761 protein-coding genes, 11 pseudogenes and 1 riboswitch (2 of these 773 cut by a window edge) are annotated in these 922746 nt (G+C 71.0%); of the genes and pseudogenes, 462 read left to right on the top strand and 310 right to left on the bottom strand.

The window, feature by feature from the left end:
• The 10 genes from OG842_RS10385 to OG842_RS10340 all read left to right on the top strand — a co-directional run.
• Nucleotides 1-4614 carry the 3' portion of a HAMP domain-containing protein gene (locus OG842_RS10385; protein WP_266729346.1) on the top strand. 816 nt of this gene lie to the left of the window's left edge, so only the last 4614 of its 5430 coding nucleotides appear in the window; its start codon lies off the left edge, out of view; its stop codon occupies nt 4612-4614.
• A 244-nt stretch (nt 4615-4858) separates the two neighbouring features.
• Entirely contained in the window at nt 4859-5533 is a 675-nt protein-coding gene (locus OG842_RS10380; protein ID WP_266729345.1) for a response regulator, read from the top strand.
• A gap of 275 nt (nt 5534-5808) precedes the next feature.
• Nucleotides 5809-8589 carry a DNA translocase FtsK gene (locus OG842_RS10375; RefSeq protein ID WP_266729344.1) on the top strand — a complete coding sequence of 927 codons (2781 nt, stop codon included), beginning with the start codon at nt 5809-5811 and terminating at the stop codon, nt 8587-8589.
• Between the two features lie 205 nt (nt 8590-8794).
• Nucleotides 8795-9595 (top strand): helix-turn-helix domain-containing protein, encoded by an 801-nt coding sequence (locus tag OG842_RS10370; RefSeq protein ID WP_266729343.1) that lies wholly within the window; start codon nt 8795-8797, stop codon nt 9593-9595.
• Nucleotides 9596-9742: 147 nt separating this feature from the next.
• Complete coding sequence (gene rimO / locus OG842_RS10365; protein WP_266729342.1) at nt 9743-11218, top strand: 30S ribosomal protein S12 methylthiotransferase RimO; 1476 nt, start codon at nt 9743-9745, stop codon at nt 11216-11218.
• Nucleotides 11215-11928, top strand: coding sequence for a CDP-diacylglycerol--glycerol-3-phosphate 3-phosphatidyltransferase (gene pgsA, locus OG842_RS10360; protein ID WP_266729341.1), 714 nt, complete (start codon nt 11215-11217; stop codon nt 11926-11928). Before rimO ends, pgsA begins: the two co-directional genes overlap by 4 nt.
• Nucleotides 11925-12434: a CinA family protein gene (locus OG842_RS10355; RefSeq protein ID WP_266729340.1), complete on the top strand. Its 510-nt coding sequence runs from the start codon at nt 11925-11927 to the stop codon at nt 12432-12434. The genes pgsA and OG842_RS10355 overlap by 4 nt, the downstream gene beginning before the upstream one ends.
• Nucleotides 12435-12543: 109 nt before the next feature.
• Nucleotides 12544-12927, top strand: coding sequence for a helix-turn-helix domain-containing protein (locus tag OG842_RS10350; protein ID WP_114247014.1), 384 nt, complete (start codon nt 12544-12546; stop codon nt 12925-12927).
• A gap of 276 nt (nt 12928-13203) precedes the next feature.
• Nucleotides 13204-13395: a CsbD family protein gene (locus OG842_RS10345; protein WP_266729339.1), complete on the top strand. Its 192-nt coding sequence runs from the start codon at nt 13204-13206 to the stop codon at nt 13393-13395.
• Between the two features lie 186 nt (nt 13396-13581).
• A complete protein-coding gene (locus OG842_RS10340; protein ID WP_266729338.1) occupies nt 13582-13719 on the top strand; it encodes a hypothetical protein in 138 nt (45 codons plus the stop codon).
• A gap of 361 nt (nt 13720-14080) precedes the next feature.
• Here the strand turns inward: OG842_RS10340 and OG842_RS10335 are convergent, their stop codons facing one another.
• From OG842_RS10335 to OG842_RS10325, 3 genes are all read right to left on the bottom strand, one after another.
• Nucleotides 14081-14845 (bottom strand): SDR family NAD(P)-dependent oxidoreductase, encoded by a 765-nt coding sequence (locus OG842_RS10335; RefSeq protein ID WP_266729337.1) that lies wholly within the window; start codon nt 14843-14845, stop codon nt 14081-14083.
• Nucleotides 14846-14895: 50 nt separating this feature from the next.
• Complete coding sequence (locus tag OG842_RS10330) at nt 14896-15717, bottom strand: DNA-formamidopyrimidine glycosylase family protein (RefSeq protein ID WP_266729336.1); 822 nt, start codon at nt 15715-15717, stop codon at nt 14896-14898.
• Nucleotides 15718-15896: 179 nt separating this feature from the next.
• A complete protein-coding gene (locus OG842_RS10325; protein ID WP_266729335.1) occupies nt 15897-20612 on the bottom strand; it encodes an Lhr family ATP-dependent helicase in 4716 nt (1571 codons plus the stop codon).
• 149 nt (nt 20613-20761) lie between these two features.
• Here OG842_RS10325 and OG842_RS10320 point away from each other — a divergent pair, with 149 nt between their 5' ends.
• From OG842_RS10320 to OG842_RS10310, 3 genes are read left to right on the top strand one after another with little or no spacing between them, the layout of a single operon-like run.
• Nucleotides 20762-21631, top strand: coding sequence for an AraC family transcriptional regulator (locus tag OG842_RS10320; RefSeq protein WP_266729334.1), 870 nt, complete (start codon nt 20762-20764; stop codon nt 21629-21631).
• Between the two features lie 10 nt (nt 21632-21641).
• The gene (locus OG842_RS10315; RefSeq protein ID WP_266729333.1) at nt 21642-22517 is read left to right on the top strand and encodes an AzlC family ABC transporter permease; all 876 of its coding nucleotides are present in this window, start codon (nt 21642-21644) and stop codon (nt 22515-22517) included.
• On the top strand, nt 22514-22819 hold the full coding sequence (locus tag OG842_RS10310; protein WP_266729332.1) for an AzlD domain-containing protein: 306 nt from the start codon (nt 22514-22516) through the stop codon (nt 22817-22819). Before OG842_RS10315 ends, OG842_RS10310 begins: the two co-directional genes overlap by 4 nt.
• Nucleotides 22820-22966: 147 nt before the next feature.
• Here the strand turns inward: OG842_RS10310 and OG842_RS10305 are convergent, their stop codons facing one another.
• Nucleotides 22967-23881 (bottom strand): hypothetical protein, encoded by a 915-nt coding sequence (locus OG842_RS10305; RefSeq protein WP_266729331.1) that lies wholly within the window; start codon nt 23879-23881, stop codon nt 22967-22969.
• 79 nt (nt 23882-23960) lie between these two features.
• Between OG842_RS10305 and OG842_RS10300 the strand changes: the two genes are divergently transcribed.
• The 4 genes from OG842_RS10300 (at nt 23961) to recX (ending at nt 28000) form a co-directional block, all read left to right on the top strand.
• Nucleotides 23961-24155, top strand: a complete 195-nt coding sequence (locus tag OG842_RS10300) for a DUF3046 domain-containing protein (protein ID WP_114247022.1) — start codon at nt 23961-23963, stop codon at nt 24153-24155.
• A gap of 224 nt (nt 24156-24379) precedes the next feature.
• Nucleotides 24380-25576 carry an AI-2E family transporter gene (locus OG842_RS10295; RefSeq protein ID WP_266733513.1) on the top strand — a complete coding sequence of 399 codons (1197 nt, stop codon included), beginning with the start codon at nt 24380-24382 and terminating at the stop codon, nt 25574-25576.
• Between the two features lie 549 nt (nt 25577-26125).
• Nucleotides 26126-27253 carry a recombinase RecA gene (gene recA / locus OG842_RS10285; protein ID WP_266729330.1) on the top strand — a complete coding sequence of 376 codons (1128 nt, stop codon included), beginning with the start codon at nt 26126-26128 and terminating at the stop codon, nt 27251-27253.
• Nucleotides 27254-27256: 3 nt separating this feature from the next.
• Nucleotides 27257-28000 carry a recombination regulator RecX gene (gene recX, locus OG842_RS10280; protein WP_266729329.1) on the top strand — a complete coding sequence of 248 codons (744 nt, stop codon included), beginning with the start codon at nt 27257-27259 and terminating at the stop codon, nt 27998-28000.
• Nucleotides 28001-28034: 34 nt separating this feature from the next.
• Here the strand turns inward: recX and OG842_RS10275 are convergent, their stop codons facing one another.
• The 9 genes from OG842_RS10275 to OG842_RS10235 form a co-directional block, all read right to left on the bottom strand.
• On the bottom strand, nt 28035-28688 hold the full coding sequence (locus OG842_RS10275) for a DUF6197 family protein (RefSeq protein ID WP_266729328.1): 654 nt from the start codon (nt 28686-28688) through the stop codon (nt 28035-28037).
• Nucleotides 28689-29204: 516 nt separating this feature from the next.
• Nucleotides 29205-29615, bottom strand: coding sequence for a rhodanese-like domain-containing protein (locus OG842_RS10270; protein ID WP_266729327.1), 411 nt, complete (start codon nt 29613-29615; stop codon nt 29205-29207).
• The gene (locus OG842_RS10265; RefSeq protein WP_266729326.1) at nt 29612-30130 is read right to left on the bottom strand and encodes a cysteine dioxygenase; all 519 of its coding nucleotides are present in this window, start codon (nt 30128-30130) and stop codon (nt 29612-29614) included. The genes OG842_RS10270 and OG842_RS10265 overlap by 4 nt, the downstream gene beginning before the upstream one ends.
• A 104-nt stretch (nt 30131-30234) precedes the next feature.
• Entirely contained in the window at nt 30235-30282 is a 48-nt protein-coding gene (locus OG842_RS10260) for a hypothetical protein (RefSeq protein ID WP_309506048.1), read from the bottom strand.
• A gap of 71 nt (nt 30283-30353) precedes the next feature.
• Entirely contained in the window at nt 30354-31967 is a 1614-nt protein-coding gene (locus tag OG842_RS10255) for an FAD-dependent monooxygenase (protein ID WP_266729325.1), read from the bottom strand.
• A gap of 221 nt (nt 31968-32188) precedes the next feature.
• Entirely contained in the window at nt 32189-33088 is a 900-nt protein-coding gene (locus OG842_RS10250) for an amino acid ABC transporter permease (RefSeq protein ID WP_266729324.1), read from the bottom strand.
• Nucleotides 33085-33750: an amino acid ABC transporter permease gene (locus OG842_RS10245; RefSeq protein ID WP_266729323.1), complete on the bottom strand. Its 666-nt coding sequence runs from the start codon at nt 33748-33750 to the stop codon at nt 33085-33087. The genes OG842_RS10250 and OG842_RS10245 overlap by 4 nt, the downstream gene beginning before the upstream one ends.
• 75 nt (nt 33751-33825) lie before the next feature.
• Nucleotides 33826-34662 carry a glutamate ABC transporter substrate-binding protein gene (locus tag OG842_RS10240; RefSeq protein WP_266729322.1) on the bottom strand — a complete coding sequence of 279 codons (837 nt, stop codon included), beginning with the start codon at nt 34660-34662 and terminating at the stop codon, nt 33826-33828.
• A gap of 90 nt (nt 34663-34752) precedes the next feature.
• The gene (locus OG842_RS10235) at nt 34753-35538 is read right to left on the bottom strand and encodes an amino acid ABC transporter ATP-binding protein (protein WP_266729321.1); all 786 of its coding nucleotides are present in this window, start codon (nt 35536-35538) and stop codon (nt 34753-34755) included.
• A gap of 355 nt (nt 35539-35893) precedes the next feature.
• Between OG842_RS10235 and OG842_RS10230 the strand changes: the two genes are divergently transcribed.
• Together OG842_RS10230 and OG842_RS10225 are read left to right on the top strand one after the other, a co-directional pair.
• Nucleotides 35894-36586, top strand: a complete 693-nt coding sequence (locus tag OG842_RS10230; protein ID WP_266729320.1) for a response regulator transcription factor — start codon at nt 35894-35896, stop codon at nt 36584-36586.
• Nucleotides 36587-36601: 15 nt separating this feature from the next.
• A complete protein-coding gene (locus OG842_RS10225; RefSeq protein WP_266729319.1) occupies nt 36602-37996 on the top strand; it encodes a sensor histidine kinase in 1395 nt (464 codons plus the stop codon).
• Nucleotides 37997-38020: 24 nt separating this feature from the next.
• Here OG842_RS10225 and OG842_RS10220 read toward each other — a convergent pair whose 3' ends face one another.
• Nucleotides 38021-39019: a TAXI family TRAP transporter solute-binding subunit gene (locus tag OG842_RS10220; protein ID WP_266729318.1), complete on the bottom strand. Its 999-nt coding sequence runs from the start codon at nt 39017-39019 to the stop codon at nt 38021-38023.
• Nucleotides 39020-39164: 145 nt separating this feature from the next.
• On the opposite strand from OG842_RS10220, the gene miaB reads away from it, so the two are divergent.
• Nucleotides 39165-40658, top strand: coding sequence for a tRNA (N6-isopentenyl adenosine(37)-C2)-methylthiotransferase MiaB (gene miaB, locus OG842_RS10215; protein ID WP_266733512.1), 1494 nt, complete (start codon nt 39165-39167; stop codon nt 40656-40658).
• Between the two features lie 183 nt (nt 40659-40841).
• On the top strand, nt 40842-41558 hold the full coding sequence (locus OG842_RS10210) for a class III extradiol dioxygenase subunit B-like domain-containing protein (protein ID WP_266729317.1): 717 nt from the start codon (nt 40842-40844) through the stop codon (nt 41556-41558).
• Nucleotides 41559-41642: 84 nt separating this feature from the next.
• On the opposite strand, the gene OG842_RS10205 is transcribed toward OG842_RS10210, so the two are convergent.
• Nucleotides 41643-41885, bottom strand: a complete 243-nt coding sequence (locus OG842_RS10205) for an antitoxin (protein ID WP_266729316.1) — start codon at nt 41883-41885, stop codon at nt 41643-41645.
• A gap of 217 nt (nt 41886-42102) precedes the next feature.
• Here OG842_RS10205 and miaA point away from each other — a divergent pair, with 217 nt between their 5' ends.
• The 6 genes from miaA to hflX all read left to right on the top strand — a co-directional run bounded on the left by miaA (nt 42103) and on the right by hflX (nt 50129).
• Nucleotides 42103-43041: a tRNA (adenosine(37)-N6)-dimethylallyltransferase MiaA gene (gene miaA / locus OG842_RS10200; protein WP_266729315.1), complete on the top strand. Its 939-nt coding sequence runs from the start codon at nt 42103-42105 to the stop codon at nt 43039-43041.
• 107 nt (nt 43042-43148) lie between these two features.
• Nucleotides 43149-43586: a hypothetical protein gene (locus OG842_RS10195; protein ID WP_266733511.1), complete on the top strand. Its 438-nt coding sequence runs from the start codon at nt 43149-43151 to the stop codon at nt 43584-43586.
• 139 nt (nt 43587-43725) lie between these two features.
• Nucleotides 43726-44598, top strand: a complete 873-nt coding sequence (gene dapF / locus OG842_RS10190) for a diaminopimelate epimerase (protein WP_266729314.1) — start codon at nt 43726-43728, stop codon at nt 44596-44598.
• Between the two features lie 142 nt (nt 44599-44740).
• A complete protein-coding gene (locus OG842_RS10185; protein ID WP_266729313.1) occupies nt 44741-46912 on the top strand; it encodes a RelA/SpoT family protein in 2172 nt (723 codons plus the stop codon).
• 97 nt (nt 46913-47009) lie between these two features.
• Nucleotides 47010-48464, top strand: a complete 1455-nt coding sequence (locus OG842_RS10180) for a M1 family metallopeptidase (protein ID WP_266729312.1) — start codon at nt 47010-47012, stop codon at nt 48462-48464.
• A 144-nt stretch (nt 48465-48608) separates the two neighbouring features.
• Nucleotides 48609-50129, top strand: a complete 1521-nt coding sequence (hflX, locus tag OG842_RS10175) for a GTPase HflX (RefSeq protein ID WP_266729311.1) — start codon at nt 48609-48611, stop codon at nt 50127-50129.
• A gap of 84 nt (nt 50130-50213) precedes the next feature.
• Here the strand turns inward: hflX and OG842_RS10170 are convergent, their stop codons facing one another.
• Together OG842_RS10170 and OG842_RS10165 are read right to left on the bottom strand one after the other, a co-directional pair.
• Complete coding sequence (locus tag OG842_RS10170) at nt 50214-51383, bottom strand: trypsin-like serine peptidase (protein ID WP_266729310.1); 1170 nt, start codon at nt 51381-51383, stop codon at nt 50214-50216.
• A 269-nt stretch (nt 51384-51652) separates the two neighbouring features.
• Complete coding sequence (locus tag OG842_RS10165; protein WP_266729309.1) at nt 51653-52873, bottom strand: trypsin-like serine peptidase; 1221 nt, start codon at nt 52871-52873, stop codon at nt 51653-51655.
• A gap of 328 nt (nt 52874-53201) precedes the next feature.
• Here OG842_RS10165 and OG842_RS10160 point away from each other — a divergent pair, with 328 nt between their 5' ends.
• The 5 genes from OG842_RS10160 (at nt 53202) to OG842_RS10140 (ending at nt 61318) form a co-directional block, all read left to right on the top strand.
• On the top strand, nt 53202-54581 hold the full coding sequence (locus OG842_RS10160) for a diaminobutyrate--2-oxoglutarate transaminase family protein (RefSeq protein WP_266729308.1): 1380 nt from the start codon (nt 53202-53204) through the stop codon (nt 54579-54581).
• A gap of 86 nt (nt 54582-54667) precedes the next feature.
• Nucleotides 54668-56491, top strand: a complete 1824-nt coding sequence (locus OG842_RS10155; RefSeq protein ID WP_266733509.1) for an IucA/IucC family protein — start codon at nt 54668-54670, stop codon at nt 56489-56491.
• Between the two features lie 44 nt (nt 56492-56535).
• Nucleotides 56536-57351 carry a GNAT family N-acetyltransferase gene (locus tag OG842_RS10150; RefSeq protein ID WP_266729307.1) on the top strand — a complete coding sequence of 272 codons (816 nt, stop codon included), beginning with the start codon at nt 56536-56538 and terminating at the stop codon, nt 57349-57351.
• A gap of 60 nt (nt 57352-57411) precedes the next feature.
• Entirely contained in the window at nt 57412-59310 is a 1899-nt protein-coding gene (locus OG842_RS10145; RefSeq protein WP_266729306.1) for an IucA/IucC family protein, read from the top strand.
• 37 nt (nt 59311-59347) lie between these two features.
• The gene (locus OG842_RS10140) at nt 59348-61318 is read left to right on the top strand and encodes an ATP-dependent DNA helicase (RefSeq protein WP_266729305.1); all 1971 of its coding nucleotides are present in this window, start codon (nt 59348-59350) and stop codon (nt 61316-61318) included.
• A 101-nt stretch (nt 61319-61419) separates the two neighbouring features.
• Here the strand turns inward: OG842_RS10140 and lexA are convergent, their stop codons facing one another.
• On the bottom strand, nt 61420-62211 hold the full coding sequence (gene lexA, locus OG842_RS10135; RefSeq protein ID WP_266729304.1) for a transcriptional repressor LexA: 792 nt from the start codon (nt 62209-62211) through the stop codon (nt 61420-61422).
• 509 nt (nt 62212-62720) lie between these two features.
• Here lexA and nrdR point away from each other — a divergent pair.
• The 5 genes from nrdR to OG842_RS10110 all read left to right on the top strand — a co-directional run bounded on the left by nrdR (nt 62721) and on the right by OG842_RS10110 (nt 69888).
• Nucleotides 62721-63233, top strand: coding sequence for a transcriptional regulator NrdR (gene nrdR, locus OG842_RS10130; RefSeq protein ID WP_266729303.1), 513 nt, complete (start codon nt 62721-62723; stop codon nt 63231-63233).
• Nucleotides 63234-63393: 160 nt separating this feature from the next.
• The gene (locus OG842_RS10125) at nt 63394-66288 is read left to right on the top strand and encodes a vitamin B12-dependent ribonucleotide reductase (RefSeq protein ID WP_266729302.1); all 2895 of its coding nucleotides are present in this window, start codon (nt 63394-63396) and stop codon (nt 66286-66288) included.
• Between the two features lie 178 nt (nt 66289-66466).
• Nucleotides 66467-66910 (top strand): helix-turn-helix transcriptional regulator, encoded by a 444-nt coding sequence (locus OG842_RS10120; protein ID WP_266729301.1) that lies wholly within the window; start codon nt 66467-66469, stop codon nt 66908-66910.
• A gap of 10 nt (nt 66911-66920) precedes the next feature.
• Complete coding sequence (locus OG842_RS10115) at nt 66921-67331, top strand: VOC family protein (protein ID WP_266729300.1); 411 nt, start codon at nt 66921-66923, stop codon at nt 67329-67331.
• Nucleotides 67332-67491: 160 nt separating this feature from the next.
• Nucleotides 67492-69888 (top strand): excinuclease ABC subunit UvrA, encoded by a 2397-nt coding sequence (locus tag OG842_RS10110; protein WP_266729299.1) that lies wholly within the window; start codon nt 67492-67494, stop codon nt 69886-69888.
• A gap of 126 nt (nt 69889-70014) precedes the next feature.
• Here OG842_RS10110 and OG842_RS10105 read toward each other — a convergent pair whose 3' ends face one another.
• Together OG842_RS10105 and OG842_RS10100 are read right to left on the bottom strand one after the other, a co-directional pair.
• Nucleotides 70015-70551: a TerD family protein gene (locus tag OG842_RS10105; RefSeq protein ID WP_266729298.1), complete on the bottom strand. Its 537-nt coding sequence runs from the start codon at nt 70549-70551 to the stop codon at nt 70015-70017.
• A 170-nt stretch (nt 70552-70721) separates the two neighbouring features.
• On the bottom strand, nt 70722-71678 hold the full coding sequence (locus OG842_RS10100) for a DUF1152 domain-containing protein (protein WP_266733507.1): 957 nt from the start codon (nt 71676-71678) through the stop codon (nt 70722-70724).
• Between the two features lie 99 nt (nt 71679-71777).
• On the opposite strand from OG842_RS10100, the gene OG842_RS10095 reads away from it, so the two are divergent.
• From OG842_RS10095 to OG842_RS10065, 6 genes are all read left to right on the top strand, one after another.
• Nucleotides 71778-72383 carry a YdbC family protein gene (locus tag OG842_RS10095; protein ID WP_266729297.1) on the top strand — a complete coding sequence of 202 codons (606 nt, stop codon included), beginning with the start codon at nt 71778-71780 and terminating at the stop codon, nt 72381-72383.
• A 252-nt stretch (nt 72384-72635) separates the two neighbouring features.
• Nucleotides 72636-73295, top strand: coding sequence for a histidine phosphatase family protein (locus OG842_RS10085; RefSeq protein ID WP_266729296.1), 660 nt, complete (start codon nt 72636-72638; stop codon nt 73293-73295).
• A 12-nt stretch (nt 73296-73307) separates the two neighbouring features.
• Nucleotides 73308-74225, top strand: a complete 918-nt coding sequence (locus tag OG842_RS10080; RefSeq protein ID WP_266729295.1) for an ADP-ribosylglycohydrolase family protein — start codon at nt 73308-73310, stop codon at nt 74223-74225.
• 217 nt (nt 74226-74442) lie between these two features.
• Nucleotides 74443-76164, top strand: a complete 1722-nt coding sequence (locus OG842_RS10075) for a DUF4153 domain-containing protein (protein ID WP_266729294.1) — start codon at nt 74443-74445, stop codon at nt 76162-76164.
• A 263-nt stretch (nt 76165-76427) separates the two neighbouring features.
• Nucleotides 76428-77138 carry a ribonuclease HII gene (locus OG842_RS10070; protein ID WP_266729293.1) on the top strand — a complete coding sequence of 237 codons (711 nt, stop codon included), beginning with the start codon at nt 76428-76430 and terminating at the stop codon, nt 77136-77138.
• A gap of 60 nt (nt 77139-77198) precedes the next feature.
• Nucleotides 77199-77813, top strand: a complete 615-nt coding sequence (locus OG842_RS10065; RefSeq protein ID WP_266729292.1) for a hypothetical protein — start codon at nt 77199-77201, stop codon at nt 77811-77813.
• Nucleotides 77814-77885: 72 nt separating this feature from the next.
• Here OG842_RS10065 and OG842_RS10060 read toward each other — a convergent pair whose 3' ends face one another.
• A complete protein-coding gene (locus tag OG842_RS10060) occupies nt 77886-78515 on the bottom strand; it encodes a hypothetical protein (RefSeq protein ID WP_266729291.1) in 630 nt (209 codons plus the stop codon).
• A gap of 402 nt (nt 78516-78917) precedes the next feature.
• On the opposite strand from OG842_RS10060, the gene OG842_RS10055 reads away from it, so the two are divergent.
• From OG842_RS10055 to OG842_RS10025, 7 genes are all read left to right on the top strand, one after another.
• Entirely contained in the window at nt 78918-81077 is a 2160-nt protein-coding gene (locus OG842_RS10055) for a RecQ family ATP-dependent DNA helicase (RefSeq protein WP_266729290.1), read from the top strand.
• A gap of 220 nt (nt 81078-81297) precedes the next feature.
• Nucleotides 81298-82596: a DUF4192 domain-containing protein gene (locus OG842_RS10050; protein ID WP_266729289.1), complete on the top strand. Its 1299-nt coding sequence runs from the start codon at nt 81298-81300 to the stop codon at nt 82594-82596.
• A 214-nt stretch (nt 82597-82810) separates the two neighbouring features.
• On the top strand, nt 82811-83575 hold the full coding sequence (locus OG842_RS10045) for an NUDIX hydrolase (RefSeq protein ID WP_266729288.1): 765 nt from the start codon (nt 82811-82813) through the stop codon (nt 83573-83575).
• Nucleotides 83576-83687: 112 nt separating this feature from the next.
• Nucleotides 83688-85556, top strand: a complete 1869-nt coding sequence (locus OG842_RS10040; protein WP_266729287.1) for an ATP-binding cassette domain-containing protein — start codon at nt 83688-83690, stop codon at nt 85554-85556.
• Between the two features lie 124 nt (nt 85557-85680).
• Nucleotides 85681-86568: a FadR/GntR family transcriptional regulator gene (locus OG842_RS10035; protein WP_266729286.1), complete on the top strand. Its 888-nt coding sequence runs from the start codon at nt 85681-85683 to the stop codon at nt 86566-86568.
• A 324-nt stretch (nt 86569-86892) separates the two neighbouring features.
• On the top strand, nt 86893-88440 hold the full coding sequence (locus tag OG842_RS10030) for an RNA polymerase sigma factor (RefSeq protein ID WP_266729285.1): 1548 nt from the start codon (nt 86893-86895) through the stop codon (nt 88438-88440).
• 132 nt (nt 88441-88572) lie between these two features.
• On the top strand, nt 88573-89403 hold the full coding sequence (locus OG842_RS10025; RefSeq protein WP_266729284.1) for a S1 family peptidase: 831 nt from the start codon (nt 88573-88575) through the stop codon (nt 89401-89403).
• Nucleotides 89404-89506: 103 nt separating this feature from the next.
• Here OG842_RS10025 and OG842_RS10020 read toward each other — a convergent pair whose 3' ends face one another.
• Nucleotides 89507-89740 (bottom strand): DUF7455 domain-containing protein, encoded by a 234-nt coding sequence (locus OG842_RS10020; protein ID WP_024489001.1) that lies wholly within the window; start codon nt 89738-89740, stop codon nt 89507-89509.
• 435 nt (nt 89741-90175) lie between these two features.
• Here OG842_RS10020 and OG842_RS10015 point away from each other — a divergent pair, with 435 nt between their 5' ends.
• From OG842_RS10015 to OG842_RS10000, 4 genes and pseudogenes are all read left to right on the top strand, one after another.
• The gene (locus OG842_RS10015; RefSeq protein WP_266729283.1) at nt 90176-92296 is read left to right on the top strand and encodes a DNA gyrase/topoisomerase IV subunit B; all 2121 of its coding nucleotides are present in this window, start codon (nt 90176-90178) and stop codon (nt 92294-92296) included.
• A 121-nt stretch (nt 92297-92417) separates the two neighbouring features.
• Nucleotides 92418-92540, top strand: a pseudogene (locus tag OG842_RS10010) (DNA-binding response regulator); the annotation flags it as partial.
• A 187-nt stretch (nt 92541-92727) separates the two neighbouring features.
• Nucleotides 92728-93171: a DUF485 domain-containing protein gene (locus tag OG842_RS10005; RefSeq protein ID WP_266733506.1), complete on the top strand. Its 444-nt coding sequence runs from the start codon at nt 92728-92730 to the stop codon at nt 93169-93171.
• Entirely contained in the window at nt 93168-94760 is a 1593-nt protein-coding gene (locus tag OG842_RS10000; RefSeq protein ID WP_266729282.1) for a solute symporter family protein, read from the top strand. Before OG842_RS10005 ends, OG842_RS10000 begins: the two co-directional genes overlap by 4 nt.
• A 99-nt stretch (nt 94761-94859) precedes the next feature.
• Here the strand turns inward: OG842_RS10000 and OG842_RS09995 are convergent, their stop codons facing one another.
• The 3 genes from OG842_RS09995 to OG842_RS09985 all read right to left on the bottom strand — a co-directional run bounded on the left by OG842_RS09995 (nt 94860) and on the right by OG842_RS09985 (nt 98653).
• Nucleotides 94860-95543, bottom strand: coding sequence for a DUF7342 family protein (locus OG842_RS09995; RefSeq protein WP_266729281.1), 684 nt, complete (start codon nt 95541-95543; stop codon nt 94860-94862).
• Nucleotides 95540-97204, bottom strand: a complete 1665-nt coding sequence (locus tag OG842_RS09990; protein WP_266729280.1) for a sensor histidine kinase — start codon at nt 97202-97204, stop codon at nt 95540-95542. Before OG842_RS09990 ends, OG842_RS09995 begins: the two co-directional genes overlap by 4 nt.
• 120 nt (nt 97205-97324) lie before the next feature.
• A complete protein-coding gene (locus OG842_RS09985) occupies nt 97325-98653 on the bottom strand; it encodes a citrate synthase (protein ID WP_266729279.1) in 1329 nt (442 codons plus the stop codon).
• 110 nt (nt 98654-98763) lie between these two features.
• Here OG842_RS09985 and OG842_RS09980 point away from each other — a divergent pair, with 110 nt between their 5' ends.
• Together OG842_RS09980 and OG842_RS09975 are read left to right on the top strand one after the other, a co-directional pair.
• Nucleotides 98764-99924, top strand: a complete 1161-nt coding sequence (locus OG842_RS09980; protein ID WP_388658218.1) for a citrate synthase/methylcitrate synthase — start codon at nt 98764-98766, stop codon at nt 99922-99924.
• A 21-nt stretch (nt 99925-99945) separates the two neighbouring features.
• Nucleotides 99946-101064 carry a CobW family GTP-binding protein gene (locus OG842_RS09975; protein ID WP_266729278.1) on the top strand — a complete coding sequence of 373 codons (1119 nt, stop codon included), beginning with the start codon at nt 99946-99948 and terminating at the stop codon, nt 101062-101064.
• A 30-nt stretch (nt 101065-101094) separates the two neighbouring features.
• On the opposite strand, the gene OG842_RS09970 is transcribed toward OG842_RS09975, so the two are convergent.
• Complete coding sequence (locus OG842_RS09970) at nt 101095-103545, bottom strand: DNA gyrase/topoisomerase IV subunit A (protein ID WP_266729277.1); 2451 nt, start codon at nt 103543-103545, stop codon at nt 101095-101097.
• 270 nt (nt 103546-103815) lie between these two features.
• On the opposite strand from OG842_RS09970, the gene OG842_RS09965 reads away from it, so the two are divergent.
• From OG842_RS09965 to OG842_RS09950, 4 genes are all read left to right on the top strand, one after another.
• Nucleotides 103816-105198 (top strand): M16 family metallopeptidase, encoded by a 1383-nt coding sequence (locus OG842_RS09965; RefSeq protein ID WP_266729276.1) that lies wholly within the window; start codon nt 103816-103818, stop codon nt 105196-105198.
• A 26-nt stretch (nt 105199-105224) separates the two neighbouring features.
• Nucleotides 105225-106607, top strand: coding sequence for a M16 family metallopeptidase (locus OG842_RS09960; RefSeq protein ID WP_266729275.1), 1383 nt, complete (start codon nt 105225-105227; stop codon nt 106605-106607).
• A 272-nt stretch (nt 106608-106879) separates the two neighbouring features.
• Nucleotides 106880-107045: riboswitch (cyclic di-AMP (ydaO/yuaA leader) on the top strand.
• Between the two features lie 13 nt (nt 107046-107058).
• A complete protein-coding gene (locus tag OG842_RS09955; RefSeq protein ID WP_266729274.1) occupies nt 107059-107862 on the top strand; it encodes a M23 family metallopeptidase in 804 nt (267 codons plus the stop codon).
• Nucleotides 107863-108093: 231 nt separating this feature from the next.
• Entirely contained in the window at nt 108094-108789 is a 696-nt protein-coding gene (locus tag OG842_RS09950) for a GntR family transcriptional regulator (RefSeq protein WP_266729273.1), read from the top strand.
• Between the two features lie 201 nt (nt 108790-108990).
• Here OG842_RS09950 and OG842_RS09945 read toward each other — a convergent pair whose 3' ends face one another.
• Complete coding sequence (locus tag OG842_RS09945; RefSeq protein ID WP_266729272.1) at nt 108991-109272, bottom strand: HPr family phosphocarrier protein; 282 nt, start codon at nt 109270-109272, stop codon at nt 108991-108993.
• Nucleotides 109273-109445: 173 nt separating this feature from the next.
• Here OG842_RS09945 and OG842_RS09940 point away from each other — a divergent pair, with 173 nt between their 5' ends.
• The 5 genes from OG842_RS09940 (at nt 109446) to OG842_RS09920 (ending at nt 115909) form a co-directional block, all read left to right on the top strand.
• A complete protein-coding gene (locus tag OG842_RS09940; protein ID WP_266729271.1) occupies nt 109446-112415 on the top strand; it encodes a bifunctional acetate--CoA ligase family protein/GNAT family N-acetyltransferase in 2970 nt (989 codons plus the stop codon).
• Nucleotides 112416-112501: 86 nt separating this feature from the next.
• The gene (locus tag OG842_RS09935) at nt 112502-113098 is read left to right on the top strand and encodes a DUF5998 family protein (RefSeq protein WP_093539487.1); all 597 of its coding nucleotides are present in this window, start codon (nt 112502-112504) and stop codon (nt 113096-113098) included.
• The gene (locus OG842_RS09930; protein WP_266729270.1) at nt 113098-114285 is read left to right on the top strand and encodes an alkaline phosphatase family protein; all 1188 of its coding nucleotides are present in this window, start codon (nt 113098-113100) and stop codon (nt 114283-114285) included. Before OG842_RS09935 ends, OG842_RS09930 begins: the two co-directional genes overlap by 1 nt.
• A gap of 51 nt (nt 114286-114336) precedes the next feature.
• Complete coding sequence (locus OG842_RS09925) at nt 114337-114987, top strand: thymidine kinase (protein ID WP_266729269.1); 651 nt, start codon at nt 114337-114339, stop codon at nt 114985-114987.
• A gap of 43 nt (nt 114988-115030) precedes the next feature.
• Complete coding sequence (locus OG842_RS09920) at nt 115031-115909, top strand: PaaX family transcriptional regulator (RefSeq protein WP_266729268.1); 879 nt, start codon at nt 115031-115033, stop codon at nt 115907-115909.
• A 20-nt stretch (nt 115910-115929) separates the two neighbouring features.
• Here the strand turns inward: OG842_RS09920 and OG842_RS09915 are convergent, their stop codons facing one another.
• Nucleotides 115930-116706 (bottom strand): VOC family protein, encoded by a 777-nt coding sequence (locus tag OG842_RS09915; RefSeq protein ID WP_266729267.1) that lies wholly within the window; start codon nt 116704-116706, stop codon nt 115930-115932.
• Nucleotides 116707-116938: 232 nt separating this feature from the next.
• Between OG842_RS09915 and OG842_RS09910 the strand changes: the two genes are divergently transcribed.
• Nucleotides 116939-117766 carry a sulfurtransferase gene (locus OG842_RS09910; protein ID WP_266729266.1) on the top strand — a complete coding sequence of 276 codons (828 nt, stop codon included), beginning with the start codon at nt 116939-116941 and terminating at the stop codon, nt 117764-117766.
• A gap of 124 nt (nt 117767-117890) precedes the next feature.
• On the opposite strand, the gene sepH is transcribed toward OG842_RS09910, so the two are convergent.
• The gene (sepH, locus tag OG842_RS09905) at nt 117891-118949 is read right to left on the bottom strand and encodes a septation protein SepH (RefSeq protein ID WP_266729265.1); all 1059 of its coding nucleotides are present in this window, start codon (nt 118947-118949) and stop codon (nt 117891-117893) included.
• 497 nt (nt 118950-119446) lie between these two features.
• Here sepH and OG842_RS09900 point away from each other — a divergent pair, with 497 nt between their 5' ends.
• Nucleotides 119447-120499 (top strand): hypothetical protein, encoded by a 1053-nt coding sequence (locus OG842_RS09900; protein ID WP_266729264.1) that lies wholly within the window; start codon nt 119447-119449, stop codon nt 120497-120499.
• A gap of 63 nt (nt 120500-120562) precedes the next feature.
• Here OG842_RS09900 and OG842_RS09895 read toward each other — a convergent pair whose 3' ends face one another.
• Together OG842_RS09895 and OG842_RS09890 are read right to left on the bottom strand one after the other, a co-directional pair.
• Complete coding sequence (locus OG842_RS09895; RefSeq protein WP_266729263.1) at nt 120563-121879, bottom strand: D-arabinono-1,4-lactone oxidase; 1317 nt, start codon at nt 121877-121879, stop codon at nt 120563-120565.
• Nucleotides 121842-123083, bottom strand: a complete 1242-nt coding sequence (locus OG842_RS09890; RefSeq protein ID WP_266729262.1) for an MFS transporter — start codon at nt 123081-123083, stop codon at nt 121842-121844. Before OG842_RS09890 ends, OG842_RS09895 begins: the two co-directional genes overlap by 38 nt.
• 153 nt (nt 123084-123236) lie before the next feature.
• Between OG842_RS09890 and OG842_RS09885 the strand changes: the two genes are divergently transcribed.
• The gene (locus tag OG842_RS09885) at nt 123237-124364 is read left to right on the top strand and encodes a ferrochelatase (RefSeq protein WP_266729261.1); all 1128 of its coding nucleotides are present in this window, start codon (nt 123237-123239) and stop codon (nt 124362-124364) included.
• Between the two features lie 36 nt (nt 124365-124400).
• Nucleotides 124401-125219, top strand: a complete 819-nt coding sequence (locus tag OG842_RS09880; protein WP_266729260.1) for an inositol monophosphatase family protein — start codon at nt 124401-124403, stop codon at nt 125217-125219.
• Between the two features lie 103 nt (nt 125220-125322).
• Here the strand turns inward: OG842_RS09880 and OG842_RS09875 are convergent, their stop codons facing one another.
• Nucleotides 125323-125496, bottom strand: a complete 174-nt coding sequence (locus OG842_RS09875; protein WP_164495334.1) for a hypothetical protein — start codon at nt 125494-125496, stop codon at nt 125323-125325.
• Between the two features lie 372 nt (nt 125497-125868).
• On the opposite strand from OG842_RS09875, the gene OG842_RS09870 reads away from it, so the two are divergent.
• The 4 genes from OG842_RS09870 to OG842_RS09855 all read left to right on the top strand — a co-directional run bounded on the left by OG842_RS09870 (nt 125869) and on the right by OG842_RS09855 (nt 129450).
• Entirely contained in the window at nt 125869-126522 is a 654-nt protein-coding gene (locus OG842_RS09870; RefSeq protein WP_072485872.1) for a response regulator transcription factor, read from the top strand.
• Nucleotides 126523-126528: 6 nt separating this feature from the next.
• Complete coding sequence (locus tag OG842_RS09865; protein WP_266729259.1) at nt 126529-127758, top strand: sensor histidine kinase; 1230 nt, start codon at nt 126529-126531, stop codon at nt 127756-127758.
• Nucleotides 127759-128163: 405 nt separating this feature from the next.
• Nucleotides 128164-128460: a DUF4193 domain-containing protein gene (locus OG842_RS09860; RefSeq protein WP_003965732.1), complete on the top strand. Its 297-nt coding sequence runs from the start codon at nt 128164-128166 to the stop codon at nt 128458-128460.
• Nucleotides 128461-128472: 12 nt separating this feature from the next.
• Entirely contained in the window at nt 128473-129450 is a 978-nt protein-coding gene (locus tag OG842_RS09855) for a hypothetical protein (protein WP_266729258.1), read from the top strand.
• Between the two features lie 90 nt (nt 129451-129540).
• Here OG842_RS09855 and OG842_RS09850 read toward each other — a convergent pair whose 3' ends face one another.
• Nucleotides 129541-129996, bottom strand: coding sequence for a DUF3093 domain-containing protein (locus tag OG842_RS09850; protein WP_266729257.1), 456 nt, complete (start codon nt 129994-129996; stop codon nt 129541-129543).
• 58 nt (nt 129997-130054) lie between these two features.
• Here OG842_RS09850 and OG842_RS09845 point away from each other — a divergent pair, with 58 nt between their 5' ends.
• The 12 genes from OG842_RS09845 to OG842_RS09790 all read left to right on the top strand — a co-directional run bounded on the left by OG842_RS09845 (nt 130055) and on the right by OG842_RS09790 (nt 142816).
• Nucleotides 130055-130639, top strand: coding sequence for a PaaI family thioesterase (locus tag OG842_RS09845; RefSeq protein ID WP_266729256.1), 585 nt, complete (start codon nt 130055-130057; stop codon nt 130637-130639).
• Nucleotides 130639-131172, top strand: coding sequence for a dUTP diphosphatase (gene dut / locus OG842_RS09840; protein WP_266729255.1), 534 nt, complete (start codon nt 130639-130641; stop codon nt 131170-131172). The genes OG842_RS09845 and dut overlap by 1 nt, the downstream gene beginning before the upstream one ends.
• A gap of 1 nt (nt 131173) precedes the next feature.
• Entirely contained in the window at nt 131174-131947 is a 774-nt protein-coding gene (locus tag OG842_RS09835) for a DUF3710 domain-containing protein (protein WP_266729254.1), read from the top strand.
• Between the two features lie 357 nt (nt 131948-132304).
• A complete protein-coding gene (kdpF, locus tag OG842_RS09830) occupies nt 132305-132394 on the top strand; it encodes a K(+)-transporting ATPase subunit F (protein ID WP_078075662.1) in 90 nt (29 codons plus the stop codon).
• Nucleotides 132395-132401: 7 nt separating this feature from the next.
• Nucleotides 132402-134066: a potassium-transporting ATPase subunit KdpA gene (gene kdpA / locus OG842_RS09825; RefSeq protein WP_266729253.1), complete on the top strand. Its 1665-nt coding sequence runs from the start codon at nt 132402-132404 to the stop codon at nt 134064-134066.
• Between the two features lie 26 nt (nt 134067-134092).
• The gene (kdpB, locus tag OG842_RS09820; RefSeq protein WP_401877297.1) at nt 134093-136189 is read left to right on the top strand and encodes a potassium-transporting ATPase subunit KdpB; all 2097 of its coding nucleotides are present in this window, start codon (nt 134093-134095) and stop codon (nt 136187-136189) included.
• A 23-nt stretch (nt 136190-136212) separates the two neighbouring features.
• Entirely contained in the window at nt 136213-136875 is a 663-nt protein-coding gene (locus OG842_RS09815) for a potassium-transporting ATPase subunit C (protein WP_266729251.1), read from the top strand.
• 250 nt (nt 136876-137125) lie between these two features.
• Nucleotides 137126-137875, top strand: a complete 750-nt coding sequence (locus tag OG842_RS09810; protein WP_266729250.1) for an ABC transporter ATP-binding protein — start codon at nt 137126-137128, stop codon at nt 137873-137875.
• A 184-nt stretch (nt 137876-138059) separates the two neighbouring features.
• A complete protein-coding gene (locus OG842_RS09805; protein ID WP_266729249.1) occupies nt 138060-140603 on the top strand; it encodes an ATP-binding protein in 2544 nt (847 codons plus the stop codon).
• A 174-nt stretch (nt 140604-140777) separates the two neighbouring features.
• The gene (locus OG842_RS09800; protein WP_266733503.1) at nt 140778-141470 is read left to right on the top strand and encodes a response regulator; all 693 of its coding nucleotides are present in this window, start codon (nt 140778-140780) and stop codon (nt 141468-141470) included.
• Between the two features lie 155 nt (nt 141471-141625).
• Complete coding sequence (locus tag OG842_RS09795; protein ID WP_266729248.1) at nt 141626-142042, top strand: OB-fold nucleic acid binding domain-containing protein; 417 nt, start codon at nt 141626-141628, stop codon at nt 142040-142042.
• A gap of 3 nt (nt 142043-142045) precedes the next feature.
• Nucleotides 142046-142816 carry a DUF3159 domain-containing protein gene (locus OG842_RS09790; RefSeq protein ID WP_266729247.1) on the top strand — a complete coding sequence of 257 codons (771 nt, stop codon included), beginning with the start codon at nt 142046-142048 and terminating at the stop codon, nt 142814-142816.
• A 101-nt stretch (nt 142817-142917) separates the two neighbouring features.
• Here the strand turns inward: OG842_RS09790 and OG842_RS09785 are convergent, their stop codons facing one another.
• On the bottom strand, nt 142918-143595 hold the full coding sequence (locus OG842_RS09785) for a potassium channel family protein (RefSeq protein WP_266729246.1): 678 nt from the start codon (nt 143593-143595) through the stop codon (nt 142918-142920).
• A complete protein-coding gene (locus OG842_RS09780) occupies nt 143595-144263 on the bottom strand; it encodes a potassium channel family protein (RefSeq protein ID WP_266729245.1) in 669 nt (222 codons plus the stop codon). Before OG842_RS09780 ends, OG842_RS09785 begins: the two co-directional genes overlap by 1 nt.
• A 229-nt stretch (nt 144264-144492) precedes the next feature.
• Here OG842_RS09780 and OG842_RS09775 point away from each other — a divergent pair, with 229 nt between their 5' ends.
• From OG842_RS09775 to OG842_RS09760, 4 genes are all read left to right on the top strand, one after another.
• Nucleotides 144493-145149, top strand: a complete 657-nt coding sequence (locus tag OG842_RS09775; RefSeq protein ID WP_266729244.1) for a GntR family transcriptional regulator — start codon at nt 144493-144495, stop codon at nt 145147-145149.
• Between the two features lie 94 nt (nt 145150-145243).
• A complete protein-coding gene (locus tag OG842_RS09770; protein ID WP_266733501.1) occupies nt 145244-146269 on the top strand; it encodes a 1-aminocyclopropane-1-carboxylate deaminase in 1026 nt (341 codons plus the stop codon).
• 112 nt (nt 146270-146381) lie between these two features.
• On the top strand, nt 146382-148430 hold the full coding sequence (locus tag OG842_RS09765) for an APC family permease (RefSeq protein ID WP_266729243.1): 2049 nt from the start codon (nt 146382-146384) through the stop codon (nt 148428-148430).
• Between the two features lie 105 nt (nt 148431-148535).
• On the top strand, nt 148536-149864 hold the full coding sequence (locus OG842_RS09760; RefSeq protein WP_266729242.1) for a class I SAM-dependent RNA methyltransferase: 1329 nt from the start codon (nt 148536-148538) through the stop codon (nt 149862-149864).
• Nucleotides 149865-150477: 613 nt separating this feature from the next.
• On the opposite strand, the gene OG842_RS09755 is transcribed toward OG842_RS09760, so the two are convergent.
• Nucleotides 150478-151347, bottom strand: a complete 870-nt coding sequence (locus tag OG842_RS09755) for an IS5 family transposase (protein WP_266729952.1) — start codon at nt 151345-151347, stop codon at nt 150478-150480.
• A gap of 286 nt (nt 151348-151633) precedes the next feature.
• Here OG842_RS09755 and OG842_RS09750 point away from each other — a divergent pair.
• The 4 genes from OG842_RS09750 (at nt 151634) to OG842_RS09735 (ending at nt 155101) form a co-directional block, all read left to right on the top strand.
• A protein-coding gene (locus OG842_RS09750; RefSeq protein ID WP_266733500.1) for an IS5 family transposase occupies nt 151634-152433 on the top strand; the annotation gives its coding sequence in 2 pieces (ribosomal slippage) (nt 151634-151979 and nt 151979-152433; 801 coding nt in all).
• Nucleotides 152434-152521: 88 nt separating this feature from the next.
• The gene (locus OG842_RS09745) at nt 152522-153118 is read left to right on the top strand and encodes a hypothetical protein (protein WP_266729241.1); all 597 of its coding nucleotides are present in this window, start codon (nt 152522-152524) and stop codon (nt 153116-153118) included.
• Nucleotides 153119-153365: 247 nt separating this feature from the next.
• On the top strand, nt 153366-154235 hold the full coding sequence (locus tag OG842_RS09740; protein ID WP_266729952.1) for an IS5 family transposase: 870 nt from the start codon (nt 153366-153368) through the stop codon (nt 154233-154235).
• A gap of 245 nt (nt 154236-154480) precedes the next feature.
• Nucleotides 154481-155101 carry an SNF2-related protein gene (locus OG842_RS09735; protein ID WP_323185721.1) on the top strand — a complete coding sequence of 207 codons (621 nt, stop codon included), beginning with the start codon at nt 154481-154483 and terminating at the stop codon, nt 155099-155101.
• Here the strand turns inward: OG842_RS09735 and OG842_RS09730 are convergent.
• A pseudogene (locus OG842_RS09730) lies at nt 155085-155318 on the bottom strand (transposase); the annotation flags it as partial. The gene OG842_RS09735 and the pseudogene OG842_RS09730 overlap by 17 nt on opposite strands.
• A gap of 117 nt (nt 155319-155435) precedes the next feature.
• On the opposite strand from OG842_RS09730, the gene OG842_RS09725 reads away from it, so the two are divergent.
• Nucleotides 155436-155633, top strand: a complete 198-nt coding sequence (locus OG842_RS09725) for an agmatine deiminase family protein (protein WP_323185804.1) — start codon at nt 155436-155438, stop codon at nt 155631-155633.
• A gap of 161 nt (nt 155634-155794) precedes the next feature.
• On the opposite strand, the gene OG842_RS09720 is transcribed toward OG842_RS09725, so the two are convergent.
• Nucleotides 155795-155968 (bottom strand): hypothetical protein, encoded by a 174-nt coding sequence (locus OG842_RS09720; protein WP_266729240.1) that lies wholly within the window; start codon nt 155966-155968, stop codon nt 155795-155797.
• Between the two features lie 178 nt (nt 155969-156146).
• Between OG842_RS09720 and OG842_RS09715 the strand changes: the two genes are divergently transcribed.
• Complete coding sequence (locus OG842_RS09715; protein ID WP_266729239.1) at nt 156147-157313, top strand: sensor histidine kinase; 1167 nt, start codon at nt 156147-156149, stop codon at nt 157311-157313.
• Nucleotides 157301-157954: a LuxR C-terminal-related transcriptional regulator gene (locus OG842_RS09710; protein WP_266729238.1), complete on the top strand. Its 654-nt coding sequence runs from the start codon at nt 157301-157303 to the stop codon at nt 157952-157954. Before OG842_RS09715 ends, OG842_RS09710 begins: the two co-directional genes overlap by 13 nt.
• 108 nt (nt 157955-158062) lie before the next feature.
• Here the strand turns inward: OG842_RS09710 and OG842_RS09705 are convergent, their stop codons facing one another.
• From OG842_RS09705 to OG842_RS09685, 5 genes are all read right to left on the bottom strand, one after another.
• Nucleotides 158063-158674 carry a response regulator transcription factor gene (locus tag OG842_RS09705; RefSeq protein ID WP_266729237.1) on the bottom strand — a complete coding sequence of 204 codons (612 nt, stop codon included), beginning with the start codon at nt 158672-158674 and terminating at the stop codon, nt 158063-158065.
• A gap of 18 nt (nt 158675-158692) precedes the next feature.
• Nucleotides 158693-159934, bottom strand: coding sequence for a sensor histidine kinase (locus OG842_RS09700; RefSeq protein ID WP_124721048.1), 1242 nt, complete (start codon nt 159932-159934; stop codon nt 158693-158695).
• 70 nt (nt 159935-160004) lie between these two features.
• Nucleotides 160005-162320, bottom strand: a complete 2316-nt coding sequence (locus OG842_RS09695; protein WP_266729236.1) for a TOMM precursor leader peptide-binding protein — start codon at nt 162318-162320, stop codon at nt 160005-160007.
• A 19-nt stretch (nt 162321-162339) separates the two neighbouring features.
• The gene (locus OG842_RS09690; RefSeq protein ID WP_124721050.1) at nt 162340-162534 is read right to left on the bottom strand and encodes a hypothetical protein; all 195 of its coding nucleotides are present in this window, start codon (nt 162532-162534) and stop codon (nt 162340-162342) included.
• A 126-nt stretch (nt 162535-162660) separates the two neighbouring features.
• The gene (locus OG842_RS09685; RefSeq protein ID WP_266729235.1) at nt 162661-163341 is read right to left on the bottom strand and encodes a hypothetical protein; all 681 of its coding nucleotides are present in this window, start codon (nt 163339-163341) and stop codon (nt 162661-162663) included.
• A gap of 119 nt (nt 163342-163460) precedes the next feature.
• Here OG842_RS09685 and OG842_RS09680 point away from each other — a divergent pair, with 119 nt between their 5' ends.
• Together OG842_RS09680 and OG842_RS09675 are read left to right on the top strand one after the other, a co-directional pair.
• Nucleotides 163461-164315 (top strand): IS5 family transposase, encoded by an 855-nt coding sequence (locus OG842_RS09680; protein ID WP_266487638.1) that lies wholly within the window; start codon nt 163461-163463, stop codon nt 164313-164315.
• Nucleotides 164312-164716 (top strand): type IV toxin-antitoxin system AbiEi family antitoxin domain-containing protein, encoded by a 405-nt coding sequence (locus OG842_RS09675; RefSeq protein ID WP_266487640.1) that lies wholly within the window; start codon nt 164312-164314, stop codon nt 164714-164716. The genes OG842_RS09680 and OG842_RS09675 overlap by 4 nt, the downstream gene beginning before the upstream one ends.
• 7 nt (nt 164717-164723) lie before the next feature.
• Here OG842_RS09675 and OG842_RS09670 read toward each other — a convergent pair whose 3' ends face one another.
• A complete protein-coding gene (locus OG842_RS09670) occupies nt 164724-165530 on the bottom strand; it encodes an alpha/beta fold hydrolase (protein ID WP_266729234.1) in 807 nt (268 codons plus the stop codon).
• Nucleotides 165531-165685: 155 nt separating this feature from the next.
• On the opposite strand from OG842_RS09670, the gene OG842_RS09665 reads away from it, so the two are divergent.
• Complete coding sequence (locus OG842_RS09665) at nt 165686-165904, top strand: MbtH family protein (protein WP_124721053.1); 219 nt, start codon at nt 165686-165688, stop codon at nt 165902-165904.
• A 217-nt stretch (nt 165905-166121) separates the two neighbouring features.
• On the opposite strand, the gene OG842_RS09660 is transcribed toward OG842_RS09665, so the two are convergent.
• Nucleotides 166122-168680, bottom strand: a complete 2559-nt coding sequence (locus OG842_RS09660) for an FtsX-like permease family protein (protein ID WP_266729233.1) — start codon at nt 168678-168680, stop codon at nt 166122-166124.
• An 11-nt stretch (nt 168681-168691) separates the two neighbouring features.
• A complete protein-coding gene (locus OG842_RS09655; RefSeq protein ID WP_266729232.1) occupies nt 168692-169465 on the bottom strand; it encodes an ABC transporter ATP-binding protein in 774 nt (257 codons plus the stop codon).
• 231 nt (nt 169466-169696) lie between these two features.
• On the opposite strand from OG842_RS09655, the gene OG842_RS09650 reads away from it, so the two are divergent.
• The 4 genes from OG842_RS09650 (at nt 169697) to OG842_RS09635 (ending at nt 207213) form a co-directional block, all read left to right on the top strand.
• Nucleotides 169697-171094 (top strand): serine hydrolase domain-containing protein, encoded by a 1398-nt coding sequence (locus OG842_RS09650; protein ID WP_266729231.1) that lies wholly within the window; start codon nt 169697-169699, stop codon nt 171092-171094.
• Nucleotides 171095-171161: 67 nt separating this feature from the next.
• A complete protein-coding gene (locus tag OG842_RS09645) occupies nt 171162-189413 on the top strand; it encodes a non-ribosomal peptide synthase/polyketide synthase (RefSeq protein WP_266733495.1) in 18252 nt (6083 codons plus the stop codon).
• Nucleotides 189414-189575: 162 nt separating this feature from the next.
• Entirely contained in the window at nt 189576-206453 is a 16878-nt protein-coding gene (locus OG842_RS09640) for a non-ribosomal peptide synthase/polyketide synthase (protein WP_266729230.1), read from the top strand.
• A 232-nt stretch (nt 206454-206685) separates the two neighbouring features.
• Nucleotides 206686-207213, top strand: a complete 528-nt coding sequence (locus tag OG842_RS09635) for an ATP-binding cassette domain-containing protein (protein WP_266729229.1) — start codon at nt 206686-206688, stop codon at nt 207211-207213.
• 35 nt (nt 207214-207248) lie between these two features.
• On the opposite strand, the gene OG842_RS09630 is transcribed toward OG842_RS09635, so the two are convergent.
• Nucleotides 207249-208151, bottom strand: coding sequence for a winged helix-turn-helix domain-containing protein (locus OG842_RS09630; RefSeq protein ID WP_266729228.1), 903 nt, complete (start codon nt 208149-208151; stop codon nt 207249-207251).
• A 50-nt stretch (nt 208152-208201) separates the two neighbouring features.
• On the bottom strand, nt 208202-208876 hold the full coding sequence (gene gntA / locus OG842_RS09625; RefSeq protein ID WP_206433612.1) for a guanitoxin biosynthesis heme-dependent pre-guanitoxin N-hydroxylase GntA: 675 nt from the start codon (nt 208874-208876) through the stop codon (nt 208202-208204).
• Nucleotides 208877-209207: 331 nt separating this feature from the next.
• Here gntA and OG842_RS09620 point away from each other — a divergent pair, with 331 nt between their 5' ends.
• The 9 genes from OG842_RS09620 to OG842_RS09580 all read left to right on the top strand — a co-directional run bounded on the left by OG842_RS09620 (nt 209208) and on the right by OG842_RS09580 (nt 217951).
• A complete protein-coding gene (locus OG842_RS09620) occupies nt 209208-210746 on the top strand; it encodes an anthranilate synthase component I family protein (RefSeq protein WP_266729227.1) in 1539 nt (512 codons plus the stop codon).
• Complete coding sequence (locus tag OG842_RS09615; protein ID WP_266729226.1) at nt 210743-211330, top strand: anthranilate synthase component II; 588 nt, start codon at nt 210743-210745, stop codon at nt 211328-211330. Before OG842_RS09620 ends, OG842_RS09615 begins: the two co-directional genes overlap by 4 nt.
• A complete protein-coding gene (gene trpD / locus OG842_RS09610) occupies nt 211323-212357 on the top strand; it encodes an anthranilate phosphoribosyltransferase (protein WP_266489921.1) in 1035 nt (344 codons plus the stop codon). Before OG842_RS09615 ends, trpD begins: the two co-directional genes overlap by 8 nt.
• Nucleotides 212354-213160: an indole-3-glycerol phosphate synthase TrpC gene (gene trpC, locus OG842_RS09605; RefSeq protein ID WP_266729225.1), complete on the top strand. Its 807-nt coding sequence runs from the start codon at nt 212354-212356 to the stop codon at nt 213158-213160. The genes trpD and trpC overlap by 4 nt, the downstream gene beginning before the upstream one ends.
• Nucleotides 213157-214584: a class II 3-deoxy-7-phosphoheptulonate synthase gene (locus tag OG842_RS09600; RefSeq protein WP_266729224.1), complete on the top strand. Its 1428-nt coding sequence runs from the start codon at nt 213157-213159 to the stop codon at nt 214582-214584. The genes trpC and OG842_RS09600 overlap by 4 nt, the downstream gene beginning before the upstream one ends.
• Nucleotides 214585-214676: 92 nt before the next feature.
• On the top strand, nt 214677-215645 hold the full coding sequence (locus tag OG842_RS09595) for an ATP-binding cassette domain-containing protein (RefSeq protein ID WP_266729223.1): 969 nt from the start codon (nt 214677-214679) through the stop codon (nt 215643-215645).
• On the top strand, nt 215642-216448 hold the full coding sequence (locus OG842_RS09590) for an ABC transporter permease (RefSeq protein WP_266729222.1): 807 nt from the start codon (nt 215642-215644) through the stop codon (nt 216446-216448). The genes OG842_RS09595 and OG842_RS09590 overlap by 4 nt, the downstream gene beginning before the upstream one ends.
• Nucleotides 216449-216650: 202 nt before the next feature.
• Nucleotides 216651-217229, top strand: coding sequence for a GNAT family N-acetyltransferase (locus OG842_RS09585; protein WP_371801155.1), 579 nt, complete (start codon nt 216651-216653; stop codon nt 217227-217229).
• A 92-nt stretch (nt 217230-217321) separates the two neighbouring features.
• Entirely contained in the window at nt 217322-217951 is a 630-nt protein-coding gene (locus OG842_RS09580) for a TIGR03086 family metal-binding protein (RefSeq protein ID WP_266729221.1), read from the top strand.
• A 9-nt stretch (nt 217952-217960) separates the two neighbouring features.
• On the opposite strand, the gene paaI is transcribed toward OG842_RS09580, so the two are convergent.
• Nucleotides 217961-218395, bottom strand: coding sequence for a hydroxyphenylacetyl-CoA thioesterase PaaI (paaI, locus tag OG842_RS09575; RefSeq protein ID WP_206433623.1), 435 nt, complete (start codon nt 218393-218395; stop codon nt 217961-217963).
• A 108-nt stretch (nt 218396-218503) separates the two neighbouring features.
• Between paaI and OG842_RS09570 the strand changes: the two genes are divergently transcribed.
• The 3 genes from OG842_RS09570 to OG842_RS09560 all read left to right on the top strand — a co-directional run bounded on the left by OG842_RS09570 (nt 218504) and on the right by OG842_RS09560 (nt 220896).
• Nucleotides 218504-218935, top strand: coding sequence for an acyl carrier protein (locus OG842_RS09570; protein ID WP_266729220.1), 432 nt, complete (start codon nt 218504-218506; stop codon nt 218933-218935).
• A gap of 448 nt (nt 218936-219383) precedes the next feature.
• On the top strand, nt 219384-219815 hold the full coding sequence (locus OG842_RS09565) for a DUF7144 family membrane protein (RefSeq protein ID WP_266729219.1): 432 nt from the start codon (nt 219384-219386) through the stop codon (nt 219813-219815).
• Nucleotides 219816-220035: 220 nt separating this feature from the next.
• A complete protein-coding gene (locus OG842_RS09560; RefSeq protein WP_266729218.1) occupies nt 220036-220896 on the top strand; it encodes a Gfo/Idh/MocA family protein in 861 nt (286 codons plus the stop codon).
• A 133-nt stretch (nt 220897-221029) separates the two neighbouring features.
• Here OG842_RS09560 and OG842_RS09555 read toward each other — a convergent pair whose 3' ends face one another.
• From OG842_RS09555 to OG842_RS09545, 3 genes are all read right to left on the bottom strand, one after another.
• A complete protein-coding gene (locus OG842_RS09555; protein ID WP_443063973.1) occupies nt 221030-222319 on the bottom strand; it encodes an IS256 family transposase in 1290 nt (429 codons plus the stop codon).
• A 54-nt stretch (nt 222320-222373) separates the two neighbouring features.
• Nucleotides 222374-222661, bottom strand: a complete 288-nt coding sequence (locus OG842_RS09550; protein ID WP_266729217.1) for a hypothetical protein — start codon at nt 222659-222661, stop codon at nt 222374-222376.
• Between the two features lie 309 nt (nt 222662-222970).
• Nucleotides 222971-224014: an Lrp/AsnC family transcriptional regulator gene (locus tag OG842_RS09545; protein WP_266729216.1), complete on the bottom strand. Its 1044-nt coding sequence runs from the start codon at nt 224012-224014 to the stop codon at nt 222971-222973.
• Nucleotides 224015-224130: 116 nt separating this feature from the next.
• On the opposite strand from OG842_RS09545, the gene OG842_RS09540 reads away from it, so the two are divergent.
• The 5 genes and pseudogenes from OG842_RS09540 to OG842_RS09520 all read left to right on the top strand — a co-directional run bounded on the left by OG842_RS09540 (nt 224131) and on the right by OG842_RS09520 (nt 229186).
• Nucleotides 224131-225381, top strand: coding sequence for an MFS transporter (locus tag OG842_RS09540; RefSeq protein WP_266729215.1), 1251 nt, complete (start codon nt 224131-224133; stop codon nt 225379-225381).
• Entirely contained in the window at nt 225378-226685 is a 1308-nt protein-coding gene (locus tag OG842_RS09535) for an amidohydrolase (protein WP_266729214.1), read from the top strand. Before OG842_RS09540 ends, OG842_RS09535 begins: the two co-directional genes overlap by 4 nt.
• Nucleotides 226660-227343, top strand: a pseudogene (locus tag OG842_RS09530) (alpha/beta hydrolase); the annotation flags it as partial. The gene OG842_RS09535 and the pseudogene OG842_RS09530, both read left to right, overlap by 26 nt.
• Before the next feature lie 89 nt (nt 227344-227432).
• Nucleotides 227433-227627 carry an alpha/beta hydrolase gene (locus tag OG842_RS45180; RefSeq protein ID WP_266729213.1) on the top strand — a complete coding sequence of 65 codons (195 nt, stop codon included), beginning with the start codon at nt 227433-227435 and terminating at the stop codon, nt 227625-227627.
• Between the two features lie 74 nt (nt 227628-227701).
• Nucleotides 227702-229186 carry an amidase gene (locus OG842_RS09520; RefSeq protein WP_266729212.1) on the top strand — a complete coding sequence of 495 codons (1485 nt, stop codon included), beginning with the start codon at nt 227702-227704 and terminating at the stop codon, nt 229184-229186.
• A 127-nt stretch (nt 229187-229313) separates the two neighbouring features.
• Here OG842_RS09520 and OG842_RS09515 read toward each other — a convergent pair whose 3' ends face one another.
• Both OG842_RS09515 and OG842_RS09510 read right to left on the bottom strand, forming a co-directional pair.
• Nucleotides 229314-229517 (bottom strand): DUF397 domain-containing protein, encoded by a 204-nt coding sequence (locus OG842_RS09515; RefSeq protein ID WP_266729211.1) that lies wholly within the window; start codon nt 229515-229517, stop codon nt 229314-229316.
• Nucleotides 229514-230337, bottom strand: a pseudogene (locus OG842_RS09510) (helix-turn-helix domain-containing protein). Before OG842_RS09510 ends, OG842_RS09515 begins: the two are co-directional and overlap by 4 nt.
• 217 nt (nt 230338-230554) lie before the next feature.
• Here OG842_RS09510 and OG842_RS09505 point away from each other — a divergent pair.
• A complete protein-coding gene (locus OG842_RS09505; RefSeq protein ID WP_266729210.1) occupies nt 230555-231031 on the top strand; it encodes an ATP-binding protein in 477 nt (158 codons plus the stop codon).
• Between the two features lie 24 nt (nt 231032-231055).
• On the opposite strand, the gene OG842_RS09500 is transcribed toward OG842_RS09505, so the two are convergent.
• Nucleotides 231056-232177: a substrate-binding domain-containing protein gene (locus OG842_RS09500; RefSeq protein ID WP_266729209.1), complete on the bottom strand. Its 1122-nt coding sequence runs from the start codon at nt 232175-232177 to the stop codon at nt 231056-231058.
• 309 nt (nt 232178-232486) lie between these two features.
• Between OG842_RS09500 and OG842_RS09495 the strand changes: the two genes are divergently transcribed.
• The 9 genes from OG842_RS09495 to OG842_RS09455 all read left to right on the top strand — a co-directional run bounded on the left by OG842_RS09495 (nt 232487) and on the right by OG842_RS09455 (nt 243042).
• On the top strand, nt 232487-233842 hold the full coding sequence (locus OG842_RS09495; RefSeq protein ID WP_266729208.1) for an ABC transporter substrate-binding protein: 1356 nt from the start codon (nt 232487-232489) through the stop codon (nt 233840-233842).
• A complete protein-coding gene (locus OG842_RS09490) occupies nt 233839-234801 on the top strand; it encodes a carbohydrate ABC transporter permease (RefSeq protein WP_266729207.1) in 963 nt (320 codons plus the stop codon). Before OG842_RS09495 ends, OG842_RS09490 begins: the two co-directional genes overlap by 4 nt.
• Complete coding sequence (locus OG842_RS09485; RefSeq protein WP_266729206.1) at nt 234798-235706, top strand: carbohydrate ABC transporter permease; 909 nt, start codon at nt 234798-234800, stop codon at nt 235704-235706. The genes OG842_RS09490 and OG842_RS09485 overlap by 4 nt, the downstream gene beginning before the upstream one ends.
• Nucleotides 235707-235741: 35 nt before the next feature.
• Nucleotides 235742-236722, top strand: a complete 981-nt coding sequence (locus OG842_RS09480) for a hydroxyacid dehydrogenase (protein WP_266733491.1) — start codon at nt 235742-235744, stop codon at nt 236720-236722.
• Nucleotides 236723-236932: 210 nt separating this feature from the next.
• Entirely contained in the window at nt 236933-238939 is a 2007-nt protein-coding gene (locus OG842_RS09475) for an outer membrane protein assembly factor BamB family protein (protein ID WP_266729205.1), read from the top strand.
• Nucleotides 238940-238983: 44 nt separating this feature from the next.
• Complete coding sequence (locus OG842_RS09470; protein WP_266729204.1) at nt 238984-239835, top strand: heparin lyase I family protein; 852 nt, start codon at nt 238984-238986, stop codon at nt 239833-239835.
• A 975-nt stretch (nt 239836-240810) separates the two neighbouring features.
• Nucleotides 240811-241677, top strand: a complete 867-nt coding sequence (locus OG842_RS09465) for a peptidoglycan-binding protein (protein WP_266733490.1) — start codon at nt 240811-240813, stop codon at nt 241675-241677.
• 127 nt (nt 241678-241804) lie between these two features.
• The gene (locus tag OG842_RS09460) at nt 241805-242407 is read left to right on the top strand and encodes a GNAT family N-acetyltransferase (protein ID WP_266729203.1); all 603 of its coding nucleotides are present in this window, start codon (nt 241805-241807) and stop codon (nt 242405-242407) included.
• A gap of 2 nt (nt 242408-242409) precedes the next feature.
• Complete coding sequence (locus tag OG842_RS09455) at nt 242410-243042, top strand: TIGR03086 family metal-binding protein (protein ID WP_266729202.1); 633 nt, start codon at nt 242410-242412, stop codon at nt 243040-243042.
• A 31-nt stretch (nt 243043-243073) separates the two neighbouring features.
• Here OG842_RS09455 and OG842_RS09450 read toward each other — a convergent pair whose 3' ends face one another.
• Nucleotides 243074-247414, bottom strand: coding sequence for a tetratricopeptide repeat protein (locus OG842_RS09450; RefSeq protein ID WP_266729201.1), 4341 nt, complete (start codon nt 247412-247414; stop codon nt 243074-243076).
• A gap of 38 nt (nt 247415-247452) precedes the next feature.
• Entirely contained in the window at nt 247453-247782 is a 330-nt protein-coding gene (locus OG842_RS09445; protein WP_266729200.1) for a CU044_2847 family protein, read from the bottom strand.
• 170 nt (nt 247783-247952) lie between these two features.
• Here OG842_RS09445 and OG842_RS09440 point away from each other — a divergent pair, with 170 nt between their 5' ends.
• Complete coding sequence (locus OG842_RS09440; RefSeq protein ID WP_266729199.1) at nt 247953-248942, top strand: hypothetical protein; 990 nt, start codon at nt 247953-247955, stop codon at nt 248940-248942.
• 192 nt (nt 248943-249134) lie between these two features.
• On the opposite strand, the gene OG842_RS09435 is transcribed toward OG842_RS09440, so the two are convergent.
• Nucleotides 249135-249500: a PH domain-containing protein gene (locus OG842_RS09435; protein WP_328512187.1), complete on the bottom strand. Its 366-nt coding sequence runs from the start codon at nt 249498-249500 to the stop codon at nt 249135-249137.
• A gap of 298 nt (nt 249501-249798) precedes the next feature.
• Between OG842_RS09435 and OG842_RS09430 the strand changes: the two genes are divergently transcribed.
• The 6 genes from OG842_RS09430 to OG842_RS09405 are packed head-to-tail and all read left to right on the top strand — an operon-like array spanning nt 249799 to nt 253867.
• A complete protein-coding gene (locus OG842_RS09430) occupies nt 249799-250206 on the top strand; it encodes a WXG100 family type VII secretion target (protein WP_266729197.1) in 408 nt (135 codons plus the stop codon).
• A gap of 13 nt (nt 250207-250219) precedes the next feature.
• Entirely contained in the window at nt 250220-250522 is a 303-nt protein-coding gene (locus tag OG842_RS09425) for a WXG100 family type VII secretion target (protein ID WP_266733488.1), read from the top strand.
• Nucleotides 250522-252219 (top strand): RNase A-like domain-containing protein, encoded by a 1698-nt coding sequence (locus OG842_RS09420; protein WP_266729196.1) that lies wholly within the window; start codon nt 250522-250524, stop codon nt 252217-252219. Before OG842_RS09425 ends, OG842_RS09420 begins: the two co-directional genes overlap by 1 nt.
• An 8-nt stretch (nt 252220-252227) precedes the next feature.
• On the top strand, nt 252228-252815 hold the full coding sequence (locus tag OG842_RS09415) for a hypothetical protein (RefSeq protein WP_266729195.1): 588 nt from the start codon (nt 252228-252230) through the stop codon (nt 252813-252815).
• Between the two features lie 25 nt (nt 252816-252840).
• Complete coding sequence (locus tag OG842_RS09410) at nt 252841-253140, top strand: RNase A-like domain-containing protein (RefSeq protein WP_266729194.1); 300 nt, start codon at nt 252841-252843, stop codon at nt 253138-253140.
• 13 nt (nt 253141-253153) lie between these two features.
• On the top strand, nt 253154-253867 hold the full coding sequence (locus tag OG842_RS09405; protein WP_266729193.1) for a contact-dependent growth inhibition system immunity protein: 714 nt from the start codon (nt 253154-253156) through the stop codon (nt 253865-253867).
• Between the two features lie 66 nt (nt 253868-253933).
• Here OG842_RS09405 and OG842_RS09400 read toward each other — a convergent pair whose 3' ends face one another.
• The 8 genes from OG842_RS09400 to OG842_RS09365 are packed head-to-tail and all read right to left on the bottom strand — an operon-like array spanning nt 253934 to nt 267260.
• Entirely contained in the window at nt 253934-256528 is a 2595-nt protein-coding gene (locus tag OG842_RS09400; RefSeq protein WP_266729192.1) for an AAA family ATPase, read from the bottom strand.
• Nucleotides 256525-257901 (bottom strand): hypothetical protein, encoded by a 1377-nt coding sequence (locus OG842_RS09395; RefSeq protein ID WP_266729191.1) that lies wholly within the window; start codon nt 257899-257901, stop codon nt 256525-256527. The genes OG842_RS09400 and OG842_RS09395 overlap by 4 nt, the downstream gene beginning before the upstream one ends.
• Nucleotides 257891-258568, bottom strand: coding sequence for a 4Fe-4S single cluster domain-containing protein (locus OG842_RS09390; RefSeq protein ID WP_266729190.1), 678 nt, complete (start codon nt 258566-258568; stop codon nt 257891-257893). Before OG842_RS09390 ends, OG842_RS09395 begins: the two co-directional genes overlap by 11 nt.
• Nucleotides 258565-260127: a vWA domain-containing protein gene (locus OG842_RS09385; protein ID WP_266729189.1), complete on the bottom strand. Its 1563-nt coding sequence runs from the start codon at nt 260125-260127 to the stop codon at nt 258565-258567. The genes OG842_RS09390 and OG842_RS09385 overlap by 4 nt, the downstream gene beginning before the upstream one ends.
• Nucleotides 260124-261524 (bottom strand): hypothetical protein, encoded by a 1401-nt coding sequence (locus tag OG842_RS09380; protein WP_266729188.1) that lies wholly within the window; start codon nt 261522-261524, stop codon nt 260124-260126. The genes OG842_RS09385 and OG842_RS09380 overlap by 4 nt, the downstream gene beginning before the upstream one ends.
• Nucleotides 261521-264178 carry a hypothetical protein gene (locus tag OG842_RS09375; RefSeq protein WP_266729187.1) on the bottom strand — a complete coding sequence of 886 codons (2658 nt, stop codon included), beginning with the start codon at nt 264176-264178 and terminating at the stop codon, nt 261521-261523. Before OG842_RS09375 ends, OG842_RS09380 begins: the two co-directional genes overlap by 4 nt.
• Nucleotides 264172-265380, bottom strand: a complete 1209-nt coding sequence (locus OG842_RS09370; protein ID WP_266729186.1) for a hypothetical protein — start codon at nt 265378-265380, stop codon at nt 264172-264174. Before OG842_RS09370 ends, OG842_RS09375 begins: the two co-directional genes overlap by 7 nt.
• A gap of 29 nt (nt 265381-265409) precedes the next feature.
• Nucleotides 265410-267260, bottom strand: a complete 1851-nt coding sequence (locus OG842_RS09365) for a hypothetical protein (RefSeq protein ID WP_266729185.1) — start codon at nt 267258-267260, stop codon at nt 265410-265412.
• A gap of 710 nt (nt 267261-267970) precedes the next feature.
• Here OG842_RS09365 and OG842_RS09360 point away from each other — a divergent pair.
• The 10 genes from OG842_RS09360 (at nt 267971) to OG842_RS09315 (ending at nt 278328) form a co-directional block, all read left to right on the top strand.
• Nucleotides 267971-268855 (top strand): Gfo/Idh/MocA family protein, encoded by an 885-nt coding sequence (locus tag OG842_RS09360; protein WP_266729184.1) that lies wholly within the window; start codon nt 267971-267973, stop codon nt 268853-268855.
• A 292-nt stretch (nt 268856-269147) separates the two neighbouring features.
• Complete coding sequence (locus tag OG842_RS09355; RefSeq protein ID WP_266729183.1) at nt 269148-270080, top strand: ArsR/SmtB family transcription factor; 933 nt, start codon at nt 269148-269150, stop codon at nt 270078-270080.
• A 308-nt stretch (nt 270081-270388) separates the two neighbouring features.
• Nucleotides 270389-271453: a phytanoyl-CoA dioxygenase family protein gene (locus OG842_RS09350; RefSeq protein ID WP_266729182.1), complete on the top strand. Its 1065-nt coding sequence runs from the start codon at nt 270389-270391 to the stop codon at nt 271451-271453.
• Nucleotides 271435-272757 carry a DUF6271 family protein gene (locus tag OG842_RS09345; protein ID WP_266729181.1) on the top strand — a complete coding sequence of 441 codons (1323 nt, stop codon included), beginning with the start codon at nt 271435-271437 and terminating at the stop codon, nt 272755-272757. Before OG842_RS09350 ends, OG842_RS09345 begins: the two co-directional genes overlap by 19 nt.
• Entirely contained in the window at nt 272748-273929 is a 1182-nt protein-coding gene (locus OG842_RS09340) for a type III PLP-dependent enzyme (RefSeq protein WP_266729180.1), read from the top strand. Before OG842_RS09345 ends, OG842_RS09340 begins: the two co-directional genes overlap by 10 nt.
• The gene (locus OG842_RS09335) at nt 273926-274495 is read left to right on the top strand and encodes a GNAT family N-acetyltransferase (protein WP_266729179.1); all 570 of its coding nucleotides are present in this window, start codon (nt 273926-273928) and stop codon (nt 274493-274495) included. Before OG842_RS09340 ends, OG842_RS09335 begins: the two co-directional genes overlap by 4 nt.
• A 6-nt stretch (nt 274496-274501) precedes the next feature.
• Entirely contained in the window at nt 274502-275707 is a 1206-nt protein-coding gene (locus OG842_RS09330) for an MFS transporter (RefSeq protein WP_266729178.1), read from the top strand.
• Nucleotides 275708-275862: 155 nt separating this feature from the next.
• Nucleotides 275863-276543: a 4'-phosphopantetheinyl transferase family protein gene (locus OG842_RS09325; RefSeq protein ID WP_266729177.1), complete on the top strand. Its 681-nt coding sequence runs from the start codon at nt 275863-275865 to the stop codon at nt 276541-276543.
• Between the two features lie 11 nt (nt 276544-276554).
• On the top strand, nt 276555-277697 hold the full coding sequence (locus OG842_RS09320) for a DmpA family aminopeptidase (RefSeq protein WP_266729176.1): 1143 nt from the start codon (nt 276555-276557) through the stop codon (nt 277695-277697).
• Nucleotides 277698-277776: 79 nt separating this feature from the next.
• The gene (locus OG842_RS09315; protein WP_266729175.1) at nt 277777-278328 is read left to right on the top strand and encodes a hypothetical protein; all 552 of its coding nucleotides are present in this window, start codon (nt 277777-277779) and stop codon (nt 278326-278328) included.
• Between the two features lie 61 nt (nt 278329-278389).
• On the opposite strand, the gene OG842_RS09310 is transcribed toward OG842_RS09315, so the two are convergent.
• The gene (locus tag OG842_RS09310; RefSeq protein WP_266729174.1) at nt 278390-279184 is read right to left on the bottom strand and encodes an acyl-CoA thioester hydrolase/BAAT C-terminal domain-containing protein; all 795 of its coding nucleotides are present in this window, start codon (nt 279182-279184) and stop codon (nt 278390-278392) included.
• Nucleotides 279185-279380: 196 nt separating this feature from the next.
• Nucleotides 279381-280265 carry an SIS domain-containing protein gene (locus OG842_RS09305; protein WP_266729173.1) on the bottom strand — a complete coding sequence of 295 codons (885 nt, stop codon included), beginning with the start codon at nt 280263-280265 and terminating at the stop codon, nt 279381-279383.
• Nucleotides 280266-280449: 184 nt separating this feature from the next.
• On the opposite strand from OG842_RS09305, the gene OG842_RS09300 reads away from it, so the two are divergent.
• From OG842_RS09300 to OG842_RS09210, 19 genes are all read left to right on the top strand, one after another.
• On the top strand, nt 280450-281250 hold the full coding sequence (locus OG842_RS09300) for a DeoR/GlpR family DNA-binding transcription regulator (protein ID WP_266729172.1): 801 nt from the start codon (nt 280450-280452) through the stop codon (nt 281248-281250).
• 256 nt (nt 281251-281506) lie between these two features.
• Nucleotides 281507-282679 carry a Gfo/Idh/MocA family protein gene (locus tag OG842_RS09295; RefSeq protein ID WP_266729171.1) on the top strand — a complete coding sequence of 391 codons (1173 nt, stop codon included), beginning with the start codon at nt 281507-281509 and terminating at the stop codon, nt 282677-282679.
• A 371-nt stretch (nt 282680-283050) separates the two neighbouring features.
• Nucleotides 283051-284052: an MBL fold metallo-hydrolase gene (locus OG842_RS09290; RefSeq protein ID WP_266729170.1), complete on the top strand. Its 1002-nt coding sequence runs from the start codon at nt 283051-283053 to the stop codon at nt 284050-284052.
• Nucleotides 284053-284123: 71 nt separating this feature from the next.
• Nucleotides 284124-285494, top strand: coding sequence for an ATP-binding protein (locus OG842_RS09285; RefSeq protein WP_266729169.1), 1371 nt, complete (start codon nt 284124-284126; stop codon nt 285492-285494).
• A complete protein-coding gene (locus OG842_RS09280; protein WP_266729168.1) occupies nt 285491-285916 on the top strand; it encodes a roadblock/LC7 domain-containing protein in 426 nt (141 codons plus the stop codon). Before OG842_RS09285 ends, OG842_RS09280 begins: the two co-directional genes overlap by 4 nt.
• A complete protein-coding gene (locus tag OG842_RS09275) occupies nt 285913-286266 on the top strand; it encodes a DUF742 domain-containing protein (protein WP_266729167.1) in 354 nt (117 codons plus the stop codon). The genes OG842_RS09280 and OG842_RS09275 overlap by 4 nt, the downstream gene beginning before the upstream one ends.
• Entirely contained in the window at nt 286244-286858 is a 615-nt protein-coding gene (locus OG842_RS09270) for a GTP-binding protein (protein WP_266729166.1), read from the top strand. The genes OG842_RS09275 and OG842_RS09270 overlap by 23 nt, the downstream gene beginning before the upstream one ends.
• Nucleotides 286855-288129 (top strand): cytochrome P450, encoded by a 1275-nt coding sequence (locus OG842_RS09265; RefSeq protein WP_266729165.1) that lies wholly within the window; start codon nt 286855-286857, stop codon nt 288127-288129. Before OG842_RS09270 ends, OG842_RS09265 begins: the two co-directional genes overlap by 4 nt.
• Before the next feature lie 104 nt (nt 288130-288233).
• Complete coding sequence (locus OG842_RS09260; RefSeq protein ID WP_266729164.1) at nt 288234-288632, top strand: cell division protein SepF; 399 nt, start codon at nt 288234-288236, stop codon at nt 288630-288632.
• A gap of 132 nt (nt 288633-288764) precedes the next feature.
• Nucleotides 288765-289976 (top strand): ATP-binding protein, encoded by a 1212-nt coding sequence (locus OG842_RS09255; protein WP_266729163.1) that lies wholly within the window; start codon nt 288765-288767, stop codon nt 289974-289976.
• Nucleotides 289973-290341, top strand: coding sequence for a nucleotide pyrophosphohydrolase (locus OG842_RS09250; RefSeq protein WP_266729162.1), 369 nt, complete (start codon nt 289973-289975; stop codon nt 290339-290341). The genes OG842_RS09255 and OG842_RS09250 overlap by 4 nt, the downstream gene beginning before the upstream one ends.
• Before the next feature lie 123 nt (nt 290342-290464).
• The gene (locus OG842_RS09245) at nt 290465-291076 is read left to right on the top strand and encodes a DUF6099 family protein (RefSeq protein ID WP_266729161.1); all 612 of its coding nucleotides are present in this window, start codon (nt 290465-290467) and stop codon (nt 291074-291076) included.
• 58 nt (nt 291077-291134) lie between these two features.
• Nucleotides 291135-292058: an LLM class F420-dependent oxidoreductase gene (locus OG842_RS09240; protein ID WP_266729160.1), complete on the top strand. Its 924-nt coding sequence runs from the start codon at nt 291135-291137 to the stop codon at nt 292056-292058.
• Between the two features lie 25 nt (nt 292059-292083).
• Nucleotides 292084-293007 carry a homocysteine S-methyltransferase gene (mmuM, locus tag OG842_RS09235; RefSeq protein WP_266729159.1) on the top strand — a complete coding sequence of 308 codons (924 nt, stop codon included), beginning with the start codon at nt 292084-292086 and terminating at the stop codon, nt 293005-293007.
• Nucleotides 293008-293134: 127 nt separating this feature from the next.
• Nucleotides 293135-294634 (top strand): 3' terminal RNA ribose 2'-O-methyltransferase Hen1, encoded by a 1500-nt coding sequence (locus OG842_RS09230; RefSeq protein WP_266729158.1) that lies wholly within the window; start codon nt 293135-293137, stop codon nt 294632-294634.
• On the top strand, nt 294631-297195 hold the full coding sequence (locus OG842_RS09225; RefSeq protein ID WP_266729157.1) for a polynucleotide kinase-phosphatase: 2565 nt from the start codon (nt 294631-294633) through the stop codon (nt 297193-297195). The genes OG842_RS09230 and OG842_RS09225 overlap by 4 nt, the downstream gene beginning before the upstream one ends.
• A gap of 136 nt (nt 297196-297331) precedes the next feature.
• On the top strand, nt 297332-298564 hold the full coding sequence (locus OG842_RS09220; RefSeq protein WP_266729156.1) for an arginine deiminase: 1233 nt from the start codon (nt 297332-297334) through the stop codon (nt 298562-298564).
• A 114-nt stretch (nt 298565-298678) separates the two neighbouring features.
• The gene (gene argF, locus OG842_RS09215; protein WP_266729155.1) at nt 298679-299695 is read left to right on the top strand and encodes an ornithine carbamoyltransferase; all 1017 of its coding nucleotides are present in this window, start codon (nt 298679-298681) and stop codon (nt 299693-299695) included.
• A gap of 201 nt (nt 299696-299896) precedes the next feature.
• Nucleotides 299897-301339 carry an amino acid permease gene (locus OG842_RS09210; protein ID WP_328512186.1) on the top strand — a complete coding sequence of 481 codons (1443 nt, stop codon included), beginning with the start codon at nt 299897-299899 and terminating at the stop codon, nt 301337-301339.
• 10 nt (nt 301340-301349) lie between these two features.
• Here OG842_RS09210 and OG842_RS09205 read toward each other — a convergent pair whose 3' ends face one another.
• On the bottom strand, nt 301350-301781 hold the full coding sequence (locus OG842_RS09205) for an ATP-binding protein (protein WP_266729153.1): 432 nt from the start codon (nt 301779-301781) through the stop codon (nt 301350-301352).
• A 302-nt stretch (nt 301782-302083) separates the two neighbouring features.
• On the opposite strand from OG842_RS09205, the gene OG842_RS09200 reads away from it, so the two are divergent.
• Complete coding sequence (locus OG842_RS09200; protein ID WP_266729152.1) at nt 302084-302911, top strand: enoyl-CoA hydratase family protein; 828 nt, start codon at nt 302084-302086, stop codon at nt 302909-302911.
• Nucleotides 302912-302915: 4 nt separating this feature from the next.
• Nucleotides 302916-305228: a bifunctional salicylyl-CoA 5-hydroxylase/oxidoreductase gene (locus OG842_RS09195; RefSeq protein WP_266729151.1), complete on the top strand. Its 2313-nt coding sequence runs from the start codon at nt 302916-302918 to the stop codon at nt 305226-305228.
• Here the strand turns inward: OG842_RS09195 and OG842_RS09190 are convergent.
• The 3 genes from OG842_RS09190 to OG842_RS09180 form a co-directional block, all read right to left on the bottom strand.
• A complete protein-coding gene (locus tag OG842_RS09190; protein ID WP_266729150.1) occupies nt 305215-305646 on the bottom strand; it encodes a hypothetical protein in 432 nt (143 codons plus the stop codon). The two genes, OG842_RS09195 and OG842_RS09190, sit on opposite strands and share 14 nt — an antisense overlap.
• A complete protein-coding gene (locus tag OG842_RS09185) occupies nt 305643-306464 on the bottom strand; it encodes a GNAT family N-acetyltransferase (RefSeq protein WP_266729149.1) in 822 nt (273 codons plus the stop codon). The genes OG842_RS09190 and OG842_RS09185 overlap by 4 nt, the downstream gene beginning before the upstream one ends.
• A 72-nt stretch (nt 306465-306536) precedes the next feature.
• On the bottom strand, nt 306537-308138 hold the full coding sequence (locus tag OG842_RS09180) for an AMP-binding protein (RefSeq protein ID WP_266729148.1): 1602 nt from the start codon (nt 308136-308138) through the stop codon (nt 306537-306539).
• Nucleotides 308139-308357: 219 nt separating this feature from the next.
• Here OG842_RS09180 and OG842_RS09175 point away from each other — a divergent pair, with 219 nt between their 5' ends.
• Nucleotides 308358-309485: an acyl-CoA dehydrogenase family protein gene (locus OG842_RS09175; protein ID WP_266729147.1), complete on the top strand. Its 1128-nt coding sequence runs from the start codon at nt 308358-308360 to the stop codon at nt 309483-309485.
• The gene (locus tag OG842_RS09170; RefSeq protein WP_266729146.1) at nt 309482-309883 is read left to right on the top strand and encodes a RidA family protein; all 402 of its coding nucleotides are present in this window, start codon (nt 309482-309484) and stop codon (nt 309881-309883) included. Before OG842_RS09175 ends, OG842_RS09170 begins: the two co-directional genes overlap by 4 nt.
• Before the next feature lie 88 nt (nt 309884-309971).
• On the opposite strand, the gene OG842_RS09165 is transcribed toward OG842_RS09170, so the two are convergent.
• Genes OG842_RS09165 through OG842_RS09145 form a run of 5 tightly spaced genes read right to left on the bottom strand, consistent with a single transcriptional unit; the run spans nt 309972 to nt 315466 of the window.
• On the bottom strand, nt 309972-311105 hold the full coding sequence (locus OG842_RS09165) for an FAD-dependent monooxygenase (protein WP_266729145.1): 1134 nt from the start codon (nt 311103-311105) through the stop codon (nt 309972-309974).
• 52 nt (nt 311106-311157) lie between these two features.
• A complete protein-coding gene (locus OG842_RS09160; protein ID WP_266729144.1) occupies nt 311158-311727 on the bottom strand; it encodes a GTP-binding protein in 570 nt (189 codons plus the stop codon).
• Between the two features lie 6 nt (nt 311728-311733).
• On the bottom strand, nt 311734-312138 hold the full coding sequence (locus OG842_RS09155) for a DUF742 domain-containing protein (RefSeq protein ID WP_376417048.1): 405 nt from the start codon (nt 312136-312138) through the stop codon (nt 311734-311736).
• Entirely contained in the window at nt 312135-312572 is a 438-nt protein-coding gene (locus OG842_RS09150; protein WP_266729143.1) for a roadblock/LC7 domain-containing protein, read from the bottom strand. Before OG842_RS09150 ends, OG842_RS09155 begins: the two co-directional genes overlap by 4 nt.
• Nucleotides 312569-315466: a nitrate- and nitrite sensing domain-containing protein gene (locus tag OG842_RS09145; RefSeq protein ID WP_266729142.1), complete on the bottom strand. Its 2898-nt coding sequence runs from the start codon at nt 315464-315466 to the stop codon at nt 312569-312571. Before OG842_RS09145 ends, OG842_RS09150 begins: the two co-directional genes overlap by 4 nt.
• 187 nt (nt 315467-315653) lie before the next feature.
• On the opposite strand from OG842_RS09145, the gene OG842_RS09140 reads away from it, so the two are divergent.
• The 7 genes from OG842_RS09140 (at nt 315654) to mnhG (ending at nt 322718) form a co-directional block, all read left to right on the top strand.
• A complete protein-coding gene (locus OG842_RS09140; protein ID WP_266729141.1) occupies nt 315654-316085 on the top strand; it encodes a (4Fe-4S)-binding protein in 432 nt (143 codons plus the stop codon).
• A gap of 146 nt (nt 316086-316231) precedes the next feature.
• Complete coding sequence (locus OG842_RS09135) at nt 316232-319159, top strand: Na+/H+ antiporter subunit A (protein WP_266729140.1); 2928 nt, start codon at nt 316232-316234, stop codon at nt 319157-319159.
• A complete protein-coding gene (locus OG842_RS09130; protein WP_266729139.1) occupies nt 319156-319758 on the top strand; it encodes a Na(+)/H(+) antiporter subunit C in 603 nt (200 codons plus the stop codon). The genes OG842_RS09135 and OG842_RS09130 overlap by 4 nt, the downstream gene beginning before the upstream one ends.
• Entirely contained in the window at nt 319755-321410 is a 1656-nt protein-coding gene (locus OG842_RS09125; RefSeq protein WP_266729138.1) for a Na+/H+ antiporter subunit D, read from the top strand. Before OG842_RS09130 ends, OG842_RS09125 begins: the two co-directional genes overlap by 4 nt.
• A complete protein-coding gene (locus tag OG842_RS09120) occupies nt 321407-322033 on the top strand; it encodes a Na+/H+ antiporter subunit E (protein WP_266729137.1) in 627 nt (208 codons plus the stop codon). The genes OG842_RS09125 and OG842_RS09120 overlap by 4 nt, the downstream gene beginning before the upstream one ends.
• Nucleotides 322030-322368, top strand: a complete 339-nt coding sequence (locus OG842_RS09115; RefSeq protein ID WP_266729136.1) for a monovalent cation/H+ antiporter complex subunit F — start codon at nt 322030-322032, stop codon at nt 322366-322368. The genes OG842_RS09120 and OG842_RS09115 overlap by 4 nt, the downstream gene beginning before the upstream one ends.
• Entirely contained in the window at nt 322365-322718 is a 354-nt protein-coding gene (gene mnhG, locus OG842_RS09110) for a monovalent cation/H(+) antiporter subunit G (RefSeq protein ID WP_266729135.1), read from the top strand. The genes OG842_RS09115 and mnhG overlap by 4 nt, the downstream gene beginning before the upstream one ends.
• 108 nt (nt 322719-322826) lie before the next feature.
• Here mnhG and OG842_RS09105 read toward each other — a convergent pair whose 3' ends face one another.
• Both OG842_RS09105 and OG842_RS09100 read right to left on the bottom strand, forming a co-directional pair.
• Entirely contained in the window at nt 322827-323666 is an 840-nt protein-coding gene (locus OG842_RS09105) for an SDR family NAD(P)-dependent oxidoreductase (protein WP_266729134.1), read from the bottom strand.
• Nucleotides 323667-323704: 38 nt separating this feature from the next.
• Complete coding sequence (locus OG842_RS09100; protein WP_266729133.1) at nt 323705-324637, bottom strand: aldo/keto reductase; 933 nt, start codon at nt 324635-324637, stop codon at nt 323705-323707.
• A 99-nt stretch (nt 324638-324736) separates the two neighbouring features.
• On the opposite strand from OG842_RS09100, the gene OG842_RS09095 reads away from it, so the two are divergent.
• Both OG842_RS09095 and OG842_RS09090 read left to right on the top strand, forming a co-directional pair.
• On the top strand, nt 324737-325360 hold the full coding sequence (locus tag OG842_RS09095; RefSeq protein ID WP_266729132.1) for a TetR/AcrR family transcriptional regulator: 624 nt from the start codon (nt 324737-324739) through the stop codon (nt 325358-325360).
• Between the two features lie 56 nt (nt 325361-325416).
• On the top strand, nt 325417-326235 hold the full coding sequence (locus OG842_RS09090; RefSeq protein ID WP_266729131.1) for a hypothetical protein: 819 nt from the start codon (nt 325417-325419) through the stop codon (nt 326233-326235).
• A 40-nt stretch (nt 326236-326275) separates the two neighbouring features.
• On the opposite strand, the gene OG842_RS09085 is transcribed toward OG842_RS09090, so the two are convergent.
• Complete coding sequence (locus OG842_RS09085) at nt 326276-327046, bottom strand: AraC family transcriptional regulator (RefSeq protein ID WP_266729130.1); 771 nt, start codon at nt 327044-327046, stop codon at nt 326276-326278.
• Between the two features lie 101 nt (nt 327047-327147).
• Between OG842_RS09085 and OG842_RS09080 the strand changes: the two genes are divergently transcribed.
• Nucleotides 327148-327960, top strand: a complete 813-nt coding sequence (locus OG842_RS09080; RefSeq protein WP_266729129.1) for a sulfite exporter TauE/SafE family protein — start codon at nt 327148-327150, stop codon at nt 327958-327960.
• 83 nt (nt 327961-328043) lie between these two features.
• Here OG842_RS09080 and OG842_RS09075 read toward each other — a convergent pair whose 3' ends face one another.
• From OG842_RS09075 to OG842_RS09065, 3 genes are all read right to left on the bottom strand, one after another.
• Nucleotides 328044-329573, bottom strand: coding sequence for a helix-turn-helix domain-containing protein (locus OG842_RS09075; protein WP_266729128.1), 1530 nt, complete (start codon nt 329571-329573; stop codon nt 328044-328046).
• 257 nt (nt 329574-329830) lie between these two features.
• Complete coding sequence (locus tag OG842_RS09070) at nt 329831-330490, bottom strand: RraA family protein (protein ID WP_266729127.1); 660 nt, start codon at nt 330488-330490, stop codon at nt 329831-329833.
• A 26-nt stretch (nt 330491-330516) separates the two neighbouring features.
• The gene (locus OG842_RS09065; RefSeq protein ID WP_266729126.1) at nt 330517-331026 is read right to left on the bottom strand and encodes a hypothetical protein; all 510 of its coding nucleotides are present in this window, start codon (nt 331024-331026) and stop codon (nt 330517-330519) included.
• Between the two features lie 215 nt (nt 331027-331241).
• Here OG842_RS09065 and OG842_RS09060 point away from each other — a divergent pair, with 215 nt between their 5' ends.
• Together OG842_RS09060 and OG842_RS09055 are read left to right on the top strand one after the other, a co-directional pair.
• Nucleotides 331242-332549 (top strand): hypothetical protein, encoded by a 1308-nt coding sequence (locus OG842_RS09060; protein WP_266729125.1) that lies wholly within the window; start codon nt 331242-331244, stop codon nt 332547-332549.
• Nucleotides 332550-332633: 84 nt separating this feature from the next.
• The gene (locus tag OG842_RS09055; RefSeq protein WP_266729124.1) at nt 332634-333560 is read left to right on the top strand and encodes a hypothetical protein; all 927 of its coding nucleotides are present in this window, start codon (nt 332634-332636) and stop codon (nt 333558-333560) included.
• Nucleotides 333561-333729: 169 nt separating this feature from the next.
• Here OG842_RS09055 and OG842_RS09050 read toward each other — a convergent pair whose 3' ends face one another.
• Entirely contained in the window at nt 333730-334695 is a 966-nt protein-coding gene (locus OG842_RS09050) for a serine protease (protein WP_323185717.1), read from the bottom strand.
• 508 nt (nt 334696-335203) lie between these two features.
• Between OG842_RS09050 and acnA the strand changes: the two genes are divergently transcribed.
• On the top strand, nt 335204-337918 hold the full coding sequence (gene acnA, locus OG842_RS09045) for an aconitate hydratase AcnA (protein WP_323185716.1): 2715 nt from the start codon (nt 335204-335206) through the stop codon (nt 337916-337918).
• Between the two features lie 87 nt (nt 337919-338005).
• Here the strand turns inward: acnA and OG842_RS09040 are convergent, their stop codons facing one another.
• Nucleotides 338006-338203, bottom strand: coding sequence for a DUF397 domain-containing protein (locus OG842_RS09040; RefSeq protein ID WP_266729122.1), 198 nt, complete (start codon nt 338201-338203; stop codon nt 338006-338008).
• A complete protein-coding gene (locus tag OG842_RS09035) occupies nt 338200-339030 on the bottom strand; it encodes a helix-turn-helix domain-containing protein (protein WP_266729121.1) in 831 nt (276 codons plus the stop codon). The genes OG842_RS09040 and OG842_RS09035 overlap by 4 nt, the downstream gene beginning before the upstream one ends.
• Before the next feature lie 189 nt (nt 339031-339219).
• On the opposite strand from OG842_RS09035, the gene OG842_RS09030 reads away from it, so the two are divergent.
• On the top strand, nt 339220-340116 hold the full coding sequence (locus tag OG842_RS09030) for an aminoglycoside phosphotransferase family protein (protein WP_266729120.1): 897 nt from the start codon (nt 339220-339222) through the stop codon (nt 340114-340116).
• A 45-nt stretch (nt 340117-340161) separates the two neighbouring features.
• Here OG842_RS09030 and OG842_RS09025 read toward each other — a convergent pair whose 3' ends face one another.
• Together OG842_RS09025 and OG842_RS09020 are read right to left on the bottom strand one after the other, a co-directional pair.
• Entirely contained in the window at nt 340162-340359 is a 198-nt protein-coding gene (locus OG842_RS09025) for a DUF397 domain-containing protein (protein ID WP_266729119.1), read from the bottom strand.
• Complete coding sequence (locus OG842_RS09020; RefSeq protein WP_266729118.1) at nt 340343-340549, bottom strand: Scr1 family TA system antitoxin-like transcriptional regulator; 207 nt, start codon at nt 340547-340549, stop codon at nt 340343-340345. Before OG842_RS09020 ends, OG842_RS09025 begins: the two co-directional genes overlap by 17 nt.
• Nucleotides 340550-340824: 275 nt before the next feature.
• On the opposite strand from OG842_RS09020, the gene OG842_RS09015 reads away from it, so the two are divergent.
• Nucleotides 340825-341469: a histidine phosphatase family protein gene (locus OG842_RS09015; protein WP_266729117.1), complete on the top strand. Its 645-nt coding sequence runs from the start codon at nt 340825-340827 to the stop codon at nt 341467-341469.
• A 93-nt stretch (nt 341470-341562) separates the two neighbouring features.
• Here OG842_RS09015 and OG842_RS09010 read toward each other — a convergent pair whose 3' ends face one another.
• Nucleotides 341563-345408 carry a GH92 family glycosyl hydrolase gene (locus tag OG842_RS09010; protein WP_266729116.1) on the bottom strand — a complete coding sequence of 1282 codons (3846 nt, stop codon included), beginning with the start codon at nt 345406-345408 and terminating at the stop codon, nt 341563-341565.
• Nucleotides 345409-345907: 499 nt separating this feature from the next.
• Between OG842_RS09010 and ngcE the strand changes: the two genes are divergently transcribed.
• From ngcE to OG842_RS08965, 9 genes are all read left to right on the top strand, one after another.
• On the top strand, nt 345908-347356 hold the full coding sequence (gene ngcE, locus OG842_RS09005; protein WP_266729115.1) for an N-acetylglucosamine/diacetylchitobiose ABC transporter substrate-binding protein: 1449 nt from the start codon (nt 345908-345910) through the stop codon (nt 347354-347356).
• A gap of 50 nt (nt 347357-347406) precedes the next feature.
• A complete protein-coding gene (locus OG842_RS09000; RefSeq protein WP_266729114.1) occupies nt 347407-348330 on the top strand; it encodes a carbohydrate ABC transporter permease in 924 nt (307 codons plus the stop codon).
• A 91-nt stretch (nt 348331-348421) separates the two neighbouring features.
• The gene (locus OG842_RS08995) at nt 348422-349342 is read left to right on the top strand and encodes a carbohydrate ABC transporter permease (RefSeq protein WP_266729113.1); all 921 of its coding nucleotides are present in this window, start codon (nt 348422-348424) and stop codon (nt 349340-349342) included.
• A 202-nt stretch (nt 349343-349544) separates the two neighbouring features.
• On the top strand, nt 349545-350744 hold the full coding sequence (locus OG842_RS08990) for an ROK family transcriptional regulator (protein ID WP_266729112.1): 1200 nt from the start codon (nt 349545-349547) through the stop codon (nt 350742-350744).
• A 122-nt stretch (nt 350745-350866) separates the two neighbouring features.
• The gene (locus tag OG842_RS08985; RefSeq protein ID WP_266729111.1) at nt 350867-351964 is read left to right on the top strand and encodes a substrate-binding domain-containing protein; all 1098 of its coding nucleotides are present in this window, start codon (nt 350867-350869) and stop codon (nt 351962-351964) included.
• A 306-nt stretch (nt 351965-352270) separates the two neighbouring features.
• A complete protein-coding gene (locus tag OG842_RS08980) occupies nt 352271-353065 on the top strand; it encodes an ATP-binding cassette domain-containing protein (RefSeq protein ID WP_266733485.1) in 795 nt (264 codons plus the stop codon).
• Nucleotides 353062-354390 carry a sugar ABC transporter permease gene (locus OG842_RS08975; protein ID WP_401875901.1) on the top strand — a complete coding sequence of 443 codons (1329 nt, stop codon included), beginning with the start codon at nt 353062-353064 and terminating at the stop codon, nt 354388-354390. Before OG842_RS08980 ends, OG842_RS08975 begins: the two co-directional genes overlap by 4 nt.
• Before the next feature lie 239 nt (nt 354391-354629).
• A complete protein-coding gene (dxs, locus tag OG842_RS08970; RefSeq protein ID WP_266729110.1) occupies nt 354630-356558 on the top strand; it encodes a 1-deoxy-D-xylulose-5-phosphate synthase in 1929 nt (642 codons plus the stop codon).
• A 175-nt stretch (nt 356559-356733) separates the two neighbouring features.
• A complete protein-coding gene (locus OG842_RS08965) occupies nt 356734-358245 on the top strand; it encodes an amino acid permease (RefSeq protein ID WP_266729109.1) in 1512 nt (503 codons plus the stop codon).
• 61 nt (nt 358246-358306) lie between these two features.
• Here OG842_RS08965 and OG842_RS08960 read toward each other — a convergent pair whose 3' ends face one another.
• Complete coding sequence (locus OG842_RS08960; RefSeq protein ID WP_266729108.1) at nt 358307-359413, bottom strand: LCP family protein; 1107 nt, start codon at nt 359411-359413, stop codon at nt 358307-358309.
• Nucleotides 359414-359594: 181 nt separating this feature from the next.
• Here OG842_RS08960 and galE point away from each other — a divergent pair, with 181 nt between their 5' ends.
• From galE to OG842_RS08910, 10 genes are all read left to right on the top strand, one after another.
• A complete protein-coding gene (gene galE / locus OG842_RS08955; protein ID WP_266729107.1) occupies nt 359595-360605 on the top strand; it encodes a UDP-glucose 4-epimerase GalE in 1011 nt (336 codons plus the stop codon).
• Between the two features lie 128 nt (nt 360606-360733).
• On the top strand, nt 360734-361795 hold the full coding sequence (locus OG842_RS08950) for a hypothetical protein (RefSeq protein WP_328512185.1): 1062 nt from the start codon (nt 360734-360736) through the stop codon (nt 361793-361795).
• Nucleotides 361792-363321, top strand: a complete 1530-nt coding sequence (locus OG842_RS08945) for a hypothetical protein (RefSeq protein ID WP_266729105.1) — start codon at nt 361792-361794, stop codon at nt 363319-363321. The genes OG842_RS08950 and OG842_RS08945 overlap by 4 nt, the downstream gene beginning before the upstream one ends.
• A 182-nt stretch (nt 363322-363503) precedes the next feature.
• A complete protein-coding gene (locus OG842_RS08940) occupies nt 363504-364799 on the top strand; it encodes a CDP-alcohol phosphatidyltransferase family protein (protein ID WP_266729104.1) in 1296 nt (431 codons plus the stop codon).
• Nucleotides 364796-369349: a bifunctional glycosyltransferase/CDP-glycerol:glycerophosphate glycerophosphotransferase gene (locus OG842_RS08935; RefSeq protein WP_266729103.1), complete on the top strand. Its 4554-nt coding sequence runs from the start codon at nt 364796-364798 to the stop codon at nt 369347-369349. The genes OG842_RS08940 and OG842_RS08935 overlap by 4 nt, the downstream gene beginning before the upstream one ends.
• On the top strand, nt 369339-370142 hold the full coding sequence (locus OG842_RS08930; protein WP_266729102.1) for a rhamnogalacturonan acetylesterase: 804 nt from the start codon (nt 369339-369341) through the stop codon (nt 370140-370142). The genes OG842_RS08935 and OG842_RS08930 overlap by 11 nt, the downstream gene beginning before the upstream one ends.
• A gap of 13 nt (nt 370143-370155) precedes the next feature.
• Entirely contained in the window at nt 370156-370899 is a 744-nt protein-coding gene (locus tag OG842_RS08925) for an Ig-like domain-containing protein (RefSeq protein WP_266729101.1), read from the top strand.
• Nucleotides 370896-372185 carry a phosphodiester glycosidase family protein gene (locus OG842_RS08920; RefSeq protein WP_266729100.1) on the top strand — a complete coding sequence of 430 codons (1290 nt, stop codon included), beginning with the start codon at nt 370896-370898 and terminating at the stop codon, nt 372183-372185. The genes OG842_RS08925 and OG842_RS08920 overlap by 4 nt, the downstream gene beginning before the upstream one ends.
• Before the next feature lie 76 nt (nt 372186-372261).
• On the top strand, nt 372262-372816 hold the full coding sequence (locus tag OG842_RS08915) for a hypothetical protein (protein ID WP_266729099.1): 555 nt from the start codon (nt 372262-372264) through the stop codon (nt 372814-372816).
• Nucleotides 372813-373376 (top strand): hypothetical protein, encoded by a 564-nt coding sequence (locus OG842_RS08910; protein ID WP_266729098.1) that lies wholly within the window; start codon nt 372813-372815, stop codon nt 373374-373376. Before OG842_RS08915 ends, OG842_RS08910 begins: the two co-directional genes overlap by 4 nt.
• Nucleotides 373377-373490: 114 nt before the next feature.
• Here the strand turns inward: OG842_RS08910 and OG842_RS08905 are convergent, their stop codons facing one another.
• The 5 genes from OG842_RS08905 to OG842_RS08885 all read right to left on the bottom strand — a co-directional run bounded on the left by OG842_RS08905 (nt 373491) and on the right by OG842_RS08885 (nt 380079).
• Nucleotides 373491-375620: a 3-hydroxyacyl-CoA dehydrogenase NAD-binding domain-containing protein gene (locus tag OG842_RS08905; RefSeq protein WP_266729097.1), complete on the bottom strand. Its 2130-nt coding sequence runs from the start codon at nt 375618-375620 to the stop codon at nt 373491-373493.
• Nucleotides 375617-376837, bottom strand: coding sequence for a thiolase family protein (locus OG842_RS08900; protein WP_266729096.1), 1221 nt, complete (start codon nt 376835-376837; stop codon nt 375617-375619). The genes OG842_RS08905 and OG842_RS08900 overlap by 4 nt, the downstream gene beginning before the upstream one ends.
• Before the next feature lie 273 nt (nt 376838-377110).
• On the bottom strand, nt 377111-378385 hold the full coding sequence (locus OG842_RS08895; protein ID WP_266729095.1) for a ribonuclease D: 1275 nt from the start codon (nt 378383-378385) through the stop codon (nt 377111-377113).
• Nucleotides 378386-378500: 115 nt separating this feature from the next.
• Nucleotides 378501-379163 (bottom strand): helix-turn-helix transcriptional regulator, encoded by a 663-nt coding sequence (locus tag OG842_RS08890; RefSeq protein WP_024488613.1) that lies wholly within the window; start codon nt 379161-379163, stop codon nt 378501-378503.
• A gap of 256 nt (nt 379164-379419) precedes the next feature.
• Entirely contained in the window at nt 379420-380079 is a 660-nt protein-coding gene (locus tag OG842_RS08885) for a DUF3000 domain-containing protein (RefSeq protein WP_266729094.1), read from the bottom strand.
• 129 nt (nt 380080-380208) lie between these two features.
• Here OG842_RS08885 and hemE point away from each other — a divergent pair, with 129 nt between their 5' ends.
• A complete protein-coding gene (hemE, locus tag OG842_RS08880) occupies nt 380209-381282 on the top strand; it encodes a uroporphyrinogen decarboxylase (protein WP_266729093.1) in 1074 nt (357 codons plus the stop codon).
• A gap of 25 nt (nt 381283-381307) precedes the next feature.
• Here hemE and OG842_RS08875 read toward each other — a convergent pair whose 3' ends face one another.
• Both OG842_RS08875 and OG842_RS08870 read right to left on the bottom strand, forming a co-directional pair.
• On the bottom strand, nt 381308-382693 hold the full coding sequence (locus OG842_RS08875; protein WP_266729092.1) for an FAD-dependent oxidoreductase: 1386 nt from the start codon (nt 382691-382693) through the stop codon (nt 381308-381310).
• A gap of 50 nt (nt 382694-382743) precedes the next feature.
• On the bottom strand, nt 382744-383727 hold the full coding sequence (locus OG842_RS08870) for a DUF4349 domain-containing protein (protein WP_266729091.1): 984 nt from the start codon (nt 383725-383727) through the stop codon (nt 382744-382746).
• A gap of 127 nt (nt 383728-383854) precedes the next feature.
• Between OG842_RS08870 and hemG the strand changes: the two genes are divergently transcribed.
• Nucleotides 383855-385342, top strand: coding sequence for a protoporphyrinogen oxidase (gene hemG, locus OG842_RS08865; RefSeq protein WP_266729090.1), 1488 nt, complete (start codon nt 383855-383857; stop codon nt 385340-385342).
• Nucleotides 385343-385346: 4 nt separating this feature from the next.
• Entirely contained in the window at nt 385347-386075 is a 729-nt protein-coding gene (hemQ, locus tag OG842_RS08860; protein ID WP_266729089.1) for a hydrogen peroxide-dependent heme synthase, read from the top strand.
• A 261-nt stretch (nt 386076-386336) separates the two neighbouring features.
• On the opposite strand, the gene OG842_RS08855 is transcribed toward hemQ, so the two are convergent.
• The 3 genes from OG842_RS08855 to OG842_RS08845 all read right to left on the bottom strand — a co-directional run bounded on the left by OG842_RS08855 (nt 386337) and on the right by OG842_RS08845 (nt 389547).
• On the bottom strand, nt 386337-387371 hold the full coding sequence (locus OG842_RS08855; RefSeq protein ID WP_266729088.1) for a TIGR04222 domain-containing membrane protein: 1035 nt from the start codon (nt 387369-387371) through the stop codon (nt 386337-386339).
• A gap of 5 nt (nt 387372-387376) precedes the next feature.
• Complete coding sequence (locus OG842_RS08850; RefSeq protein ID WP_266729087.1) at nt 387377-388675, bottom strand: DUF692 domain-containing protein; 1299 nt, start codon at nt 388673-388675, stop codon at nt 387377-387379.
• Between the two features lie 122 nt (nt 388676-388797).
• The gene (locus tag OG842_RS08845; protein WP_266729086.1) at nt 388798-389547 is read right to left on the bottom strand and encodes a peptidyl-tRNA hydrolase; all 750 of its coding nucleotides are present in this window, start codon (nt 389545-389547) and stop codon (nt 388798-388800) included.
• 72 nt (nt 389548-389619) lie between these two features.
• Between OG842_RS08845 and OG842_RS08840 the strand changes: the two genes are divergently transcribed.
• The 4 genes from OG842_RS08840 to OG842_RS08825 all read left to right on the top strand — a co-directional run bounded on the left by OG842_RS08840 (nt 389620) and on the right by OG842_RS08825 (nt 392157).
• Nucleotides 389620-390294: an AIM24 family protein gene (locus tag OG842_RS08840; RefSeq protein WP_266729085.1), complete on the top strand. Its 675-nt coding sequence runs from the start codon at nt 389620-389622 to the stop codon at nt 390292-390294.
• Between the two features lie 44 nt (nt 390295-390338).
• Nucleotides 390339-391196 carry an ATP-binding cassette domain-containing protein gene (locus OG842_RS08835; protein WP_266729084.1) on the top strand — a complete coding sequence of 286 codons (858 nt, stop codon included), beginning with the start codon at nt 390339-390341 and terminating at the stop codon, nt 391194-391196.
• Nucleotides 391193-391861 (top strand): ABC transporter, encoded by a 669-nt coding sequence (locus OG842_RS08830; RefSeq protein WP_266729083.1) that lies wholly within the window; start codon nt 391193-391195, stop codon nt 391859-391861. The genes OG842_RS08835 and OG842_RS08830 overlap by 4 nt, the downstream gene beginning before the upstream one ends.
• Before the next feature lie 92 nt (nt 391862-391953).
• Nucleotides 391954-392157: a hypothetical protein gene (locus tag OG842_RS08825; RefSeq protein WP_266733483.1), complete on the top strand. Its 204-nt coding sequence runs from the start codon at nt 391954-391956 to the stop codon at nt 392155-392157.
• 19 nt (nt 392158-392176) lie between these two features.
• On the opposite strand, the gene OG842_RS08820 is transcribed toward OG842_RS08825, so the two are convergent.
• A complete protein-coding gene (locus OG842_RS08820; protein ID WP_266733481.1) occupies nt 392177-393010 on the bottom strand; it encodes a polysaccharide deacetylase family protein in 834 nt (277 codons plus the stop codon).
• 95 nt (nt 393011-393105) lie between these two features.
• On the opposite strand from OG842_RS08820, the gene OG842_RS08815 reads away from it, so the two are divergent.
• Nucleotides 393106-393237, top strand: coding sequence for a hypothetical protein (locus OG842_RS08815; RefSeq protein ID WP_266729082.1), 132 nt, complete (start codon nt 393106-393108; stop codon nt 393235-393237).
• A gap of 182 nt (nt 393238-393419) precedes the next feature.
• On the opposite strand, the gene OG842_RS08810 is transcribed toward OG842_RS08815, so the two are convergent.
• The 3 genes from OG842_RS08810 to zapE all read right to left on the bottom strand — a co-directional run bounded on the left by OG842_RS08810 (nt 393420) and on the right by zapE (nt 396568).
• Nucleotides 393420-394841 carry an alkaline phosphatase PhoX gene (locus OG842_RS08810; RefSeq protein ID WP_266729081.1) on the bottom strand — a complete coding sequence of 474 codons (1422 nt, stop codon included), beginning with the start codon at nt 394839-394841 and terminating at the stop codon, nt 393420-393422.
• A 126-nt stretch (nt 394842-394967) separates the two neighbouring features.
• On the bottom strand, nt 394968-395393 hold the full coding sequence (locus OG842_RS08805) for an OsmC family protein (protein ID WP_266729080.1): 426 nt from the start codon (nt 395391-395393) through the stop codon (nt 394968-394970).
• A gap of 83 nt (nt 395394-395476) precedes the next feature.
• Nucleotides 395477-396568, bottom strand: a complete 1092-nt coding sequence (zapE, locus tag OG842_RS08800) for a cell division protein ZapE (RefSeq protein WP_266729079.1) — start codon at nt 396566-396568, stop codon at nt 395477-395479.
• Between the two features lie 37 nt (nt 396569-396605).
• On the opposite strand from zapE, the gene OG842_RS08795 reads away from it, so the two are divergent.
• The 4 genes from OG842_RS08795 to msrB all read left to right on the top strand — a co-directional run bounded on the left by OG842_RS08795 (nt 396606) and on the right by msrB (nt 399860).
• Nucleotides 396606-397367 (top strand): pyrimidine reductase family protein, encoded by a 762-nt coding sequence (locus OG842_RS08795; protein WP_266729078.1) that lies wholly within the window; start codon nt 396606-396608, stop codon nt 397365-397367.
• Between the two features lie 149 nt (nt 397368-397516).
• Nucleotides 397517-397969: an indole-3-glycerol phosphate synthase gene (locus tag OG842_RS08790; RefSeq protein ID WP_266729077.1), complete on the top strand. Its 453-nt coding sequence runs from the start codon at nt 397517-397519 to the stop codon at nt 397967-397969.
• Between the two features lie 79 nt (nt 397970-398048).
• A complete protein-coding gene (gene murC, locus OG842_RS08785) occupies nt 398049-399443 on the top strand; it encodes a UDP-N-acetylmuramate--L-alanine ligase (protein ID WP_266729076.1) in 1395 nt (464 codons plus the stop codon).
• Nucleotides 399444-399452: 9 nt separating this feature from the next.
• Nucleotides 399453-399860: a peptide-methionine (R)-S-oxide reductase MsrB gene (gene msrB / locus OG842_RS08780; RefSeq protein ID WP_266729075.1), complete on the top strand. Its 408-nt coding sequence runs from the start codon at nt 399453-399455 to the stop codon at nt 399858-399860.
• Nucleotides 399861-399923: 63 nt separating this feature from the next.
• Here msrB and OG842_RS08775 read toward each other — a convergent pair whose 3' ends face one another.
• Together OG842_RS08775 and OG842_RS08770 are read right to left on the bottom strand one after the other, a co-directional pair.
• Nucleotides 399924-400721, bottom strand: a complete 798-nt coding sequence (locus OG842_RS08775) for an ABC transporter permease (protein WP_266729074.1) — start codon at nt 400719-400721, stop codon at nt 399924-399926.
• Nucleotides 400721-401695 (bottom strand): ABC transporter ATP-binding protein, encoded by a 975-nt coding sequence (locus OG842_RS08770; RefSeq protein WP_266729073.1) that lies wholly within the window; start codon nt 401693-401695, stop codon nt 400721-400723. Before OG842_RS08770 ends, OG842_RS08775 begins: the two co-directional genes overlap by 1 nt.
• Before the next feature lie 120 nt (nt 401696-401815).
• Between OG842_RS08770 and OG842_RS08765 the strand changes: the two genes are divergently transcribed.
• Both OG842_RS08765 and OG842_RS08760 read left to right on the top strand, forming a co-directional pair.
• Entirely contained in the window at nt 401816-402217 is a 402-nt protein-coding gene (locus OG842_RS08765; RefSeq protein WP_266729072.1) for a GntR family transcriptional regulator, read from the top strand.
• Nucleotides 402218-402313: 96 nt separating this feature from the next.
• Nucleotides 402314-403435, top strand: coding sequence for a DUF1648 domain-containing protein (locus OG842_RS08760; RefSeq protein ID WP_266729071.1), 1122 nt, complete (start codon nt 402314-402316; stop codon nt 403433-403435).
• A 76-nt stretch (nt 403436-403511) separates the two neighbouring features.
• Here OG842_RS08760 and OG842_RS08755 read toward each other — a convergent pair whose 3' ends face one another.
• Nucleotides 403512-403982, bottom strand: a complete 471-nt coding sequence (locus OG842_RS08755; RefSeq protein ID WP_266729070.1) for a hypothetical protein — start codon at nt 403980-403982, stop codon at nt 403512-403514.
• Between the two features lie 169 nt (nt 403983-404151).
• Entirely contained in the window at nt 404152-406602 is a 2451-nt protein-coding gene (locus OG842_RS08750; RefSeq protein WP_266729069.1) for a GTPase-associated protein 1-related protein, read from the bottom strand.
• Nucleotides 406603-406978: 376 nt separating this feature from the next.
• On the opposite strand from OG842_RS08750, the gene OG842_RS08745 reads away from it, so the two are divergent.
• From OG842_RS08745 to OG842_RS08720, 6 genes are all read left to right on the top strand, one after another.
• A complete protein-coding gene (locus OG842_RS08745; protein WP_266729068.1) occupies nt 406979-407866 on the top strand; it encodes a peptidase S1 in 888 nt (295 codons plus the stop codon).
• Nucleotides 407867-408016: 150 nt separating this feature from the next.
• The gene (locus OG842_RS08740) at nt 408017-408640 is read left to right on the top strand and encodes a GNAT family N-acetyltransferase (protein WP_266729067.1); all 624 of its coding nucleotides are present in this window, start codon (nt 408017-408019) and stop codon (nt 408638-408640) included.
• 104 nt (nt 408641-408744) lie between these two features.
• The gene (locus tag OG842_RS08735) at nt 408745-409431 is read left to right on the top strand and encodes a hypothetical protein (RefSeq protein ID WP_266729066.1); all 687 of its coding nucleotides are present in this window, start codon (nt 408745-408747) and stop codon (nt 409429-409431) included.
• A gap of 264 nt (nt 409432-409695) precedes the next feature.
• Nucleotides 409696-410724: an L-threonine 3-dehydrogenase gene (gene tdh / locus OG842_RS08730; RefSeq protein WP_266729065.1), complete on the top strand. Its 1029-nt coding sequence runs from the start codon at nt 409696-409698 to the stop codon at nt 410722-410724.
• Between the two features lie 36 nt (nt 410725-410760).
• A complete protein-coding gene (locus OG842_RS08725) occupies nt 410761-411954 on the top strand; it encodes a glycine C-acetyltransferase (protein WP_266729064.1) in 1194 nt (397 codons plus the stop codon).
• A 70-nt stretch (nt 411955-412024) separates the two neighbouring features.
• Complete coding sequence (locus OG842_RS08720; protein WP_266729063.1) at nt 412025-412957, top strand: LysR family transcriptional regulator; 933 nt, start codon at nt 412025-412027, stop codon at nt 412955-412957.
• A gap of 19 nt (nt 412958-412976) precedes the next feature.
• On the opposite strand, the gene OG842_RS08715 is transcribed toward OG842_RS08720, so the two are convergent.
• Both OG842_RS08715 and OG842_RS08710 read right to left on the bottom strand, forming a co-directional pair.
• Entirely contained in the window at nt 412977-415649 is a 2673-nt protein-coding gene (locus OG842_RS08715; RefSeq protein ID WP_266729062.1) for an FtsX-like permease family protein, read from the bottom strand.
• A complete protein-coding gene (locus tag OG842_RS08710) occupies nt 415646-416365 on the bottom strand; it encodes an ABC transporter ATP-binding protein (protein WP_266729061.1) in 720 nt (239 codons plus the stop codon). Before OG842_RS08710 ends, OG842_RS08715 begins: the two co-directional genes overlap by 4 nt.
• Before the next feature lie 167 nt (nt 416366-416532).
• On the opposite strand from OG842_RS08710, the gene OG842_RS08705 reads away from it, so the two are divergent.
• From OG842_RS08705 to OG842_RS08690, 4 genes are all read left to right on the top strand, one after another.
• A complete protein-coding gene (locus tag OG842_RS08705) occupies nt 416533-417786 on the top strand; it encodes a sensor histidine kinase (RefSeq protein WP_266729060.1) in 1254 nt (417 codons plus the stop codon).
• Nucleotides 417774-418433: a LuxR C-terminal-related transcriptional regulator gene (locus OG842_RS08700; RefSeq protein ID WP_266729059.1), complete on the top strand. Its 660-nt coding sequence runs from the start codon at nt 417774-417776 to the stop codon at nt 418431-418433. The genes OG842_RS08705 and OG842_RS08700 overlap by 13 nt, the downstream gene beginning before the upstream one ends.
• 28 nt (nt 418434-418461) lie before the next feature.
• Entirely contained in the window at nt 418462-419142 is a 681-nt protein-coding gene (locus tag OG842_RS08695) for a nucleoside/nucleotide kinase family protein (RefSeq protein ID WP_401875921.1), read from the top strand.
• A 71-nt stretch (nt 419143-419213) separates the two neighbouring features.
• On the top strand, nt 419214-420341 hold the full coding sequence (locus OG842_RS08690) for a M24 family metallopeptidase (RefSeq protein WP_266729057.1): 1128 nt from the start codon (nt 419214-419216) through the stop codon (nt 420339-420341).
• A 52-nt stretch (nt 420342-420393) separates the two neighbouring features.
• Here OG842_RS08690 and treZ read toward each other — a convergent pair whose 3' ends face one another.
• Entirely contained in the window at nt 420394-422172 is a 1779-nt protein-coding gene (treZ, locus tag OG842_RS08685; RefSeq protein ID WP_266729056.1) for a malto-oligosyltrehalose trehalohydrolase, read from the bottom strand.
• Nucleotides 422173-422348: 176 nt separating this feature from the next.
• On the opposite strand from treZ, the gene OG842_RS08680 reads away from it, so the two are divergent.
• Together OG842_RS08680 and OG842_RS08675 are read left to right on the top strand one after the other, a co-directional pair.
• A complete protein-coding gene (locus OG842_RS08680) occupies nt 422349-423710 on the top strand; it encodes a GH1 family beta-glucosidase (RefSeq protein WP_266729055.1) in 1362 nt (453 codons plus the stop codon).
• Between the two features lie 39 nt (nt 423711-423749).
• The gene (locus tag OG842_RS08675) at nt 423750-424880 is read left to right on the top strand and encodes an alpha-L-fucosidase (protein ID WP_266729053.1); all 1131 of its coding nucleotides are present in this window, start codon (nt 423750-423752) and stop codon (nt 424878-424880) included.
• On the opposite strand, the gene OG842_RS08670 is transcribed toward OG842_RS08675, so the two are convergent.
• Together OG842_RS08670 and OG842_RS08665 are read right to left on the bottom strand one after the other, a co-directional pair.
• The gene (locus tag OG842_RS08670; RefSeq protein WP_266729051.1) at nt 424852-425760 is read right to left on the bottom strand and encodes a GNAT family N-acetyltransferase; all 909 of its coding nucleotides are present in this window, start codon (nt 425758-425760) and stop codon (nt 424852-424854) included. The genes OG842_RS08675 and OG842_RS08670 overlap by 29 nt on opposite strands.
• Nucleotides 425761-425951: 191 nt before the next feature.
• A complete protein-coding gene (locus OG842_RS08665) occupies nt 425952-426905 on the bottom strand; it encodes a GNAT family N-acetyltransferase (protein ID WP_266729049.1) in 954 nt (317 codons plus the stop codon).
• Nucleotides 426906-427149: 244 nt separating this feature from the next.
• On the opposite strand from OG842_RS08665, the gene OG842_RS08660 reads away from it, so the two are divergent.
• Complete coding sequence (locus tag OG842_RS08660) at nt 427150-427716, top strand: DUF1707 and FHA domain-containing protein (RefSeq protein WP_266729047.1); 567 nt, start codon at nt 427150-427152, stop codon at nt 427714-427716.
• 94 nt (nt 427717-427810) lie between these two features.
• Here the strand turns inward: OG842_RS08660 and lpdA are convergent, their stop codons facing one another.
• On the bottom strand, nt 427811-429262 hold the full coding sequence (gene lpdA, locus OG842_RS08655) for a dihydrolipoyl dehydrogenase (protein WP_266729045.1): 1452 nt from the start codon (nt 429260-429262) through the stop codon (nt 427811-427813).
• 99 nt (nt 429263-429361) lie between these two features.
• Between lpdA and OG842_RS08650 the strand changes: the two genes are divergently transcribed.
• Both OG842_RS08650 and OG842_RS08645 read left to right on the top strand, forming a co-directional pair.
• Nucleotides 429362-430264: a LysR family transcriptional regulator gene (locus OG842_RS08650; protein ID WP_266729043.1), complete on the top strand. Its 903-nt coding sequence runs from the start codon at nt 429362-429364 to the stop codon at nt 430262-430264.
• Nucleotides 430265-430391: 127 nt separating this feature from the next.
• Nucleotides 430392-431579 carry a cytochrome P450 gene (locus OG842_RS08645; RefSeq protein ID WP_266729041.1) on the top strand — a complete coding sequence of 396 codons (1188 nt, stop codon included), beginning with the start codon at nt 430392-430394 and terminating at the stop codon, nt 431577-431579.
• On the opposite strand, the gene treY is transcribed toward OG842_RS08645, so the two are convergent.
• Both treY and glgX read right to left on the bottom strand, forming a co-directional pair.
• A complete protein-coding gene (treY, locus tag OG842_RS08640) occupies nt 431539-433935 on the bottom strand; it encodes a malto-oligosyltrehalose synthase (RefSeq protein WP_328512184.1) in 2397 nt (798 codons plus the stop codon). The two genes, OG842_RS08645 and treY, sit on opposite strands and share 41 nt — an antisense overlap.
• A gap of 98 nt (nt 433936-434033) precedes the next feature.
• Nucleotides 434034-436199, bottom strand: a complete 2166-nt coding sequence (glgX, locus tag OG842_RS08635; RefSeq protein WP_266729037.1) for a glycogen debranching protein GlgX — start codon at nt 436197-436199, stop codon at nt 434034-434036.
• Between the two features lie 402 nt (nt 436200-436601).
• On the opposite strand from glgX, the gene OG842_RS08630 reads away from it, so the two are divergent.
• Both OG842_RS08630 and OG842_RS08625 read left to right on the top strand, forming a co-directional pair.
• Entirely contained in the window at nt 436602-437834 is a 1233-nt protein-coding gene (locus OG842_RS08630) for an SAV2148 family HEPN domain-containing protein (protein WP_266729035.1), read from the top strand.
• 82 nt (nt 437835-437916) lie between these two features.
• Nucleotides 437917-438648 carry a 3'-5' exonuclease gene (locus tag OG842_RS08625; protein WP_328512183.1) on the top strand — a complete coding sequence of 244 codons (732 nt, stop codon included), beginning with the start codon at nt 437917-437919 and terminating at the stop codon, nt 438646-438648.
• A 236-nt stretch (nt 438649-438884) separates the two neighbouring features.
• On the opposite strand, the gene OG842_RS08620 is transcribed toward OG842_RS08625, so the two are convergent.
• Complete coding sequence (locus tag OG842_RS08620; RefSeq protein ID WP_328512182.1) at nt 438885-439751, bottom strand: phosphotransferase enzyme family protein; 867 nt, start codon at nt 439749-439751, stop codon at nt 438885-438887.
• Between the two features lie 104 nt (nt 439752-439855).
• On the opposite strand from OG842_RS08620, the gene OG842_RS08615 reads away from it, so the two are divergent.
• From OG842_RS08615 to OG842_RS08585, 8 genes are all read left to right on the top strand, one after another.
• Complete coding sequence (locus OG842_RS08615; RefSeq protein WP_328512181.1) at nt 439856-440827, top strand: carbohydrate ABC transporter permease; 972 nt, start codon at nt 439856-439858, stop codon at nt 440825-440827.
• Nucleotides 440824-441663, top strand: coding sequence for a carbohydrate ABC transporter permease (locus OG842_RS08610; RefSeq protein ID WP_328512180.1), 840 nt, complete (start codon nt 440824-440826; stop codon nt 441661-441663). Before OG842_RS08615 ends, OG842_RS08610 begins: the two co-directional genes overlap by 4 nt.
• Entirely contained in the window at nt 441663-442961 is a 1299-nt protein-coding gene (locus OG842_RS08605) for an ABC transporter substrate-binding protein (RefSeq protein WP_328512179.1), read from the top strand. Before OG842_RS08610 ends, OG842_RS08605 begins: the two co-directional genes overlap by 1 nt.
• 539 nt (nt 442962-443500) lie before the next feature.
• Nucleotides 443501-443581, top strand: coding sequence for a tryptorubin family RiPP precursor (locus OG842_RS45175; protein ID WP_350985409.1), 81 nt, complete (start codon nt 443501-443503; stop codon nt 443579-443581).
• Between the two features lie 114 nt (nt 443582-443695).
• On the top strand, nt 443696-444739 hold the full coding sequence (locus OG842_RS08600) for a cytochrome P450 (RefSeq protein WP_266729015.1): 1044 nt from the start codon (nt 443696-443698) through the stop codon (nt 444737-444739).
• A gap of 359 nt (nt 444740-445098) precedes the next feature.
• Complete coding sequence (locus OG842_RS08595) at nt 445099-446301, top strand: S8 family peptidase (RefSeq protein WP_266729013.1); 1203 nt, start codon at nt 445099-445101, stop codon at nt 446299-446301.
• A 121-nt stretch (nt 446302-446422) separates the two neighbouring features.
• The gene (locus tag OG842_RS08590; RefSeq protein WP_266729011.1) at nt 446423-447013 is read left to right on the top strand and encodes a DUF1697 domain-containing protein; all 591 of its coding nucleotides are present in this window, start codon (nt 446423-446425) and stop codon (nt 447011-447013) included.
• Entirely contained in the window at nt 447010-447420 is a 411-nt protein-coding gene (locus OG842_RS08585; RefSeq protein WP_266729009.1) for a nuclear transport factor 2 family protein, read from the top strand. Before OG842_RS08590 ends, OG842_RS08585 begins: the two co-directional genes overlap by 4 nt.
• Here the strand turns inward: OG842_RS08585 and OG842_RS08580 are convergent.
• The 3 genes from OG842_RS08580 to OG842_RS08570 all read right to left on the bottom strand — a co-directional run bounded on the left by OG842_RS08580 (nt 447417) and on the right by OG842_RS08570 (nt 449685).
• On the bottom strand, nt 447417-448202 hold the full coding sequence (locus tag OG842_RS08580; RefSeq protein WP_266733480.1) for an ABC transporter ATP-binding protein: 786 nt from the start codon (nt 448200-448202) through the stop codon (nt 447417-447419). The two genes, OG842_RS08585 and OG842_RS08580, sit on opposite strands and share 4 nt — an antisense overlap.
• 119 nt (nt 448203-448321) lie before the next feature.
• On the bottom strand, nt 448322-449191 hold the full coding sequence (locus OG842_RS08575) for an aldo/keto reductase (protein ID WP_266729007.1): 870 nt from the start codon (nt 449189-449191) through the stop codon (nt 448322-448324).
• 77 nt (nt 449192-449268) lie between these two features.
• A complete protein-coding gene (locus OG842_RS08570; RefSeq protein WP_328512178.1) occupies nt 449269-449685 on the bottom strand; it encodes a fibronectin type III domain-containing protein in 417 nt (138 codons plus the stop codon).
• A 275-nt stretch (nt 449686-449960) separates the two neighbouring features.
• Between OG842_RS08570 and OG842_RS08565 the strand changes: the two genes are divergently transcribed.
• From OG842_RS08565 to OG842_RS08555, 3 genes are all read left to right on the top strand, one after another.
• Nucleotides 449961-450185 carry a hypothetical protein gene (locus OG842_RS08565; RefSeq protein ID WP_328512177.1) on the top strand — a complete coding sequence of 75 codons (225 nt, stop codon included), beginning with the start codon at nt 449961-449963 and terminating at the stop codon, nt 450183-450185.
• A 388-nt stretch (nt 450186-450573) separates the two neighbouring features.
• On the top strand, nt 450574-451158 hold the full coding sequence (locus OG842_RS08560) for a TIGR03086 family metal-binding protein (protein ID WP_266729001.1): 585 nt from the start codon (nt 450574-450576) through the stop codon (nt 451156-451158).
• A gap of 191 nt (nt 451159-451349) precedes the next feature.
• A complete protein-coding gene (locus OG842_RS08555) occupies nt 451350-451958 on the top strand; it encodes a mycothiol-dependent nitroreductase Rv2466c family protein (RefSeq protein WP_266728999.1) in 609 nt (202 codons plus the stop codon).
• Between the two features lie 13 nt (nt 451959-451971).
• Here the strand turns inward: OG842_RS08555 and OG842_RS08550 are convergent, their stop codons facing one another.
• The 14 genes from OG842_RS08550 to OG842_RS08485 all read right to left on the bottom strand — a co-directional run bounded on the left by OG842_RS08550 (nt 451972) and on the right by OG842_RS08485 (nt 465524).
• A complete protein-coding gene (locus tag OG842_RS08550) occupies nt 451972-452736 on the bottom strand; it encodes a sirohydrochlorin chelatase (RefSeq protein WP_266728997.1) in 765 nt (254 codons plus the stop codon).
• Between the two features lie 9 nt (nt 452737-452745).
• Nucleotides 452746-453636 (bottom strand): ABC transporter permease, encoded by an 891-nt coding sequence (locus OG842_RS08545; RefSeq protein WP_266728995.1) that lies wholly within the window; start codon nt 453634-453636, stop codon nt 452746-452748.
• A complete protein-coding gene (locus OG842_RS08540; RefSeq protein ID WP_266728993.1) occupies nt 453623-454414 on the bottom strand; it encodes an ABC transporter ATP-binding protein in 792 nt (263 codons plus the stop codon). The genes OG842_RS08545 and OG842_RS08540 overlap by 14 nt, the downstream gene beginning before the upstream one ends.
• Before the next feature lie 42 nt (nt 454415-454456).
• On the bottom strand, nt 454457-455572 hold the full coding sequence (locus tag OG842_RS08535; protein ID WP_266728991.1) for an aliphatic sulfonate ABC transporter substrate-binding protein: 1116 nt from the start codon (nt 455570-455572) through the stop codon (nt 454457-454459).
• Between the two features lie 234 nt (nt 455573-455806).
• Nucleotides 455807-457150, bottom strand: a complete 1344-nt coding sequence (locus OG842_RS08530; protein ID WP_328512176.1) for a sulfate adenylyltransferase subunit 1 — start codon at nt 457148-457150, stop codon at nt 455807-455809.
• A complete protein-coding gene (gene cysD, locus OG842_RS08525; RefSeq protein ID WP_266728987.1) occupies nt 457151-458086 on the bottom strand; it encodes a sulfate adenylyltransferase subunit CysD in 936 nt (311 codons plus the stop codon).
• On the bottom strand, nt 458083-458628 hold the full coding sequence (cysC, locus tag OG842_RS08520; RefSeq protein ID WP_443063972.1) for an adenylyl-sulfate kinase: 546 nt from the start codon (nt 458626-458628) through the stop codon (nt 458083-458085). The genes cysD and cysC overlap by 4 nt, the downstream gene beginning before the upstream one ends.
• 23 nt (nt 458629-458651) lie before the next feature.
• Nucleotides 458652-459356, bottom strand: coding sequence for a phosphoadenylyl-sulfate reductase (locus OG842_RS08515; RefSeq protein WP_266728983.1), 705 nt, complete (start codon nt 459354-459356; stop codon nt 458652-458654).
• The gene (locus OG842_RS08510; RefSeq protein WP_266728981.1) at nt 459353-459532 is read right to left on the bottom strand and encodes a hypothetical protein; all 180 of its coding nucleotides are present in this window, start codon (nt 459530-459532) and stop codon (nt 459353-459355) included. The genes OG842_RS08515 and OG842_RS08510 overlap by 4 nt, the downstream gene beginning before the upstream one ends.
• Nucleotides 459529-461226 carry a nitrite/sulfite reductase gene (locus OG842_RS08505; protein WP_266728979.1) on the bottom strand — a complete coding sequence of 566 codons (1698 nt, stop codon included), beginning with the start codon at nt 461224-461226 and terminating at the stop codon, nt 459529-459531. Before OG842_RS08505 ends, OG842_RS08510 begins: the two co-directional genes overlap by 4 nt.
• A 115-nt stretch (nt 461227-461341) precedes the next feature.
• A complete protein-coding gene (locus OG842_RS08500) occupies nt 461342-461425 on the bottom strand; it encodes a putative leader peptide (RefSeq protein WP_317864749.1) in 84 nt (27 codons plus the stop codon).
• 224 nt (nt 461426-461649) lie between these two features.
• The gene (locus tag OG842_RS08495; RefSeq protein WP_266728977.1) at nt 461650-462246 is read right to left on the bottom strand and encodes a GNAT family N-acetyltransferase; all 597 of its coding nucleotides are present in this window, start codon (nt 462244-462246) and stop codon (nt 461650-461652) included.
• 104 nt (nt 462247-462350) lie between these two features.
• Complete coding sequence (locus OG842_RS08490; RefSeq protein ID WP_401876039.1) at nt 462351-463649, bottom strand: GAF domain-containing protein; 1299 nt, start codon at nt 463647-463649, stop codon at nt 462351-462353.
• A 237-nt stretch (nt 463650-463886) separates the two neighbouring features.
• Nucleotides 463887-465524: an acyl-CoA dehydrogenase family protein gene (locus OG842_RS08485; protein ID WP_266728974.1), complete on the bottom strand. Its 1638-nt coding sequence runs from the start codon at nt 465522-465524 to the stop codon at nt 463887-463889.
• 74 nt (nt 465525-465598) lie between these two features.
• Between OG842_RS08485 and OG842_RS08480 the strand changes: the two genes are divergently transcribed.
• The gene (locus OG842_RS08480; protein WP_266733479.1) at nt 465599-466756 is read left to right on the top strand and encodes a YihY/virulence factor BrkB family protein; all 1158 of its coding nucleotides are present in this window, start codon (nt 465599-465601) and stop codon (nt 466754-466756) included.
• 7 nt (nt 466757-466763) lie between these two features.
• Here the strand turns inward: OG842_RS08480 and OG842_RS08475 are convergent, their stop codons facing one another.
• Nucleotides 466764-467189: a CU044_2847 family protein gene (locus OG842_RS08475; protein WP_443064056.1), complete on the bottom strand. Its 426-nt coding sequence runs from the start codon at nt 467187-467189 to the stop codon at nt 466764-466766.
• A gap of 52 nt (nt 467190-467241) precedes the next feature.
• On the opposite strand from OG842_RS08475, the gene OG842_RS08470 reads away from it, so the two are divergent.
• Nucleotides 467242-468009: a DUF6597 domain-containing transcriptional factor gene (locus OG842_RS08470; RefSeq protein ID WP_266728970.1), complete on the top strand. Its 768-nt coding sequence runs from the start codon at nt 467242-467244 to the stop codon at nt 468007-468009.
• Here the strand turns inward: OG842_RS08470 and OG842_RS08465 are convergent.
• Together OG842_RS08465 and OG842_RS08460 are read right to left on the bottom strand one after the other, a co-directional pair.
• Complete coding sequence (locus OG842_RS08465) at nt 467949-468341, bottom strand: VOC family protein (protein ID WP_266728968.1); 393 nt, start codon at nt 468339-468341, stop codon at nt 467949-467951. The genes OG842_RS08470 and OG842_RS08465 overlap by 61 nt on opposite strands.
• Before the next feature lie 109 nt (nt 468342-468450).
• A complete protein-coding gene (locus tag OG842_RS08460) occupies nt 468451-470001 on the bottom strand; it encodes a 3-hydroxyacyl-CoA dehydrogenase (protein WP_328512173.1) in 1551 nt (516 codons plus the stop codon).
• Between the two features lie 177 nt (nt 470002-470178).
• Between OG842_RS08460 and OG842_RS08455 the strand changes: the two are divergent.
• The 3 genes and pseudogenes from OG842_RS08455 to OG842_RS08445 all read left to right on the top strand — a co-directional run.
• Nucleotides 470179-470406: pseudogene (locus OG842_RS08455) on the top strand (LysR family transcriptional regulator); the annotation flags it as partial.
• 148 nt (nt 470407-470554) lie between these two features.
• Entirely contained in the window at nt 470555-471793 is a 1239-nt protein-coding gene (locus OG842_RS08450; RefSeq protein WP_328512172.1) for an acetyl-CoA C-acetyltransferase, read from the top strand.
• Between the two features lie 264 nt (nt 471794-472057).
• A pseudogene (locus OG842_RS08445) lies at nt 472058-472243 on the top strand (MaoC family dehydratase); the annotation flags it as partial.
• A 65-nt stretch (nt 472244-472308) separates the two neighbouring features.
• Here OG842_RS08445 and OG842_RS08440 read toward each other — a convergent pair.
• From OG842_RS08440 to OG842_RS08425, 4 genes are all read right to left on the bottom strand, one after another.
• Complete coding sequence (locus tag OG842_RS08440; RefSeq protein WP_266728962.1) at nt 472309-473778, bottom strand: sialate:H+ symport family MFS transporter; 1470 nt, start codon at nt 473776-473778, stop codon at nt 472309-472311.
• Nucleotides 473779-473841: 63 nt separating this feature from the next.
• Entirely contained in the window at nt 473842-474522 is a 681-nt protein-coding gene (locus OG842_RS08435) for an N-acetylmannosamine-6-phosphate 2-epimerase (RefSeq protein ID WP_266728960.1), read from the bottom strand.
• A complete protein-coding gene (locus OG842_RS08430) occupies nt 474519-475493 on the bottom strand; it encodes an ROK family protein (RefSeq protein WP_266728959.1) in 975 nt (324 codons plus the stop codon). The genes OG842_RS08435 and OG842_RS08430 overlap by 4 nt, the downstream gene beginning before the upstream one ends.
• Nucleotides 475490-476449 (bottom strand): dihydrodipicolinate synthase family protein, encoded by a 960-nt coding sequence (locus tag OG842_RS08425; protein WP_266733477.1) that lies wholly within the window; start codon nt 476447-476449, stop codon nt 475490-475492. Before OG842_RS08425 ends, OG842_RS08430 begins: the two co-directional genes overlap by 4 nt.
• A 164-nt stretch (nt 476450-476613) precedes the next feature.
• Between OG842_RS08425 and OG842_RS08420 the strand changes: the two genes are divergently transcribed.
• Nucleotides 476614-477312, top strand: coding sequence for a FadR/GntR family transcriptional regulator (locus tag OG842_RS08420; protein WP_266728957.1), 699 nt, complete (start codon nt 476614-476616; stop codon nt 477310-477312).
• 40 nt (nt 477313-477352) lie between these two features.
• Here OG842_RS08420 and OG842_RS08415 read toward each other — a convergent pair whose 3' ends face one another.
• Nucleotides 477353-477943: a TetR/AcrR family transcriptional regulator gene (locus OG842_RS08415; RefSeq protein WP_266728955.1), complete on the bottom strand. Its 591-nt coding sequence runs from the start codon at nt 477941-477943 to the stop codon at nt 477353-477355.
• 114 nt (nt 477944-478057) lie between these two features.
• Between OG842_RS08415 and OG842_RS08410 the strand changes: the two genes are divergently transcribed.
• On the top strand, nt 478058-479182 hold the full coding sequence (locus OG842_RS08410; RefSeq protein ID WP_328512171.1) for an ABC transporter permease: 1125 nt from the start codon (nt 478058-478060) through the stop codon (nt 479180-479182).
• Nucleotides 479179-479871 carry an ABC transporter ATP-binding protein gene (locus OG842_RS08405; protein ID WP_266728951.1) on the top strand — a complete coding sequence of 231 codons (693 nt, stop codon included), beginning with the start codon at nt 479179-479181 and terminating at the stop codon, nt 479869-479871. Before OG842_RS08410 ends, OG842_RS08405 begins: the two co-directional genes overlap by 4 nt.
• Nucleotides 479872-479905: 34 nt before the next feature.
• On the opposite strand, the gene OG842_RS08400 is transcribed toward OG842_RS08405, so the two are convergent.
• The 5 genes from OG842_RS08400 to OG842_RS08380 all read right to left on the bottom strand — a co-directional run bounded on the left by OG842_RS08400 (nt 479906) and on the right by OG842_RS08380 (nt 486133).
• A complete protein-coding gene (locus OG842_RS08400) occupies nt 479906-481144 on the bottom strand; it encodes an FAD-dependent monooxygenase (RefSeq protein ID WP_328512170.1) in 1239 nt (412 codons plus the stop codon).
• A 109-nt stretch (nt 481145-481253) separates the two neighbouring features.
• The gene (locus tag OG842_RS08395) at nt 481254-482693 is read right to left on the bottom strand and encodes an exo-alpha-sialidase (protein ID WP_266728947.1); all 1440 of its coding nucleotides are present in this window, start codon (nt 482691-482693) and stop codon (nt 481254-481256) included.
• A 137-nt stretch (nt 482694-482830) separates the two neighbouring features.
• Nucleotides 482831-484126: a GDSL-type esterase/lipase family protein gene (locus OG842_RS08390; RefSeq protein ID WP_266728945.1), complete on the bottom strand. Its 1296-nt coding sequence runs from the start codon at nt 484124-484126 to the stop codon at nt 482831-482833.
• Between the two features lie 15 nt (nt 484127-484141).
• Complete coding sequence (locus OG842_RS08385) at nt 484142-485149, bottom strand: acetylxylan esterase (protein ID WP_266728943.1); 1008 nt, start codon at nt 485147-485149, stop codon at nt 484142-484144.
• A gap of 252 nt (nt 485150-485401) precedes the next feature.
• Nucleotides 485402-486133, bottom strand: coding sequence for a FadR/GntR family transcriptional regulator (locus OG842_RS08380; RefSeq protein ID WP_328512169.1), 732 nt, complete (start codon nt 486131-486133; stop codon nt 485402-485404).
• 182 nt (nt 486134-486315) lie between these two features.
• Between OG842_RS08380 and OG842_RS08375 the strand changes: the two genes are divergently transcribed.
• From OG842_RS08375 to OG842_RS08355, 5 genes are all read left to right on the top strand, one after another.
• The gene (locus tag OG842_RS08375; RefSeq protein WP_328512168.1) at nt 486316-487911 is read left to right on the top strand and encodes an ABC transporter substrate-binding protein; all 1596 of its coding nucleotides are present in this window, start codon (nt 486316-486318) and stop codon (nt 487909-487911) included.
• A 223-nt stretch (nt 487912-488134) separates the two neighbouring features.
• Nucleotides 488135-489085, top strand: a complete 951-nt coding sequence (locus tag OG842_RS08370; protein ID WP_266728937.1) for an ABC transporter permease — start codon at nt 488135-488137, stop codon at nt 489083-489085.
• Nucleotide 489086: 1 nt separating this feature from the next.
• Nucleotides 489087-491054, top strand: a complete 1968-nt coding sequence (locus OG842_RS08365; protein ID WP_266728935.1) for a dipeptide/oligopeptide/nickel ABC transporter permease/ATP-binding protein — start codon at nt 489087-489089, stop codon at nt 491052-491054.
• Nucleotides 491051-492040, top strand: a complete 990-nt coding sequence (locus OG842_RS08360; protein ID WP_328512167.1) for an ABC transporter ATP-binding protein — start codon at nt 491051-491053, stop codon at nt 492038-492040. The genes OG842_RS08365 and OG842_RS08360 overlap by 4 nt, the downstream gene beginning before the upstream one ends.
• Nucleotides 492037-492972, top strand: a complete 936-nt coding sequence (locus tag OG842_RS08355; RefSeq protein ID WP_328512166.1) for a dihydrodipicolinate synthase family protein — start codon at nt 492037-492039, stop codon at nt 492970-492972. Before OG842_RS08360 ends, OG842_RS08355 begins: the two co-directional genes overlap by 4 nt.
• 107 nt (nt 492973-493079) lie before the next feature.
• Here the strand turns inward: OG842_RS08355 and OG842_RS08350 are convergent, their stop codons facing one another.
• Nucleotides 493080-493919: a chaplin gene (locus tag OG842_RS08350; RefSeq protein WP_328512165.1), complete on the bottom strand. Its 840-nt coding sequence runs from the start codon at nt 493917-493919 to the stop codon at nt 493080-493082.
• 527 nt (nt 493920-494446) lie between these two features.
• Between OG842_RS08350 and OG842_RS08345 the strand changes: the two genes are divergently transcribed.
• From OG842_RS08345 to OG842_RS08320, 6 genes are all read left to right on the top strand, one after another.
• On the top strand, nt 494447-494848 hold the full coding sequence (locus tag OG842_RS08345) for a rodlin (protein ID WP_266728929.1): 402 nt from the start codon (nt 494447-494449) through the stop codon (nt 494846-494848).
• A gap of 304 nt (nt 494849-495152) precedes the next feature.
• The gene (locus OG842_RS08340) at nt 495153-495386 is read left to right on the top strand and encodes a chaplin (RefSeq protein WP_323180363.1); all 234 of its coding nucleotides are present in this window, start codon (nt 495153-495155) and stop codon (nt 495384-495386) included.
• Nucleotides 495387-495633: 247 nt separating this feature from the next.
• On the top strand, nt 495634-495924 hold the full coding sequence (locus tag OG842_RS08335) for a hypothetical protein (RefSeq protein WP_266728928.1): 291 nt from the start codon (nt 495634-495636) through the stop codon (nt 495922-495924).
• A 185-nt stretch (nt 495925-496109) separates the two neighbouring features.
• Nucleotides 496110-496520, top strand: a complete 411-nt coding sequence (locus OG842_RS08330) for a rodlin (protein WP_266728927.1) — start codon at nt 496110-496112, stop codon at nt 496518-496520.
• Nucleotides 496521-496784: 264 nt separating this feature from the next.
• On the top strand, nt 496785-496985 hold the full coding sequence (locus OG842_RS08325; protein ID WP_266728925.1) for a hypothetical protein: 201 nt from the start codon (nt 496785-496787) through the stop codon (nt 496983-496985).
• Nucleotides 496986-497103: 118 nt separating this feature from the next.
• A complete protein-coding gene (locus tag OG842_RS08320) occupies nt 497104-497514 on the top strand; it encodes a rodlin (RefSeq protein ID WP_328512164.1) in 411 nt (136 codons plus the stop codon).
• Nucleotides 497515-497677: 163 nt separating this feature from the next.
• Here OG842_RS08320 and OG842_RS08315 read toward each other — a convergent pair whose 3' ends face one another.
• Nucleotides 497678-498178, bottom strand: a complete 501-nt coding sequence (locus OG842_RS08315) for a DUF5949 family protein (RefSeq protein ID WP_266728921.1) — start codon at nt 498176-498178, stop codon at nt 497678-497680.
• A 375-nt stretch (nt 498179-498553) separates the two neighbouring features.
• On the opposite strand from OG842_RS08315, the gene rsgA reads away from it, so the two are divergent.
• Complete coding sequence (rsgA, locus tag OG842_RS08310) at nt 498554-499729, top strand: ribosome small subunit-dependent GTPase A (protein WP_266728919.1); 1176 nt, start codon at nt 498554-498556, stop codon at nt 499727-499729.
• A gap of 103 nt (nt 499730-499832) precedes the next feature.
• The gene (locus OG842_RS08305) at nt 499833-501185 is read left to right on the top strand and encodes a DNA-3-methyladenine glycosylase 2 family protein (RefSeq protein WP_323185801.1); all 1353 of its coding nucleotides are present in this window, start codon (nt 499833-499835) and stop codon (nt 501183-501185) included.
• Nucleotides 501186-501191: 6 nt separating this feature from the next.
• Here the strand turns inward: OG842_RS08305 and OG842_RS08300 are convergent, their stop codons facing one another.
• The 3 genes from OG842_RS08300 to OG842_RS08290 form a co-directional block, all read right to left on the bottom strand.
• Complete coding sequence (locus OG842_RS08300) at nt 501192-503504, bottom strand: glycosyl hydrolase family 95 catalytic domain-containing protein (protein ID WP_328512656.1); 2313 nt, start codon at nt 503502-503504, stop codon at nt 501192-501194.
• A gap of 260 nt (nt 503505-503764) precedes the next feature.
• Nucleotides 503765-504247, bottom strand: a complete 483-nt coding sequence (locus tag OG842_RS08295; protein WP_266728916.1) for a DUF456 domain-containing protein — start codon at nt 504245-504247, stop codon at nt 503765-503767.
• A gap of 149 nt (nt 504248-504396) precedes the next feature.
• Entirely contained in the window at nt 504397-505386 is a 990-nt protein-coding gene (locus OG842_RS08290) for a helix-turn-helix transcriptional regulator (protein WP_266728914.1), read from the bottom strand.
• A gap of 210 nt (nt 505387-505596) precedes the next feature.
• Between OG842_RS08290 and OG842_RS08285 the strand changes: the two genes are divergently transcribed.
• The 3 genes from OG842_RS08285 to OG842_RS08275 all read left to right on the top strand — a co-directional run bounded on the left by OG842_RS08285 (nt 505597) and on the right by OG842_RS08275 (nt 513030).
• Nucleotides 505597-509367 (top strand): S8 family serine peptidase, encoded by a 3771-nt coding sequence (locus OG842_RS08285; protein WP_266728912.1) that lies wholly within the window; start codon nt 505597-505599, stop codon nt 509365-509367.
• Nucleotides 509368-509494: 127 nt separating this feature from the next.
• Nucleotides 509495-511222 (top strand): protein phosphatase 2C domain-containing protein, encoded by a 1728-nt coding sequence (locus OG842_RS08280; protein ID WP_266728910.1) that lies wholly within the window; start codon nt 509495-509497, stop codon nt 511220-511222.
• Between the two features lie 65 nt (nt 511223-511287).
• The gene (locus OG842_RS08275; protein WP_266728909.1) at nt 511288-513030 is read left to right on the top strand and encodes a pyruvate dehydrogenase; all 1743 of its coding nucleotides are present in this window, start codon (nt 511288-511290) and stop codon (nt 513028-513030) included.
• Between the two features lie 67 nt (nt 513031-513097).
• Here OG842_RS08275 and OG842_RS08270 read toward each other — a convergent pair whose 3' ends face one another.
• Nucleotides 513098-516223 carry an alpha-mannosidase gene (locus OG842_RS08270; RefSeq protein ID WP_328512163.1) on the bottom strand — a complete coding sequence of 1042 codons (3126 nt, stop codon included), beginning with the start codon at nt 516221-516223 and terminating at the stop codon, nt 513098-513100.
• A 154-nt stretch (nt 516224-516377) separates the two neighbouring features.
• Between OG842_RS08270 and OG842_RS08265 the strand changes: the two genes are divergently transcribed.
• The 7 genes from OG842_RS08265 to OG842_RS08235 all read left to right on the top strand — a co-directional run bounded on the left by OG842_RS08265 (nt 516378) and on the right by OG842_RS08235 (nt 523348).
• Complete coding sequence (locus OG842_RS08265; RefSeq protein WP_266728906.1) at nt 516378-517568, top strand: NAD(P)/FAD-dependent oxidoreductase; 1191 nt, start codon at nt 516378-516380, stop codon at nt 517566-517568.
• Between the two features lie 40 nt (nt 517569-517608).
• A complete protein-coding gene (locus OG842_RS08260; protein ID WP_266728904.1) occupies nt 517609-517935 on the top strand; it encodes a (2Fe-2S)-binding protein in 327 nt (108 codons plus the stop codon).
• Nucleotides 517916-519385 (top strand): FAD/NAD(P)-dependent oxidoreductase, encoded by a 1470-nt coding sequence (locus OG842_RS08255; protein ID WP_328512162.1) that lies wholly within the window; start codon nt 517916-517918, stop codon nt 519383-519385. Before OG842_RS08260 ends, OG842_RS08255 begins: the two co-directional genes overlap by 20 nt.
• A 135-nt stretch (nt 519386-519520) precedes the next feature.
• Entirely contained in the window at nt 519521-520429 is a 909-nt protein-coding gene (locus tag OG842_RS08250; protein ID WP_328512161.1) for a dihydrodipicolinate synthase family protein, read from the top strand.
• Between the two features lie 159 nt (nt 520430-520588).
• Nucleotides 520589-521590, top strand: a complete 1002-nt coding sequence (locus OG842_RS08245) for a proline racemase family protein (RefSeq protein WP_328512160.1) — start codon at nt 520589-520591, stop codon at nt 521588-521590.
• Nucleotides 521587-522531 (top strand): ornithine cyclodeaminase family protein, encoded by a 945-nt coding sequence (locus OG842_RS08240; RefSeq protein ID WP_266728897.1) that lies wholly within the window; start codon nt 521587-521589, stop codon nt 522529-522531. Before OG842_RS08245 ends, OG842_RS08240 begins: the two co-directional genes overlap by 4 nt.
• 88 nt (nt 522532-522619) lie before the next feature.
• Nucleotides 522620-523348, top strand: a complete 729-nt coding sequence (locus OG842_RS08235) for a GntR family transcriptional regulator (protein WP_266728895.1) — start codon at nt 522620-522622, stop codon at nt 523346-523348.
• A 189-nt stretch (nt 523349-523537) separates the two neighbouring features.
• Here the strand turns inward: OG842_RS08235 and OG842_RS08230 are convergent, their stop codons facing one another.
• Nucleotides 523538-525016: an aminopeptidase P family protein gene (locus OG842_RS08230; RefSeq protein ID WP_266728893.1), complete on the bottom strand. Its 1479-nt coding sequence runs from the start codon at nt 525014-525016 to the stop codon at nt 523538-523540.
• Between the two features lie 358 nt (nt 525017-525374).
• Between OG842_RS08230 and OG842_RS08225 the strand changes: the two genes are divergently transcribed.
• On the top strand, nt 525375-527762 hold the full coding sequence (locus OG842_RS08225; protein ID WP_443063971.1) for a M9 family metallopeptidase: 2388 nt from the start codon (nt 525375-525377) through the stop codon (nt 527760-527762).
• Between the two features lie 98 nt (nt 527763-527860).
• Here the strand turns inward: OG842_RS08225 and OG842_RS08220 are convergent, their stop codons facing one another.
• Both OG842_RS08220 and OG842_RS08215 read right to left on the bottom strand, forming a co-directional pair.
• The gene (locus OG842_RS08220) at nt 527861-528250 is read right to left on the bottom strand and encodes a barstar family protein (protein ID WP_266728889.1); all 390 of its coding nucleotides are present in this window, start codon (nt 528248-528250) and stop codon (nt 527861-527863) included.
• Between the two features lie 94 nt (nt 528251-528344).
• A complete protein-coding gene (locus OG842_RS08215) occupies nt 528345-528743 on the bottom strand; it encodes a ribonuclease domain-containing protein (RefSeq protein ID WP_328512159.1) in 399 nt (132 codons plus the stop codon).
• 362 nt (nt 528744-529105) lie between these two features.
• On the opposite strand from OG842_RS08215, the gene OG842_RS08210 reads away from it, so the two are divergent.
• Entirely contained in the window at nt 529106-529468 is a 363-nt protein-coding gene (locus tag OG842_RS08210) for an ATP-binding protein (protein WP_323185800.1), read from the top strand.
• A 37-nt stretch (nt 529469-529505) separates the two neighbouring features.
• Here OG842_RS08210 and OG842_RS08205 read toward each other — a convergent pair whose 3' ends face one another.
• Complete coding sequence (locus OG842_RS08205) at nt 529506-530579, bottom strand: DUF2637 domain-containing protein (protein ID WP_266728884.1); 1074 nt, start codon at nt 530577-530579, stop codon at nt 529506-529508.
• A 191-nt stretch (nt 530580-530770) separates the two neighbouring features.
• Entirely contained in the window at nt 530771-531619 is an 849-nt protein-coding gene (locus OG842_RS08200) for a (2Fe-2S)-binding protein (protein WP_266728882.1), read from the bottom strand.
• A 146-nt stretch (nt 531620-531765) separates the two neighbouring features.
• Here OG842_RS08200 and OG842_RS08195 point away from each other — a divergent pair, with 146 nt between their 5' ends.
• The gene (locus OG842_RS08195) at nt 531766-532518 is read left to right on the top strand and encodes a GntR family transcriptional regulator (protein WP_266728880.1); all 753 of its coding nucleotides are present in this window, start codon (nt 531766-531768) and stop codon (nt 532516-532518) included.
• Between the two features lie 52 nt (nt 532519-532570).
• On the opposite strand, the gene OG842_RS08190 is transcribed toward OG842_RS08195, so the two are convergent.
• Both OG842_RS08190 and OG842_RS08185 read right to left on the bottom strand, forming a co-directional pair.
• On the bottom strand, nt 532571-533356 hold the full coding sequence (locus tag OG842_RS08190; RefSeq protein ID WP_266728878.1) for a hypothetical protein: 786 nt from the start codon (nt 533354-533356) through the stop codon (nt 532571-532573).
• Between the two features lie 162 nt (nt 533357-533518).
• Entirely contained in the window at nt 533519-535273 is a 1755-nt protein-coding gene (locus tag OG842_RS08185) for a PucR family transcriptional regulator (RefSeq protein ID WP_328512158.1), read from the bottom strand.
• 268 nt (nt 535274-535541) lie between these two features.
• On the opposite strand from OG842_RS08185, the gene OG842_RS08180 reads away from it, so the two are divergent.
• The 12 genes from OG842_RS08180 to OG842_RS08125 all read left to right on the top strand — a co-directional run bounded on the left by OG842_RS08180 (nt 535542) and on the right by OG842_RS08125 (nt 551130).
• Nucleotides 535542-536432: an FAD binding domain-containing protein gene (locus OG842_RS08180; RefSeq protein WP_266728874.1), complete on the top strand. Its 891-nt coding sequence runs from the start codon at nt 535542-535544 to the stop codon at nt 536430-536432.
• 2 nt (nt 536433-536434) lie between these two features.
• Nucleotides 536435-537028, top strand: coding sequence for a (2Fe-2S)-binding protein (locus tag OG842_RS08175; protein ID WP_266728872.1), 594 nt, complete (start codon nt 536435-536437; stop codon nt 537026-537028).
• Between the two features lie 2 nt (nt 537029-537030).
• Nucleotides 537031-539415, top strand: a complete 2385-nt coding sequence (locus OG842_RS08170) for a xanthine dehydrogenase family protein molybdopterin-binding subunit (protein WP_328512157.1) — start codon at nt 537031-537033, stop codon at nt 539413-539415.
• Between the two features lie 355 nt (nt 539416-539770).
• Nucleotides 539771-541222 carry an NCS2 family permease gene (locus tag OG842_RS08165; RefSeq protein ID WP_328512156.1) on the top strand — a complete coding sequence of 484 codons (1452 nt, stop codon included), beginning with the start codon at nt 539771-539773 and terminating at the stop codon, nt 541220-541222.
• 93 nt (nt 541223-541315) lie between these two features.
• Nucleotides 541316-542467, top strand: a complete 1152-nt coding sequence (locus tag OG842_RS08160) for an XdhC family protein (protein ID WP_266728866.1) — start codon at nt 541316-541318, stop codon at nt 542465-542467.
• 104 nt (nt 542468-542571) lie between these two features.
• Entirely contained in the window at nt 542572-546330 is a 3759-nt protein-coding gene (locus OG842_RS08155; RefSeq protein ID WP_328512155.1) for a S8 family serine peptidase, read from the top strand.
• Between the two features lie 244 nt (nt 546331-546574).
• Complete coding sequence (locus OG842_RS08150) at nt 546575-546877, top strand: urease subunit gamma (RefSeq protein ID WP_328512154.1); 303 nt, start codon at nt 546575-546577, stop codon at nt 546875-546877.
• Nucleotides 546874-547242 (top strand): urease subunit beta, encoded by a 369-nt coding sequence (ureB, locus tag OG842_RS08145; protein ID WP_266728861.1) that lies wholly within the window; start codon nt 546874-546876, stop codon nt 547240-547242. Before OG842_RS08150 ends, ureB begins: the two co-directional genes overlap by 4 nt.
• A 1-nt stretch (nt 547243) precedes the next feature.
• Complete coding sequence (locus OG842_RS08140) at nt 547244-548947, top strand: urease subunit alpha (protein ID WP_266728859.1); 1704 nt, start codon at nt 547244-547246, stop codon at nt 548945-548947.
• Complete coding sequence (locus OG842_RS08135) at nt 548947-549612, top strand: urease accessory protein UreF (protein ID WP_328512153.1); 666 nt, start codon at nt 548947-548949, stop codon at nt 549610-549612. Before OG842_RS08140 ends, OG842_RS08135 begins: the two co-directional genes overlap by 1 nt.
• A gap of 25 nt (nt 549613-549637) precedes the next feature.
• Nucleotides 549638-550366 carry an urease accessory protein UreG gene (gene ureG / locus OG842_RS08130; RefSeq protein ID WP_328512655.1) on the top strand — a complete coding sequence of 243 codons (729 nt, stop codon included), beginning with the start codon at nt 549638-549640 and terminating at the stop codon, nt 550364-550366.
• Nucleotides 550363-551130, top strand: a complete 768-nt coding sequence (locus OG842_RS08125; protein ID WP_328512152.1) for an urease accessory protein UreD — start codon at nt 550363-550365, stop codon at nt 551128-551130. Before ureG ends, OG842_RS08125 begins: the two co-directional genes overlap by 4 nt.
• Here OG842_RS08125 and OG842_RS08120 read toward each other — a convergent pair.
• Nucleotides 551117-552382, bottom strand: coding sequence for an MFS transporter (locus OG842_RS08120; protein WP_328512151.1), 1266 nt, complete (start codon nt 552380-552382; stop codon nt 551117-551119). The two genes, OG842_RS08125 and OG842_RS08120, sit on opposite strands and share 14 nt — an antisense overlap.
• Before the next feature lie 262 nt (nt 552383-552644).
• Between OG842_RS08120 and OG842_RS08115 the strand changes: the two genes are divergently transcribed.
• From OG842_RS08115 to OG842_RS08105, 3 genes are all read left to right on the top strand, one after another.
• A complete protein-coding gene (locus OG842_RS08115; protein WP_266728853.1) occupies nt 552645-553178 on the top strand; it encodes a DinB family protein in 534 nt (177 codons plus the stop codon).
• Nucleotides 553179-553296: 118 nt separating this feature from the next.
• Nucleotides 553297-553875 (top strand): dihydrofolate reductase family protein, encoded by a 579-nt coding sequence (locus tag OG842_RS08110; RefSeq protein ID WP_328512150.1) that lies wholly within the window; start codon nt 553297-553299, stop codon nt 553873-553875.
• Between the two features lie 107 nt (nt 553876-553982).
• Nucleotides 553983-554414 carry a nuclear transport factor 2 family protein gene (locus tag OG842_RS08105; protein ID WP_266728849.1) on the top strand — a complete coding sequence of 144 codons (432 nt, stop codon included), beginning with the start codon at nt 553983-553985 and terminating at the stop codon, nt 554412-554414.
• A 64-nt stretch (nt 554415-554478) separates the two neighbouring features.
• On the opposite strand, the gene OG842_RS08100 is transcribed toward OG842_RS08105, so the two are convergent.
• The 9 genes from OG842_RS08100 to OG842_RS08060 all read right to left on the bottom strand — a co-directional run bounded on the left by OG842_RS08100 (nt 554479) and on the right by OG842_RS08060 (nt 565867).
• Nucleotides 554479-555618: a zinc-binding dehydrogenase gene (locus OG842_RS08100; protein ID WP_266728847.1), complete on the bottom strand. Its 1140-nt coding sequence runs from the start codon at nt 555616-555618 to the stop codon at nt 554479-554481.
• Nucleotides 555615-555917, bottom strand: a complete 303-nt coding sequence (locus OG842_RS08095; RefSeq protein ID WP_266728845.1) for a putative quinol monooxygenase — start codon at nt 555915-555917, stop codon at nt 555615-555617. Before OG842_RS08095 ends, OG842_RS08100 begins: the two co-directional genes overlap by 4 nt.
• A 5-nt stretch (nt 555918-555922) precedes the next feature.
• Nucleotides 555923-556582, bottom strand: coding sequence for a glycerol-3-phosphate responsive antiterminator (locus OG842_RS08090; RefSeq protein ID WP_328512149.1), 660 nt, complete (start codon nt 556580-556582; stop codon nt 555923-555925).
• A 96-nt stretch (nt 556583-556678) separates the two neighbouring features.
• Nucleotides 556679-558232 (bottom strand): FAD-binding oxidoreductase, encoded by a 1554-nt coding sequence (locus OG842_RS08085; RefSeq protein WP_328512148.1) that lies wholly within the window; start codon nt 558230-558232, stop codon nt 556679-556681.
• On the bottom strand, nt 558229-559902 hold the full coding sequence (locus tag OG842_RS08080; protein WP_266728839.1) for a glycerol-3-phosphate dehydrogenase/oxidase: 1674 nt from the start codon (nt 559900-559902) through the stop codon (nt 558229-558231). Before OG842_RS08080 ends, OG842_RS08085 begins: the two co-directional genes overlap by 4 nt.
• A 73-nt stretch (nt 559903-559975) precedes the next feature.
• Entirely contained in the window at nt 559976-561547 is a 1572-nt protein-coding gene (locus OG842_RS08075) for an FGGY family carbohydrate kinase (RefSeq protein ID WP_266728837.1), read from the bottom strand.
• A 93-nt stretch (nt 561548-561640) separates the two neighbouring features.
• Nucleotides 561641-563092, bottom strand: a complete 1452-nt coding sequence (locus OG842_RS08070) for an MFS transporter (protein WP_266728835.1) — start codon at nt 563090-563092, stop codon at nt 561641-561643.
• A gap of 274 nt (nt 563093-563366) precedes the next feature.
• Nucleotides 563367-564920, bottom strand: coding sequence for a peptidoglycan-binding protein (locus OG842_RS08065; RefSeq protein ID WP_266728833.1), 1554 nt, complete (start codon nt 564918-564920; stop codon nt 563367-563369).
• 230 nt (nt 564921-565150) lie between these two features.
• Nucleotides 565151-565867, bottom strand: a complete 717-nt coding sequence (locus tag OG842_RS08060; RefSeq protein ID WP_266728831.1) for a nitroreductase family protein — start codon at nt 565865-565867, stop codon at nt 565151-565153.
• 227 nt (nt 565868-566094) lie between these two features.
• Here OG842_RS08060 and OG842_RS08055 point away from each other — a divergent pair, with 227 nt between their 5' ends.
• From OG842_RS08055 to OG842_RS08040, 4 genes are read left to right on the top strand one after another with little or no spacing between them, the layout of a single operon-like run.
• The gene (locus tag OG842_RS08055) at nt 566095-566328 is read left to right on the top strand and encodes an acyl carrier protein (protein WP_266728829.1); all 234 of its coding nucleotides are present in this window, start codon (nt 566095-566097) and stop codon (nt 566326-566328) included.
• The gene (locus OG842_RS08050) at nt 566325-567575 is read left to right on the top strand and encodes a beta-ketoacyl-[acyl-carrier-protein] synthase family protein (protein WP_266728827.1); all 1251 of its coding nucleotides are present in this window, start codon (nt 566325-566327) and stop codon (nt 567573-567575) included. The genes OG842_RS08055 and OG842_RS08050 overlap by 4 nt, the downstream gene beginning before the upstream one ends.
• Before the next feature lie 29 nt (nt 567576-567604).
• A complete protein-coding gene (locus tag OG842_RS08045; protein WP_328512147.1) occupies nt 567605-568546 on the top strand; it encodes an alpha/beta fold hydrolase in 942 nt (313 codons plus the stop codon).
• 14 nt (nt 568547-568560) lie between these two features.
• Nucleotides 568561-569061, top strand: coding sequence for an SRPBCC family protein (locus tag OG842_RS08040; RefSeq protein ID WP_266728823.1), 501 nt, complete (start codon nt 568561-568563; stop codon nt 569059-569061).
• Between the two features lie 46 nt (nt 569062-569107).
• On the opposite strand, the gene OG842_RS08035 is transcribed toward OG842_RS08040, so the two are convergent.
• Nucleotides 569108-569476 (bottom strand): nuclear transport factor 2 family protein, encoded by a 369-nt coding sequence (locus tag OG842_RS08035; protein WP_266728821.1) that lies wholly within the window; start codon nt 569474-569476, stop codon nt 569108-569110.
• Nucleotides 569477-569622: 146 nt separating this feature from the next.
• Nucleotides 569623-570078, bottom strand: coding sequence for a DUF5709 domain-containing protein (locus OG842_RS08030; protein ID WP_266728819.1), 456 nt, complete (start codon nt 570076-570078; stop codon nt 569623-569625).
• Nucleotides 570079-570348: 270 nt separating this feature from the next.
• Here OG842_RS08030 and OG842_RS08025 point away from each other — a divergent pair, with 270 nt between their 5' ends.
• On the top strand, nt 570349-570579 hold the full coding sequence (locus tag OG842_RS08025) for a DUF6296 family protein (protein WP_266728817.1): 231 nt from the start codon (nt 570349-570351) through the stop codon (nt 570577-570579).
• A gap of 24 nt (nt 570580-570603) precedes the next feature.
• On the opposite strand, the gene OG842_RS08020 is transcribed toward OG842_RS08025, so the two are convergent.
• The 5 genes from OG842_RS08020 to OG842_RS08000 all read right to left on the bottom strand — a co-directional run bounded on the left by OG842_RS08020 (nt 570604) and on the right by OG842_RS08000 (nt 574223).
• Complete coding sequence (locus OG842_RS08020; protein WP_266728815.1) at nt 570604-571029, bottom strand: cold-shock protein; 426 nt, start codon at nt 571027-571029, stop codon at nt 570604-570606.
• Nucleotides 571030-571168: 139 nt separating this feature from the next.
• Complete coding sequence (locus OG842_RS08015) at nt 571169-572044, bottom strand: DMT family transporter (protein ID WP_266728814.1); 876 nt, start codon at nt 572042-572044, stop codon at nt 571169-571171.
• A 110-nt stretch (nt 572045-572154) separates the two neighbouring features.
• The gene (locus OG842_RS08010; RefSeq protein WP_266728813.1) at nt 572155-572730 is read right to left on the bottom strand and encodes a TetR/AcrR family transcriptional regulator; all 576 of its coding nucleotides are present in this window, start codon (nt 572728-572730) and stop codon (nt 572155-572157) included.
• Nucleotides 572731-572748: 18 nt separating this feature from the next.
• Nucleotides 572749-573480, bottom strand: a complete 732-nt coding sequence (locus OG842_RS08005) for a helix-turn-helix transcriptional regulator (protein ID WP_266728812.1) — start codon at nt 573478-573480, stop codon at nt 572749-572751.
• Between the two features lie 23 nt (nt 573481-573503).
• Entirely contained in the window at nt 573504-574223 is a 720-nt protein-coding gene (locus tag OG842_RS08000) for a 4'-phosphopantetheinyl transferase family protein (RefSeq protein ID WP_266728810.1), read from the bottom strand.
• A 301-nt stretch (nt 574224-574524) separates the two neighbouring features.
• Between OG842_RS08000 and OG842_RS07995 the strand changes: the two genes are divergently transcribed.
• Nucleotides 574525-575748, top strand: coding sequence for an FAD-dependent oxidoreductase (locus OG842_RS07995; protein ID WP_266728808.1), 1224 nt, complete (start codon nt 574525-574527; stop codon nt 575746-575748).
• A 59-nt stretch (nt 575749-575807) separates the two neighbouring features.
• Here the strand turns inward: OG842_RS07995 and OG842_RS07990 are convergent, their stop codons facing one another.
• The 8 genes and pseudogenes from OG842_RS07990 to OG842_RS07955 form a co-directional block, all read right to left on the bottom strand.
• Complete coding sequence (locus tag OG842_RS07990; protein ID WP_266728806.1) at nt 575808-577811, bottom strand: oxidoreductase; 2004 nt, start codon at nt 577809-577811, stop codon at nt 575808-575810.
• Nucleotides 577812-577854: 43 nt separating this feature from the next.
• Nucleotides 577855-578688 carry an SDR family oxidoreductase gene (locus OG842_RS07985; RefSeq protein ID WP_266728804.1) on the bottom strand — a complete coding sequence of 278 codons (834 nt, stop codon included), beginning with the start codon at nt 578686-578688 and terminating at the stop codon, nt 577855-577857.
• Nucleotides 578685-579869 carry an acyl-CoA dehydrogenase family protein gene (locus OG842_RS07980; RefSeq protein ID WP_266728802.1) on the bottom strand — a complete coding sequence of 395 codons (1185 nt, stop codon included), beginning with the start codon at nt 579867-579869 and terminating at the stop codon, nt 578685-578687. Before OG842_RS07980 ends, OG842_RS07985 begins: the two co-directional genes overlap by 4 nt.
• Entirely contained in the window at nt 579866-582817 is a 2952-nt protein-coding gene (aroA, locus tag OG842_RS07975; protein WP_266728800.1) for a 3-phosphoshikimate 1-carboxyvinyltransferase, read from the bottom strand. Before aroA ends, OG842_RS07980 begins: the two co-directional genes overlap by 4 nt.
• A 42-nt stretch (nt 582818-582859) precedes the next feature.
• On the bottom strand, nt 582860-583114 hold the full coding sequence (locus OG842_RS07970; RefSeq protein ID WP_266728798.1) for an acyl carrier protein: 255 nt from the start codon (nt 583112-583114) through the stop codon (nt 582860-582862).
• An 85-nt stretch (nt 583115-583199) separates the two neighbouring features.
• Nucleotides 583200-584210: pseudogene (locus OG842_RS07965) on the bottom strand (beta-ketoacyl-ACP synthase III); the annotation flags it as partial.
• Nucleotides 584207-585259, bottom strand: coding sequence for a 3-oxoacyl-ACP synthase III family protein (locus tag OG842_RS07960; RefSeq protein WP_266728794.1), 1053 nt, complete (start codon nt 585257-585259; stop codon nt 584207-584209). The gene OG842_RS07960 and the pseudogene OG842_RS07965, both read right to left, overlap by 4 nt.
• 46 nt (nt 585260-585305) lie before the next feature.
• The gene (locus OG842_RS07955) at nt 585306-586181 is read right to left on the bottom strand and encodes an arylamine N-acetyltransferase family protein (protein WP_266728792.1); all 876 of its coding nucleotides are present in this window, start codon (nt 586179-586181) and stop codon (nt 585306-585308) included.
• 290 nt (nt 586182-586471) lie between these two features.
• On the opposite strand from OG842_RS07955, the gene OG842_RS07950 reads away from it, so the two are divergent.
• The 3 genes from OG842_RS07950 to fabG all read left to right on the top strand — a co-directional run bounded on the left by OG842_RS07950 (nt 586472) and on the right by fabG (nt 588267).
• Nucleotides 586472-586927, top strand: a complete 456-nt coding sequence (locus OG842_RS07950) for a PaaI family thioesterase (RefSeq protein ID WP_266728790.1) — start codon at nt 586472-586474, stop codon at nt 586925-586927.
• A 16-nt stretch (nt 586928-586943) separates the two neighbouring features.
• Nucleotides 586944-587501, top strand: coding sequence for a flavin reductase family protein (locus tag OG842_RS07945; RefSeq protein WP_266728789.1), 558 nt, complete (start codon nt 586944-586946; stop codon nt 587499-587501).
• A gap of 61 nt (nt 587502-587562) precedes the next feature.
• Entirely contained in the window at nt 587563-588267 is a 705-nt protein-coding gene (gene fabG, locus OG842_RS07940) for a 3-oxoacyl-ACP reductase FabG (protein WP_266728787.1), read from the top strand.
• Between the two features lie 79 nt (nt 588268-588346).
• On the opposite strand, the gene OG842_RS07935 is transcribed toward fabG, so the two are convergent.
• The 5 genes from OG842_RS07935 to OG842_RS07915 all read right to left on the bottom strand — a co-directional run bounded on the left by OG842_RS07935 (nt 588347) and on the right by OG842_RS07915 (nt 592175).
• Nucleotides 588347-588631 carry a chorismate mutase gene (locus tag OG842_RS07935; RefSeq protein ID WP_328512146.1) on the bottom strand — a complete coding sequence of 95 codons (285 nt, stop codon included), beginning with the start codon at nt 588629-588631 and terminating at the stop codon, nt 588347-588349.
• A complete protein-coding gene (locus OG842_RS07930; RefSeq protein WP_328512145.1) occupies nt 588628-589080 on the bottom strand; it encodes a MaoC/PaaZ C-terminal domain-containing protein in 453 nt (150 codons plus the stop codon). The genes OG842_RS07935 and OG842_RS07930 overlap by 4 nt, the downstream gene beginning before the upstream one ends.
• The gene (locus OG842_RS07925; protein ID WP_266728781.1) at nt 589077-589535 is read right to left on the bottom strand and encodes a MaoC family dehydratase N-terminal domain-containing protein; all 459 of its coding nucleotides are present in this window, start codon (nt 589533-589535) and stop codon (nt 589077-589079) included. Before OG842_RS07925 ends, OG842_RS07930 begins: the two co-directional genes overlap by 4 nt.
• The gene (locus tag OG842_RS07920) at nt 589532-590944 is read right to left on the bottom strand and encodes a class I adenylate-forming enzyme family protein (RefSeq protein WP_266728779.1); all 1413 of its coding nucleotides are present in this window, start codon (nt 590942-590944) and stop codon (nt 589532-589534) included. The genes OG842_RS07925 and OG842_RS07920 overlap by 4 nt, the downstream gene beginning before the upstream one ends.
• A gap of 121 nt (nt 590945-591065) precedes the next feature.
• Nucleotides 591066-592175, bottom strand: a complete 1110-nt coding sequence (locus OG842_RS07915; protein WP_266728777.1) for a 3-dehydroquinate synthase II — start codon at nt 592173-592175, stop codon at nt 591066-591068.
• A 469-nt stretch (nt 592176-592644) separates the two neighbouring features.
• Between OG842_RS07915 and OG842_RS07910 the strand changes: the two genes are divergently transcribed.
• From OG842_RS07910 to OG842_RS07900, 3 genes are all read left to right on the top strand, one after another.
• Nucleotides 592645-594240, top strand: a complete 1596-nt coding sequence (locus tag OG842_RS07910) for a class I adenylate-forming enzyme family protein (RefSeq protein ID WP_328512144.1) — start codon at nt 592645-592647, stop codon at nt 594238-594240.
• Entirely contained in the window at nt 594237-595466 is a 1230-nt protein-coding gene (gene hemA / locus OG842_RS07905) for a 5-aminolevulinate synthase (protein ID WP_266728773.1), read from the top strand. The genes OG842_RS07910 and hemA overlap by 4 nt, the downstream gene beginning before the upstream one ends.
• Nucleotides 595467-595606: 140 nt before the next feature.
• Nucleotides 595607-597142, top strand: coding sequence for a long-chain-fatty-acid--CoA ligase (locus OG842_RS07900; RefSeq protein ID WP_328512143.1), 1536 nt, complete (start codon nt 595607-595609; stop codon nt 597140-597142).
• Nucleotides 597143-597225: 83 nt separating this feature from the next.
• Here the strand turns inward: OG842_RS07900 and OG842_RS07895 are convergent, their stop codons facing one another.
• From OG842_RS07895 to OG842_RS07870, 6 genes are all read right to left on the bottom strand, one after another.
• Nucleotides 597226-598341, bottom strand: coding sequence for an LLM class flavin-dependent oxidoreductase (locus OG842_RS07895; RefSeq protein ID WP_328512142.1), 1116 nt, complete (start codon nt 598339-598341; stop codon nt 597226-597228).
• Between the two features lie 34 nt (nt 598342-598375).
• Nucleotides 598376-599098, bottom strand: coding sequence for a ketosynthase (locus OG842_RS07890; RefSeq protein WP_266728767.1), 723 nt, complete (start codon nt 599096-599098; stop codon nt 598376-598378).
• A gap of 55 nt (nt 599099-599153) precedes the next feature.
• Complete coding sequence (locus OG842_RS07885) at nt 599154-600347, bottom strand: beta-ketoacyl-[acyl-carrier-protein] synthase family protein (RefSeq protein ID WP_266728765.1); 1194 nt, start codon at nt 600345-600347, stop codon at nt 599154-599156.
• Entirely contained in the window at nt 600337-600600 is a 264-nt protein-coding gene (locus OG842_RS07880; protein ID WP_266728763.1) for a hypothetical protein, read from the bottom strand. Before OG842_RS07880 ends, OG842_RS07885 begins: the two co-directional genes overlap by 11 nt.
• Nucleotides 600597-600872: an acyl carrier protein gene (locus OG842_RS07875; protein WP_266728761.1), complete on the bottom strand. Its 276-nt coding sequence runs from the start codon at nt 600870-600872 to the stop codon at nt 600597-600599. Before OG842_RS07875 ends, OG842_RS07880 begins: the two co-directional genes overlap by 4 nt.
• A gap of 81 nt (nt 600873-600953) precedes the next feature.
• Nucleotides 600954-601790 (bottom strand): 2-amino-3,7-dideoxy-D-threo-hept-6-ulosonate synthase, encoded by an 837-nt coding sequence (locus OG842_RS07870; RefSeq protein WP_328512141.1) that lies wholly within the window; start codon nt 601788-601790, stop codon nt 600954-600956.
• A gap of 258 nt (nt 601791-602048) precedes the next feature.
• Here OG842_RS07870 and OG842_RS07865 point away from each other — a divergent pair, with 258 nt between their 5' ends.
• The 4 genes from OG842_RS07865 (at nt 602049) to OG842_RS07850 (ending at nt 606803) form a co-directional block, all read left to right on the top strand.
• Entirely contained in the window at nt 602049-602831 is a 783-nt protein-coding gene (locus tag OG842_RS07865) for a thioesterase II family protein (protein ID WP_266728758.1), read from the top strand.
• 155 nt (nt 602832-602986) lie between these two features.
• Complete coding sequence (locus tag OG842_RS07860) at nt 602987-604480, top strand: MDR family MFS transporter (protein ID WP_266728756.1); 1494 nt, start codon at nt 602987-602989, stop codon at nt 604478-604480.
• Nucleotides 604481-604713: 233 nt separating this feature from the next.
• A complete protein-coding gene (locus OG842_RS07855) occupies nt 604714-605526 on the top strand; it encodes an AfsR/SARP family transcriptional regulator (protein ID WP_323185712.1) in 813 nt (270 codons plus the stop codon).
• 122 nt (nt 605527-605648) lie between these two features.
• Nucleotides 605649-606803, top strand: coding sequence for a winged helix DNA-binding domain-containing protein (locus tag OG842_RS07850; protein WP_266728752.1), 1155 nt, complete (start codon nt 605649-605651; stop codon nt 606801-606803).
• A 46-nt stretch (nt 606804-606849) separates the two neighbouring features.
• On the opposite strand, the gene OG842_RS07845 is transcribed toward OG842_RS07850, so the two are convergent.
• Nucleotides 606850-607692 carry a helix-turn-helix transcriptional regulator gene (locus OG842_RS07845; RefSeq protein WP_266728750.1) on the bottom strand — a complete coding sequence of 281 codons (843 nt, stop codon included), beginning with the start codon at nt 607690-607692 and terminating at the stop codon, nt 606850-606852.
• Nucleotides 607693-607826: 134 nt separating this feature from the next.
• Here OG842_RS07845 and OG842_RS07840 point away from each other — a divergent pair, with 134 nt between their 5' ends.
• Together OG842_RS07840 and OG842_RS07835 are read left to right on the top strand one after the other, a co-directional pair.
• Nucleotides 607827-609503, top strand: coding sequence for an AMP-binding protein (locus OG842_RS07840; RefSeq protein ID WP_266728749.1), 1677 nt, complete (start codon nt 607827-607829; stop codon nt 609501-609503).
• The gene (locus OG842_RS07835) at nt 609500-611107 is read left to right on the top strand and encodes an AMP-binding protein (protein WP_266728747.1); all 1608 of its coding nucleotides are present in this window, start codon (nt 609500-609502) and stop codon (nt 611105-611107) included. The genes OG842_RS07840 and OG842_RS07835 overlap by 4 nt, the downstream gene beginning before the upstream one ends.
• 22 nt (nt 611108-611129) lie before the next feature.
• Here OG842_RS07835 and OG842_RS07830 read toward each other — a convergent pair whose 3' ends face one another.
• The 3 genes from OG842_RS07830 to OG842_RS07820 all read right to left on the bottom strand — a co-directional run bounded on the left by OG842_RS07830 (nt 611130) and on the right by OG842_RS07820 (nt 612761).
• Nucleotides 611130-611348, bottom strand: coding sequence for a hypothetical protein (locus tag OG842_RS07830; RefSeq protein WP_266728745.1), 219 nt, complete (start codon nt 611346-611348; stop codon nt 611130-611132).
• Between the two features lie 77 nt (nt 611349-611425).
• Nucleotides 611426-611980, bottom strand: a complete 555-nt coding sequence (locus OG842_RS07825) for a GNAT family N-acetyltransferase (RefSeq protein ID WP_266728743.1) — start codon at nt 611978-611980, stop codon at nt 611426-611428.
• A gap of 52 nt (nt 611981-612032) precedes the next feature.
• A complete protein-coding gene (locus tag OG842_RS07820; RefSeq protein WP_266733472.1) occupies nt 612033-612761 on the bottom strand; it encodes a hypothetical protein in 729 nt (242 codons plus the stop codon).
• Nucleotides 612762-613154: 393 nt separating this feature from the next.
• Here OG842_RS07820 and gcl point away from each other — a divergent pair, with 393 nt between their 5' ends.
• Nucleotides 613155-614930 carry a glyoxylate carboligase gene (gene gcl / locus OG842_RS07815; protein WP_266728741.1) on the top strand — a complete coding sequence of 592 codons (1776 nt, stop codon included), beginning with the start codon at nt 613155-613157 and terminating at the stop codon, nt 614928-614930.
• A gap of 463 nt (nt 614931-615393) precedes the next feature.
• Here the strand turns inward: gcl and OG842_RS07810 are convergent, their stop codons facing one another.
• From OG842_RS07810 to OG842_RS07800, 3 genes are all read right to left on the bottom strand, one after another.
• Nucleotides 615394-616851, bottom strand: a complete 1458-nt coding sequence (locus tag OG842_RS07810) for a catalase (protein WP_266728739.1) — start codon at nt 616849-616851, stop codon at nt 615394-615396.
• 201 nt (nt 616852-617052) lie between these two features.
• Nucleotides 617053-617952 carry a 2-hydroxy-3-oxopropionate reductase gene (locus OG842_RS07805; protein WP_266728737.1) on the bottom strand — a complete coding sequence of 300 codons (900 nt, stop codon included), beginning with the start codon at nt 617950-617952 and terminating at the stop codon, nt 617053-617055.
• Between the two features lie 47 nt (nt 617953-617999).
• A complete protein-coding gene (locus OG842_RS07800; RefSeq protein ID WP_328512140.1) occupies nt 618000-618839 on the bottom strand; it encodes a TIM barrel protein in 840 nt (279 codons plus the stop codon).
• A gap of 224 nt (nt 618840-619063) precedes the next feature.
• Between OG842_RS07800 and OG842_RS07795 the strand changes: the two genes are divergently transcribed.
• The 9 genes from OG842_RS07795 to OG842_RS07755 all read left to right on the top strand — a co-directional run bounded on the left by OG842_RS07795 (nt 619064) and on the right by OG842_RS07755 (nt 627760).
• Nucleotides 619064-620338, top strand: a complete 1275-nt coding sequence (locus OG842_RS07795; RefSeq protein ID WP_266728734.1) for a lactonase family protein — start codon at nt 619064-619066, stop codon at nt 620336-620338.
• A gap of 98 nt (nt 620339-620436) precedes the next feature.
• The gene (locus OG842_RS07790) at nt 620437-620688 is read left to right on the top strand and encodes a thiamine-binding protein (RefSeq protein WP_266728732.1); all 252 of its coding nucleotides are present in this window, start codon (nt 620437-620439) and stop codon (nt 620686-620688) included.
• Nucleotides 620685-621062 (top strand): helix-turn-helix domain-containing protein, encoded by a 378-nt coding sequence (locus OG842_RS07785; protein ID WP_266728730.1) that lies wholly within the window; start codon nt 620685-620687, stop codon nt 621060-621062. Before OG842_RS07790 ends, OG842_RS07785 begins: the two co-directional genes overlap by 4 nt.
• A 190-nt stretch (nt 621063-621252) precedes the next feature.
• Nucleotides 621253-621762, top strand: a complete 510-nt coding sequence (gene uraD, locus OG842_RS07780) for a 2-oxo-4-hydroxy-4-carboxy-5-ureidoimidazoline decarboxylase (RefSeq protein WP_266728728.1) — start codon at nt 621253-621255, stop codon at nt 621760-621762.
• Nucleotides 621763-621767: 5 nt separating this feature from the next.
• The gene (gene uraH, locus OG842_RS07775; protein ID WP_266728726.1) at nt 621768-622160 is read left to right on the top strand and encodes a hydroxyisourate hydrolase; all 393 of its coding nucleotides are present in this window, start codon (nt 621768-621770) and stop codon (nt 622158-622160) included.
• Between the two features lie 5 nt (nt 622161-622165).
• On the top strand, nt 622166-623113 hold the full coding sequence (pucL, locus tag OG842_RS07770; RefSeq protein ID WP_266728724.1) for a factor-independent urate hydroxylase: 948 nt from the start codon (nt 622166-622168) through the stop codon (nt 623111-623113).
• 67 nt (nt 623114-623180) lie between these two features.
• Entirely contained in the window at nt 623181-624575 is a 1395-nt protein-coding gene (locus OG842_RS07765) for a nucleobase:cation symporter-2 family protein (protein WP_266728722.1), read from the top strand.
• Between the two features lie 42 nt (nt 624576-624617).
• On the top strand, nt 624618-626015 hold the full coding sequence (locus OG842_RS07760; protein ID WP_266728720.1) for an 8-oxoguanine deaminase: 1398 nt from the start codon (nt 624618-624620) through the stop codon (nt 626013-626015).
• A 395-nt stretch (nt 626016-626410) separates the two neighbouring features.
• Nucleotides 626411-627760 (top strand): nucleobase:cation symporter-2 family protein, encoded by a 1350-nt coding sequence (locus OG842_RS07755; RefSeq protein WP_266733471.1) that lies wholly within the window; start codon nt 626411-626413, stop codon nt 627758-627760.
• A gap of 129 nt (nt 627761-627889) precedes the next feature.
• Here OG842_RS07755 and OG842_RS07750 read toward each other — a convergent pair whose 3' ends face one another.
• Together OG842_RS07750 and OG842_RS07745 are read right to left on the bottom strand one after the other, a co-directional pair.
• A complete protein-coding gene (locus tag OG842_RS07750) occupies nt 627890-628768 on the bottom strand; it encodes a chitosanase (protein ID WP_266728718.1) in 879 nt (292 codons plus the stop codon).
• A gap of 197 nt (nt 628769-628965) precedes the next feature.
• A complete protein-coding gene (locus tag OG842_RS07745) occupies nt 628966-629274 on the bottom strand; it encodes an SH3 domain-containing protein (RefSeq protein ID WP_266728716.1) in 309 nt (102 codons plus the stop codon).
• Nucleotides 629275-629577: 303 nt separating this feature from the next.
• Here OG842_RS07745 and OG842_RS07740 point away from each other — a divergent pair, with 303 nt between their 5' ends.
• Nucleotides 629578-630261, top strand: a complete 684-nt coding sequence (locus tag OG842_RS07740) for an alpha/beta fold hydrolase (protein WP_266728714.1) — start codon at nt 629578-629580, stop codon at nt 630259-630261.
• 150 nt (nt 630262-630411) lie between these two features.
• Here the strand turns inward: OG842_RS07740 and OG842_RS07735 are convergent, their stop codons facing one another.
• Nucleotides 630412-631017 (bottom strand): TIGR03086 family metal-binding protein, encoded by a 606-nt coding sequence (locus OG842_RS07735; protein ID WP_266728713.1) that lies wholly within the window; start codon nt 631015-631017, stop codon nt 630412-630414.
• Nucleotides 631018-631046: 29 nt separating this feature from the next.
• Entirely contained in the window at nt 631047-632108 is a 1062-nt protein-coding gene (locus OG842_RS07730; RefSeq protein WP_266728712.1) for an amidohydrolase family protein, read from the bottom strand.
• Nucleotides 632109-632269: 161 nt separating this feature from the next.
• Here OG842_RS07730 and OG842_RS07725 point away from each other — a divergent pair, with 161 nt between their 5' ends.
• Nucleotides 632270-633253 (top strand): fibronectin type III domain-containing protein, encoded by a 984-nt coding sequence (locus OG842_RS07725; RefSeq protein ID WP_266728710.1) that lies wholly within the window; start codon nt 632270-632272, stop codon nt 633251-633253.
• 43 nt (nt 633254-633296) lie between these two features.
• Here the strand turns inward: OG842_RS07725 and OG842_RS07720 are convergent, their stop codons facing one another.
• The 3 genes from OG842_RS07720 to OG842_RS07710 are packed head-to-tail and all read right to left on the bottom strand — an operon-like array spanning nt 633297 to nt 637553.
• Entirely contained in the window at nt 633297-634508 is a 1212-nt protein-coding gene (locus OG842_RS07720; protein WP_266728709.1) for a vWA domain-containing protein, read from the bottom strand.
• 13 nt (nt 634509-634521) lie between these two features.
• Entirely contained in the window at nt 634522-635760 is a 1239-nt protein-coding gene (locus tag OG842_RS07715) for a sigma 54-interacting transcriptional regulator (RefSeq protein WP_401875980.1), read from the bottom strand.
• 56 nt (nt 635761-635816) lie between these two features.
• Nucleotides 635817-637553, bottom strand: a complete 1737-nt coding sequence (locus tag OG842_RS07710) for an ankyrin repeat domain-containing protein (RefSeq protein WP_266728708.1) — start codon at nt 637551-637553, stop codon at nt 635817-635819.
• Between the two features lie 297 nt (nt 637554-637850).
• Here OG842_RS07710 and OG842_RS07705 point away from each other — a divergent pair, with 297 nt between their 5' ends.
• Nucleotides 637851-640139 carry a glycosyl hydrolase family 18 protein gene (locus tag OG842_RS07705; protein WP_266728707.1) on the top strand — a complete coding sequence of 763 codons (2289 nt, stop codon included), beginning with the start codon at nt 637851-637853 and terminating at the stop codon, nt 640137-640139.
• Between the two features lie 105 nt (nt 640140-640244).
• Here OG842_RS07705 and OG842_RS07700 read toward each other — a convergent pair whose 3' ends face one another.
• A complete protein-coding gene (locus OG842_RS07700; RefSeq protein WP_266728705.1) occupies nt 640245-640874 on the bottom strand; it encodes a TetR/AcrR family transcriptional regulator in 630 nt (209 codons plus the stop codon).
• A gap of 120 nt (nt 640875-640994) precedes the next feature.
• On the opposite strand from OG842_RS07700, the gene OG842_RS07695 reads away from it, so the two are divergent.
• Nucleotides 640995-642263 (top strand): ABC transporter substrate-binding protein, encoded by a 1269-nt coding sequence (locus OG842_RS07695; protein WP_266728703.1) that lies wholly within the window; start codon nt 640995-640997, stop codon nt 642261-642263.
• 272 nt (nt 642264-642535) lie between these two features.
• Here the strand turns inward: OG842_RS07695 and OG842_RS07690 are convergent.
• The 4 genes and pseudogenes from OG842_RS07690 to OG842_RS07675 form a co-directional block, all read right to left on the bottom strand.
• Nucleotides 642536-643065, bottom strand: a pseudogene (locus OG842_RS07690) (IS5/IS1182 family transposase); the annotation flags it as partial.
• A 440-nt stretch (nt 643066-643505) separates the two neighbouring features.
• The gene (locus tag OG842_RS07685; protein ID WP_328512139.1) at nt 643506-645437 is read right to left on the bottom strand and encodes a DUF2075 domain-containing protein; all 1932 of its coding nucleotides are present in this window, start codon (nt 645435-645437) and stop codon (nt 643506-643508) included.
• Between the two features lie 100 nt (nt 645438-645537).
• Entirely contained in the window at nt 645538-647553 is a 2016-nt protein-coding gene (locus tag OG842_RS07680) for a DNA/RNA helicase domain-containing protein (RefSeq protein ID WP_328512138.1), read from the bottom strand.
• Between the two features lie 255 nt (nt 647554-647808).
• Entirely contained in the window at nt 647809-647937 is a 129-nt protein-coding gene (locus tag OG842_RS07675) for a DUF6408 family protein (protein ID WP_266728698.1), read from the bottom strand.
• A 319-nt stretch (nt 647938-648256) separates the two neighbouring features.
• Here OG842_RS07675 and pglW point away from each other — a divergent pair, with 319 nt between their 5' ends.
• A complete protein-coding gene (pglW, locus tag OG842_RS07670; RefSeq protein WP_328512137.1) occupies nt 648257-652678 on the top strand; it encodes a BREX system serine/threonine kinase PglW in 4422 nt (1473 codons plus the stop codon).
• A 209-nt stretch (nt 652679-652887) separates the two neighbouring features.
• Entirely contained in the window at nt 652888-659652 is a 6765-nt protein-coding gene (locus OG842_RS07665) for a DUF3320 domain-containing protein (RefSeq protein WP_328512136.1), read from the top strand.
• A gap of 74 nt (nt 659653-659726) precedes the next feature.
• Here the strand turns inward: OG842_RS07665 and OG842_RS07660 are convergent, their stop codons facing one another.
• Both OG842_RS07660 and OG842_RS07655 read right to left on the bottom strand, forming a co-directional pair.
• Nucleotides 659727-664364 carry a caspase, EACC1-associated type gene (locus tag OG842_RS07660; protein WP_328512135.1) on the bottom strand — a complete coding sequence of 1546 codons (4638 nt, stop codon included), beginning with the start codon at nt 664362-664364 and terminating at the stop codon, nt 659727-659729.
• A complete protein-coding gene (locus OG842_RS07655; RefSeq protein ID WP_328512134.1) occupies nt 664361-664780 on the bottom strand; it encodes an effector-associated constant component EACC1 in 420 nt (139 codons plus the stop codon). Before OG842_RS07655 ends, OG842_RS07660 begins: the two co-directional genes overlap by 4 nt.
• Before the next feature lie 408 nt (nt 664781-665188).
• Here OG842_RS07655 and pglX point away from each other — a divergent pair, with 408 nt between their 5' ends.
• Entirely contained in the window at nt 665189-668863 is a 3675-nt protein-coding gene (pglX, locus tag OG842_RS07650) for a BREX-2 system adenine-specific DNA-methyltransferase PglX (RefSeq protein WP_328512133.1), read from the top strand.
• Between the two features lie 77 nt (nt 668864-668940).
• Here the strand turns inward: pglX and OG842_RS07645 are convergent, their stop codons facing one another.
• Both OG842_RS07645 and OG842_RS07640 read right to left on the bottom strand, forming a co-directional pair.
• Nucleotides 668941-669147, bottom strand: a complete 207-nt coding sequence (locus OG842_RS07645; RefSeq protein ID WP_328512132.1) for a DUF397 domain-containing protein — start codon at nt 669145-669147, stop codon at nt 668941-668943.
• Nucleotides 669144-669980: a helix-turn-helix domain-containing protein gene (locus OG842_RS07640; protein ID WP_328512654.1), complete on the bottom strand. Its 837-nt coding sequence runs from the start codon at nt 669978-669980 to the stop codon at nt 669144-669146. Before OG842_RS07640 ends, OG842_RS07645 begins: the two co-directional genes overlap by 4 nt.
• A 516-nt stretch (nt 669981-670496) precedes the next feature.
• Here OG842_RS07640 and OG842_RS07635 point away from each other — a divergent pair.
• From OG842_RS07635 to OG842_RS07590, 10 genes are all read left to right on the top strand, one after another.
• On the top strand, nt 670497-671267 hold the full coding sequence (locus OG842_RS07635) for a transposase (RefSeq protein WP_266726767.1): 771 nt from the start codon (nt 670497-670499) through the stop codon (nt 671265-671267).
• Between the two features lie 98 nt (nt 671268-671365).
• Nucleotides 671366-674836, top strand: a complete 3471-nt coding sequence (locus tag OG842_RS07630; protein ID WP_328512131.1) for a DEAD/DEAH box helicase — start codon at nt 671366-671368, stop codon at nt 674834-674836.
• A 185-nt stretch (nt 674837-675021) separates the two neighbouring features.
• Nucleotides 675022-675474, top strand: coding sequence for an ATP-binding protein (locus tag OG842_RS07625; protein WP_323185711.1), 453 nt, complete (start codon nt 675022-675024; stop codon nt 675472-675474).
• Nucleotides 675475-675604: 130 nt separating this feature from the next.
• Nucleotides 675605-677512, top strand: a complete 1908-nt coding sequence (locus OG842_RS07620) for an ATP-dependent nuclease (protein ID WP_266728679.1) — start codon at nt 675605-675607, stop codon at nt 677510-677512.
• A gap of 501 nt (nt 677513-678013) precedes the next feature.
• Nucleotides 678014-679435, top strand: coding sequence for a PIN-like domain-containing protein (locus tag OG842_RS07615; protein WP_266728677.1), 1422 nt, complete (start codon nt 678014-678016; stop codon nt 679433-679435).
• A 92-nt stretch (nt 679436-679527) separates the two neighbouring features.
• Nucleotides 679528-680154 carry a hypothetical protein gene (locus tag OG842_RS07610; protein WP_266728675.1) on the top strand — a complete coding sequence of 209 codons (627 nt, stop codon included), beginning with the start codon at nt 679528-679530 and terminating at the stop codon, nt 680152-680154.
• A 124-nt stretch (nt 680155-680278) separates the two neighbouring features.
• Nucleotides 680279-684136, top strand: a complete 3858-nt coding sequence (locus OG842_RS07605; protein ID WP_266728674.1) for a PglY protein — start codon at nt 680279-680281, stop codon at nt 684134-684136.
• Complete coding sequence (gene pglZ, locus OG842_RS07600) at nt 684136-686871, top strand: BREX-2 system phosphatase PglZ (protein WP_266728672.1); 2736 nt, start codon at nt 684136-684138, stop codon at nt 686869-686871. Before OG842_RS07605 ends, pglZ begins: the two co-directional genes overlap by 1 nt.
• Nucleotides 686868-688199, top strand: a complete 1332-nt coding sequence (gene brxD / locus OG842_RS07595; protein ID WP_266728670.1) for a BREX system ATP-binding protein BrxD — start codon at nt 686868-686870, stop codon at nt 688197-688199. The genes pglZ and brxD overlap by 4 nt, the downstream gene beginning before the upstream one ends.
• Nucleotides 688196-690322, top strand: coding sequence for a DEAD/DEAH box helicase (locus OG842_RS07590; protein WP_328512130.1), 2127 nt, complete (start codon nt 688196-688198; stop codon nt 690320-690322). Before brxD ends, OG842_RS07590 begins: the two co-directional genes overlap by 4 nt.
• A gap of 85 nt (nt 690323-690407) precedes the next feature.
• Here OG842_RS07590 and aceB read toward each other — a convergent pair whose 3' ends face one another.
• Together aceB and OG842_RS07580 are read right to left on the bottom strand one after the other, a co-directional pair.
• A complete protein-coding gene (aceB, locus tag OG842_RS07585) occupies nt 690408-692027 on the bottom strand; it encodes a malate synthase A (RefSeq protein ID WP_328512129.1) in 1620 nt (539 codons plus the stop codon).
• 234 nt (nt 692028-692261) lie between these two features.
• Nucleotides 692262-692867: a nucleotidyltransferase family protein gene (locus OG842_RS07580; RefSeq protein WP_266728664.1), complete on the bottom strand. Its 606-nt coding sequence runs from the start codon at nt 692865-692867 to the stop codon at nt 692262-692264.
• Between the two features lie 290 nt (nt 692868-693157).
• Here OG842_RS07580 and OG842_RS07575 point away from each other — a divergent pair, with 290 nt between their 5' ends.
• Nucleotides 693158-693460, top strand: coding sequence for a DUF5955 family protein (locus OG842_RS07575; RefSeq protein ID WP_266728662.1), 303 nt, complete (start codon nt 693158-693160; stop codon nt 693458-693460).
• Nucleotides 693461-693487: 27 nt separating this feature from the next.
• On the opposite strand, the gene OG842_RS07570 is transcribed toward OG842_RS07575, so the two are convergent.
• Complete coding sequence (locus tag OG842_RS07570) at nt 693488-694132, bottom strand: response regulator (RefSeq protein WP_266728660.1); 645 nt, start codon at nt 694130-694132, stop codon at nt 693488-693490.
• Nucleotides 694129-695337 carry a sensor histidine kinase gene (locus tag OG842_RS07565; protein WP_266728658.1) on the bottom strand — a complete coding sequence of 403 codons (1209 nt, stop codon included), beginning with the start codon at nt 695335-695337 and terminating at the stop codon, nt 694129-694131. The genes OG842_RS07570 and OG842_RS07565 overlap by 4 nt, the downstream gene beginning before the upstream one ends.
• Before the next feature lie 110 nt (nt 695338-695447).
• On the opposite strand from OG842_RS07565, the gene OG842_RS07560 reads away from it, so the two are divergent.
• Both OG842_RS07560 and OG842_RS07555 read left to right on the top strand, forming a co-directional pair.
• Nucleotides 695448-696542 carry an ABC transporter permease gene (locus OG842_RS07560; RefSeq protein ID WP_266728657.1) on the top strand — a complete coding sequence of 365 codons (1095 nt, stop codon included), beginning with the start codon at nt 695448-695450 and terminating at the stop codon, nt 696540-696542.
• On the top strand, nt 696539-697219 hold the full coding sequence (locus tag OG842_RS07555; protein WP_266728656.1) for an ABC transporter ATP-binding protein: 681 nt from the start codon (nt 696539-696541) through the stop codon (nt 697217-697219). Before OG842_RS07560 ends, OG842_RS07555 begins: the two co-directional genes overlap by 4 nt.
• 63 nt (nt 697220-697282) lie before the next feature.
• Here the strand turns inward: OG842_RS07555 and OG842_RS07550 are convergent, their stop codons facing one another.
• Complete coding sequence (locus tag OG842_RS07550; protein ID WP_266728654.1) at nt 697283-698083, bottom strand: IclR family transcriptional regulator; 801 nt, start codon at nt 698081-698083, stop codon at nt 697283-697285.
• Nucleotides 698084-698444: 361 nt separating this feature from the next.
• Between OG842_RS07550 and allB the strand changes: the two genes are divergently transcribed.
• The 3 genes from allB to OG842_RS07535 all read left to right on the top strand — a co-directional run bounded on the left by allB (nt 698445) and on the right by OG842_RS07535 (nt 701335).
• The gene (allB, locus tag OG842_RS07545; protein WP_266728652.1) at nt 698445-699788 is read left to right on the top strand and encodes an allantoinase AllB; all 1344 of its coding nucleotides are present in this window, start codon (nt 698445-698447) and stop codon (nt 699786-699788) included.
• 2 nt (nt 699789-699790) lie between these two features.
• A complete protein-coding gene (alc, locus tag OG842_RS07540; RefSeq protein WP_266728650.1) occupies nt 699791-700906 on the top strand; it encodes an allantoicase in 1116 nt (371 codons plus the stop codon).
• A 99-nt stretch (nt 700907-701005) separates the two neighbouring features.
• Nucleotides 701006-701335, top strand: coding sequence for a putative quinol monooxygenase (locus OG842_RS07535; RefSeq protein WP_266728648.1), 330 nt, complete (start codon nt 701006-701008; stop codon nt 701333-701335).
• 34 nt (nt 701336-701369) lie between these two features.
• Here the strand turns inward: OG842_RS07535 and OG842_RS07530 are convergent, their stop codons facing one another.
• On the bottom strand, nt 701370-702125 hold the full coding sequence (locus OG842_RS07530; RefSeq protein ID WP_266728646.1) for an SDR family NAD(P)-dependent oxidoreductase: 756 nt from the start codon (nt 702123-702125) through the stop codon (nt 701370-701372).
• A gap of 196 nt (nt 702126-702321) precedes the next feature.
• On the opposite strand from OG842_RS07530, the gene OG842_RS07525 reads away from it, so the two are divergent.
• From OG842_RS07525 to OG842_RS07500, 6 genes are all read left to right on the top strand, one after another.
• Nucleotides 702322-702945, top strand: a complete 624-nt coding sequence (locus tag OG842_RS07525; RefSeq protein WP_266728644.1) for a dihydrofolate reductase family protein — start codon at nt 702322-702324, stop codon at nt 702943-702945.
• Nucleotides 702946-703051: 106 nt separating this feature from the next.
• Nucleotides 703052-703975, top strand: coding sequence for a DMT family transporter (locus OG842_RS07520; RefSeq protein WP_266728642.1), 924 nt, complete (start codon nt 703052-703054; stop codon nt 703973-703975).
• A 130-nt stretch (nt 703976-704105) separates the two neighbouring features.
• Nucleotides 704106-705323, top strand: a complete 1218-nt coding sequence (locus OG842_RS07515; RefSeq protein ID WP_266728641.1) for a sensor histidine kinase — start codon at nt 704106-704108, stop codon at nt 705321-705323.
• A 62-nt stretch (nt 705324-705385) separates the two neighbouring features.
• On the top strand, nt 705386-706120 hold the full coding sequence (locus tag OG842_RS07510; protein ID WP_266728639.1) for a response regulator transcription factor: 735 nt from the start codon (nt 705386-705388) through the stop codon (nt 706118-706120).
• 98 nt (nt 706121-706218) lie between these two features.
• Nucleotides 706219-707415 carry a cytochrome P450 family protein gene (locus OG842_RS07505; protein WP_266728638.1) on the top strand — a complete coding sequence of 399 codons (1197 nt, stop codon included), beginning with the start codon at nt 706219-706221 and terminating at the stop codon, nt 707413-707415.
• A gap of 16 nt (nt 707416-707431) precedes the next feature.
• On the top strand, nt 707432-707809 hold the full coding sequence (locus tag OG842_RS07500; protein WP_266728636.1) for a PaaI family thioesterase: 378 nt from the start codon (nt 707432-707434) through the stop codon (nt 707807-707809).
• Between the two features lie 10 nt (nt 707810-707819).
• Here the strand turns inward: OG842_RS07500 and OG842_RS07495 are convergent, their stop codons facing one another.
• On the bottom strand, nt 707820-708842 hold the full coding sequence (locus tag OG842_RS07495; RefSeq protein WP_266728634.1) for a Gfo/Idh/MocA family protein: 1023 nt from the start codon (nt 708840-708842) through the stop codon (nt 707820-707822).
• A gap of 137 nt (nt 708843-708979) precedes the next feature.
• On the opposite strand from OG842_RS07495, the gene OG842_RS07490 reads away from it, so the two are divergent.
• From OG842_RS07490 to OG842_RS07460, 7 genes are all read left to right on the top strand, one after another.
• Nucleotides 708980-709738 (top strand): GntR family transcriptional regulator, encoded by a 759-nt coding sequence (locus tag OG842_RS07490; protein WP_266728633.1) that lies wholly within the window; start codon nt 708980-708982, stop codon nt 709736-709738.
• A 95-nt stretch (nt 709739-709833) separates the two neighbouring features.
• The gene (locus tag OG842_RS07485) at nt 709834-710838 is read left to right on the top strand and encodes a sugar ABC transporter substrate-binding protein (protein WP_266728631.1); all 1005 of its coding nucleotides are present in this window, start codon (nt 709834-709836) and stop codon (nt 710836-710838) included.
• 164 nt (nt 710839-711002) lie between these two features.
• Nucleotides 711003-712016: a sugar ABC transporter substrate-binding protein gene (locus OG842_RS07480; RefSeq protein WP_443063970.1), complete on the top strand. Its 1014-nt coding sequence runs from the start codon at nt 711003-711005 to the stop codon at nt 712014-712016.
• Nucleotides 712013-713065 (top strand): ABC transporter permease, encoded by a 1053-nt coding sequence (locus tag OG842_RS07475; protein WP_266728629.1) that lies wholly within the window; start codon nt 712013-712015, stop codon nt 713063-713065. Before OG842_RS07480 ends, OG842_RS07475 begins: the two co-directional genes overlap by 4 nt.
• A complete protein-coding gene (locus OG842_RS07470; protein WP_266728628.1) occupies nt 713062-713922 on the top strand; it encodes an ATP-binding cassette domain-containing protein in 861 nt (286 codons plus the stop codon). Before OG842_RS07475 ends, OG842_RS07470 begins: the two co-directional genes overlap by 4 nt.
• A 133-nt stretch (nt 713923-714055) precedes the next feature.
• Nucleotides 714056-715219, top strand: a complete 1164-nt coding sequence (locus tag OG842_RS07465) for an ROK family glucokinase (RefSeq protein ID WP_266728626.1) — start codon at nt 714056-714058, stop codon at nt 715217-715219.
• Nucleotides 715220-715233: 14 nt separating this feature from the next.
• Nucleotides 715234-715824, top strand: a complete 591-nt coding sequence (locus OG842_RS07460; protein WP_266728624.1) for a hypothetical protein — start codon at nt 715234-715236, stop codon at nt 715822-715824.
• Between the two features lie 19 nt (nt 715825-715843).
• Here OG842_RS07460 and OG842_RS07455 read toward each other — a convergent pair whose 3' ends face one another.
• Nucleotides 715844-716503: a TetR/AcrR family transcriptional regulator gene (locus OG842_RS07455; protein ID WP_266728622.1), complete on the bottom strand. Its 660-nt coding sequence runs from the start codon at nt 716501-716503 to the stop codon at nt 715844-715846.
• 88 nt (nt 716504-716591) lie between these two features.
• On the opposite strand from OG842_RS07455, the gene OG842_RS07450 reads away from it, so the two are divergent.
• The 3 genes from OG842_RS07450 to OG842_RS07440 are packed head-to-tail and all read left to right on the top strand — an operon-like array spanning nt 716592 to nt 720821.
• On the top strand, nt 716592-718022 hold the full coding sequence (locus OG842_RS07450; protein WP_266728621.1) for a purine-cytosine permease family protein: 1431 nt from the start codon (nt 716592-716594) through the stop codon (nt 718020-718022).
• A 49-nt stretch (nt 718023-718071) separates the two neighbouring features.
• Nucleotides 718072-719721, top strand: a complete 1650-nt coding sequence (locus tag OG842_RS07445) for an amidohydrolase (protein WP_266728619.1) — start codon at nt 718072-718074, stop codon at nt 719719-719721.
• 5 nt (nt 719722-719726) lie between these two features.
• Nucleotides 719727-720821: a C45 family autoproteolytic acyltransferase/hydolase gene (locus OG842_RS07440; RefSeq protein WP_266733467.1), complete on the top strand. Its 1095-nt coding sequence runs from the start codon at nt 719727-719729 to the stop codon at nt 720819-720821.
• Nucleotides 720822-720876: 55 nt separating this feature from the next.
• Here the strand turns inward: OG842_RS07440 and OG842_RS07435 are convergent, their stop codons facing one another.
• Together OG842_RS07435 and OG842_RS07430 are read right to left on the bottom strand one after the other, a co-directional pair.
• The gene (locus OG842_RS07435) at nt 720877-721473 is read right to left on the bottom strand and encodes an ankyrin repeat domain-containing protein (RefSeq protein ID WP_266733465.1); all 597 of its coding nucleotides are present in this window, start codon (nt 721471-721473) and stop codon (nt 720877-720879) included.
• A gap of 213 nt (nt 721474-721686) precedes the next feature.
• The gene (locus tag OG842_RS07430; RefSeq protein ID WP_266728617.1) at nt 721687-722232 is read right to left on the bottom strand and encodes a GlcG/HbpS family heme-binding protein; all 546 of its coding nucleotides are present in this window, start codon (nt 722230-722232) and stop codon (nt 721687-721689) included.
• A 366-nt stretch (nt 722233-722598) separates the two neighbouring features.
• Here OG842_RS07430 and OG842_RS07425 point away from each other — a divergent pair, with 366 nt between their 5' ends.
• Nucleotides 722599-723195: a carbonic anhydrase gene (locus OG842_RS07425; RefSeq protein WP_266728615.1), complete on the top strand. Its 597-nt coding sequence runs from the start codon at nt 722599-722601 to the stop codon at nt 723193-723195.
• A 123-nt stretch (nt 723196-723318) separates the two neighbouring features.
• Nucleotides 723319-723789, top strand: coding sequence for a cyanase (gene cynS, locus OG842_RS07420; RefSeq protein WP_266727352.1), 471 nt, complete (start codon nt 723319-723321; stop codon nt 723787-723789).
• Between the two features lie 89 nt (nt 723790-723878).
• On the opposite strand, the gene OG842_RS07415 is transcribed toward cynS, so the two are convergent.
• Nucleotides 723879-724841: a methionyl-tRNA formyltransferase gene (locus OG842_RS07415; RefSeq protein ID WP_266728613.1), complete on the bottom strand. Its 963-nt coding sequence runs from the start codon at nt 724839-724841 to the stop codon at nt 723879-723881.
• 257 nt (nt 724842-725098) lie between these two features.
• Between OG842_RS07415 and OG842_RS07410 the strand changes: the two genes are divergently transcribed.
• The 8 genes from OG842_RS07410 (at nt 725099) to OG842_RS07375 (ending at nt 745216) form a co-directional block, all read left to right on the top strand.
• On the top strand, nt 725099-726451 hold the full coding sequence (locus OG842_RS07410) for a lysine N(6)-hydroxylase/L-ornithine N(5)-oxygenase family protein (RefSeq protein WP_266728612.1): 1353 nt from the start codon (nt 725099-725101) through the stop codon (nt 726449-726451).
• Nucleotides 726452-726506: 55 nt separating this feature from the next.
• On the top strand, nt 726507-727565 hold the full coding sequence (locus tag OG842_RS07405; protein WP_266733464.1) for a FecCD family ABC transporter permease: 1059 nt from the start codon (nt 726507-726509) through the stop codon (nt 727563-727565).
• Nucleotides 727562-728623 (top strand): FecCD family ABC transporter permease, encoded by a 1062-nt coding sequence (locus OG842_RS07400; protein ID WP_266728610.1) that lies wholly within the window; start codon nt 727562-727564, stop codon nt 728621-728623. The genes OG842_RS07405 and OG842_RS07400 overlap by 4 nt, the downstream gene beginning before the upstream one ends.
• A gap of 39 nt (nt 728624-728662) precedes the next feature.
• The gene (locus OG842_RS07395; RefSeq protein ID WP_266728608.1) at nt 728663-729511 is read left to right on the top strand and encodes an ABC transporter ATP-binding protein; all 849 of its coding nucleotides are present in this window, start codon (nt 728663-728665) and stop codon (nt 729509-729511) included.
• A 148-nt stretch (nt 729512-729659) separates the two neighbouring features.
• A complete protein-coding gene (locus OG842_RS07390; protein ID WP_266728606.1) occupies nt 729660-730709 on the top strand; it encodes an iron-siderophore ABC transporter substrate-binding protein in 1050 nt (349 codons plus the stop codon).
• Nucleotides 730710-730755: 46 nt separating this feature from the next.
• The gene (locus OG842_RS07385; protein WP_266728605.1) at nt 730756-732543 is read left to right on the top strand and encodes an ABC transporter ATP-binding protein; all 1788 of its coding nucleotides are present in this window, start codon (nt 730756-730758) and stop codon (nt 732541-732543) included.
• A 57-nt stretch (nt 732544-732600) separates the two neighbouring features.
• The gene (locus OG842_RS07380) at nt 732601-743529 is read left to right on the top strand and encodes a non-ribosomal peptide synthetase (protein WP_266728604.1); all 10929 of its coding nucleotides are present in this window, start codon (nt 732601-732603) and stop codon (nt 743527-743529) included.
• Complete coding sequence (locus OG842_RS07375) at nt 743516-745216, top strand: ABC transporter ATP-binding protein (protein ID WP_266728603.1); 1701 nt, start codon at nt 743516-743518, stop codon at nt 745214-745216. Before OG842_RS07380 ends, OG842_RS07375 begins: the two co-directional genes overlap by 14 nt.
• Before the next feature lie 20 nt (nt 745217-745236).
• Here OG842_RS07375 and OG842_RS07370 read toward each other — a convergent pair whose 3' ends face one another.
• Nucleotides 745237-746352, bottom strand: coding sequence for an alpha/beta hydrolase-fold protein (locus OG842_RS07370; protein WP_266728602.1), 1116 nt, complete (start codon nt 746350-746352; stop codon nt 745237-745239).
• 188 nt (nt 746353-746540) lie between these two features.
• Between OG842_RS07370 and OG842_RS07365 the strand changes: the two genes are divergently transcribed.
• A complete protein-coding gene (locus OG842_RS07365) occupies nt 746541-746750 on the top strand; it encodes an MbtH family protein (RefSeq protein WP_266728601.1) in 210 nt (69 codons plus the stop codon).
• A 10-nt stretch (nt 746751-746760) separates the two neighbouring features.
• Nucleotides 746761-747285 (top strand): GNAT family N-acetyltransferase, encoded by a 525-nt coding sequence (locus OG842_RS07360; RefSeq protein ID WP_443063969.1) that lies wholly within the window; start codon nt 746761-746763, stop codon nt 747283-747285.
• Nucleotides 747286-747450: 165 nt separating this feature from the next.
• Here the strand turns inward: OG842_RS07360 and argB are convergent, their stop codons facing one another.
• The 3 genes from argB to OG842_RS07345 all read right to left on the bottom strand — a co-directional run bounded on the left by argB (nt 747451) and on the right by OG842_RS07345 (nt 749805).
• On the bottom strand, nt 747451-748359 hold the full coding sequence (gene argB, locus OG842_RS07355) for an acetylglutamate kinase (protein WP_266728599.1): 909 nt from the start codon (nt 748357-748359) through the stop codon (nt 747451-747453).
• Nucleotides 748360-748497: 138 nt separating this feature from the next.
• Nucleotides 748498-748680, bottom strand: coding sequence for a hypothetical protein (locus tag OG842_RS07350; RefSeq protein ID WP_266728597.1), 183 nt, complete (start codon nt 748678-748680; stop codon nt 748498-748500).
• 141 nt (nt 748681-748821) lie between these two features.
• Complete coding sequence (locus tag OG842_RS07345) at nt 748822-749805, bottom strand: LuxR family transcriptional regulator (protein WP_266728595.1); 984 nt, start codon at nt 749803-749805, stop codon at nt 748822-748824.
• A 227-nt stretch (nt 749806-750032) separates the two neighbouring features.
• Between OG842_RS07345 and OG842_RS07340 the strand changes: the two genes are divergently transcribed.
• Nucleotides 750033-751445, top strand: a complete 1413-nt coding sequence (locus OG842_RS07340) for an aminopeptidase P family protein (RefSeq protein WP_266728593.1) — start codon at nt 750033-750035, stop codon at nt 751443-751445.
• A 37-nt stretch (nt 751446-751482) separates the two neighbouring features.
• Here the strand turns inward: OG842_RS07340 and OG842_RS07335 are convergent, their stop codons facing one another.
• On the bottom strand, nt 751483-752622 hold the full coding sequence (locus OG842_RS07335; RefSeq protein ID WP_266728591.1) for a Dyp-type peroxidase: 1140 nt from the start codon (nt 752620-752622) through the stop codon (nt 751483-751485).
• A gap of 168 nt (nt 752623-752790) precedes the next feature.
• Here OG842_RS07335 and OG842_RS07330 point away from each other — a divergent pair, with 168 nt between their 5' ends.
• Entirely contained in the window at nt 752791-754092 is a 1302-nt protein-coding gene (locus OG842_RS07330) for a right-handed parallel beta-helix repeat-containing protein (protein ID WP_266728589.1), read from the top strand.
• Between the two features lie 44 nt (nt 754093-754136).
• Here OG842_RS07330 and OG842_RS07325 read toward each other — a convergent pair whose 3' ends face one another.
• Both OG842_RS07325 and OG842_RS07320 read right to left on the bottom strand, forming a co-directional pair.
• A complete protein-coding gene (locus tag OG842_RS07325) occupies nt 754137-754880 on the bottom strand; it encodes a hypothetical protein (RefSeq protein WP_266728587.1) in 744 nt (247 codons plus the stop codon).
• A gap of 232 nt (nt 754881-755112) precedes the next feature.
• Entirely contained in the window at nt 755113-757833 is a 2721-nt protein-coding gene (locus OG842_RS07320; protein ID WP_266728585.1) for an SdrD B-like domain-containing protein, read from the bottom strand.
• 758 nt (nt 757834-758591) lie between these two features.
• Between OG842_RS07320 and pcaDC the strand changes: the two genes are divergently transcribed.
• From pcaDC to OG842_RS07305, 3 genes are read left to right on the top strand one after another with little or no spacing between them, the layout of a single operon-like run.
• The gene (gene pcaDC / locus OG842_RS07315; protein ID WP_266728583.1) at nt 758592-759869 is read left to right on the top strand and encodes a bifunctional 3-oxoadipate enol-lactonase/4-carboxymuconolactone decarboxylase PcaDC; all 1278 of its coding nucleotides are present in this window, start codon (nt 758592-758594) and stop codon (nt 759867-759869) included.
• A 13-nt stretch (nt 759870-759882) separates the two neighbouring features.
• Nucleotides 759883-760539: an MBL fold metallo-hydrolase gene (locus OG842_RS07310; protein ID WP_266728581.1), complete on the top strand. Its 657-nt coding sequence runs from the start codon at nt 759883-759885 to the stop codon at nt 760537-760539.
• Between the two features lie 48 nt (nt 760540-760587).
• Nucleotides 760588-761367, top strand: coding sequence for an exodeoxyribonuclease III (locus OG842_RS07305; RefSeq protein WP_266728579.1), 780 nt, complete (start codon nt 760588-760590; stop codon nt 761365-761367).
• A gap of 124 nt (nt 761368-761491) precedes the next feature.
• Here the strand turns inward: OG842_RS07305 and OG842_RS07300 are convergent, their stop codons facing one another.
• On the bottom strand, nt 761492-762646 hold the full coding sequence (locus tag OG842_RS07300) for a Cmx/CmrA family chloramphenicol efflux MFS transporter (protein WP_266728577.1): 1155 nt from the start codon (nt 762644-762646) through the stop codon (nt 761492-761494).
• Nucleotides 762647-763032: 386 nt separating this feature from the next.
• Nucleotides 763033-763812 (bottom strand): hypothetical protein, encoded by a 780-nt coding sequence (locus tag OG842_RS07295; RefSeq protein WP_266728575.1) that lies wholly within the window; start codon nt 763810-763812, stop codon nt 763033-763035.
• A 99-nt stretch (nt 763813-763911) separates the two neighbouring features.
• On the opposite strand from OG842_RS07295, the gene OG842_RS07290 reads away from it, so the two are divergent.
• The 6 genes from OG842_RS07290 to OG842_RS07265 all read left to right on the top strand — a co-directional run bounded on the left by OG842_RS07290 (nt 763912) and on the right by OG842_RS07265 (nt 767083).
• The gene (locus OG842_RS07290) at nt 763912-764214 is read left to right on the top strand and encodes a hypothetical protein (RefSeq protein ID WP_266728574.1); all 303 of its coding nucleotides are present in this window, start codon (nt 763912-763914) and stop codon (nt 764212-764214) included.
• Nucleotides 764211-764957, top strand: a complete 747-nt coding sequence (locus tag OG842_RS07285; protein WP_266728573.1) for a hypothetical protein — start codon at nt 764211-764213, stop codon at nt 764955-764957. The genes OG842_RS07290 and OG842_RS07285 overlap by 4 nt, the downstream gene beginning before the upstream one ends.
• A 551-nt stretch (nt 764958-765508) precedes the next feature.
• Nucleotides 765509-765751, top strand: coding sequence for a hypothetical protein (locus OG842_RS07280; protein ID WP_266728572.1), 243 nt, complete (start codon nt 765509-765511; stop codon nt 765749-765751).
• 88 nt (nt 765752-765839) lie between these two features.
• Nucleotides 765840-766037, top strand: a complete 198-nt coding sequence (locus tag OG842_RS07275; protein ID WP_266728571.1) for a hypothetical protein — start codon at nt 765840-765842, stop codon at nt 766035-766037.
• Between the two features lie 43 nt (nt 766038-766080).
• Nucleotides 766081-766470, top strand: coding sequence for a hypothetical protein (locus tag OG842_RS07270; protein ID WP_266728569.1), 390 nt, complete (start codon nt 766081-766083; stop codon nt 766468-766470).
• Between the two features lie 46 nt (nt 766471-766516).
• Entirely contained in the window at nt 766517-767083 is a 567-nt protein-coding gene (locus tag OG842_RS07265) for an RNA ligase 1 family protein (protein ID WP_328512128.1), read from the top strand.
• Between the two features lie 478 nt (nt 767084-767561).
• On the opposite strand, the gene OG842_RS07260 is transcribed toward OG842_RS07265, so the two are convergent.
• Entirely contained in the window at nt 767562-767741 is a 180-nt protein-coding gene (locus tag OG842_RS07260) for a hypothetical protein (protein WP_266728565.1), read from the bottom strand.
• A 294-nt stretch (nt 767742-768035) separates the two neighbouring features.
• On the opposite strand from OG842_RS07260, the gene OG842_RS07255 reads away from it, so the two are divergent.
• Nucleotides 768036-768200 (top strand): hypothetical protein, encoded by a 165-nt coding sequence (locus OG842_RS07255; protein WP_266728563.1) that lies wholly within the window; start codon nt 768036-768038, stop codon nt 768198-768200.
• A 310-nt stretch (nt 768201-768510) separates the two neighbouring features.
• On the opposite strand, the gene OG842_RS07250 is transcribed toward OG842_RS07255, so the two are convergent.
• The 3 genes from OG842_RS07250 to OG842_RS07240 all read right to left on the bottom strand — a co-directional run bounded on the left by OG842_RS07250 (nt 768511) and on the right by OG842_RS07240 (nt 769920).
• A complete protein-coding gene (locus OG842_RS07250) occupies nt 768511-768672 on the bottom strand; it encodes a hypothetical protein (RefSeq protein WP_266728561.1) in 162 nt (53 codons plus the stop codon).
• Between the two features lie 38 nt (nt 768673-768710).
• Entirely contained in the window at nt 768711-769331 is a 621-nt protein-coding gene (locus OG842_RS07245; RefSeq protein ID WP_266728559.1) for a hypothetical protein, read from the bottom strand.
• A gap of 163 nt (nt 769332-769494) precedes the next feature.
• Nucleotides 769495-769920 carry a hypothetical protein gene (locus OG842_RS07240; protein WP_266728557.1) on the bottom strand — a complete coding sequence of 142 codons (426 nt, stop codon included), beginning with the start codon at nt 769918-769920 and terminating at the stop codon, nt 769495-769497.
• A gap of 203 nt (nt 769921-770123) precedes the next feature.
• On the opposite strand from OG842_RS07240, the gene OG842_RS07235 reads away from it, so the two are divergent.
• A complete protein-coding gene (locus OG842_RS07235; RefSeq protein ID WP_266728556.1) occupies nt 770124-770744 on the top strand; it encodes a recombinase family protein in 621 nt (206 codons plus the stop codon).
• Between the two features lie 192 nt (nt 770745-770936).
• Here the strand turns inward: OG842_RS07235 and OG842_RS07230 are convergent, their stop codons facing one another.
• The 5 genes from OG842_RS07230 to OG842_RS07210 all read right to left on the bottom strand — a co-directional run bounded on the left by OG842_RS07230 (nt 770937) and on the right by OG842_RS07210 (nt 773975).
• A complete protein-coding gene (locus tag OG842_RS07230; protein ID WP_266728554.1) occupies nt 770937-771254 on the bottom strand; it encodes a hypothetical protein in 318 nt (105 codons plus the stop codon).
• An 836-nt stretch (nt 771255-772090) separates the two neighbouring features.
• A complete protein-coding gene (locus OG842_RS07225) occupies nt 772091-772279 on the bottom strand; it encodes a hypothetical protein (RefSeq protein ID WP_266728552.1) in 189 nt (62 codons plus the stop codon).
• A gap of 95 nt (nt 772280-772374) precedes the next feature.
• A complete protein-coding gene (locus OG842_RS07220; RefSeq protein WP_266728551.1) occupies nt 772375-772548 on the bottom strand; it encodes a hypothetical protein in 174 nt (57 codons plus the stop codon).
• Nucleotides 772549-772759: 211 nt separating this feature from the next.
• The gene (locus OG842_RS07215) at nt 772760-773788 is read right to left on the bottom strand and encodes a DNA-binding protein (protein ID WP_328512702.1); all 1029 of its coding nucleotides are present in this window, start codon (nt 773786-773788) and stop codon (nt 772760-772762) included.
• Nucleotides 773757-773975 carry a helix-turn-helix transcriptional regulator gene (locus OG842_RS07210; RefSeq protein WP_323185707.1) on the bottom strand — a complete coding sequence of 73 codons (219 nt, stop codon included), beginning with the start codon at nt 773973-773975 and terminating at the stop codon, nt 773757-773759. Before OG842_RS07210 ends, OG842_RS07215 begins: the two co-directional genes overlap by 32 nt.
• A 920-nt stretch (nt 773976-774895) precedes the next feature.
• Between OG842_RS07210 and OG842_RS07205 the strand changes: the two genes are divergently transcribed.
• The 5 genes from OG842_RS07205 (at nt 774896) to OG842_RS07185 (ending at nt 778661) form a co-directional block, all read left to right on the top strand.
• Nucleotides 774896-775336, top strand: coding sequence for a DUF6278 family protein (locus OG842_RS07205; RefSeq protein ID WP_266728547.1), 441 nt, complete (start codon nt 774896-774898; stop codon nt 775334-775336).
• A gap of 124 nt (nt 775337-775460) precedes the next feature.
• The gene (locus OG842_RS07200; protein WP_266728545.1) at nt 775461-776204 is read left to right on the top strand and encodes an amino acid ABC transporter ATP-binding protein; all 744 of its coding nucleotides are present in this window, start codon (nt 775461-775463) and stop codon (nt 776202-776204) included.
• A gap of 14 nt (nt 776205-776218) precedes the next feature.
• Nucleotides 776219-777130, top strand: a complete 912-nt coding sequence (locus OG842_RS07195; RefSeq protein WP_266728543.1) for a glutamate ABC transporter substrate-binding protein — start codon at nt 776219-776221, stop codon at nt 777128-777130.
• Nucleotides 777131-777147: 17 nt separating this feature from the next.
• Complete coding sequence (locus tag OG842_RS07190; RefSeq protein WP_266728542.1) at nt 777148-777792, top strand: amino acid ABC transporter permease; 645 nt, start codon at nt 777148-777150, stop codon at nt 777790-777792.
• Nucleotides 777789-778661 (top strand): amino acid ABC transporter permease, encoded by an 873-nt coding sequence (locus OG842_RS07185; RefSeq protein ID WP_266728540.1) that lies wholly within the window; start codon nt 777789-777791, stop codon nt 778659-778661. Before OG842_RS07190 ends, OG842_RS07185 begins: the two co-directional genes overlap by 4 nt.
• Nucleotides 778662-778719: 58 nt before the next feature.
• On the opposite strand, the pseudogene OG842_RS07180 reads toward OG842_RS07185, so the two are convergent.
• Nucleotides 778720-779013: pseudogene (locus OG842_RS07180) on the bottom strand (CocE/NonD family hydrolase C-terminal non-catalytic domain-containing protein); the annotation flags it as partial.
• A gap of 127 nt (nt 779014-779140) precedes the next feature.
• Nucleotides 779141-780352: a L,D-transpeptidase gene (locus OG842_RS07175; protein WP_266728538.1), complete on the bottom strand. Its 1212-nt coding sequence runs from the start codon at nt 780350-780352 to the stop codon at nt 779141-779143.
• A gap of 290 nt (nt 780353-780642) precedes the next feature.
• On the opposite strand from OG842_RS07175, the gene murJ reads away from it, so the two are divergent.
• Entirely contained in the window at nt 780643-782298 is a 1656-nt protein-coding gene (murJ, locus tag OG842_RS07170; RefSeq protein ID WP_266728536.1) for a murein biosynthesis integral membrane protein MurJ, read from the top strand.
• Nucleotides 782299-782315: 17 nt separating this feature from the next.
• On the opposite strand, the gene OG842_RS07165 is transcribed toward murJ, so the two are convergent.
• Complete coding sequence (locus OG842_RS07165) at nt 782316-783059, bottom strand: hypothetical protein (protein ID WP_266728535.1); 744 nt, start codon at nt 783057-783059, stop codon at nt 782316-782318.
• 104 nt (nt 783060-783163) lie between these two features.
• Here OG842_RS07165 and ggt point away from each other — a divergent pair, with 104 nt between their 5' ends.
• Nucleotides 783164-784972, top strand: a complete 1809-nt coding sequence (ggt, locus tag OG842_RS07160; protein WP_266728534.1) for a gamma-glutamyltransferase — start codon at nt 783164-783166, stop codon at nt 784970-784972.
• A gap of 176 nt (nt 784973-785148) precedes the next feature.
• Nucleotides 785149-785850 (top strand): glycoside hydrolase family 75 protein, encoded by a 702-nt coding sequence (locus OG842_RS07155; RefSeq protein WP_266728533.1) that lies wholly within the window; start codon nt 785149-785151, stop codon nt 785848-785850.
• Between the two features lie 25 nt (nt 785851-785875).
• Here the strand turns inward: OG842_RS07155 and map are convergent, their stop codons facing one another.
• Nucleotides 785876-786643 (bottom strand): type I methionyl aminopeptidase, encoded by a 768-nt coding sequence (gene map, locus OG842_RS07150; protein ID WP_266728532.1) that lies wholly within the window; start codon nt 786641-786643, stop codon nt 785876-785878.
• Nucleotides 786644-786684: 41 nt separating this feature from the next.
• Between map and OG842_RS07145 the strand changes: the two genes are divergently transcribed.
• Both OG842_RS07145 and OG842_RS07140 read left to right on the top strand, forming a co-directional pair.
• Entirely contained in the window at nt 786685-786954 is a 270-nt protein-coding gene (locus OG842_RS07145; RefSeq protein ID WP_266429042.1) for a helix-turn-helix domain-containing protein, read from the top strand.
• A gap of 135 nt (nt 786955-787089) precedes the next feature.
• Complete coding sequence (locus tag OG842_RS07140) at nt 787090-788448, top strand: hypothetical protein (RefSeq protein ID WP_266728531.1); 1359 nt, start codon at nt 787090-787092, stop codon at nt 788446-788448.
• A gap of 39 nt (nt 788449-788487) precedes the next feature.
• On the opposite strand, the gene OG842_RS07135 is transcribed toward OG842_RS07140, so the two are convergent.
• Nucleotides 788488-789525, bottom strand: a complete 1038-nt coding sequence (locus OG842_RS07135; protein ID WP_266728529.1) for a Rieske 2Fe-2S domain-containing protein — start codon at nt 789523-789525, stop codon at nt 788488-788490.
• A 126-nt stretch (nt 789526-789651) separates the two neighbouring features.
• On the bottom strand, nt 789652-790920 hold the full coding sequence (locus OG842_RS07130) for an aminotransferase (protein ID WP_266728528.1): 1269 nt from the start codon (nt 790918-790920) through the stop codon (nt 789652-789654).
• A gap of 282 nt (nt 790921-791202) precedes the next feature.
• On the opposite strand from OG842_RS07130, the gene OG842_RS07125 reads away from it, so the two are divergent.
• The 5 genes from OG842_RS07125 to OG842_RS07105 all read left to right on the top strand — a co-directional run bounded on the left by OG842_RS07125 (nt 791203) and on the right by OG842_RS07105 (nt 797728).
• Nucleotides 791203-792045: a nitrilase-related carbon-nitrogen hydrolase gene (locus OG842_RS07125; RefSeq protein WP_266728526.1), complete on the top strand. Its 843-nt coding sequence runs from the start codon at nt 791203-791205 to the stop codon at nt 792043-792045.
• Nucleotides 792042-793325 (top strand): aspartate aminotransferase family protein, encoded by a 1284-nt coding sequence (locus tag OG842_RS07120; protein WP_266728524.1) that lies wholly within the window; start codon nt 792042-792044, stop codon nt 793323-793325. The genes OG842_RS07125 and OG842_RS07120 overlap by 4 nt, the downstream gene beginning before the upstream one ends.
• A gap of 85 nt (nt 793326-793410) precedes the next feature.
• Nucleotides 793411-793875 (top strand): nuclear transport factor 2 family protein, encoded by a 465-nt coding sequence (locus OG842_RS07115; protein WP_266728523.1) that lies wholly within the window; start codon nt 793411-793413, stop codon nt 793873-793875.
• Nucleotides 793876-793985: 110 nt separating this feature from the next.
• A complete protein-coding gene (locus tag OG842_RS07110; RefSeq protein WP_266728522.1) occupies nt 793986-796028 on the top strand; it encodes a hydantoinase/oxoprolinase family protein in 2043 nt (680 codons plus the stop codon).
• Complete coding sequence (locus OG842_RS07105; protein WP_328512127.1) at nt 796025-797728, top strand: hydantoinase B/oxoprolinase family protein; 1704 nt, start codon at nt 796025-796027, stop codon at nt 797726-797728. Before OG842_RS07110 ends, OG842_RS07105 begins: the two co-directional genes overlap by 4 nt.
• Before the next feature lie 86 nt (nt 797729-797814).
• Here OG842_RS07105 and OG842_RS07100 read toward each other — a convergent pair whose 3' ends face one another.
• From OG842_RS07100 to OG842_RS07080, 5 genes are all read right to left on the bottom strand, one after another.
• Nucleotides 797815-799335: a helix-turn-helix domain-containing protein gene (locus tag OG842_RS07100; RefSeq protein WP_266728518.1), complete on the bottom strand. Its 1521-nt coding sequence runs from the start codon at nt 799333-799335 to the stop codon at nt 797815-797817.
• Nucleotides 799329-800459, bottom strand: a complete 1131-nt coding sequence (locus OG842_RS07095) for a DUF917 domain-containing protein (RefSeq protein ID WP_266728516.1) — start codon at nt 800457-800459, stop codon at nt 799329-799331. The genes OG842_RS07100 and OG842_RS07095 overlap by 7 nt, the downstream gene beginning before the upstream one ends.
• Nucleotides 800456-801772 (bottom strand): hydantoinase/oxoprolinase family protein, encoded by a 1317-nt coding sequence (locus OG842_RS07090; protein ID WP_266728514.1) that lies wholly within the window; start codon nt 801770-801772, stop codon nt 800456-800458. The genes OG842_RS07095 and OG842_RS07090 overlap by 4 nt, the downstream gene beginning before the upstream one ends.
• 81 nt (nt 801773-801853) lie before the next feature.
• Nucleotides 801854-803218 (bottom strand): MFS transporter, encoded by a 1365-nt coding sequence (locus tag OG842_RS07085; protein ID WP_266728513.1) that lies wholly within the window; start codon nt 803216-803218, stop codon nt 801854-801856.
• 268 nt (nt 803219-803486) lie between these two features.
• On the bottom strand, nt 803487-804545 hold the full coding sequence (locus tag OG842_RS07080) for a hypothetical protein (RefSeq protein WP_266728511.1): 1059 nt from the start codon (nt 804543-804545) through the stop codon (nt 803487-803489).
• Nucleotides 804546-804795: 250 nt separating this feature from the next.
• Between OG842_RS07080 and hydA the strand changes: the two genes are divergently transcribed.
• The 3 genes from hydA (at nt 804796) to OG842_RS07065 (ending at nt 808997) form a co-directional block, all read left to right on the top strand.
• Nucleotides 804796-806196 (top strand): dihydropyrimidinase, encoded by a 1401-nt coding sequence (gene hydA / locus OG842_RS07075; protein WP_266728509.1) that lies wholly within the window; start codon nt 804796-804798, stop codon nt 806194-806196.
• 11 nt (nt 806197-806207) lie between these two features.
• Nucleotides 806208-807209, top strand: a complete 1002-nt coding sequence (locus tag OG842_RS07070; RefSeq protein ID WP_266728508.1) for a TIGR03842 family LLM class F420-dependent oxidoreductase — start codon at nt 806208-806210, stop codon at nt 807207-807209.
• Between the two features lie 228 nt (nt 807210-807437).
• Nucleotides 807438-808997, top strand: coding sequence for an NCS1 family nucleobase:cation symporter-1 (locus tag OG842_RS07065; RefSeq protein ID WP_266728507.1), 1560 nt, complete (start codon nt 807438-807440; stop codon nt 808995-808997).
• On the opposite strand, the pseudogene OG842_RS07060 reads toward OG842_RS07065, so the two are convergent.
• Nucleotides 808960-809735 (bottom strand): annotated as a pseudogene (locus tag OG842_RS07060) (hypothetical protein). The gene OG842_RS07065 and the pseudogene OG842_RS07060 sit on opposite strands and share 38 nt — an antisense overlap.
• 225 nt (nt 809736-809960) lie before the next feature.
• On the opposite strand from OG842_RS07060, the gene OG842_RS07055 reads away from it, so the two are divergent.
• The gene (locus tag OG842_RS07055; RefSeq protein ID WP_266728505.1) at nt 809961-810323 is read left to right on the top strand and encodes a hypothetical protein; all 363 of its coding nucleotides are present in this window, start codon (nt 809961-809963) and stop codon (nt 810321-810323) included.
• A 66-nt stretch (nt 810324-810389) separates the two neighbouring features.
• Here the strand turns inward: OG842_RS07055 and OG842_RS07050 are convergent, their stop codons facing one another.
• Both OG842_RS07050 and OG842_RS07045 read right to left on the bottom strand, forming a co-directional pair.
• Nucleotides 810390-811415, bottom strand: a complete 1026-nt coding sequence (locus OG842_RS07050) for a nucleotidyl transferase AbiEii/AbiGii toxin family protein (protein ID WP_328512126.1) — start codon at nt 811413-811415, stop codon at nt 810390-810392.
• A complete protein-coding gene (locus tag OG842_RS07045; RefSeq protein ID WP_266728501.1) occupies nt 811412-812086 on the bottom strand; it encodes a hypothetical protein in 675 nt (224 codons plus the stop codon). The genes OG842_RS07050 and OG842_RS07045 overlap by 4 nt, the downstream gene beginning before the upstream one ends.
• Before the next feature lie 249 nt (nt 812087-812335).
• On the opposite strand from OG842_RS07045, the gene OG842_RS07040 reads away from it, so the two are divergent.
• Both OG842_RS07040 and OG842_RS07035 read left to right on the top strand, forming a co-directional pair.
• Entirely contained in the window at nt 812336-813811 is a 1476-nt protein-coding gene (locus OG842_RS07040) for an amidase (RefSeq protein WP_266728499.1), read from the top strand.
• A gap of 101 nt (nt 813812-813912) precedes the next feature.
• On the top strand, nt 813913-816420 hold the full coding sequence (locus OG842_RS07035; RefSeq protein ID WP_266728497.1) for a SpoIIE family protein phosphatase: 2508 nt from the start codon (nt 813913-813915) through the stop codon (nt 816418-816420).
• 144 nt (nt 816421-816564) lie between these two features.
• On the opposite strand, the gene OG842_RS07030 is transcribed toward OG842_RS07035, so the two are convergent.
• Complete coding sequence (locus OG842_RS07030; protein WP_266728496.1) at nt 816565-817629, bottom strand: lipoate--protein ligase family protein; 1065 nt, start codon at nt 817627-817629, stop codon at nt 816565-816567.
• A 93-nt stretch (nt 817630-817722) separates the two neighbouring features.
• Between OG842_RS07030 and OG842_RS07025 the strand changes: the two genes are divergently transcribed.
• The gene (locus OG842_RS07025) at nt 817723-817950 is read left to right on the top strand and encodes a hypothetical protein (protein ID WP_266728495.1); all 228 of its coding nucleotides are present in this window, start codon (nt 817723-817725) and stop codon (nt 817948-817950) included.
• Nucleotides 817951-818179: 229 nt separating this feature from the next.
• A complete protein-coding gene (locus OG842_RS07020) occupies nt 818180-818599 on the top strand; it encodes a nuclear transport factor 2 family protein (protein WP_328512125.1) in 420 nt (139 codons plus the stop codon).
• Between the two features lie 29 nt (nt 818600-818628).
• Here OG842_RS07020 and OG842_RS07015 read toward each other — a convergent pair whose 3' ends face one another.
• The 4 genes from OG842_RS07015 to OG842_RS07000 form a co-directional block, all read right to left on the bottom strand.
• On the bottom strand, nt 818629-818886 hold the full coding sequence (locus OG842_RS07015) for a twin-arginine translocase TatA/TatE family subunit (RefSeq protein WP_266728492.1): 258 nt from the start codon (nt 818884-818886) through the stop codon (nt 818629-818631).
• On the bottom strand, nt 818886-819914 hold the full coding sequence (locus OG842_RS07010) for a sporulation protein (RefSeq protein ID WP_266728491.1): 1029 nt from the start codon (nt 819912-819914) through the stop codon (nt 818886-818888). Before OG842_RS07010 ends, OG842_RS07015 begins: the two co-directional genes overlap by 1 nt.
• 322 nt (nt 819915-820236) lie before the next feature.
• Nucleotides 820237-821199, bottom strand: a complete 963-nt coding sequence (locus tag OG842_RS07005; protein WP_266728490.1) for an electron transfer flavoprotein subunit alpha/FixB family protein — start codon at nt 821197-821199, stop codon at nt 820237-820239.
• Between the two features lie 127 nt (nt 821200-821326).
• On the bottom strand, nt 821327-822112 hold the full coding sequence (locus OG842_RS07000) for an electron transfer flavoprotein subunit beta/FixA family protein (RefSeq protein WP_266728488.1): 786 nt from the start codon (nt 822110-822112) through the stop codon (nt 821327-821329).
• Nucleotides 822113-822257: 145 nt separating this feature from the next.
• Here OG842_RS07000 and OG842_RS06995 point away from each other — a divergent pair, with 145 nt between their 5' ends.
• The 4 genes from OG842_RS06995 to OG842_RS06980 all read left to right on the top strand — a co-directional run bounded on the left by OG842_RS06995 (nt 822258) and on the right by OG842_RS06980 (nt 826507).
• Nucleotides 822258-822929 carry a TetR family transcriptional regulator gene (locus OG842_RS06995; protein ID WP_266733463.1) on the top strand — a complete coding sequence of 224 codons (672 nt, stop codon included), beginning with the start codon at nt 822258-822260 and terminating at the stop codon, nt 822927-822929.
• 144 nt (nt 822930-823073) lie between these two features.
• Complete coding sequence (locus tag OG842_RS06990; protein ID WP_266728486.1) at nt 823074-823433, top strand: Zn-ribbon domain-containing OB-fold protein; 360 nt, start codon at nt 823074-823076, stop codon at nt 823431-823433.
• Nucleotides 823434-823810: 377 nt separating this feature from the next.
• Entirely contained in the window at nt 823811-825616 is a 1806-nt protein-coding gene (locus OG842_RS06985; protein WP_328512124.1) for a gamma-glutamyltransferase family protein, read from the top strand.
• Between the two features lie 63 nt (nt 825617-825679).
• A complete protein-coding gene (locus OG842_RS06980) occupies nt 825680-826507 on the top strand; it encodes an inositol monophosphatase family protein (protein WP_266728484.1) in 828 nt (275 codons plus the stop codon).
• Between the two features lie 188 nt (nt 826508-826695).
• Here the strand turns inward: OG842_RS06980 and OG842_RS06975 are convergent, their stop codons facing one another.
• A complete protein-coding gene (locus OG842_RS06975) occupies nt 826696-827472 on the bottom strand; it encodes a nucleotidyltransferase domain-containing protein (RefSeq protein ID WP_266733461.1) in 777 nt (258 codons plus the stop codon).
• A 183-nt stretch (nt 827473-827655) separates the two neighbouring features.
• Between OG842_RS06975 and OG842_RS06970 the strand changes: the two genes are divergently transcribed.
• Both OG842_RS06970 and OG842_RS06965 read left to right on the top strand, forming a co-directional pair.
• Nucleotides 827656-829071, top strand: coding sequence for a phytoene desaturase family protein (locus tag OG842_RS06970; RefSeq protein ID WP_266728483.1), 1416 nt, complete (start codon nt 827656-827658; stop codon nt 829069-829071).
• Between the two features lie 28 nt (nt 829072-829099).
• Nucleotides 829100-829636 (top strand): O-acetyl-ADP-ribose deacetylase, encoded by a 537-nt coding sequence (locus OG842_RS06965; RefSeq protein WP_328512123.1) that lies wholly within the window; start codon nt 829100-829102, stop codon nt 829634-829636.
• A 61-nt stretch (nt 829637-829697) separates the two neighbouring features.
• Here OG842_RS06965 and OG842_RS06960 read toward each other — a convergent pair whose 3' ends face one another.
• Complete coding sequence (locus OG842_RS06960; protein ID WP_328512122.1) at nt 829698-830876, bottom strand: CobW family GTP-binding protein; 1179 nt, start codon at nt 830874-830876, stop codon at nt 829698-829700.
• 67 nt (nt 830877-830943) lie between these two features.
• Between OG842_RS06960 and rpmB the strand changes: the two genes are divergently transcribed.
• From rpmB to OG842_RS06940, 4 genes are all read left to right on the top strand, one after another.
• Nucleotides 830944-831180, top strand: coding sequence for a 50S ribosomal protein L28 (gene rpmB, locus OG842_RS06955; protein ID WP_266728477.1), 237 nt, complete (start codon nt 830944-830946; stop codon nt 831178-831180).
• A complete protein-coding gene (gene rpsN, locus OG842_RS06950; RefSeq protein WP_266728475.1) occupies nt 831180-831485 on the top strand; it encodes a 30S ribosomal protein S14 in 306 nt (101 codons plus the stop codon). Before rpmB ends, rpsN begins: the two co-directional genes overlap by 1 nt.
• A gap of 165 nt (nt 831486-831650) precedes the next feature.
• A complete protein-coding gene (locus tag OG842_RS06945; protein ID WP_328512121.1) occupies nt 831651-833147 on the top strand; it encodes an AlkA N-terminal domain-containing protein in 1497 nt (498 codons plus the stop codon).
• Entirely contained in the window at nt 833144-833668 is a 525-nt protein-coding gene (locus OG842_RS06940; RefSeq protein ID WP_328512120.1) for a methylated-DNA--[protein]-cysteine S-methyltransferase, read from the top strand. The genes OG842_RS06945 and OG842_RS06940 overlap by 4 nt, the downstream gene beginning before the upstream one ends.
• Nucleotides 833669-833764: 96 nt before the next feature.
• Here the strand turns inward: OG842_RS06940 and OG842_RS06935 are convergent, their stop codons facing one another.
• Entirely contained in the window at nt 833765-834349 is a 585-nt protein-coding gene (locus OG842_RS06935; RefSeq protein WP_328512119.1) for a TMEM165/GDT1 family protein, read from the bottom strand.
• 337 nt (nt 834350-834686) lie between these two features.
• Here OG842_RS06935 and OG842_RS06930 point away from each other — a divergent pair, with 337 nt between their 5' ends.
• Nucleotides 834687-835091: a (2Fe-2S) ferredoxin domain-containing protein gene (locus tag OG842_RS06930; RefSeq protein ID WP_266728469.1), complete on the top strand. Its 405-nt coding sequence runs from the start codon at nt 834687-834689 to the stop codon at nt 835089-835091.
• 29 nt (nt 835092-835120) lie between these two features.
• On the opposite strand, the gene OG842_RS06925 is transcribed toward OG842_RS06930, so the two are convergent.
• The 4 genes from OG842_RS06925 to OG842_RS06910 all read right to left on the bottom strand — a co-directional run bounded on the left by OG842_RS06925 (nt 835121) and on the right by OG842_RS06910 (nt 838636).
• A complete protein-coding gene (locus OG842_RS06925; RefSeq protein WP_328512118.1) occupies nt 835121-835774 on the bottom strand; it encodes a class I SAM-dependent methyltransferase in 654 nt (217 codons plus the stop codon).
• 84 nt (nt 835775-835858) lie between these two features.
• Nucleotides 835859-836668 carry an SIR2 family NAD-dependent protein deacylase gene (locus OG842_RS06920; protein WP_328512117.1) on the bottom strand — a complete coding sequence of 270 codons (810 nt, stop codon included), beginning with the start codon at nt 836666-836668 and terminating at the stop codon, nt 835859-835861.
• Between the two features lie 78 nt (nt 836669-836746).
• On the bottom strand, nt 836747-837955 hold the full coding sequence (locus OG842_RS06915) for a hypothetical protein (protein WP_266728463.1): 1209 nt from the start codon (nt 837953-837955) through the stop codon (nt 836747-836749).
• Nucleotides 837956-838141: 186 nt separating this feature from the next.
• Nucleotides 838142-838636 carry an NUDIX domain-containing protein gene (locus OG842_RS06910; protein WP_266728461.1) on the bottom strand — a complete coding sequence of 165 codons (495 nt, stop codon included), beginning with the start codon at nt 838634-838636 and terminating at the stop codon, nt 838142-838144.
• 135 nt (nt 838637-838771) lie between these two features.
• Here OG842_RS06910 and OG842_RS06905 point away from each other — a divergent pair, with 135 nt between their 5' ends.
• A complete protein-coding gene (locus tag OG842_RS06905) occupies nt 838772-839887 on the top strand; it encodes a glycerate kinase (protein WP_266728459.1) in 1116 nt (371 codons plus the stop codon).
• A 60-nt stretch (nt 839888-839947) separates the two neighbouring features.
• On the opposite strand, the gene OG842_RS06900 is transcribed toward OG842_RS06905, so the two are convergent.
• From OG842_RS06900 to OG842_RS06890, 3 genes are all read right to left on the bottom strand, one after another.
• On the bottom strand, nt 839948-840460 hold the full coding sequence (locus OG842_RS06900; RefSeq protein WP_266728457.1) for an SRPBCC family protein: 513 nt from the start codon (nt 840458-840460) through the stop codon (nt 839948-839950).
• Between the two features lie 128 nt (nt 840461-840588).
• Nucleotides 840589-841527, bottom strand: coding sequence for an MASE1 domain-containing protein (locus OG842_RS06895; protein WP_266728455.1), 939 nt, complete (start codon nt 841525-841527; stop codon nt 840589-840591).
• Between the two features lie 111 nt (nt 841528-841638).
• Nucleotides 841639-842484, bottom strand: coding sequence for a PP2C family protein-serine/threonine phosphatase (locus OG842_RS06890; RefSeq protein WP_266728453.1), 846 nt, complete (start codon nt 842482-842484; stop codon nt 841639-841641).
• Between the two features lie 189 nt (nt 842485-842673).
• Between OG842_RS06890 and OG842_RS06885 the strand changes: the two genes are divergently transcribed.
• Both OG842_RS06885 and OG842_RS06880 read left to right on the top strand, forming a co-directional pair.
• Nucleotides 842674-843153: a MarR family winged helix-turn-helix transcriptional regulator gene (locus OG842_RS06885; protein ID WP_266728451.1), complete on the top strand. Its 480-nt coding sequence runs from the start codon at nt 842674-842676 to the stop codon at nt 843151-843153.
• Between the two features lie 233 nt (nt 843154-843386).
• A complete protein-coding gene (locus OG842_RS06880) occupies nt 843387-844979 on the top strand; it encodes an MFS transporter (protein ID WP_266728450.1) in 1593 nt (530 codons plus the stop codon).
• A 76-nt stretch (nt 844980-845055) separates the two neighbouring features.
• Here OG842_RS06880 and OG842_RS06875 read toward each other — a convergent pair whose 3' ends face one another.
• The 11 genes from OG842_RS06875 to OG842_RS06825 form a co-directional block, all read right to left on the bottom strand.
• Nucleotides 845056-845454: a DUF6221 family protein gene (locus tag OG842_RS06875; RefSeq protein ID WP_266728449.1), complete on the bottom strand. Its 399-nt coding sequence runs from the start codon at nt 845452-845454 to the stop codon at nt 845056-845058.
• 181 nt (nt 845455-845635) lie between these two features.
• Nucleotides 845636-846493, bottom strand: a complete 858-nt coding sequence (gene pssA / locus OG842_RS06870) for a CDP-diacylglycerol--serine O-phosphatidyltransferase (protein WP_266728447.1) — start codon at nt 846491-846493, stop codon at nt 845636-845638.
• A complete protein-coding gene (locus tag OG842_RS06865) occupies nt 846480-847127 on the bottom strand; it encodes a phosphatidylserine decarboxylase (RefSeq protein WP_266728445.1) in 648 nt (215 codons plus the stop codon). Before OG842_RS06865 ends, pssA begins: the two co-directional genes overlap by 14 nt.
• Before the next feature lie 181 nt (nt 847128-847308).
• Complete coding sequence (locus tag OG842_RS06860; protein ID WP_266728443.1) at nt 847309-848514, bottom strand: acyl-CoA dehydrogenase family protein; 1206 nt, start codon at nt 848512-848514, stop codon at nt 847309-847311.
• Between the two features lie 2 nt (nt 848515-848516).
• Nucleotides 848517-849044 (bottom strand): MaoC family dehydratase, encoded by a 528-nt coding sequence (locus OG842_RS06855; protein WP_266728441.1) that lies wholly within the window; start codon nt 849042-849044, stop codon nt 848517-848519.
• 2 nt (nt 849045-849046) lie between these two features.
• Complete coding sequence (locus tag OG842_RS06850; protein WP_266728439.1) at nt 849047-850009, bottom strand: HpcH/HpaI aldolase/citrate lyase family protein; 963 nt, start codon at nt 850007-850009, stop codon at nt 849047-849049.
• Nucleotides 850006-852018 carry a protein meaA gene (locus tag OG842_RS06845; RefSeq protein ID WP_266728438.1) on the bottom strand — a complete coding sequence of 671 codons (2013 nt, stop codon included), beginning with the start codon at nt 852016-852018 and terminating at the stop codon, nt 850006-850008. The genes OG842_RS06850 and OG842_RS06845 overlap by 4 nt, the downstream gene beginning before the upstream one ends.
• 1 nt (nt 852019) lies before the next feature.
• Nucleotides 852020-853357: a crotonyl-CoA carboxylase/reductase gene (ccrA, locus tag OG842_RS06840; protein WP_266728437.1), complete on the bottom strand. Its 1338-nt coding sequence runs from the start codon at nt 853355-853357 to the stop codon at nt 852020-852022.
• 365 nt (nt 853358-853722) lie between these two features.
• Nucleotides 853723-854517, bottom strand: a complete 795-nt coding sequence (locus tag OG842_RS06835) for a GNAT family N-acetyltransferase (RefSeq protein WP_266728436.1) — start codon at nt 854515-854517, stop codon at nt 853723-853725.
• A gap of 89 nt (nt 854518-854606) precedes the next feature.
• Entirely contained in the window at nt 854607-855422 is an 816-nt protein-coding gene (locus tag OG842_RS06830) for a TetR family transcriptional regulator (RefSeq protein WP_266728434.1), read from the bottom strand.
• A gap of 91 nt (nt 855423-855513) precedes the next feature.
• The gene (locus tag OG842_RS06825) at nt 855514-857295 is read right to left on the bottom strand and encodes a 3-hydroxyacyl-CoA dehydrogenase family protein (RefSeq protein ID WP_266728432.1); all 1782 of its coding nucleotides are present in this window, start codon (nt 857293-857295) and stop codon (nt 855514-855516) included.
• 364 nt (nt 857296-857659) lie between these two features.
• Here OG842_RS06825 and OG842_RS06820 point away from each other — a divergent pair, with 364 nt between their 5' ends.
• Nucleotides 857660-858241 (top strand): adenylosuccinate lyase, encoded by a 582-nt coding sequence (locus tag OG842_RS06820; RefSeq protein WP_266728430.1) that lies wholly within the window; start codon nt 857660-857662, stop codon nt 858239-858241.
• A gap of 13 nt (nt 858242-858254) precedes the next feature.
• Here OG842_RS06820 and OG842_RS06815 read toward each other — a convergent pair whose 3' ends face one another.
• The 3 genes from OG842_RS06815 to OG842_RS06805 all read right to left on the bottom strand — a co-directional run bounded on the left by OG842_RS06815 (nt 858255) and on the right by OG842_RS06805 (nt 861696).
• Nucleotides 858255-858800, bottom strand: coding sequence for a GNAT family N-acetyltransferase (locus OG842_RS06815; protein WP_266728428.1), 546 nt, complete (start codon nt 858798-858800; stop codon nt 858255-858257).
• 57 nt (nt 858801-858857) lie between these two features.
• Nucleotides 858858-860462: an alpha/beta hydrolase gene (locus OG842_RS06810; RefSeq protein WP_266728426.1), complete on the bottom strand. Its 1605-nt coding sequence runs from the start codon at nt 860460-860462 to the stop codon at nt 858858-858860.
• Nucleotides 860463-860643: 181 nt separating this feature from the next.
• The gene (locus OG842_RS06805) at nt 860644-861696 is read right to left on the bottom strand and encodes an Rv2578c family radical SAM protein (protein WP_266728424.1); all 1053 of its coding nucleotides are present in this window, start codon (nt 861694-861696) and stop codon (nt 860644-860646) included.
• Nucleotides 861697-861845: 149 nt separating this feature from the next.
• On the opposite strand from OG842_RS06805, the gene OG842_RS06800 reads away from it, so the two are divergent.
• From OG842_RS06800 to OG842_RS06785, 4 genes are all read left to right on the top strand, one after another.
• Nucleotides 861846-862289, top strand: a complete 444-nt coding sequence (locus OG842_RS06800) for an SRPBCC family protein (RefSeq protein WP_266728422.1) — start codon at nt 861846-861848, stop codon at nt 862287-862289.
• 188 nt (nt 862290-862477) lie between these two features.
• On the top strand, nt 862478-864967 hold the full coding sequence (locus OG842_RS06795) for an MFS transporter (protein ID WP_266728420.1): 2490 nt from the start codon (nt 862478-862480) through the stop codon (nt 864965-864967).
• Between the two features lie 191 nt (nt 864968-865158).
• Entirely contained in the window at nt 865159-867618 is a 2460-nt protein-coding gene (locus OG842_RS06790) for an ATP-binding SpoIIE family protein phosphatase (protein ID WP_266728418.1), read from the top strand.
• 111 nt (nt 867619-867729) lie between these two features.
• Nucleotides 867730-868473, top strand: a complete 744-nt coding sequence (locus tag OG842_RS06785; protein WP_266728416.1) for a class I SAM-dependent methyltransferase — start codon at nt 867730-867732, stop codon at nt 868471-868473.
• Nucleotides 868474-868531: 58 nt separating this feature from the next.
• Here OG842_RS06785 and OG842_RS06780 read toward each other — a convergent pair whose 3' ends face one another.
• Nucleotides 868532-869572: an aldo/keto reductase gene (locus OG842_RS06780; protein WP_266728414.1), complete on the bottom strand. Its 1041-nt coding sequence runs from the start codon at nt 869570-869572 to the stop codon at nt 868532-868534.
• Nucleotides 869573-869703: 131 nt separating this feature from the next.
• Between OG842_RS06780 and OG842_RS06775 the strand changes: the two genes are divergently transcribed.
• Together OG842_RS06775 and OG842_RS06770 are read left to right on the top strand one after the other, a co-directional pair.
• Nucleotides 869704-870306 carry a TetR/AcrR family transcriptional regulator gene (locus OG842_RS06775; protein WP_266728412.1) on the top strand — a complete coding sequence of 201 codons (603 nt, stop codon included), beginning with the start codon at nt 869704-869706 and terminating at the stop codon, nt 870304-870306.
• A 55-nt stretch (nt 870307-870361) separates the two neighbouring features.
• Nucleotides 870362-870868 (top strand): DinB family protein, encoded by a 507-nt coding sequence (locus tag OG842_RS06770; RefSeq protein ID WP_266728410.1) that lies wholly within the window; start codon nt 870362-870364, stop codon nt 870866-870868.
• Between the two features lie 94 nt (nt 870869-870962).
• Here OG842_RS06770 and OG842_RS06765 read toward each other — a convergent pair whose 3' ends face one another.
• Complete coding sequence (locus tag OG842_RS06765) at nt 870963-872399, bottom strand: amidase (RefSeq protein WP_266728408.1); 1437 nt, start codon at nt 872397-872399, stop codon at nt 870963-870965.
• Nucleotides 872400-872446: 47 nt separating this feature from the next.
• Between OG842_RS06765 and OG842_RS06760 the strand changes: the two genes are divergently transcribed.
• From OG842_RS06760 to OG842_RS06750, 3 genes are read left to right on the top strand one after another with little or no spacing between them, the layout of a single operon-like run.
• Nucleotides 872447-873097, top strand: coding sequence for a TetR/AcrR family transcriptional regulator (locus OG842_RS06760; RefSeq protein ID WP_266728406.1), 651 nt, complete (start codon nt 872447-872449; stop codon nt 873095-873097).
• On the top strand, nt 873094-874035 hold the full coding sequence (locus tag OG842_RS06755; protein ID WP_266728404.1) for an alpha/beta fold hydrolase: 942 nt from the start codon (nt 873094-873096) through the stop codon (nt 874033-874035). Before OG842_RS06760 ends, OG842_RS06755 begins: the two co-directional genes overlap by 4 nt.
• A gap of 33 nt (nt 874036-874068) precedes the next feature.
• Entirely contained in the window at nt 874069-874623 is a 555-nt protein-coding gene (locus tag OG842_RS06750; RefSeq protein WP_266728402.1) for a DinB family protein, read from the top strand.
• A 67-nt stretch (nt 874624-874690) separates the two neighbouring features.
• On the opposite strand, the gene OG842_RS06745 is transcribed toward OG842_RS06750, so the two are convergent.
• Genes OG842_RS06745 through OG842_RS06735 form a run of 3 tightly spaced genes read right to left on the bottom strand, consistent with a single transcriptional unit; the run spans nt 874691 to nt 877059 of the window.
• Nucleotides 874691-875098, bottom strand: coding sequence for a GntR family transcriptional regulator (locus tag OG842_RS06745; RefSeq protein WP_328512116.1), 408 nt, complete (start codon nt 875096-875098; stop codon nt 874691-874693).
• Between the two features lie 45 nt (nt 875099-875143).
• On the bottom strand, nt 875144-876118 hold the full coding sequence (locus tag OG842_RS06740; protein WP_266728380.1) for an ABC transporter permease: 975 nt from the start codon (nt 876116-876118) through the stop codon (nt 875144-875146).
• Nucleotides 876115-877059 carry an ABC transporter ATP-binding protein gene (locus tag OG842_RS06735; RefSeq protein ID WP_266728378.1) on the bottom strand — a complete coding sequence of 315 codons (945 nt, stop codon included), beginning with the start codon at nt 877057-877059 and terminating at the stop codon, nt 876115-876117. Before OG842_RS06735 ends, OG842_RS06740 begins: the two co-directional genes overlap by 4 nt.
• Before the next feature lie 206 nt (nt 877060-877265).
• Here OG842_RS06735 and OG842_RS06730 point away from each other — a divergent pair, with 206 nt between their 5' ends.
• The 7 genes from OG842_RS06730 to asnB all read left to right on the top strand — a co-directional run bounded on the left by OG842_RS06730 (nt 877266) and on the right by asnB (nt 887125).
• The gene (locus OG842_RS06730) at nt 877266-878099 is read left to right on the top strand and encodes a M55 family metallopeptidase (RefSeq protein ID WP_266728376.1); all 834 of its coding nucleotides are present in this window, start codon (nt 877266-877268) and stop codon (nt 878097-878099) included.
• Entirely contained in the window at nt 878092-879435 is a 1344-nt protein-coding gene (locus tag OG842_RS06725; RefSeq protein WP_266728374.1) for a M20/M25/M40 family metallo-hydrolase, read from the top strand. Before OG842_RS06730 ends, OG842_RS06725 begins: the two co-directional genes overlap by 8 nt.
• A gap of 21 nt (nt 879436-879456) precedes the next feature.
• Nucleotides 879457-881436, top strand: a complete 1980-nt coding sequence (locus tag OG842_RS06720) for a S9 family peptidase (RefSeq protein WP_266728372.1) — start codon at nt 879457-879459, stop codon at nt 881434-881436.
• Entirely contained in the window at nt 881433-882377 is a 945-nt protein-coding gene (locus OG842_RS06715) for a S66 peptidase family protein (protein ID WP_266728371.1), read from the top strand. Before OG842_RS06720 ends, OG842_RS06715 begins: the two co-directional genes overlap by 4 nt.
• A 127-nt stretch (nt 882378-882504) precedes the next feature.
• Nucleotides 882505-884334, top strand: coding sequence for a CocE/NonD family hydrolase (locus OG842_RS06710; RefSeq protein ID WP_443063968.1), 1830 nt, complete (start codon nt 882505-882507; stop codon nt 884332-884334).
• A gap of 63 nt (nt 884335-884397) precedes the next feature.
• Nucleotides 884398-884961, top strand: coding sequence for a GNAT family N-acetyltransferase (locus tag OG842_RS06705; RefSeq protein WP_266728370.1), 564 nt, complete (start codon nt 884398-884400; stop codon nt 884959-884961).
• A gap of 316 nt (nt 884962-885277) precedes the next feature.
• On the top strand, nt 885278-887125 hold the full coding sequence (gene asnB, locus OG842_RS06700) for an asparagine synthase (glutamine-hydrolyzing) (protein WP_266728368.1): 1848 nt from the start codon (nt 885278-885280) through the stop codon (nt 887123-887125).
• Between the two features lie 20 nt (nt 887126-887145).
• On the opposite strand, the gene OG842_RS06695 is transcribed toward asnB, so the two are convergent.
• From OG842_RS06695 to OG842_RS06680, 4 genes are all read right to left on the bottom strand, one after another.
• Complete coding sequence (locus OG842_RS06695; RefSeq protein ID WP_266728366.1) at nt 887146-889293, bottom strand: ATP-binding protein; 2148 nt, start codon at nt 889291-889293, stop codon at nt 887146-887148.
• Nucleotides 889290-889994, bottom strand: coding sequence for a DUF4255 domain-containing protein (locus OG842_RS06690; protein ID WP_266728364.1), 705 nt, complete (start codon nt 889992-889994; stop codon nt 889290-889292). Before OG842_RS06690 ends, OG842_RS06695 begins: the two co-directional genes overlap by 4 nt.
• On the bottom strand, nt 889991-893137 hold the full coding sequence (locus tag OG842_RS06685; RefSeq protein ID WP_266728362.1) for a hypothetical protein: 3147 nt from the start codon (nt 893135-893137) through the stop codon (nt 889991-889993). The genes OG842_RS06690 and OG842_RS06685 overlap by 4 nt, the downstream gene beginning before the upstream one ends.
• Nucleotides 893138-893370: 233 nt before the next feature.
• Complete coding sequence (locus OG842_RS06680; protein WP_376307421.1) at nt 893371-894102, bottom strand: helix-turn-helix transcriptional regulator; 732 nt, start codon at nt 894100-894102, stop codon at nt 893371-893373.
• Nucleotides 894103-894306: 204 nt separating this feature from the next.
• Here OG842_RS06680 and OG842_RS06675 point away from each other — a divergent pair, with 204 nt between their 5' ends.
• From OG842_RS06675 to OG842_RS06655, 5 genes are all read left to right on the top strand, one after another.
• Nucleotides 894307-895626 carry a COG1470 family protein gene (locus OG842_RS06675; protein ID WP_266728358.1) on the top strand — a complete coding sequence of 440 codons (1320 nt, stop codon included), beginning with the start codon at nt 894307-894309 and terminating at the stop codon, nt 895624-895626.
• Nucleotides 895627-896108: 482 nt separating this feature from the next.
• Nucleotides 896109-897638 carry a phage tail sheath family protein gene (locus tag OG842_RS06670; RefSeq protein WP_266728356.1) on the top strand — a complete coding sequence of 510 codons (1530 nt, stop codon included), beginning with the start codon at nt 896109-896111 and terminating at the stop codon, nt 897636-897638.
• A gap of 39 nt (nt 897639-897677) precedes the next feature.
• Nucleotides 897678-898118 (top strand): phage tail protein, encoded by a 441-nt coding sequence (locus OG842_RS06665; protein WP_072486912.1) that lies wholly within the window; start codon nt 897678-897680, stop codon nt 898116-898118.
• Complete coding sequence (locus tag OG842_RS06660; RefSeq protein ID WP_266728354.1) at nt 898115-898606, top strand: hypothetical protein; 492 nt, start codon at nt 898115-898117, stop codon at nt 898604-898606. The genes OG842_RS06665 and OG842_RS06660 overlap by 4 nt, the downstream gene beginning before the upstream one ends.
• Nucleotides 898603-898761 (top strand): DUF6760 family protein, encoded by a 159-nt coding sequence (locus tag OG842_RS06655; RefSeq protein WP_164495324.1) that lies wholly within the window; start codon nt 898603-898605, stop codon nt 898759-898761. The genes OG842_RS06660 and OG842_RS06655 overlap by 4 nt, the downstream gene beginning before the upstream one ends.
• A 513-nt stretch (nt 898762-899274) precedes the next feature.
• Here the strand turns inward: OG842_RS06655 and OG842_RS06650 are convergent.
• Together OG842_RS06650 and OG842_RS06645 are read right to left on the bottom strand one after the other, a co-directional pair.
• The gene (locus tag OG842_RS06650; RefSeq protein WP_266728352.1) at nt 899275-899682 is read right to left on the bottom strand and encodes a hypothetical protein; all 408 of its coding nucleotides are present in this window, start codon (nt 899680-899682) and stop codon (nt 899275-899277) included.
• Between the two features lie 390 nt (nt 899683-900072).
• Entirely contained in the window at nt 900073-900447 is a 375-nt protein-coding gene (locus tag OG842_RS06645) for a hypothetical protein (RefSeq protein ID WP_266728350.1), read from the bottom strand.
• A gap of 1012 nt (nt 900448-901459) precedes the next feature.
• Between OG842_RS06645 and OG842_RS06640 the strand changes: the two genes are divergently transcribed.
• The 10 genes and pseudogenes from OG842_RS06640 (at nt 901460) to OG842_RS06595 (ending at nt 909558) form a co-directional block, all read left to right on the top strand.
• Nucleotides 901460-901927 carry a hypothetical protein gene (locus tag OG842_RS06640; protein WP_266728348.1) on the top strand — a complete coding sequence of 156 codons (468 nt, stop codon included), beginning with the start codon at nt 901460-901462 and terminating at the stop codon, nt 901925-901927.
• A gap of 56 nt (nt 901928-901983) precedes the next feature.
• Nucleotides 901984-902409 carry a phage tail protein gene (locus OG842_RS06635; protein ID WP_266728347.1) on the top strand — a complete coding sequence of 142 codons (426 nt, stop codon included), beginning with the start codon at nt 901984-901986 and terminating at the stop codon, nt 902407-902409.
• Between the two features lie 73 nt (nt 902410-902482).
• On the top strand, nt 902483-903205 hold the full coding sequence (locus tag OG842_RS06630) for a CIS tube protein (RefSeq protein WP_266728345.1): 723 nt from the start codon (nt 902483-902485) through the stop codon (nt 903203-903205).
• Complete coding sequence (locus OG842_RS06625; RefSeq protein WP_266728343.1) at nt 903202-904968, top strand: VgrG-related protein; 1767 nt, start codon at nt 903202-903204, stop codon at nt 904966-904968. The genes OG842_RS06630 and OG842_RS06625 overlap by 4 nt, the downstream gene beginning before the upstream one ends.
• A gap of 62 nt (nt 904969-905030) precedes the next feature.
• Nucleotides 905031-905348, top strand: coding sequence for a PAAR domain-containing protein (locus OG842_RS06620; protein ID WP_266728341.1), 318 nt, complete (start codon nt 905031-905033; stop codon nt 905346-905348).
• Nucleotides 905345-905770, top strand: a complete 426-nt coding sequence (locus tag OG842_RS06615; protein WP_266728339.1) for a GPW/gp25 family protein — start codon at nt 905345-905347, stop codon at nt 905768-905770. The genes OG842_RS06620 and OG842_RS06615 overlap by 4 nt, the downstream gene beginning before the upstream one ends.
• Nucleotides 905770-907731 (top strand): putative baseplate assembly protein, encoded by a 1962-nt coding sequence (locus OG842_RS06610; protein WP_266728337.1) that lies wholly within the window; start codon nt 905770-905772, stop codon nt 907729-907731. Before OG842_RS06615 ends, OG842_RS06610 begins: the two co-directional genes overlap by 1 nt.
• A complete protein-coding gene (locus OG842_RS06605) occupies nt 907728-908291 on the top strand; it encodes a phage tail protein I (protein ID WP_266728335.1) in 564 nt (187 codons plus the stop codon). Before OG842_RS06610 ends, OG842_RS06605 begins: the two co-directional genes overlap by 4 nt.
• A 4-nt stretch (nt 908292-908295) precedes the next feature.
• Nucleotides 908296-908358, top strand: a pseudogene (locus OG842_RS06600) (zinc ribbon domain-containing protein); the annotation flags it as partial.
• Nucleotides 908359-908784: 426 nt separating this feature from the next.
• Nucleotides 908785-909558 carry an NADase-type glycan-binding domain-containing protein gene (locus OG842_RS06595; protein WP_266733459.1) on the top strand — a complete coding sequence of 258 codons (774 nt, stop codon included), beginning with the start codon at nt 908785-908787 and terminating at the stop codon, nt 909556-909558.
• A gap of 23 nt (nt 909559-909581) precedes the next feature.
• Here OG842_RS06595 and OG842_RS06590 read toward each other — a convergent pair whose 3' ends face one another.
• Entirely contained in the window at nt 909582-909923 is a 342-nt protein-coding gene (locus OG842_RS06590; protein ID WP_266728333.1) for a DUF6204 family protein, read from the bottom strand.
• A 287-nt stretch (nt 909924-910210) separates the two neighbouring features.
• Between OG842_RS06590 and OG842_RS06585 the strand changes: the two genes are divergently transcribed.
• Nucleotides 910211-912181, top strand: coding sequence for a DUF5107 domain-containing protein (locus OG842_RS06585; RefSeq protein ID WP_328512115.1), 1971 nt, complete (start codon nt 910211-910213; stop codon nt 912179-912181).
• Nucleotides 912182-912208: 27 nt separating this feature from the next.
• Here OG842_RS06585 and OG842_RS06580 read toward each other — a convergent pair whose 3' ends face one another.
• Both OG842_RS06580 and OG842_RS06575 read right to left on the bottom strand, forming a co-directional pair.
• Nucleotides 912209-912568 carry a VOC family protein gene (locus tag OG842_RS06580; protein WP_266728329.1) on the bottom strand — a complete coding sequence of 120 codons (360 nt, stop codon included), beginning with the start codon at nt 912566-912568 and terminating at the stop codon, nt 912209-912211.
• Nucleotides 912569-912633: 65 nt separating this feature from the next.
• Nucleotides 912634-913443, bottom strand: a complete 810-nt coding sequence (locus tag OG842_RS06575) for a methyltransferase domain-containing protein (protein WP_266728327.1) — start codon at nt 913441-913443, stop codon at nt 912634-912636.
• A gap of 180 nt (nt 913444-913623) precedes the next feature.
• Between OG842_RS06575 and OG842_RS06570 the strand changes: the two genes are divergently transcribed.
• Entirely contained in the window at nt 913624-914217 is a 594-nt protein-coding gene (locus OG842_RS06570; protein ID WP_266728325.1) for a TIGR03086 family metal-binding protein, read from the top strand.
• Between the two features lie 62 nt (nt 914218-914279).
• Here the strand turns inward: OG842_RS06570 and OG842_RS06565 are convergent, their stop codons facing one another.
• Entirely contained in the window at nt 914280-914870 is a 591-nt protein-coding gene (locus tag OG842_RS06565; RefSeq protein WP_266728323.1) for a hypothetical protein, read from the bottom strand.
• A 94-nt stretch (nt 914871-914964) separates the two neighbouring features.
• Entirely contained in the window at nt 914965-915402 is a 438-nt protein-coding gene (locus tag OG842_RS06560) for a glutaredoxin domain-containing protein (protein WP_266728321.1), read from the bottom strand.
• A 182-nt stretch (nt 915403-915584) separates the two neighbouring features.
• On the opposite strand from OG842_RS06560, the gene OG842_RS06555 reads away from it, so the two are divergent.
• The 3 genes from OG842_RS06555 (at nt 915585) to OG842_RS06545 (ending at nt 918913) form a co-directional block, all read left to right on the top strand.
• Nucleotides 915585-916436 carry an SMP-30/gluconolactonase/LRE family protein gene (locus OG842_RS06555; protein WP_266728319.1) on the top strand — a complete coding sequence of 284 codons (852 nt, stop codon included), beginning with the start codon at nt 915585-915587 and terminating at the stop codon, nt 916434-916436.
• Between the two features lie 121 nt (nt 916437-916557).
• On the top strand, nt 916558-917817 hold the full coding sequence (locus tag OG842_RS06550; protein WP_266728317.1) for an aminotransferase class I/II-fold pyridoxal phosphate-dependent enzyme: 1260 nt from the start codon (nt 916558-916560) through the stop codon (nt 917815-917817).
• Nucleotides 917818-917842: 25 nt separating this feature from the next.
• The gene (locus tag OG842_RS06545; protein WP_266728315.1) at nt 917843-918913 is read left to right on the top strand and encodes an MBL fold metallo-hydrolase; all 1071 of its coding nucleotides are present in this window, start codon (nt 917843-917845) and stop codon (nt 918911-918913) included.
• Here OG842_RS06545 and OG842_RS06540 read toward each other — a convergent pair.
• The 3 genes from OG842_RS06540 to OG842_RS06530 form a co-directional block, all read right to left on the bottom strand.
• A complete protein-coding gene (locus OG842_RS06540) occupies nt 918903-919523 on the bottom strand; it encodes a DedA family protein (RefSeq protein ID WP_266728313.1) in 621 nt (206 codons plus the stop codon). The genes OG842_RS06545 and OG842_RS06540 overlap by 11 nt on opposite strands.
• Nucleotides 919520-920302, bottom strand: coding sequence for an MBL fold metallo-hydrolase (locus OG842_RS06535; protein WP_266728311.1), 783 nt, complete (start codon nt 920300-920302; stop codon nt 919520-919522). Before OG842_RS06535 ends, OG842_RS06540 begins: the two co-directional genes overlap by 4 nt.
• Nucleotides 920303-920438: 136 nt before the next feature.
• Nucleotides 920439-921890, bottom strand: a complete 1452-nt coding sequence (locus OG842_RS06530) for a PucR family transcriptional regulator (RefSeq protein ID WP_266728309.1) — start codon at nt 921888-921890, stop codon at nt 920439-920441.
• Between the two features lie 103 nt (nt 921891-921993).
• On the opposite strand from OG842_RS06530, the gene OG842_RS06525 reads away from it, so the two are divergent.
• On the top strand, nt 921994-922746 hold the 5' end (the start) of the coding sequence (locus OG842_RS06525; protein ID WP_266728307.1) for a purine-cytosine permease family protein. The gene runs 786 nt beyond the window's last position; 753 of the gene's 1539 nt are visible here — the first part of the coding sequence; it begins with the start codon at nt 921994-921996; its stop codon lies beyond the right edge, outside the window.

Genomic DNA, 922746 nt, shown 5'->3' with positions numbered 1-922746 from the left:
GGTCAGGCGACCGTGCCGGGTGTGGCGGGTGTGTGGAAGGACCTCACCGACTCCGTCAACACGATGGCCGGGAACCTCACCTCCCAGGTGCGCGGGATCGCCGAGGTGACGACGGCGGTCGCCAACGGCGACCTGTCCCAGAAGGTCACGGTGAGCGCCCGCGGCGAGGTCGCGCAACTGGCCGAGACCATCAACCAGATGACCGACACGCTGCGCCTCTTCGCGGACGAAGTGACCCGGGTGGCCAGCGAGGTCGGTGGCGAGGGTCTGCTCGGCGGGCAGGCGAAGGTGCCTGGGGCGGCGGGGACGTGGAAGGACCTCACCGACTCGGTGAACACGGTCTTCCGGAACCTGACTACGCAGGTGCGGGACATCGCGCAGGTGACCAAGGCGGTGGCCAACGGTGACATGACGCAGAAGGTCACCGTGGATGTGGCCGGCGAGATGCTGGAGCTTAAGAACACCGTCAACACGATGGTGGACCAGCTCCAGGCCTTCGGTTCGGAAGTGACCCGGGTGGCCCGGGAGGTCGGTGTGGAGGGCCGCCTCGGCGGTCAGGCCGAGGTGCCTGGGGCGGCGGGGACCTGGAAGGACCTCACCGACTCGGTGAACGCCGCGTTCCGGAACCTCACGGGCCAGGTGCGGGACATCGCGCAGGTGACGACCGCGGTGGCCAACGGTGACATGACGCAGAAGGTCACCGTGGATGTCGCGGGCGAGATGCTGGAGCTGAAGAACACCGTCAACACGATGGTGGCGCAGCTCTCGAACTTCGCCGACCAGGTGACGCGGATGGCGCGGGACGTGGGCACGGAGGGCCGCCTCGGAGGCCAGGCACGGGTGGACGGCGTCTCCGGTACCTGGAAGGAACTCACCGACTCCGTCAACTTCATGGCCGGGAACCTGACTTCGCAGGTCCGCCAGATCGCCCAGGTGACCACGGCGGTGGCGCGCGGTGACCTGTCGCAGAAGATCGATGTGGACGCGCGGGGCGAGATCCTTGAGCTGAAGAACACCATCAACACGATGGTCGACCAGCTCTCCGCCTTCGCGGATCAGGTGACCCGGGTGGCCCGCGAGGTCGGCACCGACGGGCGGCTCGGCGGGCAGGCACAGGTGCCCGGCGTGGCCGGTGTGTGGCGTGATCTGACCGACTCGGTGAACGGCATGGCGGGCAACCTGACCGCTCAGGTCCGTAACATCGCGCAGGTCGCCACGGCGGTGGCGCGCGGTGACCTGTCGCAGAAGATCGATGTGGATGCCCGGGGCGAGATCCTTGAGCTGAAGAACACCATCAACACGATGGTCGACCAGCTCTCGAACTTCGCCGAGCAGGTGACCAGGGTCGCCCGTGAGGTGGGTACGGAGGGCATCCTCGGCGGCCAGGCCGAGGTGCAGGGGGTGTCTGGTACGTGGAAGGACCTCACCCAGTCCGTCAACGGCATGGCGAACAACCTGACCCTGCAGGTCCGCAACATCGCCGAGGTCACCACCGCGGTCGCCAACGGCGATCTCTCCAAGAAGATCACCGTCGATGCCAAGGGCGAGATCCTCGAACTGGTCACGACCGTCAACACCATGGTCGACCAGCTGCTCAACTTCGCCGACGAGGTGACGCGGGTCGCCCGCGAGGTGGGCACCGAGGGCATCCTCGGCGGTCAGGCCCGGGTGCCGGGAGCGACCGGCATCTGGAAGGACCTCAGCGACAACGTCAATCTGATGGCCAACAACCTGACCAGTCAGGTGCGGAACATCTCCCGGGTCTCCTCGGCGGTCGCCAACGGCGACCTGAGGAAGAAGGTCACCGTCGAGGCGCGCGGCGAGGTCGCCGAGCTCGCGGACACCGTCAACACGATGGTGACGACGCTGTCCTCGTTCGCCGACGAGGTGACGCGGGTCGCCCGCGAGGTGGGCACGGAGGGCGAACTCGGCGGCCAGGCGCGGGTGCCGGGCGTCTCGGGTACGTGGAAGGACCTCACCGAGTCGGTGAACTCGATGGCGTCCAACCTGACCGGTCAGGTGCGCCAGATCGCGGCGGTCACCACCGCCATCGCCAAGGGCGACCTCACCAAGAAGATCGACATCGACGCGCGCGGTGAGATCCAGCAGCTGAAGAACACCATCAACACGATGGTCGACCAGCTGTCCTCGTTCGCCGAGCAGGTGACCCGGGTGGCCCGCGAGGTGGGCACCGAGGGTCAGCTGGGCGGTCAGGCCCGGGTCCGGGACGTCGACGGCACCTGGCGCGACCTCACCGAGTCGGTGAACGAGATGGCCGGCAACCTCACCCGCCAGGTGCGGGCCATCGCGGCCGTCGCCACCGCGGTGACCCGCGGTGATCTCAATCTGAAGATCGATGTGGACGCGGCCGGCGAGATCCAGGCCCTGCAGGACAACATCAACACGATGATCGCCAACCTGCGCGACACCACGGCGACCAACAAGGAACAGGACTGGCTCAAGGGCAACCTCGCCCGGATCTCCGGTCTGATGCAGGGGCGTCGCGACCTGGACGACGTGGCCTCGCTGATCATGAGCGAGCTGACCCCGGTCGTCTCCGCGCAGCACGGTGCGTTCTTCCTGGCCATGCCGACCGGGGACACCGCCGCGGTGGGCTCGGACAGCGACAAGGACAACTCGTACGAACTCTGCATGAGGGGCAGCTACGGATACTCGGCCGGTTCGATGCCGACGTCCTTCCGGCCGGGCGAGACGCTCATCGGTACGGCGGCCGAGGAGAAGCGGACCATCCAGGTGGACAACGTTCCGCCGGGCTATCTGAAGATCTCCTCCGGGCTGGGCGAGGCACCTCCCGCGCATGTGATCGTGCTGCCGGTGCTTTTCGAGGGGAAGGTCCTCGGCGTGATCGAGCTGGCGTCGTTCCAGCCGTTCACCCACATCCAGCGGGACTTCCTCAACCAGCTCGCCGAAATGATCGCGACGAGCGTCAACACCATCAGCGTCAATACGAAGACCGAGAAACTGCTCGAACAGTCGCAGGAGCTGGCCGAGCAATTGCGGGATCGTTCACAGGAGTTGGAGAACCGGCAGAAGGCGCTCCAGGCCTCCAACGCGGAACTGGAGGAGAAGGCCGAGCTGCTGGCCCAGCAGAACCGCGACATCGAGGTCAAGAACACCGAGATCGAAGAGGCCCGGCAGGTCCTGGAGGAGCGCGCCGAGCAGCTCGCGGTCTCGATGCGCTACAAGTCCGAATTCCTGGCGAACATGTCGCACGAGCTGCGTACACCGCTCAACTCGCTGCTCATTCTGGCCAAGCTGCTCGCGGACAATGCCGAGGGCAATCTCTCGCCGAAGCAGGTGGAATTCGCCGAGACGATCCACGGCGCCGGATCCGATCTGCTCCAGCTGATCAATGACATTCTCGATCTGACGAAGGTCGAGGCGGGCAAGATGGACGTCAGCCCGACCCGGATCGCACTGGTTCAGCTGGTGGACTACGTGGAGGCGACGTTCCGCCCGCTCACCGCGGAGAAGGGGCTCGACTTCTCCGTACGGGTATCGCCCGAACTGCCCGCGACCCTGCACACGGACGAGCAGCGGCTCCTGCAGGTGCTGCGCAATCTCCTCTCCAACGCGGTGAAGTTCACCGACAGCGGGGCGGTCGAGCTGGTGATCCGGCACGCCAACGAGGATGTGCCGAACGCCATCCGGGAGCAGCTCCTGGAGGCCGGCTCGCTGCGCGACGCGGATGCCGACCTGATCGCGTTCTCGGTCACCGACACCGGTATCGGGATCGCCGCCAGCAAGATGCTGGTGATCTTCGAGGCGTTCAAGCAGGCGGACGGTACGACCAGTCGCAAGTACGGCGGCACGGGGCTCGGGCTGTCCATCAGCCGGGAGATCGCCCGGCTGCTGGGCGGCGAGATCCACGCGGCCAGTGAGCCGGGCCGTGGCTCGACCTTCACGCTGTATCTGCCGCTGCACCCGAGCGAGTTGCCGCCGCAGGGGTACCCGCAGATCGGGCCCGGTCCCATCGAGGGGCACGGCGCAGCGGCCGAGGAAGGGCTGCTGCCGGAGGCCGGTCCGGGTGCCGACCCGGCGGCCGAGGCACCGGATCCGGGCGGCGCGGTCGGCCTGATGCGGCGTCGCCGCAAGAGCCTGGGGAGCACGGAACGGCGGCTCGCGCTGCCGCCCCGGAGCGCCGCGCCGACCGCTCCGCAGGAGCCGTGGGCGCTCGCCGGGCAGGAGGAACCCGAGGTCCGCAGGACGTTCCGGTTCCGTGGCGAGAAGGTGCTCATCGTCGACGACGACATCCGCAACGTCTTCGCGCTCACCAGCGTGCTGGAGCAGCACGGGCTTTCGGTGCTGTACGCGGAGAACGGACGCGTCGGCATCGAAGTCCTGGAACAGCACGACGATGTGACAGTCGTACTGATGGACATCATGATGCCGGAGATGGACGGCTATGCCACGACGGCGGCGATCCGGCGGATGCCGCAGTTCGCCGGGCTGCCGATCGTCGCGTTGACCGCGAAGGCGATGAAGGGTGACCGGGAGAAGGCGATCGAATCCGGCGCTTCCGACTATGTCACCAAGCCTGTCGATCCTGATCATCTCCTTTCCGTAATGGAGCAGTGGATGCGCGGAGAGTGATCATTGAACGAGGGAATCCGGACGAGTTGCTGATCGACTGTGCTCGCAGGGGTGTGAGGGGGCGGAATACGGGGAACCTTCTCGTCCCCCACCGCGTTTCTGCTGTGTGCACAGTGACATCGCGGTGACAGGGTGTGGCGACGGGCGGGGTGCGGCTACCATGACCGGCACAAGGACGGACGGCGTAAGGGAGTCGTCCCCTGGGGCGGCGCCCGGTGAAATTCCGGGGCGAGGAGGACGGGCCATGGTACAGAAGGCCAAGATCCTCCTGGTCGATGACCGGCCGGAGAATCTGCTGGCGCTGGAGGCCATCCTCTCTGCGCTCGATCAGACACTGGTCCGGGCATCGTCAGGGGAGGAAGCGCTCAAGGCGCTGCTCACGGACGACTTCGCGGTCATTCTGCTGGACGTCCAGATGCCGGGCATGGACGGTTTCGAAACCGCCGCGCACATCAAGCGGCGGGAACGGACCCGGGACATCCCGATCATCTTTCTCACCGCGATCAACCACGGCCCGCATCACACCTTCCGGGGTTACGCGGCGGGCGCGGTGGACTACATCTCGAAGCCCTTCGACCCATGGGTGCTCCGCGCCAAGGTCTCGGTCTTCGTCGAGCTGTACATGAAGAACTGCAAGCTGCGCGAGCAGGCGGCGCTGCTGCGGCTCCAGCTCGAGGGCGATTCGGGCGGCGCGGACCACGAGAAGGAGCCCGCCGGGCTGCTCGCCGAGCTCTCGGCGCGGCTGGCAGCCGTCGAGGAGCAGGCGGAGGCGCTCTCCAAGCAGCTCGACGACGAGTCGGCGGACGCCGCGGCGGTGGCCACCGCCGCCCATCTGGAGCGCAAGCTGACCGGGCTGCGCCGGGCGCTCGACGCCCTGGAGCCCGGCACCGGCACCGGCCCGGCCACCCTTACCTCGTAACGCCGCATCCACCGTTACCTCGTAACGCCGTATCAGCCGCGTCCCGCACCGGGGGAGGGCCGGGTTCGCGGCGTTCCGGCGGTGTGATTTCGGGCCGGGGACGGGCGGTTGTCCGGGCGTCGGCCCAACTGGCCCCCCGGTCCGCCGATCGACGCGCCGAATCGGGGCGTCCGGCAGTGAGGCCGCGTCAGTTTGCGGCCCCCGCAAAGCGACACGGTCGGGTGAAGCGGCAGTCGCACGTGTTCACAGGCGCCGACAACGGTAACCTCGGCACCATGGCCTCACGTACGTCCGGCAAGGGTTCCCAGGGCACGGCGGGCACCGCGAAGCGCGTCGGCGGTACCGCGGGGCCGGCCAGGAAAGCCGCGCCGAAAGCCGCGCCCGCGAAGAAGACCGCCGCCAAGAAGACCGCGCCCGCCAAGAAGGCACCCGCCAAGAAGGCGGCGGCGAAGAAGGCGGCCCCGCCCAAGCCCGCCCCGTCGCCCACCGGTGGTGTGTACCGTCTGGCGCGCGCCGTCTGGCTCGGTGCGGCCCACGCCGTCGGAGCCACCTTCCGCGGCATAGGGCGCGGCGCCAAGGGACTCGACCCCGCACACCGCAAGGACGGCGTCGCGCTGCTGCTGCTCGGCCTCGCGCTGGTCGTCGCCGCGGGCACCTGGTCGAATCTGCGCGGACCCGTCGGCGACCTCGTGGAGATGCTCGTCACCGGGGCCTTCGGCCGACTCGATCTGCTCGTGCCGATACTGCTCGGCGCCATCGCCGTCCGGCTGATCCGCTACCCGGAGAAGCCCGAGGCCAACGGCCGGATCGTCATCGGGCTCTCCGCCCTCGTCATCGGGGTGCTCGGACAGGTCCACATCGCCTGCGGGTCACCCGGCCGGGAGGACGGCACCACGGCGATGCAGAACGCGGGCGGGCTTATCGGCTGGGCCGCCTCCAAGCCGTTGATCTACGCGATGGGCGAGGTCCTCGCCGTACCGCTGCTGTTGCTGCTCACCGTCTTCGGGCTGCTGGTCGTCACCGCCACCCCGGTGAACGCCATTCCGCAACGGCTCCGGCTGCTCGGCACCAAGCTGGGGCTCCTCCACCCGGAGTACGACCCCGAGGCGGACGAGGAGAACGACGACGAGCGCTACGAGGAGCAGTGGCGCGAGCAGCTTCCCGCCCGCTCCCGCCGCTCCCCGGCACGCCGCTCCGAAGTCTCCGACGAGTACGACCCCGAGCAGGCCGAGGCCGAAGTGCTCTCCAAGCGCCGCCGGCCGCGCAGGCCCTCCGTGCAGCCCGCGATGAACCGCACCATGGACGCGGTGGACGTGGCGGCCGCCGCGGCCGCGGCCCTCGACGGGGCGGTGCTCAACGGCATGCCGCCCTCGCCGATCGTCGCCGACCTCACCCAGGGCGTCTCCGTCGAGCGCGAACGCCAGGGCACACCGGTGCCGGGTGCCAGGGAGGCCGAACCCTCCTCCGGAGGAGGGAAGCCGCCGGCCCCCACGGGCGGCGTACCCGATCTGACGAAGCCGGTGCCCGACTCGCAGTCCCAGCCGCTGCCGGCCCGCGCCGAACAGCTCCAGCTCTCCGGCGACATCACCTACTCGCTGCCCTCGCTCGACCTGCTGGAACGCGGTGGCCCGGGCAAGACCCGCAGCGCCGCCAACGACGCGATCGTCGCCGCGCTGACCAACGTCTTCACCGAGTTCAAGGTCGACGCCGCCGTCACCGGCTTCACCCGCGGACCGACGGTCACGCGGTACGAGGTGGAGCTCGGCCCGGCGGTGAAGGTCGAGCGGATCACCGCGCTCGCCAAGAACATCGCCTACGCCGTCGCCAGCCCCGACGTCCGGATCATCTCCCCGATCCCGGGCAAGTCGGCGGTCGGCATCGAGATCCCCAACACCGACCGGGAGATGGTCAACCTAGGCGACGTACTGCGCCTCGCGGACGCCGCCGAGGACGACCACCCGATGCTGGTCGCGCTCGGCAAGGACGTGGAGGGCGGCTATGTGATGGCCAACCTGGCGAAGATGCCGCACGTGCTGGTGGCCGGTGCGACCGGTTCCGGCAAGTCGTCGTGCATCAACTGCCTGATCACCTCGGTCATGGTGCGGGCGACCCCGGACGACGTCCGCATGGTGCTGGTCGACCCCAAGCGCGTCGAGCTGACGGCGTACGAGGGCATCCCGCACCTGATCACGCCGATCATCACCAACCCGAAGCGCGCCGCCGAGGCGCTCCAGTGGGTCGTGCGGGAGATGGACCTGCGGTACGACGACCTCGCGGCGTTCGGCTACCGGCACATCGACGACTTCAACCAGGCCGTCCGCAACGGCAAGGTCAAGCCGCCGGAGGGCAGCGAGCGCGAACTCTCGCCCTACCCGTATCTGCTGGTGATCGTCGACGAGCTCGCCGACCTGATGATGGTCGCTCCGCGCGACGTGGAGGACGCCATCGTCCGGATCACCCAGCTGGCCCGCGCCGCCGGTATCCACCTGGTGCTCGCGACCCAGCGGCCCTCGGTCGACGTCGTCACCGGTCTGATCAAGGCGAACGTGCCCTCCCGGCTCGCCTTCGCGACCTCGTCGCTGGCCGACAGCCGGGTCATCCTCGACCAGCCCGGCGCCGAGAAGCTCATCGGAAAGGGTGACGGTCTGTTCCTGCCGATGGGCGCGAACAAGCCGACCCGGATGCAGGGCGCCTTCGTCACCGAGGACGAGGTCGCGGCCGTCGTCCAGCACTGCAAGGATCAGATGGCGCCGGTCTTCCGCGAGGACGTGGTGGTCGGCACCGCCAAGAAGAAGGAGATCGACGAGGATATCGGCGACGACCTGGACCTGCTCTGCCAGGCCGCCGAACTGGTCGTCTCCACGCAGTTCGGGTCCACCTCGATGCTTCAGCGCAAGCTGCGGGTCGGCTTCGCGAAAGCGGGCCGGCTGATGGACCTGATGGAGTCGAGGAACATCGTCGGACCCAGCGAGGGGTCGAAGGCGCGCGACGTCATGGTGAAACCCGACGAGCTGGACGGGGTGTTGGCTCTGATCCGCGGGGAAACCGGTTCGTAAGGGTGTTACGGGCAACCGTTTCGCCGGGTCGTACGTCAACTTGGAGGGAGGGGCGGCAGAATTGTCCTTCCCGGGGCGGTCCGGAGAATCGGACAGTGATTCGAGTCCGATGGAGGACAAAGTCCTTCCTCCCGGTTGCCCCACCCTTTCGTACCCCCCCTAGACTGAACACCCAGCAGGTGGCTCACGCTCGAAAGGCGCCCCCGTGTCCATCGGCAACTCCCCCGAAGACGACCGGCCTTCGATCGGTCGAGTGCTCCAGCAGGCTCGTATCGCCGCAGGTCTCACGGTCGAAGAGATCAGCTCGTCCACCCGGGTGCGCATCCCCATCGTGCACGCGATCGAAGAGGACGACTTCTCCCGCTGCGGCGGCGACGTGTACGCGCGCGGCCATATCCGTACGCTCGCGCGTGCCGTCGAACTCGATCCGGAACCGCTGGTTTCGCAGTACGACGCGGAACACGGCGGCCGTCCCGCTCCCACCTCCGCGGCGCCGCTGTTCGAGGCCGAGAGAATCCGTTCCGAACCCCGTCGGCCCAACTGGACGGCGGCCATGGTCGCGGCGATCGTCGCCGTAGTCGGTTTCGTCGGCTTCACCTTCCTCAAGGGCGGCGACGACAGTCCCGCAGCCACCCAGGTCGCGGAGGGTCCCGCACCCCACAAGAAGAGCCCCGCACCGAAGACCGGCAAGCCCGTCGACCCCAAGCCGGCGCCTTCGGACAGCGCCATCGCCGCGGCACCCAGGGACAAGGTGACCGTCCGGCTCAACGCCAACCAGGGCAAGAGCTGGATCTCCGCCAAGGACCACAACGGGCGGCTGCTCTTCGATGGTCTGCTGCTCCAGGGCGAGACCAAGACCTTCCAGGACAAGGAACGGGTCGACCTCGTCCTCGGTGACGCGGGCTCGATCGAGCTCTTCGTCAACGGCAAGAAGGTCGAGGACCAGTTCCAGCCCGGCCAGGTCGAGCGGCTCTCGTACACCAAGGGCGACCCGGCGGTCGGCTGACCCCGGTACGCACAGTTTCCTCAGGCGGCATCGACGACACGGCGAGCGCCCGGCAAACAAGCCGGGCGCTCGCCGCATTTGTTACTCGGTGTAACGGTGGAACCCTGCGCGGCAGGGCGAGTGCGGGGACAAAGTAGTCTTGAGCCCATGCCCGAACGCCGTACCGTCGCCCTTGTCACTCTTGGCTGCGCCCGTAACGAGGTGGACTCGGAGGAGCTCGCAGGCCGCTTGGCAGCGGACGGCTGGGAGCTCGTCCAGGACGCCTCCGACGCGGATGTCGCCGTAGTCAACACCTGTGGATTCGTCGAGGCCGCCAAGAAGGACTCCGTCGACGCCCTGCTCGAAGCCAATGATCTGAAGGATCACGGCAGAACCCAGGCCGTGGTCGCCGTCGGCTGCATGGCCGAGCGCTACGGCAAGGACCTCGCCGAGGCCCTGCCCGAGGCGGACGGCGTCCTCGGCTTCGACGACTACGCCGACATCTCCGACCGCCTCCAGACCATCCTCAACGGCGGCATCCACGCCTCGCACACCCCGCGCGACCGCCGCAAGCTGCTGCCGATCAGCCCGGCCGAGCGGCAGGACGCGGCCGTGGCCCTGCCCGGTCACGCACAGGAGGCCGCACCGGCCCCCGCCCCCGAGGACCTCCCGGACGGAGTCGCCCCGGTCTCCGGGCCGCGCGCGCCCCTGCGCCGGCGGCTGGGCACCAGCCCCGTCGCCTCGGTGAAGCTCGCCTCCGGCTGCGACCGCCGTTGCTCCTTCTGCGCCATTCCGTCCTTCCGCGGCTCCTTCATCTCGCGGCGCCCCTCGGACGTGCTGCAGGAGACCCGCTGGCTGGCCGAGCAGGGCGTCAAGGAGGTCATGCTCGTCTCCGAGAACAACACCTCGTACGGCAAGGACCTCGGCGACATCCGGCTGCTGGAGACGCTGCTGCCGGAGCTCGCCGACGTCGAGGGCATCGAGCGGATCCGGGTCAGCTACCTCCAGCCGGCCGAGATGCGGCCCGGCCTGATCGACGTGCTGACTTCGACGCCGAAGGTCGCGCCCTACTTCGATCTTTCCTTCCAGCACTCGGCCCCCGGTGTGCTGCGGGCGATGCGCCGCTTCGGCGACACCGACCGGTTCCTGGAGCTGCTGGACACCATCCGGAGCAAGGCGCCGCAGGCCGGTGCCCGCTCCAACTTCATCGTGGGCTTCCCCGGCGAGACCGAGGCCGACCTGGCGGAGCTGGAACGCTTCCTCACCGGTGCCCGGCTCGACGCCATCGGCGTCTTCGGCTACTCCGACGAGGAGGGCACCGAGGCCGTCGGCTACGAGAACAAGCTGGACGCCGACGTCATCGCCGAGCGGCTCGCGCACATCTCGCAGCTGGCCGAGGAGCTGACCTCGCAGCGTGCCGAGGAGCGCCTGGGCGAGTCGCTCCAGGTGCTGGTCGAGTCCGTGGACGACGAGGACGGTGCGGTGGGCCGCGCGGCACACCAGGCACCCGAGACGGACGGCCAGGTGCTCTTCACGACACGCGACGGCCTCGTACCCGGCCTTATGGTCGAGGCAAAGGTCGTGGGCACCGAAGGAGTGGATCTGGTGGCCGAGTGTTCCGGACTCGTGGAGGCAGCCAGATGACGGGAGCCCCGGCATCCGCGGCAGGCGGCTCCGGCGCGAAGCCGGTCCGCGGCGGCAAGCTGGGCACTGCGGCCGTCAATCAGGCCAGCCTGTGGAACATCGCCAATCTGCTCACCATGCTGCGGCTGGTGCTGGTGCCCGGCTTCGTGCTGCTGTTGCTGCACCACGGCGGGTACGACCCGGTCTGGCGTTCGTTCGCCTGGGCGGCCTTCGCCATCGCCATGATCACCGACCTGTTCGACGGCCATCTGGCGCGCACGTACAACCTGGTCACCGACTTCGGGAAGATCGCCGACCCGATCGCGGACAAGGCGATCATGGGCGCTGCGCTGGTCTGTCTCTCGTACCTCGGTGATCTGCCCTGGTGGGTCACCGGCGTGATCCTCTTCCGCGAGCTCGGCATCACGCTGATGCGGTTCTGGGTGATACGGCATGCGGTGATTCCGGCCAGTCGCGGCGGGAAGATGAAGACCCTGGCGCAGGGGACGGCCGTCGGGATGTACGTCCTGGCTCTCACCGGTCCACTTGCCACCCTGCGCTTCTGGGTGATGGCGGTGGCCGTCGTGCTGACGGTGGTCACCGGGCTCGACTACGTGCGCCAGGCCGTGGTGCTGCGTCGCAAGGGGCTCGCCGCCGAGCGGGCCGCCGCTGTGGCTGGGCCGGTCCAGGGGGCCACGGGAAGCCGTGATTCGGCGGAGGCCGAGCGGTGACTGCCGCGGCCAGGGTGCTGGAGCTGCTCGTGGAGCGTGGTGAGACCCTTGCCGTCGCGGAGTCGCTCACCGGCGGTCTGGTCGCGGCGGAACTCACCTCGGTGCCGGGGGCCTCGCGCTCCTTCCGGGGCTCCGTGACGGCGTACGCGACGCCCCTGAAGCGGGATGTCCTGGGTGTGGACGGGGGCCTGCTGACGGAGCGCGGTGCGGTCGACCCGGAGGTGGCGCGGCAGATGGCAGCCGGTGTGCGTCGCGTCCTCGGGGCGGACTGGGGCATGGCCACCACGGGGGTCGCCGGCCCTGATCCGCAGGACGGCAAGGCCGTGGGGACGGTCTATGTCGCGGTGGCCGGGCCGGGCGGCGTGCAGAATATGGCCGAGCTGAGGTTGAACGGTGGACGGGCGGACATCCGTAAAGAGAGCGTACGGAGCGTGCTCGAGTTGCTCTCCGCCGAACTCGGCAAGAATGCAAGGGCACAGGATACGGAACAGAACGGGGGGAATTGATGTTTGCAGCCCTGAGTGAACACGACATCGCTCCCCGCACGGCCGCGGCGCGAGGCGGTACGGTGGGGCGTGAAGGATGCGGCTACGCGGTCCGAGGAGGGAGCCACCGATGATTCTGCTCCGTCGCCTGCTTGGTGACGTGCTGCGTCGGCAGCGCCAGCGCCAAGGCCGTACTCTGCGCGAAGTCTCCTCGTCCGCCCGAGTCTCGCTCGGCTATCTCTCCGAGGTGGAGCGGGGGCAGAAGGAGGCATCCTCCGAACTGCTCTCCGCCATTTGCGACGCGCTTGACGTACGGATGTCCGAGCTCATGCGTGAAGTGAGCGATGAGCTGTCGCTGGCCGAACTGGCCGAGTCGGCAGCAGTCAGCGATCCGGTGCCTGTGCCGGTCCGGCCAATGCTCAACTCCGTCTCCGTGACGTCGGTGGCAGGTGTGCCGACGGGACGGGTGACCATCAAGGCGCCCGCGGAAGCGGTGGATGTCGTCGCCGCCTGACCCGCGCGGTCCGGTGTGAAACGGTGTGTGGCGGAGCCCCGGTCGTCCCCTTGAGGGGGAGGCCGGGGCTTCTGCGTGCTCGGGGCGGGCTCAGGCGCTCGGGGTGGGCTTGGGGTGGGCTTGGACCGTGCTCGGGCTGTGCTCGGGGTGGATGGCTCGGGGCGTGCTCGGGTGGGTGGCTCGGACGGTTCTCAAATGACCGATTTGTTTCGTTTGTGTCATCGTGGGTGAAGCCGAACAGGCAGATCGAACATCCCCGTACCCGAAGGAGTAGCAATGGTTGACGAAGGCGCCAAGGACAAGATGAAGGGCAAGGCGAAGGAAGCCATGGGCAAGATGACCGGCGACCGTCGCAAGGAGGCCGAGGGCAAGATGGACCAGGCCAAGGGCCGGGCCAAGGGCGCCATGAGCGACGCCGAGAAGCAAGCGAAGGGCATGAAGGACTCGCTGCGCCGCGACGAGCACTGACCGCGTCCGCCGAGCCCCCACTCGAATCGGTGGGGGCTCAGTGGCGCCGAGGTGCCCCTCGTTCTGGATGCGGTCCGGGCGCTGCCGGGCGAGACTGCGGGGAGCGGGCCGCCGGCCGGTGGGATCCGGTGCGGTGAGGTCGCCCGCAGTACGGCGGGGTCGTGCGCTCCGGTTACGTACCGGAGAGTGTCCGGCCGCGGCGGGCCCGATCCGGCGCAGCACGCCCTGGAGTTCTGGGCAAGAGCGTGCAACGGTCTGCGGCTGTACGCCGCGCGCTGGTGGTGCGCCGATGCGCTCTCCCGCCGGGTGAGTGCGCCGCACTAGGTTCGGCCGGAGGAGGCAGCCATGGTACGGCGATGGGTGCCGGCGCTCGTTCTCGGCGGGGTGTGGTGGTGGGCCGTGCTGCGGCTCATGCTGGAACCGGCCCATGCGGGACTTGTCGAGGGTGCGGTGGCGGCGGGTGGATGGGGCCTGAGTCTGCTGCCCGTGCATGTGGCCGCGACCGCCGGATCGGCGGGTGCGGGCCTGACGGGCATGGCGGCGGACGGCGGGGGCGCGGAATCGGGTGCTGCCCGATGGGCGGCCCTCGGCGTGCGGTGGGCGGGCTGTTGGCTCGCTGTCGGCGTGCGGAGCGCGAGCCGTTGGGCGGCTGCTGGGGTGCAGGGTGCGGAGCGGGTTCGACGGGTCACCAGGGCATGGCTACGCCGCCGTTCGGGCGGAGGATCTGGCCGGTCATGAAGGCCGACGCGTCGGAAGCGAGGTGGAGCACGGTGTGGGCGACGTCCTCCGGTTCGCCCACCCGTCCCAGCGGGGAGATCCGGGCCATCGTCGTCTCCACACGTTGCTGCCGGTCCGCGTCGTGGCGGGCGGTCATGGGCGTACGGATCCAGCCCGGGGCGACGGCGTTGACGCGGATCGCGTGCGGCCCCAGTTCGGTCGCCAGTGTCTTCGTGAGCTGGACGACCGCCGCCTTGGCCGCGCTGTAGCAGAACAGTCCCGGGCCCGAGGAGTCGACCGCTCCCGAGGCCATGGTGATCAGTGAGCCGGGGGCGCCGCGGGCGATCATGCCGCGGGCCACCTCCTGGCAGGCGTACAGCACGCCCTTGAAATTGACCGAGAGGACGCGGTCGAGGTCCTCGTCCGAGGTCTCCAGGACGCTGCTCGAATGCATGATTCCGGCGACGGCCGCCAGGATGTCCAGGTCGCCCGCTGCGGCCACTGCGGCCCCGACCCGACTGCGGTCGGTGACATCGAGGACCTGAATGTGGGATGTGCCACCCGCTTCGTTGATCAGGTCCCGGGTTTCCAGCAGGCCCTTCTCGTCGAGATCCGTGCAGTGCACCGTGGCGCCCGCGGCCGCGAGCAGGACGGCGCTGGCCCGGCCGATGCCGCCTGCCGCGCCGGTGACGAACGCGGAGCGGCCCGTGAGGTCGTACGCGGTGAGGGGCATGACCGGACGGTACGACTGGAACTGACGGAACGTCAACTACTGGGCGGCCCTCAGCTGGTGGGGCCCGACTGGCAGTGCGGGCACCAGTAGGCGGGGCGGGCGTCCTGGTCCGCGGTGCGGATGGGGGTGCCGCAGCGCAGACAGGGTCGGTCGGCCCTGCCGTAGACCCAGAGCCGTTCCTTCGGGCCGGGGCCGGGGCCGGGGCCGGAGCCGCGTGGGGCGCGCGTGGTCGTGGTCGTGCGCATCGGGCGGTCGCGATTGGCTTCGAGGAGCTGCTTGGCCGTGGTGACCAGGCGGGCGGCGGTGGGGGCGGGGAGGTCGCCGACGGCGAGCCAGGGGGTGGCGCGGGCCAGGAAGCAGAGCTCGGCCTTGTAGATGTTGCCGATTCCGGCCAGGTTGCGCTGGTCCAGCAGGGCTTCACCGAGCGGGCGGCCGGGGTCGGCGAGCAGATTGCGCAGAGCGGTCTCGGGGTCCCAGTCCGGGCCCAGCAGATCGGGGCCGAGGTGGCCGACCGCCTTCGCCTCGTCCTGGGTGCGGAGCAGTTCGAGGACGGGCAGCCGGTAGCCGACCGCGGTGTGATCCGTGTTGGCGAGGATCGCGCGGATCTGATGGGCGGGGCCACCGCGCCAGCGCTCGCCCGGGGCGTAGACGCGCCACGCACCGTCCATCCGGAGGTGGCTGTGCAGGGTGAGGCCGCCCTCGACGCGGGTGAGGAGATGCTTGCCGCGCGAGATGACGTCCAGGACCGTCCGGCCGGTGAGGTCGGCGGTGGCGAAGCGGGGGACGCGCAGGTCGGAGCGGGTGAGGATCCGACCGGCGAGTGCGGTGCGCAGACGTACGGCGGTCTGCAGGACGGTGTCTCCTTCGGGCATGCCTCCATGATGCGGGGCGGGGAGCGCCGTGCGAGGGTGTGTGGCTTCCGCGTACGGGGGCGTGCGCGGGGCGTGGCGATGCGAGGGCTTGGTACGGGTGCGGCGATACGGGCGTGTGTGCGTGGTGCTGCCGACGGCGCCGGCGATGCGGTGGGCCAGGAGCGGGGCGTGTCGTTGGTTCAGGCGCGCAGGCGGAGCCCCCTCGGGGTGGCCAGGAAGCCGGCCGCCTCCAATGTGCGGCCGAGCGGGGAGGTCAGGGAGGGTGCGCCATTGGTGCGCTCCACCGTGACCGTGCCGAGTGCGCCCGCGCGGGCGGCCGCCGCCAGCGCCCCGGCCGCCGCGAGGAGCGCCGGGTCGTCCGGGTCGGTCGGCCAGGCCAGCAGTGTCTTGCCGCCGCGCTCCATGTACATCGCGAGCTCTCCGTCGACCAGCACCACCAGGGCGCCCGCCTTGCGGCCGGGCTTGTGCCCGGCGCCGTCCGGCGGCTCGGGCCAGGGCAGAGCGGCGCCGTACGCGTTGGCCGGGTCCGCCGCGGCGAGGACCAGGGCGTGGGGCGCGGTCCCCGGCTCCGTACGGTCGCGGGCGGTGGACGTGGCGCGCAGCCGGTCCACCGCGCCGTCCATCGCGAACTGCGCCGCCCCCAGGCCCTCGACGACATAGCCGCGCCGGGCCTGCCCGTTGTCCTCGAAGGCGGACAGGATGCGGTACGTAGCGGAGAAGCCGCCTTCGACGCCCTCGGCCTGGACCGCGCCCCGGGTCACTACCCCGTGGCGGTCGAGGAGAGTGCGGGCCAGGGCGTGAGCACGGTGCGTGGGGTCGGGTTCGGTGGCGGGCAGCAGGGACCAGCGGCCCGAGACGGTGGGCGGGCCGGTGCGGGACGCGGGCCGGGCGGCGGAGGTGAGCGAGCCGTAACGCCCGCGCGGGACATTGCGTCTGGCGCGGTGGGCGGTCGACCCCGCCGTGCGGCCGGAGCCGAGCAGCGAGCGCAGCGGGGCGAGCGTGTCATTGGTGAGCCGGCCCGACCAGGCCAGCTCCCAGATGGCGTCGGCCAGTTGCGGATCGGTGCAGTCCGGATGGGTGGTGGCGCGGACCTGATCGGCGATCTGCCGGAAGAACAGTCCGTATCCGCCGCTCAGTGCGGTCAGGACGGATTCGTGCAACGCGCTGAGCTCCAGCGGGTGCGGGGGCGGGAGGAGCAGGGGGGCGCTGTCGGCGAGGTAGAGGGACAGCCAGCCGTCCTTGCCGGGCAGGGCACCCGCGCCGGCCCAGACGACCTCGCCGGTGGTGGTCAGCTCGTCGAGCATCGCGGGGGTGTAGCCCGTGACCCGGCTCGGCAGGATCAGCTTCTCCAGCGCCGACGCCGGGACGGGCGCGCCCTGCAACTGCTCGATGGCGCGGGCCAGTCCGTCGATTCCGCGCAGGCTGTTGCTGCCCAGATGCTGCCACTGGGGCAGGAAGCCGGCGAGGGCGGCGGGCGGGACCGGTTCCAGTTCGTGGCGGAGCGCGGCGAGCGAGCGGCGGCGCAACCGGCGCAGCACGGTGGCGTCGCACCATTCCTGGCCGATACCGGCGGGATGGAACTCGCCCTGGACGATCCGGCCGGACGCGGAGAGCCGTTGCAACGCCCCGTCGGTGACGGCGGTGCCGAGGCCGAAGCGGTTGGCGGCCGCGGTGGAGGTGAACGGGCCGTGCGTACGGGCGTACCGGCCGAGGAGATCGCCGAGCGGGTCCTTCACCGGTTCGGTGAACGCCTCGGGGACACCGACCGGGAGGGCGGTGCCCAGTGCGTCCCGCAGGCGGCCCGCGTCCTCGATCGCCGCCCAGTGGACGGCCCCGCCGATCCGGACCCGGATGGCCCGGCGGGCCGAGGACAGCTCCGGAGCCCAGGACGGGTCGGCGCCGCGCGCTGCCAACTCCTCGTCGGTGAGCGGACCGAGGACCCGGAGGAGGTCGGCGACGCCTTCGACGTCCTTGATCCGGCGGTCCTCGGTCAGCCACTGGAGCTCCTGCTCCAGCTCCGCCAGGACATCCGCGTCGAGCAGCTCGCGCAGCTCCGCCTGGCCGAGGAGCTCCGCCAGCAGATGGGAGTCGAGGGAGAGAGCGGCGGCCCGCCGCTCCGCGAGGGGCGAGTCGCCCTCGTACAGGAACTGGGCGACGTAGCCGAACAGGAGCGAGCGCGCGAAGGGCGAGGGCTCCGGGGTGGTCACCTCGACCAGCCGGACCCGGCGCGCTTCGAGGTCGCCCATGAGTTCCGTGAGGCCGGGGACGTCGAAGACGTCCTGAAGGCATTCGCGGACCGCTTCCAGGACGATGGGGAATGACCCGAACTCCGATGCGACCTGGAGGAGTTGCGCGGCGCGCTGGCGCTGCTGCCACAGCGGGGTGCGTTTGCCGGGGCTGCGGCGCGGCAGCAGCAGGGCGCGGGCCGCACACTCACGGAACCGGGAGGCGAACAGCGCCGAACCGCCGACCTGGTCGGTGACGATCTGGCCGATCTCGCCCTGTTCGAACGTCACGTCCGCCGCGCCTACGGGCGGTTGGCCGCTGTCGTACGAGAGGCCCGGCAGCGGTGCCGGAGCCTGGCCCGGACTGCGCGCCAGGTCCTGCGCCGGACCCGGTGCCAGATCCGGCGTCAGATCCTGCGCCAGGTCCTGTGCGGGGTCGAAGTCCAGGAGGTCCAGGCCCATCAGGTCGGCATCCGGCAGCCGGAGCACGATGCCGTCGTCGGCGTGCATCACCTGGGCGTCCATGCCGTACCGCTCGGCGAGGCGGGCGCTCAGCGCCAGCGCCCACGGCGCGTGCACCTGCGCGCCGAACGGGGAGTGGACCACGACGCGCCAGTCACCCAGCTCGTCACGGAACCGCTCGACGAGGATGGTCCGGTCGTCCGGCACGTGGCCGCAGGCGCGGCGCTGTTCGTCGATGTACGACAGGGTGTTGTAGGCGGCCCAGGTGTCGAGACCGGCGGCGAGCAGACGTTCCCGGGCGTCCTCCTGCGACAGTCCGCCGATCTCGCGGAGGAACGCCCCCAGCGCACGCCCAAGCTCCAGCGGGCGGCCCAGCTGGTCGCCCTTCCAGAACGGCAGCCGGCCGGGAACGCCGGGGGCGGGCGACACCAGGACCCGGTCACGGGTGATGTCCTCGATCCGCCAGGACGTGGTGCCGAGCGTGAAGACATCGCCGACCCGGGACTCGTACACCATCTCCTCGTCGAGCTCACCGACCCGGCCGCCGCCCTTCTTCGGGTCGGCGCCCGCGAGGAAGACCCCGAAGAGCCCCCGGTCGGGGATCGTTCCCCCGGAGGTGACGGCGAGCCGTTGTGCGCCGGGGCGGCCGGTGACCGTACCGGCCACCCGGTCCCAGACCACGCGGGGGCGCAGCTCGGCGAAGGCGTCGGAGGGGTAGCGGCCGGCGAGCATGTCCAGCACGGCGGTGAACGCGGACTCGGGCAGCGAGGCGAAGGGCGCGGCGCGGCGGACCGCCGCCAGCAGATCGTCCACCTGCCAGCTGTCCAGGGCGACCATGGCCACCAGCTGCTGGGCCAGCACGTCCAGCGGGTTGGACGGGACCCGGAGCGCCTCGATGGAGCCCTCGCGCATCCGCTCGGTGACCACGGCCGCCTGCACCAGATCGCCCCGGTACTTGGGGAAGACCACTCCGGTGGAGACCGCACCGACCTGGTGTCCGGCCCGGCCGACCCGCTGCAGGCCGGAGGCGACCGAGGGCGGCGACTCCACCTGGATCACCAGGTCGACCGCCCCCATGTCGATGCCCAGCTCCAGGCTGGAGGTGGCGACGACGGCCGGCAGCCGGCCCGCCTTGAGGTCCTCCTCGACCTGGGCGCGCTGTTCCTTGGATACCGAGCCGTGGTGGGCGCGGGCGAGCAGTGCCGGGGCGCCCTTCGCCGCACCGGACTCGGCCATGATCTCGGCGGGGGAGTGGGACTCGGCGATCGTCTCGCCGGTGAGCCGCTCGTAGGCGATCTCGTTGAGCCGGTTGCACAGCCGCTCGGCGAGGCGACGGGAATTGGCGAAGACGATGGTGGAGCGATGCTGCTGGACCAGGTCGACGATCCGCTCCTCGACGTGGGGCCAGATCGACGGCTTGTCCGCCTGGCCCGCCTGGTCGGGGTCGGTGGCGGGGGAGCCGCCGAGCTCGCCCAGATCCTCGACCGGGACGACCACCGACAGGTCGAACCGCTTGGTGGACGGCGGCTGGACGATCTCCACCTTGCCCCGGGGCGAGAGGAAGCGGGCCACCTCGTCGACCGGACGGACCGTCGCCGACAGGCCGATCCGCCGTGCGGGACGTGGCAGCAGCTCGTCCAGACGCTCCAGCGACACGGCGAGATGGGCGCCGCGCTTCGTGCCCGCCACGGCGTGCACCTCGTCGAGAATCACCGTCTCGACGCCGGACAGCGCCTCCCGTGCTGACGAGGTCAGCATCAGGAACAGTGATTCGGGCGTGGTGATCAGGATGTCCGGCGGCCGGGTCGCCATCGAGCGGCGCTCGGCGGGCGAGGTGTCGCCGGAGCGGATCCCCACCCGGACCTCGGGCTCGGGCAGTCCCAGCCGCACCGACTCCTGGCGGATGCCGGTCAGCGGCGAGCGGAGGTTGCGCTCCACATCGACCGCGAGCGCCTTGAGCGGCGACACGTACAGCACCCGGCAGCGTTTCTTCGCCTCGGCGGGCGGCGGGACGGACGCCAGGGCGTCCAGCGCGGCGAGAAACGCGGCGAGGGTCTTGCCGGAGCCGGTCGGTGCGACGACCAGCACGTCCGAACCCTCGCCGATCGCGCGCCAGGCGCCCTCCTGCGCGGCGGTGGGCGCGCTGAAGGCACCCGCGAACCAGCCGCGGGTCGCGGGTGAGAACGAATCGAGCGCAGAGCCGGTCATGTCCCCCATCGTGCACCCCGCCACTGACAACGACCCCGACGCCGTGCGTGCCACCACTCGCGACGGTCCCGAAGCCGCGCACCCCGGCTCACCTGCAAGGGCTCCGACAGCCCCCGGCGACCCTGCCCCGGAGCTGCGAGAATTCGTGCATGGCGGCGATACCGGAATCAGGATCGGGAGAGTGGGCGAGGTACTGGCAGTACGCGGAACTGCCCGACCTCGATCTGCTGCGTGCCCGCTATGTGCGCCACACCTTCCCGCGCCACAGCCACGAGGGCTATGTCTTCGGCACCATCAGCCGCGGAGTGGAGGACGTCGGGCTGCCGGGCGGCACCGTCCACGCCGGCCCCGGCACCGTTGTCGTGATCAACCCCGAGGTTCCGCACACGGCCCGCGCGGGCGTGCCCGAGGGCTGGGTCTACGCCACGCTCTACCCGTCGTCGCAGGTGATCAACGACATCGCGGCCGAGACGACGAGCCTGCGCGGCACGGTCGGATTCACCGAGACCAGCGTCATGGACCCGTACGCGGCCCGGCTGATCAGCGAGGTCCACCGGGCCGCCGAGGAGGGCAACGCACTTGCCGCCGACACGGTGCTGAGGGTCATGGTCACGCGGCTGCTCGACCGGTGCGGCAGCGCGCTGCCCACCCGCGCGCCCCGCTCGGCGGGCGCCCGCGACGCGGCGCGGGCCCGCGCGGTGCTGGAGGGGCGGATGGCGGCGCCGCCCACCCTTGAGGCGCTGGCGGCGGAGCTGGGAACGAGTCCGTTCGCGCTGCTGAGAGCCTTCAAGAAGCAGTACGGGATGCCGCCGCACGCCTGGCTCACCGATGCCCGGGTGCGGGCGGCGCGGCGGATGCTCGATGCGGGGACGGCGCCCGCGGAGGCGGCCGCCGAGGTCGGCTTCACCGATCAGCCGCATCTCAACCGTCACTTCACCCGGATCGTGGGAGTACCACCCGGCGCGTACCAGCGCGAACGTGCAAGAACGTACAAGACCGGTCCCGATCTGCCCACGTAGCGTTCCGGTCGTGGCAGAACAGACAACACTCCCAGAGGGCGTCGGCGCATCGGCCGACGCACCCCACCGCGACGCGACCGGCCGAGGAGAGCAGCCGGACGCGGTCCGTGGGAAGCCGGACGGTGCGGAGCCGGCCGGTGCGAAGCCGGACGCGGCCGTCGTACGCGATGCGCTCGGCGTCGGGATAGCCGTCGGGCTTTCCGGGTTCGCCTTCGGCGTGACCTCGGCCGGTTCCGGACTGAGCCTGCTGCAGACCTGCGCGCTCAGCCTCGCCGTCTTCACCGGCGCCTCGCAGTTCGCCCTCGTCGGCGCCCTCGCGGCGGGCGGCAACCCGTACACCGCGGCTGCCGGGGCCTTCTTCCTCGGCGTACGCAACTCTTTCTACGGCCTGCGGCTGTCGCAGCTGCTGGCGCTCCCCAGGGCGCTGCGCCCCTTCGCCGCCCAGTGGGTCATCGACGAGACGACCGCCGTGACACTTCCGCAGCCGACCCGGCGGGCGGCACGGATCGGCTTCGCCGTCACCGGGCTGACCCTGTATGTGCTGTGGAACCTGACCACGCTGCTGGGAGCCCTGGGCGCCGAGGCGCTCGGCGACACCGACGCCTGGGGGCTGGACGCGGCATCGCCCGCGGTCTTCCTCGCTCTGCTCGCACCGATGCTGAAGAGCACCACGGAACGCGTCACCGCCGCCATCGCGGTCCTGCTCGTGCTCGGGCTGCTGCCCGTACTGCCCGCAGGCGTCCCTGTCCTGCTGTCCGCGCTCGCCGCACCTGCCGTTCTGTTCCTGGGCGGACGCGGGAAGGGCGCGGGCCGGGGAACGGCCAACACGCAGGGCAGCACGAAGAGCACGAAGAACAGCACGGAGAGTACGGAGAAGGACCGATGAACGTCTGGATCGCCATCGCACTGACCGCCGTCGGCTGCTACCTCGCCAAGCTCGTCGGGCTGCTGGTGCCCGCCGGTGTGCTGGAACGCCCGCTCGCCCAGCGCCTCGCCGCACTCCTGCCCGTGGCGCTCCTGGCCGCCCTCACCGCGCAGCAGACGTTCGGCGACGGGCAGCACCTGGCACTGGACGCCAGGGGGGCCGGCCTTGCCGCGGCGGCGCTCGCGCTGGTCCTGCGCGCGCCCTTCCTCGTGGTCGTGGGCGCCGCCGTGGCCGTCACCGCAGGGGTACGTGCCCTCGGTTAGGCACCCGCCCCGCACGGACGGTAAGGGGCTCGGTCCATGGAGCCGAGCCCCTTACCGTCCGGAGCCGACAGCCGACAGCCGACAGCCGACAGCCGGCCGGCCGGGCTCACCGGTCTGACCGCCACCATCCGCTTCGGCAACCGGGGCTCAGCCGAGGCTGCGGCCATGGGCGCGCAGGGTCAGGAGCGCCTTGAGCGTCACGATGGGCCGCCCCTCCAGAGCCGTCCCCGGTGCCCACTGCCGCCAGTTGACCGGCCAGCCGCCGTCCGGCTGCTGCTCGGCCGCGAGATGGTCGAGCGAGCGGGAGAGCTCCTCGTCGGTGAACCAGTGACGGGCGAGCGACTCGGGCGTACGGGCGTAGTCGTACGGGAAGTGCTGCTCACCCGGCGCGTAGCCGGCCGCGACCGGGTACTCGGCCCGCCGCTCCGGATCCAGTACGGCGAGACGCTGATCCCGCACCAGCCGCCCGAGCCGGTCGGCCGCCGCCTCCGCCCGCACCCGGTCCGGAGCGCCGTCCAGGAAGGCGAGCGCCGCCTCGATCTCGTACGGATGCGACCGGTCCAGCGCGTCCACCGCGGCCCAGCAGAAATCAGTGGCCCGGAACAGCCAGGCGTGCCACACCGCGTTGCGGTGCAGGAGCCCGACGACGGGGCCGGTGGCCAACAGCTCCGCGGGGGGATCGTCGACGATCGGGATGAACGGCGCGGCGGGATAGCCGCGCTGCGTCGGCAGCAGAGCGGGAAGAGCACCCTCCTTGGTCGACACCTGGGTGAGGAAGCGGCAGATCCGCTCCACCCGCAGTCCGTCGCAGCGCCCGATGGAGTCCAGCACATTGAGCGCGTGCGCGGTGTGCAGTGGCTGACTGACGGGGCCACGCAGATCGGGTTCGAGCGCGTGCCCGTAGCCACCGTCCTCGTTCAGATAGGCGGCGAGTGCGGTTTCCACCGCGTCCGCACTTCCTTCCAGGAAGTGATGAGCGAACCGCCGTTGTTCCAGGACACGGGCCGTGAGCCAAATGAACTGCTCGGCACGCTTGAGGGGACTTGTTCCGGTTCCAGCCATGGACCGACCGTAGGGCGGTAAGCGCTCTCGGCAAGACGTAGCGGCCCGGCTGCACTCTCAGGAGCGGGATACTGAGGTCATGCGGTTGACGATTTTCTGGGAACGGATGGCGGACCACTTCGGAGCCGGGTACGCCGACTCCTTCGCGCGTGATCATGTGATGGCCGAACTCGGTGGGCAGACGGTCCACCAGGCGTTGGCCGCGGGCTGGGAGACCAAGGACGTCTGGCGCGGTGTCTGTACCGCGGTCGGCATTCCGGCGGACAAGCGCTGACCGGGTGCGGACAGGCGCTGACCCCGGCGCGGACAAGCACTGAACCCCGTTCCGTGGCCCGGACCTGTGCTGTTGTCCGGGGCGGGCGGTTGCTCGCCACAGCCGTAGGCGAGACTGGAACCGTGGCACCGACAGACGAGACAGCACAGACCCAGCCGCCTTCCACACCGCCCGTCCCGCCGGCCGCGCCACCCACCGCGTCCGCCGGCGGCGGACCGGTACGCATGCCCACGTGGCTGCCGCGCGCCATGGTTCTCGCGCTGGCGCTCTACGCCTGCTTCCGGCTCGGCAGCTGGGCGTTCGACCAGCTCATCGGGCTGCTGATCAATGTGCTGATCGCGTTCTTCCTGGCGCTCGCCATCGAGCCGGCGGTGAGCCGGATGTCGGCGCGCGGCATGCGCCGCGGCCTCGCCACCTTCCTGGTCTTCCTGGTGGTGCTGATCGCCGGGGTGGGCTTCGTCGTACTCCTCGGCTCGATGCTCGCGGGCCAGATCGTCGACATGGTCGAGGAGTTCCCGAAGTATCTGGACTCGGTGATCAACTGGGTCAACCAGAGCTTCCACACCGACCTCTCCAGGGTCGAGGTCCAGGACAGCCTGCTCCACTCCGACTGGCTGCAGAAGTACGTCCAGAACAGCGCGACCGGAGTGCTCGACGTCTCCACCACCGTGCTCGGCGGGCTGTTCCGTCTGCTGACGATCTTCCTGTTCTCGTTCTACTTCGCGGCCGACGGCCCCAGGCTGCGACGCGCCCTGTGCTCCGTGCTGCCGCCCGCCAGGCAGGCGGAGGTCCTGCGGGCCTGGGAGATCGCGGTCGACAAGACCGGCGGCTACCTCTACTCACGCGGTCTGATGGCCCTCATCTCCGGGATCGCGCACTACATCCTGCTGGTGATCCTCGGCGTTCCGTACGCGCCCGCACTCGCCGTCTGGGTCGGGTTGGTCTCCCAGTTCATCCCCACGATCGGTACGTATCTGGCGGGCGCCCTGCCGATGCTGATCGCGTTCACCGTCGACCCCTGGTACGCGCTGTGGGTGCTCGGCTTCGTCGTGGTCTACCAGCAGTTCGAGAACTACGCGCTGCAGCCCAAGCTCACCTCCAGGACCGTCGACATCCATCCGGCGGTCGCCTTCGGATCGGTCATCGCGGGCACGGCCCTGATGGGTGCCGTGGGCGCGCTGATCGCGATCCCGGCCGTCGCCACGCTCCAGGCGTTCCTCGGCGCGTATGTGAAGCGGTACGACCTGACGGACGACCCGCGGATGCACGGCCACGGCCGGGGCCGACGACGCGGCGAGCCACTGCTCACGCGGCTGCGCCGTTCCTGGCGGGCCCCCGAGAGCGATGACGGCGAGGGGAGCGACGGGCGCGGAGGCGGACAGGGCGCTGCCGGGGAGCCGGAGGGCCCGGCACACGCCTGACCCGGTTCCGCTTCCCGGTCCGGGCCACGAGCCCGTCGACCTCCTCGGGCGCCGGCTGGTCGACCCGGACCGGGATCCCGCGGCCGTCCGCCTCGTCCACGAGAGCAGCGGTCTCCTACACGGTCGCGGGGCGGTTCATCGCCGAGTGCTCCCACCTGCTCGTCCGTCCCCGTGACGTGGACGGGCGCCCCGATCCCGCCGAGCTGAACAGCGATGCGAAGGCCCGCACCACGGGTCGCCCCGGCGACCAGAGCCACCCCTCTCTGTCGGTTTTGTCACCTGTGGCCGGAATCTAACATGGTGTTGATCGGCTGTTCTCGACTCCCTGGTGGCGGGACGCCACGGCGCCGTCCTGGGGCGAGGGCCGGCCCGGAGTGGTGCGCTTGACACTAAAATCGAACATCCATTCTCATGGGATTCCGGCCGGGTTTTCCCGGGCCCGACCGTGGAGTTGTCCACAGGCCGGGAGGACGTCGAGGCCCATTGTCAGTGGCAGGGGTTAGCGTCTTTGACGTGAAGCGATCGACTCAAGCAAATCGGGTGGAACCCATGGCAGGAAACGACCGCGAGAAGGCGCTGGACGCCGCACTCGCACAGATTGAACGGCAATTCGGCAAGGGCGCGGTGATGCGCCTCGGCGAGCGGCCGAACGAGCCCATCGAAGTGATTCCCACCGGGTCGACCGCCCTCGACGTGGCCCTCGGCGTCGGCGGCCTGCCGCGCGGCCGTGTGGTGGAGGTGTACGGACCGGAATCCTCCGGTAAGACGACGCTGACGCTCCACGCGGTGGCGAACGCGCAGAGGCTCGGCGGCTCGGTCGCCTTCATCGACGCGGAGCACGCTCTCGACCCCGAGTACGCGAAGAAGCTCGGCGTCGACATCGACAGCCTCATCCTGTCCCAGCCGGACAACGGCGAGCAGGCCCTTGAGATCGTGGACATGCTGGTCCGCTCCGGCGCCCTCGACCTGATCGTCATCGACTCCGTCGCGGCGCTCGTTCCGCGTGCGGAGATCGAGGGCGAGATGGGTGACTCGCACGTGGGTCTCCAGGCCCGTCTGATGAGCCAGGCACTCCGCAAGATCACCAGCGCTCTCAACCAGTCCAAGACCACCGCGATCTTCATCAACCAGCTCCGCGAGAAGATCGGTGTGATGTTCGGCTCGCCGGAGACCACGACCGGTGGCCGGGCGCTCAAGTTCTACGCCTCGGTGCGCCTCGACATCCGCCGGATCGAGACGCTGAAGGACGGCACCGACGCCGTCGGCAACCGCACCCGGGTCAAGGTCGTCAAGAACAAGGTCGCGCCGCCCTTCAAGCAGGCCGAGTTCGACATCCTCTACGGCCAGGGCATCAGCCGCGAGGGCGGTCTGATCGACATGGGCGTGGAGCACGGCTTCGTCCGCAAGGCCGGTGCTTGGTACACGTACGAGGGCGACCAGCTGGGCCAGGGCAAGGAGAACGCCCGCAACTTCCTCAAGGACAACCCCGATCTCGCCAACGAGATCGAGAAGAAGATCCTTGAGAAGCTGGGCATCGGTGTCAGGCCCGACGACAGCGCCGCCGAGTCCGGTGCGGACGCGGCAGCTGGTGCCGCGGCACCGGCCGACAGCGCGAAGTCGGTGCCCGCTCCGGCCGGCAAGACCAAGCCGGCCAAGACCGCGGCGGCCAAGAGCTAGACCGTGACGCGTCGTACGGAGTGGCCGGTCAGCGCCACTGACCAGCACGCCGGACCCGGCCACGGAAGCACCGCCGGGTACATGGCCGGGTCCGAGGATGCGCACGGGCCGGAGGCCGGTGCCGGATCCGGCACCGGTCGTGGCGCGGGCTCGGGCGCCGGATTCGGTGAGGGGGCGGGCCGTCGTGACCGCTCCCGCACCAGGAGCAGCGGCTCCCCTTCCTCGTCGAGGGCCGAGAAGGGGGAGCCGCGAGACCCGGTCGAGCAGGCACGCAACATCTGCCTGCGACTGCTCACCGGGACCCCGCGCACCCGGAAGCAGCTCGCGGACGCCCTGCGCAAGCGGGAGATCCCGGACGAGGCGGCCGAAGAAGTGCTGTCGCGCTTCGAGGACGTCGGGCTGATCGACGACGCGGCGTTCGCCGACGCCTGGGTGGAGTCCCGGCACCACGGCCGCGGCCTGGCCCGCCGGGCCCTCGTCCGTGAGCTGCGCACCAAGGGGGTGGACTCGGCGGTCATCGACGAGGCGGTCGGGCAGCTCGACTCCGAGCAGGAGGAGGCGACCGCCCGGGAGCTGGTTGCACGGAAACTGCGCTCCACGCGTGGCCTGGACCGCGACAAGCGGCTGCGCCGCCTTGCGGGCATGCTCGCCCGCAAGGGGTACGGGGAGGGCATGGCCCTGCGCGTGGTGCGGCAGGCGCTCGAAGAAGAGGGCGAGGACACGGAAGGCCTGGACGAGCCCTTCTGACCGGGGCGGGTATCGGGTGGGGTGGCTGTGGCGATCACTGCCCGGCGAGGGCGGCGCGGGTGATGGTGGCGTCGATCAGGGCGAGTGCATCCGCGGCGGTGCGGCCGGGGCAGCGATTCCATGGGCCGATCAGTCCGGTCCAGCCCCGGGAGCGGAGCTCGGCGACGAGCCAGGCGCCGGCACGGTCCACGGTGTCGAGGGAGCCGTATCCCAGGCGGTGCGCGGTGACGAGGGCGCCGCAGATGCACCGTGCGCCGCGTGCGTTGCGGAGCCGGTAAGGGGTGTTCTGCCAGCCCCATTCGGTCAGGATCTGCCTCGCGTAGGCGAGATGCGTGGAGGGCCTCACCTCGGGCTGGCCGATGCGCCGCCAGGAGTGGAGCCGGTCCGGGAGGACCGCGCCCAGCCGCCCGGGAAGCGGCCGCTCGCGCGGTGCGGTCGGAGGCAGGGCGCGGATGGAATCGGCGATGAGCTGGTCGACCGGCACGGACAACAAATCGCGCCAGTCGGTCGGCTGACGGACCGGCAACAGCCGTTCTGTATCGGCGGGGGAGGCAGGCTGTACAGGGTCGCGGTCGGGGCCGGGGGCTGTGGCGTCCCAGCCGCTGATGATCTGCTGCCACGCCTCGGTGTCATGGAGACGAGCGGCCTGGGCGTCCAGTTGATCGGGGGTGAGGGTGGGGGTCGGCATGGGTGCGAGGTCTCCGTCATATCGGTCCTTGGCGTTGAGGTGAATGTCGGTCGGGTACGGGGATTGCTCCACCGGAGCGTGGCGTTCGGGTGTGTCGGGGCGGATTCGGGGGAACTGCGGGTGGCGTGGAGGAGCGGCCCCGGACGATGGCACAGCAGGATCCAGCGCGTAGGTGTCCGTGTGCGGAGCGCTGTGCGAGATGTGGCCGGAGCCGTGCCGGACAGGAACCTGCGCGGGGTTGGGCGTTCGGTCCAAGGCCCGGGACGTCGCGACGGTCCGGGGGATGCCGGGGGTGGGGAATGCCAGGCGCTGGGGCCTCTCAGCATGACCCCGGCAACCAGGCACCCCGAGCCCGACCTGTCACAGCGGAACGGGGGCCGACCCGCCACCCCGAGGCCGGGCCCGGCTCAGCGGCGCGCTGCTCGGCCCCGGCCCGTCTACGCGCGGCCCGGCCCCGGTCGTCACCCCGAAAGCCGTCACTCCGAGACCAGGGCTCCGCCAGTCACACCGCGCCCGTCACACCTCGACCGGCAGGCCCGCCGTGCGCCATGCCTGGAAGCCGCCGATCAGGTCCGTTGCCCGGTGCAGTCCCAGCTGTTGCAGGGACGCGGCGGCGAGGCTCGATGCGTAACCCTCGTTGCAGATCACCACGATGCGGAGATCGTGGCTCACCGCCTGCGGGGCCCGATGGCTTCCTCGCGGGTCGAGCCGCCACTCCAGTTCATTGCGCTCGACGACCAGCGCCCCCGGAATCAGTCCGTCCCGTTCGCGCAGCTCCGCATAACGGATGTCCACGAGGAGCGCCTCGCCCCCTGCCGCGGCGGTGGCCGCCTCCTGCGGGCCGACCCTGACGAACCCCGCCCGGACCCGTTCCAGCAGCTCATCGATCCCGACCGGCTCCGTACCGCCGCGACCGCCGGCACTCACTGCCAGTCCTCCGGCCGTTCGACCTGCTCAAGACGGAGCACCGCGCCGGTACGGCTGTAGCGACGGATCTGCGGCAGCGGCGGGTAGTACGCGTGGACGGAGACGGCGTGCTCCGTGCCCGACTCGTTCAGCACCTCGTGGACGTGGTGGCGGCCGAACGCCCTGCCCTGGCCGGTGGCCAACCGGCGGGAACGGTCGATGCCCTCGGCGAGTTCGAGGGTCTTCCAGCCGTCGGTGGGCAGCCGGGCGGCGAGCGACAGCTCCTTGAGCGTGCCGGCCGCCGTGGTGAAGGCGCCGACCGAGTCGGCGTGGTCGTGCCAGCCCGTACCCGTACCCGGCGGCCAGCCGATCAGCCAGGCCTCGCTGCCGTCGGGCCCTTCGAGCTGGACCCAGGTACGGCCCTCGGGATCGAGCGGGAGCGAGGCGACGATCTCGGCGTCGGCGGCGACAGCACGGACGAAATCGAGCAGTTCCGCCGCCGTCGGACCGGAAGCGTCATCGGTGGCAGAGGACATGCGTACAGAGGGTGACGAAGGGGCAGACACAGAGACCGTCCTGAGGGTTCGCGAGGGTGCCCCGCCCGCACGGCAGGGCGCACGACGGAGCAGAGGAAGGCGATTCAGCAGGACGGACGACACACGCAGCCCGCATAGCGGACGAGGTCCATATGGACCCTCCGCCACAGGCGCACATCGGTGTCGGTCACGTTCCGGAGTACACCATCTGCGTCCGCATCGGTCAATTGATGCCCGCAGTCTGGTCGGAACGTACGGCGGCGCGCACCGCTCCACCACGTACCGCGTCCGCCGCCGCGAAGAGATCCCGAGGCTGCACCCCGCCGAACGACGCCACGAGATGACCGTCCGGTCTGACCAGCAGCACGGTGTGGGCCGACGCTCCCGGGTAGCTCTCGGTCACCAGCAGCTCGCCCTTCATCGGCAGGGCGTCGACGGCGGCGGCGAGGCGGGGCATGACACCGGCGGTCATCCAGTGACGGCGGTCCCAGACCCCGGTTCCGGGTGCCACCAGAACCACCAGCAGATGCCCCTGCCCCAGCCGTTCCCGGAGCCGTACGGTCGTCCCGTCGGGGGCTGTCACCCGCACATCGGCCACCGGCGCACCGGGGGGCGTACCGACAGATGTGTGTGCCTCGGCGCGTGGGGGCGCAAGGGGCGAATGCGAGTATGAGGGGGGCGCACCGAGGGGGCCGCAGCCCAGATGCCCGTCGGCGAGCAGCGAATCGTGCTCCCGTGCGCTCCCCGGGACCAGCGTCCGCAGCCCTCCGGCGCCCCGCAGTATCGGCAACGACTGGTCCGCGGCGCGCAGCCGTGCGGCGACCGCGGCCCGGCGCTCGGCCTGGTAACTGTCGAGCAGTCCGTCGGAAGCGCCGTGGTGCCAGTCCTGGGCCAGCTTCCAGGCCAGGTTCTCGACGTCCCGCAGCCCCTCGTCGAGCCCCTGGGTGCCCAGCGCCCCCAACAGATGGGCGGCGTCGCCGGCCAGGAAGGCCCGGTCCACCCGCCAGCGCAGGGCGAGCCGGTGGTGCAGCGTGTACACGCCCGTGTCCAGCAGCTCGTACGGCGGTGTCTCCCCGCACCAGCCCGCCAAGGTGTCCCGGACCCGGGTGATCAGGGCGTCCGGGGTGACGAGCTCGCCGCGCGGCGGCAGCAGCCAGTCCAGCCGCCAGACGCCGTCCGGCAGCGGCCGCGCCGTGACCTCGGCGCCGCCGGTTCGCCACGGCGGCAGCCGGTGCAGCACGGCCTGTCCGGGCCAGGGCAGCTCGGTGCGCAGCGCCGCGACGGCATGCCGTTCCACCGCCGTACGCCCGGGGAACCGGATGTCGAGCAGCTTGCGCACGGTGGACCTGGCGCCGTCGCAGCCCACCAGGTAACTCCCGCGCCACCAGGTCGCGTTCGGCTCCCTGGTGTGCACGGTGACGCCGGTGGCGTCCTGCTCCAGGGTGTCGATCCGGCTGTAGGGGGCCACCCGCACCAGATCCTGCGCGGCCACCGCCTCCCGCAGCCCGCGCGCCAGTACGTGCTGGGGCAGATGGATCGGGGCCGGCAACGGATCACCCTCGGCGGAGTCCTCGCCGAGCGGCAGCTCACGCACCAGTTGCCTGCGCCGCATCGACCGCCACCCGGACCACCGCACCCCCTCGTGCCGGAGCGCCTTGCAGCCCAGCCGCTCCACCAGGGCCGCGGTGTCCTCGCGCAGCACCACGGTGCGGGCGGGGCGCGTCTCGTCCTTGCCCGGGTCCTCGTCGAGCAGGACGGAGGGAACGCCCTGCGCCGCGAGGGCGAGCGACAGCGCCAGGCCGACCGGCCCGGCACCGACGACGATCACCGGGTCCACGGCGCGACTCCTGGGATCCGTTCACACGACGCGGACGCGCGAAGCGAGCGGCTCGGAAGGTGGATGGAGGGTTGAGGAGGTGTGGCGACGGAGAGGACAGGGGGCGCGATCACAGAACGTATGCAACCTACTGCCGGTGCTTGCGTCAAGCGACACCGAAGAGCGGTGAGGGGCGGTGGCTCATCTGCCACCGCCCCTCGGGAACTCCGTGCGACGGTCCGTCAGACGGCGCGCCCGTCATCGACGACGAGCGACGGCGTACCGACCGTCTCGGGTGCGCCCCCGGGCGCGGTGCCCTTCGCCTTCTTGGTGCGCCGGAGCCAGCGCTCCAGCCAGCTCGCGAACGAGGTGAGCGCGAAGTTCACCAGGAGGTAGATCAGGGCGATGACGGTGAAGCACGCGATGGTGTTCGCGCCGTAGTTGGCAGCCATCGGGCGGATCGAGGCCAGCAGCTCGGGGAAGGTCATCACGGCGCCGCCCAGCGCGGTGTCCTTCACGATGACGACGAGCTGGCTGACGATCGCCGGCAGCATCGCCGTCACCGCCTGCGGCAGCAGCACGAACACCATGGTCTGGCCCTTGCGCATGCCGAGAGCCTTGGCGGCCTCGCCCTGGCCCTTCGGAAGGGTGTGGATGCCGGCGCGCACGATCTCGGCGAGCACGGACGCGTTGTACAGCACCAGACCGGTCACCACGGCGTACAGGGGACGGTCGTCGGTGCTGATGGTCGTGTACTCCGAGTACACCGCGTTCGCGATGATCATCAGGATCAGCACCGGAATGGCGCGGAAGAACTCCACGACCACGCCGGCCGGTACCCGTACCCACCGGTGGTCGGAGAGCCGGCCGACACCGAAGAGCGCTCCGAGCGGCAGCGCGATGATCAGGGCGAAGAACGCCGCCTTGAGCGTGCTCTGGAGGCCCGGCCAGATGTACGTCTCCCATGGCTGGGAGCTGGTGAAGAAGGGCTTCCACTTGATCCAGTCGAGCTGGTGCTTCTCGGCCAGACCGTCGTACACCCACCACACCACGGCCGCGGCGCACAGCACGAACAGCACCGTGTAGAGGATGTTGCGCTGCTTGGCGCGGGGGCCCTGGGCGTCGTAGAGGACGGAACTCATCGCTTCACCGCCACCTTCTTGCTCACCCAGCCGAGGATCAGGCCGGTCGGGAGGGTCAGGACGACGAAGCCGAACGCGAAGACCAGTGCGATCAGGATCAGCTGGGCCTCGGCCTCGATCATGTCCTTCATCAGGTACGAGGCTTCGACGACGCCGATCGCGGAGGCGACCGTGGTGTTCTTCGTCAGCGCGATCAGCACGTTGGACAACGGGTTGACCACCGCACGGAACGCCTGAGGAAGGATGATCAGCCGCAGTACCTGCGTGAAGCTCAGCCCGAGTGCGCGCGCCGCCTCGGCCTGGCCGACCGGCACCGTGTTGATGCCCGAGCGCAGCGCCTCGCAGACGAAGGCGGCCGTGTAGGCGACCAGGGCGAGTACGGCCAGCCGGAAGTTGATGTCTTCGATGACATCGGCGCCGAGCGAGATGGTCAGCGTCTGGTTCAGGCCCAGCGACGAGAAGACAATGATCACGGTCAGCGGAATGTTCCGGACCACGTTCACGTACGCGGTGGCGAAGCCGCGCATCAGGGGGACCGGGCTGACCTTCATGCCGGCCAGCAGCGTTCCCCATATGAGGGAGCCGAGGGCGGAGTAGACGGCGAGTTGCACCGTCACCCAGAAGGCCCCCAGCAGGTCGTAACCTTCAAGAAAGTCGAACACGATCTCCCGCGCTTCCGCGTCTAGGAGGGCACGGCGCGCCGCCGTTCACGGACGGCGCGCCCGGTCAGCCCTGCTTCACTTGACGATGTTGCCGATCTTCGGGGCGGGCTCGTTCTTGTAGTTCGCCGGACCGAAGTTGTCCTTCACGGCCTTGTCCCAGGAACCGTCCGAGACCATCTTGGTGAGCGCGGCGTCGATCTTCTTCTTGAGGTCGGCGTCGCCCTTCTTCAGACCGATGCCGTAGTTCTCGTTGGTCATCTTGAAGCCGGCCAGCTTGAACTTGCCCTGGAAGTTCGCCTGCGAGGCGTAGCCCGCCAGGATGCTGTCATCGGTGGTCAGTGCGTCGATGGCCTTGTTCTCCAGGCCGGTCAGGCACTCCGAGTAGCCGCCGTACGTCTGGAGCTGCGCCTTCGGCGCCAGCTTGTCCTTGACGTTCTTCGCCGAGGTCGAGCCGGCGACCGAGCACAGCTTCTTGTTGTTCAGGTCGGCCGGGGACTTGATCGAGGCGTCGTCGGCGCGGACCAGGATGTCCTGGTGGGCCAGCAGGTAGGGACCGGCGAAGTCCACCTTCTGCAGGCGCTCGTCGTTGATCGAGTAGGAGGCGGCGATGAACTTCACGTCACCGCGCTCGATCGCCGTCTCGCGGTCGGCGCTCTTGGTCTCCTTGAAGACGATGTCCTTGGCGTCGTAGCCGAGTTCCTTGGCCACGTACGTGGCGACATCGACGTCGAAGCCGGTGTACTTGCCGTCCGGGGTCTTCAGACCGATGCCCGGCTGGTCGATCTTGATGCCGATCGTGATCTTCTTGCCGTCGCCCGAGCCGCCGTCCTCCTTGTCGGAGCCACAGGCGGTGGCGGTGATGGCGAGGGCGAGCACGGCGGCCGAGGCGGCGGTGACCTTACGAAGCTGCATGGTGGTTTTCCCTAAGAGTTGACGCGATGTGAGTGATCAGCCGGTCCGGGGCCCGGCGGTGCAGGATCAATCAGTGCAGTGCGTGATCATTCAGTGGTGAAGGATCTTCGACAGGAAGTCCTTGGCCCGGTCACTGCGCGGGTTGCTGAAGAACTGGTCGGGCGTGGCCTCTTCGACGATCTTTCCGTCGGCCATGAAGACGACCCGGTTCGCGGCCGAGCGCGCGAAGCCCATCTCATGGGTGACGACGACCATCGTCATGCCGTCCCGGGCGAGCTGCTGCATGACCTCCAGCACCTCGTTGATCATCTCCGGGTCGAGCGCGGAGGTCGGCTCGTCGAAGAGGATCACCTTCGGGTCCATCGCCAACGCCCGTGCGATGGCCACGCGTTGCTGCTGGCCGCCGGAGAGCTGAGCGGGGTACTTGTCGGCCTGCGTAGCCACACCCACCCGGTCCAGCAGTGAACGGGCCTTGTCCTCGGCAGCCTTCTTGTCCGTCTTGCGGACCTTGATCTGCCCCAGCATCACGTTTTCGAGCACCGTCTTGTGCGCGAAGAGATTGAACGACTGGAAAACCATGCCGACATCGGCACGCAGCCTGGCCAGTTCCCTGCCCTCCGCGGGCAGCGGCTTGCCGTCGATCGAGATGGCGCCCGAGTCGATCGTCTCCAAGCGGTTGATCGTGCGGCACAGCGTGGACTTCCCGGACCCGGAGGGCCCGATGACGACCACGACCTCGCCACGGGCGATCGTCAGGTCGATGTCCTGGAGCACATGCAGTGCGCCGAAGTGCTTGTTGACGTTGCTCAGCACGACAAGGTCGTCCGCCGCAGGCGCGGCGTCCCCGGCACCCTTGGTCACTGAAACTCCGCTCATCGGCTTCATGCTCCGTCCTCCTCGGTTGGGAAGGACCCTAGTGACGCGGTGCTACCAGCGTCATTACATCTGAGCGGAAATTGAGGATAACGATCCGGCGGCAACCGGACACTCCGTGTGAAGGGGGTGCGGGGTGTGACGCCCGTGGCGTACCGGGTGGATAACAGATGGCCGGATGCGGCGGGCAGGCCTTGACTGACCTGCCTCTCATCGGAGTGGATGCCCTGGTACGCCATGACGTGAAACGCCTCGGTACGGGGAAGTGACGAGGAGCGTACCGAGACCGCACCGACACCCGCCGACGCCTGCCGGCCGGCGTCCCGTCGCAACCATCGGAGAACTGGAGAGGGAGGCCATGAGACTGCTGCTCGTCGAGGACGACAATCATGTCGCCGCCGCCCTCTCCGCGATCCTCGCCCGGCACGGCTTCCGGGTCGTGCACGCGCGCAGCGGCGAGGAGGCCCTGCAGGCCCTGCTGCCCGCCGACACGGAGCCGTTCGGTGTCGTGCTCCTCGATCTCGGTCTGCCCGACCAGGACGGGTACGAGGTGTGCGGGAAGATCCGCAAGCGCACCTCCACCCCGGTGATCATGGTGACCGCGCGCGCCGACGTACGGTCGCGGATCCACGGCCTCAACCTCGGCGCCGACGACTACGTGGTCAAGCCGTACGACACCGGCGAACTCCTCGCCCGAATCCACGCCGTCAGCCGGCGCAAGGCACCGGGCGAGGACACCGTGCCCATGCCCGTCGCAGGGCTGCGTCTCGGCCATGTCCACATCGAGCTGCCGACCCGCAAGGTCAGCGTCGACGGATCGGAAGTCCAGCTCACCCGCAAGGAGTTCGACCTGCTCGCGCTGCTCGCCCAGCGGCCCGGAGTGGTGTTCCGCCGGGAGCAGATCATCAGCGAGGTGTGGCGTACGAGCTGGGAGGGCACGGGGCGCACGCTCGAAGTGCACGTCGCATCCCTGCGCTCCAAGCTGCGGCTGCCCGCACTGATCGAGACGGTGCGCGGAGTCGGCTACCGCCTCGTCGCGCCGTCCGCGTAGAGGCGTACGTCCCAGGTGCGCACCCGGCTGCTTCCCCTGCTCATCGTTCTCATGGCGGGCGTACTGCTCGCTCTCGGCTTCCCGCTGGCCGTCAGCGTGGCCGCCGCCCAGCAGCAACGCGTCGTCATCGACCGCATCGACGACACGGCACGCTTCGCCGCACTCGCGCAGTTCATGACCGATCCGGTCGCCGGATACGACGAGCGCCGGCGCACCCTGCGCAACGAACTCGACACCTACGCGTCCGTGTACGGCATCCGCGCCGGTATCTTCCGCCGCGACGACAGCGCCATGGCCAAGGCCCCCGCCGCCTGGCAGCTGCCGCTGGAGGGGGAGGGGCGCGAGGCGTTCAAGGAGGCCCTGCTCGGGCGGCGCAGCCACGATCCACCACAGGTCTGGCCGTGGCAGAACGGCAGGGTCGTCGTCGCCTCGCCCGTCGTACGGGACGGCGACGTCGTCGCCGTGGTGGTCCTCGACTCGCCCACCGACGAGATGCGCTCGCGCACGATCCGCGGCTGGCTGCTGATCGCGGCCGGAGAAGCGATCGCGATGCTGGTCGCCGTCGGCGCCGCGATCCGCCTCACCGGCTGGGTCCTGCTGCCGGTGCGGACGCTGGACGCGGCCACCCATGACATCGCCAGCGGACGCATGCGATCGCGGGTCGCGGCTTCCGGCGGGCCACCGGAACTCAGGCGCCTGGCCCGTTCGTTCAACGAGATGGCCGACAACGTCGAGGACGTACTGGAGCAGCAGCGCGCCTTTGTCGCCGACGCCTCGCACCAGTTGCGCAACCCCCTTGCCGCGCTGCTGCTGCGGATCGAGCTCCTCGCGCTGGAACTCCCCGAGGGCAACGAGGAGATCGCCTCCGTGCGCATGGAGGGCAAGCGCCTCGCGCAGGTCCTCGACGACCTGCTCGACCTGGCGCTGGCCGAACACGCCGCGGCCGATCTGCAGCTCACGGACATCGGCGCGCTCACCGCGGAGCGCGTCGCGTCCTGGCGGCCGGTCGGCGAGGAGAAGGGGGTACGGCTCCGGGCGGACGGCTCGTCCGCGGTGACCGCCTGGGTGGACCCCATCGCGTTGTCGAGCGCCCTCGACGCGATCATCGACAACGCCCTGAAATTCACTCCTGCCGAGGAAGAGGTCGTCGTCACGGTCGCCTCCGGCCGCGATGACGTCACGGTCGTCGTCGCCGACCGCGGGCCCGGCCTCACCGCACAGGAGATGGAACGCATCGGCGACCGGTTCTGGCGCAGCACCCAGCACCAGAACATCAAGGGATCCGGCCTCGGGCTCTCCATCTCGCAGGCGCTCCTGGCGGCCTGCGGCGGCTCCCTGAGCTACGCGGCCCGTGAGCCGCACGGGCTGCGGGTCACGGTCTCGGTGCCGCGCAACGGCCCGCAGGGCTGAGCGCGATGGGGCCCGGGAGAACGGTCAGGGCTTGACCGAGCGGTAGTAGCGGCTGGCCCCTTCGTGCAGCGGCAGCGGATCGGTGTAGATCGCCGTACGCAGATCCACCAGCTGGGCCGCGTGCACCTCGCGCCCGATCCGGTCCCTGCTGTCGATCACTGTCCGGGTGAACGCCTCCGTCAACGCCGGATCCGAGCGGTCCGTGGTCACCAGCACATTGGCGACCGCGACCGTCGGTACCGCCTGGTCCTGCTGCGCGTTGCCGTAGGCGTCGGCGGGCATCATGGCCGAACGGTAGTAGCGGGCGGACCCGCCCGCCGCCTGGAGCTTCTTGACCAGCGGAGCCTCCAGCGGCACCAGCCGGATCGCGAACCGGTCCGACAGCTCCTGCACGGCTGAGGTGGGCAGTCCGCCGGACCAGAAGAAGGCGTCGAGCCGGCCGTCCTCCAACTGCTCCGGCATGGTGTCGATACCGGCGGGGACCGGGGTCACGTCCTTCGCGGGGTCGAGCCCCGCGGCCGTCAGCAGCCGGTCGGCGACCAGCCGCACGCCCGAACCCCGCTGCCCCACCCCGACCCGCTTTCCGCGCAGGTCCGAGACCTTGCGCACCTCGGAGTCGCGGGGTACGACCAGCTGGATGTAGTCGTCGTACAGCCGCACACAGCCCCGCAGCCGGTCCGCGCCGGGCTTGCCGCTGCGCAGATACGTGGCGAGGGCATCGGTGGTGGCGATGGTGAAGTCGGCCCTCCCGGTCGCCACCCGGGCGATGTTCTGCTGCGAGCCCTCACTGGTCTGCAGCCGTATCGACACCTTGGGCAGATCCCTGGCCAGGTCCCCCTTGAGGCGCTCGCCGTAGCGCTGGTAGACCCCGCTGCGCACACCGGTGCTGAAGGTCAGCGTGCCGGTCGGGGCCGGCTGCCCGAGCGGCAGCAGCCACCACAGCAGCAGCCCGAGCACGACGGCGACGGCGGCGCACATCTGAAGGACGCGTCGTCTGCCGATACGGGAGAGTGCCTGGAGCATGGCGGCGATCCTGCCAGCCCGCCCCGGCGATGACCAGGCCCGCTCCCCGGCGGCGGGTGGTCGCCGGGCGGGGTATCCATCATCGGGGCCCGGGCAGAGCCCTTACCCTGGACGGGTGAGCGGCAACGACGTGGCTGGTGGAGTAGTGGACGGTTTGAAAACGTACGAGGTGCGCACCTACGGGTGCCAGATGAACGTCCACGACTCCGAGCGGCTGTCGGGGCTGCTGGAGGGCGCGGGGTATGTGCGTGCCGCCGAGGGCTCCGACGGCGACGCCGACGTCGTGGTCTTCAACACCTGCGCGGTGCGGGAGAACGCCGACAACAAGCTCTACGGCAACCTCGGCCGGCTCGCCCCGATGAAGACCAAGCGGCCCGGCATGCAGATCGCCGTCGGCGGCTGCCTGGCGCAGAAGGACCGCGACACCATCGTCCAGCGGGCCCCCTGGGTCGACGTCGTCTTCGGCACGCACAACATCGGCAAGCTGCCCGTGCTGCTGGAGCGCGCCCGTATCCAGGAGGAGGCGCAGATCGAGATCGCCGAATCCCTGGAGGCCTTCCCCTCCACGCTGCCCACCCGCCGCGAGTCCGCCTACGCCGCGTGGGTCTCGATCTCCGTCGGCTGCAACAACACCTGCACCTTCTGCATCGTCCCGGCCCTGCGCGGCAAGGAGAAGGACCGCCGCACCGGCGACATCCTCGCCGAGATCGAGGCGCTGGTCGCCGAGGGCGTCTCCGAGATCACCCTGCTCGGCCAGAACGTGAACGCGTACGGCTCCGACATCGGCGACCGCGAGGCGTTCTCCAAGCTGCTGCGCGCCTGCGGGAGGATCGAGGGCCTGGAGCGGGTCCGGTTCACCTCGCCGCACCCCCGCGACTTCACGGACGACGTGATCGCGGCGATGGCGGAGACGCCCAATGTGATGCCGCAGCTCCACATGCCGATGCAGTCGGGCTCGGACACGATCCTCAAGGCGATGCGGCGCTCGTACCGGCAGGAGCGCTTCCTCGGCATCATCGAGAAGGTGCGCGCCGCGATGCCGGACGCGGCCATCTCCACCGACATCATCGTGGGCTTCCCCGGCGAGACCGAGGAGGACTTCGAGCAGACGATGCACGCGGTCCGCGAGGCGCGCTTCGCCAACGCCTTCACCTTCCAGTACTCCAAGCGCCCCGGCACCCCGGCCGCCGAGATGGAGGGGCAGATCCCCAAGGAGGTCGTCCAGGAGCGGTACATGCGCCTGTCGGTCCTCCAGGAGGAGATCTCCTGGGAGGAGAACAAGAAGCAGGTCGGCCGGACGCTGGAGATCATGGTCGCGGAGGGCGAGGGCCGCAAGGACGGCGCCACCCACCGCCTCTCCGGCAGGGCCCCCGACAACCGCCTGGTCCACTTCACCAAGCCGGACGAGGACGTGCGTCCCGGCGACGTGGTCACCGTCGAGATCAGCTACGCGGCCCCGCACCACCTGCTCGCCGAGGGCGCACCGGTCGCCGTGCGGCGGACCCGGGCCGGGGACGCCTGGGAGAAGCGCAACGCCGCCGAGGCCGCCAAGCCGGCCGGCGTGATGCTGGGACTGCCCGGCATCGGAGCCCCGGCACCGCTGCCGGCTGCGACGGCCCCGGGCTGCGGCTGCGACTGACGGCGGGGAGCACGGCGGCGGGACGGCCGGTTCCCCGCACCGCAGCAGTACCGGGCCACGGCTGCGACTGACGGCGGAGCACGACGGCGGTCGGTCTCCCGCGCGGCGGCAGGACCGGGCAGCGCTTGGGACGACCGGGCCGAGGCCGCGGGGGCCTCGCGGCCAGGCAGTACGCTGCCCTCCATGCTTGTCGCCGCCGCTGTCTGCCCCTGCCCGCCCCTGCTGGTACCCGAGGTCGCCGCCGGGGCCGCTCCCGAGCTCGACACCCTGCGGGACGCCTGCGCCGACGCTCTCGGCGTGCTCGCCGCCGCACGTCCCGACCTGCTGGTCGTGGTCGGGCCCGCGGACCCGCCGGGCCGCGGGCCGCACCCCGAGGGGGCGACCGGAACCTTCGAGGGGTTCGGCGTCGACCTGGGCGTACGGCTCGGCCGCGACCTCGGACCGGTGGGGGCGGGCCACTCGCTTCCGCCGTCCCTCGCCCTCGGCGCCTGGCTCCTGGCCCGCGCGGAATGGGCCGGTGCGCCGGTCGAGGGGCTGGGCGTGGGGGAGCCGCTGGCGGCCGAGCGCTGTACGAGCACCGGGCGGGACCTGGCCGCACGGGCGGAGCGGGTCGCGCTGCTCGTGATGGGCGACGGCAGCGCCTGCCGCACGCTCAAGGCCCCCGGCTATCTGGACGAACGCGCCGAGGCGTTCGACGCGGCGGCCGCCCGGGCGCTGGGCGCGGCGGACCCGGACGCGCTGATCGCGCTGGACGAGTCAATGGCGCACGAACTGAAGGCGGCGGGCCGGGCACCCTGGCAGGTCCTCGCGGGCGCGGCACAGGGGGCAGGCCTGGCTGGACGGCTGCTGTACGAGGACGCCCCGTACGGCGTCGGCTATCTGGTCGCCGCCTGGTCCTGAGCCGCTGCCGCCCGCAGTCCTCCGGGTGACAGCCGTGCGGCGTCGCCGCTCCACGGCCGTCACCCGGACTTGATCAGTTCATGGTCAGGAAGCGGGCGGCGGCGTACCACCCTCGTCCTTCTTGTGGGACAGGCGCTCGACCGCGTCCTTGGCCTTCCTCGCGCCGGACTCGATCTTGTCGCTGTACTTGCCCTTGGTCTTTTCGTCGACCGTACGCGCGGCCTTGTCGAGCCCATGGTCGATCTTTTCCCCGTGCTGATGCGCGAGTTCGCCGACCTTGTCCTTGGCGGGGCTCAGCTTGGCCTTCAAATTGTCCAGGAAGCCCATCGGGCACCTTCCCTGCTGGGGGACTACGGCCGGACGCTTCTTCAAACCGTGAAAAAACGCCCATATTCAATGTGAATTCTACTGGCGTGCGAGACGATCCGCGCCGCCCGGAGGGGCTTGGTGCACGGGTCCGGGCCGGGACGGCAAACGATTCCCGTTCCCGGCCGGTCACCTCACTCGTTCGGGAGGAGTGCCGGAGGTTTGCGAGACTGTGGCGGTGAGAAGCTCAGCTCCCGCATCGCGGGTCATCACCGTCGTCGGTCCCACTGCGGCCGGAAAGTCCGATCTGGGAGTATTCCTTGCTCAGCAGCTCGACGGCGAAGTGGTCAACGCCGACTCCATGCAGCTCTACCGGGGGATGGACATCGGTACCGCGAAGCTGACGCTCGCCGAACGAGAATCCGTCCCGCACCGCCTGCTGGACATCTGGGACGTCACCGAGACCGCCAGCGTCGCCGAGTACCAGCGGCTGGCCCGCGCCGAGATCGACCGGCTGCTCGCCGCCGGCCGCACCCCCGTCCTCGTGGGCGGCTCCGGGCTCTACGTGAAGGGCGCCATCGACGCCCTGGAGTTCCCCGGCACGGACCCCGATGTGCGCGCCAGGCTGGAGGAGGAGCTGGTCGAGCGCGGCTCCGGAGCGCTGCACGCCCGGCTCGCCGCCGCCGACCCCGAAGCGGGCCGGGCCATCCTGCCCAGCAACGGCCGCCGGATCGTCAGGGCCCTCGAAGTCATCGAGATCACCGGCAAGCCCTTCACCGCGAATCTCCCCGGTAACGATGCGGTGTACGACACCGTTCAGATCGGCGTCGACGTGGCCCGCCCGGAACTCGACGAACGCATCGCCCTGAGGGTCGACCGGATGTGGGCGGCCGGGCTCGTGGACGAGGTGCGAGCCCTGGAGGCGCACGGCCTGCGCGAGGGCCGGACCGCCTCCCGGGCGCTCGGCTACCAGCAGGTACTCGCCGCGCTGGCCCGGGAATGCACCGAGGACGAGGCACGCGCCGAGACCGTCCGCGCCACCAAGCGATTCGCCCGCCGTCAGGACTCGTGGTTCCGCCGCGACCCGCGGGTCCACTGGCTGAGCGGCGCCGCGGAACACCGCGGGGAACTCCCGCGCCAGGCGCTGGCGTTGATCGAACGAGCGGTTACAGCCTGATCACGTGATGGCATCGGGAAGCCCTGCCCGTCATTTCGACGACCCGGAGCGTGCCATCATCGAGCATCGATCGACCAGTGGAGTCCGAGTTGGGAGGGCGCGTGGCGATGGAGGCCGGCCCTCGCGACACTGAACAAGACGCACCGGACGCACTGCACGGAGCGGGAAGTCTGAGCCCCGACGGGCCGGACGAGCTCGAGGCGACCCCCGAGGTCGAGGTCGAGCTGCGGCCCGCTCGCAAGCTGCGGATCTGGCAGCTGGCACCGATCGTCATGCTCGCCGCGGTGGGATCGCTGATGTTCGCCTTCCCGCTCGCCTTCGAGTTCGGCGACGGCGGCGCGGTCGTGGCCATGCTCGGCCTGCTGATCAGCTGCTGCGCCGCGGGCTGGGGCATGATGGCCGCCCGCCGGGTGGGATACACCTGGCCCGGCCTGCCGCAACGGGGTTCGGGCGAGCGCTCGGACTGGCGGGTGATCGCCCTGTACGTCGCAGTCGGCGGCATGCTGGTCGCCCTGGCCGTCTGGCGGGTGGCACGGCTCCAGTGACGCCAGAGCCGTCGCGGGGGGCCGCTCCTGTGACGGCTGGGCCGTCACGAGGACACTTTTGCAGGTCATGCCGTCACGCCCGCGCCCGCAGGCCGGGCCGGGGCCGTCGGCTGTCGGCGCCGTTTCGTACAGTTGCCCTGTGAGCACCTCGCAGATCGCCTTCCTCAAGGGTCACGGCACCGAGAACGACTTCGTGATCGTTCCCGACCCGGACAACGCCATCGACCTGCCCGCTTCCGTCGTCGCCCGGCTCTGCGACCGCCGGGCCGGTATCGGCGGTGACGGACTGCTGCACGTCGTACGGTCCGCCGCGCACCCCGAGGCGCAGGCCATGGCCGCCGAGGCCGAATGGTTCATGGACTACCGCAACGCGGACGGCTCGATCGCCGAGATGTGCGGCAACGGGGTCCGGGTCTTCGCCGGATACCTCCAGCGCGCCGGGCACGTCGAGCAGGGCGACCTGGCCGTCGCGACCCGGGGCGGCGTGAAGAAGGTGCACATCGCCAAGGACGGCGCCATCACGGTCTCCATGGGGCGCGCTCTCCTCCCCGAGGACGGTGTCACGGTCAGCCTCGAGGGCCGCAGCTGGAACGCCCGCAACGTGAACATGGGCAACCCACACGCCGTCGCCTTCGTCGGCGACCTGACACACGCCGGCGACCTGCTCTCCGTACCGCCCTACAGCCCCGCGGCCGTCTACCCCGACGGCGTCAACATCGAGTTCGTGGTGGACCGCGGACCGCGCCATGTCGCCATGCGGGTCCACGAGCGCGGCTCCGGCGAGACCCGCTCCTGCGGCACGGGCGCCTGCGCCGTGGCCGTCGCCGCGGCCCGCAGGGACGGCGCGGACCCCACGGAGACCGGCACCCCGGTCACGTACACCGTCGATCTGCCGGGCGGCACCCTCCTGATCACCGAGCGGCCGGACGGCGAGATCGAGATGACCGGACCGGCCGTGATCGTCGCCGAGGGGCTGATCGACCCCGCCTGGCTCGAAACGGTGGCCGGTTAGGACTTCGCTCGAATGGGTGATCCCTTTCACGCTGGGCGAGAGCGGCACTCCGCCGCGTGGTGGGCTCGGTAGCATCAAGCACCGGCCCGGAGGCGCGACCGCACCTCCCCACCGCCGGTCGACGTCGCCGGAGGTGCCCCCCATGAGCGCAGAGGCCACCAGCCCAGGTGCCCCCATCCGCAGACGGGGCCGTCCCCGGATCGATCTGCGCAGGCTCGGCCGCGTCGCGCTGCTCGGCCCCGTCTCCCGCGACCGGCTGCCCGACGCCATCGGTCATGTCGCCGAGGCGCACCGGGCCCACCACCCGGATGCCGATCTCTCGATCCTGCGCCGGGCCTACGTACTGGCGGAGTCCTCGCACCGGGGACAGATGCGCAAGAGCGGCGAGCCGTACATCACGCACCCGCTCGCGGTCACCCTGATCCTCGCCCAGCTCGGCGCCGAGACGACGACACTCACCGCATCGCTGCTCCACGACACCGTCGAGGACACCGATGTGACCCTCGATCAGGTGCGGGAGCAGTTCGGCAAAGAGGTCTGCTACCTAGTCGACGGCGTCACCAAACTCGAGAAGGTCGACTACGGGGCGGCGGCCGAGCCCGAGACCTTCCGCAAGATGCTGGTCGCCACCGGGGACGACGTCCGGGTCATGTCCATCAAGCTCGCCGACCGGCTGCACAACATGCGCACCCTCGGCGTGATGCGGCCCGAGAAACAGGCCAGGATCGCCAAGGTCACCCGCGACGTACTGATCCCGCTGGCCGAACGGCTCGGGGTACAGGCCCTCAAGACCGAGCTGGAGGACCTCGTCTTCGCGATCCTCCACCCCGAGGAGTACGAACGGACCCGCGCGCTGATCGACGCCGCGTCGGCGCGGCCGGACGGCTCCGGCGCCGCCCGTCAGGACCCGCTCGCTGCCATCGCCGAGAACGTCACGACGGTGCTGCGGGAGGCCGGCATCCCCGCCGAAGTCCTCATCAGGCCACGCCACTTCGTGTCCGTGCACCGGGTCGGCATCAAACGCGGCGAGCTGCGCGGCACCGACTTCGGCCGGCTGCTGGTGCTGGTCGGCGAGGACGCCGACTGCTACGCCGTGCTCGGTGAACTGCACACCTGCTTCACGCCGGTGATCTCCGAGTTCAAGGACTTCATCGCCGCCCCCAAGTTCAACCTGTACCAGTCGCTGCACACCGCCGTCGTGGGCGAGGACGGGGCGGTCGCCGAAGTCCTCATCCGTACCCACCGGATGCACAAGGTCGCCGAGGCCGGAGTCATCGCCCTCGGCAATCCGTACGCCGCGGACAACGGCACCGGCCCCCAGGCCGCCGAACCCGCCGACGGGGAACGCGCAGACCCCACCAGGCCCGGCTGGCTCTCCCGCCTCCTCGAATGGCAGCAGTCCGCCCCGGACCCCGACACCTTCTGGACCACGCTCCGCGCCGATCTGGCCCAGGACCGGGAGATCACGGTCTTCCGGACCGACGGCGGCACGCTCGGGCTGCCCGCCGGAGCCAGCTGCGTGGACGCCGCCTACGCGCAGTACGGGGACGAGGCGCACAACTGCATCGGCGCCCGCGTCAACGGCCGCCTGGCCACCCTCGGCACCGTACTCAGCGACGGCGACACCGTGCAGCTGCTGCTCGCCGAGGACGCCGCCTCGGGCCCCTCGCCCGACTGGCTCGACCACGCCCGGACCCCCGCCGCCCGCATCGCCATCACCGGCTGGCTGGACGCCCACCCCGAGGACACCCGCAGCCCGCAGGGCACCCGGCCCGCGGAGACCGGACCCGAGCAGCACACGCAGGGGCACTCCAGGCCCGGACCACAGGCTCAGCAGACCGCCGGTACCGGGCCCGCCGTGGCCGTGAGCGCCGTGGTGGACCGGCCGCACGCCCCCGTACGGCTCGCGGGCTGCTGCACCCCCGTACCCCCCGACGCAGTCACCGGATTCCTCGTGCGCGGCGGCGCCGTCACCGTGCACCGCCTGGAGTGTCCCGCCGTCGCCCGGATGCGGTCCGTCGGCCGGACGCCGGTCGCGGTGAGCTGGGGAGAGGCCACCGAGTGCCGGGTCACACTGGTCGCCGAGTCCTTCGGACGCCCCCGGCTGCTCGCCGATCTCACCGAGGCGATCGCGACGGCGGACGCGGCGATCATCGCCGCCACCGTCGAACCGCCGAGCGAACAACGCGTCCGGCACACCTACACCCTGCAACTCCCCGACGCGGCAGGACTGCCGGCCCTGATGCGCGCCATGCGTGACGTGCCCGGGGTGTACGACGTGAGCCGCGCCCAGCACCGCGCGGCCACCGTCTGACCCCGTCGGCGGGAGCCATCTGCCCACAGAGATCTCGTTCGGGTGGCGCGGCGCGCGCCGCGCCTGTCCGGAGGGAAGTCGCTGGTAGCGGTAGTTCATGCCGTTCATCTCCCGCCGCCTGCGGGCCGCTCTGCTGGCCACCGCATCAGCCACCCTCGTCGCAGCCACCCTCCCCTCGCCCGTGCCGCTCGGCATCGGCGATCCGCTCTTCCCCCACCTCGGAAACCCGGGGTACGACGTCCGCGCCTACGACATCGGACTCACCTACCACGGCGACAACAGCAAGCCGCTGGACGCCGTCACCAGGATCGACGCGCGGACCACCGAACCGCTCGACCGGATCAACCTCGACTTCACCCGGGGCACGGTCCGCGGGGTCGAGGTCAACGGACTCCGCGCCGACTTCGCCGTCAAGGACGAGGACCTGGTCATCGAGCCGGCGGGGCGGCTCCCAGCCGGAGTGCCGCTGCGCATCACCGTCCGGCACACCAGCGACCCCGGCGGCGACCAGGACACCGGTGGCTGGCTGCGTACCGCCGACGGCCTGGCCATGGCCAATCAGGCCGACGCCGCGCACCGGGTCTTCCCGAGCAACGACCACCCCGCGGACAAGGCGTACTTCACCTTCCGGGTCACCGCGCCCAAGGGCCTCACCGTGGTGGCCAACGGACTGCCCGCCGGCACGGCCCGGCACGGCGCCGACACCACCTGGACCTACCGGACCGAACACCCCATGGCCACCGAACTGGCCCAGGTCTCGATCGGCCGGTCCACCGTCCTGCACCGGACCGGCCCGCACCGGCTGCCGATGCGCGACGTGGTGCCCACCGCCGACCGCAAGCTCCTCGAACCCTGGCTCAGCAGGACCCCCGCCCAGCTGGAGTGGATGGAACAGCAGGTCGGCCGCTACCCCTTCGAGACGTACGGGCTGCTCGTCGCCGACACCAAGACCGGCTTCGAGCTGGAGACCCAGACGCTCTCGCTCTTCGAACGGTCCCTGTTCGCCGGGGCCGACTATCCCGAGTGGTACCTCGAATCGATCATGGTGCACGAGCTCGCCCACCAGTGGTTCGGCGACAGCGTCTCCCCGCAGCGGTGGTCCGATCTCTGGCTCAACGAGGGGCACGCCACCTGGTACGAGGCCCGCTTCGCCGAGGACCACGCCGACAAGCCGCTGGAGCGCCGGATGCGCGAGGCGTACACCCGGTCCGACGGCTGGCGCGCCGCGGGCGGTCCGCCGGCCCGCCCCGACGCCCCGGCGCCCGGACACAAGATCAGCCTGTTCCGGCCGGTGGTGTACGACGGCAGCGCGCTGATCCTCTACGCGCTGCGCCAGGAGATCGGCAGCAGCGCGTTCGACCGGGTGGAGCGGAACTGGGTGAAGAAGCACCGGGACTCCAACGCGACCACCGAGGACTTCGTCCGCCTCGCGTCCCAGGCCGCGGGCCGCGACCTGACCTCGTTCTTCGAGGGCTGGCTGTACGGGGAGAAGACCCCGCCGATGCCTGGGCACCCGGACTGGCGCAGCACCGCGCCCGCCGCACAGCGATAAACCCGGGTGACTGGCGAGGCGCGGCCGTGCCACTATCGACGGGTCGCCGCGGCGGCCGGACCGGAGATTCCCGACGGAGGGAATCATCGGAAGGGGTCACGCGTTGTGACTGATGTAACGGACTTCCAACGACGTAAGGATCCAATGACCTCCTCTTCTTCCCTTCCCCAGGACGCGCAGGACGCGCAGAGTGCTACGGAGAATGTCACCGAAAGCCTCACCGAGAGCCTTCGGGCCGACGCCCTGATGGAAGAGGACGTCGCCTGGAGCCACGAGATCGACACGGAGCGGGACGGCGAGCAGCTCGACCGCTCCGAGCGCGCCGCACTGCGGCGTGTGGCCGGGCTCTCCACCGAGCTCGAAGATGTCACCGAGGTCGAGTACCGACAGCTGCGCCTGGAGCGCGTGGTGCTGGTCGGTGTCTGGACGTCGGGGACCGTGCGTGACGCGGAGAACTCCCTCGCGGAGCTGGCCGCACTGGCGGAGACGGCGGGTGCCCAGGTGCTCGACGCCGTCTTCCAGCGCCGCGACAAGCCCGACCCGGCCACCTACATCGGTTCGGGCAAGGCGTTGGAGCTGCGCGACATCGTCCTCGAATCGGGGGCCGACACCGTCGTCTGCGACGGTGAGCTCAGCCCCGGCCAGCTGATTCACCTGGAAGACGTCGTCAAGGTCAAGGTGGTCGACCGGACCGCACTGATCCTCGACATCTTCGCCCAGCACGCCAAGTCCCGAGAGGGCAAGGCGCAGGTCTCGCTGGCACAGATGCAGTACATGCTGCCGCGGCTGCGAGGCTGGGGTCAGTCGCTCTCCCGTCAGATGGGCGGCGGCGGTTCCAGCGGCGGTGGCGGTATGGCCACCCGTGGTCCCGGTGAGACCAAGATCGAGACGGACCGGCGGCGGATCCGCGAGAAGATGGCGAAGATGCGCCGGGAGATCGCGGAGATGAAGACGGGCCGCGAGATCAAGCGCCAGGAGCGCAAGCGCAACAAGGTGCCGTCGGTCGCCATCGCCGGTTACACCAACGCGGGCAAGTCCTCGCTGCTCAACCGGCTCACCGGGGCAGGCGTCCTGGTGGAGAACGCACTGTTCGCCACCCTGGACCCGACCGTGCGCCGGGCCGAGACGCCGAGCGGCCGGCTCTACACGTTGGCCGACACCGTCGGGTTCGTACGGCATCTGCCGCACCACCTCGTCGAGGCGTTCCGCTCCACCATGGAGGAGGTCGGCGAGTCCGACCTGATCCTCCACGTGGTGGACGGCTCGCACCCGGCACCGGAGGAGCAGCTCGCCGCGGTGCGCGAGGTGATCCGCGAAGTGGGTGCGGTGGACGTGCCCGAGATCGTGGTCGTCAACAAGGCGGACGCGGCCGATCCGCTGGTGCTCCAGCGGCTGCTGCGCATCGAGAGGCACGCGATCGCCGTCTCGGCGCGCACCGGCGCCGGTATCGATGAGCTGCTCACACTCATCGACACCGAACTGCCGCGGCCGTCGGTCGAGATCGACGCGCTCGTCCCGTACATCCAGGGCGGACTCGTCTCCCGGGTGCATGCCGAGGGCGAGGTGATCTCCGAGGAGCACACGTCGGAGGGCACCCTGCTCAAGGCGCGGGTGCATGAGGAGCTGGCGGCCGAGCTCTCCTCGTTCGTCCCCGTGGCGCACTGACCGCGACGCGAAAAGGCTCGTATCGCCCGAAGGCCCGCCCCGACCAGGGGCGGGCCTTCGGCCGTCATGGGGTGGAGGCGGCGGTCAGCGGCCGGCGAACTTCTCGCTCGTCGTGGTGAAGACGTCCTTGGCGCCCGGACCCAGGTGGGGGCCGGCGAGCCAGCCCGAAGTCACCGGTCCGATGGACGTGTTGGAGACCAGCACCGACTTGCCGTCACTGCCCTTGCGGAACCAGCCGCCGCCGGACGACCCACCGGTCATGGTGCAGCCGATGCGGTACATCGCCGGAGTGCTCGGGCTGATGGAGAGACGGCCGGGGCGGTCGACGCACTTGTGCATGATCAGGCCGTCGTACGGGGGAGCGGCCGGGTATCCCCACGCGCCCATGGCGTCGATCCGCGAGATCTCGGGAGCGTCGAAGTCGACCGACAGCGCGTTGCCCACGGTCTCCTCCAGGGACTTGGTGCCCCTCTCCGGCTTCACGTGCAGCACCGCGTAGTCGTAGGGGGCGCCCTCGCCCCCGGTGGGTCCGCCGTCGGCGAGCCATTCACCCGAGGTCGTCGCCCAGTCCGCCCAGTACGCGCCGTACGGGGCGATCTCCTGCGGCTGCGCGCTCTCCAGCGCGGCGGCGGACTTGCCCTTGTCGTTGTACGCGGGAACGAAGACGATGTTGCGGTACCAGCCGCCCTTCGAACCGGCGTGCACACAGTGCCCGGCGGTCCACACCAGGTTGGACTTGCCCGGGTTCTCGGGGTCCTTGACGACCGTGCCCGAGCAGACCATCGAGCCCTCGGGGGAGTCGAAGAACACCTTGCCGACCGGGGCCGCGTAGTCGTGGTACGGCGTCTTCTCGCGTTCTGCCTGCACCGGAGCGGGCTCCGGGTCGCTGATGCCCTGACCGCCGGAGACGTCACCGGCCGCCATGGTCTTCGCCGAGTCCTTGGCCGTCTTCATCCGGTCGGGCTTCCACAGGCCTTCGATGATGGGGTTGACGAAGTCCTTGGCCTCACGCAGCCACTTGTCCTTGTCCCAGTTCTTCCACTCGCCGTTCTTCCACTTCTCCGGGTCGACGCCGTGCTTCTTCAGCGTCTCGGCCAGACCGTCGGGCAGGGAGCCGTCGGCGTCCTGGCCGCCCGGGGATTCGGCGGCGGGCTTGCCGGCCGCGTTGTCCTCGCTGGGACCGCAGGCCGTGGCCGTCAGCGCGAGCGCGGCGACGAGACCGGTCGCGGCGAGCAGCGGACGTATGGATCGCATGGAAAGGTTTCCCCCTGAAATTGCAAAATTGCCATGAACTTGTCATGCGGTTCGCTGGGTCGGGCCAACGGCCACCGAGCATGCACGGGCCACCCTATGACGGTCCTGAGCATGCTCCCCGCCACGGCGGCACGTCCCGCACGGGTCGCGGCCGGGCGGCGGTGCCGCACGACGGACAGGGGCCCCCGGCGCGCAACTGCCGCGCCGGGGGCCCCTGATGTGCTGTCGCCGTCACCGCTCCCGGGACCGGGCCGGGTGACGGCCCGTCATCACTGTCCCGCGTACTTCTTGCTGACCGAGTCGTAGACGCCCTTGGCCTCCTTGCCGAACCGCGGCCCGGCCAGCCAGCCGGCCGTCACCGGTCCGATGGAGGTGTTCGAGACCAGCGCGGGCTTGCCGTCCTGGCCATTCGCGACCCAGCCACCGCCCGAGGCACCGCCGGTCATGGTGCAGCCGATGCGGTACATCGTCGGGTCCTGAGCGGTGAGCGAGAGCCGGCCCGGCTTGTCCGCGCACTGGAACGCCTTCTGGCCGTCGTACGGCGGAGCGGCGGGGAAGCCGGTCGCGGTCATGCCGTCGATCTTCGGCACGGCCGGGGCGTTGAACTCGACGGGCAGCGCGGAACCGACCGTCTCCTCCAGGGACTTGCCCGTCGAGCCCTTCTCCGGCGTCACGTGCAGCACCGCGAAGTCGTACGGCGCGCCCTGGCCGCCCACCGAGGCACCCTGCGAGATCCACTGGTCGGACGTCTGCGCCCAGGTGCCCCACCACACGCCGTACGGGGCGATCTCCTGCTTCGTCGCCTTCTTCAGCTCGGCAAGCGAAAGGCCCTGGTTGTTGTACGACGGCACGAAGGCGATGTTGCGGTACCAGCCGCCCTTCTTGCCGGCGTGCACACAGTGCCCCGCGGTCCACACCAGGTTGGATTTCCCGGGGTGCGCCGGGTCCTTCACCACGGTCGCGGAACAGACCATGGAGCCCTCGGGGCCGTCGAACAGCAGCTTCCCGGACTCCGCGGCGTTGGCGTGGTACGGGGTCCGGACGCCTGCGGCCTGGACCGGCGCGGGCGTCGGGTCCGTCACGCCGACGTCACCCGAGATGTCGTTGTCGACCGGCTTCTCCGGCGACTTGTCCGCATCCCGCATCCGGTCCGGGTCCCAGAGGTCCTCGATGATGGGGTTGACGAAGTCCTTGGCCTCACGCAGCCACTTGTCCTTGTCCCAGTTCTTCCACTCGCCGTTCTTCCACTGGTCGAGGTCGATCCCGTGTTCCTTGAGCCGGTCCTTCAGATCGTCCGGGATGGTGATCTTGCCGTCCGAGGACTGGCCGGCGGGAACGCTCGGCTTGTCGCTCGCATTGTCCTCTTCGGGACCGCAGGCGGTGGCGGTGAGCGCGAGGACCGCGGTGGCCGCGGCCACGGCGAGCACCGACGAAGGCCGGCGGCGCCCCCTCCCCTGACGTGCGGCGAGAGCCGGTCGAATGAGTCGCATGTGGTGATCCCCCTGGGACTTCGTAACTCAACACTTCTGTACTGCACCGCGGTACTGCTCCGAGCCACCTGCTCCGAACACCCTGCGGACTTCCGGACAACTTTCCGAGGTCCGGTGCGGCCCCCACTATGCCGGTGCCGATGGGGACGGCGAGCGGCAGGGCCGTGGTTCCGCCCCCGCAAGGATCTTCCGATTTACCCGTGCTCCGCCGCGCCCGGCGTCGTTGGTAGGTGCGAGGGACTCGGGAGAAGCGTTCATCCCCGCAGTCCGTCCGTGCGCCGACGTACTGATGTGCAACGCAACCGTTACAGCGGGAGGACCAACAGCCGTGGCCGTGACCGAACCAGCCCCGGTGGCAGCACCGGCGGTGCACGAGGGGATCCTGCGCCGCCAGTCGCTGCGCGAATCCGCCGCCCGTACCTATGCGCGTTCACTGCCGATCGTGCCGGTGCGGGCCCGTGGGCTGACCATCGAGGGCGCCGACGGGCGGCGGTACCTCGACTGTCTCTCCGGAGCCGGCACCCTGGCGCTCGGCCACAACCACCCGGTGGTCCTGGAGGCGATCAAGAAGGTCATCGACTCGGGTGCGCCGCTGCATGTGCTCGACCTAGCCACCCCGGTCAAGGACGCTTTCACCACGGAGCTGTTCGCCAGCCTGCCGCGGCAGTTCGCCGACAACGCCCGGATCCAGTTCTGCGGACCGGCGGGCACGGACGCGGTCGAGGCGGCGTTCAAACTGGTCCGCGGAGCGACCGGCCGCAGCGGGCTGCTCGCCTTCACCGGCGCCTACCACGGGATGACGGCGGGTGCCCTCGCCGCCTCGGGCGGCGCCGAGGACGTACGGGTGACCAGGCTGCCCTTCCCCCGTAACTACCGCTGCCCCTTCGGTATCGGCGGCGAGCGCGGCGCGGAGATCGCCGCCCGGTGGACCGAGAACCTCCTGGACGACCCCAAGGGGGGCACCCCGGCACCGGCCGGGATGATCCTCGAACCGGTGCAGGGGGAGGGCGGAGTGAACCCCGCCCCCGACAGCTGGATGCGCCGGATGCGCGAGATCACCGAGGCCCGCTCCGTCCCCCTGATCGTCGACGAGGTCCAGACGGGCGTCGGACGCACCGGTGCCTTCTGGGCCGTCGAGCACAGCGGCATCGTGCCCGACGTGATGGTGCTCTCCAAGGCGATCGGCGGCTCCCTCCCGCTCGCCGTGATCGTCTACCGCTCCGAACTCGACACCTGGCAGCCGGGCGCCCACGCCGGCACCTTCCGGGGCAACCAGCTCGCGATGGCGGCGGGCACCGCCACCCTCGCCTTCGTACGGGAGAACGGCCTCGCCGAGCGCGCCGCGATCCTCGGCGCCCGCATGCTCGCACGCCTCCAGGCACTCGCCACCGACCACCCCACCATCGGTGACGTACGCGGACGCGGCCTGATGATCGGGATCGAGCTGGTCGACCCGGAGGCCGCCGCGCCCGGCGACAGCCCCGAGCCGCCGCCCGCCCCCGCCCTCGCCGCCGCCGTCCAGCAGGAGTGCCTGCGCCGCGGGCTCATCGTCGAACTCGGCGGACGCCACTCCACCGTCGTGCGCCTCCTCCCTCCCCTCACGCTCACCGACGAACAGGCAACAGCGGTCGTGGACCGCCTCGCCGACGCCCTGGCAGCCGCCGAGCGCCTGCCGCACCACCGCACCACGACCGGGTCGCTCCGCTGACCCCGGACACCTTCACAAGAAAGACCGCCGTGAACCCCACCCCCACCCCCACGCCCCAGGCTGACGGCTCGTCCCCCACCCAGCAGATGGCCGGCCCACTCGTCGTCGAACAGTCCACCGTGCCGCGCCAGATGACGGCACCGCACGACGAGTGCCGCACCCCGAAGTCCTCGGCCACCAGCAGGGCGGCGGCCGACCCGCTCGACCACCCGGACCCGCTGCGGGCCGCCGACACGGCGGGCGCGGAGAACCTGCTGCGCTGCTGGGTCCGGGAAACCGGCCTGTCCGGGCCGGACGGGTGCACACTCCGCATCCCCCTCCCCGCCAGCGGCACGGCCCTGCTCGTCCCCGTCCTCTACTGGTCGGCCACGGGCTGGCACCGCTTCGGCGCGCCCGTCCTGGAGGGGTCGCCCGAAGGCGCACCGCCCGCCGACGCCGTCACGATCGCCGCGCTGCTGGGCCGCGAGGCCGGCCGCGACGAGGGGGCCGACATGGTGGCCCGGGTCGCCGATTCGGTACGCCGTACCGCCGGATTCATCGCCGAGCGGCGCCGCGCCCCCCACGCCCCGGCCGAAGCGGACCTCTTCCTCACCGCGGAGCAGTCGCTTCTGCTCGGCCATCCGCAGCACCCCACCCCCAAGAGCCGCGAAGGGCTCTCCGACGCCGAGTCGCGCCTCTACTCGCCCGAGTCGCACGGCTCCTTCGCGCTGAACTGGATGGCTGTCGACCGGTCCGTCCTGGCCACCGACTCCGCCTGGACCGACGGAGGCCGCCCGGTCCCGGCCACGGAGCTGATCACCGCCCACGCCCAGGGACTGGACCTCCCCGACAACACCGCACCGATTCCGCTCCACCCCTGGCAGGCCCGCGAACTCCGCCACCGTCCCGAAGTGGCCGCCCTGCTCGACGCCGGACTCCTCCACGACCTGGGACCGCACGGCGAACGCTGGCACCCCACCTCCTCCGTCCGCACCGTGCACCGGCCCGGCGCCGACGTGATGCTCAAGCTCTCCCTCGGCGTCCGCATCACCAACTCCCGCCGCGAGAACCTCCGCAAGGAACTCCACCGCGGAGTGGAGGTCCACCGGCTGCTCCGCAGCGGGCTCGCCACGCAGTGGCACGCCGCCCATCCGGGCTTCGACATCGTCCGCGACCCCGCCTGGCTCGCCGTCGACGGCCCGGACGGCGAACCCGTCCAGGGACTCGATGTGATGCTCCGCCACAATCCGTTCGGGCCGCTCGACGACGCGGTCTGCATCGCGGCCCTGACCTCCCCCCGCCCGTGGCCCGGCAGGACGGGCATGCACTCACGCCTCGCCCGCATCGTTCTCTCCCTGGCCGCCACCACCGGACGGACCGTGGGCGCGGTCGCCGCCGAGTGGTTCCTGCGCTATCTGGACCGCGTGGTGGGCCCCGTGCTCTGGCTCGACGCCCACGCAGGCATCGCCCTCGAAGCCCACCAGCAGAACACCCTTGTACTGCTCGACCCCGCGGGCTGGCCCGTCGGCGGCCGCTACCGCGACAACCAGGGCTATTACTTCCGCGAGTCCCACCGCGCGGCGCTGGAGCACCGGCTCGCAGGCATCGGATCGGTCAGCGACACCTTCGTCTCCGACGAGGTCACCGATGAACGCTTCGCCTACTACCTCGGCATCAACAATGTGTTCGGCCTGATCGGAGCGTTCGGCGCCCAGCACCTCGCCGACGAACGGGTACTCGTCGCGGCCTTCCGCCGGTTCCTCGGTCCGGCCGCCGCCATGGGCTCCCCGCTCCCCACGCACCTGCTGGAAATGACCCACCTGCGGTGCAAGGCCAACCTGCTGACCCGGATGCACGGCCTGGACGAACTGGTCGGCCCCGTCGACACCCAGTCCGTCTACGTGACCATTGCCAACCCCCTGTGTGCCTGAAGGAACATGATTACCGCCTGAACCGCCGAGAGGAGAGCGACACCGTGGCTCCCGCCGATGCGCACACCGACGCCGGGACCGGCCCTGCCCCGCAGGCCGACACAGGTGCCGAGGACACCCTGGACCTGGAGCTCTCCGAAGAAGTCCTCGCGCTGTTCGGGGAAGACCCCCCGGACACCGAAGCACCGCACCTGCCGCCCGGCGCGCTCGCGTCACCCGCGTCGTCCGTCCCGGGCGGCGCGGGCCCGGCGGCGCGCGCCCGCCCGGCCATCAGCAGGGCGGCCGCCTCCGACCTGCTCGACCACCCGGCCGACTGGCGACCGGTCGCCACCCCGGCCGGAGTCTTCCAACTGGTCCCCGTACGGCTCGAACGCGATCTCGCCGTACTGACCCGCTGGATGAACGACCCGGCCGTCACGGCCTTCTGGGAGCTCGCCGGACCGGAAGCCGTCACGGCCGCCCATCTGCGCCCCCAGCTGGAGGGCGACGGGCGCAGCGTCCCCTGTCTCGGCGTGCTGGCGGGCATCCCCATGAGCTACTGGGAGATCTACCGGGCCGATCTCGACCCGCTGGCACGTCACTACCCGGCCCGTCCGCAGGACACCGGAATCCACCTGCTCATCGGTGGTGTGCACAACCGCGGACACGGCGTCGGCACCACCCTGTTGCGGGCCGTCGCCGACCTCGTGCTCGACAACCGCCCCCGGTGCGCCCGCGTTGTCGCCGAGCCCGATCTGCGCAACACCCCATCCGTCTCAGCATTTCTGAGTGCCGGTTTCCGCTTCTCCGCAGAACTCGAACTTCCCGAAAAAAGGGCCGCTCTGATGGTCCGCGAACGAATCCATCGTGCCCAACTGTGAACGAACCGCTGCCTCATTCACCCCGCTCGAACCCCATCGGTTCCGTCCCGAGGAGTCCCCGTGCCGAAATATCCCGCGAGCCATGATTCAGCGGAGTCCGCCGAGCTGCTCAGTACGCCAGAACTGAACCGGACGGTCTGGGACGGAGCCGCCGCCCGACTGCTCGCGAAGATGCTCGGCCAATTCGCCTACGAAGAAGTCATCGAACCGGTCGCGCAGGCCGGCGGAGACGATACGTACACCCTCGCTCTCGACGACGGGAAAACCCTCGTCTTCCGTGCCCGGCGGGGCGTGTACGGAAGCTGGCGCGTCGTCCCGGACTCGATTCTGGAAATGCCGGGGAGCGCCCCCGGGACGCCGGACGACGCGAGGCCCGACGGCGGCCCGGCCACCGGGCCGGGCGCCGGGGCAGTGCCCTTCCGCGATCCGCTCCAGTTCCTCGTCCGCGCCCGCCGTCTCCTCGACATCGACGGCGCCACCCTCGGACACCTCATCCGGGAGATCACCACCACCCTCACTGCCGACGCCCGGCTCGATCACACCGCGCTCCCCGCCGCCCGCCTGGCCGAGCTCGACTACGCCGAGCTGGAAGGCCACCAGACCGGCCACCCCTGGCTCGTCGCCAACAAAGGCCGACTAGGGTTCTCCGCCGCCGACGCCGCCCGCCACACCCCCGAGGCCCGCAGGCCCCTCACGCTGCCGTGGATCGCGGTCTCCACGAGGATCGCCGCCTACCGCGGAGTGGCCGCCCTGGCCGGCCCGGAGCAGCTGTACACGCAGGAGCTCGACCCGCCGGTCCGTGAATCCTTCGCCGCCGCGCTCCGTACCCGCGGCCTCGATCCCGGCAGCTACCTCTTCCTTCCCGTGCATCCCTGGCAGTGGGACGAATGGATCGTTCCGGTCTTCGCCCCCGCCATTGCCGCCGGTGACATCGTCGCGCTCCACTCCGACCCGGACCTCAGACTGCCGCAGCAGTCCATCCGCACCTTCAGCAACGTGGCCCGCCCCGACCGGCACACCGTCAAGCTGCCCCTGTCGATCCTCAACACGCTGGTCTGGCGCGGACTGCCCACCGAACGCACCCTCGCCGCCCCCGCCGTCACCGCCTGGGTCCACGGCCTGCGCGACCAGGACGCCTTCCTGCGGGACACCTGCCGGGTCATCCTGCTCGGCGAAGTGGCCTCGGTGACGGTCGAGCATCCGCTTTACGACTACCTTCCCGAGGCCCCGTACCAGTTCAAGGAGATCCTCGGCGCGATCTGGCGCGAACCCGTCCAGCCGCGGCTCGCACCGGGCGAGCGGGCCCGGACCCTCGCCTCGCTGCTCCACACCGATCCGCGGGGCCGCGCCTTCACGGCCGAGCTCGTCGCCCGCTCCGGGCTGACCCCCACCGTCTGGCTGACGCACCTCTTCGCCGCGCTGCTGCCGCCGCTGCTGCACTTCCTCTACCGGTACGGCACGGTCTTCTCCCCGCACGGCGAGAACGCCATCGTGGTCTTCGACGACCAGGACGTACCGGTGCGCCTGGCGATCAAGGACTTCGTCGACGACGTCAACATCAGCGCCCGCCCGCTGCCGGAGCACGAGACGATGCCCGAGGACGTCCGCCGGACCCTGCTCACCGAGGAACCCTCCTTCCTCACCCAGTTCATCCACTCCGGACTGTTCATCGGCGTGTTCCGCTTCCTCTCCCCGCTGTGCGAGGAACAGCTGGGGGTCCCGGAGGCCGATTTCTGGTCACTCGTCCGCGCCGAGATCCTGCGCCATCACGCCCGCTTTCCCGAGCTCAAGGAGCGGTTCGAGATGTTCGACCTGCTGACACCCCGCATTGAACGCCTCTGTCTGAACCGCAACCGCCTGCACGTCGACGGATACCGGGACCGCCCCAAGCGCCCGCACGCGGCCATCCACGGGACCGTTCCCAACCCGCTCCACCCCGCCGCCGGTGTCCGGGAGTGACCCTGTTGTCAGTGACGCCCCGTACGCTGGTCGGGCTATGACGAAGCCATCCCTCCCCGAGCTCCTGCACGCCGCCGTGACCGCCGTCGGCGGTACGGAACGACCTGGTCAGGCCGCCATGGCCGAGGCCGTCGCAGCGGCCGTCGACGACAATTCCCATCTGCTCGTCCAGGCCGGCACCGGCACGGGCAAGTCCCTCGGCTACCTGGTGCCCGCGCTGGCGCACGGGGAGCGGGTCGTGGTGGCCACGGCGACGCTTGCGCTCCAGCGCCAGCTCGTGGAGCGCGATCTTCCGCGCACGGTCGACGCACTGCATCCGCTGCTGCGCCGGCGCCCCAATTTCGCCATGCTCAAGGGGCGGTCCAACTACCTCTGTCTGCACCGGCTCCACGAAGGGGTGCCGCAGGACGAGGAGGAGGGGCTCTTCGACCAGTTCGAGGCCGCCGCCCCGTCGAGCAAGCTCGGTCAGGACCTGCTGCGGCTGCGGGACTGGTCCGACGACACCGAGTCCGGTGACCGCGACGACCTCACGCCCGGAGTCTCCGACCGTGCCTGGGCACAGGTCTCCGTCTCGTCCCGCGAATGTCTGGGCGCCAGCAAGTGCGCGTACGGCGCGGAGTGCTTCGCCGAGCTCGCCCGGGAGCGGGCCAAGCTCGCCGATGTCGTCGTCACCAATCACGCCCTCCTCGCCATCGACGCCATCGAGGGCGCGCCGGTGCTCCCGCAGCACGAGGTGCTGATCGTCGACGAGGCCCATGAGCTGGTCTCCAGGGTCACCGGAGTGGCCACCGGCGAGCTCACCCCCGGTCAGGTCAACAGGGCGGTGCGCCGGGCGGCGAAGCTGGTCAATGAGAAGGCCGCCGACGCGCTGCAGAGTGCGTCGGAGGGTTTCGAACGGGTCATGGAGCTGGCGCTCCCCGGCCGCCTGGAAGAGGTCCCCGAGGATCTCGGCTACGCACTGCTGGCGCTGCGCGACGCAGCGCGCACCGTGATCTCGGCCCTTGGTGCCACGCGCGACAAGTCCGTGCAGGACGAGGACGCCGTCCGCAAGCAGGCCCTGGCATCGGTGGAGACGATCCACGGCGTCGCCGAGCGGATCACCCAGGGCTCGGAGTACGACGTCGTCTGGTACGAGCGCCATGACCGCTTCGGCGCTTCCCTGCGGGTCGCACCGCTCTCCGTCTCGGGGCTGCTGCGGGAGAAGCTCTTCACCGAGCGGTCCGTCGTCCTGACCTCCGCCACGCTCAAACTCGGCGGGGACTTCAACGGGGTGGGGGCCTCGCTCGGCCTGGCTCCCGAAGGCACCGCGGGCGACGACCTTCCGCAGTGGAAGGGGCTCGACGTCGGCTCACCGTTCGACTACCCGAAGCAGGGCATCCTGTACGTCGCCAGGCATCTGGCCACACCGGGGCGGGAGAGCTCCCGCACCGACATGCTGGACGAGCTCGCCGAGCTGGTGGAGGCGGCGGGCGGGCGCACCCTCGGGCTGTTCTCCTCGATGCGGGCGGCCCAGGCCGCCGCGGAGGAGCTGCGCGGCAGGCTGGACAAGCCGATCCTGCTGCAGGGCGAGGAGACGCTGGGCGAGCTGATCAAGAACTTCGCCGCCGATCCCGAGACCTGCCTCTTCGGCACGCTGTCGCTCTGGCAGGGCGTCGATGTGCCGGGCGCCAGCTGCCAGCTGGTGATCATGGACCGGATCCCGTTCCCCCGCCCCGACGATCCGCTGATGAGCGCGCGCCAGAAGGCGGTCGAGGAAGCGGGCGGCAATGGATTCATGGCCGTCGCGGCGACGCACGCCGCGCTGCTGATGGCCCAGGGAGCGGGCCGGCTGGTCCGGGCCACGGGCGACAAGGGCGTGGTCGCCGTCCTCGATCCGCGCCTGGCCAACGCCCGGTACGGCAGCTATCTCCGGGCCTCGCTGCCCGACTTCTGGTACACCACCGACCGGAACCAGGCGCGCCGCTCACTCGCGGCGATCGACGCGGCGGCCAAGGCCGACGGCAAGTAGTCCGCTTCGGGTGCCCGGCTCCACCTCGGAGGCCTGGCGGCACGGGCAGGGCCCCGGGATCGGCGCAGTGGATCCCGGGGCCCGGTCGGAGACGGCGGGTTTCACACCCGCCGCAGCACGGCCACCACCTTGCCGAGGATGGTCGCCTCGTCGCCCGGGATCGGCTGGTACGCGGAGTTGTGCGGGAGCAGCCAGACATGGCCGTCCTCCCGCTTGAAGCGCTTGACCGTGGCCTCGCCGTCCAGCATGGCCGCCACGATGTCGCCGTTCTCCGCGACGGGCTGGCGGCGCACGGTGACCCAGTCGCCGTCGCAGATCGCCGCCTCGATCATCGAGTCACCGACGACCTTGAGCACGAACAGCTCGCCGTCACCGACGAGCTGGCGGGGGAGCGGGAAGACGTCCTCGACCGACTCCTCGGCGAGGATCGGGCCGCCGGCGGCGATCCGGCCGACCAGCGGCACGTACGACGCCGCGGGCTTGCCGGTGGTGTCGGTGGGCTGCGAACTGGGCTGGTCCGAACCCCGGACCTCGTACGCCCGCGGGCGGTGCGGGTCGCGGCGCAGGAAGCCCTTCCGCTCCAGGGCCATCAGCTGATGGGCGACGGAGGACGTGCTGGACAGGCCCACCGCCTGACCGATCTCCCGCATCGAGGGCGGATAGCCACGCCGCTGCACGGAATCCCGGATCACCTCGATCACCCGCCGCTGCCGGTCCGTGAGCCCCGAGCTGTCCGCCCGGATTCCAGGAGGTCGGCCGGGCAATGAGCGCGCTGGGCGCGGCTCTGGCCCCTCCATGTTCGTGACTGAGTCATTCATGGCATGCACCGGCTCGAATCGGCTCTGGGAGCGGTCCTGGGCAGTGATGGTGGCACTGTCAGCGGTGGTGGTCACGTCGGCCCCTCTCGAATGGTCTCCCTAGCTGGACAACGGTAGTAGCTTTCGAAAGGTTGCGCCAAACACACGTTCGAGTGAAAAACGAATAAAAGTCTGCCGCGTGTTCTCTGCCGGGTGTATGTGCGATGACTGGGTGCTCCGGACCGGACCGCGATTCGTGTTTTCACGGTAGTGGCCGTCGGTGCGGCACCGCCGTGCGGGGTGTCCGTCGGGCCGTTGTTCGAGTCCGACAGTCGGGGCCCCGTAATCCTGGTGGCCGGACCGTTCCCGTAACCTCGTGCACGGCCGTACGCTGCCTGCCGGTCGCTCGTGATGGGCGACACGCGGTAGGGCCGAATGCGCACCCAAACCCAAGATCTAGTGGTTGGATTGCTCCAGCCACCCAGAAGTTGTGGTCCCTGGTCCGCCGGGGGTGTGGCCATCGCCTATGCTTGTGACAGCTTCGAGGGGCCCCGGCGGGCCCTGGAGAGGCTATTCAGTCGTGCTGTGAAGGAGGGTTGGGAGCCATGCACTGCCCCTTCTGCAGGCACCCCGACAGCCGGGTCGTCGACAGTCGCACCACCGACGACGGCACGTCGATCCGACGCCGCCGTCAGTGCCCCGACTGCTCCCGCCGTTTCACGACGGTGGAGACCTGTTCGCTGATGGTGGTGAAGCGCAGCGGCGTGACCGAACCCTTCAGTCGCACCAAGGTCATCTCCGGTGTGCGCAAGGCGTGCCAGGGGCGGCCGGTCACCGAGGATGCCCTCGCCAAGCTCGGCCAGCGGGTCGAGGAGGCGGTGCGCGCCACCGGCAGTGCCGAGCTGACCACTCACGACGTGGGCCTGGCGATCCTCGGCCCCCTGCAGGAACTCGACCTCGTCGCGTACCTGCGCTTCGCGTCCGTGTACCGGGCGTTCGACACACTCGAAGACTTCGAGACCGCCATCGCGGAGCTCCGTGAGCGGCGGCCTCGCGTGGAAGAACGCGGGAGGGGCGAGATCCTTGAGGTCCCCGTTCCCGCCGTCGCCGCCGACTGATCGGCACCGGCCGACCGACACGGTTCCGTGGATCGGCGGCCGGGCGGCTTCATAGACCTGCTCCGGGCGCTCTGCGTGGCGTCCGAGGCATCAGAGACAGACTGTGCCCCGGGAAGTTCTGGGCACTTCAGGGTGTTTTTGCCCACATATGGGAGGCGGCATGACAGAGACGGCGAGCGGCCCGGCACGAGGTTCCCGAGCCAAGGGAGCCAAGTCGAGCAAGGGTCTGCGTATCGAGCGCATCCACACCACCCCCGGCGTACATCCGTACGACGAGGTGGCGTGGGAGCGCCGTGACGTCGTCATGACCAACTGGCGCGACGGCTCAATCAACTTCGAGCAGCGTGGCGTCGAGTTCCCCGACTTCTGGTCGGTGAACGCGGTCAACATCGTCACCAGCAAGTACTTCCGCGGGGCCGTCGGCACCCCGCAGCGCGAGACCGGTCTGCGACAGCTGATCGACCGGATCGTGAAGACGTACCGCAAGGCCGGTGAGGACCACGGCTACTTCGCCTCTCCCGCGGACGCCGAGATCTTCGAGCACGAGCTGGCCTACGCCCTCCTGCACCAGATCTTCAGCTTCAACTCGCCGGTCTGGTTCAACGTCGGAACGCCCCAGCCGCAGCAGGTCTCCGCCTGCTTCATCCTGGCCGTCGACGACTCCATGGAGTCGATCCTCGACTGGTACAAGGAAGAGGGCATGATCTTCAAGGGCGGCTCCGGCGCCGGCCTGAACCTCTCCCGTATCCGCTCCTCCAAGGAGCTGCTCTCCTCCGGCGGCAACGCCTCCGGTCCGGTCTCCTTCATGCGCGGTGCCGACGCCTCCGCCGGAACGATCAAGTCCGGTGGCGCCACCCGGCGCGCGGCCAAGATGGTGATCCTCGACGTCGACCACCCCGACATCGAGAACTTCATCGAGACCAAGGTGAAGGAGGAGGAGAAGATCCGCGCCCTGCGCGACGCGGGCTTCGACATGGACCTGGGCGGCGACGACATCACGTCCGTCCAGTACCAGAACGCCAACAACTCGGTCCGCGTGAACGACGAGTTCATGAAGGCCGTCGAGTCCGGCGGCAAGTTCGGGCTGCGTGCCCGGATGACCGGTGACGTCATCGAAGAGGTCGAGGCCAAGTCCCTCTTCCGCAAGATGGCCGAGGCGGCCTGGGCCTGCGCCGACCCGGGCATCCAGTACGACGACACCATCAACGCCTGGCACACCTGCCCGGAGTCCGGCCGGATCAACGGCTCGAACCCGTGCTCCGAGTACATGCACCTGGACAACACCTCGTGCAACCTCGCCTCGCTGAACCTGATGAAGTTCCTCAAGGACGACGGCAAGGGCAACCAGTCCTTCGAGTCCGAGCGCTTCGCCAAGGTCGTCGAGCTGGTCATCACCGCGATGGACATCTCCATCTGCTTCGCGGACTTCCCGACCCAGAAGATCGGCGAGAACACCCGCGCCTTCCGCCAGCTCGGCATCGGCTACGCCAACCTCGGCGCCCTGCTGATGGCGACCGGCCACGCCTACGACAGCGACGGCGGCCGCGCCCTCGCCGGTGCCATCACCTCGCTGATGACCGGCACCTCGTACAAGCGCTCCGCCGAGCTCGCCGCGGTCGTCGGTCCGTACGACGGCTACGCCCGCAACGCCGAGCCGCACCAGCGCGTCATGAAGCAGCACGCCGACGCCAACGCCGCGGCCGTCCACATGGATGACCTGGACAACCCGATCTGGGCCGCCGCCACGGAGGCGTGGCAGGACGTGATCCGTCTCGGCGCGAAGAACGGTTTCCGCAACGCGCAGGCCTCGGTCATCGCCCCCACCGGCACCATCGGTCTCGCGATGTCCTGCGACACCACCGGCCTCGAGCCCGACCTCGCCCTGGTCAAGTTCAAGAAGCTGGTCGGCGGCGGCTCGATGCAGATCGTCAACGGCACCGTGCCGCAGGCCCTGCGCCGCCTGGGCTACCAGGAGGAGCAGATCGAGGCGATCGTCGCCCACATCGCCGAGCACGGCAATGTGATCGACGCCCCCGGCCTGAAGACCGAGCACTACGAGGTCTTCGACTGCGCGATGGGCGAGCGTTCCATCTCCGCGATGGGCCACGTGCGCATGATGGCCGCGATCCAGCCGTGGATCTCCGGAGCGCTCTCCAAGACGGTGAACCTGCCGGAGACGGCCACCGTCGAGGACGTCGAAGAGGTCTACTTCGAGGCGTGGAAGATGGGCGTCAAGGCGCTCGCGATCTACCGCGACAACTGCAAGGTCGGCCAGCCCCTCTCCGCGAAGACCAAGGAGAAGGAGAAGGAGGCGGTCACCGCCAAGGCCGAGGAGACCATCCGTACCGCGGTCGAGAAGGTCGTCGAGTACCGCCCGGTCCGCAAGCGCCTCCCCAAGGGCCGTCCCGGCATCACCACCTCCTTCACGGTGGGCGGCGCCGAGGGCTACATGACCGCCAACTCCTACCCCGACGACGGTCTCGGCGAGGTCTTCCTGAAGATGTCCAAGCAGGGCTCCACCCTCGCGGGCATGATGGACGCCTTCTCCATCGCCGTCTCGGTCGGCCTGCAGTACGGCGTCCCGCTGGAGACGTACGTCTCGAAGTTCACCAACATGCGCTTCGAGCCGGCCGGCATGACGGACGACCCGGACGTGCGGATGGCGCAGTCGATCGTCGACTACATCTTCCGCCGCCTCGCGCTGGACTTCCTGCCGTTCGAGACCCGCTCGGCGCTCGGCATCCACTCGGCCGAGGAGCGTCAGCGCCACCTCGACACGGGTTCGTACGAGCCCTCCCTCGAGGACGAGGAGCTGGACGTCGAGACCCTGGCCCAGTCCGCCCCGGTGCGGACGGAGCCGCTGAAGGCGGTGGCCGCGGTGCAGGAGGCGGAGAATCCCGCCCCGAAGACCGCGCACACCTCGGCGGAGCTCGTCGAGATGCAGCTCGGCATCAGCGCGGACGCGCCGCTCTGCTTCTCCTGCGGTACGAAGATGCAGCGCGCCGGATCCTGCTACATCTGCGAGGGCTGCGGCTCGACCAGCGGTTGCAGCTGACCGGCAGCGCGACCGCGCCGGACACACCGTTGCGCGCGGTGTGTCCGGGTGGCTGAACCACAGTTGGGGAGGGCGTCGACTTCTGGTCGGCGCCCTTCCGGCGTGTCCCGCGCGCGAGCGCTCCGGGCGCGGACCGGTTCGGGTGCGGCGGCTCCTGCGGTGTGGCACCATCTCGCAGATGACCAGCAGACCCGACGAGGCACAGCGCCTGAGCGACCTTGCGCGTCTGCGTCGCGTCCGTGACCGGATGGACCGGGAGTTCGACCAGCCGCTGGACGTCGAGGCGCTCGCCCGTGGCGTGCACATGTCGGCGGGACATCTGAGCCGCGCGTTCCGGCAGGCGTACGGCGAGTCTCCGTACGGCTACCTGATGACGCGGCGCATCGAGCGGGCGATGGCGCTGCTTCGGCGCGGTGATCTCAGCGTCACCGAGGTCTGTTTCACGGTCGGCTGCTCGTCGCTGGGCACCTTCAGCACACGCTTCACCGAGCTGGTCGGCATGCCGCCCAGCGCCTACCGCCGCGAGGCCGCGCGGGCCACCGCGGGCCTGCCGTCCTGCGTCGCGAAGCAGGTGACCAGACCGATCAGGAATCGAGAAGCGCGGCCCCCGGGCCACGATTAGCGTGACGCCCATGGACCTCACGATTCACACGAGCTTCCTTCCGCACGACGACCCGGACGCCGCGCTGGCCTTCTACCGCGACATCCTGGGCTTCGAGATCCGCAACGACGTCGGGTTCGGCGGGATGCGCTGGATCACGGTCGGCCCCACCGGTCAGCCCGGCACATCGATCGTCCTGCACCCGCCGGCCGCCGACCCCGGCATCACCGAGGACGAGCGCCGTACCATCACCGAGATGATGGCCAAGGGCACGTACGCCATCATCACCCTGGCCACCCCCGACCTCGACTCCACGTTCGACCGGCTGCAGGCCGGCGGCGCCGAGGTCGTCCAGGAGCCGACCGAGCAGCCGTACGGGATCCGCGACTGCGCCTTCCGCGATCCTGCGGGCAATCTCATCCGCATCAACGAGGTGCGTTGAACCGTCCGGCGATCACAGCCAGGACCCGCACACGAGCCGCTGCGGGAAGTCGGTGAGATCCGGTCCCGGCCGGCTTTGCCCGATGACGCACCGCTGATATCGACCCAGGCGACGCAGACGGAGACCGCGACGGCGGCTCCGCCCGACAGATGGAGACACGATGAGCATGGCCAAGAGGACGGACCCGCAGTCGCCTGCGCCGCACGCCGCCGACAGCCACGACCTGATCCGCGTGCACGGCGCGCGGGTGAACAACCTCAAGGACGTCAGCATCGAGATCCCGAAGCGCCGGCTGACGGTGTTCACCGGGGTCTCCGGTTCGGGCAAGAGCTCGCTGGTGTTCGGCACCATCGCCGCGGAATCGCAGCGGCTGATCAACGAGACGTACAGCGCCTTCGTACAGGGCTTCATGCCGACCCTCGCGCGGCCCGAGGTCGATGTGCTCGACGGTCTGACCACCGTGATCACCGTCGACCAGCAACGCCTCGGCGCCGACCCCCGATCCACGGTCGGCACCGCCACGGACGCCAACGCGATGCTGCGCATCCTCTTCAGCCGGCTGGGCAAGCCGTACATCGGCTCGCCCCAGGCGTTCTCCTTCAACGTTGCCTCGGTCCAGGCGAGCGGCGCGTTCAAGGTCGACCGCGGCGCCGACCGGACCAGGACCGTCAAGCGGACCTTCACCCGCACCGGCGGCATGTGCACGCGCTGCGAAGGCCGGGGCACGGTCTCGGACATCGACCTCACCCAGCTCTACGACGACTCCAAGTCGCTCTCCGAGGGCGCGTTCACCATCCCCGGCTGGAAGTCGGACAGCTTCTGGACCGTGCGGGTCTACGCCGAGTCCGGTCTCCTGGACCCGGACAAGCCGATCCGCAAGTTCACCAAGAAGGAGATGCAGGACTTCCTCTACCGGGAGCCGACCAAGGTGAAGGTCGAGGGGGTCAACCTCACCTACGAGGGACTGATCCCCAAGATCCAGAAGTCGTTCCTGTCCAAGGACAAGGAGGCGTTGCAGCCGCACATCCGGGAGTTCGTGGAGCGGGCGGTCACCTTCACCACCTGCCCCGACTGCGAAGGCAGCCGGCTCAGCGCCGAGGCCCGGTCGTCGAAGATCGGGAAGCTGAGCATCGCCGACGCCTGCGCGATGCAGATCAGCGACCTGGCCGAGTGGGTGCGCGGCCTCGACGATCCGTCGGTGGCCCCGCTGCTCGCCGCGCTGCAGCGGACCCTCGACTCGTTCGTGGAGATCGGTCTCGGCTACCTCTCGCTCGACCGGCCGTCGGGCACGCTGTCGGGCGGCGAGGCGCAGCGCGTCAAGATGATCCGCCACCTCGGCTCCTCGCTCACCGATGTCACCTATGTCTTCGACGAGCCCACCATCGGCCTGCACCCCCATGACATCCAGCGGATGAACGACCTGCTGCTGCGGCTGCGGGACAAGGGCAACACGGTGCTCGTCGTGGAGCACAAGCCGCAGACGATCGCGATCGCCGACCACGTCGTCGACCTCGGCCCAGGGGCGGGCACGGGGGGCGGGACCGTCTGCTTCGAGGGCAGCGTGGAAGGGCTGCGCGCCGGCGACACCATCACCGGCCGCCACCTCGACGACCGGGCGGCCGTCAAGGAGACGGTGCGCAAGCCCACCGGGGCGCTGGAGATCCGGGGCGCGAGCGCGCACAACCTGCAGGGCGTCGACGTCGACATCCCGCTCGGCGTGCTGACCGTCGTCACCGGAGTCGCGGGCTCCGGCAAGAGCTCGCTGGTGCACGGGTCGGTCCCCGCGGGCGCGGATGTAATCTCGGTCGACCAGGGGGCCATCCGCGGTTCACGGCGGAGCAACCCGGCGACGTACACCGGGCTGCTCGACCCGATCCGCAAGGCGTTCGCGAAGGCCAACGGTGTGAAGCCGGCGCTGTTCAGCCCCAACTCCGAGGGCGCCTGCCCGACGTGCAATGGCGCCGGTGTGATCTACACCGATCTGGCGATGATGGCGGGCGTCGCGACCATCTGCGAGGAGTGCGAGGGGAAGCGGTTCCAGGCGTCGGTGCTCGACCACCACTTCGGTGGCCGCGACATCAGCGAGGTGCTCGCGATGTCGGTGACCGAGGCGGAGGAGTTCTTCGGCGCCGGCGAGGCGCGCACACCGGCCGCGCACAGGATCCTGGAGCGGCTCGCCGACGTCGGCCTCGGCTACCTCAGCCTCGGCCAGCCGCTCACCACGCTGTCCGGCGGTGAGCGTCAGCGGCTGAAGCTGGCGACGCACATGGCCGACAAGGGCGGCGTGTACGTCCTGGACGAGCCGACCACCGGCCTCCACCTCGCCGACGTCGAGCAACTGCTCGGTCTGCTGGACCGGCTCGTCGACTCCGGGAAATCGGTCATCGTCGTCGAGCACCACCAGGCGGTCATGGCGCACGCCGACTGGATCATCGACCTGGGCCCCGGCGCCGGTCACGACGGCGGCCGGATCGTCTTCGAGGGCACCCCTGCCGACCTCGTGGCCGCCCGCTCCACCCTCACCGGCGAGCACCTCGCCGCGTACGTCGGCTCCTGACCGACGGGCCTCGCGGCCTGCACCGGCTCCTGACCGGGGCCTCGCGCGGACGTGCGACACGACCGCGCGAGGCCCGAAGCGGTCGTGCACCCACAGCACTTGGGCGGTACCGCGTCCTGCGGCGTGTCACGCGCCGGGCGTGCGGTTCCCCATCGTCGCGGCGAACGAATCGGGGTCGCCGTCGAAGCCCCGGACCGTACCGTGGAACTCCCAGACCCCGGAGGCGCCCCGGACGAACTCGGCCACGGTCGCCGCGGTCGCCGCGCCGACCGCGGAGAAGTCGTCCTCCGCCAGGCTCGTGTGGCCCTCCCGGACCTGAACCGCGGTGTTCGCTATCTCGGCGAAGGTCTTGCGGCCGTCGCGCTGCTGGATGGCGACTCCGACGAGCACCCGCGAGTACGAGGTCGACAGCCGGTTCAGTTCCAGCGTCATCACCTCGTCGAAGCCGAAGCCCTGCCCGGTCCGGCTGTCGCGGTTGAGGATGATGGTGCCGTCCGGCGACCGGCTGTCGAAGTGCACGAGGTAGGCAGGGCTGCCGTACGGCGCTTCGGCGAGGTAGGTCGCCGCGATTATGTCGAGGTCATGGGGCGGGGCTCCATGAGGGCTGGGATCCCATTTGAGTCTGACCTCGACCTTCTCGATGTCCTTGTTGGGCGTGCTCATCGGACTTGCCTCCCTGGCTTCCGCTGGGCCGTCGGGCCGTTCGCATCACCCGATCATGTCCGTAACCGACCGTGGATCCAACCGGCTTGGATTTCGGCGATGGAATCGGGCCATCGGACCTCCGGGGCATGGGGACGCAGGTGCACGGGGCATCGAGCCGCCGGGCGGGCTCAGTGCGGTATGCGGCGCGGCGGTCGCTGCCGCACCTCGTCGCGGAAGTCCTCGATGGCGCTGCTGACCTGACGGATCAGATGGGTGTCCTCGATGCGGTCGAGATAGCGGCAGTTGCGGGCCACCCCGTCCAGCTCGAAGACGAAGCAGAGCGTCATCAGAGGATTGATGAACAGTTCACTGCCCCGGGTGCGCGAGGTGAACTGGACATCTCCGAAGGCTCCTTGGACGGCGGCTGCTATCGACCCGTTCACGATGCTGGGGTGGTCGGGCGTGTGGTGCTGGGCGTGTGCCACGGCATCGACGAAGAGCGCGCCCTCACGCGTCGTACGGGACACGGAGAACGCGCCCAGGCACGAACCGTCGCGTTCGAGCGCGGCGATGTTCTCCAGTACGAGACCGTGGCTCACCCCGTGATGGGCGTCGATGCCGAAGCCGATGGACACGACGAGGCGTTCCGGCACGTCGAGCGCGGCGAGCGCGGCGACGCTGGCCAGATCCTCCTCCGGGGTGCCGAGGCCGGACTCGTCGCCGCGCATCAGGATGTCCGTACCGCCGTCGACCAGGACGACCGCGTCGATGTCGTACTTCTCGATCAATGCCCGGTAGGCCGCGCGAAGCGGCTGTACGCCGACCCGGGAGAAGGCGTGGACCGTGCTCGGGTAGCCGTGCAGATCGAGCCACTGGGCGAGCGTCCGCTCCGGGAAGTACACCTGGTGGAGGGCCGTTTCGGGGGTGATGGCGGCGACGTCCGGGGCGAGCCAGGAGTCGAGCGGCAGCCCTTCGAGGGCGCTGATCGAAAGATTGGCCAGCTCTACGTGCTTGCCCTGGTGGAACAGGGAGAGCGCGACGGGGAGTCCGGCGTAGATGTCGAAGCCGCCGCCGGCCTCTGCGACGAGGACACGTTCCGCGGATTCGAGCCGGGCGAACAATGGGTTGGTGTGCAGCGACACCATGGGGATCATTCTGCGGTGAACGGCGGTCGCTCCGGGCGCACTCCACCGGACTCCGCCAGAGCGTGACTCGCGCCGCGCCGTGCACCGTACGATGGCGCGGTGCTGGTCAAGTGGATTCGTTGCACCGTGGTGGACCGTCGAGGTTTTGAACGGGGGCAGCGGAAGTGGGCGGAGCTGCCGGGTGAGCCCGGGTTCAGCGGTCAGGGCGGCGGGTGGAGCCGTGGCCGTCCGGACGTGGCGCACATATTCGCCTTCTGGGAGAACCGCGTCTTCTACGACTCGTTCATGGCACGTGCGCACGACGGCCTGGCCGCCGCGCAGTCCGGTACGTACAGCGGTATGCAGGTCAAGCTGTTCGAGCACCGCTTCGATGTGAAGACGGGCTTCGAACCGCGCTTCACCGATGCGGATGTCGTCCGAGTGGCGCACAGCAAGGTGCGCGAGGACCGGGTGGAGCACTTCGCGTTGATGCAGGAGCGGGTGTGGAACCCGGCGATGGCCGGATCGCCCGGCATGTTGCGAGGGGTGTTCGGGGAAGCGCCGGGCCATGAGTTCCTCGTGCTGTCCATGTGGCAGTCGAACGCCGAGCGTGGCAAGTACCGTGCGGGGAGCATCGAGCGGCTGTCGCAACGCACACAGATCGAGGACGATGTGGCGGAAGTGGCTGGAGATGTCGTGCAGTTGGAGCCGTCGTGGACGGTGTGACCAGTGCGGCCGACCCGGCTGTCGTGGTCGAGCGAGCGGCCTGACAGGACCGGCGTCGGCGGTGGCGCCGGAATGCTCCGCGGCGCAGTCCACGGTGAGACCGGGGCAGCCATGCTCCACCAGGCCGGTCGGGACGGCGTCACGGACCGCTGCCCGGATACGCGCGGCCCTGCCGCCGTCACACCGGCGACATCCGCCGGCCGAAGTGCGGACGACTGCTCGAACGAGCCGCGGTCGATCTAGGGTCGGTACATGGCACGACCGCAACGCATTGTCCTCGTCCGGCACGGGGAGTCCGAGGGCAACGCCGACGACACGGTGTACGAGCGCGAGCCGGACCACGCGCTGAGGCTCACCGCGACAGGGCTGAGACAGGCCAGGGAGACGGGCGTGCGGCTGCGCGAGCTGTTCGGCGGCGAGCGGGTCAGCGTGTACGTCTCGCCCTACCGCCGCACCCACGAGACGTTCAGGTCCCTCGGCCTGGCCCTGGAGAACGTGCGGGTGCGCGAGGAACCACGGCTGCGCGAGCAGGACTGGGGAAACTGGCAGGACCGTGACGACGTGCGCCTTCAGAAGGAGTACCGGGACGCGTACGGCCACTTCTTCTACCGCTTCGCGCAGGGGGAGTCCGGCGCCGACGTGTACGACAGGGTCGGGGCCTTCCTGGAGAGCCTGCACCGGAGTTTCGAAGCCCCCGACCATCCGGAGAACGTCCTGCTGGTCACGCACGGGCTGACCATGCGTTTGTTCTGCATGCGGTGGTTCCACTGGTCGGTCGCCGAGTTCGAGTCGCTGTCCAATCCGGGCAACGGGGAGACCCGCACGCTGATACTCGGAGCGGACGGGCGCTACACCCTTGACCGGCCGTTCGAGCGCTGGCGTATCCCTGAGCCGTACGGCATCACCGGATAGAGTGGAAGGGCGATGACAACCGCTGACTCTGCTTCCGGCCAACGAGCCCTGCGCGCACTGGCCAGCCTGCGCGGGCTCTCCGTGGGAGACGCACTGGGCTCCCAGTTCTTTGTGCCTGTCAACTATCCGCTGCTGAAGCGGCGCGAACTTCCATCCGGCTCCTGGCAGTGGACGGACGACACCGAGATGGCGTGTTCGGTGCTGGCAGTGCTGGTGGAGCACGAGCGGATCGACCAGGACGCGCTCGCCCGTTCCTTCGCCGACCACCATGACTTCGACCGTGGCTACGGCCCCGCCGTGAACCGGCTGCTCAGGCTGGTCCGGGAAGGCGGTGACTGGCGGGAGCTGGCGTCCGCGCTGTTCCAGGGCCAGGGGTCCTGGGGCAACGGCTCGTCGATGCGCATCGCGCCGCTCGGTGCCTGGTACGCGGACGATCCGGAGCAGGCCACCCACCAGGCCGAGATCTCCTCGTACACCACGCACCAGCACCGCGAGGCGGTGGTGGGCGCGATGGCCGTCGCAGCGGCAGCCTCACTGGCCGCGGCGACGACCGGCCCGCCCACCCCGGCGGAACTGCTCGACGGCGTGATCGCGCTCGTACCGCGCAGCGCCGTCGGCGCCGGGCTGCGCCGGGCACGGGACATGCTCGACTACTCGGACGCCGGGACGGTCGCAGCGGTCCTCGGCAACGGCCGGCGTACCAGTGCACATGACACCGTTCCGTTCGCGCTCTGGTCGGCGGCGCGGAGCCTCGGCGATTTCGAGCAGGCATTCTGGGTGACCGCCCAAGCAGGCGGCGACGTCGACACGACCTGCGCGATCGTCGGCGGGGTCGTCGCGGCGGGCAAGGCAGGCGCGCCACCGGCCGACTGGACGGCGCGCACGGAGGAGCTGCCGGACTGGCTTCCGCAGCGGAACAGCGGCTCCTGAATCGCCGACGAGCCGGGCGCCGACCCCGCCACCGGACTGTCACGGTACTGCCACAGCTCCTCCCCGCACGGTTCGCAACAGCGAGCGGAAGCTACTCTTTCGGCCACGCCGCCGTTGATGATCATCCAGACGGGCGTGCGCCGAAAATGAGACGCCGGGGTGCCCCAGCCGCTGCCCTGCGGGCGGTGTGCGCGGACCTCGGTGGGGGAGGGGTCCCATGTCCGATCACACGTCACGAACGCCCCGGCCGGCAGACGAACCCGAGCCGTCGGGGCAGGCCGGAACGTCCGAGCCGACCGCATGGTCGAAGGCTCCGCTGCCCGAGCCCCGAGGCACTGCTCCCGAGCCGCCGAAAGTGCCCGTCCACGCGCAGCAGGGCGGGCAACCGTACCCGCCCAACCCATGGCGGCAGAGCAGCTCTCAACAGGTCTCCGCGCTGTCGACACTGCGCCCGGCGGCGCCGGCCACCATTCGTGGCGCGACCCTCTGCTGCGTCGTCGTCACGGCGGTGCTGAGCGCCCTCTTGCTGGGCGACGGTCTCGGCCCGAACGCGCTGATCGTCGCGGTCCCCGCAGCGCTCGGGGCATACTTCGCCGCCCGTGCGGCCGGTCGCCGCCTCCGCCCGTGGACGGCCTTCTGGGCGGTCGGCGGACTGGCGCTCCTCGCCGTCCCGGCGCTGAGGGACGCCGGCTGGCCCGTCTTCCTGGCTGTCGTGTCGGCCATCGCGCTGGGCTCGCTCGCCCTGCACGGCAGCCGCAGCTGGCTCGGGGTGTTCCTGGGCTCGCTCGGTCTGTTCAGCGCCATCGCGGACGGTCTGGCCTGGGGCGGTCGGGGCGTGCACGCGCTGACGGCGGGTTCCCGCGGCCGGCTGGGGGTCGTTCTGCGCAGCGTCGCGGTGGCGGTCGTGCTGCTCATCGTGTTCGGGGCGCTGTTCGCGAGCGCCGATGCCGCCTTCGCCGATGTGCTCGGCGATCTGATGCCCGACGTTTCGCTCACCGGCACCCCGTGGCGGTTCCTCCTCTTCCTGGTCGGGCTGATCGGCGCGCTCGCCGCCGCGTACGCCGCAGCCGCTCCGATCCGCTGGGACGGCCTCACCGTCCGTCCGGGGAAGGCCCGCGGGCGGGTGGAGTGGGCCCTGCCGCTCATCGTGCTGAACCTGCTGTTCGCCGTCTTCATCGCTGTCCAGCTCACCGTGCTGCTCGGCGGATACGACAAGGTGATGGCCGAGACCGATCTCAGCTACTCCGAGTACGCCCGGCAGGGCTTCTGGCAGCTTCTCTGGGCCACGGTCCTCACGCTGCTGGTGATCGCGCTCGCCCTGCGCTGGGCCCCTCGCGGAAAGAGCGGCGACCGCACTCTCGTCCGGACCGTGCTCGGCGTGCTGTGCCTGCTCACCCTGATCGTCGTGGCCTCCGCGCTGAGGAGGATGGACCTCTACGTCGACGCGTACGGCCTGACACGGCTTCGGATATCCGTGGCCGCCGTGGAGCTCTGGCTGGGCGTGGTGCTGGTTCTGATCATGGCCGCCGGGGTGTTCGGCGCCCGCATGCTGCCGCGTGCCGTGGCTGCCAGCGCGGCCGTCGCCGTCCTCGCGTTCGGACTGATCTCGCCCGACGGGCTGATCGCGGAGCAGAACGTCCAGCGCTACCGCGACGACCACTCGATCGACGTCGCCTACCTCAAGGACCTCTCGGCCGACGCCGTACCGGCCCTGGACACACTGCCGGAACCACTGCGCTCCTGTGCGCTCCTGGGCATCGAACGGTCACTGCGCTCCGACGACGTCCCCTGGTACGCCACCAGCTGGGGCGAGGCACGGGCCCGCGACATCCTGAAGCGGCATCCGGCCGATCCGACGCAGCCCTGCACCGAATCGCGTACGGGCATCGGAGGCAGCGACCGCGACTTCGACGAAAGCGATCCGTACGACCCGTACTGAGCCGGTTCCGTACCTCCGTACCGAGCGACTTTACGTACCCCCGTGCCGAGCGAGTTTCCGTACTCCGCACTGAGCGAGCACTGACCGGGCCGAGCCGCGCACACGCGGCTCGGCCCGCCGTACTCACCGGCCTCGGAGCCACCCCCTCCGGGGTGCCCGGCATGCGGAACACCGGCCTCCACGGCCGCGCCACGAGTACGCGGCGGCCGACGGGCGCCCCGGGGTGTTGTCGGCCGCCCCATCGGCGTACGCTGACAGGCGCCATGCCGTACGAACCACCCACGCACACCGTCGAGCGCTCGCTGCGCGCCACCACCGGTGCCAAGACCGTCGCCGGTGTCGATGAGGTCGGACGCGGAGCGTGGGCGGGACCGGTCACAGTGTGCGCGGCCGTCACCGGCCTTCGCAGACCTCCCGCCGGACTCACCGACTCCAAGCTGATCAGCCCCAAGCGCCGTGCGGAACTCGCACCGTTGCTGGAGCGCTGGGTCACCGCGTTCGGTCTCGGCGACGCCTCTCCACAGGAGATCGACGAGCTCGGGATGACGGCCGCGCTGCGCCTCGCCGCCGTACGCGCCCTCGAAGCCCTGCCGGTGCGGCCGGACGCGGTGATACTCGACGGCAAGCACGACTACCTGGGACAGCCCTGGCAGGTCCGCACCGTGATCAAGGGCGACCAGTCCTGTATCGCGGTCGCGGCCGCTTCGGTGATCGCGAAGGTCCACCGGGACCGGATGATGGCCGAACTGGGCGCGGATTCCGGCGAGTACGCCGCATTCGCCTTCGAGGCCAACGCCGGTTACCCGTCCCCCGTACACAGGGCCGCGCTGGAGGAGTGGGGACCGACACCCCACCACCGTCTGTCGTGGTCCTATCTCGACGCGCTGCCCAGGTGGCAGCACCTCAAGAAGGTCCGCATCTCCGCCGAGGCGGCTGCACTGGAAAGCGGGGGCCAGCTCGGCTTCGACTTCTGATCGCGCACATGTACCCACCCGCCGACGCCCCGTGTGCCGGCGTTTGATAGACAACCACCCATGCCTCTCATCCTCGAGGAGCCTCAGATTCACGAGAGCGCCCAGGGTCCCCGCGTCACTCCGGCCGCAGGCCGCACCGCGTCGACCCCCCGTCCCGTACCCGGCCCGCGTTCAGCGGCCACGCCGCGCCCCGGTCGCCCCGGGCCCGGCCCCGCGAGGCCCGCGCCCCCGGCGCAGCGCCCGCATCCCACCCCCGGCCGCCCCCAGGCGGACCGGCAGGAGAATCGTTCCGCACCGCAGATCCAGTTGATCCCCGCCTCGGCGGACGGCGCACTCGACGCCGCCGACGAAGCAGTGGACCTGCTGCTCGACTCCGGCCGCGCACCGGGCGACATCCTGGTGCTGACCACCGGTGAGCAGCACCCGTGGGCCGCGCACGAACTCTCCTTCGGCGAGGCCGCCTACTGGGCGCAGCACGAGGCCGGCGACGATGTCTTCTTCGCCGGTGCCGCAGCCGCGGACCGGGTGCGGACCCGCCCGGTGGTGATCGTCGCCGTCAACGGCGGTGACGCCGCCCCCGGCGTGCTGACCGGTGCGCGGGAACGCGCCGGAGCACTGCTGATCGTGTGCGGGGACCCGCAGCGGATCAACGCGGTGCTCGGCGCCGGAGTCTGATCCGCGGGGCCTACCCGGCCGTGGCCGCGGGCCCGGCTGCCCGACGGGGCGGCCGGGTCGGCGGGCAGTGGGTCAGCGGGCCGCGGTGTGCCGCAGCGCCTGCGCCGCGCCGCCGCCGGTGCGCAGCGGGGCCGGATCCTGGTCCAGCGAGGCGTCGGCGAGAGCGGACGGCTGCGACATGGAGTGGGGACGGCGCCCGCCACGGCCCTCGCCCAGCACCTGCCAACCGCCGCGGGTCAGCGTGATGTACGCGCCGCACCGCAGTCCGTGCAGGGTGCAGGCGTCCCGCAGGCCCCACATCCACGCCCCGTCCTCCTCCGTCCAACGCTCTTCGCCCTCACGGCAGTAGAGAAGCACCGCGGTACGGACGGGGGTGCGGCGGCGGAGATCGTGCGGGATGACACGGCGCAGATGCGCCAGCAACGCGTTGCGGAACTCCCAGCCGTCCGAGGCGGTGGAGCGGCGGGCGAACGAAGCGCTGGCCGTGAGGCGTTCCTCATGGTCGAGCACGGCGACCACAGCGGTCGCCGGGGTCGGCCGGTGCCGGGAGTGCAGGCCGCTGACCACCTCGCGGGGGCTGCGCAGCAGCGGTATGCCGGCTTCGGCCCACTCGGCGGGCTCGAGCATCCTGGCGAGACGGTTGGCGGAGTCGGCGGACGCCGACATCGAAGTGGCTGCGGACGGAGCGAATCCGAAGGTCACGATCCTCCCTTCGCATACGCGCCCATGGTGCGGGCAGGGTCGAGTGAGGGCGCACCGTGGCACAGCCCTTCCGGGCCGCGAAAGGACTGTGCGGGGAGCGAGTCCAATTCTTCCTGGCGTATCGGCAGGCGGCAACGAGCAATTGGCGCAGCTGACGGGAATCAGCCGAAATGACTCTGATATCCCTGCCCACACCGTGCCCGGACGACGCCTCCCGCCACACCTGAACGGCGAGGACCAGCGGAAACACCGCTCCGCCCCGCTCGGCTGCCCGTCAGAACCCGGATGATCCCCGAGCGCTCCCCGCGCCCGGGAACACTTGGCCGAACGGGTCCTCTGTGAGCTGTGAGTCACGTGGGGTGAAGTGGCCGATTGTCCGAGGCATCGGGTTGCATGGGGGGCATGGACAACCTGGAGCTCCGCGCCGAAGCCGATGACATCCTTGCCGAGCTCGTCGGTGAGCCCGGGGGCTCGGCGCGGCTGCGGGAGGACCAGTGGCAGGCGGTGGCGGCTCTGGTGCGGGAGCGCCGCCGTGCGCTGGTGGTGCAGCGCACGGGCTGGGGCAAGTCCGCGGTGTACTTCGTCGCCACCGCCCTGCTGCGCCGGCGCGGCTCCGGGCCCACGGTGATCGTCTCGCCGCTGCTGGCGCTGATGCGTAACCAGGTCGACGCGGCGGCGCGGGCCGGTATCCGGGCACGCACCATCAACTCGGCCAACCCGGAGGAGTGGGACACCATCCACGAGGAGGTCGAGCGCGGCGACACCGACGTTCTCCTCGTGAGTCCGGAGCGCCTCAACTCGGTGGATTTCCGCGATCAGGTGCTGCCCAAGCTCGCGGCCACCACCGGTCTGCTGGTGGTGGACGAGGCGCACTGCATCTCCGACTGGGGCCATGACTTCCGTCCCGACTACCGCAGGCTGCGGGCGATGCTCGCCGAGCTCGCCCCCGGCGTACCGGTGCTGGCCACCACGGCGACCGCGAACGCGCGGGTCACCGCGGACGTGGCCGATCAGCTGGGCACCGGCGCGGGCGAGGCCCTGGTGCTGCGCGGTCCGCTGGAGCGGGAGAGCCTGCGGCTGGGGGTGGTCCGGCTGCCGGACGCCGCGCACCGCCTGGCCTGGCTCGCCGAGCACCTGGACGAGCTGCAGGGTTCGGGAATCATCTACACCCTCACTGTCGCGGCGGCCGAGGAGGCCACCGCCTTCCTGCGCCAGCGAGGCTTCCGCGTGGCGTCGTACACGGGGAAGACGGAGAACGCCGACCGCCTGCAGGCCGAGACCGACCTGCAGGAGAACCGGGTCAAGGCACTGGTCGCGACTTCGGCCCTGGGCATGGGCTTCGACAAGCCCGACCTGGGCTTCGTGGTGCATCTCGGCTCGCCGTCCTCGCCGATCGCCTACTACCAGCAGGTGGGGCGGGCGGGGCGCGGTGTGGCCCACGCCGATGTGCTGCTGCTGCCGGGCAAGGAGGACGAGGCCATCTGGCGCTACTTCGCCGATACCGCCTTCCCGCCCGAGGCACAGGTTCGGCAGACTCTCTCGGCCCTCGCCGCCGCGGGACGGCCGCTGTCCGTGCCGGCCCTGGAGGCCGTGGTGGACCTTCGGCGCACCCGCTTGGAAGCGATGCTGAAGGTGCTGGACGTCGACGGCGCGGTCAAGCGCGTGAAGGGCGGCTGGACGGCCACGGGAGCCGAGTGGGTGTACGACGCCGAACGCTACGCGTGGGTGGCGCGGCAGCGGGCAGCCGAGCAGCAGGCCATGCGCGACTACGCGAGCACGTCCCAGTGCCGGATGGAGTTCCTGCGCCGGCAGCTGGACGACGAGGGGGCGGCGCCGTGCGGCCGCTGCGACAACTGCGCCGGTGCCTGGGCCGATTCAGCCGTTTCGGCGGACACCTTGATGGGCGCGACGAAGGAACTGGACCGCCCGGGGGTGGAGGTCGAGCCGCGCCGGATGTGGCCGACGGGGATGCCCGCACTGGGCATCGAACTCAAGGGCCGTATCCCGGCCAAGGAGCAGTGCTCCACCGGGCGTGCCCTGGGGCGGCTCTCGGACATCGGCTGGGGCAACCGGCTGCGCCCGCTGCTGGCCGAGAACGCGCCCGACGGGCCGGTCCCCGACGACGTCCTGAAGGCCGCGGTGGCGGTCCTCGCGGACTGGGCGCGTTCCTCCGGCGGCTGGGCGCCGAATGTCCCGGACGCCACTGCCCGGCCGGTGGGAGTCGTCGCCGTACCTTCCCTGACCCGTCCGCAACTCGTCGGCTCCCTGGCCCAGGGAATCGCGACGATCGGCCGCCTTCCCTTCCTCGGAACCCTGACGTACACCGGGGCGAGCGGCGCGCACACGGCACGCCGCAGCAACTCCGCCCAACGACTCAAGGCGCTCTCCGGCGCCTTCGCCGTCCCCGGGGAACTGGCCGACGCCCTCGCCCGTACTCCCGGCCCCGTCCTGCTCGTGGACGACTGCACCGAATCCGGCTGGACCCTCGCTGTCGCCGCCCGGCTCCTGCGCCTGGCGGGGAGCGACCAGGTCCTTCCACTGGTCCTTGCCGCGGCAGGCTGATCCCGGCGACAGCCGTTGCACCGGCGATCGACCAGCCGTTCCCGCCGGCGAGTCGGACACGTACGGAGTCGGCCGCAGCCCTGGGTTCTTCGCGGATCATGTGGCTCATGTCCCCATGCAACCCGATGGGCAGGACAGACGGCCAACGCCCCGCGACCCCCTGTGGACAAGTTATCCACAGGGGGTCGCGGAATCCGGCCGCTCGCGGGACGGTCGTGCCATGAACCAGCACCACGAATCCAACGGTCCGGCCGACGAACAGCAGATCACCCTCCGAGGACCTGCCGAACTCGCCGATGCTCTCCCGTATCTCATGGGGTTTCACCCGAACGACAGCGTGATCATGGTCGCCCTGCACGGCGGCAGGGGCCGCTTCGGCGGCCGGCTCAGGCTCGGCATCCCGCAGTCGCCGCAGGAATGGGCGCCCGTCGCCGAGCAGCTCGCCGAGTGCCTGATCAAGGGGAGCGAGCGGCGTGGTGAACGCCCCGACGCGATCGTCATCTTCCTCTGCAAGGATCCCGCCGAGGGCGAGTCCGGCAGCCAGGTCATGGAACGGCTGCGACCACTCGCCCAGCGTCTGCGTACGGCCTGTGGCGGGCTGGACGTACCGGTGCTCGAAGCACTCTGCATCTCCGACGGCCGGTACTGGTCCTACTGCTGCCCGGACGGGCGTTGCTGTCCGGCGGAGGGGAACCAGCTGGCCATGCCCGGCACTTCGGTGATGGCGGCCGCTGCCGCTTACGCGGGCATTCAAGTGCGCGGAACGCTAAGGGAGATGGAGGCGCGGCTCGCACCTCTGACCGCCTCGGCGGCAGCAGGCCAGCAACGCGCACTCGACTCGGCGGGTGCCGAGCTGATGCCCAAACTCCTCGACGAAGCGGGACGCGAGGATGTGGCCCGTGAGACCTTGGACCTGGCCCGGAGGCTCATGAAACGCCTCAGGGAGGCACCGGTGGCGGCACCGTCCGCCGCGGACATCAGCGATGACCGGCTGATCAGTCACGACGAGGCAGCCGCGGTGATCCTCGGTCTGCAGGACCGGGAGACCCGCGACAGGGCAGCGGAGTGGATGGAAGGCCCGGAAGCCGATTCGGCGCTGCGGCTCTGGCGCGCGCTGTCCCGTCGTTGCGTGGCACCGTACGAGGAGCATGCCGCGGCGCCGCTGACCCTGGCCGGATGGGTCTCGTGGTCGACGGGCGACGAACCGGGTGCGCGGGTTGCTCTGGGCCTCGCCCTGCGGACGGACCCCATGTACACCTTCGCCCAACTGCTTCACGAGGCGTGCAACCAGGGCCTCGACCCGGAGACCCTGCGCAGGTGCCTGCGTGGGGAGCGCAGTGCGCGGACGGGACGGCGCGGGCACCGGACGGACCGGGGTGCGCGCCCCCGCACGGCGCGGCCGACCACCGCGCGCCGGAAGAAGCCCCCGTCCGGCGCCACCCGTCCTGAAGCGACGGCCACCCGGCGCGGGTCCAGGCAAGCCACCCCCGGTCGTCGCGCATCCCGTGACGATGAATGACCCGCACACTTCGTAGCCGTAGCCGTAGCCGTAGCCGTAGCCGTAGCCGTAGCCGTAGCCGTAGCCGTAGCCGGTGGCGAGTGCCGGGTGCGAGTGCAGGCTTCGATTCTCGGCCGGCTCGGCTCCTGCCGCCTCGGACGTGCTCTTCCAGGAGCTCTTGGAAGAGCGCCGCGAAGGGAGTGTTTATCGTCAGGCAGACGACTATGATCACGGCATGCCGCCCTACGACCCGTCGACCTTCCCGCCCTTCGCTGTCACCGTCGACCTGGTCGTGCTCACGGTGCGCCGCCACGCGCTCTGCGCGCTGGTGGTACGCCGCGGTGAGCCACCGTTCCAGGGGCGATGGGCGCTGCCCGGCGGATTCGTCAGAGCCGATGAGGATCTCGGTGCCGCAGCAGCGCGCGAACTCGTCGAGGAGACCGGTCTGTGCGCCCAGGACCCGGCGGCCCCGGCGGTCGGGAACGGCGCCCACCTCGAACAGCTCGCCACCTACGGCGACCCGGGTCGTGACCCGCGGATGCGAGTCGTCAGCGTCGCCCATCTCGCCCTGGCGCCCGATCTGCCGGCCCCACGGGCGGGCGGCGACGCGAACAGTGCGCGATGGGCGTCCGTCGAGGACCTGCTCGGGGCGGACGGGAGCCTCGGCCACGAGGACGAGAACCAGGCCCCGCTGGCCTTCGATCACGCGCAGATCCTTGCCGACGGGGTCGAACGAGCCCGCTCCAAGATCGAATATTCCTCCCTGGCCACCGCTTTCTGTCCGCAGGAGTTCACGGTCGGCGAGCTCCGGAGGGTGTACGAAGCGGTGTGGGGGGTGGTTCTCGACCCACGGAACTTCCATCGCAAGGTCACCGGCACCCCTGGCTTCCTGATGCCCACCGGCGGAACGACCACTCGCCAGGGCGGCCGTCCGGCCCAGCTCTTCCGGGCCGGTGCGGCCACCGTGCTCAACCCTCCGATGCTGAGGCCGGAAGTCTGACCTCGCGGAACGCCCACGGAGCTGATGCTGCACAAAAAGTCGGATATGTCGGGTTATCTTTCTGCGGTACCCGCACTGCCGTCGAGCGGTCTCACCTTCCACGAGGGAAGCGATGCTCCAGGCCATCGGACTCACCAGCACCCCCCGCCGCGGCCTCCGGGCCGCCGTGGACGACCTCACCTTCGAAGCCCGGCCCGGCCACGTCACCGCACTTCTGGGCGTCGCGGGCTCGGGCAAGACCGCGGCCCTCCGCCTCATGCTCGAGCTCGACCCGGGGCGGGGAGTCACCTACTTCCGGGGCAGACCGATGCACCGGATCCCGCACCCCGCGCGTGAGGTGGGAGTGCTGCTCGGAGACGTGCCGGGGCACCCTGTCCGTACTGTTCGCGGCCAGCTCCGGATGCTCTGCGCGGCCGGAGGCGTACCCGCGTCACGGGCCGATGAACTGCTTGAGCTCGTAGGTCTCGCCGGTCTCCGTGACCAGCGCATCGGCACGCTCTCGCTCGGCATGGACCGACGCCTCGCCCTCGCTTCGGCGCTGCTGGGCGATCCGCACACGCTCGTCCTCGACGATCCGACGGAAGGCCTCGCGCCACGCGAGGGCAGTTGGCTGCACGGGCTGTTGCAGGCTCATGCGGCCCGGGGCGGGACCGTTCTGTACTCCACGGCGGACCCCAAGGAGGCCGCGCGGGCCGCCGACCGCGTCGTCACCATCGACGGCGGCCGTCTGGTCGCCGACCAGGATGCCGACGACTTCTCCCGGACCCGCCTCCGCCCCCGGGTCGCGGTCCGGACCCCGCACGCGGCTCGGCTCGCGGCAGTGGTCAGTCGCGAGGCCCGGGCGGCCCGGCGCTCGGTGGAGGTGGTCGCCGAAGCGGGCGGCCGTCTCGCCGTGTACGGCTCCTCCTGCGCGGAGATCGGTGACACGGCATTCCGGCACGGACTTCCGGTCCATCAGCTGGCCGACGAGATCGGTGACACCGGCCCCACGGCGCCCAGGGGCGACATGGGCCCCACGGACCCCGACGGCTCAACCGATCCAGGAGCCTCCTCGGCCCCCCTGAGCCTCGAAGCCCCCGCAGAGCGAGGCGGCGGCAAAGGGGGAGGTGATCCGCGACCGGTCGCGCGGGCGTCGGCACCGCAGTCGGTGCTTCCCATCCGGAGGCGTCCGGCCCGCGGTCCGCTCCACCCGTTGCGATACGAGTTGCGCCGTCTGCTCGGTGTCAGAACGACCACCTTGATCATGGCCGCTGTTCTGGTCGTCTCCGTCGGGCTCTCCGTGCTCCTCGCCCGCAACGGCCATGCGCCGTTGCCGAAGGTGCTGGCGGCCTGGCCGTCGCTGCTGCCCCTGCCACCCGCGGCGGTCGGGGCAGGACTGCTCGGCGCCCTCTCGTTCGGTGACGAATTCCGCTACCCCGCGCTTGCCGCGGGCCGCGGCACCGTCCCCCGCCGCCTGGGGCTGCTGCTGGCCAAACTGGCCGTGTCCGCGGGCGTCGCCGTGGTGCTCGCTCTGGCCGTCGTGCTGGTCTCCGCCGAAACCCTTCGCCTCGTGTACGGCCATGGCTGGATCCATGTCCCGCCGAATTCACTTTCCCTGGGCGTGAGTTGGGCGGCGCTGACCGTGGGCTGCGCCTGGGCGGGTCTTCTGGCCGCCGGGGTCTTCAGGGTGACGACGGCCGGTGTCGCCGCGGTACTTGCTGTACCTGTACTTGTTGTACCGCTTGTCCAGATGGTGCTGACGGGGCCGGGATCCCGTCCGATCGCCGGGCTTCCGGCCAGGCTCCGTGAACTGATGTGGCCGCGCTGGCCGCACGAGACGGACCGGTGGATCGGCCTCGCCGTGGGCGTCGTGGCGCATCCGGTGGGGACCGCGCTGGCGCTCTCGCTGTCGGTCCTGGTCTGCGCGTATCTGTTCACCGGCCTTCATGGCAGGGTTCGTTGGCGGCCTCAGAGAGCTGCCGGATCGGGTCAGGCTTCGTAACCCTCATGAAAATGCCCGGTTTATACCAGTAAAGCGTCAATTGGGGGGCTGGCGCTGATCACCCTTTCGTGTGCTTTTCACCAAAGACCTCAAGAGCCGAGTGAGCTACGCCGACAAATGATGCGTGAGTACCCTTGCGCACACCATGATGACCGCCGCCCGCTCCGCCGATTCCGGCCTCGCCGGCCCGGGTGAAATCGATCGCTACTCGTACGCGGAGGCGCCGGCCGGCGAGCGTGCCGCTCTTCGTTCCTGGGACGGCCCCGACGCCGACCTCGGCCGGGTGAACCGGCGGGGCTCGGCCAGCCGGGGCCGCGGCCTCCACGGCCAGCTCGTCCAGCAGCTCGGCCAGATGATCGTCTCCGGCGACCTGGGCGCCGACCGCCCTCTCGTGCCGGAAGAGATCGGCCAGCGCTTCGAGGTCTCCCGCACCGTCGTACGCGAGTCGCTGCGTGTCCTCGAAGCCAAGGGCCTGGTCAGCGCCCGGCCCAACGTGGGCACCCGGGTCCGCCCCGTCAGTGACTGGAACCTGCTGGACCCCGACATCATCGAATGGCGCGCCTTCGGCCCTCAGCGCGAGGACCAGCGTCGCGAGCTCGGGGAGCTCCGGTGGACGATCGAACCCCTTGCCGCTCGTCTTGCCGCGGGCCACGGCCGTGAGGACATTCAACAGCGCCTCGGCGACATGGTCGAGATCATGGGGCACGCGGTCGGGCAGGGCGACGCGATCACCTGTTCCCGGGCCGACGCGGAGTTCCACTCCCTGCTCATCCAGGCGGCGGGCAACCGCATGCTGGAGCACCTCTCCGGCATCGTCTCCGCCGCGCTGCAGGTGTCCGGCGGCCCGGTCACGGGCTGTGACCGACCCGGCGAAGCGTCCCTCGGCCACCACACCCGGATCGTCGATGCCCTCGCGTCCGGTGACGCGGCGGGTGCCGAAGCGGCCATGCGTCAACTGCTCGTGGTTCACCCCGAGGTGGAGCGAGTGGTGCCGGCGCCCCGCGAGCACTGAGCGCAGCGCGGCCAGGGTGTGCGAACCGCGTGTCGCCGGGCCGCCACGGTCCGGCGGCACAGTTGTGGGGAATTTGCACTCTTGGTCACGTTCATCGCAAATGAGGTGTGACTCGGGCCACGCGGATTGGGCGTAACACTCCTCGAAACAGTGCGATGACTTAAGAGGTGACCGTCGCGGAAGGAATACAGCAGCCATTCAGTGCGCTGTGCAGTTCTGAGGCCAAACCCGCGCCGCCGGTACATTCCCAGCCCGGCGGTCGTCGGCTCCAGCCCTCTCCAGGGCCGGGCCGGAAGCCGTTTCCATCGTTCCGAGAGGTTGTTCGTGTCGGCCAGCACATCCCGTACGCTCCCGCCGGAGATCGCCGAGTCCGAGTCTGTGATGGCGCTCATCGAGCGGGGAAAGGCTGATGGGCAGATCGCCGGCGATGACGTGCGTCGGGCCTTCGAGGCTGACCAGATTCCGCCAACCCAGTGGAAGAATGTTCTGCGCAGCCTCAACCAGATCCTCGAGGAAGAGGGTGTGACGCTGATGGTCAGTGCCGCGGAGCCGTCCAAACGTGCCCGCAAGAGCGTCGCAGCGAAGAGCCCGGTCAAGCGCACCGCCACCAAGACTGTCGCGGCCAAGACAACCGTGACCAGGACGGTCGCGGCCACTGCCGCCGCGTCGGCAGAGACCGTGGACGTGGTGGCCGACGACGCTGCCACGGCCGGCCCTGCGAAGAAGGCAGCAGCCAAGAAGACGGCTGCCAAGAAGACCGCCGTGAAGAAGACGGCGGCCAAGAAGACGGCATCGAAGAAGTCCGGAAAGCAGGACGACGAGCTCCTCGACGGCGACGAGGCGATCGAGGAAGTAAAGGCCGGCAAGGGCGAGGAAGAGGAGGGCGAGGGCGAGAACAAGGGCTTCGTCCTCTCCGACGACGACGAGGACGACGCACCTGCGCAGCAGGTCGCCGTCGCCGGCGCCACCGCCGACCCGGTCAAGGACTATCTGAAGCAGATCGGCAAGGTTCCCCTCCTCAACGCCGAGCAGGAGGTCGAGCTCGCCAAGCGCATCGAGGCCGGTCTGTTCGCCGAGGACAAGCTGGCGAACTCCGACAAGCTCGCTCCGAAGCTCAAGCGCGAGCTGGAGATCATCGCCGAGGACGGCCGCCGCGCCAAGAACCACCTGCTGGAGGCCAACCTCCGTCTCGTGGTGTCGCTGGCCAAGCGCTACACCGGCCGCGGCATGCTCTTCCTGGACCTCATCCAGGAAGGCAACCTCGGTCTGATCCGCGCGGTCGAGAAGTTCGACTACACCAAGGGCTACAAGTTCTCCACGTACGCCACCTGGTGGATCCGTCAGGCGATCACCCGCGCCATGGCCGACCAGGCCCGCACCATCCGTATCCCGGTGCACATGGTCGAGGTCATCAACAAGCTCGCCCGTGTGCAGCGCCAGATGCTCCAGGACCTGGGCCGTGAGCCCACGCCGGAGGAGCTGGCCAAGGAACTCGACATGACCCCCGAGAAGGTCATCGAGGTCCAGAAGTACGGTCGTGAGCCGATCTCCCTCCACACCCCGCTGGGTGAGGACGGGGACAGCGAGTTCGGTGACCTGATCGAGGACTCCGAGGCGGTCGTCCCGGCCGACGCGGTCAGCTTCACGCTCCTCCAGGAGCAGCTGCACTCGGTGCTCGACACGCTCTCCGAGCGTGAGGCCGGTGTCGTCTCGATGCGCTTCGGTCTCACCGACGGCCAGCCGAAGACCCTGGACGAGATCGGCAAGGTCTACGGCGTGACGCGTGAGCGCATCCGTCAGATCGAGTCGAAGACCATGTCGAAGCTGCGCCACCCGTCGCGTTCGCAGGTGCTGCGCGACTACCTCGACTAGGTCGCAGGAGTACACGGACCGAGGGCCCGGATCCCATTGGGGAGCCGGGCCCTCGGCCTATCAACGCGTGCGGTCGGCGACCGGCGGGACGACTCTGGGTGGGAATGGTTCACCACAGAGTCAGGAGTGCGCATGTTCCGTACCGTCTTCCGCGCCCTGACCGGGGCGTTCGCCCTGGTCGCCGCCACAGCTCTGATACCGCTCGGATCTTCCGCCCGGGCCGCCGAGGACGGCGTCGTCATCGGCGGTCAGCCCGCGCACGTCAAGGACAGCCCCTGGGTCGTGGCGCTTTCCAGCCGCGACCGGTTCGGGGGAGAGCGCGCCGGCCAGTTCTGCGGCGGTGTCGTGGTGGCACCGAAGAAGGTGCTGACCGCTGCGCACTGCCTGAGCCGGGCGGCGCTCGGCGTCGATGTCGCCAGCGTGCGTGATCTGCGCGTCATCACGGGCCGCGATGCCCTGCGCGGGACCGGAGGGAAGGAGATCGCGGTCCGGGAGACGTGGACCAATCCGGGGTTCGACACCATCACGAACGCAGGGGACCTGGCCGTGCTCACCCTCGCCGAGGCGCTCCCCGAGAAGAGCACGATCCCGATGGCCGAAGCCGGCGACGAGGCGTACGTACCGGGCACCGAGGCGGCCATCTACGGATGGGGTGACACAACGGGCAACAGCGACTACGCGTCGTCGCTGCGGTCCGCGAAAGTGAGCGTTCTGCCCGACGCACTGTGCGCGCAGGCCTACCCGGGCGGCAGGAACGGCACGTACAACGCCTCAGCGATGCTCTGCGCGGGCGAACTGCTGGGCGGGCACGACGCATGCCAGGGCGACAGCGGCGGGCCGCTGGTGGCCCGTGGGCGGCTCATCGGCCTGGTGTCCTGGGGGAACGGCTGTGCCCGTGCGGGGAGCCCGGGTGTGTACACGCGGATCTCCGCCGCGATCGGCTGGATGCCGGAAGGCAGCTGAACGGCATCACCGCGCAGGTACGAGAACGGGCGGCTCCCCTCCTGGGGGAGCCGCCCGTCGGCAGGTCCGGGACCTGGCCCTTGCTCGTCGTGGATGCGAGGTGTCAGTGTTGTTCCTCTTCGGCGGCTTGGGCCTGCACAGCCGTGAGCCGGTCCGTCTCATCCTGTATTTCCGCGGCGATCTTCTTGAGTTCCGGCTCGAACTTGCGCCCGTGGTGGGCGCAGAAGAGCAGTTCACCGCCGCTGATCAGGACGACGCGCAGATATGCCTGGGCGCCGCAACGGTCACAGCGGTCTGCTGCGGTCAGCGGGCTCGCGGGGGTCAGAACAGTAGTCACGTCGCCTCTTCTCTAGCTCGACGAGCTGTCGTACCAGGGTCAACATCCAACCAGGCCGAAAACGTTCCCGCTCGTGGCTTTTCTTCGAAACTTCTTCTCGAGATGGCTGTCTGTTGCCGGTTGGCGGCGAATGTGCCGTATTGCGGAGCGCTACGGTTTCGCATTGCTTGTCTTGGTGGGATCCTCCCGGCTGGCTTGCCGGTTTGTTCATGAGGACGTGCCCGGAGCCTAAATGGTTCATGCCTGGAAGGGAACGTGATGTTCGCGTCACTCCTACGAGGGATCGAACGTGTATGCGAGGCTGGACTAGTGTGAGGGTTGTCGAAGGGTGGCGTTACAACCGCTCTACCAGGCCTCGGTACCCTCTCAGCGGCGACCGAAGCCGAGCCCGTTACCCACTGGGCCCCAAATGAAATTCAGCGAGGAGCGAACCGCGTGACCGCCGATACGTCCGTGCCGTCCACTGCGCTGCTGACCGGAGCAGACCGAGACGGCTCCAACTACACCGCGCGGCATCTGCTCGTACTCGAGGGGCTCGAAGCGGTTCGCAAGCGCCCCGGGATGTACATCGGGTCCACCGACAGCCGCGGCCTCATGCACTGCCTCTGGGAGATCATCGACAACTCCGTCGACGAGGCCCTGGGTGGTTACTGCGATCACATCGAGGTCATCCTCCACGACGACAACTCCGTGGAGGTCCGGGACAACGGGCGGGGCATCCCCGTCGATGTCGAGCCCAAGACAGGTCTGTCCGGCGTCGAGGTCGTGATGACCAAGCTGCACGCCGGCGGAAAGTTCGGCGGCGGCTCGTACGCCGCGTCCGGCGGTCTGCACGGCGTCGGCGCCTCCGTCGTCAACGCGCTCTCCGCCCGGCTCGACGTCGAGGTCGACCGCAACAGCGCGACGCACTCGATCAGTTTCCGGCGCGGAGTCCCGGGGATCTTCACCGAGCAGGGGCCGGACAGCCCGTTCGACCCGGCCAACGGTCTGCTCAAGGGCAAGCGGGTGCCGAAGGCGCGCACCGGCACCAGGGTGCGTTACTGGGCGGACCGGCAGATCTTCCTCAAGGACGCCAAGCTCAACCTGGAGACGCTCCACCAGCGGGCGCGGCAGACGGCCTTCCTGGTTCCGGGCCTCACGATCGTCGTCCGCGACGAGCGCGGACTCGACGGCGAGGGCAAGACCGAGGAGACCTTCCGTTTCGACGGCGGCATCAGTGAATTCTGCGAGTACCTCGCCCAGGACAAGGCGGTCTGCGACGTCCTGCGCCTGACCGGGCAGGGCACCTTCAAGGAGACCGTGCCGGTTCTGGACGAGCGCGGTCACATGACGGCGACCGAGGTCACGCGTGAGCTCGCGGTCGACATCGCCCTGCGCTGGGGCACCGGATACGACACCAATCTGAAGTCCTTCGTCAACATCATCGCCACCCCCAAGGGCGGCACGCATGTGACCGGATTCGAGCGCTCCGTGACCAAGACGGTCAACGAGGCGCTGCGCTCCGCCAAGCTGCTCCGCGTCGCCGAGGACGACATCGTCAAGGACGACGCGCTCGAGGGCCTCACCGCGGTGGTCACCGTGCGTCTGGCCGAGCCGCAGTTCGAGGGCCAGACCAAGGAGGTGCTCGGCACCTCTGCGGCCAACCGGATCGTCGCCAACGTCGTGGCCAAGGAACTCAAGGCGTTCCTGACCTCGACGAAGCGCGACGCGAAGGCCCAGGCCAGGGCGGTCCTGGACAAGGCCGTCGCGGCCGCGCGGACCCGCATCGCGGCCCGCCAGCACAAGGACGCGCAGCGCCGCAAGACGGCGCTGGAGTCCTCCTCGCTGCCGGCGAAGCTCGCCGACTGCCGCAGCGACGACGTGGACCGCAGCGAGCTCTTCATCGTCGAGGGCGACTCCGCGCTCGGTACGGCGAAGCTCGCCCGGAACAGTGAGTTCCAGGCGCTGCTGCCGATCCGGGGCAAGATCCTGAACGTCCAGAAGGCGTCCGTCTCGGACATGCTGAAGAACGCCGAGTGCGGTGCGATCATCCAGGTCATAGGAGCCGGGTCCGGGCGGACCTTCGACATCGACGCGGCTCGCTACGGGAAGATCGTTCTGCTGGTGGACGCCGATGTCGACGGCGCGCACATCCGCGTGCTGCTGCTGACGCTCTTCCAGCGGTACATGCGGCCCATGGTCGAGGCCGGACGGGTCTTCGCCGCGGTGCCCCCGCTCCACCGGATCGAGCTGGTCCAGCCGAAGAAGGGCCAGGACAAGTACATCTACACGTACTCGGACAACGAGCTGCGCCAGCGGCTGCTGGAGCTCCAGCGGAAGAACGTCCGGTACAAGGACTCGATCCAGCGCTACAAGGGTCTGGGCGAGATGGACGCCGACCAGTTGGCGGAGACCACGATGGATCCGCGCCACCGCACCCTGCGCAGGATCAACATCGGCGACCTGGAAGCGTCCGAGCAGGTCTTCGATCTGCTGATGGGCAATGAGGTGGCGCCGCGCAAGGAGTTCATCACCAGCTCCGCCGCCACCCTGGACCGCTCGCGCATCGACGTCTGAGCGACGCCGTCTCCACCCACGGGTGGAGACGGCACCTCCACCCGTCATCAACCCCTGAGCCGATGTTCCGACGGCGAGGAGGCCGTGGAGCCCGTGGCCGAACCGGCCCCGATGTCGTTCTCTCGCCAAGGACGCAGGGGGCGAGGAGATCGTGCGGGCCGTCCAGGCCGTGCTGTCCGGCGACGCCGGCCTCTCGCCCGGCATGCAGTTCCGCCTGCTGGAGCGCGTGACCGGGCACAGGCCGTTCGCTGTGCGTACGTTCGGGGCCTCGCACAGCCGCCCGGACATGCCGTCACCTGAAGAGGTGAAGACCGGCGAATGAACTGCCCGGGATCTTCCCGATCTGCCCATTCTTGGGTACACGGCCGAAGTGGTCCGTGGACAAGGGGAGTTGTTCCGTGGAGAAGGAAGCAGGGCGTGAGGCCGCAGCGATGCGACTCGACGACCCGTGGTACGACGTGCTGGCCTCCGGATGGGGCGAGCTGGACGGTACGGGGAGCTTCGCTCCCACCGGGCCACCCGGGCCCGCGGACCAGCGGCGCGGCCACAGCGCGGCCGACATCTATCTGGAGGTGCAGCGCAGCGAGGCATTCCAGGAAGTGCGCCGTAGGTACCGGCGGTTCGTCGTCCCCGCCACCTTCGCCTTCCTCGCCTGGTATCTCGTCTACGTCGTCGCCGCGATCACCGCGCCCGGACTGATGGCCCGCCCGGTGGCGGGTGCGGTCAATGTGGCGATGGTCGCGGGGCTCGGGCAGTTCCTCACGACCTTCCTGCTCACCGGGGCGTACGCGCGCCACGCGCGGCTGCGCAGGGACCGGGCCGCACTCGAACTGCGCTGGGAGACACAGGAGATGACGCGGGGAGCCGGACGTTGAGCGGGAACCATCAGACGTTGGCGCTCCTGCTGTTCAGCGTCTTCATCGCGGTGACGCTCGCCATCACCACCTGGGTGAGCCGCAACCGCCACGGTTCGGCCGAGGAGTTCTACGCGGGCGGCCGCCTGTTCTCCCCCATGGAAAACGGTTTCGCCATCGCGGGCGACTACATGTCGGCCGCCTCGTTCCTCGGTATCTCCGGTCTGATCGCCCTCTTCGGCTATGACGGCATGCTTTATTCGGTCGGCTTTCTCGTCGCCTGGCTCGTCGTCCTGCTGCTCGTCGCCGAACTGGTGCGCAACTGCGGCCGGTTCACGCTCGCCGACGTGGTGGCGGCGCGGATGGCGGAGCGCCCGGTCCGGATCGCGGCGGGCACTTCGTCCGTCACCGTCTCCGTGCTCTACCTGGTGGCGCAGATGGTGGGCGCGGGCAGCCTGGTCGCCCTGCTCCTCGGCGGTACGAGCGGCGCCGCCCGCTCCTGGACCGTCATCGGTGTCGGGGCACTCATGGTCATCTACGTGTCGCTCGGCGGGATGCGCGCCACCACCTGGATCCAGATCGTCAAGGCGGTTCTGCTGATGGCGGGAGCGGTCGTTCTCACCGTTCTCGTCCTGCTCCGCTTCCACGGCGATTTCAACGCCCTGCTCAACTCCGCCGCCGAACGGAGCGGGCACGGAAGCCGGTTCCTCGCGCCAGGTCTCCGGTACGGCGGATCGTGGACCGCGCGCATCGACTTCATCAGCCTGGGGCTGGCCCTGGTGCTCGGTACCGCCGGGCTGCCGCACATCCTGTCGCGTTTCTACACCGTGCCCACCGCCCGTGCGGCCCGCCGCTCGGTCGTCTGGTCGATCGGGTTCATCGGCAGCTTCTACCTGATGACGATCGCGCTCGGATTCGGGGCGGCCGCTCTGGTCGGTTCGGCCGATGTACGGGCGTCCAACGCCGCGGGCAACACGGCGATTCCGCTGCTGGCCATGGAGCTGGGCGGCGGCGAGGGGTCCACCGGGGGCGCGATCCTGTTCGCCGTGGTCGCCGCGGTCGCCTTCGCGACCATCCTCGCGGTCGTCGCGGGGATCACCCTCGCCTCGTCCGCCTCAGTGGCCCATGACCTCTACGCCTCGATCAGACGCCCGGGCTCCAAGCAGTACAGCGAGGTCGCCGTGGCCAGGGTGGCCGCGGCCGCGATCGGAGTGGCAGCCATCGGTCTCGGGCTGATCGCCCAGGACCTGAACGTGGCGTTCCTGGTCGGGCTGGCCTTCGCCGTCGCCGCCTCGGCCAACCTTCCGGTGCTGCTGTACTCCCTGTTCTGGCGGAACTTCACCACCCGGGGCGCGGTCTGGTCCGTCTACGGCGGGCTGATTCCCGCCGTACTGCTGGTGCTGCTCTCGCCGGTCGTCTCCGGCAGCCCTGCCTCGCTCTTCCCGGGCATCGACTTCCAGCTCTTCCCGCTGGAGAACCCCGGACTGGTCTCCATCCCCCTGGGCTTCCTGGCCGGCTGGGTCGGAACGATCACCTCCACGGATCCGCCCGACGCGGCCAAGCACGCGGAGACCGAGGTCCGCGCACTGACCGGGGCGGGTGCGGTGTAGCCCCCGCGCCACCGTGTCGTCCGCACCGCCCGGCCGGTCGAGCAGCAGCCCGGCACGGCTCAGCACAGCACCGTACGGACGGGGCGGGACCGGTCGGGGTCAGGTCTGTGTGCCGGTGGACCAGGTGTAGCGGTGTTCCGGGCGTCCCGTCTCGCCGTACCGCAGCGTCAGCCGCACCCTGCCGGTCCGTTCCAGCAGCTTCAGATAGCGCTGGGCGGTCTGCCTGCTCATGCCGGCGCTCTCCGCGATCTCCTGCGCGGAGAGCGGCCCGTCGGCGCTCCGGAGTGCCTGCCTGACCAGTTCCGCCGTGGTCGGCGAGTGCCCCTTGGGCAGATCGGGTTCGCCCGCCGCCCACAGGGCGCCGAAGAGCCGGTCCACCTCACCCTGCTCGGCCTCGCCACCTCGTTCCAGCGTGTGGCGCAGCGCCGCGTACGCCTCCAGCTTGGTGCGCAGCCCCGAGTACGCGAACGGCTTCACCAGGTACTGCAGTGCGCCGTGCCGCATGGCCTCCTGGACGGTGGCGACGTCGCGCGCCGCCGTCACCATGATCACGTCGGTGTGGTGGCCGAGCCTGCGCAGCTCCCGCACCATGGCCAGGCCGTTGCGGTCGGGCATGTAGTGGTCCAGCAGCACCAGGTCCACGGGCCGGCTCTCGATCGTGGCGAGGGCCTCGGCGGCGGAGTGCGCCTGCGCGGTCACCCGGAATCCCGGCACCCTGGCGACATAGGCCGCGTTGACCTTCGCGACCCGGATGTCGTCGTCCACGACCAGGACCTCGATCACTGAGCTTCTCCCGCCGTGCCGGTATTCGGTTCGGTCATTTCCACTGTTTCGGCAAGGGCCTCGGGCAGTACGACGGTGAACTCGGCACCGCCGTCCGCGCCCCCGTCGACGGTGACGCCGCCCCCCTGCCGTTCCGCCAGCCGCCGCACCAGGGCGAGGCCCAGACCGCGCTTGCCGTGTGCCGGGACCTCCTTCGTCGACCAGCCCTCCGTGAAGATCGACTCACGCTGTCCGGGCGGCACCCCGGGACCGCTGTCGCTGACCCGCAGCACCACCGTACGGCCCTCGGCGCGCAGACCCACCTCGACCAGAGCGCCGTCCGCACCGGCCGCCGCGTCCAGCGCGTTGTCCACCAGGTTGCCGACGACGGTGACCAGCCCGCGAGGGTCCACCAGCCGGTCCGGGAGCAGCGTCCCCGGGGCCATGCGGAGCGCGACACCGCGCTCCGCCGCAACGGTCGTCTTGCCGACCAGGAGCGCGGCCAGCAGCGGATCGTGCACCTTCTCGGTGACCTGCTCGGCGGTCGCCCGCTGGACGCCCACGATCTCGGTGACGTACTCCATGGCGTCCTCGTGCAGGTCCAGTTCCAGCAGCCCCAGGAGTGTGTGCATCCGGTTGGCGTGCTCGTGGTCCTGGGCCCGCAGCGCGTCGATCAGGCCGCGCGTCGAGTCGAGCTCGCGGCCGAGATGTTCGAGTTCGGTGCGGTCGCGGAGGGTGGCGACGGCGCCCCCGTCGTCGGTCGGCATCCGGTTGGCGAGCAGGACCCGGGTGCCCTGGACCGTCAGCAGATCGTCGCCGAGCACCCGGCCTGCCAGCACATCGGCCGTCCGGCCCGCGCCGAGCACGGCGTCCAGCGGGCGGCCCGCCGCGTCGGGGCCGAGCCCGAGCAGCCGCTGCGCCTCGTCGTTCAGCAGCCGTATCCTGCCCGCCCGGTCGAGCGCCACGACCCCTTCCCTGATGCCGTGCAGCATCGCCTCGCGCTCCGTCAGCAGCGCGGAGATGTCGGAGAACGCGAGGTCATGGGTCTGCCGCTGGAGACGTCGGGAGATCAGATAGGCGGCCAGTGCCCCCACGGCCAGCGCACCGCCCGCGTAGGCGAACAGCCCGGGGATCGTGGCGAGGAGCCGGGCGCGGACACCCTCGTACGCGATCCCGACGGAGACCGCGCCCACGATGTGCTGCGCCTCGTCGCGCAGTGGCACCTTGCCACGGGCGGAGCGGCCGAGCGTCCCGTTGTCGATCTCCATGACGTTGCGGCCGGCGAGCGCATCGCTCGGGTCGGTGGAGACGACCTTGCCGATCTCGGCGGCGTCGGTGTGCGACCAGCGCACCCCGCGCCGGTCCATGACGACGACGTACTCGGCGCCGGTGGCGCGCCTGATCCGCTCGGCCGCGGTCTGCACGGGGCCGGTGGGGGACGAGTCGGTGGCGAGCAGCGCCTCGGTGATCTGCGGCTGGGCCGCCGTGCTCTGCGCGATGGCCAGGGCACGACGCATCGCCTGGTCGTCCAGCTGTGCGCTGAGGGGTGCCAGGAAGAGGCCGGTGGCGAGCACGGTGACGCCGGTGGCGACGGCCAGCTGCATCAGCAGGACCTGGGAGAAGACCCGCTGCGGCCAGACGGGCCGGCGTGCTCTCCTGGCGGTGGGCGGTGGGGCGCTCATCGTATGAACGGTAAAGGGCATTCCGGTGCTTTCCGAAATTCCCCTCCAGGAACCTCCGGAGCCCGCTTCTCGGAGTGCCTCCTCCCGGAGTCCGCTTTCGTGTGCTTTCCCGCGGACCGTCTATCCCGGCGGCTCACCCATGGCGGTGGCGCCGGCGTCGGGCAGCGGCTGAGGCGGGCGGGGCCCGCCGTACTGGCCGCTGGGGCGCATCCGCAGGGGCCGTTCGCCGTACTCCTCCAGGGCGTGGGCGATCCAGCCGGCCGTGCGGGACACCGCGAACACCGTCTCGCCGGCCTCGGCGGACATGCCGCAGGAGACCGAGAGCACGGCGAGCGCCAGGTCGACATTGGCGTGCAGGGGAGCGTGCCGGGCCGTCGTGGCGACCACGTCACGTGCGGCCGCCAGCGCCGCGGCCGCCTGCGGCACCTGGGCGAGCAGGGCGAACAGCGCCTGCGCCCGCGGGTCCTCGGTGGTGTAGAGCCGGTGGCCGAGTCCGGGCACCCTGCGTCCGGTACGGAGATGGTCCGCGACCACCGGCACGGCGCTGCCCCGCTCCAGGACCTCGGTCAGCATCCGGTGCGCCAGCCCGCTCGCCGCCCCGTGCAGCTGGCCCTCCAGGACTCCGAGGCCCGCGGAGACCACCGCGTACGGATGGGCGCGGGCGGATGCGGCGACCCTGGCGGCCAGCGTCGAGGCCGCGAGGTCGTGGTCGATCAGCAGGGCGAGGGCGGTGTCCAGCGCGGCGAGCGACGGTTCATCGGCCGGCCGGGGGGTGAGTTTCGGCCACAGCTGCCGGGCCAGTCCGGCGCCGTTCCCCTCCGCCCGCTCCTCGGATTCGCCGGCCGCCGACGGTGCGCCTGCGGCCGGGGGCAGTGCGCCGACCAGGGTCGGAACGAGGCTCCGCGCGGCGGCGAGCACCGCTTCGTGCGAGAGGTCGAACCGGAGCGGATCGGCGGTCGACGAGGCGACCACCGCCACCCGCAACCGGTCCGTCGAGCCGCTGTGCACGGGCAGCGCGTCGACCGCCCGGCGCGCCGCGGCCAGCGCCTCGGCCGGTGCCGTGAAGCGGACGCCGGGCCGCAGCTCGCCGGTCCAGAGCCACTCGGCGACCTCCTCGTAGGCGTACCGCCGGGCCAGCTCGACCGCGTCGACCCCGCGGAAGTAGTAGCGGTCGTCCTCGATCAGCGTGATGCCGGTGCGGAAGACCAGGTCGCCGGTGGCGGGGGAGGGGAGCCTGCGGGCCGTGCGGCGGGCCAGCGCATCGACCTCGCGGGCGTCGAACGTGCTGCCGCGTCCGCCCGGAGCGCGCCTGCTGCTGAGCTGGCCCCGGCTGACGTACGCGTACACCGTCTCGGGCTTCACCCCGAGGCGTTCCGCCGCCTCCTGGGTGCTCAGCCGCTGCGGAGCCTTCGCCTCCGGACCGTCGCCGGAAGCTGCTTGATCCTTCATACCGACACCGTATCCATATTGATTTAATCAATGTTGACAGGATTCAAGTCAATCATGGAAGGTCGAAATCAATACCACTGAGACCTGCCGGGACGCTCACGGAGGAAGAGATGCCGACCATGACCAGCGGAACCCCGCTCGACGTACCCCGAGGCCTCGCGGGCGTCGTCGTCACCGACACGGCCCTCGGCGATGTCCGGGGGCGCGAGGGCTTCTACCACTACCGGCAGTACTCGGCGATCGAGCTGGCACAGGTCCGCAGCTTCGAGGACGTCTGGTACCTGATGTCCGAGGGCACGCTGCCCGACGCCGCGGCCCGTACCGAATTCGCCGCCCGCACCGCCGCACTGCGCCGGCTGCCCGCCGAGGTGCGCGAGGCGCTGCCCGCCATCGCACGCGCCGGTGCCGCCTCCGGGCCCCTGGCCGGTCTGCGTACCGCACTCTCGCTCCTCGGCGCCTCGGCCGGCTTCCGGCCGGTGTACGACATCGATGCCGACCGGCGCCGCGCCGACGCCCTGGCCGCCTGCGCCGCCGTTCCCACCGTGCTCACCGCCCTGCACCGCCTCGGCCGGGGCCTCGAACCGGTCGAGCCGCGCGACGACCTGCCCCATGCGGCCAACTACCTCTACATGCTCACCGGCTCGGAACCGGACCCCGCGCGCGCCAGGGCCGTGGAGCAGTACCTGATCTCCACCATCGACCACGGCTTCAACGCCTCGACGTTCACCGGCCGCGTCGTCGCCTCCACCGGCGCCGACATGGCGGCCTGCCTGGTGGCGGCCGTCGGCGCGCTCTCCGGACCGCTGCACGGCGGAGCGCCCAGCCGGGCGCTCGACACCCTGGACGCCATCGGCACCCCCGACCGCATCGACGGCTGGATCCGCGAACGCGTGCTCGCGGGCGAGCGGATCATGGGCTTCGGGCACCCCGTATACCGCACCGAGGACCCCCGCTCGCGGATGCTGCGGGGCATCGCCCAGGGCTTCGGCGGCCCGCTGGTCGACTTCGCAGTCGAGGTCGAGCGCCAGGTCGAGGCGATACTCGCCGAGCTCAAGCCGGGCCGGGAGCTGCACACCAACGTGGAGTTCTACGCCGGGGTCGTCATGGAGCTGTGCGGGCTGCCGCGCGAGATGTTCACACCGACGTTCTGCGCGGCGAGGGTGGTCGGCTGGAGCGCCAATATCCTGGAGCAGGCGGAGGACTCGAAGATCATCCGCCCGGCGGCCCGCTATGTCGGTACGCCCCCGCCGCAGCCGGTCCCCGTGCCCTGAGGTCCCCGAGAGAGGTCCGAGTTGAACCCGACGTCCCCACCCCGCAAGCAGCAGATCCCGGTCATCGTCCTTGCGGGGTTCCTGGGGTCGGGCAAGACGACCTTGCTCAACCATCTCCTGCGCAACCGCGCCGGAAACCGGATCGGTGTGATCGTCAACGACTTCGGCTCCATCGAGATCGACGCCATGACGGTCTCCGGACAGGTCGGCTCCACGGTCTCGCTGGGCAACGGCTGCCTGTGCTGCGCGGTCGACGCGAGTGAACTCGACACCTTCCTGGAGACACTGACCGGGCCCGCCGCCCGTCTGGACGTGATCGTGATCGAGGCCAGTGGACTGGCCGAACCGCAGGAACTCCTGCGCATGATCCTGGCCAGCGAGAATCCGCACATCGTGTACGGGGGACTGGTCGAGGTCGTCGACGCCGCCGAGTTCGAGGCCACCCGGGACCGTCATCCGGAGGTCGACCGCCATCTCGCCGTCGCCGACCTCGTCGTGCTGAACAAGACCGACCGGATCGGGAGCGAGGAACAGACCCGCATCCGGGACGTCATCGCCGCGGCGGGTGCCCCCGGCGGCGCGGCGGCCGTCATCGGTGCCGCGTACGGACGCATCGACCCCCAGCTGCTCTTCGATCCGGCGCTGCGGCCGGACGGCGAGGAGAAGGTACGTCAGCTCACCTTCGAGGATCTGCTCCGGGACCGGAGCGAAGAAGAAGAGGGCGGGGACGGGCACGAGCACCACCTGCACGCCGCGTACGACAGCGTGTCCTTCACCGCGGACGTGCCGATGAACCCCCGCCGCCTGATGGAGTTTCTCGACTCCCGGCCGCAGGGCCTCTACCGGATCAAGGGATTCGTCGACTTCGGCGTGGGCGACCGGGCCAACAAGTACGTCCTGCACGCGGTCGGCAGGTTCCTGCGGTTCGACCCACAGCCCTGGAAGCGCGACGAGCCACGCCGGACCCAGCTGGTGCTGATCGGCTCGGGCATCGCCCCGGACGCCCTGCACAAGGAGCTCGCCGACTGCCGCGAGAGTGCCGCACCATGCCCGGACGCGACGCAGGACGCCGCACATGAGCGAAGCATGTGGGGCGTCCTGCGGTACGTACAACAGCCGGACCGACCGGGCGACGCGTAGCACTCCGCCACGCGCCGCCCGGCCGGCCTGCTACACCGGTCCGGCCACCACCGCGACCGGCTTGGCCAGCGGCGTCCCCGAACCGTCGCGCCGCGGGTCCGGCTCCGGCAGCTCGCTCGGCGTGCCGTTCTCCTGAGCGGCGCGGGCGGGCGTCGCACCCGCCCAGCCGAACACCAGGACGTCCTCGCCCTTGAGGAACCGCTGGCAGCGCACCCCACCGGTGGCCCGGCCCTTGCGCGGGTACTGGTCGAACGGGGTGAGCTTGCACGTCAGCACCGAGTCGTCCAGCGTGCCGTGCGAGCCCGCGACGGTGAACACCACCGCGTCCGCAGCCGGATCCACTGCCGTGAACGAGATCACCTCGGCGTCCGCCGTGAGCTTGACCCCCGCCATGCCACCGGCGGGACGGCCCTGCGGCCGCACCTGCGCCGCCGGGTAGCGCAGCAGCTGCGCGTCGGACGTGATGAAGACCAGATCCTCCTCGCCGGTCCGCAGCTCGGCGGCGCCGACGATCCGGTCCCCGTCCTTGAGGGCGATGACCTCCAGCTCGTCCTTGTTGGCCGGGTAGTCCGGCACCACCCGCTTGACGACCCCCTGAAGGGTGCCGATCGCCAGCCCGGGGGAGGCCTCGTCGAGCGTGGTGAGGCAGACGACGGACTCGTCGCTCTCCAGCGTGAGGAACTCGGCGATCATCGCCCCGCCCGACAGATTGGGCGCCGCATGGGTGTCCGGCAGCTGGGGCAGATCGATCACCGTGAGCCGCAGCAGCCGGCCCTTCGACGTCACCACGCCCACATCGCCGCGGGCCGTCGCCGGCACCGCCGACACGATCACATCGTGCTTGGAACGCTTGGCGTCCTCGGCGAGCACGATCGGCTCGTCATTGGCGGTACGGGCCAGCAGGCCGGTCGAGGACAGCAGCACCCGGCACGGGTCGTCCGCGACCTCCAGCGGCACCGAGGCGACCTGCGCACCGGCCGACTCCAGCAGCACCGTACGACGGTCGGTGCCGAACTTCTTGGCGACCGCGGCCAGTTCCGAGGAGACCAGCTTGCGCAGCTCGGTGTCCGATTCGAGGATGGCGGTCAGCGCCTCGATCTCGCCGTTGAGCCGATCCCGCTCGCTCTCCAGCTCGATCCGGTCGAAGCGGGTCAGCCGGCGCAGCGGGGTGTCCAGGATGTACTGCGTCTGGATCTCGCTCAGCGAGAAGTGCTCGACGAGCCGCTCCTTCGCCTGCGCCGAGTTGTCACTGGACCGGATGATCCGGATGACCTCGTCGATGTCGATCAGCGCGACGAGCAGGCCCTCGACCAGATGCAGCCGGTCGCGGCGCTTGCCCCGGCGGAACTCGCTGCGCCGACGCACCACGTCGAAGCGGTGGTCGAGATAGACCTCCAGGAGCTCCTTGAGCCCCAGCGTGAGCGGCTGCCCGTCGACCAGCGCCACATTGTTGATGCCGAAGGACTCCTCCATCGGCGTCAGCTTGTAGAGCTGCTCCAGCACTGCTTCCGGCACGAAGCCGTTCTTCACCTCGATGACCAGGCGCAGGCCGTGCTCGCGGTCGGTCAGGTCCTTCACGTCCGCGATGCCCTGGAGCTTCTTCGCCGAGACCAGGTCCTTGATCTTGGCGATCACCTTCTCCGGGCCGACGGTGAAGGGCAGTTCGGTGACGACCAGGCCCTTGCGGCGGGCCGTCACGTTCTCCACCGAGACGGTCGCACGGATCTTGAACGTGCCGCGGCCGCGGGCGTACGCGTCCTTGATGCCGCCCAGGCCCACGATCCGGCCGCCGGTGGGCAGGTCGGGACCCGGCACGAACCGCATCAGGGTCTCCAGGTCCGCGCCCGGATGCTTGATCAGGTGCCGGGCGGCGGCGATGACCTCGCCCAGGTTGTGCGGCGGCATGTTGGTCGCCATGCCGACCGCGATCCCGGACGACCCGTTGACCAGGAGGTTCGGGTACGCGGCGGGGAGAACGGTCGGTTCCGTCTCCTGGCCGTCGTAATTCGACTGGAAAGCGACGGTGTCCTCGTCGATCGACTCCGTCATCAGTGACGTCGCGTCGGCCATCCGGCACTCGGTGTACCGCATGGCGGCCGGCGGGTCGTCGTTTCCGAGCGAGCCGAAGTTGCCGTGGCCGTCGACCAGGGGGAGCCGCATGGAGAACGGCTGCGCCAGACGGACCAGCGCGTCGTAGATCGACGCATCCCCGTGCGGGTGCAACTTGCCCATGACCTCGCCGACGACGCGGGCGCACTTCACGAAGCCGCGATCGGGGCGCAGGCCCATCTCGTTCATCTGGTACACGATGCGGCGGTGCACCGGCTTCATGCCGTCGCGGGCGTCGGGCAGGGCCCGTGAGTAGATCACCGAGTACGCGTACTCGAGGAAGGAGCCCTGCATTTCGTCGACGACGTCGATGTCGAGGATCTTCTCCTCGAAGTCGTCCGGCGGCGGGGTCTTCGTGCTGCGGCGGGCCATCGCTGCTGCGACTCCTTCACGGATTCTGTTCGGGCAACCTCAGGTTCTGACGCCGACCATTGTGGACCGCCGTACTGACATCGCCGACCTCGACCCGTCCCAAGAGGCGTTCCGGGCCCCGGCCGAGGCGCTTTCGCGCCCCGCCGAGCGGGGGATGCGCCCCTCTTTCATGCGAACTTCCGCGTTACGGGAACTTCGCCAGGGGTCCGTGCGCTTGCCTAAAGTGGCAGGTCTCGCAGGAAATCCAGTATCGCGATCGAAGGGACGTACATGCCCATGGGTCACACGGCCACCGCTCAGGCCGGCTCCGGCGGCTTGACAGCGACCGAGCACCGCCTGGCCAACGGCCTGCGCGTGGTGCTCTCCGAGGACCATCTGACCCCGGTCGCCGCGGTCTGCCTCTGGTACGACGTCGGCTCGCGCCACGAGGTAAAGGGGCGCACGGGGCTGGCTCACCTCTTCGAGCACCTGATGTTCCAGGGCTCCGGCCAGGTCAAGGGGAACGGCCACTTCGAGCTGGTGCAGGGGGCCGGCGGCTCGCTCAACGGGACCACCAGCTTCGAGCGCACCAACTATTTCGAGACCATGCCCACGCACCAGCTGGAGCTGGCCCTGTGGCTCGAGGCCGACCGGATGGGCTCGCTGCTCGCCGCGCTCGACGAGGAGTCCATGGAGAACCAGCGCGACGTCGTCAAGAACGAGCGCCGCCAGCGTTACGACAACGTCCCCTACGGCACGGCGTTCGAGAAGCTGACGGCACTGGCCTACCCCGAGGGTCACCCGTACCACCACACCCCGATCGGCTCGATGGCCGACCTGGACGCCGCGACCCTGGAGGACGCGCGCACCTTCTTCCGGACGTACTACGCGCCGAACAACGCGGTGCTCTCGGTCGTCGGCGACATCGACCCCGAGCAGACCCTCGCCTGGATCGAGAAGTACTTCGGCTCCATCCCGTCCCACGACGGCAAGCAGCCGCCGCGCGACGGCACGCTCCCGGCGATCATCGGCGAGCAGTTGCGCGAGGAGGTGCGCGAGGAGGTCCCGGCGCGCGCGCTGATGGCCGCCTACCGGCTGCCGCACGACGGCACCCGCGAGTGCGACGCGGCGGACCTCGCGCTGACCGTGCTCGGCGGCGGCGAGTCGTCGCGGCTGCACAACCGCCTGGTGCGCCGTGACCGTACGGCCGTGGCGGCCGGGTTCGGACTGCTGCGGCTGGCCGGTGCGCCCTCGCTGGGCTGGCTGGACGTCAAGATGTCCGGTGGCGTCGAGGTGCCGCAGGTCGAGGCCGCGGTCGACGAGGAGCTCGCCCGGTTCGCCGCCGAGGGCCCCACGCCCGAGGAAATGGAGCGCGCGCAGGCCCAGTTGGAGCGCGAGTGGCTGGACCGCCTCGGTACGGTCGCCGGCCGCGCCGACGAACTGTGCCGGTTCGCCGTGCTGTTCGGCGACCCGCAGCTCGCCCTGACCGCCGTTCAGCGGGTGCTCGACGTGTCCGCGGAGGAGGTCCAGGCAGCCGCCAAGGCCCAGCTGCGCCCCGACAACCGTGCGGTGCTGGTCTACGAGCCGGTCGAACCGGCCGAGCCCGCGGACGCAGCGGAGACCGACGAGACTGACGCCGACGACACCGACGCGCACGAGGGGGCGGACCAGTGACCGACGCTGCCGCGACTGGAGTTTCGATGCAGTACCACCCGCAGCCGGCCCCCGGCACCGCCCGCCCCTGGGCCTTCCCCGCGCCCGAGCGAGGCGCCCTGCCCAACGGCCTCACGGTGCTGCGCTGCCACCGCCCCGGCCAGCAGGTCGTGGCGGTCGAGATCTTCCTCGACGCCCCGCTGGACGCCGAGCCCGAGGGCCTCGACGGCGTGGCCACGATCATGTCGCGGGCGCTGAACGAGGGCACCGACAAGCACAGCGCCGAGGAGTTCGCCGCCGAGCTGGAGCGCTGCGGCGCCACCCTCGACGCGCACGCCGACCACCCCGGTGTCCGGGTCTCCCTGGAGGTCCCGGCCTCCCGGCTGGCCAAGGCTCTCGCGCTGGTCGCCGAGGCGCTGCGGGCACCCGCCTTCGCCGAGAGCGAGATCGAGCGGCTGGTGCGCAACCGGCTCGACGAGATCCCGCACGAGCAGGCCAACCCGGCCCGGCGCGCCGCCAAGCAGCTGTCCAAGGAGCTCTTCCCGGCCGAAGCGCGCATGTCGCGCCCGCGCCAGGGCACCGAGGAGACGGTGGAGCGGATCGACTCGGCCGCCGTGCGCGCCTTCTTCGACGCCCACGTCCGGCCGTCCACGGCGACCGCCGTGGTCGTCGGCGACCTCACCGGCATCGACCTGGACGCCCTGCTCGCCGACACCCTCGGCGACTGGTCGGGGGACACCGCGGCCCCGCGCCCCGCCCCGCCGATCACCGCCGACGACACCGGGCGGGTGGTGATCGTCGACCGTCCGGGCGCGGTGCAGACGCAGCTGCTGATCGGCCGGATCGGCGCCGACCGGCACGACAGCGTGTGGCCGGCCCAGGTGCTCGGCACGTACTGCCTGGGCGGCACCCTCACCTCCCGTCTCGACCGGGTGCTGCGCGAGGAGAAGGGCTACACGTACGGCGTACGGGCCTTCGCCCAGGTGCTGCGGTCGTCGGCCCCGGACACCGCCTCGGGGGCGACCGGCGCCGCGATGCTCGCCATCAGCGGTTCGGTGGACACGGAGTCCACCGAACCGGCGCTCAAGGACCTGTGGACCGTGCTGCGGACCCTGGCGGCCGAGGGGCTGACCGACGAGGAACGCGAGACGGCCGTGCAGAACCTCGTGGGTGTGGCGCCCCTGAAGTTCGAGACGGCGGCCTCCGTCGCGGGCACCCTCGCCGACCAGGTCGAGCAGCACCTCCCGGACGACTACCAGGCGCAGCTGTACGCCCGGCTCGCGGAGACCGGCACGGTCGAGGCGACCGCGGCGGTCGTCAACGCCTTCCCGGGTGACCGGCTGGTCACGATCCTCGTCGGCGACGCGGCACGGATCGAGGAGCCCGTCCGGGCGCTGGGCATCGGAGAGGTGTCGGTGGTCACCGGCTGACGAATGGCCCGGCGGGCGCCGGGCGGGGCCGGTCATCAGCCCCGCCCCGCCCGCCCCCACCCTTGACATATCGACAGATATCGAGACAGAAGGAAGGCTCTTGCGAGCGCGATCTCGCCGGGGTCTTCCTTTTTGTCCGTTCTGAGGGGGAGGTTGCCTGTCCGCCCTGTGGGATGCGCTACAAAACGGCCTGTCCGTTTGGTGAATGAAAGTGACCCCGCTTAGCGTCGGCTCGACTGCCCGTCACTCGTATGCCGCATCCGCGACGTACCGGACAGTCATCGCCGAGTCCCCGTCAGGCGCGAGCCTGGGGAGCCGGGGACCCACGCAGTCCCTGGGGTGAATCGGATGCCTGAGCCCGGACGGGCCGGGGCGTCCGTAGGAGACCTTCCTGCTCCGAACCCGTCAGCTAACCCGGTAGGCGAGAAGGAAGGAAAGGACCAGCCACTCCATGGCGTTCACCCGTGCCACCGGGAAGCACCGTGCCCCGAGCCGACTGACGCGCCGCAGCGCGAAGGTTGTCGGCGTCGCGGCTCTGGCCACCACCGGCGTCATCGGCGGCCTGGCCGCTCCCGCCTTCGCAGCGGACTCCGACGCCCCCTCCGCGAGCGAGACCGGCCTCAGCCAGGTCATCGCCATCGACAAGACCCTCGCCGACCGGATCGACGCCCAGGCCGACGCCCAGCAGCACCAGGCCGACGCCGCGGCGAAGGCGAAGGCCGACGCCCACCGCAAGGCCGAGGCCAAGAAGAAGGCCGAGGCGAAGGCCAAGGCCGAAGCGCAGCGCGCCGCCGAGGCCCGCGCCGAGAAGGCGCGCGCCGCCCGGTCCGCCGAGCGCGCCCGCCTGGGCGCCTTCCGGCTTCCGGTCGCCGGCTCGTACGTCACCACCGGCTACAAGTCCAGCGGCTCGCTCTGGTCCTCCGGCAGCCACTCCGGCATCGACTTCCACGCCGCCTCCGGCAGCTCCGTCGTCGCCGTCGGCGCCGGCACCGTCGTCGAGGCCGGCTGGGGCGGCGCGTACGGCAACAACATCGTGCTCCGGATGACGGACGGCACGTACACGCAGTACGGCCACCTCTCCTCGATCGGCGTCTCCGTCGGCCAGAGCGTCGGCGCCGGCCAGCAGATCGGCCTCTCCGGCTCGACCGGCAACTCCACCGGGCCGCACCTCCACTTCGAGGCCCGGACGACCCCGTCGTACGGCTCCGACATGGACCCGGTCGCGTACCTGCGCGCCCACGGCGTCAACGTCTGACCGACGCCCACCGCGCACCTCGTCCGAAGGCCCCGGCAGCAGGCACATGCCGGGGCCTTCGGCATTCCCGCCGCCCGCCCGTGGGGGACGACTGCCCGCCCGGCCACCCCGTGGCCAAAAGATATTCATGAATTTCCGCCCGGCATCGGAAATGCGGCCGCATTGCAATAGAGTCGCGTAACAGGCGTCGGCCGGCCGCGTTTCGCGGGGAATTGAGGCGGAGGTTCGGACATGCGCATTCCGGCGCATTCGGTATGCACGGCAATCCGTGACGACATCGTCTCCGGTGTCTTCGAACGCGGCAGCCGTCTCACGGAGGAGTTGCTGGCCCGCCGTTACGGGGTCTCCCGCGTCCCGGTGCGGGAGGCGCTGCGCACCCTGGAGTCCGAGGGTTTCGTGGTTACCCGCCGGCACGCGGGCGCCTGCGTCGCCGAGCCCACCGAACTGGAGGCTGCCGACCTCCTGGAGGTCCGCACGCTGCTGGAGCCACTTGGCGCCGCCCGCGCCGCGCAACGCCGCACCGAGGCGCACCTCAAGGTGCTCCGCGGCCTCGTGCGGCTCGGCCAGGACCGGGCCCGGCGCGGCGAGGGCGAGGACCTGCGCGCACTGGGCGGCTGGTTCCACGAGACGCTGGCGCAGGCCTCCGGCAGCCCCGGCCTGATCGCGCTGCTCACCCAGCTGCGGCACAAGATCGCCTGGATGTACGCGGTCGAGCAGCCCGCCCACCCGGTGGACTCCTGGGCCGAACACGGGGCCATCGTGGACGCGGTGGCGCGCGGCGACGCGGAACGGGCCAGGGCGCTGGCCGCGCACCACGCGGAGCGGGCGGCGGCCGCGCACCGGCTGCGAAGGCGGCCCGCCGCCCCCGGAGCCGGCCGGGTGAGGACCACGCAACATTCCGTAAACACCGCAGGCGTCCGGCATTAACAATTACGCCATATACAAAGAGAAGTCATCGCGCGGGATGTCGCCGGGCCGGGCCGAATTTCGCGCCATCTGAATTTCGCGTGCCCGCGCTCCGCCTACCCGTATTGCGTTCGTCGGAATTCTCGCCGGACGGTCCGCTCCGGAAAACAAAAGAGCCGCGGCCCCGGTTCAGGGTGCCGCGGCTCTCTTGCCGAACGTGCTTCAGACGGTCTCCGGGAGCTCCTCGAGCCCCTCGGCGACGAGCTTCGCCAGGCGGTCCAGAGCCGCTTCGGAGTTGTCGGCCTCGGATGCGAGCACGATCTCCTCGCCACCCTGCGCGCCGAGACCGAGGACCGCGAGCATGGAGGCGGCGTTCACCGGGTTGCCGTCAGCCTTGGCGATCGTCATGGGGATGCCGGAAGCCGTGGCGGCACGGACGAAGATGGAAGCGGGGCGGGCGTGCAGGCCCTCGGCCCAACCGACGTTGACGCGGCGCTCAGCCATGGTTCTGCCCTTCACGAATCAACAGTTGTCTAGACCAGTCTCTCACGCAGTGCGCGGTGCTCCGGCCGACCCCGGGAACAGCCCGCAATGCCTGCGACCCCGCCGATCGGCCCTCTCAGACTGCCCCGGCCCCGGGACCTACGCGACCGCTGACAGAGCCGTACGCTTTGCCCATGCAGCCCGCGCCCGAGCAGAGTCCGCATCACGCTTATCCCGACCACTGGGAAGCGGACGTGGTGCTCCGCGACGGAGGCACCGCGCGCATCAGGCCCATCACCACGGACGACGCCGAACGGCTGGTCAGCTTCTACGAGCAGGTCTCCGACGAGTCGAAGTACTACCGGTTCTTCGCCCCGTACCCACGGCTGTCCGACCGGGACGTGCACCGCTTCACCCATCACGACTACGTCGACCGGGTGGGGCTCGCCGTCACGGTCGGCGGCGAGTTCATCGCGACCGTCCGCTACGACCGGATCGACGAGCGGGGCAGGCCCGCCTCCGCCCCCGCCGACCAGGCCGAGGTCGCCTTCCTCGTCCAGGACGCGCACCAGGGCCGGGGAGTGGCCTCGGCGCTGCTCGAACACATCGCGGCCGTCGCCCGCGAACGCGGCATCCGCCGCTTCGCCGCCGAGGTGCTGCCCGCCAACAACAAGATGATCAAGGTGTTCCGGGACGCCGGATACACCCAGCGGCGCAGCTTCGAGGACGGCTCCGTCCACCTCACCCTGGACCTCGAACCGACCGCCGAGTCCCTCGCCGTCCAGCGCGGCCGTGAGCAGCGGGCGGAGGCGCGGTCCGTGCAGCGCCTGCTGGCCCCCGGATCCGTCGCGGTCATCGGCGTCGGCCGGACTCCGGGCGGCGTCGGCCGCACGGTCCTGCGCAACCTCCTCGGGGCCGGCTTCACCGGCCGCACGTACGCCGTGAACCGCGCCTTCGCCGCCGACCAGGCGACCATCGACGGCGTCCCCGCACACCGCTCGATCGGCGAGATCGACGAGCCGGTCGACCTAGCGGTCGTCGCCGTCCCCGCCGACCGGGTCCCGGAAGCCGTCGCGGACTGCGGCGAGCACGGCGTCCAGGGCCTGGTCGTGCTCTCCGCCGGATACGCCGAATGGGGCGCCGAGGGCAGGGAACGGCAGCGCGAACTGGTCCGCCAGGCCCGCTCGTACGGGATGCGGATCATCGGCCCGAACGCCTTCGGCCTGATCAACAACGCCGAAACGGTTCGGCTGAACGCCTCGCTCGCCCCGGAGCCGCCCGCCCCCGGGCGCATCGGCCTCTTCACCCAGTCCGGAGCGATCGGCATCGCGCTGCTCTCCGGGCTCTACCGGCGCGGCGCGGGCCTGTCCACCTTCATCTCGGCGGGCAACCGCGCCGACATCTCCGGCAACGACTTCCTCCAGTACTGGTACGAGGACCCCGACACCGACGTCGCGCTGCTGTACCTCGAATCGCTCGGCAACCCCCGCAAGTTCACCCGCCTCGCGCGGCGCACCGCGGCGGTGAAGCCGGTGGTCGTGGTGAAGGGCGCTCGGCACAGCGGTTCCACCCCGCCCGGCCACGCGGTACCGGTCAGCCGGATCCCGGACGCGACGGTCTCGGCACTGATGCGGCAGGCGGGCGTGATCCGGGTCGACACGGTGACGGAGATGGTCGACGCGGGCCTCCTCCTCGCCGACCAGCCGCTCCCGGCCGGCCCCCGGGTCGCGATCCTCGGCAACTCCGAATCGCTCGGCCTCCTCACGTACGACGCCTGCCTCGCCGAAGGGCTGCGCCCGCGCCCGCCCCTCGACCTCACCACCGCCGCCACCCCGCAGGACTTCAGGAACGCCCTGGCCGAGGCCCTCGCCGACGACGGCTGCGACTCGGTGGTGGTGACGGCGATCCCGTGGGTCGGCGAGGACGGCGAGGCGGAATCGGGCGACGGGGAGGTGCTCGCGGCCGCCCTGCACACGGCCGCCGCCGCAGGCCCCGCCAAGCCGGTGGCCGTCGTGCACGTCGAGATCGGCGGGCTGGCCGAGGCCCTCGCCGCGGCCACCAGCACGGTTGCCCAGCCCCGCCCGACCCCGACCCCGACCCCGACCCCGACCCCGACCCCGACCCCGACCCCGACCCCGACCCCGACCCCGGCCCCGGCCCAGAACCCGCCCGCCCCGGCAGCGCGGACCGGATCGACCACCCCGCCCGGCCCCGGCCCGGCACCCGCGGCCCCCCTCACCGGTGCCCCCGGCACAGCCCCCCTCGCCGGCGCCCCCGGTGCCCGGAACGGCCGGATCCCCGCCTACCCCGCCGCCGAGCGGGCGGTGCGCGCCCTGGCCGAAGCGGTGCGGTACGCGCAGTGGCGACGGCAGGCCGCCGTGCCCGGCAAGGTGCCCGAGTTCCTCGACGACACCATCGACGAGCCCGGCACCGCCGGCCTCATCGACACCCTCCTCGGCCCCGACCCCGACCCGAGGGGCCTCCAGCTCACACCCGACCAGGCCCGCGAACTCCTGGGCCGCTACGGCATCACCGTCCGGCCGACGCTCCCGGCGCCCGGCCCGGACGCCGCGGTCGCGGCGGCGGCCCGGCTCGGCTATCCCGTGGCGCTCAAGACCACCGCGCCGCACCTGCGCCACCGGGCCGATCTCGGCGGTGTCCGGCTCGACCTCGCCAACGAGACCGCGCTGCGCCGGGCGTACGGCGAACTGACCGACCTCCTCGGCAAGCCCGCCGAACTCCAGCCCGTGGTCCAGTCCATGGCTCCGCGCGGCGTCGACACCGTCGTACGGGCCACGATCGACCCGGCGGCCGGCGCCGTCCTCTCCTTCGGGCTCGCGGGCGCGCCCTCCGAACTCCTCGGCGACACCGCCCACCGCCTCGTCCCGGCCACCGACCGCGACGCCGCCGAACTGATCCGGTCCATCCGGGCGGCCCCGGTGCTGTTCGGCTGGCGCGGCGCGGCGCCGGTCGACACCGCCTCGCTCGAAGAGCTGCTGCTGCGGGTCTCCCGGCTGGTCGACGACCACCCCGAGGTGGTCTCCATCGCCCTGGAACCGGTCGTGGTCGCCACCCAGGGGCTGACCGTCCTCGGTGCGAGCGTCCGCCTCTCGCCGCCCCCGGCCCGCACCGATCTCGGCCCCCGCCGCCTCCCCAACTACTGACCCGGGCGCCGTCGGGCCCGTGGGGCCCGGACCGCCCTGCCGCGCAACGTCCCCGGCAGTCATCAGCCCCCCGTAGGATGGTCCTCATGGCAAAGACCGGTACGACGACCCAGGGGCTGCGCGCGGCGATCGAGCGCAGTGGCTACTACCCGGCCCTCGTGGCCGAGGCGGTGGAGGCCGCCGTGGGCGGTGAGCCGGTCGCTTCGTACCTGGTGCACCAGGAGACCACCTTCGACTCCAACGAGGTGCGCCGCCATGTCACGGTCCTGGTCCTGACGGACAACCGTTTCATCGTCAGCCACACCGACGAGCAGAACGCCGACACCAGCTCCCCGACCCCGTACGCCACCACCTCCACGGAGTCGGTCAAGCTCGACCGGATCTCGTCGGTCGTGGTCAGCCGGGTCGTCGCCAACCCAGAGAAGTACGTGCCCGGCACGCTGCCCCGCGAGGTCGTCCTCACCATCGGCTGGGGCGCGGTCTCCCGGATCGACCTGGAGCCGGCCGCCTGCGGCGACCCCAACTGCGAGGCCGACCACGGCTACACCGGCAACTCCACCGCCGACGACCTGAGCCTGCGGGTCAGCGAGGCCGGGGACGGCCCGGACACCGTCCGCCAGACCCTCGCCTTCGCCCAGTCGCTCTCCGAGGCCACGGCCGCGACCGCGGCGACCGGCCGCTGATGGCACAGCCGGCCTGGCAGGACCCCGTTCTGCTCCCCGTCGAGAGCGCCCCGGTGCCTGAGTACGGCAGCGGATCGCTCGCCGATCTGCTGCCCACGCTCGTCGCCGGACAGGGCGTTCCGGGCTTCACCGCGGCGATCCCCGAACTCACCCCCGCCGACCGGAACTGCGTGTTCCTGATCGACGGCCTCGGCTGGGAGCAGATCAAGGCCCACCCCGACGAGGCACCGTTTCTGCACTCCCTGCTCCCCACCTCGCGCGGCGGCACCGGCCGTCCGATAACGGCGGGCTTCCCGGCCACCACGGCGACCTCGCTGGCCTCGGTGGGCACCGGCCTCCCGCCCGGGGAGCACGGCCTGCCCGGCTACAGCGCGCGCAACCCGGAGACCGGCGAGCTGATGAACCAGCTCCGCTGGAACCCCTGGACCCCCCCGAAGGTCTGGCAGCCGTACCCCACCGTCTTCCAGCTGGCCGACGCCGCGGGTGTGCGTACCGCCCAGGTCTCCGCCCCCGCCTTCGAACAGACCCCGCTCACCAAGGTCGCGCTCAGCGGCGGCTCGTTCCTCGGCCGGCTCTCCGGCGAGGAGCGGATGGACACCGCCGCCGAACGGCTCGCCTCGGGTGACCGGTCGCTCGTCTACACGTACTACAGCGAGGTCGACGGCAAGGGCCACCGTTTCGGTGTCGACTCCGACGCATGGCGCGGCCAGCTGATGTACGTGGACGGCCTGGCGCGGCGCTTGGCCGAACAGCTCCCGCCCCGCTCGGCGCTCTACATCACCGCCGACCACGGCATGATCGACATCCCGTTCGACGAGCAGTCCCGGATCGACTTCGACGAGGACTGGGAACTGCGCGCGGGCGTCGCCCTGCTCGGCGGCGAGGGCCGGTGCCGGCATGTGTACGCCGTCCCGGGCGCCGAGGCGGACGTACTGACCGTCTGGCAGGAAGTGCTCGGCGAGCAGTTCTGGGTGGCGAGCCGGGACGAGGCGATCGCGGCCGGCTGGTTCGGCCCGAAGATCGACGAACGGGTCCACGGCAGGATCGGCGACGTCGTCGCGGCGGCCCACGACGACGTGGTGATCACCGCCTCCGTCAACGAGCCGAACGAGTCCGCGATGGTCGGCATGCACGGCTCGATGACCCCCGTCGAGCAGCTCGTCCCGCTCCTCGAAGTACGCTCCTGACCGCGTTTCTCCCCACATCGCTTCCCTTGCCCGAAAGGTGCTCGACCCCTCATGCCCGAGCTTGTGTTCTTCTCCGGAACGATGGACTGCGGAAAGAGCACGCTGGCGCTCCAGATCGGCCACAACCGGTCGGCCCGCGGCCTGCAGGGCGTGATCTTCACGCGTGACGACCGGGCCGGGGAGGGCAAGCTCTCCTCGCGCCTGGGTCTGGTCACCGAGGCCGTCGAGGCCGACGAGGGTATGGACCTGTACGCCCATCTCGTCGACCGGATAAGCCGGGGCGGCCGGGCGGACTATGTGATCGTCGACGAGGCGCAGTTCCTGGCACCCGTCCAGATCGACCAGCTCGCACGCATCGTCGACGACCTGGACCTGGACGTCTTCGCGTTCGGCATCACCACAGACTTCCGGACCAAGCTGTTCCCCGGCTCCCAGCGACTGATCGAACTGGCCGACCGGGTGGAGACGCTCCAGGTCGAAGCGCTCTGCTGGTGCGGCGCGCGGGCCACGCACAACGCCCGGACGGTCGGCGGCGAGATGGTCGTCGAAGGCGCCCAGGTGGTCGTGGGAGACGTCAACCAGCAGGCGGGCGAGGTCGGTTACGAGGTGCTGTGCCGACGTCACCACCAGCGCCGGACCACCAGCGCCACCGCACGCGCGGGCGTGCTGTCGCCGGACGTACTGCCTGTCACCTCCGCCTGAACCGCCCGTCGGTCACCTGCCCGCGGCTGCTTAGGATGAGGCCGTGAACACGGTGAGCGCGGAAGCGGAAGAGGACGACTCCGGACCGGGCCCGCTGGGCAAGGTGCAGCCCAGACAGCTGATCGTGACCGTCTACGGGCTGTACGCGCGCGACACCGACGGCTGGATGTCGGTGGCCTCGCTGATCCAGCTGCTCGCCGACCTCGGCGTCGAGGCGCCGACCGTACGCTCCTGCGTCTCCCGGCTGAAGCGGGCCGGACTGCTCGAAGCACGGCCGGTGTCCGGAGCGGCCGGCTACCGGATCTCGCCCGAGACCGAGCGGATACTGCGCGACGGCGATCCGCGTATCTTCGCGGCCCGGCGGGCCACCGTCGACGAGGGCTGGGTTCTGGTCGTTTTCTCGGTGCCCGAGTCCGAACGTGCCAGGCGGCACACCCTGCGCACCCAGCTCACCCGGCTCGGCTTCGGTTCCGTGTCCGCCGGGGTGTGGATCGCGCCGGGGCATGTGCACGACGAGGCGGAGTCCATGCTGGCCAGGCACGGCCTGCGCTCGTACGCCGACCTCTTCCGGGCCGACTACCTTTCGGCCGGCGGGGGAGACGCAGAGGAACTCGCCGCCAAGGTCCGCTCCTGGTGGGACACCGCCCGGCTGCAGCGGCTGTACGTCGAGTTCCTCGCCGCGCACCGCCCGGTGGCCGAGCTGATCGCGCGCGGCAGCGCGGTGACGGACCGGGAGGCGTTCGCGACGTACATCAGGGTTCTCACCGACTGGCGCCGGCTCGTCTACCTCGATCCCGGGGTCGCGCGTGAGCTGCTGCCCGCCGAGTGGAGCGGAACCCACGCCTCCGAGCTCTTCGACGAGATGCACGCCCGGCTGGCCGGCCCCGCCCGTCGGCACGTCGAACGGGTCCGGACCGGCTGAGACGCCGCCGTCGGACCGGCTCAGCGAGGGGCCGACCGGACGATCGTGAACGCCGCGCCCTCCGGGTCCGCCACAGTCGCCACCCGGCCGCTCGCGCCCTCCCTGGGCGGCTGCAGGACGTACCCGCCGAGCTCCGCCACCCGCCGGGTGGCCTCGTCGGTGTCGGAGACCTCGAAGTACGTCATCCAGTGCGGGCCCCGGTCGCGCGGCAGCGCGTGCCCGACACCGTGCAGCGAGGCCACCGGGCGGCCCTTCAGGTGCAGGGTCTGGTAGTCGAAGTCGGCCGAGACGACCGCCTCCGCCTCGTAGCCGAAGACCGTCTGGTAGAACTTGCAGACCGTCGCGGTCTCGCGGGTCACCAGCTCGTTCCAGACCGGCGTGCCGGGAGCACCGGCGAGCGCGGTACCGATGTGCGCGGCGGCCTGCCAGATGCCGAATACCGCGCCCCCGGGGTCGGAGGCGATGGCGAGCCGGCCCGCCTCACCCGCGTCGAGCGGGCCCACGGCGACCGTGCCGCCACAGGCCCGGATGGCCTCCGCCGTGAGATCCGCGTCGTCGGTGGCCAGGTAGGTCGTCCAGGCGACCGGCAGATGCCGGTCGGGCGGCAGCTGCCCGAGGCCCGCCACCACCTTTCCGCCGATCAGCGCCCGGACGTACGGACCCAGCTGGTCCGGACCCGGTACGAATTCCCAGCCGAACAGGTCGGCGTAGAAGTCCTGGGTCGTGCTCAGACCGTGCACGATCAGACTCACCCAGCAAGGTGTTCCGGGCGTACGCGGGGCGGCAGCCTCGGTCATCGTCACTCTCTCCTCGGACCATCGGGGTGGCCTTACGGGGGGAACGGGGCCGGTGCGCCGTCGTGCGGTACGGGATGTGTACGCCCCGTGCAGATGTTGGCACCACCCGGCGCACGATGTGCTCCGGCCGCGCCGCACTTTCCGGATCTCGACGCAGGGAGACCGATTTGCTGCGGTGCGCCCGTTTCGAGGGTGTTACGGGCAGGGCGCCTCCTGCGCGAGGATGGCACCCATGAAGCCCATCATCACCGCATCCGAATACGTGAGCGAGTCGGCGGGGCCACGTCCGCCGGTGCTCCTGGACGTTCGTTGGCAGCTGGGCGGCCCGAACGGGCGGCCCGACTACGAGGCCGGGCACATTCCCGGTGCGGTCTTCGTCGACCTGGACGCGGAACTCGCCGGCCCCGCGGGCAGCGGCGGCCGCCATCCACTGCCCGACCCGGACGAATTCGGGGCCGTGATGCGCCGGGCAGGTGTCTCCCGGGACACACCGGTGGTCGTGTACGACGGCGGCCTGGGCTGGGCGGCGGCCCGTGCCTGGTGGCTGCTGCGCTGGACGGGCCACCCGGACGTCAGGGTCCTGGACGGCGGTCTCGCCGCCTGGACGGGTGACCTCCAGACCGGGATCCCGGCCCCGGCCGAGGGCGACTTCCGCCCCGCTCCCGGCGCGCTGCCGCTGCTCGACGCGGACGGGGCGGCTGCGCTGGCCCGCTCGGGGCTGCTGCTCGACGCACGGGCCGCCGAGCGCTACCGGGGCGATGTGGAGCCGATCGACCGGGTGGGGGGCCACATCCCGGGCGCCGTTTCGGCCCCGACCTCGGAGAACACGGGGGACGACGGCCGGTTCCTGGCCCCGGAGGTGCTGGCGGTCCGCTTCAAGGAGCTCGGCGCCGACCGGGCGGACGGGATCGGCGTCTACTGCGGCTCCGGCGTCTCCGGTGCCCATGAAGTCCTGGCCCTGGCCGTCGCCGGGATCCCCGCGGCGCTGTACGCGGGCTCCTGGTCCGAGTGGTCCGGCGACGAGTCCCGCCCGGTCGCCACGGGGCCCGAGCCCCAGTAACGGCGGGCGATCCGGCCGGGACCGCCGCGCCCGGCCCCATGAGCGCCGGGGACGGCGGACGCGGACGGCACGAGGGCCCGTACGCAGTGGCGTACGGGCCCTCGTCATGCCGTGGTTCCCCCGCTCAGTCCTGCTTCTTGCGGCGGGTACCGAAGACGATCTCGTCCCAGGTCGGTACGGCGGCCCGGCGGCCCGGCCGGACGCCGTCCGCCTCGGCCTGGCGGTCCGTCGTACCGGTCAGCCGGTCGCGGTGGCCGGCCACCGCTCGGGGCATCAGCACATCCGCGTAGGCGGAACCGGCGCCCGCGGAGGCTGCCGCGGCCGGCGGCTCGTCGGCCTCCGGCTCCTGTGCGGCGGGCTCGATCGCGGGGGGCTCGGGCTGCGTCGGCCGCTCCGGCACCACCATGTCGCCGCGGAAGCTCGGCACCGCCTCCAGCAGGCTGGTCAGCGAATCGCGCTCACCGGCCGAGATGTGCTCCTCGGGCTCGGGCGGGGGCGGCGGGGCCGTGGGTCGCTCCATCTGGCGGTCCAGGGCGCGGTCCAGCGGCCGGTCGCGCGGCAGCCGGGCGATCCGGGGCACGAACGGGAAGCTCGGCTCGGGCGCGGCGACGTCGTCGGTCTCGCCGATCAGCGAACGCGCCTCGTCGTCCACGGCCTGGACCAGCCGGCGCGGCGGGTCGTAGGTCCAGCTGGCCGAGTGCGGCTCGCCCGCGACGCGGTACACCAGGAGGACCTCCCAGGTGCCGTCGTCGCGGCGCCAGGAATCCCACTGGACGGTCTCCTTGTCGGCGCCGCGCAGCAGCAGCCGCTCCTGCACCGCCTCGCCGAGCTGGGGTCCGGTGTTCTCGCCGGGACGGCGCACGGGAGTCTTCCGGGCCCGCTCGGCCATGAAGGCGCGCTCCGCGAGCACGGGGCCCTCGAAGCGGCGGACGCGGTCGACGGGGATCCCGGCGAACTGGGCGACCTCCTCCGCGGAGGCACCGGCTCGTATCCGCGCCTGGATGTCGCGGGGGCGGAGGTGGCTCTCCACCTCGATCTCGATCTGGCCGAGCCGCGCGCGGTCGTTGCGCACGGCGGCTCGCAGCCGCTCGTCGATGGGAAGCGTGTACTCCGTGCTGTCCGCAGCCTTGAGCACCAGTCGTGTGCCGTCGTTGGAGACGGCCACGACACGCAGTTCGGGCATGGGGACCTCCCGGGTGGTGCCTGCCGACGTCACGTGCGTCGCTGCTTCCGCTAGTCGAGTGTGGCCTGCCCGGGTGCAGCCTGCCACAACATTGCCGTGTTGCCCGGCGTGTCGGGCGTGAGCCCTTGATCGCCGGTATGACACGGTGACCTATTCTGCAACAGAAAGTGACCGCTGGTCACCTCATGTAGCCAGTCGCCGTGCGATGCCGTGGCGCCGCCGGATCGAGTGCCTCCTTCGGCCCCCTCCCGAAGATCCAGGACACCCGCTCGGGAGTCCGGCCCCAGGGCTCGCCACAGTACTCCATTCGGGCCACCAGGGTGGACCGCCGCGCCGTCGAAGTTCTCGTGAGGTGCGGGAGTTGGGCTACCCGGCCCGGGGCGGCGCACCCTTCGTGCGTGTCCTGCTTCACAGAATCCCCCGAAGCGGAACTAATCACTTCGCTCAAATGTCCCTTCCTGTTGCATGGTGGGAGAGATGTCAATCAAGGGCTGGAAATGGTGCAGAAGCCGGAAAGTGACATAGAACCCAAGGAAAGGCGTATAGATCTGAGCCTGCCGCAGGTGGCGGGCAGTGCCGTGGCAGCGGTCGCGGCAGCGGTGGCCGCCTCCCAGCTGGGTGTGTACGGAACGATCCTCGGCGCCGGAGTGATGAGCGTCGTCGCCACCTGCGGGGGTTCCGTCTTCCAGCACTTCTTCCGTCGCACGGGGGAGCAGATCCGCGAGGTCACCGTCCAGGTGAAGCACCCGGGCCGCGAGGTGACGGTGCATACGCGTGAGACGGGCGGTGCGCGTGCGACGAAGGGGACGCGGCGGCCGCCGGCCGGCGCTCCCCGAGGAGCCGCGGATGCCGCAGACGCCACGGACGCCGAGGACGCCACCACGGTGCTGCCCGCCATGGACGCCACGACCGTGCTGCGCAGGGCGGACGGCGCGGTTCCGCCACCCGCCCCTGCCGACGATCCGGACCGCACCCGCATGCTGCGGCCCCTCGACGCGACCCAGCTGCTCACCACGGCACGCCCGGACCCGGACGAGGAGTTCTCCGAAGCCAGCACGCACGGCACCCGGATCCGGGGCTGGAAGCGGTCGGCACTCGGCGCGGCGGTGGTCTTCGTCCTCACGATGGCCGGAATCACCACGTACGAGCTGGTCTCCGGCAACGACCTGAGCGGTGGTCAGGGCACGACCGTCGGCTCCGTCGTGCGCGGCGGCGAGCGGGGTTCCGGGTCGGACGGTCCGGCGCCGACGACGAGCACCGGCCCCGGCCAGGAGCGGACCCCCGGCCAGGAGAGCGGCGCGACGTCCGGTACGGACCCGCAGGGCGGCGCGAGCCGGAGCCCGGACCCGGGACAGGGCGACCGCTCCTCCACGGATCCGACGCCCGGCCCCACGAAGTCCGGCAGCACCGGTGACGGTACGAACCCGCCCCCGGCGGCCACTCCCTCCCCGTCGGCCCCCGCCGACGGCGCCACTGCCGGCACGGACCCCGCGGGCGAGGCCCCGGCACAGGGCAACGGCGCCACCCCGGGCACGGGCACCGGGCAGTGACGAACGGCCGCGCGCGCCGGGCAGTTACGCCCGGAGCGCGGGGCCGTCGCGGGCCGGAAGGCCCTACTCGCCCAGGACCCGGCGCAGGTAGTCGTTGCCGAACAGCCGGTCCGGGTCGAGCCGGTCGCGTACGGCGGTGAACTCGCCGAACCGCGGGTACACCCCGGCGAGGTACTCGGCGTCACGGGTGTTGACCTTGCCCCAGTGCGGGCGGCCGGCGTGGGCGGTCATGATGCGCTCGACCGCCGTGAAGTACGCCTGGTAGGGCGTGCCCTTGTAGAGGTGGACGGCGATGTACGCGCTCTCGCGGCCCGAGGCCGTGGAGAGCGCGATGTCGTCCGCCGGGGCGGTACGGACCTCCACCGGGAAGCTGATCCGCAGCGGCGAACGCTCGACCATCGCCTTCACCTCGCGCAGCGCCTCCACGGCGGCCTCGCGCGGCAGCGCGTACTCCATCTCCACGAAGCGGACCCGGCGCGGGCTGGTGAAGACCTTGTAGGGGATGTCGGTGTACGTACGGGCCGACAAGGCGCGGCTGGAGAGCTTGGCGATCGAGGGAATGGTGGCGGGCACCGCCCGGCCCAGCGAACAGGCCACCTGGAAGAGCCCGTTGGAGAGGAGCTCGTCCTCGATCCAGCCGCTGACCTTTCCGGGCGGGGCGGCGGGGCCGGCGCTGCGGTTGTTGCGCTTGGTGTTGCAGTTCCCGGTGTGCGGGAACCAGTAGAACTCGAAGTGCTCGTTCTCGGCGACCAGCTCGTCGAAATCGCCCATGACCCGGTCGAAGGTCATCGGCTCCTCACAGGCCGTCAGCAGGAAGAGCGGCTCCACGGCGAAGGTGATCGCCGTGATGACACCCAGCGCGCCGAGCCCGATCCGGGCGACGGCGAAGATGTCGGCGTTCTCCTTCTCCGAGCAGGTCAGCACCGTGCCGTCGGCGGTGACCAGTTCGAGGGCGCGGATCTGCGCGGATATGGACGCCGAGTCACGGCCGGTGCCGTGGGTGCCGGTCGAGGTGGCGCCCGCGACCGTCTGCTCCATGATGTCGCCCATGTTGGTGAGCGAGAGGCCCTCGCGGGCCAGCGCCGTGTTCAGCCGCTTCAGCGGGGTGCCGGCCTCGACGGTCACCGTCATCGCCTCGCGGTCGATGTTCCGGATGCCGGTGAGCAGGTCCGGGCGGATCAGCACACCGTCGGTGGCCGCCGTCGCGGTGAAGGAGTGGCCGGTGCCGACAGGCTTCACCCGCAGACCGTCCTCGGACGCCCGGCGCAGCACCTCGGCCAGCTCCGGGACGGAGGCCGGGGACACGGCCCGTACCGGTCGGGCGCTGACATTCCCCGCCCAGTTACGCCACGCGTTCGTCGTCGTCCGTGCGTCGGTCATCTTCCGCGCGCCCTTCCGTGAGAACCGGCCCGCTGAGCCGGCGATACCCCAGGAACGCCACCGCGGCCGCGAGCGTTCCCGCCGCGACGGGCACCGCGTACCCCGCCTCGGCCCCCGACGCGTCGACCGCCCAGCCGGCGGCCGAGGAGCCGAGCGCCACTCCGACGGCGAGCCCGGTGCTGGTCCAGGTCATGCCCTCGGTCAGTTCGGCGTGCGGTACGTGCTGCTCGACGAGGGCCATGGTGGTGACCATCGTCGGTGCGATGGCGAGACCCGCGACAAAGAGCGCCACGGCCAGGAACGGCAGGCTCCCGGCCAGTTGGAGGGGGATCATACTCACGGCCATCGCGCACACGCCCACCAGCCACCTGGTGGACGCCTTCCGCTTGAGGTGGAGCAGCCCGAAGACCGCTCCGGCCAGACAGGACCCCAGCGCGTACACGGCCAGTACGAGGCTGGCCGCGGCCTTGTGGCCCCGCTCCTCGGCGAAGGCCACCGTCACCACGTCGACGGACCCGAAGATCGCGCCGGTGGCCACGAACGTCACCACGAGCACCTGGAGGCCCCGGGAGCGCAACGCGGAGCCGCCGGTGTGCTCCCGGCGCGGATGCGGCACGGGCTCGGTGGCCCGCTGCGCGGTCAGCCAGAGGACACCGACGAGCAGGAACCCGGCCGCCAGGAGCGGCCCCGCCTCCGGGAACCAGGCGGTGGACAGACCGATCGAGATGATCGGCCCGAAGATGAAGCACACCTCGTCGACGATCGACTCCCACGAGTACGCCGTGTGCAGCTGCCGCGGCGAACCGCGGTAGATCTCCGCCCAGCGGGCCCGGATCATCGAACCCACGCTGGGCACGCAGCCGGCGCCCGCCGCGAAGACGAAGAGCGTCCAGTCGGCCAGCCGCTGCTGCGCGCAGAACAGCAGCCCGGCCACCGCCGCCAGCGCGACCAGCGTGGCGGGACGCAAAACCCGGCGCTGTCCGTGCCGGTCGACGAGCCGGGAGATCAGCGGCCCGATCACCGCCGCCGACATCGCCAGCGTCGCCGAGAGCGCGCCGGCCAGCCCGTAACGGCCGGTGAGCTGGGAAATCATGGTCACCACACCGATGCCCATCATGGACAGCGGCATCCGGCCGAGGAAACCGGCCGCCGAGAATTCCTTGGTGCCGGGGGCGGCGAATATCGCACGGTAGGGACTGGGCAAGGGGGGCTCCGGAACAGCGTGATCGCACGCGCCTGTAATACGCGGACGTAACCGATACAGCCTACGGTCGGCGCGATCGGTCCGGCAGCGGGGTCTGCCCCGGAGCCGATGTCGGTGGGAAGGCTGTCCGAGGCGGGTGGCAGGATCGGTGCCATGTCCGATCTGCGCGATCCCGCCCCCTACGACGCCCTGCTGCTGCTCTCCTTCGGCGGCCCCGAAGGCCCGGACGACGTGGTCCCGTTCCTGGCGAACGTGACCCGTGGCCGAGGCATCCCCGAGGAGCGGCTGAAGGAGGTCGGCAAGCACTACTTCCTGTTCGGCGGCGTCAGCCCGATCAACGCCCAGAACAGGGCCCTGCTGGACGCCCTGCGCAAGGACTTCGCCGAGCACGGGCTGGATCTCCCGGTGTACTGGGGCAACCGCAACTGGGCGCCGTACCTCACCGACACCCTGCGCGAGATGACCACCGCCGGGCACCGCCGCATCGCCGTCCTCGCCACCAGCGCCTACGCCTCCTACTCCGGCTGCCGGCAGTACCGCGAGAACCTCGCCGAGTCACTGGCCGTCCTGGAGGCGGAGGGGCTGCCGGTGCCCCGGGTGGACAAGCTCCGGCACTACTTCAACCACCCCGGGTTCGTGGCACCCATGGTGGACGGCGTCCTCGCCTCCTTGGCCGACCTCCCCGAGGACGTACGGGCCGGGGCGCACCTCGCCTTCACCACGCACTCCATCCCCACCTCCGCCGCCGACACCTCCGGCCCCCTGGAGGCGCACGGCGACGGCGGCGCCTATATCGCAGAGCACCTCGACGTCGCCCGGCTGATCGTCGACGCGGTGCGCGAGGAGACCGGCGTCGAGTACCCCTGGCGGCTCGTCTACCAGTCGCGCAGCGGCGCCCCGCACATCCCCTGGCTGGAGCCCGACATCTGCGACCACCTGGAGGCACTGCACGCGGACGGGGTGCCCGCCACGGTGATGGCCCCCATCGGATTCGTCTCGGACCACATGGAGGTCCTGTACGACCTCGACACGGAGGCCACCGCGAAGGCCGCCGAGCTGGGGCTGCCGGTGCGCCGGTCGGCGACCGTCGGCGCCGACCCGCGGTTCGCCGCGGCCGTGCGCGAGCTGGTGCTGGAGCGCGCCGCCACCGAGCGGGGACAGGACGTGCAGCGGTGCGCGCTGGGCGCGCTCGGGCCGGGCCACGACCTCTGCCCGGTCGGCTGCTGCCCGGCCAGGGCCCTGAAGCCCGCCGCGGCGGGCGCCGACAGCCCGTACGCGTAACCGCCCCGCCGTACGCCCACGAACCCCTGGAGAGCCGTGACCGACCCGAACCTGTCCGAACTGCTCGCCCTCGCCCTGGAGGCCGCCTCTCGCGCGGGCGCGCTGCTCCGTGACGGCCGCCCGGCCGATCTGGGAGTGGCCGCGACCAAGTCCAGCCCGATCGACGTCGTCACCGAGATGGACCTCGCCGCCGAGAAGCTGATCACCGGCTTCCTGACCGAACGCCGCCCGCAGGACGGCTTCCTCGGCGAGGAAGGGACCAGCGCCGAGGGCAGCAGCGGCATCCGCTGGGTCATCGACCCGCTCGACGGCACCGTGAACTACCTCTACGGGCTGCCCACCTGGGCGGTGTCCATCGCCGCCGAACGGGACGGCGTGCGGGTCGTGGGCGTGGTGGAGGCCCCGATGCGCCGCGAGACGTACCGGGCGGTGCTCGGCGGCGGGGCGTACGCCGAGGGCGGCGCGTACGGCGACGGCGTCGCGCTGCGCTGCCGGCCCGCGCCGCCGCTCGACCAGGCGCTCGTCTCGACCGGTTTCAACTACGTCAGCGAGGTCCGTGCGCACCAGGCGGACGTGGCCCACGAGCTGATCCCGCGGTTCCGGGACATCCGGCGCGGCGGCTCCGCCGCCGTCGACCTCTGCGACGTGGCCGCGGGCCGTCTCGACGGGTACTACGAGCGCGGGCTCCACCCCTGGGACCTGGCGGCGGGCGACCTCATCGCCCGCGAGGCCGGCGCCCGCACCGGCGGGCGTCCCGGGCTGCCCGCCGACGGTGACCTGACGGTCGCCGCCACGCCGGGCGTCTTCGAGCCGCTGCAGGCCCTTCTGGAGGAGTTCGGCGCCTGGCACGACTAGGGCCTGCCGTCAGACTGGCCCTATGCCGACCGGGTCCGCCCGGCGCGCGAGAAGGGCCCCCGACGCCGGTCCCGGCATCGGGGGCCCTTCTCGCGTGACGTGCTCAGACGCTGGTGGCGCCGATTTCGACGCCGTGCTCGGCGGCGAGGCGGTGAAGGTCGTCCAGCTCGCTCTGCTCGACGTCCGCGAGGAAGTCGTCGCCCGTCTCCCGAGCTCTCGTGAGGTCGTACTCGGTTGTCTTGATCCGCTGCAGCAGACCTGCGGTGAAAGCGTCCATAATGCGCCCCCTCATCGTGGGTCGGTGGCACGGGGGTGTGCCCGGGGTTTCCCTCCGCACGGAGGCGGTAGGGCGGGTGATCACGCGCTCTCCGGGGACGGAGTGGCCTGTGGTACGCCACATTCAAGGCGTGATCTCGGGTGTGAATGCGTCCTCCCCGGGCCGGAACCCGGGGAAACCTCAACTGACCCGAAAATCCGGTGAATTCCGCCGAGCCCCAGGTCGCGGGGCGTCGTCTTACCGCCGGTTTATGCGCGTTGAGTGCAGGATGGTGCCGCACAGACCTGTGCCGACGGGTGTCCGGACCACGGACCGTGGGCACTCCGGGACGTTCTGAAGTTTCTACGTAGGTTTCTAAGGAAGGACAGCGCCGTGCGCGTACTCGTCGTGGAGGACGAGCAGCTGCTCGCCGATGCGGTGGCCACCGGATTGCGCCGGGAGGCCATGGCCGTCGATGTCGTGTACGACGGTGCGGCGGCCCTGGAGCGCATCGAGGTAAACGACTACGACGTCGTGGTGCTGGACCGGGACCTCCCCCTGGTCCACGGCGACGACGTCTGCCGTCGGATCGTCGAGCTGGGCATGCCCACCCGGGTGCTGATGCTCACCGCGTCGGGCGATGTCAGCGACCGTGTCGAGGGCCTGGAGCTGGGGGCCGACGACTACCTGCCCAAGCCGTTCGCCTTCAGTGAGCTCACCGCGCGGGTGCGGGCGCTCGGCCGGCGTACGACGGTGGCCCTGCCGCCCGTCCTGGAGCGGGCAGGCATCAAGCTCGACCCCAACCGGCGCGAGGTCTTCCGGGGCGAGACGGAGGTCCAGCTCGCACCGAAGGAGTTCGCCGTGCTGGAGGTCCTGATGCGCAGCGAGGGCGCGGTCGTCTCGGCCGAGCAGCTGCTGGAGAAGGCCTGGGACGAGAACACCGACCCGTTCACCAATGTCGTCCGGGTGACGGTCATGACGCTGCGCCGGAAACTCGGCGAGCCGCCGGTGATCGTCACGGTGCCCGGTTCCGGCTACCGGATCTGACGGCCGATGCCCACCGCCCCCGCGCCGCCGACGGCGCCCCCGAAGCCCACCTGGGAGCCCAAACAGCAGGAGCCCCCCTACTGGCTGCGTCCGACCATCCGGATACGGCTCACGCTGCTCTACGGCGGCATGTTCCTGATCGCCGGGATCCTGCTGCTGTCGATCATCTACATGCTGGCCGCCCAGGCCCTGCACGTGGGCAGCGAGCTGCCGTTCCAGATCGTCAACGGGCAGGTCCGCAGCGATGTCTGCAACCTGCCGGAGAAGGCATCGCCGGAAGCCTTCAACGCGGCGATGAACTCCTGCGTCAACCACCAGCGGCAGCAGGCGCTCGACACGCTCCTGAACCGCTCGCTGCTGGCCCTGGTGGGGCTGAGCGTCATCGCCTTCGCCTTCGGCTACGCGATGGCCGGTCGGGTGCTCTCGCCGCTGGGCCGGATCACCCGCACCGCCCGCCGGGTGGCCGGAACGGACCTGTCCCGCCGGATCGAGCTGGACGGCCCGGACGACGAGCTGAAGGAGCTCGCCGACACCTTCGACGAGATGCTCGACCGCCTGGAGCGGGCCTTCACCGCCCAGCAGCGGTTCGTCGGCAACGCGTCGCACGAGCTGCGCACGCCGCTCGCGATCAACCGCACGCTGCTGGAGGTCCACCTCTCCGACCCCCAGGCCCCGCCGGAGCTGAAACAGCTGGGCAAGACCCTGCTGGCCACCAACGAGCGCAGCGAGCAGCTGGTCGAGGGCCTGCTGCTGCTGGCCCGCAGCGACAACCAGATCGTCGAGCGCAAACCGGTCGACCTCGCCGAGGTCGCCTCGCGCGCGATCGACCAGACCCGCGGCGAGGCCGAGGAACGCGGCGTGGAGATCCGCGGCGAGCGGGCCCCGGCCGTCGTCCAGGGCAACGGCGTCCTGCTGGAGCGGATCGCACTGAACCTCGTACAGAACGCGGTGCGCTACAACGTCCCGGAGGAGGGCTGGGTGGAGGTCACCACCGAGCTCCAGGGCGGTCAGGCCCTGCTGGTGGTCTCGAACACCGGCCCGGTGGTGCCGGCGTACGAGATCGACAACCTCTTCGAGCCCTTCAGACGGCTCCGTACGGAGCGAACGGGCAGCGACAAGGGGGTCGGGCTCGGCCTGTCGATCGCGCGCTCCGTGGCGCGCGCACACGGCGGCCGTATCATCGCGGAGCCCCGTGAAGGCGGTGGTCTTGTGATGCGCGTCTCACTGCCCGTCTGAGGCGGCCGGGCGGACCGACCCGGGCACGAATTAGTTTGTTCGCTTTGAGCGGAATTTTCGGGACCTGTGCCCGGATCGTCCGTGTGTGATCGATCACAGGAGCGAATTTCGGACCGTCAACGCTCCGTGATCAGGGACTCCACCGGAAAACCCGCAAAAGTCGGGGTTTTCGGGGCCCGATATCACGGGAAGTACACGGGGTGGCGCCCGTGAAGCGCGACACCGGGACCGTGTACGGTCCCCATCGCCACCCAAGCCGGCCACTCCCGAGCGGCCCTTTTGGGTGTCGATTGAGTAACAGACCTTGATGTGAGGCAAAATCTCCGCCTCGGGTCGGGCACAAGTCCGGCCTCTCACGCGTTACGTGCGCTGAGACACCGCAGACACCCAGAGGGGGAGAGCGACATGGCAACGGATTACGACACCCCACGCAAGACCGATGACGACGTCGACCAGGACAGCCTCGAAGAACTCAAGGCTCGCCGGAGCGACAAGACGGCGTCCGCCGTCGACGTCGACGAATTCGACGCGGCCGAAGGACTGGAGCTGCCCGGCGCAGACCTGTCCAACGAAGAACTGGCCGTCAGGGTCCTGCCCAAGCAGGCCGACGAGTTCACGTGCATGAGCTGCTTCCTCGTGCACCACAGGAGCCAGCTGGCCCGCGAGAAGAACGGCCAGCCGATCTGCCGCGACTGCGACTAGGTCGCACCGACCGTGGCAGGCGACACACCGTTCCGGAAGCGGCGCTTGCGGCGCAAGAGGTCGTCGGAGGCGTATCAGGGCGGCACAGGCCCGGCAGAAGGCGTGACAACGCCTGCCGAGCGGTCCGCCCTGCCACCCTCCCAGGGCGAGCGGGACGGCGAGCGGGGCCGGCCGGCCTCGCTCGAAGCAGTCGTCGCGGCAATCGAAGAAGCACACGCGGCGATCGAAGAAGTCGACGCGGCCGATGGGGCCGGACAGGTCGACAGGACGGAGCCCGTGACCGGGGCAGGCCGTCTGAGTTCAGTGAAACGGGGCGTACGCAAGGGCGGGGAGAGCGCCAAGGCGGCGATCGGTCATATCGCCGACCTGATCATCGAGAACGCTCCCCGCGTCCCTGTGCGCGATCTCGCCACCTTGCGCGAGCAGTTCCCCGGGCTCGGCCCGGAGGAGCTCGCCGACAAGCTCATCGCAGGCGCGAGCAAGGGCACCGCCACCGTCGGCGCCGGAATCGGCGCGGCGGCGATGATGCCCGTACCGCCGGCCATGCTCGCCGAGCTGGCGGCGGAGATCACCGGTGTGGCAGCGATCGAGATGAAGCTCGTCGCCGAGCTGCACGAGGTCTACGGACAGCGCCCGCCGGGCGGGCTCGGCCAGCGTTCCAGCGCCTACCTCACGTCCTGGACGGAGGAGCGCGGAATCGATGTCGCCCACCCCGCGACGGTCAACGCCGCGCTGGGCGGCCAGATGAAGCGCGAGCTGCGCCAGCAGATCACGAAGCGCATGGCGCGCGATCTGCCGAACCTGGTTCCGTTCATGATCGGCGCCGCCGTCGGCGCGATGATGAACCGGCGCGACACAAGAAAGCTCGCCGAACGCGTCAGGAAGGACCTGCGCAAGCGCCAGGTCCCCTGGGACCGGCTCCCCGAGCTGCCTCCGCTGGAGCGGCAGGTGGGCCCGCGCGGACCCCTGCCGGGCGAGCTGGAGGCCTAGGGTCTTTCGTTCGGAACCAGGCCCGGGGTCGAGGGGCCCGTGAACGGCCCTGACGGCCTCGCCGAGGGCCTGGGGCGCCCCCCGCCCGGATCAGGCGCGTACGGCCGTGAGCGCCGCCACCAGGGCCTGCGGCTCGCGGGTCGAGAGATAGACGTACGGGGTCGGGTCCTGCGGGTCGGTGATCTCCACCCGGACCGCCGTCGGGATGTAGCTGCGCAGCAGCATGAACGCCCGGGTGTCCGCCTTGTACGTGCGCCACGCGCGCGCCTCCTCCCCCTCCAGCACCTCGGCCTCGCCGAGCGCCGTCACGGGGATCCGCGCGTCGCCGGCGACCAGGGCGCCCGCAACGACCCGGATCCTGGCCGAGCCGTACGAGCTCACCGCGACCGCCGACAGGGCCGTGCCGCCCACCAGGCCGGCCAGCAGCGGCAGGGTGCCGAGCGGCAGCAGCATCAGCGCACAGGCGATGCCGACCAGAAGGGCGATGAGCCACCACGAACGGGGTGCGGTCAGTCGTTCGTCGAAAGGCGGGGTGGAAGGCTGCATGAACCCAAGCTTGGCACGGCGCGACCCGCGGGTAGCCGCGCGGGTAAGGTCTGCGCCTGTGAGTGGAACATCTGCGGCTCTGAAGCCCCCGGCCGACGCGGTGATACCGGTTCGGCACCCCGAAGCCCCGGCCCCCGGCGAACTCCTCGGTGCGCACTACGAACACTGTTTCGGCTGCGGCGAAGGACAGCCGCACGGGCTGCACCTCCAGGCGCGGGCCGGCGACGGCGTCAGCGTCACCGCCGAGTTCACCGTGAAGGCCGCCCATCAGGGCGCCCCGGGGCTGGCGCACGGCGGCATCCTGACCACCGCGCTGGACGAGACGCTCGGCTCGCTGAACTGGCTCCTGCGGGTGATCGCCGTGACCGGACGGCTGGAGACCGACTTCGTGCGTCCGGTGCCGGTGGACACCGTGCTGTACCTCGACGCCGAGATCACCGCGGTGCACGGCCGGAAGATCTACTCCCGGGCGACCGGCCGGATCGGCGGTCCGGACGGACCCGTGGCGGTCCGTGCCGAGGCCCTCTTCATCGAGGTCAAGGTCGACCACTTCATCGAGAACGGCCGCCCGGCCGAGATCCAGGCGGCGATGGCCGACCCGGACCAGGTCAGGCGTGCCCGTGCCTTCGAGGTGAACCCCTGATGCGCGGACCCGTGGACGTATTGATCCGCCGGATCGACCCGGACGTGCCGATTCCGGCCTATGGGCACCCGGGCGATGCCGGGGCGGATCTCGTGACCACCGAGGCCGTCGAACTCGCCCCCGGCGAGCGGGCTGTGCTGCCCACCGGGGTGTCGATCGCACTGCCCGACGGATACGCCGCGTTCGTCCACCCGCGCTCCGGCCTCGCCGCACGCTGTGGAGTCGCCCTGGTGAATGCCCCGGGGACGGTCGATGCCGGGTACCGTGGAGAGATCAAGGTGATCGTCATCAACCTCGACCCGCGAGAGCCCGTGAGGTTCGAGCGGTTCGACCGGATTGCCCAACTGGTCGTCCAGCAGGTCGAGAAGGTGCGCTTCCACGAGGTGGCGGAGCTGCCGGGCTCGGCCCGTGGCGAGGGAGGCTTCGGATCCACCGGAGGGCATGCCTCCGGTGATGTCGATGGCGTCAGGGGCGGGAACACCCAGGGCGGTAACAGCTACGCTTCGGTCGTACCCGACCGGGAAGGACAGTGACGTGTTCGGACGTCGCAAGAAGAGTGGTTCCGCCGAGGACACGGCGGACGAAGCGCGCGAGGCCGAGCAGGTCGTCGACGAGCTCGATGACACCGACGGCGCCGACAGCGGCCCGCGTCGGGTGAACCTCCCGCCGGCGCCGCGGCCGGACGGGCCGTGGGACGTCTCCGAGGTCTCCCAGCCCGCCGAGGGCCGGGTCGACCTGGGCGGGATCTTCGTGCCCGGCGTCGAGGGCATGGAGCTGCGCGTGGAGGTGGCCGGTGACGCGATCGTCGCCGCGACCGTGGTGCTGCGCGACAGCGCCGTCCAGCTCCAGGCCTTCGCCGCGCCCAAGAAGGAGGGCATCTGGGGCGAGGTCCGCGAGGAGATCGCCTCCGGCATCACCCAGCAGGGTGGGATCATCGACGAGGTCGAGGGCCCGCTGGGCTGGGAGCTGCGTGCCCAGGTCCCCGTACAGCTCCCGGACGGGACGAACGGCGTGCAGCTGGTGCGCTTCGTCGGCGTCGACGGTCCGCGCTGGTTCCTGCGCGGAGTGATCTCCGGCCAGGGCGCCGTGCAGCCGGAGGCCGCCGGGCTGCTGGAGACGATCTTCCGGGACACCGTGGTCGTCCGGGGCGAGGGCCCCATGGCGCCGCGCGACCCGATCGTCCTCAAGCTGCCCAACGATGCCCAGATGGTCCCCGAGGGGGTCCAGCAGGAGAGCCAGGAGGGCTCGAAGTTCTCCGGTGGCATGGGCCAGCTCCAGCGCGGACCCGAGATCACCGAGGTGCGCTGAGCGGCTCCGGGCAGCCGCCCGGCACAGCTTCGGCCGGTGGGCCGTATCCCCTTGCGAGGGGGTGCGGCCCACCGGCCGTTCCGCGTCCGGGGCGGTTTCCGGACAGCACGCGGACAGCGCACGGAAGGCGCGCGTATGGGGCGCGTATGGGGCACGTATGTGCGCCGTCAAGGGCCCGACGTTCCCCGTAAGGAAGCCATCAACGCAGGCCAGAAGGGTCGTGGCGGGAGGTTTGCTCAAGAGGTCCGAGAATCCGTACCTCATCTAGGAGCACACGGTGGCCGATGTGGCCTTCGTCGTCACCACGATCGCGGTCTTCGCGCTGGTGGCTCTCGTCGCCAAGGGGGTGGCGAAGCTGTGACTGCCGAGAACATCGTCGGTCTGGTAGTGGCCGTCGCCCTGCTGGGCTATCTCGTCCTCGCCCTTCTGTACCCGGAGAGGTTCTGAGCGCGATATGAGCCCCGTCCTCGCTGGTGTGCTCCAGGTCCTCGCGCTCGTGGTGGCGCTGGGGCTGGCGTACCGTCCGCTCGGCGACTACATGGCCGGTGTCTACTCCTCGACGAAGCACCTCCGGGTCGAGAAGTGGATCTACAAGGCCGTCGGCGCCGACCCGAACGCGCAGATGCGCTGGCCCGCGTATCTGCGCGGGGTGCTCGCCTTCTCCGCGGTGAGCGTCCTCTTCCTCTATCTGCTGCAGCGGCTCCAGGGCTCGCTGCCCGGTTCGCTCGGCTTCGCCTCGATCGACCCGGACCAGGCGTTCAACACGGCCGCGTCGTTCGTCGCCAACACCAACTGGCAGTCGTACTACGGCGAACAGGCCATGGGCCACGTCGTTCAGACCGGCGGCCTCGCGGTGCAGAACTTCGTCTCGGCCGCCGTCGGCATGGCCGTGGCGGTGGCCCTGGTACGCGGCTTCGCCCGCTCCCGCACCGGTGAGCTCGGCAACTTCTGGTCCGACCTGGTGCGCGGCACCGTACGGATCCTGCTGCCGATCGCCGCCGTCGGCGCGCTGTTGCTGGTGGCCTGCGGCGCGATCCAGAACTTCGCCGGCATCCACGAGGTCGGGCAGTTCATGGGCGGCTCGCAGCAGTGGAACGGCGGCGCCGTGGCCTCCCAGGAGGCCATCAAGGAGCTGGGAACCAACGGCGGCGGCTACTTCAACGCCAACGCGGCCCACCCGTTCGAGAACCCCAACGGGCTGTCCAACCTCCTTGAGATCTTCCTGATCCTCGTCATCCCCTTCGCGTTGACGCGGACCTTCGGCCGGATGGTCGGCTCGCTCAAGCAGGGTTACGCGATCCTCGCGACGATGGGTGTCATCTGGCTGGGCTTCACCACCCTGATGATGTGGACCGAATTCGCCCATCACGGGCCCGCGTTCGACATCGCGGGCGGGGCGATGGAGGGCAAGGAGACCCGGTTCGGGATCGCCGGCTCGTCGATCTTCGCGGTGGCCACGACCCTCACCTCCACCGGCGCGGTGAACTCCTTCCACTCCTCGTACACCGGCTTCGGCGGCGGGATCACGATGCTGGGCATGCAGCTCGGCGAGATCGCGCCCGGAGGCGTCGGTTCCGGCCTCTACGGGATGCTCGTCATGGCGATCATCGCGGTGTTCATCGCCGGGCTGATGGTCGGCCGCACTCCGGAGTATCTGGGGAAGAAGATCGGCACCCGCGAGATCAAGCTCGCGGCCTGCTACATCCTGATCACCCCGGCCCTGGTGCTCTGCTTCACCGCCGCAGCGATGGCGCTGCCCACCCCGCCCCACTCGATGACCAACACCGGCGCACACGGATTCTCCGAGATCCTCTACGCCTACACCTCGGGCGCGAACAACAACGGTTCGGCGTTCGCCGGGCTCAACGCGGACACGCAGTGGTTCAACACCACGATCGGTCTCGCGATGCTGCTCGGCCGGTTCCTGCCGATGGTGTTCATCCTGGCGCTGGCCGGCTCGCTCGCCGAGCAGAAACCCGTACCGGCGACCGTGGGAACCCTGGGCACGCACAAGCCGCTCTTCAGCGGACTGCTGGTCGGCACGATCCTGATCATCACCGGGCTGACCTACTTCCCGGCCCTGGCGCTGGGGCCGCTGGCCGAAGGGCTGGCGTCATGACCACTCGTACGGAGCAAGAGGACTCGATGTCCACTGTCACCCCCACCCGGGCACCGCACCAGGACGCGCCCACGGGTCACCAGAGCGAAGGGCGCGTCGGCGCGGGCCTGTTCGACCCTGCGCAGCTGATCCGGTCCTTCCCCGACGCCGTACGCAAGCTCGACCCCCGGGTGATGGTCAAGTCCCCGGTCATGTTCGTCGTGCTGATCGGTTCGGTGTTCACCACCGTGCTCGCGTGCCTGGACCCGGGGGAGTGGTTCGGCTGGGCGATCACGGCCTGGCTCTGGCTGACCACGATCTTCGCCAACCTGGCGGAGGCGGTCGCCGAGGGCCGCGGCAAGGCGCAGGCCGACACGCTGCGCAAGGCCAAGACCGACACCGTCGCCCGGCGGCTGATCGGCACGAACGAGGAGCGGGTGCCCGGCACCGAGCTGCGCGTCGGCGACCTGGTGGTCTGCGAGGCCGGTGACATCATCCCCGGCGACGGAGACGTCGTCGAGGGCGTCGCGAGCGTCGACGAATCCGCGATAACCGGCGAGTCCGCCCCGGTCATCCGGGAGTCCGGCGGTGACCGGAGCGCCGTCACCGGGGGTACGAAGGTGCTCTCCGACCGCATCGTCGTCAAGATCACCACCAAGCCCGGCGAGACGTTCATCGACCGGATGATCGCCCTGGTCGAGGGCGCCGCCCGGCAGAAGACGCCCAACGAGATCGCGCTGAACATTCTCCTCGCGTCCCTCACCATCGTCTTCCTGCTCGCCGTCGTCACCCTCCAGCCCTTCGCGATCTACGCCGGGCAGCGGCAGTCGATGATCGTGCTGACCGCGCTGCTGGTCTGTCTGATCCCGACGACGATCGGCGCACTGCTCTCCGCGATCGGCATCGCCGGCATGGACCGCCTGGTGCAGCGCAATGTGCTCGCCATGTCGGGGCGGGCCGTCGAGGCCGCCGGAGACGTCTCGACGCTGCTGCTCGACAAGACCGGCACCATCACGCTCGGCAACCGGCAGGCCGCCGAGTTCGTACCCGTCAAGGGAACGACGGAGGCCGAACTGGCCGACGCGGCCCAGCTCTCCTCGCTGGCCGACGAGACGCCGGAGGGCCGCTCGATCGTCGTGCTCGCCAAGGAGAAGTACGGGCTGCGCGAGCGCCACCAGGGCGAGCTGCGGCAGGCCGAGTGGGTCGCGTTCACCGCCCAGACGCGCATGTCCGGCGTCGACGTCGACGGGCGCAAGGTCCGCAAGGGCGCCACCGGTTCGGTCGTCGCCTGGGTCAAGGAGCGCGGCGGCAGTGTCTCGCAGGACGCGCAGGCACTCACCGACAGGATCTCCGAGGCGGGCGGCACGCCGCTGCTGGTGGCCCTGGAGGACGAGCAGGGGGCCCGGGTCCTGGGTGTCATCCACCTCAAGGACGTGGTCAAGGAGGGCATGCGGGAGCGGTTCGACGAGCTGCGCCGGATGGGCATCCGTACAGTCATGATCACCGGCGACAACCCGCTGACCGCGAAGGCCATCGCCGATGAGGCAGGAGTGGACGACTTCCTCGCCGAGGCCACGCCCGAGGACAAGATGGCCCTCATCAAGCGGGAGCAGGCGGGCGGCAAGCTCGTCGCGATGACCGGCGACGGCACGAACGACGCCCCGGCGCTCGCCCAGGCGGATGTCGGCGTGGCCATGAACACCGGCACCTCGGCCGCCAAGGAGGCCGGGAACATGGTGGACCTGGACTCCAACCCCACGAAGCTGATCGAGATCGTCGAGATCGGCAAGCAGCTGCTCATCACGCGTGGTGCGCTGACGACGTTCTCGATCGCCAACGACGTCGCGAAGTACTTCGCGATCATCCCCGCGATGTTCGCCGTGGTCTACCCCGGCCTGGACAAGCTGAACATCATGCAGCTGTCCTCGCCCCAGTCCGCGATCCTGTCGGCCGTCGTCTTCAACGCGCTGATCATCGTCGCGCTGGTGCCGCTCGCCCTGAAGGGCGTGCGCTACCGGCCCAGCAGCGCCGACTCGATGCTCCGGCGCAACCTCGGGATCTACGGACTCGGCGGTCTGGTCGCCCCGTTCATCGGCATCAAGATCATCGACATGGTCATCTCCCTCGTACCCGGGCTGAACTGAATCTAGGAATCGGCTGACCTGCCATGAACAACTCCGTAGCAAACACCGCCCGGTTGCTCTGGGCCGGGCTGCGCGCCCTGCTCGTCCTCACCGTCGTCTGCGGCGTGCTCTACCCGCTCGCCGTCACCGGCGTCGCCCAGGGCGTCTTCCCCGACAAGGCCAACGGCTCCGAGATCACCGAGAACGGCAAGGTCGTCGGCTCCGAACTCATCGGCCAGCGCTACGACCTGCCGCTGAAGAAGGGGCAGGAGACCGCGGCCCCGGACCTCAAGTGGTTCCAGCCGCGCCCCTCCAACGGCCTGGGCACCAACAGCGTCAACACCCAGTACAAGCTGATCCTCTCCGGCGCGACCAACCGCTCCGGCGACAACAAGGAACTCATCGACTGGGTGAAGGCCGCCAAGGCCGCCGTGGTCAAGGACAACTCCGTCCCCGGCCACCCGGTCAGCCCCTCGGACGTGCCGGCCGACGCCGTCACCTCCTCCGGCTCCGGCCTCGACCCGGCCATCTCCCCGGCGTACGCACAGCTCCAGGTGCGCCGGGTGGCCGAGCGGAACCACCTCCCCGTCGACCGGGTGGAGAAACTCGTCGAACAGCACACCGACGGCCGGATCCTGGGCTTCGTGGGGGAGCCGAGGGTCAATGTCCTCCAGCTCAACATCGCCCTCAAGCAGCTGGTGAAGTGAACGATCGAAGTGAACGATGAAGTGAACGGGGCCTGAGAAGGTCCGCGTGGCGGGGCGCCGGGTCCGGACCCGGCGCCCCGCCACGCCTGTTTCCCCGGTGACGGCACCCCGCCAAGCCTGTTTCGCCGGTCCCGGCCGGGCGCCGAGGGCGGCCGCATCGGTGTCCGACGGCCGTCGGCCATTGTCGAGCCCTGTGCGCATTGCACATACTGGCCGACTACGGGGACCGAGCACGTTTACGGGGAGAGACATGACCGAGCGCACCGACCGGGCGGCCACCGACGGACAGGGCGGTACCGCAGTCGCGGAGCAACCGGCCGACGGGCCCATGGTCCGGGTCGAGGACCTGTACCGTTCGTACGGCTCCGGCGCCGGAGCCGTACACGCGCTGCGCGGGGTGTCCTTCGAAGTGCCGCGCGGTGAGCTGGTCGCCCTCAAGGGCCGCTCGGGCTCGGGCAAGACGACCCTCCTCAACCTGCTCGGCGGGCTCGACAGCCCCGACGGCGGCCGGATCACCATCGACGGCACGGACCTCGCAGAGCTGGGCGAGGACGGGCTCCTGGCACTGCGCCGGGACCGGATCGGCTTCATCTTCCAGTCGTTCGGCCTCATCCCGATCCTGACCGCGGCGGAGAACGTCGGCGTGCCCATGCGGTTGCGCAAGGCGGACCCGCACGAGCGCGAGGACCGGGTGGCGCTGCTGCTCTCCCTGGTCGGCCTCGCCGACCACGCGGCCCAGCGTCCCGGTGAGCTGTCCGGGGGCCAGCAGCAGCGCGTCGCCATCGCCCGCGCACTCGCCAACCGGCCGTCCCTGCTGATCGCGGACGAGCCGACCGGGCAGCTCGACGCGGAGACCGGGCTCGCGGTGATGGAGCTGCTGCGGGCGGTGGTGCGGAGCGAGGGCGTCACGGCACTGGTGGCGACGCACGACTCCCAGCTGCTGGGGCTGGCGGACCGGGTGCTGGAACTGAGCGACGGCCACATCGTCGAGCACGCGTAGGGGGTGGGCCGCGGGAGCCTTCCGGAGGCACCCGTGGCCCGTCCATGGCCCGTCCGCGGCGTCAGAATCCTGTCAATTCGGTCCCTGACCACACCCGCCGCCCCATTTGTCGATAATCTGCGGGGTAACTTCGAAGCGGCTGCCGCATCGGACGCAGCCGGGTTCAAGAGAAGACAATGGGGCCATGGCACGCGGCAAGCTTCGGATCTACCTGGGTGCGGCACCCGGCGTCGGCAAGACGTACGCGATGCTCTCCGAGGCCCATCGACGGGTGGAGCGGGGCACCGACTGCGTCGTCGCCTTCGTGGAACACCACGACCGGCCACGCACCGAGGTCATGCTGCACGGCCTGGAACAGGTCCGGCGCCGCGAGATCGAGTACCGCTCCGCCGTCTTCACCGAGATGGACGTCGACGCGGTCCTGGAGCGGGCCCCCGCCGTCGCCCTGGTGGACGAACTGGCGCACACCAATGTGCCGGGCTCGCGCAACGCCAAACGCTGGCAGGACGTCGAGGAACTCCTCCAGGCCGGCATGGACGTGGTGTCCACCGTCAACATCCAGCACCTGGAGTCGCTCGGTGACGTCGTCGAGGCGATAACCGGCGTACGGCAGCGCGAGACCGTCCCCGACGAGGTGGTCCGCCGGGCCGACCAGCTCGAACTCGTCGACATGTCGCCACAGGCGCTGCGTCGCCGGATGGCTCACGGCAACATCTACAAGCCGGACCGGATCGACGCCTCGCTGTCCAACTACTTCCGCCCCGGCAACCTGACCGCCCTGCGCGAGCTGGCCCTGCTCTGGGTCGCCGACCGGGTCGACGAATACCTCCAGCAGTACCGCGGCGAGCACAACATCCGCACCACCTGGCAGGCCCGCGAACGCATCGTCGTCGGACTCACCGGCGGCCCCGAGGGCCGTACGCTCATCCGCCGCGCGTCCCGGATGGCGGCCAAGGGCTCGGGCAGCGAGATCCTCGCCGTCTACATCGCCCGCAGCGACGGGCTGACCTCCGCGTCACCCAAGGAACTCACCGTCCAGCGCACCCTCGTGGAGGACCTCGGCGGCACGTTCCACCACGTCATAGGCGACGACATACCCTCGGCGCTCCTCGAATTCGCCCGGGGGGTGAACGCCACGCAGATCGTCCTCGGCTCCAGCCGACGCAAGGCCTGGCAGTACATCTACGGGCCCGGGGTGGGCGCCACCGTCGCCCGGGAGTCCGGGCCCGACCTCGATGTCCACATCGTCACCCACGAAGAGGTCGCCAAGGGGCGCGGCCTGCCCATCGCCCGCGGTGCCCGGCTGGGCCGGGTCCGGATCATCTGGGGCTGGCTGGTCGGGGTGGGCGGCCCGGCCCTCCTCACCCTGCTCCTCAGCGGCCTCGGCAACGGTCCGGGGCTCGCCAACGACGTACTGCTCTTCCTCTTCATGACGGTCGCCGCGGCCCTGCTCGGCGGACTGCTGCCCGCCCTCGCTTCGGCCGCCGCCGGCTCGCTGCTGCTGAACTACTGGTTCACCCCGCCCACCCACACCCTGACGGTGCAGGACCCGGAGAACTTCGTCGCCATCGTGATCTTCTTCGCGGTGGCGGTCTCGGTAGCCTCGGTCGTCGATCTGGCGGCCCGCCGCACCCATCAGGCGGCCCGGCTGCGCGCCGAGTCGGAGATCCTCTCCTTTCTGGCAGGCAGTGTGCTGCGTGGCGAGACGACGCTGGACGCGCTCCTCGACCGGGTCCGCGAGACCTTCGGCATGGAGTCCGTCGCCCTGCTGGAACGCCGCAGCGACGTCGACCCGTGGACGTGTGCCGGGAGCGTCGGGCCGGGCCCGGTGACCCGGCCGGAGGACGCCGATGTGGACATGCCCGTCGGCGACCACATGGCGCTGGCGCTCTCCGGGCGGGTGCTGCCCGCCGAGGACCGGCGGGTGCTCGGCGCGTTCGCCGCGCAGGCCGCCGTCGTACTGGAGCGGGAGCGCCTGGTCGACGAGGCGGAGGAGGCCCGGCGGCTCGCCGAGGGCAACCGGATCAGGACGGCGCTGCTCGCCGCCGTCAGCCACGATCTGCGTACCCCGCTCGCCGCCATCAAGGCCGCCGTCAGCTCCCTGCGCTCCGACGACGTCGCCTGGTCCGAGGAGGACCAGGCCGAACTCCTGGAGGGCATCGAGAACGGCGCCGACCGCCTCGACCACCTCGTGGGCAACCTCCTGGACATGTCCAGGCTCCAGACCGGCACCGTCACCCCGCTGATCCGCGAGATCGATCTCGACGAGGTGGTCCCGATGGCTCTCGGCGGTGTCCCCGAGGACAGCGTCGACCTGGACATCCCCGAGACCCTGCCGATGGTCGAGGTCGACCCCGGGCTGCTGGAACGGGCCGTCGCCAACATCGTCGAGAACGCCGTGAAGTACAGCCGCTACGCGGAACGCGTCACCGTGGCCGCCAGCGCGCTCGGCGAACGCGTCGAGCTACGGGTGGCCGACCGCGGCCCCGGAGTCCCCGACGAGGCCAAGGAGCGCATCTTCGAGCCCTTCCAGCGCTACGGCGACGCCCCGCGCGGCGCGGGCGTCGGACTGGGGCTCGCCGTGGCCCGCGGCTTCGTGGAGTCCATGGGCGGCACGCTGGACGCCGAGGACACCCCCGGCGGCGGCCTCACCATGGTGCTGACCCTCAAGGCGGCGTCGGGATACGTTCCGGTCAGCCCCGACCTGCCCGCGCGGGTCACCTCATGACCGTGCGGGACACTCCATGACCCAACGGCACGATCACCGCACGACCACGCAGTCCACCGCACGACCAAGCAGTCCATCGCATGACCAAGCAGTCCGACTCATGAGCACGCAGTTCACCTCATGATCTCCGGTACGTCCCGGGAGATCGCCGTACAGCAGAAAGGCAGGGCCCCCATGACCCGGGTGCTTGTGGTCGACGACGAGCCGCAGATCGTACGCGCCCTCGTGATCAACCTGAAGGCGCGCAAGTACGAGGTGGACGCGGCGCCCGACGGCGCGACCGCCCTCCAGCTCGCCGCCGCCCGCCACCCCGACGTCGTCGTCCTCGACCTCGGGCTGCCGGACATGGACGGCGTCGAGGTGATCAAGGGGCTGCGCGGCTGGACCAGGGTGCCGATCCTCGTGCTGTCCGCCCGCCACACCTCCGACGAGAAGGTGGAGGCCCTGGACGCCGGTGCGGACGACTACGTCACCAAACCGTTCGGCATGGACGAGCTGCTGGCCAGGCTGCGCGCCTCGGTCCGCCGCGCCGAACCCGTCGGGCAGCAGGGTTCCGACGACATCGTGATCGTCGAGACCGAGGGGTTCACCGTCGACCTGGCGGCGAAGAAGGTCCACCGAGAGGGGCGCGACGTACGGCTCACCCCCACCGAGTGGCACCTGCTGGAGGTCCTGGTCCGCAACAGCGGCCGGCTGGTCAGCCAGAAGCAGCTGCTCCAGGAGGTCTGGGGGCCCTCGTACGGCACCGAGACCAACTACCTGCGGGTCTACATGGCCCAGCTGCGGCGCAAACTGGAGTCCGACCCGTCGCACCCCCGGCACTTCGTCACCGAACCGGGCATGGGGTACCGATTCGAGCGCGGCTGAACGAGCGGCGGGGTGGATGGGCGGCCGGGCGGCCGACCCGCCCACCGCGATCGGTGAGGGTGGCCGGACCGTCTTTCGGGAACTGTCCCCGGTCACCCGTTCGAGTGAGACCGGGGACACCCGCTCGGAGCAGCCGGGACCGGTACCCTTCGGTTATGAGTGCTGTTCCTCGATCCGACAAGTCCGGCAGGGCGGAGAAGCCGTCCGGCCGCTTCCGGCGGATGCTCGACCGGCTGTCCACCTCCCAGGAGGACCTCGAGTCCGAGGAGCTGCAGGAGGACTCGCAGGCCTCGGGCTGCACGCGGATCTCCGAATGCACCGACCGCCAGATCGTGAAGGTGACTGGTACCTTGCGGACCGTCACCCTGCGGCCGCGCGCCGGAGTGCCCGCCCTGGAGGCAGAGCTCTTCGACGGCACCGCTCCGCTGGACGTTGTCTGGCTGGGCCGGCGCTCCATCGTGGGCATAGAACCGGGCCGCAAGCTCATCGCCTCGGGCCGGATCGCCATGAGTCACGGGCGCCGGGTGCTGTTCAACCCCAAATACGAACTCCGACCGCTCGGCAAGGAGTAGCCGGTGACGTCTCTCGACAAGCCGACGTCCGACACGGACCGCACCACCCGCACCGACCAGCAGGATGCCGAGGCGAAGGCGGTCACCGAGGCCGCGCTCTTCGAGGCGTTCGGCGGTGTCCGGGGCATGGTGGAGACAGTCCTCCCCGGGCTGCTGTTCGTCACCATCTTCACGATCAACAAGGATCTGCACAGCTCGGCCATCGCGGCCCTGGTGGTGTCCCTGGTCCTCGTCGCCGTGCGGCTGATCCGGAAGGACACCGTCAAGCACGCCTTCAGCGGCGTTTTCGGTGTGGCCTTCGGTGTGGTCTTCGCGATGATGACGGGCAACGCCAAGGACTTCTATCTGCCGGGCATGCTCTACACGCTCGGTCTGGCCCTGGCCTACCTGATCACCACCCTCGCCGGGGTGCCGCTGATCGGTCTGATCCTGGGGCCGGTGTTCAAGGAGAACCTCTCCTGGCGCACCAGGAACCCCGGCCGCAAGAAGGCGTACGCCAAGGCCAGCTACGCCTGGGGCCTGATCCTGCTCGCCAAGTGCGCGATCCTCTTCCCGCTGTACTGGTGGGCCGACACCACGCAGTTCGGCTGGGTCCTGGTCGCCCTGAAGATCCCGCCGTTCCTGCTCGCGGTCTATCTGACCTGGGTCTTCCTCGCCAAGGCTCCGCCGCCCATCGACGTCTTCGCCGAGATGGAGGCCGAGGAGCAGGCGGAGAAGGACCGCAAGGCGGCCGAGGCCGCAGCGGCAGCCGCGGCGCGCAACCAGGAACTCTGAGGCGCAGCAGCAGTTCTGAGACGTACGGGAGTTCTGAGACGTAAAGGAGGGGCCCGGAACCGTGTCACACGGTTCCGGGCCCCTCCTTTACGTCCTGCGGGTCAGTCGTCCGAGTCGCCCCGGCGCACCGACAGCAGGTCCTCCAACTGCTCCTCGCGTGCCTGTGCGGCCACGAACAGCAGCTCGTCGCCGGCCTCCAGGGTCTCCTCGGTGTTCGGCGTCAGAACCCGCTGCCCGCGGATGATGGTGACCAGCGAGGTGTCCTCGGGCCAGGCCACTTCACCGACCTGGGTGCCGGCCAGCGCCGACTCCGGGGGCAGCGTCAGCTCGACCAGGTTGGCGTCACCGTGGCTGAAGCGCAGCAGCCGGACCAGATCGCCGACGCTCACCGCCTCCTCGACCAGGGCCGACATCAGGCGCGGCGTCGAGACCGCGACATCGACGCCCCAGGCCTCGTTGAACAGCCACTCGTTCTTCGGGTTGTTGACCCGGGCGACGACCCTCGGCACGCCGTACTCCGTCTTGGCGAGCAGCGAGACGACCAGGTTCACCTTGTCGTCTCCGGTCGCGGCGATGACGACGTTGCAGCGTTGCAGCGCCGCCTCGTCGAGCGAGGTGATCTCGCAGGCGTCCGCCAGCAGCCACTCGGCCATCGGCACCCGCTCCACCGAGATGGCGGTCGGCGCCTTGTCGACGAGCAGCACCTCGTGGCCGTTCTCCAGCAGCTCGCCCGCGATGGAACGGCCCACCGCACCGGCCCCGGCAATCGCGACACGCATCAGTGACCGCCCTCCTCAGGACCCTCGGCGAAGGCCGCCTCGACCTTCACGATCTCGTCCGTACGCATCATCACGTGGACCAGGTCGCCTTCCTGCAGCACCGTCTGCGAGGTGGGCAGTATGGCTTCGCCCAGCCGGGTGAGGAACGCCACGCGGACGCCCGTCTCCTCCTGCAGCGTGCTGATCTTGTGGCCGATCCAGGACGGGGTGGTGTGCACCTCCGCGAGCTGCACACCGCCGCTCGGATCCCGCCACAGCGGCTCGGCGCCGGAAGGCAGCAGCCGCCGCAGCATCTGGTCCGCGGTCCAGCGCACGGTGGCGACCGTGGGGATACCGAGACGCTGGTAGACCTCGGCACGCCGGGGGTCGTAGATCCGCGCCGCGACATTCTCGATGCCGAACATCTCGCGGGCCACCCGGGCGGCGATGATGTTCGAGTTGTCGCCGCTGCTCACCGCGGCGAACGCACCGGCCTCCTCGATACCCGCCTCGCGGAGGGTGTCCTGGTCGAAGCCGACACCGGTGACGCGCCGTCCGCCGAATCCGGAACCGAGACGACGGAACGCCGTCGGGTCCTGGTCGACGACGGCGACCGTGTGCCCCTGCTGCTCCAGGGTCTGCGCGAGAGCGGCTCCTACTCGCCCGCAGCCCATGATGACGATGTGCACCTTGCGCCTACCTCGCAGTCCTGGTCGTCCGGCTGACCTGCGAAAACACCCTGCTCACACTTCTTTCTCAGCTTGCCGGGCAAACAACGGGGCAACGGTGTGTCCCGTTGCCCAGGATGAGCTTATGCGTCCCGGAGTGCGAAGCCTCATCCGAGTGCGCTTTCGCCGTGCCCCGCGCGGTGGACAGCCTCTTGAGTACCGAGTGCACAGACATCTAACATGTCAGTTCATGGAGACCCTGCGCCCCGTCCGGCGGACCCTGTTGCGGGACACCGCCTACGAAGCGATCCGCGACGCCATCGTCCGCGGTGACATCCCGCCCGGTGCGCCCGTCCGCGACGCCGACCTCGCCGAACGCCTCGGACTCTCCCGGGCCCCGGTCCGCGACGCGCTGTCCCGGCTCGCCGGTGAGGGTCTCGTCGAGTCCAAGCCGCAGAGCTACACCCGGGTGACCCGGCTGGTGCCGGGCGACGTCCGGGATGCAGCGGCCGTAGTACGAGCCATGCAGGAACTGGCCGCCAGGACCGCCGTGCCCCACCTCGTGGACGCGGACATCACCGTGATGCGCGCGGCCAACGACCGGTTCCGGAAGGCGGCCGGCCGCGGCGACGTGGCGGAGGCGCTGCGCGCCGACGACCGGCTCCACGACGTCCTCGTCACCGCCTGCGGCAACCGGGCCGTGGACGCCACCGTCGAGCGCTACACGCCCTTGATCCGGCGCCTGGAATGGCGGCAGTTCGGCACGGCCGGCTCCGCGCACGGCTCCGCGGAGCTGCACGATCAGCTGATCGAGGCGTGCGCGGCGCGTGACGCCGAAGCCGCGGTCCGGATCACCGCCGAGATCTGGCGGGCGCTCGAAGAGCTGGCGGACGAACCGCTCGAGTAGCCCGCAGCGCGCGATGCCCACCGGCCGAGCGATTCCGAGCGCGAGTGGACCCATTTCACCTCACCCCACCCCGACCAAGGGAGCCCCAGTGTCGATCTCGATCTCTTCGTACGACCGCTACCCCCTCCTCTTCGGCCCCTCTCCCGTGCACCGGCTCGACCGGCTCACCGAGCACCTCGGTGGCGCCGGGGTCTGGGCCAAGCGGGAGGACTGCAACTCCGGCATCGCCTACGGCGGCAACAAGACCCGCAAGCTCGAATACCTCGTCGCCGACGCCCTCGCGAAGGGCTGCGACACCCTCGTATCCATCGGTGGCGTCCAGTCCAATCACACCCGCCAGGTCGCGGCGGTCGCCGCCCGCGCCGGTCTCAAGTGCGTACTCATCCAGGAGAGCTGGGTCGAGTGGCCCGACGCCGTCTACGACAAGGTCGGCAACATCCTGATCAGCCGCCTGGCGGGCGCCGACGTCCGTCTGGTGCGCGCCGGGTTCGGCATCGGGGTCAAGGAGAGCTGGGAGCAGGCGCTGCGCGAGGTGGAGGAGGGCGGCGGCAGGCCGTACGCGATCCCCGCGGGCGCGTCCGACCACCCGCTGGGCGGGCTCGGCTTCGCGAACTGGGCGTACGAGGTGGCCGAGCAGGAACGCACGCTCGGCGTGTTCTTCGACACCGTGGTCGTCTGCTCGGTGACCGGCTCCACCCAGGCCGGCATGGTCGCGGGCTTCGCCGCGCTGGAGGCGGCGGGCGCCCGCCCACGACGCGTACTGGGCATCGACGCCTCGGCCGAGCCCGCCCGTACCCGCGAGCAGATCGCCCGGATCGCGGCCGGCACCGCACGGCTCATCGGGGTGCGCCGGGAACTCACCGTGGACGACATCGAGCTCGACGAGCGCTACCACGCGGGCACCTACGGCATCCCCGACGACACGACCCTCGACGCCATGCGGCTGGCCGCCCGTACCGAGGGCATGGTCACCGACCCCGTGTACGAGGGGAAGTCGATGGCGGGAACGATCGACCTCGTGGGGCGCGGCGAGATCGCCCGGGATTCCACCGTCCTTTACGCACATCTCGGCGGTCAGCCCGCATTGAATGGTTACAGCGCGCTTTTCGCGGACGCTTAGTGCAAGGATTTCGTTAAGGATTTCGTGGCTTTTTCGTTCGAGCGCAGGAGATTGCGGGGCCACGGGGGTGGTGGGTCCGCAGCTTCCATACGGAACGCTTACGATCCTCTGCGTGTCCAAACTGACCGACGTGCCCAAACGGATCCTGATCGGGCGCGCACTGCGCAGTGACCGGCTCGGAGAAACGCTCCTGCCGAAGCGCATCGCCCTCCCCGTCTTCGCCTCCGACGCCCTGTCCTCCGTTGCCTACGCGCCTGGCGAGGTTCTGCTCGTCCTGTCCGTCGCGGGCGTGTCGGCGTACCACTTCAGCCCGTGGATCGCCCTGGCGGTCGTGGTGGTGATGTTCACCGTGGTGGCGTCGTACCGGCAGAACGTGCACGCGTACCCCAGCGGTGGTGGCGACTACGAGGTCGCCACCACCAACCTCGGCCCCAAGGCCGGCCTGACGGTCGCCAGCGCACTGCTCGTGGACTACGTCCTCACCGTCGCCGTCTCCATCACCTCCGGCATCGAGAACCTGGGCTCGGCGATCCCGTTCGTGGTCGAGCACAAGGTGCTGTGCGCCGTCGCGGTGATCCTGCTGCTGACGCTGATGAATCTGCGCGGCGTCAAGGAGTCCGGGTCGCTCTTCGCGATTCCGACGTACGTGTTCGTCGTGGGCGTCTTCATCATGATCGCGTGGGGTGCCTACCGCGCTCTCGTGCTCGGCGACACCATGCGCGCGCCCACCGCCGACTTCCACATCAAGGCGGAGCAGGAGGGCCTCGCGGGCTTCGCCCTTGTCTTCCTGCTGCTGCGCGCCTTCTCCTCCGGCTGTGCCGCGCTCACCGGCGTCGAGGCGGTCTCCAACGGCGTCCCGGCCTTCCGTAAGCCCAAGTCCAAGAACGCGGCCACGACGCTGACGATGATGGGCGCGCTCGCCATCACCATGCTCGTCGGCATCATCGCCCTCGCCCTGGTCACCGACGTCCGGATGGCCGAGAACCCGGCGCAGGACCTGCTGAAGGGCGGTGTGCCGGTCGGCCCCGGCTATGTGCAGGACCCGGTGATCACGCAGGTCGCCGAGGCCGTCTTCGGCAACGGCAGCTTCCTGTTCCTCGTGCTCGCCGCGGCCACCGCCCTGGTGCTGTTCCTCGCGGCGAACACGGCGTACAACGGCTTCCCGGTGCTCGGCTCGATCCTTGCCCAGGACCGCTACCTGCCGCGCCAGCTGCACACCCGCGGCGACCGCCTCGCGTTCTCCAACGGCATCGTGCTGCTCGCCGGCGCGGCCGCCCTGCTCGTCGTCGTCTACGGCGCCGACTCGACCCGGCTGATCCAGCTCTACATCGTCGGCGTGTTCGTGTCCTTCACGCTCAGCCAGACCGGCATGGTCCGCCACTGGAACCGCCACCTGCGCACCGAGAAGGACGCCGACAAGCGCCGCCACATGATCCGCTCCCGCGCGATCAACGCCTTCGGCGCCTTCCTGACCGGCCTCGTCCTCGTGGTCGTCCTGGTCACCAAGTTCACCCACGGTGCCTGGGTCGCCCTGCTCGGCATGTGTATCTTCTTCGCGACGATGACCGCGATCCGGAAGCACTACGACCGGGTCGCCGAGGAGATCGCCGCCGACGAGACCCCGTCCGACGAGACGATCCGGCCCTCCAGGGTCCACTCGATCGTCCTGGTCTCCAAGCTCCACCGGCCCACCCTGCGCGCCCTCGCCTACGCCAAGCTGATCCGCTCCGACCGGCTGGAGGCGCTCTCCATCAGCGTCGACCCGGCCGAGACCAAGGCGCTCAAGGACGACTGGGAGCGGCGCGGCATCGACATCCCGCTGAAGATCCTCGACTCCCCGTACCGCGAGGTGACCCGGCCGGTCATCGACTACGTGAAGAGCCTGCGCCGGGAGAGCCCGCGCGACGTGGTGAGCGTGTACATCCCGGAATACGTGGTCGGCCACTGGTACGAGCACCTCCTCCACAACCAGAGCGCCCTGCGCCTCAAGGGGCGGCTGCTGTTCACCCCGGGCGTCATGGTGACCTCCGTGCCGTATCAGCTGGAGTCCTCCGAGGCGGCCAAGAAGCGCGCCAGGAAGCGCGCCGAGTGGAACGCGCCGGGCGCGGTGCGCCGCGGCCCCGTGGAGCGCAGGCCCAAGGAACCCAGCGGCAAGAGCTGACCGCCCCTGCCCGCTTCCGTTCGTGGTAAACGGCCGGACGACACCCACGTAGAATCGTAGGTTGTTGTCCGGCCGTTCCCCTTTGATCTCTGGAGCCACCCCCTCATGCAGAACGAACCCACGTCGTCGCTGGTCGGGGAGGAGTACGAGGTCGAGGTCGGCCCCGTCGCACACGGCGGCCACTGCATCGCCCGCACCTCGGAGGGCCGGGTCCTCTTCGTACGGCACACGCTCCCCGGCGAGAAGGTGATCGCCAGGGTCACCGACGGCGAGAGCGACTCCCGCTTCCTGCGCGCCGACGCGGTACGGATCATCGAGGCGTCCAAGGACCGCGTCGAGGCGCCCTGCCCGTACGCAGGCCCCGGCAAGTGCGGCGGCTGCGACTGGCAGCACGCCAAGCCCGGTGCCCAGCGCCGCCTCAAGGGCGAAGTGATCGCCGAACAGCTCCAGCGCCTCGCGGGCCTCACCCCCGAGGAGGCGGGCTGGGACGGCACGGTCATGCCGGCCGAGGGCGACAAACTCCCCGCGGGCGAGGTTCCCGCCTGGCGCACCCGCGTCCAGTACGCCATCGACGAGGACGGCAAGGTCGGCCTGCGCAAGCACCGCTCGCACGACGTGGAGCCCGTCGAGCGCTGCCTGATCGCGGCCCCCGGCGTCACGGAGCTCGGCATCGAGAAGCGCGACTGGCCCGGCATGGCCACGGTGGAGGCCATCGCCGCCACGGGTTCCCACGACCGCCAGGTCATCCTCACCCCGAGGCCCGGCGGCCGGCTGCCCCTGGTCGAGCTCGACAAGCCCGTCTCGGTGATGCGCGTCGACGAGCGCGACGGCGGCGTCCACCGCGTGCACGGCCGAGCCTTCGTCCGCGAGCGCGCCGACGACCGCACCTACCGCGTCGGATCCGGCGGCTTCTGGCAGGTCCACCCGCAGGCCGCCAACACCCTGGTCCGTGCCGTCATGCAGGGCCTCCTGCCCCGCAAGAACGACATGGCCCTCGACCTCTACTGCGGCGTCGGCCTGTTCGCCGGGGCCATCGGCCAGCGCATCGGCGAAAAGGGCGCCGTCCTCGGCATCGAGTCCGGCAAGCGCGCCGTCGAGGACGCCCGCCACAACCTGAAGGACCTGGACCGGGTCCGCATCGAACACGGCAAGGTCGACCAGATCCTCCCGCGCACCGGCATCACCGAGTGCGACCTGATCGTCCTCGACCCGCCCCGCGCAGGCGCCGGCAAGCAGGTCGTCAAACACCTCACGGGCCTCGGCGCCCGCCGCATCGCCTACGTCGCCTGCGACCCGGCGGCGCTGGCACGCGACCTGGCGTACTTCCGGGATGGCGGGTACCGGGTGCGGACGTTGAGGGCGTTCGATCTGTTTCCGATGACGCATCACGTGGAGTGCGTCGCGATCCTGGAGCCGGTCTCGAAGGGCTCCTGACCTGCGGTTTTGTGCGTGCGCATTATGTGCGGTGTGGGCGTTACGGGCGATATCTTGACGCTGAAATGACGCTCGTGACGCTCATTTGACGCTCGTTCTGATGGTGTGTCAGGCGCGCGTTCGGCAGGTCAGGCGACGTCAAGGCTGCGAGTGACGGTGCAACGCCGAGGGCTGGTGACGCTCCATGCAGAGTTGCCGGGTCCTGCAAATCAGAGGACGAACCAAGTGAGTGAGTTTTTCGGAACCCACATGACGTCCGCGTTCTCCGCAGCGTCGGCTCCGAACGGCGATCCCAAGCCGGGCGGCGAACTGCTCGTTGGTGAGCCAGAGCGCGGACTGGAGCATGCATGCGTACCGCCCGATCCAGAGTTCGGTGACCTTCACGCGCCGCCCCTTCTCGTCGCTCGTGGTGCAGGAGCCCGCGCGCTGAAGGTGCACTCAACTGCACTAGCGCTTCATGGTCGTGCAGGGCGTACCCGAGAAGAATCGGAGTCACCGGGGCAAAGTTTGTCTGATCGATATTTCGGATCCGCGCTCCCCGGGCGCAGCCTGAGACGAGGCGCAGGCCAGGATCGCCGATGTGGCCGCTAAGAGGTCGTTTTCTCCCGGTGTTTCATCCCGTAGATTGTGTTTCGTCCTGGAATGTTGGGTCGCGCCAGGACACGGTGGTTTCCCCGGTGAGGCGGCGGGCCATGAGGTCGGTCATGGCGAGGTGGATCATAGCTTCGGAGCGGGTGGGCAGGGCTTCGTAGTCGCGGACCAGGCGGCGGTGAAACATCAGCCATCCGTAGGTTCGCTCGACGGCCCACCGCTTCGGGATGGGGGTGAAGCCCCTGGTCCCGGGCTTGCGTTGGGTGATTTCCATGTCGATACCCAGGGCCGCGGCGTGCTCGACCAGATGCTGGCGGTACCCGCCGTCGACCCAGACCTTTCGGATCGTGGGGTGCTCGGCAGCCACCGTGTCGATCAAGCTGGTGCCGGCGACGGAGTCCTGGACGCTCGCGGCCGTGACCAGGACCGCCAGAAGCAGGCCGAGTGTGTCCGTCACGATGCTTCTCTTCCTGCCGACGATCTTCTTGCCCGCGTCCGTGCCCTGGCTCGTGGCGGGAACGCTTGTGGAGGTTTTCACGCTCTGTGCGTCGATGACGCACGCGGACGGTTCGGCGTTGCGGCCTTCGTGTTCACGCAGCAGGCTCCGCAGCAGCCCGCTGAGATGGGCGAACACGCCGTCCTTTTCCCACTTGGCGAAGTAGCCGTAGACCGTTTCCCAGGGCGGGAAGTCGTGGGGGAGGTAGCGCCACTGCACTCCGGTGCGGTCCACGTAGAGGATGGCGTCCAGGATGGTACGCAGGTCGTGCTCGGGTGGGCGGCCGATGTTCAGGGCCCTGCTGCGGCGCTCGGCCCGCCAGTCGGTCAGGACCGGTTCGATCAACTCCCAGCGGGCATCGGACAGATCACTCGGATACGGGCGGCGTTCAGTCATGCTCTGGGCGTACCGCTCAGTGCAGCCCACGCCCAGGCGTGCGGCACCGACAACGGAAGCAAAGCCAATGCGCCCTCCCACCCTGGGATGAAACAGACCCAAGACATACTCCGCCCCACCCATCACCCCAGAAGAGCACCTTCGAGCCACCCGCCTCAGTGGCCTCAACCGTCCCCCACTCACGCACCGAAAGAATCGCCATCTTTCAAAACGAATTGCAGGAAAACGACCTCTAAGACGTCGTTTCTTATGGCGGTTGTCGGTCGTTGAGCGGTGTGTGACGGATCTGGTTGAGCGGCTGGTGCCGGACGATTTGTGGGTGCTGTTTCGGCGGGTGGTACCGCCGACGGAGGTGAAGCGTCCGCAGGGCGGGGGCCGGCGACGGGCGGGTGACCGTGAGGCGTTGGCCGCGATCGTTTTCGTGGCGACGTCGGGCTGCACGTGGAGGCAGTTGCCCCCTGTGTTTGGTCCGTGCTGGCAGACGGTGTACCGGCGTTTCGCCCAGTGGAGCCGGGACCGGGTCTGGGCCCGGCTCCACCGCGTCGTCCTCGACGAACTCGGGGCGCGAGGTGAGCTGGACTGGTCACGGTGCGCGATCGACTCGGTCAGCGTCCGGGCCGCAAGAGGGGGCTTCTGACGGGACCGAATCCGACCGACCGTGGCAAGTTGGGATCGAAAATCCATCTGGTCACCGACCGGAACGGCCTGCCGCTGTCACTGGGCGTCTCCGGCGCCAACATGCACGACAGCCAGGGACTGGAACCGCTCATCCGTGGAATCCCGCCCATCCGTTCCCGCCGTGGACCTCGCCGCAGGCGACCGGCGAAGCTGCATGCGGACAAGGGGTACGACTACGACCACCTGCGGCGATGGCTCCGCGGGCGGGGTATACGTCCCCGCATCGCCCGTAAGGGAGTCGAGTCCTCCACCCGGCTCGGCCGCCACCGCTGGGTCGTCGAACGAACCGTGTCCTGGCTGGCCGGCTGCCGACGCCTGCACCGCCGCTACGAACGCAAGCCTGAGCACTTCCTCGCCTTCGTTGCCATCGCTGCAGCCCTCATCGGGTATCGCCGCCTCAGCAGATGAGCCTCGCCGACCGCACAGATGCTGGTCATGCCCGCGTTGTCAGCGGCAGCTCATAGGGTGCGCTCACCATCTTGAAGGAGGAACTTCCGTGGGATTCTCGGGTCACCTGGTCTTTGCTCGCAGCGACCGCCCTCTACTGGAAGCTCCCGTGTTCGACAGCCTCGACGAAGAACTCAAGGCAACCATGCATACATGCGAGACACGGCCGGGCGGCTGGCAGACGCTTCAAATCGATTCGGGGACATGGGGCGACGCGGACCTGCCTGCCCTGGTTGAGTGGAGCAGGGCACCGGCCTGCGTCGCCGACGTCTCCGACAGTTCCCTCGCTCTCGTGACCGGACTGGACACCACCGGACAGCGCTGGCAGGCCTGGCTCAACCTGGACATCGCCGCCAGGCTTCTGGCCGAGGAGCCCGAAGACCTCGAAGACCAACTCCTATGGCTGGACACCCCAGAGTTCCACGAAGCCGTCAGACACAAGCACGCCGAACTCGACGCCGAGATACCCACCGACGCCGAGGGTGCCATTGCCTGGGCCGCAGCCGCCGGCATCCCCGTCACGCCGGAGACAACCATGATTGAAGAACTGCTCCGCTCACACGAGGCCTTCGCAGAAGACCTCCTCAGCACGCTGCTCGATCAGCTGGGCTTTCCCCAAGCCACTCAGCCCTCACCTGAACCATAAGAAACGACGTCTAAGAGGTCGTTTTCCTGCAATTCGTTTTGAAAGATGGCGATTCTTTCGGTGCGTGAGTGGGGGACGGTTGAGGCCACTGAGGCGGGTGGCTCGAAGGTGCTCTTCTGGGGTGATGGGTGGGGCGGAGTATGTCTTGGGTCTGTTTCATCCCAGGGTGGGAGGGCGCATTGGCTTTGCTTCCGTTGTCGGTGCCGCACGCCTGGGCGTGGGCTGCACTGAGCGGTACGCCCAGAGCATGACTGAACGCCGCCCGTATCCGAGTGATCTGTCCGATGCCCGCTGGGAGTTGATCGAACCGGTCCTGACCGACTGGCGGGCCGAGCGCCGCAGCAGGGCCCTGAACATCGGCCGCCCACCCGAGCACGACCTGCGTACCATCCTGGACGCCATCCTCTACGTGGACCGCACCGGAGTGCAGTGGCGCTACCTCCCCCACGACTTCCCGCCCTGGGAAACGGTCTACGGCTACTTCGCCAAGTGGGAAAAGGACGGCGTGTTCGCCCATCTCAGCGGGCTGCTGCGGAGCCTGCTGCGTGAACACGAAGGCCGCAACGCCGAACCGTCCGCGTGCGTCATCGACGCACAGAGCGTGAAAACCTCCACAAGCGTTCCCGCCACGAGCCAGGGCACGGACGCGGGCAAGAAGATCGTCGGCAGGAAGAGAAGCATCGTGACGGACACACTCGGCCTGCTTCTGGCGGTCCTGGTCACGGCCGCGAGCGTCCAGGACTCCGTCGCCGGCACCAGCTTGATCGACACGGTGGCTGCCGAGCACCCCACGATCCGAAAGGTCTGGGTCGACGGCGGGTACCGCCAGCATCTGGTCGAGCACGCCGCGGCCCTGGGTATCGACATGGAAATCACCCAACGCAAGCCCGGGACCAGGGGCTTCACCCCCATCCCGAAGCGGTGGGCCGTCGAGCGAACCTACGGATGGCTGATGTTTCACCGCCGCCTGGTCCGCGACTACGAAGCCCTGCCCACCCGCTCCGAAGCTATGATCCACCTCGCCATGACCGACCTCATGGCCCGCCGCCTCACCGGGGAAACCACCGTGTCCTGGCGCGACCCAACATTCCAGGACGAAACACAATCTACGGGATGAAACACCGGGAGAAAACGACCTCTAAGCTGGGCGTCACGCTGATTGCAGCCGCCGGAGGGATCGGCAGTGCGCTAGATGGCACGAGGCGTTTGTGCCGTAGAGGTCGGAACCAGTCCTGACCGGTGGTGACTTTCACGAAGGTCCTGCGGCCCTTCCGGCTAAGCTGTGACGAGCTCCGCTGCTAAGCGCATGAGCCGGAACGTGTGATCGCCACCAGTGGGCGGAAGTAGGCTTCTCCTGCAAGCATGCGGAGCGAGCCACAAGGGGGACACGCGGTGACCGATGACCCCAGCGTGCTGCCCAAAGCCGGCAGCCAGATCACCGTCGACGGTCACCTGGTCACTGTTGTCATGGCTACCTCCACGCCGAGTGGCTGTGATCTTGTAATCCGTCACGGGAACGGGTCACTGGCTGACGCAGCCCTTACCTACGAGGAGCTATGCGAAGCTAGCGTTCCCGCTAACGATGTAGGCGGGAACCCGAACCGTGCCCTCGCTGGCCTTTGGGGGCGGTGGATGCAGTACGCGGTCCCGCGTATTCGCTCCGCTGTCCTTGCCACACGTCCTCTGAAGCCATACGCGCACCAGGACGAGGCTGTCTTCACTCACATGCTGGCGCAGCCGCGGTTGCGGTTCCTGCTGGCCGATGAGCCCGGCACTGGCAAGACGATCATGACGGGCATGTACATCGCGGAAGGGACTCGTCGTGGGCTGATTCCGGGCCGCACCGTGATCGTGGTCCCAGCCCACCTGGTGACAAAGTGGCAGCGCGACCTGCGCCGGTACTTTGCCATCGAAGCAGGCCGCCTCACTCCGGAGATCGCGCGTGACCCCAAGGACCTGGACCCACGTCCCGGGGGACCTTGACCTCGACCGGGCCGACATCGGTCAGCACCGTCTTCACCCGCGCCCCGTTACGGGAGTTGCCGCTGCCCCGGCCCTCGGCGTCGTGCTTCTCGTATCCGAGGTGATCGGTGATCTCGCCCTCAAGGGCGGACTCCAGCACCCGCTTGGTCAGCTGCTGGAGCAGCCCGCCCTCGCCGGTCAGCCGCAGGCCCTCCGACCGGGCCCGGTCCACGAGCATCGCGACCAACTGCTCGTCACTCGCCGGCACGGCCACGGAGGTCGGCTCGTCGGCCGCTATCTGCTCGATGGTGGTGTCGCTCATCCGGCGTCTCCTTGATCATCGGATCCGCCGTTCATTGAACACTCCCACTACTACCTGTGCAACGGCGCCGTCGTCTGCGGCCAGTTCGGTGATGCCGCGGCGGACGCGGCGGCGAAGGGCGTACTGGCCCGGCTCCATCCCGGCCGCACCGTCGAGCAGCTGAACATCGACCGGCTGGGCGCGGGAGGCGGCGGCATCCACTGCGTCACCCAGCAACAGCCCGTGCCGTAGGCGCGAACGGAGCGCGGAATCCCTGCCTCTGGAACAGTGCCCTGCCCCCGGGGGCAGGGCACTGCCCGGGCTGCGGGAAGAAGGTGCGCTGTGCGCCGGGCCCGGAGCGGGCGGCAGCGCGTACCGCGACCGGTTGCACCGCGACCGTTCGCACCGTGCTGTCAGGACCCCTTAACGCGCTTGTTGCGCATCAGGAAGAGACCCACGGCCGAGGCGATGGCGACGGTACCGGTGCAGACGCTGATGGCGACCTGCTTGCCGCCGTCGAAGGCAAAGCTGGTGGAGACATTTGCGGCGACGGTTACCACGAGCAGGATCCAGAGCAGGGCCTTCATGACCGTTCCTTCCATCGAGCGGTGGGGGGCCGATGCCCCTTGCGGAAACCACGATGCCAGTTCGCGGGGCCACAGATCGAGGGGGCGTTCTACCGGACCCGTGGTGTAGCCCGATACACCACGGTCCGGGTGGCGCACACGCCTTCGCATGTCCTGTCGGTCACCTAATCTGATGGCCATGAGAGAGAGGCTCTGGCTCGCATGGCGGGCGACGCGGCACCTGCTGAGATCGGCCGGCCTGGCCCTGGCCTCGTTCCTGTTCCTGCCCTTGCTGGCGTTCACCGTGACCGTCACCGTGCTGGTGATCGGCGCGGGCGTCCTGCCCGAAACGGTCCTGCTGCTGCGCCGGCTCGCCGGAGCCAAACGGCGCGAGGTCGCGAACTGGACGGGGGAGGAGGTCCCCGAGGCGTACGTACCGCTCGTCGGTGACCTCCCCGTTCGGGTGCGTACGGCGGTCAAGGACCCCGGGACGTACCGCGATCTGAGGTGGCTGGCCGCCCACTTGCTCTACGGCTGGCTGCTGGCGTACGCCTCGCTGCTCGTGTGGATCTTCGGCATTCTGGTGGACGGCGTCTGGTGCTGGGTCCTGGGGCACCGGGCCGTGGTGCTGCCGCTTCTCGGCCGGCTCGCCGACTTGGACGCCGCCTGGACCCGCTCCCTGCTGGACCTCTCGCCCGACGCCCGGCGCAGCGCCGAACTCGCGGACCGTGTAGAGGAGTTGACGGCCACCCGAGCGGATGCCATGGCGGCCCACGGCGCCGAACTGCGGCGGATCGAACGCGACTTGCACGACGGTACGCAGGCCCGCCTGGTGGCGCTGTCGATGCGGGTGGGGCTGGCGCGCAGGGCGTACGACAACAGTCCCGACACAGCCCGCAAGCTGCTCGACGATGCGCAGGACCAGGTGGAGGAGGCCCTCACCGAACTGCGGCACGTGGTGCGCGGCATCCATCCGCCGATCCTGACCGACCGCGGGCTCGTCGGTGCGGTACGGGCGCTCGCCGCCGGCAGCGGTCTGGAGGTCGAGGTGACCGACGACGGTGTGGAGGGCGGCGCGCGCGCACCGGCCGCGGTCGAAGCGGCGGCGTACTTCTCGGTCGCGGAGGCGCTGACCAACGCCGCCAAGCACAGTGGATCCCGCCGGGCCCGGGTGGAACTACTGCGCACCCCCGGCTCGTTGAGGATCTCGGTGTGCGACGAGGGCTGCGGCGGAGCCGATGAGAGCGGCGGCAGTGGGCTGCTCGGCATGCGGCGGCGGATCGCCGCGCTCGACGGCATCGTGCAGGTGTCGAGCCCCGTCGGGGGGCCGACCGCGATCGAAGTGGAGCTTCCGTGCGTGTGGTGATCGCAGAGGACAACGCCCTGTTGCGTGAGGGGCTCGTACTGCTCCTCACCTCCGCCGGGCACGAGGTGGCGGCGGTCGCGGCCAGTGGCCCGGAAGTGCTGCCCGCCCTGCTGGAGCACCGACCGGACGTGGCCGTACTGGACGTGCGGATGCCGCCGGGGTTCCGGGACGAGGGGCTGCGCGCGGCGCTCGCCGCGCGCGCGGAGATCCCGGGACTGCCCGTGCTCGTGCTCTCGCAGTACGTCGAGGAGACCTACGCCGCCGAACTGCTGGGCGGCGGGGCGAGTGGCGTGGGATATCTGCTCAAGGACCGGGTCGGCCGGGTGGACGAGTTCCTCGATGCCCTGGAGCGGGTCTCCTCGGGCGGCACCGCGCTGGACCCGGAGGTGGTGGCGGAGCTCCTCGCGAAACGCAGGGACGACCCGATCGACTCACTGACCCGGCGCGAGCGCGAGGTGCTCCAGCTGATGGCGGAGGGCAGGGACAACGCCACGATCGCGGCCCGACTGGTGGTCACGGAACGGTCGGTGAGCAAGCACATCGGCAATGTGTTCAACAAGCTCGGCCTGCCACCGAGCGACAGCGGACACCGCCGGGTCCTGGCGGTCCTCGCCTACCTGAACAAGCGATTCCACACGTGAAAGATTCATGCCAGACATATGAGCCGCGAGGTACCGTCGGCCGAAGCCCGGCCCCATACTCGTACTCGGACCTGACGAGTGTCCGTTGCAGCGACGGCGGCAACTGCGCTACAGCAACCAGTCGGCGTCACGCGCGATCTTGATGGCGTCCACCCGGTTCCGGGCGTTGAGCTTGGTCACCGCGGTGGTGAGGTAATTGCGGACGGTGCCGAGGGAGAGTTGGAGATGTCCGGCTATTTCGACAGGCTCCAGGCCGTCCGCCGCCAGTCGCAGGACCTCGGTCTCGCGGGTGGTCAGCGGGCTCTCCGTACTGTTCCACGCGGAGAGGGCGAGCTGGGAGTCGATCACCCGTTTCCCGGCGGCCACGTTCCTTACGGCGGCGGCCAGTTCCTGGGGAGGCGCGTCCTTGAGCAGGAAGCCGGACACCTGCGCGGCGAGTGCCCTGCGCAGTGCCCCGGGACGGCCGAGGCTGGTGAGGATCAGCGCGCGGCACTCCGGGAGCTGCTTGCGCAGCCGCTCGGCGGCGGTCAGCCCGTCGATGCCGGGGAGGTCGACGTCGATGACGGCGACGTCCGGCTTGTGCAGGAGGGCGCCGTCGAGGATCTCGTCGCCGCGCTCGACCTCGCAGACGACCTCAAGGTCGTCCTCCAGGTTCAGCAGGGCGACCAGGGCGCCGCGCACCATGTTCATGTCTTCGGCCAGCAGGATGCGGATCGTCATGATGAAGGTTCTCCCGGGTCAGGCGGCGTGGTCCTGGGCGCCGAACTCGGCGTCGTCGGGGTCGGCGAATCTGCGTGGTGGTCGCGCCGGTGCTTCCGCGACCAGTTCGAAGGTGCCGCCCGGGCCGCGGGTGATCGTCAGCACGCCGGAGGCGGACTGCAACCGCTCCCGCAGATTGCCCAGACCACTGCCGCTGTGGGGTGACACATCTCGGTACGAGGGATCCACACCGTCGTTGGACACGGACAGCCGCACCCGGTCGCCGTCCTGGGTCGCCGCCATGGCGCAGGTACCGGCCCGCGAATGCCGCAGCAGATTGGTCACGGCCTCGCGCAGTACGGCGGCCAGTACGGAGTCGACCCGCTGGTCGAGCGTGCCCAGCCGGATGTCCACCCGTACCTTGACGTCCGCGGCCTCCAGCAGGGACTGGGCCGAACGCATCTCCTGCTCCAGGGACATGCTGCGCAGGCCGCTGGAGACCACGCGCACATCGGCCAGCGACTGGCGGGAGATGATGAGTACGTCGCTGACCTCCTCAAGGGCGCGCCGCGGATTGGAGGGGATCAGGCGGTGGATCAGCTCGCCCTTCAGCGTGATGGCCGAAAGGCTGTAGCCCAGCAGGTCGTGGAGGTCGCGGGCGAAGCGCAGCCGTTCCTTGGCCACCGCCAGGCCCGCGAGCTGGCTGCGGGTGTCGTGCAGTGCCTGGATGAGCGCCGCCATGCGGGACAGTCCGTAGACCACCAGGCCGGTCAGCAGGGTCGACTGCGCCAGGTAGACGGTCTCCTGGACGGAGAGGTTGTCCAGGGTCGGCGGGATCAGCATGCTCAGTCCGACCAGGCCGTACGCCGGCCAGGCCCACCGGCTCGGCAACAGGAGCAGCAGCGAGCCCGCCAGGAAACCGGCCATGGCGCCCCACTGCGAGTGGAAGGCCGCGATCGGCAGATAGGTCAACAGCGTCTGGGCTCCGAGCGTCAGGCTCCGCTGAAGGACGGGAGCCCTGCGCACGGCGGCGCTCGAATGCCTCAGCTGGAGAACGAAGATGAGGACCAGGCAGCCGAGTGAGGTCAGTAACGAAGTGGTGGGAAGGTCGGTACCCACCAGGTTGATGACCGTGACGCCCAGGTAGCTGATCAGCGCGACCGTGAGGATGATGCGGGCCAGCCGGGGTGCCGGAAGCTCCGCGACGTCGGGCGGCTCGCTCGCGGCTCTGCCCGGTGTGGCCGCCGGCTGAAGGGGATCGATCTCGTCATGACGTGGCATGGTTGTGTGTGTGCGTAGCCTTATCTGTCTCGTCATCGAACTTGAGTACGTTTCCAGAGAGCATAAAGGGCTAGACGAACAGCGGAACCGGGTTTAGCCGTTCGTACTCCGTCGGGCTCGAAAGGTGCCCCAGCGCCACAGGGGCGTCGAAGAGCCGGCCGGGCGCGAACCGGGGCCAGAAGTGCCGCATCCCCGGCACCATCACCTTGACTACCGGAAGTTCCAGGTCAGGCCTGGTCTGGTCCAGGACCAGCAGCTCCATTCCGCGCGACCGGACTGCCTCGGTGATCAGGTCGACGTCCTCCCGCAGATCGGTGGTCGGGGTGTACGTCCAGTCCGCCGGACGGCTGGGGCGGGATCCGTCGGGCCTCAGATACGGCTGATTCGCGGCGGTGGCACGCAGCCACCAGTCCAGCGGCTCGGGGTCGTCGACCCGGTAGCCGGTGCCCTCTGCGGTGACCTCGCCGACCAGCGGCAGCAGTTGGCCCATTTCGGTCAGCGCGCGGCGCAGCGCGAGCCGCGGGTCGAAGTGCGCGCCGAAGCCGAACACGATGTCCTCGGCCGGTTTGTCGGTGCGCCGGGAGAGCGCCGCGACCACCGGGATGCCGAAGTCGGAAGTGAGGTCCAGGGCCCACACCTCGCGGCGGACCGAGCGGTAGCCGTCACGGAGCCGGTCGATGTACGGCTCCGCGAAGGCGTCGAGGTCGATGGCGGGCCGCCGGGTCCGGTTGTACCACCACTGGGCCACCGCGTCCCGCTCGACCAGTTCCAAGAAGCCCTGGACCAGGGCGTCCTCGGGGCTGGATCCGGCCGCGTTGCCGTTGGAGTCGGCGAACAGGCCGTCGGGCGAGGGCTCTTCGCTGAAGTACAGCAGGGCGGTGGGCACCAGGCGCCGGACGCCCTCGGTGAGCGACCAGACCGGGGTCCAGTCGGTGGGCCGGTTCTCGTCGAAGCGCGGCGGCACGTACTGGAGCCGGTCGCCCCGCGCGTTTATCTCGTTCCGCTCGTCGAACTGCCGCTCGGAGTACAGCTGGCTCGCGTTCGGGTGCAGCGCCTGCGCGCCCAGCGCACGGTAGGTGTCGCGGATGACGGACTCGTCACCATGCCGGGTGCCGCTGAAACGCTCCACCGCCTCGCCCAGGGCACTGGTCCGGGCCTCTTCCTCGCTGAGGCCCTTGCCACCGCTGAGCGAGCGCAGTCCGGCTCGGAGCCCGGCCAGGGTGGGGCTCCGCATGGCGAGATTCTCGCCGGCCACGAAGGCGTCGACGAAGTCCGGGCTGCCCGGGGCCCGCCGGATCTCCCGGACGATCCCGGTGACCGGGTCGACCAGCGGGCCGTACCGGCGCAGCATCTCGGCCGGGGTGAGAGCCCGGTGGCCGTTGAGGCCGAGCACGGTCTTGGGACGCGAGCGCGGTACGAACGGCCGGCCGGCCCGCATCGCCACCAGGCCGGGGTCCCCGCAGGCCGGGCACTGGGGCAGCCGCGCGACCGGGTGCGCGGCGGCGCCCAGCCGGAGGGTGTCCAGTATGTTCACGGAGTTCTGGGTGTCGTTGCGCACGCCCGCCAGCCACTTGGCGGCTTCGAGCACGGCCAGTTGCACGGTCAGGGACCGGCCTGCCGGGAGGGTGGCCGCAGGGCGCGGCGGCGGTCCGGACAGGCCGAGGTTCCGCCGAAGCGGCTCCTCGGAGTGCCGGTGGCCGCGCAGCCGGGTGGCCAGACAGTGCCAGCACGGGCCGTTGCCGGGCTGGAAGACCGGGCCGATCCAGGCCGCGGTGGAGCCGAGCCCGGCCAGCAGCCAGGGCCGCCCGGCCGTACGGTGCTCGGCGTCGATCTCGTGCAGTTGCGGGGAGAGGTAGTCCTCGCACAGGACGAGGGTCAGGTCCGCCTCCCCGCCGGGTGCGGTGAGGGCGAGCCCCGAGGAACGGCAGGCGTCCAGGAGCTCATTCCGGTCCATGCCGGGTGGCGTGACCACGCGCAGGGTGCGCTGTGCCAGTTCGCCGGGGACCCGGCCGCCGTCGAGGCCGGCCAGGTCCCAGTACGCCTCGGCCGCAAGGTCGGGGCGGGAACCGTCGGATGCCCCGGCTGCGCCGGCCGGGCGCAGCCGGAGCAGCCCGGAGGCGTCGAGGGCGCGCAGGGACGCGTGCACCTCTGCCGGGGTCAGCGACGGGGCCGCCCCGCGTACGACGGCTGCCGGACTGCGGCTGCCGTCCAGCAACGGGACGAGGACCTCCGCGGGTGGGCCGTGCAGTGCCGTGACGCCGCGATGGGAGACGAGGTAGGCGGCCTCCCCGGGAACGAGGGTCGCGTGCAGGTGGCTCTTGAAGCCGAGCCGCGTCCCGTCATCCCCTCCGGACGACACGGTGTGTTCTGCGTCCCGCTGAGTCATGGGGCCCCCGTCCGGATCTCTACTCGAACCGTATGGAAGCCGCCGCGACGGCCGTGGCGGCAGGGGCGGCCACGACGCAGATGGAGAGCATCGCGGCGCCCGTCTCCGAGGACCCGTCGAGGTCCTCGATGATCAGACCGCGTGCCGAGGCGTGCATGGTGTCCGTGGCAGTCTGCTCACCGAATCGGCTGCATGAGTTGACAGAGTTGGTCATGGTGGTTCGATCCCCCCCAGGGATGGTTGTCGAGTGATTCTCAAGCAGCTCTGCACGGCCTCAGCACCTTACAGGCAGTGCCGCAATCGCCGTGAAGAGACGAACGTGTCATGAATTGAGCGGAGTCTATGAATCCGCGTCAAAAGCGCCGTGTGGAACCGGCGTCATGATCAAATCGAATTGGGCCGATGTCAGGACTTCGGCGACCGTGGCGCCGATCTCCTCGCTGTGTCCGGCGTTCTCGCCGGGACAGCCGAGGACCACCAGAAGGGCCTCGTGCGTGTCCGCCGCGAGCTGGTGGGCGGCTGCGTCGCAGTCCCGCTTTCCCAGCCAGGCGAGCGGATCCACGGCCCGGCCGTCACGCGTCAGGCCGTATACGAGGTCACCGGCGGGAATGGGCCGGGACTTGCTGGAGAAGGCGGGGACGATTCGCTCGTCCCCCGTGGCGCGGGTGAGCAGCAGGTCCTGCCCGTCCCCTGCAGGAGGGGCCTTGTGCAGCCCGACTCCGCCTCCGTGACGCAGGGTTGCGACGGTCACCGCATCCACGACCGCGCCATGGGATCTCCAGCCACGAGCGGTCACGAGTTCCCGCAGCCGTTCGCCGGCGGGCACCACCGAGGGGTGCCCCAACTCGGCCAGAAGTTTTCGGTATCCGTCCGGGAACGGTCGGTCGGGGTCGTGGTGGGAGAGCGCTTCGGTGGCGGTCAGCCCCTCCGCCGACAGCAGCGGCTGGCCGGCGGTCAGCCGCCAGACACGTGGATGGTGAAGGCCGAGCGCGTGAATGTGCGGGGTCGTTCTGACAAACACGTTTTGCCCTCCTTCAGAGGGCGTTAAGTCCCGTTCCTGATGGTGTGGTGTCACCCGTTCGTGGGTGATGGGACAGTTCCGCCCTCGCGTCATGTCGTGTGCATGATGGGGTCGCGGGCATGGAACGGATGCCGTACTCGACTGACTTGTCCGACGGGCAATGGGCGTTGATCGAGCCGCTGGTCACCGCGTGGAAGCAGGAGCGGGTGGCGCGGTCGGCGACCGGGGACCCGGGCTCCTGTGACCTGCGCGAGGTCGTGAACGCGCTGCTCTACCAGAACCGGACGGGTTGTCAGTGGCGGCTCCTGCCGCACGACCTCCCGGCCTGGTCGGCGGTGTTCTACTACTTCACCCTGTGGCGCCAGGATGGCCTTGACCAGCGGATCCAGGAGATCCTGCGCTGCCAGGTGCGGGAGCGGTCCAGACGATTAGAGGACCCGTCCCTGGTGATCATCGACACCCAGTCCGTCCGCGTGGCGGCCGGGGTGCCGAGGGAGACGACGGGATTGGACGCGAACAAGAAGACGCCCGGCAGGAAGCGGGGACTCGCCGTGGACGTGCTGGGCCTGATCATCGGTGTGGTGATTTTCGCCGCGAGCGCGCACGACAACGAGGCCGGCATCGCCCTGCTGGACCAGGCAGCCGAACGATGCGGGATGCGCCTGGAAAAAGTCCTCGTCGACCAGGGCTTCAAAGACGCCGTGATCATCCACGGGGCGGTGAAGGACATCACCGTCGAGGTGGTCCGACGCAACCCCGACGACAAGGGCAAAGGCTTCGTCCCGCAACCGAAGCGGTGGGTGGTCGAGCAGGTCAACGGCACCCTCATGCTGCACCGGCGCCTGGCCCGCGACTACGATCACCGGCCCGACAACGCGGCCTCCCGCGTCTACTGGGCCTCCACCGCCGGCATGCTCCGGCGCCTCACCGTCCCGAGCCCCGTCTGGCGGGACGAGATCGAGCTGGCCGCGTGAACATCAGCGAACTCCTGCGGCTGCTGCAGACCGAACACGACGAGACCGCCGCACGAGCCGACAACCTACGCGAGCAGATCGAGCGGCTCACCACCGCCCTCGCCGAGACCGAAGCCCGCGTGGCCGAGCTCGCCGCCACCCGCAAGGTCATCGACGGCCTCATCCCTCCCGACCACGCAGCGGCCCCCGCGGAAACCGCCACCGCCACCGTCTACCAGCGCATCGTGACCACATTCAACGAGCACCCCGGGAAGGTGTTCCGCGTCCGCGATCTGCACGAGCACCTCGGCCTGCCCACCGACGAGCCCTCGATCAACGTCACCCGCTCCCGCCTGGGCCGACTCGTCCGCCAGGGACTCCTCGAACAACCCGGACGCGGCCGCTACCAGAAACGGACTTAACACCCTCTCAGTTCCGCGCGAAAAAGTGCAGCAGTTCGGCGTTCACGCGGTCCGGGCGCTCCATGTAGCCGTAATGACCGGCATTCTCGATCTCGACGTACCGGGCACCCGGGATGGTGTCGGCGACTTCCCGGCTCAGATGCGGAGGGAGAACCAGGTCGTCGGCGAAGCCGATCACCAGGCAGCGCGCCCGGATCGCCTGATAGGCACGCAGCCGGTCCGGCGCCATCCCGATGCTGAGCTGAGCCCGGTATCCGGGTGCCGCGGAGACCGGCGACACCTCGAACAGGTCGAGCCAGTCCTGGATCTCCTTGTCCTCGTTGAGCGTCGCCGGGGAGAGGAACTCCATCGCCCGTACGGTCGCGGTGTAGCGCGCCGGAAGGGTGACCCCGCTGTCGTGCAACTCCCGCTCGGCGAGGTCGCGGAACCGGCGCATCGCGTCCTTGCGGCCCCGGGTCGCGAGCAGCGCCGCCGCCGTCACCAGGTCCGGGCGCGCCAGGCACAGCTCCTGGGTGATGTGCGCGCCGAGCGAGGTGCCGACGAACCGGCAGGGGCCCAGGCCGAGGTGTTCGACCAGGCCTGCGGTGTCCGCGACCAGCTCCTCGATGGTGATCCCGTCGGTGCAGGCGTCGGTGGGCGGGACACCCCGGTTGTTGAAGGTGACCACCTGGTAGCCCGCCGCCACGAGCGCCGGTACCTGGTGCAGATGCCAGACGCGGCCGCTCGCCCCGGTGCCCATGACCATCACCACCGGCTCACCGCGGCCGGTGACTTCATAGCCGAGGCTGATTCCGTTGATTGTGCTGACCGGCACGGTCACGCCCTCCTCTGCGCCGTGGAACCGGGTGGCTCCGGCTCGGCAACGTAATCGGCCGGGTACGGGAGGGACCACGTGTTTTGGTCGTGCCTTAAATCGTTGCGCCGCCCGGACCGGAGGGGTCACGATCGGCGCGACCGAAGGGGAGACTCATGGACAATCCGTTCGACGACGACAACGGCACGTTCTACGTTCTGGTGAACGACGAGAACCAGCATTCGCTCTGGCCCGTCTTCGCCGAAGTTCCGGACGGCTGGACCATCGTGTTCGGCGAGGAGAGCCGCCAGGCCTGTCTGGACTACGTGGAGAAGAACTGGACCGACATGCGGCCGGCCAGCCTCATCAGCGCGATGGAACAGGCCGCCGCCTGACCGCCCGACCCCACGGGCATGCTCACACCCCCCACAGCGACAGGGCGGGTGCCCCGGAGAAATCCGGAGCACCCGCCCTGTCGTCGTCGTGAACACCCTGTCGGACACGGCTCCCGTACGCGGCTCCCGTACGTGGAGTCAGCCGCGTCGGCGCCCGCCGTCGGCCGCGGATGCGTCCGGACACCCGCATCCGCGGTCCGGACGCATCCGCGGTCGGCTATTCACCCGTGTACACCGCGTCGATCGGGCGGGTACGCAGGGCCGAGCGCGTGGACAGGGCGATGGAGAGCCAGCCGAGCACGGCGATGAAGGCCCCTACTCCCGCCCAGACCAGCGGGTCCACGTGCGGCATGGCCTGGCCGGTCATGGCCAGACTGCTGCCGATCGTGGGCGGGACGGCGATGAGGACGCCGACGACGATCGCCGTGACCACCACGACCCAGGACTCCAGGAACATCATCCGCAGGGTCTGTCGCCGACTGGTCCCGATCAGGCGAAGCATGGCGAACTCGCGGCTGCGCGCCATGGTCGCGATCACCAGGGTGTTCACCACGGCGATCAGTACATAGAGCAGCAGCAGGGAGTTGGCGATCAGATTGGTCCACGACTGCTGGGCGAACTGGCCCTGCTGGACCGCCGCGAACTCGTCCGGCTGCTGCACCTTCAGGGTCGGAGTGCGCTGGGCGAGCTCGGCCAGGGCCTTCCCCACCCGGTCGCGGTCGCCGGTGTCCGACGCCGTCACCAGCAGGGCCGCATCGAGCCGGTCGGTGGTGTGCGCCGTCAGCATGCCGTGCGGGAGGGTGACGTCGCCGAAGCCGAGTCCGTTGCCGTAGACGGCCACCACCTTGAGCTTCTTCCTGACGCCGTCGCCGAGGTTGACGTCGGCAGTGTCGCCGATGCCGAGCCCCGCGGTGTCGGCGGCCATCCAGCTGAGCGCCACGGTGTCGCCGGTCAACGCGTCCAGGCTTCCCTCGCGCACATCCAGGTCGAGGGTGCGGCCGATGCCGCGCGGGTCGATGCCCTCGGCGCTGAAGGGACGGGCAGCCATCTTGTCCACCTCCAGGTAGTTGAGCATCACCTGGGAGCGGGCCACGGGGGTGGCCGTGGCGACGCCCGGAACCGCCCTTACGGAATCGGCCAGTTCGGTCGAGAGCCCGGTGGAGTCACTGGTCAGCACGTAGTCCGCGACGACGCCGGTCGCGGCTTGCTTCGCGGCGGTCGCCTCGACCGTGGAGAGGGTGGAGAGCTGCATCAGGGCCATGGCCGCGCCGAGCGCGAGCGGGACGACGGCGCTGCTGAGCCGACGCGAGTTGGCACTGGTGTTGGCGACCGCCAGATAGCCGCTGATCCGGAAACTGCGCAGCAGCGGTGCCATCATCGCTGCCGTGATCTTCACGAGCTGGGGGCCGATCAGCGCGCAGCCGAACATCAGGATGAGCAGTGAGCCGGCCGCACCGGCGATCGCCAGCTGACCGGGGATCACCGCAGGCAGCACGACGGCCGCCGCGAGACCGAGCACGATCAGCCCGCGGCCGACGTTCAGCCGGACCCGGCCCAGCCGCGGCGGCTCGGACTGCGACTCGCGCAGCGCCTCCACCGGCTGGATCCTGGCGGTGCGGAAGGCCGCGATGAAGCCGGCCAGCCGGGCGCCTAGCACGCACAGCACCACGGCCGCCCCGGCCGGAGCCGGATTGTACGAGAGCTCGAAGTCGCCCGGCAGCACTCCGACGGAGGCGAACGCGTCGCGCAGAGCGCCCGCGATCAGGAAGCCGGGTGCGGCGCCGAGCAGGGCACCGGCCGCCGCGACCATCAGGATCTCGCTGCCGATCAGTGAGTGGATCTGGCGGGGCGAGGCGGCGATGGCGCGCAGCATGGCCAGTTCGCGGCGACGCTGGTGGACGGCCAGGCCCAGTGTGGAGGAGACCACGAAGATCACCACGGCGAGAGCGGTGCCGCCGAAGGAGGCGGACAGCGCGACCAGGAAACCGCGCGACTGCCCCATGTCGAGGAACTCCAGGTCACCGACCTGCTTTCCGGTGTGGACGGCGACCGGCTCCCGGGAGCCCGCGAGCGCCTTCTCGATCCGGCCGGCCAGTGCGTCCGCGTCCGTACCCGGCTCGGCGAGCACGCCGATCGCGGTGAGCCGGTCCGGACGCTGAGAGAGCTGCGTTGCCCGCGCATCCGTCAAGAACACCGCCGACTGGCGGCTCAGGCCGGCCTTCGACGGCGCGGCCAGGCCGACGACCCGGTAGCTCGCCGGGGTGGTGCCGACCGACAGCCGTACGGTGTCACCGACCTTCACCCCGGCCTTGCCGGCCAGCGCGGTGTCCAGCACAGCCTCGCCCTCGCCGCGCGGCTCGGCTCCCTCGGCGAGGGTGAACGGGCCGAGTGCCGCGGAGGCCCAGCCGTGTCCGAACAGCGGGTGGTCGAGGGACAGGGTGCGGCCCTTGCGGTCGGCGATACTCATTCCGACCGTTCGGTCGCCGACGACCGCCCGTACGCCGGGCACCTCGGCGACCTCGGCGGTCAGCGAGGCCGGCAGGGTGACCCGCTCCGCGTAGTGCGGGTCGAAGTTCTGCGCGACCTCTCGGCTCTGGTTGCCGCCGATCATCACTGCGGCGCCCGCGTACCGCTCGGGCGAAACCCCGGACAGCAGACCGGACATGAGCAGGACGCCACAGGCGGTCACGACGGCGGAGCCGCAGAACACGGCGATGAACGCCGCGATGAACCCGCCCTTGCGCTTCTTGATGGTGCTCCACGCGATGTCGAACATTCTCGGCCGCCCTACCAGTTGCCCAAGTGGGTCATACGGTCGGCCACCTGGTCCGGCGTCGGCCGCGGTAATTGCCCCGCCAGCCGGCCGTCCGCCAGGAAGACCACGGAGTCGGCGTAGGACGCCGCCACCGGATCGTGCGTGACCATCAGCACCGTCTGGCCGGTCTCGTCGACGATCTGGCGGAACAGCCGCAGGACCTCCTGGCTGCTGCGGGTGTCCAGGGCGCCCGTCGGCTCATCGGCGAGCACCGCGTCGGGCCGGGTCAGCAGCGCACGGGCGATGGCCACGCGCTGCTGCTGGCCGCCGGAGAGCTGATTGGGGTACCGGTCCGCGTGCTCGCCCATGCCCACACGCCCCAGAATCTCCGCCAGCCAGGCCTCGTCGACCGGGGAGTTGGACAGTCGGGACACCAGGGTCACGTTCTGCTTCACCGTGAGGGCCGACATCAGGTTGTACGCCTGGAACACATAGCCGATCCGCGTGCGGCGGACCGCCGTGAGCGCGGACTCCTTCAGGCCGCCCAACTCGGTTTCGCCCAGATAGACACGGCCGGAAGTCGGTCGGTCGAGCCCGGCCAGGCAGTGCAGAAACGTGGACTTGCCCGAGCCGGACGGTCCCATGACGGCGGTGAACGTTCCGCGTGGGACCTCGAACGAGACGTCGTCCAGTGCGGTGACCGCGCCTGCACCATCGCCGTAGGCCTTGCTCACCGACTCCAGCCGCATCGCGGCCCCCGTTGCCTGGTCCGCGGTCGTCGCAGACCGGCGCCAAACCGATGTCATATTTCTCGCCCTCCCGTTCGTCAGCGGCATCAGACTATGGGAAGAGATGATGTGCGGCGAACCCCCTGAATCCCGTAATGAAGGTGGAGCCAGCTACACCATGGCCGGTTTTGCTCGGTCCGCTGTCCGATAACCTGCCCACCTGCCCGTTTAACTCCTGGCTTTAGCTCTTTGGTCCCTGCATAGAGGTGTCGCTAGCCTGGCGCTTATTCATTGACCTGGGTGGACCTGATGACGGAATCCGCTGAATTTCCCATGGAGCTGCCCGCGCACGGCGAAGTGGCCGGGCTGCTCGATACGCTCGCCCGCGAATACCTTGCACCCGGTGTGCAATTCGCTGTCTACGAGCGCGGAGTGATCTCCTCCTTCGAATACGGAGAAGAGACCTACGGGTCGGGCCGGCCGGTCACGGCCGACACCGTATTCCCGTGGGGCTCGGTGACGAAGTCCGCGACCGCACTGCTGCTGGCACAGCTCGTCAGCGACGGCGACCTGGAACTGGACGAGCCGGTAGGGCCGTTGCTGCCCGAACTGGCCGGGAGTCCCGACAGCCCGCTGTACACCGCGACCCCGCGCCGGCTGCTGAGCCACACGGCCGGCCTGCCGGACATGCCGCCCGTCGAGGACGACCTCGCACTGCGCGACTGTGTCGCCGCGTCGGCCGGCGCGCCCGCAGTGTGCGAGCCCGGCAAACACTTCTCGTACGCGAACCTCGGCTATGTACTGGCCGGCCGGATCCTCGAATCCGTGACCGGAGTGACCTGGTGGGAGGCGGTACGGGACTTCGTGCTGACCCCGCTCGGTGTCGAGCCCGGATTTCTCGGCGCCGCCGCGCCCGGACCGGTGGCCGGCCAGCACGCGGTGCATCTGCCGACCGGATCGGTGCAGCAGGTCGACGAGCCGGGCCTGCCCAAGGCACTGGTGCCCGCCGGAGCCCTGATGTCCAGCGCGACCGGACTGCTGCGCTACGCCGCCGTCCATCTCGCGCCCGGCGGCAGCACGGTGCTGGAGCCCGGACTGCTCGCCGAACTTCGCACCCCGGTACCCGGCTCGGCGGCGTTCGGACTGGCGGACGGCTGGGGCCTGGGCCTCGCCGTCCACACCGACGGTGCGGGCCGGCGCTGGCTGGGCCACGACGGCAACACCGGCGGGGCGAGCTGCGCCCTGCGCTTCGACCCCGGGCGGGGCATCGGGGTCGCCCTGATGACGAATGCCACCTCCGGCCGCCAGATGGGCCACGCCTTCTTCGACGCGCTCGCCGCGAAGGGCTTCGACGTCGGCCGGGCCGAGGCGCCCGACCTCGGCCGGCCGCTCTCCGGCTCCGCGCTGGACGCCGCCGCGGCCGAGGTGTGCGGGGAATACCGGTCCGGCACGGACCTCCTCACCGTCCGCCGGGCCGACCACGGGGAATTGCTGATGGACCGCGGCGGGCTGCGGCCGGCCCGGCTGGAACTCCATCAGGGCCTGGAATTCCGATTGAAGAGTGAATCCGTCGAGGCCGGACACGGCAGCGACGAATCCAAGGACCTGTACTGCTTCGTGCGGGATTCCCGTACAGGACAGGTCGGCGGAATGTATATGAGCGGTGGGCGGCTGCAGGTGCGGGAGGGAATCGGCCTCCTCGGCTGATTTCTCTTTCCGGAGCGCGAATTCCGTGTCCGGATCGCTTTTCTTTCGTCTGAATTTTTTGACTTCTATGCATGGGGGAGTGGTTCGGGTGCTGGGGTCGTTGGCTTCGCAGGGTGGTGGCTTCGGGAATGTGGTGCTCCCGGAGGTGTTCGGCGAATGGGTGGTGCGCACACCGGACGCGCCCGCCGTGGTGTGTGCCGGCGAACGGGTGTCGTACGCGGAGCTCGACGCCCGGGCCAACCGGCTGGCGCACGCGCTGCTGGACGAGGGCGTTGTGCCCGGATCCCGCGTCGGTATCTGCCTGAACCGGGGCATACGCCCTGTCGTCGCCCTGCTCGGGGTGCTCAAGGCGGGTGCGGCAGCGGTGCCGCTCGACCCCGAATACCCGCTGGACCGGCTGGAGTTCATGGTCGCCGACTCGGGCGCGGACGTGGTGCTCGCCGAGGCCGCGACCGCGGAGACGGTCGTCGCCACCGGCGGCCGGGCGGTGTGCTGGGAGAACCTCGGCCTCGATACCCGGCACACCACCGCGCCGCAGGTCACCCTGTTTCCGCAGAGTGCGGCGTATGTGTTCTACACGTCGGGTTCGACGGGTCGTCCGAAGGGTGTGGTTCTGCCGCACGAGGGGTTTGTTCGGGTGGTGCGTGATCCGAATTTCGGTGTTCGTGCGAGTGATGTGGTGTCTCAGTTGAGCACTCTGTCCTTTGATGCGGGTGCTCTGGAGGTGTGGGGTGCGCTGCTGAATGGTGCGGCTCTTGCGGTGTCGGTGGAGCGGGTGTTGTCGGTGGAGGAGTTGGGGGGGTTTGTTCGTGTTCATGGTGTGAGTGTGATGTGGTTGACGGCGGGTCTGTTCCATGAGGTTGTGGATGCGGATGTGCGTGTTCTTGGTGGTGTGCGTGTGGTGATGGCGGGTGGTGATGCGCTTTCGTCCCGTCATTGTCGGCGGGTGTTGGACGAGGTGCCGGGTGTTCGGCTGGTGAATGTGTACGGGCCGACGGAGGTTTCGATCATGGCGACTTCGCATGTGGTCGAGGGGTCGGTGTTCTTGGGTGGTGCGGCGCTGGATACGGGGGTGTGGGTGCTTGATGAGCGGTTGTGTCCTGTGGGTGTGGGTGTTGAGGGTGAGTTGTATGTGTCGGGTATTGGGTTGGCGCATGGGTATGGGGGCCGGGCTGGGATGACGGCGGGGCGGTTTGTTGCGTTGCCGGGGGGTTCGGGTGAGCGGATGTACCGGACGGGTGATCTGGTGCGGTGGACGGCTGAGGGTGTGCTGGATTTTGTGGGTCGGGTGGATGACCAGGTGAAGGTGCGTGGTTTCCGGGTGGAGTTGGGGGAGGTGGAGGAGGTTCTCGCGGGGTTCCCGGGGGTTTCGCGTGCGGTGGTTGTTGTGCGGGGTGATGCGGGTGGTGTGAAGCGGTTGGTTGCTTATGCGGTGGTGGAGTCCGGGGCCGGGGCCGAGACCGGGGCCGGGGCTCGTGTTGGGGCTGGGGCTGGGGCTGGTGTTGGTGTTGATGGGTCGGTGTTGCGGGGGTTTCTTGCGGGGGTGTTGCCGGATTACATGGTTCCGTCGGTGTGTGTGGTGGTGGATGGTCTGCCGTTGACGGCGAACGGGAAGGTGGATCGTCGGGCGTTGCCGGAGCCTGATCCGGTGTTGTTGTGTGGTGGGGAGTATGTGGCTCCGCGTGGTGTGCGTGAGGGGGTTGTGGTTGGGGTGTTCGCGGAGGTGCTGGGGTTGGAGCGGGTGGGTGTGCGTGATGATTTCTTCGGGTTGGGTGGTGATTCCATTCGTGCGGTTCAGGTTGTGTCGCGGTTGCGTCGTGCGGGTGTGGTGGTTCCGGTCCGGGTGTTGTTCGACTGTCGTACTGCGGAGGGTGTTGCCGCTGCGGCCGGGGTGGCTGACGATCAGGTTGGTGATCAGGTTTCCGGTGGGGTGGGTCTGGTGCCTGTGGGGCGTGGTGGGGTTGTGCCGTTGTCGTTCGCGCAGGCTCGGGTCTGGTTCGCCGCGGAGATCGATCCGGAGGGGACCGAGTACAACACCGGTGGTGCTGTGCGGATCCGGGGTCCGTTGGACGTGACAGCACTTGAGTCGGCTCTCGGTGCTCTTGTCGTGCGGCACGAGTCCCTTCGTACGACCTTCGCGACCGTCGACGGGCAGGGCGTCCAGGTCATCCACCCCGCCACCCCCGTCATCCTGACCGCCGCCGACTGCGCACCCGAGGACGTCGACCGCACCGTCCGGGGCCACCAGGGCACCCCCTTCGACCTGAGTACCGGGCCGCTGCTGCGTCCACTGCTGCTCAGGACGGCCGAGGACGAGCACCTTCTGGTCCTGTCGATGCACCACATCGTCACCGACGGCTGGTCCATGGGCGTCCTGCTGCGCGAGCTCGGTGAGCTGTACGCGGGCCGCATCCCGGCCGAACTCCCCATCCAGTACGCCGACTACGCCGTCTGGCAGCGCAGGACGCTGACCGGTCCGGTCCTCGACGAGGGTCTGGCCTACTGGCGTGAGCAGCTGGCCGGCGCCCCCGTCCTCGACCTGCCCACCGACCGGCCCCGCCCCGCCGTCCGCACCTCGAACGGTGCCAACCGCCGGTTCGTCGTCCCGGCCGACACCCTGGCCCGCTTCAGCCGGACGTGCGAGGAGCGGGGCGTCACCCTCTTCATGGGCCTGGTCGCGGCCGTTCAACTGGTGCTGTCCCGGCACAGTGGCCAGCACGACGTGGTTGTCGGCACCGCGGACTCCGGCCGCAGCCAATGGGAGCTGGAGAGCCAGGTCGGGTTCTTCGTCAACACGCTCGCCCTGCGGACCCGTATCGACGAGGCCGCGACCGGTGCCGAACTGCTCGCCTCCGTCCGTGAGACCGTCCTGGACGCCTTCGCCCACGCCGCCGTGCCCTTCGACCGGGTCGTCGACGCCGTGGTCTCCGAGCGTGACGCCTCCCGCAGCCCCCTTGTACAGGCCATGGTGCTGCTGCAGAGCATGCCCGGCGGACTCGGCGACTTCGGCGGCCTGCGCTGGAGCGAACACCCCCTCGACACCGACGCCGCCCAGTTCGACCTGCTGATCGCCTTCGAGGAGAACGGCGGCGAGCTCGGCGGCCTGGTCAACTACAACACCGACCTGTTCGACGCGGCCACCGTGGACCGCATCGCCGACCACGTGTTCATGGTCCTCGCCGAGTGGGCCGAGCCCGAGGCCGTGGCACGGCCCGTCGCGGCGGCCGTGCCCACGCTGACCGCCCACGAGCGGACCCTGATCCTGGACGAGTGGAACGCCCCGGACACAGAGCCGGCCGACGTCCTCGGCATGGCCGGACTCTTCGACGCCCAGCTGGCCCGCGACCCGCGGCAGACCGCCGTCGTCGAGGGCGAACTCGCCCTCAGTTACGCCGAGCTGGGTGCCCGTGCCGACCGCCTCGCCCACGCCCTGCTCGACCTGGGGGTGGGCACCGACGACGTGGTCGGCGTGTGCCTGCCGCGTGGGGTGCGCTGGCTGACCGCACTGCTCGCGGTCGCCAGGGCGGGCGGCGTCTACATGCCCCTGGACCCCCAGTACCCCGCCGACCGGCTCGGTTTCATGGCCGCCGACGCGGGCATGGCACTGATCCTCACCGACGGCGCCACCCTGGACCGCGTTCCGGAAGCCGACGTACCCGTCCTGCGGGTGGACGGTGAACTCCCGGCCGCGGCGGCGAAGCTGCCCGCCCCGTCCACCCCGGACGCCGGCGCGTACATGATCTACACCTCCGGTTCCACCGGCCGCCCCAAGGGCGTCCTCGTCCCCCACCGCGGCCTGGCCGGGATGGCCGCCGCCCACCAGCGCGCGCTCGGGCTGACCATCGGCTCCCGGCTTCTCCAGGCCGTCTCGCCCAACTTCGACGTGGCGATGGCCGACGTACTCTCCGCGTGGCACGCGGGAGCGACCTTGGTGCTGCCCGAGCCCGGCCCGCTGGCCGGCGAGGCGCTCGGCCGGGTCCTGCGCGAGGGGCGGATCACCCACCTGGAGATCCCGCCGGCCGCCCTGCAGAGCGTGCCGGACATGGAACTGCCCGAACTGCGCGGCCTGTTGGTCGGTGGCGAGGCCATGTCGGCGGAGTTCCTCGCCCGCTGGGCACCCGGCCGGACCCTGCGCAACGTCTACGGCCCGACCGAGACCACGGTGACCGTCACCGCAGGTGACCCCGTACGCGACTTCGGCGCCGACGGCGTCCCCATCGGCCGCCCCGTCGCGGGCGCACGGCTGTACGTCCTGGACACGCGGCTGCGCCCGGTGCCGGTCGGGGTCGCGGGCGAGCTCTACATCGCCGGACCCGGAGTGGCCCGCGGATACGTACGACGCTTCGGGCTGACCGCGGAGCGCTTCGTGGCGTCGCCGTTCGGCGGGCCCGGTGAGCGGATGTACCGCACCGGCGACGTGGTGAGGTGGCTGCCGGACGGGCAGCTCGGGTTCGTCGGCCGTACCGACCATCAGGTCAAGGTGCGTGGTTTCCGGATCGAGATCGGTGAGATCGAGTCGGCGCTGGCCGCGCATCCTGATGTCACTCAGGCCGTGGTGACGGTTCGGGAGGGGCGCAACGGGGCCAAGCGGCTGGTCGGCTATGTGGTGGGTGACCGGGTCGATCATGCCGGGATGCGTGAGTTCGTCGCCAAGTCCCTGCCGGACTACATGATTCCGACCGCCTTCGTGGTCGTGGGCACCTTCCCGCTGACCGCCAACGGCAAGGTCGACAGGAGGGCCCTGCCGGAGCCCGACCGGAGTGTGCTGTTGCGGGATTATGCCGCTCCGCGTACTGAGGCGGAGCGGGTGGTGGCCGAGGTGTGGGCTCAGGTGTTGGGTGTTGACCGGGTGGGGGTGCTGGACAATTTCTTCGAGCTGGGTGGCGATTCGATCCTGAGTATTCAGGTCGTGTCGCGGTTGCGGCGGGCGGGTCTGGTGGTCTCGCCGCAGGATGTCCTCGTCCGGCAGACGGTCGCCGGGGTCGCGGCGGCGGCCCGGGAGGCCGAGGTCCAGGACGGCGCAGGGACGACCGGCACGGTCGAGGGACCGGTGATGTTGTCGCCGGTGCAGGAGTGGTTCCTGGAGACACACCCGGTGGCTCCGGACCATTTCGGGATGTCGATGCATGTGAGGTTGGCCGGCGGGGTCGACGAGGAGGTGCTCGCGCGGGCGGTTCCGGTGGTGTTGTCGCATCACGAGGGGTTGTGGGTGCGGTTCTCCAGGACTGCGGAGGGCTGGCGTCAGCGTGCCGGTGGGCCGGTGCGGGTTGTTGTGGAGCGTGGTGTCGGGGGTGTGGTTCAGGAGGGGTTCCGTCTGGAGGGCGGTCCGTTGGTGCGGGTGGTGCTTTCCGGGGACCGGTTACTGATCGCCGTGCATCACATGGTGGTGGATGGTGTGTCGTGGCGGATTCTGCTGGAGGACATCGCTGTTGCGTACCGGCAGTTGGCCGCCGGTGAGGATGTGGTGCTGGATGAGACGTCGCTGTCGTTCCCGGAGTGGACGGCCAGGCTCGCGGCGCATGATTTCTCGGGTCAGGCGGAGTACTGGTCCGGTGTGGTCGCGGGTGCCGGGCCTCTGGTGGAGGTGCGGGGTGGTGTGAACACGGTGGGGTCGGCGCAGATGGTGTCGGTCGCCCTGTCCCGGGCGGAGACCGAGGCGTTGCTCCAGCGGGTTCCGTCGGTCTTCCGTACGCAGGTCAATGATGTTCTGCTGGCGGCGTTGGGCCGGGTGCTGGGGGAGTGGTCCGGCCGTGACCGGATCCTGGTGGATGTGGAGGGTCATGGCCGCGAGGAGGCCGTGATCGGGGCCGATGTGTCCCGAACGGTGGGCTGGTTCACGTCGATCTATCCGGTGGCGCTGGGTTCGTCCGGGGACTGGCGGGAGCAGATCCGTTCGACCAAGGAGATGCTGCGGGCCGTGCCCGACCGGGGCATCGGCTTCGGCGCACTGCGCCATCTGCACGGCGCCGACCTCGCGGACCCCGCACAGATCAGCTTCAACTACCTCGGCCGCTACGGCGCCGAGAGCGACCCGGACGTCTTTGCTGGCATGCTCCCGGTCGACGGCGACCACGCCCCGGACGAGGATCGCCCGTACCTCCTGGACGTGGTGTCCCGAGTGCAGGACGGCTCCCTCCATGTGGACCTCTACTACTCCGGCGCCGTCCACGGTCACGCCCACATGCGGGCGTTGGCGGAGCGTTACCGGGACGCGCTGGCCGAAGCGGTGGCGTACTGCCTGACCGACGGTACGGGCGGTCGTACTCCGTCCGACTTCCCGCTCGTCGCCTGGGACCAGGCCACGGTGGACCGGGTGGTCGGCACCGGCCGTGGCATCGCCGACGTCCGCCCGCTCTCGCCCATGCAGCAGGGCATGCTCTTCCACTCCCTGGAAGCGGCCGGCGATGCGGCGTACGTCGAGCAGATGTCCTTCGTCCTGGAGGGCGTGCACGACCTCGACCGGCTCGCCGCTGCCTGGCAGGAGGCCGTCAACGCCTCCGACGCCCTGCGCGTCTCCATCTGCTGGGAATCGGTGGACGAACCCGTCGCGCTGCTTCACCACCGGGTCGACGTCCCCATCGACCGCGCCGACTGGAGCGGGCTCGACGAGGAACAGCGTGCCGCCGCCCTCGACGAGCGCCGTGCCGCCGACCGGGCCGGCATCTCACTCGACGCGGCCCCACTGCTGCGCCTGTCCCTCGCCGACCTCGGAGCCGGCCGGGCCCAGGTGGTCCTCACCTTCCACCACCTCCTGCTCGACGGCTGGTCCACCCCGCTGCTGCTGGAGGACGTCTTCACCCGCTACGCCGGCGGTCGCCCCGAGGTCCGCCGCCCCTACCGGGACTACCTGGAATGGCTCGGCTCCCGCAACACCGAAGCCGGGCTCGACCACTGGCGCACCGTACTGGCCGGATTCGACACCCCCGTCCCGCTGCCCACCGACCGGCCGGTGACGCCCGAGCACCAGCCCTGGGCCACCCGGCACCTCCAGGTCGAGCTGCCCGGCACCCTGCCCACCGAGATCGGGGAGTTCGCGCGCCGTCACCGGCTGACCGTGAACGCGGTGGTCCAGGGCGCCTGGGCGCTGCTGCTCTCCGCCTGCTCGGGCCGGAACGACATCGTCTTCGGTGCCACCACGTCCGGGCGCCCGGCCGACCTGGCCGACGCCGACTCCGTCATCGGCCTGTTCATCAACACGGTTCCGGTACGCACGGTCCTCGACCCCGCCACCCCGGTCGTCCAGTGGCTCCAGCAGCTCCAGGCCGAACAGTGGGAGTCCCGCGCCCACGAGTACCTGTCCCTCAGTCAGATCAACGCGGTCACCGAAGTCCCCGCCGGGACCGGCCTGTTCGACAGCCTCCTCGTCTTCGAGAACTACCCCGTCGACGAGGACATGGGCACCCGGCACGGGCTGCGCGTACGCGAGACCTACGGCGAGGGCGGCAGCAGCTTCCCGCTCTCCCTCACCGCCTACACCGGCGGCCGCCTCGTCGGGGACACCGACCCCGGTGTGACGCTGCGCATGTCGTACGACCCCCACCTTTTCGCCGACACCACGGCCCAGGGCATCGCGGGCCGCCTCGCCGCCCTGCTCCGCTCCATGCTCGACGAGCCGCAGCTCGCCCGGATCCCGCTGCTCAGCACCGAGGAGTCCGCAACCCTCAGCGGGGAGTGGAACGACACGGACGAGTTCTGCCCGCCCCGCCTGCTGCCGGAGCTGTTCGCCACCCAGGCGGCCCTGACCCCGCAGGCACCGGCCGTCGTCACCGAGGACACCGTCCTCACCTACCGGGAACTCGACGAGCGGGCCAACAGATTCGCCCACCTCCTCCAGCAGCACGGCGTACGCCCCGACACCGTCGTGGCGGTCAGCCTGCCCCGCGGCATCGACCTCGTCGTCAGCCTGCTCGCGGTCGTCAAGGCCGGCGGTGCGTACGTCCCCGTGGACCCGGAGTACCCGGCCGACCGGATCGCGTACATGCTCAGCGACTCCGGAGCCCGGCTGCTGATCGCCGACCACGGCACACAGGCCCCGGCGCACGACGGCATCGAGGTGCTCGCACCGGGCGCCGGCCACGCCGCCGCGCAGCCCGCCACCGCACCGCACATCGAGACCCTGGTGCAGCACGCGGCGTACATGATCTACACCTCCGGCTCCACCGGCCGCCCGAAGGGCGTCCTGGTCTCCCACGCGTCGATCTCCAACCGCCTGCTCTGGATGCAGTCGGTGTATCCGCTGACCGGCGCCGACCGGGTGCTCCAGAAGACCTCGTCGAGCTTCGACGTCGCCGTGTGGGAGTTCTTCGGACCGCTGATCGCAGGCGCGGCCCTGGTACTGCCCCGCCCGGACGGCCACCGTGACCCGCAGTACCTGGCCGGGATGATCCGCGAGCACGGCGTGACGACCGTCCACTTCGTTCCGTCCATGCTGCGCGCCCTGGTGGCCGAACCCGCCACCAGGGCCTGCACCGGCCTGCGCACCGTGTTCAGCGGCGGTGAGATGCTGCAGGGCACCCTGCGCGACCAGATCCGCGACGTACTGCCCCAGGCGAAGCTCTACAACCTGTACGGGCCCGCCGAGGCGGCCGTCGACGTCACCTCCCACCCGGCCGAGCCCGACACGGCGACCGTGCCGATCGGCCGGCCCGTGTGGAACACCGGCCTGTATGTCCTGGACCCCTGGCTGCGCCCCGTGCCCGAGGGTGTGGCCGGCGAACTGTACGTCACCGGCGTGCAGCTGGCGCGCGGCTACGCGGGCAGGTACGGGCTGACCGCGGAGCGCTTCGTGGCGTCGCCGTTCGGCGGGCCCGGTGAGCGGATGTACCGCACCGGCGACGTGGTGCGGTGGCTGCCCGGTGGCGTCATCGAGTTCGCGGGGCGCGCCGACGACCAGGTCAAGGTGCGTGGCTTCCGCATCGAGCTCGGAGAGGTCGAGCGCGCGCTGGCGGGCCACCCCGAGGTGGAGCAGGCCGTGGTCGTCGTACGGGAGGACCAGCCCGGCGTGAAGCGGCTGGTCGGGTACGTGGTGGCCGGGGGCGCGAGCTCCGCCGAGCTGCGGGAGTTCGTCGGGCGCTCGCTGCCCGAGTACATGGTTCCGGCGATCTGCGTGGTCCTCGCCGAGCTGCCGGTCACGGCGAACGGCAAGGTCGACAGGAAGGCTCTGCCGGAGCCCGACCTGAGTGTGCTGTTGCGGGATTATGCCGCTCCGCGTACTGAGGCGGAGCGGGTGGTGGCCGAGGTGTGGGCTCAGGTGTTGGGTGTCGACCGGGTGGGGGTGCTGGACAATTTCTTCGAGCTGGGTGGCGATTCGATCCTGAGTATTCAGGTCGTGTCGCGGTTGCGGCGGGCGGGTCTGGTGGTCTCGCCGCAGGATGTCCTCGTCCGGCAGACCGTGGCCGGGGTCGCGGCGGTGGCCCGGGAGGCCGGGGCCGTGGACGCGGGGCCGGCCGTCACGGGCCCGGTGGTGCTCTCGCCGATCCAGGAGTGGTTCCTGGAGACGCACCCGGTGGCTCCGGACCACTTCGGCATGTCGATGGACATCCGACTGGCCGAGGGCGTGGACACGGAACTCCTGTCTGCGGCCATCCCGGTGGTGTTGTCGCATCACGAGGGGTTGTGGGTGCGGTTCTCCAGGACTGCGGAGGGCTGGTGTCAGCGTGCCGGTGGGCCGGTGCGGGTTGTTGTGGAGCGTGGTGTCGGGGGTGTGGTTCAGGAGGGGTTCCGTCTGGAGGGCGGTCCGTTGGTGCGGGTGGTGCTTTCCGGGGACCGGTTGCTGATCGCCGTGCATCACATGGTGGTGGATGGTGTGTCGTGGCGGATTCTGCTGGAGGACATCGCTGTTGCGTACCGGCAGTTGGCCGCCGGTGAGGATGTGGTGCTGGATGAGACGTCGCTGTCGTTCCCGGAGTGGACGGCCAGGCTCGCGGCGCATGATTTCTCGGGTCAGGCGGAGTACTGGTCCGGTGTGGTCGCGGGTGCCGGGCCTCTGGTGGAGGTGCGGGGTGGTGTGAACACGGTGGGGTCGGCGCAGATGGTGTCGGTCGCCCTGTCCCGGGCGGAGACCGAGGCGTTGCTCCAGCGGGTTCCGTCGGTCTTCCGTACGCAGGTCAATGATGTTCTGCTGGCGGCGTTGGGCCGGGTGCTGGGGGAGTGGTCCGGTCGTGACCGGATCCTGGTGGATGTGGAGGGTCATGGCCGCGAGGAGGCCGTGATCGGGGCCGATGTGTCCCGAACGGTGGGCTGGTTCACGTCGATCTATCCGGTGGCGCTGGGTTCGTCCGGGGACTGGCGGGAGCAGATCCGTTCGACCAAGGAGATGCTGCGGGCCGTGCCCGACCGGGGCATCGGCTTCGGCGCACTGCGCCATCTGCACGGCGCCGACCTCGCGGACCCCGCACAGATCAGCTTCAACTACCTCGGCCGTTTCGACGGCATGGGCGACCCGGACGTATTCGCCGGTCTGTTGCCCGCCGACAACGACCGCAGCCCCCGCGAGGAGCGCCCACACGTGCTCGACATCGTCGGCCGGGTCGTGGACGGCGAGCTGGAGATCCAGCTCCAGTACTCGACCGCGCTGCACACCGCAGACGCCGTACGCGCGTTGGCGGAGCGTTACCGGGACGCGCTGGCCGAAGCGGTGGCGTACTGCCTGACCGACGGTACGGGCGGTCGTACTCCGTCCGACTTCCCGCTCGTCGCCTGGGACCAGGCCACGGTGGACCGGGTGGTCGGCACCGGGCGTGGCATCGCCGACGTGCACCCGCTCTCGCCCATGCAGCAGGGCATGCTCTTCCACTCCCTGGAAGCGGCCGGCGATGCGGCGTACGTCGAGCAGATGTCCTTCGTCCTCGAAGGTGCCGACGATCCCCAACGGCTCGCCGCTGCCTGGCAGGAGGCCGTCAACGCCTCCGACGCCCTGCGCGTCTCCATCTGCTGGGAATCGGTCGACCAGCCTGTCGCCCTCGTCCACCACCGGGTCGACGTGCCCGTCCACACGGCGGACTGGAGCGGGCTCGACGAGGAACAGCGTGCCGCCGCCCTCGACGAGCGCCGTGCCGCCGACCGGGCCGGCATCTCACTCGACGCGGCCCCACTGACACGGATCTCCCTGGCCGGCCTCGGCCGGTCCCGGATCCAGGTGGTGTGGACCTTCCACCACCTGCTCCTCGACGGCTGGAGCACCCCGCGCCTGCTGGAGGACGTCTTCACCCGGTACGCCGGCGGTCGCCCCGAGGTCCGCCGCCCCTACCGGGACTACCTGGAGTGGCTCGGCTCCCGCGACACCGGAGCCGGGCTCGACCACTGGCGCACCGTACTGGCCGGATTCGACACTCCCGTCCCGCTGCCCACCGACCGGTCCGTGACCGCGGAGACCTGGGCCGCGCACGGCATCGACGTGGCCGTCGACCCCGAAGTGGGCTCCCGCGTGGGTGAGTTCGCACGCCGTCACCGGCTGACCGTGAACGCGGTGATCCAGGGCGCCTGGGCGCTGCTGCTCTCCGCCTGCTCGGGCCGGAACGACATCGTCTTCGGTGCCACCACGTCCGGGCGCCCGGCCGACCTGGCCGACGCCGACTCCGTCATCGGCCTGTTCATCAACACGGTTCCGGTACGCACGGTCCTCGACCCCGCCACCCCGGTCGTCCAGTGGCTCCAGCAGCTCCAGGCCGAACAGTGGGAGTCCCGCGCCCACGAGTACCTGTCCCTCAGTCAGATCAACGCGGTCACCGAAGTCCCCGCCGGGACCGGCCTGTTCGACAGCCTCCTCGTCTTCGAGAACTACCCCGTCGACGACGAGCTCGCCGCCCGGCACGGCCTCACCGTCACCGGCACCGAAGGCGGACTCGCCACCAACTACCCCCTCACCCTCAGCGCGTACACCGGTCGGCACCTGGTCGCGATGGGCGGCACCGCCGCCGAGATCGCCCTGCGCATCACCTACCGGCCCGAGCTGTTCGACGAGGTGACCGTTCAGGTCCTGGCGACCCATCTGTCCGCAACGCTGGCCGCGCTGACCGAGGCCCCCGACCGGCCGCTGTCCGCCCTGCCCCGGCTCACGCCGGTGGAGCGCACCCGGCTGGCTGCCTGGACGACAGCCCGCCCGGCGAACCCGGACACCACCTTCCTCGACCTCTTCCGGGCGAGGGTCGCCGAACAGCCCGACGCGCCCGCCGTCGAGTACCGCGGACAGGTCCTCACGTACGCGGCCCTGGACGAGCGCGCCGACCGGCTCGCCGCGGTGCTCGCCGCCCGTGGCGCCGGGCCCGAGACCAGGATCGGCGTCTCGATGTCCCGGACCGCCGACCTGGTCGTGGCCGTGCTGGCCGTGCTCAAGTCCGGCAGCGCGTACGTGCCGCTGGACCCGCACTATCCCGCCGACCGGCTGCGCCACATGGCCACCGACTCGGGCATCGCGCTGGTGCTCACCGAGAGCGCCCTCGCCCAGGAGCTGCCGTTCGCCGGCGAGGCCGAACTGCTCGCCGTGGACCGGCTCCCGGAGCCCGGCGACCACACGGCGGCCGGCTCGTGGCCACGCCCGCCGCTCGCGGCCGCCGCGTATGTGATCTACACCTCCGGCTCCACGGGCCGGCCCAAGGGCGTGGTGGTCTCGCACCAGGCCATGTCCTCGCTGGTCCAGTGGGCCGTTTCGCTCGGCGAGGACGTCTTCGCCCGGACCTGTTTCGCGACCTCGCTCAACTTCGACGTGTCGGTCTTCGAACTCTTCGGCACCCTCGCCGCAGGAGGCGTCCTCGAAGTGATGCGCGACGTACTGGAGCTGGCCGAACGGCCCGAAGGCTGGTCCGGCAGCCTGATCTCGGCGGTGCCGTCCGCACTCGGCGCGGTCCTCACCGAGGACGGCCTCGGCATCTCGGCCGGGCACGTGGTGCTCGCGGGCGAAGGATTCCCGACTGCCCTCCATGACCGGATCGGCGAGGTGGCCCCCGCGGCGGTGATCGCGAACATCTACGGCCCCACCGAGGCCACGGTGTACGCCACCGGCTGGTTCTCCGACGCCGAACAGGCCCCCGACGGCGGATCCGTTCCCATCGGGCGCCCCGTCGCCGGCAAGTCCCTCCGGGTCCTCGACCCGTGGCTGCGGCCCGTCCCGGCCGGTGTCTGGGGCGAGCTGTACATCGGCGGCCAGGGCGTTGCCCGCGGCTACCACAACAGGTTCGCGCTGACCGCCGAGCGGTTCGTCGCCGACCCCGTCACCCCCGGTGAGCGGCTCTACCGCACCGGCGACGTGGTGCGCTGGCGGTCCGACGGCGTGCTCGACTACGCCGGCCGCGGCGACGACCAGGTCAAGATCCGCGGCTTCCGTATCGAACCCGCCGAGATCGAGGCCGTGCTGACCCGGCTGCCCGGCGTCGCACAGGCCGCCGTGATCGCCCGCGAGGACCAGCCCGGGGTGAAGCGGCTCGCCGCCTACGCCGTGCCGGTCCCCGGCGGTGAGGCCCCGGACCCGGCCGCACTACGGGCCGCGCTGGCCGGCGTACTGCCCGAGTACATGGTCCCCGCGACCCTGACCGTGCTGGACGCGCTGCCCCTGAACGCCAACGGAAAGCTCGACCGCAGGGCCCTGCCCGCACCGGACCTGTCGGCCGTCGGCGAGCGGTACACCGCCCCGCGCACCCCGCAGGAGGAGCTGGTCGCCGAGGTCTTCGGCAAGGTGCTCGGCCTGGACCGGGTCGGCGCCCTGGACGACTTCTTCCAGCTGGGCGGCGACTCCATCCTGAGTATCCAGGTGGTGTCGCGGCTGCGCCGGGCCGGCGCGGAGATCTCCGTACGGCAGCTGTTCGACCACCCGACGGCCGCCGCCCTCGCCCCGCACGTCGGCGCCGCGTCCGGCACCGGCCCGGGCACGAAGGACGTGGATGCCGGGCCGGACGCCATCGTGCGGGTTCCCCGCGACGGCGCCCTCCCGCTCTCCTCCCCGCAGGCACGCATGTGGTTCGCCGCGGAGCACGACAGTGCCAGCGCCGAGTACAACTCGGGCCGGGCCGCCCGGCTGCGCGGGCCGCTCGACACCGGGGCGCTGCGCGACGCGCTGAGGTCCCTGGTGGCCCGGCACGAGTCGCTGCGCACCACCTTCGACACCGTCGACGGGCAGGGCGTCCAGGTGATCCACCCGCCCGCCCCCGTCGACCTGCCGGTGCTGGACTGCCCCGCCGACGCGGTCGACGCTCTCGTCCACCGGCTGCTCGGCGAGCCCTTCGACCTGCGCACCGGGCCGCTGCTGCGCCCCACCCTGATCCGGGTCGCCGACGAGGACCACGTAATCGTCCTTTCGATGCACCACATCGTCATGGACGGCTGGTCCCTCGGGGTGATCCAGCGTGAGCTCGGCGAGCTCTACGCAGGCCGGATCCCGGCCGAACTGCCCGTCCAGTACGCGGACTACGCGGTCTGGCAGCGTGAGCGGCTGACCCCGCGGACGCTGGAGGACGGGCTGGGCTACTGGCGGGCACAGCTCGCCGACGTCCCGGTGCTGGAGCTGCCGACCGACCGGCCGCGCCCCGCCGAGCGCACCACCCGCGGCGCGAGCTTCCAGACGGTGATCCCGGCCGAACAGCTCGCCCGCTTCACCGAGGTCTGCCGGGCCCGCGGCGCAACCCTGTTCATGGGCCTCACGGCAGTCGGCCAGGTCCTGCTGTCCCGCTACAGCGGGCAGCAGGACGTGGTGGTCGGCACCGTCACCTCGGGCCGCGACCGCGACGAACTCAAGGACGTCGTCGGCTTCTTCATCAACACCCTCGCCCTGCGCACACACATCGACGAGCGCGACAGCACCACCGCGCTGCTGGACCGGGTCCGCAGCACGGTCCTGGACGCCTTCGCCCACGCCGAAGTGCCCTTCGACCGGGTCGTCGACGCCGTCGTCACCGAACGCGACCCCAGCCGCAGCCCACTGGTCCAGGTGGCGATCAGCCACGAGAAGCTCTCCGGCGCCCCCGCCGGACCGGACGCGAACGGCCTGGACTGGCAGGACCAGGCCCTGAAGTCCACCACCGCGCAGTTCGACCTCACCCTCGACTTCGGAGAGGTCGACGGGGCGCTGCTCAGCAACATCGTCTACAACACGGACCTGTTCGACGAGGCCACGATCCGACGGCTCTCCGCGCACCTGCTCGAACTGCTCGGCGCGATGGCCGCCGACCCGGAGGCGCCGCTGCGTGCCGTGCCGAGGCTGACCGTTGCCGAACACACCGAGATCGTGGGCGGCTGGACCGACGGCGCCGAGGGGCCCGCCGGCGCGGTGCTGACCGAGGTCTTCGCCGACCGAGTGACCCGCACCCCCGACGCGCTCGCGCTGGTCTGCGAGGGCGAGCGGCTCACGTACGGGGAACTGGACGTACGCGCCGACAGGCTCGCCCACGCCCTGCGCGCCCACGGGGTCGGCCCGGAGGTCCGGGTCGGCGTCTGCCTGCCGCGCGGCACGGCCCCGGTCGTCACACTGCTCGCGGTGTTCAAGGCGGGCGGGGTCTTCGTACCGCTCGACCCCGAGTACCCCGCGGACCGGCTGGCGTTCATGATGGCCGACTCCGGGCTCCGGGTACTGCTGGCCGCGGGCGACACCCGGGACGCGGTGGCGGAGGCACCCGTACCGGTGCTCCTCCTGGAGGAGCTGGACCGGACGGCCGAGGCGGCCCACGACGGCCCGCCGCTGACCCGGCTCACACCGGCCAACGCCGCCTACGTCTTCTACACCTCCGGCTCCACCGGCCGACCCAAGGGCATCGTGGTGCCGCACGCGGGAGTACTGCGCGTGGCCCGTGACCCGCGTCTCGCCTTCACCGCGGACGACGTGATCAGCCAGACCGCGACGCTGTCCTTCGACGCGAGCGCGCTGGAGATCTGGAGCGCCTTCGCCAACGGGGCCGCGCTCGCCATTTCCACGGCCCGGGTGCTGTCGGTCGAGGAGCTCGGCACACTGGTGCGGACCCACCGGGTGACCGTGCTGTGGGTGACGACCGGCCTCTTCCACGAGGTCGTCGATGCCGACGTGGCGATGCTGCGCGACCTGCGCATGGTGATGACCGGCGGTGACGTGCTCTCGCCCCGGCACTTCCAACGGGTGGTGGAGGAGGCGCCGGAGGTCCAGCTGGTGGCCGCGTACGGGCCCACCGAGACGACCATCTTCGCCACGGTCCACCTGGTCGACTGGGCGGAGCAGAGGCCGTCGGTGCCGATCGGCACCCCGCTCGGTCAGACTCGCGCGTACGTACTGGACTCCTGGCTGCGGCCGGTCCCGGTCGGCATCGCGGGCGAGCTGTACCTGGCCGGCGAGTGCGTGACCCGGGGCTACGCAGGACACCCCGGGCTCACCGCGGGCCGCTATGTGGCCAGCCCCTTCTCGGCGGGCCGGATGTACCGCACCGGCGACGTCGTGCGCTGGCTGCCGGACGGGCAACTGGACTTCGTCGGCAGGGCCGACAACCAGGTCAAGATCCGGGGCTTCCGCATCGAACTCGGCGAGGTCGAGATCGCACTGGCCTCCCACCCGGATGTGGCCCAGGCCGTCGTGGCGGTACGCGAGATCACGCCCGGCACCAAGCGTCTGGTCGCCTACGCGGCCGGCACCGGCCTGGACCAGGCGGGACTGCGGGCCTTCGCGAGCGCCGCCCTGCCGGACTACATGATGCCGACGGCCTTCGTCGTACTGGACGCGCTGCCGCTCAACGCGAACGGCAAGGTGGACCGCAAGGCGCTGCCCGCACCCGAACCGGAGGCCCTGGCCGCGGCCGAGTACACCGCCCCGCGCACCGGGCGCGAACAGCTCCTGGCCGAGGTGTGGGCCTCGGTCCTGGGCCTGCCCCGGGTCGGCGTGCACGACAACTTCTTCGATCTGGGCGGCGACTCCATCCTCACCATCCAGGTGGTCTCGCGGGTGCGCGAGGAGGGCCTGACGATCTCCCCGAAGCAGATGTTCAAGGCGCCCACGGTGGCCGGGCTCGCGGAGCTGGTCACCGAGGCCGCGGAGCCGGCCGCACAGGAGCCGCAAGCCGCGCCGCCGGTCAGCGGAGACGTGCTGCTGAGCCCCATCCAGCGCTGGTTCTTCGACACCTTCACGGTGCCGGAGCACCTGACCATGGCCACCTTCGTCGAGCTCGGTTCCGCCGAGGTGGACCGGCCCGCCCTGGCCACGGCGTTCGCGGCGCTGCTCCACCACCACGACGCCCTGCGGATGCGGTACGTGCACGACGGCACGGGCGGCGCGGCCGGCTGGCACCAGTACAACCCGCCCGCCGAAGCCCGCTCCGTCCTCAGCTGCCACGACGTGTCGCGGGCGGCCGACCCCGAGGCGGAGACGGCCCGGCTGATCGCCGAGGCCCAGGGCAGCCTGAGCCCGGTGGACGGGCCGCTGATCAAGGCCGTGCTCCTCGAATACGGCGACCGGCTCCCGAGGCTGTTCGTCACCGTCCACCACCTGGTGGTCGACGGGGTCTCCTGGCGCATCCTGCTCTCCGACCTGGCGACCGCCTACGGCCAGGCGCGGGCCGGGCGCCCGGTCGACCTCGGCGCCAAGTCCACCTCGTTCCGCGACTGGACCCGGGCGCTGGCCGCCCACACCGGATCGGGCGCGCTGGACACGGAGGCCCCGTACTGGAACGCCCTCGCCGAGGGCGGAAGCGGACGGCTGCCCGTCGACCACGACGGCGCCAACCTGGACCGCAACCGTGCCGTCGCCCGCGCCGGACTCGACGCGGAGACCACCAGACGGCTCCTGCAGGAGGTTCCGGGCCGCTACCGCACGCAGATCAACGACGTGCTGCTGTCGGCCCTCGGCCGGACGCTCACCGAGTGGTCCGGCGAGGACGGTGTGCTGGTCGAACTGGAGGGCCACGGACGGGAGGAGATCATCGACGGGGTGGACCTGTCCCGTACGGTCGGCTGGTTCACCACGCAGTTCCCGGTCCGCCTTACCGCCCCGCCCGGCCCCGACTGGCGGCCACAGATCAACCAGGTCAAGCGCGCGTTGCGGGCCGTGCCACAGCGCGGCATCGGCTACGGGCTGCTGCGCCACCTCAGGGGCACCCTCGCCGAGGGCCCCGAGCCGCAGGTCAGCTTCAACTACCTCGGCCAGTACGACACCGAGGGGGTCGGCGACGGCTTCTACGGGGCGCCCGTCCCGTACGACGTGCCAACGGCACCGGCCACCGAACGCCGCCACCACCTGCTGGACGTCGTGGCGGTCGTCTCCGGGGGCCGCCTGGAGGTCCAGGTCATGTACGCGACGGACACCTACCACCCCGGGACGGTCGCGGCGTTCGCCGAACGGTTCGTCGCGGGGCTGCGGGAGATCGTCTCCGCGAGCTGACCCGGCCGGTCGCGGAGGAGGGGAACAGGCCGGCCTGTTCCCCTCCTCCGGGATTTCCCCGGTCTTTCAGCGACGCCTTAACACTGAATTTGGCTTTGTCTTTAGCTCGTTGTGTCGGCCGCCTTCTGGGTGGTGTTCTCGACTACTGATCGGTTCGTTTCTATGCGTGGGGGAGTGGTCCGGGTGCCCGGTTTCGGTGGAGCGGTGATTACCGAGATCTTCGCGGAGTGCGTGACGCGGGCGCCTGGCGCGCTCGCCGTGGTGTGTGCCGACGAACAGGTGTCGTACGCGGAGCTGGACGCGCGGGCCAACCGGCTCGCGCACGCCCTGCTCGCGCGGGGCATCGGCGCCGGCGCGCGGGTGGGCGTGTGCCTGCCGCGTGGTGTGGAGCCCGTCGTCGCCCTGCTCGGGGTGCTCAAGGCGGGTGCGGCAGCGGTGCCGCTCGACCCCGAATACCCGCTGGACCGGCTGGAGTTCATGGTCGCCGACTCGGGCATCGCGGCCGTACTGACCGATGCCTCGACCGCACCGCTGATGCACCGGGTGGGCGCGCCCACGCTGCTGGAGATGACCGACACCATCGGACAGCCGGCGACCGATCCGGCCGTTCCGGTGTTTGCGCAGAGTGCGGCGTATGTGTTCTACACGTCGGGTTCGACGGGTCGTCCGAAGGGTGTGGTTCTGCCGCACGAGGGGTTTGTTCGGGTGGTGCGTGATCCGAATTTCGGTGTTCGTGCGAGTGATGTGGTGTCTCAGTTGAGCACTCTGTCCTTTGATGCGGGTGCTCTGGAGGTGTGGGGTGCGCTGCTGAATGGTGCGGCTCTTGCGGTGTCGGTGGAGCGGGTGTTGTCGGTGGAGGAGTTGGGGGGGTTTGTTCGTGTTCATGGTGTGAGTGTGATGTGGTTGACGGCGGGTCTGTTCCATGAGGTTGTGGATGCGGATGTGCGTGTTCTTGGTGGTGTGCGTGTGGTGATGGCGGGTGGTGATGCGCTTTCGTCCCGTCATTGTCGGCGGGTGTTGGACGAGGTGCCGGGTGTTCGGCTGGTGAATGTGTACGGGCCGACGGAGGTTTCGATCATGGCGACTTCGCATGTGGTCGAGGGGTCGGTGTTCTTGGGTGGTGCGGCGCTGGATACGGGGGTGTGGGTGCTTGATGAGCGGTTGTGTCCTGTGGGTGTGGGTGTTGAGGGTGAGTTGTATGTGTCGGGTATTGGGTTGGCGCATGGGTATGGGGGCCGGGCTGGGATGACGGCGGGGCGGTTTGTTGCGTTGCCGGGGGGTTCGGGTGAGCGGATGTACCGGACGGGTGATCTGGTGCGGTGGACGGCTGAGGGTGTGCTGGATTTTGTGGGTCGGGTGGATGACCAGGTGAAGGTGCGTGGTTTCCGGGTGGAGTTGGGGGAGGTGGAGGAGGTTCTCGCGGGGTTCCCGGGGGTTTCGCGTGCGGTGGTTGTTGTGCGGGGTGATGCGGGTGGTGTGAAGCGGTTGGTTGCTTATGCGGTGGTGGAGTCCGGGGCCGGGGCCGAGACCGGGGCCGGGGCTCGTGTTGGGGCTGGGGCTGGTGTTGGTGTTGATGGGTCGGTGTTGCGGGGGTTTCTTGCGGGGGTGTTGCCGGATTACATGGTTCCGTCGGTGTGTGTGGTGGTGGATGGTCTGCCGTTGACGGCGAACGGGAAGGTGGATCGTCGGGCGTTGCCGGAGCCTGATCCGGTGTTGTTGTGTGGTGGGGAGTATGTGGCTCCGCGTGGTGTGCGTGAGGGGGTTGTGGTTGGGGTGTTCGCGGAGGTGCTGGGGTTGGAGCGGGTGGGTGTGCGTGATGATTTCTTCGGGTTGGGTGGTGATTCCATTCGTGCGGTTCAGGTTGTGTCGCGGTTGCGTCGTGCGGGTGTGGTGGTTCCGGTCCGGGTGTTGTTCGACTGTCGTACTGCGGAGGGTGTTGCCGCTGCGGCCGGGGTGGCTGACGATCAGGTTGGTGATCAGGTTTCCGGTGGGGTGGGTCTGGTGCCTGTGGGGCGTGGTGGGGTTGTGCCGTTGTCGTTCGCGCAGGCTCGGGTCTGGTTCGCCGCGGAGATCGATCCGGAGGGGACCGAGTACAACACCGGTGGTGCTGTGCGGATCCGGGGTCCGTTGGACGTGACAGCACTTGAGTCGGCTCTCGGTGCTCTTGTCGTGCGGCACGAGTCCCTTCGTACGACCTTCGCGACCGTCGACGGGCAGGGCGTCCAGGTCATCCACCCCGCCACCCCCGTCACTCTCCCGGTCCGTGAGGCCACCGACGAAGAGGCCGCCGCCGCCGTGCGCGCCGAACTCGAAACCCCCTTCGACCTGAGCACCGGGCCGCTGCTGCGTCCACTGCTGCTCAGGACGGCCGAGGACGAGCACCTTCTGGTCCTGTCGATGCACCACATCGTCACCGACGGCTGGTCCGTGAACGTGCTGACCCGAGAGCTCGCCGCGCTCTACGCCGGTGAGCCGCTGCCCGAACTCCCCGTCCAGTACGCCGACTACGCCGTCTGGCAGCGCAGGACGCTGACCGGTCCGGTCCTCGACGAGGGTCTGGCCTACTGGCGTGAGCAGCTGGCCGGCGCCCCCGTCCTCGACCTGCCCACCGACCGGCCCCGCCCCGCCGTCCGCACCCGCGCGGGCAGCACGTATGACACGGAGCTGCCCGCCGAGCTGGTCGACCGGTTCGCCGAGGTCTGCCGGACCCGGGGCGTCACCCTCTTCATGGGTCTGACGGCAGCCGTACAGCTGATGCTCGCGCGCACCACCGGCCAGCGCGACGTGGTCCTCGGCACCGCCACCATCGGCCGCGACCGGCCCGAACTGGAGGACGTGCTCGGCTTCTTCGTCAACACGCTCGCCCTGCGGACCCGTATCGACGAGGCCGCGACCGGCACCGAACTGCTCGCCTCCGTCCGTGAGACCGTCCTGGACGCCTTCGCCCACGCCGAGATGCCCTTCGACCGGGTCGTCGACGCCGTGGTCTCCGAGCGCGACCCAGCCCGCACCCCCCTCGTGCAGGCCATGATGGTGCTCCAGACGAGTCCCTGGAAGTCGGACGGGGTGCGCGGACCGAGCTTCGCGGCCGCCGATCTTCCGCGCCAGGACGCGCAGTTCGAGCTGACCTTCGAGTTCTGGGAGCACGCCGATGGCATGCGGTTCTCCCTCAACCACAACACCGATCTGTTCGACGCCACCACCGTCCACTCGATGGCCGAGCACCTGACCGAGGTCCTGGGCGTCCTCGCCCGGACGCCCGAACTGCCGCTGTCCCGCATCCCCCGGCTCCCCGCCTCCGAGCGCACCCTGGTCCTCGACGACTGGGCGCAGGGCCCCGACGGCCCGGACGGAGCCGTGCTCACCGACGTGTTCGCCGAGCAGGTCGCCCGCGCCCCCGAGGCCGTGGCCCTGGTCTGCGGCGACGAGCGCACCACCTACGGCGAGCTCGATGCGCGCACCAGCCGCCTCGCACACGCCCTGCGCACCCACGGCGTGGGCCCCGAGACCCGGGTCGGGGTCTGCCTGCCCCGCGGCACCGAGCCGATCGTGGCGCTAATGGCCGTGCTCAAGGCAGGCGGGGCCTTCGTCCCGCTCGACACCAGCTATCCGGCCGAGCGCCTCTCGTACATGGTCCAGGACTCCGGCGTCGAACTGCTGCTGGCCGACGCCTCGACCGCCGCCACCGTCCCCGGCGCCGGTACCCCGGTCCTGCTCCTCTCCGAACTGGAGGACCTCGCCGCCGTGTGCTCCAAGGGCATCCAGAGCCCGCCGCAGGTCGCGCTGGCCCCGCAGAACGCCGCATACGTCTTCTACACCTCCGGATCCACCGGCCGCCCCAAGGGCATCGTGCTGCCGCACGCCGGAGTGCTGCGGGTGGCCCGTGACCCGCGCCTCGGAACCACGGCCGCCGATGTCGTCGGCCAGTTCGCGACGCTGTCCTTCGACGCGAGTGCCCTGGAGATCTGGAGCGCCTTCGCCAACGGGGCCGCGCTCGTCGTCTCCACCGCCCGGGTCCTCTCCGTGGAGGAGCTCGGCACGCTTCTGCACGGCCGGGGCGTGACCGTGGCCTGGCTGACCGCCGGCCTGTTCCACGAGGTCGTCGACACCGATGTGACGATGCTTTCAGGGCTCCGGCTGCTGATGGCGGGCGGCGACGCGCTCGCGCCGCAGCACTGCCGCACCGTGCTCGAACGGCTTCCGCAGGTCCGGCTGGTGAACGGGTACGGGCCCACGGAGACCACGGTCTTCGCCGCCGTCCACCCGGTCGAGGCCGGCTCCGTCGGTGCGTCCGTGCCGATCGGTTCGCCGCTCGGGCGCACCGGAGCCTACGTCCTGGACAACTGGCTGCGCCCGGTGCCCGCCGGGGCCGCGGGCGAGCTCTACATCGCCGGCGAGGGCGTGGCACGCGGATATGTGGGCCACCCCGGGCTGACGGCCGGACGCTTCCTTCCCTCGCCGTTCGGCGGGCCCGGTGAGCGGATGTACCGCACCGGCGACGTGGTGAGGTGGCTGCCGGACGGGCAGCTGGAGTTCGTGGGGCGCGCCGACCATCAGGTCAAGGTGCGTGGTTTCCGGATCGAGATCGGTGAGATCGAGTCGGCGCTGGCCGCGCATCCTGATGTCACTCAGGCCGTGGTGACGGTTCGGGAGGGGCGCAACGGGGCCAAGCGGCTGGTCGGCTATGTGGTGGGTGACCGGGTCGATCATGCCGGGATGCGTGAGTTCGTCGCCAAGTCCCTGCCGGACTACATGATTCCGACCGCCTTCGTGGTCGTGGGCACCTTCCCGCTGACCGCCAACGGCAAGGTCGACAGGAGGGCCCTGCCCGAGCCCGACCTCGGCACCGCCCTGGCCAAGGACCATGTCGCACCGCGGACCCGGACCGAGCGGATAGTGGCCCGGGCGTGGGGAGACGTCCTCGGCGTGGAGCGGGTGGGGGTGCAGGACAACTTCTTCGAGCTGGGTGGCGATTCGATCCTGAGTATTCAGGTCGTGTCGCGGTTGCGGCGGGCGGGTCTGGTGGTCTCGCCGCAGGATGTCCTCGTCCGGCAGACCGTGGCCGGGGTCGCGGCGGTGGCCCGGGAGGCCGGGGCCGTGGACGCGGGGCCGGCCGTCACGGGCCCGGTCGTGCTCTCGCCGATCCAGGAGTGGTTCCTGGAGACACACCCGGTGGCTCCGGACCATTTCGGGATGTCGATGCATGTGAGGTTGGCCGGCGGGGTCGACGAGGAGGTGCTCGCGCGGGCGGTTCCGGTGGTGTTGTCGCATCACGAGGGGTTGTGGGTGCGGTTCTCCAGGACTGCGGAGGGCTGGTGTCAGCGTGCCGGTGGGCCGGTGCGGGTTGTTGTGGAGCGTGGTGTCGGGGGTGTGGTTCAGGAGGGGTTCCGTCTGGAGGGCGGTCCGTTGGTGCGGGTGGTGCTTTCCGGGGACCGGTTGCTGATCGCCGTGCATCACATGGTGGTGGATGGTGTGTCGTGGCGGATTCTGCTGGAGGACATCGCTGTTGCGTACCGGCAGTTGGCCGCCGGTGAGGACGTGGTGCTGGATGAGACGTCGCTGTCGTTCCCGGCGTGGACCGCCAGGCTCGCGGCGCATGATTTCTCCGGTCAGGCGGAGTACTGGACCGAGGTCCTCGCGAGCACCGAGCCCCTCTTCGACGATGTGCCGGCCGGGACCAACACCGTGGCGGACACGGCGATCGAGACCGTGACCCTGTCCCGGGCGGAGACCGAGGCGCTGCTCCAGCGGGTTCCGTCGGTCTTCCGTACGCAGGTCAACGACGTTCTGCTGGCCGCCCTGGGCCGTGCCCTGGGGGAGTGGTCCGGCCGTGACCGGATCCTGGTGGACGTGGAGGGCCATGGCCGCGAGGAGGCCGTGATCGGGGCCGATGTGTCCCGAACGGTGGGCTGGTTCACGTCGATCTACCCGGTGGCGCTGGGTTCGTCAGGGGACTGGCGGGAGCAGATCCGTTCGACCAAGGAGATGCTGCGGGCCGTGCCCGACCGGGGCATCGGCTTCGGCGCACTGCGCCATCTGCACGGCGCCGACCTCGCGGACCCCGCACAGATCAGCTTCAACTACCTCGGCCGCTACGACGCCATGGGCGACCCCGATGTCTTCGCCGGCATGCTCCCGGTCGACGGCGACCACGCCCCCGCCGACGAGCGCCCGCACGTCTGGGACGTCGTCAGCCGCGTCCAGGACGGGCAGCTGCGCATCGACCTCCACCACCCGGCCGCCGCCCACGACGCCGCCCGCGCCCGGGAGTTCGCCGCGCGCTACCGCGACGCCCTGCGTGAAGCGGTGGCGTACTGCCTGACCGACGGTACGGGTGGTCGTACTCCGTCCGACTTCCCGCTCGTGGCCTGGGACCAGGCCACGGTGGACCGGGTGGTCGGCACCGGGCGTGGCATCGCCGACGTGCACCCGCTCTCGCCCATGCAGCAGGGGCTGCTCTTCCACTCGCTGGAAGACGACTCCGGGACGGCGTACGTCGAGCAGATGTCCTTCGTCCTCGAAGGCGCCGACGATCCCCAACGGCTCGCCGCAGCCTGGCAGGAGGCCGTCAACGCCTCCGACGCCCTGCGCGTCTCCGTCGTGTGGGACCAGGCCGACGAACCCGCCGCCCTGGTCCATGAGCGCGTCGAGATCCCCGTCCACACCGAGGACTGGACGGCACTGGACGCCGCCGCCCGCGCCGAACGCCTCGCGGACCTCCGGCGCGGCGACTTCCACACCATCCGGCTCGGCCACGCACCGCTGATGCGGCTGTCCCTCGCCACCCTCGGCGGCACCCGCGTCCAGTTGGTGTGGACCTTCCACCACCTCCTGCTCGACGGCTGGAGCACCCCGCAGCTGCTGGACGACGTCTTCGCCCGCTACGCCGGCGGCACACCGCAGGTCCGCGCCCCCTACCGGGACTACCTGGCCTGGCTCGACGCCCGCGACACCGATGCCGACCGGACGCACTGGCGCACCGTACTGGCCGGCTACGACACGGCCCTCACCCTCCCCGCCGACCCGGACGCCGGGCCGGCCGACGGCATCCGCCATCTCGACGTCGAGCTGCCCGGCACCCTGCCCACCGAGATCGGGGAGTTCGCGCGCCGTCACCGGCTGACCGTGAACGCGGTGGTCCAGGGCGCCTGGGCGCTGCTGCTCTCCGCCTGCTCGGGCCGGAACGACATCGTCTTCGGTGCCACCACGTCCGGGCGCCCGGCCGACCTGGCCGAGGCGGAAGGCATGCTCGGCCTGTTCATCAACACGGTTCCGGTACGCACGGTCCTCGACCCCGCCACCCCGGTCGTCCAGTGGCTCCAGCAGCTCCAGGCCGAACAGTGGGAGTCCCGCGCCCACGAATACCTCTCGCTGCCCGAGCTCACCGCGCTCGCCGACCTGCCGGCCGGCACCCGCCTCTTCGAGAGCGTCCTGGTCTTCGAGAACTACCCGGTTGCCGACGACCTCGCGGCCCGCCACGGTCTCGCCGTCACCGAGGCGGACGCCGCCGTCCAGGGCGGGGACTACCCGCTCTCGCTGACCGCCTTCACCGGCCGCCAGCTCGTCGGCGACAACGCCCCGGGCGTCTCGCTGCGCGTGTCCTACGACCCCGCGGTATTCGGGGACACGGCCGCGCGGCGGCTCTCCGAGCGGCTCGCCACCCTGCTCCGCGGCCTGCTCGACGAGGAGAGCCTGGCCCGCATCCCGCTGCTCACCCCGGCCGAGCGCGACCGGTTCACCGCCGGCACCGGCACGGCCTCCGGGCCCGCCGGCCGGCCGCGCCCGACCGTGACCCTGCCCGGCCTCTTCGAGGCCCAGGCGGCCCGCCGGCCCGAGGCACCCGCCGTGGTCGACGGGGGCACCGTGCTCTCGTACGGCGAACTGGACGCCCGCGCCAACGGCCTGGCCCACCGGCTCGCCGACAGCGGCATCGGCCCCGAGACCGTGGTCGGCGTCAGCCTGCCGCGCGGCGTCGACTGGCTGGTCTCGCTGCTCGCGGTGGCCAAGACGGGCGCGGTCTACCTGCCGCTCGATCCGGCCCACCCCGCCGACCGGCTCGCCTTCATGGCCGCCGACGCGGGAGCCCGGCTGGTACTCGGCAACTCCGCAGCCCCGGAGCTGAACGCGGTGGACCTCCTCGCCCTCGGCCCGGAGACCAGCCCGGTCCCACCCGTCCGCCCCGGCCACCCGGACGCGGCGGCCTATCTCATCTACACCTCCGGCTCCACCGGCACCCCCAAGGGCGTCTCCGTGACCCACCGCGGCCTGCGCGACCTGGGTGCCGCCCACGCCCGGGCCCTGGACCTCGACGGCGACTCCCGCATCCTGCAGAGCGTCTCCCTGGGCTTCGACGTCGCCATGGGCGACCTCGTCAACGCCTGGACGGTCGGCGCCGCCCTGGTGCTCGCCGGACCCGACCAGACCGTCGGCGAGCCCCTCGCCCGGCTGCTGGAGGAGCAGCGGATCACCCACGCCATGCTGCCGCTCGCCGCGCTCTCCACCCTGCCCGACATACCGCTGCCGCACCTGCGCGCACTGGTCTCCGGTGGCGAGGCGATGCCCGCCGAGATCCCCGCCCGTTGGGCGCCCGGCCGGATCCTGGTCAACGCCTACGGGCCGACCGAGACCACCGTCGCCGCCACCCTCAGCGACCCGCTCGCCCCGGCCACCGCCACGCCCCCGATCGGCCGGGCGATCGACGGCGCCCGCGCCTTCGTGCTGGACGGCTGGCTACGGCCGGTGCCCGACGGCACCGCCGGCGAGCTCCACCTCGCCGGACCCGGCGTCGCCCGCGGCTACGCGGGCCGCCCGGGCCTGACCGCGAGCGCCTTCGTGGCCAACCCGTTCACCGGCGGCCGCATGTACCGTACGGGCGACCTCGTACGGCGGCGTACAGACGGCCAGCTGGAGTTCCTCGGCCGCACCGACCACCAGGTCAAGGTACGCGGCCACCGCATCGAACCGGGCGAGGTCGAGGCCGCGCTGACCCGGCACCCTGCCGTGTCCCAGGCGGTCGCCGTGGTCCGCGAGGACCAGCCCGGCACCCGGCGGCTCGTCGGCTACGCCGTCGCCGACGGCGCCCATCCGGCCGAGCTGCGCGAGTTCGTGGCCCGCTCGCTGCCGGAGTACATGGTCCCGGCCGTCTGCGTGGTCCTGGACGCCTTCCCGCTCAACGCCAACGGCAAGGTCGACCGCAAGGCCCTGCCGGCCCCCGACCTGTCCACCCTCGTACGCGAGTACATCGCGCCCGCGACCGAGGCCGAGCGTGCCGTGGCCACCGTCTTCGCGGAGGTGCTCGGCGCCGAACGGATCGGCGCGGCCGACGACTTCTTCGGCCTCGGCGGCGACTCGCTGCTCAGCATCCAGGCCGTCTCGCGCTTGCGCCGGGCCGGCTACCCGGCCGCCGTCCGCACCCTCTTCGACCACCCCACCGTCGCCGCCCTGGCCGCCGAGATCGGCGCGGCCGACGACCTGCCCGGAGCCTTCGGCCCGGACGCCCCGCCGGCCCCGGCCGCGCGGGACGGTGGCGTGCTGCCGCTCTCGTACGCCCAGCGCAGGCTGTGGTTCGCGGCCGAACTCGACCCGGAGAGCACCGAGTACAACTCCGGCGGTGCCCTGCGGCTGACCGGCCCGCTGGACCTCGCCGCACTGCGTGGGGCCCTGGACGCCCTCGTCGCCCGGCACGAGCCGCTGCGCACCACCTTCGCGGAAGCCGACGGCGAGGTCGTCCAGCTCATCGGGCCGGCCGCCCCCGTCGACCTGCCGGTCGTCCGCTGCGCGCCCGCGGACGTCCCCGGGCGGATACGCGCCGGACTCGGCGTCGTCTTCGACCTGCGCACCGGGCCGCTGCTGCGCCCCACCCTGCTCAAGGTCGCCGACGAGGAGCACATCCTGGTCCTCGCGATGCACCACATGATCACCGACGGCTGGTCGATGGGCGTCGTGGTCCGCGAGCTCGACCTGCTGTACCGGGGCGTCGAACTGCCCCCGCTCGCCCTCCAGTACGCCGACTACGCCGCCTGGCAGCGCGAGCGGCTGACCCCGGAGGCACTCGCCGCGGGGCTCGACCACTGGCGCGCGCGGCTGGCCGGCGCACCCGTCTTGGAACTGCCCACCGACCGGCCCCGCCCGGCCGAGCGCACCTGGGCCGGTGCCCTGGCGGAATTCGAGGTCCCGGCCGAGGTCGTGGCCCGCTTCACCGAGGTGTGCAGGGCCCGCGGAGTCACCCTGTTCATGGGGCTGGTCGCCGCCGTGCAGCTCGTGCTGTCGCGCTACAGCGGCCAGCAGGACGTGGTGGTCGGCACCGTCACCTCCGGCCGCGACCGGGCCGAACTCGAAGACCTGATCGGGTTCTTCGTCAACACGGTCGCCCTGCGCACTCGGATCGACGAGCAGCGCAGTGTCGCCGACCTGCTGGCCGCCGTACGGGAGACCGTGCTGGACGCCTTCGCCCACGAGGAGATCCCGTTCGACCGGGTCGTGGACGCCGTCGTCACCGAACGCGACCCCAGCCGCACCCCCCTGGTGCAGGCCCTGGTCAGCATGGAGACCACACCCCGGCCCACCACCGGCGCCGGACTGACCTGGCAGGACCAGCCCTTCGACGTCGACACCGCGCAGTTCGAGCTCGCCGTGGACTTCGCCGAGCGCGACGGCTCGCTGACCGCGGTGATCAACTACAACACCGGCCTGTTCGACGAGGCCACCGTCCGCGGACTCGGCGCCCACCTGGCGACCGTGGTCGGCGAGATAGCCGGCCCCGACAAGCCGCTCGCGGACGTCCGCATGCTCACCCCCGAGGAGGAGCACACCCTCACCCACGGCTGGAACGACACCGCTCAGAACATCCCGGAGCCGCTGCTTCCGGAGCTGTTCGCGGCCCAGGCCGCCCGCACGCCCGACGCCGTCGCCCTGGTCCACGGCGAGGAGCGGCTGACCTTCGCCGAGCTGGACCGGGCCGCCGGCCGGCTGGCCCACCGCCTGCGCGAGCGGGGTGCCGGACCCGACACCGTCGTCGGCATCTGCGCCGACCGCGGCACCGACGTGGTCGTCGCCCTGCTCGGCATCCTCCGGGCCGGTGCCGCCTGCCTGCCCATCGACCCCGGCTACCCGGCCGACCGGGTACGCCACATGCTGGCCGACTCGGGCGCGGCGACCGTCCTCGTACAGGACCACCTGGCCGACCGGTTCGCCGACTACGAGGGCATCCTGCTGACCCCGGACCGCGGATCCGAAGGAGACCCGCAGGCCCCCGCCGTACCCCGGCTGACCGCCGACCACCTCGCGTACGTCATCTACACCTCCGGCTCCACCGGTCTGCCCAAGGGCACCCTCATCCGGCACGGCGCCTTCCGGAACCTCTTCGCCCACCACCGCCGGCGCATGTTCGAGCCCACCTCCCGGGGCCGGCAGATGCGGATGGCCCAGACCGCCTCGATCTCCTTCGACGCGTCCTGCGTCGCCCTGCTGTGGCTGGTCGGCGGCCACCAGCTGCACCCCGTCGACCACGAGACCCACATCGACCTGCGGGCCTTCCGCGACTACCTGCGGGACGCGCGGATCGACGTCATCGACGAGGCGCCCACCTACCTGCGCGAGCTGATCGCGGACGGGCTGCTGGCCGACGAGACCCATGTGCCGAGCGTGATCGTCTTCGGCGGCGAGGCGGTCGACGGCCAGATCTGGGACACCCTGCGGGCCCACCCCGAGGTCACCGCGTACAACTTCTACGGGCCCACCGAGTGCACCTGCGACTCGCTGACCTGGACCGCCCGGGGCAGCGAACGCCCCCTGATCGGCCGCCCGGTCGGCAACGCGCGCGCCTTCGTGCTGGACGCCCGGCTGCGCCCGGTCCCGGCCGGGGTCGTCGGCGAGCTGTACATCGAGGGCGCCGGCCTGGCCCGCGGCTATGTCGGCAAGCCGGGCCTGACCGCCGGACGGTTCGTGGCCTGCCCGTTCACCGGCGGGCGCATGTACCGCTCGGGCGACCTGGTGCGCTGGACCCGCGAGGGCACCGTCGAGTTCCTCGGCCGGCGCGACGACCAGGTCAAGGTGCGTGGCTTCCGCATCGAGCTCGGCGAGATCGAGACCGTACTGGCCCGCCACCCCGCGGTCACCCAGGCCGTGGTGGTGGCCCGCGAGGACCAGCCCGGTGTCAAGCGGCTGGTGGCCTACGTGGTGGGCACCGGCGGCGCGGACGGTGCCGACGCGGCGGAGCTGCGCGGCTACGCAGCCGACGCCCTGCCCGACTACATGGTCCCGGCGGCCTGGCTGCTGCTGGACGCCTTCCCGCTCAACCAGAGCGGCAAGGTGGACCGGCGCGCCCTGCCCGCCCCCGACCCCGCGGCCCTCGCGAACGCGTACACCGCACCCCGTACGGCGGCCGAGAAGACCGTGGCCGCGGTCTGGGCCGACGTACTCGGTCTCGAACGGATCGGCGCGCACGACAACTTCTTCGACCTCGGCGGCGACTCGATCCTCTCCACCCGGGCGGTCTCCCGGCTCCGTGCGGCCGGATACGACACCAGCGTGCGCGACCTGTTCAACGCGCCCACCGTTGCCGGGCTCGCCCCCCTGGCCACACCCACGCGTGAACCCGCCGACCCCGTCCGACCGGTCGCCCGCGACGGCGCGCTGCCGCTCTCGTACGCCCAGCGCAGGCTGTGGTTCGCGGCCGAACTCGACCCGGAGAGCACCGAGTACAACTCCGGCATCGCGCTGCGGCTGACCGGGGCGCTGGACCTCGTCGCACTGCGCGGGGCGCTGGACGCCCTGGTGGCCCGGCACGAGTCGCTGCGCACCACCTTCACCACCGCCGAGGGCCAGGGCGTCCAGATCGTCCACCCGGCCGCCCCGGTCCCGCTGCCGGTGGTCGAACCCGGCGCCGAGGGCGCCGACGCACTGGTCCGGTCCCTGTTTGCCGAGGTCTTCGACCTGCGCGGCGGACCGCTGCTGCGGCCCACCCTGGTCCGGACCGGCGACCGGGACCACATCCTGGTCCTGTCGATGCACCACATCGTGACCGACGGCTGGTCGATGAACGTGATCACCCGGGAGCTGACCGGGCTGTACGAGGGCCGCACCCCGGCCGAACCGCCCGTCCAGTACGCGGACTACGCGGTCTGGCAGCGCGAGCGGCTGACCCCCCAGGCGATGGAGCACGCCCTGGACTACTGGCGCGAACAGCTGGCCGGTGCGCCCGTCCTGGAGCTGCCGACCGACCGGCCGCGCCCCGCCGAGCGCACCACCCGCGGCGCGAGCTTCCGGACGGTGATCCCGGCCGGACTGCTCGCCCGCTTCACCGAGGTCTGCCAGGCCCGGGGCGCCACCCTGTTCATGGGCCTGACCGCGGCCGCGCAGCTGCTGCTGTCCCGCTACAGCGGGCAGCAGGACGTGGTGCTCGGCACCGTCACCTCCGGCCGCGACCGGGCCGAACTGGAGGGCCTGGTCGGCTTCTTCGTCAACACCCTGGCCCTGCGCACCACCATCGACGAGAACGCCACCGGCACCGCGCTGCTGTCCTCGGTGCGCCGCACCGTGCTGGACGCCTTCGCCCACGCCGAGGTGCCCTTCGACCGGGTCGTCGACGCCGTGGTCACCGAACGCGACCCCAGCCGCAGCCCGTTGGTCCAGGCGGTCATCAGCTACGAGAGCCCGGCCGAGGGCCACGGCGCGGCCGCCGCCGCGCCGGCCGCGCTGAGCTGGTCGGACCACCCGCTGGAATCCCGGACCTCGCAGTTCGACCTCACCTTCGACTTCGGCGAGAGCGACGGAGAGTTCCAGGCCCACCTCGTCCACAACACGGACCTGTTCGACGAAGCCACGATCCGCCGTATGGCGGGCCACCTGGTCACCATCCTCACCGCGCTCGCGGACGACCCCGCACGCACCCTGTCCGACCTGGAACTGCTCTCCGAGAACGAGCGGCTCACCCTGCTCCACGAGCGGAACGCCACCGGCTCGGACATCGCACCGCTGTCGCTGCCCGCCCTGTTCGAACGGCAGCGGTCCCTGCGGCCCGCCGCACCGGCCGTCGTCACCGACACCGGGACCTGGACCTACGCGCAGATCGACGACCGGGCCACGGCCCTGGCCCGGCGGCTGCGGGCCGAGGGCGTCACACCCGAGACCGTCGTCGGGGTGTGCCTGCCGCGCGGCGCCGACTGGATCACCGCACTGCTCGCCGTGGTGAAGGCGGGCGGGGTCTACCTCCCGCTCGACCCCGAATACCCGGCCGACCGGCGGACGTTCATGCTCACCGACTCCGGTGCCCCGGTGGTGCTCACGGACGGGGACCGTGCCGGGCTGCTCGACGCCACGGCGGCGCGCACCCTGCTGGTCGACGACGGAGAGGGACACGAGGCCGCTCTCCAGGGCCGGGACGGACCCGGTCCGGTCTCGCCGGACGCGGGCGCGTACCTGATCTACACCTCCGGATCGACGGGCGTCCCCAAGGGCGTGCTGGTCGGCCACCGGGGTGTGGCCGCCTTCGCCGCCACCCAGGCGGACCGCTTCACGATCACCCCCGAATCCCGGGTGCTCCAGGTAGCCTCGGCCAACTTCGACGCCTCCGTCATGGAGATCCTGATGGCCTGGTCCGTGGGCGCCGCCCTGGTCCTGCCCGCCCCGGGCAGGGTCCTGGGCGAGGAACTGGTCGAGGTGCTCACCCGGCAGCGGGTCACCCACGCCATGGTCCCGCCCGCTGCGCTGGCCGGCGCGGGCACCGCGGAACTGCCCGAGCTGCGCACCCTGGTGGTGGGCGGCGAGGCCTGCCCGCCGGAGCTGGTCGACCGCTGGGCACCCGGCCGCGCCATGTACAACGCGTACGGGCCCACCGAGATCACCATCTCCGCGACCATCAGCGAGCGCCTCGCGCCGGGCACCGTCCCGCCCATCGGCAGGCCGAACCTGGACACCAAGGTGTACGTCCTCGACACCTGGCTGCGCCCGGTGCCGGCCGGGGTCCCCGGCGAGCTGTACGTCACCGGCGCGGGCGTGGCCCGCGGCTACCTGGGCCGGCCCGCCCTGACCGCGAGCCGCTTCGTGGCCTCGCCCTTCTCGGCGGAGCGGATGTACCGCACCGGGGACGTGGTGCGCTGGCTCCCCGGCGGGCAGCTGGAGTTCGTGGGCCGCGCCGACGACCAGGTCAAGATCCGCGGCTTCCGCATCGAGCCCGGCGAGATCGAGAGCGTCCTGGCCGCCCACCCGGACGTGCGCCAGGCGGTGGTCCAGGTCCGCGAGGACCAGCCGGGTGTCAAGCGCCTCGTCGCCTACGTCACCGGGGACGCCCCCGGTGCCGCCCCCGACCCCGAGACGCTGCGCGAGCACACCGCCCGATCGCTCCCCGAGTACATGGTCCCGGCGGCCTGGGTGGCCCTCGACACGATTCCGCTGACCGCCAACGGCAAGCTGGACCGGCGCGCCCTGCCCGCCCCCGGGCTGCCGGCGCGCGGGGACACGTACACCGCACCGCGCACCGACGCCGAACGCACCCTCGCCGGGGTGTGGCAGGCGCTCCTCGGCGTGCCGGAGGTCGGCGTCCACGACAACTTCTTCGACCTCGGCGGCGACTCCATCCTCAGCATCCAGGTGGTCGCCCGGGCCAGGGACGCGGGCCTCGCGGTCTCCACCAAGCAGCTGTTCGCCGCGCCCACCGTGGCGGCCCTGGCCGAGCTGGCCGTCCAGGCCGGTCCGGGCAGCGGCGCGGAAGGCCCCGGGGACACCGGCCCGGTCACCGGCGATGTGGCCCTGACCCCGATCCAGCGCTGGTTCCTGGACGGGGAGCGGGGCTCGTACGACCGGTTCACCATGTCGGCCTACGCCGAACTGGCCGAGCGGCCCGACCGCGATGCCCTCCGGGCTGCCGTGGGGGCCCTGTACGAGCACCACGACGGGCTGCGTTCGCGCTTCACACGCACCGGTGGCGGCTGGCAGCAGAGCGTCGTGGAGCGGGAGGACGGCAACTGGTTCACCTGGTACGACCTGTTCCAGGAGGAACCGGCCGCCCGCGCCGCCGAGATGGAACGGCAGCTCGCCCGCGCGCACGCCGGCCTGGACATCACCCACGGACCGCTGCTCAAGGCACTCGTCTTCGACCAGGGCGTGGACCTGCCGGTCCGGATCGCCCTGGTCGCCCACCACCTGGTCGTCGACGTCGTTTCCTGGGGCGTGCTGCTCGCCGACCTGGCCCGCGCGTACGAGCGGATCGCGGCGGGGGAGCGGCCAGGCCCGGGCGCCCGGACCACCTCCTTCCAGGAGTGGTCGGGCAGGCTCGCCGAACTGGCCCCGGCCGGCCGCTTCGACGGGGAGATCGCGTACTGGCAGGAGGCCGAACGGGTGCCGAGGCTGCCGGGCTCCGGCTCCGCGGCCAACACCGCGGGCTCCGAGGACACCGTCTCCGTGCGGCTGGACGGTCGGACCACTGCCGCCCTGCTCCAGTCGGCGCCGGGGGCCTACCGGGCCCGGGTCAACGAGGTGCTGCTCGCGGCCCTCGGCCGGGCGCTGGCCGACTGGACCGGCCAGGACCGGGTGGCGGTGGCCCTGGAGGGCCACGGCCGCGAGGAGGCGGTGGTCGAGGGCGCCGATCTGTCGCGCACGGTCGGCTGGTTCACCACGGTGTTCCCGTTCGCCTGGAACGTGTCCGTGGGCGAGGGCTGGCGGTCCGCGGTGGCGGGGGTCAAGCGCGGCCTGCGGGCGGTGCCGCACAAGGGCCTGGGCTACGGGGTCCTGCGCCATCTGCGCGCGGACTCGCCGTTGGGCCGGCCGCTGCCGGACGTCAGCTTCAACTACGTGGGCCGGTCGGACGGGTTCGACCCCGGCTTCTACGCCGGCCTGCTGGAGGACCCCTCCGCCACCCAGAGCGGCGCCGGGGCGCGTGCTCACCTGCTGGATGTCGTGTGTGGTGTGCAGGACGAACGGCTGACCATCGGAATCTCATATTCGACGGCAGTGCACGACCGTTCGGACATTGATCGACTGGCGGCCCGGCTGGGTGATCTTCTCCACGATCTCGCCGACAGCAGCACCGCGCCGCGGGCATGAAAAAGACCCCGGCCCGCAGTCGCTCGCGGGGGATTGAGCGCTGCGGGCCGGGGAGCCCTTTTGCCCCTGGAATGAAGACTACGCAGGGAATTTACGGAGGGCATTACCCTGAGCCCCCCATTCGGTGGTGGAGCCAGCTCCACCACCGAAAGTGCAGCTTACGCGCTTACCCGGACCCCTCGCCCCTCGGTAGTTTCTGCAATATCACTCGATGCACTGGAGGTCCCCGGAAATGACTGCCAATGAGACCCCGGAGGGTTGTCGCTCACGGGATATCTCGCCCTACGCCCTGGAAATGGACGCCGTCTCGATGTCGTACGGACCGCTGCCCGTCCTGAGCGAGGTGACGATCGGGCTGGTACGCGGCGGGGTGACCGCCGTGATCGGCCTGCCGGGATCGGGGAAGAGCACCCTGCTGGCCTGCGCCACCGGACGCCAGACACCCACCTCGGGCTGGGTGGGCAGGCACGACCGGATCGTGACGCCCGACCCGGTGGAGTGGGAGCGGCTGCCCGCCGCCGACCGGGACCGGCCCGAACTGCTGGTCGCCGACGACCTGGAGGAAGCGCAGCACCTGTACTCGGCGATGGACCTTGAGGACGAGGCCCGGACCGTACTCGTGACGACGTCGGCGGCGGCCGTTGCGGCCGCCGCCGACGTGGTGCTGTTCCTGGTGGACGGCCGGCTCGCCGACGTCATGTGCGACGCCCCCGCCGACGGGATCGCCGCCCGTCTGGCACAGCTCACCGACCGCGGCTGACGGGCGGCCCCGGCCCTGCGGGCCGAGGCCGTCGGCTACATGTGCGCCCGCGCCAGGTCCCGGTGGTGGAAGCCGTCCAGGAGGGCGGCACCGAGCGGGGTGAGCGAGTGGCGGGCGGTGTTGAGCCGCCGGTGCGTGGTGATCAGTCCGGCGCTGCGCAGCACGGAGGTGTGCTGGCTGGCGGAGGCGGCCGAGATGCCGATGCGGCGGCCGAGTTCGGTGGTGGTGCAGCTCTCGGTCAGGCTCTTCATGATGGCCGCCCGGGTGCGTCCGACCAGCGGGCCGAGCGCGTCGGCCGCGTTCTGCTCGGCCGCGGGCGCGGCCAGTACGGCCTCGGCCGTGCCGCCCGCGACCGGGTACGCGAGTACCGGCGGCCGGTTCCGGCCGGCCGCCGGGATCAGCACGGGACGGTCGTACAGGAAGAGCGACGGGGCCAGTAACAGGCCGGCCCCGCCCGGGACGACGTCCTGCGAGCGGTGGCTGGGTATCTCCAGCACACCGCCGCTCCACCGCACCATCGGGTGCACGGTGGACAACAGCCTTTCGATGCCGCCGGCCAGCACGGTGCGGCCGCGGGCGGTGCAGTCGGCCTCCAGGGCGGCCGAGACCCGGTCCCAGTAGGGCGCGAGCGCCACCTTGTGGAAGTCCTCCAGCATCGCGACCAGGTTCTGCCGCTCGGTCCCGGTCTTCGGGTTCGCCGCGTTCTCGGCCATGTGCAGCAGGTCGGGGACGGGGCGCAGGGTGCGGGCCAGCGTCAGCAGGGACCAGGAGCGCCGGCCGAGCCGGCCGGTGGTCCGCTGGCGCCAGGACGCGTAGTCCTCGCCGCCGCCCTGACGGGCCAGCAGGTCAAGGGCGAACAGCGTCTCCACGAGGGGGCGCTCGGCGACCTTGACGACTGTGCGCGCCAGGTCCTGGGCGGAAAAATGCACGCGTTGCATGGCGGAAGGCACTCCATGATCGAAGAAGGGGCCGGGTACCGTGCGGCGGCTCAGGAGCCGGACGCCGTGCCGCCCCGCGGTTGGAAGGGGCAGCGCCATTGCTCGTCGGTTGCCGAGCCGGAGTACTGGCGGGCGTCCGACGCCTCGCCGAACTCGGTGAGGTTGGGATTGATGGAGTGCTGCAGCCGCTCTTCGCGCTGCCGGATACGGCGCTGGAGGCCGTAGTAGACGCCTGACTGCTTCAACCGCCGGAACTGGTGGTTGGAGTTGAAGGCGAGCGCGGGGCCGTCGTAGCGGCGGGAGATCCGGGAGGCGTGCTCGTGCATGCCGACCACGAAGAACGGGTGCCCGGCCAGACTGAACGCGAAGTCCGGCGAGGCCGGGTCCTCGGCGACGTCCGGTGCCCAGGCGAACCCCCGGTCGAGGTCGAGGTGGTGCAGGTCGGTGAGCTGCTGCCACATCAACTCGTCGAATTCCGGCTCGGTGAGTCCGTTCGGTTCCTCGAACACGGCGACGAGCGTCGCGAAATTCTCGTGCGGGGACAATTCCTCGGAGACGAATTCGGAAATCGCCGTGTGCAGGTCCGACGTGGTGTCCGAGCTGCCCATCTTGCCCAGTTGAACGAGCGTCAGAGTCTTTCGGCGTACGGCCGATTTGGCCGCCAGGCACGAGAATTCCTCGCCCATTATCCAGCCCGCCAGACGGCGGTGAGCCGGGTCTTTCATAATTCCCCCTTGCCGGAATGTGCACCGTGTTCAAACGACATGCACCTCCTCCCCCATGCAGCGTCGCCCACTTTAGACATCGGCTTGTTTCTTTGCAACGTGAGTAATTCGCATTTCCCGGTATGAGTTCTTCTCCATCCGGAATATGAATTCTTCACTGTTACCGGCCGGAAACTTGCCCTCCGGGGAGGTATCGGCGCAGGTGGGCGGCGTCCGCCGGGTCGCGGTGGGGTGCCCGGGGATCCTTCGGCGGAAATTGAAACTCATGGTGCGTACCCGGCCACGGGGCTACGGTCCGGTCCGGACACCCCCTCCCGACGCAGTACCGAAGATGACCGAATTCACTTGGAGGACACCTGTGTCGGCCCTCACCGAAGCCGCCGTCGAGGCGACAGCCGCGGCCCCGCCCGCGACTCATCCCGCGGCCCAGCCCGCGACCGTGCCCGACCGGGCCACCACCGCCGCACTGGGCCGGACCCACGAAGTCGTCCCGCTCCGCCAGGAGTTCCTGACCGACACCCTCACCCCGGTCGCCGCGTTCGCGCTGCTCTGCGGGTCCGACGAGCCCGGATTCCTGCTGGAGAGCGTGCCCGTCTCCGGCGGCTTCGCCCGCTACTCGTACGTCGGCCACCGCCCGGTCCCGCTGGACCTGCCCGACGGCGACCCGCTGGCCGCCCTCGAAGCCCGGCTCGCCGCCTCGGAGGCGCCCGTAGCAGGCCTGCCGCCCTTCCACGGCGGCGTCGTCGGCTACCTCGGATACGAATCCGTACGCCACTTCGAGCAGTTGCCCGTTGCCGCGGGACCGCCGCCCGGACTCCCCGAGTCCGCCTTCCTGGCCGCCGACGACCTGATCGTCTTCGACCACGCCACCCAGCGCGTGCTCCTGATGACCCTGCACCGGCCGGCCGCCGAGGAGTACGAGGAGGCCGTCGAGCGGATCGAGCACATGGGGCGGCGGCTGCGCGAGCCGATCCCGGGCCCCCGGTTCTCCGGCCGCCCGATCCTGCCGGCCGGTCCGGCCGCCGACCCCACGGCCGGCTGGACCGCGAACCTCACCGAGGAGGCCTTCCGCAGCAGTGTCGAACGGGCCAAGGAGTACATCGCGGCCGGCGACGCCTTCCAGATTGTGCTCTCGCGGCAGCTGAGCCGGCCACTGCGCGCCGAGCCGCTCGACCTCTACCGGCACCTGCGGGCCACCAACCCGTCGCCGTACATGTACCACCTGAGCCTGGGCGCCGGCCGGCACGTCATCGGGGCCTCGCCCGAGCTGCTCGTCAAGGCCGAGGGCCGCCGGGTGGAGACCCGGCCGCTGGCCGGCACCCGGCCCCGGCACCCGGACCCGGAGACCGACCTCGACCTGGAGTACGAGCTCCTCGCCGACGAAAAGGAGCGCGCCGAGCACGTCATGCTCGTCGACCTCGGCCGCAACGACCTTGGGCGGGTCACCGAGACCGGCAGCGTCACCGTCGACGAGATCATGCGCGTCGAGCGGTTCTCCCACGTGATGCACCTGTCGTCCACCGTCTCCGGCCGGCTCGCCGAAGGCCGCACCGTGCTGGACGCGCTGCGCTCCACCTTCCCCGCGGGCACCCTCTCCGGGGCCCCCAAGATCCGGGCGATGGAGATCATCGCCGAACTGGAGCCCCAGCAGCGCGGCGTCTACGGAGGCGCGCTCGGCTTCGCCGGCCACGACGGCCTCGCCGACTTCGCCATCGTGCTGCGCACCATGGTCGTCGCCGACGGGCAGGTCCATGTGCAGGCCGGAGCCGGCATCGTCGCCGACTCCGACCCCGGCGCCGAGTTCCGCGAGACCCTCCACAAGGCGGGCGCCGTGATCACCGCCGTCAATCGGGCGGAGGCCCACGCATGACGACCCCGCCCGCTGCGCCCCGCGTCGCGGTCATCGACAACTACGACTCGTTCACCTACAACCTGGTGCACTACCTCGGCGAGATGGGCGGCGCCCCGCACGTCTTCCGCAACGACGCCACCACCCTGGACGAGCTCGCCGCCCACGACCTCCTGCTCATCTCGCCCGGACCGGGCGCCCCCGCCGAAGCCGGCCTCTCCGTCGAGGCGGTCCGGGCGCTCAGCGGCCGGCTGCCCATCCTCGGGGTCTGCCTGGGCCACCAGGCCATCGCCGAGGCATTCGGCGCGACCGTCGTACGTGGCACCCCGGTGCACGGCAAGACCTCACCGGTCCACCACGACGGCAGCGGCGTCCTCGCGGCCCTGCCCGACCCTTTCACCGCCACCCGCTACCACTCGCTGGTGGTCGACCCGGACAGCCTCCCCGCCGTTCTCACCAGCACCGCCCGCACCGCCGACGGCACCCTCATGGGCCTGCGCCACCGCGAACACCCCACCTTCGGCGTGCAGTTCCACCCCGAATCGGTGCTCACCCCCGAAGGTAAGCAGCTGATCGCCAACTTCCTGGAGTGTCACGTTGATTGAGCTGCTGAAGACCATCACCAGGCGCCCGCTCACCGAGCCGGAGGCCGCCGCCGCCATGCGTACGATCATGCGCGGCGAGGCCACCGGCTCCCAGATCGCGGGCTTCGCCCTGGCCGTCACCGTGCGCGGTACCTCGGTGGACGACCTGACCGGGATGGCCCGCGCCGCCCAGGAGTTCGCGACGCCCGTGCCGTTCGACGGCGACGTGCTGGACACCTGCGGCACCGGCGGCGACGGCCTGAACACCTTCAACATCTCCACCGCGTCCGCGATCGTTGCCGCCGCCTGCGGCGCCCGGGTCGCCAAGCACGGCAACCGCAGCGCCTCCTCGGCCTGCGGCAGCGCCGACGTCCTGGAGGAGCTCGGGGTCCGGATCGATCTCGGGCCCCGGGCGGCCGCCGCCTGCCTGGCCGCCACCGGCATCACCTTCCTGTTCGCGCCCGAGTTCCACCCGGCCTTCCGGTACACCGCCGCCCCGCGCCGCGAACTCGGCGCCCGCACCGTCTTCAACCTGCTGGGCCCGCTCTGCCACCCCTCCGGAGCCCGGCTGCGCACTCTCGGCGTCCCCAGCGCCGACCTGGTCGAGCCGATGGCCGAAGTGCTGGCCCGGCTCGGCGCCCGGCGCGCCATGGTGTTCCACAGCGAGGACGGCATGGACGAACTCAGCACCGGGGCACCCGCCCGGGTGGTCGAGCTGCTGCCCGACGGCAGCCGCGACGCGTACCGCTTCGACCCCGCACGGCTGGGCCTGCGCCCGTACACCCCCGCCGACCTGGCCGGCGGCGACCGCACCGTCAACGCGGCCATCATCCGTCGCGTGCTGGCCGGCGAACCGGGCCCGGCCCGCGAAGCCGTGCTGCTCAACGCCGCCGCCGCACTGCGCGTCGCCGGCACGGCGGACAGCTGGCCCGCCGCCCTCGGCCTGGTGGCGCGGGCGCTCGACCGCGGCGACGCCGAAGCCCTGCTGGCCCGCTGGGCCACCGTCTCCCGGCAGCTCGCCGGGGCCGAACTGGAGGTGTCCGCGTGACAACCGCACCACCGACCGGCATCCTCGCCACCCTGGTGGACGAGGCCCGGCTGCAGACCGAGCGCCGCCGGGCCGTCCGTCCGCCGGCCGAACTCGCCGCCCGGGCAGCCGCCGCACCGGCACCCCGGGATTTCATCGCGGCGCTGCGCGCCCCGGGGCTCGGCGTCATCGCGGAGCTGAAGCCCCGCAGCCCTTCCAAGGGCCCGCTCACCCAGGACTACCGGCCGGCCGAACTGGCCCGCGCCTATGCCGCCGGCGGGGCCGCGGCCCTCTCCGTCCTCACCCACGAGGCCGGATTCGGCGGCACCCCCGAACACCTGGCCGCCGCACGCGCCGAGGTGGACATCCCAGTCCTGCGCAAGGACTTCGTCGTCGACGAGTACCAGATCACGGAGGCCCGCGCGTTCGGCGCGGACGCGCTGCTGCTCATCGTCGCCGCGCTGCCGGCCGCCCGGCTGGCCGAACTCGTCGTGGCCACCCGGGAGCTGGGCATGGAGCCGCTGGTCGAGGTGCGCGACGAGGTCGAGGTGGACATCGCGCTCGCCGCCGGTGCCACCGCCATCGGCGTCAACCACCGTGACCTGCGGGACTTCCGGATCGACCGGACGCTGTCGGCCCGGCTGCGCGAGCGGATCGGAGCCGACCGGACCGGAACGGGACCGGTCATGGTCGGCGAGAGCGGTGTACGCGGGGCGGACGACGCCCGCGCACTCGAACGGGCCGGAGTGAACGCCGTCCTCGTGGGCGAACTCCTCATGCGAGCCGAGCACCCCGGTGCCGTGATCAAGGAGCTGATCGGATGACCATCACCAGCCTGCCGTCGACCACTGCGACCCCCGCGGGGCCGGCCGCCGGTCCCGGGTCCCGGGCCCCCGGTTCCTGGACACCGGGATCCTGGCGCGCCCTGCCCGCCGCACAGCAGCCCGACTGGCCCGACACCGAGGCCCTGCAGCGGGTGGAGAACGCCCTGGCCCTCCAGCCTCCGCTGGTCCTGCCCGACGAGATCATGGGACTGCGCGGCGCCCTCGCCGGTGTGGCGGCCGGCCGGGGCTTCCTGCTCCAGGCCGGTGACTGCGCCGAGCGGTTCACCTCCTGCACCGAGGCCGGCGTCCGCAGCAAGCTCCGCGTGATCCTTCAGGTCGCCGTCCTGCTCACGTACGGATCGGGCCTGCCAGTGGTGAAGGTCGGCCGGATCGCCGGCCAGTTCGGCAAACCGCGCAGCAGCCCGACCGAGGTGGCCGACGGCCTCGAACTCCCCACGTACCGGGGCGACATCGTCAACGCCCCGGAGTTCACCGCCGAGGCCCGCCGCCCCGACCCGGACCGGATGCTGCGCGCGTACCACCACTCCTCCGCGGCCCTCAACGTCCTGCGGGCCCTCACCCTCGGGGGCTACGCCGATCTCGGCCAGGCCCACGGCTGGAACCAGGAGTTCGTCCGGCGCAGCGCGGCCGGCCGCCGCTACGAGAGGGCCGCGGACGACGTCGGCTGGGCGCTGCGCTTCATGTCGGCGTGCGGTGTGGACACCCGCGCCCAGGCAGCGCTCCACCAGATCCAGCTCTACACCTCGCACGAGGCGCTGCTCCCGCACTACGAGCAGGCGCTGACCCGCTACGACGAGCACCGCCGCACCTGGTTCGACACCAGTGCCCACATGCTCTGGATCGGCGACCGCACCCGTCGTCCCGACGGCGCCCACGTCGAGCTGCTCTCCGGTGTTGGCAATCCGGTCGGCGTCAAGGTCGGCCCCGGCACCACCCCGGCCGGTCTGCGCGAACTGTGCGAACGCCTGGACCCGGCTCGTGAGCCCGGCAGGCTGGTCCTGATCACCCGGCTCGGCGTCGGCAGAGCCGCCGAGCTGCTGCCGTCGTTGCTGCACGCGGTCCGCTCCACCGGTCACAACCCGGTGTGGGCCTGCGACCCCATGCACGGGAACACGTTCGTCTCCGAGAGCGGCTACAAGACCCGCCGGCTCGGCGACATCACCGCCGAGATCGGCGAGTTCTTCGCCGTACACCGGGAAGAGGGCACCCACCCCGGCGGAATCCATCTCGAACTCACCGGTGACGACGTCACGGAATGCCTCGGCGGAGATCTGGAAGAGATCGTCGACCGCCACCTCGGCACCCGCTACGAAACCGCCTGCGACCCACGCCTCAACGCCGTCCAGTCCATCGAACTGGCCTTCGGCGTCGCCGATCTGCTCAGGGCCCAGTACTCCGCCTGAGCGGTGCGATTAGACGTGGGCTTAACGACCTTGTGACTCCGATCCGGCCGGTGGAAACATCGAGCCCGCCGGACTACCGAAGGGAAACTTCGATGCCGCTCGCGATCGAGGCCGAGGGACTGGCCAAACGGTACCGGGAGACGACAGCTCTGCGGGATGTCGACCTCGCCGTGCCCGCCGGTACCGTACACGGCGTCCTCGGCCCCAACGGAGCCGGGAAGACGACCGCCGTACGCATTCTCGCGACCCTGCTGACCCCGGACGCGGGCCGCGCCGTGGTCGGCGGGTACGACGTGGTCCGCGACCCGGTCGGGGTGCGCGGCATCATCGGCCTGACCGGTCAGTACGCGGCGCTCGACGAGGAGCTCAGCGCGGTCGAGAACCTCACGCTCATCGGCCGGCTGCTGCGGTTGCCGGCCGCCGATGCCCGCGTCAGGGCCCGGGAGCTGCTGGCCGACTTCGGCCTCGCAGAGGCCGAGTCGCGTCCGGTCAAGACCTACTCGGGCGGCATGCGGCGCCGTGCCGACCTCGCGGCGAGCCTGGTCGGCCGGCCCTCCGTGCTCTACCTGGACGAGCCGACCACCGGCCTCGACCCGCACAGCCGCAACGAGGTGTGGGACACGGTGCGCAGACTCGTCGCCGACGGGGTCACCGTACTGCTCACCACGCAGTACCTGGAGGAGGCAGACCAACTCGCCGACCGCATAACCGTGTTCAACCACGGAACGGTCGTCGCCGAGGGACGTCCGGACGAGCTCAAGAGGATGACCGGCGGACAGACCCTGGAGGTCCGGGCCGCCCGCCGCGAGCAGGTGGACACCGTCGCCGAGATCATCCTCGGCCTCACCGGGCAGCTGCCGGCCCGGGACGAGGACACCGGCCGGCTCACCGTGCCGGTCCAGGACCCGGAGCTCCTCTCCGCCCTGGTCCACAAGCTCGACGCGGCCGAGGTGGCCTTCGACGAACTCGGCCTGCGGCTGCCCACCATGGACGAGGCGTTCCTCGCGATCACCAGCCCGGGCGGCGTACGGGCCACCCTCACGGGAGAGAAGCTGCGATGACGACCCCCACTCGTACGAGCCCTCCCGTGGGCCCCCTCGAAGCCGTCGGGAGCACACTGTCCCTGGCTTCCCGGAACATCACCAAGCTCAGGAAGAGTCCCGGGGCGATCCTCGACGTCACACTCCAGCCGCTGCTGATGCTGTTCATGTTCACGCTGCTGTTCAGCGGTGCCATCGGGGGCGGCGACCGGGACGGCTACCTTCAGCAACTGGTGCCCGGACTGATGGTGTTCAGCCCGCTCTACGTCACCATCGGCACCGGCGTCGCGTTGTGCACGGACATCTCCAAGGGTTTCTTCGACCGGCTGCGCAGCCTGCCGATCGCCCGGTCCGCCCCGCTCGCGGGCATCGTCATCGGCGATGTCGCCCGCTACCTCGTGTCGGTCACCGTGGTGCTGGCCGTCGGCACGCTCATGGGTTTCCGGGTGCACACCAATCCGGTGGCTGTCCTGGCCTCGGTCGGTCTCATGATCGCCTTCGGACTGTGCATCTGCTGGATGGCGATCCTGGTGGGCATCCTGCTCGACTCCCCGGCCGCCGTCCCCGGCGTCCTGATCGGCGCGGTCATGCCGCTGAGCTTCGGCAGCAACGTCTTCGCCGCCGCGGACTCCATGCCGGGCTGGGTACAGGTATGGGTGAACATCAACCCGGTCACCCTGATGACGGACGTCAACCGGGCACTACTGCTGGGCGAGGGACAGGTCATGGGCCCGCTGCTGGGAGGCCTGGCCTGGATGGCCGGCTTCGTGGCCGTCTTCTTCCCGTTGTCGATGCGCGCGTACCGCCGCCGGCTGGGCAGGTGACCGCACCGGGCACGGGCGGTGGGCGCCCGTTCCGGGACGTGCGGCCACCGCCGCGGTTCCGGAGCCTGCCGCGAAGACCGCCCGAGCCCGGCCCGCACGGTTACCCGGTCAGCAGCGCCTGCCGAATTCCCTGGCCAGGTCGCGCGGCGGTGGCCTAGGTTGCTGATGACGAAACGGCGATCACGGATTTCGAGGAAGCCGGATGAGTATGGACACGACTGTCTTCTCGGGGCCGTTGACAACGGACCGGCTGGTTCTCCGGCTCTTCGCGGAGGACGACCTGAACGACATGCACGCGTATCAAGGGCTGCCCGAGGTGGCCAGGTATCTCTACCGGCCGCCGCGTGATCGCGCGCGCTGCGCGGAGGTCATCGAACGCATCGGACGGGGCACCCACTGGAAGGAGGACGGCGACAGCCTGACGCTGGCGGTCTGCCGTCGCGACACTCCAGGGGTGATCGGCGAGGTGGTGGTCTCGCTGTCGAGTGTGCACGCCGCGCAGGCCGAGATCGGATGGGTCTTCCACCCCGACCACGGAGGCCGGGGCTATGCCACCGAGGCGGCGCTCGCCCTGCGTGATCTGGCCTTCCAACAGCTGTCCGTGCACCGGCTGTTCGCCCGCCTCGACGCGGACAACACGGCGTCGGCGCGGATCTGCGAGCGGCTTTCGATGCGCCGGGAGGCGCACTTGATCGAGAGCGACCGCGACGGCCGGGGCTGGGGCAGCGAGTACGTCTACGCGATCCTTGCCCGGGAGGCCGAGCCTGCCGGGACCGACTAGACCGACGACCGCCCGGCCCCCGCCCCGGTACCACGCCGCTCGGACCGGGTTCGGCGCCGGTGGCGGGAGAACACACCGGAGAAGGGCCGACCATGACCGACACGGACGCGAGCACGGACCCGTCGCGGGAGAAGGTCCGGGAGCTCGACCGCCGGGCCGTACTGCGCAGCGCGGAGATCGTCGCGCTGGCCCGCGACGACCAGTGGGACGCCCCCACGCCGTGCGGCGGCTGGTCCCTGCGGCGCCTCCTCGCCCACATGGCCGCGCAGCACCTCGGCTTCGCCGCGGCAGCCGGGGGCGGACCGGTCGATGAGGCGGTCTGGCAGGAGACGCCGCTCGACGATCCGCGCCGCGCGTACGCCGATTCCGTCGACCGGGTCCTCGACGCGTTCGCCGCCGACGGCGTGCTGGACCGTACGGTCGTCCTGCCGTGGATCCACCCGACGATGACGTTCGCCGCCCCGCGCGCGATCGGCTTCCACCTCGTGGACTACGTGGTGCACGGCTGGGACGTCGCGGCTTCGCTCGGCATCCCGGCGGCGTACGACGAGGACCTCGTCCTCGCCGCCGCGGAGGTGGCCCGCAAGGAGGTGCCCAGCGGGCCGTCGCGGGAGCGCCCCGGTGCCTCGTTCCGTCCGGCGGTCGAACTGGCGGGCCCGGCGAGTGCCGAGGACCGCCTGCTCGCGTCGCTGGGCCGCGACCCCTGGTGGCCGCCGAAGTGACGGACCCGGTCACCGCTCCCGGAGACTACGGCTCTGGCCGCGGAACTCGGCGACCGGTACTCCGTCCGAACGGCGTACGGTCACGTCGTACACACCGCTGCGGCCGAACCGGCTGCGCTCCACCGCCTCCGCGACGAGGTCGTCGCCCACCTCGGCCGGGCGGAGGAAGGTGACCTGCGCGCCCTGGGCCACGGTCGCCGGGCCATGAGTGTTGCAGGCGAAGGCGAAGGCCGCGTCGGCCAGCAGGAAGAGGAAGCCGCCGTGCCCGGTGCCGTGGCCATTCACCATGGTCTCCGCGACCCGCATTCCCACGGTCGCCCGCCCCGGGCCGGCGTCCCGCAGGTCGATGCCGAGCAGTTCACAGGTGCGGTCCTTCGCGTACAGGTCCTCGGCGCGGCGGCGGGCCGCGGTCTCAAGGTCCGGCTCCCCGATGGTCCCCGTCATGACGCAGTCCTCAATTCCCTTGTGCAATACCGGACTTGGAAGCTCCGATCCTTCCATTCGTGACCAGTGCGGTCAACCGGAACCGGATGTCCGCGACATGGAAGCAGCATGACTTCGCGCACCCCCTGGCTTCAGGAACTGTTCGACATTCCGCCGTCCGAATGCCGGACGCTTCTCGAGTCGCTGGTCGTCGCGGAGTTCGAGCGTGAACTGATGACGGGTGAGGAGGATGTGCTGCCTCTTCAGGTGAGCTGTTTCGAAATCGGAACGACCTCGCTTGGTGTCGTCGAAACCAGGCGGCGCCTCGAACAGGAAACGGGCCGGCCGCTCGATTCGACCTTCCTTTTCAATCACCCGGCGGTCCGGGATCTCGTCGAATTCCTGACCACCGAGGTGGTCCCCGAACTCTTCTCCGCCGCCGCGCCCGGCCCCAAGGCCCAGCAGGATGCGGAAGTGTCCACGAAAAACCTGGTCAACGACGTTCTCAAGGAGCTCCACCAGTGGCCGAAACGGCCTCGCCCCGCCCCGATGCCCTGCTGAGGAGCCTACTTCTGGAGAAGCGCGAGGCGATCGCCGTCATCGGAATGAGCATTCGGTTCCCAGGGGACAACAACACCCCCCGGGGGGAGTTCTCCGCATTTCTTGGGGAGGGGTGCTCGGGAACCGGCCCCGTACCCTCGGGAATTCCGTCGGATTCTCCGGATGCCTGTGCAGTCAAGATGAACCACCTTGCGTGACGGACGGCAACGTAAGGTCATTCCCGACGAGTTGCCAGCCGTTCGTGCGTGTGTTCGTTCGGTGCATCGAAATATATGGCACCGGCCGACGCGATGGAGGGAGCCAGGTCAGATCGTCGAACACGGCAGGGGGAATTCCGTGTATTGCTCCGAGGGCCGTCCATTTCTCTGCCGTACGTACCGTGACCCATTTCGGGCACCGGGCCGGACGGTGGGCGGCCGTGGCCATGCTGTACAGGAAGGCTGCGGCCATGACAGCGATCCCGAACAAGACGCCGCCGGGGCACCGGGGGTCCGGCAGCGCGAAGATCGACGGTGCGTCCCAGACAGCCGGGGCCCTGCTGATGCTCAGCGGGCCGCTCAGCATTCTCGTGGGTGCGTCCGGTATCGCAGAGGACAACCTGTTCGCCGTCTCGACCCGGTACGCCTACCGGTTCGATCTCACGGCCTGGGGCGTGATCCACCTCGTGGTCGGTGTGGCGCTCGTCGTCGCCGGCCTGGCGATCCTGTCGAACAAGAGCTGGGGCCGTGGGGCCGGCGTGGCTGCGGCGGGGATCAGTCTGATCACACAGTTCATGTTCGTTCCGTACTACCCGGCGTGGGCCATCCCCGTCAGGGCGCTCGACCTGGTGATCCTTTTTGCACTGACGAGGTTCCATGTCGGAGCCGACGACAGCCGGTGACCTCCAGTGGGTCACGATCTCGATCCGGGCCGCGTCGGCACGAGGTACCGGACGGGCCATCAGGGCATGGGATCGGTCACGGGGGCAGTTCGACCGGGACACTGCCTCGTGCCCCGTTCGTCCCCCGTGGGAGACTCGGTGCTGCGCTGCGCAGGGGCGCCCCTCACGCCCGGGAGGGTGTGATTCCACAGACCTGTCACCTCGAAGGGGAGCTCTCCGGATGCGCATCGGGATCGTCGGCACGGACAACAGCCATGTCGACCAGATCGTGCGCCACCTCAACGGCGACGGGGCGACCGGCGACGCGCGCGTCGTGGCGCTCAGCGGTGGGCGCGGTCGGCGCAATGTCGCGCTGGCGGCCACCGGCGGGATCGCGGAGATCGTCGATGAGCCCGCCGCCCTGATCGGGCTGGTCGACGCGGTCGTCGTCGCGGACCGGGACGGTGCCAACCACCGGCAGCAGGCGATCCCCTTGCTGGCCGCGGGCCTTCCGGTCTTCGTCGACAAGCCTCTCAGCCGCACCGTCGCGGACGCCCGGGCCATGATCGACACCGCACGCGCCCACAACGCACCGCTCACCTCCTCCTCGGCGCTCCGCTGGATTCCCGACACCGAAGCGCTGGTGGCCCGGTCGGCGCAGGGCGGTACGCCGCAGCTGGTCGTGGTGTCCGGGCCGGCCGATCCCGACGGTGACCACGGCGGGATCTTCTTCTACGGCATCCACGCGGTGGACATCGCGCTCAGGCTCGCCCCCGGCGAGATCTCCGGCGTACGCACCGACATCACCGGCACCACGGTCGTCGCCTCGTTCACCGCCGGTGACACCCGCGTCGTCGTGAACCTCGTCAGGCCGGGCAGCACGGACCAGATCCCCTTCCACGCGATGACGTTCACCCGGCAGAGCATGGTGCAGCAGACCCTCACCCCGGGTGCGGACTACTGCGTACCCGGCCTCGAAGCGTTCCTGGAGATGGCGCGCACGGGCACGCCGCCGATCGGCTACGGGGACCTGCTGCGCCCCATCGAGGTGCTGGAGTCCGTCGCCACCGCCCTGCGCGAGGCGCCCGCCGACGCCCGCTGAGCCGGGTCCACCGCACCGTAGGGCCCCGGTGGTGCGGGTGTGCCGTGATGCCCGCGCGGGTTGCCGGCAGGCGAAGGGATTCGGTCCGGCAGGGGTGTGTCCAGTAAACGGCTGATCTGGTTTTTGTTGTGGGTCAGTTGGCGGCCGGGGTGAGCCGGCCTTCGAAGGCGATCTGGAAGGCGTTCAGGGGTGCTTTCCAGCGCATGGTCCACCGCTTGCGGCCCTTGCCTGTGGGGTTCAGGCTCATGAGGGCCATGTAGACGCATTTGAGGGCGGCACCCTCGTTGGGGAAGTGTCCGCGGGCGCGGACGGCCTTGCGGATGCGGGCGTTGACGGACTCGATCGCGTTCGTGCTGCAGATGACCTTGCGGATCTCGACGTCGAAGGAGAGGAAGGGCACGAACTCGGCCCAGGCGTTCTCCCGGAGCCGGATAACAGCCGGGTACTTCTTCCCCCAGGTCTCCTGGAACTCGCTGAACCGCTCGGTCGCCGCGGCCTCGTTCGGTGCCGTGTAGACGGGCTTGAGCGCCTTGGCGATCTTGTCCCAGTCCTGGCGGGCCGCGTGCCGGAAGGAGTTCCGCAGGAGGTGAACGACACACGTTTGGACAATCGTGCGAGGCCAGACGGTTTCCACGGCCTCGGGCAGGCCCTTCAGCCCGTCGCGGACCAGCATGAGGACGTCGTCCACGCCCCGGTTCTTCAGGTCGGTGAAGATGCTGAGCCAGTACTTCGCGCCCTCGCCGCCGTCGCCGGCCCAGATCCCCAGAATGTCGCGGTGGCCCTCGGCGGTCACGGCCATGACCACGTAGATCGGGCGGTTCGCCACGTGCCCGTCCCGGATCTTCACGTTGATGGCGTCCACGAACAGAACCGGATAAACGCTGTCCAGCGGCCGGTTGGCCCACTCCGCCATCCCGTCCATGACCTTGTCCGTGATCGTGGAGATCGTCGCCTTCGAGACGCTCGCGCCGTAGACCTCGGCCAGGTGCGCGGAGATCTCCCCGTGCGTGAGGCCCTTCGCCGACAGCGACAGCACCATCTCGTCCACACCGGTCAGGCGCCGCTGCCGCTTCTTGACGATGGCCGGCTCGAAGGTGCCGGCCACGCCCCGGGGGACCTTGACCTCGACCGGGCCGACATCGGTCAGCACCGTCTTCACCCGCGCCCCGTTACGGGAGTTGCCGCTGCCCCGGCCCTCGGCGTCGTGCTTCTCGTATCCGAGGTGATCGGTGATCTCGCCCTCAAGGGCGGACTCCAGCACCCGCTTGGTCAGCTGCTGGAGCAGCCCGCCCTCGCCGGTCAGCCGCAGGCCCTCCGACCGGGCCCGGTCCACGAGCATCGCGACCAACTGCTCGTCACTCGCCGGCACGGCCACGGAGGTCGGCTCGTCGGCCGCTATCTGCTCGATGGTGGTGTCGCTCATCCGGCGTCTCCTTGATCATCGGATCCGCCGTTCATTGAACACTCCCTTGCTAGGTCAGCACTCCGGGCTGCAGCCCTGACGATGCTCGGTCGGGCACCGCTGCCACAGTTCGATGTAGGCAGACGGGAGCCTGAGGAGGTCGTTGGCGAGGCTGACGATGACGGCAACAGCCAACTCATCGCCGTCCTCCCTGTCGAATTCGTCGAACGCACGCTCGGCCGTCCGGACCGGGACCCGCATCATCTCGGCTAGGTCCAAGGCATCTCTCCTGGCCATCTCCCGGTCCCATTTCGTCGACGCTGCAGCGCCACCACGGTGACGCTCGTTTGACGCTCCGGCCATGCCATCACCCTTTGGCTGGACGGGGCAGATGCCTCTGACCTGCGACTATGTGGGCCTCCGGTTCAGGTGACCTCTTTCCGATGACGCATCACGTTGAGTGTGTCGCGATCCTTGAGCCCGCTGAAAAGGGCCGCTGACCTGCGGTTTCTGCACCGGACGCCCGAGCCGAAGCGCACCGGCCCGCCGAGACGCCGAACACGGCGACCGCGTCCGAAGCGGCCCCGGCCGCCAGTTGCCGATTCCGCCGGGAAATATGGGGGGCGAAAGCCCTTTCGGTCTTCTGAGTTCAGAGATCGGCACGCACCGGGGTCAGACCCGTGGCAGGGAGAAGGGGACGTGCCCGATGGCACGGCCGGTGGTGTCGAGGAGTCGGCCCATGCGTTTGCGGGAGTGGAGGACGACGGTGCGGTCGTTGACCTTCAGGTTCGGGAAGCGTTCCGCGAGGTGCGCTTCGAACGGGTCGATGGCGTGCAGGCCGCGCAGCCAGACCATCACGAGCAGGTTGTCGGAACCACTGATGGACACGGCCAGGCGAACCTCTTCCATCCGGGCCAGCGCATTGCCCGTGCCTGCGAGGTGGGTGTGCGGGACCGCGGTGCGGTAGAGCACGACCGTCGAGAGCCCGGCGACGGGGTGGGCCAGGTCGCAGCGGAAGGTGATGTCCCGGTCCCGGATCATCCGCTGGAGCCGGCGTCGGGCGGTGTGTTCGCTCATGCCTGTCGCGGCGCCCAGGCCGGTGTAGCCGAGGCGTCCGTCGCGGCCGAGGGCTTCCAGGAGGGCCTGGTCCGCGGGCGGCGGCCGGTGGTGCATGTGGGCGCTGTACGGGGTCGGGCGTGAGGCGCGCGGAGTGGAGAGTTCCGCGTGGCCGGCGGGCTCCATGGCTCGCATTCGCCAGTCGCCGCCCTCGCTGTACAGGGTGATGCCGAGGCGCGTGCGGGTGGACCGTACGCCTTTCAGGCCGCCGATCAGGCCGTGCACCGAGCGACCGAGGGCGGGCAGGTCGGCCGCGACGACCGACGCCAGGAGATCGAAGTCACCGGCCGTCTCGTCGACGCTGAAGACCCAGGGCATGCCGGTCAGGGCGGCGCCGACGGAGTCCAGGGCCCGGGGTCGGCACCGGACCTCGACGTAGGCGACGGTCGCCGACTTCGCGGAGTCGTACGCGCTGACCCAGGCCAGGCCGTTCGCGCGCAGCCGTTCCCAGCGGCGAGCCGCCGTGGTCGCGTCCACGCCGAGTGCCCGGCCGATCCGGGACCACGGTGCTCGGGGAGCGGCCTGGAGAGCGTCGACGAGAGCCAGATCCAGTTCGGAGAAGTGCTCGCCCTCACCGGCCTCGCGGGAATCGGGGGCCATGGCTCCTCCCAAGATGTTTTCCTGCAATTCTCCGGGAAGTCCGGTCACAGACCGGATCGTAGGGGCACTTCCGGCCGATGCCCAGCCTCGGTCACCCGGAGTCGAAGGAGTGCCACGTGTCTGCTCCGCCCCCGCAGTCCACCCGGAGAACCGTCCGGATCACGATCGTGCTGCTGTTCATCGCCTGGCTGGTCGACTACGCCGACCGGCTCGTCATCAATCTGGCCCTGCCCTCCATCGGAGCCGAGTTCGACGTGGGCCGGGGGGAGCAGGGCCTGATCGTCTCGGCGTTCTTTCTCGCCTACGCCCTGTGCCAGATACCCGGCGGGATGCTCGCCGACCGGTACGGCGCCCAGCGGGTCATGCTCTGGGCTCTGCTGTCCTGGTCCGTGTTCACCGCACTGACGGGCTTCGCCTGGTCGTTCGCCGTCCTGCTGCTCATGCGGTTCGCGTTCGGTGCCGCCGAGGGCGTCTTCCCGCCGGCCTCGATGAAGGTCCTCGTCGAGCGGACCACACCGGCGCAACGGATGGGAGCCAACGGCGTCATCATGAGCTCCAACGCGCTCGCCGGCGTCCTCACCCCGCTCCTCGTCGCGCCTCTGATCGCCGCTTTCGGCTGGCGCTCGGCGTTCTTCTCGACAGCGGCCCTGGGCGTCTTCGTCCTGGTGGCGATACGTGTGTGGCTCCCCGCGCCACTGCCGCTGGTGGAGCCGGAGACCCGCGTCGCCCGGCGGCGCGCGGGGGGCGTTCTGCGATTGGGCGTGATCTGGCGCTTCAGCGCCATGATGTTCGGCTACAGCATGATCGTCTGGGGTCTCAACACCTGGATCCCGTCCTACGTCAGTGAAGAGTACGGCGTCTCCCTCGCCTCGGCCGGAGCTCTCGTGGCGATCCCGGCCCTCGCCGCGGCGGGCGCGATCGTCGTAGGCGGCCGGCTCGCGGACCGGCTGGGCGGCCATCACCGCAAGGTGATCGTGCCCAGCATGACGGTGGCCGCCGTCACGCTGCTCTTCATGGTCTTCTCGCCGTCGCTCACCGGTTTCGTCGTCTTCGGCACGTTCGCCTCGGTCGCCGTCTCCCTCTGCTACATGCCGATCCTCGCCGTTCCGCTGGGTGGGCTGGCGGCCGAGGACATCGGCGTGGGCAGCGGGGCGATCGTCTTCGGCGGCCAGGTGGCCGGCATGGTCGCCCCGCCCGTCATCGGTGCGCTCGCCGACGCCTTCTCCTTCAAGGTGGCCTTCGCCTCACTGGTGCTCGGCGCGGCCATCGCCGCCGTGATGGCTCTCCTCACCCCGCAGGACACCGCCTCCTTCCGGACCGCCACCGGCCTGCCCGACCTGCCCGCACCCGCAAAGGAGCACTCATGACCGCCGCCTCCGTCACCCGCCTGCTGTCCGGCTTCCCGGACCGGCTGCCCGGCCTGCGCGCCCTCTACGAGGATCTGCACGCCCACCCCGAGCTGTCCTTCCAGGAGTTCCGCACCGCAGGAGTCGTCGCCGACCGGCTGCGGAAGCAGGGCTGGGAGGTCACCGAGGGCGTCGGCGGCACCGGCGTGGTCGGGGTCCTGGCCAACGGCGAGGGCCCGGTGGTCCTGCTCCGCGCCGACATGGACGGGCTCCCGGTCCAGGAGCGGACGGGACTGCCGTACGCCTCCCGGGAGACCGCCGTCGACGGCGAGGGCAACAAGGTTCCCGTCATGCACGCCTGCGGCCACGACATGCACGTCACCTGTCTGCTCGGCGTGACCGACCAACTCGCCGCCGCCCGTGCGGAATGGCGCGGCACGGTCGTCGCCGTGTTCCAGCCGGCCGAGGAGATCGGCGGGGCGCCGGCCATGATCGAGGACGGCTTCCTGGAGCGGTTCCCGCGCGCCGACATCTGCCTCGGTCAGCATGTGTCCCCGGCCCCCGTCGGCTTCGTCGGCACCCGCCCCGGGCCGGTGATGGCCGCCTCCGACAGCCTGCGGGTCCGCCTCCACGGCCGTGGCGGACATGGGTCCACGCCCGAGACCACCGTCGATCCGATCGTCATGGCCGCCGCGGTCGTCATGCGGCTTCAGACGGTCGTCTCCCGGGAGGTGGGGGCGGCGCAGACCGCCGTGGTGACCGTCGGATCGCTGCACGCCGGGACGAAGGAGAACATCATTCCCGACACCGCAGAGCTGCGGATCAACATCCGCTCCATGACTCCCGCGGTACGGGACCGGGTCCTGGCGGCCGTCGAACGGATCGTCCGCGCCGAGGCTGCCGCGTCCGGGGCCCCCAAGGAGCCCGAGATCACCGGTCTCAACTCCTTCCCCGTCACGGTCAACGACACCGCGGCAACGGGCACCGTACTGACCGCGATCGCCGAAGTCCTTGGCGAGGAACGGGTCTTCACCCTGCCCGAGCCCCTCACCGGCAGCGAGGACTTCGGTGTCTTCGGGACAGCCCTCGGTGTCCCCTCGGTCTTCTGGCACTTCGGCGGCGCCGACCTGGCACTGTTCCAGCACCGCACCCCCGAAGCCCTGCTGACGGACGGCCTGCCCGACACGATCCCCGCCAACCACTCCCCGTACTTCGCCCCCGTTCCGGAGCCCACGATCCACACCGGCGTGACGGCGCTGCTCGCGGCGGCCGCCCACTGGCTGTGCACCGAGGACGACCGTGCTTCCGACCGTCAGGAGAGGTGACGTGCCTCTCGATCCGGGTATCGCCGCCTTTCTGCGAAGCCTCCAGCAACTCGACGCCTCCGGGGGAGTGGAGAGCGACGCGGCACGAGCCAGAGCCCGGCTGCGGGCGCTGACCGTCGACCAGCTCGACCCGGCCACAAAGCCCGAGGTCGCTGAGGTGGCCTCCATCGTGCTGGCGGGTTCCGTTCCGGCCCGCGTCTTCCGGCCGCACGCCGCGACGCCGGTGCCGACGGTGGTGTACCTGCACGGCGGCGGCTGGGTGGCCGGCGACCTCGACACACACGACGTGCAGGCCCGAACCCTGTGCCGCGACCTCGACGCCGTCGTGGTGAGCGTCGACTACCGGCTCGCGCCCGAGCATCGCTTCCCCGCAGCGGTCGAGGACGCGTACGCCGCCCTGACCTGGGTCGCACGCCACGTGGACGCGTTCGGCGGCGACGCTGCCCGGCTGGTCGTCGGCGGCGACAGCGCGGGGGCGACGCTGTCTGCCGTGTGCGCACAGCAGGCCCACGCCGACGGGCTGCCGCTGGCCGCCCAATTGCTGGTCTACCCCAGCACGGACATGGCGGGCGCGTACCCCTCGCGGGCCGAGAACGGCGAAGGCTGCTTCCTCACCACCACGGAACTGCACTGGTTCTTCGAGCAGTACCTCGGAGTCGGTGGCTCCGATCCTGCCTCCGCCGCATTCGGCGACGACCCGCGGGTCCCCTGCGGGCGAAGGATCTGGCCGGGCTCGCTCCGGCCGTCGTGGCCACGGCGGAGTACGACCCCTTGCGCGACGAAGGAGACGCATACGCCGAAGCGCTGCGGGGCGCGGGCGTACGCGTCGAACACCGGCGGTTCGACGGCCTCGTCCACGGCTTCTACGGCATGGACCACCTCAGCCCCGCCGCCGAGGCGACGGCCTGGATCAACACCGCACTCAAACGGCTGATCGGCTGACACAGGCAGGCACCGCCACGAGGCCGACTGCCACCCCTTTCCTTCCCCTCATTTCATTCCAAAAGGACGTCCGCATGAACTCGAACGGCTCCAGCACCGATCTCGATCTCGCCTACCTCAGCGCCACCGAGGCCCGACGGCTCTTCGACGCCCGCGAACTCTCCCCGGTGGAGCTGATGCGCGCGGTCATCGACCGCGCGGAGCAGACCGAACCAGTCGTCAACGCCTTCACAGAGCAGCTCTTCGACGAGGCACTCCAACAGGCCCGGCACGCCGAGGACCGTTTCCTCGGCAAGGGCGGACTGGCGCCGCGCCCGCTGGAAGGCATCCCGGTAGCCACCAAGGAGAAGCACGCCATCGCCGGGCGCCCCCTCACCGAGGGCTCGCTCGTCAACGTCGGCATCACAGCGACCGAGAACGCCCCGGTGATCGACCGGATCCTCGACGCCGGCGGCATCATCCACGCCCGCACCGCTACCCCCGAGTTCTCCATCGCCACCTTCACCCACAGCCGCCTGTGGGGCATCACCCGCAACCCGTGGAACCCCGACTTCACCCCTGGCGGCTCGTCCGGCGGCGCGGGCGCCTCCCTCGCGGCCGGTACGGCGCTGCTCGCCTCCGCCTCCGACATCGGCGGCTCGACCCGCATACCCGCCGCCTTCACCGGCACCGTCGGCTACAAAGCCCCTTACGGCCGGATTCCCGGCATGGCGCCGCTGTCTGCCGACCACTACCGCGGCGACGGCCCCATGGCACGCACTGTCGACGACTGCATCACCTTTGCCAACGTCCTGGCAGGACCCGACCCGCGCGACCACGTGTCGTTGCGCCCGAAGCTCGTCCTGCCGGCCGAGTACGACGCGGTCGCGGGGATGCGCATCGCCCTGTGCCTCCGCCTGGGTGCCTACGACATCCACCCGGAGATCGAGGCCAACACCCGCGCCGTCGCCCGCGCCCTCACCGACGCGGGCGCGATCGTCGAGGAGATCGAACTCCCCTGGACCAAGGAGGACCTCCTCATCAGTGTCGCGGGGCACTTCTCCACCATCTTCGGCGCCCTCGTCCGCGAGATCGAAGCCGAGCACCGCGACCAGATGTCGCCGTACGCGGCAGCCTTCGCCGACACCATGGCCGTCGCCCGTGAGCAGGTCACCTACCTCGACGGTCTGCGCGTGGAGACCCGACTGCAGCGCGAACTGGGCGAGGCGATGGCCCCCTTCGACGCTCTCATCTGCCCGACCACAGCCGTTCCGGGGCTGCCCGCCGGGGACGATCTCCTGGGGCGCCTGGTGGTGAACGACGAGGACCACGGCGAGCCGCTGTGGGCGGCCATGACCCTGCCCTTCAACATCAGCAACCGCTGCCCCGTCCTCAACGTGCCCAGCGGCCAATCCAGTTGGGGCCTGCCGACGGGCGTCCAGATCGTCGGCCAAACCTACGACGACCCGACCGTCTTCCGCATCGGCAAGGTCCTGGAGCAACTCCGCCCCTGGGCCTACACCCCGGCCCATCGGCCGACCGCCCTGCCAGCACCTCTCGCACAGTCAGCCGCCGGTTGATCGTCGGCCCTGACCAGACACTTGGTGTAGGGCAGGAGGAGGGCGGGAGGGGGCGTGCGTCAAGAGATCGCGCCCGACGCCCCGCGCCCGGTACGGAACCGGACGCGGGGCGTCAGTGGGTCGTGCCTCAGTGATCGGTGGCGTACGAAACGAAGGCGGCCCACTGGCGGGGCCCGAAGGCGAGCTGGGGGCCCTGCGCATGCTTCGAGTCGCGTACGTGAATGCTCCTGGGGGCGAAGGCGACCTCCACGCACTCCGGGCCGTCATTCGTGCTGTAGCTGCTCTTGAACCACTCCAGCGCGGAACCGTTCCCCGAGGGGTTGGCCATCATGTTTCTCCCAGCACTTTCTCGATGAAGGCCAGCGACTCACGGGGCGTGAGGGCCTGGGCCCGGATGATGCCATAGCGGATCTCAAGGATCTGGAGCTCCCTGGGGTGGGAGATCAGCCGACTGGTGAGCTGGACCTCGTTGTGCCCCACGGTGTCCCCTTCTCAAGCCGCAGCAGCTGAAGCGACCCTGCAAGGCCGGCATGGTCCTCCCGATCCGTGGGCATGGCCTGGATCTCCACGTTCCGTCGCCGACCGACGCCCAACAGGTGTTCGAGCTGCTTCCGCATCACCATTCTGCCCCCGAGCGGACGGCGCAGCGTCACCTCTTCCAGAACGAAACTGAACACGGGCGCGGGCTGCCGGTCGAAGATCTCCTGACGTCCCAAGCGTGCTTCGACAAGGCGCTCAACCTCCTCCTCGGTGAAAGGTGGACGCCGCATCCCGTACAACGCCCTCGCGTAGTCCGGCGTCTGAAGCAGGCCGTGGACGACGGAGTTGGCGTAGGCGCACAGCTCAACCGCCTTCCCCTCCAGCTTCGCCAGATCCCGCACCTTCTTCGGATACCGGGCCTCCTCCGCATCCTTCTTCAACCCCGCGATCAGCCCACCGGCCCCCAGCACCCTGTCGGCCTTCTCCAGAAACACCTCACTCGGCGCCCGCCGCCCCCGCTCCACCGAGGAGACCTGCTCCTCGCTGTAGCCGATGGCCGTGCCCAACTCGGCCTGGGTGAGCCTCTTCCGCTCGCGGCACGACTTCACGACCCGGCCGATCGTCCGCAGTACGGCCGCCGACTCCTCGTCGTCACCGTCGTACGGCTCCATCCCGTCGCCGCCCTGCGTTCCCTGCCCCGTCACACCACGTTCGCGCACCTCCACGTCCTCCACGTCCTCCACGTCCGCCACGTCCGTACCCAACTCCTCGTCGGCGCACCGCGTAACGCCACGCCGCCCGGACAGAGCCGTACAACACCCGGACAGTGACGTTGCGTACCGCCATCGTTACTGGTCAGGGTAGAGGTGGCCGACCACGCTGAGTGACATGAATCGCGATACTGCCCACTCGCCGGCACTCCGCCCCGGGCCCAAGCAACACACCGCTCCCGCCCGCCACTTCGCCATTCTTCTCTCGGCCACACCGCGCGGCGCCCGCCTCGCCCGCCGCCTCGCGGCCGAGGAACTCCACCGCTGGGGCCGGCCGTGCGACACGGAGGCCAACCGGACGGTGAGCCTTCTCGTGGCCGAACTCGCCACGAACGCGGTGCGGCACGGACGGGTACGGGGCCGCGACTTCCGCCTGCGGCTCACCCTTCGCCCGGGAGGGCAGGCCCTCCGTATCGAAGTCACGGACGCGCGTCCCGAGCGCCGCCCACCCACTCCCGGCGCGATTCCGCCGCCGTCCCCCGACCTGGACACCGGCCGGGGCCTTCTCCTCGTCGAAGCCCTGTCCACCCACTGGGGCGTCACCGACGGCGACCCGTACACCAAGACCGTCTGGTGCGAGGTCGCCCTGACCTGACGTCACACGGCCGCGGTACGTCAATTACCAGTCGGCTGGTGCCGAAGCGGTCCCGGCGCCCCCGCAGGACGCGCGGACGACGAGGGTGGGCCACAACTGCACGCGGTGTACGGGGCGTTCGGTCGGGTCGGCCATGCGGGCGAGGGCCATTTCGGCCGCGACCGAGCCGAGCCGGTGTTTGGGTGGGCGGACGGCGGTCAGCGGAGGGTCGGACGCCGCGGCGACTTCGTCGTCGTACGAGACGACGGCCAGGTCGTCGGGGACGGTGAGCCCCCGGTCGCGGGCGCGCTCCGTGAGGCCGATGGCTTCCCTGTCGGAGTGCACGAACAGGGCCGTGACGCCTGCGTCCTGGCAGCGTCGCAGTACGACGTCGTACGCGTCGGTCCAGCCGGGGGAGCCGTAGGCGGGTACGTCGAATTCGAGGTCTTCGCGGCCGGGCAGGCCGAGAGAGGCGACGGTCTCCCGCCACCCTTCGAGCAGGGCCTGGGTCGTGGGGCTGAATCGGGCGGTGATGAAGGCGATCCGGTGGTGCCCGAGTGTGACGAGGTGCCGCACCGCCAGGCCCGCCCCCAGGCTGTGCGCGGTGGTCACCGCGTCGAGCGGCAGTGTGGGAAGCGCGGGCGGCGGGAGACGCTCGACCAGCAGGACCGGGACGGTGAGGCCGCCGAGCCAGCGCAGCAGATCCAGGCCGGCCTCTCCGGTGGTGGTGGGGGCGATCAGCAAGGTACGTGCCCCGCGGTCGAGGAGCGCGGAGACCTGGCGCCGGTCCTCCGCGGCGTCGTAGGCGGAACCGCGGAGCGCCAGCCTTCCGCCCGCGGCGGCCACGGCCGACTGGGCGCCCTGGATGACGGGCGGCCAGTAGAACTCGACCGTGGGGACCACCATGCCCACCAGGGCCTGACCGGGCAGCCGGCCGAAGGGGGAGGAGGCGGCGAGGGCCCGCTGCTCGGGCGGCTGGGCGCGGTGGGGCTGGGTGACCCCGCCGTGCACGCGCTGCACCAGGCCCCGGTCGGCCAGGATCGTCACGTCCCGCCGGACGGTCACCGCGGTCACACCGAGCCGTGCGACCAGATCGGCCAGGCGTACGGTGCCCTGCTCCCGAACAGCGGCGAGGATGAGTTCCTGCCGTTCCGACGCCAGCGTCATGCAGTCGCTCCCGCTGTTCTGGTGATCGTTCTGCTTCGTTCGGTTTCTCTTTGCCGGTCATGTTCTATCGCACGTCCTGGCGGCGCGGAAGGCGGAGTGCTCGCTCATTCCGCACCAAGGGCTCCTCACCAGGTGCTTCGGCAGGTGGGTCGGTGTCCGTTCGCGCCTGGGTGCGTCGTGCGTGCCGAGGCTCGGCCCGTCGTGGATCTTCGTTCTCTATCGATGTTGATCGCTTTCTTTCGTTTCCGTTGACCAGGAGCTTCCCCGGCGCTGAAGTGTGCGAACAGCTCGCCGCGTGAAAGGAAACTCATGGTGCTCGGCATCCCACCCGACGCCGGTGACGGAGAAAGCGATCCCCGGACGCACTGGTCGAGGAGGTCGCTGCTGCGTACCTCCACCGGTCTCGGCGCCGCGCTTCTCACCGGCGGCGCTCTCAGCGGTTGCGTGAATGCGTCCTCCGGGGCCACTCGGGTACGCCTGTGGTCCTGGCTGACCGGGATGGACCAGTACGTCGACGCGTTCAACTCCGCTCAGCGCGAGGTCCACGTCGAGCTGAGCGTGATCGCCGCCGGAGTCTCGGGCGGCTACGCGCAGCAGACCAATGCCATCCGTGCACACAACGCTCCCGACATCCTGCACGTGGAGTACCAGGCCCTGCCGCAGATCCTGACCACGGGCGGTCTGCGCGAGCTGACCGACGACATGGAGGACCTCGCCGACGGGTTCCTGCCCGCCGCCTGGCAGGGCGTCCGTCCGGACGGACGCACCTGGGCCGTGCCGATGGATTTCTGCCCGATGGCCTTCTACTACCGCAAGGACCTCTTCGACGACGCGGGAATCCGGGTGCCCCGCACCTGGGAGGAGTTCAGGCAGGCCGCCTCGGCCGTCCGCCGGGCCGACCCGGCCGCGCGGATCACCACCTTCCCCCTCAACGACGGCGCGTTCCTCGCCGGGATGGCCTGGCAGGCCGGGGACCCGTGGTGGCGGATCGCGGACGGCTCCTGGCAGGTCGGCATCGACCGCCGGGGCACCCTGCGCACCGCCGACTATTGGCAGGACATGATCGGCTCCGGCCGCGTCGGCAGCGGCAGCACCGGCACGCAGAGCTGGACCGCCGCCATGCACAAGGGCGAGCTGTGGGGGCTCCTGGGCGCGACCTGGAGCGTGGGGATGCTGAAGAAGTCCCTGCCCGAGGACACCGGTCGCTGGGCCGTCGCGCCGATGCCCACCTGGGACGGCGAGCCGGCCAACGGTGTGCACGGCGGTTCCGCCTTCGGGATCTCGGCCGAGAGCGACGTACCCGAGGCGGCCCTGACGTTCCTGCGATGGCTGAGCACCGATCCCGCCGTTCCGCGTATCGGAGCGAAGGTCACGTTCCCTTCGCCCGCCTACCGGGCCGGCAGGCGCGTCGCCCGTGAGGCGTACGACGACTCCTACTTCATCGGCGACCCGGTGTACGACGTGCTGGACGAAGCGGCGACCCGGGTACCCGAGTGGACCTGGGGCCCCAACGCACTCAGCGTCTTCTCCGCCGCCGCCGACGCCCTGGGACCCGTCCCCACCGGAGCGACCACGATGCCCAGGGCGATGCACCGCATCCAGTCATCCGCCGTCGCCACCATGCGGGCGCGTGGCCTGGCCGTGAAGAACGAGGCCCGGACATGACCACGACCACAACCACGGCCACGACTCCGACAACAACGCCCGCTCCCTCCCCGGCAGTCGCGGCCTCCGTCGCGCCCGCGGGCCCGCCCCGGCGGACGGGCAGCCGGCGACTGTCCGGCATCGCTCTGGCCGCCCCGTTCGCGCTCCTGCTGCTGGGCACGGTGCTCGTGCCCATCGGATACGCCCTCTACCTCAGCCTGTTCACCGATCGGCTCTCGGGGCTCGGCTTCGACGGCTACCGCGAGGTGTTCACCGGCTTCGACAACTACACGTCGGTCCTCGGCGACCCCGCCTTCCTCGACAGCGTGGCCCACGTGGCCCTGTACGCGCTCGTCCACATCCCGGTGATGCTCGCGGGCGCACTGGTCATCGCCCTGCTCCTCGACTCCGTCGCCGTACGGCTGCGGCAGATGTGGTCGCTGGCCGTCTTCCTGCCGCACGCGGTGCCCGGGGTGATCGCCGGACTGATCTGGGGCTACCTCTACAGCCCGGGTATCGGCCCGCTGAACGACATCCTTCCGTTCGACCCGCTCAGCGACGGCGGCGTGCTGCCCTCCATCGTCAACATGGCGACCTGGCAGTGGATGGGCTACAACATGATCATTTTCTACACGGCCCTGCAGACCGTGCCCCGTGAGGTGCTCGAAGCCGCCCGCGCCGATGGCGCCGGTGCCCTCCGTACCGCACTGACCATCAAGATCCCCATGATCCGGCCGACGATCTTCGTGGCGCTCGTGTTCACCACGATCGGCTCGCTCCAGCTGTTCACCGAACCCCTGGTGCTGCGGACCTTCACCGGCACGGTGACCAGTACCTGGACCCCCAGCCTCTACATCTACGAAGCGGCCTTCATCAGCAACGACTACGGGCGTGCCGCCGCCGCGTCCATCCTGCTCGCCGTCGCCTCGGCCCTGCTCTCCGCGCTGGTGATGCGCCTGTCCGCCCGGAGGTCACGATGACAGCAACCACCACGACGCCGAGAGCCGGGAGGCGGCCGCACCGACCCACCACGCCCCGGTCGGTCACCGGCTCCCGCTGGACCTCGCGGGGTGCCGTCCACGGCGTACTGCTCCTCGCCGCGCTCTACAGCGTGCTGCCCCTGGTGTGGCTGGCGACATCGGCCACCAAGTCCGTCGGCGACTTCTCCACCAGCAGCGCCTTCGAGTTCGCGGACTGGAACCTGTGGAACAACCTGCGGGACCTCTTCACCCGGGAGGACGGAGTCTTCCTCGACTGGATCCGCAACTCCGTGCTCTACGCCGGTGCCGGTGCCTTCCTCGGCGCGCTGATCTGCACCGCCTGCGGCTACGCGATCGCCAAGCTCGACTTCCCCGGACGGCGCGCCCTGTTCGCGGTGACCCTGGCAGGCGTTCTGGTACCTCCCACGGCCCTCGCCCTGCCGCTGTACCTTCTCGCCTCACAACTGCACGTCGTGGACACCTTCTGGGCGGTGTTCGTCCCGCTGCTCACCAATCCCTTCGGCGTCTACCTCGCACGGACCTTCGCCGAGGCGTCCGTACCCGACGAGGTACTTGAGGCGTCACGGCTCGACGGGGCCGGCGAACTGCGCACCTTCGTGAGGATCGCCCTGCCGGTGATGCTGCCCGGATTCGTCACCATCCTGCTGTTCCAGTTCGTCAGCATCTGGAACAACTTCTTCCTCCCCCTGGTGATGCTCACCGACCCCAAGCTGTTCCCCATGACCCTGGGGATCTACCAATGGGGCACCCGCGCACCCCAGTTCCCCGACTACAACCCCCTGGTCATCACCGGCTCCCTGCTCGCAGTGATCCCGTTGGCCGTGGCCTTCGTCGTGCTGCAGCGTCAGTGGCGCAGCGGCCTGTCCGCCGGGAGCGTGAAGTGACCGCCTCCGTACGCAGGCCCGAAACACTGCTGCTGATGAGCCGTCAGTCCCGGGAGACGCAGTTCGGCCCGGAGGAAATGGCCCGCCTGCACGCCGCGGCCGGCCTGGGTGAGCCGCTCGCCGCCGAGGACCTGGGCTCCGAACGCGTACTCGCGCGACTCGCCGAGACAGAGGTGCTGATCACCTCGTGGGGCTGTCCGGTGCTGGACGAACCAGTGCTACGGGCCGCCCCCAGGCTGCGCGCCGTCCTCCACGCGGCGGGGTCCGTACGCGCTCACGTGCCGGCCGCCGCGTTCGACCGCGGGCTCCTGGTGACCACGGCGGCCGACGCCAACGCCGAACCCGTCGCCCAGTACACGCTCGCCGCCGTGTTGTGGGCGTTCAAGAAGGTGCCCTTCCTCGCCGCGGACGCACGGCGATTCAGGGAGGACTGGACGTACCGGGACGGCCGGGGAGAGCTGAGCGGGCGTGACCGTACGGTCGTCGTGGTCGGCTTCTCCCGCATCGGCAGGCGGGTCACCCATCTTCTGCACACCCTCGGCCTCGCCCGGGTGGTGGTCGTCGACCCCGTCGTCGATCCGGCGGAGATCGCCGCGGCGGGGGCCGAACCTGCCCTGCTGGAGGAGGCGTTGCCCCGGGCCGACGTGCTGAGTCTGCACGCGCCGGAGCTGCCCGCGACCCGGCACATGATCGGCGCGGCGGAACTGGCCGCGCTGCCTCCCGGGGCGGTACTCGTCAACACCGCCCGGGGCACCCTGATCGACCGCACGGCGCTCGAAGCCGCCTGCCGGGAGGGCCTGCACGCCGTACTCGACGTGACCGATCCCGAACCGCTGCCGGCCACCAGCCCCCTGTACGACCTGCCCAACGTGCTTCTCACACCGCACATCGCCGGCTCGCTCGGGTCGGAGACCAGGACGATGACCGCCGCGGTCCTCACCGAACTCGAACGCTACGCCGCGGGCCTGCCGCCCGTCTCCCCGGTGACCGCGCAATCCCTGACGACCCAGGCATGACCACCGAGGACAACAGCGGCTCCGCAGCACGACGGACCGCCCTCCCACGAGGTCCTCCGCGTACCCACGAGGGCCTTCGCCCCCACACAGCAAGCCTGCGCGCGACTCGGCACCGATCCCCAGCGACTCCCGGTGCACCAGCTGCCGCCCGCCCACCGGGACGGGCAGCGCCCCCGCCACGCACTCCGCAGAAGAACACCGGAGGAAGCCATGTCCCACCCCCACATCAGCCGACGACACGTGCTCCAGGCAGGAGGCGCGGCCGGGCTGGCCTCAGCGCTCGGCCTCGCAGGACAGCCAGCAGCGGCTGCCAACCGGCCCACGACCCGGATCACCGATCTCGGTCCCGCTGTGGTCCAGTTCTCGCTCATGAGCGCAGTACTGATCGGCGACACCATGTACATCGGCTCACGGAACATCGACCCCGTGCGCATCATCGCGCTCCACCTGCCGACCCGCACCGTTGTGGCCCAGACCGATCTCACCAACGGCCACTCCATCCAGGCCCTGGCAGCCGACCCGACCGGCAGGTACCTGTACGCGGGCATCCTGCAGAAGGCGGACGTGGGCAAGCCCAACCTGTTCCGCTGGGACCTGACCACGCCCGGCACCCCCGCCGAGGCCATCGGCCGCATGGGCGACCGTGACGTACGGGCCCTCGCCGTGGCGCCCGACGGTGTCCTGTACGCCGTGGGCGGCGGCGCCGAGACGGCTCCCGCCCTGTGGGAGTGGAACCCCGGGACCCGCGAGGTCCGCAACGCGGGCACCCCGGGCCCCAAGGGCACCCTCGTGCGCGCCGTCGCGGCGACCGGCACGACCGTGTTCTTCGGCGCGGGAACCACCTTCAACGGCGGCGGCGACACCGGCAGGGCCACCCTCTACGCCTACGACCGGTCCGCCGGGACCTTCACTTCGGTCGCACCCCCGGAGATGGAGAACGATCCGAGCATCCGGGACCTGGCGGTCATGGGCGACACACTCGTCGTCGGCTCCGCCGGGTCGACGGAGCCGTCGAAGGTCGTCCTCATGGACCTGAACGACCTGTCCTCGTACACCGTCGCGACGTCGACCGGGACGGTCGCCAAGTCGTTCACGGAGATCGGCGACACGGTGTACTTCGCCGGTGAGGACGGCATCCACGGCTACGACAAGCGGTCCGACACCATCGCGCCGGTCGAGTTCGACGGACCTGACCTGGGTGAGATCTGGGGCGTGGACAGCCGGGACGGAAAGATCGTCGTCACCTCGGCCTTCGGCTTCGTCGCGGAGATCGACCCGGCCGCGGGCACCTCGACGGTCACCGAACTCGGGGAAGCGGGCGCCCCCGAGACCCCGCAGACCGCCATGGGCCTCGCCGCGGGCGACGGTTACGTGTACGTCGGCGGGACGGGCACCCTCGCCCGGCACTCACTGCGCACCGGCGAGGTCGTCAACCTGCGCGCGCCCGGCGAGGCCAAGGACTGCGTCGTCCATGACGGGGCCCTGTACACCGGCCAGTACAACTCGCAGGGCATCTGGCGCCACGACCCCCACCACGACCAGCAGATGCGCCAGGTGGCCGACTTCCCGCACGAGCAGAACCGGCCGCTGGACGTCACGGTGGACCGGACGAACGGCCTCGTGCTCGCCGGGGTGCAGTCCGACACCGAGGGCGGCGGTTCGCTGTGGACGTACCACCCGGCGACAGGCCGGTCCCGCTGCTTCGTCGACCCCGTCGACGCGATGCAGTGCGTCCGTGGCATCGCGAGCCAGGACGGCGTGGCGTACCTCGGCGGTGACAACACCCTCGCCACCGGACCACGCAGCACCGTGGTGGCGTTCGATCCCGTACGCGGCGAGGAGCTCTGGCGCATCGACCCGCAGCAGACGGCGGGCACAGCGGCTCTGGCGGTCAGGGGACGACACCTCTACGGCCTGTCACGCAAGGGCGGCCTCTTCGTCATCGACCTCCGCCGGCGCACCCTCGTGCACCGGGCGGACATCAGGCAGGTCTGCAACGGCTTCGCCGCCCTGGTGACCAACCGCGGTGTGGTGTACGGAGTCTCCGACACGACCGTGTTCCGCTTCGACCCCCGCACCTTCGCCGTCAGCACCGTCGTCCCCGCCGTCAACGGTGGCTGGTACAGCGGCTCCCACCTCACCAACGACGAGGCCGGCCATCTCTACACCATGCGCGGCCGCAACCTGATCCGGATCACCGACAGGCCGGGCCGCTGATCGTACGACCCAGTGGGGGAACGACTTCAGGAAGGGATACGGAAATGAACAAGAGGACAATGGTGCGGGCCTCGACCGCCCTCGTACTGGCGGGGGCACTCAGCGTGTTGTGCCTGAACGCCGCCGAAGCGGGCCAGGACAGACCGGACCGATCCGCGACGCAGCAGTCCCGGAGCAGCGCGCGTTCCGCACTGCTCGACATCGACTACCAGGACGGCAGCCTCGACTCGGGAATCCCCGGACTGACGACGACGCACGCCACCGCACACGACGCCTCGTCCGTCGTCAGGTCCGGCGACGACTACGCCATCACGCACAAGGTGACGCTCGGGGATCCCGGCTACGAGTCCGACGGGGCCCCGCGCAGTGAGAGCGCCACGAACAACATCCTCCAGGGCATATTCCAAGTGGGCGACGTGCGACGGTACGAGTTCAGTGTCCTCCTGAAGGACTGGAAGACCTACGAGCCGGGGGACTCGGAGAGCGGCGACATCATCTTCCAGGGGAAGCACGCCGGCGGGAACTGGCCGTCCTTCTACCTGATGGCCAAGCGCAACGGCATCGCCTTCCGGTCACCCACGCTCGACCTGCAAGCCGTTGTGGTCGATGACTTCCGCCCGTACGTCAATCAGTGGATGACGTTCCGCGTGGACGTCCGCTGGACGGGCGACAGGACCGGCTACTACAGGATCTCCACCCGCACGCCCGGCGAATCGGAGTTCGCCCTGCGGAAGATGTACGAGAACGTGCAGACCTTCCACCCCAAGAACCCCACGGATCTCGGCTACATCAAGTGGGGCCTTTACCGGCCCGGCCAGAGCATCGAGAACGGAGACGTTCCGACGCGGATCGTGCAGCACGACAACATCAGCATTCAGGATCTCGCGGGCGAGTGAGCCGGAAGGGGCGGGAGCCGGGCCCGCCCCGGGCTCCCGCTCTGCCGCTCATCTCCGGCTCAGCCGGCACACCATGGAACCCGGCATGTGTGGGGCGCCGTTCCTGCCGGGCACAAAGCCCTGATCACCGCCTTGCGGCTCGCTCGCCAGGCCCGCAGGGAACACGCCAGGTGGACACGCAGCTCGACCGCTTCCCGTTCGCCGCTGTTCTGACCAGGATGTTCGATGGCCCATTGTTCCGCCAGGAAGTCGTACATTTCAGCGGTTGTCAGGTCGCTATCAGGACAGGTACGTGCAACGTCCACCTTGACGATCCGGGCGCTCCGGAAACCCACAGTTTGGTCGACGAGTTCCCTGACCCATGCCAGCCCCTGCTCGTCTGCGTACAAGCCGAATCTCAGAATTCGAGTCCTCATGATGGCGCAAACCTACTGATTATCAGCGTTCAGTGACAGCGTTTAACCTTCAACGGCACAGGACGCGAGGCAGGCATTCCGCGAGTCGTCAGGGCTGGGGCGCCGGGTGCGCGGGCGAGCTGTTCATCCAGGCCGTGTCGAGCTGCTGCAGGGCGATGAGGTGTCGCCCTGGCGGGCGTGCCCGACGGCGTTCGGTTCCGGCTCATGGCCAAGGGTCCCGGGCCGGCGATATCCGAGGCGGACCGCACCGGTCTCCATATGCCCCTCCCCGCGAGCGCCCTGGCCACCCACGAGGAGGCCGTCCGCCGCGGCGACGGAGACCTGGGCTGCGCCGCCGTCGGCCGTACCGTCCCCGCGGTACTCGCAGGGCCCTGGAGTGCCGGTCCTCTCTCTGGCATGCTCTCGCCAAGCAACGCGCGTAGAACGAGTGGAACTCAAGTGGGGACGGGACATGTGTGAGCAGTGCGGTCCGGCCGGCGGCGCCGCTGAAGAACCACTGGACGTGCGACCGGCGGGCCCGTCACGCAGAAGGCTGCTCGGCGTCGGCGCCGGGCTCGGAGTGGCGTTGACGGGCGTACCGGCCCTGACCTCGTCGGCCGCGGCGGCGACGCTCAAGGACGGACGGTGGTGCAACCCCGCCCGCGGGCACTTCCCCGCAGGCGGCTACTACGGGGCCCCGCGCGGCCCCTACCCGCACGCGGGCCAGGACGTGACCAACTCGACGGGTACGGCCGTCTACGCCGCGGCCGCCGGCACCGTGGTGCGCCGCGGCACCGGCGTACTGTCGGGGCGTACCGGGAACGGCCTGGTCATCTCGCACGGCGGCGGGCGGTACACCTACTACGGGCACCTCAGCGCGTTCCGGGTCCCGCTCAACGCCAAGGTCGCCGCAGGGCAGCGCATCGCCGACATGGGCGCCACGGGCCATGTGACCGGCCCCCACCTCCACTTCGAGGCCCACAGCGGAGGGCTGGGTTCCACGGTCAACCCGGTGTCGTACCTCGCCGCTCGGGGTGTGGACCTGGGCGGTGGCTGGCCGGCCATCGACCCCGGTGCAGTGGGCGCGACGGTGAAGGCCGTCCAGTACCTGATCACCCGGCGTGGCACCGCGCTGGTCGCCGATGGCAACTACGGATCGGTCTCGGTCAAGGCGGTCAAGGAGTTCCAGTCCTCCCGTGGTCTGGTGGCGGACGGTCAGATCGGTCCGAAGACCTGGCCGAGCCTGGTCTACTCGCTCCAGCGGGGCAGCTCCGGAGGGCATGTGCGCGCCCTTCAGGTGGTGCTGAACAAGCACAGTGCGGGACTCGCCGTCGACGGTGATTTCGGCTCGGTGACCAACTCCGCCGTCCGCACCCATCAGAGCGCCAACCGCCTGGTCGTCGACGGCAAGGCGGGCCCGAAGACCTGGGAGGCCCTCGTCGGGTGACGGTCGCGCCGACTGACGGTGCGACCGTGTGCGGGGTGGTCGGCGTGTTGTCTATCCCGGCGCATCGCACCGTGCTTTCCCGCATGATGGGGCGTCGATGACTGATTGCCGAGGAAGCCGGGTGAGTATGGACGCGATATGTGACTTACAGCCGTTGTGGACGGACCGGCTGACGCTCCGTCTGTTCGCGGAGAACGACCTGGACGACATGTACGCGTATCAAGGACTGCCCGAGGTGGCCCGGTATCTCTACCGGCCGCCGCGTGATCGGGCTCTCTGCGTGGAGGTCATCGAACGCATCGGACAGGGCACCCCCTGGAAGGAGGACGGCGACAGCCTCACGCTGGCGGTCTGCCGTCGCGACGCACCGGGGGTGATCGGTGAGGTGATGGTCTCGCTGTCGGCCGCGCACGCCGGGCAGGCCGAGATCGGGTGGGTCTTCCACCCCGGCCACGGGGGCCGGGGGTACGCCACCGAGGCCGCACTCGCCCTGCGCGATCTGGCCTTTCAACAGCTTTCCGTGCACCGCCTGTTCGCCCGCGTCGACGCGGAGAACACGGCCTCCGTACGGATCTGCGAGCGGCTGTCGATGCGCCGGGAGGCGCACCTGATCGAGAACGATCGCGACGACCGGGGCTGGGGCAGCGAGTACGTCTACGCGATCCTCGCCCGGGAGGTCGAACCCGCCTCCGGACCGGCGCGCACCGGCATCCTTGACGAGAAGGGCTGACCATGACCGAAACGGACGTGACCGACGCGGACGCGCCGAAGGGCGGGATCCAGGAGCTCGACCGCCGGGCCGTGCTGCGCAGCGCGGAGATCGTCGCGCAGGTCCGCGACGACCAGTGGGACGACCCCACCCCGTGCGGCACCTGGTCGCTGCGGCGTCTCCTCGCCCATATGACCGCGCAACACCTCGGCTTCGCCGCAGCCGCCGAGGGCGGACCGGTCGACGAGGCGGTCTGGCGGGAGACACCGCTCGACGACCCCCGCCGCGCGTACGCCGACTCCGTCGACCGGGTCCTCGACGCGTTCGCCGCCGACGGCGTACTGGACCGTGAGGTCGTCCTGCCGTGGATCCACCCGACGTTCAGGTTCGCCGCCCCCCGCGCGATCGGCTTCCACCTCGTGGACTACGTGGTGCACGGCTGGGACGTCGCGGCTTCGCTCGGCATCCGGGCGGCCTACGACGAGGATCTCGTGCTCGCCGCCGCCGAGGTGGCCCGCAAGGAGGTGCCCGACGGGCCGTCGCGGGAGCGGCCCGGTGCTTCGTTCCGCCCGGCGGTCGAGCTTGCCGGTGCGGCGAGCGCCGAGGACCGCCTGCTCGCGGCGCTGGGCCGCGACCCGCGGTGGTCGCCGAAGTAGCGGGTCAGGTGCCGGGACCGCCCGATCCGGCTCACTGGTGACGAGGGGACTGCGCCGCGCCGAGCGCGTACCAGAACGCTGCTTCCTCCTCCTCGCCCTCCGCCTGCGCGACATCGCCCAGGAGCGTGAGCAGGGCGGCGGGGAGCGGGTGCGGGAGTGGGAGCGGGGGTGGTACGGGGTCGGGGGCAGGAGGGGGCGGAGTGTCGGTGTGGGGTTGCTGCGGCTCGTCCGGGGGTGTCGGTGGTGCGTAGAGCTCGCGGGCCCGCGACTGCTGTCCTTCGCTCATCAGCAGCTCCGCGTACATTTCGCGCGCCTCGGCGGCGGTTTCGGCGTCCGCGCACTCGATGGCCTGCTCCAGCCAGGGGTATGCCTCCTCCGGCCGGCCGTCCGCGGCCAGTACCCGGCCGAGCAGCAGCAGCGCCTGCGGACGGTGCTCGGTGTCCTGCGAGTGGGCCAGTGGCAGCAGGGTCTGTTCCGCCTCGGGCAGCAGGCCCAGGCGGAACAGGGTGCTGCCGAGGTAGCGCCGGGCCAGCGGGTCGACGGACGGATCGCCTGCGGCGAGGGCGTCGGTCAGCAGGCGGCGGGCTGATTCGAGGTCGTTGACGGAACGCCGGACCACGCCGAGCAGCGCACCGGCCCAGGGGGTCGTGCGCGGGCCCGCCAACTCCATTACCGCCTGCAGCAGTTCTCCGGATGCCTGCACCTCCCCGGTGTCCAGCAGATACTCCGCCGCACGCAGATAGGCGAGAGCGAGGCCCTCCTCGTCGTCCGAGTCCTCCTCCCGGACCAGCAGTTGGCCCGCGGCGTCGGGCTCCCGGTGCAGCAGCCGCACCGCCAGATAGGCGCGTGCCACCTCGGTGACCTGGGACGGCTCGCCCGCGACAACGGTGCGCAGCAGCTCCTCGGCGGCCTCGCCCTCGCCGTCCTCGATCAGGCACTTGGCCAGGTGGAACCGCCCGAACTGGGAAGCGGCACCGGCGTCCGCCTCCGCCGCGGCCCGGAACTCGCCCAGCCCCTCCTTCCGCCGGCCCATGGCGACGAGCACCGTGCCCAGCACGGCGCGCGCCCAGACCACGGCCGTGGCCTCGTCCGCGCCGGCCACCACCCGCAGCAGGCTCTCCGCCCGCTCGTAGTCCCCGGCACCGGCGAGCATGCCCGCCAGGTCCATGCCGGCGATCAGCGACCACTGCGGATGCCCGGAGTCGATGGCGACGCGGTACGCGCGCTCGGCCTCCTCGACGCGGCCGTCCAGAGCGAGGAGGTCCCCGAGGAAGTCGGCCGCCCGGGGGCCCTGATGGGGGTGCGCGGAGTCGATGACGGCAGTCAGCAGTTCTGCCGCCGCCGCCCCGTCGCCCCTCTTGTTCGCGAGCATGACCGCGAAGTCGACCTGGGCCGTCCGGGACCAGTGCTGGTGACCGGAGTCGATGGCGACGCGGTAGGCGCGCTCGGCGTCCTCGACGCGGTCGTGCAGGGCGAGTACCTCGCCGAGGACGGCGGCGGCGTACGGGCCCAGGTTGGGGTGGGCCGAGTCGATGACGGCGGTCAGCAGTTCCGTCGGCCGGGTCAGGTCCTCGTCCAGGGCCGCGAGCACGACGGCGAACTCGATCCGGGCCATCGCCGACCAGTCCGGATGGCCGGTGGCGATCGCGCGCCCGAACCATTCCTCGGCGGCGGGACGATCGCCCTGGTTGGCGTACCACTCGCCGAGCCCGCAGGTCGCGCGCGGCCCGTGGCCGGGATGACCGGAAGCGGCCGCCTCGTGCAGCAGGGCCATTCCCTGCTCGATCCGGCCCTGCGGGTGCAGCACCACGGCCAGCAGGATCTTGGCGTACGAATCGAGCAGGGGATTGCCGGAGGCGATCAGCTCCCGCAGGATCCGCTCGGCCTCCTCGGCCCGGCCGCGCACCATCAGCAGCTCGCCCAGGCCCACCTGGGCCAGCGGCACCGCGTGCGACTGTCCGCCGGCCAGCACCGAGCGCAGCACCTCCTCGGCGCGGTCCAGCTTTCCCCGGCCGGCCAGTACCCCGCCGAGGTTCGCCCGTGCCACCGCGGTGACCTGCCCCGCCATCGACTCGCCCATCGCCCGGGAGAGCGCCCACGGCTGCTCGACGGGCTCCGCCGTACCGCCGCGCGAAAATCCCGTACCCACCCGGGACTTGCCCCGGTCCGCACCCGCCGCCTGACCGGTCCGTACACCGGCGGCTTCACCGGCCCCGGCCAGCGCGTTGACCAGCTGCGCCTGCGCCCGGTGCGCCACCTCGTGGTCCCCGGCGGCGACGATCGACTCCAGCAGCCGCTCGGCGCGGTCGCTCTCGCCCTCCGCGAAGAGCAGGGCCGCCAGGCTGACCTGGGCCATCTGGGAGAGCTGGGGATCGAGGGCGCTCACGGCGCTCTCCAGCAGCTGGCGCGAACGTTCCCGGTCACCGGCCATCATGAGGATCTCGGCCAGCATGACCTGTGCCAGCGGGACCACACTGTCCACGGTGGTGGCGGCGGCGCGTTCGAACCGGTCCGCCGCCGCCGTGAACTCCGCCCGGTAGAGATACATCTCGCCGAGCACCAGCATCGCCCACGCCGCGCCGTCCCGGTCGTCCGAGCCGTCCGCCACCCGCCGCAGCATCCGCTCGGCGGTCTCCGACTCGCCCCGGACCAGCGCCGTGTACGCGCTCGGCAGGAGTTCGGCGGCCGTCCGGCTGCCTGCCAGGTACTCCCAGGCGAACCGCGGCACCGCGGCCGAGGGATCGTCGTCGCGGGTGTCCAGGTACTCCGACATGTACGGAGTACCGGCGTACTCTGCGGGACCGTCGGGCGCCCCCGTGCGGTGGAGCAGTGCGATGGTGCCCGCCACCGGTTCCCGGGCCCAGGCCAGACCGGTGCGGTACGTGCTCTCGTCGGCGTCCAGATCCGGGCGGTGCTCGGCCAGGTAGGCGGCGAACAGCTCCCGCAGCGCGGACTCGGGGACCGGCTCGGCCACCCCCATGCGCAGCCAGTCCAGGGCCACCCTGGCCAGCGCCCACCCGGCCGGGCAACTGTCGATCCCGTCCGCGAAGCGCTGCTCCAGGCTGGGCGCGGCGACCATGAGTTCGCCGATGCCCCGGGCCGTGAAGTCCTCCTCGGGGTACGCCGCCCGGGCGGTCGCGGCGTCCTCGGGGGCGAGCAGCGACGGCAGTTCGACAGTGCTCGCCTTGTTCAGGACGGTGCGCGCGATACGGCCGATCTCGCTCTCCATCCCGGTCAGCGCGGCCCGTTGCGCGGCCGGGATCGTCGCCACGACGGTGACGGCCGGCTCCCGCCGGGCCAGCCGGTCCAGGATCTGCAGATCGAGGCCGCCCGGCCGGAGATAGCGGTGCAGATCGTCCAGCCAGAGCACCACCGGGTCGGACCCGGTGGGCAGCCGGAGCCGGCTGAGATCGTCCAGGACCCGGCGGCCCGAGTCGTCCGGGCGTGGCACGACCAGCCGGGCACCCGGCACCGTACGGACCAGCGCCTCGTACAGGGTCCGGGACTTGCCCGCCTTCGAGCGCCCGGCCAGCACCACGAACCGCCGGTCCGCGAGGAGTTCGCCGAGCCGGTCGTCCTGGGCGCGGCGGGGTACGTACGGAGCGCCGGCCCCCGGATCGCCGCCTCCGGAGCCGCCGTACTTGGAGCGGGCCACCCCGATGTCGTACGGGTCCACCTCGTCGACCCGGGGGATCTCGCCGTCCTCGGTAAGCGGGACCCACAGCAGGCTCTCCAGCCGGTCCCGCAGTTCGGTGCCGGTCGAGCCCTTGACGTGCTGCCCGAGCTCCGGCCAGTAGCGGACGAGCGTCTCGACCTTGATCGCGTACGCGGTGCGCCGGTCCACCGAGGTCACCGTGTCGCGGGCGACCAGCATGCCGACGACGCCCCGGCTGTTGACGTCCCACACGGGGGAGCCGGAGAAGCCTTTCTCCAGTCCCCAGCCGGTGTGCGGGGCGGCCTCCACCTGGAGCCACTCGCTGCCCGCGTGGCCGATGATCTCGCCCCGCACCGGGACGCCCCGGCGCCGGTGCTCCTCGGGGTAGCCGTAGGCCCGGAAGCGGTGGTCCCAGGTGCCGGGGTCGGTGGTCCGCAGCGGGGCCGGCCGGGCCTCCGGGGGTGCGGGCGCACCGAGTTCGAGCACCGCGACATCGCCCGTCCCGTCCCCGGTGTCGGGATGCCAGCCGCCCGGCACCACGGAGGCGGGCAGCGGCTCGTGCCCGGAGGCGTACTGGAACCCTACGAAGACCGGCTGCTCGGGCACGTCCGGAGCCCTGCCGGGGCGTACGACATGGGCGCAGGTCAGCACGTGCCGCGGGGTGACCAGCAGTCCGGCGCCCACCGGGTCGCCGTGCCCGGTCCTGCGGATGCTCACCAACCAGGGGGGACGCTCCCAGTCGGGGGCCACCGGGTTCAGGCCGTACGGTCCGGGTCGGGCCGGGTCCAGCGGACCTTGACCATGAAGTGGCCCTCCACCGCGGTCTTGGCGATCACCACCCCGGACTCGGCGTTGAACTTCATCCCGAACTCGATCTCGTACTCGTCCGGCCCCAGCGCCCGGACCGAGTCCACCACCGACCGGATCGCGGGCCGGGCCTGGGCGAGGGCGTCCTCCAGCCGGCGGCCGGCCCGGACGACCTCGCCCGAATCCCGGGAGATCCGTTCGAGCCCCGGTGCGTCATCGGCCACCTCGACCTGCAGCGAGGCCCCGTCCGGTCCGTCGAAGGACACTACCTCGGTCATCAAGTCCCCTTGGAATGAAGGTTATTGAGCAGGGCAAGGGATTTCGGTGGGTCGATCATAATGGCCGCGACAGCGGATCGGCGCAGGATCCGGGGATGCGATGATGTGCACCTTCGGTGCGGCCCGGGAGGGCCTCGCCGGGTCGGCGCACCCGGGGGACGGAGACCGTCGTGAACGATGCCGGACATGAGACCGCCGCCCTGGAGTACGCCGGGACGGGCGGGGCAGGCGGTGGGGCAGACGGGACGGAGGCCGCGGACGCGCTGCGGGAGCTCGGGCAGGCGTTCCGCCGGGCCGCGTCGGCGCTTGGTGAGGTGGACGGCGGTGCGGGCGGCGCCCATGCGCTCGCCGCCCTGTACGACCTGGACGAGGCGCTGGAGGAGAGCCGCGCGCTCGCCGACGTGCTGCCGGGACTGCTGGCCGCCGCCATGCCCGGGGACCAGGTCGCGGCCGGTACCGAGGAACTGATGCGGCAGCTCGCCGAGGTCGCCGACCGGGTCGGGAGCGAACGCGCCGCGCTGGACGAGCTCGCCGCCGCCGAGGAGGAGCTGCGCGACCGGCTCGCCCGGCACGGGGCGCTGCGCCGGCAGGTCGACGAACTGCGCCGCCTGGAACGGCTGGTGCTCGCCCTGGACGCCCTCCAGGAGCAGCAGCAGGTCATCGCGGACCGGCTGGCCGCCCTGCGGGGCCGGGACACCGGGGTCGACGAGGCGCTGCGCACCAGCAGCGACGCCCTGGTGCGGCTCTCCGACGACCAGCTCGCCGCTCTCGCCCCGCAGACCCGGCAGCTCCTCGAACGGGCCGCCACCGCGCAGCACGCACTGGCCGCCGAGGAACGCGAGAGCCAGGACGCGGCCACCGAACTCGTCAGGTCCGAGGAGCGGTTGGCGCAGATCCGGGACGCGTGCGGCGCACGGATCGCCTCGTTGCGGAAGTACGCGGCCGTCGACCGGGAACTGGCCCGAGCGCTGGCCGCGCCCCAGGGGATGGCCGCCGGCACGGGCACCGCTCGGCAGCGGCTCTCCCTGGCCGAGGTGGAAGCCGCCACCGCCGACATCGAGAACCGGCTCCGCGCGGCAGACGAGGCGCTCGGGCAGGTACTGACGGAGCGCGAGGCCCAGGACCGCGAGGGGCGGTTCACCGTCCCGTGGGCGGGCTAGTACTGCAATCGCGGTTGCTGGCAGGGCGGTTGTGATCTCTACCGGTGACTGCGGTGGTGTTCTGCTGTGTGTCTGTGGATCTCGGGTTGGGCGGATCGAAGCCCGGCGGAGCGCGGGGTGGCGGAACTCCGGGAAGGTGGTGTGGTGCGCGATCCCACTCGCGGAGACCAAGGCCTGGCGGCCGCTTGGCGGTCAGCGCGTGACGAACTGCGTCAGGATCGCCTGCACCTCATAGATGTTGACCCCCTTGGTGAAGGTCTTCTCTATCGGTGTCGCGCTCCCCGACACCCAGATCTTCAGCTCGGCATCCAGGTCGAAGTGGCCGGCCGTCTCCACGGAGAAGTGCGTGATGCTGCGGTACGGCAGCGAGTGGTACTCGATCTTCTTGCCGGTCAGCCCCTGCTTGTCGATCAGGATCATGCGCCGGTCCGTGAGCAGGATGGCGTCCCGTATCAGCTGGTAGGCGCCGTGGACCTGCTCGCCCTGGCCGAGCAGCCGGGCGTACTCCCGCGCGGCCTTGCCCGGATCGATGGTGTGCGCGTTGCCGAACAGTGCCACTGGGGTCCCCGTCTGTCGTCCTGCCGTTCTGTTTTTCGGTCGTTCAGTGAACGGGTGAGTTCGTAGGCGAGTTCCCCGGCGCTCCGAGGGCCTACTTGCAGGTGTGTGAGGCATCCGGGTCCGAGTCGTGGCGTGGTCGGCCCCGACGCTGTAGGGCGGTCGTGGGACAGGTGCGGGGCAGCGACCGAGCGCGCGGTGATCGTCTTCGGGTCCCGGTGTGGCCGATGGAGCAGTTGATGTCGTGGCTGAAGTGGCTGACGCAGAACCGGTGTTGGCGATGGAATGCCACGGGGGAGCAATGAGCGGTGAAGGCGGCGGGCAGCCCCGCCTGCGGGCATCCAGCGACCGGCTGACGAAGCTCGCCAATGACCTCGACGACATGCAGACGTACCTGGACAAGCAGGTCAAACGCATGGACGAGATCGTCGACGGCATCGAGGCGGGGTGGCGCGGCCCGGCCGCGAAGACCTACCGGGATCTGCACAGGGGAGTGGCCGAGGACGCCGTACGGATCCGCATGGTGATCCAGCGCCTTGAGCAGGCTGTACGCCTGAGCCGGGACGGCTTCTCGGAGCAGGATCTGGACGTCATGGAGCAACTGCGGCAGGTCCAGTCCGGGACGGATGTGAAGGCGGAGGTGGACGAGCTGTCGACGCCGAACACCGCACCGCCGGCGGCGCCGAGCAGCCGGCTCGCCGAGTTGTGAGTACGGGGGAATGATGACGGACGACGAGCACATAACGGTCGACTTCGCGACGCTTCAGCGGCTTTCCGGTGATCTCGAGACCATCCTCAAGAAGCTCAACGAGCAGCTCGACCTGCTGTACGGCCGGGCCGAGAAGGCTGTCCTGACCTGGGAGGGCGAGGCCCGCGAGGCCTTCATCGACGAGCTCGACAAGTGGGACCACTCCGCGGACGACCTGCGCGCGGCGCAGAAGTGGCTGCACGAGGTCGTCACCACGGGGCACATCAACTACGCGGCGGCGCACCAGGCCGTGCTGCGGGGTTGGGGCGCCGCCTGATGGGCACCCCGCCCTCACCGTCGGCGAACGGCGGCTACGACGTCCAGCCGGTGCACGTCCACCATGCGGCCGACCTGCTGAAGGAAGCCCAGTTCGGCCATGCGGAGCGAGCGTTCCTCCTCGTCGACGTACTCAACGAGTACAACCAGAGTGCCGGTACGGGCCGGGGCGCGGACGCCTTCGCGGACGCCTACATGGAAGTCACCTCGAAGTTCCTCGAAGTGTGGGGCCGCAGCGTGGTCAGCGTCGGCGGGGCGTCCATCGGCCTGAACCACACCGCCAACCACTACGTTCTGGCCGAGTGGCAGGTCGGCGGTGCGAAAGGTGCGCAGCCGAGGAATACGCCGGAGCCGGTGGTTATCAACAAGCCGCCACGGTACGGGCCCGTCAACCCCATCAAGTGGTCGGGCACCGGGGAGGACGTCGACTCCTGGTGGATCTCCGGGGTCATCGGCGAGTTCCCGGACTTCCTCGCGGACATCATCAGACCTGCCATCGAGAAGGGCCTCCGCCTCGGCAAGGTGCACGAGATCACCCCGGGCATCAAGGAGGACGAGGTCCGGGACATGGCCAAGGCGTGGCGGAAGATCGCCTCCGACGGAGTGAAGGCATCCGACGACTGCAACGCTGCCATCGCCGGGATCACCAATCCCAAGGACAAGGGCGAGTGGCAGGCGGCCATGCGGTCCTTCGGCCAGACCATCTGGGGCACCACGGCGTGGGGCCGACAGTTGGACACCGCAGGAGCACGAAGCCAGACGGGACGCCAATGGCGTACCAGCAAGGACGTCACGCCGGACAAGAGGCGTCCCATCATCGACGTCCTGAAGAAGTCCGCGGATGAGATCGCGGAGGTCCTCGACCATCTGTGCGACGTCGGCGACAAGACCACCGCGTTCACGAGCCAGGCGGGTATCAACGCGGCGAAGGCCACGGCTGCGGATCTCACCGAACTGAGCTTCTCGAACCTGACCAGGCTGGCGGTCGGCGGGATCGTCGGGCGGATCGTGCTCTCATTCCGGTCCCACATGGACAAGTCAGGGTGCGACAGGGTGGTCGCCGAGTACCACAAGGAGTTCACCGAGGCCGCGGGCAAGCTCAAGGCTCTTCTCCCGGAACTCGAGATCGCGAGCACGAGCGCGCCGACCTACCAGGCCGAGATCGCCCGTGCCCGCGCCTTCGGTGCCCGCTCGCTCAACGAGTTCAAGAAGGAACACCGGTGGCAGATCGGCGGGGAGAGCCCCTTCCCGTACATGTACTCCCTCGACCTGGCGACGAACGAGGGGCTGAACGGCTCCCACACCATCGACAAGCACGTCGGCAAGACGGACGAGCAGCTTCTGCAGCGGATCAAGGACGAGCAGCGCGCGAACGGCAAGTACGACATCCTCACGGCTTCGTCCTTCACGGACCTGAGTTCGGCGCAGAAACATACTCAGTACAATATTCGCGAGCACACGCCGCAGATCCAGAACTGGCTCAAGAATCCTCCACCCCCGAAGGACCTGGTCATCGAGGTCGCCTCGGTCCCGAACCAGGGCCCGCCCTACGGTTCCGTGACTGGCCGGACAGTCGTGGTGGACACTAGCAGCAGCACGGTGCAGCCGGCCCGGGACGCTCTTGGTGTGACCTCTCGTCTGAAGTACGACGGGAGCCTGAATCCGCCTTTCGTCGTCTACACCTCGGCGCCGAAATAATGGAGCGAATGATGCGGAAAGACGAGCTCGATGCGCGGGCCTGGTCGGATGCGCTCAAGCTGTACGAATGGCTCTGCACGTTCGTCGGCGTCGCTCGGCGCGAACACGAAGAATGGTGGCTCGATGTCGGGTCGATCATGCGTCTCGAGACCCGGGACCCCCGGGGCTGGGAGTCCATCGACCCCTACGAGGGCGAGGAAGAGCGCCTGGACGACCCGCTCTACCCATGGTGGGATACACCCTCCACGCCTGCGGATGTGGAGCGCTACAGCGGGCGGGTGGGGGAACTCCCCAGAGAATCGGTGCGGTCGCTGCTTGTCCTGCTCGGAGTCGCAGCAAGTGGCGTGGACGTCTCCAGGACTTTTGGCTGGGAGGAGCACAGGCCGCAGAGGGAGCGCCGGGCTGAAATGATCCTGTCGCGTTTCCCTGCCGACACCCGCTTCTACACCAACCTCGGCTGGAAAGGCGACCTTCCCGACTTCTACCGGCAGTCGTCCCGAGGCCACGCCCCCTTCAGCGGATATGACTGGGACGCCGGTCTGATCGCCGTGAATGACGACGAGGTCGCTGTGTTCTGGAACTTCCAGAACACCTGACCTCCAAGCCGAACCGGAAAGCCGCATGCTCACCAGATCCGCCACCTACCCCGACCGCGAAACCGCCCACTGGGCAACCCAGCAGGTCGTTACCCGCAACGAACAGCACATCCACCGCTGGCTCGCCCAGGGCACCCGCCCCCGCTTCACCATCGAGGCCTCCTGGCCGTCCCGCGACGAGCCGGTGGGCCGGGTCCTGCTCCAGGCGATGATGCTCGCCGGACGCGACCCGGTGGACGTACGGGCCGCGCGCGTGATCCTCAGGCGTGAGCCGAGCAGCCCGCACGGCTTCGTCGTCCTCACCACTGTCCCGATCTACCTGTAGAGGCTGCGCCACCGTGTCCATGAAGCCCCTCGAATTCGACCGGCGCTACGGTGAGTTGGACCAGGTGATCAGCGCCTACCTGGGCATGCCCGCCGCCGAAGAGCCCGACAAGCCCAGCGAGGCCCTCCACGCCTACCTCCGCCACACCTGGCACACCCGCCCCTGGGCCCTGGCCACAGCCGAAAAGCAGATCCGCGACTACGCCCGCAATCCACCGGGCCGCCTGCGTCTGAGCCTTGGAGAGTTCTACCCGGTCCCGGACGTCGGCCTGCCCGAATCGGATATCCAGAACTGGCTGCTCGCCGTCGCCGACCACATCAAGCAGTCGATCGAGGACGGTGCGGCCCCGAAGCCCTCGGCCCCCCTGACCCACTGGGAGTGGCACGCCCGCTTCCCCGAACTGGGCCAGTTCCTGGGCGGCTGGTTCTCCCAGGACATGCCGGACGAGTTCGCGGACCATGAGGAGGCCGTGCGCGACTACTCCGACTCGACCGACCCCTACCTCGTCGCCCGGCTCATCGGCGAACTGCACGAACTTCTCGCGCTTCACCTCGACGAATCCGATTGCGCCCTCGCCGTGGCGGAGCTGGGGATGGAGGTGGAACCACCGCAGCCCTGCACCCCCGGTGCCTGGCTGGCTGCTGTCGCGGATGAACTGGGCAGGTTCCGGGCGGAGTACGAGGGGCCGGACGGGGCTGCCCAGTACTGCAATCACCGTTACTGGTGAGGTGGTTGTGAGCTCCGCCGCACTCACCGCGATCTGCGCCCGCAGGCTGCAAACAGGGGCCGCCGCTCAGGACGGCGGGTCGGGGACGTCCTCGGGCAGGAACTCCGTGGGGACGGACTGCCCGGCGTCGGCGGGGTCGTAGCGGGTGGCCATCCGGGCCTCCATGAGCTCCAGCAGACCGCGGACCGTGCGGGCGTTGCCGAATTCGGACGGGCTGAGCCGACGGGCCGCCTCCAGCCAGGCGGCGGCGCGCTCCGGCACCCCGGGGGCCAGTGTGCAGCGCTCGCTCGCGGCCATCCGGCGCAGGATCTCGACCAGGTCGTCGATGCCGTAGTGCGGGAACTCCACACGTGTGGTGAAGCGGGACGGCAGGCCGGAGTTGGCGGCCAGGAAGGCGTCGATCTCGCGGGGGTAGCCGGCCGCGATCACCACGAGGCGGCCTCGCCGGTTCTCCATCTCCTGGACCAGGGTGTCGATCGCCTCCTGGCCGAAACCCCCGTGCCGGGCGTCGCTCACCAGGCTGTACGCCTCGTCGATGAACAGCACCCCGTCCATCGCGTCCTGGACCGCCTGCCGTGTCTGCCGTGCGGTGTGCCCCAGATAGGCGCCGACCAGGGTGGCGCGGCCGGCCTCCACCACATGCCCCTTGCGCAGCAGGCCCAGATCGCGGAACATCGCCCCGGCCAGCCGGGCCACGGTGGTCTTGCCGGTCCCCGGCGGGCCGGTGAACAGCAGATGCGGCGGGGCGAAGCCGTCCTGGCCCCTGGCCTGGCGCAGCCGCAGCCGCCCGGCCAGGTTCGTCAGCACCTCGCGCACCGCTTCGAGCCCCACGTACGCGTCGAGTTCGGCCAGCAGCTCCGCGGGGTCCGGCGCGGGACGTCGCAGGAACTCGCGGTAGCTCGCGGGCACGTCATCGGGGGTGACCGGTTCCGCGACCCGGCCGCGCACCCGGCGGGCCCACCGCTTGAAGACGCTGTCGGCGAGGGTGCGCATGTCGCGGGCGTTGCCGAAGGAGTCGCCCCGGACGTGGTGCATGCCCGTGATGATCTCCCGCAGCCGGTCCGCCGTCTCGTCCGAGGGCCGGCCGCCCCGCTCCGTCAGCCGGCGCAGCGCGATGGTGTGCAGGGTGTCCGGCGGGTAGTCGGGGAAGCGCAGGATGTTGTCCTCGGCGAACCGGCTCGCCAGACCGGGGTTGGCGGCCAGGAACTCCGCCATCTTGTCCGGGTACCCGGCGACGATCACGACCAGCCGGGCGCGGTCGTTCTCCATGCGTGTGAGCAGCGTCTGGATGGCCTCGTCGCCGAACCCGTCGCTCTGGTCGCTCAGCCCGTACGCCTCATCGATGAAGAGCACTCCGTCCAGCGCGCCGTCGATCGTCGCGTCGGTCAGCCCCGCCGTCTGACCGACGTAACCGGCCACCAGGTCCCGCATCTTCGCCTCGACGACATGCCCCCGCTCCAGCAGCCCCAGATCGCGGTAGAGCTCCCCGGCCAGGCGCGCCACCGTGGTCTTCCCGGTGCCCGGGTTCCCGGTGAACACCAGGTGCAGGGAAGGCGGTTCGGCCTGCTCGACCCGGCCGTCGGCGCGCAGCACCGCCATCGTCTCGACCTCGGCCCGCAGCTGCTCGAAGTGGTCCCGGACCACGTCCAGTCCGGACATGGCCGCCAGCCTCTCCCACGGACCGCGGGCGTCGGCCGGGGCGACGGCCGCGCCCGCCTCGCGCACCACCGCCGCGCTGAACGCGGAGCCCGGCACGCCGGCCAGCTGCTCCAGCGTCGCCATCCAGTTGCGCGCCTTGCGGGGATGGGTCGCCATGGCCCGGACCATGGTGTCCAGCTCGCGCCAGTCCTCGATCCGCAGCCCCGTGCGCAGCCGCACGGCGTGGATCAGCCGCTCCGTCTCGGCCGCCTGCGGATAGTCGATCCTGGCGGTGCCGGGCCGTCCCGGCTGCCGTGCCTGCTGGCGCACGTACGTCTCCAGCAGCGGGTAGTCGTGGCACGTCTCCACGAACCGGGCCACGTCCTCCAGCGTCGTCCTCGAGAAGACCAGTACCCACAGATTGCCGTTGTCGTGCTGTGCGGCCCAGTTGGCCATGGCACCGGCCAGCGGCCGGGACGCCCGGTTGTAGCGCAGGTAGTTCTCGGCGTGCGGGACGACGACGGCCGTACGGATGTCACGCTGCTTCAGGCAGTCGACCAGCGTCATGACGGCGAACGGATCGGACAGCGCCGATGCCGGACGGGGTGGACCGGCGGTGTCCCGGCGCGGTCCGGCAGCGGCCTCGGCGGCGGGGCCGCGGCCGGGTGCACCGGTCACCCGGAGGTTGCCCATCGGGCCCCGCATGCCCGGGGTGCGCATGGTGCGCGGCCCGGGGGCCGGAAGCCGTTTCCGGGCCGGGGAGCTGCGGGACAGGTCGCGTGAGGCCGCGTCCCGGAAGTACAGCGGATGGTCCGTCGAGCTGAACACGATCCGCTCGTAACCGGCGGCCCGCAGCCGCCGCCACAGTACCTGCTCCAGGGTGCACACCTGGTAGGCGCTGTCGACGAAGACATCGCTCACCCCCGGCCCGTAGAAGATGGTGAACGGCTCACCGCTGCGCAGGTCGGCCCCGCCGAACCGTTCCACGACCGGCCCGGAGAAGGCGGACGGTCCTTCGGTCATGCGCCGCCCTCCGCCGGACGCCGCGGCTGTTCGCGGTGGCGCCCGATGTCGGGCAGTCCCGGGTCGGGCACCCCCGGTTCGGACACCGGCGCCGCCGGCACCGGATGGCCGTCGTCCTGGATCGCCCGGCTGACCATCTCGGCCCGGTCGTGGAGCTCGGCCTCGGCGGTGGTGTCGTGGTCGTACGACAGCACCCGCACCACGTGCTGTCCGGAGTCCCGGTCGGTCTGCGAGATGTCGAGCACGATCTCATTGCCGTTCGCGTGGCGGAGCTTGGCGTAGTAGGAGCCGCGCGGGTCCGAGTCCTCGTACTCGCCGTCGACGAATTCGTAGTACGCCATCCCGGACAGGGCCTGGGTCACCGCGTCCGCCAGGTTCACCCGGATCTGCGAGGACAGATGCCGCAGACACGCCTTCCCCACGGTGTCGCCGAGCGCCTTCTCCAGCCGCGGCGCCTCCTCCTCCCGCAGCCGGCGCAGCTCCGCCGTGCCGGTCCGGTCGTCGCGGGCGCCCGCCAGCCCCTGTTCGGTCTCCTGCCGCAGCCGGCCCACCTCGCCGTCCGACCAGTAGTCGACGTCCACCGTGTACCCGTCCAGCGGCTGCCCGTCAGGACCCACGACCGGCTGGATCCGGCTGCCCTCGATCTCGTTGGCCACCGTGACCAGGGCGTCGATCGCCGCGATCTGCGCCGTGCAGCGCTCCAGTTCCCGCTGCTCGGTCTCCGCCCGCAGCTCGCTGAGCGAGTGGTACGTCTCCTGCGCCATCGCCAGCGCCGCGTCGAACCTGCCCTGCGCCGCGTTCTGCTCCGCCGTCGTCAGCCGGCCCGTCAGCCGGTCGAGCTCACCGGGCGCGTACCGCTCGTGCAGCCCCGCATCGGTGATCGCCCCGGCCATCGCCCCGGCGTCGGACAGCCAGGCCGCAACCAGCTGCCCGGCCCGGGTCCGGTCCTCCTTCCACCAGTCGATCTCGGCGGACAGCCGGGCCGTCTCGGCCCTTCGCTCGGCGCGTTCGGCCGCGATCGCCCGCCGGGTCCGCTCCTGCTGCTCGGCCAGCCGCTGCCGGGTTTCCTGCCGGATCTGCCCGGCGGACGCGGCCAGCTCCCCGCGCAGCTGCGCGGCCTGCCGGCCGAGCTGTCGCGCGGTGTCGGCCTCCAGCCGCCGGGTCTGCTCGCTCAGCTCCCGGACCACCGACTCGTGCCGCTGCTGCCGCTGCTCGACCTCGGTGAACACCCGGTCCAGGTCGGCCGCGGTCTGCTCCCGCACCGCGTCGACGAGGCGGGGGACACTGCGCTTCACCTCCTTCAGCTGCTGCGCCTGGCGCTGGATGCGGTACCACTCCGACTCGTCGACCTGGATGCGCTTCCTACCGCTCATGGTGGGGTTCCCGTCCTTCGGATGCGTGGGGAGGTACCCGGCCGGCCATCCGGGTGCGAACGGCGTCGACCGCGTGGTCGAAGGCGCCGATCAGGCCGGGCGGAGGCACCCCGACGAGCAGTGCCTCCGGGCCGCTGACGGCGATCTCGGCGGCCCGGGGCCGGCCCTCGAAGTCGTAGCCGCCGTCCGCGTACCGTGCGGTGAGCAGATGGACGCGCTGGTTGGAGCTGCCACGCAGCCCCCGTCCGTCGTCCAGCGCGGCCACGTACGGACCGTCGATCAGTACGTCGGTCTCGTCGAGGAGCCGGTGCACGCCGGGGCCGGGCGGCCGGCTCCGCAGCCGCTCCAGGCGGTGGCCGGTGAAGCAGATCACCGACACGTCCCGGACCGCCTTCGCCGCCCTCGCCACCTCGGCCAGCCCGGCCGCCTGCGCCATCGGCTCGCCGCCGGAGAACGTCAGGCCCTCGACGCGCGGATCGGCCAGCAACTCCTCGGCCAGCTCCAGCGGTTCGGCGCTCCGGGCCGGCCGGAAGGGAATCCAGTCCGGCGCCATGCACCCGGCGCACGACAACGGGCAGCCCTGGACCCACAGCACGGACCGCACCCCCGGCCCCAGCACCTCGGTGCCGACCCGGGTCGCCGCCACGTTCAGCACGGTTCCGGTCACCGGGGCCACCCGGCGGCCGGAGCGGGGCCCGGGTCGGCGACATAGGTGAACGACATGCCGCCGACGACGACCCTGCCCCCCGGGGCGCAGGTGGCGACGGTCTCCCGGGCGGTGGAACCGTCCGGTGTGTACCGGATGCGCAGATCGGTCCGCGGACCATGCTCCGTGGACCGGCGCCTGCCCACGACCCGGCCGTGCCCGCCCACCGCGGGCGGCCCGAGCACCCCCCGCCGGCCCGCCAGCACCACACGGTCCGGCAGCTGCTCGCCGAACGCGGGCGCCACCAGCAGCACACCGTGCAGCAGCGGCCGGTTGATCCGCCGCCACCACAGCCACGCCCCGACCGCCACCAGCACCAGGGCCGCCGCCAGCGCGGGCAGCAGGACCACCGAACCGGCGGTCGCCCGCAGCGGCACCGCCTTCCGCTCGACGTGCACCGCGCGGGGTATGCCGAGACCGACGTCCGGGGCGAGCGGCCGCTCCCACGCCGAGCCGACCCGGCCGGTCAGCCGCAGCGTGGCATCGGCGTGTTCGGTACGCCGGTACGGCAGCGGGCCCCCCGCCAGCCGGCCGGTCAGCCGCACGTCGAAGGTGCGGGACTCACCCGGTTCCAGGGTCACCCGGCCGGGCAGTCCGGCGATCGCCACGGACGGACCGGTCAGCGAGGCCCGCAAACCGTCGACGGTCAGCGGCAGATGGCGGGTGGTGGACCGCAGGGTGAGCTTCGCGGTGGCCGAACCGCTGCTGAGATCGGTCCCACCGGTGTCCTGCCAGTCGGCGCGCACGCCCCGGTCCGCGTCCCCGGCGAGCAGCCCGGCGGCCTTGCGGGCCCGCGCGCGGTCACCGGCGCGCGCCAGGTACCCGCCGAGGTCCTGGATGCTCTGCGGCCGGAGCACCGAGGTGTCCTCGACGACCCTGCCCAGCAGATCGGCGCCGGTCGCCCCGCTGCTCAACGGGAGCGCGTATCCCGCGAGTTCGGTGCGGGCGGTGAGGGCCTGCGCCCGCTGGTGCAGCTGTGCCCAGGGCGCGCCCGAGGCGGTGGGGTAGCGGGAGCCGCGCGGCGGATGGTGCTCGCCGTCGGTGAGCAGCACGACCGAGGCCACCGGGGCGGCTCCGTCCCGCCCGAGCTCGGTCAGCGCGGCGTTCAGCGCGGCGCCGATGTCGGTGTCACCCGCCGGGTCGGGCCTGGACGGCAGCGACGCGACGATCCTCGCGGTGTCCCCGGCCGCGCCGATGTACCTGGGTTCCGGCCGGGAGTCGAACGTGAACAGCGCGACGTGGTCCTTGGGCGTGAGGCCGTCCAGGAACCGGCGCAGGGTCGAACGCACGGTGCTGTAGCGGCCGCCCTGCGCCATCGAACCGGAGGTGTCCACGAGGATCACATGGTCGCCCGGCGCCTGGTCCAGCGCGAGCGCCCGGTAGATCTCGGCGCGGGTCGGGTCCTGACCGCCCGGTGCCGCGCGCGCGGCCGTCACCGGCGCGGCCAGCAGCGCCGCCGTGAGCACGACGGCGCATCCGCGCCCGAACCGGAACGCCCACGACGGGCTGGTGTGCTTCACAGACGCACTCCCTTGGGATCGGTCCTGAGATCGGTCGGCAGTTCACCGAGCGGGAATTCCGCGGGCGCCCCCGCGTCCAGCGGACGCAGCACCAGCCGGGCCGTCCCGTCCACGGCGAGGCGGACACCCAGATGGAAACGGTCGTCCTCGGCGCCACCGGGCAGCGCCAGGGTGCGCACCGGCACGCTCACGGCACCCTCGGGATCGCGCACCCGCACCTCCACGGGCCGCCCGGCCGCGGCTCCCGCCGGCCCGGTCCGCACCCGCAGCCGCTCCCCGCCCGCCTCCGCGAAGACCGCCGCGCCGCCCGGCTCCAGGAGCCCGGCCCCGCAGACCAGCAGCTCCTGGTTCTCCGGCCGCCCCGCCACGGTCCGATGGGCGCCCACGCACACGGCGTACGGATAGCGGTCCGCCGGATCGGCCAGGCCGGCCGCGACGAGCGCGGCGCCGTACACCGCGGCGAGCGCGGGATCGGTGCCGGCGGGTAGCGGCACGAGGGGCCACCCGCCGCCCGTCAGATGCCGCAGCAGCGGCGCGAACCGGGCGGTGCCGCCCACCGCGACCAGCCCGCCGACCGCCGCCCGCGCGGCTTCTTCAGCTGGAGAGGCTTCCTCCGCGGGAGCTGGAGCGGGAGCGGGAGCGGCGCCGTCCAGCGCTTCGGCCGTCGCCAGGTCCAGTCCGGCCGCGAGCCGGCGCAGGGCCAGGCGGACCGTGCCAGCGGTGATGTTGCGCCCCGCCACGCGGTGGACGGCGGTGGCGTCGTAGCGGTCCGGGTTGCGTCCGGCGCTGTCGAGGGCCAGGTCCAGACGGAGCGCGGCGCCGTCCTCGGCCCGGAGCCCGGCCAGCACCCGGCGGCCCGCCTCGTCGCAGGGCAGGCCCGCCTCCGCCAGGAGAGCCGCCTCGAAACCGGCCCCGTACCCGTCCGCGGGCGCGTGCCGGGCGCACCCGGCGACCGCGACCGCACCGGCCGTCACCACGCACACCGACACCTCGGCCGCCGCCGCACCGAGGTCGCACACCACGTACCGGCCGGCCGTCGCCGTCCCCGCGTGCCGCAGCAGGGCCAGCACGGCGTGCGGGGTGCTCAGGACGCTCAGCGGCGGCGTCCGGCCGGTCCCGTGCAGACCGGCCGACGCGTCGGCCCCGTGGCCCGCAGGCCCGGACCGGTCCGGCCGCGGAGCGACGATCACCAACCGGTCCGGGACACCGTGCTGCCCGACGTACGCGGCGTAGGCCGCGCGCAGGGCGGCGTCACGCCCGCCGTCCTCCCCGGCCGGAACCGGCAGGCCCTCGCCGGGGACCGCCCCCGGCAACTCGACGAGCTCCGGCGCCCCGTGCGCGCCGACGCGGGCGATCCGGGCGTACCGGGAGCCGATGTCGATGGCGACGGCGCTCACGGACGCCCCCGGTTCTTGAACCGGCCGAGGAGCCCGCGGCGTTGGTCGTCCGCCTGGTACTGCTGGGCGACGGTCCGGTCGTCGGGGGGATCGGGGTACCCGGTGGCCGGCGGCTGAGGCTGCGGCGGAGGTGGCGGCGCGGCCGGAGCGGCGCCGGGGACGGGCCCGGCGGCCGGGTTCGGCGGCGGACGGTACGCGGGCCGCTGGGGCGGCCGGTCGTGGCCGGGGGCGGCGGCGCGCAGCGCCCCGAGGATCCGGCGGTGGCGGTTCTCCTCGTCGGCGCTGTACCGGACCAGCCGGTCGCGGACCTCCCGGTGGAACGGGCTGCTGCCCAGCGCCTCGTACACCGCGAACCCGAGACCGGGCAGCCGCTGGTCCAGCTCCGTCGTGAGGTCGAAGGCCCACCACGCCCCGAAGTCCCCGATGAGCGAGGCGATCTCGTCCAGCAGGGGGCCGGAGAACCGGCGGTCGGGGCAGGCGTCGGCGATGATGCGGCTGAACTCGCTCACCTCGGCGCGGCCGCGGGCGGCGACCCGCAGCCGCTGTACCGGCCGCAGCCATCCCAGGCCGCTGCGGTAGGCCAGGCTGTCGACCAGGTCCTCGGGGAGGTCGATACCGACCCAGCGGGAGTAGTCGGCCGAGGCGAGCCGCCGGGCCAGCCCGTCCCGCACGGTGGCCTCGGTGCTGGGCCGCCGGCGGATCCACCAGGACAGCACCGCCCAGGAGTTGCCGGGGTCCGGCTCGTCGCCGAGCAGCGCCTCGACCACCCGGTCCTTCAACGCGGGGTCGCCCTCGGTCCGTCGTGCGATCGCGGCGGCGTAGTCGTCGAGAACGGCGGGGTCGACGGAGAGCCGCCGCAGCCGGGACATCGACAGGGCGAGCCGGGAATCGGCGCCGTTCAGCCCGGCCAGCACCCGCAACAGGTCGGCGTCGGCAGCCGCTTCCGGCAGCAGGTCCGGCGCCCCGGGCGGCAGCAGGGCGTCCAGCAGCGCCAGTACGTCACGCTGCCCGCCACTGCAGACGGCCTGCCGCAGGACGTCCCACATCAGTCCGAACACGACCGGCCGGCCGTGCTGACGCGCGGTCTCCAGAGCGATCCGCCACGCGTCCTCGTGCGCCGAGGCGAACTCGGCGGCGTCGCCCGGAAAGACCTCGGCCGGACCGGTCTGCCCGGTCAGGACCCCGGCGAAGCGCAGCCAGCCCGGTCTGTGTTCGACGCGGACCTGCCCGGCTAGCGCCACCAGGCGGGACAGCGGCCTCAGGTCGCGGACCCGGTCCCCCAGCAGCACCCGCAGCCAGGCCGTCCCGGCCTCCCGCGAGTCGACCAGGATGCGGTCGACCGCCTCGGAGGTGTGCCCGAACTTGCTCTCCACCATGTACGCGAGCGACCCGACCCAGGCGGGGTCGTAGCTCTCGGTGGCCGCCAGAACGGTGAACAGCCGCTCGAACGAGCCCGGATGCGGCCCCTCAAGACCGCGCAGCAGCTCCAGGTACCCCCTGGCCAGCGTGAGCGTCTCCTTCGACGCCGCGTGCGAGACGACATCGGCGGCCAGCAGGTCCGGGACCCGCGGTGTCCAGTGCCGGGTCAGCACGGCCCGCGCGGCCGCGCCGTCCGGACGCCGGGCGCACCCGGCCAGGAAGGAGACGAGGATCCCGAGCCGTTGCTCGTCCAGTGACCCGGCCGCCTGCAGATCCAGCAGCCGCTGTACGTCGTCGACCCTGCCGCGCCCCCGCCGGATGTCGTTCAGCACGGAGTCCAGCAGGTCCAGTTCCTGGAGGACGCGTACCGCCGTGCCGGGCTCGCGCAGCGGAACGGCGACGGTGGCGGCGAGCAGATGGGCCACCACGTCGGTGGTCGACTCCCGTTTCGCCCGCACCCGCAGCAGCTCGGCGAGGTAGGTGCGGGCCGCCTCGCCCTGCGGGGCCGGCGGGCGGCCGGTGCGCAGCGCCACCTCCTGCTGCCCGGTCCGGGCGGCGGCGGCGAAGACCAGCCGCAGACCGTGCTCGGCCTTGCCGGTCCAGGTGGCGCCGCTCAGCCAGGCGCGGCAGCCGTACGGCAGCAGCGAGCAGATGGCGTCCAGCATCCGGACCCGCTCGGCGACGTCGGGGACTACGCCGCCGGGCGGCGGAGTGATCACCAGCTGGTGGCCGTCCAGCAGCAGAGCGGCCATCCCGGCGGCCCACTCGAAGCCCAGCCGGTCCACGGTGCCCGCCAGTTCGGTGGCGGGGGTGCGCACCGGGGTCACGGTGGCGGCCCGGGGAACGGAGTCGGACGCGGCCAGGGAGACGGCCCGGTCCAGCGCGGTCCAGGTGACCCCGGCACGGCTGGCCGCACTCCATTCGAGCAGCAGCAGCCGCCAGGTGTAACTGGGCCTGCCGGTACCGTCCTTGGAGCCGTCCCAGCCGGTGTCCACCACGGCGCAGACCGAACCGGTCTCCTTCTCCGCGCCGCTGAGGAACACCCGCCAGGGCAGGCCGCTGGCCGGTTCGCGCGCGTCCGGGGTCCCGGTGGTGGCGCTCCACAGATAGCGCTGGGCGCGGGTGCTCGGCAGGCTGCCGGCCAGCACCTCGTACCCCATGCTCTGGCCCGGGTGCTTGCCCAGGACCGCCCACTCGGCGGGCAGCCCCGCGGCGCCGGACCGGTCGCTCACCATGGCCGCCGCCTGCGCGCGGCCGTCCGGATCCGGCTCTCCAGCTCGGTCAGCGGTTCCAGGACGTTGATGGGTACGGGGGAGGTGCGGATCCGGGGGACACGGTCGACGGTCTCCACATTGAGGTAATTGCGGTAGTCGAAGATGTGCTGGGGGTTGAGCCGGAAGCCGATCGCGGAGGAGACGTAGTACGAGATGCGCTGCGGGTGGAAGAAGTTCAGCAGCCCGTCCCGTACGAGCCGGGCGTTGGAGCCCCGGAATTCGTCGCACAGCCACTGGAAGTAGTGGGCGGCCTGCTCGGCGGGCACCCGGGGCAGCCGGGAACCCACGGAGTCCTGCGTCACCCAGCCGGCCTCCACCGCCGGGCGGAACACCTTGGGGTCGTCGAACTTGGTGACGCAGACGGAGACATGGTGCGGCAGCCGGTTGCGGTGGAGCCGGCCCGCGTTGCGGACCCGGGTGTTGAGCTCGTTGAGCATCGAGTAGAGGAAGTCGAAGCTGTTGGTCGACTGCTCGCCGTCGAGCAGCGGGTCGAAGAGGTAGATCAGCCCCTGGGAACGGGTCAGCTGGTCGAGGACCCGGGGGCGCAGGGCGTGCTCGACGTCCCTCCCGTACACCTCGCCCGCCACGTCCTGGACCTCCAGTACGAAGCCCACGTCGCGGCGCTTGCGGAACGAGGCGTTCGCCGTCTCCTCGCCCTGGAAGGACCAGGACAGCGACCGCACGCCCACGGTGGCCTCGGGGAAGACCCGGTCGCTCGCCAGCTGGATCACACCGGAGGTGAGGAATTCGTTGGACTCCGGATTCATCCCGCTGATCACCCAGTTGGGGCGGCCCTGGCGCTGCTGCTGCATCGCGGCGATGGGCATCGCGGCCAGGTAGGACGTCTTGCCCGAGCGCGGAGCGCCCCACAGCGCGATGCGGATCCGGTCGTTGCCGGCGGCCGCCATGCCGCCGGGGGGCCTCGGGACCTCCTCCGGTTCCAGGGAGCCGTCGAATCCGGAGTACGAGGGCTGCGAGGCGGGGTGGTCGGGGTAGTACTCGGTCCCCGTCTCCTCCGGGCGGGCGGCGGACCGCGGGGCGGGGTCGGGCCAGTGCAGGGTGGTGTCCTCCGGGAAGGAGCGGGGCGGCTGCGGATCCTCCGGTGCGGAGGGGTCGCCCGGGTCCTGCGGGTCCTCGTTGGGGTCGTAGTACGGAACGGACATGGTGTTTCTCCTCGTACCGGAACGGCGGATCACAGCAGGGGAGTGGCCAGGGCCAGGCGGCAGGGCGGGCCGTCCCACCGCCATGCGGGGGCGAGGGCGTCGGCCACGGAGGCCGCGCTGTCCTTGCCCCGGAGGAAGGGACGGCCGGCGGAGAGCGTGTCCCACGCGGCGGCGGTGTAACGCTGCACGGGACTCGCGGGGCCGTCCACGTGCGGCTGGGCGCGGTCCAGCCGGGCCATGACCCGGACCCCCCGCGCCCGCAGGCTGTTCAGCTCGGTCCGCCAGTCGGCGCCGAGCGGACAGGACGGCACCACGTCGTGCTGCTCGGGCAGTCCGGGCGGGCGGCGGCCGACGATCAGCACGGCCCGCTCGGCGCGGGGGTGCGGGGCGTTGTCCGTACCGGCCATGGTGAGCCGGACCTTTCGGAGCGCGTCCTCCAGCGAGGAGGCGGTGTCCTGTTCACGCCGCGCGGGCCGCCAGCCGGCCAGGGCGGACCGGGCGGCCGTCGCGGGGCCGGGCGGGACCGTCAGCAGCAGCACGGAGCGCGGGGTGTAGCTGTTCTCGTGGACGACGTGGTCGTAGTGGCCCACGACGCCTACGCGCAGGCTCCGGCCGGAGCCGGGGCGGCGGGCCAGGGCCGCGATGAATTCCTGGGCGAACGCCAGCCGTTCTGCGGTCTCCGCCGGTTCGGCACCGCTCATCTCCACGGTGAGGACGACTTCCAGGGCGGGGGGCCGGATGATGCCGCGGGGAAGGCGGCCGACCAGCGCGGAGACATCCGCCGGGGGGCAGCCGGCGGCGCTGTCCGTCGCCCCGCCGTCCGGCCGCCCGGCCGCCGGCCGGCTCGGCGCCCCGGTGCCGGGCGCCCCCGTCTCCGGCCCGGCCAGCGTCACTTCCCCCGGGCCGCGCAGCACGAACGCCAGCCGCGCCGGGGCGAACGCGGTGAGCGCGGTCTGCCGGGCGGACAGCACCACCGTCCCCGAGCCGTCCCGGCCCGCGGCGGCCAGTACGGGCAGTACCACCGGCACCCGGTCGGCGGGCCCGCCGAACACGGTGATCTCCGCGGTCGCCGTCTCCCCGGGCCGGAGCCGGGAACCGGCGGGAAAGAGCACATGGGCGTGTGTGCGAACCGCGCCGGTCCCCTGGTCGACCCGGGCGAGCAACAGCGTGTGGTCGGCCCGCAGCGGCGCGGTGCGCAGCGCCTCGCGCACCGCGTCCCGGGTGTCCGTGGTGTCCGTCCCGGGTGCGCCGTCCGGTACGGCGGGCGCCGGGCCGAGCTCGGCCCTCGGCGGATACGCGGCGCGGAGCAGGGCCACCGCCCGGTCCAGCAGGGCCCAGCCGGAGCGGCGGTTCACCAGCACGATCGAGCGGGCGTACGGGGGCGGGACGAATTCCCGGAGCCACCGCGTCACCGCCGTGTCGAAATCCCGGCGGCCGGGTACCGGGAGCGTGCCGATTCCACCCGCGAGCTGGAATCGGAGAAATTCCGGACGGCGGTCGAGCGACGGAACGGCCGAGGCCCACTTCGTGGTCCCGGCGTCGTTCTGCCGGGGTATTCCGTACGCGTCCGTGACGGCCTTGATCACGTTTATGCGATCGGGAGTGAATTCGACGAACAACAACGCGTCGACGCGGCCGTCGATCAGGTCGGCGAGGGCCTGCCGGCCCTGCGCGGAGTCATGCGCCGGGAGTTTTCCCGGGTAAAGGGGCCACTGCCGCCGAGTCCGCTCCCCGGGCTCCGCCGGACCGCCCCGCAGCAGCGACGCGGGCCTCGCCGGGCCGTCGTCGTCGGCGAAGGCCAGTTCCGCCGCCCGTACGTCCCAGGCGTGCTCCGCCGCCCGCAACGCGGCGGTGGCGGACTCCTCTTCCTCCTCGGTCATTTCCCCCAGGACCGGATCCCCGTACATCCGCCATCCGCAGAGCACACAGAGAGCCGCGCCCTCGTCAGGTGTTCCGCAGACCGGACATCCTCGTTCGATCCTTCCGGTCAATGACCCCTACCCCCTGATCGCACGGTCGGCCGACCCAGTGAGGACCTGGTCGCGCGCTGATCGCCGTTCGGAACAGTTGCCGGTCCGGCCCGGTTCGGCCCGGTCCGGTTCGCTCCGGTCCTGTCTGCACGCATCCCCTTGCACAGGGACGCCGACTCGAATAGCGCGGTTCCGGAGGCTTCATGCTGGCATAGGGCGAGCGGAATCCGTGAGGGTTTGGATGCGAAGAGTCGGTAGAACTATTTCCGGGTTCGAAACGGCTTGAAATAGGCGAGCAATATATTCTCATCCCCGCGAAATGTTTCATTGATCAAAAGTGTCGCCTTGGCCCCATTTGACCGGGTTGGATGCGGCATCGAATGGGGCGGAACAAGAGCGGGGCAGCCGGTCGAGGGGCCTGTGGCCTGCTCTTCGACGGGACTTCGGACGCCTGGGCGGCTGTGCGAAACTCGACCGTGCGCCGCGCCGCACCGGCCGGGCCGTCGGCTCCCCGTCAGCCGGGTTCCGGTCAATCGGATGCGGCGGGCCGCTGCGGGGCGACCCCGGCCATGATCCGCCGGACAGGCCCGAGCCTGTCACCTCGAAGGGAAGCTCTCCGGATGCGCATCGGGATCGTCGGCACCGACAACAGCCATGTCGACCAGATCGTCCGCCACCTCAACGTCGAGAAGGCCGGCGGCGACGCGCGCGTCGTGGCGCTCAGCGGTGGGCGCGGCCGGCGCAACGTCACGCTGGCGGGCACCGGAGGGATACCGGCGATCGTCGACGAGCCGACCGGCCTGCTCGGGCTGGTCGACGCCGTCGTCGTCGCGGACCGGGACGGCGCGAACCACCGGGACCAGGCGGTCCCCTTCCTGGCCCAGGGCCTTCCGGTCTTCGTCGACAAGCCCCTCAGCCGCACCGTCGCGGACGCCCGGATCATGATCGGCGCCGCACGCGCCCACGGCGCGCCGCTCACCTCGTCCTCGGCGCTCCGCTGGATCCCGGACACCGAGGCGCTGGTGGCCCGGTCCGCGCCGGGAGGCCGGCCGGAGCTGGTCGTGGTGTCCGGGCCCGCCGACCCCGCCGGCGACCACGGCGGGATCTTCTTCTACGGCATCCACGCGGTGGACATCGCCCTGCGGCTCGCCCCCGGCGAGATCTCCGGCGTACGGACCGACATCACCGGCACCACCGTCGTCGCATCGTTCACCGCCGGTGACACCCGCGTCGTCGTGAACCTCGTCAAGCCCGGCAGTGCGGATCAGATCCCCTTCCACGCAATGACGTTCACCCGGCAGAGCATGGTCCAGCAGACCCTGACCCCGGGCGCGGACTACTGCCTGCCCGGCCTCGAAGTGTTCCTGGAGATGGCGCGCACCGGCACGCCGCCGATCGGCTACGGGGACCTGCTGCGCCCCATCGAGGTGCTGGAGCCGGTCGCCACCGCCGTGCGCGAGGTGTCCGGCACTGCCCTGCGAGAGGCGTCCGACACCGCCCGCTGAGTCGCGCGCACCATGCCGCCCGGCCCCGGGGTGGGGTGCGCCGTGATGCCCGTCGGGTTGCCGACAGGCGAAGGGAATCGGTCCGACAGGCGTATCCCGTAAGGCGGTTGGCCTCCGGGGATCACCGTACGCGCGCGTCGGTTGGCCAGGAGTGATACCGGTGTGCCCTGGGTCACAAGATCCTTGACAGTCGCCTGACGGGTACCGAAAGCTCGTCCATCATTGGTCTGGACCAAAATGGATGGGCGGGGTTCATGTTCGAGCTGTCGCGCGCTTCTGCCGTGGAGGACTGATGGACCGGCAGCTGTCCGACGTACGGCTGGCGTTGTGCGAGCTGTGGCAGGCGTTCGGCGCCGCCGCGCTGCTGGCCCGGTTCGGCCCCGACGTCCCCTGGCCGCACTCCTCCTGGGCCCGTGAGGCGCACGATGTGCTGACGCCGCGGCTGAGGTCGGTGGTCGCCCTGGCCCGGACGCGCGGGCGCATTCCCTCGTTCCTGACCGGGGGCGTCATCGCCCGGAAGGGGAGTGTCGCGGACGAGCTGGACGGCCTGGCGCGCACCCCGGCCGGTCTGGTCCGCGACGAGCTCGCCCGCGAGTATCCGCAGGCGTTCGCGGACCCGTTGATAGCCGCCATGATCCGTGAACCGGAAGCCCAACTCCGTTATTTATCCTTAGAGTTGGCAAACTTCTGGCGATCCGCGATCGAGCCGCGCGGGGCCGGTCTCGCGCGCTCGCTGGAGGAGGAGATCCTCTTCCGCTCGCGAACCCTGGCGATGGGCGGGGGAGCGGCACTCCTCCGCGAGCTCGGGCTCCCGGTCGAGCGCACGGACGGTGCGGAACGGGTGACCGCCGTGCCGATGCTCTACGCGGACGGCACCCACTGGTGGTCGGTCGCCGGCGGGCGGACCGTGGTCGCCTTTGCCGCGCGGGGAGCGGGGCTCCTGCACACCGATCCGGAGCGGGGCGGCGCCGCGCAGCCCTCGCGCGAGGACCGGCTGGCGATCCTGCTGGGCCGGGGGCGCGCGTCCGTGGTCCGTGAACTGGCCGTGCCGATCACCACCTCCGCGCTCGCGGACCATCTGGGACTGGCCGCGAGCACGGTCTCGCAGCACCTCTCGGCCCTCGTCTCCGCAGGTGTGGTGCAACGCCACCGGGCCGGCACCCGAGTCCTGTACGAGCTGAACCGTTCGGGTGTGACGCTGACGCAGTGCCTGATGAATCAGTGAGACCGACGGCGCCGTCGAGCAGATGTGACTGATAGTCAATTCGCTTTCTCCGGAGACCGTTCCGAGGTGATTCGGCGTACACCGAAAGGCTTGTCCGCCGTCTTGCGGTCGACAAAAGTCGAGGTGGGGAGCTGCTCGGGCCACGTCCGTCACCCCGTCCCGACGCCCCGCCACCGACGCCCGCCGGCGGTGACGGCCGCGCCGAGGCCGTTCCCCGGCACCCACTGCGGTGATCGGCCCGGACCGGATGCGCTGGGGGAGCGGCCGGTCCGCCCGGTCACCGAGAACTTCGAGCCTGGAGTGATTGCATGCCGACGCCCGTCCCGTATCTGCACCGATCCCCCTCGGACCGCCCGTACTTCAGCTCGGACGGCGAGGCGTATCTGGCGCAGACGCCCCTGAGGGACATCCGGAAGTCGCGGGAGCTGAGAGTGCTGTCCCAGGAGGACTTCGACTTCTGGCAGACCTATGGGTACGTCGTCGTCAAGGAGGCGATTCCCGCCGCCGCGGCGAAGCGCCTGCTGGACTTCACCTGGGACTTCCAGGGGCTCGATCCGAGTCGGCCCGAGAGCTGGTACGAGGACCGGCCGTTCCGGACCGAGCTGGACCGGGAGCTGCACGTCTACGGCTTCGTCGAGGCATACCACCACCAGCTCATCTGGGACAGCCGGCAGGCGCAGCGCGTCTATGACGCGTTCGTCGACGTGTGGGACTGCGAAGAGCTGTGGGTGACGCTGGACCGGCTCAATCTCAATCCGCCCAACATCAGGAACCGTGATCGCGCGCTCATCGCCCCCACGGACAAGGGCTTCGACATCGAGCTCCACTGGGACGTCGACACCACGCTCGGCGTACTGCCCCAGAGGGTCCAGGGGATCATCGCCCTGAACGACACCCGGCCCGAGCTGGGCGGCTTCCAGTGCTCGCCCGAGCTGTTCCGCCGGTTCGAGCAGTGGAAGACGACCCAGCCGGTGGACCGGGACCCGATCAGGCCGGACGCCGACCGGACACAGTTCCCCGTGGTCCGGCCCGAACTCGGCGCCGGTGACCTGCTGATCTGGAACGGGCTGCTCGCGCACGGGGTGACGCGCAACACCTCGCGGGACGGTGTGCGCGCGGTGCAGTACCTCTCCATGATGCCCGCGCTGGAGTCGCACGAAGAGCTGAGACGGTCCCGGATCGAGTCATGGCGCCGGCTCACCACACCGGACTGGAACGGGACGCTGGTCGGCGACGCCGTCCGGCACGAATCCCTCAGATACGGCACCGCCGCGCTGAACGGCCTCGGCGAGAGGCTGCTGGGGCTGACGTCCTGGAACGAGCAGGAATCCGAAAGGGTGACGGGAGAGCCGGTATGCGCAGAATCTGCCTGACCCTTCCGACCAACAGGGCCTGTGCCGAAACGATTTCGGCGATCGGTGAGGAGGCGGACTACGCGGCCGAACGCTTCGGCGTCGAGGTCCACCTGCTGATCCTGGACTCCTCCGGGAAGCAGACGTTCGCCGAGCACGCCGAGGTCGTTGCCGGGGCTCGCCGGGCCCCGAACGTGATCACGCATCACCTCGACGAAGCGGAACAGCGGGACTTCCTGCGCCGGGTGATCCGGCGTTCCGGTGTCTTCAAGCCGGAACTGATGCTCGACCTCATGCTCCCGTCCGGGGTCTCCTACGGTGCCTGCACCAATCGCGCGTTCCTGATCGCCGCCGCGCTCGGCTGCCGGTCGGTGCACCGCAGGGACTCCGACAGCACGTACCAGACCCTGGACGGCGAAACGGTCTTCCCTGTCCACCACGAGCTCACCTCGCTCGGGAAGACCGCGGCCGACGCGGCGGACGGGGTGTCCGAGACGGTGCTCGCCCCGGAACACGCCGCCAAGCCCGTGGTGATGGTGGGCAGTTCATTCGTGGGTGAACTGTCGGTGGACATCGGCGAGATCTCCCGGCTGGACAGCGGCATCTACCACGACGTCGTCAGCCTGTGGGCTCCAGGCCACTGGCCGGACGAGCAGAAGAGGGAGCTGGTCGAGGAGTCCTTCCGGGGAGCGGGCACCGACCCGTTCGTCCGCGATCACTCGACCCTGACCCATGTCGATCCCATGCGGGTGGACATGTGCAACATCAGCTTCCTGGACGAGGTGTACGAGCGTGTGCCGCTGCCACCCGCGACCGACACCATCGGCAGCGACTACTTCCTGATGCACCTGGTCCACGACGGCACACTGCCCGGCGTGCTGCACAACCGAAACATCGTGAACCACTACACGGCCGAGCGCCGGACCGACGCCGGATTCATGGCCTACCAGCTGCGGTTGACGAAGTTCTTCCTGTCGATGCTCTACTTCAACCTCATCTACGAACGGATGGCGGCGGCCGGTGCCACGCTGCTCGACGACGATTTCCACGTCCGGCCGGAAATGGTGGCCGAGCTGGCGAGGGAGAGCGCCGGGGCGGACCGCGAGGAGAACGTGCACCGGCTGGACGTCATCGACCGTTCCTACCGCGAACTGGGCGGCAGATACGCGGAGTTCGCCGACATCCTGGCATCGCGCGGCCGGCAATGGCTCGAAGAGGCACGGGCGGACATCGAGGACTTCGCGCTGCTGACCGAAGCCTGGCAATCCCTGGTCCGGGCGAGCAGGTCCACCGGCATTCGGCCCGGGGCGTCGCCATGCGTCTGAACGCCCGTATGCGCGCCGCTCTGGAAGCCGCCGACGAGGACCGGATCATCTTCGACCTCGCGGGAATCGAAGAACAATACGAGTCACTGCTGCGGGAGTTGCCCGGGATCTCCGTCCGGTTCGCCATGAAGTCCTGCCCCGTGGACGAGGTGCTCGCCCGTCTCGCGGAGAAGGGCGCGGGTTTCGACGCGGCGAGTCCCAACGAGATCGCGCAGGCCCTCAGGACCGGTGTGCCCGCGAGCCGGATTCATTACGGCAACACCATCAAGTCCGACGAGAACATCGCCGATGCCCACCGCCTGGGCGTACGGACCTTCGCGACCGACAGCCAGGAGGACGTGGCGGCGACAGCGGCCCACGCCCCCGGAGCCCGGGTCTTCTGCCGACTGGCCACCAGCGGCGACGGGGCGCTCTGGGGCCTGAGCCGGAAGTTCGGCTGCTCCGGAACCGACGCGGTACTCGTCATGGAGGCCGCGCGGGCGGCCGGACTCACACCGTCCGGCCTGTCCGTCCACGTCGGCTCGCAGCAGATGACGTCGGAAGCCTGGCAGGACGCCTTCGAACGCATTGCCGACGTGCTCACGGCCCTGAACCGGCGGGGCATCTTTCCCGACCACATCAATCTCGGTGGCGGCCTGCCCGCCCTCGGCTATCTCGACAGCCGGGGCATCCCCCTGGACCCACCGGTGGACAAGATATTCGCCGTGATCCGGGACGGGTTGCAGCACCTCGCAGCGGTCTCGGAATCCCCACTGGACTTCGTCATGGAGCCGGGCCGCCATCTGGTCGCCGACCACGGCGCGATCCGGGCACATGTGTCCCGGCTGTCCTCCCGGAGGCAGCCGGACGGCGAACGCGAGCACTGGCTGTATCTGAGCTGCGGAAAGTTCAACGGGCTCTACGAGATGGATCAGTTGCAGTACCGGCTGCTGTTCCCCGCCTGCTCCAGGACGGAACACGTCCGGGCTGTTGTCGCGGGCCCCACCTGCGACAGCGACGACGCCTTCGACCACACGCACAATCGCGTGTCCGTGCCCGCATCCGCCGCCTCGGGCGACCCGGTCTGGATTCTCTCCAGCGGTGCCTACGCCACCGGCTACACGACCCAGGGATTCAACGGATTCGATCCGCTTCCGTACACCTGCGTCCAGGGCGAACGGGCGGACGGATGAGCAACGACCTGCGTGTACGTCATATTTCGGACGGCGACTGGGACGCCGTCGTGGACCTGGAGGCCGGCGCGTACACCGCTGCCGGACTCTCGGAGGGGCGGGCGGCGCTGCGGTCCCGGGCCGACGCCTCGCCGGCCACCTGCTTCGTACTGGACCGCGGGAACCGGACGGTGGGCTACCTGCTGGCACTGCCCTACCCGATGTTCGAGTACCCGGACCTGGACCGGACGGAGGACGTGGTCTTCCACTCGCGCAATCTGCATCTGCACGATCTCGTCATCGCCGAGGAACTCCGTGGCAGGGGCCTGGCGAAGAGCCTGCTGCGGCACTTCACCGCAGCAGCGGCGGCCAAGGGGTACGAGGGAATCTCCCTGATCGCCGTCCGTGGCAGCGGCACCTTCTGGTCGGCGAACGGATACCGGGCCCATCGCGGCGTCACACCCCCGACGGGCTACGGCGCGGACGCGGTGTACATGTCCCGGGCCGTGCCTGGCTCCCGGAGCAGCAGAACGAACCTCGCCCACGTGTCATCGCACCGGGCACCTCTGGAAGACGAAGTGGGCTGATTACCTGTGTTTGGCGTCACCGATCAATTCCGCCGGGCGCAGCTCGCGATCGCGGCCCTGTTCTGTTTCCTCGGCTTCCAGTACGCGACCTGGGCGTCCCGGCTCCCCGCCCTCAAGACACGGCTGGACCTGACGGAAGCCGAACTGGGCCTGTTGCTGATGGCCTGTGGCGCGGGTGCGGCAGCGTCGTTCCCGCTCGTCGCGGTACTGATGAAGCGCATGGGCTCACGCCGCCTCGCGGTCCTGTCGGCCGTGTGCCTGAGCCTGCTCCTGCTCGCGCTGTCGGCAGCGCCCGACTACCCGGTCGCTCTTGTCGTCATCTGCTGCGACGGGGTCGCCGTCGGCAGCCTGAACGTGGCGATGAACGCTCAGGGGGCCGCCCTCGAAGTCACCTATCAGCGCACCGTCATGGCCAAACTGCACGCGACGTTCAGCGCCGGTTCGCTGTTCGCCGCGCTCCTCGCGTCCGGTGTGAACGTGGTGACCACGGACGTCGCGGTGCACTTCGGCGTGGCCGCGGCCCTGCTGCTCCTGCTGGTCGGACTGACCCGCTCGGCCCTGCTGACCGAGGACCAGCAGACCCCGGCCGAGGCTCATACCGAGGATCCGGCCCCGGAGAAGCGCCGTCGCAGGCTGAGCATGCCGGCTCGCGTGACGGTATGGATGGGCTGCGCGATGGTGTTCGGCACGGTCACCGAAGGCGCCATGAACGACTGGTCCGCGCTCTACATGAAGGACGTGGTCGACGCGGCGTCGGAACTGGCGCCCATGGGCATCGCGGTGGTCTCCGTCATGATGGTGCTGGCCCGCATCTTCGCCGACGGCTGGCGCAGCCGCTGGGGCGACGGGCGCATCGTCCGCGTCGGCAGCGTGGTGGCCGGTGCCGGGCTGGCGCTCGCCCTGCTGGCCGGCGGTGTCGTGCCGACGCTGATCGGCTTCGCCTGCGTCGGCCTGGGCGTCGCGGCCGTGACGCCGTGCATCTACGTGGCGGCGGCGGCGCAGGGCACGGACGCACTGGCCCTGGTCGCCGCCATGGGGACGACGGGCCTGCTGGCCGGACCCGCGCTCATCGGCTTCATCGCGAGCGCCGGCAGCCTGGTCTGGGGCATGGGCGCCGTCGCCGCCTCGGCGATCCTGGTGTCCCTGTGCGCCACGCAGATCCGCTGGCCGAAGCTCGCCGACTCCCGGGCCGTCCCGGCTCCCGAGTCCTGAGCCCTGAGTCCCGGACCCCGAGTCCTGAACTCCGAGTCCCGGGCCATGAGTTCCGGGCCATGAGGTCATGTGCCCGGGGCTCTGTGGCCACCGGGCGGTTGGGCGAGCTCCCGGCACCAGGCAGGATGGTGCCGTCCAGCCGGTAAGGGGAGATCATGATCGAGAAAATCCTGCCGTCCGGGGTAGCGGTGGCAGAGGCGTTCTCCGACCTGCCCGATGCCGTACTCCTGCCCGGAGAGGAGCAGCTGACCCGCGGATTCGTGGCGAAGCGCCTCGGGGAGTTCGCCACGACGCGACACTGTGCCCGCCGCGCCCTCGGATCGCTGGGCATCGCCCCCGTCCCCATCCTCAAGGGCGAGCGCGGTGCCCCGCTCTGGCCGGAGAACACGGTCGGGAGCCTGACCCACTGCACCGGCTACCGGGCCGCCGCCGTGGCCCACCGGACGGACGTGCTCACCGTCGGCATCGATGCCGAGGGCGACGCGCCGCTGCCCGGCGACGTGCACAGCAGCATCGCGCTGGTGACGGAGCAGCGGCGCGAGCGCGAACTGCGCCTGGAGCAACCGGGGATCAACTGGGACCGTCTGCTGTTCAGCGCGAAGGAGGCCGTGTACAAGGCCTGGTTCCCGCTCACCCACCGCTGGCTGGGCTTCGAGGAGGCCGACATCGAGCTCCGCCTCGACGGCAGCTTCGCGGCCGAACTGCTGGTCTCCGACCTGGAACCGGCGGCCGGGACGGGAGTGACGGCGGTCCCTGCCCGTTTCAGCGGCCGCTGGCTGGCCGAGGGCGGGCTACTGCTCACCGCGATCGTTGTCGGGAACCATCCCGCGCCGTAACCTCTGTCCGCATGAGCGGAGATCACCCGGGCGAAGAGCGCAGGCGCGCACGTGAGTTGGGCATTCCCCTGACCGGTGAGCCGGGGAGGTGGAACGCGATCACGGATGTGCCGGGCGTCGAGGTCGGATACGTCACCCTCGTCGACGGCGACGACGTACGCACCGGAGTGACCGCGCTGCTGCCGCGCGGCCGGGACGGTGTGGGCACCCCCTGCGCGGCCGGCTGGCACTCGTTCAACGGCAACGGTGAGATGACCGGCACCGCGTGGATCGAGGAGACCGGCTCGCTCGCCGTTCCGGTGGTCATCACCAATACGTACGCGGTCGGCCCGGTGCACCGGGGCGTGGTCGAGTGGGTGCGCGCCAACTGCGGCGGCATGGCGCCGGAGTGGCTGCTGCCGGTCGTCACGGAGACCTGGGACGGCCACCTCAACGACATCCACGGTGCGGCCGTGGAGCCCCGCCACGCGGGGGAGGCGATCGGGGCGGCGGCGTCGGGCCCGGTCGAGGAAGGATGCGTCGGCGGCGGCACGGGCATGCGCTGCTACGGCTTCAAGGGCGGCTCGGGAACCGCGTCGCGCGTGGTGGAGTACGGCGAGGACCGGTACACCGTCGGAGCCTTCGTCCAGGCCAACTTCGGCGCCCGGCGCGAACTGGTGGTGGCCGGTGTGCCGGTGGGGCGCGAGCTGGCCGACCCGGTCGGGGCGCCGGCCCCCGAAACGGCGCCCGACGGGGAGCGCCCGGTGCCGCCCGGCGCGGGCTCGGTGATCGTGGTCGTGGCGACCGACGCCCCGCTGCTGCCGGGTCAGTGCAAGGCGCTGGCCCGCCGGGTGACGCTCGGCCTGGCCCGTACCGGCACCACCGGCAGCCACTTCTCCGGGGACCTGTTCCTGGCCTTCTCCACGGCCAACCCGTCCGCGTTGACCAGTACGTTCCCCGAGGACGACGGCAGCGCGCCGTACGAGTCGATGCGGTTCGTGCCCTGGGGCCGGATGGACCCCTTCTACTGCGCGGTGGTCGAGTCGGTGGAGGAGGCGGTGCTCAACGTGCTCACCGGCGCGCACCCGATGACCGGCCGGGCCGGCCACCACGTCCCGGCCCTCCCGCTGGACCGGGTGAGCGAACTCCTGGCGGCGCGGGGAGCGGTTTCGTAGCCCGTCACCGGGACGGTTCACAGGTGATTCGGGGCGGGTTCGTTGGCCCGGTACAGGTTCGTCGGCCATACTGCCCGCCGTGGAGCAGCGCATAGATCCGAACACTCAGCCCGGATACGCCGCAGGGACAGACCCGGCGTTCATCCCCGGTCTCACGGCCCCCGTCAAGGCCGACAAACCGGACACGATCCTGGAGCAGCCAGACCTGAAGCAGACAGAACCGGAACAGGCGGAGCAGGAACAGCCGGAGCGGGAAGCGGCGCAGGAGGGAGCGGCCGACGCCGCCGCCCCCGACGACGGCGACGAGGCAGAGGCCGTGTCCGATGCGGCCGACGACAAGGAGGCGGCGGACGGCCCCTCGTTCGAGGTGAGCGACCGTCGCGGCTCGATCACCGCGGACCGTGCGGGAGTCCGGTTCCGGCTGGACGACCAGGAAGCCGATTTCCGGTGGGACGAGATCGGCGCCGTCGAGGTGAAGCTGCCCCGGTTCGGCCGCCGGTTCACCGTCACGGTCCACATGTCGACCCGCCGGTGGTTCAACGCCGAGGTCGAGGCGCCGGCCAGGAGCAGCCTCAAGGAGTGGGCGGCGGAACTCGACGAGGTTCTGGACGCCTACTTCGAGGAGTCCTGACCCGAGGGCCGTGTGGGCGAGGCCGGCGGCCCCGTCCCGCCCACCGGCCCCCGCACGGTCCTCAGGCCGGGCCGTGCGTGCCGCGCAGCGCGTCGAGGATGTGCGGCCAGGCGGCCGCCCCGAGCGCCGCGTCCGCCGCGGTCGAACCTCCGTACCGGAACTGCGCGGAGGCGGGCGCCGGGCCCTCGCCGGGCAGCCGCGGGCGGTGGCCCGCTTCGGGGCTGCCGACGACGCGTACGGGCAGGCCGGCCGCTCTGCGGCGGTCGGCCAGCTCCTCGGCGCAGGGCAGCGAGGGCCACATCTCGTCGTCGCCGCCCGCGACCAGGACGAGCTCGGCGCCGGACCTCTCCACCGGGATCCTCGCCGCGTCGACCCGGTCGGCGAACGTGCGCCGGCTCTGCTCGTACCAGCCGCGAACGGCGATCGGACCGCCCTCGGGCCGTGTGGGCGCGGGTGCCCAGGAGTCGTCGTAGGGGACGAACGGCAGCGGCTCACCGCGCCAGGTCCAGGAGGACCGGCACGGCCGGTCCTGTCCATCGGTCCCGGGCCCGACGTTCGCCCAGGTGAGGGACGTCGGCGAGAGCGCCACCACGGCGTCCACGCCGGGCAGGAGCACCGACAGGTGCAGAGCGGCCTCCGCGCCCTTGGACGTACCGAGGACGCCTATCCGCCGCGCGCCGCCCGCGCGCAGCACCTCGATCGCGGGCTCGAACGTCTCCAGCGGGACCTCGCAGATGCCCGGCGGCTGTCCGGAGCCGCCGAACCAGCGGATCGACAGGGCGGCCATGCCCTCCAGGGCCAGGAGTCGGCACCGCTCGTCCTCGATCCGCCCGCTGGACCCGGAGAGCACGAGCACCCCGACCTCCGGGCCGCCGTCCGGTCCGTGCTGCGGCCTGGCGAGAAACCCCTCGCGAACGCCCCGGTGAAGGGCTTCGCGAGGGGTCCCGGTTCCGTGAGCAGCCCCGGGAACAGCTCCGCGAGCGCCTTCGCCGGGATCGCCTTCGCAGGGACAGGGACCGCCGAAGACGTGCTCGATGATGCGCATCGGCCGGTCAGGCGTCCGTGAGCACGACGGAGCGGGTCAGGTGGCGGGGGCTGTCCGGGTCCAGACCGCGGGCGGTGGCACGGGCGATCGCCAGACGCTGCACGCGCACCAGGTCGGCCAGCGGGTCCAGGCCGCTCTCCACCCAGCGGGCGCCGGTCGCCAGCACCTGCTCCGCGAGCCCCTCGGGGGCGGTGCCGAACATCCAGGTCGCGGTGCCGGCAGTGGCGATGCTGATCGGGCCGTGGCGGTACTCCATCGCGGGGTACGACTCGGTCCAGGACAGCGACGCCTCCTTCATCTTCAGCGCCGCCTCGTTGGCGAGCCCCGCCGTCCAGCCGCGGCCGAGGAAGGTGAACTGGGTGCACTCCACCAGGCCCTCGGGCAGCGGCTCGGCCAGCGCGGTCTCCGCGTCGCGCACCGCTTCCTCGGTGTGCAGACCGAGGTGGGCGCGGAGCAGGGTGAACGCGGTGGTCGCGAACCGGGTCTGCACGACGGACTGCTCGTCGGCGAATTCGAGCACGACGACATCGTCGGCCGCCGTCATGACCGGGGTGTTCGGGTCGGCGGTGATGGCCACGGTACGGGTGACACCACGGAGCCGGTCGAGCAGTTCCAGCACCTCGGTCGTCGTTCCCGAGCGGGTGAGGGCGACGACCCGGTCGTAGCCGCGGCCGAACGGGAACTCCGAGGCGGCGAAGGCGTCGGACTCGCCCTGACCGGACCCCTCGCGGAGCGCGGCGTACGCCTGAGCCATGTAGAACGAGGTGCCGCAGCCGACGACCGCGATGCGCTCGCCGGTGGCGGGCAGCGCGGCCGACTGCGTCTCGGCCAGCTCGGCGGCGCGACGCCAGCATTCCGGCTGACTGGCTGTCTCGATCTCGACAAATGACACTTTTGCACTCCGTACTCGTAGTGGGATGCTCGTTTACGCACGTTATACGGGATGTACGAGCATTATCAAGCATTCTGCGTGCAGGAAGCTTGACTGGGTGGAGCCTTGTGCGACGCTTGCGCGTGTCCGGTGACCGTACCCAAGGGGATGGGTGCCCGAAGCCCGGCCTGTGAGGAGAGGTGCCTTGTCCAGGGATGCCCGGTGGAACGCGCTGCTGGAACTCGTCGGTAAGAACGGCCGGGTGGACGTCGAGGACGCCGCCACGACGCTGGACGTCTCGGCCGCGACCATCCGCCGCGACCTGGACCAGCTCGCCGAGCAGCAGCTGCTCACCCGTACCCGCGGCGGCGCGGTGGCGCACGGCGTCAGTTACGAACTGGCCCTGCGCTACAAGACCGGGCGCCACGCCCCGGAGAAGCAGGCCATCGGCCGCGCGGTCTCCGAACTGGTGGCGGTGGGCGAGGTGGTGGGACTGACCGGCGGTACGACGCTGACCGAGGTCGCCCGGTCGCTGGCGGTGCGCTCCGACGTCGTCGGTGAGGGCGCGACGGGGATGGGCGGACAGCCGACCCTGACCGTGGTCACCAACGCCCTCAACATCGCCAACGAGCTGGTGATCCGGCCGCAGATCAAGATCGTGGTGACCGGCGGAGTGGCCAGGCCCCAGTCGTACGAGCTGACGGGCCCGCTGGCCAGCGGGGTGCTGGGCGAGATCACGCTGGACGTCGCCGTGCTGGGCGTCAACGCGATCGACACCGAGCGCGGTGCGTACGTCCACCACGAGGGCGAGGCCAGCATCAACCGCCTGCTCGCCCAGCAGGCCCAGCGCGTGGTCGTGGCCGCGGACTCCTCGAAGATCGGCAAGCGGGCCTTCGCCCGGGTCTGCGATCTGTCCCAGGTCGACTTCCTGGTCACCGACGAGGGGATCACCCCCGAGGCGACCGCCCGCTTCACGGAGGCCGGGGTCACGGTCATCGCGGTGTGAGCACCGGCCGCCCGACGGCGGGGAGTCGTCCCGGACGCGGGGCGGCACCCCGCCGTTTCTTCGTGCGCGCTGCTTCTTTGTTTGCGCCGAGGCGCATAGATGTCAATTGATGCTCGCTAAGTCCATGAAACGAACAACTCTTGCCACTTGCATGCGCTGTCATGAACTATGTGAGTGTCGCCGTGCAGGAGCATCGGCCGCACCCATCCCCGTACGAACCCCGCCCGCACCACCAGTACAACCAGAAGGGACCCCCGTGTCAGACCTGCGACTCGGCGTCATCGGGCTCGGCCTGCGCCGTTCCATCGCGACCTCCGCCCATCACCCCGGACAGGGCTCGGCGATCACCGCCGTCTGCGACCTCGACCCCGAGGTGCGGCGGCGCGAGGCCGAGCAGTTCGGTGCCGATGTCGCGGTCGAGGACTACAAGCAGCTCCTCGGCCGGGACGACCTCGACGCGATCATCGTCGCCACTCCCGACGACACCCACGAGACGATCGCCATCGACGCGCTGCGGGCCGGCAAGGCCGTCTTCGTCGAGAAGCCGCTCGGGATCACGGTCGAGAGCTGCGACAACATCCTGCGCGCCGCGTACGAGACCGGGACCCGGCTGTACGTCGGACACAACATGCGCCACATGGGTGTCGTGCGGCTGATGCGCGACATCATCGCCCGCGGCGACATCGGCGAGCCCAAGGCCGTCTGGGTGCGGCACTTCGTCGGGTACGGCGGTGACTACTACTTCAAGGACTGGCACGCCGACCGGACCCGCACCACCGGCCTGTTGCTCCAGAAGGCCGCGCACGACATCGACGTGCTGCACTGGCTGGCCGGCGGCTACACCCGCCGTGTCAACGCGCTCGGCGACCTCCTCGTCTACGGCGATCTGCCACGCCGTGAGCCGGACACCCCGCGCCCGGCGAACTGGCTGCGCGAGTTCGACTGGCCGCCGACGGCCCGCAAGGACCTGCACCACATCGTGGACGTCGAGGACGTCTCGGTGATGAACATGCAGCTCGACAACGGCGTCGTGGCCGCCTACCAGCAGTGCCACTTCACCCCTGACTACTGGCGGAACTACACCGTCATCGGCACCGAGGGGCGCCTGGAGAACTTCGGTGACGGCCCCGGCGACGAGGTCAAGGTCTGGAACACCGGCCCCAGCGGATACCGCGCCGAGGCCGACATCACCTACCGGGTGCCGGAGGCCGACGGCTCCCACGGCGGCGGGGACAGCCGGATCATGGAGGAGTTCTGCCGGTTCGTGCGCGACGGGGGCGTCACCGACACCTCGCCGGTCGCCGCCCGGATGAGCGTCGCCGCCGGTGTGCTCGCGACCCGGTCCCTGCGCGAGGGCGGCACGCCGTTCGAGGTGCCGGCCCTCGACCCTGAGCTGATCGCCTACTTCGAGGGCGGCCAGGTCGGGTAACGCTCGACCGGCGTGACCGGTGCGCAGTCGCGGAGACCTTCGGGGACGGTGCCTTCCGGTGCCGTCCCCGAAGGTCTTGGTGAAGGTCTCGGTGAAGGTCTCCATGCGATTGTTTTCAGCCATGCTCGGTGGGTAATCGGCGCATTCCCGTTTGGCGGCCGCCCGGTGGGTGTTCGGTGAGACGCGTGACATCGTCGGGTGAATTGGGGGCAATCGCCTGGAAGGTGACGGGTGAGGGCGGGGTGCGTCGGTCTCGCAGGGTTACCGCGGCTGTGCCGCCAGGGGGTGTGGGCGTCGATTTTGCGCCAATGGAACCCTGTGGTGGCCGAGTTCGAACGCGTGGCCGGATCTCGGTCGGCATAATCGCGTCCATGTCGATCACGGGTGGAGACGTCGTTGACCTGGGCAGGGGCCTGTACGCATGGCTCCCGCCGAAACGGGGCTGGGGGCTGGCCAACTGCGGCCTGCTCGTCTCGCCCCGGGGCGCGCTCTGGATCGACACCCCCTACGACGCCGTGCTGGCCGGTCAGTTCCTGGCCGAGTCCACGAAACGGCTGCCGGACGGCGTCCAGGTCGACCGGGTGATCGTCACCCACGCCAACGGGGACCACTTCTGGGGCGCGGGCGTACTCCCGGACGCGGAGATCATCGCGACCCGCGAGGCCCGCGAGCACATCCACTACGAACCCACGCCGCAGCAGCAGCACGCCCTCGTCGCGGCCGGCGATCGGGCCACCCCGCTCGGGGGGTATCTCGCACGTCACTTCGGCACCTTCGACTGGTCGCGGACCGAGCCGGTGGTGCCGACCACCTACTTCACCGGCGAGCTCGAACTGACGCTGGGGGAGTACCCGGTCCAGATCTCCGCGCTGCCGTCCGCGCACACCACCGGCGACCTGATGGTCCATCTGCCCGCGCAGGGTGCCGTGTTCACCGGGGACATCATCTTCTCCTCCACCCCGGAGCAGCCGGGCGACCACCCGGTGCACTGGGCGGGCCCGCTGAGCAATCTGATCTCGGCCTGCGAACGGGTGCTGGCCACCGGCGCCGGGACCGTCGTCCCGGGACACGGCCCGCTCCTCGACCGGGCCGGGGTACGCGATCACATCGTGTACCTGGAGTACGTGCGCGAGCGCGCCCACGCCTTCCACACGGCCGGGATCCCCGCCGTCGAGGCCGCCCGCCGGGTCATCGCCGAGGGGCGCTACCCGGAGCTGGGGCTTCCCGAACGGCTGGTGGTGACCATCGGCAGCGAGTACCGGCAGCTCGACGGCTCCGAACTGCCCGGAGTGCTCCAGGTGATGACCGAGGTCGCCGTGGTCGCTCAGGAACTGGAGCAGCCGCATGAGCCGGCCGGACCCACGGAGCGGTAGGGGCGTTCCTGCCAGGAGGGCCACCCCTTTTCCCCGAACGACCTGTCCGACAACAGAAACGCGGTGACGGCATGGGATGGATAGTGGCGGTGATCGCCGTCGCCGCCGCCGTGGCGGCGATGGTCCACGCGGAGAACATGGCGCGTGCCCAACGCATCGCCGCGGCCCGCGCCGAGCTGGCCGAACGGCAGATGAAGGCCGCCGAGGCCCGTACCGCGGCCCTGACCGACGAGATCGGCCAGCTGGCCCGGGAACGGATACCCGTCGCCGCGCTCGCCCTCTCCCACCCCACCGCCAAGGTCCCCGGACTGCGGGAGGCGGCCGAGATCGACGGCGATTCCGCGCGGCTGCTCACAGAGGCGGTGCAGGCCGCGCGCACGGCCGTCCTGGAGGAGCGGGGCCGCGTCGACGCGGCCGCCCGCGCGGCGATGCGCGGCACCTCCGCCAAGATCCAGTCCCTGCTCAACCAGTCCCAGCAGCTGCTGCACGAGCTCCAGCACGAGTACGACGACCCGCGCATCCTGCAACTGGACTTCCGCAACGAACTGGCGCTGCGACGCACCCAGGCCACCGCGGTGCTCTGCGACGCCTGGCCCGGCCTCGCCCGCCAGAACTCGCCGCTCGTCGAGATCGTGCTCGGCGCCCAGTCCCGGGTCGCCGGCTACGAACGCGTCAAGGTCGCCAACCACCTGCGCGACGAACGGCTCGGCCTCGTCGCCCGTGCCGCCGAACCCCTCGCCATCGCCCTGGCCGAACTGCTGGCCAACGCCACCGCCTACTCGCACCCCGACACCGACGTCCAGGTCACCCTCCAGCAGAGCGGCGGCCGGGGAGCGTTCCTGATGGTCGACGACGCGGGCATCGGCATGGACGACGACGCGCTCGACCGGGCACGGGCCCTGGTGGCGGGCCCGCCGGAGATCCTGCTGACCGAGCTGGGCGATCCGCCGCAGACCGGCTTCGCCGTCGTCGGCAGGCTGGTGCTCCAGTACGGCTTCAACTGCCACATCGAGGAATCGCCGTTCGGCGGCATGCGCACGATCCTGCGCGTCCCCGCCCATCTGCTGACCGTGCTGGAGGACGACCACAGCCTCTCCGCGCTCGCCCCGAAGCCGGTGCGGACGCCCGCCTCGCCCACCGTTCCCGCGCCGACCGAGCAGGAGACCGCCCCCGTGCCGCAACCCGCCGGCGGACAGGCCCCCGCGCTGCCCAGCCGACGTCGTCGCACACCACGCCCGGCCCCGGCCCCGCAGGCGCCCGCCGGCGCCGCCCCGGAGCGCGAACAGGTGCCCCGTACACCCGAGCAGGCCGGGGCTTCCTGGGCGGCACTCCAGCAGGGCACCCTCAACGGCAGGAGCGTCGCCGGGCCGCCATCCGCCCCGGCACCGGACGACCACGACCACCCGGACGACCGGGACGAGCAAGGAGACGACCAGACGTGAGCGCCCCCACTTCCACCACCGGTGACCTCGCATGGGTGCTGACCCCGCTGCTGGAGCTCCCCGGAGTCCAGCACGCCGTGGTCGCCACCGGAGACGGCCTCGTCGAGGGCGCCTCACCCGGCCTGGACCGGGCCTCCGGCGAACGGGTCGCCGCCATGACCGCCACGCTGCACGCCGCGGCACGCGCCTTCACCACGGCCTTCACCGACGTCGAGGCACCGCGCCTGGCCCAGACGGTCGTCGAGTCCGACCAGGGCTTCGCCATCGTCGTACCGGCCGGGAACAACACCACACTCGCCCTGTTCGCGGAACCCGGAGCCAAGCTCGGCGACATCGCGTACCAGATGCAGGTGCAGGTCACCGCCCTGACCCGGGCGATGAACGCACCCGCCCGCCTGCCGGACACCGCCGCCCGGCCATGACCTCCGGCCCGGGGCGCCGTCTGATACCCGCCTATCTGGTCACCGGCGGCCGGACCCGGCCCGCCGGTCCCGCGCTCGACCGGCTCGACATACTCGTGCGCGCCGACACCGAACTGCCCCCGGACACCGGCTCGGAACAGCGCAGACTCTGCGAGCTGCTCGAACCGGGGGCGCTCACCGTCGTCGAGTGCGCGGCCCACCTGGACCTGCCGGTCAGCGCCACCGTCTTCCTGGCCACGGACCTCGCGGCCGCCGGACACCTGCACACCCGACCGCCCGTCCCCGCCGCCGGGGAGATCGACCGGTCGCTCGTCGAGAGGCTGCTCGTTGGACTCCGCTCCCTCCACTGACCGCACCGGCATCGGCTATCTGCCGCCCGCCGCCCGGAACCTGATGAAGATCGTCGTCACGGGTCCGTTCGGCGTCGGCAAGACCACCCTGATCCGTACGCTGTCGGAGATCGCCACGCTCCACACCGAAGAGGCGATGACCCAGTCCAGCACCCGGCTCGACGACACCGCGGGGCTGCCGGACAAGACCACGACCACCGTCGCCGTCGACTTCGGCCGGCTCACCGTCCTGGACGACCTGGTGCTCTACATGTTCGGCACCCCCGGCCAGCAGCGGTTCCTGCCGCTCTGGGAGGACATCGCGCGCGGTGCGCTCGGCGCGGTCGTCCTGGTCGACACCCGCCGGCTCGCCGACTCCTTCGCGGTCATGGACATGGTCGAGGAGCAGGGCCTGCCGTACGCGGTCGCGGTCAACCGTTTCCCCGATGCCCCCGCCCATACCGACGAGGTCCTGCGCAAACACCTCGACCTCGCCCCCGAGACCCCGCTGGTGCAGTGCGACGCCCGCGAACGCCGCGGCAGCATCGACGCCCTGATCGCGCTGGCCGAGCACGTACTCACCAAGATGCCCAGGCCCGAGGACCCGTCATGACAGCGTTCGCACAGCCGCCGGAGCCCCTCGCCCTGTACGGTCCGGAATTCGCCGCCGACCCGCAGAGCCACTACCGGCGCCTGCGCGAACACGGCCCCCTCGCGCCCGTCCGGCTCGCCCCCGGCATCGACGCCCTGCTGGTCACCGACTACCAGGCCGCCGTCGATCTGCTCCGCGACACCCACACCTTCACCAAGGACCCGCGCGCCTGGCAGGCCACCGTCCCCGAGGACTCGCCGGTCCTGCCCATGCTCGGCTACCGGCGCACCGCGCTGTTCAGCGACGGCGACGTGCACGCCCGCTACCGCGGCGCCATCAACGACAGCCTCGCACTGATCGAACCGCACGCCCTGCGGGCCGAGGTCACCCGGGTCGCGGGGCGCCTGATCGGCGAGTTCGCCGCCACCGGAAGCGCCGACCTCATCGCCCAGTACGCCCGACGGCTCCCGCTGCACGTCCTGGCCATCTGTTTCGGGGTTGAGCCGGGCGACGGCGAACGCATAGTCAACGGCATCGCCGGCATGTTCAACTCCGCCGAGAACGCCGCCGCCGCGTACGCGGACCTCGTCGAGGTCGTCACCGCGCTGGTCGCCGACCGCCGTGCCCGCCCGCGCCGCGACCTCACCTCGTACCTGCTGGGCCACCCGGCCAATCTCGACGACGACGAGACTGTGCGTCAGATCACCCTGATCATGAGCGCGGGCCACGATCCGACGACCAATCTGATCGGCAACGCGCTGCTGCACATGCTCACCGACGCCCGCTACGCCGGTTCGCTGCACGGCGGCGCGATGACGGCGCACGAGGCGGTCAACGAGGTCCTCTGGCAGAACCCGCCGCTGGCCAACCTCGCCGCACACTACCCGCGCCACGACACGGAGTTCCACGGCGTGCGGCTGCGCGCGGGACAACTCCTCCTGGTCTCCTACGCCGCGGCCAACACCCGCTCTACGCCCGGCCCTTCGGGCTCCGCGGTCCGCTCCGGGGCCGGCGCCCACCTGGCCTGGTCCGCGGGCCCGCACCGCTGCCCGGCGAAGCAGCCGGCGCTGCTCATGGCCATGACCGCGATCGAGCAGCTCACCAGCCAGCTCTGTGACGCGGAACTGGCCGTCGAGGCCAGTGCCCTGAAGTGGCGTCCGGGCCCCTTCCACCGCGCACTGTCCCGGCTTCCGGTACGGTTCACCCCCGTCGACATGAGCGCGGAGACCCACCAGCACAGGACCGCCGGGGAAGCGGCGGACGGGCCGCCGGCGGTGTCGATCGGCCCATGAACCGTGTCGGTGGTACGCCGAACGGGTGAGTGGCGAGAGAATTGCCCGATGAACAGCGAGCGCAGCCGGCGCAACGCCAACCGAAGCACAGACGGGGTGGTCCGGTGAGCAGGTACGACAGGTACGACGTCACGGACGAGCAGTGGGAGGGGCTTGCCCAGGTCGTACCTCTGCGCAGCCGCAACGAGTGGCCGTCCAGGGTGGATCACCGCACGGTTCCCGACGAGACCGAAACGGCCGAACAGCGGCGACTCGTCGTGCTGCGGGTCCAGGTCTTCGCGGACGCACGGGAGGTGGCCGAATACCTGGTTGCCCAGATTCCGGTGCTGCTCGACCTGACCAGCGCCGAGACGGATGTGGCCAAGCGCATCCTGGACTTCACCAGTGGGGTGGTCTTCGGCCTCGGCAGCGGAATGCACCGGGTCGACCGGAACGTCTTCCTGCTGTCGCCGGTCGGCATGGAGGTCGAGGGAGTCACGGCGGCGGGCCTTCCTGGTTCGTAGGGGGGTTGCCGGGGCGGGCGGTGGCAGGGGGAGTGCGAGGTGGGCGTACGAGGCGGGTGGACGTCCCCCGATCGTAGGAAGGTCGTTCAGGCGGAACGGTTCTTCTGTTGACGGCCTGCATACCGTCCGCCCATGACCGCACTCCGCCCCGAAGCCTTCCCGCTGCCGCCCACCGGTTCGACCACGCCGGACGGCACATCCCCCGACGCACGCACGCGGGTCCACCCCGCCGGGCCCGTCGTCACCGAACTGCGGCTGTCCGCCTTCGCCTCGCACCGGGGCGCCGCCTTCCCCATCGGCCCGGTCACGCTCTTCGGCGGACCGGGCGGCAGCGGCAAGTCGAGCGCGTTACGGGCGTACGAGGCGCTGGCGCGGCTGGGCGGCGGAGACCCGCTGGACGAGGTCTTCCCCGATCCGGCGGCCTGCGTACCGGAGGGGGCCGCGGCCGACGCGCAGGGCCGCCGCGGCTTCCGGATCGGCTGCACGGCGGACGGCCCGGCGGGACCGGTGCGGCTCGACGTCGCCGTCCAGGCGGAGCCCACCCTCCGCATCGTCGGTGAACGGCTGACCGGCGGCGGCGAGACCTTGCTCACCACCGCGCTGCGCGACCCGGGACGCGCCACGGTCCAGGCGGCCTGGCACACCGCGGGCGCGGTCCCGGTGACGCGGGCGCCACTGCCGGACGACCGTCTCGGCACGGCCCTGCTGCCGCTGCGGGTCGCGGGCCGGACCGAGGGGCAGTTACGGGTCCTGGCCGCCGCCGAGCAGATGGTGGTGGCCCTCCGGTCGGTCTTCGCCTGCGAACCGCAACCGCAGCGGATGCGGGCCTCCGTGCCGGCCGGTGACGGCAGGCTGCGGCGCGGCTGCGACAACCTGGCGGCGGTGCTGGAGCGTACGCGCACGCAGTGCGCGCAGCGCCATGCCCGGCTGGTCGCCGCGGCGCACGCCGGATGCGCGGGGCCGGTGACCGCACTGGGCGTCGAACGGCTCCAGGACGGTTCGCTGCGGGCGGTCCTCGGCCGGGGCGGGGGACGGGTCACCCCGGCCGGGCGGCTCGGCGACGGCGAGCTGAGGTATCTCGCCCTCGCCCTGGTGCTGCTCACCGGTCCCGGGGTGCTGGCGGTGGACGCAGCGGGAGAGGTGCCGTCGGCCATGCAGACCCTCACCGTGCTGGCCGACGGACTCGACCGTGACCTGGACGGAAGGCAGTTGCGCGAGTTGGTCTCCCTGGCCCTGTCGATCGGGGCGGCCGGGCATCTCAGGCTGGTCGGCACGGTCACGGAGCCGGGCGCGGTACGGGCCCGGGAGACGCCCGGGGTGACGGTGGTAGACCTTGAGCCGTGACTGAACTGGATGTACAGACCCTTCAGCGACGGCTCGCCGCGTTCGCGGCCGCGCGGGACTGGGAGCGGTACCACACCCCGAAGAACCTGGCGTCGGCGCTGAGCGTCGAGGCGGCCGAACTGGTCGAGATCTTCCAGTGGCTGACGCCGGAGGAGTCGGCGCGGGTGATGGAGCGGCCCGGGACCGCGCACCAGGTGACGGACGAGGTCGCGGATGTCCTCGCGTATCTGCTGCAGTTCTGCGAGGTGTTGGGGATCGACGCGCTCGCGGCCCTGTCGGAGAAGATCGACCGGAACGAGTCCCGATTCCCGGCGCCGGAGTGCCAGGAGTCCACAGAATCAGGCGATCGTCACTCTTCGGAGTGATCAACTTGCCCACAATCGATTTTGTGTCCACAGATTTCCGAATTCCTCTGGCTTTTCGGTACCGGTGACCTCACTGTGGGTAATGGATGAGGTGAGCGGCTTTTCGTACGGACGGGGGAACGCATGGAAGCGGAACGGCTTGTGGGAGTCAGCCGGCGTGCTCTGGCTCAGAGCAGGGGGACGCCGGACATCATCGCGGAGGCCTGGCAGGCGCAGGCGCTGGCCCAGGCGATCGGCAGCCGCCTGGCAGTCGACGGGCCCAAGGAGTTACGGGGCGAGGCGCGCGGGCTGAGCGAGATCGGGGGGCGGAGCAGCGGGTCGCTGGACCATCCGGCGGCGCGGGCCGGGGTGGCGCGGGCCGCGCAGCTCTCCGAGCTCGCCGAACCCCGGGCGACGCTGACGGGGCTGGGTACATTGCTCGGGGAGGTGGGGATGGCCCTGGTCGGTGTCGCCTGCGAGACCGACGAGCAGGGGCTGTACTGGCAGTGCATGGAAGCGATCGACGCGGCCGACGAGTCGATGGACCGGGTGCACGGAATGCTCCGCCGCCTCGACGAGCACGACAGGGAGCGGCAGCAGGATCTGGAGCGCGGCCGGGGGCGGGACGGTCCGTACGGAGCGCATGGCCCGTGCGGCGCGTATGGCGCGGACGGCTCGTACGGCGCGGTCGGCGGCGTCGGTGGACCGGCGGGTACGGGCGCGGTCGGCCGCGGTCGCGCGGGGCTCCGGGAGTGACCGGGCGGGGAGGCCGCGGGAGGCGGGCGAGGGGCGTCCGGAGGTGCAGGATGGACGCATGGATCTTCGAATCTTCACCGAGCCCCAGCAAGGGGCGAGCTACGACACCCTGCTCACCGTCGCCAAGGCGACCGAGGACCTCGGCTTCGACGCCTTCTACCGCTCCGACCACTACCTCCGCATGGGGCCGGGGGACGGGCTGCCCGGCCCGACCGACGCGTGGATCACCCTGGCCGGGCTGGCGCGTGAGACCAAGCGGATCCGGCTCGGCACGCTGATGACCGCGGGGACCTTCCGGCTCCCCGGCGTGCTCGCCATCCAGGTCGCGCAGGTCGACCAGATGTCCGGCGGGCGCGTCGAACTCGGCCTCGGCGCGGGCTGGTTCGAGGAGGAGCACAAGGCCTACGGCATTCCGTTCCCCAAGGAGAAGTTCGGCAGGCTGGAGGAGCAGCTGGAGATCATCACCGGGCTGTGGGCGACGGAGACCGGCAAGACGTTCAGCTTCGACGGCACCTACTACCAGCTCACCGATTCGCCCGCGCTGCCCAAGCCGGCGCAGGCCAGGGTGCCGGTGCTGATCGGTGGTCACGGTGCGACGCGTACCCCGCAACTGGCCGCACGCTACGCGGACGAGTTCAATATCCCCTTCGCGTCGCTGGAGGACAGCGAGAAGCAGTTCGGCCGGGTCAGGGAAGCGGCCAGGGCGGCCGGCCGCGAACCGGACGGCCTGGTGTACTCCAACGCCCTGGTGGTCTGCGTCGGCAGGAACGACGCAGAGGTGGCGCGCCGCGCCTCCGTCATCGGGCGTGAGGTGGCGGAGCTGAAGGCGAACGGGCTCGCGGGCTCGCCCGCCGAGGTGGTCGACAAGATCGGCCGGTACGGTGCGATCGGCTCGTCCCGGATCTACCTCCAGGTCCTGGACCTGGACGACCTGGATCACCTGGAGCTGATCTCCGCCCAGGTCCAGTCCCAGCTCGGCTGAGGACCAACGACGCAAGGAGCCACCTGTGCACCCCGACCGTACGCTCGGCAGAGCCCTCGCGGCAGGACCGGTCCTGCTCGACGGGGGGCTGTCCAACCAACTGGAGGCGCAGGGCTGCGATCTGTCCGATGCCCTGTGGTCGGCCCGGCTGCTGACCGACGGGCCGGACCAGATCGAGGCGGCCCACACCGCCTATGTGCGTGCGGGTGCGCAGGTGCTCATCACGGCCGGATACCAGGCGAGCTTCGAAGGATTTGCGCGGCGGGGGATCGGACGGGCGGAGGCGGCGGAGCTGTTCGCCCTGAGTGTCCGGCTGGCGCGGCGGGCCGCCGGTGCGGTGGAGCGGGACGTCTGGGTCGCCGCTTCGGTCGGCCCGTACGGGGCGATGCTGGCGGACGGCAGCGAGTACCGGGGCCGGTACGGGCTCACCGGCCGGGAACTGGAGCGCTTCCACCGGCCCCGGATCGAGGCGCTGGCCGCCGCCGGGCCCGATGTGCTGGCGCTGGAGACGGTGCCGGACGTCGACGAGGCCGAGGCGTTGCTGCGGGCGGTCGAGGGGTGCGGGCTGCCGGTCTGGCTCTCGTACAGCGTGGCGGGTGACCGGACCAGGGCGGGCCAGTCGCTGGAGACGGCCTTCGGGCTGGTCCGGGGGCACGACGAGGTGATGGCCGTGGGGGTGAACTGCTGCGATCCGGCTGATGCGGACCGGGCGGTGCGGGTGGCCGCCGAGGTGACCGGGAAGCCGGTCGTCGTCTACCCGAACAGCGGTGAGGGGTGGGACGCGGGGGCCCGGGGATGGGCCGGCGCCGCCACGTTCGACCCGGGCGGAGCAAGGGCCTGGCAGGACGACGGGGCCCGGCTGATCGGCGGCTGCTGCCGGGTCGGCCCGGACACCATCGCGGAACTGGCCGGGCTGCTCGGCACCGCGGGGGCCGACGGGCCGACGTGAGCGGGAGTGGGAGCGGTCCGGCCGGGCGCCGCGCCGCGGGGTCGGCCCGGAACGCCGGCCGGGCAGATGCCCGGAGCACGCGAAAATACCTGGTGGGGGGCAAGTGGAGCGGACCATACTCGGACGTGTGTTCCTGACAATCAGTACGACCGGCAACCCGGAACGTCCAGCGACCGACCTCGGCTTTCTGCTGCACAAGCATCCCGAGAAGGCGCAGACGTTCTCCACCTCCCACGGCACCGCGCATGTCTTCTACCCCGAGGCATCCGCCGAGCGCTGCACCGCGGCGCTCCTGCTGGAAGTGGATCCCGTGGCGCTGGTGCGCCGCGGCAAGGGCAAGGGCCGGGGCGGTGCTCCCGACGCGGCGCTCGCGCAGTACGTCAACGACCGCCCGTACGCGGCGTCCTCGCTGCTGTCCGTCGCCATGAGCGCGGTCTTCAAGTCCGCGCTGAACGGTGTGTGCCGCGCACTGCCCGAGCGCGCGCAGGCGCCGATGCCGCTGCGGATCGAGGTGCCCGCGCTGCCGGCCCGCGGTGGTGCGGAGCTGGTGCGCAAGCTCTTCGGGCCGCTCGGCTGGACGAGCGTGGAAGCCGTGGCCGTACCGCTGGACGAGCAGTTCCCGGAGTGGGGGGACTCCCGGTACGTACGCCTGGTGCTCGAAGGCGAGCTGCGGCTGGCGGACGCCTTGCGTCAGCTGTACGTGCTGCTGCCGGTGCTGGACGACGCCAAGCACTACTGGGTCGCACCGGACGAGGTGGACAAGCTGCTCCGGGCGGGCGAGGGCTGGCTCGCCGCCCATCCCGAGCAGAAACTGATCACCAGCCGCTATCTGTCCCGGCGCTGGGGGCTGACCCGGCAGGCGATGCAGCAGCTGGAACTGGTGCGGCTCGCGGAGTCGGACGACCTCGAAGTCGAGAGCATCGACAACGCGGTGGACGAGACGACCGACACCGAGGAGAAGCCGGTCCCGCTCGCCGAGCAGCGGCGCGCCGCCGTCCTCGAAGCGCTGCGGGCCGCCGGCGCGAGCCGGGTCCTCGACCTGGGCTGCGGCCAGGGCCAGTTGGTGCAGGCACTCCTCAAGGACGTGGCCTTCACCGAGATCGTCGGCGTCGATGTCTCCATGCGCGCCCTCACCATCGCGTCACGACGGCTGAAGCTGGACCGGATGGGAGAGCGGCAGGCAGCCAGGGTCACACTCCTGCAGGGCTCGCTCACCTACACCGACAAGCGGCTCAAGGGGTATGACGCGGCGGTGCTCAGCGAGGTGATCGAACACCTCGACCTGCCGCGGCTGCCCGCGCTGGAGTACGCCGTGTTCGGTTCGGCCCGTCCGCGGACCGTCCTCGTGACGACGCCGAACGTCGAGTACAACGTCCGATGGGAGACCCTGCCCGCCGGGCAGGTGCGCCACGGCGACCACCGGTTCGAGTGGACCAGGGCCGAATTCCGCGACTGGGCCCGGGAAGTGGCCGAGCGGCACGGATACGGAGTCGACTTCGTCCCGGTGGGGACGGACGACCCCGAGGTGGGACCGCCCACACAGATGGCCGTGTTCACGATGACCGCGGCCGACGGAACCGCGCAGCGGCGCGGGCCCCGGACCGAGAAGGAGGCGAATGCCGCATGACCAGTACCGCACGCACCCTGCCGGTGACCGATCTCTCCCTCGTGGTCCTCATCGGGGCCAGCGGCTCGGGCAAGTCCACCTTCGCCCGCAGGCACTTCAAGCCCACCCAGATCGTCTCCTCGGACTTCTGCCGCGGCCTGGTCGCCGACGACGAGAACGACCAGAGCGCCAGCCGGGACGCCTTCGACGTACTCCACTACATCGTCGGCAAGCGGCTGGCAGCCGGTCGGCTGACCGTCGTGGACGCCACCAGCGTCCAGTCCGAGAGCCGCAAGCAGCTGGTCCAGCTGGCCAGGAGCCATGACGTGCTGCCCATCGCGATCGTCCTCGACCTGCCCGAAGAGGTCTGCATCGCGCGCAACGCGGCCCGCCCCGACCGCGCCGACATGCCGCGCCATGTCATCCAGCGCCACCGCCGCGAACTGCGCCGTTCGTTGCGGGGCCTGGAGCGCGAGGGCTTCCGCAAGGTGCACATCCTGCGCACCGAGGAAGAGGCCGAGCACGCCGAAGTGGTGCTGGAGCGCCGCTACAACGACCTGCGCCACCTCACCGGCCCCTTCGACATCATCGGCGACATCCACGGTTGCAGCTCCGAGCTGGAGTCCCTGCTCGGCAAGCTCGGCTACGTCGACGGCGCGCACCCCGAAGGTCGTACGGCGGTCTTCGTCGGCGACCTCGTGGACCGCGGCCCCGACAGCCCCGGAGTGCTGCGCCGCGTCATGGCCATGGTGTCGGCGGGCAACGCTCTGTGCGTACCGGGCAACCACGAGAACAAGCTCGGCCGTTACCTCAAGGGCCGCAACGTCCAGCACACCCATGGACTTGCCGAGACCATCGAGCAGCTGGACCGGGAGGACGAGAAGGACCCGGCCTTCCGCGAGCAGGTGCGGGAGTTCATCGACGGGCTCGTCAGCCACTACGTGCTCGACGACGGCAAGCTCGTCGTCTGCCACGCCGGCCTGCCCGAGAAGTACCACGGCCGCACCTCCGGACGGGTCCGCTCGCACGCCCTGTACGGGGACACCACCGGCGAGACCGACGAGTTCGGCCTGCCCGTGCGCTACCCCTGGGCGGAGGAGTACCGCGGCAGTGCCGCCGTGGTCTACGGCCACACCCCGGTGCCCAACACCTCCTGGATCAACAACACCATCTGCCTGGACACCGGGGCGGTCTTCGGCGGGAAGATGACCGCGCTGCGCTGGCCGGAGCGCGAACTCGTCGACGTGCCGGCCGAGCGGGTCTGGTACGAGCCGACCAAGCCGCTGGCCACGGAGGCACCCGGTGGCCGGGAGGGACGGCCGCTCGACCTGGCCGATGTGCAGGGCCGGCGGATCGTCGAGACCCGGCACATGGGCCGCATCGCGGTCCGTGAGGAGAACGCCGCCGCCGCGCTCGAAGTCATGAGCCGGTTCGCCGTCGACCCCCAGCTGCTCGGTTACCTCCCGCCGACCATGGCGCCCACCGCCGCCTCGCGCGAGGACGGCTATCTGGAGTACCCGGCCGAGGCCTTCGAGCAGTACCGGGCGGACGGCGTCACCGAGGTCGTGTGCGAGGAGAAGCACATGGGATCGCGTGCGGTGGCCCTGGTCTGCCGGGACGCGGCCGCCGCCCGTGAGCGGTTCGGCGCCGGGGGCACCTCCGGTGGAGCGAGTGGTCCGACCGGGGCGCTGTACACCCGTACCGGACGGCCCTTCCTCGACGACGCCGCACTCACCGAGGTGATCCTCGGCAGGCTGCGCACCGCCGTCGCCGCCGCCGGGCTCTGGGAGGAGTGGGGCACCGACTGGGTGCTGCTCGACGCCGAGCTGATGCCCTGGTCCCTCAAGGCGGCCGGGCTGCTGCGCTCGCAGTACGCCGCCGTCGGTGCCGCGTCCGGTGCCGTCCTCCCGGAGGCCAACGCGGCCCTCGCGGCGGCGGCCGCCCGAGGGGTGGACGTCGGTCCGCTCGCGGAGCGCCAGCAGGGGCGGGCCGAGGACGCCGCCGCGTTCACCGAGGCGTACCGCCGGTACTGCTGGTCCACCCAGGGCCTGGACGGGGTGCGGCTCGCGCCGTTCCAGATCCTCGCCGTGCAGGGCCGCTCGCTGGCCGCCGTACCGCACGACGAGCAGCTGGCCTGGCTCGACCGGCTGGTCGAGCACGACCCGACCGGGCTCCTCCAGGTCACCCGCCGGCTCGTCGTCGACACCGGGGACGAGGCATCGGTGCGCGCCGGTGTCGACTGGTGGCTGGAGATGACCGGGCGCGGCGGCGAGGGCATGGTCGTCAAGCCGCTCGCCGCGCTGGTACGGGACGGCAAGGGCAGGCTGGTCCAGCCGGGCATCAAGGTGCGCGGCCGGGAGTACCTGCGGATCATCTACGGCCCCGAGTACACCCGCCCGGAGAACCTGGAACGGCTGCGCGGACGGTTCCTCGGGCACAAGCGGTCGCTGGCGCTGAGGGAGTACGCGCTGGGGCTCGAAGCGCTGGACCGGCTGGCCGACGGTGAGCCGCTGTGGCGGGTCCACGAGGCGGTGTTCGCGGTGCTGGCCCTGGAGTCGGAGCCGGTCGACCCGCGGCTCTGAGGCGAGGCGCGAAGGCGGCTTGGTATCGCCGGTGGGTTGTGCGGAGCGATCGCCGGTGGGTCGTGCGGAGCGATCAACGCAGAACCCACTGGCGATTCGCAGGGTTCACCGGCCCGCGCACGGTGAGGATGGAGGCATGGGATTCCATGTCGACTCCGAGGCCGGGCGGCTGCGCCGCGTCATCCTGCACCGCCCCGATCTGGAACTGAAGAGGCTCACCCCCAGCAACAAGGACGCGCTCCTCTTCGACGACGTGCTCTGGGTGCGCCGGGCCCGCCAGGAGCACGACGGCTTCGCGGACGTGCTGCGCGACCGCGGCGTGGAGGTGCACCTCTTCGGTGATCTGCTCCGCGAGTCGCTGGACATCCCGGTGGCCAGACGGCTCGTGCTGGACCGGGTCTTCGAGGAGAAGGAGTACGGACCGCTCGCCACCGAGCATCTGCGGGCCGCCTTCGAGGAGTTGCCCAGCGCGGAGCTGGCCGACGCGCTCGTCGGCGGCATGACCAAGCGGGAGTTCCTGGCAGGTCACGGCGAGCCGGTCTCCGTCCGCTTCCACGTCATGGACCTGGACGACTTCCTGCTGGACCCGCTGCCGAACCACCTCTTCACCCGGGACACCTCGGCCTGGATATACGACGGGGTGTCCATCAACGCGATGCGCTGGCCGGCCCGGCAGCGCGAGACGGTCCACTTCGAGGCGATCTACCGCCACCACCCCCTGTTCACCGGGCCCGAAGCGGGCGCCTTCCACCACTGGTCCCAGGGGCAGGACGACTATCCGTCCACCATCGAGGGCGGCGACGTCCTGGTCATCGGCCACGGCGCCGTCCTCATCGGGATGAGCGAGCGAACCACCCCGCAGGCGGTGGAGATGCTGGCCCGCGGGCTGTTCGACGCCGGCTCGGCCCACACGATCGTGGCGCTCGACATGCCCAAGCGCCGCGCGTTCATGCACCTCGACACCGTGATGACGATGGTCGACGGCGACACCTTCACCAAGTACGCCGGCCTGGGCATGCTCCGCTCGTACACCATCGAGCCCGGCGCGGGGCCCCGGGACCTGAAGGTCACCGACCATCCGCCCGAGCACATGCACCAGGCGATCGCGCACTCCCTGGGGCTGGAGTCGATCCGGGTCCTCACCGCCACCCAGGACGTGCACGCCGCCGAGCGCGAGCAGTGGGACGACGGCTGCAATGTCCTGGCCGTCGAGCCGGGTGTCGTCGTCGCGTACGAGCGCAACGCCACCACCAACACCTTTCTGCGCAAGGAGGGCATCGAGGTCATCGAGATCCGGGGCAGCGAACTCGGCCGGGGCCGGGGCGGCCCCCGCTGCATGAGCTGTCCGGTGGTGCGCGACCCGGTGTAGGGGGTGGGACGGGCGCAGGCGCGAAGCGACCCGCACCGTATAGCGATGCATGGTGTCGTATAGACTTCCAGAATCGTTGTACGTGCGATCCTCGCCCGACCCAGGAGCTGTCCCATGGCCATAGACCTCACAGGCCGCCACTTCCTCAAGGAGCTGGACTTCACGGCCGAGGAGTTCCGCGGCCTGATCGAGCTCGCGGCCGAGCTCAAGAGCGCCAAGAAGTCGGGGACCGAGGAGCAGCGGCTGCGCGGCAAGAACATCGCGCTGATCTTCGAGAAGACCTCGACCCGCACCCGCTGTGCCTTCGAGGTGGCCGCCGCCGACCAGGGCGCGTCCACGACCTATCTGGACCCCTCCGGCTCCCAGCTGGGGCACAAGGAGTCGGTGAAGGACACGGCCCGCGTTCTCGGCCGGATGTTCGACGGCATCGAGTACCGCGGTGACAGCCAGGCGGCCGTGGAGGAGCTGGCCGCCCACGGCGGCGTGCCGGTCTTCAACGGGCTCACCGACGACTGGCACCCCACCCAGATGCTCGCCGACGTCCTCACCATGACCGAGCACAGCGACAAGCCGCTGGAGCGGATCGCCTTCGCCTACCTCGGCGACGCCCGGTTCAACATGGGCAACTCCTATCTGATCACCGGCGCCCTGCTGGGCATGGACGTCCGGATCGTCGCACCGAAGGCGTACTGGCCCGCCGAACGGATCGTCGCCGAGGCCCACCGGCTGGCCGACGCGAGCGGTGCGACCGTCACCCTCACCGAGGACATCGCCGAGGGCGTCAAGGGTGCCGACTTCGTCGCCACCGACGTCTGGGTCTCCATGGGTGAGCCCAAGGAGGTGTGGGCCGAGCGCATCGAGGCCCTGGCGCCGTACAGCGTGACCATGGACGTGCTCCGCGCCACCGGCAACGCCGACGTGAAGTTCCTGCACTGCCTCCCGGCCTACCACGACCTGGGCACCGGGATCGGGCGGCAGATCGAGGCCGACTACGGGCTGACGGAGCTGGAGGTCACCGACGAGGTCTTCGAGTCGGCGCACTCGGTCGTCTTCGACGAGGCGGAGAACCGGATGCACACGATCAAGGCCGTTCTGGTGGCGACCATGGCGCCGCCGGCGGGCAAGGGTTGATCGCTGCATGGGCCTACGCCCGATTCGCTGCATGGGCATGCGCCCGATTGGGTGAACATGCGTGAAGGCGACTAATATGTCGCTCCTTGGTGGGGTTCGAGCTCGCACGCTCGAACCCCATTTTTTTCTGTGCGTCACCGGAGCCCCCACAGTCCCGGGCGCACGCCCCCCACATGCTCCACCAGAGAAGAGACCATCCCCGTGAGTCCGCTGTGCCCACCGAGGCCCCCGCACCCGTCCGGGCCGCGCATCAAGAGCCCCCACCAGCTGATCGCCGAGTCCGGCGCCGACCTGGAGGGGCACGGCCTCAAGCGCACCATGGGGCTCTTCCAGCTGGTGTGCTTCGGTATCGGCGCCGTGGTCGGGACCGGTATCTTCGTCGGCCTCTCCGACTCCGTCGCCGAGGCGGGTCCCGCGGTCGTGCTCTCCTTCGTGCTGGCCGCGATCACCTGCATCTTCACCGCGTTCTCCTTCGCCGAGCTGGGCAGCGCCATCCCGGTCTCCGGCAGCTCCTACTCCTTCGCCTACGCGACCCTCGGTGAACGCGTCGCGTTCCTCGTCGGCTGGTGCCTGCTGCTGGAGTACGGCGTCTCGCTCTCCGCGGTCGCCGTCGGCTGGAGCCAGTACGTCAACGAACTGCTGGACAGCCTGTTCGGCGTGCAGCTGCCGGCCGCCCTCTCGGCGGGACCCGGTGACGGCGGCGTGATCAATCTGCCCGCCGTCCTGGTGGTCATGATGGCCGCGACGCTGCTGGCGCGCGGCGTGCGGGAGAGTGCCGGGGCCACCGCCGCGATGGCGGTCCTCAAGATCACCATCCTGGTCGCGTTCTGCGTCATCGCCTTCACGGCCTTCGAGCACGGCAACCTCACGCCGTTCTTCGCCCAGGGCGCGGGCGGGGTCACGGCCGGTGCGTCACTGGCGTTCTTCTCGTACATCGGCTTCGACGCCATCACCACGGCGGGCGAAGAGGTCAGGAACCCGCGGCGGAACATCCCGATCGCGATCATGGTCTGCATCGGGCTGGTCACCCTGCTGTACTGCGCGGTCGCGCTCGCCGCCATCGGCGCGCTGGGGCCGAAGGCCGTGGCCGACCAGCCCGCGGCGCTCTCGATCGTCGTCGACCAGGTCACCGACTCGACCGTGGGCGGCGGGATCATCGCCTTCGGCGCGGTCGTCGCGATCGCGTCCGTCGTGCTCGCGGCGATGTACGGGCAGACCCGCATCCTGATGTCGATGTCGCGGGACGGACTGATCCCGCGGGTCTTCGAGCGGGTCTCCCCGCGCACGGCGACGCCGGTCGCCAACACCTGGATCGTGGCGTCGGTCTTCGCGGTCCCGGCGGCCTTCTCGTCGCTGGACGTGGTGGTGAACCTGACGACCATCGGCGCACTGGCCACCATGGTCGCGGTGAACCTCGCGGTGATCGTGCTGCGGCGCCGCAACCCGGAGGTGAAGGGATCGTTCCGGGTGCCGCTCTATCCACTGAGCCCGCTCCTGGGCGTCGGCTTCTGCCTCTATCTGATGTACGGGACGGGCTGGGCGACCTGGGTCCAGTTCGCGGTCTTCCTGGCCGTCGGCTCGGCGGTGTACGCCTTCTACGGCCGCAGCCGCTCCCGGCTGGCCGGCGCCGGAGCGACCGGCTGAGGGCGGCCCTTCAGCTCTGAGGCGTGAGGGACGGCAGGGTGAACCACACCGCCTTGCCGCGCTCCGTCGTGCGGTGTCCGCAGGACGAGCTGAGCGTACGGATCAGCAGCAGGCCCCGGCCGTGCTCCTGCCAGGGGTCCGGTTCGCCGCCGGGCGGGGGGAAGGACAGGCCGGACGGCGGGGCGGGGTCGCGGTCGTGGACCTCGACCTGGAAGCCGGTCGGCAGGAGTTCCACCACCAGCTCGATGGGCTCGTCGCTCCGGGTGTGCTCGACCGCGTTGGCGACCAGCTCCGCGGTGAGGAGCTCGGCGGTGTCGCTGTCGGCCGGTGCGTCGATGTCCGCGAGTGCGGTACGGATCAGGGCGCGGGCGATCGGCACGGCCGCCGTCGAGTGCGGCAGGGCGATCCGCCAGGAGGCGGGAAGGGGGACATCGGGGGGCACGGCATGGTTTCCGTTCCGGGGTGGGGGCGGGTTCACGGATGCGGACTCTTCGGCGGTCCGCACGGATGCGGGCGGATTCTCCGGCGGTCCGCACGGATGCGGGACTTTCTGGCGGTCAAGACTTCTCCGTTTCAACCTTACGAACCGCAACGACACAGACAAGGGCCTGCCGACCGGTATGAAAGGGACGTTGGCCACTGCGTTCTCACACTCCACGTATTGCGTGCTCGTGACGGAAGTCACGTACGAGTGATAAGTTCGAGGGCAGGTAGCGGCCCGACGGCTGAAGGGGAGCCCCCTCCATGAGCCCGTTTCCCAGCTCCGCCCCGCACACGGACGACTGGCGCCATCTGCGGCTGACGACGGACGACGGGGTCGCCACCGTCACGCTCGCCCGGCCCGAGAAACTCAACGCGCTCACCTTCGGTGCCTACGCCGACCTGCGCGATCTGCTCGCCGAACTGTCCCGCGAACGCAGCGTGCGTGCCCTGGTGCTCGCGGGGGAGGGCCGAGGATTCTGCTCCGGCGGAGATGTCGACGACATCATCGGCGCGACACTCGCGATGGACACCGCCCAGCTCCTCGATTTCAACCGCATGACCGGGCAGGTGGTGCGGGCCCTCCGTGAGACCCCCTTCCCCGTCATCGCCGCCGTACACGGGGTGGCGGCGGGCGCGGGGGCCGTTCTCGCGCTGGCCGCCGACTTCCGGGTCGCCGATCCGTCGGCCCGTTTCGCCTTCCTGTTCACCAGGGTCGGCCTCTCCGGCGGCGACATGGGAGCCGCCTACCTGCTGCCACGCGTCGTCGGCCTCGGCCATGCCACCCGGCTGCTGATGCTCGGCGAACCGGTCCGGGCACCCGAAGCGGAACGGATCGGGCTGATCAGCGAGCTGACCGACGAGGGTCAGGCGGACGTACGCGCGGCGGCGCTCGCCCGCCGCCTCGCCGACGGACCCGCCCTCGCCCTCGCCCAGACCAAGGCCCTGCTCACCGCCGAACTCGACATGCCGCTCGCCGCCGCGGTCGAGATGGACGCCGCCACCCAGGCCCTGCTGATGCACGGCGAGGACTACGCCGAATTCCATGCCGCCTTCACCGAGAAGCGGCCTCCGAAGTGGCGGGGCAGGTAGCGCGATGCCGTCCGAAGCGAATCCGGCCGACGCGACCCGAACCGGCGTGCGGCGCATCGCGGTCATCGGCGGCGGGCCCGGCGGCCTCTACGCCGCCGCCCTGCTCAAGCGGCTCGACCCGGAACGCGACATCACCGTCTGGGAGCGCAACGCCCCCGAGGACACCTTCGGCTTCGGCGTCGTCCTCTCCGACGAGACCCTCGGCGGCATCGAACACGCCGACCCCGTCGTGTACCGGGCCCTCCAGAGCGAATTCGTACGGTGGGACGACATCGACATCGTCCACCGCGGCGTCACCCAGACGTCCGGCGGCCACGGCTTCGCCGCGCTGGGCAGACGCAGGCTGCTGCGGATCCTGCACGAGCGCTGCGACTCCCTCGGCGTACGCCTCCGCTTCCGCACCGAGGCACCGCCGGCCGCCGAGCTGGCCGCCACCCACGACCTGGTGATCGCCGCCGACGGGGCGCACAGCCTCACCCGCGCCGCCCACGCCGACACCTTCGGCCCCCGCCTCACCACCCACCGCTGCCGCTACATCTGGCTCGCCGCCGACTTCGCCCTCGACGCCTTCCGCTTCGAGACCGCCGAGACCGCATACGGGGTGATGCAGCTCCACGGCTACCCCTTCTCGGCCGACGCCTCCACCGTCATCGTCGAGATGCGCGAGGAGGTCTGGCGGGCCGCCGGATTCGACACCTGCGAGGTCGAGCACTCCACGCTGCGCTGCGCCAAGATCTTCACCGAGGCGCTCGGCGGCCGCCCGCTGCGCTCCAACAACTCCTCCTGGCTCACCTTCCGCACCGTCGTCAACGCCCACTGGTCGCACGGCAACACGGTCCTCATCGGCGACGCCGCCCACACCGCGCACTTCTCCATCGGCTCCGGCACCAAACTCGCCGTCGAGGACGCCCTCGCCCTCGCCGCCTGCATCGAGGAACAGCCCGACCTGCCGCGCGCACTGTCCGCGTACGAGGCCGAGCGCCGCCCGGTCGTCGAATCGACCCAGCGGGCCGCCGCTGCCAGCCTGCGCTGGTTCGAGGAGCTCGGTACCTACGTCGACCAGCCGCCCCGCCAGTTCGCCTTCAACCTCCTCACCCGCAGCCGCCGCGTCACCCACGACAACCTGCGGCTGCGCGACGCCTCCTTCACCGCCGCCGCCGAGACGGAGTTCGGCTGCACCCCGGGCGTCCCGCCGATGTTCACCCCGCTGCGGCTGCGCGGCCTCGAACTGCGCAACCGCGTCGTCGTCTCACCCATGGACATGTACTCGGCCACCGACGGCGTCCCCGGCGACTTTCACCTCGTCCACCTGGGCGCCCGCGCGCTCGGCGGCGCCGGACTCGTCATGACGGAGATGGTGTGCGTCAGCGCCGAGGGCCGCATCACCCCCGGCTGCACCGGCCTCTACACCCCCGAACAGGCCGCCGCCTGGACCCGGATCACCGAATTCGTCCACGCGAGCGCGCCCGGCACGGCCATCGGCGTGCAGCTCGGCCACTCCGGACGCAAGGGCTCCACCAGGCTGATGTGGGAAGGCATCGACCAGCCCCTCGACCACGGCAACTGGCCGCTCACCGCCGCCTCCCCGATCCCGTACGCACCCGGCGTCAACCAGGTCCCGCACGCCCTGGACCGGGCCGGGCTCGACACCGTGCGCGAGCAGTTCGCGGCGGCGGCCCGGCGCGCCGCCCACTGCGGCTTCGACCTGCTCGAACTGCACTGCGCCCACGGCTACCTGCTCTCCGGCTTCCTCTCGCCGCTCACCAACCACCGCACCGACGAGTACGGCGGTTCCCTGCATGGCCGGCTCCGCTTCCCCCTGGAGGTCTTCGACGCGATCCGCGCCGACTGGCCCGACGACCGGCCCATGACCGTCCGGATCTCCGCCACCGACTGGGCCGAGGGCGGCACCACCGCCGAGGACGCCGTCGAGACAGCCCGCGCCTTCGTCGCCCACGGGGCCGACGCCATCGACGTCTCCACCGGCCAGGTCGTCCCCGACGAGCACCCCGAGTACGGCCGCTCCTACCAGACCCCGTACGCCGACCGGATCCGCAACACCCTGTGCGTGCCCGTCATCGCGGTCGGCGCGATCTCCTCCTGGGACGACGTCAACTCCCTGCTGCTCGCGGGCCGGGCCGACCTCTGCGCCCTGGCCCGCCCCCATCTCTACGACCCGCAGTGGACCCTGCACGCGGCGGCCGAGCAGGGCTACGAAGGACCGGGCGCGCCCTGGCCGCTCCCGTACCGCGCGGGCAGCCGCACCCCGCCGACGGGCCGAACGGACGCGCCGAAGCCCCGGCTCACCCTGGAGTGACGGGCAGGCACTCGTGGCACAGGCACCGGTCCGGGTGCGGGGCCGCGTGGTGGGCGTGCCGCTCCTCGCGGGCGATCCGCTCCAGCAGCGCGGCCAGCTCCTCGGCCTCCTCCCGGGTACCGGACCCCCGGCCGTCGCACCGCTTCAGCACGGCCGGCGCGTACACCAACTGCGCCCGGAAGGTGTGCAGATGGCGGGTCCCCGTGTCGGTGGTGATCCAGTGACCGGTGTGCCGCCCGTGCCCCACCGTGGTCAGCTGCTGGTTTCCCATCCCCGCATAGGTGTCGATGACATACACCTTCGCCCCGCCCCGGTACGCCTTCGTGCCAGGACGCAGCTCCTGGCCGAGTTCCCCGTACCGCCGCCACAGCACCACGTTCGCGGCGACCAGCCAGACCGGCTCGGGCGCCGCGCTCACCGCTCCACCACGCTGATCAGCAGCCGGTCCGAGACCGCCCGGTAGCCGATGCGCCGGTACACGCCGTTGCTGGTGGGGTTCGCCAGGTCGGTGAAGAGCAGCACCTCCCGCGCGCCCGCCCCCCTCGCCGCCCGGCTGATCTCCGCCGTCACCGCTGCCGCGTAGCCCCGGCCTCGGCGCTCCGGCGGGGTGTAGACCGTCGCGACCCGCACCATGCCCGCGAGTCGCGGGGAGACGCCCGCCATCGACACCGGGACGCCGTCGTCCTCCCAGAGCGTCAGCCCGCCGGACGCGATGCGCTCGTCGACCAGCCGCTCGGCGTGGGCACCGGACTGGCCGGTCCCTTCGGCGAAGTCGCGGACCCAGCGCACCAGCAGCTCCCGGTCGGCGGCGGCCGCGGCCCTGGGCCGTCCCGGCGGGGCCGGGGAGGGCGGTAGCAGCGTCGCCAGCCGGTAGAGCCGCTGCTCCTCGTCGACCCGGTGACCGGGCCAGGTCGCGGCGAGCGCCTCGGCGGTGGCCCGGTCCGCGTTGATCCGGGTCAGCGGGAGCGAGGCGGCCAGCGGACCGACCGCCTCCGGGGCGACGGACCCCAGCACGGGCGGGTACGGCGGCGTCTGCACCAGCGTCCCCGCGACCTCGCCGTCCGCCCCGCGCCACCAGCCGAGCAGCGGGGCGGCGTCGCCGTAGGCGTGCGGGCCGTGGCGCCGCAGGGTCTCGGTGACGGTCAGGATCAGGGTGTTCTCGGCGGGGCGGACGGCCAGCGAGGCGCCGGCCGCGTCGAGGAAGACGTCGACTTCATCGGTGAAGGTCCAGGGCATGGTTCATCCTGCCGGGCGCGCGGAGAGCGGGGCACCCGGATTTCCGGTTCAGTCGTCCCGCAGCGGGAAGGTTCAGTCGGCCCGCAGCCGGAAGCGCTGGAGCTTGCCGGTGGCGGTGCGGGGGAGGGCGGGCAGGAACTCGATGACGCGCGGGCACTTGTGCGGGGCCAGCTCGCCCTTCATGTACGCGCGCAGCTCGTCGGCCGCCATTTCCGTGCCCTCGCGCAGCACCACGTACGCCACCACGATCTGGCCGCGCAGTTCGTCCGCCCGGCCCACCACCGCGGCCTCGGCCACCGAGGGGTGGTGCAGCAGGGCGTCCTCGACCTCGGGGCCCGCGATGTTGTAGCCGGAGGAGATGATCATGTCGTCGGCGCGGGCCACGTAACGGAAGTAGCCGTCCGGGTCCCGCACGTAGGTGTCCCCGGTGATGTTCCAGCCGTGCGCCACGTAGTCCCGCTGTCGCTCGTCGGCGAGATAGCGGCAGCCGACCGGGCCGCGTACCGCGAGCAGTCCGGGCTCCCCGTCCGGCACCGGGCGGCCCTCGCGGTCCAGTACCCGGGCCTGCCAGCCGGGGACGGGGATCCCGGTGGTGCCGGGGAGGATCGCCTCGTCGGCGGCCGAGATGAAGATGTGCAGCAGCTCGGTGGCGCCGATGCCGTTGATGATGCGCAGCCCGGTCCGCTCCTGCCACGCACGCCAGGTGGCGACGGGGAGGTTCTCCCCGGCCGAGACGCAGCGCCGCAGCGCGCTCAGATCATGGTGGTCCATGTGGTCGAGCATCACGCGGTAGGCGGTCGGCGCGGTGAACAGCACCGAGACGCGGTGGGCGGCCAGCGCGGGGAGCAGCTGTGCGGGGCCGGCCTGTTCGAGCAGCAGGGCACTGGCACCGGCCCGCAGCGGGAAGACCACCAGACCGCCGAGCCCGAAGGTGAAGCCGAGCGGCGGGCTGCCCGCGAAAACGTCGTCGGGGGTGGGCCGCAGGACATGGGCCGAGAAGGTGTCGGCGATGGCGAGCACATCCCGGTGGAAGTGCATGCACCCCTTCGGGCGTCCGGTGGTGCCCGAGGTGAACGCGATCAGCGCGACATCGTCCGCCGCCGTAGGCACGGCCTCGTACGGCCCGCGCCTGGCCTCGGCCAGGCGCAGCAGATCGTCCGGGGCGTCGCCTCCGTACGCCGTGATGCGCAGCCCCGGCACCTCGGCCTTCACCAGGTCGTCGACCGCGCGGGCGTCGCACAGCGCGTGACTCACCCGGGCGATGGAGCACATGGTGGACAGTTCGGCGGACCGCTGCCGGTCCAGCACCGTGACGGCGATCGCGCCGGCCTTCAGCACCGCGAGCCAGCAGGCGGCCAGATGGGGTGTGGTGGCGCCGCGCAGCAGGACGCGGTTGCCGGGTACGACCCCCAGATCGGAGGTGAGGACATGGGCGATCCGGTCCACCCGCTCCCGCAGCTCCCGGTAGCTCCACACCGCGCCGTCCGAGGTGCGGAAGGCGGGGCGGTCGGGGCCGAAGCGGTCGGCCGTACGGTCCAGCAGTTCCGCCGCGCAGTTGAGGCGGTCCGGATAGTGCAGCTCGGGAAGGCCGAAGAGCAGCTGCGGCCACTGGTCCTGCGGTGGCAGGTGCTCCCTGGCGAAGGTGTCGACGTGCGCTGAGGTCTTCGGGTCCATGACGGCTCGCCCCCTTGTCGCCTCTGGAGCGTATCGTTTGGGTGACGGTAGTCAACGGTCCGCGATAGACCGGGTGGACGGGAAACGGGCGGACGGGAAACGGGATATCGAACGGATGGGAAGCGCGGGCAGGAACACGGACGGAAAAAAAGGGAACGAGAGACCGGAAAGCGGGAACGAGAGACCAGGAAGACGAGACGCGACCAGAAGGGCGCCCGTATGACGGCATTCTCACTCGATCCGGCACAGACCGCCTGGTGTGAAGAGCTAAGAACCCTGGCCGAGCAGCAACTGCGCCCCCTCGCCGAGAAGGGCGACCCCGGCCACGTCAACCGCCCGCTGATCGCCGCACTCGGCGAGTCGGGCCTGCTCGACCGGATGCTGAGCTCGGGAGCCCTCGATCTCTGCCTGCTCCGCGAGTCCCTGGCCCGCGGCTGCACCGAGGCCGAGACCGCGCTGGCCCTCCAGGGTCTCGGCACCCACCCCTTGCTCCGCTCGGGCACCCCGGCCCACCGCGAACGCTGGCTCCCCGAGGTGCGGGCGGGCCGCGCCGTCGCCGCCTTCGCGCTCAGCGAACCGGGCGCGGGCTCCGACGCGGCGGCCCTCGCCCTGAGCGCCGGACCCGCTGCCGGCGGCTGGCGGCTGACCGGCGAGAAATGCTGGATCTCCAACGCGCCGGAGGCCGATTTCTACACCGTGTTCGCCCGCACGACCCAGGACGCCGGTTCCCGCGGCATCACCGCGTTCCTGGTCCCCGCCGACCGCCCCGGACTGACCGGCACCGCCCTCGACATGCTCTCGCCGCACCCCATCGGCGCCCTGGCCTTCGACGGTGTCCCGGTCACCCCCGACGACGTCCTGGGCGAACCCGACCGGGGCTTCCGGGTCGCCATGGACACCCTCAACCTCTTCCGCCCCAGCGTCGGCGCGTTCGCCGTCGGCATGGCCCGCGCCGCCCTCGACGCCGCCGTGGAACACACCGCCCACCGCACCGCGTTCGGCGGCCCGCTGAAGGACCTGCAGGCCGTCTCCCACCAGGTCGCCGAGATGGCCACCCGGACCGAGGCCGCCCGGCTCCTGGTGTTCGCGGCGGCCGCCGCGTACGACGCGGGGGAGTCCGGGGTGCCGGGCCGGGCCGCCATGGCGAAGCTGTACGCCACCGAGACCGCGCAGTACGTCGTCGACACCGCCGTCCAGCTGCACGGCGCCCGCGCCCTGCGCCGCGGCCACCTCCTGGAACACCTCTACCGGGAGGTCCGCGCGCCACGGATCTACGAGGGCGCCAGTGAGGTCCAGCGCACGATCATCGCCAAGGAGCTGTACGCGACCCGGGAGGCTTCCGCATGAGTCCGGTCCACCGGATCAACCCCGTCGAGCTGTCCCCGCCCACGGGCTTCTCGCACGCCGTCACGGCCACCGGCAGCCAACTGGTCTTCCTGGCCGGGCAGACCGCCCTCGACGGGGACGGCAAGATCGTCGGTGACGGCCTGCCCGAGCAGTTCGCCACCGCGCTCACCAATCTGCTCACCGCGCTGCGCGCCGCGGGCGGCGCCCCGGCGGACCTCGCCCGGGTCACCGTGTACGCCACCGATGTGGCCGACTACCGCGAGAACTCCGCCGAACTGGGCCGGATATGGCGGCGGCTGGCGGGCCGCGACTTCCCGGCCATGGCCGTCATCGGTGTGGCCAGGCTCTGGGACGAGCAGGCCCTGGTGGAGATCGACGGGGTGGCGGTACTGCCGTGAACGCACCGTACGGGCCCGGCGAACCGGGCCCGTACGGCAATCGGCGCATCAGCGCCCATCAGCGCTGACAAGCGCTGACCGGGAGCCGTCAGTACGGCTTCACCAGCACGTGGGCGGCGCCCGGAATGCCGACCTTCAGCAGCTCGTCCTCCTCGGGCGTCGTCTCGTTGCCCGTCTCCTGCTTGAGCACCGCACGCGACATGGCCTGTACCCACATCGCCCGGGGGCGGCGGCGCGCCTCCCACGCTTCGAGCGCCTCGGCCACGCCGGACTCGGCGTCCAGCGACTCGGCCAGCACCAGCGCGTCCTCCACGGCCATCGCGGCGCCCTGGGCGATGTGCGGGGTGGAGGCGTGCGCGGCGTCACCGGCCAGGACGACCCGGCCGACGTGCCACGGCTCCTCGACCGTCACCTGGGAGATCCGCGAGTACACCACCGAGGCCGGGTCGGTGACGGTGGCGAGCGCCTCGGCGACCGGTCCGGAGAACATCGTCAGCCGCTCCGTGAGCTGCTCGTGGGCCCGCTCCGGGTCCGGCCGGAAGTCCTCGGACTCCGCGAACACCGCGCCCAGGTACATCAGTTCCTCGGTGATCGGGGTGAGCAGCGCCTTGGCGTCCTTGCCCGCGGTGCCCATCACCACGCCCCGCACCTGCGGCTGCCGGGGGACCGTCACCCGCCAGTTGGCGAAGCCGGTGTACTCGGGGGTGTAGCGGTCCCCGTAGAGCCGGGTGCGCAGCGGCGAGCCGATGCCGTCGAAGCCGGCCACCAGGTCCCAGCGGCCCGAGGAGCCGTCGGACAGGGTGACGTCCACGCCGGAGCCGTCGTCGGTCAGCTCGGTGATGGTGGTCCCGAAGCGGATCTTCGCACCTGCGGCGACGGCGGCGGAGTTCAGCACGCGGGCCAGGGCGGGGCGCGGGATGCCGTTGTTGGAGGGGGCGTCGCCCATCCGCGGCTGGGGTATCTCGGCGAGCGTGTTGCCGGCCGGGTCGGCGATGGTCAGGATCTCCCACTCGAAGCCCGCCTCCAGGCAGTCGTCGAGGACCCCGATCTCCCGCATGACGTGCAGGGCGTTGGACGGCTGGATGATGCCGACGCCGAGCGCGTCCAGCTCGTCGCGGAGCTCGGCGACCTCGACGGTGTGACCGCGCCGGGCCAGTGCGGTGGCGAGCGTGAGCCCGCCGATGCCGCCGCCGTGGATCAGGACGCGCAGGGGTGTTGCCATCTCAGGTGTCTCCAGAGCGAGAAAGGTGCGGGGAGTTACGGGGGGCGGACGGTCAGCCGGCCGTGACGGGCAGGCTCATCAGGTGGTCCACCAGGGCCAGCAGCACGTCCCGGCCGAAGGGGCGCTCGCGGACGTCGCCGATCAGCAGCGGTACGTGCGGGTCGAGGTCGAGAGCGGCCCTGATCTCGTCCGGGGTACGGGTGTTGTGGCCGTGGAAGCAGTTGATCGCGACCACGAACGGGATGTCCCGGCTCTCGTAGAAGTCGATCGAGGCGAAGCTCGTCTCCAGCCTGCGGGTGTCGGCGATCACCACGCCGCCGAGCGCCCCGTTGACCAGGTCGTTCCACATGAACCAGAAGCGTTCCTGGCCGGGGGTGCCGAAGAGGTAGACCACCAGCTCGGGACTGACCGTGATGCGGCCGAAGTCCAGTGCGACGGTGGTGGTGTCCTTCTCGCCGACACCGGCCAGGTCGTCGACCCCGATGCTGGCCTTGGTCAGGTACTCCTCGGTGCGCAGCGGAGCGACCTCGCTGACCGCGCCCACCAGGGTGGTCTTGCCGACGCCGAAGCCTCCGGCGATAAGTATCTTGACGGCGGCGGGGGCCGCCTGACTGCTTGTCATCTTGGTTCAGAGTCTCCGGAGTCCGTCACGTACGGCGGCCAGCAGCCCCATGTCGCGCCCGCCCGCCACCCGCGCCACCGAGAGCGGGGCGCGGGCGAGCAGCAGGCCCTGGGCGACGAGGTCGGCCAGCAGGATCTTGGTCACCGACACCGGGAGGCCGAGGTCGGAGGCGACTTCGGCGACCGCGGCCGGGCGGCGGCAGCGCTCCAGGATCATCCGGTGTTCCGGCTGGAGCCTCCCGGGCCGCACCGGCGCACCGTGCTCGTCGCGGGGGTCCTGCGCGGTCGTGAGCACGGTGATCAGGCTGAAGTCGTCCCGCTCGGGAGCGGTCCGGCCCCGGGTGATGGTGTACGGGCGCACCATCGTGCCCGCCCCGTCCTCCTCGGCCTCGTCCTCCCAGTACGGGGTCACGCGCGCTGCCCGTCCCCGGTACCGAAGGCGTCGAACCCGCCGCGGGCCGGCGTGGTGAGCTTCTGGCCGACCTGCTGCACGAGGTTGTGCATGGCGAGCGACATGATCTCGGCGTCCACCTCCTGGGAGGCGATCACGGCGAGGTGGGTGCCCTGGGCGGCCGCGATGATGAAGAGCCAGAGGTCGTTCAGCTCGACGATGACCTGGTGCACGCCGCCGCCGTTGAAGAGCTGGCCGACGCCGCGGGCCAGGCTCTGCTGGCCGGTGCAGATGGCGGCCAGCCGCTCGGCGTCGGCGCGGTCGATGGTGCGCGAGTGGCTCACCACGAGCCCGTCGTCGGACAGCAGGACGGCGTTCTGGGTCTCGGCCACCGAGTCCACCAGGCCGTCGAGCAGCCAGTCGAGATCCTGGTGGGTGGCGGTTGTGCGTGTCATGGCCGTTCTTCTCTCGTGGGGAGCGGGGTCGCTGGCGGTGCAGGCTGCTTCGGTGCCTCGTCGGTCGCGCGGGCGGCACGGGACCGGCGCTGGAACGCCCCGATCGCGGCTCCGGCCCGGCGTGGCGCCGGTCGCGGCTGCGGGTTCTCGGGCCGGTCCGGCGGCTGCGGTGCGCCGGGCCGGGAGGCCGCCGGGTCGAGCCGCAGCTCGTCGGCCAGGCTGGCCTGCCGTATCCGGCGCGGCAACGGGGGCTCCGCACCGGGCGCGGGAAGGTCGGGCCGGTCGGACCCGTGCCCCGCGTCCCGGGCGTGGATGGCCGCCACGTCCGGCGGGGCCGGGTGGTCGGGCTCCGACACCGGCAGCCGGGCGGGCGGGACGCTTTCCGGGTCGGACAGCCGGGGCGCGGGAATCGGGAGGGGCGTCGCGCGGTCCGTCCCGGGGGCGGAGGCGTACGGAGCCGGATACGGCTGCTGCGGAGTCGCGAACGGCTCCTGGTCACCGGGGTACCGGCCCTCGGGCGCCGGGTACGGCGGCTGGTCCACGGGATACTGTCCGGCGGCCGTCATGTACGGCTGTTCCGCCTGGCCGTACGGGCTCTCCTGAGCGGCGTACGGCGCCGCCGGCGGAGCGTACGGCGGCACGTACGGCTGCTCCTGCTCCTGTTCCTGCTCCGGCCGGTACGGCTCCGGTTCCGGGGCCGGGTAGGGCTGTTCGGCGGCCGGGTACGGCTGCTCGGTGGTGGCGTACGGGGCGCCCGACGTGTGCAGCGCGGTGACTCCGGCGAGCGCCTGGCCCTGTACGCGGGTGGGCAGCGCGCCGTCGGCCGAAGGGGCGGAAGGAGCCGGGGCGGCGGCAGCCGGGGCCGGCACGCCGACCGGGCCGGTACGCGGTTCGGGGACGGTCAGCTCGTCGGGGACGAGCAGGACCACGCGGGTACCGCCGTACGCGGAGGAGCGGAACTCCACCCGCAGGCCGTGCTGGTCCGCGAGCCGCGCGATCACGTACAGGCCGAGACGGATGTCGTCGGAGTGGGCGAGCACGTCCATCCGGGGCGGCCGGACCATCAGTTCGTTGGCCGCGGCCAGCTGGTCCTCCTCCATCCCCAGTCCGCGGTCCTCGACCTCGATGGCCAGTCCGCGGCTCACCTTGGCGGCCCTGACCTCGACCGGGCTCGGCGGCCGGGAGAAGCTGAGCGCGTTCTCGATGAGCTCGGCGAGCACATGGGAGACCGGGCCGACGGCCCGCTCCGACAGCCAGGGGCTGCCGTCGAGGTCAAGCACCACGCGCCGGTAGTCCTGCACCTCGCCCTGGGCGGAACGCATCACGTCCAGCAGCGGAACCGGCTTGCGCCAGCGCCGGTGCGGGGAACCGCCCGCGAGGATCACCAGGTTCTCCTCGTACCGCCGCAGTCGGGCGGTGAGGTGGTCCAGGTCGAAGAGGCCGTCGAGCACCTCGGGGTCCTCGTGCCTGCGCTCCAGTTCGTCCAGCTTCTTCAGCTGCTGGCCGATCAACTGCTGGGTGCGGCGGGCGATGCGCTGGAGCAGCCGCTCGAAGCCGCGGTGCTGGTCGGCCTGTTTGACGGCCGCGGCCAGCGCACTGGTGCGCGCCAGGTTGAGCGCGTCGCCGAGCTGGGTCAGCTCGTCGCTGCGGCTGTCCTTGCCGTCGGGCTCGATGGCCCGCGCCTCGGCCTCGACATCGATCCGCTCGCCCTGGGCGAGCCGCTCGACGACGTCCGGCAGGGCCTTCTCCAGCTCCTCGGCCCGCTCCTGGAGGCTGCCGATCCGGCGGCGGAGGTTGCGGGTGAGGCGCCAGGTGGTCCAGATGACCGCGATCACGGCCAGCAGGCCGACGACCGTGGTCAGCACCATCTTGAACAGCAGCGACATGACGCTGCCCTTGCCCTCCTCGACCACACTGGCGGTGCGGTGCTCAAGGAGCTTCTCGATCTGCGGGGTGAGTTCGTCCATCGCCCCGCGCCAGGTCTTCTCCTGGGCGTCGAGGGTGACGAAGCCCTTCGCGTCGGCATCGGCCGGGCGCAGTACGTCGTTCTCCACCCGCGTCTTGGTCTTCCAGGCCGAGCTGCGGGTGATCTCCTCCCACATGGCCTTCTCGTCCGGGGGCAGTTGGGGAACGACCTTGGTGGAGTACTGGAGTTCCTGGCCGGAGACGGCCTCCCGGACCAGCTTGAGGTCCTCGGTGCTCAGCTTCCCCTTGGACCAGCCGCGCGCCAGCAGGGCGTCCGAGCGGGAGATCATCTCCTTGGTCCAGAACAGGTCGACCAGCGGCTGGGAGAGCGTGGTGATCCGGCCGTTGTCGACGTGGCTGAGCGCCGCGAAGAGCTGGAGGTCGACCGCGATCAGATCCGTGTAGTAGCCGTACACGGCCTTCTGCTGGTCGCTGCCGCCGTCGTCGACGAGGGCGCGCTGGGCCGGGAGCTGGTTGATGGCCTCCCGGGCCTTGCCGACCGCGTCACGGACCTCGGCGGGTGCGTCGTCGGTGGCCACGTCGGAGAGCGTCTGGAAGCTCTTGACGGCGTCGTCGGTCAGCTTGCGCTGCCGCTGGAGTTCGTCGGTGGCGCCCTCGTGCCGGGCGAGCGCCTCGGCGCTGAGCCGGCGCTCCGCCTGCAGGTTGTAGTACACGATGTTGGACGGCTGGCCGGCCTTCTGTGCCAACTGCCCCTGTGCGGCCTGGCGTTGGAAGTCCAGCAGGGTCTGACCACTGGTGACGGCCCAGAGAGCGGCCAGTGCGACGCCGGGAACGATGGCCAGGACGAGCAGGGCTGTCCGCAGCGACATGGTGGTCGGTGCGGTCCGCCGTGAGGCGCGCGTGCGCAGGGCGTGCTCCTTGATGATGCCAGCCTCAGGACTGGTCAAATCCGTTGAGAACTTCGACACATAGATATTAGGCACAGTGAAAAAACGAAAAGAAGGCGGGCTCACACGGGCATCACCGATCACACACAGCTTCGCCATCATGCTGCGGAAGTGCCGGGTCCGTCCCCTTCCGAGTAGCGGGCCGGGAGGTCAGGGGGGACGCTTGAACCGTTCCTGCGGAGTCAGAACCGACCCAGGAAGGTCACCGGTGGCCACCGAACAGCCCCTGCGCCCCGCGGCCAGGTCGTACGACGGTGAAGGCATCACCGTCGAGTACGACGTGCACCGTTGTCTGCACGCCGCCGAATGCGTACGCGGCCTGCCGTCTGTCTTCGACACGGGCCGCAAGCCGTGGATCCGGCCCGACGGCGCCCCTGCCGACGACATCGCCGACGTCATCCACCGCTGCCCCAGCGGTGCCCTGCAGTACCACCGCACCGACGGCGCCCCCGACGAGGAGCCCGAGGTGCCGACCCATGTCTCGCTCCACTCCGACGGCGTCCTCCACCTGCGCGGGGACCTCGAAGTGGCCACCCCCGAGGGGCCGCGACAGGAGACCCGGGTGATGCTCTGCGGCTGCGGACGCACCGCGAACCGGCCTTACTGCGACCACAGCGGGGTCTGCGGCGAGCACGGGTGAACCCACCGCGCGGCGGGGGGCGCGGCGCGCCGTACGGGTGAGGAACGGTCGGCGATATATCTGTATTGAGTGCTGTTCGCCCGTTACGTATCACCCGAACCCGGGACGCCCGTACGCGCAGGGCGCGGAACGCCCCCCGGGGCCGTATGACCGCGCTCATCGTCTGCCACTTCGTCCTGGCCGCCTTCGCGCGCCCGCTGGTGCGGAGGCTGGGCAGACGCGCCTTCGCCGTCCTCGCACTGCCACCGGCCGCCGCCACCGTGTGGGCGGCCACGCAGTGGAACACCGCGGCGTCCGGCTCCGCGGTCACCTGGTCGTGGCGGTGGATGCCCGCGTACGACGTCACCGTCGCGCTGCGGTTCGACGCGCTCGCCGAACTGATGGTGCTGCTCGCGGCCGGGATCGGCACACTCGTCCTGCTCTACTGCGCCTCGTACTTCACCGACGAAACCCCGCAACTGGCCGGATTCGCCGGGAATCTCCTGGCGTTCGCGGGCGCCATGCTCGCCCTCGTCCTCGCCGACGACCTGATCTCGCTCTATGTGTTCTGGGAGCTGACCACGGTCTTCTCCTTCCTGCTGATCGGATATGACAGCGAGCAGAAGCACAGCCGCCGCTCCGCGCTCCAGGCGCTCACCGTGACCACCCTCGGCGGTCTCGCGATGTTCGTCGGCTTCCTGATCCTCGGTCAGTCGGCGGGCACGTACCGCATCTCCGCCATCCTCGCCGACCCGCCCCGGGCCACCCTCGCGGTCTCCGTCGCGGTGGTGCTGATCCTGTGCGGGGCCCTGTCGAAGTCGGCGATCTGGCCGTTCAGCCTCTGGCTGCCCAACGCCATGGCCGCGCCCACCCCCGTCAGCGCCTATCTGCACGCCGCCGCGATGGTGAAGGCCGGGGTCTACCTCGTCGCGCGGCTCGCGCCCGGCTTCGCGGACGTGCCCGTCTGGCGGCCCGTCGTGATCGTCCTCGGCGCCGCGACCATGCTGCTCGGCGGCTGGCGGGCGCTGCGCCTGAACGACCTCAAACTCGTCCTCGCCTACGGCACCGTCAGCCAGCTCGGCTTCCTCACCCTGCTCGCCGGAGCCGGCAACCGGGACACCGCGCTGGCCGCCGCCGTCATGATCCTGGCCCACGCACTGTTCAAGGCCCCGCTGTTCCTCGTCACCGGCATCGTCGACCACGCCGCGGGCACCCGTGATCTGCGCAGGCTCTCCGGCGTCGGCCGGGCGCTGCCGCACGTCTGCTCGGTCGCGGTCCTCGCCGCCGCGTCCATGGCGGCCCTGCCCCCGCTGCTCGGCTTCGCCGCCAAGGAGGCGGCCTTCGAGGCGCTGCTGGAGGGATCGACCGCCGACCGCTGGGCGCTGGGCGTCACGGTCGCCGGCTCGGCGCTGACCGTCGCGTACACCCTGCGGTTCGTCTGGGGCGCCTTCTGCCGCAAGCCTGGGGCCGAGGACACCCCGGTGCACCGGGTCGGGTGGGCGTTCCTCGCGCCGCCCGCCCTGCTCGCGCTGTGCGGGCTGGTGCTGGGGCCGGGCGTCGGCTGGATGGACCGGCTGTTCAGCGCGTACGCGGACGCCTTCGAGCCGTCCGCGCATCCGTACCACCTCGCGCTGTGGCACGGCTTCGGGACCGCTCTGCTCCTCTCGGCCGTCGCCGCCACGGGCGGTGTGCTGCTCTTCCTCGGACGCGCCGGAGTGACCTGGCTCTCCCGGCGGATCGCCTGGAGATCCGCCGACAGCGTCTTCGGGCACCTGCTGCTCGGCCTGGAACGGCTCTCCCTCCAGCTCACCGGCTTCGTCCAGCGAGGCTCGCTCTCCGGCTACCTCGCCACCACCCTGCTCGTGATGCTGGCAGGCCAGCTCACCGTCCTCGTCATGGACCGGCCCTGGCACACGGCCGCCGCCCCGAGGATCTGGGACCTCCCCCTCCAGGGCGCCGTCGCCGTACTGACCTGCGCGGCCGCACTCCTGTGCCTCACCGTCCGCCGCCGGATGAAGGCCGTGGTCCTGGCCGGGCTCACCGGATACGGCGCGGCGCTCCTCTTCGTCGTCCAGGGCGGCCCGGACCTGGCGCTCACCCAGTTCTGCGTCGAGACCGTGTCGATGATCGTGTTCGTGCTGGTGCTGCGGCGGATGCCGGTGCACTTCCAGGAGCCGGTCAGCACCTGGCGGCGCGCGGTGCGCATCCCGGTGGCGCTGGCCGCGGCGGCGACGCTCGGAGTGGTGGTGTGGGTGGCGGCGGCCGCCCGCAAGGCCGATTCGGCGGGCGCGGCCATGGTCGAGGAGGTCTCCCACCACGGGCTCAAGGACGTCGTGGCCACCATCCTCGTCGACCTGCGGTCCTGGGACACGATGGGGGAGTCGGCGGTGCTCGCGGCGGCGGCGGTCGGCGTCACGAGCCTGATCTACCTGCACCGCCGGACCGAGGAGTCGTCACCGCGCGACGAGGTACGGGGACGTACCGCCTGGTCATTGACGGCAAACGGGATGACGGGCCTTCCGCACGGCGACGAAGGGGCACCGGAGCGCGGCTGGCTCGCGGCCGGCTCGACGCTTGCGCCCGAGCACCGCTCCGTCGTCTTCGAGGTCGTGGCCCGGCTGCTGTTCCACCCGGTCCTGGTGCTCTCGCTGTACCTGCTGTTCTGCGCCGAGAACATGCCGGGCGGAGGCTTCGTCGCCGGGCTCGTCGCCGGACTCGCCCTGATCACCCGTTACCTGGCGGGCGGCCGGTTCGAACTGGCCGAGGCCGCCCCGCTCCAGCCCGGACTCTTCACCGGCCTCGGACTGTTCCTCTCCACCGGCGTCGCCCTGCTCGGCCTCGCCGACGGAACGGTCCTGCACGCCTGGACCCACCACGGCCGGCTGCCGCTGATCGGCGAGTACCACATCGGCACGCCCATCCTCTTCGACTTCGGGGTCTATCTGCTCGTCCTGGGCGTGGTGCTGGACATCGTGCGCGCCCTCGGCGCCAAGATCGACCGCCAGATCGAGCGCGCGGCGGCCGAGCAGGCGGCCGAGGCCACCGCCGCCGCACCACCGCGACCGGCACCCGGAACGGGAGGCACCCCCGGATGACCGTCAGCGCCTCCCTCCTGGCCACCGCCGCGGTGCTGTGCGCGGTCGGCGGCATCCTCATGCTCACCCGCCCGCTCACCCGCATCCTGCTCGGCGCGGTCATCGCAGGCAACGGCATCAACCTGCTCGTCCTCGCCGCGGGCGGACGCGCCGGGGCGGAACCGCTCCTCTACGGCGTCCCGCTGGGCCGGGTCACCGACCCGCTGCCCCAGGCCATCGCGCTCACCGCGATCGTCATCACCCTCGCCACCACCGCGTTCCTCCTCGCCATGGCCTACCGCAGCCACCAGTTGACCGGCACCGACGAGGTCCACGACGACCTGGAGGACCGCCGGATCGCGCTGCGCGCCGAGGTACTGGGGGAGCGGGACGAACTGCGCGAGCGCTACCGGGCCACCGACGACGTCACGGCCGAGCAACGCACCCGGTACCGCGAGGAACGCCGCCGCCTGCGGGCCCGGCTGCGCGCCGACCGCGCCCTCCAGGCCCGCGGCCGGTACGCCACCGGGGACCTCTGGCACGACGTGCTGGGCGCCGACCCCGAGGACTACGCGGCCCAGCAGGACCGCCCCGACGCCGACCCGGGAGCCACCGGATGAACGCACTCGTCCCCCTGCCGGTGCTGCTGCCGCTCTGCGCCACCGGCCTGAGCCTCGCCTTCGGCACCCGCCTCAAACAGCTCCAGCGCCTCATCAGTGTCGCTGTGCTCACCGCCGTACTGGGGCTCTCCGTCACCCTGATGACCGTCGCCGACATGCGCGGCCCGCTCACCGTCCACCTCGGCGACTTCGCCCCGCCGCTGGGCATCACCCTGGTCGCCGACCGGCTGTCCGGACTGATGCTGACCGTCTCCTCGGCCGTCACCCTCTGCGTGCTGGTCTACTCCCTCGGGCAGGGCATGGCCGACCGGGAGGAGGAGACACCCGTCGCGGTCTTCCACCCGGCGTATCTGATCCTGGTCGCCGGGGTCTCCTGCACCTTCCTCGCCGGTGACCTCGTCAACCTCTACGTCGGCTTCGAGATCATGCTCGTCGCCAGCTTCGTCCTGCTCACCCTCGGCGGCACCGGCCCCCGCATCCGCGCGGGCTCCACGTACGTGATCATCTCCCTCTTCTCGTCGATGCTGTTCCTCACCGCCATCGCCATGACGTACGCGGCGACCGGCACCGCGAACTTCGCCCAGCTCGCCGGCCGCCTCGCCGGACTCCCGCTCGGCGTCCAGACCCTGATCCAGGCGATGCTGCTCACTGTCTTCGCCATCAAGGCCGCCGTCTTCCCGCTCGCCGCCTGGCTCCCCGACTCCTACCCGACCGCACCCGCCCCGGTCACCGCCGTCTTCGCCGGACTGCTCACCAAGGTCGGCGTCTACAGCATGCTGCGCACCGAGACCCTGCTCTTCCCCGGCAACCGGCTCGGCGATCTGCTGATGGCCGCCGCGCTCGCCTCGATGGTCGTCGGGATTCTCGGAGCCGTCGCCCAGACCGACCTGAAACGGCTGCTCTCCTTCACCCTCATCAGCCACATCGGCTTCATGGTCTTCGGGATCGGCCTCGCCACCCGGGACGCGTACGGCGGCGCGATCGTCTACGTCGCCCACCACATCACCGTCCAGACCACGCTGTTCCTGGTGGCCGGGCTGATCGAACGCCGGGGCGGCACCACCGAACTCACCCGGATCGGCGGCCTCGCCAAGGCCGCCCCGCTGCTCGCCGCCCTCTTCTTCGTACCCGCCATGAATCTGGCCGGCATCCCGCCGCTCTCCGGCTTCATCGGCAAACTCGGGCTGATGAGGGCCGGTGTCGTCGACGGCGGCGTCTGGGCGTGGATCCTCGTCACCGGGTCGGCGGTGACCAGCCTCCTGACCCTGTACGTGATGGCCAAGGTCTGGAACCTGGCGTTCTGGCGGGCCGCACCGCCCGGACAGGCCGCCACCGGCACCGTCCTGGAGTCCGACTCCGACGAGGACGACGACGATGCGGACGAGGGCCCCGACCGGATCCCCGGCACCGGCGACGAACCGGTCAGCCCCCGCCACCAGCCCGCCGGACGGGCCGTCGCGGCCACCCTGCACGGGCACGCCGTCACCACCACGACGAAACTGCCCCTGCCGATGACCTGGGCCACCGCCGCGACCGTCGCGCTCGGCCTCGCCTTCACCGTGTTCGCCGGGCCCCTGACCTCGTACACCGACCGCGCGGCCGCCGAACTCCTCGCGCGGACCCCTTACGTACAGGCGGTGCTCGGCCGGTGAAACGCCTGCTCAGGCTGTCCTTCCGGGACAAGGACATGCCCCCCTTCAGCTGCGAGTTCGTCGGGCGCCGACGACGCGTGCTCGACCTCCCGCTGATCGCCTGGCTCACCCTGATCTGGGTGCTGCTCTGGTCCAGCCCGAACCCGGCCAACCTGCTCACCGGCGTGGTCGTCGCCGTCGCCGTCTGCCTGGCCTTCCCGCTGCCCCGGGTCGACCTGGGCCTGCGCCTGCACCCCTGGGGCATCCTGATGCTCGCCGGGTACCTGCTCTACGACATGTACACCTCGGGCGTACGCGTCACCCGGCAGATCTTCGTCGACCACCCGCACCGGGCCGCCGTCATCGCGGTACCGCTGCGCTGCCGCTCCGACCTGATGCTCGCGGCCACCGCCGTCGCCGTGTCCAACGTGCCCGGCGGATCGGTCGTCGAGGTACGCCGAGCCACGGCCACCGTCTTCCTGCACGTCCTCGACGCGGACCGGCCCGCGGTGCTCGACGCGGCGCGCCGCTCCGTCTGGCGCCTGGAACGGCTGACCGTACGGGCCTTCGGCACCGCGGACGAGATCGCCCGCGTCGCCGCACCGCCTCCACCGACCGCAACCGACCGGGAGGGCGACGCATGAACGCACCGGAGACCGTAGACCGGGCACTGCTCACCGCGGCCGTCGTGGTGATCGTCATCGCCGGGGCGGGCCTCCTCGCCCGCATCTGGCGGGGCCCCTCCATGCTGGACCGGGCCATCTCGCTCGATGTGTGCGCGGCCCTCATCATCGCGGGCCTCGGCGCCAAGTCCGCCTTCGCGCGCGACTCGTTCTACTTCCCGATCATGCTGGTGCTGGCGTTCCTCGGGTTCACGGGGTCGGTCGGCATCGCCCGCTTCATCGCCGTACGCGACAGACCGCCGCGACGCGGCACGAACGGGGACGGCCCCGACACCCCCGGGGGGAAGAAGCGGTGAGCGTCTGGTTCCAGATCCTCGACCTGGCGGGCGCGGTCCTGGTCTTCGTCGGCGCGGCCATCTGCCTGCTCGGTGTGATCGGGATGCTGCGGCTGCCGGACGTGCTCTCCCGCAGCCACGCCGCGACCAAGCCGCAGACCCTCGGGATGCTCCTGGTCCTCGCCGGGGTCGCCCTGCGACTGCGCAGCGGCATGGACCTGGCGACTCTCGGGCTGATCGGCTTCTTCCAGCTGATGACCGGCCCCGTCGCCGCCCACCTGGTGGCGCGGTCCGCCTACCGGACCGGCCAGATCGACCACGGCGAGCTGCTCTTCGACGAACTGGACGAGCAGCTGACCGAGGAGAAGTGAGAAGCGAGAAGCGAGTGGTGGGAAGTGACGGGGCGGGGCACCTCCGGCATCCGTGCACGAATGCCGGGGGACGGGGGCCCCGCCTCCTCATCGCTCGGGCGTATCGCGTCAGACGTTCGGGTTCAGCACCGGGTTGTGCCGCCCCAGGATCATGTCCGTGCGCGCCGGCAGCGCCGCGTCCACCATCTCCGGCTGCGGGAACACCCAGTAACGCCCCTCCGCGATCTGCTCGAAGCACCGCCGCGCGTGCTCCAGCGGCGTGATCCCGGCGGAGTCGGCCCGCGCCTGGAGCTGCGCGTTGAACGCGGCGACCTCCGGCTGAGCCCCCTGGCCTGGAGCATCGACCTTGAAGATCTCGCTCTGGACGGAGTCCGGGAAGACGACCGACACCTGGATGTCCGACTGCTTCATCTGCAACTCGTAGGCGAGCGACTCGGTCAGCGCCAGCGTGCCGAACTTCGTCACGCTGTACGGCGCCATCAGCGGGCTCGGCAGGAACCCGCCGACGGACGACACGTTCACCACCCACGCCTTCCCGCCCTGGGCGAGCAGCCGCGGCACGAAGGCCCGGATGCCGTTGACGTACCCGCCGATGTTGATCCGCAGCATGGCGTCCCAGCGCTCGGCGGGGATCTCCCAGGAGTAGCCCATCGCCATGATGCCCGCGTTGTTGAGCAGCAGATCGACCGTGCCGAAGCGCTCGTACGCCCGCTCGGCGAGCGCCTCCACGGACGCCGGGTCGGAGACGTCGGTGACGACGCCCTCGACCCCGGCGCCCTTGTCGGCGAGCGCCCGCACCACGGCGGCCAGCCGGTCCTCGGCGATGTCGGAGAGGACCAGCTTCATCCCGAGGGAGGCGGCGTGCTCGGCGAAGCCGGCGCCGATGCCCGCGGAGGCCCCGGTGATGACGGCGACCTTGCCCTGGAAGGTGTCCTGTGAGGTGGTCATGAAAGGTCCTGTTCCTCGATCGTGGGTGTGCGGCGGATTCAGCGCAGGATGTTCTGCACGGCCGCGAGCTCCTCGGCGTCCAGCTCCCAGCCGATCGCCGCGGCGTTGGCGGCGACCTGCTCGGGGGTGGTGGCGCCGGCGATGACGGAGGCGACGCCGTCCTGGGCGAGGAGCCAGCCGAAGGCGAGCTCGATGATGCTCCGCCCGCGGTCGGCCGCGAACCGGGTCAGCTGCTCGACCTTGCGGAAGTTCTCCTCGGTCGCCACCTGGGCGAAGTACGGGATGAGCGCGAAGCGCGACCCTTCGGGGTACGGCTGCCCGGCGGCGTACTTGCCCGTGAGCAGGCCGGAGGCGAGCGGGAAGTAGGGCACGACACCCATGCCGGCCGCCCGCGCCGCCGGAACGACACCGGCCTCCACATCGCGCGAAAGCAGGTTCCACTCGGCCTGCACCCCGGTGAAGGGGGTGAGCCCGAGCTTCTCGGCGACCTGACGGGAGCCGCTGATCTGCCCCGCGTCGACGTTCGAGGTGGCCACGTGCAGCACCTTGCCGGCCCGCACCAGCTCGTCGAGCGTCTCCACGACCTCTTCGACCGGCGCCTCGGGGTCCGGGTAGTGCTGGTAGTAGACGTCGATCCGGTCGGTGCCCAGACGGTGCAGGCTCGACTCGCACGCCTCGCGGATCCGCGACGCGAGAGCGCCCGGGGTGTAGGGCTCGTCCTGCGGCCGCGGAAGGTACTTGGTGGCGATGACGGTCTCGTCGCGGCGCCCCGCGAGGGCGGCGCCGAGGAACTCCTCGGACTTGCCGTCTCCGTACATCTCAGCGGTGTCGAAGTGGGTGATGCCCGCGTCCAGGGCGGCGGCGACCACCGCCCGGCTCCCTTCGGCGTCCAGCTTCATCCCGAAGTTGTTGCACCCCAGACCCACCACCGACAGCTGCGGACCACCGTCGCCGTACTCACGCGTTTCCATTGCTCAAGGCCTCCACTTGTCTTCTCTCCGTCACGAGTGGGGCGAGCACCGCCCGGACCCGGACCGCTTCACTTTAGACGAGTGACTAAAGTCGAGGACATGGACACCGACAAGCACGACAAGCACGACGAGCCCGCGAACCGTCCCGGCCGTCGGCCGCGCCTTGGCCGGGAGCAGACGGTGGCCGCACTGGTCTCCTCCGCACGGGCCCTCTTCGCCGAACGCGGCCCCGACTCGGTGTCGCTCCGCGATGTCGCCCAGCACGCAGGCGTCAATCACGGCCTCATCCATCACTACATCGGCGGCCGTGAGGACCTCATCCGTGCCGTGCTCGACGTGTCGGAGCGCGAGACCCTGGAGGCGGTGCGCACGGCCTCCGACCCGCTCGACGCCCTCGCCCGGCTCCGCAGCGAGGAACAGCGCAGCATGGACTACGTGCGCCTGGTGTCCTGGCTGGCGCTGAGCAACCGGGCCCCCTCCTCCTTCCAGGAACGCTCGTCGGCGCTGGACGCCGCGGTGTCACTGGGGGCGCAGGACAGCGCGGAGGTACGTGAGGCCTTCGCCATCGCCATCGCGCAGCTGCTGGGCTGGGAACTGTTCGGCGCCTTCGCCCTCCGCGCCGCCGGCATCGACGGCGACCCGGCCGACCACCGCGGCGCGGTCCACCGGATCATCGACGACTACATGCGCTCGGCCACGGAGCTCCCCGACGACCGCTCCTGAAGCGCGCGAGGCGTGGCAACAGGACCGGCACCCGGGCACGGCCTAGCCTCCGCATCATGCTGCGTATCGCCGACACCCGCACCGGCCACCTCATGGAAGTCCCCGTCGCCCCACGCCACCTGCTGCGCAGCCGCGTCCAGCTGCCGGACATCGGCACCGGGCCGGACACCGGCACCGGGCTCGGCCCCGTGCACCTGCGCGTCCCGCTGATCGGCGACGTACTGGCCCGTACCGCCGAGCTGAACGGCCTCCAGGTCATCACGGTCCTCACCACCCCGGAGCTGACGCCCGACCGGGCCCGCGCCCTGGACCGGGTCATGGCGGTACTCGGCATCCATCCCCCCGCAGTCGTCGGAGCCCACCGCCCGGAACCGGCACTGGGCGGCCCCGCCGACGTCCACGTGGTCTCCGAGGGCACCGACCCGGCCGACGCCGAGGGCGGCGCCCTGATCGAGGTGGGCCGAGTCACCACGGCCCCACCGACCCAGGACCTCCCCGCCCCGGGCACACCCGATCCGACGGACACCGCCGACCCGCTGGCCGTGCGCCTCCTGCTGCTCACCAGCCCCTACAGAACACCGGTCACGGTCACCGGCGCCGCGCTCGCCGAGGCCAGGCGGACACTGCGCGACTGGCGCCGGTCGGTCGCCGACTGGGCGCAGGAGCCGTCCCGGCCGATCCCCGCCGACCTGCTGCGGCAGTCGTACGCGGCGCTCGCCGAGGACCTCGACGTCGCCGCCGTCCTGGCCCTGCTGGCCGAGCTGGCAGGACGGTCCGATGTGCCGCCGGGCGCCAAGTTCGAGACCTTCGCCCACCTCGACCGCGTACTCGGCCTGGACCTGGCCCGCGACGTGGGCCACCAGCGCTCCTCGTGACGGGCGGGGCACGAAGACCCGGCGACCCGGCGACCCTGAATCAGCCCTCCCGGCTCCGGTACTCCGTCGGCGGCCGGCCCAGGAGCTTCTTGAACGCGGCTGTGTAGGCGGCGGGGTTGTCGTAGCCGAGCAGGCCCGCGATACGTGTGACGGGCGTCCCCGCGGTGAGGTGCTGGAGGGAGTGCAGGACGCAGGCGCGCTGCCGCCACTGAGAGAAGGTCAGGCCGGTGCCGCGCCGGAACATGCGGGCCAGGGTGCGTTCGCTGACGTTGAGGGCCGCGCACCAGCGCGCGGGCGGGTCATGGACGTCCGGCTGCTGCAGGAATGCCTCGCACAGTCCGCGCAGCCGCGGATCGGACGGCAGCGGTACATCGAGGGGCAGCGGGGTGAGGTTTCTGAGCTCGTGGAGGATGAGGGCCGCGACCGCCGCGTCGCGGCTGTGCTCCGGGTAGCGCGGCTCCATCTCGACGGCTTCCAGGATCAGCGCCCGGAGCAGGGCGGAGACGTCGACGGCCTGGCAGCGGGACGGGAACCACGGCACGGCGGCGGGCTCGATGTAGAGGCTGCGGGTGGAGACGCCCGTCATCGTGACCTGATGTGTGGTCCCGGGCGGGATCAGTACGGCGCGGGCGGTGGGCACCGTCCAGCTGCCGTCCGACGTCTCGACCCGCATGACGCCGGTGGCCGCGTACAGGACCTGGGCGCGGCGGTGCTCGTGCCGGGGGAGCAGGTGGTCAGGGGGGTAGTCGGTGCCGATGGCCAGCACGGCACGGTCGAGCCCGTCCACCTCTGCGACCGGAATGTTCCGCATGCCGTGAGGCTACGCGCGGCCGAGTGCCGTGTCTGCTGTGCGTAGGAAGTAGGCGATTCATCGATTGCCCGCCAAGTCGCGCCATCCCTAGTGTCGGACCAGTGCTGACCTCCTTCCTCACCCTTCTGTTCCTCGGCTGCCTGACCGGCGTCACGACCGTGCTCTTCGGCTTCGGCGGCGGTTTCATCACGGTCCCCGTCATATACGGCGTCCTGACCATGACGGCGCGTCCCGGAACCGACGCGGACGCCATGCACATCGCCGTGGCGACCTCGGCGGCCGTCATGGTCGTCAACGCCGCGGCGGCGGCCCTGGCCCAGTGGCGTCAGGGCCGGCTGCGCCGCGAGTACGTCTGGCCGCTGGCGGCCTTCATCGCGGCGGGCGCCGTCGCCGGATCCTTCGCGACGACCTTGATCGGCGGCACGGCGCTGCGCCTGCTGTTCGCCGCCTACCTGCTGGTCACGATCGCCGACAGCCTGCTGAGGAAGGGCTTCCTCTCGGTGGCGGACCGGACCCGTCCGCAGCCCCTGGAGCGGGGAACCGTCACCTTCGGCGGCCTCGGCATCGGCCTCGTGGCGGCCGGACTGGGTGTGGGGGGCAGCGTCATGACGGTCCCGCTCCTGCGGCGCAGGGGCCTGGCCATGGCCGAGGCGACCGCCATGGCCAACCCTCTCAGCGTCCCCGTCGCCGTGGCCGGAACCCTGGTCTACGCCCTCGCCCCCACCACCCCCGCCGGCCCGGGACAGCTCGGCTACGTCGACCTCACCGCGGGCGCCGCCCTGCTCATCGGCTCGCTCCCCACCATCGCGGTGGCCAGACGCCTCGTCGGCCGCGTCCCGGACCGCGTCCACTCCGTCGCCTACGTCGCGCTGCTCGTGGTCGTACTGATCGTGATGCTGGCCCTGGGCCTCTGACGCAGCCGCCACCCACGCACACCGCCGCACGCCTCCCGGCCCTCACGCGTACGGGCCGGGCGGCGTGCAGCGGTGAATGCCTGTCAGATGTCCCGGAAGATCTCGATCTGCGCGCCCACGGAGTTGAGCCGCTCCGCCAGCTCCTCGTAACCGCGGTTGATGACATACACGTTGCGCAGTACGGACGTGCCTTCCGCCGCCATCATGGCGAGCAGTACCACCACGGCGGGCCGCAGGGCCGGCGGGCACATCATCTCGGCGGCGCGCCATCGGGTCGGGCCCTCGACCAGTACCCGGTGCGGGTCCAGGAGTTGGAGCCGGCCGCCGAGGCGGTTCAGGTCGGTGAGGTAGATGGCCCGGTTGTCGTAGACCCAGTCGTGGATGAGGGTCTGGCCCTGGGCCGAGGCGGCGATCGCCGCGAAGAAGGGCACGTTGTCGATGTTGAGCCCGGGGAACGGCATGGGGTGGATCTTGTCGATCGGGGCCTCCAGCTTGGAGGGCCGGACCGTGAGGTCGACCAGGCGGGTGCGGCCGTTGTCGGCGGCGTATTCCGTCGTGCGGTCGCAGTCGACGCCCATCTCCTCCAGCACCGCGAGTTCGATCTCCAGGAACTCGATCGGCACCCGGCGGATCGTCAGTTCGGACTCCGTCACCACGGCGGCGGCGAGGAGGCTCATCGCCTCGACCGGGTCCTCGGAGGGGGAGTAGTCGACGTCCACGTCTATGTGCGGAACCCCGTGGACGGTCAGTGTGGTCGTACCGATGCCGTCCACGCGTATACCGAGGGCCTCCAGGAAGAAGCAGAGGTCCTGGACCATGTAGTTGGAGGAGGCGTTGCGGATGACGGTCCTGCCGTCGTGCCGGGCGGCGGCCAGCAGCGCGTTCTCGGTCACGGTGTCGCCGCGCTCGGTCAGCACGATGGGGCGGCCGGGGGTGACCGAGTGGTCGACCTGGGCGTGGTAGATGCCCTCGGTCGCGGCGATCTCCAGACCGAAACGGCGCAGTGCGATCATGTGCGGCTCGATGGTCCGCGTTCCGAGGTCGCAGCCGCCCGCGTACGGGAGCTTGAACCGGTCCATGCGGTGCAGCAGCGGGCCGAGGAACATGATGATGGAACGGGTCCGGCGGGCGGCGTCCGCGTCGATGGCGTCCATGTCGAGCCGGGCGGGCGGGACGATCTCCAGATCGGTTCCCTCGTTGATCCAGCGGGTCCGCACGCCTATGGAGTTCAGCACCTCCAGGAGGCGGTAGACCTCCTCGATCCGGGCCACCCTGCGCAGCACCGTACGGCCCTTGTTGAGCAGCGAGGCGCAGAGGAGTGCCACGCACGCGTTCTTGCTCGTCTTGACGTCGATGGAGCCCGAGAGCCGACGGCCGCCGACCACCCGCAGGTGCATGGGCCCGGCGTAGCCGAGCGACACGATCTCGCTGTCGAGTGCCTCACCGATGCGCGCGATCATCTCAAGGCTGATGTTTTGATTGCCGCGCTCGATGCGGTTCACGGCGCTCTGGCTGGTGGCGAGCGCCTCGGCGAGCTGACTCTGTGTCCAGCCCCGATGCTGACGGGCGTCACGGATGAGCTTGCCGATGCGTACGAGGTAATCGTCTGACATGGCGAAAGGCTATCTCAGATATGAGATGAGACCTGTGCCGGGGTGTGGTGTTCGGGTGATTCTCGGGCGTGTCGGCACGGCAGTTGCAGGTCGGGCCGGTATGAACCGCCCGCATCCGGTGCGCGCCGTGCGTTCCATGTTGCGTCCGGACCGCCGCGTCCGCGTGCGGTGCGCGTCCGTACGGGGGACGGGGGCGGCCGGGCTGCCCGGCACCTGTCTCCGGGAGCGCCCGGAGACCGGCCGTCGGCTTCCGGCGGTCAGTCCTCGAAGCCGTTGTCGCGCAGGATGTCGTCGATACGGGCGCGGTGCGCGGCTTCCCACGCGTCCAGGGACTCGCCGGCCTCCTCGGCCACCTTCGCGCGGGCGTCGCGGAGCACCTGCTCGCGCCGGGCGCGGGGAACGACCACGATGCCTTCCTCGTCCGCCACCACGATGTCACCGGCATCCACGTCCACACCGCCGCACCGCACGGGGCCGTTGAGCGGCCCGACCGCCTTCTTGGTACCGGGAATGGGGATCACGCCCCTGGCGAAGACGGGAAACCCCATCTCGCGCACCTCGGCGAGATCACGGATCACACCGTCGGCCACGAACGCCGCGATGCCCCGGCGTCGGGCGACGGCACAGACGTTCCCGCCGGCCAGCGCGTAGTCCACGTCGCCGGACTCGACGACGATGACGCTGCCGGGCTCCGCGCGGTGAATGGCCGCGTGGAGCATGAGGTTGTCGCCCGGAGGGCACCGCACGGTGAACGCCGGGCCGGCGACCCGTGGAACCGAGGGCCACAGCGGGCGGATGCCGATGTCCATGACCTGCCCGCGCCCCAGGAGGTCGGCGAGGGTGGTCGGGGAGACGTCCTCGAACTCCCTGGACTCCCTGGGCTCCTCGAACTTCTGGAATTCACTGATGTCGTTCATGTTCCTCCGTCGTCCGGGTCCACACGTCAGGTGTCGTACTGGCCGTCCCATGGAGCGTAGAAGCCGAGCTGGTCGGGGTGGAGTTCGGCCCAGTCGTCCTCGCCCTCGCCCTCGCCCTCGCCGTCTTCCCCGTCGTCGTGGCGCTCGATGACCAGCCCGAAGAGCACGCCGTCGACCGTCAGCCGGAAGGGCCGGATCGCGATGTCTCCGTACTCGCGCTCGGGAAGGCCGTCGAGGAGCGCCGCCATCCGCGCCTCCGCCCGCGCCATGACGGAGTCGTCGCCGGTGGGGAGTTGTCGCTGCTCGGCCTGCGTTCCCGCGCACCAGATGTCCGAATCGACATGCCGGCCCTCGTAGTCGAACCGGTGCAGAACGACATAGAGCCGCTTGTGTTCCTCCCAGTCGTCGTCGACCGTGTACCCGTCGGGGAAGGCATAGGTGACCGAGGCCAGGAACTGCCCTTCTGCGTACCGCCCGATGGTGTCGGTCCGGTAGTCCGGCTCGTGGGCTATGGGGATGATCGCGGGGACTGCCATGGCGAAACCGTAGCCGCGGCATCTGACATCGGCCGCCGGGCCCGCTCCGCCCATGACCTGCGTCACTCGGCATTCCTGATGCCTTGTCCCGTTCGTGAGCACCGTGTCTAAGGTGGGTGCCGCGCGCGGTGGATCCTGTCCGATCCGCAGTGCGCGCAGGTCATTTCGGCGCCCGGGGGATCGGTGCCGCCGACACGGGGGGAGGGCGGCCGGAGTTGCCGACGGTGCGGATGCGCGAGCTGTACTACGTCGACTACGCGCAGGACTTCGGGCTCAGCGGCTTCGCCGGCACGCTGTGCTCGCGTACGGCGCTCCGCACCGACGTACCGGTTGTGCTCGCCCTCGCCGGGGCGCAGGCGGACGACGAGGACCACCAGCTCGGCAGGGACGTCCGGCTCCTGCTGGAGTCCCCGCTGCCGGACGAGGTGCTCCACGCCGTATGGCTGGCCGCCGTGCGCCGGTGCTTCGACCCGGCCGACGAGGGCACCGACATCCGCTGCTGGTTGCGCCGGGTCGCGGAGGTCTGCCCGCCGTTCACGCAGGAGCGGGAAAAGGCCGAGGCGGAGGTCCTCGACGAGGCGCGGCCGACGGCGCCGGAGGAGGAGCTGCGCGGGACCGTGGCGGCGGAGATCGAGTCGGCCGCGGCCGCGCTCCGACGCGCCGTCGCGGTCCCGGACATCGTCCCGGCGCTCCTGCGGGTCGTGCATGAGGCGGACGCCGACCTCGGGTTCAGGCTGTTCCTTCGGGCCGCGAAGGCGTACTCCGTACCGATCGGCAAGGAGGCGTACGACAGGCTGCTCGGGATCGGCGAACTGCTGGCCCACCCCCTGGTCGCCGTCCACGACGGGCTGAACGTGCGCTGGCCCCCCGTCGACCCCGGCCGGCGCGACTTCGACCTCGGGCGCTTCGGGCTGCCGGTGCTCGCGAGCGTGTTCCACGGCACGGACTGGAAGTACCAGGGCAACGTTGCGGAGAACATCCGGAGCCTGGTCGGCAGCGACGCGGTCTCCGCTCCGGGCTCGTACGCGGCGGTGCTTCTGGAGGATGTACGGCGGCTGCTGGACTCCGCGCTGTCCGACGAGGCGGTCACGGCACTGTGGCGGACCGCCTCGCGCCGGTTGTACGTCGATGCGGCGTTCGACGCCGACGAGGGGTTCGATGCCGACACGCGGGCCTGGCTGGAGCGGGTGGCTCGGGCATGCCGGGAACGGCTGATGGAGGTCGACCCCGTCTACGTGCCGTACCTGTCGCCCGCCCGGACAGATCTGGCCGGGGCCGTGCTGCGCGAGGTCCGCGAGGCGGCGCACACCGACGTGGCCGAGGTGCGGGACGTGGCGCGCGTGCTGGAGGACGTGGTCGCCACGGTGGACCCGGACCTGGGCTTCCGCCTCCTCCTCCAGATCCTCTTCACGCACGACGTTCCCGTCCCCGACGCCCGGCGCGACCGCTACCGGGCCCTCGGTGAACGGCTCGGATTCAGCCCGGACCACCTGGAGGACCAACTGCCGCGCCGGACGGGCTGATCCGCTGCCCGGCCGGGCAGCGGATCAGCCCACTGAGTACGGGTACTCATGTGCGTCCGGGCACCGGTTGACAGGCTCCGCGGTATGACGAGTGGCAGAGGGGCGCTCACGGCCCTGCACCTCTTTGTGGTCTGGGCGATCACGGCGACCGCGGTGCCGGCGCTCGGCTTCGGGCTGGTGGCGGTGGCCTGGGGCGGCGGGGCCGGTGCGATGGTGCCGGTCCTGGCACTGGGCGCGCCGATGATGGTGGTCCTGCTGGCCGTGGCGGGCCTGCTGGTGAAGGACGTGGTGCCGCTGTGCGGTTCCGTGCCGCGGCGGTTGGGCTGGGCGGTACTGGTCTTCGTCCTCGGCACGCTCGGTGTCCTGTCGGGTCTGGTCGCCTACAGCGGGGACGTCGACCTGGGGAGCGCCGGTACCCGGATCGCGCTGACGGGGGTGCCGTACGCCGTGGCCGCGGCGCTCTTCGTGCCGGGCCGGTGGGTGCGGTCGGGGGCGCTGGTGGTGCTGGCGGCCGGGGTGGTCTACGGGGGCTTCGTCGGTCCGGCGCAGTCGCAGCAGCGTCAGCACGACGCGGAGATCGCGCGGTACCGGGAGAAGCCGGAGCTGCTGTACCTGGGCGCCGCACCGCCGGGCATGCAGGTCTCCCGCGCGGAGCTCGGCCCGGCCACCTTCGTCGTCGACTACCGTCCCGTCCGGGAGGGGTACGAGCCGGGGTACGTGAGCCTCGTCGTGCGCTCGTCGTACGCGCCGGAAGCTCGATGCCCCGAACCCGCGGAGAAGGGCGTCACCTGCACGGTGGACGCGAACCGGGAGATGGTCATGGTCCGCGAATTTCCCGACGGCACCCGCGACGTCACCCTTGTCCGCCGCCACGGGAAGGCGGAGGCCGAGGTCGCCAGCCAGACCCTTGACGAAACCGGGCTGCGCCGTCTCCTGGACACTCTGCACCCGCTGTCGGACAAGGAGCTGGGGGAGCTGATGCGGGAGAAGAAGATCGACCACAGACTCTGAGCCCAGTCCGCTCCGGATTCCGGCAGCGGTCCCGCGCTCGGCCTCCGCCGGGAATCGCACGGGCCGTGTCACGGTGCGAGTGAGTTCGAGTGCGACGGGGGCGGCACTCCCTGCCGAGGGACAGCCGCCCCGTCTCACCAGTGCCGCCCCTGCGCGGCGCCGGTTCTGCTCAGGCGGCGTGGCGGGCCCTGCGGCGGCGCACTGCGACGGTGGTGCCGCCACCGGCGACGATCAGCGCGGCGGCCATACCGGCGATTGCCGTGGTGTTGTCGTTCGTGCCGGTCTCGGCGAGGTCGGAGCCCTTGGCCGCAGTCGACGGAGCGCTGTTGTTCTTCATGGTCTTGTCGATCCAGTCCGCGTAGGCGGGCGCGCTGGTGTAGAGGCCGGGGCCGTGCGAGCACGGCACACCCGGGGTGCCGGGCCCCGAGGTGACGCCGATCAGTTCCCAGCGGCCGTCCCGGCCCTTCTGGAGCTGCGGTCCGCCGGAGTCCCCGAAGCACGCCATGGCCTTGGGCACGGTGGTGATCGTGCACAGCCGGGTCCGGTCCGCGTAGCCGGGCGCGCACTCGGACTCGGCGCCCCTGCGGGTGTTCAGTTCCTGCAGCCGGTCCGGGAACTTCAACCCGGTGTCGGAGGTGGTGCCGAAGCCCACGAGCCGGGTCGGCGTGCCGGGCTGCCCGGGCCGCTCGGCGATCTTGATGGGCTTTCCGGCGACCGGGCGGTCCAGGCGTATCAGCGCCATGTCGTTCTTGTTGGCGGCCTTGGTCTCGCCGTTCACATAGCCGGCGTGGACGAAGGTCCGGTCGATCTTCCGGACAGTGCCGCCGGACTTTCGGTGTTCGCTGCCGACGCGCACGATGCCGTCCAGCTTCAGGCCGTCGCCCGTCACGCAGTGGGCCGCCGTCAGCACCCACTGCTTGTCGATCAGCGATGCCCCGCAGGTCCCGTCGTGCAGACCGTGCTCAGGGGCCGATTCCGGAATGGTCGCCATGAACGGGTAGCTCTCGGTGGAGTCCGACCCGTTGACGATGGCTGCGGCGCTGCCGGCCAGGACGGTGGCGCAGGCCGCGGCGGCGAGAGCGCCGACGGCGGCGGTGCGGGCGGTACGGCGGCGCAGCGGCTTGAAGCTGAACACAGGTGGTTCCCTTTTGCTCGGTGGATCCGTATGCACTCAGCCTCGTCATCCGAGGCCTGCCGGACCATCCGGGCAACCGGCCGCCCGATGCTGTGGTCAGCCCCCTTGAATACCGGGGGAAGCGCGGGCTGCCCGGCCGCCACGCCCGCCGGCCCGGATCGCCGGGTTGCAGGCAGCCACAGGACTCGGCGCCGTAACGTTGCCGTCCCTCGGTGGCCGGCTCCTCGGACACCGGCGATCATGTTCAGACCCATGCCCCGACCCTTCCAGCACGGATCGGACGACCACGCCTTGCCCTGCCCCCGCATGACCGTGCGGCGGTGATGTACTAGAGTTATCTCGACATCGAGATATATGCCGAAGGCGCACCGCAGTCCGCCAGTTGGTAAGGGTTACCTAACTAAGCCTTACCTTAGCGGATGGTCGAGGGGCCGTAGGCGGCACCACGCGGCGCCCGCCGTAACGAGGCGTGGCGCGGAGTACGCGCACATTGATGAAGGAGACTGTCGTGTCGGCGAACAGCTTCGACGCCCGCAGCACGCTGCGCGTGGGCGACGAGTCGTACGAGATCTTCAAGCTGGACAAGGTCGAGGGCTCCGCGCGCCTCCCTTACAGCCTGAAGGTGCTGCTGGAGAACCTGCTCCGCACCGAGGACGGCGCGAACATCACCGCCGACCACATCCGGGCCCTCGGCGGCTGGGACTCCCAGGCCCAGCCCAGCCAGGAGATCCAGTTCACGCCGGCCCGCGTGATCATGCAGGACTTCACCGGTGTGCCGTGTGTCGTGGACCTCGCCACCATGCGTGAGGCCGTCAAGGAGCTGGGCGGCGACCCGGCCAAGATCAACCCCCTCGCCCCGGCCGAGCTGGTCATCGACCACTCCGTCATCGCCGACAAGTTCGGCACCAACGACGCGTTCGCGCAGAACGTCGAGCTGGAGTACGGCCGCAACAAGGAGCGCTACCAGTTCCTGCGCTGGGGCCAGACCGCCTTCGACGAGTTCAAGGTCGTCCCCCCGGGCACCGGCATCGTCCACCAGGTCAACATCGAGCACCTGGCCCGTACGGTCATGGTCCGGGGTGGCCAGGCGTACCCCGACACCCTCGTCGGCACCGACTCGCACACCACCATGGTCAACGGCCTCGGTGTGCTGGGCTGGGGCGTCGGCGGCATCGAGGCCGAGGCCGCGATGCTCGGCCAGCCGGTCTCCATGCTCATCCCGCGCGTCGTCGGCTTCAAGCTGACCGGCGAGCTGAAGCCCGGCACCACCGCCACCGACCTCGTGCTGACCATCACCGAGATGCTCCGCAAGCACGGCGTCGTCGGCAAGTTCGTCGAGTTCTACGGTGAGGGCGTCGCCGCCACCTCCCTCGCGAACCGCGCCACCATCGGTAACATGTCGCCGGAGTTCGGCTCCACCGCCGCGATCTTCCCGATCGACGACGAGACGCTGAAGTACCTGCGTCTGACCGGCCGTGACGAGCAGCAGGTCGCGCTCGTCGAGGCGTACGCCAAGGAGCAGGGCCTCTGGCTGGACCCGGCCGCCGAGCCGGACTTCTCCGAGAAGCTGGAGCTCGACCTCTCCACGGTCGTCCCTTCCATCGCCGGCCCGAAGCGCCCGCAGGACCGCATCGTCCTCGCCAACGCTTCGCAGCAGTTCGCACAGGACGTCCGCAACTACGTCTCCGAGGACGAGGAGTCCGGCAAGGAGTCCTTCCCGGCCTCCGACTCGCCGGCCTCCTCCAACGGTGTGCCGTCGCGTCCGACCACGGTCACGGCCCCCGACGGAACGACGTACGAGATCGACCACGGCGCCGTCACCGTCGCCGCGATCACCTCCTGCACCAACACCTCGAACCCGTACGTCATGGTCGCCGCGGCGCTCGTGGCCAAGAAGGCGGTCGAGAAGGGCCTGACCCGCAAGCCGTGGGTCAAGACCACCCTCGCCCCGGGCTCGAAGGTCGTCACCGACTACTTCGACAAGGCGGGCCTGACCCCGTACCTCGACAAGGTCGGCTTCAACCTCGTCGGCTACGGCTGCACCACCTGCATCGGCAACTCCGGCCCGCTGCCGGAGGAGGTCTCCAAGGCGGTCAACGAGCACGACCTGGCCGTGACCTCGGTGCTCTCCGGCAACCGTAACTTCGAGGGCCGGATCAACCCCGACGTCAAGATGAACTACCTGGCGTCCCCGCCGCTGGTCGTCGCGTACGCCATCGCCGGTTCGATGAAGGTCGACATCACCAAGGACGCCCTGGGCATCGACCAGGACGGCAAGCCGGTCTACCTCGCGGACATCTGGCCCTCCGAGGCCGAGGTCAACGACGTCGTCGCCAACTCCATCGGCGAGGACATGTTCAACAAGTCCTACCAGGACGTCTTCGCCGGCGATGCCCAGTGGCAGGCGCTGTCGATCCCGACCGGCAACACGTTCGAGTGGGACCCGCAGTCCACCTACGTGCGCAAGCCCCCGTACTTCGAGGGCATGACGATGGAGACGACCCCGGTCGCCGACATCACCGGCGCCCGGGTGCTCGCCAAGCTGGGCGACTCGGTCACCACCGACCACATCTCCCCGGCCGGTGCGATCAAGGCCGACACCCCGGCAGGCAAGTACCTGACGGAGCACGGCGTCGAGCGCCGCGACTTCAACTCCTACGGGTCGCGCCGCGGTAACCACGAGGTCATGATTCGCGGCACCTTCGCGAACATCCGCCTGCGCAACCAGATCGCCCCGGGCACCGAGGGTGGCTTCACCCGCGACTTCACCCAGGCCGATGCGCCCGTGTCGTTCATCTACGACGCCTCGCAGAACTACCAGGCCGCCGGCACGCCGCTGGTCATCCTGGCGGGCAAGGAGTACGGCTCCGGCTCGTCCCGCGACTGGGCCGCCAAGGGCACCGCGCTCCTCGGCGTCAAGGCCGTCATCGCCGAGTCGTACGAGCGCATCCACCGCTCGAACCTCATCGGCATGGGCGTCCTCCCGCTCCAGTTCCCGGAGGGCGCGACCGCCGAGGCCCTCGGCCTGACCGGCGAGGAGACCTTCTCCTTCACCGGCGTGACCGAGCTGAACAACGGCACCACGCCGCGCACGGTCAAGGTCTCCACCGACACCGGTGTGGAGTTCGACGCGGTCGTCCGCATCGACACCCCCGGTGAGGCGGACTACTACCGCAACGGCGGCATCATGCAGTACGTGCTCCGCAGCCTGATCCGCAAGTAGTCGCGAGGCGGGCAGCAGAGCCGAAGGGCCGCATCCCGGGTCTCCCGGGGTGCGGCCCTTCGCGTTGTATGACGCCTGCGGTCGTCCCTACCGCTTGATGGTCTGCACGAACGCTGCCCAGCCTGCGGCCCGGAAGGCCAGGACCGGGCTGTCGGTCAGCTTGGTGTCGCGTACGGGTACGAAGCCGGGGACGTTGTCGGCGACCTCGACGCAGCTTCCACCGTCTCCGTTGCTGTAGGACGAGGTCCGCCAGGCGGCACTGCTGAGGTCGGGCGTGCTGTTCATCGGTCGCAGTCCTTCGCCGCCGAGGCGATCAGTGCCAGGGACGCCTCCGGCGACAGCGCGACGGCCCTGGCAAGATCGTATGCCGATCGATACTGCGCCACCAGAGCCGCCTCCTCGACGAGTTGACCCGTGTAGGCGCCCTCCGTGTACACGACGGGCGGGGCATCGGCGAACTGCATCAGCGACGACATGGTGTTCAGAAAAGGATGGAAGCCGGCGGAGAAGGGCAGAACCTGCAAGATCGCATGAGGATGGGCCCGGGCTGTCTCGACGAGATGGGCGAGCTGATCCCTCATGGTGGGGAGGCCGCCGATCGGCACGCGCAGTGCGGCCTCGTGAATGATCGCCCAGAAGTCCGGCCCGTCCTCGTCGCTGAAGAGTTGAGCGCGCTCCATGCGGGCGCTGACCGTCTGTTCCACCACTTCGTCGGACGTTCGCCGCATCGTGCCTCTGGTCAACGCCGTTGCGTAGGCACGGGTCTGGAGCACACCCGGCATCAGCATCGGTGCGTACTCCTCGATGGACCTGGCCCGTTTTTCCAGTTCCGCCGCATCCGCGAAGTAGCTCGCCACCTTCGACTTCCGCGCCAGCCGGCACAGCCGCTGAAGGTGCTCGCCGCTCCCCAGCAGTTCGTCGAAGGCACGGGACATGTCCTCCTGCGGGCGCCGTTCCGCCATCTCGAACAGCCCGATGTATGTCCCCGAGCAGAAGACCCGGTCGCCCAGCTCGCTCTGGGACATCCCGGCGGCCTCGCGCAGGCGGCGCAACTCGGAGCCGTAGAAGGAGCGGGCATCGGTGTACGGATCGAGGTCCTTGGGCTGCGGCATACGCCGAAATGTAACGGCGCACGGACGCGCCGGTCCGGGAATCGGGGAACGCGCCACCCGTAGGTGGCTGCCGCCGCCCGGTCGTCGAGGGCCTTGCGTGGTAAACGAGTTGACGGGTGGCGCGCGCGAGCGTTCGTATGGCCGTCGGCCGCCAACCGCCGGTCGGTGCCACACTCCTGAAGGGTCCTCATGCACACCGGTAAGATGCATGCCGACGAACCGGACATCGATGAGTCCCTCGTGCACCGGCTGATCGCCGCGCAGTTCCCGCAGTGGGCCGAGCTGCGCGTCGAACCGGTCACCCCCGTGGGCACCTCCAACGCCATGTACCGGCTCGGTGAGGACCTGGTGATGCGGCTGCCCCGTACGGCGGGGGCCGTCGGCGACGTGGCGAAGGAGCAGCGTTGGCTGCCGTGGCTCGCCCCGTCGCTTCCCGCCGCGATCCCCGTGCCCCTGGGCGCAGGCGTGCCCGCCGATGGCTACCCCTGGCACTGGTCGGTCTTCCGGTGGCTCGACGGCGCGAACCCGGTGGTGGGGGAGATCGCCGAACCCGGCCCGCTCGCCACGGACTTGGCGGACTTCGTCACGGCGCTGCACCGTATCGACCCCGCCGACGGGCCGCCCTCCTTCCGCAGCGAGCCTCTGACCGCCCGCGACGCCACGACGCGCGCCGCGCTCGCGGAACTGTACGAGGTCGTGGACACCGCCGCGGCGCTCACCGTGTGGGAGGCGGCGCTGGGTGCCTCCGCCCCGACCGGTCCCGCTGTCTGGATCCACGCGGATCTGCAACCCGGCAACCTGCTGCTCGCGAACGGACGGCTCAGCGCCGTCATCGACTTCGGCTGCATGGGACTGGGCGACGCCGCCGTCGACCTGATCGCGGCGTGGTACCTGCTGCCGGCGCAGGCGCGCGGAACCTTCCGTACCGCCCTGAACGCCGACGACGCGGCCTGGGCGCGGGGGCGTGGCTGGGCGCTGTCGACCGCGCTCGGCGAACTGTACTACTACCGGGAGTCGAATCCGGCCATGGCGGCGATCGCCCGGCACGTCATCCGCGAAGTCCTCAACGACGGTGGATACGCTTGATGAGTGCAGCCCTTCGAGTCGGGCGCGTCGGCCGTGGCTGTCGTTCTACCGCTTGACGCTCTGCACGAAGGCCGCCCGGACCGGTGCACGGAAGGGCAGGACCGGGCTGTTGGTGAGTTTGGTGTCGCGTACGGGTACGAAGCCGGGGACGTTGTCGGCGACCTCGACGCAGCTGCCGCCGTCTCCGTTGGTGTATGACGACGTGCGCCAGGAAGCGGCGCTCAGGTCAGGGACGGTGTTCATCGGTCGCGAACTCCTTTGCCGCCGACACGATCCGATCCAGGGGTACCTCCGACGACAGCGCGGCAGCCCTGGCCAGATCGTATGCGGATCGGTACTGCCCCACCAGCGTTGGGTCTTCTACGAGTTGGCCGCCGTACGCATTCTCCGTGCAGGCAACGGCCGGGGCGTCCGTGAACTGCAGCAGCGTCACGGCTGAATGAAGGAGTGGGGTGTGCACCGGCGGAGAACGGGAGCACCCAGGTGACGATGCGAGGGCGGGAAGCGATCTGCTCGGCGCGATGATTGAGCTGCTCAGCAACGGCGCGCGCACGCACCGGACCGGGAATCGGGGAATGTGCCACCCGTAGGTGTCCACCGCCGCCCCGACACCCGGGGCGAGCCGCACCTCGCCGCCGACCCGGTGGAATGCGATCGTGGGCCCGCGGGTTCACAGAGCGACATCGGCACAGAAAGAGCGGAATCATCATGGGCGAGCTGATCCTGATCCGGCACGGCGAGACGGAGTGGTCGCGGTCCGGGCAGCACACGAGCTACACCGATCTGCCGCTGACCGCCTTCGGGGAACGGCAGGCCCGTGCGCTAGCGCCGCTGCTCACCGACCGGCGGATCGCGCTTACCCTGGTCTCTCCCGCCGTACGCGCCCGGCGCACCGCCGAGCTCGCCGGGCTCGCCGCGCCCCGCATCACACCCGAGCTGCGCGAGTGGGACTACGGCGGCTACGAAGGGGTGACCACCGTCGAGATCCGCCGGACCCGCCCCGAGTGGAATCTCTGGACGGACGGGGTCGCCCCCGGACCCGAGGCGCATCCCGGTGAAACCCCGGCCGAGGTCGGGGCGCGCGCCGACCGGGTGCTGGCCCAAGTCGCGGAGGCGGCCGGGCGGGACGAGGACGAGGACATCGCGCTGGTCGCGCACTCGCATTTCCTGCGCGTGCTCACCGCCCGCTACCTCGGCCTGACGCCGGCCGAGGGCACGCTGTTCCAGCTCGCCACGGGGGCCGTCTCCCGGCTCGGCACCGAGCACGGGAAGCCGGTCATCACGGCGTGGAATGTGACATTGCCCGAGAGCCTTTTCCCCCGGGCCGTTCCGGAGACCCCGGAACGGGACTGAACGGGAGCCGCGCCGGCTCCTGAACGCACCGGCGGCCGGTACCCCGCCCAGGGGTACCGGCCGTCGGCCTCGACGCGGGTGGAAACAGCAGGGTCAGGCGAGCAACTCCAGTTCCGCGAGCGTGCCTTCGCCGGCGAACACCAGGCGGTAGTGCGCGTACGAGCCCGGCTCGGTCACCGAGAACACCCTCGTCTGCCGGTCCCAGGCGAAGGACTCGGCCGAGCGCTTGTCCAGGTCCTTCCACGTCGTGCCGTCCGAGGAGCCCTGGAGGACCCAGCCGCTCGGGGCCCCGGCCGCCTTGTCCGATGTCAGGGTGTAGCGGACCGCGTCGGTGGCCGAGGGGACCGGCAGGTCCACCGTGGCGACCTTCGCGGAGGTGGCCGAGGTGTTGTCGAACAGGGCGCCGTCGCCCTTCACCACGTCCGCGTGCACCGTCGCCACCTCGTCGTCCGTGGTGATGGATGTCGGTGCCGCGTTCTTGCCGGTGCCCCACGACGACGGCCTCGGGCCCATGTCGAAGTCCAGCACACCGCCCTCGGCCAGCAGGTCGTGCGGCAGTGAAGTGGAGGTCCACTTCTTGCCGTTGACCCGCAGGCCCTGCACATAGATGTTCTTCGCGCTGTTCTTCGGCGCCCTGACGACCAGGTCGTGGCCGTTCTCCAGGTGGACGGTCGTCTTCTTGAAGAGCGGGGAGCCGATCGCGTACTCGCCACTGCCCATGACCAGCGGGTAGAAGCCGAGCGAGGAGAAGAGGTACCAGGCCGACTGCTCGCCGTTGTCCTCGTCGCCGTGGTAGCCCTGCCCGATGTCGCTGCCCGTGTAGAGCCGGCCCAGGACCTCGCGGACCTTCTCCTGCGTCTTCCAGGGCTGCGAGGCCGCGTCGTACATGTAGGTGACGTGGTGCGCGACCTGGTTGCTGTGGCCGTACTGACCCATCCGCACGTCACGCGCCTCGGTCATCTCGTGGATGACACCGCCGTACGAGCCGACGAACTCGGGGCCCGCCGTCTCGGGAGTGGAGAAGTACGTGTCGAGCTTCTTGGCCAGGCCGTCCCGGCCGCCGTACAGGTTCGCCAGGCCCCGGCTGTCCTGCGGGGCCGTGAAGGCGTAGCCCCAGCCGTTGGTCTCCGTGTAGTCGTAGCCCCAGACCCGGGGGTCGTACTTGTCCGACGGGAGCCGCCAGTCGCCCTCGGCGTCCCTGCCCTGGAAGAAGCCGGCCTTGTCGTCGAAGAGCTGGACGTAGTTCTGGGCGCGGCCCAGGAAGTACTCGGACTCCTCCTTGTAGCGCGCCTTCTTCGTCTTCTTGTAGAGGGCCTGGCCCATCCGCGCGATGCCGTAGTCGTTGAGGTAGCCCTCCAGGGACCAGGACAGGCCCTCGTGAGTGTCGGTGTTCGCGTAGCCGGTGAACGGGGACGTCACCATGCCCTTGCGGCCGACGCCCGAGGCCGGCGGGACCACCGTGGCATTCTTCAGCGCCGCCTCGTACGCCGCCTCCGCGTCGAACTTCACGCCCTTGACGTAGGCGTCCGCGAACGCGACGTCCGAGGAGGTGCCGGTCATCAGGTCGGAGTAGCCGGGGGAGGACCAGCGGGAGATCCAGCCGCCGTCCTTGTACTGCTGGACGAAGCCGTCCACCATCTCGCCGGCCTTGTCAGGGGTGAGGAGGGAGTAGGCGGGCCACGTCGTGCGGTAGGTGTCCCAGAAGCCGTTGTTGACGTAGACCTTGCCGTCGACGATCTTCGCCCCGGTGTGCGTCGGGGTGTCGGAGCCGACCTGCGGGGAGAACGGACTGGCGTACTTGTCCTTGCCGTCGACCTTCTCGAAGCCCGAGTTCGGGTACAGGTACAGCCGGTACAGACTGGAGTAGAGGGTGGTCAGCTGATCGGCCGTGGCACCCTCGACCTCGACCTTGCCCAGGATGTCGTCCCAGGCCCGCTGCGCCCGGTCCTCGACCCGGCCGAAGGAGCGGGCGGCGGGGATCTCGGCGGCCAGGTTCCGCTTCGCCTGGTCGATGCTGATGAGGGAGGTCGCCAGGCGCAGGCCGACCGTCCGGTCCTCGCCGGCGTCGAAGCGGAGGTAACCCGTGACGTCGTCGCCACCGCCGCCGGACAGCTTGCCGCTCGCGGTGACCGGCGCGTCGAAGACGCCGTACACGAAGAGACGGGTGGCGCCGGTCGAGCCGCCGCTCTTCACGTCGGAGAAGCCGGTGAAGGAGCTGTTGGCCGGGTCGAGGGTGAGGCCGCCGTCGTTGGAGACGTTGTCGAAGACGATGCTCGCGTCGTCACCGGGGTAGGTGAACCGCATCCGGGCCGCGTGGTCGGACGGTGTCATCTCGGCCTTGAGGCCGTTGTCGAATGTCACACCGTAGTAGTGCGGCTTCGCCGTCTCGTTCTCGTGGTGGAACGGCAGCGCACGCGCCTTGCGCGAGGCGTCCGGAGTGCCGGCGACGGCCGAGGGCATCAGCTGGAAGGTCTGCCGGTCGCCCATCCAGGGGCTCGGCTCATGGCTGGCGCTGAAGGCCTGGAGGGTGGGCAGGTTGTCGTCGTTGTTGCCCCGCGCGTAGTCGTACAGCCAGCTCGTCGAGCCGGCGTTGGTGACCGGGGTCCAGAAGTTGAAGCCGTTCGGGACCGCGGTGGCGGGGAAGTTGTTGCCGCGGGAGAAGGCACCGCTGGAGTTGGTGCCGCGGACCGTCGACGCGTAGTCGGACAGGTGCGCGCGGCGCTTCTCGGGCGCCTTCGGGGCGATCTCGATGTCGTCGATCCAGCCCTGGAACTTCGCCGTGCCCTTGGGGGAGTCGTACGCCACCAGGATCCGGTCCACGGTCCTGCCCGCCGCGACCGTGCCGATCGCCGACTCGACCTTGTTCCACTGGTTGACGTACAGCCGCTTGGCGTCGGCCTGGCCCTGCGGGGTCAGCAGGCCGCCGTTGCTGTCCGTGGCCCGCAGCTCGCTCAGATAGGTGCCGTCCGTGAACGCCAGGTCCACCGAGACGTGCGTCGCCGGGTAGTCGAGGTCGGTCTCGCCCATCTGGGGATAGACCAGGTAGGACAGTGAGGTGTCACGGGTGACAGCCGTGTTCACGTCGAAGACCTTGTTGTACGAGTACGCCCGGCCGTCCGCCTTGTGCGTACCGGCATACCGCAGGGCCCGCTTTCCGGTGAAGCCCGCGCCCGCCTTGGCGGTGGGGGAGCCGGAGGGGCCGCGGTCGACATGGCTGCGCATCTCCTCGGGGGCCGGGGCGGAGGTGTCGCCGTCGGAGAACTGGACGTCGGCGAGCTGGGTGGCGTCGTCGGCGCCGTTGTTCTTCGTGATCTGCAGGCGGAAGTGCTGGTATGCGGTGTCAGATGTGAAATCGTACGACTTCGTCTGGAACCGCTCGGTGAACGTCTGGCCGGTCCGGGAGTCGAGGTCCTGCCAGTCCTTGCCGTCGGCGGAGCCCTGGAGGGTCCAGTCCTTCGGGTCGCGCTCGTCGTGGTCATTGGCCGAAGTCAGTGCGTATGTCACGACCTTGGCCGGTTCATCCAGATCGAATTCGACCCAGCCGGTGGGCTCGAAGGTCAGCCACTTGGTGCCGGACTCCACGTCGATCAGGTTTTCCTTGACCTCCCCGCCGCCGGTGTTCTCACCGCTGGCGCGGACGTCTGTCACCTTGTCGGTGATATTGCCCGGTATTCCTGCGGAGAATCCGCCATCGACACCCGATGACCGCTTCTCTCCGTCCGGACCCTCTTCTACGGTGTTGCGCCAGTCCGGCTGCTTTTCATCCGCTTCGAACGACGAGTTGAATGTCCGGTCCCCCGAAGGCGACCGGCTTTCTTCGTGTGCGGCGGCCGACTGTGCGGCGGCCACGGAGGGGGCGGTCACGACCAGAACGAGTGAAGCCGCGATCAGTGCGGCCGTACGGCTTTGTCTCTTGCGAGAACCATGTCGGGGCTGCATGCCGAGCCATTCCTCCCGAGGAGTGCACCTGGACAACGTTGTCAGAGAGATGCGCAAGGTCCAGTAGGGAGCCAAGTGCCGGGATGTGTCAAGGGTGTTGGACGGGAAGCGCAAGGTGAATCGACCGTATTGCGGAAATCGTTACACCCGGGCCGGGAGCATGCGGGGGCCATGTATCCGCGAGGTCTCAACTCGGGAAAGACTGCTGCTCAAAGTCGCATTCGATCTTGCTCAGTCGGCGGGAAGTGGACTATACCTGTCGGCGTCCGCACAGCTTTTTCCGGCGACGCGGACGAGGGGGACACGGGGAAGGGCCGCGGACAGCACGACGGGTGCGTCCGATGCCGGATCTTCCCGACCCCCCACTGCACCTGGCTAGCCTGAAATCAGCATTACCCAAGCGCAACTGACCGCGGTGGCGGGGCCCTTCGCCTGAGGCGAATATCTACGGGCGACCGGTACACACCGCCTGAGTCCTGGAGAAGGCGAGGACTTGAGCATGGGATCCACCTCCGCCCACAAGAATGAGGGCCTTGGCCGTCGCGATGTGATCAAGCGATCGGCCGCACTCGGCCTGATCAGCGTTCCGGCGATGGGCTTCCTGTCGGCGTGCGCCAGCGGCGACAGCGGCAGCGACAAGAAGGTCGAGAAGGGCAAGGTCACCAAGGCCAACCCGCTCGGCGTGAACGAGACGGCCCCGCTCGAGGTGGTCATCTTCGACGGCGGCTTCGGCCAGCAGTACGCGATCGACGCGGAGAAGAAGTACAACGCCGCGTTCCCGAAGGCCCCGAAGGTCAAGCACGTCGCGACCCAGAAGATCCAGTCGCAGCTGCAGCCCCGCTTCAACGGCGGCACCCCGCCGGACCTGATCGACAACTCCGGCGCCGAGCAGATGGACATGGGTGTCCTGGTCGGCAAGAAGCAGCTGCTCGACCTGACGCCGCTGATGGACGCCCCGTCCATCGACGACCCGAGCAAGAAGGTCCGCGACACCCTGCGCCCCGGTGTCCTGGAGATGGGTCAGTTCGACGGCGACCCGGTCTGGATCATGTACTACGCGTACACCGTCTACGGCGTCTGGTACTCGCAGACCGCGCTGGAGAAGCTCGACGCGGAGTACCCGGAGGACTGGGACGCCATGCTCGCCCTCTGCGCGAAGGCGAAGAAGCAGGGCATCGCGGGCTGGACGTACGCCGGTAAGTACCCGTACTACCTGCCGTTCTCGCTCTACCCGTTCATCGCCAAGATCGGTGGCCGGGAGGTTCTCGACAAGATCGACAACCTGGAGCCGAACGCCTGGAAGGACCCCGCGGTCAAGGCGGCCTTCGAGGCGTACTACGAGCTGTACCAGAAGGGCTACATCCTCAAGGGCACCCCCGGTCTGACCCACATCCAGTCGCAGACCGAGTGGACCAAGGGCAAGGCGCTCTTCATCCCGAACGGTTCGTGGGTGGAGAACGAGGCCGCGCCGACCACGCCCAAGGACTTCAAGATGATGGTCGCGCCGCCGTCCGGCCTGGACGCGTCGGACAAGCTGCCGTTCGGCACCATCTGGGCGTCCGGCGGCGAGCCCTTCATCGTCCCGGCCAACGCGAAGAACCCCGAGGGCGGCATGGAGCAGCTGCGCATCATGCTCTCCGAGGAGTCCTCGAAGAACTTCACCAAGCAGGTCAAGTCCCTCAGCGCGTTCAACGGCGGCACCGACGGTCTGACCCTGTCGACCGCCATGCAGTCCGGCGTCGACTCGCTGAAGAAGGCCGGCGACAACGTGGTGAACCCGCGTCTGCAGGACTGGTACGTGAAGCTCCAGAAGGAGCAGATCGGTGTCGCCGGTATCGGCGAGATGATGGCCGGCCGCGCGACCCCGGCGGAAGCCATCAAGAAGATCCAGGCCTTCGCCGACGCGGCGGCCAAGGACCAGTCCATCAAGCACTACAAGCACCAGTGAGCAACCGTCACCAGCGGCGGCACCCGCGGAAAGATCGGGGTCGGTAAACGATGCAGCATGGCAAGTACCGTTTCATCGTGGGATTCTTGGTACTCCCACTCGCGTTGTACGCGGTCTTCGTCATTTGGCCGTTCATCCAGTCCATCTACTACTCGTTCACGGACTGGACCGGTCTGAGCCCGGACTTCAAGATGGTCGGGTTCGACAACTACACGAGGATGCTGAAGGACGACATCTTCTGGAAGTCGTTGCAGCACAGCGTGTTGCTTGTGGTGCTGCTGCCGCTGGTGACGCTGGGCCTGGCGCTCTTCTTCGCCTTCATGCTCAATGTCGGGGGCCGGCGGCGCAAGAACGCCGCGGTCTCCGGCGTGCGCGGCTCAAGTTTCTACAAGATCGCCTATTTCTTCCCGCAGGTGCTCTCGATCGTCATCGTGGCCCTGCTCTTCCAGTTCGCGTTCAACCCCACCAGCGGGATGCTGAATTCGACACTGAAGACGATCGGTCTGGGCTCCATCCAGCCGGACTGGCTGGGCGATCCGAGTCTCGCGCTGGTCTGCGTCATGTCGGTGCTGGTCTGGTCGACGGTCGGATTCTTCGTCGTCCTGTTCTCGGCCGGAATGGCGTCCATCCCGAAGGACTTCTACGAGGCGGCGCTGCTCGACGGCGCCAACCGCTTCACCACGTTCTTCAAGATCACACTTCCGCTGCTCTGGGACACGGTGCAGTCGGGCTGGGTCTACATGGGGATCCTGGCCCTCGGCGTCGAGGCGTTCACCGCCGTGCAGGTCATGACCGTGGGCCCCGGTGGCCCCGACTACTCGACCACCGTCCTGCCGCTGTACGTGTACCAGACGGCCTTCCGTGACGGGCAGGCCGGCTACGCGACGACGATCGGTGTCGGACTGCTCATCGTCACCATGGCCTTCGCCGCCATCGTGATGCGACTGGGCCGGCGCGATCGGCTGGAGTTCTGATGCTGCGATTGACGGGAGACGGTCCCCGGACCCCCAGCAGGCACCACAGGTCGGCCTCCGTGTCCGGCTCGACAGTACGAGGTGAGTACACGTGAAGACGACTGACACCCCGCCCCCCGCCGCCCCGGCCGCCGACCCCGCTCCGGTGGCCAAGGCGCCCGCATCCGCCGCCAAGGAGAAGAGCAGCGAGGGCCAGGTCCTCAATGTCTTCTCGCACGGTGTGCTGATCATCTGGGCGATCCTGGTCGTCCTGCCGCTGCTGTGGGCGGTGATGGCGTCGTTCAAGACCGACGACTCGATCCTGTCGACGCCGTGGGCGCTGCCCGACAAGCTGCACTTCGAGAACTGGTCGCGTGCCTGGAGCCAGGCGCACATGAGCGACTACTTCTTCAACACGGTCGTGGTGGTGGGCTGCTCGCTCGTCGGCACCCTGCTGCTCGGCTCGATGGCGGCGTACGTACTGGCGCGGTTCGACTTCCCCGGCAACCGCTTCATCTACTACCTGTTCATCGGCGGGATGAGCTTCCCGATCATCCTGGCGCTGGTCCCGCTGTTCTTCGTCATGAACAACATGGACCTGCTGAACACGCGCCACGGACTGATCATGGTCTACATCGCGTACTCGCTGCCGTTCACCGTCTTCTTCCTCACCTCGTTCTTCCGTACGCTGCCGAGTTCGGTGGCGGAAGCGGCGATGCTCGACGGCGCCTCGCACACCCGGACGTTCTTCCAGGTGATGCTGCCGATGGCGAAGCCCGGCCTGATCAGCGTCGGTATCTTCAACTTCCTCGGTCAGTGGAACCAGTACATGCTGCCGACGGTCCTGAACACGGAACCGAAATACCGGGTGCTCTCGCAGGGCCTGGTCGAACTGGCCACCAGCCAGGGGTACAAGGGTGACTGGTCCGGGCTCTTCGCCGGTCTGGTGATGGCGATGCTGCCGGTCCTCGCGGCCTACATCATCTTCCAGCGCCAGGTCGTCGCCGGCCTCACCGCGGGCGCGGTGAAGTAGCGGCCCGGCACGTCCCTCCCGTACACACGAACCGCCCGTCGGCCACGCGCCGACGGGCGGTTCCTGCGTGCTCCGGGCCGCTCGGGGTGCGGCCGGGGTGCTCATCCGAGGCTTCGCTTGCTCAAGGTCTTGACGGGGGGTGCCGCAAAACGCTCAGCTTAGAGTTCACATGTTAGAGAAAACGGTAGGAGTGAGAGAGTCGATGGAGACTCCGGGGTCGCAGACATCTCTGCATCGCGCCAACCTTGAGCGGGTCGTGCGTGCGGTACGCATGGCCGGTTCGCTCACCCAGGCGGAGATCGCACGGAGCACCGGCCTGTCAGCGGCCACCGTCTCCAACATCGTTCGTGAACTGAAGGACGGCGGCACGGTCGAGGTCACCCCCACCTCGGCGGGCGGCCGCCGGGCCCGCAGCGTCTCGCTCAGCGGGGACGCGGGCATCGTGATCGGGGTCGACTTCGGCCATACGCATCTGCGGGTGGCGGTCGGCAACCTCGCCCACCAGGTGCTCGCCGAGGAGGCCGAGCCGCTGGATGTCGACGCCTCGTCCGCGGAGGGGTTCGGGCGGGCGGAGCAGCTGGTCAGGCGGCTGATCGAGACGACCGGCATCGGCCCGGACAAGGTGATCGGGGTGGGCCTCGGTGTACCCGGCCCGATCGACGTGGAGTCCGGCACGCTGGGCTCCACGTCGATCCTGCCGGGCTGGACGGGCATCAACCCCAGCAGGGAACTGGAGGGCCGGCTCGGAGTGCCGGTGTACGTCGACAACGACGCCAACCTCGGCGCGCTCGGCGAGCTGGTGTGGGGGAGCGGCCGGGGCGTCAAGGACCTCGCCTACATCAAGGTCGCCAGCGGGGTCGGCGCCGGCCTGGTGATCGACGGGCGCATCTACCGGGGTCCGGGCGGCACGGCCGGCGAGATCGGGCACATCACGCTCGACGAGTCGGGCCCGGTCTGCCGCTGCGGCAACCGGGGCTGCCTGGAGACCTTCACGGCCGCCCGGTACGTGCTGCCGCTGCTCCAGCCCAGCCACGGGCCCGACCTCACCATGGAACGGGTGGTCCAGCTGGCCCGCGAGGGCGATCCGGGCTGCCGCCGGGTGATCGGGGACGTCGGGCGGCACATCGGCAGCGGGGTGGCCAACCTCTGCAACCTGCTCAACCCCAGCCGGGTGGTCCTCGGCGGATCGCTCGCCGAGGCGGGCGAGTTGGTGCTCGCACCGATCCGTGACTCGGTCTCGCGCTACGCCATTCCGAGCGCCGCCCGGCAGCTCTCGGTGCTGCCCGGGGCGCTGGGCGGCCGGGCCGAAGTCCTGGGCGCACTGGCCCTGGTGCTCAGCGAGATGGGGGATTCGACCCTTTTGGAGAGCACCTTGCCGAAGGCCACTCCTGCCTTCACTTAGATAACGAATGGCACCGTTGTCATCTCGTTAAGGATTTACTCCTTGACGCTGGCGGTGCGGCCGAGTTGACTGCCAGCCACCTCGGCCGCAACGTTGCGGCCTCGTCAGGGAGGCAACCCGTAATGAACGCAACGACGCGACGCATCGTCATTGGAACGGCCGCACTCTCCATGGCCGTCTCCCTCGCGGCCTGTGGCAAGGCCGGCGACGACAAGGACTCCGGCAGCGGCGGCGACGGCAAGACCATCGGCCTGCTCCTGCCGGAGAACAAGACCACGCGTTACGAGACGTTCGACCGCCCCATCATGGAGGCGAAGATCAAGGCGCTGTGCTCCGACTGCGAGGTCAAGTACAACAACGCCGCGCAGGACAGCGAGACCCAGAAGAAGCAGTTCGACGCGCTCGTCACGCAGGGTGTGAAGGTCATCATCCTGGACACCGTCGACTACAAGGCCGCGAAGTCCTGGGTCCAGCAGGCCGCGAAGAAGGACGTCAAGGTCGTCGCGTACGACCGTCTCGCCGAGGGCCCGATCTCCGCCTATGTGTCGTACGACAACGAGAAGATCGGCCAGCTCCAGGGCGAGGCACTGGTCAAGGCGATGGGCGCCAAGGCCAAGGACAGCAACGTTGTCATGATCAACGGCTCGCCGACCGACCCGAACGCCCCCTTCTTCAAGAAGGGCGCGCACAGCGTCCTCGACAAGCAGGTCAAGAAGGTCGTCTACGAGCAGGACATCCCGGACTGGTCGGCGGACGAGGCCAACAAGAAGATGGGAGCGGCCATCGACTCCCTGGGCAAGGACGGCTTCCAGGGCGTCTACTCCGCCAACGACGGCATGGCCGGCGGCATCATCACGGCCCTGAAGAAGCAGGGCGTGAAGGTTCCGGTCGGCGGCCAGGACTCCGAGCTCGCCGGTCTGCAGCGCATCCTCGCGGGCGAGCAGTCATTCTCGATCTACAAGCAGATCAAGCCGGAGGCCGAGACCACCGCCGAGATCGCCGTCCGTCTGCTCAAGGGCGAGAAGTTCGACGACCTGGCCCCGGTCAAGGTCGACAGCCTCTCGGGCGAGTTCAAGGGCACCCCGTCCAAGCTGTACGACGCCTCGGTCGTGACCAAGGAGAACATCGCCTCCACGATCGTCGCCGACAAGGTCTACAAGGTCGAGGAGATCTGCACCGCCCAGTACAAGGCGGCCTGCGACGCAGCCGGCGTCAAGTAATCCGCCGCCGGCAGGCGTCACCCGATCCGGTCCGGCACCCGCCCCGTCAAATGCCCCGCAGCAAGGGGCGGGCGCCGGACTTCTCACCGGTCCCGGTCACCGCACACGGCCGCCCTCCGGGACACGGCCCGGGCCCCGGCCGGCACGGAACCCCTACCCGGGCGCGGTCCCGGCGCGTGGTCGTCCCCCGGCGACGACGTTCCGAGGCCGGCCCCGAAGGCGTTCCGGCCCTCCCGGCGGCCCGGTGACCGGCACCGCCCCCCTGTGCTCAGCAGCACCATCCCCGCCGGTCAGGCGGCGAAGGAGATGATTCACGTGTCCGCTACGCCCGTGCTGGCGTTGCGCGGAATCTCCAAGCGGTTCGGCGCCGTCCAGGCGCTCACCGATGTGGACCTGGAGATTCGTTCCGGCGAAGTGGTCGCCCTGGTCGGCGACAACGGTGCCGGCAAGTCGACGCTCGTCAAGACCATTTCGGGTGTCCACCCGATCGACGAAGGCTCCATCGAGTGGGAGGGCACACCGGTCCGGATCAACCGGCCCAACGACGCCCAGGACCTCGGAGTCGCCACCGTCTACCAGGACCTGGCCCTCTGCGACAACCTCGATGTGGTCGCCAACCTCTTTCTCGGCAGCGAACTGCGCAAGGCCTCCGTGCTCGACGAGATCGCGATGGAGAAGCGCGCCAAGGAACTGCTGGACACCCTGTCCATCCGGATCCCCAGCGTCCGTATCCCGGTCGCCTCGCTCTCCGGCGGTCAGCGCCAGGTCGTGGCCATCGCCCGCGCCCTGATCGGTGACCCCAAGGTCGTCATCCTCGACGAGCCGACCGCCGCCCTCGGCGTGGAGCAGACCGCCCAGGTCCTCGACCTCGTCGAGCGGCTGCGCGAGCGCGGCCACGGCGTCATCCTCATCAGCCACAACATGGCCGACGTGCGCGCCGTCGCCGACAAGGTGGCGGTGCTGCGGCTGGGCCGCAACAACGGAGTCTTCGACGTGGCGACCACGTCCCACGAGGAGATCATCTCCGCGATCACCGGTGCCACCGACAATGCCGTCACGCGCCGCCAGGCACGCACAGCCACGAAGGAGGACGCGAAGTGAGCGACCTCGCCAAGACCCCCAAAACCTCCACCGGGAAGCCCGCCACCGAGAAGTCCGCCGCGGCGGTACCGGAGGCCGAGCCGTCGGCGGCCCCGCTGCCCGCGGTCGACCCGCGCCTGCTCGTCCGCGAGGAGGGATTCAAGGGCTACTGGTCCGAGTTCACCCGCAAGGTGCGCGGCGGCGAGCTCGGCTCTCTGCCGGTCCTGGTCGGCCTGATCGTCATCGCGGTCGTCTTCCAGTTCCAGAACAGCAACTTCCTCTCCGCCAGTTCCATCGCCAACGTCGCCGTCTACAGCTCCGGCCTCGGCATCATGGCGGTCGGCATCGTCTTCGTGCTGCTGCTCGGCGAGATCGACCTGTCCGTCGGTTCGGTCGCCGGTGTCGGTGCGGCCGTCTGGGCCGTGCTCAACGTCAACCACGGCTGGAACGACTGGTCGGCGGTGCTCGTCGCGGTGCTCACCGGCATGGTGCTCGGCGCGCTGCACGGCTTCTTCTTCGCCAAGATCGGGGTGCCGGCCTTCGTCGTCACCCTGGCCGGTTTCCTCGGCTGGAGCGGTCTGCAGGAGTGGATGATGGGCGGTGAGGGCTCGATCAACACGCCGTCCGGCAGCATCGTCGAGAACCTCACCAACTACTTCTTCGAGGACAAGGCCGTCGCGTACGGTGTCGCCCTGGTCGCCGTCCTCGCCTACGCCGCCTCGCTCCTGATGGACAGCCGGCGCCGCAGGGCCGCGGGCCTGCCCGCCCGTCCCACCACCGAGGTCCTGCTCCGCACGGGCATCGTCGCGATCCTCTGCTTCGCCGTCGCGTACGTCCTGAACGAGCCCTCCGGCGCCCGCGGCCTGCCGCTGGCCCTGGTGATCTTCCTCGCCGTGCTGGTCGTCGCGGACTTCGTGGCCCGCCGGACCACCTTCGGCCGCCAGGTCTTCGCGGTGGGCGGCAACCCGGAGGCCGCACGCCGCGCCGGTATCAACGTCGACCGGATCCGGATCACCGTCTTCGCGCTCTCCGGAATGCTGGGCGCCTTCGGCGGCCTCTTCATCGCCAGCCTCTCCGGCGGCGCCACCAAGAGCGTCGGCGGCGGCAACACACTGATGCTGGTCATCGCGGCCGCCGTCATCGGCGGCACCAGTCTCTTCGGCGGCCGGGGCAAGGTCTGGTCCGCGCTGCTCGGCATGATCGTGATCCAGTCGATCCAGCAGGGCCTGAACATGATCGGGATGGCCAATGCCATCCAGTACATGATCACCGGCGCGGTGCTGCTGGCCGCCGTGGTCATCGACTCGGTCTCCCGCCGCACGCAGAAGACCGCAGGTCGCGCGTAAGAAGACCGTGGGCCGCGCGCAGCAGGCCTTGCGGCGCGCGTAAAGGCCTTACGAGCAGCCCTGAAATATCACATCCGCACCGTTCAGTGCCCGGCACCCCGACAGGGAGCCGGGCACTGCCGGGTGCGGGTACGCGGGGTGTGACAGCACTCTCCATGCCCGATGCCCACGCGGGCGGACGGAACATTAGACTCATCGGATCGGCATGCTCGACCAGCTCAATACGCAAGGAGGCACGGGTGGCTCTGCTGACCCGCATCGGTGGACCGCGTGACCTGGACCGGCTCACTCCCGAGCAGCTGGACCAGCTCGCCGAAGAGATCCGGACCTTCCTGGTCGACGCCGTATCGAAGACCGGTGGCCACCTCGGCCCCAACCTGGGTGTGGTCGAGCTGACCATCGCCCTGCACCGGGTCTTCGATTCACCGAAGGACAAGGTCCTCTGGGACACCGGCCATCAGAGCTACGTGCACAAGCTGCTCACCGGCCGCCAGGACTTCTCCAGGCTCAAGATGAAGGGCGGCCTGTCCGGCTACCCCTCGCAGGCCGAGTCCGAGCACGACGTCATCGAGAACTCGCACGCCTCCACGGTCCTCGGCTGGGCCGACGGCCTCGCCAAGGCCAACGAGGTCCTCAAGAAGGACGACCACGTCGTCGCGGTCATCGGTGACGGCGCGCTCACCGGCGGCATGGCCTGGGAGGCGCTGAACAACATCGCGGCCGCCAAGGACCGCCCGCTCGTCATCGTCGTCAACGACAACGAGCGCTCCTACGCGCCGACCATCGGCGGCCTCGCCAACCACCTCGCGACGCTGCGGACCACCGACGGCTACGAGCGGTTCCTGGCCCGCGGCAAGGACCTCCTGGAGCGGACCCCCGTCGTCGGGAAGCCGCTGTACGAGACGCTGCACGGCGCCAAGAAGGGGCTGAAGGACTTCATCGCCCCGCAGGGCATGTTCGAGGACCTCGGTCTGAAGTACGTCGGCCCGATCGACGGCCACGACATCGAGGCCCTGGAGTCCGCGCTCCAGCGCGCCAAGCGCTTCGGCGGACCCGTCATCGTGCACTGCCTCACCGAGAAGGGCCGCGGCTACACCCCCGCCCTGCTCGACGAGGCGGATCGTTTCCACGCCGTCGGCAAGATCCACCCCGACACCGGCCTCCCGGTCGCCACCTCCGGACTCGACTGGACCTCCGTGTTCGGCGAGGAGATGGTCAAGCTCGGCAAGGAGCGCGAGGACATCGTCGCGATCACCGCGGCCATGCTCCAGCCGGTCGGCCTGACCAAGTTCGAGAAGGCGTTCCCGGACCGGATCTACGACGTCGGCATCGCCGAGCAGCACGGCGCGGTCTCCGCGGCCGGCCTCGCCACCGGCGGACTGCACCCCGTCTTCGCGGTGTACGCCACCTTCCTCAACCGCGCCTTCGACCAGGTCCTGATGGACGTCGCGCTGCACAAGTGCGGTGTGACCTTCGTCCTGGACCGGGCCGGTGTCACCGGCACCGACGGCGCCTCGCACAACGGCATGTGGGACATGTCGATCCTCCAGTGCGTGCCCACGCTCCGGATCGCCGCCCCGCGCGACGCCGACCAGGTCCGCGCCCAGCTGCGCGAGGCCGTGGAGGTCGACGACGCACCGACGGTGGTCCGCTTCTCCAAGGGCGCGGTCGGCCCGGCGGTCAAGGCCGTCGGCAGGGTCGGCGGCATGGATGTGCTGCGCGAGCCCGGCACCACCCGTCCGGACGTCCTGCTGGTCTCCGTCGGCGCGCTCGCCCCGATGTGCCTGGAGATCGCCGATCTGCTGGAGGCCCAGGGCATCTCGACGACCGTCGTCGACCCGCGCTGGGTCAAGCCGGTCGACGAGGCCATGGCACCGCTCGCCGAACAGCACCGGGTCGTCGTCACCGTCGAGGACAACAGCCGGGCCGGCGGCGTCGGCTCCGCCGTCGCCCAGGCGCTGCGCGACGCCGGGGTCGACGTACCGCTGCGTGACTTCGGCATCCCGCCGCGCTTCCTCGACCACGCCTCCCGCAAGGAGGTCATGGCCGAGATCGGGCTGACCGCGCCGGACATCGCCCGCCAGGTCACCGGCCTCGTGGCCAAGCTGGACGGCCGCTTCGAGAGCGCTGCCGACAGCCGTTCCGTGATCGAACCCGCCCGCGACTGACGCCTGGTCCTGTCGTCAGGACCTGGCGGACACCGATACGACCGATGGGCCGGTCGGGTCACCCTGTACGGGTGGTCCGTCCGGCCCATTCGCGTGAAATCGCCCGTTCCGGCGCGCTGGGCCGCGGGTGCGGTCCCAATCATGGCGTACACGACGAGTGCGTGGAGGTACGCCGGTGACTGCCCAGCAGGACACACCACCCAGCCGTGACGGACTGTTCCGGACCAAGACGGTCGAGCAGTCCATCCGCGACACCGAGGAGCCGGAGCACGCACTGCGCAAATCCCTCTCCGCCCTGGACCTCACGGTCTTCGGAGTGGGTGTCATCATCGGCACCGGCATCTTCGTCCTCACCGGCAAGGTGGCCAAGGAGACGGCGGGACCCGCCACCGCCCTCGCCTTCGTGGTCGCCGGCGTCGTCTGCGCGCTGGCGGCGCTCTGCTACGCCGAGTTCGCCTCCACCGTCCCGGTCGCCGGCTCCGCCTACACGTTCTCGTACGCCTCGCTCGGCGAACTGGTCGCCTGGATCATCGGCTGGGACCTGGTGCTGGAATTCGCGCTGGGCACGGCGGTGGTGGCGGTCGGCTGGTCCGGCTACGTCCGCTCACTGATGGACAACTTCGGCTGGCACATGCCCACCGTGCTCTCCGGACCCGATGTGGCGAAAGGATTCGGCTTCGACATCCTGGCCTTCGCCCTGGTGCTCGTCCTGACCGTGGTGCTGGTGCTCGGCATGAAGCTGTCCGCCCGGGTCACCACCGTCGTCGTCGCCATCAAGGTCGCGGTGGTACTGATCGTGATCATCGCGGGGCTGTTCTTCGTGAAGGCCGCCAACTACTCGCCGTTCATCCCCGAGGCACAGCCGCAGCCCCCGGGCTCCGGACTGACCGCGCCGCTGGTCCAGCTGATCTTCGGTTTCGCGCCCACCAACTTCGGCGTCATGGGCATCTTCACCGCCGCCTCCGTCGTCTTCTTCGCCTTCATCGGCTTCGACGTGGTGGCCACCGCCGCCGAGGAGACCAAGCAGCCGCAACGTGACATGCCACGTGGCATCCTTGCCTCGCTCTTCATCTGCACCGTGCTCTACGTCGCCGTATCGCTGGTGGTCACGGGCATGCAGCACTACACCGAACTGTCGGTGGAGGCCCCGCTGGCCGACGCCTTCAAGGCCGTCGGCCATCCCGTCTACGCCGGGCTCATCAGCTTCGGTGCCGCGATCGGGCTCACCACGGTCTGCCTGATCCTGCTGCTGGGACAGACCCGCGTCTTCTTCGCGATGAGCCGGGACGGGCTGCTCCCGAGGTTCTTCTCCAAGACCCACCCGAAGTTCGGCACCCCGTACCGCCCGACCGTCCTGCTCGGCGTGATCATCGCGATCGTCGCCGGATTCACCAGCATCAACGAGCTGGCGACGCTGGTGAACATCGGCACGCTCTTCGCGTTCGTCGTCGTGGCCCTGGGCGTGCTGGTGCTGCGCCGCACCCGCCCCGATCTCCACCGGGCCTTCCGTACGCCGTGGGTACCGCTGATCCCCATCCTGTCGGTGGCCGCCTCGGTGTGGCTGATGCTCAATCTGCCCGCGGAGACCTGGCTGCGGTTCGGCGTCTGGATGGTCATCGGTGTGGTCATCTACTTCGCCTACGGGCGTGGGCACAGCCGGATCAACGAGCCCGTGGGCCGGCCGTAGCGCGAGGCCGTGGCAGAAGGCCGGTGCGCGACGGAGTGTCAGGCACCGGCCGTACTCGCCGTCAGCCGCCGGTGGCGGGGGACTTCTTCGCGGACTCCGGGATCGTGGCGTCCTTGCGGATGGCCTTCCAGAGGTCGTCGGCCTGCGGCTGGGCCGCCACCACGCGGTTGCGGTCCTGCTTGTCGTACGCCACCGGAAGCATGATCGTTTCCATGGTGCCCGGGTCCACGCCGTTCATCGACCGGCCGAACTCCGCGAGGGACTTGAGCGAGGCGAGCTCCTCGTCGGTGGTCAGCGACTTGGTGGCCGAGCTGGCGATCTTGTAGGACTTGGTCGGACTGCCCAGCAGGTCCTGCGACTTGACCTCGCTCAGCAGGGCGAGCAGGAACTGCTGCTGGAGCCCGATCCGTCCGAGGTCGCTGCCGTCCCCGATGCCGTGGCGGGTACGGACGTAGGCGAGGGACTCGGTGCCGTCGAGCTTGTGCGAGCCCTTGGTGAGGTCGAGGCCGGACGACTTGTCGTGGATGTCCTGCGGGACATCGACCGTGACGCCCCCGATGGCGTCCACCAGATCCTTGAACCCGGCGAAGTTGATCTCCAGGTAGTGGTCGATCCGGACCTCGGACATCTTCTCGACGGTCTTGACCACGCAGGCCGGACCGACCTGCGAGTAGACGGAGTTGAACATCACACGGTTCGCCGACGGCACCGTCGAGCCGTCCGCCTTGGTGCACTCGGGCCGGGTCACCAGGGTGTCGCGGGGTATGGACACCGCGACCGCCTTGGAGCGGCCCTCGGGGATGTGGACCACCATCGCGGTGTCGGACCGGGCGCCGCTGACGTCACCGCCGCCGCCCAGTTCCTTGTTCTCGGCACCGGCCCGTGAGTCGGAGCCCAGCACCAGCAGGTTCTGGCCGCTGGTCGGCAGCTTCTCGGGGCGGTCCTCACCGAGCGCCTCGTCGATGTCCACGCCCTGGATGTTTCCGTCGAGGCGGCTGTAGAGCCAGTAGGCGGTGCCGCCGCCCGCGAGCAGCAGGACGAGCAGGACACCGAGGGTGATCTTGAGGCCGCGGCGGCGCTTGCGAGGGCTTTCCCCGCGCTTCCGCCCGCCGCCATGTGACGCCGAACGGCCTTCGCGCGTGCCCTGGGACATGGCGTCGTGGCTCATCGTGGTCGAGTCCTCAAATCTCGTGGCCCGGGGTGGGCTGTGGAGTGCGTGGGACTCGGGTGGGGGGTGTGGCCGGTCCGTGCGTGCATGACTGAGCGTGCACTATAGAACAGAGGATCGTGCGAATGGGTGTTTTGGGCCCCGGAATCATGATCTGAGCAGCCCGAATTACTATTCGTTCATGACTTGGTTGATCACGGGTGGGGCCGGTTTCATCGGGGCGCATGTCGTCCGTGCCATGAGCGAGGCCGGTGAGCGGGTCGCCGTGTACGACGACCTCTCGACGGGCGACCGCTCGCGTCTGCCCGCCGACGTACCGTTCATCAAGGGCTCGACGCTCGACGCGGACTTGCTGCGGAGCACCCTGGCGGAGCTGCGGGTGCGCGGGGTGGTGCACCTCGCCGCGAAGAAGCAGGTGGCGGAGTCCGTCGAGCGCCCGCTGTTCTACTACCGGGAGAACGTGCAGGGACTGCAGACCCTGCTGGAGGCCGCGGCCGACAGCGAGGTGCGGGCGTTCCTCTTCTCGTCGTCGGCGGCCGTCTACGGCATGCCCGATGTGCGACTCGTCACGGAGACGACCCCGTGCGCCCCGATCAACCCCTACGGCGAGACCAAGCTGGCGGGCGAGTGGATGGTGCGCGCGGCCGGAAAGGCGCACGGCATCGCCACCGCCTCGATGCGGTACTTCAACGTGGCGGGCGCGGCCACCCCCGCCCTCGCCGACACGGGCGTCTACAACCTGGTGCCCATGGTCTTCGAGAAGCTGACGCGCGGCGAGGCCCCGGTGGTCTTCGGCGACGACTACGACACCGCGGACGGCACCTGCGTACGCGACTTCATCCACGTCGACGACATCGCCTCGGCCCACCTCGCCGCCGCGCGGGCCCTCCTCGACAGGGAGCCGGGCACCGACCTGACCGTCAACATCGGCCGCGGCGAGGGCGTCTCGGTGCGCGAGATGATCGAACTGATCGGTGACGTGACGGGGTACGGGGCCGAGGCGGCCCCGGTCTCGGCGCCGCGCAGGGCGGGCGACCCGGCCAGGGTGGTCGCCTCGGCAGACCGGATTCGTACCGAACTGGGCTGGTCCGCCCGGCACGACGCCCGCGAGATGGTCGCCTCCGCGTGGGAGGGCTGGTGCCTGAGGCACCCCGGTGCGCGTCGGACCGCCACCGCCACCAGCTCGACCTGAGCATGCCATGGCTTGTTTATGATGTCTCGATCCAGCACCCGTGACCTGCACGGGCCTGCTCACAGGGAGGGTGACGAACAGCGATGCGCAGCGCCTCCCCACGTGAAGCGAAGCAGCGGAACGAGTCGGTGGCGGAGGCTTCCGCACAGCTCGACCGAGCCCTCGGCGGCCCCTGGCTGCTGACCGGACATGACGGCAGACTGACCGCGTACGTCCACGTCGAGGGCGCCGTGCTGCGCTGGACCGAGTCCGCCCCCGGCGGCCGGCGGTGGACGGGACCGGACGTCCTGCCCGCGAAGGACATCGAACGGCTCACCGTGGTGCAGGGGCAGAATCGTTACGCCCATCTGCTGGGGCGCCGGGTCCGGCCCCGGGCCGACGGCTGGACGAACGTGGACATCATGTACGCCACGCAGTACCAGACGGCCCGCCCTATGACGCAGTGGCGCTCGCTGGGCAATCCGTTCAAGGAGATCGACAAGGCGGTCGAGACGGGCGTCCCGGCCGCCGCGGTCACCGGCGACGGCGCGCTGCACGTCTGTGTCCCGACCGGACCGGGCGGAGTCGCCCTGCGCCGCGAGGACAAGCGCGGCCGCTGGGAGGCCTGGACCCAGCTCCAGGTGTCCGGCGCCACCGACGGCCCGGCGCCCGCGGCGACCTCGTCCGGCCTGGTGGAGGTCCTCGTCCCCACCCGTACCGCGGCCCTCCAGCTCCGGCAGCCGGAGCCGGGCGGCGCCTTCGTGCGCGGCTACGACGCGGCCGTGCCTCCGCTGCCCGGATCGGTGACCGCGCTGGAGACCGCCCCGGGCCGGCTGACGTACTACCTGACCGACGCGCGGGGCGGGGGTGTGGTCGCGGTCCGGGCGGGCAGCTGGCCCGTACCGCTGGGGGGCAACCCCGGGGACGGCCGCATCGCCGCGGTCCGGACGACGGTGGACGGCTTCGACTGCACGGTACTCGCGGTCCGCGGGGCCGACGGGACGGTCAACCTCGGGGTCTGCGCGACCGAGGGCGAGCAGTCCGGCTTCTGGTGGACCGGCACCGGAATGAGCTGCACCGGAGACCCGGCACTGGCGGCCGACGGCTACGGAAGGGCGGTCGTCGCGGCTCTCGGCACCGACGGTTCACTGGCCGTCGCACGCCAGGAGGACGGCCAGGGGCTGACCCTCGGAGACTGGAGCCGGGTATGAGCGCCACGGGCCCGGCCCGGCGGGTGACGATCATCGCCGCACGCCATCGCGAGGCGGTGGCGCTCGTCGCGGCGGAGGGCGCCGGCGCGGAGCTCAGCGTGCTCTGCGTCGAGGAGGACGGCAAGGACGGGCGGGCGGCACTGGACCGGGCGCTCGCGGACGCCGAACGGCGCGGGTGCAAGGTCGCGGGCTCCCCGCGCACCGTCGGTACGCAGGACGGCGGCGACGCGCTGCTGCGGGAGTTGCGCGCACTGCGCCCGCAGCGGGTGCGCCTGGCGGACCCCGATCCGGTGCACGTGTCGTACGACCAGGAACGCGACGTCCCCTTGCACGACGAGCCGGCCGAGAACGCCGACTCGGCGCTCGCCGCGCTGGCCGCGGCCCGCGAACACCAGCTGGAATCGGGCGTCCCGGTCTTCGTCGACTGTCACCGCGCCGGTGCGGACGGGCAGCCCGGTACCGCTCCGCAGCCGCGCTATCCGCACCCGGCGCACTGGCTGACCGAGGGATTCGACGGCAGGCTCTCCGCCTTCCTGCCCTCCGCGGCGGGCGTCGTGCGATGGACGCAGCGCGAGCCCGGGGGGGCGGCCTGGCAGGGGCCGGAACTCCTTCCCGGCCCGCGGCTGATGCCCGGCCTTCGGGTGGTCCGGGACGCGCACGGCTTCCCGCACCTCTTCGCGCTGCGCCGGACCCCGCTCAAGGGCGGCGGCGAGGACGTCGCGGTGGTGCGGGCCACCCAGTACCGTACCGGGCACCCGCTCACCCCGTGGCACTCCCTGGGCAGCCCGAACCCCGGCCACCGGCACCGCAGCCGGGAGGTCGGCTTCCCGGCGGCCGCGTTCGACGGCGCGGGCGGCCTCTTCGTCTTCGTACGCAACTTCGGGCACAGCGTGAGCTACCGGCACCAGGGGGCCGACGGCGTCTGGACCCCCTGGCAGCATCTGAGCGGCGTCCGCGTCGCCGACGAGCTCGTCACCGTGACCACGGCCGGGGGAGGGGTCGAACTCTTCGCGCGGGCCAGGGACTCCGCCGCCGTGCTGCGCTGGTACCGCTCGGGGCCCGACGGCGCGTGGACCGAGGACCGGTCGGTGCCGTTCTCGCCCCGTCCGGGATCCCTGGCGGCCGGGCCCGAGCCGGGGACGGTGCTCTTCCGTGACGCGAGGACCAACGAGCCCTGTGTCTGGTGGCCGGGCGCGACGGGACCGGTGCCGCTCGGCGGCGCCGACGAAGGTGCGGGACCGGTCACCGGTGTCCGGGGCGTCGAGGCGGACGGCTGGTCGTACTCCCTGCTGGTCCGGTCCGGCCCCGGAGGCAGCTGCGCGGTGGGGGTGCACGCCGAGGGCCGGGCGGATGCGGGCGTGTGGTGGAACGCACTTCCTGCGGATTCCGCTGTGATGCCCGCAGTTGTCCGGGATCGCGCTGGGGTTGTTACCTTGGCGACCCTCGTGGCTGGATCGCAACTGAGGCTCTCTCACCGAGAGTCACCGTCCGACGGGTTCGACTTCGATATCTGGCACACAGTGTGACGGTTTGATGGCTCTGATGATCTTTTTTGCCATCTGGTTGGCTGAAACCTGTTAAGTTCTTGATAAAGTCTGTGAATCTTTCATGTGAAGGATTCGGGGGAGTCTCGTGAACATCCGGATGTCCCCTGACCGTGTATGGATCGACGGGGGCCTGCCGCTTTCGTTCTCGTGACTGAGGGGTTATGGCCAAGCTGTCCTTGCGTGCCGTCCAGAAGCTCACCTGCAAGAAGCGTGACGCCTGGTGGACGGTGATCCTGGTCGATCCCGTGGCCACGCGGATGCTCATCGTGATGGCGCGGTTCAACTTCATCACGCCGAACCGTGTGACGTGGGCGGCGCTGTTCGTCGGACTCGGTTCCGCCGGGTTCTTCCTCAAGGGCGACATGCAGTCCCTGATCATCGGTGCGGCGCTCTATCACCTGAGCTTCATCCTCGACTGCATCGACGGAAAGCTCGCGAGGCTCAAGGGCAACGGAACCGTCTTCGGCGGCTGGCTCGACTACGTCTTCGACCGCATCAGGGTGCTCTTCTGTGCCCTCGCCCTGATGGGCGGGCAGTACCTGCGCAACGGTGATGAAAGGTTTCTGCTCGCCGCGCTGATGGTCGTCTTCCTCGACATGCTCCGGTATGTCGACGCGCTCCAGATCTACAAGATGCGCATGTCGATGCGGACAAAGATCGAGAAGGTCACCCGGGAACGCCAGGAGGCCGAACGCGCGGCCGCCGCCGCCGATGGCCCGGTGGAGCCCGAGGCGCAGCAGATCCGGTTCATGGAGGACCTGCTGCGGGAGAACCCCGAGTCCGAGGCGGAGCTGCTCAAGGAACAGGCGGGCGGCGCCGGACACGTCGTCGACCTGCACGCCCAGTTCCGGCACCGCTTCCCCTGGTACCTGCGGGTGCGGCAGGCGCTGCTGCGCAGCCGGATCAGGCCGCACCTCATCAGCGGCATCGAGTTCCAGATGTTCGTCTTCATCGTGGGACCGCTGATCGGCCAGATCCTCCTGACCACGGTGATCTCCGCGGTCCTGCTGGGGATCTTCGAGCTGATCATCATGTACAAGTTCTGGCTCTCCACCCGCGACTTCACCCATGTGATGGCCGAGCTGGCCGAGCCGCCGTCCGGCGCGGGCTCCATCGCCCCCCACCTCCACCGGGGCCGGCACCGCCGCGGTGTGCAGGGCGACCCGCTCTCCGCCCCGGAGTTCCAGGCGCCGCCCGCCTACGAGGACCCCGGATTCCAGCCGTACCCCGAGCCCTACGCCTCGTACGGGGCACCGGACCAGCCGTCCCCGGACCAGCAGCCGACGCAGGCGTTCCAGCAGCTTCCGACGCCGGCGTACCAGCAGATGACACAGGCGTACCAGCAGGTCCGGACGCAGGGGTACGACCAGCAGGCGCAGGGCCGGCCGGTGTACGGCGCCCCCGGTGCCATGCCACCGAACCACGGGTACCCGGGTGATCGAGAGGGCGTCGGATGAACCACGAACAGGACACACCCGACGTCTGGGTCACGGTGGTGATCCCCGCGTACAACGCGGCCACGACGATCGGCAAGGCGCTCCAGTCCGCCGTCAACCAGACGTACGAGCTGGTCGAGGTCGTCGTCGTCGACGACGCCTCCACGGACAACACCCTAGACGTCGTGAAGAACTTCGCCGGGACCAACGGCCGCGTCCGCGTGCTGCGCCGGCCCACCAACAGCGGCGGCGTCGGCGCGCCCCGCAACCTGGGCATCGCGCAGGCCGCCGGCCGGTACGTGATGTTCCTCGACGCCGACGACGAGCTGCCGCCCCGCGCCTGCGAGCTGCTGCTGGCCGGTGCGCTGGAGAGCGGCAGCGACATCACTGCGGGCAAGGCCGTCCGGGTCAACCGGGCCACCGGCGAGAGCGAGGGCTGGGCCCCCGAGGTGTACGCGCTGGCGCGCACCGTGCCCGGCCTGGTGGAGTTCCCGCTGATGCTGGCCGACCCGATCGCGGCGGCCAAGCTGTACCGGGTGGACTTCCTGCGCTCGGGCGGGGTCTGGTTCCCCGAGGGCGTCTTCTACGAGGACACGTACTTCTCCACCGTGGCGGGCTGCCTCGCCGACGGGATCACCGTCATCACCGACCCCGTCTACCGGTGGATGTGGGAACCCGAGGGCGGATCGATCACCGGCCGCACGGGCGAGCTGCGCTCCATCAGCGACCGGGTCGCGGTGCACCGCGCCACCGACGCGTTCCTCCTAGACCGCGGCCTGTGGCAGCTCAAGGTCCGCAAGGACTCCAAGTTCCTCGCCCACGACCTGCGCCTGTACATGCGGGCGCTCGCGGAGGGCGACCCGGAGTTCCAGCAGGGGTTCGCCGAGATCGCGAGCAACTACCTCTTCTCCATCAGCGACGAGGCGTTCGAGCTGTGCGACCCGGTCGACCGGGTCAGGGCCTACCTCGTCATGTACCAGGAGATCGAGGCCGCGCTCACCACGCTCGACTACATGCAGCGCAAGAGCGTGCTGTCGTCCTTCCTCGTGGAGGAGGACGGCCGGGTGTACTGGTCGGGCGACCATCTGCACCTGCCGGACGCCCGGCGCATGCTCGATGTGACGGAGCTCGGCCTCTCGGCGGCCAAGCTCGCCCAGGAACCGCTCTTCGCCCAGCTCGACGAGTGGTCCGTGGACGAGGGGAAGCTCCGGTTCGAGGGCAGGCTGGTCAACCGCTTCGGGCGGATCGAGCCCGGACACGACCTCAAGCTGACGCTGGCAGTACGTAACCGCCACACGAAGAAGGACGTCACCGTCCCGATCGACGGCGTCGACATCGACGAACGGTTCGTCGGCTTCGGCGGCACCGTCGACCTGCCCGCCGTCCTCGGCGACGATTTCTCCGAGAGCACGGTCTGGAACGTGTCGGTCGTCGTCGAGTGGAACCGGGCCAGGTCCCGCTCCCCGCTCAACGTGCGCGACGTGGACCTCTCCGGGCTGACCTTCCTGGCGAACGGGGAGGAGCAGGAGGGCTACCGCACGATCAGCGGCAACCTCGCCCTGCGGGCCGCCACGGCGGGCCGCAAGTCCTTCGAGTCCGCGCAGAACGACCCCGACGCGCCGTGGATGTGGTGGCGCGACCGGATCCACCCGCCGATCTCCCGCCTGGACCATCCCTTCGAGATGGCCGTCGTCGTGCCCTGCTACAACGTGGCCAAGTACCTGGACGACTGCCTCGGCTCGATCGCTGCCCAGGAAGGCTTCGCCGCCACCCAGGTCATTCTGGTGGACGACGGCGCCACCGACGAGACACCCCGGATCCTCGACAACTTCGCGCAGTACTACGCCAACGTCACGGTCGTCCACCAGACCAACGGCGGACTCGGAAACGCCCGGAACAACGGCCTGGACCGGGTCACCGCGCCGTACGTCACCTTCCTCGACTCCGACGACATCCTCGGCGAGCGGGCCCTGTCGCACATGCTCCAGGCGGCCTGGCGGGACGGCTCCGAGCTGGTCGTGGGCGACCTGGTGAACTTCCCCGACCGGCCCTACGGCCCGTGGAAGCAGTACTTCGGCCAGGGCGACCGCGTCTTCGACGACTTCGCCTCCGTACCCGACCTGATCTTCAGCGGATCCGCGTGCAACAAGCTGTTCAGCACCCAGCTGCTGCGCCGGCTCGGGGTGCGCTTCGGCGAAGGGGTCCACTTCGAGGACGCCTGGGTGACCCTGCCGAGCATGCTGCGGGCCAACGCCATCAGCCTGGTCGACCGCCCGGTGTACTACTACCGCGGGCGCCCCGACGGGTCCTCCATCATGGACTCGCTGTGGAGCAAGCCGGCGAACTACCGGGACCACCTGCGGCTCAATCACTTCCTGCTGGACTACACCGCCACCGAGCGGGCCGACATCCGGCACATGTTCCAGCGCTATGCGACCCGCACCTACAAGGGCTTCCTGTGCAACGCCCGTAACGTCATGGGCCGGACGCAGCTGGAGGAGATTTTCCCGGGCATCTGCCGCCACTACGCGCAGATAGCCGACGAGGTCATCCTCGAATACGCCACCACCTCCGCCCAGCAGCTCGACCACTACGCGGCGAAGAGCGGGAACTTCGAGCTCTTCTGCAACCCGGAACCGGCGCTGGAGAACGCCCCGCTGGCGCTGGAGATCGACGACGAAGGCTTCCACCGGACCTTCCCGGGCGGCACTCAGAACACCCGGACCGCCCGCGTCAACGACCCCAACGTCGTCGTCGAGTCGGTCCGTACCCGGGGCGACGTGCTGGTCGTGGAGGGTTGTCTGGCCTTCCCAGGCATGGACATCAGCGGCCCCATGGAGAACGAACTCGAGTTCGTCTACCAGACCGCGCACGCCAAGATCGCCGTACCGCTGCGCCAGGTCGCCCGCCGCGACCTGTGGAACACCCGCAACGGCCGCGACCTGTACGCCGGCTGGTACGCGGAGGTCCCGGTCAAGGACCTGACGCGCAGCGGATTCGGGGTCGGTGACTTCCGGCTCCGGGTGCACCGCGTGGACCGCTCGCGGCAGCGCAACGTCGTCATGAAGGCACGCCTTCCGCTGCACCGGCTCAAGGGCCCCGGCCGGATCGCCGGCCACCCCTACATGCTGACCATCGGCGGCCAGGACGCGCTGCACCTGCGGCTGATCGACCGGAAGCCCGTCGCGCGGGCCAGGCACGCCCTGTGGCGGACGGCCCGCGAGATACGCATCCTCAAGACCCGCAACCCGGGCTGGCGCATGCGCCTCGCCTACTGGCTCATGTACCCGTTCCTCAACTCCCGTGAGATCTGGCTCATCGGCGAGCGGTCGGACACGGCCCAGGACAACTCGTACCACTTCTTCAAGTGGATGAGGACCCACCGCAAGCGCCGCAAGGCGTATTACGTCATCGACGGGAACTCCCCCGACTACAAGAAGGTCGCCCCCTACGGCCGGGTGATCAAGCGCGGTTCCTTCAAGCACCGGATGTATCTGCTGCACGCGACCAAGCTGATCGGCTCGTACGACTCCGAGTCGTACCTGCTGCCCGAGGGCTACCGGAAGGTGCTCTTCCTGCACCGGTTCGGTGAGCTGCTGAAGTACCAGCGGGTCTTCCTGCAGCACGGAGTCACCTACAACGACGTGACCTCGGGTGCGGACCAGCGGATCACCAGTTACGACATGATCGTGACCACCGGCCGTCAGGAGCGCGCCTACCTGGCGCGCGAGGCCGGCTTCGGCGACCGCGCGGTGCTGGCGGGCATGCCCAGGTTCGACGCGCTGCGACGGGAGCCGGGGGAGCGTCCGCGCATCCTGCTCATGCCGACCTGGCGGCAGTGGATCGTCACGGCCTCCTACAAGAAGTCCGTGGGTCCGGCCAAGACTTCCTTCACCCAGTCCGAGTACTTCCGGTTCTACCGGTCGCTGCTCTCCGACCGGCGTCTCGCCGCGGCCCTGGAGCACTTCGGCGTCGACCTGGAGTTCTTCCCGCACTACGAGATCCGGCCCTACCTGCACCACTTCCACCTCGATTCCCCCGCGATCGAGGTCGCCGACCCCGGGACGCGCAACGTCCAGGAAGCCATGAAGGAGTGCTCCCTCATGGTCACGGACTACTCCTCCGTCTTCTTCGACGTGGCCTACATGGGGATCCCCCTCGTCCATGTGCCCTTCGACGAGGAGGACTTCTACGGGCGGCACTACAAGCGGGGCTACTTCAACCTGACGGAGCACGGCTTCGGCCCGGTCTGCCGTACGGTCGACCAGGCCGTCGACGAGATCATCGCCTCGATGGCCAGGAAATTCACCGTCGAGAGCCCGTACCGCGAGCGCGCGGAATACTTCTTCGCGCACCGCGGCGCGGGCAACTCCGAGCGCGTCTACGAGGCGATCGATGCCCTGGGAACGGCGAGCGCCGCCGACCTCGGCCCCTCCGGCCCCGTCGCCGCCCTGCCCGCCACCCGTGCGCACCGGGACGACGACATGCGCGGCGTACCGGACGACGGCGCGGCGGCTTTGGACACGGCCGGCCGGGGAACGTACGAGAACGGGTGGGACCGTGCTGTCTGACTGGAGTCCCGAGCAGGGCAGGCCCCGCCGGATCTTCCTCGCGGGCGACTCCGCCGCGGTGACGCGGGAAGCGAGCAAGGCGCCCATGACGGGCTGGGGCCAGGTGCTCCACTTCTTCCTCAGCTCGCAGGAGGTGGAGATCGTCAACTGCGCGCGGGCCGGAGCGAGCGCCCGCACGTTCAGCGAGCGGGGCAGGCTCGACTGGATCCTCCAGAACATCCGCCCCGGGGACTACCTGTTCACCTCGTTCGGCATCAACGACGCCAAGCCGGAGGAGTGGCTCCGTACGGAGGCGTACGGCGACTTCCCGCACCACCTGCGGAAGTTCGTCGACGGCGCGCGCGAACGCAACGCCCATCCGGTGCTGATCAGCCCGCCGGAACGGGACACCCACGATGTGCACGGCAACCTGCCGAGGAGCATCACGGAGTACGTGATGGCGATGCGCGACCTCGCGGCCGAGTGCAGCGTTCCCTACGTCAACCTCTACGACCAGACCCACGGCTGGTGGGAGGGGCTGGGCCCGGAGGGCGTGCGCCCCTTCTTCATCCACCTGGAGCCGGGGGAACACCCGAACTACGCGGAGGGGTTCCACGACCCCGGCCACATGACGCCGGAGGGGGCCATCGCGTGCGCGCGCTATGTCGCCTACGCGCTGGTGGAGCAGCGGATCGTCCCACCGCACTGGGCCGTCAACCTCGACCGCGCGGACTTTCCTCCGGAGTGGGTGAGCTGGCTCGACGAGGAGACACACGCCGAACTGACCAGGTCACGCACGCTGGGCTCGAACTGAGAGTCGGACGATCATGAGCACCTTCACCCTCACCGGAATGCGCAGCGTCCAGCAGGACAACCCCTCGGTCGTGGCGCACATGGAGCTGCGGTCCTCCGCGGATCCCCGGCTGCCCGTCGAGCCCGGCCGGCGGATCGACTTCGAATGGATCCTCACCCCGCAGGGCGACGGCACCCGCTACTACGGGTATCTCATGGCCGATTCGTTCGACAAGGTCGCCACCATCGAGAACATGGCCGGAATGAGCCTGTTGACCTCGGGCGACCGGTACGCGACATCGACGGACCCTGGTGTCGAGCGCGTCGCCAGGTTCTCGCTCCGGGTGAACCGGCACGTCGCGCCCGACGCCTTCCTCGTCCCCGTCCTGCGGGCGGGCATCATCGCCGACGGCGGGAAGGGTCTCACCTCCACCACGTTCTCCCTGAAGAACCACGGCTTCCGGATCGCCTCGCTGCCCCCGCAGGGACGGAGCATGACGGTGGTCCCCGGACACCGCGGAGTGCTGACCGACTTCACCGCCGGGATGGGCGAGGACGTCAGGCTGGTCGGGGTCGGCCCCGCCCGGCACGGGGTGACGAGTGTCGAGGTGGACGGAGCGGTGACGTACCACCCGTTCAACGGTCATCTGGGCTACGACTGGTTCGACTACGTGCTGGACGCCGGTGGCGGCCGCCTGGTCTCCGGCCGGGTGACCGTTCATGTCGGGGACCTCGGCGTGACGCCCGGCGTGCTCGGAGGCTGGGCACCGGCACCGTGAGACCGCATCGGGACCGCCTCGTGCGCTGGTGCGCGGTCCTGCTGGTCCTGGGGGTGACGGCCGCCGGGTGCACCGGCCGAGGTCCCGCCAGGCGCGACGATCCGCCGCGCTCGTCCCCGTCGGCCGACGGGTGCTGCGGGGTGGCGGCGGAGCGGATCACCCGCCGGCTGGCGGACGGGGCGCGGGTCCTCATCAGCACGGTGACCGTCCGGCCGTCCGCCCGGGTCACGGTGAGGCCGGACGCCGGCGACCATCTCGCGACCACCGAGACCGTCGGCCGGACGGCGCGGCGCGAAGGAGCCGTGGCTGCGGTGAACGGCTCCTTCTTCGACACCGTCGGGTCCGCCGTCTCCAGCGGCTATCCGGGAGATCCGCTGGGCGTTCTGGCCATCGACGGCCGACTGCTCAGCGAGGCGGCGAACGGACGCACCGCGCTGATCCTGCCCGGCCCCGGAGAGCGGCCCCGCATCGACGAAGTGCGTTCCGAGATGTGGCTGACCGCGCCTGACGGAGCGGTGCGCGAACTGGACGGGGTGAACCGGGCGCCGGGAAGAATCGTCGGCTGCGGAGGCACGGGCGGGGACCGACTGGCCAGTACGGGGCTGCCGGAGCAGCGGCCCCGGCACAACCAACTCTGCCTGGACGACAGCGAGATCGTCGCCTTCACCCCCGACTGGGGCGCGCGTACGCCACCCGGCGCACCCGGCAGCGCGGAGGCCGTGCTCGACGTGGACGGGCGGGTGACGGCGCTCCGCAGCCCTGCGGGCGGGGAGATCCCCCGGACCGGCTCCACCCTCACCGGGGTCGGGGAGGGCGCCGACTGGCTGCGGACGCACGCACGTCAGGGGCTGCCGTTGGGCCGGCGGACCAGCGTGACGGACAGCAGCGGGCACGACGTCCTCGCCCCGGGAGCGTCCGTGCTGGGCGCGGGCCCCGCGCTGCTGCGCGGGGGAGAGACCTGGATCAACGGCGCGGCCAACGGGTTCACCGGCGACACATCGGCCGAGCGCCAGCCCCGTACGGTCGTCGGCATCGAGGCGGACGGCACGTTGCTCCTGGCAGTCTTCGACGGCCGTGGCCCGGACAGCGCGGGCGTCACACTGCGGGAGGCGGCGGAGCTGATGCGCGAGCTGGGGGCGGTGGACGCACTCAACCTCGACGGCGGCGGCTCCAGCACGATGGTGGTGAACGGGCGGCTCCACAACCGGCCCAGGGATGCTCAGGGAGCGCCGGTACAGGAACGCGCCGTGGCCGACGCGCTGGTCGTCCTGGAGACGGAACGCTGACGGACGCGCACGCGCGGGCGGAGAAGGGGAACGTCGCGGCCGCCGGGCTGTCAGTGGCGGCATCTAGGGTGCCGGCATGAAGAGTTGGATCGACAGTCGGCTCGGGGAGACGTACCCCGGCCACGAGGTGAATCTCGTCTTCGTCCGCGGGCTGCCCACCGGCTCCGCCACCGCCGGGCTCGCCGCGCTGCGACGCGAAGTGCTGGAGACGGGGGTGGCCGGCGGATGGACCTGGGCGGTGCACGACAGCTTCGCCCCGGAGATCGACGACTTCGACCCCGTGGACTACCGGCCGCTGTGCCGGGACGGGGCCGAGGCGGTGGTGTTCATGGTGGAGCCGTGCAGCGCCAAGGCCCACGCGCCCGACTTCACGTACTACAGGGACGGCCGGTGCGTGCTGCACTTCAGCTTCGAGGACCTGGGCCAGCGTGTCGGGGACAACCCCGATTACCTCTCGGCCGAGCTGCTGGCCGCCGGGCTGATAGGCCCGGACGCGGACTGCCGGTCGGCGGAGGGCGACGAGCACGACTGCTTCGACCACCACTACGACGACCACGACCGCCTGGTGCGGGCGATAGCGGCCGTCTTCGGTCTGCCGTCACCGCCGCTGGCCGCGGGGGTGGCGGCATGAGCCTGCTGCCGCCCGGCACGTACGCCACGTTCTGCCGGGGCATGGAGGCCGGTCTGCTGCACCGGATCCTGGCGGATGCCGGGCAGCGGATCCGGGCCGTCGGCGAGGACGGGGGCTGGGGATGGGTGCTGCAGGACGCCGGTGCGGCGCCCTGCGGGCAGGACGCGTTGGACCTGGCCAGGGACATCACGGGCTACCGCTTCGTGGAGCTGGTGGGCGACGGGGCGGAGACCGTGTTCCTGGCGTCCACACCGGCGTGCGAATGCCCGCACGGGCAGAACTACTCGATCCCGCACTGCCCCGAGCACCCGTTCCAGTTCTCCTACCACCGCGGCGGCTTCGAGCAGCTGTATCTCAACGTGGGTGCCCGCAGGGAGTCGCGGCGGGGCGGTGCGATGTCCGACCACCTGCTCCCGGAGCTCCTGGCTGCGGGCATCGTGGGCAGGGACACGCCCCGCTACGCGACGGAGCCGGGCTTCAACGCGGACGGTGCGGTGACCCTGGGGATACTCGCCCGCCACTTCGGCCTGCCCTCGCCGCCGTTGTCGGCGGTGGCGTAGGGGCGTCGGGCAGCGCGCCCGTCCGGCGAAGCCGGCGTACACGGAACGGGCCGCACGCGGAACGGGCCGTACGGGAGATTCCCGTACGGCCCGCCCGTCGATACCGACCCGGCGTTACGCCGGAACGCTCGCCACGCCCTGCGCGAGGAACTTCTTGCCGTTCACCCGCTCCGAGACGCCCTCACGGTCCAGGTACGGCGTGATGCCGCCCAGGTGGAAGGGCCAGCCCGCGCCGGTGATCAGGCACAGGTCGATGTCCTGGGCCTCGGCGACGACGCCCTCGTCCAGCATCAGACCGATCTCCTGCGCCACCGCGTCCAGGACCCGGTCGCGGACCTGCTCCTCGGACAGGACGACATCGCCCTGCTTGAGGAGCGCGGCGACCTCCGGGTCCAGCTCCGGCTTGCCGGAGTCGTAGACGTAGAAGCCGCGCTTGCCGGCCTTGACGACCGCGGCCAGGTTCTCCGAGACGGTGAACCGGTCCGGGAAGGCGCGGTTCAGGGTCTCCGAGACGTGCAGACCGATGGCCGGACCGACCAGCTCCAGGAGCACCAGCGGGGACATCGGCAGGCCGAGCGGCTCGATGGCCTTCTCGGCGGTCTCGACCGGGGTGCCCTCGTCGATGACGTTCTGGATCTCGCCCATGAAGCGGGTGAGGATGCGGTTGACGACGAACGCCGGGGCGTCCTTCACCAGCACCGCGGTCTTCTTCAGCTTCCGCGCCACACCGAACGCCGTGGCCAGCGAGGCGTCGTCGGTCTGCTCGCCGCGGACGATCTCCAGCAGCGGCAGGATCGCGACCGGGTTGAAGAAGTGGAAGCCGACGACCCGCTCGGGGTGCTTCAGCTTCGACGCCATCTCGGTGACCGAGAGGGACGAGGTGTTGGTGGCGAGGATCGCGTGCGCCGGGGCGACCGCCTCGACCTCCGCGAACACCTGCTGCTTGACGCCGATCTCCTCGAAGACGGCCTCGATGATGAAGTCGGCGTCGGAGAAGCCCTCCGCCTTGTCCAGCACACCGGAGACCAGGGCCTTGAGGCGGTTGGCCTTGTCCTGGTTGATCCGGCCCTTGCCGAGCAGCTTCTCGATCTCGGCGTGGACGTAGCCCACACCCTTGTCGACCCGCTCCTGGTCGATGTCGGTCAGCACGACCGGCACCTCCAGGCGGCGCAGGAACAGCAGCGCCAGTTGCGAGGCCATCAGACCGGCACCGACGACGCCGACCTTGGTGACCGGGCGGGCCAGGTTCTTGTCCGGGGCACCGGCCGGGCGCTTGGCGCGCTTCTGGACCAGGTTGAAGGAGTAGATCCCGGAGCGCAGCTCGCCGCCCATGATCAGGTCCGCGAGGGCCTGGTCCTCGGCGTCGAAGCCGGCGCCCAGGTCGCCGTCCTTCGCCGCCGCGATGATCTCCAGCGCGCGGTACGCGGCCGGGGCGGCGCCGTGCACCTTGGAGTCGGCGATCGCCTTGCCCCGCGCGACGGCCTGGTCCCAGGCGTCACCGCGGTCGACCTCGGGACGCTCCACCGTGACCGTGCCGTTCAGCACGTTCGCGGTCCAGATCAGCGACTGCTCCAGGAAGTCCGCGCCCTCGAAGAGAGCGTCGGCGATCCCGAGCTCGAAGACCTGCTTGCCCTTGAGCTGACGGTTCTGGTTCAGCGAGTTCTCGATGATGACCGAGACCGCGCGGTCGGCACCGATCAGGTTGGGAAGCAGCGCGCAGCCGCCCCAGCCCGGAACCAGACCGAGGAAGACCTCGGGCAGCGAGAAGGCGGGCAGCGCCTTGGAGACGGTGCGGTACGTGCAGTGCAGACCGACCTCGACACCGCCGCCCATCGCCGCGCCGTTGTAGTACGCGAACGTCGGGACCGCGAGCGAGGACAGACGCCGGAACACGTCGTGGCCGCCCTTGCCGATGGCGAGCGCGTCGTCGTGGTTCTTCAGCAGCTCGACGCCCTTGAGGTCGGCGCCGACCGCGAAGATGAACGGCTTGCCGGTGATGCCGATACCGGTGATCGCACCCTCGGCGGCCTCCTTCTCGACCTGGTCGACGGCGGCGTTCAGGTTCGCCAGCGACTGCGGTCCGAAGGTGGTCGGCTTGGTGTGGTCCAGGCCGTTGTCCAGCGTGATGAGGGCGAAGCGGCCCGCGCCGGCCGGAAGGTCCAGGTGGCGTACGTGGGCCTGGGTGACGACCTCGCCGGGGAACAGCTCGGCCGCACCCTTCAGAAGCTCAGTGGTGGAGCTCACTTGTTGCCTCCGTTGAAGTTCGGGTTCTCCCAGATGACCGTGGCGCCCATGCCGAAGCCGACGCACATCGTCGTCAGGCCGTAGCGGACCTCCGGCTGCTCCTCGAACTGGCGGGCCAGCTGCGTCATCAGACGCACACCGGAGGAGGCCAGCGGGTGACCGTAGGCGATGGCGCCGCCGTACTGGTTGACGCGCGCGTCGTCGTCGGCGATGCCGTAGTGGTCGAGGAAGGCGAGCACCTGGACGGCGAACGCCTCGTTGATCTCGAAGAGACCGATGTCGTCGATGGTCAGCCCGGCCTTGGCCAGGGCCTTCTCGGTCGACGGGATCGGGCCGTAGCCCATGACCTCCGGCTCGACGCCCGCGAAGGCGTACGAGACCAGGCGCATCTTCACCGGGAGGCCCAGCTCGCGGGCGACATCCTCGGCGGCGAGCAGGGAGGCGGTGGCGCCGTCGTTGAGACCGGCGGCGTTACCGGCGGTGACCCGGCCGTGGGCACGGAACGGGGTCTTCAGACCGGCGAGCGACTCCAGGGTGGTACCCGGGCGCATCGGCTCGTCGGCGGTGACCAGGCCCCAGCCGGTCTCGCCGGCCTCGGCGTTGGTGCGGCGCACCGAGATCGGCACCAGGTCCTGCTGGATCTTGCCGTTGGCGTACGCCTTGGCGGCCTTCTCCTGCGAGCGGACCGCGTACTCGTCGGCACGGAGCTTGGTGATCTGCGGGTACCGGTCGTGCAGGTTCTCCGCGGTCATGCCCATGAACAGGGCGGACTCGTCGACCAGCTTCTCCGACACGAAGCGCGGGTTCGGGTCCACGCCCTCGCCCATCGGGTGGCGGCCCATGTGCTCGACACCACCGGCGACGACGACGTCGTACGCGCCGAAGGCGATGGAGCCGGCCGTCGAGGTGACGGCGGTCAGGGCGCCCGCGCACATGCGGTCGATGGAGTAACCGGGCACGGACTGCGGGAGCCCGGCCAGGATTCCGGCGGTACGGCCCAGCGTCAGGCCCTGGTCGCCGATCTGGGTGGTCGCGGCGATGGCGACCTCGTCGATCCGCGCGGGGTCCAGGTCCGGGTTGCGGCGCAGCAGCTCCCGGATGGCCTTCACGACGAGATCGTCGGCGCGGGTCTCGTGGTAGATGCCCTTCGGGCCCGCTTTGCCGAACGGGGTGCGGACGCCGTCGACGAAGACGACGTCCCGGATGGTACGAGGCACGGTGGCTCTCCTCCAGGGTGCGGGATGGCACTGCTGCGCGGCACGCCCGGAAGCGCGCCGCCACCATCATGCTACTTGCGGGTAACCAGACTGCCCACCCCCTGCGGCGGGAGCGGCGAAGGTCACATACGGCGGGGCCGGGTGCGGGAGCCGTTCCGGCCCGATACGACGATCGCCGGACGGGGCTGGATCCAGCCCCGTCCGGCGATCGGGAACACGACGTGGCCGCGGCCCGCGCAACCTGGCGCGATTACGTCCCTCGGTGACGGCTGCTCAGGCCGCCGACGCCAGCGCGCGGACCAGCAGCGGGGCCACCTGCTCGATCTGCCAGCGGCGCGCCCCGTATCCGGCGAGCGCGGTCTCGACCGCGTCCGGCGTCAGGTGCTTGGGCGGCTCCCAGCAGACCCGGCGCACCGTGTCCGGAGTGATCAGGTTCTCCTGCGGCATGTGCAGCCGCTCGGCGAGCTCGGACACCGCTGCGCGGGCGGCCGAGAGCCGGGCCGCCGCGGCGGGGTCCTTGTCCGCCCACGCGCGGGGCGGCGGCGGGCCGGCGAGGGTCTGGCCGGGCTGCGGGAGCTCGGTGTCCGGCAGCGCCTTGGCCCGGTCGACGGCCGCCTGCCACTGCTCCAGCTGCCGGCGCCCCATGCGGTGGCCGAACCCGGGCAGCGCGGTCAGCGCCTGGATGTTCGGCGGGAGCGCGAGCGCCGCCTCGACGATCGCGGCGTCGCCCAGCACCTTGCCGGGCGAGATGTCACGGCGCCGGGCGACCTGGTCGCGTGCCGTCCACAGCTCCCGTACCACCGCCATCTGGCGACGACGGCGGACCTTGTGCATGCCGGACGTGCGGCGCCAGGGGTCCTTGCGCGGGGGAGCGGGCGGCGCGGAGGCGATCGAGTCGAACTCCTCACGGGCCCATTCCAGCTTGCCCTGCCGGTCGAGCTCCTCCTCCAGGGAGTTGCGCAGATCGATCAGCAGTTCGACGTCGAGCGCCGCGTAGCGCAGCCAGGGGTCGGGCAGCGGGCGGGTGGACCAGTCGACGGCGGAGTGGCCCTTCTCCAGCGAGTAGCCGAGCACGCTCTCGACCATGGCGCCGAGGCCGACGCGCGGGAAGCCGGCCAGCCGCCCGGCCAGCTCCGTGTCGAAGAGCCCGGTGGGGGTCATCCCTATTTCGCGCAGACACGGCAGGTCCTGGGTGGCGGCGTGCAGGATCCACTCGCTGCCGCTCAGGGCCTCGCCGAGCCCCGACAGGTCGGGACAGCCGACGGGGTCGATCAGCGCGCTGCCCGCGCCGTCACGGCGCAGCTGTACGAGGTAGGCGCGCTGGCCGTAGCGGTAGCCGGAGGCTCGCTCGGCGTCGACGGCCACCGGTCCGGAGCCGGCCGCGAAGGCGGCGATCACCTGGGCGAGGGCGTCGTCGGATGCCACCACCGGGGGAATGCCCTCGCGAGGTTCGAGCAAGGGGATCGGCGCCGGGGCGACGTCGTCCGGGGGAGCGCCCCCGGTGGTTCGCAGTGAAGTGTCTGCTGCGGTCTCTTGGGCGTCGGTCACGTGTCAAGGGTATCTGTGTATGTACGGCGCCCGTCGACGGAACGTTCCGTCGACGGGCGCGGATGAATGCAAACCAGCCGGTCCGTGGCTGCGCGGACCCGCCGGGGTGCGGGTGTCAGTGGATGATTCCCGTTCGCAGGGCGACGGCGACCATTCCGGCGCGGTCCCCGGTGCCGAGCTTGCGGGCGATTCGGGCGAGGTGGCTCTTGACGGTAAGGGCGGACAGGCCCATCGAGACGCCGATGGCCTTGTTGGACTGGCCCTCGGCGACCAGCCGGAGGACCTCGACCTCGCGGCCGGACAGTTCGCGGTAGCCGCCCGGGTGGCTCGGGGTGCCGGGGGGCCGGCGGTGCATACGGGCGGCATTGGCGCCGATGGGGGCGACGCCGGGACGGGTGGGGTGGCCGATATTGGTACGTGTGCCGGTGACTACATAGCCCTTCACGCCGCCCGCGAGGGCGTTGCGCACGGCGCCGATGTCATCGGCGGCGGAGAGGGCGAGGCCGTTCGGCCAGCCGGCTGCTCGGGTCTCGGACAACAGGGTCAGCCCGGAACCGTCGGGCAGGTGGACGTCGGCTACGCAGATGTCGCGCGGATTGCCGACGCGGGGACGAGCCTCCGCGATGGACGACGCCTCGATGACGTCACGTACTCCGAGTGCCCACAGATGGCGGGTGACGGTGGAACGGACGCGCGGGTCGGCCACGACGACCATGGCCGTCGGCTTGTTCGGGCGGTAGGCGACCAGGCTTGCGGGCTGCTCTAGGAGAACGGACACCAGGCCTCCTGGGGGCGTGGACGGGACGGGCCGGCTCGGGGATGAAGCCGGGGCGAACCGTGCTTGAAGGGTCATTGACCTCTTCGGCAGCAGACCCGTGCTCCTTTAGGGGAAGATCACGATTTAGTGAGTAACAATTCGGGCAAATCGGACATGCGATCGATTGTACGAAAAGAACGCCGGTAACCGTGCATGAAATATGACGCACAGTTACCGGCGAGGGTAGAGTTCCGGCCAGAGAATTCAGAGCAGAAGGTCAGGAAACCTGCGGACCGCGTCGCTGCGGGAGTGTCACCACCGCCGCGTCGGCGGGGCCCGACGGCGGCAGGCCGGCGATCTGGCACAGCATGTCGCCCCACGCCATGAGATGCGCCGCCGTGTCCGGCACCCCGCCGCGGCCCTCCCGGGGCGTCCACGACGCCCGGATCTCGATCTGGGTCGCCGGGCGCCGCGTGCCCAGCGCGCCGAAGTAGTGCGACCCCGACCGGGTCACCGTGCCGCCCGCCTCCCCGTACGACAGACCGCGCGCCTCCAGCGCACCGGTCAGCCAGGACCAGCAAACCTCCGGCAGCAGCGGGTCGGCGGCCATCTCCGGCTCCAGCTCGGCCCGCACCAGCGTCACCAGGCGGAAGGTGCCCTGCCAGGAGTCGTGCCCGGCCGGGTCGTGGAGCAGCACGAGGCGGCCGTCGGCGAGATCGTCCTCGCCGTCGACGACCGCCGCCTCCAGGGCGTAAGCGTACGGAGCGAGACGCTTGGGCGGCCTCGTCGACTCCACCTCCAGCTCGGGGCGGAGGCGCGCGGAGTGCAGCGCGTCCACCGCCGACCGGAACGCGGGCGGGACGGAACCACCCTCCTCGCTGTCCTTGCTGTCAGCGCCATCGGTTTGATCGGAGAACTGTCCCTGAGCCGGAGCCATGCGGGGAAGAGTAGGCGGAACCGGCGCTTCGCGCAGGGAGAGACACCCGGGGCGGGCTCGGCTGCTTACTGCCTCGTCCACGATCGGGCAGTGGGCGAGGTCGTCACGGCTTCGTGCGAAGATTCCAGTGTGAGTGCCGACGACCGCCCCACGGGCCAGCAGACGAAGACCTCCGCCACCCATGGGTCGGCGTTCCTGAAGGCGTGCCGACGTGAGCCCGTTCCGCACACGCCGGTCTGGTTCATGCGCCAGGCGGGGCGCTCGCTGCCGGAGTACCTGAAGGTGCGCGAGGGCATCCCGATGCTCGACTCCTGCATGATCCCGGAGCTGGTCGCGGAGATCACGATGCAGCCCGTCCGCCGCCACAAGGTCGACGCCGCGATCTACTTCAGCGACATCGTCGTACCGCTCAAGGCCATCGGGATCGACCTCGACATCAAGCCCGGTGTCGGCCCGGTCATCGCCGACCCGATCCGCACCCGCGCCGACCTGGCCCGGCTGCGCGACCTCACGCCCGAGGACGTCGCCTACGTCACCGAGGCCATCGGCCTGCTCACCGCCGAGCTGGGCGCCACCCCGCTGATCGGTTTCGCCGGGGCGCCGTTCACCCTCGCCAGCTACCTCGTGGAGGGCGGCCCGTCTCGCAACCACGAGCACACCAAGGCCCTGATGTACGGCGACCCGCAGCTCTGGGCGGATCTCCTGGACCGGCTCGCCGAGATCACCGGCGCCTTCCTCAAGGTGCAGATCGAGGCGGGCGCCTCGGCCGTCCAGCTCTTCGACTCCTGGGTGGGTGCGCTGGCCCCCGCCGACTACCGGCGCTCGGTGCTGCCCGCCTCGGCGAAGGTCTTCGAGGCCGTCGCCCCGTACGGCGTCCCGCGCATCCACTTCGGCGTCGGCACCGGCGAACTCCTCGGCCTGATGGGCGAGGCCGGTGCGGACGTCGTCGGCGTCGACTGGCGCGTCCCGCTGGACGAGGCCGCCCGCCGGGTCGGTCCCGGCAAGGCGCTCCAGGGCAACCTCGACCCCGCGGTGCTGTTCGCGCCGACGACGACGGTGCAGGAGAAGACCCAGGAGGTCCTGGACGCGGCCGCCGGTCTCGAGGGCCACGTCTTCAACCTGGGCCACGGCGTGATGCCGTCGATGGACCCCGACGCGCTGACCCGGCTCGTCGAGTACGTGCACACCAGCACCGAGCGCTGAGCGGCCGGGGCCGGGCACCGCGCATTCAGGCGGTGCCCGCCCGCCGCACCGCGGTCACCGCCTTGCGGGCCGCCACCAGGACCGGGTCCCAGACCGGCGAGAACGGCGGGGCGTAGCCCAGGTCCAGGGCGGTCATCTGCTCCACCGTCATCCCGGCCGTCAGCGCCACCGCCGCGATGTCCACCCGCTTGGCGGCCCCGTCCCGGCCCACGATCTGCACCCCGAGCAGCCGGCCCGTGCGGTACTCCGCGATCATCTTCACCGTCATGGGCCGCGCCCCCGGGTAGTAGCCCGCCCGGCCCGTCGACTCGATCGTCGCCGTGACGTACCGCAGACCCACCGCGCGGGCGTCCTTCTCGCGCAGACCGGTGCGGGCGATCTCCAGATCGCACACCTTGCTCACCGCCGTGCCGACCACCCCCGGGAACGTCCCGTAGCCACCGCCGACGTTGGACCCGATGATCTGGCCGTGCTTGTTGGCGTGGGTGCCCAGCGCGATGTGGCGGGTGCGGCCCGCCACCAGGTCCAGGACCTCCACGCAGTCACCGCCCGCCCAGATGTTGTCGTGGCCGACGACCCGCATCGACAGATCGGTCAGCAGCCCGCCGTGCGGGCCCACCGGGAGGCCGACGGCACGGGCCAGCGTCGTCTCCGGCTCGACGCCGATCCCGAGCACCACCACGTCCGCCGGGTAGGAGGCGTCGCCGGTGGCGACCGCGCGGACCCTGCCGTCCGAACCGGTGCGGATCGCGGTGACCTCGGCCCGGTTGACCGTGGTGATGCCCAGGCCGTCCATCGCGTCGTGGACCAGCCGCCCCATGTCGGGGTCGAGCGTCGCCATCGGCTGCTCGCCGCGGTTGAGCACGGTCACCTCGAAGCCGTGCTTCAGCATGGCCTCCGCCATCTCCACGCCGATGTAGCCCGCCCCGACGACGACGGCCCGCCTGCTGCCCGGCGCCCGGTCCAGGGACTCCAGCAGCGCCTGCCCGTCGTCCAGGGTCTGCACCCCGTGCACCCCGGGCGCGTCCATGCCGGGCAGCGCCGGGCGCACCGGGCGGGCCCCGGTCGCGATCACCAGCTTGTCGAAGCCCGTCCAGTACGCCTCGCCGGTGGTGAGGTCCAGGGCCCGCACCCGCTGCCCGGCGACATCGATCTCCGTGACCTCGGTGCGCATCCTCAGGTCGATGTCGCGGGCCCGGTGCTCCTCGGGCGTACGCGCGATGAGGTCGTCCCGCGCCGTGACGTCGCCGCCGACCCAGTACGGGATGCCGCAGGCGGAGTACGAGGTGAAATGGCCCCGCTCGAAGGCGACGATGCTCAGCTCGTCGGGGCCCCTGAGCCTGCGGGCCTGGGACGCGGCGGACATGCCCGCCGCGTCACCACCGATGACCACCAGTCGCTCCGCCGTCATGCCCGGTCCCTTCGACACCTGGGGTCCGTCCCCAGTCCGAAGGGACCACGCTACGACGCCGGGGGAGCGGGCGAGGACCCGCCCGGCCCGGACGTCCGCCGCGCACTGCGTCCGGCCAGCCGGCGGCGCAGCAGCCGCCACACCAGCAGGAGCACGGCCAGCGCCGCCAGGAACGGGGCCGCGGCGCCCACCGCCATCGCCAGCCACAGCAGCGCCGTCACGAACGCGTGCCAGCCGCCGCTCAGCGCGTCCAGGAAGCCGGGCCCGTCATCGTCGTCCTTCGCCACCGTCTCCGGCTCGGAGAGGTCGAGGGTGATCGTGGCGAGCGTGGTGCGGTCCTTCAGCGACGCCTGCTGGGCCAGCAGCGACTCCAGGGACGCCTGACGGCTGCTCAGCTCGCCCTCCAGCGTGACCACGTCGCTGAGTTTCTCCGCCCGGTCCATCAGCTTCCGTACCCTCGCCACACTCGCCCGCTGGGTGGCGATCCGGCTCTCCACGTCGACCACCTGGTCGGTGACGTCCTTCGCCGACGAGGTGCGCGACAGCAGCTTCCCGGTGCCCGCGAGCCGCTTCAGCACCGCTTCGTACTCGCCCTGCGGAACGCGCAGCACGAGATGTGACACCTCATGCGTGTCGTCGACCCGCTCGGTCTCCTCGCGGGCCACCAGACCGCCCGCACCCTCCGCGGCCGAACGGGCGAGCACGGCCGCCTTCGGCACGTTCCCGACCTCCACCGAGAGCGAGGCGGTACGGATGACATGGGTGCCGGAGGGCAGGGCGTCGCTCTTCTTCCCCTGCGGCTTCTCCTGCGACGGCGAACCGCCCGTCTCCTGCTCCGCCTTCCCGGCCGCCGCGTCGGCGGCGCCCTGCTCCGGAGCGCCGATCGCCCTCTTGCTGTCGCCGGAACTCGTGTCGCTCGCACTGTCCGAGGCGCCGCAGCCGCTCAGCGTGAGCAGGCCGGCCACGAGGCCGGCCGCCAGGACCAGGCGCGGACGACGGACCGATGAACGGCCAGGATGCCGGTGTCTCTGCATGAATGCCCCCCAAGGCGGGTCGTCGATGGTGCCGGTTCGACGTGCCGGACCGGGGCGCGGGTTGCCGGATCCCGGTTTCGAAGCAGTCACGTTCAGGACTCGGAAAGGGTTTTGAGAGAGTGGGGGCATGCAGCGTTCAATAAACCGCGCGGACCCGGGCACCGGACATGTCGTCGTCATCGGCGGTGGCATCGCCGGTCTCGCCGCCGCCCACCGGCTTTTGGGGACCGGCCTGCGGGTCACCCTGCTGGAGGCCACCGAGCGGCTCGGCGGCAAGCTCATGACCGGTGAGATCGCCGGCACCCAGGTCGACCTCGGTGCGGAGTCGATGCTCGCCCGCCGCCCGGAGGGGGTCGGCCTGGCACGCGAAGTCGGGCTCGGCGACCGCCTCCAGCCGCCCGCCACGGCCACCGCCTCGGTCTGGACGCGCGACGCCCTGCGCCCCATGCCCAAGGGCCATGTGATGGGTGTCCCCGGCGACCCGGCCGCGCTGACCGGACTGCTCACCCCCGAGGGCCTCGCCCGCATCGCGCAGGAGCGCGACCTCACCCCGACCCCCGTCGGTGACGACGTCGCCGTCGGCGCGTACGTCGCCGACCGGCTGGGCCGAGAGGTCGTCGACCGGCTCGTGGAGCCGCTGCTCGGCGGCGTGTACGCGGGCGACGCCTACCGGATCTCGATGCGCGCCGCCGTACCGCAGCTCTTCGAGGCGGCGCGGGAGGGCGGCTCCCTGCTCGACGCCGTCCTGCGCATCCAGGAACGGGTCGCCGCCCGGCAGCAGACCGGACCGGTCTTCCAGGGCATCGAGGGCGGCATCGGCACCCTGCCCCGAGCGGTCGCCGACGCGGTGCGCGCGGGCGGCGGGGAGATCCTCACCGCCACCCCCGTCCTCGGCCTGACCCGTACCGCCGAAGGCTGGGACGTCCGCACGGACACCCGGGTCATCAAGGCCGACGGCATCGTGCTCGCCGCCCCCGCCTGGTCCGCCTCCACGCTGCTCGCCGCCGAGTCACCGGCAGCCTCCGCCGAGCTCGCCGGTGTCGAGTACGCGTCGATGGCGCTCGTCACGATGGCCTTCCGCCGATCCGACGTCGCCGCCACGACCGCACTCGACGGCCGCTCCGGCTTCCTCGTCCCCCCGGTCGACGGCCGCACCATCAAGGCGTCCACCTTCTCCTCCCACAAGTGGAACTGGGTCGCCGACGCGGCCCCGGACCTCTTCGTGCTGCGCACCTCCGTCGGCCGCTACGGCGAGGAGGATCACATCCACCGCGAGGACGGCGAGATCGTCGACGTGTCGCTGCGTGACCTCGCCGAGGCGACCGGACTGGCCGCGAAGCCCGTGGACACCGAGGTCACCCGGTGGATCGGCGGGCTGCCCCAGTACCCGGTGGGACATCTCTCCCGGGTCGCCCGGATCCGCGACGAGGTCGCCAAGCTGCCCGCGCTGCGGGTCTGCGGAGCGGTCTACGACGGCGTCGGCATCCCGGCCTGCATCGCGAGCGCCCACCGCGCCGCGGACGAAATCGCGGCCGACATCACCGGCGGTCCCGGGGAAGAGATCATCGCCACGTCGACCCTGGTTAAGGGCACACGGAGCGAGGCGGGACAATAGCCGTATGAGTGCGCCTGAGACTGTGAAATCAAGCAAGGGCCCCAACGCGGGTAAGAAGGCCAAGGACCTCAACGAGGTCATCCGCTACACGCTGTGGTCCGTCTTCAAGCTGCGCGACGTCCTGCCCGCGGACCGGGCCGGCTACGCCGACGAGGTCCAGGAGCTGTTCGACCAGCTCGCGGCCAAGGACATCACCGTCCGCGGCACCTACGACGTCTCCGGCCTGCGTGCCGACGCCGACGTCATGATCTGGTGGCACGCCGAGACGGCGGACGAGCTCCAGGAGGCGTATAACCTCTTCCGGCGCACCAAGCTGGGCCTGGCGCTGGAGCCGGTCTGGTCGAACATGGCGCTGCACCGTCCCGCCGAGTTCAACAAGTCGCACATTCCGGCCTTCCTGGCCGACGAGACGCCGCGCAACTACATCAGCGTCTACCCCTTCGTGCGCTCCTACGACTGGTACCTGCTGCCGGACGAGGACCGCCGTCGCATGCTCGCGGACCACGGCAAGATGGCGCGCGGCTACCCCGACGTCCGGGCCAACACCGTCGCCTCCTTCTCGCTCGGCGACTACGAGTGGATTCTCGCCTTCGAGGCCGACGAGCTCTACCGCATCGTCGACCTGATGCGTCACCTGCGGGCCTCCGAGGCGCGGATGCACGTCCGCGAAGAGGTCCCGTTCTACACGGGGCGCAGGAAGTCGGTTGCAGACCTGGTGGCCGGGCTCGCGTAGCGAGCGGGCTCCGACCACCCCAACCCGGAAGATCAGAGGGCGGGCACCGGCGCGGATCGCGCTGCCCGTCGTTCCAGCGACACCGGGTTCGGCTCCGGGTGCGGCGCGCGTCCAGCGCGCCGCACCGGCGTCCTCATAGACACGCACCACCGCACACCGCTCCGTGACGGACCACCAGGGCGGCCGTGCCCCTGACCGGGCATCAGCAGGGTGGCCGCCCCATCGCGACCACCGGCGCAGCCGGTGCCGTCCGGGCAGGCCCTAACTGCCGCAGCTGGACCCGCCGCCACAACTGGATCCGCCGCCGCCACAACTGGAACCACTGCTGCCACCGCAGCCGGAGCCGCTCGATCCGCCGCAGCCGGACCCCGAGCCACAGCTCGCCCCGGAACTGCACCCGCCACCGCCGCCCGCCCCGCCGCCCCCGTCACCGGAGCTCCCGCAACTGCCGTGACCGGGACTCGTACCGGCGCACCACACCACCGGCGCGAGGAGCAGCGCGGAGGCGCCCGTGGACGCCGCCGCCGCGTGGGCACGCCGCCCCGCCGTCCGGCCGTGCGGCTGCATCCGGGCCGCCGCGATCAGCTGCTCCTGGAACACGGGGTCGGGGATCGCCCGCAGCCCGTGCGCGGCCACCGCGTGGGCCGGGTCGGGGTTGTACGCCTGGGCGGTACGGAACGCCTCGGCGGCCCGGCGCCCCGACCTGGTGACGCGTCCCCGGGCGACCCCGGCGCAGATGAAGCCGGTGAAGATACCGACGATCAGGACCGGGAACACCTTGAAGAAGAAGGGAACGGTGGAGAAGTCCGCGGACAGGGGATCCAGGACGGTCGCCACGATGGAGAGCGGGACGGCCAGTACGCAGACCATCCCCTGGGTGACGCCCCAGCGGCGCCACGTCCGGTTCGCGGTGGGCGCGGCCAGCAGACCGCGGGCCGCGAGCCCGTCGCCGACCTCCTGCACCGCGGGGTGCCGCATCACCGCCTCGCGCAGGGTGTGCAACGCCCCGCTGGGAGCCGAGGCGTGTTCCTGGAGCACCGCGCGCTCCACCGGGTCATGGGCTTCGGCCCGCTGGACGGCGACGATTCCGGGGCCCCCGACGGCCAGCCGGCCGTCCGCATGCATCGCGGTGAGCGCGGCGTCCGCGACCCTGCCCGGGCCGCCGTTGAGGAAGGCGGCTTCGTAGACGTCGTGGACGGCGCCGCCGGTGCCGCCACGGGCCCGCGAGAGCCCCACGACCAGGAGTACGGAGGAGACCACGACGCCGAGGTCCACGAGCAGTGCGACGGTGTTCATGCCGGTCACCTTCCGATCAGGGCCGCGCGGGCCGCTCGTACGAGCCGGGTGGTGCGGCGCGGCGGGCGCGCACCGGCCCGGTCCTGCCACCAGTGGGTCAGCCTGCGCCGGGCGGCGTCGTCGGTGGGGCGGCCCGCGATCAGCAGGTCCTCGGCGAAGTCCATCGCGTCGCGCCGGTAACCGGCGGACATGGGGCGGGTCGCGGCGTACGAGAGAAAGGCCTCCCGGTAGCCGGTGCCCAGGATCTCCGGCAGCTCCGGTGCCACCTTGGCGACGACCCCGGCCCGCTTGGCGGCCAGGGCACGGCTCTGGACCCCGAGGCGGCGCCGGTCGAAGCCCTGCGGCGCGGGGCCACCGGCGACGAGCGCGGAGAGCAGTGCGGTCTGGGCGGCCGCGAGCCGGTCGCGGGTGGCGTCGGTGGATGTGGACGCTCCGGCCCGCGTGGACGGGCGGACGCGAGGGGCGGGCCGCTTCGTGTCCCCCGCCGCCCGGTTCAAGGTGGCGCGGATCGTGTCCAGTTCGCCCGCCAGCTCCTCGGCCGGCGGGAAGTCGTCGTCCCGCTCCAGCAGGACGCCGGGCGGGTCGACCCGGGAACGGAGCCCGGCCAGGACGTCGAGTACGGGCTCGGTGACCGGGTGGGCGTGGGTGTCGTGCCAGACACCGTCCTTCTCGACGCCGCCCGCCACATGCACGTACGCGATGGCCTCCACCGGCAGCTCGTCCAGTGCGGTGGCCGGGTCCTCGCCCCGGTTGACGTGGTTGGTGTGCAGATTGGCGACGTCGATCAGCAGCCGGACCCCGGTCCGCTCGACCAGCTCCGCCAGGAACTGCCCCTCGGTCAGCTCCTCGTCGGGCCAGGAGATCAGCGCCGCGATGTTCTCCAGGGCCAGCGGCACCGGCAGCGACTCCTGCGCGATGCGCACGTTCTCGCACAGCACGTCCAGTGCGTCCCGGGTCCGTGGGACGGGCAGCAGATGGCCCGCTTCCAGCCCCGGCGAGGAGGTGCGCGGCCCCCCGGCCCGTACGAACGCGATGTGCTCGGTCACCAGGGGCGCGGAGAGCAGTTCGGCGCGGGCGGCGAGATCGGCGAGCCGGCCCGGATCGGGGCGGTCGGCTCCGCCGAGGCCCAGCGAGACGCCGTGCGGGACGACCGTGACACCGCGCTCCCTGAGCCGTACCAGCGAATCGGGGAGACGGCCGGTGCAGATGTTCTCCGCGACCGCCTCCACCCAGTCGATCCCCGGCAGCGCCTCGACAACATCCGCTATCTCCGGCCGCCAGCCGATCCCGATACCCAGCTTCATACCGTCCCCCTCATCCGCTTCGTGCAGGGCTCATGGCCCCAAAGGGCGGTGGTGAATCCGAACAGGGGGACGTTCAGAGGTCGATTTGAGGTTCCCGCTCCGGCGCTCGGGCGTTCAGGCGCTCAGCCGCGTCGCAGCGCCGGGTGGTCGGCGACCACGGTGCACGACCCGGGCGCGATCTCGGTGAACCCGGCGTCCTGCACCACCGGAAGCCCGCTCGCCGTGAGCTCCGGCCAGCGCCCCGCCTCCGCGGTGGCGACCGAGAGCGGGAAGCCCGCCTCGCGCCACGCCTTGCGCTCCGTGTCCGACAGCTCCCACCAGGCGAGCTGCGCGCCGTGCCCGGCCTGCGCCATGGCCTTGCCCGCCGACATGTCCAGCTCCGGGTTGAGCCACAGCACCGGGCTCTGGCGATCGGGCGCGGCAGGCGGCTCCGGGTCGTCCAGATCCGTCCCCGACACCTGGAGCTTCGCCAGCTCCTTGGGCCAGCCGTCCAGCGGCACCGGCGGGAAGACCCGCACCTCGGCGCCCTCGCCCGTGACCGTGATGCCCGGCAGCGCGGAGGCCTTGCGCCACTCCGCGCCGCGCGCCCGCCGCACCACCTTGCGGATCCGGGCGTCCTGCCAGTCCCGCATCGCCCGCGCCCACTCGCCCTCGCCCACCGAGCGCTCGTCGGAGAGCATCACGAGCACCGCGCGGGCCGCGGTCCGCAACGCGTCGGTACGGGCCGGGGGAGCGGTCTTCTCGATGTGCACGACCAACGGCAGCACGTACTGCGGCGCCTCGTCGCGGCTCGTCGGCTCGGACCTGAACGGGCTGTCCGCCGCGGGCGAATGGGGAGTGGACGGGGACGTGGGAATGTCATTGCTGCTCACCCGGTCCAGTCTGCCAGCCGCCCGATCCGGGCTTCTTGGCGGAATGGACCGCTCCGGGTGAGGATGCACCGCATGAAGAGCGATCTCTTTTCCAGCGAGAACCTGGCACAGCAGGCGACGGCCCCCGGGATGACCCTGCAGAACGCCAAATCCATCAAGTACGCCGTCAACGGCGAGATGCACGCCCGCCAGGGAGCGATGATCGCCTTCCGCGGTGATCTGCAGTTCGAGCGCAAGGGCCAGGGCATAGGCGGCATGCTGAAGCGCGCCGTCACCGGAGAGGGACTGCCGCTGATGGCGGTCCGCGGCCAGGGCGAGGCATGGTTCGCGCACGAGGCCGCCAACTGCTTCATCGTGGAGATGGAGCACGGCGACGTCCTCACGATCAACGGCCGCAACGTGCTCTGCTTCGATCCCACGATCTCCTACGAGATCAAGACCGTGAAGGGTGCCGGGATGACCGGCGGCGGGCTCTTCAACAGCGTCTTCACCGGCTACGGCAAGCTCGGCCTGATGTGCGAGGGACACCCCATAGTGATTCCCGTCACGCCGCAGCAGCCGGTCTGCGTCGACACGGACGCGGTGGTCGGCTGGAGCGCCAACCTGGCCACGTCGCTGCACCGTTCGCAGAGCGTCGGCTCGATGATCCGCGGCGGATCCGGCGAGGCCGTCCAACTGCGGCTGGACGGCGAGGGATTCGTGATCGTGCGGCCCAGCGAGGCCAAGCCCGAGAAGACCGCCAACTGAGGCTGACCGGGGTCGGCCGCCGGTACGGACTCGGCGGCCCCTGGGTGCTGCGTGGGATCGATCTCGACCTGCCCACGCACGCCCTGGTCCGGATCGAGGGGGCCAACGGCACCGGCAAGTCGACCCTGCTGAGGCTGCTCGCCGGGATCGACGCCCCGACGGAGGGCCGGATCACCGGCCGTGGAGCGCGTACGGCATACGTCCCCGAGCGCTTCCCGGCCGCGCTGCCGTTCACCGCGTCCGGGTACCTCGTCCACCTCGGCCGCATCCACGGCCTGCGGACCTCCGAAGCGGCCGACCGCGCCCGGTCCTGGCTCGCCCGCTTCGGCGCCGCCGCCCATGCCCGTACACCGCTTCCGGAACTCTCCAAGGGCACCAGCCAGAAGGTCGCCGTCGCCCAGGCGCTCCTCGCCGAGCCCGAGCTGCTGATCCTGGACGAGGCATGGACCGGGCTCGACACGGCGGCCCGCGACGAGCTGGACCGGGCCGTGGCCGAACGGGTCGCGGCCGGCGCCACCGTCGTCTTCGTCGACCACGACCCGCGCAGGCTCGCCGGGGCGGTCGACGCCGTGTTCCGGATCGAGGGCACCGGCCTGCTCCCCGCCCCCGGGGCACGGGCCGCGGAGACCGGCCCGCCGGTACGGATCGAGGCGGCGGGCCCGCCCGGCGCATCGCTCCCCGCCGGACTGCCGGGCGCCCCGGAGCACACGCCCGCGGCCGACGGGGGCGTACGGCTCACCGTCCCGGCCGCGCACTCCGACGCGCTGCTGCGCGCCCTGCTCACCGCCCACCCGCCCTGGCACATCCGGCAGGTGGCCGCCGCGCCCGTCCGCACCGAGAGCCCCGGCCCGCACGGGGCCGCCAGGGACCCACGCGGCCTCCCGACTCACGAGGCACCATGACCGCCCTCCTGCGTTACCAGACCGCCCTGCTGGTCCGCTCCCAGCGCTGGCTCGCCCCGGTGCTGCTGTACGCGGCCTTCGTCTCCGTCGGCGTGCAGTGGGGACAGCCCGTCCTCGACTCACTCGGCTACGCGGCCGCCGGGCTCCTGCCCGTCACCGCCTGGCTCGTACAGCTCTGTGCCAACCAGGAGCCGCCCGCCGCCCGGACCGTGACCGCCGCGGTGGTGGGATCGCCGAGGGCGCATCTGGCGGCGCTGCTCGCCGCGCTCGGCTGTGCCGGGCTGCTGGGTGTGGCCGCCACCCTGACCGTGCTGGTGATCAGCAAGCCGGCCAGTGCCGACAACTCCGTCCGGGTGCCGCTGCTGCCCGCCGGGGCCGCCGGACTGCTGGCCGTCGCCTGCTGTGTGCTGCTGGGGGCGGTGGTCGGCGCGCTCTGCACCCGGCCGCTGCTGCACCGGCGCGGCTGGTCCGTCGCCGCCACCGTGCTCGGCGCGCTGCTGGCCCTGGTGACCGCCGGTTCGCCCGCGAACACCGCAGTGACGGGCCTGGTCACCGGTTCGCGGACCGGCACGGTGCACTTCCCGGTTCTGCCGCTCGTCGCTGCCGCCGCCCTCGCCGCCGCGGCGGCCGCGCTCGTCTGCAAACTGACTTCCCTGCGCGTCTGAGTAGGCTCGTACGCATGGACGAGCGCAGTGAAGAGGCGTACTGCGGCGCACACACCGTAGAGCGCAGGGAAGAGGCGTACTGCGGCGTACGCATGGACGAGCGCAGTGAAGAGGCGTACTGCGGTGCACCCGCCGCGAACCCCGCACCCACCGGTACGGAGACCGCCGCAGGGCCTCCGTACGCCGAGTGCGTGCTCTGCCGGAAGCCGACCGAGTACCCGGAGTCGGTCAGGGGCATCACTCTCTGCCCGGTCTGCGAATGGCAGGAGGCCCAGCGCACGGCGTGCTCCGGCTGAGCGACCGCCCGGCAGCCTCTCAGCGCTGTGCCGCCCGGATCAGGTCGGAGACCTTCACGAAGCGGTACCCGCGCTGCCGCAGCTCCGGGACCACTCGGCGGACCGCCTCGTCCGTGACCGGTGCCGCGCTTCGCGTGCAGTGCATGACGACCAGTGAGCCGGGCCGCACCCCCTCCAGCACCTGTTCGGCCACCGCGTCCGCGTTCGTCGCGAAGGCATCGCCACTGATGACGTCCCACTGCACCGCCGTCACCTTCTCGGGCGCGAGCGCGCGCAGCGAGGCATCGTCGTAGCAGCCGCCGGGGAAGCGGAAGTACGGCACCGTATTGCGCACACCGGCCTTCCGGAACGAGTCGAAGGCCCGCGCCACATCGGCGCGCATGCCGTTCTCGGTCACGGTCGGCAGTCCGTAGCAGGGGGACTTGAAGGCGTAGTGGCTGTACGAGTGGTTGGCGACCTCGAAGAGGGGGTCGGTGCCGATGGACCTGGCCTGCGCCGGGTACTCGTCGGCCCACCGCCCCGTCATGAACACCGTGGCTGGCACCTTCAAGTCGCGCAGCAGATCGATCAGTTCGGGATTGTCGAACTGCTCGCCCGCCGCCGCTCGGGGCCCCTCGGCGGCGGTCATGTCGGCGTCGAAGGTGAGCGCCACCACCTTCTCGCCGCCCTTCGTCCCGCGTTCGAAGACCGGCGTCCGCCCGTCGGGCCCCGGAGCCATGGTGGGCGGTGCCGAGGCGGCGTGCGACGGGACGTGGGCCGCCGCGGGCGCACGCCCGGCGGCCGGGGGGCCGTCGGGGCCCCCACAGCCGGCGAGGCCGCCGAGCAGCACACCGAGAACGGACAGAGCCGTCAATTTCAGCACAGCATTACTCGAATGAGCTGAATGAGTCGAGTGGTTCGAATGAGTCATCAGCGGAAAATATCGGCTTATCCCACTAGAAGGGGTGTATGGGGCCTCGTCTCGTCGGAGTCGCGCCCGGATTCACCCGGGCCGTCGAGTCGGCCGGGCGGATCGACCGGGCCGGGCCGCCTGACCGGCCGCCCGACCGGGTCGCCCGGCCGGTCCGCTCCTATGCGTAGGCGCGGACGGCGACGACGTGTGCCGAAGGTGCCCCGTTGGCCGCCTCGACGACGATCCTGAGCGCCGCCGACGTGACCCGGGCCGCTGGGCAGAACACGGACCCCGTCCCGGGCGGCGCGAAGGGGGCGGGCACCCGCTGCCCGCCCCCTCCGGTACCTCGACGGACCACCGTGTCAGCGCGTCAGCGCCACGGCCCCGTCACCGCGAACGTCGTCCCCGGGGTGTAGCAGTTCACGTACATCGTCCCGCCGTCCGGCGCGAACGTGACCCCGGCGAACTCACCCCACTCGGGCTCCTCCGGCGTCCCGATGTTCTGCCGGCCCCGCGCCATCGGGTACACCTCGCCCCGCCGCGTCAGGCCGAACACATGCTGCGCGCCGCCGCCGTCCTCGCACACCATCAGCCCGCCGTCGGCGGCGAGGCAGATGTTGTCCGGGGACTCGCCCGGCAGCTGTACGTCGGTGCCGGGGCCGAAGACGATGACGAGCGTGAGGCGGCGCCGCTTCGGCTCGTACCGCCACACCTGGCCGTAGTGGTCGGCGGCGGACCCCTCCGCGCTGTGCGCGAAGCTGGAGACGAAGTAGACCGAGGACCCGCCCCAGTAGCAGCCCTCCAGCTTCTGGGCGTGTGTGATGCCCTTCGGGCCGAAGTCCTGGAACCGGATCGGTGTCCCGGCCGCCAGCGGATCCGGTACGGGAACCCACTCGATGCCCTCGAAGCTCGCGCCGGTCTCCTGGACCATGGAGAGGTCGGCGACGCCCGGCACCCGCATGGCCTCCAGATGGCCGCCGGCCCGCAGCGAGCCCGTACCGCCGAGCGGCTTGTTCGGCAGGAAGCGGTAGAAGAGCCCGAACGGCTTCTCGAACGCGTCCTCCGTCTCGTAGACGATCCCGTTCTTCGGGTCGATCGCGATGGCCTCGTGCTGGAAGCGGCCCATCGCGGTGAGCGGCACGGCCCCGGTGCGGTGCGGATCGGCGCCGTCCACCTCGAAGATGAAGCCGTGGTCCTTGGTGTAGCCGTTGGTACCGGCTCTGTCCTCGGTCTCCTCGCAGGTCAGCCAGGTGTTCCACGGGGTGCGGCCACCCGCGCAGTTCACCGCCGTACCGGCGATGGCGACCCGTTCGCCGAGAACGTTGTTGCGGCCGTCCAGCTCCAGGGCCGTACAGCCGCCCTTGCCCATCGGGTCGTAGGTGAGACCCTCGACGGTCGGGACCGGGCGTTTCGCGGTGACGCGGTTCTCGTGGTTGCGGACGAGCCGGACGTGGCCGTGACGGCCCGCGAAGGCGGCCATGCCGTCGTGGTTGCTGGGGACCTGGCCCTCGCCGGAGCGGAGCTGGTCGCCCTCCCGGGACAGCACCCGGTAGCGGAAACCCTTCGGAAGGTCGAGCAGACCGTCGGGGTCGGGCACCAGCGGGCCGTACCCGCTGTGTCCCCGGGCGGCGGCGGTGCCCGCGAAGAGTTCGGAGAACGCTCCGGCGAAGGCGATGGAGGCGACGGCCGCGCCGCTGCCGGCCAGGACCTGACGACGGGTGGCGGTCGGCCGTGACGTTTCTTCGGTCGGCCGTGACGTTTCTTCGGTCAGGCGTGACGTTTCTGATGACATGAGGCAACTCCCTGCTGGCGGACAGGAGAAGTGACCCGCATGTGTGTAGCACGCGTATCGCCGCGCGGGAACCATGCGGGTCACTGAGACCCTGGCCGTGTCCCGGGCCGGGAGTGGCCCCTGCGGTCAGATCAGCGAGGCGGAGAGCGTGATCGTCGTGCCGGTCAGCGCCTGGCTGACCGGGCAGTTCGCCTTGGCGTCCTCGGCGGCCTTGACGAAGTCCGCCTCGTCGATGCCGGGCACCTGGCCCTGGACGGTGAGGTGGATTCCGGTGATCCCGGTGCCGGGCTGGAAGGTGACGTCGGCGGTGGTGGTCAGCTGGGTCGACGGGGTGCCGGCCGAGGCCAGACCGTGGGCCAGCGCCATCGAGAAGCAGCTGGAGTGGGCCGCCGCGATGAGCTCCTCGGGGGAGGTCTTGCCGTTCGCCTTCTCCGCGCGGGACGGCCAGGAGACGTCGAACTCGCCGATGCCGGAGGAGTCCAAGGTGACGACCCCCTTGCCCTCGATCAGGTTGCCGTCCCAGACCGTGTGAGCCTGACGCGTGGTTGCCATGCCGAATCCCTTCAAGCGGTGTGCGCGGTCGATACGGGAGTCCCTCGGCGCCCAAGGGTCCGAGGGGCGGTACGCTCCCGAACCTACTGCGCCACCAGCCCCTTCGCGTCGCGCGCCAGCGCCGTCAGCCGGGAGATCGCCCGGAAGTACTTCTTCCGGTATCCGCCGTTCAGCATCTCTTCACTGAACAGCCGGTCGAACGGCAGCCCGGAGGCGAGCACCGGGATCTCCCGGTCGTACAGCCGGTCCGCGAGGACGACGAGCCGCAGCGCGGTCGACTGGTCGGGGACCGGCTGGACCTCGGTGAGGCAGACCGCCCGCAGTCCGTCCGTCAGTGCGCCGTAGCGGCTCGGATGGACCCGGGCGAGATGGTCGAGCAGCGAGGGGAAGTCGTCCAGGCTGGCGCCCTCGGTGGCGTACGCCGCCCTGGTGACCTGCTCGTCGGAGTACGGCGCGGGGGCCTCGGGCAGCCCGCGGTGGCGGTAGTCCTCGCCGTCGATCCGCAGCGGGCGGAAGTGGGCGGACAGCCCCTGGATCTCCCGCAGGAAGTCGGCCGCGGCGAACCGGCCCTCGCCGAGCTTGCCGGGCAGCGTGTTGGAGGTGGCGGCGAGCGCGACCCCGGCCTCGACCAGCCTGCTCAGCAGCGACGACACCAGCACGGTGTCACCCGGGTCGTCCAGCTCGAATTCGTCGATGCACAGGAGCCGGTGCCCGCTCAGCGTCTGCACGGTCTGCTGGAAGCCCAGCGCGCCGACCAGGTTGGTCAGCTCCACGAAGGTGCCGAACGCCTTCAGCGAGGGGGCGGCCGGGGTGGCGTGCCAGAGGGAGGCCAGCAGATGGGTCTTGCCGACGCCGTAGCCGCCGTCGAGGTAGACGCCGAGCGGGGCCGAGGGGGCCGCCGGCTTCCTGCTGAACCACTTGCGCTTGCCCGAGCCGCTGGCGTGCGCGCCGCCGAGCCCGGCCGCGAAGCCGCTCAGGACCCCGACCGCCTCCGTCTGGCTCGGCTGCTTGGGGTCCGGCACATAGGTGTCGAAACGCACGGAGTCGAAGCGCGGCGGCGGCACCATCTCGGCGACCAGTCGGTCGGCGGGTACGCGGGGCTCTAGGGCGCACAGGGAAAGGGGAGCCGTTTCGGCTATGGGGCTCTGCCCCGGCAGGGCTGTGGAGGACGACACAACTCTCAACCTTAAGCGCCGTGCCAGACTGCAGAACATGCGACGCCTCTTCCCTGTGACCGACCTGACACCGGCTGACCACGAGGAGTGGAGTCTGGACGCCCTGGCCGACGCCTACGCCTACCCCGAACAGGACGGCCCCTGGCTGCGCGCCAACATGGTTTCGACGCTCGACGGGGCCGCCCAGCACGACGGCCGCTCGCAGCCGATCTCCTGCGCGAGCGACATGCGGATCTTCGGCACCCTGCGAGGTCTGGCCGATGTGGTCCTCGCCGGGGCGGAGACGGTGCGCCTGGAGGGCTACCGCCCCGCCAGGGCCCGCGAGGCGTTCGCCGCCCGCCGGGCCGCGGCCGGGCAGGGGCCCGCACCCGCGATCGCCGTGGTGAGCGGCAGCCTGGACCTCGACTTCTCGTTGCCGCTCTTCACCGAGCCGCTCGTCCCGACCCTGGTGCTGACCGGCGCCGGGGCCCCGCCGGGCCGGATCGAGGAGGCGCGCCGGGCGGGCGCCGAGGTGGTGATCGCGGGGGAGGGCTCCCGGGTGGACCCCGCCAGGGCCGTACGGGAGCTGGCGGACCGCGGGCTCAAGCGGCAGCTGACCGAGGGCGGCCCCAGGATGCTGGGCCAGTTCGTGGCCGCCGGGGTGCTGGACGAGCTCTGTCTGACCCTCTCGCCGATGCTGACCGCCGGGGACGCGCAGCGGATCGCGGGCGGCCCCTCGGTGGCCGTGCCGGAACGATTCACCCTGGCGTCGATGCTCGAAGAGGCCGGGTTCCTCTTCACTCGGTACCGTCGGAGCTGACAATCAGCGGAATTTGTCGTTCCGGTTAGCTTCCGGTGGGCACAATTACTCTCGCAGACCCCGTGCGAGCACGGGGAAGGATGGTTTCAGCAGTGACCGGCGACGGCCACTGAAGCAGAAGGGCGCCCGTGGTGTTCACCAGCGTTTTGATGATCGAGAAGCCCCTCACCTCCGAGGACGTCGAGTTCGTCACCACCCTGCACGGGGAGGAGCCGACCTCCTTCGTCGTGCTCATGCAGCCCCGCGGTGACCAGGCAGATGTGCTGCTGCGAGCCATCGACGACCTGGCGATGGGAGAGCTGAAGGAAGCCGCCCGGGAGGGTGAGGAACCGGAGGGCAAGAACGCCAGAGAGCCCGCCGAACTCGCGCTCGAGGTCTCCCTGGAGGCACTGCGCCAGGCAGGCTCCGAAGCGGTCGGACAGGTGATCGAGGACCACCCCCTGGACAAGCTGAAGTCCGTGGTCGACGACGCGGAGGCGGACGAGGTCATCGTGCTGACAGCGCCGCACTACGTCGAGGAGTTCTTCCACCGGGACTGGGCGTCCAGGGCCCGCCACAAGGTCGGCGTACCGGTGCTCAAGCTCTTCGCGCACAGCGAATAGGCTGGGCGGGCACCTCGTACCGGCTCGGGTACTCGCATCCCGACCCGGCCACCCGCATCGACGTCTGGGAGACACACGCATGGCACCCGGTATTCCTGCCGCCATGGAACGGCCGCACTTCATCGGCATCGGCGGCGCCGGAATGTCGGGCATCGCGAAGATCCTCGCCCAGCGCGGCGCCAAGGTCGCGGGCAGCGACGCCAAGGAGTCGGGTACCGCCGAGGCGCTGCGGGCGCTGGGGGCGACCGTCCACATCGGGCACGCCGCCGGACATCTGGCGGACGACGCCTCGTGCGTGGTCGTCTCCAGCGCCATCCGTGCCGACAACCCGGAGCTGCTGCGCGCCGCCGAGCTGTCGGTCCCCGTCGTGCACCGCTCCGATGCGCTCGCCTCGCTCATGGGCGGGCTGCGCGCCATCGCGGTGGCCGGCACGCACGGCAAGACGACCACCACGTCGATGCTGGCCGTCGCCCTGACCGAGCTGAACCTCGACCCCTCGTACGCCATCGGCGGCGACCTCGCCGGACCCGGCACCAACGCCGCGCACGGCGAGGGCGCGATCTTCGTCGCCGAGGCGGACGAGAGCGACCGCAGCTTCCAGAAGTACGACCCCGAGGTCGCGATCGTCCTCAACGTCGAGCTGGACCACCACGCGAACTACGCCTCGATGGACGAGATCTACGAGTCGTTCGAGGCGTTCGCCGGCAAGATCGTCCCGGGCGGCACCCTGGTGATCTCCGCCGACCAGGCGGGCGCCGTCGAGCTGACGGAGCGGGTCCGGACCCTGTCCTCGCTGAACGTCGTCACCTACGGCGAGTCCGAGCACGCCGACGTACGCGTCCACAAGATCACCCCGCGCGGACTGACCAGCGAGGTCACGGTCGTCCTGAACGGGAAGTACCTCACGTTCACGGTCTCCGTGCCCGGCCGCCACTACGCCCTCAACGCCGTCGCGGCCCTCGCCGCCGGTGTCGCCCTCGGCGTCCCGGCCCACAACCTGGCCTCGGCCCTCGGCAAGTACACCGGGGTCAAGCGCCGCCTCCAGCTCAAGGGCGAGGCGGCGGGCGTGCAGGTCATCGACTCGTACGCGCACCACCCCACCGAGATGACCGCGGACCTCGAAGCGATGCGCGGCGCCGCGTCCGAGGCCCGCCTCCTGGTCGTCTTCCAGCCGCACCTCTTCTCCCGCACCCAGGAGCTCGGCACCGAGATGGGCCAGGCCCTCGCGCTGGCCGACGCCTCCGTGGTGCTGGACATCTACCCGGCCCGCGAGGACCCGATCCCCGGCATCACCAGCGCCCTGATCATCGAGGCCGCGCGGGCCGCGGGCGCCGATGTCACCGCCGTCCACGACAAGACCGCGGTCCCCGAGGCCATCGCGGGAATGGCGAAGCCCGGCGACCTCGTTCTCACCATGGGAGCGGGCGACGTCACGGACCTCGGCCCGCAGATCCTGGACCACCTGTCGAGCTGAGGGAGCGACGTGTCGTACGACATCGAGAAGCCGGACGAGCAGTGGCGGGCGGAGCTGACGCCGGCCGAGTACGCGGTCCTGCGCCAGGCCGGCACCGAACCCGCCTTCGTCGGTGAGTACACCGACACCAAGACCACGGGCGTCTACTCCTGCCGCGCCTGCGGCGCCGAACTGTTCCGCTCGGACACCAAGTTCGAGTCGCACTGCGGCTGGCCGTCCTTCTACGACCCGAAGGACAGCGACGCGGTCGAACTGATCCAGGACCGCAGCCACGGCATGGTCCGCACCGAGGTCCGCTGCGCACGCTGCGGATCGCACCTCGGCCATGTCTTCGAGGGCGAGGGCTACCCGACCCCCACCGACCAGCGGTACTGCATCAACTCGATCTCGCTGCGCCTGACCCCGGACGAGGGCTGAGGGACGAGAACCGAAGCGGGTGCCCCGGAACACGTTCCGGGGCACCCGCTCCGTCGTACGGGCTCAGTGCACGTCCCTGCGCATCGGCACCAGGACCGCGACGCACGCCGCGACCAGGGCGTACCCGGCGAGCAGCAGTCCGCCGCCGACGGGGGAGAGCAGCGGCACCGGGCCGGTCGCCAGCTCCGCGGCCATCGTGTCCGCCACATAGCTGAAGCCGGTCAGGGACGCCGTGGCGCCGCCGGGCAGCAGTGGGTAGAGGAGCTTGACGCCCGGGATCATCATCAGCAGGTACTCGCCCGCGTACAGATAGCCGATGACGACGGCCAGCGCCGCGACCTGATGACGGATCAGCGCCCCGGCCGCCACGCCCAGCAGGGTGTACACCGCCATCGCCACCGCCGGCCGCACGAGCAGTCCCAGCACCTCGCCGGTGGCCATCCCCGGGGTCACCCCGCGCGCCGCCACACCCCCGAAGAAGGCGGCCGCCGCCGTGCCGGTGAGTACCAGCCCGTACAGCAGACCGGCGACGCCGTACGTGACGAGCTTGGCGGTGAGCACCTGCCGGCGCCGCGGGGCGTGCAGGAAGGTGTACGTGGCGGTGCGGTGCCGGTACTCCGACGTCATCGCCAGGGTGCCGAGCGCGGCCGGCAGGAACACCGTGAAGCTCAGCATGCCGAGTACGGAGCGGACACCGGCCTCGGTGTCCAGGCCGGGCGCGGGCGGATCGAAGTTCTCCGGCCCGACCAGTGTCATCAGCCCCACCATGCCGCCGCCCAGGACGACGGCCGCGAGGAGCGCCCACAGCCGGAGGCGGGTGGCGGCCAGCCGCCGGAACTCCGCCCTGATCAGTGCGTTCATCACCGGTTCCGCCCCTCGTCCGTCAGCGCCGCAGGCCGGTCGGGGCCTGCCGGTTCGCCTTCCCCCGCCAGCCGGAGGAAGAGCTGCTCCAGGCCGCCCCCGGCGGTCAGCCCGTGCACCCGCAGCCGCTCGGCGGCGGCCAGATCGGCGACGGCGGAGTCCGCCATCCCGTACACCCGCAGCGTCCCGTCCGGCAGGAGGTCCACCCGGTCGGCCGCCCCGTCCCGCGCGGTACCGCGCAGCAGTGCGGCGCGCAGCGCCGCCGCGTCCGGGGAGCGGACCAGCACCGTGCCGGGCGAGAGCCGTTCGACCTCCGTCATCGGTCCCGCCGCCACCAGCCGGCCCTTCCGGATCACGACGACGTCCTCGACGATCTGCTGCACCTCGCTGAGCACATGGCTCGACACCAGCACCGTGCGGCCCTCGGCGGCCAGCCCGCGCAGCAGCCCGCGCAGCCAGGCGATGCCCTCCGGGTCGAGCCCGTTGCCCGGCTCGTCCAGCAGCAGTACCCGCGGGTCGCCCAGCAGCGCCGTGGCGAGCGAGAGCCGTTGCCGCATGCCCGTGGAGAAGGTGCGGGTGCGGCGGTCGGCCGCCTGGGCGAGCCCCAGCCGGTCCAGCAGGTGATCGACCCGCTCGGGCGGGTGGCCGCCCATGGTGCGGTAGATGTGCAGATGGTCGCGGGCCGTGTGGCCGGGGTGGACCGCGGAGGCGTCGAGCACGGCGCCCACGGTGGCTGTGGGCCTGGACAGCTCCGCGTACCGCTTGCCGCCGATGGTGGCGGTGCCCGCGGTGGGAGCCACCAGGCCGAGGATCATCCGCATCGTCGTGGTCTTGCCCGCGCCGTTGGGGCCCAGGAAGCCCGTCACGACACCCGGCCGCACGGTGAAACTCAGGTCGTCGACGGCGCGTACGGCTCCGAACCGCTTGGTCAGCCCGCTGACTTCGATGTACGGGCCCTGCGGAAGCCCGCTCATCGGTCGGACCCGGCGATGGCGCGGCCGGTGTCGGAGATGTTCATCAGTGCCATGGGGATTCATCCTCCAGCGGAGCCTGAGCGTCTGTTCTATTAGATGTATAGCAGATAGGGTTAAGGTGTGTACCTAGTGCTCGACCTCGACAGCGAGGTGCCGATCTATCAGCAGATCCGGGACCGGGTGGTGGAAGCCATCGCGGAAGGCGCGTTGGCGCCCGGTGCCGGACTTCCGTCCACCAGGCAGCTGGCCGTCGATCTGGCGATCAACTTCCACACCGTCAACAAGGCCTATGACCTGCTACGACGCGAAGGGATCATCCGCATCAACCGCAAGAGCGGTGCGGTGGTCCGGCCCGACGTCAAGCAGCCGTCGGACGAACTGCGGGCCGGCGTCGACTGGGAGGCGCGCATGCGCACCCTCCTCGCCGAGCTGGATGTGCGAGGGATCGCGAAGGCGGAGGTGATGAGTCATGTCGCGGCGGTTCTGGACCGCTTCCCCGCGAGGGAGGACGGGACGCCCTGACCCTCGGCGCCGCCCCGGGGAACGTACATCCGAAAGGCCGCGCCGGGCTCCGGCGCGGCGCCCCGCCCCGTCGGGATCAGTGAAAGGAACGGACAGGTGAACACCTTGCTGGTCGACGCAGCTCTCAACTTCGGCATACTCGCGGTGCTCAGCGCCGTGCTGTACTCCGCGCCCAGCCCCCTCCTCAACCCCTCCGCCGTGCCCTTCGGCGTCCGCGTACCGCCGGACCGGGCGCGCTCCGCCGCCGTCGAGGAACAGCGCCATCGCTACCGCGGTGCGATGCTCGTCGCCGCGGCCGTCGTCACCGTGCCCGCCACGGCGCTCGGCACCGCGCTCGGCACCCCAGCCGCCTCGGTCGCCGGTTCGCTGCTGCTCTGCGCCCTCGCCGCCGCCCTGTGGGTACGCGCCCACCGGGCCATCGCCCGCGCGAAGGCGGAGGGCCGGTGGTACCGGCAGGCCCGGCAGGGCGCCGTAGTGGACACGTCCCTGCGCACCGACCCGGTCCGCTTCCCCTGGGGCTGGGCGGTCCCCGCGCTGGTCGTGATCGCTGTCAGCGTCGTCGCGGGCGTCGTCGTCTACCCCGGTCTGCCCGACCACGTCGCACTGCCCGAACGCTCGCTCGGCGGCACCGTCTACCGCACGTACCCGACCAGTGTGTGGACCGCCTTCGGGTTCGTCCTCGGGCAGGTCCTGCTCACCCTCACCATGGTCGCCACCGTCGCCGGACTGCTCCGGGCCCGCGCCGACCTCGATGTGGCGCGCCCCGTGGCCGGCGCGGCACGCCACCGCCGCTATCTCACCGTCACGGCCCGCTCCATGCTGGGCATCACCGCCCTGGTGAACCTGATGCTGCTCGGGCTGTCCGCGCTGATGTGGAGCGACACCCGCTCCACGGCCATGACCCTGGCCGTCGCGGGTGTGCCGCTCGTCGGGGTCCTCGCCGTGACCGCCTGGCTGGTCCTGCGCGTCGGGCCCGCCGGGACCAGGCTGCGGGCGGAAACGGGCGAGGAGAGCACCGGGCTGGTCCCGCGCGACGACGACCGCTTCTGGCGCGGCGCCGGCACGGTCTACGTCAATGCCGACGATCCCGCGATCCTGGTGCCCAAGCGGGTCGGCATCGGCTGGACGGTCAACCTCGGCAACCCGCGGTCCCTGGTCGTCGTGGCGCTGGTCCTCGCCGTCGTGGTGGGAGCGTCCGTCGTCCAGGCCGGCGGGTGACTCCGGGCGGCGAGGCCGGTGACTTCGGGCCGTTGGGTGGCTCCGGGGCGGCCGGGGCGGGTGCCGGGGCCGCCGGTCAGTCCTCGGTCTCGTCCCCGGCGCCTTCCGGCCGCAGCAGCGGATGGGCGACACCCGGGAACACCCGGGCCTGCACGACCGGCTCGGCGGAGCCGCCCCGGATCACCGTCTCGGCGACGCCCCAGGGCCGTCCGGGCAGCACCACGGTCAGGATGTACGAGGACGCGCAGCCCATGCAGTCGTAGCGGTCGGCCCAGGTCTCCACGTCCGTGACACTGCCGGGGTAGCGCGCCACGTGGCGGTGGAGCGCGTGGCAGCGCTCGCACCGCTCGCCGGGCTCGCACGTGCCGCCGCAGGGGCACGGCACGTCGAGCGTGTCGGCGGGGCGCCAGCGCTGGGTGAGGACGGCCTCACGCGTGGCGCCCATGTCCTTCATGGCCTTCAGATTGCGGGCGGCGACGTTGTACGACTCGCCGGTCGCGGCCATCCGGTCCCGGATGACGTCCTTGCGTCCGCGGTTCGTCGTCATCTGTTCCTCCTGGGGGTGTCACGCAGCCCGCCGGGAGCGCACGAGAGATCGATATGTCACACGGTACCGGTCGCCCATGACGGGCCACGACCTCCGTGGCCCGCCCGTGACCGCCGACGACGCAGTTCATGACCGCCGGCGATGCGTTCACGACCGCTGGGGATGCCGTTCACGACCGTCGCACGCGGGCCGCCAGCCTGTTGCCGAGCCGCTTGCGCAAGCCGTCCGGCCGGTTCCACGCCCGGAACGCCTCCGCCGTACGGCTGCTGCCCACCCGCTCGGCGGCCTCCTCCACCGCCGCCACCTCACCGGCGGACAGGCCGCGCACCACCGGACGCAGCACCTCCGCCAGCAGCGCTTCCCTGGTCCCGCTCCAGGCGCGGCCCGCGTGCGGGTGGGAGCTCCAGACAGTGAAGCAGTCCGCGACATAGGCCGGGTCGGAGCGCAGCCGGGCGAGCACCGCCTCCTGCCGCGCGGCGGTGCCGTAGGCCGCGATGAGGTCCGGGGCGTCGCTGTGGACGAACGCGTACAGCTCCGCCTCCGGCCGGTCCGGGGCGAGCAGCCGCCCGGCCAGGGCGCCGAACGCCTGCTCGCGCACGCCCGCCTCCACCGGCTCCGCCCCGGCGCACAGCTTCCGGGCCTGCTCCGCCCAGCCCGGCTCCGCCGCCCCCGACCGGACGTCCCGCGCGAACTCCAGGAGATGCAGCGCGCCGCGCGCCCGCGCGTCGATCTCCTGCGGGAAGCCGCGCAACAGATCATGCGCGAGCTCGGGCGCCTCCGCGTCGTCGGCCGGGGCGCCGAGCGCCGCCGCGACGAGCACGGACCACGTGCCGGCCGTGCGATGCGCGTCGGACGTGCTCCCGGCCAGCAGCAGCCGCGCCTCGCCCGCCGTGGGGACGTCGTTGCCCCAGACCAGACCCACCGCCGTCCGCAGCACCAGTGGCTCGGTGAAAGGTGACATTCCACCGGCACGCAGCACCGCGTTCAGCACCTTCACCCGGTCGTCGCCGCCGCTCGCCCTGGCCTCCGGCGCCGCCGCGCACATCCGCAGATGCGGCAGCGCCTGCGCCCCGGTGAACGGCAGCGCGACCCCGGCCAGCAGCCGCTCCGTCGCCGCCGCGTCCTGTGGGGCGATCCGGTCCAGCTCACCGAGCAGCGCCGTACGGACGTCGAACTGTTCGTCCAGGAGGTCGAGCAGCACCGCGGCGCAGTCGGCGGCCCCTTCGTCCAGCAGTGACCGGGCCATCCGGCCCACCACATCGGGGAGCAGCTCGGCGCAGTCCACATCGAGCAGCCGCGCGATGCGCAGCAACTGCACCGCGCGCCCCACGGTCCGTCCGGGAACAACGGTCGCGGGGGCCGCGAGGGGCGTACCGGTGGTGAGTTCGGTACGCAGGTCGTCGCCCAGAGCCGTGACGAGTGCGGCGACGGCGCGCTCCCCGGCCGGTCCGGCGAAGACCGAGCGCGCGGGCGGTTCGAGTGCGACGCCGCCGCCACGTACCGCCTCCGTCACCAGCAGAGCGCCGAGCGACGCGGTCACGGCGGCGCCCGACCGTCCGTCGAGAGCGGTCAGCAGCCTTGCTACGGCGTTGAGTTCGTCATCCGTGCGGTCGAGGCCGGGGGCGGTCAGCGCATCGGTCAGCCGTCGCGTCCGCTCCTCGTCCAGCGCGTACGGCCGCTCGGCCGCCCAATGCGCTGCCGCGGCACGTCCGTCGGGACCGAGCGGTACGCCCGCGCAGAGCGCCGTCACGGCGAGCGGTCCGGCCGCGAAGGGCTCGCCGGGCAGCTCCGCCGCCACCCGGAACAGCTCCGGGGACCGGTTGCGCCAGATCCGGGCGCAGCTCTCCGCCCAGGCATCGCCCACCGTCTCCCCGGGGCGCGCCCCGGTGCAGTCGCGCACCAGGAGTCCGCCGTCCGGTCCGGCCGGTGCGGGGGCGTCCTCCGGCCGGACCCCGATGACCTGGTGCGGGGAGTCGGCCGGGCGTCGGGTGTACGTCGTGAAGGTCAGCCGCTGGGCGGTCTCCGGCGGCAGCACGGACCCGGCCAGGGCGATCCAACGGGCCACATCGGCGCAACTCCGCTCCACGAGAACGAGCCGCGACGACGCCGGCTCCTCGCACACCCGGCGCAGGTCGGCGAAGACCGCCGCCAGCCAGGGGCTCCGGGAGACCGCGAAGTCCTTGAGCGCCTCGGGGCCGAAGGAGGCGGAGGCGGGCAGGGCGGCCAAGGGGCCGGGGGTGGAGCCCCCCGGTGCGGCGGAGGCCCAGCTCGGCGACCGCCAGGCCGTGATCGGCAGCGCGTCGCCCGGCAGCCGGGTACCGGCCGGAAGATGCACCGCGTGCGCGTGGAAACCGCCGGCGCCGGGGCCACCGAGCGCCACGGTGCGGCTCAGCAGATGGCTGCCGTCGGACAGGGCGCTGAAGCTGAACGCCTCTGGGAACGAACGGAGTTCGCCGGCGGTGGGGTGGTACGGGGCTCCGGCGGGCGGTTCGTACCCGAGGAGCTGCTCGGCCTCCGCCAGCACCGGCGTGGGTATGCCGGCGCCGACCGCCGTGAACCGCGCGCCACCCCCGTCGTCCCCCGCGGTGGCAGAGGTGTAGTGCAACTGCGCGAGGCTCATGCGTCGGCCCTCTTCGTCCTTGCGGCGAACGTCCCCGTACCGTCAGCACGCCTGCTCCGCGGACCGCCCGTCGAGGGCAGGGCGTCCGGGGCGCAGCGACGACCCCGGCGGGGAGCGGTCCGCAATCGCGGGAGCGACGCTATCAAGGTGCGCCGCCCCGCACGCACCCCGCGGGAAGGTCACCGGGACCTCCGTCCGGAGCGTGCCGGACCCGTGCGCCCCGGCGCGCGGCAGGCCCCGTTCAATGCGCCTCCCTCACCCCAATGGCACACGCACCCTACGGGCCCCCGGTCGTTGATCGTCATCGGATTGCTCAATCCCCCGAGGGCACAGCTCATTGGGCCCCAGGGTCCCTCTGTGTACAGGAGTTAATCCTTTGAATCTCAAGACTCTCTCTGCCGCAGCGGCTGTTCTGGCGCTGGCCGGTCTCGCAGGTTCGAGCACGGCCGGCGCGGCGGTGCCCGGCACCGTCTCCGGCAACGGCGGCAACCGCATCGGCACCCTGCGTGTCAACGGCGACGCCTACGTGAAGGAGGGCGGCCTCAGCGCCACCTGGGTCAAGGAGTCCGGGAACATCAAGCAGGTCGCTCTCTCCGGCGACCGCATCGGTGTCCTCACCGGTGACGGCGTCGCGTGGGTGAAGGAGGGTGGGCTGAGCGCCACCTGGGTCAAGGAGGCCACCGACGTCAAGCAGATCGCCCTGTCCGGCAAACGCATCGGCGTCCTCAAGGACAACGGCGAGGCGTACGTGAAGGAGGGCGGCCTCGGCGCGACCTGGGTCAAGGAGTCCGACAAGGTCAAGGAACTGGAACTCTCCGGCAACCGCATCGGTGTCGTCACCGGCGACGGTGTCGCGTGGGTGAAGGAGGGCGGCCTAAGCGCCAGTTGGGTACGGGAGTCCGACAACGCCATCGGCATCGACCTGGCGGGCAACCGCATCGGCGTCCTCGTCGGCAACGGTGTCGTCTGGGTGAAGGAAGGCAGCCTCAGCGCTTCCTGGGTGCGCGAGGCCGACGACGTCGTCCAGCTGGAACTGTCGGGCAACCGCATCGGCGTCCTCAAGGACAGCGGCGACGTGTACGTGAAGGAGGGCGGCCTCGGCGCGTCCTGGGTCCACGAGTACACCCACGCCATTCAGATCGCCCTGTCCGGCAACCGCATCGGCGTCCTCAAGGGCGACGGCGACGCGCGGGTGAAGGAGGGCGGGCTCAGCGCGACCTGGGTCCTGGAAGCGGGCGACGTCACGGAGCTGGCCCTCTCCTGAACCGCCGTCCGGCATGGGCCCCGTGAGGCCCGCCGCGCCGCACACCGGTGTCGACCTCGGCGTGCGGCGCGGTGCCGCTCCGGGACGTGCGCACCGACGGGCCGGGAAAATCGCTGGTCAGAGTTCTGGTGCTTCAGTAGAAATGGGGCCATGAGTACTCTCTCCGCCCCTGCCCCGGGCCCCGCCCCCGCCGACCGCAAGACCTTCGTCCGCACCGAGTTCGATTTGGTGAACGCCGTACTGCGCCCCTGGAGCCGGGCGGACGCCGATTCGGAGACCGTGCTGGACGCGTTGGTGGCCGCCGTGGCGGATCCGGCGATTGCCCTGTGGAACCCGATAGCGACGACCGACCGGGACGCCGCCCGCGCCTGGGTGGAGGCGCGGGACGCCGGGTGGGAACGCGGTACGGTCGCCGCCTTCGCCATACGGGACGCCGCCGACGACGCGGTGCTCGGCGGCGTCGCCCTGCGCTGGGTCGACCGCGAGGACGGGCTGGCGATGGTCGGATACTGGCTGGCGCCCGCCGCCCGTGGGCGGGGTCTCGTGACCAGGGCGGTCGCGGCGGTGACGGACTGGGGCTTCGACACCGCCGACGCCCGCCGCGTCGAGATCGCCCACGCCGTCGGCAACCCGGCGTCCTGCCGGGTGGCCGACCGCTGCGGCTACCTCCCCGAGGGCGTCCTGCGAGACTCCCACCGCTTCGGCGACGGTGAGTACCACGACGAGCACCTGCACGCCCGGCTCGCCAAGGACCCGCGACCCGAAGGGTTCTGACGGGACGACGGATATTGCGGGAACCGGCCGCCCCCTTCCGCACTCATAGGATCGACGCGTCTTCGGGGATACGGGGGTGTTCGATCCTGGCGTGCGGCGGTCCGATGCGCAGACGGCGCGGATGGCTCGGATGGCGCGGGTACGGAGTCCTGGCGGCGGCACCGCTGCTGCTCGCGACCGCGTGCGGTGGGGGCGCCGCGAAGGACCAGCCGGGCGCCTCTCCGCCCGCCCCCCGTGCCACCGCCGCCGTAAGCCGGACGCCCGACGCCACGGGCAAGCCCGTCATCGACGCGGCCCCGGCCCGGCTCCCCGCCACCCGGCAATCGGCCCTCGACCTCATCGGACGGGGCATCGCGGACCCCGACGACTTCGGTCCCGGGGTCGTCGCGCGACGCCCGTACGAGAGCGGCCCGGACACCTGGCCGGTGCTCGGCACAGACTGCGTGTGGCAGCAGGCGGAGCCGGGCAGCGGGGTCCTCACCACCCTCACCCGCTCCGTCGAGGTGCCCGCGGGCCAAAACGCGCGCGCCGAGCCCGCCGACGTCGCCGTGACCGCCAAGGGCGCCAAGGGGTGGATGGACGCCAGGATCGGTGACCTCGGCGTCCGGGCACAGAGCGCCGGGTTCACCGGCAGCCGCGTGTCCACCGGCCCCGTCCTGGCGCCCGCCTTCCTCAGGAGGCCGGGGAGGTCGCCGGGGGGTGAGTGTTCGCCCAGGCGTACAGCGACCCGTCGGCGGTCCCGGCCGCGAAGGGGACGGGCCCGCTTCCTGGGGCCCTGCACCAAGGTCTGAGCCGGGCCCTCCACGCGCCGGACGGGGGAACCGCCCCGACGGCATGAAGCGGATCTTCGGGCGCGCTTAAGAAAACCTCGATGGACCTGTGGCGCGGGGTGCGGCAGATTTCTCCGTGACGGCCGAGGATGGTGCGCGGCAGCCGATCGACGCGCGCTGCCCATGTTGTCCCGTCCCTCTCGATCCTCCCCGGGCCGCAGGCTTCTTCTGGCATGCCCCCGGCCCGGGGTACTCAACGCCGCACCAGCGCAGGGAGCCGCAGCCGTGAAGGCACTCGTGAAGCAGAAGGCCGAGCCGGGACTCTGGCTGATGGACGTGCCGGAGCCGGAGATCGGCCCCACGGACGTACTGATCAAGGTCCTCCGTACCGGTATCTGCGGCACCGACCTGCACATCCGCAACTACGACGGCTGGGCCCAGCAGGCCGTACGCACCCCGCTCGTCCTCGGCCACGAGTTCGTCGGCGAGGTCGCACGGACCGGTGCCGACGTCGTCGACATCAACGTCGGCGACCTGGTCAGCGGCGAGGGTCACCTGGTGTGCGGCAAGTGCCGCAACTGCCTGGCCGGCCGCCGCCACCTGTGCCGTTCCACGCTCGGGCTCGGCGTCGGCCGGGACGGGGCGTTCGCCGAGTACGTCGCCCTGCCCGCGTCCAACGTCTGGGTGCACCGGGTCCCCGTCGACCTCGACGTCGCCGCGATCTTCGACCCGTTCGGCAACGCCGTGCACACCGCGCTGTCCTTCCCGCTGGTCGGCGAGGACGTACTGATCACCGGCGCCGGACCGATCGGCATCATGGCCGCCGCCGTCGCCCGGCACGCCGGCGCCCGTCACGTCGTCATCACCGACGTCAGCGAGCCCCGGCTGGAACTGGCCCGGAAGATCGGCGTCAGCCTCGCCCTCAACGTCAGCGAGGAGACCATCTTCGAAGGGCAGAAGCGACTCGGACTGCGCGAGGGCTTCGACGTCGGCCTGGAGATGTCCGGGCGGCCCGAGGCGATGCGCCACATGATCGAGAACATGACGCACGGCGGCCGGATCGCCATGCTCGGACTGCCGTCCGAGGAATTCGCCGTCGACTGGTCCCGCATCGTCACCTCGATGATCACCATCAAGGGCATCTACGGCCGCGAGATGTACGAGACCTGGTACGCCATGTCCGTACTGCTGGAGGGCGGCCTCGACCTCGCCCCCGTGATCACCGGCCGGTACGGCTACCGAGACTTCGAAGCGGCCTTCGACGACGCGGCGAGCGGCCGCGGCGGCAAGGTCATCCTCGACTGGACCTCCTGACCCGACGCCCCCGTAGACAGCTGGGAGACACCCCTCATGTTCGACTCCGTACGCGACGACATGCGCACCACCCTCGAAGAGATCGAGGCCGCCGGACTGCACAAGCCCGAGCGCGTGATCGGCACCCCGCAGTCCGCGTCGGTCGCCGTCACCGCGGGCGGCCGCCCCGGTGAGGTGCTCAACTTCTGCGCCAACAACTATCTGGGCCTCGCCGACCACCCCGACGTGATCGCCGCCGCCCACCAGGCGCTGGACCGCTGGGGCTACGGCATGGCCTCGGTCCGCTTCATCTGCGGCACCCAGGAGGTCCACAAGGAACTGGAGCAGCGGCTCTCCACGTTCCTCGGCCAGGAGGACACGATCCTCTACTCCTCCTGCTTCGACGCCAACGGCGGTGTCTTCGAGACCGTCCTCGGCCCGGAGGACGCGGTCATCTCCGACGCCCTCAACCACGCCTCCATCATCGACGGCATCCGCCTCTCCAAGGCCAAGCGGTTCCGCTACGCCAACCGCGACATGGCGGACCTGGAGAAGCAGCTCAAGGAGGCGTCCGGCGCCCGGCGCAGGCTCGTCGTCACCGACGGCGTGTTCTCCATGGACGGGTACGTCGCGCCGCTGCGCGAGATCTGCGACCTGGCCGAGCGCTACGACGCCATGGTCATGGTCGACGACTCGCACGCCGTCGGCTTCGTCGGCCCCGGCGGCCGCGGCACGCCGGAGCTGCACGACGTGATGGACCGGGTCGACATCATCACCGGCACCCTCGGCAAGGCGCTCGGCGGCGCGTCCGGCGGCTATGTCGCGGCCCGTGCCGAGATCGTCGCGCTGCTGCGCCAGCGCTCCCGCCCGTACCTCTTCTCCAACTCCCTCGCCCCGGTCATCGCGGCCGCCTCGCTCAAGGTCCTCGACCTGCTGGAGGCCGCCGGCGACCTGCGCGAGCAGCTCAACGCCAACACCGCGCTCTTCCGTACCCGGATGACCGAGGAGGGCTTCGACATTCTGCCCGGCGACCACGCCATCGCCCCCGTCATGATCGGGGACGCGGCGAAGGCAGGCCGGATGGCGGAGCTCCTCCTGGAGCGCGGTGTGTACGTGATCGGGTTCTCCTACCCGGTCGTCCCGCAGGGCGCGGCCCGCATCCGCGTCCAGCTCTCCGCCGCGCACTCCACACAGGACGTGAACCGGGCCGTGGACGCGTTCGTCGACGCGCGGGCCGCGCTGGGGGAGTAGCACCCGGGGCCCGGCCGGGCGCCCCGGCCGGGCGGCGGGGTTCCACCCATGACCTGGGACAATGGGTCACATGATCGATTCACGGCGGCTGCGCATCCTCCGTGCGGTGGCCGACCACCGCACGGTGACCGCAGCCGCCGCCGCGCTGTATCTCACCCCCTCCGCGGTCTCCCAGCAGCTTGCCGCGCTGGAGCAGGAGACCGGCCACCGGCTCGTCGAACGGGGCGCGCGCGGTGCCCGGCTCACGCCCGCCGGGGAGATCCTGCTGACCCACACCAACGCGGTGCTGGCCCAGCTGGAACGGGCCGAGGCGGAGCTCGCCGCCTACAGCTCGGGGGACGCGGGTACGGTCACCGTCGCCGCGTTCGCCACCGGCATCGGCCTGGTCCTCGCCCCCGCGATCGCCGCACTGACCCGCACCGCGCCCGGCATCCGGGTCCGGGTCCAGGACGCCGAGGGCGACGCGAGCGTGCCGATGGTGCTCGACCGGCAGGTCGATGTGGCGGTCGCCGTCGAGTACCGGGGTGCCCCGGACGAGGACGACCGGCGGCTGACCCGGGTGCCCCTGTACTCCGAACCGTTCGACGCGGTGCTGCCGGTCGGGCATCCGCTGGCCGGCCGGGACCAGGTGGCGATCGCGGACCTGGAGAAGGACGCGTGGATCGGCCCGTACCCCGGCAACCCCTGCCACGACGTGGTGGTCCTGTCCTGCGAGTTCGCCGGCTTCCAGCCCAGGATGGAACACTCCTCGGACGACTTCCGCGCGGTGGTCGCGCTGGCCGGGGCGGGCGCCGGGGTGGCGCTGGTGCCGCGGTCGGCGCTGCTGGGGATGGAGCTGACCGGAGTGGTGGTGCGGCCGGTGGAGGGCAGCGCGCCGACCCGCCGGGTCTTCGCCGCGGTGCGGCACGGGGCGGAGGGGCATCCGCTGATCGCCCCGGTGCTCGACGCGCTTGCCGCGGCGGCGGCACGGGAGGGGGCGCTGCCCCTGCCCGCGTCGCCGTGACGCGTCGGGGCGGCCGCCCTCACGCCCGCCGCCCGAGTACGGACCGGCCGCCGCCGGACCAGCCGGGCCCGAGCGCCCCCGCACCCGCCGCCACCGTCACGGCCAGCGCGAGCATCCCGTACCGGGCCGGTGGCAGATACGGCACCGAACCGGTCACCGACAACGCGAACGCCAGCAGCGGGACCGCCGCGACCAGCGTGCCGATCGCCAGCCCGGCCACCGCCACAAGACCCGTCTCCAGCACCAGCATCCGCCGCACCTGACGTCGGCCCGCACCGACCGTCCGCAGCAGGCGGAACTCGGGGCGGCGGCCCACCGTGATCAGGGACAGCGTGCTGACCACCGCGAGCAGGGCGAAGCCACCGATCACCCCGACCCCGATGATGACCATGGCGTTGTCCCGGTCCGAGGACGGTGGTGCGATCCGTACGTCGTCGGCCGTCGCGGGCCGCACCCGCACACCCGGGTACGCGGCGAGAGCGCGTCGTACGGCCGGGGCCGCCCCGCCGTCCGCCGAACGGACCAGGATCCGCTGGTCGCGCGGGACCGATACGTGTCCTGCCAGTGCCTCGCGCGGCAGCATGAACTCACCGAGCCCCAGGGCCCGTTCGTAGAGCGCCACCACCCGCAGCCGTACCTCGGTGCCGTCGCCGAGACGGAGCTCCACCGAGTCACCGATGCCGACACCGAGATCGGACGCCCGGTCCTCGCCGACCGCCACCGTGCCCCTGCCGGTGAGGTCCGCCGGATCGCCCGCCGTGACGCGCGGGTCGAGCGTGCCGGACAGCTGGTCCGCCGTCACACCCAGCACGGGGAACCGGTCCAGCTTCGGATCGCCCATCTCGCGGTGGGCGAGCACGACGCCGGAGCGCAGTACACCGGTCGCCGCCTTCACCCCGGGAGCCTCGCGCACGGCGCGCGCCGTACCGGCCGGCAGCCCGGCGGCCGGGCCCGTCACCACCAGGTCGGCCCGGAGCGCGGCGGCGGCCTGCCGGTCGGCGGCCCGTTCCAGCGTCGAGCCCGCCGCCAACTGCACGCAGACGAACGCCACCACCAGCACGATCGGGGTGATCGCCGCTCCCAGGCGCCGATGGTGCGCGGCGGCGGACCTGGCGGCGAGGAAGCCCGAGACCCCGCCGGCGCGCCGCACCGGCGTGCCGAGGACCCGCGTCGCCACCCGGGCGATCCACGGACCGAGCAGCGCCACCGCGATGATCAGCGAGGTGGCCGCACCCGACGCGGCCACCGCGGCGGCCTGCCCGCCCTGTGCCGTCGCCGCACCGGCCGCGCTCACGCCGCCCATGGCCAGCACCGCCCCGGCGGCCGTGCGCACCCGCCCCGGCTCGCCGGGCTCGGGCGCACGGGCCGCGCCCAGCGCGGCGGCGGGCCGCAGCCCGGTGACGCCCCTGGCGGCGAGGACCGCCACCGGCCGGGCGGCGAGCGCGACGAGCACAGCGGCCGCGGCGCTCGCGGCGAACGGCAGCCACACCGGTACCGGCAGCGGCAGCGGGTCCGTCGTCAGCAGCGACCGCATCAGCAGCCCCAACGGCACCGCGGCGACCCCGCCCAGCACCGCCGCAGCCCCGGCCACCCGGCTCACCTCGCGGCCGACCGCCGACCTGAGCTGACGCGGCGTCGCCCCCACCGCACGCAGCAGTGCCAGCTCACCGGCGCGCTGGTGGACCGCCTGGGAGATGGTGGTGGCGATCACCAGGAGCGCCACCATGAAGACCGTGCCCGTGATCGAGGCCAGCAGCGGCAGCAGTTCACCGCGGGCGCCGAGCGCGTCAGGGTGTTCGGCCTGCCCGCGCTCCTGGCCGGTGAGCACCCGGACGTCACGGTCGCCACGGGCCCGGTCGGGCAGCGCCTTCTCCAGCGATGCCCGCAGCGCGTCCGTGGAGACGCCCTCCTCGGCGAGGACGCCGATCGCGTCGACCGTGCCGGGGTGTCCGGCCAGGGCGGTGAGGTGCCGCTCGGTGAGGAACACGGCGGGGGAGCCGCCCCGGTGACCGGTGCCGGCGACCCCGCTCACGGTGTACCGCCGGGGAGCCCCGTCCGCCTGCAATGTCACATGGCCACCGACCCTGCTCCCGGTGGCCGCCGCCACCGAGCCGTCGAGGACCACTTCGGTGGCGATCCTCGGCGCGCGGCCCTCCGCCAGCCGGTACGGGGTGAGCGCGGCGGCCGCCCAGGACCGGCCGGCGCCCGCCGTCGCGCCGCCCTCTCCGCCCACGGTCACCGGCACCGAATCGTCCGCGACGGCCTTCGCGACGCCGTGCGCGGCGGCCGCTTCCGCCACCAAGGAGCGGTCGAGCCGTACCCGTTCGGGCAGATACGCCGTCGCGGTCTGCGGCTCGCTGCCCCACGGCTTCGCCGTGTACGCCACCCGCTGATCGGCCGCCACCACCGCGTCGGCCCCCGCGTAACGCGCCACCGGCGGCTGCGCCAGCAGCAGCGAACCCACGACGAGGGCGAAGGCCCCGATCAGCGCGGCTGCCGCCGTCGTCGCCGTGAACACCGCGCCCCAGGCCCGGCGATGGGCCTTCAGCGAACGCCGGGCGAGGAACGCCGAAGCCCGACGGACTCCGGCCCGCACATCCGAACCGGGCCGTGCCACGCCTTCGCGCCCGCCCTTGTTCGCACTACCGCTCCCGCTCCCGCCCTCGCTCGCACTACCGCTCTTCCTGCTCATCGCAGCCGGCCGCCGTCCATCGTCAGCACGGTGTCCGCCCAGCTCGCCGCCACCGGGTCGTGGGTGACCATGACGACCGTACGGCCGTCGATCCGCACCGCGTCCCGCAACAGACCGAGCACCAGCGCCGCCGACTCCGGGTCCAGGGAGGCCGTCGGCTCGTCCGCGAAGATCACCTCGGGTTCCGTCACCAACGCCCGTGCCACCGCGACGCGTTGCTGCTGCCCGCCGGAGAGCGTCGCCGGGCCCTGCGTGCCGCGGCCCGCCAGGCCGACCCGGGTCAGCAGGTCCCGCCCACGGCTCAGCACCCGCTCGTCCTCCGGATCGGCGCCCGCCAGCACCAGCGGCAGCACGACGTTCTCCTCGATGCTCAGCGAAGGCACCAGGTTGAGGGCGTGCGACTGGAAGACGAAGCCGATCCGGTCCCGGCGCAACCGGGTCAGCGCCGCCTCGGAGAGCGCACCGAGATCGGTGCCCCCGATCCGTACCGTGCCCGACGTGGGACGGTCCAGCCCCGCCGCACACTGGAGGAACGTGCTCTTCCCCGAGCCCGAAGGACCCACCACCGCGGTGAAACTCCCCACCGGGACCGCGCAGCTGACCGCGTCGAGCGCGGTGGTCTCCCCGCCGCCCCGGCCGTGGCGCCGGCTCACCGACTCCAGACTCAGCGCGGACGCCCGCACCGCCGTGATCGTGTCCACCGTTGACCCCACCATTCTTTCCTCTGCCCCGCCGTGTGCCTTCTGACCTGGATAAACGCTATGAACGGCGGCCCGGTCGGGCGAGGGTGCGCGGTCCCGGAACGGGGGTGCAGCCAACTCCACCGAACCCCGGGGGAGGGCTCCACTCCAGCGGCCGGCGAACCCCCGTAACGTGGTCCGTCATGAGCACCGCACCCGCCCCGCTGACCACCGCCATCAGGCGTTCGTGGGATGCGTCGCGCTATCTGGCCGTCGGCATCGCGGTCGCACTGGTCGCCTATGTGAGCGCGTTCCTGGTGGTGGCGGTCCTGCTGTTCGCCGCCGTGATCATCGGGCTGCCCGCGCTGCCGGAGGCCGCCAAGGTGCTGCGCAGGTTCGCGGAGTTCGAGCGGCGCAGGGCGGCGGCGCGGCTGGGCGTTCCGTTCACGCCGACGCCCTATCCGTCTCTGGACAGCGCCGAACTCTCCGAGCGGGTACGGCGCGTACTCAACGACCCGACCGTGTGGCGCGACGCGCTCTGGCTCCCGCTCCAGGCGCTCATGGGCAATGCCGTCGGATATCTGGCGATGGTGCTGTGGCCGGTCGGGCTCCTCGTGGACGGGGTCGCGCTGCCCATCGTGCGCCTGCTGGACCGGCGGGCAGCCGACGAGTACGGCACACCGCTGCCCGAACGGCCGGGGTGGGTGCTGCGCTGGCACTGCGTGCTCGCGGACCTGTCGGCCGGCTGGACCAGGTCCCTGCTCACCTCCTCGCCGTCCACCGCGCTCGCCGAACGCATCGCCCAGCTGACCGAGAGCCGGGCCGGTGCGGTGGAGGCGCACGGAGCCGAACTGCGCCGCATCGAGCGCGATCTGCACGACGGCGCCCAGGCCAGGATCGTCGCCCTGTCCCTGCGCATCGGCCTCGCCAAACAGCTCCTCGACAGCGACCCGGCCGCCGCGCGCATCCGCCTGGACGAGGCGCAGGACGGTGCGGAGGCGGCCCTCGCGGAACTGCGGCACGTGGTGCGCGGCATCCACCCCCCGGTGCTGACGGACCGTGGACTGGCCGGTGCGGTAAGGGCGTTGGCCGCCGACGCGGGCGTGCCCGTCGCCGCGGAACTGGACGGCGTCGAGGACGGCCGGCGCCTTCCGGCCGCGGTCGAGGCCGCGGCCTACTTCGTCATCGCCGAGGCGCTCACCAACATCAGCAAACACAGCGGTGCGACGGCCGCGACCGTGCGCATCGCCCGCACCCCCGGCAGCCTGCGGGTGACCATCAGCGACAATGGCTGCGGCGGCGCGGACGAACGGCGCGGCACCTCGCAGAACCCTTCCACCGGCAGCGGGCTGGTCGGCATCGGTCGGAGGATCGCCGCTCTGGACGGCACCACCCGCATCAGCAGCCCCGTCGGGGGGCCGACGGACATCGAAGTGGAGCTGCCGTGCGGATCGTGATCGCCGAGGACAACGCGCTGTTGCGGGAGGGCCTGATCCTGCTGCTCACCAGCTCGGGCCACGAGGTGGTGGCCGACGCGGCGACCGGGCCCGAGGTGCTGCCCGCCCTGCTGGAACACCGTCCGGACGCCGCCGTGCTCGACGTACGGCTCCCGCCCACCTTCCGGGACGAGGGGCTGCGCGCCGCGATCGCCGCCCGCGCCGAGCTGCCCGAACTGCCGATCCTGGTGCTCTCCCAGTACGTCGAGGAGACGTACGCCGCCGAGCTGCTCGCCCGGGGTGCTCAGGGCATCGGCTACCTCCTGAAGGACCGGATCGGCCGGGTCGACCAGTTCCTCCAGGCCCTGGAACGGGTGGCGGGCGGCGGTACGGCGCTCGACCCCGAGGTGGTGACCCAGCTGCTGACCCGCAAGTCGTCGGCCGAGCCGCTGCGGAGCCTCACCCCGCGCGAGCGCGAAGTGCTGGAACTGATGGCGCAGGGCAAGGCGAACGGCACCATCGCCGCCGAACTCGTCGTGACGGAACGGGCGGTGAGCAAGCACATCGGCTCGATCTTCGCCAAGCTCGGCCTGGAACCCGACGACGGCACGGTGCACCGACGGGTGCTGGCGGTGCTGGCGTACCTGGAGGGCAAGGGGGCGCGCTGACGCCCCCCGGTTCGCGACAATGCCCCGCATGGACATCAGCGACCCGGCCACCGGCGACCCGGCCACCGGCGATCCGGCCATCAGCGATCCCACCGGGGCGGCGGCCCGCGCCCACCGCCTCGCCGTCCCCGGCCACCGCCGCATCCTCGGCATCGCGGGGCCGCCCGGGGCCGGGAAGTCCACCCTGGCGGCCCAGCTCGTCGACGCGCTCGAAGGTCTCGCCGTCCTCGTCCCCATGGACGGATTCCACCTCGCCCGGGTCGAACTGGAACGGCTCGGCCGCGCCGCGCGCAAGGGCGCCCCCGACACCTTCGACGCCGCCGGGTACGCCGCCCTCCTCGGACGCCTGCGCGCACCGGAGGCGGGTACCACCGTGTACGCGCCCGCCTTCGACCGTGCCCTGGAGGAGCCGATCGCCGGAGCCGTCCCCGTACCCCCGGACATCCCGCTGGTCATCACCGAGGGCAACTACCTGCTGCACGACGAGGGCCCCTGGGCGCCCGTGCGCGGGCTGCTCGACGAGGTGTGGTTCCTGGAGACCGACCCGGTGCTGCGGGTACGGCGGCTGGTCGAGCGCCATGTGCGGTTCGGGAAGCCGCGAGCGTACGCCGAGCGCTGGGTGGCGCGGTCCGACGAAGCCAACGCGCGCCTGGTCGAGCGGGGCCGCACCCGCGCCGACCTCGTCGTACGGCCGGATCCGGAATTCTGAGCCCCGCTCGCGTCGGGCGGCCCGGACGGGCAGGATGCTGTGTGCCGTGTCGCGTCACCAGGAGGTCCCGCATGTCCAGCCAGAGCCAGCCCGTGCCGTTCACCGCCGACGACTACCGGGCCCGCATGACGCGCGCGGCCGACACCGCCGCCGAGGCCGGGCTCGCGGGTGTGCTGGTCGCGCCCGGCCCCGACCTCGTGTACCTCACCGGCTACCAGCCCGTGAACACCGAACGCCTCACCGTCCTCGTCCTCACGCCGGGCCAGGACCCGGTCCTCGTCGTCCCGACGCTGGAGGCCCCGGACGCCGAGAAGGCCGTCGGCGCCCCCGCGTTCACCCTGCGGGACTGGACCGACGGCACTGACCCCTACGCCGTCACCGCCCCGCTGCTCGACGGCCGGGGCCGGTTCGGGATCAGCGACAACTCCTGGGCGATGCATCTGCTCGGGCTGCAGCGCACCCTGCCGGACACCTCGTACGTCTCGCTCACCGAGGCCCTGCCGATGCTGCGCGCGGTGAAGGACGCCCACGAGCTGGAGCGGATCGCCGCCGCCGGAGCCGCCGCCGACGCCACGTACGGCGAGATCCTCAAGGTGCGCTTCTCGGGCCGCAAGGAGACCGACATCGCGGCCGAACTGGCCGGACTGCTCAAGCGGTTCGGGCACTCCCAGGTCGACTTCACGGTCGTCGGCTCCGGCCCCAACGGCGCCAACCCGCACCACGAGGCCGGTGACCGCACCATCGAGCGGGGCGACATGGTCGTACTCGACTTCGGCGGCCTCAAGCACGGCTACGGCTCGGACACCTCCCGCACGGTCCACGTCGGCGAACCCACCGCCGAGGAGCAGCGGGTCCACGACATCGTGCGCGAGGCGCAGGAGGCGGGCTGCAACGCGGTCCGGCCGGGCGTCGCCTGCCAGGAGATCGACCGGGCGGCCCGCGCGGTCATCACCGAGTTCGGCTACGGCGAACGCTTCATCCACCGCACCGGCCACGGCATCGGTGTCACCACCCACGAGCCGCCGTACATGATCGAGGGCGAGGAGCAGCCGCTGGTGCCCGGGATGTGCTTCTCCGTGGAGCCGGGCATCTATCTGCCGGGCCGGTTCGGCGTACGGATCGAGGACATCGTGACCGTGACCGAGGACGGCGGCCGGCGCCTCAACAGCACGGCGCGCGAGCTGGCGATCGTCGAGTAGCCGGACACGGGGCGGGGCGGCCGCGAAGTTCGCCCGCCCCCCGCCGCGCCCCTCAGCCGTCGGCCAGCACCACGCAGGACTCCGGCGGCAGATGCAGCAGCCCGTCGTCGCCCGGGGCATCCACCGGTACCCACGCCGCCACCAACCGGTCCCCGCCGCCCCGGCGCCGGCCGCCGCCCAGCGGGATCGTGGCCGGCTTCTCGCCCAGGTTGACCGCGATCCGCAGATCGCCCCTGCGGTACGCCAGCCAGCGCGCCTGCTCGTCGTGGGCGGTGCGCACCGATGCCAGATCCGGGTCGTGGAGGTCGGGCAGGGCGCGGCGCAGTGCGATCAGCTCGCGGTACCAGGCGTGCAGGCGGGCGTGCGGCTCCCGTGACGGCTCGCTCCAGTCCAGGCAGGAACGGTTCCGGGTGGCCGGGTCCTGCGGGTCAGGGATGTCGTCCGCCGACCAGCCGTGCGCCGCGAACTCCCGCCTTCGGCCGCTCCGGACCGCCTCGGCGAGGGCCGGATCGGTGTGGTCGGTGAAGAACTGCCAGGGGGTGCGCGCGCCCCACTCCTCGCCCATGAACAGCATCGGCGTGAACGGCCCGGTCAGGACGAGGGCCGCGGCGCAGGCCAGCAGGCCGGGGGAGAGCGTCGCGGAGAGCCGGTCGCCCAGCGCCCGGTTGCCGATCTGGTCATGGGTCTGGGCGTAGCCGACGAAGCGGTGGGCGGGCGTGCGGACGATGTCGACGGGGCGGCCGTGGGTCCGGCCCCGGAAGCTGGAGTATGTGCCGTTGTGGAAGAACGCACTGGTCACGGTCTTGGCGACGGCGGCCAGCGGAGCCTGGGCGAAGTCCGCGTAGTAGCCCTGGGACTCACCGGTCAGCGCGGTGTGCAGGGCGTGGTGGAAGTCGTCGTTCCACTGGGCCTGCAGTCCGATGCCGCCGGATTCGCGCGGGGTCGTGGTCCTCGGGTCGCAGAGGTCGGACTCGGCGATCAGCGGCAGCGGACGGCCCAGTTCCGCGGCGAGCGCGTCGGCCGCCGTGGACAGCTCCTCCAGGAAGGTCAGCGCCCGGCCGTCGGCCAGGGCGTGGACCGCGTCGAGCCGCAGCCCGTCCAGCCGGTAGTCCCGCAGCCAGGCGAGCGCGCTGCCCAGAAGGAACGCCCGTACCTCGTCCGAACCGGGGGCGTCGAGATTGACCGCCGCCCCCCACGGCGTGTGATGGGTCTCGGTGAAGTACGGGCCGAAGGCCGGCAGGTGATTGCCGGACGGGCCGAGATGGTTGTGGACCACGTCCAGCAGGACCGCCAGCCCGAGACCGTGCGCCGTGTCGACAAATCGTTTGAGCCCGTTCGGTCCGCCGTACGGCTCGTGCACGGCCCAGAGCGACACCCCCTCGTACCCCCACCCGTGCGTGCCGGGGAACGGGCAGACCGGCATCAGCGACACATGGGTGACGCCCAGCCCGGCCAGATGCCCCAGCCGGGCGGCCGCCGCGTCGAAGGTGCCCTCCTCGGTGTACGTACCGATGTGCAGCTCGTACAGAACGGCCCCCGCGAGCCCCCGGCCGGTCCAGCCGCCGTGCCACTCGAACAGCGAGTGGTCGACGACGGCGCTCTCGCCGTCCGGCCCGTCCGGCTGGCGCCGCGAGCGCGGATCGGGGAGCACCCTCCCGTCGCTCCCGCTCCCTCCCGCGTCCAGGACGAAGCCGTAGCGGTCGCCGTCCGACGCCGGCGCCTCGGCCGTCCACCAGCCGGACCGTGCCGGATCACGCTCCATCGCCCGTGGCTCGCCCGCCAGCCGCAGCCCCACCTCGTCCGCATCCGGTGCCCATACCTCGAACAGCATGCAACGCTCCTCGTCTGATCGCCCCCGTGCCCCGTGCCCCGTCGTCGGCAACAGACACGGTCACCGGCCCACGACACTGGATCGAGCCCGTTACTGGCGATTAAGGTCTGGTTCTGATCATTGCCCCATCGGGTTCCGCTCAATACGCACTCCCTCGTACGGCTGTGGAGGCCGAGATGACCGTGCCGTCGTTCCCGCCGGGCTTCCTCTGGGGAGCCTCCGCGTCCGCCTTCCAGACCGAGGGGGCGGCCGACACCGACGGTAAGGGCCCCTCCGGCTGGGACGCCTTCGCCGCGCAGCCCGGACGGATCAAGGACGGCACCGACACCACCCGGGGCACCGGCTTCCACCAGCACTACCGCGAGGACGTCGCCCTGCTGGCCGGCCTCGGCGCCGACGCCTTCCGCTTCTCCGTCAGCTGGCCGCGCGTGGTGCCCGGCGGCAGCGGAGCGGTCAACCCGCAGGGACTCGACTTCTACGACCGGCTCGTCGACGAGCTCTGCGCCCACGGCATCACCCCGGCCCCCACCCTCTACCACTGGGACACCCCGCTACCGCTCGACGAGGAGGGCGGCTGGCTCAACCGGGACACCGCCTACCGCTTCGCCGAGTACGCGGGCATCGTCGCCGAGCGCCTCGCCGACCGCGTACCGATGTGGATCACCATCAACGAACCGGCCGAGGTGACACTGCTCGGCTACGCCCTCGGCGAGCACGCACCGGGCCGCGCCCTCCTCTTCGACGCCCTGCCCGCCGCCCACCACCAGCTCCTCGCCCACGGCCTCGCCGTGCGCGCGCTGCGCGGCGCGGGCGCGGACAACATCGGCATCGCCGTCTCGCACACCCCGGTCTGGACCGCCGGGGACCGCGAGGAGGACCGCCTGGGCGCGAAGCTCTACGACACGATCACCAACTGGCTGTTCGCCGACCCGGTCCTCACCGGCCGTTACCCCGACGAGAACTTCGCCGCACTGATGCCCGGCCCGGTCGAGGACGACCTGAGGACCATCTCCACGCCGCTCGACTGGTACGGCGTCAACTACTACAACCCCACCCTCGTCGGCGCCCCCGGCACCAGCACCCCGGAAACCTTCTCCGGCTACCGGATGCCTCCCGAACTCCCCTTCGGCATCCGCGAGATAGAGGGTTACGAGAAGACCGACTTCGGCTGGCCCGTCGTCCCCGACGGCCTGCGCGAAACCCTCGTCCAGCTCCACAGCCGCTACGGCGACCGGCTCCCGCCGCTCTACATCACCGAGAACGGCTGCGCCGTCGACGAGCCCGCCGAGGACACCCGCCGGATCGCCTACCTCGAAGGACATCTGCGGGCCCTGCGCACCGCCATCGACGCCGGGGTCGACGTGCGCGGCTACTTCACCTGGTCGCTCACCGACAACGTCGAATGGACCGAGGGCGCCAGCAAGCGCTTCGGCCTGGTCCACATCGACTACGAGACGCTGCGCCGGACCCCCAAGGACTCCTACGCCTGGTACCGCGACCTGATCCGCGCACAGAAGGCCGGCAGCCCGGCACAGTGACCTGACGTACGGCGCCCGCGGTGATCCATACTTCGCGGCATGGTTGCTTCATGGTGGTCCCGGGCCGGCCTGGGGATACTCGTGCACTGGACGCCCGCCTCCGTACCGGGCTGGGCCCCGCCGTACGTCCCCGCGGACGGACTCCCCCTGGCCGGCCGCCGCGCTCCGCTCGGCTGGACTCCGTACGCCGAGTGGTACGAGAACGCGCTCCGGTTCCCCGGCAGCCCCGTCTCCGCCCACCACCGCGCGACCTACGGAGCCCGCCCGTACGCCGCCTTCGGGGGCGACTTCAACGACGCCCTGGCGAACTGGGACCCCACCGCGTGGGCCCGCGACTTCCGTGCGGCGGGCGCCCGTTACGCCGTCCTCGTCACCAAGCATCACGACGGCTTCTGCCTCTGGCCCTCCGAGGTGGCCAACCCGCACCGGGCCGGCTGGCACACCGCACGCGATGTCGTCGGTGAATTCGCCGAAGCCGTCCGGGCCGAGGGGCTGCGCTTCGGGGTCCACTACTCCGGCGGACTCGACTGGACCTTCGACGACCGTCCGATCGGAACCCGCGCGGACACCGTCTCGGCCGTCCCGCGCGGCAGCTACCCGGCTTACGCGGGCGCCCAGATGCGCGAACTGATCCGCCGCTACCGCCCCGACATCCTCCGGAACGACATCGCCTGGCCCGGCACACACACCGATGTCCAGCGGCTGGTCGAGTACTACCGCTTCGCCGTCCCGCACGGCGTCGTCAACGACCGGCTGCTGCCCCGCGCACCGATATGGCGCACGCTCTCGCTCCCCGGCGCCAAGGCCCTGTACAACGACCGGCAACGCCGCACCGTCGCCCGGGGCGAGGGCTCCGTACCGCGCCGGCCCCCGTACTTCGACTTCCGCACCCCGGAGTCCGCCCGCCGCGCCGGCCCCGACCCGTACGAGATCACCCGTGGCATCGGCCAAGGCCTCGGCTACAACCGCAACTCCCCGCCCGAGGCGTACCTCGGCCGCTTGGCGCTGGAATCGCTGGTACGGGAGACGGCGGCCGGGGGCGGCAACCTGCTGCTCGGTGTGGGGCCGCGCGGCGAGGACGCGAAGGTCCCCGCCGCGCAGCGGCTCCGCCTGGACTGGCTGGCGGAACTCACCCGTGACCTCACACCAGATGGATGCGTTCCTGGGTGATGCGGTGACCGGCCCGCGCGAACGCGGCCGCCATCGGCGCATTGCCCCGGTCGGTGGCGCCCGCGATGAACTCGGCGCCCTCGGCGGCGAGGAAGTGCGTGCACTCCGCGAGCAGGTCGTACCCGTAGCCGTGACCCCGCTGCTCGGGCACGACACCGATGAAGCCGACGCAGGGCCCGGACGGGTTGTGGGCGGGCACCTGGATGCCTGCCAGCTCGCCCTCGCGGGTGTACGCCAACTGCCACCAGGAGCGCGGCGAGGGGCACCAGTGGAAGAAGTCGAGCTCCTCCCGCGCCGCCTGCTCCAGACCGCCGGCCTCGATGGCCTTCCGGGCATGGGCGTCCAGCGTGACGGTGTGAACCCGGCGCAGCACGTCGAGGATCACCTCGTCGTCCGGCTCAGGCCGGAACTCCAGCCGCCCCGGCCGCTCGGGCAGGCCGAACTCCGGTGTCCACCGGTAGCTGTACCGCTCGACCAGCGGCTTCATCCCGGCCGCGCGGGCGGCGGAGATCCGGCCCTCGGCGTCGGCCCGGACATCGGGCCGCTCCCGCCAGTCGGCCGGCAGGATCAGCTCGTACTCGGTGTGCAGCGGGGCGCGGCGCAGCAGTTCGGCGCCCGCCGCCTCCTCGCCGTCGGCGAAGTCGAACCAGTTGAGCAGCACCGGCTCGGTGTCGTGGGGCCCGCCCCACCAGGCGGCACGGGCCACCACGACACCGTCGCGCAGGGCGACCCAGGTCCACTCGGGGCGGTAGTCGCCGTCGTCGTCCGTGGTGGTGTAGCGGTGCCCGAACGCGGCGCGGCCGACGAGGTCACGGCCCCGCATGGTGTGGAAAAGATGTGCGTCGCTCTCGGTGAGCGCGCGGATGACCGGATCGGTCATGGAACAGTCCTCCGGAAGAAGCGGTGCGCTCCCGGTCAGACAGACACCGAAGCCGCCCGGCGAACGGGACGGGAGCGCGGGAACGAAATGGTGGGTGTACGCACTGTTCTCGCCTCCTTCCTCGGTTCTCGGGCGGAGCCGTCACCGTAACCGGTGGTCCGGCGGGCCGTCCACCGCATTCAGTCCCGAATTCAGTCCCAGACCATGTCGAAGGAGCGCTCGAAGTTCACGTACCCGAGGCGTGCGAAGGACTTGGCCATCGGTACGTTGCCGAGGTCGGTGGCGGCCCGGATGCGTTCCACGCCGTCCTGCGCGGCCAGTACCCGGGTGCCCTCGGCGAGGATGTCGTCGATGTAGCCGTGGCCGCGGTGGGCGGGCAGCACACCGATGTACGCGACGATCGGGTTGTAGTTGTTGCGGGCCGGGACGACGAACCCGACCGGTTCACCGTCCGGGAGTTCGGCGATGCGCCACCACTCGTGCGGGGTCCGGTACTTCGCCAGCTCCTCGTCGTAGTGCTTCTCGGCGGCCTCGCGGGCACTGAGCCCGGACGCCAGATCGGCCTGCCCGTGGGCGTCGAGGGTGCCCTCCATCACCGGTGTCATCAGCGTGAGGAGGTCCTCGCGCCCGTCGACCGGACGGAACCGGAGCCGGCCGCTGTCGGCGGGGACCGCGGTACCGGCGCGCCACTCCAGCCGGAGCCGCTCGACCAGCATCCGCGCACCGGAGCGCTCCATGACCCGGATCCGGGCCTCGACGACCTCGCGGGCGGCCGGGTCCTCGCGCCAGTCGGCCGGTACGAAGCGGCCGTACTCGGGCCGCGGGGCGCCGGCGGGCACGACCGCGGCCGTCGCCGTCTCCAGCAACTTCAGCCCGATCTCGCCGCGTTCGGGCTCGGGCAGGGTGTCGTCCAGGTCGAAGAAGTCGAGGAGCAGCGGCGCCTCCCCGCCCAGGCTCCACCACGCGATCCGCGCCACCAGGGCTTCGCCGCGCAGCGCCACCCACATCCACTCGGGACGGCGACGCCCGCTCTCCAGGTCGTCGGCGAGTTCGTGATCGAGGGTGTACGACAGCCGGCGGAAGAGCCCGAGCTCCTCGGGACCGGCGAGCGGACGGATGGTCAGTTCCTGTGGTGCAGGGGTCACACAAGCTCCTTGAAATGCGCAGGCGTGCCTTCCGGCGGACGCCGGGCGGCCTGCGGCGGGAGACAGTAGCAACGACTCCACGGCCGTGCGCGGGGATATTCGCGGCCACGCGCTCCCCGTACGGCGCAGCGCTCCCTTCGCGGCCGCACGCTCCGTGCACGGCCACGCGCTTCCTTCGCGGCCCAGGGGCGGGATACGGGCACGTTCTGGACACTCCGGGGCGGTCGGACCGACAATTGACCGTGTGACGTCCTCCTTCGAGTCCCACACGTACCCCGTGCGGCTGTCCGACGCCCAGCGCGACCGTGTGCTCGGCGTACTCAGAGACGGCGCGGCACAGGGCAGGCTCTCCCACGACACCTTCATGCGGCGCATGGAGCTGGCCCTCACCGCCCGGCGATCCGAGGAACTGGAGGCACTCACCGCCGACCTGGAGGGCGAGGGCCGTTGGTCCCGGCGGATACTCCGGGTCGTGAGCGGGGTGTCCGGATTTCCCGGCCGGGTGCGCCGGGTCTGGCAGACCGAGCGGCTCCCCAAGCTCCTGCTCCCCGCCCCGAGCCCGCACCCCCTGCTGATCGGCCGCGATCCGGGCAACGGGCTGCGGCTCAACCACGAGACCGTCTCCCGGATCCACGCGGAGCTCACCGCCCAGGGCGGCCGCTGGCTGCTGCGCGACCTCGGCTCGACCAACGGCACCTGCGTCAACGGCCAGCGGGTCACCGGCGCGGTCCCGGTCCGCGACGGGGACCAGGTGAGCTTCGGCCGGATGAGCTTCCGGCTCTCCGCACCCGTCCTCGGCCCGCCGGCCTGAGAGGCGGATTCCAGGGACCTTCCGAGCTCCTTCCGAACCTCTTCTGACCTTCCCAGGCCCTTCCGTGGCCCTTCCGGGGCCGGCGGCGTCCGGCTCAGGACCGCTGGTGCAACCCGCGCCCGCCGAGGGTGAGAAAGACTTCGCCGACCGCCTCGGAGAGCGTCGGATGGGCGTGGACGTGGCGGGCCACATCGGCGGGTTCGGCGTCCCAACCGACGATCAGCTGGCTCTCGGCGATCATCTCGGAGACCTGCGGCCCGACGAGATGCACCCCGAGGACCCGGCCGCCCCGCTCGGCGACCACCTTCACCATGCCGCCCCGCCCGTGCACCATCCCCTTGGCCACGGCGGTCAGCGGCATGCTGCCCACCGTGACGTCGTGCCCGGCGTCACGGGCCTGGGCCTCGGTCAGGCCCACCGCGGCGGTCTGCGGGGACGAGTACGTGACCCGGGGGACGGCGGCGTAGTCCACCGCGGGTGCGCTCAGTCCGGCCAGCGTCTCGGCGACGAGTAGCCCCTCCGCGAACGAGGCGTGGGCCAGCCCGGGGGACGGCGGCGGCAGCAGATCGCCCACCACATGGATGCCCGGCACGGACGTCTCGAGCCGGGACCAGTCGGCGGGCGCGACATGGCCGCGCCCGTCGGCGGCCAGCCCCGCCGCCGCGAGGCCGAGCCCTTCGGTCACCGGCACGCGCCCCACCGCGACGAGCAGCCGCTCGGCCCGCACCGTGCGCGTCTCGCCGCGCGAGGTGCGTACCGTCGCGACCACCCCGTCGGAGACCACGCCCGCGTCCGTCAGCCGTGCCCCGGTGAGTACGTCGATCCCGCGCTTCTTCAGACCGCGGGTCAGATGGCGCGACACATCGACGTCCTCCAGCGGCACGAGCCGGTCCGCGGCCTCCACCAGGGTCACGTCGGCGCCCATCGACCGGTGGAACGAGGCGTACTCGACGCCGATCGCCCCGCCGCCCAGCACCAGGACGGACCGCGGCAGCCCCGGCGCGAACAACGCGTCGTCGCTGGTGACGACGCGGTGCCCGTCGGCCTTCAGCCCCGCCAGCATGCGCGGTCGCGACCCGGTCGCCAGTACGATGCCGCGGCGCGCGACGACCGTCCCGCGACCGGTGACGTACGCACTGCGCGGTCCGGTCAACTCGGCGCTCCCGTGCACCAATTCGACCGCAGCGTGCGCCAAGTGCTCCACCATCCCGCGATGGTTGCGCGCCACGATGTCGTCGCGGGTGGCGACCAGGGCCGGCCAGTCCACCGAGTCCAGGGTCGTCTTCACCCCCCACCGTTCCCCGGCCTCCGCGATGCCGTCCACGAGTTCGGCGGCGTGCAGCATCGCCTTGCTGGGAATGCAGCCGCGGTGCAGGCAGGTGCCGCCCACCTTGTCGCGCTCCACGAGGACCACCTCCAGGCCGAGGGCGGCGGCCCGCAGGGCGGTGGAGTATCCGCCCGTACCGCCCCCGATCACCAGGACGTCGGTCTCGGTCCCGGTCGCTGCGGTTGTTCCCGTTCTTGTTGTTGTCGTTGTCCGTGTCATGGCCACAGCCTCCGCCCGGCTCTTGCCATGAGTCCAAGGCAATGTTTCTGTGGCACCGATGCACAGCCTTTATGGGTACGGTCCACGGGGGAGAGCGCGTTGAGCCTGCGACAGATGGAGTACTTCCTCACGGTCGTCGAGGAGTCGTCGTTCACCCGGGCCGCCGAACTCCTCCACGTCACCCAGCCCGCGCTCTCCCACCAGATCAAGGCCCTGGAGCGGACCGTCGGCGGCGCCCTCCTCGAACGGCTGCCGCGCGGCGTGCGCCTGACCCCGATGGGGCGTGCCTTCCTGCCGCACGCCGAGCGCTCCGTACGCAGCGCCGCCCAGGCACGGCGGGCGGCGCGGGCGGCGGCGGGCGCGGAGGGCGGTGAGCTGCACATCGCGACGGTGCACGCGGTGGCCGTCGGCATCCTTCCCGACGTCTTCGCGCGCTGGCGCCGGGCGCGTCCCGGGGTCGCTCTCGTCCTCCACGAGTACGCCACCCCGGAAGCCCTGGAGGAACAGCTCGAACGCGGCACCGCCGACCTCGCGGTCGGTCCGCCGCCCGCGCGCTGGCCGGGGCCCGTCGTCCCGGTCGGCGAGGAGGAGATCGTCCTGGTGGTCCCCTTCGACGACCCGCTCGCCGGACGCGCCTCGGTCCGTCTGCTGGAGCTGGCCGACCGGCCCTGGGTGCGCTGCGCGATGGAACCCGTGGTCCAGGGACAGGCGTTCCTGGACCTGGTCTGCGGGCAGGCCGGCTTCACACCCCGTACGGCGGTGCGTACCGAACACACGTCGACCGCGGTACGGATGGCGGCGGCCGGGGTAGGTGTCGCCACGGCTCCGGCGCATGTCGTGCGGGGAGCGGTCGGCGAGGACTGCGCGGTCCTCGCCGTCGAACCTCCGTGGCGGCGTGGGCTGGCGGTCTTCTCCCGCGTGGAACTCACGGGGGCCGCCGCCGCGTTCACGGATCTTCTCGCGGGCTCCGGGCCACTGGGCTCCCGTACGACGACGGGCTGAGGCCGCGCGGCCCGGGAATATCGCCCTCACCCGAACGGCCGTACGCCGACTGCGCGACGCCCCTGCCGGTGTTCCCCTGATGGGGAACCGCGCCGTACACCGGCGCCCTGACGCCCAGGGGGTACGGATGAAGGCCGACGTGCCGGAAGGCATATCCGCACCGGGCCTCGGCCGTCGAGGGCGCCGACCGGTGCGCGGCCCCCGCCCGGACGCCGGCCCCAGCCTGCTCGCGCCCGGCGCGGCGCGTGACCCGTACCGCCTCTACCGCGTCCTGCGCGAGGAGTACCCGCTCAGCTACGACGCGCCCCTGCGCGCCTGGCTGGTCAGCCGGTACGCGGACGTGGCCACGGCCCTCACCGACCCCCGCTTCACCGGCCTCCCGCACGACGCCGCACCCCGCGGCGCCCCCGCCCCGCTCGGGCTCTGCCACGGCAGCCCCCGCTGCGTGCCCCGCGATCAGCGCCCGTCGACACCCGGAACTGTGCCATGTCACATGTCGGAGTTCGAAGCAGTGCCACGTCACATGCCGGAGCTCGAAGCGGTACCACGTCACATGCCGGAGCTCGCGGCGGTGCCACGTCACATGGCAGCGCGCATCGAGCGGACCGCGTACGTGCTGGCGCGCCGCATCGCGGGCCGCCAACAGGCCGATCTCGTCGAGGAGTTCTGCCGCTGGCTGCCCTTCGGTGCCGCCCCCGGCGCGAGCGCCCGGCGCTACGCCGACCGGCTGTCCGGCACCACGCGCGGCACCATGCCCGGCATCGCCCACGGCACCACGCCCGGCATCGCGTACGGGCCCCCGCCCGTCACCGCGACCGCGGCCACCCCCTGCACCCGGCACACCGGCCTCCGCGAGAGGGCGCTCGCCTCCCTCCTCGCCAACGTGCTGGACGCCCCCGGCCTCCTCGCCGCCCTGCGCGTCGAACCGGCCCTGGCCGACCGGGCCTGGACGGAGTCGCTGCGCCGCGACCCGCCGGTCCAGGTGGTGCTGCGGCGCACCGTCACCGAGGTCACCCTCAGCGGCGGCACCCTGCCTGCCGGGGCGGACGTCGCCTGCCTGATCGGCGCGGCCGGCCGCGATCCGGAACGGTTCGCCGCCCCGGACCTCTTCGACCCCTTCCGCCGCGACCAGGGCCGGTCCCTCACCGGACCCGTGTCCTGCCCCGCCGTCCTGCTCGGCCGACTGGAGGCCCGCCAGGGCCTGCTCGCGCTGCTCGACGCGATGCCCCGGCTCCGCTGGGCGGACGGATTCCGCCCGGCAGGCACCGGGCTGCTCACCCGAGGTCCGCGGGCCCTTCTCGTCCGGCCCGGCTGAGCAGCGCCACCGGCCGCGCGGCGAAGAGTTCGGCGAGCGGGACCGAGCTCCCGGTGAACTTCCGACCGGACGCCAGCAGATCGGTCCACGGCCCGTCGTCCGGCAGCACCAGCTCCGTGCCGTGCCAGCCGCCCGACTCCGCCAGCCGCAACGACAGCCTGGTCACCGCGGTGACCACCTCGCCGGAGCGGCAGAACGCCAGACAGTGTGCGGCCGCCGGGCCCCGCGCGCCCAGCGGGGCGTACGTACCGGACTCGCCGAACACCTCCGGCCGCTCGCGCCGCAGCCGCAGGGCGGCCGCCGTCAGCTCGCCCTTCTCGCCGAGGGCCCCGTCCAGGGACGGCTCGCAGAACGGCCGCCGGTTGTCCGGGTCGACCAGCGCCACGTACTCCCGCTCCGTGCCCTGGTACAGATCCGGCACACCCGGCATCGTCAGCTGTACCAGCGCCGCCCCCAGCACATTGGCCCGCACATAGGGGTCGAGCGTGCTCGCGAACCGCTCCAGCGTCTCGCGCACCGGACCGCCGCTCGCGGCCGGCCCGGCCGCGACGAAGTCCGTCACCGCCCGCTCGTACGCCGGATCGGGCTCGGTCCAGCCGGTGAAGAGCCCCGCCTCGCGGACCGCCTTCAGCAGCGCCGGCTCAAGACGGCTTGCCATCTCGCCGTCCGGCAGCTTCGCGCAGCCCACCGCCGTCTGCCAGGCCTGCCAGGCGAGCTGCGGATCCGGAGCGGTGGCCGGGGTCGCCCGGTCCAGCTCCGTCAGCAGCCCGGACCACGACTGCGGGCACTCCGTCAGCACCGCGATCCGGGCCCGTACATCGGCGCTCCGCTTGGTGTCATGGGTGCTCAGCGCCGTGCCGGTGGCCGGCCAGTCGCGGGCCAGCCGGGCACAGAACGCGTGGAACTTTTCCGGCTTCACCGCGGGCTGCCCGGGGTCGCCGCCCACCTCGTTCGCCGAGATCAGCGGCACGTACTGGTAGAACGCCGTGTCCTCGACCGACTTGGCGCGCAACGCCGAGGCGGTCTGGGCGAACCGGGCGCAGAACGCGGCCCGCTCGGGCCCCTCGCCCAGCCGCCCCAGCGCCAGCTCCCGGACCACGTCGACGGCCGACGCCTCCTCCGCGACGGTGAACATCGCCTTCGCGTCCCGCACGACCGCGTCCGACAGCGTCTCCTCGGCCGGCGTGGTGCAGGCCCCGCCGGCCGTCACGTACGGGCGGTAGACGGGCATCCGCACCATCAGTTCGCGCACGGCGGTGCGCAGCGTCCACGGGGCGTGATCGCGCAGCGCGGGCTCGGCGGCGCAGATCCGTGCGGCGATCCGGGTCAGCAGCTCGGTCTCGGCGGCCAGTTCGTGCGTCACCACCCGGTACGCGGCGCGGCGGACGGTCGCCGTCCAGTAGCCGCCGCGGTCGCCGGCGGGTCCCGCGTACTCCCGGTAGCGGCCGACCAGCTCCGCGGCGCCCATCGGGTCGACGAACAGGCCGTCCACGCGGTGCAGGGCGTCGTACCCGGTCGTCCCCGCGACGGCCCAGTCCGCGGGCAGCTCCTCGCCGCTGGTGAGGATCTTCTCCACCACCGTCCACCGCCCGCCGGTCGCGGCCGAGAGCCGCTCCAGGTACGCGGCGGGCTCGGCCAGTCCGTCGGGGTGGTCGATGCGCAGCCCGTCGACGACACCGTCCCGGACCAGTTCGAGGATCTTGCCGTGGGTGGCGGCGAAGACCTCGGGGTCCTCCACCCGTACCCCGATGAGCTCCGAGATCGTGAAGAACCGCCGGTAGTTCAGCTCGGTGCGGGCCAGCCGCCACCAGCCGAGCCGGTAGTGCTGGGCATCCAGCAGCTCCGGCAGCGGCAACCCGGCGGTACCGGTCCGCAGCGGGAACTCCTGCTCGCCGTGGCGCAGCACCTCGCCGTCCACCCGGAGCCCGCCGAGCTCGTCGCCGATCGGCCCGCCGAGCACCGGCAGCAGCACCTTTCCGCCGCCCGCCGCCCAGTCGATGTCGAACCAGCGGGCGTACGGCGATCCGGGGCCCTCGCGCAGTACCTCCCACAGCGCGTGGTTGTGGCGGGGGACGGCGGCCATGTGGTTCGGCACGATGTCCACGATCAGTCCGAGACCGTGCCCGCGCGCAGTGCGGGCCAGCTCCCGCAGCCCCTGTTCACCGCCGAGCTCGGCGCGTACCCGGCCGTGGTCGACGACGTCGTAGCCGTGCCGGGAGCCGGGTACGGCTTCGAGGACCGGGGACAGATGCAGATGGGAGACGCCGAGCGAGGCGAGATACGGCACGGCCTCCCCGGCGGCCGAGAACGGGAAGTCGGGCTGGAGCTGGAGCCGGTAGGTGGCGGTGGGCGTCATGCGGACGTTCGTACCCAGCCTGGCGGCTTCTGTGTCACGGAACGCCGCAAAGGGCTCGACCGGCGGTGTCCTCCCCGGCGGCCGGACGGCCCTCGGGCCTACGCGGGCCGCTGCAGCACCGCCATGCTGCGCCCGACCAGCGTCACCCGATCGCCCCCCGCCACCTTCGGCCCCGAGCCGGGCATGACTCCGACCGGGCGCGCCGTGTCGACCACCACCAGCCACTGCCGGCCGTGATTCACCGGAACGGAGAACTCCAGCGTCTCCGCGCTCGCGTTGAACATCAGCAGGAACGAGTCGTCGGAGATCCGCTCGCCGCGCGGCCCCGGCTCCGAGATCGCGTGACCGTTGAGGAAGACCGTCAGGGCCTTGGCGTGCGCGGCCTGCCAGTCCCGCTGCTTCATCTCGCCGCCCTCCGGTGTGAACCACGCGATGTCCGAGAGCTCGTCGTGCGTGCCCTCGACCGGACGGCCGTGGAAGAACCGGCGGCGCCGGAAGACCGGATGGTCGCGGCGCAGCCACACCATCGCCCGGGTGAACTCCAGCAGACTGCTGCCCTCGGTGCCCGCCCCGCCCCGGTCGGCGCCGTCCGCCTCTTCCTCGGCCGCCTCGTCCGGATCGGGCCAGTGCACCCACGACAACTCGCTGTCCTGGCAGTACGCGTTGTTGTTGCCCCGCTGGGTGCGCGCGAACTCGTCGCCGTGGCTCAGCATCGGCACGCCCTGCGACAGCATCAGCGTGGCGATGAAGTTCCGCATCTGACGTGTCCGCAGGTCGAGGATCTCCGGCTGGTCGGTGTCCCCCTCCGCGCCGCAGTTCCAGGACCGGTTGTGGCTCTCGCCGTCCCGGTTGCTCTCGCCGTTCGCCTCGTTGTGCTTGTCGTTGTACGAGACCAGGTCGTGCAGCGTGAACCCGTCGTGGCAGGTGGTGAAGTTGATCGAGGCGAGCGGCCGCCGCCCGTCGTCCTGGTACAGGTCCGACGACCCGGTCAGCCGTCCCGCGAACTCCGCGAGGGTCCGCGGCTCGCCCCGCCACAGGTCCCGCACGGTGTCCCGGTACTTGCCGTTCCACTCGGTCCACAGCGGCGGGAAGTTCCCCACCTGGTAGCCGCCCTCGCCCACGTCCCACGGCTCGGCGATCAGCTTCACCTGGCTGACCACCGGGTCCTGCTGCACCAGGTCGAAGAACGACGACAGCCGGTCCACCTCGTGGAACTGCCGGGCCAGGGTCGCCGCCAGGTCGAAGCGGAAGCCGTCCACGTGCATCTCGGTCACCCAGTACCGCAGCGAGTCCATGATCAGCTGGAGCACGTGCGGCGACCGCATCAGCAGGGAGTTCCCGGTCCCCGTGGTGTCCATGTAGTACCGCTGGTCGTCCGCCAGCCGGTAGTACGAGGCGTTGTCCAGGCCCCGGAAGGAGAGCGTCGGGCCCAGATGGTTGCCCTCCGCGGTGTGGTTGTAGACCACGTCGAGGATCACCTCGATGCCGGCCTGGTGCAGCGCCCGCACCGCCTGCTTGAACTCCAGCACCTGCTCGCCCCGGTCGCCCCAGGAGGCGTAGGCGTTGTGCGGGGCGAAGAAGCCGATGGTGTTGTAACCCCAGTAGTTGGCCAGCCCCGCGTCCGCCAGCCGGTGGTCCTGGACGAACTGGTGAACCGGCATCAGTTCGATGGCCGTGACGCCCAGTTCCGTCAGATGGGCGATCACCTCCGGATGGGCCAGCCCCGCGTAGGTGCCGCGCAGCTCCTTCGGCAGCCCCGGGTGGAGCATCGTCAGGCCCTTCACATGGGCCTCGTAGATCACCGTGCGGTGGTAGTCGGTACGGGGCCGCCGGTCGTCGCCCCAGTCGAAGTACGGGTTGACCACCACCGAGGTCATGGTGTGCGGCGCCGAGTCGAGATCGTTGCGCGCGTCGGGCCGGCCGAACGGGTAGCCGTACACCGCCTCGCCCCACCGGATCTGCCCGGCGACGGCACGGGCGTACGGGTCGAGCAGCAGCTTGGCCGAATTGCAGCGGGCGCCGCGCTCCGGCTCGTACGGCCCGTGGACCCTGAATCCGTACCGCTGACCGGGCATCACCCCGGGCAGGTAGGCATGGCGGACGAAGGCGTCGGTCTCCCTGAGCTCCACCGCCGTCTCGGAACCGTCGTCGTGCAGCAGGCACAACTCGATTCGTCTGGCGGCCTCCGAGAAGACCGCGAAGTTGGTCCCGGCGCCGTCGTACGTGGCACCGAGGGGATACGCCTGTCCCGGCCAGACCTGCATAGGTTCGACCCTTCCACTTCTGATCCGGGTGCCTGGGGCTTGCGGCTGCAAGGGCCCGTCCGACCCCTGATCCGCCCGACAGGCCCTGAGCCAGATCTTCCCCGAAAGAGGTGCGGCTACCTAGGACCGACCGGCACGTCACGCGGTCCGGTCAACTTCGGGCCTCTCCGTGTCGCCCGGAACCGGGATCCGGACCCGGAAACCCGGCGCTCGCCCGGTCCAGGGCCCCGGATGGGGTGGTTAATCACTATGAATCCTCTCACTACGGCAGATCTTGCCGCCGGGAACATGCCCGCGCCGCAGGGGAGTTGGCGAAGCAGCATGTGCATCCGGCTGCACCGGCTCCCGCTCCCGGAGTACCCTTCCTTGATCGTTGGTGGGGGAGTGGAAGGCGGTGCGCGGGTGAGCTCGGGCGGATTCGAGCTGCCCCCAGGTGACCCGGGTCACGAGGGGGACTCCACCGATGTCCCGCCAGGGGCGGTATCGCTTGCGCAGCCCATGGAGATCGGCGCGGAGCTGGACTGGGGAGCGGACGCCTGGAGCGAGGTGCGTACGCGCGCGCAGCGGGCCGGACGGGCCTACATCTGGCTGAATCTCGTGGAGCAGCGGCTGCGTGCCGTGGTCGCCGCGGTGCTCCGGCCCATCTACGAGCCGGTCCACGGCGAGGACTGGGTGGTGGCCGCCGCCGGACCCGCCGGGCAGGAGTGGGTGCAGCGCGCCGTCGCCGTGCGCGAGGTGTCGCGCCGCAAGGGCTACCTGCTGGACCCGGCCGACGACAACGTCCTCAGCTTCCTCACGCTGCCTCAGCTGCGTGAGCTGATGGTCCAGCACTGGCCGTGCTTCGAGGCGTACTTCGACGACCGGCGCGAGGTGGAGCTGGCGCTCGACGAGCTGGAGGTCGCCCGCAACGTGGTCTCCCGCAACCGCGCCCTGAACGAGGCGGTGCTCGCCCAGGCCGAGCGCGCCTCCGCCCGGCTCCTGGAGATCCTGGGCAGCGGCGCCGGGGTCCCGTCGGCCGACCGGCTCCCGGTCGACGCCGTCGAGGAGCTGGTCGGCGACCGGTACGCGGACGTGGTCTCCGTCCACTCCGACCGGGTGCGGCTCCAGCGCCAGCTGCCCGCCGAGGACCTCTTCGGCGGTTCGCGCCGGCTCGACGCGATCGGCATAGGGCTCAACCTGCTGGTGCAGAACTTCTCCGGCCGCAGGCTCATCCGGCTCGCCGAGTCGGGCTGCCGGGTGCGGCTGCTCTTCATCAACCCGGCGAGCAGCGCGGTCAAGCGCCGGGAGCGGGAGCTGGGACTGAAGAAGGGCGAGCTGAGCCGGTCGGTGGAGATGAACATCCTCCACATGCGCCGAGTCCGCTCCAAGCTCCGCGATCCGGGCGCCTTCGAGATCCATGTGTTCGACGAGACCCCGCGCTTCACGGCCTATCTGGTCGACGGGGACGGGACGGACGCGGTCGGGGTCGTCCAGACCTATCTGCGGCGCGCACGCGGCATGGAGGCGCCCGTGCTGGTGCTGCGCGGCGGCGGGCGCGCCGTGGTCCGGGCGGGGCAGGACAACGAGCACGGACTCTTCGAGACGTACCGCGAGGAGTTCGAGTCGGTGTGGGCGGACTCCCGGCCCGTCTCCTGAACGAGGGGCCGCGACCGCGTTGTCAGTGGCGCGTGCGAGGGTGGTCAGCACCTGGGGGAGAGCACCACGAAGGAGGTACGGGATGAGCTGGCACCGGGAGGCGCTGGTCGGCTTCGACCTGGAGACGACGGGCACGGAACCGCTGGAGGCCCGGATCGTGACAGCCGCGGTCGTCGGCGTCGGCGGCCGGGACGGGGAGCCGGTGCGGCAGCGCGCCTGGCTGGCGGATCCGGGCATCCGGATCCCCGCGCAGGCCTCGGCGATCCACGGCATCAGCAGCGAGCGGGCGGCGGCGGAGGGCCGGCCGGCGCGCGAGGTGGCCGACGAGATCGCCGACACCCTCACCGGCTACTGGCGCCGGGGCGTGCCGGTCGTCGCGTACAACGCGGCCTTCGACCTGACGCTGCTCACGGCGGAGTTGCGGCGGCACGGACTGCCGTCGCTGAGCGACCGGCTCGACGGGGCCGGGATCGGCCCCGTCATCGACCCGTACACCATCGACCGGGCCGTCGACCGCTACCGCAAGGGCAAGCGCAACCTGGAGGCGGTCTGCGTCGAGTACGGCGTGGTGCACGGCGGAGCCCATGACGCGGGGGCGGACGCGCTGGCCGCGGTCCGGGTGGCGTACGCCATAGCCGAGCGGCACGGCTCGGTGGCCGAGCTGACCGCCGCCGAGCTGCACGAGCGCCAGGTGGAGTGGTACGCGCAATGGGCGGCGGACTTCCAGCAGTTCCTGCGCCGCAAGGGGACAGCCGACGCGGTGATCGACGGCCACTGGCCGCTGCGGGAGCCGGCCGGGGTCGCCACCGGCTGACGGCCCGGCCCCGCGGCCGGGTTCAGCGGGCGGTGCTCAGACCGACCGGCAATTGGGGGGCGGCGTCGCGGGGCTGGGCACGCGCATCTGCCGCGTTGTCGTCAATCACCATGGCTCCTTCCCCAAGCTGTCAGCTGCGTTCGAGCAGGGGAGACCCCATCTGCCTCAATCCTCCGCCTTGCAGCTGCACGCACCCAGCCCCGCTCCTTCTCCCACCCCCCAATTGCCGGTCGGTCTCAGAACGGATACCACCGCACCGCCGTGTCGCCGTCGCGCAGTGAGGCCACCCGGCGGCGGAATTCCGCGAGCGCCTTCGGATTGGCCGGCGCGTGCTGGGACACCCACGCACAGCTGGCCGTCTCCCGGGCCCCGCGGAGCACCGCGCAGCCCTCCCACTCACGGACGTCCCAGCCGTACGCGGCGGTGAAGGCGTCGTACGCCTCGGGCGCCAGGCCGTACCGGTCCCGGGACAGCGCCAGCACCACCAGATCGTGCTCGCGCAGATCCGCGGAGAAGGTCTCCAGATCGACCAGCACCGGACCGTCCGGACCGACATGGACGTTACGGGGCAGCGCGTCGCCATGGATCGGCCCCGGCGGCAGATGGGGGACCAGAGCGGCGGCGGCCGCCGCGAAGCCGTCGCGGCGCTCCCGCAGATAGCCGGCGTCGGCCGGATCGATCGCATCGCCCGCGAGCCGCAGCCAGCGTTCGACCCCGCCCAGCACTTCGCGGCGCGGGAGGGCGAGACCCTCCGGGGCGGGCAGCGCGTGCACCAGGGTGAGCAGCGGCGCCAGATCCCGCGGCTCCGGGGGGCGTACGGCATCGGGCAGCCGGTGCCAGAGGGTCACGGGGTGCCCCTCGACCAGGCGCGCCGCGGGCTCCGCGGCCCGTACGGCAGGCACGTCCGAGGCGGCCAGCCACCGGGCGACGGCCACCTCGCGTTCTGCCCGTTCCCGCAGTTCCGGGTGGCGCACGGCGTCCCGGCCGACCTTGACCACCAGGTCGCCGACGGCGAACACCGCGTTCTCACCCATCGCGAGCAGCTCCGCACCGCCGGACAGCCCGGCAGCGGTCAGCACCTCACGCGCACGCATCTCGTTCATGACTCCGATTTTCGCATCAGTGCAGGCCTGCTTGACGAACCGACGGACCGTCAGCACGATGACGGAGGCCACCTGAGCGGCCAGAACGGTGTGAATCCGATCGAATGACGCAAGGGGGCGGATTCGTGACATTAGCGAGTGCAACCGTACGTTCCGAGAGACATGGTCCGCCCGGCAGCCCGCAGGACAGACGGTTCCGGCCGGTCAACCGGAGCGCCGGTACCTGGTTCCTGGTGCTGCCCGCGCTGATCCCGATCCTGGTCCTGAGCGTCGGCCCCCTGCTCTACGGCATAGCGCTGGCCTTCACCGACGCCCAGTCCGGCCGTACCCGCTCCACCCAGTGGGTGGGCGGACTGAACTTCCAGGACCTGCTCCACGACACCCTCTTCTGGGACTCGTTCCGGATCGGCCTGGTCTGGGCGTTCGGTGTCACCGTCCCGCAGTTCGTACTGGCCCTCGGCCTCGCCCTGCTGCTCAACCAGAACCTGCGGCTGCGCTGGCTGGCACGGGCCCTGGCGATCATTCCGTGGGCGATGCCCGAGGTGGTGGTGGGCCTCATGTGGCGGCTCGTCTACAACCCGGACGCGGGCATCCTCAACGAGACCATCCGCGACCTCGGCCTCGGCGACGGCAGGGACTGGCTCACCGGACTCGCCACCGCCCTGCCCGCCGTGATCGTGGTGGGGATCTGGTCCGGCATGCCCCAGACCACCGTGGCCCTGCTCGCGGGGCTGCAGAACACCCCGCACGAACTCCACGAGGCCGCCGCCCTGGACGGCGCCGGTGCCTGGCGCCGCTTCCGTACCGTCACCTGGCCGGTGCTCCGGCCCGTCGCGCTCTCCATCACCGCGCTCAACTTCATCTGGAACTTCAACTCCTTCGCCCTGGTCTACGTACTGACCAACGGCGGACCCGGCGGCCGCACCCGGCTGCCGATGCTCTTCGCGTACGAAGAGGCCTTCCACTACGGACAGTTCGGGTACGCGGCGGCGATGGGCTGTGTGATGGTCGCGGTGATCTCCGTGATCCTCGCCGTGTATCTCGCCGGCCGGCTCAGAGGAGGCGGGGACCGATGAGCATGCGCACCGGAAGAGCCGCACGCGCCGGACAGTACGCCGCACTCCTCGGCTACCTCGTCTTCCTGGCGTTCCCGTTCCTGTGGCTGGTCTCCACCGCCTTCAAACCGGCCCGCGAGCTGGGCTCCCTGCATCCCACCTGGATCCCGGAGAACCCGACGCTCGACAACTTCCGCACGGCGTTCGACGAACAGCCGCTGCTGCAGGCCGCCGCCAACTCGCTGATCGCCGCTCTCTGCGCCGCCTTCATCGCGGTCCTCGTCGCCACGCCCATGGCGTACGTGATGGCCCGCCGCCGCTCCAGGCTCTCGACGGTGGCCACCGGCTGGGTCGTGATCAGCCAGGCGTTCCCGCTCGTCCTGCTGATCATCCCGCTCTTCCTGATCCTGAAGAACCTCCATCTGATCAACACCCTGTGGGGGCTGATCATGGTGTACGTCGTCTGGGCGCTGCCCTTCGCGCTCTGGATGCTGGTCGGATACGTACGGGCCGTGCCCGCCGAGCTGGAGGAGGCCGCCTCGGTCGACGGAGCGGGCCGGCTGCGGACGCTCGTCTCGGTCACCGCCCCGCTGCTGGCCCCCGGCATCGTCGCCACCGCGCTCTTCGCCTTCATCACCGCGTGGAACGAGCTCTTCTTCGCGCTCGTCCTGCTCAAGACACCGGAGAAGCAGACCTTGCCGGTCGTACTGACCCACTTCATCGGTGCGGAGGGCGCGGCCGATCTCGGGCCGCTCGCCGCCGCCGCGTTCCTCGCCACCCTGCCCTCGCTGGTCATCTTCGCGGTCATCCAGCGGCGGATCACGGGCGGCATGCTGGCCGGGGCGGTGAAGAGCTGATGCGGGCATCGCTGCGCAGGACGGCCGCCGCGGCGGCCACCGCACTGGCCCTGCTGCTCACCGGCTGCGCCGGGACGGACGACGGCCGGGACACCGGCGGGCGGATCGAGCTCAGCTTCCAGTCGCTGGCCTGGCAGAAGGAGTCCGTCGACGCCAACAAGCAGCTGGTGAAGGAGTGGAACGAGGCCCATCCGGACATGCACGTCAGCTACGTCCAGGGCAGCTGGGACACCGTCCACGACCAGCTGCTCACCTCCTTCGAGGGCGACGAGGCACCGGACATCATCCACGACGCCTCCGACGACCTGGCCGACTTCGCCTACAGCGGCTACCTCGCGGACCTGCGTGGGCTCCTTCCCGGCAGGCTGACCGCCGACATCCCGCAGCAGAGCTGGTCCACCACCACCTTCGGGGACGGCGTCTACGGAGTGCCGTTCCTCCAGGAGCCCCGCGTCCTGATCGCCAACACCAAGATCCTCGCGGAGTCGGGGGTCCGCATCCCGACCCCCGAACACCCCTGGAGCTGGTCCGAGTTCCGGCAGGTCACCGAGGAACTGACGGTCAAGGGGCGGTACGGCATCGCCTGGCCGCTGAAGGAACCGGTCTCCGTCACGCTGAACCTCGGGCTCTCCGGCGGCGGTCAGCTCTTCCACCGCGGTGCCGACGGCAAGGTCACCATCCGCGTGGGGGAGGGCGACCGGATCGTCCCCGGCACCATCCACGACCAGGTCAACACCGACCGCAGTGCCGCGCGCACCGCACTCGGCATGGGCGGCTCCGACACCCTTCCCGGGTTCTTCGGCGGCAAGTACGCGATGGTTCCGCTGGGCTTCTCGTACCGCCAGCAGGTCGTCGAACAGGCACCCGAGGGCTTCGAGTGGACGGTCCTGCCGGCTCCCGCGGGCAGTGCGGGCCTCGCCCAGGGGGTGAGTCCGCAGACCCTGTCCGTCTCGGAGGCGAGCCCGCACAAGAAGGAGGCCGCGCAGTTCATCGACTTCCTGCTGCGGCCGCCGAACATGGTGCGGCTGGCCAAGGGCGACTGGATGCTCCCGACCGGCACCGCGGCCCTCGCCGACCCGTCCCTGCACACCGCCGAGAACGGCTGGGTGACCGGTGCGGCCGTCGCGAAGGCACTGCGGCCGGCGCCCGCCCAGTCGGTGCGCGGCTACCCGGAGTGGAAGGACAAGGTCGCCACACCGGCCCTTCAGGAGTACTACAGCGGGGCCATCGGGGCGGACGAGCTGAGGAAGCGTCTGGTGGACGACGGCAACCGGGTCCTGGCCCGCTACCAGCGCTGAGGAAACCCGAAGCCCTCCGCGCCGAGCCCGCACGTACATGGGCGCCGGCGGGGAGGGCTTCGCGGTGCCCGCGGGTTCAGTTTCATGGGCCAAGCAGTGTCCGCCCCGATCGACCCGCCCATTACCGACCGGTACGTTTCTTTCGGCGGGTAACCGAAAGTATCCGGGAAATCGCACGCGGATACCGGCCTCGATTCCTCGCATTCTTCAATGTCGGCGATTCAGACATTCAATGGCGTGAATCAGCCTCTTCGGGCTCTTGTGTCCGGGCGTCCGTGCCGGTATGGATCCCACGTCCTTCCTGGTGACACGGTGTCTAATCCCGGAGCCCCCGCACTCCTCGAAGGGTTGTAGAAAGCTGAATGCCCCTCCGCTTTCCTTAAAAAGAAGTCATTGACAATTCCTTTCCTGCTGGGCTTCACTCCTTTCGGCGGTGAGCGGCTCTGAATTCCCGACCCTGGGTCGGGGGTTGGTGCCGCGAACGGCTCAATCCATGCACGCCGGAATGCAAATTCAGAGTAAAAGATGGAGGTGCTGTTATGAAGTTCCTTTTCTTGCTCAAGGACAAGATGACGCCGGAGAAGAGCCTGAAGGCGTACGCCTGGTACCACTGGTACTAGGCCGACAGACGGTCCGTCGTTTCGAGGGACACGGTCAGTCGATTCGGGCCCGTGTCCGGCCAGGCCTCATCGGCCCGCCGGGCGCGGGCCCTTCCCGCTTCTTGGAGACCACCGATGTACATGTCCGGTACCGGCAGCCGTGCCCGGGACGTCGTCTTCGCGCCGAGACTCCAGGCGCTCCTGCGAGACCACCGGGGCGAGGAAGTCTTCCGTCTCGACCCCGGCACCGTCGGTGTCGCCGGGGCCGAACTGACGGACCGGATCCTCGCCGCCAGGCCGGCCACCGAGGTCGAGCGTCCCACGTTCAAGCCGCTGCACGGACGGTCCATCCCGCGCACCGAGGCGTCCACGGTCATGCAGGCCATCGGCCGGGACGTCCGGACGGCGCTGAAGAAGCCCGTCAAGGCGGTCGACCTGTCCGGTGAATGGCCGCACGTCGGCCATGTGTTCCTGCGCGATCTGGTCCTCGAAGGCGACCCGTACCGGCTGCGCATCCTCATGGACCGCGCTCTGGAGCTGACGCCCAAGCTCACCTGGACGGTCATCGCGGCCGGGGCCGCGCTGCCCGGCAGGCTCCGCCCCGGCGCACCCGTCTCCGCCATCGCGGGCCTGACCGCCGAAGCGGCGAACTACAGCGACCGCCGCTACGCGATGGGGCTCTACCGGCGGGCGGCGGCCCCGGTCTGCTTCACCGTCTCGACGCTCGTCGCCAACGCGCTCTGGCTCGGCTCGCCCTTCGACGACGACACCTCGAACCACAACATCCTGTACGAGGCCATGCGGCTGCTGCCGCCCTCCTGGAACATCCTGCGCAGGGCGTCACCGGAGTATCCGGCCCTCGACTCCCGGATCGGCGCGACCGACGACATCCTGCTCCTGCCGCTGCTGAGCCATCGCGACCCCGCGCTCTGGGAGGACCCGGACGAGTTCCGCCCCGAGCGCTGGGACAGGCTCGACCCCGACGACCAGCCCGGCTACCTCCCCTTCGGCCATGCCTCCGAACGTTGTTGGGGCCGGCACATGGTGATGCCGCTCGCCGAGATGCTGCTCGACATGCTGCGCGGCGACGGCCTGACGGTGAGTCCGGAGCAGACCGCGGCGAAGGTGCCGCTCGCCGGACTGATGGGGGTCGCCGACGTCCGGGTCGTCCGCCCCTGACGCGACGGCCCGACCGTCCCCGACCTCAATTTGGTGACCGCGTGAGGGCTCTGTGAACACGGGGGTGGAATCCGGCCGCCGCCCCGTCCGGCCGGGCGGCCGGACGGGGCCCGTCTTCCCGCCTGCGAAGTGTGCCGGTCGGGCAGTAACCCCGGTGCCTGCGGGGGATGTTGTGGCACGGGTGCCCGACTTGGGCGCGGCTGGCCGGTTTTTTATTACGAAACCTTGTTGAGTAAGTCACAGCCGCATGAAGGTCTTGATCTGGGCGCGTCAATCGGCGAGGGTTTCGAGCCAACCCCCGGAGATCTTCCGGCCGAGGGTCAATCCCCCCACAAAGAATGACGAGGAGACCCCTCTTCATGGCAATTCACAAGCGCGCACGCCGGTTCAAGCTGACCGCGGCGATAACCGCGGTGGCCGCGGCCGCCGGAGTCACCCTGCTCAACACCTCGCTCGCCGGCGCCACCCCCGCTCCCGCGATGGGCGTCGTCTACGGCGCCGATGCGGCGAACGCCGTCTCGGGCAGCTACATCGTCATGCTGAACGAGAAGGCCGACAAGGCGGAGCTCGCCAAGGAGTACGGCGGCAAGCTGAAGCGCAACTACAGCTCCGCCATCAACGGCTTCTCCGCCAGCGGCCTTTCGCTCACCGAGGCCAAGCGCCTGGCGGCTGACCCGGCCGTCTCCAAGGTCGTCCAGAACAAGAAGTTCCACATCGACGAGACCCAGGACAACCCGCCGTCCTGGGGCCTGGACCGGATCGACCAGACCGAGACGGCCGGCGACGACGCGTACACCTACCCGGACAGCGCGGGCGAGGGTGTCACCGCGTACGTCATCGACACAGGGGTCCGCACCACGCACAACGAGTTCGAGGGCCGGGCCAGCTCGGGCTACGACGCCGTGGACAACGACGACAGCGCCGACGACGGCAACGGCCACGGCACCCACGTGGCGGGCACCATCGCCGGTGCGACCTACGGCGTGGCCAAGAAGGCCAAGATCGTCGCCGTCCGGGTGCTCGACGACTCCGGCTCGGGCACCACCGAGCAGGTCGTCGCCGGTATCGACTGGGTCACCGAGAACCACGAGGGTCCCTCCGTCGCCAACATGAGCCTCGGCGGCGGCGCGGACGAGGCGCTCGACGCCGCGGTCCAGAAGGCCATCGCCTCCGGCGTCACCTTCGCGGTGGCCGCCGGAAACGAGTCCTCCGACGCGAGCGAGAGCTCCCCGGCCCGCGTCCCCGAGGCCATCACGGTCGCCTCGTCCACGGTGGACGACGAGCAGTCGTCCTTCTCCAACTACGGCTCGATCGTGGACATCTACGCCCCGGGCTCGGACATCACCTCGTCCTGGAACGACAGCGACGACGCCTCCAACACCATCTCCGGTACGTCCATGGCGACCCCGCACGTAGTCGGCGCCGCCGCCGTCTACCTCGCCGGCCACCCGGACGCCACTCCGGAGGAGGTCGCCACCGCGCTGACCGACGGAGCCACCCCCGACGCGATCTCCAACGCGACCGAGGGCACCCCCAACAAGCTGCTCAAGGTCGTCGAGTAACCGACCCCGCAGCCGTGACCGGGCGAAGGATGCCCGGCACAACGGAATCGGCGGCCGCCGCGCCCTCCCCCACGGGGCGCGGCGGCCGCTCCGTGTGAAGAGATCGTCCTATGGTGTGCCCATGACGATGTACGCGGCGCTGTTGCGCGGGATCAATGTGAGCGGCCACAAGAGGGTCCCGATGGCCGAACTCCGCACACTGCTCACCGAACTGGGACACGGCGACGTCCGCACCCATCTGCAGAGCGGCAACGCCGTCTTCAGCAGCGCGTCGGACGACGAGAACGCCCTCGCCGCCGAACTGGAGCAGGCGATCGAGAAGCGGTTCGGTTTTCCCGTCCCCTGCCTGGTCAGGGACGGCGCCTACCTGGCGGCAGTTGCGGCGGCCTGCCCGTTCCCGGCCGCCGAACTCGAAGGCAAGCAGCTCCACATCACGTACTACGACCAGCCGGTCGACGCCGACCGCTTCGCCGGGATCGACGCGGCGGCCTACCTCCCCGAGGCATTCGGTCTCGGCGACCGCGCGCTCTACCTCTACGCCCCCGACGGGCTGGGCCGCTCGAAGCTCGCCGACGCGCTGTCCCGCACCTCCGTCACCAAGGGTCTCGTCGCCACCTCGCGCAACTGGAACACCGTGGAAAAGCTGGTGCGGATGACCGCACCGCCAAAGACGGCTCACGCCGGACCCGTACCCGACGGAGCCCCGGCATGACCGAACCGTCACCCGGCGTGGCCGCTGCGGTCGAGGGCGAGCTGCGCCTCCTGGACCCGGCCGTGCGCGCCTCCGCCGAACTCCTCTCCCAGGTGTTGCACCCGGACTACCGCGAGATCGACTCGTCCGGCCGGGTCTGGGACCGCGACACCATGATCGCCTCGCTCACCGCGTCGGACGCACCGCGCCCCGGCCAGATGACCGCGTCCCGGATGAGCGGGATCCAGCTCGCCCACGACCTCGTCCACCTCACCTACGACACCGAGACGAAGGGACACCTCGCCCACCGCAGCTCGGTGTGGCGGCGGGCCGAAGAGGGCTGGGCGCTCTATTTCCACCAGGCGACCCCCTTCGGCGACACCGCGAACACCGCGGACACCGGCGGCCCCGACGGGGGCACGCCCTAGGACCGGACGAAGCGCTGCGCCCGCGCCGCCCACCGGCCGTCCGTGCGGGAGATCTCCACCGGATGGCCGAAACAGTCGCTGACCCGGTCCGTGGTCAGTACCTCGTCCGCCGGACCCGAGGCCAGACACCGGCCGCCCCGCAGCAGCAGCGCATGCGTGGTGGACGCGGGCAGCTCCTCCAGGTGATGGGTGACCAGGACCGTCGCCAGCTCCGGATGCTCCTCGCGCAGCACGTCCAGACTGTCGAGCAACTGCTCACGCGCGGCAAGATCCAGACCGGTGGCCGGCTCGTCGAGCAGCAGGAGCCGCGGCTGCGGCATCAGTGCGCGGGCGATGAGCGTACGGCCCCGCTCACCCTGCGACAGCGCAGGCCAGCGCGAACCCGACTTGCCGCCCATGCCCAGCATCTTCAGCAGCCGCTCCGCCTGCTCCCGCTGCTCCTGGCTCACCGACCGGCGCGGCACCGGCTCGACCGAGTTGGTCAGACCGGTCAGCACCACCTCGTGCACCGAGAGCGGGGAACGCAGCGGATGACGCGGATTGACATGCCCGAGCAGCGACCGCAGCTCCCGCAGATCGACCCGGCCGAGGGTGCGTCCCAGCACCTCCACCGACCCCCGGGTGGGGTGACCGACCGCGCCGAGCAGCCCCAGCAGTGTGCTCTTCCCGGCACCGTTGGCACCGAGCAGCGCCCAGTGCTCACCGCTCCGTACAGTCAGCGAGACCGAGTCGAGCAGGGTCTTGCCCTCCCGTACGAGCGAGACACCGACGGCCCGGATCACCGGGACGGCGGGAGCAGCGGCCGGGGCGGGAACACCGGCGACGACAGGGCCGGTGGCAGTACTGCCGGTGGTGGTACGGGGCGCGGTGGAACGAGGTGCGGTCACGTTCGGGTACTCCTTCATGCGGGTGCGAGCGCCTCCAGGCTGCTCAGGTCCTCGGCGGACAGCCGGATCTCCCGGGCCCCCAGGTTCTCCGCCAGATGGACGGTGGAACCGGTGCCCGGAGTCGGGCACAGCACGGGGGACCGGTGCAGCAGCCAGGCGAGGGCGATCTGCCCGCGGGTGGCACCGTGCCGATCGGCGATCGCGGCGAGCGCTGCGGCCGAGTCGCCGGTCAGAGCGCCGTTGGCCAGCGGGAACCAGGGCAGAAAGGCCAGGCCGTGGGCCTCGCACACCCTCAGTACCGCGTCCGACGAACGGTCGAGGAGATTGAACCGGTTCTGCACCGAGGCGATCCCGGTCAGGGAGAGGGCCTGCTCCAGCTGGTCGGCGGTAAGGGTGTCCAGACCGATGTACCGGATCTTACCTTCCTGCCTCAGCGCATCCAGGGTGCCCAGCTGGTCGGCCATCGGTATTTCCGGGTCGAGCCGGTGCAGCTGGTAGAGGTCGATCCGGTCGGTGCGCAGCCGTCGCAGACTGGCCTCGCACATCGCCCGCAACTCCTCCGGACGCCCCGCGACGTGCCAGGCGTCGTCGCTCGTGCGCACCACACCGCCCTTGGTCGCGATCACCAGCTCGTCGCGGTACGGATGGAGCGCCTCGGCGACGAGCTCCTCGGCCAGCCCCGGCCCGTAGTTGTCGGCGGTGTCGACGAGCGTGACCCCCTGCTCGACGGCCGCCCGCAACACGGCCACGGCATCCTCCCGCTCGCCGCGCGGCCCCCAGTACCCGGGGCCGGTCAGCTGAGCGGTGCCGTAGCCGAGCCGGCGTACGGGCACCTCGCCGCCGAGCAGGAACGTATCGTCGAGTGGCTGTGGCATGGAAGGCATTCCGCAATCCTAGAACCGTGCCACGGTGATCAGCCGGTCAAGTCACGTCCGGCCGTCCGGCCGTATGCCGGCCCGCCTCAGGTGGTGACGGTGAGGATCGCCGATCCGGTCTGCTGGTGCGCCGCGTTCTCGGCGTAGACCCGGAAGTAGAACGTCCGGCCCGCGACCAGGCGGAACGTGAACGAGCTGCCGGTCAGCAGCGGCCCCGAGGCCCGTACGAAGCACGGCCCGTCGGCGGTCGAGGGTCCGCTGCAACCTCCCTCGCGATAGCCGGTCGTCACGGTGTCGCCCGGATCCTTCGGATCCCAGCTGACGGTCACCAGCTCGGTGGCCGGGTCATAGCTGTACGCCAGACCGGTCGGCGCCGGCGCCGCCGCGGCCTGCGTGATCCCGGCCGGCGCGGCGACCGCCGGGACGGCGAAAGATCCTCCCGCTGCCACCAACGCGATGGCTACCGCCGCTGCCCGGCAGACGATCCGTACGTGGTCTCGCATGTTCCCTCCGGGACGCTTGATCGATTCGACCGGCGGAACGGTACGAGCGCGAACCCAATGCCCGGATGGCGGCCGGCAGTCGGCGGGATGGCGAACAGCTGAAGCCTTGCCGCGGTACGAGCTCTCCCCGCGCGGCCCGTCAAGGTCGCGTGCGCCGAGCATCCCTAACGAGGGAAGTGTGCGCGCATAACTGCCCTTTGCCAGTGCGTACGCACACGCCATCCCTACGGTCAGCCGTACTGGACTCACTGGTTGCGACAGGGGGCGTACCCGCGATGGCGATGACGACGATCAAGGTGTACGAGGCCGACCCGTGCGGGCGGGTGCGAATCATCCGGTACCGAACACCGCAGTGCCGCCGGGCCGCGAACCCCGACCGGGCCGACGCGTACCGCCCGCGCTCCGGCGGGCAGGCGATATCCGCGGTCGACAGCGTGACGGAACGCCTGCACCGCGCCTGTCTCGGCCACACCCACCCGCGAGAGAGGACGGCAGCATGAAGTGTGCCAAATGCGGCAACCAGATGAGTCAGAACGTCGGCGGCTGGTGGACGTGTTGGGGCTGCGGAAACACCCAGCCACCCGGATACGTGGCGGTCGTCGAGGCTTGCCGGGTCGGAGCCGACGAGAACGCGTTCTTCGAGCGTGTGCGACAGCGCACCGAGTACTTGCGGTCGCCGGAACCGGCGTGGCAACGAACTCGCCGAGCGCACCACCCGCTCGGGGCCGCTGATCACGCCGGCTCGTGTGCGGGCGGGTGCTGCCCCGTCCGCATTCGAGCCCGTCGGAGTCCGGGGCCGGGCGGGCACCGGAACACCCCTCGGACCGGTGCCGGACGTGTCGCCTTTCTTCAATCCTGGTGTGGGGGCGCGATCATAGCCTGGGCGGCATGAAGAACGAGCACGCGCACATGACCGAAGTCGCCGCCGAGGCGGCCCGTATCGCCCGCTCCATCAGCGCCGAGCAGCTCGACGCGCCCAACACGCCCTGCGGTGACTGGGATGTGCGCGGGCTCGTCAACCACTGGGTGCTGTACACCTCCCACGGCCTGGAGCACCGGGCCCTGCGCAAGGACCTCCCGGAGGAGCTCACCGGCCGGGACTTCACCGCCGACGCCGACTGGGCGCAGCAGTACGCCGGGCAACTGGACCGCGCCGTCGCCGCCTGGGCGGACCCGGTCGTCTGGGAGGGGGAGATCGACCTCGGGGGGTCGGCCTCCGCGGCCTCCGAGATCGCGGCGATGCTCATCGCGGAGACGGCCCTGCACGGGTGGGACGTGGCCCGTGCCGTCGGGGAGGAGTTCCGGCTCTCCGAGGAGGCGGCTGCCCATGTGCTCGGCATCGTCGACGGCATGGCCGCGCTCTACCGGCAGTACGACGGCTTCGCCGACGAGGTGACGGTGCCCGCGTCGGCGTCGGTCTTCGAGCAGGCACTGGCCCACAGCGGACGCGACCCGCAGTGGACCGGAGCCTGAGCCGAACGAGTGTCCGCAGGGCCTGTCGTCAAACTGTATTGACGGCCAGGCCCTCTGCCCGGCTTGCGGGATCAGCGTGCCGATGGTTGGCATCCGGGGATGGCAGCGACTCGGGGCGTCTGTGAAGTGGCCCAGTCGGACGGATGGTGAATGGCCCGGGAGTGGTGCCAATGCCTGGTTAGGGTCGGGGTATGAGCAAAACAACCGTCGACTTCTACTTCGACCCGGCCTGCCCGTTCGCCTGGATCACCTCCCGCTGGATGCTGGAGGTGGAGCAGCAGCGCGACATCGATCTCCGCTTCCGCGTCATGAGTCTCCACCTGCACAACATCGGCAACGAACTCCCCGACTGGTACCGGGACCTGGTCGACAGGTCGATCGGTCCGGTGCGGGTCGCGGTCGCGGCGGCCGAGGCCCACGGCGACGGGGTGCTCCGCGATCTCTACACCGCGATGGGCGACCGCATCCACCGGCAGAAGAACGAGGACTTCGACGAGGTGATCACCGAGTCCCTCGCGGAGCTCGGGCTGCCCGCCGAGCTCGCCGCCGCCGCGCACTCGGAGGCGTACGACGAGGCGCTTCGGCGCAGCCACGACGCGGGCAAGGACCCGGAGGCGGACGGCTACGTCGGTACTCCCACGATCCATGTCGACGGGGCGGTGTGGTTCGGGCCCGTGCTGCGGGCGGCACCGCGAGGTGAGGAGGCCGGACGCGTCTTCGACAGCTTCCGGGTGCTCGCCGGGAACCCGGATCTCTTCGAGCTCAAGCGGACCCGTACGGGCAGCCTGGACGTGGGGTGACGGGTCCGCCGCGCTACGCGGTGAGTACGGCGGGGCGGACCGCCGGACGACGGGCCTCGTCGTAACGGGCCAGCAGGAGCCGTGCCAACTCCGGTGCGGGGCCCAGTACATCGGCCAGCACGTCCGCTCCGGCCGCCCCTGCGGCGATCCGGTCCGGGAGTCGGCCGGGGGCGATGACGTATGGCGCAACCGCCACCCGGCGCACGCCTTCGTCCCGCAGGGCCCGTACCGCGTCCTCGGTACGGGGGAAGCCCGCGGGAGATGTGGCGGAGGCGAACGCAGGCCGCACGGAACACCAACCGGTGTGCCGCAGCTCCCGCGCGATTTCAGCGATCACTGCGATCGCCTCCGGGTCCGTGGAGCCCGCCGAGGCCAGGACGAGCCCGGTCGAGCTTCGGTCACCGGGACGGATCCCGGCTTCGTGCAGCCGCCGTTCCAGCGCCGAGTTCAGCAGCGGTGACGGGCCGAGCACCTCGGCCTGCCGCACCCGCAGCCGGGGCAGCCTGGTCCGGGCCTCGTGCAGCACCGTGGGAATGTCGGACTTGGCGTGGAAGGCCCGGGTGAGGAGGAGGGGGAGGGCGATGACGTCCTGCTCCCCCTGCGCGACCAGCCGTTCCAGGATCCTCGGCACCGACGGGGCGTTGAAGTCCAGGAAGCCCGTCTCCACGCGCAGCCCCGGGCGCAGCGACCGTACCCGCGCGGTGAGCGCGTGGACGGTCGCTGCGTGCCGTGGGTCGCGGCTGCCGTGGGCGATGACGAGGAGCACCGGAGCGGTCATGGTCGTGACTCAGTTCTTGACGAGGAGGCCGCGGCTGCGCAGCACCCACCGCTCCAGCGGACTGAAGATCAGCAGGTCGATCGCGATGCCGACGGTGAGGATCAGGATGATGGCGAGGAACACCATCGACATGCTGCTGGTCTCCCGGCCCTGTTCCAGCAACTGGCCCAGGCCCACCCCCAGATCGGGCGAGGAGGCGATGATCTCGGCGGCCATCAGCGAACGCCAGGAGAACGCCCAGCCCTGCTTCAGGCCCGCCAGATAGCCGGGCAGCGAGGCCGGCAGCACGATGTGCCAGGTGCCGCGCAGCCCGGTGGCGCCCAGCGTCCGCCCGGCCCGCAGATGCAGCGGCGGGATCTGGTCGACGCCCGAGACCAGGCCGTTGGCGATCGACGGGACCGCCCCAAGCAGGATCACCGCGAACATCATCTTGTCGTTGAGCCCCAGCCAGATCACCGCGGGCGGAACCCAAGCCACCGAGGGCAGTGACTGGAGCCCGGAGAGCACCGGGCCGATCGCCGCGCGCACCGGCTTGACGCGCGACACCAGCAGCCCGAGCGGAGTGCCGATGACCAGCGCCAGCAGGAAGCCGAGCAGACCGCGCGAGACGCTGGTCCAGATGTAGCCGAGCAGGGTGCCCTGAGCCCAGGCGTCGGTCACCTCGCTCCAGACCAGGGACGGCGACGGCAGCCTGTAGTCGTCGGTGACCTTCGCCCAGATCAGGATCTGCCAGACGGCGAGCACCAGGACCACGGCCACGACCGGCGGCAGCACCTTGCGCACCAGCACCTCGCGGACCGGGGTCCGGCTCACCCGCACCGCGTCGAGTGCGTCCAGCCCCGCCTCCAAGCCCGCCAGGTCCTGGGCGGTGTCCTTGGCGGCGGTCTCAGTGCTGGCCATGTCGGCGGATCTCCCCACGCAGTTGTTCGGTGATCTCTACGGACAGCTCGGCCACCGCGGTGTCCTCGATGCGGCGCGGCTGGTCGATGTCGACCGTCCACTCCCGTGCGATCCGGCCCGGCCGCGACGAGAGCAGGACGACCCGCTCGGCGAGCCGGACCGCCTCGCGCACGTTGTGCGTGACGAAGAGGACCGAGACGTTCGTCTCGCGCCAGATCCGGGTCAGCTCGTCGTGCAGCACGTCTCGGGTGATGGCGTCGAGCGCGGCGAACGGCTCGTCCATCAGCAGCAGTTGACTGTCCTGGGCGAGCGCGCGGGCCATCGCCACCCGCTGCCGCATACCGCCCGAAAGCTCATGCACCCGCTTCCCGTACGCCCCACCGAGCCGTACGAGTTCGAGCAGCCGCTCCGCCTCCGTGCGGCGGTCGGACTTGGGGACGCCGCGCAGCCGCAGCGCGAGTTCGATGTTCTTGCCCGCGGTCAGCCACGGGAAGAGGGCGTGCTCCTGGAACATCAGGGCCGGCCGCCCGCCGGGGGTCTCGATGGACCCCGCGGTCGGGCGGTCGAGTCCGGCCACCAGGTTGAGCAGGGTCGACTTCCCGCACCCGGAGGCGCCCAGGAGGGTGACGAACTCGCCGGGAGCGACATCGAGTGTGATGTCGTCCAGGACGAGCTGCTGCCCCTCCGGTCCGCCGAAGGACTTCGAGACGTGGTCGATGCGGGCGGCGTGCCCGACCGCCGTGCGGTCCTCGGCCTTGGTGAGCGTGGTGGTCGCCATGGTCGTCACCTCCTGGGAATCCTGTTCGGGTGCCGGACGCTCTTACTTGACGCCGAGTCCGGCGTCGGCGACCTCGGGCTTGCCCGCGGCCTTGAGGATCTCGTTCAGCGGCTTCAGGTCGTAGATGCCCGTCAGGTCCGGCTGCTCCAGCAGACCGGCCTTCACCGCGTGCTTGGCCTCGGCGTCGAGCGTGGCGGCCAGCGGGTCGTCGATGAACTGGACGGACTTCCACGCCGGGTCGAGGATCTCGGCCGGCAGCGCCTTGCCGCTCAGCTCCTTGAGCGCGGTGTTCGCGGAGGCCTTTGCCTTGTCCGGATTGGCGTTGATCCAGGCGTTGGTGGCGACGGTGCCGCGCAGCACCGCCTGGACGACGTCCGGGTGCTCGGTCAGGAACTTCTGCGACACGATGATGTTCGTGATCACGAACTTCTTGTCCGGCCACAGCGTCGACTCGTCCAGGATCTCCTTCGCACCCTGGGCGACCAGCTTGGAGGCGGTCGGCTCGGGCACCCAGGCACCGTCGATGGAACCCGAACGGTAGGCGTCCGGCGTCACCTTGTTGTCCGTACGGACCACCGAGACGTCGCCCTTGCCGCTGCTGGCGTCGACCTTCCAGCCCTTCTCGGAGATCCAGTTGAGGAAGGCCACGTCCTGGGTGTTGCCGAGCTGCGGGGTGGCGATCTTCTTGCCCTTGATGTCGTCCAGGGTCTTGATCTTCTTCGGGTTGACGACCAGCTTCACCCCGCCGGACGCCGAACCGCCGATGATCCGCAGGCTCTTGCCCTTGGACTTGGTGAAGCCGTTGATGGCGGGGGAGGGGCCGATGAAGCCGATGTCGATCGAGCCCGCGTTGAGCGCCTCGATCTCGGACGGACCGGCGTTGAACGTCGACGGCTTGACCGCGGTGGAGCCGAGCTCCTTGGCGATGATGCCTTCCTGGATGCCGACCAGGGCCGTGGCGTGGGTGAGGTTCGGAAAGTAGCCGATCTTCACGGTGTCCGTGGAAAGCTTCTTGCCGCCGGTCGGGGCGTCCGCCGCCTTGACGTCGCCCTTCTTCGCCTCGGAGCCGTAGCCGCAGGCGGTGAGCGCCAGGGCGAGCAGCGGCAGGGCGGCGACGGCGGCGAGGGCGCGGCGCGGCGTGGTACGGGGGGCAGACACGGGAGGCTTTCCTCTCGTTGGCCCGGTCCTCGCGTCCCGGTCGATCACGGGGACGCGGCCGGGAGGTCGGCAGGTCTTCGTCTGAACTGGCGGTGCGGTTGGAGCGAGTGGGCGCGCAGGCAGTGCGCGTACGTCATCGCGCACATCGCGCGACCCCGCCCTGGCCGCTGCCGAGGGCGCCGCTGCCGATGCGGCCGCCCACCTTCGCGAACGTGGAGAAGATGTCGATGGTCATCAGAAGTCCCACTCGGCGTCGTCGGCGGCCGCCGCACCGGGCTCGGCCGCGGCGGCGAACGAGGCGCCCGCCATGCCGGCCGTCAGCGTGGTGCCGTCCGCCGGGTCGATCAGCAGGAACGATCCGGTGCGCCGGGAGTCGGCGTACGCGTCGAGCGCGAGCGGCTCCGCGGTGCGGACGACGACCCGGCCGATGTCATTGGCGACGAGCTGCCCGGGCGCCGGGTGCTGGGACAGGTCGTCGAGCGTCAGGCGCGAGGGGATGTCCTTGACGATCGCCTTGACCGTGCGGGTGGTGTGCTTGAGCAGCACCCGCTGGCCGACGGAGAGCGGCTGGTCGGCGACGTGGCAGACGGTCGCCTCGACGTCCTGGGTGACGGCCGGCGCGTCGGCGGCCGGTGCGATCAGGTCGCCGCGCGAGATGTCGATGTCGTCGGCCAGCCGGATGGTCACCGACTGGGGGGCCCAGGCGATGTCCACGCTCTCGCCGAGCGCGTCGATCCCGGCGATCGTCGACGTACGGCCGGACGGCAGGACGGTGACGGCCTCGCCCACCCGGAACGCGCCGGCGGCGATCTGGCCCGCGTAGCCCCGGTAGTCGGGGTGTTCGGCGGTCTGCGGCCGGATCACGTACTGGACGGGGAAGCGGGCGTGGCAGGCGGTGAGGTCATGGCTGACCGGCACCGTCTCCAGGTGCTCCAGGACCGTCGGGCCGCCGTACCAGTCCATGTGCGCGGACGGCTCCACGACGTTGTCACCGGCCAGCGCGGAGATCGGGATCGCGGTGATCTCCGGGACGCCGAGCGAGGCCGCGTACGCGGTGAACTCCTCGGCGATGGCGGCGAACACCGGCTCCGCGTAGTCGACCAGGTCCATCTTGTTGACGGCCAGCACCACGTGCGGCACCCGCAGCAGGGCGGCGACGGCGGCGTGCCGGCGGGTCTGCTCGACGACGCCGTTGCGGGCGTCGACCAGGACGACGGCCAGCTCGGCCGTCGAGGCGCCGGTCACCATGTTCCGGGTGTACTGCACGTGCCCCGGGGTGTCGGCCAGGATGAACCGGCGTCGCGGCGTCGCGAAATAGCGGTAGGCGACATCGATGGTGATGCCCTGCTCGCGCTCGGCCCGCAGCCCGTCGGTCAGCAGCGCCAGGTCGGGCGCCTCCTGGCCCCGGCTGCGCGAGGCGTGCTCGACGGCCTCCAGCTGGTCGGTGAGGACCGACTTGGAGTCGTGCAGCAGACGTCCCACGAGGGTGGACTTGCCGTCGTCGACGGAGCCCGCGGTGGCGAACCGCAGCAGGGTGGTGGTCGACAACTGCTCTGCGTGCTGGGTGTGTGTGGTCATTTAGAAGTACCCCTCGCGCTTACGGTCTTCCATCGCGGCCTCGGACATCTTGTCGTCGGCACGCGTCGCGCCCCGCTCGGTGAGCCGGGAGGCGGCGATCTCGGTGATCACGGCGTCCAGCGTCGTCGCGTCCGAGTCGACGGCGCCGGTGCACGACATGTCGCCGACCGTGCGGTAGCGCACCTGCCGGGTCTCGACGCTCTCGTGGTCCTTGGGGCCGCCCCAGTCGCCGGCGGTGAGCCACATGCCGTTGCGGTTGAAGACCTCGCGCTCGTGGGCGAAGTAGATCTGCGGGAGTTCGATGGACTCGCGGGCGATGTACTGCCAGACGTCCAGCTCGGTCCAGTTGGAGATCGGGAAGACCCGGACGTGCTCACCGGGGGCGTGCCGGCCGTTGTACAGCTGCCACAGCTCGGGGCGCTGGCGGCGCGGGTCCCACTGGGAGAACTCGTCGCGCAGCGAGAAGACCCGCTCCTTGGCGCGCGCCTTCTCCTCGTCGCGGCGCCCGCCGCCGAACACGGCGTCGAAGCGGTGCTGCTGGATCGCCTCGGTCAGCGGCACGGTCTGCAACGGGTTGCGGGTGCCGTCCGGGCGCTCACGGAGCTTCCCGGCGTCGATGTACTCCTGCACGGAGGCGACATGGAGCCGCAGCCCGTGCCGGGCCACCGTGCGGTCGCGGTACTCCAGCACCTCGGGGAAGTTGTGCCCGGTGTCGACGTGCAGCAGGGTGAACGGCACCGGCGCGGGCGCGAACGCCTTGAGCGCCAGATGCAGCATCACGATGGAGTCCTTGCCGCCGGAGAACAGGATCACCGGCCGCTCGAACTCGCCCGCCACCTCGCGGAAGATGTGCACGGCCTCGGACTCCAGGGAGTCCAGGTGGCTGAGTGCGTACGGATTGTCGGTGCCCTCCGACATGGTCGCGACGGTCGTCATGCCGCACCCCTCTCGCTCAGCAGCGCGTACAGCTCCGCCGCGGACTCCTGCACGGTCTGCCGGTGCGACTCGATCCGCAGGTCCGGCGACTCGGGGGCCTCGTACGGGTCGTCGACCCCGGTGAGGCCGCTGATCTCGCCCGCCGCCTGCTTGGCGTACAGACCCTTCACATCGCGTTCCGAGCACACCTCGACCGGTGTCGCGACATGCACCTCCAGGTACGCGGTGCCCTCGGTCTGGTGCCGCTTGCGTACCGCGTCCCGGCTGTCCGCGTACGGGGCGATGACCGGGACCAGCACCTTCACGCCGTTGGCCGCCAGCAGCTCGGCGACGAAGCCGATCCGCTGGACGTTGGTGTGGCGGTCCTCGCGGGAGAAGCCGAGACCCGCGGAGAGGAACTCCCGGATCTCGTCCCCGTCGAGCACCTCCACGCGGTGGCCCTCGCCGCGCAGCCGCCCGGCGAGTACGTACGCGATGGTGGTCTTGCCCGCGCTCGGCAGACCGGTCAGCCAGATGGTGGCTCCCGTCTCCGTCACGCTCATCGAAATCTCCTGATCAGTCGTCATCAGTCGTGCAGCCCGCACTCGGTCTTGCCCCGGCCGGCCCAGCGCCCGGCGCGGGCGTCCTCGCCCTCCAGCACCCGGCGGGTGCAGGGGGCGCAGCCCACGGAGGCGTAGCCGTCCATCAGCAGTGGGTTGGTGAGTACGCCGTGCTCCGCGACGTACGCGTCGACGTCGTCCTGCGTCCAGCGGGCGATCGGTGAGACCTTCACCTTCTGCCGCTTCGCGTCCCAGCCGACGACCGGGGTGTTCGCCCGGGTCGGGGACTCGTCGCGGCGCAGCCCGGTCGCCCAGGCCGTGTACCCGGTCAGGCCCTCCTGGAGCGGCTTGACCTTGCGCAGCGCGCAGCACAGGTCGGGGTCCCGGTCGTGCAGCTTCGGCCCGTACTCGGCGTCCTGCTCGGCCACCGTCTGCCGGGGGGCAAGCGTGATGACGTTGACGTCCATCACCGCCTCGACCGCGTCACGGGTGCCGATCGTCTCCGGGAAGTGGTAGCCGGTGTCGAGGAAGACCACGTCCACGCCGGGGAAGACCCGCGAGGCGAGGTGTGCGACGACCGCGTCCTCCATGGAGGAGGTGACGCAGAACTTCCCGCCGAAGGTGTCGGCGGCCCACTTCAGGATCTCCGTCGCGGAGGCGTCCTCCAGCTCCCGGCCCGCCCGCGCGGCCAGGGCCTCAAGGTCCTCGTCGGTCTGCAGGGTGTCCGTCATATCCCGTCCCCTTCAACGTCGTTGCGCCGCAGTCCCCGGGTCAGCAGACCCAGGAACTTGAGCTGGAACGCGCGGTTGCAGGAGGCACATTCCCAGGCGCCGTGGCCGCTCTCGTGCGGGCGCAGGTCCTCGTCCCCGCAGTACGGGCAGTGGAACGGTGCGGCGCGCTCGCTCATGACAGCGACTCCGCACCGGCCCGCGCCGCCCAGGTCGCGAACCGCTCGCCTTCCTCGCGCTCCTCCTGGAAACGGCCCAGGACCCGCTCGACGTAGTCGGGCAGCTCGGCCGAAGTGACCTTCAGGCCACGGACCTTGCGGCCGAACCCGGCCTCCAGGCCGAGTGCGCCGCCCAGGTGCACCTGATAGCCCTCGACCTGGTTGCCGTCGTCGTCCAGGACCAGCTGGCCCTTGAGGCCGATGTCGGCGGTCTGGATGCGGGCGCACGCGTTGGGGCAGCCGTTGATGTTGATGGTGAGCGGCTCGTCGAAGTCCGGCAGGCGGCGCTCCAGTTCGTCGATGAGCGCGGCGCCGCGCGCCTTCGTCTCGACGATCGCCAGCTTGCAGAACTCGATGCCGGTGCAGGCCATCGTGCCGCGCCGGAACGGCGAGGGCCGCACCTGGAAGTCGAGCGCCTCCAGCCCGGCGACCAGGGAGTCCACCTGGTCCTGCGCCACATCGAGGATGATCATCTTCTGCTCGACGGTGGTCCGCAGCCGGTCCGAGCCGTGGGCGGCGGCCAGGTCGGCGATCTTGGCGAGCGTGGAGCCGTCCACCCGGCCGACCCGGGGGGCGAAACCGACGTAGAAGCGGCCGTCCTGCTGCTGGTGCACACCCACGTGGTCGCGCCAGCGGCTGCTGGGCTGCTCGGGCGCGGGACCGTCGGTCAGCGGACGCTTCAGGTACTCGTCCTCCAGCACCTGGCGGAACTTCGCCGGGCCCCAGTCGGCCATCAGGAACTTCAGCCGGGCGCGGTTGCGCAGCCGCCGGTACCCGTAGTCGCGGAAGATGCCCACGACTCCGGCCCACACGTCCGGGACCTCGTCGAGCGGCACCCACGCGCCCAGCCGTTCGGCGAGCCGCGGGTTGGTGGAGAGTCCGCCACCGACCCAGACGTCGAAGCCCGGACCGTGCTCGGGGTGGACCACGCCGACGAACGCGATGTCGTTGATCTCGTGGACCACGTCCTGCACCGGCGAACCGGAGATCGCGGTCTTGAACTTGCGCGGCAGGTTGGAGAATTCCTTGTTGCCGATGTACCGGTCGTGGATCTCGTCGACGGCGGGCGTGCCGTCGATGATCTCGTCGGCGGCGATGCCGGCCACGGGGGAGCCGATGATCACGCGGGGGCAGTCGCCGCACGCCTCGGTGGTGGAGAGCCCGACGGCCTCCAGCTTTTCCCAGATCGCCGGGACGTCCTCGATGCGGATCCAGTGGAGCTGGATGTTCTGCCGGTCGGTGATGTCCGCGGTGCCGCGCGCGTACTCCTGCGAGATCTCGCCGATCACCCGCAGTTGTGCGGTGGTCAGCCGGCCGCCGTCGATCCGGACCCGCAGCATGAAGTACCGGTCGTCCAGCTCCTCCGGCTCCAGGATCGCGGTCTTGCCGCCGTCGATCCCGGGCTTGCGCTGGGTGTACAGACCCCACCAGCGCATCCGGCCGCGGAGATCGTTGGGGTCGATCGAGTCGAAACCGCGCTTGGAGTAGATCGTCTCAATGCGTGTCCGCACATTGAGACCGTCGTCGTCCTTCTTGAACTGCTCATTGCCGTTGAGCGGGGTGTGGTGCCCCACGGCCCACTGGCCTTCGCCACGGTGGCGTCCGGCCTTGCGGCGGGGCGTGACGGGCGCAGGCTGTTCCGGGGTAGCGGCCATGACAGTACGTCCTTCGGGACTGCAGGAGGGCGGCTCTGAACTGCACACTCGCGCTGAGGCGCGGCGGTGCGCAGGGTTTGCAGAGAAAAGGGGGATCGCGGCGGTGCTGGGACTCTCAGCTCGCCGGACAGATGGCGCTGGACACGCGGCCGAGGTCGACGTGGCGTCGACTCACCAAGGCAATTCCAGTTCCAGGCATGGCGGAAGCGTGGCACGCGAATCTCGGGCCAGTCCACCACTATCCAGGATGTGGACGAGAGTGTCCCGCAATGCAAGACGCTGTGGCGCTCGTCATGGAAAGTGTCCTGGTCTGCCTGTCCGTAATGGCGGCAATCCCCCTGTCTGTCACCGGAGTGCGGGTGGAAGCGGAGTGCGGCCCTCCCGTCGTAACCCCGTCCCGACCCGCCGGGATCCCGCCCGGTACTACCGCCCGGAGCCCGGCCACGGTCCGGGCGTCTCCACCTCCGGCTCCAGCTCCACCTTCGTGTCGAAGAGCCGGAAGCCGCGCCGCAGGTAGTTGTCCATGGCGTACGGGCCGTCCTTGGAGCAGGTGTGCAGCCACACCCGCTTCGTCGGCGTCCGCTCCGGCCAGCGCTCCGCCAGGTCCCAGGCACGGGCGACCCCGTACGAGAGCAGATGGCCGCCTATCCGCCGCCCCCGGAAGGCCGGAATCAGCCCGAAGTACATGATCTCGACGGCGCCCTCGTCCTGCGGGTCCAGCTCCACGTACCCCGCCGGGGTGCCGTTCTGGTACGCCACCCAGGTCTCGGCGCCGGGGCGGTCCAGGGCCTCCTGCCACTGCGCGTACGTCATGCCGAGCCGGTCGGTCCACCGGATGTCGCCGCCCACCGCCGTGTAGAGGAACCGGCTGAACTCGGGAAGCGGAATCTCCGACCGCACGATCCGCACATCACCCTCCGGTGCCGCGGCGGGCCGCAGATCGTCGGGGGAGGTCTGTTCCAGGGACCAGATGGTCACTTCGGTGGTGGCGGCAGCAGTGCTGTATGCGGGGTTGCTCATGGCTGCCAGGGAACCACGCCCCGCGGTCTGCGCCAAAGCCGGTCCCGGTCCACGGACAGCGGGACCGCCCACGGAGCGAGCCCGGAACCGGAACGCGATCGCCCTCAGCCGGCCGAACGCGCCCCGACCACCACCGGAGCCGTCGAGTGCGGCAGCAGATCGGCCGGGTGGTCCGGGTGGATCACCTCCACCTCGACGTCCTCGCCGAAGCGGTACGGGCGGTGCGCGAGCACCTGCGCGAGATGGCGGCGCATCCGTGAGATCTCCGCCCGCACCGTCACCGTCCGGGTCGCGTCACCGAAGATGTCCTGGGCCAGCTCGGAGGCCGTACGCCCCTCGGGGTGCAGCGCCAGGGCGTACAGCAGCTCCGCGTGGCGCGGCGAGAGCCGCTGCGTCCAGGTGCCCACCGCGCCCACCACATTGACCGTGAGACCGCGTGGCCGGCTCAGATCCAGCACCACCCGCTGCGGCGCCCCGTCCGAGGGCCCGTCCGCGACCTGCAGCAGCCAGCCGCCGGGCAGCTGCTCGACGCGGCACATGCCGAGCGACGGCAGCCACACCCGGCCCGGCCGTAACGACTTGGGCAGCGGCAGCCGGTCGACCGGCGGCATCCCGGTCACCGCGGCGAGCCAGCCGTGGGTGTCCACCGCCAGGGCCCGCCCGCCCAGCCGGCACACCAGCGGTGCCGCCACCGACCGCAGCCGGTCGATCGCCTGCAGGTGCCGGTTCCTGATCTCGCTCTCCGCCAGCCTGGCCACCGAACTGACCAGGGCGAGCGTGGTCGGATGGAACGTGGAGGCGGGGCCGCTCATGTCGACGATGCCGATCACCTTGCCGTCGCGCGGGTCACGGACCGGTGAGGCCGCACACGTCCAGCTGTGCAGGGTGCGGACGAAGTGCTCCGAGGAGTGGACCTGGACCGGGACGCGGGAGACCAGCGCCGTGCCGATCGCGTTCGTCCCGGTGCTCTCCTCCGCCCAGGCCGCGCCCTCCGCCAGACAGACGTCGTCCGCCCGGCGCAGCACCGCCGCGTTGCCCCGGCGCCACAGCACCCGGCACTCCACATCGGTGACCACCATGATCTGCTGGGCGGCATCCGCCAGGGCGACCAGACCGTCGTTGAGCAGCGGCATCACCTCGCCCAGCGTCGAGCTCCGGCGCCGGTGCTCGATCTCGTCCACATCGAGCAGCAGGCTGTCGGTGGACTGGTCCGGGTCCATGCCGCTGCGCAGCACCCGGTCCCACGAGGCGCCGATCTCGGCCCGCGGGGCGACCACCGGGCGCTCACCGACGAGCACGGCCTCCCTGGCCCGGTGGATCTCGCGGACGTCCCCGACGGACTGCGGGACAGCGGGCCGGGGAACCCCCGAGGCGCTGGTCTCCACTCTCGTATCCCCCCACATGCCAGGGCCGGCTCGACGCTCCACGGCCCCATCCTGCCGCCGCGAGGGGCCCGGCACCGTGCACTCCACACAATGGTTGCAACCCTTTGCAACTCTGGCGAGAGGGTACGGGTCCGTACGAGAGTGGTGGAACACCGCGCGGCGGAGCCCCTGCCCCGCTGTCCGGTGTGCACAGCAAGGAGGGTGGTGCCGTGTCGGCGCAGCACCACCCTCCGTTGCCGTGTACCGGCGCGGTTCTCAGTGCGCGACGGGCCGCGCCCGCTCGACCACCGACGCAAGGTCGAGGGTGTGCGGCAGTGTGCCGAAGCCGGCGCCCCGGTCCCCGCCCAGCCGCGAGGCGCAGAACGCGTCGGCCACCTCCGGCGGCGCCCACCGCACCAGCAGCGACCCCTGGAGCACCAGCGCCATCCGCTCCGCCAGCCGGCGGGCCCGCGCCTCGATCCCGTCCAGATCGGCCAGCTCCGTCAGCATGTCCCTGATCGCCCCGTCCAGCCGGTGATCGGCCCCGCGCGCCCTGCCGACCTCCTGGAGGAACGCGTTCAGCGCCATCGGCTCACGCTGCAGCGCCCGGAGCACATCCAGCGCCTGCACATTCCCGGCACCCTCCCAGATGGAGTTGAGCGGCGCCTCGCGCAGCAGCCGCGGCATCCCGGACTCCTCGACGTAGCCGTTGCCGCCGAGACACTCCAGCGCCTCGCCCACCAACGGCGTGCACCGCTTGGTCACCCAGTACTTCGCCGCGGGCACCGCGATCCGCAGGAAGGCCAGCTCGCTCTCCGAACCGTCGTCGTACGCCGCCGCCAGCCGCATCGCCAGCACCGTCGCGGCCTCCGACTCCAGCGCCAGATCCGCCAGCACATTGCGCATCAACGGCTTCTCGATCAGCACCCCGCCGAACGCGCTGCGGTACGTGCAGTGGTGGATCGCCTGCGCGACCGCCTGCCGCATCAGCGCCGCCGAACCGACCACGCAGTCCAGCCGGGTCGCCGCCACCATCTCGATGATGGTGCGCACCCCGCGCCCCTCCTCACCGACCCGGCGCGCCCAGGTGCCGTCGAACTCGACCTCGGCCGAGGCGTTCGACCGATTGCCCAGCTTGTCCTTGAGCCGCTGGATCGCGAACGGGTTGCGGGTGCCGTCGGGCAGCACCCGGGGCAGCAGAAAACACGTCAGTCCGCCGGGCGCCTGCGCCAGCACCAGGAAGCCGTCGGACATCGGCGCCGAACAGAACCACTTGTGCCCGGTGAGCAGATACTCGTCCGCCGCGGCCAGCGGCTCGGCGCGGGTCGTGTTCGCCCGTAGGTCCGTGCCGCCCTGCTTCTCCGTCATCCCCATCCCGAGGAGCGCACCGGCCTTCCGCCCGGCGGGCCGCAGCCCCCGCTCGTACACCGGCGAGGTGAGCAGCGGCTCCCACACGGCGGCCAGCTCCGGATCGGTGCGCAGCGCCGGCACCGCCGCGTGCGTCATCGACAGCGGGCAGCCGTGCCCCGCCTCGGCCTGCGTCCACACCAGGAAACCGGCAGCCCGCCTCACATGGCCGCCGGGCCGGTCCCAGGCATTGGTCAGGCCGGCGCCGACCGCGTGGCCGAGCAGCCGGTGCCAGGCCGGATGGAACTCGACCTCGTCGATGCGATGCCCGTACCGGTCGTGCGAACGCAGCACCGGCGGATTCGCGTTCGCCTGCGCGCCCCACTCCTGGACCTGCGCGGAGCCCGCGGCGCGGCCCAGCTCACCGAGTTCGCCCCGTACTTCGGCCAGGAGCTCGCGTGACGTGTGACGTTGCACCGCCTCGGAGAGCGCCCGGTCGGTGGCGAAGACGTCGTAGCCGGTGAGCGGTGGTACCTGGTTGGACACGGTGTGGGTGGTGGCTGCCATGCCGATACGGTAAGGATGTGCAGGCAGCAAATGAAACACCCGAGCGGCGACCGGGTCGGCTCCACCGGGCCCGAGTGCTCTACCGCAACGTATCCAAGCGGCAGATGGCCTGGCGGTTGCTCAAGGACACCGTCAACTCGTGCATGGAGTACCGCATTCTCGGGCTCGCCGCCGAGGCGGCGTTCTTCACCCTGCTGTCCCTGCCGCCCCTGCTCCTCGGCCTGATCGGACTGCTCGGATACGTCGACGAGTGGACCAGCACCACCACGGTCGCCTCCATCGAGCGCAACATCCTCAACGCCGCGCAGACCGTGCTCAGCGAGCGCGGCGTCAACGACTTCGCCAAGCCGCTCCTGGCGGACGTCACCACCGGCGCCCGGCCCGACGTCATCTCGATCGGCTTCGCGATCGCGCTCTGGTCCGGCTCCCGCGCGGTCAATGTCTTCATCGACACGATCACCGTGATGTACGGCCTCGACGGCCAGCGCGGCATCGTCAAGACGCGACTGCTCTCCTTCCTGCTGTACGTCGTCGCGCTGCTGCTCGGCTCCGTGGTGCTGCCGCTGCTCGTCGTCGGCCCGGACCGGGTCGTGGAGTTCGTCCCGTGGGGCACCGAGCTCATAAGCGTCCTGTACTGGCCGCTGGTGATCCTGCTGTCGATCGCGTTCCTGACGACGCTCTACCACGTGTCCGTGCCGGTCCGTTCGCCGTGGATCGAGGACATGCCCGGTGCGCTGGTCGCGCTCGCGATGTGGGTGCTCGGCAGTTTCCTGCTGCGGATCTACCTCACGAGTACGGTCGAGGGGCCCACGATCTACGGCTCGTTGGCGGCCCCGATCGCTGTGCTGCTGTGGATCGGCATCTCCGCGTTCGCGGTACTGGTCGGAGCGGCGGTGAACGCGGCCATCGACCGGGTGTGGCCCTCCCTGGCGACGGCCGCCGCCCGCGCGGCGAACGACCGGGTACGGGCTGCCCAGGCGGCGGAGTTGGTCGCCCGCACGCAGGCGGAGAGCCAGAAGGAGCCCTGGGACGACGACGACGATGATGACGACGACGGGGGCGACGACGGCGACAGCCCCTACATGCCCTCCGAATTCCCGGAGCGCTGGTCGAAGTTCCTGCCGCCGGACGACGTGGCGTCCAGGCTGCAACCGAGCCGTGACAAGGAACCGGAGAAGCCGAATCCGGAGAAGCCGAGCGCGGAGAAGAGGGACGAGGAGTCCGGCGACTGAGCGGCTCCTACGGCGCGGGCGGGGGCGTGGGCGCCGGAACGGTCGGCTCCGGCGGAGCCCCAGGTACCGCAGGTGCTGCCGGGGGCGTGGGAGCCGCGGGTACCGCCTCCGTCGCGCCGGGGGACCAGGACAGCTTGACCGTCAGATGGCCCTCGACCGCGCTCTTGGCGATCACGGCACCGGCCTCCGCCGTGATCTTCACCCCGAATTCGAGCTCCACCCCGTCCGGCTTCAGGGCGCCGTCCCGGAACACCGCGAGCGCGGACTCGGCCGCCGACCGGATTCCCGTGAGCGCGCTGTCGAACGTGCGCCCGGCTCTGGCCAGCGTGTTGTCGTCGCCCAGCGCTACCAGCTGCGCGCCCTGCGTGTGCCGGTCGACCTCGACCGTCACCGTCGCACCGCTGTCGGTGCTGAACTCCATCAGTGCCGTCATGGCCGCCCCCGGGAAGCTGATTCCGTTCGCCGACGACATTAGCGTGTGAGACATGGGCGAGCGGTACGAAGAGCGGGTGTCGCGGTTCGACGGGGCGATCGTGTGGACGCTGAGCATGCCGGAGGGGTCGGTCCATCCGGTGCTGCCCGACGGATGCATGGACCTGCTCTGGATCGGCGGCCGGCTGCTCGTCGCGGGCCCCGACACCCGTGCCGCGACTCCGTCCGCCCCGGCCGACGGGCAGTGCGCCGGCATCCGGTTCGCGCCCGGCACCGCCCCCGCGCTGCTCGGCGTGGCGGCGCACGAGCTGCGCGACCGCCGCGTCGAGCTCGTGGACCTGTGGCCCTCGGGCCGGGTCCGCGAGCTCACCGAGCAGCTGGCCGAGGCCCCCGACCCGGCCGCCGCGCTGGAGGTCGTCGCGCTGCGCCGGGCGGCCGGCGCCGCACCGCCGGACCCGCTGCTGCGGTACGTCGCGGACCGGCTCGACGCCGGATGGTCCGTCGCGGACACCGCGCACCGGGCCGGTCTCGGCGCCCGCCAGCTGCACCGCCGTTCGCTCGCGGCCTTCGGCTACGGGCCCAAGACGCTCGCCCGGGTCCTGCGCCTCCAGCGCGCGCTCGCCCTCGTCCGGTCCGGGACGCCGTACGCCGAGGCGGCCGTCCGGGCGGGCTGCAGCGACCAGGCCCATCTCGCCCGGGAGACGCGCGACCTGGGCGGGACCACCCTGACCGCCTACCTGGCCCGCCAGGGCCTGCTGTCTCAGCCGTTGGCGGCGAACAACGACACCGCGCAGCCGTCCGGGTCGAGGACCGTCGCGTAGCGCTGCCCCCACACCGCGTCCCACGGCTTCAGCTGCCCCCGGTAGCCCGCACCGGTCAGCTCCTCGTACACCGCGTCCACCTCCGCCGGGCTGTCGCACAGGAAGGCCAGGGAGAGACGGTCCCCGCCGGCGGACGCGGTCCATTCGGGGTCGAACGAGCGGACGACGTCCTCGGTGTCCCACAGCAGCCGCTGCCCGCCCGGGAGCGTCACTTCGACATGGGGTGCGGATTCCGCTCCGGCGGGGATGTCGAGCCCGAGCCGGCGGTAGAAGGTGAGCGATGCGGCCAGATCCGCCGTGACGATGCCGATCGCGTCCATGCGTGGAGTCATGCCCCCGACCGTATGCCGGGCCCCGGCACGGGTCTTGTACGAAACGGACATCGGCCCGGACGGGCGCGTACGGGGTGCCGCGAGCGGCCGCCGGCACCCCGCCCCGCTGCTACGAGGACGCCGCGCAGTCGGCGGGCGACGTGCCCGGGTCGGTCAGCGCGAGAGAGAGCTGGGCGCGTTCGGTGACCCAGCGGCTCGGACGATGGCGCGGATCGCCGGTCGTCCGGTGCAGGGCCCGGTGCAGCTCCATCATCCGCTCCGCGCCGATCCGGTCGCCCCAGGCCAGGGGGCCGACGGGGTAGCCGAGCCCGGCGGTCACGGCCAGGTCGATATCGGCGGGAGCCGCGATGGAGCGCTCCGCGATCCCCGCCGCGACCGACACGATCGAGGCGAGCAGCCGCTGCGCCACCGAGCCCGCGGTGTCCCGCACCACCGAGACCGCCCACGGCTCGTCGCCCTCGGCCGCGCGGGCCAGCACCGCACGGGCGTCGCGCGCGGCGGCCGGGTCCGCCGCCGGGGTCACGGCCAGCACCCGGCGCCGGCCGGCCGCGGGCAGCGGGTCCACACCGAAGGTGCGCCGCGCGGGCAGCCCGTTTCCGGCGACCGCCCCGGCCACCGTGGTGCCCCAGACCGGAACCAGCACCAGGGCGTCTGCGGACGGCCCGTCGCCGGTCTCGACGACGGCCCCCGCGGCGGTCAGCGCGGCCCGCAGCGCCGCCGCGTCCCGCTCCTGTCCCTCGGTGCCGTGGACGAACACCGGACGGTCCGCGTCGCCGGTGACCGGGGGCTCCGGCGCGGGGGCGGGCGCCTCTGGGCCGTACGCGTACCAGCCGTGCCCGGTCTTGCGGCCGTGCAGCCCGGCCGCCACCCGGTTCGGGGTGAGGTAGGAGGGGCGGAGCCGGTCCGCGTACCGGAAGCCCTGCCAGATCGAGTCGATCACCGCGGCCGTCACATCGAGGCCGGTGAGGTCCATCAGCTCGAACGGGCCCATCCGCAGGCCCAGTACGTCGCGGGCGATCCGGTCGATGTCCGCCGGGTCGCCGACCGTCTCCTCCAGCAGCGCGAGCGCCTCGGTCACCAGCCCGCGTCCGGCGTGGTTGACGAGGAAGCCGGGGGTGTCGGCGACGGTGACCGCGCGGTGGCCGCAGCTCTCGACCAGCGCGGTGAGGGCCGGCGGGATCTCCGGGCGGGTGGCCGCGCCGGGCACGATCTCGACGATCTTCATCAGCGGCACCGGATTGAAGAAGTGCAGCCCGGCCAGGCGCGTCGGGTCCTTCAGCCCGGCGGCGATCCGGGTGACCGACAGGGACGAGGTGTTGGTCGCGAAGACGGCCGTCGCGGGCAGCGCCTGCTCCAGCCTGCCGAAGACCTCCGTCTTGGTGCCGAGGTCCTCCCGCACGGCCTCGATGACCAGCTCGACATCGGGCCCCTGGGCCCACGGGTCGTCGAGCGGGACCAGCCGCGCCACGGCGGCGGCGCTGTCCGCCGCGGACATCCGGCCCTTCTGGACGGCCCGTTCGAGCATGGACCGTACGAAGTCCACGGCGGCCGTCACGGCCTCCGGGCGCACGTCGCACAGCTCGACGGTGTGTCCGGCGGTCGCCGCCCACTGGGCGATGCCGCGGCCCATGGCCCCGGCGCCGACGATCCTGATACGCATGGTGGTTGCGGTCCTCTCGGGAAGTGACATGTGACAGGTCCGGGCCGACGGCTGTGACCTGTGATCCGACTCAGCGACGACGGACGCGGTTCGGTCCCAGTGAAGACAGGCCCGGTTCCGTCTCAGCGAAGATAGACGCGGTCCGGGTCCACGTCCTCACGCAGCAGCCGGAGTTCGGCCGCGGTCGGCGGCGGTACGCTCACCGTCGCCCCCGTCCAGCACATCCAGCAGAACGGCCTCGTCCACCGGCCCCTGTCCGGTCCGCCGATCCGGCTCCGGGCGGCGCCGGCCTGGCGGGCCGGCAACCCTTCCGCCGCGCTGCGCGCGGTCCTCGCCGTGGCGGAGGAGGCCCTGCCCACGCCGACGGGCCCGGCCGGGAACCGAACCCCCGTAAGCGGGAATTGAGACGCGCCACGTCTTGAACCAGGATGAACTGGATATTGGACCGACTCGGTCGCCAGGTGCAAGGGTCGGCGGCAAACGCTCCGGCCACCGAGCGCCAAACGCTCCGGCCACCGAGCGGCAAATGCTCCCGCCACCGAAAGGCCACGCCGTGCCCGACCAGCCCGACCAGCAGCTCGATGTCGTCATCTGTGAACCACTGCGTACCCCCATCGGCCGTTTCGGCGGAGTGTTCGCGCAGCAGAAGCCGGCCGCACTCGCCGCACGCGTGATCGCCGAGGTCGTGGCCCGCACCGGAATCGACCCCGCCGCCGTCGACGAGGTGATCCTCGGCCACTCCTACCCGTCCGCCGAGGCCCCCGCCATAGGCCGGGTCGCCGCGCTCGACGCCGGACTGCCCGAGACCGTCACCGGCTCCCAGGTCGACCGCCGCTGCGGATCGGGCCTCCAGGCCGTGCTCGACGCGGCGATGCAGATTCGGGCGGGCTTCAGCGAGGTCGTGATCGCGGGCGGCGTCGACGTGATGAGCGCCGCCCCGTACTACACGCACGACGGCCGCTGGGGCATCAAGGGCCCCGGTCTCCAGCTCCACGACTCGCTGGCCCGGGGCCGGGTCACCGCGGGCGGCGTCAACCACCCCGTGCCGGGCGGCATGATCGAGACCGCCGAGAACCTCCGGCGCGCGTACGGCATCAGCCGCGCCGACCAGGACGCCCTGGCCCTGCGCTCCCAGCAGCGGGCCGGCCGGGCGGCGGCGGAGGGGCGGTACGAAGCGGAGACCGTCCCCGTCACCGTACGCACCCGCAAGGGCGAGAGCGTCGTCACCGCCGACGAGCACCCCCGCCCCGACACCACCGCCGAACAACTCGCCGCGCTGTGCCCGATCATGGCGAAGTCCGACCCGGAGGCGACCGTCACCGCCGGCAACGCCAGCGGCCAGAACGACGCGGCCGCCGCCTGTCTGGTCACGAGTGCGGCCACCGCCGAACGGCTCGGCCTCACCCCGCTGGTCCGGCTGGTCTCCTTCGCCCGCGCCGGGGTGCCCGCCGCGACGATGGGCATCGGCCCCGTCCCGGCGACCCGGGCCGCTCTGGACCGCGCCGGACTCACCCTCGCCGACCTCGACCTGATCGAGCTCAACGAGGCCTTCGCCGCCCAGGTGCTGGCCTGCACCCGGGAGCTGGGGCTCGGAGAGAAGGACCACGAGCAGCGGATCAACGTCAACGGCTCCGGCGTCTCCCTCGGCCACCCGGTCGGCGCCACGGGCGCCCGTATCCTTGCCACGCTCACCCGTGAGCTGCACCGCCGCGAGGCCCGGTACGGCCTGGAGACCATGTGCATCGGCGGCGGGCAGGGCCTCGCCGCCGTCTTCGAGCGGATCGCAGCCTGAGATCCGGCCGCCCAGGGTGCAGTGAGACGCATGACGTCTCACTGCACCAGTGATCCGGTACAGGACCGTTCCGGGTCCCGGCCGGCACCGTAACCGCCACCACCCCCACGGCGCAGTCTCTCCCTGGTTCACCGATGCGTCCCCACGCATCCCCACGTATCGCTGCGTATCTCCACATATCCACGCATTCCCCACGCGGCGACGGGCGTCCCGGGCGACGCCCCTTCTCGTCCCCTGCCATCCGTTCGATCGATGACGTTCACGGGAGCCAACCGGGTCCGTTACCCGGCGCCCGTGCCGGTCGGCAGCCGGGTCCGGCTGCCTGCCGCCGTCGCCGGGGTGAAGGAGGTCGCACGCGGTGGCGAGGAGATGACCCGGGCCTTCACCTTCGAGCTCGAAGGGTCCGGGAAGCCCGCCTGCGCGGCCGAGTCGCTGACGCACTTCTACCCGTGGGACAGCTGTGAGCGCGGGGCGATGGCTCACCACCGTCCCGCGCTCACGCGGCTCCCGCCGTGTCAGCCGGCGGCCGTCGTGCGCGAGGCCGTACTCCGCTCCTCCGCCGGCGCCACCGCGAGATGGTCCCCTTCGGCATCCGGATCGGTGAGCCGGTTCAGCCGGGCCGGTACGTCGAATCCGACCAGCAGCACCACGATCACCGTGCCCGCGAAGGTCAGCACGGCCAGCGCCTGCCCCAGATCCATCCCGGACGCCAGATGCGCGCCCAGTACCGGAGCCACCGCACCGCCCAGCGCCCCCACGTTGTACGTGAAGCCGAGCGCCGCGCCCCTGCTCTCCGTCGGGAAGTGCCCGCCGATGTAGCGGGGCAGCAGCCCGGAGATGCCGAAGCTGGTCGCCTGGAGCAGGAAGAGCAGGATGCCGAGCAGCAGCAGATTGTCGTGCACGGCGAAGACCGGGTACACGAAGGCCAGCGAGGCGAGCAGCGTCAGCGCGTACGCCTTCTTCGCACCGATCCTGTCGCCGAGGAAGCCCGCGGTCCAGCAGCCGACCATGGTCCCGAACCCCGCGAAGTACAGGACGTCGGTGACCTGGTCGGTGGAGTAGCCCAGCTCGGTCTTCAGATACGTGGGCAGCAGCGACTGGATCGGCCACGAGTACAGGAACGCGAAGAACAGCGTCACGATCATCGACAGATACAGCACCCAGCCGCGCTTCCCGCCCATCTGCACGGCGAACGCGGCGAGCGTCAGCCCGGCGACCACCGAGAGCACCGGGATCATTCCGGCCCCGCCCGGAGTGAAGACCAGGAAGAGCGAGACGGTGGCGACGACCACCAGGACCGTGTTGACGACGGCCCGGCCCCGGGTCGCGAACAGAGGCCGGAACGGATTGGGCCTGGCCCCCGTGTCCGCGACGCTCTCCGTCCACTCCTCGGCCTCCGGCAGCGCCCGCCGCATCCACAGCGCGATGACGATCGGCACCAGGCCGATGTAGAACATCCACCGCCAGCCGAGCGAGGGCACCACCCAGTTGTAGACCTGTGCGGCGAGCACCGAGCCGACCGAGAACCCGGAGATCAGGAAGCCACTGGCCCGGCTGCGGAGCCTGGCGGGCCAGCTCTCCATGACGTACGTGGCGCTGGCGCTGTACTCACCGGCCATGCCCATGCCGATGGCCAGCCGGGCGGCGAACAGACTCTGGTAGTTCCAGGCGAATCCGCAGGCGAAGGTGCCGAGGGAGTACAGCAGGATGCTCAGGACCATGGAGAGCTTGCGGCCGTACCGGTCGCCGATGGCACCGAGCACCGCGCCGCCCAGCCAGCGGGTGATGAACGCACCGGAGATCAGGCTCGCGGCCTGCACCGTGCTCAGCCCGAAGTCGTCACTGATCTCGGTGAGCACGAGGGTGATCAGCACGAAGTCGAAGCCGTCGAGGACGTAGCCGATCCAGGCGGCGAAGAACGACTTCCACTGGGGACCGCTCACTTCTCGGTACCAGGGGAGCTTGGCGGGTGATGTGGTCTGCACGGTGACTCCAGGATGCGGGACGGCGCTCGTCGTTGAGCGGCCGGCCCGCGTGGTGGGGGAAGGTCAGGGCCGGGCGATGCCCGCGACGAATCGGGCGGTCAGGGCGGTGGGTGCCGTGATGGCGGTACCGACGACGACGCTGTGGGCGCCGCGTGCCAGGGCTTCGGCGGCCTCGCCGGGGGTGTTGATCCGGCCCTCGGCGACCACCGGGACATCGATCGCGGCGGCGAGTTCGGCGACCAGGCCGAGATCGGGGCCGGTCTGCTTCGGCGTGCCCGGCACATAGCCGGAGAGGGTGGTGGAGACGAAGTCCGCGCCCTGCCCGGCCGCCGCGACGCCCTCGGCGAGTGTGGAGACATCGGCCATCACCAGGGCGCCCGCTTCGTGCACCGCCGTGACCAGCTCGGCGAAGGTGGAGCCGTCGGGGCGCGGCCGGCCGGTGGCGTCGGCGGCGACGACATCGGCACCGGCCTCGACGATCGCCAGGGCGTGCCGGACGGTCGGGGTGATGTAGACGCCGACGTCGCCGTCCTTCCACAGGCCGATGACCGGCAGGTCCACGGCCTCGGCGATCGCGGCGACGACCTCCGGCTCGTTGGCACGGATCGCGGCGCCGCCTCCGGCGACGGCCGACCGGGCGAGCCGGACGAGGGTGCCGGTCTCCCGCATCGGGTCGCCGGGGGGTGCCTGGCAGGACACGATCAGCTTGCCCCGCAGGGAGTCGGCCAGTTCCTGAGCGGTCATCGAAGGGCTCCCGGGTGGTGGAGGGGAAGTGTGGTGGTCAGGGCGGCGGCGCCGAGCACCGCCGCGTCGGCGCCGAACCGTGGCGCCCGGGGCACGAGGCCGCGCAGCGGCGGCATCAGCTCCGTGGTGAAGGCGGCGGCCAGGGCGTCCCCGTACAGCGGGCCGATCCGTGGCACGCCGCCGCCGACGACGACCCGGTCCGGCCCCAGCGCGTTGGCGAGCCCGCCGAGCACTTGGCCGGTGGCGGCGGCGCCGGTGGTGATGGCGCGGACGGCCGCTGCGTCGCCCTGCCCGGCGCGGGCGGCGACGGTTTCGAGCCGGTCCACGGGGGCGCCGGTCAGCCGCTCGTAGTGGGCGGCGATGCCGGGCCCGGAGGCGATGACCTCCAGATGTCCGGTGGCGCCGCAGGTGCAGGGGAGTCCGGCGGCCTCGGGGCTGGCCAGATGGCCGAGGTGCCCGGCGAGCCCGAAGGCGCCGTGCAGCATCCGCCCGTCGACGGCGACCGCACCGCCCACCCCCGTGCCGACCGCCAGGAACAGCAGCGATCCGCGCCCCGGGTGCCGGGCGGTCAGCGCCGCGAGCTCCGGTCCCGCCGTGGCGCGTACGTCGTTGTCGCAGGCCACCGGGTATCCGGTGCGGTCGGCGAGACCGGCGCCCAGGGCGGTTCCGGCCCAGCCGCGGATGGAGTCGGTGGCGCTGGTGACCATGCCGGTACGGGGGTCGACGACGCCGGCCGCCGCGATGCCGAGCGCCGTGGCCCGGCGCCCCGGATCGACGGCCGCGGCCGCCCCGGCGAGCGCGTCCAGCACGGCCGCCGCGCCGTCCCGGGCCGGGGTGGGCCGGGTGTGCCGGGACAGGACGGTGCTGTCGGGGCCGAACAGCGCGGCGGCGATCTTCGTACCGCCGAGGTCGAGTCCGACCACCGCGGCACCGGTTCCGGCGGCGGGCGGTCGGGAGCGGTCGTCGCTCATCGGACCGGCGGCAGACCGGCGGCGCGCAGGCGCCGGGAGACCAGGGCGACGGACTCGGCGCTGAGCTGGATCTGCGGGAAAGCCGTGTCACCGCAGGCGATGACGCCGAGCAGCTGGAGCGCCGACTTGAAGGAGCCGAGCGCCGAGGAGCTGCGGCCCATGTCCGCCTCCGGGCCCGCGTCGACCATGGCGAACAGCTCGACGAGCCGCTCCTGCTCCTTCGCGGCCAGCTCCCAGTTCCCGGCCCGCGCGGCGTCGTAGAGCCGTACGTAACCGGCGGGGTCGACGTTGCCGATGCCCGGCACCACACCGTCGGCCCCGGCCAACAGGGCCGCGTCCACGGTGAGTTCGGAGCCGGTGAGGATGCTGAAGCGGGGCGCGGGACCGTCCGCGCGGCCGCTGCGGCCACCGAGCTCGACGATGAGGCGGCGCAGTCCGCCCTCGTCGCCGCTGCTGTCCTTCAGGCCGGCCAGGGTGCCGTCCTCGGCGAGCTCGCGCACCAGCGCGGGGGAGAGCTTGCTGTGCACGGCGACCGGGATGTCGTATGCGAACAGCGGCAGGTCGACCGACGCCCGCAGCCGACGGAAGTGCTGGGCGATCTCCTTGCCGTGGGTGCGGGTGTAGAACGGCGCGGTCGCCACCAGGGCGTCCGCGCCCAGTGCGGCGGCGGAGCGGGCGTGCTCGACGACGCGGGCGGTGGTGGTGTCGATGACGCCGGCCAGCACCGGAACCCTGCCGTCGGTCGCCTCGACCACGGTCTCCAGCGCCGTGGCGCGCTGCTCGTCGGTGAGGTAGGCGACCTCGCTGGTGGAGCCGAGCGCGAACAGTCCGTGCACACCGCCGCCGATGAGGTGCTCGACGAGCCGGGCGAGGGAAGCGGTGTCGACCTCCCCCTGGGGGTCGAGCGGGGTGCAGACCGGCGGGACGACGCCGTGCAGCGGTGAGGTCAGGGACATGGTGAGGGGCTCCAGCTCGGTGAGGGCTCGGTCGGTGCACCGGTCCATGGCCCGGAACGGCTGCACGGATCGATACATGAGACGTAAGATGTCCTATGTCTGACTCACCTTAAACAGATGCTCCTGCGAACGGTCAAGGGGCAATCGCACCCCGGGAGGTTGTTGTGGCGCGCCCCACCATGGCTCAGGACATAGAGCGCCGGCTCAAGGAACTGATCCTGGAACGCAGGCTCGCCCCCGGCGACGCGCTGCCCACCGAGAGCGAGCTGATGGAGCTCTTCGGGGCCGGCCGGGTGTCGGTGCGCGAGGCCCTCAAGGCGCTCCAGGCCGTCAATGTCGTGGAGATCCGCCGCGGCTTCGGCACCTTCGTCGGCTCGCTCTCCCTGTCACCCTTCGCCGAGGGGCTCGCCTTCCGGGCCGCCGTCCGTCACCGGCAGGGGGAGCCGGGCCTCTTCGAGCTGATGAAGGTGCGGGAGGCGCTGGAGGCCGGTCTGGTCGGCGCCGTCACGGCCGGGATCCCCGGCGAGGACCTCGATGTGCTGCGCGGTCTCGTCGCGAAGATGGAGGACGAGGCCCGCGACCACGGCCGGGTGGCGCGCTCCACCGACCGGGCCTTCCACCTGGCGCTCTACGCCTCGCTCGACAACCACCTGCTCAGCGAGGTGCTCGACGCGTTCTGGGCGGCCATGGACCGGGTGCGCGAGGATCTCGACGACGGCCATCAGGACCCGGTCGCCACCTGCGCCCAGCACCGCGAGATCGTCGCGGCGGTCGCGGCGGCCGACGGCGAACGCGCGGCACGCGCCATGCGCACCCACTTCGACGGCATCCGCACCCGCCTGGAGCCGTCGCCGGTCCGTTAGCCGGGCGCGCCTGCCCGGCCACGGGCGCGATGGCGGGGCCTCACCGCCCCGGCGTCGCCCCGGTGATCGCGGTGACGGCCATCCGCACCGCCCGGTCCGTCACCGCCTCGGGGTCGTCACCGTTCTCGATCGCCGTCGTCGCCGCGTTGACGATTCCCTGGAGCAGCAACGCTGTGCGCCGCGGGTCCTCCTCGCCGAGCTCGGTCAGTGCGCCGATCAACGGGGTGAGCAGCTCCCGGTGCGCCCGCACCGCGCTCTCCCGCACCACTACCGCGTCCCGGACGCCGGCCAGCGCCTGGGCGATCCGGTGCTCCCCGCCGCGCACCAGCTCCAGCTGGGACGACACATAGGCGGCGATCTTCTCCTCGGGTGTACCGGCCGCCGACATGCCCGCCCGGATGGCGTCCGTCCAGCGGGGCATCGCGTCCTCGACGACCGCGGCGAGCAGTTCGGGGCGGCCGGGGAAGTACTTGTACAGGCTGTTGCGGGCCAGGCCCGTCGCCCTGGCGACCGCGGTGAAGGTCACGGCCTCGGCGTCGCCGCCCTCCAGTAGTTCGCGCGCCGCCCGCACCAGGGCCAGCCGCTGCTGGGCGTGGTGCTCCGCGACGGTGGCGGCATTGATCCTGGGCACCGGCCCAGTCTAGAAGCCCCGGCGCGTATCCCACCCCACTTGGCGACGCGGCGTCGCCATCATCTATGTTGGCGACACACCGTCCCTAACATCGATCCATCGAAGGGAACCGCCGTGTTCCTCGCTCTGCTGGAGCTGCGCGCCGCCCGAGGGCGCTTCCTGCTCATGGGGTCCGTCGTGGTGCTCGTCGCCGCACTCGTCGGCATCGTCTCCGGCTTCACCACCGGCCTGGGTGACGACACCATCTCCGCGCTGCGCCGCCTCCCGGCCGCACAGCTGGTCTTCTCCTCGGACGCCCGGTCGGACCAGTTCGCCCGCAGCCTCCTCGACGAGAAGACCGCCGCCGACTGGCGCGCGGACGCGGACGCCGACACGACCCCGCTGGGCGTCTCCATCACCCGTGGCACGACCAACCGTGGCGGCGAGGTCGACCTCGCCGCCTTCGGCGTCGAGCCCGGCTCCTTCCTCAACCCCTCGGTCACCGACGGCGACGGCCTCACGGACGGGAAGGCGGACAGCATCGTGGTGTCCGCCGAACTCGCCGACGAGGGCGTACGCGTCGGCGACACCCTGGTCATCGACCGGCTCGGCATCGAGCTGCGCGTCGTCGGGCTGACCGAGCGCTCCGCCTACGGCCATGTGCCCGTCGCCTACGTCCCGCTGAAGACCTGGCAGCGCATCCGCTTCAGCACCCCCGGCGCCCCGGCATCCTCGACCGCCGCGATCCCCGGCCAGTTCAGCGCCCTGGCCCTGCGCACCCCGCCGGCCGGGACCTCGGCCGCCACCCTCGACGCGCGGCATTCCACCACCACCCTCACCAAGGAGAAGGCGTACGAGGCGGCCCCCGGATACACCGGCGAGCGCGTCACCATGAACTCGATCCAGGTCTTCCTCTACCTGATCGCCCCGCTCGTGGTCGGCGCCTTCTTCGCCGTGTGGACCGTGCAGCGGCAGCCCGAACTCGCCCTGCTGCGCGCGCTGGGCGCCTCCCGCCGGAGGCTGCTCGCCCACACCGTGCTCCAGGCCGCCCTGGTCGTCGTCCTCGGCACCGCGGCGGGCGCCGTGCTCGCCGGAGCGGTCGGGCTGCTGGTCGGTGAACAGGTGCCGTTCAGCCTGCCCGTCACCACCCTCGTGGGCACCATGTGCACCGTCGTGGCCGTCGGCCTCGCGGGCACCGTCCTGACCCTGCGCCGGGTCACCAAAGCCGACCCGCTGACCATGCTGGGAGCCAACCGATGAGCCTCGAACTGACCGGCGTCACCGTCGAGTTCGGCCACGCCGACGCCCGTACCACCGTCCTCGACGGACTCGACGTCACCTTCGAACCCGGCCGCATGACGGCCCTCGTCGGCCCGTCGGGCTCCGGGAAGTCGACACTGCTCGCCGTCGCGGGAGCGCTGCTGCGGCCCACCGCCGGGCAGGTCCTGCTGGACGGCGAGGATCTCGCCGGGCTCACCGACGCCCAGCGCGCCAGGGCCCGCCGGGAACGGATCGGCTACATGTTCCAGAGCGGCAACCTGCTCTCCGGCCTGGCCGCCGTCGACCAGCTGCTCGCCGCCGTGTACATCGGCGGCGAACGCCCCCGCGCGCACCGGTCCCGCGCCGAGGAGGCCCTGACCCGGGTGGGTCTCGGCCACCGCCTGCGCCACCGCCCCGAACAGCTCTCCGGCGGCGAACGCCAGCGCGTCGCGCTGGCCCGTGCGCTCTTCCTCTCCCCGAAGCTGCTGTTGATCGACGAACCGACGGCGGCCGTCGACCGCTCGCAGGCCGGTGAACTGGCCGGGCTTCTCGCCGAACGCACCCGCCAGGACGACTGCGTCACGGTCGTCGCCACGCACGACCCGGCCGTCGCGGACGCGGCCGACCGGGTCGTGGACATGGCCGCGCTGACCGCCGACGCGGCCCTGTCCGCACCGTCCGGCCGCTGAACCGGCCCGTCACCCCTGCCGCTGAACCGGCCCGTCACCCCTGCCGCTGGACGCTGCCGTACAGATAGCTGTCGTCGCCGTCCAGCGCGGCGCGGCTCAGCGCCTCCACCTCGGCGGGCCCCATCGCCGGCCAGTCGGGCGCGTTCTCGACGAACGCGCGCCCCAGCCTGCGGCCGAGGCCGACCAGGCGGGCCCCCTCGGCGGAACGCTCGTCCGCGTACCGGTGCAGGGCCTCGACCGCCGAGGCGGAGGCGCGCAGCGACCGTTCCAGACACAGCGCGTCCTGGAGCGCCTTGACCGCCCCGCTCGCGGTGTGCGGCCGGGTCACGCTCGCCGCGTCGCCGGCCAGCAGGAAGGGTGGTTCCGCCGCCCGGGGCACCACGAAGTCGGCCACCGGGTGGAGCGCCTGGGAGCTGTGTTCGCCCCGGGCGACGATGTCGGCCCACTCGGCGGGGAAGTGCTCCTCGGCGATGTGCCGCACGTACGCGGCACGGACCGGGGCGTCCGGAGCGGTGCCGGTGGCCGAGTCCGCGGCCGGGGGAGAGGCGTGGACGGCGTGCGCCTCGGCCGGGGGAGAGGCATAGATGGCGTACGCCAGCAGCCGCGAACCCGCGGCCGCCCCAGGGATCAGATAGAAGACACCGTGCCCGCCGGGGAAGCCCAGGGTGACCCAGGCGGACTCCAGCAGTTCCAGCTGCTTCGGATGGTCGCGCAGCGCGCTCGTCGGGATCGTGCCCCGCCAGACCAGATACCCGGCGGGCACCGGCCGCACCTCGGGTGCGACCAGCTCGCGGGTGACGGACCGGTGTCCGTCCGCCCCGACGACGATGCCGTACTCCCGCTCGCCGTCCGCGGTACGGATCACGGCGCCGCCGGAGGCCGTACGCCCGACGGAGGCGACGGGGTGCCCGCGGTGGTAGGTGCAGCCCCCGGCGTTGGCGCGCAGCGCCCGCCACAGGAGGCCCCAGTTGCACGGTGCCACCGGGGCCTGCTGCCGGGCCAGTTCGCGTGCCGACCGCCTTCCCGGTGCCCGTGCCAGCCAGACCCGGGTGGCGACCGGGATGGTCGGCATGTCCGCACCCAGGTACCCGCCATCGACCAGTTCCCGGTGGAGCGGCGGCGGGATGACGATGCCGAAGCCCCGGTCCTGCAACTCGCCGTCGCTGCGCTCGTGGACGGTGACGTCCGCCCCGGCCCGAGCCCCGGCGATCGCCATCGCGCAGCCGGCGATGCTGCCGCCGACCACCCCGATGCGTAAGCCCGTCACTGCCATGGCGCTACCACCTGTTCTGACGCTCCGGGAGGTGCTGAACGCCCTCATCGTCGCACCGGTGCGCGAGGGCGGACCGGGGACGCGCGGTACCTCCCGGAGGCCCGGCGCGCTACGGGGTCACGGTCACCGTGGCGCTGCCGGACGCCTGCTTGCCGCTCGCCCGGTACGTGGCGGTGAGCGTCGCACTGCCCGAGGCGCCCGCGGCCACCGTCACCGGGACCTTCACATTGGCCCCCTGGCCCGGGTTGAGCGCCGGGACGACGACCTGGCTCGTCGTCCATCCGCCGGGCACCGTGAGATCCATGGTGCCCCGGTCACGGCGCACGTCCATCCGGTTGACCACCCGCACCGTCACGTCGGCGGACGCGCCTGCCCTGAGCGTCGCGGGCGGGGTGATCGTGATGTCGGCGCAGGTGCCGCCGAGCCACTTCAGGTCGAAGGACGAGTAGGTGATGTGCGTGTAGTCGGCCCGCTCGTAGAGGAGTCCGAGGCGGCCGTCCGCGAGCCGGGTCAGTGTCGAGTAGGCCGCGGCGCCCGGGTCGACGACCTTCCGGATCGGCCAGGTCTTCCCGTTGTCGCAGGACATCTTCACCGTGAGGTTGCGCCGTGCCGAGGCGTCCTCCGTGTTGCTGAACAGCAGCCACGAGGACTGCGGGTCGGACGGTGCGGCATCGGGGGCGTACCGCATCACCGAGGCGTTGTTCGCCGGGTCGGTGAGCTGGGTGTCCTGGGCGAACGGGGTGTAGTTGACCCCGCCGTCGGTGGAGTACGCGATCGTCCGGTACGGCTTCGAGCGGTTGTTTAGCATGACCCTGCCGTCGGACAGCTCGACGGTCTTGTTCTCGTCGCCGCCGGGGCCGACCGGATTGCCCATCTTCCACGTCTCGCCGTGGTCGTCGCTGTAGGCGCTCGCCGCGTAGTTGGCACCGTTGATGCGGACGGCGTACTGCTGGATCAGCCGGCCCTTGTACGTGCCCCGGCTCAGCTGGATGCCCTCGCCGGAGGCCGCGAACATGCCCGCCCAGGCGGGGTCCTTGATCTGCTTGGTGATACGGCGATGGGTCCAGGTCACCCCGTCGTCGTCGGAGTAGCTGTAGTCGGCCTGGAGGACATCGGGGTCGCTCTCGTCGTTGCCGGTGCCCGAGCCGAAGAAGCCCTGGTTCACCGAGGCCGCGTAGAACAGGAAGATCCGGCCGGTGGTGCGGTCCACGAGCAGGCTCGGGTCGCCGTAGCCCTTGGGCGCGGCGTCCTTGCGGACCACCTGCTGCGGCTGCCATGTCACACCGTTGTCCGTGCTGCGGCGAAGCACGATGGAGATGTTGCCCGGCAGGTCGCCGAGGGTGGGGCGGGCGTCGTAGGCCGCGAGCACCGTGCCCTTGACCGAGGTGGTGAGCGCCGGGATGCGGTAGTGGGGCGATCCCACCCCGTCGACGGTCAGGTCCTGCGAGGTCAGCTGACCGGGGGCGGGGGAGGCGGCGTGGGCGGTGCCGGTCGCGGTGACCACCAGCAGGGCGGCGCTGAGCAGGGCGACGGAGACTTTTCGCTGCATGGACGATCTCTCTTCTCGGAAGGGGGATGTGCTTCTTGGAAGGGGAGGTGCTTCTCGCAAGGGGCGGCGCCCCTCGCAAGGCCGGGCCTGGCGGGGCCGGGGACCGGGTGCGGGCCGGTGCGGACTCGGGCGCGCCGCTACGGGACACGCAGCGAACAGACCCGGCTGCCGGGGTCGAAGACCCGCAAGTCCTTGATCATCTTCAGTGCGAGGCGGTGGTGGCCCCGCTCGTTCGGGTGGAGCCCGTCGTTGAGCAGCGACAGCGGGACCTGGCCGCCGCCGTTCAGCCAGTCGCTGTAGTGGTCGACGAACACCACGTTCTGCGCTGCCGCGACCTCGCCCATCACCTGCGCGTACCGGGAAAGTCCCACCCGGCCGGGCCACTTCGCCGGATCGACCGGGTTGGGCGACTGGAGCACCGGCACCGGTGAGCCGGGCAGCGCCCGCACGGAGCCGACGAGCGAGACGAGGTTGGCCCGGTACGCCTCGGGGCCGAGGCCCGACGTCGCGATGTCGTTCGTACCGATCATGATCGAGACCACCCGCGGCGAGAAGGCGGTGACCCGCTCCCCGAACATGGCGACGAGCTCGGCGCTGGTGGCGCCGCTCACGCCGGAATCGATCACGAAGTCACGGTTCTTCGGCTTGCCCAGCTCCCAGCGGACCCGTTCCGTCCAGTGCTCCGGGTAGCTGCGCCAGCCGTTGGTGTGCAGGGCGCCATGGGTGATGCTGTCACCGGTGACGACCCAGGTGGCGGGCGTGTCGCTGTTCAGGACCGTGGAGATTCTGCCCAGGTCGGCGAGGTCGGGGCGGGGGCTGTGCGCGACCAGTTCGGCCTCGCCGAGCACCCGGTCCCAGACCGCGGCCCGCTCGATCGTGCCGGTGCAGAACCACTCGCCGTCGGGGTGGTCGCTGTCGAGATTGCGGCCGAGAGCGAGCGCGCCCAGCCCGGAGACACCGGCGAAGAAGGCGTGCCGTGCCGTCTCGAAGACGGTGCGTCCGCCGGCGTGGAGCCGGGTGCCGGAGGAGTCGACGGTGACGGCGACGGTATGGCGCAGCCCGTCGTCATACCGTGTCCTGGTCATGACATTGATCAGCACCGCACCCTTCTCGCGCACGGAGAACTGAAGGGCGCCGCCGCTCAGGTTCAGCGTGACGTTGGAGGAGGGCTCGGTCGGATCGGAGGCGCTGAGCAGCGTCATCGCCTCGTTGTGGCTGGTGGTGCGGAAGGTGACGAGGATGGTTCCCGTGGCGAGCGGGGCGAGTCTGCCGACCCGGTTCGACAGGTCGACGTACTCGCTGCCGTCCAGGTCCACTGGGGTGTCGTGGTCCAGGAGCGGATCGCCGCCCGGAGCGGCGGCGAAGGCGCGGCCGCCGAACCGGGCGCCAAGGGCTGCCGCGCCGGCGGCGAGAAGCATGGATCGTCTGCGCACGGAAGGTGCCTCCGGTCAGGAGTGGCCGGCCCGCCCCGACGGCGGGCCTGCGAACAGGGAACGCACCCAGGCCAGTTGCTCCCGTTGCTGGTATGCCGTACCGCCCTCGTGCCCGTTGAACTCGTAGACGCGTACGTCCTTGGGGCCCGCGTAGTGGTTGTACGCGGTGAAGCAGGTGGAGGGCGGACAGATCTCGTCCATCATCGCGATCGAGAACAGCGCGGGAGCGGTGGCGCGGGTGGCGAGCAGCGCCGCATCGAAGTACGACAGGGTGGTGAACGCCGCCCCGGTGCGGTCGCGGTGGAGCTTCAGGTACTCGGCGATCTCGGTGAACGGTGGTCGGCCCGAAATCTCCGCGCCGCGCCGGAAGTTGCAGAGGAACGGCACGTCCGGCATCACCCCGGCCAGCCCCGGCACCAGCCCCGACACCGCCAGCGCGACCCCGCCGCCCTGGCTGACCCCGGTCACGACGATCCGGTCCGGATCGACCGCGGGGTGCTCGCGCACCGCCTCGACGCAGCGCACCGCGTCGGTGAACACCCGCCGGTAGTAGTACGTCTCGGGGCTCTCGATGCCACGGGTGAGGAAGCCGGGTACGGTGCCGGCCGCCCCGGCGTCCGTGTCGGCGGTGGAACCGCCCGCGGCCGACCAGCCCTGACCGCGGGTGTCCATGATCAGGTGTGCGTGACCGGCGGACGCCCAGAGCGTGTTCTCGTGCGCGAGGCCCCGCCCACGCCCGTAACCGAGGAACTCGACCACGCAGCCGAGGGGTTCGGTGGCCCCGGCCGGCAGGTGCAGCCAGCCGTGGACCGGGCGTCCGGCGAAGCCGGGCAATGTCACATCGTACGTACGGATCTGGATGAGCCCGGTGTCCACGGGTGCGAACACCGGCTTCGGCACCGGACCGCCGGCGGCGGGCGCCTCGCTCAGGGTGCTCGACCAGAAGGCGTCGAAGCCGTCCGGAACCGGCAGTTCGGGCCGGTATTCGCGGCAGTCCGCGAGCGAGAGGTCCGTCAACGGCATGGAGGTGCCCTCCTGGGATGCGCCGGGGTGTGAACGCCGGGCATCGAGACAGAAGACGTCAGATGTCCTGGCGGCACACGGACCCTAGGCAGCCTTCGTGGCGGCCGTCAAGGGCCCGGCCGACGGATCACGGCCCGAGGCCGGCGAGTCGCGGCCCGGGGTTGATGGATCGCGGCCCGGGGCCGGTGGACGACTGGCCGGGGCGGCGGATCACGGGCCGGGTCCGGCGGCCCCGATCCGCCGGGCGGCGCCTCAGTCCAGGGCGCTGTCCCGGGCGCGGGCTTCGGAGATCCGGCGCCTGACCGGGGCGTAGTGCTCGCCCAGCGCCTTCATGAAGCCGGTGATGTCCCCGGCCCGCGCGGCGTCCACGATGTTCTGGTGGGCCGCGATCGTCGCCATCTCGTCGGCGTGCGTGAACCCGTCGAGGTGCGGCGCGACGATCGAGTACACGTCCCAGAAGGCCATCGAGAGCTGGCCGATCAGTTCGTTGCCGAGCGGCGCCACCAGCAGTGCGTGGAACGCCCGGTCCGCTTCCACGAAGCCGTGCCCGTCCTGGGCGCCGGTCCTGCGCATCGTGGTGACCAGGCCGTCCAGCCTGTCGAGCTGTTCCGCGCTGAGCAGCGAGACGATCCGGTCGGCCATCCCGCGCTCGAAGAGCTCGCGCACGTCGACGAGGTCGGCCATCACCTGGAAGTCGTCGTCGGGGGAGAGCAGTCCCCGGAAGGTCAGGCTCTCCACCAGGGCCGACAGGCTCAGTCTGCCCACGTACGTGCCGTGCCCGTGCCGCACCTCCACGATGTCCAGCGCGGCGAGGATCTTGACCGCCTCGCGGACGCTGGAGCGGCTGGCGCCGAGCGCCTCGCACAGGGCGGGCTCGGTGGGCAGCGGGTCCCCGGGGCGAAGGCGCTCTTCGAGGATGTAGCGCTTGATGCCCTCGACCACTTCCTGCCGGAGCAGCTGCCGGCCGGGCTTCGCACCGGACATATGTGAACTCCCCACCTCTTGACCCCTCTCGATTGTCCAGCTACGTTCCCACGCTATCAAGGCATCAGACATCTGACGTCCGATGCCCGGGATTCCTGATCCCCCGTGATCCTGCGTCCCACCACCCGCTTCCCCGCCAGATCTCCCCCTCACGTTCCACCTTCGACGTCCCTGGAGGACCCGTGCCCGAGCTGAGACCAGCCGGTGTCGAGCGCCGCACCTTCCTGCGATACACCGGTGCCATCGGTGCCGCAGCCGCCATCACGGCGAGCCTTTCCGCCTGCGGCGGCCCGTCATCGACCGCCGACGGCACGGCGGACAAGGGCAGCGGCAGCGGCCTGATCGAGGCCGGTCTCTCGTACCCCCTGTCGACCGGATTCGACCCGATGATCACCTCGGGCGCCACTCCGTACGCCGCCAATATGCACATCTTCGAGGGCCTCGTGGATCTCGATCCGGCAACACTCGTGGCCCGTCCCGCACTCGCCACCGAGCTGCCGAAGAAGATCAACGCCACCACCTACCGGGCCACGCTCCGCACGGGCGCGACCTTCCACGACGGATCACCGGTCACCGCGGACGACGTGGTGTTCAGCTTCGAACGCATCCTGGACCCGAAGAACGCCTCGCTCATGGCCCAGTTCGTGCCCTTCATCGACACGGTGAAGGCCGTCGACGCCGGCACGGTCGAGTTCAAGCTGAAGTACCCCTTCGCGCTCTTCCCCTCCCGTATCGCCGTGGCCCGGATCGTCCCGAAGAAGATCGTCGAACCGGACCCCAAGGCGTTCGACGCCAAGCCGGTCGGCTCGGGGCCGTACCGGTTCATCGAGGCGACCCGCGAGGACAAGATCGTCTTCGAGGCGTACGACAAGTACAACGGCCCCCACCCGGCCAAGGCCAAGAAGATGATCTGGCGGCTGATGTCGGACCAGTCGGCACGCGTCAGCGCCATGGAGTCGGGCCGGGTCCAGGCCATCGAGGACGTGCCCTACATCGACGTCAAGCGGCTCGCGGGCTCCTCGAAGACCGAGTCCGTGCAGTCCTTCGGCCTGCTCTTCCTGATGTTCAACACCGCCGACAAGCGGTTCGCGGACAAGCGTGTGCGCCAGGCGCTGCACTACGCCCTGGACACCGAGAAGATCATCTCGACGGCGATGGTGGGCAATGCGGCGGCCGCCACCGGCTACGTCCCCGCCACCCACCCCGACTACCACAAGGCCGCCACGGTCTACACCCACGACGTGGCGAAGGCCAAGCAGCTGCTCGCCGACGCGGGCGTCAAGAACCTCTCCTTCACCGTCCTCACCACCGACACCGGCTGGGTCAAGGACATCGCCCCGCTGCTGAAGGAGAGCTGGGAGGCGGCGGGCGTCAAGGTCACCCTCGACATCGCCCAGTCCCCGGCCCAGTACGCCAAGATCGACAAGGGCGACTTCGAGGTGCTGGTCGCCCCCGGTGACCCGTCGGTCTTCGGCAACGACGCCGACCTCCTGCTGCGCTGGTTCTACTACGGCTTCTGGCCCGAGAGCCGTTACGGCTGGGGCAAGTCCGCGGCGTACAAGAAGGTCAGGCAGACCCTCGACAAGGCCGCCCAGGCCGCCGACGAGGCCAAGCGCAAGGAGCTGTGGGGCGAGGTCACCGACCTGGTCGCCGATGAGGCCGCGCTGTACCCGATCCTCCACCGCAAGCTGCCCACGGCCTGGAACGAGAAGGCGCTGCCCGGCTTCAAGCCGCTGCCCACCACGGGCCTCTCCTTCCTGGACGTCAGCCGCGCCTGACCGAAGAGCACCGGTCACCTGTGACATGTCACCGCACCGCCGTGCGAATGCACCGCACCGCCGTGCCACCCGTACCGCACCGCCGCACTGCCGCCGTGCCACCCGCACAGCCGCACCACGGACGGCGCGTCGGCGACATGTCACAGGTGACCGACAGCCCGGTCCGGCACCCCGCCCCCCGGTGCCAGGGCCACCAGACCGCCCAACCGCAAGGAACCCGACGATGGTTGCTTTTCTCCGGCTCGCGCTGCGTCGCGTCGCGATGATGCCGGTGATGATCCTCGGCATCGCGCTGCTCGTCTTCGTGGTGCTCCAGTTCTCGCCGGCCGACCCGGCCTTCAACGCGCTCGGGGAGAGCGCCACCCCCGAGGCCCGAGCGGCCTTCGCCGAGGCCAACGGCCTCAACGACCCGCTCCCGGTCAGGTACTTCCACTTCCTCGGCCAACTGCTCCACCTCGACCTCGGGATGACCGTCCCGCCGAGCCAGCCCGTGGCCGACCGGATCACGGCCGCCTTCCCGCTCACCCTCCAGCTGACCCTGCTCGGGCTGCTCCTCGCGGTCGTGCTGGCCGTGCTGTTCGGAGTGACCGGCGCGATGTACCGGGACCGCTGGCCCGACCAGCTGTTCCGGGTCGTCTCCATGGCCGGGGTCGCCATCCCGTCCTTCTGGCTCGGGGTGCTCCTCATCCAGCAGTTCGCACTGAACACCCGGATCTTCCCGACCGGCGGCTACACCAACCCGGCCGACTCCTTCAGCGGCTGGCTCACCACCATGGCCCTGCCCGCGATCTCGCTCGCGCTCCCGGTCTCCGCGTCCCTCGCCCGGCTCGTACGGACCTCGATGGTCGCCGAACTCGACCGCGACTACGTACGCACCGCCCGAGGCAACGGCCTCCCGCCGCTGCTGGTGATCCGCTCGGTGCTGCGCAACGCGCTCGTCACCCCGCTGACCGTGCTCGGCATCAAGGTCGGCTACATGCTCAGCGGTGCCGTCGTCATCGAAGCGATCTTCGATCTGCCCGGCATGGGCAAACTCATCCTCGAAGGTGTCACCGGCGGCGACGTCGCCCTGGTCCAGGGCACCGTACTGACCATCGCCATCGCGTTCCTGGTGGTCAACGTCATCGTCGACCTGCTCTATCTGCTGGTCAACCCGCGCATCAGGACGGTGTGACATGTTCGCCACCGGCCGTCTGGCCAACAAACTGTCCCGACCGGGCATCGCGTTCCGCTCCCTCCCGGTGACCTCCCGCATCGCCCTCGGCGTGCTGATCGTCGTCGTACTCGGCGCCGTATTCGCCCCGCTGTTCACCCAGGACCCGCTGACCACCGGCACCCCGGTGCAGGCGCCCGGCGGCGCCCACTGGTTCGGCACCGACCGGGCCGGCCGCGACGTCTTCGCCCGGGTCGTGCACGGCTCCCGCTACTCGCTGGTCATCGGCCTCGGCGCGACCGCCGTGGCGCTGATCGCCGGTGCGCTGCTCGGCTCGGTCGCCGCCACCTCCCGCAAGCTCGGCGACGAGTCCGTGATGCGGACCCTCGACGTCGTGATGTCGTTCCCGCCGATCGCGCTGGCCGCAGTCCTCGTCGCGGTCTTCGGCACCAGCGTCCCGGTGATCATCTTCACCATCGCCTTCGTCTACACACCGTCGCTGGCCCGAGTGGTCCGCGCCAACGTGCTTTCCCAGTACGGCGAGGACTACGTAGCCGCCGAGAAGGTCATCGGAGCCCGGCGCGGCTACATCGTGCTCCGCCACGTCGCCGTCAACTGCATGGCCCCGGTCATGGTGTTCGCCACCGTCATGGTCGCCGAGGCGATCATCTTCGAGGCCAGCCTCTCCTTCATCGGCGCCGGCGTGCAGGACCCCGACCCCAGCTGGGGCAGCGTCCTCGCCTACGGCCGGCAGATCCTCCTCGCCGGCGGCTGGTGGGCCACCTTCTTCCCCGGCCTCGCCCTGCTCGTCACCGTCCTCGCCCTCAACATCCTCTCCGAGGGCCTCACCGACGCCTCCGCCGCTCCCAAGAGCGCCAAGGCCGTCCCCGACCCCACCACGGCCACCGCACCCGACCCGGTCGAGGCCGCCTCCACCGTGGACGTCGACGCAGCCCTCACCAGGCTCGCCGACCGCGTCAACGCCACCGAGCCGACCATCACCCCGGTACGGGACGACGCCGCCGAACTGCTCGTCGTACGGGACCTTTCGATCCGTTTCCCCGACCGTTACGGGCAGATTCCCGTCGTCGACTCGCTGGACTTCACCGTCCACGAGGGCGAGACGCTCGGTCTGGTCGGCGAGTCCGGCTGCGGAAAGTCCATCACCAGCCTCGCCGTCATGGGCCTGCTCGCCCGCAACGCCGAGGTCCGCGGCGAGATCCTCTACCGCGGCCGGAACCTGCTGGACCTGTCGCCGAAGGAACGCCGTGCCCTGATGGGCCCGGAGATCGCGATGGTCTACCAGGACGCGCTCTCCTCCCTCAACCCGTCCGTCCTCGTCGGCACCCAGCTGAAGCAGCTCACCTCGCGCGGCGGTACGAAGACCCCGGCCGAGCTCCTCGAACTCGTCGGTCTCGCACCCCAACGCACCCTGCGCAGCTACCCCCACGAGCTCTCCGGCGGCCAGCGCCAGCGCGTCCTGATCGCCATGGCGCTCTCCCGCGACCCCCGCCTGCTCATCGCCGACGAACCGACCACCGCCCTCGACGTCACCGTCCAGGCCCAGGTCGTCGAACTCCTCGTGAAACTGCGCGACGAACTCGGCTTCGCCATGGTCCTCGTCTCGCACGACCTCGCCCTCGTCGGCGACCTCTCGCACCGCGTCGCCGTGATGTACGCGGGCCGCCTCGCCGAGATCGGCGCCACCCGCTCCGTACTCACCGGCCCCACCCATCACTACAGCCGCGGGCTGCTCGGTTCGGTCGTCTCCCTGGAGGCCGGCGCCGACCGGCTGCACCAGATCCGCGGCATCGTCCCCGCCCCCCAGGGTTTCGGCACCGGCTGCCGCTTCGCCTCGCGCTGCGACGCCGCCACCGACCTGTGCCGCACCACCGCACCCGAACTCACCGCACGCGACGCCGCGAACGACCACGGCTTCGCCTGCCACCACCCCGCGAAGGCCGCCCAGCTGGAAGGGAGCGCCCTGTGATCAGGATCGACGGCGTCCACGTACGCCACAAGGCACGCAGCGGCGGACTCTTCCGCCGGGACGCCGTGCACGCCCTCACCGACGCGACCCTGGAGGTCGAGCGCGGCGAGATCGTCGGCCTGGTCGGCGAGTCCGGCTGCGGCAAGTCCACCCTGGCCCGGGTACTGACCGGACTGCAGAAGCCCACCGAGGGCCAGGTCACCTTCCACGGCCGCGACCTGTGGGAGATGTCCGCGGCGCAGCGCCGCGACGACTTCGGCTCCGCCGTCGGCGTCGTCTTCCAGGACCCGTCCACCGCCCTCAACCCCCGACTCACGGTCCGTCAGATCCTCCGCGACCCGCTCGACGTGCACAAGCGGGGCACCCGCGAGGCACGCGAGGCACGCGTCGAGGAACTCCTCGACCTGGTCGGCCTGCCCGGCCACACCCTCGCCGCGCTCCCCGGACAGCTCTCCGGCGGCCAGCGCCAGCGCGTCGCCATCGCCCGCGCCCTGGCCCTCGAACCGGAACTGATCGTCGCCGACGAACCGACCTCCGCACTCGACGTCTCCGTCCGCGCCCAGGTCCTCAACCTCCTGGTCGACCTGCGCGAACGCCTGGGGCTCGGCATGGTGTTCATCTCGCACGACATCCAGACGGTGCGATACCTCGCCGACCGTCTCGCCGTTCTCTACCTCGGCCGGATCGTCGAGGAGGGACGGGCGGCCGATGTGGCGGGCGCGCCCGCGCACCCCTATACCGAGGCACTGCTCTCCGCGACCCCGAGCCTGCTGGAGACCACCGAGCGCATCGTGCTCACCGGCCCCGTCCCCTCGGCCACCAACCCGCCGTCCGGCTGCCCGTTCCGAACCCGCTGCTGGAAGGCCGACGACGCCTGCGCCACGGTCTTTCCCGCCGCGGCCGCCGGCCGGGACGGACACCGCTGGCACTGCGTCCACCCCCAGATCCCCACGTCCTCCGTACCATCCGCAAGGAGCACCGTATGACCGCCCGGAACCCCCGCTGGACCGGCGTGATCCCGCCCGTCGTCACCCCTCTCACCGAGGACGGCGAGATCGACCGCCCCTCCCTGGAGCGGGTCGTGGGGCATCTGCTCGACGGCGGCGTCAGCGGCCTGTTCGCCCTCGGCAGCTCCGGCGAGACCGCCTACCTGACGCCCGGCCGGCAGGACGAGGTCATCAAGGTCATCACGTCCGCCTGCGCCGGCCAGGTCCCGGTACTCGTCGGAGCGATCGAGACCACCACCGACCGGGCGGTCGAGCGGGCCCGCGCCGCCGAGGGGCTCGGCGCCGACGCCGTCGTCGTCACCGCCCCCTTCTACACGCGCACGCACCCCACCGAGATCGACCGCCACTTCCGCGACATCGCCGCCGCTCTGGACCTGCCGGTCCTGGCGTACGACGTACCGGTCTGCGTACACAGCAAGCTCGACCCGGAGCTGCTGCTGCCGCTTGCCGCGGACGGCGTGCTCGCCGGGGTCAAGGACTCCAGCGGCGACGACGGCTCGTTCCGCCGCCTGGCCATCGGAGCCCGTGAACTCCCGGAGTTCTCCGTGCTCACCGGGCATGAACTGGTGGTCGACGCGATGATGCTGGCGGGCGCGGACGGCTCGGTCCCCGGGCTCGGCAATGTGGACCCGCACGGCTACGTACGTCTGCACGAGGCTGCGGTACGGGGCGACTGGGCCGCGGCCAGGGCCGAACAGGACCGCCTGGTCGCGCTCTTCGACATCGTCCGCGCGGCCCGTCCCGGCACGGCGTCCGCCACCGCCGCGGGCCTCGGCGCCTTCAAGACGGCACTCATGCTGCGCGGGATCATCGGGACGAACGCGATGAGCGCGCCGATGCGCCGCCTGGACGCGGCCGAGACCGCCGAGATCGCGGCCTGCCTGGACCGGGCGGGGCTCAGCGGGGTCTGAGCCGGCCCGGAACAGGAGGGGAGCGGTCCGCCGCCACAGCCCCGGCTGCGGCGACGGACCGCGGCTCTTCTGCCAGCCGATCGACGGCTGGCTACCGACGGTGCAGGTCAGCTCTTCGAGGCGCGGGTACGGCGGACCAGCAGGGTTCCACCGAGCACCATGGCCGCGGCGGCCCCGCCGGCCATGCCCAGGTTGGCATCGGCACCGGTGTGCGCCAGCTGGCCGACGGGGCCCTTCGGCTCGACACCGGTCCGCGGTTCATCGCTGCGAGGCGTAACCGGGGGCGTGACCACGGGAGGCGTCGTGGGAGGCGTGACCACGGGAGGCGTCGTGGGAGGCGTGACCACCGGGGGCGTCACGGGGGGTGTGACCACCGGGGGCGTGACAGGGGGCGTGACCGGAGGCGTGACCACGGGCGGTTCGACCACGGGCGGTTCGACTACCGGTGGTTCGACCACGGGCGGTTCGACCACCGGTGGTTCGACCACGGGCGGTTCGACCACCGGTGGTTCGACCACCGGCCCGTTCACGTTCGCGCAGGTGTTCCCGGCAGCCGGGTTCAGCGCACCGACGACATCCACGGTGTTGCCGCAGGCATTGACCGGTACGTCCACCGGAGCCTGGATGTTGTTGCCGGACAGCACCCCGGGGGAGCCGACCGCGCCGCCCTCGGCGCTCGCGCCCTGGCCCCCGGCACCGGAACCGCCCGCGTTCGCGCACTTGTTGCCGAACGCGGGGTTCAGCAGGCCGATCACATTCACCGTGTTGCCGCACACGTTGACCGGCACATGTACCGGCACCTGCACGTTGTTGCCCGAGCCGACGCCGGGCGAAGCGACGGCCGCGCCGTCGGCGGAGGCATCCGCGAACGCGTATCCACCGGCGGCGGTCAGGATCCCTGACGCCGCCGCCATCACCAGCACGCTCTTACTCAAGGCTTTTCGCATTGACTGCCCCTTCTTAGGACATTCCGTGCGAGCGCAACGCTCGCAGTTCCTTCATCAGGCCGGCGCGGAGGCCGCAGGGAGGCCAATCCGGTGGTGCCCGTGCGTGTCTCGGCAAGCGGGGTCACGGCAAGCGCGGAGACCATGAAGACATGTTCTTCACGTGAGGACCCCGCGCTTCCGCCGATCAAGCGCCCGAACCTGCACGCATGTGTCACTCATAACGAGGAGGGATTGTTGAGGAAACTCGACAGCTCGTGGAAATTTTGTGATCACACGAATGGAGTACATGCCCGGGCTGGATCGGGCCCGGCAGGCGCGTGGTGGAGTTCGGACGATAGAGCAGGAAAGAGCTGTTGAGGGCCGCGATGCGCCAGGTTGGACCACTTCCGTCCGGGCGCCCCTGAAGCACCATTTCGTACTGCTGTGCGCACTCCCGGGCATTCGGGTGAATGGAGAGAACCAAACGCCCGGTGGTGAGTTGGGCAGGGGGCTCCGGCACGGGGCATCCAGTACGAGAAGGGTTAATCGTGATCAAGAAGGTTCTGGCTACGGGTGCCGTTGCCGCCTCCATCCTCGGTCTGGGCGCGACGCAGGCCATGGCCATCGGCGACGACGGCGGTACGACCTCGGTCAACGGCAACGGAGCCTCGCAGTCGTTCGGCAACGCCGAGACCCACGGTGACCTCAGCCCGCAGTTCGGCCTGGTCCAGGGCAGCCTGAACAAGCCCTGCGTCGGCCTGCCGGCCAAGGTCAACGCCGGCTCGCTCGTCGGCCTGGTCCCGGTCGCGGTCCAGGACGTCAACGTCCTGGCCTCGCCGCAGAACCAGCAGTGCACCGAGAACTCCACCCAGGCCAAGGGCGACGAGCCGCTCTCGCACATCCTGGACGGCATCCCGGTGCTCTCCGGCAACGGTGCCGGCAACAGCTGATCCGCAGCTGACCCAGCCGTAACAGGCCCGGGCCGCCGGCGTTCCTCCTCCGCGCGGCCCGGGCCTGTTGCTGCCATTCCCCGGAATGGGTGCGTCGGATTGTCGGAATATTCTCGCCGGTGATATTGGGAGATCGGTATTGCGTCATTCGGGCGACTTTCCGAGAATCTTCTGGCTGACGAGTTTCTCTCGCGGTCTTAAATCGTTATGAATTACAGCGGCGGAGTTACGAGTGATCACGATTGCGCTCGTGCGGCACGAAAGACGTTGCTGCTTCGGACTCCGTCGAAGAAAGGGAACAAAAGTGAAGTACACCAAGGTTGCCGCCATCGCCGCCGGAACCCTGATGGCGATGGGTGCCGCCGCCCCCGCCTTCGCCGACTCGGGCGCCGAGGGCGGCGCCGCCCTCTCCCCGGGCGTGCTGTCCGGTAACTCCATCCAGATCCCGGTCCACGTCCCGATCAACGCGTGCGGCAACACCGTGGACGTGATCGGCCTGCTCAACCCCGCCTTCGGCAACAACTGCGCCAACGCCTGATCTCTGGTCGGACGGGCCGAACGCTCGTGACCGGAAGGCCCCGGAACGCATTCGATGCGGTCCGGGGCCTTCCTGCATTCTCCCTGGCATTCGATCGGGTGGTCCCGCAGAAAAGCGACTCCGTCCAGTTGCCGTGTCGCAACCGCATCGTTACCCAGGGTGAAAGCGGCAGAAGGCACGGCTAAAGAAGGCACGTGCGGCGCGGGTGCGCGACCGAACAGATGCCGCTGCAGAAGGGAACCCGAAAGTGAAGTACGCGAAGACTGCTGCGTTCGTTGCCGGTTCCGTGGTTGCGCTCGGAACGGCTGCTCCCGCCTTCGCCGTCACCAACGCCACGGCCCCCAACTTCAGCCTCAACGGAGGCGTCAACCAGGTGGTGGAGAGCGCCCCGCAGGCTGTCGACCCGATCGTCGACACGGTCGGCGGCGCCGCGGAATCGGTGCAGAAGAACGGCACCGTCACCAAGCTGGCCGGCCAGGCGACCGGTGCGGCCAAGGGCGCGGCCCCGCTCATCGGCGGCCTGCCGGTCGGTGGCTGACCAGTCTCGTCACAGCGGTTCCCGGCCGGCCTCGGCCTTTCTTATTCCTCCGATGCGGTGAATTCGGCGAACAACCGCCCGTAAAAGCGCCGTTCGAGTGAATCGGCACAACTATCCCCGTCGTCGCGAGTTGATCAGTTCGCTCCGGACAGGCGGGCAACAGAGAACCCCAGAAGGACTATTCAATGATCAAGAAGATTATGGCCTCGGCAGCAGTCGCTGCTTCGATCGTCGGTGTCTCCGCCGCGATCGCCCCGCAGGCCATGGCCATCGGCAACGACGGTGGCACGACGTCGGTCAACGGCAACGACGTCATTCAGTCGTACGGCAACTCCGCCACCCACGGCGACATGAGCCCGCAGTTCGCGCTCATCCAGGGCTCGCTCAACAAGCCCTGCATCGCGCTGCCGGCCAAGGCCAACGTCGGTTCGGTTCTCGGGGCCATCCCGGTCTCGGTCCAGGACATCAACGTCCTGGCCTCGCCGCAGAACCAGCAGTGCACGGAGAACTCCACCCAGGCCAAGGGCGACGAGGCCCTCTCGCACATCCTGGACGACATCCCGATCCTGTCCGGCAACGGCACCGGCAACAACTGAGGCCGTACCGCTCCGGGCGCTCCTCGCTGAACTCTGCGGATCGGCAGGGGAGCGTGCCGCGGGCAGCTTCGAGCCCGCCTGCACGCAGTAGCTGAAACACCTTGTGGGGCCGTCACATCCACGCGGCAGCCGTTCTCCGGCCGCCCGGATATGCCGGCCCCACTCGTGCGTCCGGGAAGCGGTGGCCCCTCGAAGGGGCGGTGGACTGGGCCGGTTGCCGTAGTACTGGCAGCCCTCACCCGCCGCACCGGGTAGGGGCCACACATGGACCAGTACGACAGTCAACGCCCCCGTGGCCGGGAGCGGCACGCACAGGACGGCACACCCATCTACGACCGGCTGCTCGCCGAGTGGCAGGCGGCCCACGGCGGTCCGGAGCCCGCGCCCCCGGCAGGGCCCGACCGGAGTCACGCGGGCAGCAGGGTTCCCGCGGCCCGCACCTCCGGCGAGGCCGTCGACGGGTAACCACGAGCGTCGAACTCATGCCGGATCGAACCCGTATGAGTGGTAATGCGGAACCGGCGCTTCCGTAGCGGGTTGATCAGTACGTTCCACAACGGGACGCTCCGAAAGGTGAAGCGTGATGAAGAAGATGATGGCCGGCGCAGCAGTGGCCGTGTCCCTGGTCGGCCTGTCCGCCGCCGCGGCCCCCGCGGCCATGGCGATCGGCAACGACGGGGGCACCACGTCGGTCAACGGCAACGGCGCCGTGGACGAGTTCGGCAACAGCGTGACCCAGGGAGACGGCAGCCCGCAGTTCCAGCTCGTCCAGGGCACGCTGAACAAGGCCTGCGTCGGTCTGCCGCTGAAGGCCAATGCCGGTTCGCTCGTCGGTGTGCTGGTGCCGGTCGCGGTCCAGCACGTCAACGTGCTGGCCTCGCCGCAGAACCAGCAGTGCGCCGAGAACTCCACCCAGGCCAAGGGCGACGAGCCGCTGTCGCACCTGGTCGACGACATCCCGGTGCTCGCGGGCAACGGGATCGCCAACGACTGACGCACCCGAGGCGCGGACTGCCCGGGGATTCACCCCGCGGCAGCCCGCACTGCGGTGCACCGCGCCGCACAGCACGATCCGGGGCACACCGTCCCAGGGCTCCACGCAAAAGGATGCCCACCGCACCACGGGGGCGGTGGGCATCCGGCGATCCGGGGGTGGGTCAGCCCAGGCTGCGGACCGGGACGACGCAGTGGGCGGAGGTCGTGATGACCTCCGGGTCGGCCGCGAAGGACCGCAGCAGCTCCTCGCTCACCGGCCGGCCCGGTGCGCCCTGGGGCCACGGGCGGGTGGCGAACATGGTGTGCACCTCGCCCCGCCGGCCGGCCGCGGCCAGCCACTCGGGCGGTGCGGGGTACTGCGCCGTGAAGTGGGGCAGCGTGAGGACCGCCTGCCCGGCCTGGACGAGCAGCTTCACGGGGAGGCTCGGGTTCTCGGTGGCGTACACCGGAGCGCTGCCGACCGGCAGTCCGCAGCGCTCCAGGGCCGTGCGCATGGCGGTCTCGCCGACGGCGGGGCCCTCAGAGCCGTCGCCCAGGGAGTAGACGAGCAGGAAGGCGACATCGTGGCCGTCGGCGGGATGTTCGCCGCTCCAACCGATCAGTGTGATCGTGCCCAACTGGGCTTGTGTGAACGTGCCGGTGGCGGTCTGGGGGGAGGTCATGCTCGGCACCATAACGGCCCCGGACCGGTCGTTGTGCATGTGTATCACCTGATTGAGGGATGTAGCAGGATAGACCCGGTGAAAGCTGCCTGGATCCCTCTCCGCCCTACGGATGCGCTTGGCCTCCTTTAAATGTGTTGAGCCGGCCGATGCGTGCGGGCTAGGGTGTCCACTGTTCCGGACGGCGGAGATCAACTACCGCTGTCGGTCCCGTGCTTGAACCAGGAGGTGAGGACTGTGATGACTGTCGCTGCGATGGGTGCTGCCCACAACTCGAAGAGCATCGTTCCCGCCCCCGTGGTCGCCGGCTGACCTACTCCGCAACTCTCCGCGCCCGTGTGCGCGTTGCCGGGGCCACCCTTTGAAGGGTTTCCCTTGTCTTTCCCGTCCTTCCCCTCTTCTGTCTCCTCTCTTCAGGGCTCGTCCGCGTCGCACCCGCTGTCCCCGTACGGCTGGGACGACGCGTGGGCGGCCGAATTCGCACCGTACGCCGAGCAGGGTCTGCTGCCCGGGCGCGTGGTGCGGGTGGACCGCGGTCAGTGCGATGTCGTCACCCCCGAGGGCACGCTCCGCGCCGACACCGCCTTCGTCGTCCCGCGCGATCCGATGCGGATCGTCTGCACCGGCGACTGGGTCGCGGTCGACCCCGGCGGCGACCCGCAGTTCGTACGGACGCTGCTGCCGCGGCGTACCGCCTTCGTCCGCTCCACGTCCTCGCAGCGCTCCGAGGGCCAGGTGCTCGCCACCAATGTGGACCACATCGTCATCTGCCTCTCGCTCGCGGTCGACTTCGACCTGGGGCGGGTGGAGCGCTTCCTCGCCCTCGCCATGTCCAGCTCCAGCGGTGACGCGCTGCTGGGTGGCGGGGGGCCGGCCGGGAACGGTGCGGCCGAGCCGATCGTGGTGCTGACCAAGGCCGATCTCGTACCGGACGCCACCACGCTGTCGCACCTCGTGCAGGACATCGAGGGCGTCGCGCCCGGGGTGCAGGTGCTGACCGTCAGTTCCGCCACGGGGGAGGGTGTCGATGTCTTCGCCGCCATCGTCTCGGGCGGTACCAGTGTGCTGCTCGGCGCCTCCGGTGCGGGCAAGTCGACCCTCGCCAACACCCTCCTGGGCCACGACGTGATGGAGGTGCAGGCCGCGCGGGACGTCGACGGCAAGGGCCGGCACACCACCACCACCCGCAATCTGCTGCTGCTGCCCTCCGGTGGCGTGCTGATCGACACCCCCGGGCTGCGCGGGGTCGGGCTCTGGGACGCGGAGGCCGGTGTCGGCCAGGTCTTCTCCGAGATCGAGGAGCTGGCCGAGCAGTGCCGGTTCCACGACTGCGCCCATGAGTCGGAGCCCGGCTGCGCGGTGCTCGCCGCGATCGAGGACGGTTCGCTGCACGAACGGCGCCTCGACAGCTTCCGCAAGCTGATCCGCGAGAACCAGCGCATCGCCGCCAAGACCGACGCCCGGATGCGCTCGGAGATGCTGCGCGACTGGAAGCGCAAGGGCGCCGAGGGCCGGTTCGCCATGGAGGCGAAGCGGGGCCGGGTGCGGTAGGTGGTGGTCCCCGGTCCGCGGGCGTCCATGGCCGCAGACCGCCGGGTCCACGTCCGAAAACCGCCAGTCCGGTGCCGGTGGGTGCCGCACACTGGACGGTGTGATGGACGAACGGACCAGGTACGAGGCGGTGAGCAGCCGCGACGCCCGTTTCGACGGGGAGTTCTTCTTCGCCGTCGAAACGACCGGGATCTACTGCCGGCCGAGCTGCCCCGCCGTCACGCCCAAGCGGAAGAACGTCCGCTTCTACCCGACCGCGGCCGCCGCGCAGGGCCACGGCTTCCGGGCCTGCCGGCGGTGCCGCCCGGACGCCGTGCCGGGCTCGGCGGAATGGAACGTGCGGGCCGACGTCGTGGGCCGCGCCATGCGGATGATCGGCGACGGTGTGGTCGACCGGGAGGGCGTGCCCGGTCTCGCCCACCGGCTCGGCTACAGCTCACGCCAGGTGCAGCGGCAGCTCAACGCCGAGCTGGGCGCCGGGCCCGTGGCGCTCGCCCGTGCCCAGCGGGCCCACACGGCACGGGTGCTGCTCCAGACGACCGGGCTGCCCGTGACGGAGATCGCCTTCGCGTCGGGCTTCGCCAGCGTGCGCCAGTTCAACGACACGATCCGGCAGATATACGCCCGTACGCCGAGCGCGTTGCGGGCCGAGGCGGGGACGGGGCTGGGAGCGGCGGTCCGGGAGGCGCGCACCGCCGGGATCCCGCTGCGGCTCGCCCACCGGGGGCCGTACGCCGCCCGTGAGGTCTTCGACCTCCTGGCCGGTGAGACGGTCGCCCGGATCGAGGAGGTCAGCGGTGCGGCCGGTGCCCGTGTCTACCGGCGTACCCTGCGGCTTCCGTACGGCACGGGCATCGTGGCCGTCGACGAGCGGTCCGCCGGGGCCTGGCTGGACGCCCGGATCCACCTCACGGACCTGCGGGACCTGACGACGGCCGTCCAGCGGCTGCGGCGGCTCTTCGACCTGGACGCCGATCCGTACGCCGTCGACGAGCTGCTCGGCGCCGACCCGCTCCTCGCTGCGGGCGTCGCCGCCCGCCCCGGGCTGCGTTCGCCGGGCGCCGCGGACCCGGAGGAGTTCGCGGTGCGGACGCTGGTGGGACGGGAAGAGGCGGAGCGGCTGGTGGAGCTGTACGGGAAGGTGCTGGACGTGCCCTGCGGCGGGCTGACGCACGTCTTCCCCGAGCCGGGAGTGCTGGCCGGTGCGGCGAGTGATCCGGAGCTGCGGGCGCTGGCGGCCGCGCTCGCCGATGGGGACGTACGGCTCGACGCCGGGGCCGACCGCGACGAGGCCGAGCAGGCGCTGCTGCGGTTGCCGGGGATCGGCCCGGCAGCCGCGGCGCTGATCAGGATGCGTGCGCTCGGTGACCCGGACGTGGATCCGGACGGGCGGCCCGAGGCGGACCGGTGGCGGCCCTGGCGTTCGTACGGGGCGCGACACCTGGGGCTGCTGTGACCGGGCTCAGGCGGGCAGACCCCAGCGCGGCGCGGCTTCGTTCGCCGGCACCGGGCGGATGGTCAGGTCCGGCCGGTCGCCCCGCGCCGTGATCAGCGCCGAGTCGCCCTTGCCGAGGCGGATGCGTACCGTGCCGTCGGCCGCCACCTCGTGCTCCAGCGGCCGTCCGTGCCGGTCCCGGATCTCCACCGGGCCGTCGATGCCATGGCGTACGACGCAGGGTGCGCCGGCCTCGCTGGTCAGCCGCACCCAGCGGGTCCGGCCCTCCTCGCGTACTGCACTGAGCAGGAAGGCGCCCTGGGTCCGGAAGTCGTGAACGGTCAGTTCCCGCCAGGCGGCGGGCAGTGCCGGGAAGACCCTGATCGTGCCGCCCCAGGACTGGCAGACCATGTCGTGCAGGGACTGGGCCGCCGAGAGCGGGGTCTCGATGACCGGGCCGGACTCCTTGTACATGGTGTTCGCCTGGATGAAGCGGCTCATCAGCTGGCCCAGGTACTTCAGAGCGTCCTCGCCCTTGCCGAGCAGCGCGGACATCGACGCGGCGCCGGTGAAGGTGTAGCCCTGGAGGGCGCCTTCGAAGCCCACCCAGTGGGCGAGGGACTTCTCGATCAGGGCGCGTTCGTCGGCCGTCGCGCCGGTCAGCTCGTACAGCGGGTACACCGCGAGCATGTGCGAGTAGTGGCGGTGCGACTTCGCGAACGGGACCCCGGCGCCGATCATGAACCCGTTGGCATCGACGGGGTAGGGCGCGAGCCTGGCCAGGACCTCCTGCCAGCGGGCGGTCAGCGGGTCGCGGACGCCGAGCCGCTCGGCGGATTCCAGCAGGGTGCGGCAGCCCCAGCGCAGCAGCATCAGGTCGTAGTTGCAGTCGGGGGCGTTGACGCCGTACTCGGGGGAGAACGTCGCCGGGAGGTGCAGCTTTCCGTCCGTGCCGGGCGTCAGGAAGTGCAGGTAGTAGTTGACGGCCTTGCGCAGCAGCGGGAAGAGCGTGTCGCGCAGGATCGACTCGTCCATGGTGTGCCGGTAGGAGAGCCAGACGTTGTGCAGTGCCCAGGTCAGATTGCCGACCTCGGGGGTGGGCGGGTCCTGGCCGGGGATGCCGACCCCGTAGCCGCCGTCGGTCACCGAGGCACCGTTGACCAGCTGGGGGTCGGTGGTGCGGGGGATGCCGGCCGAGTCGGCCCGGTAGGGGGCGGAGACCTCGCGCGAGAGCTGGTCCCGGATTTCGCTCAGGGCGCGGGTGACGGCGTCCAGTTCCAGGTGGTTGGAGCCGTGGATCAGCCAGTACTCCAGCTGGACGTTGAGGTTCCACCAGGTGTTGGGCCAGGGCGTGGGCTCCAGCCAGGGGCCGGAGGTGGCCATCACCGGGGCGTCCTTGCGGGCCGCCGACGCGGTCTTGTAGAGCTGGATCCAGTAGAAGCGCTGCAACCGGGCGTCGGGCAGGGACAGGAAGCTCTTCCGGTAGAACCGGTCCCACCATGCGCGATGGGGGGCGGCGAGCGGGCCGTACGGGAGCGCGGAGGCGCCCTTGACGGTACGCAGCGCACGGTCGCGTGCCGTTGTCGCGGGGTGGGAGTGCGCCACCGTGACGTAGAGGGTGCGGGCCGTGCCCCTGGCGTGTTCGCGCCAGGCGGTGACGTGCTGACCGCCCGCGAGCAGTGGCTGGACGGCGGCGGTGGTGTCGCCGTGCTGTTCGGTCACCGCGGGAGGGTTGCCGGTGTAGCCGTCCGGGACCGGCTTGAAGGCGGCGCGCGGGCTGATCGCCTCGGCGGGGTGGAAGACCCAGCGGAAGTCCTGTTCGCCCTCGCTCGGGGTGACCTCCACGGCGAGCAGATCGCTGGTGGAGTGGACGAAGGCGCGGAGCTTCAGGGTGCCCGCGGTCGTGGTGATCGTGCCTTCGAGCTGGGCGGTGCGCAGCCGCATCCACCACTCGATGCCCGTGATGGCGCCGACCGGCTCCAGAGTGAAGTGGCCGATGGGGAGGCGGGCGAGACCGAAGAGCGAACCGAACTCGGGTCGGTGGTCCTGGACCTCGGAGTGCTGGACGTTGAAGCGGACGGCCCGGGTGGTGGCGCCGGGCTCCGCGTAGATGCCGGAGCCGAGGCGGCCGTTGCCGAGGTACGGGCCCTCGTACCAGGTCTTCGGCGGCTTCTGCCAGAGCAGGTCGGCATCGTCGAGGACCGTGTGCCAGCTGTCGTCGGGGGAGTGCACGGTGGTGGGGGTGGTAGGGGCCGGGGTGGTCGGGCTTGCTGCCAGGGCGGGGACGGCCGTGCCGGCCGCCACGAGTGCGCCGCCGATCGCGGTGCCGGTGGCGAGCACCGTCCTGCGCGAAGGGGCGGGTCGGGACGGAGCGGGTCGGGACGGGGATGAGGCTTCGGTCCGGGGCGTGCGGGAGGGGTCCGGTGCTGTGGACAAGGCTTCTCCTGGCGACTCGTACGCAGGCACTTCAATTCATCCGAGCTATTCCTTGAGGGAAGGTAGGCGCGGGGTATTGCTGCGTCAATGGAGCGGGAGAGATCCGATGTGTTTCCGTGTATCTGGACGGTGTCCCGCAGGATGTCGAGAGGGTGGGGCCTGAATCAGCCCCAGATCAATGCGCCGAGCCAGGCGCCCGTCACCAGCAGGCACGCGAAGAGCTCGACGAGTACCGCATAGCCGGTCGCCCGCATCACCGAGCGCATCGATGTCCAGCCCGCGCCGTGGCTGCCCAGCCGCAGCCGCTCCGCGCCGTAGATGGTCCCCACGTATCCGGGGACCGCACCGATCACCGGCACCACGAAGAAGCCGACGATCGCACCGATCCCGCCGAGCATCAGGGTCTTGCGCGGCGCGCCCGTCTCGCGCGGGCGGCGCGGCGGCAGCAGTGGCTTCAGCGCCTGGTTCAACAGCAGCAGCGCCGTCGCGCCGATGAGTACGCCCCAGGCGACCGGCGTCATGTCGGTCAGTGCCCACCACAGCACGGCGGCCCAGACGATCGCCTGGCCGGGGACCCCCGGCACCAGCACACCCAGCAGGCCGAGGAGCATGACGAGGCCGACGGCGACGAGTTGCCACATGCTCATCTGACCAGCCTGCCGGAGTCCGGCCGGTCCCGCCCGTCAGCGCACCCGGGGACGGAGGGCGTCGGCGCAGCTCAGGGCCGTATCGGAGCCGTAACGGTGTGTTGTCGCGGCCGCTCCGTGACGTGCCTCTTCGGAACCGGGGGTGCGGGTCAGAACCGGGGCGTGCGGGCCACCCAGCCCCGTTCGTACGCGTGCCAGCCCAGCTGGAGCCGGGTGGAGACGCCGGTCAGCTCCATCAGCCCCTTCACCCTTCTCTGTACGGTCCGCAGCCCCAGCTCCAGCTGTTTCGCCACGCTCGCGTCCGTCAGCCCGGCCAGCAGCAGCGACAGGATCTCCAGGTCCGTGGGATCGGGGCCGGTGTCTTCCTCCTGGAGCCGGTTGCCCTCGCCCAGCCTGAGCGGCATCGCCTCGCGCCACACCGCCTCGAAGAGGCCCATCAGCGACTCCAGCAGCCCGGAGGCATGGACCACCAGTGCGGCAGGCTCGGCGCCGCGCCCGGTCAGCGGCACCATCGCCAGGGCGCCGTCCGCGACGACCAGCTTGGTCGGCACCCGGTCGATGACCCGGCACTGCTCGTTCCGGCTCAGTGCCGTCGACAGCTCCAGAATCCCGAACGGCATCGTGAGCGTCTCCCGCTCGACCACCACCCGATAGGACACCCCGCGCGTCGCGACCTGCTCCTCGGCCTCGTTCTCCATCCCGCTGACGGCGATCGGCTTCCCGGTGACCAGGGCGCACACCTCGCTCGTCGCGCCGAGCTGCAACTGGTGGAAGCGGTGCGACACCGCGCTCGCCCCCGTGACCACCTCGACCAGATCGTGCACGGCCGGCTCGTCGGCATCCGCCCGGTATTCCTCGGCGAGCAGCGCCGCCGCCAGCTCCGCCTGCTCCAGCTCATGGCGCTGCTGGGTGAGCAGCGCTCCCAGCGCCACGCCCGGTGGAGCCGCCACCCAACGGCCCGTGCGGGCCGAGGACTGCGCGGCCAGACCGTGCTGCTCCAGCCTGCGCAGCGCCCGCTCGGTGTCCGGCTCGGGAAGGCCCAGCCGGTGCGCGAGATCGGAGACCTCCGAGGCCCCCACCGCCACGAGCGCGCGGTACGCCGACTCCTGTATCTCGTCGAGCCCTATGGCTCCCAGCATCCCCGGACCCCTCCCGGACGCGTTGATTCCGCACGATGTCGCTGTCGTCGGGCGTCCGTCCATGGCGGAAAGCGGCCACGGCGTAAACCCGCCGTGTACATCATCCCTTTATCGCCCGGCGCTCTGCCAATGTGGCGCCACCGAAGTACCAACAACCTCCGGAAGACTGCGGTTTGCGCTGATTGGTTCCGGATTCACTTGGGGAGAACGATGCGTCCGATATCGCGTACGGCGCTGGGCGCGGCCACCGCCGCCGTCCTGGCCGTCACCGCGATCGCACCGTCCGCGGCAGCGCCGCAGGACGATGCGACAGGGAAGAGAGCACTGACCGGCAGTTCGGCCGCCGAAGCCAAGAAGGACAAGTCGGTCACCGTGACCCTGGTCACCGGTGACAAGGTCCTGGTGAGCAAGGACGGTTCGGGGGCCGACTCGGCCACCGCGCTGCCCCGCGAGGACGGCACCGTCCCCCTGGTGCAGACCAGGCAGTCCGGCAAGGACCTCTACGTCTACCCCGAGAGCGCCGCCGCCGCGCTCGCCGCGGGCAAGGTCGACGAGGAGCTCTTCAACGTCACCGGCCTCATCCGGCAGGGCTACGACGACGCCCACACCAAGTCGCTGCCGCTGATCGCGGTTTACGGCGAGGGCCAGTCCCGCTCCACCTTCGCCACCCCGCGCGGCGCCAAGCGCGGACTCGCGCTCGACGCCATCGGCGGTCTCGCCCTCAAGGCGGAGAAGGAGAAGGCCGCCGACTTCTGGTCGGACGTCACCCGTGGCGCCCGTTCCTTCTCGACCTCCGGCATGAAGAAGCTCTGGCTCGACCGCAAGGTTCAGGCCACCCTCGACAAGTCGACAAAGCAGGTCGGTGCCGACCTCGCCTGGGCCGCCGGATACGACGGCAAGGGCACCAAGGTCGCCGTCCTCGACACCGGTGTCGACGCCGAACACCCCGACCTCAAGGGCCGGGTCGCCGCCTCGGAGAACTTCACCGACTCCGACTCCACCGACGACCGCCAGGGCCACGGCACCCACACCATCTCCACCGTCGGCGGCTCCGGCGCGGCCAGCGGCGGCAAGAAGAAGGGCGTCGCCCCCGGCGCCGACCTGCTCGCGGGCAAGGTCCTCAACGACAGCGGCTCCGGCGCCGAGTCCTGGATCATCGCCGGCATGCAGTGGGCCGTCGACCAGAAGGCCGACGTCGTCTCCATGAGCCTCGGCAGCCCGGAACCGACGGACTGCACCGACCCGATGAGCGTCGCCGCCGAGGAACTCGCGCAGAGCAAGGGCACCTTGTTCGTGATCGCGGCCGGCAACTCGGGCCCGACGTTCAACACCGTCTCCTCGCCCGGCTGCGCCCCGAGCGTGCTGACCGTCGGCGCCGTCGACCGCGACGACACCACGGCCCAGTTCTCCAGCCGCGGGCCCGCGATCGGATCGCACACCCTCAAGCCCGAGATCGCCGCCCCCGGCGTCGCCATCTCGGCCGCGGCGGCCGGTGGCCGCGGCGTGTACGCGTACCGGTCGATGTCCGGTACGTCGATGGCCACCCCGCATGTCGCGGGCGCCGCAGCCATCGTGAAGCAGCGTCACCCGGACTGGACCGCCCAGCAGATCAAGGCGGCGCTCGTCTCGTCCGCGAAGAGCGACATCCCCGGCGACGTACGCGAGACCGGCGGCGGCCGCCTCGACGTCAAGGCCGCCATCGACACCACCGTCGTCGGCGCCCCCGCCATCCAGGGCGGCACCTACAACTGGCCGCAGGACCGGACCGACCGCACCACGGTCGACGTCCCGTACACCAACTCCGGCACCGAGCCGGTGAAGCTGTCGCTGAGCGTGCAGGGCGTCACCGGCAACGACGGCTCGGCCGTCCGTTCCTCCGTCGCGAAGCTCGACGCGAAAACCGTCACCGTCCCGGCCGGAGCCACCGTCAAGGTCCCGCTGCAGATCGACCCGACGGCCAAGCTGAAGGCCGCGCAGTACGGTGACGTCACCGGACGCGTGCTGGCCACCGGCCCCGGCGGCGCCAAGGTCTCCACCCCGTTCTCGCTGTACGTCGGGGCCGAGACCGTCACGCTGCGGGTCAAGCTCGTCGACGGCGCCGGCAAGCCCGCCGCGGGCTCCTCCTCGCTCGACGTGATCGGCACCGACACCTCCAGCGGCGAGCGCCGCTTCAACGACGGTTCCGCCGACCAGGTCTACCAGGTGCGCCCCGGCGCGTACTTCGTCTCCGGCTTCGTCACCACGGCCGACCCGAAGGACGCCACCGGCTACCTGAACGAGTCCGTCGCCTACCTCGCGCGGCCCCAGGTGGACGTCACCAAGGACACGACCCTGGTCCTGGACGCCCGCAAGGCGCACCGGATCCAGGTGAAGACCGAGGACCGCGCCTCCGAGAGCCGCTCCACGACGCTCGCGTTCGGCCGTACCTGGGACGATGTCTGGCTGCACTCGGGCTCCATCTCCGGTGGCTCCGCGGTCAAGAACTACCTGGCGGACGTGCAGGGCAAGGCCAGTGACGGCGACTTCGAGTTCGCCAGCTTCTGGCGCGCGTACGCCCCGCAGATCGAGAAGCTGTCGGTCGTCGGCGGCATCGAACTGCACCCGAGGACGGCGAGCACCGGCTCCGTCAACCTCGACGGCACCGGCAAGGCCGCCCTCGTCGACGCCGGTACCGGTACCCCCGCCGAGCTGAAGGCCGCGGACGTCGCCGGGAAGATCGCTCTGGTTCAGGTCGCTGACGGCAGCAACAACGTGTACGGCCAGGTGCGTGACGCCAAGGCAGCCGGCGCCAAGGCCATCATCACCCACCGCCCCTCCGCAGGACCCTGGCAGCCGTCCGTCGGCTACGCCGCATCGACGCTGCCTGCACTCGGCATCGAGGCCGACGAGGCCGACGCGCTGAAGGTCGCCCTGGCCGACGGCCCGGTCGAGCTGGGCTGGAAGGCCACCGCGGTCAGCCCGTTCGTCTACAACCTGGCCTTCCCCGAGACCGGTCCGGTCACCTCGGACCGCACCTACAAGGTCCGGGACAACAAGCTCGGCAAGGTCACCGCCAACTACGAGGCGATGGGCCTCGCGGCGGACTACGTCGACATGATGATCATCAACCGGCCGTACGGTGGTGCGTTCTCCGGCGTCACCGACTACGTCGCCGCCCCCAGCAAGCGCACCGAGTACTACTCGGCAGGCGACACCGCGTGGGTCCGGTACCTCTCCTCCAGCTTCCCCTGGGGCGAGATGATGGTCGACCAGCCGCGCACCTACACGGCCGGCTCGAAGCGCACGGAGAACTGGTACCGGGGCATCCCCGCGCCCTCCGCCCCGCGCGACGCCGCCGGTAAGCCCCAGCTCGCCGCCGAGCGCCAGGACAACCTGATCGGCGTCGCCCCGGGCTTCTGGAGCGACAGTGAGCACGCCGGTCTCCAGGGCTCCTTCGGAGACATGGGCAGCATGCGGCTGAGCAGCGGCGGCAAGGTGATCGGTGAGACCGGCTGGCCGGCCGGGGTGTTCACCGTCCCGGCGGAGGACGCCGCCTACGAACTCACCATGCAGACCACCCGGTTCGGTCAGCCCGCCGCCGTGTGGAAGCGCTCCACCAGCACCGAGACCACCTGGAAGTTCCGTTCGAAGCGGGACGAGAACGCGTACTCCCAGGGCATCCCGCTGCTCTTCCCGGGCTACGACCTGGACTCGGACGGGCTCAAGACCCTCGCGGCCGAGGACGGTCAGAAGATCGGCCTGAGCGTCACCGGTCACGCCGGCTACACGCCCGGCAAGCTGACCGCGGCCAAGGTCTCGTACTCCTACGACGGTGGGAAGACCTGGACCGAGGCGACCACCGCACAGCAGGACGGCCGGTGGACCGCGACCGTGAACCACGCGGGCGCGGCCGGCAAGCCGGTCACCCTGAAGACCGAACTGACGGACGCCAACGGCAACTCCGTCATCCAGACCGTGACCGACGCGTACGCCGTGCGCTGATCACGACCTGACCGGTCCGCCGGGCGTCCTTCCCGTGGGGGGTGGGGACGCCCGGCGGACCCATGTCCGGGGCCACTATTTCCGGATGACCCGTTTTCGTACGGCCCCCGCGGTCGACAATAAGGACATGAGTCAGCAGGGGGAGAAGCCCGCCGCCCACGAGGACGACTGGTGGCGCAGGCTGTACGACGAGAACGCCCGGGACATTGGGACGAGCGACGCGGCCGACAGCCTCGACGACCCGGACAGCCTCGACGAGCGATTCGACTCGGCGTCGGAAGCGTTGGGTCCGGGCGGAGGCGGGGGAGCCGACGGCGGACCCGGCGGGGGTGCGGGGGCGCCGCCCGAGGCGGGGGCGGCGGAGGCGTCCGAGCCGGGGACGGTGGGGGTGCCCCGGCCGGCGGGGGAGCGTGCGGTGCGGGAGGGGGCGGTACGGGAGCGTGCTCCGTGGGAGCCGCCCGCCGCGACCGTACGTGCGCCGGGGGCGCCTCCGGTCGGCCCGACGCAGCCGCGTACCTTCGTCGTCCCGCCGGTTCCCGCGGGTCCGCCGCCCCCGCCGTCTCCGCCGTCTGCTCCGTCTCCCCCGTCGGTGCCGCCGCTGCCCAGGCGGCCGGTCGCCGGGAAACCCGCCGCCTCGCAGGCACCCGTCACCGCATCGACCGCGTCCACCTCACCCGTCGCGTCCACCTCACCCGTCGCGTCCACTGCACCCGTCGCACCGGGCACACCCGTCGCACCGACCGCACCCGCCGATTCCGTCGCACCCGCACCGGAGGCCGAACGCGAATCCGGCCCCGTCTCCCGCCCCGTGATCGGCCATGTGGGTGACCGGCCGCCGACCTACGACGCCGAACCCACCGCGCTGCCCGCCACCGTCCCGCAGGAGCTGGAGGGCATCGTCGCCGACACCGCGCTCGACGGCGCCCGCTACGGCACGTACACCCTGCGCGCCGCCTCCGTGCGCGGGGACTCCGCGCGGTTCCGAGGCGAGCCCCGCCGCGACGCCCTGCTCACCGCCCGCTTCGGCACCGACGAACACGCCCTGGTCCTGGTCGCCGTCGCCACCGGGGCCCGCGCCACCGAATCGGCACATCTGGCGGCGGCCGACGCCTGCCGCTGGATCGGCTCAGCGGTCGGCCGCAGCCACGCCCGGCTCTCCGAGGACATAAGGGCGGGCCGCCGCGGAGAGCTCAAATCCGGACTGCACCGTCTCGCCGACCGCACGTACGGCAAGCTGCGGGCCCGCGCCGCCGAGCTGGGGGTGGAGCCGCATCAGTACACGGCGGGCCTGCGCTGCCTCCTGCTGTCGGCGGACCCCGACTGCCGCACCCGGATCTTCTTCGGCATCGGCGCCGGTGGACTCTTCCGGCTGCGTGACGGCGTATGGCAGGACCTCGAACCGGTGGTCCCGGCAGCCGGTGGCCGCGGCACGGACCCCAGGTCCGGAGCCGGAGCCGCGGCTGTGGCCGGGGTCAAAGCAGGGGCCGGGTCCGGGTCCGGGGTCGAAGCCGGGTCCGGGTTCGCCGAGAGCGGCCCCGACGGTGACCGCCTCACCATGGATCTGGCCGTCACCACATCCGCGCCGCCCCATGCAGAGGCCCCGCCCGGCCCGCCCGATCCGCCCGCAGAACCGTTCCGCTTCCGGGGCTCGGTGGCCCGGCCGGGAGACACGCTGTTGCTGTGCAGCCCCGGACTGGCCGAACCGCTGCGCGGCGAGCCCGCCCTCGCCCAGGAACTCGCCGGACGCTGGGCCTCCGAAGGGGCACCCGGGCTCGTGGCGTTCCTCGCGGACACCCAGCTCCGGGTGAAGGGGTACTCCGACGACCGTACGGGCGTGGGTGTCTGGGAGGCGTAACCGCGCGGGCCATGGGTTGATGGATGCGGAGTCCGGAAGCCGAAGCGCGGAAAGGGTACGCACCCATGGCCAAGCAGAACGTGTCGGAGCAGTTCGTCGACATCCTCGTACGGGCGGGGGTCAAGCGTATGTACGGCGTCGTCGGCGACAGCCTCAACCCGGTCGTCGACGCCATCCGCCGTAACCGGGCCATCGACTGGATCCAGGTCCGTCACGAGGAGACCGCCGCTTTCGCCGCCGGTGCGGAGGCCCAGATCACGGGCTCGCTGGCGGCCTGCGCCGGATCGTGCGGCCCCGGCAATCTGCACCTCATCAACGGCCTCTACGACGCCCACCGTTCCATGGCCCCCGTGCTCGCCCTCGCCTCGCACATCCCGTCGAGCGAGATCGGGCTCGGCTACTTCCAGGAGACCCATCCGGAGCTGCTCTTCCAGGAGTGCAGCCACTACAACGAGATGATCTCCAATCCGCAGCAGATGCCCCGGCTGCTCCAGACGGCCATTCAGCACGCGATCGGCCGGGGCGGGGTCAGCGTCGTCACGATGCCGGGTGACATTGCATCGCAGCCTGCTCCGGAGAAGTCCGTCGAGCACGCACTGGTCACCTCGCGGCCGACGGTCCGGCCCGGTGACGAGGAGATCGACAAGCTCCGCCGGATGGTCGACGAGGCGAAACGTGTCACATTGTTCTGCGGCAGCGGAACGGCCGGCGCCCACGCAGAGGTGATGGAGTTCGCCGAACGGGTGAAGGCCCCGGTCGGGCACGCGCTGCGCGGCAAGGAGTGGATCCAGTACGACAACCCGTACGACGTCGGGATGAGCGGTCTGCTCGGCTACGGCGCCGCCTACGAGGCGACCAACGAGTGCGATCTCCTCATCCTGCTCGGCACCGACTTCCCGTACAACGCCTTCCTCCCGACCGATGTGAAGATCGTCCAGGTCGATGTGCGCCCCGAGCACCTGGGCCGCCGTTCCAAGCTGGATCTGGCGGTCTGGGGAGATGTCCGCGAGACCCTGCGCTGTCTGACCCCGCAGGTGAAGGCCAAGACCGACCGCAAGTTCCTCGACCGGATGCTGAAGAAGCACGCCGACGCGCTGGAGGGCGTGGTCAAGGCGTACACCCGCAAGGTCGAGAAGCACGTCCCGATCCATCCGGAGTACGTCGCCTCGGTGCTGGACGAACTGGCCGACGACGACGCCGTGTTCACCGTGGACACCGGTATGTGCAATGTATGGGCCGCACGGTATCTCTCACCCAACGGCAAGCGTCGTGTCATCGGATCGTTCAGCCACGGCTCGATGGCCAACGCGCTTCCGCAGGCCATCGGCGCCCAGTTCACCGACCGGAACCGCCAGGTGGTCTCGATGTCCGGCGACGGCGGATTCACCATGCTGATGGGGGACTTCCTGACATTGGTGCAGTACGACCTGCCGGTGAAGGTCGTACTGTTCAACAACTCATCGCTGAGCATGGTCGAGTTGGAGATGCTGGTCGCTGGCCTGCCGTCGTTCGGGACGGCCAACAAGAACCCGGACTTCGCGGCCATCGCCCGAGCATCCGGGGCGTACGGGGTGCGGGTGGAGAAGCCCAAGCAGCTCGAAGGCGCCCTCAAGGACGCCTTCAAGCACAAGGGCCCGGCGCTCGTCGATGTCGTCACCGACCCCAATGCCCTCTCCATCCCGCCGAAGATCAGCGCCGAGATGGTGACCGGTTTCGCGCTCTCAGCGAGCAAGATCGTGCTGGACGGGGGAGTGGGCCGGATGGTCCAGATGGCCCGCTCCAACCTGCGGAACGTGCCCCGCCCCTGAACCGGCGGCTCGCGCCCGGATCAGGCCGGGGGCGGCCGCAGCCGTCAGACCGGGGGCGGCAGCGGTGTCAGGCCGGAGTGAGCCGCAGTGTCAGGATCTGGAACGGCCGCAGCGACAGTACGAGACCGTGTTCGTCGGTCTCCGCCTCGCGCAGCGGTCGTTCCAGCAGGTCGGTGACCGTGGCCCGGACGACGGGGAAGCCGACCCGCAGCGTGGTGCCGGCGCGGCCGCCCGCCGACTCGTACAGCCGCACGATCACATCGCCGCTGCGGTCCTCGGCGAGCTTCACCGACTCGACCGTCACCGCCGGATGCCCCGTGTCGGCCAGCGACGGCAGAGTCGGCGCCACCGCCGCCCGCAGCGGCAGGTTGAGCGCGAGCCCCTCCCGTACCGCGTCGGTGATCTCGCCGCCCGGCGCCAGCGCGTAGCCGAACCGGTGCCGGCCGAGATCGGTCTCCGGGTCGGGGCAGTGCGGGGCGCGCAGCAGCGTCAGCCGTACGGTCGTGCCGAGGCCCGAACCGTGCGGGGTCCGGGTCACGTCGTGCCCGTACGTCGAGTCGTTGAGCAATGTGACGCCGTACCCCGGCTCGGCGACCCGCAGCCAGCGGTGGGCACAGATCTCGAAACGGGCGGCGTCCCAGCCGGTGTTGTCGTGCGTCGGGCGGTGGACATGGCCGAACTGGATCTCGGACGTGGAGCGTTCGGCGTGCACATCGAGCGGGAACGCCGCCTTGAGGACCTTCTCCGACTCCCGCCAGTCGACCTCGGTGTCGATGTCGATCCGGCGGCTGCCCGCGCTCAGCTGAATGTCCTGTGTGACATGTGACTGCCCGAAGGAGCGCCGGACACGGACCGCGGCCCGCAGCGGACCTTCCTCCACCAGCTCGATGGAGTCGGCGCCGGTGAGATCGGTCCGGGTGTGGCGGTAGTGCCGGTCGATGTCCCAGGCGTCCCAGTGGTTGGGGTGATCGGGGTGCAACTGGAGGAGGTTGGCCCGGTGGCCGGGGACGAGGACGTCCCGCCCCGCGCCGAGATCGCGGACGGCGGCGATCAGTCCGTCGCCGTCGATCACCACTCGCAGCAGCCCGTTGTCGAGCACGAGCCCCTCGTCCGCGGAACCGGCCGCGCTGACGGGGTGCTCCGGCACCGCCGAACCGTCCAGCGGACCCGCGCCGAGCCCCGGTGCGTCGGCCAGTACCGCCGTCCGGCCGTCGCCCAGGTGCTGCACCCGCGCGCCGGAGGGCAGCACCGCGCTCGCCTCCGCGTCCAGCTCGACCACTTCGCGGCGGTGGTACGGGGACGAGTTGAGCGCCACCAGACCCTGGGCGCCGCCCAGTGCCGCCACCGCGTCCGCCACCAGATCCGCCAGTTCCGCACGTACCCGCCCATAGGTCTCGCGGGCCTCGCGGTGCACCCAGGCGATCGACGAGCCGGGCAGGATGTCGTGGAACTGATGCAGCAGGACCGTCTTCCACAGCCGGTCCAGCCTCTCGTAGGGATATGCGTAGCCCCGGCCGGGGGCGGAGTTGCGCAGGGCGGCTGCCGTGGCCCACAACTCGGCCTCGCGGAGCAGGTGTTCGCTGCGGCGGTTGCCCTGTTTGGTCTTGGCCTGGGTGGTGTACGTGGCGCGGTGCAGCTCCAGGTACAGCTCGCCCGACCAGACCGGAGCCTGCTCTCCGTATTCCTCCTGTGCCGCCGCGAAGAACGCCGCCGGCCGCTCGATGGCGACCCTCGGTGAACCCTCCAGGTCCTTGAGCCTGCGCGCCTTCTCCAGCATCTCGCGGGTGGGCCCGCCCCCGCCGTCACCCCAGCCGAACGGGACGAGGGAGCGGGTAGCGAGCCCCTTCTCGGCGAAGTTGCGTTCGGCGTGGGCGAGTTCGCCGCCGTGGAACTGGGCGTTGTACGTGTCCACGGGCGGGAAGTGGGTGAAGACCCTGGTCCCGTCGATGCCCTCCCACCAGAAGGTGTGATGTGGCATTTTATTGCTCTGGTTCCAGGACAGCTTCTGGGCCAGGAACCACTTCACCCCCGCCAGCCGGGCCAGTTGCGGGAAGGCGGCCGTGTAGCCGAAGGAGTCCGGCAGCCAGATCTCCTCGGTCTCCACCCCCAGCTCCTGCTCGAAGAACCTCTTGCCGTGCACGAGCTGCCGGGCCAGCGCCTCGCCACCGGGCATGTTGGCATCGGACTCCACCCACATCGACCCCACGGGCGCCCACTGCCCGTCCGCCACGGCCCGCTCGATCCGCTCCCAGATGTGCGGCTGGTGCTCCTTCACCCAGGCGTACTGCTGGGCCTGCGAGGCGGCGAAGACCAGCTCCGGGTAGTCCTGGGCCAGCGCGGTGACATTGGCGAAGGTGCGCGAGGCCTTGCGCACCGTCTCGCGCAGCGGCCACAGCCACGCCGAGTCGATGTGCGCATGACCGGCGGCCGAGATCCGGTGCGCGCTCGCCGCGGCGGGGCGGGACAGCGCTTCGGTCAGCTCGTCCCGGCCGGCCCGCGCCGTGCCCGCCACGTCGTGCAGATCCAGCGCGTCGAGCATGCGCTCCAGCGAGCGCAGGATCTCGTGGCGCCGGGAACGCTCGACGGGCAGCTCCCGCATCAGCTCGGAGAGCACCTCGATGTCCAGGACCAGATGCCAGACCTCCTCGTCCAGCACCGCCAGCTCGGCGGAGGCGAACCGGTAGAGCGGCCGGTCACCCGCCGTCGTCACGTCCCCGAGCGGGGTCGGCACGAAGCCGTGTTCCAGTACGGCGGGGTTGGCCGCCGCCTCCAGCAGCAGCGAGACCGGCTCGCCGCCCGCCGCCGGGGAGGCCACCGTCAGATGGCGATTGCGCGGATGGATGCCCTTGATGGGGACGCCCGAGGTGTCGTACAGCATGCCCTCGGCCTGGAACCCCGGCCCCTGACCGGAGAAACCGGGGTCCACGACCACCTCGACCCGCCGACCCGCCCACTCCGATGGCACGGTTCCCTCCAGCCGGAACCAGCTGGTGGACCAGGGCCTCCCCCACTCGGTGCCGGTGCGGAACGGCTCGAACGGCTCCTGGAGGACCTGAGCCACCGGAACGGGTTCGCCGGGGATGTGCCGGACGGAGAGCGCGAGCGGCGTGCGGTCCGGGTACTGGGCGGGGCGGATGAACTGGTGAAGGGCGCGTTCGAGGCGGTCCTCCACCAGGGTGCGGTCGTCATGCATCACGGCTCCAGGGGTCGGCGCCTGCGGGTGTCATGGCTCCACTTCCCCGGCGGCCGCTCCGGCACCCCTGCGGGTGGCGCGACGGGGTGAGGATTGATCAACCGGCCCTGTGCGCACCCTTGGCGACCCTTGAGCAATGTGACATATTACTGCCGTGCTCACGAGACACCCCGTGGATGTCGTCATCGTCGGGGCCGGAATGGTCGGTGCTGCCTGCGCCTACTACACCTCCCGGTCCGGACTGTCCGTAGCCGTCGTCGACCGCGGGCCGGTCTCCGGCGGCACTACCGGAGCCGGCGAGGGCAACCTCCTGGTCTCCGACAAAGTGCCTGGACCGGAGTTGGAACTGGCCCTGCTCTCCGCCTCGCTGTGGCGGCAACTGGCCGAGGAGCTGCCCCCGGAAATCGAGTACGAGCTCAAGGGCGGCGTGGTCGTCGCCGCCTCCGAGGACTCCCTGACCACCCTGTCCGCGACCGCCGCCGGTCAGCGGGCGGCGGGTGTCGAGGCGCATGCCATCGCATCCGACCGCCTCCGCGACATCGAGCCCCACCTCGCACCGGACCTGGCCGGCGGCTGCCACTACCCGCAGGATGCCCAGGTCCAACCAGGCCTGGCGGCAGCTGAGTTGCTGCGTTCGGCGGTCCGTGCCGGTGCGCACGTGTGCCCAGGGGAGGAGGTGGTCGGGATACTCAGGGACCGGGAGGGCGCCGTACGCGGGGTACGTACGACAAGGGGCGAACTGCGCGCCCCCGTCGTGGTCAACGCGGCGGGCACCTGGGGAGGCGACCTGGCCGCACTGGCAGGGGTGAACCTGCCGGTCCTGCCCCGCAGAGGGTTCGTACTGGTCACCGAACCACTGCCCCGGCTGATCCGGCACAAGGTCTACGCAGCGGAGTACGTGGGCGACGTGTCGAGCGGGTCCGCGGCGCTCCAGACCTCGCCCGTGGTGGAGGGCACGCCCTCGGGGCCGGTGCTCATCGGGGCGAGCCGCGAACGTGTCGGCTTCGACCGGACGTTGTCCGTTCCGGTGGTGGCCCGGCTGGCGGCCGGGGCCGCCGCGCTCTTCCCCGTACTCGCCGATGTGCGGGTGATGCGCGCCTACCACGGATTCCGCCCCTACCTGCCCGATCACCTCCCCGCGATCGGACCGGACCCCCGAGTGCCGGGGCTCTTCCACGCCTGCGGCCATGAGGGGGCCGGGATCGGGCTGGCACCCGTGACCGGGCTGCTGATCGCCGACGCGATCCAGGGAGAGCGGCCCGCACTCGATCTCGGACCGTTCGCCCCCGACCGGTTCGATGCCACAGGTGATGCCACAGTCGATGCCACGTGCGATGTCACATGACGGTGGAGAACGGGGCGCCCGTGCCCCAGGAGAGGACCCAGTGAGACGCACCCGCGCACGTACCCCCGCCGAACTCGTCGGGGCCGCGCCCGAACCGGAGTTCCAGCTGACCTTCGATGGCCGCCCGATCCGCGGACTGCCGGGCCAGACCATCGCCGCCGCACTCTGGTCGGCGGGCATCCTGACCTGGCGCACCACCCGGGTCAACGGCCGCCCGCGCGGCGCCTTCTGCGGTATCGGCGCCTGCTACGACTGCCTGGCCACCGTCAACGGCCGGCCCAACCAGCGTGCCTGCCTGCTGCCCGCGGGACCGGGCGACGCCATCACCACGCAGGAGGGCGACGGTCATGCCGCACTCGACGGATGAGCCCCGGGCGCGGGAGACCGACCGCGCCGCGATCGCCGTGGTGGGCGCGGGACCGGCGGGCCTGGCCGCAGCCGTCACCGCCGCCGACCACGGGCTCGACGTGATCCTGCTGGACGCGGCCGACGCACCCGGCGGGCAGTACTACCGCAGCCCGGCCGACGGGCTCGGCGCCACCAGGCCCGAGGCCCTGCACCACAACTGGCGCGCCTTCACGGAACTCTCCGCGCGGCTGGCCGCGCACCGCGACACCGGCACGATCCGCCACCTCACCCGCCACCAGGTGTGGACGGTCGAACGAACCGGTGACGGGGACTGGATCCTGCACGCGGTCACCGGGGAAGCCGACGAGGAGGCCCGTACCGCCGTCCGGGCCCGCCGGGTGATCCTGGCGACGGGCGCCCACGAGCGCCAACTCCCCTTTCCGGGCTGGACCCTTCCGGGAGTGGTGGGCGCGGCGGGTGCTCAGGCCATGCTCAAGTCCGGGCTGGCGTTGCCGGGGCGTCGCATCGTGGTCGCGGGCAGCGGGCCGCTGCTGCAGGCGGTCGCCGTCTCGCTGACGCGTGCGGGGGCACGCGTACCGGCACTGGTCGAAGCCGCCGGGTACGGGGCGTACGCGCGTGCTCCCCGGGTGCTGGCCGCCAACCCCGCCAAGGCGGCGGAAGGGGCCCGCTTCGGGGCGGAACTGGCCCGTGCCCGGGTCCGGGTGCTGAGCCACCGGGCGGTCACCGAGGTGCACGGCGACGAGCGGGTGGAGGCGGTGACCGTCAGCAGGGTGGACCGTCGATGGCGCCCCGTCGCGGGGACCGGCCGCCGGATCGCCTGCGACGCGCTCGCCGTGGGGCATGGGCTCGTGCCGCAGCTCGAACTCGCCGTGGCAGCCGGCTGCGGTACGCGCATGGGCCCTGACGGCACACACGCGGTCACCCTCGACGAACAGCTCAGGACCACCGTCCCCGGGATCTGGGCGGCCGGCGAGACCGGTGGCGTCGGCGGTGTGGAACTCGCCTTGTACGAAGGCGAGTTGGCAGCACTGTCCATCGCCCGTGAGGTACAGGGCGGAGTGCGGAGGCAGGAGGCGCGCAGAGCCGTCGCGCTGCGCCGCTCCCGCCGCCGTCTGCGGGCCTTCGCCGAGCTGATGGGGACCGTGCACCGGCCGGGGCCCGGCTGGAGCGAGTGGCTGACCGGCGACACGGAGGTCTGCCGCTGCGAAGAGGTCACCGCGGGCCGGATCCGTACGGCGTGCGAGGAGCTGGGAGCCGGTGACACCAGGACCGCCAAACTGCTCACCCGGGCCGGAATGGGATGGTGCCAGGGCCGGACGTGCGGATTCGCCGTCCGTGAACTGGCCGCCGCGCACGGCGCCGGGCGGGAGCCGGGCGGCCCGGACCGGCGCCCGCTGGCCTGCCCCGTGAAGCTTTCCACGCTCGCCGACCTGTCCGGCCCCGGGTAGACCGCGGGCGGTTCTCCAACCGGAGCCCGACGGCACGCCGTGACAGGTTCCCGCACACCACGGAACGTCGCGTCCACCTACTGTCCTCCGACTTTCCGCTACACCGTGACATGTCACACCTCTCAAGGAGCCACGATGCAGACGAACACCGACTCGCGCACCCGTCCCTGGCACGGGGTCATGGTCGCCACCCCGCTCACCCTGCGCGACGACTGCACCATCGACTACGACGCCTACGCCACCCATGTGCGCCAGCTCATCGAGGCGGGCTGCGACGGAGTGGTGCCCAACGGCTCACTGGGGGAGTACCAGACCCTGACCGACAACGAACGCGACGAGATCGTCCGGGTCGCCGTCGAAGCCGCGGGTGACGGCAGCCGCGTCATGCCGGGTGTCTCCGCGTACGGCAGCGCGGAGGCACGCCGCTGGACGGAACGGGCCGCCGAGGCGGGCGCCGGTTCCGTACTCCTTCTGCCGCCCAACGGCTACCGCTGCGACGATGCGGCGGTGCGCGCCCACTACGCCGACGTGGCCGAAGTCGGAGTGCCGGTCGTCGCGTACAACAACCCGTACGACACCAAGGTGGACCTGACTCCGGACCTGCTTGCCCGCCTCCACCAGGACGGCAGCATCGTGGCCGTCAAGGAGTTCACCGGTGACGTCCGCAGGGCGTACGAGATCGCCGAACGGGCGCCCGGCCTCGACCTGCTCGTGGGTGCCGACGACGTACTGCTGGAGCTGGCACTGGCCGGTGCCGTCGGGTGGATCGCGGGTTGTCCGAACATGTTGCCGTCCTCCTGCGTGGCTCTGTACCGGGCGGCAGTCACCGATGACATGGCAACTGCTCTGCCGCTGTACCGGGAACTGCACGAACTGCTGAGGTGGGACTCGAAGCCGGAGTTCGTCCAGGCCATCAAGGCGTCCATGGACGTCGCCGGCCGCCATGGCGGCCGTACCCGGCCGCCGCGGTTCCCGCTCCCCGCCGAAGACGCGGCCGCCGTACGCGCCGCGACTGAGAAGGCACTCGCCGAGGGCCTGCACTGAGACCGGCACCCGCCCATACGTCCGGGCTGAGCCGCGCCAGGCCCGGAACAGGCGCTGCCTGGTCCGGGAGCTGCCCGGCCCAGCCCGGCCCATCCTGTTTCTTCCCGTTCCTTCCCGTTCCCGCGTTCTCGTTCACGCCGTGACCAATCAGGGGGAGCCTTGCAGACACGTCACATTTTCCATGCCGTCGACTCACACACCGAGGGGATGCCCACCCGCGTCATCACCGGAGGCATCGGCACCATCCCCGGTGCGACGATGGCCGAACGGCGCAGCTACTTCCAGGAGCACCGGGACGCCGTACGCACCCTGCTCATGTACGAACCGCGCGGCCACGCCTCCATGAGCGGCGCGATCCTCCAGCCGCCCACCCGGCCGGACGCGGACTACGGAGTCCTCTTCATCGAGGTCTCCGGCTATCTGCCGATGTGCGGGCACGGCACCATCGGGGTGGCGACCGTTCTGGTGGAGACCGGCATGGTGGAGGTCATTGAACCCGTCACCACCGTGCGGCTGGACACCCCGGCCGGGCTCGTCAGCGTCGACGTACAGGTGAAGGACGGCGCCGCCACCGCCGTGACCATCACCAACGTTCCGGCGTTCAGCGTCGCGCTCGACCAGGTGGTCGACGTACCCGGCTACGGGAAGCTGCGCTACGACCTCGCCTACGGCGGGAACTTCTACGCGATGGTTCACCTCTCCGACCTCGGGCTGCCCTTCGACCGGGCGCGCAAGGACGACATCCTGGCCGCCGGGCTCGCCCTGATGGACGCGGTCAACGCCACCGACCGGCCCGTCCACCCGGAGAACCACGACATCCACGGCCTCAAGCACGTGCAGTGCATCGCACCCGGGTCCGATGCCCGCCACTCCCGGCACGCGATGGCCATCCACCCCGGCTGGTTCGACCGCTCGCCCTGCGGGACCGGCACCTCGGCCCGTATGGCGCAGCTGCACGCACGCGGTGAACTCCCCCTGAACACCGACTTCGTGAACGAGTCCTTCATCGGCACCTCGTTCACCGGACGTCTCGTCCAGGAGACCACCGTGGGCGGACTGCCGGCCGTGGTCCCCACCGTCACCGGCCGCGCCTGGATCACCGGTACCGCACAATTCTTCCTGAACCCGTCCGACCCCTTTCCCGAAGGATTCCTGCTGTGAACCTGCCCCTGCTCGGCGCCGCCGACATCGAGGCCCTGGGACCGACCGGAGCCGTGGACGCACTGGAGGCGGCGCTGCGCGGGGGCCTGGATCCGGAGACGGCCCCCGCCCGGCACCATGTCACGGTGCCCGGCGGGGAGCTGCTGATCATGCCCGCCACCACCCAGCAGGTGACCGGCGTGAAGATCGCCGGGGTGGCCCCGGCCAACCCGGCGCGCGACCTGCCCCGGATCACCGGAAGCTATCTGCTGCTCGACGCCCCCACCCTGCTGCCGCTCGCCCTGCTGGACGGGGCCGCGCTCACCACCCTGCGCACCCCGGCCGTGTCCGCGCTCGCGATCCGCCACCTCACCGGGCCCGTCGTGCGCCACCTCGTGCTCTTCGGAACGGGCCCCCAGGCGTACGCGCACCTGACGGCGGTGCTCGCGGAACGCCAGGTCGAACGGATCACCGTCGTCGGTCGCAATCCGCAGCGGGCCGACGCGCTGGCAGCGCATGCCCGTCGACTCGGGACGGACGCCCGTACGGCGGAGGCGCCCGGCGCCAAGGAGGTCTCCACGGCCGACCTGGTGCTCTGCTGCACTACCTCCGCCACTCCGCTGTTCGACGGCGCCCTCGTACCGGACGGGGCGACGGTCGTCGCGGTCGGCTCGCACACCCCCGATGCCCGGGAGGTCGACACCGCGCTGGTGGCCCGCTCCGCCGTCTTCGTCGAAGCACGGTCGGCGGCGCTGTCCGAGGCGGGCGATCTGCTGATCCCGATGGCGGAGGGGGCCTTCCGGGCCGAGGACATCCACGGCAACCTCGCCGAGCTGGTGACCGGTCGCGCCCCCGGCGGAGAGTCGGCCCGTTTCGAGGGCCCCCGGTTCTTCAAGAGCGTCGGAATGGGCTGGGAGGACCTCGCCGTCGCCGCCGCGGTGCACCGGGATTCGGCGCCCTGAGCGAGTTGTCCACAGCTCCGGAGCGACGGGACCTGACGGAAACGTGACATTGTATTCTGAGGCCCCGCACGGTGCTGGAGGAACAGATATGGCCCGCCTGACGACGCTCAACGCCATCTCCGCGCAGGAGCACTTGCGTGACCAGGTGGCCAACGCCCTCAGGGCGGCCCTGATCGCAGGGGAGCTCCGTCCGGGCGTGATCTACTCCGCTCCCGCGCTCGCCGCCGACTTCGGGGTGTCCGCCACCCCGGTCCGCGAGGCCATGCTCGACCTGGCACGTGAGGGCCTGGTCGAAGCCGTACGCAACAAGGGCTTCCGGATAACGGAGTTGACCGAACAGGACCTGGACGACTTCACCGAGTTGCGGGTGATGATCGAGGTTCCCACCATCGGCCGCATCGCCCGGATGGGCAGGACCAAGGAGCTGGAGGCGCTGCGGCCACTCGCCCAGGCGATCGTCGCGGCCGCCGCCGAGCACGACATCCTCGGCTACCTGGAGGCCGACCGCCGCTTCCATCTCGAACTGCTCGGCCTGGCGGGGAACCGCCGCTTGGTGGAGGAGGTCGGCAATCTGCGCAAGCGGTCGCGTCTGTTCGGGCTCAACCGGCTCGACGAATCCGGGCTGTTGGTCCAGTCCGCGGAGGAGCATGCCCAGCTGCTCGACGTCCTGATCGCGGGCGATGCGGAGCGCGCGGAGCGGTGCATGCTGGGTCATATGTCACATGTCAGGAATCTCTGGGCCGAGGATGAACCCAACGGTACGGGCGCAGGTGGCAAGCGGATCAGAAGCGTAAGGATGCCGGCCGCAGAGGCCTGATCCGCAGCCCGCAGCCCGCAGTCCGCAGTTCGCCGATCGGCATTCGCCGCTCCTCTGCGGAAGGCCTGGATCGGCGGCTGACCCACCCTTCAACGGCCCCCACCGGGCGGCCGTTGAAGGGATGAACGGCCCGGCTCTCAGACCGGGCTATCGGGCCCGGCTCTCATGCCCAGGTCTCAAGCTCAGGTCTCATACCTGGGACTCCAGCAGCGAGCCCATCCACTCCTCGATCCCGTCGACGGTGCGCGGCAGCGCGGACGACATGAGGCGGGCGCCGTCGGCGGTGATCACGAGGTCGTCCTCGATCCGCACCCCGATCCCGCGCAGCGCCCGGGGCAGCGTCTCGTCGTCGGGCTGGAGGTAGAGCCCTGGTTCCACCGTCAGTACCTGACCGGGCTCCAGGCGTCCGTCCAGATAGGTGTCGGCACGTGCCTGCGCACAGTCGTGCACGTCCATGCCGAGCATGTGACCGCTGCTGCAGAGCGTGTACCGCCGGTAGAAACCGTTGTCCGCGTCGAGCGCCTCGTCCGCGGACATCGGCAGCACGCCCCACTCGTGCAGCCCTTCGGCGATGACCCGCATGGCCGCCAGATGGAAGTCACGGAACCGCGCCCCCGGACGCAGCGCCGCGATGCCCGCGTCCTGTGCGCGGAGCACCAGCTCGTAGACCGTTCGCTGAACGGGGGAGAAGCGGCCGGACAGCGGCAGGGTGCGGGTGATGTCGGCCGTGTAGAGCGAGTCGGTCTCCACCCCGGCGTCCAGCAGCAGCAACTGATCGCGTTCCAGCGGGCCGTCGTTGCGGATCCAGTGCAGTACGCAGGCGTGCGCACCGGCTGCGGCGATCGTGGAGTAGCCCGGACCGTTCCCCTCCAGCCGGGCCCGGAGATCGAAGACGCCCTCGATGCAGCGTTCGCCGCGCGGGTGGAGCAGCGCCTGCGGCAGGCTGCGCACCACGTCCTCGAAGCCGAGCGCCGTGGCATCGACGGCCAGCTGCAACTGGCCGGTCTCCCAAGGGTCCTTCACGAGCCGGAGCTCACTGAGCACCGCTTCGAGCCCGGCCGGTGCCGAGCGCCCGAGCGGGAACCCGCGGCAGGAACGCAGGAGTTCGTCGACCGACGGGTCCACGCCGGCCAGTACCCGCACCGGTGGCTGCGGCCCGGTCAGCAGCTTCTCCCAGGCGTCCAGATGTGCGCAGCGGATGCCGGTCAGACGGGCTGCCTCCGCGAGGTCGGGCCTGCGCCCGACCCAGAACTCCCCGTACCTGCGGTCGCGGTAGAACTCCTGCCCGGTGCGGGGTGACCGGGGCCGCAGGTACAGCACCGCTTCGTGCCGCTCGTCGCCGTCCGGTTCGAGTACGAGGACGTGACCGGCCTGGTCCTCGCCGGTGAGGCCGGTGAGCCAGGCGTAGCCGGTGTGCGGCCGGAACCGGTGGTCGGTGTCGTTGGAGCGGACCGCGAGCGCGCCCGCCGGAATGATCAGCCGCTCGCCGGGGAAGCGGGCGGCCAGCCGGGCCCGGCGGGCCGGGGTGGCGTCGATGGAGGGGACACGAAGGTCCGTCGGCAGCGGGGACTTGGCCCACCCGGTGCTCATGAAGGAGTCCAGGGCGGGTGACACCGGCAGATCGTGGCTGCCGGTGCGGGGCGCGGAGAAGGAACGGGACACGGGCATTGCTCCTCGGGGGCTCTGTGGGACCGGGGTCGGGGGCCGGGGCCGGGGCCGGAATTCCGGCTTTCCGGGGACGAGGGGCCGCGCTGGTGGGGAACCGGTGGTGGTGGCCGGCGCGTTCGGGGCCGCCTGTCATATCCCCTGCTGCGACGAGAAGTTGTCGCGCGGATGAATGTGTGTGAGAGGGGTTCCAAAGAACATGTGACATGTGCCATTGTACAGCGCGCAAGGGGAAAGGAACCGTGCTCATGCCACGACGTGAGTGCAGTTCAGGCCTTCAAACCCGGTCGGTCACCGACCTCTTGCATTCCCCCACAACCGCGCCGTGTTGCGCGGTCACCACTCCGCTGGGAGGCGGCACGTGAAGAACCTGAGGGTTCGGCAAAAAATAACCGGATTGTCCACTGTGGTCCTGGCAGCATGCCTGGGCGTGGGCCTGTTCACGGCACCGAGCCAGGCCGTTGAGCAACGCCCCGCCGCGTCGACCGCGCCCGCCCACTTCTTGGACGCCGCCCAGAAGCGGACGGAACCCCGGACCGAGGACCCCGGCGGCCCCACCGCCGAGGCGCTGACGGCACCCGCCGACGATGCCGCTCACGTCGAACGCAAGTCGCTCAAGGCCGCCGACCGGCCGCCGCTGTCCGCGTCCAAGGACGCGCTCAAGAGGGACTACGACGACCCGGCCAGCGTGCTTCCGAGCCACCTGGCACCTTCGATGAAGGCCGAGAAGCGGGCCCGCGCCAAGAAGTCCGGCCGGGCCGCGGCCGAGTGCAACACCACCGATTTCACCAACAACACCGGAAGCGCCCTGGTCGAGAAGGTCAAGGCGGCGACCACCGACTGCGTCAACACGCTGTTCCGTCTCAAGGGCCAGGACGGCTACAACGCCTTCCGCGAGGACCAGATGGTCACCATCGCCGATGCGATGCGCGACGCGTCGGCCTCCTATCCCGGTGACGGCAGCACCGGCATGCCCCAGCTCGTTCTCTTCCTCCGGGCCGGCTACTACGTGCAGTACTACGACCCCGACACCGTCGGGGAGTACGGGCCGCGCCTGCGCACGGCCATTCAGGGCGCGCTCGACGGCTTCTTCGGCTCCTCGCACGCCTTCGACGTCACCGACGCCAACGGCGAGAGCCTGTCCGAGGCGATCATCCTGATCGACAGCGCCGAGGAGAACGCCCGCTACCTGAACATCGTCAAGCGGATGCTGGCCGGCTACGACGCGTCGTACAACAGCTCCTGGTACATGGTCAACGCCGTGAACAGCGTGTACACGGTCATGTTCCGCGGTCACCAGGTGCCCGAGTTCATCAGCGCCATCGAGGCCGACTCCAGCGTGCTGAACTCCCTGCACGACTTCGCCGCGAACCACCTCGACCTGCTGGGCACCAAGCAGTCGTTCCTGGCCTCCAACGCGGGACTCGAGCTCGGCCGCTTCCTCAAGGAGGACTCGCTGCGCGCCAAGGCGAGCCCGCTCGCGATCGACTTGATGGGCAAGAGCTCCATCGACGGCCCCACCGCCTCGCTCTGGGTCAATCTGGCCAAGATGGTCGACGCCTACGACAAGGACAACTGCGCGGCCTACGGCGCCTGTGACCTCGCGGAGCGTCTCGAGAAGGCCGTCCTGCCGGTGAAGCACACCTGTAGCGACAGCATCACCATCCGGGCGCAGGACATGACCGCGGAGGAACTCGAAGCCAGCTGCACCAGCCTGCGCAACCAGGACGCCTACTTCCACGAGGTGGCCCGGGACAACGGGGCTGTCGCCGACGACAACAACAAGACCATCGAGGTCGTCGCCTTCAACTCCAGCACCGACTACCAGACCTACGCCGGTGTGATCTTCGGCATCGACACCAACAACGGCGGCATGTACCTGGAGGGCGACCCCAAGGCCGAGGGCAACCAGCCCCGGTTCATTGCCTACGAGGCCGAGTGGGCCCGCCCCGACTTCCAGATCTGGAACCTCAACCACGAGTACACGCACTACCTCGACGGCCGCTTCAACATGTACGGCGACTTCGGTGCCGGAATGACCACGCCGACCGTCTGGTGGGTCGAGGGCTTCGCGGAGTTCGTCTCCTACTCGTACCGCAAGCTCGACTACGAGGCCGCCATCGCCCAGGCTGCGAACCGCACCTACACCCTGCGCACACTGTTCGACACCACCTACGACAACGCCGACCAGACCCGCGTGTACAACTGGGGCTACCTGGCCGTCCGTTACATGCTCGAATCCCACCGTTCCGACGTCGACACCCTGCTCGGCCTCTACCGCAAGGGTGACTGGGACGGCGCCCGAACCCTGCTCACGTCGACCATCGGCAGCCGTTACGACGCCGACTGGAACACCTGGCTGGCGGCCTGCGCGGCCGGTGCCTGCGGCGGCGGGTCCACCAACCCGCCCGGCGAGATCACCGAGTGCAAGGACGCCGACACCAGGATGCTGGGCCAGAACTGCATGCGCAGCGCGCTGAAGGCCGTCAAGGGCGACTACGCCTACCTGGCCGTCGTCATCCCGGCCGGCACCACCCAGTTGAAGATCACCGCGTCCGGCGGCACGGGTGACGCCGACCTCTACTACAGCGCGAAGGAGTGGGCGACCACCAAGGTCTACACCGACAAGTCCGTCGGGGCGGGCAACGAGCACACCCTGACCGTCAACAACCCGACGCCGGGCTACCACTTCATCAGCCTCTACGGCAACGAGGCGTTCGACGGCGCCAAGGTCACCACCGAGTTCTGATCCCTACGACCCCCATGGTGCCGGCCGGCCGAGTGATGACCCCGCTCGGCCGGCCGGTGCCGTCCTCCGGTTCTCGTCCGCCGGACACGGCCCGGGATTCACCCGAGCCGCAGCGTGCCGGGCGTCGCGCCGTCCGCCAGGATCTCCACGATCAGGTCGAAGAGCGTCGGCCCCCGCCCGGCCAGGGCCTCGTCGAGCCGCTTCCGGGTCGCGGGCCGGTTGGTGGGATGCACCCGCTCCAGGCGTCGCCGAAGATGGCGGGCCGTCTCCTCATGGCCCAGGGCCCGTGCGGAGAGTGCGTGATCCCGCCACTCGAAGACGAAGTCGCCGTCGTCGGGCGTGCCCATGCCGCCGCCGAGACAGTCCGCGAGGGCGTCGAGGTTGCGGCCGAAATAGCCGCCGGGGCCGTTCACGGCCTCGCCGATCACTTTCCAGAACTGCTCCAGGCCGGTGACCCGGGAACCTTCGATCACATAGGTCACGGTCATGGGTGGAGCGTACAAGTCCGTATGTCTGCTCCGGTCCGTGATCCGCGCCGCAGGTGGGGGGCTACGGCGCGGATCGGTCCGGAGGGGCCGGGCTTCAGCAGCCCTGGTCGATCAGGTCGAAGGTGGCGTAGTGGTCGCTGGTGTAGTAGTCCTCCTGAGCCCGCTCGCCGGTGACGACCCGACGCGCACCGCGGGTCGGGGAGTTGGGCGTGATGACCGTGTACTCGTGGTAGTAGCCGGTGCTCTGGCCGGGCAGGACGCCTTCACGGTTCTGGAAGACGGCGCCGTCCTGCGAGTACGGGAACGGGCCGCCGGCATCGATCAGGTCGAGGGTGTCGTGTGCCTGGGAGGGCAGCGCCGAGTAGCAGATGCTGCCCACCGAGTCGGTGGACGGGCTCGAGGCGGTGGCCGAGGTGACCGGGCCGCCGACGAGGAGGACGGACAGGAGGGCGGCCGCGCCACCGAGCGTGGTGATCCGTGGGGGGATTCGCATAGCCCCCATGATGACGCGCGTAGACACGGTCCCGTCAACGCCAACCAATGTGAATTTTTTGGAAGTTAACCCGGGGGCAGGAAATGTGACGGACTGATGTCCGGGTGTCTGCGGGCCGGTACCGGTCCTCTGTTCACTTATTGATGAGTCGACAAGCGTGGCGGCCCGTCAGCGGGGCATGCATCCCGTGAACGTGTTCAGCGAAGAAGCCGACAACGGGACGACGGACCACGAGCAGGGGGCGATGCACTGTGCAGGCGGGGGAGACGATGGAGCGTCAGGGAGATGCCGATTCCATGAACGGCGAGGCCTCGCACGAACAAGGGGCGCAGGACCGGCAGCCGGTCCGGCTGCATCGCAGACTGGCCCACACCGATCTGGCGGCGGTGGGCGAAGCCAGGTGTGCGTTAAGGGAGTTCCTGCGCTACCGGTGGAAGGAGGAACCGGCCCAGGTGGCGGAGCTCCTGCTCAGTGAGCTGGTGACCAACGCGCTGATCCACACCCGGTACGGCGCGGTCGTCACGGCGAGTGTGGCTCCCGCCAAGTTGCGGGTGGAAGTACGGGACTTCGTGTCCGGACTGCCCCTGTCGTACGTACCGAACGCCGACGACGGTACGCATGGCCGGGGACTGTTCCTGGTGCAGAGTCTCGCGGACGCCTGGGGGGTCGCCGCCCATGCGCTGGGCAAGGTCGTCTGGTTCGAACTGGACGGCGAAAGGCCCTGACGGACCGGAAGGGACCGGGCCGTCAGGGCCGTCGGCTTCAGCCGAACTGCTGCTCCAGATCTTTCAGTTTCTGCTCCAGCGAGTCGAGCCGGGGCAGCGCCTGGGTGTCGTCCTCGGCGGTGAGGTCGACGGTGACCGGATCATCCGGGCTCCGGTCCGAGGTGCCGGTACTCGGGCCCGCCACGGCTTGCAGGGATGGCCGGGGGCGCAGAGGCAGTTGTCCCGGCCCGGATATGGCGGGCTCCACGACGGACGGTGCGGTGCCCGTCGTGGCGGGGAGGGCCTGGACATCCACCTGGGTGCCGCGGCCGACCCGGCGCCAGGCCCGGTTCTGCCGGTTCAGCGCCTTGATGTGGGCCCGGTCCAGCTTCTCCTGGTCCTTCCTGCGGAGACGGTTCTGCTCCTTCTCCCGCCTGTCCTCACGTACCTCGTCGACCGCCTCGTCCAGGGTGCGTACGCCTTCCAGCAGCATCAGCGACCAGGCGCCGAAGGTCTCCCGGGGGGCGCGCAGCCACCGTACGATCCGGATCTGCGGCAGCGGGCGGGGTACCAGGCCCTGCTCGCGCAGCGCGGCCCGGCGGGTCTGCTTCAGTGCCCGGTCGAAGAGCACGGCCGCCGAGAGCGACATCCCGGCGAAGAAGTGCGGGGCGCCCGCGTGGTCGATCCCGCGCGGCGCGTGCACCCAGTTGAACCAGGCGGCGGCGCCGGCGAACGTCCACACGAGCAGGCGCGAGCCGAGCGCCGCGTCCCCGTGGCTGGCCTCGCGCACCGCCAGTACGGAACAGAACATGGCCGCCCCGTCGAGGCCGAACGGGACGAGGTACTCCCAGCCCCCGGAGAGGCCGAGGTTCTGCTCGCCGAAGCCGACGAGCCCATGGAAGGAGAGCGCGGCGGCGACCGCCGCGCAGCAGAACAGCAGGACGTACGAGGCGGTGGCGTACAAGGCCTCCTTGCGCCTGCGGCGCTCCTCGCTGCGTTCCCAGCTGTCGTCGGCCGCGGACGTGTCAGCGGCGCGCTTGCCGCGTGCGACCACCGCCACCGCCGCCAGGACTCCCACGAGCAGCACGGCGCCCGGAAGCAGCCAATTCAGCGATATGTCGGTCAGTCTCATGCGCGGTCCCTTGCATTGCGTAGGGCATTTCGGGCGCCATGATTGCCGAAACCCCCACATGCACATGGGGGTTTCGGGGCAAGAGAACGCCATTGGGTCGGCACGGCGTGCGGATGACGGGGATCCGGTCGAATGACCGTACGCGGCCGACAGGTTGCGTTCGAATTGTACTACTCGCCTGATGGTGTTGATCAGTGAGTCGGCGTCAGCTTCCGTACCCGGTCGGCATCGCAGGTACGCGGGCAGGTGACGCACGTGTCCTCGGGGCGCAGCGTGTAGAAGAGGCAGCAGCTCGCCCGGTCGCGGGTGGGCAGCGACTCGCCGTCCGGCCCGGTCAGTTCACGGAAGCCCGCGGAGCCGACGTACGGCTTCGTGGTGCCCGGCAGCAGCGCCTCCAGCTCGCTCATCGCCCGCTGCTCCTCATCGAGCAGATGGGCGATGTACCAGAGGCCCTCGACGATCTCGTCCGTCGCCATGCCCCACAGCGCGCGCCTGCCGCGCCGCATCCGGGGCCCGAAGCCGTCGAGCACCGGGCCGATGTGGTCGGCCACCGCCGCGAGCACCTCGGCCCGCAGCGCGGCCTCGTCGGGCACCACGCGGGCGCCCGGCAGTGCGGCGGCCGGATCGTCCGGCAGGCAGGCGAACTCCCGCACCCGGAGCGTCAGATGGCCCAGCGCCCGCTGGAACGCCACGTCTTCGACGGGGATCCGGGGCACCCGCCGGTGCAGGAACCAAGGCACCGTCACCAGCAGGCAGGCGGGCCAGGCGTAGCGGTGCAGCCCGAAACTGGCGACCACGTCGGGGCGGGGCTGCTGACCGTAGTCCCGGACCACCTGGGCGTGGTCCCAGTCGAGGAAGGTGTCCAGTGCCTGGCCGCCCGCCGCTAGCTCGTCCGCACCCACCCAGCCGGCACCGCAGGGAGCGGTCTCGTCGTCCGCGAGCACCTGGGCGCGCAGTCCGGGAAAGACCTCGGCGAGGCGCGCGTACGCGTCCGTCACAGCGGACGCCGTGGTGCCGGGAAGCAGGGCGGGGAGTGTCATGCAGGGACCACCGAATCGCGACCGTTTGCAGGTAAGCCTTACCTTACCCGAACGGATCGATGTTTGAACTGCGGTCTCCTGCGCCTATCGTGCACAAGGGGCATGGCGCACGCGAGCCGCGCCCACGGCAGGCCGAGGAGGTCCGAGTGGAGCAGGGCAGAGCGCGTGAGGCGTACGACACCGCCGTGCCCGCGACCGCCCCGGCGGCGGTCGTCCGGGTGCCCGAGCAGGCACGTGGCGAGCACACCCACAGCGAGCCGCCCGCCCCGCGGGCGGCGGTGCAGCGGCACTCCGTGCGCGGCCAGATCCTTGAGGCGCTGCGCGCCGCACTGGTCGACGGCCGGCTGGAGCCGGGACAGGTCTACTCGGCACCGGCTCTGGGCACCAGGTTCGGGGTCTCCGCCACCCCGGTGCGCGAGGCGATGCAGCAGCTGGCCATCGAGGGCGCCGTCCAGGTCGTGCCGAACCGAGGGTTCCGGGTGTCCGAGCGCGGCCCGCGCCAGCTTGCCGAGCTGGCCGAGGTGCGGGCCCTGATCGAGGTCCCCGTGATGCTGCGGCTGGCCCGTACCGTCCCGCCCGGCACCTGGTGCGCCCTGCGCCCGCTGGCCGACGCGACGGTGGCCGCCGCGGCCGTGGGCGACCGGGCGAGCTACGCCGAGTCCGACCGGGCCTTCCACGGCGCGGTCCTCGCGCTCTGCGGGAACGAGCAGCTGGTGCAGGTCGCCGATGAGCTGCACCGCCGCTCCCAGTGGCCGCTGGAGGGCAACCCCGCCACCCGCCGCGCCGACCTCCTCGCCGACGCCGGCGAACACACCGCGCTGCTCGACGCGCTGATCGCCCAGGACCTGCCCGTCGTGCAGTCGCTCGTGCGGGAACACTTCAACGGCGCCGAGGGCTGACCGGCGGAGGACCGGCCGCCCGCCAGGCCGGCCCTCCGATCGCCGGTCGGCCTCAGTTGGCCTCGACCGTCTCCGCGGGAGGCGGGTCCAGATGGGGGGCGAGCCACGTCGGCACGCCCCCGAGCAGCCGGAACAGCCGGCCCGCCTCGGCGCGCAGCCGGGTTGCGAGCTCCGGCTCCGGCTCGGAGTCCGCGAGGGCGATGAGGGCCGGAGCCGTACCGATCAGGTAGCCCAGTTCCTCCCTGATCCGCAGGGACTCCGCGAAGCCGTGCCTGGCCTCCGCGACTTCACCCTCGCGCAGGGACAGCAGGGCTAGGTGGCGCCAGGTGGAGGAGAGCAGCAGCGCGTCGCCCTGGGCGGTGGCCCCGGCGTGGGCCCTGCGGTACGCGGCACGGGCGGCCTGCGGCGAATCGGCGATGTTCTGCGCGATCAGGCCCCGCCGGAAGTCCAGCAGGGGACGGCCCGGCGCGGACGGGGCGAGCAGCGCGGCGGCCCGGCTCAGGGCGACGCTGGCCTCGTCGGCCCGGTCGCGTACCCCAAGGAGTGTCGACGCGTAGGCCAGATGGCCGCGTTCACAGGCGGCCGCGCCGCGTTCGGCGTCGTCGTGGGCCAGCGCCTCCGCCGTGCGCAGGGCGTCCTCGGCGTCGGTCCAGCCCTTTCCGGTGTACAGGCACCGCTCGGTCAGCAGGGCGGTCCGCTGGAGCGCGGCGGCCGGATCGGTGTGGGCGCCGGGTTCGAGCAGCGCGGCGGCGTCCGTCCAGCAGGCGCGTGACCGCAGCCGCCATACCGCTGTCTGGAGCGGCGGATCGTCATCTGCTGTCGTTCCGGAACCAGACATGGCGGTATGCGCCACATTGCCCTCCCCGAGCGCGCCATCGAGCTGTTGAGTCTGGCGGCATCTCAGCACGGATCCGCATGCCGGGCCAAGGGTTCGTTCAATCTCAGGTGAAAGATTTCACAAACGAACGGAGCCGCCAACGGCCGTGACAGGGCCGGGAGATCAGCTCATACGCAGGGCGAGGAAGAAATCGAGCTTGTCCTCCAGCCGGGAAAGGTCACGTCCCGTCAACTGCTCGATTCGTCCGACCCGGTAGCGCAGCGTGTTGACGTGCAGGTGGAGCCGGGCCGCGCAGCGGGTCCACGAACCGTCGCAGTCCAGGAACGTCTCCAGCGTCGGGATCAGCTCCGCGCGGTGGCGCCGGTCGTAGTCGCGCAGCGGATCGAGCAGACGTGCGGTGAACGCGCGGCGCACGTCGTCCGGTACGAACGGCAGCAGCAGCACGTGCGAGGCCAGCTCGTGGTGGCCGGCCGCGCAGACCCGGCCGGGGCGGGCCGCCGCCACCCGGCGGGCGTGCCGGGCCTCCTCCAGCGCGCCGCGCAGTCCCTCGGGCGAATGGACGGCCGCGCTGACCCCCAGGGTCAGCCGTCCGTCGTCGGCGAGGCCCGCGGAGAGCGGTTCGCGGACGGCGGCGAGCAGTACATCGGCATGGAGCGCCGCATCCCCGTCCGCCGGCCCCTCGGCATGCTCGGCGTCCCGGTCCGGCGCGGGCGCGCCGAGGGCGGGCAGCGGCACGAGGGCGACGGCCTCCTCGCCCGTATGGGCGACCGCGATCCGGTCCGCCGTGTCGGGGCCGGTGACCGCGGGGTCGACCAGGATCTCCTCCAGCAGCGCCTGGGCGACCGGGCCGCCCGCGATGTCGGAGCCGGAGGAGCCGGGGCCCGCCGGGGTGCCGGTGGCGGACCGGCCCTCCGTGTCGCCCCACTCGACCCGCGCCACCACGACCTGCCAGTGCGGGGCCGTCCCGAGGCCCGGCAGCAGCACCGGGGCCGCGACGCGCAGCCTGGCGGCTATCTCGGCCGGCGGGGCACCCGTCTGGACCAGCTCCAGGACCTCCTGGGCGAGCCTGCGGCGTACCGTACGGGCCGCGTCGCGCCGGTCCCGCTCGACGGCGATCAGCTGGGTGACGCCCTGGAGCAGGTCCAGGCGGGCCGGCGGCCAGTCGCTCGCGTCCGCCTCGACCGCGAGCAGCCAGTCCGAGAGCACCGACTCACGGACGTCGCGGGAGGCCGGGAGGGCGCCGCGGCCGGTGTTCCGGATCGGGAAGAGCGAATACGTGGTGCCTTCGACCGTGGCCCGGTGCGGGGCGCGGCGGCCGGTCCGGGTGGCGGCCAGATGATGGCCCGCGAGCGCGGCGCCGACCGGTCCGGGCAGTGACGTTTCACCGGCGCCCGCGATCTGCCGCCCGGTGGGGGAGAGCACCCAGGCGTGCAGGTCGAGGTCGGATCCGAGCAGATCCAGGACCACCTCGGGACCGCCGCCCGCCGGGCCCGAGGTCATCAGCCTGCGGTGCCGGTCCACCACCGCCGCCAGATCGCCCGCCCGCTCACCGGACACCTGGCGCACCACATGCTCGGTGATCGTTGCGAACGCAACGGTCTCATTGACGGCGAAGAGCGGCAGCCGGTGGCGCGTACAGGCCTCCACCAGATCGCCGGGGATGTCGCCCAGCTCCGCCTCGCCCGCCGCGAGCCCGGCGACGCCGGCCCCTGCCAGGATCCGTACGAACGGCTCCGAGTCCGCCGCGTCCCGGCGCCAGGCCAGACCCGTGAGGACCAGCTCGCCGCCCGACAGGTAGCGGCTGGGATCCCGCAGGTCGGTGGTCATCACGCCGCGGACCGTGCGGTCCAGCTCGTCCTCGCCGCCGAGCAGCCGCAGGCCCAGCGCGTCGGTCTCCAGCAGTGCGCGCAGCCGCATCTCGTCGCCGCCGATCTCTTTCGTTGGTGCGGGTGAAAACTGGGTATTGCGGTGAGGTCACCGCTCCCCGCCATTCGTTCGAATCTACAAGACGAAGAGATCGACCAGCCAACTCCTTCATGTTTTCGGTGACTGCACCGAGTGGAGCACGGCTTGTGTACTAGGCCCCACGCCGCGTTAACAACACATGAACGCCGGAACGACCAGTCGAGGGCCGGCCGCATCCCGCCCCCAGTGAACGACCCGATTGAGAAGAAGAGAGCCACTCATGGACTTCCTTCGCCCCGCCGGCTGGGAGGAGGCGCTCGCCGCCAAGGCCGAGCACCCGACAGCTGTGCCCATCGCGGGTGGCACCGATGTGATGGTCGAGATCAACTTCGACCACCGGCGGCCCGAGTACCTCCTGGACCTGAACCGCATCGGAGAGCTGACCGAGTGGGAGGTGGGCCAGGAGAACGTACGGCTCGGTGCCTCCGTACCGTACAGCCACATCATGGAGCACCTGCGGGCCGAACTGCCCGGACTGGCGCTCGCCTCGCACACCGTCGCCTCGCCGCAGATCCGCAACCGCGGCGGCGTCGGTGGCAACCTGGGCACCGCCTCGCCCGCCGGTGACGCCCACCCGGCCCTGCTCGCCGCGGGCGCCGAGGTCGAGGCCGAATCCGTACGCGGAACCAGGATGATCCCGATCGACGCCTTCTACACCGGCGTCAAGCGCAACGCCCTCGCACCGGACGAGCTGATCCGGGCCGTGCACATCAAGAAGGCCGACGGGCCCCAGCAGTTCTCCAAGGTCGGTACCCGCAACGCGATGGTCATCGCCGTCTGCGCCTTCGGCCTGGCCCTGCACCCCGAGACCCGCACGGTGCGCACCGGAATCGGATCGGCCGCCCCCACGCCCGTACGGGCGAAGGAGGCCGAGGAATTCCTGAGCGCCGCGCTGGAGGAGGGCGGGTTCTGGGACAGCCGCAAGATCATCACGCCGTCCGTCGCCAAGCAGTTCGCCGCGCTCGCCGCCGGCGCCTGCAACCCGATCGACGACGTGCGCGGCACCGCGAGCTACCGCCGGCACGCGGTCGGGATCATGGCCCGCCGGACCCTCGGCTGGACCTGGGAGTCGTACCGCGGCAACGGCCGCAGCACCGAAGGAGCTGCCTGATCATGCGCGTCAATTTCACGGTCAACGGACGCAGGCACGAGGCGGACGACGTCTGGGAGGGCGAATCCCTCCTCTACGTGCTGCGCGAACGGATGGGCCTGCCCGGCTCGAAGAACGCCTGCGAACAGGGCGAGTGCGGCTCCTGCACGGTCCGCCTCGACGGTGTCCCGGTCTGCTCCTGCCTGGTCGCGGCCGGGCAGGTGGAGGGCCGCGAGGTCGTCACGGTGGAGGGCCTCGCGGACTTCGCCGCCCACCGCTCCGAGCAGCACCCCGGCAGCGGTTGCGCCCCCGGCGCATGCGGCACGGCGCTCGACAAGGCCCGGCGGTGGAAGGCGGAGCCGTCCGGCGAGGAGAGCCGGGAAACCGGTCGACTCTCCCCGATCCAGCAGGCGTTCATCGACGCCGGAGCCGTCCAGTGCGGCTTCTGCACCCCCGGCCTGTTGGTCGCCGCCGACGAACTGCTGGAGCGCAACCCGGAACCGTCCGACGCGGACATCCGCGAGGCCCTCTCCGGCAACCTCTGCCGCTGCACCGGCTACGAGAAGATCCTCGACGCGGTCCGCCTCGCGGCCGCCCGCGCGGAAGAAACGGTCTGACGATGGGCGTAACCGGAAACCCCACCAGCATCAACCAGGGCACCCGCACCAGGGGCGGCATCGGCGAGTCCACGCTCCGCCCCGACGGCATCCTCAAGGTCACCGGAGAGTTCGCGTACTCCTCCGACATGTGGCACGAGGACATGCTCTGGGGCCACACGCTGCGCTCCACGGTCGCGCACGCCGAGATCGTCTCCATCGACACTTCGGAAGCGCTCGCCACGTCCGGCGTCTACGCCGTACTCACCTACGACGACCTGCCGACCTCGGTGAAGAACTACGGGCTCGAGATCCAGGACACCCCGGTCCTCGCCCACGGCAAGGTCCGTCACCACGGCGAACCGGTGGCGCTCGTCGCCGCCGATCACCCGGAGACGGCCCGCCGCGCCGCCGCGAAGATCAAGATCGACTACCGCGAGTTGCCCGTCATCACCGACGAGGCGTCCGCCACCGCCCCCGACGCGATCCTCGTCCACGAGGGTCGCGACGACCACCACGCCGGGCACGTCCCGCACCCGAACATCGTCCACCGCCAGCCCATCGTCCGCGGCGACGCGGACGCGGCGGCGGCCCGCGCCGATGTCATCGTGAGCGGGGAGTACGTCTTCGGCATGCAGGACCAGGCCTTCCTCGGCCCCGAGTCCGGTCTGGCCGTGCCCGCCGAGGACGGCGGCGTCGACCTGTACGTCGCCACCCAGTGGCTGCACTCCGACCTGCGCCAGATCGCCCCCGTCCTCGGCCTGCCCGAGGACAAGGTCCGCATGACACTCTCCGGTGTCGGCGGCGCCTTCGGCGGCCGCGAGGACCTGTCGATGCAGATCCACGCCTGCCTGCTCGCCCTGCGCACCGGCAAGCCGGTCAAGATCGTCTACAACCGGTTCGAGTCCTTCTTCGGGCATGTGCACCGTCACCCCGCCAAGCTCTGGTACGAGCACGGCGCCACCCGCGACGGCAAGCTGACCCATATGAAATGCCGCATCGTACTGGACGGCGGAGCTTACGCCTCCGCTTCTCCGGCCGTCGTCGGCAACGCCTCCTCGCTCAGCGTCGGCCCTTACGTCATCGACGACGTCGACATCGAGGCCATCGCGCTCTACACCAACAATCCGCCGTGCGGCGCCATGCGCGGCTTCGGCGCGGTCCAGGCATGCTTCGCCTACGAGGCCCAGATGGACAAGCTCGCCGCCGAACTCTCCATGGACCCAGTCGAGTTCAGGCAGCTCAACGCCATGGAGCAGGGCACTCTCCTGCCGACCGGACAGGTCGTCGACTCGCCCGCCCCGGTCGCCGAGCTGCTGCGCCGGGTCAAGGCCAGGCCGCTGCCGCCCGAGCGCCAGTGGGAGGTGGCCGGCGAGCAGGCCGATGTACGGGCCCTGCCCGGCGGACTGTCCAACACCACCCACGGCGAAGGCGTCGTACGCGGCATCGGCTACGCGGTCGGCCTCAAGAACGTCGGCTTCTCCGAGGGCTTCGACGACTACTCCACCGCCCGGGTGCGCATGGAGGTCATCGGCGGCGAACCTGTCGCGACCGTGCACACCGCGATGGCCGAGGTCGGGCAGGGCGGCGTGACCGTCCACGCCCAGATCGCCCGTACCGAACTCGGCGTCGCCCAGGTCACCATCCACCCGGCCGACACCCAGGTCGGCTCGGCCGGCTCCACCTCCGCCTCCCGGCAGACGTATGTCACCGGCGGCGCAGTGAAGCACTCCTGCGAGGCCGTCCGCGAGAAGGTCCTGGAGATGGGCCGCCGCAAGTTCGGTACGTACCATCCCGCCTGGGCCACCGCCGAACTGCTCCTGGAGAGCGGCAAGGTCGTCACCGACGGCGGCGAGGTGCTGGCCGATCTGGTCGACGTACTGGAGGACGAGGCGGTCGACATCGAGCTGGAGTGGCGTCACCGGCCCACCGAGGCGTTCGACCTCCGTACCGGTCAGGGCAACGGCCACGTCCAGTACTCCTTCGCCGCCCACCGCGCGGTCGTGGAGGTCGACACCGAACTCGGCCTGGTCAAGGTCATCGAACTGGCCTGCGCCCAGGACGTCGGCAAGGCCCTCAATCCGCTGTCCGTCGAAGGACAGATCCAGGGCGGTACCACCCAGGGCCTGGGCGTCGCCGTCATGGAGGAGATCATCGTCGACCCGAAGACCGCGAAGGTGCGCAACCCGTCCTTCACGGACTATCTGATCCCCACCATCCTCGACACCCCGACGATCCCGGTCGATGTCCTCGAACTCGCCGACGACCACGCCCCGTACGGGCTCCGTGGCATCGGTGAGGCCCCCACCCTCTCGTCGACCCCGGCCGTTCTCGCGGCGATCCGGAACGCGACGGGCCTGGAGCTCAACCGGACGCCGGTACGACCCGAGCACCTCACCGGCAACTGAGCCGCGGCTCCACGAGAACTCTCCGGGCGGTGCGTGCCTCCCAGGAACGTCACACTTGCGCCGCCCGCGCCGCCCGGAGAACCGCAGTACCGCAGCACCGCTGTGCTGTTGTACCGCAGCACCAGCAGTGCGGGTGACACCGCACATGTACCACGTCACACCGCTGTACCGCTGTAGCGGATCACACCGCTGTAGCACGTCACGGCGCTGTGCCACGTCACACGTCACATTCCACTCTGCATGAACAGTTCGTCTCGGGCCGTCCCCCGGGTCGTGCCGCCAGCGCAGTCATCCCAAATCCCGCATTTCGATTCTTCATCGCGGGTGCCCCTGTGAACCTTGGGAGTCAGGCATCATGACCCAGCAGTCAGTGGAGCCCAGGACCAGTGCGGAGGACGCGGGCTCAGGCTCGCGCGTCCCCGCCGGAAGATCCTGGCTCGACAGGTACTTCCACATTTCCGACCGTGGCTCCACCGTCGCACGCGAAGTGCGCGGCGGCATCACCACGTTCATGTCGATGTGTTACATCCTTCTGCTCAACCCGCTCCTGCTTTCCGGGCCGGACGCGGCGGAGCACCGGCTCAGCCACGCCGGGCTGATCACGGCGACCGCCCTGGCAGCCGCAGTGTCGACCCTGCTGATGGGATTCATCGGCAAGGTGCCCCTCGCCCTCGCCGCGGGACTCTCCGTCTCCGGCGTCCTCGCCACCCAGGTGGCACCCCACATGACCTGGCCGCAGGCCATGGGCATGTGCGTGATGTACGGCGCCGTGATCGTGCTGCTGGTCGTCACCGGGCTGCGCGAGATCATCATGAACGCGATACCGCTGGCCCTGAAACACGGCATCACCATCGGCATCGGCCTGTTCATCGCGCTGATCGGTCTGGTCAACGCCGGCTTCGTCGGCAAGGGCGCCCCCGTCACACTCGGCACCGACGGACAGCTCACCGGCTGGCCCGTACTGCTCTTCTGCGTCACCCTGCTGCTCATCTTCATGCTCCAGGCCCGCAATGTGCCCGGCGCGATCCTGATCGGCATCGTCGTCGGCACGGTCCTCGCCGTCATCGTCAACGCGGTCACCGACATCAGCCCCAAGGCATGGGGCGGCAGCGTACCCGAACTGCAGGGCAGCGCGGTCTCGATGCCCGACTTCGGGCTCTTCGGCCATGTCGAGTTCGGCGGCTGGGGCGAGATCGGCGCCATGACCGTGGGAATGATCGTCTTCACCCTGGTGCTGGCCGGCTTCTTCGACGCGATGGCGACCATCATCGGCGTCGGCACCGAGGCCGGACTCGCCGACAGCAAGGGCCGGATGCCGGGCCTGTCCAAGGCACTGTTCATCGACGGTGCGGGCGGCGCGATCGGTGGCGTCGCCGGGGCGTCCGGGCAGACCGTCTTCATCGAGTCGGCGACCGGCGTCGGCGAGGGTGCCCGCACCGGGCTGTCCTCCGTGGTCACCGGTCTGCTCTTCGCCGCCGGGCTGTTCTTCACCCCGCTCGCCCAGATCGTGCCGGGGCCGATCGCCGCCGCCGCACTGGTCGTCATCGGCGCGATGATGATGCAGAACGCCCGCCACGTCGACTGGAGCGACCGCGCCGTCGCCGTGCCGGTCTTCCTGACCGTGGCACTGATGCCGTTCACCTACTCCATCACCGCCGGTGTCGGCGCGGGAGTGATCTCCTTCGCCGCGATCAAGGCGGCGCAGGGCAAGTTCCGTGAGGTGGGCGCCTTCATGTGGGTACTGACTGCAGTATTCGTCGTGTACTTCGCGCTCAGCCCGATCGAGAGCTGGATCGGCGCCAAGTAGAACCGGAGCCGGTCCGCGCGGGGCCGGTCCGCACCGGGCCGGCCCCGCCGTCCCGTCCGCCCCTCCGCACACCCGTAGAAGGAGAGAACCGCCATGCTGGACATCGCCGAAGAGCTCAACCGGTGGGTCGGGCAGGGACGCGAATTCGCCGTGGCCACCGTCGTGGCGGTCGGCGGCAGCGCGCCCCGGCAGCCCGGAGCCGCGCTCGCCGTCGACCGCGACGGCACGGTGATCGGTTCGGTCTCCGGCGGGTGTGTGGAGGGCGCCGTCTACGAACTGTGCGAGCAGGCGCTGGACGACGGCGCCGCCGTGCGTGAGCGGTTCGGCTACAGCGACGAGGACGCCTTCGCGGTCGGACTGACCTGTGGCGGCGTCATCGAGATCCTGGTGACACCGGTCCGTGCGGACGACCCCGCACGGGCGGTGTTCACCGCCGCGCTCGCCGCCGCCGCACGGGGGACGGCGGCGGCGCTCGCCAGGATCACCGACGGGCCGGCGGAGCTCCTCGGCCGCCCCCTGCTGGTCCACCCCGACGGCTCGTACGAGGGCGCGCTCGGCGGACACCCGGAGCTGGACCGCACCGCCGCGGACGATGCCCGCGCCATGCTGGACGCGGGCCGCACCGGCTCCGTCACCATCGGCGCCGACGGCTCGCGCTGCGGGCAGCCGCTCACCCTGCTCGTCGAATCGAGCGTCCCGCCGCCCCGGATGATCGTCTTCGGGGCCATCGACTTCGCCTCGGCACTGGTCCGGGCGGGCAAGTTCCTCGGGTACCACGTGACATTGTGCGACGCCCGCCCGGTCTTCGCCACGAAGGCCCGCTTCCCCGAGGCCGACGAACTGGTCGTCGACTGGCCGCACCGCTATCTCGCGGCGACCGAGGTCGACGCCCGCACCGTCCTGTGCGTCCTCACGCATGACGCCAAGTTCGATGTCCCGCTGCTGGCAAGGGCGTTGAAGCTGCCGGTCGCCTATGTCGGGGCGATGGGCTCGCGCCGCACCCATCTCGAGCGCAACGACCGGCTGCGCGAGGTCGGTGTGACAGAGCTGGAACTGGCCAGGCTGCACTCGCCGATCGGCCTCGACCTCGGAGCCCGCACCCCCGAGGAGACCGCGCTGTCGATCGCCGCGGAGATCGTCGCCGACCGGCGCGGCGGCAGCGGTGTACCGCTCAAGGGCGCGCACACCCCGATCCATCGCGAGGCGGGCGAGCCGCCGACAGCCGTGATCACATCCGTGGCCTGAAGCGGTCCCCGGGCCGTGACCGCTGCGGGCGGAATGCCGCCACGGCGGCTTCACGCCAGGTGTGAACTCAACCGTAGCCACGGTTTTGCAGGTAGATCATCTGCATGACATTCACTCCCTCCTCCGCCTCCGGCCGGGCGAGACCCGCTCGTGCGGGACGCAGGGCCCTGCTCATAGCGACCTCGGTCGCCCTGGTGAGCGGCGCACTGCTTCCCGCGACGGGCTTTGCCTCCGCCGCCCCGGGCCGGCCCGGGCCCACCGACCACCAGGCCGCCGCTCCCGTCAAGGAGTACGACATCACCCTGCTCACGGGCGATGTCGTGCACTACACCGACGGGGCCGGCAAGCAGGACACCGTCACCGTGGACCGCCCCGACGGCGCGACCGGCGGGGTGCATGTCCAGCAGGCCGGCGACGACATCTACGTACTGCCCGACGAGGCCTCCTCGCTGCTCGCGGCCGGGAAGCTGGACCGCCGGCTGTTCAATGTGACCGCCCTCGCCAAGATGGGGTACGACGACCGGAGCTCGGGCGGCATCCCGCTGATCGCCACCTACCCGGCGGGCAAGAGCCGTTCGCTGCCCGCCGCCCCGCGTGGCGCCAAGAAGGTCCGCACCCTGGAGAGCATCCACGGCGCCGCGCTGAAGGCCGGCAAGGACACCGCCCGCACCTTCTGGAACGGCATCACCGGCGCCCCCGAGGCCCGTTCGCTGGACGCCGGCATCGCCAAGCTCTGGCTCGACGGCCGGGCGGAGGCGTCGCTCAAGGACTCCGTGCCCCAGGTCAACGCTCCGCAGGCCTGGGCCGAGGGATACGACGGCAAGGGTTCCAAGGTCGCCGTCCTGGACACCGGCATCGACGCCACGCACCCGGACGTCAAGGACCGCATCCTGGAGACCAAGAGCTTCGTACCGGGCGAGGAGGTCGTCGACCGGAACGGCCACGGCACGCACGTCGCCTCCACGATCGCGGGCTCCGGCGCCGCCTCCGAAGGCGTCAACAAGGGCGTCGCCCCGGGCGCGGACCTGATCATCGGCAAGGTGCTCAGCGACGAGGGCTCCGGTGCCGACTCCGGCATCATCGAGGCCATGGAGTGGGCGAAGGCCGAAGGCGCCGACGTCGTCTCGATGAGCCTCGGCTCCAGCATCCCGGACGACGGCTCCGACCCGATGTCGCAGGCGGTCGACGCCCTCTCCGCCGACGGCGGTCCGCTGTTCGTGATCGCCGCGGGCAACTCCTACGGCGAGGGCACCATCGGCTCGCCCGGGTCGGCTCAGAAGGCGCTCACCATCGCCGCCGTCGACAAGCAGGACAACCGCGCGTCCTTCTCCTCGATGGGCCCGCTGGTCAGGTCCTACGGCCTGAAGCCCGACCTCTCCGCACCGGGCGTGAACATCAACGCGGCCGCCTCGCAGGCGGTCCCCGGCATCGACGGCATGTACCAGTCGATGTCCGGTACGTCGATGGCGACCCCGCATGTCGCGGGCGCGGTCGCGATTCTGAAGCAGCGTCACCCCGACTGGTCCGGCCAGCGGATCAAGGACGCGCTGATGAGCTCGTCCAAGGAGCTCCCGGACTACACCCCGTACCAGCAAGGCACCGGCCGGCTCGACGTGAAGGCGGCGGTCGACACCACGATCGAGGCCACCGGCTCCGTCGCGGTCGCCTCGTACGACTGGCCGCACTCGCCGTCCGACCCGGTCGCCGAGCGGACCATCACCTACCGCAACACGGGGGCGAAGGACGTCACGCTCGACCTGGCCACGGACACGGACGCCGACGCCTACACTCTCTCGACGAAGCAGCTGACCGTCCCGGCCGGCTCCACCGCCGAGGCCGTGCTCTCGCTGGACCCGTCGAAGGTCGCGAGCAACACCCAGTTCTCCGGCCAGGTCGTCGCCAAGGACGCGGCGGGCACCACCGTCGCCCACACCGGCTTCGCCCTGAACAAGGAGCAGGAGCTGTACGACCTGACGCTGAAGCTCCGCGACCGTGCGGGCAAGCCGATGGACGGCCTGGTCGTCCTCGGTGCGCTCGGCGACCCGAACCTGGGCGTCGTCCAGGTGTCGGGCGAGAACACGCTCCGGCTCCCGCCGGGGAACTACACCGCGTGGGCGGCCGCCGACGTCGCCGGTGACCGCGCGGACTCCAAGGCCGTCGCCTTCCTCGCGGCGCCCGAGATCATCCTGGACAAGGCCTCCACGGTCACCCTCGACACCTCCAAGGCCCGCAAGGTCAGTGCGCGGACACCGAAGGAGACCGAGACCCGGCAGCTGCGATATGACATGGCACGTACCGCACCGGACGGCACCGTCCTGCGCGACGCGTACCAGATCCCGTTGACGTACGACGAGCTGTGGGCGAGCCCCACCAAGAAGGTCACCCAGGGCAGCTTCTCGTTCCTGACCCGCTGGCGGCAGGGCGAGAAGCTGATCGATCTGACCGCCGGCGGCCGTGATGTCCCGGTGACCGCGCAGGGCGGTGCACCGGTCGCGGAGAGCGGCACGCAGAAGCTCACCGCCGTCTTCGCGGGCAACGGCGCCGCGGCCGACTACAAGGGCCTGGACGTCAAGGGCAAGGCGGTCGTCATCCGCCGCAGCGACGCGGTCGCTCCCGAGGACCGGGCCGCCAACGCGGTGGCCGCGGGCGCCGAGGCGCTCTTCGTCGTCAACGACGGCGACGGCGTCGCGATGGAGTCGTACGCCCCCTACGGAACCAAGACCGCCGTCCCGGTCGCCTCGGTCCAGCGCCTCGCGGGCGAGAAGCTGATCGACGTGGCCCGGCAGGGCTCGAAGGTGACGGTCACGCAGCGGAAGTTCGCCCGCTACGTGTACGACCTGGTCGACCGCCACGACGGCGTCGTCCCGGACCGCTCGCTGGAGTACGCGCCGTCGGCCCGTCAGCTGGCGAAGGTGGAGAACACCTTCTACGGCCACAAGGACGTGCTCGGCGGCGGCTACCGCTACGACATCCCGGACTACGGCCCGGGCATCGGCTTCGAGGAGTACGAGAAGTTCCCCGGTACCCGCGAGGAGTGGGTCACCCCGCTTCCGGGCGCCTCCTTCTGGTACGAGAACCACTCGGTCCTCAACGCCGACGAGAGCGGTACCGCGCAGGAGATGCGCAGCGGCGATCTCGACTACACAGCGGGCCGCACCTACCCGGCCGAATGGTTCGCGCCGGTCACCCGCCCGCGTCTGGGCACCGGCTACTGGGGTCCGTTCCGGTCCGTCTACAACGACATCCAGTTCAACTTCACCCCGTGGACGGACTCCGGCGCGGGCCACTCGGGCGCCATGCCGGACGACGAGTACGACACCACCACCACGGCCTTCTACCAGGGCGACAAGCTGATCAAGAAGGTCGCGGGCCGGGCGGGCTTCGCCTGGGACGTCTCGCCGGAGAAGCTGCCGTACCGCTTCGTGCTCGACTCCGCCCGGGACGGCGACGTGTGGCGGACGTCCACCCGCACTCACACCGAGTGGAACTTCGTCTCGGGTGCCATGGACGAGAACGGCCCGTTCCAGGCCGACATCCCGATGCTCCAGCTGGACTACCGGGTGAACACCGACCTCGCCGGTGACGTCAAGGCCGGTCAGTGGACCGAGGTCGGGCTCTCCTCCGGTACGCAGGAGTGGCTGGACGGGGCGGTCAAGGCCACCGGGGCCTCGCTGTCGGTCAGCTACGACGACGGGGAGAGCTGGGAGGCGGTGCAGCTCCGCAAGGACGCGGCCGGCTCCTGGAGCGCCCGGTTCAAGACCCCGAAGAAGGCCGGCTCGTTCGTCTCGCTCAAGGCGCACGCCGAGGCGGCCGACGGGCTGGGCATCGACCAGGAGATCATCCGGGCCTTCGGTCTGAAGTGACCTGCTGAGCTTTGCTCTTGAGGCGGCCGTACACCCCCTGCCGGGGGTGTACGGCCGCCTCACTTTACTGTTTCTTGATGGATAAAATTTGTCTACTTTGCCCGTATATGGTGGTCGATAAGGGCAGAAAGGGACTTATCGCGGAGCGCTGCAAGTTGCCACGGCGTGGTCGGGAGGCTTATAAGAGGAACGTGGCAAAGGTGATTCCGGGAATTCCGGGGGCTGCCGCCACGGAGGTTTTCCCATGTTTCTCACTCCGTCCGACACGGAGAAATTGCTGCTGAGCGTCGCCGGAATGGTCGCTCGTGACAGGCGGGACCGCGGCGTTCGGCTCAACTACCCCGAGGCCGTCGCGCTGCTCTCCTGCTGGGCCATGGAACGCGCCCGCGAGGGTGCCCGTGTCAGCGACCTGATGGCCGAGGGGCGGAGCGTCCTCACCCGCGCTGACGTGCTGGAAGGTGTTCCCGAGATGCTGCATGACGTCCAGGTCGAGGCGACCTTCCCGGACGGGCGCAAGCTCGTCACGATCACCTCGCCGATCCCGTGATCCCGGGCGAGATCCGGACCGGGGCCGGCGAACTGAAAATCAATGACACCCGTACGCAATTGCATGTGACTGTGGTGAATGACGGCGACCGCCCCATTCAAATCGGCTCGCATCTGCATTTCCCCGACGCGAATCCGGCGCTTTCTTTCGACCGGTCCCTGACCGAAGGATTCCGGCTCGATATTCCTTCCGGTACTTCTCTGCGTTTCGAGCCCGGAGTCGGCGCCGAGGTCACCCTCGTCGAGCTGGGAGGCCGCCGGAAGGTGCCCGGCATCGTCGTACCGGGCACCCGGGCCGCGCGAACGGGCGACCCGGAGGCGGCGCGAACGGACGGCACCCGGGCCGCGCGAACGGATGGCATGTGACATGGCACGAATGACCCGTGACGCCTACGCGTCGCTCTACGGCCCCACCACCGGCGACCGCGTCCGCCTCGCCGACACCGACCTCTGGATCGAGGTCGAGGAGGACCGCTGCTTCGGCGGCGACGAGGCCGTGTTCGGCGGCGGCAAGTCCATCCGCGAATCCATGGCCCAGTCCACCGCCGCACGCGCCGACGGCGCCCTCGACCTCGTCATCACCAATGTCGTCGTCCTCGACCACTGGGGCATCGTCAAGACCGACGTCGGCGTCCGGGCCGGCCGCATCGTCGCGCTCGGCCGCTCCGGCAACCCCGACATCAGCGACGGCGTCCACCCCGACCTGGTCATCGGACCCGGCACTGACGTGGTCTCCGGCGAAGGCCGCATCCTCACCGCCGGGGCCATCGACACCCACGTCCACTTCCTCATGCCGGAGACCCTGCACGAGGCCCTCGCCACCGGCACCACCACCGTCATCGGCGGCGGCACCGGCGCCACCGAGGGCTCCAAGGCCACCACGGTCACCCCGGGCGCCTGGAACCTGGCGATGATGCACCGGTCCCTGGACCGGGTCCCGCTCAACATCATGCTGTTCGGCAAGGGCTCCACCGTCGGCGAGGAGGCGCTGCGCGAGGCGGCACTCGGCGGCGCGGGCGGCTACAAGGTCCACGAGGACTGGGGCGCCACCCCCGCCGCCATCGACGCGGCACTGAAGGCGGCCGACGCCTACGGCCTCCAGGTCGCCCTGCACGCCGACAGCCTCAACGAGGCCGGCTACGTCGAAGGCACCCTCGACGCCATCGCCGGACGCGGCATCCACGTCTTCCACGCCGAGGGCGCGGGCGGCGGCCACGCACCCGACATCATCACCGTCGCCTCCCACCCCAACATCCTCCCGGCGTCCACCAACCCCACACTCCCGCACACCGTCAACACCGTCGCCGAACACCTCGACATGCTGATGGTCTGCCACCACCTCAACCCGCGCGTACCCGAGGACCTCGCCTTCGCGGAGTCCCGCATCCGAGCCACCACCATCGCCGCCGAGGACGTCCTGCACGACATCGGCGCACTCTCCATCACCTCCTCGGACGCCCAGGCCATGGGCCGCATCGGTGAGGTCATCTGCCGCACCTGGCAGGTCGCGCACACCATGAAGCAGCGCTTCGGGGACCGCGGCAGCGAACTGCCCGCCGACAACGAACGCGCCCGCCGCTACGTCGCCAAGTACACGATCTGCCCGGCGGTCGCCCACGGCATCGACCATGTCGTCGGCTCCGTCGAACCGGGCAAGCTCGCCGACCTGGTGCTGTGGGACCCCGCCTTCTTCGGCATCCGCCCCGCCGCCGTCATCAAGGGCGGCATGGTGGTGTACGCGCCGCTCGGCGACGCCAACGCCGCGATCCCCACCACCCAGCCCGTCCTCATGCGCCCCACCGCCGCCGCCGAAGCCGCCCCGCACCTCTCGGTCAGCTTCGTCGCCCCCGCGGCCCTGGCCGACGGACTTGCCGAACGACTTGGCCTGGTACGGGAGTTGGTCGCCGTACGTCCCACCCGCCACCTCACCAAGGCGGACCTGCCGAACAACACGGCGCTCCCGGACATCGACGTCGACCCGGAGACCTTCGCCATCCGGATCGACGGAGAACTCGTGGAGCCCGCGCCCGCCACCGAACTGCCGCTGGCCCAGCGGTACTCCATGTTCTGATGGCCGGCCTGGCGCATCTGCTGCTCGGCGACGGACGGCTCCCGGTCGGCGCGTACACCTACAGCGCGGGACTCGAACCGGCCGTCGCGGCAGGCCTCACCCGGGACCGGATCCCCGCCCTGCTGCGGGCCCGGCTGCACACCGCGGCCGTCACCGAGGCAGCCGCCGCCGTACTCGCCCTGCGGGCCGCCGGGCAGGACCCGGTGGACTACGGCCCCGTACAACAGGCGCTCACCGCCCGGACCCCGGCCGCACCCCTGCGCGAGGCATCGGCGACGCTCGGCCGCGGCGTGCAGCGCCTGGCGCGCAGGCTGGCCCCCGGCCACCCGGCGGTCACCGCCCTGACCGGGATCCGCCCCCGCCCGCTGCGGCCGGTGGCCCTCGGCGCACTCGGGGCCGTCATGGAGGTGTCGCCACAGGAGCTGGCGCGGGGCGTCGTCTACGACGAACTCCAGACCATCACCTCGGCGGCGCTCAAGCTGCTGCCCGGCGACCCGCTGGACTCGGTCGCCTGGATCCTCGACGCCGAGCCGCACGCGGCGGCCGCGGTGGCCGAGGCCCTCGCGGTACGGACCCCGGCCGGACTGCCCGCCCGTACGCCCCCGCTCACCGAACAGTGGGCGCTCGAACACGCACAACGAGAACGGAGACTCTTCCTTGCCTGACCAGCACCCTGACCAGCACCTTGACCTGCACCTCGACGCAACGCCCGACGGGCACACCCAGGAGCACACACACCGGCCGCGCGCCCTGCGCCTCGGCGTCGCGGGCCCGGTCGGCACCGGCAAGAGCTCGATCCTCGCCACCCTCTGCCGCGAGCTGGCCGGTGAACTCGCCATGGCCGTCGTCACCAACGACATCTACACCGACGAGGACGCCCGCTTCCTCCGGTCGGCCGGGGTGCTGCCCACCGAACGCATCCGGGCCGTCGAGACGGGCGCCTGCCCGCACACCGCGATCCGGGACGACGTCAGCGCCAACCTCGACGCCGTCGAGGACCTGGAGGAGGCGTACGGGCCGCTCGACCTGGTACTCGTCGAGAGCGGCGGCGACAACCTGACCGCCACCTTCAGCCCGGCCCTCGCCGACGCCCAGCTGTTCTGCATCGATGTCGCGGGCGGCGGCGACGTCGCCCGCAAGGGTGGCCCCGGCATCACCGGCGCCGACCTCCTGATCATCAACAAGACCGACCTCGCGCCCCATGTGGAGGTCGACGTGGCCGCGATGGTCTCCGACGCGTCGCACGCCCGCGACGGTCTGCCGGTCCTCGCGCTCTCCAAGCACGACCCGGTGTCCGTGGCCGAACTCGCCGACTGGGTAAGGGATTTGCTCGTACGCCACCGATCAGGCACCCACGTCCCCACCGACCCGGGCCCGATGGCACCCCACAGTCACAACCACAGCCACGACGGCTCGTGACCGCGGATTCCGCCGAGCCCACCGTCGTCGCCGTGGAGCGCGACGGCTCGGGCCGCCACATCGCCCGCGAACTGCGTCCGGGCGCCTTCCTCGCCCCCCGCCCCCTGCTGCCGTCCCCCGACCGGCTGCGGATCGCCCTGGTCGGCACCCGGGCGGGCCTGCTGGCGGGCGACGATCTGCTGCTGGACATCTCGGTCGGCCCCGGCGCCCGGCTGGAACTGGTCGAGCCGTCCGGCCTGGTCGCGTACGACCATCGAGGCGGCAGGTCGAGCTGGCGGGCCCGGGTGGACATCGCGGAGGGCGGTGAACTGTGCTGGGACGCACGGCCGTTCGTGATCTCCAGGGGCGCCGCGGTCGAGCGCTCGATGGCGGTCGCGCTGGCGGCCGGGGCCCGGATGCTGTGGCGCGACACCCTGGTCCTGGGGCGCTCCGGAGAGCGGGGCGGCGGTGTCCGGGCGATGACGCACGCCACGTACGACGGCTGCGAGCTGCTGGTCGAGGACCTGGATCTCATGGACCCGGACCTGCGTGAACTCCCCGGCATCCTGGGCCCCAACCGCATCATCGGCTCGGTCACCGCCCTCGGCGCCGCCCCGGCCGGCCGGCCCCACCCGTACCGCATGGACCTGGCGGGGCCGGGGGCTCAGGTACGGCTGCTGGACACGGTGGCGCCGGCGATCGAGGCGGACCTGGCCGCGGTCTGGGAGGAGTGGCGCACACCGGACGGACCCGGTGTGCGCACCTCCACGGTCACGAGCGGCTGACCGCTTCGCGCGCCACCGCTCCTCGGGCCGCCGATCCGCGCGCCACCACGGCCGCACACAACAGCGCGGGCACCGCCGCCACCGCGAAGCAGACGGCCGGCGGCAGCCGGTCCACCAGCAGACCCACCGCCGCGGCACCCACCGACGACCCGGCGTTGACCGCGGTGTTCACCCAGGCACCGGCCTGTGTGCGGCTGCCCGCGCCCACGGACTCGTCCGCGATGAGGTACGCGGTGGTCAGCGCGGGCGCGACGAACAGCCCGGCCACCGCGGCGAGCGCGGCCAGCACGTACACACCGGGCGACAGCCCGGCCCCGGCCACGGCGGCGCCCAGTCCGGCGGCCAGCAGCGGCAGCCGCGCCCGGTTCGACGCCCGCCAGGAGACGGCGCCGTAGGCGAGTCCCCCGACCGCGCTTCCGGCCGAGAGCGCGGCCAGCACCCACGACACGGCCCCCGTGCCCTGGTGGCGCTGCTCGGCGAATGCCACCACCAGCAGATCCAGGCCCCCCAGGCACAACCCCACGGAGGCCGTCACCAGCACCGCGTGCCGCAGCCCGATGACGCCGAGCAGCCGCCGCCCGGCCGGCGGGTCGTCCGGTCCGGCGGCCTTGTCGTCCGACGGCGCCACGCCCGCAGCGCGTACCGCCGGTGACGACACCAGCGCCAGCGTGCCCACGAGGATCAGCGCGGCACTGGCCGCGATCCCGGCCGCGGGCGAGGCGAACTTCACCACCACCCCCACCAGCAACGGACCGGAGACGAAGAGGAGTTCCTCGGCGACACCGTCCAGGCTGTAGGCGCGCCGCAACAGCTCCCGGTCGGCGACGAGACCGCTCCACAGGGTCCGCATCACCGGCCCCAGAGGCGGTGAGAAGGCCCCCGCGGCGGCGGCGAGCGCCGCCAGCAGGAGCGCCGGGGCCCCCGGCCGCCAGGTGGCGTACGCGAGGGCGGCGAGCAGTACCGCGTAGACGCCGGCCAGCGGTGGCAGGACCCGGCGCGGCCCGTGCCGGTCGATCAGCGCGGCACGGGCGGGGGAGAGGAAGACACTGGTCGCCCCGAAGAGCGCCATGACGGCACCGGCGACGGAGTACGAGCCGACGCTCGCGTTCACCGCCAGCATCAGAGAGAGCGAGACCATCCCGTACGAGAGCCGCCCCAGCAGAGCGGCACCGAAGGTGCGGGCGGCGTGAGGGGTACGCAGGACGGTGGCGTACGAAGGCGTGCGCGAAGGCACGGGTGCTGGCGAAAGCATCGATACGTTCCTCGTGAGGGCAGCGCGGCAGAGGGCGCTGCGGGCATGCGGGGACACCGGAGCGCCGCACCCGTCGGAAGCGAGGGGTGCGGTCGGTACGGGGTCCTACGCACGGGAGAGGAACATGTCGGCCAAGGTATCAGGGCGACGCGCCCGGGTGGAGGGGGAGTTGGATATCGCACCGGCCGGTGTGCGTCGTGAGGTGTGACATCGCCGATATGCGCTGTGAAGTGTGACATCGCCTCGGGTAGCTTCGACGCCCATGTCGCCCTCTCCGTACCTCTCCTCGTATCCCTCCCGCAAGCGCCCCGCCCACGCAGCGGACGAGCGGACCCAGCTCGTCGGCTGGCTCGACACGCAACGCGCGACCGCCCGCTGGAAGTGCGAGGAACTCTCGGAGGCGGACGCGCATCGCCCCGTCCTGCCGTCCTCGCCGCTCATGACGATTGCGGGTGTCATGTCACACCTCCGCTGGGCCGAGCACCTCTGGTTCGAGGTCGTCCTGCTCGGACGCCCGGCCGTGGGGCCGGTGTTCGACGAACCCGAGGACGCCGACATGAGGGTCGAAGGCGTCCCGCTCGCGGAGCTCCTGGACGACTACGACCGGCAGGTCGCGGTGTCGAACGAGATCTTCGCGGCGCAGTCGCTCGACGATGTGGGACGGCATCCGGACTTCGATGCGTCGGGCGCCAGCCTGCGCTGGATCATGTTCCACATGATCGAGGAGACCGCCCGGCATGCGGGACACCTGGACGCCATCAGGGAGCTCCTGGACGGCAGGACGGGCCACTACTGACCTTGCCCGCCCCCGTCCGCGATGCGTGTCACTCGTTGCCAGGCGCGCGGCCGGGGCGTCAACTGTTCTGGCGCCGGGCAACCGCGCGGCGCGACGTCTGCGGCGGAAGAGGATTGCGATGAGGAAGATCGTCCTGATGGCCTCGGTGTCCCTCGACGGCTTCATGGAGGGGCCGGGCCGCGAGATCGACTGGCACCTGGTCGACGACGAACTGCACCGTCACTTCAACGAGCTGCTCAGGGGCATGGGTGCCTTCCTCGAAGGCCGGGTGACCTATCAGCTCATGGAGGATTTCTGGCCGACCGCCGACTCCGACCCCTCCGCCACCGAGACCGAGGCGGAGTTCGCCGGTATCTGGCGGGAGACGCCCAAGATCGTGTTCTCCCGGACCCTGGAACACGCCGGCCGGAACGCCACGATCAGGCGGGAGGTCGACGCGGAGGAGATCAGGACGCTGAAGGCGCAGCCCGGCGGGGACCTGTGTCTCGGGGGCGCCGATCTCGCCGCGACCTTCATGCGGCTCGACCTGGTCGACGAGTACCGCGTCTACGTCCATCCGGTCCTCATCGGCCGGGGCAGGCCCCTGTTTCCTGCCTCGGCGGGCCGGACCGGCCTCCGGCTGGCCGAGACGCGGGAATTCGGCAACGGGGTCGTGCTGCTTCGTCACGAGCGCCGCGCGGTTGCTCCAGCGGAATGAACTCCCCAGGCCGCGGCGGTGTGTGAGCGGTGCTGCGCCGGGTCGCCGGGGGAACTCCCCCGTATAACTGCCGCACCGTCGCGAGAGCTCTCACGAAAGGACCGGCGATGACGCTCAGTGTCGAGGACCGTCTGGACATCTCCGAACTGCTCGCCCTGCACGGGCACTTGGTCGACAACGACGAACTGGACCGGCTGGACGAGCTGTTCACCGACGACATCGTCTACGAGACCTCGAACCTCGGGCACGGGGAGGTGCACGGCCTGGCCGCCTTCCGGGACATGGCGCGGGCGCGGGCGGGCAAGCCGGGCGCGCCCGTCGGCCACCACGTCACCAACATCGTCCTCACCGAGGCCGGGGACGGCCGGGTCCATGCCCGTTCCAAGGGGATCGGCGCCGGACCGGACGGCGAGTGCGGAAGCGTGACCTATGAGGATGTGATCGTGCGCGGAGAGCGAGGATGGCGCATCAGCCGGCGCAAGATCTTCCTGCACTTCACGCCCGCGGCCGCGCCGGAGACCGAGAAGTCCGACAGGTGAGGGCCGGCGGCGCCCCCGGGCAACCAGGGGGCGCCGCCGACCGGGACACGGATCACGGCAGGCGTCAGGCGTCCAGCATCCCCGAGGTGTCGATGACCTGGCGGATGGCCCGGCCGGAAGCCAGCTCCTCCAGCGCCGCGTTGATGTCGGTCAGCGGCAGTGTGCCCGTGTGCATCAGCTCCACCGGCATCAGGCCCGCCCGCCACAGGTCCAGGAACCTCGGGATGTCGCGGCGCGGCACCGCGTCGCCCATGTACGAGCCCAGCAACGACTTGCCCTCGCCCGCGAACGCCAGCGCCGGGACCTGAAGCACCCGGTCCGGCGCGGGCAGGCCCACCGAGACGACCTTGCCGCCCCGGGCCACGGCGCTCAGGCACTCGGCCATGACCTTGGGGCTGCCCACCGCCTCCACCGCGGACTCGGCTCCGCCGGAGGTCAGTTCGCGGATCTGCCGCAGCGCTTCATCGGGGGCGTACGCATGAGTCGCACCCAGCCGGAGTGCCAGTTCGCGCTTCTCCCGGACCGGGTCGACCGCGATGATCGGGTACGCCCCCGCCGCGCGGGCTCCCAGCACCGCGGAGAGGCCCACCCCGCCCAGGCCGTAGACCACCGTCGACTGCCCCGGACGCAGGGCCGCCGTGTTGATGACAGCGCCCGCGCCCGTCAGGACCGCACAGCCGAACATCGACGCGACGGTGAACGGGATGTCCTTGGGGATCGGGACCACCGACTCCTGGGCCAGCACCGCGTGTTCGGAGAAGGCCGAGACGCCCAGCTGGTGGTGGACCGGGTTGCCGGCGGCGTCGGTCAGCAGCGACGGGCCGTGCAGCAGCGCACCTGAACCGTTCGCCGCCGCGGCCTGTGCGCACAGGGCAGGGCGGCCCGCCGCGCAGTCGCCGCAGAAGCCGCAGCTCGGCACGAAGACCAGCGCCACATGGTCGCCGGGGGAGACCCGGCCGACGCCCGGTCCGGTCTCCTGGACGACGCCCACCGCCTCGTGGCCCAGCGCCATCGGCAGCGGGCGGACCCGGTCGCCGTTGACCACCGAGAGGTCCGAGTGGCAGAGCGAGGCGGCGGCGATCCGTACCAGCACCTCGCCCTCGCGCGGGGCGCCGAGCTCCAGCTCCTCCACCTCGACCGGGCGCGTACCGGAGTACGGGCGGGCCGTCGACGTCCCGCGCAGCACCACCGCACGGGTCTTCACGCCGCCACCTCCGGACGCGGGGCGCAGCGCAGCACGTCGCGGCTCTCCAGCAGCGGGACGACCTTGCCGAGCACGATCTCCTGGAAGTGCGGGGTGGCGCAGTGCTCGGTGAAGTCGGCCTCGGAGGCGTACTCCTCGTACAGCACGATCGCCCGCGGGTCCTCGGTGCCCTGGTGGACCCGGTAGGCGAGGTTGCCGGGCTCCTCGCGGGAGGCGGCGGCCATCGCGTCGAGCAGGGGGAGGACGGTGTCCTCCTCGCCGGCCCTGGTGCGGTAGCGGGCTACGACGACGTATGTCATGGGGGTTACTCCTGGGGTGGGGCGGGCCTCTTCAGGGCGCCGGGCGGGACCGGCGGCAGCTGGTCCCGGCGCAGGTGCCAGAGGCGGGGGTCGGACGTGGCGGCCGCGGCCGAGCCGAGGGCCAGCGCGAGTGCCACGTCCGCGGGGGTCTCCACGAAGCCCGCGGCCACCGACGGGGACATCGCGCGCTGTGCCTGCGCGCTCATCCGGGCGATGATCGGGGCGGGCATGATCTCGACCAGGTCCGGCGCCCCGCGCGAGATCGCGTCCGTGGAGCGGCGCAGATTGGACCGGTCGGTGACGAACACCTTCATCATCGTCAGCAGGCCGAGCGGGCGACCCTTCTCTATGAGGGAGAGCCGGGTGCTGACCACGCCGTGCGCGCCCATGTTCCTGATGAACTCCAGCGCGCCCCGGTCCTGAGCCAGACCGGGGCTGCTGTCCACGTTCACGAACACGGTCTTCCCCGCCCGGCCCAGCGCCGGCACGACCTGGGGCAGCTGCCCCACCGCGAACGACGCGAGGATGCACACCTTCGCCGGTGCGGTCAGGAACTCGCGCAGCGGCTGGGTGCCGACCACCGACGCGACGACCGGCACCTCGGCGAACGCCGCGGTGAGCCGGGGGTCGAGTGCGGCACCGGACCGGGAGGGGGAAGGGGTCATGGCAAGGGCCTGCCTGGGGAGGGAGGGGTTCGTGGTTGCTGCCGGCCCGGGGCCTCTCGTCCGGATCGGGCCGGATCCGGACGAGAGGCCCCGGCGTCAGTTCAGCGGAGACGTACCGAATCGGCTGGGAAGGCCCAGTTTGCCAGGGTTGAGAATGCCTGCCGGGTCCAGGGCCTTCTTCACCGCGACGAAGGTCGCGAAGCCCGCCCCGAGGGATTCCTCCAGGTAGGGGCCGCGCAGCAGACCGCAGCCGTGGTGGTGGCTGAGCGCGGCCGCGTGCTCGATCAGTACGGCGTTGGCGGCGTCCCACACCGAGCGGTACCAGTCGCGGCGCGACTTGGGAGCCACGTCGCCGCGCAGCGAGAAGTACACGCAGGCGCCGTCGGTGTACGCGTGGGACTGGTGGGCCGAGGCGGCCAGGGTGCCGGGCACCGACTGGATCGCGGCGACCACCTCGTCGTAGATCACCGGGAGGTCGGTCCAGGACGCGGCCATCTCCAGGGTGTCGGCGACGAAGCCGGGGCCGGGCTTGAAGCCGTCGGCGGACTTGCCGACCAGCATCCGCTCGTCCAGCCAGCGCTCGAAGACCGCCTTGCTGTCCAGCTCGGGGCCGTACGCCTCGCAGACCTCCTTCGCCACCGCGATCGAGGCGTCGACGATGGCCGGGTCGCCCTCGTCGGCGACGAGCAGGAGGTTGGTCTCCGGGTGGCCGAAGTGCGTGCCCGACTCCAGGGTGTCGTACAGCCGCAGGACGGCCGGGGTCGCACCGCGCTGCATGATCCTTCGGCAGGCGTCCAGGCCCTCGGCGAAGGTCTTGAAGCCGTACGCGACGGCGTTCGCGTACTCCGGCAGCGGGTGGACCCGCAGCCGGGCCGAGACGATGACGCCGAGGGTGCCCTCGGAACCGACGAACAGCTGGCGCAGGTCCGGGCCGACCGCGGCACGGGCGTAGTCGCCGTAGGTGGCACGCGTGCCGTCCGCGTGCACGACGTCCACACCGACGACCATGTCCTCGATCTTGCCGTACCGGGTGGAGAGCTGACCGGCGCCGCGGCAGGCGATCCAGCCGCCGACCGTGGACACGGCGAACGCGGACGGCCAGTGGCCGGTGGTGACCCCGTACTCCTCCTGGAGCTGCTTCTCGAAGAGGTCCCCGAACATGCCGGCCTGGACGTCCACGACGTTGGACTCGGCGTCGAAGCCGGTGATCTCGTTCAGCCCGCAGACGTCCAGGACGACGCCGCCGAAGACGGGCAGTGCCGCGCCCGTGACGTTGGAGCGGCCGGCCGACGGGGTGACCGGGACGCCCGCCTCGTGGCAGATCCGCAGCACGGCCGCGACCTGGTCGGCGTCGGCCGCCTCGACGATCACGGCGTCCGGCGTCGCGGGACGGCCCTCGGTCTCGCCGATCATCGAGCCGGCCCACCAGTCACGGGTCCGGGTGACGACCTCCTCGCGGGCGGTGTGCACCGCGTGCGCGGCCTCGCGCAGCGCCTCGATCACGGTCTCGGGGACCTCGACCGGGTTCACCTGGAGGGCGGCCTCGCCGTCCCCGATCGGGGTGTTCTGCGCCCACTTGGCGAAGCTGGGGGCGCCGATCGTGTAGTTGCCCCGGTTGAACGGGTGGGTGATGGTCTGACGGCTGATCATGCTGCTGCCCCTTCGAGGAGTACGGACTTTTCGTGACGGACGGCTGCGAGGTACTCGGAGACCGAACGCTCCACCTCGGCCTCCGAGAGGTTCAGTTCCCGGCCGAGGATCGCTCCCACGGCCCCGGCGGCCTCGGCGGACGCGTCCCGGGCGAACAGGCGGGCGCGCATCCGGCGCGAGAGCACGTCGTCGACCGAGCGGGCCAGTTCGGCGCGGGCCGCGTACACGACCTCCGCCTTGGTGTAGGGGAGTCCCGCGACGATCGGCTCGGCCAGCGACGGGTCGTCCTGGATCAGGTCGCCGACGAAGCGGGCCTCGGTGCCGAAGCGCTCGCCGAGGTGCGCGGCGATGCCGCCGGAGGCCGCGACGGCCTCGGCGTCGTAACCGGCGCCGCCGAGCAGCGGGAGGTCGGTGGTGCGGCTCCTGCCCTTGCGGCCGAGGACGGTCATCACCTTGTCGATGACGAGTTCGCCCATGTGCCGGCTGGTGGTGAGCTTGCCGCCGGTCACCGTCACCATGCCGGTGCGGCCGACGGTGATGTGGTGGTCGCGGCGCATGTCGAGGGTCGCGCCCTCCTTGCCGCCGACCAGCGGGCGCAGACCGCCGATGGAGCCGACCACGTCGTCCGGGGTGAGCTTCCCCTCGAAGGCGGTGTTGGCGCCCTCCAGCAGGAAGTCCATCTCCTCGCGGGTGCAGTGCACGTCGTCGGGGGAGCCCTGGTAGTCCTCGTCGGTGGTGCCGAGGACGACGCTGTTGCCCCAGCGGGTGCAGGTCGCGCGGCGGGCCCGGCCGGGGATCGGCACGGTGACCGTGCAGTTGATCCGCACCTTGTCCCACGGCACCACGATGTGGACGCCCTTGGCGGGCCTGACCTGCGGCTTGTGGCCGTCGTCAGCCTTCGCGTCGAGCTCGTCGGTCCATACGCCGGTGGCGTTGACGACGGCCCGCGCCCGGATGTCGAAGGTGTCGCCGTCCGCCGAGACCCGGGCGCCGGACACCTTGCCCGCCTGCATCAGCAGGCCCTCTGCCCTGGCCCCGTTGAGGATCGTCGCACCGAGCGCGGCGGCGGTCCGCACGATGGTGAGGACGAGGCGGGCGTCGTCGGTACGGGCGTCGAAGTACATCAGCCCGCCCTTGAGGTTCTCCGCGCGCAGCGTCGGCGCCTGCGCGAGGACCTCGGGAACGGTGAGCCGCTGGTGCAGCTTCCCGATCCGCCAGCCGCCCACCAGGTCGTACGTCCACAGCAGCCCCTCGAAGCCCTTGGCGAGGCGGGCGTCGAAGATGCCCTCCTTCTCCAGGATCGGGAAGAGGAACGGCAGCCGGTGCACCAGGTGCGGGGCGTTCTTCCGGAAGCGGTGCCGCTCCAGGAGCGAGTGGCGGACCAGGTTGACGTTGCCCTGCTCGATGTAGCGCAGGCCGCCGTGCACCATCTTCGAGGACTTCGACGACGTACCGGAGGCGAAGTCGTCCTTCTCGACCAGCGCCGCGCGCAGCCCGCGCGAGGCCGCGTCGAGCACGGCGTACGCCCCGGTGATGCCGCCGCCGATGACGAGCACGTCGTACGTGTCGTCGGCCAGCCGGCGCTTGAGGGCCGCCCGGTCGAGCAGCAGGGGCGTTCGGCGGGTCGCCGCGGCGCTGCGCCGCGGCTTCCGGGCGGGCATGGTGATCACAACATCAACTCCTGGTGTTTCGGTGCGGCGGCCGCGTGGTCGGTACCGGCCGCCGGGTGACGGTCGGGGGCCGTCAGTGGGGGGTGTGAGGTTCGGGGGCCCGCAGCGGGAGCAGGGCGGGGTCGTTCAGGTGGGCGATGAGCACGTCACGCCAGGCGGAGCGCTGCGCGGTGCGTTCGGCCGCCGTGATCGAGGGCTCGAAGATCCGGCCGAGCGGCTGTGCCTCGACGACCTCTTCGAGCGAGGACCACAGGCCCTGCGCGACACCGGCGAGATACGCGGTGCCCCGCAGGCTGGCGGTGGCGGAGTCGGAGACCCGCTCCAGCGGCAGGCCCGTCAGATCGGCCTGGATCCGCATCAGCGGGTCGCTGCCCGAGACGCCGCCGCCGACCCGGAGCCGGGTGAACGGGGTGCCCATGGTGTCGGAGACCCCGTCGATCAGGTCGCACACCGAGTGCGCGATCCCGTCGAGCACGGCGCGGGCCAGGTCGGCGCGGGTGGTGGCGAGGGTGAGCCCGGTGAGGGAGGCGGTGGCCTCCGGGTGCCAGACCGGCGTACGGACCCCGGCGAGCGCCGGGACGAAACGCGGGGTGCGGCCCGGCCGGGTGGGGACCCGGCCCGCCTCCTCACCGAGCTCCTTCGGCGATGCGAACAGCCCCAGGTCGTCGCAGAGCCAGCGCAGCGCCGAACCCGCCGTGGAGGTGTACGCCTCCAGGCTGTAGTGGCTGATGTCGCCCTGCCGCCGGCCGGGCTGGGCGAGCACCCCGGAGATGTCCGGCCGGGGCAGGGCGGGCGTGGTGCCGGTCGCCGCGTCGACGAAGGCGCCGGTCCCGTAGACGCACATGCCCTGCCCGGCGGCGAGGCCGCCGAGCGCGACGAGTGCGGCGTGCTGGTCGCCCATGGAGGCGGCCAGCGGGACGGCGATGCCGAGGGCGGCCGGGTCGGTCGTGCCGAATCCGGCGTCGTCGGAGCGGAGCTCCGGGAGCAGGTCGAGGGGGAAGCCGAGGTGACCGATCCACTCCTCGTCCCAGGCGTGCCGCTCCAGCAGGTAGCCACCGGTGGAGGCGGCGTTCGTCGGCGTCGTGGCGTGCACGGCGCCGCCGGTGAGCCGCCAGATCAGCCAGGTGTCGACGGTGCCGAAGAGCAGCCGGCCCTCGCGGTGCGCGGCGGCCACCTCCGGGTGCGCGGCGATCTGCCGGGCGGCCCAGAGGAACGGTGCGCGGGCGCCGACCGGCCGGCCCTGGCGGGCCAGCAGGGCGGCGTCCCACTGCGCCTCGTACGCGGTCAGCTCGGCCGCGTGCCGCCGGTCCTGCCACACCACCGCGGGCAGCAGCGGCCGCCCGGTCACCCGGTCCCACAGCATCGCGGTCGCCCGCTGGGTGGACAGGGCCACCGCGGTGATCGCGATGCCCTCCTCGCGGGCCCGGCCGACGGCCCGGCGCGCCACCTCGACGGTGGCGGTCCAGATCTCCATCGGGTCCTGCTCGACCGAGAGGTCGTCCGGATGGCTGACCTTGATCGACCGGTAGAACACCTCGTGGGCGGCGCCGGAGTCGAGGACGACTCCGGCCCGGGTGCCCGTGGTGCCCTCGTCGATGGACAGCACACCGCGCCGTGCGGCGGCGCCGGGGAGCGTCTGCGTCATTGCAGCCCTTTCATTACGAGCATCGCGAGCGAGCTGTGCGGAGGGAGGGGAGGGGAGGTGACCATCGTGTGGTGCGACGGGCCCGGCGGCCGGTCAGCGCGCGGTCACGGACTCCGCTGATTCCGCCGAACCCGCCCGGGCGGCGGCGGTCCGGTCCTGTCCGGCGGCCTCGTCGGGGGAGGCGGCCTTCGTCGGGTCCCACTTGATCGCCAGGCAGGTGATCAGGCCGAGCAGCGGTACGACGGAGAGCACCAGGAAGGTGTCGGCGAGCCCGAGGGAGTCCTTGATCTGCGGGAACACGTACAGCCCGACGACACTGCCGAAGCTGCCGACCATCCCGGTGACACCGGTGCCGAGCGCCCGGACGTCGCTGCTGTACGAGAGCGCGGCGATGGACTTTCCGTTGGCACCGGGGCCCGCCGAGTGGCAGAGGATGAACAGCACCGGCAGCAGGAACGCCACGGCCGTGGGCACCTTCTCGAAGGTCAGCCCCATTGCGAGCAGCGCCACGAACACCCCGGCGAAACCGGCGGCGGAGCTGAGCCGCAGCCCGAGCCGGCGGCCGAAGTACGCGGAGAGGAGCCCGCCCGCGATACCGAAGGCGTTGAAGACCATCGAGCCGATCGTCGCCTTCTCGAAGCTCTCGCCGAAGATCGTGAGGCTGATCAGCGGGAGGTACCAGCCGACCGCGAAGTACTGCATCGACTGCCCGAGCGAGATGACCGAGGACAGCACCGTGCGCGGCAGGTACTCGCCCTTGAAGAGCAGCCCGGCCTGGCGGAAGCCGATGGCGGGCGCCTCGGTGGCGGCACGGGTCGCCTCGTCCGGCTTCCCGGCGACGGCCTCGATGCCGTAGATCCGGTCCAGGTTGACGACGGCCTCGTCCAGCCGGCCCTTGCTCGCCAGCCAGGTGGGGCTCTCCCGCAGCATCAGCCACTGGCCCAGCAGCAGGACGGCGGCGACGACCGCGGCCGAGCCGACCGACCAGCGCCAGATGTCCGCGCCGACGTCCAGGTTGAAGAAGACCAGGGCGAGCACGAGGTTGCTGGTGGTGGCGACGTACCAGACGGCCTGCCACAGGTTCAGCCGGCCACCCAGCTTCGCGGGGGTGTACTCGGCCAGCAGCGCCATGGCTACGGCGAAGTCGATGCCGTACGCGACACCCACCAGGACCCGGCCGAGCCAGACGACGGTGAAGTCACCGGCGAAGGCGGCCAGCAGGGCGCCCGCGATGGCGAACACCTTGGCGATGAGCAGCGGGGGAACGCGGCCGATCCGGGTGGCGAGCCAGCCGCCGACCGGGTTGAAGATGATCGCCAGGGCCGGAGCGGTGGCCGTGAGGATCGAGACCTGCGTGCTGGTGAGCTCCATCTGGGTCGTCATCGGCCCCAGACCGGCGCTCAGCGCGGCATTCGAATAGGCGTCGAGAAACAGCCCGCCGAACACGAGAAACCAGATGACCTGCGCCCGGCCGGTGATCTTTCCCAGCCCATCGATGAGCGCAACGACGTCGCCGACGCCTTTGACGCTCGGACGTTGTGCCATGAATCCGCCTTCGAGGAAGACCCATCGGCGGCACGGGGAGCACAAAAAAACAGGCATGACGAAACCACCGACAGGTGGTCTATGTCTGTGCCTGTCAAAACACTGCGGAAAGCGCCGCAGCACGTGAACTGCAAGGAATGCGAACTACGCACTGAGGTTAAGAACGCGCCAGGAGAAACGTCAAGGGTTTCCGGCAGGTTAATTGAACGTGACATGGCTCCCGCGAGCGGGCGGGCGGTCCGCACCGGCCCCGCCCGCCCGCGTGGAAAGCCCGTCAGCGGCCCGTCTGCAGCGCCGCCCAGGTGTCCGGCCCCACGATGCCGTCGGCCGTCAGCCCCCGGCTCGTCTGGTAGTTGTGCACCGCCGTCACCGTCGCCGGGCCGAAGCTGCCGTCGATGCCGACCGTCGTGCCGAGCGCCGCGGTCAGCGAGCGCTGGAGCCGTTTCACGCCGTCGCCCGAGGCGCCCTGCTGGAGGCTCGGCGTCGTCCCGGCCGACAGCAGCGCGGTCCAGGTCCTGGGCCCGACCACACCGTCGGCGCTCAGCCCGCGCGCCGCCTGGTACGCCGCCACCGCGGTCTTCGTCGCCGGGCCGAAGCTGCCGTCCACGGAACCCGCGGGGTAGCCCTGGTCGTTCAGCAGCTGCTGGACCGCCTTGACCTGAGCGCCCGTCGAGCCGCTCTGCTGGGTCGCGTACGAGGTGAAGCTCAGCCCGTCGCTGCTGTTGCCGCCGCCGGAGCCCCCGCCGATCAGCTCCATGTAGCGGTTCCAGTCCCAGTAGGGCCCCGGGTCGGTGTGGTCGTTGCCCGGTGCCTCGCTGTGCCCGATGATGTGCGCCCGGTCCTTCGGGATCCCGTAGCGGTTGCACAGCGACTTGGTCAGCGCCGCCGAGGAGCGGTACATCGTGTCGGTGAACCAGGACGGGTCGTCGATGAACCCCTCGTGCTCGATGCCGAGCGCCGAGGCGTTGGCGCTCTTCGCGTGGTAAGCGGTGTCCTTGTCGCGCACCATCTGGGTGATCTCGCCGTCCGAGGAGCGCACCACGTAGTGGGCGCTCACCTGTGCGGTCGGGTTCTGGAACCAGCTGATCGAGCCCGCGTACGAGCCCTGCGTGACATGGACGACCACCTTGCCGATCTTGGCCGAGCGGCCGGGGGCGAAGTTGTTCGGGTTGGCGGGGACCCACTTCGCGGAGGGGTAGTCGGGGCTCTGCGTGCGTACGTCGGTATCGGCGAGCGCACCCTTCTGCGGGGCGACCGGACGGCTCGTCACCGAGATCCGCTCACCGCCGGGGACGACCGTGTGGAGCCCGGAGGCCAGGAAGGTGTAGACGGTGTCGGCGTAGAGGGCGGCGGCGGCCCCCTGCGCACCGCCGTACTGGGCGACGGCCGGATACCAGGCGTCGATGTCGTCGCGGTCTCGGGCGTCGAGGCCGAGCTTGTCCGCGTAGGCGCGCAGCACCGCCGCGCCGCCCAGGATGTTGGCCCCGGTGTCGGTGCGCAGTTCGGCGAGCGGCTTGCCGGTGAGGGCCGCCGCCTGCTCCAGCGTCCGGTTCGTGGGGTTGCTCACCAGGTGCATCACGCCGTAGCCGCCTGCCTGGCTGGGGCGCCCGGAGTGGCCGTCGAGCCGGGTCTCGCCGTAGCCGACGGCGGCGAGCAGATCGCGCGGCACGTCGAACTCCGCGGCGGCCCGGGTGAACGCCCGTTCCATCGGATGGCTGTCGTCCGGAGCGGCGAAGGCCGGCATGCCGGTCACGGTCAGGACGGTGGCGGTGAGGGCCGCCAGGACGGATGCGCGGCCCTTTGTGTGGGCGGCGGCGCGGCTGGGCATACCTGCTCCTGCTTGGTGGGGGGAAGGGGAAAAAAGGGGACGGCCCCCGGGCCCGAGTGGGGTGGGCCGAGGGCCGTGAAGCCCGCTCAGCGTATCTATCCGCCAAGTGCATGACAATCATTTGCAGGTGTGTCGAACTGACGCTCACTCCAATGGAGTTGATGCGGAATCCGGCGGCCTGCCCGGCCGGCGGACGGGCCGTCACCGGGCAGGACCGACAGGGGGCCGTGCTACCAGCGGTCGCGGTGGATGACGTCCGCCACCGGGCGGCGCCGCACCGGGCCGAAGTTTCCCTGCGGCCATCCGACCGGAATGGCGGCATAGGTGTGCATGTCCTCGGGGATGCCGAGGGCTTCCTTCCACTCCTGCTCCAGCATCAGATGCCAGATGGTGATGTTCGCCGCGAGCCCCAGGGCCCGCGCGGCGAGAAGGACGTTCTGCACGCCCGGATAGACGCAGGAGCCCTCGGCGAGCGCCTGGAAGCGCGTCCGGGTGCTCATCATGTGCTCGGTCGCGGCCGGGCCGAGCGCCTGCGCGGAGGCCAGCAGCCCCTCCTCGTCCAGGCGCGGTTCGGGGAACCGGTAGCACGGCACGATCAGCGCCGGTGTGTCGGCGAAGTGGTCGCGCTGGTACTCGATCGCGGCGACCATCCGGCCGTACGCCGCGTCGTCCATGCCCTTCGGGGCGTACTTCCCGGTCGTCGCCAGATAGGCGTCCACGCACCGCTTCCACAGCGGCGCCAGACGGGCCATCACCTCGCGGTCGGTCACCATGACGTACTCGTAACACTGCATGTTGCCGCCGCTGGGACCCCAGACGGCCGCCTGTATGAGCTGCTCCAGCGTCTCGTCCGGCACCGGTTCCGGCTTCAGGCGGCGCATCGCGCGCATGGTGGACATGGTCGGGAAGAGCGCGGGCCCGTCCGCGTGAGTCGTGTCGATCGTCATGATCGCGGAGTTTACGGGCCGGGCACCGGCGGCGGGAGGTCCGCCGGGCGCCGTGAACCGCTGAATTCGTACACCTGGACGGCCCCCCACCGCACGGGGGAACGCGGACCGGCTCGACCTTCGCGAAGGCGTATAAATGGTTCTTCCGGGCCGGCCGGCGTCCCTCGATGGCACCCACACCTCACGCGGCAGGGCGTCACCGCGTACGAGAGCGCAGGAGCGCCACAATGAGCACGGCAGAAGAGATCAGCACCTTGCTGGTGGCGAACTTCGGCACCGACCCCCTCGCCATCGCCCCGGAGGTGTCGCTCCGTCATCTCCGTCTCGACTCACTGGCGTTGGAGGAACTGCGGCTGATCATCGAGGACCGGATGGGTGTCGATCTGGACGACGTCCAGCTGTCCTCGCGGGACACCGTCGGGCAGCTCGTCGACGTGGTGCACCGCAAGGCAGCCGCGTGACGGGCCGCCCGTACCGCCCCGAGCCGTTCGCCGCCGCCGTCACCGGGATCGGCATGGTCACCGCCGCGGGCACCGGGGCCGAAGCGACCTGGCGCACCGTCCACGAGGCGTCGACCGCCCCGTCGGTGCCGCATCGGCCCGAACTCCACGGCCTGCCCTGCGACTTCATGTACACCATCACCGGCCTCGACCCGCGGGCACTGCTCGGGGTGGCGACCGCGCGGCTGATGGACCGCTTCTCCCAACTCGCCGTCATCGCGGCCCGCGAGGCCGTCGCCGACGCCGGTCTCGACCCCGCGGTCTGGGACGGCGGACGGGTCGCCGTCGTCATCGGCTCCGCCCACGGCGGACTGCCGTTCTACGACGAGCAGCACACCACCCTCACCGAACGCGGCGCACGCCGGGTCTCCCCGAAACTCGCCCCCCTCACCGTCGTCAACGGCGCGGCCAGCAGCGTCGCCACCGACCTCGGCGTCCTCGGCCCGAGCCAGGCCGTCTCCACCGCCTGCTCCTCCGGCACCGTCGCCATCGGCACCGCCCACCAGATGCTCCGCACCGGGGCCTGCGACATCGTCATCGCGGGCGGCGCCGAATCGGTCTGCTCCCGGCTGCTGATCGCCAGCGCCTGCCAGCTCAAGGCCGTCTCCACCCGGCGCGACGACCCCGAGGCGGCCTGCCGCCCCTTCGACACCCACCGGGACGGCTTCGTCGTCGGCGAGGGCGCCGGACTCCTCGTGCTGGAACGGCCGGAACACGCCCTGGCCCGCGGCGCCACCGTTCGCGCGCACATCGCCGGCTACGGCGCCTCCAGCGACGCCCACTCCGCCGTCGCCCCGGACCCCGAGGGCCTGGGCATCGAGCGGGCGCTGCGCTCGGCGCTCGCGGACGCCGCGATCGCGGCCGGGGACATCGGCCATGTCAACGCCCACGGCACCTCGACCGTCTCCAACGACCTCATCGAGGCGACGATGCTGCGCCGGGTCCTGGGCGATCACCCCCTCGTGACCTCGACGAAGGCGATGACCGGACACACCCTGGGCGCCGCCGGCGGCATCGAGACCGCACTGACCGTGCTGGCGCTGGAGAACCAACTCGTACCGCCCACCGTGAACCTCGACGCCCCCGACCCCGCGATCCCCGTCGAAGTGGTGAGCAAGGAGGCCCGGCGGGGAACGTTCGACGCGGCCGTCAAGACCTCGCTCGGTTTCGGCGGACACAACGCCGCACTCGTTCTCACCAGGGCCTGACCCGGAAACCAAGAGGCAGGCGAACCACCATGGCCGACGAGATCATCCGGACCCTGTCGGTGGACGGGCTGCGCTACGGCTACCGGGTCCTGAGACAGCCCTCGCCGCGCACCGAGCCGGTCATCATCCTCGGCGGCGCGCTCCAGGGGATGTACGGCTGGCCGCAGATGGACGACCACCTGGGGCCGCTCGCCTCCGTGGTCACCGCCGACCTGCCCGGCATGGGCAACGCGGACCTGCTCCCGCCCGGTGCGGGCGACGACGTCCTGCACGCCGCCGTCACCGGGATCATCGACGATCTGAACGTGGAGAGGGCCAACCTCTTCGGGTTCTCCTACGGCACCTCCATCGCCTTCGGCTGCGCACAGCAGCACCCGGGCCGGATCGCCCGGCTGATGCTCGGCGGAGTGCCCGCCCACATCACCGACGAGCAGCGCGACCGGTGGGGCCGCGCCGTCGACCGGCTGGAGACCGGCGACCTGGAGGGGCTGGCCGGACTGGCCGCCGGGGTGCTGATGTGCCAGGACCCCGAACGCAAGGTCCACCGCGGTGAGTTGGCGCGTCGCTATGTGAGGCGTTCGTTCCTGTACGCCCTCACCAACTCCCCGCACGCCGCGCTGTCGCTGCACCGGGCACTGGGGCACCGGCCGGACTTCTCCGGCGGGCTGTCCGGCGTACCGGCCCTGGTCTTCGCGGGCGAGCACGACACGGTGACCTCGCCGGAGCGGCAGCGCGCCTTCGCGGCCACGATCGAGGGCAGCCGGTTCGTCACGATCGGGGAGTCCGACCACTGGGTCGTCCTGGAGCGTCCGGACGACGTCGCGGACCTCGCGGCCCGCTTCTTCACCGACCGTCCGCCGGAGCCCGCCCCCGGACTGGGGCCTGTCCGGACAGCACACCCGGCCGCGCTCCCGGGGCAGTCACGGACCTCGCCCGCACCGGCGGGACGGGACTTCGCCGACATCCCGTGAGGGAAGGAATCGTCATGGACAAGCCCGAGTTCGTCTATGCCATCTACATCCAGACCAGCACCGAGAAGCTCTACCACGCGCTGACCGACCCCGAGCTCATCAAGATCTACATGGGGGGTTACGGCCCCGACTCGACCTGGGAGCCCGGCGCACCGGTCCGCTGGAAGATGGACCCGGACGGCGAGTTCGAGGAGGTCGGCCAGCGGGTCCTGGAGGCGGAGCCCGGCAAGCGGCTCTCGTACACCTGGCACACGCTTCAGCCCATGCACCGCCAGATGTTCGACTTCGCCTCGGACGAGGAGTGGGAGCGGGCCGTCCGGGAGCGGTCGAAGGTCGCCTTCGACATCGAACCGGCCGAGGAACCCGAGCTGGGGATCAAGCTGACGCTCACCCATGACGGGTTCGACAGCCCGGACAGCAGGATGCTCGAGGGCGTCAGCGGCGGCTGGGTCGCGATCCTCTCGACGCTCAAGACCCTTCTGGAGGGCGGGAAGTTCCTCGACGAGCCGGCCTGAGGCGGGTGGTGCGGTGCGGGGCCCGCCCCGGGCATCCGGCGGACGTTCAGGCGCCGGGCACCCGGTCGAGGAAGCCGCTGACCGAGGTGATGCGTCCGTCGTCGGCGAGGGTGATCACGTCGAAGCCGGCGACGGGCGCCGAGCCGTCGGCGGTGGAGACCAGCTCCCAGCCGAACCGCGCGATGTCGTGATGGCCGTCCGGCGTGCCGGTGAGCCGGAACTCGAAGCCGGGGAACTGCTGATGTGCGCCGTCGATCGTGGCCGCGAGCTCTTCGTGGCCGCGCACATCGGCCAGTGGGTCGGTGTAGGTGGCGCTCTCGGTGAAGGCGGCCGCCACGGCCTTCGCGAGCTCCTCGGCGGTGGCCGCGTTCCAGGCGGTGAAGTAGCGCTGAACGGCCTCGTCGTATGCGGTCATCGCGGTGCCCTCTCCTCGTGTCCCGGCTTCCGTCCGGGCTCTCGTGCGCTGGTGAGGAACACGATGTCCGATGGCGGTGAGGGCGTCGATTACCTCCGGGGTAATGGCCCGCGCGGCCCGTGCGACGGCGAGGGGGAGGCGCCGTCTCAGATCCGGCCGTCCGAGACCACATGCATGGCGGCCTCCTCGGCGGACGCGCCGGCCCCGTCGATCCCGACGTCCTCGCCCGCCATGGTGTCCGGCTCGTCGATGTCCAGCTGCCGGGTGAGCCGGCCGGCGCGCACCGTGCCGACCTCCGTGTCCCATAGCTCGCCGTCGCCTCCGGGCAGGTCACCCAGGCCGTCGCCGACCAGGTCGGAGGACTCGGGGAGCTCGCGGGCCAGGCGGCCGTCCAGCGTCTCGCCGTCGTGCTGTTCGGCGGCGGTGGTGCCCCGGTCCTCCACTGCCCACGGCCGCTCGGGCGGGGAGTAGCCCTCGTCGAGTGCGTCGGTCAGCCCCCGGTTGTCCAGGGTGTCCTCGACGTCGAGCTGCTCGGTGAGGTCCGAGGCCTCCGGCTGCTGCTGGGGCTGGTATACCTCGTCTCCCCTGTCGGCATCGTTCATGGCGTTGTCCCTTCCCGGTTTCGGGGATCCCGGGCGTGCATGCCGTGCACACGACTCGGGAGAAAGGGGGTCGTTCATGCGGTATGCACCCGAGTGCTGTCGAACCGCCCGTATGGCTTCAGGATAACGGTCTCCCGCCCGCCCGGCCGTGGGCGGCCGGGGAAGGCGCCCGCAGCCGTGGGTCGCTGCCCGGGCGCCGCGGACCGGTCGGGGGGACCATGGAAGATGCGGGCGGAACATGCCTGCCCCATCCGCTATCGGAGAACGGTCATGGATTACCCGGAGAGCTACCAGCTGGTATTTCAGGCGTCCGCCGTGGAGGACGACACGGTGACCGTCCGGCGCACGGAACAGTCGGGGGCGGGCGGCTTCCCGATCTACGAGGACGAGACCGGGATCGTGCGCGCGGAGATCAGCGACCGGGGCGAGGTGCGCATGCTGGCCAGCGGTGGACACCAGGTGTTCGGCACCCCGCTGGTGGTGCGGGAGCCGAGCGGCTGAACGGCGGGATACGCCCCGGGGGTGTCAGCCCTCGGTCCAGCCGTGGTTCTTGGCGAACTGCAGCAGCCCCCGCCGGATCTGCAGGATCTGGGCGCCCGTCAGCGACGGTGCGGACTCCAGCAGTACGTCGGTCACGTCCCTGGTGTACTCGGCCGCGCTGAGCACATCGCACAGGGTGTCGTCGTCGGGCCCTCCGGAAGCGGCGACACCCAGCGGCCTCGGCGGAGTCAGCGGCTTCCCGTCGGGTCCCTCGGCGAGCCGGACGGACGACGCCTTCAGGCCGCGGTCACCGTCCTCGATCTCGAACTCGACCGCCGTGCCCGTGTGTACGTAGGACTCGGGGATCAGCATGTCGTTCACATGGAGGAAGACGTCCTCGCCCCCGTGATCGGGCGAGATGAAGCCGTAACCCCGAGCTCCGTCGAACCGCACGACGCGACCAGAAACCACACCGACCCCCAGAAAAGAAACGGGCCCCTTGCCCGTACGCCACACCTGGCTAGACCGGAGAATAGCCCCGAGCGGTCGACGGCGCGACCCGATCGGGAGCAACCACCCCGGTCCGTGGGCAGAACACCCGCGCGCCTGCTCATCTCACCCTCCCCGAGGGCGGGGCCGGGCTTCCGGAGGCCAGCGGGGAGCGGGCCAGCTCGACACAGCCCGCCGTGATCAGGGCGAGCGCGACCAGTTCGGGCAGCACCCACCACCCGGTGCGCAGCTCCTCGCCGAACAGCGTCACCCCGTACGCCACGCTGATCAGCGCGTCCCCGAGGGTCAGCATCGGCTGGACGGCGACCAGCGTGCCCGCCTGAAGGGCGTTCTGGAGGAGGAACAGCGCGCCCACCCCGGCCGCCGCGGTGGCGTACAGCTGCCAGGACGTCAGGAGCGCCGCCGCCCCGCCGCCCCCTTCGAGCCGTGCCATGGCGTCCTTCATCAGCGCGGCCGTCAGGGCGTACCCGCACGCGGCGGCGAGGCCGAGCAGCGCGCCCCGGGTGTTGCCGCGGCTGCCCAGGGCCGCGGCGATCAGCGCGGCCTCGAAGAGCCCGGTCAGGATCAGCGCGGGGACCCAGGCCACCCCGTGCACGCTCGTGCTGCCGCCGCCGGGGGCCGCGGACGCCATGCCCAGGGCCAGCCCGCACGTCACGGCGGCCACCCCGTACCAGACCCGCCGGGGCAGGCGGACGCGCATGACGAACGCGGCCATCAGCAGCGTGGCGGGCAGCTCGATCACGAAGATCGGCTGGACCACGGCGATCGGCCCGGTGGCCAGCGCCACCGCCTGGCAGACGGCCGCGACGATCACCAGGCCGATCCCCGCGAGCCACAGCCTCTGGCGCACCAGATGCCCGATCAGCGACAGGCGCATCGCCTCGCTGTCGGGGACGGTACGGGCCGCACGGCGCTGGAGCACGGAGGCGGCGCCGTTGCTGAACGCGGTGAGGACGGCGAACAGGACACTGATCACCGAACCATGATGCGGGCGGCCGTCCGCCGATCCCGGGTCCTGCGGCACGGCGGCATGGCGGGCCGGGGCCGCCCCGCGGACCGAAGGTGTCCGCGAGGCCGCACGCCGGGCTACGGCGTGGCCGCGCCGCCTGCCGGACGGAGTGCCTGCCAGGCGTCGGCGGCGGCCGTCTCGGGGTGGACGGGGGCGTCGTGCAGCCAGTGGGTGACGAGCCCCATGACGGCCCCGGTGGCGCAGTGGGCGCGCATCTCGACGACCGGGGAGCCGGACGAGCCGACCCCGGCCTCGACCAGCTGGAGCGTCACCTGCTCGGCGACCAGCTGGTGCAGACGGTTGATGAAGCGCGCCGATCCGCACGGGCCGAGCATCCGGCGGTAGAGCACCGCGTTCGCGTCGACGTGGTGCAGGATGTCGACGAACGCCGGGGGCATGTCGTGCGGCAGCACCACGAGGGGACACCGCGCGACCAGGCCGACCAGGCCGGCCAGCTCGTTCTCCATCGCGTCCAGCAGCAACTCGTCGCGGTCGCGGTAGTGCTGATAGACCGTCGCGCGATTGATGGTGGCCCGCTCGGCGACGTGGGCGATGGTGATGGACTCGGGCTCGCGCTCGATGGCGAGCTCCAGGACGGCGGCCCGCAACAGGGCGCGGGTCCGCTGCACCCGGGGATCGACACGCTTGGTCATCTGGCCAGCCTACACGGGTTAGGCGACAGGTGTCGCGGACTGTGGACCGTCCAGCGCCCGTCCCGTCCCGCGGCCGGGGTCCTCCAGCAGCAGGCCGTACTCGAGGGCCCGGACGACGGCGAGCGTGCGGTTGGGACAGTTCAGCTTGGCCAGGACGTTGCCGACCAGCCGCTTCACGCCGTGCTCGGAGATCTGCAGCCGTCGGGCAGCCTGCTTGTTGCTCAGTCCCTCGGCCACCAGGCGGAGCACCTGGAGTTCGCGCGGGGTCAGCCCGGTGCCCGGTGTTCCCCAGGGCTGCGTCTCGGTGGCCGGCTGGCCGTTCTGCCGCAGCACCCGCCGGGCGAGCGCCGTCGACACGTAGAACTTGCCGGCCATGACGTCCGAGACGGCGTCGCCGAAGACCCGTGGCGTGAGCCCGGACCAGTCGATCAGGGCCTGGACGCAGGAGTGGGTGGTCCGGGGCACTCCGAGCGAGTCGGAGCCGTCGACGAGCAGCAGCAGCCGGACCCGGTGTTCGCTCAGGCCGTCGGAGGTGGCCGGGTTCTCGGTGGTCGCGAGTTCGGCTGCGGACATGACCACCAGGTCGCAGGTTTCGACGCCTGCTCGCACCGCTTCCTCACCGGTGCTGAAACACATGACGTCGGCGACGTCCGGAAGGAGACGGAGCATTCCCTCGACCCCGTATCTCAGGACCTCGTTCTGCAGGATCAGCGCGATTCGGAGACCGGTCTCGTCTGATCGGGTCACCACTTGAAATCCTCCTGTGTGGAATATCAACTGCAGGCTGGGACGGCAATTGCGGACATGAGGTCGGCTCGGGCGGGCAGATCGGTGACCGACCAGGTGTCGAATTCGCATCCCGTAACCCTGTGGTTCACTTTTGCGCCGGCCCGCCCGGGGTCCACGTCGATCGCCCCGAGTTCGGCTTCGATGCCTATTCCGCTGGCCTTGACGACCGCTTCCTTCCTGGTCCAGCAGCGGATGAACTCGGCGGCGCGGAATTCCGGCGGAACTCCGCCGATATGGCGCCGTTCGCCCGCGCTCAGGATCGCGGGCGTGAGCGAGGACACATCCATCGGGCGCACCCGCTCCAGATCGACCCCCACCCGGACGCCCTCGGCGGCGGCACACACCCAGTGCGGGCCGGACCGGGAGAGGCTGAACTCCCAGCGCGTGCCCGGTCTGCTGATGTACGGCCGGCCGTGGCCCGCGCGACCGCAGCCGGCGCACGGGCGCCGGCCGAACCGGATCCGCGCCGGGTCGCACCCCAGGATTCCGGCGAGACACCGTCGCACCTCGGCGTGCGCGGTGGCGTAGTGCACGGAACGTAGCGGGTCGCGAAAGGCCGCGACTCTTCTGCGCTCCTCGGCAGAGAGGATGTCGAGATCGCCGGATGCGACTCGTCCGGTGGATCGCCCGTGCCGGACCACCACTCCGTCCGGTACGTCGGCGCGGGCGAATTGTTTCAAAAGATCCGCTGCGAACGTGCTCATAGGAAACGAAACACCCCCCGTGTTCGTGCAGGGCCGGCTCTCGTCGGCTCGCTGCGTTCTCAATGCAACACGGCTCCGCTGTACTTCCGCTGTACGTTCCAGATCCCGCGATGCCCGCATATGAATGTGACTCTTCGTAACCCCCCGTTCATTCCGCCGACGCCGGTCGGGCTGCCCGATCGGGTAGCCCGGAGGTGGCAGCGGCGGACTCCGGAAGGCCCCCTCGGGTCGGCCTCCCGACAGGGCGCCGGCTGCTGTGAGGATGCTCTCGAATCTGCCGACGCCTGTACGGAGGCCATCGATGACGACAACAGATCCCGACCTGAGCGGCCTGGAAACGGACGTGTGCGTGGTCGGCGGCGGAGCCACCGCCCTGTACGGCGCGCTGCTGTGCGCGAGGGCCGGCCAGTCGGTCGTACTGGTCTTCTCCCAGCCCGAGTTCGAGGCCGCCGGGGCGGGGATCTCACCGCTGCTGGCCCCGCCGACTCTCGGACTGCTGGCCGCCTCGGGCATCGACGAGCAACTCACCGCGGCCGGCCGGAAGGTCTTGGGCGTGGACGACCACGGCAGCACGGGAATGCTCTCCCGCTGGCGGTACGCCGACCACGCCGGGATCGCCCGGCCGTACGGTCTCACCGTGCCGACCGGGACCACCGTCCAGGCACTGCTCGCCGAGCTGCGCGCGCAGCCGCGTGCCACCGTGCTGACCGGCGAAGGTGTCGTCTCGGTGGAGCAGGACGACGAGCGCGTCGTGCTCGGCTTCGAACGGGCCGCCGGGCAGGACGGCGGCGTGCCCGCGCGGCGACGCATCGCGGCCCGTTACGCCGTGGCCGCCGACGGCCGGCAGTCCGCGCTGCGCGACCTGGTGGGCGTCCGGCTGGAGGTCTCGGCCTTCGACCGGCCGGCCTGGCTGCTGGTCGCACCGGATGTACCGGGGCGCGAATCCGTCCTGCTGGTACGCCACCGGGCTCCGCGCGCCCTCTTCACCATCCCCACTCCGGGCCCCTCGTCGGCCATTGTCTGGTCGCCCGACCGGGACCAGGAGAAGCAACTGGAACAGGGCGGTCCGGCCGAGCTGGCCGAACAGATCAAGGAGGTCGACCCCGAGCTGTCCGAGTGGCTGGGCACGGTCGGCGGCCGTACCTCGCCGGTGATGCGGCTGGGTTTCTCGCTCTGGCGGGCTCCCTCCTGGCGGGTCGGCCGGGTGCTGCTGGTCGGTGAGAGCGTGCACGGGCTCCACACGCTCGGCGGCCAGGGGCTCAACCAGTCGCTGCAGGGTGCCGCGTCGGCGGCCAGGGCGATCGGCAAGGCCCTCACCTCCGGCGACCCGGCGGCGATCGAGGACTACGAGCGGGTGCGCCGCCCGCACGTCGAACGGCTGCAGGACCTCCAGTGGAATCTGCAGGCGCTGGGCTACGGCACCACACCGGCGGTGAAGGGCGCGCACGAGGACTTCATCGACGTGATGACCGCACTGCCCCCGGAGCTCGTCGCGCAGCTCGGCGGGAGAGATGTCCGGGCCTGAGCACGCGTACGGAACCGATGGAGGGCGTCCCCGGCCGGGGACGCCCTCCGGCCGCGGTGTCAGCGGCCCGGCGTCGGAACCCGCCGCTCCGGCGAGCGGGGCACGGACGGGGCTCTTCCGCTCCCGAGTTCGTACGCGGCCCGCAGCCCCTGCTCGACCGCGCGGACGGCGTTCAGGCCGCGGGCGTCGGCCGCGCCGCCCACCAGCCGGAACGGGATGCCCAGCCCGGTCAGCGGCGGACGCAGGCCGTCCGCCGGAACCTGCCCGGCCGCGATCACCACCGAGTCGGCGGGCAGCAGCCGCCGCACCCCGTCCATGTCGGTCAGCAGGACCCCGCCCGGCAGGACGGCCTCGTAGCGGACACCGGTCAGCCACTCGGCGCCGTGCCGTCTCAGCTCGGCCAGCACCGCCCAGCGGGTGCTGCGGCCCATGCCGTCGCCGATCCGGCCCGAGCGGCGCAGCAGCGTCACCGAGCGGAGCGGTGTCAGCAGATGCGCCAGGTCCACGGCGATGCCGCCGCCGCCGATCACCACGACCCGTTCGCCCAGCGCTTCCGGGCGGGCGAACGCCTGCCGGTAGTCGACGACGTGGGGCAGGTGCTCGCCCGGCAGACCGGCCGGCCGCGGAAGCACCCCCGTCGCCACCAGCACGCCGTCGAAGCGCCGCAGCGACTTGGCCTCCGAGGCGTCGACGGGGTGGTTCAGACGCACCGTCACCCCGAGCCGTCGCAGCTCCCCGGCGAAGTACCCGACAGTGGCGCCGAAGTCCGCCTTGCCGGGGACGAGCCGGGCGAGCCGGAACTGGCCGCCGAGTTCGGCCCCGGCCTCGAAGAGCTCCACCCGGTGGCCGAGCGAGGCCAGCGCCCGAGCGCCCTCCAGCCCGGCAGGGCCGCCGCCGACCACCGCGAAACGGCCACGCCCGGCACTGCGCCGACGCACGGGCACCGGGAACTCGGTCTCCCGCCCGGCCCGCGGGTTGACCAGGCAGGAGACCGGCTCGTCGCCGAGCGAGCGGTCGATGCACGCCTCGTTGCAGGCGATGCAGACATTCGGTGCCGGGCCGTTCACCAGACGGGACTTGCGGACGATCGCCGGGTCGGCCAGGAACGGACGGGCCATGGAGACGAAGTCGGCGTCCCCGCGGGCCAGGACCCGCTCCGCGAGCTCCAGCCGGTTGATCCGGTTGGAGGCGATCACCGGGGTGGACAGTCCGGCCCGCCGCAGCGACCGGCGGATCCGAGTGGCGTGGCCGACCCAGGCGCCCGGCTCCACGATGCTCTGCACCGTCGGCGTCCGGGACTCGTGCCAGCCGACGCCCACGTTGAGCGCCGCGACCCCGGCGCGGGCCAGCAGGCGGGCGAACCGCTGGACCTCGTCCGCAGTACTGGACCCCTCCATCAGGTCGGCGCCGGAGATCCGGAACAGCACGGGGAAATCCGGCCCGGTCGATGCCCGTACGGCGTCCAGCACCGCGAGCGGGAACCGCGTCCGGCGCCGGGCGTCACCGCCCCAGCGGTCCTCGCGCAGATTGGTCAGCGGCGAGAGGAACTGGTTGAGCAGATAGCCCTCGGAGGCCATCACCTCCACCGCGTCGAAGCCCAGCTCGCGGGCGCGCGCCGCGCCCGCCGCGAACGCGTCGAGCAGGTGCGCGATGCCGTCCTCGTCCAGTGCCCGCGGCACCCCGAAGGGGCCCGGCACCGCCGACGGCGCGACCGGGGTGCGGCCGGTCGCCGCCGCCGACGTGTAGCGGCCGGCGTGGAAGAGCTGAAGGGCGATGCGCCCGCCCTCGTGGTGGACGGCGTCCGCCCAGGCCCCGAGGGCCCGGTGCCGGGCGGGGTCGTCGATCCGGGCGTAGTGCCGCCCGCCGGAGCCTTCCGGGCTCACCGCGCAGCCTCCGGTGACGATGAGCCCGGCGCCGCCCCGGGCGCGCTCGGCGTAGAAGGCGGCCATGGCGGCGCCGCCGTCCTCGCGCGTCTCCAGGTTGAGGTGCATGGCACCCATGACGATCCGGTTGGCGAGAGTCAGCCCGCCCATGTCGCCGGGGCGGAACACGTGCTTCAGCACCTGAGGGCCTTTCGTTCGGATCGGACCGGAGCGCGGTGCCTTCTCAGCCCTCCCGGACCGGCCGCGGCGGCAGGCTGAGCGGTGCGGAGGCGTCGGCGAAGAACGGCGGGGCGACCACGCTCAGGCCACCGTCCACCACCAGGGTCTGCCCGGTGACGTACTCCGAGGCGGGCGAGAGCAGGAAGGCGATCGCATCCGCCACCTCCTGGACACTGCCGGGCCTGCCCTTCGGGATCCGGTCGAGCACCGTGTCCATGCTGGGCATGCCGGGCACGCCGTAGAAGAACTCCAGCGAGTCCGAATCGATCAGCCCGCCGTTCACCGCGTTCACATTGACGCCGTACGGAGCGAACTCCAGCGCCATGTAACGCACCCAGGACTCCAGCGCCGCCTTCATCGACCCGAGCGCGGCGTACGTCGGATAGGCGCGGATGCTCCCGTAGCTCGACAGCGCCACGATCCGCCCCCCGTCGTCCATCAGCCGGACGGCCTGCTGGGCGCCGAGCACGAACGGCCGGAGGTTCATCGCGTACGACCGGTCCAGATGGTGCGGCTTCAGATCCATGATGTTCTTGAACGCGCCGGCCGCCGCGTTGGAGACGAAGTGGTCGAGGCGCCCGAACTCCGCCCGCACCGTCGCGAACAGCTCCTCGACGCCCTCCACCGACTCCACGTCCGCCCGCACGGCGAGGCCCCGGCCGCCGGCCTCCTCCAGATCGGCCACCGTCCTGCCCGCCAGATCGGCGTTCTTCTTGTAGTTCACCACCACGGTGGCACCGCCCCGGCCCAGGGTCAGCGCGAGCGCCCTGCCGATCCCCCTGGACGCGCCGGTGATCAGCACGATCCGGTCCTTGAACTGTTCGGCGACGGGGCTCACAGGCCGGCCTCCGCACCGCTCAGGAGCTCCCGGAACACGACCGCCTTCTGGATCTCGTTGGTCCCCTCCTCGAAGCGCTGGGCCCGTGCGTCCCGGTAGACCCGCTCGATGGGGCTGCTCTTCCAGTACCCCGAACCCCCGTGCACCTGAAGGGCCTTGTCGGTGACCCGGGTGAGCATGTCGACCGCCGTCAGCTTGGCCATCGAGGAGAGCTTCGCCGCGTCCCGCCCGCCTGCCTCCCAGCGGCGCGCCGCGTGCAGGGCCAGCTGACGGCTCGCCTCGATATCGGCCTCGTTCTCCGCGAGCATGAACTGCAGGGCCTGACGGGAGGTCAGCGGCTTGCCGAAGGTCACCCGGCCGCGGGCGTACTCCAGCGCCAGCTCCTGGGCCCGGCTCGCCAGCCCCACACAGCTCATCGCCACCGAGATCCGGGACGGCGTCAGGAAACCGCCCAGGGCGACCGCCAGGCCGTCCCCCTCGGCGCCGAGGCGGTGGGCCACCGGCACGGGAGTGCGGTCGAAGGTCAGCCGGGCGTGGTCGGTGCCCACCACGCCCATGGTCTGCGAGGTGTCCTCGACCGTCACTCCGGGAGCGTCGCGCGGCACCATGAGCGCCACCGTTCCCTCGTGGCCGTTGCTGCCCGCCACCCGCGCGGCCAGCAGCCAGTAGTCGCAGCGCACTCCGAAGGTGATCAGGTGCTTCGCGCCGGTCAGGTAGTACGTGTCGCCTTCCCTGACCACGGTCGAGCGCAGGTCCGCGCCGGAGCCGGCCTGCGGTTCGGTCAGCGTGAAGGCGACCCTGATCCGGCCCGCGACCGAAGGCAGCACGAACCGCTCGCGCTGCTCGGGGGTGGCGAACCCGTCCATCGCCCGCCAGGTGCCGTTGACCACGTGGACGATCATCCGGATCGAGGCGTGCGAGCGGGCGAACAGCTCGATCAGCTCCATCCACTGCGGGAACGAGACGCCACGCCCGCCGTACTCGGGTGGCGCGGCCAGCGACAGATAGCCGCGCTCGCGCAGCTCGGTCCACAGATCCTCCGGCACCGTGCCCGAGGACTCGATCCGGTCGGCCCACGCCTCGGCGGGCCCGGCGACGTACTCGGCGATCTCGGCCCGGAGCCGCGCGAACACCGCCGGGTCGAGGGCCGGTGTGCGGGGGGCGACGTCTGTGGCGTTCATGCGTGCTGCTCCTCGGGGACGGTCCGGAGCGGGGCGTCGGCCCGCTGCCGGAGGACGAACTTCTGTACCTTGCCTGCGGGGTTGCGCGGCAGGCGGTCCACCAGCCGCAGCCGCTCCGGCCAGTAGTGCTTGGAAACCCGGTGCTGCTCCAGGTACTTGCGCATCGCGTCCAGATCGAGGTCGCCGCCCTCGGCGAGCACGACGAAGGCGCAGGCACGTTCGCCGAGCCGCTCGTCGGGCATCCCGACCACCGCCACCTCGTCGACCGAGGGATGCCGGTGCAGCAGTTCCTCCATCTCCGCGACCGGGACCTTCTCGCCGCCCCGGTTGATGACGTCCTTGACCCGGCCGGTGATCCGCAGGCAGCCGTCGGCACCGATCACCGCGAGATCACCGGTCCGGTACCAGCCGTCCCCGGTCCACACCTCGGCGGTGAGGTCGGGGCGGTCGAGATAGCCGACGAAGGGCGTCGGGGTGTGGATCTCCAGATTGCCCTCGTGGCCGGCCGCGAGCACCGTGCCGGTGTCGTCGGTTACCCGCAGCCGGACACCGTCCATCGCGCGGCCGTCGGAACCCCACGTCGTCGAGGGCTCGTCGTCCGGAGCGGACAGCGCCCCCAGACACGTCTCGGTGGTGCCGAACGCCCCGCACACGGAGGCGCCCAGCACCCGCGTCGCCCGCTCGGCGAGATGGCGCGGCACGGCGGCACCGGCGACCACGAAGATCCGCAGCGTGGACGGGACCGGCCGGCCGTCCGTGACCTCCCGCACCAGGTCGGCCAGGAACGGGGTCGCCGCCTGGACGAAGGTGCCACGGTGCTCGCGCAACGCCCGCAGGGCCGTCCCGGCGTCCCACTGCGCCTGCACCAGTTGGGGCACGCCCAGCGTTACGCCCAGCCACATGCCGTAGAGGAAGCCGGTCTGATGGGCCAGCGGGGAAGGAATGTGGACGACGTCGCTGTCGTCGAGACCCAGCCGTTCGATCTGGAGGCGGACCGCGTGGGCGAGGGTGTCGTGGCGGTGCAGCACGCCCTTGGGCTCGCCGGTGGTGCCGGAGGTGAAGAGCAACTGGGCGAGCGCGTCGGGAGCGGGGCCGCGGCCGGCGAGCGCCGCGGGGTCCGGCTCGGCGGCGGTGACCGTGGCGTTCCAGTCCGACCAGCCGAGTCCCGCGCCTTCGGCGGGCAGCTCCACCGGGGCACGGTCGGCGGAGACCACCGAAACGTGGCGCAGCGCGCCCCGCGCGGCCGGGTCCTCGGCGAGCCAGGCCGCGGTCTCCCGGCCGTGCTCGCGGTTGCGGAAGCGGTCGGGGACCAGCAGCACCCGCGCGCCGGAGCGCCTCAGGGCGAAGGCCAGTTCACGCTCGCGGAAGATCGGCATCAGCGGGCAGCAGACTGCACCGATCCGCAGCACCGCCAGCGAGACCTCGACGAACTCGGCCCAGTTGGGCAGCTGGTAGGCAACCGGTTCGCCCGGCTCGACGCCGAGGGACAACAGGGTCGCGGCCGCCCGGTCCACCCGTCGGTCCAGCTCACGCCAGGTGAGCGAGGTGTCGCCGCCCCGGCGCACGTCCACCACGGCGGTGGCGTCCGGCCGCTGCCGGGCCCAGTGCCGCAGCAGGTCGGGCAGCGATTGCGGCGGGGTGGCGGGCGCGGCCGATCCGACGGACATCCGGAGCCCGAGGCCGGTCATGTCGTCCAGGAAGGCCGGGTAGGAGATCCGGTAGGCGCGCGGGTACGTCAGGGTGCTGGTACCACGGGCCCTGGTGCCGGCCAGTGCGAGCGACATCAGCACCCGGTGGTCGTTGTACGAGGAGAGCCCGGCGCCCTCCAGCCCGCTCACCCCACGGACCAGCAGCCGGTCACCCGCCACGCGGAGGTCGCCGCCCATGCTGTTGAGCTGGAGCATCGCCGCGACCCGGTCGGACTCCTTGAGCCGGACGTGGCCGATGTGCTCGAAGACCGTCTCGCCCGCCGCGAAGGTCGCCAGCGTGGCGAGCGCCGGGAGCATGTCGGGAATGCCCCGGCAGTCCACGGTGGTGGCGCGCAGCCGGACGCCGTCATGGCGTATCCGCAGGCCGCCCGCCCGTTCGTCGAGCTCCATGGGCACGCCCATCCGCCCGACCACGTCGAGGAAACGCGCCTCGGGGTGGTCCACGGGGTCGCCGTCGAGCCGGGTGATGCCGCGCAGCAGTACGTCGGAGGGGTGAAGGGCGGCGGCGACGATGCCGAACGCGGCGGAGCCGAGGTCCGGCGGGATCGTCAGATCGGTCGGGACGGCCCGCTGGCCGGGTTCGATCTCGAACCGCCGCCAGTCGTCGGAGACGTCCACCCGCAGACCGAAGCGGCGCATCATCGCCACCGTCAGCTCGATGTACGGCTGCTCGTTGACCTGGCCCCGCACCTCGATGACGGTGCGCCCGGTGGCGAACGGGGCGAGCAGGACCAGTCCGGACACCCACTGGGAGAGGGTGCCGGGAACGACCACCCGCCCGCCGGACGGCCGGCCCGGCCGCACGTGCACCGGAGGGCAGCCGTCCGCCGAGTCCAGCCGGACGCCCAGCTCGCGCAGGGCGTCCAGCAGCGGACCCACCGGCCGGCGCTGGAAGTACTTCTGGCCGGTGACGGTGACGGGGGAGCCGGCGAGCGAGGCGAGACCCAGCATGAAGTACAGAGTGGTCCCGGAACTGCCGGCCGAGACGCTGTCGCGGCGCGGGCGGTAGGGACCGCCCCGCACGACATAGCTGTCGCCCTCGACGGTGATCCGGGTGCCGAGGTCGCGCAGCAGCCGGATGGTGTACTGCACATGGCGGGCGTCGGAGACGCCGGTGATCCGGCTGGTGCCCTCGGCGAGCGAGGCGAGTATCAGGGCTCGGTGCACGTGGTACTTGGAATGCGGAACCGTGAGCTCACCCCTGAGTGGCTGCCGGTTCGGCCTGAGCGTGAGATGCATGAACTGCCTTTCCGGCTCGGCGGGTCGGGGCGGGGCGGCGGCTCATTCCGGGATCGCGCCGTGCTCCAGGTAGGCGACGGCGCGGCCCACCGTGCTGAGCCGGTCGAAGATCTCGTTCGGCACCTCGACGCCGAAGCGGCGCTGGACCAGGACGAACACGGACACGATCGACAGCGAGTCGAGTTCCAGGTCGTCGACGAACGAGGACTCCAGGGCCACCTGGTCGGCCGGGATCTCGGCGACCTCGTCGAGGATCTCCTTGAGGATCTGCAGGGTGTCGCTCTGAACGGTGCTCATGGTCGGTCTCCTAGCGGACGTGACGGGTGTCATCGGTGGGTTCGGGAGGCGCGGTGGCCGGTACGGGCGCGGTCACCGGCGCCGAGGGCAGCCGGATCACCTGGCCCGCCCAGACGAGGCCGGTCCCGAAGGACAGCAGCAGGGCGAGGCCGCCCGGCGTCGCGGCGCCGGTGGCGAGCATCTCCTGCATGGCGAGCGGGATGGACACGGCGGAGGTGTTGCCGTGGGTCTCGATGCTGCGGGCCACCGAGACGTGGTCCGGCAGCTTCAATTCGCTGACCAGCTGGTCGGTGATCCGGGCATTGGCCTGGTGCGGGATGAAGGAGTCGAGCGCGTCGGTGCTCACCCCGGCACGTTCCAGGGCGCGCTCGGCGACCGGGCCGAGGTGGTACGCGGCCCACCTGAACACCTCGCGGCCGTTCATGGTGATCCGCGGCCAGGGGGCGTCCGGGGCGTCCCGCAGCGCGCTCCAGGACGCGCTCTGGCGGATGGTGTCCTTCTGGGAGCCGTCCGAACCCCAGGCGACCGGGCCGATGCCGGCCTGCCCGCTCGGGCCGACGACGACCGCGCCGGCGCCGTCACCGAACAGGAAGGCGGTGCCCTTGTCCCGGGTGTCGGTCAGCTCGGACAGCCGTTCCACCGCGATCAGCAGGACGTACGAGGCGCTCTTGGCGGCCACCATGTCGGAGGCCAGGGCGAGGCCGTAGCAGAAGCCGGCGCAGCCCGCCGAGATGTCGAACGCGCCGGGGGCCGGTGCGCCGATCCGGTCCGCGACCCCGGCCGCGAGCGAAGGGAACTGGTGCAGGTGCGAGACGGTCGAGACGACGACGCAGCCCACCCGGTCCGCGGTGATCCCGGCGTTCTCCAGGGCCCGTTCGGCGGCGGTGGCGGCCATGAACTCCACCGTCTCCGACGGGTCGGCCCAGTGCCGCAGCCGGATGCCGGAACGGCTGCGGATCCACTCGTCCGAGGAGTCGATCCGCTCGCAGATCATCGCGTTGGTGACCGGCCGCGAAGGCAGGTAGGTACCGAGTCCCAGCACAGCGGTCGCCGCGCCGCGCAACGTCGCGGCGCCCGCGGTCGAGGAGGTGCTCACGACGCGACCGCCACGGGCTCGAAGTCCTCCGGGCCGCACCAGCGCACCAGCGCGGCGCCCATGCTGAAGCCGGAGCCGAACGCGGTCAGCACCACCTGGTCGCCGGGGGAGAGACGGCCGAGCTCCTCGGCCTCCCTGAGCACCAGGGGCACACTGGCGCCCGAAGTGTTCCCGTACTTCTGGATGTTGATGACCGTCCGGTCCATCGGCACACCGAGTTCGCGCATGATCCCCTGCAGGATGTACAGGTTCGCCTGGTGCAGCGCGAAGAGGTCGATGTCGTCGGCGGTCCTGCCCGCGGTGTCCAGCAGCTCCTGGATGAACCCCGGCACCCGGCCGACCGCGAACCTGTGCACGGCCTTGCCGTCCAGCGAGCCGAAGTTGTCGCCGAAGCCGCTGCTCATGGGGGTTCCGTCGCGGCGTTGGCGCTTCTCGCGGGTCACCCAGACCGATTCGTAGCCGGACGGGTCGCTGCGCAGCAGCGTGGTGCCGATCCCGCGGTCGGGGGTGCAGCGCTCCAGGAGGTAACAGGCCGCGCCGTCGCCGAAGATGACCGCCGGCCCGGGGTCCTTCCAGTCCATCGTCCGGGTGCTGACATCCGCCATCACCACGGCGACCCGGCGGAACTGGCCGGTGGCGACGTACTTCGCGCCCACGTCCAGGGCGAACACCCCGCCCGGGCAGGCACCGCTGTTGATGTCGAAGCCGGTCGCGCCGGTCGCACCGGCCTTGCGGATGACGAGCATCGCGGTGGGCGGCGTCATGTTGTCCGGCGTGTACGTCCCGCAGACGACCAGGTCGACGTCGGCCGGAGTGATCCCCGAACGGTCGCAGGCGTCCAGCAGCGCCGCCGTGCCGAGATCCGAGGTCCACTCGCCCTCGGCGGCCATCCGGCGGTTCTCCACGCCGATGTTCGCCCGGATCCAGTCGTCCCGCGTCAGGAGGATCTCCTCCAGATCGGCATTGCTGAGATTCTTCTCCGGCAGGTAGCGGCCGATGGCCCGGATGCCCACGCCCCAGGGTCGCTCTTCGGTGCCCGAACTATTCATGATTGGTCTGCAACTCACTTTCGGAATGGAGAAGTCGAACGCGGGATCAGACGATTCGGCGCCGGGATTCTCGACGGTTCGCCCGTGCCTTCTCCCAGGCGGCGACCGCCTTTTCCACCAGATGCGGATGTCCGTGCAGCACCTCGGCCAGGGCCCGCTCCGCCTCGGCGGAATCGGCGAGGAACTCCAGCTCCTGCCGGCCGTCCCGCGCGCGCAGGAAGTTGTCGCCCATCACCACGAGCTTCCCGTCGGGCAGCACCCGGGAGCAGAGCACCGTCCCCGCGAGCGGGGAGTCCTCGTTGGTGCGGTGGAAGTCGACGATCCAGGCGTAGTCGGCGACTTCCAGGTGCTCGTGACCGATCCGGTAGACCGGCCCCCAGACCCCGTCCGCGCCGGCGCGCAGTACCGTGCGGTAGCCGTCGCGTTCCACCATCCGGAACCGCCAGCCGCCCTGCTCCTGCGGTTCGTCGGCCATCAGCAGCGGTTCCGGCGGGGAGAGCATCAGGAAGCCGACGTCGACCAGCCGGCTGCGCCCCTCGGCCTCGACGACGAGTGCCAGATGGTCCCAGTGCGGCCACCACTCGTTGCTGACCCGCCACATCTGGCCGGCCACCAGACGCACGCCGAACCCGAGGGTGCGCAGGAACTCGCCGAACAGGGGCGTGGTCTCCAGGCACGTCCCGCCGCGCCGCCGGCGCACCACCCGGTCGAAGGTGGCCGCGAGGTCCAGCGTCGGTACCTCGCCGTCGAGCGTGTCGAGCATTTCGTACGGAATCGCGAGCAGATGGGCCGAGCACAATGCCCGCAGGCATTCGGCACTCGCCTCCAGCGGCCCGTCGTATCCCAGGCGGCGCACGTACTCGTTCCACGGGAACGCGTCGGAACCCGAAGACGTGGACGAATTGAATGCGGCGGATTCCAAGGGATTCTCCGATGGCTGTGGATACGGGAGTCACGTGGTGACCGGCCTTTGCCGTGATGAAGTCTCGGGGGAGTGCGTCGCCGGCCATAAGGCCCGACTGCCCTGACCGAAGGTGCAGCCCGATGCCCCTGCCCCCGCGGTGAGATTCGGGCAGGTGGATCAGGTCTTGGCGGCTCCCGCCGGGCGGGCGACAGTACGCAGGACACCGGTCGGCGGTGGGGACTTCGCCCCCCGCCGGACGGGATCCGCGGGCGTCCCGCGGAGTGCCCCGCGACCCTGGAGAGGCGACGATGAACAGCAACGCCGTGGAAGCGGACGGGGCCGGCGCGGCCCGGCGCCCGGCGAACCGCAGCATCCTGTCGGTGCCGCCCGAGCTGGCCGACGAGCAGCTGATCGCCCGGATGGGCATCGAGATCACCTCGTGGGACGCCGACCGGATGGTCGGCACCATGCCGGTGGCGGGCAACCGCCAGCCGTTCGGCTGGCTGCACGGCGGCGCCAACGCCGTCCTCGCCGAGACGCTCGGCTCGCTGGCCGCCGGAATGCACGTTGCACCCCGTGGCGCGGTCGCCGGGCTCGAACTGTCCTGCACACACCACCGGTCGGCGCGCAGCGGACTCGTCACCGGGGTCTGCACGCCGCTGCACCGCGGCGACCGGGTGGTCACCTACCAGGTCGAGATCACCGACAGCCGGTCCCGGCTCACCTGCACGGCAAGGCTGACCTGCCTGATCAGCAAGCGCTGAAACGAGAGGCGGTTCCATGTCCACGCACACCGCGCGGCGCGCGGGCGCCACCGCAGGCCACGACCGCGACCGGGGGACGGTGCCGGAGCGGACCGACTTCCGCCGGGCGATGGGCCTGCTGCCCACCGGAGTCGCCGTGGTCACGGTCGGCTGCGGCGAGCAGACGGAGGCGGTGACGGTCGGTTCGCTGCTGTCCGTGTCGCTGGACCCGGCGCTCGTCCTGGTGAGCCTCGGCTCGACCGGGCGTCTCGTCGAGGCCATCGACCGGGTCGGCGGTTTCGCCGTGAACGTCCTGACGACGGATCAGAGCGATTTGTCCGCCTGCTTCGCCTCCCACGACCGGCCGCACGGCAGGGGTGCCGAGGAGCGGCTCGGGGGCGTGGCCGGTGCGAGCGGGCACGTACTGCTCCGTGACGCGGTGCTCTCGATGGAGTGCCGCACGGAGCACCGCTATCCGGGCGGCGACCATGTGCTGTTCCTCGGCCGGGTCGACGCACTGCACACGGCCGGAGCGGCCGGTTCGCCGCTGGTGCACCACCGCGGCGCCTACACCTCGCTGAAGGACCCGTGCTGAGCCCGGCCCGGCCGGCCCCGGACGCGTCCTCGGGAAGTCCCACGACGAAGGAGCGGAACAGATGGCACGTTCGATACTGGTCACCGGTGGCAACCGGGGCATCGGCCTGGCGGTGGCCCGCAGGTTCGCGGCGAACGGGGACAAGGTGGCCGTCACTCACCGGGGCTCCGGCGCCCCCGACGGCCTGTTCGGCGTCAAGTGCGACGTGACGGACGGCGCGGAGATCGCCAGGGCCTTCGCCGAGGCGGAGGAGGCCCACGGACCGGTCGAGGTGGTGGTGGCGAACGCCGGCATCACCGAGGACGGCCTGCTGATGCGCATGGGCGACGAGCAGTTCCGGCGGGTGCTCGACACCAACCTCGGCGGTGCCTTCCGGACCGCCCGGCAGGCGGCCACCGACATGGTGCGGCTGAGGCGCGGGCGGATGGTCTTCATGTCCTCGGTCGCCGGGCTGCACGGATCGGCGGGCCAGGCCAACTACGCCGCGGGCAAGGCGGGAATGGTCGGCCTGGCCCGTTCGCTGGCCCGCGAGTTCGGGCCCAGGGGCATCACCGTGAACGTGGTGGCTCCTGGTCTCATCGACACCGACATGAGCGCACAGCTCAGCGAGCAGCGGCGGAAGGGGATCGTCGCACAGGTGCCACTGGGCCGCACCGGCACCGCGCAGGAGGTCGCCGGGGCGGTGTTCTGGCTGGCCTCGGCCGAGGCGGCCTATGTCACCGGAGCCGTGATCCCGGTCGACGGCGGACTGGGCATGGGGCACTGAGATCCAGGTCCGGGGTACGCAGCGGTGGCCGGCGGAAGAATCCGCCGGCCACCGCTGCGTACCCCGGAATCCGTGCCCTTCAGCGGCCGCCGGCGACCCCCTCGGAGCGGCCGAGTTCGAGCAGCAGCAGGGCGATTGACGCGCCGCGCCGTCCCAGCGCGCCGTGGTAGCCGCGCAGCATCGCGTTCTCGCCGGTGAGGTCGGTCCGCGGGCCGCCGGCCTTCCGGCGCAGCTCTTCGAGTTCGTGCGCGGCCTCGGCGCGGGTCCGGATCAAGTCGATGAGCGCGGTGTCGAGCTCGCCGAGGCGCTCGCGCTCCCGCGCGATCCGGGTGTGCAGGGCCTTGGCCGCGCGGGTTTCGCTCATGCCGGCTCCCCGGGGCGCTCCGGGAGGCGGACGAGCGCGTCGCCCCGCACGGCGAGCGGGCCGTCGACGATCCGGACCGCCACACCGAGCCGGGCCCGGCGCTCGACGCCGTGGCGCCCGGCGGCCTCCTCGACGGCCTTGACCACCCCGGTGCAGCGCAGTCGCCCGTGCACCGGGGCGGGGGCCGAGAAGCGGACGCGGAAGGAGAGCAGGTCCCCGACCGGCACCCACTCGGTGAGCAGCCGCCCGAGCAGGGCCATCGACAGCATGCCGTGGGCGATGACGTCGTCCAGCCCGGCCGCACGCGCGGCGTCGCTGTCGATATGGATCGGATTGTGGTCGCCGGAGGCGCCGGCGAACAGGGCCAGCAGCGTCCTGGTGATCCGCTGCTCGGGCAACTCCGGCAGCTCGGTGCCGACTTCGGCCGTCGACAGACTGAACCCCGTCATGCGGACTCCTTGTCCGGCACGGGGCGGCGGACCGCGATCACCTGGTGCAGCTCGGCCACAGGTTCGCCCGCGGCGTCGGTGACGGAGGTGTCGCGCACGACGAACTCCAGCGCGCCGCCCTGCCGGGAGTACACATCGGTGATGACCGGGGCGAAGGTGAGCCGGTCGCCCGCGTGGACCGTGCGATGGTAGGTGAACCCCTGTTCCACGTGCAGGACACGGGAGAGGTCGACACCGATCGCGTTCAACAGGTCGGGAGCGGCTTCGAGATCGAGGCCGAAGAGGAAAGTGGGCGGTACGGGCAGGTCCGGGTGCCCGGCGGCCCGCGCGGCGGCCGGATCGACGAACACGCCGTCGGCCGCCCCCAGGACCCGGCCGAAGAACTGAAGGCGTCCGCGTTCCACGGTCACCGTGACGGGTTCGGGACCGCTCCCCACGACACTGCGGTCGATCATCGGGCCACCATCCGCCTGCTGTGCTCCCGCGCGGTGTGCAACAGCTCCCGGTTGCGCACCAGCTTGCCGTTGGAGGTGCGCGGCAGCCCCGTCCGGAAGTGGAACGCCTTGGGGATCTTGTGCGGGCTGAGCCGTTCCTTGCACCAGGCCAGCAACTCGGCTCTGGGCAGGGCCCGTTCCACCACCAGATGGGCCTCGATGGCCTCGCCGTAGACGACCACCACCTCACTGACGGCGGTGTGCTCCGCCAGCACCGACTCCACCTCCGTCAGATCGACCTTCAGCCCGCCGATGGCCACCATGGTGTCCGTGCGTCCGGTGATCTCCAGCACGCCGGAACCGGCCCGCACCGTGCAGCGGTCGCGGGTGCTCAGCCAGCCGTCCACGTACCGGTCGTCGGCGTCGGCGTGCAGGTACGGGTTCTCGGGCAGCCGTACCCGCAGGGTGCCGTCGACCACCCCGGTCCGTATGCCCGGCGCCGGCACTCCCACCGCCGGCGGCGCGTCGCGCCCGGTCAGGTCGGTGGCGATGATGCCGGTCTCGGTCATGCCGTACGCCTGGCCGATCCGCACCCCGTACCGCTCCCGGAAGCGGTCGAAGGTCTCGACGGGCAGGATCTCCCCGCCGGACACGGCGAGCCTCAGGTCCGGCAGCGCGGGAGGCTCCGCGACCCGGCCGAGCAGGTCGAAGTGGGCGGGGACGCCGAGCACGGCGTTCACCCGGTGCTCGCCCGCCACCCGCAGCAGCTCCTTCAGCCGCAGACTGCCGACGAAATGCAGCTCGACGCCCGCGGCCAGCGCGTGCAGCACCCCGCCGATCAGGCCGAAGGAATGGGCCAACGAGCTGAGCAGCAGCACGCGTTCACCGGCGCCGGGCATGTCCGGCAGCAGCCCGAAGCGGGCCACCTCGCCGCGCAGCGAATCACCGGTGCGCCCGATCACCTTGGGCAGGCCGGTGGAACCGGAGCTGAACTGGATCAGCCGGTGGGGGCCCTGCGCGGCCCGGCCGGCGGGCCGGCGTTCCACCACGACCTCGCACCCGTCCCGGAACGGGGTGAAGGGCTGCGCGGACGTGCCGGAGGTGAGCCAGAACTGCGGCTCGCACAGCTCCAGCAGCCGGCCGGTCTCGGCCGGAGTGAGCCGCGGGTCGAGCAGCATCACCTGCGCGCCCGCCGTCCACAGAGCGAACAGCGACCAGAGCAGTGTGAAGCTCGGCAGCACCTGAACGGCCACCGTGCTGCCCGCGGTGACCCCGTGCGCCTCCAGTATCCCGCGGGCACGGGACACCTCGTCCCGCAGTGCCTCACGGCTCACGGCGGTCTGCCCGTGCACGGCCCAGGTCCGGCCCTGGTGGTCAGGGTCCGACAGCAGCCCGCCGAGCCACGTCCCGAAGTCCGTTTCGCCCGTCATCACACCTTCCTTTCCTCGGATTCAGGCGCGGCCCCCGGATACGGCCGGAGGCCGGGTCGTGCCGGTGCGGGCCCCGGTCCCCCGTGCGGAACGGGAAGGACCGGGGCCCGCACCGGCCCTCCTACTTCTCGATGCAGAACTCGCCCACGGGCCAGCCGACGTGACGCTTGTCCGTGGCGAGGTACCCGAGCAGCTTGTCGCCGGGCTTCAGCTCGGTGCAGTTGAGCACGGCCGCACCGGGGCCGAGGACCCGTACGTGCCAGTCGTCCTGGAGGGCCAGACTGACCTCGGTGCCGTCGTCGGCCTTCGCCCGGACGGTCAGCAGCGGACGGGACTCCAGCTTCACCCGGCCCACGACGATCCGGCGGGTGCGACCGTCCGCGGTGACCCCCAGCACGGTGCTGCCGGCCTTCAACTCGCTGAGGTAGTTGGTGCGGTTGTCCGCGCCCATGACGTACGAGTGCAGGGCACCTGCGTTGACGCGGAACGGGCGGGTCGGCATGTACGGCAGCGGGTGGGTCTCGCTGACGCACAGCACGAAGCCGTGCGCGTACGAGCCGACCAGGATGCCCTCGTCCTTCTCGAAGTGTGTGCAGGTGTCGACGCAGACCCGGTCGCCGAGGCCGTTGTGCTCGATCGACTCCACCGTGAGCGTGGTCAGTTCGAGGTCCGGCGTGGTGGACCCGAGCAGTGCGGTCAGGCCGAAGACGTCGTTGGCGTCCTTGGGCGCGAGCAGCAGGCCGTCCGATCCCTTCTCCAGGACGTCGACGATGATGCCGGCCTCCTCCAGGTCGCCCGCCTCGCAGATCAGCCGCCCGGCGCTCTTGTCCGCCGCCGCGATCACGATCTCCAGCGGGATCTTGGTCGGGTCGCGGAACCTCACCACGGTGTACGCCAGCGCCTGGGCGGCGGCGCAGGCCACCTTGAGGGTGGCGTCGTCGATCACCTCGACGAAGGCGCCGGCCGCGTCCCCGGCGGTCAGCTTCAGCTTGTCCAGCTCCGCGGCGGACGCGATCCGGGTCAGCACGAGGTCGGCGACGTCTCCCGCCTCCGGCGGGAACACCGCGCCGGGCTCGGCGAGCAGGACCTTCTGGACCGTCGGAGGCAGCGTCGCGAGCGTGTCCAGGCGGTCGTCGAGAACGCCGGCGAGCCGGGCGTGGACCGCGGCGTCGACGACGGCCTCGCGCTGTTCCGCAGCGGTGGTACGGAGGTCAACCCAGGCGAATTTCAACGAGATCATCCTTACTGCGCAGGTCCGGCGGTGTCCGCCGACGGTGGTGGGCCGGTGTCCGAGTGCCCGGCGGTACGAGGGCCCGTCGTCCGGATCGGGCCGGATCCGGACGAAGGGCCCGAGGTGCCTTCCGGGGATGGACTCTTCCAGCGGACACCCGCCCACGACAGGGTCGATAGGGCTGCTCGACCGGGCCCTGACCGGCGGGACGACACCCTGGCCGATCTGCCACCTCCATCGTGCTGCCGCCGCCGAAACCCCCTGACGCGGCACCGCACAGACACCGGCGGACAGCCCCTGACCTGCGCCGACACCCTCCACCATCGGGGAGCGCGCCCTGGTCGGCCGCCCGATCGGGCAGGCCGTCCGAATCTTCTCGCCGTCCTTCGGCGCCGCAATGCTGGCCTGGCGCCGCGGAGGACCGCGACGCCCCGGTCCAGAAGCAGTCGCCCACCGAATCGAGGTCACCATGGTTGTTCCGGACGGCTGGTGGAGCCGGCACCGGGGCTACGCGGCCCGCATCATGTCCGCGCTCGACGCCGACCCCGACCGCACCGCCGTGCACTGGCGGGGGCGGCCCGTCCCGGCGGGGGAGTTCGCCCGCACGGTCACCGGCGCCGCCGGCGCCCTCAGGGATCTGGGAGTGGGGCCCGGCCGCGTGGTCGGCATCCTGGTCGCACCCAACAGCCCGGACATGCTCGCCGTACGCTACGCGGTGCATCTGCTCGGCGGCGCGGTCTGCTACCTGCGCTCCACCAACCCCGGAGACACGTCCCACGTACTGTCCGCCGAAGCCCAGCTGCGCATCCTGCTGGACACCTCCGCCACCGTGCTGTTCACGGACCAGGAGCACGCGGCGCGCGCCGTGCTGCTCGCCGACCGGGCACGCGGCCGGATCGCCGTCACCGGTTCCGGTGTGCGCGGGGCAGGGGTCGTCCCGCCGACCAGCGGGGCGCGGGACGCGGCGGCCGCGGTCTGGGAGCCGGAGGCGCTGGCGCTGATCGCGTTCACCAGCGGCAGCACCGGGCGCCCCAAGGGCATCAGCCTGCCGGCCAGGGCCTGGGACAGCGTGGTGTCGGCCACCGGCGCGTCGATCGGCGAGGGCGACCGGGCCAGGCTGCTGGTCACCACCCCGCTCAGCCACACCGTCGGGCCGATGGCCGACGCGGTGCTCGCCGCGGGCGGCGCCGTCCACCTGCACGAGGAGCTGGACGCGGACGCGGTGCTGCGGACCGTCGCCGAGCACCGGATCACCCGGACCTTCCTGGCCACCACCCACCTCTACCGACTCCTCGACCACGCCCGGACCGAGGACCTAGACCTCACCTCGCTGCGTCAGCTGATCTACAGCGGCAGCGCCGCCGCCCCGGCCCGGATCGCGGAGGCGAACAAGGTGTTCGGCCCCGTTCTGGTGCAGGGCTACGGCACCAGCGAGGGCGGCCGGATCACCCTGCTCGATCCCGGCGACCACCAGGACCCGAGCCTGCTGAACACGGTGGGCCGTCCGTTCCCCGAGGTGGAGGTCACGATCCGCGACCCGGACACCGAACGGGAACTGACCACCGGAACGGCGGGCGAGGTCTGGGTGCGCTCGCCGCACGTGATGGCCGGCTACTGGTCGGACCCCGCGCTCAGCGCCCGTGTGCTGCGCGACGGCTGGTACCGCACCGGCGACATCGGCCGCTTCGACGAGCGCGGATACCTGCATCTGCTGGACCGGGCCGCTGACGTCGTCAAGACCGACGGCGTCAAGGTCTACCCGGCCGTCGTCGAACGCGAGCTGCTGGCGGTGCCCGGAGTGGCGCAGGCCGCCGTGTACGGCGTCCGCGACCTGGACAACGTCGAGCATCTGCACGCCGCGATCGTGCCCCGGCCGGGTGCGCGGGTCGCCGTCGAGGACGTCCGCTCGCGCATCGGTACGGCCCTGTCCCCCCTGCACGTGCCCGAGGAGGTCCTGCTGCTGGACGAACTGCCGCTGAACGCCTCGGGCAAGCCCGACAAACCGCGGCTGCGGTTGCGTGAATCCGTACCGGCTCCCTACACGGAGAGTGAGTTGACCCGATGAACAAGCACCTGGACTTCTTCGCGCGCGAGATGGAGGAATTCGGCGCCCGGCGCCGGGAGTTCCTGGAGATCGGCCGACGCGCCGGCCGGTTCCCGAGTGCCGTGGCGCGGCAGGGGCAGGACGGCACCGACGTGGAGATCAGCGTCTGGTGCAGCAACGACTACCTGGGCATGGGCCAGAACCCGTTCGTCCTGGAAGCCATGAAGAACGCCGTCGACGCCTTCGGCGCCGGATCCGGCGGCTCCCGCAACATCGGTGGCACCAACCACTACCACGTCCTGCTGGAGAACGAGCTGGCGGCGCTGCACGGCAAGGAGGAGGCGCTGATCTTCCCCTCCGGCTTCACGGCCAACGACGGTGCGCTGACCGTGCTGGCGGGCCGGGCGCCCGGCACCCTCGTCTTCTCCGACGAGCTGAACCACGCCTCGATCATCGACGGGCTGCGCCACTCCGGGGCCGAGAAGCGGATCTTCCGCCACAACGACATGGCGCACCTGGAGGAACTGCTGGCCGCCGCGGACCCGGAGCGGCCCAAGCTGATCGTGCTGGAGTCGGTGTACTCGATGTCCGGCGACATCGCACCGCTCGCCGGGACAGCCGCTCTGGCCCGCCGTTACGGGGCGACCACCTTCATCGACGAGGTGCACGCGGTCGGCATGTACGGCCCGCAGGGCGCGGGCATCGCCGCCCGCGAAGGCATCGCCGACGAGTTCACCGTGGTCATGGGCACCCTGGCCAAGGGCTTCGGTACCGCAGGCGGCTACATCGCCGGTCCCGCCGCGCTGATCGATGCCGTCCGCAACTTCTCCCGCGGCTTCATCTTCACCACCTCCATCCCGCCGGCCACCGCCGCGGGCGCCCTCGCGGCCGTCCAGCACCTGCGCTCCTCCGAGCGGGAGCGCACCCGGCTCGCGGCCAACGCCGGTCTGCTGCACCGGCTGCTCAATGAGCGGGACATCCCGTTCGTCTCGGACCAGTCGCACATCGTGTCCGTCTTCGTCGGCGACGACGGCCTGTGCCGGCAGGCATCCGCCCTGCTGCTGGAGCGGCACGGGATCTACGTCCAGCCGATCAACGCGCCGAGTGTGCGGGCCGGCGAGGAGATCCTCCGGGTCGCCCCGTCCGCCACCCACACCACGGGCGACGTGGAGAAGTTCGCCGAGGCGGTCGACGGCATCTGGCGGGACCTCGGCATCCCGCGCGCGCAGGAGCGGGCCGGGCGCTGACCCGCTCCGCGGCCCGCCGGGCCCGTGCGGTGCTCCATACGACGGCGCCGGCCGGACGGGTCACCCCCGTCCGGCCGGCGCCGACGCCTTTGGCGGACCCGGCGGCGGTCGCCGGGCAACGATCGACGAACGGAGTCCTGATGTCTCTCTCGGTGGCGGCGGTCCTTGCCGAGTCCGCGGCACGGCGACCGGACCATCCGGCGCTGATCCTCGGTGATCATGAGCTGACGTATGCCCAACTCTGGTACCAGGCACGGCAGTACGCGACCGTGCTGGCCGACCGGGGGGTGGGTCCGGGTGACCGGGTGGCGCTGCTGCTGCCCAACACGGAGCACTTCCCCATGGCGTACTACGGGGCCCTGGCGATCGGGGCGGTCGTGGTGCCGGTGCACACCCTGCTCAAGGCCGACGAGATCGCGTACGTCCTGGGCGACTGCGGCGCCGGTGTGCTGGTCTGCGCCGGGCCGCTGCTGGAAGAAGGCCGCAAGGGCGCCGGGGCGGCCGGAGTGCCGGTCCTCACCGTCCTCGACGAGGAGGGGCCGCGGGAGTCCCGGCTGGACGCGCTCGCGGAACCGGCCGCCCCGCTCGCCCACTGCCTGCCGCGCCGGCCCGACGACCTGGCGGTGGTGCTCTACACCTCGGGCACCACCGGACGTCCCAAGGGTGCCATGCTCACCCATCTCAACGTCACGATGAACATCGGCGTGACGATGCTCTCCCCGTTCGACTTCACGGCCGACGACATTCTGCTCGCCGTCCTGCCGCTGTTCCACACCTTCGGCCAGATCTGCGGCATGGGCGTCTGCTTCCGCGCCGGCGCGACGATGGTGCTGACGTCCGGTTTCGACGCGGCACGGACGCTGGACCTGATGGTGCGCCGCCGCTGCACGGTGTTCATGGGCGTCCCGACGATGTACATGGCCCTGCTCGACGCTGCCGCCCGCGACCCGCGCCGGCCCGCCCTGGACCGGGCGTTCTCGGGCGGATCGGCACTTCCCGTGACGGTCCTGGAGGAGTTCCAGCGGACCTTCGGCTGCACCGTGTACGAAGGCTACGGACTCACCGAGACCTCGCCCGTGGTCGCCTACAACCAGCGTGCCTGGCCCCCGCGCCCCGGAACGGTCGGCAAACCGGTCTGGGGCGTCGAGGTGGAGATCGCCAGGGCCGATGTGGAGGGCCGGATCGAGCTGCTGCCGGCCGGGGAGGTCGGAGAGATCGTGATCCGGGGGCACAACGTGATGGCCGGCTACCTCAACCGGCCCGAGGCCACCGCCGAAGTGCTGGTGGACGGCTGGTTCCGCTCCGGCGACCTCGGAGTCAAGGACAAGGACGGCTACCTCGGCGTCGTGGACCGCAAGAAGGACATGGTGCTGCGCAACGGGTACAACGTGTACCCCCGGGAGATCGAGGAGGTACTGATGCGCCATCCCGCCGTCGCCCAGGTCGCCGTCGTGGGGGTGCCGGACCCGCGCCACGGCGAGGAGGTCTGCGCCGTGGTCGTCGCCGGTCCGGGATCGTCCCCCGGCGCCGCCCTCGGGGCACGGCTCGTCGACTGGAGCAGGGAGCGGCTGGCGGCGTACAAGTACCCGCGCCGGGTGGAGTTCGTGGACGCGCTGCCGCTCGGCCCCAGCGGCAAGGTCCTCAAGCGGGAACTGGTGGCCCGGTACGGCGGCTGAACCCGTGAACGCGCTGTCCCGCCCGTGCTCCGGAGCACGGGCGGGACAGCGCGTTCACGGGACCGGCGTTCACCGGCCGCCGCCTACCGGGCGGCGGCCCGCTGGGCCCGGGCCTGCTCGGCGACCCACCCGTACGACGCCGCGACGCCGTCCAGCGAGCCGTTGAACCGGGGCGCCACGAAGCGGGCGAACAGCTCGAAGCTGCGCTTCATCGCCTCCCGGTCCGCCCAGTCCAGGACGTTCACCAGCAGCCGGCCGAATCCGCCGGTCGCCTCCTGTACGTCGCGTACCGCGTCGATGCACTCGTCGACCGAGCCGACGATCGTGCTGCGCCGGTCGATCAGCTCGGCCAGGGCCTTGCGGGCCTCCGTCCGCGAGTGCACCGGCGGGGTGCCGAGCAGCCCCCAGTACTCGTTGCGATAGCGCATCCAGCCGTCGACGAGGTCGTCGAGCGCCTGCTCGCGGCTGTCCGCGACATGCACCGACAGGGTGACCCGCCAGTCGGCCCGGTCGATCGTGCGTCCGTGCTCGGCCGCCGAATCCACGGCGTGCTGCCACTGGGCGGCCAGGTCGTCGACGGAGGAGCCCGGCCGGGGCGGGACGCCGAAGGAGAGCGGGGCGGCACCGTACTGTCCGGCCAGCCGCATGCCGAACGGGGAGACGGCGCTGGAGACCGCCAGCGGCAGGCCGGAGGCCCGACGCGGACGCAACTGCAGCCGGGCATCGTGCAGTTCGAACCAGTCGGTGACCTGGGTGACCGGTTCGTCACCGGTGAGCAGCCGGTGGATCACGTCCAGCGACTCGGCGGTGCGACGGCGGGTGTCCGCCGGGTCGATGCCCAGGAAGTGCATGTCGGACGGGATCGAGCCAGCGCCGACACCGAGGGTGAAGCGCCCGCCGGTCAGATGGTCGAGCTGCACGGCCCGCGAGGCCACCATGAACGGGTGGTGGTACGGGAGGCTGACGACCCCGGTGCCGAGCCGGATGCGCCGGGTCCGCTCGGCCGCGGTGGCGATGAACAGCTCGGGCGAGGAGACCGTCCCCCAGCCGGCCGAGTGGTGTTCGCCGACCCAGAGCTCCTCGTAACCCAACTGGTCCAGCCACTCGGCGAGTTCGAGATCGCGCCAGAGGCTCAGCGCCGGGTCCTCGCCCAGCGGGTGCAGTGGCGACAGGAAGGCGCCGAAGCTGATTCTTTCCACGGGACACTCCTTGTGCGGTTGAGTGGTCGGGGGATCAGGCGGTGGGCCGCGGCCCGGTCGCCGGGCAGAGCGCGACCAGCGGGGCCAGCCAGCCGTACTCGGCCGGCGGCGGTGCGGCGGGGGGCGGGGCCGGCGAGGGCCCGTCGGCGTCCGGGCCGCGGCGGAGCAGCAGTGTGACGACGGCGTCCCCGCGCGGCAGCGGGCCCAGGGGGTACGCCCCGTCCAGGTGGTCGCGCACCCAGCCGACGCGCTCGGCGGCCGCGATGTCGACGCCGATCAGCAGCACCTGGTCGAGCCAGTCGTCCTCCAGCATGACCCCGGCCAGCTCCAGTGCCCGCGGGGCGAGTTCGCCGCCGTCCGAGACGCAGCTGACCGGGCCGGTGATGCCGTAGCACCTGCTGACGTGACCGAGCACCGAGGTCGTCACCGACTGGAAGAACAGCAGCGGGCTGTGCACCTGCCCGGCGACCATGCGCCGGGTGGCGGTGTCCGTCGTGGTGATGTCCCCGCAGGCGGTGGCGAGCACGATCGCGGTCCGCTCGCCGCGGCCGGCCACCGGGCCGGAGTCGTCCTGCGGTCCGCCCAGGCAGGCGTCCACGGCCGCGGCGACCAGCGGACTGAACCGCGAGGTCACGAAGCCGGGGACGTTGGGCAGCGGGACCGGTGCCGCACCGGGCAGGCCGTCGGCGGCCGCTCCCCAGGGTGCCCGGCAGGCCCCGGCCACGACGGCCATCGGCTGTACGAGCGGCATCGTCATCTGGTTCCTCCCGTGGAGCTGTGACGGAACGGGCGTCGGCGGCCGGTCACCGCGCTCACACCCGCTTCAGCACGAGTGCGGCGTTGACCCCGCCGAAGGCGGCGTTGAGCGAGAGCGCGTGGGTGATCTCGGCGGGCCGGGCCCGGTTCGGGACGTAGTCCAGGTCGCAGGCGGGGTCCGGCTCCTGGTAGCCGATCGTGGGCGGCAGCAGGCCGTCGCGCAGCGCGAGGAGAGTGATCACCGCCTCCACGGCGCCGGTGGCCTCCAGCATGTGGCCGGTGCTGCTCTTGGTCGAGCTGACCGGCACGTGGGGCGCGTGTTCGCCGAAGACGCCGTGCAGCGCGGCCGTCTCCGCCACGTCGTTCAGCGGGGTGCCCGTCCCGTGCGCGTTGACGTAGCCGATGTCCTTCGGCGCCAGCCCCGCCCGGCGGAGCGCGGCGTTCGCGGCCCGTGCCAGGCCCTCGCCCCGCGGGTGCGGTTTGACCACGTGGTACGCGTCGGCCGCCATGCCCCAGCCGGCCAGCTCGGCCAGCACCTCGGCGCCGCGGGCCCGTGCGCGTTCGGCGGACTCCAGCACCAGCACCGCGGCGCCGTCGCCCTGGAGCAGCCCGGCCCGGCCCGCGGCGAACGGGCGTACCACGCCCTCCTTGCTGAGCGCCCTGCCGGAGTCGAACTTGGCGAAGACGTCCTCGGTGACCAGATACGCGCCGCCGCAGACCACGGTGTCGGCCGAGCCCCGCCGGATCAGCTCGGCGCCGTACGCGATGCTGTTGGTCGAGGCGACGCAGGCGTTGACGAAGGCCAGGCACGGAGCGCCCAGGCCGAATGCCTCGCCGATCCGGCGGGGCAGTGCCGCCGGCAGGCTGTCCAGGATGCGCGGGTCGGTGCTGTCGCGGCCCTCGGCCTGGTCCGTCCAGAACGTCCGGGCCGCCGAGTGGTCGCCGTTGGTGCCCAGCAGGACGGGGGCGCCGCGGGCGTCGGTGCCCGCGACCCGGAGCGCTTCCGCGGTGCAGGCGTGCAGCACCTCGGCCTGGGTCGGTGTGTGGCCGGGCTTGACCACGACCCCCGGAATCTCCGGTCCGGCGCCCTCGAAGGTGGCGGCCCGGCCGGCGTGGAAGGGGGTCGGGTCGAAGCGGCTGACGGGGACGAAGCCGGGCCTGCCCCCGAAGACGCCGCGGCGCAGGGCGTCGGCGCCGAATCCGAAGGCTGTCAGGACTCCGTAGCCGGTGATCGCCACCTCACGAGGCATGGCCGGCCTCCTCCCGGCCGGTTCCGGCGGACTGCAGCCGGAGCACGTTGCGGTGCAGCGCGCCGACGGAGTCGCTCGCTCCCAGCGCTTCCTCGTCCTCCTCCGCGACAACGACTCCGTGGCGTTCCTCCAGCAGATGGATCAGCCAGGTGAACGCCAGTGAGTCGAGGACCAGTTCGGTGCCGCTGTCCCACTCGCCGAGGGGCAGGCCGCTGTCCTCCAGGAGTCGGACGAGCTCCGTCTCCGTGATCACCGGGCCACGCTCTCCGCCGTCGCCGCGCGCCGCTCGACCACGGTCCGCACGAAGGCGCGGAGGTCCGGGACGAGGGCTGGGTCGAGCTCTTCCTCGGGCAGCTCGATGCCGTACCGGCCCTCCAGCTGGAGCACCAGCTCGATCGTGGCGAGCGATTCCAGGCCCAGGCCCTCTTCGCCGAGCGGCAGGTCGTCCTCGACCTCGGCGGGCAGCGGGAGGTTGATCACGTCCCTGATCACGGTCAGGATGAACTCGCGGGTCTCTTCATACATGGGGTGTCTCCGTCGGTGGTTGTCCGAGGCGGTGGGCCGGCCGGGGGCCGGATTCTGCGCGATGCCCGCGGCCTGTCCTGCTCAACGGACCGGTACGGGCCGGGCCGGGTCGAGCGGGTCCGCGGGCAGGGAGTCGTGCCCGGCGCCGGCCGGGGCCCGGTGGACCACGGCCGAGAGCGCGCGGATCACGCGGGCGGGCGAGCTGCTCTCGAAGAAGGTGCGGCCGATGGCCAGTCCGGCGCAGCCGGCCGCCATCACCTCGGCGGCGTACGCGACCGGATCGACACCGGGACTGCTCGGACCGCCTGCCGCCAGTACCGGTATCGGGCAGCTCTCCACGACGTCCGCCAGCCGCTCCAGCGGCGTCGCCCAGGTCGTCTTCACCAGGTCTGCGCCGAGGTCGGCGGCCACGTTGACGACGTGGGAGAGCAGCGCCGGATCGTGCGGATCGGCGATCCGCGGCCCGCGGGGGTACACCATGGCCAGCAGCGGTACGTTCCAGCGCCGGCAGGCGTCGGCCACCGAACCGAGGTCGGCCAGCTGGCGGCTCTCGGTCTCGGAGCCGATGTTCACCTGCACGCTCACCGCGTCGGCGCCCAGCCGGACGGCCTCCTCGACGTCGCCGACCAGTACCTTGGCGTCCGCGTCGCGGGCGTGCGCCGTGCTGGCGCTCAGGTGCACGACCAGGGAGCAGTTCCGCAGCAGGCCCGCCTCGATGCTCGCCGCTCGCCCCTTGTGCACCACGACGGCGTCGGCGCCGCCCTCCACGGCCGTGCGGACGAGTCCGTTGAACCGCGCGGCGGGGACGATGGGACCGTCTGCCACCGAGTGATCCATGGGGACGAAGAGGAATCGTTCGTCGCAGTGCCGGGACAGCCGCGCCAGGCGGACCGCCGTCCCTCCGGAACTTGGTCTCATGATCCACCCTTCAGCACAGGAAGTTGACGTTGGCGGGTCGAGTCTCACTCGGTGCGCCGGTGCTGTTACCCCTCGAACGGACTGCTCCTGTGATTGGCTGCGGCGGCTCTCATCGAGGTACCCGACCGGTCAGGTCGTACCGGCCCGCCGCTCGGCCTGCTCGTCCGCTGCTGTTCCGGCGGTGCGGCCGCTGGAACGCTCGGGGGAGACCGTCTCGTCGGTGACGGTGTCGGTACCCGGACAGGGAGGGGCGGCCGGATGGCGGCGGGGACGCGGGCGGAGACGGACGGAACACGGAATCCCTGGATCCGGCAGCTGCCCGGCCAGGGTGCGGCGGGGCGGGTCCGGTTGATCTGCCTGCCGTACGCGGGCGGCGGCGCCGGGGTCTACCGCGACTGGCTGAACGCCGGGCCGGACATGGGGGTGGAGGTCCTCGCCGTGCGGCCGCCCGGACGTGAACAGCGGTTGGGGGAGCCCGCGTTCGACGATGCCCGGTCCCTGGCCGCACGCCTCGCCGTCGTACTGGAGCCGTATCTGGACGGCCCGTACGCCCTCTACGGCCACAGCGTGGGCAGCGTCGTCGGCCTCGCCCTGGCGCACGAACTGGAACGCTCGCCCCGGTCGCGGCAGCCGCTCGGGCTGTTCGTCGGGGCCGGCGTCGCACCGGACGTGCTGCGTCCGCAGCCGGAGTGGAGCGGTTCGGACGCCGAACTGACCGAGTGGCTGCGGCGCACCGGCGGGACGCCCGGGAGTGTGCTCGCCCGGCCGGGGCTGGTGGCGCGGGTGTTCCCGGCGCTGCGGGCCGACCTGGCCATGGCGGCCGGATACCGCAAGCGGCCGGGTGAGCGGCTGACCGTGCCGATCCGGGGTTTCGCGGGAGCCGACGACCCGATGGCCACCGCGGCGGCGATGGCCGGCTGGGGCGCCGAGACCACGGCCCGGTTCCAGCTCTCACAGGTGCCCGGCGGCCACTTCTTCCTGGCGGAATCGGGCCGGCACGTGCTCGCCCGGATCGCGGAGCAGCTGCACGCCGCGGCCTGACGGGGCCCGTCGGACACACCCGGAGCGCTCTATCCAACACCTGTTGCACAGATGACAGATGTTGTGGAAGCATGGCGCTCCAGGGCAAGGTCCACGAGGGAAGGCCAGTTGTGAAAGCGAAAAAGGCTCCGGTCGAGGCCGGTGGGTCCGACCGTGTGACTCCAGAACTCTGGTGGCTGAGCGGCATCATGGCCTTAGGCGGCTTCGCCAGCCTGCTGGACGCGACCATCATCAACGTCGCCATCGGGCCGCTGGCCAAAGTGTTCGACTCCGACCTCGCCACCGTTCAATGGGTGGTGACCGGTTACCTGCTCGCCATCACCGCGGCGATCCCGATGAGTGGCTGGGCCACGGCCCGGTTCGGCGCGAAGCAGACGGTCATCTTCTCGCAGGTCGTCTTCCTGGTCGGCTCGTTGCTCTCCGGACTGGCCTGGTCCGCGTCCAGCCTGATCATCTTCCGGGTGATCCAGGGCATCGGCGGAGGCCTGGCGGTCCCGGTGGGCCAGGCGCTGCTGGCCCAGGCGGCGGGGCCCAAACGGCTCGGCAAGCTGATGTCCATCGTCACCATCCCCGCCCTGTTCGCCCCGCTCATCGGCCCCTCGCTCGGCGGCGTCCTCATCGACCACCTCAGCTGGCGCTGGATCTTCTTCATCAACGTCCCGTTCTGCGTCGTGACCATCGCGCTCGTGCTGGCCAAGGTGAAGAACGTCGTCGCCCCCTCGGCCGGAGCCCGGCTCGACCTGACCGGCCTGGTGCTGCTGCTGCCCGGCCTGGCACTGCTCGTCTACGGACTCTCCGAGGCCGGCTCGGCGGGTGGCTTCGGGTCCGGCAAGGTGATCGGCGGCCTGGTGGCCGGAGCGGTGCTGCTGCTCGCCTTCGGCGTGCGGGCGCTGCGCATCCGGACGGAGGGTCTGCTGGACCTGCGGCTGTTCAAGGTGCCCAACTTCAGGTCCGGCACGCTGGCCGGTTTCCTGATGAGCATGGCGATGTACGGCGTGCTGATCCCGTTGCCGATGTACTACCAGGTCGTGCGGGGCACCAGCGTGCTGAACTCCGCGCTGCTCCTCCTTCCGCAGAGCCTGGGCTACCTGCTGGCGATCGTCCTGATGAACGCGCTCACCGCCCGACTGGGCGTCCGCAACCTCACGGTCATCGGCATCGTGCTGGCCCTGGTCGGCACCGTTCCGTACGCGCTCATCGACGCCCACCCGGATCAACTGCTCCTCGGTGCCACCCTGGTGGTCCGCGGGTTCGGCCTGGGTGCGTCGATGATGCCGACCATGACGATCGCCTTCGCGAGCGTGCCGAAGGAGACCGCGCCGAGCGCGACCAGCGCGTTCAACGTCTTCCAGCGGGTCGGCGCCTCCCTGGGCACCACGATCCTCGCCGTCGTGCTCCAGCAGCAGCTGAAGGACGAACTGCCCGTGAACGTGCACTCCCTCGGCCAGGTGGAGCCCGGCGGGACGGTTGCCCGAGGTCTGGCTGAATCCTTCGGCGCGCCGTTCTGGTGGGCGATGCTCTTCACTGCTCTCGCCCTGCTCCCGGCCTTCTTCCTTCCGGGACGACGGCCGGCCGCCGAGGCCTCCGCCGGTGGTGCGCCCGACGTCCCGCCCGCACGGGAGAGCGAGAGCGCGATCCTGGCCGACTGACCGCCTCCGGCCGTCTCATGAGCTGCCGTCGGCGCACGGGCCCGTGCGCCGACGGTGTCGGCATGCCGCCCGAGCGTCCCCGACGACGCAGGCGCGCAGCCCCGAACGGCGACATGTGTCGTCGACTTCTTGCCATATTCCCCAGGGGGGTCGCCCGGACAGCGGTCCGGTTGCGAGGATGGAGGCGGGATGGCGTGGGGTTCGAGTGGGACGAGTGACGCGATTCCTGTGGAATGCTCGGCCGTCGGCCCCTCACGCTCGTTATGGGGGGGCGAAGAATGTGCGATTTTCGGGTTCTCGGGGCGTTGGAGATACTCGATGGATTTACGTGGAAGTCCGCGGGAGGACCGAAAGTCCGGATACTCCTCGCAGTGCTGCTCGCTGCCGCAGGCCGGACCATATCCATCGATCGGCTGGTCGAAGAGCTCTGGACCCCCGGTTCGCATCCACATCGGGACCAGCGCAATCTGGTCCAGCAGTATGTGATGCGGCTGCGCCGCCAACTCGGTGACCGGGACCGCACGGTGCTGGTCACCAAGGCCCCGGGCTACCGGTTGGTCTTCGACCCGGCACGACTGGACGCCTGCCGTTTCGAGGCCCTCCACGCCGAGGGCCAGGGGCTGTTCGCCGCGGGCGCCTACGAGAAGGCGTTCACCGTCCTGGGCAGCGCCCTCGAACTCTGGCGCGGCCCCGCCATGGAGGACGTCCCGGTCTCGCCCACCGTCCGCACCGAGGCCGAACGCCTCGAAGAGGCCCGCCTCGCCGCTGCGGAGTTGCGCATCGACGCCAGCCACCGGATCGGTGGTCACATCGCCACTCTCGCGGAACTCCGCGCCCTGCGCGACGGCAATCCGCTCCGGGAAGGGCTCTGGGAGAAGGAGATGACCGCGCTTGTCGAGTCCGGCCGCCGGGCCGAGGCCCTCGACGTCTACCAGCGCGCGCGCCGGGTGTTCCAGGACGAGCTCGGCCTCGAACCCGGCACCGCCCTGCGCGATCTCCAGCAGCTCATCCTCACCGACGGCAGCGCCGGCGGCGGGCGGCTCTAGAAGGCTGTGCCGCGGTTCCCGGCCTGCTCCCCCCGGGACTCCCGCCCGCGCCGGAGCGCGGAAGCGGGACGCATTCCCCGATGAGGACCGAAGCTGTCCGCAAGGACGCGTAGCGTGCACCCATGCCCGTCAGGAAGAACTCCGCCACACCCGCCGTGCTCTCCCCTCGCGCTCTGAACCGCGCCACGCTGGAGCGCCAGTTGCTGCTGCGTCGCACCGCGATGTCCGCGAAGGACGCCGCGGAGCACCTGGTCGGTCTTCAGGCACAGAACACCAAACCGCCCTACTTCCAGCTCTGCGCCCGCCTCGACGGCTTCGACCCGGCCGAGCTCGCCGGGCTGATGGAGTCCCGAGAGGTGGTCCGCATCGTCACCCTGCGCTCCACCATCCACCTGCACACCGCCGCCGACGCGCTCACCCTGCGCCCGCTGGTCCAGCCGGCCCGCGACCGGGAGCTCAACATCTTCCGCAAGGGGCTCGCCGGGGTGGACCGGGACCGGCTCGGGTCGGTCGCCAGGAAGTTCGTCGAGGAGCGGCCCCGTACGCCCAAGGAGATCCGCGAGGCGCTGCACGCCGAGTGGCCCGACGCGGATCCGCAGTCCCTGGGCGTGGCCGCCCGCTGCCTGCTGCCGCTGGTCCAGGTCACCCCGCGCGGGGTGTGGGGGAGGAGCGGCCAGGTCGCACTGACCACCGCCGAGCACTGGCTCGGCGCCCCGTCGCGGCCGGCCCTCGCGCCCGATGCCGCGGTGCTGCGCTACCTCGGTGCCTTCGGGCCGGCCTCGGTGAAGGACATGCAGACCTGGGCCGGGCTGACCCGGCTGCGGGAGGTGTTCGAGCGGCTGCGGCCGCAGCTCATGACCTTCCGGGACGAGAACGGGGTCGAGCTCTTCGACCTGCCAGACGCCCCGCGCCCGGACGAGGACACCCCGGCCCCGCCGCGCTTCCTGCCCGAGTTCGACAACGTGCTGCTCGGCCACGCGGACCGTACCCGGGTGATCCCACCGCAGTACCGAGGGCGCAACGGGAACGGCAACCAGGTGTACGGCACGGTGCTCGTCGACGGGTTCCTCGCGGCGGTCTGGCGGCTGGGCGACGGTGGCGGACCGGGCTCCGGGGCGGCGATGCTCACCGTGCAGCCGCTCGGCACGCTGAGCCGGGCGGAGCGCGACGCGGTCACGGAGGAGGCCGTACGGATGCTCTCCGTCCTGGCGCCGTCGGCGGGCGGCGCCGACGGGTACGGCATCCGGTTCGCGACGTTCATCGACTTCGGGGAGTGAGGCATGCGGTGGGGCGTGCGGTGTTCCGGGCCGTGCGGGACAGCTCTCACGGCAGCAGCCCCGCGCGCCGGGCCGCCACCACCGCCTGCAGCCGGGTGTGCGCCCCCAGCTTGCGCATCGCCGAACGCAGATAGCCCTTCACCGTCTCCGGCCGCAGCCCGAGCCGCTCCGCCGCCACCGCGTTGGTCGCCCCCGCCGCCACGCAGGCCAGCACGTCCAGCTCGCGCGGGGCCAGCTGCACCCCGGAGGGCCTGGCCGTCCGGGCCCCGGCCGCCGAGGCCAGCAGCCCGCACACCGCGAGCAACTCGTCGCGCAGTGCCGGGTCGACGACCTTCGGGACCAGGGCCCGGAGCTCGCGATGGGCCTCGCGGACGTCCTCCCATGCCTCCGGAGCCGCCCTCGGGTCCGTGACCTGCTCCCGGGTCACGGCCAGCAGCTGCTGCACCTCGTCCCGCACCGCCAGGGCCTGTTCCACGTCGCGGGCGGCGGCGACCGCCGCGTCGAACGTGCGGTCCCCGAGCGTGATCGGCTCACGCAGCGCCCCGTACAGCACCCCGCGCACCCTGCGCCGCACCACGACCGGGACCGCGACCACCGAGCGCAGACCCTCCTCCGCGACCGCCAGGTCGTACTCGTGGCTGATGTGGCGCGAGGAGTGGTAGTCGGTCACCGCGCACGGCCGGGACAGCGCGATCGCCTTGCCGCCGAGCCCGCTGCCCGCCGAGATGACGAGCCCGCGCAGCACGCTGGTCTGCGCCCCGTTCAGCTCGGCGATCCGGGCATGACGGGCATCGGCGAGCAGCCCTCCGAAGGCCACCGGCAGCCCACTGGTCCGGCGCAGCCGCAGCAACGCCGCCTGCATCTCGACCGCATCGACGGATTCCGGCACGCTGACGCCTTCCTGCCCGGGCTCCCGGGGGGCTCGGCCACCCCCTCGATGCACCCCCGTTCGGGGGTAGTGAGACCTGGGTCACTGTTTACATGATGTTAAGTGACCGGTCCGGTCCGCAATGAGGAGGGCACATGTCGGCAACCAGTGCGACGGAGACGTTCCGGGCCGCCCGGGACTTTCTGCTGAAGCACCGCGAGGACTATCAAGCGGCGTACGAGGGCTTCAGCTGGCCCAGGACCGACCATTTCAACTGGGCACTCGACTGGTTCGACGCCATCGCCGAGAACAACGACCGCACCGCCCTGCACATCGTGGAGGAGGACGGCAGCCGCACCGAGGTGTCCTTCGCCCGGATGTCCGCCCGCTCCAACCAGGCCGCGAACTGGCTGCGCGCCCAGGGCGTCCGCGCCGGGGACCGGATCCTCGTCATGCTCGGCAACCAGGTCGAGCTGTGGGAGACCGCCCTTGCCGCGATGAAGCTGCGCGCCGTGGTCATCCCCGCCACCCCGCTCCTCGGCCCGGTCGACCTGCGCGACCGGGTGGAGCGCGGCCGGGTCCGCCACGTCCTGGTCCGGGACACCGACGCCGCGAAGTTCGACGAGGTGCCCGGCGACTACACCCGGATCGCGGTCGGTGCCGAGGTCCCCGGCTGGCTGTCGTACACCGGGGCCGACGAGCAGCCGGACACCTACGAGGCGGACCGGGAGACCGACGCCGACGAGCCGCTGATGCTCTACTTCACCTCCGGCACGACCGCCAGCCCCAAGCTCGTCGAGCACACCCATGTGTCCTACCCCGTGGGCCACTTGTCGACGATGTACTGGATCGGCCTCAAGCCCGGGGACGTCCACCTCAACATCTCCTCGCCCGGCTGGGCCAAGCACGCCTGGTCGAACCTCTTCGCGCCGTGGAGCGCCGAGGCGACCGTCTTCATCTTCAACTACACCCGCTTCGACGCGGGTCGGCTGATGGCCGAGATGGACCGCTCGGGCGTCACCAGCTTCTGCGCCCCGCCCACCGTCTGGCGGATGCTGATCCAGGCCGACCTCTCCCAGCTGAAGACCCCGCCGCGTGAGGTCGTCGCGGCCGGTGAGCCGCTGAACCCGGAGGTCATCGAGACGGTGCGGCGCACCTGGGGCGTAACCATCCGGGACGGCTTCGGCCAGACCGAGACCGCCGTCCAGGTCGCCAACACCCCGGGCCAGCTGCTGAAGGCCGGCTCGATGGGGCGGCCCAGCCCCGGCTTCAAGGTCGAGCTCCTGGATCCGGTCACCGGTGAGCCCGGCGCGGCCGAGGGCGAGATCTCCCTCGACCTGTCCGGCCGCCCGGTGGGCCTGATGACCGGCTACCACGGCGACCCGGACCGCACGGCCGAGGCCATGGCGGGCGGCTACTACCGCACCGGCGACATCGGCTCGCGCGACGCGGACGGTTACATCACCTATGTCGGCCGCGCCGACGACGTGTTCAAGGCCTCCGACTACAAGATCTCGCCGTTCGAGCTGGAGAGCGCCCTGCTGGAGCACGAGGCGGTCGCCGAGGCGGCGGTCGTCCCCGCCCCCGACCCGGTCCGGCTCTCCGTCCCCAAGGCGTACGTCGTGCTCGCGGAGGGCTGGGAGCCCGGCGAGGAGACGGCGAAGGTGCTGTTCGAGCACTCCCGGGCGGTCCTCGCCCCGTACAAGCGGGTCCGCAAACTGGAGTTCGCGGAGCTGCCCAAGACCGTCTCCGGCAAGATTCGCCGCATCGAACTCCGCGAGCGCACGGCCCAGGGCACCGGCACCGAGTACAACGAGGGGGACCTGCGATGAGCGAGCTCTCCTACGCGCACGGCACCGGCACCGCGGCGCTCCTCGGCGACACCATAGGACGCAATCTCGACCGCGCCATCGAGGCGTTCGGCGACCGCGAGGCACTCGTGGACGTCGCCTCAGGGCGGCGCTGGACCTACACCGAATTCGGTGCAGCGGTCGACGAACTGGCCCGTGCCCTGATGGCGTCGGGGGTGGCCAAGGGGGACCGGGTCGGGATCTGGGCGATCAACTGCCCGGAGTGGGTGCTGGTGCAGTACGCCACTGCCCGCATCGGCGCCATCATGGTCAACATCAACCCGGCGTACCGCGCGCACGAGCTGGCGTACGTGCTGAAGCAGGCCGGGATCTCGCTCCTGGTCTCCTCGCTCTCGCACCGCACCAGCGACTACCGAGCCCTGGTCGGCCAGGTCCGCGCCGACTGCCCCGCGCTGCGCGCCGTGCACTTCATCGGCGACCCGTCCTGGGACGAACTGCTGGCCGCCGCCGGATCCGTGACGCCGGGACAACTCGCCGGCCGCGAGGCGGAGCTGTCCTGCGACGACCCGATCAACATCCAGTACACCTCCGGCACCACCGGCTTTCCCAAGGGCGCCACCCTCTCCCACCACAACATCCTCAACAACGGCTACTTCGTGGGTGAGCTGGTCGCCTACACGGAAGCGGACCGGGTCTGCCTGCCGGTCCCCTTCTACCACTGCTTCGGCATGGTCATGGGGAACCTCGGTATCACCTCGCACGGCGCCTGCATCGTGATCCCGGCCCCCGCCTTCGAGGCCGCCGCCGTGCTCGCCGCCGTGCAGCAGGAGCGCTGCACCTCGCTCTACGGCGTCCCCACCATGTTCATCGCCGAGCTGAACCTGCCGGACTTCGCCTCGTACGACCTCTCCTCGCTGCGCACCGGCATCATGGCCGGATCGCCCTGCCCGGTCGAGGTGATGAAGCGGGTCGTCGCCGAGATGCACATGGACGAGGTGTCCATCTGCTACGGCATGACGGAGACCTCGCCCGTCTCCACCCAGACCCGCCGCGACGACGACCTGGAGCGCCGCACCGGAACCGTCGGCCGGGTGATGCCGCACATCGAGGTCAAGGTCGTCGACCCGGTGAGCGGGGTGACGCTGGAGCGCGGTGCGGCGGGCGAACTGTGCACCCGCGGCTACAGCGTGATGCTGGGGTACTGGGAGCAGCCCGACCGGACCGCCGAGGTCATCGACGCCGGCCGCTGGATGCACACCGGCGACCTCGCGGTGATGCGGGAGGACGGCTACGTACAGATCGTCGGCCGGATCAAGGACATGATCATCCGCGGTGGCGAGAACGTGTATCCGCGGGAGATCGAGGAATTCCTCTACGGCCACCCGAAGATCGCGGATGTGCAGGTGGTGGGCGTACCGGACGAGGCCTACGGCGAGGAGATCCTGGCCTGTGTGATCCCGAGGGACCCGGTGGACCCGCCGACCCTGGACGAGGTGACGGACTACTGCCGCGAGCAGTTGGCGCACTACAAGATCCCGCGGCTGCTGCGGATCCTGGAGACCTTCCCGATGACGGTCAGCGGGAAGGTCCGGAAGATCGAACTGCGGGAGGGCTACGGGCAGTAGGACCGGATCGCCCCGGGCGCGGTCAGGCGGCCTCGATGATGTCGCCGGTGCCGCCCCGGGTCGCGGCCGCCCATTCGATCAGCAGCACCTCGTAGGCGGCGGACTCCACCGAGGACCAGTCCTGGCCGGCGCGCGCGTCCACGAATGCCCGTATCGCCTCGTTCGCCCGCGCGGCGGACGGGGGCGTCGGGCGGGTCGTGCGCGGCCGGTCGTCAGGTGTGTTCCGTGGAGTTAAAGCCATGTGCACCACCTTAAGGCCCGCCACTGACAGCGAGCCGAACATTTGTGGCCCCCTGGCCTGAACGTGACCGATTGCACTCACTGTTGCCGGTCGGCTCCGGTGAGCTGCCGGAGGTGACCGGAGTCCGGGATCTCGCGCCGCATGCAGACCCTCGGCCAGTGATCCAGGCCGTGTTCGGCCTCCTGCGCCCTGATCTTCCGCAGCCCGTCGGTGAGTTCGGCTCCGTCAAGGGTGCGGAAGCCGAGGCGGGCGTAGTACGGCGCGTTCCAGGGGACGTGGGAGAAGGTCGTGAGCGTGAGCGCGCCCAGGCCGCGCTCGACGGCCCAGCCGGCGAGATGGTCGATGAGCGCGCTGCCCAGGCCGCGCCGCGCGGCGGACGGGTGCACGGAGACCTGCTCGATGTGGGCGGCCCCGTCGACCGGGTCGGCGATCAGATAGCCGATCGGGCGGTCGTCCGGGTCCGTGGCGACCCAGGCCCGGCCGGCCCTGCGGTAGTCGTCCAGCACCCCGAGCGCCGGTGGGTCGTCGTCCGCGACGGCGGACATGCCGAGTGTGCGGAACGGTTCGCCGGCGGCACGTTCGATGTCCTGGATCAGCGGGAGGTCGGTGCGGCGGGCGGTACGGATGCGCATGCCGCCAGTATGTCGCCCGGCATGCCGAGTGACATGTCGCCCGGTGATTCGCTCAGGCCCCGGTGCTGAGCAGCTCGTCGGCCGGGCTGTTGACCGGCAGCGGTGTTCCCGCCGGTTCCATCACGAAGAGCGGCATGCCCAGGCCCTCCGCGCGCGCCGCGGCGTCCGGCGCGTACCCCGCGAGCGAGAAGAAGACCCCGGCGACCGACGCGCCGAGCGCATGCAGCCAGAGGCACTCCACATCGCGCAGGGTGGTCGGCCGGCCGGCGGTGTCGACCTGGGCCATCAGCCCGGTGGCCCGCAGATCGATCCGTGCGGGGGAGGGCTTCGGGGGCCGCACCACTTCGCGGTAGCCCAGCCACCTCAGATACCGGGCCGCGGTCGCCAGCGCGTCGCCCGCACTGTGGATGGCGACGGCGCGGAACGCGGGCCGGGGCGCCGGGGCCGTGCGCGGCAGCGGGATGTGCGAGGGGCCGGCCGGCCGGGGCCCGTCCCCGGGCCCGGGTTCGTCGCCGGGTGTCGCCACCGGCCGGACCGGGACGCGCAACACCGTTCCGCACGGGCAGCACAGCTCGGGCTGCGGCCACTGGTCTTGGCGCCCGCAGGCGGGACAGCGCACCGTCACCCAGTCGTCGTTCCAGGTGCGGTGGGTGATCGGAACGCCCTGGGCGCCGGGCAGTAGGGGAGGGGCGGTCGGCGTACCGCACGGGCAGGGGTAGGCGGGCGGGCTGTACGCATGGTCGCGGAGGCAGGCCGGACAGCGTACCGGCACCGACTCCACCTTGATCTCCCTCCGGCGTTCTCCCACCGGCCCCGCGCGCTCCCCGGCGTCCTCGGCCGACGGGGCGCCTCCCCGGCGTACCGGAACGCGCCCGCACCGGCCGTGACGGGCCGGCTCCGCTCCGGACCCCATCGTCCACCAAGAGCGACGTCCTGGGGAGGGACTTGGCGTACTTCGCGGACGGGGCGGGCGCATCGGCGGGCGTGTGCGCCGTCCCTCGCGGTGTGCGCCGTCTCCTGCGGTGTGCACCCGTCTCTTGACGGTCGACGGGGCGCGCCTTAGATTTACTTCCGTATCACAGAATCAGTTTTCCGTAATGCGGAATTGGTGCTCTCAGGTGGCGCGACAGAGCCCGACTCCACCAGGTCCGAGCAGGAGCACTCAATGCCTCGAATGACCGCTGCCCGAGCGGCAGTTGAGATCCTCAAGCGCGAAGGCGTCAGCAACGCGTTCGGTGTGCCGGGCGCGGCGATCAACCCCTTCTACGCGGCCCTCAAGGCCTCCGGCGGGGTTCATCACACGCTGGCCCGTCACGTCGAGGGCGCCTCCCACATGGCGGAGGGCTACACCCGGGCGCGTCCGGGCAACATCGGCGTGTGCATCGGCACGTCGGGGCCGGCCGGCACCGACATGATCACCGGCCTCTACTCCGCCATCGCCGACTCCATCCCGATCCTCTGCATCACCGGCCAGGCCCCGACCGCCGTGCTCCACAAGGAGGACTTCCAGGCGGTCGACATCGCCTCGATCGCGGCGCCCGTCACCAAGGCCGCGACGACCGTCCTGGAGGCCGCGCAGGTCCCCGGCGTCTTCCAGCGGGCCTTCCACCTGATGCGCAGCGGCCGTCCCGGTCCGGTCCTCATCGACCTGCCCATCGACGTCCAGCTCACCGAGATCGAGTTCGACCCCGATCTGTACGAGCCGCTGCCGGTGCACAAGCCCGCCGCGACCCGCAAGCAGATCGAGCGCGCACTGGAGCTGCTGAACGCCTCCGAGCGACCGCTGCTCGTCGCGGGCGGCGGCATCATCAACGCCGACGCCTCCGAGCTCCTCGTCGAATTCGCCGAGCTGACCGGCGTCCCGGTCGTCCCGACCCTGATGGGCTGGGGCATCATCGCCGACGACCACGAGCTGAACGCGGGCATGGTCGGCCTGCAGACCTCGCACCGCTACGGCAACGCGAACTTCCTGGAGTCCGACTTCGTCCTCGGCATCGGCAACCGCTGGGCCAACCGTCACACCGGCAAGCTGGACGTCTACACCAAGGGCCGGAAGTTCGTCCACGTCGACATCGAGCCCACCCAGCTCGGCAAGATCTTCGCCCCCGACCTCGGCATCACCTCCGACGCCAAGGCGGCGCTGGAGCTGTTCGTCGAGGTGGCGCGCGAGCTGAAGGCGGCCGGAAAGCTCAAGGACCGCTCGCAGTGGGCCGCCTCCACCCAGGAGCGCAAGGCGACCCTCCAGCGCCGCACGCACTTCGACAACGTGCCGCTGAAGCCGCAGCGGGTGTACGAGGAGATGAACCGGGCGTTCGGCCCCGAGACCCGGTACGTCACGACGATCGGCCTCTCCCAGATCGCCGGCGCGCAGATGCTGCACGTCTACCGGCCGCGCCACTGGATCAACTGCGGCCAGGCGGGCCCGCTCGGCTGGACCATCCCCGCCGCGCTGGGCGTCGCCACGGCCGACCCGGACGGCTCCGTCGTGGCGCTCTCCGGCGACTACGACTTCCAGTTCATGCTGGAGGAGCTGGCCGTCGGCGCGCAGCACCGCATCCCGTACGTCCACGTCCTGGTGAACAACTCCTACCTGGGGCTGATCCGCCAGGCGCAGCGCAACTTCGACATCGACTTCCAGGTCAACCTGGAGTTCGAGAACCTCAACTCGCCGGAGCTCGGCGTGTACGGCGTCGACCACGTCAAGGTCGTCGAGGGCCTGGGCTGCAAGGCCATCCGGGTCACCGAGCCGGACCAGCTGCTGCCGGCCTTCGAGGAGGCCAAGAAGCTGGCCGCGGAGTTCCGGGTGCCGGTGGTCGTCGAGGCGATCCTGGAGCGCGTCACGAACATCGCGATGAGCGGCACGGACATCGCCTCCGTCAACGAGTTCGAGGACATCGCGACGGACCCGTCCCACGCACCGACCGCGATCCGCCCGCTCGCGGCGTCCTGACGACCCGCCGGCGGCCCGTGGCCCCCGTCCCCGACTCCGGGGGCGGGGGCCACGGCCGTTCCCCGGTACGCCGGACACGCGGGGACCGGGGGCCGGGCCCGAGGCGGGGACCTGCGGCCGGGGCCCCAGGGCCGGGGTCGGGGGTCGGGACGGGGGCTTGGGACCGGGGCGGGAGCGGAGCAGGGGATCGGCGCACCGCCTGCGCACGCACGAAGAAGGGCGCGGAGTACGGGACCGTATCCGTACTCCGCGCCCTGGCACGGGAAACACAACACAACACAACAGGGGCCGCGGCGGCGGCGATCGGGCCGGGAGGGTTCGTCCTCTTCAGGTCAGAGAACGAGGAGGCATCCCGGCCCTCACCACCGCACTGGCATCGCACGACCGCCGCGGCCTCGTCCTGCCCGCGCCGCGTGACACCCCTCATCCGGGTACGCGGCGCGAGCAGGGCTCGGTGGGAGGCTCAGTCCTCGTGCAGGGCGCGGACCGCCTCCTCCACGCGCTTGCCGTAGTCGGCGTCGGCGGCGTGGAAGTGGGCGAGGTTCTTCTCGATCACGTCGTCGCGGGTCACCTGGGAAAGGCCCCCGGCGATGTTCGCGACCAGACGGCCCTTCTCGTCCTCGGACATGAGCCGGTACAGCTCACCCGCCTGGAAGAAGTCGTCGTCCTTGGTGTGGGCGGGCGCCGCGTGGGTGCCGGTCCAGCCGTGGATGGCGAGCGGGGCGGAGAGCGCCGCGTCGGTCTGGGCCGGGCCCGCGTACGAGTTGGGCTCGTAGTTCTTGTCGTGGCGGGCGCCGTTGCGGGTGGCGTGCAGCCCGTCGCGGCCGTAGTTGTCGACGACCGCGGTGCGCGGCGCGTTCACCGGGAGCTGGGTGTGGTTGACGCCCAGCCGGTAGCGGTGAGCGTCCGCGTAGGCGAACAGCCGGCCCTGCAGCATCTTGTCCGGCGAGGGGCCGATGCCGGGCACGAAGTTGTTCGGGGAGAACGCGGCCTGCTCGACCTCGGCGAAGACGTTGTCCGGGTTGCGGTCCAGCACCAGCCGGCCCACCCGCTGGAGCGGGTAGTCGCTGTGCGGCCACACCTTGGTCAGGTCGAACGGGTTGAAGCGGTAGTCCGCGGCCTCGGCGGCCGGCATGACCTGCACGTACAGCGTCCAGGACGGGTTCGTGCCGCGCTCGATGGCCTGGAGCAGGTCCGTCTGGTGCGAGCTGTTGTCCTTGCCCGCGAGCTCGGCGGCCTGCTCGCTGGAGAGGGACCGCACACCCTGGTTCGTCTTGAAGTGGTACTTGACGAAGAAGGCCTCGCCCGCGGCGTTCGTCCACTGGTACGTGTGCGAGCCGTAGCCGTTCATGTGACGGTACGAGGCGGGGATGCCGCGGTCGCCCATCAGCCAGGTGACCTGGTGCGTGGCCTCGGGCGCGTGGGCCCAGAAGTCCCAGACGTTGTCCGGCTCCTGACGGCCCGTGAACGGGTCGCGCTTCTGCGAGTGGATGAAGTCGGGGAACTTGATCGGGTCCTTGATGAAGAACACCGGGGTGTTGTTGCCGACCAGGTCGTAATTGCCCTCGTCCGTGTAGAACTTGAGGGCGAAGCCGCGCGGGTCGCGCACCGCGTCCGCGCCGCCCAGCGAGTCGGCGACGGTGGAGAAGCGGATGAACGTCTCGGTGCGCTTGCCGACGGCGGAGAGGAAGTCGGCGCGGGTGAAGCCGGTGACGTCATCGGTCACCTCGAAGTAGCCGTAGGCGCCGGAGCCACGGGCGTGGACCACGCGCTCCGGGATGCGCTCCCGGTTGAAGCGGGCCAGCTTCTCCAGCAGGTGCTGGTCCTGGAGGAGGATCGGGCCACCGACACCGGCGGTGGCGGAGTTCTGGTTGTCGGCGACCGGGGCGCCTGACTCGGTCGTAAGCACACGCTGCGTCATGGTGTCGGGGCGACCTTCCGTACGGGAGCTGCTGAACTGCGACGGCTCGGGGGCTCCAGGAGCGTAAGTACGCCCCGAACCCGGCGTCAACAGTTTGTTGAATTTGATGAGTGGTGTTCCGGACGGCGCCGACGCCTGGGCGCGACAGGACAGGTGTCAGCGCCGACGCCGTCCGGAAGTCTCTGGGGTGTGCCGGGCCGGTCAGGCCTGGACGGGCTGCCCCGACAGGCGCTCGACCGAGCGCAGCAGTGCCGAGTGGTCCAGGCCGCCGTCGCCCTGCGCGCGCAGCGAGGCGACGAGCTGGGCGACCACGGCGCCGACGGGCAGCGCGGCACCGACATTGCGGGCGGCGTCCGTGACGATGCCCATGTCCTTGTGGTGCAGGTCGATCCGGAAGCCCGGCGCGAAGTCGCGCTTGAGGAAGTTGTCCTTCTTGCGGGTCAGGACGGTCGAGCCGGCCAGGCCGCCGTTGAGCACGTCCAGCGCGGCGGAGAGGTCGACGCCGGACTTCTCCAGGAAGACGACTGCCTCGGCGCACGCCTGGATGTTGACCGCGACGATCAGCTGGTTGGCGGCCTTCACCGTCTGGCCGGAGCCGTGCGGACCGCACAGCACGATGGTCTTGCCGAGCGCCTGGAGGATGGGCTGGGCCGCGTCGAAGTCGGCCTGCTCGCCGCCGACCATGATCGACAGCACCGCCTCGACGGCACCGGCCTCGCCGCCGGAGACCGGGGCGTCGATCACCCGGATGCCCTTGTCCTTCGCGTTCTTCGCGAGGTCCACGGAGGTCTGCGGGGTGATCGACGACATGTCGATCAGCAGCGCGCCGGACTTCGCGTTCTCCAGGATGCCGTCGGCGCCGTAGGCGATGGCCTCGACCTGCGGGGAGGCGGGCACCATCGTGATGACGACATCGGCGTCCCGGACCGCCTCGGCGATCGAGCCGGCGCCGGAGCCGCCGGCCGCGACCAGCCGGTCGATCTTGTCCTGCTCCAGGGTGTAACCGGTGACGTCGTACCCGGCCTTGATCAGGTTCTCGGACATGGGGGAGCCCATGATGCCGAGTCCGATCCACGCAACCTTGGGGAGGTTGTTGCTCATGATGGTGCCTTCCGATAAGCGTGTGTACGAGGGGGAGTTCGCTGCCCTCAGCGGGCTGCCCGCGCGGTGGCCGGGAGCCACTCGAAGGCCTCGGCGCTCGGCCGGTCGCCCGGCTTGTACTCCAGGCCGACCCAGCCGTCGTAACCGGCCTTCGTCAGCTCGTCGAGGAGCTGCTCCAGCGGGAGCGAGCCGGTGCCGGGCGCGCCGCGCCCCGGGTTGTCGGCGATCTGGACGTGGCCGGTCTTCGCGGCGTGATCCGCGATGACCTGGCTGAGGTCCTCGCCGTTCATCGACAGGTGGTACAGGTCCAGCAGGAACTTGGCGTTCCCGAGACCGGTCGCCGCGTTGACCTTGTCGACGATCTCGATCGCGGCCGGTGCGCTCACCAGGGGGTAGCGCGGCGACTCCGGCTTGTTGAGGGTCTCGATCAGGAGTACCGCCCCGATCCGGTCGGCCGCACGGGCGGCGACCACCAGGTTCTCCAGGGCGAGTTCGTCCTGCACGGCCGGGTCCACGCCGTCGACGCGGTTGCCGTACAGCGCGTTGAGTGCCTTGCAGCCGACCGAGGCGGCGAAGTCGGCCGCCACGTCGATATTGGCGCGGAAGCGGTCCGACTCCGTGCCCGGCACGGAGAGCGCGCCGCGGTCGGGGCCGGGCAGCTGTCCGGCATAGAAGTTCAGTCCCACCAACTGCGTGCCCGCGTCGTCGAGCGCCTTCTTGAGGGCGTCGAGCTCGGCCTGCGGAGGGGTGGGGGTCTCGATCCAGGGCCACCACAGCTCGACCGCCGTGAAGCCGGCCGCGGCGGCGGCCGCGGGACGCTCCAGGAGCGGGAGTTCCGTGAAGAGGATCGAAAGGTTCACATCGAAGCGCTGGTCCGGGTAGCCCATGAGGGTTCGGCGCTCCTTCCGTATTGCGGAAGTTAGTTTCTACGTAACGGAAGATTGCCCGGAGCTGCGGAAGCTGTCAAGGGGGTGCCCGGAATTCGGTCCCGGGTCTTTCGCGCCGGTTGCGCAAGGTGGGACCCCAATTGCGCCGGTTGCCGATGAGCTCCGGGGCGGGCCAGGGTTGCTGGTGCCACCCATGCAGCCCGACCCCACACGAGGTGCCTCGCATGAACCACGCCACCAGCCGGCGCACCGTCCTCGGAGCGCTCGTCGCGGGCGCGGCCCTGTCGGTGGCTCCCGCGCCGCCCCGCTCCCCGGGGCCCGCGCCGGATCCCGCGGCCGCCGTCGGCCCGCGCCCGCGCACCACCCCGCGGCTGCTCATCGGCACGTACACCTCGGCCGAGGGCGGCGGCACCGGAATCGGGACGGCCGGCTACGACGCCGTCACCGGGGCCATCACCGCCGGTCCCGTGATCACGGGCGTGGCCGACCCCTCGTACCTGGCCATGCACCCCTCGGGTGCCACCGTCTACGCGGTCGACGAACAGGACCGGGGCAGCGTGAGCGCCATCGCCCTGTCGCCGGACGGCGGCCACCGGGTGCTCGGAACGCGCGGTACGGGCGGGGCCGGGCCCACCCATCTGTCCGTCCACCCCACCGGAAGGTGGCTGCTCACCGCGAACTACACCTCGGGCAGCGTCGCGGTGCACCCCATCGGGGGCGACGGATCGCTGGGGGAGCGTACCGACCTGGTCGCCCACACCGGCCCGCCGCCCGGCCCCGGCCAGGACGGACCGCACGCCCACCAGATCATCACCACCCCCGACGGCGGCCACGTCCTCGCCGTGGACCTCGGCAACGACACCGTGTACACGTACCGGCTGGACGAGCGGCGCGGCACGCTCGACGAGGTCTCCCGCGCGACGCTGCGCCCCGGCGCCGGACCCCGGCACCTCACGTTCCACCCCGGTGGCCGCCACGCCTACCTGGCCTGCGAGGTCGACAACACCGCCGTCGTCTGCGGCTACGACCCCGTCACCGGCACCCTCTCCCCGGGCGCCCCGCAGCCCACCGGGACCGGTGCGGGCGCTCTGTGGAAACCCTCCGCGGACGGCAACCACCCACGCCCCCGGCCCACGCCGGCCACGGACCGGGGCGACGCCGGCACCAGCTACCCGGCGCAGTTCCTGGTCACCGCCGACGGCCGGTTCGCCTACCTCGCCAACCGGGGGCACAACAGCATCGCGCGCTACGCCGTCGAGCAGGACGGGGCCGCGCTCCGGCTGCTCGACACCGTGCCCGTCGGCGGCGACTTCCCCCGGCACACCGCCTTCTCGCCCGACGGGAAGCTGCTCTTCGCGGCCAACCAGAGGTCCAGCACGGTGACGGTCTTCCGGGTCGGCGCCCGCGACGGCTCCCTGACCCGCACGGGTGAGGCGTTCACCGCCCCGGTCGCCGTCTGCGTACTGCCCTGCCCGGACCCGCGCCCGGCCGGGCACTGAGGCCCGTCCGATCTCCCCACGGCCCGACCCGGGTCCGTTAGGGTCGGGCCCGAGCCGCGGGCTTCACAGCGACGCGGCGAACGCATGAGGGAGGCACAGTGCGCTTGAGAGTGGAGTTCACCACCGAGCCCTTCGATCTCGACGAGGCGCCCGCCCACGCGGTCGTGGCCCGCGAGGTCATCCAGTCGGCCGACCTGGACGCAGTGGACGTCGGCCCCTTCGGCAATACGGCGGAGGGCGGGGCGGACGAAGTGCTGGCCGCGGTGGACTCGCTGCTGCGCCGCGCCCTGGCATCGGGTGCCACCCGGGTGTCCCTCCAGGTGAACGTGGTCGGAGAGGAGTCCAAGTGACCGAACCGGCCGATCACCCGCTCGTCACCGCGGTCAAGCCGCTCGTCGACGCCATGGGCGCCGAGCTGCTCGGACCCGGGCAGGCCCAGCCCGACGATGTCGTACTGGCCTGGGAGGGCGAGGACGTCATAGCCGTCCGGCTGCCACAGCTCTCGGAGTCCCTCGATCACATCCTGGTCGCCATGGAGCGCCGGCACGGCATGCCGCTCGCCGACCTGGACCGCAGGACCAAACAGTCGGTGGTGCGGACCCTGGAGGCACGTGGTGCCTTCTCGGTACGGCACGGCGTGGAGACGGTGGCAGGAGCGCTGGGGGTCAGCCGCTTCACCGTCTACAACTACCTGAACAGGGAAAATGCCGCCAAAGGCGAGTAGTTGAGGCGGTAGGTGAGCGAAGGCCGCACAAGACCGCGGAGGGCCGTCGTCCGGAGCACCGGGCGACGGCTTTTTGCGTTCGCATAATTTCAACAAAGTGTTGACGTGATGTTGCGGAGGGCGTTAGCTATCCGCAGCCCGACCGACGCGAAGCGAAAAACGCACAGCGAAAACAGCCACGGAGGCTCCCGTGACTTCGAGCTCCACACCGGGCCTCGCCCGGTTCAACACCCTGGCGGACGACGAGGCCACCACCGCGTTGCACGAGGTGTGCGCCAGCGCGGCATGGGGAAGAGCGATCCTCTCCCGACGCCCGTACACCACCGCGGAAGCCCTCCTCAGTTCCAGCGATGCCGCCACGGCCGCGCTGACCACTCAGGATCTGGCCGACGCGATGGCCGGTCACCCGCCGATCGGCCGCCCGAAGCCCGGGGACCCGACCTCCTCCCGCGAACAGCGGGGTATGGCCGGCGCCACCGAGGAACTCAAGGCCGAGATGCTCGAACTGAACCTGGCCTACCAGGAGCGGTTCGGACATGTCTTCCTGATCTGCGCCACCGGAGCCACCGGCGAGCAGATGCGCGACGCGGTGAAGTCCCGGATCGGGAACTCGCCCGAGCAGGAGCGCGGAAACGTGCGCACCGAGCTGGGCAAGATCAACCGCATCCGGCTTACCCGTCTCGTAACCGAAGGAGAGTGACGGTCTTGAGCACCGACACCACCGCATCGGTGTCCACCCACATCCTGGACACCAGCATCGGCCGCCCCGCCGCGGCCGTCGCCATCACGCTCGCAGCCCGCAGCGGCAGCGACGCACCTTGGACGGCACTCGGCGGATCCGCGACCGACGCGGACGGGCGATGCAAGGACCTGCCGGCGCTGCCGGAGGGCACCACCCATGTACGTCTCGACTTCGAGACCGAGGCGTACTTCGCAGCCAAGAAGCAAGCCGAGGCGCAGCAGGACGCCCCCCGCGTAAGGGACAGCGGTGCCTTCTTCCCGGAAGTGGCGATCACCTTCGCCGTCGTACCGGGCGAGCACTACCACGTACCGCTGCTGCTCAACCCGTTCGGCTACTCCGTTTACCGAGGGAGCTAGCAGACATGCCCACGATTCTCGGCCAGAACCAGTACGGCAAAGCAGAGAACCGCGTCGTCAAGATCACGAGAGACGGCGACACCCACCACATCAAGGACCTGAACGTCTCCGTCGCTCTCTCCGGCGATCTGGACGACGTCCACTACAACGGTTCGAACGCCAACTGCCTTCCGACGGACACCACGAAGAACACCTGCTTCGCGTTCGCCAAGGAATACGGCATCGAGTCGGCCGAGCAGTACGGCATCCACCTCGCCCGGCACTTCGTGGACAGCCAGCCCTCGATCCACCGCGCGCGCATCCGCATCGAGGAGTACGCCTGGGAGCGCATCGCCGGCTCCGACGGCAACTCCAGGTTCATCGGCGCCGACGAGGTCCAGCACTCCTTCGTACGCAAGGGCCAGGAGACCCGCCTCGCGCAGATCACGTACTCCGCCGAAGGCGACGGGGAGGGGAAGTTCGAAGTCCTGTCCGGGCTCAAGGACCTGACCGTGATGAACTCCACGAACTCCGAGTTCTGGGGCTTCATCAAGGACAAGTACACGACGCTCCAGGAGGACTACGACCGCATCCTCGCCACCTCCCTGTCGACGTGGTGGCGGCACAACTGGATCTCCGACGAGCAGCGCATGCCGCAGTGGGAGAAGTCCTACGAGCAGGCCAAGAAGCACATCCTGCAGGCGTTCGTGGAGACGTACTCGCTCTCGCTCCAGCAGACGCTGTACCAGATGGGTTCGCGGGTCATCAACAGCCGGAGCGAGATCGACGAGATCCGCTTCTCCGCGCCCAACAAGCACCACTTCCGGCAGGACCTCTCCGCCTTCGGCCTGGAGAACGAAGCCAAGGACGGCGCCGTGTACTACGCCGCCGACCGCCCCTACGGCCTGATCGAGGCCACCATCCTTCGCGACGGCTGCGAGCCGCACATCCCGGTCGACATGACCAACCTCTGACGCGGGGCGCGCATCCCCGCCGGCCGCGGTCGGCGGGGATGCGCCACACCGGAGGGAACAGCTAGCCATGGCAACGCCTGCAAAAGGGCCGGCAGAAGGCCCGTGTTCCACCCGGCCGGAAGGACCCGAGGTCCACCCGGTCGACCAGAAGCTCCACCCCTCGCGGCTCGTGCCCGCCGCGCTCCAGCACATCGCCGCCATGTACGCGGGAGTGGTCACGCCCCCGCTCATCATCGGCCAGGCCGTCCGCCTCGACACCGCGGGCCAGACCCGGCTCATCGCCGCGAGCCTGCTCATCGCAGGTGTGGCCACCCTCCTGCAGACCCTCGGCGTCAAGGGCTTCGTCGGCAACCGGCTGCCCTTCGTCAACGCCGCCTCCTCGGCCGGAATCGCGCCGATGCTCGCCATCGCCGAGACCAACGCCAAGGGGGACCAGCTCCCCGCCATCTACGGTGCGGTGATGGTCGCCGGCGTCTTCTGTCTCGCCATCGGACCCTTCTTCGGCAAGCTTCTGCGCTTCTTCCCGCCGCTGGTCACAGGCGTCGTCATCACGCTCATCGGGGTGACCCTGATGCCGGTGCCGGTCGCCTGGGCGCAGGGCGGCGACAAGACCGCCGCCGACTTCGGCGACATGAAGTACCTGGCACTCGCCGCCTTCACGCTCGTGGTCATCCTGCTCATCCAGCGCTTCGGCCGCGGCTTCGTCAAGCAAGTGGCCCTGCTTCTCGGTCTGTTGATCGGAACCGTGGCCGCGATCCCGTTCGGCATGGCGGACTTCGGAGCGCTCCGCTCCGCCCCGGTCGCCGCGCTGCCGACGCCCTTCGCGTTCGGCGCGCCCGAGTTCCAGCCCGCCGCGATCATCTCGCTCTGCCTGGTGACGCTCGTCCTGATGACGGAGTCCAGCGCCGGAATGCTCGCCATCGGCGAGATCTGCGACCGCGAGACCGACGGCAGGACCATCACCCGGGGTTTGCGCACCGACGGCATCGCCACCCTCCTCGGCCCCGTCTTCGGCGGCTTCCCCACCTCCGCCTTCGCCCAGAACGTCGGCGTCGTCTCCCTGACCAAGGTGCGCAGCCGCTACGTCGTCGCCGCCGCGGGAGGCGCGCTCCTGGTCCTCGGTGTGTTCCCGGTGCTCGGCGCGGTGGTCTCCACGGTGCCGATGCCGGTCCTCGGCGGCGCCGGCATCGTCCTGTTCGGCTCGATCGCGGTGAGCGGCATCCGTACCCTCTCCGAGGCCGGACTCGACGACAGCTCCAACATCATCCTGGTCGCCGTGGCGCTCGGCGCGGGCATCATCCCGCTCGCCGCGCCCGAGTTCTACGCCGGATTCCCGTCCTGGGCGCAGACCGTACTGGGCTCCGGCATCAGCGCCGGAGCACTCGTCGCGGTCCTGCTCAACCTGTTCTTCCACCATCTCGGCACCCACGGCCGCACGGCCGTGGCACTCAAATCCTCCTAGGGTCCTGCCGTGCCCACACCGCCGGAAAGAGAAGGAAGCACCATGGCAGCATCGGCAGCCCCTGACCATGTGGAACGCATCGTCATCGAGAACTGTTCGATCGCGACCGTCGACGCCGACGACACCGAGTACGCCTCGGGCCATGTCGTCGTCGCGGGCGACCGCATCGAGTCCGTCGGCGCCGGCCGGGCCCCCGAGAACCTGGCCGACGTCGTACGCCGCATCGACGGCACCGGGCACCTGGTCACCCCCGGCCTGATCAACACGCACCACCACTTCTACCAGTGGATCACCCGCGGCCTCGCCACCGACCACAACCTGTTCGACTGGCTGGTCGCGCTGTATCCGACCTGGGCGCGCATCGACGAACAGATGGCCCGCGTCGCGGCACAGGGCTCGCTCGCGATGATGGCCCGAGGCGGCGTCACCACCGCCATGGACCACCACTACGTGTACCCGAAGGGCTCCGGCGACCTGTCCGGCGCCATCATCGGAGCCGCCCGTGACATGGGCGTACGGTTCACCCTCGCCCGCGGGTCCATGGACCGCAGCGTCAAGGACGGCGGCCTGCCGCCGGACTTCGCGGTCGAGACCCTCGACGGCGCGCTCGCCGCCACCGAGGAGACCGTCCGCACGCACCACGACGCCTCCTTCGGGGCGATGACCCAGGTGGCCGTCGCGCCCTGCTCCCCCTTCTCCGTCTCCACCGAACTCATGAAGCAGGGCGCCGAGCTGGCGCGCCGCCTCGGAGTCAGGCTGCACACCCACGGCAGCGAGACGGTCGAGGAGGAGAAGTTCTGCCACGAGCTGTTCGGCATGGGCCCGACCGACTACTTCGAGTCGACCGGCTGGCTCGGCGAGGACGTGTGGATGGCGCACTGCGTCCACATGAACGACTCCGACATCGCCGCCTTCGCCCGTACGGGCACGGGTGTCGCGCACTGTCCGTCGTCCAACGCACGCCTCGCCGCGGGCATCGCCCGCGTCCCGGACATGCTGAGGGCCGGCGTACCCGTCGGCCTCGGCGTGGACGGCACGGCGTCCAACGAGTCCGGCGAACTGCACACCGAGCTGCGCAACGCGCTGCTCATCAACCGGCTCGGCGCCCACCGCGAGGCCGCCCTGAACGCCCGCCAGGCGCTCAGGCTCGGCACCGCCGGCGGGGCCAGGGTCCTGGGGCGCGCCGCCGAGATCGGCTCCCTGGAACCCGGCAAGCTCGCCGACCTGGTCCTCTGGAAGATCGACGGCATCGGGCACTCCTCGATCGCCGACCCGGTGACCGCCATCGTCTTCGGCGCGGCGGCCCCGGTCACGCTCTCCCTTGTGGGCGGAAAGCCGGTCGTCGAGGACGGACGGCTGTTGCACGCCGACGAGGACGCCATCGCCCGCGATGCGCGTCAGGAGGCGCAGCGCCTCGCGCGGATCGCCGCCGGGGGCTAGGAGGTGGCCGCCTTATCTCCGCGACGCCGCGGAGATAAGGCGGCCACCCCCACCCAATGAACTCCGGTCGGGGGGGACGGCCCCCGACCGGACTTGAGCAGCCGAGCGGGCTGCTCAAGTGCCGCCCCGAGCCGTGGCCCAAAGCATCACGGTCTCGGGGCGGTCAGCACTACCTGGGCGCAGTAACCACAACCGAATACTGGCAAGTCCTTGCACGACGCACCACCTCCCTGAAGCGAGTGCCGCCCAGGCACTGGAAAACAACCGGAGGAGCCGCAGTGGCCACCAAGCCCAGGTTCACCAAGCAAGGCACCACCCCCGACGAGGAAACCGAGGGGCGGACCGAAAACCCGTCAGGCAAGCATCCGGTCGACGAGAAGCTGCCGCCGCTGAAGATGGCGACCACCGGCCTCCAGCACGTCGCCGCCATGTACGCCGGCGTCGTCGCGCCGCCGCTGATCGTGGGCGCGGCCGTGGGCCTGTCGTCCAAGGAACTCACCTTCCTGACCGGTGCCTGTCTCTTCACCGCGGGCCTCGCCACCTTCCTCCAGACGCTCGGCATCTGGAAGATCGGCGCCCGGCTGCCGTTCGTCAACGGCGTCACCTTCGCCGGCGTCGCCCCGATGATCGCGGTCGTCAACTCGACCGACGACAAGAAGGACGCGCTCCCCGTCATTTTCGGGGCGGTGATAGTGGCCGGCGTCCTCGGGTTCATAGCAGCGCCCTTCTTCAGCAAGCTGGTGCGCTTCTTCCCGCCCGTCGTGACCGGCACGGTCATCACCCTCATCGGCGTCTCGCTGATGCCGGTCGCCTTCGGCTGGGCCCAGGGGCCCAACCCGGCGGCGAAGGACTACGGCTCGACGACCTACCTCGCCCTCGCGGGCATCACCCTCGTCGTCGTTCTCCTGCTGCGGCGCTTCACCACCGGCTTCGTGAAGCAGATCGCCGTACTCCTCGGCCTGATCATCGGCACCCTCATAGCGATCCCGTTCGGCGTCACGGACTTCAGTCCGATCGGCGACGCGGCGATCATCGGCTTCCCCACGCCGTTCCACTTCGGCGCCCCGCAGTTCGCCGCCGCGGCGATCGTCTCGCTGTGCGTCGTCATGGTCGTCTCGATGACCGAGTCCACGGCCGACATGCTGGCACTCGGTGAGATCGTGGAGCGCCCGGCCGACGAGAAGACCATCGCGGCCGGCCTGCGCGCCGACACGCTCGGCTCGGCGATCAGCCCGATCTTCAACGGCTTCATGTGCAGCGCGTTCGCCCAGAACATCGGCCTCGTCGCGATGACGAAGATCCGCAGCCGGTACGTCGTCGCAACGGGCGGTGGCTTCCTCGTCCTCATGGGGCTGTGCCCGATGGCGGCCTCGCTGATCGCGGTCGTGCCGCGGCCCGTCCTCGGTGGCGCGGGCGTGGTGCTCTTCGGTTCGGTCGCGGCGAGCGGCATCCAGACCCTGGTCAAGGCCAACCTGGAGAAGGACAACAACGTCCTGATCGTGGCCGTGTCCCTGGCCGTCGGCCTCATCCCGATCGCCGCTCCGGAGTTCTACCACTCGTTCCCGGAGACCGCGAAGATCATCCTGGACTCGGGAATCTCGACCGGCTGTGTGGCGGCCGTGATCCTGAATCTCCTGTTCAACCACATCGGCGGCGGCCGCGACGCGGACGTCGTGACGGCACCGATGGAACCGGGCGACGAGATCGCGTCCACCCGCGCCGGCTCCGCCCCGGCACTGCACTGACCACGCGCGTGTGAAGCGGCGGCCGTCCGTGATACGGAGGCCGCTTCACGCCGGGCGACCCGGACGGCCGGTCCCGCATGAGCCGCAGCGCGACGCGGCGGGACCGGCCTCGGCGTTCCATCACTCGGGTCAGCCGATGTGGAAGCTGTCGCCGTACACCTTCCAGTCGAGCGGCGGGTCCAGGTTCAGGTTGCCCTTCTTCAGGAAGACCCGCTGGGCGGTGTCCACCCGGCTGGTGTCCTCGTGGGCCTCCTCCTGCTTCATCGCCCAGACGCGGGCGTCGAGGAAGGCGCCCAGGTACGTGACCTCGTCGCCGCCCTGGGACGGCGGCTTCGCCTTCGAGAGGGCCCGCTTGCGGATGGAGCCGAAGCTGGTGCTGTCGCCGCCGTCGCCGTGCATGACGATGGCGTCGTAGTACGCGAACTGGCCCAGCGTGCCGATGCCGTCGGCCTTGCCCTGCTTGACGGCCGGCTTGAAGTACACCCGGTCCCGCTCGTCGTTCTGCGCCTGCTGGAACGCCGGGTCGGCGGCGGCCTTCACCCAGTCCTTGGTGAAGTTCGGGTCGAGACCGCTGTGCGAGGGGGTGCCGTTGACCTTCCGCAGCGCGGGGAGGTACTTCGCCAGTACGTTGCCGGGCTTGCGCTCGGTGTACAGCTCGACGAGGTCGAGCATGTCGCCGGTGCCGGAGCAGAAGCCGATGATGCCCGCGGTGTAGCCGCGGTCGTCGTCGATGTCCTCGATGTACTTGTACTGGGACTTCCAGTCGAGCGAGGAGTTCTCGGCGCTGGAGACCAGTTTCATGGCGATCTCCTTCTTCGCCGGATCGTCCAGCCCGGTCGCGGCGACGGCCCTGGGGGCCGCTGCCGTCGGCTTGCCGGCAGCCTGGTGCGAAGGGGCACCGGCGTAGGCGGCGACGGGAATGGCCGTGAGGGCCAGTCCGACCGCGATGACCGTGATACGCACGGAGCGGGTGTTGAGACGTGCGGCGCGCTTAGGGGGAGCGTGCACCAGTCCTCCAAGGGGAGCTCTTCGTTCCGACGGTCTGTTAGGAAGCTTTCCTATCAGGGTGCGGGGTGGTCGTACACCCCTTCGGCGCCGGGGAGTTGAGAAGTTCTCCCGGAACGCGGGAGGCCCCGCACCGCGCCGGAGGCGCGATGCGGGGCCGAGGTGCAGGTCGGCGGTTGGACCGAGGTGGCGCGGCGGCCTCAGCAGTCGAGGTAGGCCACGTGGATCCAGACGCCCGTCGGGCCGCCCCACAGGTTACCCATGACCCAGTCGCCCTGCTTGCCGCGGGCGTCGAGGTTCTGGCCCCGGTTCACCTGGCCCAGGACCGGGTACTCGCTGCCCGGCCCGCCGCGGAAGTTCACCCCGTTGTCGTTGACGGTGCAGACCGCGGCCGGTGCCTTCACGGCCTGCACGGCGTTGGAGCTCGGCGCGGCCTGGGCGGCGGGGCTCACGGCCAGCCCGAGGCCGGCGGTCAGCGCCATCGCGGCCAGCATCAACTTCTTCGTCATGTGGTTCTCTCCTCCGTACTCCGGCCCACGTCGGCGCGAGCCGTCGATCAGCCCAACGGAGCCGCCGACCGGCCGGTCACGGGTCGGGTCCGATCTTCGGGCAGGAATGAAGGCGCAGGTCATACGGCCTGCGCACCGGCGTGCGCAGGCATCGGGGCGGACGCTTCCCGCGCCCGTCGATCACGGGTTTGAGCGGCACCGGATCCGGAAACCTCCGCCGCACGCCCGCCACGCGCCCGCCGGTGGCGGCGACCGCGGAGGCGGCGGAACGATCCGCGCCCGTGCGCCTGTAGCGTCATGGGTATGGAAGATCAGTCTGTAGTGGATGTCGGCGACGTACGGCTCGCGTACCGGACCTGGGGCGACCCCTTCGGCTCGCCCGTGGTCCTGCTGCACGGCCTCGGCGGCTCCGCCGCGAGCTGGGAGGCGGCCGCCGCCCTGCTCGGCGAGGAATGGCGGGTGTACGCACTCGACCTGCGCGGCCACGGCGAGAGCGACTGGCCGGACGAGTACTCCTTGGAGCTGATGCGGGACGACGTCCTCGGCTTCCTGGACGAGTGCGAGCTCGACCGGGTCGGCCTGGTCGGCCACTCCATGGGCGGTGTCGTCGCCCATCTGCTCGCCCAGGAGCACGCGGACCGCGTGGAGCGGCTGGTACTGGTGGAGACTCCGCCGCCGTTCCCGAGCGGGCTGAAGCCGGCCGCCGAGCCGGAGGGGCCGGTGGACTGCGACCGGGCCGTCGTCGCTCCCATCCGGGCCGAGGTGGCCGACCCCGACCCCGAGTGGGCGGTCGGCCTCGGCGAGATCGTCGCGCCGACGCTGATGATCGCGGGCGGTCCGGAGTCCACCATGCCCCAGGGGCGCCTCCAGGAGATGGCCTCGCTGATCCCGGACTGCCGGCTGATCACGATCGGGGGCGGCCACCGGGTGCACGAGGTCCACCCCGACCAGGTCGCCCACCAGATCACGGAGTTCTTCACCAGCTGAGGACCGGCGCCCGGGGCAGGAGCACCGGGGCGGGAGCGGGGAACAGGACTCCGGGGCAACCGGGCGCCGCCTGCGGGTGTTGTCGGTGACCGGACCCGCGCGGGCCACGCCGCCCGAACCGCCGAGCGGCGCCCTCCTCCCGCGTACCGCTCAGTCGCCGGGCTTCCAGTCCGGGCGGCGGCCGCTCATCGCGATGGTCCGGTCGACGAGGGGCGCGTCGGCCGGGACCGGGACGGGCGGGCCGAAGATGCTTTCCGGCCGGGGGTTGTCGTCGCTGGGGGTCAGCATGGCCAGTGAGACGCGAAGGCTCGCCTCGTCCCCCTCGTAGTTCTGGCCGGTCGACCGGGCGAGGTCCCAGCCATGGATCACCAGCTCGTCCAGCGCCACCAGCAGCGCCACCTCGCCCGGCAGATCCACGCTGCCCGCCCTGGTCATCCCCTGCCGGGCGGCAGGATCGCGCCAGGCCGTCACCAGCTCGTCCAGCAGTGGCGGCAGCGTCTCGCGCCAGTCGTCACCGAGGACCGGAAGGCCCGCGTCCGGAGGGGTGTCGGTCGTCGGGCCGAAGTCCTTTCGCGCCGCGTCGCGGAACGCCGTGCTCAGCCCGGCCACATGGGCGAGCAGCTCGCGCACGGCATGGTCCGGGCAGGGGGTCGGGCCGTCCAGCTGCTGATCGTCGATGCCGTCGAGCAGGGCGACGATCTGCCGCGCGGCGGGCTCCAGGTCGATCGTGGGAGTCGTCTTCGTGTGCGTGTCCATACAGTGCTGACTCCTCCGTCGCCCGGAACTCATCGCACGACGCGTCCGCGGAGCACGATCCGGCTCGGATGGTTCAGCGCACCGGGGTCGAGCGTCGGATCGGTGGCGTACGCGACGACATCGGCGGGTGCGCCGTCCACCAGGCCCGGCAGCCCGAGCCAGGCCCGCGCCGTCCAGGACGCGGCGCCGAGTGCGGCGTGGGCGGGGAGGCCCGCCCGTACCAGCCATTCCATCTCGCCCGCGACCGTTCCGCACGGGAAGGAGTCCGTCCCGGCCAGCACCGTCACCCCCGCTTCGTGGGCCGCGCGCACATTGTCGAGCATGGTGTCCCAGCCGGCCAGCCACAGATCACGGCGCGCGCTCGGCTCCCGTGCCCGCATCGCGTCCTCCTTCGCACCGAACACGCTCAGCGTCGGCACGAACGCCGTTCTCTGCGCGGCCATCCGGTCCAGCAGGGCGGGGTCGAGATGCATCCCGTGCTCCAGGCTGTCGGCGCCCGCCAGTACGGCGTTGCGGGTGCCCTCGGCGGTCTGGCAGTGCACGGCCACCCTGCCGCCCGCCGCGTGCACCAGCGCCACCACCGACCTCAACAGCGGCAGTGGCATGGCCGGTTCGTCGGCGGCCCAGTCACCGATGACCTTGCACCACCCGCCCGAAGCCGCCGCCTCCTCCACGGCCGCCCGCGCCAACTCGTCCTCGCTCACATCGCGTCCGAAGCCGGGGAAGAACCGTCCGGGTGTGGCCAGCCACCGTCCCGCCGACGTCACATGAGGCAGCTCCGGGTCCTTCGCCACCCATGCGGGCATCCGCTGCGAGGTGCCGGGGGTGCGCACCGCGAGCACTCCGGCGTCCCGGTGCTCGCCCAACTGCCTGCGCAGCAAATCCTCGTCGAACGGCGAGCCCGGTTCCAGCGCACCCGGATGCGTATGCACATCGACGAGACCGGGCAGCAGCCAGCCGCCGTCGACGACCGTCTCCGCGTCCCGCCCGGCGAGCCCGCCGGGCGGAGGGCCCGCGCGGAGCACCTCGCCGTCGATCCAGAACGTGCGTTCCTCGCGTTCGGGCAGCACAACCCCCCGTATGCACAACATGATCAGACCGTACGCCACATCGGGGGCCGGCCGCCGGACGACCGACGCGCGCAGGCCGCCCGTACACATCGCCACATTGCGGAAGCTTCCGCTCCACCCTCTTGTCGCAGACCCCCGCGCCATGCGATACAGGTCTGGACCATTGCTTCCGGACGGAAGGCATGACCGTGCAACGCCCCCACGCAACCGCCGCGTCGGCCTGCTCCGCCGCCCTGCTCCTCGCCGCGCTCAGCGCCTGTGACTCCGCTTCCCGGGCCGACACCGTCGAGCCGACGGTGCCGGGCCATGTGACGGCGCAGGCGAGCAGCGCCACCTCCGTGCACGTCATGTGGGAGCGGGCCTCCGACGACACGGCGGTCACCGGCTACGAGGTCTACCGCGAGGGCGAGCGGGTCGAATCGGTCCCGGCCGCCAAGGTGATGACCGACGTGGACGGGCTGACCGCGTCGACCGCCTACACCTTCACCGTCCGCGCCCGCGACGCCGCCGGGAACCTCTCCGCGCCGAGCGCCGCCGCCCGCGCCACCACACCCGCCCCGACCCCCGCCGACCACGAACCGCCGACCCGCCCGGTGAAGCTGCGCGGAACGGTGGACGGCAGCCGGGCGGTGAACCTCTCCTGGGGAGGCTCGACGGACGATGTCGGAGTCACCTCGTACGACATCTATCAGGAGGACTCCCGGATCCACAGCGTGCCCGGCACCCGGACCACGGCACATCTGACCGGCCTGCGCCCCGGCACCGTCTACACCTTCACCGTCCGCGCCCGCGACGCCGCCGACACCTCCTCGCCGGACAGCAACGCCATCGACCTCACCACCGCCGCCGCCCCGGGCGCACCCGCGAGCACCGCCCCCACCGACCTGCGGATCAGCAACCGCGTCCAGGGCAAGGAGTACGCCATCGACCTGGACTGGAAGCAGCCGGAGACGGGCGGCGAGATCCCCGCGTACCAGCTCTTCATCGGGGGCCGCCTGACCACCACGATCGTCTGGGGCGCCACCCCGCCCAAGGGCCGGGCGAACTACCGCCTCACCGTCACGGACCCGCGCGGCACCCGCTACTCGATGAAGCTCCGCGCCAAGCTGCCCGACGGGAAGTGGGGCGACTTCTCCGCCCAGCGCACGGTCGTCCTCGGCGACTGAGCCCGCTGCGGGCTGTCCCGGGCCGGCGGGCGGCGGCATGACGTCACGGCCGGGCCCGGTCGGTGACGCGGACGGTCTCCACCCACCTCGGGGGCTGCGGGGCGTCCGGGCCGATCAGTGCCGCGACGAGCCGGCACGAGGGTGCCTCGTCCGGCCACGGCGTGCAGCCGTCGGTGAGCACGACGACGATGTCCGGGCGGTCCCGCGACGTGAGGGCGGCGGTGATGCCCACCCGCATGTCGGTGCCGCCGCCCCCGCCCAGGGTGATCTGCTCGGCGGCCGTCACCCTGGACACGCTGTGCACATCGGCGTCGCAGGCCAGCACGGTGACGCGGTTGCCCCGGATGCCCACCTCACGCAGTACCCCGGTGACCTCCGCGAGCGCCGAGCCGAGATCCTCGTCACCCATCGAACCCGAGGTGTCGATGACGACGGCGACCCGGGGCAGCGGCCGGCGCAGGCTGGGCAGCACCACGCCCCGGAGCGCCGCGCTGCGGCGGGACGGCCGGCGGTAGGTGTAGTCGACCGCCCCGGCGGCCCAGGCGGCGGCCTCCCGTACCGCGCCCGCGAGCGCCTGCCGCCAGTCCACCGTGGGCTCCAGGATCTGTTCCGCCCAGCGCTCCCAGCCCGCCGGGAGGCTGCCCCGGCCGCGCCGGTGGGCGCGCATGGCCGCCGCGGCGTGGCGTCGCAGTGCCTCGGCCTCCACCGGGCCGACGGGGTTCGGCCCGTCCGTTCCGGCCAGCTCCCACGGCGCCGGGCGGCCATGGGCGCCCGAACCGCAGTCGTGCGGGGGCGGGCCCGGCGGTAGACGGGGGAGATACGTCTCGAAGAGCTGCCCGGTCGGCAGGCCGAAGAGCCGCGGCTCCATCCTTCCGGCCGGCAACGGCAGTCCGTCGGCGATGAGGTCGTCGTTGATCTCGCAGTCCTGGGCGACATTGACGCGGTGCGGGTCGCGCTGGTCGGCGGCGGGCAGCCGTTCGGCCCGCCCGTGATGGTCGCGCAGCAGATGCGCCACCTCGTGCAGCCACACCGCCGCGAGTTCCGCCACCGGTGTCCCCTCGACGAAGGCGGGCGACACGTAGCAGCGCCAGTGCCGGTCCACGCCCATCGTCGGCACCCCGGTGCTCGCCACCACGGAGAGCGCGTACAGCGCCGAGGCCAGATAGGGCCGGTCGGTCGCCGCCCGGTAGCGGGCGGCGAGCAGCTTGGTGAGGTCCAACTGGAGCCGCTCCGGGGCGGTTTCCGGTTCCGGCACCGGTCTGTCCGCCTCAGCCGCTCTGCGGGAGGGCGCCGGACAGCTGCAGCAGTTCCACGAAGGCGTCGATTCCTTCCGGAACCGGCCAGTCGGGGTCCCGCATCGTCGCCAGATCCACGGCCGCCCTGGCCGCCACATCGGGCACACCCGCGTCGACGGCCTTCGCCAGCACCGCCCAGCCCGCTTCCCAGCGAGGCCTGGTGAGATCGCCCTGAACGGCTGCGACGACCGCGATGAGGAAGGCCAGCTGCCGGTCTCCGCGCCCGGGCAGGGCGAAGGCGTCGGGGTTCGCCAGTACGCGGTCGGGGTCGGGCAGGTCGAGATTCTCCAGGTAGGACAGCAGCTCGATGCCCGCGCCGTCCCCGACCGCCCCGGTCAGCGCGGCGGCCACCGCCTCCCGCCCGGTGCCCGTCGCGTACCCGGTGGCGAGCAGCCGCAGCGCCATGTCCCAGCTCCGCGGGGACGGCCAGGCCCGGCCCCGGCTCTCCGCCTCGGCCGGAATGTGATGGACGAGGCCCGGCCGTGCGGTCAGGAATCCGGAGATCGCGCCGCGGGCCCGCGCCGCCGCCCCCGGAACCCTGGCGGCATCGACGACCGGCACCGCCACCTCGGGCCACGTACCGGCCATGCCCCGCGCGACGGTGCGCGGATCGTGTGTCCACTGGAGGTGCACGAAACGGTTGGCGAGCGGTGGGCTGAGGTGCCAGCCGTCCGCCGCGCTCGACGGCGGGTTCGCCGCCGCCACGATGCGTACGGACTCCGGCAACGTCAGGCTGCCCACCCGTCGTTCGAGCACCACGCGCAGCAGCGCCGCCTGCACGGCCGGGGGAGCGGAGGACAGCTCGTCGAAGAACAGCAGTCCCCGGCCCGCGCGCGCGAGCCGGACCGCCCAGTCCGGCGGGGCCATCGGGACCCCGGTCACGGCCGGATCGTCACCGACGACCGGCAGCCCGGCGAAGTCGGACGGTTCGTGCACACTGGCGATCACCGTCTCCAGCGTGAGGCCGAGGCCGGCGGCGAGCTGCTCCATGCCGGCCGACTTGCCGATCCCCGGCTCGCCCCAGAGCAGCACGGGCTGATTGGCCGTCACCGCCAGTGCCAGCGCCTCCAGTTGAGGGCTGGCGGCGGCTTCGGTCCGCGAGGTCCGCAGCCTGCGGTTCAGCTCGTCGGCGGCGTCCAGCGGTCCCGGCGCGTCGGCCGGGCGCGGCGGTACGTGGGGCTGTCCCGGCCTGCCGGGGGCGATGGTGCTCACCCGTCCTCATCCTCTTCGTTCTCCTCGGCGGCATTCTTCTTCTCCCACTCGTACCATCAGTCGGCACCGAGGCCCGGATGCTCGTTCTCCACCCGTTCCCTGAGGAAGTCCAGGTCCGTCCGCCGGTACTTGCGGATCAGCTGGTCCAGCGAGAGTCCCGCCCGGTCGACGACGTCGATCCGTGCCCCGGCCCCGATCAGCGCAGTCACGAGTTCCGCCGGACCGCCCTCGGCGACCGCCACGCGGAGCGGGGTGCGGTTCTGGTGGTCCACGGCCTCCAGATCGAGACCGGCCGCCAGGAGCCGGGGGAGCAGGGGCTCGTGGTCGAGGAGGTTCAGCACATGGAGCAGGGTTCGCCGTCCGCCGTCCCGTACGCGCGGGTCCATCCCGGCGTCCAGGAGCTCCAGGACCCCCGGGGTGTCCCCGTGCTGGGCGCGCAGAAAGAGATCCCGGAGTTGCGCCCGCAGGGCCTTGGGCAGCCGGCCGATCCCGGAGGTGGCAGAGTGCTCCACGGCGAAGCAGCCGGTGACCGCACCGCCGAAGGCCCGCAGCGCGTTCTCGCGCTGTCGCTCCTGGGGGCTGTGCGGGGAGTCGAGCCGCCCGTCGCGGAAGGCGACCTGGTGCCACTCGCCGCGGCACCTGACCCGTACCGGCGCGGGCGGCGTCGGCGGCCCCGCCGTCGTGTCGAGGCCGGGAAACAGGGCCTCGGCGACCAGCGGATGCAACTGACCGGGAGTCACATCACCGGCCCGCAGCAGTTCGAGGTCCGGCAGCCGCTGCCAGAACGCCGGGGGCAGGCGGGCCACGTCCCCGACCGCTTCCCGCTCGACCACTCTGATCCGCGGCCTTCTGTCGCCGCCCCGGCCCGTGAAGTCCAGCAGGGCGCAGCCACGCCACTTGTCGCCGGTCTCAAGGAGCGTCACCGGGTACAGGTCCGCGAGCCGTCCGGCCTCCGCCGCCAGCCCCGGTACATCGAGCCCCAGCCGGGCCAGGATCGTCTCCGGTGTCGTCCGGAGCCGCGACGGCGTCTGAGGGGCGGCCGCGTCGAAATCGATGCCCACCGCCGCCAGGGACTTCGCCACCCGGCCCCGCCGGTACAGCAGCGTCGCCCACTCGGCGCGGGCCACCGGGTCACCGGCGCCCGGATCCGCGACGGGCAGTTCGTCCGCCCCGCGTGGTGTGCCGTCGGCGTGGAGGAACGGCAACCGGTCGCCGCCGCCGGCGCGTACGCGCAGTTCGCCGGTACGGCGCGCGTCCCACAGGTACCGGCAGGCATGCCAGTCCAGGACGCCCAGGGAGCGGGTACGGGGTGTCGAGCCGTGTCGCACCGCCCCGAACCGGAGCGAGATCCGCTGCGGTCCCTCGACCAACGAGGGCGTGCGCAGATACAGGTACGGAGCCGTCGCCCCGGGCACGTCCGCCGTGACGCCGTAGCCCGCCAGGACCACGGTCAGGTCGGTGACGAGCGTCGAGCGCCCGTCCACTCCCCGCGGCAGGTACTGGCGCACCAGGTCCGGTACCAGACCGAGGAGATCGTCACGGAGCGCCGCGGCCACGTCCGGACCGTACTGCGCGGAGACCTGCGGCAGGTCGAACGCCACATCGAACCGGGCCGCCGCGCAGGCCCCCTGCCAATCCCCGGCCGCACGTCGTTCGGTGGACGCCTCGATCATCCACCGGGGCACCGCGTACCGGTGGGCCTGCAGTCGGCTCGCCCTTTCCTGCGGGTCGAGGAAGGCCGTCACCGCGTCGGTTCCCATGTTCTGCGCCCGCTCGGGACGGACCGGCGCCATCGTCTCTCCTCCACGAAAAGGTGGCAGGACCGGCCGGATCGAAACCGGCGTTCTCCGGCCTGGCGCCAAGGGCTGTCCCGTAGGGCGCGACGGCCGCCGCCTCTGCGCTCCAGCCTGCCGCGATTGATCCTATCCGTGGCGGTCCCACCATCGCGCACCACTGCCGCCGTTGAGGAATGGTCTGAACCTCTTGACGGGTTGGTCCAGACCATTTAGTTTCCCCTGTGCTCCATGGAACGAAGGAATCCCGCTCCCCCCAGGACCGTCTCGCCGGTCCCTGCCTCAAGGGAGAATCCCATGTACGAGCACGTGACACTCAGACGGAGAACGGCGACCACCCTCATCGCCGTTCTCGCACTGCTCCTCGCGCTGCCTTCCCTGCAAGCCGCACCCGCGCACGCGGCGGGCAAGCTGACGGCGACCTTCACCTCGGCCGACAACGGGTCGTGGTGGAAGGGGACGTACGTCCTGCACAACGACACCGATACCGCCGTGACCGGGTGGAACCTCGAATTCGACCTGCCGGCCGGGGTCGCCGTCGACACCTCGTACAACGGCACCGTCACCACCCAGGGCACTCATGTCACCGCGGTCAACGCCCACTACAACGGTACGGTCGCGGCGCACGGCACCAGCGAGCCGTACAGCTTCTGGTTCGTGGCGACCGGACCGATCGCCGCACCGACCGGGTGCCGGATCAACGGTGACAAGTGCGACGGCTCCGCCGACGCGCCGCCGGGTGCGCCCGGCGGGCTGAAGCGGACCGATGTCACCGCCCGCACCGCGTCGCTGTCCTGGACGGCGGCCGCGGCGGGCGACTTCCCGGTGGCGTCGTACGACATCCTGGCGGGCGGCAAGGTGATGGGCTCGGCCACCGCGGCGACCTCCGTCACGGTCACCGGGCTGACCCCGGCCACCGCCTACTCCTTCACGGTCCGGGCCAAGGACACCCGGGGCAACACCTCCGCCGAGAGTGCACCACTGGCCGTCACCACCGTCGACCCGGCCACCGACACCTCCCCGCCCACCGCACCGGGCGCGCTGCACGCCACGGCGGCCGACTCCTCCTCCGTCACACTGGCCTGGACCGCCGCGACGGACAACCAGCGCGTCGCCGCGTACGACATCTACCGGGGCGGGGCACTGGCCACCACCGTCCCGGGCACCACTACCACCGCCACCATCGGCGGACTCTCTCCCTCGACCTCGTACACCTTCACCGTCAAGGCGCGTGACGCGGCGGACAACACCTCCCCCGCCGGTAACGCGCTGACGGCGAAGACGGACGACATCGTCGGCGCGGGCAACTACGCCAAGGTCGGCTACTTCGTCCAGTGGGGCATCTACGGCCGCCAGTACTTCGTCAAGAACCTCCACGACTCGGGGGCCGCCGGCAAGCTCGACATCGTCAACTACGCCTTCGCCAACATCGATCCGTCCAACCTCACCTGTCTGAACGGTGTCACCAAGGGCACCACCGCCGACCCCCAGGACCCCGAGCAGGGCACCGGTGCGGGCGACGCCGACGCCGACTACGCACGGCCGTTCGGTGCCGCCCAGTCCGTCGACGGCGTCGCGGACGACGGCTGGGGCAAACTGCGCGGAAACTTCAACCAGTTGAAGAAGCTCAAGAAACTCCACCCGGACCTGAAGATCGTGGTCTCGCTCGGCGGCTGGACGTACTCGAAGTACTTCTCCGACGTGGCGGCCACCGACGCCTCCCGCAAGAAGTTCGTCTCCTCCTGCATCGACATGTACATCAAGGGCAACCTGCCCGAGTACAACGGCGCGGGCGGCCCCGGCACCGCCGCCGGAATCTTCGACGGCTTCGACGTCGACTGGGAATGGCCGGGTACGGGCACCGGGCACCCCGGCAACCACTACTCGCCCGACGACAAGGACAACCTGACCCTGCTGCTCGCCGAGTTCCGCAAGCAACTGGACGCCCTCGGCGGCGGACACCGCCTGCTCACCGCCTTCACCCCCGCCGACCCGCAGAAGGTCGGCGAGGGCTGGGACCTGGGCAAGGTCTTCGACTCCCTCGACGTGGCGAACGTCCAGGGCTACGACTTCCACGGCTCCGGCAGCGACAACTCCTGGGAGCCGAACCGCACCGGCCACCAGGCCAACCTCCACACCGACGACCAGGACCCCTACGACTTCCACTTCAGTGCCGACGCCGCCGTCAAGGCCTACACCGACGCGGGGGTCGAGCCACGCAAGCTGACCCTCGGCATCCCGTTCTACGGCCGGGGCTGGCAGAACGTCGCCGACGGCGGGGCCGCCGGTGAGTGGCAGACGGCGGGCGGCGCCGCACCCGGCCAGTTCGCGGAGGAGGCCGGGACCCGCGGTTACGCCAACCTCATCGGCGCGTACCCGACGATGACGGTCCATCACGACGAGCAGTCGGTGTCGACGTACGGCTACACCGGCAGTCAGTGGTGGTCCTTCGACGATGCCTGGTCCATCGGCAAGAAGACCGACTACGTGAAGTCCAAGGGGCTGCTGGGAGTGATGATCTGGGAGATGTCCGGTGACACGTCACAGGGCACTTTGATGAACGCCCTGGACACCGGCCTGAAGTAGCCGGCCCGGGGCCGATCGACCGGTTCGCGGAGCCCAGGCGGGTTTCGCGGACCGGATGCGCGGCGACGGGGGCAGGGGGGAGAGAAGGGCCGGGGCCGACCGGAGTCAGGGGCTCTTCAGTGCGCTCTCGGCAGCGGTCAGGCAGCGCTCGGCCAGCGCCGCCGGTCCCTGCGGTCCCGCGGCCGGGGCGTCGCCGGCCGCCCAGGTCTCCACCGCTGCCCGCACCGCCGCACCCGCGACCCCGGCCGTCAGCCGGACGTCCAGCGAGTCCGCCCCGTCCGGCAGTCCGGCACGCGCCGTGAGCACCCCTGCCAGGGTGACGTCCGCGTCGTGGCACGCGTCGTTCCAGACCGACTGGAGCGCCGGGCTGTCCGCCGCCATCCTCAGCAGCGACCGCACCCACTCCAGCGACTCCGTGGCCGCCGTGTCACCGGGGTCCGCGGCCAGCGCGCACGCCGCCGCGTGCCGCAGCGCGTCCGGCACCGACAGGCCGGCCGGGGCGTCCCGCACCGCCTCCACCCACTGCCGGGCGCCGGCGGCGAGCAGTGGGGTGATGGCCTCCTCCTTGGTCGCGAAATAGCGGTAGAAGGTGCGCGGGGCGACGCCCGCCGCCCGCGCGATGTCCTCGGCGCGCGTGCTCCGCAGGCCGTGCTCCACGAAGAGCGCCGCTGCCGTGCGGGCGATATCCAGTCGGGTCGCGGCCTTGCGCCGCTCCGTCAATGAGCCACCTTGCATGCGGATCAGGTTATGCCCTGGGGGCACTTCGCCCGCCGGACAGGCGGTGGGCAGTAAGTGCCCATGTGGCAGAATCTGCCACAAGTGCATGTGCTGAACGAGCAAGAGGTGGCAAGAGCGGTGCGTCGGCGGCAGTTCCTTCTTCAGACGGCCGGCCTCGCCGGCACCACGGCCGCGCTCGGGCTCACCGGCTGCTCGACGAGCAAGGACGTGAAGCTCCACCTGCTCGTGGCCAGTTACGACAAGAGCATCGGTGCTTCGCTCGGCGACCAGTGGGACAACATCGTCGCCGCTTTCGAGAAGCAGCACGACGGCATCAGGATCGACCTGGAGCGGGTCCCGTACAACAAGATCGACAAGGTGCTCGCCCAGCGGGTCGAGGAGGGCCGCGCGCCCGACATCGCGCAGTCGAACGTCTTCGCGCCCTATGCCGAGGACGGCCGGCTCTACAACATGACCCAGCTGTTCGACATCGTCACCCAGGCCGACTTCATCCGGACCTTCACCCAGGCGGGCACGGTCGACAACGCCGCCTACGGCATTCCGTTCCTGGCCAGCACGCCCCGGCTCTTCTACAACAAGGAGCTCTTCCGGCGGGCCCGTGTCAGCGGTGCCCCCACGTCGTGGGACGAGTTGCGGGCGGCCGCCCAGGCGCTGAAGGCGATCGGCGTGAAGACGCCGTACGGGCTCCAGCTCGGCCCCGAGGCGGCCGAGGACGAGGCCCTGTCCTGGATGCTCGCGGCCGGCGGCGGCTACACGGACGAGCTGGGAGAGTACGACTTCCTGCGGCCGGAGAACCCCGAGGCCCTGGCCTGGCTGCGGGACGAACTGGTCGCCGAGGGGCTGGCCGGTGCCGACCCCACGAAGCTCAACCGGACCGACGCGTACGCCCAGTTCCTGCGGGGCGACATCGGCATGATGATCGCCCACCCCATGCTGATGGGTGCGGCCGACCAGGCGAAACTCCCTTACGCGCACGCCGCGTTCCCCAAGAAGAACGGCGGGGCCGCTCCTCCGGTGGGCATCAGCGACTGGCTGATGGCGTTCCGGCGCAACGACCACCGCAAGGAGTGCGGCGCCTTCCTCTCCTTCCTTTACAGCGGGAAGTCCGCCCTGACCTACGGCGGCAGCCAGTCCGCGCTGCCCGTGACGTACTCCGCCTCCGACGCGGCGACCGGGAAGCCCGCCGAACAGCCGCTCTCGCCGTTCGTCGAGCAGTTGGAGGAGGCGCAGTTCGCGCCGGTCAACATGCGGTCCTGGCCCGCCGTCCGGGGTGCGATCCGCACCGATGTGGGCCAGGCGGTGATGAAGGGCGGCGACCCCGAGTCCGTGCTCGCCGGGCTGGACGAGTCGGCCGTCAAGGCGGACATGGAGGCGGCGACCGGCTGACGGCCGAACGTACACGGAATGACCTCAGCCCCGGTGCTATGCGGGACGCTGTTGGCTAATTCGGAGAATGGTGTTACTTCGCCCCGTCGAGCTTGAGCTCGGCGGGGAGAAGTGCTGCGAAGTGGCGGGTGTGGGCTCGGGGCATGCCCGACGACCTTTCTTTTGCGTCCTGCCGCCTCACCTCACCCCCGACATGGCGGAAGTTCTGCACCCACATCTGCCCGCAGACTCTCCACCTGCGGCAGCATCCACAGCGTCTGTGGGGTCTGCCTGGACCAGGCAGCCTGCAGCAGTCGTGTCCCGTCCTGGCCGATCCGCAACACCAAATCATCTGGCACGGGACTTGACAGACGAAAATTCTCGGCCCGGATCGCGTCGTGCTGGAACCAGTCCGGCCCAGCAACCTCGACCAGCCCGACCCGGGGAGGCACGGGCCAGCACATTCAACGCCGACCGTAATGTCTCCGACACCGCTCCAGCCAGCACACATCCCGCGCCGCCGTCAGTACGTCGGTGGAGTCGATCTTTGCCCGCACCGCCTCCGAGGCCTGCCGGTTGGTGAGACCCTCCACGAACTGCACCACTGAGACGGGCGCCAGCCTGCCCGGTGACCAGGCTGGTTTCCCTCGCGTCGCAAACAGGTCCGCGCACTCCTCCTCACAGAACAACGGCCCCAACACGTCCCGGACTCGGATCGCCAGGCTCCCCTTCGGGAACGTGGCCCGCGCCACCCGTACACCTCCGCCGCGATCTCGCTCGGCCCACTCGGTGCATCGACACCCGCACCCGCCCCATACGACAACACCGGCCTTCAAGGCCACTACCAGGTCTTGCAGGCCGACGTCACGCGAGCCCCCGAATCAACCAACAGCGTCCTGCGCGTACCGGGGGCGGAGTGCGTGCGCCGGCGACAGGAACAGCGCAGCTGCTCGTACGCCGGCAACTCAGAAAGTTCGGCCCCTACAACGCATCTCCACGGCCCAAAAGCGTTTTTGCGCACAGAATTTGAGGCCGGAGCGGCCCGCGTCGCTGATCCTTCCCGGGCAAGTCCGTCGGCCGCCCCGACACCAGCGCAGTGCTGGCACCGGCTGTGTGTTCGGCAGGAGATCAGATTTGTGATCAGCAAACTACGCGGGGAGATTGCCCGACGGCATGCTGGCGGCAGCACCAGGCAATGAGCACTGACATCCGATGATTTGCAAACCAGGACGAACTGGGAGCCGCGAAGCATCATCGTCCGTTTTATGGCGCTGAGGAGGCTTGCTGGGTGTAGCGCGCGGCGCTTGTTTGATGCGTGGAGACTGCGCTGTCCTCTTCGGCCCTGACCAACTGGCGCAGCTTCGCACGCGTAGCGGTGTCGGTTGAATACACCACGGTCCCCACCATGCCACGTGTCAGGAGCACTTTGTACGTGTTGCGGATAAGGCGGTCCACATCTGCGTCAGGCGTAGACTTTTTGAAAATGGGATCCTTGGATGCCGTCCGGTCAGTGACCCAGCGATCCTCGCGCCATACCAGATCAGGTCCCAGGATCACACCGCTCCAGTCGTACTCAAATCCTTGAGCGGTGTAGACGCATCCAACCTGTCCGAAGCCGGCCGGGTCGGTTGCCCAGAGCGCGGCCGGAGGTGCTCCCGCGACCGCCCTCTCACCGAAGACGTTCCAGGGCCGTTCCCAGCCCCCGATGACGACATCCGCAGGCAGGGGCTGCCCGGGCGGAACCTTCCTGGACCACTTCCAGCAGTAGCCCGCCGATATGCGTGCCCCGAAACCCTCGGCTCGGCGGGCCTCGAGAAACTCCTCCATTTCCCATGGACTGTCCGCGACAATGAGTTGCATCTTGTCGTCCGGGTCCCACCGCACGGGGCCTCCCGGTTCCAGTCCCAACAGACGGACAGTCCATCGCAGATAGGCATCGCTGCCTCCGCACCTGAACTGACTGTCCAGAGGCACCACCCGGCATTGCAGCCCTCTGGCGGCTGCCGCCGCTCTGATCTCTGCAACGGTTCCCATCTCTCCGGGCCGTACAACCTGGTGTTCATCGAGCAGGAAGACCGGCACTCGTGCCGCATCGATGAGTTCTTCGATCTGGGCCTTGCCCGTACGGCCTGCTGCCGGGGTGTAGCGGTTTGCCGAGGTTTGCCTCATGCGATGTGCCTCGTCACAGATCAGCACGTCGAGACTGTTTTGCTCGGCTGTCATGAAGCTGTTGAAATACTTGAAGAGCTCCTGCACTTCGCGCTTCCGGGCCCCGGCGACCTTGCGCATGGTAGTGGTGAAGGAGTTCGACCCGGTTGCGTGCAGAGCTGTGATTCCTTGGCGGTACAGCTCGCCGAGCAACGAGAGCGCGATAACACTCTTGCCGGTGCCCGGACCACCGGTGACGACCACGACCTCCTTGTGGTCGGACCGCCTTGCCCGGCGCACAGCGTTGAGCACCGTCCGGTACGCGACCTGCTGCTCGTCCAGCAACACGAACTGTTCCCGCTCGCGCACCTCTTGTGCAGCCACGGCCATCAGCTGTCGGGAAGGGCCGACTTTTCCGGCCAGCAACTCGTCGGCTGCGGAGGCTCCGGAGTCCGTCCCCAACCTCGTACGCAGGTAGTCGATGAACTCGCCGCGCCTCGCACCGATGAACAGGTGACCGAACGCATCCTGCTCGGCCTCGAACAGCCCACGGACCCCGAACTCGGTCGCGTTGTGCAGATACGCGGCTCCGGAGACGCGATGAGGGTGCGCGGCCAGTGCGCCGTTGAAGGAGACCAGATACTGGCAGTAGGCGCGCACTTGGTCGACAGGATTGAGCACGGGCCGGGCGTACGCGTCGATGTGGCACAGCGATGGATCCTCGTCATCCGGCTCGGCGCTGCTCCACTGTTTGAGTTCGACGACAACGTACGACGGTTCTCCGGTCTTGGGGTGCACACCCGCCAGTACTGCGTCAGCACGCTTGCTGTTGAGCGGCAATCCGTACTCCAGCAGGATCTCCACCTGGTCGAGACCGGCTTCGTTGAGTGCGTTGGCCAGCACGGGGATGCTGCGCTCCCAGGACCGTGCCTCGGAAGTGCTGGGGCGGTAGCCATGCACGTGGACGAATTGCTCAGCCAGCCGGATGAAGAGAGAGCCGGACAGACACTCGGCGGCGACCGCGGCGGCGGACTCGCGGAACAGCAACGGATGCTCCCAGGCAGCACGAAGGAACTCGTGCGGGTGGGGGCGTGTCCTTCGAGACCCCGCCGGAGCGGAGCGGAAGCCCGTCGGGCCGCAATGGCAATTAGTCGAACTCTATCGTGAGCTGCTGTGCAAGGGCTTGCTCGGCCTCTGTGACCAGGGGCGGGAGCTTCTTCTTCTTGGGTTTGGCCAGAGGCGAGTCGGCGACTGTGCCGGAAATCAGCGTGCGTAGGGCGTTACGGGTGTCCTCGTTCTCGGAATAGATGACGATCCCGCTCCGTGCTCGCGTCAGCAGGACGTGGTAGGCATGCCGAACCAAGCGGTCCACCTGCGCGTCGCTCACTGTCTTCCGCTTGAGCTTGCCATCATGGGTTTTTGTCCGGTCCACGGTGAAGCGGCCGTCCTGCCAGACGAGGTCCGGACCGATGATGACGCCGGTCCAGTCGAACTCGAAGTTCTGCGCGGTGTAAATGCATCCGATCTGTCCGAAACCTCTCGGATCGGTCGCCCATTGACTCGACTCCGGCACGTTGTCGAGCTGGACACCGTCCTTGGCGTTCCAGGGTCTGTGCCAGTCACCGATCTGGACCTCGACCCGCAGTCGGCCATCCAGGGGTGTCTTCCACTCCCAGCAGAAACCTGCCGTCATGCGCGCACGGGATCCGTCCTTCTCCATGCGCTCTATGAGGAAGGTCTCCATGTCCTCCGGGCTTTCCGCCAACCGCACGTCGATGCGGCCGTCCGGTATCCACGCGGGGGCGCTGGTCGCTTTGAGGCTGAGCAGCTTCGTCACCCATTCGCGGAAGGCGATACTGCCTTCCGCGCGGAACATTCCGGGCAGCTCGACAACCTCGTAGTCACAGCCGCAAGCGATGGCCCGCTCAACGAGATAGTCGACGGTGCCGACCTCGTCCGGGCGAAGGGACTGCCAGTCGTCGAGCAGGAAGGCAGGCATCTCGGCGACGCGGATCAGTTCGTCGGCCTGCGGAAGGCCTCGTTCCTTGACCCATCTCTTGACGTCCCGGCCGTCCGACTTCTCACGCACCCGATGGGCCTCGTCGCAGATGAGAACCTCCAGCGAGTTCTCCTCCAATTCGCCGAACTGCTGAAAGTACCGGTAGTCCTTTCGCGCCTGTTTGGCGACGGCTCCCCGCTTACCGTATGGCGCGGCGTCGACGGCTGCCTGACGCAGGTTGCTGGTGAAGGAACGGGAACCACTGGCATGCACGACGTGGTGTCCCTCCTGCTTGAGGGAGCGCAGGAGTTCCACGGCAACAGCGGTCTTCCCGCTGCCGGGGCCACCCTGGATGATGACGACCTTCTTGCGACCGCTCTTCGAACCACCGGCACGCACTTTTTGCCGGACCTCCTGGAAGGCGATCTCCTGCTCCTTCTGGAGAGCGAAAACTGGGTGCGGACTCCCGACCCGGCTGAATGCTTCGCTCGACGACGGCGCTTCGTACTGTTGGGCCTGACACAGCACATCAGCCGCGTGGCTTCCGGAGAATCCTTGAGCCAGTCGTGACGCGATGAATGCTTTGAACTCCCCGAGTCGGTCTCTCGTGTACAGACGGCCGTGGTCGTTCTGTGGCAAGTCGAAGAGTGAATCAACCTCATGGCTGGCGTTGTGGAGCAACGCGACGCCGGCGATCCGTTGGCGGGCGCCGCGCAGCGGTGCGAGGTGCTGGACGAGGTACTCGCAATAGCGCTGCACCTGGCGTACGGGATGGAGCTTCGGCTTGTCGTAGCCGGCATCGACCGCAATCGGGTTCGTCGACGACACCACTGCCTTGTGCCACTGCTTCAGTTCGATGACGACGTACGACAGATCCTCGGACGTCGGATGCTGCCCGGCAAGGATGACATCGGCGTCACCGGCCATTCCAGGGGTGGAGTACTCGATGAGCACCTCGACCGAATGGAGGCCGAGGGCGACGAGTACGTGGATGACTTCCGGCAGGCTGTGGTCCCAGGAAGCGATCAGGCCTTTGTTCGGCTGCTTCTTGTTGGGGTGGGACTGTACGTACTCGTTGATCAACCGTTCGGTGAGAGGCAGATGCTCTCGGCCGACGGGGGTAATGAGCGGGCTCAGTTCAGCAGCCGACTTCCGGAGCAGCATTGGGAGTTCCCCACAGGCACGATGGATCTCGTGCGGGTGGGGGCGTTTCCTGAACGGAAGCCCGTCGGGCCGCAATGACTTTCGACGTACCCTAGCCGGACTTGGTCGATCGTGAACAACAATCGATTGATCCGAGGACGGCCCTCGTGTCGGGTTTCCTGCAGCGCGCCGTATGGACGGTCCCGCTGCTGTATCGCCTCGCGCGGGCTCCCGGCACACGGGTGATGGCGGGTCCCCGGACCCGCCGCCCCTCGGCTAGCCGAGAAGGTGCGCTGCCGCCTGCACGGCATTCCACACCAGGTCCGAGCCGAAGCTCGCGGCGACGCCGATGAGGATGTCGCGTACCCAGGTGTGGCGTGCGGGCGTGTACTTGGGGTGGGGCATGCGGAGAGCATCTCCTTCGGGAGTCGGGCGGAAGGGAAGGCTCCCAACCGGGAACTCTCCGTACTCACCGAAGTGAGGCCACCGGACCACCGAAATCGCGTGCAGCGCAGGACCGTACCCCGTACACCCTCCGGGGAGGGCGCGCGGCGCACAGCAACGCTATCGCACGGTCGGAGAGGCGAATCAACGCCTCGGCGAAGTCACCGCAGGCCGGATGCCCAGCCGATGGGGGCGGGTGCGGCCGGTCAGGCCCGAGGTAAGGTCGGGCGGGATTGTGCGTTCGTTCGCAGAGCGAGATGGATACCGCGGAGGTCGGACCGTGACGGCAGCAGGAACGCCTTCGGCCCCGAAGCCGGGCCCTCCGCGCAAGGAGCGCTGGTTTCAGTCGCGCCGTTCCACCTTTTCGTGGGAGCAGGAAGGGCTCGATCACGTCCGGCAGCTGATGCCGGCTGCCGAGCCGTACCGTGCCTGGGCCACGTTCTCCTTTACCGCGGCCTCCGGCCGCACCAACGAGTGCGACCTCTTCATTGCCGTGCCCGGTGGTCTGTATCTGCTGGAGCTCAAGGGGCACCCCGGCCGAGTCATCAACCACGGCGACACCTGGCAGTTCCATGACGACCGCGTCCGCACACTGAAGAACCCGCTGCACCTCACTGACCTGAAGTGCAAGGAACTCAAGGGCCAGTTGGAGCGGGCTGCACGGTCCATGGGCGTCGATCCGCGGCGGGTCCCGTTCATCAAGCCTGCAGTTTTTCTCCATGCACCCGGCCTGGTGAGCGGTCTCGACGAGTTCCAGCGGATCAACGTGTACGGCCGCAATGACGGTGCCGGCGGACTCGGCAAGATCTGGGACGACCTGCTCGGCAAGCCGCCGGAGCGCGAGAGCTGGCGCGTCACTCCACAGTCCGCCCAGCTGCTGGAGCAGCTGATGCAGAAGATCGGCATCAGCGACTCCACCGCACACCTCCGGTACGGCGACGACTGGAAGCTGGAACCCGGCGTGCTGGACGCGGGCCCCGGCTGGGAGGACCGTCTGGCTGTCCGCGATGACGGGCTGGTCCAGGAGGGCGGGCGCGTCCGGATATACCTGGTCGAGCAGCTGGCCGGGGAGGCAGCCAAGCGAGCCGCGGATCGTGCAGCCCGCCGCGAGTACCAGGTGCTGCAGGGGATCACGCACCGTGGCATCGCGCAGGCTGTACAGATCCGCCAACACCAGGGCGGCCCGGCGATTCTTTTTCGCCACCGCCACACCGATCTGCGGCTCGACGCCTACTTGGACGCCTACGGCGGCAAGCTCACCCCGGAGACCAGGCTGGACCTGGTACGCCAGCTTGCCGAGGCGCTCCGCTACGCCCACAACCGCTCCCTCTACCACCGTGCGCTCGCCGCTCGGTCGGTTTATGTCTCGGCCAACGAGGACGGTTCCGATCCCGTGGTTCGGATCACGGACTGGCAGACGGCCGCCCGTGATTTCGACACCACTTCGATGCGCTCCATCGGCGACACCCCGCTTGATGGCACCCTGATCGAAGACGCTTCTCAGGTCTTTCTGGCCCCGGAGACCGACCAGGAGTTCGCCGATCCGGTGGACCTGGACCTTTTCGGACTGGGATCGCTCGCGTATCTCCTGCTCACGGGGGAGCCCCCGGCAGACCGGCGCAGCGCGCTGATCGAGCGGTTGTCCGCGGAGGGTGGGCTGCACCCCTACGCAGTGGCAGATGGGCTCTCCGACAGCCTCGACGACCTCGTCTACCGCGCCACGCGTGCGGAAGTCGTGGACCGGCTGCCTTCGACGGAGCGCTTCCTGGATCTGCTGAACGAGGCCGAACAGCAGACCACCGTTCCCGACCAGTCCGTGTCCGTCGAGACCGACCCTCTTACGGCGGTGCCCGGGCAGTCGGTCGATGAGACCTGGATGGTCCGGCGGGTACTCGGAACGGGGGCCACGGCCCGCGCACTGCTGGTCGAGCGGGTGGTGGAAGAGGCCGAAGGACCGGACGGCAGGGCGGTCGTCGAGGAACGCGTCTTCAAGGTTGCGCTCGACCAGGACAAGGACGCCCGGCTGTACGCAGAGGCCCAGGCACTCAAGGCGGTGGGCGGCGGCCGGATCGTCAGGCTCCTCGAAGAACCCCGCGAGATCGCCGGTCACACCGTCCTGGAACTCGAATACGCGGGGGAGTCCTCCCTCGGCGCACGGCTGCGCGGCGAAGGGCGCCTGACCTACGACCAGTTGGAGCGGTACGGCAACGACCTCTTCATTGCGCTCGACCAACTCGCCGCCAAGGGCACCCGGCACCGCGACATCAAGCCGGACAACCTCGGCCTGCACAAGCGCAACGATGGTTCGTGGGAGCTGCTGCTCTTCGACTTCTCCCTGGCGGACGCCTCCGAGCGCGACATCACGGCGGGTACGCGCGGCTACCTCGACCCGTTCCTCGGTAGCACCCGCCGCTCGCTGTACGACGATCACGCCGAGCGTTACGCGGCGGCTGTGACCTTGCACGAGATGGCTTCGGGAGAGCGTCCCGTCTGGGGTGACGGCCAGACCGACCCTCGCATGAGCGAGGACGTCGCACTGTTCGTCGCGGCCGAGCTGTTCGAGCCGGGACTTCGCGACGGTCTCACCGTCTTCTTCCAGCGCGCCCTGCACCGTGACGTCGACCGTCGCTTCGACACCTTCAAGCAGATGGAGAACGCGTGGCGGCAGATCTTCCGCACCGCGGACTCGGCGAAGCCGGCCACCACCCCTGCCACTGTCGGGGCCGTCGCCGCCAGCACGGAGGAAGCCCGTGAGACGGCCGCCGCTGCCGCCGAGCTGACCACCGCCTTGGAGGCGGCCGGACTCTCCCCGCGCGCCGTCTCTGTCGCCAATGGTCTGAGCGCGGGCACCGTCGAGGAACTGCTCGATGTCCCCCCGCACACGATTGCCCGTGCCCGTGGTGCGGGAACGCTCGTACGCAGGGAGCTCAACCGGCGCCACAAGCAGTGGACGGCGATGCTGCGGCGGCCGCCAGCGGAGCCCGCCTCTTTCGCAGCGGCCCCTGTGTCGCGGTCACTGTCCGCCGATCCGCAGGCACAGGCGCAGCTCGTCGCCGCCGAACCCGTCGACTCGCTCGCCTCACGCCTCACACCTGGACCGGCCCGGAAGGGCAATCTGCGCCCCGACATCATCCGTCTCACGCTCGGTCTTCCGCGCTCGGCCGCCGATGGCGGTGGGCTCTCCCCGCTCGGGGCATGGCCACCGCAGACGGCCATTGCCAAGCACCTGGGCAGCAGTCAGGCCACTGTCTCCCGCCATCATGTGGCCGCGATCGAGGAGTGGGCCGCCACCGACTGGATCCCGCAGATCCGAGACGAGCTGGTACAGATCCTGGCCCAGTCGGGGCGTGTGATGACGGTCCAGGAAGCGGCTGCCGAACTCCGTGTGAGGCACGGCGCCGGGGACGACACCCCCGAGCGCACGCTGGCCAAGGCTCTGGCCGTCGTCCGCGCAGCCGCTGACGCCGAGGCCCTTCAGCGCGGCACTGAACATGATCCGCGCCTCGAAGTGCTGCGCCGCGGCAACCGTGTCCTGCTGGCACTCGACTCGCTGCCGGGCACGGACGACCCCACCCCGCAGGAGCTGGCCGACTACGCGGCAGCCCTCGGTGCGGAGGCCGACCGGCTGGCCGATGAGGACCCGCTGCCGGGCCGGGCCACCGTCGTGCGCACCCTGCGCGAGGTGGCGGCACCCAGCGGGATGACTCCGCTCGCCGACACCCGCCTGGTCGGCCTCGCCGCGGTGGTCGCCCGGCATGCCTCCGCATCGCCACGCCTGGAGATCTACCCCAAGGCACTCGGGCTGGCCCGCGCCCTGCGTATCTCCCAGGCCGCCGCCGGAGTGCGCCGGGAGACGGGCATCTCGATCAGTGAACTCGTGGCACGCGTCAAGGCACGGTTCCCATCGGTGCCGGTTCCTGATGCGCCCACGCACATCGAGATCGAGGACGTGCTCAAGGAAGCCGGCTTCCCGCTCGAGTACGACACCGTTCGCAGGCGCTTCTTCCCTCCGGCGGTCGAGGGAGCACGCTGGTCGAGCTCCACCTTCACCCGTACCAGCGTGCTGGTCGCCGAGGCCCGGACCGCAGCGGCGGCCGGGCGGGACCCGCAGGCCGTGCTGCGCACGAGGCTCACCACGTCTGCCGAGCGCGGAGGCTTCCTCGCGCTGACCCTCAAGGGCGCCGACCTGCCGGGTGCGGCGGCTGCGGTGGCAGCCGACTTCGGAGTCGTCCCGGTGGACTTCAACAAGGAGTTCCTGAACATCTTCCGGGCGCTGGCCGACGAGTTGAACACCGACTGGTCCAAGGTGCTGCGTGCGGACTCCGCCTTCACCGGCAGCGGAGAGCTGAAGCCGGGCCTGCGCTCGTACGTCCAACGGGTCACCGGGCGGATGTCGGAGCGCCTCGTCGGTATGGCGGAGGAGGCGGGCCCCAAGACGGTGCTGTTCGTCCACAACGCGGGGCTCCTCGCCCGCTACTTCGACGGCGGCGGCCACGACCTGCTGGTGACCCTGCAACAGGCGGCCCGCCGCCCGGCGCAGAGCCCGCACGGCCTGTGGTGGCTGTGCCCGATGGAGGACCCGAAGCAGACGCCGTCCCTGGACGGCCGTACGGTGGAAGTCGTGGACCGGGCGACCGAGTGGGCGGTGCTGGACTCGCTGTTCCTCAAGGGGCTCAAGGCCACAGCCGCCGAGACAGCCTGAGCCTCCTTTCTACCTGGCTGTATTCGGCACTTCACTCAACGCAACGCTGGTCGTAGAATCCACCGTTCAGGGGGATCAGCGGGACCAATCCGGCCAGGGCGACTGTGTGAACACGACCCTGCCGTGTGTCTGCCCCGGGTTCAGCACGTACCCGGGGGCGTGTGCGCTCCGTCGGCCCCGGAGAAGCTGGACGAGGAGCAAGGACCAGAGTGACAATTCCGGGCACGTTCGGTGGCGGTACAGACCTGGAACGACTCAAGCAGGTTCTCGCCGACTGGCGGACCTCCCTTGTGGACCTGAGCGGGCGCAATCGCCTGCTCAACTTCCGCCACACCAAGTCGGCGACCTTGGAGATCACGCAGCCCTCTGCGGAGACACTGGTACGGGGCTTGGAGCGTGGATGGGACTTCGCTCCGCTTCCGGACGAGGAACTTTCGGGCGAGGAGGAAGCGGGCTCGGCCGAGGGCGGCACCGCCGCGCGCCGGCCGGCTGTGACCCGGAGTTCCGCGGACGGCATCGTGACGCAGAAGGCCACAGGGTCAGCCCTTCAGCGTGCCCTGACCGGTCTGCGGAGCCGGTCGACCCAGATATTCAACGATTACGGTCTGTGGACGCTGCAACTCGGCGCCGGCGTCCTGCACTGGCGCGAGGACGGAGCCGAGACGGGCAGCGACGCCCCGCTGGTCCTGATGCCCGCCCGAATCACCCGGATGCCCAACGGGCGGATGCGCCTCGAGCTCAACGAGGATGAGGAGCCGCGCCTCAACCCGGCTCTCAAAGTGAAGCTGGAACAATTCCACATCGACTGGGTGCCCGTCACCGAGCAGGATCCGACCGACCTCGGCGCCGTACTGGCCGCCGTCACCGAGTCGGTGGCGGGCAAGCCCGGCTGGAAGGTGTCGCCCCGCGTCGTACTCGCGCTGTTCGCCTCCCACAAGGAGTCGATGTACCAGGACCTGCTGGAGAACGAGAGCCGCGTCCTGGCCAGCGATCTGGTCAAAGCGGTGGCCCTCGGGCCCAAGGCCGGTCTGGCCTCCGATCGCTTCGACTTCGAGGAGATCGATCTCGACCGCATCGACCAGCTCAGCCCGCCCGAGGACAGCCCGCTGGTCCTCGACGCCGATGCCTCCCAGCGTCAGGCTGTGGCCGCCGCTGTGGCGGGACAGTCCTTCGTGCTCGACGGCCCTCCCGGCACCGGGAAGAGCCAGACGATCACCAACATGATCGCCGGTCTCATGCATGCGGGCCGCAGCGTGCTCTTCGTCAGTGAGAAGGCCGCCGCCCTCGATGTCGTGCTCGACCGCCTCCGGTCGGTCGGCCTGGACTCGTACGCGCTCGCCCTGCACAGTCACAACACCAGCCGCCGAGCGGTGGCACAGGAGCTGGGCCGGGCGCTCGAAGAGGAACCGCAGGCGCCCCAGCTCTCGCAACAGGCCGTCACCTTGGCCCGCGAGACCCGCCAGGCGCTCAGCGGCTACGCCGACGCGATGAACGAGGTCTGCGAGCCGCTCGGCAAGACCCTGCACGACGTGATCGGCAGAGTGGGACGGCTTTCCGACGCACCCGTCGCATATCTGACCCCGGCGGCCGGCGGCGGCAAGGACCAGAAGCCGTTCGACGCCGCCACCCTCAGCAGCCAGGACCTGCACCTGGTCATCGAGGCCACCAAGGCCATCGCGGACGCCTGGCAGGCGGTCGCCGACCCGTCCTTCCCGTGGCGGGACCTGCGCGCCGGCACCGCGCATCCGCGACCCGCGCTCGACCAGGCCGTGGCTGCCCTCGAAGGGCTTGTCACGGCCGTGTCCCGCTACCCGGAGCTCGGGCCAGGAGGATCTCCCGCCGGTGACGAGAGCGGCGTCGTCCGGCTCACCGGTCTTCTGTCGCTCATCGAGTCCCGGCGCGCCGTGCCCGAACACTGGCTGACCAGCGACGACTTCGCCGAGACGGTGGACAACCCGGTCGACGCCTTCCTCACCGAGCTGAGGAAGGCGAACCGCGCAGCGGCCTCCGCACGGTCCGCAGCCGGTGCACGCTGGGAGGAGCTCTCGGCGCGCCTGACGGCGGAGAAGAGTGCTGCGGAGAGCACACTGACCAGCCTCTTGCCCCCCGGGGCCGACCTGTCCCCTCTCACGGAAGAGCGGGCGGGCGAACTGGCCCGGGAATTCGAAACGACCGCGGACGGGCTCGACCGTACGCATGGAAATCTCTCGGACTTGGCTCTGCGGTTCGGACTCGATGTTCCCCGCAACACCGAAGCAGCCACCCAGGTGTGCGACATCGTCGAGCTGACCGGAAGTGCGCACCGACCGCTCGGGCCCTGGCTCGAACCCGGTGGCGCGGCGAAGGCCGATCAGGCTGCCGTGCGTGTCATCGCCGACCGACTGCGTGCCTTCTCCGCCCGCCGCGACAAGGTCCTGTCCGCGCAGGCGGAAGCCACCGCGCTGGCCGGGCCCGGATGGGCCGACCTTCCCATCGGGCTCAGCGCGGATCCGTCCGCGGCCGAACAGGCTCTCGCCGAGCTGAAGCCGGCCGGACTGGACATCACATCGTTCACGCGGCGATACGCCGCAGAGGTTCTCGACCGGCTCTCCGCCCTCGCCGATACCCTCGAATCCGCTGAGCGGCATGCCGAGTCCGCGTCCGCGCTGCTGGGCCTCGACCGACCGCGGAGCACGGCGGAGGCCGAAGACCTGGTCGCCCTGATCGACCTGACCACCGCCCCGCACCGCGCCCCGGCCATGTGGCTCGACCCCGCAGTGCTGCCCCGCGTGCGGGAAGCCGTCGCTGAAATCGCCGAAGCCGCAGGCCGCTTGACCGACGCCGAGCAGGCGGCCCGGGAAACCTTCCGCCAAGAGGTACTCAGCACACCCGGGCTTCCCGATCTGATCCACCGGCTGACAGAGGGTTCCCGGGGCATCGGCGGTCTGCTGTCCAGCGGCATCCGCGCAGACCGCAAGACCGTCGCTGCTATCACCGTCACGGGTTCGTGGCGCAGCGATCTCTACGACAAGTTGCCGACCGCCCTCGCCTGGCACACCGCACACGACCGACTCAAGCAGCTCACACTCGACCACCGAGAGCTGCTGGGCGCCTACGCGGCCTCTGAACTTCCCGACGTCCCCGCGCTGCAGGTTGCAGCGGCGCACGCAGATTCCCTGCACCGGCTCGCACCGGACGCTGTCATGGCCCCGCACCGCCGCACCACACTCGCCGCCCAGACCGCGGACAGCGTCACTCCCGCGCCGGAGTTGCTCGGCCTGGGGGTCGCACTGCGCGATGAGCTGGGCGCCTGGACAGCCCAGTTGAACGATCCGAGCCTCCGTTCCGACGCCGATGAGCTCATCAAGCAGCCCATGGGGTCGGTAGCCCGTCGGCTGCGCGCCCATCTCGACCCGCTGCGTGAGGCCATCGCGCTCCTGGACACCCTGACCGCAGTCGGCCGACGAGCCGGAGGAGCCTCCGAACGCACGGTGTCCGGCGCCCGTGCTGCGGTCGCCGCGGCGCACAAAGCCCGGCGTGAGACTGCGTCGTTCGCTGCCGAGGAGGCGACCCACCGCCGGTTGTTCGGCCCTTGGTACGGAGGTCTGGACACGGACCCCTCTCGCCTCCGCGACGACGCACGCGGCGTCGTCACCGGCCACGAGGCAACCGGTCAATTGCTCCGCCTGGCGTGGGAAGCCTCCGAGCCGGCAGGAACAGCCGGACCGGACCAGGTCGCGCGCGCAAGCGCGCAGGACATCGAACTGCTCGGGAGGTACGCCCCGGACGGCCACCCCGACTCGGACCTGCTGCGCCTTGCGATCGAGACGGCACGCACCGTCGAGAAGCTCGCCGCTGGCGCGCTCGCAGACCCCGCGCGAAGGGCCCGCCTCGCCGAGGGCATGACCGACGGCCGGCCCGAACCTCACGAGGCCCTGCGACAGGCCGAACGGATCCGCTCCGAGCTGGAGATCTGGCAGAGCCATGCAGGTCTGCCGCATCTGTCAGGCGCAGGCCACCAGCTCCTGACTCTGCCGCTGGACGAGGCAGCGAGGTGGTTCCGCGCCCACGTCGAGCCCTTCGAGGACGCTGCCGATCTCGTCCACTCCGTCGCCCGCGTTGCCGACACGCCTCACGACCTGACGCTGGGCCGCGCACGCGAAGCCGTGACGGCCGTCGTGCAGGCACGGGCAGCCGCAGCACGCTTCACTGAGGATTCCTCCGCCCACCGTGATCTGCTCGGAGAGCTCTACCGAAGCACCGCGACCAACCGCAGCGACGTACTCGATGCCCTCGACTGGGCCCAGAAGGTACGCAGGACATCCGACGGAGCTCACTCCGCACCCCTGACCCCGGCCGCCGCGCACACCATGCTGACGGCGCCCGCCGACCCGTCCGCGGCGCAACGCCACCAGGACTGGCGGCGGCAGCGCGATGCCCTCGCCGAACACTTCCAGCCGCCCCGCGACCGAGACCTGCGGCGCGAGCTCCAACAGTCCCTGTCGGCGGCCCGCACCTACCTGTCCCGCCTGGACGACGACCCCTACGGCCCCGAGGCATGGACTTCCTGCGCCCAGGCACTCACCCGCCTCAAGGGATACGGGCTGGACGGACTGCCCGGCCAGCTCGCGCAGCGCGACGTCTCCGCCGCCGAATTCCCGGCGGCGATGGAGCGTGCCGTCCTCACCGCGTGGATCGAGCGCCGATTCGAACTCGACGCCCGGCTCAAGCCCATGCGGGCCGTCGAGCGGGATCAGCTGGTGGAGCGCTTCCGCACGGCTGACCGGGACCTGGTGGAAGCGGCCCACGCCGACGTCATCGCCGCCTGCAACGACCGCCGCCCACGGCGTACGTCGGTGGGCCAGGCCGCAGTCCTGCGCAGGCAGGCCCAGCTGAAGACCCGCCACATGCCGGTCCGGCGACTCCTGGGTGAGACCCGCGAAGTCGTCCGCCTCATCAAGCCGTGCTTCATGATGAGCCCGTTGACCGTCAGCCAGTTCCTCCCCTCGGACTTCCGCTTCGACGTCGTCATCTTCGACGAGGCATCCCAGGTGCTGCCCCAGGACGCCGTCAACTCCATCTACCGCGGCGACGCGCTCATCGTGGCCGGAGACCAGAAGCAGCTGCCACCGACCTCGTTCTTCAGCGCGGGCGGCGACAGCGATGAGGACGACGAGTGGGACGAGGACGGGGCAGTCGGTTTCGAGTCCGTACTCGACGCCTGCAAGGCGAGCGGTGTGCTGCGGGGTCTCCCTCTGCGCTGGCACTACCGAAGCCGCCACGAGAACCTCATCGCCTTCAGCAACCACGAGTTCTACGACAACACCATGGTGACCTTCCCCGGTGCGCTGGAACAGAGCCCGGACGTCGGTGTCGAGTTCATCAAGGCGGACGGTGTCTACGACAAGGGAGGCCGCAGCAACAACCTGCTGGAGGCGGCCCGGGTCGCCCAGCGGGTGATCCACCACTTCGCCACCCGCCCCGGACTCACCCTGGGCGTGGTCGCCCTGTCGAAGGCGCAGGCCGAAGCCATTGAGGAGGCCGTGCAGAGGGCCAGGGCCGCCCGCCCAGACCTCGACCGCTTCTTCACCGACGACCGTCTCGACGGCTTCTTCGTCAAGAACCTGGAGACCGTCCAGGGCGACGAGCGCGACGTGATCATCCTGTCGGTCGGCTACGGTCCAGACCAGCAGGGCAAGCTCGCCTCGTCGTTCGGCCCCATCAACAGGGAGGGCGGCTGGCGACGGCTCAACGTGGCCGTCACCCGCGCCCGGCGGCGGATGGAGGTCGTGGCCTCCTTCTACGGCGGCGACCTGCGCGACAGCCCCAACAAGAGCGTGCAGCACCTGAAGCGGTACCTCCAGTACGCCCAGCACGGCCCCCAGGTCCTCCAGACACAGGCCGCCGACCCGGACGCCGCACCGGAGAGCCCGTTCGAGGAAGAGGTCCTCGACGTACTACGGGGCTGGGGCTACTCGGTACAGCCCCAGGTCGGCGTCGCCGGCTTCCGTATCGACATGGCCGTACGCCACCCCGCCGCACCCGGCAGCTACGCCCTCGGTATCGAATGCGACGGCGCGATGTACCACTCGTCCCGGGCGGCCCGCGACCGTGACCGCCTGCGCGAGTCGGTTCTGAGTGATCTGGGCTGGAAGCTGCACCGGATCTGGGGCACGGACTGGTACCGCAGCCGCCGGGACGCCATGGCGCGCCTGCGCGCGGCTGTGGAGGCGGCCTGCGCACAGAACCCGCACGAGAGCAGGCCGGAGCCGGAGCGCGTACCGGTGGTGGTTGAGGAAACCCCGCAGGCCCGGGATGCCGCCGCGCCTGCGGCGACCGGCGCAGCGCCCCCAGCTGCTTCCGCGCCGACGGTGACGTTCGTGCCGGTGGACGACGGCCCAGCACCTTGGAGCCGGCCGTACCAGGAGGCGGAGGACGTCGAGCTGGACAAGCTGCGGAAAGCCTCAGCCCGTCGACGGAACCGGCACGGCATCGAGCTCCAGGACCCGGACGCAGGCGGCGTGGTGGGGGACGTGGTCCGGTGTGTGATCGAGGTCGAGGGTCCGGTCACGGAGGAGCTGATCTTCACCCGCGTCCGTTCGGCATGGGGCCTCGCCCGCTCGGGTCAGGTCATCCAGGACCGTATCCGCCGGGTCCTGCGGAAGCTGGTCACCAAGGGCGAGATCGTCCGCGTCGGCGACGCGTACGACCGCCCCGGTCATGAGGTGGAGGTCGCCCGCACCCCGACGTCGAGGTTCACCCGCAAGGTCACCCAGGTTCCGTCGGCCGAGCGGCAGCTCGCGCTCCGCAGCGTGGTGGAGGAGAGTCCGGGTGTGCAGCGTGCGGAACTGCTGAGGGAGGTGGCGCGCTTCTTCGGGTGGGCACGGCTCGGCTCGGACATCCGGGACGCGCTCACGGACGACATCGATGACCTGGTCGCCCAGGGAGCGCTGGACGAGACGGACGGGGGGCTGCTGCCTGGGGACGGCGACTGACACGCCGGGGTGTGAACGTCGCCCGGCATGCACGCAAGGCTGCGTTCGCCTGGTGCGTCGCCCCGGGCCTGGCCTCAGTCGGCCAGGTGCCCGTCACAGGTGTCCTGGTAGGGCTGGCCCGGTACGTATTGCTTCCACTCCTCGCTGGTGAGTCCGCCTCCGGCCACGGTGCAGGCGGTCTCGACGAGATCCGCGCTGATACCGGGAAGGCTGCCGAGGTCCCAGACGGTGAGCGGGTTGTCGTCCCCGCTCACCGTGACGGCATACCTGCCGTCCGGGTGGAACGCGAGGTCGGTCATCTCTTGTCCGTGACGGGCCATCGTGGTGGCCAGGTGGATACGGGTGGGGTCGGCCACACTCCACAAGGTGACGCCGTCGCTCTCATCGAGGCCTGCAACCAGATTTCCAGCAGGGTGGAAGACATACGTGGCGAAGTTGTTCTGGTCCTCGGGTACGTCTGCTGTCTTTCTGGGGCTGCGCGGGTTCTCGATGTCCCACAGGACGATGTCGTGTTGCGAGTCGCCCGTCGCCAGAGTCTTGCCGTCAGGACTGAAGGCGGAACTGCCGTTGCTGTCATCGAGTTCTACTGCTTCGTAGGAATCGTCGGCAGGCCACAGGAACGTCCTCAACCCCGGCAGCGCCACGAGAGTCCCATCGGCACCGAAGTGCGCAGAGTGAACGGTGGAGACGTCGTTGAACGTGCCGACCGCACGAGGGCGTCCCTGCTCTCTGATGTCCCACATTGTGGCCCAGCCTGGCGAGAAGTAGGTTTTCGCCCCGCTGACGATCACGCTCTCGCCTTGCTTGCCGAAATCCACAGACGTGATGGGATCGGTATTGCGGGACAGGTCGGTGACCTTCTGCAGGCGGGCACGGTCCCTGATGTCCCAGATCAGCACGTTGCCGAGCCGATCGCCCGCCGCGAGCAGCCGTCCGTCGGAGCTGATCGCGATATCTGTGACGAACCCGGGCATCGGCGCGGCGGCTGTACGTCTTGGGCTGGTAGGGACGCTCATGTCGTAGAGCGTGACAGCTTGGTCAAATCCAGCGGTGGCCAGCGTCCGCCCGTCCGGCGTGAAGGCCGCGGAGGTGAGGGAGGCCTTCTTCCCGAGTGCAGCGACGGCACGCGGCGGGCCGCCGCCTACCGGGTCCCACTGGATGATCCGGTCCCAGTCGGCAGAGACGATCGAGCGTCCGTCCGCGGAGAAGCGCAGCGTCTCCACCGTAGAGGTGTGCCCGTTCAGCCGGGCGGACTCGGTGGGGTGTGCGGGGTCGGAGATATCCCAGAGGGCGATGGTCTCGTCAGAGCTTCCCGTGGCCAGAGTGCGGCCGTCGGGGCTGAATTCGACCGCGGTCACGTAGTCCTTGTGGGCGGTCCAGCTCGACAGCTCTCTGGGGGTCGCCGGAGTCTTCACATCCCAGACCTGTACGGTCCTGTGGCGCCTGGTGACGAGGAGCCTGCCGTCCCGGCTGAAGCTCTGGCCCTCGCCGACGCGTGGGAGCCGGGTCAGCCGACGGAGGGCCGCTGGGCGGGACACGTCCCAGAGCGTCGCGCCCGATGTGTGGGTGACCGAATCGCTGTTGACCGCATCATCCCGGAAGGACACGATGCCGGTGGAGCTGACGAGTGTTCTGCCGTCCGGGGCGAAGAGCACCGAGGTGCTGTCGTAGACATTTTTGCGCACCTTGAGCAAGGTGGGCCGGGCGCGGTTGCGGATGTCCCACAGGACAAGCGAGCCATGCGCTTGTGATTCGTCCGACGGCGCGTACCTCCCGACTGCAAGCAGTGTGCCGTCGGGACTGAAATCGGCCCCACTGGGTCTGCCCGACACGTCCGGGGATCTCAGTGAACCATCGCGCCGCGGCTGCGTGGGCCGGGTGATGTCCCACAGGTTCACCACGCCGTTGTCGCAGATCACAGCGAGCGTACGAGAGTCGCGGCTGAAGGCGGGCCTGCGCGCAACGCCGGCGCAGGGGGAGAAGGAAGCCAGTCGGGTATTCCGGGCTCTGTCGCCGACACTGCGCAATACCAGCCGCATCCTGTCCGCCTGCGCCGCCACCTGCAGCCTGCCGTCAGGGCTCAGCAGCGGGTCCTTCTCGTTATAGGCAGAGCTGCCGGTGAGTCGGCTCTGGACCAGTGTGTCCGACACTGCTGCCCGCGTCTCCGCGGTGGCCCGCAGCCCGTGCGCTGCCATCGCGATCTTCAGTGCGAGCCGAGGGTCGGCGGCACGCCTGGCCACAGCCTCGGCGACGAGCGCCCGGTGGGTGGCGGATTTGCGCTGTTCCTTCGCCACGCCTTGCTGCTGGAGAGCGAGCACGCCGCCGACGAGCGCCAGGACGAGAGCGAATACGGCTGCGCCGAGCGCCTGCTTGAGGCGCAGAGTGCGGCGCGCCTCACGGGCTCGTGCAGCACGGTCGGCCTCGTCGCTCGCGGCCACGAACCTCTCGTCCAGCCGGGGCAACCGCCGGTGCCTGAGCCGTTCCTCACGCATCAGTCCGAGGGCGGCTTCCAGCAGGCTGCCCCGGTAGTAAAAGCCCGGGTCGCCACCGGACGCGTCCCAGGCACGCGCGATCTCGGAGAGCTGCTGGCGCGCGATCAGGACGCTGCGGTCCTCCTCGATCCACTGGTGCAGCCGGGACCACGACCGCAGTAGCGACTCGTGCGAGAGCTGAGTGCCGTCCTGATCGACGCTGATCAGCCTGGCCGCGGCGAGACGGTCACGGATGGCGGCTGTGAGGTCCTGTTGCTGCGACGGGATGCCGTCCAGCAGTGCGTCGGGGGCCACCTTGCGCCGTACGGCAGTGCCGGTGCCCTCGACCGTCACGTGAACCAGGCGCAGCAACAGTTCGCGCAACGCATCCTGGCCCGCTCTATCGAGGTCCTGATAGAGGCGCTCGGTCGTCGTGCTGATGGAGTGCCAGATGCCGCCGGTGGCCTGATATCCGGCCAGCGTCAGCGTGGTTCCGCTACGCCTGCGCCATGTCTCGCGCAGCGCGTGTGCGAGGAAGGGGAGCGCGGTGTCGAGGTCGGGTCCGGACACGGTCACGGCAGGCATGGGGCCGGAGGCGGTTGCGGTGCCGAACGCCGACGTGGCCGAGGGTGTGCTCTCGGCGTCCGCAACGTCTGCGGTGCTCGCGTCGTCGGTCCCGTTCGACAGTTGCCCCCACCGCAGATCCTGTATCAGCCGATTCGTCAGACCTTGCTCCAGATCCAGTCCTACGACGCCGGCGGGACCCTCGATCGCCGCGCGCAGCTCGTCGTCGGTCATCGGAGGGACCGGCAGTTGGCTTTCCCCCAGGACGGGGACGAGCGGGTCATGGGCGAGGCAGCTGCCGTAGTGGTCGGCTCGCAGACCGAGGACCACGCGCATGCCGCGTTCCTTGCGCGCCTCGCTGTCGTCTGCGTTCTCGTGCCCAGCGAGAACGAGTACCTCGATGAACCGAGCCCTCTCGGTGGGGTCCGCGCAGCGGGTGAATATCTCTTCGAACTGGTCGACCACCAGCAACCCGCAGGGTGGCCGGCCGGACTTCGGTGGTGGTAACCGACCGCCTTCGGCGAGTACGCGGTGGACGTCGGCCGAGGCCCGTCCCGTCGCCCGCGCCCACAACTCTGCCAGCGCCCGGAGAGGGTGTTCCCCGGGGGCGGACAACAACAGTGCCGGCCATGGCAGGTCGTGCGGCTGGGCCATCGAGGAGTGTCGCTGCTCCAGTCCGGCCAGCAGCCCGGCTCTCAGCAGGGACGACTTACCCACTCCGGAGGCGCCGATGACCACGGTCATGGGCGCCGCGCCGTCCGGCGTGGCTGCGCACACGGTGTCGATCAGCCGTCGGGCGAGTTCTTCCCGCCCGAAGAAGTGGTGGCTGTCGGCGGCGCTGAAGTATTCCGTGCCGGGGTAGGGGCACGGAACATCGGCCGGTGGATCGTCCCGCCAAGCCGCTCCATCGTGTGACGTGTCGCCGCTTTCGCGATAGGCCCGGTTCCGGGCGATGAGCAGTGAGCCCAGCGAACCTTCGCTCTGACGCCGTGGCCGGATCGGTCCCTCCGCGAACGCGCGGTCCAGTGCGCTGTACAGGCTGTCCATCGTCAGCCAGGGCGGACCGGCCGGATCACCCTCGGTCAGCAGCCGCAGCAGCCGGCCGCTGAACAACGTGTGACGCCGCTCCTCGGGTGCGAAGGACAGGTCGTAGAGAGAGGTGGCACTGAGCAGCAGGCTGCCGTCCGGCCGGACGGATACGAACGGCTCCTGGGCAGGGACACCGCTGCCGTCGGGAACGTCGGCCCGCCCGGAGTAGCAGCAGTCCAGTACGACGATGCCGCCACCCGCACACGCGCTCAAGAGACCCTGCACCGTGTGGTACGGCACGGCCCGTGAGATCTCCTCGTGGGACCGGGTGCCGTGGGTCGCCAGATACAGCTCGTCGCGGGGACCCAGCAGTCCGTGTCCGACGTAATGGACGTACACGACCCCGGTCGCCTCGCGCGCCACCCGCTCGATTACGCCGAGCACCTCCTCGGTGTCCGCGTCGGCCGGGATGCGATGTACATGCTCCGGGCTGACTCCACAAACGTCCCGCAGGGCGGTCTCCAGGTCGTCGAGCGTGGTGGCGGCCGAGGGCAGATCATGCAGCTCTGAACCGGATACGTGCCTGTGACTGCCGAACAGGACGGCATGGGCACCGGCCGCGGCGAGTCCGGCTGCTCCAGATATCACCGCTGTGGGGCCTCTGGCGACAGCTCGCCGTCGGCGGGCGGGACCGGGTCGGCTCCCGTGCCGAGGAGGGCGGCCAGCTCCCTCGCCAACTGGGCATTCTGTTCCGCGTTCATTCCTCTGACACGGGTCGCGGAGACGGTGACCGTGGTCCCGTCGGGCCGGGTGATCGTGACGGTCTGGTCGCCCCGGCGGCTCTGCACCCACGCGACGAGCGCTCCGGCGAAGACCACGGCCACGCCACCCGGCCCGAGCACCGCGAGCAGGGCCTCCGCACCCAGCCCCATGGCGTCGGACGGTATCGGTGACGTTGTGTGCCCGCGGATCCGTCCCCTCAGCTCGGGCTCGTCGGACAGCCAGCGGCGAAGGTCGTGCAAGCCGCCGGAATCACCGTCCTCGACGGAGACGGTAATGCGCACGCTTCCTCCAGCGGATCGCTCTTCGCACGTCGCGGGGCGCCACCCTACGATGTCCGATCCCAACGGGCCTAGCCGGTTTCCGGTCCCGTTGTGGCGGGCCTGACGCCGTCGGGGGACTGCCTCGCATGGGAGGGATCCGCGCTGACGAGCAGCTGTCACCGAGGAGAGCCGCGGCCTCCTGACGGAGAGGCCGGCGCAGCGCCTGGGGGAGCACACCTGGGCCCCTTTCAGCCCGCCTGAGGAGGGTGGTGCCAGTGAGCTGGAGGCGCTCTTCGCCAGGAGCGACATGGGCCGTGCTGTCCGGTTACGGATGAAGGGTCCGGGGAGGGGCGGCAGGGCTGGCAGGATGGATGCGGATGAGCTGCGGGCCCGGGTGGGGTCCGGGTCACGGAATGAGGGGGCGCCCCGGTGGACAAGGCCGCACTGCTGAAGGATCTGCGCAAGCAGGTCACCGCGCTGGAGGACGACCTCCGGGCTCGCACGGAGTCGGTGGACGAGTACCGAACCGACCTGGAGCGCGAGTACGCGGCGGCCCGCGAGGCGAGCCGTACGGCGGCGACGTACGGGGCCTGGCGGGACGAGCGCGTGACGCAAGCGGCGGCGGCCTGGGCGCTGGCCACGGTGTTCGTACGGTTCTGCGAGGACAACGGCCTGGTCGACGACCCGTTCATCGCGGGCCCGGGAGAGCGGCTCGCGGACGCGGAGGACCGGCAGGCGGCGTTCTTCCGGGAGAAGCCGGAGCTGAACGACCGGGACTGGCTGGTAGCGGGCTTCGGCCACCTGTCGGATGCGCACAAGGCGGTGGCAGGGCTCTTCGACCGGGGCCACAACGCGCTGTGGGGGCTGAGCCCGTCGTACGAGGCAGCGACGCGGCTGCTGGGCTTCTGGCGCGAGCGGGGCGCGGACGGCGAGATCATCCACGACTTCACGGACGGGGAGTTGGACACCCGGTTCCTGGGCGACCTCTACCAGGACCTGAGCGAGCACGCGCGGAAGACGTACGCGCTGTTGCAGACGCCCGAGTTCGTGGAGGAGTTCATCCTCGACCTGACGCTTGAGCCTGCGGTCGAGGAGTTCGGCCTGGACCCGGCGTGGAAGCACAAGCCGGCGGGGTGGCCGGGAGAGGAACCGGTGGTACGGGGCCTGCGGTGCATCGACCCGGCGTGCGGGTCCGGTCACTTCTTGCTCGGCATGTTCGAGCGGCTGCTGAAGAAGTGGCGGGAGGCGGAGCCGGGCACGGAGGACTGGGAGCTGGTGCGGCGGTCCCTGGAGTCGGTGCACGGCTGCGACAAGAACCCGTTCGCGGTGGCGATCGCCCGGTTCCGGATGCTGGTGGCGGTGCTGAAGGCGTGCGGGGAGCGGCGGTTGGCGGCGGCTCCGGAGTTCCCGATCAACGTGGCGGTGGGGGACTCGCTGCTGCATGGGCGGGGGGCGGAGACGGTTACGGAGACGCTGGACTCGCTGTTCGGGGGCGAGGGTCAGGGGATGTTCGCGTACCGGACGGAGGATGTCCGGGAATACGCGGCGCGGGTTGACCTGCTGGGGCGGGGGAGCTACCACGTGGTGGTAGCGAATCCGCCTTACATTACGGTCAAAGACAAGCAGGAGAACGAGAACTATAAGAAGGCGTATGACGCCTGCTATAGGCAGTATGCGCTCTCAGTGCCCTTCGCTCAGCGGATTTTCGAACTCTCAGTGCGGGCTGGCGGTACTCGACGCGATGGCGGATTTACCGGACAAATCACAGCGAACTCATTCATGAAGAGGGAGTTCGGTAGGAAGCTGATTGAAGAATTCTTCCCGAAAATTGACCTGACGCATGTGGTCGACACATCTGGAGCGTTTATTCCAGGACATGGAACGCCGACAGTTATCTTGGCGGGCCGAAATCAAATCTCACGTTCGTCGGATACGACACGATCGGTGATGGGTGTGCGAGGTGAGCCAAGTCAGCCTCTAGATCCGGCTGCCGGAATTGTCTGGTTGGCAATTGTAGAGCAGATCGAGGTTCCGGCGAGCGAGTCCGATTGGGTGACGGTGGAGGACTCTAACCGTGAGAAATACTCTGAGCATCCATGGTCACTCAGCGGAGGCGGGGCGGCCGCGCTTCACCGCAACTTGGAGTCGGGGTCTGAGGGTTCGCTTGGTGGTGAGGTTTCGCGAATCGGCTTTTATGGGATGACGCATGCTGACGATGTGATGACTAAACCAGCACGAGTTTTCAGGCGGAACCACGCTGAACCGGAGTATCATCTTCCTCTAACGGTTGGTGAAGAAGTCCGTGACTGGGGTGCTGTGACTGCCCATGACATCTTTCATCCTTACAGCGATATGCGGCAGCTCGTGCCCATCGAGCAGATGTCAGCGCATGCAAGCAGTCTCTGGAGATACCGAACTGAATTGGGTTGCCGTTCCACCTTTAGTAAAGGGACATATTTCAGTGACGGGCGGCCCTGGCACGAGTGGCATCAACTACCGAAGGATGAGGGTGTCCATCCATGGTCCATTTCCTTCGCTGGTATCACGACACATAATCATTTTGTTATAGATCGAGGCGGGAAGGCATTCAAGCAGTCTGCTCCCATCATCAAGCTACCTGCGGGGGCTGCGGAGGAGCAGCATTTGGAGTTGCTTGGGGTGCTGAACTCATCGACGGCTTGCTTCTGGCTCAAACAGGTGAGTCAGGGGAAGGGGGGGAGCGGCGTTGGGTGTGGCATCAAGGACGAGGCGTGGGAGGAGCGGTACGAGTTCACGGGAACTAAGCTTCAGGAGTTTCCACTCCCAGCCAAGCTGCCGCTTGAACTCGGTCGCACCCTCGACGCCCTCGGGCGCAAGTTGGCAGCCTACGAGCCCTCTGCTGTTGGTTCCTCCGTGCTCATGGCTAGGGCGAGCCTTGACGCGGCAAGTGCTGCCTACGTTTCGGTCCGCTCTCAGATGATCGCACTTCAAGAAGAGTTGGATTGGGACGTCTACGGTTCGTACAACCTCCTCACGCCCGGCGAATTGGCACGAACAACCCTTACAGATCCTTCTGAAGTTCCTGAGGTGGCCCTCGGTGAACGGGCATTCGAGATTGTCCTAGCTCGAAATGTGGCCGCAGGTGAGGCCGAGACCGCGTGGTTTGAGCGGCACGGTTCTATTTCTGTGACTGAGATTCCTGCTCATTGGCCCGCCGAGTACAAGAGTGTTGTCCAGGCGCGCATTGACATCATCAACTCCCGCAAGGACATCGCGCTCATTGAGCGGCCCGACTGCAAGCGCCGGTGGTCCTCCGAGCCGTGGGAGAAGAAGGAGAAGGAGGCGCTTCGTAACTGGTTGCTTGACCGCTGCGAGGACGAGAACCTGTGGTTCGCCCTTAGGGACGGTTTCCGCGCCCCTCGTGCGCTCACCGTCTCGCAGCTCGCCGACGCTCTTCGCCAAGAAGCCGACGTGCAAGCGGTCGCTGAGTTGTACGCCGCCGACCACATGGGTAAGCGCGATGCCACCCTTGCAGCGGTGCTGGCGGACATCATCGCCCCTGAGCATGTCCCGCACCTAGCCGCCTTGCGTTACAAGGACTCGGGTCTGCGTAAGCGCGAGCAGTGGGAGCAGGTTTGGGACCTCCAGCGCGAGGAGGATAGGACGGGAAAGCGGCTCGACATCCCCGTACCTCCGAAGTACAGCGCCGCTGACTTTCTCAAGCACACGTACTGGTCACATCGAGGCAAGCTGGACGTGCCCAAGGAGCGGTTCATCTCCTACCCCGACGCGTCCCCGGACTCGGACCCGACGCTGCTGCTCGGCTGGGCCGGCTGGGATCACAAGGATCAGGTGCAGGCCCTGATCAACGTGATCAATGACCGTACTGAGCAAGCTGGTTGGGAAACCTCGCGCCTGACTCCGCTCATCGCGGGCATCCAGGAGCTGATGCCGTGGGTTCACCAGTGGCACGGCGAATACGACGAAGAGTGGGACGGCACGCCCGCCGAGGAGTACCAGGCGTACCTGGACGAGCAGCGCGCCAAGCATGGACTCTCGGCCGAGGACCTCACGGCCTGGCGGCCCGAGAAGAAGACGCGCGGCCGGGCGAAGAAGGCCGACTGAGCCCCGCGTACAAGGGTGTGCAAGAAGACGCCCCGCCGCCGGAAAGCTCGGTGGCGGGGCACCGCCGTCACGCGCAGTCAGCCCTGCGCGGCGAACTCCACGAAGGCCGCCCAGCCACCAGAGGCGACAGACAGGATCGGCCCCGTCTTCTCCTTCGAGTCGCGGACATGGACGGTGCCGGGCCGGGCCGCGACCTCGACACATTCGCCGCCCTCGGCTCCGCTGTAGCTGCTTTTGTACCAAGCCAGCTCCGTAGCTGCCGTGTTGGTCTCCGCAATCTTCATAGCTCTCCCAGCAACTTTTCGACAAAGGCAAGCGACTCCCGGGGCGTGAGAGCCTGCGCTCGGATGATCCCATAGCGGGCTGCGAGGGAGCGGACCTCTTCGGGATCCGTCACGAAGGTGCTGCGCCCCTGAACTTCCAAGTACGCAACCTGTTCCCCACCTTTGCGTGAGATCAGGGTGAACGGTCCGTCGACTCCGGCATTGTCCTCTCGGTCGAGCGGCATGACCTGAATCTCCACGTTGCGCTTCTCACCGATGAGAAGCAACTGCTCCAACTGGCCATGGAGAACGCTCGTACCTCCGAAGGGGCGGCGGAGCACCGCTTCTTCGATGGCGAAGCTCATGAGCGGGGCCGGCCACCGGCTGAAGATCTCCTGCCGTGCCAGGCGCCCGGCCACTCGTTGCTCGATGGTCTCGTCATCCAGGAGAGGCCGCCGCCTGGTGAGCAGAGCACGCATATACTCCTCCTTTTGCAGCAGGCCGGGCACGGCCTGAACGGCGTACAGATGCAGCTCGACCGCCTCCGCCTCCAGCCTCGCCGCGTCCCGGAAGAACGCCGGGTACTGCGCCCGAGCAACCTCCTCCTTGCTGGCCTTCAGCACCCCGCCCGCGTCCAGCAGTTCGTCCGCCTGGTCGATGAACTTCGGTGGCGGGATCCTGCGCCCCTGCTCGAACGAGGCGATGCTCGACGCCGAGTACCCCGTCATCGCCCCGAACTCCGCCCGCTCCAGCCCCGCCCGCACCCGGAAGAGCTTCAAGTGCTGGCCGAACACATGCAGGATGCCCGACCCGACCTCGTACTCGTGCTCCGGCTGCTGTCGCTGATCGTCCACGTCCCACGCCTCCGTAACGTCCCGCGTCGTCCTACCTGCCCCGAACGTCTCACCCACGCATCGGCCAACGCCGCTCACCGGAGCCGGTCATGCCCCGTACCGCGTACAGCCCGCGCGCGGACGCGTACAACAGGGACCCGTCGGCGCGTCTCTCCTGGTCAACGGTATGCACGCGTCGAGATCGTTTGCTGGATGAACCGAGCAGTTCCCCCAGACGTGCGCACCCTGTGGCCGCCCGGCGAGGAGAGTGAGGTGCGCACCGCGCAACTCGTCCCTCGGCGGACACGTAATCCATGCCATCCAGGGCGCGTTGCACGTTCAGGGGGCAGCCCCGAGGACTCTGAGGAATGCCTGGTTCCGCTCGATTCCTGACGTTCGTCTGGCTCTCCGTTCGCCACCAGCGGCGCAGCGGACACCGACCTGAGGTCGCATATGCGCCAACGCCCAGTGCGCACGGTGCACGGAGCTGACTAAGACCTGTCCCGTAACTGCTGGTCAGGGGTGAGATGATCTTTCGTGTCTGGTGTGATCACGGCGTCGCAGCCCTCCTGGATAGCCCCGTTCAGCGGGTTGAGCCCGCGTCAGTTCGGCAAGCTGATCACCGCGCTCCGGCGCGAGGGTGCGGATCCGGTGCGCAAGGGCCGGCCGTGGAGTCTGCCGCTGGAGGACCGCGTTCTGCTGGTCGCCGCTTACTGGCGCACGAACCTGACCTTGCGGCAGCTGGCGCCACTCTTCGGGGTGTCGAAGTCCGCGGCCGACCGCATCATCGACCACCTCGGGCCGTCGCTCGCCCTCCAGCAACGCAAGCGGTTCCGCAAGGACGCCGTGCTGATCGTCGACGGCACCCTGGTCCCCACCCGCGACCACAGCGTCGCCGAACAGTCGAAGAACTACCGGTACTCCACCAACCACCAGGTCGTCATCGACGCGGACACCCGGCTGGTCGTCGCGGTCGGCCGTCCGTTGCCCGGCAACCGCAATGACTGCAAGGCGTGGGAGCTGTCCGGCGCGAAGGCCGCCGTCGGCAGGACCACGGTCATCGCGGATGGCGGCTACAGGGGCACCGGCCTGGTCATCCCGCACCGCCGCGAAGCCGGCCGGAACGAACTGGAGCCATGGAAAGAGGAACACAACGCCTCACACCGCAAGGTCCGCGCCCGCGTCGAGCACGCCTTCGCCCGGATGAAGACCTGGAAGATCCTCCGCGACTGCCGCCTCAAAGGTGACGGCGTACACCACGCGATACTCGGCATCGCCCGCCTGCACAACCTCACCCTCGCCGGGTGACGAAGGAACAAGCAGGTCAGCAAACACGTCGTAGATCATTTACGGGACAACGCTTAGGGTGATCGTTCCCGGCGGACCGGAACGAGGGGGCGGGCCGTATGGCGGCGATCAGTGAGCGACGGCGCAGGGCGGACATCGTGCGCTACTGGCGGGCGGTGGAGATGTTCAGCCCGCAGAAGGTGGAGAAGACCTCGCCGCCGAAGCACATGTATCCCGTGGAATCCGGGCGTCCTCTGCCGTGGGAAGAGGGGCATCCCGTACGGCGGCGGAGCCCGGGTCGGAACATGGTCAGGCAGCACACCGTCTACTGCGGGGTTTACCCGGTCGCGTCCGTCCGCGATGTCCTGCTCGATGTCTTCGGCGGCAGCGAGGAGGACCACGACGGCCGCGTGGACGGTGACAGCGCCCTGCTGGCCTTCGAGGTCACGGATGAAGGGCTGCTGGTCCAGGACTCCATCACCTTCTCCGCGTGCGCCTGGGCGACGGGGCGCAGCCGTAAGCCCGGCCCCGGGGCTCAGGGCTGGCTCGACGGCTTCGAGGCGGAAGCCGACGAGTGCGAAAGTGTTGTGCTGGGTATCGGCGACGGCAAGGTGACGATCGCGGACACCGCGCCAGGGCGGCGGCAGCGGCCTTTCGCGGGGTTGCTGTGCGAGATCACGGTCGGCGCGGTCGGCGGTGCCTTGAACGCCGCGTTCGGACCGGTGCTCGGTGACCTGGCGGTTGGTGCCCTCTCCGGCGCCGTCGACGCAGTGGCCGACAGCGGTGCAAGGCGCTCCACCAGGCGCGAGGACGACGGGCCGCTGGACGGGAGCCCGTTGGACGAGGGCGACGCAGCTGATGCGGCAGATGGCGACGAGGGTCCGCCACGGCTCGGCGAGAAGCCGTTGACCGTGCGTGACCTGTCGGCCGTCACCCGCTGGGTGGCAGAACAGTTCGGCGTCACCGACGATCTGCGGCCGGAGACGATTCGGGTCCAGTGCAAATCTGTGTCCCGGCGAAAGGCGGGCCGGTCGGGCGGGTCGGACTTCCTGAACAGCTTCATCGCGGCGGACCTCGGCCTGGTCGCGGGCAGCCTCAGCAAGGACGAGCCAGGGCCTGCGCTACGGGACTACCTGACCGCCTCGACCGCGCTGCGCGGCCGTGCGCGCATCGACCTCAAGCACGACCCCGGAGCGGTACTCGATGGTGTGCAGCCGGTCCATTTCCCGCTCGGGCGATGGCCGGCGAAGACGGAGCACCCGCTGGTGCTGAGCCAGCAGTTCGCAGTGAACCGGATCGTGGAGCAACTCGCCGACACCGATGGCCTGTACGCGGTGAACGGCCCGCCCGGTACAGGCAAGACCACACAGCTACGGGACCTCATCGCCTCCGTGCTGGTCATGAGGGCGGAGCGCCTGGCTGAACTCCGAAGGCCCGAAGACGCGTTCACCGGCCAGCCGCATCGCTGGAGTACCGGCACCTACCAGCGGTCCGTCGCGTCGCTCAAACCGGAGCTGACGGGTTACGAGATGGTGATCGCGTCGGCCAACAACGGCGCTGTCGAGAATGTCTCCAACGAGATTCCCGCGCTCGAATCCGTCGCCGCGGAGTGGCGGGAGGAAGCGTCCTTCTTCCCGGAACAGGGACGACTCGTCCTCGACGGCGTACCGGCGTGGGGAACCCTCGCCGCAAAGCTCGGCAACAAGGGGAACCGTTCGGATTTCCGCAGCAAGTACTGGTTCGGCCCTCCGCGCGAGGAGCGGGCCGAGCGTGGCGAAGGCATGCGGGACGTCCTGAAGGCGGCTGCTTCACGCGGCTTCGACCTGATGTGGTGGCGGGAGTCCGTCGCTCGTTTCCGGGACGCACGGCAGACGGTGCAGGCCCTGCAGGACGAGCGTCAGCGAGCGTATGAGGCACTCCTGGATTTCAACGGTTCGGACGCGGCTGTCACTACTTCCCAGGAGGCGGTTCTCAGTGCTCAGCAGGATCTGGACGCACTTCGGCAACCGGCCGCGGAGGCCCGTGCGGCTCGCGGCCGAGCGCAGAGGGACCTCGTCGGCCCCGCGGGCCGGAGGGCGGAGCACCGCCGGCACCGTCCCGGCCTGACCGCGGGCATCTTCACGCTCGGCGCGGCGCAGCGCGACTGGCAGACGGAGGATCAGCTGCTGGCCGAGGCGGAGCAGGCAGCTCGGGCCGCGTACGAGGAACACACCCAGGCGGCCGCCGCGTACGACCGGGCCGAAGCGGCCCGCAGAGATGTCCTGGACGAAGCCAGGCAGGTGCTCCAAGCGGCGGAAGGACGCCACGCACAACTCCGGGCCACCTTGGGGGCAGCCCTTGAGCGCTGGGACACTTTCATTCCGGGCCAAGAAGAGCGCGGTGAGCGGACGGAGGAGGATGCCAGGGAGCTCTCCTCGCCCTGGTCCGATCCCGAGTTCACCAAGGCCCGCACACGACTCTTTCTCGCCGCGATGGATCTGCACCGTGCGTTCATCGAAGGCGCGGCAGACCGGATGCGCAAGAATCTCGACGCCGCGATGGACGTCCTCTGCGGCGACGCTCCCAAGACACTGAAACCGGAAGTGGCGCTGGCGGCCTGGCAGAGTCTCTTCCTCGCTCTGCCGGTCGTCTCCACCACATTCGCCTCACTGGACCGGATGTTCACCGGTCTGGGGCCCCGGTCGCTGGGCTGGATGCTGATCGACGAGGCCGGCCAGGCGACCGCCCAGATGCCGGTGGGTGCCCTGTGGCGGGCGCGCAGAGGCGTCATCGTGGGCGATCCGCTGCAGCTGGAGCCGGTGGTCACGCTGCCGCACACGGGCCAGCAGGCGCTTCGCCGTACGTTCGGTGTGTCTGAGGAGTGGGAACCGTCCCGCACCTCGGCGCAGCGCGTCGCGGACCGGCTGAACAGCTACGGCACATGGCTTCCGGCACCTCAGGGTTCTGAGGACGACCGGGTCTGGGTGGGGTCGCCGCTGCGCGTGCACCGGCGCTGCGACGACCCGATGTTCACGATCAGCAACGAGATCGCCTACGACGGGCTCATGGTGCACGGGGTGCACCGGGACGACGATTACGCGGTGGCCCGGCGCGGGGTGTGGTGGCCGGTGAGCGGCGGGCGGGCACCGCAGGGCAAGTGGTCGCCGGACGAGGGGGATTGCGCGAACGTCATCGTGCACCGGCTGGTCGACCAGGGCCTGGATCCTGAGCGTGAGCTCTTCGTCATCAGCCCGTTCCGGGATGTCGTGGCCGGACTCCGTCGCAGCCTGTGCCGGGTTGTCCCCCGTGACAGGGTGGGCACCGTGCATACGACCCAGGGGAAGGAAGCCGACGTAGTGCTGCTGGTCCTCGGCGCGGGCGGGGACAAAGCAGGCCCGCGAGCCTGGGCGGCCTCCGCCCCGAACCTGCTGAACGTCGCGGTGAGTCGCGCTCGTCGGCGGCTGTTCGTCGTGGGAGACCATGACGCATGGCGTGGACACCAGCACTTCGACGTGCTCGCACGTCAGCTGCCGTGCATCTCGGAGGCCGAGCAGGCGGCCATGCGGGAACTCGCCCCGACGGTGCTCGCCGAAGGGTGCCGCTGCCGATAGGCAAGGGCGCAGTCCACCCGGGGCGGCGGCCGAAGCGGGCCTCCATGCCGAGCCCGTCACTCTCCCTTCCGTGTACAGCTCGCACACGCACGCGTACAGCCCGTTCTCGTCCCCGCGTCTGCCCTGGTCAACGGTATGCCGTGGGCGAGATTGTCGTCCTCATGAGCCGAGCTACCACCCCAGAGGTGCCGATCCAGCAACCGGCGGCACTCGTACGCGAATTCGCCATGCAGTTCACCTCCACTCCACGCGGCGCCCGGCTCGCTCGGCGCCTCGTCTCGCACCGGCTCGACGAGTGGGGCCACCCCTACGACTCCACCCCCAACGAGACCTTCACCCTGATCGCCGCCGAGCTGGCAACAAACGCCATCCGTCACGGCCACGTGTCCGGACGCGACTTCCATGTAAGGCTCATCGAATGCACATCCAAGGCAATGACGTTTCTCCGCATCGAGGTTGCTGATACCCGCACCGAGCGGTGCCCTTCCCCCGAGGCGCCCACTCCGCCGGCTACCGACGATGAGTCAGGTCGTGGCCTGTTTCTCGTCTCGCAGCTCGCAGACCGCTGGTGCGTGGCACCTCGAGTCGGAGCCCCGGGCAAGAGCGTATGGGCGGAAATCGAACTCAATCACGGTTAATTCCAACCGAGTTGGCCGACGAAAAATCATCTGATTCTCAGTCACTCTCGTCGCTAACATCATGATTGTCACAGTGGGCCCATCCGGCTCACCCGAACCACTTTCCAGGACGACCGTGAAAATCAAGCGCGTGCGCGTAGAGAACTTCTGCTGTCTGCACAAGGTGGACATCGCCTTCGAGGAAATCACCTGCTTCATCGGCCCGACCGGTGTCGGCAAGTCCACCGTGCTGCGCGCACTCGACTGGTTCTTCAATGGCGAACGTTCGGTCTCGCTGAGCACGGACGATGTCCACTCGGCGGCCGACGGCGAGCGCATCTCCGTCGAGGTCGAGTTCGACGGGCTCACCACTTGCGACCGCGATGCCCTCGGCCGATACGCACCCGAGGGCGCCGAGACCTTCAGTGTCTGGCGGACCTGGGAGGCGGGGGACGACAAGATCACCGGGAAGGCTTTGGCCTACGGCCCCTTCGAGGAGATCCGGCGGCACGCCAAGGCGATGGACAAGCGTCGGGCGTACAACGATCTCCGCGAGAGCGACCCCGGGCTCGGACTGCCCCCGGCCGGGAAGGCCGAGGCCGTTGACGAGGCCATGAACCTCTGGGAACTGGCGAACCGGAACCGGCTCACCGAGACCGAGATCGAGGGGACACATTTCTTCGGGTTCGCGGGGCAGAGCAAGCTGGCCGCGCTGATCGACTTCGTCTTCATCTCGGCCGATCTCCGTGCCTACGAGGAGGCTGACGACTCCAAGGCGACGGCTCTCGCCCGCATCCTCAATTACTCGGTGGACCGCTCCCAGGCGAACGCGCAGCTCGGTGAGATCGAGGATGCCGCTCACCTGGCACGCCAGAAAGTGCACGCCGATGTCTACGGGACCGTGCTCCAGGATTTGTCGGCTGCGTTGTCGAGGGAGGTGGCGCAGTTCACGACCGGTCGGGACATTGTCGTCACCCCCACTGTGCAGGCGCCCAGGGCCTCCAAGACCGTGTTCGAGGCGAGTGTCATGGACGGGGCTGCCAAGACGTCCGTGTATCGCCAGGGGCACGGCTTCCAGCGCGCGCTGATCATCGCGACCTTGAAGTACCTGGCCGAGCAGCGACGTGCGGACGGAGGGACGCGCACGCTCTGCCTCGCTGTCGAGGAGCCTGAGCTGTTCCAGCACCCGCCGCAGGCAAGGGTGTTCGCGGAGGTGCTGCGCGGGCTGGTCGCGTCGTCCGTGGAGGGTCGGACCCAGGTGATGTACGCGACGCACAGCCCTGTGTTCATCGACCCGGAGGGCTACCACCAGATTCGCCGGCTCAGCCGTGAGGTGGTGGAGGCGCATCCGGTCACCAGGGTCTGGCAGGTATCCGAGGCCGAGTTGTGTGCGTCGCTCACGGGACTGGTGGGCGAGGATGCGATCAAGCGGCGGACGGGTCCCCGGCTGGCAGGCTCGCTGGCCGAGGGCTTCTTCGCCCATGCTGTGGTGCTTGCCGAGGGCACTACGGACGGGGCCGTACTCACCGGCTGCGCGGAGAGGGCCGGAGTGAGCCTTGGCGCGGAGGGGATCACGCTCATCGATGTGACGGGCAGGGACAACATTCTCCTTTGCCATGCGATTCTCAGCTCCCTCGGTGTGCCGTGTCATGTGATCTTCGATGGTGACGCCGGAATGCTGGAGCGTAAGACGGAGTCCGTACAGCATCTGGAGCCTGAGAAGCGGCAGGAGAAGGTACTGAACTTCGAGGGCCAGGCGCGGAAGATCGCTGACGACAACGCGAGCCTGCTCGGATACCTGGGTGCCTCGCGGACGCCCTGGCCCGCGACCGAGCCGTCCGCGAATTACACGGTGTTCGAGGACGTGCTGGAGACATATCTCTCGGAGTATTGGCCGGCCTGGGGCGTTCGACGGCAGCAGTTGATCGACACGGGGGACGGGGTGCCCGACAAGAATGCGGCTACCTACCGTGAGGCCGCCCGAACGGCGACGACCGAGCCCCCGTACGTTCTCCAGGCGGCCTTGGAGAACGTACGGGCCTTGACCAGGGCCTTCTGACTCTCCGACCTGATGAAGGTCCGTGGAGGGCACGCACCTCGTGCCCTCCACCGCATCGTCCGGCGCCGCCTCAGCCGCAGGCGCTCGCCCTGGCCTCCGTAACGACCACGTCCTCAAGCCGGACGGACAGTGACTGGTCGCGCCGCGCGTCCCACAGCCATACGCGGTCCCCGGAAGTGCCGAAGGTGAGCAGGGCCCGGCGGGCACGGGCCCCGCATCCGCACGTTCGCCAGGGCCGCTCAGGTCACCGGCCAGCGGACCCGGACCCCGCTCGCGGACCCGGTACCGTCCTCCCGGCCGATCGCCGGGTGACCGTGCGCACCATTCGTAACATGCTGCCTTCTCCGTTCCCATACTGCTTTCGCACGACGTCAGCGCTCTTGGCCCCGGTCGTGCGTAGTTGGCCGAGATAGCTCTCTCGTATCACGGCCAAGCCTGGAACCATGCGCTTCATTGCCCCGGGGAGCATGACGGGGCCAACGAGGGGAAGCACAGAGCACCATGGCGTTCAAGGACGATCCGGCGGAGAACGGTACCGAGGCCGGAACAGGGCTCGGACGAGGGATCTTCGACTGCGACGGAGCCCATCAGAGCCCTCGAAAGAACGACTACGAGCGGGTCTTCCAGAGCGGGATGGTCGTCCTCGACACCAACGTGCTGCTCAACCTCTACCGCTCCAACGCCCGTACCCGGCAGGACACCCTGGCGGTGCTCACGAAGCTACGGGACCGGCTCTGGGTGCCGCACCAGGTGCTCACTGAGTTTTGGCGCAACCGCGAGCAGAAGTCCGTCCGCCACCACCACAGCACCAAGGCCAAGGAAACATCGGCGGCCTTGGAGCGGGTTCGGCGGTCCGCAAGTGACGCCGTCGATCGGTGGGTCAAGGACGTACGCCTCAAGCATGACGAAGTTGTCACCCAGCGGATCAACGAGAGTCTGTCCGCACTCACCGAGACCGTGGAGGAACTGCAGGGGATCATCGACGGTCAGGCCGAGCGCGACGCGCTGGAGGGCACGGCCGAGACCCACAGCGACCCCGTGCTCGTGGAGCTGGAGCCTCTCCTGTCGGGCCGCATCGGCGAGCCCCTGCCGACGGACGAGTACGACAAGGCCGTCCAGACGGCTCAGAAGCGGGCCGACGAGGAAATCCCGCCCGGGTACGAGGACTTCAAGACTAAGCCTGCCGAGCGGGCCGCCGGAGACTACCTGCTGTGGTTGCAGTTGCTGCAGGAGGCTCAGCGACGTACCTGCGATGTGCTGCTGGTGACGGGTGACGTCAAGAAGGACTGGTGGCAGCAGCGAGATGGTGACATCCCGGCGCGCCCCAGGGCCGAGCTGGTGGTGGAGCTGAGGGAGCAGGCAGGCGTGCGCCTCTACATGCTGACTCCGGCGGAGCTGCTCACCTGGGCCGAGCAGTTGCTCGAAGGGCTGCACGTCGACAAGGACTCGGTGGACGACCTGGAGCAGCTGCGCGGAGCGGACCGGGACGACGACGAGCTGGACGAAGGTTGGAGCCAGCAGTCGCTGGACGCGTTCATCGAGCAGCTTGTCGCGCGCTATCCGGCGCATGCCAAGGTGATCGTCGCCGCTGCTGCGAACGGAGGGTTCGTGGACCGGAACACGGTCTACGACCTCGCGGGCTACTCGCCGGATCGGCAGCTCAAGGGATTCACCCGGCCGGTCAGCACAGTGGCACGTGAGCTGGAGGACCTGGGGGTGCTGAGCGGCGAGGAGCCGTTCCTGCTGCACACCATCTACGGATCGCTGACGGAACCCTCCTGGGCCAGCGGATTCCGTATCCCGGACGAGACGATCCCGCTGCTTCGTGAGTCCTTCGAGGGCGGTCAGCTCTGGCCAGCTTTCTCCAAGGGCGGTGCTGAGTCCGCCGAGGAAGACAAGGCATCGGAGCGCGACGAGGCGTAGGCGATCGGCGTCCTCCGGCTGATTCGCGCCCTTGTCCCTGTCTTCCGCCCATGTCACACAGGTGGGGGAGTTACAGGAGACAAGGGGCGGTCATGGACGATGGTGCGGGGTGGAACGGGAAGGGGGCAAGTCCCTCGGCGTGGGCGCAGAAGCGCTTCGGTACACAGGCGAGCGGTCTTGTTGCGGGCGTTCCGAAGCGACTGACGCGGGCACATCAGCGGGCGAGGGCCGTCCATGCCGAGGCGAACCTCAAGAAGCGTGGACCGTACGGACACGTCCTGGCCGAAGCGGTACGCGAGGAGCTGGCCGATGAAGCCGTTGCCCTCGGCGGCACGGTCCGTGAGCTGCGCGGCTACGCCTACGCGGTGATCAACGGCCACGCCCTGTTTCCGTTCCGGTACGCCGACCGTGCTGTCCCACTCGATCGTGCCCGGTTGCGGGCCGATGTCTCGCCCCAGCGCAGGCGCATGCTGACCGCCCACGGGCCCGAGGCGCCGGAGGGACTCTTCCCACTGGACGACATTCTCACCACGGACGCCTACGAGGAGCTCCATGAGGCTTTCGAGGAGCTCGGGCGCACCACGAAGCTCGTCTCCGTGTTCTTCACCTCCGCGTGGGAGGACGGTATTCACGCCATCCACTGGGGCGACGCGCACCTCGACGGGGACCGGACGTTCATCTGGTCGCACGTCGAGCCGCTGACCCCGGAGAGGAGGTGACTCGAAGAGCCTTTGCTGATGTTTCCATCTCTTGGCTGGTATGCCGTGTGAGCTGGCAAGATAGGGGTGAGATGCGCGCAGCGCGGAATGTGTGAACCGCCGAGTGAGGGAACGAGAGTCACCGATGCCCACGAATGAGCTCTTCCTGCGGGATGTCATCGACATCAAGGAAGACGTCCATGCCGGCGATTTCAAGGTGGAGCTCACTGGTGGCTTCACCGAGACCGATGCCCGGGTCGCCGAGTATGTGGTCACCGACCAGCTCAAGGCGGCCTTCGGTAAGGCCCTCGGGATCGTGCGCGCCGCTGCGCGCAGTGGTAATTCGCACGCCGCCTACCTCCACGGTTCGTTCGGTTCAGGTAAGAGCCACTTCCTGACCGTGCTGCACGCGGTGCTGAACAACGTGCCGGCTGCCCGTGCCAAGCCGAGGCTCCAGGAAGTCATTGCCGAACACGACGACTGGCTGAAGGGCAAGCGGTTCCTGATGGTGCCGTACCACCTCGTCGGCTCGACCGACCTGGACTCGGCACTGCTCGGTGGGTACGTCGCTGAGGTGCGGCGGCTCCACCCTGATGCGCCCGTCCCGCCCGTCTATCGAGCGGACTCCATGCTCGCCGACGCGGAGAGGTTTCGCGGGGCGATCGGTGACGCGGCCTTTGCAGAGTTGCTGCCTGTGACCGGTGGCACGTCCGATGTGGTCGAGGACGATCTGGATGTGATCGACGGGGCCACCACGCAGTGGACACCGGCCGAACTGCACCGGGCCTTCGCCGCGCTCGCCGGTGATCCTCTGCGGGATCGTCTGGTCTCCGCACTGCTGACCGGGCCGATGTCTTCGTACGCCGAGGGCGCCCGAGGCGATGCACACGCGTTCCTGCCGCTGGAGAACGGTCTCGCCGTGATCAGCCGGCACGCCAAATCCCTCGGCTATGACGGCATCATCCTCTTCCTCGATGAGCTGATCCTCTGGTTGCAGGCACACATGTCGAACCGCGAGAAGGTGAACTCCGAGGTCAGCAAGTTGGTCAAGCTGATCGAGTCGGGGGACAGCGCGCGGCCGGTACCGATCGTTTCGCTCATCTCCCGACAGCGCGATCTCTCCCAGCTCGTCGGCGCCGATGTAGTGGGCGCGGACGTGAAGAATCTGGAGCAGCAGGTCGAGTACCTTGCCGGGCGCTTCGACGTGATCAGTCTTGAGGACCGCAATCTGCCGGAGATCATCAAAGAGCGCATTCTCAAGCCCAAGGACCAGCTCGCCCGGGCTGCTCTCGATGATGCCTTCGCGACCATCGAGTCGAGCAACTCGCAGGTCAAGGATGTTCTGCTCGACGCTCATGGTGCGACGCATGCTGATTGGGCAGACTTTCGGGCGGTATATCCCCTTTCGCCTGCACTGCTCAATGTTCTTGTGGCGCTTTCCGGTGCCCTGCAGCGCGAACGTACTGGTCTCAAACTGTTGCAGGAGATGCTTCGGAGGCGGCGCGGGGACATCAAGCTGGGCGAACTGATCCCGCTCGGTGATCTGTGGGACGTGCTCTCGGACGGTACCGGGGAAGCCTTCACCGACCGCCTCAAGAACGAGGCCGAGGCCGCGCACACCTTCCACGCCAAGGTCCGGGCACACCTCCTGGAGAAGTACGGCTCCGAGCAGAGCGAAAAGTTCATCGCCGACGACCGGTTCGTCAAGACCCTGCTTCTTGCCGCGCTCGCCCCCGACGTCCCGGCGCTCAAGAGGCTCACCGGCGGGCGGATCGCCGCGTTGAACCACGGCTCGATCCGCTCCCGTACCGTCGCTCCCGGGTCGCTCGTGGTGACCCGACTGCGTGAGCTGCAGGCCGAGTTCGGCGAAATTCGCGCCGATGGCGACCAGGACCCCGTCTTCACGCTTCACTTGTCCGACCTGGACATCGAGCCGCTGCTCGACATGGTCGCCGACGAGGACAGGACCGGAGCCCGGCGGATCTGGGTCAAGGACCAGTTGTGGAAGGCGCTCGGACTCAAGGACTCCGGAGCCTTCGTGTGTGAGCACGACATCGTGTGGCAGGGAACGAAGCGCACCGCCGAGTTCGTCTTCGAAAACGTCCGTGACACCGCGCAGCTTTCCGCTGACCAGTTCCGCCCAGGCGTGGACGGGCGGGTCCGGTTCATTCTGGACTACCCTTTCGATGACGGTCAGCACTACCCGAATGACGATGCACAGCGCGTCGAGGCGCTCCGGTCCGAAGGGCTCATGGCTCCGACGCTGGTCTGGCTGCCCTCGTTCTTCTCCGAGCAGAAGAGTGCCCAGCTCGGGCGGCTGATCAAGATCAACTATCTGTTGGAGCGGGACCGGCTCGACGACTATGCAGGGCACCTCCACTCCGACGACCGGGTACGCGTGCGCCACCAGCTCGCAGCCCAGCGCGACACCCTCACCTCACAGCTCACCGCGACGCTCGCTCAGCTGTACGGCATCGCGAAAGTGGACGAGAACAGCGTCTCCGCGGAGGTGAGCGAGGGAAAGCACATCCTGTCGCTGCTGCCCGAGTACGCGAGGCCGCAGCTGCAGGGCGGCAAGTCGTTCCAGGACAATCTGCAGCACCTCGCCGACGGTGTCTTTCGCGCTCTCTACCCCAAGCACCCGGACTTCAGCAGGACCGGAGACCGCAAGGCTGTCAGTCTCGCAGAGCTGAAGACCGCTCTGACCTGGATCACCCGTGCCATGGACGACGGCGGCCGCCGTATCGAGGTCGACAGCCACCATCTCAAGATCGTCAAGAGAATCGTTGAACCGCTGGAACTCGGCCAGGTTCATGATGGTCCGCTGGTTCTGCGCAACGACTGGCGTGCGCGTATCAACCAGGCTGCCCACCAGCACCGCCCCGGAGTCGAGGACCTGACGGCCGAGGAGGTCCGCACCTGGATCGCTGAGGATCTCGGCTGGACCGGCCTGGACAAGAACACCAGCAGCCTGATCATCGCGACCTACGCGCTGCTCGACGATCGTGCCTGGACCTACCACGGCAGCCCGCTGCCCCAGCCGCCCGAGTTGGAGCGCATCGGCGCCGGCTACGGGCTGCGAGCACAGCAGTTGCCGACCGACGAGGAATACGCGACCGCGAGGGTGCGGGCGGCAAAGCTCTTCGGTGTGGCCGTCCAGCCGAATTTGTTCGCGCGCAATGTGAACAAGCTTTTCACCGGCGTCAGCGAGAAGGTCGCGGAATACGAGCAGTCCGTCAACGCCTTGCGCACCTCGCTGAGCAGGCACGCGGAGGCACTCGGTATGGACCGGGAGACCAGCGAACGGCTGTCCTCCGGGAAGGATGCAGCGGACCTGCTTGCCCGCCTCGGGCGCCACCGGGACGCGACCGCGCTCGTACAGGAGCTGGCAGGTGCCTCCCACGACACCGGTGACACTATGCTTGCCACCGCAATCACCTCGGCAGGCGATGTCCTCCAGGCGCTCGACGACGCGGACTGGGCGCTGCTGGGCGGTGTGCGGGGGTTTGCGGGGCGGCAGGACAGTGTGGGTGAACGGGCCGAACGGCTGATCGCGGAGATCGCCGAGACCGCTGCGACCAGCGAATTCGAGCGCTCGCTGATCCCCGTACTCGGGTCCATCCGGGCCAAGGCCGTGGTCCTGGTCCAGGACGCGGCCCGGCTGACACAGGTGGAGACGCCCGTCACACCGCAGCCGGTGGCGGTTCCCGAACCGCCCGCCGCCGACGACGTATCCCTCACCCAGCACGGCAGGCCGTCCGTCCCCTCCAGTGACCCCGCCCCGTCAACGGCCCCCGGTCAGCCGAGCACGGGCCTCTCCCGTACGGTCAGGCTTCAGCCCAGCCACGTCGAGAACTCGCTGAACAAGGCCATCGACAATCTCTGGGACGAGATCCTGGCCTACTCGGCCGCGCACCCCGGCATGGCTGTGGAGATCACGTGGCAAGTGGTCCCTGCCGAGGACGGCACCACCAGTTCCACCGAAGACGAGACGCAGTCCTGATGGCTCTGCGGCCGCTCATCGACCGGCGGATCGTCGAGGCACTTCTGGAGACCGAGCTGCGCCGTGCCGCGGACTGCAGACTTCTGCTCGTCAACGCGCGGTACGACAGCACGGCTCCGACGGAGTTCACCGCCCGCGTCGATGGCAGGCAACGGCCGGTGAGGGTCACCGACCAGGACTCCGTCCTCGGGATCGTCGCCGCGTGGCAGGAGCTCCTGGACGGCTCGGAAACCGATCGGCTGCTCGTCGTCACCAGCGATGTTCCAGCAACTGCTCTGGGCTGGGATGTACGCGCACACGCGGTGGGACGCCGCAGCCTCAGCGTCGACCGGGCCGAGATCGTCAAGCAGTTGTTCGGTGCTACCGACCTCGATCCCCGGATGATCAGGGAGACGTGGCTGCTCACGGCGCTGCTGGAAGCCGAACCGGTGGACGGCTGGCCGCGCAGCGGCTCGGTTCTCACCCGGGACGCCGCAGTACGGGCGCTGATCGGCGAGCGGCTGGGCCTCGGGCGTGGTTCCACGGGCCACCGCCTCGAACTGGACACGAATGCCCTGCTCGCCTGGTCCCGGACGACAGCCGGTCCTGCCCGGTTCCGGGAGCTGCCGGAGGCAGAACGCGAGGGCCTGACAGCTTGGCTCACCGGCACCGTCGGAGCAGCCGCGCCCACTCTTCTCTCTTTGGTCGCCGATGGCCGGGGGCAGGACGCGATGGCACTCGGCGTGCTGGGCTCCGTACTGAGCGCACCAGAGGCCCCTGCCGGGACAAGCTTCGCGCTCGGGGGCCTTTTCGGCTCTACCCTGCGCTCGGTGGATGACCTGCCGAAGTTCACCGCCTCGGTGATCGGTACCCTCGCCCGCTGGATCGCCGAGGCCGAGGTCAGTACTCCTGCAGGCGCCGAGGCGCGCCAGCGCGTGTACGCCGTGCTCGACCGGGCCGACGAACTCGCCTCCGAAGCAGGGCTGGGGCAGGCGCTGCGCGTCGACCCGCTATTGCCGTCGGGCTTCAGGGCGCGGCTGCGGGATCTGGCCGCCGCTCTCCCGGATTCCTCCAAGGCGGCCGAGGCTGCTCTGGACCAGGTACTGGCACACCAGCTGGCACGCCTGCACCCGGCGAGCTGCGAGGCGGCGCGGATGGCAGTGAGGGTGGTGCGGTGGCTCGATGGGCCGACTCCGACCGCCGAGTCCGTTGGCCAGGCCGTCGGTGAACAGTTCGCCCAGTGGGGGTGGACCGACCGGGCGCTGCGTGTCCTGGCGGCCGGGGACCCCATGGGTGATCCGGTCGTGGGGCAGGCGTACCACCTGCTCATCGGTCATGCACGAGCACGGCGCAGCGCTCTCGACGAGCAGTTCGCCGTACGCCTGGCCGGCTGGACACGCACCGCGTCGTCCCAGGCGCCGGGGGGAGCCCTCCTGATCGAGGACGTACTCAAGACGCTGGCGGTGCCGCTGGCATCCGGAACGAGCCCGCTCGTGCTCGTGCTGGACGGCATGAGCGCCGCGATAGCGGCCCAACTGGGCGACGAGGTCGACCGCCGGGTATGGACCGAGATCGTTCCAGCACCGCAGGCTGCCGTTCCTCCGCGACGCCATGCCGCCGTTTCCATGCTGCCCTCCGTCACCACCATCAGCCGCGCATCCCTGCTCTCAGGGGAACCGACCAACGGCAAACAGGCCGCGGAGACCAGTGGGTTCGAGGCGTTCTGGAAGCGGCATCGGCGCGTCGGCAGGCTCTTCCACAAGGGGGAGATCGGTGGCGCCGAGGGACATCGACTCGCCCCCGAACTGCTGGATGCGCTTGCCGGGGACGCCATCGTTGCCGTCGTTCTCAACACCATCGACGACGCCCTCGACCACGGGCAGGAAGGCGAGCGGACCAGCTGGCGGCTGAGGGACATCAGTCACCTGCTGGATCTGCTCAACGCGGCACGCGGATATGGCCGTCCCGTCATGCTCGTATCCGACCACGGGCATGTGCTCGATCGTTCGCCTCAAGGGCAGGGGCCCCTGAAGGCGCCCGGGGCACAGAGCGCCCGCTGGCGTACCGGCGAGGCGGGCGAAGGCGAAGTCGAGCTCAGCGGCCCGCGGGTGAGGGAAGGCGGCGGCACCATCGTCGCGCCGTGGCGCGAGGACATCCGATACACGCCACGCAAAGCCGGCTACCACGGCGGTGCCGCGCTCGCCGAGGTGACCGTGCCCGTGATCATGCTCGTTCCGTCGCAGGAACTGCTGCCGTCCGGCTGGGTGGTACTGCCGAACGAGCAGACCGTGCCAGCCTGGTGGCGGGCCGGCAACGACACCGCAACAGCACCTGCGGAGACCGAGGAGCCGACGGCACGTAAGCCTCGGCGCCGCGCGGAAACCCAGGCCGGCGAGGCGCTGTTCGCCGCTGACGAAGTGACACCGGCGATGCTGACACTCGGCGGAAAGGTCGTCGGCTCGCAGCGCTACAAGACACAGCGGAAATTCGTACGCCGCCCGCCGGACGGCAAGGCTGTCGTCGCCGTCATCGATGCGCTGGCCGACGCCGGTGGCAAACTCACCCCGGACGCCGTGGCCGCAGCGGCGGCCGAGGCCACCGGCCGGTCGCAGCGAAACGCGGAAGTCTTCGTCACCGTCGTGCAGCGGCTCCTGAACATCGAGGGATACGGCGTGATCAACCTGGTGGACGCGGGGCGGACCGTGGAACTCAACATCCCGCTCCTGCAGGAGCAGTTCGGAACGGAGCAGCCATGACCGGTGCAACCGAGGTCAGCGCGGCACGCCGCCGCGAAGTGGTGGACGCCCTGCGCCGTGGAACCGTTCCCCAGTCCGGGCTCGATCTCTTCGCAGTCGGCCTTGACCATTTCAGCGGGGCGCTGAACGACGACATCGCGACCGTCGCACGGGGTGGATCCGCTTTTCACGCCATCCGTGGTGAGTACGGCTCCGGCAAGACCTTCTTCGCCAGGTGGCTGGCCGAGCGGGCCAAGCGTGCAGGCCTTGCCACCACCGAAGTGCAGATCTCCGAGACGGAGACACCGCTGCACCGGCTGGAAACCGTCTACCGCCGACTCACGGAGCGACTCACCACCGCCACCCACCAGCCCAGTGCGCTACGGGCCGTGATCGACTCGTGGTTCTACACCCTCGAGGAGGAAATCCTCGACGCGGGTGAAGTGGAGGACGACGACGAGAAGGCCCTCGGGACTGCCGTCGACGCACTCATGGAGCAGCGCCTCGCCGAGGTCGCACGCACCACTCCCGCGTTCGCCGCAGCCCTTCGCGGTTACCGCGAAGCGAGGGCTGCCGGGGACGCCGCTACGGCCGAGGCGCTCATCGCGTGGCTGGGCGGTCAGAAGTCGGTCGCATCCTCCGCGCGGCGTGCAGCCGGTGTGCGCGGCGATCTCGACCACTTCGGCGCACTGGGCTTCCTCCAAGGGCTCCTGACCGTGCTGCGGGACTGCGGCCACCCCGGGCTGCTGGTGGTGCTCGACGAGATCGAGACCCTCCAGCGCGTACGCGGAGACGTGCGCGAGAAGGGCCTCAACGCCCTGCGGCAGCTGCTCGACGAAATCGACACAGGCCGCTTTCCCGGCCTCTTCCTGGTGATTACGGGGACACCCGCCTTCTACGACGGACAGCAGGGCGTGCAACGGCTCCCCCCGCTTGCCCAGAGACTCGCCACCGACTTCACGACCGACCCGCGATTCGACTCACCGCGCGCCGTGCAACTGCGGCTGGCCGGATTCGATCTGCCCCGGCTCGGGGAACTGGGGCGGAACGTACGCGACTTGTACGTGGGAGCGGCCCGGAACCCCGAGCGGATCGCGGCGCGGGTCGATGACGCGTACATCGGTGAACTGGCCGCCGCGGTGACGGGCGGCCTCGGCGGGAAGGTCGGCGTGGCACCGCGGCTGTTCCTGCGCAAAATCGTCGCCGATGTGCTCGACCGGGTCGATGAGTTCGACGAGTTCGATCCTCGGCTGCACTATGCGCTCACCGTGTCCAGCGCCGAGCTGAACGAAGTGGAGCGCAACGCGGCGGCGTCGAGTGCGGGCGACATCGAACTGGAACTGCCGTGAGCCCCCTCGATGATCTGGATCCGGTCCTGGTGCACCACATCGTCAACTCCCTCGGGTGGCGCGGACTGCGCCCCCTGCAGGAGGAGTCGATCGGGCCTGTCATGGCCGGGGAGGACACCATTCTGCTGGCTCCCACAGCGGGGGGAAAGACCGAGGCGGCCAGTTTTCCTCTGTTGTCGAGAATGACGGCGGAACGCTGGTCGGGGACGTCGGTGTTGTACGTGTGTCCCCTCAAGGCCCTGCTCAACAATTTGCTACCACGGCTCGAGACGTATACCGGCTGGCTCGGGCGTACTGCGGCTCTCTGGCACGGGGACGTGACCGCCGGGCGGCGAAAGAGGATCCTGGCCGACCGGCCGGACGTGCTGCTCACCACACCGGAATCTCTCGAGGCGATGCTGGTCAGTGCCAACGTCGATCACAGAGCATTCTTCTCGGGTCTGCAGGCGATCGTCGTGGACGAAGTCCATGCGTTCGCCGGCGACGACCGCGGGTGGCACCTGCTGGCAGTGCTGGAGAGGCTTCAGAAGACAGTAGGCCGCCCCGTGCAACGCATTGGGCTCTCCGCGACCGTTGGCAATCCTGCCGAGCTGCTCCACTGGCTCCAGGGTTCGGCTGCGGGCCGCCGTTCGGCTCGTGTGGTCGCACCGCATCTCGACGAGCCGCGACAGCAGGGTGCACATGCGGTGCCGGGTGACATCGAACTTGATTACGTCGGTTCGGTCGAGAACGCGGCGACTGTGATAGCGGCACTCCATCGGGGTGAGAAGCGCCTCGTGTTCTGCGAATCGCGCCGCCTGGTCGAAGAGCTGGGCGAAAAGCTCCGCCTGAGAGGCGTGACCACGTTTCTGTCGCACGCCTCTCTGTCGGTTGACGAGCGACGCCGTGCGGAGCAGGCATTCGCCGACGCGCGCGACTGCGTCATCGTTTCGACCAGCACGCTGGAACTCGGCATCGACGTGGGCGACCTGGACCGAGTGATTCAGCTCGATGCCCCCATGACGGTGGCATCCTTCCTGCAGCGTCTCGGACGTACCGGCCGCCGGGCGGGGACCAGGCGCAACTGTCTGTTTCTCGCGCTCACCGAGGATGGACTTCTCGCCGCAGCGGCTCTGTTGCTCCAGTGGAAACGGGGTTGGGTCGAGCCTGTCGTCGCGCCCCCGGAGCCCCGCCACATCGTGGCTCAACAGCTCCTTGCTCTGTGTCTCCAGGAACACCAGGTGGGCGACAAGCTGTGGCAGGAGTGGTGGAACGGCTTCGGTCCCTTCGGGCAGCCGGCCGAGCCGATCGTGCGCCATCTCGTGGAAGAGGGATACCTGGACCAGGACGGCGGCATGCTCTTCATCGGTCCTGAGGCGGAACGACGCTTCGGGCACCGGCACTTCATGAATCTCACGGCCGTCTTTACCTCACCTCCCCAGTTCACCGTGCTGCAGGGGCGCAGTGAGATCGGCAGAACCGATCCCGATCTGCTCACCGAGGAGATCTTTGGGCCGCGCAAGCTGCTCCTCGCAGGTCGGAGCTGGCTCGTGACGTACATCGACTGGCATCGCAAACGCTGCTTCGTCGAGCCGACCGACAGCGGAGGGAAAGCCAAGTGGAGCGGTCTTGGCTTCGAACGTGCCACTTCTTTCGAACTGATGCGAGCCATGCGTGAGGTCCTGCTGGGGGTTGACCCGGACGTAGCCCTCTCGAAGCGTGCGGTCACGGCGCTCGCTGAGGCGCGGGACCACTTCATGGATGTTGTGCACCCGGGCGGCACACTCATCACTCGCACTTCCGGCGGGCAGGTCCGCTGGTGGACCTGGGCAGGTCACCGAGCGAACGCCACGCTCGCGGCGACGCTCGGCACCGTTGTTGCGCCCGCCCAGCGGGTGAACGACTGCTGGATTCGGCTTCGGGAGGATGTAGACCGGCAGCGCTGGAAGCAGGCTGTGGCCGATGTGTCGGACCAGCTCTGTCTGCCCGACGTCGACCAGCGGGCCGTAAAGGGGCTGAAGTTCGGTGAGGCGCTTCCGCCTCGCCTTGCGCAGGCGACTCTGGCGACGAGGTTTGCCGACCTCGAGGGTGCACAGGCCGTCCTGGAAGCGCCGGTCAGATTTGTCACCCTGCCCCCTTCCTGACGCCTTTCTGACTTCGAGTTCATCGCGATATGGCACCGCCCCCCGTGCCGTCGGCACCGGGGGGCGGTCGCGTACGCGAGAGGTGTCAGCCCAACTGCTCGTACGCCGGCAGCGTCAGGAAGTCCGCGTAGTCCTGGTCCAGGGAGACCTGGAGCAGCAGGTCGTGCGCCTGCTGCCACTTGCCGGATGCGAACGCCTCCTCGCCGATCTCCGCCCGGATCGCGGCCAGTTCCTCGGCCGCGACCTTGCGGGCCAGCTCCGCCGTGGCGTGCTCGCCGTTCTCGAAGACCACGTCCGCGTTGATCCACTGCCAGATCTGCGAGCGGGAGATCTCCGCGGTGGCGGCGTCCTCCATCAGGTTGAAGATGGCGACCGCGCCCATGCCGCGCAGCCAGGCCTCGATGTAGCGGATGCCGACCGCGACGGCGTTGCGCAGCCCCTCGTAGGTGGGCTTGGCGTCCAGGGTGTCGATGGCGATCAGGTCACCGGCGGCCACCGCGACGTCCTCGCGCAGGCGCTCCTTCTGGTTCGGCTTCTCGCCGAGGACCGCGTCGAAGGACGCCATGGCGATCGGGACCAGGTCCGGGTGGGCGACCCAGGAGCCGTCGAAGCCGTCGTTCGCCTCGCGGTCCTTGTCGGCCTTGACCTTCTCGAACGCGACCTTGTTCACCTCGGCGTCGCGGCGGGACGGGATGAAGGCGGCCATGCCACCGATGGCGTGCGCGCCGCGCTTGTGGCAGGTGCGGACGAGGAGTTCGGTGTACGCGCGCATGAACGGCGCGGTCATCGTCACCGCGTTGCGGTCCGGCAGGACGAACTTGGAGCCGCCGTCGCGGAAGTTCTTGACGATGGAGAAGAGGTAGTCCCAGCGTCCCGCGTTCAGCCCGGCGGCGTGGTCGCGGAGCTCGTAGAGGATCTCCTCCATCTCGTACGCGGCGGTGATCGTCTCGATCAGGACGGTCGCGCGGACGGTGCCCTGCGGGATGCCGACGTAGTCCTGGGCGAAGACGAAGATGTCGTTCCAGAGGCGGGCCTCCAGGTGCGACTCCGTCTTCGGGAGGTAGAAGAACGGGCCCTTGCCGAGGTCGATGAGGCGCTGGGCGTTGTGGAAGAAGTAGAGGCCGAAGTCGACCAGCGCGCCGGGCACCGGGGTGCCGTCGAGCTGGAGGTGGCGCTCGTTCAGGTGCCAGCCGCGGGGGCGCATGACGACGGTGGCGAGCTCGTCGGCGGGCTTGAGGGCGTACGACTTGCCGGACTTCGGGTCCGTGAAGTCGATGGCGCGGGTGTACGCGTCGATCAGGTTGAGCTGGCCGAGGACAACGTTCTCCCACGTGGGGGCGGACGCGTCCTCGAAGTCGGCGAGCCAGACCTTCGCGCCCGAGTTCAGGGCGTTGATGGTCATCTTGCGGTCGGTCGGACCGGTGATCTCCACCCGGCGGTCGTTCAGCGCGGCCGGGGCCGGGGCGACCTTCCAGGAATCGTCCGCGCGGATCGCCGCCGTCTCGGGCAGGAAGTCCAGCGTGGAGGTGCGGGCGATCTCGGCGCGGCGCTCGCCGCGGCGGACGAGCAGCTCGTCGCGGCGGGGCGTGAACTGCCGGTGCAGCTCGGCCACGAACGCGAGGGCCGCGTCGGTCAGGACCTCTTCCTGCCGGGGCAGGGGCTCGGCATCGACGATGGCCAGCGGGGACGGCGCTGGTGCGGACATGAGCTGTCACTCCTTCAGCGGGCGGTGCGGGCGGCGTCTCACGGCCGCCGGGTCGCCTGAAATGGCACGGCGTGCCAGGGCTCCGGGATACGGGCGTGGAAGCCGTCCGAGGTGCAGAGGGCTTCTGACCAGTGGATAGTAGTTTCCTCATGGTGGAAGTTCAATGGTTTGTTGATATCGAGATTCTCCGGGTCGACAGAACTGCCCCGATGCTGGCGCAGCGTGCCAGTCCGGTCACCCGAGGTGTTTCAGGTCCTCCACCGTGTCGATGTCGTACGCCTGAGCCACATCGGAACACTCGACGAGCGTGATCGCATCGCGGTGCGCCCGCAGATACGCCCGAGCGCCCTGGTCGCCCACCGCCCCCGCCGCGATCTCCGCCCACAGGTCCGCCCCGAACAGCACCGGATGGCCGCGCTCCCCGCCGTACGCGGCGGCCGCGATCCCCGTCCGGGAGCGGTACGCCGCGCGCACCCGGGCCACCGCGTCCGCGCCGATCCCCGGCTGGTCGACCAGGAGGACGAGCGCCGCGTCCGCCCCCGTGGCGGCCAGCGCCCCGAGCCCCGCCCGCAGCGAGGAGCCCATGCCCTCGGCCCATCCGGGGTTGACGGTCACCGCGCAGCCGGTGAGGTCGGCCCGCTCCCGCACCCGCTCGGCCGCCGCGCCGAGGACCACCTGGACGGGGCCGCAGCCGCCGTCCCGCAGCATCCGCACCGCGTGCTCGACCAGTGGCCGGCCATGGTGTTCGAGCAGGGCCTTGGGCCGCCCGCCGAGCCGTCGCCCGCCGCCCGCGGCGAGCAGCAGTCCGGCGACCTTCGGGGCTGGTGTTGTCGCAGTCATGCGGTCTGGCATACACCGACGCGCCCCGTATATGCACCCTTCGTGCCCCGTCGCGCACCCGTCGCGCACCCTTCGCGCAAGCAAGCGGAGGCGGGTGCGGACGGCGACGGCGTCCACCGCGTGACGCGCGGATCACCCATACGGGACACCCCGAATTCTGTCCGCGGAGTGGCGCCCGATACCTGTCATGGCGTTAACTTGCGCGCACGCCCGGACACTTGACCAAGGTGTGGGGACCGGTCGGAACACTGGCACAAGGATGTGCGAGGGGGAGTGCTTTGTTGCGAAGCGTGGGGCAGACGCGGGTGACCGGCAGCGGCGAGGATCCGAGGGTGAGCGAGCTGCGCACGGCCGTCTCCCGGCTCCGCCGTGAGCTGGCGGGGCATCCGCGCGAATTCCCGGACCGGGGGATCGCCGAGGAGGAGCTGGCCGCCCTGGACGCGATGGCGACGGGCGGAGTGCCCGAGATTCCGCGGCTGCGCCGTTCGCTGCTGCTGATCGCGGGGGCGATCGGCTCGGTGAGCGCGCTGGCCTCCGCGCTCAGGGACGTACGGGTCGCCGTCGATCTCTTCGGCGAGCCGCCGCGCGGCTGACCGGCGACAGGACGGCGGGCGGCGCGGTCAGCGGCGGATGAGCCTGCGGGCCGTCGCCGCCGCGACCGCCGAGGTGCGGGAGTCCACGCCGAGCTTGGCGTAGATGTGCACCAGGTGGGACTTCACCGTCGCCTGGCTGAGGAAGAGCCGCTTGCTGATCTGCAGGTTCGACAGCCCCTCGCCGACCAGTTGGAGGACCTCCAGCTCGCGCTTGGTGAGGGCCTCCGCGGGGGTCCGCATACGGTCCATCAGACGGTGGGCGACGGCCGGTGCCAGCGCCGAGCGGCCCGCCGCCGCGGTGCGTACCGCCGCCGCCAGCTCCTCCGGCGGGGCGTCCTTCAGCAGATAGCCGGCGGCGCCCGCCTCGACCGCGGCCAGGATGTCGGCGTCCGAGTCGTACGTGGTGAGGATCAGGACGCGGGGCGCGTCCGGCTGCGCCGTGATGGCCGCGGTGGCCTGTGAGCCGTGCATGCCCGCCCCGAACTGGAGATCCATGAGGACGACGTCGAACTCACCGGTCGCGGCGAGTTCCACGGCCCGCTCGGCCGTGGCCGCCTCGGCGACCACCCGGAAACCGGGTTCGGAGTCGAGCACGGCGCGCAGCCCCGCCCGCACCACCGGGTGGTCGTCGGCGAGCAGCAGCCTGATGGGGGTGTCGGCGGGGGTGGTCATGCGGTGTCCTGTCCTGGGCGGCCGTCGGGGATCGGGAGCGGAAGGGTCAGGGCGACGGCCGTGCCCTGACCGGGGGCCGACTCGACACTGAGCGTGCCGCCCAGCGAACGGGCCCGCGCACGCATCGCGGGCAGTCCGAAGCCCCCGGTGTCCCGGTCCGCGACGACCGGGCCGAGCCCCGGGGTGAACCCCCGGCCGTCGTCGACGACGTCCAGCGACACCGAGGTGTCCATGAAGCTGAGGGTGATCTCCGCACGCCCGGCCCCGGCGTGCTGAACCGTGTTGGCCAGCGCCGACTGGGCGGTACGCAGCAGCGCCACCTCGTACGGAGTGGGCAGCTCCACCGGCGTGCCGCTCACCGCGAACTGCACGGTGAGGCCGGGGCCGGTGGTGCGGGACGAGAGGCGTTCCAGGGCGGCCGCCAGGGAGCCGTTCTCCAGGTCCGGCGGCGACAGGGCGCGGACGAAGCGGCGGGCCTCGGCCAGGTTGTCCTGGGCGGCCTCCCGGGCCCGGCGGACATGCGCGGTGGCGGGGGCGTCGGCGGCCAGGGTGCGTTCGGCGGCGCGCAGCAGCAGCTGGATGCTGGACAGGCCCTGGGCGAGGGTGTCGTGGATCTCGCGGGCCAGCCGCTCGCGCTCGGCGAGTGTGCCGGCGGTGCGTTCCGCCTCGGCCAGCTCCGCCCGGGTCGACATCAGCTCCTCGATGAGCTCCCGGCGTCGCTCGCTCTCCCGGAACAGCGCCTCGTACCCGAGGACCGTGGCGACCGCGACGGCCGCCCCGAGCACCGGCCCGATGAAGGTGCCCGGTGTGATGGGCTCGCCGTGCAGCACGAAACAGGCGATGGCGGCGGCGGCGGTGACCACGACGGCCGGCAGGGCCCAGCGGGTCGGCAGCAGATGCAGCTGCAGGAAGTAGAGCGGGAAGGCCACCCACAGGGCCTCCGGCGACAGGACGAGCAGCGCCAGCCACACGACGCCCAGCGCCGCCAGCCACAGCGCACCCGCGCGGGTGCCGGGCTGTACGGCGGGGGCGAGCGCGCCCGCCGCGTAGACGGCGGCCATCAGGCAGCTGACCGTGACGACCGCCGGGGCGCGGGTGCCGTCGCTGACGGCCCGTACCGCCGCGAGTGCGAGCAGCCCCACCAGCAGTGCGTGCAGACACAGCCGCAGCGCGGCGGCGACCGGGGGATGGGCGCGGGAATCCATGATTCATCCAGCCTAGACGGGGGGTGCCGGGTGCCGGTCAATCGAAAGGTTGATGTCGGGCCCCACTGCCGGGCGATGTTTCCGGGCGTCCGGCGGCCGAGGCTTGGAGCATGTTCGTCGCATGGAGAGATCTCCGGTTCGCCAAGGGCCGGTTCGCGCTCATGGGCACGGTCGTGGTGCTGATCACGCTGCTCGTGGGTCTGTTGTCCGGCCTCACCGCCGGTCTGGCCCGGGAGAACACCTCGGCCATCACCGGGCTGAACGCCGACCACCTCGCGTTCGCCGCCCCGCCCGAAGACCGGTCGGTGTCCTTCACCGACTCGGTCGTCCAGGAGAGCGCCTGGCGGAGCTGGGCGGAGCGGCCCGGGGTGAGCGGCGCGGAGCCGCTCGGCATCCGCACCCTCAACGCCGTCGCCGGCCAGGGGGAGCGCACGGCCGCGGTGTCGGCGTTCGGCGTCCAGCCGGACGGGGACCTGGCGCCCACCGGCGGTGCCCGGGTCGGCCCGGGGAAGGTGGTGCTGTCCGAGCAGGCCGCCGACGACCTGGCGGCCGGGGCCGGTGACCGGCTGCGGCTCGGCTCCACCGAGGTCACCGTCGCGGCCGTCGCGGGGGACGCCTCGTACAGCCACACCCCGGTCGTGTGGACCTCGCTCGACGACTGGCAGCGGTTCGGCGGCGACGGCGACAGCGGGGCACGGCATGCCACGGTGATCGCCCTGACCACCACCGGCGGCGCCGATCTCGGCGCGGGCGACAAGGCGGCCGGCACCAGCACCCTCACCCTCGCCGACTCCCTCACCGCCATCGGCTCCTACCAGGCCGAGAACGGCTCGCTCCAGCTGATGCGCGGCTTCCTCTTCGCCATCTCCGCCCTGGTCATCGGCGCCTTCTTCACCGTCTGGACGATCCAGCGCAGCGGCGACGTCGCCGTGCTCAAGGCGCTCGGCGCCTCCACCCGGTACCTGCTGCGCGACGCGCTCGGGCAGGCCGTCGTGATGCTCGCCATCGGGACCGGCGTGGGCACCGCACTCGCTTCCGGCATCGGCGCCCTGATCAGCGGCGGGGCCGTGCCGTTCGTCCTCGACGCGGCGACCGTCCTGGTCCCGGCGGCCATCATGATCGTCCTCGGTGCCCTCGGGGCGGCCCTGTCCATCCGGCGGATCACCGCCGTCGACCCGCTCACCGCACTCGGGAGTGCCCGATGACCCTCACCCTCGCCGACGTCACCCTCACCTACCCCGACGGCGACACCCGGCTCACCGCTCTCGACCGGATCTCGCTGGACGTGCCCGCGGGTTCGCTCACCGCGGTCGTGGGACCGTCCGGCTCCGGCAAGTCCAGCCTGCTCGCGGTGGCCGCGACCCTGGTCACCCCGGACACCGGCCGGGTGGTCGTCGCCGGTACCGAAACCGCCGGTCTCGGCCGCGCGGATCAGGCGCGGCTGCGGCGCGAGCGCATCGGCATCGTCTTCCAGCAGCCCAATCTGCTGCCGTCGCTCACGGCGGCCGAGCAGCTCCAGGTGATGACCCACCTCTCGGGCGGTCAGGCGCGCGCGGCGCGCGGCCGGGCACTGGAACTGCTGGACGCGGTCGGCCTGGCCGACCAGGCCGGACGCAGGCCCCACCAGCTGTCGGGCGGCCAGCGGCAGCGGATCAACATCGCACGGGCCCTGATGAACGACCCGGCGGTGCTGCTGGTCGACGAACCGACCAGCGCGCTCGACCACGAGCGGGGCGCGGCGGTGCTGGACCTGCTGGTCACGCTGACCCGGGAGCGGTCGACGGCGACGGTGCTGGTCACGCACGACCTGGCCCATCTGGACAAGGCGGACCGCACGGTCCGGATGGACGACGGCCGCCTGACGGTGCCGGAACCGGCCTGAGACACGGGGGACATACGGGGAGGGGGGTGGCCGGTGGCCACCCCCCTCCCCGTATGCCGGCTCTCAGCCGGTGGAACCGCTGCTCGCCAGCGCGTCGGAGAGCTCCTTGGCGGCCTGCTGGAGGATCGGCACGATCCGCTCCGTCGCGCTGTCCGTCACCCGGCCCGCCGGACCGGAGATCGAGATGGCGGCCGAGGTGGGCGAGTTCGGTACCGAGACCGCCAGGCAGCGCACCCCGATCTCCTGCTCGTTGTCGTCGACCGCGTAGCCGACCCGGCGGACCTGCTCCAGCGCGTCGAGGAAGCCGTCGGGGGTGGTGATCGTCTTCTCGGTGGCGGCCGGCATGCCGGTACGGGCGAGCAGGGCCCGCACCTCCTCCGGCGGCGTGTGCGCCAGCAGCGCCTTGCCCACCCCGGTGGAGTGGGGGAGCACCCGGCGGCCGACCTCGGTGAACATGCGCATCGAGTGCTTGGACGGCACCTGTGCCACGTACACGATCTCGTCGCCGTCGAGCAGCGCCATGTTCGCGGTCTCGCCGGTCTCCTCGACCAGCCGCGCGAGATACGGGCGGGCCCAGGTGCCCAGGAGCCGGGACGCGGACTCGCCGAGCCGGATCAGCCGGGGGCCCAGCGCGTAGCGGCGGTTGGGCTGCTGGCGGACGTATCCGCAGAGCACCAGCGTGCGCATCAGGCGGTGAATGGTGGGCAGGGGGAGTCCGCTGCTCGCGGAGAGTTCGCTCAGCCCGACCTCACCCCCCGCGTCCGCCATCCGCTCCAGCAGATCGAAGGCGCGCTCAAGGGACTGCACACCACCGCTGGTAGCGGCGGGCTTGGAGTCGGATGTGCTGGCGTGGGACGGCGGCACGTCAACGTTCCTTTCGAGGCGGAAGAGCGGGTGCCCCGCCCGGCGAGGCACCCAGCAGCCTACCGGGCGGTTCCCGATCGGCCCACTGCTCCGGGTACGGCGTCCTGGCCGGTCAGAGCCCGTTTGTCCTGGTGTCGGCAGTCGGCGGGGCAGTTCTTCGGGCCGGCACTGGTCCTATGTTACGTTCCGCTCTCCGAAAAGAGTCTTCTGCTTTGTGGAAATCTCCAGTTGTGGGCACGGAATGGCCCGACGGCCGCCCGGCGAGGAAAGTGGGTCTTGACGGGCCCGAATCCCGAGTGAAGACTCCTTCAACAGTTCGTTGAATTCGTCAGCGTTCGAAAGTCCGAAGTGAGGAGCACGGGTGTCCGGTGCGGACGTGAAACTGGTACTGCGCTCGACGCGTGTGGTCACCGCGGACGGGACGCGCCCCGCAGCGGTCGCCGTCGCCGACGGGAGAATCGACGCCGTCCTGCCCTACGACGCCGAGGTGCCGGCCGGCGCCCGGCTGGAGGACTTCGGCGACGACGTCCTGCTCCCCGGAATCGTCGACACACATGTCCATGTGAACGACCCGGGCCGCACGGAGTGGGAGGGCTTCTGGACCGCCACCCGCGCGGCGGCGGCGGGCGGCATCACCACCCTGCTCGACATGCCGCTCAACTCCCTCCCGCCGACCACCACCGTCGACCACCTGCGCACCAAGCAGCAGGTGGCCGCCCCCAAGGCGCACATCGACACCGGTTTCTGGGGCGGCGCGATCCCGTCCAACGTCAAGGACCTGCGACCGCTGTACGAGGCCGGGGTGTTCGGCTTCAAGTGCTTCCTCTCGCCCTCCGGCGTCGAGGAGTTCCCGGAGCTCGACCAGGAGCAGCTGGCCCGGTCCATGGCGGAGATCGCCGGCTTCGGCGGGCTGCTGATCGTGCACGCCGAGGACCCGCACCACCTGGCCGACGCCCCGCAGCGCGGCGGGCCCGCGTACTCCGACTTCCTCGCCTCCCGGCCTCGCGACGCCGAGAACACCGCGATCGAGGGACTGATCGCGCACGCCAGGCGGCTCGGTGCCCGCGTCCACGTCCTGCATCTGTCCTCCAGCGACGCCCTGCCGATGATCGCGGCGGCGAAGCGTGAAGGCGTACGGATCTCGGTGGAGTCCTGCCCGCACTTCCTCACCCTCACCGCCGAGGAGGTCCCGGACGGCGCCACGGAGTTCAAGTGCTGCCCGCCGATCCGCGAGGCGGCCAACCAGGACGCGCTGTGGGAGGGGCTGGCCGACGGGACGATCGACTGCATCGTCTCCGACCACTCGCCGTGCACCACCGACCTCAAGACGCCGGACTTCGGCACGGCCTGGGGCGGGATCTCCTCCCTCCAGCTCGGACTGCCCGCCATCTGGACCGAGGCCCGCAAGCGCGGCCACTCGCTCGACGACGTCGTGCGCTGGATGTCGGCCGCCCCCGCCGAACTGGCCGGACTGACCCGGAAGGGCGCCATCGAGGCCGGCCGGGACGCGGACTTCGCGGTGCTCGCCCCGGACGACACGTTCACGGTCGACCCCGCCGAGCTCTTCCACCGCAACCAGGTCACCGCGTACGCCGGCAAGACCCTGCACGGCGTCGTGAAGTCGACCTGGCTGCGCGGGGTACGGATCGCGGCCGAGGGCACCGTCGGCGAGCCCACCGGACGACTCCTCGAAAGGAACCGGTGACCATGACGGCGACAGTCCGTTTCACCGGTGACGCGAACCCGTACGGCGGCGGCGACCCGTACGCCGACTACCGCACCGCCGACTTCCCCTTCACCGGCCTCGTCGACCTCGCCGACCGGCGGCTCGGCGCGGGCGTGATCGCGGCCAACGACGAGTTCTTCGCCGAGCGCGAGAACCTGCTCAGGCCGGAGCCCGCCGAGTTCGACCCCGAGCGCTTCGGCCACAAGGGCAAGATCATGGACGGCTGGGAGACCCGCCGCCGCCGCGGCGAGAGCGCCGAGGTGCCGCACCCCGCGGACGAGGACCACGACTGGGCGCTGGTACGGCTCGGGGTCCCCGGAGTCGTACGCGGCATCGTCGTCGACACCGCCCACTTCCGCGGCAACCACCCGCAGGCGGTCTCCGTCGAAGCGGCCTGCGTGCCGGGCTCCCCGTCGCCCGGCGAACTGCTCGCGCCCGAGGTGAAATGGACGACGCTCGTCCCCCGTACGGCCGTCGGCGGGCACGCGGCCAACGGCTTCGTGGTCGAGGGCGAGCAGCTCGTCACCCATCTGCGGGTCAACCAGCACCCCGACGGCGGGATAGCCCGCCTCCGGGTGTACGGCGAGGTCACCCCCGACCCCGCCTGGCTGGCCGCCCTCGGCACCTTCGACCTGGTCGCGCTGGAGAACGGCGGCACGGTGGAGGACGCCTCCGACCGCTTCTACTCCCCGGCCACCAACACCATCCAGCCCGGCCGGTCCCGCAAGATGGACGACGGCTGGGAGACCCGGCGCCGGCGCGACAAGGGCAACGACTGGATCCGCTACCGGCTCGTCGAGCAGGCGGAGATCCGCGCCGTCGAGATCGACACCGCCTACCTGAAGGGCAACTCGGCGGGCTGGGCGAGTCTCTTCGCCCGGGACGGCGAGAGCGGCGAGTGGACCGAGGTGCTGCCCCGGACCCGGCTGCAGCCCGACACCGACCACCGCTTCGTCCTGCCGGAGGCGGTCCGGGCCACGCACATCCGGATCGACATCTTCCCGGACGGCGGGATCTCCCGGCTCCGGCTCTTCGGATCGCCGACCGAGGAGGGCGCCGCGCGGCTGGCCGCCCGCCACCGCGAACTGGGCGGCTGAGGGCTGTCCCGGGCCGGGACCTTTCGTCCCGGCCCGGGACCGGCGCCATCCGGGCGTGCCCGATGAGTCCGCTTCCGGGGCTTGTGCGACCCTTGTCGCATGATCTTCATCGCCGTCAAGTTCACCGTCCGCAGCGAAGAGCGCGACAACTGGCTCCCGGCCGTCGAGCCCTTCACCCTCGCCACCCGGCAGGAGCCGGGCAACGTGTTCTTCGAGTGGTCGTACAGCGTCGAGAACCCCGACCAGTTCGTCCTGCTGGAGGCCTTCGCCTCCCCGGAGGCCGGTGCGGCCCATGTGAAGTCCGAGCACTTCGCGGCGGCCATGGACCTGATGGCGGACCTCGTGGCCGAGACGCCGGAGATCATCAACGTGGAGGTGCCGGGCGAGGGCTGGTCCCGGATGGCGGAGGTCACCCCGCGCTCGCGGTGACGCCGCACGCTTCCGCCTCCCGGTGCGGGAGCGGTCAGGCCGCGTGGCCGCCGTCCACCGTCAGCTCGGTGCCGGTGATGTACGCCGCCTCGCCACCGGCCAGGTAGGCGACGAGGGAAGCCACCTCGTCCGTCGTGCCGAAGCGGTCCAGGGCGGTCGCCGAGCGCTGGCCGGCGGCGAACGGGCCGTCGGCCGGGTTGAGATCCGTGTCGACCGGACCGGGCTGCACCAGGTTGACCGTGATGCCGCGCGGGCCGAGCTCGCGGGCCAGCGGCTTGGTGAGACCGGCCAGCGCCGACTTGCTCATCGCGTAGAGGGTGGAGCCCGGACCGCCCGCGTGCCGGCTCAGGGCCGTACCGATGGAGACGATGCGGCCACCGCGCTCCATCAGCCCCGCCGCCGCGCGGCAGGCCAGGAACACCGCCCGCACGTTCACCGCCAGCACCCGGTCCACGTCGGCCGGGGTGAGGGTGCCGATCGGGCCGAGCACGCCGATGCCCGCGTTGTTGACCAGGATGTCCAGCCGGCCGAGCGCGTCCGCGGCCCCGGTCACGGCCGCCTGGACCGCCTCCGGGTCGGCCGAGTCCATGCGCAGGGCGACGCCCCGTCGGCCGTACGAGCGGATCCCCGCCACGACCTCGTGGGCGGCCGCCTCGTCCTGTACGTACGTCAGCGCCACGTCGACGCCCTCCCGGGCGAGCCGCAGGGCGGTCGCGGCGCCGATCCCGCGGCTGCCTCCGGTGACGAGCGCGGTGCGGGTCGTGCCGGTGCTGGTGCCGGTGCTGGTCATGATGGGTTCCTCGCTGGTCGGTGATGTCCGGGCCCGGTGCCCCGACATGGACCAGGAAAGTCGTTCCGGCCGTCCGTCACCGGCGGGAATCGGACGCCTGCCCCGGGCGCCGTCCATGGCCCGGCCGATGAGTTCCGGGTGGCAGCGGAGTCGGAGGAGAAAGACCATCGGTGGACCGGAACACAGGAGAAGGACCATGGCCGAGCTGACTCTCACCACCTTCCTGTCGCTCGACGGCGTCATGCAGGCGCCGGGCGGGCCCGACGAGGACCGCGGCGGCGGGTTCGAGTACGGCGGCTGGACCGTGCCGTTCGCGGACGAGGGCATGATGCGCTTCATCGACGAGCTGTTCGGCCGCTCGGCGGCCTTCCTCCTGGGCCGCCGCACGTACGACATCTTCGCCGCGTACTGGCCCAAGGTGACCGACCCCGAGAACCTGGTCGCGAGCAGCCTCAACGCCCTCCCCAAGTACGTCGTCTCGACCACCCTGGACAAGCCGGAGTGGCACAACACGACCGTCATCCCCACGGACGTCGCCGAAGAGATCGCCCGCCTCAAGGAGCACACGGAGGGCGGCGAGCTCCAGATCCACGGCAGCGGCGCACTCGCCCGTTCCCTCATGGCGCACGGCCTGGTCGACGAGTACAACCTGCTGTACTTCCCGGTGGTGCTGGGCAGCGGAGACCGCCTCTTCCCGGAGGGCGGACAGCCCACCGCCTTCGAGCGGACCGAGGCGCGGGAGACCCCGAGCGGAATCTCGATCCGCACCTACCGGCCCACGGGCCGGGCGCGGTTCGGCACCTTCCCGCTCGATGAGTGAGAGGGCTGTTGTGGGCGGGGCGACGCCGGTACGGTGATCGTTCCGCGTGAGAGCCGTCGAGGTCTCCACATCGTTCCCGCCGTGGAGAACCAGGAGAAACAGCCAGGTGTCCTCGATCGCCGTGCCCACCCTCGCCCCGTCCCGCCGCGCCTGGCTCACCGACCTGCCCGTGCTGCTCGTCGCCGTCGTCTGGGGTTCGAGCTACCTGGCGGCCAAGGGCATCACCACCGCGCAGACGGTCCTGGCCGTGCTCGTGCTGAGGTTCGCCGTCGTACTGCCCGTGCTGGCAGTGGCCGGCCGGCGCAGGCTGCGGGCGCTCGGCGCGGCGCAGTGGCGGGGGGCCGGCCTGCTCGGACTCGTCCTCAGCGCGATCTTCCTCGTGGAGACGTACGGCGTCGTGCACACCTCGGCGACCAACGCGGGGCTCATCATCAGCCTCACGATGATCTTCACCCCGCTCGCCGAGGCCGCCGTGACACGTGTCCGTCCGCCCAGGGCCTTTCTCGCCGCCGCGGCGCTCTCGGTCGCCGGAGTGGTGCTGCTGACCCAGGGCGGCGGATTCACCAGCCCCTCGGCCGGCGATCTGCTGATGCTGGTGGCCGCCCTCGCCCGCACCGTGCACGTGCTGCTGATGGCCCGCATCAAGTCGGTGCAGGGCGCCGACTCGCTGTCGCTCACCACGGTCCAGCTCGGCAGCGCGGTCGCCGTCTTCGCCCTGCTCGCGGCCGTGCCCGGCACCGGGGAGGCGCCGTGGACGGTGGCCGCGGGATTCGGCGTCCGGGAATGGGGCGGGCTGCTCTTCCTCTCCGTCTTCTGCACGCTCTTCGCCTTCTTCGTGCAGATGTGGTCGGTGCGCCGCACCTCGCCGTCCCGGGTCAGCCTGCTGCTCGGCACGGAACCGCTGTGGGCCGCCGCCGTCGGCATCGCGATCGGCGGCGAGCGGCTCGGCGTCCTCGGCGCGGTGGGTGCGGTGCTCGTCCTGGCCGGCACCGCCTGGGGCCGCCGCGCGGTCACTCCGGCCGCCCCCTGATCCGGCCGGCGGCCACCACTGCCGCCCGCCCGTCGCGCCGTCCGTCCGAAAGTCTCGTCCTTCGCGACTTTGGTCGCCCCTCACGCCCGTACGGCCGGGACCACTGGCCCCACCTGGGTAGTTTTGTGGCATGACGCGTACGGAATACCGCTGGCTGCTGCCCTCGGCGATGGCCGACCCCGAGCTGCCCGGCGACCGGCGCGGCCGCGCGCGACGCACCGTGCGGGACTGGGCAGTCGACCTCACCGCCTTCCTCTGCGCGGCCCTGGTCGGCATGCTCACGGTCGCGACGATCGAGGCCGACCCCACCACCCCGGACGGCGTCCTGTTCGCCGACATCGTGATCGGCACCCTGGCCTGCTGCGCCCTGTGGGTGCGGCGGCGATGGCCGCTGGGCATCGCGGTGGGCCTGGTCCTGGTCGCCGCGGTCGAGCCGGTCGCGGCGGGGGCCATGCTCGTCGCGCTGTTCGGGGTGGCCGTGCACCGCCCGTTCCGGCCCGTGGCGGCCGTCGGGGCGCTCACCCTGGCGCTCGCCCCCGTACAGCCGTATCTGCGTCCCGACCCGGGCACCTCGTTCGTGGAGGCCACGGCCATCGGTGTGCTGCTGCCCCTGCTGGTGATCAGCTGGGGCATGGTCGTACGGTCCAGGCGACAGCTCGTCGTCACCCTGCGCGAGCGGGCCCACCGGGCCGAGACAGAGGCGGAGCTCCGCGCCGAACAGGCGCAGCGGCTCGCCCGCGAGGCCATCGCCCGCGAGATGCACGACGTCCTCGCCCACCGGCTGACCCTGCTCAGCGTCCACGCCGGAGCCCTCGAATTCCGCCCCGACGCCCCGAAGGCCGAGGTGGCCCGCGCGGCCGGGGTCATCCGGGACAGCGCGCACGAGGCGCTCCAGGACCTCCGCGAGATCATCGGAGTCCTGCGCAGCCCCGGCGAGAGCGACGGCGACCGGCCGCAGCCCACCCTCTCCACGCTGGACTCGCTGATCGCCGAGTCCCGGCTGGCCGGCATGAAGGTCACCTTCGACAACCGCGTCGACGACCCCGGCACCGCCCCCGCCGCCACCGGCCGCACCGTCTACCGCATCGCCCAGGAGGCCCTGACCAACGCCCGCAAGCACGCACCCGGCACCGAGGTCACCGTCACGGTCGCCGGATCCCCGGGCGAAGGGCTCACCGTCGAGGTGCACAATCCGGCACCCACCGAACCCTTCGAGCGGGTCCCCGGCTCCGGCCAGGGACTCATCGGCCTCACGGAACGCGCCACCCTGGCCGGGGGCAGCCTCGACCACGGACCGCGACCGGACGGCGGATTCCGGATCAGCGCCTCGCTGCCGTGGCCGGCCTGACCGTCGCGCGGCGTCCCGGTCCCCGGCGCGACCGGTGTCCTGACCTGGCTACGGTGGGCCCCATGACCACCCCGACCCCGACGGATCCCTCGGCGCAGCCCATCCGGCTGGTCGTCGTCGACGACGACCCGCTCGTACGGGCCGGACTCGCCCTCATGCTCGGCGGCGCCGACGACATCGAAATCGTGGGGGAGGGGGCGGACGGCACCGAGGTCGAGGAACTCGTCGGCCGGCTGCGCCCCGACGTGATGCTGATGGACATCCGGATGCCGGGCATGGACGGGCTGACCGCGACCGAGGCGCTGCGCAGTCGCCCCGGTGCCCCGCAGATCATCGTCCTGACGACGTTCCACGCCGACGAACAGGTGCTGCGGGCCATCCGCGCCGGAGCGGCCGGTTTCGTACTGAAGGACACCCCGCCGACGCAGATCGTCGACGCGGTACGACGGGTGGCGGCCGGCGATCCGGTGCTGTCGCCCGCGGTCACGCGTCAGCTCATGGCCCGCGCGGCCGGGACCGGGCCCCGGACCGGCCGCGACGACCGGGCGGACCGCGCCGACCGGGCACGGGCACGGATCGCGTCGCTCGCCGAGAGGGAACGTGAGGTCGCGATCGCCGTCGCCCGCGGCCGTTCCAACGCCGAGATCGCCGCGACGCTCTACCTCAGCGTGGCGACCGTGAAGACACAGGTGTCCCGGATCCTGGCCAAATTCGGCTTCAACAACCGTGTCCAGATCGCGCTGTTGGTGCACGACGCGGGGCTGCTCGACGATGACGGCACGGAGCCGGCGACATAGGGTGAACCGGTCGGTCCGAAGCGATCGAGCAGAGCTCGGGCCTGTCCGGCGGAGCAGGGCCGGACAGGGCGGGCCGTCAGACCGGGAGGGGCGATCCCATGTCCGATGCCAGTGGCCGTGCCGAGGTCGATGTCGATCTGACCGGGATCGCGGACTTCACCGCGAACCCGTATCTGTACTACGAGAAGCTGCGCGCCGCGGGCCCGGTGCACACCGTACGCACCGACGAGTTCGAAAGCGTCTGGCTGGTGGTGGGATACGACGAGGCCCGCGCCACCCTCGCCGACCCGCGGTTCGCCAAGGACTGGCGGGGTCTGCCGGGTGCCCCCACCGAGAGTGACCCCATCTCCTTCAACATGCTGGAGCTGGACGCCCCCCACCACACCCGGCTGCGCAAGCTCGTCGTGCGGGAGTTCACCGCCCGCCGGGTCGAGGCGCTGCGCCCCCGCGTCCAGCAGATCACCGACGGGCTCCTCGACGCGATGGTGCCCGCCGGACGCGCCGATCTCGTCGACGCGCTCGCCTTCCCGCTGCCGATGACCGTCATCTGCGAGCTGATCGGTGTGCCGGACCTGGACCGCGAGGCATTCCGCGGACTCTCCAACGGTGTCATCACCCCCGCCTCGCCGCTCCAGGGGATCGAAGCGGTGCGCGCCATGAACGAGTACCTGAGCGAACTCATCGAGGACAAGCGGTGCTCGCCGGGCGACGACCTGATGAGCGCCCTGATCCGGGCGCGCGACGAGGAAGGGGACACGCTGTCGCCCGACGAACTCGTGGGGATGGCCTTCCTGTTGCTCGTCGCGGGCCATGAGACCACGGTCAACCTGATCACCAACGGCGTACGGGCGCTGCTCGGCCACCCCGCCCAGCTGGCCGCCCTGCGTGCGGACCCGGAGCTCCTCGACGGTGCGGTCGAGGAGATGCTGCGCTACGACGGGCCGGTGGAGACCGCCACGTTCCGCTATACCCGTGAACAGGTCGAGATCGGGCGGCGGACCATCCCGGCGGGCGCCCCGGTCCTGGTGTCCCTGGCGGGCGCCGACCGGGACCGCGGCCGCTACCCGGAACCGGACACCTTCGACATCCGCCGCGACGCCCGGGGCCACCTGGCCTTCGGGCACGGCGCCCACTTCTGCCTGGGTGCTCCGCTGGCCCGCATGGAGGGCCGGATCGCGATCCGTACGCTGCTGGAGCGCTGCCCCTCCCTCGCTCCGGACGCGGGGGCAGGGGAGTTGGACTGGATCCCCGGGATGCTGATCCGCGGGGTGCGCGGGCTGCCCGTCCGCTGGTGAGACAAGGAGCCACGGAATGAACGGACTCGACCTGGAGCTGGCGCGGATCACCGCCTTCGGGGACGGCGCGGCCACCCTCGAAGTGGACATCCGCCAGGAACTCCAGCAGCAGAACGGCTTTCTGCACGGCGGGGTCCTGGCCTACGCGGCCGACAATGCGATCACCTTCGCCGCCGGCACGACGCTCGGCCCGGCCGTGCTGACCGGCGGCTTCTCCATCCAGTACGTCCGGCCCGCCACCGGCAGCACACTCGTCGCCGACGCCGAAGTGGTGCACACCGGCCGCCGCCAGGCGGTGGTCCGCTGCGAGATGTTCGCGGCAGGGGAGGACGGGGAGCGGACGCTCTGCGCGGTCGCGCAGGGGACCGTGCTGTCGGCCGCCCCGTCCTCCTGAACCCAGGCCCTCAGGGGGCGGGCCGCGCCGCGCCGTCGGCGATCTCGGCGATCGCCACGGGGCGCCGCTCCCGGCGGGACACCTCGCACGCCTCCGCGATCAGCAGCGCGAACCACGCCTCCCGGCCGTCGCACGGATTGGGCCGCTCGCCCCGCACCACCCGTACGAACGCGTCCAGTTCGGCCTCGTACGCCGGGGCGAACCGCTCCAGGAAACCGGGCCACGGGGAGGAAGGAGCCGGGGGGCCCTGCGGTTCGGCCGAGGTGACTGGGGTGCGGTCGTCCAGGCCGACCGTGATCTGGTCCAGCTCGCCCGCCAGCTCCATCCGTACGTCGTAACCGGCGCCGTTGCAGCGGGTGGCCGCCGCCGTGGCCAGGGTGCCGTCGTCGAGGGTCAGCAGGACGGCCGCCGTGTCCACGTCGCCCGCCGCCCGGAACATCCCGGGCCCGGCATCCGACCCGGTGGCGTACACCTCCGTCACCTCACGGCCCGTCACCCACCGCAGCATGTCGAAGTCATGGACCAGACAGTCCCGGTACAGCCCCCCGCTGAGCGGGAGATACGCGGCGGGCGGCGGGGCGGGGTCCATCGTCACCGACCGCACGGTGTGCAGCCGGCCCAGCGCACCGGCCCGCACGGCGGCGCGAGCCGCCCGGTACCCCGCGTCGAACCTGCGCATGAAGCCCAGTTGGAGCACGCTCCCGGCCCGGTCGACCTCGCGCAGCGCGGCCCGGGTCCCCGGGAGGTCCAGCGCGATCGGCTTCTCGCAGAATGCCGGGAGCCCGGCCCGTGCGGCCCGGCCGATCAGCTCCGCGTGCGCCGAGGTGGCCGAGGCGATCACCACGGCGTCCACCCCCGCGCCGAACACCTCGTCGGCACCGGGGGCCGTCGTCGCGCCTGTGCGGTGCGCGACCTCGCCCGCCCGCGCCCCGTCGGTGTCCGTCACCACCAGGGCGTCCACCTCGGGATGGCGGGCCAGCACGCCCGCGTGGAAGGAACCGATCCGGCCGGTGCCGATGAGTCCGATGCGCATGGACCCAACGTGCCGTCCGCCGACTGCGCTGTCAACCATATGTCCGGACAAGGTGCCCCTTGTTCGTTGGTCATGCTGTCCGGACAACAGGACGACCGGGCTTCCGGAGGTTCTGACGTGGGGGATACCCTCCACGCGTGCCCAAACCCACCACCGACCCGGCCGCGCTCGAACTCGGCGTGGACCGCTCCAGCCCGATCCCGCTCTACTTCCAGCTCGCCCAGCAGCTGGAGGCCGCCATCGAGCAGGGCAGGCTCGCCCCCGGCAGCCTCCTCGGCAACGAGATCGAGCTGGCGGCACGGCTCGGCCTGTCCCGGCCCACGGTCCGCCAGGCCATCCAGTCGCTGGTCGACAAGGGGCTGATGGTGCGCCGTCGCGGCGTCGGCACCCAGGTCGTGCACAGCAGGGTCAGGCGCCCGCTCGAACTGAGCAGCCTCTACGACGACCTGGAGGCCGCGGGTGGGCACCCCACGACCCGCGTCCTGCGCAACACCGTCGAACCCGCCGACGCGGTGGTGGCCGAAGCCCTGGCGGTCGCCGAGGGCAGCGACGTACACCTCGTCGAGCGGCTGCGGTATGCGCACGGCGAGCCGCTGGCGCTCCTGCGCAACCACCTGCCGCCCGGGATCGTCGGCCTGGACACCGCGCGGCTGGAGGCCACCGGCCTGTACCGGCTGATGCGCGGCGCCGGCATCACTCTGCACAGCGCCCGCCAGACCGTCGGCGCCCGGCTCGCCACCGCCGAGGAGGCGGCCGGGCTCGCCGAGGCGGAGGGGGCCGCCCTGCTGACGATGGAGCGCGTCGCCTTCGACGACACCGGACGGGCGGTCGAGTTCGGCTCCCACATCTACCGGGCGTCCCGCTACACCTTCGACTTCCAACTGCTCGTACGGTGACGACGGCCGCCCCCTGCCCCGTTGACGTCCCGTACGCCCACCGCTAGAACTCCTCCAGCCGCAATCGGGCGGCCGGGAGAGAAGGCGGACCCACCATGCGTACCTCTCGCAAGGCAGCAACCCTGATCACTGTCGCGGCCCTCGGGATCGGCATCGCCGTCTCCGGCTGCAGCGGCTCCGGCGGCCGGAGCGCCGAGGAGAAGCCCGCGGGCACGAACGGCGGCGCGGCCGCCGGCACGCCCCGGATGAAGATCGCGATGGTCACGCACTCGGGGGAGGGCGACACCTTCTGGGACATCGTGCAGAGCGGCGCGAAACAGGCGGCGGCCAAGGACAACGCCGAATTCCTCTACTCGGCGAACAAGGAAGGCAAGGAACAGGCCCAGCTCGTCCAGGCGGCCATCGACCAGAAGGTCGACGGGCTGATCGTCACCCTCGCCAAACCGGAAGCCGTCAAGGACGTCGTCGCCAAGGCCGTGAAGGCCGGCATACCCGTCGTGACCATCAACTCGGGCGCGCAGTTCTCGACGGAGATCGGCGCGCTCGGGCACATCGGGCAGGACGAGAAGGTCGCGGGCGAGGCCGTCGGCGACGAGCTCGGCGCACGCGGCCGCAAGAAGGCCCTCTGCGTCATCCACGAGCAGGGCAACGTGTCGCTGGAGGAGCGCTGCGCCGGGGTGCGCAAGACCTTCGGCGGCAAGGTCGAGAACCTGAACGTCGAAGGCACCAACATGCCGGCTGCCACCTCCTCGATCGAGGCGAAGCTCCAGACCGACAAGGACATCGACGCGGTCGTCACCCTCGGCGCCCCCTTCGCCGCCGCCTCCGTCAAGGCCAAGGCCGGCTCCGGCAGCACGGCCGAGATCGACACCTTCGATCTGAACGCCGAGGTCGTCAAACGGCTGAAGGCCGACGAGGTCGGCTTCGCCGTCGACCAGCAGCCGTACCTCCAGGGCTACCTCGCAGTCGACGAACTCTGGCTGAACCGGACCAACGGCAACGTGGTCGGCGGCGGGAAACCGGTGCTCACCGGTCCGGCGATCGTCACCGCGAAGGACGTGCCGCAGCTGGAGAAGTACACCGCGCGCGGCACCCGGTGAACCTTCCGCGCGCCGCGGCGCCCACCCGGAGCCGACACACGCGTCCCGCCCCTGCCGGGCGGTGCCGTCGGCCGCTCGGGGATACTTGGCCAGCCGGGCCGGGAGCGCACCGTCCCCGGCCACTCCAAGCAGCACAGCGAGCAGCACTAGAAGGGCACGGCGTCGTGGCAAGGGTTCGGACAGGGGTACGTGCGATGGGCGCCGTGCTTGCGGCGGTGCTCGGGGCTTCCCTCGTGGGATGCAGCAGCACCGGTGGCAAGCGGGCGGAGGAGCGCGCGGCCCGGGCCGCCGCCGAGGGCCGGGCCGCGGTGGACACACCCCGCTGGACCTTCGCGATGGTCACCCACTCGGGCGACGGCGACACCTTCTGGGACATCGTCCAGCGGGGCGCCGAGCAGGCGGCCGTCAAGGACAACATCAAGTTCCTGTACTCGCACAACGACGAGGCGCAGCAGCAGGCCCAGCTGGTGCAGGCCGCCATCGACCAGAAGGTCGACGGGCTGATCGTCACCCTCGCCAAGCCCGACGCGATGAAGGACGTGGTGACCAAGGCCGTCAAGGCCGGAATCCCGGTGATCACGGTGAACTCGGGCTCCGCGGAGTCCAAGCGGTTCGGCGCACTCACCCACATCGGCCAGGACGAGTCCATCGCGGGCGAGGCGGTCGGCGAGGAGCTCAACGCGCGGGGCCGCAAGAAGGCGCTCTGCATCCTGCACGAGCAGGGCAACGTCGGCCACGAGCAGCGCTGCGCAGGAGCGAAGAAGACCTTCGACGGGCAGCTGCAGAACCTCTACGTCGAGGGCACCAACATGCCCGACGTCCAGGCGTCCATCGAGGCGAAGCTTCAGGCCGACAAGGACATCGACGCGGTCGTCACCCTCGGCGCGCCGTTCGCGGACGCCGCCGTCAAGGCGAAGAGGACCGCGGGCAGCAAGGCCGAGATCGACACCTTCGACCTGAACGCCAAGGTCGCCACGGCCCTTCAGGACAAGACCCTCGGCTTCGCCGTCGACCAGCAGCCCTACCTCCAGGGGTACGAGGCGGTCGACCTGCTCTGGCTCTACCGCTACAACGGCAATGTCCTCGGCGGCGGACGCCCGGTCCTCACCGGACCGCAGATCATCACCGCCAAGGACGCCGCCGAACTCGCCCAGTACACGAAGCGGGGGACCCGATGAGCACGACCGCCGGACCGTCCGCCCCGGCCGGGGCGGACGAGCGGCTGCTGCGCACCTCACCGCTGCGCAGGCTGCTCGGCCGCCCCGAGCTCGGCTCGGTGGTCGGTGCCGCGGCCGTCTTCATCTTCTTCTCGATCGTCGCCGACAGCTTCCTGCGCGCCTCCAGCCTGGGCACCGTGCTGTACGCGGCCTCGACGATCGGGATCATGGCCGCGCCGGTGGCGCTGCTGATGATCGGCGGCGAGTTCGACCTCTCCGCCGGTGTGCTGGTCACCAGCTCCGCGCTGATCTCGTCGATGTTCAGCTACCAGATGACGGCCAACGTGTGGGTCGGCGTCTTCGTGTCGCTGCTGGTCACCCTGGCCATCGGGGCGTTCAACGGCTTCATGCTGACCCGCACCAAGCTGCCGAGCTTCATCATCACGCTCGGTACGTTCCTGATGCTGACCGGCCTCAATCTGGGCTTCACCAAGCTGATCAGCGGGACCGTGTCCACCAAGGCCATCGGTGACATGGAGGGCTTCGATTCGGCCCGCAAGGTCTTCGCCTCGCAGTGGACCATCGGCGGCGTCGAGTTCAAGGTCACCATCCTGTGGTGGGCGGTACTCGTCGCGATCGCCACCTGGATCCTGCTCCGTACCCGCTTCGGCAACTGGATCTTCGCGGTCGGTGGCGAGGCCGACGCGGCCCGCGCGGTCGGCGTCCCGGTGATCCGTACCAAGATCGGGCTCTACCTCGGGGTCGCCTTCGCCGCCTGGGTCTCCGGCCAGCATCTGCTGTTCTCCTTCGACGTGGTGCAGTCCGGCGAGGGCGTCGGCAACGAGCTGATCTACATCATCGCGGCCGTCATCGGCGGCTGTCTGATCACCGGCGGCTACGGCTCCGCGATCGGCTCCGCGGTCGGTGCCTTCATCTTCGGCATGACCAGCAAGGGCATCGTGTACGCGGAGTGGAACCCGGACTGGTTCAAGTTCTTCCTCGGAGCCATGCTGCTCCTGGCCACCCTGCTCAACGCATGGGTACGCAAGCGCGCGGAGGCGACGAAATGACGGCCCCCAAGGCACCGGCCGACCAGGAGGCGCCCCACCGGGCGCTCGTCGAGCTGGACCACGTCAGCAAGTTCTACGGCAACATCAAGGCCCTGACGGACGTCTCGCTGGAGGTCCACGCGGGCGAGATCTCCTGTGTGCTCGGCGACAACGGCGCCGGCAAGTCCACCCTGATCAAGATCATCGCGGGGCTGCACCGGCACGATGCCGGGTCCTTCCTCATCGAGGGCGAGGAGACCACCCTCGCCAACCCGCGCGACGCCCTGGACCGCGGCATCGCCACGGTCTACCAGGACCTGGCCGTCGTCCCGCTGATGCCGGTCTGGCGCAACTTCTTCCTCGGCTCCGAGCCGACCACCGGCGCCGGCCCCTTCAAGCGCCTCGACGTGCGGCTGATGCGCGAGACGACCCGATCCGAGCTGCTGCGCATGGGGATCGACCTGCGCGACGTGGACCAGCCGATCGGAACCCTGTCCGGCGGTGAGCGCCAGTGCGTCGCCATCGCGCGGGCCGTCTACTTCGGTGCCAAGGTCCTCGTCCTGGACGAGCCCACCGCCGCGCTCGGCGTCAAGCAGTCCGGGGTCGTGCTGAAGTACGTCGCGGCCGCCCGCGACGCCGGTCTCGGCGTGGTTCTCATCACGCACAACCCGCACCACGCGTATCTCGTCGGGGACCGTTTCGTCCTGCTGAAGCGGGGCGCCATGTCCGGCAGCCACACCAAGGCGTCCATCACTCTGGACGAGCTGACCCGCCAGATGGCGGGCGGCAGCGAGCTGGAGGAGCTCAGCCACGAGCTGGAACGGGCCCCCGCACCGACCCATCTCGGCGGCCACCCGGCTCACGGCAAGCACGAGTAGCCCCCGGCCGGCAGCGGCCCTCTGCGCACCGGTCCGCCAGCCCCGGTGCCCCGGCAGTGGCAGAATCGAGGCCGACGGGCGCAGTCCGCCGCCGGGAGCACCGCCCCCGGCTCCCCCAGACCCCGCAGGGACGATGAGCACGTACCGCGACTTCACGCACCGCGGCTCCGCCCGCGCCACCGTCCTGCGGACCGTGGGCACCCGGGAGCGGCGCTCGCACCTCACGGCCCCGCGGGTACCCACCGTCGGCATCGACATCGGCGGTACGAAGGTGATGGCGGGCGTCGTCGACGCCGACGGCAACATCCTGGAGCAGCTGCGCACCGAGACACCGGACAAGTCCAAGAGTCCCAAGGTCGTCGAGGACACCATCGTCGAGCTGGTCCTGGACCTCTCCGACCGGCACGACGTGCACGCCGTCGGCATCGGCGCGGCCGGCTGGGTCGACGCGGACCGCTCCAAGGTGCTCTTCGCCCCGCACCTCGCCTGGCGCGACGAACCGCTGCGCGACGCTCTTGCCTCCCGCCTCGTCGTCCCCGTCATGGTCGACAACGACGCCAACACCGCCGCCTGGGCGGAGTGGCGCTTCGGCGCGGGGCGCGGCGAGGACCACCTCGTCATGATCACGCTCGGAACCGGCATCGGCGGCGCGATCCTGGAGGACGGTCAGGTCAAGCGCGGCAAGTACGGCGTCGCCGGTGAGTTCGGCCACATGCAGGTGGTGCCCGGCGGGCACCGCTGCCCCTGCGGGAACCGCGGCTGCTGGGAGCAGTACAGCTCGGGCAACGCCCTGGTCCGCGAGGCCAAGGAGCTGGCCGCCGCGGACTCCCCGGTGGCGCACCAGATCATCGAGCGGGTCAAGGGCAACATCCCCGACATCACCGGGCCCCTCATCACCGAACTCGCCCGCGAGGGCGACGCCATGTGCGTCGAGCTGCTCCAGGACATCGGCCAGTGGCTCGGCGTCGGCATCGCCAACCTGGCTGCCGCGCTCGACCCCTCCTGCTTCGTCATCGGGGGCGGTGTCAGCGCCGCCGACGACCTGCTCATCGGCCCCGCCAGGGACGCCTTCAAACGCCACCTCACCGGCCGCGGCTACCGGCCCGAGGCCCGGATCGCCAAGGCCCAGCTCGGCCCGGAGGCGGGTATGGTCGGCGCGGCCGACCTCGCCCGGCTGGTGGCCCGCAGATTCCGCCGTACCAATCGCCGCCGGGTCGAGCGGTACGAGCGGTACGCCCAGATCTACGACCAGGCCGCGAACACCATCCGTAACACCCGCAACACCCGCACCTCCTAGGGATGCCCAGACACATGACCGCAGCCGAGCACCCCGTCCTGCCGCGTCAGTCCACGCCGCCCGACGACGGCCGGCCGCCGCAGGACCGGCGCCGGGTGATCCGCCGCAGGCTGATCACGGCGACCATCATCGTGCTGCTCATCGGCATCCCGGCCGGCTATCTGCTGATCTCGGCCGGGCAGAGCCGCCGCGCCGGCCAGAACAAGGAGGCCGAGGCCTCCGCGCAGGGGCTCCAGGAGGGCTGGCCGTCCCGGATGCAGCGCCGGATCTTCGAGCTGCCGATGCCCGGCAACTCCCTGGACGTGCAGTACTACGAGACCAACAACTGGAAGGCCAGCCGGCTGTACGTGGAGTTCCGCACCACGTCCGCCGGGCTCGACCGCTTCCTCGGCCGGATGGGCAGCGGGCGCTCCGACCTGGAGCCCGGCAAGGTGACCATCGGCGAACGCGACCAGAAGGTCTCGGGCTGGAAGTTCGACCCCGGGACCGAATGGGCGGGCACCAGGCACACCAACAAGGACCCGCGCCCCACCCAGGACATCATGGTGAACATGACCGACCCGATGAACCCCGTGGTGTACGTGGTCTCCGCGGCGACCCCCTGAGCGCAGGCCCTGGGCCGCGTCACCCGGCGGCGGCCGTCCCGGCCGGTCGCGCGCGGGCGCGCAGCGTCCCCGGCGCCAGGCCGAGCCGGGCCTCGGCCGTCTCGATGGCCACGTCGCCGTAGTCCGGGCCGCCCTGCGGCGCGTCGTCGTTGGCGTACGCCCCCAGCCCGTCGACGGTGATGAGGATGTGCAGGGCCGCCTTGACCGTGTCGTCGGTCGTGAACTCTCCGGCCCGGACGCCCATGCCGACCAGGGCGATCAGCTCGTCGCGCGTCTGTGACTCCTGCGCGCTCACCGCCTCGCGCAGCGCGTCCTTGAACCTGCTGAGGTGCCGCGCGTTGAGCCACAGGCGGCTCAGGTCCCGGTAGTCGCCGTCCGTCAGGCGCACGAGGAAGCGCGCCAGCCGGTCCACCGGCGGCAGATCCTCCTCGTCCGACGGCAGGAGCGACCCGCGTTCCGACGTGGCGGCGAAGGCGAACGCCTCGCCCAGGAGATGGTCCGCGACCGGGAAGTAGTGGCCGATCAGGCCGGGGCGGACGCCCAGGGTGTCGGCGACGCGGCGCAGCGTGACCCGCTCCAGTCCCTCCTCCAGTCCGATGCGGGCGGCGGTCCGCAGAATCTCCGCGCGGCGCTGCTCGGGCGGTTTCCTGGATTGCTTCGGCCGAAGTCTTGACGTCATGGACCAAAGGCTATTGGATCGGTGACCAATAAGTTGTTGGCCATGTGCCCAATAAAGGCAGCGTCGCCTGGACATCCGAGAGGCCTCGATGACGACACAACCCACCACCGCCGCAGGAGCCCTCGAAGGGCAAGGCTCCGAGCGCTCGGGGCAGCTGGAGACCCGCGGGATCGACCTGATCCCCGCCGACGAGCGCGGCGGTCGCCCACGACAGCTCTTCGCCGTCTGGGCAGCGCCGAACGTCAGCTATCTGAGCCTCGTCGTCGGCGGCACGCTGATCCTGATGGGGCTCACGCTCCCGCAGGCCATCGGCATCATCCTGGCCGGGAACCTGCTGTGGATCTGTACGGGCGTCATCGCGGCCGGCGGTCCGGCCGCCGGCACCAGTGGGTCGGTCATCTCCCGCGCGTTCCACGGCGTCATCGGCAACAAATTCGTGCTCGTCCTGACCGGCTGGCTCATCGCCGCGGCCTATCTCGCCCTCAACTGGTCGGCCGCCTCGGTCGCGGGCATCGGACTTGCCGCCCGGATGGGTCTGCCGGACAACGCGGCCGTCCACGCGACCGTCATCGTCCTCATCGCCGCGGCGACGCTGCTGATCGCCATCTACGGATACGCGACGATCGTCCGCCTCTACACCGCGCTCAGCGTCCTGCTGACCGTCGTGTTCATCGTCGTCACGGGATACGTGCTCGCCGAGACCGACTGGTCCTACGCCCCGGCGGAGCCCCTCAAGGGCGGTGCGCTGGTCGCCACGACCGGCATCGGCTTCGCCATCATCGCCTCCACGCCGCTCTCGTACAGCAACAGCCCCGACCTGGCCCGCTACCTGCCGCGCGACAGCAGCCCGTTCGCCGTCGCCGGCTGGACGGCGCTGGGCGCGTACGTGCCCAGCGTCCTGTTCACCACGGTCGGCGCCCTCGCCGCCACCACGCTCGACATGACCGACCCGCAGGCCGCGCTGGAGGGCATTCTGCCGGGCTGGTTCGTCCCCGTCTTCGTCATCGCGGTGGTCGTCAACACCATGGCGAACAACGGCATGACGGCCTACAGCGCCAGCCTGTCCATCCAGTCGGTCGGCGTCCGCCTCGCACGTATCCCCGCCGTCCTGACCATCGGCATCCTCGGCACGGCCATGACGCTGTACGCGATCCTCGTCTGGGACTTCCTGACCAGCGTCAACACCATGCTCCAGCTCGTGGTCGTCGTGACCGGCCCGGCCATGGCGGTGGCCGTGACCGACCTCGTCATGCGGCGCAACCGCTACAACGGGGCGGACTTGATCGGAGAGGAACGCGGCGGGCCGTTCTGGTACCACCGCGGTGTCCACTGGTCCGGCGTCCTCGCGCTGGTCAGCGGCGGCGTCGTCTCCCTGCTGTGGGTGAACACCACCTTCTGGACGGCCCCGCTCGCGCGGGTCATGGGCGATGTCGACCTGTCGATCCCGGCCGGCATGGTTGTCGCCGCCGCCGTCTACTGGGCCACCGCCCGCATCCTGCGGACCATTCCCCGCCCCTGACGGTCCCCGCCGCCCCGCCCCCACGCACAGCACCACCGGAAGGAAACCCGTGTACGCCGATGTCATCGTGACGGCCGACCACGTAGAGACACTCGCCGATGAGTCTCACGGCCCGCAGGCCACCGCGACCGCGACAGCGAAGGCGATCGCGATCCGCGACGGCCGCATCGTCGCGATCGGCACTGCCGCGGACCTCGAACCCGTGCGCGGCCCCGGCACGGTCGTCCACGCGTTTCCGGGCGCCACGATCCTGCCGGGCCTCACCGACGTCCACGCCCACCCGGTGTGGGGGTCGATCGAGATCGGCAGCGGCGTGGACCTCTCCGGCGCCTCGACGCTCGACCAGGTGTTCAGCTGCCTGGCCGACGCCGCTCAGGGGCGGCCGGCGGACGGGTGGATCACCGGCTTCGACCTCGACGTCAACGTGTTCGACGGTGATCCCACCGGCACCGTGTTCGCGGACCGGTTCCCCGGGCGGCCGATCTCGCTGATGACGCGGGACGCGCACGCGCTCGTGGTGAGCCCCCGGGCGGTCGAAGTCGTCGGGCTCACCGGCCGCGAGACGTTCACCGACGCCTCGTCGGTCGAGGTCGGACCGGACGGCCGCCCGACCGGACACGTGGTCGAGCTCCAGGCGATGGACCTGGTGTTCGCCCACTACCCCGAGGTGCCGGTGGACACCGCCGCCGGGTACGTGCTCGACCAGCTCGACAGCCTCGCGCGCAGCGGGCTGACCGGGCTGCACGCGCTCGACTTCTCCGACCCGTCCGAAGCCGTGTACCGGCACATCGAGGAGGACGGCGAGCTGCCGCTGCGCATCCGCTGCTCCCCGCTGGTGCCGGCCGACTCGGCCCCCGAGGTGTGGCAGGACATCGCCGACCAGCAGGGACTGCACGGGCGGCGCTGGCATGTCGAGGGCGCCAAGTTCATGCTCGACGGCACGGCGGACAACGGCACGGCGTGGTTCGAGCGGCCGGACACCCACGGCGAGAACCGTGAGCCGCTCTGGCGCGACCTCGACGCCTACCGGGCCGCCATGCGGTTCTTCACCGAACGCGGCATCCCGACCGCGACCCACGCCATCGGTGACCAGGCCGTGCGCTTCGCGCTCGATGTCATCGAGGAGGTCGGCCCGGCCGGCCGCGCCCCCCACCGCATCGAGCACATCGAGTCCGTCCCCGACGACCTCCTCGGACGGTTCGCCGAGCTCGACGTCGTGGCGAGCCTCCAGCCCGTGCACGGCACCCGGCACACGCGTGCCGACGCCACGGACAACTGGTCGCGGCGGATCGGACCCGACCGCGCCGCCCACGGCTGGCGCACCCGCGACCTGCTGGACCACGGCGCCGTAGTGGCACTCGGCTCCGACTGGCCGATCGGCCCCGGCGACCCGCGCATCGGTCTCGCCGACTGTCAGCTTCGACGCCCGGTCGAGGAGCCGGACACCGCACCCGTCCAGCCCGGCCAGGCGATCTCCGCCCGCGAGGCCTACACCGGCATGACCGCAGCGGCCGCGCACGCAGCCGGAGCCTCGCACGAACTCGGCCGGATCGTGCCGGGCCACCTCGCCGACCTCACCGTCTTCGCCGCGAACCCGCTCGGTCTCGCCCCCGACGCACAGCCCGGCAACCCCGTCCTCGCGACGGTCGTCGGTGGAGCGGTGCAGCTCCACCCGAACAGCACAGAAGGAAACCAGTGACCGCCATGTCCATCCCCCGCCCCGAGAACCGTCCCCACATCAAGGCCGCGGCCACCGACCCCTACGAGCGCGGCGTCGCCCGGGGCGAGCAGCTCCACGACGGCATCCCCGCCGCGATCGAGGTGTACGACCGGCTGTTCGCGCTCGGTGGCATCACCACCGCCCGGATGCGGGAGGACGCCGAGCGCGCCCTCGAAGCGATCGGGCGCTTCCGGCCCGCGGCACACGCCGAGATCACGGGCATCGCCAAGGGGGCCGGTGCCGAGGAGTGGCGCGTCGCCGCGCTCAACGCCCGCACCGAGATCCTGGCCCGCAGCGTCGCCGTGCCGCCGGGGGAGTGCACCACGATCGTGCGCCGCAGCCCCGGTGACGACGGTGCCGTGCGGACGTTCGGCGTCCAGACGTGGGACTGGCACGTCGAGCTCAACGGCATGTGGCACACGCTGGAGTCGCGCGGCGGCACCCATGACGTCGTCGGCCTCACCGAGAACGGCATCCTCGGCAAGATGGGCGTCAACAGCGCCGGTCTCGCCCTGCACTTCAACATCCTCGGCCACGTCGACGACGGCATCGGCGGCATCCCCGTCCATGTCCTCGCGGCGATCGTCCTCGAAGAGGCGGGGAGCGTCGCCGAGGCCGTCGAGATCATCCGCAGCGCACCGCTCGCCTCGTCCGGATCGTTCGCGCTCTTCGACGAGACCGACGCCGTGCTGCTCGACATGAGCCCCGTCGGCATCTTCGAGATGCGCCCCGAGAACGGCACGCTGCTGCGGACGAACCACTTCCTGACGCCGACGCCGGCCACCGGCGAGAAGACCTGGCTCTACCAGCCCGATTCGGGCGAGCGCTACGACTTCGTCCGTGACCGCCTCGCCCGCAGGCAGCCGCCGACCACGGTCGACGAGCTCGCGGACTTCCTCGTCACCGGGGCGGGCGAGCCCCCGGTGACCTGCCTGCCCGACCCGGACATGCCGCTCGGCCAGCGCTGGGCCAGCCTCGCGACCATCACCCTCGAACCCGCGACGCGCACCGCCAGGATCCTCGACGGGACGCCCGCCGACATCGGCGTACGCGACTGGCGGGTCCTCACCGCCGGCTGATCCCGGCACGGTGCCCACGGGCGCGTCATGTGAAGGGCGCATTCGTAGCAGTCGGCTAACGCACGGCCCGCAGCAGACCGGCGATCTCGGTGAAGCCGTGCCGCTCGGCATGTTCGAGGGCGGTGACGCCCTCGCCGTCCGGCAGGTAGGCCGTGGCACCGGCGGTGATCAGCAGCTCGACGATCTCCTGGTGCTCGGGTCCGCCGTCGCCGAGGATGACGGCCTCCAGCAGAGCGGTCCAGCCGAGCCGGTTGACGTGGTCGACGTCGATGTCGGTCTCGCGGAGCACGGCCCGGACATAGTCGACGTGGCCGCGCTCGCTCGCGGGGATGAGGGAGGTGCCGCCGAAGCGGTTCGTCACCTTCAGGTCGGGGCCCGCAGGGAGCAGGGCGTGCATCATGGCGACGCTGCCGGTGACGCCGGTGACCAGCCAGGGGCTGTCGAGGCGGTCGTCCTGGACGTTCGGGTCGGCACCGGCGGCGACCAGCGTCTCGGCGACGGCCACGTGATCGGCGAGCGCGGCCAGCAGCAGGGGGGTGCGCAGATGCGCGTCGCGGGTCTCCACCGCGGCGCCCGCGGCGAGCGCGGCGAGCGCGGCGTCGGCATCACCCGCCTCGGCGGCGTGCAGCAGATCGCGGTCGAGGTCGTTCATCGTGGTGCTCCTCGAGCTCCAGGGAGTGCGGGTGCGCAGCGCGGACAGGGTCGTCGTCATTGTCGTACGCACCGCGATCCCGATCCCCGCCCTCAGGGCCGCGCGGACGCGGGCGGAGGAGAGGGGCGACCGGCGGTGCACGGTACGGGGGGTTCCGTGCACCGCCGGGGTCAGGGCGGCCGTACCTCTCAGAGGCGTCGGCATGGTCAATGGCTACTTGGCGAGCTCGGCGACGCCGGCCTGGGCGAACTTCTCGTCCAGGTCGCCCGACGGGGCGCCGGCCACGCCGATGCCGGCGATCGGCGCACCCTTGGCCGCGACCGGGGCGCCACCGGCGAGGAAGAGGGTGCCGGGGATGTCCTTCAGGGTCGGGGCGTTGGTCAGGCGCTTGGCGAGCTCGGAGGTGGGGGCGTTCCAGGAGACGGCGGTGAACGCCTTCTTCTGGGCGGCCTCGTAGGACTGCGGGCCGGCGCCGTCGCCGCGCAGGGTGACGATGGTGTTGCCGTTGCGGTCGACGACGGCGACGGAGACGCGCTGGTTCTCCTTCTCCGCGGCCTTCAGGGTGGCCTCGGCGGCCTTCGTGGCGGCCTTGATGGTCAGGTGCGTCGTCTGCATCGTGTTCTTGTTCTTCACGTCGGCCTTGGCGACGGCGGCGGCCGGCGCGGCGTTCGCCGAGGCCGCGCCGAAGGCACCGGCACCGAGCGCGGCGAGGGCGACGCCGGTGGCCAGGACGCGGGTCCGCTTCGAGATCTTCTGCATGGTGACTGTTCCTTGCGGTCGTCGCTTGGGTCCGGGGCCCGGGCGGTCCCGGGGCGGGGAGACCGGGAGGACCTGTGCCGTCCGGCTCCGAGATCAATCCTGGGGCCGCGGAGGGCCTCGACCCGTCGACCCGGCGGCTCGTCGTCGGCTTCCGCCCGGAGGACCCCGGGGTCAACCGATCGGTTGACCCCGCCCGGCACGCGCGGCGGGAGCGGCACGGAAGCGTACGGCGCCCGACACCCCGCACAAACCATAGATGCCATCGATCAATGTCATCGAAATTGAGTCTTGGACTCTATAGAGGCTGGTCGTGCATGGTGGGTTACGTCAGTCCAACGGGGCCGGCAGCTACCGAGAGGAGTGAGCATGTACGACCTCGCCGAAGGGGTCGGGACTTTCCAGCGCGATGTCTTCCCGGCCAAGGCGGAGCTCTTCGCGCACCTGGCCGACACCCACCGGCCGTCGACACTGTTCATCAGCTGCTCGGACGCCCGCGTGGTGCCGGAGCTGATCACCAGCAGCGAGCCGGGCGAGCTCTTCGTCGTCCGCACCGCCGGAAACCTCGTACCCGCCCACACCCCCGCACCGGACGGCATCGCGGCCGGCATCGAGTACGCGGTCGCCGTCCTGGGTGTGCAGGAGATCGTGGTGTGCGGGCATTCGGCCTGTGGCGCGATGACCGCCCTGGCCGCACGCCAGGACCTCTCCGGCGCACCCGCGGTCGCCGACTGGCTGCGTCACGCCGACGCCTCGGTCGCCCGCACCGCCGTCGGCCGGCAGGACGTGGCCGCGCTGGTGCGCGAGAACGTGCTCGCCCAACTGGCGAACCTGGCCACCCACCCCTCGGTGGCCCGCGCAAGGGCCGCGGGCGCGGTCACCCTGCGCGGCTGGGTCTACGACATTCCCACCGGCACCGTCGAGGAACTCGACGTCACCGGCCGGTCCGCAGCCCTCGCGGCCTGACCGCCGGCCCCCACGGACCTGATCCCCGCCGCCCCACCGGCATCCGGGATCACTCCTCACCCCGTACCCGCCGCTCCCGCCTCCCCCACTTCGGCGAGCGGCACCCACGAAAGGAAACACCCCATGGTGCACGCCCAGTTCGACCCCACCGCCCGCCAGCTGCTCGCCGCCGCCGCCGTCGAGGCCAAGGTCCGCAAGGACCTGTCGTGGCAGCAGATCGCGGACGCCGCCGGACTGTCCGTCGCGTTCGTCACCGCCGCCGTCCTCGGCCAGCACGCCCTCCCGGCCGCCTCCGCCGAGGCCGTCGCCGAGCTCCTCGGCCTGGACGAGGACGCGGCCATGCTGCTCCAGACCATCCCGACCCGCGGCTCGATCCCCGGCGGCATACCCACCGACCCGACCATCTACCGCTTCTACGAGATGCTCCAGGTCTACGGCACCACCCTCAAGGCCCTGGTCCACGAGCAGTTCGGCGACGGAATCATCTCCGCGATCAACTTCAAGCTCGACGTGAAGAAGGTCACCGACCCCGAGGGCGGCGAGCGCGCCGTGATCACCCTGGACGGCAAGTACCTTCCGACCAAGCCCTTCTGACAGCATCAGCATCTGAGCGAACCCTGGGCGGGCCGACGGAATCTCTTCCGTCGGCCCGCCCGGCGTTTACGGATTCAGCGGCATCGCCCTCAGGCGGCTTCCGGGTCAGGGCGGTTGGTCAGGTAGCCGCCCATGGCGGTGAAGTATTCCGTCGCGGGCAGCTCCCGGCCGTCCTCGGTCCGTACGCGGGTGATGGCCAGGCCGTGGTTGCGGCCGGTGCGCGCGTCGGTTCCGGCGACGATCACCACGCCCTCGCCCTCACGGTAGAAGATGCGTCCGGGCGTGCCGCCGTAACGGCCCCGGGACACCACCGAGGCGAGGACTTCGAGCCGCTTGCCCCGGTGGAAGGTGAAGGCGCTGGGGTACGGCTCCGACTGGGCGCGGACCAGGCGTTCGAGGTCCTCGGCCGGCCAGTTCCAGTCGATGCGGATGTCCTCGGCGGCGCGCTTGTGGAAGAAGCTCGCCCGGGACCGGTCCTGCTTCGTGAACTCCGTCTGCCCGGCGGCGATGAGGCCGAGCGCTCCGATGGTGACCGGGGCGATGAGGTCGACGGTCTTGTGGAAGAGGTCGGTGGCGGTGTCCGTCGGCCCGACCGCGACCGCCTCCTGCCGGACGATGTCACCGGCGTCGAGCTCGTCGTCCATCATGTGCGCGGTGACGCCCACTTCGGACTCGCCGTTCATCAGGGCCCAGATCAGCGGGGAGAAGCCGGCGTACTTCGGCAGCAGCGAGTCGTGGACGTTCAGCGTGCCGTGGCGCGGGAGGCCGAAGATGTGCGGCGGGATCCAGGTGCGCCAGTTGTTGGCGACGATGATGTCCGGATCGGCCTCCTTGAGGCGCTCGAACAGCTCGTCGTCGTCGGGACGGTTGCGGATCAGCACCGGGACGCCGTGCTCCTCGGCGAGATCGGCGACCGAGTCGCTCCAGATCTTCTCGTACGCGTGCTCGCTCCTGGGGTGCGTCACGACCAGTTCCACACTGTGCTCGGAGTCCAGGAGGGCTTGCAGGGTGCGGTGCCCCCAGGTCTGGTAACCGAACATGACGACCCGCATGGGGTTCCTCCTCAGGGCAGGGATGGATCGGCGGTAAGTAAAGCAAGGCTTACCTTAGTTTGCAACAGGTTGATTTCGGACCTTTGTTGACGATCCATCAGGTGAATCGATGGCGCCGGATGTCGACTTGACCTATCGACAGCACCATGTGATTAGCTTAGGCTCACCTAAGTTTGGTTGGGTGGCCTGCTCGGCACGCCCGCCTCTCGCATCTTTCCTACGCCTGACAGGCGACTTTCCCGCACGATGGGAGTGACATGTCACAGGTTCTTCCTGGCGACGCACCACTGGTCCACGACCTGATCGGCATCGGCTTCGGCCCCTCCAATGTGGCGATGGCGATCGCGCTGAGTGAACACAACACCCGCGTCGGCAGGCAGGAGTCGGTCACCGCTCACTTCTTCGAGCAGCAGCAGAGCTTCGGTTGGCACCGCGGCATGCTGATCGACGACGCCACCATGCAGGTGTCCTTCCTCAAGGACCTGGTGACGCTCCGGAACCCGGCCAGCGAGTACAGCTTCCTCTGCTATCTGCAGAGCAAGGGCCGGCTGATCGACTTCATCAACCACAAGAACCTCTTCCCGCTGCGGGTCGAGTTCCACGACTACTTCGAGTGGGCCGCGGCCAAGGTCGACGACATGGTCTCCTACGGGCACGAGGTCGTCTCCGTCACGCCCTTCGTCCAGGACGGCGTCGTGGAGTACCTGGACGTGACCGTCCGTTCGGCACAGGGCCTCTCGGTCCACCGGGCCCGCAACCTCGTCGTCGGAACCGGGCTGCGTCCCCTCATGCCCCAGGGTGTGGAGCGAGGCGAGCGGGTCTGGCACAACTCCGATCTGCTGCGGAAGGTCGACGGCCTCGAAGCCGCCTCGCCCTCGCGGTTCGTCGTCGTGGGCGCCGGCCAGAGCGCCGCCGAGAACGTCGCCTACCTGCACCGCCGCTTCCCCGAGGCCGAGGTGTGCGCGGTCTTCTCCCGCTACGGCTACAGCCCCGCCGACGACAGCAGCTTCGCCAACCGGATCTTCGACCCCGGCGCCGTCGACGACTACTTCGCCGCGCCCGAGAGCGTCAAGACCCGGCTGATGGCCTACCACGGCAACACCAACTACTCCGTGGTGGACATCGACCTGATCGACGACCTGTACCGGCAGATGTACCAGGAGAAGGTCCTCGGCACCGAACGGCTGCGGTTCCTCAACGTCTCCCGGGTCACCGGGGTCGAGGAGACGCCCGACGGCGTCCGTACCACCGTGAACTCCCTCGTCACGGGCGAGGAGACGCTCCTGGACGCGGACGTCGTGGTCTTCGCCACCGGCTACAGCCCCGCCGACCCGCTCGGTCTCCTCGGTGAGGTCGCCGGCCACTGCCTGCGCGACGACGCGGGCAGGGTCCGGGTCGAGCGCGACTACCGCGTCTCGACCGGCCCCGAACTGCGCTGCGGCATCTACCTCCAGGGCGGTACGGAGCACACGCACGGCATCACGACGTCCCTGCTGTCGAACACCGCGATACGGGTCGGGGAGATCCTGGACTCGCTCCTGGACCGGGGCGTCAAGTCCGCCTCCGACGAGGCCCGTCCGGTCGCCGACGGCACCGGTACGCACGCGTGAGGTTCGGGGCAGGACACGCGGCCCCGGCGGATCATGAGGGATGACGGACATCGAGATGCGCACGACCGCAGTTGAGCGCCCCGCGCCCGGGGGCACGAAGCGGGCCCGTCGGCGGCGGGGCGTGGGTCTGGGTGTGCTCGTGGTCGTCCTGGTGGTCGCGGCGGCACTGTCGCTGGCCGTCGGTGCGCGCGCGCTGAGCCCCGCCGAGGTCTGGCACGGGCTGTTCACGGCGCCCGAGGCCGACCGGCGGCTCACCGAGGTCGGGCTCATCGTGCAGACCGTGCGGGTGCCCCGGACGGTGCTCGCGATCGTGGCGGGCCTCGCCCTGGGCGTCGGCGGCGCGCTGATCCAGGGGTACACCCGCAACCCCATCGCCGACACGGGGCTGTTGGGGGTGAACGCCGGCGCCTCGTTCGCCGTGGTCTCGGTGGTCGCGGTCCTCGGGCTCGCGAACCCGTTCCAGTACGTCTGGTTCGCCTTCCTCGGGGCGGCGGTCGCCGGTGTCGTGGTCTTCGGTCTCGCCAGCATCGGCCGGGGCGCGGGCAACCCGCTGACGCTCGCCCTGGCCGGGCAGGGGCTCACGGTCTTCCTTGCGGCGATGACCACCGCGGTCGCGCTCTCCGACCAGAAGTCGCTGAACGCGCTGCGGTTCTGGAACGCGGGCTCGGTGGCCGGTGTCGGATTCGACGTCATCCGGCCGGTCACCCTGTTCATCGCGGTCGGACTGGTGCCGGCCCTGATCACCCTGCCCGCCCTCAACCTGCTCAACCTGGGCGACGACGTGGCGCGGGGGCTGGGCGTGAACATCGCGCTGAGCCGGACCGTCGGCATCGTCGCCATCACCCTGCTGGCGGGCGCGGCCACGGCGGCGTGCGGCCCCATCGCCTTCCTCGGGCTCATGGTGGCCCATGTGGCCCGGTACCTGACCGGGCCGGACTACCGCTGGCTGGTGCCGTACGCGGGTCTGCTCGGCTCCGTCGTCCTGCTGGTCTGCGACATCGCGGGGCGCCTGGTGGTGCGTCCGGGCGAGTTGGACGCGGGTGTCGTGGTCGCCCTTCTCGGCGCCCCGTTCTTCGCGGTTCTGGTGTGGCGAGGAAAGTTCAGGAGCGCATGAACGGGACGGACATGAACCCATCGGTGGCGCCGGGCGTACGGATCGGCCAGGTGTCGTTCGTATGGCGGCCCTGGCCCGTCCTGGTCACCCTGCTGCTGGCGGCGGGCGCCTTCCTGGTGTTCTGCCTCTCCATCGGCGTGGGGGACTTCCCCATCAGGCTGCCCCGGGTGATCGCCACGCTCCTCGGCCGGGGCGAACAGGTCGACGAGTTCGTGATCATGGATCTGCGGATGCCGCGCGCCCTGGCCGGTCTCGTCGTGGGATTCGCGCTGGGCATGTCCGGGGCGATCACGCAGTCCGTCGCACGCAATCCGCTGGCCAGCCCGGACATTCTGGGCATCACCGGGGGAGCGGGCGCGGTCGCGGTCTTCCTGGTGACCGTGTCGGGCGGGGCGGCCGCGGCGGTCACCGGCTCGGTGGGCCTGCCCGCGGCGGCTCTCGCGGGCGGACTCGGCACGGGGCTGCTGGTGTACTTCCTGGCCTGGCGGCGCGGGATCGACGGTTTCCGGCTCATCCTCATCGGCATCTCGGTGAGCGCCGTGATGGAGGCGATCACCACCTGGCTGCTGGTCTCCGCCGACATCAGGGACGTGGCCAGGGCACAGTCGTGGCTGGTCGGTTCGCTGGACGGCCGGTCGTGGGACGAGGTCCGGGTGGCGTTCTGGTGCACGCTCGTCCTCGTGGTGGTCGTGGCCGCGGTCGCGTTCCAGTTCAGACCGATGCATCTCGGCGACGAGGTCGCCGCCGGCCTGGGTGTCCGGTACTCGCGAGTGCGGGCGGTCCTGCTGCTGTGCGCGGTCCTGCTGGCCGCCCTGGCGGTGAGCGCGGCGGGCCCGGTGCCGTTCGTCGCCCTGGTGGCGCCGCAGGTGGCGATGCGTCTGGCGAGGTTCCCGACACCCCCGATGGTGGCCTCCGGCCTGGTGGGCGCGTTGCTGCTGATCGGGTCGGACCTGGTCGCGCGCACGGCGCTGCCGATCACCCTCCCGGTCGGTGTGGTCACCGCCGCGATCGGCGGCCCGTTCCTCATCTACCTGCTGGTGCGGGCGAATCTCAGGTAGGCGGAAAGAATGCAGGACAGACCCAGACAAGGGGGCCTCGTGGCCACTCAGTTCACCACCGGGACCGGGACCGGGGCCGAAGCCGCGGAGGCACCACGGCTGGCAGCCAGGGGAGTCACGGTCGGGTACGGCGGCCGGACGGTCATCGACGCCCTCGACGTGGCGATCCCCCCGGGGGTGATCACCACGATCATCGGCCCCAACGGCTGCGGCAAGTCCACCCTGTTGCGCACCCTGACCCGGCTGCTGAAGCCGTCCGGGGGGACGGTCGTGCTGGACGGCGAGGACATCGGCAGGCTCCGGACCAGGGACGTGGCCAAGAAGCTCGGTCTGCTGCCGCAGGCGCCGGTCGCGCCGGAGGGGCTGACCGTGGCCGATCTGGTCGCCAGGGGACGCCATCCGCACCAGAGCTGGCTGCGGCAGTGGTCCGCGGACGACGCCGGCGTCGTGGAACGCGCGCTGGCCATGACCGGGGTGTCCGAACTGGCCGACCGTCCGGTCGACTCGCTCTCCGGCGGACAGCGCCAGCGTGTCTGGATCTCGATGACGCTGGCCCAGGGGACCGACCTGCTGCTGCTGGACGAGCCGACCACCTATCTGGACCTGGCGCACGCGATCGACGTGCTCGACCTGGTGGACGACCTGCACGAGTCGGGGCGCACCGTGGTCATGGTGCTGCACGACCTCAATCTGGCGACGCGTTACAGCGACAACCTGATCGTGATGCGGGAGGGCTCCGTCCTGGCGCAGGGACACCCGCGCGAGGTGATCACCGCCGAGCTGCTGCGCGAGGCGTTCGGGCTGCACGCCACGGTCATCGACGACCCCGTGGGCGACCGGCCGCTCATCGTGCCGATCGGCCGTACGCACGTCCGGCTCGACTCGTAGGGCCCGGCGACCGGGGGGTGTGCACCCAAGTCATGCCCGACAAAGGAGAGTTCGCAAGTTAGGCTAGGCTTGCCTCACTTACGCAGGATAAGGTTTGGCTGCCCTTACAACGAGGTGCAGTGGACCGTGTGAAAGCAAGGGATTCCGGATGCTTCTCCATCGAACGACGCGTGTGAAGCCCTGGCGGCGGGTGGCGGCGATACTGTCCGCCGCGACCCTCGGCGTCGGCCTCCTCGCCGGATGCGGTTCCGACTCGGCGGACAAGAAGGGCGAGGACGCCCCGGCCGCCGCCTCCGGAGCGTTCCCGGTCGCCGTGGAGCACGCATTCGGGTCCACGGAGATCACCAAGGCCCCGAAGCGCGTCGTCTCCGTGGGCTACACGGACGACCAGGCCATTCTGGCGCTCGGCATCAAGCCGGTCGGCATGGTCGACCAGTACCCGAACCCGGCGGGCAAGTCCCCCGACATCAACACCCAGTGGCCCTGGGTCAAGGACAAGTGGGGCGACACCCGCCCCGAGGTCATCATGAACAACGGTGACTCGGGCCCCAATTACGAGAAGATCGCCTCGCTGCGGCCGGACCTGATCATCGCGGTCTACTCCGAGATCGACAAGGCCGCCTACGAGAAGCTCTCCAGGATCGCCCCGACGGTGGGCCGCACCAAGGCCGAGAAGGAGCCCTTCAGCGCGCCGTGGCAGGACAACGCGGTGCACATCGCCAAGGCGCTGGGCAAGGAGGCCGAGGGCAAGGAGCTGGTGAACGGTATCCAGGCCAAGCTCGACACGGCCGCGAAGGCCCACCCGGAGTTCGCGAAGCAGACCGCGGTGGCGCTGTCCTGGTACAAGGACTCCGTCGCGCCGTTCACCTCCACCGACGTACGCGGCCGGCTGGTCACGGGCATCGGCTTCAAGTACCGGACCGAGATCGACAAGGTCGCGGACGGCAAGTTCTTCACCGTGCTGTCCCCCGAGCGCGTCGACCTGGTCGACGCCGACCGCATCTTCGTCATCAACGACAAGGCGGACACGGACGCGTTGAAGAGGTTCGAGCTGTTCACCAACCTGCCCGCCGTCAAGAACGGCAAGGTCTCGTATCTGCTGGACAGCGAGGGCCCGGCGGTCGGTGCCGCCATGTCCCAGGGAACCCTGCTCTCGCTGCCGTACGCGATCGACGAGCTCGTCGAGTCGGTCAAGTAGCCATGCCGGTCCAACTGCCCCGTCCCCGCAGAGATTCGGTCTTCGTGTGAGTGCCACCGACACCCGCGCAGCCTCCGCGACCCTGCGCACGGCGACCAGCGGCGAGGCCACCGCGTGGGTCGTGGCGCACTGCCGCCGGGCCCCGTGGCTGACCGCCTCCACCCTGCTTACCACGGTGGCCGGGGCGGCGCTCCAGGTGCTCCCCGTACTCCTGCTGAGTCAGGTGGTCGACGGGGTGACCGGGGGCGGATCGCGCTCGGCGCTCGTCACGGTCGGGGCGGTGATGGTGGCCGCCGCGCTGCTCGGCGCGGCGGCCACCGCCGTGTCGACGTACCTGATCGGGCGGCTGGGGGCGGGTCTGCTCGCCCGGCTGCGGGAAGCGGCCGTCCGCGCGGTGCTGGGGATGCCGAGCGCACGCGTCGAACAGGTGGGCCGGGGCGATGTACTGTCCCGGGTCGGCGACGACGTGGCTGTGCTGTCCAAGGGGATCCGGGCGGCCATCCCCACCGTGTTCTCGGCGGGCGTGCTGGTCGTCATCGCCACGGCCGGCATGTTCGGACTGGACTGGCGGCTCGGCCTGGCCGGCGCCGGTGCGCTGCCCGCCTACGCGCTGGCCCTGCGGTGGTACCTGCCCCGCTCCGCCCCGCTCTACCGCAAGCAGCGGGTGGCCCAGGCCGACCGCGCGCAAGCACTGATCAGCGGTCTCGACGGGATCGACACGGTACGGGCGTACCGCCTGGAGGGGGCCGTCCGGGAGAAGGTGACCGAGGAGTCGTGGCGGGTGCGCGACTACGGCGTCGAGGTGTTCCGCTTCTTCGGGCGGTTCGTCGGCCGGGAGAACCGCGCCGAGTTCATCGGGCTGGTCCTCATCATCGTGGTGGGGTACGCCCTGCTGGAGGCCGGCGCCGCAAGCCTGGGCGAGGTGTCGGCGGCCCCGCTGATGTTCCACCGGCTGTTCACCCCGCTGGGCGCCATCATGTTCACCTTCGACGAGGCGCAGAAGTCGGGCGCGAGCCTCACCCGCCTGGTCGGGGTGGTGGGGGAGCCCGCGGAGGACCGGCTGGTGGGCGACGTGTCCGTCGCCCAGGCGGACGCCGGACCGTATCCGGTGACCGTTCAGGGGCTGACCTTCAGCTACCCCGGCGCCGAGGAGCCGGTCCTGCGGGACGTGAACCTGTCCATCCCGGCCGGGGGTTCGCTCGCCCTGGTGGGGGCGACGGGCGCGGGCAAGTCGACGCTGGCCGCGCTGATCGCAGGCACCGGAACCCCGCAGGCCGGTTCGGTACACATCGGATCGCAGGACCTCGCCGGTCTGGACGAGGCCGGGGCGCGGGCCCTGGTGAGCATCCTGACGCAGGAGACGCATGTGTTCTCGGGTCCCCTCGCCGAGGACCTGCGGCTGGCCGCGCCCGCGGCGAGCGACGAACGACTGCTGCACGCGTTGCGCACGGTCGGTGCCGACGGGTGGGTGGAGCTGCTGCCCGAGGGGCTGAACACCAGGGTCGGCGAGGGCGGCGAGCGTCTGGACGTCACCAAGGTCGCCCAGATCGCCCTGGCACGGCTGGTATTGGGCCGTGCCCCGGTGGTGGTGCTCGACGAGTCGACCGCGGAGGCGGGCAGCGAGGGCGCCGCGGAGCTGGAGCGGGCCGTACTGGCCGCGTGCTCGGGCCGGACCACGCTGTTCGTGGCACACCGGCTGACCCAGGCGATGGCCGCGGACCGGATCGCCGTGCTGTCCGAGGGGCGCGTGGTGGAGGAGGGAACGCACGGAGAGCTGGTGGCTCTGGGCGGCCAGTACGCGCGCCTGTGGCGGGCCTGGCGAGAGGGTAGTTAGGTACCCCTGAGTTAGGTTAGGCTAACCTTCATGCCTCGGAAGGATGCTGAGTCTTCGATGACGGAACCGCGCGCTCCTCACGTGCTGCTCTCTCCCGCTCGCCTGGCCGGCGTACGCCGGCGGACCGGCGACTACGGCGACCGGACCATCGCCGGAGCGTGCGCCATAGGACTGGCGTACTGGGCGACCGGCCTCGGCCCCGAGGGCCTGGACCTCACCCCCGGTGCGCGGTTCACCGACGTACTCGGCTGGGTCGACAACGGCGGTGGCGGGAGCGCGGGTTGGGAGGCCGGCCCGGACGGCCGGACCATCACCGTCCCCGGCGGCGTCGCACCGTCCGACGCGCAGCTCGCCCTGGACGACCTGGCCGACTTCCCGGACCGGTCCATCGGCACCATCGGCCCGTCCGGCCCGGCGGCGAGGATCGAAGCCCTGGCCGAGTGGAACGACACCCGGGCCGACCGGGTCCGCCCGACCATCATGGAGATGTTCCGGGAGCAGGCGCGCAGCAGGCCGGACGCCGTCGCGATCACAGACGAACGCCGGTCGTTGACGTACCGTCAAGCGGATGAATATTCGAGCCAGTTGGCCAACCACCTGATCGAACGCGGACTCACCTCCGAACAGGTCGTCGGTATTTCGCTGGGCCGCTCGGCGGAGATGGTCATCGGGCTCCTCGCCGTGCTGCGGGCGAAGGGCGCGTTCGTGCCGCTCGATCCGCAGTGGCCCGCCGCGCGCCGCGCCGTCGTCGTCGAGGACGCCCGCGTCGTGCTCCAGCTCAACGACTCCGGCGAGCACGGAGCGGGTGAACCGGACGCCGTGGCCGTCGACCTCGACGACTGGCGGTTCGGCGACCAGCCCGTTCAGGGGCCGGACGCGAGCGTCCCGGGCACGGCCCTGGCGTACGTGATCTTCACGTCCGGTTCGACCGGACGGCCCAAGGGCGCCATGATCCGGCACGAGGCGATCAGCGAGCGCCTGCTGTGGCAGGTCGACGAGATCCTGGGCTTCGGCCACGACGACGCCTCGCTGTTCAAGGCGCCGCTGTCCTTCGACATCTCCATCAACGAGATCTTCCTGCCCCTGGTCTCCGGCGGTCGGCTGGTGATCCTGCGGCCCGGCGGCGAACGCGACCCGCACCACCTGCTGAGCGTGATCGCCGAGCACCGGGTCACCTTCACCTACCTGGTGTCGTCGATGCTGGACGTGCTGCTGGAGATCGCGGGCGACTCCGGCCGCCTGGACAGCCTGCGCCACGTGTGGTGCGGCGGCGAGGTGCTGACCCCCGAGCTGTACGAGCGGTTCCGCACCCGCCTCGACATCCCGCTGTACCACGGCTACGGCCCGGCCGAGACGACCATCGGTGTCTCCCACGTCATCTACCGGGGCGAGGCCGAACGCCTGTCGACCTCGATCGGGAAGGCCAACCCCAACACCCAGCTGTACGTGCTCGACGACGAGCTGCGCCCGGTCCCGGTCGGGGTCGGCGGCGAGCTGTACGCGGGCGGACTCCTCCTGGGACGTGGGTACGTCAACGCACCCGGCCTGACCGCCTCCCGGTTCGTGGCGAACCCCTTCGCCGACGACGGGTCCCGGCTGTACCGGACCGGTGACCTGGCCCGGTTCGCCCCGGACGGGTCGTTGGACTTCCTCGGCCGCGCCGACAACCAGATCAAGATCCGCGGCATGCGGCTGGAGACCGAGGACGTCGAGGCCGGCCTCGCGGAGCACCCCGGGGTACGGCACAGCTGCGTCGTCGCGAAGAAGAACGCGGCGGGCGGCACCTACCTGGTGGGGTACGTGATCCCGGCCGCCGGCCACGAGGACCTGCGGGCCGACGACGTCAGGGCGTGGGCCGTCGGGCACATGGTGGAGTACATGGTGCCCGCCCACCTCGTCGTGATGAAGGAGTTCCCGCTCACCGCGAACGGCAAGCTCGACCGGGGCGCCCTGCCGGAGCCCGTGATCGGCACCGGTCCCGTCGTGGCGCCCGCCACCGAGAACGAGCGGGTGGTGTGCGCGGCCGTCGCGTCGGTGCTGCGGCTGGAACAGGCCGGTACCGACCAGGACTTCTTCCGGCTCGGCGGCGACAGCATCCTGGCGATCTCGCTGCTCGGCGCGTTGCGGGAGGCCGGTCTCCACGTCACCGCGCGGCAGATCTTCACCCACAGCGTTCTCGGGGCACTGGCCGCGGTGGCGAGCCGTGAGGAGGTGTCCGCCGCGGACCACGGCGATGTCGCGACCGGCCTTGTCGTGGGATCGCCCATCGTGCAGTGGCTCGGCCGGACCACCGACGCCATCGACGGCTTCGTGCAGTCCGTCGTGCTCAACACACCGGCACAGCTGAGTGCCGAAGCGCTCGACGAGATCCTCGCCGCGGTGCTGGAGCGGCACGACATGCTGCGCGCCAGGCTGGTGCGCGGCGAGCGGTGGAGCTTCGACATCCCCGAGGCCGGACAGGCCGCCGCCGGGTGGCAGGAGTGCGACCGGCCACTGGCGGAGTGCGTGGAGCTCGCCACCGAGGGGCTCGACCCGGACCGCGGTGTGATGCTGCGCGCCGTGTGGCGCCGCGAGGCGCGGCAACTCGTCCTGGTCGCCCACCACGTCGTGATCGACGGCGTTTCCTGGCGGATCCTGATGGACGACCTGGCCACGGCATGGCAGCAGCACGCCTCCGGAAATCAGGTCCAACTCCCGCCCGTGGGAACGTCGTTCAGGCGCTGGACCCAGCTGCTGGAACGTACGTCCTTCGAAGCGGACCGCGCCCACTTCGAGCGGCCGCTGCCGGGAACGGACACGCCGCTGGGCAGGCGCCCCCTGGCCGAGTCCGACACGGTCGCCCGGGAACGCACGCGGACCGTCGACATCGGGCCCGAGGACACGGCCGCGCTGCTCGGCACCGTTCCCGCGAGGTTCCACGCGGGCGTCAACGACGTACTGCTGACCGCGCTGGCCGTCACCCTCGCCCGGTGGCGCCGCGACCGGGGCCAGGACCAGACCTTCGCCCACATCGAACTGGAGGGACACGGCCGCGAGGGACGCTTCGTGGCGGACGCGGCCGGCTTCGATCCGGAACTCTCGCGGACCGTGGGCTGGTTCACCACGCTGTTCCCGGTGACCGTGGACCCCGGCACGGCGGCCGACCTCACCGCCCCCGCGTACCTGGCCGCCGCCCTCAAGGCGGTCAAGGAGGACCTCGCCCGGGTGCCCGGCAACGGCCTCCCCTACGGCGTCCTGCGCCACCTCACCGAGTCAGGGTCGGCCACCCCCGCACCCCAGGTGCTCTTCAACTACCTGGGCCGATTCGACGCGGGCAGCGGCGGCGACTGGCAACTCGCGGGAACCACGGGACAGTTGGGCGAGAAGCGCGACCCGAGGATGCGCCTGCCGCGCGCCCTGGAGTTCAACGCGATCGCCGAACCCGACGCGAGCGGCGAGTACCGGCTGGTCACCACCCTCTCCTGGCCCGAGGGGATGTTCACCGACGAGGACATCACCACCCTCAGCCAGTACTTCCGGTCCGCCCTGACCGCCCTGGCCGCGCTCGAAGAGGGCGGCCACACCCCCAGCGACTTCCCGCTGGTACGGCTCACCCAGGCCGACGTCGACGACCTGGACGGCCCGGCGCTGCTCGACGTCCTGCCGTTGACACCGCTGCAGGAGGGCCTGTACTTCCACTCGGTCTTCGACGACGAAGCCACGGGCAGCTACGTCGAACAGCAGCTGCTGACCCTGGACGGCGACGTGGACGCCGACCGGCTCGCGACGGCGGCCACCCGGCTGCTCACGCTGTACCCCAACCTGGCGGCCCGGTTCACCGCGCTCGCCGACGGCCGGGTCGTCTCCGTACTCGAAAGCGGCACGGCGGCGCCCTTCACCACGCTGGACCGCCCCCACCTCACCGACGAGGAGATCCGCGAGCACGCCGAACGCGACCGTCGCGCCGGATTCGACCTGGCCACCGGACCGTTGATGCGCTACACGCTCATCCGCGCCGGCTCCGGGCGCGAGGTACTGGTGCAGACCGTGCACCACATCATCGCCGACGGCTGGTCCGTCCCGCCGATGCTCCGCACGCTGCTGGCCGAGTACCACGCGCCGGGGACCGTGTACCCGCTCGGCGGCTACCGCGACTACGTGAGCCGGCTCGCCGGACGCGACCAGGACGAGAGCGAGCGGGTGTGGCGCGGCGAACTCGCCGGTCTGGCCGGCCCCTCGCTGGTCGCCGAAGGGCACACCCCCTCCGAACGGTTCGCCGACATCGCCGTCGAGGCCGCCGAAGACCTCGACGGGGCCGTCCGGTCGGCCGGAGTGCCCCTGAGCGTGGCCGTGCACAGCGCGTGGGCGGTGACACTGGGCGGCATCCTGCACCGCAGCGACGTAGTCCTCGGATCCACCGTCTCGGGCCGTGACGCCGAGGTGCCCGGCATCGGGGACATGGTGGGCCTGTTCATCAACACCATCCCCGTGCGGGCCAGGTGGACCGGAGACACCACGGCACGCGAGCTGCTCGCCGCGGTGAAGGAACACCAGAGCGCGGTGCTGGCGCACCAGCACGTCTCGCTGGCCGGGATCGCCCGCCAGGCGGGCACCGGCCCCTTGTTCGACACGCTGGTGGTCTTCGACGTCGCGACGGACGTGGACGCACTGCGCGGGCCCGACGACACCCTGACCATCACCGGCATCGTCAACGAGGGTGCCCCGCACTACCCGTTGACGCTGGTGGCGGAGCGCACCCCCGACGGCCGGCCGCGCTTCAACCTGATCTACGACGGGGAGCTGGTGCGCGAGGCGGGCGCCGAGGCGATCCTGCGCACCTTCACCGAGACCCTCACCTCCCTGCTGAACCGCCCGGACGCCCTCGTCGGCGAACCGGCCCCGGACTCCGCCCGCCGCCCGGAGCCGGTCTCCCCGGCGACCCTGGGTGAGCTGTTCGACACCGCCGCGCGCCGTCACCCGGCGGCCACCGCCGTCACCCAGTGCGCCCTGGACGGCGCCACCCGGTCCCTGACCTACGGCGAACTGGCCGAAGTGAAAAGCGAGTTGGCCTCGGTCCTGCGCGCCGCCGGAGTCGGCCCCGGCAAGCGGGTCGCCGTCGCCGTGCCGCGCTCCGTGGAGCAGGTCGTCGCCCTGGTCGCGGTCGTCAGCGCGGGCGGCGCGTACGTGCCGCTGGACCTGGCGTACCCGGACGAGCGGCTGGAGTACATCCTCGCCGACGCCGCCCCGCAGGTCGTGCTCGTGGACCGGGACCAGCGGGACCGCTTCACCCGGCTGCTGGTCCGGGCGGGTGTTCAGGCCCGGGTGCTCGTCCAGGGGGACGAGCTGCCGCGCGACACCACCGAACCCGGCACCGTCCGGAACGACCCCGCGTACGTGATCTACACCTCCGGCTCGACCGGACGGCCCAAGGGCGTCGTCGTCCCGCACTCCGCCGTGCTGACGCTCCTCGCGAACACGGGGCCCGGCATGGAGTTCGGCCCGCACGACGTATGGGTCCAGTTCCACTCCTTCTCCTTCGACTTCGCGGTCTGGGAGCTGTGGGGCGCACTGGCGCACGGCGCGGAGCTGCTGCTGCCGGAGTACGCGCTGACCCGCTCCCCGGTCGACTTCCACCGGCTGGTCCGCGAGCGCGGGGTGACCGTGCTCAACCAGACCCCGTCGGCGGTCTACCAGTTCATCGAGGCCGACCGGCACGCCGGCGCACCCGTCACCGCGCTGCGCCGGATCATCTTCGGGGGCGAGGCGCTGGACCTCGGGCGGCTGCGCGGCTGGGTCGAGCGGCACGGCACCGAAGCGCCCGAGCTGGTCAACATGTACGGCATCACCGAGACCACCGTCCATGTCACCCACCGGGTGCTGACCGACGAGGACTTCGCCGACGGCGGCGAAGCCAGCCCGATCGGCGGCCCGATCCCCGGCCTGGTCGTCCATCTGCTCGACGACATGCTCCGGCCGGTGCCGCCGGGCCGGGTGGGCGCCATCTACGTCGCCGGGGACCAGGTGTCGCTCGGCTACCTCGGTCGGCCGGGGCTCACCGCGGGCCGGTTCGTGGCGAACCCGTTCGCATCCGACGGCTCCCGCATGTACCACACGGGCGACCTGGCCCGCCGCACGCTGAGCGGGGAGCTGGAGTTCGCCGGCCGGGCCGACGACCAGGTACAGCTCAAGGGGTTCCGGATCGAGCTCGGCGAAGTGGAGTCCGCCGTGCGGGAACTCGACGGCGTCGTCGATGCGGCCGTCACCGTGGCGGACGGCGGCGACCACCTCGTCGCGCACGTCGTGGGCCGGGCGCCCCATGACCTCACCGGCCTGCTCGCCGCCAAGCTGCCCGCGCACATGGTGCCGGGCCGGGTGCTGCCGGTCGACGCCCTGCCGCTGACGGTCAACGGCAAGCTGGACCGCGCGGCCCTGGCCGAACGCGCCGCCGAGGACGGGGCGGCGGTTGCCGCGCGGGGCACCGGCCCGGTGGCCACTGCGGACACCACCCCGGTGGCCGCGAGCGACTCCGTACTGACCGCACTGGTCGGCATCTTCGCCGAGACGCTGCCCGGAGTCGCCGTGGACGCCGACACCGACTTCTTCGGCGCCGGAGGCGACAGCATCGTCGCCATCACCGTGATCAACCGGGCCAGGGCGCTCGGCCTGCCGATCGCACCCCGGGATGTGTTCCTGCTGAAGACCCCGCGCGCCCTCGCCGGCCACCTGGGCACGCGCACCCCGCAGGCGGTGGCGTCCGCGCCGTCCCGACGCGAGGACGGCCCGCTGCCGGCCACCCCGATCATCCTGCGCCGGCGCGAACTGGGCGGATCGCTCGCCCGGTTCGTCCAGGCCCGGGCGGTGGCGGTGGCCGAGGGCATCGGCCTCGCCGACATCCGGCGCGCCGCGAACGCCGTCGTCGCCGCGCACCCGGTGCTCCGGCTCCGGCTGAGCACCGGGCACGGTGTCTGGGCGCTGCGCACCGAACCCGCCCGCGAGGTCACCGTCGTACCGTCGGACGCCGCCGACGCGACGGCCGCGGCGGACGAGGCGGCCGGCCGGCTCGATCCCGGAGCCGGGGACGTCATCGCGTTCTCCTGGCTGCCGGCTTGCCGGACCCTGGTCGTCACCGTGCACCACCTCGCCGTGGACGCGGTGTCCTGGCTGATCCTCCTCGACGACCTGGCCGCCGCGACGAGCGGTACGCCCCTGGCTCCGCCGACCACGTCGTACGCCGAGTACGCCGAGGCGCTGGCGGTGCGCTCCGCCCAGGAGACCGACGGCCTCGGCCGCTGGATCACCACGCTCGCGGCGCCCGCGCCGCTGCCCGTGGCCCGGGGCCTGCGCGATACCACGGTCGTACTCGCCCCCGAGGCGAGCGACCTCGTGACCCGCACCGCCCCCGCCGCACTCGGCGTGGGCCTCACCGAACTGCTCTGCGGCGCGTTGCGCACCGCGCTGACCCGCGTCCAGCCCACCCCCACCGATCTCGCGATCGACCTGGAGCGGCACGGCCGGGTCCCGGCCCTGGAGCACCACGACTACTCCCGTACCGTCGGCTGGTTCACCGCCATCGCACCGGTGCGGCTCACCGCGCACACCGACCCCGTCGCGGCGGCGCGCGAGGTCGCCGAACGCCAGCCGGACGAGTCCGGGCACGTCGCCTACGGCCGGCTCAGGTACCTCAACCCGCAGACGGCCCCGCTGCTGACCGCCCGCCCGCAGGTGCTGTTCAACTACCTCGGCCGGGGCGGCGAGTCCCAGGCCCTGCGCCTCAGCGGCGGCGAACACGACAGCCCGTACGCCGTCGAGGTCAACGCCTGGACCGACGACACCACCGGAAGCCTGCACGCGCAGTTCACCCTCGCCGAGGGCGTGCCCGACGAGATCGCCGGGCACTGGATCGGCGCACTGGAGCACATCGCGGACGCCTCCGCGACTGCCGAGCGCACGGCACCGGTCACCCCGCTCCAACGGGGCCTGTTCTTCCAGGCCCAGATGGCGGGCACGGCCGGACACTACGTCGCACAGAGCTGGTTCACCTTCGGCCGGCGCCTGGACGCCGACGCGCTGGCCGAGGCGATGGCGTACGTGATCGCGCGCCACCCGGTCGTGGGCGCCGGCTTCACCACCGACGACGACGGAAACCCGGTCCAGGTCCTCGGCGCGGGCCGCCGGGTCGACGTCCGTACGGTCACCGCGACGAACGAGACGGAAGCCGAGGAACTGCGCACCCGGGACCGCGAGTCGGGCTTCGACCCGGGCGAGCCGCCGCTGATCCGGCTGACCGTGGTGCGGCTGCCCGACGGCCGGGACGGCCTGCTGCTCAGCTACCACCTGCTGCTCTGGGACGGCTGGTCCCGCGAAATCGTGCTGCGGGAACTGTTCGAGGCGTACGAGGCCGTCCTGGCGGGCGAACCGCCGGTCCCGGCCCCCGCCGTGCCGGGCTTCGAGGAGTACGCCCGGACGCTCGCCGCCAAGGACCCGGAGGCGGCGAACCGCTTCTGGGCGGAGCACCTGGCGGGCCTGCCCGGTCCGACGCTGCTCGCCGGCCCCGCCCCGGTCCTCTCCGACGAACTGCCGCACTCCCTCACGCACACGATGTCCGCCGAACTCTCCGACCTGCTGCGGGAAGCGGCCAGGGCACACGGCGTCACCCTGAACTCGGTGCTGACCGGTGCCTTCGGCCTGCTGCTCGGCGCCCGCACGGGCCGCGCCGACGCGGTGTTCGGGGTGACCGTCTCGGGCCGGGAGGGCGAGGGCCACGACGGCATCGTCGGTGTGCTGCTCAACACGGTGCCCATGTGGACCCGGGCCCGGCCCGACGACACGGTCGGCGGGTACCTGTCGGCCGTACAGGCGGCCCGGGTCGAGGCGATGGACCACGAGCACCTGGGGCTCGGCGAGATCCAGCGGGCCGCCGGCCACGACGCCCTGTTCGACAACCTGTTCGTGCTCCAGAACTTCCTGGACCTGGACGCGTTCGCCGAGATGAACACCCGGCACGGCATCACCTCCGTACGGGCCGACGACTCCACGCACTACCCGTTCACCTGGGTCGTCACGCCCGGCGACCGGTTCACGGTCAAGCTGGAGCACCGCGACGGCGACCTCGTGGGCGCCCGCCGCCTCCTCGACGACTACCTCCGCGTACTGGAGGACCTCGCCCGGTCGACGGGGCAGGTCGGCGCCCTGCCGGGGCTCGCCCCGGACCCCGGGCCCGCCGGACGCACCGACATCGGCACGGACACCGTCGTCGACCGCTTCGACCGGGCGGCGGACCGCGATCCCGGACGGCTCGCGCTCGTCGCCCACGGATCGACCATGACCTTCGCTCAACTCCGGGACCGCAGCCGGACGTTGGCGGGTGTGCTCGCCCGGCGCGGCATCGGCCCCGAGACGGCCGTCGGCCTCGCTCTCCCGCGTTCCCTCGACTCGATCGTGGCGCTCTTCGCCGTACTGCGCGTCGGCGCCGCCTACGTACCGCTGGAACTGGACCACCCGGACGAGCGGATCGCGGCGATCGTCGCGGACGCCCGGCCCGAGGTGATCCTCACCGTCAGCGCCGTGTCGCACCGGCTGAGCGGCGAGCTCATCGAGCTGGACCGCCCGCTGCCCGAGGCCGAACCGTACGTGACGTTCGCGCCGGACGACCCGGACCGGCTGCGCCACCCCGCATACACGATCTACACCTCCGGCTCGACCGGGAAGCCCAAGGGTGTGGTGACCGAGTACGCCGGGCTCACCAACATGCTGATCAACCACCAGCGGCGGATCTTCGAACCGGTCCTCGCCGACCACGGCCACCGGGTCTTCCGCATCGCGCACACCGTGTCGTTCGCGTTCGACATGTCGTGGGAGGAACTGCTGTGGCTCGCCGACGGCCACGAGGTCCACATCTGCGACGAGGAACTGCGCCGCGACGCCCCCCGGTTGGTCGAGTACTGCGGTGAGCACGCGATCGACGTCATCAACGTGACCCCGACCTACGCCCAGCAACTGGTGGCCGAGGGTCTGCTCGACGACCCGGGACGGCGGCCGGCGCTGGTGCTGCTGGGCGGCGAGGCCGTCACCCCGACGCTCTGGCAGCGGCTCGCCGAGACGGAGGGAACGGCCGGCTACAACCTGTACGGGCCCACCGAGTACACCATCAACACCCTCGGCGTCGGCACCTTCGAGTGCCAGGACCCGGTGGTGGGCGTGGCGATCGACAACACCGAGGTGTACGTACTGGACCCGTGGCTGCGCCCGCTGCCCGACTCGGTCCCCGGCGAGCTGTACGTATCGGGCATCGGCATCGCCCGCGGCTACCTCGGGCAGAGCGCCCAGACCGCCCACCGCTTCGTCGCCTGCCCGTTCGGCGCGCCCGGCGAGCGCATGTACCGCACCGGGGACCTGGTGATCCGCCGGCCCGACGGGAACCTGACGTACCTGGGCCGCACCGACCAGCAGGTCAAGATCCGCGGACACCGGGTCGAACTGGGCGAGGTCGAGGCCGTGTTCCAGGCGCACCCGGCGGTGCGGTTCGCCGCCGCGGTGGCCCAGCCCGACCCGCAGGTCGACGGCGCGTACCGGCTGGCCGCCTATCTCGTACTGGACGGCGCCGACCTGGCGCAGGTCGCCGGCGAGGTGGGCGCCGGCCTGCCGGACTTCCTGCGCCCGACGCACTACGCCCGGGTCGACGGCATCCCGCTGACCGTGAACGGGAAGGCCGACACCAAGGCGCTGCCGGAGGCCAGGCCGCTCGGCGCGCTGACCACGGCGGGCGAACGCGGCCCGGCGACCGGGACCGAGACCGTGGTGTGCGAGTACTTCGCCGAGGCACTCGACCTGGACGACGACGAGGTGAGCGCGGTGAGCGACTTCGTGTCCCTCGGCGGTCACTCCATGCTGGCGGTGCGGCTGACCGGGCTGCTCCGCCGCGAGTACGGCCCTGTGATCACGATCCGTGATCTGTTCACCCTGCGAACCCCCGAAGCGATTGCGCGCCACCTCGATGACAACTCCTGACACGCAGCGCCCCCGGCCGGGGGCCCGGATCCTGCGGACCGCGCTCGGCCGCAACGTCGGCGCCATGGTCCGGGGCACCGTCCTCATGGGCCTGTACCAGGCGGGGGAGACGGCCTTCCCCATCGCGCTCGGCCTGATCGTCGAGCACACCATGCAGGACCGGAGCCCGGCCGCGCTCGGCCTGTCGATCGGCGCGCTGGCCGTGATCATCACGACGGTCTCGCTGTCGTGGCGGTTCGGGATGCGCGTCCTGCAGAAGGCCAACACGACCGAGGCGCACCGCTGGCGGGTGCAGGTGGCCGCCTGCGGGCTCCAGCCGGTGGCCAGGGACATCGACCTGAAGTCCGGCGAGGTGCTGACCATCGCCACCGAGGACGCCGACCAGACCGCCGACATCATCGAGGTGGTGCCGCTGCTGATCAGCTCCCTGGTCGCGGTGGTGGTCGCGGCGCTCGCGCTGGGTCTGGCCGACATCCGGCTCGGCCTGCTGGTGATCGTGGGGACCGTCGCGATCCTCTCCATCCTCGCCGTGATGTCCAAGCGGATCGGCGCCAGCACCCGTGAACAGCAGGCCCGGGTGGCGCGGGCGGGCGCGAAGGTCGCCGACCTGATCACCGGCCTGCGCCCGCTGCACGGCTTCGGCGGCAACCACGCGGCGTTCGGCTCCTACCGGAAGGTCAGCAGGGACGCGCGGCACCAGGCGATCACCGTCGCCAGGGTGAACGGCGCGTACGCGGGCACCGCACTGGCCCTCAACGCGGTGCTCGCCGCCGCAGTGTCACTGACGGCGGGCTGGCTGGCGTTCGACGGCCGGATCACCATCGGGGAACTCGTCATGGCGGTGGGCCTCGCGCAGTTCATCATCGAACCGCTCAAGATGTTCTCGGAGATGCCCAAGTACGTGATGATGGCGCGTGCCTCGGCCGAGCGGATGGCACTGGTCCTGACCGCGCAGCCGGTGACGGCTCCCGGGACGCGACGCCCAGTGGCGGGCGGCGGCCTGGCGGTGGACGGCGTCCGGTACGGGGCGCTGCGCGGGCTGGAGTTCGAGGTGGCCGCCGGGGAGTTCGTGGCGATCGCCGCGTACCGGCCGCGCGCGGCGGCCGACCTCGCCTCGCTCCTCGCGGTGAGGGTCGCGCCCGAGGCGTACGGGGGAGTGGTGCGGGTCGGCGGACAGGCGCTGGCGGACCTGTCGGTCGAGGCGGTCCGCGAGCACATGCTGGTGAACCCGTACGACGGGGAGATCTTCGCGGGCACGCTCCGCACGAACATCGACCCGTCGGGAACGAGCCGGACGATCGCCGAGGCCGTCGAGGCGTCCATGCTGACCGATGTCGTCGCCCTCCACCGCGACGGGCTCGACTACGCGGTCCGCGACCGCGGGGCGAACCTCTCCGGGGGCCAGCGGCAGCGGCTGTCCCTGGCCCGCGCCCTGGCCGCCGACTCCGAAGTGCTGGTCCTGCACAACCCGACGACGGCGGTGGACGCGGTCACCGAGCAGCTCATCGCCCGCAACGTCGCGAAGCTGCGCCGGGGCCGCACCACGGTCGTGATCACCAGCAGTCCGGCCCTCCTGGACGCCGCCGACCGGGTGCTCGTCCTGGACGACGGCGTCATCACCGCCCAGGACACCCACCGCAACCTCCTGGCCGGCGACGAGAACTACTGCCTGGCCGTGGCCCGTTGAGAAGCCGGGCCGGGGGCCTTTCAGAGCAGGGCCCAGGCGACGTCCCTGAGCAGGGCGTGGCGCCAGCCCGCCCGGTCGTGATCCGAGGCCGACCGCGACACCCGTACCGTCGCGCCGGCCTGTTCGGTCAGCGCCTCGGTCAGCTCGCAGTGCGGCAGCATCCGCGTCTCGTGCTCCCCGACATCGAACGCGCAGCGCAGACCGGACAGGTCGGGGCGGCGCCGCAGCCGCGCGGCGACGGCGCCGCCGACCGGACCGCCCAACGGGTCCGGCAGGTCCTCGGCCCCCGGCGACCACCAGAAGGACGGTGACTGGCAGGCGACCCGCGAGACCAGGTCCGGGAACTCCAGCGCCGCGTACAGCGCGCTCAGCCCGCCCAGGCTCTGCCCCGCGACCACCAGCCGGCCGGGGTCGGCGGGCACGCCGGACTCCGCGACCAGCGGCAGGAGTTCGTCCCGGACCGCCTCCCACAGCTCGGGCCTGCACCCGAACTCGGCCTGCCGGTCCTTGGCCGGAAGGAAGACCAGGGTGACGGGCGGGATCTCGCCGCAGGCGGCGGCCGAGTCGAACGCGGTCATCGCCGGGTGCAGATGCAGCCAGTCGTCCCCGTCGAGCAGCAGGACCACCGGCCCGCCGCCGCCCACCGGGTGGACGCGCACGGTGCGCCGCCCGCCGAGCCGCTCGCTCGCCCAGCGGATCCGGGTGCGGGGGAGCGGCAGCACGTCGTCGGCGCCGACAACGGGCCAGTGCGGCTGGTCCGGGGCGTCCGGCGTCGCGGCGATGGACCGGTCGGCGCTCGCACCGACCGGGTTGAACGGATCTGCACAGGCCGCGCCGCCCGCGATGAACCGGTAGGTCACCCGCAGCCGCGCGGGCATGCGCACTTCGGCGTACCAGCAGTCGGTATCGGCCCACCGGCGCAGGGGGATCGGCTGCGACCAGCTCTCGAAGTCGATCAGCGCCTCGGACCCGCGCCACAGGAACAGGGTCCGCCAGCCGCCGTCACCGGCAGGTACGGGCACCGGTGTCCGTACCGCCGCCCAGAACTCGTCGGTGCCGGGCCTGCCGTGCAGTCCGAACCCGGCGAAGGCGTTGCCCCCGTCCTCGTCGCGGACCCGCTCGGTCACCGGGCGCATCGGCATCTCCTTCGCATCGGCATCTCCTTGTGAGAGGGAAGGGGAAGAGGTTAGGCTCACCTTGTATTAGGTGAGCCTAACCTAATAACTCTGCTCGCTTCAGCTCCGATCCCACCCGCACCCGCGCCCTGACGCACACTCACGACGCCGCCGTCACCGGCCCGTCGGCCCCGAGGAGGCACCGACACATGAGCACCAACCCCTTCGACGACCCCGAAGGCCGCTTCCTGGTCCTGGTGAACGACGAGGGACAGCACTCGCTCTGGCCGTCCTTCGCGGAGGTACCCGGCGGATGGACGATCGCCCTCGACGAGAACGGCCGCGAGGCCTGCCTGGACTACATCGAGACCCACTGGACCGACCTGCGCCCCCGGTCCCTCGCGGCGGCCACCGACTGACCCCGAAGTCTTGATCACTGCCACGCCGCGCCCGGCTCCTCCGCTGCCGCCCGCGCCCTTTGCGCCGACACACTCCGTGCGCCCCGCCCACCCCCAGGACGCCGCCGCACTCGCCGGACTGTCCCGGCCCTTCGTGCGCTCGGGGTCGCTGCGGGAGCGGCCCGCCTCGCTCTACGCCGCCCGCGCGGCCGACTTCCTCGTGGCGCAGGCTCCCGGATCCCCGCTCGAAGGCTGCGTCGGCCTGCGGGTGTACCCGCCGGGTCCGGGGGAGGGCCGCGGGTCCGTGGGCGTCGTGTACAACTTCTGCGTCGCCGCGCACCGGCAGGGGTGCGGCGTGGGAGCCGGGCTCCTGCGCGCTCTGCTGGCCACGGCGCGCGCCCGGTCGCTGGACGCCCTGTTCACGGCGACGACCGGCGGTGGTGACCTGTTCCTCCGCCACGGCTTCGCGACCACGACCGCGCGTCCGGCGCCCTCGTCCTGGGTGGAGTCCCTGGACCCACGGCGCGACGCACGGATCCTCGCGAAGATCCTCTGACCACCTCTCGCGCATGCGCAGCGATGGCGGCCCCTCGCGCATGCGCAGCGATGGCGGCCCCTCGCGCAGGTGCACCGATGGCGGCCCCTCCTGCATGTGCGCCGATGGCCGCCCCGGACCGGCGTCCGGGGCGGCCATCGGCCGTTCCGAGGGTGTCCGACGCGGTCAGACGGTGCCGCTGCCGTGCTCCGGGCCGTCGCCGGGAACCACGGTGGTGCCGGGGCCGGGCCCGCCGAGGACACCGTGGAGCACGGCGTGCGGCACGCGGCCGTCGAGCACCTGCGCCCGGCCCACGCCGCCGCGGACGGCCCGCAGGCAGCCCTCCATCTTCGGCAGCATCCCGCCGGCCAGCCCCGGCAGCAGCCCGTCCAGCGCGTCGGCGGTCAACCGGCCGATCACCTCGGTGCTGTGCGGCCAGTCCGCGTACAGCCCCGCCACATCGGTGAGCATCACCAGCCGCTCGGCATCGAGCGCCACGGCGAGGGCGGACGCCGCGAGGTCGGCGTTGACGTTGTAGACCTGTCCGTCCTCGCCGCGTGCCACGGGGGAGACCACCGGGATGTGCCCCTGCTCCAGGAGCGCGCCCACCATGCCCGGGTTCACGTCCACGATGTCACCGACGAGACCGATGTCCACCACCCGGCCGTCCACCCGGGCCGGCCGCCGTACCGCCGTCATGGTGTGCGCGTCCTCGCCCGTCATGCCGACGGCGAAGGGCCCATGGGCGTTGATGTGGCCGACCAGCTCCCGCTGGACCCGGCCGCTCAGCACCATGCGCACCACCTCCATGGTCTCCGGGGTGGTCACTCGCAGCCCCGCCTCGAAACGGGTCTCCAGGCCGAGGCGGTCGAGCATCGAGCTGATCTGCGGCCCGCCCCCGTGCACGACGACCGGGCGCAGTCCCGTGCGCCACAGCTCCACGATGTCGCGGGCGAACGTCCGTTGCAGTTCCGGGTCCACCATGGCGTTGCCGCCGAACTTGACGACGACCGTTCCGCCGCGCGGTTCCTCCGGCCGGCGAAGCGGCCTGGCGGACGGATGCGCATCCGCGCCCTCCGTGACGACCGGTCCCATGTCTGCCCCCACCCTGGTCGTTCGTCCGAGTCACCCCTGACGCCTATTTAGCTTAGCCTAACCTAAACAGACGTCAGGGGTGTGCGGGCGCGGGCCGGTGGAGTCCTGCAACTCGCGGCAGAGCAGGGCGTCGGGCGTCTACCCCTTGGTCCACGCGCCGGTGAAGGCGATGCCCGCCGCGTACTCGTCGGTGACGAGGGAGGTGCCGGTCGTCGCGGCCGCGGTGCCGGTGTCCCGCGCGGGGGAGCCGACGGCCGGTGCCGCCTGTGCCGAGGCCGGCAGCCCCGCGGCCGGTATGGCCCCGGGGAGGATTCTCTTCATGGTGTCCTTCAGCGGTCCGGGGTCACGCCGCCGGCTCGGGGCAGCTGGGCGGGGCGGACACGCTGAGGAATGTCGGCCGATGGCTGCAAGTGGCGTTCCCCGGAGGCCTGTTGGAAACACATCGCCAAGGTGTCGACGAATTCACAGCCATCCGTTGCGCTGCGCCTGCAAGGCCATCTGGAAGCGGTTCGCGGCGCCCAGCCGGGCCATCAGGACCTGGAGGCGGCGGAAGAGCGTGCGGCGGCTGATGCCCAGTTCCCGGGCGATCACGTCGTCGCCGGCGCCTCCGGCGAGGAGCCACAGCAGACGGCGGTCGGCGGGTTGCAGGCCGCCCGGGCGAGTGGTGCGGCCGTGGAACGGCAGCGCGTTGTGCCAGGACTGCTCGAACAGCGCCATGAGTGCGGAGAGCAGCCCGCACGGCTGCACGATCAGCATGGTGTTGTGTACGTCCGCCTCCTGGATCGACAGGGACACCAGTGCGTACGCCTCGTCGATGATCATGAGCTTGACCGGCACCGACGGCAGCACCCGGGCCTGCTCGCCGGCCCTGATGCACGGCTCGATGGCATCCTTCAGGCGGCCCGGATGCTCCAGCGACTCCCGCGAGTACACGACCCGCTGCGTCACGCCCCTGGCGAGGGTGGCCAGCGCGTCGTCCGTGGCTCCGGGCAGGGGGAAGTACGGCGGTGACTCCAACTGCCGGATCTGCTCGCGGGCGCTCGCCCAGGCCTGACGCATCCGGGGGCCGATGGCCTCGCCGGTGACGACCTCCACGAGATCGTCGTTGTACGCGGCGAGCCGCTGCCGCCGGAACGACTCGAACGCGCCCCCGACGGTGATGCGCGACTCCTCGACCTCGGCCGCACGGTGCCGGGCGAGGATCTCCAGCCCGGCGGCCGGCGGAACCGGGGCCACCACGTCCCCGCCCTCCTCGGCGGCACTGGCCAGACCGGCATCGACCAGTGCCCCGTACGCGGCGGCCAGGTCCGCACCGTCCAGACCGGCCGCTTCTGCGATCGCACTCAGCGGGGCGGGGGCCAGTTCGAGCAGTGCCGGATAGACCCGGCTCGCCTCGTGACCGATGCCCAGCAGCCGAAGCGCCTCGCCGAGTCTCGCGTTCGTCATGTGCCCCATTATCGACGCCTCCGGCCGGCGGATGTGGCCGATCCGTGCCAGTGGCACTCCTCGGCACCATACGTGCGCGGCGCGGGTTACCGTCCTGGAGCCGCCGACGACCGGCGGCGGCGAGGGCGCCGGGCGCCACCGCGAGCAGGGCCGTCCGTACGGCCGCGCTCCACCCCTCGCAGGCGAGGAACCCGCACGAGGAACCCATCGAAAGGAAGGCGTACGCCGTGGCCAAGGGGCGAAAGAACGGTCTCTACTCAGGGATCTCCGAGGAACTGTCCGCTCTGATGCGGACGGGCTGGGCGGACACCGAGCGGCACGACCTGCAGCTCGACGAGCAGGCCCCGTACGCGGCCCGCCGCCGCACCGCGCTCTCCGCGCGCTTCCCGGGCGAGCGCCTCGTGATCCCCTCCGGGAACCTCAAGACCCGTTCGAACGACGACACCTACCCGTTCCGCCCGTACACGGGTTACGTGCACATGACCGGGGACCAGGCCCGGGACGGTGCTCTCGTCCTCGAACCCCGCGCGGACGGAGGCCATGACGCCTACTGCTACCAGCTGCCGCGGGACAGCAGGAACAACGACGAGTTCTGGACGGGCTCCACGGCCGAGCTGTGGATGGGCAGGCGCCGCTCCCTGGCCGAGTCGGAGCTGGTGCTCGGCCTGCCCTGCCGGGACGTCCGCACGGCGGCCGCCGACCTCGCCGCCGCCTCCGGTGCGCCGACCCGCATCGTCCGGGGCATCGACCCGTCCCTGGAGGGCGCCGTCACGACCGACGAGGAGCGCGACGCCGAACTCGAAGAGGCGCTCAGCGACCTCCGCCTCGTCAAGGACGACTGGGAGATCGGCGAGCTCCGCAAGGCCGTCGACTCCACGGTACGGGGATTCACCGACGCGATCGGTGAGCTCTCCGGCGCGATAGAGACGTCCGAGCGGTGGATCGAGGGCACCTTCTTCCGCCGCGCCCGCCTCGAGGGCAACGCGGTCGGCTACGGCTCGATCTGCGCCGCGGGCGAGCACGCCACGATCATGCACTGGACGGACAACGACGGTCCGGTGCGCCCGGGAGAGCTGCTCCTGTTCGACGCGGGCGTGGAGACGCGCACCCTCTACACCGCCGACGTCACCCGCACCCTGCCGATCAGCGGCACCTTCACTCCTCTGCAGCGCAAGGTCTACGACGCGGTGTACGAGGCCCAGGAGGCCGGCATGGCGGCTGTCAAGCCGGGCGCCGCGTACCGGGACTTCCACGAGGCCTCCCAGCGCCACCTGGCGGTACGACTGGTCGAGTGGGGCTTCATCGAGGGCCCCGCCGACCGCGCGTACGAGCTCGGCCTCCAGCGCCGCTTCACGATGGCCGGCACCGGCCACATGCTCGGCCTGGACGTCCACGACTGCGCGCATGCCCGCAACGAGGAGTACGTCGAGGGCGTGCTGGAGCCGGGCATGGTGCTCACCGTCGAGCCCGGCCTGTACTTCCAGCCGGACGACCTCACCGTGCCCGAGGAGTGGCGCGGCATCGGCGTCCGGATCGAGGACGACCTGGTCGTCACCGAGGACGGCAACGAGAACCTGTCGGCCGGACTGCCCAGGTCGGCGGACGAGGTCGAGGAGTGGATGGCCCGGATCGCGGGCTGAAACGGTCGGGGCGGTGAACGCGTGAGCCGGGCGGACCTCATGCCCAGAGCCGTTCACCGAGAGTCCCGGCGGATCCGGCACCGGGCAGGACGTAGGCCACGGCCGAGGCCCGGTGCTGGAGGAACGGGTTGAGCGCGTCACGGGCGGCCAGCCGGTTCTGGACGCGGGTGAACTGGGCGGCGTCGCGCATGAAGGCACAGAAGAGGAGGCCGCGGTCGCTCGGTCCGTCGTCGTAGCTGTAACTGCGACGGAGCATACGGGCACCGCCGTCGAAGCGGGGGCTGGCGAGGCGCACGTGGGCGGTGGCGGGGATGACGTAGGAACCGTCGGGGTTCTTGGCGTAGATGTCCGGCTCGTCGCGCTCGGCGGTGCCGGTGAGGGCGACTCCGTCACGGGCACGGCGGCCGATCACGCGGTCGCGCCGCTCCTCGGAGAGGGCCGCGAAGCCGGCGACGTCCATGTGGATCCGGCGGTAGACCAGAACGGTGCCGTTCCCGTGGGCTCCCGGTGGGCCCCAGACCCACTGCTCGGCCGCCGCGCGATCGGGGTTGGCGGTGCCGTCCTTGGAGCCGAACAGGTTGCGCGGGGTGGTGCCCGGGGGAGTGTGGGGCAGGAAGCCGGACTGGGTCCAGCGCGGCACCGCACCGGCGGCCTGTGCGGCACTGCCGACGAGTTCGGCGACGACGGTGAGCGTCCAGCGGTCGGCCGCGCTCAGCTGGACCAGGACGTCGCCGTTGCTGCGGTGCGGGTCGAGGCGGTCGCCGGGGAACGGCGGTAACTCCGCCAGCGAGGCGGGGACATCGAGGTCGAGCCGGGCGGCGAGGGCGGGGCCGACGCCGACCAGGGAGGCGAGCCGGGTCGTGCCACCGCCCTGGAGCCGCGGGTCCGGCGGGGAGTCGGCGGCCGCGGTGGCGAGTGTGCTGCTCAGCGCGGAGAGGACGCTGCGAAGAACCTTCCGGTCGGCGGCGGCCGAGGTCCGGGGGAGGTCGAAGGAGAGCAGGTGCGTCGCCGGCTGCTGGGGCGCCGTGACACCTGCCTGCCGGGCGCCGTGGAAGGGAATCGCGGACTCGGCCGGCGGGGAGCCGGCGGTGGCCCGGCCGGCCGGCCGGTCGCCCCTCGCCAGTTCGTCGGCCGCCGCTCCTGCCCCGGCGGCGAGCACCGCTCCGGCGGCGAGCATTGCCCGGCGCCGCCCGATACCGGTTGCCGCGGGTCGGGACGGATCCTGCGCATTTCCGTGTTGGGTGGGCATGGGCTTATTGGAGACGATAAAACATCCTCCATGCAAACCCTGTCTGCTTTACGCCCGTTGAACCGCTCGGCCGTCCCGACGGCAGTGTTCCGGGCGGTGTTGCGTCTGTCGATAGTGGTCGTCCCGCTCGCGCTGGCGGCCACCGGATGTTCCGGCACGGAGCCGACCCCCGCCGACGCGCGGCATCCGGCGGGGAGTGTGCTGCGCGTTCCACAGGATTTCCGCTCGGTGCAGCAGGCGGTGGACACCGCTCGTGAGGGCGAGACGGTGCTGATCGGCCCCGGCGTGTACCGGGAGAGCGTGCGTATCACCAAGCCCCGCGTGGTACTGCGCGGAACGGACCGCAACAAGGTGGTCTTCGACGGCGGTGTGCGTCTGGCCAACGGCATCACCGTGACCGGCGCGGGCTCGGTGGTGGAGAACCTCACCGTGCACGGCTACCTCGCCAACGGCGTGCTGTTCACCGGCGTCACCGACGAGCGGTTGCAGCAGCGCGGGGCCGGCGGCTCCGCCTACGACCCGCTGGACACCACCCGTTTCCCTCCCGTCCGCGGCTTCCGCGCGACCCGGGTCACGGCGTACAACAACGGCCTGTACGGCATCTACGCCTTTGACGCGCGCGACGGCGTGATCGAGGACTCCTACGCCTCCGGGCACGCCGACTCCGGCATCTACGTCGGCCAGTGCAAGCCCTGCTCCACCGTCGTCCGCGGCAACACCGTGGAGCGCAACGCGGTCGGCATCGAACTGACCAATGCCTCGGACGGCCTGTCGGTGCTGGGCAATCGCGTCGCCCGCAACCGGGTCGGCGTCACGGTCAACTCCAACGACCTGGAGGCCCTCGCCCCGCAGCACGGCGCGGTGATCGCGGGCAACGTGGTGGCCGACAACAACGCCGCCGACACACCCGAGCAGGCGGACGGGGGCTTCGGTATCGGTATCGGCATCGGCGGCGGCACCGCGAACCGCGTCCAGCGCAACCTGGTCCGGGGCAACCGGGCGGCCGGAGTGGTCGTCACCGACCCGCCGGGGCACCCGGCGAGCGGCAACCGTGTCGAAGGCAACCGTGCCACCGGCAACGGCATCGACCTCGTGCTGGCCTCGGTCGACCCCGGCAACTGTTTCGCGGGCAACCGGCCCGACACCCAGAGCCCGGACGGCCTGGAGGGACGCGCGGGCTGCGGCACCCGTGGCAGGGGCACGCTGCCCACCGGCCGGACCGCGTCGGTGCAGCCGCCGCCCGGCGTCCCGTTCAGCCAGGTGCCGGCCCCACCCGCCCAGCCGTCCATGCCGGATCCGACGGCCCCGGGCAGCCCGGCGACCGGCCTGCCCGGGGCCGTCGACCCGGCCGCGTACCCGCTCCCGAAGGACGTGGACGCCGTGCCGCGCCCGCGCTGAGCACGGCGCTGCGGTGGAAGCCGGGGCGCACCGGCATTGAGATCTCAGCCGGTGCCCCACGGCGCCTCAGGGAGCTTCGCCCGGCCGTCGCGCCCGGTGAACTCCACGGTGGTCGGTGTCCCCAGACCCGCCATCCGCATCGTCACCCGCCGCAGGCCGCCGTCACCGTCGACCCAGTACGTCAGCGGCGACCGTCCGCCGTCGGACCCCGCCCCGGGCGTGGCGCCCTGGGCACGCGGCCCGGCGAAGCGGTCGTAGTCATGGCCGTCGATGCGGTCATGCGCCAGCCATCGGGCCCCGGACTGGGCGAGCAGCATCGGGTTGTCGGGACGGTCCGCACCGAGCCCGATCAGCAACTGGAGCCCGGCGTCCAGGGGATCGGTCGTGTACGAGCGCGAGGACCAGCCCGAGCGCGGGATGTGCTCGGCCTGCTGCCAGGGCTGCTTGTCGTCGCCCTCGGGCGCGGGGGCCAGGCCGAGGCCGCCGGTGTCCCAGACGATCAGCCCGCGGTCGAGCTGCCCGGCGGCGGGCGGCCCGGAGGTGGCGGAGGACCCGGAAGTACCGGTGGCCCCGGTGACTTGATAGCTCCCCACGGCCCGATGGGTCCGGTAGTCCACGACCCCCTTGACCCGCACCACCACTCCGCCGCCCTCGGTGGCGGTCAGGGTCACCGCCACGGGACTGGCCTGGTACAGATTCAGCCGCGACAGCGCCAGCCTGGACGCCTCTTCCGTCGTCACCGGCCGCTCGGTGGTGGCGTCTTCGGAGTAGCTCCGGTAGGCGGCCACGCCACCCACTGCGGCGCCGCACGCCGTAATCGCGATCAGTGTTCTCAACCAGAGTGCCCGACGCGGCGTACGGCCGTCGGTCTTCCTCTTCCGAACCATGCGGTCGCCTTCTCTCATCGGTCGGTCACAACGGAGGTCGGTCATGCGGGAGGGCGGGTCCGCGAACCTCTGGTCCGCGAACCCGCCCGAGCCGGCCCGGACGGCTACCGGTGCCGGTCGCCCCGATCCAGGGCTAGTGGTGCTGTGCCCTTCGCCTGCGCATCAGTACGACCAGTGCCGCACCGAGGCCGGTGAGCGCGGCGCAGCCGGCCAGAGCCAGCTGAACCGCCTGGCTCATACCCGTGGACGCCAGGCCCCAGTGGGAGGTGTGGCCGGGTTTGCCCGGTGCGCCCGCGCCCGGAGCCTCCGGCCAATCCGGCTTGTCAGGTTTACCCGGCCACGACCCCGGCTTCGTCGGCTTCGGTGTCGGCTCGGGGGTGTGAAGCCGTCGGTTGACCGCTGTCACCGAGACCCCGTCGTCGAGGTTGTCGGAGGTCAGCACCAGCGGCCCGAACACGGGCTCGTCCGGTGCGGCGTAACCCGCGGGCGGGCTGACCTCCTGCCAGTAGTACGTTCCCGGCACGCCGTTGCCGCGGCAGATGCCGTTGGTCCGGGTGATGCAGGGCTTGCCGACCTTCGTGTCCGGGTCCTCCCCGGTGGTCTGCAGTTCGTCGGAACCGTTCGTCTCCTTCCACAGCTGGAACTTCGCGTGGGCCAGCGCTCTGCCGTGCTCGTCGTGCTTGACCAGGCGCAGCTCGCCCTCCTGTTGCCGGAAGCCGAAGTCGTAGGTGTGGTCGTTCTCGCCGGGCCCGCCGGTGGTCAGCGCGCGCTCCGGGAAGCGCGCGTCACGCGGGACGATGCCCTTGGAGTCGACGAAGTGGTTGTCGCCGACATCCGCTTCCGTGGGCACCCACTGGTGGAGCGGACCGCCCTCGGCGTAGTCGGCCGGTTTGTCGAGGCGGATGGTGTACTTGGTCCTCGGCTGGAGACCACCGGTGACATTGGAGTCGTCGAAGTAGTACTCGCCACGCGCCGTCGTCACGGTCGTCCCCACGAGCTTGCCCGACTCGTCGTACAGGTTGACGGTCGCGCCCACGACCGGGCGCTGGCCCGGGTTCTGGATGCCCTTGCGCTCGGGGTCGTACCAGACCCGGTTGCCGATCTGGAGCGGGGCCTGGTCGCAGAGCACCTCCAGGTCGCCCATCGAGGCGCCCTTGCCGAACGGGGCCACAGCACCCGGCGGGTTGAGGCGCAGGCCGAACTTCGGGTCCTGCGTGCCGTCGCGCTGGAGGAACGACGTGCCGTACCCGAGAGCGGTGTGGTTGGGGTCGAAGGCGGAGACCGCGATGGTGTTCTCGACCTTGGAGAGCGCCATGCCGGCGAACGCCGTGTTGCGGTGACCACCCCAGCTGGTGTCGAAGAAACGGGTGCCCCGGGGGGAGAGCCCGCAGCCGTTGTTGGTGTCCATCACATACGTGCCGTCCGCCTGGCAGGCCTTGTTCAGGTCACCGCCCGACATGACGACTGCGACGGAACCCGGCGTGGGACCGGCCGGCGCGCGGTCGCCGAAGCGGTCGCGGAAGGCCAGCAGCATCGAGCCGTCGGACTCGAAGTCGATCTCGCCCAACTCCGGTTCGGGGTTGGCGATGGTGGAGCTGCCACACGGACGGCCGTTCTGGGAGTCCGGGTAGGTACTCGTCCACGGGTACCAGCCCGCGCCGTCGCACGGGCCGCTGCCGACCGTGGACTGGCGCGGGTAGTCCAGCGGCTGGTCCAGCACCGGCTTGCGGAACGCCCCGGTGCCGAGGTCGAAGGGCATGACCACGGCGCGCAGGTCCGACAGCTTCCCGGTGGACTCGCCGGAGCACACCCCGCCGACGTAGCCGACGCCGTCATGCAGGCCGAGGCCGAACGGGCGCCAGTCCTCCGCCGCCGGACAGCCCGGGTCCGGGATGGCGGCGACGGCCTCGGGCGCCGCCGCGGTCGCCACCGTGGCGTCGTAGCGGTAGAGCTTGCGGTTGTTGAGGTTGACGACGAACAGGTCCTTGCCGTCATCGGTGATCTTGATGCCGCCCAGGCTCTCCTTGCCGGGTGCGGTGAGGAAGGCGTCGTCGGTGCCCTGGCCGTGCGCTGTCGTCCCCGCGTCCGGGACGACGGTGAACAGGGTGGTCGCCTTCTGCGCGCGGTCGGTCACGTAGATGCCACCGGCGCCGCCCGGACCGTAGTCCGTGGTGCGCTTGGCGAGCGCCGAGGAGAACACCCGCTTGTCGGCCTTGTTCCACGCGATGCCGAACAGCGTGCCGGTCTCGGCGTCGGTGGCGATGTCGGTGACGTTGACGTCGACGCCGTCCTGGCCGCGCGCGTCGTACGGGAAGGAGACCAGCGTGCGCTGGGTCCCGCCCTCGCGCGTGGCGGGCTGACAGGTCGTCACCAGCGGTGCGTTCTTCTGGCAGTAGTCACCCGGATTCCACAGCCCGGTGGTGTACGCCACGTTCTTTCCGTCGGAGAGGTCGACGAACTCCTCGTTGCTGCTCAACCGGTTGGGCGCACCGTCCAGTCCCTGGCGCGAGGCGAAGGCGGGGAACAGCACTCCCGGCTTCGGATTCACCACCTGCACCCGGTACCTGCCGCCGCCGGGCCCGTCCGCAGCCGGGGTGAGCGTCACGGTGCCGTCGGCCGCCGTGACCCCCTCGATGCCGGCCCCGGCGTCGTCGGTGAGGGTCACCCTGACGCCCGCGATGCCCGGTTCCAGCGCGGGGGTCCACACTCCGGTGTTGTCCACGGCCCGGATCACCCGGACCGTCACCGCCCCGTCCCCAGCCTGCGAGTGCGCCACGGGCGCCGCGGCTAACGAGCCACTGCCGATTCCGAGGGCGACCGCGGCCAGGGAGCCGACGGTACGGCGACCGGGCATGCCCGGCCTCCGCCGACGCGTCCCGGGCGCGGCTCCCTTCACTTCTTCATTCGTTGATTTCATCTCCTGCTCTCAGTGTTCAGAAGGACCTGAGGCCCTGCCAGTGAGGGAATACATAGAGATGCGGAGAACCGCCTTTACACGGATCTTAGAAGGGCTTCGGGCAAGATCATGGAGGAATGGTGAACTCGCCCGCCGCTGAATCTCCATGCGGGGTCCACTGATCTTGTCGCGGGCAAAGAATCGAAACTGTGAGCTAAATTCGCACTCATGTTTCATTTTTGCTGTGATGTGGACGCTCTCCGAGATCCGGCCGATCTCGGAGAGCGTCCGCGCCGAAGCGGCCGGTGTGCGGCCCTTCGTCCGGAGAATCCCCAGCGCCTGCGAGACGTCCGCAACGCTTCCCGTTCCCTCGGGGCGTCTCGCTTGCGTGCGGGACTTCACCGCGCTTTCGGTAATCGGGTGGTTTGTTCGTGCAACGGGATTCGCCAGATCATTTCGAGGCAGCGCTCGATGAATCCGGTCCGGCCGGCAGCGCAAGCGTCTGTGAGGCCGTGGCCTGTCCGGCGGAGGACGGCCACATCGTCCTCGGTCTCGTTTCCGCCGAAGCTCCCCGATCCTGCTCAGCCGGCGCCGGACCGGCCCCGCTCGGCTCCACCCGCCAGGCGGCGTCCGGGCCGGTCGCCGAGTTGCAGGGACAAAGACCGCAAGGTTCCCCCGGCGACGTGAGATCTCGTGCGCTATGGGAGCGTGAGTGGGTGAGTGAGACAACGACTGAAACCCTGCAATACCGCTTTGACGGGCCGGACGACGCGCCGATCCTGGTCCTGGGCCCCTCCCTCGGCACCTCGTGGCACATGTGGGACCGGCAGATACCGGAGCTCACCCAGCACTGGCGGGTCTTCCGCTACGACCTCCCGGGCCACGGCGGCGCGCCCGCCCACCCCGCCACCGCCATCGCCGACCTCTCCGACCGGCTGCTCGCCACCCTCGACGGCCTCGGTGTCCAGCGCTTCGGGTACGCGGGCTGCTCCATCGGCGGTGCGATCGGCGCCGACCTCGCGCTGCGCCACCCGCAGCGGGTCGCCTCGCTGGCCCTGGTCGCTGCCTCGCCCCGGTTCGGCAGCGCCGACGAATTCCGCCAGCGCGGGGTGGTCGTGCGCACCAACGGTCTGGAGCCGATGGCCCGCACCGCGCCCGAGCGCTGGTTCACCCCCGGGTTCGTCGCCGCCCAGTCGGCCATCGTCGACTGGGCCGTCCAGATGGTCCGCACCACCGACCCCGGCTGCTACATCGCCGCCTGCGAGGCCCTCGCCGCCTTCGACGTGCGCGGCGAACTCGGCCGCATCGGCGTCCCGACCCTCGTCCTCGTCGGCGCCGAGGACCGGGTCACCGGACCGGGCGACGCCCGCATCCTGGTCGCCGGCATACCGGACGCCCGGCTCGCCCTCGTACCCGGCGCCTCCCATCTCGCCCCGGTCGAGCAGCCCGGAGCCGTCACCGATCTGCTGCTCACCCACTTCTCCTCGGCCTGGCAGGACACCCTCGCCGCCATCCCCGCCCCGTCCGTCATCCCGCAGCTCTCCGCGCCCGTGCTGCCCGTCGCGGAGATCACCGCCGCCACGCCGCAGCCCGACCCCGGGACCACAGGACGCGCCGACCCGCACGAGCGCGGCATGAAGATGCGCCGCGAAGTGCTGGGCGACGCCCACGTGGACCAGGCCATGGCCGCCTCCGACGACTTCACCGAGGACTTCCAGGAGCTGGTCACCCGCTACGCGTGGGGTGAGGTGTGGACCCGGGAGGGGCTGGACCGCCGGACCCGCAGCTGTGTCACGCTCACCGCGCTGGTCGCCTCCGGCCGTCTGGAGAGCCTGGCCGCGCACGTCCGGGCCGCCCTGCGCAACGGCCTCACCCCGGCCGAGATCAAGGAGGTGCTGATGCAGACCGCCGTGTACTGCGGGGTGCCCGCCGCGGGCGCCGCTTTCACAGTCGCGCAGACCGTGATTCAGGAAGAAACGCGGCTCCGCCCGTAGCAGGATGGGGCACATGAACGCCGTGAATCCCATGCACCTGACACTGACCAAGAAGACGCACTCCTGCATCCGGCTGGAGAAGGACGGGCGGACGCTCGTCATCGACCCGGGCGGCCTCTCGGAGGAGGACGCGGCCGTGGGCGCCGACGCGATGCTGGTGACGCACGAGCACTTCGACCACTTCGACGAGGGACGGCTGCGCGCCGGTATGGAGGCCAACCCGGCCGCCGAGATCTGGACCCTGCGCAGCGTCGCCGACCGGCTGACGGCCGCCTTCCCCGGCCGCGTCCACACCGTCGGCCACGGCGACACCTTCACCGCGGCGGGCTTCGACGTACAGGTGCACGGCGAACTGCACGCGGTGATCCACCCGGACATCCCGAGAATCACCAACATCGGCTTCCTGGTGGACGGTTCACTCTTCCACCCGGGCGACGCGCTCACCGTCCCCGACCGGCCGGTCGACACCCTGATGCTCCCGGTGATGGCACCCTGGAACAAGATCTCCGAGGTCATCGACTACGTACGCGAGGTCAAGCCGCGCCGCGCCATCGACATCCACGACGCGCTGCTCGCCGATCTCGCCCGCCCGGTCTACGACAACCAGATCGGCAGCCTCGGCGGCGCGGACCACGGCCGGCTGGCCCCGGGGGAATCGACCGGACTGTGACCGGCGCCGGTCCGGCGGCTGTCAGTGCCAGCAGCTAGGTTTACGTACATGCGCATCGCCACCTGGAACGTCAATTCGATCACCGCCCGGCTCCCGAGGCTGCTGGCCTGGCTGGAGAGCACCGGCACGGATGTGCTGTGCATCCAGGAGACCAAGTGCGCCGCCGAGCAGTTCCCGGCGGACGCGCTCCGCGAGCTCGGCTACGAGTCCGCGGTCAACGCCACCGGGAGGTGGAACGGCGTGGCGCTGGTCTCCCGCGTCGGGCTGTCCGACGTCGTCACGGGACTGCCGGACGGCCCGGAATACGAGGGGGCGCAGGAGCCGCGGGCGATCTCCGCGACCTGCGGCCCGGTCCGGGTCTGGTCGGTCTACGTGCCCAACGGCCGCGAGGTCGAGCACGCGCACTACGCGTACAAGCTGCGCTGGTTCGAGGCCCTGCAGAAGGCAGTCGCCGCGGACGCCGCGGGCTCGCAGCCGTTCGCGGTGCTGGGCGACTTCAACGTGGCCCCGACCGACGAGGACGTCTGGGACCCGGCCCTGTTCGAGGGCGCCACGCATGTCACCCCCGCCGAGCGCGCCGCCCTCGCCGCGCTGCGTGAGGAGGGGCTGTCGGACGTCATGCCGCGCCCGCTCAAGTACGACCGCCCGTACACCTTCTGGGACTACCGGGAGCTGCGCTTCCCGAAGAACAAGGGCATGCGGATCGACCTGGTCTACGGCAACGCGCCCTTCGTCGCGGCGGTCGAGGACAGCTATGTGGACCGCGAGGAGCGCAAGGGCAAGGGTGCGTCCGACCACGCCCCGGTGGTCGTGGACCTCAGTATCTGAGGATCCGTTGTCAGTGGTGGCCGTTAGCGTGGTTCCTGTCCTTATTCCGCTTGCTGGCTGCTTGCTGTGAACAGGACGGCCCCGCCCGTTCAGCGCCGGGCGGGGCTCCATCCATCGCCGCCGGTCAGGCGGCGGCGGTGCGGCGCATGCCCAGTGACGCCCCGGCGGTGCCCAGCGCCAGGACCATCAGCAGGGCGCTCACCCACAACGGAGACCGGAAGCCGAACCCCGCGCCGATCGCCAGCCCGCCCAGCCAGGGGCCGAGCGCGCCACCCACATTGAACGCGGCCGTGGCGAACGAGCCGGACAGCGTCGGTGCGTCGGCCGCCAGCCGGAACACCCACGAGATCAGCGCGGTACCGGTACCGAACGCCAGCATCCCCTGGACGAGGACGAGCGCCACCGTCGCGAACGGGCTGCCCGCCATCAGCGCGAACCCGGTCCAGCCGACCGCCAGTGCCACCAGACCGGCCGCGGTGAAGGCGACCGGCCGCAGATCGACGAGCCGGCCGGCGGCCGTGACGCCGATGAAAGAGCCCAGCCCGAACAGCGCCAGCAGACCGGGCACCCAGGCCGCGGTGAGCCCGGTGACACGGGTGGCGAGCGGCTCGACGTAGGAGAACGCGCAGAACGTCGCCCCCTGCACCAGGGCGCTGGTCAGCAGGGTCAGCAGCAGCCGCGGACCGGTCAGGGTCCGCAGCTCGACGCTCGCAGGGGCGGGGGCGGACTCGGGACGCCCCGCCGGAACGGTCCTGGCGATCACGAGGACGGCCGGTACGGAGACCAGGGCCACGGCCCAGAACGCCGATCGCCACCCCCAGTGCCCGCCCAGCGCCGCACCGGCGGGCACCCCGGCGACACAGGCGATGGTGACGCCCCCGACCACCACCGAGGTGGCGCGGGCGCGGGCCTCGGGCCCGACCATGGAGACCGCGGTCACCAGGGCCACCGCCCAGAAGCCCGCATTGGCCAGCGCCCCGACGACCCGCGTCGCGAGGAGCAGCCCGTAACCGGGCGTGAGCGCGCCGACGACATGGACGGCGCTGAAGACGCAGAGGAAGAACACCAGGGCGCGGCGGCGGGGCCAGTTCCGGCTGAAGAGCGCCATCAGCGGCGCCCCGACGATCATCCCGATTGCGAAGGCCGAGGTCAGCAGCCCTGCGGCGGGAATGGAGACGTGCAGGTCGGCGGCGATGTCCGAGACCAGCCCGGACAGCATGAATTCGGATGTGCCCTGGGCGAAGACGGCGAGCCCGAGCGCGTAGACGGCGAATGGCATGAAGGAACCCCATGGACGACTGACGGATGGACCAGGCAAGGGGTGTGGGCCCGCACCCGCCCGTCATGACAGGCGGCGACGCGGAAGAACGTCCGGGGTACTCAGGGACGTGACCGGCGGCGCGGAAGAACGTCCGAGGTGCTCAGGGACGTGACCGGCTACGCGGCAGGCGCCGGAGCCGGAGGATCCGCGCGCGGTGCACCGGGAGCGGTTCACGAGCGCGGAGGGAGGAGCGCAGCCCACACAGCGGGGGTCCTGCGGCGGCGGCCGGTGGGAATCGCCCCGGGCCGGTACTCGGCGTCACGGGAGCGATTCGACGGCGGATCAGCCACCGGCGGACCGGTGGCTAGCCTCTGTCGGACTCGGGGCTGGACATGATCGCGAAGCTACCAGCCCGGATCGCCTCGCCTCCACCCCTTTTTCCGCCGGAACCGTGCCGGGGCGGTGGTAAGCGGCGCGCGCGGAGGCGCGCGAGCGGGCGCCCGCTTCGGATTCAGCACTCGAACGACAGGCCGCGTGTCTGCGTCTCCCATGCGGCCGGGCACCGACTCCCACCGCTCCTGCAGCGTTTTCATGATGGCACGCTCCATCGGAACCGTCACGCTTGAGTACACGCCCTCAACGCCCGGAACTTCGTGACCCATTCGGGACTCGACCGCGAACCGGCTGTGCCCGTCCTCGTCGAGCCAGGATTTCGCCCCATGCCGGATCAGGTACAGACGCTTCCCCGTGAACGCAGGAACTCCCGGCAGGGCCAGACGCTCACCGGGCCAGCGCGGCCCCTCCTCCGCCTTCGCCCCGTCAGCGATCGGGCGCCAGTACTTGTGGTCGAAGTTCGCCGACCGCGAGTTGCCCCCGCTGATCGACGGGAACACCCATCGGGAGTCATGCTCCTTGAGGAGTCGCTCCAGCATCTCGGCGAGGAACGGGGGCACCACAAGAGTCCTGAGCGACTCGTACTTCGGTGGGAAGAACTGCAACCCGCCGCCTTCGTACTGGACTCGGCGCTCCACCCGTATCGCAGGCATCAGCCCTTCGCCCTTGCCGTACCGCCCCACGTCCTCGGCGTAGCGTTCGGCCTCGTCAGGATCGACCCGCAGGTCCGACCCGGGCCACGTCGGGTAGCAGTACTCCCGGGTGAGGCCGTACAGCTCGGCCGGCCGCATGCCCGTCGCCGCCATCGTCCACATGATGACGTACCCGGCCGGCCCGAACACCGCGTGTGCGTTCCGGGCGCCCGATCCACCGCCCGCTGCGCCGTCCTCATGGAAGCCCACGCCCCGCGCCACAACGGATTTGGGCAGCACCGCAATCTTCGCCCCCTCGGCTCCTCCTTGTGGATGCGCCGGCCCGAGTTCGGCTTCGGACTCCGCCCCGTCGAGGACGAGAAGTCCGCGGAGAACACCGAGGGAGCCCACGGCAGGCGCGTCGTTGCCCGGCGCGGCATGCGGGACGAGCGTGACTGGCCCCAGTCCATCAAGCAGGGCGAAAAGTGGCCGTGGACCGCGTACAAGCCCATCGACGCCGACCAGTACACCGGCTACTCAGCGACAGGAGCGATCTGGTGAACATCCAGAACGACTGGCACACCGCCCTCGCAGGCGAAGCAGTAGAACGCACCCTCCATCAGCAGGTCGTGCGCGCGGGCCATGTTCCCGGCCAGCCCGGCGCCCACGGCGGCGATATGACTGTTGAAGCGCTTCCCGCCTGGTACGCGGACACCACGTTCCGGTCCGCCCTCGAAGCGTCCTGGGCCGCCACTCTCGACACCCTGAACATCCGGTGGGAGTACGAACCCGAAAGGGTCGCCCTTCCGTCCGGCGCCACGTACATCCCCGCCTTCCGCCTCCCCGACATCGGAGCCTGGCTGGAGGTCAAGGGCACCGGGGTACCGAGGGTCGAGAAGGCTATCGAGTTCGGGGAGTCCCTGGCCTGCGACTGCGAGATCTGCGCCTGGACCTGCGACTGGCCCGGCGGCGAACTTGTCGTCATCGGGCATCCGCCCAGGCCCTACGACCCGTGGACTGACCCGCAGTTCGGCGACGCCGACGACATCAACCACCGGGCGATGGCCAGGGTCAGCCGACGCCACGGCGGACACCCCAACTGGTCGTCCACGCGCCCCCGCACCCTCTGGCTCACCCGCTGCGCCGACTGCAACCGGGGCACCTGGTTCGAGTCCGCGCAATGCCGGTCCTGCCGCGGTTCCCTCGCCGACTGCCAGGGCTACCAGGCCGGCGCGTCCGAGCTGGAGTTCCGCCGGATCAAGGGCCCGATGCCAGTGGGTGGCGACGACGGCGAGGCGGTATGACGCGCCCGGTGCCCCCCGGTTCCGCCTCTGCGCCCGTCTCCGGCCGCGTGAGCCCCACCAACGTCTCCGGGGCGGCGCGGACACCCCTCCGAGGCCGTCACGCGGGCGCGCAGGGGCCCGGACGGGGCCAACCGCCGACGACGGGCCGATGCCCGGACAGGCCGAAATCGAGTTACGGCCCATGCAGCCAACCCTCTGGAGCCTCTGATGCACCCACCGACCCATTCCGCCGCGATAAGCCTCTGCTCCGGTATCGGCGCCTTCGACAGAGCCATTGAGCAGCGGACCGGCGCGCAGCCGCCCCGATGACCTGTTGGCCTACTTACCCCGTTTCAGCGCCAACCGCCGATCACGCCATGCCTGGCCAAACGCACCACCGAACGCCATGGAGGCGGCAGCACATCCGCGAGTTGCCGCGTCTCGCCAGTCCGAACCCCACCAGGCCATCGGCACCACCGCCGCCAACAGCCCAATCCCTGCCGCCACGCAAACCGGCATCACCAGCCACGAGATACACCCCATGCCCGAAAGCTACACAGGAGTCCGACCCGATGACCGGCCGCATCGCGCTCGACAACCTCACCGGCGACGCCCTCGACCAGCCGCACGCGCGGGCAGAGAAGGCCGAGCGGGCCGTCGACCACCTCGCCGACCGATACCGAGGCGCCGAGGCCGCCATCGAACGCGTGCGGCGTCCGTGCGGCCTCACCATCGCCGCCTCGGTCCGCGTCCAGGCCGTCCAGCAGGCCCGTGACACCCTCGCCGCCCTCGACGAGCAGCAGCCCACCGCATGACCCGCCGCACGACCGCATGACCGGTCGGCCGGACCCCACCCGGTCGGCCGCCCCGCCCCGTCCCACCGCACGCCCGCAAGGAGCAGCCGTGAACGAGTCCGCCGAATGCCTCATCTGCAACCGTGGCCTGTACGCCGACGAGCTCGGCCGGTACGCCTGCAACCCATGCACCGACCGCATCGACGAACACCTGCGGGCTCTGGCCGGGTCGAACGGCCTGTACGCCCGCCTGAGCGCCCAGCTGGCCCTAAGGGCAGGGAACGGGTGGCCCGGCGGTCTCCGGTAGCCGCACAGCCCCCGTACCGGTCCGTCTGGAGATCCTCAACCTCATGACCGCCGGTGGGCCCGTTCTCGGCCCGCTCGAAACGTGGGTGTGGGACTGGCGCGAACACGGACGGGCCGAGGTGTGCGAAGCCGGGACGCTGCAGCAGCGCCTCGACCACGCCGTCCGGACGCTCAGGTTCAACCTCGAATGGGCCGCTGCCAATCACCCCGCGATCGATGAGTTCGCCCGCGAGGTGTCGCTGATCCGCCGCCAATGTGAGGCCCAGGTGTCGGGGGAGCGCCGGCCGCGCACCGTGCCCGTCGCCTGCCCCTGCGGCGCCGTCCTCCGCATCACTCTGGACACCCCCGGCTGCCGATACCCCCGATGCGGCGAGCAGTACGGGCACAGCGAGTTGATGGACCTGCCGCTCGACGACCACCGGATCGCGGCGTGAACGAAATTCCGATGCACGCAAGCCAGTCAACCGACAGGATCCCGGAATGCAGAAGATTCCCACCGTGTTCGTCCGCGACTTCGACAACAATCCCGCGCACGTCCTGCCCAGGGTGACCCCCGGCTGCGAATGGGTGCTCACAGGCGAAGGGCAGGCCACCCGCAAGTACGACGGCACCTGCGTGATGCTCGACGAGGCAGGCAAGTGGTGGGCGCGTCGCGAAGTGAAGCCCCGCAAGCCGGAACCGCCGAACTACATGGCCCTCTCCGTCGACACCGAGACGGGCAGGACCATCGGCTGGGAACCAATCGGCCAGTCATCGTTCGCGAAGTTCCACGCAGAGGCCCTACAGGCGGCCGGGTCGAGCAAGTGGACCGCCGGGACCTTCGAGCTGATCGGCCCGAAGGTGAACGGAAATCCCGAGGGCGGCGACGTTCACCGGCTCGTCGAGCACGCTGCGGCGCAGCACGTCTCAGTGCCAGAGCTGACATTCGAGGGGATCCGTAGCACTGTGCTGGCCCTGGCAGCGGTCGACGGATGCGAAGGCATCGTCTGGCACAACCCCGACGGACGGATGGCGAAGATCAAATCCAGGGACTTCCCGAAAGCATGACAACGAAGCGCCCCCGTACCGGTTCGGCGGTGCGGGGGCGCTGTCATGTGCGCTAGGTCCGTCGGATGCCTCGGCGACGAGTGGAAGCTGCAAGGCGCGTCAGGAGTACCGGACAGCGGTGCCGTACCCCTGGTAGACCGTCTGGGTTTCGATCGACTCGCCAGACAAGAGACCCACGCTCGTGTGCGTATCTGACGTTCGCGACGAAACGCACCGCAATGACCGCGTCAGCCCCTTGACTCGTGGCTGTCGCCGCAAGGTCGGAATAAGCCTGAGCAAGAGTCCGGGCCTCAGCCCCCAGACCATCCGACTCAGCGCTGCCTCACGCCCCGTCATTGGTGAATCAGTAGTGGTCATATGCACTGGCCGGCCCCCCATTGCATCAGAGTGGTGGGCAGCGTAAGCCAATGAAACCGACCGCAATAGCCGCCCACGACGGCTGGCCGTCACGAGCGACTGATCCGCCGGACGAGCCGTGTCACTCCGTAGGCAGCCTGCGGGCGAGATCCGCCGTCAGGTCCCCGGCCGCCTGTCCCTCGGCGCTGTCGTCGGCGAAGTGACGCAGCAGGCTGACCACCTCGCGCGCCTCGTCCGCGGTCAGTAGCGGAAGCCGCGGGTCGGATGGGTACGTGCCGGTGACCGGGGGATAGGAGTCCATGCCCAGAACAACGCGGTGCGGGGTGGCCAGGACGCGGTGGAGCCCCCGCCGTGAGGCGAGGGCTCCAGCTTGTGTGAATGGTGCATCCCATCGCGGCGGGGGTCTAGAACTCCCGCGGCAAGGACGGCAGGTCCGGGCATGCCTGCCCGGACGGTTACTCTCTCCAAGCCCCGCCGGATGATCCGGATGCCCTGGTGTGCCGCCGTACTGGCGCCGCCACTCCGACGCCGGACCAGTCCCGCAGCCTCCTCGGCCTCGGCGCTCTGGCGGCAACCTCGATGTACAGGAGACTTGATGACTGAATTTCCGCCGCAGCAGGTACAGCGGCGCGTGGACGGCAGCGCCGCAGATATGGAGACGCTCGTCGACCTCGGACTTGTCGAGGAGCAGCCGGTGCCGCAGTATGCCGGGCTGTTCGTCGAGCCTGACATCCCACCCCTCGACGACGAACCCGAGTGATGGATGCCCCCTGTTCCGGCTACGGCCGGGCAGGGGCAGTTTCGTGTGTCCGGGATCAGGTTACGCGCCCCAGAAAAGGGGCCAGCTAACCTCTAGACAAGGCAATTGCCAACCACATCCACGCTGCAGTCGACGCCACCGCAAGAGCGATATAAACGAGTCTGGACCACTGCTCCGTGCTCACCAAGCTCCCCCTCCGTGGACAACCAGCCCGGTATCTCTATGGCCGTGTCAACCCAAAAGACATGCACCTCACACCGCCCCCAGTTCCGGCTTCGGCCAGGCAGAGGGCGGTTTCGTGTGTCCTGGGTCAGCCGAGCGGCGTGGACTGGTGCGCCGCGGCAATGGCGTCAATCAGGGCTGCGAGGTCGAAGTCGGCCTCGGACTTTCCGAGAGGCAGCCGGTGCCGCAGTACGCCGGGCTGTTCCTCGAACCCGACATCCCGCCGCTCGACGACGCGTCCGAGTGACAACGCCCCTCTCGCTCCGGCGGGAGGGGCGTTCCTGTCGCCTACGGGCAGGACTCGTCGAACTTGACCGCAGTGAATTCGACTGGTTGCCCGTTGAGTGGGGCGCCGGCCTTCGGGTCCTGGGTGCAGATCTTCCAGTTGCTCTCCATCAGGACCATGCGGTCTTCGCTGGCGTCAGCGACCGTGATCGATGCACCCGAATCGAGGGCTCCTCGCGCCGCCTTGACGGACTTGCCGGCAAAGTTGGGCATGGTGTTTCCGGCCAGAGCAGGCTCCTTCTCGTCCTTGGACGGGCAGGATTCCTCGAGTTTCACCGCTCCGAAGTCGAGTTTGGTGTCGACCGGGATGTTCTTCCCTGGCGTCTGGTTCTGGGAGCAGACCTTCCAGTTCCTGTCGAAGGCCTGCATGCGGTCGCGGCCAGCACTGTCGTGGGATGTCAGGAGATGGAAGCCGTCGGCCTGCGCCTTGTCCTGTGCGGACTGCAAACCCATGCCGACGAAGTTCGCGACCGTTGCGCGCTCGACAGGCTTGCTGTCGTCCTTCTCTGGCTGTGCCGTGCCCGAGGCGGGGGCGGAAGGGGAAGGTGGCGGAGTGGCGGGCTGCTGGGCAGTGGTGGCCGGGTCGCAGCCCACCAGGGTCGCGATGGTCAGGCAAGCGAGCACGGCAGTAACTGTGCGGGTGTTCAAGTTGTCCCCCCAAGGGTGGTTCATGAAGGAATGACCGTAACCGGGCCTCGCTGCCGGGTGAGGCACTTACTCCTGGTGTGACGTATTTGTGATCGGACAGTGAGGGGAAGGTGTCATCGGTTGGGGGCAGGGTGGGCCGCTAACCGTCCGACCCGCGTGGCCTGTTGGACGGCGCGGGGTCAAAAGGACGGAAACGCTCATGCTCAATGTCCCTGACCGAACAGCCGACCTCTTCGGCGACCAGTTCATCCGTGACGACTTCGAGCAGGCACTCAAGGCCGCCGGACGCTTCCAGCAGATCCAGCGGATCTACCTTGACGACGGACCCTTCTCTGGCGTCGTCCGGGTTGTCGACCAAGCTCTGCAAGACCTCGATCTCGCAACCGTGACTGCCGGCGACCGCGCCGTCGTGGCTGGCGTCCGCACTCTGACCCGGCAGCTCAAGCTCACCGGCTACGCCATGGCCCATGCGCGCGAGGCGGGGGAGCCAGCTCGTGACGACTGGTCGAACCTTCTGATGTTCGTCCGCGAGCAGTTCACCGGGTGGGAGGAGCGGGCGGACCATGACGGGCCGACCCTGTGCATCCAGTGGATCGTCGACCCCTGCGAGCACTTCCTGTCAGGTCCGGGGCCAGCGGGGGGTCGCAACGACGCCTCGCCGCACTGCGCCAACTTGCCACACGATTCGGCGGAACACACGGCTTCCAGCAGGCATGGGCCCTCAGGGTCGGATAGCCGTCGCACACATCGGAGCCCGGTCCACTTCCGATGTGTGCTGGGTGCGTTACTGATCGCTGGCGGTGGCGTGCCGCCCATCAATCACGGCGACAGCGGCTCGACCTCGAAGATGCCGGATGTATCCGCATCTTCGAGGAGAAGATCAGCGGCAGGATCAGCCACGACAAGCGCCCCGAACTCTCCAAGGCCCTGGACCGGATGCGCGAGGGCGACATGCTCTGCGTGCAAGAAGTCGACCGCCTCGGCCGCAACCTCCTCGACGGCCTGCTCCTCATGGGGCACCTTGGCCAACAGGGCATCCCGCTGCGCGTCCTCAAGGGCATCGGCGCCGACGACCACTACCCCGAGGAGCACGCGAAACACGACCCGCAGGCAGACATGATGCTCAAGCTGGCCATGCTGCTCGCAGGGGAGCGCCGCAAGGACATCAGCCGCAAGACGAAGAACGGCCTCGACGCTGCCAGAATGTCCGGCAAGCAGCTCGGCCGCAAGCGGGTAATGACGGAGACCCTCACGATCCAGGCCGCCGCCCTCCGCGACAAGGGCTTCACCATTAGGCAGATCCAGTCGCACCTGCGGATCGCCGACGGGAAGAACAAGGGCAAGAACCCCGGTGTCGGCGCCATCTGCCAGGCGTTTGAGCGCCCATGACGCCAGGAAGTCCGAAGGGCTGCAACCTGCCGAGGCGACCGAGTAGCTCCGTGTTGCATGCCCCCACCGTTCGGCGGTGGGGGCATGCGCGTCAGCGGCTCTCGATCCAGAATCCGTCGGCCTGATTGCAGAGGCTGTCTGGGCAGTGCCACGAGACCCCGACCTCGGGGTCGATCCTCTCCCCGAGTTGGCTCAGTATCCGCCGTAGCCACCGGGTACGCCCACCACGACAATGGCTACGCGGCCGTAGCCGTTGTCGTACCCGTACCCGTACCCGTTGCCGTATCCGTACCCGTTGCCGTACCCGTAGCCGTACCCGTTGCCGTATCCGTAGCCGTACCCGTCGCAGTCATCCCACCAGCCGCACTGGTCGTAGGAGTGGCTAGCCGCGGAGGTCGCGTGGGCAGGGGCGGCAGCAGCTGCCCCTCCGGCACCAACGGCGGCGCCACCAGCCAGCATCACACCGGCGGCGGCTACAGCGAGGGAACGCTTGATATGAGGTGCTCGCATGAGTCTCTACCTTTCCTTCCGCCACCGAAGATCGAAGGCGGGTGGCCACAGCGCATGCAAGGCATACGGTGCGGTTCGCAGAGGTCACAGCTCCAAGCGGGAGCACGTCTCGCCGCTCATTGGTTCCGGTCCTTCCGGAATCTTGCCGCCCGAGGCGTGCCCCGGTTGCGACTCTCACAGGCATCACGTTAATAGCACATGCCCTCTCCAGCATCTTGAGCAGAAGTCTGCTCAATTCCGCAGGCTCAGCGGTCGGCGGTCAGGCCCGAGCCATGACGTCCCCCCTGACGCCGTCCCTCTTCGACGGTGACGCCCCAGAGCCCACACCACCCGCATGGAGTATGGGCAGAGAAGTGGAGACACAAGGCGGTCGGCGGTCCGAGGGCGGGCCAGACGGTTCAGACCGTCGAGCAGCGCGGGAAAGGGACACGGAACGGGCGCCGACGCCGATGCTGAGCTCCATCACCCAGTCCGGGGTGGGTGGCCGCCGCTCCTCACCCTGCTGCCGCTCAGCTTCACGCCGTTCCTCATCGGCGATCCACCGGTCGGTCTGGGCGAGCTGCTGCTCCTGCACTCTCCTGAGGAAGCGCAGCATGACCAGGCGCGACGGACTATCGAGCGTATGTTCGATTCTAGATCCTTCCTGGACCTCCGCGAACTTCGCCCGCCCCTGCCACACTGGCCGCGGCCCGCCGTGTCACCCCCGTCGCGGCGGGCCGCCCCGGTTGTCATACCGGCCCAGTACCGTGAACTCATCACATTCGCGCCTATGGCTGGGCGCAGCTACGAGACTGCCCCTCACCCGGAACAGCGCCCGGGGGAGGGGCGGACGTGCGTCAGCTGTCGTCTTTCGGATCTGGATGCAGCGCAGCCTTCTTCACGGCCGTCTCCAGCTCGACCCGGGGCACCCCGGCCGCCTCGGCGTGCTCGGTCACCGCAGCCTGGAACGTCGCCGCCGCCTCATGCCAGGCCGCCCACCCCTCCTTCGCGCACGGCTCGGCGAGGGCCTTGCGCTGCTCCTCCATGGCGGAACGTCCAGCACGATCAGAGCTTCAGGGATATCGATTGCCACGGCCGGATCGTAAACGGCAGCACTGACAATCGAACGGAGCCGCGCAGGTCAGGCCGCTGTGACGACATCCGCCCGGACTGCGGCTTCCCATTCCACCAGCAGCCGCTGATACTCCGCCTCACCCTCCGGCGACAGCGGGCCGGCCGCCCACAGCGCGCGGATGTCCGCGTTCACGGCGGCGGGGGAGCGCACAGGGGTGGCAGGCGAAGAGGTGATCGACATGAGAACAGGCTACGGGGCGGGACTGACAATCGTGTCGACGGCGTCCAGGGCGAGATGCCAGGGGAAGGCCTGCGGGTTGCCCTGCTTCGGAGGGTGCGACTGGTACCCGTCAGGCCCGTCGGGGAAGCGCGGGCCTGTGCCTGCCGGACGCCCTCGTCGATGCGCTGGGTCGGCCCGGCCGCGCAGGCAATGAGGTAGAGGGCTCGCTTCGTCATGCGGGGAGTCCACATTGCTCGGCCAGGCGGCGCAAGTCCCCGCCGGGAACTGGGGTCGCTCCAACCACGTCGGCTACGAGGTCGACCGTGGACTGCCGGCCGATGACCTCTTCCGGGGCCAGCCGCGCCGCTTCGACCAGCGATTCGGCAGCGGTCTCCTTCTGTCGTGTCAAGAGCTGAGCGCGTGCCATCGTGATGAGGTGCTGGGCCTGCCGCTCTTTCGACAGCCCATACAGGGCTTCGCTCTCCAGCCCATCCGCGGCTTCGATCGCCGACCACCCGTCCTCGAACCTGGTCAGCACATCCACCCGGTGGAGACTTACGTTCGTCGGCCCGAACATCGTGTAGTCCTCGTCGAGGTCGGCACCCTGCTGGTCAGCCACCTCGGCAGCCTCGTCAACGTGTTCACTGGCTTGCCGAACTGCGGCCGTTGACCGGTCCAGGGATGCGGCTGCGATCGCCGCGTTCAGGTACGGCATGCCGAGGGTCGACAGCCCCAACGGCCCGCGCGCCTCCAGCTCCGTGGACAGGCGCCGCGCCGCCCCTATGGCGAAATCCGCGGCCGCGCGCGGCTGCTGCTGGTAGGTGAGCGACTTTGCTACCCGCCGCGACGCCGCACCGATCGCGACCGCGTCGCCGGAGCGCTCCGCCGCGGCCAGGGCTCGGTCTGCAACCACCGTGGCCTGCACGGCTGTTGCTGGACCGTACTCATGAAGGAAGGACGCGGTCAGTTGCAGGACCCGCGACAGCAGGGCGTGGGCCTCGCTGGCTTCGGCGCCGGCCCGCGCGGCGGATTGCCTGGCCTTGACGATCAGCGCGGGCAGGGCCCGGCCGAGTGCCCCGTAGTGGCAGGCATGGAACGCCTCGCAGCAGTAGGTGAGTCGACGTCGCAGCTCCGCAAGCGGCGGGGGATCCCCGTCCTCGTCATCGTTGCGGTACAGGACATCGATGACGGCGAGCACCTCGACAGGCGGCGCGGTCGCCGAGGGCGGCTCAGGAGGCCCGTTCATCAGTAGCTGCTCCAAGGGGATACGCAGGACCTCGGCCGCGCGTACAAGCACGGATAAGCGGGGGGTCCTGTTGGCGCTGTCCGCCTTCCAGATCCTGCACCCACCTGCGTGTCTGCCCCATCATTCGGCCGAAGTCCGCTTGCGTGAAGGCGCGGCGCTCTCGCCAGTAGGCGATGCGGCGGCCGATGCGCCCAGTCTCCATGGAGCACTCCCCGAACAGGGCACGCACTTTGCGTGCCCACCCCCGTTGTACCCCGACCTACCTTGCAGTCACAGCAGATCGACGAGAGCTGGGGACGCCATGACCGTGAGGGACTTACCGCCAGTCGGTGAACTGACGGAGCAGCAGCAGCGTGGGTGGTCCTGCGTCTGGTGCAGGACTGCTCTCACCGTAGGCGAGGACAGAGACCTCGGCGAGAAGCGGGCCCGGCCTGCTAACGGCGCCGCCTACAGTTGGTTCTCGCGGGCCTGTTCGGACGCCGCGGCCTGCGCCGGCCGCGAACAGGGGGCAGCCGCTATGACGGCCATGGCCGATCGGCGGGCATCCTGGCCGCTGCCCGATCCTGGAAGGCTGACGTGGGCGCAGGCTCAGGGCCGCGCCTGCATCTGGTGCAACCGGCCCTTGAGCGCCGGCGCGATCAGCGCCGGCATCGTCCGCGATCAGCAGGGCGCGCATGTCCCGGACACCGAGGTGTGGGCCGGGCCCTGCTGTCAGTAGAGCGACCGCCATTCGACGCAGAGTGCGCCAGAGGCGACTGGCAGCCCTGCGGCTTCATGGCATATGCCGCAGGCTGGATGTACCGTCGGTGTTCGAACATATGTTCACGCGAACGGGTGATCATCGTGGAGCCCCCTCCATCGTTGGTCACATTGCCGGTCTCGGGTCGCAGTCCACACCCCCCAAGGTGCAGCGACCCGGGGCCGGTTTTGTGTCATGGTGGGCTGATGGTCGCACTGTGCCACGTTGACCTGGTGGGGGACGGTGGGAGTCGAGTGGGAGATGATCATGGTGAACGTGAGCCAACTGACGCTAACCGGGGCTAACAATTCGCTGCCGCTCGGGCTGGCTGCCGCCCAGGTGGGGCCTGTGTTCGGCGGTTGCGCACTCAAGGGGATGTGATCATGAACATCCCTTTCTTGGACAACTGGCGTAAGCGTCACGACGGTGCGCGGGGGGCGGGGCTCGCCGCCGCCGTCGCGGCCGATCCCGACGGTGTGGCCGAGCTCCTCGCCGAATGCGAGCTGCTGCGTGTCCGAGCGGGGCAGCGCGGGCTCGAACTCGACGACAGTCCGGCCTCGTTGGTGGCCCTGGACCAGTTGCCGCCGCGCTGGCGGGACGACCCCGAGGAGCTGCCCTGGCTGGGCAACGACGCGGGGCTGTACCTCGGGACGGTCCTGGTGCGGAACGTCCCCGGCGCGGTCTGGAGCATCCGGCCGAGCGGGCAGCCCGTGGTGCGGCTCGCCTCCGGGCGGGAGATCGACGTGGTCGAGGCCGGGCTGGACTGGGCGATGGCGGGCAGCCCCGAGCTCTCCCAGGTCTATTCGGAGTCGGCCGAGAGGTAAGAGATCACATGACAATTGGATAAGAAGCCTTATGCCCCATTTGTGCGTGTCGGCGGCGAAGTCCCTTTTCAGGCTGGATAGTTTGCGCTGACCTCGACACAGCGAAAAGTGGGTAGGGCAGCGTATGGCCGTCGATCCGTTGATCGAGCTGCGGGACGTCAACAAGTACTACGGACAGTTGCACGTACTGCAGAACATCAATCTCACCGTCGGCCGCGGGGAGGTGGTGGTGGTCATCGGCCCCTCCGGCTCCGGCAAATCGACCCTCTGCCGGACCATCAACCGGCTGGAGACGATCGAGTCCGGTCATATCGCGATCGACGGCAGACCTCTCCCCGAGGAGGGGAAGGGGCTGGCCCAGCTCCGGGCCGAAGTGGGCATGGTCTTCCAGTCGTTCAACCTGTTCGCGCACCGCACGGTGCTGGCCAATGTCTCGCTCGCCCAGCTCAAGGTCCGCAAGCGGAAGAAGGGCGAGGCGGACCAGCGCTCCCGTGAACTGCTGGAGCGGGTCGGACTGGCCTCGCAGGCCGACAAGTTCCCCGCCCAGCTCTCCGGCGGCCAGCAGCAGCGCGTGGCCATCGCCCGCGCCCTCGCCATGGACCCCAAGGCACTGCTCTTCGACGAGCCCACCTCGGCGCTCGACCCGGAGATGATCAACGAGGTGCTGGAGGTCATGCAGCAACTCGCCCGGGAAGGCATGACGATGGTCGTCGTCACCCACGAGATGGGCTTCGCCCGCTCCGCCGCGAACCGCGTGGTCTTCATGGCCGACGGACGCATCGTCGAGGACCGCACTCCCGACGCGTTCTTCACCGCTCCCGAGAGCGACCGCGCCAAGGACTTCCTGTCCAAGATCCTCAAGCACTGACGGGGAGCTCCGTGTTGCGTACGAGAAGAGTTCTGGCCGCCTGCGCCGGCCTCCTGCTGGCCGTGCTCGCCGCCGCCTGCGGCAAGGAGGGCAGCCCGCCGGTGAAGGGCCCCAAGCCCGAGCAACTGCCGGTCTACAAGGTCGACACCGCCTTCCGGCTGCCCGCCTCGCCGACCTGGACGAAGGCGAAGAAGCGCGGCTACCTCCGGGTCGGGGCCAAGGAGGACCAGCCCTACCTGGGCGAGAAGGACCCGGCCACCGGCGTCTACTCCGGCTTCGACATCGAGATCGCCAAGATGATGGCGGCCTCGCTCGGCTTCGACCCGAAGACGATCCAGTTCAAGACCATCGCCTCCGCCAACCGCGAGACGGCGCTGCAGAACGGGCAGATCGACTACTACGTCGGCACCTACACCATCAACGACATGCGCAAGAAACTCGTCGGCTTCGCCGGTCCCTACTACATGGCCGGACAGGGCCTCCTCGTCCGCACCGACGAGCACGACATCAACGGCCCGCAGGACCTGGCCGGCAAGACGGTCTGCTCGGCGGCCGGGTCGACCCCGTACCAGCGCATCGCCGCCGACTACCCGAAGGCGATCCTGGTCGCCTACGACACGTACTCGATCTGCGTCGACAACCTGCTGACCTACCAGGTCGACGCCGTCACCACCGACGACGCCATCCTGCTGGGCTTCGCGGCCAAGGCGCCCAAGGAGATGAAGGTCGTGGGCAAGCCGTTCTCCCAGGAGCCGTACGGCATCGGCGTCCCGCGCAGCGACAACGCGTTGCGGTTCGCCCTGAACGACGCCCTGGAGGCGAACGAGAAGAACGGCAACTGGAAGAAGGCGTTCGAGGCCACGCTCGGTCTGTCCGGGGTGCCCGCGCCGACGCCGCCGCCCATCGACCGCTACCCGGCCACCTGAGAGGGCGGGCATCGACCATGGACGTACTCACCGAGAATTTCTCGCTCTACGGCAAGGGTTTCCTGGGCACGGTCGAACTGACCGTCTACTCCTCGATCCTGGCCCTGGTCCTCGGCTTCATCATGGCCTCCTTCCGGGTGGCCCCCGTCGGCTCGCTGCGGGTGCTCGGCACGGTCTGGGTGATGGTGCTGCGCAACACCCCGCTGACCCTGCTCTTCTTCGCGGTGCTGCTCGGACTGCCGCGCTTCGGCCTGGTCCTCCCCTTCGAGGTCTTCGCGGTCCTCGCGCTCGGCTGCTACACCTCCGCGTTCATCTGCGAGGTGCTGCGCTCGGGCATCAACACCGTGCCGACGGGGCAGGGGGAGGCGGCCCGCAGCCTCGGCATGACGTTCGGCCAGACGCTGAACACCGTGGTGCTGCCGCAGGCGTTCCGGTCGGTGATCCCGCCGGTCGGCTCCACGCTCATCGCCCTCGCCAAGAACTCGGCGATCGCCGGGGCGTTCAGCGTCACCGAACTGCTCGGCACCTACAAGACCCTCAACGAGCTGGGCTACAGCATCATCTGGACCTTCGTCTGGATCGCCGTCGGCTACCTGATCATCACCCTGTCCATCAGTGCGCTCTTCAACGTGATGGAGAAGCGCTGGGGAGTCGCCCGATGACCACCCGCACCGCGCCGTCCGCCACCGCGCTCTACGACATCCCGGGCCCGGCGACCCGCAAGCGCCATCTCCTGTACGGGATCGTCTCGACGGCCCTGATCCTCGCCCTGCTGGGCTGGGTCGTCTATCTGCTCTTCGACACCGAGCAGTTCACCAGTGCCAAGTGGACGCCCTTCACGTACAAGGGAATTCAGGAACTGCTGCTGCGCGGACTGGGCAACACCCTCAAGGCGTTCGCGTACGCCGCGGTGCTCTCGCTCCTGCTCGGTGCGGTCCTCGCGGTGGGCCGGCTCTCCGACCACCGGCCGGTGCGCTGGATCGCGACGCTGCTGGTGGAGTTCTTCCGGGCCATGCCCGTACTGGTGATGATCTTCTTCATCTTCGTGGCGCTGAAGGTGCAGCCGCTGCCCGCCCTGGTCACCGGTCTGACCCTGTACAACGGCTCGGTGCTCGCCGAGGTGTTCCGTACCGGGATCGTCTCGGTGGAGCGCGGCCAGTCCGAGGCGGCGTACGCCCTGGGTCTGCGCAAGACACAGGTCACCACGTTCGTACTGGCCCCGCAGGCGGTGCGCGCCATGCTGCCCACCATCATCAGCCAGCTGGTCGTGGCACTGAAGGACACCTCGCTCGGCTATCTGATCACCTACGAGGAGTTCCTCCACGCGGGCAAGCTCATCGCGTCCAACCTCGACTACGATCTTCCCTTCATCCCGGTGGTGATGGTGATCTCGCCGATCTACATCGGGATGTGCATGCTGCTCTCCTGGTTCGCGACCTGGGTGGCCAAGCGGGAACGGCGCAATCCGAAGATGAAGGCCGTGAAGATCGCACCGGCCGAACCAGGAACGCTGCTGCCGGGAGTGCAGTAGCCGGGGCCGCCGCCAAGCGGTTCCAGCAGAGCGGTGCCCACCCGGCAGCAGTCGGTGATCACTTCACGCGCAACGGCACGGACACGTACGACGGGTCCGCCGGGTACGAGGAGAAGGTCAGCTGCGATCCGGTCGGGTCGTGCTCGATGCAGAGGGGGTCGACGGTGTCGACCACCAGGGTGAGACGGTGACCGGCCGGAACGTCGTGGGCGGTGGAGAACAGCTCCAGGTCCACGGGGTACGGCCGGCCCGGCGTCCGTCCGTGGAAGGTATAGGGGGCGTTGCTGACCAGCTTGCCGAGTCCGAGCGGCCCTTCGTCGTGTAGATGTGCGACGAAGGTGCCGCTCTCCTTGTTGCGCGTCGGTCCAGGTGCCGTCGGGCAGGCCGAGCAGCTCGGTGGCCGCCGCCGTGGCGTGGTCGCCCGGCCGGAACTCCAGGCGCTCGGGGCCGCTGGGCTCGGGGCGTTCGGCGGGGGAGCGCTACAGCGCGCTCTTCGCCTGCCAGTCGGCCCACGACACGTTCCAGGCCCCGTACCCGTTGCCCTCCGCGACCGTGCCCTTGGCGTCGGCGCCGGTGATCTCGAACGGGTCGCCGACCCGCACCTGCCCGTACAGCGCGCCGGCGTCGGCGTCGCTCATCCCGACACAGCCCGAACTGCGGTTGGCCACCCCGAAGTAGCCCGCGTTCCACGGCGCCGCGTGGGCGTACATCCCCGACCAGGTCAGCCGCATCGACGAGTCGACCATCTTGTCGTAGGCGTCGCCGAGACCGACCGTCTCGGAGCGCATGTTGATCGTGCCCTCCTTCGACATCAGCACGGCGGTCCCGCGCCAGGACGCCTTCTCGCCGCCGGGGGTGCCGGCCGACATGGGTACGTCCATGACGGTCTTCCCGTCCCGCTTCAGCGCCAGCCGGTGGCTGTCCAGGTCGACCTTGACCACCTGGTCGGCGCCGATCGTGAAGGCTGTCCGGTAGTCGCGTACGAACCAGCCGCCGGACGGGCCCGAGTCGATGCCGTTGAGATCGGCGTCGAGCGTGACCTTCGTACCGGACTTCCAGTACTCCTTGGGCCGCCAGTCGACGCGGTCCTTGCCGGAGTAGTCCTGCAGCCAGCCCCAGGAGCCCTCGGTGTTGTTCGAGGTGGAGACCTTCAGGGCCTTCTCCACCGCCGCCCTGTCCTTCACCGGGTTGTCGAAGACCACCGACAGCGGCTGGGCGACGCCGACGGTGGTGTTCTTGCCGGGTGCCAGCGTCAGCTTGTTGACCTTGTCGGCGGCGGCGGTCGTGAAGCCGGCCCTGCCACTGCCACCCTCGGTGTTCTTCGCCACGACGTCGTACGTGGTGCCTGGGGCGGCCGCCCGGTCCGACGTCCACGTCCTGCCGTCGGCGGATATCCGGCCGGTGAGCGCCTCGCCCCCGTCCGCGCGCACCGTGACCGTCTTGAGCTCCCCGGTGCCGAGCGTCACCTTCACCGGCGTGCCCGGGGCGGCCTGGGCGCCCCGCAGGTTCACCGAGATCCTGGCCTCCGAGGACGCTGCCGCGCCGCCCTTGTCCGACTCCGGGTCCGAGGCGGCGGCACCGGAGCAGGCGGTGAGCATGGCGCCGAGCGCCGCGGTACCGGCGACCAGGGCGAGCCGGACCGGGCGGCCGGGCGGAGCGGTGCGGCGTACGGGCCGACGTGCAGCGATCAACGGAAAAACCTCCAAGGCATTGCTTCTCGCCGAGGGAGAGGGGCACATCCGACGTCAGGTTCCGCAAATCACCCGAAAACCGGAAATGCCCTGTGTGACATGCGCCTCAGTGCAACGGTCGCCGTCCGTTCGCATGCGTCGTCGCCGGCTCCACCGCGGATTGCCGTGACGTCCGGTGCGATCCCCGGCGCGGGGTACCCTCCACCCCTTGACCCCGACGACCGCGAGTGGGAGACATCGGTGGGCAGAACAACGGACAACACGTCGTACCGGGCGCACCTGGCCCGCCGGTGACCGCCGCCGAAGCGACCACCACGACGGCCGCGGAACACAAACCCCGCTCGGTGCTGCACAACGGCGCCGTGATGGCAGCCGGATCCGTCGTCTCCCGGGCGACCGGCTTCATACGCTCGGCGGTCGTCGTCGCCGCACTCGGCACCGGGCTCCAGGCCGACGGCTACAACGTCGCCAACACCGTGCCCAACATCCTCTACACCCTGCTCATCGGCGGCGCGCTCAACGCCGTCTTCGTCCCCGAACTGGTGCGCGCGGCGAAGAACCACGCCGACGGCGGAGCCGCGTACACCGACCGGCTGCTCACCGTCTGCACCATCGGCCTGATCGCCCTCACCGGCCTCACGGTCCTCGCCGCCCCGTGGATCGTCTCGGTCTATGCCCCCGGCTACCACGGCCGACAGGCGGAAGTGACCGTCGCCCTGGCCCGCTACTGCCTGCCGCAGATCCTCTTCTACGGACTGTTCACCCTCCTCGGGCAAGTGCTGAACGCCCGGGGCCGGTTCGGCGCGATGATGTGGACCCCGGTCCTCAACAACCTGGTGATCATCGGTGTGTTCGGACTCCATCTGAGCATCGCGGCCGGCTCCGACGGCTCGCTGACCGCGGACCAGGCCCGGCTGCTCGGCTGGGGCACGACGGCCGGGATCGTCATCCAGACGCTCGCCCTGGTGCCCGCGCTGCGCGCCGCGGAATTCCGCTGGCGGCCCCGGTTCGACTGGCGGGGCAGCGGCCTCACCCGGCCGCTGCGCGCGGCCGGCTGGCTGGTCACGCTCGTGCTGACCAACCAGATCGCCTACTGGGTGGTGACCCGCCTCTCCACCACCGTCGGCCAGCGCGCCGACGACATGGAGCTGGCGGGCGGCGTCGGCTACACCGCGTACAGCTACGCCTTTCAGCTGTGGGTGGTCCCGCACGGCATCGTGACCGTCTCGCTCGTCACCGCGCTGATGCCCCGGATGAGCCGGGCGGCGGCCGACGGCGACCTGTCCGGCCTGCGGCGCGACGTCTCGTACGCCCTGCGCACCTCGGCGGCGGTCGTGGTGCCCGCGGTGGCCCTGCTGTTCGCGCTGGCGCCGTGGGTGATGGGAGCGGTGTACGGGTACGGGCGCACGGACGACGCGGACATCGACGCGATGGCCGGCATGCTGATGGCGTTCGCGCCCGGACTCATCGCCTACTCGGGGCAGTACGTGCTCTCCCGGGCGTTCTACGCGATGGGCGACACCCGCACACCGTTCTTCCTCAACCTGGTGATCGCGGCGCTCAACGCCGGGCTCTCGGCCGCCGCGTATCTGCTGCTGCCGGTCCGCTGGGCCGTCACGGGGATGGCCGGCGCCTACTCCGTCGCGCTGTTCGCCGGCTTCGCAGCCACCGCGTACGTGCTGCACCGCAGGGTCGGTGGCGGCGCGGCCGCACCGCTGCGCTCGCCCGCGCTGTGGGCACAGTTCCGGCTGGTGGTGGCGGCCGTGCCCGCAGGTCTGCTCGGGTTCTTCGCCGCGCGGGCCTGCACGGGGTACGGGGACTTCGTGGCGGTGGGCGTGGGCACCCTCGTGCTGCTGCTCACGGTGGCGCTGCTGGCGCGGCCGCTCCGGCTACGGGAGGTGAGCGCCGTGCTGGCGGCAGGGCAGTGGCGGCTGCGGCGGGCCTGAGCGGGGCGGCGGGGGGCTCAGCCGGTTGCCCGGTGCGAGTTGCGGGGGGCTGGTACGGGGGTCTGTGCGGCGCGGGTCACGTCGGAGACGAGTTCCACCACATCGGGGCCGTACGCCTGCGAGTTGACCACCTTCAGGAGCAGGCAGAAGGTGTTGTTGCCGTGTTTGCGGGCCAGTTTCTCGTAGTTGCGGGCCAGGTAGCGGGAGGCGGCCTGGTTGGTGATCGCCTGTTGCCCGCAGAACAGGAAGACCGGCCGGGCCTCCTGACCGGCCGTCAGACGGGCGAGAATCACGTACTCGGCGACCCCCTTCTCGACCCGGTAGCGCTCCGAGCCGATCTGGAAGGCGTTGCGGTCGGGGCCGGGTTCGGGGTCGGTGTTCACCTTCACTCCGGGCAGCAGGGAGTGAAGGTGGGCGGCCATCCGGCGGTTGGATACCGGGCCGCCGACACAGAACTCGGTGCGCTCGCCGATGCCCTGCTGTGCGATGTCGTGGGAAAGGATCTGCGCGTGTGCCGAGCAGTCCTTGATCAGTGCGGAGAGTTCGAGCAGGGCGAAGACGTCGTGGCGGTGGACCGAGCCGTCGCCGCTCGCGTCGCGGTTGACGACGAGCAGGCACTCGGAGTTGCCCGGCAGGCCGAAGAAGGCCTGCTTGCGGCGGAGTTTGCGGCGCCAGAGATAGGTGCGGGCGATCCAGCCCAGGGAGGCACTGATGCCGGCGGCTATCACGCCCAGCAGGACATTGCGTACGTCGTCAGTCATGGGCGGGCATGTTAGCGGGCATTCGGCCCCGGCTTCACGGGGGACCTGACGGGGCGGGCGGCGCGGCGTTACCCTGCGCGGACGATCCAGCACTGGAGGTGCGCATGCGACGTTCCGTTGCGCGGAATGTGTCGTTGTCGGCTGTTCTCGCCGCTGTCGTCACCATAGGGGCGGCGGCCCCGTCGTCGTCCGCGCCACCGTCGGCCCCACCGCCCAAGTCGCCTGTCGCGGTGGGCTACGGAGGGGCGGTCGCCAGTGTCGACGCGGACGCGTCGGCCGCCGGTATCGAGGTGCTCCGCAAGGGTGGCAACGCGGTGGACGCCGCGGTGGCGACCGCGGCGGCGCTCGGTGTGACCGAGCCCTACTCGGCGGGGCTCGGCGGGGGTGGCTACTTCGTCTACTACGACGCCAGGAGAGGCACCGTGGAGACGATCGACGGTCGGGAGACCGCGCCGCGCAGCGCGGACTCCTCGCTGTTCCTGGAGAACGGCAAACCGCTCGCCTTCGATCAGGCCGTCACCAGCGGACTGGCCGTCGGTACCCCGGGCACCCCGGCCACCTGGGACACCGCGCTCGACGCCTGGGGCAGCAAGTCGCTGCGGCAGGTGCTGAAGCCGGCCGAGCGGCTCGCCAGGGACGGCTTCGTCGTCGACAGCACCTTCCGCTCGCAGACCGAAGGCAACCAGGCCAGGTTCGCCGACTTCCCGGCGACCCGGGAGCTCTTCCTTCCCGGCGGTCAACTGCCGGTGGTCGGCTCCGTGTTCAAGAATTCCGACCTTGCGCGCACCTACGAAGAGGTGGGGCGCAAGGGCGTCGACGAGCTGTACCGGGGCGAGCTGGCCGACGACATCGTACGGACGGTCCGAAACCCGCCCGTCGACCCGGCGGCCACCCGGGTGGTGCGGCCCGGCGACCTCACCGCGAAGGACCTGCGGTCCTACCGGGCGCTGCGGCAGGCGCCGACGAAGACCGGCTACCGCGGCCTCGACGTGTACGGCATGGCACCCTCCTCGTCCGGCGGCACCAGCGTCGGCGAGGCGCTCAACATCCTTGAGTCCACCGACCTTTCGAAGGCGAGCGAGGCACGGTATCTGCACCGCTACATTGAGGCGAGCCGGATAGCCTTCGCGGACCGCGGGCGCTGGGTGGGCGACCCGGCGTTCGAGGACGTCCCGACGCGGCAGCTGCTCGACCAGCGGTTCGCCGACGCGCGGGAGTGCCTGATCAAGGACGACGCGGTGCTGACCAGCCCGCTCGCGCCGGGCGACCCGATGCACCCGGCCGACTGCGAGGCCGGGGGAACGGCCGCGCCGACGACGTACGAGGGGGAGAACACCACCCACCTGACCGCGGCCGACAAGTGGGGCAACGTCGTCGCGTACACCCTGACGATCGAGCAGACCGGCGGCAGCGGGATCACCGTGCCGGGGCGTGGCTTCCTGCTCAACAACGAGCTGACGGACTTCTCGTTCGCGCCCGCCAACCCCGCCGTCCACGACCCGAACCTGCCAGGTCCGGGCAAGCGCCCGCGCTCGTCCATCTCGCCGACGATCGTGCTGAAGCACGGCGAGCCGGTGCTGGCGCTGGGGTCGCCCGGTGGTGCCACGATCATCACGACCGTGCTCCAGTCGCTCATCGGCACGGTCGACCGTGGGCTCCCGCTGGTCGACGCCATCGCTGCGCCGCGCGCCAGCCAGCGCAACTCGGCGACGACGGAGCTCGAACCGGGGCTGTGGAACAGCCCGGTCCGGGCGGAACTGGAGTCGCTGGGGCACGCCTTCAAGCTCAACCCGGAGATCGGGGCGGCGACAGGTGTGCAGCGGCTGCCTGACGGCCGGTGGCTGGCGGCCGCGGAGAAGGTGCGCCGGGGCGGTGGCTCGGCGATGGTCGTGCGGCCGAGCGGACGCCCGTGACGGTGGATGTCCTTCGGGCGCAAAGGTGACGGAGCGTCAATAGTGGTCTGTGTGGGGCTGGTTCCTGGTGAGCATTCACTGGGAACCAGCCCCGCGGTCTTGACGGAGGTGCCTGCCCGGGGCCATGTTGTGCGCGTCGGTAAGGAAAGTTTCCTAATGGAAGGGCACCCCCCACTGTGCGTACTCGAACGCTCGCCCTCGCCGCCGCCTCCGGCGCCGCACTGCTCGCGACCGTCACCCTGACCCCGGCCGCCCACGCCGGTTCGGCCCCGTCCGGAGCGGGCCTCCAGGAGGGCTCGGTCAGCGCGGCCGACCTGCTGGCCAAGGTCACCTCGTGTTCGCAGATATCCAACGGCAAGTACCGTACGGACGAGGAGACTTCGGCGACCATTCCGGTCTGCGGCAAGAACGGAGCCGTGTTCTGGAAGGCCGACATGGACATCGACTGCGACGGCGAGATCACCGCCGCCTGCAACGAGGACACCGACCCCTGGTTCCAGAACGGGACGGCGTTCGAGACCTCCGCCGGAAAACCCCTGAACGCCGAGAAGCTGCCGTACGTCGTCGTCCCGAGCGTCAGCAGCATCTGGAACTACGGCGATGCGGGAATCAAGGGCGGTGGCGTCGTCGCCGTCATCTACAACAACAAGGTCGAGTACGCGGTCGTCGGTGACACCGGCCCCAACAAGATCATCGGTGAGGCGTCGTACGCCACCGCCAAGGCCCTCGGCATCGATCCGGATCCGGAGACCGGCGGTGCGGAGTCCGGCGTCACGTACATCCTGTTCAAGAACTCCAAGGTGTCTCCGATCGAGAGCCACAGTGCCGCCGTCACCGCGGGCGACGCCCTCGCCAAGCAGTTCATCCAGAACAACTAGGGCCTTTCCGGCGGGTCGGGGGCGGTCACAGCGCGGTCAGGATGCGCGGGCCGTCGTCGGTGATCGCCACCGTGTGCTCGGCATGCGCTGCACGGCTGCCGTCGGACGTGCGCAGCGTCCAGCCGTCCCGGTCCGGGTGGAAGACGTCGTTGCCGCCGCCGATCAGCATCGGCTCGATCGCCAGCACCATCCCGTGCCGCAACGGCATGCCGCGACCCGGTCGTCCCTCGTTGGGGACGGCCGGGTCCTCGTGCATCGACCGGCCGATGCCATGGCCCCCGAACCCCTCCGGAATGCCGTATCCCGCACTGCGGCAGACCGTGCCGATCGCATGCGCGATGTCGCCGATCCGATTGCCGACGACCGCCGCGGCGATGCCTGCCTCCAGCGCCTCGAAGGCCGTCTCGACGAGCCGGGTGTCGGCGGGCCGGGCGCGCCCGACGACGAAGCTGATCGCCGAGTCGCCGGCCCAGCCGCCCAGCGTCGCGCCCGCGTCGATGCTCACCAGATCGCCGTCGTTCAGTCGCTGGTCGGTCGGGATGCCGTGCACGATCGCGTCGTTGACCGACGCGCAGATCACGGCGGGGAAGGGGGTGGGCGCGAAATGTGGCCGGTAGTTCAGGAACGGCGATCCGGCGCCGGCGTCACGCAGCACGCCGCGGGCCACCTCGTCCAGCTCGCGCAGCGAGACGCCGACCCCTGCCGCTTCGCGTACGGCGGTCAGCAACTGGGCCACGACCCGGCCGGTCTCGCGCATCGCTTCGATGGATGTGTCTGTCTTGAGCTTCACCATGCCAATTACTATACCGGTCGCAGCGGTATTAGAATGACGGCATGGTACGAACGCCCCTGACCCCGGAAGAGCGCCGCCGCGGCGAGCGCCTCGGCGTGCTGCTGCGTGAGGCACGCGGCGGGCGCAGCATGGTCGAGATCGCGGCGAGCGCCGGAATCTCCGCCGAGACGCTGCGCAAGATCGAGACGGGCCGCGCCCCCACCCCCGCCTTCTTCACGGTCGCCGCGCTGGCCGGGGCGCTCGGACTCTCGATGGACGAGATCCTCGCCCGCTGCGCTCCGGAGCCGGACGTGGTGCCGCTGGCGGGGTAGCGGCGGTCCCGACGGCGCGCGGGGCCGTGCTTCGACCGCAGCGCGGTCGAAAAGTGCGCGTAGCCGTGCCGTAACACGGCTGATGTCGAATGCCTGCGGACCGGAAGGCACCGGCCGGCGTCGGCGAGGGCAGAGATGACAGTGCGTCAAGATGGTTGGGAAGTACGGGAGTTCACTCGCTACCTACGGGATCTCGTGACACTGCTCGACCCCGGGAGCGGCTGGTACGGAATCTTCTGCCGAAGCGATCCTGCCGGGATGCACGCCTGTCTCGACGGTGCGGAGATTCCGCCCTGGGACGTGATGGAGTCGCTCCTCCAGGATCTGGCGGTCCTGCGCGGCGCGGCGTCCGCCCAGCGCGAGTCGGTACGGGCCGCCGCCCTGTACTCCTCCTCGGTGGCCGCCCATGACCGTCGGCCGGGCGGGCGGCAGGTGCTCGTCGAGCGGCTGGAGCTGATGCGGCGGGAGCAGGCGAACGCGGCCCGGCGCCTCCGCGACGCCGGTGCGCGCGGTGCGGTGATCCCGGACGCGGACGCGGAGGCGGTTGCTCGGGCCAGGGACGACCACGAACGTGCCACGGCCCGCTGCTCGGAGCTGCGCCTACGGCTGGCCGCGGTGGCGACGGCGGTGCCGGAGGTGTCAGCGGCGCCAGGTGTGCCGGAGGTGCCGGTGGCGCCCGAAGCGGTGGATCGGGCAGGGGAGGGCGGGCCGCCGCCGCGCGGCCCGGATGCGCCGCCTTCCGGCCATCGGCAGCCCGCCCCCGGGCGCCGGAAGCCGCGTGGTGCCCGGTTCGCGGGGCTCGACATGGATGACGCCGACGACGCGCCCGTCCTGCCGGCCCCCGCCCCGCCCCTCCAGCCCACCACCGCCGCCGCGCCGCGCGGAGCGCGCTTCGCCGCCGCCACGGCCCGGGGCGACACGTCCTCCGGGGCCACTACCCGTGCCGCACCCCCGGACCCGGAGACCCGCCGGGCCGCCGCACGGGCCGTCGAGCGACTGGTCCGGCTACGGGCCGCGGGCCGCAGCGGTGAGGCGCACGCCGTGCTCTGCGAGGCGACCCGCTGGCCCGCCGAGCGGCTGCCGGTACTCGCCGACGAACTGCACCGCACCGGCCTCGACGCGGACTGGGCGACCCTGCTGTGGGAGGCCTCCTCGCTGCCGCCCGCCCAACTGGCCTCGTTCGCTGCGGCGTTGCACGCCGCGGGGCGCCCCGGCGACTGCGGCCGGCTGCTGCGCCAGGGTGTGGCGAGACCGCCCGGGGAGATCGCCGACGCGGCGGTGGCCCTGGAGCGAGCGGGCCGGGGGGCGCAGGCGGAAGCGTTGCTGGACGCCTTCGTCCGCGTACGGACTCCGCAGGATGTGGTGCGGGTCGCGGCGGGCGATCCGCACCGACTCGTACCGCGACTGCTGGCCGTGGCCCGGGCGGTCTCGCCCGCCAGGGAGCGGGATGTCGTCCACGCCCTGCGGGTGGCGGGCGTCGCGGGGGCGCCCTGAGCGGGTGCCCCGTGATGCCAGGCGGGCGCGCGGGCCCGGCTACTCGGATGCCGGCGGGTAGAACCGCCGGGCCCAGCGACGGAACGGGCCGATCGGGCCGTCGCCGGGGGCGAGCCGGGGTGGCTGCTGGTACTGCTTGTGGTTCCAGATCGGGAAGTCCGCGGCGGTGAACTCGCAACTGGACCGGAAGACGGCGCGGTCCAGGACCCTGGCCGCGGTCCGGCTCACCGCACGGGCGAGGGGGGCCGGGAGCCGGGACGGCTCGGCGAACGCGATGCGGTTGCGCTGCCGGAACTGCATCCGGTTGGGCGCGATGGCCGTCGGCAGCACCATCGTGCACATCCGCAGGCCCAGCCGGGGGGTGTGGACATCGGCGTGCAGACAGCCGAGTCCGTACCCGTCCACTTCCACGTCGACGACGAAGTCGCCCAGGAGCGGCGCCGACTCGTGGGCCCGCATGGACACGTGGAACGAGGCGTCGTCGTAGACCACGGGCCCGCCGATCTCGGCCCTGGCCCAGCCGTGCAGGGTGGCGAAATGCCCGAGGTCCACCGAGTTCTCGATGACTTCCTGGACATTGCCGGCCAGCTCCCAGGCGGCGCTGCGGGCGGGCCGGTGACCGATCTCGTGCCAGGCGGGAATGGTCCAGTCCGGAGCCCGGCCGTCGTGATGCCGCCAGACGAACACCGCGCCGTTGACCTCCAGGACCGGCAGCTGCGACAACGGCGACTTCGGCGGCTTCGTGTCGTAGCCGGTGCGCACGCATGTGCCGTCCGGACCGAACGCGAAGAAGTGGAAGGGGCAGACGAGATCGTCCCCGTCGACCCTGGCCAGTCCCAGATGGGCGCCCAGGTGCGGGCAGTACGGACGGATGGCGCGGACCGCCCCCGTACCGAGCCGGTACAGCACCACGTCCTGACCCGCCAGGGGCCGGGTGAGGACCGTGCCCGGCCGCAGCTCCTCGGAGAACGCCAGCGCGGACCAGCCGCTCGGACAGGGCAGGGCGGGCGCGCCCGCGGCGTCGGCCGGTGTCGGTCCTTCGCTGATGGCGCGCCCGTACTCGCGTGACAGTCCCACTGCTTACCCTCCCGGAATCGGTCCCTGGAGACTGCCCAGGCCGTTCCAAGATCCTCAGCAAATGCCTCACATCACCCGAACGGGAAGGGATTCGGTGAGAGTTGACGCAAGGTGGGGCCAAAGACCCTAACGGGCCCGCTGCTCGTAACCCACGAGCCTGACGCAGACGGCGAGCCCCGCGATCGCCTGCTCCAGCTCCGCGAGCCCCGGGTAGCTGGGCGCGATCCGGATGACTGCGTCGCGCGGGTCGTCGCCGTACGGGTGGGTGGCGCCGGCCGGGGTCAGCACGATGCCCGCCTCGGCGGCGCGGCGCACGACCTCCTTGGCGCAGCCGTCCGGCACCTCCAGGGTGACGAAGTACCCGCCCTTGGGCGAGGTCCAGGCCGCGAGCCCGGTCCCGCCGAGCTCGGCGTCCAGGATCCGGGCCACCACCTCGAACTTGGGCTGGAGCAGGGCGCGCTGGCGCTCCATGTGGCCCCGCACCCCGTCGGCGTCCCGCAGGAACATGACGTGCCGCAGCTGGTTCACCTTGTCCGGGCCGATCGAACGCTTGGCGTTGTTGCCGAGCAGCCACTGGAGGTTCGCGGGCGAGGAGCCGAAGAACGCGACGCCCGCGCCCGCCGCGGTGATCTTCGACGTGGAGCCGAACACGAACGCCCGGTCCGGGTTCCCGGCCTCGGCGCAGGCGCCGAGCAGATCGGCGATCTCGACGGGCTCGTCGGTGAGGTGGTGGGCGGCGTAGGCGTTGTCCCAGAAGATCCGGAAGTCGGGAGCGGCGGTGTCCATGGCGGCGAGCCGGGCCACGGTCGCGTCGCTGTAGCAGACGCCGTCCGGGTTGCTGTACTTCGGCACGCACCAGATGCCCTTGATCGCCGGGTCCTCGGCGACGAGCCGCTCCACGGTGTCCATGTCCGGGCCGTCGGCGGTCATCGGGACCGGGATCATGTCGATCCCGAACCGCTCGCAGAGAGCGAAGTGCCGGTCGTAGCCGGGCACCGGACACAGGAACGCGATCCGCTCCTGGTCCACCCAGCGCGACCCGGCGCCCGGCACCACGCTCAGCAGGGCGTGCACCAGGCAGTCGTGCATCAGCTCAAGGCTGGAGTTCCCGGCCGCGAGGAGCTGGCCGGCCGGCACCTGGAGCACCCCGGCGAAGATCTCCCGGAGCTCGGGCAGCCCCTGGAGCCCGCCGTAGTTTCGTACGTCCACGCCGTCGGCGGAGGTGTGCCGCCCGCCCGGCAGGCTCAGCAGGTCCTCGGAGAGGTCGAGCTGCTCGGGAGCCGGCTTGCCCCGGGTGAGGTCGAGCGAGAGTCCGAGTCCCGCCAGGTCCTGGTAGTCCTGACGGGCCCGGTCGAGGAGCCCGGACAGGGCGTCGGGGCTCAGCTCGGTGGTCATGGTGTTTCCTCTCGCAGGTGCCGCTCTGACTGGGGGCGCCTGCCGAGAATACAAACCGGCACGGAGCGCCGATGCGCCGGACTCCTCGCCCGCCGCCGGCCGCCGCGCCGCCCGGCCGGCTGAACGTGTGGACCGCACGGGTGTGAAACGTGATCGACTCAGCCGGTTCACGGCGATGGTCTTGCCCCGCTCTGTGACGGGGCTTACGTTCTCCTCTACGCACGTGTCTACGGGCGTAGAAACGCGTTGAGGCTCTCTGACGCCGCGTCGAAGGAGCAGCTCTTGTCCCAAGTCGTACGCGCCGCACTTGTCCAGGCGACCTGGACCGGCGACACCGAATCCATGATCGCCAAGCATGAGGAGCATGCGCGCGAGGCCGCCCGGCAGGGCGCGAAGATCATCGGCTTCCAGGAGGTGTTCAACGCCCCCTACTTCTGCCAGGTGCAGGAACCCGAGCACTACCGCTGGGCCGAGCCGGTCCCGGACGGGCCGACCGTCCGCCGGATGCAGGAACTCGCCCGCGAGACCGGCATGGTGATCGTCGTGCCGGTCTTCGAGGTCGAGCAGTCCGGCTTCTACTACAACACCGCCGCCGTGATCGACGCCGACGGCTCCTATCTCGGCAAGTACCGCAAGCATCACATCCCTCAGGTCAAGGGGTTCTGGGAGAAGTACTACTTCAAGCCCGGAAACGTGGGCTGGCCGGTCTTCGAAACCGCCGTCGGCAGGGTCGGCGTCTATATCTGCTACGACCGGCACTTCCCCGAGGGATGGCGCCAACTCGGGCTCAACGGCGCCCAGTTGGTCTACAACCCGTCCGCCACCTCGCGCGGCCTCTCCGGCTACCTCTGGCAGCTGGAACAGCCCGCTTCGGCCGTCGCGAACGAGTACTTCGTCGCCGCGATCAACCGCGTCGGCCAGGAGGAGTACGGCGACAACGACTTCTACGGAACCAGTTACTTCGTCGACCCGCGCGGGCAGTTCGTCGGTGAGGTCGCCAGTGACAAGGAGGAGGAACTCCTCGTCCGGGACCTCGATTTCGGCCTCATCGACGAGGTCAGGCAGCAGTGGGCGTTCTACCGGGACCGCCGCCCCGACGCGTACGAAGGACTGGTGGAGCCGTGAGCAGCCTGCACCAGCGGCATCTCGCCGTCAGCCCCGACTGGCTGGCGCTCTATTACAAGCAACCCCTGGAGATCACCCACGGCGAGGGCCGCCACGTCTGGGACGCCGACGGCAGGCGCTACCTGGACTTCTTCGGCGGCATCCTCACCACCATGACCGCCCACGCCCTGCCCGAGGTGACCAAGGCGGTGAGCGAGCAGGCCGGCCGGATCATCCACTCGTCCACGCTCTACCTCAACCGGCCGATGGTCGAGCTGGCCGAACGGGTCGCCACGCTCTCCGGCATCCCGGACGCCCGGGTCTTCTTCACCACCTCCGGCACCGAGGCCAACGACACGGCGCTGCTGCTCGCCACCACGTACCGCAGGTCGAACCAGGTCCTCGCGATGCGCAACAGCTACCACGGCCGGTCGTTCTCCGCCGTCGGGATCACCGGCAACAACGCCTGGTCGCCGACCAGTCTGTCACCGTTGCAGACGCTGTATGTGCACGGCGGCGTCCGCACCCGGGGACCGTACGAGCACCTGAGCGACGCGGAGTTCATCAAGGCATGCGTCGCCGACCTGGAGGACCTGCTCGGGCACACCCGCCCACCGGCCGCCCTGATCGCCGAACCCATCCAGGGCGTCGGGGGGTTCACCTCACCGCCCGACGGGCTGTACGCGGCGTTCCGCCGGGTCCTGGACCGGCACGGCGTCCTGTGGATCTCCGACGAGGTGCAGACCGGCTGGGGCCGTACCGGCGAGCACTTCTGGGGCTGGCAGGCGCACGGCGAGAACGGCCCGCCGGACATCCTCACCTTCGCCAAGGGCATCGGCAACGGCATGTCGATCGGCGGTGTCGTGGCCCGTGCCGAGGTCATGAACTGCCTGGACGCCAACTCCATTTCGACGTTCGGCGGTTCCCCGGTCACCATGGCGGCCGGTCTCGCCAACCTCTCCTACCTCCTCGAACACGACCTGCAGGGCAACGCCCGGCGCGTCGGCGGTCTGCTGATCGAGCGGCTGCGGGCGGTCGGCGCGGGTTCGAGTTGTGTACGGGAGGTGCGCGGCCGGGGCCTGATGATCGGCATCGAGCTGGTGAAACCGGGCACCGACGAGGCGAACCCGGAGGCCGCCTCGGCCGTGCTCGAAGCGGCCCGCGAGGGCGGACTGCTCATCGGCAAGGGCGGCGGCCACAACACCAGTGTGCTGCGGATCGCGCCACCGCTCTCGCTGACCATCCCGGAGGCGGAGGAGGGCGCGAAGATCCTGGCCGAGGCCCTTCGCTCGGTGGACTGAGCGACGGGGGTGCGGGCGGCGGCCCGGCCGGAGGCTGTGTAGCTTGGCCGCCGTCGCACCCCCGGATCAGCCCAGGAGCACCACCATGTCCGAGAACACCCACCCTGTCCCGTCCACCGCCCGGCCGGGTGCGTCGGCGGCCGACGCCGACGCGGTATGGGCCGTCCTCACCGCGATGTACGAGGCGTACGACGCGGGCGACCGCGCCGGGATCGACCGGGCACTCGACCCCGGGGCGACCGTCTGGGACTCCGCCGCCGACCCGCTCCTGCTCGGCAAGGCCGACCTCGACCGGATCCGCGACGCCCGCCCGGCGCCCGGCGAGGGGCCGCGGGAGACCGGTCTCACCGCGTACGACCGCACCGTGGACGTCTTCGGCGACATCGCTGTCCTGCGCTTCTGGCTCCGGGTCGACTTCGCCCCCGCCCCGGACGGCGCTCCGAACCGTCCCGAGCTCATCCGCAACACCGTGATCCTGCACCGGGCCGGGGCGTCCTGGCGGATCGTCCACCTCCACGAGGACGTGCGGCAGCCGGGCCCCACCGGCTGACCCCGGGCGCTGCGCACGGCCGCGCCCCGCGCACCGTGCGCAGCGCACAGTCGCCCGCCACGCCCCACCGATAGCGTCACGCCATTCCCCTGAGAAAGCCGGGAGGCGGCATGACTTACCGGGTGGCCATGGACATCGGTGGCACATTCACCGATGTCGTCGCGTACGACGAGACGCGCGGCACCTTCGAAGCGGCGAAGACCCCCACCACGCCGGGAGACCTCGCCGAGGGCGTCTTCTCCTCGCTGGGCCGGGCGGTCGACGACCCCGCCGACATCTCCTTCTTCGTCCACGGCACCACCCAGGGCCTCAACGCCCTGCTGGAGCGCAAGGGCGCCCGTGTCCTGCTGCTCGCCTCGGCCGGGCTGCGCGACGTCTACCAGATCGCCCGCGGCAACCGGGACCGCATGTTCGACCTGCACTACCGCAAGCCCGTACCGCTCGTGGACCGGTACGCCACCGCCGAGGCGGGAGGCCGCTTCGACTCGCGCGGCACCGAACTGGCCCCGCTCGACGAGGCCGCCGTACGGGCCGCGGCCCGCCGCGCCCGCGACGAGGGCTTCGACGCCGTCGCCGTCGCGCTGCTCTTCTCCTACGTGAACCCCGCCCATGAACTGCGGGCCGGCGAGATCCTCGCCGAGGAGCTCGGCGACGACGTGATGATCGTGCTCTCCCACCAGGTGGCCCGTGAATGGCGCGAGTACGAACGCACCTCGTCCGCCGTCCTGGAGGCGTACACCGGCCCGGTCGTACGCCGCTACCTCGGCCGGATCGAGGACCGCTTCGCCGCGCACGGGCTGACCGTACCCGTACAGGTCATGCAGTCCTCCGGCGGCGTCGTCAACGCCTCCTTCGCCCGCCGCCACCCCCTCCAGACCCTGCTGTCCGGGCCGGTCGGCGGCACCATGGGCGGGGTCTCGGCCGCCGCGCTGCTGGGCCGGCCCAACGCGATCTGCGTCGACATGGGCGGCACCTCCTTCGACGTGTCCCTCGTGCTCGACGGCCGCCCCAACATCTCCAACGAGGGCGCCGCCGACGGCTTCCCCGTCCTGATGCCGCTCGTGGACCTGCACACCATCGGAGCGGGGGGCGGCTCCCTCGCCCATGCCGAGGGGGGCGGACTGCGCGTCGGCCCCGAATCGGCCGGAGCCGTGCCAGGGCCCGCCTGCTACGGACGCGGCGGCACCCGGGCCACCGTCACCGACGCCAACGCCGTCCTCGGCCGGGTCGACCCCGACTGGTTCGCCGGCGGCCACATGACCCTGGACACCGGGGCGGCCCACCGGGCCGTCGCGGAACTGGCCTCCACCCTCGGCCTGGACCCCGTCGAGCTGGCCGGCGGCATCTGCGACGTCGCCAACGCCAAGATGGCCCAGGCGATCCGTACCCTCACCGTCGAACACGGCTTGGAACCACGCGAGTTCGTCCTCCTCGCCTTCGGCGGGGCAGGGCCCATGCACGCCGTGGAGATCGCCCGCGAGCTCGGCATCGAGGAGGTCGTCGTACCGCGCTTCCCCGGCGCGTTCTCCGCCTGGGGCATGCTCGGCACCGAGGTCCGCCGCGACCTCACGCTCCAGTTCTTCACCCCCGGTGCCGGCCTCGACGGCACCGCTATGGCCGAGGCCCTCGCCGGACTGGCGGCCGAGGGCGTCCAGGCCCTGGCGGAGCAGGGCGTACCGGCCGCGCAGCACCGTATCGAGCACGCCGTCGACATGCGGTACGAGGGCCAGGACTACACCCTGACCGTGCCGCTCACCGGCCCCGCCGAGCCGGCCGCCGAAGACTTCCTCGCCTCGGTCGCCGCACGCTTCGCCGGGCGCCACGAACGCCGCTACGGCCACGCGACCCCCGAGGCCCCCGTCGAGTTCGTCACCCTGCGCACCACCGCGCTCGGCGGGCTCCCCGAACTCGCCGCCGTCCCGTACGCCGCCGCGCCCGGCGAAGCCCCCGAAGCCCCCGTCAAACCGGTCGTCTTCGGTGGCGCCGCGCACGACACCGCCGTACTGCGCCGCGAGCACCTCGCCCCCGGGCAGTACATCCCCGGCCCCGCCGTCATCGTCGAGGCCACCTCCACCACCGTCGTCCCGCCGGACGCCACCGTCACCGTGGACGACAACGGATTCCTCGTCATCAAACTCGGAGGCGTCGCATGACCACCGGCACCAGTACCAGCACCGCGGACGGCCCGGCCCCGGCCGCCGTCGACCCGATCACCACGGAGATCATCCGCTGCGCGCTGCTCCAGGCCGCCGAGGACATGAACACCACCCTGATCCGGTCCTCCTACACCCCGACCATCTACGAGGCCAAGGACTGTGCCGTCGCACTCCTGGACCGCGACCACAACGTTCTCGGCCAGTCCTCCGGCCTGCCGATCTTCCTCGGCAACCTGGAGGAGTGCACCCGTGCCACGGAGCGGATGTACGGCGCCGGGATCTGGCGGCCCGGCGACGTGTGGGTGCTGAACGACTCGTACATCGGAGGCACGCACCTCAACGACGTCACCGTCTACGGCCCGATCTTCGTGAAGGACGAACTGGTCGGCTTCGCGGCCTCCCGGGCGCACTGGATCGACATGGGATCCAAGGACCCCGGCGGCTCCATGGACTCCACGACGATCCATCAGGAGGGCCTGCGCATGGGCCCGTTGAAGATCTACGAGAACGGCGAGCCCTGTGTACTCATCCATGACCTGATCTCCCGTCAGGCCCGGTTCCCGCATCCCACCCTCGGCGACATGCGCGCCCAGGTCGCCTGCGCCCGGACCGGGGCCCGCAGGCTCGCGGAGATCGTCGGACGATGGGGCCTGGACACCGTGCTCGCCGCCCGCGACGCCATCTTCGCCCAGACCGAGCGGCTGGAGCGCCGGGAGATCGCCGCGATCCCCGACGGCGTGTACGAGGCCACGGGACATCTCGACAACGACGGCATCGACCTGGACACCCCCCTGCACGTCACCGTCAGGGTCACCATCGACGGCGACCGCATGACGATGGACGTCACCGACTGCGCCGACCAGGCGACCGGGCCCGTCAACTGCGGTGCGGCGCAGACCGTCGCGGCCTGCCGGGTCGGTTACAAACTGCTCGTCAGCGGCGAAGCCCCGCTCAACGGCGGGTCGTTCAAGCCGCTCGACGTACTGACCCGGCCCGGCAGCATGCTCGCCGCCGTCGAACCGGCCGCCTGCCAGTACTACTACTCCCATCTCGGCCTCGTCATCGACCTGGTCGTCAAGGCGCTCGCCCCGGCCGTACCGGACCGCGCCGCCGCGGCCGGCTACGGCGACTCGATGATCGTCCAGTTCACCGGAACCGACCCGCGCAGCGGAAAGCTCTTCGTCTCCCAGGAGGCGACGGTCGGCGGCTGGGGAGCCTGGGAGGCATCCGACGGCGAGTCCTGCCTGATCAACAACGTCAACGGCTCACTGCGCGACATGCCCGTGGAGGTACTGGAGACCCTCTTCCCGGTACGCGTCGAGGAGTACGCGATCCGCCCCGACTCCGCGGGCGCCGGCCGTACCCGCGGCGGCAACGGGGTGGTCCGCCAGTACCGGTTCGCCGCCGACCAGCAGCTCTCCCTGTGGTGGGAGCGGTCGGTCACCCCCGCCTGGGGCATCTTCGGGGGCACCGCGGGGGCGGCGCCGCAGGTCACCCTCAACCCGGGCCGTGACGGCCGGCGTTCACTGCTGAAGGTCAATGCGCTGCAGGTGCGCGAGGGCGATGTGCTGCGCTGCGAGAGCGGTGGGGGCGGCGGCTACGGACCGGCGGGGGAGCGGGCGGCCGAGGCGGTGGCCGAGGACGTCCGGCAGGGCCTGCTGACGGCCGGACACGCGGAGACCGTGTACGGCGCCTGACGGACCGGCCGGGACAGTGGCGGAGGAGCCCGCGGAGGGTTCTTCCGCCACTGCCGTTTCCCCGCGGCCCCGTCATGGCCCCGTTCTCAGGGCGCCGCGCCCTCGTCGCGCAGCAGTACCCGGCACGCCAGATGCAGTGCAAGCCGCTGCGACGCGTCGTCGGGGTCGAAGCCCAGCGCGCGGATGCGCTCCAGCCGGGCGGCCACCGTGTTGCGGTGCACGCCGAGCACCTCGGCCGCCGCCGTCGGGGCCGCGCCCGCGTCGAGGACGACCGCCAGCGTACGCAGCAGGGTGCCGTCCCGGTCCGCCGCGAGCAGCGGGGCGAGCACCACCTCCGCCGGACCGCGCAGCATCTCGGCCGGTACGGCGGACAGGAGCTGCGCCGCGCCCATCCGGTCCCCGCGCACCACTCTCCCCGGCTCCCCGGCGGCAGCCACCCCGGCCGCCGCGCAGGCGTCGTTCAGGACCGGGCCGAGCGCCGCCGACGAGGCCGCCGTGCCCGCCACCCCGCCGGCGGCCGGCACATAGGGGGCCATCGCGGCGAGCGCGTCGGCCAGCCGCCGGGTCGCCGCCTCCAGCGGGTCCACCCCGTCCGCGGGGGCGACCGACTCCCAGGCCACCCAGCAGGGCCCGTACGCGACCAGCGGTCCGCCCGGTCCCGCCGAACTCCAGACCGCGCGCAGCGCGGGGCCGGGATCGGGGCCGTCCCAGCCCGCGACGGGACGCAGCGCGTAGCCGACGAGCGGGCCTCGGGCCGGCCAGCCCAGCGCGGCCGCCTCGGCACGCTCGTTCTCGCCGGGCTCGCCGTCACCGGCGGCCGCCTCCAGCAGCCGGCGCAGGAGCAACGCCGCGCGGTGGCCGGTCCGTTCGTCGTCCAGGCGACGCACCGCGCACCATGCGGTCAGCGGAGCGACCGCGAGGCGGAGCACGTCGCGCACCGTCTCGCCCCATCCCGCGACCCGCGAGCCCGAGCGGGCGACCAGGGTGCCCAGCGAGCCACCGGCACCGTCCGGGACCTCCAGCCGGACGCCGAGCGCACCGCCCTGTTCCGAGAGCGCGGCCCGCCGGCCGGCCAGCAGTTCGCCGGTGGGCCCGGTCAGCGCGACCGCCGTGGACGGCAGCACCGCGTGCAGCGCGGACAGCACCCGCCCGGCGTGCGGCCCCGTGTCCGCGAGCGCGCGGGCCGCCTGGGCCACCAGTGCGGTGCGCCCGGCGTCGGGGCGGGCGACCGCGGAGGCGATCCGGACCGCGGCGTCCAGCGCGTCCTCGTCGATGACCAGCAGCGGCACCCCGAGCCGGTCGGCGAGCGCGCCCACGGAACCGGGCCGGCCCGCTGCCCCGGTGACCACGACGCAGGCCGCGGCGTGCTCCCAGGCCTTGCGCAGTGCCATCTCCACGGTCCAGCCCGCCGCCGCGACCCGCCCGGTCAGTACGACCGCGGTATGGGGTTCGAGCGTGTCGAGCACCGATGTCCGGTCCACGATGCGCACCGAACGGACCTCCGCCTCCCGTCCGCTCGCCCCGGCCATCCGGACCCCGGCGAGCCGTCCCTGCTGGACGAGCTCCGCGACGGTGAGCGGGCCCTCGCGGACCGGGCGGTTCACCATGGCTCCTCCTGTGCGCCGGGTGTGTCCACCGCGCCGGTACGGGCCAGCCGACGGCCCTCGGGCGTCTGCCAGGCGGGCGCGGCGGGAATGACCACCACCTCGACCTCCACCCCCGGCACCGCCCGCTCCACATCCAGCACCCGCCGGTCGGCGGAGGCCGAGAGGATGAGGATCTGGTCCGGGGCGGCGGCCACCGGTGCCCCGTCCGCCAGCGCCAGCAGAACCTCGTTGTGCGCCTCCAGCCGGAAGTGGCGGCCGATCCCCTCCGTCTCGGCGATCAGCACACTCGTCGGCCGCGACGGAAGCGCCGGCCACGACGGGGCGGAACCGGGCCCGGTGGGGCCGTCCGGCTCCGGCGGCCCGTAGCCGTACGGATCGTCCTCGGTGGCCACCGGGTGCTCCACCGCCGTGATCCGGCCCCGGCACAGCCGCCGCGGCGACCACGGTGCGAACAGGTTGCCGGGCCGGGCCGAGCCCGCGCGGATCGCCCGGCCGACCGTGCCGGGCACCACGGAGCCGGCCAGAACGTCGCCCGGCATCGCGTAGCAGACGGCCACCGCCCAGCCGCCGGCCGCGGGCACGAGCGGCCGCACCAGGTCCTCCACCTGCCCGCCCGCCGACTCCACCACGACCACATCGCCCGACGGGGTCGCCAGCGCGAGGGGCGCCGCGGCCACGCCGGCCAGCGTGAACGTCGACTGCTCCAGCAGCGGCAGCACCCGCCCGCAGCCGTCACCGTCGACCAGCGGCAGCCCGCAGTCGGCCGCCGCGGCCACCGACAGCAGGGCGTTCTCACCGGCCGTGTTCAGCGCGACGACCGCATCGGCGCGGGCACCCAGCAGCCGTTCCAGGGCGCGCACCGCCCGTACCGTCTCCGCACCCGTCGGCAGCTGCTCGGCGAGCGCCGCCGACGAGCCGACCAGGGTCACGGTCACGCAGAGCCGCAACCCGCTCAGCTCGTCCGGGGCCAGCAGCCGTACCGGCCCGTGTGCGGCGACCGATGCCCGTGCCCAGTCCAGCGCCACCCGGAACGCCGATTCGGCCGCCCCCGCCGCCAGTACCAGCGACCCGGCCGCCAGCCGCTCCAGCACGGCGGCGTCCACCTGGACCGGTGCGCCGGTCACGAGGTCGCTCCCGCCGGTGCTCCCACGGCCCGGACCCGGATCCGGTGCACCCCGCCCGGGAGGTACGAGACGGGTGTGTGGACGGTCCGGGCGACCCGGGCGCCGCCGGGTGCCGCGCCCGCCGACACGACCCGCGCCAGCGCCTGGTCACGGGCCAGAGCGATGACCCGGTCCAGTTCCGCGCGGCCCGGCGCGACCACCACCTGCTCCAGTTCCACCCGGGTGTCCGCGCGCGCCGCGCCGTACGCGGCTGCCCAGATCCCGTCCGGCGAGCCCCCGAAGAGCGGCGCCGCGCCGCCCGCGTACAGCACCGTGCTGCCCGGCGAGCGCTCCAGCACACCGGTCACCAGCGCGTCCACCCGCTGCCGGGCGTCGGCGGGCGGTTCCTCGCCGCCGAACGGCAGGGTGTCCAGGCGGGGCCTGCCCACGTCCATCCAGAGTCCGCCGGGCCCCGGGCCCGCGTCCCCGGCTTCCAGCTCGCCGTCCGCGACGGCCGAGCAGCGGACCGCGGAGCCGGCCGCGTCCACCACGACGGCCCGCTCGGCGCCCGCCAGCAGCGCGGCTCCGCGCAGCGCGCAGGCCGTGGCGGAGGCGGTGGCGATCACGGGGTAGCGGCGGACGTACTCGGCGGAGACCAGACCGGCGTCGTCCCGGGCGAGGAAGAGCGGGGCCGTGATGCCTCGCGCGCGCAGCGTCCGCTCGGCGGTGCCGGTGAGGCGCTCGGCCCAGGAGCCGAGTGCGGCGTTGGCGGCCGCGGCGTTCTCGCGCTCGCGCAGGCCGGGTGAGCCGATCTCGTACGAGAGGGTGATGTGCGCACCGGGCAGCAGGCGGGCGATGACGGAGGCCGCGGTCAGTTCGGGCTCCGGGCGGGCGGGTGACCCGGCCGCGCAGACGGCGAACGCGGTGATCGACGCCGCCCCGGCCTCCCGGGCGAACGCCTCGACACCGGCCCGGTCCAGCGGTGCCAGCGGCCGGCCGGTGAGCGACGAACCGCCCGACACCACCCGGGTCAGCCCGCCCGGACGCGGCGACGGGCCGAGCGCGGGATGGGCGGCGGGCGAGATGCGGAGCACGGCGACGGGCGACGGCGTGCCCGGCGTGCGGTCGAGATCGGTCGTGAGACAGACGACGTCGGCCCGGTCGTACGGGGCGTTCCCGAGGCCGTCCAGCGCGTCGAGGACATCGCGCAGCGAACGGTCGAGGGAGGCCGACGAAGCGACCACGGCATGAACCGGCGGAGCACCGCCGGGGCGTACGAGCACGGCGACCGTCGTCGTACGCCCCACGTCCACACCCAGTCTCACCTGCGTCATCCTGCCATCACGTCCCGGGGACCGCGCCGTGGAGAGGACCTGCCGGGCCGGAGCCGGTACAGGTTCCCCGCTTCCGGGCCGCTATTCCAGGTCCCGGCCCTCGGTCTCCGGCAGCGGGGCGGCGAAGAGCAGCGCCACCACCAGGAAGGCCGTGATGAACAGAATCGTCGTGGAGAACCCGGTCGCCTGCGCCAGCAGAAAGCCGACCACCGACGGGGCGAGGGAGGTGGCGACCAGCTGGGCGGCGGTGGCCCAGGAGTACCCCGTACCGCGCAGCGCGGTCGGGAAGAACTCACCGTTCCAGGTGTTCCAGACCCCCCAGGCGCCGAGGCTGAAGAAGGCGAGGGCGAAGTTCGCGATGTACAGCTCGGTCATGGAGCTGGAGTAGGCGAAGAAGATCCCGCTGATCGCGGCGAGCGCCACGTACGGCAGGAAGACCTTCTTGCGGCCGAAACGTCCGGTCAGCAGCGACGCCGACACATAGCCGGGGATCATGAACAGCGCGCTCAGCGCGACGAAGCCGAGACTTGCCGACATGCTGAGGCCCTTGTCCTGGAGCAGCGTCGGCAGCCAGGTCTGCAGGCCCCAGTAGCCCCAGTTGAAGGTGAAGTTCACGACGAGCATCAGGACCGTGATCCGCAGCAGCCCGCCACGCAGCAGCTCCACCGGCCGTCCGGAGCGCTCGGGGGCGACGACCGCGAAGCGGGTGCCGTCGGGGACGTCGACGCCCAGCCTGCGCAGCACGGCCGCGGCGTCGTCGTGCCGGTCCTGCGCGGCCAGCCAGTACGGGGATTCCGGAACCCAGGCGCGGATCGCGAAGACCCAGAGACCGGCCAGGGCGGAGGCGACGGCAACCACGTGCCAGCCCAGGCCGCCCAGCAGCTGCGTCACGCCGACCGCGGCCAGTACCCCGATCGGCCAGCCGATCGACAGATAGACCGCGGCCCGGCCACGCGTCCGGGTCGGCAGCAGCTCCAGGAAGTACGGGAAGGTGACCGTGTAGATCCCGGCCAGCGCCAGCCCCGACAGCACCCGGGTGATCAGCAGGACCGTGAAGTTCGGGGAGAACGCGGAGGCCAGCGCGACGACTCCGTAGGCGGACAGGCTCCACAGACACACCGCGCGCCGGCCGATCCGGTCCGAGACCGGGCCCCAGACCAGCGCACCGGGGATCATGCCGAGCGCGACGGCGGAGAGCACCCAGCCGATCCGGCCGGTGTCGATGGAGAACGCGTCACCGAGATCGCCGGAGACATAGACGAGGGCGAGCTGCTCCCACGACTCGATGACGAAGGCCATGAACAGGGCCAGCGCCGCCAGTACATGGGCGCGTCCGAGCGGCATGGCCTCGAAGTAGGAACCGATGGGCCGCGGCCCGGCGGCCTGGCCCGGCCCCGTCTCCAGGGGTTCTCCGGTTGCACCGGAACGTGCGGTTGTCGCGCTCACCGGCTGTCCTCCTGGCTTTCGTACCGGCCGAATCGCCCCTCGGCGATTGGGGATGGCGGCACAGTAGACAGGCCCGGGAGCGGGAACCTGTGCGCAGCGCACAGCGGAGGGGAGGGCCGCTGTGCTGTGTGCCCGGCGGCCTGTGGTGGGGCCGCACCGGCGGGAACAGCCACGGTAACCCGGCGGGTGCGCGCGGCGGCCGGGGCCGTGTCCGGCGCGCATGTGACGGCCGGGCCCCGGCCGGTGGTTCCGGGGCCCGGCCGGTCGGTCAGCCCCGGTGGCCGGTGGGGCGGGTGAGGTCCAGGTCGCGGACCGCGTCGAGCTCGCCGTAGTAAGCGAGGTGCTGGTGGCGCACATCGGTGACGGTCAGCGTGGCCTTGGCGATGCCCCGGCCCACCATGGCCTTGAAGCGGACCGATCCGTCCTTCTTCGTGGTGCCGGTCAGCCTGTGCACCTTGCCGCCGGCCGTCAGCTCGGCCGTGACCTCCGCACCCTTCACCGGCTTGCCCTGCGCGGTCCTCACCACACCGTTCGCTGTGACCTTCCAGGCCGATTCGGAGCCGGGCCTGCCGAGCAGCACGGTGTCGGCCTCCAGGGAGGCGACGGCGAGATCCGACGGCGGGTGGGGCTGACCGAAGGCGACCCGGTCGACGGTCCAGAAGGCGCTGTTGGTCCCGGTGTAGCGGAAGCTCAGCCGTGCCGACTTCGCACCGCCCGGAACGGCCAGCTCAAGCCGCTCGACGGTGTTGCTGTCGGCCCGGTAGGACTTGACGAGCTGCGGGGTTCCGCCGTCGTACGAGACGTAGACGTCGCCGGTCTGGGGGCCGTCGACCCGGTAGTTCGTCGCGTACGAGACGGTCGCCGTCGCCGCGCCGTTGAGCTTGTACGCGGGGCTGACCAGGGTGGAGTCGAACTGCCCGGCACCGTGTGCCTTGTCGTCCCACTCGTCGGAGTCGGCGACCGCGAACACGTCGCGGGCGCGGACGTTCGTCTCGCGGCCCTGGCCGCGCTCGGCGTTGGTCCAGAACTCGTCCGTGGCGAAGGACCAGCCGCGCCACTCGGTGACGCCGCCGGCTGGCATCTTCGAGTTGTCGATCGACCAGCCCTCGGGTGCGGTGTTGGTCCACCCCTTGGCGTCGGCCGGGAGCTTGGTCTCGTCGACGGGAGCGCGCAGGGAGGGGCGCAGCGCGTCGAAGGCGTCCGGCTCCAGCTCGGCGAGCGAGGTGCCGTCGAGGTTCCAGGCGGGGTCGGTGGCGACGCCCTCGTGGCGCAGCACGGTGGGCGCGATGTCGGTACCGAGGCTCGCCGTCGGTGGTGATCGGATCACGCCACGTACGGGACGGGCGCATGAACCGTACTCAACATTTGGCCCAGACCCGTAATCATTTCGTTATCAAGCGGTGGTCGTGGTCATCGCCGCGGCTGTGGGCCGGTGGAGTGCCGGGCGGATGAAACAGAAACGTCTTCAGCGGTTAGCGGCAGCGGTATTGCCACAGTGGGTAACCCACTTCTACGTTCTTCATCACGCACCTTGTCTACGTGCGTAGACCCATTCCGCCACGAGTGAGGAGGGGTACATGAGCCGCACCGTCATCCACGGTGGTCTCGTCATCACCGCGTCCGACGAAATGCATGCCGACGTACTCATCGAGGGCGGCCGCATCGTGGCCCTCGCGGCACACGACAGCGACGCGGCCGAGAGCTGGAGCGCCGACCGCAGGATCGACGCCACCGGCAAATACGTCATCCCGGGCGGTGTCGACGCGCACACCCACATGCAGATGCCGTTCGGCGGCACCTACGCCGCCGACACCTTCGAGACCGGCACCCGGGCGGCCGCCTGGGGCGGCACCACCACGATCGTCGACTTCGCCATCCAGTCCGTGGGCCGCGCGGTCCGCGAAGGTCTCGACGCCTGGTATGCCAAGGCCGACGGCAATTGCGCCATCGACTACGCCTTCCACATGATCCTCTCCGACGTGAACGAGTCCTCGCTCAAGGAGATGGACCTGCTGGTCTCGGAGGGGGTCACCTCCTTCAAGCTGTTCATGGCGTACCCGGGCGTCTTCTACAGCGACGACGGCCAGATCCTGCGCGCCATGCAACGGGCCTCCCACAATGGCGGCCTGATCATGATGCACGCGGAGAACGGCATCGCCATCGACGTACTCGTCGAACAGGCCCTCGCCGAGGGCCGCACCGATCCGCGCTACCACGGTGATGTGCGCAAGGTGGCGCTGGAGGCCGAGGCCACCCACCGTGCCGTCCAGCTCGCCCGCGTCGCCGGATCGCCGCTGTACGTCGTGCACGTCTCCGCGGACGAGGCGGTCGCCGAGGTCGCCGCCGCCCGCCACAAGGGACTTCCGGTCTTCGGTGAGACCTGCCCGCAGTATCTCTTCCTCTCCACCGACAACCTCGCCGAGCCGGACTTCGAGGGCGCCAAGTACGTCTGCTCCACCCCGCTGCGGCCCAGGGAACACCAGGAGGCGCTCTGGCGGGGGCTCAGGAACAACGAACTCCAGGTCGTCTCCACCGACCACTGCCCCTTCTGCTTCTCGGGCCAGAAGGAGATGGGCCGGGGCGACTTCTCGAAGATCCCCAACGGCATGCCCGGCGTGGAGAACCGGATGGACCTCCTCCATCAGGCGGTCCTGGACGGTCACATCTCGCGCCGCCGCTGGATCGAGATCGCCTGCGCCTCCCCGGCCCGGATGTTCGGCCTCTACCCGAAGAAGGGCACCATCGCCCCGGGCGCCGACGCCGACGTCGTCATCTACGACCCGGCGGCCGAACAGACCATCTCCGCCGAGACCCACCACATGAACGTCGACTACTCGGCGTACGAGGGAAAGCGGATCACCGGCCAGGTCGAAACGGTCCTCTCGCGCGGTGAAGTCGTCATCGACGCAAGGAAGTTCACCGGCCGGGCCGGACACGGCATGTACACCCCGCGAGCCACCTGTCAGTACCTGGACTAGGAGCACCCGTCATGGACTTCGGACTCGTCCTCCAGACCGATCCGCCCGCCTCGGCCGTCGTCGGCCTGATGCGCCGCGCCGAACGCAACGGCTTCCGCTACGGCTGGACCTTCGACTCGACGGTGCTCTGGCAGGAACCGTTCGTCATCTACAGCCAGATCCTCGAACACACCGAACACCTCGTGGTCGGCCCCATGGTCACCAACCCCGGCACCCGCACCTGGGAGGTGACCGCCTCCACCTTCGCCACCCTCAACGACATGTTCGGCAACCGCACCGTCTGCGGCATCGGACGTGGCGACTCGGCGATGCGCGTCGCCGGCCGCAAACCCAACACGCTGGCCCGCCTGGGCGAGGCCATCGACGTCATCCGCGACCTCGCCGAGGGACGCGAGGCGACCGTCGACGGGCAGCCGGTCCAGATCCCCTGGGTGAAGGACGGCAGACTGCCCGTCTGGATGGGCGCGTACGGTCCGAAGGCCCTCGCCCTGGCCGGACAGAAGGCCGACGGCTTCATCCTCCAGCTCGCCGACCCGTTCCTCACCGAGTGGATGATCAAGGCGGTGCGGGACGCGGCGGCCGAGGCCGGCCGTGACCCGGACTCCGTGACCATCTGCGTCGCCGCCCCCGCCTACGTGAGCGACGACCTCGACCACGCCCGCGAGCAGTGCCGCTGGTTCGGCGGCATGGTCGGCAACCACGTCGCGGACCTCGTCTCCCGGTACGGCGCGCACTCCGGGCTCGTCCCCGAGGCCCTGACCGAGTACATCGCCGGGCGGACCGGCTACGACTACAGCCACCACGGCCGGGCCGGGAACCCCGACACCACCTTCGTGCCGGACGAGATCGTAGACCGGTTCTGCCTGCTGGGCCCCGCCGAGGCGCACATCGAGAAGCTGCGGGCCCTGCGCGACCTGGGCGTCGACCAGTTCGCCGTATACAACATGCACGATGCGCGGGAGGCGACGATCGACGCCTACGGTGCGCGGGTCATCCCCGCCCTGTCCGACTGACCCGCCCTTCTCCGGCTCTCCCGCCGTCCCGCTCCGGCGCACTCCCCAAGGCTGTCCGCACCCCCGTCCCCGCACCGCCGCTTCCCACTGTTCTGTTTCTCGCAGCTTCTCGCAGCTTCTCGCAGCTTCTCGCAGCTTCTCGCAGCTTCTCGCAGCTTCTCGCAGTTTCTCGCCGTTTTCGCACTCCGCCCCGCACGGCACCGTTCCCGAGCGAAGGGTCCAGCCGCCATGACATCGTCCGTCCCACCGGTATCACCCGTTCCACCGCAGGACCCGATACCCGACCCCTCGGGCCGAGTCGAACTCGCGCCCGGCGCCGTTCCCACCGACAACCGGTTCGTCAACGAGGACCTGTTGCCCGTGCCGCTGGAACGGCGCCGCTGGACGACGTACAACTTCACCGCGCTCTGGGTGGGCATGGCCCACAACATTCCGTCCTGGCTGCTCGCCTCCGGCCTGGTGGCCCTCGGCATGGACTGGAAACAGGCCGTGTTCACCATCGCGCTGGCCAACCTGATCGTGCTCGGACCCATGCTGCTCACCGGGCATGCCGGACCCAAGTACGGGATCCCCTTCCCGGTGCTGGCCCGCGCCTCCTTCGGGCTGCGCGGCGCCAATCTGCCCGCCCTGATCCGGGCCGCGGTGGCCTGTGCCTGGTTCGGCATCCAGACCTGGATCGGCGGCGTCGGCATCTTCACCCTGCTGGGGAAGATCTTCGGCGGCTGGGCGAAGGCGTCCGAGATCGGCGGCCAGCCGTGGACGCTCTGGCTCTGCTTCGTCCTATTCTGGGCGCTCGAACTCGCCATCATCTACCGGGGGATGGACGCCCTGCGGCGGTTCGAGAACTGGGCGGCACCGTTCGTCATCGTCGGTGCCGTCGTGCTGCTGGTCTGGATAGCCGTCAAGGCGGGCGGCTTCGGCCCGCTGCTCGACCAGCCGTCGAAGCTCGGCTGGGGCAAGGAGTTCTGGCCGGTCTTCTTCCCCTCGTTGATGGGCATGATCGCCTTCTGGGCCACGCTCTCGCTGAACATCCCCGACTTCACGCGCTTCGGGGCCGGCCAGCGCGCCCAGATCCGGGGCCAGTCGCTCGGCCTGCCGACCACGATGACGCTGTTCGCCCTGCTCTCGGTCCTGGTCACCTCCGGATCGCAGGCGGTGTACGGGGAAGCCATCTGGGACCCGGTCCAGCTCGTGGCACGGACCGACAACGTCTTCGGGCTGCTCTACGCCCTGGTGACGGTGCTGGTCGCGACGGTCTCGGTGAACATCGCGGCCAACGTCGTGTCACCCGCGTACGACCTGGCGAACCTCGCGCCCCGGTTCATCAACTTCCGTACCGGCGCACTGATCACGGGCGTCGTCGGCGTCCTCATCATGCCGTGGAAGCTCACCGAGACCCCCGAGCTGTACATCTTCACCTGGCTCGGGCTGGTCGGCGGACTGCTCGGCACGGTCGCGGGCATTCTGATCGCCGACTACTGGATCGTCCGCCGCACCGTGCTCGACCTCGCAGACCTCTACCGCCCCGGTGGCCGCTACTGGTACACGAACGGCTGGAACTGGCGGGCGGTCGTGGCGTTCGCCGTCGGCGGCGTCCTCGCGATCGGGGGCTCCCACTCCGCCCCCGGCGCGGGCCCGTTCCCGGCCGACGGCCTGATCCCGTTCCTGAAACCGCTCGCGGACTACGGCTGGGCGGTCGGGCTCGCCTCGTCGCTCGTGCTGTACGTGGTGCTCAGCGGGCGGTCCGGCGTCACACCGGCGAGGACGTACGACCCAGCAGGGCGCTGATGTCGTACGTCTGGTCCGGCGGCGGCGTGGTCGTGGGCACCGGCTTGTCGAAGGCCGAGAAGCCCACGACCGCGTCCGCCCCGCGGCCCTGAACGGTGATCTTCAGGGGGTACGGCTTGCCGGTGGCCGCGACGTACGTGGTCACCGTCCGGTCGTCCCGCACCCTGGTCACCGGCACCACCGGAGCCCCGTCGAGCGTGGTCCTGTGGCCCTTGTTCAGCGTCCCCCGGTCGTTTTCCGCGTTGTCGCTGATCAGCTTCCGGAACGTGTCCAGATCGCAGCCGTTCGCCACATCGCGCAGCCGCGGGTCGTCGGCCGACCCCTTCATGTAACGCCCGTTCAGGATCGCGGCGAAGCCGAACCACCGCCCGGGACCTGGTTCTTCCAGAAGTTCGCATCCGGCTTGACCCAGACGTCGTCACCGCGCTTCACGATCCGGACCGACCCCTGGCTCTGGCCAAGATCCACCGAACCGTTGCAGTTGCCGTCCCGGTCCAGGGTGAGCTCCAGAGTCATCGGCGGGATGTCGTCCCCCAGCTCGCCGCGGGCGCTCAGGTGCAGGGAACGGGCGCTCAGGAGGGCGTCACGGGAACGATCCGCGATCTGCTGCGCGGAGAGTTTGTCGATGCCGTTGTCCGCCTGCGCCGCACCGCCGCCCAGGACGCTTCCACCGGTGATTCCCAGCACGACGGCCGCCGCCCAGGCGGCCCGGCGGGTGCCCCTGTGTCGACCGGTCACGTCGCCTCCCTGGTAGTGCCCATAGGGCCCGTACAGGTGCCATCCGATTGCCATACGACCCTTCCGAGCGTACGCCGGGGCGGATGCGGTCGCGCGGCGGAGCGCACTCCCGAGGACGCATGCGACACATACACAGTGTGAGGTTTTGCCTCGTTTTGGGGCATGAAGGGTGGGGGACGGTGTCGGGGCACCGAGTTCACCACCAGCGAGGAGGAACAGCCAGACATGAAGCTGTCGATGGGGAGTGTGTCCAGGGCCGTGCTCCGGGGAGTCGTCGTGGCCGGGGCTGCCACCGCGCTCGCCGTTCCCGCCGCGGCTGCCACGGCCGTCACCGCCGTGCCGTCCGTGGCGACGCCGCCCGGTCTGTCCTGCGACACCGGCAAGCACGAGATCGACGACTACACGGGCTTCGCGCTGTGCCGCAACGACGGCAGTACGACGCAGACCTTCTGGGTGCACCTGGTCTGCGGCTGGTCCCCGGACGTGGACGGCGAGCACGTCACCCTCAACCCCGGACAGTCCGGTCAGTCCACCGCGCACTGTGCCGGCATCGGCACCGGCATCGGCGAGATCACCGTCCAGCCGTAGGCCGCGCAGGCCGCACCGGCGCAACCGCCGGTGCGGCCGCTGCGGCGCCACGCGCCTGCTGCGGTGCTACGGAACGCTCTGCTCCAGCAGCCGTGGCAGTGCGGTGGCCAGCCGCTCCCGCAGATGGTCCGGTCCGCCTTCCACCCACGGATGCCCGGCGTGGAACGCGGACCAGTCCACCAGCCAGTCCAGCACCGCCCCGGGCGTGAATCCCGGCGCGTGCGGCCCCAGCACCGTGCGCAGCAGGCGGGGCGACAGACGGGTGGCGTGGTGCTCCGCGAGCAGCACCGCGTCGTACAGGTCCTTGGCCCCCGACCGGCCTTCCGCCTCCTGGTCCTCGGCGAGCCACAGCAGCTTCCAGGCGAGCGAGAGCCCCGGGCTCGCGGTGCGGACGGGCGTCGGGGGCCCGCCGTCGCCGCGCGGGCAGGCCGTCCACCCCGGGGCCTGGGGGAGTCGTTCGTCCTGGGCGAAGTCCATCCGCAACTCGCCCGGCGGCAGCCCGTCGGCCTCCCAGGGGACGACGACACGCACCCCGGGCGTCTCGTACGTCCGGTACATCCATGTGGCGTCCGGCTTCACCCGGAGCGGATCGATGCGAATCCCCTCGGGCAGCTGCGGACCGGCTGCCAGGGCGGCCACGACCTCCTCGGCGGGGGAGGCCGGGGGATCCTTTTCCTCGGCCTCGATCCAGTGCAGCCCCTCCGGCGCCGGCGCCGGCCGGGCGCCGCCGGTGTCGTGGCACTCGCCGTCCGTCAGCGGCTCGGGAGCGGCCGCGCCGTGCGCGGCCTCCGGCCACTGCTGGACGGCCTCTGTCGAGTTGACGTACGGATAGGGATCGAGGCCGTCGACGAAGTCGCCTTCCGACGGCTCCAGCACGATCCAGTCCAGGTCGGCCGGCTCCCGCGCGGCCGCGCCCACCCACGCCTGGAGCGGGACGCTGCCGCGCAGGACCAGATCGTCGCCCCAGGGCGACTCGGCCATCACGCGCAGCAGATGGTCCTGGACGGCGCGCCGGGCGGCCCGCCAGCGCGGTGCGAGCGACGGATCGTCGTAGTCCGGTTCCCCGGGGAAGGGCCGGTCGTCCGCGCTCACAGGGAGACCCCGGCCCGCTCGTCCAGCCAGCCCGCGTCCACCGCCGGATGGTCGTCGTGCACCACGAACTCCTCCTCGACCTCCAGCACTTCGAGCCCGGCGGCGGCCAGCCCGCCCAGCAGCGCGTCGAGCTCCGCCCTCGCCTCCGGACGGCCCGCCGCGTGGCAGCGCTGCGTGACGAACCGCTCGTGGCGTCCGGGACCGGTGGTGCGGCGGGCATTGCGCGACAGGCGCGCGCCGTGCCGCCCGGCCACCGCCCGTGCGACGGCGAGCTGCGGCTCACCGGTCAGCAGCAGCTTGACGTGATGCTCGAAGTGGCAGTCGGGAGAGAGCGCGGCGGCCTCGTCGGCCGTCCGCGGTATGTCCTCGTTCCACGGAGCGGCCTCGATCTTCACGCGTATGACGGCGAAGCCCGCGGCGCGCAGCTCGGCCGACCGGAGCCCGGCGGCGGCCCGCTGCCCGGAGAGCGACCCCCGTCCCCGTTCGGTCAGCATGGGCTGATCGGGCGTGGCACCGCGGTCCAGGAGGATACGGGTGAGCTTCAGGCCGTTGTGCTCCGCCCAGCGCCCCAGCCGGTCGGCCTCCCGCGCGTCCCCCGTCCCGTCGTCGGCGCGAGGATCGAGACGCACCGTCAGATGCGTCTCGAACTCGCCCTCGAACTCCACTTCCACGCGCCCTCCAGCAGTGCTTTTTCGCCGTCCTCTTCCGCCGCAGAACGTAGCAAGCGGCACTGACACTCCCCGGACGCGACCGGGCACTCCCCGAGCGCACGTGGGACGCGCCTCGGGCCGCTTTCCACCGAACGGTTGAGCGGACCGCTCATTCCTCATTACCCTCCGGTAAGTTCGTTCGGGAGTACCAGGCGCGCGGTGCACAGGCCCTGCGCGGGTGTCCTCCGACACGAGGAAGGCGGTCAGCCCATGTCCTCAACGGAAGCGGTGGAAACCACCGAACCGGCCGGCCCGGCCGGACTGGCCGACAGCGCACGGGAGCTGGCCGAGGGCCGCACCACCTCGGCCGAGCAGGTGTCCGCCGCGCTGCGCCGCATCGAAGCGAGCCAGGGCATCCTCAACGCCTTCCGGCACCTGCGTGCCGAGGCCGCGCTCGCCGAGGCCGCCGAGGCCGACCGCCGACTCGCGGCGGGGGAGCGGCTGCCGCTGCTCGGCGTACCGGTCGCCGTCAAGGACGACACGGACGTCGCCGGGATGCCGACCTACTTCGGCTGCGACGGCGATCTGCCGGCCGCGACCACGGACAGCGAGGCCGTGCGCCGGCTGCGGGCGGCCGGGGCGGTGATCGTCGGGAAGACCAACTCCTGCGAGCTGGGCCAGTGGCCGTTCACCGAGGGCCCCGCCTTCGGCGCCACCCGCAACCCGTGGCACACCGGCCACACCCCCGGCGGCTCCTCCGGTGGCTCCGCTGCCGCGGTCGCGGCCGGTCTGGTGCCCGCCGCGCTCGGCTCGGACGGCGCGGGTTCCGTACGTATCCCGGCGGCCTGGACCCATCTCGTCGGCATCAAACCCCAGCGCGGCCGGATCTCCGGCCATCCGCACACCGACGCCTTCCAGGGCCTGACCGTCAACGGACCGCTGGCCAGGACCGTCGCCGACGCCGCACTGCTGCTCGACGCGGTCGCCGGCGCCCACCCCGACGACCAGCACCGGCCGCCGCCCGTCGCCGCCGCGGCCGCCGCCCGCCGCGACCCCGGCCGGCTGCGCATCGCCCTCGCCTGGCGCCCACCGCTCACCCTCACCGGCTCCGAGCCCCACCCCGATGTGCGCCGGGCCGTCCTCGAACTGGCCGAGGCCCTCGCCCGCCTGGGGCACGACGTCGAGGAGGCCAGGCCCCGGTACGGGCTGATCGGCCTCGGGTTCGTCCCCCGAGCCACCGCCGGGATCGCCGAACTCGCCGCCCGCCACCCCGACCCCGCACTCCTCGACCCGCGCACCCGCAGCGCGCTGCGCACCGGCACCCGGCTCGGCGGCCGGGTGGTGCGGGCCGCCCGGGAGCGCGAGGTGCGCCAGCACCGCAGGATCGGCGGGTTCTTCCGCCCGTCCCGGGCCGGCGCCGGGTACGACGTGCTGCTCACCCCGACGACGGCCCTGCCGCCGCCACCGATCGGCCGTTTCGACGGGCTGAGCGCCTGGCGCACCGATCTGGCGATGACCGAGGCATGCCCGTATGCCTGGCCCTGGAACGTGCTGGGCTGGCCCGGCATCAACGTCCCGGCCGGGTTCACCGCCGACGGGCTGCCCGTCGGGGCACAGCTGCTCGGACCGTCCCGCAGCGAGGAACGCCTGATCTCCCTCGCCGCCCAGCTGGAGGCCGACCGGCGCTGGTACGAGCACCGGCCCCCGGCCCCGCCCGTCCGGTCCGGGCCGGGCACGGTGCGCTGACGGCCTCCCGCCCCCGCCCGGCCGCGGCCCTCCCCGTTGTCGCTCGCACCTGAGCGCGGGAGGCGGGATCATGGACAAGGAGCGGATGGGTGGTGTCAGGTATGGCGTGTGCAGGCCCGAAGCCGGAGCCCGGCGAACCCTCGCCGCCCCGCACACCCCGGCACTCCCACGACACGGCGAACGACGCGACCGTGGTGGTCGCCGGCAGCGGAACGGTTGTCGGCTGGACGCACAGCGCGCAGGAACTGCTGGGCTACCGGGCCGCCGAGGTGGTCGGGCGGTCCGCCGGCTTCCTGCTCGCCATGCCCGAGGATCCGGTACGGGTGGCGGGGATCGCCGAGCGCTGCCGGGCGGGCGTGGGGTGGCGCGGCGTCGCGGACGTGCGGCGGCGCGACGGCAGCCGGATCGAGGTGGACCTGCGGGTCTCGGCCGCGTTTCACCTGGATGGCCGTGAGTGCTTCCTGGTCTCCGGAAGCGAACGGCGGCCGGAGTGGACGGTCGGGCAGTCCGTGCTGGACGCCTTCCTGTCCGGTTCACCGATCGGCATGGCGGTGATGGACCCGGATCTGCGCTACGTCTGGATGAACGACACCCTTGAACGCTTCAGCGGCGTCCCGCGCGAGCATCGGGTGGGCCGGCGGCTCAGCGAGGTGCTCCCGGGGCTGGAGACCGAGGCCATCGAGACGCTGATGCGCGGTGTGCTGGACACCGGGGTTCCGGTCATCGACTACGAGTACCTGGGCTGGACCTGGGCCGATCCGCGCCGCAAACGCGCCTACTCCACGTCGTACCTCCCGCTGACCGACAACGAAGGCGTGGTCACCGGCCTCTGCTACATGGTCCTGGACGTCACCGACCGGTGGAACGCCCAGCAGCGCCTGGCCCTGGTCAACGACGCCGGAGCCAGCATCGGTTCCACCCTGGACGTGATGCGCACGGCTCAGGAACTGGCCGACTTCGCGGTGCCGCGATTCGCCGACTTCGTGATGGTCGACCTGCTGGAGCCGGTCGCCAACCCCGGCGCGCCCGGCCCGTGGCAGCTGGGCACGGGGCTGTCCGGTGTGGAGCTGGTCCGGTCGGGTGCCTTCAGCTCGGCCCGGCCGAGGATGCGCCGCGCCGGGATGAGCTCGGTGCGCGAGGGCTGTCCTGAGGCGATCCGGCGGGTCGGGGACCCGGTGGACTTCGTGCCCCCGCCCCACGACATGCGGTACCTCATCGACGGCGAACCCCTCCTCATCCCGGTCCTCGACCCCGACAACCATCTGTGGACGGCCGAACAGCCCGCCAGGTCGGCGAGCATCCGCGAGTACGGACTCCATTCCGTCATCTGCGTACCCATGCGGGCCCGCGACACCGTGCTCGGACTGACCACCTTCGTACGGTCGGTGAACCCCGCCCCCTTCGAACCGGAGGATGTACTTCCGGCACGCGAGATGGTGGCGAGGGCCGGCGTGTGCGTAGACAACGCCCGCCGCTACACCCATGAGCACGCTGCCGCGCTGACCCTCCAGCGCAGCCTGCTCCCGCACACACTGCCCGGCGGAATGACCCTGGACGTGGCCTCCTCCTACCTCCCGGCGGACGCCAAGGACGGTGTCGGCGGCGACTGGTTCGACGTGATCCCGCTGTCCGGGGCCCGGGTCGCCCTCGTCGTCGGCGACGTCGTCGGCCACGGCATCGCCGCCGCGGCCACCATGGGGCGGCTCCGCACCGCGGTGCACACCCTCGCCGACATGGACCTGCCGCCCGACGAACTCCTCGCCCACCTCGACGACCTCGTGCTCCGGCTGAGCGACGAGGAACCCGAGAGCGCGGAGCAGGACACATCCGTACTCGGCGCCACCTGCCTCTACGCGGTCTACGACCCGGTCACCCAGCGCTGCACCATGGCACGCGCCGGCCACCCGCCGCCCGTCGTCGTAGCCCCGGACGGCCGCATCACCTTCCTCGAACTGCCCGCAGGACCGCCCCTGGGCCTGGGCGGGCTGCCCTTCGAGACGGCGGAGACCGAACTGCCCGAGGGGAGCCTGATCGGCCTCTACACCAACGGCCTGATCGAAGGCAGGGACCAGGACCCCGAACTCGGCATGTCCCGCCTCGGCGGCGCCCTGGCACAGCGCGGACTTCCGCTCGACGCCCTGTGCGCGACGGTCGTGGAACAGCTGGTCCCGGTGCCCCAGCCCGACGACGTGGCCCTGCTGCTCGCCCGTACCCACGAGCTGAGCGCGGATCACATCGCCTCCTGGGAAGTGCCCGCCGAGCCGGCCGTCGTCGCCGGTGCCCGGGCCCGGACCGCCCGCCAGCTGAGCGCCTGGGGCCTGGAGGAGCTGGCGATGACGACCGAGCTGATCGTCAGCGAACTGGTCACCAACGCGGTGCGCTACGCCAGCGGGCCGATCCGGATCCGGCTGCTGCGTCAGTCCGCCCTGATCTGCGAGGTCGCCGACACCAGCAGTACCTCGCCGAGGCTCAGGCACGCCCGCACCACGGACGAGGGCGGCCGCGGGCTCTTCCTCGTCGCCCAGCTCACCCGGCGCTGGGGCACTCGCTACACGGCCGAAGGCAAGATCATCTGGACCGAACAGGAACTGCCGACACCGGGTACCTGAGACCGGGCAGGAACCGCCCCGGCCGGCACCGCCGACGACGGGAGACCTGACACCGAGCAGGAACTGCCGACGCCGCGAACCAGACACCGGGCAGGAACTGCCCCGGCCACCGCCGATGACGGGAACCCGGGACCGCGACCGGTCTCACGGCACCCGGGCGGTCCATTCCCCGGTGCCGAACTTCGTCCGCACCAGCTCCCGCGCACGGGCCATCTCCTCCGCTGTGACCGCACCCGTGGTCAGCCCGTAGCGGTCGCGGAAGGAGGCGATCATGTTCTCGATCACCTGCTCCCGCGCGAGGCCGGTCTGACGGCGGAGCGGGTCGACGCGCTTCTTGGCGCTCTTGGTGCCCTTGTCGGACATCTTCTCCTTGCCGATCCGCAGCACCTCCAGCATCTTGTCCGCGTCGATGTCGTACGACATCGTCACGTGGTGCAGGACGGCTCCGGGGCCACCGTCGGTGCCGACGATCCGCTTCTGGGCGGCGCCGGCGATCTTTCCGGCCTCGGTGGCGATGTCGTTGAGCGGCTGGTACCAGGCATTGATGCCCATGTCGCCGAGCGCGCCCAGCACCCAGTCGTCGAGGTAGGCGTAGCTGTCGGCGAACGACAGCCCGGAGACCAGCGACTCCGGCGCGGACAGGGAGTAGGTGATCGTGCTCATGGGCTCCACGAACATGGCCCCGCCACCGGAGATGCGGCGCACCACGGTCATGCCGTGCTTCGCCGCTCCTTCGGGGTCCACCTCGTTGCGCAGCGACTGGAAGCTGCCGATGACCACGGCGGGCGAGGCCCATTCCCAGACCCGCAGCGTGGGGGCCCGCCGTCCGGCGGCCACCTCGGTGGTGAGGACCTCGTCCAGTGCCATGTGCAGGGCCGGGGCCTGCGGTTCGGTGTGCACCAGCTGCCAGTCGTAGTCGCTCCACTCGGTCGCACGGGCCAGCGCTCGCCGAACAGCGGTGCCGATGCCCTCCGCGGTCAGTCCGAGCATGACGGTCGACTCCGGCAGACCCGCCGTGATCCGGGCCGCCAGCCCTGCGGCGTCCGTCGAGGACGGGGCACCCTCCAAGGCCCTGTTGATCGAGAGGATCGCCTCGTCGGGCTCCAGGAAGAAGTCCCCGGCGACGCGCACGTTGCGCAGTACGCCTTCCTCGACGTCCAGATCCACGACGACAAGCTTGCCGCCGGGCACCTTGTACTCGCCATGCACGATTTCGTTCCCTTCCGGGGGGCGGCGTGGCCCCTGCGTCTCTTGCTCCGACCTGGGGCAGAAGCGCACATACTGTGCATCGCACTTTAGACCGTGCCCTGCCGGCGTGCCGCGGCCCCCGCACCGTTTCCGGATCGGGCGAGCCATGGGAGCCGGGAACCGGCCGGCCCACCGCCCGTCCGCCTCCTCTTCGACGCGATCTCCACGGCCTTCATCGCCGGCGTCATCATCAGCGCAGCCGTCCTCCTGGTGGCCCTGTTCGCCATCAGCAACAAGAAGCAGCAGGCCGTTCACGACGAGGCGGCAGGGGCCCCCGCCTGATCCACCCGCGTCCCCTGTGCGCAGGACCGGCTTTGGCGTGAGCGAAGGCCGGTCCTACTGATCGCTTCAGATCGAGTTGAACCGGGTGGGATTCGCGGACGGACGGCAGCCGGCGCCGCAGGAGCGGGGCCGCGGCGATCGGGCCACACTCTGCGACTGCGGCAGCCCCGCCCGTACTTACCTCCGAGGTAATCGACGCCCAGTCAGCGCCCTGGGCAGGCTGAGGCACATGAAGCCCACCGACACCGCGGACGCCACCCGCGCCACCGTTCAGAAGTTCCTCGACCTCCGCATCGCGGGGGACACCGAAGGGCTCACCGCGCTCTTCGCCGACGACGTCGACCGGCTGCTCGCCGAGAACCCCGCGGTGCCCTGGATCCGACCTCGCTCCACTGCCGCCGAATGCGCCGCCCAGTTCGTGGAGCTGGCCGATCACACCGTGCCCGAGGACGCCCGTGTCTCCATCGACACCTTCCTCGTCGACGGAGCCGACGCCGTCCTGATGGGGCATCTCGAGGGGACCGTCCGTGCGACCGGAAAGTCCTTCGAGGGCCCCCTCGCGCTGCGCCTCACCGCCGAGGGCGGCCGGATCACCCGGCTCCATCTGTACGAGAACAGCCTGTCGATCTCGCAGGCGTGCACGCCCTGATGGTCCGGGCGCCGGCCGGACCGGCGGTCCTACGCCCTGCCCCTGGGCTGCTGCCCCGTATCCGGTTCCGGGGCCCCGGCATCCTGACCGCCTACGGTCTCGCCGCGGATGACGCGGGGCGCCCCCGCTTCGCCTTCGGCGCCCTTCGTCTCCTTCATGGCCTTCGCCTCGGCCTTGAGGATGCGGGCCGACTTGCCCGCGGAACGGGCCAGATCGGGGAGGCGCTTGGCGCCCAGAAGGACTATCACCACGATCAGGATGATCGCGATCTCGCTGATTCCGAACATCAGTCGTCGCCACCCTCGTCGTCGTCGTTGTCGCCTTCGAAGAAGTCCCCTGCCTCGTCCACGACTTCGGCAGCGACCATGCCCCCGACGACGCCGACCGCGAGCCCGGCCGCACCCACCGCGACGGCCGTTCCCAGGCCCGGTCCGGAGCGGTGGCCGTCGTTGTGATGCCGGTCCTCGTGGTGGCCGTGACCGCTGCCGTGGTGCCCGGCGTACGGGTCGCCGTGCCCGTACGCGGAACCCGCCGCGTACGCCGACCGGTGCTCGATCAGCTGCTGGAGCCAGCCTTCGACGAGCGCCCGCCAGTCCTGATGGTGGATTCCGTCGTGCGCGACCGTGAACCGGGTGAGAGCGTCGTGCCCGTCGGAGAACAGCCCGGCACGCCTGTCCGCCTCCAGGACCACCTCCATGCCGCCCGCGGTGGCGAGGAAGGTCACCTCGATCTCGTCGACCGCGTGCGCGTACTGCGGCGGCGGGGTCAGCTCGATCTCCTGGTAGAAGGGGAGTTGCTGGCCGGTGCCGCCGATGCGGCCGTACTCCAGATCCGCGGACCGGAAACCGAAGCCGAGCTGTCCGAACGCTTCGAGGATCGCCTCCTGCACCGGCAGCGGGCTCACGGCGAGCCGGTCGAGATCACCGTTGTCCTTGGCCCCGGCGACCGACAGCTCCGTGTGCACGCCGAGCACGATGCCGAGGCTCTGCCCGTACAGCTCGGTGATGGGCGTCTCCCACGGCAGCGTGACCGTGAACGGCAGGCTGAGCAGCTCACCCTCGGCGAGCCGGAAGCCGCCGCCGACGGTGAAGCGCTCGAAGGCCACGACGCGCTCGTCCTCTCCCTCCTCGTGCTCTGCCTCCACCTGCGCGACGAGCTCCAGCGCGATGTGGTCGATGTCGAAGTCGGCGCTGCCACCCTTGAGATGGACCTGGCCGGACAAGGGGCCGCCGGGAGCGATCGCCCCGGTGGTGAGGACGGTGTCGACGGTTGGGCCGCCCACACCGAGCGAGCCGAGCAGTCGTTTGAACACCATGGCGGCGTCCACTCCCTTACGTGCGTACGAGGGGTACGAGGGAGCACGGGAAACACCGAGGGGGCTCCCGTGCTCTACAGACGTGTAGAGCATAGGGCCGGTCACAGGGCTTCCTGAGCCAGGAGGGCTCAGTGGGCGGGAAAGTCCGAAAAGGATCGCTCAGACGGTCCGGGCAGCCGCTTGACGAGCGTGTTTTGCCATGCTTTTACTCTGGCCGTGCGGTCGCTCGTGACGGCAGGCGGAAACGGTCCGGGGCCGTGTGGTGCGTGTGCGCCACACGGCCCCGGACCGTCGGATGGGGGTGTTCCGGCCTGGCCGGGGGTCAGCCCTTGCGGGACTTGACCTCGTCGGTGAGCTGGGGAACGACCTGGAAGAGGTCGCCGACGACGCCGTAGTCCACGAGGTCGAAGATCGGGGCCTCGGCGTCCTTGTTGATCGCGACGATCGTCTTCGAGGTCTGCATCCCGGCCCGGTGCTGGATCGCACCCGAGATCCCCGACGCGATGTACAGCTGCGGGGACACGGACTTGCCGGTCTGGCCGACCTGGTTGGAATGCGGGTACCAGCCCGCGTCCACCGCCGCACGCGAGGCACCCACGGCCGCACCCAGCGAGTCCGCGAGCGCCTCGATCAGCGCGAAGTTCTCCGCACCGTTGACCCCACGGCCACCCGAGACCACGATCGCCGCCTCGGTCAGCTCCGGACGGCCCGTCGCCTCACGCGGCGTCCGCGCGGTCACCCGCGTCCCCGTCGCCAGCGCCGAGAACGACACCGCCAGCACCTCCGCCGCACCCGCCGCCGCGACCGGCTCGACCGGAGCCGAGTTCGGCTTCACCGTGATCACCGGCGTGCCCCGCGACACCCGCGACCGCGTGCTGAACGACGCCGCGAACGCCGACTGCGTGGCCACCGGACCCTGCTCACCGGCCTCCAGATCCACCGCATCGGTGATCAGACCCGAACCGATCCGCACCGCCAGACGCGCCGCGATCTCCTTGCCCTCCGCCGACGACGGCACCAGCACCGCCACCGGCGACACCGCCTCGTACGCCGCCTGCAAAGCATCCACCTTCGGCACCACGAGGTACTCGCCGAACTCGGCATCCTCCGCCGTCAGCACCCGCACCGCACCGTGCTCACCCAGCACCGCCGCCGTACCACCGGCACCCGCGCCCACCGCGAGCGCCACCGGCTCACCCAGACGACGCGCCAGCGTCAGCAACTCCAGCGTGGGCTTGCGAACCGCACCGTCCACGTGATCGACAAAAACCAGAACTTCAGCCATGGGACTTCAATCTCCTGCGAGTAACGAAGAAACAGGGGGAGCACAACAGGAACCACAACCCCAACCCGAAACCGAACAGACACCGGAACCGGAACCGGGGCCAGGGGCCGGGCGCCGGGGGCCAGGGTCAGATGAACTTCTGGCCCGCCAGGAACTCCGCCAGCAGACGGCCGCCCTCGCCCTCGTCCTTCACGATCGTGCCCGCCGTCCGCGCCGGACGCTCCGCCGCCGAATCGACCACGCTCCAGGAACCCTCCAGACCCACCTCACCGGCCTCGATCCCCAGATCCTCCAGATCCCACGACTGGACCGGCTTCTTCTTCGCCGCCATGATCCCCTTGAACGACGGGTAACGCGCCTCACCCGACTGGTCCGTCACCGACACCACCGCCGGCAACGACGCCTCCACCCGCTCCGAGGCACTGTCACCGTCACGACGGCCCCGCACCACACCGTCCGCCACCGACACCTCGGACAGCAACGTCACCTGCGGCACACCCAGACGCTCCGCCAGCAACGCCGGGACCACACCCATCGTCCCGTCCGTCGACGCCATCCCCGAGACCACCAGGTCGTACCCGGCCTTCTCCACAGCCTTCGCCAGCACCAGCGACGTAGCCATCACATCACTGCCGTGCAGATCGTCGTCCTCGACATGAACCGCCTTGTCCGCACCCATCGACAACGCCTTGCGCAACGCGTCCTTGGCATCCTCCGGACCCACCGTCAACACGGTGACCTCAGCCTCGTCCGCCTCGTCCGCGATCTGCAACGCCTGCTCCACCGCGTACTCATCGAGCTCCGACAGCAGACCGTCCACATCCTCACGGTCCACCGTCAGGTCATCGGCGAAATGCCGGTCACCGGTGGCGTCGGGCACGTACTTCACACAGACAACGATCCTCAAGCTCACGCCGGCTCTCCTACCTGGGTGTGGTTCGTAGGGACGACAGTATGGCACTCAGTACCCTCTGTAAAGGTACCCGGTGTCGGATTCGGCCTTCCGGTGCTACGTTCCCGGCATGACTGACGCGCGCAGACCAGCGAAGAAGGCACCGATGCGGGAGGTGCTCGCCGAGGCGGCCTTCCAGCTCTTCCTGGAGCGGGGCTTCGAACAGACCACGGTGGACGACATCGTGGCGCGGGCCGGGGTCGGGCGCCGGTCGTTCTTCCGGTACTTCCCGTCCAAGGAGGACGCGGTCTTCCCGGACCACGAGCGGTGCCTCGCCGACATGACCGCGTTCCTGGAACGGGCCGGCGACGCCGATCCGGTGGACGCGGTGAGCGACGCGGCCAGGCTGGTGCTGCGCATGTACTCCGCCAACCCGGAGTTCTCCGTCCAGCGGTACCGGCTCACCCGGGAGGTCCCCGGACTGCGTACCTACGAGCTGTCGGTGGTGCGTCGGTACGAGCAGACGATGGCCGGATATCTGCGTGGCAGGTACGGGGAGTCGGGCGACGGGGCGCTGCGCGCCGAGGTGATCGCCGCGTCCGTGGTCGCGGCGCACAACAACGGGCTGCGGACCTGGCTGCGTTCGGGTGGCGAGGGGGATGCGGAGGCCGCCGTCGACCACGCGCTCGGGATGGTGCACCGGGTGTGGGGGAGCGAGGCGGAAGAGGGTACGTCGATGCCTTCGACGGACGGCGATGTGGTGGTGATGGTCGCCTCGAAGGGGGCTCCGATGTGGCGCGTGGTGCAGCAGATCGAGTCCGTCATCGGGCAGGGCTGACCAGGCGGTCCGGCTCGGTCTGGCACTGAGTGTCTTTACGTCCCGGCACTCAGTGCCCTATGGTGCGGACGCGCCGACGCGCAGGTGCGGCGCATCCGAGCCGAGCGCAGGGGGTCGAACGTGTCCCAGTCATCAAGTGGCACCGTGCAGACGGTGCATGAGGAAGCCGGGCTGGAGTACCACCGCTGCCGCTGGTGCGGCACGGCCTCCTTCCGCAGGCTGCTGTGCCCGGTGTGCGCGTCGGGTGACCTGCAGCCCGAGCGCAGCGCCGGCCTGGGTGTCGTGGTGCGGTCCGGCGTCGTCCACCGCTACACGGACGCCGCACGCAACGAGTCCCTCGTCCGTCTCCCCGAGGGCTTCGTGTTCCGCTGCCGTGTCGTGGGCGCGGCCCCGCACCGCGTGGCGGTCGGCGCCCAGGTGCGTCCCGTCGTCGCGGACGGCCCGGACGCGGGCGAAGTGGTCTTCGAGCTCTGCGACCCGCCGAGGGACGACGGCTGGCTCTGAGGGCCCGCCCGCCCGACCTCGTCCTGCGTCGGCCTTTCAGGGCCCGGTTGCGGTCCTGGAGGGCCGACGTCGTCGTTGGGGGGAGGGGGAAGGGGGAGGGATGCTCGCCGAGCTCCGGCGCGACCGCGGCTTCGGCTGCTTGTTCATCACCCACGATCTGGCCGCCGTCGAATACCTCGCCGACCGGATCGCCGTGATGTACCTCGGGCAGATCGCCGAACAGGCCCCGACCGCCGAACTGTTCGCCTCCCCGGCGGCCGGCAGGTCTCCTGCCACCTCGTCGGTGACGACGGCACCGCCCCGGACGCCGCCGCCCGCCCCCCCCGTACATACGATCCGTTCCACCCTTCCGCACGCCGCAGCAAGGAGCCGCAACCGTGTTCACCACCCGGCCCACCCTCCAGGGCACATTCGGCATGGTGTCCTCCACCCACTGGCTCGCCTCGCAGTCCGCGATGGCGGTACTGGAGGACGGCGGCAACGCCTACGACGCGGCCGTCGCCGCCGGGTTCGTCCTGCACGTCGTCGAACCGCACCTCAACGGCCCGGCCGGTGAGGTTCCGATGATCCTGGCGCCGAAGGACGGCGAGGTGCGGGTGCTGTGCGGCCAGGGCCCGGCCCCCGTGGGCGCGACCGTCGCCCACTACCGCTCCCTCGGCCTCGACCTCGTCCCGGGCACCGGACCGCTCGCCGCGGCCGTACCCGGCGCCTTCGACGCCTGGATGCTGCTGCTGCGCGACCACGGCACGAAGACCGTCGCCGAGGTGCTGCGGTACGCGATCGGCTACGCCGAGGACGGCCACGCCCCCGTCGAGCGGGTCGGCCAGACCGTGGAGACCGTCCGCGAACTCTTCGAGACCGAGTGGCAGTCCTCCGCCGACGTGTACCTGCCCGGCGGCAAGGCGCCCAGGCCGGGCGAGCTGTTCCGCAACCCCGCACTCGCCGCCACCTGGCGCCGGCTGATCACCGAAGCGGAGGAGACCGGCGGCGAGGACCGGGCCGCCCAGATCGACGCCGCCCGCAGGATCTGGAGCGAGGGCTTCATCGCCGAGGCCCTGGTCCGCCAGGCCGCCCGCCCCACCATGGACACCAGCGGCACCCGCCACACCGGCACCCTCACCGCCGCCGACCTGGCCGGCTGGTCCGCGTCCTACGAGGCCCCCGCCACGTACGACTGGAACGGCTGGACGCTCGCCAAGGCGGCGGGCTGGAGCCAGGGTCCCGCCTTCCTCCAGCAGCTCGCCCTGCTCCCCGACGAACTGCCCCGGTACGGCAGCGCCGACTACGTCCACCTGCTCATCGAGGGCTGCAAGCTCGCCATGGCCGACCGCGAGGCCTGGTACGGCGACGCCACCGACGTACCCCTGGACGCACTGCTCTCGGAGCCGTACAACGCCGAGCGCCGCGCCCTCATCACCGCCGAGGCCTCGCACGAGCTGCGCCCCGGCAGCCCGGACGGCCGCACCCCCGTGCTCAGCCGCCACGCCCACGCGGTCGCCGCCGGCGGTGACGGCTTCGACGCCATGGGCATCCCGACGGCAGGCGTCGGCGAGCCGACCGTCGCCAAGGACGGCACGACCCGTGGCGACACCTGCCACGTCGATGTGGTCGACCGCTGGGGCAACATGGTCTCCGCCACGCCCAGCGGCGGCTGGCTCCAGTCCAACCCGGTCGTGCCGGAGCTCGGCTTCCCGCTCGGCACCCGGCTCCAGATGGCCTGGCTGGACGAGGGCCTGCCCAACTCCCTCACCCCGGGCCGCCGCCCCCGCACCACCCTCACCCCGTCCCTCGCCCTGCGTGACGGCGTCCCGGTCATGGCGTTCGGCACGCCCGGCGGCGACCAGCAGGACCAGTGGCAGGTGCATTTCTTCCTGGCAGTGGCGCTGCGCGCCGAGGTCCGCGGCGGACTCGACCTCCAGGGCGCCATCGACGCCCCGAACTGGCACAACGACAGCTTCCCGGGCTCCTTCTTCCCGCGCGGGATGCGCCCCGGCAGCGTCACAGTCGAGGAGGGCATGGACCCGGAGGTCGTCGAGGAACTGCGCCGCCGCGGCCATGACGTCACCGTCGGCGACCCCTGGTCCGAGGGCCGGATGTGCGCCGTGGCCCGCGACCCGGAGACCGGGGTGCTGTCCGCGGCCGCCAACCCGCGGGGCATGCAGGGGTACGCCGTAGGACGCTGAGCGGCCACTTCCCCGACATGACCAGGTCGTCGGCGCCCCGGCACGACATGATTGGCTGGGGACATGATCGATGAATTCCTGGCCGGAGACCTGACCGAGGTCGAGGCGGCGGTACGCGCAGCGGCCGCCGCCGAGATCATGCCCCGCTTCCGGCAGCTCGCCGCACACGAGATCGTCGAGAAGAACGGTCCGCACGACCTCGTCACCACCGCCGACCGCCTCGCCGAGGAACACCTCACCGCATCGCTGACCGGGCTGCTGCCCGGCTCGGTCGTCGTCGGCGAGGAGGCGGTCCACGCCGACCCGAAGGTGTACGAGGCGCTGGGCGGCGACGCACCCGTGTGGATCGTCGACCCGGTCGACGGCACCCGCCAGTTCGTCCGCGGCGAAGCGGGCTTCTGCACCCTGGTAGCCCTCGCCCACCGCGGCGAACTCCTGGCCTCGTGGACGTACGCCGCGGCCCTGGACGAGATGGCGGTCGCGGTCCGTGGCCGCGGTGCCACGCTCGACGGCGAGCGGATACGCTCCGGTTCGCCCGCCCCCGGGGAGGCGCTGCACGTGGCGATGTCGCACCCCGACTACACCACCGACGCGCAGAAGCGCGCCCTGCTCGGCCTGCGCACCGAGGGGATCGAGGCCCGTCCCTGCGGTTCGGCGGGGCTCGAATACCTCGCCGTCGCCCGTGGCGAGCTGGACGCGGTCGCCTTCAACTGGGAGTACGCCTGGGACCACGCGGCGGGCCTGCTGCTGGTCGCCGAGGCGGGCGGCTCCCAGGCCACCCTCTCCGGCGCACCGTTCCGCATCACCGGCGGCAACGCGCTGCCGTTCACGGCGGCCCGCGACGGGAAGACCGTCGAACGCGTCCTCCAGGCGCTCCGCGACGGGGCCTGAGCAGGACTCCGATCAGGATCGGGACCCCGATCAGGCCAGGAGCTCGCGGGCCGGCGCCGCGAGCCGGGCGCGGGCCTGCGTTGCCCGCCGGCTCATCTCACCCGCCGCGGGCCCACCCCGCCCGTCGGCCCGTCTCACGCGCCGCAGAATCATCCCACCCGCAGGCTCACCCCACCTGCCGGGCCACCTCACCCGCCGCAGGCCGACCGGACGTCCCGCACGAGCTCCGCGGCCAGCTCCACCGCCTCCTCGTCCAGGCCCCGCAGCGCCTCGCCGATCCGCTCGGTGTACCGCTCGGGGGTGTCCGGCAGGGCGGCGGCCGCGGCCGCCGCGCCCTTCTCGTTCAGACACCAGGTGCGATGGTGGGCGTGGAGGGACTGGGCGAGGATGCCGAACGCCCGCGACAGGCACAGCGACACATGGAGCCGGTCGCCGCCGGGCGCCGACTTGCGGGCGGCCGCCACCGAGAACTCCGCCTCCCAGGCGGCATCGACGAGCGCGGTGCGCAGCGGCTCCGGATAGTTCCGGACCTCTCCCTGAAGTACCGTCAATTCCCTTTGCGGGTCGGCGATCACCCGGCCCAGCGCGACCTCGCCGGGATATGCGGGGGACCAGAACCCGAGCGGGTGCCCCGGCTGCACGCCCACCTCGAAGCGTCCCTCACGGCAGTCGGCCCAGACCGCCTCCACCCGGTCCAGATCGCGCAGGATCCAGTCCACCGGGACGCCGTCCACCCGCAGCCAGGCCCCGCCGTCGACCCATGGCCCCCACCCGCCGGGACCGGCGACCTCGGCGGGGGAACCCTGCACCTCGGAGGCCAGCGCGGTCAGCGCCGCCACGTCGGGGGTGCCGCGGTAGTACAGGCCCAGGTCCCAGTCGGAGTCCGGACGGTGGGTGCCACGGGCCCGGCTGCCGCCCAGCGCGACGGCCCGGATACCGGGCAGTGCGGTGAGCCGGGCGGCCATGTCGGCGATACGGGCGGGCACGTCGGTGACGGGGGCGGCGGGTGCGGTCGCTTCGTCGGCCGCCCGGGGCGTGGCCTGGGAGTTCGGTGTGTCCATCGCGCAGCTACCATACCCGCGCCCGCGTTGTCGGTGCCTCGGAATATCCTGGGTGCCCTGGCCGTCGGCTGACGAAGGAGTCCGAAGGTGCCGTCGATGCTCGATGCAGTCGTCGTGGGGGCGGGCCCCAACGGACTGACCGCCGCGGCCGAACTGGCCCGCCGCGGCTTCGCCGTGGAGGTCTTCGAAGCGCAGGACACCGTCGGAGGCGGTGCCCGCACCGAGGAGCTCACCCTCCCCGGATTCCGTCACGACCCCTGTTCCGCCGTCCACCCGCTGGGCATCGGCTCACCCGCGTTCGACGCGATGCCGCTCGCCCGGCACGGCCTGGAGTGGCTCCAGCCCGAGCTGGCGCTCGCCCACCCCTTCCCGGACGGCACGGCCGCCGTGCTCACCGGCTCGGTGGGGGAGAGCGCCATGTCGCTGGGACCCCAGGACGCGGGGGCGTACCGCAGGCTCGTCGCCCCCTACCTCGGCCACTGGGACACCCTCGCCCAGGACTTCCTGCGCACCCCGTGGGACGGGCTGCCCCGTGACCCCTACCGCTGGGTGCGCTTCGGTCTCGACGCGCTCCAGCCCGCGTCGCTGCTCTCCCGCCGCTTCGGCGGTGTGAAGGCGCGCGGCCTGTTCGCCGGGCTCGCCGCCCATGCCATAGCTCCCACCAGCGGAATCGCCACCGGCGGTATCGCCCTGCTCTTCGCGCTCGCCGCGCACGAGAAGGGCTGGCCCGTGCCGCGCGGCGGATCGCAGTCCATCTCCGACGCCCTCGCCTCGTACATACGCGAACAGGGCGGCACGATCCGTACCGGCACGGAGGTCAAGCGCCTCGACGAGCTGCCGCCCGCCCGCGCCTACATCTTCGACACCTCGCCCACCGCCCTCGCCCGCATCGCCGGACTGGGCCACGCCTACCGCGGCTACCGGTACGGAGCGTCCTGCTTCAAGATCGATTACGCCTTGTCGGGCCCCGTCCCCTGGACGGCGGAGGAGGCCCGGCGGGCCGGCACCGTCCACATCGGCCCCACGGCCGGTGAGATCGACGCCGCGCTGACGGCCGCCGTGACAGGCCGCGACCCCAGCGTGCCGTTCCTGATCACCGCACAGCCCAGCCTGGTCGACCCGTCCCGCGCACCCGAGGGCCGGCACGTCTTCTGGGCGTACGGACACGTCCCGTCGGGCTGGGAGGGTGACGCCACCGACGTCATCGAACGGCAACTGGAGCGCTTCGCCCCCGGCTTCCGCGACCTGGTGCTGGCCCGCGCGGTGGCGGGACCGCCCGAGCTCGCGACGCGCAATGCCAACTACGTCGGCGGCGACATCGCGTGCGGCGCCTTCGCAGGCCTGCAGACGGTGCTGCGCCCCAAGCTCGCCCGGGTCCCCTACGCGACGGCCCACCCCGCGGTGTTCCTCTGCTCCTCGGCCACTCCGCCCGGCCCCGGGGTGCACGGCATGTCGGGCCACCACGCGGCGAAGGCTGTCTGGCGGCGGCTGCGGGCGGCCTGAGCGGGCCGCACGGGGCATCATGGTCCACATGCGTTCACCCGAGGGCGTGACCGTCACCCTGGTCCGCGGCGACATCACCCGGCAGTCCGCCGATGTCATCGTCAACGCGGCGAACTCCTCCCTGCTCGGCGGGGGCGGGGTCGACGGCGCGGTCCACCGCCGGGGCGGTCCGGAGATCCTCGCCGCATGCCGGGAGCTGCGCGCTTCGCGGTACGGAAAGGGCCTGCGCACCGGCCAGGCCGTCGCCACGACGGCCGGGCAGCTGGACGCGCGCTGGGTCGTCCACACCGTCGGCCCGGTCTGGAGCAGTTCCGAGGACCGCTCGGCGCTCCTCGCCTCGTGCTACCGCGAATCACTGCGGACGGCCGCGGAGTTGGGGGCGCGTACCGTCGCCTTCCCGGCCATCTCGACCGGGATCTACGGCTGGCCGATGGACGACGGGGCACGCATCGCCGTACGCACGGTCCTGGCGGAGGCCGCGCCGCCCGTGGAGGAGGTGCGGTTCGTGCTGTTCGACGCGCACGCGTACGCGGAGTTCGAAGAGGTACTGGCTGCGCAGGGCTGATCCGGGGCGAAGCCGAAGAGGGCCGACCGGACTAGCGCGGGGCTTCCGCCGCCGGCCGGAGTCAGCGGACCGGGTCGAGGAACGAGTCGAAGGGGGACGGGAGCCGTCTCCACGCCTCGGGGCCCGCGGCGTATTCGGCGTCGGTGAGCAGGCAGGCGTCGAGGAGCCGGGCCAGCCCGTCCCGGTCGAGGCCGGGGGAGGTGAAGACGAGGTGCTGGCAGCGGTCGCCGTGCTCGGGGTGCCAGTCCAGGGCAGCCGCCGCCCGGCGGACCGGAGGCACCATGTCCCAGGCCGCGTCCGGCAGGGAGGCCAGCCACGGGCCCGCGCTCTCCACGCAGAGGGCGCCGCCGGCGGCGTACCAGGCCAGCAGGGTGTCGGGGCGGTCGGCGAGCCAGAAGCGGCCCCGGCTGCGCGCTGCCGCACAGCACAACTCCTCCAGCGCCTGGAAGAGCCGCTCGGGGTGGAAGGGGCGGTGGCGGTGCCAGACGAGCGTGGCGACCCCGGCCCCGTCCGCCTCCTGCGGCAGCAGCGCACAGGCCGGGTGCTGGGCCGCCGCCGCCGATTCCACGTCGAAGCCCGCGAACGCGAGCAGACCCAATTCCCCCGATTCGTACCATACTTGACGGGCCGTCGGGTGGAGCTGGGCCAGTAGTGCGCGGTCCTCTTCGCAGGCTTCGTCGCCGTCCACGAGAACGATCACCGGCGCGTACTCCAGCTGCCGTGCCCAGGTGTCGCCGACGGTCCGCCGGTCCGAGGCTGCTGCCGCCAGGCCGACGCCGGCCAGGTCGTCGCCGTTCCCGAGACAGGGCATGACGAGAGCGGGGTCGACGGCCGTCATCACATTGGTGAGTTCGAGGGTGTCGCCGCCGTGCGTGACGACGGCCTCGGCCATCGCCCTCGGCTCGACGGAGTCCCACAGTTCGACCACCGCGAGCCGGGTCGCCCCGTCGGCGGCCAGCCGCTCCAGCTCCGGCACCAGGTCCTCGCGCAACGCGCAGCAGGCGCAGTCGTCGACGAGCGGGGCCTGGCCGCGCGACAGTTCGCCCGACGCGTCGCGGACGAGGCGCCACACGGTGCCCTCGGCGGCCGTGGCCAGATCGTGGTGGAGCGCGACGCTGCCGGGGACGGTGCGCAGCAGCCGTTCCACCACCTTCCTGCGCGCGTCGGAGTGGAGCCCGCCGACGACGAGGACGGGCAACCGGTGGGGCCTGACGGCCGGGCGTAGTTCGTTGCGAGCCATGACCGCTACTATATGGCAATGATTTCCATTTCCAATATGTGGTTCTCCGCAGAAAGCAGGTAGCACCGTGTCCGCCCACTGCCAACTGACCGGCGCCCGGCCGGGCTTCGGCAACAACATCTCCCACTCGCACCGGCGCACCTCACGCCGCTTCGACCCCAACATCCAGCGCAAGAGGTACTGGTTGTCGAGCGAGGGCCGGTACGTCCGGCTCACGCTCGCCGCCAGGGCGATCAGGACCGTCGACAGCATCGGGATCGAGGCGGCCGTCGCCCGCATCCGGGCCGGGGGAGGGAAGGTCTGATGGCCAAGAAGAGCAAGATCGCGCAGAACGAGAAGCGCAGGGCGACCGTCGAGCGGTACGCCGCCCGTCGCGCCGAGCTGAAGGAGATCATCCGCCGGCCGTCCACCACGGACACCGAACGCCGGGCCGCCGCGGACGAGCTCCGGCGCCAGCCGCGCGACGCCAGTGCGACCCGGTTGCGCAACCGGGACAGCGTGGACGGGCGGCCCCGCGGATACCTGCGGAAGTTCGGTCTCTCCCGAGTCCGCGCACGCGAGCAGGCGCATGCCGGATTCCTGCCGGGGGTCACCAAGTCCTCCTGGTGACAGCCGCCCCGGGCGTGGAAGCCGCCTCAGGGGTTGTCCACCCTGCGCGGACTCCCCGCCCGGGAGCCCGGGAGCCCGGCACGGCCTCCGAAGAGTTCCTGGCAGCGCGAGGTCCATGTCGGATTCTCGCCAGCCTCGGGATTCCGGGTGACGGATGCTTGAGCCATGTACACCGACACCGAGCGCTGCGTACGGGCCGTCCACTCCAAGGACGCCCGCTTCGACGGCTGGTTCTTCACGGCGGTCCTGACCACCCGGATCTACTGCCGTCCCAGCTGCCCGGCCGTGCCGCCCAAGGTCGAGAACATGACCTTCTACCCCAGTGCCGCGGCCTGTCAGCAGGCCGGATTCCGTGCCTGCAAACGGTGCCGGCCCGACACCAGCCCCGGCTCCCCGGAGTGGAACGCCCGCGCCGACTCCGTGGCCCGCGCGATGCGGCTCATCCGGGACGGTGTCGTCGACCGCGAGGGCGTCCCCGGACTGGCCGCACGGCTCGGCTACTCCGCCCGGCAGATCGAACGCCAGCTGCTCGCCGAGCTCGGAGCCGGCCCGCTCGCCCTGGCCCGCGCGCAGCGCGCCCAGACCGCGAGACTGCTCATCGAGACGACCGGACTCCCCATGGCGGAAGTCGCGTTCGCCGCCGGGTTCTCCTCGATCCGTACCTTCAACGACACCGTCCGCCAGGTCTTCGCGCTCGCCCCGGGCGAACTGCGCAGCCGCGCCGCGCGGTCCGGGACACCCCCGGCCACCCCGGGCATGATCGCGCTGCGGCTGCCGTACCGGGCCCCGCTCAACCCCAGCAACCTCTTCGGTCACCTCGCCGCGACCGCCGTCCCCGGCGTCGAGGAGTGGCGCGACGGTGCCTACCGCCGCACCCTCTCCCTGCGGTACGGACACGGCATCGTCGCGCTCACCCCGCACCCCGACCACATCGCCTGCCGTCTCTCCCTCACCGACCCGCGCGACCTCACCCTCGCGATCAGCCGCTGCCGCTGGCTGCTCGACCTGGACGCCGACCCGGAGGCCGTCGACGAGCAGCTGCGCGCCGATCCGCTGCTCGCCCCGCTGGTCGGCAAGGCGCCCGGCCGGCGGGTGCCGCGTACCGTCGACGGCGCGGAGTTCGCCGTACGGGCGGTGCTCGGCCAGCAGGTCTCGACCGCCGCCGCCCGCACCCACGCGGCCCGCCTGGTCGGCGCGCACGGTCTGCCGGTCGACGACCCGGAGGGCGGCCTCACCCACCTCTTCCCGGACCCGGCGGCCCTCGCCGGACTCGACCCGGAACAGCTGGCCCTGCCCCGCAGCCGCCGCACCACCCTCACCACGCTCGTCTCCGCACTCGCCGACGGATCGCTGCGGCTGGGCACCGACACCGACTGGGAGCAGGCGCGGACCGAACTGACCGCGCTCCCCGGCTTCGGCCCCTGGACCGTCGAGGTCATCGCGATGCGGGCGCTCGGCGACCCGGACGCCTTCCTCCCCACCGACCTCGGCATCCGGCGCGCCGCCGAGGAGCTCGGCCTCCCCTCGACACCCGCGGCGCTCACCGCCCGCGCGGCCGCCTGGCGCCCCTGGAGGGCGTACGCGGTCCAGTACCTGTGGACCGTGGACGACCACCCCATCAACCACCTGCCCACCGAAAAGAACCGGGAAGTCCAGCCATGACCGATCCGCAGCCACCCGCGGCGACCCGGCAGCACACCGTCGTCGACAGCCCGTACGGTCCGCTCACCCTCGTCGCCACCGACGGGGTCCTCGCGGGCCTCTACATGACCGGTCAGCGGCACCGCCCGCCCGAGGTGACCTTCGGCGAACGTGACCCCCGGCCCTTCACGGAGGCCGTCCGCCAGCTCGACGCCTACTTCGCCGGGGAGTTGCGCACCTTCGACCTGCCGCTTCGCCTGGACGGCACCCCGTTCCAGCGCAGCGTCTGGGAGCAGTTGCGGCTGATCCCGTACGGCGAGACCCGCTCGTACGGCGAACTGGCCGAGAACCTCGGCAAGCCGGGCGCCTCACGGGCGGTGGGGTTGGCCAACGGGAAGAACCCGGTGGGCATCATCGTCCCCTGCCACCGTGTCATCGGCGCCTCGGGCGGTCTCACCGGCTACGGCGGCGGACTCGACCGCAAGCAGCGGCTGCTGGCCTTCGAGAACGGTACGCAGGACGACACCCCGGCGCTCTTCTGACGCCGCCCGCGCCCTCTCCCGTGGAAACCGACACGGCAACGGGCCCGGACACCGAGGTCCGGGCCCGTCCCGAGCCACCTGCGTACGCGCCGGCCGTCAGCCGGTGAAGATCTCCACCAGGGTCCAGATCGCCAGCCCCAGCATGCAGAGCCCGCCCATCCGCTGGACCGTCTTCAGCGGTACCCGCTTGGCGATGAAGCGCCCGGCGAGCAGCGCCAGCGCCGAGACGGACATCAGGGCGGCCGCGGACCCGATCGCCGTGGACCAGGTGCCGTTGCTCGCGGCCAGGTTGGCCGTGGTGATCTGGGTGAGGTCGCCCCACTCGCTGATGAAGACGGCCATGAACGCGGTCGAATAGACCGGCCAGAAACCGGTCACCGTCTTCGTTCCGCCGTCCTCGCCGTCATCGCCGCCACCCGAGCGCAGCAGCATGAAGGCCCCGAACGCGAAGAGGGAGGCGGAGACGAGCTTGACGATCCAGTCGGGCAGCAACCCGATCAGGCTGCCCGCCCCCACCGCGATGGCGACGTGCACGATGAACGCGGACGACGTGCCGAACCAGACGTACAGCGGCCGCATGCGGGTGCCCATGGCGAGCGACGCGAACATCGTCTTGTCGGGGAGCTCCGCAAGGAAGATCAGACCGAAGGCGGTGAGGATCGCCCAGGGGTCGAGGTGCATTCCGGGTGGCTTTCTGTGAGAGCCGGGCCCCGGGTCTTCGCGAAGCGCCACTCGGGCTTCCGGAGGACCACTCGGCCCGGCATGACGTCAGCGCCCACGGGGGCGCGGGCGTGTCATACCTGACCGAAGGTCTCGCCCGCCCGTGATGATCCACGGGCCCGGCCACCGGGAACCCGGGGGTTCCAGTGTGTCGACGACCGGTTTGCGGGGCTACTCCCCTTCGCAGCCATCAACTGTACCCCACCCCCGAACGGGGGAGAGCAGGTGTTCGATCCGGTGGCGGGGATCGGTACAGTCCCCTGGTGATCATCCCCGCCCGCACCGGAGGCGTTCCCGCATGAGCCGCCGCACCCGAAGGGCGGCCCCCGCCGAGGGGACGCCCCGGCCCACCGTCAGCGTCTGCCGCGGCTGCTGCTGCGGGACGCCCAAGATCCCGGACGTGGACCACGCCGGTCAGCTCGCCGAGCTGCGGCGATCGCTCGGCGCGGTCGCCACCGTGCGTGCCGTGGAGTGCCTGGACTCCTGCGAACGGGCCAATGTCGTCGTCGTGCAGCCGTCGGCCGAGGGCCGCCGGGCGGGCGGCCGCCCGGTCTGGCTCGGGCTGGTCAACGACCCGGACGCGGTGACGGACATCGTCACCTGGGTCGAGGCGGGCGGTCCCGGGCTGGTGGACCCGCCGGAGATCCTCGACCTGTACACGTTCCGCCCCTCGCGGCGGGTACAGCAGGAACTCGACCACTGAGACCTGTCCGGCCGAGCACGGCCGGGCCGTTACGGTGCTGCGGGCTTCACCATCACGAAGAAGGCCTGCGGGGTCTTCTCCCACTCGTCCGCCTCGCGGACCAGCCGGGACTGGACACGGAACCCGGCCTTCCCCAGCATCCCGGCCACGGCGTCGGGCACGAAGCGGTAGACGTCGAGCGTCACCGTGTGGCCGTACGCCTGCTCCAGGCGCACGCACTCGTCGCCGACCTTGAAGGCCATGAGCAGATGGCCGCCCGGGGCCAGGACCCGATGGAACTCGGCGAAGATGCCGGGCAGCTGCTCCGGCGGGGTGTGGACCAGGGAGTACCAGGCCAGCGCACCGGCCAGGCTGCTGTCCGCCAGGTCCAGGTCGGTCATCGAACCCTCGTCGAAGACGAGGTCGGGGTAGGTCGCGCGGGCCACCGCGATCATGCCGGGGGAGAGGTCGATGCCGAATGCGGCCAGCCCGAGATCGCGCAGACGGGCCGTCACACGACCGGGCCCGCAGCCCAGATCGCCCACCCGGCCGCCGCCGCCCGCCGTCACGATGTCCGCGAAGGCGGCCAGCACGGCATTGTCGTACGGCTTCTTCGGCATCATGTCGGCCAGCAGCACGGCGTAGTCGGCGGCGACGGTGTCGTAAGAGGCACGGGTGGCGTCGAGTGGGGAGGGTTCTGTCATGCGGGGGACCGTACAGCCCCCCACCGACAACTCCCGGCCGGGCCGACCGCCTTCCGGCCCCACCGGCACCTCGGTCCCCGTACCTCAGTCCCCGGAAGCCCCGTCGGAAGTCCCGCCCGAAGCCCCGTCGGAAGTCCCGCCGGGATCCCCGTCGGAACCCACGGCCGGCTCCGCACCGGCGGCCAGCCGCCCCAGCAGCGCCGGCAGCGCCGTGCCGATGGGCTCGCGGACGACCTCCTCGGCCAGTTCGTCGTACGGGGTCGGCTCCGCGTTCACCACGATGAGCCGCGCCCCGTTCTCCACCGCGATCCCGGCCAGTGAGGCGGCGGGCTGCACCTGGAGCGTCGTACCGACCGCGATGAACACCTCGCTGGCCTTCGCGATCGACACAGCCTGGCCCAGCACCATCGGATCGAGCCGCTCACCGAACATGATCGTGGCCGATTTCAGGATGCCGCCGCAGACCGCGCACGCCGGGTCGGCCTCTCCCGCCTCCACCCGGGCCAGCGCCTCGCTCATCGCCGAGCGGGCGTGGCAGCGGGTGCAGACCACCTCGCGCGCGGTCCCGTGCAGCTCCAGGACCTTGCGGCCGGGGAGCCCGGCGAGCTGATGCAGACCGTCGACGTTCTGCGTGATCACCCGCACCGGGACGCCGGACCGCTCCAGCTCCGCCACCGCGCGGTGCGCCGCGTTCGGCTCCGCGGACCAGGCCGAACTGGTGCGGCGCATCTGCCAGGAGCGGCGGCGGATCTCCGGATCGGCCATGTAGTAGTCGTACGTGACGAGCTTCTCGGCCTCCGGGTCCTTGCGCCAGAGCCCGTTGGGCCCGCGGTAGTCGGGGATGCCGGAGTCCGTGGAGATGCCGGCGCCGCTGAGGATCGCGACCAGAGTCATGGAGCGAGCGTAAGCAGCGCCGGTCACCGTCCGCGAGGCCATTTCGGTCTCGGGCAGCCGTCCGCCCCGTGGCGGATGTCAGGCCGCGGGGCCGGCAGGAGTGAACGGGGACGGGGTCAGGCCCGTCCAGGTGTTCAGCTCGGCACGTGCCGTCTGCTTGGTGACGCCGCCGTCCTGGAGCGTGCCGCTGCGCGCCACGTAGAACCGCCCGTCGTCGAGCGAGACCAGCCCGTACTGCCCGTACTGTCCCGGCGCCGGCCACCCGTACGTACCCGTCGTGGCGTCGTGCGCCCCCTCGCGCAGCAGCGGGAGCAGCAGTCCGCGCTCCGGGTGCTGCTGCCCGCGCACCCAGCCGCGTACCGGCTTGCGCGCACCGTCCAGCGCGAAGACCGAGTAGTTGGGGAAACCGGGCTTGGAGCCCTTGTAGGCGGCCATCAGCCAGTTGCCGCTGTGCCCGTCGTACTCCAGGTTCTGCACGCCGTAATTGGTGTTCCCGGTGTACGCGAAGAACTTGCCGCCGACGTGGGCGGGTCCGCTGGTGTGCGGGGCGGACTCGGTCAGTGGGCGTTCGTACTTCTTCCAGTGGGTGACGTCGTACTGGAGCAGCACCTGGTGGTCGTTGTCCGCGCGGCCGGTGTTGGCGTACACGCCGTACGCGACCGTCAGTCTCTTCGCGGCGCGGTTGCCGCGCCGGTCGCCGAAGGCTGGACCGAACGCGACGCCGTCGATGCCGCTGCAGCCGTAGCGGTGGTCGGGAGTGTTGCCCGTGTCGCCGTCGAAGACCCCGTCGCCGTTCATGTCGGCGGTGAAGTCCTTCACGACCTCCTTGAGGTAGACGGTCGAGACGACCCCGGTGGACTGGGCGTCCATGTCCATCCGGGTGATGCGGTCGACATCGAGGATCGCGATGTAGAAGGACTTCGCCTCCTTGTACTCCAGCGAGCCGTAGACCCGGCCGTCCTTCTCGTTGAAGTCCAGATCGCCGAGGTGGCCGGTGAATCCGGTGACCGAGCCGACCGGATTGCCCTTGAGGTCGGTCTTGACCAGCAGATTGGTCATCGAGAAGTACATGAAGCCCTTGCGGCGGTCGATGGCCATGCCCTGGACATGGCCGGACTGCCAGGCGCCGCCGTCGACCGACTGCGGCAGGCCGCCGGGTGCGGTCGGCACCGAGGCCGGTGCCGGTTCAGCGAGCGCCGTCGACGCCGTGGCGACGACTGCCGTACAGGCGAGCGCTGCGACGGTCGTGACCAGTCGCCCACCGAGGTGTCCCGTGTGCTTACGCATGATCCCTCCGCTGTCGTGGAGTCCGGATGATGCCGGTCGAGCGTGCACTGCGGACCAATGGCACATGAACTCGACGGTCCGGCAGCCGTCGACCGGACTACCAGGTGACGACCGGTCAGCACAACGGGACAGAAGGGTGATTGGGGTGGTATCCGGCCCCGGCCGTCAGCCGTCAGCCGTCAGCCGTCAGCCGTCCACCGGGCGGCCGTCCTCCAGCTCCACCGCGCCGCCGCCGGATTCGAGCACCTCCAGCGCGGCCTTCACGCGCAGCGCGAGGGCGCCGAGCAGATAGCGGTCGATCTCTTCGCGCTCGACCAGCCGCCAGGACAGGAGCTCCTCCTCCTGGAGCCGGATCGTCTTCAACCGGGTCTCGTCCAGCACCCCGCCGTCGTACAGGTACGCGGCGATCGGAGGCCGCTGCGGGCCGCGTGCCCAGTCGACGGCGAGCAGCCGCCCCGGTGCCAGATCGAGGCCGATCTCCTCGGCAGTCTCGCGCCGTGCGGCCTGGCGCGGGCTCTCGCCGTCGTCGGACTCGACTGTTCCGCCGGGCACCGCCCAGCCGTCCCGGTAGTTCGGCTCGACGAGCAGCACTCGCCCCCGGTCGTCCCGGAACAAGGTGGCCGCGGCGGCCAGCACCCGGGGGAGCCCCGCGATGTAGGAGGCGTAGTCAGTGGTGGTCACGCGGGAAGCGTAGTGGCAGGGGCGCAGTCCGGACGACGACCGCTCTGGGCAGCGGGTATCCGCTGCGGATAGGGTCGGGGGCGGCGCGACTGCCTGTTCGAAAGCAAGGGATGCAAGGTGGCGGACGGAGCAGTGATGGAGACCGCACGCGTACTCGTCGCGGCGGACAAGTTCAAGGGCTCGCTCACGGCCGTACAGGTCGCGGAGCGGGTGACGGCCGGGCTGCGGCGGGTCGTCCCCGACGTGCGGGTCGAGACCCTGCCTGTGGCGGACGGCGGCGACGGCACGGTGGCGGCGGCGGTGGCCGCCGGATTCGAGCGCCGCGAGGCGCGGGTGACCGGGCCGCTCGGCGATCCGGTGACCGCGGCGTACGCGCTGCGCGGCACCACGGCGGTGGTGGAGATGGCCGAGGCATCGGGCCTCCAGCACCTGCCCGCAGGGGTGTTCGCCCCGCTCACGGCGACGACGTACGGCTCCGGCGAGCTGCTCGCCGCCGCGCTCGACGCGGGTGCCCGGACGATCGTGTTCGGCGTCGGTGGCAGCGCTACGACGGACGGCGGCGCGGGCATGCTGGCCGCGCTGGGCGCCCGTTTCCTGGACGCGGACGGCAAGCCCGTCGGCCCCGGTGGCGGCGGCCTGGCCGACCTGGCGGAGGCGGACCTGTCCGGCCTCGATCCGCGACTGGCCGATGTGGACCTGATCCTCGCCAGCGACGTGGACAACCCGCTGACGGGCCCGAAGGGTGCCCCCGAGGTCTACGGCAGGCAGAAGGGCGCGACCGAGGACGACATCGCGACGCTCGACGCGGCGCTCGCCCACTACGCGTCCGTCCTCGGCCCGGACCACGCCGCGCTGCCGGGAGCGGGCGCGGCGGGCGGCATCGGCTACGGGGCGCTGGTAGCCCTCGGCGCCCGGTTCCGCCCCGGCATCGAGGTCATGCTCGACGTCCTCGGCTTCGCCCCGGCGCTGGCGCGCGCCACGCTGGTGATCACCGGTGAGGGCTCGCTCGACGAGCAGACCCTCCACGGCAAGGCCCCGGCGGGAGTGGCGGCGGCGGCCCGCGCCGTGGGGATCGAGGTCGTGGCGGTCTGCGGCCGCCTGGCCCTGGCGCCGGAGGCGCTGACCGCGGCGGGCATCCGCCGTGCGTACGCCCTCGCGGACCTGGAGCCGGACCCCGCGGTCTCCATGGCCCAGGCGGGACCCCTGCTGGAACGGGCGTCCGAGTCGATCGCGCGCGACTTCCTGCTGTAGCTGGCTTGCTCCGGTGGCCGGGCGGTGCACCGATCCGATGCGCCGCCCGGTGGCCGGAGATCAGCCCGGCGATCCCACCGAGGGCGCCGCGTCCCAGCCGTCCCCGGCGTCCTCCGTACCGTCTCCCGCCCCGCCCCCGTGGCTCAGCAGCTCGGACAGACTCTGGAGCTCCGCAGGCAGGTCCCGGCGCCAGGCCATCGTCACGAACGGCGCGAGAAGTATCATGCCGCCGTCCAGATGGGGCTTGACCGAGACGGTGACCGTCGTACCGAGCCGGCTCGGACTCAGCCGGAACTCCAGTTCCGGGGAGTGGCGGCCCAGTGGCGTCCACATGCCCGCACCGCGGAAGACGAGGTACTCGACGGGGGAGCTCGCGGTGCACCGCAGGCGGTGCGCCCGTCGTCTGCCCGGAAACTTGCAGGTGTACTCGTCACCCAGCTCGGCGGCGACCGGACCCTCGATCACCCGGTCTATGCTCGATGACCACTCAGCCAGGTTCCGCGGATCCCGGAGGAACGAGAAGACCTCGTCGGCGGGGCGGGACACATGGACATTCGCAGACACATGGGGCATGGCTCCACCTCTTACGGCGCCCGTCCGCCTGAATTTCGGCTTCCGGTTGCCCTCGTCGCGGTGCCGTCGCCCCTCAGCCTGCTGCCGATCGCGGGCCGGCGCACCCGTCGCAGGACCGATCGAGTGACTCAGAGGTCCTGACGGGTGACCTTGTCGGAGAGCTGCGCGCAGAGCCGCTTGATCTCGCGGTAGGTGCGGTTCCGTTCGGTGACGACCGCGGCCAGCAGCAGGGAGACGAGCGCGGTGGTTCCGATGAACCCCTGAAGAGTGATCATGTTGGTCAGCAGACCGTGGTGGGCGAAGGGGCCGGTCATCCGTCCTGCGGCCAGGATCGCGAGCGTGGAGACGCCCAGTGCGCAGCAGGCGGCCCCGGCCCGCTCGAAGCGGAAGGCGGCCCAGATCAGGAACGGGGATACGAGGAAGAGCAGCGAAGCGCCGGTTTCGGTCGCCACCACGGTGACGGCCACGGTGCACACCCCCAGCGCGGCGGCCTCCGCCCACCGCGCGGGGTTGATGGAGTACGGCAGGCGGGCGTTGCGCACGACGAGCAGGAACGGTGTCACGACCATGACGCCCATGGCGTCGCCCGTCCACCAGACCGACCAGGTCGGCCAGAACTCCTCGCTCGGGAGCGCCCCCGAGACGACCAGGGCGCCAGTGCCCACCGTCGCGCTGATCAGCATGCCCGCCAGCGCCCCCAGGAAGACCAGCGCCAGCGCGTCGCGCAACCGGTCGAGTTCGTTGCGGAATCCCGCACGCCGCAGCAGCAGGTAGGAACAGATGGGGGCGACCGTGTTTCCGGCGGCGATGACCAGTACGGGCAGCAACGAGGGCCCGAGGATGATGTTGGCGGCGAGTGCGCCGAGGGCGATGCCGGGCCAGATCCGTACCCCGAACACCAGCAGCGCCGCGACCGCGATCCCGGTCGGCGGCCACAGCGGGGTGACCTGGCCGCGCACCAGTTGCTGGAGCAGTCCCAGACGGGCCGTCGCGTAGTAGCAGGCCGCCACCGCGAGGACCTTCAGGACCTCGACCGTGTGCTGTCGGAGCTGCGCTCTGTCCACCATTCCAGCATCGGACACCAAGCAACTGCGTGCCGCCGGGGCGGACACGCCGGTATCGCGGAGGTGAAGTCGGCGGACGCGGTACGTCCCGCCCCGCCCGGGTACGCGAACGGGTCAGGCCCCGTCCACCGGCCCGGTCGTCCCCGACGGACCGTCGTAGCGGACGACGAGCACGGCGGCGTCGTCCTCGTGACCGGTCAGGTCCGCCACCTGGAGCACCCGCGTGGCCAGCTCGCCGGGGTCGACCCCGCCGGCCGCGGCGACCACCTCCGCCACCGCGGCGAGCCCCTCGTCGATCGGGTACGACGGCCCCTCCACGACCCCGTCGGTCAGCAGGACCAGATACCCGGGCCGCGCCAGCCGCCGACGGGTCACGGGGTACCACTGGTCGTGCAGGATGCCCAGGGGCACCCCGCCGTCGTCCTGGGAGATGCCGGAGTCGCCGTCGTCGGTACCCCATACGAGTGGCACGTGTCCGGCCCGTGCCACGGACAGCTCGCCGCTCTGCGGGGTGACGCTCAGCAGGCAGCAGGTCGTGAACAGGTCGCCGCCCAGCGAGATCAACAGATCGTTGGCGCAGGCCAGCACCGTGCCGGGGTCGGTCGTGACGCTGGCGAGCGCCCTGAGGCTGGCGCGGGCCTCACCCATGAAGGCTGCGGCCTCCACCCCGTGCCCCTGTACGTCGCCGATGGTGATCCCAGCAACCCCGTCCCGCATCGGGAACGCGTCGTAGAAGTCGCCGCCGACAGCCATGCCGTCCTGCGAGGGCGCGTACCGGGCTCCGATCCGGATGCCCGGGAAGTCGGGCAGTTCGGTGGGGAGCATGTGGCGCTGCAGGGCCAGGCCCATTTCCGCGCGGGCGCGCTGGAGCCTGATGTTCTCCAGGGCCTGATCGACAAGGCGCCCAAGAGTGAGAAGGAGCTCCTGGGTGCTGTCCGATGTGCTGCGGTGTCGGTGCATGGCCGTCCCTGCACGGTGCGATGCGATGCGCTCCTTCTGAAACCTTAGCCCTCCTGCAGCCATCCGCAGCCGGGCCCGTGGCCGGGACACGGAGCCCGCTGCGGATGGCCGGCCGCAAGTCTCCGGCGTCCCCCGCCGTGCCAGTACATCCTTTGACATACCTATGACCAGATATCTATTGTCGTAGCCATGCCCGACTCCCGCGCGTCCGCCCAGGACCTCGACCGTGTGGCCGCCGCGCTCGCGGAATGCCTGCCGGCGCTGAACCGGGCTCTCGACCGCAGGGTCGCCCAGGACTTCCAGCGTCCCAGGCCGCCCGAGGGACAGCTCGCGCTGCTGCGCTTCGTCGCGCAGCGGGAGGGCGTCACCGTCCGCGAGGCCGCCGACGCCCTGCTGATGCGGCCGAACAACGTCAGCGCCCTGATCTCCCAGCTCACCGGAGAGGGACTGCTGGAGCGCCGCCAGGACACCGGTGACAAGCGGATCGCCCACCTGCACCTGACTGCCAGGGCCCGGCGCGAGCTGACCGAGGTCCAGCGACTGGAGCGCGCGCACATCGCCGATGCCCTCCAGTCCCTCACCGATGGCGAGACAGGCGCGCTCGGCTCGGCCGTCGGCGCGCTGACGGCGCTCACGCGCAGCCTGCGCCCCGCGCACGCCGCCGAGTAGGCCCCGCTCCCCCGCCGAGGGGGACACGACGACCACGCGCCGTACGACCGCATCCGCCGCCGTGCGCGCCCGTGGAGTCTTCCCGCGCCCGTGGAGCCTCCTGTGCCCGAGAACGGCCGTTCCGGGGCCATCCGCGGCATCTCCGGGCACTCCGGCGCCTCCCGGCGCGCTCAGGCGCCTTCAAGCACTCCCGGCACACGTTTACCGGCACACCCGACAGACAAGGCACACCCATGCCGTCCACCACCGTGGATCACTCCGCCCTGCCCGCATCCTCCCCGCAGCCGGCGAAGCCGCCCCTGGGCAGGCGTTCCAATCCCTGGCTGACCCTGCTCGCGGTCGCCTTCGGCCTCTTCATGGTCCAGCTCGACGCGTCCGTGGTGGCGATCGCCAACCCCGAGATCGGCCGCGCCCTCGAAGCCTCCACCGCGGACCTCCAGTGGGTCACCAACTCCTACCTGCTCGCCCTCGCGGCCTCGCTGATCCTCGGCGGCAAGCTCGGTGACCGCTACGGGCGGCGCACCTTCTACATGGCGGGCATCGTCGGGTTCACCCTCTCCTCGGTCGCCATCGGCCTGTCGGGCTCGATCGACGGCGTCATCGTCTTCCGGGCCGCGCAGGGCTTCTTCGGCGGTCTGCTGATGCCCAACACCCTGGGCCTGCTGCGTGCCGCCTTCCCGCCGCGCAGGTTCGGCATGGCGGTGGGGATCTGGGCCATGGTCTCGGCCGTCTCCACGGCGCTCGGCCCCATCGTCGGCGGGCTCCTGGTCGAGCACGTCGACTGGGAATCGGTCTTCTGCATCAACGCCCCGATCGGCGTGATCGCACTCCTGATCAGCGCCGCCGTCCTGCCGCAGAGCAGGAACTCGACCGGCCAACACCGCTTCGACGTGCCCGGCGTCGTACTGCTCGCGTCCGGTCTGCTCTGCGTGGTCTTCGGCGTCGTCAAGGGCGAGACCTGGGGCTGGGCCTCGGCCGGCACCCTGGGCGCCATCGCCGCCGGTGTGCTCGTCCTGGTGGGCTTCGGCCGGTACGAGAACCGGATCGAGCACCCGCTGCTGCCGATGCGGCTGTTCCGCATCCGGGCGCTGACCGTCGGCACCGTCATCACCGCGCTCAACTTCTTCGTGATGCTCGGAGTGATCTTCTTCGTGATGCTCTACCTCCAGAACGTACGGGGCTTCTCGCCCGTGGAGGCCGGTGTGCGCACACTCCCGCTCAGCCTCGCCTCTCTGGTGGCCTCCCCGCTCGGAGCGGCGCTGACCGGCCGCTTCGGGCCCCGGCTCACGATGCCGCTGGGCATGCTGCTCCAGGCCGCAGCGACCTTCGGCATGCTCAGCTGGGACACCGCCTCTTCCTACGCCACGATGTGGCCGCCGTTCATCGCGCTCGGCCTGGGCGTCGGTATGGTGCTCGCGGCCTCCTCCGACGCCATCGTCGGCCAGGCCCCCGCCCGGGACGGCGGCGTGGCCGGCGGCCTCCAGGCCACCGCCCTCCAGATCGGCGGAGCGCTCGGCACATCGGTGCTGGTCTCGCTGATCAGCGGCCGGGTCGGCGCCACCCTGGGCGGGGAGCTGACCGGGGCGGGCGTCCCCGCGGGCGTCGCGGCCGGGCTGGAGGAGGCGGGGGACGCAGTGGCCATGGGCATCGCACCCGTCTCGCCCGGCATGCCCACCGGGCTCAGGGCGGCGGTCGTGGAGGGCAGTGGCCAGGCGTTCATGAACGGGGTGCACACCGCCGTGCTCGTCACCGGCGTCCTCTGCCTGCTGGGAGCCGTACTCGCGGCGGCCGGACTCCGGGGCACCTCCCGGGACGCCCGGCACTGAGCGGAACGCAACCTCGCACAGCCCTCGGCGGCGACCGCAGCGAACGCACCCACGCGGGCGGCCGCGGCGGTCGCCACTACTGGATGAACCGGGGGAGCCACCTGGCCCGGTACCCGGGGTGGCCGGCGTGTTCCGCGGCCAGCTGCCGGACGGCGAACCCCAGCCCGACGGCCCGGCCCGACCGGAAGTCGTGATCGGGGCGGTCGGTGTCCAGGCCGGAGACCTCCGCGTACTCGTCGAGGAGCACCCTGCTCGTCTCGATGCGGCGCAGCGTACGCGCCGGGTCCTGGAACGCGATGTGCTGGTCGAAACCGAGATTCCGCACGCTGAACGCGATGCCCCCGGACCGGTCGTGGACTTCGCCGGGCACATCGGCCGGACACCGCCAGCTGTCGCTGCCCGCCGCCTGCGCGATGAGCTCCTCCTCGGCGAGGCGCGCCCGTACGAAGTCGATCATGTCGGAGTTGTCTGTCATCGGGTTCCGAGTCCTTCGTCATCAAGGCCTGGTTTCCGGGGACGGCGCCCGCCAGCCGGTTGGGCCCCAACATACTGGGCGGGGCCTCACGGCCGCGCGGACCGCGGCCGTGGCCCCTCGGATGCGGAAGGACCCGGGTGCTGGGGAGCACCCGGGTCCTTCTCATGCGTCTTGCGTGCCGCTACGGCAGCTGCGCGGTCCGTGCCTCGCGCCGGTTGCCACGGAAGGTGTTCACCCGCCGTGCCGTCGCGAAGAGCGGGATGACCGCTCCCAGGACCACCTGCAGCGCACAGCCGGTCTGGAGGAGCAGCTGGCCGCCGGGGGCGTCGAACGCCCACGCGGCGAGGAGCCCCATCGCGGCCACGATCCAGCTGAGCATCGCCACCGCGAGGACACCCCGCGGCTTCGGGTACTCGACCCGGCTGACCATCAGCCACGCCACTCCGACGATCGCGAGCAGCGTCGGCACGAAGGGCAGCTCCAGGAGCACGATCGAGACGACCGTGAGCGCTCCGAAGGGGCTCGGCATGCCCTGGAACATGCCGTCCTTCATGGTCACGCAGGAGAATCTCGCAAGCCTGAGCACCACCGCCAGCAGCACCACGATGGCCGCCAGCGCCGAGACCCGCTGGTGTGCGTCGTCCGCGACCATGCCGTACACGAGGACGAAGTACGCCGGGGCGAGCCCGAAGCTGATCAGGTCCGAGAGGTTGTCCAGCTCGGCACCCATCGGCGAGGAGCGCAGCTTGCGCGCCACGAGCCCGTCGAAGAGGTCGAAGACCGCCGCGAGGAGCATCAGGATCACGGCGGTGGCCGCGGAGTGCCGGGCCATGCCGCTCTCGTCGCTGCCCGTGAGGTGCGGGATCAGGATTCCGGTGGTGGTGAAGTACACCGCCATGAAACCGCACGTGGCGTTGCCGAGAGTCAGGGTGTCCGCTATCGACAGCCGCAGAGAGAGCGGCATGTCCTCGCCGGCGTCCTCCTCGGACTCCGACTCGGGCACCCAGCCTGCCTGTGTGTCGGGATCAATCACGGTCAATTCGAGTCACCCCCGCGGTGGTGGCCTGGCCGACCTCGACCGCGACCTCGACACCTTCCGGAAGGTAGATGTCGACCCGCGAGCCGAAGCGGATCAGACCGATGCGCTCGCCCTGCTCCACCTTCGTGCCCTGCGGGATGTACGGGACGATGCGCCGGGCGACAGCACCCGCGATCTGCACCATCTCGATGTCGCCGAGCTCGGTGTCGAAGTGCCAGACGACGCGCTCGTTGTTCTCGCTCTCCTTGTTGAATGCCGGAACGAACCCGCCGGGGACGTGCTCGACCGAGGTCACCGTGCCGGCCAGGGGGGCACGGTTGACGTGAACATTCAGCGGGCTCATGAAGATCGCGACGCGGGTGCGCCCGTCCTTCCACGGCATGATGCTCTGCACCACGCCGTCGGCCGGCGAGATGACGCGGCCCTGGGTGATCTCGCGCTCGGGGTCGCGGAAGAACCACAGCATGCCCGCCGCGAGCGCGGTGGTGGGCACGGCCACCGCGGCCCAGCGTCCGGACTTGCGGGCCCGGGAGAGGCTGAGCGCCGCGGTGGCGACGGTCGGGAGGAGCCACGGCGAAGCTCCGCGCGCAAGGCGGACTCCGCCGCGTGGTGCAGAGGTTTGGCTGTCGGGCATGGATGACCTTCGTAGCGGATGATGCCGCGCTGGCAACGGGGGACGGCGGCTTTTCCGGCGATGTTATCGGTTGCGAGCAACAACTGGGCAAGCCAGCAGCCGAGTCGGACGGTTGGAAGGCACCGGCCGAGGGTGACAGGGTGTGATCTTCTTCGCGGCTAAATCGCCTCGAAAGGGACAATCACCCCTGGAACCGGTACTCCTCGAGGAGTCGGCGCCCGATGATCATTTTCTGGATCTCGGCGGTACCTTCACCGATAAGCAGCATCGGGGCCTCCCGGTAGAGGCGCTCGATCTCGTACTCCTTGGAGAAGCCGTAACCGCCGTGGATACGGAAGGCGTCCTCGACGACTTCCTTGCAGTACTCGGAGGCGAGGTACTTCGCCATCCCTGCCTCCAGGTCGTTTCGTTCCCCGGAGTCCTTTTTGCGCGCTGCATTTACCATCATTGCATGGGCGGCTTCCACCTTGGTGGCCATTTCGGCCAGCTTGAACTGGATCGCCTGGTGCTGGGCGATCGGCTTTCCGAAGGTCTGCCGCTGCTGGGCGTAGGAAACACCAAGCTCGAATGCACGCTGTGCGACACCGCAGCCACGCGCCGCCACATTCACCCGGCCGACCTCGACGCCGTCCATCATTTGGTAAAAGCCTCGGCCGGTGGTGCCGCCCAGCACTCGATTGGCCGGAATTCGTAGCCCGTCCATGATGAGTTCGGTCGTGTCGACGCCCTTGTAGCCCATTTTGTCGATTTTGCCGGGAATAGTGAGTCCGGGTCGGACCTCGCCGAATCCGGGCTCCTTCTCCACCAGGAATGTGGTCATCGACTTGTGCGGGGCGGTCCCCTCGGGGTGGCCTTCGTCACTCCGGCACAGAACGGCGACGAGCGAGGACGTGCCACCGTTCGTCAGCCACATCTTCTGGCCGTTGAGGACGTACTCCTCGCCGTCCCTGACGCCCTTGGAGGTGATCGCGGAGACGTCCGAGCCCAGCGCCGGCTCGGACATCGAGAACGCGCCCCGGACCTCGCCCAGTGCCATGCGCGGCAGGAAGGTGTCCTTCTGCTCCTGGGTGCCGTGCTGCTTGAGCATGTACGCCACGATGAAGTGCGTGTTGATGATTCCCGAAACGCTCATCCAGCCGCGGGCGATTTCCTCCACGCACAGCGCGTATGTGAGAAGCGACTCACCCAGGCCCCCGTACTCCTCGGGGATCATCAGCCCGAACAGGCCGAGTTCCTTGAGCCCCTCGACGATCTCGGTGGGGTACTCGTCACGGTGTTCCAGCTGGGTCGCGACCGGAATGATCTCCTTGTCGACGAAATCCCGGACCGTGGAGAGGATTTCCTGCTGGACGTCGGTGAGGCCGGCGGTCTGGGCGAGTCGCGTCATGGCTACTTCTCCACGTTCTTCTGCGAAGGCTGGTTCAGTTCGGGGCGGCCTGGCTGCTCACCGCCGCGCTCCTTGATGTACGTCTCGGTGGGGACCATCACCTTGCGGCGGAACACGCAGACCAGCGTGCCGTCCTGCTTGTACCCCTTGGTCTCCACGTGGACGATTCCGCGGTCGTTCTTGGACTTTGACGGAGTCTTGTCCAGAACCGTCGTCTCGCCGTAGATCGTGTCGCCGTGGAAGGTCGGGGCGACGTGCTTCAGCGACTCGACCTCGAGATTGGCGATCGCCTTTCCGGAGACGTCCGGAACGGACATGCCGAGCAGCAGCGAGTAGATGTAGTTGCCGACGACAACGTTCTTCCCGAAATCCGTCGTCCGCTCCGCGTAGTTGCTGTCCATGTGCAACGGGTGATGATTCATGGTCAGCAGGCAGAAGAGGTGGTCGTCGTACTCGGTGACCGTCTTCCCGGGCCAGTGCTTGTAGACCGCACCGACCTCGAACTCCTCGTATGTGCGTCCGAACTGCACGATCAGGCCTCCGGCGCTTCGAACTTGGAGGTGCGCTGCATGCCGGCCGCGCGGCCCTTGCCCGCGATGACCAGGGCCATCTTGCGGCTCGCCTCGTCGATCATCTCGTCGCCCAGCATCGCCGAGCCCTTCTTGCCGCCCTCCTCGGAGGTGCACCACTCGTACGCGTCGAGGATCAGCTCGGCGTGGTCGTAGTCCTCCTGCGAGGGCGAGAACACCTCGTTGGCGGCGTCGACCTGACCCGGGTGCAGTACCCACTTGCCGTCGAAGCCCAGCGCCGCCGCACGGCCCGCGACCTCGCGGTACGCGTCCACGTCACGGATCTGCAGGAAGGGGCCGTCGATCGCCTGGAGGTCGTGCGTACGGGCCGCCATCAGAATGCGCATCAGGATGTAGTGGTAGGCGTCCGCGCCGTAGCCGGGCGGCTGCTGACCGACGACCAGGGTCTTCATGTTGATCGACGCCATGAAGTCGGCCGGGCCGAAGATCAGCGTCTCCAGGCGGGGCGAGGCGGCGGCGATGTCGTCGATGTTGACGAGGCCCTTGGCGTTCTCGATCTGCGCCTCGATGCCGATCTTCCCGACCTCGAAGCCCATCGTCTTCTCGATCTGGGTCAGCAGCAGGTCCAGCGCCACGACCTGCTGGGCGTCCTGGACCTTCGGCAGCATGATGCAGTCGAGGTTCTGGCCGGCGCCCTCGACGACCGTGATGACGTCGCGGTACGTCCAGTGCGTGGTCCAGTCGTTCACCCGCACGACCCGGGTCTTGCCCGTCCAGTCACCGTTGTTCAGCGCGTCGACGATGGTGTGCCGGGCGCCCTCCTTGGCGAGCGGCGCGCAGGCGTCCTCCAGGTCCAGGAAGACCTGGTCGGCCGGGAGGCCCTGGGCCTTCTCCAGGAACCGCGGGTTCGAGCCGGGCACTGCCAGACACGAACGGCGCGGGCGCAGGCGGTTGACGGCAGTCATGCGGGGACCTCCAGAGGGTCGAGCTTGTTCGCTTTCCGGATCTCGTCGACGATACGGCCGATGATCTCCGTGATACCGAAATCCTTCGGGGTGAATACGGCGGCGACACCGGCCCCGATCAGGGCCGACGCGTCGGCGGGCGGAATGATCCCGCCCGCGATGACCGGGATGTCGGCGGCGCCCGCCTCGCGCAGCCGGGTGAGCACGTCCGGTACGAGCTCGGCGTGCGAGCCGGACAGGATCGACAGACCGACGCAGTGCACGTCCTCGGCGAGGGCGGCCGAGACGATCTGTTCGGGGGTCAGCCTGATCCCCTGGTAGACGACCTCGAAGCCGGCGTCACGGGCCCGCACGGCGATCTGCTCGGCGCCGTTGGAGTGCCCGTCCAGGCCCGGCTTGCCGACCAGCAGCCGCAGCCGCCCGGCGCCCAGGTCGGCCGCGGTGCGGGCGACCTTCTCTCGGACCAGGGCGAGCGGGGTGCCCGCCTCGGCGGTCACCGCGACCGGCGCCGACGAAACGCCCGTCGGGGCCCGGAACTCACCGAAGACGTCGCGCAGCGCCCAGGACCACTCGCCGGTGGTGACACCCGCGCGGGCGCACTCCACGGTCGCTTCCATCATGTTCTCGGTGCCCGCGGCGGCCTTCTTCAGCGCCGCCAGCGCCTCCGTGGCGCGGGCCTCGTCGCGGTTGTCGCGCCAGTCGTGCAGGGCGGCGACGACCCGGGCCTCGTTGGCCGGGTCGACCGTCATGATCGCCCCGTCGAGGTCCGCGGTGAGCGGGTTCGGCTCCGTCGTCTCGTAGATGTTGACGCCGACGATCTTCTCCTCGCCGCCCTCGATCCGGGCCCGGCGGGCGGCGTGCGAGGAGACCAGCTCGGACTTCAGATAGCCGGACTCGACGGCCGCCATGGCGCCGCCCATCCGCTCGATCCGGTCGATCTCGGCGAGCGACTCGGCGACCAGCTCGTCCACCTTGGCCTCGATGACGTGCGACCCGGCGAAGATGTCCTCGTACTCCAGCAGGTCGCTCTCGTGCGCGAGCACCTGCTGGATGCGGAGCGACCACTGCTGGTCCCAGGGCCGGGGGAGCCCCAGCGCCTCGTTCCAGGCCGGCAGCTGGACGGCGCGGGCGCGGGCGTCCTTGGAGAGCGTGACGGCCAGCATCTCCAGGACGATGCGCTGGACGTTGTTCTCCGGCTGCGCCTCGGTCAGGCCGAGGGAGTTGACCTGGACGCCGTAGCGGAAGCGGCGCTGCTTGGCGTCGGTGATGCCGTACCGCTCGCGGGTGATCCGGTCCCAGATGCGGCCGAAGGCGCGCATCTTGCACATCTCCTCGATGAAGCGGACGCCCGCGTTCACGAAGAAGGAGATCCGGGCGACGGCATCGCCGAACTTCTCCTCGGGCACCTGCCCCGAGTCACGGACCGCGTCGAGCACGGCGATCGCCGTCGACATGGCGTACGCGATCTCCTGGACCGGAGTGGCCCCCGCCTCCTGCAGGTGGTAGCTGCAGATGTTGATCGGGTTCCACTTCGGGATGCGGTTGACCGTGTACGTGATCATGTCGGTGGTCAGCCGCAGCGAGGGACCGGGCGGGAAGACGTGCGTCCCGCGCGAGAGGTACTCCTTGACGATGTCGTTCTGCGTGGTGCCCTGGAGCCGGGTGGGATCGGCGCCCTGTTCCTCCGCGACCACCTGGTAGAGCGCAAGCAGCCACATCGCGGTGGCGTTGATCGTCATCGAGGTGTTCATCTGCTCCAGGGGGATGTCCTGGAACAGCCGGCGCATGTCACCGAGGTGCGACACCGGCACGCCGACCCGGCCGACCTCGCCGCGGGCGAGGATGTGGTCGGGGTCGTACCCGGTCTGCGTCGGCAGGTCGAAGGCGACCGACAGGCCGGTCTGGCCCTTGGCGAGGTTGCGCCGGTAGAGCTCGTTGGACGCCTCGGCGGTCGAGTGACCGGCGTACGTCCGCATGAGCCACGGGCGGTCCTTCTGACGCCCACTCATGTCAGACGTTCCGGAAGCGGTTGATGGCGTCGATGTGCTGCTCGCGCAGTTCCTCGTTGCGCACGCCGAGCCCCTCGCGCGGGGCGAGCGCCAGCACGCCGACCTTGCCCTGGTGGAGGTTGCGGTGGACGTCGTACGCGGCCTGGCCGGTCTCCTCCAGCGAGTAGACCTTCGACAGCGTGGGGTGGATCTTGCCCTTGGCGACGAGCCGGTTGGCCTCCCACGCCTCGCGGTAGTTGGCGAAGTGCGAGCCCACGATCCGCTTCAGCGACATCCACAGGTAGCGGTTGTCGTACTCGTGGTTGTAGCCGGAGGTGGAGGCGCAGGTGACGATCGTGCCGCCCTTGCGGGTCACGTACACCGAGGCGCCGAAGGTCTCGCGGCCCGGGTGCTCGAAGACGATGTCCACGTCCTCGCCGCCGGTGAGTTCACGGATGCGCTTGCCGAAGCGCTTCCACTCGCGCGGGTCCTGGTTGTGCTCGTCCTTCCAGAACTTGTAGCCCTCGGCGTTGCGGTCGATGATCGCCTCGGCGCCCATCTTCCGGCAGATGTCGGCCTTCTGCTCGCTGGAGACGACGCAGACCGGGTTGGCGCCGCCGGCCAGCGCGAACTGCGTGGCGTACGAGCCGAGTCCGCCGCTGGCGCCCCAGATCAGCACGTTGTCGCCCTGCTTCATCCCCGCGCCGTTGCGCGAGACGAGCTGGCGGTACGCGGTGGAGTTGACCAGGCCCGGAGCGGCGGCCTCCTCCCAGCTGAGGTGCTGAGGCTTCGGCATCAGCTGGTTGGACTTGACGAGCGCGATCTCCGCCAGGCCGCCGAAGTTGGTCTCGAAGCCCCAGATCCGCTGCTCGGGGTCGAGCATCGTGTCGTTGTGGCCGTCCGAGGACTCCAGCTCGACCGAGAGGCAGTGGGCGACGACCTCGTCGCCGGGGTGCCAGGCGTTGACGCCGGGGCCGGCGCGCAGGACGACGCCCGCCAGGTCGGAACCGATGACGTGGTACGGCAGGTCGTGGCGCCGGGTGAGCTCGCTGAGCTTTCCGTAGCGCTCCAGGAAGCCGAAGGTGGACATCGGCTCGAAGATCGAGGTCCAGACGGAGTTGTAGTTCACCGAACTCGCCATGACGGCCACCAGGGCCTCGCCGGGCCCGAGTTCGGGCACCGGGACCTCGTCGAGGTGCAGCGACTTGCGGGGGTCCTTGTCGCGAGTGGCGAGCCCGTGGAACATCTCGGTCTCGTCCTTGTGCACGGTCACCGCGCGGTACGACTCGGGGATGGACAGGGCCGCGAAGTCCGCGGCTGTGCTGTCCTGCGATTGGATCGCGTCCAGGATTTCCTTCACGGGGTGCCTCCGGCGGATGGGGGCGCTGAGGGAACGCTTGCGATCCCTGCGAGCAGGAGAGGGAACGGGGTGGAGGTGCTGCCGTCGGTTCGGCTGTCAAAGCTTCGGCTTGCTCTGTGGAGCAGAAGGGTTTGCCTGTGACGCAGGCGTCCGGGCGCGCAGGCAAATCGCTTGCGGGGACAGCCGGCGTACGTGAGTTCGCAGCACGCCGGCCGCCCGGACAACTTCAACGTATGGCACTCCGTGACACCTGGCAAGGCACTCGGTGCCAACAATTTCTCTCACTTGTCACCCGCCGGGCACTTATGAGCAAGGAGAGGGGGGTTTCGTAGGCAAATGCCCCGTGAAATGCCGCGAATGATCGATCAGTGCGAGCGGTACACATAGGGCGTCGTGGTGCTCAGCGCGCGGAATCCGAGCCGCCGGAGGATCGGAGCGCTCATGTCGGTGGCATCGACCTGAAGGTAGCCGTAGCCGCGCTCCACCGCGATCTGGGCGCGGAAGGCCACCAGGGCCCGGTAGAGGCCCTTTCCGCGCCATGCCTCGACCGTGCCGCCGCCCCAGAGCCCCGCGAAGCCCGTGCCCGGGTACAGCTCCATCCGGGCCGAGCTCACCGGCTCGTCACCCGCCATGGCGAGCACGCCGACGAAACCGTCCGGGTCCTCGGCCAGCCGGGCCGGCACCTGATGCCGCAGCCGCGACCAGTCGGAGCCGAACGCCCGCTCATGGGCGAGGGCCATCAGCTCCACGTCGTCCGCGTCACGCACGGTGCGCAGCCGAACGCCGTCGGGGAGCTCCACCCGCGTCGAGAGCTCCGCGACCGGGGCGACCAGCAGGGTCTCCGGCTCCTCCGCCTCGAAACCGGCCGCCAGCAGCCGCCGGTCCAGATCGGCCGGCCGGTCGTGCGCGTACAGCTTCCACTCGAATTCGCCGTGCCCGAGCGCCGTGTAGTGCGCCACCTGGGCCGCGATCACCGCGTCCGCCCGAGCGGGAGCCAGGTCCGGGGATGACCAGACGACACCGTTCCAGTCGTCGGCCGCGCCGACCTGCCGTACGACGTCGCCGGTGCGCTCCACCCGGACCCCGGGGCCGTCGGGGCGGGCGTGCTCGCGCATCTCGCGGTCGAAGACGGTCAGCAGTGCTTCGTGATGATGATTCATCCGCCCACCACAACACCGGTGAGCGGGCCGGGCAACCAGGTTTCGGCGCGGGCCGGGGCGGGGGCGTGCCCGCCCCCGCCCGCGCCCGTTCAGCGGGCCTGGAGCGCCTGCTGGATCGTGCGCATCACTTCGTCGAGCGGTGCGTCGGTCCGCGCCACGGCGACCAGCACCTCGCCCTGGGAGGCCACCGAGGCGGCGGGCTGCTTCGCTGGCTCGGCGCCGACGGTCCGGCCGGCTCCGATGCCGCTCCCGAAGGTGTCGCGGACGATCGCGAAGGCGTGGTCGAGCTGGGCCTCCACGTCGCCCTCGCCGCCCGCCCGCAGCCAGCGGCGCAGGACGTGGTTGTGCGCGGTGACCACGGCGGACGCCGCGACCTCCGCCAGCAGCGGGTCGTCGTTGCCGACATGGTGGTCGCGCTCGTCGAAATGGCCCAGCAGATAGCGGGTGAACAGCCGCTCGTAGCGGGCCACCGAGGCGATCTCCGCCTCGCGCAGGGTGGGGACCTCGCGGGTCAGTTTGTATCGGGCCACGGAGACCGCGGGCTTCGCCGCGTACATCTTCATGACTTCCTTGATGCCGCGGCAGACGGTGTCGAGGGGGTGCTCGTGCGCCGGTGCGGCATTGAGGACGGCCTCGGCCCTGACGAGGGTGTCGTCGTGGTCCGGGAAGATCGCCTCTTCCTTGGAGCGGAAGTGCCGGAAGAAGGTCCGCCGGGCGACCCCGGCGGCGCCCGCGATCTCGTCGACCGTCGTCGCTTCGTACCCCTTCGTGGCGAAGAGTTCCATCGCCGCGGCGGCCAGTTCACGGCGCATTTTGAGCCGTTGGGCGGCGGCGCGCGTGCCGGCGGCACTTTCCTGTGCGTCGGGCGCGGCGGAGACACGGGGGGACCTGGCGGGCTGGGACATGGTGTGAACGTACTGCATCGGGTCGGGGGAGTGCGCCCGTGGGGGCGGGCCGCCCGAAGGATCGAGCAGCCCGCCCCAACCGGCACCTTTCTCAGCGCCGGGCATGTTCGCGGAAGCCGCGCCCCGTCTTGCGGCCGAGGCAGCCGGCGGCCACCAGGTGTTCGAGCAGCGGCGCCGGGGCCAGGCCCGGGTCGCGGAACTCGCTGTGCAGCACCTTCTCGATGGCCAGCGAGACATCGAGACCGACGACGTCGAGCAGTTCGAACGGGCCCATCGGGTAGCCGCCGCCCAGCTTCATCGCCGCGTCGATGTCGTCGAGCGTCGCGTAGTGCTCCTCGACCATCTTGATCGCGTTGTTGAGGTACGGGAACAGCAGCGCGTTCACGATGAAACCGGCCCGGTCCCCGCAGTCCACCGGGTGCTTGCGGACCTTGCCGCACACCTCGCGGACGGTGGCGTGGACATCGTCGGCGGTGAGCACCGTACGGACCACCTCGACCAGCTTCATCGCCGGCGCAGGGTTGAAGAAGTGCATCCCGATCACGTCCTCGGGACGCGAGGTGGCCCGCGCGATCGCGACGACCGGCAGCGACGAGGTGGTGGTGGCGAGCACGGCACCAGGCTTGCAGACCTTGTCCAGGGTCCCGAACAGCTGCTGCTTGACTGAGAGATCCTCGGCGACGGCCTCCACCGCGAGGTCGACATCGGCGAAGGCGTCCAGCGAACCGGCCGCGGTGATCCGGGCCAGGGCGGCGTCCCGCGCCTCGGCCGTCAGCCGCCCCTTGGTGACGGAGCGCTCCAGCGACTTGGCGATCCGGCCCTTGGCGGTGTCCGCCTTCTCCTGGCCGCGGGCGGCGAGCACCACGTCGTACCCGGCCTTCGCGAAGACCTCGGCGATGCCCGAGGCCATCGTCCCGGAACCCGCGACACCCATCGAACGCACCGTGCGCCCGGCCGATGCCGATCCGTCGTCGCCCGGCGTCAGGGCGTCCGGCACCACGGTCTGGCTGCCGGGCCCCTCGTACGTGTAGAAGCCGCGGCCCGCCTTGCGGCCGGTCAGCCCCGCCTCGCTCAGCTGCCTGAGCACCGGCGCCGGGGCGTGCAGCCGGTCGTGCGACTCGGCGTACATCGCCTCCAGCACGGTGCGGGCGGTGTCGATCCCGATCAGGTCGAGCAGGGCGAGCGGACCCATCGGCAGACCGCAGCCGAGCTTCATCGCCGCGTCGATGTCCTCCCGGGAGGCGTAGTTGGCCTCGTACATCGCGGCGGCCTGGTTGAGGTAGCCGAACAGCAGGCCGTCGGCGACGAAGCCCGGCCGGTCGCCGACCGCGACCGGTTCCTTGCCCAGGCTACGGGCGAGCGCGGTGACGGTCTCGACGGCCGGCGGCGCGGTCAGCACCGAGGAGACCACCTCGACCAGCTTCATCGCGGGCGCCGGGTTGAAGAAGTGCAGGCCGAGCACGCGCTCCGGGCGCAGCGACTCGGCGGCCAGCCGCGTCACGGACAGGGCGTTGGTGCCGGTCGCCAGGATCGTGGTGGGGGAGACGATGGCGTCGAGCTCCCGGAAGACCTGCTGCTTGATCTCGTACGACTCGGGCACGACCTCGATGACGAGCTCCGCCTCCGCGGCGGCCCGCAGGTCGGCGGAGGTGCGGAACCGGGCGAGGGCGTCGCCCCGCTCCTCCTCGGTGATCCGCTCGCGCCGCACGGCGCGGGCGGTCGCGGCTTCCAGGGCGGCGACGGCCCGGCGGGCGGCCTCGTCGCTGATGTCGATGCCGATGACCTCGTGGCCGGCACGGGCCAGGACCTCGGCGATGCCGGTGCCCATGGTGCCGAGACCGACGACGGCAATGGTGCTGAGCGGGGTGTCCATCACGGGACTCCAGAGAATGAGTGACGACTGTGAGGAGGCACGGAGCGCGCACTGTGAAAAGGGAGAACCGGCGCGACACGTGCGGGAGTTGCGTGTCGTGGTACTCGGGGCCGGCGCGCCATGGGCACGCCCGGACCCGGAAGGGGCGACGGACTCTGTCCCGGAGTCACGTCTGCAGAACTGCCGAACCGACAAGCACTCCGGGTGGCTGCGTCACCAGGCCACCGGAGCAAGCGGGGATGGTGTCCCGCTCACATGAGATTAACTGCCGGGTAACGAGCGCGCCAGCCCCGGCTCGCTGTGCCCCATGCCACATTTCCCCCGCCCCTCGATACGCAGAGTCCCCGCCGATACGCTGACGGTCATGGACGAGGAGTTCCGGTCGCTCGCGGACCGGCTTGCTGACGAGGCGGAAGCGGCGGGGGAGTCGGCGCAGTGCCGCGGACTGCTCGCCACCGAGGACGAGGAGGAACTGGCCCGCGTCCTGGTGGAACGCGAACGCCCGCTCTGGGCCCGTGAGATCGCCGCCTTCCGGCTCGGCTGCGGCGGAGACCGGCGGGCCTTCGAGGCGCTGGTGCTGCTGCTCAACCACCGCGACCCGGAGCGCTGCGTCTCGGCCGCCCACGCCCTGGTGCGCCTGGGCGACCCCCGTACGCCCCGGGCCGCCGCGGCCCTGGCGACCAACGCCCTGCGCACCGCGTACGCCCTGCACCCGGTGCGGCTGCTCACCGAGCTCCGGGCCCCGGAGTCCGTACCGGCGCTGATGAGCACCCTGGAACGGCTGCTCGCCCCCGGCGACCCGCACTGGCGGGTGGCGCTCGCCTGCGTCGAGGGGCTCGGGCAGCTCGGGGACGGGCGGGCCCGCCCGCTCCTGGAGGCGGCCCTGCCGCACCCGAGGCTGGGCGGCGCGGCCCGCGACGCGCTCGGCCGGCTGGGCGCGCCCTGAAGGAGCGCCGGACTCAGGAGGCGGCGGAAGCGCCGAGCGCGCGCAGGTACCGCACCTCGGGCACCAGCGAGCCGTCCGCCTCGAAGGACTCCTCGGCGCCGTCGGGACAGAAGCCCGCGCGCTCGTAGAAACGGCGGGCCGGGGCGTTCTCCTTCAGCACCCACAACGCCAGGTCCGGGAAGCCGTCGGCCGCGGCACGGGTGAGGATCTCCGCCATCAGGGCGCGGCCCGCCCCGGTCCCGATCTGCTCGGGCGCCACGTAGAGCGCGTACAGCTCGCCCCGCGCGAGCGGCCTGCCGTTCTCCCGGCGCGCCCCGTAGCAGCCCCAGCCGATCACTCCGAGGTCCGCCCGTTCGGCCACCACGTTCACGAGCGTGGTTCCCTGTGCGAAGGACGCGCGGCGCCGCTCCACGTCCTCGGCGACGGTGAGGTCCATGCCGTCCAGATACGACTGCGGCACCAGCCCCGCGTACGCGGCCCGCCAGCCGCGCACCCGGACCCGCGTGACGGCCTCGCAGTCGTCGACCGTCATGTCCCGCACATGTATCCGTGTCGTCATACGGGCCATCCTGGCGCATCCGCCGGGACGGCCCGTACGCGGGCCGGAGCGGGGCCGTCAGCCGCGGAAACCGAGCAGCCCGTGCAGGGTGGCGCCCCTGCTGCCGGTGCCCGTCCGCCGCACCGACCTCGAAGCCGCCTCGCCGGTCAGCGGCTGCGGGTCGGGGGACTTGGCGCACACCGCGTCCGCGCCGGCCCGGCTGCCCTCGCCGCGCGGGACGGTGCCCTTGGCGAGATAGTCCACGAGGTAGGTGTCCAGGCAGTCGTTGCCGCTCAGCGTGATGCCGTGATTGCCGCCGCCCTGCTCGACGACCAGGCTGGAGCCGCGCAGCCTGCGGTGCAGGGTGACCCCGCCCTCGTACGGCGTGGCCGCGTCGTCGGTGGCCTGGAAGAGCAGTACCGGCGGAAGGTCGTTGTTGGAGACCCGCACCGGATTCAGCGGCTCCACCGGCCAGTCGGCACAAGGGGCGTTGTACCAGGCGTTGTTCCAGGTGTAGAAGGGCGCCTTGGTGTGCACCCGAAGGCTGTCGGCGCGCCAGGTGTTCCACTGCCGGGGCCACTGGGCGTCGCGGCACTGCACGGCCGCGTAGACCGAGTACCCGTTGTCGTCCTCGGCGTCGGCCGCGCCGAATTTCTTGTACGCCTTCACGAGCGCGTCCTGGTCGCCGTCGTCGGTGTACGCGGCGAACACCTCGGCCAGGTAGGGCCAGTACCCGTTGTAGTAGCCGCCCGGCAGGAAGGTGTCCTCCAGTTCGCTCGGGCCGACCTTCCCGCCCGCCGGCCGTGCCTTGACGGCCTCGCGCATCGCGTACCAGGCCGCCTCGACCTTCGCCGGGTCGCTGCCGAGCCGGTACGTGGAGTCGTGCTTCGCCACCCAGGCGGCGAACGCCTTGTGGCGGGCGTCGAAGGCGTAGTTCTGGCCGATGTTGTCGTCGTACCAGACACCGTCGGGGTCCACGTTCGAGTCGAGGACGAAGCGCCGCACCCGCTCCGGGAAGAGCTTGCCGTACACCGCGCCGAGGTAGGTGCCGTAGGAGTACCCGAAGTAGTTGAGCTGCCGGGAGCCGGTGGCGCGCCGGATCACGTCGAGGTCCTTCGCGGCGCTGATCGTGTCCATGTACGGCAGCAGATCCGGGTACTCGCGCCCGCACGCCTCGGCGAACGAACGGGCCCGGTTGCGGTTGGCCGCCTCGACGCCGAGCGAGCCGGGCACCGAGTCGGGGCGCACCGGGGCGAAGTAGTCCGGTACGCAGTCCAGCGCCGGCCTGCTCTTCCCGACGCCGCGGGGATCGAAGCCGATCACGTCGTACTGCGCGGCGACCGCCTTCGGCAGTGCGGACGCCACGAATCCGGCCATCGACAGACCGCTGCCCCCGGGGCCGCCCGGGTTGACGAGCAGAGGGCCCTGGAAGGTCTTCGCGGTGTGCGGGACGCGGGACAGGGCGAGGGTGATCTGCCGGCCCGACGGATTGTCATGGTCGAGCGGTGTACTGACCGATGAGCACTGCAGCCGCGGATAGGACTTCGTGGCGCAGTCGGTCCATTCGAGCTTCGCGGCGGCGGGCCGCGCGCCGTTGTCGGCGGTTGCCGTGGCCGGTGCGGTGGTCACCAGGCCGGCGACCGTCGCACCGACGGCGAAAAGAATTACCGGACGTTTCGTCATATGGCCTCCCGTGGTGGGGGAAACACGGCTGCGGATGGCGCAGCCCCCGCCGCATGCTCCCCGCATTCGCGTCGGGAAGGGCCTGTTGTGTCAAGAGTTGACCCGTTTGCCCGTGCCGGTTGCGCCGGGCCGTCCGCGAAGGTCCGGGCGGACCGGGGCGGGTCGAGGCCGGCGGGGCGGGTCAGAGGAGGGTCAGCTGCGTGGGCCCGGGGCCGTCGAGCGGTGCGTGCTGTTCCGTTCGCGGTTCGTTCCGGGTGGGGAGCCGCCGGGCCGTGCCGCGGTGCGAGGGGCCGATGCCGAACTCGGCCGCCAGCTCGTGGACGTACCGGGTGATGCGGCGCTGGTACCACTTGGGCGCGTAGGCCCCCTCGGCGTACAGCCGCTCGTACCGCCGCACCAGGTGGGGGTGGTGCTTCCCGAGCCACTGCGTGTACCACTCCCGGGCGCCGGGCCGCAGATGGAGGACGAGCGGGGTCACCGAGGTCGCCCCGGCGGCGGCGATCGCGCGGACGGTGGCGCGCAGCTGGTCCGGATGATCGCCGAGGAACGGGATGACGGGGGCCATCAGCACACCGCAGTCGATGCCGTTCTCGCTCAGGGTGCGGACGGCATCGAGGCGGCGCGCGGGGGAGGGGGTGCCGGGCTCCACGGTGCGCCACAGCGCCTCGTCGACGAAGCCGACCGAGACGGAGATGCCCACGTCGGTGACCTCGGCGGCCTGGCGCAGCAGTTCCAGGTCGCGCAGGATCAGCGTCCCCTTGGTCAGGATCGAGAACGGGTTCGCGTGATCGCGCAGGGCCGAGATGATGCCGGGCATCAGGCGGTAGCGGCCCTCGGCGCGCTGGTAGCAGTCGACATTGGTGCCCATCGCGATGTGCGCGCCGTGCCAGCGGCCGGACGCGAGGTGGCCGCGGAGCAGCTCGGGGGCGTTGATCTTGACGACGATCTGGGAGTCGAAGCCGAGGCCGGTGTCGAGATCCAGATAGCTGTGGGTCTTGCGGGCGAAGCAGTAGACGCAGGCGTGCGAGCAGCCGCGGTACGGATTGACGGTCCATTCGAACGGCATCCGCGACGCGCCCGGCACCCGGTTCACGATCGAGCGGGCCCGGATCTCATGGAAGGTGATCCCCCGGAACTCGGGGGTGTCAAAGGTGCGCGTGGTCACCGCGTCGGCGGTGAAGAGCGCGCTGTTCCCGGTCGTGGCGGGGTTCTCGACCAGATTGTCCCAGCGCATGGACGCCTCCTCGGTAGCACTGGACAGAGAATAGAACACTTGTTCCCTTGATCGTTTTCTCCCCTTCGTCCCGGCCCGGATTTTGAGCGGCGTGCCCGAGGTGGTTGGCTCAGCACACCCCCGAACAACCGAGTGCTGGAGGAACAGCCATGGCGCAGGTCGAGGCCACGACAGAGCGAGTCATCGCCGCGGACGCGGAGACGGTGTTCGACGCGCTGGCCGACTACAAGGAAGTCCGCGGCAAGGTGCTGCCCGGACACTTCAGCGAGTACGAGGTGCGCGAGGGCGGTGACGGCGAGGGCACCCTCGTCCACTGGAAGCTCCAGGCCACCAGCAAGCGGGTCCGCGACTGCCTGCTGGAGGTCAGCGAGCCCACCGACGGCCAGCTGGTGGAGAAGGACCGCAACTCCTCGATGGTCACCACCTGGACCGTCACCCCGGCCGGCGAGGGCAGGTCGAAGGCCGTCGTCTCGACCGTCTGGAACGGCGCCGGAGGCATCGGCGGATTCTTCGAGAGGACCTTCGCGCCCAAGGGCCTCGGCCGGATCTACGACGAGCTGCTGCAGAACCTCGCCGCCGAGGTCGAGAAGTAGCCCGCCGGACTCTTGACCGGCCTCACCGGTTCGGGTGGTTTTCCCGGCCCGTCCAGTGGTGCGCCGTAGTGGCTCCCACCGGGGGCTAAGCCCCCCGAGTGCGCCGTCAGCGCCCCCCGTCGCGTTTGCCCTCCCTTCTCGCCCAATGGCAGAAATGGGCGGCGCAGATGCGACGAGGGGAGCGGCACGTGGTGGGTGGGATCACTCTGTTGGAGGAGGAGCCGGGCGGCACGGGGACCGCCCAGGCTGCTGCCGCGTCACCCGCCGGGCCGCCCTTGCCGCCCTCCGCCGAGACGGAAGCGGTGGAACGGGACCAGGCGTCGGCCCCGTACGACGGACCGGAGACCAGTCCCCGGCGCATCCGGCTGATCTTCCTCGGGCTGATGCTCACGCTCCTGCTCGCGGCGCTCGACCAGATGATCGTCGCCACCGCGCTGCCGAAGATCGTCGGCGAGCTGCATGGCCTGGAGAAGATGTCCTGGGCCGTCACCGCTTATCTGCTCGCCTCCACGATCGGACTGCCGATCTACGGAAAGCTCGGCGACCTCTTCGGCCGCAAGGGCGTCTTCCAGTTCGCCATCGTCGTCTTCGTCATCGGCTCCGCGCTCGCCGGCTGGTCCCGCACCATGGACGAGCTGATCGCCTTCCGCGCCGTCCAGGGCATCGGCGGCGGCGGGCTGATGATCGGGGTCCAGGCGATCATCGCGGATGTCGTGCCGCCCCGGGAACGCGGCCGGTTCATGGGGCTCATCGGCGCCGCGTTCGGCCTCGCGTCCGTGGCGGGCCCGCTGCTCGGCGGCTTCTTCACCGACCACGCCTCCTGGCGCTGGTGCTTCTACATCAACGTCCCGTTCGGCCTGGTCACCCTCGCCGTCATCACCGTCGTACTGAAACTCCCCAGGCCCACCGTCCGGCCCCGGCTCGACGTCCTCGGCGCGCTGCTGCTCGCGGCCGCCTCCACCTGCCTGGTGCTGCTGACCAGTTGGGGCGGAACGGAGTACGCGTGGGGCTCGCGCACCATCCTGGGGCTGGGGGTCGGCGCCCTCGGAACAGCCCTGCTCTTCCTGGTAGTCGAGCACCGGGCGGCCGAACCCATCATCCCGCTCCGGCTGTTCCGCGACTCGATCTTCAACGTCACCGCGCTCGTCGGAGCGATCGTCGGGGTGGGACTGTTCGGCGCCGCCAGCTATCTGCCCACCTTCCTCCAGATGGTCGACGGGGCCACGGCCACCGAATCCGGGCTGCTGATGCTCCCGATGATGGGCGGCATCGTCATCGCGTCCGTCGTCTCCGGCCAGCTGATCTCCCGCACCGGGCGCTACCGCGTCCACCCGATCCTCGGCAGTGCGATCTCGGTGGTCGGGATGTGGCTGCTCTCCCGCCTCGAAACCGACACCCCACGGCTCGAATACAGCATCGCGCAGGCCGTGCTCGGCATCGGGATCGGGCTGATCATGCCGGTCCTGGTGCTCGCCGTGCAGAACTCCGTCGAGCCCGCCGACATCGGCTCCGCCACCAGCGCCAACAACTACTTCCGGCAGATCGGCGGCAGCGTCGGCGCCGCCGTCTTCGGGACGCTCTTCGCGGGCCGCCTCGCGGACGCGCTCGCCGTCCGCCTGCCGTCCGGCGCCGACCTCCCCGACCCCGGGTCGATCACCCCGCAGCTGGTCCATGCCATGGAGCCCGCGCTGCGCGACAGTTATGTCCAGGCGTACGCCGACGCGATGCCGCGGATCTTCCTCTACCTCGTGCCGGTGCTCGCGCTCGGCCTGTTCTTCGCCTTCTTCCTCAAGGAGAAACCGCTGGTGTCCCACCACAGCCCCGAAAACGCCGCCGAGTCCATGACCGTTCCGGCCGCCCGCACCAACTTGACGAACACGACCACCGAGGCCGCCGCCGCTCCGCCGCCCGTCTACCTGTCGGGAGTGCCGGTCTGCGGCAGCGTCCAGCACCCCGACGGCACGAAGGTCCCGCGCGCCGCCCTCACCCTCATCGACGTCCAGGGCCAGCAGGTCGGACGGGGCGCCAGCGGCGACGACGGGCGGTACGCGCTGAGCGTGCCGGGCGCCGGTTCGTACGTCCTCATCGCCGCGGCCGGCGGCCACCAGCCGCAGGCCGTCAGTGTCACCGTGGGCGAACGGCCCGTCGAGCTCGATGTGGTGCTCGGCGGGGCCGGGCGCCTCGCCGGGACCGTCGTCACCGCCGACGGCATCCCGGTGCGCGACGCCGCCGTCACCCTCACCGACGTCCGCGGCGAGGTCGTCGCGTCCACCCGCAGCGGTCGCGAAGGCGGCTATGTGATCTCGGAGCTGGTGGCCGGGGAGTACACCCTCGCCGCCAGCGCCCCCGCCTTCCGGCCCGCCGCGCTGCCGGTGAGCGTGCAGGCGGCCAGGGAGACCCGGCAGGACATCGAGCTCGCCGGCGGCGCGGTGCTGCGCGGCGTCGTACGGGCGAGCGGCGGCCGGCCGGTCGAGGACGCCCGGGTCACGCTCCTGGACGCGGCGGGCAATGTGGTCGACACCCTCACCACGGGCCCCGACGGGGCATTCCGGTTCGTGGACCTGTCCACCGGCGAGTACACGGTGATCGCGGCGGGGTATCCGCCCGTGGCCACCGTGCTCCAGGTGGCGGGCGGCGGACGCACCGAACGCGACCTCCAACTGGGGCACGAGGACTGACCGTCCGGAGGGACGAAGGGCCGGCCGCCGGCCTCCCCGGCCGGCCCCGACCCGTGGCCGGGCCGCTCCGCGCGCCGGGCGCACCACCCCTGGGGGTGATTCCGCCGATGACCGGCGGGTGCCGGACACGGGAGCCGTACCGTGGAGCCACGAACCGCGGAACGCAGCGGTGGGGAAGGAGCCTCCCAGCCATGGAACCCGAGGTGCCGCCACAGCGGACCACGTCGCCGAGCGGCGCCATGACGGGCCGTGTGCCGCTGGCCGTCGCGGTGGTCGACGCGGACGGGCTCGTCTCCCACTGGTCGACCGGCGCCAGACGGCTCTTCGGCGTCACCAGGCACGAGGCGGTCGGCTGCCCGGCCGGTGAACTCCTCCCGATCTCCGGCGTGTTGGGGCGGGTGGAAGAGGAGGGCCGCTCCGGAGGCGGCCCCGGTCCGGTCTGCGGACTCGGATCCGAACTCGACGGACCGCCGGGCGGGAACCTCTCGTACCCGGCTACGGGCCGGGCCCGGATCGACGAACCGGAGCGCGGCCGGATCGACGTCCTGTGGTGGGCCTACCCGCTGGTCGGCCCGGGGGCCGAGCGCTTCCTGGTGCTCGCCGCGGACGCCGGACGGCTCGGCGGGGACGGCGAGGTGGACGGCCGGGACACCGGGACCGTCGCCCCCGCCTTCGCGCTCCACACCGACTTTCCCGGCTACCAGGAACTGGCGGGCCGACTGCCCGAGATCCTGCCCAGCATGAGCGTCGGCGAGGCGACCAGGATCGTCGCCCAGGTCCTCGAACTCGGCTATCCCGTACTGGAATTCAGCCATCGCAGCCAGGTCCCGGTCACCCCCGAGTGGGGTGTGCCGCGACGCACCTCCCGGCTCCCCGTCCAGGGCCCGCCGGGCGAAACCGGCGGATCGCCCGTGCCCCGCACCGCGCCCCGCCCCGAGCTCGACCTCGAATACGCGGCGGTCCGCGAACGGCTGGAGTTCCTCAACGAGATCAGCGGCCGCATCGGCACCTCCCTCGACCTGGAGCGCACCATCCGCGAGGTCACCAGCGCCGCCGTACCCCGCTTCACAGACTTCGCGGGTACGCATCTGCGCGCCGCCGTCCTGGCCGGCGAGGGCTTCCCCGACGGGCCGCCCGACGTCACCACCGTCTGGCACCGGGTCTGGGTCGAGCACAACGACGAGCCCGGCCGCTGGGACGACACCGTCCCGGTCGGCGAGTCCATCGCCTTCCCCGAACACACCCCGTTCTTCCGGTGCATGGTCACCGGCGAACCCGTCCTCGTCCGGTACGTCAGCGAGGAGCTGAGCAACCGGATCTCCGGCGAGTTCGAGAAACGCGACCTGCGCCCGCTGATCACCCACCGCTCCCTGCTGATCGTGCCGCTCAAGGCCCGCGACGTGGTCCTCGGCTTCATGGTCCTGATGCGCCGTCCCGGCCGTGAGCCCTTCGACGGCATGGACCGCACCACCGGCGCCGAACTCGCCGCCCGCGCCGGGCTGGTACTCGACAACGCCCGGATGTACACCTACCAGGAGAACGTCGCGGAGACGCTCCAGGACAGCATGCTGCCCCAGGTCGCACCCCGGATGGCCGGCTGCGACATCGCCACCCGCTACCTGCCCGGCACCCGGCTCGGACGCGTCGGCGGCGACTGGTTCGACTCGGTGAAACTGCCCGGCTCCCGGACCGCGCTCGTGGTCGGCGACGTCATGGGGCACGGCCTCAACTCGGCAGCGATGATGGGTCAGTTGCGTACCGCCGTACTGACCATGGCCACGATGGAGGTGCCGCCGGCCCGACTGCTGCGCAACCTGGACGACCTGGCGCAGCGCCTGGGCGAGCAGTACCTGGCGACGTGCCTCTACGCCGTCTACGACCCGATCCGTTCCGAGGTCCGGATCGCCAACGCCGGGCACATCCCGCCCGTGCTCGTCCGGGCCGAGGACGGGCGGGCCGAACTCCTGACCCTGCCCACCGGCGCCCCCATCGGTGTGGGCGGCGTCGCCTTCGAGACCGCGACCGTACGGGTGCGGCCCGGCGACCGTCTGATCCTGTGCACCGACGGCCTGGTCGAGGTGCGCGGCCAGGACATCGGGGCCGGGCTCGCCGCGCTCTGCGCCTCGGCGGCCCATCCCGCCGCCTCCATGGACGACGCCTGCGACACGATCATCCGCGCCCTGAACCCGAGCGGAGGCCGCAAGGACGACGTGGCGCTGCTGATGGCCCGGCTGAACGGCATCTCGGAAGTCGATGTCGCAGAGTGGCAACTCGCCCTGGATCCACGAGAAGTGGCGCGGTCGCGACGCCTGGTGCGCGGGAAACTGCTCGACTGGGAGCTGTCGGACGCGGTGGAGTCGGCCGAGCTGATGGTCAGCGAGCTCGTGACCAACGCGGTGAAGCACGGCCGGTCCCATCACATCGTGCTCCGCCTGGTCCGCACCGGCGCCCTGCTGTGCGAGGTCAGCGACGACGAACCCGCCCCGGCCACACTGCTCGACGCCGCCACCCACGACGAGTCCGGACGCGGCCTGCTCCTGGTGAGCAGCCTGGCCCGCGAATGGGGCACCAGCACCACGGCCCACGGCAAGACCGTCTGGTTCGAACAGGCGCTGAACGGGATCCCGGGGCCCAGGTCGCACACCTGGTGAAGTCCTCGCCACGAGCGGGTGGATGCTGTGCGGGGTCTTGCCGCTGCCGTCCCGGGACGGTAGTCCGGTCCTGAGCACAACACCGCACGACGAACGGACCGGGGAGCGCGCATGGACGTGTCACAGCACTACCGCGAGGCGTGGGAGGGCTTCTGGGCCGCCACCTCGGACCTGCCCGGCGAGGCGATCTGGGACTCCGACCCCTCCCTCACCTCCGTACCCGACACCGAACGTCTGCTGCCGCACGCCGACACCTCGCTGCCCGTCGTCGACCTCGGCTGCGGGAACGGTACGCAGACCCGCTATCTCGCGACCCGTTTCGACCGCGCGATCGGTGTGGACCTCGCGCACGCGGCCATCGCGCACGCCCGCCGCGCGGACACCGCGGGCGTCGCCGAGTTCGCCCAGCTCGATCTCGTCGACGAGGAAGCCGTGGCGGACCTGCACAAGCGGATCGGCGACACCAATGTGTACATGCGAGCGGTGATCCACCAGAGCGAGCCCGGGGCCAGGCCCGCCGTCGCCGCGGCGGTCGCGGCGCTGCTGGGGGAGCGCGGACGGGCCTTCGTCGTCGAGCCGACCCCGGCCTCCAAGGATGTGCTCCAGCTGGTGGCGCAGGGGCCGGACGGCCCGCCGGAGAAGCTGCGCCGGGTGCTTCAGTACGGGCTCAAGCCGGCGAGCGCCACGGAGGAGGAGGTACAGCGGCTGCTCCGGGAGGCCGGTCTCACCACACTGGCCGGCGGTGCGACCGCCCTGGCCCAGACCGAGTTCCTGCCCGACGGGACCCGCGTCGAGCTGCCGTCACGCTGGTACGTGCTGGCGCCCGCGGAGCGTCGGGACGGAGGCCGGCGGTAGGCCCTGTCGTCGAACTGCCGTCTGCCGCCCGGTTCGACGACAGGGCCGCCGCGGCGGGTCAGCCCGTGGGCCCGCGCCGTCGCGCCGCGGCGGCCAGGGCCGGGCTGCGGTAGTCGGTGTCCGAGGGGTTGAGCGTGACGCCGGGCGGGACGATCGCGTCGATGCGGTCCAGGATCTCGTCGTCGAGACGGAGCTCGGCGGCGGCCAGCTGGTCGGTCAGCTGGTCGACGGTGCGGGGCCCGAGGATCACCGAGGTGACCGCCGGGTGGGTCGCCGCGAACGCCAGCGCCAGGTGCGTCAGCGAGACACCCGCCTCCCGTGCCACCGTCAGCAGTTCCTCGACGGCTTCGGCCTTGCGGCGGTTGCCGGGCAGTTCGAGGTCGAACTTGTGGGCCACTACGCGGCGGAAGGCGTCCAGTTCGACCGGCTCGCCGTGGCGGAACCGCCCCGTGAGCCAGCCGCTGTTGAGCGGGCTCCAGGTCAGCACGCCGAGTCCGTACTTCTGCGCGGTGGGCAGCACGTCGGCCTCGATGCCGCGTACGAACAGCGAGTACGGCGGCTGCTCGGTGCGGAAGGGGATGTGGTTGCGCCGGTCTGCGGCCCACTGGGCCTCGACGAGCTGCTCGGCGGGGAAGTCCGATGTGCCGATGGCCATGATCTTGCCCGCGCGCACCAGGTCGGACAGCACGGACAGCGTCTCGTCGATGTCGGTGGCCGGGTCGGGGCGGTGCACCTGGTAGAGGTCGATCCGGTCGGTGCCCAGCCGGCGGAGGCTGTCCTCGACGGCCCGGGTGAGCCAACGCCGGGAGTTTCCGCGCCGGTTCGGATCGTCGTCCCCCATCCGGACCGGGAAGTGGCCCTTGGTCGCGAGCACGACCTCGTCGCGCCGGCCGTGCAGGGCCTTGCCGATGATCTCCTCGGCCTCGCCGCCGGAGTACTGGTCGGCGGTGTCGATGAAATTGATCCCGCCGTCCAGCGCCGTGCGGATCAGCCGGGTCGCTTCGTCGTGGTCGCTGTTCCCCCAGGCGCCCAGGTGCAGGGTGCCCAGGGCGAACTTGCTCACGGAAATTCCGGTGCGCCCGAGAATCCGGTGCTGCATGACTGCCCCCTGATGTCGTATCCCCGTAGAGAGGAGCGGAGTTGCTACCTCTTCGACGCGGTGAAGGTAATACATGCAACATTCGTGTTGCAAATTGAGGCTTCGGCGGAATGCTGATGTAGCGTTTCGCCATGACGGTGCAGAAGCAGCAGGCGAAACGGCCCCTCCGGGCGGACACCGAACGAACGGTGCGGACCATCCTGGAAGCGGCCGAGCGTGTCCTGGCCGCCAACCCGGCGGCGACCATGGAGCAGCTCGCACGGGCCGCCGGGGTCGCCCGGACCACCGTCCACCGCCGCTTCGCCACCCGTGAGGCGCTGCTGGACGAACTCACCGGCTGGGCCGCCCGCCAGTTCGCCGAGGCCGTGGAGGCCGCCCGCCCGGACGCCGCTCCTCCGCTCGTCGCCCTCTACCAGGTCACCGCCAATGTCCTGCGCGTGAAGACCGACTGGTCGTTCGCCATGAACCGCACGGCCGAGGACAGTCACCCCGAGGCGGCCCGTCTCCACGCCGAGGTCCGGGCCACCTGCGCCCGGCTCTTCCGCCGTGCCCAGGAGGCGGGCGTGCTCCGCCCCGACATCGACCTCGACTGGACGCGGCGCGTCTACTACGGCCTCATCCACGAGGCGGCCAAGGAGGGGGTGGAAGGCGGGGACGCCGACGCGCTCGCCACGCGCGTCGTGGACACCCTGCTGCGTGGCGCCGGGGCTCAGGGCGGACTTGCGGGAGCCTGATCGGCCCCGGTGGAAATCACGGGCGCACGGCTGCCGTGCTCGGCATGATGACGCCATGAGCGAAGAGCCGAGAAGCAGGCCCCCGCAGGTGGGCGACGAGCGCGCGTCACTGAGCGGATTCCTCCAGTACCAGCGCGAGACCCTGGCCATGAAGTGCGCCGGGCTCACCGGGGCGCAGCTGCGGGAGGCGGCCGTGCCTCCTTCGGACCTGACCCTGCTCGGGCTCGTCCGGCATCTCGCCGAGGTCGAACGGTCCTGGTTCAGGCGGGTGCTGAAGGACGAGGTGGCGCCGCCGCACTGGCCGGGGCCGAACCCCGGCGAGTTCGCCGAGTTCGAGGTGGCGGACGCCGATCCCGAGGAGGCGTTCAGGATCTGGCACGAGGAGTGCGCGCGCTCCCGGGCCACCGTCGAGGCCGCCGAGTCCCTTGACATCACCGGGAGTTACGGCGAAGAGGTGTTCTCGCTGCGCTACATCCTCACGCACATGATCGAGGAGTACGCACGCCACAACGGCCAGGCGGACCTGCTCCGGGAGCGTATCGACGGCGCCACCGGCGAGTAGCCGTACCGGGCCCGGTCGAGTGCAGTGGGCCCGGTGGGGGCCGGTCGGACCCGGGCCCGACCGGCCCATGACCGGACCGGCGGAGGCGGTCCGGTCAGGCCCGGTCCGCCGCCGGTGTCCGTGTCCCGGCTCGCTCGCCGTAGCGGTGGGCCCACGGCAGGGCCTCCTCCAGCCGGGCCGATACGCCGAGCAGGAGATCCTCGCGGCCCCATCCGGCCGTGAGCGAGACCCCCAGCGGCAGGCCCTGCGAACTCCAGCCCAGCGGAAGGCTGATGGCGGGGAACCCGGTGGCGTTCGCCAGGACGGTGTTCCCCGTGAACGCGGTCATCGCGGCAAGCTCCGCCGCCGGGTCCGAGTCGTCACGGAGCCGGCCGACGAGGGTGGGCGGGGCGGTCACGGTCGGGGTGACCACCACGTCCGCTTCTGCGTAGTCGAGCGCCCAGGCGCGGGCGCGGGCCTGGACCGCGCCGATCGAGGCGGCCAGCTCCGCAGCGGTGAACTCCTGTGCACGGGACCGGAGATGGCGGACGATCGGGCGCAGGGCCGACCCGTCGAACGCCATGGTCCTGGACCCCACCAGGGCCGTGAACATCACCTGGAAGCCCTCGATGAGCTCGGGGTCCGGCGCCTGGTCCCGGACGAACACATCATGGCCGAGCCCGGCCAGCGTGCGGGCGGTGAGCTCCGCGGCGGCGGCGACCTCCGGATCCACGGGCGCGCCCGAGACCGACCCCTGGGCGAGCGCGATCCGCAGCCGTGGCAAGGGCGCGTCGCAGGCGCGCTCGTAGCTGCCGACCCGGGGCGGATGCACGGTGCCGGCCCCGGTACGGGTGGTCAGCGCGTCCAGGAACGCGGCGGTGTCGCGGACCGTGCGGGCCAGCGGGCCGCGCACGGAGAGCCCCATCCCGTCATTGCCGGCCGGGCCCGCGGTGACGAGCCCCCGGCTGGGCTTGAGCCCGACCACCCCGCAGGCGCTCGCGGGGGAGCGCACCGAACCGGCGGTGTCGCTGCCCTGCGCGATCGGCACCAGCAGCGCACCGACCGCCGCGCCCGCGCCGCCACTGCTGCCGGCCGCGCTCCGGGCGAGGTCGAACGGGCTGCGTGCCGGGGCGGACACCTCGGGCTCGGTGTAGCAGGCGGCCCCGAACTCGGGAACGGTCGTCTTGCCGAGGCTGATCAGCCCGGCGTCGGCCATGACCTGGACGATCTCGTCGTCGTGCTCCGGAATCCAGTCGCGGAACAGCGCGGAGCCCAGCGTGGTGCGCACCCCCGCGGTGGCCTCCAGGTCCTTGACCGCGGTGGGTACACCGAACAGGCGCGGCAGTCCGGTGCGGTCCGCCGAGCGCAGGACGCGTTCGGCCCCGGCCGCCGCGATGCGGGCCCGGTCGGCCGACACGGTGGTGAACGCCCCTACCCGGTCACCGGCCGCGATCCGGGCCAGCAGGTGGTCCACCACCTCGGTCGGGCTCGTCTCGCCACGCTCGTAGGCGGCGGCCAGCTGTAGAGCCGTGAGGTCGTGCAACTCCGTCATGCGCGCTCCCATTGAAGTTTCGTTACGCGTATCGATATGGTGCGGGCATGGTGGTCGAGAAGGCAAGCACTCCCAAGAGCGGCCGTCCCCGGGCGGTGACGCTCGACGCGATCCTGGACGCGGCGACCGAGCTGGCCGACGACCGGGGGCTCGATGCCGTGACCTTCCGCGCGCTGGCCGACCGGCTGGAGGTGTCACCGATGGCGATCCACCGCACGACGGGCGGCATCGACGCGCTCCAGCACGCGCTGGTGTCCCGGATCGTCGGCGAGGTGACCCGGTCGGTGGACTGGCCGCAGGACTGGCGCGGCATCCTCCGGCTCTTCGCCGAAACGCTCCACGACCTGCTCATGCGGCACCCCGTCATCCTTGAGGCGCACCGCCGCGCCTCGCTCGTCGGGCCCGGCGCCGACGACGTCGCGTACCGGGTCGTGGCGGCGCTGCGCGACGCGGGGCTCGACGAGGAGGCCGCCGCGTACGCGTACGGCACCCTGCACGACTTCGTCACCGGCCATGTGGCGATCCGCCTCGGCCGAGGCGACCTGGAACTGCACCAGCTTCCGCCGGAACTACGGGCCGCGTCGGTGTTCGCGGACCACCACGACTACGACCGCCGGTTCTCCTTCGGCCTCGACTTCGTCATCGGCGGGATCGCCGCCGCTGCCGCCACCCCCGTATCCCACGAGGAGCAGAGATGACCCCCTCCCCGCAGGACCTGCCGAAGACCTCGCAGACGCCGAAGACGCGGGAGGCGGAGCTGCCCGAGACGGACCCGACCGTGACCGACCTGCCCGAGACGCACCGTCTGACGGCCCCGGGCGGGCGCCGCATCGCGTACTGCTCGTACGGCGACCCCGCCGCCCCGCCCGTGATCGTGCTCCACGGCACCCCCGGCAGCCGCTACGAGGGGCTCGCGCTGCGGCAGGCGGCGACGGACGCGGGCCTGCATCTGGTCTTCCCGGACCGTCCGGGCTATGGCGGGACCGACCCCGTACCCGGTCGCGGCTTCCACCGCTGGAACGACGACTTCGTGGCCCTGCTCGACCACCTCGGCCACGAGCGGGCCACGCTCGTGGCGATCTCGGGCGGCGGCGGGTACGCGCTCTCGGCGGCCCAGCAGCACCCCGGGCGGGTCACGCGGCTGATCCTCGCGTGCGCCGCCGTCCCCGGAGCGCCCCGCTCGGCGTACGCGCGCCGGATTCCGCTGGTCAAGTGGCTGAACCGGATCGTAGTCTGGGCCCCGGTGATCGCCCGGCCGATGCTCGCGGGGAAGGGGATCTTCAAGAAGACGAGGCGCGAGCCGAACCTCGACGCCTGGCCCCGCTCCGACCGGCTGATCATGAGCACCCCGGCTTTCCGGGCCCTGTCCGAGGTGGACACCGCCGAGGGGCAGCGCCAGGGCGTGGACGCGGCCGTCACCGACCTCGCCGGCTACTCGCGCCCGCTGCCGGACCCGCTGGGCTCGGTCTCCGTACCGACCCTGTTCCTCCATGGCGACGCGGACGGCAACGTCCCCGTCGAGGTGGCGCGCTGGGCGCACGCGCAGATCCCGGGTGCCGAGCTGCGCACCGTCCCCGACGGCGGTCATCTGTTCCTGCTCGCGGACCCGGAGCCGCTCCTGCGGGAATTGACCTGAGCCGGTGGGGCCGGTGGTGTGAGGATGGCCGCCATGACATGGACGGCACCTCACATCGAACGCACGACGGACGACGGCGACCAGCTGAACGTTCCGAGCGCGGCGGACGAGCGGGTCATGCTGGAGGGCTGGCTCCGGTGGCACCGCGAGACGCTGCTCACCAAGTGCGCAGGGCTGACCCCGGTACAGCTCGCCCGCACCACCGCCCAGCCCTCCGGCCTCACGCTCCTCGGCCTGGTGCGGCACATGGCGGAGATCGAACGCTGGTGGTTCCGCCGGAGCTTCGCTGGTGAGCCGATCGGTGATGTCTTCACCGGTCCGGGCGACGGCGACGAGGGGATCGAAGGCGTCGACGCCGCCCACGCCGAGCGCGACTTCGCCACCTACCGTGCCGAGACCGAGGCGTGCGAGGCCGCGGTGGCGGGGCGCGGCCTCGACGAGACCTTCGTGTACGCCACCCGGGGCCGGACCGTCAGCCTGCGCTGGGTGTACCTGGTGATGATCCAGGAGTACGCCCGCCACAACGGCCACGCGGACCTGCTGCGCGAGCGGACCGACGGCGCCACGGGCGACTACCCCGCACCGTGATGAAGGTGGCCGGCCCCCCACCGGGGGACCGGCCACCACTTGTCCACGAGGCGTACGGCGCCGCGCCTCAGCCGGTGTCCGCCCCGGCCGGATACACGGCCGCGAAGGCCGACCGGAAGAGGGCGTCGACCTCCGGACCGCTGAGGCCCTGTGCCCGTGCCTGGTCCAGCCACTCGGTGAGTGACGTGCGCAAGGGGGAGTCGGCGCCCGCCTGGGGCGGGACGAGGGAGCGAGTGATGAAGGTGCCTGCCCCCTGCCGGACCTCGGCGAGCCCCGCGCGCTCCAGCTCGCGGTACGCCTTGAGGGTGGTGTTCGGGTTGACCTTGGTCTCGGCCGCCACCTGAGCGGCCGTGGGCAGCCGGTCCCCCTCCTCCAGGGCACCCATGCGCAGCGCCTGTTCGACCTGCCGCACGATCTGGAGGTATGTCGCCACTCCGCTGCGCCGGTCGATACGGAACACGACCACTGCCGTCACCTCCGGTTCGAACGCCGAAACCCCGAGTACCTGCGTCGGCAGGTCCTAGAGGGGCCGACGGGACACCTGCCACAGGACGAACGCGGTGAGCACGACGGTACCCGCGAGCAGGATGCCCGCCCCGGTCCACTGCATGGCCGGCATCTGGTCGAAGCCGAGGTACTCGTACACATTGTTGACGATGCCGTGCTCCTTGACGCACGCGTCGGAGGCCGCCTCGGTCTCTTTGGCGCACAGGCCCCAGCCGTAGAGATGGCCGTCGGCGGAGCCGATCCAGCGGTCCACCTCGAACGACTCGTTGAGCCGGGCGGGCATGTCCGCTTCGAGCGGGTAGGTGATCGTCCGGGTCGGGGCGAGGTGGACGATCATCGCGTCCCAGACGACCCCGACGGCCCCGGCGAGGACGAAGGTGATCGCCATGGACATCAGGACGCGGCGGACCAGCACACCGACGGTGATGCCGACGGCGGTCATGAAGAGACAGAGCGCGGGGAGCACCGGACCGGTGGCATCGAACACCGACCCGTCCGACCACTGGCTGGGGAACACCGAACGGTAGGGCTTCCACCACCAGGTGAACAGCGCCGAGAGCACGACGGTGGTCACGAGCACCGACGCGTAGATCCAGGCGAACTTCGTCGCCACCCAGCGCAAGCGTGACACCGACTGGGTGGTGACCAGCTGCGCGGTGCCCTGTTCCTGGTCTCCCGAGATGAGCGGGGCGCCGACGAAGACGGCGAGGATCAGCGGCAGTCCGCCCAGCGCGGTGAGGACCAGACCCACACTGTCCGAGTCGAACATCGGCTGCGCCAGCTCCTTCCCCGGCCAGCCCGCGGCGTCCAGGATGTCCTTCATGTGGCCGCGCTCGTAGACGAGCCAGACCGAGCCGAGGACCGTCAGGGCGAGCAGGCTGAGCAGCGCGGCCCGGTGCTGGCGCGCGACGAGCCAGCTCAGCCCGCGCAGCATGCGGGGCCGGGGGGTGCGCCCGGTCCGGGGCGCGTCGGTCAGGGTGGTGCTCATGAGGTGTGGCTCCCTTCGGCCTCGATACGGGCACCGGGCGTGAACAGCGGGGGCGCGTCCGGCGCGCGGAGATGCGCCAGCAGCACCTCCTCCAGGCTCGGTTCGGCGACCACCCAGTCACCCGGCAGCGGGCCGTTCGGGCGGATCAGCGCGTGGAACTGCCGGCCCTGGACGCGGTACTCGATCACGGTGTGCGGTGCCAGCGCGGCGGCCGGGTCACCGTTTGTGGCGAGTCCGGTCACCAGCGAGTGGGCCGGGACGAGCGCGTCCGCGTCGCCCGCCATCCGGATCCTGCCGTCGGCGAGGACGAGCAGGTAGTCGCACATGTCCTCCAGTTCGGAGAGCATGTGGGAGGACATCACGACCGTGGTCCCGCGCTCGACGGCCTCCGACATCAGCAGGGTGCTCATGTCGTGGCGGGCCAGCGGGTCGAGGTCGGACATCGGCTCGTCGAGCAGCAGCAGATCGGGCCGCTTGCCGAAGGCCAGGGCGAACGCGACCCGGGTGCGCTGGCCGCCGGAGAGCGTGCCGACCCGGGCGTCCATCGGCACCTGTCCGGACCGCACGATCCGCTCCGCCGCGGCCATGTCCCAGCCGGGGTTGAGCTCGGCGCCCATGCGCAGCGTCTCGGCCACGGTGAACCGCTTGAACAGCGGCTTGTCCTGGCCGAGGAACGCGAACTTCGGCATGACCTCGGGGTCGTCCACGGGTACGCCGAAGATCCGGAGGTCACCTCCCGTGGGCTGCACCTGACGGGTCGCGATCCCCAACAGGGTGCTCTTTCCCGCTCCGTTGGGGCCGACGAGGCCGCAGATCCGGCCGGCCGGCAGCCGGAACGAGATGTCCTGCAGCGCCCAGCCGCGACGGTAGCGCTTACCCAGACCGCGGGCCTCCAGGGCCCATGCTCCGGACCCGCCGTCCGGAGTGAATGCGTCTGCCATGCACCTAGCCTCAATTCCATTAGTCAATTAATGGAATCATGGTCTGGGGTGGTGGAAAGTGTCAAGGTGCGCCGGGTGGCCTCCCTGGCGGGATGTCCGTGATGCGGCTGTTCGGGGTGTGCGTCGCACTCTCTTCGGAGGACTGGACCATTGAACGTCTCTGTGGCTCTGGCCTGGCGGTTCCCGGGCGCGTAGCGTGACCCGGCATGAAGATCCTGATCAGCGCGGACATGGAAGGCGCCACCGGTGTGACCTGGCCGGGCGATGTGCTGCCGGGCACTCCCCAATGGGAGCGGTGCCGTTCCATGTTCACCTCCGACGTGAACGCGGCGGCGCTCGGCTTCTACGACGGCGGCGCGGACGAGGTCCTCGTCAACGAGGCCCACTGGTCCATGCGCAACCTCCTGCTGGAACGGCTCGACGACCGGGTCCAGATGCTCACCGGCCGGCACAAATCCCTCTCCATGGTCGAGGGCGTCCAGCACGGTGACGTCGACGCCATCGCCTTCATCGGCTACCACACGGGCGCCGGTGCGGAGGGCGTGCTCGCGCACACCTATCTCGCCAACTCCATCACCGGGGTCTGGCTCAACGGCGCCCGCGCGAGCGAGGGGCTGCTGAACGCGCATGTGGTGGCCGAGTACGGGGTGCCCGTCGTCCTCGTCACCGGCGACAACCTGACCTGCGTGGACGCCGAGGGCTACGCCCCCCGGGCCCGCAAGGTCGCCGTCAAGGACTACGTGTCGCGGTACGCGGCCGTCTGCCGCACCCCGGCCCGTACCGCCGCCGACATCCGCGCCGCCGCGAAGGAAGCCGCCGCGCTCGCCGTGCGGCACACACCGGTGGAGGGCGGACCCTTCACCGTGGAGCTGGAGTTCGACGCCGAGCACCTGGCCCAGGCGGCCACCGTCGTCCCCGGCGTGGCGGCCAGTGGCGAACGGCGCGTCGCCTACACCAGCGCGACGATGTACGAAGGAATCCGCACGTTCAAGGCGGTGACGACGATCGTTTCGTCCGCCGTGGAGGAGCAGTATGGCTGAGCCGACCGGCCCCCGGGAAAGCGTCGACCAGCAGGCGCTGGACGAATCGGTGACGTTCACCTCCGAACTGATCCGGATCGACACCACCAACCGCGGCGGCGGCGACTGCCGGGAGCGCCCGGCCGCCGAGTACGTCGCCGAACGGCTGGCCGCCGCCGGTCTTGAGCCCACCCTGCTGGAGCGCACCCCCGGACGTACCAATGTGGTCGCCCGGATCCCCGGCACCGATCCGTCCGCCGACGCCCTGCTCGTCCACGGCCACCTCGACGTGGTCCCGGCCGAGGCGGCCGACTGGACCGTGCACCCCTTCTCCGGCGAGGTCCGCGACGGAGTCGTCTGGGGACGCGGCGCCATCGACATGAAGAACATGGACGCGATGGTCCTGGCCGTCGTACGCGCCTGGGCGCGGGCCGGCATCCGGCCCCGCCGCGACATCGTGATCGCGTACACCGCCGACGAGGAGGCGAGCGCGGAGGACGGCTCCGGCTTCCTCGCCGACCGGCACGCCGGGCTCTTCGAGGGCTGCACGGAGGGCATCAGCGAATCCGGCGCCTTCACCTTCCACGCCGGACCCGACCTGCCGCTCTACCCGATCGCCGCCGGTGAACGCGGCACCGCCTGGCTGAAGCTCACCGCACACGGCAAGGCCGGGCACGGCTCCAAGGTCAACAGGAACAACGCGGTCAGCTCCCTCGCCGCCGCCGTGGCCCGGATCGGCGAGCACGAATGGCCCGTCCGGCTCACTTCGACGGTCCGTGCCGCGCTCACCGAGATCGCCGCGCTGCACGGCATCCACCCCGACCTGGACGCCCCCGGCTTCGACGTCGACGAACTGCTCGGCAAGCTCGGCACCGCCGCCGACCTGGTCGCTCCGACCGTCCGCAACAGCTCCAACCCGACCATGCTGGAGGCCGGGTACAAGGTCAACGTGATCCCGGGCCACGCCACCGCCTTCATCGACGGCCGGATGGTGCCCGGCGGCGAGGACGAGTTCCACGCCACCCTGGACCGGCTGACCGGCCCCGACGTCGACTGGGAGTTCCACCACCGCGAGGTCCCGCTCCAGGCCCCGGTCGACTCGCCGACCTTCGCGAAGCTGCGCGCCGCGATCGAATGCTTCGACCCGGCCGGCCGCACCGTCCCGTACTGCATGTCGGGCGGCACGGACGCCAAGCAGTTCTCCCGGCTGGGCATCACCGGCTACGGCTTCTCACCGCTGAAGCTGCCCGTCGGCTTCGACTACCAGGCGCTGTTCCACGGCGTCGACGAACGTGTCCCCGTCGACGCCCTGCACTTCGGAGTCCGGGTCCTCGACCACTACCTGCGTACTGCCTGACCGCTACAGGGGGAATCGATCATGCTGCCCACCGGGGCTCACGGAACCTGGCCGTCGCCGATCGACGCCGCGCTCGCCGCCTCCCACGACGGACGCCCGGAGTACGTCGGCACCGTCGGGGACGAGGTGTGGTGGACGGAGCCGCGCCCGGCCGAGGCGGGCCGCCGCGCCCTGGTCCGCCGACGGGCGGACGGGAGCACCGACAGCGTGCTGCCCGCACCGTGGAACGTACGGAGCCGGGTCATCGAGTACGGCGGAGTGCCGTGGGCAGGCACCGCGCGGACCGAGGGCGGCCCGCTGATCGTCTTCGTCCACTTCGCCGACCAGCGGCTGTACGCCTACGCCCCCGACGGGCCGGGCGAACCCGTGCCGCTCACCCCGGCCACGGCCACCGGCGGCGGGCTGCGCTGGGCCGACCCGCAGCTCCACCCCGACCGGGGCGAAGTGTGGTGCGTCCTGGAGGAGTTCACCGGCGAGGGCCCCACCGAGCTGCGCCGGGTGATCGCCGCTGTACCCCTGGACGGCTCGGCCGCCGACGACCGCGGCGCGGTACGTGAACTCACCGACGACAGCAGCCGGTTCGTCACCGGGCCGAAGCTCTCGCCCGACGGGCGGCAGGCGGCCTGGATCGCCTGGGACCATCCCCGGATGCCGTGGGACGGCACCGAGGTGATGCTCGCGGACGTCGCCGCGGACGGCACCTTCCACCACCCCCGGTCCTTCGCCGGCGGCCCCGAGGAATCGGTGCCGCAGATCGAGTGGGGCGCCGACGGGCAACTGCTCCTCGCCAGCGACCACAGTGGCTGGTGGAACCTCTACCGGGCCGATCCGGACCGGGGCATGGTCGCGCTCTGCCCCCGTGAGCAGGAGTTCGCCGGACCGCTCTGGAAGATCGGGCTCAGCTGGTTCCGGTCGCTGGACAACGGGCTGATCGCCACCATCCACGGCAAGGGCACCACCACGCTCGGCATCCTCGACCCGCAGACCGGCGAACTCGTCGACGCCGCCGGACCCTGGACCGAATGGGCCGAGACGCTCGCCGTGCACGGCAGCCGGGTCTTCGGCGTCGCGGCGAGCCCGTACAGCGCGTTCGAGGTGGTGGAGCTGGACACCGCGACGGGCCGCACCCGGGTCATCGGGGCGCCGCACAAGGACGCCGTCGACCCCGCGTACTACCCCCGCCCCGAGGACCGCACCTTCACCGGGCCCGACGGACGCGAGATCCACGCCCACATCTACCCGCCGCGCAACCCCGACCGGACCGGCCCCGAGGACGAGCGGCCGCCCTACGTGGTCTGGGCGCACGGCGGCCCCACCGGCCACGCCGCACTCGTGCTCGACCTGGAGATCGCCTACTTCACCTCGCGCGGCATCGGCGTCGCCGAGGTCAACTACGGTGGCTCCACCGGCTACGGCAGGGCCTACCGCAACCGGCTGCGCGAACAGTGGGGCGTCGTCGACGTCGAGGACTGCGCGGCCGTCGCCGAGTCGCTGGCCGACGAGGGCACGGCCGACCGGCGGCGGCTCGCCGTCCGGGGCGGCAGCGCCGGCGGCTGGACCACCGCGGCCTCACTGACCGGCACCGATGTCTACGCCTGCGGGACGATCATCTACCCCATCCTCGACCTGACCGGCTGGGGAACGGACGAGACCCACGACTTCGAGTCGCGGTACCTGGAGTCCCTGGTGGGCCCGCTCGCCGAAGTCCCGGAACGCTACCGCGAACGCTCGCCGGTCGGCCGCGTCGACCGGCTGGCCACCCCCTTCCTGCTGCTCCAGGGGCTGGACGACCCGATCTGCCCGCCCGTCCAGTGCGAGCGGTTCCTGGCCGCGCTCGACGGACGCGGCATCCCGCACGCCTACCTCACCTTCGAGGGCGAGGGACACGGGTTCCGGCGCGCCGACACCATGATCCGCGCCCTGGAGGCCGAACTCTCCCTGTACGCACAGACCTTCGGGATCGACCGCACCGACGTACCGCGGCTGGAGCTGAAGAAGTGACCCTCGCACCGCTGACCCGTCCGGCCCGGCTGCGCCCGGGAGCCAGGATCGCCGTCGTGTCACCGAGCGGGCCGGTGCCCGCCGACCGCCTCGAAGCGGGCCTGGACATCCTGCGCGGCTGGGGCCTGGAGCCCGTCGAGGCACCACACGCCCGCGACGTCCACCCGGAGCTGGACTACCTCGGCGGCACGGACGGGGCGAGGGCCAGGGATCTTCAGGAGGCCTGGTGCGACCCGTCCGTGGACGCGGTGATCTGCGCCCGGGGCGGGTACGGCGTGCACCGGATGGTCGACCTGGTCGACTGGGCGGCGATGCGCGCGGCCGGGCCCAAGGTGTTCATCGGCTACAGCGACATCACCGTGCTCCACGAGGCGTTCGCGCAGCGCATGGGGCTCGCCACCCTGCACGGCCCGATGGCCGGCACCGAGACCTTCCTCAAGGACCCGGACACCCAGGAGTCCCTGCGGGCCACCCTGTTCGAGCCGGAATCGGTGCGGACCCTCGGCCTGCCCGCGGCGCGGGCGCTGGTCCCCGGCCGGGCCCGCGGGATCACCTACGGCGGCTGTGTCAGCCTGCTCGCCGCCGACCTCGGCGCACCGCACGCCCGGACCTCGGCCCGGGGCGGGCTGCTGGTGATCGAGGACACCACCGAGGACCCGTACAGCATCGACCGCATCCTCACCCAACTGCTGCGGGCCGGGGCGCTCGACGGGATCGCGGGGGTGGCCTGCGGCTCATGGGCGGGCTGCGGCCCGTACGAGGAGGTGCGGGCCGTGCTCGCCGACCGGCTCGGCCCGCTGGGCGTACCCGTCGTCGAGGAGCTGGGCTTCGGGCACGGCCCGACGACGCTCACGGTCCCGCTCGGTGTGCCCGCCGTGCTGGACGCCCCGGCCGACGGCGGCCCCGCCACCCTGACCGTCGAGGTGCCCGCACTGCGCTGAACGGCGGCGAATCGTAAAGAAGTTGGGCATCGTTCGGGAAACGTCGTTCCGGTCGTTGACATCACTATGACACGTGTCACAGCATGAGCGCGATTCATTACTTACTGGTTGGTAAGTCGCCCTCGGTGTGGAGGTCTTCGTGTCGCGTGCTGTTCCCCGCCCCCGGTCCGGCTATCGGACGTTCTCCCGGAAGTCGGTCGCGTACGTGGCCGGGGCCGCGCTCGCCGCACCACTGGTCCTCACCGGTGCGGCGCGCGCGACCGCGGCCGAGCCTTCCCAATACACCGTCACCCCGCTGAAGTTCACCATCCAGGCGGGCGGCCGTTCCTGCACCGTCGACGCCGATCTGTACCGTCCCGCCGGGGCCGACGCGCAGCATCCGGCCCCCGCCGTGCTCGCCACCAACGGCTTCGGCGGCAGCAAGTCGGACGGCTCGACCGACGCCATCGGCAAGGCCTTCGCCTCCCGCGGCTATGTCGGCCTCGTCTACTCCGGCCTCGGCTTCGGCAAGTCGGGCTGTCTCATCACCCTCGACGACCCGGCCGTCGACGGCAAGGCGGCCGCCGGGCTCATCGACTTCCTCGCCGGGACCCGCGCCGCCGACGACGGAACCAAGGCCGACTACGTCACCCGGGACGGCAGCGGCGACCCCAGGGTCGGCATGATCGGCGGCTCGTACGGCGGGGCCATCCAGATGGCCACCGCGGCCGTCGACCGGCGCGTGGACGCCCTCGTACCGCTGATCACCTGGAACGACCTCGCGTACGCGCTCGCCCCGAACAACGCCGGAACCCGTGAAGGCGTCTCGTCCGACACCGCCGGGGTCTTCAAATGGCAGTGGACCAACGGCTTCTACCTCATGGGGGAGGGGCAGGCGATCCTCAACGCGAGCCTCGACCCGTCCCGGTTCAACAGCCTCACCTGCCTGCACTTCGCGTCCAAGGCGTGCGACACCATCCGGCTGCTCAACTCCGGCCGCTACCCGGCCGACCGGACCACCGAGATGCTCGACTACGCGCGCAGCGTCTCGCCCGTCGACTACCTCGGCAAGGTCGAGGCGCCCACCCTGCTCGTCCAGGGCCAGGCCGACAGCCTGTTCAACCTGAACGAGGCCACCGCCACGTACAAGACCCTCAAGGCACAGGGCACCACGGCCAAGATGATCTGGCAGGCCTGGGGCCACAGCGGCGGGCAGGTGCCCGGTGAACTCGACCTGGGCAAAGGCAATTTGGAGACCAGCTACGTGGGGCAGCGCGTCCTCGCCTGGTTCGACCGCTACCTCCAGCACCGGAAGAACACCGACACCGGGCCCGACTTCGCCTACTACCGCGACTGGCAGAGCGGATACGGCACCGCGGACTCCGTACCCGCGCTCTCGCAGAAGCTGTACCTGTCCGGCGACGGGAAACTCGTCGACAACCGGTCCAAGGTCGCCCGGGGCAGCCGCCAGTACGCCAACTGGCTCGTGCCCACCAGCCATTCGGAGAGCTCGCTCGCCGGACTGATCGGGCTGCCCGACCCCAAGCCCTATGACACCAAGGGCACCTACCTCGGCTGGACCAGCGCCCCGCTTACCTCGCCCCTCGATGTCGTCGGCGCCCCGAAGGCCACCCTGAAGGTCGTCTCGCCGAAGACGGAGCGGGTCCAGAACAGCGGCGACGCCGCCGACAAGCTCGTTCTGTTCGCCAAGGTGTACGACGTCGCCCCGGACGGCGGCAGGACGCTGGTGAACCGGCTGGTCTCCCCGGTGCGGGTGCCGGACGTCACCCGCCCGTTCACCGTGCAACTCCCGGGTGTCGTCCACCGGTACGAAGCGGGCCACCGGCTCGAATTCGTGATCGCGGCGAGCGACAGCGCGTACTCGGGCAACCGGGGGATCAAGCCGGTCACGGTGGTCAGCGCCCCGGAGGACACCGGTGTGCTGGAGCTTCCGGCGGTCGGCGGCCCGCTGAAGTGAGGCCGTCGGCCGGGTGACGGGTCCGGACGCTCCGAGAGCGTTCGGACGCTCTAAGCTGCCGGGATGCCTGAAAGCGACTACCTGGCCGTGGGGCGGCGCACGGCGATCCGCCCCATCACGCAGGCCGATGCCGAGGAGTTCACCACCCGGGCGCGGGAGAGCCGGGACACGCACCGCCCCTGGCTCTTCCCGCCCGACGACGCCCGCGCGTACGCCGCCTACGCGGGCCGGCTGATCGACGACCCCACGAAGGCCGGCTTCCTCGTCTGCGAACGCGGCGGCTGCAGCACTTCCGCCGACCCGATCGCGGGGTTCATCAACATCAACAACATCGTCGCCGGAGGGTTCCGCTGCGGCGCGCTCGGCTACGGGGCCTTCGCCCACGCGCTGGGACGCGGTCTGATGAGCGAAGGGCTGGAACTGGTCCTGCGCTACGCCTTCGGGCCGCTCGGGCTGCACCGCCTCGAAGCCAACATCCAGCCCGGGAACGAGGGCTCGCTCGCCCTGGTGCGACGGGCCGGATTCCGCCTCGAAGGCTTCTCGCCGGAATTCCTCTTCATCGACGGAGCCTGGCGCGACCACGAGCGGTGGGCGATCACGGCCGAGATGGCCGGACAGAAGTCCTGAACGCGGCGGATGTGCCGCGGGCACCGGTCGGCGGGCGTGCCCGGCCGGCCGGTGCACCCCACTGGCCCACTCGGGGTTGGGCAAGTCTTTGCCGATGGCCGATTAGGGTCCCCGCCGGGCCCACAAGCCCTTCCCGCACGGGTTCCGGCGCACGGCACTCCGTACAGGAAGCGGAAAAACGCGGCCGAAAGCATGGGGGCGCGCCGCCGTCCGGGTAACGACCGTGTTGACCGTACGCAATCGCAGGAAGAGGCTCGTCATATAGCTGCTAGATACAAGTGGTTCTGCCGGGCGGGACCGGATCGGGAGGACGCGTATGTGTGGCATCACGGGCTGGGTCTCCTTCGACCGCGATCTACGGGAGGCGGAGGCGGCCGCGACCCTGGACGCGATGACGCAGACCATGTCGTGCCGGGGCCCCGACGACCGGGGGACCTGGACCGACGGGCACGCCTCGCTCGGACACCGGCGGCTCGCGATCATCGACCTCCCCGGCGGTCGCCAGCCCATGACCGTCGACACCCCCGAGGGGCCGGTCGCCCTCGTCTACTCCGGCGAGGCGTACAACTTCACCGGACTGCGCGGCGAGCTGACCGCCCGCGGGCACCGGTTCACCACCGACTCGGACACCGAGGTCGTGCTGCGCGGGTACCTGGAGTGGGGCGAGGCCCTCGCCGAGCGGCTCAACGGCATGTACGCCTTCGCGCTCTGGGACGGCCGCCACGACCGGCTCGTCATGATCCGCGACCGGATGGGCGTCAAGCCCTTCTACTACTGGCCGACCCCCGACGGTGTGCTCTTCGGCTCGGAGCCCAAGGCCATCCTCGCCAACCCGCTGGCCCGCCCCCGGGTGACCCTCGACGGGCTGCGGGAGCTCTTCACCGTCGTCAAGACCCCGGGCCACGCCGTCTGGGACGGCATGTACGAGGTGGAGCCCGGCACGGTCGTCACCGTGGACCGACGCGGCCTGCACCGGCACGTCTACTGGCGACTGGAGACCCGCCCGCACACCGACGACCGCGACACCACGATCGCCACCGTACGGTCACTGCTCGACGACATCGTCCGCCGCCAGCTGGTCTCAGACGTACCCCGCTGCGTCCTGCTCTCCGGCGGACTCGACTCCTCGGCGGTCACCGCGCTCGCCGCCCGGCAGCTCGCCGAGAGCGGCGAGAAGGTCCGCACCTTCGCCGTCGACTTCGTGGGACGCACCGAGAACTTCGTCCCCGACGAGCTGCGCACCACCCCCGACACCCCGTTCGTGCACGACGTGGCCCAGCGGTCGGGCACCCTGCACCGGGACATCGTGCTCGACCCCGACACCCTCGCCGACCCGGAGGTACGGGCCAGGATGATCCGGGCCCGGGACCTGCCCATGGGCTTCGGCGACATGGACGCCTCGCTCTATCTGCTCTTCCGGGCCATCCGCGAGCACTCGACCGTCGCCCTGTCCGGCGAGTCCGCCGACGAGGTCTTCGGCGGCTACCTCCAGTTCTTCGACGAGCGGGCCCGCACCGCCGACACCTTCCCGTGGCTGGTACGGATGGCCGAGCACTTCGGCGAGGACTCGGACGTGCTCCGTGACGACCTCGGCCGCGCCCTCGACCTGGAGGGCTACGTCCGCCGCAGTTACGGGGCCGCCGTCGCCGGCATCGAACGGCTCCCCGGCGAGAGCGACTTCGAGTACCGCATGCGCAGGATCTGCCACCTCCACCTGACCCGCTTCGTGCGCGTCCTGCTCGACCGCAAGGACCGGGCGAGCATGGCCGTCGGCCTGGAGGTCCGGGTGCCGTTCTGCGACCACCGGCTCGTCGAGTACGTCTACAACGCGCCCTGGGCCCTCAAGTCCTTCGACGGCAGGGAGAAGAGCCTGCTGCGCGAGGCCACCGCCGATGTGCTGCCCCGGTCGGTGTACGACAGGACCAAGAGCCCCTACCCGTCGACCCAGGACCCCAAGTACGCCCTGGCCCTGCAGGAGCAGGCCCGCGAGCTGCTCGCCCGTCCGGACCACCGCGTGTTCGACCTGATCGACCGCGACCGGCTCCGCAGGGCGGCCGACCACGGCGCGCCCCAGATCACCGCGGCCTCCCGCCGCGGCCTGGAACGCACCCTGGATCTCGCCACCTGGCTGGACCTGTACGAACCCGAGCTGATACTCGGCTGAGCGGCCCGCCCGGCCAGGAGTTATCCGCCGTCGCCTCCCCGCCCACGGTCCAGCCAGGTGCCGAACTCGCTCTCCCGGACCAGCCGGCCGAGCTTGCGGTACTCCTGGATCACGGCCGAGACGATCTGCTCCATACCGAGCGGACTGCCCGATTCCGCTGCCAGATAGGCGGCGGTCACCGCACAGGCCCGGATCGACCCGCCCGCCAACTCGAAGCGGCCCGCGCAGAACTCCAGGTCGAGCCCGGCCTCGCGCGGGAGCACCGTCCCCAGGCAGCGGTCCCACAGGGCCAGCCGCTGCCGGGCGTCCGGCATGGGGAACTCCGCGATCACATCGAGGCGCCGGGTGAACGCCTCGTCGAGATTGCCGCGCAGATTGGTGGTGAGCACCGCGATCCCGTCGAAGGACTCCATCCGCTGGAGCAGATAGGCCGACTCCACATTGGCATGCCGGTCGTGCGCGTCCTTGACCTGCGAGCGCTTCCCGAAGATGGCGTCCGCCTCGTCGAACAACAGGATGCCGTTGACATCGGAGGCCTCGACGAAGATACGTTCCAGGTTCTTCTCGGTCTCACCGACGTACTTGTCCACCACCGTCGACAGATCCACGACATAGAGCTCCATGCCGAGCTCCGACGCCACCACCTCGGCCGACATGGTCTTGCCGGTGCCGGACTCACCCGCGAACAACGCGATGATGCCGCGCCCCCGGCCACCGCCCGGCCGCATCCGCCACTGGCCGAGCACCTGCTCGCGGTGGCGGGCCCGCAGGGCGAGTTCGGACAGCTCGCGGCGGGTCGCGGCGGGCAGCACGAGGTCGTCCCAGCCGACCGCCGGTTCGATGCGACGGGCGAGCCGTTCGAGCCCCGCGCCGTTCTGGGCCCGGACCGCCGTGCGCAGGTCCCGCACGTCCACCGGGCGGTCCTCCAGGACGGCCAGCCGGGAGGCCACCGCGGCGGCCTTGCGCACCTGCTCGGAGTCGAGCCGGTACGAGGCGGTGGCCTCGATGAGCTCCTCGTCGGCCGACCCGCTCCCGGCAGGCAGCCCGACGGACGTGGCGGCCTCCGCGAGCGCCTGCCGCCACCGCCGCGCCAGGCCCGCGGGGCCGGGCGAGTGGACCTGGACCGGGACCGGGCTCTCCCCGGCCCACAAGGGGTCCCAGTTCTTCTTCCCGTACGCGACCAGCGGAGCACCGCCGACCGCCGCGCACAGGGCCCCGAGCAGCCGGGCCCGCTCGGGGCGTTCGGGGGCGAGCGCCTCCAGCGGCCCGAGGACTATCCCGCCGTTGCCCAGCCGGACCTCGGCCGCCAGCGTCCGTACGGCTTCCGCCGGCTCGGGAAGCGCGGCGAGCTCCGCGATGTCGACCACCAGGGGACGGCGCCCCGCGGCGAGCAGCGCCTCGACCGCCAGCCGGCCGGGGTCGCCGCCCCGGTCGAGCAGATGCACCAGACCGCTGCCCGTGCCCAGCGCCGCCGCGACCCGCAGCACCTCCGGCCCGGTGTCCGTCTCGGAGTCCGGGGCTGCCCCGGTCCCGACCGCGCGGACCAGGCCGCGCAGCCTTCCGTCGATCTCGTCGTCGCCGAGCAGATACGCGCCGATCCGGTCCGGCACCCGCAGCACCCGCGAAAGCAGCGGGCGTTCGGCGTCGCGGACCTCCAGCAGCCCGCCCGCGATCAGCGGGGCGGACGGCGAGAAGCGGAAGCGGCCGGAACTCGCGGCGGGCAGTCCGCACAGTTCCAGCGCCAGGCCGATGGTGGGCCTGCGCCTGGTGAGGTCGTCGTTGAGATAGCCGTAGAGCTGCTCGAACCGGCTGTCGATGTCCGGGGCCAGCGCGACCAGCAGCAGGTCCATGTCCAGCTCCACCAGGCCGAAGCTCTCGGCGAGCCGCCCGATCCGGCTCCCGGGCGGGGACTGCGGCGAGGGCCCGGAGCCGTACTCCGGTACGGGCGCGAACGCGTCGCGGGCGTCCACGATCCGCTCGGCCGCCTCGGGGGTGAGGTACTGCCCCCGGTACGGATCGTCCGGCTGCGGGTCGGTGGCCCGCCGGACGGCCACGGCGTTCCTGACCCGCTGCTCGACGTGGACCAGCCGCCCCCAGAGGTCCTCGATGACCGCTGTCGGGGCCTCGGCCGGTTGGTGGACGGCACGGGTGCCCTGTGTCGTGGTCACCGGGCCGCGCCCCCGCGCCTGCGCCGGCCGGGCGGCAACTGCCGTTCCCGCTGTGCCGCGAAGCCCCGGTCGCCGGGGTCGGACGCCCCGTCGTAACGCAGCCGGCGCCCCGGTTCCGTACCGTCGCCGTCCCGGCCGGGCGCGCTCCGCACCACCAGTCCCTCGGTGACCGGCGGTCCCGCGGTCGTCCGCTCACCGGCCAGCGGAGCCCACACCCGCAGGTCGATCGCGGCCTTGAGCTCACCGCCGAGCGCCGACCAGACGTCCGAGGCGGACGGCCCGTCGGTGCCCGGACCCGCCGCCTCGATCTCCACGGTCAGCCCCAGCTCGGCGAGGCTGCCGGTGTGCATGTGGGCGGGCAGCGCGTCCGACCGTACGAGACAGCGCAACGCCTCGGAGAGCAGGCGGTGTTCGTCCTGCGGGCGATTGGTCCAGGCGGTCACCAGGTACGTCAGCTCGTACCAGCGGGGCGGGGTCCGCCAGCCGATCACGACCCCGTCCTCGTCGTGCTCCTCGGCCGCGCCGGTACGGCGGCGGCCCGCGTCCTCACGGATGCGGTGCAGGAAGACGCTGATGGTGGGGGCGTTGCGCCGGGCGGACCAGTCCTTCGTCGGCGCGTCGAAGACCAGATCGACGCCGCTGTCCTGGAGTCCGGCCTCGACCAGCAACAGCCGCAGCCCCTCGTCCACTTCGTGGATCACCGGCGCCCCACCTCGTCCGGCGGGACGATGGTGCCGGCCACCACCAGGAAGCGCGTGGTGACGGGGCCGAACCCCGGTCCCGAGGCGGTGATTTTGCGCGGCCCGGTCTGGTCCTTCGCCAGGATCAGCAGCTGCGCGATGAACGTTCCGTCGCGGCGCGGGAAGGCGGGCGGCGCGGCCGCCGTGATCCCGGGTTTCCAGGTGAGCTTCACCGGTGCGCCGGGAGGGAAGTCCTTGCCCCGCACGGAGGTGACGAATCCCGGCTTGCCGACGGCGGGCACCGAGACGATCCGGGGCTGGAGGATGCGCAGCGGCTTCCTGGATACGTTGTCACGGGTGTCGGCGTCGGTGCCGGTCGTGGTCAGCGTTCCGGTGATGGTCGTCCTCAGCGCCCGGTCGGGCTTGAGCACGACGCGGACGACCGTGGAGGCACCCGGTGTCAGGTCGGGCAGTGTGCACACGCCTGCCGTGCAGCCCGGCGGAAGCGGATCTGCCGGGATCGACGCGGGCAGCCCGAGCTTCAGCCGCAGTCCGGTGGCGAGCGCGTTGCGGCCGTTGCGCACGGTGTACGTCACCACCACCCGGCCGCCGACGTAGCCGGGGCTGGGTTGTGCCCGCACCGTGACCCCGGGCCCCGCCTCGGGCTCGGGCGGCTGGGGGGCCGGCCGTGGCGGCTTGGGCGGCTTGGGCGACGGGGTGGGAGCCGGGGGCACGTCCTGGACCGGGACGGTGGTGGCGGTGGCGTTGTCCGTGGGGTTCGGGTCGACCACGGCCCCGGTGACCGACCAGCCGATCTGCTGGTCCCCGCTCGTCACGCCGGTGAGCCTGGCGGTGACCTCGATGCTCTCTCCGGGCCGGAGCACGCCCAGGTCGCACCGGGGCGATCCGGTGGCGCAGGTGCCGGCCGGGGTGGTGAGCTCCTCCAGGCGCACGCCGGGCGGAGCATCGACGGTGAGTACGGTGCCGGGCGATGCGGCCGGGCCCCGGTTGGTGACCGTGACCGGCACCGTGACGGAGGAACCGACCTCCACCGAGGGGCCGGTGGGGGGCGCGGTCAGGGCCAGGTCGACCGACTGCTGGAAGGCGGGTTCCTTCTGCCGCCCGCCGAGCCGTTCGCCGAACGGAGTCAGGGTGCCGGAGGCGAGGTCGAGCATGGACAGCTGCTCCGGGGAGCTCGGACCCACCTCCCTGCGGGAGCTCAGCACCAGCCGTTCCGCGTCGGGCGACCAGGCCACGTCGCGGGGCTGGAAGGGCCCGGTCAGCGAGGTGTCGGGGATCTCCTGATGGCACGCGTCGGGGTTGTCCCGCTGCACGGAAGGCAGCACGACCCGGCAGTCGTCGCCGCTCAGCGAGGTCACGAGGATGCCGGAGCGCTCGTTGACCCGGCCGCCGCCGTCCTTGCGGTTGAAGGCGATCCGGGTGCCGTCGGGGGAGAAGGCGGGGCTGTCGTCGATCTTCTTGCATTCACCGGGGCAGACGGTGACGCTGAGGTCCCGCTGCTGGTCGAGCGCGGCCACCGGCACCGTCCAGACGTGCTTGATGCCGCCCAGGCCCCGGATCACATGATTGCGGGTGAAGGCGAGGGTCTTGCCGTCCGACGACCAGGTCGGCTGCGCGTCTCCGCCTGCCAACTGCCCCTCGGGCGGCACGATCCTGCCCACGATCGCTCCCGTGGCGACGTCCGCGATGAGAATGCTGCTCGGCCCCGCGGCCTCGCCGACCCCGCCGGGCGAGGTCCTGGTGAACGCCAGCTTGGTGCCGTCCGGAGAGAACGTGGGGTCGGTGTCCCAGTCGCGGGGACCGCGTCCGGCGAGCGGCAACGCCGTCTTGTTCTGGCCGTCGGCGTCGGTCAGCCAGATCCGTTCGACGCGCTGCTTCGGCTCCCCCTCGAAGCGGGTCACGACGATGCGCCTGCCGTCCGGGGTGTAGTTCTGCCGTTCGGTCCACGGGTCGTAGTCCGCCGCCGGGTTGAACAGCGGGTCCTTGGCGGGGTCGGTGTTCGTACTGGCCTCCGGGTCCTCCTTCAGGATCTCGACCCCGAGGTCCCGGGGATCCGCACCGTCCTGCCGGACGTCCTGGAGTGTCACGTCGTTCGCCAGGAGCTGGGTCCGCCGGGCCACGACGACGCTCCCGGGGTCCATGGGGCCGACCCAGGTGGGCGATTCGACCGCCCGGTCCTCGCCGAGCGTCAGGCCCGGCTCGTTCCCGTTGAAGGCGGTCGCCCGGTAGACGTGGTCGTAGTCCTTGCACCCGCAGGTCGTGTCGGGGCTGAGGAAGAGCAGATCGTTGCCGTCCGGCAGCCAGGCGGCCGAGCGGGTGCGCCAGTCGGCCTGGACACCGGCCAGCAGGGGACGGTCGGCTCCGATGCCCTCGGTCACCCGGAGCCTGGGCCCGGTCTCCTCGTCCGTGGTGAGGGTGTACGCGATCCGGGCGCGGTGGGTGTCGTCGTCCACCGGGTTCCACTCCGGCTCGGTCGCGTCGCCGGCCGGGCCGTCACTGATCACCCTCGCCGCGCCGCCCGCCACGGCCCGTTCGTATATCAGTCCGTTCCCCCCGGGACCGGAGTCGCAGGAGTACGCGATCCGCGAGCCGTCCGGGGAGAACGTCGGGGAGGTCTCGTTGTTGGGGGTGTCCGTCAGCCGCCGCAGTCCGGAGCCGTCGACCCCGACGGTCCACAGCTCGCGCTGGACCACGTCGCCCGGTCCCCGCTCCGCGGAGTCGAACACCACGGTCTGCCCGTCCGGGGAGAGTTCGGGATGCGCGGCGTCCCGGTCGGTGGTGAGCCTGCGCACCGCTCCGCCCGCGTCGCGCACGTACACCTGCGGACGCACACTGTCGCGCAGGCTGGTGAAGACCACCACCTCACCGCGCGCGGAGGGATCCTGGTCGTAGTGGGCCGGTCCGGGGCCGAACAGCGGCGCGGTGGTGGCCTGGTCCGAGACCCGGCCGAGGCTGCGGTGCTCGGTACCGGCGTAGGCGATGCGTCCGGCGTCCACGGGGCTTTCGTCCGCCGCCGCGGCGAGTCTCGGCGCGCCCTGGGGGGCGGACGCGGAACCCGCCACCAGCAGCGGTGCCAACAGCACCACAGCGCCTGTCAGTCGGCCCAGCCGGGTACGGCTCGCCGGGCCAGCGGTGCCGGTCACGGCCCACCTCGCAGTTCTGTCGAAGACTCTCCACGACGAGCATCCCGCTCGCACGGGGGCAATCACAGGTCCGGGGGACCCGGCCAGGGGGAAGGGACGGTTGCCCTTTGCGGCGCCTTCCTGCCCCGCCCGGCCGTTCCTGCCGCCGACACCGGCGCGCCCCCGTGCGGCGACGTCGTCACGCCGTCCGCACGGGAGCCCGCGCCGGGACGCGGATGAGCCCGCGCCGGGTATCAGATGAGCCCGTGCCGCATGGCGTAGCCGACGGCATGGGCCCGGTTGCGCAGTTCGAGGCGGGTCGCCACCTCGTGCAGCACGTTCTTGACGGTGCGTTCGGAGTACGAGGTCTTCTGCGCGATCTCCGCGGTGCCGTAGCCCTCCGACACCAGCCTGATCATCTCCGCCTCCCGCGTCGTGAGGGTGGAGAGCGAGAGCCCCCGGGGGTCGAGGACCGTGCGCTGAAGGCTGCTGACATGGGTGAGGAGCTTTCCGAGCAGGTCGCCCGGCAGCACCCCTTCCCCGTTCGCCATCGCCGTCACCAGGTGGACGAGACTGTCCTGGTCGGCCTCCCCGCGCCTCAGCACGGCGGCGACACCACACTCGATCATGGTCTGGAGCGCACCCGATTCGAAGAAGCCGACGACGAGCCCGGTACGGGTCGAGGTATTGCGCTGGAGGCGGTTCAGGAGCTGGACGGTGGGCTCGTTCACCATGTCCACCACCACCAGGGAGACTTGCGCCCGGTCCGCCTCGGACTCGGCTATCAGCTCTATCTCGGGCCGTGGACGTAATTGGTGCACCACACCGGTCTGCAGGATCAGGTCCTCCGCGTACACCGCCACGGAGACTCTGCCCCCGGGGGCCTCGGGGGTGCCTCTGCCGGCGGCGTACACCGACGAGGCGGACCTGCGGAACAGGCCGCGATCCACTGCTCGTTCGTTCGTTTCTGCTGCTGTCGTCGTCATTCTTCTGCGTGCCTGTCTTCCTCAGCTGCTTCCGTCCGATACGCCTGGGTTCCGATCTCGACCGCGGGGTCTCCGGCACGGGGACCGGGCCCGGGGAGGGCTCGCCGGGACATCGTGCCGTTGGGCCGCCGGGGCACCACCCCTGCCCGTTCGTTGCCCTCTCGTCTCTGCTGCGCGGCCGGGGGCTCGGCCTAACGTCGCATCGTGACCACATCTGCCGAACTCGAAACGCCCACGGTGACGGTGTCGCCCGGCACCGAAGCGACGACGACCCTGACCGTGCGCAACGACGGTGACATCGTCGAGGCGTACACGCTCGAAGTGGTCGGCGACTGCGCCGCTTGGAGCACCGTCGAGCCGGCCCGCGTGTCCCTCTACCCGGGCACCTCCGAAGTGGTGACCGTACGGCTCGCGCCGCCCAGATCCCACGAGGTCCGGGCCGGCGAGATACCCCTGGGCGTCCGCGTCCTGCCCGCCGAGCACCCCGAGTCGGTGGCGGTTCCCGAGGCCACGGTGGTCGTCGGGCCCTTTCACGAGCTCCGGGCGGAGCTCGACCCGCGGCGGCGCTCCGGCTGGCTGGGCGCCCGCTTCCGGGCCGCGGTGCAGAACAGGGGGAACACCGCGGTCGATGTCGCGCTCACCGGCAAGCAGGCCGGGGAGGAACTCCGCCTGGCCTTCACCGAGGGCCAACGGCGCCTGGAACCGGGCGAGTCCGCCGAGGTGGGCCTGCGGGTCCGGGCCCGGAAACTGATCTGGTTCGGGAAGCCGGTCGCCTGGCCGTTCGAGGTCGAGGCCGCCGAGACCGCCGAAGGGGACACCGACGGGGAGCAGCCCGGCCGCTCCGATACGCTGCCCGGCGAGTTCGCCCAACTGCCGGTGCTGCCACGCTGGTTGCTGATCGTCCTGGCCGCGCTGCTGGCACTGCTGCTCGCGTGGTTCGCGCTGGTGAGGCCCGCGGTGCGGAGCACCGCGAAGCAGGCGGCGAACGAGGCCGCGCAGGAGAAGACGCCCCCCGGTGGGAAACAGGACGCGACGGCGGGCGGCACGGGTGACCCGACCGGCGGCCAGGGGCAGGAGAAGGGTGACGGGAAGGGCAGGCCGAACGGCTCCGGGGGCGCCGGCTCGGGAGGTTCCAGTTCGGGAGCGGACGGCGGGACCGGCGGCACCCAGCAGAGCTCGGCGACGATCGATGTGCAGACCCGGTCCGGCGGCGAGAAGAAGGGGACCTACCGGGTTCCGGAGGGCAAGGTATTCGGAATCACGGACATCGTGGTGGCGAACTTCCAGGGCGACGAAGGAGTGCTGACGATCTCCTTCGGGGAACGGAAGATCACCACCATCGCACTGGAGACCTTCCGCAACCAGGACTATCACTGGGTCACCCCCATCCAGATTCAGCAGAACGACACCGTCACCGCATCCGTGACCTGCAACAAACCCGGCACCCCGGCGACCGGAACTCAGGCTTCCGAATGCCACCAGGTGCTCAATGTCAGCGGTGTGCTGAGCGATCTCGCACCTTAGGAACAAAGCGTCTGACCTCCTGCTTCCTCCACGGGAGATGAGAACAGCAGAGATCTCGTTCCAGGGAAACCCGGCTTGCCGGTCTTTGGCGGTTTCCTTCCCTGCGCACATTAAGAGGTGGGGGAGGGCGGTCAAGGACCGGATCCGGTCACCAAAGCCCGACAGGGCCGCCGGAGTCCGAGAATTCTGGCTGGTTTCCGCCTGTGCGACACCGGCGGCCGGGGGCCCGAATTTCCCTCTGGGTACCGGCCGCTGCCCCGGTGAGTGCCTTCCGGAGATCCACTGTTCACACCGTTGTCACATGGCTGGAACAGAAATGTTCCGGCCGTCGGGCCCGGCCCGCAAAGGGAAGCGTTTCCTGCCCCGCGGGTGCCTGGGAAGGCAGCACCCTTGCCCCGTGCCCAGGACCTTGGGACCTACTGTCCGCCACCGCCGCCGGGGAAGACTCGGCGGCGAACGAATGACCACGCGAAGGAGCGAGCATGCCGTCGTACCTCACCCCGGGTGTTTACGTGGAGGAGGTGCAGTCCGGTGCGCGGCCCATCGAGGGAGTCGGCACCGCGGTCGCAGCCTTCGTCGGTTTCGCGGAGTCCGGCCCCTTCCACCAGCCGACTCTGGTGACCAACTGGGACCAGTACGTCCAGACCTTCGGCACCTTCACCGCCGGCACCTATCTGACCCCCGCGGTCTACGGCTACTTCGCCAACGGCGGCGGCGCGGCCTACATCGTGCGCATCGGCGGCCCCGCGCAGGACCAGACACAGCAGTCCGTGTCCGGGTCGGCCGCGCCCGCCGCCCTCGGAGGGTTCCAGGTCTCCGCGCGGCCCGGCGCGGGCGCGGACCTCTCCGTCGAGGTCACCGACACCGAGGGCGAGAACCCTCCGGAGGACCGGTTCCGGCTGCTGGTGCGGCAGGCCGGCAAGGTGGTGGAGACCTACGACGTCTCCAGCCGCAAGAACGTCAAGGGCTATCTCGTCACCCAGGCCCGCCAGTCCAAGCTCATCGAGGTCACCGAGCAGCCCGGCGTGGCCCAGACCCGCCCCGAGAACCAGAGCTTCGCCCTCGCGTCCGCTGCCGCCGCCCCCGGAGCCGGTGTCGCACGGCTCGACCCGTCCGAGTACGTCGGTGACGCCGCCGCCCGCACCGGGTTCGCGGGACTCGAAGCGATCGACGAGATCACCATGGTCGCCGTCCCGGACCTGATGAGCGCCTACCAGCGCGGGGACATCGACGCCGACGGCGTCAAGGCCGTGCAGCTGGCGGTGATCTCGCACTGCGAGCAGATGGGCGACCGGGTCGCCGTCCTGGACACCCCGCCGGGCATGAACGCCCAGCGGGTCCGTACCTGGCGCAACGACGACGCCGGATACGACTCGCGCTACGCCACCGTGTACTACCCGTGGCTCAAGGTCTTCGACCCGGCGACCGGCCAGAACTCCTTGGTGCCGCCGAGCGGTCACGTCGCGGGCGTCTGGGCACGCAGCGACGGCGAGCGCGGTGTGCACAAGGCCCCCGCCAACGAGGTCATCCGTGGCGCGCTGGACCTGGAGATCCGCCTCAGCAAGGGCGAGCAGGACCTGCTGAACCCGATCGGGGTCAACTGCGTGCGTGCCTTCCCCGGGCGCGGCATCCGGATCTGGGGCGCGCGCACCCTCTCGTCCGACCCGGCCTGGCGCTACCTCAATGTGCGCCGCCTCTTCAACTACCTGGAGGAGTCGATCCTCCTGGGCACCCAGTGGGTGGTGTTCGAGCCGAACGACGACCGCCTCTGGTCGAGCATCCGGCGCAACGTCACCGCCTTCCTCACCGAGGAGTGGCGCCGTGGCGCGCTCTTCGGCCGCACGGCCGAGGAAGCGTTCTACGTCAAGTGCGACCGCGACAACAATCCGCAGGAGTCGATCGACCTCGGCCAGGTCGTGTGCGAGATCGGCGTGGCTCCGGTGAAGCCCGCGGAGTTCGTGATCTTCCGCCTCGCGCAGTTCTCCGACAGCACGAGCCTCGTCAACGAGTGACCCGACAGGGTCCCCGAACGGAACAGGTGACACAGAGTCATGGCAGAGGGCGACGCTCTTTCCACCCACGTCTTCGGCGTGCAGCTGGGCGGCTATCTCGTCGAGTCGATCCAAGAGATCAGCGGATTGACCGTCGAGGAGGAAGTCGTCGAGGTCCGTCAAGTGACCGCCGAGGGCAAGCAGATCATCCGCAAGCAGCCCGGCGCACGCCAGGCGGGCGAGGTGACGATCACCCGCGGGCTCGACAAGAGCAGCGAGTTCACCAAATGGATCAAGGAGACGCTCAACAACGGTGCGGTCGACACCGCGCGCCAGAACCTGACCATCGAGATCAAGGACTCGAAGGGTGAGACGGTCCGGCGCATCCAGCTGATGCAGGGCTGGGCCAGCAAGTGGGAGGGCCCCTCGCTGAAGGCCGGCGAGTCCAGTGCCGCCACCGAGTCGGTGACCATCACCTTCGAGGAGATCGTGGTCGAATGAGGCGCAGGACCGTTACGTCGGGCGGGCTCGACGAAGTCCTCGACAGCCTCGCGTCCGCCCAGCCCGCCGCACGCGAGGAGGCCGCGCCCGCGCCGCCTCCGGCCCGTGACCAGCAGGCGATGCGTTCGGAGTTCGAGTTCGAGCTCCCGCGCGGATACGTGGACGACGAGGGCCAGGTCCACCGGCGAGGATCGATGCGGCTCGCGACGGCACGGGACGAGCTGCGCCCGCAGATCGATCTTCGGGTGAAGGAGAACCCGGCGTACCTGTCGGTGGTGCTGCTGAGCCAGGTGATCACCCAGCTCGGCACCATCACCGATGTGCACGCCGGGGTCGTCGAGCGGATGTACGCCACGGACGTGGCGTTCCTCCAGGACTTCTACCGCCGGATCAACAGCGAGGGCCACACGCACGCCGCGGTGACCTGTCCGCTGTGCCACGGATCGTTCGAGGTGGACCTCTCGGGTGGGCGCCTGGGGGAATCGTGACGTACGCGCTTCCCCGGCTGCGGGAGGAGATCGCGTACGTCGCCTACCACTTCCATTGGCCACGAGAGGACATCCTCGACCTCACCCACGCCGAGCGTCAGGAGTGGGTACGGGAGATAGCGCGGATCAACACCCGCGTCAACGAAGGCGGGTGATCGTGTGGGTCTCGGGAACTGGTTCCGCCGAGGGGACCGCCGGCAGTCCCCAACGCCCTCCCGGGACGGGTCCGGAGACGGGGACGTGACCGGCACCGGCTCCGTCGCTGCCGCCGTCACTCAGGAACCGGAGGCCGGCCGGAGCGACAGCGGGGCCGGTCCGCGGGACGGCGGCCCGGGTGGCGCGGGGGAAGACGGTCGGGACGGTGGCTGGGACGGCGGCTGGCGGCGGGTCGCACCGCCGGCGGTGACCGTCGCCCGGTCCTCGATCGGGGTGAGCGACGGTCTGCGGTTCCGGGACGGCCTCGCCTCGTGGCAGAACCTCGCGTTCGCGGGCGAACTCGGCCATGCCGTACTGCCGTTAGCACCGGTGGGCCTGATCCACGGCGTCGCCCGTCCGGGCGGCGCGCGGTCCACGGCTCCCGGCGGACCGCTGCTGCTGCGTGCGGCCCGGACCGGGACGGACGGGGAGGCGGAATCCGCGGCGGGCGGGAGGCCGGCTCCCGAGACCGTTCAGAGGTCCGGCGGTGCGACGACCACTCGCTCCTCCGGGAGCGGGACACCGGGGCGGCAGAGCCGCATCGGCGGTGCGACCACGCGGGAATCCACGGCAGGGGCGGCCCCGGCCAGGAGCACGGCGCGGGCGAGCGGAACACCATCGGCCTCGGTTCCGGGAACGGCCCCGGTTCCGGGAACGGACGCGGCTCGGGTTCCGGCCGCCGCGTCGGCGGCGCAGCAGCCCGCGGGCACCGCACCGGCACAGGTTTCGCTCCAGCGCGCCCGGCCCGCCGCCGTACGGCCTCGGCGGACCGCCCCGCCCCTGATCGTGGCCCGGCGTCCGGCTATGGCGTTGCGGCAGATCGCCGGGATTCTGCCTTCCGAGGCTTCCGCGGCTTCCGCGCCGGCCACTTCCGTCGCCACTGCCGACACCACATCCGCCGCTGCCCCGGCAACGGACCGCACCGCTGATCAGCCGGCTGCCGCACCGGTACGTCCCGCTCTGGGCAAGCCCCTGCGGGAGCTGCCCATCGGGGCGGTCGCCGCCGACTCGACGGCGCCGGGCGGGGTTGTGCCTTCCGCCCCGGCAGGGCAAGAGCCGGCGGGCATGCCCGTGTTGCAACGCCAGGCGTCGGAGACGGCAGCGGAGGCGGCGAAGCCGTCGGTGCGTCAGCCGCCGCCCTCGGACGGTCGAGCCCCGAAGGCCCAGGCTCCACGGTCATCGGAGCCCTCGCAGGCTCCGCACTTGTCGCAGCCATCTCAGCCATCTCGGTCACCTCAGCCGTCTCAGCGGTCACAACCGTCGCGGCCTTCTCAGCCGGATGTGTCCGGTTCACCGGCTCGTACCCGTGGCGGTATCGGTGCCCCCCTCACCTCGCTTCCGTCGACCGCCAGGCTCCGGAGCGACGCACCGCTGCTCGGTGACCGCCGCAGGGCGCAGCCGGGAAGTGCGGCCCCTCGGCCGGACACGGCGTCGGCGGGAGAGCCCGGGGCGGCCCCGCTCCAGCTCTCGTCCTCGTCCTCGTCCTCGTCCTCGTCCTCGGCACCGGCACCGGCACCGGCACCGGCACCGGCACCGGCACCGGCACCGGCACCGGCACCGGCCGATCCGGCATCGAAGGTTCTCAACACGCCTGCCGAGATGCCGGTGCGCTCGTCCGGAGCGCCCGCTCGGCCCGGCGCGTCCACGCCGGAACCTGCCGCCGTCCAGCACGCGGCAGACACCACACGTCCGAACACCCCTCTCAACACCCAGCCCCCATCCGTGTCTCCTTCCGCTCCCGCTGCGCCGGTACGTGTGCGGAGGATCACCCCGGAGCGGGAGAAGGGGCCGGCAGCCGGGGCTGCGGTCGGCCCCGGGGGATCGGCATCCGTCGTTCAGCGCTCGCGGGCCCTCCTCGCGGGCAGGGCCCTGGACGTGAGCACCGGCTCCGCCGAGGGCTTTTCGGCGCCCACGGCGGCGGGCAGCTCGGCCCGGCCGGTCGTGGCAGCCACCTGGCGCCGTGATGCACAGCAGTCCGGGCGTGACGCGTCGCCGTCGCCGGCGCGCGGGAACGCGGGTACCGGGGAACACCGGACACAGCCGGACGCCGCACCCCGGCCCTCGGCTCCCGGCGGGCCGACGCCCGGTGGCGCGGGGCCGGGTGGGACCGTCCAACGCCTCGTGTCCGCACGCCCGTCGACCGGCACCATCCCGAGCAGCGGTACGCCCTCGGACCGCACCCCCGCCGGTGCCCCCGGCCGCGTCGCGCGGACCGGAGCCGGAGCCGGGACCGAATACAGGACCGGGACCGGACCCAGGACCGGAACCGAATCCAGGACCGGGACCGAATCCAGGACCGGGACCGAATCCAGGACCGGGACCGAATCCAGGACCGAAACCGGAACCGGAACCAAGCCCGACCGGCGTCCAGGTCGCGGACCGGCGGCAGCCCGCTCGCTCCTGCGGCTCGTACAGCGTTCGCCGCGCGGCAGCGTGACAACGCCACCGTCGCAGCCGGACGTGCACTCCCCGGGGCAGAGCCCCGCAAAGCCACACTCCGCACCGCCGCCCCCGGCGCCACGCCGTCCCGTACCCGACATCCCGTCCGCGCCGTCCGCCGTGACTTCCGCGCCGTCCGCCGCCCGGCCGGTCCCGGTCGTGCGCCCGCATCCGCCCGGTACCGGCCGGCCGGGAGCAGCAGCCGTACCCGTACAGCGGATGGCATTCCCGGTGGTGCCGGAATCGGCCGCCCCCACGACCACCGGACCGGTGCCAGAGTCCGCCATGTCCGCGCCCACCGGACCTCCGGCCCTGGCGGTACGGATTCCACAACGCGCACAGACTCCGCCTCCGAATCCGACGCCGTCCCCGAGTCCGCCTCAGGCTGCCGGGGCCCGTGCCTCCGCCGCCACCGCCGAGGTGCTCCAGCGCGCGGCGGCCGACGCCGGGATCACCGGCGTTCCGGTACGGGCGGCCCCGGTGAAGCGCGCCGAGCCGCCGGGCAGGCCCACCCCGACCGGACCGGACGCCTCGGCCACCGGTGACCCGCCGGCCGCGCACCGGGTCACCGGGGCGGACATCGAGGAACTGGCCCGCCGGCTGATCGATCCGGTGAGCCGCCTGATCCGCGCGGACCTGCGCAGAGGGCGGGAACGTACCGGACGGCCGTACGACGGCCGCCGCTGACAACGGTCCGGCTCCTCCGCAACGTACGTGGCAACAGCAGAGAAGAAGAGAAGCACATGACGGACAACATCTTCGCGACGAGTGTGTTCTTCAAGCTCGTCATCGGAGGCAGCGACCTGGGGGCCTTCCACACCTGCTCGGGTCTGGGCGCCGAGGTGGAGATGGAGCAGTACGCCGAGGGCGGCAACAACGGTTTCACCTGGCAGCTGCCGGGGCGGATCACCTGGACCAACATCACACTGACCCGCCCCGTCACCGCCGACACGCTCAAGATCGCGCGCTGGCTGAACGAGACGATCCAGCGGGTCGAGCCCAAGGACGGCGAGATCGTCGCGCTCCGCCCGGACCTCGGCCGCATCATCAGCTGGCAGGTGCACGGCATCGTGCCGGTCCGCTGGCAGGGGCCGTCCTTCGACCCCGCCAACTCCCAGGCGGCGATCGAGATCCTGGAGATCGCGCACGAGGGCCTGGAGCCGTCCTGATGAACCGTCATGTCCCGTATCGGGCACAGCAGTAGCCACAGGTAGCAGAGAAGATTCGGGAGGGAGGAGCGCAATGTCACCCGCTGTCCGTACGAGCCGTGCCCGCGCCCAGCTGACCATCATGGAACCGCCGACGACCGTCGGCGCCAAGCCGGGCGGGAGCCTCGCCCGGCTCACGTTGCAGTTCAACCCCGCGAAGCTGTCGCTGAGCAAGAGCACCGAGTGGCGGCGTACGCCGTCCCGGATGGCCGGGCAGTCCGCGCTGCCCGAATTCGTGGGCAGCGGGCCCCGGTCGTTGTCCCTGGAGGTCTTCCTGGACGCCACCGCCACCCATGACAACTCGGTGGAGAAGGCGGTGGAACAGCTCATGACGGCCTGTGTGCCCACCCCGAGCAGCCTGGCCCGCAAGACGCCCGCCAGCCCCTGGGTCCGCTTCGACTGGGGCACGTCGAAGACGACCTCGTTCGACGGCGTGATGTCCAACCTCTCCGTCTCGTACACCCTGTTCGACGTCGACGGAAAGCCGCTGCGCGCCACCTGCTCGCTCTCGATCGAGGAGGCGAGCGTCGATCCGGCCGGGCAGAACCCCACCTCGGGCTCGCGGGAGGCGCGCCGTACCCACCGGGTGGTCGCCGGTGACAGCCTGCCGCTGCTCGCGTGGCGGGAGTACGGCGACGCCACCGCGTGGCGCACCATCGCCGAGGCCAACGACGTCGACGACCCGATGCAGTTGATACCCGGCAGGGAGCTGGTCGTGCCCGGACTGGAAGACCACACCCCGGAGGGTGGCCGATGACCGCCGCCGGCCGATCCTTCGCCGCGGATCCGATCGTCGAGGCCCCCGGTGAGCTGCCTGCCGCCTGGGCGGCCCAGCTGGTGAGCTGTGTGGTGGACGAGAACGTCGGCCTGCCGGACACCGCCGTGCTGATGTACCGGGACCCCGATCACAAGCTGCTCACCGCCACCGGAATCACCATCGGTACCCCGGTGAAGATCTCCGTGGTCACCGTGCAGGAGCGGGTGCGCGAGCGGCTGTTCACCGGTGAGGTCACCGCCGTCGAGCTGGACAGCGACACCACCGGTTCGTTCACGGTGGTCCGGGCCTTCTCCAAGGCCCACCGGCTCCAGCGCGGCCGGAAGGTGGTGGCCTTCCGCAACATGAAGACCGCCGACATCGTCCGCAAGGTCGCCTCGGGTGCCGGGCTGGCCTGCGGAAAGATCGAGGCCGCCCCCATCACGTACAAGCAGCTGACCCAGCCCAACGTCTCGGACTGGGAGTTCCTCCAGTACCTCGCGGGCGAGAGCGGTGCGCACGTACGGGTGGACGACAAGGGCCTGTTGCAGTTCGTGAAGCCGAAACCCGCCTCCTCGGCACCCTCGCCCACAACCTCCGCCACCCGCCACCCGATGGTTCTGGAGTACGGGCGCAACCTGCTGGCCCTGCGGGCCGTGCTGACCGGTGCGGACGGGGCGGACAGCGTGGAGGTGCGCGGCTGGAACGTCGACACCAAGACCCGGCTGGTGGCCCGCGAACAGTCCATCCGCAGCGACACCGTGTCCCCCGGGATGAGCCCGTCGCTGGCCGCCGGGGCGTTCGGCCCGAACGCGCGGATGACGGTCGCCGACACCCCGTACCGGACCCAGGCCGAGGCCACCGCCGTGGCCGGATCGGTGGCCGCCTCGGTGAGCTCCGGATTCGGTGAGATCGAGGCGGTCGCCGAGGGCAACCCGCAGCTGCGGGCGGGCCTGCCGGTGGCCCTCGGCAACGTCGGGCCCGCGTTCGCCGGGCGCTACACGGCGACTGCCGTGCACCACGTGCTCGAACCGAACGGCGGCTACCGCACCACCGTGCTGGTGAGCGCGGCGCCCGACCGCTCGTTGGCGGGACTGACCAGTGGCTCCGACGCGCCCTCGCGCGGCCCGCGCATGCCGGGGCTGGCGATCGGTGTGGTCACCGACATCCGGGAGGGCAAGACCGAACGGGGCTGGGTCCGGCTGAAGTTCCCCTGGCTCGACGACACCTATGTGACCGACTGGGTCCGGACGGTGCAGTGGGGCGGCCAGGGCGGCGGCGGCGTGTTCAGCCCCGAGGTCAACGACGAGGTGCTCGTCGGGTTCGAGCAGGGGCTGCTGGACAGTCCCTATGTGCTGGGCGGCCTCTACAACGGGGTCGACAAACCCTCGCCGCACGACGTGCCGCTGGTCGACCCGACCAGCGGAAAGGTCAACCGCCGTTCACTCGTGTCCCGTTCGGGCAACCGGCTGGAGCTCCTGGACGCCCCGCGCGGACCGTCCGGTGTCCGACTGGCCACCGGCGACAAGCGGCTCGAAGTCACCCTGGACGAACGGCGGAGCGAGATCGCGGTGACTGTGTACGCTCGCGGCGGCACTCGCGCGCTGAGCTCCGTGACCCTCTCCTCGTCGGGCATCACACTCGACGCCGGTACGGGCGACGTGAACATCAAGGGCCGCTCGGTGAACGTCAACGGCAAGACGGGCGTCACGATCGACGGCGGGCTGCTCGGCGTGCTCAAGGCCAAGCTCATCAGGATCAACTGACGCCCCCCACCAACCCTCCGAGACCTCCAGAAGTCCCTTTCCCAGCAAGGAGAACACCGACCATGCCCCCCGCAGCCCGCACGGGCGACAGCACCGCCCACGGCGGCGTCATCGGTACCCCGCCCCCGGGTGCGGTGGCCGTCGCCACCGTGCTGATCGGCGGCCGGCCCGCGGCCGTCACCGGGAGCCTGCACGTGTGCGTGGTCCCCCCGCACGCCGCGCTCGGACCGGGAAACGTGATCACGCCCAACCCGGCCGCCGCGGTCACCGGGCAGGTCCTGATCGGCGGGCTGCCCGCCGCCCGGATGCGGGACAACACCAGCTGCGGCGCGCCCATCATCAGCGGTGCGCCGAACGTACTGATCGGGGGCCCGGTGTGAGCGGCAGCGGGTTCATCGGACGCGGCTGGGGCTTCCCGCTGCGGGTCGGCGCCACGGGCGGCATCGGCATGGTCGAGCGGGACCGGGAGATCGAGGAGGCGATCGGGCTGGTTCTCGGCACGGCGCCGGGCGAGCGGCCGATGCGCCCGGAGTTCGGCTGCGGCATCCACGACTACGTCTTCGCACCCGGTGACGGTGCCACCGCCGGGCGCATCGCCCAGGAGGTCCGCACATCGCTGGAGCGGTGGGAGCCGCGCATCGAGGTGACCGACGTGGTGGTCGCGTTCGACGCCATCGAGGAGGGCACCTTGTACATCGACGTGCACTACACCGTGCGGGCCACCAACGACCTGCGCAACCTCGTCTTCCCCTTCTACACGATTCCGTCCTCCGAGGGCTCCGAAGAATCGGGAGTGCGCTGATGGCCCTGCCCGCACCCAACCTGGACGACCGGCGTTTCCAGCAACTCGTCGACGAGGCCAAGCGGTACGTACAGCAGCGCTCTCCCGAGTGGACCGACCACAACGTGTCGGACCCCGGGGTCACGCTCATCGAGACGTTCGCGTACATGGTCGACCAGCTGCTGTACCGGCTGAACCGGGTTCCGGACAAGAACTACTCGGCCTTCCTCGACCTGTTGGGCGTCACGCTCTTCCCGCCGACGGTGGCGCGGGCGGAGGTCGACTTCTGGCTCTCCGCGCCGCAGCCGGAGACCGTGCGGCTCCCGGCGGGCACGGAGGTCGCCACCGCACGCGGCGAGGCCGAGGAGGCAGTGGTGTTCTCGACCTCCGAGGAGCTGCCGATCGTGCCGAGTTCGCTGATCAGGCTCGTCACCGCGCCGGCGTCGGGCGACCAGACCGACCGCACCGCACCGCTCGGCGCGGGCAAGGACATCCCGTGCTTCCAGCCCCGGCCGGAGCCCGGTGACGCCCTGCTGTTCGGGCTGCCCACCGCCGTGCCCCGGTGCATCGTCGCCGTGCGGCTGGACAGCCGGGTGGAGGGTGTCGGCGTCGACCCGAGGCAGCCGCCGCTGGTCTGGGAGGCGTGGGACGGGGCCCGCTGGGTCGTCTGCCGGACCGGAACCGACAGCACCGGCGGGCTCAACAGGCCCGGTGAGGTCATCGTGTTCGTCCCTGCCGGACACACCGCCTCGGTGACCGCGGGGGTCCGGGCGGGATGGCTGCGCTGCCGGGTCACCGCGCCGGAGCCGGGCCAGCCGTTCTACTCCGAGTCGCCGACGATCCGGGAGGCCGAGGTGTTCACCGTCGGCGGCACCACGGGCGTCGAACACGCGGAGACCGTCCTCGACGTGCCGCTCGGCATCTCCGAGGGCGTCGCCGGGCAGCGCTTCTCCGTGAGCCGGGCCCCGTTGCTGATGGACGGTGAGCCGCCGGTCGTCCAGGTATCCTCCGCGGAGGGCTGGCAGGTCTGGACCGCCGTGGAGCACTTCGGCGCCTCCGCCCCGCACGACCGGCACGTGCGGATCGACGCCGTCTCCGGCGAGTTCGCGTTCCCGCCGGAGGTACGCGATCCGGACGGCACGATGCGCTCCTACGGTGCGGTGCCCGAGAAGGGCGCACAGCTGCGGGTTCCCCGCTACCGCACGGGCGGCGGGGCGGCCGGGAACGTCGCCCGCGGCGCCATCTGCGTACTGCGCAGCTCGGTGCCGTACGTGGCGGGCGTGGACAACCGCGAGGCGGCCCGGGGCGGGGTGGACGGCGAGACCGTGGAGAACGCGAAGGTCCGGGCGCCCAACATCCTCCGGGTGCAGGAGCGGGCGGTCACGGCCGGGGACTACGAGGCCATCGCCCGTGAGGCCGCGCCCTCCCTGCGCAGGGTCCGGTGCGTGCCCGCCGTCGCGGGGGAGGGCGGCGCGGTACGGGTACTGGTGGTGCCCGACGCGGTCGTCGACGAGGGCGGCCAACTGCGGTTCGAGCAGCTGATCCCGTCGGACTCCGTGCTCTCGACGGTCACGGCACGACTCGACGAACGGCGCCTGGTGGGCACCCGGCTGGTGGTGGAACCGCCCGCGTACCAGGGCGTCACGGTGGTCGCCAGACTGGTGACGAACGGCGGTGACGTGGACCGGGTCCGCGCGGACGCGATCGCGGCGCTGTTCGGCCACATCGACCCGCTGCGGGGCGGGGCGGACGGGACCGGGTGGCCGTTCGGCAGGCCGGTGCAGTACGGCGAGATCTTCGCCGTGCTCCAGGGCGTGCCGGGAGTGGGCCTGGTGGACGAGGTGCGGCTGTTCCCCGCGGACCCGATCACCGGCCGGCGCGGGGCGGCGGTCGACCGGATCGATGTCGCCCCGGGCGCCCTGGTCTTCTCGCACCAGCACCAGGTCGAGGTCATCGCGAGCACGGCCGGTGACGGCTCGTGACCAGGGCCGCGGTACCCGGTCTCGCGAGCCGCTACCCGATCGGCGGGCTGCTGCCCGCGCTGTACGCGGACGACGACCTGGCCCAGCGGTTCACGGCGGGCCTGGACACCGTCCTGGCACCGGTCCTGTCCACGTTGGACAACCTCCCCGCCTACTTCGATCCGGCGCTGGCCCCGGCCGACTTCCTGCCCTGGCTGTCGTCCTGGGTGGCGGCCGAGGTCGATCCGGCGTGGCCCGAGGAGCTGCGGCGGGCCGTAATCGCCCGCGCCGTCGAGCTGCACCGGTGGCGCGGCACCCGCCGCGGCCTGATCGAACAACTCCGGCTCTGCTTCGGTGTGCACGCCGACATCCGGGACGGCGGCGGCGCCACGTGGTCGTCCGAACCGGGCGCCCAGCTGCCCCCGGCCCCGACCGGGGAACTGCTGGTACGGGTCTGGGCGCCGCACGGTGGACCGGTGGACGCGAACCGCGTCCGGGACGTCGTCGCCGCCTCGTGCCCCGTACACCTCACCTGCCGGGTGGAGATTCTGCCGGGCCCACCGGACGAGACAGGAGGCTGACGCGATGCGCTCGTGTCCGGCGTGCGGTACCGCCAACCGCGAGGACGACGAATTCTGCGGGAACTGCGGCTCCTACCTGGGCTGGTCCTCCCGGACGCCGCGAATCCCGCCGGCTGCGGCGGAACCCACCGTCCCCGAAGCGGAACACACCGCCCCCGCGGCGGAACCTGCCGGCCCGTCAGCACCGGCACGCCCGGCCGCCGAGCCGACGACCGGCACTCCGCCCGACCCCGAGCCCGTGACGGGCACCGCCCCGGAGACCGCGGCACCCCCGCCCGAAGCCCCGCCTTCCGTGCCCCCGGAGCCGCCGGTGCCGGATCCCCCGGCACCGCGTTCGTCCACGCCGCCACCATCCACACCGCCACCACCGCCCGCGCCGCCCGCACAGGCACCGGAGCCGCCCGCGCGACCGGTCCAGCCCGCCCCCGTACGGCCGGAACCACCGGCGCAGCCGGCCCCCGTACGGCCTGCGCCGGCCGCTGCGGAGGAGCCCGTGGTCGCGGTGCGGCCGGCCGAGCCGATCGCCCGGCGGCCCGTCGTGAGGCCCGTGACGGCGGACGAGGAGCCGGACGGGCCGCCGTGCCCGGCATGCGGTACCCCGAACCTGCCTGGACGCCGGTTCTGCCGCCGCTGCGCCGCACCGTTGCAGACCCGGGAGCAGCCGGCGCCGCTGCCGTGGTGGCGCACGGTGTGGCCGTTCCGCCGCCGGGTGCGGAGCGGATCGGGCCGGGCGTTCCGGCGGACCGTGCTGGCGCTGGTGGTCGTCGGGCTGCTGTTCGCGGGCTTCCTGCTCGTACCGGCCGGGCGTTACGTCTTCGAGGACGTGCGGGACAAGCTCGGCGGAACGGCGGAGATCAGCCCGGCCAGGGCCACGGCGAGCGCCCAGGCCCCCGGCCACCCGGCATCCGCCGCCATCGACGGGCTGACCAACAGATACTGGGGCGCACCCGCGCTCGACTCGTCGTTGACATGCGTCTTCGACAAGCCGTTCCGGCTGGTCGGCGTGGTGGTGTACACCGGTGTGTCGACGAAGCCCGAGGAATTCCGGCAGGGGGCCAGGCCCACCAAGGCAGACCTGATCGTCACCACGCAGGACGGCGAGGTCCGGAAGAAGGCGGTGACGCTCACCGACAAACCGGGCAAGCAGACGGTACGGACCGGCATCAGCGATGTCGTCTCCGTCCGGCTGGTGCTGAGGGCCGCGGCCGGCCAGGGCGAGGGACGGCCGATCGCGGTCGGGGAGGTCGAGTTCTTCAAACGCACCTGACCGGCCGGGCGTCAGGCCGCACCCTAGCCCCGCCGCCCCTTGTAATTGATCTTCATGGTGTCCATGTCCGTCACCGTGGACCGCAGTGCGCCATGGCCGTACCCGTGCTCGTCCAGGTAGGTCTCGGCACGGTCCTCGGCGATCGCGGCCGCCAGCTCCTCGCCGTCCTCGGCGTCGGAGACGACCACGTACCGGAAGCTGAAGTGCTTGAGCACACGGTCGTACGCGAGCGAGCCCTCCTCGGTGAACTGCATCGCGGTCAGGCCGTGTGCGTCCACCTCGGACAGCAGCCGGGTACGCGCCTCGTCCGTCAGCCCGTCCCAGGCGCCGCGCACGATCACTCGGTAGGTGTGCTGCGTGCTCATCGTGTTCCGCTCCGCGTTCCGTCCGGGCATGCCGCACCGGCCCATGCCACCGATCCCCGTCGAGGGCCAAGGTTACGGCGGTGGGGACGGAACGCACCCGAATTAACGGGCGGGGTGGGGCCGGTCGGGACGCGCGCCCCGAAGCCGCCCGGGTCCGTCCTTGCCGGAAGAGCGTCTTTGCCGAAGTCTGGCAGCGAAGCCCCTGGCAGGAGCGTTGCCGAACGTGTTCCATGGTCATCGGGGGGCGCCCGGACCTGTGGCGGCCCGCGTGAGGGAGCGAGGTTGCCTTGGCCACGACCGTACGACGTGCCGTACTGACCCTGCCCGCCGGGCCGCTGGGCCCGGAGAATCCGTTGCCCGCGTTGCGGCCGCTCGACGAGATGCATGTGATCGACGAACGCGACCGGGCCGCACTGCCACGTGACATGGCACGCCAGATCGGCTTCGAACCACTGTCCACCGTGCTGCCGGTGCGCATCCTCGACGGCTACGGGCGTGAGCGCACCTCCACCGCACTCGACGCGATCGTCATCGAGAACGACCGGCTGCGGGCCACCGTCCTGCCCGGTCTCGGCGGCCGTGTCCACTCCCTCCACCACAAACCGACCGGCCGGGAACTCCTCTACCGCAACCCCGTGCTCCAGCCCGCCGACTTCGCGCTCAACGGCGCCTGGTTCTCCGGCGGCATCGAATGGAACATCGGGGCCACGGGCCACACCACACTGTCCTGCGCCCCGCTCCACGCGGCCCGGGTCCCCGCGCCCGACGGCGGCGAGATGGTCCGCCTCTGGGAGTGGGAGCGGCTGCGCGACCTGCCGTTCCAGGTGGACCTGTGGCTGCCGCACGACTCCGACTTCCTGCACGTCGGCGTACGGATCCGCAATCCGCACGAGCACACCGCGCCCGTCTACTGGTGGTCCAACATCGCCGTACCCGAAGGCGAACGCACCCGCGTCCTCGCCCCCGCCGACGAGGCCTGGCACTTCGGGTACGAACGGACCCTGACCCGGGTCCCGGTCCCGGTGTCCGGCTCGGTCGACCGTACGTACCCGCTGCGCGGCGCCTTCCCCGCCGACTACTTCTACGAGGTGCCCGACGGCGCCCGCCGCTGGATAGCCTCGCTCGACGAGGACGGCCACGGGCTCGTCCAGACGTCGACCGATCTGCTGCGCGGCCGCAAGCTGTTCCTCTGGGGCAGCGGCGCGGGCGGGCGGCGCTGGCAGGAGTGGCTCACCGAGCCCGGCACCGCCGGATACGCCGAGATCCAGGCCGGGCTCGCCCGTACCCAGCTGGAGCACGTCCCGCTCGAACCGGGCGCCGAGTTCAGCTGGCTGGAGTCGTACGGCCCGCTTTCCGCGGACCCGCTCGCCGTGCACGGCGAGGACTGGGCGGCGGCCCGTTCCGAGACCGAACAGCGGCTCGCCGAGGCGCTGCCGCGCGCCGATGTCGATGCCGCGTATGCCGCCTGGCGCCCCTGCGCGGACACCGAACCCGGGGAGTCGCTCGCCACCGGCTCGGGCTGGGGCGCGCTGGAGATCAGGCGGGGCAAGTACGAGCTTCCCGGTACCCCGTTCGCCGACTCCACCCTCGGCGAACAGCAGCGGCCCTGGCTGGAGTTGCTGGACCAGGGCACGTTCCCCGAGCCGCGCCGGGTGGTCCCGCCCGGCCCCTCCCTGGTCTCCCCGCACTGGCGCGACATGCTGGAGACGGCCCCCGCCGAACCGCTCACCGAGTACCACCTGGGCGTCGCCCAGTGGCATGCCGGTGACCGCGCCCAGGCGGTCCGCGGCTGGGAGCGCGGGCTGGTACTCGCCCCGTCCCGCTGGCCGTTGCTGCGGTGTCTCGCCGTCGCCGCCGGGGAGGGCCGGCAGCGGGACCGGGCCGCGGACCTCTACGGCGAGGCGTTCGACGACCTGTGTGCGGAACGCCGCGACGACGGCGAGGAATGGACGGCGGCCGCGGCGGCGCTGGGCCGGGAGGCGGTGGAGGCGCTGCTGACGGCCGGCCGCGCCGTGGCGGCCCGCTCCGTATGGGCGGCCCTGCCTCCGGCGATCCGGCAGCGCGGCCGGTTCCGTCTGCTGGAGGCCCGGCTGCTGCTCGCCGAGGGCGACCGGGCCGCGGCCCGAGCCGTCTTCGACGAGGGCTTCGAGGTCGAGGACCTGCGCGAGGGTGCGCAGATCCTGGACGAGCTATGGGCCCGGCTCACGGACGAGCCACTGCCAGGCAGGTACAACTTCCGGATGCGTCCCAAGAGCTGACGAGACGTCACCGATGCCGTTCGGCCCTCACCGGCCGGACGGCAGGCTCCGGTCGACGTACTCGAAGACCGAGCCGTCCGGGTGCACCGCGATCAGATTGCGGCCCACCGGCGTCGGTACCGGACCCGCGATGATCCGGGCACCGACGCGGGTGAGGGAGGCGTGCGCGTCGTCGACGTCCTTGACCGCGATCGTCGCCGTCACCTTGCGCAGGATCTCCAGCTCCGACTCAGGGCCGCTCATCAGGAGAAAGCAGCTGATCGCGGCGACCGAGACCCCGCCGCGCTCGAAACGGAGCGCCGAACTGCCCGTGAGGTCCTCGTAGAAGGCCACCGCGGCCTCCAGGTCGTCGACGCAGATACGCAGCGTGGTTCCCAGAATGTCCATGCGAGCCAGGGTAGTTGGCGGCACATCGGCGTGTGATCGATTCGTCCGGGGGAGAGGCGACGCGCTCAGACCCGGCAGAGCACCTCGCCGTGCGGGACCAGGAACCAGGCGTCGTCCCCCGTGCCCCACTCGCGCCACGCGTCGGCGATCTCCGCCAGCTCCTCGGTGCTCGCACGGCCGCCCTCGACGGCGATCTTCGCGTACACCGAACCGACCGTGCGGTCCGCCCACAGGCCGCTCCACCAGACCCTGCTCTCCGGGGTGGCGAAACACCAGTTGCCGGCGGTCGGGGTGATGTCGGTGAAGCCGGCCCGGCGGGCCCAGGAGAGCAGCCGGCGGCCCGCGTCCGGCTCGCCGCCGTTGGCGCGGGCGACCCGGCGGTACAGGTCCAGCCAGTCGTCCAGGCCCGGAACCTCCGGGTACCAGGCCATCGCCGCGTAGTCGCTGTCGCGGGCCGCGACGATGCCGCCGGGGCGGCAGACGCGCCGCATCTCGCGCAGCGCCTGCACCGGGTCGCCCACGTGCTGGAGCACCTGGTGGGCGTGGACGACGTCGAAGGAGTCGTCGGGGAAGCCCAGCGCGTGCACATCGGCGACGGCGAACTCGACGTTGTCCAGCCCGCGTTCGGCCGCGGCCCCGGCCGCCTGGGACAGGATCTCCTCGGTGGTGTCGACGGCGGTCACCCGGCCGGGAGCAACCAGCGCGGCCAGATCCGCGGTGATGGTGCCCGGTCCGCAGCCCACGTCCAGCACGGCCAGACCGGGGCGGAGCTCGTCGGTCAGATAGGCCGCGGAGTTGGCGGCGGTGCGCCAGCGGTGCGAGCGCAGCACCGACTCGTGGTGGCCGTGGGTGTAGACGGCGGTCTCCTTCGGCATGGCAGTGGATCCTTTCTCGGAACGCGGCCGGAAGCGTTCCGGAGCGTGCCGGGAACGCGGGCCGCGAAGCGGTGATCGGTACGGCCACCGTACGCCGGAGTTCCGGAATTTGAGATCCCTATCTCGACATGTGGTCAGCGCCCATTCGCGCCCCGGCCCCGGGCCGGGGAGAGTGGACGCATGGCATCTGCTTCAGTCACTTCCGTCAGCGAAATCCTCGAACGCCACGGCGAGGCGCTCCGGCTCTTCACCGACCGGGTGCACGCGGTGCGCGAGGACCAGTGGTCCGCACCGACGCCGTGCACCGAGTGGACCGTCCGGGACCTGGTCGCCCATCTCACCGCCGAACAGCTCTGGGTGCCGCCGCTCGTCACCGAGCGCCGCACCGTCGCCGAGGTCGGCGACGCCTTCGACGGCGATGTGCTGGGCGACGACCCCGTGGCCGCGTGGGACCGGGCGGCGGCCGGGGCGCGCCGGGCGTTCGAGGCGCCGGGCGCGCTGGAGGGGACGGTGAACCTGTCGTACGGGGACAGCGCCGCCGACGCCTACTGCGCGCAGATGGTGGCCGACGCCGTGGTGCACGCCTGGGATCTGTCCCGGGCGATCGGCGCCGACGAGCGGCTGCCCGCCCGGCTGGTCGACTTCGCCGGCCGTGAGGTCGGACCGTACGCGAAGGACCTCTCGCAGAGCGGTCTGTTCGCTGCGCCCGTCGAGACCGCACCGGACGCCGACCCGCAGACCCGGCTCCTCGCACTGCTCGGCCGGCAGGGCTGAGACCTCGGCTGTCAGCCGCCGGTCCCGAGGGCCGTGCTCGTCGGGTCACGGCAGTGCCGTGGCTACGAGAAGGTGGGCGAATCCTTCGCCAGGGTGCTCTCGTGGACCTCCAGCCACTCCCGCAGTTCCCCGCAGTCGGTGAGCCCCCGACCCGGGTAGTCCACCCGGTAGCCGTTCGTGTTGCCCGGCAGACCTGTCTCCAGGCACTGGGCGGCGTAGGGCATCGTGAAGGCGATGCCGTGGGAGTTCTCCCGCACTGCCTTGCTCACATGGCTCTGCAGGATCACCGCCGCTGAATTCGCCTTCGCCGCAAGGTCGTCGGTGCCCGCCGTGAGTCCCCCGACGATCGCCGGATCGCGTCGGGACTTCGCGTCGAGCCTTTCGAAGCGCTGCATCAGGAGGCGCATACGGGTGGAGGACTGGATCAGTTCGCCGTAGCGGGTCACCTGCTCACGCGCCCTGTCCCGGTCCTGTCGGCCGTCCGCCTCGTTCCTCGTCGCTTCCAGGACGCTTGCCGCCTGTCTCTCCCCCGTCTCCAGGATGCCCTGTGCCTGGAGGTGCCCGGCCAGGACCGTGCCGACGACGGCTGCGAGGGCGACGTACGTGGGTGCATGCGCCCGAAGATGATTGCTCAACTGCGTTGCTGTCAGCATGGGTTGAAATTACCTCTCGGGTGCGGCGGCTGTGCTGCGGACCGGCGGTCCCGGGATGCCTGTGGGCGTCTTGGCGATACGGCGTCGTTTCCGATCACACGGATGGAGACAGCTGTTCGCGCACCCATTCGACATCCGGGTCGACATGGGACCGGCCGGCCACGACGACCGTCGGCACGGTCTCGTTGCCGTCGTTGGCCGCCCGCACCGCCGCCGCTCCGTCCGGGTCGCGCCAGATGTCGACCCAGTGCAACCGGCTGGCGCTACGGCCCAACCGGAAGCGCAGGCGCAGACAGTACTTGCAGCCCGACCGCCAGTAGACGACCGGCCGGCCGTCGACCGCGCTGCGGCGTTGTGCCTCCAGCGCACCGACGGACCTGGGAAAGACCAGAGGCGAGTTCACGCCTGCGAGCAACACGAACACCACCAGGATCGCCGCGGCTTCGCCGGGGCTTCCCCGGAGGACCGGCCCGGTCGCGACGGCTGAGCCGCAGAGCACGAACAGCATCGGCAGAATCCACGCGCGCATCATGACGACGCAGGTTACCGATGGGTCGGAACATGTCTCGAACCAGGTCGATCAGCCGGGCGTTCGACAGACCCGGCCGATGCGGGAGGGCGCTCATTGCCCCGCGACCGCCGAAAGGCCGGAGAACAGGATTAGTGTGTGTTCGATGTTCCGGCATTCCGGCACCCCGGTCAGGAGAGGCAGAAGTGAACACACCGCACCTGGACGTGGCCGTGCGCGAGTGGGCCGAGCTCGGCGAGGGCCCGACCTGGGACCCGTCCACCGAACGGCTGATCTGGGTCGACATCGTCTCCGCGCGCGTGCACACCTACGACCCGGTGAGCGGCCGCCGTACGGTGCTGGCGACCGAACAGCACGTCGGCGCCGCCAAACCGCGCGCCGGCGGCGGACTCGTGGTCAATCTGCGTGACGGCATCGGCCTCTACGACGCCGACGGAGCCTTCCGGTGGCTGGTCCACGACCCGGTGCCGGGCCGGCGCGGCAACGACGCGGCGGTCGCGCCGGACGGGGCGCTGTGGGTGGGCACCATGCGCTACGACGGGGCCCCGGACGGCGGCAGCCTCTCCCGGGTCGCGGCCGACGGCACGACGACCGCGGTGCTGCCCGTCGTGGCGTGCGGCAACGGCATCGGCTGGAGCCCGGACGGGCGGCTGATGTACTTCATCGACACACCGACGCGCCGTATCGACATCTTCGACTTCGACGGGGAACACGCCGTGAACCGGCGCCCGTTCGTCACCGTCGAGGAGGGCGCGGGATTCCCCGACGGGCTGACGGTCGACGCCGAGGGGGCCGTCTGGGTCGCGCTCTGGGACGGCGCGGCGGTGCGCCGGTACACGGCCGACGGCGCGCTGGACCGGATCGTCGCGGTGCCGGTCAGGCGCCCGACCGCCTGCGCCTTCGGCGGCCGGGACCTGAACGACCTGTACATCTCCACCGCCCGGACCGGGCTCACCGCTCCGCACCCGCTGTCCGGCTCGCTGCTGGTGCTGCCGGACGCGGGGCGCGGAATGCCCCAGGCGGCCTTCGCCGGCTGACACCGCCTCAACGGCGCCCCGCCGCTCCGTCGGCGGGCGCGGCCGGCCGAACCCTCGTATAAAGGGCCCTGAGTGCGAGACGGCGCGACAGGGTGACGGGGCGGCGGCGAAGGAGGCCCGGATGGCGCGGCAGCGGACCGAGCGGCCCGGACGGGCCGGGGACGGCGCGCGCTCCGTACGCGAGGACCGGGGCCCCGTCCGGTACGGGCCGCCCGCCCCCGATCCGGGTCTGCCGGTGCTGCCCGAGCTGGCCGAGGTGCTCGCCGCGGCGGCGGGCCGGGGCGACCCCGAACCGACCGGTGGCGGCCAGGCGCTGCGCACGGCCGCGGCCGCCTACTGGGAGCGGCGCGGGCTGCCCGGCAGCCCGGAGCGCGTCGCCGCGGCCCCGGGCGCCTCGCCGCTGCTGCTCGCGCTGATCGCCGCGCACGGCGGCGACGTACTCATGCCGCGCCCCTGCCCCGCCACCTGGATCCCGCAGGCCCGGCTGCTCGGCAGGCCCGCCTACCATGTGCCGACCCCGGCCGAGTGCGGTGGCGTGCCCGATCCGTACGCGCTCCTGGAGACCGTGCGCAGGGTGCGTGCCGAGGGCGGCCGGCCCCGGCTGCTGATCATCTCCATGGTCGACGACCCGACCGCCACCGTCGCCCCGCCGGAGCTGGTGCGCGAGGCGTGCGAGGCGGCGATCGCCGAGGGGCTGCACGTCGTGAGCGACGAGACCTGGCGCGACACCCTGCACCGGCCGCGCGACACGGTCCTGCTCAGCCCGGCCGAGATGTGCCCGGACGACGTCACGGTCGTCTGCGACCTGGCCGGAGCACTGACCCCGTCCGCCTGGCCGGTCGCGGTAGCCCGGTTCCCGGACACCGAACGGGCGGCGGTGCGCCACGCCCGTACGCTCGACATCCTCACCGCGCTCGGCGCGCTCGTCGCGGGGCCGGTCGCCATGGCCGCCGCCCACGCGCTGCGCGAACCGGACTCCGTGAAGGACCGGGTCCGCCGGGCCGCCGCGCTCCAGGCACGGATCGCCGCCGCCGCCCACCGCGCGGTCCTGGCCTCGGGCGCGCTGGCCAGGCCCCCGCAGGCGGGCCGGCACCTCTACGCCGATCTCGGCCCGCTCAGGTCCCGGCTGGCCGCCCGTGGCGTCACGGACTCGCTGGAGCTGGAGGAGTACCTGACGGAACGTCTCGGCGCACCGACACCGGGCGGACACCGGTTCGGCGACGAACTGGGGGCGCTGCGGGTGCGGCTGGGCACCGGGTCGCTGCTCGGGTCGGCCCCGGAACAGCAACTGGAGTCCCTCACCGCTGTGGCGCCCCTTGAATTGCCGCATGTGGCCGAGGCGCTGAGCATTTTCGCAACGGCCCTCGACGAACTTCGATGAGGAACTGCGAGACGGGAGTCTCTCGATGACGGAACAGAGCGAGCGCTCCCGCACCGGGACCGCACAGCCGCAGCCGCAGCCGCACCGCACAGCCCGCGGCCGGATCGTCGAACCGCGTCCGCTCGGCGAGATCCGGGAATGGCCCAGGAGCTTCGCGGACCGGCTCACCGCGCCCCTCCCTGGTGTCATAGGCATGTCCCGACTGGCCCGCGAGCACTCCCTGCGGCCCAACGCGGAGGGACTGCGAGGCATCCACCGCCTCCCGTACGCCCCCGAACCCCTGCCGGCCACCCCCGCGGGCAGCACGTCCGTCACCTGGGCCGGGCACGCCAGCTGGATCATCCGCACCGGCGGGCTGACCGTCCTCACCGACCCCGTCTGGTCCCGGCGGATCCTCGGGACCCCGGCCAGGATCACCCCGGTCGGCGTCCGCTGGGAGGACCTGCCGCCCGTGGACGCCGTCGTCATCAGCCACAACCACTACGACCACCTCGACGCCCCCACCCTGCGCAGACTGCCCAGGGACACCCCGCTCCTCGTCCCCGCCGGGCTCGGCCGCTGGTGCCGCCGTCGCCGCTTCACCTGTGTCACCGAGCTCGACTGGTGGGAATCGGCCGAGCTCGACGGGGTCCGCTTCGACTTCGTGCCGGCCCACCACTGGTCCAAACGGACCCTCACCGACACCTGCCGCTCCCTGTGGGGCGGCTGGATCATCTCCGCCCCCGCCCCCGGCGCCCGGCGGATCCACTTCGCCGGGGACACCGGCTACGGGCACTGGTTCGGCGAGATCGGCAGCCGGTACCCCGGCATCGACCTGACCCTCCTGCCGATCGGGGCGTACGAACCGCGCTGGTGGCTCGGCGACGTGCACACCGATCCGGAGGAGGCCGTGCAGGCGTACGAGGACCTCGGCGCGCGTGCGATGGCGCCGATGCACTGGGCCACCTTCCTGCTCTCCGCCGAGCCCGTGCTCGAACCGCTGACCCGGCTGCGCACGGCCTGGCAACGCGCCGGACACCCCCGCGACCTGCTCTGGGACCTGCCGATCGGCGCCTCGCGCGTACTGGAGCCGGCACCCCGCACGATCAGTGGCTGAAACGGGTCCGCAGCCTCCGCAGCACCGCGGGTGCCCCGCTGATCAGCAGCGTCAGACCCACCGCCGCGACCACCCCCTGCCACGGCTCCGGGAAGAGCGAACCGCCCAGGATCCCGATCACCTGATACGTCGCCGCCCACGCCAGACACGCCGGCACATCGCCACGGGCGAACTGCCGCAGCGGCATCCGGCTCAGCAGACAGGCCAGCATCACCGGTATCCGCCCGGCGGGCACCAGCCTGGACAGCACCAGCACCATCGCCCCGTGCTCGTCCAGCTTCCGCTGCGCCTGCGCCAGCCGGTCCGGAGCGGCCCGGTCCCGGATCGTCCGCAGCCATTTCGAACCGTTCTTCGACCGCACCCCCCGTTGGCCGAGCCAGTACAGACAGATGTCACCGAAGAACGCCGCGGCCGAGGCCACCGCGAAGACGATCAGCAGCGAGAACGGCGACGACTGATGCAGCGCCACCACCGCGGCCGAACTCACCAGCGCACCCGTCGGCACCACCGGCACCAGCGCCCCCAGCGTCACCAGCAGGAACAGCGACGGGTAGCCGACCGCCTGCTGCGTCGACTCCGGGGGCAGCTGTCTCACGACCTCCTGGATCACCTGGCGCCCTCCGGCCGCACGTGTTCGCCGTGGGACAGCCGGTGCACGGCCACCTCCGGCGCCAGCAGTGCCGCCTTGCGGGCGAACTCGTCACCCGGCGAGTGGAACTCGTGCGGCCTGACCCCGTCCATGCCGATCGGCCAGTACGTGCCGTAGTGCACCGGCACCGCCGCCCTCGGTGCCAGCCGGGCCAGCGCCTGCGCCGCCCGCCCCGCGTCCAGATGACCGTGGCCCAGATACGGTCCCCAGCCGCCGACCGGCAGCAGCGCCATGTCCACCGGCCCGACGGCCTCGGCCATGTCGTCGAAGAGCCCCGTGTCCCCCGCGAAGTACGTCCGCGCCTCGCCCTCGACCACGAAGCCGAGCGCGGGGGAGCGATGCGGGCCCATCGGCAGCCGCCTGCCGTCGTGCATCGCCGGAACCGCCCGGACCAGCACCTCGCCGACCCGGACCTCGTCCCCCGCGGCGACCTCGGTGATCCGCAGCCCGCGCTTCGAGCCCAGGCCCCGCAGCCCCGGCACCGAGCGCACCGCGCCCAGCGGCACGATCAGCCTGCTGCCGGGGGCGAGCCTGGCCAGGGACGGCAGATGCAGATGGTCCGAGTGCAGATGCGAGACGAGCACGACGTCCGCGACCGCGGCCTCGGGACCGGGCAGCTCACCGCGGCGGCGGCGCAGATGCGCCAGACGCCGCACGAAGAGCGGATCGGTCAGCACCCGGACCCCGGAGTCCTCGATGGTGCAGGTGGCATGACCCCACCAGGTGACTTCCACCGGCACCGTCTGCCTCCCGTCCGCCGTGGCTCTCTGTTACGGTCCCTTGAACGTTCCGGTCCTTCGAACGTTCCGGTCCCTTGAGCGTAGTGCCGGAGCGGATGCGGGCGGATGCGGGCGGCCTTCGGCCGAGGAGGAGCCCTCAGTCCGTCAGCCCCAGCGCCCCCGCTGCCTGGACAGCCAGCCAGACCTCCGCCAGCGCCCCCGTCGACGCCATGTCGCGGTCGGCCAGCGCACCGAATCGCCGCAGCCGGTACGTCAGCGTGTTCGGATGGATGTGGAGCGCGGCCGCTGCCGCATCCGTGCGGCGGTCGCGCTCCATCCAGGTGCGGGCGGAGACCAGCAGCTGCGAATCGTGCGCCTCGTCGTAGCGCAGCACCTCACCGAGGACGTGCTCGACCAGTGCGGTCAGGACCGCGGGGTCGTCGGGCAGCCAGCGGCCCATGGAGTCGTCCCCGTAACGGATCACCGGGCGGCCCGACTCGACGGCCTTCGAGACCGCCCAGAGCGCCTCGCGCTGTGCGACCCGCAGCGCGGCGCCCGGCTGGAACGGGCGGCTCATCCCGGCCGCCACGCCCGGTAGCCCGCGGATCTCCACAGCCAGCTGCGGCGCCCCGAGGACATAACGGTCCTCGCCCCGGGTGAGCAGCAGATGCGGATGGTCCTGGAGGCAGCGCAGCAGCGCCTCGTCCGTGGTCTGCCGGACCACGAGCAGCACGGTGTCGCCCTCGATCGCATGCCGGGCGAGCCTGCGCCGTGCCGTCTCCGGGTCGAGGACCTCCTGCAGGAGTTCGGCGAGGGTCTCCGCGCCCTCGCGGCGCAGCGTCTCGCGCTCGTTGCGCACCATCGCGACCCGCAGCGCCGCCACCGTGGCGATGTGCTGGACGACGGCGAGTCCGGCGGGCTGGGCACCCTCCCGCTCGTACGCGACAAGGAACCCGGCCGGACCGCCGGGCGCCGGCACGGGCAGCACGAATCCACCGGGGACGGTCGGCGGGGCGTCGACCGAGTCGGGCAGGACGCCCGGATCGGGCGCCGGTACGCCCGGCAGGAGGGGGCGCCCCTGCGGCGTGCAGAGGTACACGTCGTATCCCGAGAGGCGTTCGAGGCGGCGCAGCAGCGTGGGCGTGTCGAGGTCCTCGGCGACCAGCCAGCGCAGCGAACCGAAGACCTGCAGCTGGGCGCCGAGCCGGTGCCGGGCATCCTCCTGGACCGATGCGGCGACCTCCTGGGCCACCGCGATGAAGGGGACGGCGAGCGGGACCTCGAGGACCGGGAAGCCCCGCTCATCGGCCGCCCGGAAGAACGCGTCGTGCAGCGGGGGCATGTGCAGCTGCGCCGAGAGGGCCAGCGCGGAGACCCCGGCGTCGTCCAGCCGCTCCAGGTACGCGCGCTGCCCGGCGGCGGTCCTGGGGATCGCAAGGCCCGTCGTCATGATGACCTCGGCGCCGAGCAACCAGGGTGTCGGATCGGCCAGTTCGCTCGCGTGCGCCCAGGAGACCGAGCGGCCCAGACCGTTGCTGCCCGCCTTCACCGTGAGCTGGAGCGCGGGGTAGGAGAGAAGATCCTCAACGGTGAGTTTGTTGCTGGCCACAGATGACAGCGTATCCCTTTGTGACTTTCACAATTGCCGCTCACGGTTCGGGATCACAGACTGAGGGACCACTCCCCGTGCATGAACAGTAGGTGAAGCGTCCGTGGCTTCTTCGATCACCGAAGTCGAGACCAACGGGGTCGAGCGGATACCCGAAGCGGACCGCACCGCCCGCCCCCTCGACCTCTTCCGGCTCGCCTTCGGCGGCGCCAACACCTTCGCCACCTGTGTGCTCGGTGCGTTCCCGATCCTGTTCGGGCTCTCCTTCTGGCAGGGCCTGGCGGCGACCGTGCTGGGGCTGCTCGTCGGCGCCCTGCTGCTCGCCCCGATGGCGCTGTTCGGCCCGACCAACGGCACCAACAACGCCGTCTCCTCCTCCGCCCACCTGGGCGTGCACGGCAGGATCGTCGGCTCCTTCCTCTCGCTGCTCACCGCGGTCGCGTTCTTCTCGATCTCCGTGTGGTCCTCGGGCGACGCACTCGTGGGCGGAGCCCACCGGCTCGCAGGTCTCCCCGAGTCCGACCTGAGCTACGGCGTCGCCTACGCGATCTTCGCCGGACTGGTGCTCGTCGTCTGTGTCTACGGCTTCCGGTTCATGCTGCTGGTCAACAAGATCGCGGTCGTCGCGGCCTCGGCGCTCTTCGTCCTCGGCGCCTTCGCCTTCGCCGGAGACTTCGACCCGGGGTACGCGGGAGCCTTCGCCTCGACCGCCGATCCGCTCTTCTGGCCGGCCTTCATCGGCTCCGCGCTGATCGTCCTGTCCAACCCGGTCTCGTTCGGCGCCTTCCTCGGCGACTGGTCGCGCTACATCCCGACCGCCACGCCGCGCCGCCGGGTCATGGGCGCCGCGTTCCTC

Origin of the sequence: Streptomyces sp. NBC_00376 (assembly GCF_036077095.1) — a bacterium.
Taxonomy (GTDB): domain Bacteria; phylum Actinomycetota; class Actinomycetes; order Streptomycetales; family Streptomycetaceae; genus Streptomyces.
This window is presented reverse-complemented; position numbering and strand designations above follow the sequence as displayed.

Bases quoted from the DNA above. Each gene is read 5' to 3' on its own strand.
- OG842_RS10380 (WP_266729345.1), top strand. From the start codon at position 4,859: ATGGTACAGAAGGCCAAGATCCTCCTGGTCGATGACCGGCCGGAGAAT.
- OG842_RS10375 (WP_266729344.1), top strand. From the start codon at position 5,809: ATGGCCTCACGTACGTCCGGCAAGGGTTCCCAGGGCACGGCGGGCACC.
- rimO (WP_266729342.1), top strand. From the start codon at position 9,743: ATGCCCGAACGCCGTACCGTCGCCCTTGTCACTCTTGGCTGCGCCCGT.
- pgsA (WP_266729341.1), top strand. From the start codon at position 11,215: ATGACGGGAGCCCCGGCATCCGCGGCAGGCGGCTCCGGCGCGAAGCCG.
- OG842_RS10350 (WP_114247014.1), top strand. From the start codon at position 12,544: ATGATTCTGCTCCGTCGCCTGCTTGGTGACGTGCTGCGTCGGCAGCGC.
- OG842_RS10345 (WP_266729339.1), top strand. From the start codon at position 13,204: ATGGTTGACGAAGGCGCCAAGGACAAGATGAAGGGCAAGGCGAAGGAA.
- OG842_RS10335 (WP_266729337.1), bottom strand. From the start codon at position 14,845: ATGCCCCTCACCGCGTACGACCTCACGGGCCGCTCCGCGTTCGTCACC.
- OG842_RS10330 (WP_266729336.1), bottom strand. From the start codon at position 15,717: ATGCCCGAAGGAGACACCGTCCTGCAGACCGCCGTACGTCTGCGCACC.
- OG842_RS10325 (WP_266729335.1), bottom strand. From the start codon at position 20,612: ATGACCGGCTCTGCGCTCGATTCGTTCTCACCCGCGACCCGCGGCTGG.
- OG842_RS10320 (WP_266729334.1), top strand. From the start codon at position 20,762: ATGGCGGCGATACCGGAATCAGGATCGGGAGAGTGGGCGAGGTACTGG.
- OG842_RS10310 (WP_266729332.1), top strand. From the start codon at position 22,514: ATGAACGTCTGGATCGCCATCGCACTGACCGCCGTCGGCTGCTACCTC.
- OG842_RS10305 (WP_266729331.1), bottom strand. From the start codon at position 23,881: ATGGCTGGAACCGGAACAAGTCCCCTCAAGCGTGCCGAGCAGTTCATT.
- OG842_RS10300 (WP_114247022.1), top strand. From the start codon at position 23,961: ATGCGGTTGACGATTTTCTGGGAACGGATGGCGGACCACTTCGGAGCC.
- OG842_RS10295 (WP_266733513.1), top strand. From the start codon at position 24,380: ATGCCCACGTGGCTGCCGCGCGCCATGGTTCTCGCGCTGGCGCTCTAC.
- recA (WP_266729330.1), top strand. From the start codon at position 26,126: ATGGCAGGAAACGACCGCGAGAAGGCGCTGGACGCCGCACTCGCACAG.
- OG842_RS10275 (WP_266729328.1), bottom strand. From the start codon at position 28,688: ATGCCGACCCCCACCCTCACCCCCGATCAACTGGACGCCCAGGCCGCT.
- OG842_RS10265 (WP_266729326.1), bottom strand. From the start codon at position 30,130: ATGTCCTCTGCCACCGATGACGCTTCCGGTCCGACGGCGGCGGAACTG.
- OG842_RS10250 (WP_266729324.1), bottom strand. From the start codon at position 33,088: ATGAGTTCCGTCCTCTACGACGCCCAGGGCCCCCGCGCCAAGCAGCGC.
- OG842_RS10240 (WP_266729322.1), bottom strand. From the start codon at position 34,662: ATGCAGCTTCGTAAGGTCACCGCCGCCTCGGCCGCCGTGCTCGCCCTC.
- OG842_RS10235 (WP_266729321.1), bottom strand. From the start codon at position 35,538: ATGAGCGGAGTTTCAGTGACCAAGGGTGCCGGGGACGCCGCGCCTGCG.
- OG842_RS10230 (WP_266729320.1), top strand. From the start codon at position 35,894: ATGAGACTGCTGCTCGTCGAGGACGACAATCATGTCGCCGCCGCCCTC.
- OG842_RS10220 (WP_266729318.1), bottom strand. From the start codon at position 39,019: ATGCTCCAGGCACTCTCCCGTATCGGCAGACGACGCGTCCTTCAGATG.
- OG842_RS10210 (WP_266729317.1), top strand. From the start codon at position 40,842: ATGCTTGTCGCCGCCGCTGTCTGCCCCTGCCCGCCCCTGCTGGTACCC.
- OG842_RS10205 (WP_266729316.1), bottom strand. From the start codon at position 41,885: ATGGGCTTCCTGGACAATTTGAAGGCCAAGCTGAGCCCCGCCAAGGAC.
- OG842_RS10195 (WP_266733511.1), top strand. From the start codon at position 43,149: ATGGAGGCCGGCCCTCGCGACACTGAACAAGACGCACCGGACGCACTG.
- OG842_RS10185 (WP_266729313.1), top strand. From the start codon at position 44,741: ATGAGCGCAGAGGCCACCAGCCCAGGTGCCCCCATCCGCAGACGGGGC.
- OG842_RS10180 (WP_266729312.1), top strand. From the start codon at position 47,010: ATGCCGTTCATCTCCCGCCGCCTGCGGGCCGCTCTGCTGGCCACCGCA.
- hflX (WP_266729311.1), top strand. From the start codon at position 48,609: ATGACCTCCTCTTCTTCCCTTCCCCAGGACGCGCAGGACGCGCAGAGT.
- OG842_RS10170 (WP_266729310.1), bottom strand. From the start codon at position 51,383: ATGCGATCCATACGTCCGCTGCTCGCCGCGACCGGTCTCGTCGCCGCG.
- OG842_RS10165 (WP_266729309.1), bottom strand. From the start codon at position 52,873: ATGCGACTCATTCGACCGGCTCTCGCCGCACGTCAGGGGAGGGGGCGC.
- OG842_RS10155 (WP_266733509.1), top strand. From the start codon at position 54,668: ATGGCCGGCCCACTCGTCGTCGAACAGTCCACCGTGCCGCGCCAGATG.
- OG842_RS10140 (WP_266729305.1), top strand. From the start codon at position 59,348: ATGACGAAGCCATCCCTCCCCGAGCTCCTGCACGCCGCCGTGACCGCC.
- nrdR (WP_266729303.1), top strand. From the start codon at position 62,721: ATGCACTGCCCCTTCTGCAGGCACCCCGACAGCCGGGTCGTCGACAGT.
- OG842_RS10125 (WP_266729302.1), top strand. From the start codon at position 63,394: ATGACAGAGACGGCGAGCGGCCCGGCACGAGGTTCCCGAGCCAAGGGA.
- OG842_RS10120 (WP_266729301.1), top strand. From the start codon at position 66,467: ATGACCAGCAGACCCGACGAGGCACAGCGCCTGAGCGACCTTGCGCGT.
- OG842_RS10115 (WP_266729300.1), top strand. From the start codon at position 66,921: ATGGACCTCACGATTCACACGAGCTTCCTTCCGCACGACGACCCGGAC.
- OG842_RS10110 (WP_266729299.1), top strand. From the start codon at position 67,492: ATGAGCATGGCCAAGAGGACGGACCCGCAGTCGCCTGCGCCGCACGCC.
- OG842_RS10105 (WP_266729298.1), bottom strand. From the start codon at position 70,551: ATGAGCACGCCCAACAAGGACATCGAGAAGGTCGAGGTCAGACTCAAA.
- OG842_RS10100 (WP_266733507.1), bottom strand. From the start codon at position 71,678: ATGGTGTCGCTGCACACCAACCCATTGTTCGCCCGGCTCGAATCCGCG.
- OG842_RS10085 (WP_266729296.1), top strand. From the start codon at position 72,636: ATGGCACGACCGCAACGCATTGTCCTCGTCCGGCACGGGGAGTCCGAG.
- OG842_RS10080 (WP_266729295.1), top strand. From the start codon at position 73,308: ATGACAACCGCTGACTCTGCTTCCGGCCAACGAGCCCTGCGCGCACTG.
- OG842_RS10075 (WP_266729294.1), top strand. From the start codon at position 74,443: ATGTCCGATCACACGTCACGAACGCCCCGGCCGGCAGACGAACCCGAG.
- OG842_RS10070 (WP_266729293.1), top strand. From the start codon at position 76,428: ATGCCGTACGAACCACCCACGCACACCGTCGAGCGCTCGCTGCGCGCC.
- OG842_RS10065 (WP_266729292.1), top strand. From the start codon at position 77,199: ATGCCTCTCATCCTCGAGGAGCCTCAGATTCACGAGAGCGCCCAGGGT.
- OG842_RS10055 (WP_266729290.1), top strand. From the start codon at position 78,918: ATGGACAACCTGGAGCTCCGCGCCGAAGCCGATGACATCCTTGCCGAG.
- OG842_RS10050 (WP_266729289.1), top strand. From the start codon at position 81,298: ATGAACCAGCACCACGAATCCAACGGTCCGGCCGACGAACAGCAGATC.
- OG842_RS10045 (WP_266729288.1), top strand. From the start codon at position 82,811: ATGCCGCCCTACGACCCGTCGACCTTCCCGCCCTTCGCTGTCACCGTC.
- OG842_RS10040 (WP_266729287.1), top strand. From the start codon at position 83,688: ATGCTCCAGGCCATCGGACTCACCAGCACCCCCCGCCGCGGCCTCCGG.
- OG842_RS10025 (WP_266729284.1), top strand. From the start codon at position 88,573: ATGTTCCGTACCGTCTTCCGCGCCCTGACCGGGGCGTTCGCCCTGGTC.
- OG842_RS10005 (WP_266733506.1), top strand. From the start codon at position 92,728: ATGCGACTCGACGACCCGTGGTACGACGTGCTGGCCTCCGGATGGGGC.
- OG842_RS09990 (WP_266729280.1), bottom strand. From the start codon at position 97,204: ATGAGCGCCCCACCGCCCACCGCCAGGAGAGCACGCCGGCCCGTCTGG.
- OG842_RS09985 (WP_266729279.1), bottom strand. From the start codon at position 98,653: ATGAAGGATCAAGCAGCTTCCGGCGACGGTCCGGAGGCGAAGGCTCCG.
- OG842_RS09980 (WP_388658218.1), top strand. From the start codon at position 98,764: ATGCCGACCATGACCAGCGGAACCCCGCTCGACGTACCCCGAGGCCTC.
- OG842_RS09970 (WP_266729277.1), bottom strand. From the start codon at position 103,545: ATGGCCCGCCGCAGCACGAAGACCCCGCCGCCGGACGACTTCGAGGAG.
- OG842_RS09965 (WP_266729276.1), top strand. From the start codon at position 103,816: ATGCCCATGGGTCACACGGCCACCGCTCAGGCCGGCTCCGGCGGCTTG.
- OG842_RS09960 (WP_266729275.1), top strand. From the start codon at position 105,225: ATGCAGTACCACCCGCAGCCGGCCCCCGGCACCGCCCGCCCCTGGGCC.
- OG842_RS09955 (WP_266729274.1), top strand. From the start codon at position 107,059: ATGGCGTTCACCCGTGCCACCGGGAAGCACCGTGCCCCGAGCCGACTG.
- OG842_RS09950 (WP_266729273.1), top strand. From the start codon at position 108,094: ATGCGCATTCCGGCGCATTCGGTATGCACGGCAATCCGTGACGACATC.
- OG842_RS09945 (WP_266729272.1), bottom strand. From the start codon at position 109,272: ATGGCTGAGCGCCGCGTCAACGTCGGTTGGGCCGAGGGCCTGCACGCC.
- OG842_RS09940 (WP_266729271.1), top strand. From the start codon at position 109,446: ATGCAGCCCGCGCCCGAGCAGAGTCCGCATCACGCTTATCCCGACCAC.
- OG842_RS09935 (WP_093539487.1), top strand. From the start codon at position 112,502: ATGGCAAAGACCGGTACGACGACCCAGGGGCTGCGCGCGGCGATCGAG.
- OG842_RS09930 (WP_266729270.1), top strand. From the start codon at position 113,098: ATGGCACAGCCGGCCTGGCAGGACCCCGTTCTGCTCCCCGTCGAGAGC.
- OG842_RS09925 (WP_266729269.1), top strand. From the start codon at position 114,337: ATGCCCGAGCTTGTGTTCTTCTCCGGAACGATGGACTGCGGAAAGAGC.
- OG842_RS09915 (WP_266729267.1), bottom strand. From the start codon at position 116,706: ATGACCGAGGCTGCCGCCCCGCGTACGCCCGGAACACCTTGCTGGGTG.
- OG842_RS09910 (WP_266729266.1), top strand. From the start codon at position 116,939: ATGAAGCCCATCATCACCGCATCCGAATACGTGAGCGAGTCGGCGGGG.
- sepH (WP_266729265.1), bottom strand. From the start codon at position 118,949: ATGCCCGAACTGCGTGTCGTGGCCGTCTCCAACGACGGCACACGACTG.
- OG842_RS09900 (WP_266729264.1), top strand. From the start codon at position 119,447: ATGGTGCAGAAGCCGGAAAGTGACATAGAACCCAAGGAAAGGCGTATA.
- OG842_RS09895 (WP_266729263.1), bottom strand. From the start codon at position 121,879: ATGACCGACGCACGGACGACGACGAACGCGTGGCGTAACTGGGCGGGG.
- OG842_RS09885 (WP_266729261.1), top strand. From the start codon at position 123,237: ATGTCCGATCTGCGCGATCCCGCCCCCTACGACGCCCTGCTGCTGCTC.
- OG842_RS09875 (WP_164495334.1), bottom strand. From the start codon at position 125,496: ATGGACGCTTTCACCGCAGGTCTGCTGCAGCGGATCAAGACAACCGAG.
- OG842_RS09865 (WP_266729259.1), top strand. From the start codon at position 126,529: ATGCCCACCGCCCCCGCGCCGCCGACGGCGCCCCCGAAGCCCACCTGG.
- OG842_RS09860 (WP_003965732.1), top strand. From the start codon at position 128,164: ATGGCAACGGATTACGACACCCCACGCAAGACCGATGACGACGTCGAC.
- OG842_RS09850 (WP_266729257.1), bottom strand. From the start codon at position 129,996: ATGCAGCCTTCCACCCCGCCTTTCGACGAACGACTGACCGCACCCCGT.
- dut (WP_266729255.1), top strand. From the start codon at position 130,639: ATGCGCGGACCCGTGGACGTATTGATCCGCCGGATCGACCCGGACGTG.
- kdpA (WP_266729253.1), top strand. From the start codon at position 132,402: ATGAGCCCCGTCCTCGCTGGTGTGCTCCAGGTCCTCGCGCTCGTGGTG.
- kdpB (WP_401877297.1), top strand. From the start codon at position 134,093: ATGTCCACTGTCACCCCCACCCGGGCACCGCACCAGGACGCGCCCACG.
- OG842_RS09815 (WP_266729251.1), top strand. From the start codon at position 136,213: ATGAACAACTCCGTAGCAAACACCGCCCGGTTGCTCTGGGCCGGGCTG.
- OG842_RS09810 (WP_266729250.1), top strand. From the start codon at position 137,126: ATGACCGAGCGCACCGACCGGGCGGCCACCGACGGACAGGGCGGTACC.
- OG842_RS09805 (WP_266729249.1), top strand. From the start codon at position 138,060: ATGGCACGCGGCAAGCTTCGGATCTACCTGGGTGCGGCACCCGGCGTC.
- OG842_RS09800 (WP_266733503.1), top strand. From the start codon at position 140,778: ATGACCCGGGTGCTTGTGGTCGACGACGAGCCGCAGATCGTACGCGCC.
- OG842_RS09795 (WP_266729248.1), top strand. From the start codon at position 141,626: ATGAGTGCTGTTCCTCGATCCGACAAGTCCGGCAGGGCGGAGAAGCCG.
- OG842_RS09785 (WP_266729246.1), bottom strand. From the start codon at position 143,595: ATGCGTGTCGCGATTGCCGGGGCCGGTGCGGTGGGCCGTTCCATCGCG.
- OG842_RS09775 (WP_266729244.1), top strand. From the start codon at position 144,493: ATGGAGACCCTGCGCCCCGTCCGGCGGACCCTGTTGCGGGACACCGCC.
- OG842_RS09760 (WP_266729242.1), top strand. From the start codon at position 148,536: ATGCAGAACGAACCCACGTCGTCGCTGGTCGGGGAGGAGTACGAGGTC.
- OG842_RS09755 (WP_266729952.1), bottom strand. From the start codon at position 151,347: ATGACTGAACGCCGCCCGTATCCGAGTGATCTGTCCGATGCCCGCTGG.
- OG842_RS09740 (WP_266729952.1), top strand. From the start codon at position 153,366: ATGACTGAACGCCGCCCGTATCCGAGTGATCTGTCCGATGCCCGCTGG.
- OG842_RS09735 (WP_323185721.1), top strand. From the start codon at position 154,481: ATGCGGAGCGAGCCACAAGGGGGACACGCGGTGACCGATGACCCCAGC.
- OG842_RS09720 (WP_266729240.1), bottom strand. From the start codon at position 155,968: ATGAAGGCCCTGCTCTGGATCCTGCTCGTGGTAACCGTCGCCGCAAAT.
- OG842_RS09715 (WP_266729239.1), top strand. From the start codon at position 156,147: ATGAGAGAGAGGCTCTGGCTCGCATGGCGGGCGACGCGGCACCTGCTG.
- OG842_RS09705 (WP_266729237.1), bottom strand. From the start codon at position 158,674: ATGACGATCCGCATCCTGCTGGCCGAAGACATGAACATGGTGCGCGGC.
- OG842_RS09700 (WP_124721048.1), bottom strand. From the start codon at position 159,934: ATGCCACGTCATGACGAGATCGATCCCCTTCAGCCGGCGGCCACACCG.
- OG842_RS09695 (WP_266729236.1), bottom strand. From the start codon at position 162,320: ATGACTCAGCGGGACGCAGAACACACCGTGTCGTCCGGAGGGGATGAC.
- OG842_RS09690 (WP_124721050.1), bottom strand. From the start codon at position 162,534: ATGACCAACTCTGTCAACTCATGCAGCCGATTCGGTGAGCAGACTGCC.
- OG842_RS09680 (WP_266487638.1), top strand. From the start codon at position 163,461: ATGGAACGGATGCCGTACTCGACTGACTTGTCCGACGGGCAATGGGCG.
- OG842_RS09665 (WP_124721053.1), top strand. From the start codon at position 165,686: ATGGACAATCCGTTCGACGACGACAACGGCACGTTCTACGTTCTGGTG.
- OG842_RS09660 (WP_266729233.1), bottom strand. From the start codon at position 168,680: ATGTTCGACATCGCGTGGAGCACCATCAAGAAGCGCAAGGGCGGGTTC.
- OG842_RS09655 (WP_266729232.1), bottom strand. From the start codon at position 169,465: ATGACATCGGTTTGGCGCCGGTCTGCGACGACCGCGGACCAGGCAACG.
- OG842_RS09650 (WP_266729231.1), top strand. From the start codon at position 169,697: ATGACGGAATCCGCTGAATTTCCCATGGAGCTGCCCGCGCACGGCGAA.
- OG842_RS09645 (WP_266733495.1), top strand. From the start codon at position 171,162: ATGCATGGGGGAGTGGTTCGGGTGCTGGGGTCGTTGGCTTCGCAGGGT.
- OG842_RS09640 (WP_266729230.1), top strand. From the start codon at position 189,576: ATGCGTGGGGGAGTGGTCCGGGTGCCCGGTTTCGGTGGAGCGGTGATT.
- OG842_RS09635 (WP_266729229.1), top strand. From the start codon at position 206,686: ATGACTGCCAATGAGACCCCGGAGGGTTGTCGCTCACGGGATATCTCG.
- OG842_RS09630 (WP_266729228.1), bottom strand. From the start codon at position 208,151: ATGCAACGCGTGCATTTTTCCGCCCAGGACCTGGCGCGCACAGTCGTC.
- gntA (WP_206433612.1), bottom strand. From the start codon at position 208,876: ATGAAAGACCCGGCTCACCGCCGTCTGGCGGGCTGGATAATGGGCGAG.
- OG842_RS09620 (WP_266729227.1), top strand. From the start codon at position 209,208: ATGACCGAATTCACTTGGAGGACACCTGTGTCGGCCCTCACCGAAGCC.
- OG842_RS09615 (WP_266729226.1), top strand. From the start codon at position 210,743: ATGACGACCCCGCCCGCTGCGCCCCGCGTCGCGGTCATCGACAACTAC.
- OG842_RS09600 (WP_266729224.1), top strand. From the start codon at position 213,157: ATGACCATCACCAGCCTGCCGTCGACCACTGCGACCCCCGCGGGGCCG.
- OG842_RS09595 (WP_266729223.1), top strand. From the start codon at position 214,677: ATGCCGCTCGCGATCGAGGCCGAGGGACTGGCCAAACGGTACCGGGAG.
- OG842_RS09590 (WP_266729222.1), top strand. From the start codon at position 215,642: ATGACGACCCCCACTCGTACGAGCCCTCCCGTGGGCCCCCTCGAAGCC.
- OG842_RS09585 (WP_371801155.1), top strand. From the start codon at position 216,651: ATGAGTATGGACACGACTGTCTTCTCGGGGCCGTTGACAACGGACCGG.
- OG842_RS09580 (WP_266729221.1), top strand. From the start codon at position 217,322: ATGACCGACACGGACGCGAGCACGGACCCGTCGCGGGAGAAGGTCCGG.
- paaI (WP_206433623.1), bottom strand. From the start codon at position 218,395: ATGACGGGGACCATCGGGGAGCCGGACCTTGAGACCGCGGCCCGCCGC.
- OG842_RS09570 (WP_266729220.1), top strand. From the start codon at position 218,504: ATGACTTCGCGCACCCCCTGGCTTCAGGAACTGTTCGACATTCCGCCG.
- OG842_RS09565 (WP_266729219.1), top strand. From the start codon at position 219,384: ATGACAGCGATCCCGAACAAGACGCCGCCGGGGCACCGGGGGTCCGGC.
- OG842_RS09560 (WP_266729218.1), top strand. From the start codon at position 220,036: ATGCGCATCGGGATCGTCGGCACGGACAACAGCCATGTCGACCAGATC.
- OG842_RS09555 (WP_443063973.1), bottom strand. From the start codon at position 222,319: ATGAGCGACACCACCATCGAGCAGATAGCGGCCGACGAGCCGACCTCC.
- OG842_RS09550 (WP_266729217.1), bottom strand. From the start codon at position 222,661: ATGGCCGGAGCGTCAAACGAGCGTCACCGTGGTGGCGCTGCAGCGTCG.
- OG842_RS09545 (WP_266729216.1), bottom strand. From the start codon at position 224,014: ATGGCCCCCGATTCCCGCGAGGCCGGTGAGGGCGAGCACTTCTCCGAA.
- OG842_RS09535 (WP_266729214.1), top strand. From the start codon at position 225,378: ATGACCGCCGCCTCCGTCACCCGCCTGCTGTCCGGCTTCCCGGACCGG.
- OG842_RS09520 (WP_266729212.1), top strand. From the start codon at position 227,702: ATGAACTCGAACGGCTCCAGCACCGATCTCGATCTCGCCTACCTCAGC.
- OG842_RS09515 (WP_266729211.1), bottom strand. From the start codon at position 229,517: ATGATGGCCAACCCCTCGGGGAACGGTTCCGCGCTGGAGTGGTTCAAG.
- OG842_RS09505 (WP_266729210.1), top strand. From the start codon at position 230,555: ATGAATCGCGATACTGCCCACTCGCCGGCACTCCGCCCCGGGCCCAAG.
- OG842_RS09500 (WP_266729209.1), bottom strand. From the start codon at position 232,177: ATGACGCTGGCGTCGGAACGGCAGGAACTCATCCTCGCCGCTGTTCGG.
- OG842_RS09495 (WP_266729208.1), top strand. From the start codon at position 232,487: ATGGTGCTCGGCATCCCACCCGACGCCGGTGACGGAGAAAGCGATCCC.
- OG842_RS09490 (WP_266729207.1), top strand. From the start codon at position 233,839: ATGACCACGACCACAACCACGGCCACGACTCCGACAACAACGCCCGCT.
- OG842_RS09485 (WP_266729206.1), top strand. From the start codon at position 234,798: ATGACAGCAACCACCACGACGCCGAGAGCCGGGAGGCGGCCGCACCGA.
- OG842_RS09480 (WP_266733491.1), top strand. From the start codon at position 235,742: ATGAGCCGTCAGTCCCGGGAGACGCAGTTCGGCCCGGAGGAAATGGCC.
- OG842_RS09475 (WP_266729205.1), top strand. From the start codon at position 236,933: ATGTCCCACCCCCACATCAGCCGACGACACGTGCTCCAGGCAGGAGGC.
- OG842_RS09470 (WP_266729204.1), top strand. From the start codon at position 238,984: ATGAACAAGAGGACAATGGTGCGGGCCTCGACCGCCCTCGTACTGGCG.
- OG842_RS09460 (WP_266729203.1), top strand. From the start codon at position 241,805: ATGGACGCGATATGTGACTTACAGCCGTTGTGGACGGACCGGCTGACG.
- OG842_RS09455 (WP_266729202.1), top strand. From the start codon at position 242,410: ATGACCGAAACGGACGTGACCGACGCGGACGCGCCGAAGGGCGGGATC.
- OG842_RS09445 (WP_266729200.1), bottom strand. From the start codon at position 247,782: ATGACCGAGGTAGTGTCCTTCGACGGACCGGACGGGGCCTCGCTGCAG.
- OG842_RS09430 (WP_266729197.1), top strand. From the start codon at position 249,799: ATGAGCGGTGAAGGCGGCGGGCAGCCCCGCCTGCGGGCATCCAGCGAC.
- OG842_RS09425 (WP_266733488.1), top strand. From the start codon at position 250,220: ATGACGGACGACGAGCACATAACGGTCGACTTCGCGACGCTTCAGCGG.
- OG842_RS09420 (WP_266729196.1), top strand. From the start codon at position 250,522: ATGGGCACCCCGCCCTCACCGTCGGCGAACGGCGGCTACGACGTCCAG.
- OG842_RS09415 (WP_266729195.1), top strand. From the start codon at position 252,228: ATGATGCGGAAAGACGAGCTCGATGCGCGGGCCTGGTCGGATGCGCTC.
- OG842_RS09410 (WP_266729194.1), top strand. From the start codon at position 252,841: ATGCTCACCAGATCCGCCACCTACCCCGACCGCGAAACCGCCCACTGG.
- OG842_RS09400 (WP_266729192.1), bottom strand. From the start codon at position 256,528: ATGACCGAAGGACCGTCCGCCTTCTCCGGGCCGGTCGTGGAACGGTTC.
- OG842_RS09395 (WP_266729191.1), bottom strand. From the start codon at position 257,901: ATGAGCGGTAGGAAGCGCATCCAGGTCGACGAGTCGGAGTGGTACCGC.
- OG842_RS09375 (WP_266729187.1), bottom strand. From the start codon at position 264,178: ATGGTGAGCGACCGGTCCGGCGCCGCGGGGCTGCCCGCCGAGTGGGCG.
- OG842_RS09370 (WP_266729186.1), bottom strand. From the start codon at position 265,380: ATGTCCGTTCCGTACTACGACCCCAACGAGGACCCGCAGGACCCGGGC.
- OG842_RS09365 (WP_266729185.1), bottom strand. From the start codon at position 267,260: ATGACCGAGGAGGAAGAGGAGTCCGCCACCGCCGCGTTGCGGGCGGCG.
- OG842_RS09360 (WP_266729184.1), top strand. From the start codon at position 267,971: ATGCGCATCGGGATCGTCGGCACCGACAACAGCCATGTCGACCAGATC.
- OG842_RS09355 (WP_266729183.1), top strand. From the start codon at position 269,148: ATGGACCGGCAGCTGTCCGACGTACGGCTGGCGTTGTGCGAGCTGTGG.
- OG842_RS09350 (WP_266729182.1), top strand. From the start codon at position 270,389: ATGCCGACGCCCGTCCCGTATCTGCACCGATCCCCCTCGGACCGCCCG.
- OG842_RS09345 (WP_266729181.1), top strand. From the start codon at position 271,435: ATGCGCAGAATCTGCCTGACCCTTCCGACCAACAGGGCCTGTGCCGAA.
- OG842_RS09340 (WP_266729180.1), top strand. From the start codon at position 272,748: ATGCGTCTGAACGCCCGTATGCGCGCCGCTCTGGAAGCCGCCGACGAG.
- OG842_RS09335 (WP_266729179.1), top strand. From the start codon at position 273,926: ATGAGCAACGACCTGCGTGTACGTCATATTTCGGACGGCGACTGGGAC.
- OG842_RS09325 (WP_266729177.1), top strand. From the start codon at position 275,863: ATGATCGAGAAAATCCTGCCGTCCGGGGTAGCGGTGGCAGAGGCGTTC.
- OG842_RS09320 (WP_266729176.1), top strand. From the start codon at position 276,555: ATGAGCGGAGATCACCCGGGCGAAGAGCGCAGGCGCGCACGTGAGTTG.
- OG842_RS09290 (WP_266729170.1), top strand. From the start codon at position 283,051: ATGTCGATCACGGGTGGAGACGTCGTTGACCTGGGCAGGGGCCTGTAC.
- OG842_RS09285 (WP_266729169.1), top strand. From the start codon at position 284,124: ATGGGATGGATAGTGGCGGTGATCGCCGTCGCCGCCGCCGTGGCGGCG.
- OG842_RS09275 (WP_266729167.1), top strand. From the start codon at position 285,913: ATGACCTCCGGCCCGGGGCGCCGTCTGATACCCGCCTATCTGGTCACC.
- OG842_RS09265 (WP_266729165.1), top strand. From the start codon at position 286,855: ATGACAGCGTTCGCACAGCCGCCGGAGCCCCTCGCCCTGTACGGTCCG.
- OG842_RS09255 (WP_266729163.1), top strand. From the start codon at position 288,765: ATGACCGCACTCCGCCCCGAAGCCTTCCCGCTGCCGCCCACCGGTTCG.
- OG842_RS09245 (WP_266729161.1), top strand. From the start codon at position 290,465: ATGGAAGCGGAACGGCTTGTGGGAGTCAGCCGGCGTGCTCTGGCTCAG.
- OG842_RS09240 (WP_266729160.1), top strand. From the start codon at position 291,135: ATGGATCTTCGAATCTTCACCGAGCCCCAGCAAGGGGCGAGCTACGAC.
- OG842_RS09225 (WP_266729157.1), top strand. From the start codon at position 294,631: ATGACCAGTACCGCACGCACCCTGCCGGTGACCGATCTCTCCCTCGTG.
- OG842_RS09220 (WP_266729156.1), top strand. From the start codon at position 297,332: ATGGGATTCCATGTCGACTCCGAGGCCGGGCGGCTGCGCCGCGTCATC.
- argF (WP_266729155.1), top strand. From the start codon at position 298,679: ATGGCCATAGACCTCACAGGCCGCCACTTCCTCAAGGAGCTGGACTTC.
- OG842_RS09200 (WP_266729152.1), top strand. From the start codon at position 302,084: ATGAGCCCGTTTCCCAGCTCCGCCCCGCACACGGACGACTGGCGCCAT.
- OG842_RS09195 (WP_266729151.1), top strand. From the start codon at position 302,916: ATGCCGTCCGAAGCGAATCCGGCCGACGCGACCCGAACCGGCGTGCGG.
- OG842_RS09185 (WP_266729149.1), bottom strand. From the start codon at position 306,464: ATGCCCTGGACCTTCACCGATGAAGTCGACGTCTTCCTCGACGCGGCC.
- OG842_RS09180 (WP_266729148.1), bottom strand. From the start codon at position 308,138: ATGGACCCGAAGACCTCAGCGCACGTCGACACCTTCGCCAGGGAGCAC.
- OG842_RS09175 (WP_266729147.1), top strand. From the start codon at position 308,358: ATGACGGCATTCTCACTCGATCCGGCACAGACCGCCTGGTGTGAAGAG.
- OG842_RS09170 (WP_266729146.1), top strand. From the start codon at position 309,482: ATGAGTCCGGTCCACCGGATCAACCCCGTCGAGCTGTCCCCGCCCACG.
- OG842_RS09165 (WP_266729145.1), bottom strand. From the start codon at position 311,105: ATGGCAACACCCCTGCGCGTCCTGATCCACGGCGGCGGCATCGGCGGG.
- OG842_RS09160 (WP_266729144.1), bottom strand. From the start codon at position 311,727: ATGACAAGCAGTCAGGCGGCCCCCGCCGCCGTCAAGATACTTATCGCC.
- OG842_RS09150 (WP_266729143.1), bottom strand. From the start codon at position 312,572: ATGACACGCACAACCGCCACCCACCAGGATCTCGACTGGCTGCTCGAC.
- OG842_RS09135 (WP_266729140.1), top strand. From the start codon at position 316,232: ATGACCGCGCTCATCGTCTGCCACTTCGTCCTGGCCGCCTTCGCGCGC.
- OG842_RS09130 (WP_266729139.1), top strand. From the start codon at position 319,156: ATGACCGTCAGCGCCTCCCTCCTGGCCACCGCCGCGGTGCTGTGCGCG.
- OG842_RS09125 (WP_266729138.1), top strand. From the start codon at position 319,755: ATGAACGCACTCGTCCCCCTGCCGGTGCTGCTGCCGCTCTGCGCCACC.
- OG842_RS09115 (WP_266729136.1), top strand. From the start codon at position 322,030: ATGAACGCACCGGAGACCGTAGACCGGGCACTGCTCACCGCGGCCGTC.
- OG842_RS09105 (WP_266729134.1), bottom strand. From the start codon at position 323,666: ATGACCACCTCACAGGACACCTTCCAGGGCAAGGTCGCCGTCATCACC.
- OG842_RS09100 (WP_266729133.1), bottom strand. From the start codon at position 324,637: ATGGAAACGCGTGAGTACGGCGACGGTGGTCCGCAGCTGTCGGTGGTG.
- OG842_RS09095 (WP_266729132.1), top strand. From the start codon at position 324,737: ATGGACACCGACAAGCACGACAAGCACGACGAGCCCGCGAACCGTCCC.
- OG842_RS09090 (WP_266729131.1), top strand. From the start codon at position 325,417: ATGCTGCGTATCGCCGACACCCGCACCGGCCACCTCATGGAAGTCCCC.
- OG842_RS09085 (WP_266729130.1), bottom strand. From the start codon at position 327,046: ATGCGGAACATTCCGGTCGCAGAGGTGGACGGGCTCGACCGTGCCGTG.
- OG842_RS09075 (WP_266729128.1), bottom strand. From the start codon at position 329,573: ATGTCAGACGATTACCTCGTACGCATCGGCAAGCTCATCCGTGACGCC.
- OG842_RS09070 (WP_266729127.1), bottom strand. From the start codon at position 330,490: ATGAACGACATCAGTGAATTCCAGAAGTTCGAGGAGCCCAGGGAGTCC.
- OG842_RS09065 (WP_266729126.1), bottom strand. From the start codon at position 331,026: ATGGCAGTCCCCGCGATCATCCCCATAGCCCACGAGCCGGACTACCGG.
- OG842_RS09055 (WP_266729124.1), top strand. From the start codon at position 332,634: ATGACGAGTGGCAGAGGGGCGCTCACGGCCCTGCACCTCTTTGTGGTC.
- OG842_RS09040 (WP_266729122.1), bottom strand. From the start codon at position 338,203: ATGAACAGCACGCCCGACCTCAGCAGTGCCGCCTGGCGGACCTCGTCC.
- OG842_RS09035 (WP_266729121.1), bottom strand. From the start codon at position 339,030: ATGCCGCAGCCCAAGGACCTCGATCCGTACACCGATGCCCGCTCCTTC.
- OG842_RS09030 (WP_266729120.1), top strand. From the start codon at position 339,220: ATGCACACCGGTAAGATGCATGCCGACGAACCGGACATCGATGAGTCC.
- OG842_RS09025 (WP_266729119.1), bottom strand. From the start codon at position 340,359: ATGAACACCGTCCCTGACCTGAGCGCCGCTTCCTGGCGCACGTCGTCA.
- OG842_RS09015 (WP_266729117.1), top strand. From the start codon at position 340,825: ATGGGCGAGCTGATCCTGATCCGGCACGGCGAGACGGAGTGGTCGCGG.
- OG842_RS09010 (WP_266729116.1), bottom strand. From the start codon at position 345,408: ATGCAGCCCCGACATGGTTCTCGCAAGAGACAAAGCCGTACGGCCGCA.
- ngcE (WP_266729115.1), top strand. From the start codon at position 345,908: ATGGGATCCACCTCCGCCCACAAGAATGAGGGCCTTGGCCGTCGCGAT.
- OG842_RS09000 (WP_266729114.1), top strand. From the start codon at position 347,407: ATGCAGCATGGCAAGTACCGTTTCATCGTGGGATTCTTGGTACTCCCA.
- OG842_RS08990 (WP_266729112.1), top strand. From the start codon at position 349,545: ATGGAGACTCCGGGGTCGCAGACATCTCTGCATCGCGCCAACCTTGAG.
- OG842_RS08985 (WP_266729111.1), top strand. From the start codon at position 350,867: ATGAACGCAACGACGCGACGCATCGTCATTGGAACGGCCGCACTCTCC.
- OG842_RS08980 (WP_266733485.1), top strand. From the start codon at position 352,271: ATGATTCACGTGTCCGCTACGCCCGTGCTGGCGTTGCGCGGAATCTCC.
- OG842_RS08960 (WP_266729108.1), bottom strand. From the start codon at position 359,413: ATGAGCCACGACGCCATGTCCCAGGGCACGCGCGAAGGCCGTTCGGCG.
- galE (WP_266729107.1), top strand. From the start codon at position 359,595: ATGACTTGGTTGATCACGGGTGGGGCCGGTTTCATCGGGGCGCATGTC.
- OG842_RS08945 (WP_266729105.1), top strand. From the start codon at position 361,792: ATGAGCGCCACGGGCCCGGCCCGGCGGGTGACGATCATCGCCGCACGC.
- OG842_RS08940 (WP_266729104.1), top strand. From the start codon at position 363,504: ATGGCCAAGCTGTCCTTGCGTGCCGTCCAGAAGCTCACCTGCAAGAAG.
- OG842_RS08935 (WP_266729103.1), top strand. From the start codon at position 364,796: ATGAACCACGAACAGGACACACCCGACGTCTGGGTCACGGTGGTGATC.
- OG842_RS08925 (WP_266729101.1), top strand. From the start codon at position 370,156: ATGAGCACCTTCACCCTCACCGGAATGCGCAGCGTCCAGCAGGACAAC.
- OG842_RS08915 (WP_266729099.1), top strand. From the start codon at position 372,262: ATGAAGAGTTGGATCGACAGTCGGCTCGGGGAGACGTACCCCGGCCAC.
- OG842_RS08910 (WP_266729098.1), top strand. From the start codon at position 372,813: ATGAGCCTGCTGCCGCCCGGCACGTACGCCACGTTCTGCCGGGGCATG.
- OG842_RS08885 (WP_266729094.1), bottom strand. From the start codon at position 380,079: ATGGCTCCGGCTCAGGGACAGTTCTCCGATCAAACCGATGGCGCTGAC.
- OG842_RS08875 (WP_266729092.1), bottom strand. From the start codon at position 382,693: ATGACGGCGGAGCGACTGGTGGTCATCGGTGGTGACGCGGCGGGCATG.
- OG842_RS08870 (WP_266729091.1), bottom strand. From the start codon at position 383,727: ATGCAGAGACACCGGCATCCTGGCCGTTCATCGGTCCGTCGTCCGCGC.
- hemG (WP_266729090.1), top strand. From the start codon at position 383,855: ATGCAGCGTTCAATAAACCGCGCGGACCCGGGCACCGGACATGTCGTC.
- hemQ (WP_266729089.1), top strand. From the start codon at position 385,347: ATGAGTGCGCCTGAGACTGTGAAATCAAGCAAGGGCCCCAACGCGGGT.
- OG842_RS08855 (WP_266729088.1), bottom strand. From the start codon at position 387,371: ATGAACACCGTCGCACTGCTCGTGGACCTCGGCGTCGTGGTCTCCTCC.
- OG842_RS08850 (WP_266729087.1), bottom strand. From the start codon at position 388,675: ATGAAGCTGGGTATCGGGATCGGCTGGCGGCCGGAGATAGCGGATGTT.
- OG842_RS08840 (WP_266729085.1), top strand. From the start codon at position 389,620: ATGAAGAGCGATCTCTTTTCCAGCGAGAACCTGGCACAGCAGGCGACG.
- OG842_RS08830 (WP_266729083.1), top strand. From the start codon at position 391,193: ATGACCGCCCTCCTGCGTTACCAGACCGCCCTGCTGGTCCGCTCCCAG.
- OG842_RS08825 (WP_266733483.1), top strand. From the start codon at position 391,954: ATGGACGAGCGCAGTGAAGAGGCGTACTGCGGTGCACCCGCCGCGAAC.
- OG842_RS08815 (WP_266729082.1), top strand. From the start codon at position 393,106: ATGGGGCCTCGTCTCGTCGGAGTCGCGCCCGGATTCACCCGGGCCGTC.
- OG842_RS08810 (WP_266729081.1), bottom strand. From the start codon at position 394,841: ATGTCATCAGAAACGTCACGCCTGACCGAAGAAACGTCACGGCCGACC.
- OG842_RS08805 (WP_266729080.1), bottom strand. From the start codon at position 395,393: ATGGCAACCACGCGTCAGGCTCACACGGTCTGGGACGGCAACCTGATC.
- OG842_RS08795 (WP_266729078.1), top strand. From the start codon at position 396,606: ATGCGACGCCTCTTCCCTGTGACCGACCTGACACCGGCTGACCACGAG.
- OG842_RS08790 (WP_266729077.1), top strand. From the start codon at position 397,517: ATGATCGAGAAGCCCCTCACCTCCGAGGACGTCGAGTTCGTCACCACC.
- murC (WP_266729076.1), top strand. From the start codon at position 398,049: ATGGCACCCGGTATTCCTGCCGCCATGGAACGGCCGCACTTCATCGGC.
- OG842_RS08775 (WP_266729074.1), bottom strand. From the start codon at position 400,721: ATGAACGCACTGATCAGGGCGGAGTTCCGGCGGCTGGCCGCCACCCGC.
- OG842_RS08770 (WP_266729073.1), bottom strand. From the start codon at position 401,695: ATGAGCGGGCTTCCGCAGGGCCCGTACATCGAAGTCAGCGGGCTGACC.
- OG842_RS08755 (WP_266729070.1), bottom strand. From the start codon at position 403,982: ATGACGACGAACCGCGGACGCAAGGACGTCATCCGGGACCGGATGGCC.
- OG842_RS08750 (WP_266729069.1), bottom strand. From the start codon at position 406,602: ATGAGCCTCGCGCAGTTGCACTACACCTCTGCCACCGCGGGGGACGAC.
- OG842_RS08740 (WP_266729067.1), top strand. From the start codon at position 408,017: ATGAGTACTCTCTCCGCCCCTGCCCCGGGCCCCGCCCCCGCCGACCGC.
- OG842_RS08735 (WP_266729066.1), top strand. From the start codon at position 408,745: ATGCGCAGACGGCGCGGATGGCTCGGATGGCGCGGGTACGGAGTCCTG.
- OG842_RS08725 (WP_266729064.1), top strand. From the start codon at position 410,761: ATGTTCGACTCCGTACGCGACGACATGCGCACCACCCTCGAAGAGATC.
- OG842_RS08720 (WP_266729063.1), top strand. From the start codon at position 412,025: ATGATCGATTCACGGCGGCTGCGCATCCTCCGTGCGGTGGCCGACCAC.
- OG842_RS08715 (WP_266729062.1), bottom strand. From the start codon at position 415,649: ATGAGCAGGAAGAGCGGTAGTGCGAGCGAGGGCGGGAGCGGGAGCGGT.
- OG842_RS08710 (WP_266729061.1), bottom strand. From the start codon at position 416,365: ATGGTGGGGTCAACGGTGGACACGATCACGGCGGTGCGGGCGTCCGCG.
- OG842_RS08705 (WP_266729060.1), top strand. From the start codon at position 416,533: ATGAGCACCGCACCCGCCCCGCTGACCACCGCCATCAGGCGTTCGTGG.
- OG842_RS08695 (WP_401875921.1), top strand. From the start codon at position 418,462: ATGGACATCAGCGACCCGGCCACCGGCGACCCGGCCACCGGCGATCCG.
- OG842_RS08690 (WP_266729057.1), top strand. From the start codon at position 419,214: ATGTCCAGCCAGAGCCAGCCCGTGCCGTTCACCGCCGACGACTACCGG.
- treZ (WP_266729056.1), bottom strand. From the start codon at position 422,172: ATGCTGTTCGAGGTATGGGCACCGGATGCGGACGAGGTGGGGCTGCGG.
- OG842_RS08680 (WP_266729055.1), top strand. From the start codon at position 422,349: ATGACCGTGCCGTCGTTCCCGCCGGGCTTCCTCTGGGGAGCCTCCGCG.
- OG842_RS08675 (WP_266729053.1), top strand. From the start codon at position 423,750: ATGGTTGCTTCATGGTGGTCCCGGGCCGGCCTGGGGATACTCGTGCAC.
- OG842_RS08670 (WP_266729051.1), bottom strand. From the start codon at position 425,760: ATGACCGATCCGGTCATCCGCGCGCTCACCGAGAGCGACGCACATCTT.
- lpdA (WP_266729045.1), bottom strand. From the start codon at position 429,262: ATGACACGGACAACGACAACAACAAGAACGGGAACAACCGCAGCGACC.
- OG842_RS08645 (WP_266729041.1), top strand. From the start codon at position 430,392: ATGAAGGCCGACGTGCCGGAAGGCATATCCGCACCGGGCCTCGGCCGT.
- treY (WP_328512184.1), bottom strand. From the start codon at position 433,935: ATGACGCCCACCGCCACCTACCGGCTCCAGCTCCAGCCCGACTTCCCG.
- glgX (WP_266729037.1), bottom strand. From the start codon at position 436,199: ATGCAGGTCTGGCCGGGACAGGCGTATCCCCTCGGTGCCACGTACGAC.
- OG842_RS08625 (WP_328512183.1), top strand. From the start codon at position 437,917: ATGAGCTGGCACCGGGAGGCGCTGGTCGGCTTCGACCTGGAGACGACG.
- OG842_RS08620 (WP_328512182.1), bottom strand. From the start codon at position 439,751: ATGAACGAGATGCGTGCGCGTGAGGTGCTGACCGCTGCCGGGCTGTCC.
- OG842_RS08615 (WP_328512181.1), top strand. From the start codon at position 439,856: ATGACGCAAGGGGGCGGATTCGTGACATTAGCGAGTGCAACCGTACGT.
- OG842_RS08610 (WP_328512180.1), top strand. From the start codon at position 440,824: ATGAGCATGCGCACCGGAAGAGCCGCACGCGCCGGACAGTACGCCGCA.
- OG842_RS08605 (WP_328512179.1), top strand. From the start codon at position 441,663: ATGCGGGCATCGCTGCGCAGGACGGCCGCCGCGGCGGCCACCGCACTG.
- OG842_RS45175 (WP_350985409.1), top strand. From the start codon at position 443,501: ATGAAGTTCCTTTTCTTGCTCAAGGACAAGATGACGCCGGAGAAGAGC.
- OG842_RS08600 (WP_266729015.1), top strand. From the start codon at position 443,696: ATGTACATGTCCGGTACCGGCAGCCGTGCCCGGGACGTCGTCTTCGCG.
- OG842_RS08595 (WP_266729013.1), top strand. From the start codon at position 445,099: ATGGCAATTCACAAGCGCGCACGCCGGTTCAAGCTGACCGCGGCGATA.
- OG842_RS08590 (WP_266729011.1), top strand. From the start codon at position 446,423: ATGACGATGTACGCGGCGCTGTTGCGCGGGATCAATGTGAGCGGCCAC.
- OG842_RS08585 (WP_266729009.1), top strand. From the start codon at position 447,010: ATGACCGAACCGTCACCCGGCGTGGCCGCTGCGGTCGAGGGCGAGCTG.
- OG842_RS08575 (WP_266729007.1), bottom strand. From the start codon at position 449,191: ATGCCTTCCATGCCACAGCCACTCGACGATACGTTCCTGCTCGGCGGC.
- OG842_RS08570 (WP_328512178.1), bottom strand. From the start codon at position 449,685: ATGCGAGACCACGTACGGATCGTCTGCCGGGCAGCGGCGGTAGCCATC.
- OG842_RS08565 (WP_328512177.1), top strand. From the start codon at position 449,961: ATGGCGATGACGACGATCAAGGTGTACGAGGCCGACCCGTGCGGGCGG.
- OG842_RS08560 (WP_266729001.1), top strand. From the start codon at position 450,574: ATGAAGAACGAGCACGCGCACATGACCGAAGTCGCCGCCGAGGCGGCC.
- OG842_RS08555 (WP_266728999.1), top strand. From the start codon at position 451,350: ATGAGCAAAACAACCGTCGACTTCTACTTCGACCCGGCCTGCCCGTTC.
- OG842_RS08550 (WP_266728997.1), bottom strand. From the start codon at position 452,736: ATGACCGCTCCGGTGCTCCTCGTCATCGCCCACGGCAGCCGCGACCCA.
- OG842_RS08545 (WP_266728995.1), bottom strand. From the start codon at position 453,636: ATGGCCAGCACTGAGACCGCCGCCAAGGACACCGCCCAGGACCTGGCG.
- OG842_RS08540 (WP_266728993.1), bottom strand. From the start codon at position 454,414: ATGGCGACCACCACGCTCACCAAGGCCGAGGACCGCACGGCGGTCGGG.
- OG842_RS08530 (WP_328512176.1), bottom strand. From the start codon at position 457,150: ATGACCACACACACCCAGCACGCAGAGCAGTTGTCGACCACCACCCTG.
- cysD (WP_266728987.1), bottom strand. From the start codon at position 458,086: ATGACGACCGTCGCGACCATGTCGGAGGGCACCGACAATCCGTACGCA.
- cysC (WP_443063972.1), bottom strand. From the start codon at position 458,628: ATGAGCGTGACGGAGACGGGAGCCACCATCTGGCTGACCGGTCTGCCG.
- OG842_RS08515 (WP_266728983.1), bottom strand. From the start codon at position 459,356: ATGACGGACACCCTGCAGACCGACGAGGACCTTGAGGCCCTGGCCGCG.
- OG842_RS08510 (WP_266728981.1), bottom strand. From the start codon at position 459,532: ATGAGCGAGCGCGCCGCACCGTTCCACTGCCCGTACTGCGGGGACGAG.
- OG842_RS08505 (WP_266728979.1), bottom strand. From the start codon at position 461,226: ATGGCCGCTACCCCGGAACAGCCTGCGCCCGTCACGCCCCGCCGCAAG.
- OG842_RS08500 (WP_317864749.1), bottom strand. From the start codon at position 461,425: ATGCCTGGAACTGGAATTGCCTTGGTGAGTCGACGCCACGTCGACCTC.
- OG842_RS08495 (WP_266728977.1), bottom strand. From the start codon at position 462,246: ATGAGCAACCCCGCATACAGCACTGCTGCCGCCACCACCGAAGTGACC.
- OG842_RS08490 (WP_401876039.1), bottom strand. From the start codon at position 463,649: ATGTGGGGGGATACGAGAGTGGAGACCAGCGCCTCGGGGGTTCCCCGG.
- OG842_RS08485 (WP_266728974.1), bottom strand. From the start codon at position 465,524: ATGGCAGCCACCACCCACACCGTGTCCAACCAGGTACCACCGCTCACC.
- OG842_RS08475 (WP_443064056.1), bottom strand. From the start codon at position 467,189: ATGACGGCACTGATGGAGTTCAGCACCGACAGCGGTGCGACGGTGACG.
- OG842_RS08470 (WP_266728970.1), top strand. From the start codon at position 467,242: ATGGGCGAGCGGTACGAAGAGCGGGTGTCGCGGTTCGACGGGGCGATC.
- OG842_RS08465 (WP_266728968.1), bottom strand. From the start codon at position 468,341: ATGACTCCACGCATGGACGCGATCGGCATCGTCACGGCGGATCTGGCC.
- OG842_RS08460 (WP_328512173.1), bottom strand. From the start codon at position 470,001: ATGCGTATCAGGATCGTCGGCGCCGGGGCCATGGGCCGCGGCATCGCC.
- OG842_RS08435 (WP_266728960.1), bottom strand. From the start codon at position 474,522: ATGACCGCTCAGGAACTGGCCGACTCCCTGCGGGGCAAGCTGATCGTG.
- OG842_RS08430 (WP_266728959.1), bottom strand. From the start codon at position 475,493: ATGAGCGACGACCGCTCCCGACCGCCCGCCGCCGGAACCGGTGCCGCG.
- OG842_RS08425 (WP_266733477.1), bottom strand. From the start codon at position 476,449: ATGTCCCTGACCTCACCGCTGCACGGCGTCGTCCCGCCGGTCTGCACC.
- OG842_RS08405 (WP_266728951.1), top strand. From the start codon at position 479,179: ATGAGCCTCGAACTGACCGGCGTCACCGTCGAGTTCGGCCACGCCGAC.
- OG842_RS08400 (WP_328512170.1), bottom strand. From the start codon at position 481,144: ATGGCAGTGACGGGCTTACGCATCGGGGTGGTCGGCGGCAGCATCGCC.
- OG842_RS08395 (WP_266728947.1), bottom strand. From the start codon at position 482,693: ATGCAGCGAAAAGTCTCCGTCGCCCTGCTCAGCGCCGCCCTGCTGGTG.
- OG842_RS08385 (WP_266728943.1), bottom strand. From the start codon at position 485,149: ATGCCGTTGACGGACCTCTCGCTCGCGGACTGCCGCGAATACCGGCCC.
- OG842_RS08380 (WP_328512169.1), bottom strand. From the start codon at position 486,133: ATGTCCGGTGCGAAGCCCGGCCGGCAGCTGCTCCGGCAGGAAGTGGTC.
- OG842_RS08370 (WP_266728937.1), top strand. From the start codon at position 488,135: ATGGTTGCTTTTCTCCGGCTCGCGCTGCGTCGCGTCGCGATGATGCCG.
- OG842_RS08365 (WP_266728935.1), top strand. From the start codon at position 489,087: ATGTTCGCCACCGGCCGTCTGGCCAACAAACTGTCCCGACCGGGCATC.
- OG842_RS08355 (WP_328512166.1), top strand. From the start codon at position 492,037: ATGACCGCCCGGAACCCCCGCTGGACCGGCGTGATCCCGCCCGTCGTC.
- OG842_RS08350 (WP_328512165.1), bottom strand. From the start codon at position 493,919: ATGCGAAAAGCCTTGAGTAAGAGCGTGCTGGTGATGGCGGCGGCGTCA.
- OG842_RS08330 (WP_266728927.1), top strand. From the start codon at position 496,110: ATGATCAAGAAGATTATGGCCTCGGCAGCAGTCGCTGCTTCGATCGTC.
- OG842_RS08325 (WP_266728925.1), top strand. From the start codon at position 496,785: ATGGACCAGTACGACAGTCAACGCCCCCGTGGCCGGGAGCGGCACGCA.
- OG842_RS08320 (WP_328512164.1), top strand. From the start codon at position 497,104: ATGAAGAAGATGATGGCCGGCGCAGCAGTGGCCGTGTCCCTGGTCGGC.
- OG842_RS08315 (WP_266728921.1), bottom strand. From the start codon at position 498,178: ATGACCTCCCCCCAGACCGCCACCGGCACGTTCACACAAGCCCAGTTG.
- OG842_RS08305 (WP_323185801.1), top strand. From the start codon at position 499,833: ATGGACGAACGGACCAGGTACGAGGCGGTGAGCAGCCGCGACGCCCGT.
- OG842_RS08295 (WP_266728916.1), bottom strand. From the start codon at position 504,247: ATGAGCATGTGGCAACTCGTCGCCGTCGGCCTCGTCATGCTCCTCGGC.
- OG842_RS08290 (WP_266728914.1), bottom strand. From the start codon at position 505,386: ATGCTGGGAGCCATAGGGCTCGACGAGATACAGGAGTCGGCGTACCGC.
- OG842_RS08285 (WP_266728912.1), top strand. From the start codon at position 505,597: ATGCGTCCGATATCGCGTACGGCGCTGGGCGCGGCCACCGCCGCCGTC.
- OG842_RS08280 (WP_266728910.1), top strand. From the start codon at position 509,495: ATGAGTCAGCAGGGGGAGAAGCCCGCCGCCCACGAGGACGACTGGTGG.
- OG842_RS08275 (WP_266728909.1), top strand. From the start codon at position 511,288: ATGGCCAAGCAGAACGTGTCGGAGCAGTTCGTCGACATCCTCGTACGG.
- OG842_RS08270 (WP_328512163.1), bottom strand. From the start codon at position 516,223: ATGCATGACGACCGCACCCTGGTGGAGGACCGCCTCGAACGCGCCCTT.
- OG842_RS08255 (WP_328512162.1), top strand. From the start codon at position 517,916: ATGCCGCACTCGACGGATGAGCCCCGGGCGCGGGAGACCGACCGCGCC.
- OG842_RS08250 (WP_328512161.1), top strand. From the start codon at position 519,521: ATGCAGACGAACACCGACTCGCGCACCCGTCCCTGGCACGGGGTCATG.
- OG842_RS08235 (WP_266728895.1), top strand. From the start codon at position 522,620: ATGGCCCGCCTGACGACGCTCAACGCCATCTCCGCGCAGGAGCACTTG.
- OG842_RS08230 (WP_266728893.1), bottom strand. From the start codon at position 525,016: ATGCCCGTGTCCCGTTCCTTCTCCGCGCCCCGCACCGGCAGCCACGAT.
- OG842_RS08220 (WP_266728889.1), bottom strand. From the start codon at position 528,250: ATGACCGTGACCTATGTGATCGAAGGTTCCCGGGTCACCGGCCTGGAG.
- OG842_RS08215 (WP_328512159.1), bottom strand. From the start codon at position 528,743: ATGCGAATCCCCCCACGGATCACCACGCTCGGTGGCGCGGCCGCCCTC.
- OG842_RS08205 (WP_266728884.1), bottom strand. From the start codon at position 530,579: ATGAGACTGACCGACATATCGCTGAATTGGCTGCTTCCGGGCGCCGTG.
- OG842_RS08200 (WP_266728882.1), bottom strand. From the start codon at position 531,619: ATGACACTCCCCGCCCTGCTTCCCGGCACCACGGCGTCCGCTGTGACG.
- OG842_RS08190 (WP_266728878.1), bottom strand. From the start codon at position 533,356: ATGTCTGGTTCCGGAACGACAGCAGATGACGATCCGCCGCTCCAGACA.
- OG842_RS08185 (WP_328512158.1), bottom strand. From the start codon at position 535,273: ATGCGGCTGCGCGCACTGCTGGAGACCGACGCGCTGGGCCTGCGGCTG.
- OG842_RS08180 (WP_266728874.1), top strand. From the start codon at position 535,542: ATGGACTTCCTTCGCCCCGCCGGCTGGGAGGAGGCGCTCGCCGCCAAG.
- OG842_RS08175 (WP_266728872.1), top strand. From the start codon at position 536,435: ATGCGCGTCAATTTCACGGTCAACGGACGCAGGCACGAGGCGGACGAC.
- OG842_RS08170 (WP_328512157.1), top strand. From the start codon at position 537,031: ATGGGCGTAACCGGAAACCCCACCAGCATCAACCAGGGCACCCGCACC.
- OG842_RS08165 (WP_328512156.1), top strand. From the start codon at position 539,771: ATGACCCAGCAGTCAGTGGAGCCCAGGACCAGTGCGGAGGACGCGGGC.
- OG842_RS08160 (WP_266728866.1), top strand. From the start codon at position 541,316: ATGCTGGACATCGCCGAAGAGCTCAACCGGTGGGTCGGGCAGGGACGC.
- OG842_RS08155 (WP_328512155.1), top strand. From the start codon at position 542,572: ATGACATTCACTCCCTCCTCCGCCTCCGGCCGGGCGAGACCCGCTCGT.
- OG842_RS08150 (WP_328512154.1), top strand. From the start codon at position 546,575: ATGTTTCTCACTCCGTCCGACACGGAGAAATTGCTGCTGAGCGTCGCC.
- OG842_RS08140 (WP_266728859.1), top strand. From the start codon at position 547,244: ATGGCACGAATGACCCGTGACGCCTACGCGTCGCTCTACGGCCCCACC.
- OG842_RS08135 (WP_328512153.1), top strand. From the start codon at position 548,947: ATGGCCGGCCTGGCGCATCTGCTGCTCGGCGACGGACGGCTCCCGGTC.
- OG842_RS08120 (WP_328512151.1), bottom strand. From the start codon at position 552,382: ATGCTTTCGCCAGCACCCGTGCCTTCGCGCACGCCTTCGTACGCCACC.
- OG842_RS08115 (WP_266728853.1), top strand. From the start codon at position 552,645: ATGTCGCCCTCTCCGTACCTCTCCTCGTATCCCTCCCGCAAGCGCCCC.
- OG842_RS08110 (WP_328512150.1), top strand. From the start codon at position 553,297: ATGAGGAAGATCGTCCTGATGGCCTCGGTGTCCCTCGACGGCTTCATG.
- OG842_RS08105 (WP_266728849.1), top strand. From the start codon at position 553,983: ATGACGCTCAGTGTCGAGGACCGTCTGGACATCTCCGAACTGCTCGCC.
- OG842_RS08095 (WP_266728845.1), bottom strand. From the start codon at position 555,917: ATGACATACGTCGTCGTAGCCCGCTACCGCACCAGGGCCGGCGAGGAG.
- OG842_RS08090 (WP_328512149.1), bottom strand. From the start codon at position 556,582: ATGACCCCTTCCCCCTCCCGGTCCGGTGCCGCACTCGACCCCCGGCTC.
- OG842_RS08085 (WP_328512148.1), bottom strand. From the start codon at position 558,232: ATGATCAGCCGTCAGACCATCACCCACCCGTTCAACCGGGGCAACTAC.
- OG842_RS08075 (WP_266728837.1), bottom strand. From the start codon at position 561,547: ATGACGCAGACGCTCCCCGGCGCCGCCGCACGGCGCGGTGTGCTGTCC.
- OG842_RS08070 (WP_266728835.1), bottom strand. From the start codon at position 563,092: ATGGCACAACGTCCGAGCGTCAAAGGCGTCGGCGACGTCGTTGCGCTC.
- OG842_RS08065 (WP_266728833.1), bottom strand. From the start codon at position 564,920: ATGCCCAGCCGCGCCGCCGCCCACACAAAGGGCCGCGCATCCGTCCTG.
- OG842_RS08060 (WP_266728831.1), bottom strand. From the start codon at position 565,867: ATGACGATCGACACGACTCACGCGGACGGGCCCGCGCTCTTCCCGACC.
- OG842_RS08055 (WP_266728829.1), top strand. From the start codon at position 566,095: ATGAGCACGGCAGAAGAGATCAGCACCTTGCTGGTGGCGAACTTCGGC.
- OG842_RS08045 (WP_328512147.1), top strand. From the start codon at position 567,605: ATGGCCGACGAGATCATCCGGACCCTGTCGGTGGACGGGCTGCGCTAC.
- OG842_RS08040 (WP_266728823.1), top strand. From the start codon at position 568,561: ATGGACAAGCCCGAGTTCGTCTATGCCATCTACATCCAGACCAGCACC.
- OG842_RS08035 (WP_266728821.1), bottom strand. From the start codon at position 569,476: ATGACCGCATACGACGAGGCCGTTCAGCGCTACTTCACCGCCTGGAAC.
- OG842_RS08030 (WP_266728819.1), bottom strand. From the start codon at position 570,078: ATGAACGATGCCGACAGGGGAGACGAGGTATACCAGCCCCAGCAGCAG.
- OG842_RS08025 (WP_266728817.1), top strand. From the start codon at position 570,349: ATGGATTACCCGGAGAGCTACCAGCTGGTATTTCAGGCGTCCGCCGTG.
- OG842_RS08010 (WP_266728813.1), bottom strand. From the start codon at position 572,730: ATGACCAAGCGTGTCGATCCCCGGGTGCAGCGGACCCGCGCCCTGTTG.
- OG842_RS08000 (WP_266728810.1), bottom strand. From the start codon at position 574,223: ATGAGCACGTTCGCAGCGGATCTTTTGAAACAATTCGCCCGCGCCGAC.
- OG842_RS07995 (WP_266728808.1), top strand. From the start codon at position 574,525: ATGACGACAACAGATCCCGACCTGAGCGGCCTGGAAACGGACGTGTGC.
- OG842_RS07980 (WP_266728802.1), bottom strand. From the start codon at position 579,869: ATGAACGCCACAGACGTCGCCCCCCGCACACCGGCCCTCGACCCGGCG.
- aroA (WP_266728800.1), bottom strand. From the start codon at position 582,817: ATGCATCTCACGCTCAGGCCGAACCGGCAGCCACTCAGGGGTGAGCTC.
- OG842_RS07970 (WP_266728798.1), bottom strand. From the start codon at position 583,114: ATGAGCACCGTTCAGAGCGACACCCTGCAGATCCTCAAGGAGATCCTC.
- OG842_RS07960 (WP_266728794.1), bottom strand. From the start codon at position 585,259: ATGAATAGTTCGGGCACCGAAGAGCGACCCTGGGGCGTGGGCATCCGG.
- OG842_RS07950 (WP_266728790.1), top strand. From the start codon at position 586,472: ATGAACAGCAACGCCGTGGAAGCGGACGGGGCCGGCGCGGCCCGGCGC.
- OG842_RS07945 (WP_266728789.1), top strand. From the start codon at position 586,944: ATGTCCACGCACACCGCGCGGCGCGCGGGCGCCACCGCAGGCCACGAC.
- fabG (WP_266728787.1), top strand. From the start codon at position 587,563: ATGGCACGTTCGATACTGGTCACCGGTGGCAACCGGGGCATCGGCCTG.
- OG842_RS07935 (WP_328512146.1), bottom strand. From the start codon at position 588,631: ATGAGCGAAACCCGCGCGGCCAAGGCCCTGCACACCCGGATCGCGCGG.
- OG842_RS07930 (WP_328512145.1), bottom strand. From the start codon at position 589,080: ATGACGGGGTTCAGTCTGTCGACGGCCGAAGTCGGCACCGAGCTGCCG.
- OG842_RS07925 (WP_266728781.1), bottom strand. From the start codon at position 589,535: ATGATCGACCGCAGTGTCGTGGGGAGCGGTCCCGAACCCGTCACGGTG.
- OG842_RS07920 (WP_266728779.1), bottom strand. From the start codon at position 590,944: ATGACGGGCGAAACGGACTTCGGGACGTGGCTCGGCGGGCTGCTGTCG.
- OG842_RS07910 (WP_328512144.1), top strand. From the start codon at position 592,645: ATGGTTGTTCCGGACGGCTGGTGGAGCCGGCACCGGGGCTACGCGGCC.
- hemA (WP_266728773.1), top strand. From the start codon at position 594,237: ATGAACAAGCACCTGGACTTCTTCGCGCGCGAGATGGAGGAATTCGGC.
- OG842_RS07900 (WP_328512143.1), top strand. From the start codon at position 595,607: ATGTCTCTCTCGGTGGCGGCGGTCCTTGCCGAGTCCGCGGCACGGCGA.
- OG842_RS07890 (WP_266728767.1), bottom strand. From the start codon at position 599,098: ATGACGATGCCGCTCGTACAGCCGATGGCCGTCGTGGCCGGGGCCTGC.
- OG842_RS07885 (WP_266728765.1), bottom strand. From the start codon at position 600,347: ATGCCTCGTGAGGTGGCGATCACCGGCTACGGAGTCCTGACAGCCTTC.
- OG842_RS07875 (WP_266728761.1), bottom strand. From the start codon at position 600,872: ATGTATGAAGAGACCCGCGAGTTCATCCTGACCGTGATCAGGGACGTG.
- OG842_RS07870 (WP_328512141.1), bottom strand. From the start codon at position 601,790: ATGAGACCAAGTTCCGGAGGGACGGCGGTCCGCCTGGCGCGGCTGTCC.
- OG842_RS07865 (WP_266728758.1), top strand. From the start codon at position 602,049: ATGGCGGCGGGGACGCGGGCGGAGACGGACGGAACACGGAATCCCTGG.
- OG842_RS07855 (WP_323185712.1), top strand. From the start codon at position 604,714: ATGCTCGGCCGTCGGCCCCTCACGCTCGTTATGGGGGGGCGAAGAATG.
- OG842_RS07850 (WP_266728752.1), top strand. From the start codon at position 605,649: ATGCCCGTCAGGAAGAACTCCGCCACACCCGCCGTGCTCTCCCCTCGC.
- OG842_RS07840 (WP_266728749.1), top strand. From the start codon at position 607,827: ATGTCGGCAACCAGTGCGACGGAGACGTTCCGGGCCGCCCGGGACTTT.
- OG842_RS07835 (WP_266728747.1), top strand. From the start codon at position 609,500: ATGAGCGAGCTCTCCTACGCGCACGGCACCGGCACCGCGGCGCTCCTC.
- OG842_RS07830 (WP_266728745.1), bottom strand. From the start codon at position 611,348: ATGGCTTTAACTCCACGGAACACACCTGACGACCGGCCGCGCACGACC.
- OG842_RS07825 (WP_266728743.1), bottom strand. From the start codon at position 611,980: ATGCGCATCCGTACCGCCCGCCGCACCGACCTCCCGCTGATCCAGGAC.
- gcl (WP_266728741.1), top strand. From the start codon at position 613,155: ATGACCGCTGCCCGAGCGGCAGTTGAGATCCTCAAGCGCGAAGGCGTC.
- OG842_RS07810 (WP_266728739.1), bottom strand. From the start codon at position 616,851: ATGACGCAGCGTGTGCTTACGACCGAGTCAGGCGCCCCGGTCGCCGAC.
- OG842_RS07805 (WP_266728737.1), bottom strand. From the start codon at position 617,952: ATGAGCAACAACCTCCCCAAGGTTGCGTGGATCGGACTCGGCATCATG.
- OG842_RS07800 (WP_328512140.1), bottom strand. From the start codon at position 618,839: ATGGGCTACCCGGACCAGCGCTTCGATGTGAACCTTTCGATCCTCTTC.
- OG842_RS07795 (WP_266728734.1), top strand. From the start codon at position 619,064: ATGAACCACGCCACCAGCCGGCGCACCGTCCTCGGAGCGCTCGTCGCG.
- pucL (WP_266728724.1), top strand. From the start codon at position 622,166: ATGCCCACGATTCTCGGCCAGAACCAGTACGGCAAAGCAGAGAACCGC.
- OG842_RS07765 (WP_266728722.1), top strand. From the start codon at position 623,181: ATGGCAACGCCTGCAAAAGGGCCGGCAGAAGGCCCGTGTTCCACCCGG.
- OG842_RS07760 (WP_266728720.1), top strand. From the start codon at position 624,618: ATGGCAGCATCGGCAGCCCCTGACCATGTGGAACGCATCGTCATCGAG.
- OG842_RS07755 (WP_266733471.1), top strand. From the start codon at position 626,411: ATGGCGACCACCGGCCTCCAGCACGTCGCCGCCATGTACGCCGGCGTC.
- OG842_RS07745 (WP_266728716.1), bottom strand. From the start codon at position 629,274: ATGACGAAGAAGTTGATGCTGGCCGCGATGGCGCTGACCGCCGGCCTC.
- OG842_RS07740 (WP_266728714.1), top strand. From the start codon at position 629,578: ATGGAAGATCAGTCTGTAGTGGATGTCGGCGACGTACGGCTCGCGTAC.
- OG842_RS07735 (WP_266728713.1), bottom strand. From the start codon at position 631,017: ATGGACACGCACACGAAGACGACTCCCACGATCGACCTGGAGCCCGCC.
- OG842_RS07730 (WP_266728712.1), bottom strand. From the start codon at position 632,108: ATGTTGTGCATACGGGGGGTTGTGCTGCCCGAACGCGAGGAACGCACG.
- OG842_RS07725 (WP_266728710.1), top strand. From the start codon at position 632,270: ATGACCGTGCAACGCCCCCACGCAACCGCCGCGTCGGCCTGCTCCGCC.
- OG842_RS07710 (WP_266728708.1), bottom strand. From the start codon at position 637,553: ATGGCGCCGGTCCGTCCCGAGCGGGCGCAGAACATGGGAACCGACGCG.
- OG842_RS07705 (WP_266728707.1), top strand. From the start codon at position 637,851: ATGTACGAGCACGTGACACTCAGACGGAGAACGGCGACCACCCTCATC.
- OG842_RS07700 (WP_266728705.1), bottom strand. From the start codon at position 640,874: ATGCAAGGTGGCTCATTGACGGAGCGGCGCAAGGCCGCGACCCGACTG.
- OG842_RS07680 (WP_328512138.1), bottom strand. From the start codon at position 647,553: ATGCTGCTCCGGAAGTCGGCTGCTGAACTGAGCCCGCTCATTACCCCC.
- OG842_RS07675 (WP_266728698.1), bottom strand. From the start codon at position 647,937: ATGCCCCACCCCAAGTACACGCCCGCACGCCACACCTGGGTACGCGAC.
- OG842_RS07645 (WP_328512132.1), bottom strand. From the start codon at position 669,147: ATGAAGATTGCGGAGACCAACACGGCAGCTACGGAGCTGGCTTGGTAC.
- OG842_RS07630 (WP_328512131.1), top strand. From the start codon at position 671,366: ATGGCGGCGATCAGTGAGCGACGGCGCAGGGCGGACATCGTGCGCTAC.
- OG842_RS07615 (WP_266728677.1), top strand. From the start codon at position 678,014: ATGGCGTTCAAGGACGATCCGGCGGAGAACGGTACCGAGGCCGGAACA.
- OG842_RS07610 (WP_266728675.1), top strand. From the start codon at position 679,528: ATGGACGATGGTGCGGGGTGGAACGGGAAGGGGGCAAGTCCCTCGGCG.
- OG842_RS07605 (WP_266728674.1), top strand. From the start codon at position 680,279: ATGCCCACGAATGAGCTCTTCCTGCGGGATGTCATCGACATCAAGGAA.
- pglZ (WP_266728672.1), top strand. From the start codon at position 684,136: ATGGCTCTGCGGCCGCTCATCGACCGGCGGATCGTCGAGGCACTTCTG.
- brxD (WP_266728670.1), top strand. From the start codon at position 686,868: ATGACCGGTGCAACCGAGGTCAGCGCGGCACGCCGCCGCGAAGTGGTG.
- aceB (WP_328512129.1), bottom strand. From the start codon at position 692,027: ATGTCCGCACCAGCGCCGTCCCCGCTGGCCATCGTCGATGCCGAGCCC.
- OG842_RS07580 (WP_266728664.1), bottom strand. From the start codon at position 692,867: ATGACTGCGACAACACCAGCCCCGAAGGTCGCCGGACTGCTGCTCGCC.
- OG842_RS07570 (WP_266728660.1), bottom strand. From the start codon at position 694,132: ATGACCACCCCCGCCGACACCCCCATCAGGCTGCTGCTCGCCGACGAC.
- OG842_RS07565 (WP_266728658.1), bottom strand. From the start codon at position 695,337: ATGGATTCCCGCGCCCATCCCCCGGTCGCCGCCGCGCTGCGGCTGTGT.
- OG842_RS07560 (WP_266728657.1), top strand. From the start codon at position 695,448: ATGTTCGTCGCATGGAGAGATCTCCGGTTCGCCAAGGGCCGGTTCGCG.
- OG842_RS07555 (WP_266728656.1), top strand. From the start codon at position 696,539: ATGACCCTCACCCTCGCCGACGTCACCCTCACCTACCCCGACGGCGAC.
- alc (WP_266728650.1), top strand. From the start codon at position 699,791: ATGACGGCGACAGTCCGTTTCACCGGTGACGCGAACCCGTACGGCGGC.
- OG842_RS07535 (WP_266728648.1), top strand. From the start codon at position 701,006: ATGATCTTCATCGCCGTCAAGTTCACCGTCCGCAGCGAAGAGCGCGAC.
- OG842_RS07530 (WP_266728646.1), bottom strand. From the start codon at position 702,125: ATGACCAGCACCGGCACCAGCACCGGCACGACCCGCACCGCGCTCGTC.
- OG842_RS07525 (WP_266728644.1), top strand. From the start codon at position 702,322: ATGGCCGAGCTGACTCTCACCACCTTCCTGTCGCTCGACGGCGTCATG.
- OG842_RS07515 (WP_266728641.1), top strand. From the start codon at position 704,106: ATGACGCGTACGGAATACCGCTGGCTGCTGCCCTCGGCGATGGCCGAC.
- OG842_RS07510 (WP_266728639.1), top strand. From the start codon at position 705,386: ATGACCACCCCGACCCCGACGGATCCCTCGGCGCAGCCCATCCGGCTG.
- OG842_RS07505 (WP_266728638.1), top strand. From the start codon at position 706,219: ATGTCCGATGCCAGTGGCCGTGCCGAGGTCGATGTCGATCTGACCGGG.
- OG842_RS07500 (WP_266728636.1), top strand. From the start codon at position 707,432: ATGAACGGACTCGACCTGGAGCTGGCGCGGATCACCGCCTTCGGGGAC.
- OG842_RS07495 (WP_266728634.1), bottom strand. From the start codon at position 708,842: ATGCGCATCGGACTCATCGGCACCGGCCGGATCGGTTCCTTCCACGCG.
- OG842_RS07485 (WP_266728631.1), top strand. From the start codon at position 709,834: ATGCGTACCTCTCGCAAGGCAGCAACCCTGATCACTGTCGCGGCCCTC.
- OG842_RS07475 (WP_266728629.1), top strand. From the start codon at position 712,013: ATGAGCACGACCGCCGGACCGTCCGCCCCGGCCGGGGCGGACGAGCGG.
- OG842_RS07470 (WP_266728628.1), top strand. From the start codon at position 713,062: ATGACGGCCCCCAAGGCACCGGCCGACCAGGAGGCGCCCCACCGGGCG.
- OG842_RS07465 (WP_266728626.1), top strand. From the start codon at position 714,056: ATGAGCACGTACCGCGACTTCACGCACCGCGGCTCCGCCCGCGCCACC.
- OG842_RS07460 (WP_266728624.1), top strand. From the start codon at position 715,234: ATGACCGCAGCCGAGCACCCCGTCCTGCCGCGTCAGTCCACGCCGCCC.
- OG842_RS07455 (WP_266728622.1), bottom strand. From the start codon at position 716,503: ATGACGTCAAGACTTCGGCCGAAGCAATCCAGGAAACCGCCCGAGCAG.
- OG842_RS07450 (WP_266728621.1), top strand. From the start codon at position 716,592: ATGACGACACAACCCACCACCGCCGCAGGAGCCCTCGAAGGGCAAGGC.
- OG842_RS07440 (WP_266733467.1), top strand. From the start codon at position 719,727: ATGTCCATCCCCCGCCCCGAGAACCGTCCCCACATCAAGGCCGCGGCC.
- OG842_RS07435 (WP_266733465.1), bottom strand. From the start codon at position 721,473: ATGAACGACCTCGACCGCGATCTGCTGCACGCCGCCGAGGCGGGTGAT.
- OG842_RS07430 (WP_266728617.1), bottom strand. From the start codon at position 722,232: ATGCAGAAGATCTCGAAGCGGACCCGCGTCCTGGCCACCGGCGTCGCC.
- OG842_RS07425 (WP_266728615.1), top strand. From the start codon at position 722,599: ATGTACGACCTCGCCGAAGGGGTCGGGACTTTCCAGCGCGATGTCTTC.
- cynS (WP_266727352.1), top strand. From the start codon at position 723,319: ATGGTGCACGCCCAGTTCGACCCCACCGCCCGCCAGCTGCTCGCCGCC.
- OG842_RS07415 (WP_266728613.1), bottom strand. From the start codon at position 724,841: ATGCGGGTCGTCATGTTCGGTTACCAGACCTGGGGGCACCGCACCCTG.
- OG842_RS07410 (WP_266728612.1), top strand. From the start codon at position 725,099: ATGTCACAGGTTCTTCCTGGCGACGCACCACTGGTCCACGACCTGATC.
- OG842_RS07405 (WP_266733464.1), top strand. From the start codon at position 726,507: ATGCGCACGACCGCAGTTGAGCGCCCCGCGCCCGGGGGCACGAAGCGG.
- OG842_RS07400 (WP_266728610.1), top strand. From the start codon at position 727,562: ATGAACGGGACGGACATGAACCCATCGGTGGCGCCGGGCGTACGGATC.
- OG842_RS07390 (WP_266728606.1), top strand. From the start codon at position 729,660: ATGCTTCTCCATCGAACGACGCGTGTGAAGCCCTGGCGGCGGGTGGCG.
- OG842_RS07380 (WP_266728604.1), top strand. From the start codon at position 732,601: ATGACGGAACCGCGCGCTCCTCACGTGCTGCTCTCTCCCGCTCGCCTG.
- OG842_RS07375 (WP_266728603.1), top strand. From the start codon at position 743,516: ATGACAACTCCTGACACGCAGCGCCCCCGGCCGGGGGCCCGGATCCTG.
- OG842_RS07370 (WP_266728602.1), bottom strand. From the start codon at position 746,352: ATGCGCCCGGTGACCGAGCGGGTCCGCGACGAGGACGGGGGCAACGCC.
- OG842_RS07365 (WP_266728601.1), top strand. From the start codon at position 746,541: ATGAGCACCAACCCCTTCGACGACCCCGAAGGCCGCTTCCTGGTCCTG.
- argB (WP_266728599.1), bottom strand. From the start codon at position 748,359: ATGGGACCGGTCGTCACGGAGGGCGCGGATGCGCATCCGTCCGCCAGG.
- OG842_RS07350 (WP_266728597.1), bottom strand. From the start codon at position 748,680: ATGAAGAGAATCCTCCCCGGGGCCATACCGGCCGCGGGGCTGCCGGCC.
- OG842_RS07345 (WP_266728595.1), bottom strand. From the start codon at position 749,805: ATGACGAACGCGAGACTCGGCGAGGCGCTTCGGCTGCTGGGCATCGGT.
- OG842_RS07335 (WP_266728591.1), bottom strand. From the start codon at position 752,622: ATGCTCGCCGCCGGAGCGGTGCTCGCCGCCGGGGCAGGAGCGGCGGCC.
- OG842_RS07320 (WP_266728585.1), bottom strand. From the start codon at position 757,833: ATGCCCGGTCGCCGTACCGTCGGCTCCCTGGCCGCGGTCGCCCTCGGA.
- OG842_RS07310 (WP_266728581.1), top strand. From the start codon at position 759,883: ATGAACGCCGTGAATCCCATGCACCTGACACTGACCAAGAAGACGCAC.
- OG842_RS07305 (WP_266728579.1), top strand. From the start codon at position 760,588: ATGCGCATCGCCACCTGGAACGTCAATTCGATCACCGCCCGGCTCCCG.
- OG842_RS07300 (WP_266728577.1), bottom strand. From the start codon at position 762,646: ATGCCATTCGCCGTCTACGCGCTCGGGCTCGCCGTCTTCGCCCAGGGC.
- OG842_RS07295 (WP_266728575.1), bottom strand. From the start codon at position 763,812: ATGCGGCCGGCCGAGCTGTACGGCCTCACCCGGGAGTACTGCTACCCG.
- OG842_RS07290 (WP_266728574.1), top strand. From the start codon at position 763,912: ATGGAAGCCCACGCCCCGCGCCACAACGGATTTGGGCAGCACCGCAAT.
- OG842_RS07280 (WP_266728572.1), top strand. From the start codon at position 765,509: ATGACCGGCCGCATCGCGCTCGACAACCTCACCGGCGACGCCCTCGAC.
- OG842_RS07270 (WP_266728569.1), top strand. From the start codon at position 766,081: ATGACCGCCGGTGGGCCCGTTCTCGGCCCGCTCGAAACGTGGGTGTGG.
- OG842_RS07265 (WP_328512128.1), top strand. From the start codon at position 766,517: ATGCAGAAGATTCCCACCGTGTTCGTCCGCGACTTCGACAACAATCCC.
- OG842_RS07260 (WP_266728565.1), bottom strand. From the start codon at position 767,741: ATGGACTCCTATCCCCCGGTCACCGGCACGTACCCATCCGACCCGCGG.
- OG842_RS07255 (WP_266728563.1), top strand. From the start codon at position 768,036: ATGACTGAATTTCCGCCGCAGCAGGTACAGCGGCGCGTGGACGGCAGC.
- OG842_RS07240 (WP_266728557.1), bottom strand. From the start codon at position 769,920: ATGGTCCGCCCGCTCCTCCCACCCGGTGAACTGCTCGCGGACGAACAT.
- OG842_RS07235 (WP_266728556.1), top strand. From the start codon at position 770,124: ATGTGTGCTGGGTGCGTTACTGATCGCTGGCGGTGGCGTGCCGCCCAT.
- OG842_RS07230 (WP_266728554.1), bottom strand. From the start codon at position 771,254: ATGCGAGCACCTCATATCAAGCGTTCCCTCGCTGTAGCCGCCGCCGGT.
- OG842_RS07225 (WP_266728552.1), bottom strand. From the start codon at position 772,279: ATGGAGGAGCAGCGCAAGGCCCTCGCCGAGCCGTGCGCGAAGGAGGGG.
- OG842_RS07220 (WP_266728551.1), bottom strand. From the start codon at position 772,548: ATGTCGATCACCTCTTCGCCTGCCACCCCTGTGCGCTCCCCCGCCGCC.
- OG842_RS07210 (WP_323185707.1), bottom strand. From the start codon at position 773,975: ATGGAGACTGGGCGCATCGGCCGCCGCATCGCCTACTGGCGAGAGCGC.
- OG842_RS07205 (WP_266728547.1), top strand. From the start codon at position 774,896: ATGAACATCCCTTTCTTGGACAACTGGCGTAAGCGTCACGACGGTGCG.
- OG842_RS07200 (WP_266728545.1), top strand. From the start codon at position 775,461: ATGGCCGTCGATCCGTTGATCGAGCTGCGGGACGTCAACAAGTACTAC.
- OG842_RS07190 (WP_266728542.1), top strand. From the start codon at position 777,148: ATGGACGTACTCACCGAGAATTTCTCGCTCTACGGCAAGGGTTTCCTG.
- OG842_RS07185 (WP_266728540.1), top strand. From the start codon at position 777,789: ATGACCACCCGCACCGCGCCGTCCGCCACCGCGCTCTACGACATCCCG.
- OG842_RS07165 (WP_266728535.1), bottom strand. From the start codon at position 783,059: ATGACTGACGACGTACGCAATGTCCTGCTGGGCGTGATAGCCGCCGGC.
- ggt (WP_266728534.1), top strand. From the start codon at position 783,164: ATGCGACGTTCCGTTGCGCGGAATGTGTCGTTGTCGGCTGTTCTCGCC.
- map (WP_266728532.1), bottom strand. From the start codon at position 786,643: ATGGTGAAGCTCAAGACAGACACATCCATCGAAGCGATGCGCGAGACC.
- OG842_RS07145 (WP_266429042.1), top strand. From the start codon at position 786,685: ATGGTACGAACGCCCCTGACCCCGGAAGAGCGCCGCCGCGGCGAGCGC.
- OG842_RS07140 (WP_266728531.1), top strand. From the start codon at position 787,090: ATGACAGTGCGTCAAGATGGTTGGGAAGTACGGGAGTTCACTCGCTAC.
- OG842_RS07130 (WP_266728528.1), bottom strand. From the start codon at position 790,920: ATGACCACCGAGCTGAGCCCCGACGCCCTGTCCGGGCTCCTCGACCGG.
- OG842_RS07115 (WP_266728523.1), top strand. From the start codon at position 793,411: ATGTCCGAGAACACCCACCCTGTCCCGTCCACCGCCCGGCCGGGTGCG.
- OG842_RS07110 (WP_266728522.1), top strand. From the start codon at position 793,986: ATGACTTACCGGGTGGCCATGGACATCGGTGGCACATTCACCGATGTC.
- OG842_RS07105 (WP_328512127.1), top strand. From the start codon at position 796,025: ATGACCACCGGCACCAGTACCAGCACCGCGGACGGCCCGGCCCCGGCC.
- OG842_RS07100 (WP_266728518.1), bottom strand. From the start codon at position 799,335: ATGGTGAACCGCCCGGTCCGCGAGGGCCCGCTCACCGTCGCGGAGCTC.
- OG842_RS07090 (WP_266728514.1), bottom strand. From the start codon at position 801,772: ATGACGCAGGTGAGACTGGGTGTGGACGTGGGGCGTACGACGACGGTC.
- hydA (WP_266728509.1), top strand. From the start codon at position 804,796: ATGAGCCGCACCGTCATCCACGGTGGTCTCGTCATCACCGCGTCCGAC.
- OG842_RS07070 (WP_266728508.1), top strand. From the start codon at position 806,208: ATGGACTTCGGACTCGTCCTCCAGACCGATCCGCCCGCCTCGGCCGTC.
- OG842_RS07065 (WP_266728507.1), top strand. From the start codon at position 807,438: ATGACATCGTCCGTCCCACCGGTATCACCCGTTCCACCGCAGGACCCG.
- OG842_RS07055 (WP_266728505.1), top strand. From the start codon at position 809,961: ATGAAGCTGTCGATGGGGAGTGTGTCCAGGGCCGTGCTCCGGGGAGTC.
- OG842_RS07040 (WP_266728499.1), top strand. From the start codon at position 812,336: ATGTCCTCAACGGAAGCGGTGGAAACCACCGAACCGGCCGGCCCGGCC.
- OG842_RS07035 (WP_266728497.1), top strand. From the start codon at position 813,913: ATGGCGTGTGCAGGCCCGAAGCCGGAGCCCGGCGAACCCTCGCCGCCC.
- OG842_RS07020 (WP_328512125.1), top strand. From the start codon at position 818,180: ATGAAGCCCACCGACACCGCGGACGCCACCCGCGCCACCGTTCAGAAG.
- OG842_RS07015 (WP_266728492.1), bottom strand. From the start codon at position 818,886: ATGTTCGGAATCAGCGAGATCGCGATCATCCTGATCGTGGTGATAGTC.
- OG842_RS07010 (WP_266728491.1), bottom strand. From the start codon at position 819,914: ATGGTGTTCAAACGACTGCTCGGCTCGCTCGGTGTGGGCGGCCCAACC.
- OG842_RS07005 (WP_266728490.1), bottom strand. From the start codon at position 821,199: ATGGCTGAAGTTCTGGTTTTTGTCGATCACGTGGACGGTGCGGTTCGC.
- OG842_RS06995 (WP_266733463.1), top strand. From the start codon at position 822,258: ATGCGGGAGGTGCTCGCCGAGGCGGCCTTCCAGCTCTTCCTGGAGCGG.
- OG842_RS06980 (WP_266728484.1), top strand. From the start codon at position 825,680: ATGATCGATGAATTCCTGGCCGGAGACCTGACCGAGGTCGAGGCGGCG.
- OG842_RS06975 (WP_266733461.1), bottom strand. From the start codon at position 827,472: ATGGCCGCCCGGCTCACCGCACTGCCCGGTATCCGGGCCGTCGCGCTG.
- OG842_RS06965 (WP_328512123.1), top strand. From the start codon at position 829,100: ATGCGTTCACCCGAGGGCGTGACCGTCACCCTGGTCCGCGGCGACATC.
- OG842_RS06960 (WP_328512122.1), bottom strand. From the start codon at position 830,876: ATGGCTCGCAACGAACTACGCCCGGCCGTCAGGCCCCACCGGTTGCCC.
- rpsN (WP_266728475.1), top strand. From the start codon at position 831,180: ATGGCCAAGAAGAGCAAGATCGCGCAGAACGAGAAGCGCAGGGCGACC.
- OG842_RS06945 (WP_328512121.1), top strand. From the start codon at position 831,651: ATGTACACCGACACCGAGCGCTGCGTACGGGCCGTCCACTCCAAGGAC.
- OG842_RS06940 (WP_328512120.1), top strand. From the start codon at position 833,144: ATGACCGATCCGCAGCCACCCGCGGCGACCCGGCAGCACACCGTCGTC.
- OG842_RS06935 (WP_328512119.1), bottom strand. From the start codon at position 834,349: ATGCACCTCGACCCCTGGGCGATCCTCACCGCCTTCGGTCTGATCTTC.
- OG842_RS06930 (WP_266728469.1), top strand. From the start codon at position 834,687: ATGAGCCGCCGCACCCGAAGGGCGGCCCCCGCCGAGGGGACGCCCCGG.
- OG842_RS06925 (WP_328512118.1), bottom strand. From the start codon at position 835,774: ATGACAGAACCCTCCCCACTCGACGCCACCCGTGCCTCTTACGACACC.
- OG842_RS06920 (WP_328512117.1), bottom strand. From the start codon at position 836,668: ATGACTCTGGTCGCGATCCTCAGCGGCGCCGGCATCTCCACGGACTCC.
- OG842_RS06915 (WP_266728463.1), bottom strand. From the start codon at position 837,955: ATGCGTAAGCACACGGGACACCTCGGTGGGCGACTGGTCACGACCGTC.
- OG842_RS06905 (WP_266728459.1), top strand. From the start codon at position 838,772: ATGGAGACCGCACGCGTACTCGTCGCGGCGGACAAGTTCAAGGGCTCG.
- OG842_RS06900 (WP_266728457.1), bottom strand. From the start codon at position 840,460: ATGCCCCATGTGTCTGCGAATGTCCATGTGTCCCGCCCCGCCGACGAG.
- OG842_RS06895 (WP_266728455.1), bottom strand. From the start codon at position 841,527: ATGGTGGACAGAGCGCAGCTCCGACAGCACACGGTCGAGGTCCTGAAG.
- OG842_RS06890 (WP_266728453.1), bottom strand. From the start codon at position 842,484: ATGCACCGACACCGCAGCACATCGGACAGCACCCAGGAGCTCCTTCTC.
- OG842_RS06885 (WP_266728451.1), top strand. From the start codon at position 842,674: ATGCCCGACTCCCGCGCGTCCGCCCAGGACCTCGACCGTGTGGCCGCC.
- OG842_RS06880 (WP_266728450.1), top strand. From the start codon at position 843,387: ATGCCGTCCACCACCGTGGATCACTCCGCCCTGCCCGCATCCTCCCCG.
- OG842_RS06875 (WP_266728449.1), bottom strand. From the start codon at position 845,454: ATGACAGACAACTCCGACATGATCGACTTCGTACGGGCGCGCCTCGCC.
- OG842_RS06865 (WP_266728445.1), bottom strand. From the start codon at position 847,127: ATGCCCGACAGCCAAACCTCTGCACCACGCGGCGGAGTCCGCCTTGCG.
- OG842_RS06860 (WP_266728443.1), bottom strand. From the start codon at position 848,514: ATGACGCGACTCGCCCAGACCGCCGGCCTCACCGACGTCCAGCAGGAA.
- OG842_RS06850 (WP_266728439.1), bottom strand. From the start codon at position 850,009: ATGACTGCCGTCAACCGCCTGCGCCCGCGCCGTTCGTGTCTGGCAGTG.
- OG842_RS06845 (WP_266728438.1), bottom strand. From the start codon at position 852,018: ATGAGTGGGCGTCAGAAGGACCGCCCGTGGCTCATGCGGACGTACGCC.
- OG842_RS06835 (WP_266728436.1), bottom strand. From the start codon at position 854,517: ATGAATCATCATCACGAAGCACTGCTGACCGTCTTCGACCGCGAGATG.
- OG842_RS06830 (WP_266728434.1), bottom strand. From the start codon at position 855,422: ATGTCCCAGCCCGCCAGGTCCCCCCGTGTCTCCGCCGCGCCCGACGCA.
- OG842_RS06825 (WP_266728432.1), bottom strand. From the start codon at position 857,295: ATGGACACCCCGCTCAGCACCATTGCCGTCGTCGGTCTCGGCACCATG.
- OG842_RS06820 (WP_266728430.1), top strand. From the start codon at position 857,660: ATGGACGAGGAGTTCCGGTCGCTCGCGGACCGGCTTGCTGACGAGGCG.
- OG842_RS06815 (WP_266728428.1), bottom strand. From the start codon at position 858,800: ATGACGACACGGATACATGTGCGGGACATGACGGTCGACGACTGCGAG.
- OG842_RS06810 (WP_266728426.1), bottom strand. From the start codon at position 860,462: ATGACGAAACGTCCGGTAATTCTTTTCGCCGTCGGTGCGACGGTCGCC.
- OG842_RS06805 (WP_266728424.1), bottom strand. From the start codon at position 861,696: ATGCGCTGGGACAATCTGGTCGAGAACCCCGCCACGACCGGGAACAGC.
- OG842_RS06800 (WP_266728422.1), top strand. From the start codon at position 861,846: ATGGCGCAGGTCGAGGCCACGACAGAGCGAGTCATCGCCGCGGACGCG.
- OG842_RS06790 (WP_266728418.1), top strand. From the start codon at position 865,159: ATGGAACCCGAGGTGCCGCCACAGCGGACCACGTCGCCGAGCGGCGCC.
- OG842_RS06785 (WP_266728416.1), top strand. From the start codon at position 867,730: ATGGACGTGTCACAGCACTACCGCGAGGCGTGGGAGGGCTTCTGGGCC.
- OG842_RS06780 (WP_266728414.1), bottom strand. From the start codon at position 869,572: ATGCAGCACCGGATTCTCGGGCGCACCGGAATTTCCGTGAGCAAGTTC.
- OG842_RS06775 (WP_266728412.1), top strand. From the start codon at position 869,704: ATGACGGTGCAGAAGCAGCAGGCGAAACGGCCCCTCCGGGCGGACACC.
- OG842_RS06770 (WP_266728410.1), top strand. From the start codon at position 870,362: ATGAGCGAAGAGCCGAGAAGCAGGCCCCCGCAGGTGGGCGACGAGCGC.
- OG842_RS06765 (WP_266728408.1), bottom strand. From the start codon at position 872,399: ATGACGGAGTTGCACGACCTCACGGCTCTACAGCTGGCCGCCGCCTAC.
- OG842_RS06760 (WP_266728406.1), top strand. From the start codon at position 872,447: ATGGTGGTCGAGAAGGCAAGCACTCCCAAGAGCGGCCGTCCCCGGGCG.
- OG842_RS06755 (WP_266728404.1), top strand. From the start codon at position 873,094: ATGACCCCCTCCCCGCAGGACCTGCCGAAGACCTCGCAGACGCCGAAG.
- OG842_RS06750 (WP_266728402.1), top strand. From the start codon at position 874,069: ATGACATGGACGGCACCTCACATCGAACGCACGACGGACGACGGCGAC.
- OG842_RS06740 (WP_266728380.1), bottom strand. From the start codon at position 876,118: ATGAGCACCACCCTGACCGACGCGCCCCGGACCGGGCGCACCCCCCGG.
- OG842_RS06735 (WP_266728378.1), bottom strand. From the start codon at position 877,059: ATGGCAGACGCATTCACTCCGGACGGCGGGTCCGGAGCATGGGCCCTG.
- OG842_RS06730 (WP_266728376.1), top strand. From the start codon at position 877,266: ATGAAGATCCTGATCAGCGCGGACATGGAAGGCGCCACCGGTGTGACC.
- OG842_RS06725 (WP_266728374.1), top strand. From the start codon at position 878,092: ATGGCTGAGCCGACCGGCCCCCGGGAAAGCGTCGACCAGCAGGCGCTG.
- OG842_RS06720 (WP_266728372.1), top strand. From the start codon at position 879,457: ATGCTGCCCACCGGGGCTCACGGAACCTGGCCGTCGCCGATCGACGCC.
- OG842_RS06705 (WP_266728370.1), top strand. From the start codon at position 884,398: ATGCCTGAAAGCGACTACCTGGCCGTGGGGCGGCGCACGGCGATCCGC.
- asnB (WP_266728368.1), top strand. From the start codon at position 885,278: ATGTGTGGCATCACGGGCTGGGTCTCCTTCGACCGCGATCTACGGGAG.
- OG842_RS06680 (WP_376307421.1), bottom strand. From the start codon at position 894,102: ATGACGACGACAGCAGCAGAAACGAACGAACGAGCAGTGGATCGCGGC.
- OG842_RS06670 (WP_266728356.1), top strand. From the start codon at position 896,109: ATGCCGTCGTACCTCACCCCGGGTGTTTACGTGGAGGAGGTGCAGTCC.
- OG842_RS06665 (WP_072486912.1), top strand. From the start codon at position 897,678: ATGGCAGAGGGCGACGCTCTTTCCACCCACGTCTTCGGCGTGCAGCTG.
- OG842_RS06660 (WP_266728354.1), top strand. From the start codon at position 898,115: ATGAGGCGCAGGACCGTTACGTCGGGCGGGCTCGACGAAGTCCTCGAC.
- OG842_RS06640 (WP_266728348.1), top strand. From the start codon at position 901,460: ATGGCATTCCCGGTGGTGCCGGAATCGGCCGCCCCCACGACCACCGGA.
- OG842_RS06635 (WP_266728347.1), top strand. From the start codon at position 901,984: ATGACGGACAACATCTTCGCGACGAGTGTGTTCTTCAAGCTCGTCATC.
- OG842_RS06630 (WP_266728345.1), top strand. From the start codon at position 902,483: ATGTCACCCGCTGTCCGTACGAGCCGTGCCCGCGCCCAGCTGACCATC.
- OG842_RS06625 (WP_266728343.1), top strand. From the start codon at position 903,202: ATGACCGCCGCCGGCCGATCCTTCGCCGCGGATCCGATCGTCGAGGCC.
- OG842_RS06620 (WP_266728341.1), top strand. From the start codon at position 905,031: ATGCCCCCCGCAGCCCGCACGGGCGACAGCACCGCCCACGGCGGCGTC.
- OG842_RS06610 (WP_266728337.1), top strand. From the start codon at position 905,770: ATGGCCCTGCCCGCACCCAACCTGGACGACCGGCGTTTCCAGCAACTC.
- OG842_RS06590 (WP_266728333.1), bottom strand. From the start codon at position 909,923: ATGAGCACGCAGCACACCTACCGAGTGATCGTGCGCGGCGCCTGGGAC.
- OG842_RS06580 (WP_266728329.1), bottom strand. From the start codon at position 912,568: ATGGACATTCTGGGAACCACGCTGCGTATCTGCGTCGACGACCTGGAG.
- OG842_RS06575 (WP_266728327.1), bottom strand. From the start codon at position 913,443: ATGCCGAAGGAGACCGCCGTCTACACCCACGGCCACCACGAGTCGGTG.
- OG842_RS06570 (WP_266728325.1), top strand. From the start codon at position 913,624: ATGGCATCTGCTTCAGTCACTTCCGTCAGCGAAATCCTCGAACGCCAC.
- OG842_RS06565 (WP_266728323.1), bottom strand. From the start codon at position 914,870: ATGCTGACAGCAACGCAGTTGAGCAATCATCTTCGGGCGCATGCACCC.
- OG842_RS06560 (WP_266728321.1), bottom strand. From the start codon at position 915,402: ATGATGCGCGCGTGGATTCTGCCGATGCTGTTCGTGCTCTGCGGCTCA.
- OG842_RS06550 (WP_266728317.1), top strand. From the start codon at position 916,558: ATGGCGCGGCAGCGGACCGAGCGGCCCGGACGGGCCGGGGACGGCGCG.
- OG842_RS06545 (WP_266728315.1), top strand. From the start codon at position 917,843: ATGACGGAACAGAGCGAGCGCTCCCGCACCGGGACCGCACAGCCGCAG.